General features: G+C 70.7%; 793 protein-coding genes, 16 tRNA genes, 6 rRNA genes, 2 other RNA genes, 5 pseudogenes and 3 riboswitches (2 of these 825 cut by a window edge). Of the genes and pseudogenes, 461 read left to right on the forward strand and 361 right to left on the reverse strand.

Annotated features, from left to right (window positions below; translation table 11 throughout):
* From OG885_RS23900 to gap, 6 genes are all read left to right on the forward strand, one after another.
* Nucleotides 1–1,091, forward strand: the 3' portion of a protein-coding gene (locus OG885_RS23900) for a glycoside hydrolase family 36 protein (protein ID WP_405734830.1). It extends 223 nt beyond the left edge of the window; 1,091 of the gene's 1,314 nt are visible here — the last part of the coding sequence; its start codon lies off the left edge, out of view; the stop codon is at nt 1,089–1,091.
* A gap of 72 nt (nt 1,092–1,163) precedes the next feature.
* Nucleotides 1,164–1,370, forward strand: a complete 207-nt coding sequence (locus OG885_RS23905) for a DUF4287 domain-containing protein (protein WP_405734832.1) — start codon at nt 1,164–1,166, stop codon at nt 1,368–1,370.
* Between the two features lie 36 nt (nt 1,371–1,406).
* Nucleotides 1,407–2,147: an SDR family NAD(P)-dependent oxidoreductase gene (locus OG885_RS23910; RefSeq protein ID WP_405734834.1), complete on the forward strand. Its 741-nt coding sequence runs from the start codon at nt 1,407–1,409 to the stop codon at nt 2,145–2,147.
* Between the two features lie 212 nt (nt 2,148–2,359).
* Nucleotides 2,360–3,733 (forward strand): phosphatase PAP2 family protein, encoded by a 1,374-nt coding sequence (locus tag OG885_RS23915; protein ID WP_405742847.1) that lies wholly within the window; start codon nt 2,360–2,362, stop codon nt 3,731–3,733.
* Nucleotides 3,734–3,795: 62 nt separating this feature from the next.
* On the forward strand, nt 3,796–4,773 hold the full coding sequence (locus OG885_RS23920; protein WP_405734836.1) for a GlxA family transcriptional regulator: 978 nt from the start codon (nt 3,796–3,798) through the stop codon (nt 4,771–4,773).
* 116 nt (nt 4,774–4,889) lie between these two features.
* Entirely contained in the window at nt 4,890–5,888 is a 999-nt protein-coding gene (gap, locus tag OG885_RS23925; protein ID WP_405734838.1) for a type I glyceraldehyde-3-phosphate dehydrogenase, read from the forward strand.
* A gap of 313 nt (nt 5,889–6,201) precedes the next feature.
* On the opposite strand, the gene OG885_RS23930 is transcribed toward gap, so the two are convergent.
* Entirely contained in the window at nt 6,202–6,705 is a 504-nt protein-coding gene (locus OG885_RS23930; protein WP_405734840.1) for a hypothetical protein, read from the reverse strand.
* 151 nt (nt 6,706–6,856) lie between these two features.
* The gene (locus OG885_RS23935) at nt 6,857–7,396 is read right to left on the reverse strand and encodes a hypothetical protein (RefSeq protein ID WP_405734842.1); all 540 of its coding nucleotides are present in this window, start codon (nt 7,394–7,396) and stop codon (nt 6,857–6,859) included.
* A 651-nt stretch (nt 7,397–8,047) separates the two neighbouring features.
* Here OG885_RS23935 and OG885_RS23940 point away from each other — a divergent pair.
* On the forward strand, nt 8,048–9,451 hold the full coding sequence (locus OG885_RS23940) for an AAA family ATPase (RefSeq protein WP_405734844.1): 1,404 nt from the start codon (nt 8,048–8,050) through the stop codon (nt 9,449–9,451).
* Nucleotides 9,448–10,308 (forward strand): hypothetical protein, encoded by an 861-nt coding sequence (locus OG885_RS23945; RefSeq protein ID WP_405734846.1) that lies wholly within the window; start codon nt 9,448–9,450, stop codon nt 10,306–10,308. The genes OG885_RS23940 and OG885_RS23945 overlap by 4 nt, the downstream gene beginning before the upstream one ends.
* A gap of 299 nt (nt 10,309–10,607) precedes the next feature.
* Here the strand turns inward: OG885_RS23945 and OG885_RS23950 are convergent, their stop codons facing one another.
* From OG885_RS23950 to OG885_RS23960, 3 genes are read right to left on the reverse strand one after another with little or no spacing between them, the layout of a single operon-like run.
* Nucleotides 10,608–11,003 (reverse strand): hypothetical protein, encoded by a 396-nt coding sequence (locus OG885_RS23950; protein ID WP_405742848.1) that lies wholly within the window; start codon nt 11,001–11,003, stop codon nt 10,608–10,610.
* Nucleotides 11,003–11,431 carry an ATP-binding protein gene (locus OG885_RS23955; protein ID WP_405734848.1) on the reverse strand — a complete coding sequence of 143 codons (429 nt, stop codon included), beginning with the start codon at nt 11,429–11,431 and terminating at the stop codon, nt 11,003–11,005. The genes OG885_RS23950 and OG885_RS23955 overlap by 1 nt, the downstream gene beginning before the upstream one ends.
* 46 nt (nt 11,432–11,477) lie before the next feature.
* On the reverse strand, nt 11,478–11,885 hold the full coding sequence (locus OG885_RS23960) for an NUDIX hydrolase (protein WP_405742849.1): 408 nt from the start codon (nt 11,883–11,885) through the stop codon (nt 11,478–11,480).
* A gap of 109 nt (nt 11,886–11,994) precedes the next feature.
* Between OG885_RS23960 and OG885_RS23965 the strand changes: the two genes are divergently transcribed.
* From OG885_RS23965 to OG885_RS24010, 10 genes are all read left to right on the forward strand, one after another.
* The gene (locus OG885_RS23965; protein ID WP_062049401.1) at nt 11,995–12,786 is read left to right on the forward strand and encodes a GntR family transcriptional regulator; all 792 of its coding nucleotides are present in this window, start codon (nt 11,995–11,997) and stop codon (nt 12,784–12,786) included.
* Between the two features lie 170 nt (nt 12,787–12,956).
* The gene (locus tag OG885_RS23970; RefSeq protein ID WP_062244627.1) at nt 12,957–13,313 is read left to right on the forward strand and encodes a hypothetical protein; all 357 of its coding nucleotides are present in this window, start codon (nt 12,957–12,959) and stop codon (nt 13,311–13,313) included.
* Nucleotides 13,313–14,689 carry an FtsK/SpoIIIE domain-containing protein gene (locus OG885_RS23975; protein ID WP_405734850.1) on the forward strand — a complete coding sequence of 459 codons (1,377 nt, stop codon included), beginning with the start codon at nt 13,313–13,315 and terminating at the stop codon, nt 14,687–14,689. The genes OG885_RS23970 and OG885_RS23975 overlap by 1 nt, the downstream gene beginning before the upstream one ends.
* An 82-nt stretch (nt 14,690–14,771) precedes the next feature.
* Nucleotides 14,772–15,404: a DUF2637 domain-containing protein gene (locus tag OG885_RS23980; protein WP_405734852.1), complete on the forward strand. Its 633-nt coding sequence runs from the start codon at nt 14,772–14,774 to the stop codon at nt 15,402–15,404.
* 266 nt (nt 15,405–15,670) lie between these two features.
* Nucleotides 15,671–15,862, forward strand: a complete 192-nt coding sequence (locus OG885_RS23985) for a mobile element transfer protein (RefSeq protein ID WP_405734854.1) — start codon at nt 15,671–15,673, stop codon at nt 15,860–15,862.
* Between the two features lie 16 nt (nt 15,863–15,878).
* Nucleotides 15,879–16,073, forward strand: coding sequence for a hypothetical protein (locus OG885_RS23990; RefSeq protein ID WP_057608714.1), 195 nt, complete (start codon nt 15,879–15,881; stop codon nt 16,071–16,073).
* Nucleotides 16,074–16,098: 25 nt separating this feature from the next.
* A complete protein-coding gene (locus OG885_RS23995) occupies nt 16,099–16,347 on the forward strand; it encodes a SpdD protein (RefSeq protein WP_405734856.1) in 249 nt (82 codons plus the stop codon).
* 123 nt (nt 16,348–16,470) lie between these two features.
* Nucleotides 16,471–17,790 (forward strand): replication initiator, encoded by a 1,320-nt coding sequence (locus OG885_RS24000; protein WP_405734858.1) that lies wholly within the window; start codon nt 16,471–16,473, stop codon nt 17,788–17,790.
* Nucleotides 17,783–18,016: an excisionase family DNA-binding protein gene (locus tag OG885_RS24005; protein ID WP_280911796.1), complete on the forward strand. Its 234-nt coding sequence runs from the start codon at nt 17,783–17,785 to the stop codon at nt 18,014–18,016. Before OG885_RS24000 ends, OG885_RS24005 begins: the two co-directional genes overlap by 8 nt.
* Before the next feature lie 10 nt (nt 18,017–18,026).
* Entirely contained in the window at nt 18,027–19,268 is a 1,242-nt protein-coding gene (locus OG885_RS24010) for a tyrosine-type recombinase/integrase (RefSeq protein WP_405734860.1), read from the forward strand.
* Nucleotides 19,269–19,347: 79 nt separating this feature from the next.
* Here the strand turns inward: OG885_RS24010 and OG885_RS24015 are convergent.
* Nucleotides 19,348–19,435: transfer RNA gene (locus OG885_RS24015), tRNA-Ser, on the reverse strand.
* Between the two features lie 72 nt (nt 19,436–19,507).
* Between OG885_RS24015 and ffs the strand changes: the two genes are divergently transcribed.
* The 6 genes from ffs (at nt 19,508) to OG885_RS24045 (ending at nt 28,190) form a co-directional block, all read left to right on the forward strand.
* Nucleotides 19,508–19,606: signal recognition particle sRNA small type (ffs, locus tag OG885_RS24020), an RNA gene on the forward strand.
* 76 nt (nt 19,607–19,682) lie between these two features.
* Nucleotides 19,683–22,082 carry a DNA polymerase III subunit gamma and tau gene (locus OG885_RS24025; RefSeq protein ID WP_405734862.1) on the forward strand — a complete coding sequence of 800 codons (2,400 nt, stop codon included), beginning with the start codon at nt 19,683–19,685 and terminating at the stop codon, nt 22,080–22,082.
* Nucleotides 22,083–22,193: 111 nt separating this feature from the next.
* Nucleotides 22,194–23,447 (forward strand): phosphoribosylamine--glycine ligase, encoded by a 1,254-nt coding sequence (gene purD, locus OG885_RS24030; RefSeq protein ID WP_405734864.1) that lies wholly within the window; start codon nt 22,194–22,196, stop codon nt 23,445–23,447.
* A gap of 350 nt (nt 23,448–23,797) precedes the next feature.
* The gene (locus OG885_RS24035; protein WP_405742850.1) at nt 23,798–25,549 is read left to right on the forward strand and encodes a hypothetical protein; all 1,752 of its coding nucleotides are present in this window, start codon (nt 23,798–23,800) and stop codon (nt 25,547–25,549) included.
* A gap of 173 nt (nt 25,550–25,722) precedes the next feature.
* Entirely contained in the window at nt 25,723–27,222 is a 1,500-nt protein-coding gene (locus tag OG885_RS24040) for a N,N-dimethylformamidase beta subunit family domain-containing protein (RefSeq protein WP_405734866.1), read from the forward strand.
* 68 nt (nt 27,223–27,290) lie between these two features.
* Nucleotides 27,291–28,190: a phosphoribosylaminoimidazolesuccinocarboxamide synthase gene (locus OG885_RS24045; RefSeq protein ID WP_405734868.1), complete on the forward strand. Its 900-nt coding sequence runs from the start codon at nt 27,291–27,293 to the stop codon at nt 28,188–28,190.
* A 42-nt stretch (nt 28,191–28,232) separates the two neighbouring features.
* On the opposite strand, the gene OG885_RS24050 is transcribed toward OG885_RS24045, so the two are convergent.
* The 8 genes from OG885_RS24050 to OG885_RS24085 form a co-directional block, all read right to left on the reverse strand.
* A tRNA-Gly gene (locus tag OG885_RS24050) sits at nt 28,233–28,308 on the reverse strand.
* Nucleotides 28,309–28,331: 23 nt separating this feature from the next.
* The gene (locus OG885_RS24055) at nt 28,332–28,940 is read right to left on the reverse strand and encodes a response regulator (protein ID WP_399966194.1); all 609 of its coding nucleotides are present in this window, start codon (nt 28,938–28,940) and stop codon (nt 28,332–28,334) included.
* A 40-nt stretch (nt 28,941–28,980) separates the two neighbouring features.
* A complete protein-coding gene (locus OG885_RS24060; protein ID WP_405734871.1) occupies nt 28,981–30,186 on the reverse strand; it encodes a sensor histidine kinase in 1,206 nt (401 codons plus the stop codon).
* A gap of 14 nt (nt 30,187–30,200) precedes the next feature.
* A complete protein-coding gene (locus OG885_RS24065) occupies nt 30,201–30,980 on the reverse strand; it encodes an ABC transporter permease (RefSeq protein WP_405734873.1) in 780 nt (259 codons plus the stop codon).
* Nucleotides 30,977–31,900 (reverse strand): ABC transporter ATP-binding protein, encoded by a 924-nt coding sequence (locus OG885_RS24070; RefSeq protein ID WP_405734875.1) that lies wholly within the window; start codon nt 31,898–31,900, stop codon nt 30,977–30,979. Before OG885_RS24070 ends, OG885_RS24065 begins: the two co-directional genes overlap by 4 nt.
* Before the next feature lie 125 nt (nt 31,901–32,025).
* Nucleotides 32,026–32,101 (reverse strand) — tRNA-Gly (locus OG885_RS24075).
* A 79-nt stretch (nt 32,102–32,180) separates the two neighbouring features.
* Nucleotides 32,181–32,252 (reverse strand) — tRNA-Gly (locus OG885_RS24080).
* Nucleotides 32,253–32,375: 123 nt separating this feature from the next.
* Nucleotides 32,376–32,693 carry an Lsr2 family protein gene (locus OG885_RS24085; protein ID WP_399966198.1) on the reverse strand — a complete coding sequence of 106 codons (318 nt, stop codon included), beginning with the start codon at nt 32,691–32,693 and terminating at the stop codon, nt 32,376–32,378.
* A 268-nt stretch (nt 32,694–32,961) separates the two neighbouring features.
* On the opposite strand from OG885_RS24085, the gene purS reads away from it, so the two are divergent.
* Genes purS through purL form a run of 3 tightly spaced genes read left to right on the forward strand, consistent with a single transcriptional unit; the run spans nt 32,962 to nt 36,157 of the window.
* Nucleotides 32,962–33,225, forward strand: a complete 264-nt coding sequence (gene purS, locus OG885_RS24090) for a phosphoribosylformylglycinamidine synthase subunit PurS (protein WP_015659417.1) — start codon at nt 32,962–32,964, stop codon at nt 33,223–33,225.
* The gene (purQ, locus tag OG885_RS24095) at nt 33,222–33,902 is read left to right on the forward strand and encodes a phosphoribosylformylglycinamidine synthase subunit PurQ (RefSeq protein WP_399966199.1); all 681 of its coding nucleotides are present in this window, start codon (nt 33,222–33,224) and stop codon (nt 33,900–33,902) included. The genes purS and purQ overlap by 4 nt, the downstream gene beginning before the upstream one ends.
* A complete protein-coding gene (gene purL / locus OG885_RS24100) occupies nt 33,899–36,157 on the forward strand; it encodes a phosphoribosylformylglycinamidine synthase subunit PurL (RefSeq protein ID WP_405734877.1) in 2,259 nt (752 codons plus the stop codon). Before purQ ends, purL begins: the two co-directional genes overlap by 4 nt.
* A 53-nt stretch (nt 36,158–36,210) precedes the next feature.
* Here purL and OG885_RS24105 read toward each other — a convergent pair whose 3' ends face one another.
* Nucleotides 36,211–36,795, reverse strand: coding sequence for a Uma2 family endonuclease (locus OG885_RS24105; RefSeq protein ID WP_405734879.1), 585 nt, complete (start codon nt 36,793–36,795; stop codon nt 36,211–36,213).
* Nucleotides 36,796–36,896: 101 nt separating this feature from the next.
* Nucleotides 36,897–38,321 (reverse strand): MFS transporter, encoded by a 1,425-nt coding sequence (locus OG885_RS24110; RefSeq protein WP_405734881.1) that lies wholly within the window; start codon nt 38,319–38,321, stop codon nt 36,897–36,899.
* A 94-nt stretch (nt 38,322–38,415) separates the two neighbouring features.
* Between OG885_RS24110 and OG885_RS24115 the strand changes: the two genes are divergently transcribed.
* From OG885_RS24115 to purM, 5 genes are all read left to right on the forward strand, one after another.
* Nucleotides 38,416–39,063, forward strand: a complete 648-nt coding sequence (locus OG885_RS24115; protein ID WP_405734883.1) for a TetR/AcrR family transcriptional regulator — start codon at nt 38,416–38,418, stop codon at nt 39,061–39,063.
* Between the two features lie 112 nt (nt 39,064–39,175).
* The gene (locus tag OG885_RS24120) at nt 39,176–39,973 is read left to right on the forward strand and encodes a sterol carrier family protein (RefSeq protein WP_405734885.1); all 798 of its coding nucleotides are present in this window, start codon (nt 39,176–39,178) and stop codon (nt 39,971–39,973) included.
* Between the two features lie 62 nt (nt 39,974–40,035).
* Nucleotides 40,036–40,794, forward strand: a complete 759-nt coding sequence (locus OG885_RS24125) for an META domain-containing protein (protein ID WP_405734887.1) — start codon at nt 40,036–40,038, stop codon at nt 40,792–40,794.
* Between the two features lie 61 nt (nt 40,795–40,855).
* A complete protein-coding gene (gene purF / locus OG885_RS24130) occupies nt 40,856–42,385 on the forward strand; it encodes an amidophosphoribosyltransferase (protein ID WP_405734889.1) in 1,530 nt (509 codons plus the stop codon).
* Between the two features lie 33 nt (nt 42,386–42,418).
* The gene (gene purM / locus OG885_RS24135; protein ID WP_405734891.1) at nt 42,419–43,486 is read left to right on the forward strand and encodes a phosphoribosylformylglycinamidine cyclo-ligase; all 1,068 of its coding nucleotides are present in this window, start codon (nt 42,419–42,421) and stop codon (nt 43,484–43,486) included.
* 96 nt (nt 43,487–43,582) lie between these two features.
* Here the strand turns inward: purM and OG885_RS24140 are convergent, their stop codons facing one another.
* Together OG885_RS24140 and OG885_RS24145 are read right to left on the reverse strand one after the other, a co-directional pair.
* The gene (locus OG885_RS24140) at nt 43,583–43,840 is read right to left on the reverse strand and encodes a DUF3073 domain-containing protein (protein WP_399966209.1); all 258 of its coding nucleotides are present in this window, start codon (nt 43,838–43,840) and stop codon (nt 43,583–43,585) included.
* A gap of 294 nt (nt 43,841–44,134) precedes the next feature.
* Nucleotides 44,135–45,232, reverse strand: coding sequence for a Leu/Phe/Val dehydrogenase (locus OG885_RS24145; RefSeq protein WP_405734893.1), 1,098 nt, complete (start codon nt 45,230–45,232; stop codon nt 44,135–44,137).
* A gap of 222 nt (nt 45,233–45,454) precedes the next feature.
* On the opposite strand from OG885_RS24145, the gene OG885_RS24150 reads away from it, so the two are divergent.
* The gene (locus OG885_RS24150; RefSeq protein WP_405734895.1) at nt 45,455–46,297 is read left to right on the forward strand and encodes a hypothetical protein; all 843 of its coding nucleotides are present in this window, start codon (nt 45,455–45,457) and stop codon (nt 46,295–46,297) included.
* Between the two features lie 525 nt (nt 46,298–46,822).
* Complete coding sequence (bldC, locus tag OG885_RS24155; protein WP_003949541.1) at nt 46,823–47,029, forward strand: developmental transcriptional regulator BldC; 207 nt, start codon at nt 46,823–46,825, stop codon at nt 47,027–47,029.
* A gap of 459 nt (nt 47,030–47,488) precedes the next feature.
* Here bldC and OG885_RS24160 read toward each other — a convergent pair whose 3' ends face one another.
* The 7 genes from OG885_RS24160 to OG885_RS24190 form a co-directional block, all read right to left on the reverse strand.
* Nucleotides 47,489–47,680: a DUF6274 family protein gene (locus tag OG885_RS24160; protein ID WP_405734897.1), complete on the reverse strand. Its 192-nt coding sequence runs from the start codon at nt 47,678–47,680 to the stop codon at nt 47,489–47,491.
* Between the two features lie 344 nt (nt 47,681–48,024).
* A tRNA-Asp gene (locus OG885_RS24165) sits at nt 48,025–48,099 on the reverse strand.
* 120 nt (nt 48,100–48,219) lie between these two features.
* Nucleotides 48,220–52,188, reverse strand: coding sequence for an ATP-dependent RNA helicase HrpA (gene hrpA, locus OG885_RS24170; RefSeq protein ID WP_405734899.1), 3,969 nt, complete (start codon nt 52,186–52,188; stop codon nt 48,220–48,222).
* Nucleotides 52,189–52,254: 66 nt separating this feature from the next.
* On the reverse strand, nt 52,255–52,512 hold the full coding sequence (locus OG885_RS24175) for a hypothetical protein (protein WP_405734901.1): 258 nt from the start codon (nt 52,510–52,512) through the stop codon (nt 52,255–52,257).
* 63 nt (nt 52,513–52,575) lie between these two features.
* Nucleotides 52,576–52,649 (reverse strand) — tRNA-Phe (locus OG885_RS24180).
* Nucleotides 52,650–52,673: 24 nt separating this feature from the next.
* Nucleotides 52,674–52,748, reverse strand: a tRNA-Asp gene (locus OG885_RS24185).
* Nucleotides 52,749–52,847: 99 nt separating this feature from the next.
* The gene (locus tag OG885_RS24190) at nt 52,848–57,506 is read right to left on the reverse strand and encodes a CHAT domain-containing protein (protein ID WP_405734903.1); all 4,659 of its coding nucleotides are present in this window, start codon (nt 57,504–57,506) and stop codon (nt 52,848–52,850) included.
* 37 nt (nt 57,507–57,543) lie between these two features.
* Here OG885_RS24190 and OG885_RS24195 point away from each other — a divergent pair, with 37 nt between their 5' ends.
* Nucleotides 57,544–57,918, forward strand: a complete 375-nt coding sequence (locus OG885_RS24195) for a hypothetical protein (protein WP_405734905.1) — start codon at nt 57,544–57,546, stop codon at nt 57,916–57,918.
* On the forward strand, nt 57,915–58,784 hold the full coding sequence (locus OG885_RS24200; protein WP_405734907.1) for a hypothetical protein: 870 nt from the start codon (nt 57,915–57,917) through the stop codon (nt 58,782–58,784). The genes OG885_RS24195 and OG885_RS24200 overlap by 4 nt, the downstream gene beginning before the upstream one ends.
* A 52-nt stretch (nt 58,785–58,836) precedes the next feature.
* On the opposite strand, the gene OG885_RS24205 is transcribed toward OG885_RS24200, so the two are convergent.
* The 3 genes from OG885_RS24205 to OG885_RS24215 form a co-directional block, all read right to left on the reverse strand.
* Nucleotides 58,837–58,912, reverse strand: a tRNA-Glu gene (locus tag OG885_RS24205).
* A gap of 48 nt (nt 58,913–58,960) precedes the next feature.
* Nucleotides 58,961–60,544 carry a metallophosphoesterase gene (locus OG885_RS24210; protein WP_405734909.1) on the reverse strand — a complete coding sequence of 528 codons (1,584 nt, stop codon included), beginning with the start codon at nt 60,542–60,544 and terminating at the stop codon, nt 58,961–58,963.
* Nucleotides 60,545–60,665: 121 nt separating this feature from the next.
* Nucleotides 60,666–61,016 (reverse strand): metallopeptidase family protein, encoded by a 351-nt coding sequence (locus OG885_RS24215; RefSeq protein ID WP_405734911.1) that lies wholly within the window; start codon nt 61,014–61,016, stop codon nt 60,666–60,668.
* Nucleotides 61,017–61,165: 149 nt separating this feature from the next.
* On the opposite strand from OG885_RS24215, the gene OG885_RS24220 reads away from it, so the two are divergent.
* The 5 genes from OG885_RS24220 (at nt 61,166) to OG885_RS24240 (ending at nt 68,432) form a co-directional block, all read left to right on the forward strand.
* Nucleotides 61,166–61,693, forward strand: a complete 528-nt coding sequence (locus OG885_RS24220; RefSeq protein ID WP_405734913.1) for a hypothetical protein — start codon at nt 61,166–61,168, stop codon at nt 61,691–61,693.
* Between the two features lie 229 nt (nt 61,694–61,922).
* Nucleotides 61,923–64,130, forward strand: a complete 2,208-nt coding sequence (locus tag OG885_RS24225; RefSeq protein WP_405734915.1) for a DEAD/DEAH box helicase — start codon at nt 61,923–61,925, stop codon at nt 64,128–64,130.
* Nucleotides 64,131–64,325: 195 nt separating this feature from the next.
* The gene (locus OG885_RS24230; RefSeq protein WP_405734917.1) at nt 64,326–66,593 is read left to right on the forward strand and encodes a hypothetical protein; all 2,268 of its coding nucleotides are present in this window, start codon (nt 64,326–64,328) and stop codon (nt 66,591–66,593) included.
* A 110-nt stretch (nt 66,594–66,703) separates the two neighbouring features.
* A complete protein-coding gene (locus OG885_RS24235; RefSeq protein ID WP_405734919.1) occupies nt 66,704–68,260 on the forward strand; it encodes an amino acid permease in 1,557 nt (518 codons plus the stop codon).
* Between the two features lie 99 nt (nt 68,261–68,359).
* Nucleotides 68,360–68,432 (forward strand) — tRNA-Lys (locus OG885_RS24240).
* 55 nt (nt 68,433–68,487) lie between these two features.
* Here OG885_RS24240 and OG885_RS24245 read toward each other — a convergent pair.
* Nucleotides 68,488–69,141: a TetR/AcrR family transcriptional regulator gene (locus OG885_RS24245; protein WP_405734921.1), complete on the reverse strand. Its 654-nt coding sequence runs from the start codon at nt 69,139–69,141 to the stop codon at nt 68,488–68,490.
* A gap of 65 nt (nt 69,142–69,206) precedes the next feature.
* Here OG885_RS24245 and OG885_RS24250 point away from each other — a divergent pair, with 65 nt between their 5' ends.
* From OG885_RS24250 to OG885_RS24270, 5 genes are all read left to right on the forward strand, one after another.
* Nucleotides 69,207–70,268 carry an oxygenase MpaB family protein gene (locus OG885_RS24250; RefSeq protein WP_405734923.1) on the forward strand — a complete coding sequence of 354 codons (1,062 nt, stop codon included), beginning with the start codon at nt 69,207–69,209 and terminating at the stop codon, nt 70,266–70,268.
* Nucleotides 70,269–70,317: 49 nt separating this feature from the next.
* Nucleotides 70,318–70,869, forward strand: a complete 552-nt coding sequence (locus OG885_RS24255) for an NADPH-dependent FMN reductase (protein ID WP_405734925.1) — start codon at nt 70,318–70,320, stop codon at nt 70,867–70,869.
* On the forward strand, nt 70,866–71,591 hold the full coding sequence (locus OG885_RS24260; RefSeq protein ID WP_405734927.1) for a leucine-rich repeat domain-containing protein: 726 nt from the start codon (nt 70,866–70,868) through the stop codon (nt 71,589–71,591). The genes OG885_RS24255 and OG885_RS24260 overlap by 4 nt, the downstream gene beginning before the upstream one ends.
* 103 nt (nt 71,592–71,694) lie before the next feature.
* Nucleotides 71,695–72,849 carry a histidine kinase gene (locus OG885_RS24265; protein ID WP_405734929.1) on the forward strand — a complete coding sequence of 385 codons (1,155 nt, stop codon included), beginning with the start codon at nt 71,695–71,697 and terminating at the stop codon, nt 72,847–72,849.
* Nucleotides 72,837–73,490: a response regulator gene (locus OG885_RS24270; RefSeq protein WP_405734931.1), complete on the forward strand. Its 654-nt coding sequence runs from the start codon at nt 72,837–72,839 to the stop codon at nt 73,488–73,490. Before OG885_RS24265 ends, OG885_RS24270 begins: the two co-directional genes overlap by 13 nt.
* Before the next feature lies 1 nt (nt 73,491).
* On the opposite strand, the gene ribA is transcribed toward OG885_RS24270, so the two are convergent.
* Nucleotides 73,492–74,118, reverse strand: a complete 627-nt coding sequence (ribA, locus tag OG885_RS24275) for a GTP cyclohydrolase II (RefSeq protein WP_405734933.1) — start codon at nt 74,116–74,118, stop codon at nt 73,492–73,494.
* Between the two features lie 142 nt (nt 74,119–74,260).
* Nucleotides 74,261–74,764 (reverse strand): MarR family winged helix-turn-helix transcriptional regulator, encoded by a 504-nt coding sequence (locus tag OG885_RS24280; protein ID WP_405734935.1) that lies wholly within the window; start codon nt 74,762–74,764, stop codon nt 74,261–74,263.
* A 68-nt stretch (nt 74,765–74,832) separates the two neighbouring features.
* Between OG885_RS24280 and OG885_RS24285 the strand changes: the two genes are divergently transcribed.
* The 5 genes from OG885_RS24285 (at nt 74,833) to OG885_RS24305 (ending at nt 79,975) form a co-directional block, all read left to right on the forward strand.
* A complete protein-coding gene (locus tag OG885_RS24285) occupies nt 74,833–75,960 on the forward strand; it encodes a dihydrofolate reductase family protein (RefSeq protein ID WP_405734937.1) in 1,128 nt (375 codons plus the stop codon).
* A gap of 82 nt (nt 75,961–76,042) precedes the next feature.
* A complete protein-coding gene (locus OG885_RS24290) occupies nt 76,043–77,257 on the forward strand; it encodes an alginate lyase family protein (protein WP_405734939.1) in 1,215 nt (404 codons plus the stop codon).
* A gap of 76 nt (nt 77,258–77,333) precedes the next feature.
* Nucleotides 77,334–77,407, forward strand: a tRNA-Met gene (locus tag OG885_RS24295).
* A gap of 305 nt (nt 77,408–77,712) precedes the next feature.
* Nucleotides 77,713–77,870: riboswitch (cyclic di-AMP (ydaO/yuaA leader) on the forward strand.
* Between the two features lie 11 nt (nt 77,871–77,881).
* Complete coding sequence (locus OG885_RS24300; RefSeq protein ID WP_405734941.1) at nt 77,882–78,916, forward strand: M23 family metallopeptidase; 1,035 nt, start codon at nt 77,882–77,884, stop codon at nt 78,914–78,916.
* 111 nt (nt 78,917–79,027) lie between these two features.
* The gene (locus OG885_RS24305) at nt 79,028–79,975 is read left to right on the forward strand and encodes an aldo/keto reductase (protein ID WP_405734943.1); all 948 of its coding nucleotides are present in this window, start codon (nt 79,028–79,030) and stop codon (nt 79,973–79,975) included.
* Nucleotides 79,976–79,981: 6 nt separating this feature from the next.
* On the opposite strand, the gene OG885_RS24310 is transcribed toward OG885_RS24305, so the two are convergent.
* The 4 genes from OG885_RS24310 to OG885_RS24325 all read right to left on the reverse strand — a co-directional run bounded on the left by OG885_RS24310 (nt 79,982) and on the right by OG885_RS24325 (nt 85,056).
* Nucleotides 79,982–81,316, reverse strand: coding sequence for a PrsW family intramembrane metalloprotease (locus OG885_RS24310; protein ID WP_405734945.1), 1,335 nt, complete (start codon nt 81,314–81,316; stop codon nt 79,982–79,984).
* A gap of 76 nt (nt 81,317–81,392) precedes the next feature.
* Nucleotides 81,393–82,205, reverse strand: a complete 813-nt coding sequence (gene trmB / locus OG885_RS24315) for a tRNA (guanosine(46)-N7)-methyltransferase TrmB (RefSeq protein WP_405734947.1) — start codon at nt 82,203–82,205, stop codon at nt 81,393–81,395.
* Nucleotides 82,206–82,348: 143 nt separating this feature from the next.
* Nucleotides 82,349–83,560, reverse strand: coding sequence for an L-2-hydroxyglutarate oxidase (lhgO, locus tag OG885_RS24320; RefSeq protein ID WP_405734949.1), 1,212 nt, complete (start codon nt 83,558–83,560; stop codon nt 82,349–82,351).
* Between the two features lie 71 nt (nt 83,561–83,631).
* On the reverse strand, nt 83,632–85,056 hold the full coding sequence (locus OG885_RS24325) for an MFS transporter (RefSeq protein ID WP_405734951.1): 1,425 nt from the start codon (nt 85,054–85,056) through the stop codon (nt 83,632–83,634).
* A gap of 682 nt (nt 85,057–85,738) precedes the next feature.
* Here OG885_RS24325 and OG885_RS24330 point away from each other — a divergent pair.
* Complete coding sequence (locus tag OG885_RS24330) at nt 85,739–87,832, forward strand: asparagine synthase-related protein (RefSeq protein ID WP_405734953.1); 2,094 nt, start codon at nt 85,739–85,741, stop codon at nt 87,830–87,832.
* A gap of 217 nt (nt 87,833–88,049) precedes the next feature.
* Complete coding sequence (locus OG885_RS24335) at nt 88,050–91,439, forward strand: AfsR/SARP family transcriptional regulator (protein ID WP_405734955.1); 3,390 nt, start codon at nt 88,050–88,052, stop codon at nt 91,437–91,439.
* 12 nt (nt 91,440–91,451) lie between these two features.
* On the opposite strand, the gene OG885_RS24340 is transcribed toward OG885_RS24335, so the two are convergent.
* Both OG885_RS24340 and OG885_RS24345 read right to left on the reverse strand, forming a co-directional pair.
* Nucleotides 91,452–93,383: a sigma-70 family RNA polymerase sigma factor gene (locus OG885_RS24340; RefSeq protein WP_405734957.1), complete on the reverse strand. Its 1,932-nt coding sequence runs from the start codon at nt 93,381–93,383 to the stop codon at nt 91,452–91,454.
* Nucleotides 93,384–93,675: 292 nt separating this feature from the next.
* Nucleotides 93,676–94,446, reverse strand: coding sequence for a TetR/AcrR family transcriptional regulator (locus OG885_RS24345; protein WP_405734959.1), 771 nt, complete (start codon nt 94,444–94,446; stop codon nt 93,676–93,678).
* 379 nt (nt 94,447–94,825) lie between these two features.
* Between OG885_RS24345 and OG885_RS24350 the strand changes: the two genes are divergently transcribed.
* Entirely contained in the window at nt 94,826–96,205 is a 1,380-nt protein-coding gene (locus OG885_RS24350) for an NAD(P)/FAD-dependent oxidoreductase (RefSeq protein ID WP_405742851.1), read from the forward strand.
* 172 nt (nt 96,206–96,377) lie between these two features.
* Nucleotides 96,378–98,018: a SpoIIE family protein phosphatase gene (locus OG885_RS24355; protein WP_405734961.1), complete on the forward strand. Its 1,641-nt coding sequence runs from the start codon at nt 96,378–96,380 to the stop codon at nt 98,016–98,018.
* Between the two features lie 76 nt (nt 98,019–98,094).
* On the opposite strand, the gene OG885_RS24360 is transcribed toward OG885_RS24355, so the two are convergent.
* Nucleotides 98,095–99,363 (reverse strand): MFS transporter, encoded by a 1,269-nt coding sequence (locus OG885_RS24360; protein WP_405742852.1) that lies wholly within the window; start codon nt 99,361–99,363, stop codon nt 98,095–98,097.
* A gap of 141 nt (nt 99,364–99,504) precedes the next feature.
* On the opposite strand from OG885_RS24360, the gene OG885_RS24365 reads away from it, so the two are divergent.
* From OG885_RS24365 to OG885_RS24385, 5 genes are all read left to right on the forward strand, one after another.
* Nucleotides 99,505–100,074, forward strand: coding sequence for a MarR family winged helix-turn-helix transcriptional regulator (locus OG885_RS24365; protein ID WP_405734963.1), 570 nt, complete (start codon nt 99,505–99,507; stop codon nt 100,072–100,074).
* Between the two features lie 672 nt (nt 100,075–100,746).
* Nucleotides 100,747–102,272 (forward strand): 16S ribosomal RNA (locus tag OG885_RS24370).
* Nucleotides 102,273–102,575: 303 nt separating this feature from the next.
* Nucleotides 102,576–105,698: ribosomal RNA gene (locus OG885_RS24375) — 23S ribosomal RNA — on the forward strand.
* Nucleotides 105,699–105,793: 95 nt separating this feature from the next.
* Nucleotides 105,794–105,910 (forward strand): 5S ribosomal RNA (gene rrf / locus OG885_RS24380).
* The 16S, 23S and 5S rRNA genes sit together here, the layout of an rRNA operon.
* Before the next feature lie 80 nt (nt 105,911–105,990).
* Nucleotides 105,991–106,545: a GNAT family N-acetyltransferase gene (locus tag OG885_RS24385; protein WP_405742853.1), complete on the forward strand. Its 555-nt coding sequence runs from the start codon at nt 105,991–105,993 to the stop codon at nt 106,543–106,545.
* Here the strand turns inward: OG885_RS24385 and OG885_RS24390 are convergent.
* The 6 genes from OG885_RS24390 to OG885_RS24415 all read right to left on the reverse strand — a co-directional run bounded on the left by OG885_RS24390 (nt 106,534) and on the right by OG885_RS24415 (nt 113,642).
* A complete protein-coding gene (locus OG885_RS24390; protein WP_405734965.1) occupies nt 106,534–107,994 on the reverse strand; it encodes a type IV secretory system conjugative DNA transfer family protein in 1,461 nt (486 codons plus the stop codon). The genes OG885_RS24385 and OG885_RS24390 overlap by 12 nt on opposite strands.
* 18 nt (nt 107,995–108,012) lie before the next feature.
* The gene (locus OG885_RS24395; protein ID WP_399962550.1) at nt 108,013–109,440 is read right to left on the reverse strand and encodes an ATP-binding protein; all 1,428 of its coding nucleotides are present in this window, start codon (nt 109,438–109,440) and stop codon (nt 108,013–108,015) included.
* A gap of 14 nt (nt 109,441–109,454) precedes the next feature.
* Nucleotides 109,455–111,014 (reverse strand): SCO6880 family protein, encoded by a 1,560-nt coding sequence (locus OG885_RS24400; protein ID WP_399962551.1) that lies wholly within the window; start codon nt 111,012–111,014, stop codon nt 109,455–109,457.
* Complete coding sequence (locus tag OG885_RS24405; protein ID WP_405734968.1) at nt 111,011–112,348, reverse strand: hypothetical protein; 1,338 nt, start codon at nt 112,346–112,348, stop codon at nt 111,011–111,013. Before OG885_RS24405 ends, OG885_RS24400 begins: the two co-directional genes overlap by 4 nt.
* Nucleotides 112,338–113,153 carry a hypothetical protein gene (locus tag OG885_RS24410; protein ID WP_405734970.1) on the reverse strand — a complete coding sequence of 272 codons (816 nt, stop codon included), beginning with the start codon at nt 113,151–113,153 and terminating at the stop codon, nt 112,338–112,340. Before OG885_RS24410 ends, OG885_RS24405 begins: the two co-directional genes overlap by 11 nt.
* 180 nt (nt 113,154–113,333) lie before the next feature.
* A complete protein-coding gene (locus tag OG885_RS24415; RefSeq protein ID WP_003991275.1) occupies nt 113,334–113,642 on the reverse strand; it encodes a hypothetical protein in 309 nt (102 codons plus the stop codon).
* Between the two features lie 300 nt (nt 113,643–113,942).
* On the opposite strand from OG885_RS24415, the gene OG885_RS24420 reads away from it, so the two are divergent.
* Nucleotides 113,943–115,184, forward strand: coding sequence for an HNH endonuclease signature motif containing protein (locus OG885_RS24420; protein ID WP_405734972.1), 1,242 nt, complete (start codon nt 113,943–113,945; stop codon nt 115,182–115,184).
* Here OG885_RS24420 and OG885_RS24425 read toward each other — a convergent pair.
* From OG885_RS24425 to OG885_RS24435, 3 genes are all read right to left on the reverse strand, one after another.
* Complete coding sequence (locus OG885_RS24425) at nt 115,181–115,468, reverse strand: hypothetical protein (RefSeq protein WP_405734974.1); 288 nt, start codon at nt 115,466–115,468, stop codon at nt 115,181–115,183. The genes OG885_RS24420 and OG885_RS24425 overlap by 4 nt on opposite strands.
* Before the next feature lie 110 nt (nt 115,469–115,578).
* Nucleotides 115,579–116,907 (reverse strand): peptidase S8, encoded by a 1,329-nt coding sequence (locus OG885_RS24430; protein WP_405734976.1) that lies wholly within the window; start codon nt 116,905–116,907, stop codon nt 115,579–115,581.
* 265 nt (nt 116,908–117,172) lie between these two features.
* Complete coding sequence (locus OG885_RS24435) at nt 117,173–117,775, reverse strand: TetR/AcrR family transcriptional regulator (RefSeq protein ID WP_405734978.1); 603 nt, start codon at nt 117,773–117,775, stop codon at nt 117,173–117,175.
* Between the two features lie 71 nt (nt 117,776–117,846).
* Here OG885_RS24435 and OG885_RS24440 point away from each other — a divergent pair, with 71 nt between their 5' ends.
* From OG885_RS24440 to OG885_RS24455, 4 genes are all read left to right on the forward strand, one after another.
* Entirely contained in the window at nt 117,847–118,761 is a 915-nt protein-coding gene (locus OG885_RS24440; RefSeq protein WP_405734980.1) for an oxidoreductase, read from the forward strand.
* A gap of 288 nt (nt 118,762–119,049) precedes the next feature.
* Entirely contained in the window at nt 119,050–119,754 is a 705-nt protein-coding gene (locus OG885_RS24445) for a trypsin-like serine peptidase (protein ID WP_405734982.1), read from the forward strand.
* Between the two features lie 181 nt (nt 119,755–119,935).
* A complete protein-coding gene (locus tag OG885_RS24450; RefSeq protein ID WP_405734984.1) occupies nt 119,936–120,943 on the forward strand; it encodes an NlpC/P60 family protein in 1,008 nt (335 codons plus the stop codon).
* A gap of 182 nt (nt 120,944–121,125) precedes the next feature.
* Nucleotides 121,126–121,833: a phosphatase PAP2 family protein gene (locus tag OG885_RS24455; protein ID WP_405734986.1), complete on the forward strand. Its 708-nt coding sequence runs from the start codon at nt 121,126–121,128 to the stop codon at nt 121,831–121,833.
* 9 nt (nt 121,834–121,842) lie between these two features.
* Here the strand turns inward: OG885_RS24455 and OG885_RS24460 are convergent, their stop codons facing one another.
* Entirely contained in the window at nt 121,843–123,399 is a 1,557-nt protein-coding gene (locus OG885_RS24460; protein ID WP_405734988.1) for an FAD-binding oxidoreductase, read from the reverse strand.
* Between the two features lie 924 nt (nt 123,400–124,323).
* Between OG885_RS24460 and OG885_RS24465 the strand changes: the two genes are divergently transcribed.
* Nucleotides 124,324–125,148 carry a hypothetical protein gene (locus OG885_RS24465; protein ID WP_405734990.1) on the forward strand — a complete coding sequence of 275 codons (825 nt, stop codon included), beginning with the start codon at nt 124,324–124,326 and terminating at the stop codon, nt 125,146–125,148.
* A gap of 120 nt (nt 125,149–125,268) precedes the next feature.
* Nucleotides 125,269–125,442 carry a hypothetical protein gene (locus OG885_RS24470; protein WP_399962576.1) on the forward strand — a complete coding sequence of 58 codons (174 nt, stop codon included), beginning with the start codon at nt 125,269–125,271 and terminating at the stop codon, nt 125,440–125,442.
* A gap of 34 nt (nt 125,443–125,476) precedes the next feature.
* Here OG885_RS24470 and OG885_RS24475 read toward each other — a convergent pair whose 3' ends face one another.
* The gene (locus OG885_RS24475) at nt 125,477–125,815 is read right to left on the reverse strand and encodes a metal-sensitive transcriptional regulator (RefSeq protein ID WP_329337497.1); all 339 of its coding nucleotides are present in this window, start codon (nt 125,813–125,815) and stop codon (nt 125,477–125,479) included.
* Between the two features lie 200 nt (nt 125,816–126,015).
* Here OG885_RS24475 and OG885_RS24480 point away from each other — a divergent pair, with 200 nt between their 5' ends.
* Both OG885_RS24480 and OG885_RS24485 read left to right on the forward strand, forming a co-directional pair.
* The gene (locus tag OG885_RS24480; RefSeq protein WP_059195745.1) at nt 126,016–126,636 is read left to right on the forward strand and encodes a DUF47 domain-containing protein; all 621 of its coding nucleotides are present in this window, start codon (nt 126,016–126,018) and stop codon (nt 126,634–126,636) included.
* Nucleotides 126,637–126,643: 7 nt separating this feature from the next.
* On the forward strand, nt 126,644–127,642 hold the full coding sequence (locus tag OG885_RS24485) for an anion permease (protein WP_399962578.1): 999 nt from the start codon (nt 126,644–126,646) through the stop codon (nt 127,640–127,642).
* A 102-nt stretch (nt 127,643–127,744) separates the two neighbouring features.
* Here the strand turns inward: OG885_RS24485 and pstB are convergent, their stop codons facing one another.
* The 12 genes from pstB to OG885_RS24545 form a co-directional block, all read right to left on the reverse strand.
* Entirely contained in the window at nt 127,745–128,521 is a 777-nt protein-coding gene (pstB, locus tag OG885_RS24490; protein ID WP_405734993.1) for a phosphate ABC transporter ATP-binding protein PstB, read from the reverse strand.
* A gap of 39 nt (nt 128,522–128,560) precedes the next feature.
* Nucleotides 128,561–129,607: a phosphate ABC transporter permease PstA gene (gene pstA / locus OG885_RS24495; protein WP_399962582.1), complete on the reverse strand. Its 1,047-nt coding sequence runs from the start codon at nt 129,605–129,607 to the stop codon at nt 128,561–128,563.
* Entirely contained in the window at nt 129,604–130,608 is a 1,005-nt protein-coding gene (pstC, locus tag OG885_RS24500) for a phosphate ABC transporter permease subunit PstC (RefSeq protein WP_405742854.1), read from the reverse strand. Before pstC ends, pstA begins: the two co-directional genes overlap by 4 nt.
* 104 nt (nt 130,609–130,712) lie before the next feature.
* Entirely contained in the window at nt 130,713–131,837 is a 1,125-nt protein-coding gene (pstS, locus tag OG885_RS24505) for a phosphate ABC transporter substrate-binding protein PstS (protein WP_399962584.1), read from the reverse strand.
* 230 nt (nt 131,838–132,067) lie between these two features.
* On the reverse strand, nt 132,068–132,508 hold the full coding sequence (locus OG885_RS24510) for an NUDIX hydrolase (protein WP_405734996.1): 441 nt from the start codon (nt 132,506–132,508) through the stop codon (nt 132,068–132,070).
* A 24-nt stretch (nt 132,509–132,532) separates the two neighbouring features.
* Nucleotides 132,533–133,678, reverse strand: a complete 1,146-nt coding sequence (locus OG885_RS24515) for a CHAD domain-containing protein (RefSeq protein ID WP_405734998.1) — start codon at nt 133,676–133,678, stop codon at nt 132,533–132,535.
* The gene (locus tag OG885_RS24520; RefSeq protein ID WP_405735000.1) at nt 133,659–135,893 is read right to left on the reverse strand and encodes an RNA degradosome polyphosphate kinase; all 2,235 of its coding nucleotides are present in this window, start codon (nt 135,891–135,893) and stop codon (nt 133,659–133,661) included. The genes OG885_RS24515 and OG885_RS24520 overlap by 20 nt, the downstream gene beginning before the upstream one ends.
* Before the next feature lie 319 nt (nt 135,894–136,212).
* Nucleotides 136,213–137,082: a hypothetical protein gene (locus OG885_RS24525; protein WP_405735002.1), complete on the reverse strand. Its 870-nt coding sequence runs from the start codon at nt 137,080–137,082 to the stop codon at nt 136,213–136,215.
* Nucleotides 137,079–138,062: a hypothetical protein gene (locus OG885_RS24530; RefSeq protein ID WP_405735004.1), complete on the reverse strand. Its 984-nt coding sequence runs from the start codon at nt 138,060–138,062 to the stop codon at nt 137,079–137,081. The genes OG885_RS24525 and OG885_RS24530 overlap by 4 nt, the downstream gene beginning before the upstream one ends.
* A 69-nt stretch (nt 138,063–138,131) precedes the next feature.
* Nucleotides 138,132–139,124 carry an ABC transporter permease gene (locus tag OG885_RS24535; RefSeq protein WP_405735006.1) on the reverse strand — a complete coding sequence of 331 codons (993 nt, stop codon included), beginning with the start codon at nt 139,122–139,124 and terminating at the stop codon, nt 138,132–138,134.
* Complete coding sequence (locus OG885_RS24540; RefSeq protein ID WP_405735008.1) at nt 139,121–140,023, reverse strand: ABC transporter ATP-binding protein; 903 nt, start codon at nt 140,021–140,023, stop codon at nt 139,121–139,123. The genes OG885_RS24535 and OG885_RS24540 overlap by 4 nt, the downstream gene beginning before the upstream one ends.
* Nucleotides 140,020–140,466 carry a GntR family transcriptional regulator gene (locus tag OG885_RS24545; RefSeq protein WP_405735010.1) on the reverse strand — a complete coding sequence of 149 codons (447 nt, stop codon included), beginning with the start codon at nt 140,464–140,466 and terminating at the stop codon, nt 140,020–140,022. The genes OG885_RS24540 and OG885_RS24545 overlap by 4 nt, the downstream gene beginning before the upstream one ends.
* A gap of 111 nt (nt 140,467–140,577) precedes the next feature.
* Here OG885_RS24545 and OG885_RS24550 point away from each other — a divergent pair, with 111 nt between their 5' ends.
* The 5 genes from OG885_RS24550 to OG885_RS24570 all read left to right on the forward strand — a co-directional run bounded on the left by OG885_RS24550 (nt 140,578) and on the right by OG885_RS24570 (nt 145,160).
* A complete protein-coding gene (locus tag OG885_RS24550) occupies nt 140,578–141,117 on the forward strand; it encodes an RNA polymerase sigma factor (protein ID WP_405735012.1) in 540 nt (179 codons plus the stop codon).
* 64 nt (nt 141,118–141,181) lie between these two features.
* The gene (locus OG885_RS24555; protein ID WP_405735014.1) at nt 141,182–142,000 is read left to right on the forward strand and encodes a zf-HC2 domain-containing protein; all 819 of its coding nucleotides are present in this window, start codon (nt 141,182–141,184) and stop codon (nt 141,998–142,000) included.
* Nucleotides 141,997–142,860, forward strand: a complete 864-nt coding sequence (locus tag OG885_RS24560) for an ABC transporter ATP-binding protein (RefSeq protein ID WP_405735016.1) — start codon at nt 141,997–141,999, stop codon at nt 142,858–142,860. The genes OG885_RS24555 and OG885_RS24560 overlap by 4 nt, the downstream gene beginning before the upstream one ends.
* Nucleotides 142,857–144,377 carry an ABC transporter permease gene (locus OG885_RS24565; RefSeq protein ID WP_405735018.1) on the forward strand — a complete coding sequence of 507 codons (1,521 nt, stop codon included), beginning with the start codon at nt 142,857–142,859 and terminating at the stop codon, nt 144,375–144,377. The genes OG885_RS24560 and OG885_RS24565 overlap by 4 nt, the downstream gene beginning before the upstream one ends.
* 138 nt (nt 144,378–144,515) lie before the next feature.
* Nucleotides 144,516–145,160: an ABC transporter gene (locus OG885_RS24570; RefSeq protein WP_405735020.1), complete on the forward strand. Its 645-nt coding sequence runs from the start codon at nt 144,516–144,518 to the stop codon at nt 145,158–145,160.
* Between the two features lie 16 nt (nt 145,161–145,176).
* On the opposite strand, the gene mshD is transcribed toward OG885_RS24570, so the two are convergent.
* Complete coding sequence (gene mshD, locus OG885_RS24575; protein WP_405735022.1) at nt 145,177–146,103, reverse strand: mycothiol synthase; 927 nt, start codon at nt 146,101–146,103, stop codon at nt 145,177–145,179.
* Between the two features lie 182 nt (nt 146,104–146,285).
* On the opposite strand from mshD, the gene OG885_RS24580 reads away from it, so the two are divergent.
* The 4 genes from OG885_RS24580 to OG885_RS24595 all read left to right on the forward strand — a co-directional run bounded on the left by OG885_RS24580 (nt 146,286) and on the right by OG885_RS24595 (nt 150,481).
* Entirely contained in the window at nt 146,286–148,091 is a 1,806-nt protein-coding gene (locus OG885_RS24580) for a bifunctional metallophosphatase/5'-nucleotidase (protein WP_405735024.1), read from the forward strand.
* 212 nt (nt 148,092–148,303) lie between these two features.
* Complete coding sequence (locus OG885_RS24585) at nt 148,304–148,435, forward strand: hypothetical protein (RefSeq protein ID WP_405735026.1); 132 nt, start codon at nt 148,304–148,306, stop codon at nt 148,433–148,435.
* Nucleotides 148,436–148,482: 47 nt separating this feature from the next.
* Complete coding sequence (locus OG885_RS24590) at nt 148,483–148,629, forward strand: hypothetical protein (protein WP_399962611.1); 147 nt, start codon at nt 148,483–148,485, stop codon at nt 148,627–148,629.
* A gap of 76 nt (nt 148,630–148,705) precedes the next feature.
* The gene (locus tag OG885_RS24595) at nt 148,706–150,481 is read left to right on the forward strand and encodes an ABC transporter ATP-binding protein (protein WP_405735029.1); all 1,776 of its coding nucleotides are present in this window, start codon (nt 148,706–148,708) and stop codon (nt 150,479–150,481) included.
* Here the strand turns inward: OG885_RS24595 and OG885_RS24600 are convergent.
* From OG885_RS24600 to OG885_RS24645, 10 genes are all read right to left on the reverse strand, one after another.
* Nucleotides 150,430–151,149 carry a response regulator transcription factor gene (locus OG885_RS24600; protein WP_405735031.1) on the reverse strand — a complete coding sequence of 240 codons (720 nt, stop codon included), beginning with the start codon at nt 151,147–151,149 and terminating at the stop codon, nt 150,430–150,432. The genes OG885_RS24595 and OG885_RS24600 overlap by 52 nt on opposite strands.
* A gap of 86 nt (nt 151,150–151,235) precedes the next feature.
* Entirely contained in the window at nt 151,236–151,640 is a 405-nt protein-coding gene (locus tag OG885_RS24605) for a PH domain-containing protein (protein ID WP_405735033.1), read from the reverse strand.
* The gene (locus OG885_RS24610; RefSeq protein ID WP_405735036.1) at nt 151,631–152,569 is read right to left on the reverse strand and encodes an immunity 49 family protein; all 939 of its coding nucleotides are present in this window, start codon (nt 152,567–152,569) and stop codon (nt 151,631–151,633) included. Before OG885_RS24610 ends, OG885_RS24605 begins: the two co-directional genes overlap by 10 nt.
* Nucleotides 152,570–152,639: 70 nt before the next feature.
* Complete coding sequence (locus OG885_RS24615) at nt 152,640–154,697, reverse strand: pectinesterase family protein (RefSeq protein ID WP_405735038.1); 2,058 nt, start codon at nt 154,695–154,697, stop codon at nt 152,640–152,642.
* Between the two features lie 75 nt (nt 154,698–154,772).
* Complete coding sequence (locus tag OG885_RS24620; protein ID WP_405735040.1) at nt 154,773–156,233, reverse strand: sensor histidine kinase; 1,461 nt, start codon at nt 156,231–156,233, stop codon at nt 154,773–154,775.
* The gene (locus tag OG885_RS24625; protein ID WP_399962623.1) at nt 156,230–156,964 is read right to left on the reverse strand and encodes a response regulator transcription factor; all 735 of its coding nucleotides are present in this window, start codon (nt 156,962–156,964) and stop codon (nt 156,230–156,232) included. The genes OG885_RS24620 and OG885_RS24625 overlap by 4 nt, the downstream gene beginning before the upstream one ends.
* Nucleotides 156,965–157,083: 119 nt before the next feature.
* Entirely contained in the window at nt 157,084–157,254 is a 171-nt protein-coding gene (locus OG885_RS24630; RefSeq protein ID WP_405735043.1) for a hypothetical protein, read from the reverse strand.
* Nucleotides 157,255–157,280: 26 nt separating this feature from the next.
* Nucleotides 157,281–158,429, reverse strand: a complete 1,149-nt coding sequence (locus OG885_RS24635; RefSeq protein ID WP_405735046.1) for a S1C family serine protease — start codon at nt 158,427–158,429, stop codon at nt 157,281–157,283.
* A 144-nt stretch (nt 158,430–158,573) separates the two neighbouring features.
* Nucleotides 158,574–159,596 carry a LacI family DNA-binding transcriptional regulator gene (locus tag OG885_RS24640; RefSeq protein WP_399962629.1) on the reverse strand — a complete coding sequence of 341 codons (1,023 nt, stop codon included), beginning with the start codon at nt 159,594–159,596 and terminating at the stop codon, nt 158,574–158,576.
* 94 nt (nt 159,597–159,690) lie between these two features.
* Nucleotides 159,691–160,470 (reverse strand): winged-helix domain-containing protein, encoded by a 780-nt coding sequence (locus OG885_RS24645; RefSeq protein ID WP_405735048.1) that lies wholly within the window; start codon nt 160,468–160,470, stop codon nt 159,691–159,693.
* Between the two features lie 118 nt (nt 160,471–160,588).
* Between OG885_RS24645 and OG885_RS24650 the strand changes: the two genes are divergently transcribed.
* The 9 genes from OG885_RS24650 (at nt 160,589) to OG885_RS24690 (ending at nt 166,345) form a co-directional block, all read left to right on the forward strand.
* Nucleotides 160,589–161,452 carry an alpha/beta hydrolase gene (locus tag OG885_RS24650; RefSeq protein WP_405735050.1) on the forward strand — a complete coding sequence of 288 codons (864 nt, stop codon included), beginning with the start codon at nt 160,589–160,591 and terminating at the stop codon, nt 161,450–161,452.
* A 233-nt stretch (nt 161,453–161,685) separates the two neighbouring features.
* Nucleotides 161,686–161,940 (forward strand): MoaD/ThiS family protein, encoded by a 255-nt coding sequence (locus tag OG885_RS24655; protein WP_399962634.1) that lies wholly within the window; start codon nt 161,686–161,688, stop codon nt 161,938–161,940.
* A 3-nt stretch (nt 161,941–161,943) separates the two neighbouring features.
* Nucleotides 161,944–163,026, forward strand: a complete 1,083-nt coding sequence (locus OG885_RS24660; protein WP_405735053.1) for a hypothetical protein — start codon at nt 161,944–161,946, stop codon at nt 163,024–163,026.
* 265 nt (nt 163,027–163,291) lie between these two features.
* Nucleotides 163,292–164,020, forward strand: a complete 729-nt coding sequence (locus tag OG885_RS24665) for a DUF2993 domain-containing protein (RefSeq protein ID WP_399962638.1) — start codon at nt 163,292–163,294, stop codon at nt 164,018–164,020.
* Nucleotides 164,021–164,218: 198 nt separating this feature from the next.
* Nucleotides 164,219–164,299 (forward strand): putative leader peptide, encoded by an 81-nt coding sequence (locus OG885_RS24670; RefSeq protein WP_350310325.1) that lies wholly within the window; start codon nt 164,219–164,221, stop codon nt 164,297–164,299.
* 128 nt (nt 164,300–164,427) lie between these two features.
* Nucleotides 164,428–165,267, forward strand: coding sequence for a sulfurtransferase (locus OG885_RS24675; RefSeq protein WP_405735055.1), 840 nt, complete (start codon nt 164,428–164,430; stop codon nt 165,265–165,267).
* A gap of 64 nt (nt 165,268–165,331) precedes the next feature.
* The gene (locus OG885_RS24680) at nt 165,332–165,619 is read left to right on the forward strand and encodes a DUF1416 domain-containing protein (RefSeq protein WP_020122955.1); all 288 of its coding nucleotides are present in this window, start codon (nt 165,332–165,334) and stop codon (nt 165,617–165,619) included.
* Between the two features lie 74 nt (nt 165,620–165,693).
* Nucleotides 165,694–165,954 (forward strand): DUF3099 domain-containing protein, encoded by a 261-nt coding sequence (locus OG885_RS24685; protein WP_031051809.1) that lies wholly within the window; start codon nt 165,694–165,696, stop codon nt 165,952–165,954.
* Between the two features lie 10 nt (nt 165,955–165,964).
* Nucleotides 165,965–166,345, forward strand: coding sequence for a VOC family protein (locus OG885_RS24690; RefSeq protein WP_405735057.1), 381 nt, complete (start codon nt 165,965–165,967; stop codon nt 166,343–166,345).
* On the opposite strand, the gene OG885_RS24695 is transcribed toward OG885_RS24690, so the two are convergent.
* Nucleotides 166,342–166,704 (reverse strand): DsrE family protein, encoded by a 363-nt coding sequence (locus OG885_RS24695; RefSeq protein ID WP_399962644.1) that lies wholly within the window; start codon nt 166,702–166,704, stop codon nt 166,342–166,344. The two genes, OG885_RS24690 and OG885_RS24695, sit on opposite strands and share 4 nt — an antisense overlap.
* A gap of 151 nt (nt 166,705–166,855) precedes the next feature.
* On the opposite strand from OG885_RS24695, the gene OG885_RS24700 reads away from it, so the two are divergent.
* The 6 genes from OG885_RS24700 (at nt 166,856) to OG885_RS24725 (ending at nt 171,601) form a co-directional block, all read left to right on the forward strand.
* Nucleotides 166,856–167,596, forward strand: coding sequence for a hypothetical protein (locus OG885_RS24700; protein WP_405735060.1), 741 nt, complete (start codon nt 166,856–166,858; stop codon nt 167,594–167,596).
* The gene (locus OG885_RS24705; RefSeq protein ID WP_405735063.1) at nt 167,593–168,429 is read left to right on the forward strand and encodes a hypothetical protein; all 837 of its coding nucleotides are present in this window, start codon (nt 167,593–167,595) and stop codon (nt 168,427–168,429) included. The genes OG885_RS24700 and OG885_RS24705 overlap by 4 nt, the downstream gene beginning before the upstream one ends.
* A complete protein-coding gene (locus tag OG885_RS24710; protein WP_405735065.1) occupies nt 168,426–169,352 on the forward strand; it encodes a hypothetical protein in 927 nt (308 codons plus the stop codon). The genes OG885_RS24705 and OG885_RS24710 overlap by 4 nt, the downstream gene beginning before the upstream one ends.
* A gap of 227 nt (nt 169,353–169,579) precedes the next feature.
* Nucleotides 169,580–170,155: an FABP family protein gene (locus tag OG885_RS24715; protein WP_329337573.1), complete on the forward strand. Its 576-nt coding sequence runs from the start codon at nt 169,580–169,582 to the stop codon at nt 170,153–170,155.
* Between the two features lie 32 nt (nt 170,156–170,187).
* Nucleotides 170,188–170,625, forward strand: coding sequence for a Fur family transcriptional regulator (locus OG885_RS24720; RefSeq protein WP_399962653.1), 438 nt, complete (start codon nt 170,188–170,190; stop codon nt 170,623–170,625).
* 10 nt (nt 170,626–170,635) lie between these two features.
* On the forward strand, nt 170,636–171,601 hold the full coding sequence (locus OG885_RS24725; RefSeq protein ID WP_405735068.1) for a YgfZ/GcvT domain-containing protein: 966 nt from the start codon (nt 170,636–170,638) through the stop codon (nt 171,599–171,601).
* Between the two features lie 12 nt (nt 171,602–171,613).
* Here OG885_RS24725 and OG885_RS24730 read toward each other — a convergent pair whose 3' ends face one another.
* Nucleotides 171,614–171,775, reverse strand: coding sequence for a hypothetical protein (locus tag OG885_RS24730; RefSeq protein WP_405735071.1), 162 nt, complete (start codon nt 171,773–171,775; stop codon nt 171,614–171,616).
* Nucleotides 171,776–172,294: 519 nt separating this feature from the next.
* Nucleotides 172,295–172,720 carry a D-aminoacyl-tRNA deacylase gene (gene dtd, locus OG885_RS24735; RefSeq protein WP_405735074.1) on the reverse strand — a complete coding sequence of 142 codons (426 nt, stop codon included), beginning with the start codon at nt 172,718–172,720 and terminating at the stop codon, nt 172,295–172,297.
* Between the two features lie 170 nt (nt 172,721–172,890).
* On the opposite strand from dtd, the gene OG885_RS24740 reads away from it, so the two are divergent.
* From OG885_RS24740 to OG885_RS24750, 3 genes are read left to right on the forward strand one after another with little or no spacing between them, the layout of a single operon-like run.
* Complete coding sequence (locus OG885_RS24740; protein WP_405735077.1) at nt 172,891–173,493, forward strand: aerial mycelium formation protein; 603 nt, start codon at nt 172,891–172,893, stop codon at nt 173,491–173,493.
* Between the two features lie 45 nt (nt 173,494–173,538).
* Nucleotides 173,539–174,258, forward strand: coding sequence for an HAD family hydrolase (locus OG885_RS24745; protein WP_405735080.1), 720 nt, complete (start codon nt 173,539–173,541; stop codon nt 174,256–174,258).
* A gap of 4 nt (nt 174,259–174,262) precedes the next feature.
* On the forward strand, nt 174,263–175,519 hold the full coding sequence (locus tag OG885_RS24750; RefSeq protein WP_405735083.1) for a GNAT family N-acetyltransferase: 1,257 nt from the start codon (nt 174,263–174,265) through the stop codon (nt 175,517–175,519).
* Nucleotides 175,520–175,683: 164 nt separating this feature from the next.
* Here the strand turns inward: OG885_RS24750 and OG885_RS24755 are convergent, their stop codons facing one another.
* Nucleotides 175,684–175,869 carry a hypothetical protein gene (locus OG885_RS24755; protein WP_405742856.1) on the reverse strand — a complete coding sequence of 62 codons (186 nt, stop codon included), beginning with the start codon at nt 175,867–175,869 and terminating at the stop codon, nt 175,684–175,686.
* Between the two features lie 223 nt (nt 175,870–176,092).
* On the opposite strand from OG885_RS24755, the gene OG885_RS24760 reads away from it, so the two are divergent.
* Nucleotides 176,093–176,932 (forward strand): winged helix-turn-helix domain-containing protein, encoded by an 840-nt coding sequence (locus OG885_RS24760; protein ID WP_405742857.1) that lies wholly within the window; start codon nt 176,093–176,095, stop codon nt 176,930–176,932.
* 17 nt (nt 176,933–176,949) lie between these two features.
* Here the strand turns inward: OG885_RS24760 and OG885_RS24765 are convergent, their stop codons facing one another.
* On the reverse strand, nt 176,950–177,087 hold the full coding sequence (locus OG885_RS24765) for a hypothetical protein (protein WP_405735086.1): 138 nt from the start codon (nt 177,085–177,087) through the stop codon (nt 176,950–176,952).
* A 98-nt stretch (nt 177,088–177,185) separates the two neighbouring features.
* Here OG885_RS24765 and OG885_RS24770 point away from each other — a divergent pair, with 98 nt between their 5' ends.
* The 6 genes from OG885_RS24770 (at nt 177,186) to OG885_RS24795 (ending at nt 183,016) form a co-directional block, all read left to right on the forward strand.
* Nucleotides 177,186–178,064 (forward strand): GntR family transcriptional regulator, encoded by an 879-nt coding sequence (locus tag OG885_RS24770; RefSeq protein ID WP_405735089.1) that lies wholly within the window; start codon nt 177,186–177,188, stop codon nt 178,062–178,064.
* Nucleotides 178,065–178,103: 39 nt separating this feature from the next.
* Nucleotides 178,104–178,802 carry an HAD family hydrolase gene (locus OG885_RS24775; protein ID WP_405735091.1) on the forward strand — a complete coding sequence of 233 codons (699 nt, stop codon included), beginning with the start codon at nt 178,104–178,106 and terminating at the stop codon, nt 178,800–178,802.
* Nucleotides 178,803–178,998: 196 nt separating this feature from the next.
* Nucleotides 178,999–179,886 (forward strand): winged helix-turn-helix domain-containing protein, encoded by an 888-nt coding sequence (locus OG885_RS24780; protein WP_405735093.1) that lies wholly within the window; start codon nt 178,999–179,001, stop codon nt 179,884–179,886.
* A 79-nt stretch (nt 179,887–179,965) separates the two neighbouring features.
* Nucleotides 179,966–181,213, forward strand: a complete 1,248-nt coding sequence (locus OG885_RS24785; RefSeq protein ID WP_405735095.1) for a phosphotransferase family protein — start codon at nt 179,966–179,968, stop codon at nt 181,211–181,213.
* A complete protein-coding gene (locus OG885_RS24790; RefSeq protein WP_405735097.1) occupies nt 181,207–181,974 on the forward strand; it encodes an HAD family hydrolase in 768 nt (255 codons plus the stop codon). Before OG885_RS24785 ends, OG885_RS24790 begins: the two co-directional genes overlap by 7 nt.
* A complete protein-coding gene (locus OG885_RS24795) occupies nt 181,931–183,016 on the forward strand; it encodes a phosphotransferase (RefSeq protein WP_405735099.1) in 1,086 nt (361 codons plus the stop codon). Before OG885_RS24790 ends, OG885_RS24795 begins: the two co-directional genes overlap by 44 nt.
* Here OG885_RS24795 and OG885_RS24800 read toward each other — a convergent pair.
* Nucleotides 183,005–184,024, reverse strand: coding sequence for a zinc-binding dehydrogenase (locus OG885_RS24800; RefSeq protein ID WP_405735101.1), 1,020 nt, complete (start codon nt 184,022–184,024; stop codon nt 183,005–183,007). The two genes, OG885_RS24795 and OG885_RS24800, sit on opposite strands and share 12 nt — an antisense overlap.
* 131 nt (nt 184,025–184,155) lie before the next feature.
* Here OG885_RS24800 and OG885_RS24805 point away from each other — a divergent pair, with 131 nt between their 5' ends.
* From OG885_RS24805 to OG885_RS24825, 5 genes are all read left to right on the forward strand, one after another.
* A complete protein-coding gene (locus tag OG885_RS24805; RefSeq protein WP_405735103.1) occupies nt 184,156–184,764 on the forward strand; it encodes a TetR/AcrR family transcriptional regulator in 609 nt (202 codons plus the stop codon).
* Nucleotides 184,765–184,836: 72 nt separating this feature from the next.
* A complete protein-coding gene (locus OG885_RS24810) occupies nt 184,837–186,885 on the forward strand; it encodes a HelD family protein (RefSeq protein WP_405735105.1) in 2,049 nt (682 codons plus the stop codon).
* Nucleotides 186,886–186,963: 78 nt separating this feature from the next.
* On the forward strand, nt 186,964–187,443 hold the full coding sequence (locus OG885_RS24815) for a helix-turn-helix domain-containing protein (RefSeq protein ID WP_405735107.1): 480 nt from the start codon (nt 186,964–186,966) through the stop codon (nt 187,441–187,443).
* An 82-nt stretch (nt 187,444–187,525) separates the two neighbouring features.
* Nucleotides 187,526–188,200, forward strand: a complete 675-nt coding sequence (locus tag OG885_RS24820; RefSeq protein ID WP_405735109.1) for a hypothetical protein — start codon at nt 187,526–187,528, stop codon at nt 188,198–188,200.
* 130 nt (nt 188,201–188,330) lie between these two features.
* Nucleotides 188,331–188,642 carry a DUF2516 family protein gene (locus tag OG885_RS24825; RefSeq protein ID WP_405735111.1) on the forward strand — a complete coding sequence of 104 codons (312 nt, stop codon included), beginning with the start codon at nt 188,331–188,333 and terminating at the stop codon, nt 188,640–188,642.
* A 44-nt stretch (nt 188,643–188,686) separates the two neighbouring features.
* Here the strand turns inward: OG885_RS24825 and OG885_RS24830 are convergent, their stop codons facing one another.
* From OG885_RS24830 to OG885_RS24840, 3 genes are all read right to left on the reverse strand, one after another.
* A complete protein-coding gene (locus OG885_RS24830) occupies nt 188,687–190,015 on the reverse strand; it encodes a PP2C family protein-serine/threonine phosphatase (RefSeq protein WP_405735114.1) in 1,329 nt (442 codons plus the stop codon).
* Between the two features lie 270 nt (nt 190,016–190,285).
* Nucleotides 190,286–191,359 (reverse strand): C40 family peptidase, encoded by a 1,074-nt coding sequence (locus tag OG885_RS24835; RefSeq protein WP_405735116.1) that lies wholly within the window; start codon nt 191,357–191,359, stop codon nt 190,286–190,288.
* A gap of 170 nt (nt 191,360–191,529) precedes the next feature.
* Complete coding sequence (locus OG885_RS24840; RefSeq protein WP_405735118.1) at nt 191,530–192,327, reverse strand: class I SAM-dependent methyltransferase; 798 nt, start codon at nt 192,325–192,327, stop codon at nt 191,530–191,532.
* A gap of 356 nt (nt 192,328–192,683) precedes the next feature.
* Here OG885_RS24840 and mshA point away from each other — a divergent pair, with 356 nt between their 5' ends.
* Both mshA and OG885_RS24850 read left to right on the forward strand, forming a co-directional pair.
* The gene (mshA, locus tag OG885_RS24845; protein WP_405735120.1) at nt 192,684–194,021 is read left to right on the forward strand and encodes a D-inositol-3-phosphate glycosyltransferase; all 1,338 of its coding nucleotides are present in this window, start codon (nt 192,684–192,686) and stop codon (nt 194,019–194,021) included.
* On the forward strand, nt 194,014–194,547 hold the full coding sequence (locus OG885_RS24850; protein ID WP_405735122.1) for a YbjN domain-containing protein: 534 nt from the start codon (nt 194,014–194,016) through the stop codon (nt 194,545–194,547). The genes mshA and OG885_RS24850 overlap by 8 nt, the downstream gene beginning before the upstream one ends.
* A 43-nt stretch (nt 194,548–194,590) precedes the next feature.
* Here OG885_RS24850 and OG885_RS24855 read toward each other — a convergent pair whose 3' ends face one another.
* On the reverse strand, nt 194,591–195,388 hold the full coding sequence (locus tag OG885_RS24855) for an AraC family transcriptional regulator (RefSeq protein WP_405735124.1): 798 nt from the start codon (nt 195,386–195,388) through the stop codon (nt 194,591–194,593).
* Here OG885_RS24855 and OG885_RS24860 point away from each other — a divergent pair.
* Together OG885_RS24860 and OG885_RS24865 are read left to right on the forward strand one after the other, a co-directional pair.
* Nucleotides 195,387–195,872, forward strand: a complete 486-nt coding sequence (locus OG885_RS24860; protein ID WP_405735126.1) for a DUF2000 family protein — start codon at nt 195,387–195,389, stop codon at nt 195,870–195,872. The two genes, OG885_RS24855 and OG885_RS24860, sit on opposite strands and share 2 nt — an antisense overlap.
* Nucleotides 195,873–196,190: 318 nt before the next feature.
* On the forward strand, nt 196,191–196,415 hold the full coding sequence (locus OG885_RS24865; RefSeq protein WP_399962698.1) for a hypothetical protein: 225 nt from the start codon (nt 196,191–196,193) through the stop codon (nt 196,413–196,415).
* 139 nt (nt 196,416–196,554) lie between these two features.
* Here OG885_RS24865 and OG885_RS24870 read toward each other — a convergent pair whose 3' ends face one another.
* Entirely contained in the window at nt 196,555–197,817 is a 1,263-nt protein-coding gene (locus tag OG885_RS24870; RefSeq protein ID WP_405735128.1) for an MDR family MFS transporter, read from the reverse strand.
* A gap of 152 nt (nt 197,818–197,969) precedes the next feature.
* Here OG885_RS24870 and OG885_RS24875 point away from each other — a divergent pair, with 152 nt between their 5' ends.
* The gene (locus tag OG885_RS24875) at nt 197,970–198,731 is read left to right on the forward strand and encodes a phosphoglyceromutase (RefSeq protein ID WP_399962702.1); all 762 of its coding nucleotides are present in this window, start codon (nt 197,970–197,972) and stop codon (nt 198,729–198,731) included.
* A gap of 79 nt (nt 198,732–198,810) precedes the next feature.
* Here the strand turns inward: OG885_RS24875 and OG885_RS24880 are convergent, their stop codons facing one another.
* The 5 genes from OG885_RS24880 to phoU form a co-directional block, all read right to left on the reverse strand.
* Nucleotides 198,811–199,098: a DUF6355 family natural product biosynthesis protein gene (locus tag OG885_RS24880; protein ID WP_405735131.1), complete on the reverse strand. Its 288-nt coding sequence runs from the start codon at nt 199,096–199,098 to the stop codon at nt 198,811–198,813.
* A gap of 159 nt (nt 199,099–199,257) precedes the next feature.
* Nucleotides 199,258–199,926: a hypothetical protein gene (locus OG885_RS24885; RefSeq protein WP_405735133.1), complete on the reverse strand. Its 669-nt coding sequence runs from the start codon at nt 199,924–199,926 to the stop codon at nt 199,258–199,260.
* A gap of 22 nt (nt 199,927–199,948) precedes the next feature.
* Nucleotides 199,949–200,197, reverse strand: coding sequence for an SCO4226 family nickel-binding protein (locus OG885_RS24890; RefSeq protein ID WP_405735135.1), 249 nt, complete (start codon nt 200,195–200,197; stop codon nt 199,949–199,951).
* 152 nt (nt 200,198–200,349) lie between these two features.
* The gene (locus OG885_RS24895) at nt 200,350–200,505 is read right to left on the reverse strand and encodes a hypothetical protein (protein ID WP_329337621.1); all 156 of its coding nucleotides are present in this window, start codon (nt 200,503–200,505) and stop codon (nt 200,350–200,352) included.
* A 116-nt stretch (nt 200,506–200,621) separates the two neighbouring features.
* A complete protein-coding gene (phoU, locus tag OG885_RS24900) occupies nt 200,622–201,311 on the reverse strand; it encodes a phosphate signaling complex protein PhoU (protein WP_405735137.1) in 690 nt (229 codons plus the stop codon).
* A 246-nt stretch (nt 201,312–201,557) separates the two neighbouring features.
* Between phoU and OG885_RS24905 the strand changes: the two genes are divergently transcribed.
* Together OG885_RS24905 and OG885_RS24910 are read left to right on the forward strand one after the other, a co-directional pair.
* Nucleotides 201,558–202,811: a sensor histidine kinase gene (locus tag OG885_RS24905; RefSeq protein ID WP_399962706.1), complete on the forward strand. Its 1,254-nt coding sequence runs from the start codon at nt 201,558–201,560 to the stop codon at nt 202,809–202,811.
* Nucleotides 202,808–203,488 (forward strand): response regulator transcription factor, encoded by a 681-nt coding sequence (locus OG885_RS24910; protein WP_015659563.1) that lies wholly within the window; start codon nt 202,808–202,810, stop codon nt 203,486–203,488. The genes OG885_RS24905 and OG885_RS24910 overlap by 4 nt, the downstream gene beginning before the upstream one ends.
* Before the next feature lie 68 nt (nt 203,489–203,556).
* Here the strand turns inward: OG885_RS24910 and OG885_RS24915 are convergent, their stop codons facing one another.
* On the reverse strand, nt 203,557–204,183 hold the full coding sequence (locus OG885_RS24915; protein ID WP_405735140.1) for a DUF461 domain-containing protein: 627 nt from the start codon (nt 204,181–204,183) through the stop codon (nt 203,557–203,559).
* A 628-nt stretch (nt 204,184–204,811) separates the two neighbouring features.
* Here OG885_RS24915 and OG885_RS24920 point away from each other — a divergent pair.
* From OG885_RS24920 to OG885_RS24945, 6 genes are all read left to right on the forward strand, one after another.
* On the forward strand, nt 204,812–205,294 hold the full coding sequence (locus tag OG885_RS24920) for a CarD family transcriptional regulator (RefSeq protein WP_003953493.1): 483 nt from the start codon (nt 204,812–204,814) through the stop codon (nt 205,292–205,294).
* A gap of 307 nt (nt 205,295–205,601) precedes the next feature.
* Complete coding sequence (gene ispD / locus OG885_RS24925; RefSeq protein ID WP_405735142.1) at nt 205,602–206,366, forward strand: 2-C-methyl-D-erythritol 4-phosphate cytidylyltransferase; 765 nt, start codon at nt 205,602–205,604, stop codon at nt 206,364–206,366.
* The gene (ispF, locus tag OG885_RS24930; RefSeq protein WP_405735145.1) at nt 206,356–206,862 is read left to right on the forward strand and encodes a 2-C-methyl-D-erythritol 2,4-cyclodiphosphate synthase; all 507 of its coding nucleotides are present in this window, start codon (nt 206,356–206,358) and stop codon (nt 206,860–206,862) included. Before ispD ends, ispF begins: the two co-directional genes overlap by 11 nt.
* A gap of 52 nt (nt 206,863–206,914) precedes the next feature.
* A complete protein-coding gene (cysS, locus tag OG885_RS24935) occupies nt 206,915–208,312 on the forward strand; it encodes a cysteine--tRNA ligase (protein WP_405735147.1) in 1,398 nt (465 codons plus the stop codon).
* Between the two features lie 99 nt (nt 208,313–208,411).
* Entirely contained in the window at nt 208,412–209,353 is a 942-nt protein-coding gene (gene rlmB / locus OG885_RS24940; RefSeq protein ID WP_405735149.1) for a 23S rRNA (guanosine(2251)-2'-O)-methyltransferase RlmB, read from the forward strand.
* A gap of 117 nt (nt 209,354–209,470) precedes the next feature.
* On the forward strand, nt 209,471–211,081 hold the full coding sequence (locus tag OG885_RS24945; protein ID WP_405735152.1) for a DoxX family membrane protein: 1,611 nt from the start codon (nt 209,471–209,473) through the stop codon (nt 211,079–211,081).
* Nucleotides 211,082–211,191: 110 nt separating this feature from the next.
* On the opposite strand, the gene OG885_RS24950 is transcribed toward OG885_RS24945, so the two are convergent.
* From OG885_RS24950 to OG885_RS24960, 3 genes are all read right to left on the reverse strand, one after another.
* Nucleotides 211,192–211,923 (reverse strand): NDP-sugar synthase, encoded by a 732-nt coding sequence (locus OG885_RS24950; RefSeq protein WP_405735155.1) that lies wholly within the window; start codon nt 211,921–211,923, stop codon nt 211,192–211,194.
* Nucleotides 211,924–211,995: 72 nt separating this feature from the next.
* The gene (locus OG885_RS24955; RefSeq protein WP_405735158.1) at nt 211,996–212,439 is read right to left on the reverse strand and encodes a hypothetical protein; all 444 of its coding nucleotides are present in this window, start codon (nt 212,437–212,439) and stop codon (nt 211,996–211,998) included.
* A gap of 216 nt (nt 212,440–212,655) precedes the next feature.
* Nucleotides 212,656–213,744 (reverse strand): ABC transporter ATP-binding protein, encoded by a 1,089-nt coding sequence (locus OG885_RS24960; protein ID WP_399962724.1) that lies wholly within the window; start codon nt 213,742–213,744, stop codon nt 212,656–212,658.
* Nucleotides 213,745–213,959: 215 nt separating this feature from the next.
* Here OG885_RS24960 and OG885_RS24965 point away from each other — a divergent pair.
* From OG885_RS24965 to OG885_RS25075, 23 genes are all read left to right on the forward strand, one after another.
* Nucleotides 213,960–214,036, forward strand: a tRNA-Thr gene (locus tag OG885_RS24965).
* 48 nt (nt 214,037–214,084) lie between these two features.
* Nucleotides 214,085–214,738 carry a response regulator transcription factor gene (locus OG885_RS24970; RefSeq protein WP_405735161.1) on the forward strand — a complete coding sequence of 218 codons (654 nt, stop codon included), beginning with the start codon at nt 214,085–214,087 and terminating at the stop codon, nt 214,736–214,738.
* Between the two features lie 122 nt (nt 214,739–214,860).
* Complete coding sequence (locus OG885_RS24975) at nt 214,861–215,514, forward strand: response regulator transcription factor (RefSeq protein ID WP_399962728.1); 654 nt, start codon at nt 214,861–214,863, stop codon at nt 215,512–215,514.
* Between the two features lies 1 nt (nt 215,515).
* Nucleotides 215,516–216,841 carry a sensor histidine kinase gene (locus tag OG885_RS24980; protein ID WP_405735163.1) on the forward strand — a complete coding sequence of 442 codons (1,326 nt, stop codon included), beginning with the start codon at nt 215,516–215,518 and terminating at the stop codon, nt 216,839–216,841.
* Nucleotides 216,842–217,022: 181 nt separating this feature from the next.
* On the forward strand, nt 217,023–226,742 hold the full coding sequence (locus OG885_RS24985) for an amino acid adenylation domain-containing protein (RefSeq protein WP_405735166.1): 9,720 nt from the start codon (nt 217,023–217,025) through the stop codon (nt 226,740–226,742).
* Between the two features lie 157 nt (nt 226,743–226,899).
* Nucleotides 226,900–229,020 (forward strand): condensation domain-containing protein, encoded by a 2,121-nt coding sequence (locus OG885_RS24990; protein WP_405735168.1) that lies wholly within the window; start codon nt 226,900–226,902, stop codon nt 229,018–229,020.
* Between the two features lie 77 nt (nt 229,021–229,097).
* Nucleotides 229,098–255,563: a non-ribosomal peptide synthase/polyketide synthase gene (locus OG885_RS24995; RefSeq protein WP_405742859.1), complete on the forward strand. Its 26,466-nt coding sequence runs from the start codon at nt 229,098–229,100 to the stop codon at nt 255,561–255,563.
* Between the two features lie 7 nt (nt 255,564–255,570).
* Entirely contained in the window at nt 255,571–256,740 is a 1,170-nt protein-coding gene (locus tag OG885_RS25000) for a cytochrome P450 (protein WP_399962736.1), read from the forward strand.
* 5 nt (nt 256,741–256,745) lie between these two features.
* Nucleotides 256,746–257,060, forward strand: a complete 315-nt coding sequence (locus OG885_RS25005; protein ID WP_405735172.1) for a ferredoxin — start codon at nt 256,746–256,748, stop codon at nt 257,058–257,060.
* Between the two features lie 86 nt (nt 257,061–257,146).
* Nucleotides 257,147–257,707: a hypothetical protein gene (locus tag OG885_RS25010; protein WP_399962741.1), complete on the forward strand. Its 561-nt coding sequence runs from the start codon at nt 257,147–257,149 to the stop codon at nt 257,705–257,707.
* The gene (locus OG885_RS25015) at nt 257,704–259,026 is read left to right on the forward strand and encodes a peptidoglycan-binding protein (protein WP_405735174.1); all 1,323 of its coding nucleotides are present in this window, start codon (nt 257,704–257,706) and stop codon (nt 259,024–259,026) included. Before OG885_RS25010 ends, OG885_RS25015 begins: the two co-directional genes overlap by 4 nt.
* Entirely contained in the window at nt 259,023–259,745 is a 723-nt protein-coding gene (locus OG885_RS25020; RefSeq protein ID WP_405735176.1) for an ABC transporter ATP-binding protein, read from the forward strand. Before OG885_RS25015 ends, OG885_RS25020 begins: the two co-directional genes overlap by 4 nt.
* Complete coding sequence (locus OG885_RS25025; RefSeq protein ID WP_329337695.1) at nt 259,742–261,001, forward strand: ABC transporter permease; 1,260 nt, start codon at nt 259,742–259,744, stop codon at nt 260,999–261,001. The genes OG885_RS25020 and OG885_RS25025 overlap by 4 nt, the downstream gene beginning before the upstream one ends.
* A 299-nt stretch (nt 261,002–261,300) precedes the next feature.
* Nucleotides 261,301–261,525 carry an MbtH family protein gene (locus tag OG885_RS25030; RefSeq protein ID WP_079306987.1) on the forward strand — a complete coding sequence of 75 codons (225 nt, stop codon included), beginning with the start codon at nt 261,301–261,303 and terminating at the stop codon, nt 261,523–261,525.
* 46 nt (nt 261,526–261,571) lie between these two features.
* Nucleotides 261,572–263,683 (forward strand): ABC transporter ATP-binding protein, encoded by a 2,112-nt coding sequence (locus OG885_RS25035; RefSeq protein WP_405735179.1) that lies wholly within the window; start codon nt 261,572–261,574, stop codon nt 263,681–263,683.
* A gap of 376 nt (nt 263,684–264,059) precedes the next feature.
* Complete coding sequence (locus OG885_RS25040; protein WP_405735182.1) at nt 264,060–265,031, forward strand: streptomycin biosynthesis protein; 972 nt, start codon at nt 264,060–264,062, stop codon at nt 265,029–265,031.
* 313 nt (nt 265,032–265,344) lie between these two features.
* Nucleotides 265,345–268,464, forward strand: coding sequence for an AAA family ATPase (locus tag OG885_RS25045; protein ID WP_405735184.1), 3,120 nt, complete (start codon nt 265,345–265,347; stop codon nt 268,462–268,464).
* 139 nt (nt 268,465–268,603) lie between these two features.
* Complete coding sequence (locus OG885_RS25050; RefSeq protein ID WP_405735187.1) at nt 268,604–270,766, forward strand: aminotransferase class I/II-fold pyridoxal phosphate-dependent enzyme; 2,163 nt, start codon at nt 268,604–268,606, stop codon at nt 270,764–270,766.
* 87 nt (nt 270,767–270,853) lie between these two features.
* Nucleotides 270,854–271,978 carry a 3,5-dihydroxyphenylacetyl-CoA synthase DpgA gene (gene dpgA, locus OG885_RS25055; protein WP_405735189.1) on the forward strand — a complete coding sequence of 375 codons (1,125 nt, stop codon included), beginning with the start codon at nt 270,854–270,856 and terminating at the stop codon, nt 271,976–271,978.
* 17 nt (nt 271,979–271,995) lie between these two features.
* Nucleotides 271,996–272,658, forward strand: a complete 663-nt coding sequence (gene dpgB, locus OG885_RS25060; protein WP_405735192.1) for an enoyl-CoA-hydratase DpgB — start codon at nt 271,996–271,998, stop codon at nt 272,656–272,658.
* Nucleotides 272,658–273,956 carry a (3,5-dihydroxyphenyl)acetyl-CoA 1,2-dioxygenase DpgC gene (dpgC, locus tag OG885_RS25065; RefSeq protein ID WP_405735194.1) on the forward strand — a complete coding sequence of 433 codons (1,299 nt, stop codon included), beginning with the start codon at nt 272,658–272,660 and terminating at the stop codon, nt 273,954–273,956. Before dpgB ends, dpgC begins: the two co-directional genes overlap by 1 nt.
* Nucleotides 273,953–274,765 (forward strand): enoyl-CoA-hydratase DpgD, encoded by an 813-nt coding sequence (gene dpgD, locus OG885_RS25070; protein ID WP_405735196.1) that lies wholly within the window; start codon nt 273,953–273,955, stop codon nt 274,763–274,765. Before dpgC ends, dpgD begins: the two co-directional genes overlap by 4 nt.
* A 196-nt stretch (nt 274,766–274,961) precedes the next feature.
* Nucleotides 274,962–275,771 carry an alpha/beta fold hydrolase gene (locus OG885_RS25075; RefSeq protein ID WP_405735199.1) on the forward strand — a complete coding sequence of 270 codons (810 nt, stop codon included), beginning with the start codon at nt 274,962–274,964 and terminating at the stop codon, nt 275,769–275,771.
* A 19-nt stretch (nt 275,772–275,790) separates the two neighbouring features.
* On the opposite strand, the gene OG885_RS25080 is transcribed toward OG885_RS25075, so the two are convergent.
* Nucleotides 275,791–276,672, reverse strand: a complete 882-nt coding sequence (locus OG885_RS25080) for an aminoglycoside phosphotransferase family protein (protein ID WP_405735201.1) — start codon at nt 276,670–276,672, stop codon at nt 275,791–275,793.
* 33 nt (nt 276,673–276,705) lie between these two features.
* On the opposite strand from OG885_RS25080, the gene OG885_RS25085 reads away from it, so the two are divergent.
* Both OG885_RS25085 and OG885_RS25090 read left to right on the forward strand, forming a co-directional pair.
* Complete coding sequence (locus OG885_RS25085) at nt 276,706–277,359, forward strand: rhomboid-like protein (RefSeq protein WP_399962769.1); 654 nt, start codon at nt 276,706–276,708, stop codon at nt 277,357–277,359.
* Nucleotides 277,360–277,369: 10 nt separating this feature from the next.
* Nucleotides 277,370–278,776, forward strand: coding sequence for an NAD(P)/FAD-dependent oxidoreductase (locus OG885_RS25090; protein WP_405735204.1), 1,407 nt, complete (start codon nt 277,370–277,372; stop codon nt 278,774–278,776).
* Nucleotides 278,777–278,837: 61 nt separating this feature from the next.
* Here the strand turns inward: OG885_RS25090 and OG885_RS25095 are convergent, their stop codons facing one another.
* From OG885_RS25095 to OG885_RS25105, 3 genes are all read right to left on the reverse strand, one after another.
* Nucleotides 278,838–280,331, reverse strand: a complete 1,494-nt coding sequence (locus tag OG885_RS25095) for an MFS transporter (protein ID WP_405735207.1) — start codon at nt 280,329–280,331, stop codon at nt 278,838–278,840.
* 99 nt (nt 280,332–280,430) lie between these two features.
* Entirely contained in the window at nt 280,431–281,411 is a 981-nt protein-coding gene (locus OG885_RS25100; RefSeq protein WP_405735210.1) for a zinc-binding dehydrogenase, read from the reverse strand.
* 52 nt (nt 281,412–281,463) lie between these two features.
* The gene (locus tag OG885_RS25105) at nt 281,464–282,624 is read right to left on the reverse strand and encodes an NAD(P)-binding protein (RefSeq protein WP_405735213.1); all 1,161 of its coding nucleotides are present in this window, start codon (nt 282,622–282,624) and stop codon (nt 281,464–281,466) included.
* Between the two features lie 156 nt (nt 282,625–282,780).
* On the opposite strand from OG885_RS25105, the gene OG885_RS25110 reads away from it, so the two are divergent.
* Nucleotides 282,781–283,485 (forward strand): pentapeptide repeat-containing protein, encoded by a 705-nt coding sequence (locus OG885_RS25110; protein ID WP_405735216.1) that lies wholly within the window; start codon nt 282,781–282,783, stop codon nt 283,483–283,485.
* A 65-nt stretch (nt 283,486–283,550) separates the two neighbouring features.
* Here the strand turns inward: OG885_RS25110 and OG885_RS25115 are convergent, their stop codons facing one another.
* On the reverse strand, nt 283,551–284,051 hold the full coding sequence (locus OG885_RS25115; RefSeq protein WP_405742861.1) for a hypothetical protein: 501 nt from the start codon (nt 284,049–284,051) through the stop codon (nt 283,551–283,553).
* 67 nt (nt 284,052–284,118) lie between these two features.
* Between OG885_RS25115 and OG885_RS25120 the strand changes: the two genes are divergently transcribed.
* Together OG885_RS25120 and OG885_RS25125 are read left to right on the forward strand one after the other, a co-directional pair.
* Entirely contained in the window at nt 284,119–285,525 is a 1,407-nt protein-coding gene (locus tag OG885_RS25120; RefSeq protein ID WP_405735219.1) for a M1 family metallopeptidase, read from the forward strand.
* Nucleotides 285,526–285,661: 136 nt separating this feature from the next.
* A complete protein-coding gene (locus OG885_RS25125) occupies nt 285,662–288,028 on the forward strand; it encodes an ATP-binding protein (RefSeq protein ID WP_405735221.1) in 2,367 nt (788 codons plus the stop codon).
* Nucleotides 288,029–288,284: 256 nt separating this feature from the next.
* Here the strand turns inward: OG885_RS25125 and OG885_RS25130 are convergent, their stop codons facing one another.
* The 3 genes from OG885_RS25130 to OG885_RS25140 all read right to left on the reverse strand — a co-directional run bounded on the left by OG885_RS25130 (nt 288,285) and on the right by OG885_RS25140 (nt 291,722).
* Nucleotides 288,285–289,832, reverse strand: a complete 1,548-nt coding sequence (locus OG885_RS25130) for a M4 family metallopeptidase (protein ID WP_405742863.1) — start codon at nt 289,830–289,832, stop codon at nt 288,285–288,287.
* 298 nt (nt 289,833–290,130) lie between these two features.
* Nucleotides 290,131–291,072 carry a GNAT family N-acetyltransferase gene (locus OG885_RS25135; RefSeq protein WP_405735224.1) on the reverse strand — a complete coding sequence of 314 codons (942 nt, stop codon included), beginning with the start codon at nt 291,070–291,072 and terminating at the stop codon, nt 290,131–290,133.
* 74 nt (nt 291,073–291,146) lie between these two features.
* Complete coding sequence (locus OG885_RS25140) at nt 291,147–291,722, reverse strand: TerD family protein (protein WP_230221891.1); 576 nt, start codon at nt 291,720–291,722, stop codon at nt 291,147–291,149.
* A 157-nt stretch (nt 291,723–291,879) separates the two neighbouring features.
* Here OG885_RS25140 and arfB point away from each other — a divergent pair, with 157 nt between their 5' ends.
* Together arfB and OG885_RS25150 are read left to right on the forward strand one after the other, a co-directional pair.
* Nucleotides 291,880–292,317 carry an alternative ribosome rescue aminoacyl-tRNA hydrolase ArfB gene (gene arfB, locus OG885_RS25145; RefSeq protein WP_329337734.1) on the forward strand — a complete coding sequence of 146 codons (438 nt, stop codon included), beginning with the start codon at nt 291,880–291,882 and terminating at the stop codon, nt 292,315–292,317.
* Nucleotides 292,318–292,600: 283 nt separating this feature from the next.
* Nucleotides 292,601–293,458, forward strand: a complete 858-nt coding sequence (locus OG885_RS25150) for a sigma-70 family RNA polymerase sigma factor (RefSeq protein WP_405735227.1) — start codon at nt 292,601–292,603, stop codon at nt 293,456–293,458.
* Between the two features lie 28 nt (nt 293,459–293,486).
* Here OG885_RS25150 and OG885_RS25155 read toward each other — a convergent pair whose 3' ends face one another.
* Together OG885_RS25155 and OG885_RS25160 are read right to left on the reverse strand one after the other, a co-directional pair.
* Nucleotides 293,487–293,960, reverse strand: a complete 474-nt coding sequence (locus OG885_RS25155) for a GNAT family N-acetyltransferase (protein WP_405735230.1) — start codon at nt 293,958–293,960, stop codon at nt 293,487–293,489.
* Nucleotides 293,961–294,008: 48 nt separating this feature from the next.
* On the reverse strand, nt 294,009–294,491 hold the full coding sequence (locus OG885_RS25160) for a flavin reductase family protein (protein ID WP_399962998.1): 483 nt from the start codon (nt 294,489–294,491) through the stop codon (nt 294,009–294,011).
* 398 nt (nt 294,492–294,889) lie between these two features.
* Between OG885_RS25160 and cdgB the strand changes: the two genes are divergently transcribed.
* Together cdgB and OG885_RS25170 are read left to right on the forward strand one after the other, a co-directional pair.
* The gene (cdgB, locus tag OG885_RS25165) at nt 294,890–296,542 is read left to right on the forward strand and encodes a diguanylate cyclase CdgB (protein ID WP_399962796.1); all 1,653 of its coding nucleotides are present in this window, start codon (nt 294,890–294,892) and stop codon (nt 296,540–296,542) included.
* 117 nt (nt 296,543–296,659) lie between these two features.
* Nucleotides 296,660–297,619, forward strand: coding sequence for a CBM35 domain-containing protein (locus tag OG885_RS25170; RefSeq protein ID WP_405735234.1), 960 nt, complete (start codon nt 296,660–296,662; stop codon nt 297,617–297,619).
* On the opposite strand, the gene OG885_RS25175 is transcribed toward OG885_RS25170, so the two are convergent.
* From OG885_RS25175 to OG885_RS25185, 3 genes are all read right to left on the reverse strand, one after another.
* Nucleotides 297,616–298,545 (reverse strand): 1-phosphofructokinase family hexose kinase, encoded by a 930-nt coding sequence (locus tag OG885_RS25175; protein WP_405735237.1) that lies wholly within the window; start codon nt 298,543–298,545, stop codon nt 297,616–297,618. The two genes, OG885_RS25170 and OG885_RS25175, sit on opposite strands and share 4 nt — an antisense overlap.
* A gap of 115 nt (nt 298,546–298,660) precedes the next feature.
* Complete coding sequence (gene nagA, locus OG885_RS25180) at nt 298,661–299,872, reverse strand: N-acetylglucosamine-6-phosphate deacetylase (RefSeq protein ID WP_405735240.1); 1,212 nt, start codon at nt 299,870–299,872, stop codon at nt 298,661–298,663.
* Nucleotides 299,872–300,813, reverse strand: a complete 942-nt coding sequence (locus tag OG885_RS25185) for an ROK family protein (RefSeq protein ID WP_405735243.1) — start codon at nt 300,811–300,813, stop codon at nt 299,872–299,874. Before OG885_RS25185 ends, nagA begins: the two co-directional genes overlap by 1 nt.
* Before the next feature lie 171 nt (nt 300,814–300,984).
* Here OG885_RS25185 and OG885_RS25190 point away from each other — a divergent pair, with 171 nt between their 5' ends.
* The 3 genes from OG885_RS25190 to otsB all read left to right on the forward strand — a co-directional run bounded on the left by OG885_RS25190 (nt 300,985) and on the right by otsB (nt 303,551).
* A complete protein-coding gene (locus tag OG885_RS25190; protein ID WP_405742865.1) occupies nt 300,985–302,202 on the forward strand; it encodes an extracellular solute-binding protein in 1,218 nt (405 codons plus the stop codon).
* Nucleotides 302,203–302,235: 33 nt separating this feature from the next.
* A complete protein-coding gene (locus tag OG885_RS25195) occupies nt 302,236–302,463 on the forward strand; it encodes a DUF3263 domain-containing protein (protein ID WP_059195838.1) in 228 nt (75 codons plus the stop codon).
* A gap of 182 nt (nt 302,464–302,645) precedes the next feature.
* Nucleotides 302,646–303,551, forward strand: coding sequence for a trehalose-phosphatase (gene otsB / locus OG885_RS25200; RefSeq protein WP_405735247.1), 906 nt, complete (start codon nt 302,646–302,648; stop codon nt 303,549–303,551).
* Here otsB and OG885_RS25205 read toward each other — a convergent pair.
* Complete coding sequence (locus OG885_RS25205) at nt 303,527–304,915, reverse strand: trehalose-6-phosphate synthase (protein WP_405735249.1); 1,389 nt, start codon at nt 304,913–304,915, stop codon at nt 303,527–303,529. The genes otsB and OG885_RS25205 overlap by 25 nt on opposite strands.
* A gap of 74 nt (nt 304,916–304,989) precedes the next feature.
* Nucleotides 304,990–305,934 (reverse strand): glucosyl-3-phosphoglycerate synthase, encoded by a 945-nt coding sequence (locus OG885_RS25210; protein ID WP_405735251.1) that lies wholly within the window; start codon nt 305,932–305,934, stop codon nt 304,990–304,992.
* Between the two features lie 150 nt (nt 305,935–306,084).
* Nucleotides 306,085–306,224: riboswitch (SAM riboswitch) on the forward strand.
* Between the two features lie 18 nt (nt 306,225–306,242).
* Between OG885_RS25210 and thrC the strand changes: the two genes are divergently transcribed.
* From thrC to OG885_RS25235, 5 genes are all read left to right on the forward strand, one after another.
* The gene (gene thrC, locus OG885_RS25215) at nt 306,243–307,529 is read left to right on the forward strand and encodes a threonine synthase (protein WP_405735254.1); all 1,287 of its coding nucleotides are present in this window, start codon (nt 306,243–306,245) and stop codon (nt 307,527–307,529) included.
* 110 nt (nt 307,530–307,639) lie between these two features.
* Complete coding sequence (locus OG885_RS25220; protein WP_405735256.1) at nt 307,640–307,915, forward strand: ubiquitin-like small modifier protein 1; 276 nt, start codon at nt 307,640–307,642, stop codon at nt 307,913–307,915.
* Between the two features lie 452 nt (nt 307,916–308,367).
* The gene (locus tag OG885_RS25225) at nt 308,368–308,574 is read left to right on the forward strand and encodes a cold-shock protein (RefSeq protein WP_007493268.1); all 207 of its coding nucleotides are present in this window, start codon (nt 308,368–308,370) and stop codon (nt 308,572–308,574) included.
* A gap of 337 nt (nt 308,575–308,911) precedes the next feature.
* On the forward strand, nt 308,912–310,534 hold the full coding sequence (gene groL, locus OG885_RS25230) for a chaperonin GroEL (RefSeq protein ID WP_059195844.1): 1,623 nt from the start codon (nt 308,912–308,914) through the stop codon (nt 310,532–310,534).
* A gap of 208 nt (nt 310,535–310,742) precedes the next feature.
* Complete coding sequence (locus OG885_RS25235; protein ID WP_405735260.1) at nt 310,743–311,861, forward strand: NADH:flavin oxidoreductase; 1,119 nt, start codon at nt 310,743–310,745, stop codon at nt 311,859–311,861.
* Between the two features lie 38 nt (nt 311,862–311,899).
* Here OG885_RS25235 and OG885_RS25240 read toward each other — a convergent pair whose 3' ends face one another.
* A complete protein-coding gene (locus tag OG885_RS25240) occupies nt 311,900–312,241 on the reverse strand; it encodes a hypothetical protein (protein ID WP_405735262.1) in 342 nt (113 codons plus the stop codon).
* A gap of 136 nt (nt 312,242–312,377) precedes the next feature.
* Between OG885_RS25240 and OG885_RS25245 the strand changes: the two genes are divergently transcribed.
* Both OG885_RS25245 and OG885_RS25250 read left to right on the forward strand, forming a co-directional pair.
* Complete coding sequence (locus OG885_RS25245; RefSeq protein ID WP_405735265.1) at nt 312,378–313,238, forward strand: metallophosphoesterase; 861 nt, start codon at nt 312,378–312,380, stop codon at nt 313,236–313,238.
* Nucleotides 313,239–313,313: 75 nt separating this feature from the next.
* Nucleotides 313,314–314,795, forward strand: a complete 1,482-nt coding sequence (locus OG885_RS25250) for an MFS transporter (protein ID WP_405735267.1) — start codon at nt 313,314–313,316, stop codon at nt 314,793–314,795.
* A 70-nt stretch (nt 314,796–314,865) separates the two neighbouring features.
* On the opposite strand, the gene OG885_RS25255 is transcribed toward OG885_RS25250, so the two are convergent.
* The 3 genes from OG885_RS25255 to OG885_RS25265 all read right to left on the reverse strand — a co-directional run bounded on the left by OG885_RS25255 (nt 314,866) and on the right by OG885_RS25265 (nt 316,612).
* On the reverse strand, nt 314,866–315,432 hold the full coding sequence (locus OG885_RS25255) for a hypothetical protein (protein WP_399962827.1): 567 nt from the start codon (nt 315,430–315,432) through the stop codon (nt 314,866–314,868).
* The gene (locus tag OG885_RS25260; protein ID WP_405735270.1) at nt 315,432–316,007 is read right to left on the reverse strand and encodes a hypothetical protein; all 576 of its coding nucleotides are present in this window, start codon (nt 316,005–316,007) and stop codon (nt 315,432–315,434) included. Before OG885_RS25260 ends, OG885_RS25255 begins: the two co-directional genes overlap by 1 nt.
* Nucleotides 316,008–316,081: 74 nt before the next feature.
* Nucleotides 316,082–316,612 carry a DinB family protein gene (locus tag OG885_RS25265; protein ID WP_405735273.1) on the reverse strand — a complete coding sequence of 177 codons (531 nt, stop codon included), beginning with the start codon at nt 316,610–316,612 and terminating at the stop codon, nt 316,082–316,084.
* A 178-nt stretch (nt 316,613–316,790) separates the two neighbouring features.
* Between OG885_RS25265 and OG885_RS25270 the strand changes: the two genes are divergently transcribed.
* Complete coding sequence (locus tag OG885_RS25270) at nt 316,791–318,278, forward strand: subtype B tannase (RefSeq protein ID WP_405735276.1); 1,488 nt, start codon at nt 316,791–316,793, stop codon at nt 318,276–318,278.
* A gap of 53 nt (nt 318,279–318,331) precedes the next feature.
* Here the strand turns inward: OG885_RS25270 and OG885_RS25275 are convergent, their stop codons facing one another.
* From OG885_RS25275 to OG885_RS25290, 4 genes are all read right to left on the reverse strand, one after another.
* Nucleotides 318,332–318,532, reverse strand: a complete 201-nt coding sequence (locus OG885_RS25275) for a hypothetical protein (RefSeq protein WP_405735278.1) — start codon at nt 318,530–318,532, stop codon at nt 318,332–318,334.
* Between the two features lie 249 nt (nt 318,533–318,781).
* Entirely contained in the window at nt 318,782–320,107 is a 1,326-nt protein-coding gene (locus OG885_RS25280; RefSeq protein WP_405735280.1) for a PTS transporter subunit EIIC, read from the reverse strand.
* Nucleotides 320,108–320,123: 16 nt separating this feature from the next.
* Entirely contained in the window at nt 320,124–321,059 is a 936-nt protein-coding gene (gene murQ / locus OG885_RS25285) for an N-acetylmuramic acid 6-phosphate etherase (protein WP_405735282.1), read from the reverse strand.
* A 132-nt stretch (nt 321,060–321,191) separates the two neighbouring features.
* Nucleotides 321,192–322,121 (reverse strand): MurR/RpiR family transcriptional regulator, encoded by a 930-nt coding sequence (locus OG885_RS25290; RefSeq protein WP_405735285.1) that lies wholly within the window; start codon nt 322,119–322,121, stop codon nt 321,192–321,194.
* A gap of 55 nt (nt 322,122–322,176) precedes the next feature.
* On the opposite strand from OG885_RS25290, the gene OG885_RS25295 reads away from it, so the two are divergent.
* Together OG885_RS25295 and OG885_RS25300 are read left to right on the forward strand one after the other, a co-directional pair.
* Complete coding sequence (locus OG885_RS25295; RefSeq protein WP_405735287.1) at nt 322,177–322,572, forward strand: hypothetical protein; 396 nt, start codon at nt 322,177–322,179, stop codon at nt 322,570–322,572.
* Complete coding sequence (locus OG885_RS25300; RefSeq protein WP_399962841.1) at nt 322,569–322,835, forward strand: DUF4031 domain-containing protein; 267 nt, start codon at nt 322,569–322,571, stop codon at nt 322,833–322,835. The genes OG885_RS25295 and OG885_RS25300 overlap by 4 nt, the downstream gene beginning before the upstream one ends.
* Here OG885_RS25300 and OG885_RS25305 read toward each other — a convergent pair.
* Complete coding sequence (locus OG885_RS25305) at nt 322,832–323,953, reverse strand: GNAT family N-acetyltransferase (RefSeq protein ID WP_405735289.1); 1,122 nt, start codon at nt 323,951–323,953, stop codon at nt 322,832–322,834. The genes OG885_RS25300 and OG885_RS25305 overlap by 4 nt on opposite strands.
* A gap of 27 nt (nt 323,954–323,980) precedes the next feature.
* Nucleotides 323,981–324,625: a hypothetical protein gene (locus tag OG885_RS25310; RefSeq protein ID WP_405735291.1), complete on the reverse strand. Its 645-nt coding sequence runs from the start codon at nt 324,623–324,625 to the stop codon at nt 323,981–323,983.
* Between the two features lie 35 nt (nt 324,626–324,660).
* On the opposite strand from OG885_RS25310, the gene OG885_RS25315 reads away from it, so the two are divergent.
* From OG885_RS25315 to OG885_RS25325, 3 genes are all read left to right on the forward strand, one after another.
* A complete protein-coding gene (locus tag OG885_RS25315; protein ID WP_405735293.1) occupies nt 324,661–325,329 on the forward strand; it encodes a maleylpyruvate isomerase family mycothiol-dependent enzyme in 669 nt (222 codons plus the stop codon).
* 111 nt (nt 325,330–325,440) lie between these two features.
* Nucleotides 325,441–326,133: a copper homeostasis protein CutC gene (locus OG885_RS25320; RefSeq protein ID WP_405735295.1), complete on the forward strand. Its 693-nt coding sequence runs from the start codon at nt 325,441–325,443 to the stop codon at nt 326,131–326,133.
* Nucleotides 326,134–326,248: 115 nt separating this feature from the next.
* Nucleotides 326,249–326,374, forward strand: a complete 126-nt coding sequence (locus OG885_RS25325; RefSeq protein WP_405735297.1) for an ArsR family transcriptional regulator — start codon at nt 326,249–326,251, stop codon at nt 326,372–326,374.
* Here OG885_RS25325 and OG885_RS25330 read toward each other — a convergent pair whose 3' ends face one another.
* Entirely contained in the window at nt 326,375–328,435 is a 2,061-nt protein-coding gene (locus OG885_RS25330) for a HelD family protein (protein WP_405735299.1), read from the reverse strand.
* 272 nt (nt 328,436–328,707) lie between these two features.
* Here OG885_RS25330 and OG885_RS25335 point away from each other — a divergent pair, with 272 nt between their 5' ends.
* The gene (locus tag OG885_RS25335; protein ID WP_405735301.1) at nt 328,708–328,893 is read left to right on the forward strand and encodes a hypothetical protein; all 186 of its coding nucleotides are present in this window, start codon (nt 328,708–328,710) and stop codon (nt 328,891–328,893) included.
* Between the two features lie 65 nt (nt 328,894–328,958).
* Here OG885_RS25335 and OG885_RS25340 read toward each other — a convergent pair whose 3' ends face one another.
* Nucleotides 328,959–330,602 carry a DNA repair helicase XPB gene (locus OG885_RS25340; RefSeq protein WP_405735304.1) on the reverse strand — a complete coding sequence of 548 codons (1,644 nt, stop codon included), beginning with the start codon at nt 330,600–330,602 and terminating at the stop codon, nt 328,959–328,961.
* A gap of 147 nt (nt 330,603–330,749) precedes the next feature.
* Here OG885_RS25340 and OG885_RS25345 point away from each other — a divergent pair, with 147 nt between their 5' ends.
* Entirely contained in the window at nt 330,750–331,289 is a 540-nt protein-coding gene (locus OG885_RS25345; protein ID WP_405735307.1) for a hypothetical protein, read from the forward strand.
* Nucleotides 331,290–331,592: 303 nt separating this feature from the next.
* Here the strand turns inward: OG885_RS25345 and OG885_RS25350 are convergent, their stop codons facing one another.
* Nucleotides 331,593–334,112: a helicase-associated domain-containing protein gene (locus OG885_RS25350; protein ID WP_405735309.1), complete on the reverse strand. Its 2,520-nt coding sequence runs from the start codon at nt 334,110–334,112 to the stop codon at nt 331,593–331,595.
* A 154-nt stretch (nt 334,113–334,266) separates the two neighbouring features.
* Between OG885_RS25350 and OG885_RS25355 the strand changes: the two genes are divergently transcribed.
* Nucleotides 334,267–335,262, forward strand: coding sequence for a hypothetical protein (locus OG885_RS25355; protein WP_405735311.1), 996 nt, complete (start codon nt 334,267–334,269; stop codon nt 335,260–335,262).
* Nucleotides 335,263–335,314: 52 nt separating this feature from the next.
* Nucleotides 335,315–335,947 (forward strand): HAD family hydrolase, encoded by a 633-nt coding sequence (locus OG885_RS25360; protein WP_399962861.1) that lies wholly within the window; start codon nt 335,315–335,317, stop codon nt 335,945–335,947.
* On the opposite strand, the gene OG885_RS25365 is transcribed toward OG885_RS25360, so the two are convergent.
* Nucleotides 335,926–336,174, reverse strand: a complete 249-nt coding sequence (locus tag OG885_RS25365) for a hypothetical protein (protein WP_399962863.1) — start codon at nt 336,172–336,174, stop codon at nt 335,926–335,928. The genes OG885_RS25360 and OG885_RS25365 overlap by 22 nt on opposite strands.
* A gap of 164 nt (nt 336,175–336,338) precedes the next feature.
* On the opposite strand from OG885_RS25365, the gene OG885_RS25370 reads away from it, so the two are divergent.
* Entirely contained in the window at nt 336,339–336,722 is a 384-nt protein-coding gene (locus OG885_RS25370; RefSeq protein ID WP_059195867.1) for a cold-shock protein, read from the forward strand.
* 46 nt (nt 336,723–336,768) lie between these two features.
* Here the strand turns inward: OG885_RS25370 and OG885_RS25375 are convergent, their stop codons facing one another.
* The 4 genes from OG885_RS25375 to OG885_RS25390 all read right to left on the reverse strand — a co-directional run bounded on the left by OG885_RS25375 (nt 336,769) and on the right by OG885_RS25390 (nt 340,220).
* Entirely contained in the window at nt 336,769–337,608 is an 840-nt protein-coding gene (locus OG885_RS25375) for a 1,4-dihydroxy-6-naphthoate synthase (protein WP_405735314.1), read from the reverse strand.
* Nucleotides 337,605–338,246 (reverse strand): futalosine hydrolase, encoded by a 642-nt coding sequence (locus OG885_RS25380; protein WP_405735316.1) that lies wholly within the window; start codon nt 338,244–338,246, stop codon nt 337,605–337,607. The genes OG885_RS25375 and OG885_RS25380 overlap by 4 nt, the downstream gene beginning before the upstream one ends.
* A gap of 13 nt (nt 338,247–338,259) precedes the next feature.
* Nucleotides 338,260–338,760 carry a hypothetical protein gene (locus OG885_RS25385; protein WP_405735319.1) on the reverse strand — a complete coding sequence of 167 codons (501 nt, stop codon included), beginning with the start codon at nt 338,758–338,760 and terminating at the stop codon, nt 338,260–338,262.
* A gap of 62 nt (nt 338,761–338,822) precedes the next feature.
* Nucleotides 338,823–340,220 carry an MFS transporter gene (locus tag OG885_RS25390; RefSeq protein ID WP_405735321.1) on the reverse strand — a complete coding sequence of 466 codons (1,398 nt, stop codon included), beginning with the start codon at nt 340,218–340,220 and terminating at the stop codon, nt 338,823–338,825.
* Nucleotides 340,221–340,524: 304 nt separating this feature from the next.
* Between OG885_RS25390 and OG885_RS25395 the strand changes: the two genes are divergently transcribed.
* Nucleotides 340,525–341,451: a DUF3027 domain-containing protein gene (locus tag OG885_RS25395; protein WP_405735323.1), complete on the forward strand. Its 927-nt coding sequence runs from the start codon at nt 340,525–340,527 to the stop codon at nt 341,449–341,451.
* A 42-nt stretch (nt 341,452–341,493) separates the two neighbouring features.
* Here OG885_RS25395 and OG885_RS25400 read toward each other — a convergent pair whose 3' ends face one another.
* The 4 genes and pseudogenes from OG885_RS25400 to OG885_RS25415 form a co-directional block, all read right to left on the reverse strand.
* A complete protein-coding gene (locus tag OG885_RS25400) occupies nt 341,494–341,751 on the reverse strand; it encodes a hypothetical protein (RefSeq protein ID WP_405735326.1) in 258 nt (85 codons plus the stop codon).
* Nucleotides 341,748–342,095, reverse strand: a complete 348-nt coding sequence (locus OG885_RS25405) for a hypothetical protein (RefSeq protein ID WP_405735328.1) — start codon at nt 342,093–342,095, stop codon at nt 341,748–341,750. The genes OG885_RS25400 and OG885_RS25405 overlap by 4 nt, the downstream gene beginning before the upstream one ends.
* A 67-nt stretch (nt 342,096–342,162) precedes the next feature.
* On the reverse strand, nt 342,163–343,014 hold the full coding sequence (locus OG885_RS25410; RefSeq protein WP_405735330.1) for a helix-turn-helix domain-containing protein: 852 nt from the start codon (nt 343,012–343,014) through the stop codon (nt 342,163–342,165).
* 200 nt (nt 343,015–343,214) lie between these two features.
* Nucleotides 343,215–343,671 (reverse strand): annotated as a pseudogene (locus tag OG885_RS25415) (ATP-binding protein).
* A 158-nt stretch (nt 343,672–343,829) separates the two neighbouring features.
* On the opposite strand from OG885_RS25415, the pseudogene OG885_RS25420 reads away from it, so the two are divergent.
* Nucleotides 343,830–344,038 (forward strand): annotated as a pseudogene (locus OG885_RS25420) (transcriptional regulator); the annotation flags it as partial.
* Nucleotides 344,039–344,089: 51 nt separating this feature from the next.
* Here OG885_RS25420 and OG885_RS25425 read toward each other — a convergent pair.
* The 4 genes from OG885_RS25425 to OG885_RS25440 form a co-directional block, all read right to left on the reverse strand.
* Nucleotides 344,090–345,013 (reverse strand): hypothetical protein, encoded by a 924-nt coding sequence (locus OG885_RS25425; protein ID WP_405735332.1) that lies wholly within the window; start codon nt 345,011–345,013, stop codon nt 344,090–344,092.
* Nucleotides 345,014–345,058: 45 nt separating this feature from the next.
* A complete protein-coding gene (locus OG885_RS25430) occupies nt 345,059–345,838 on the reverse strand; it encodes a DUF5707 domain-containing protein (RefSeq protein ID WP_405735334.1) in 780 nt (259 codons plus the stop codon).
* A gap of 189 nt (nt 345,839–346,027) precedes the next feature.
* Complete coding sequence (locus tag OG885_RS25435) at nt 346,028–349,186, reverse strand: sacsin N-terminal ATP-binding-like domain-containing protein (RefSeq protein ID WP_405735337.1); 3,159 nt, start codon at nt 349,184–349,186, stop codon at nt 346,028–346,030.
* Between the two features lie 70 nt (nt 349,187–349,256).
* Nucleotides 349,257–349,832, reverse strand: coding sequence for a TetR/AcrR family transcriptional regulator (locus OG885_RS25440; protein ID WP_405735340.1), 576 nt, complete (start codon nt 349,830–349,832; stop codon nt 349,257–349,259).
* A 116-nt stretch (nt 349,833–349,948) separates the two neighbouring features.
* On the opposite strand from OG885_RS25440, the gene OG885_RS25445 reads away from it, so the two are divergent.
* From OG885_RS25445 to OG885_RS25455, 3 genes are all read left to right on the forward strand, one after another.
* Nucleotides 349,949–350,974, forward strand: coding sequence for an aldo/keto reductase (locus tag OG885_RS25445; RefSeq protein WP_405735342.1), 1,026 nt, complete (start codon nt 349,949–349,951; stop codon nt 350,972–350,974).
* Nucleotides 350,975–351,001: 27 nt separating this feature from the next.
* The gene (locus tag OG885_RS25450; protein ID WP_405735344.1) at nt 351,002–351,517 is read left to right on the forward strand and encodes a contact-dependent growth inhibition system immunity protein; all 516 of its coding nucleotides are present in this window, start codon (nt 351,002–351,004) and stop codon (nt 351,515–351,517) included.
* Nucleotides 351,518–351,695: 178 nt separating this feature from the next.
* The gene (locus OG885_RS25455; protein WP_405735346.1) at nt 351,696–352,532 is read left to right on the forward strand and encodes a hypothetical protein; all 837 of its coding nucleotides are present in this window, start codon (nt 351,696–351,698) and stop codon (nt 352,530–352,532) included.
* 111 nt (nt 352,533–352,643) lie between these two features.
* Here OG885_RS25455 and OG885_RS25460 read toward each other — a convergent pair whose 3' ends face one another.
* A complete protein-coding gene (locus OG885_RS25460; protein ID WP_405735348.1) occupies nt 352,644–355,043 on the reverse strand; it encodes a cation-translocating P-type ATPase in 2,400 nt (799 codons plus the stop codon).
* 107 nt (nt 355,044–355,150) lie between these two features.
* A complete protein-coding gene (locus OG885_RS25465; protein WP_097265608.1) occupies nt 355,151–355,420 on the reverse strand; it encodes a DUF2530 domain-containing protein in 270 nt (89 codons plus the stop codon).
* Between the two features lie 143 nt (nt 355,421–355,563).
* Here OG885_RS25465 and OG885_RS25470 point away from each other — a divergent pair, with 143 nt between their 5' ends.
* Nucleotides 355,564–356,958, forward strand: a complete 1,395-nt coding sequence (locus OG885_RS25470) for an NCS2 family permease (protein ID WP_405735350.1) — start codon at nt 355,564–355,566, stop codon at nt 356,956–356,958.
* Between the two features lie 10 nt (nt 356,959–356,968).
* Here OG885_RS25470 and OG885_RS25475 read toward each other — a convergent pair whose 3' ends face one another.
* Nucleotides 356,969–357,151 carry a ribbon-helix-helix protein, CopG family gene (locus OG885_RS25475; RefSeq protein WP_266399294.1) on the reverse strand — a complete coding sequence of 61 codons (183 nt, stop codon included), beginning with the start codon at nt 357,149–357,151 and terminating at the stop codon, nt 356,969–356,971.
* Between the two features lie 153 nt (nt 357,152–357,304).
* Here OG885_RS25475 and OG885_RS25480 point away from each other — a divergent pair, with 153 nt between their 5' ends.
* Both OG885_RS25480 and OG885_RS25485 read left to right on the forward strand, forming a co-directional pair.
* The gene (locus OG885_RS25480; RefSeq protein ID WP_329337819.1) at nt 357,305–357,742 is read left to right on the forward strand and encodes a MarR family transcriptional regulator; all 438 of its coding nucleotides are present in this window, start codon (nt 357,305–357,307) and stop codon (nt 357,740–357,742) included.
* A gap of 24 nt (nt 357,743–357,766) precedes the next feature.
* Entirely contained in the window at nt 357,767–359,116 is a 1,350-nt protein-coding gene (locus tag OG885_RS25485; RefSeq protein ID WP_399962895.1) for an MFS transporter, read from the forward strand.
* Between the two features lie 26 nt (nt 359,117–359,142).
* Here the strand turns inward: OG885_RS25485 and OG885_RS25490 are convergent, their stop codons facing one another.
* Nucleotides 359,143–359,664: a GNAT family N-acetyltransferase gene (locus OG885_RS25490; RefSeq protein ID WP_405735354.1), complete on the reverse strand. Its 522-nt coding sequence runs from the start codon at nt 359,662–359,664 to the stop codon at nt 359,143–359,145.
* 34 nt (nt 359,665–359,698) lie between these two features.
* Between OG885_RS25490 and thpR the strand changes: the two genes are divergently transcribed.
* Nucleotides 359,699–360,271: an RNA 2',3'-cyclic phosphodiesterase gene (thpR, locus tag OG885_RS25495; protein ID WP_405735357.1), complete on the forward strand. Its 573-nt coding sequence runs from the start codon at nt 359,699–359,701 to the stop codon at nt 360,269–360,271.
* 199 nt (nt 360,272–360,470) lie between these two features.
* Here thpR and OG885_RS25500 read toward each other — a convergent pair whose 3' ends face one another.
* From OG885_RS25500 to OG885_RS25510, 3 genes are read right to left on the reverse strand one after another with little or no spacing between them, the layout of a single operon-like run.
* Entirely contained in the window at nt 360,471–361,463 is a 993-nt protein-coding gene (locus OG885_RS25500) for an aldo/keto reductase (protein ID WP_329337827.1), read from the reverse strand.
* 30 nt (nt 361,464–361,493) lie between these two features.
* On the reverse strand, nt 361,494–361,676 hold the full coding sequence (locus OG885_RS25505; protein ID WP_405735361.1) for a DUF397 domain-containing protein: 183 nt from the start codon (nt 361,674–361,676) through the stop codon (nt 361,494–361,496).
* The gene (locus OG885_RS25510) at nt 361,673–362,485 is read right to left on the reverse strand and encodes a Scr1 family TA system antitoxin-like transcriptional regulator (protein ID WP_405735363.1); all 813 of its coding nucleotides are present in this window, start codon (nt 362,483–362,485) and stop codon (nt 361,673–361,675) included. Before OG885_RS25510 ends, OG885_RS25505 begins: the two co-directional genes overlap by 4 nt.
* 83 nt (nt 362,486–362,568) lie before the next feature.
* Between OG885_RS25510 and OG885_RS25515 the strand changes: the two genes are divergently transcribed.
* Nucleotides 362,569–362,997 (forward strand): hypothetical protein, encoded by a 429-nt coding sequence (locus OG885_RS25515; RefSeq protein ID WP_405735366.1) that lies wholly within the window; start codon nt 362,569–362,571, stop codon nt 362,995–362,997.
* Here OG885_RS25515 and OG885_RS25520 read toward each other — a convergent pair.
* Both OG885_RS25520 and OG885_RS25525 read right to left on the reverse strand, forming a co-directional pair.
* Entirely contained in the window at nt 362,969–363,562 is a 594-nt protein-coding gene (locus OG885_RS25520; protein ID WP_405735368.1) for a Uma2 family endonuclease, read from the reverse strand. The genes OG885_RS25515 and OG885_RS25520 overlap by 29 nt on opposite strands.
* Before the next feature lie 88 nt (nt 363,563–363,650).
* Complete coding sequence (locus tag OG885_RS25525; protein WP_405735371.1) at nt 363,651–364,334, reverse strand: SGNH/GDSL hydrolase family protein; 684 nt, start codon at nt 364,332–364,334, stop codon at nt 363,651–363,653.
* 94 nt (nt 364,335–364,428) lie between these two features.
* Between OG885_RS25525 and OG885_RS25530 the strand changes: the two genes are divergently transcribed.
* Both OG885_RS25530 and OG885_RS25535 read left to right on the forward strand, forming a co-directional pair.
* The gene (locus tag OG885_RS25530; protein ID WP_405735374.1) at nt 364,429–365,418 is read left to right on the forward strand and encodes a WD40 repeat domain-containing protein; all 990 of its coding nucleotides are present in this window, start codon (nt 364,429–364,431) and stop codon (nt 365,416–365,418) included.
* A 117-nt stretch (nt 365,419–365,535) separates the two neighbouring features.
* Nucleotides 365,536–367,050, forward strand: a complete 1,515-nt coding sequence (locus tag OG885_RS25535) for a cellulase family glycosylhydrolase (RefSeq protein ID WP_405735376.1) — start codon at nt 365,536–365,538, stop codon at nt 367,048–367,050.
* 37 nt (nt 367,051–367,087) lie between these two features.
* Here OG885_RS25535 and OG885_RS25540 read toward each other — a convergent pair whose 3' ends face one another.
* Nucleotides 367,088–367,510, reverse strand: coding sequence for a winged helix-turn-helix transcriptional regulator (locus OG885_RS25540; protein ID WP_405735379.1), 423 nt, complete (start codon nt 367,508–367,510; stop codon nt 367,088–367,090).
* A gap of 66 nt (nt 367,511–367,576) precedes the next feature.
* Here OG885_RS25540 and OG885_RS25545 point away from each other — a divergent pair, with 66 nt between their 5' ends.
* Nucleotides 367,577–368,512 (forward strand): NADP-dependent oxidoreductase, encoded by a 936-nt coding sequence (locus tag OG885_RS25545; RefSeq protein ID WP_405735382.1) that lies wholly within the window; start codon nt 367,577–367,579, stop codon nt 368,510–368,512.
* Nucleotides 368,513–368,573: 61 nt separating this feature from the next.
* Here the strand turns inward: OG885_RS25545 and serC are convergent, their stop codons facing one another.
* The 7 genes from serC to OG885_RS25580 all read right to left on the reverse strand — a co-directional run bounded on the left by serC (nt 368,574) and on the right by OG885_RS25580 (nt 375,583).
* Nucleotides 368,574–369,692 carry a phosphoserine transaminase gene (gene serC / locus OG885_RS25550; RefSeq protein WP_405735385.1) on the reverse strand — a complete coding sequence of 373 codons (1,119 nt, stop codon included), beginning with the start codon at nt 369,690–369,692 and terminating at the stop codon, nt 368,574–368,576.
* A gap of 87 nt (nt 369,693–369,779) precedes the next feature.
* Nucleotides 369,780–371,138 carry a cytochrome P450 gene (locus OG885_RS25555; protein WP_405735388.1) on the reverse strand — a complete coding sequence of 453 codons (1,359 nt, stop codon included), beginning with the start codon at nt 371,136–371,138 and terminating at the stop codon, nt 369,780–369,782.
* Between the two features lie 46 nt (nt 371,139–371,184).
* The gene (locus OG885_RS25560; protein WP_399962921.1) at nt 371,185–372,390 is read right to left on the reverse strand and encodes a cytochrome P450; all 1,206 of its coding nucleotides are present in this window, start codon (nt 372,388–372,390) and stop codon (nt 371,185–371,187) included.
* A complete protein-coding gene (locus OG885_RS25565) occupies nt 372,387–373,043 on the reverse strand; it encodes a GTP-binding protein (protein WP_405735391.1) in 657 nt (218 codons plus the stop codon). Before OG885_RS25565 ends, OG885_RS25560 begins: the two co-directional genes overlap by 4 nt.
* Complete coding sequence (locus OG885_RS25570; protein WP_329337845.1) at nt 373,024–373,371, reverse strand: DUF742 domain-containing protein; 348 nt, start codon at nt 373,369–373,371, stop codon at nt 373,024–373,026. Before OG885_RS25570 ends, OG885_RS25565 begins: the two co-directional genes overlap by 20 nt.
* Entirely contained in the window at nt 373,368–373,775 is a 408-nt protein-coding gene (locus OG885_RS25575; RefSeq protein WP_399962926.1) for a roadblock/LC7 domain-containing protein, read from the reverse strand. The genes OG885_RS25570 and OG885_RS25575 overlap by 4 nt, the downstream gene beginning before the upstream one ends.
* Nucleotides 373,772–375,583 (reverse strand): ATP-binding protein, encoded by a 1,812-nt coding sequence (locus tag OG885_RS25580; RefSeq protein ID WP_405735394.1) that lies wholly within the window; start codon nt 375,581–375,583, stop codon nt 373,772–373,774. The genes OG885_RS25575 and OG885_RS25580 overlap by 4 nt, the downstream gene beginning before the upstream one ends.
* Before the next feature lie 215 nt (nt 375,584–375,798).
* On the opposite strand from OG885_RS25580, the gene OG885_RS25585 reads away from it, so the two are divergent.
* The 3 genes from OG885_RS25585 (at nt 375,799) to OG885_RS25595 (ending at nt 380,938) form a co-directional block, all read left to right on the forward strand.
* Entirely contained in the window at nt 375,799–378,714 is a 2,916-nt protein-coding gene (locus tag OG885_RS25585) for an FAD-binding and (Fe-S)-binding domain-containing protein (RefSeq protein WP_405735397.1), read from the forward strand.
* 37 nt (nt 378,715–378,751) lie between these two features.
* Complete coding sequence (locus OG885_RS25590; RefSeq protein ID WP_405735399.1) at nt 378,752–379,876, forward strand: lipid II:glycine glycyltransferase FemX; 1,125 nt, start codon at nt 378,752–378,754, stop codon at nt 379,874–379,876.
* Between the two features lie 84 nt (nt 379,877–379,960).
* On the forward strand, nt 379,961–380,938 hold the full coding sequence (locus OG885_RS25595; RefSeq protein WP_405735401.1) for an EamA family transporter: 978 nt from the start codon (nt 379,961–379,963) through the stop codon (nt 380,936–380,938).
* 269 nt (nt 380,939–381,207) lie between these two features.
* Here the strand turns inward: OG885_RS25595 and OG885_RS25600 are convergent, their stop codons facing one another.
* Nucleotides 381,208–381,975, reverse strand: a complete 768-nt coding sequence (locus OG885_RS25600; protein WP_405735404.1) for a hypothetical protein — start codon at nt 381,973–381,975, stop codon at nt 381,208–381,210.
* Nucleotides 381,976–382,155: 180 nt separating this feature from the next.
* On the opposite strand from OG885_RS25600, the gene OG885_RS25605 reads away from it, so the two are divergent.
* The 8 genes from OG885_RS25605 to OG885_RS25640 are packed head-to-tail and all read left to right on the forward strand — an operon-like array spanning nt 382,156 to nt 392,176.
* The gene (locus tag OG885_RS25605) at nt 382,156–382,950 is read left to right on the forward strand and encodes a TIGR03084 family metal-binding protein (protein WP_405735406.1); all 795 of its coding nucleotides are present in this window, start codon (nt 382,156–382,158) and stop codon (nt 382,948–382,950) included.
* Nucleotides 382,947–384,620, forward strand: a complete 1,674-nt coding sequence (locus tag OG885_RS25610) for an acyclic terpene utilization AtuA family protein (RefSeq protein WP_405735408.1) — start codon at nt 382,947–382,949, stop codon at nt 384,618–384,620. The genes OG885_RS25605 and OG885_RS25610 overlap by 4 nt, the downstream gene beginning before the upstream one ends.
* Nucleotides 384,617–386,215, forward strand: a complete 1,599-nt coding sequence (locus OG885_RS25615) for an acyl-CoA carboxylase subunit beta (RefSeq protein ID WP_405735410.1) — start codon at nt 384,617–384,619, stop codon at nt 386,213–386,215. Before OG885_RS25610 ends, OG885_RS25615 begins: the two co-directional genes overlap by 4 nt.
* Before the next feature lie 19 nt (nt 386,216–386,234).
* Complete coding sequence (locus tag OG885_RS25620; protein ID WP_405735412.1) at nt 386,235–388,088, forward strand: acetyl/propionyl/methylcrotonyl-CoA carboxylase subunit alpha; 1,854 nt, start codon at nt 386,235–386,237, stop codon at nt 388,086–388,088.
* On the forward strand, nt 388,085–389,224 hold the full coding sequence (locus tag OG885_RS25625) for an acyl-CoA dehydrogenase family protein (protein WP_405735414.1): 1,140 nt from the start codon (nt 388,085–388,087) through the stop codon (nt 389,222–389,224). The genes OG885_RS25620 and OG885_RS25625 overlap by 4 nt, the downstream gene beginning before the upstream one ends.
* A 29-nt stretch (nt 389,225–389,253) precedes the next feature.
* Nucleotides 389,254–390,822, forward strand: a complete 1,569-nt coding sequence (locus tag OG885_RS25630) for a 4-coumarate--CoA ligase family protein (protein ID WP_405735417.1) — start codon at nt 389,254–389,256, stop codon at nt 390,820–390,822.
* A complete protein-coding gene (locus OG885_RS25635) occupies nt 390,819–391,553 on the forward strand; it encodes an enoyl-CoA hydratase family protein (RefSeq protein ID WP_405735420.1) in 735 nt (244 codons plus the stop codon). The genes OG885_RS25630 and OG885_RS25635 overlap by 4 nt, the downstream gene beginning before the upstream one ends.
* Complete coding sequence (locus OG885_RS25640; protein ID WP_405735422.1) at nt 391,541–392,176, forward strand: TetR/AcrR family transcriptional regulator; 636 nt, start codon at nt 391,541–391,543, stop codon at nt 392,174–392,176. Before OG885_RS25635 ends, OG885_RS25640 begins: the two co-directional genes overlap by 13 nt.
* Here the strand turns inward: OG885_RS25640 and pdxH are convergent.
* On the reverse strand, nt 392,166–392,795 hold the full coding sequence (gene pdxH / locus OG885_RS25645) for a pyridoxamine 5'-phosphate oxidase (protein WP_405742867.1): 630 nt from the start codon (nt 392,793–392,795) through the stop codon (nt 392,166–392,168). The two genes, OG885_RS25640 and pdxH, sit on opposite strands and share 11 nt — an antisense overlap.
* Before the next feature lie 256 nt (nt 392,796–393,051).
* On the opposite strand from pdxH, the gene OG885_RS25650 reads away from it, so the two are divergent.
* Entirely contained in the window at nt 393,052–394,155 is a 1,104-nt protein-coding gene (locus OG885_RS25650; RefSeq protein WP_405735424.1) for a citrate synthase 2, read from the forward strand.
* 23 nt (nt 394,156–394,178) lie between these two features.
* Here the strand turns inward: OG885_RS25650 and OG885_RS25655 are convergent, their stop codons facing one another.
* From OG885_RS25655 to OG885_RS25665, 3 genes are all read right to left on the reverse strand, one after another.
* Nucleotides 394,179–395,207 (reverse strand): isopenicillin N synthase family dioxygenase, encoded by a 1,029-nt coding sequence (locus tag OG885_RS25655; protein WP_405735427.1) that lies wholly within the window; start codon nt 395,205–395,207, stop codon nt 394,179–394,181.
* A 494-nt stretch (nt 395,208–395,701) separates the two neighbouring features.
* Entirely contained in the window at nt 395,702–397,057 is a 1,356-nt protein-coding gene (iscB, locus tag OG885_RS25660; RefSeq protein WP_405735430.1) for an RNA-guided endonuclease IscB, read from the reverse strand.
* A 776-nt stretch (nt 397,058–397,833) separates the two neighbouring features.
* Nucleotides 397,834–398,745, reverse strand: a complete 912-nt coding sequence (locus OG885_RS25665) for an SDR family oxidoreductase (RefSeq protein WP_405735432.1) — start codon at nt 398,743–398,745, stop codon at nt 397,834–397,836.
* Nucleotides 398,746–398,871: 126 nt separating this feature from the next.
* Here OG885_RS25665 and OG885_RS25670 point away from each other — a divergent pair, with 126 nt between their 5' ends.
* A complete protein-coding gene (locus tag OG885_RS25670) occupies nt 398,872–399,765 on the forward strand; it encodes a LysR family transcriptional regulator (protein ID WP_405735435.1) in 894 nt (297 codons plus the stop codon).
* On the opposite strand, the gene OG885_RS25675 is transcribed toward OG885_RS25670, so the two are convergent.
* Nucleotides 399,749–400,633 (reverse strand): LysR family transcriptional regulator, encoded by an 885-nt coding sequence (locus OG885_RS25675; RefSeq protein ID WP_405735437.1) that lies wholly within the window; start codon nt 400,631–400,633, stop codon nt 399,749–399,751. The genes OG885_RS25670 and OG885_RS25675 overlap by 17 nt on opposite strands.
* 72 nt (nt 400,634–400,705) lie before the next feature.
* Between OG885_RS25675 and OG885_RS25680 the strand changes: the two genes are divergently transcribed.
* The 3 genes from OG885_RS25680 to OG885_RS25690 all read left to right on the forward strand — a co-directional run bounded on the left by OG885_RS25680 (nt 400,706) and on the right by OG885_RS25690 (nt 403,154).
* On the forward strand, nt 400,706–401,116 hold the full coding sequence (locus OG885_RS25680; RefSeq protein WP_405735439.1) for a RidA family protein: 411 nt from the start codon (nt 400,706–400,708) through the stop codon (nt 401,114–401,116).
* A complete protein-coding gene (locus tag OG885_RS25685; RefSeq protein WP_405735441.1) occupies nt 401,109–401,558 on the forward strand; it encodes a GNAT family N-acetyltransferase in 450 nt (149 codons plus the stop codon). Before OG885_RS25680 ends, OG885_RS25685 begins: the two co-directional genes overlap by 8 nt.
* A gap of 177 nt (nt 401,559–401,735) precedes the next feature.
* Nucleotides 401,736–403,154: a PAS domain-containing protein gene (locus OG885_RS25690; RefSeq protein ID WP_405735444.1), complete on the forward strand. Its 1,419-nt coding sequence runs from the start codon at nt 401,736–401,738 to the stop codon at nt 403,152–403,154.
* A gap of 157 nt (nt 403,155–403,311) precedes the next feature.
* Here the strand turns inward: OG885_RS25690 and OG885_RS25695 are convergent, their stop codons facing one another.
* Nucleotides 403,312–404,067, reverse strand: coding sequence for an SIS domain-containing protein (locus OG885_RS25695; RefSeq protein ID WP_405735446.1), 756 nt, complete (start codon nt 404,065–404,067; stop codon nt 403,312–403,314).
* 249 nt (nt 404,068–404,316) lie between these two features.
* Between OG885_RS25695 and OG885_RS25700 the strand changes: the two genes are divergently transcribed.
* Together OG885_RS25700 and OG885_RS25705 are read left to right on the forward strand one after the other, a co-directional pair.
* Entirely contained in the window at nt 404,317–405,009 is a 693-nt protein-coding gene (locus tag OG885_RS25700; RefSeq protein WP_067020955.1) for a metal-dependent transcriptional regulator, read from the forward strand.
* A 601-nt stretch (nt 405,010–405,610) separates the two neighbouring features.
* The gene (locus OG885_RS25705) at nt 405,611–406,564 is read left to right on the forward strand and encodes an alpha/beta fold hydrolase (RefSeq protein ID WP_405735450.1); all 954 of its coding nucleotides are present in this window, start codon (nt 405,611–405,613) and stop codon (nt 406,562–406,564) included.
* Nucleotides 406,565–406,606: 42 nt separating this feature from the next.
* On the opposite strand, the gene OG885_RS25710 is transcribed toward OG885_RS25705, so the two are convergent.
* Genes OG885_RS25710 through OG885_RS25720 form a run of 3 tightly spaced genes read right to left on the reverse strand, consistent with a single transcriptional unit; the run spans nt 406,607 to nt 409,652 of the window.
* On the reverse strand, nt 406,607–408,199 hold the full coding sequence (locus tag OG885_RS25710; protein ID WP_405735452.1) for a transporter: 1,593 nt from the start codon (nt 408,197–408,199) through the stop codon (nt 406,607–406,609).
* Nucleotides 408,196–408,969: an ABC transporter ATP-binding protein gene (locus OG885_RS25715; RefSeq protein WP_399962976.1), complete on the reverse strand. Its 774-nt coding sequence runs from the start codon at nt 408,967–408,969 to the stop codon at nt 408,196–408,198. Before OG885_RS25715 ends, OG885_RS25710 begins: the two co-directional genes overlap by 4 nt.
* A 20-nt stretch (nt 408,970–408,989) precedes the next feature.
* On the reverse strand, nt 408,990–409,652 hold the full coding sequence (locus tag OG885_RS25720; RefSeq protein ID WP_405735454.1) for a bifunctional DNA primase/polymerase: 663 nt from the start codon (nt 409,650–409,652) through the stop codon (nt 408,990–408,992).
* 256 nt (nt 409,653–409,908) lie between these two features.
* On the opposite strand from OG885_RS25720, the gene OG885_RS25725 reads away from it, so the two are divergent.
* Nucleotides 409,909–411,294 carry a transcriptional regulator gene (locus OG885_RS25725; protein ID WP_405735457.1) on the forward strand — a complete coding sequence of 462 codons (1,386 nt, stop codon included), beginning with the start codon at nt 409,909–409,911 and terminating at the stop codon, nt 411,292–411,294.
* 202 nt (nt 411,295–411,496) lie between these two features.
* Nucleotides 411,497–413,194 carry a hypothetical protein gene (locus OG885_RS25730; protein WP_405735459.1) on the forward strand — a complete coding sequence of 566 codons (1,698 nt, stop codon included), beginning with the start codon at nt 411,497–411,499 and terminating at the stop codon, nt 413,192–413,194.
* A 34-nt stretch (nt 413,195–413,228) separates the two neighbouring features.
* Here OG885_RS25730 and OG885_RS25735 read toward each other — a convergent pair whose 3' ends face one another.
* Entirely contained in the window at nt 413,229–414,536 is a 1,308-nt protein-coding gene (locus tag OG885_RS25735; protein WP_405735462.1) for an ABC transporter substrate-binding protein, read from the reverse strand.
* A gap of 117 nt (nt 414,537–414,653) precedes the next feature.
* On the opposite strand from OG885_RS25735, the gene OG885_RS25740 reads away from it, so the two are divergent.
* Together OG885_RS25740 and purU are read left to right on the forward strand one after the other, a co-directional pair.
* The gene (locus OG885_RS25740; protein WP_405735465.1) at nt 414,654–415,154 is read left to right on the forward strand and encodes a hypothetical protein; all 501 of its coding nucleotides are present in this window, start codon (nt 414,654–414,656) and stop codon (nt 415,152–415,154) included.
* Between the two features lie 46 nt (nt 415,155–415,200).
* The gene (gene purU, locus OG885_RS25745; protein ID WP_329337902.1) at nt 415,201–416,082 is read left to right on the forward strand and encodes a formyltetrahydrofolate deformylase; all 882 of its coding nucleotides are present in this window, start codon (nt 415,201–415,203) and stop codon (nt 416,080–416,082) included.
* 71 nt (nt 416,083–416,153) lie between these two features.
* On the opposite strand, the gene OG885_RS25750 is transcribed toward purU, so the two are convergent.
* From OG885_RS25750 to OG885_RS25770, 5 genes are all read right to left on the reverse strand, one after another.
* Nucleotides 416,154–416,942 (reverse strand): ABC transporter permease, encoded by a 789-nt coding sequence (locus tag OG885_RS25750; protein ID WP_405735469.1) that lies wholly within the window; start codon nt 416,940–416,942, stop codon nt 416,154–416,156.
* Nucleotides 416,939–417,886 carry an ATP-binding cassette domain-containing protein gene (locus OG885_RS25755; protein ID WP_405735472.1) on the reverse strand — a complete coding sequence of 316 codons (948 nt, stop codon included), beginning with the start codon at nt 417,884–417,886 and terminating at the stop codon, nt 416,939–416,941. Before OG885_RS25755 ends, OG885_RS25750 begins: the two co-directional genes overlap by 4 nt.
* A gap of 11 nt (nt 417,887–417,897) precedes the next feature.
* Nucleotides 417,898–418,560 carry a DUF4097 family beta strand repeat-containing protein gene (locus tag OG885_RS25760; RefSeq protein WP_405735475.1) on the reverse strand — a complete coding sequence of 221 codons (663 nt, stop codon included), beginning with the start codon at nt 418,558–418,560 and terminating at the stop codon, nt 417,898–417,900.
* A 185-nt stretch (nt 418,561–418,745) separates the two neighbouring features.
* Nucleotides 418,746–420,056, reverse strand: a complete 1,311-nt coding sequence (locus tag OG885_RS25765) for a maleylpyruvate isomerase N-terminal domain-containing protein (RefSeq protein WP_405742869.1) — start codon at nt 420,054–420,056, stop codon at nt 418,746–418,748.
* Between the two features lie 131 nt (nt 420,057–420,187).
* Complete coding sequence (locus OG885_RS25770) at nt 420,188–420,769, reverse strand: sigma-70 family RNA polymerase sigma factor (protein WP_329337905.1); 582 nt, start codon at nt 420,767–420,769, stop codon at nt 420,188–420,190.
* Nucleotides 420,770–421,098: 329 nt separating this feature from the next.
* On the opposite strand from OG885_RS25770, the gene OG885_RS25775 reads away from it, so the two are divergent.
* Both OG885_RS25775 and OG885_RS25780 read left to right on the forward strand, forming a co-directional pair.
* Nucleotides 421,099–421,479 (forward strand): STAS domain-containing protein, encoded by a 381-nt coding sequence (locus tag OG885_RS25775; RefSeq protein ID WP_405735479.1) that lies wholly within the window; start codon nt 421,099–421,101, stop codon nt 421,477–421,479.
* A 167-nt stretch (nt 421,480–421,646) separates the two neighbouring features.
* Nucleotides 421,647–422,159: an EF-hand domain-containing protein gene (locus OG885_RS25780; protein WP_405735482.1), complete on the forward strand. Its 513-nt coding sequence runs from the start codon at nt 421,647–421,649 to the stop codon at nt 422,157–422,159.
* Here the strand turns inward: OG885_RS25780 and OG885_RS25785 are convergent.
* Nucleotides 422,138–423,646 (reverse strand): class I adenylate-forming enzyme family protein, encoded by a 1,509-nt coding sequence (locus OG885_RS25785; RefSeq protein ID WP_405735485.1) that lies wholly within the window; start codon nt 423,644–423,646, stop codon nt 422,138–422,140. The genes OG885_RS25780 and OG885_RS25785 overlap by 22 nt on opposite strands.
* A 112-nt stretch (nt 423,647–423,758) precedes the next feature.
* Here OG885_RS25785 and OG885_RS25790 point away from each other — a divergent pair, with 112 nt between their 5' ends.
* From OG885_RS25790 to OG885_RS25805, 4 genes are all read left to right on the forward strand, one after another.
* Nucleotides 423,759–424,955: an amidohydrolase family protein gene (locus OG885_RS25790; protein ID WP_399960885.1), complete on the forward strand. Its 1,197-nt coding sequence runs from the start codon at nt 423,759–423,761 to the stop codon at nt 424,953–424,955.
* Nucleotides 424,955–426,088: an acyl-CoA dehydrogenase family protein gene (locus OG885_RS25795; protein ID WP_405735488.1), complete on the forward strand. Its 1,134-nt coding sequence runs from the start codon at nt 424,955–424,957 to the stop codon at nt 426,086–426,088. Before OG885_RS25790 ends, OG885_RS25795 begins: the two co-directional genes overlap by 1 nt.
* A gap of 4 nt (nt 426,089–426,092) precedes the next feature.
* Nucleotides 426,093–426,998, forward strand: coding sequence for an acyl-CoA dehydrogenase family protein (locus OG885_RS25800; protein WP_405735490.1), 906 nt, complete (start codon nt 426,093–426,095; stop codon nt 426,996–426,998).
* Between the two features lie 508 nt (nt 426,999–427,506).
* The gene (locus tag OG885_RS25805; protein WP_405742871.1) at nt 427,507–427,980 is read left to right on the forward strand and encodes an ATP-binding protein; all 474 of its coding nucleotides are present in this window, start codon (nt 427,507–427,509) and stop codon (nt 427,978–427,980) included.
* Between the two features lie 337 nt (nt 427,981–428,317).
* Here OG885_RS25805 and OG885_RS25810 read toward each other — a convergent pair whose 3' ends face one another.
* Nucleotides 428,318–429,244 (reverse strand): cyclase family protein, encoded by a 927-nt coding sequence (locus OG885_RS25810; protein ID WP_405735493.1) that lies wholly within the window; start codon nt 429,242–429,244, stop codon nt 428,318–428,320.
* An 85-nt stretch (nt 429,245–429,329) separates the two neighbouring features.
* Between OG885_RS25810 and OG885_RS25815 the strand changes: the two genes are divergently transcribed.
* The 4 genes from OG885_RS25815 (at nt 429,330) to OG885_RS25830 (ending at nt 433,930) form a co-directional block, all read left to right on the forward strand.
* The gene (locus OG885_RS25815; RefSeq protein WP_405735495.1) at nt 429,330–430,244 is read left to right on the forward strand and encodes an SDR family oxidoreductase; all 915 of its coding nucleotides are present in this window, start codon (nt 429,330–429,332) and stop codon (nt 430,242–430,244) included.
* Between the two features lie 108 nt (nt 430,245–430,352).
* Nucleotides 430,353–431,501: an acyl-CoA dehydrogenase family protein gene (locus tag OG885_RS25820; RefSeq protein ID WP_405735497.1), complete on the forward strand. Its 1,149-nt coding sequence runs from the start codon at nt 430,353–430,355 to the stop codon at nt 431,499–431,501.
* A complete protein-coding gene (locus OG885_RS25825) occupies nt 431,501–432,550 on the forward strand; it encodes an alcohol dehydrogenase catalytic domain-containing protein (protein WP_405735499.1) in 1,050 nt (349 codons plus the stop codon). Before OG885_RS25820 ends, OG885_RS25825 begins: the two co-directional genes overlap by 1 nt.
* A gap of 111 nt (nt 432,551–432,661) precedes the next feature.
* Nucleotides 432,662–433,930 carry an MFS transporter gene (locus tag OG885_RS25830; RefSeq protein ID WP_405735502.1) on the forward strand — a complete coding sequence of 423 codons (1,269 nt, stop codon included), beginning with the start codon at nt 432,662–432,664 and terminating at the stop codon, nt 433,928–433,930.
* On the opposite strand, the gene OG885_RS25835 is transcribed toward OG885_RS25830, so the two are convergent.
* The gene (locus tag OG885_RS25835) at nt 433,838–434,869 is read right to left on the reverse strand and encodes a GlxA family transcriptional regulator (RefSeq protein ID WP_405735504.1); all 1,032 of its coding nucleotides are present in this window, start codon (nt 434,867–434,869) and stop codon (nt 433,838–433,840) included. The genes OG885_RS25830 and OG885_RS25835 overlap by 93 nt on opposite strands.
* A 71-nt stretch (nt 434,870–434,940) precedes the next feature.
* Between OG885_RS25835 and OG885_RS25840 the strand changes: the two genes are divergently transcribed.
* A complete protein-coding gene (locus OG885_RS25840) occupies nt 434,941–436,272 on the forward strand; it encodes an MFS transporter (protein WP_405735507.1) in 1,332 nt (443 codons plus the stop codon).
* 8 nt (nt 436,273–436,280) lie between these two features.
* Here the strand turns inward: OG885_RS25840 and OG885_RS25845 are convergent, their stop codons facing one another.
* Nucleotides 436,281–436,907 carry a flavin reductase family protein gene (locus OG885_RS25845; RefSeq protein WP_405735509.1) on the reverse strand — a complete coding sequence of 209 codons (627 nt, stop codon included), beginning with the start codon at nt 436,905–436,907 and terminating at the stop codon, nt 436,281–436,283.
* 81 nt (nt 436,908–436,988) lie between these two features.
* On the opposite strand from OG885_RS25845, the gene OG885_RS25850 reads away from it, so the two are divergent.
* Nucleotides 436,989–437,930, forward strand: coding sequence for a hypothetical protein (locus OG885_RS25850; RefSeq protein WP_405735511.1), 942 nt, complete (start codon nt 436,989–436,991; stop codon nt 437,928–437,930).
* Nucleotides 437,931–437,936: 6 nt separating this feature from the next.
* Here the strand turns inward: OG885_RS25850 and OG885_RS25855 are convergent, their stop codons facing one another.
* The 4 genes from OG885_RS25855 to OG885_RS25870 all read right to left on the reverse strand — a co-directional run bounded on the left by OG885_RS25855 (nt 437,937) and on the right by OG885_RS25870 (nt 444,131).
* Nucleotides 437,937–438,731: an enoyl-CoA hydratase/isomerase family protein gene (locus OG885_RS25855; RefSeq protein ID WP_405735514.1), complete on the reverse strand. Its 795-nt coding sequence runs from the start codon at nt 438,729–438,731 to the stop codon at nt 437,937–437,939.
* The gene (locus tag OG885_RS25860) at nt 438,722–440,947 is read right to left on the reverse strand and encodes an acetate--CoA ligase family protein (RefSeq protein WP_405735517.1); all 2,226 of its coding nucleotides are present in this window, start codon (nt 440,945–440,947) and stop codon (nt 438,722–438,724) included. Before OG885_RS25860 ends, OG885_RS25855 begins: the two co-directional genes overlap by 10 nt.
* 138 nt (nt 440,948–441,085) lie before the next feature.
* Entirely contained in the window at nt 441,086–442,297 is a 1,212-nt protein-coding gene (locus OG885_RS25865) for a flavin-containing monooxygenase (protein ID WP_405735519.1), read from the reverse strand.
* A gap of 250 nt (nt 442,298–442,547) precedes the next feature.
* Nucleotides 442,548–444,131 carry a subtype B tannase gene (locus OG885_RS25870; protein ID WP_405742873.1) on the reverse strand — a complete coding sequence of 528 codons (1,584 nt, stop codon included), beginning with the start codon at nt 444,129–444,131 and terminating at the stop codon, nt 442,548–442,550.
* 212 nt (nt 444,132–444,343) lie between these two features.
* On the opposite strand from OG885_RS25870, the gene OG885_RS25875 reads away from it, so the two are divergent.
* From OG885_RS25875 to OG885_RS25890, 4 genes are read left to right on the forward strand one after another with little or no spacing between them, the layout of a single operon-like run.
* The gene (locus OG885_RS25875; protein ID WP_405735521.1) at nt 444,344–444,790 is read left to right on the forward strand and encodes a DoxX family protein; all 447 of its coding nucleotides are present in this window, start codon (nt 444,344–444,346) and stop codon (nt 444,788–444,790) included.
* The gene (locus OG885_RS25880) at nt 444,790–445,185 is read left to right on the forward strand and encodes a Zn-ribbon domain-containing OB-fold protein (RefSeq protein WP_405735523.1); all 396 of its coding nucleotides are present in this window, start codon (nt 444,790–444,792) and stop codon (nt 445,183–445,185) included. The genes OG885_RS25875 and OG885_RS25880 overlap by 1 nt, the downstream gene beginning before the upstream one ends.
* 43 nt (nt 445,186–445,228) lie before the next feature.
* Nucleotides 445,229–445,837 (forward strand): GNAT family N-acetyltransferase, encoded by a 609-nt coding sequence (locus OG885_RS25885; protein WP_405735525.1) that lies wholly within the window; start codon nt 445,229–445,231, stop codon nt 445,835–445,837.
* Nucleotides 445,834–446,694 carry a GNAT family N-acetyltransferase gene (locus OG885_RS25890; RefSeq protein WP_405735527.1) on the forward strand — a complete coding sequence of 287 codons (861 nt, stop codon included), beginning with the start codon at nt 445,834–445,836 and terminating at the stop codon, nt 446,692–446,694. Before OG885_RS25885 ends, OG885_RS25890 begins: the two co-directional genes overlap by 4 nt.
* 4 nt (nt 446,695–446,698) lie before the next feature.
* Here the strand turns inward: OG885_RS25890 and OG885_RS25895 are convergent, their stop codons facing one another.
* The gene (locus tag OG885_RS25895) at nt 446,699–447,367 is read right to left on the reverse strand and encodes a pyridoxal 5'-phosphate synthase (protein ID WP_405735530.1); all 669 of its coding nucleotides are present in this window, start codon (nt 447,365–447,367) and stop codon (nt 446,699–446,701) included.
* Nucleotides 447,368–447,439: 72 nt separating this feature from the next.
* On the opposite strand from OG885_RS25895, the gene OG885_RS25900 reads away from it, so the two are divergent.
* The gene (locus tag OG885_RS25900) at nt 447,440–448,771 is read left to right on the forward strand and encodes a hypothetical protein (protein WP_405735532.1); all 1,332 of its coding nucleotides are present in this window, start codon (nt 447,440–447,442) and stop codon (nt 448,769–448,771) included.
* 4 nt (nt 448,772–448,775) lie between these two features.
* Here OG885_RS25900 and OG885_RS25905 read toward each other — a convergent pair whose 3' ends face one another.
* Entirely contained in the window at nt 448,776–449,927 is a 1,152-nt protein-coding gene (locus OG885_RS25905) for a thiolase C-terminal domain-containing protein (RefSeq protein WP_405742875.1), read from the reverse strand.
* A 98-nt stretch (nt 449,928–450,025) separates the two neighbouring features.
* Here OG885_RS25905 and OG885_RS25910 point away from each other — a divergent pair, with 98 nt between their 5' ends.
* Both OG885_RS25910 and OG885_RS25915 read left to right on the forward strand, forming a co-directional pair.
* Nucleotides 450,026–451,201 (forward strand): acyl-CoA dehydrogenase family protein, encoded by a 1,176-nt coding sequence (locus OG885_RS25910; RefSeq protein WP_405742877.1) that lies wholly within the window; start codon nt 450,026–450,028, stop codon nt 451,199–451,201.
* The gene (locus OG885_RS25915; RefSeq protein WP_399960926.1) at nt 451,198–451,665 is read left to right on the forward strand and encodes a nitroreductase family deazaflavin-dependent oxidoreductase; all 468 of its coding nucleotides are present in this window, start codon (nt 451,198–451,200) and stop codon (nt 451,663–451,665) included. The genes OG885_RS25910 and OG885_RS25915 overlap by 4 nt, the downstream gene beginning before the upstream one ends.
* A gap of 94 nt (nt 451,666–451,759) precedes the next feature.
* Here the strand turns inward: OG885_RS25915 and OG885_RS25920 are convergent, their stop codons facing one another.
* Nucleotides 451,760–452,395, reverse strand: a complete 636-nt coding sequence (locus OG885_RS25920) for a TetR family transcriptional regulator (RefSeq protein ID WP_405742878.1) — start codon at nt 452,393–452,395, stop codon at nt 451,760–451,762.
* Nucleotides 452,396–452,530: 135 nt separating this feature from the next.
* Between OG885_RS25920 and OG885_RS25925 the strand changes: the two genes are divergently transcribed.
* The 3 genes from OG885_RS25925 (at nt 452,531) to OG885_RS25935 (ending at nt 456,493) form a co-directional block, all read left to right on the forward strand.
* Entirely contained in the window at nt 452,531–453,277 is a 747-nt protein-coding gene (locus tag OG885_RS25925; RefSeq protein ID WP_405735534.1) for a VOC family protein, read from the forward strand.
* Between the two features lie 169 nt (nt 453,278–453,446).
* The gene (locus OG885_RS25930) at nt 453,447–455,801 is read left to right on the forward strand and encodes a PQQ-binding-like beta-propeller repeat protein (RefSeq protein ID WP_405735536.1); all 2,355 of its coding nucleotides are present in this window, start codon (nt 453,447–453,449) and stop codon (nt 455,799–455,801) included.
* Nucleotides 455,802–455,995: 194 nt separating this feature from the next.
* Nucleotides 455,996–456,493, forward strand: coding sequence for a hypothetical protein (locus OG885_RS25935; RefSeq protein ID WP_405735538.1), 498 nt, complete (start codon nt 455,996–455,998; stop codon nt 456,491–456,493).
* Here the strand turns inward: OG885_RS25935 and OG885_RS25940 are convergent.
* The 3 genes from OG885_RS25940 to OG885_RS25950 are packed head-to-tail and all read right to left on the reverse strand — an operon-like array spanning nt 456,480 to nt 458,823.
* Nucleotides 456,480–457,250, reverse strand: a complete 771-nt coding sequence (locus tag OG885_RS25940) for an enoyl-CoA hydratase/isomerase family protein (RefSeq protein ID WP_405735540.1) — start codon at nt 457,248–457,250, stop codon at nt 456,480–456,482. The genes OG885_RS25935 and OG885_RS25940 overlap by 14 nt on opposite strands.
* Nucleotides 457,247–457,666: a Zn-ribbon domain-containing OB-fold protein gene (locus OG885_RS25945; protein WP_405735542.1), complete on the reverse strand. Its 420-nt coding sequence runs from the start codon at nt 457,664–457,666 to the stop codon at nt 457,247–457,249. Before OG885_RS25945 ends, OG885_RS25940 begins: the two co-directional genes overlap by 4 nt.
* Nucleotides 457,667–457,668: 2 nt before the next feature.
* Nucleotides 457,669–458,823 carry a lipid-transfer protein gene (locus OG885_RS25950; RefSeq protein WP_405735544.1) on the reverse strand — a complete coding sequence of 385 codons (1,155 nt, stop codon included), beginning with the start codon at nt 458,821–458,823 and terminating at the stop codon, nt 457,669–457,671.
* A 93-nt stretch (nt 458,824–458,916) separates the two neighbouring features.
* Here OG885_RS25950 and OG885_RS25955 point away from each other — a divergent pair, with 93 nt between their 5' ends.
* On the forward strand, nt 458,917–460,494 hold the full coding sequence (locus OG885_RS25955; RefSeq protein ID WP_405735546.1) for a FadD3 family acyl-CoA ligase: 1,578 nt from the start codon (nt 458,917–458,919) through the stop codon (nt 460,492–460,494).
* A 97-nt stretch (nt 460,495–460,591) separates the two neighbouring features.
* Here the strand turns inward: OG885_RS25955 and OG885_RS25960 are convergent, their stop codons facing one another.
* Both OG885_RS25960 and OG885_RS25965 read right to left on the reverse strand, forming a co-directional pair.
* Nucleotides 460,592–460,792: a hypothetical protein gene (locus OG885_RS25960; RefSeq protein ID WP_405735548.1), complete on the reverse strand. Its 201-nt coding sequence runs from the start codon at nt 460,790–460,792 to the stop codon at nt 460,592–460,594.
* A 221-nt stretch (nt 460,793–461,013) separates the two neighbouring features.
* A complete protein-coding gene (locus OG885_RS25965) occupies nt 461,014–463,971 on the reverse strand; it encodes a BTAD domain-containing putative transcriptional regulator (RefSeq protein WP_405735550.1) in 2,958 nt (985 codons plus the stop codon).
* A gap of 252 nt (nt 463,972–464,223) precedes the next feature.
* On the opposite strand from OG885_RS25965, the gene OG885_RS25970 reads away from it, so the two are divergent.
* The 6 genes from OG885_RS25970 (at nt 464,224) to OG885_RS25995 (ending at nt 471,666) form a co-directional block, all read left to right on the forward strand.
* Nucleotides 464,224–465,459: an amidohydrolase family protein gene (locus OG885_RS25970; RefSeq protein ID WP_405735552.1), complete on the forward strand. Its 1,236-nt coding sequence runs from the start codon at nt 464,224–464,226 to the stop codon at nt 465,457–465,459.
* Nucleotides 465,459–466,373 carry a TIGR03619 family F420-dependent LLM class oxidoreductase gene (locus OG885_RS25975; RefSeq protein ID WP_405742880.1) on the forward strand — a complete coding sequence of 305 codons (915 nt, stop codon included), beginning with the start codon at nt 465,459–465,461 and terminating at the stop codon, nt 466,371–466,373. The genes OG885_RS25970 and OG885_RS25975 overlap by 1 nt, the downstream gene beginning before the upstream one ends.
* Nucleotides 466,374–466,384: 11 nt before the next feature.
* Nucleotides 466,385–467,155: an SDR family NAD(P)-dependent oxidoreductase gene (locus OG885_RS25980; protein WP_405735554.1), complete on the forward strand. Its 771-nt coding sequence runs from the start codon at nt 466,385–466,387 to the stop codon at nt 467,153–467,155.
* A gap of 108 nt (nt 467,156–467,263) precedes the next feature.
* Nucleotides 467,264–468,382: an LLM class flavin-dependent oxidoreductase gene (locus tag OG885_RS25985; protein WP_405735556.1), complete on the forward strand. Its 1,119-nt coding sequence runs from the start codon at nt 467,264–467,266 to the stop codon at nt 468,380–468,382.
* 120 nt (nt 468,383–468,502) lie between these two features.
* Entirely contained in the window at nt 468,503–470,224 is a 1,722-nt protein-coding gene (locus tag OG885_RS25990) for an amidohydrolase family protein (protein WP_405735558.1), read from the forward strand.
* Complete coding sequence (locus tag OG885_RS25995; RefSeq protein WP_405735560.1) at nt 470,221–471,666, forward strand: aldehyde dehydrogenase family protein; 1,446 nt, start codon at nt 470,221–470,223, stop codon at nt 471,664–471,666. The genes OG885_RS25990 and OG885_RS25995 overlap by 4 nt, the downstream gene beginning before the upstream one ends.
* A gap of 25 nt (nt 471,667–471,691) precedes the next feature.
* Here the strand turns inward: OG885_RS25995 and OG885_RS26000 are convergent, their stop codons facing one another.
* Nucleotides 471,692–472,270, reverse strand: a complete 579-nt coding sequence (locus OG885_RS26000; RefSeq protein WP_405735562.1) for a TetR/AcrR family transcriptional regulator — start codon at nt 472,268–472,270, stop codon at nt 471,692–471,694.
* Between the two features lie 92 nt (nt 472,271–472,362).
* Here OG885_RS26000 and OG885_RS26005 point away from each other — a divergent pair, with 92 nt between their 5' ends.
* Both OG885_RS26005 and OG885_RS26010 read left to right on the forward strand, forming a co-directional pair.
* Nucleotides 472,363–472,809: an anthrone oxygenase family protein gene (locus tag OG885_RS26005; RefSeq protein ID WP_405735564.1), complete on the forward strand. Its 447-nt coding sequence runs from the start codon at nt 472,363–472,365 to the stop codon at nt 472,807–472,809.
* Between the two features lie 191 nt (nt 472,810–473,000).
* Nucleotides 473,001–473,129, forward strand: coding sequence for a hypothetical protein (locus OG885_RS26010; protein ID WP_405735566.1), 129 nt, complete (start codon nt 473,001–473,003; stop codon nt 473,127–473,129).
* A 16-nt stretch (nt 473,130–473,145) separates the two neighbouring features.
* Here OG885_RS26010 and OG885_RS26015 read toward each other — a convergent pair whose 3' ends face one another.
* A complete protein-coding gene (locus OG885_RS26015; RefSeq protein ID WP_405735568.1) occupies nt 473,146–473,538 on the reverse strand; it encodes a nitroreductase/quinone reductase family protein in 393 nt (130 codons plus the stop codon).
* 37 nt (nt 473,539–473,575) lie between these two features.
* Here OG885_RS26015 and OG885_RS26020 point away from each other — a divergent pair, with 37 nt between their 5' ends.
* Nucleotides 473,576–474,406, forward strand: a complete 831-nt coding sequence (locus tag OG885_RS26020) for an endonuclease/exonuclease/phosphatase family protein (RefSeq protein ID WP_405742882.1) — start codon at nt 473,576–473,578, stop codon at nt 474,404–474,406.
* 32 nt (nt 474,407–474,438) lie between these two features.
* On the opposite strand, the gene OG885_RS26025 is transcribed toward OG885_RS26020, so the two are convergent.
* Together OG885_RS26025 and OG885_RS26030 are read right to left on the reverse strand one after the other, a co-directional pair.
* Nucleotides 474,439–475,302 carry a DUF1963 domain-containing protein gene (locus OG885_RS26025; RefSeq protein WP_405735570.1) on the reverse strand — a complete coding sequence of 288 codons (864 nt, stop codon included), beginning with the start codon at nt 475,300–475,302 and terminating at the stop codon, nt 474,439–474,441.
* A 97-nt stretch (nt 475,303–475,399) separates the two neighbouring features.
* A complete protein-coding gene (locus tag OG885_RS26030; RefSeq protein ID WP_405735572.1) occupies nt 475,400–476,902 on the reverse strand; it encodes a CehA/McbA family metallohydrolase in 1,503 nt (500 codons plus the stop codon).
* A gap of 131 nt (nt 476,903–477,033) precedes the next feature.
* Between OG885_RS26030 and OG885_RS26035 the strand changes: the two genes are divergently transcribed.
* A complete protein-coding gene (locus OG885_RS26035; RefSeq protein WP_405735574.1) occupies nt 477,034–477,867 on the forward strand; it encodes an LLM class F420-dependent oxidoreductase in 834 nt (277 codons plus the stop codon).
* Between the two features lie 129 nt (nt 477,868–477,996).
* Entirely contained in the window at nt 477,997–480,579 is a 2,583-nt protein-coding gene (locus OG885_RS26040) for a bifunctional FO biosynthesis protein CofGH (protein ID WP_405735576.1), read from the forward strand.
* Between the two features lie 51 nt (nt 480,580–480,630).
* Here the strand turns inward: OG885_RS26040 and OG885_RS26045 are convergent, their stop codons facing one another.
* Entirely contained in the window at nt 480,631–483,480 is a 2,850-nt protein-coding gene (locus OG885_RS26045; RefSeq protein ID WP_405735578.1) for a toll/interleukin-1 receptor domain-containing protein, read from the reverse strand.
* 179 nt (nt 483,481–483,659) lie between these two features.
* Between OG885_RS26045 and OG885_RS26050 the strand changes: the two genes are divergently transcribed.
* Both OG885_RS26050 and OG885_RS26055 read left to right on the forward strand, forming a co-directional pair.
* Nucleotides 483,660–484,214, forward strand: a complete 555-nt coding sequence (locus tag OG885_RS26050) for a hypothetical protein (protein WP_405735580.1) — start codon at nt 483,660–483,662, stop codon at nt 484,212–484,214.
* Between the two features lie 47 nt (nt 484,215–484,261).
* A complete protein-coding gene (locus tag OG885_RS26055; RefSeq protein ID WP_405735582.1) occupies nt 484,262–484,798 on the forward strand; it encodes a hypothetical protein in 537 nt (178 codons plus the stop codon).
* 1 nt (nt 484,799) lies between these two features.
* On the opposite strand, the gene OG885_RS26060 is transcribed toward OG885_RS26055, so the two are convergent.
* Nucleotides 484,800–485,300 carry a DUF2165 domain-containing protein gene (locus tag OG885_RS26060; RefSeq protein ID WP_405735584.1) on the reverse strand — a complete coding sequence of 167 codons (501 nt, stop codon included), beginning with the start codon at nt 485,298–485,300 and terminating at the stop codon, nt 484,800–484,802.
* A gap of 126 nt (nt 485,301–485,426) precedes the next feature.
* Here OG885_RS26060 and OG885_RS26065 point away from each other — a divergent pair, with 126 nt between their 5' ends.
* Complete coding sequence (locus tag OG885_RS26065) at nt 485,427–488,519, forward strand: tetratricopeptide repeat protein (RefSeq protein WP_405735586.1); 3,093 nt, start codon at nt 485,427–485,429, stop codon at nt 488,517–488,519.
* Here the strand turns inward: OG885_RS26065 and OG885_RS26070 are convergent.
* Nucleotides 488,507–488,698, reverse strand: a complete 192-nt coding sequence (locus OG885_RS26070) for a DUF397 domain-containing protein (protein WP_405735589.1) — start codon at nt 488,696–488,698, stop codon at nt 488,507–488,509. The genes OG885_RS26065 and OG885_RS26070 overlap by 13 nt on opposite strands.
* Nucleotides 488,695–489,510, reverse strand: coding sequence for a helix-turn-helix domain-containing protein (locus OG885_RS26075; protein WP_405735592.1), 816 nt, complete (start codon nt 489,508–489,510; stop codon nt 488,695–488,697). Before OG885_RS26075 ends, OG885_RS26070 begins: the two co-directional genes overlap by 4 nt.
* 112 nt (nt 489,511–489,622) lie before the next feature.
* On the opposite strand from OG885_RS26075, the gene OG885_RS26080 reads away from it, so the two are divergent.
* The 4 genes from OG885_RS26080 to OG885_RS26095 all read left to right on the forward strand — a co-directional run bounded on the left by OG885_RS26080 (nt 489,623) and on the right by OG885_RS26095 (nt 492,621).
* Entirely contained in the window at nt 489,623–490,060 is a 438-nt protein-coding gene (locus OG885_RS26080; protein ID WP_405735594.1) for an ATP-binding protein, read from the forward strand.
* Nucleotides 490,061–490,287: 227 nt separating this feature from the next.
* Nucleotides 490,288–491,064: a helix-turn-helix domain-containing protein gene (locus tag OG885_RS26085; protein WP_405735597.1), complete on the forward strand. Its 777-nt coding sequence runs from the start codon at nt 490,288–490,290 to the stop codon at nt 491,062–491,064.
* A gap of 39 nt (nt 491,065–491,103) precedes the next feature.
* A complete protein-coding gene (locus tag OG885_RS26090) occupies nt 491,104–491,370 on the forward strand; it encodes a DUF6247 family protein (protein ID WP_405735599.1) in 267 nt (88 codons plus the stop codon).
* Between the two features lie 135 nt (nt 491,371–491,505).
* Entirely contained in the window at nt 491,506–492,621 is a 1,116-nt protein-coding gene (locus OG885_RS26095; RefSeq protein ID WP_405735601.1) for an ADP-ribosylglycohydrolase family protein, read from the forward strand.
* A 236-nt stretch (nt 492,622–492,857) separates the two neighbouring features.
* Here the strand turns inward: OG885_RS26095 and OG885_RS26100 are convergent, their stop codons facing one another.
* The gene (locus tag OG885_RS26100; protein ID WP_405735603.1) at nt 492,858–494,399 is read right to left on the reverse strand and encodes a sodium:solute symporter family protein; all 1,542 of its coding nucleotides are present in this window, start codon (nt 494,397–494,399) and stop codon (nt 492,858–492,860) included.
* 126 nt (nt 494,400–494,525) lie between these two features.
* A complete protein-coding gene (locus OG885_RS26105) occupies nt 494,526–495,314 on the reverse strand; it encodes an SDR family oxidoreductase (protein WP_405735606.1) in 789 nt (262 codons plus the stop codon).
* 89 nt (nt 495,315–495,403) lie between these two features.
* Here OG885_RS26105 and OG885_RS26110 point away from each other — a divergent pair, with 89 nt between their 5' ends.
* Entirely contained in the window at nt 495,404–496,243 is an 840-nt protein-coding gene (locus OG885_RS26110; protein WP_405735608.1) for a hypothetical protein, read from the forward strand.
* 127 nt (nt 496,244–496,370) lie between these two features.
* On the opposite strand, the gene OG885_RS26115 is transcribed toward OG885_RS26110, so the two are convergent.
* From OG885_RS26115 to OG885_RS26125, 3 genes are all read right to left on the reverse strand, one after another.
* On the reverse strand, nt 496,371–496,562 hold the full coding sequence (locus tag OG885_RS26115; protein ID WP_059196003.1) for a DUF397 domain-containing protein: 192 nt from the start codon (nt 496,560–496,562) through the stop codon (nt 496,371–496,373).
* A 217-nt stretch (nt 496,563–496,779) separates the two neighbouring features.
* The gene (locus tag OG885_RS26120) at nt 496,780–497,649 is read right to left on the reverse strand and encodes a helix-turn-helix domain-containing protein (protein WP_405735611.1); all 870 of its coding nucleotides are present in this window, start codon (nt 497,647–497,649) and stop codon (nt 496,780–496,782) included.
* Nucleotides 497,650–497,986: 337 nt separating this feature from the next.
* Nucleotides 497,987–498,745 carry a GPP34 family phosphoprotein gene (locus OG885_RS26125; protein ID WP_399960992.1) on the reverse strand — a complete coding sequence of 253 codons (759 nt, stop codon included), beginning with the start codon at nt 498,743–498,745 and terminating at the stop codon, nt 497,987–497,989.
* A 226-nt stretch (nt 498,746–498,971) separates the two neighbouring features.
* Here OG885_RS26125 and OG885_RS26130 point away from each other — a divergent pair, with 226 nt between their 5' ends.
* Nucleotides 498,972–502,109 carry a D-alanyl-D-alanine carboxypeptidase gene (locus tag OG885_RS26130; RefSeq protein ID WP_405735615.1) on the forward strand — a complete coding sequence of 1,046 codons (3,138 nt, stop codon included), beginning with the start codon at nt 498,972–498,974 and terminating at the stop codon, nt 502,107–502,109.
* 182 nt (nt 502,110–502,291) lie between these two features.
* Entirely contained in the window at nt 502,292–504,220 is a 1,929-nt protein-coding gene (locus OG885_RS26135) for an MFS transporter (protein WP_405735618.1), read from the forward strand.
* A 6-nt stretch (nt 504,221–504,226) separates the two neighbouring features.
* Here OG885_RS26135 and OG885_RS26140 read toward each other — a convergent pair whose 3' ends face one another.
* The 3 genes from OG885_RS26140 to OG885_RS26150 all read right to left on the reverse strand — a co-directional run bounded on the left by OG885_RS26140 (nt 504,227) and on the right by OG885_RS26150 (nt 506,726).
* Nucleotides 504,227–505,093, reverse strand: a complete 867-nt coding sequence (locus OG885_RS26140; RefSeq protein ID WP_405735620.1) for a MerR family transcriptional regulator — start codon at nt 505,091–505,093, stop codon at nt 504,227–504,229.
* Between the two features lie 79 nt (nt 505,094–505,172).
* Nucleotides 505,173–505,688: a glutathione peroxidase gene (locus OG885_RS26145; protein ID WP_405735623.1), complete on the reverse strand. Its 516-nt coding sequence runs from the start codon at nt 505,686–505,688 to the stop codon at nt 505,173–505,175.
* A 9-nt stretch (nt 505,689–505,697) separates the two neighbouring features.
* Nucleotides 505,698–506,726: a winged helix-turn-helix domain-containing protein gene (locus OG885_RS26150; RefSeq protein WP_405735625.1), complete on the reverse strand. Its 1,029-nt coding sequence runs from the start codon at nt 506,724–506,726 to the stop codon at nt 505,698–505,700.
* A 92-nt stretch (nt 506,727–506,818) separates the two neighbouring features.
* On the opposite strand from OG885_RS26150, the gene OG885_RS26155 reads away from it, so the two are divergent.
* Nucleotides 506,819–508,015, forward strand: coding sequence for an MFS transporter (locus OG885_RS26155; protein ID WP_405735628.1), 1,197 nt, complete (start codon nt 506,819–506,821; stop codon nt 508,013–508,015).
* On the opposite strand, the gene OG885_RS26160 is transcribed toward OG885_RS26155, so the two are convergent.
* From OG885_RS26160 to OG885_RS26170, 3 genes are read right to left on the reverse strand one after another with little or no spacing between them, the layout of a single operon-like run.
* Nucleotides 507,990–508,463 (reverse strand): MarR family winged helix-turn-helix transcriptional regulator, encoded by a 474-nt coding sequence (locus tag OG885_RS26160; RefSeq protein ID WP_405735630.1) that lies wholly within the window; start codon nt 508,461–508,463, stop codon nt 507,990–507,992. The two genes, OG885_RS26155 and OG885_RS26160, sit on opposite strands and share 26 nt — an antisense overlap.
* A 9-nt stretch (nt 508,464–508,472) precedes the next feature.
* The gene (locus OG885_RS26165) at nt 508,473–510,440 is read right to left on the reverse strand and encodes a tetratricopeptide repeat protein (protein ID WP_405735633.1); all 1,968 of its coding nucleotides are present in this window, start codon (nt 510,438–510,440) and stop codon (nt 508,473–508,475) included.
* A complete protein-coding gene (locus tag OG885_RS26170) occupies nt 510,437–510,862 on the reverse strand; it encodes a hypothetical protein (protein ID WP_405735636.1) in 426 nt (141 codons plus the stop codon). Before OG885_RS26170 ends, OG885_RS26165 begins: the two co-directional genes overlap by 4 nt.
* A 379-nt stretch (nt 510,863–511,241) precedes the next feature.
* On the opposite strand from OG885_RS26170, the gene OG885_RS26175 reads away from it, so the two are divergent.
* Nucleotides 511,242–512,264 (forward strand): GNAT family N-acetyltransferase, encoded by a 1,023-nt coding sequence (locus OG885_RS26175; RefSeq protein WP_405735639.1) that lies wholly within the window; start codon nt 511,242–511,244, stop codon nt 512,262–512,264.
* Nucleotides 512,265–512,307: 43 nt separating this feature from the next.
* Nucleotides 512,308–513,540 (forward strand): DegT/DnrJ/EryC1/StrS family aminotransferase, encoded by a 1,233-nt coding sequence (locus OG885_RS26180; protein WP_405735642.1) that lies wholly within the window; start codon nt 512,308–512,310, stop codon nt 513,538–513,540.
* Here OG885_RS26180 and OG885_RS26185 read toward each other — a convergent pair.
* Nucleotides 513,494–513,715, reverse strand: a complete 222-nt coding sequence (locus OG885_RS26185) for a cold shock domain-containing protein (RefSeq protein ID WP_399961012.1) — start codon at nt 513,713–513,715, stop codon at nt 513,494–513,496. The genes OG885_RS26180 and OG885_RS26185 overlap by 47 nt on opposite strands.
* Before the next feature lie 139 nt (nt 513,716–513,854).
* Between OG885_RS26185 and OG885_RS26190 the strand changes: the two genes are divergently transcribed.
* From OG885_RS26190 to OG885_RS26200, 3 genes are read left to right on the forward strand one after another with little or no spacing between them, the layout of a single operon-like run.
* Nucleotides 513,855–514,229 carry a hypothetical protein gene (locus OG885_RS26190; protein WP_405735645.1) on the forward strand — a complete coding sequence of 125 codons (375 nt, stop codon included), beginning with the start codon at nt 513,855–513,857 and terminating at the stop codon, nt 514,227–514,229.
* Entirely contained in the window at nt 514,226–514,696 is a 471-nt protein-coding gene (locus tag OG885_RS26195; RefSeq protein WP_405735646.1) for a hypothetical protein, read from the forward strand. The genes OG885_RS26190 and OG885_RS26195 overlap by 4 nt, the downstream gene beginning before the upstream one ends.
* Nucleotides 514,697–514,745: 49 nt before the next feature.
* Entirely contained in the window at nt 514,746–515,129 is a 384-nt protein-coding gene (locus OG885_RS26200; protein WP_329338037.1) for a peptidase inhibitor family I36 protein, read from the forward strand.
* Between the two features lie 56 nt (nt 515,130–515,185).
* On the opposite strand, the gene OG885_RS26205 is transcribed toward OG885_RS26200, so the two are convergent.
* Both OG885_RS26205 and OG885_RS26210 read right to left on the reverse strand, forming a co-directional pair.
* Complete coding sequence (locus tag OG885_RS26205; protein WP_405735649.1) at nt 515,186–516,172, reverse strand: polysaccharide deacetylase family protein; 987 nt, start codon at nt 516,170–516,172, stop codon at nt 515,186–515,188.
* A 4-nt stretch (nt 516,173–516,176) separates the two neighbouring features.
* Nucleotides 516,177–516,890 carry a glycoside hydrolase family 11 protein gene (locus OG885_RS26210; RefSeq protein ID WP_405735652.1) on the reverse strand — a complete coding sequence of 238 codons (714 nt, stop codon included), beginning with the start codon at nt 516,888–516,890 and terminating at the stop codon, nt 516,177–516,179.
* Between the two features lie 677 nt (nt 516,891–517,567).
* On the opposite strand from OG885_RS26210, the gene chvE reads away from it, so the two are divergent.
* On the forward strand, nt 517,568–518,656 hold the full coding sequence (chvE, locus tag OG885_RS26215) for a multiple monosaccharide ABC transporter substrate-binding protein (RefSeq protein WP_405735655.1): 1,089 nt from the start codon (nt 517,568–517,570) through the stop codon (nt 518,654–518,656).
* Nucleotides 518,657–518,705: 49 nt separating this feature from the next.
* On the opposite strand, the gene OG885_RS26220 is transcribed toward chvE, so the two are convergent.
* The 6 genes from OG885_RS26220 to OG885_RS26245 all read right to left on the reverse strand — a co-directional run bounded on the left by OG885_RS26220 (nt 518,706) and on the right by OG885_RS26245 (nt 529,192).
* Nucleotides 518,706–521,786: a type I restriction endonuclease subunit R gene (locus OG885_RS26220; protein WP_405735658.1), complete on the reverse strand. Its 3,081-nt coding sequence runs from the start codon at nt 521,784–521,786 to the stop codon at nt 518,706–518,708.
* The gene (locus OG885_RS26225; RefSeq protein ID WP_405735661.1) at nt 521,783–523,009 is read right to left on the reverse strand and encodes a restriction endonuclease subunit S; all 1,227 of its coding nucleotides are present in this window, start codon (nt 523,007–523,009) and stop codon (nt 521,783–521,785) included. The genes OG885_RS26220 and OG885_RS26225 overlap by 4 nt, the downstream gene beginning before the upstream one ends.
* Nucleotides 523,006–525,450 (reverse strand): N-6 DNA methylase, encoded by a 2,445-nt coding sequence (locus tag OG885_RS26230; protein ID WP_405735663.1) that lies wholly within the window; start codon nt 525,448–525,450, stop codon nt 523,006–523,008. Before OG885_RS26230 ends, OG885_RS26225 begins: the two co-directional genes overlap by 4 nt.
* Nucleotides 525,451–525,627: 177 nt before the next feature.
* Nucleotides 525,628–525,700: transfer RNA gene (locus OG885_RS26235), tRNA-Arg, on the reverse strand.
* 61 nt (nt 525,701–525,761) lie between these two features.
* Nucleotides 525,762–527,453, reverse strand: a complete 1,692-nt coding sequence (locus tag OG885_RS26240) for an IclR family transcriptional regulator C-terminal domain-containing protein (RefSeq protein ID WP_405735666.1) — start codon at nt 527,451–527,453, stop codon at nt 525,762–525,764.
* 437 nt (nt 527,454–527,890) lie between these two features.
* Nucleotides 527,891–529,192, reverse strand: a complete 1,302-nt coding sequence (locus tag OG885_RS26245; protein WP_405742884.1) for a M6 family metalloprotease domain-containing protein — start codon at nt 529,190–529,192, stop codon at nt 527,891–527,893.
* Nucleotides 529,193–529,450: 258 nt separating this feature from the next.
* On the opposite strand from OG885_RS26245, the gene OG885_RS26250 reads away from it, so the two are divergent.
* On the forward strand, nt 529,451–530,092 hold the full coding sequence (locus tag OG885_RS26250) for a TetR/AcrR family transcriptional regulator (protein WP_405735669.1): 642 nt from the start codon (nt 529,451–529,453) through the stop codon (nt 530,090–530,092).
* 144 nt (nt 530,093–530,236) lie between these two features.
* A complete protein-coding gene (locus tag OG885_RS26255; RefSeq protein ID WP_405735672.1) occupies nt 530,237–531,778 on the forward strand; it encodes an MFS transporter in 1,542 nt (513 codons plus the stop codon).
* A 103-nt stretch (nt 531,779–531,881) separates the two neighbouring features.
* Here the strand turns inward: OG885_RS26255 and OG885_RS26260 are convergent, their stop codons facing one another.
* The gene (locus tag OG885_RS26260) at nt 531,882–532,373 is read right to left on the reverse strand and encodes a MarR family winged helix-turn-helix transcriptional regulator (protein ID WP_405735675.1); all 492 of its coding nucleotides are present in this window, start codon (nt 532,371–532,373) and stop codon (nt 531,882–531,884) included.
* Between the two features lie 145 nt (nt 532,374–532,518).
* Between OG885_RS26260 and OG885_RS26265 the strand changes: the two genes are divergently transcribed.
* The 3 genes from OG885_RS26265 (at nt 532,519) to OG885_RS26275 (ending at nt 535,902) form a co-directional block, all read left to right on the forward strand.
* Nucleotides 532,519–533,322, forward strand: a complete 804-nt coding sequence (locus tag OG885_RS26265; RefSeq protein WP_405735677.1) for a dioxygenase — start codon at nt 532,519–532,521, stop codon at nt 533,320–533,322.
* Between the two features lie 476 nt (nt 533,323–533,798).
* The gene (locus tag OG885_RS26270; RefSeq protein WP_405735679.1) at nt 533,799–534,797 is read left to right on the forward strand and encodes an RNA polymerase sigma factor RpoD/SigA; all 999 of its coding nucleotides are present in this window, start codon (nt 533,799–533,801) and stop codon (nt 534,795–534,797) included.
* Nucleotides 534,798–535,188: 391 nt separating this feature from the next.
* Nucleotides 535,189–535,902, forward strand: coding sequence for a TetR/AcrR family transcriptional regulator (locus OG885_RS26275; protein WP_405735682.1), 714 nt, complete (start codon nt 535,189–535,191; stop codon nt 535,900–535,902).
* Between the two features lie 361 nt (nt 535,903–536,263).
* On the opposite strand, the gene OG885_RS26280 is transcribed toward OG885_RS26275, so the two are convergent.
* Nucleotides 536,264–537,229: a helix-turn-helix transcriptional regulator gene (locus OG885_RS26280; protein WP_405735685.1), complete on the reverse strand. Its 966-nt coding sequence runs from the start codon at nt 537,227–537,229 to the stop codon at nt 536,264–536,266.
* A 62-nt stretch (nt 537,230–537,291) separates the two neighbouring features.
* Here OG885_RS26280 and OG885_RS26285 point away from each other — a divergent pair, with 62 nt between their 5' ends.
* From OG885_RS26285 to OG885_RS26305, 5 genes are all read left to right on the forward strand, one after another.
* Nucleotides 537,292–538,827, forward strand: a complete 1,536-nt coding sequence (locus OG885_RS26285) for an MFS transporter (protein ID WP_405735688.1) — start codon at nt 537,292–537,294, stop codon at nt 538,825–538,827.
* A 215-nt stretch (nt 538,828–539,042) separates the two neighbouring features.
* The gene (locus tag OG885_RS26290) at nt 539,043–539,804 is read left to right on the forward strand and encodes a DeoR/GlpR family DNA-binding transcription regulator (RefSeq protein WP_405735691.1); all 762 of its coding nucleotides are present in this window, start codon (nt 539,043–539,045) and stop codon (nt 539,802–539,804) included.
* Nucleotides 539,801–540,748 (forward strand): 1-phosphofructokinase, encoded by a 948-nt coding sequence (gene pfkB, locus OG885_RS26295; protein ID WP_405735693.1) that lies wholly within the window; start codon nt 539,801–539,803, stop codon nt 540,746–540,748. Before OG885_RS26290 ends, pfkB begins: the two co-directional genes overlap by 4 nt.
* Nucleotides 540,749–541,052: 304 nt before the next feature.
* The gene (locus tag OG885_RS26300; RefSeq protein ID WP_405735696.1) at nt 541,053–543,179 is read left to right on the forward strand and encodes a fructose-specific PTS transporter subunit EIIC; all 2,127 of its coding nucleotides are present in this window, start codon (nt 541,053–541,055) and stop codon (nt 543,177–543,179) included.
* A gap of 121 nt (nt 543,180–543,300) precedes the next feature.
* A complete protein-coding gene (locus OG885_RS26305) occupies nt 543,301–543,552 on the forward strand; it encodes a hypothetical protein (RefSeq protein ID WP_399961051.1) in 252 nt (83 codons plus the stop codon).
* A gap of 37 nt (nt 543,553–543,589) precedes the next feature.
* Here OG885_RS26305 and OG885_RS26310 read toward each other — a convergent pair whose 3' ends face one another.
* From OG885_RS26310 to OG885_RS26325, 4 genes are all read right to left on the reverse strand, one after another.
* Nucleotides 543,590–544,336, reverse strand: a complete 747-nt coding sequence (locus tag OG885_RS26310; RefSeq protein WP_405735699.1) for a DUF6227 family protein — start codon at nt 544,334–544,336, stop codon at nt 543,590–543,592.
* A gap of 193 nt (nt 544,337–544,529) precedes the next feature.
* Nucleotides 544,530–545,747 (reverse strand): Ig-like domain-containing protein, encoded by a 1,218-nt coding sequence (locus OG885_RS26315; protein WP_405735702.1) that lies wholly within the window; start codon nt 545,745–545,747, stop codon nt 544,530–544,532.
* A gap of 149 nt (nt 545,748–545,896) precedes the next feature.
* Complete coding sequence (locus OG885_RS26320; RefSeq protein WP_405735704.1) at nt 545,897–546,925, reverse strand: P1 family peptidase; 1,029 nt, start codon at nt 546,923–546,925, stop codon at nt 545,897–545,899.
* 82 nt (nt 546,926–547,007) lie between these two features.
* Nucleotides 547,008–548,246: a low temperature requirement protein A gene (locus tag OG885_RS26325; protein ID WP_405735707.1), complete on the reverse strand. Its 1,239-nt coding sequence runs from the start codon at nt 548,244–548,246 to the stop codon at nt 547,008–547,010.
* A gap of 190 nt (nt 548,247–548,436) precedes the next feature.
* Between OG885_RS26325 and OG885_RS26330 the strand changes: the two genes are divergently transcribed.
* Nucleotides 548,437–548,622 carry a hypothetical protein gene (locus tag OG885_RS26330; protein ID WP_405735710.1) on the forward strand — a complete coding sequence of 62 codons (186 nt, stop codon included), beginning with the start codon at nt 548,437–548,439 and terminating at the stop codon, nt 548,620–548,622.
* Between the two features lie 46 nt (nt 548,623–548,668).
* Here the strand turns inward: OG885_RS26330 and mscL are convergent, their stop codons facing one another.
* The 6 genes from mscL to OG885_RS26360 all read right to left on the reverse strand — a co-directional run bounded on the left by mscL (nt 548,669) and on the right by OG885_RS26360 (nt 554,418).
* Complete coding sequence (mscL, locus tag OG885_RS26335; protein WP_405735713.1) at nt 548,669–549,142, reverse strand: large conductance mechanosensitive channel protein MscL; 474 nt, start codon at nt 549,140–549,142, stop codon at nt 548,669–548,671.
* 147 nt (nt 549,143–549,289) lie between these two features.
* Entirely contained in the window at nt 549,290–549,826 is a 537-nt protein-coding gene (locus tag OG885_RS26340; RefSeq protein WP_405735716.1) for a hypothetical protein, read from the reverse strand.
* Nucleotides 549,827–549,980: 154 nt separating this feature from the next.
* Nucleotides 549,981–550,814, reverse strand: a complete 834-nt coding sequence (locus OG885_RS26345) for an S-methyl-5'-thioadenosine phosphorylase (protein ID WP_405735719.1) — start codon at nt 550,812–550,814, stop codon at nt 549,981–549,983.
* Between the two features lie 100 nt (nt 550,815–550,914).
* Entirely contained in the window at nt 550,915–551,232 is a 318-nt protein-coding gene (locus tag OG885_RS26350) for an FmdB family zinc ribbon protein (RefSeq protein WP_405735722.1), read from the reverse strand.
* A 68-nt stretch (nt 551,233–551,300) separates the two neighbouring features.
* Complete coding sequence (locus tag OG885_RS26355) at nt 551,301–552,593, reverse strand: MFS transporter (RefSeq protein WP_405735725.1); 1,293 nt, start codon at nt 552,591–552,593, stop codon at nt 551,301–551,303.
* Nucleotides 552,594–552,879: 286 nt separating this feature from the next.
* Nucleotides 552,880–554,418 carry a potassium/proton antiporter gene (locus tag OG885_RS26360; protein WP_405735728.1) on the reverse strand — a complete coding sequence of 513 codons (1,539 nt, stop codon included), beginning with the start codon at nt 554,416–554,418 and terminating at the stop codon, nt 552,880–552,882.
* A 239-nt stretch (nt 554,419–554,657) separates the two neighbouring features.
* Here OG885_RS26360 and OG885_RS26365 point away from each other — a divergent pair, with 239 nt between their 5' ends.
* A complete protein-coding gene (locus tag OG885_RS26365) occupies nt 554,658–557,414 on the forward strand; it encodes a penicillin acylase family protein (protein WP_405735730.1) in 2,757 nt (918 codons plus the stop codon).
* A gap of 84 nt (nt 557,415–557,498) precedes the next feature.
* Here the strand turns inward: OG885_RS26365 and OG885_RS26370 are convergent, their stop codons facing one another.
* Complete coding sequence (locus OG885_RS26370) at nt 557,499–558,098, reverse strand: 5-formyltetrahydrofolate cyclo-ligase (protein WP_405735732.1); 600 nt, start codon at nt 558,096–558,098, stop codon at nt 557,499–557,501.
* 132 nt (nt 558,099–558,230) lie between these two features.
* On the opposite strand from OG885_RS26370, the gene galU reads away from it, so the two are divergent.
* The 7 genes from galU to OG885_RS26405 all read left to right on the forward strand — a co-directional run bounded on the left by galU (nt 558,231) and on the right by OG885_RS26405 (nt 563,870).
* Nucleotides 558,231–559,133, forward strand: a complete 903-nt coding sequence (gene galU / locus OG885_RS26375; RefSeq protein WP_399961077.1) for a UTP--glucose-1-phosphate uridylyltransferase GalU — start codon at nt 558,231–558,233, stop codon at nt 559,131–559,133.
* Nucleotides 559,134–559,138: 5 nt separating this feature from the next.
* On the forward strand, nt 559,139–560,461 hold the full coding sequence (glp, locus tag OG885_RS26380) for a gephyrin-like molybdotransferase Glp (RefSeq protein WP_405735735.1): 1,323 nt from the start codon (nt 559,139–559,141) through the stop codon (nt 560,459–560,461).
* An 85-nt stretch (nt 560,462–560,546) separates the two neighbouring features.
* Nucleotides 560,547–561,026 (forward strand): cyclic pyranopterin monophosphate synthase MoaC, encoded by a 480-nt coding sequence (gene moaC / locus OG885_RS26385; protein ID WP_329338094.1) that lies wholly within the window; start codon nt 560,547–560,549, stop codon nt 561,024–561,026.
* The gene (locus tag OG885_RS26390; RefSeq protein WP_405735737.1) at nt 561,023–561,559 is read left to right on the forward strand and encodes a molybdenum cofactor biosynthesis protein B; all 537 of its coding nucleotides are present in this window, start codon (nt 561,023–561,025) and stop codon (nt 561,557–561,559) included. Before moaC ends, OG885_RS26390 begins: the two co-directional genes overlap by 4 nt.
* Nucleotides 561,556–562,224 (forward strand): GNAT family protein, encoded by a 669-nt coding sequence (locus OG885_RS26395; RefSeq protein WP_329344290.1) that lies wholly within the window; start codon nt 561,556–561,558, stop codon nt 562,222–562,224. The genes OG885_RS26390 and OG885_RS26395 overlap by 4 nt, the downstream gene beginning before the upstream one ends.
* A 186-nt stretch (nt 562,225–562,410) precedes the next feature.
* Nucleotides 562,411–563,700, forward strand: coding sequence for a gephyrin-like molybdotransferase receptor GlpR (gene glpR / locus OG885_RS26400; RefSeq protein WP_405735740.1), 1,290 nt, complete (start codon nt 562,411–562,413; stop codon nt 563,698–563,700).
* Nucleotides 563,701–563,796: 96 nt separating this feature from the next.
* A tRNA-Ala gene (locus OG885_RS26405) sits at nt 563,797–563,870 on the forward strand.
* Nucleotides 563,871–563,940: 70 nt separating this feature from the next.
* On the opposite strand, the gene OG885_RS26410 is transcribed toward OG885_RS26405, so the two are convergent.
* The gene (locus OG885_RS26410) at nt 563,941–566,433 is read right to left on the reverse strand and encodes an ABC transporter permease (protein WP_405735743.1); all 2,493 of its coding nucleotides are present in this window, start codon (nt 566,431–566,433) and stop codon (nt 563,941–563,943) included.
* On the reverse strand, nt 566,427–567,167 hold the full coding sequence (locus OG885_RS26415) for an ABC transporter ATP-binding protein (RefSeq protein ID WP_405735746.1): 741 nt from the start codon (nt 567,165–567,167) through the stop codon (nt 566,427–566,429). Before OG885_RS26415 ends, OG885_RS26410 begins: the two co-directional genes overlap by 7 nt.
* Nucleotides 567,168–567,354: 187 nt before the next feature.
* Here OG885_RS26415 and OG885_RS26420 point away from each other — a divergent pair, with 187 nt between their 5' ends.
* Nucleotides 567,355–568,641, forward strand: coding sequence for a sensor histidine kinase (locus tag OG885_RS26420; RefSeq protein ID WP_405735748.1), 1,287 nt, complete (start codon nt 567,355–567,357; stop codon nt 568,639–568,641).
* Nucleotides 568,614–569,273 carry a response regulator gene (locus tag OG885_RS26425; RefSeq protein WP_405735750.1) on the forward strand — a complete coding sequence of 220 codons (660 nt, stop codon included), beginning with the start codon at nt 568,614–568,616 and terminating at the stop codon, nt 569,271–569,273. Before OG885_RS26420 ends, OG885_RS26425 begins: the two co-directional genes overlap by 28 nt.
* 15 nt (nt 569,274–569,288) lie before the next feature.
* Here the strand turns inward: OG885_RS26425 and OG885_RS26430 are convergent, their stop codons facing one another.
* Nucleotides 569,289–569,765, reverse strand: coding sequence for a GNAT family N-acetyltransferase (locus tag OG885_RS26430; protein WP_405735752.1), 477 nt, complete (start codon nt 569,763–569,765; stop codon nt 569,289–569,291).
* Nucleotides 569,766–569,850: 85 nt separating this feature from the next.
* Here OG885_RS26430 and OG885_RS26435 point away from each other — a divergent pair, with 85 nt between their 5' ends.
* Nucleotides 569,851–570,654, forward strand: a complete 804-nt coding sequence (locus tag OG885_RS26435; RefSeq protein ID WP_405735755.1) for an exodeoxyribonuclease III — start codon at nt 569,851–569,853, stop codon at nt 570,652–570,654.
* Here the strand turns inward: OG885_RS26435 and OG885_RS26440 are convergent.
* Nucleotides 570,651–571,304 (reverse strand): MerR family transcriptional regulator, encoded by a 654-nt coding sequence (locus OG885_RS26440; RefSeq protein ID WP_405742886.1) that lies wholly within the window; start codon nt 571,302–571,304, stop codon nt 570,651–570,653. The genes OG885_RS26435 and OG885_RS26440 overlap by 4 nt on opposite strands.
* A gap of 161 nt (nt 571,305–571,465) precedes the next feature.
* Here OG885_RS26440 and OG885_RS26445 point away from each other — a divergent pair, with 161 nt between their 5' ends.
* The 4 genes from OG885_RS26445 (at nt 571,466) to OG885_RS26460 (ending at nt 575,077) form a co-directional block, all read left to right on the forward strand.
* On the forward strand, nt 571,466–573,007 hold the full coding sequence (locus OG885_RS26445) for a flavin-containing monooxygenase (protein WP_405735757.1): 1,542 nt from the start codon (nt 571,466–571,468) through the stop codon (nt 573,005–573,007).
* Entirely contained in the window at nt 573,004–573,921 is a 918-nt protein-coding gene (locus OG885_RS26450; RefSeq protein WP_405735760.1) for an alpha/beta fold hydrolase, read from the forward strand. The genes OG885_RS26445 and OG885_RS26450 overlap by 4 nt, the downstream gene beginning before the upstream one ends.
* Nucleotides 573,918–574,802: an SDR family oxidoreductase gene (locus OG885_RS26455; RefSeq protein WP_405735762.1), complete on the forward strand. Its 885-nt coding sequence runs from the start codon at nt 573,918–573,920 to the stop codon at nt 574,800–574,802. Before OG885_RS26450 ends, OG885_RS26455 begins: the two co-directional genes overlap by 4 nt.
* Before the next feature lie 89 nt (nt 574,803–574,891).
* Complete coding sequence (locus OG885_RS26460) at nt 574,892–575,077, forward strand: hypothetical protein (RefSeq protein ID WP_405735765.1); 186 nt, start codon at nt 574,892–574,894, stop codon at nt 575,075–575,077.
* Between the two features lie 127 nt (nt 575,078–575,204).
* Here the strand turns inward: OG885_RS26460 and OG885_RS26465 are convergent, their stop codons facing one another.
* Entirely contained in the window at nt 575,205–578,462 is a 3,258-nt protein-coding gene (locus tag OG885_RS26465; protein WP_405735768.1) for a S41 family peptidase, read from the reverse strand.
* Nucleotides 578,463–578,632: 170 nt separating this feature from the next.
* Between OG885_RS26465 and OG885_RS26470 the strand changes: the two genes are divergently transcribed.
* The 8 genes from OG885_RS26470 to OG885_RS26505 all read left to right on the forward strand — a co-directional run bounded on the left by OG885_RS26470 (nt 578,633) and on the right by OG885_RS26505 (nt 586,070).
* The gene (locus OG885_RS26470; RefSeq protein WP_405735770.1) at nt 578,633–579,238 is read left to right on the forward strand and encodes a TetR/AcrR family transcriptional regulator; all 606 of its coding nucleotides are present in this window, start codon (nt 578,633–578,635) and stop codon (nt 579,236–579,238) included.
* A 230-nt stretch (nt 579,239–579,468) separates the two neighbouring features.
* Nucleotides 579,469–581,670 carry an MMPL family transporter gene (locus OG885_RS26475; RefSeq protein WP_405735773.1) on the forward strand — a complete coding sequence of 734 codons (2,202 nt, stop codon included), beginning with the start codon at nt 579,469–579,471 and terminating at the stop codon, nt 581,668–581,670.
* Between the two features lie 133 nt (nt 581,671–581,803).
* Nucleotides 581,804–582,211: a hypothetical protein gene (locus OG885_RS26480; protein ID WP_405735776.1), complete on the forward strand. Its 408-nt coding sequence runs from the start codon at nt 581,804–581,806 to the stop codon at nt 582,209–582,211.
* 10 nt (nt 582,212–582,221) lie between these two features.
* Entirely contained in the window at nt 582,222–582,773 is a 552-nt protein-coding gene (locus OG885_RS26485; RefSeq protein ID WP_405735779.1) for an isochorismatase family protein, read from the forward strand.
* An 87-nt stretch (nt 582,774–582,860) separates the two neighbouring features.
* Nucleotides 582,861–583,379 carry a YbaK/EbsC family protein gene (locus tag OG885_RS26490; protein ID WP_405735782.1) on the forward strand — a complete coding sequence of 173 codons (519 nt, stop codon included), beginning with the start codon at nt 582,861–582,863 and terminating at the stop codon, nt 583,377–583,379.
* Complete coding sequence (locus tag OG885_RS26495; protein WP_405735785.1) at nt 583,376–584,221, forward strand: EamA family transporter; 846 nt, start codon at nt 583,376–583,378, stop codon at nt 584,219–584,221. The genes OG885_RS26490 and OG885_RS26495 overlap by 4 nt, the downstream gene beginning before the upstream one ends.
* A gap of 29 nt (nt 584,222–584,250) precedes the next feature.
* Nucleotides 584,251–585,717 carry a toll/interleukin-1 receptor domain-containing protein gene (locus tag OG885_RS26500; protein WP_405735787.1) on the forward strand — a complete coding sequence of 489 codons (1,467 nt, stop codon included), beginning with the start codon at nt 584,251–584,253 and terminating at the stop codon, nt 585,715–585,717.
* Between the two features lie 77 nt (nt 585,718–585,794).
* Nucleotides 585,795–586,070, forward strand: a complete 276-nt coding sequence (locus OG885_RS26505) for a DUF1876 domain-containing protein (protein ID WP_399961121.1) — start codon at nt 585,795–585,797, stop codon at nt 586,068–586,070.
* Between the two features lie 4 nt (nt 586,071–586,074).
* Here the strand turns inward: OG885_RS26505 and OG885_RS26510 are convergent, their stop codons facing one another.
* The 6 genes from OG885_RS26510 to OG885_RS26535 form a co-directional block, all read right to left on the reverse strand.
* A complete protein-coding gene (locus OG885_RS26510; RefSeq protein ID WP_405735790.1) occupies nt 586,075–587,229 on the reverse strand; it encodes a serine hydrolase domain-containing protein in 1,155 nt (384 codons plus the stop codon).
* Nucleotides 587,230–587,263: 34 nt separating this feature from the next.
* Complete coding sequence (locus tag OG885_RS26515) at nt 587,264–587,725, reverse strand: organic hydroperoxide resistance protein (RefSeq protein WP_405735793.1); 462 nt, start codon at nt 587,723–587,725, stop codon at nt 587,264–587,266.
* Between the two features lie 107 nt (nt 587,726–587,832).
* Nucleotides 587,833–588,303, reverse strand: coding sequence for a MarR family winged helix-turn-helix transcriptional regulator (locus OG885_RS26520; protein ID WP_405735795.1), 471 nt, complete (start codon nt 588,301–588,303; stop codon nt 587,833–587,835).
* Nucleotides 588,304–588,313: 10 nt separating this feature from the next.
* A complete protein-coding gene (locus OG885_RS26525) occupies nt 588,314–589,081 on the reverse strand; it encodes an energy-coupling factor ABC transporter ATP-binding protein (RefSeq protein ID WP_405735797.1) in 768 nt (255 codons plus the stop codon).
* Nucleotides 589,069–589,830: a cobalt ECF transporter T component CbiQ gene (gene cbiQ, locus OG885_RS26530; protein WP_405735800.1), complete on the reverse strand. Its 762-nt coding sequence runs from the start codon at nt 589,828–589,830 to the stop codon at nt 589,069–589,071. Before cbiQ ends, OG885_RS26525 begins: the two co-directional genes overlap by 13 nt.
* A gap of 1 nt (nt 589,831) precedes the next feature.
* Entirely contained in the window at nt 589,832–590,878 is a 1,047-nt protein-coding gene (locus OG885_RS26535) for an energy-coupling factor ABC transporter permease (RefSeq protein ID WP_405735803.1), read from the reverse strand.
* A 201-nt stretch (nt 590,879–591,079) separates the two neighbouring features.
* On the opposite strand from OG885_RS26535, the gene OG885_RS26540 reads away from it, so the two are divergent.
* The gene (locus tag OG885_RS26540; RefSeq protein WP_097265205.1) at nt 591,080–591,430 is read left to right on the forward strand and encodes an SsgA family sporulation/cell division regulator; all 351 of its coding nucleotides are present in this window, start codon (nt 591,080–591,082) and stop codon (nt 591,428–591,430) included.
* On the opposite strand, the gene OG885_RS26545 is transcribed toward OG885_RS26540, so the two are convergent.
* From OG885_RS26545 to OG885_RS26555, 3 genes are all read right to left on the reverse strand, one after another.
* Nucleotides 591,427–593,103, reverse strand: coding sequence for a penicillin-binding transpeptidase domain-containing protein (locus OG885_RS26545; protein WP_405735806.1), 1,677 nt, complete (start codon nt 593,101–593,103; stop codon nt 591,427–591,429). The genes OG885_RS26540 and OG885_RS26545 overlap by 4 nt on opposite strands.
* A 98-nt stretch (nt 593,104–593,201) precedes the next feature.
* A complete protein-coding gene (locus OG885_RS26550) occupies nt 593,202–594,836 on the reverse strand; it encodes a penicillin-binding transpeptidase domain-containing protein (protein ID WP_405735808.1) in 1,635 nt (544 codons plus the stop codon).
* A gap of 94 nt (nt 594,837–594,930) precedes the next feature.
* Nucleotides 594,931–596,682, reverse strand: coding sequence for a dolichyl-phosphate-mannose--protein mannosyltransferase (locus OG885_RS26555; RefSeq protein ID WP_405735810.1), 1,752 nt, complete (start codon nt 596,680–596,682; stop codon nt 594,931–594,933).
* 62 nt (nt 596,683–596,744) lie between these two features.
* On the opposite strand from OG885_RS26555, the gene rsmI reads away from it, so the two are divergent.
* From rsmI to OG885_RS26610, 11 genes are all read left to right on the forward strand, one after another.
* Entirely contained in the window at nt 596,745–597,593 is an 849-nt protein-coding gene (gene rsmI, locus OG885_RS26560) for a 16S rRNA (cytidine(1402)-2'-O)-methyltransferase (RefSeq protein WP_194081069.1), read from the forward strand.
* A gap of 248 nt (nt 597,594–597,841) precedes the next feature.
* The gene (locus tag OG885_RS26565; RefSeq protein ID WP_405735813.1) at nt 597,842–598,252 is read left to right on the forward strand and encodes a hypothetical protein; all 411 of its coding nucleotides are present in this window, start codon (nt 597,842–597,844) and stop codon (nt 598,250–598,252) included.
* A gap of 45 nt (nt 598,253–598,297) precedes the next feature.
* Complete coding sequence (locus OG885_RS26570) at nt 598,298–599,188, forward strand: TatD family hydrolase (protein ID WP_405735816.1); 891 nt, start codon at nt 598,298–598,300, stop codon at nt 599,186–599,188.
* Nucleotides 599,189–599,275: 87 nt separating this feature from the next.
* A complete protein-coding gene (locus OG885_RS26575; protein ID WP_405735818.1) occupies nt 599,276–600,619 on the forward strand; it encodes a ubiquitin-like domain-containing protein in 1,344 nt (447 codons plus the stop codon).
* A gap of 88 nt (nt 600,620–600,707) precedes the next feature.
* Complete coding sequence (gene rsmA, locus OG885_RS26580; protein WP_405735821.1) at nt 600,708–601,586, forward strand: 16S rRNA (adenine(1518)-N(6)/adenine(1519)-N(6))-dimethyltransferase RsmA; 879 nt, start codon at nt 600,708–600,710, stop codon at nt 601,584–601,586.
* Entirely contained in the window at nt 601,583–602,485 is a 903-nt protein-coding gene (locus tag OG885_RS26585) for a 4-(cytidine 5'-diphospho)-2-C-methyl-D-erythritol kinase (protein WP_405735824.1), read from the forward strand. Before rsmA ends, OG885_RS26585 begins: the two co-directional genes overlap by 4 nt.
* 156 nt (nt 602,486–602,641) lie before the next feature.
* Complete coding sequence (locus OG885_RS26590; RefSeq protein WP_405735826.1) at nt 602,642–603,733, forward strand: peptidoglycan recognition family protein; 1,092 nt, start codon at nt 602,642–602,644, stop codon at nt 603,731–603,733.
* An 84-nt stretch (nt 603,734–603,817) separates the two neighbouring features.
* Nucleotides 603,818–605,620: an ABC-F family ATP-binding cassette domain-containing protein gene (locus OG885_RS26595; RefSeq protein ID WP_405735829.1), complete on the forward strand. Its 1,803-nt coding sequence runs from the start codon at nt 603,818–603,820 to the stop codon at nt 605,618–605,620.
* A gap of 234 nt (nt 605,621–605,854) precedes the next feature.
* On the forward strand, nt 605,855–607,630 hold the full coding sequence (locus OG885_RS26600; protein WP_405735832.1) for a PQQ-binding-like beta-propeller repeat protein: 1,776 nt from the start codon (nt 605,855–605,857) through the stop codon (nt 607,628–607,630).
* Between the two features lie 75 nt (nt 607,631–607,705).
* Entirely contained in the window at nt 607,706–609,637 is a 1,932-nt protein-coding gene (locus tag OG885_RS26605) for a PQQ-binding-like beta-propeller repeat protein (RefSeq protein WP_405735835.1), read from the forward strand.
* A 265-nt stretch (nt 609,638–609,902) separates the two neighbouring features.
* Nucleotides 609,903–610,586 carry a LuxR C-terminal-related transcriptional regulator gene (locus OG885_RS26610; RefSeq protein WP_405735838.1) on the forward strand — a complete coding sequence of 228 codons (684 nt, stop codon included), beginning with the start codon at nt 609,903–609,905 and terminating at the stop codon, nt 610,584–610,586.
* Between the two features lie 78 nt (nt 610,587–610,664).
* Here OG885_RS26610 and OG885_RS26615 read toward each other — a convergent pair whose 3' ends face one another.
* On the reverse strand, nt 610,665–610,985 hold the full coding sequence (locus OG885_RS26615) for a hypothetical protein (protein WP_405735841.1): 321 nt from the start codon (nt 610,983–610,985) through the stop codon (nt 610,665–610,667).
* A 21-nt stretch (nt 610,986–611,006) separates the two neighbouring features.
* A complete protein-coding gene (locus OG885_RS26620) occupies nt 611,007–612,695 on the reverse strand; it encodes a sodium:solute symporter family protein (protein ID WP_405735844.1) in 1,689 nt (562 codons plus the stop codon).
* A gap of 109 nt (nt 612,696–612,804) precedes the next feature.
* Between OG885_RS26620 and galT the strand changes: the two genes are divergently transcribed.
* The 7 genes from galT (at nt 612,805) to OG885_RS26655 (ending at nt 619,163) form a co-directional block, all read left to right on the forward strand.
* Nucleotides 612,805–613,866: a galactose-1-phosphate uridylyltransferase gene (gene galT / locus OG885_RS26625; protein WP_405735846.1), complete on the forward strand. Its 1,062-nt coding sequence runs from the start codon at nt 612,805–612,807 to the stop codon at nt 613,864–613,866.
* Nucleotides 613,863–614,831, forward strand: coding sequence for a UDP-glucose 4-epimerase GalE (galE, locus tag OG885_RS26630; protein WP_405735848.1), 969 nt, complete (start codon nt 613,863–613,865; stop codon nt 614,829–614,831). The genes galT and galE (OG885_RS26630) overlap by 4 nt, the downstream gene beginning before the upstream one ends.
* Nucleotides 614,831–615,985, forward strand: a complete 1,155-nt coding sequence (galK, locus tag OG885_RS26635; protein ID WP_405735851.1) for a galactokinase — start codon at nt 614,831–614,833, stop codon at nt 615,983–615,985. The genes galE (OG885_RS26630) and galK overlap by 1 nt, the downstream gene beginning before the upstream one ends.
* Before the next feature lie 154 nt (nt 615,986–616,139).
* Nucleotides 616,140–616,433 carry a hypothetical protein gene (locus tag OG885_RS26640; protein WP_405735854.1) on the forward strand — a complete coding sequence of 98 codons (294 nt, stop codon included), beginning with the start codon at nt 616,140–616,142 and terminating at the stop codon, nt 616,431–616,433.
* Complete coding sequence (locus OG885_RS26645; RefSeq protein ID WP_405735856.1) at nt 616,430–617,728, forward strand: WXG100 family type VII secretion target; 1,299 nt, start codon at nt 616,430–616,432, stop codon at nt 617,726–617,728. The genes OG885_RS26640 and OG885_RS26645 overlap by 4 nt, the downstream gene beginning before the upstream one ends.
* Entirely contained in the window at nt 617,725–618,348 is a 624-nt protein-coding gene (locus tag OG885_RS26650; protein ID WP_405735858.1) for a hypothetical protein, read from the forward strand. The genes OG885_RS26645 and OG885_RS26650 overlap by 4 nt, the downstream gene beginning before the upstream one ends.
* Entirely contained in the window at nt 618,345–619,163 is an 819-nt protein-coding gene (locus tag OG885_RS26655) for a hypothetical protein (protein ID WP_405735860.1), read from the forward strand. Before OG885_RS26650 ends, OG885_RS26655 begins: the two co-directional genes overlap by 4 nt.
* Here OG885_RS26655 and OG885_RS26660 read toward each other — a convergent pair.
* Complete coding sequence (locus OG885_RS26660; protein ID WP_405742888.1) at nt 619,160–619,615, reverse strand: GNAT family N-acetyltransferase; 456 nt, start codon at nt 619,613–619,615, stop codon at nt 619,160–619,162. The genes OG885_RS26655 and OG885_RS26660 overlap by 4 nt on opposite strands.
* 262 nt (nt 619,616–619,877) lie before the next feature.
* Between OG885_RS26660 and OG885_RS26665 the strand changes: the two are divergent.
* Nucleotides 619,878–620,703, forward strand: a pseudogene (locus OG885_RS26665) (LuxR C-terminal-related transcriptional regulator); the annotation flags it as partial.
* Here the strand turns inward: OG885_RS26665 and tamR are convergent.
* Entirely contained in the window at nt 620,665–621,162 is a 498-nt protein-coding gene (gene tamR, locus OG885_RS26670) for a MarR family transcriptional regulator TamR (RefSeq protein ID WP_126903729.1), read from the reverse strand. The pseudogene OG885_RS26665 and the gene tamR sit on opposite strands and share 39 nt — an antisense overlap.
* An 89-nt stretch (nt 621,163–621,251) precedes the next feature.
* On the opposite strand from tamR, the gene OG885_RS26675 reads away from it, so the two are divergent.
* Genes OG885_RS26675 through OG885_RS26685 form a run of 3 tightly spaced genes read left to right on the forward strand, consistent with a single transcriptional unit; the run spans nt 621,252 to nt 622,644 of the window.
* A complete protein-coding gene (locus OG885_RS26675; protein WP_405735862.1) occupies nt 621,252–622,046 on the forward strand; it encodes a trans-aconitate 2-methyltransferase in 795 nt (264 codons plus the stop codon).
* Nucleotides 622,047–622,049: 3 nt separating this feature from the next.
* Nucleotides 622,050–622,412 (forward strand): VOC family protein, encoded by a 363-nt coding sequence (locus OG885_RS26680; RefSeq protein ID WP_405735864.1) that lies wholly within the window; start codon nt 622,050–622,052, stop codon nt 622,410–622,412.
* A gap of 58 nt (nt 622,413–622,470) precedes the next feature.
* Complete coding sequence (locus OG885_RS26685; RefSeq protein WP_405735867.1) at nt 622,471–622,644, forward strand: CsbD family protein; 174 nt, start codon at nt 622,471–622,473, stop codon at nt 622,642–622,644.
* A 64-nt stretch (nt 622,645–622,708) separates the two neighbouring features.
* On the opposite strand, the gene OG885_RS26690 is transcribed toward OG885_RS26685, so the two are convergent.
* Nucleotides 622,709–623,386, reverse strand: coding sequence for a TetR family transcriptional regulator (locus tag OG885_RS26690; protein ID WP_399961180.1), 678 nt, complete (start codon nt 623,384–623,386; stop codon nt 622,709–622,711).
* Nucleotides 623,383–624,393: an acyl-CoA desaturase gene (locus OG885_RS26695; RefSeq protein ID WP_405735869.1), complete on the reverse strand. Its 1,011-nt coding sequence runs from the start codon at nt 624,391–624,393 to the stop codon at nt 623,383–623,385. The genes OG885_RS26690 and OG885_RS26695 overlap by 4 nt, the downstream gene beginning before the upstream one ends.
* 303 nt (nt 624,394–624,696) lie before the next feature.
* Between OG885_RS26695 and ppc the strand changes: the two genes are divergently transcribed.
* On the forward strand, nt 624,697–627,438 hold the full coding sequence (gene ppc, locus OG885_RS26700; protein ID WP_405735871.1) for a phosphoenolpyruvate carboxylase: 2,742 nt from the start codon (nt 624,697–624,699) through the stop codon (nt 627,436–627,438).
* Nucleotides 627,439–627,501: 63 nt separating this feature from the next.
* On the opposite strand, the gene OG885_RS26705 is transcribed toward ppc, so the two are convergent.
* The 8 genes from OG885_RS26705 to OG885_RS26740 form a co-directional block, all read right to left on the reverse strand.
* Nucleotides 627,502–628,188, reverse strand: a complete 687-nt coding sequence (locus OG885_RS26705; protein ID WP_405735873.1) for an LPXTG cell wall anchor domain-containing protein — start codon at nt 628,186–628,188, stop codon at nt 627,502–627,504.
* 135 nt (nt 628,189–628,323) lie between these two features.
* On the reverse strand, nt 628,324–628,827 hold the full coding sequence (locus OG885_RS26710) for a hypothetical protein (protein WP_405735875.1): 504 nt from the start codon (nt 628,825–628,827) through the stop codon (nt 628,324–628,326).
* 42 nt (nt 628,828–628,869) lie between these two features.
* Nucleotides 628,870–629,472, reverse strand: a complete 603-nt coding sequence (pth, locus tag OG885_RS26715) for an aminoacyl-tRNA hydrolase (protein ID WP_405735877.1) — start codon at nt 629,470–629,472, stop codon at nt 628,870–628,872.
* A 94-nt stretch (nt 629,473–629,566) separates the two neighbouring features.
* Nucleotides 629,567–630,160: a 50S ribosomal protein L25/general stress protein Ctc gene (locus OG885_RS26720; protein WP_405735879.1), complete on the reverse strand. Its 594-nt coding sequence runs from the start codon at nt 630,158–630,160 to the stop codon at nt 629,567–629,569.
* 203 nt (nt 630,161–630,363) lie between these two features.
* Complete coding sequence (locus OG885_RS26725) at nt 630,364–631,344, reverse strand: ribose-phosphate diphosphokinase (protein WP_405735882.1); 981 nt, start codon at nt 631,342–631,344, stop codon at nt 630,364–630,366.
* A 132-nt stretch (nt 631,345–631,476) separates the two neighbouring features.
* A complete protein-coding gene (glmU, locus tag OG885_RS26730) occupies nt 631,477–632,925 on the reverse strand; it encodes a bifunctional UDP-N-acetylglucosamine diphosphorylase/glucosamine-1-phosphate N-acetyltransferase GlmU (protein ID WP_405735885.1) in 1,449 nt (482 codons plus the stop codon).
* 113 nt (nt 632,926–633,038) lie between these two features.
* Nucleotides 633,039–633,110: transfer RNA gene (locus OG885_RS26735), tRNA-Gln, on the reverse strand.
* 8 nt (nt 633,111–633,118) lie between these two features.
* Nucleotides 633,119–634,000, reverse strand: coding sequence for a hypothetical protein (locus OG885_RS26740; RefSeq protein ID WP_405735887.1), 882 nt, complete (start codon nt 633,998–634,000; stop codon nt 633,119–633,121).
* Between the two features lie 167 nt (nt 634,001–634,167).
* On the opposite strand from OG885_RS26740, the gene OG885_RS26745 reads away from it, so the two are divergent.
* Nucleotides 634,168–635,472: a sensor histidine kinase gene (locus OG885_RS26745; protein ID WP_405735889.1), complete on the forward strand. Its 1,305-nt coding sequence runs from the start codon at nt 634,168–634,170 to the stop codon at nt 635,470–635,472.
* Nucleotides 635,473–635,493: 21 nt separating this feature from the next.
* Here the strand turns inward: OG885_RS26745 and OG885_RS26750 are convergent, their stop codons facing one another.
* Both OG885_RS26750 and OG885_RS26755 read right to left on the reverse strand, forming a co-directional pair.
* Nucleotides 635,494–635,991 carry an SUKH-3 domain-containing protein gene (locus OG885_RS26750; protein ID WP_405742890.1) on the reverse strand — a complete coding sequence of 166 codons (498 nt, stop codon included), beginning with the start codon at nt 635,989–635,991 and terminating at the stop codon, nt 635,494–635,496.
* 50 nt (nt 635,992–636,041) lie between these two features.
* Nucleotides 636,042–636,599, reverse strand: a complete 558-nt coding sequence (locus OG885_RS26755; RefSeq protein WP_405735891.1) for a YwqJ-related putative deaminase — start codon at nt 636,597–636,599, stop codon at nt 636,042–636,044.
* A gap of 322 nt (nt 636,600–636,921) precedes the next feature.
* Here OG885_RS26755 and OG885_RS26760 point away from each other — a divergent pair, with 322 nt between their 5' ends.
* From OG885_RS26760 to OG885_RS26770, 3 genes are all read left to right on the forward strand, one after another.
* Nucleotides 636,922–637,929 (forward strand): SMI1/KNR4 family protein, encoded by a 1,008-nt coding sequence (locus OG885_RS26760; RefSeq protein ID WP_405735893.1) that lies wholly within the window; start codon nt 636,922–636,924, stop codon nt 637,927–637,929.
* 8 nt (nt 637,930–637,937) lie between these two features.
* Nucleotides 637,938–640,772, forward strand: coding sequence for an SUKH-4 family immunity protein (locus OG885_RS26765; RefSeq protein ID WP_405735895.1), 2,835 nt, complete (start codon nt 637,938–637,940; stop codon nt 640,770–640,772).
* A gap of 210 nt (nt 640,773–640,982) precedes the next feature.
* Nucleotides 640,983–641,870, forward strand: a complete 888-nt coding sequence (locus OG885_RS26770) for a cellulose-binding protein (RefSeq protein ID WP_405735898.1) — start codon at nt 640,983–640,985, stop codon at nt 641,868–641,870.
* Between the two features lie 278 nt (nt 641,871–642,148).
* On the opposite strand, the gene OG885_RS26775 is transcribed toward OG885_RS26770, so the two are convergent.
* Nucleotides 642,149–643,759 (reverse strand): cation acetate symporter, encoded by a 1,611-nt coding sequence (locus OG885_RS26775; RefSeq protein ID WP_405735900.1) that lies wholly within the window; start codon nt 643,757–643,759, stop codon nt 642,149–642,151.
* Nucleotides 643,756–644,199 carry a DUF485 domain-containing protein gene (locus OG885_RS26780; protein ID WP_405735902.1) on the reverse strand — a complete coding sequence of 148 codons (444 nt, stop codon included), beginning with the start codon at nt 644,197–644,199 and terminating at the stop codon, nt 643,756–643,758. The genes OG885_RS26775 and OG885_RS26780 overlap by 4 nt, the downstream gene beginning before the upstream one ends.
* A gap of 329 nt (nt 644,200–644,528) precedes the next feature.
* On the opposite strand from OG885_RS26780, the gene OG885_RS26785 reads away from it, so the two are divergent.
* On the forward strand, nt 644,529–645,227 hold the full coding sequence (locus OG885_RS26785; RefSeq protein ID WP_405735904.1) for an NAD(P)-dependent oxidoreductase: 699 nt from the start codon (nt 644,529–644,531) through the stop codon (nt 645,225–645,227).
* A gap of 36 nt (nt 645,228–645,263) precedes the next feature.
* On the opposite strand, the gene OG885_RS26790 is transcribed toward OG885_RS26785, so the two are convergent.
* Nucleotides 645,264–645,770 (reverse strand): GNAT family N-acetyltransferase, encoded by a 507-nt coding sequence (locus OG885_RS26790; protein ID WP_405735907.1) that lies wholly within the window; start codon nt 645,768–645,770, stop codon nt 645,264–645,266.
* A gap of 20 nt (nt 645,771–645,790) precedes the next feature.
* Nucleotides 645,791–647,314 carry an MFS transporter gene (locus OG885_RS26795; RefSeq protein WP_405735909.1) on the reverse strand — a complete coding sequence of 508 codons (1,524 nt, stop codon included), beginning with the start codon at nt 647,312–647,314 and terminating at the stop codon, nt 645,791–645,793.
* A 390-nt stretch (nt 647,315–647,704) separates the two neighbouring features.
* Here OG885_RS26795 and OG885_RS26800 point away from each other — a divergent pair, with 390 nt between their 5' ends.
* The 4 genes from OG885_RS26800 (at nt 647,705) to OG885_RS26815 (ending at nt 656,911) form a co-directional block, all read left to right on the forward strand.
* Entirely contained in the window at nt 647,705–648,493 is a 789-nt protein-coding gene (locus OG885_RS26800; protein ID WP_405735912.1) for an ABC transporter ATP-binding protein, read from the forward strand.
* The gene (locus OG885_RS26805; RefSeq protein WP_399961223.1) at nt 648,490–651,054 is read left to right on the forward strand and encodes an ABC transporter permease; all 2,565 of its coding nucleotides are present in this window, start codon (nt 648,490–648,492) and stop codon (nt 651,052–651,054) included. The genes OG885_RS26800 and OG885_RS26805 overlap by 4 nt, the downstream gene beginning before the upstream one ends.
* 282 nt (nt 651,055–651,336) lie before the next feature.
* Nucleotides 651,337–654,867, forward strand: a complete 3,531-nt coding sequence (gene mfd / locus OG885_RS26810) for a transcription-repair coupling factor (RefSeq protein ID WP_405735916.1) — start codon at nt 651,337–651,339, stop codon at nt 654,865–654,867.
* Between the two features lie 52 nt (nt 654,868–654,919).
* A complete protein-coding gene (locus OG885_RS26815) occupies nt 654,920–656,911 on the forward strand; it encodes an NACHT domain-containing protein (RefSeq protein ID WP_405735919.1) in 1,992 nt (663 codons plus the stop codon).
* 3 nt (nt 656,912–656,914) lie between these two features.
* Here OG885_RS26815 and OG885_RS26820 read toward each other — a convergent pair whose 3' ends face one another.
* The 3 genes from OG885_RS26820 to OG885_RS26830 form a co-directional block, all read right to left on the reverse strand.
* Nucleotides 656,915–657,286, reverse strand: a complete 372-nt coding sequence (locus OG885_RS26820; protein WP_405742892.1) for a MerR family transcriptional regulator — start codon at nt 657,284–657,286, stop codon at nt 656,915–656,917.
* Nucleotides 657,287–657,317: 31 nt separating this feature from the next.
* A complete protein-coding gene (locus OG885_RS26825; protein ID WP_405735922.1) occupies nt 657,318–658,073 on the reverse strand; it encodes an SDR family NAD(P)-dependent oxidoreductase in 756 nt (251 codons plus the stop codon).
* Nucleotides 658,074–658,269: 196 nt separating this feature from the next.
* On the reverse strand, nt 658,270–658,854 hold the full coding sequence (locus OG885_RS26830; protein ID WP_405735924.1) for a TetR/AcrR family transcriptional regulator: 585 nt from the start codon (nt 658,852–658,854) through the stop codon (nt 658,270–658,272).
* Between the two features lie 104 nt (nt 658,855–658,958).
* Here OG885_RS26830 and OG885_RS26835 point away from each other — a divergent pair, with 104 nt between their 5' ends.
* Nucleotides 658,959–659,858: an SCO6745 family protein gene (locus OG885_RS26835; protein WP_405735926.1), complete on the forward strand. Its 900-nt coding sequence runs from the start codon at nt 658,959–658,961 to the stop codon at nt 659,856–659,858.
* Between the two features lie 125 nt (nt 659,859–659,983).
* Here the strand turns inward: OG885_RS26835 and OG885_RS26840 are convergent, their stop codons facing one another.
* Entirely contained in the window at nt 659,984–660,169 is a 186-nt protein-coding gene (locus OG885_RS26840; RefSeq protein WP_399961235.1) for an antitoxin, read from the reverse strand.
* A gap of 177 nt (nt 660,170–660,346) precedes the next feature.
* Here OG885_RS26840 and OG885_RS26845 point away from each other — a divergent pair, with 177 nt between their 5' ends.
* Together OG885_RS26845 and OG885_RS26850 are read left to right on the forward strand one after the other, a co-directional pair.
* Nucleotides 660,347–661,129 carry an HNH endonuclease family protein gene (locus tag OG885_RS26845; RefSeq protein WP_405735928.1) on the forward strand — a complete coding sequence of 261 codons (783 nt, stop codon included), beginning with the start codon at nt 660,347–660,349 and terminating at the stop codon, nt 661,127–661,129.
* A 67-nt stretch (nt 661,130–661,196) separates the two neighbouring features.
* The gene (locus tag OG885_RS26850) at nt 661,197–661,940 is read left to right on the forward strand and encodes an N-acetyltransferase (RefSeq protein ID WP_405735930.1); all 744 of its coding nucleotides are present in this window, start codon (nt 661,197–661,199) and stop codon (nt 661,938–661,940) included.
* A 12-nt stretch (nt 661,941–661,952) separates the two neighbouring features.
* Here the strand turns inward: OG885_RS26850 and OG885_RS26855 are convergent, their stop codons facing one another.
* Nucleotides 661,953–662,756 (reverse strand): hypothetical protein, encoded by an 804-nt coding sequence (locus tag OG885_RS26855; RefSeq protein ID WP_405735933.1) that lies wholly within the window; start codon nt 662,754–662,756, stop codon nt 661,953–661,955.
* 104 nt (nt 662,757–662,860) lie between these two features.
* On the reverse strand, nt 662,861–663,544 hold the full coding sequence (locus tag OG885_RS26860) for a hypothetical protein (protein WP_405735935.1): 684 nt from the start codon (nt 663,542–663,544) through the stop codon (nt 662,861–662,863).
* Between the two features lie 207 nt (nt 663,545–663,751).
* Between OG885_RS26860 and OG885_RS26865 the strand changes: the two genes are divergently transcribed.
* The 14 genes from OG885_RS26865 (at nt 663,752) to OG885_RS26930 (ending at nt 681,094) form a co-directional block, all read left to right on the forward strand.
* Complete coding sequence (locus OG885_RS26865) at nt 663,752–665,995, forward strand: N-6 DNA methylase (RefSeq protein WP_405735937.1); 2,244 nt, start codon at nt 663,752–663,754, stop codon at nt 665,993–665,995.
* A gap of 225 nt (nt 665,996–666,220) precedes the next feature.
* The gene (locus OG885_RS26870) at nt 666,221–666,886 is read left to right on the forward strand and encodes a hypothetical protein (RefSeq protein WP_405735939.1); all 666 of its coding nucleotides are present in this window, start codon (nt 666,221–666,223) and stop codon (nt 666,884–666,886) included.
* A 38-nt stretch (nt 666,887–666,924) separates the two neighbouring features.
* The gene (locus OG885_RS26875; RefSeq protein ID WP_405742894.1) at nt 666,925–668,418 is read left to right on the forward strand and encodes a protein kinase domain-containing protein; all 1,494 of its coding nucleotides are present in this window, start codon (nt 666,925–666,927) and stop codon (nt 668,416–668,418) included.
* 168 nt (nt 668,419–668,586) lie between these two features.
* Complete coding sequence (locus OG885_RS26880; RefSeq protein ID WP_405735941.1) at nt 668,587–669,231, forward strand: SurA N-terminal domain-containing protein; 645 nt, start codon at nt 668,587–668,589, stop codon at nt 669,229–669,231.
* Between the two features lie 94 nt (nt 669,232–669,325).
* The gene (locus OG885_RS26885) at nt 669,326–670,321 is read left to right on the forward strand and encodes a nucleoside triphosphate pyrophosphohydrolase (protein ID WP_405735943.1); all 996 of its coding nucleotides are present in this window, start codon (nt 669,326–669,328) and stop codon (nt 670,319–670,321) included.
* Nucleotides 670,322–670,488: 167 nt separating this feature from the next.
* Nucleotides 670,489–671,769 carry a cytochrome P450 gene (locus OG885_RS26890; RefSeq protein WP_405735945.1) on the forward strand — a complete coding sequence of 427 codons (1,281 nt, stop codon included), beginning with the start codon at nt 670,489–670,491 and terminating at the stop codon, nt 671,767–671,769.
* Nucleotides 671,770–671,960: 191 nt separating this feature from the next.
* Nucleotides 671,961–672,917, forward strand: coding sequence for a transglycosylase family protein (locus OG885_RS26895; protein WP_405735947.1), 957 nt, complete (start codon nt 671,961–671,963; stop codon nt 672,915–672,917).
* Between the two features lie 194 nt (nt 672,918–673,111).
* Nucleotides 673,112–673,279, forward strand: a riboswitch (cyclic di-AMP (ydaO/yuaA leader).
* 3 nt (nt 673,280–673,282) lie between these two features.
* Nucleotides 673,283–673,975: a transglycosylase family protein gene (locus OG885_RS26900; RefSeq protein WP_405735949.1), complete on the forward strand. Its 693-nt coding sequence runs from the start codon at nt 673,283–673,285 to the stop codon at nt 673,973–673,975.
* Between the two features lie 320 nt (nt 673,976–674,295).
* Nucleotides 674,296–675,582: a phosphopyruvate hydratase gene (eno, locus tag OG885_RS26905; protein WP_399961260.1), complete on the forward strand. Its 1,287-nt coding sequence runs from the start codon at nt 674,296–674,298 to the stop codon at nt 675,580–675,582.
* A gap of 93 nt (nt 675,583–675,675) precedes the next feature.
* Nucleotides 675,676–676,152, forward strand: a complete 477-nt coding sequence (locus OG885_RS26910) for a septum formation initiator family protein (protein WP_405735953.1) — start codon at nt 675,676–675,678, stop codon at nt 676,150–676,152.
* A 45-nt stretch (nt 676,153–676,197) separates the two neighbouring features.
* Complete coding sequence (locus OG885_RS26915; protein WP_405735956.1) at nt 676,198–676,722, forward strand: DUF501 domain-containing protein; 525 nt, start codon at nt 676,198–676,200, stop codon at nt 676,720–676,722.
* Nucleotides 676,723–676,822: 100 nt separating this feature from the next.
* The gene (locus OG885_RS26920) at nt 676,823–677,776 is read left to right on the forward strand and encodes an exopolyphosphatase (protein ID WP_405735959.1); all 954 of its coding nucleotides are present in this window, start codon (nt 676,823–676,825) and stop codon (nt 677,774–677,776) included.
* 467 nt (nt 677,777–678,243) lie between these two features.
* Complete coding sequence (locus tag OG885_RS26925) at nt 678,244–679,635, forward strand: NAD(P)/FAD-dependent oxidoreductase (protein ID WP_399961268.1); 1,392 nt, start codon at nt 678,244–678,246, stop codon at nt 679,633–679,635.
* Between the two features lie 166 nt (nt 679,636–679,801).
* Nucleotides 679,802–681,094 carry a class I SAM-dependent methyltransferase gene (locus tag OG885_RS26930; RefSeq protein WP_405735962.1) on the forward strand — a complete coding sequence of 431 codons (1,293 nt, stop codon included), beginning with the start codon at nt 679,802–679,804 and terminating at the stop codon, nt 681,092–681,094.
* A 53-nt stretch (nt 681,095–681,147) separates the two neighbouring features.
* Here OG885_RS26930 and OG885_RS26935 read toward each other — a convergent pair whose 3' ends face one another.
* A complete protein-coding gene (locus OG885_RS26935) occupies nt 681,148–683,676 on the reverse strand; it encodes an ABC transporter permease (RefSeq protein WP_405735965.1) in 2,529 nt (842 codons plus the stop codon).
* Nucleotides 683,676–684,446, reverse strand: a complete 771-nt coding sequence (locus OG885_RS26940; RefSeq protein WP_329338261.1) for an ABC transporter ATP-binding protein — start codon at nt 684,444–684,446, stop codon at nt 683,676–683,678. The genes OG885_RS26935 and OG885_RS26940 overlap by 1 nt, the downstream gene beginning before the upstream one ends.
* Before the next feature lie 395 nt (nt 684,447–684,841).
* Here OG885_RS26940 and OG885_RS26945 point away from each other — a divergent pair.
* From OG885_RS26945 to OG885_RS26955, 3 genes are all read left to right on the forward strand, one after another.
* A tRNA-Leu gene (locus OG885_RS26945) sits at nt 684,842–684,924 on the forward strand.
* 499 nt (nt 684,925–685,423) lie between these two features.
* The gene (locus OG885_RS26950) at nt 685,424–686,599 is read left to right on the forward strand and encodes a 4-hydroxybenzoate 3-monooxygenase (RefSeq protein ID WP_405735968.1); all 1,176 of its coding nucleotides are present in this window, start codon (nt 685,424–685,426) and stop codon (nt 686,597–686,599) included.
* 172 nt (nt 686,600–686,771) lie between these two features.
* Complete coding sequence (locus OG885_RS26955) at nt 686,772–687,680, forward strand: Bax inhibitor-1/YccA family protein (RefSeq protein WP_405735971.1); 909 nt, start codon at nt 686,772–686,774, stop codon at nt 687,678–687,680.
* Nucleotides 687,681–687,753: 73 nt separating this feature from the next.
* On the opposite strand, the gene OG885_RS26960 is transcribed toward OG885_RS26955, so the two are convergent.
* A complete protein-coding gene (locus OG885_RS26960; RefSeq protein WP_194081132.1) occupies nt 687,754–687,984 on the reverse strand; it encodes a DUF4287 domain-containing protein in 231 nt (76 codons plus the stop codon).
* A 104-nt stretch (nt 687,985–688,088) separates the two neighbouring features.
* Between OG885_RS26960 and OG885_RS26965 the strand changes: the two genes are divergently transcribed.
* Nucleotides 688,089–688,400, forward strand: coding sequence for a hypothetical protein (locus OG885_RS26965; protein WP_405735974.1), 312 nt, complete (start codon nt 688,089–688,091; stop codon nt 688,398–688,400).
* A gap of 79 nt (nt 688,401–688,479) precedes the next feature.
* Here OG885_RS26965 and OG885_RS26970 read toward each other — a convergent pair whose 3' ends face one another.
* The 3 genes from OG885_RS26970 to OG885_RS26980 all read right to left on the reverse strand — a co-directional run bounded on the left by OG885_RS26970 (nt 688,480) and on the right by OG885_RS26980 (nt 692,000).
* A complete protein-coding gene (locus OG885_RS26970; RefSeq protein ID WP_405742896.1) occupies nt 688,480–689,262 on the reverse strand; it encodes a hypothetical protein in 783 nt (260 codons plus the stop codon).
* Nucleotides 689,263–689,545: 283 nt separating this feature from the next.
* Entirely contained in the window at nt 689,546–690,766 is a 1,221-nt protein-coding gene (locus OG885_RS26975) for an acetyl-CoA C-acetyltransferase (protein WP_405735977.1), read from the reverse strand.
* Nucleotides 690,767–690,953: 187 nt separating this feature from the next.
* Nucleotides 690,954–692,000 (reverse strand): SGNH/GDSL hydrolase family protein, encoded by a 1,047-nt coding sequence (locus OG885_RS26980; protein WP_405735980.1) that lies wholly within the window; start codon nt 691,998–692,000, stop codon nt 690,954–690,956.
* Nucleotides 692,001–692,149: 149 nt separating this feature from the next.
* Between OG885_RS26980 and OG885_RS26985 the strand changes: the two genes are divergently transcribed.
* Nucleotides 692,150–693,538 (forward strand): cystathionine beta-synthase, encoded by a 1,389-nt coding sequence (locus OG885_RS26985; protein WP_405735983.1) that lies wholly within the window; start codon nt 692,150–692,152, stop codon nt 693,536–693,538.
* 384 nt (nt 693,539–693,922) lie between these two features.
* Here OG885_RS26985 and OG885_RS26990 read toward each other — a convergent pair whose 3' ends face one another.
* The 6 genes from OG885_RS26990 to OG885_RS27015 all read right to left on the reverse strand — a co-directional run bounded on the left by OG885_RS26990 (nt 693,923) and on the right by OG885_RS27015 (nt 698,266).
* Complete coding sequence (locus OG885_RS26990; RefSeq protein ID WP_399961469.1) at nt 693,923–694,357, reverse strand: hypothetical protein; 435 nt, start codon at nt 694,355–694,357, stop codon at nt 693,923–693,925.
* 19 nt (nt 694,358–694,376) lie between these two features.
* The gene (locus tag OG885_RS26995) at nt 694,377–694,898 is read right to left on the reverse strand and encodes an STAS domain-containing protein (protein WP_405735986.1); all 522 of its coding nucleotides are present in this window, start codon (nt 694,896–694,898) and stop codon (nt 694,377–694,379) included.
* Nucleotides 694,899–694,986: 88 nt separating this feature from the next.
* Nucleotides 694,987–695,919 (reverse strand): ABC transporter substrate-binding protein, encoded by a 933-nt coding sequence (locus OG885_RS27000; RefSeq protein ID WP_405735989.1) that lies wholly within the window; start codon nt 695,917–695,919, stop codon nt 694,987–694,989.
* A gap of 9 nt (nt 695,920–695,928) precedes the next feature.
* Nucleotides 695,929–696,591 (reverse strand): ABC transporter permease, encoded by a 663-nt coding sequence (locus OG885_RS27005; protein ID WP_405735992.1) that lies wholly within the window; start codon nt 696,589–696,591, stop codon nt 695,929–695,931.
* Nucleotides 696,592–696,593: 2 nt separating this feature from the next.
* Complete coding sequence (locus tag OG885_RS27010; protein ID WP_405735995.1) at nt 696,594–697,235, reverse strand: ABC transporter permease; 642 nt, start codon at nt 697,233–697,235, stop codon at nt 696,594–696,596.
* A complete protein-coding gene (locus OG885_RS27015) occupies nt 697,232–698,266 on the reverse strand; it encodes an ABC transporter ATP-binding protein (protein WP_405735998.1) in 1,035 nt (344 codons plus the stop codon). The genes OG885_RS27010 and OG885_RS27015 overlap by 4 nt, the downstream gene beginning before the upstream one ends.
* Nucleotides 698,267–698,407: 141 nt before the next feature.
* On the opposite strand from OG885_RS27015, the gene OG885_RS27020 reads away from it, so the two are divergent.
* The 3 genes from OG885_RS27020 to OG885_RS27030 all read left to right on the forward strand — a co-directional run bounded on the left by OG885_RS27020 (nt 698,408) and on the right by OG885_RS27030 (nt 701,471).
* The gene (locus OG885_RS27020) at nt 698,408–699,913 is read left to right on the forward strand and encodes an aromatic amino acid ammonia-lyase (RefSeq protein WP_405736001.1); all 1,506 of its coding nucleotides are present in this window, start codon (nt 698,408–698,410) and stop codon (nt 699,911–699,913) included.
* Nucleotides 699,910–700,761: a MurR/RpiR family transcriptional regulator gene (locus tag OG885_RS27025; protein WP_405736004.1), complete on the forward strand. Its 852-nt coding sequence runs from the start codon at nt 699,910–699,912 to the stop codon at nt 700,759–700,761. Before OG885_RS27020 ends, OG885_RS27025 begins: the two co-directional genes overlap by 4 nt.
* 125 nt (nt 700,762–700,886) lie before the next feature.
* Entirely contained in the window at nt 700,887–701,471 is a 585-nt protein-coding gene (locus tag OG885_RS27030; RefSeq protein ID WP_405736007.1) for a hypothetical protein, read from the forward strand.
* A gap of 12 nt (nt 701,472–701,483) precedes the next feature.
* Here OG885_RS27030 and OG885_RS27035 read toward each other — a convergent pair whose 3' ends face one another.
* The 5 genes from OG885_RS27035 to OG885_RS27055 form a co-directional block, all read right to left on the reverse strand.
* Complete coding sequence (locus tag OG885_RS27035; RefSeq protein WP_399961307.1) at nt 701,484–701,858, reverse strand: hypothetical protein; 375 nt, start codon at nt 701,856–701,858, stop codon at nt 701,484–701,486.
* Nucleotides 701,859–701,881: 23 nt separating this feature from the next.
* Nucleotides 701,882–702,355, reverse strand: a complete 474-nt coding sequence (locus OG885_RS27040) for a roadblock/LC7 domain-containing protein (protein ID WP_405736009.1) — start codon at nt 702,353–702,355, stop codon at nt 701,882–701,884.
* A gap of 31 nt (nt 702,356–702,386) precedes the next feature.
* Complete coding sequence (locus OG885_RS27045; RefSeq protein ID WP_405736012.1) at nt 702,387–703,196, reverse strand: transcriptional regulator; 810 nt, start codon at nt 703,194–703,196, stop codon at nt 702,387–702,389.
* Nucleotides 703,193–703,588: a hypothetical protein gene (locus OG885_RS27050; RefSeq protein WP_329338295.1), complete on the reverse strand. Its 396-nt coding sequence runs from the start codon at nt 703,586–703,588 to the stop codon at nt 703,193–703,195. The genes OG885_RS27045 and OG885_RS27050 overlap by 4 nt, the downstream gene beginning before the upstream one ends.
* A 188-nt stretch (nt 703,589–703,776) precedes the next feature.
* Entirely contained in the window at nt 703,777–705,168 is a 1,392-nt protein-coding gene (locus tag OG885_RS27055) for a diaminopimelate decarboxylase (RefSeq protein ID WP_405736015.1), read from the reverse strand.
* 115 nt (nt 705,169–705,283) lie between these two features.
* Between OG885_RS27055 and hutU the strand changes: the two genes are divergently transcribed.
* The 4 genes from hutU to hutI are packed head-to-tail and all read left to right on the forward strand — an operon-like array spanning nt 705,284 to nt 710,710.
* Nucleotides 705,284–706,948, forward strand: a complete 1,665-nt coding sequence (gene hutU, locus OG885_RS27060) for a urocanate hydratase (RefSeq protein ID WP_405736018.1) — start codon at nt 705,284–705,286, stop codon at nt 706,946–706,948.
* Between the two features lie 32 nt (nt 706,949–706,980).
* Entirely contained in the window at nt 706,981–708,183 is a 1,203-nt protein-coding gene (locus OG885_RS27065; protein WP_405742898.1) for an allantoate amidohydrolase, read from the forward strand.
* Nucleotides 708,180–709,511 carry a formimidoylglutamate deiminase gene (locus OG885_RS27070; protein WP_405736020.1) on the forward strand — a complete coding sequence of 444 codons (1,332 nt, stop codon included), beginning with the start codon at nt 708,180–708,182 and terminating at the stop codon, nt 709,509–709,511. Before OG885_RS27065 ends, OG885_RS27070 begins: the two co-directional genes overlap by 4 nt.
* A gap of 26 nt (nt 709,512–709,537) precedes the next feature.
* The gene (gene hutI / locus OG885_RS27075) at nt 709,538–710,710 is read left to right on the forward strand and encodes an imidazolonepropionase (protein WP_405736023.1); all 1,173 of its coding nucleotides are present in this window, start codon (nt 709,538–709,540) and stop codon (nt 710,708–710,710) included.
* A gap of 50 nt (nt 710,711–710,760) precedes the next feature.
* Here the strand turns inward: hutI and OG885_RS27080 are convergent, their stop codons facing one another.
* Nucleotides 710,761–711,690, reverse strand: coding sequence for an RNA polymerase sigma factor SigF (locus OG885_RS27080; protein WP_405736026.1), 930 nt, complete (start codon nt 711,688–711,690; stop codon nt 710,761–710,763).
* A 237-nt stretch (nt 711,691–711,927) separates the two neighbouring features.
* On the opposite strand from OG885_RS27080, the gene OG885_RS27085 reads away from it, so the two are divergent.
* The 7 genes from OG885_RS27085 (at nt 711,928) to OG885_RS27115 (ending at nt 717,993) form a co-directional block, all read left to right on the forward strand.
* Nucleotides 711,928–712,305, forward strand: coding sequence for an STAS domain-containing protein (locus OG885_RS27085; protein WP_329338305.1), 378 nt, complete (start codon nt 711,928–711,930; stop codon nt 712,303–712,305).
* Between the two features lie 239 nt (nt 712,306–712,544).
* Nucleotides 712,545–713,060, forward strand: coding sequence for an ATP-binding protein (locus OG885_RS27090; RefSeq protein ID WP_405736029.1), 516 nt, complete (start codon nt 712,545–712,547; stop codon nt 713,058–713,060).
* Between the two features lie 359 nt (nt 713,061–713,419).
* Complete coding sequence (locus tag OG885_RS27095; RefSeq protein ID WP_405736032.1) at nt 713,420–713,893, forward strand: carboxymuconolactone decarboxylase family protein; 474 nt, start codon at nt 713,420–713,422, stop codon at nt 713,891–713,893.
* Nucleotides 713,894–714,033: 140 nt separating this feature from the next.
* Entirely contained in the window at nt 714,034–714,720 is a 687-nt protein-coding gene (locus OG885_RS27100; RefSeq protein WP_405736035.1) for an LPXTG cell wall anchor domain-containing protein, read from the forward strand.
* Complete coding sequence (locus OG885_RS27105; protein WP_405736038.1) at nt 714,684–715,637, forward strand: hypothetical protein; 954 nt, start codon at nt 714,684–714,686, stop codon at nt 715,635–715,637. Before OG885_RS27100 ends, OG885_RS27105 begins: the two co-directional genes overlap by 37 nt.
* Entirely contained in the window at nt 715,634–716,704 is a 1,071-nt protein-coding gene (locus tag OG885_RS27110) for a hypothetical protein (RefSeq protein WP_405736040.1), read from the forward strand. The genes OG885_RS27105 and OG885_RS27110 overlap by 4 nt, the downstream gene beginning before the upstream one ends.
* Nucleotides 716,701–717,993, forward strand: a complete 1,293-nt coding sequence (locus OG885_RS27115; RefSeq protein WP_405736043.1) for a hypothetical protein — start codon at nt 716,701–716,703, stop codon at nt 717,991–717,993. Before OG885_RS27110 ends, OG885_RS27115 begins: the two co-directional genes overlap by 4 nt.
* 69 nt (nt 717,994–718,062) lie before the next feature.
* Here OG885_RS27115 and OG885_RS27120 read toward each other — a convergent pair whose 3' ends face one another.
* Nucleotides 718,063–719,559, reverse strand: a complete 1,497-nt coding sequence (locus tag OG885_RS27120; protein WP_405736046.1) for an oligopeptide:H+ symporter — start codon at nt 719,557–719,559, stop codon at nt 718,063–718,065.
* Nucleotides 719,560–719,887: 328 nt separating this feature from the next.
* Here OG885_RS27120 and OG885_RS27125 point away from each other — a divergent pair, with 328 nt between their 5' ends.
* Both OG885_RS27125 and OG885_RS27130 read left to right on the forward strand, forming a co-directional pair.
* The gene (locus OG885_RS27125) at nt 719,888–720,565 is read left to right on the forward strand and encodes a response regulator transcription factor (RefSeq protein WP_016436346.1); all 678 of its coding nucleotides are present in this window, start codon (nt 719,888–719,890) and stop codon (nt 720,563–720,565) included.
* Nucleotides 720,566–720,574: 9 nt separating this feature from the next.
* The gene (locus tag OG885_RS27130; protein WP_405736049.1) at nt 720,575–721,849 is read left to right on the forward strand and encodes an ATP-binding protein; all 1,275 of its coding nucleotides are present in this window, start codon (nt 720,575–720,577) and stop codon (nt 721,847–721,849) included.
* 71 nt (nt 721,850–721,920) lie between these two features.
* On the opposite strand, the gene OG885_RS27135 is transcribed toward OG885_RS27130, so the two are convergent.
* Nucleotides 721,921–722,424 (reverse strand): GtrA family protein, encoded by a 504-nt coding sequence (locus tag OG885_RS27135; protein ID WP_405736052.1) that lies wholly within the window; start codon nt 722,422–722,424, stop codon nt 721,921–721,923.
* A gap of 197 nt (nt 722,425–722,621) precedes the next feature.
* On the opposite strand from OG885_RS27135, the gene OG885_RS27140 reads away from it, so the two are divergent.
* Genes OG885_RS27140 through OG885_RS27150 form a run of 3 tightly spaced genes read left to right on the forward strand, consistent with a single transcriptional unit; the run spans nt 722,622 to nt 725,466 of the window.
* A complete protein-coding gene (locus tag OG885_RS27140; RefSeq protein ID WP_329338322.1) occupies nt 722,622–723,761 on the forward strand; it encodes a 5-(carboxyamino)imidazole ribonucleotide synthase in 1,140 nt (379 codons plus the stop codon).
* Nucleotides 723,758–724,282 carry a 5-(carboxyamino)imidazole ribonucleotide mutase gene (gene purE, locus OG885_RS27145; RefSeq protein WP_405736056.1) on the forward strand — a complete coding sequence of 175 codons (525 nt, stop codon included), beginning with the start codon at nt 723,758–723,760 and terminating at the stop codon, nt 724,280–724,282. The genes OG885_RS27140 and purE overlap by 4 nt, the downstream gene beginning before the upstream one ends.
* 5 nt (nt 724,283–724,287) lie before the next feature.
* On the forward strand, nt 724,288–725,466 hold the full coding sequence (locus tag OG885_RS27150; RefSeq protein ID WP_405742900.1) for a dipeptidase: 1,179 nt from the start codon (nt 724,288–724,290) through the stop codon (nt 725,464–725,466).
* Here OG885_RS27150 and OG885_RS27155 read toward each other — a convergent pair.
* Nucleotides 725,415–726,545, reverse strand: coding sequence for an alkene reductase (locus OG885_RS27155; protein ID WP_405736059.1), 1,131 nt, complete (start codon nt 726,543–726,545; stop codon nt 725,415–725,417). The genes OG885_RS27150 and OG885_RS27155 overlap by 52 nt on opposite strands.
* Before the next feature lie 50 nt (nt 726,546–726,595).
* On the opposite strand from OG885_RS27155, the gene OG885_RS27160 reads away from it, so the two are divergent.
* Together OG885_RS27160 and OG885_RS27165 are read left to right on the forward strand one after the other, a co-directional pair.
* Entirely contained in the window at nt 726,596–726,955 is a 360-nt protein-coding gene (locus tag OG885_RS27160) for a MerR family transcriptional regulator (RefSeq protein ID WP_329338328.1), read from the forward strand.
* 106 nt (nt 726,956–727,061) lie between these two features.
* The gene (locus tag OG885_RS27165) at nt 727,062–728,180 is read left to right on the forward strand and encodes a dipeptidase (RefSeq protein ID WP_405736063.1); all 1,119 of its coding nucleotides are present in this window, start codon (nt 727,062–727,064) and stop codon (nt 728,178–728,180) included.
* On the opposite strand, the gene OG885_RS27170 is transcribed toward OG885_RS27165, so the two are convergent.
* Complete coding sequence (locus tag OG885_RS27170) at nt 728,163–728,570, reverse strand: VOC family protein (RefSeq protein ID WP_405736066.1); 408 nt, start codon at nt 728,568–728,570, stop codon at nt 728,163–728,165. The two genes, OG885_RS27165 and OG885_RS27170, sit on opposite strands and share 18 nt — an antisense overlap.
* Nucleotides 728,571–728,586: 16 nt before the next feature.
* On the reverse strand, nt 728,587–728,949 hold the full coding sequence (locus OG885_RS27175) for a VOC family protein (RefSeq protein WP_405736069.1): 363 nt from the start codon (nt 728,947–728,949) through the stop codon (nt 728,587–728,589).
* 82 nt (nt 728,950–729,031) lie between these two features.
* On the opposite strand from OG885_RS27175, the gene OG885_RS27180 reads away from it, so the two are divergent.
* Nucleotides 729,032–729,562 carry a CGNR zinc finger domain-containing protein gene (locus tag OG885_RS27180; protein ID WP_405736071.1) on the forward strand — a complete coding sequence of 177 codons (531 nt, stop codon included), beginning with the start codon at nt 729,032–729,034 and terminating at the stop codon, nt 729,560–729,562.
* Nucleotides 729,563–729,662: 100 nt separating this feature from the next.
* Here OG885_RS27180 and OG885_RS27185 read toward each other — a convergent pair whose 3' ends face one another.
* Nucleotides 729,663–731,006 carry a UDP-glucose dehydrogenase family protein gene (locus OG885_RS27185; RefSeq protein ID WP_405736073.1) on the reverse strand — a complete coding sequence of 448 codons (1,344 nt, stop codon included), beginning with the start codon at nt 731,004–731,006 and terminating at the stop codon, nt 729,663–729,665.
* Nucleotides 731,007–731,209: 203 nt separating this feature from the next.
* Here OG885_RS27185 and OG885_RS27190 point away from each other — a divergent pair, with 203 nt between their 5' ends.
* Complete coding sequence (locus tag OG885_RS27190) at nt 731,210–732,367, forward strand: acyl-CoA dehydrogenase (protein ID WP_399961364.1); 1,158 nt, start codon at nt 731,210–731,212, stop codon at nt 732,365–732,367.
* 55 nt (nt 732,368–732,422) lie between these two features.
* Here the strand turns inward: OG885_RS27190 and OG885_RS27195 are convergent, their stop codons facing one another.
* Complete coding sequence (locus OG885_RS27195; RefSeq protein WP_405736077.1) at nt 732,423–732,971, reverse strand: acyl-CoA thioesterase; 549 nt, start codon at nt 732,969–732,971, stop codon at nt 732,423–732,425.
* A gap of 119 nt (nt 732,972–733,090) precedes the next feature.
* Between OG885_RS27195 and OG885_RS27200 the strand changes: the two genes are divergently transcribed.
* The gene (locus tag OG885_RS27200; protein ID WP_405736079.1) at nt 733,091–734,389 is read left to right on the forward strand and encodes an LCP family protein; all 1,299 of its coding nucleotides are present in this window, start codon (nt 733,091–733,093) and stop codon (nt 734,387–734,389) included.
* A 58-nt stretch (nt 734,390–734,447) separates the two neighbouring features.
* Here OG885_RS27200 and OG885_RS27205 read toward each other — a convergent pair whose 3' ends face one another.
* From OG885_RS27205 to OG885_RS27215, 3 genes are all read right to left on the reverse strand, one after another.
* Nucleotides 734,448–734,816 (reverse strand): four-helix bundle copper-binding protein, encoded by a 369-nt coding sequence (locus OG885_RS27205; protein ID WP_399961371.1) that lies wholly within the window; start codon nt 734,814–734,816, stop codon nt 734,448–734,450.
* 173 nt (nt 734,817–734,989) lie between these two features.
* A complete protein-coding gene (locus OG885_RS27210; protein ID WP_405736083.1) occupies nt 734,990–735,814 on the reverse strand; it encodes an SAM-dependent methyltransferase in 825 nt (274 codons plus the stop codon).
* A gap of 123 nt (nt 735,815–735,937) precedes the next feature.
* Nucleotides 735,938–737,389: an LCP family protein gene (locus tag OG885_RS27215; RefSeq protein ID WP_405736086.1), complete on the reverse strand. Its 1,452-nt coding sequence runs from the start codon at nt 737,387–737,389 to the stop codon at nt 735,938–735,940.
* A 140-nt stretch (nt 737,390–737,529) separates the two neighbouring features.
* On the opposite strand from OG885_RS27215, the gene OG885_RS27220 reads away from it, so the two are divergent.
* Entirely contained in the window at nt 737,530–738,558 is a 1,029-nt protein-coding gene (locus OG885_RS27220; protein ID WP_405736088.1) for a glycosyltransferase family 2 protein, read from the forward strand.
* A gap of 70 nt (nt 738,559–738,628) precedes the next feature.
* Here OG885_RS27220 and OG885_RS27225 read toward each other — a convergent pair whose 3' ends face one another.
* From OG885_RS27225 to OG885_RS27280, 12 genes are all read right to left on the reverse strand, one after another.
* Complete coding sequence (locus OG885_RS27225; protein WP_399961379.1) at nt 738,629–739,096, reverse strand: hypothetical protein; 468 nt, start codon at nt 739,094–739,096, stop codon at nt 738,629–738,631.
* Between the two features lie 49 nt (nt 739,097–739,145).
* Nucleotides 739,146–739,568 (reverse strand): spore-associated protein A, encoded by a 423-nt coding sequence (locus OG885_RS27230; RefSeq protein WP_405736091.1) that lies wholly within the window; start codon nt 739,566–739,568, stop codon nt 739,146–739,148.
* A 26-nt stretch (nt 739,569–739,594) separates the two neighbouring features.
* Nucleotides 739,595–740,014, reverse strand: a complete 420-nt coding sequence (locus OG885_RS27235) for a spore-associated protein A (RefSeq protein ID WP_355747234.1) — start codon at nt 740,012–740,014, stop codon at nt 739,595–739,597.
* Nucleotides 740,015–740,043: 29 nt separating this feature from the next.
* A complete protein-coding gene (locus tag OG885_RS27240) occupies nt 740,044–740,493 on the reverse strand; it encodes a hypothetical protein (RefSeq protein WP_405736093.1) in 450 nt (149 codons plus the stop codon).
* 14 nt (nt 740,494–740,507) lie between these two features.
* Nucleotides 740,508–740,984 (reverse strand): hypothetical protein, encoded by a 477-nt coding sequence (locus OG885_RS27245; protein ID WP_399961385.1) that lies wholly within the window; start codon nt 740,982–740,984, stop codon nt 740,508–740,510.
* Between the two features lie 118 nt (nt 740,985–741,102).
* The gene (locus tag OG885_RS27250) at nt 741,103–742,671 is read right to left on the reverse strand and encodes an LCP family protein (RefSeq protein WP_405742902.1); all 1,569 of its coding nucleotides are present in this window, start codon (nt 742,669–742,671) and stop codon (nt 741,103–741,105) included.
* A 273-nt stretch (nt 742,672–742,944) separates the two neighbouring features.
* Nucleotides 742,945–743,382: a serine/threonine protein kinase gene (locus OG885_RS27255; protein ID WP_405736096.1), complete on the reverse strand. Its 438-nt coding sequence runs from the start codon at nt 743,380–743,382 to the stop codon at nt 742,945–742,947.
* 175 nt (nt 743,383–743,557) lie between these two features.
* Nucleotides 743,558–745,225 (reverse strand): LCP family protein, encoded by a 1,668-nt coding sequence (locus OG885_RS27260; protein ID WP_405736099.1) that lies wholly within the window; start codon nt 745,223–745,225, stop codon nt 743,558–743,560.
* Nucleotides 745,226–745,339: 114 nt separating this feature from the next.
* Entirely contained in the window at nt 745,340–745,717 is a 378-nt protein-coding gene (locus OG885_RS27265) for a spore-associated protein A (protein ID WP_405736102.1), read from the reverse strand.
* Nucleotides 745,718–745,989: 272 nt separating this feature from the next.
* Nucleotides 745,990–747,738, reverse strand: coding sequence for an LCP family protein (locus OG885_RS27270; protein ID WP_405736105.1), 1,749 nt, complete (start codon nt 747,736–747,738; stop codon nt 745,990–745,992).
* Nucleotides 747,739–747,968: 230 nt separating this feature from the next.
* Nucleotides 747,969–749,171: an LCP family protein gene (locus tag OG885_RS27275; protein WP_405736108.1), complete on the reverse strand. Its 1,203-nt coding sequence runs from the start codon at nt 749,169–749,171 to the stop codon at nt 747,969–747,971.
* A 182-nt stretch (nt 749,172–749,353) separates the two neighbouring features.
* Nucleotides 749,354–750,109 carry a TIGR03089 family protein gene (locus OG885_RS27280; RefSeq protein WP_405736111.1) on the reverse strand — a complete coding sequence of 252 codons (756 nt, stop codon included), beginning with the start codon at nt 750,107–750,109 and terminating at the stop codon, nt 749,354–749,356.
* A gap of 140 nt (nt 750,110–750,249) precedes the next feature.
* Here OG885_RS27280 and OG885_RS27285 point away from each other — a divergent pair, with 140 nt between their 5' ends.
* Complete coding sequence (locus OG885_RS27285) at nt 750,250–751,641, forward strand: N-acetylmuramoyl-L-alanine amidase (RefSeq protein ID WP_405736114.1); 1,392 nt, start codon at nt 750,250–750,252, stop codon at nt 751,639–751,641.
* A 196-nt stretch (nt 751,642–751,837) separates the two neighbouring features.
* A complete protein-coding gene (locus OG885_RS27290) occupies nt 751,838–752,920 on the forward strand; it encodes a sugar phosphate nucleotidyltransferase (RefSeq protein WP_399961403.1) in 1,083 nt (360 codons plus the stop codon).
* Between the two features lie 236 nt (nt 752,921–753,156).
* Here OG885_RS27290 and OG885_RS27295 read toward each other — a convergent pair whose 3' ends face one another.
* The 4 genes from OG885_RS27295 to OG885_RS27310 form a co-directional block, all read right to left on the reverse strand.
* Nucleotides 753,157–754,164 carry a DNA-3-methyladenine glycosylase family protein gene (locus OG885_RS27295; protein ID WP_405736117.1) on the reverse strand — a complete coding sequence of 336 codons (1,008 nt, stop codon included), beginning with the start codon at nt 754,162–754,164 and terminating at the stop codon, nt 753,157–753,159.
* A 68-nt stretch (nt 754,165–754,232) separates the two neighbouring features.
* Nucleotides 754,233–755,552, reverse strand: a complete 1,320-nt coding sequence (locus OG885_RS27300; protein WP_405736120.1) for a coenzyme F420-0:L-glutamate ligase — start codon at nt 755,550–755,552, stop codon at nt 754,233–754,235.
* Nucleotides 755,549–756,508, reverse strand: coding sequence for a 2-phospho-L-lactate transferase (gene cofD, locus OG885_RS27305; protein ID WP_405736123.1), 960 nt, complete (start codon nt 756,506–756,508; stop codon nt 755,549–755,551). The genes OG885_RS27300 and cofD overlap by 4 nt, the downstream gene beginning before the upstream one ends.
* Before the next feature lie 33 nt (nt 756,509–756,541).
* Complete coding sequence (locus tag OG885_RS27310; protein ID WP_399961411.1) at nt 756,542–757,036, reverse strand: cysteine dioxygenase; 495 nt, start codon at nt 757,034–757,036, stop codon at nt 756,542–756,544.
* Nucleotides 757,037–757,643: 607 nt separating this feature from the next.
* Here OG885_RS27310 and OG885_RS27315 point away from each other — a divergent pair.
* The 3 genes from OG885_RS27315 to OG885_RS27325 all read left to right on the forward strand — a co-directional run bounded on the left by OG885_RS27315 (nt 757,644) and on the right by OG885_RS27325 (nt 763,216).
* Nucleotides 757,644–757,907, forward strand: a complete 264-nt coding sequence (locus OG885_RS27315) for a WhiB family transcriptional regulator (RefSeq protein ID WP_010986447.1) — start codon at nt 757,644–757,646, stop codon at nt 757,905–757,907.
* Between the two features lie 180 nt (nt 757,908–758,087).
* A complete protein-coding gene (locus tag OG885_RS27320; protein WP_405736128.1) occupies nt 758,088–761,726 on the forward strand; it encodes a glycosyltransferase in 3,639 nt (1,212 codons plus the stop codon).
* A complete protein-coding gene (locus OG885_RS27325) occupies nt 761,723–763,216 on the forward strand; it encodes a DUF5719 family protein (protein ID WP_405736131.1) in 1,494 nt (497 codons plus the stop codon). The genes OG885_RS27320 and OG885_RS27325 overlap by 4 nt, the downstream gene beginning before the upstream one ends.
* A gap of 17 nt (nt 763,217–763,233) precedes the next feature.
* Here the strand turns inward: OG885_RS27325 and OG885_RS27330 are convergent, their stop codons facing one another.
* Nucleotides 763,234–763,686, reverse strand: a complete 453-nt coding sequence (locus tag OG885_RS27330) for a metallopeptidase family protein (RefSeq protein ID WP_399961417.1) — start codon at nt 763,684–763,686, stop codon at nt 763,234–763,236.
* A 290-nt stretch (nt 763,687–763,976) separates the two neighbouring features.
* Here OG885_RS27330 and OG885_RS27335 point away from each other — a divergent pair, with 290 nt between their 5' ends.
* The 7 genes from OG885_RS27335 (at nt 763,977) to OG885_RS27365 (ending at nt 771,529) form a co-directional block, all read left to right on the forward strand.
* Nucleotides 763,977–764,351: a DUF3499 domain-containing protein gene (locus OG885_RS27335; protein WP_356311604.1), complete on the forward strand. Its 375-nt coding sequence runs from the start codon at nt 763,977–763,979 to the stop codon at nt 764,349–764,351.
* A 181-nt stretch (nt 764,352–764,532) separates the two neighbouring features.
* Nucleotides 764,533–766,149: an L-lactate permease gene (locus OG885_RS27340; protein WP_405736134.1), complete on the forward strand. Its 1,617-nt coding sequence runs from the start codon at nt 764,533–764,535 to the stop codon at nt 766,147–766,149.
* Nucleotides 766,150–766,251: 102 nt separating this feature from the next.
* A complete protein-coding gene (locus tag OG885_RS27345; protein WP_405736137.1) occupies nt 766,252–767,616 on the forward strand; it encodes a phosphomannomutase/phosphoglucomutase in 1,365 nt (454 codons plus the stop codon).
* Nucleotides 767,617–767,842: 226 nt separating this feature from the next.
* A complete protein-coding gene (locus OG885_RS27350; RefSeq protein ID WP_078936097.1) occupies nt 767,843–768,013 on the forward strand; it encodes a Trm112 family protein in 171 nt (56 codons plus the stop codon).
* Between the two features lie 83 nt (nt 768,014–768,096).
* Entirely contained in the window at nt 768,097–769,227 is a 1,131-nt protein-coding gene (locus tag OG885_RS27355; RefSeq protein ID WP_405736140.1) for an SIS domain-containing protein, read from the forward strand.
* Nucleotides 769,228–769,268: 41 nt separating this feature from the next.
* Nucleotides 769,269–770,420, forward strand: a complete 1,152-nt coding sequence (manA, locus tag OG885_RS27360; protein ID WP_405736143.1) for a mannose-6-phosphate isomerase, class I — start codon at nt 769,269–769,271, stop codon at nt 770,418–770,420.
* Between the two features lie 125 nt (nt 770,421–770,545).
* Nucleotides 770,546–771,529, forward strand: a complete 984-nt coding sequence (locus OG885_RS27365; RefSeq protein WP_405736146.1) for a cation diffusion facilitator family transporter — start codon at nt 770,546–770,548, stop codon at nt 771,527–771,529.
* Nucleotides 771,530–771,691: 162 nt separating this feature from the next.
* Here OG885_RS27365 and OG885_RS27370 read toward each other — a convergent pair whose 3' ends face one another.
* Nucleotides 771,692–773,791 (reverse strand): fructose-specific PTS transporter subunit EIIC, encoded by a 2,100-nt coding sequence (locus OG885_RS27370; RefSeq protein WP_405736149.1) that lies wholly within the window; start codon nt 773,789–773,791, stop codon nt 771,692–771,694.
* A 471-nt stretch (nt 773,792–774,262) separates the two neighbouring features.
* Here OG885_RS27370 and ahcY point away from each other — a divergent pair, with 471 nt between their 5' ends.
* Nucleotides 774,263–775,720 carry an adenosylhomocysteinase gene (gene ahcY / locus OG885_RS27375; RefSeq protein WP_399961433.1) on the forward strand — a complete coding sequence of 486 codons (1,458 nt, stop codon included), beginning with the start codon at nt 774,263–774,265 and terminating at the stop codon, nt 775,718–775,720.
* Between the two features lie 137 nt (nt 775,721–775,857).
* Complete coding sequence (locus OG885_RS27380; RefSeq protein ID WP_405736153.1) at nt 775,858–776,472, forward strand: hypothetical protein; 615 nt, start codon at nt 775,858–775,860, stop codon at nt 776,470–776,472.
* A gap of 33 nt (nt 776,473–776,505) precedes the next feature.
* On the opposite strand, the gene OG885_RS27385 is transcribed toward OG885_RS27380, so the two are convergent.
* Nucleotides 776,506–777,471 (reverse strand): RDD family protein, encoded by a 966-nt coding sequence (locus tag OG885_RS27385; protein ID WP_405736156.1) that lies wholly within the window; start codon nt 777,469–777,471, stop codon nt 776,506–776,508.
* A gap of 130 nt (nt 777,472–777,601) precedes the next feature.
* Between OG885_RS27385 and OG885_RS27390 the strand changes: the two genes are divergently transcribed.
* The 4 genes from OG885_RS27390 to rrf (OG885_RS27405) all read left to right on the forward strand — a co-directional run bounded on the left by OG885_RS27390 (nt 777,602) and on the right by rrf (OG885_RS27405) (nt 784,336).
* Nucleotides 777,602–778,609 (forward strand): stage II sporulation protein M, encoded by a 1,008-nt coding sequence (locus OG885_RS27390; protein ID WP_405736159.1) that lies wholly within the window; start codon nt 777,602–777,604, stop codon nt 778,607–778,609.
* A gap of 565 nt (nt 778,610–779,174) precedes the next feature.
* Nucleotides 779,175–780,700, forward strand: a 16S ribosomal RNA gene (locus tag OG885_RS27395).
* 303 nt (nt 780,701–781,003) lie between these two features.
* Nucleotides 781,004–784,124: ribosomal RNA gene (locus OG885_RS27400) — 23S ribosomal RNA — on the forward strand.
* Between the two features lie 95 nt (nt 784,125–784,219).
* A 5S ribosomal RNA gene (gene rrf, locus OG885_RS27405) occupies nt 784,220–784,336 on the forward strand.
* A gap of 91 nt (nt 784,337–784,427) precedes the next feature.
* Here rrf (OG885_RS27405) and OG885_RS27410 read toward each other — a convergent pair.
* Genes OG885_RS27410 through OG885_RS27430 form a run of 5 tightly spaced genes read right to left on the reverse strand, consistent with a single transcriptional unit; the run spans nt 784,428 to nt 790,023 of the window.
* A complete protein-coding gene (locus OG885_RS27410) occupies nt 784,428–785,738 on the reverse strand; it encodes a DUF58 domain-containing protein (RefSeq protein ID WP_405736162.1) in 1,311 nt (436 codons plus the stop codon).
* A complete protein-coding gene (locus OG885_RS27415) occupies nt 785,738–786,727 on the reverse strand; it encodes an AAA family ATPase (protein ID WP_405742904.1) in 990 nt (329 codons plus the stop codon). The genes OG885_RS27410 and OG885_RS27415 overlap by 1 nt, the downstream gene beginning before the upstream one ends.
* Nucleotides 786,727–787,920, reverse strand: a complete 1,194-nt coding sequence (locus OG885_RS27420; RefSeq protein WP_405736165.1) for a DUF4350 domain-containing protein — start codon at nt 787,918–787,920, stop codon at nt 786,727–786,729. The genes OG885_RS27415 and OG885_RS27420 overlap by 1 nt, the downstream gene beginning before the upstream one ends.
* The gene (locus OG885_RS27425; protein ID WP_405736167.1) at nt 787,917–788,678 is read right to left on the reverse strand and encodes a DUF4129 domain-containing protein; all 762 of its coding nucleotides are present in this window, start codon (nt 788,676–788,678) and stop codon (nt 787,917–787,919) included. Before OG885_RS27425 ends, OG885_RS27420 begins: the two co-directional genes overlap by 4 nt.
* A gap of 4 nt (nt 788,679–788,682) precedes the next feature.
* Complete coding sequence (locus OG885_RS27430) at nt 788,683–790,023, reverse strand: hypothetical protein (protein ID WP_405736169.1); 1,341 nt, start codon at nt 790,021–790,023, stop codon at nt 788,683–788,685.
* Nucleotides 790,024–790,163: 140 nt separating this feature from the next.
* Here OG885_RS27430 and mtnA point away from each other — a divergent pair, with 140 nt between their 5' ends.
* From mtnA to OG885_RS27470, 8 genes and pseudogenes are all read left to right on the forward strand, one after another.
* The gene (gene mtnA, locus OG885_RS27435) at nt 790,164–791,306 is read left to right on the forward strand and encodes an S-methyl-5-thioribose-1-phosphate isomerase (RefSeq protein ID WP_405736171.1); all 1,143 of its coding nucleotides are present in this window, start codon (nt 790,164–790,166) and stop codon (nt 791,304–791,306) included.
* Nucleotides 791,307–791,413: 107 nt separating this feature from the next.
* Nucleotides 791,414–791,584, forward strand: a complete 171-nt coding sequence (locus tag OG885_RS27440; protein WP_405736174.1) for a hypothetical protein — start codon at nt 791,414–791,416, stop codon at nt 791,582–791,584.
* 108 nt (nt 791,585–791,692) lie between these two features.
* Nucleotides 791,693–792,382 (forward strand): two-component system response regulator MtrA, encoded by a 690-nt coding sequence (gene mtrA, locus OG885_RS27445; protein ID WP_187284748.1) that lies wholly within the window; start codon nt 791,693–791,695, stop codon nt 792,380–792,382.
* Nucleotide 792,383: 1 nt separating this feature from the next.
* Nucleotides 792,384–794,498 (forward strand): MtrAB system histidine kinase MtrB, encoded by a 2,115-nt coding sequence (gene mtrB / locus OG885_RS27450; RefSeq protein ID WP_405736176.1) that lies wholly within the window; start codon nt 792,384–792,386, stop codon nt 794,496–794,498.
* Nucleotides 794,488–796,338 carry an LpqB family beta-propeller domain-containing protein gene (locus OG885_RS27455; protein WP_405736179.1) on the forward strand — a complete coding sequence of 617 codons (1,851 nt, stop codon included), beginning with the start codon at nt 794,488–794,490 and terminating at the stop codon, nt 796,336–796,338. The genes mtrB and OG885_RS27455 overlap by 11 nt, the downstream gene beginning before the upstream one ends.
* A 196-nt stretch (nt 796,339–796,534) precedes the next feature.
* Nucleotides 796,535–796,909: pseudogene (locus tag OG885_RS27460) on the forward strand (ComF family protein); the annotation flags it as partial.
* 1,824 nt (nt 796,910–798,733) lie between these two features.
* Complete coding sequence (hpf, locus tag OG885_RS27465) at nt 798,734–799,426, forward strand: ribosome hibernation-promoting factor, HPF/YfiA family (protein ID WP_399966903.1); 693 nt, start codon at nt 798,734–798,736, stop codon at nt 799,424–799,426.
* A gap of 202 nt (nt 799,427–799,628) precedes the next feature.
* Nucleotides 799,629–800,375, forward strand: a complete 747-nt coding sequence (locus tag OG885_RS27470; RefSeq protein WP_405736182.1) for a response regulator — start codon at nt 799,629–799,631, stop codon at nt 800,373–800,375.
* Here the strand turns inward: OG885_RS27470 and OG885_RS27475 are convergent.
* Together OG885_RS27475 and OG885_RS27480 are read right to left on the reverse strand one after the other, a co-directional pair.
* The gene (locus OG885_RS27475) at nt 800,361–801,554 is read right to left on the reverse strand and encodes a winged helix-turn-helix domain-containing protein (protein ID WP_405736184.1); all 1,194 of its coding nucleotides are present in this window, start codon (nt 801,552–801,554) and stop codon (nt 800,361–800,363) included. The two genes, OG885_RS27470 and OG885_RS27475, sit on opposite strands and share 15 nt — an antisense overlap.
* A gap of 52 nt (nt 801,555–801,606) precedes the next feature.
* The gene (locus OG885_RS27480) at nt 801,607–802,188 is read right to left on the reverse strand and encodes a GNAT family N-acetyltransferase (protein WP_405736187.1); all 582 of its coding nucleotides are present in this window, start codon (nt 802,186–802,188) and stop codon (nt 801,607–801,609) included.
* 269 nt (nt 802,189–802,457) lie between these two features.
* Between OG885_RS27480 and secA the strand changes: the two genes are divergently transcribed.
* On the forward strand, nt 802,458–805,298 hold the full coding sequence (gene secA / locus OG885_RS27485; protein ID WP_405736190.1) for a preprotein translocase subunit SecA: 2,841 nt from the start codon (nt 802,458–802,460) through the stop codon (nt 805,296–805,298).
* Nucleotides 805,299–805,383: 85 nt separating this feature from the next.
* On the opposite strand, the gene OG885_RS27490 is transcribed toward secA, so the two are convergent.
* From OG885_RS27490 to OG885_RS27510, 5 genes are all read right to left on the reverse strand, one after another.
* Nucleotides 805,384–806,172, reverse strand: coding sequence for an ABC transporter permease (locus tag OG885_RS27490; protein WP_405736192.1), 789 nt, complete (start codon nt 806,170–806,172; stop codon nt 805,384–805,386).
* On the reverse strand, nt 806,169–807,161 hold the full coding sequence (locus OG885_RS27495) for an ATP-binding cassette domain-containing protein (RefSeq protein WP_405736195.1): 993 nt from the start codon (nt 807,159–807,161) through the stop codon (nt 806,169–806,171). Before OG885_RS27495 ends, OG885_RS27490 begins: the two co-directional genes overlap by 4 nt.
* A gap of 65 nt (nt 807,162–807,226) precedes the next feature.
* Nucleotides 807,227–808,069, reverse strand: coding sequence for a DUF4097 family beta strand repeat-containing protein (locus OG885_RS27500; RefSeq protein ID WP_405736197.1), 843 nt, complete (start codon nt 808,067–808,069; stop codon nt 807,227–807,229).
* 78 nt (nt 808,070–808,147) lie between these two features.
* The gene (locus OG885_RS27505; RefSeq protein ID WP_405736199.1) at nt 808,148–808,642 is read right to left on the reverse strand and encodes a toxin-antitoxin system HicB family antitoxin; all 495 of its coding nucleotides are present in this window, start codon (nt 808,640–808,642) and stop codon (nt 808,148–808,150) included.
* A gap of 244 nt (nt 808,643–808,886) precedes the next feature.
* Complete coding sequence (locus OG885_RS27510; protein ID WP_405736202.1) at nt 808,887–809,510, reverse strand: Rv3235 family protein; 624 nt, start codon at nt 809,508–809,510, stop codon at nt 808,887–808,889.
* A gap of 345 nt (nt 809,511–809,855) precedes the next feature.
* Between OG885_RS27510 and OG885_RS27515 the strand changes: the two genes are divergently transcribed.
* The 4 genes from OG885_RS27515 to OG885_RS27530 all read left to right on the forward strand — a co-directional run bounded on the left by OG885_RS27515 (nt 809,856) and on the right by OG885_RS27530 (nt 817,087).
* Complete coding sequence (locus tag OG885_RS27515; RefSeq protein WP_405736205.1) at nt 809,856–810,371, forward strand: DUF6912 family protein; 516 nt, start codon at nt 809,856–809,858, stop codon at nt 810,369–810,371.
* 106 nt (nt 810,372–810,477) lie between these two features.
* Nucleotides 810,478–811,173, forward strand: a complete 696-nt coding sequence (locus OG885_RS27520) for an HAD family hydrolase (RefSeq protein WP_405736208.1) — start codon at nt 810,478–810,480, stop codon at nt 811,171–811,173.
* Between the two features lie 449 nt (nt 811,174–811,622).
* Nucleotides 811,623–816,563: an NAD-glutamate dehydrogenase gene (locus OG885_RS27525; protein WP_405736210.1), complete on the forward strand. Its 4,941-nt coding sequence runs from the start codon at nt 811,623–811,625 to the stop codon at nt 816,561–816,563.
* 134 nt (nt 816,564–816,697) lie between these two features.
* On the forward strand, nt 816,698–817,087 hold the full coding sequence (locus OG885_RS27530) for a GtrA family protein (protein ID WP_405736212.1): 390 nt from the start codon (nt 816,698–816,700) through the stop codon (nt 817,085–817,087).
* Here the strand turns inward: OG885_RS27530 and OG885_RS27535 are convergent.
* Both OG885_RS27535 and OG885_RS27540 read right to left on the reverse strand, forming a co-directional pair.
* Nucleotides 817,084–817,938, reverse strand: coding sequence for an ABC transporter ATP-binding protein (locus tag OG885_RS27535; RefSeq protein WP_405736214.1), 855 nt, complete (start codon nt 817,936–817,938; stop codon nt 817,084–817,086). The two genes, OG885_RS27530 and OG885_RS27535, sit on opposite strands and share 4 nt — an antisense overlap.
* Nucleotides 817,931–818,860 (reverse strand): ABC transporter permease, encoded by a 930-nt coding sequence (locus OG885_RS27540; RefSeq protein WP_405736216.1) that lies wholly within the window; start codon nt 818,858–818,860, stop codon nt 817,931–817,933. Before OG885_RS27540 ends, OG885_RS27535 begins: the two co-directional genes overlap by 8 nt.
* A 203-nt stretch (nt 818,861–819,063) precedes the next feature.
* Here OG885_RS27540 and OG885_RS27545 point away from each other — a divergent pair, with 203 nt between their 5' ends.
* On the forward strand, nt 819,064–819,702 hold the full coding sequence (locus OG885_RS27545) for a TetR/AcrR family transcriptional regulator (RefSeq protein ID WP_405736218.1): 639 nt from the start codon (nt 819,064–819,066) through the stop codon (nt 819,700–819,702).
* 81 nt (nt 819,703–819,783) lie between these two features.
* Here OG885_RS27545 and galE (OG885_RS27550) read toward each other — a convergent pair whose 3' ends face one another.
* The 3 genes from galE (OG885_RS27550) to OG885_RS27560 form a co-directional block, all read right to left on the reverse strand.
* Nucleotides 819,784–820,764: a UDP-glucose 4-epimerase GalE gene (galE, locus tag OG885_RS27550; RefSeq protein ID WP_405736220.1), complete on the reverse strand. Its 981-nt coding sequence runs from the start codon at nt 820,762–820,764 to the stop codon at nt 819,784–819,786.
* 83 nt (nt 820,765–820,847) lie between these two features.
* Nucleotides 820,848–822,107 carry a glycosyltransferase 87 family protein gene (locus OG885_RS27555; protein ID WP_405736222.1) on the reverse strand — a complete coding sequence of 420 codons (1,260 nt, stop codon included), beginning with the start codon at nt 822,105–822,107 and terminating at the stop codon, nt 820,848–820,850.
* Nucleotides 822,108–822,162: 55 nt separating this feature from the next.
* Entirely contained in the window at nt 822,163–822,630 is a 468-nt protein-coding gene (locus tag OG885_RS27560) for a MarR family winged helix-turn-helix transcriptional regulator (RefSeq protein WP_405736224.1), read from the reverse strand.
* A 116-nt stretch (nt 822,631–822,746) separates the two neighbouring features.
* Here OG885_RS27560 and OG885_RS27565 point away from each other — a divergent pair, with 116 nt between their 5' ends.
* Nucleotides 822,747–823,160: an organic hydroperoxide resistance protein gene (locus OG885_RS27565; RefSeq protein ID WP_329338431.1), complete on the forward strand. Its 414-nt coding sequence runs from the start codon at nt 822,747–822,749 to the stop codon at nt 823,158–823,160.
* A gap of 176 nt (nt 823,161–823,336) precedes the next feature.
* Here OG885_RS27565 and OG885_RS27570 read toward each other — a convergent pair whose 3' ends face one another.
* The 5 genes from OG885_RS27570 to OG885_RS27590 form a co-directional block, all read right to left on the reverse strand.
* On the reverse strand, nt 823,337–825,586 hold the full coding sequence (locus tag OG885_RS27570) for a CDP-glycerol glycerophosphotransferase family protein (protein ID WP_405736228.1): 2,250 nt from the start codon (nt 825,584–825,586) through the stop codon (nt 823,337–823,339).
* Nucleotides 825,587–825,752: 166 nt separating this feature from the next.
* Nucleotides 825,753–826,652, reverse strand: coding sequence for a carbohydrate ABC transporter permease (locus tag OG885_RS27575; protein ID WP_405736231.1), 900 nt, complete (start codon nt 826,650–826,652; stop codon nt 825,753–825,755).
* A complete protein-coding gene (locus OG885_RS27580; protein WP_405742906.1) occupies nt 826,649–827,929 on the reverse strand; it encodes a carbohydrate ABC transporter permease in 1,281 nt (426 codons plus the stop codon). Before OG885_RS27580 ends, OG885_RS27575 begins: the two co-directional genes overlap by 4 nt.
* 76 nt (nt 827,930–828,005) lie before the next feature.
* Nucleotides 828,006–829,379, reverse strand: coding sequence for an ABC transporter substrate-binding protein (locus OG885_RS27585; protein WP_405736233.1), 1,374 nt, complete (start codon nt 829,377–829,379; stop codon nt 828,006–828,008).
* Nucleotides 829,380–829,514: 135 nt separating this feature from the next.
* Nucleotides 829,515–833,186, reverse strand: a complete 3,672-nt coding sequence (locus OG885_RS27590; protein ID WP_405742908.1) for an FHA domain-containing protein — start codon at nt 833,184–833,186, stop codon at nt 829,515–829,517.
* A gap of 355 nt (nt 833,187–833,541) precedes the next feature.
* Here OG885_RS27590 and OG885_RS27595 point away from each other — a divergent pair, with 355 nt between their 5' ends.
* The 4 genes from OG885_RS27595 to OG885_RS27610 all read left to right on the forward strand — a co-directional run bounded on the left by OG885_RS27595 (nt 833,542) and on the right by OG885_RS27610 (nt 838,804).
* Nucleotides 833,542–835,191, forward strand: a complete 1,650-nt coding sequence (locus OG885_RS27595; protein WP_405736236.1) for a serine/threonine-protein kinase — start codon at nt 833,542–833,544, stop codon at nt 835,189–835,191.
* A gap of 133 nt (nt 835,192–835,324) precedes the next feature.
* Nucleotides 835,325–836,569, forward strand: a complete 1,245-nt coding sequence (locus OG885_RS27600) for a serine/threonine-protein kinase (protein ID WP_405736239.1) — start codon at nt 835,325–835,327, stop codon at nt 836,567–836,569.
* Between the two features lie 190 nt (nt 836,570–836,759).
* The gene (gene prfB, locus OG885_RS27605) at nt 836,760–837,863 is read left to right on the forward strand and encodes a peptide chain release factor 2 (protein WP_405736242.1); all 1,104 of its coding nucleotides are present in this window, start codon (nt 836,760–836,762) and stop codon (nt 837,861–837,863) included.
* A 311-nt stretch (nt 837,864–838,174) separates the two neighbouring features.
* Complete coding sequence (locus OG885_RS27610; RefSeq protein ID WP_405736245.1) at nt 838,175–838,804, forward strand: hypothetical protein; 630 nt, start codon at nt 838,175–838,177, stop codon at nt 838,802–838,804.
* 95 nt (nt 838,805–838,899) lie between these two features.
* On the opposite strand, the gene OG885_RS27615 is transcribed toward OG885_RS27610, so the two are convergent.
* Nucleotides 838,900–839,097 carry a hypothetical protein gene (locus tag OG885_RS27615; RefSeq protein WP_399961519.1) on the reverse strand — a complete coding sequence of 66 codons (198 nt, stop codon included), beginning with the start codon at nt 839,095–839,097 and terminating at the stop codon, nt 838,900–838,902.
* 220 nt (nt 839,098–839,317) lie between these two features.
* On the opposite strand from OG885_RS27615, the gene ftsE reads away from it, so the two are divergent.
* The 7 genes from ftsE to OG885_RS27650 all read left to right on the forward strand — a co-directional run bounded on the left by ftsE (nt 839,318) and on the right by OG885_RS27650 (nt 845,075).
* A complete protein-coding gene (gene ftsE, locus OG885_RS27620; RefSeq protein ID WP_020132390.1) occupies nt 839,318–840,007 on the forward strand; it encodes a cell division ATP-binding protein FtsE in 690 nt (229 codons plus the stop codon).
* A 34-nt stretch (nt 840,008–840,041) separates the two neighbouring features.
* Nucleotides 840,042–840,959, forward strand: coding sequence for a permease-like cell division protein FtsX (gene ftsX, locus OG885_RS27625; protein ID WP_399961521.1), 918 nt, complete (start codon nt 840,042–840,044; stop codon nt 840,957–840,959).
* 67 nt (nt 840,960–841,026) lie between these two features.
* Nucleotides 841,027–842,196, forward strand: a complete 1,170-nt coding sequence (locus OG885_RS27630; protein ID WP_405736249.1) for a S41 family peptidase — start codon at nt 841,027–841,029, stop codon at nt 842,194–842,196.
* 81 nt (nt 842,197–842,277) lie between these two features.
* On the forward strand, nt 842,278–842,823 hold the full coding sequence (gene smpB / locus OG885_RS27635; protein WP_405742909.1) for an SsrA-binding protein SmpB: 546 nt from the start codon (nt 842,278–842,280) through the stop codon (nt 842,821–842,823).
* An 83-nt stretch (nt 842,824–842,906) separates the two neighbouring features.
* Nucleotides 842,907–843,294, forward strand: a transfer-messenger RNA (tmRNA) gene (gene ssrA, locus OG885_RS27640).
* Between the two features lie 116 nt (nt 843,295–843,410).
* Complete coding sequence (locus tag OG885_RS27645) at nt 843,411–844,025, forward strand: hypothetical protein (RefSeq protein ID WP_405736251.1); 615 nt, start codon at nt 843,411–843,413, stop codon at nt 844,023–844,025.
* An 84-nt stretch (nt 844,026–844,109) separates the two neighbouring features.
* Nucleotides 844,110–845,075, forward strand: coding sequence for an alpha/beta hydrolase family esterase (locus tag OG885_RS27650; RefSeq protein WP_405736254.1), 966 nt, complete (start codon nt 844,110–844,112; stop codon nt 845,073–845,075).
* Between the two features lie 48 nt (nt 845,076–845,123).
* Here OG885_RS27650 and OG885_RS27655 read toward each other — a convergent pair whose 3' ends face one another.
* From OG885_RS27655 to OG885_RS27680, 6 genes are read right to left on the reverse strand one after another with little or no spacing between them, the layout of a single operon-like run.
* On the reverse strand, nt 845,124–848,027 hold the full coding sequence (locus OG885_RS27655; RefSeq protein ID WP_405736256.1) for a glycoside hydrolase family 3 C-terminal domain-containing protein: 2,904 nt from the start codon (nt 848,025–848,027) through the stop codon (nt 845,124–845,126).
* Between the two features lie 44 nt (nt 848,028–848,071).
* Entirely contained in the window at nt 848,072–849,082 is a 1,011-nt protein-coding gene (locus OG885_RS27660; RefSeq protein ID WP_405736258.1) for a LacI family DNA-binding transcriptional regulator, read from the reverse strand.
* Complete coding sequence (gene yicI, locus OG885_RS27665; protein ID WP_405736260.1) at nt 849,082–851,331, reverse strand: alpha-xylosidase; 2,250 nt, start codon at nt 851,329–851,331, stop codon at nt 849,082–849,084. The genes OG885_RS27660 and yicI overlap by 1 nt, the downstream gene beginning before the upstream one ends.
* A 12-nt stretch (nt 851,332–851,343) precedes the next feature.
* Nucleotides 851,344–852,168 carry a carbohydrate ABC transporter permease gene (locus tag OG885_RS27670; protein WP_405736263.1) on the reverse strand — a complete coding sequence of 275 codons (825 nt, stop codon included), beginning with the start codon at nt 852,166–852,168 and terminating at the stop codon, nt 851,344–851,346.
* Nucleotides 852,165–853,112 (reverse strand): carbohydrate ABC transporter permease, encoded by a 948-nt coding sequence (locus OG885_RS27675; protein ID WP_405736265.1) that lies wholly within the window; start codon nt 853,110–853,112, stop codon nt 852,165–852,167. Before OG885_RS27675 ends, OG885_RS27670 begins: the two co-directional genes overlap by 4 nt.
* Nucleotides 853,109–854,404: an ABC transporter substrate-binding protein gene (locus tag OG885_RS27680; RefSeq protein ID WP_405736268.1), complete on the reverse strand. Its 1,296-nt coding sequence runs from the start codon at nt 854,402–854,404 to the stop codon at nt 853,109–853,111. The genes OG885_RS27675 and OG885_RS27680 overlap by 4 nt, the downstream gene beginning before the upstream one ends.
* Nucleotides 854,405–854,575: 171 nt before the next feature.
* Here OG885_RS27680 and OG885_RS27685 point away from each other — a divergent pair, with 171 nt between their 5' ends.
* Complete coding sequence (locus OG885_RS27685; RefSeq protein ID WP_405736271.1) at nt 854,576–855,937, forward strand: cytochrome P450; 1,362 nt, start codon at nt 854,576–854,578, stop codon at nt 855,935–855,937.
* Between the two features lie 55 nt (nt 855,938–855,992).
* Here OG885_RS27685 and OG885_RS27690 read toward each other — a convergent pair whose 3' ends face one another.
* Nucleotides 855,993–857,261, reverse strand: coding sequence for an MFS transporter (locus OG885_RS27690; RefSeq protein WP_405736274.1), 1,269 nt, complete (start codon nt 857,259–857,261; stop codon nt 855,993–855,995).
* Nucleotides 857,262–857,362: 101 nt separating this feature from the next.
* Here OG885_RS27690 and OG885_RS27695 point away from each other — a divergent pair, with 101 nt between their 5' ends.
* The 5 genes from OG885_RS27695 (at nt 857,363) to OG885_RS27715 (ending at nt 866,122) form a co-directional block, all read left to right on the forward strand.
* Nucleotides 857,363–858,334 (forward strand): LysR family transcriptional regulator, encoded by a 972-nt coding sequence (locus OG885_RS27695; protein WP_405736276.1) that lies wholly within the window; start codon nt 857,363–857,365, stop codon nt 858,332–858,334.
* Between the two features lie 1,057 nt (nt 858,335–859,391).
* Nucleotides 859,392–860,069 (forward strand): hypothetical protein, encoded by a 678-nt coding sequence (locus OG885_RS27700; protein WP_405736278.1) that lies wholly within the window; start codon nt 859,392–859,394, stop codon nt 860,067–860,069.
* Nucleotides 860,069–862,261 (forward strand): bifunctional polysaccharide deacetylase/glycosyltransferase family 2 protein, encoded by a 2,193-nt coding sequence (locus OG885_RS27705; RefSeq protein WP_405736280.1) that lies wholly within the window; start codon nt 860,069–860,071, stop codon nt 862,259–862,261. The genes OG885_RS27700 and OG885_RS27705 overlap by 1 nt, the downstream gene beginning before the upstream one ends.
* Entirely contained in the window at nt 862,258–863,523 is a 1,266-nt protein-coding gene (locus tag OG885_RS27710) for an acyltransferase (protein ID WP_405736283.1), read from the forward strand. Before OG885_RS27705 ends, OG885_RS27710 begins: the two co-directional genes overlap by 4 nt.
* 262 nt (nt 863,524–863,785) lie before the next feature.
* Complete coding sequence (locus OG885_RS27715) at nt 863,786–866,122, forward strand: proprotein convertase P-domain-containing protein (RefSeq protein WP_405742911.1); 2,337 nt, start codon at nt 863,786–863,788, stop codon at nt 866,120–866,122.
* A 63-nt stretch (nt 866,123–866,185) separates the two neighbouring features.
* Here OG885_RS27715 and OG885_RS27720 read toward each other — a convergent pair whose 3' ends face one another.
* The 5 genes from OG885_RS27720 to OG885_RS27740 all read right to left on the reverse strand — a co-directional run bounded on the left by OG885_RS27720 (nt 866,186) and on the right by OG885_RS27740 (nt 871,388).
* A complete protein-coding gene (locus OG885_RS27720; protein ID WP_405736286.1) occupies nt 866,186–866,725 on the reverse strand; it encodes a GNAT family N-acetyltransferase in 540 nt (179 codons plus the stop codon).
* 169 nt (nt 866,726–866,894) lie between these two features.
* Nucleotides 866,895–867,659, reverse strand: a complete 765-nt coding sequence (locus tag OG885_RS27725; RefSeq protein WP_405736289.1) for a hypothetical protein — start codon at nt 867,657–867,659, stop codon at nt 866,895–866,897.
* Nucleotides 867,660–868,009: 350 nt separating this feature from the next.
* Nucleotides 868,010–868,243, reverse strand: coding sequence for a helix-turn-helix domain-containing protein (locus OG885_RS27730; protein WP_399961555.1), 234 nt, complete (start codon nt 868,241–868,243; stop codon nt 868,010–868,012).
* On the reverse strand, nt 868,243–868,857 hold the full coding sequence (locus OG885_RS27735; protein ID WP_405736291.1) for a hypothetical protein: 615 nt from the start codon (nt 868,855–868,857) through the stop codon (nt 868,243–868,245). Before OG885_RS27735 ends, OG885_RS27730 begins: the two co-directional genes overlap by 1 nt.
* 134 nt (nt 868,858–868,991) lie before the next feature.
* Nucleotides 868,992–871,388, reverse strand: coding sequence for a proprotein convertase P-domain-containing protein (locus OG885_RS27740; protein ID WP_405736293.1), 2,397 nt, complete (start codon nt 871,386–871,388; stop codon nt 868,992–868,994).
* 499 nt (nt 871,389–871,887) lie between these two features.
* Between OG885_RS27740 and OG885_RS27745 the strand changes: the two genes are divergently transcribed.
* From OG885_RS27745 to OG885_RS27760, 4 genes are read left to right on the forward strand one after another with little or no spacing between them, the layout of a single operon-like run.
* Nucleotides 871,888–872,523, forward strand: a complete 636-nt coding sequence (locus OG885_RS27745) for a hypothetical protein (RefSeq protein WP_405736295.1) — start codon at nt 871,888–871,890, stop codon at nt 872,521–872,523.
* Entirely contained in the window at nt 872,508–872,810 is a 303-nt protein-coding gene (locus OG885_RS27750) for a hypothetical protein (protein WP_405736298.1), read from the forward strand. Before OG885_RS27745 ends, OG885_RS27750 begins: the two co-directional genes overlap by 16 nt.
* A 43-nt stretch (nt 872,811–872,853) precedes the next feature.
* Nucleotides 872,854–874,245: a hypothetical protein gene (locus OG885_RS27755; protein ID WP_405736300.1), complete on the forward strand. Its 1,392-nt coding sequence runs from the start codon at nt 872,854–872,856 to the stop codon at nt 874,243–874,245.
* 5 nt (nt 874,246–874,250) lie between these two features.
* Complete coding sequence (locus OG885_RS27760; RefSeq protein WP_405736303.1) at nt 874,251–874,841, forward strand: hypothetical protein; 591 nt, start codon at nt 874,251–874,253, stop codon at nt 874,839–874,841.
* Here OG885_RS27760 and OG885_RS27765 read toward each other — a convergent pair.
* Nucleotides 874,824–875,351 carry a hypothetical protein gene (locus OG885_RS27765; protein WP_405736306.1) on the reverse strand — a complete coding sequence of 176 codons (528 nt, stop codon included), beginning with the start codon at nt 875,349–875,351 and terminating at the stop codon, nt 874,824–874,826. The two genes, OG885_RS27760 and OG885_RS27765, sit on opposite strands and share 18 nt — an antisense overlap.
* A 50-nt stretch (nt 875,352–875,401) precedes the next feature.
* A complete protein-coding gene (locus tag OG885_RS27770; protein ID WP_405736308.1) occupies nt 875,402–876,079 on the reverse strand; it encodes a hypothetical protein in 678 nt (225 codons plus the stop codon).
* A gap of 177 nt (nt 876,080–876,256) precedes the next feature.
* Between OG885_RS27770 and OG885_RS27775 the strand changes: the two genes are divergently transcribed.
* From OG885_RS27775 to OG885_RS27785, 3 genes are all read left to right on the forward strand, one after another.
* Nucleotides 876,257–877,162, forward strand: coding sequence for a hypothetical protein (locus OG885_RS27775; protein ID WP_405736310.1), 906 nt, complete (start codon nt 876,257–876,259; stop codon nt 877,160–877,162).
* 193 nt (nt 877,163–877,355) lie between these two features.
* Nucleotides 877,356–878,738, forward strand: coding sequence for a nitrate/nitrite transporter (locus OG885_RS27780; protein ID WP_405736313.1), 1,383 nt, complete (start codon nt 877,356–877,358; stop codon nt 878,736–878,738).
* A 121-nt stretch (nt 878,739–878,859) separates the two neighbouring features.
* The gene (locus OG885_RS27785; protein ID WP_405736315.1) at nt 878,860–880,014 is read left to right on the forward strand and encodes a uroporphyrinogen-III synthase; all 1,155 of its coding nucleotides are present in this window, start codon (nt 878,860–878,862) and stop codon (nt 880,012–880,014) included.
* Here OG885_RS27785 and OG885_RS27790 read toward each other — a convergent pair.
* Nucleotides 879,963–880,487 (reverse strand): DUF1772 domain-containing protein, encoded by a 525-nt coding sequence (locus OG885_RS27790; protein ID WP_405736318.1) that lies wholly within the window; start codon nt 880,485–880,487, stop codon nt 879,963–879,965. The genes OG885_RS27785 and OG885_RS27790 overlap by 52 nt on opposite strands.
* Before the next feature lie 191 nt (nt 880,488–880,678).
* On the opposite strand from OG885_RS27790, the gene OG885_RS27795 reads away from it, so the two are divergent.
* From OG885_RS27795 to OG885_RS27820, 6 genes are all read left to right on the forward strand, one after another.
* A complete protein-coding gene (locus OG885_RS27795; RefSeq protein WP_405736320.1) occupies nt 880,679–881,260 on the forward strand; it encodes a CGNR zinc finger domain-containing protein in 582 nt (193 codons plus the stop codon).
* A gap of 360 nt (nt 881,261–881,620) precedes the next feature.
* Entirely contained in the window at nt 881,621–882,142 is a 522-nt protein-coding gene (locus tag OG885_RS27800; protein ID WP_010039908.1) for a sigma-70 family RNA polymerase sigma factor, read from the forward strand.
* A complete protein-coding gene (locus OG885_RS27805) occupies nt 882,142–882,969 on the forward strand; it encodes an anti-sigma factor family protein (RefSeq protein WP_405736322.1) in 828 nt (275 codons plus the stop codon). The genes OG885_RS27800 and OG885_RS27805 overlap by 1 nt, the downstream gene beginning before the upstream one ends.
* An 83-nt stretch (nt 882,970–883,052) precedes the next feature.
* A complete protein-coding gene (locus tag OG885_RS27810; RefSeq protein ID WP_405736324.1) occupies nt 883,053–885,407 on the forward strand; it encodes a HelD family protein in 2,355 nt (784 codons plus the stop codon).
* A gap of 304 nt (nt 885,408–885,711) precedes the next feature.
* On the forward strand, nt 885,712–887,127 hold the full coding sequence (locus OG885_RS27815) for an NAD-dependent malic enzyme (RefSeq protein WP_405736326.1): 1,416 nt from the start codon (nt 885,712–885,714) through the stop codon (nt 887,125–887,127).
* 359 nt (nt 887,128–887,486) lie between these two features.
* Nucleotides 887,487–887,768 carry an HU family DNA-binding protein gene (locus tag OG885_RS27820; RefSeq protein WP_007382399.1) on the forward strand — a complete coding sequence of 94 codons (282 nt, stop codon included), beginning with the start codon at nt 887,487–887,489 and terminating at the stop codon, nt 887,766–887,768.
* Nucleotides 887,769–887,867: 99 nt separating this feature from the next.
* On the opposite strand, the gene murA is transcribed toward OG885_RS27820, so the two are convergent.
* Nucleotides 887,868–889,214, reverse strand: coding sequence for a UDP-N-acetylglucosamine 1-carboxyvinyltransferase (gene murA / locus OG885_RS27825; RefSeq protein ID WP_405736329.1), 1,347 nt, complete (start codon nt 889,212–889,214; stop codon nt 887,868–887,870).
* 252 nt (nt 889,215–889,466) lie between these two features.
* On the opposite strand from murA, the gene OG885_RS27830 reads away from it, so the two are divergent.
* From OG885_RS27830 to OG885_RS27885, 12 genes are all read left to right on the forward strand, one after another.
* On the forward strand, nt 889,467–890,039 hold the full coding sequence (locus tag OG885_RS27830) for a YqgE/AlgH family protein (RefSeq protein ID WP_399961588.1): 573 nt from the start codon (nt 889,467–889,469) through the stop codon (nt 890,037–890,039).
* Between the two features lie 29 nt (nt 890,040–890,068).
* Nucleotides 890,069–890,356 (forward strand): DUF3039 domain-containing protein, encoded by a 288-nt coding sequence (locus OG885_RS27835; protein WP_079309856.1) that lies wholly within the window; start codon nt 890,069–890,071, stop codon nt 890,354–890,356.
* A 222-nt stretch (nt 890,357–890,578) separates the two neighbouring features.
* Nucleotides 890,579–891,871, forward strand: a complete 1,293-nt coding sequence (locus tag OG885_RS27840) for an extracellular solute-binding protein (protein ID WP_405736333.1) — start codon at nt 890,579–890,581, stop codon at nt 891,869–891,871.
* Complete coding sequence (locus OG885_RS27845) at nt 891,868–892,758, forward strand: carbohydrate ABC transporter permease (RefSeq protein ID WP_405736336.1); 891 nt, start codon at nt 891,868–891,870, stop codon at nt 892,756–892,758. Before OG885_RS27840 ends, OG885_RS27845 begins: the two co-directional genes overlap by 4 nt.
* Nucleotides 892,759–892,769: 11 nt before the next feature.
* Entirely contained in the window at nt 892,770–893,615 is an 846-nt protein-coding gene (locus OG885_RS27850; protein ID WP_405736339.1) for a carbohydrate ABC transporter permease, read from the forward strand.
* A gap of 15 nt (nt 893,616–893,630) precedes the next feature.
* Complete coding sequence (locus tag OG885_RS27855) at nt 893,631–895,241, forward strand: beta-N-acetylhexosaminidase (RefSeq protein WP_405736341.1); 1,611 nt, start codon at nt 893,631–893,633, stop codon at nt 895,239–895,241.
* Nucleotides 895,242–895,466: 225 nt separating this feature from the next.
* Nucleotides 895,467–896,360 (forward strand): FAD binding domain-containing protein, encoded by an 894-nt coding sequence (locus OG885_RS27860; RefSeq protein ID WP_405736343.1) that lies wholly within the window; start codon nt 895,467–895,469, stop codon nt 896,358–896,360.
* Nucleotides 896,357–897,994 carry a 2Fe-2S iron-sulfur cluster-binding protein gene (locus OG885_RS27865; protein ID WP_405736349.1) on the forward strand — a complete coding sequence of 546 codons (1,638 nt, stop codon included), beginning with the start codon at nt 896,357–896,359 and terminating at the stop codon, nt 897,992–897,994. The genes OG885_RS27860 and OG885_RS27865 overlap by 4 nt, the downstream gene beginning before the upstream one ends.
* Entirely contained in the window at nt 897,991–900,300 is a 2,310-nt protein-coding gene (locus OG885_RS27870) for a xanthine dehydrogenase family protein molybdopterin-binding subunit (RefSeq protein WP_405736351.1), read from the forward strand. The genes OG885_RS27865 and OG885_RS27870 overlap by 4 nt, the downstream gene beginning before the upstream one ends.
* Nucleotides 900,297–900,419 (forward strand): hypothetical protein, encoded by a 123-nt coding sequence (locus OG885_RS27875; protein ID WP_329338516.1) that lies wholly within the window; start codon nt 900,297–900,299, stop codon nt 900,417–900,419. The genes OG885_RS27870 and OG885_RS27875 overlap by 4 nt, the downstream gene beginning before the upstream one ends.
* Nucleotides 900,419–900,949 (forward strand): AAA family ATPase, encoded by a 531-nt coding sequence (locus OG885_RS27880; RefSeq protein WP_405736353.1) that lies wholly within the window; start codon nt 900,419–900,421, stop codon nt 900,947–900,949. The genes OG885_RS27875 and OG885_RS27880 overlap by 1 nt, the downstream gene beginning before the upstream one ends.
* A 159-nt stretch (nt 900,950–901,108) precedes the next feature.
* Nucleotides 901,109–902,287 (forward strand): SUKH-4 family immunity protein, encoded by a 1,179-nt coding sequence (locus OG885_RS27885; protein WP_405736356.1) that lies wholly within the window; start codon nt 901,109–901,111, stop codon nt 902,285–902,287.
* Between the two features lie 33 nt (nt 902,288–902,320).
* On the opposite strand, the gene OG885_RS27890 is transcribed toward OG885_RS27885, so the two are convergent.
* Nucleotides 902,321–902,989: a hypothetical protein gene (locus tag OG885_RS27890; protein ID WP_405736358.1), complete on the reverse strand. Its 669-nt coding sequence runs from the start codon at nt 902,987–902,989 to the stop codon at nt 902,321–902,323.
* Nucleotides 902,990–902,992: 3 nt separating this feature from the next.
* A complete protein-coding gene (locus OG885_RS27895; RefSeq protein WP_405736360.1) occupies nt 902,993–904,489 on the reverse strand; it encodes a matrixin family metalloprotease in 1,497 nt (498 codons plus the stop codon).
* 290 nt (nt 904,490–904,779) lie between these two features.
* Here OG885_RS27895 and OG885_RS27900 point away from each other — a divergent pair, with 290 nt between their 5' ends.
* Nucleotides 904,780–905,163, forward strand: coding sequence for a hypothetical protein (locus tag OG885_RS27900; RefSeq protein ID WP_405736363.1), 384 nt, complete (start codon nt 904,780–904,782; stop codon nt 905,161–905,163).
* Between the two features lie 65 nt (nt 905,164–905,228).
* Here the strand turns inward: OG885_RS27900 and OG885_RS27905 are convergent.
* Nucleotides 905,229–905,300: transfer RNA gene (locus OG885_RS27905), tRNA-Cys, on the reverse strand.
* A gap of 226 nt (nt 905,301–905,526) precedes the next feature.
* Between OG885_RS27905 and OG885_RS27910 the strand changes: the two genes are divergently transcribed.
* The 5 genes and pseudogenes from OG885_RS27910 to OG885_RS27930 all read left to right on the forward strand — a co-directional run bounded on the left by OG885_RS27910 (nt 905,527) and on the right by OG885_RS27930 (nt 910,923).
* Entirely contained in the window at nt 905,527–906,975 is a 1,449-nt protein-coding gene (locus OG885_RS27910) for an MFS transporter (RefSeq protein WP_405736366.1), read from the forward strand.
* Between the two features lie 54 nt (nt 906,976–907,029).
* Nucleotides 907,030–907,156: pseudogene (locus OG885_RS27915) on the forward strand (death-on-curing protein); the annotation flags it as partial.
* Between the two features lie 111 nt (nt 907,157–907,267).
* A complete protein-coding gene (locus OG885_RS27920) occupies nt 907,268–909,064 on the forward strand; it encodes a DEAD/DEAH box helicase (protein ID WP_405736369.1) in 1,797 nt (598 codons plus the stop codon).
* A 334-nt stretch (nt 909,065–909,398) separates the two neighbouring features.
* Nucleotides 909,399–910,040, forward strand: coding sequence for an IclR family transcriptional regulator (locus tag OG885_RS27925; RefSeq protein WP_405736372.1), 642 nt, complete (start codon nt 909,399–909,401; stop codon nt 910,038–910,040).
* Between the two features lie 91 nt (nt 910,041–910,131).
* A complete protein-coding gene (locus OG885_RS27930) occupies nt 910,132–910,923 on the forward strand; it encodes a S16 family serine protease (protein ID WP_405736375.1) in 792 nt (263 codons plus the stop codon).
* On the opposite strand, the gene OG885_RS27935 is transcribed toward OG885_RS27930, so the two are convergent.
* From OG885_RS27935 to OG885_RS27965, 7 genes are all read right to left on the reverse strand, one after another.
* A complete protein-coding gene (locus tag OG885_RS27935; protein WP_405736378.1) occupies nt 910,920–911,105 on the reverse strand; it encodes a hypothetical protein in 186 nt (61 codons plus the stop codon). The genes OG885_RS27930 and OG885_RS27935 overlap by 4 nt on opposite strands.
* A 16-nt stretch (nt 911,106–911,121) precedes the next feature.
* Nucleotides 911,122–911,691, reverse strand: a complete 570-nt coding sequence (locus OG885_RS27940; RefSeq protein WP_405736381.1) for an ArsR/SmtB family transcription factor — start codon at nt 911,689–911,691, stop codon at nt 911,122–911,124.
* Nucleotides 911,692–911,757: 66 nt separating this feature from the next.
* Nucleotides 911,758–912,720, reverse strand: coding sequence for a glycine betaine ABC transporter substrate-binding protein (locus OG885_RS27945; RefSeq protein ID WP_405736384.1), 963 nt, complete (start codon nt 912,718–912,720; stop codon nt 911,758–911,760).
* A complete protein-coding gene (locus OG885_RS27950) occupies nt 912,717–913,571 on the reverse strand; it encodes an ABC transporter permease (RefSeq protein ID WP_405736387.1) in 855 nt (284 codons plus the stop codon). Before OG885_RS27950 ends, OG885_RS27945 begins: the two co-directional genes overlap by 4 nt.
* Nucleotides 913,568–914,827 (reverse strand): betaine/proline/choline family ABC transporter ATP-binding protein, encoded by a 1,260-nt coding sequence (locus OG885_RS27955; protein WP_405736390.1) that lies wholly within the window; start codon nt 914,825–914,827, stop codon nt 913,568–913,570. The genes OG885_RS27950 and OG885_RS27955 overlap by 4 nt, the downstream gene beginning before the upstream one ends.
* Nucleotides 914,820–915,467, reverse strand: coding sequence for an ABC transporter permease (locus OG885_RS27960; RefSeq protein ID WP_405736392.1), 648 nt, complete (start codon nt 915,465–915,467; stop codon nt 914,820–914,822). Before OG885_RS27960 ends, OG885_RS27955 begins: the two co-directional genes overlap by 8 nt.
* Nucleotides 915,468–915,487: 20 nt before the next feature.
* Nucleotides 915,488–915,967, reverse strand: coding sequence for an Lrp/AsnC family transcriptional regulator (locus OG885_RS27965; RefSeq protein WP_405736395.1), 480 nt, complete (start codon nt 915,965–915,967; stop codon nt 915,488–915,490).
* A gap of 126 nt (nt 915,968–916,093) precedes the next feature.
* Between OG885_RS27965 and hppD the strand changes: the two genes are divergently transcribed.
* The 5 genes from hppD to nthA all read left to right on the forward strand — a co-directional run bounded on the left by hppD (nt 916,094) and on the right by nthA (nt 919,433).
* Entirely contained in the window at nt 916,094–917,239 is a 1,146-nt protein-coding gene (gene hppD / locus OG885_RS27970) for a 4-hydroxyphenylpyruvate dioxygenase (RefSeq protein WP_405736398.1), read from the forward strand.
* Between the two features lie 154 nt (nt 917,240–917,393).
* Entirely contained in the window at nt 917,394–918,248 is an 855-nt protein-coding gene (locus OG885_RS27975) for a Teichoic acid biosynthesis protein C (Precursor) (RefSeq protein ID WP_405736401.1), read from the forward strand.
* 37 nt (nt 918,249–918,285) lie between these two features.
* Nucleotides 918,286–918,567 (forward strand): hypothetical protein, encoded by a 282-nt coding sequence (locus OG885_RS27980; protein ID WP_405736403.1) that lies wholly within the window; start codon nt 918,286–918,288, stop codon nt 918,565–918,567.
* Nucleotides 918,560–918,862, forward strand: coding sequence for an SH3-like domain-containing protein (locus tag OG885_RS27985; RefSeq protein WP_405736405.1), 303 nt, complete (start codon nt 918,560–918,562; stop codon nt 918,860–918,862). Before OG885_RS27980 ends, OG885_RS27985 begins: the two co-directional genes overlap by 8 nt.
* Entirely contained in the window at nt 918,852–919,433 is a 582-nt protein-coding gene (gene nthA / locus OG885_RS27990) for a nitrile hydratase subunit alpha (RefSeq protein WP_405736408.1), read from the forward strand. Before OG885_RS27985 ends, nthA begins: the two co-directional genes overlap by 11 nt.
* Here the strand turns inward: nthA and OG885_RS27995 are convergent, their stop codons facing one another.
* Nucleotides 919,434–920,858 carry a tetratricopeptide repeat protein gene (locus OG885_RS27995; RefSeq protein ID WP_405736410.1) on the reverse strand — a complete coding sequence of 475 codons (1,425 nt, stop codon included), beginning with the start codon at nt 920,856–920,858 and terminating at the stop codon, nt 919,434–919,436.
* A 92-nt stretch (nt 920,859–920,950) separates the two neighbouring features.
* Here OG885_RS27995 and OG885_RS28000 point away from each other — a divergent pair, with 92 nt between their 5' ends.
* Entirely contained in the window at nt 920,951–922,357 is a 1,407-nt protein-coding gene (locus OG885_RS28000) for an FAD-binding oxidoreductase (protein ID WP_405736412.1), read from the forward strand.
* 17 nt (nt 922,358–922,374) lie between these two features.
* Here OG885_RS28000 and OG885_RS28005 read toward each other — a convergent pair whose 3' ends face one another.
* Nucleotides 922,375–922,746: the 3' portion of an SsgA family sporulation/cell division regulator gene (locus OG885_RS28005; protein ID WP_329338650.1), read on the reverse strand. The gene runs 42 nt beyond the window's last position; 372 of the gene's 414 nt are visible here — the last part of the coding sequence; its start codon lies beyond the right edge, outside the window; its stop codon occupies nt 922,375–922,377.

Consider the following 922,746-nt stretch of genomic DNA (forward strand, 5'->3'; position numbering starts at 1 on the left):
GCGACGGCTCCCCGGTCCGCCTCTGGGCGGCCCCGGACCCGGTCCGCGAGGTCCCGTCCATCAGGCTCGTCCTGGCCGGGACCGTCGCGGAGGTGAGCGCCGACGGCCCGGTGAAGGAGTGGACGGGGGCCGACATCCAGACGGTGCTGGGGGAGTGGGCCGCGTCGCTCGGCGTGCGGCCGCCGCGTCCGGCGCCGACCGTCTGGTGCTCCTGGTACGAGTACTTCACCGAGGTCACCGAGGACGACATCCACGAGAACCTGCGCGCGATGGACACCCTCGACCTGCCCATCGACGTCGTCCAGATCGACGACGGCTACCAGAAGGCCCTCGGCGACTGGCTCACCCTCTCCGGCCGCTTCCGCTCCCGCCGGGGCATCGCCGACGCGATCCGCGCCCGGGGCCGCAGGGCCGGCATCTGGACGGCACCCTTCCTGGTCGACCCGGCGAGCCACCTGGCCACCGAGCACCCCGACTGGCTGGTCCGGGACACCGCGGGCGGCTTCGCGCACGCAGGTCGCAACTGGGGCCACGACCTGCGCGTCCTGGACACCACCCACCCCGGGGCGGCCGCGTATCTGACGGACGTCTTCCGGACGCTGCGGGACGAGGGCTACGACTACTTCAAGGTCGACTTCCTGTACGCGGGCGCGCTGGACGGCGTACGCCACGCGCCGGTCGACGCGCTGGAGGCGTACCGCTCCGGCATCGAGCTGATCCGCGAGGCGATCGGCGCGGACGCCTATCTGCTGGGCTGCGGTGCCCCGCTCCTGCCCTCCGTCGGCCTCTTCGACGCCATGCGGGTCAGCCCCGACACGGCCCCGCACCGCCGCCCCGAGGCCGGCGACTACAGCCAACCCGGACAGGATCCGGCCGAGTTCACCGGCGTCGGACGCCAGTGGCAGCACGGCCGCCTCTGGGTCAACGACCCCGACTGTCTGATGGCCCGCCCGGCCGTGGAGACCCGCGAGCGCTGGGCGGCGCATGTCGAGGCGACCGGGGGCCTGATGGCCTCCAGCGACCGGCTGCTGTCGCTTGACCAGTGGGGAGTGGCGACAACTCGCCGACTTCTGGGCGGAGACGACCGGTGAGACCCCGATGAGTTCCGCCGTCGGCCGCGGTCATAGAAGGCGACACGGACGCCACGAAAGGACGTGAGTCACATGACCGAGCCGGTGAAGGGCCCCGCCAGCTACTTCCCCTCCATCGAGAAGAAGTACGGCCGCCCGGTCGAGGAGTGGCTGGAGCTGATCCGCAGCTCCCCACTGACCCGGCACATGCAGCTGGTCAGCTGGCTCAAGACGGAGCACGGTCTGGGCCACGGCCACGCGAACGCGCTGGTCGCGCACACGCTGGCCGAGGGGAAGTAGAAGGGCCGACTCGCGGCGGTGGCAGGATCCGCGGACATGGGAACTGAACAGCAGGACCGTCCCGTGGCCCTGGTCACCGGGTCCACCTCGGGCATCGGTGAGGCCGTCGCCCGGCGGCTGGCCGCGGACGGGGCGCGGGTCGTCGTGCACTCGCGCCGCAGCACCGACACCGGCGAGGCACTGGCGGCCGAGCTCGGCGGGACGTACGTACGGGCGGACCTGGAGGTGGAGGAGGAGACCCGGGCCCTGGTCGGTTCGACCCTCGACCGGTACGGCCGCCTCGACGTCCTGGTGAACAACGCGGGCATCAGTTGGCCCATCCCGCACGCCGACCTCGCCGCGGCCACCCCGGCGGACTGGCGCCGACTGCTGGAGGTCAACCTGATCGCACCCTGGGTGCTGTGCACGGAGGCGCTCCCGGCGCTCCGCGAGGCACCCGGGGGCGGCTGTGTGGTGAACGTCACCAGCCATGCCGGGGTGCGCCCCAAGGGCTCCTCCGTCCCGTACGCGGCGAGCAAGGCCGCCCTGAACCATGTGACGCGGCTGCTCGCCGCCGCGCTCGGCCCCGACGTCCGGGTCAACGCCGTGGCGCCCGGCCTGGTGGACACCCCGATGACGAAGGACTGGACGCAGGCCCATGAACTCTGGCGCGACCGCGCCCCGATGCACCGCCCCGCCCAACCCGTCGACGTGGCCGACCTGGTGGCCGCGCTGATCGCCCACCGCTATCTCACCGGCGAGGTGGTCGTGCTGGACGGTGGCCTGAATCTGACGTGAGCGACCCCGGACACACTGAGGAGCCGAACCAGATTCCTGGCTCGGCCCTCTGAACTGTGGGGGGTCTTTGAACTTACGATGATCGGCGTCCCAACGCCCGCCCAACGTGCGCTCAACGCCCGCCCGGCATCCGCACAGTGACCGCCTTGCACCCATATGTCTGAGAATCGGCCAGCCAATTGATACCTGGAGAGTCGCGGGACCTGCCGCGAATACGACGAAGATCGGCATCCGCCGCGTGGCGTCGGCCACAGGTCCTCCTGTGGGCCGCGGCCGGTGCGGTCACCCTCGGGTTCCTTGTCGCGCTGGAGATCACCGCACGCCACTACGGCCTGCCGGGCCCGCTCACGACTCAGGTCAAGGAGGTGATCCTCCCGCCCAAGTCAGGCTTCCTGCTCTACGGCAGCATGGCCCTGATGATGGTGGTGCTCACCCGGCGCGAGCGATTCATCGCGCTCGGCGTCGCGCTCGGCATCGACGCGGTCCTGCTGTTGCTGCGCTGGGCGACCGGCACCGGACTGCACGGCGGCCATCCGTTCGGCAACGGGGCGCTGTGGGTGATCCTGGGCTGCGCGGTGATCGCCGTCACCCGCCGCACCGGCCATGAACGCGTCCTGCTGCTCAAGGGCGTGGGCCTGGCCCTGCTCCTGGTGGCCGGCCGCAAGACCGGCGACACCTGGCTGCTCATCACCGCCAAGGCCCGACCGACGGTCCTCGACCCCTATCTGGCGGTCGCCGACCACGCGCTGGGCGACCCGTCCTGGCTGGTCGGCCGCATGCTCAAGACCACGGGCCCGGTCGGCGCCCACTTCCTCGACCTCGTCTACGGCCAGCTCGCCGTGGCCGCGGTCGTCGTCTCCCTGTACGGGCTGCGCAACGTGGCGGCCGAACGCCGCTTCCCCCGCCACCACCTGGTGCGCACCTTCCTGGTCATCGGCCTGCTCGGCCCCGGCATCTACATGATCTTCCCGGTGGTCGGCCCGATCTTCGCCTACGGCACGGGCGTCGAGCACTGGCAGCCGGACGGCCTGTGGACCCACACGCCGGACACCGCCCAGTGGATGGTGGGCGACTTCTGGCCGCACACTCCGCCCCCGCTCACCGACCCGCAGCCGATCCCGTTCGACGCGCTCACCCCGCGCAACTGCATGCCGAGCCTGCACACCGCGTGGGCCACCGCGATCTTCATCCACTCCCGCAAGGGCCCTGCGGTGCTGCGCCACGGGGGCACGTTCTGGCTGCTCGCGACGCTCACGGCGACCCTCGGCTTCGGCTGGCACTACGGCACCGACCTGGTCGCCGGCGTGGTCTTCACCCTCACCATCGAGGCGGGCCTGCGCGCCCAGGCCCGCGGCTGGGACCGCACGGCGACCCACCTGGTCGGCTACGGCACGGCGGTCTTCGCGGCGCTCCTGCTGTCGTACCGCTACCTCCCGATGGAGATGGCCCTCCACCCGTGGCTGTACGGGCCGCTGGTGCTGCTGGCGATGGGGTCGGTGATCTACGCCTACGTCCGCATCACACGGGCGTGGGAGCGGGAGGTCACCCCGGTGCCGGAGAGGGAGCCGCAGCCGGAGCCGGTGTGACGCGCACGGGGGAGGTGACGCGCGCGGGGTGGCGCCGGGGACGCCCCTCGTAGCCTGTCCCCGTGCCGTCCTCCGCCCCCGCGCCGTCCTCCTCCCGTCCGCATCGCGTCGCCGTCCTCGTGCTCACCGGCGCGAAGCCGCTCGACGTCGGCATTCCCGCGCAGGTGTTCACGACCCGCGCGAGCATGCCGTACGAGGTGCGGGTGTGCGGGGCGGCTCCGGGCCTGGTGACCGGCGCAGACGGCCTGTCGTACCACGTCGCCCACGGCCTCGACACGCTCGCGTGGGCGGACATCGTCTTCATCCCCGGCTACCGGTTCCCCGACCGCGAGGACCCGCCGGGGGCCGTCGTCGACGCGCTGATCGCCGCGCACGCCCGGGGCACCCGGCTCGCCGCCATCTCGACGGGCGCCTTCGCGCTGGCCGCCACGGGCCTGCTCGACGGCCGCCGCGCCACGACGCACTGGCACTACACACGGGCGCTCGCGGCGAAGCACCCGCTCGTCCAGGTCGACGAGAACGTCCTGTTCGTCGACGAGGGCAGCGTGCTCACGTCGGCGGGCGCCGCCTCCGGCATCGACCTGTGCCTGCACATCCTGCGCGGCGACCTGGGCGTTGCCGCCTCCAACCACGCGGCCCGGCGCCTGGTCGCGGCCCCCTACCGCAGCGGCGGCCAGGCGCAGTACGTGCCACGCAGCGTGCCCGAGCCGCTCGGCGAGCGGTTCGCCCGCACCCGGGAGTGGGCGCTGCACCGGCTGGGAGAGCCCCTCACCCTCGACATGATGGCGAGGGAGGCCGGGGTGTCGGCACGTACCTTCTCCCGGCGCTTCGTCGAGGAGACCGGCTACACCCCGATGCAGTGGGTGATGCGCGCCCGCATCGACATGGCCCGTGAACTGCTGGAGCGCTCGCAGCGGAGCGTGGAGCAGATCGCCGCCGACGTCGGTCTGGGCACCGGCGCGAATCTGCGGCTGCACTTCCAGCACATCCTCGGCACGACCCCGAGCGACTACCGACGCACCTTCACCCAGGGCGAATAGCGGGTCGCTCGCCCGCCTGGCGCGATCCTTTTGAACCATGGCGATGTCGCCACTGTCCGGACCGGGAGCCGCGCGCGACGCTGGAGTCGAAGCCGCACAGACATCAAGGGGCAGTCATGACTCGCATCGCCATCAACGGATTCGGCCGCATCGGACGCAATGTGCTGCGCGCCCTGCTGGAACGTGACAGCGACCTCGAAGTCGTCGCCGTCAACGACCTCACGGAGCCCGCCACCCTCGCCCGGCTCCTGGCGTACGACTCCACGGCCGGGCGCCTGGGCCGCCCGGTGACCGCCGACGGGGACACGCTCGTGGTCGACGGCCGCCGTATCAAGGTCCTGGCCGAGCGCGAGCCCGCGCAGCTCCCCTGGGCCGAACTCGGCGTCGACATCGTCCTGGAGGCCACCGGCCGCTTCACCTCGGCGAAGGCGGCCCGCGCCCACCTCGACGCGGGCGCGAAGAAGGTGCTCGTCAGCGCCCCGTCCGACGGTGCCGACGTCACCCTGGCGTACGGCGTGAACACGGACGCCTACGACGCCGAACTCCACACGATCGTCTCCAACGCCTCCTGCACGACCAACGCGCTCGCGCCGCTGGCCGCGGTCCTCGACGAGCTCGCCGGCATCGAGCACGGCTTCATGACGACCGTGCACGCCTACACCCAGGAGCAGAACCTCCAGGACGGCCCGCACCGCGACGCCCGCCGCGCCCGCGCCGCCGGCGTCAACATCGTGCCGACCACGACGGGCGCCGCCAAGGCGATCGGCCTGGTCCTGCCGAACCTCGACGGCAAGCTGTCCGGCGACTCGATCCGGGTCCCGATCCCGGTGGGCTCGATCGTCGAGCTCAACACGACCGTCGCCCGCGACGTGACCCGCGACGAGGTCCTGGCCGCCTACCGCACCGCCGCCGAGGGCCCGCTGGCCGGCGTCCTCGAGTACTCGGAGGACGCGCTTGTCTCGTCCGACATCGTGGGCAACCCCGCCTCGTCGATCTTCGACTCCGCCCTCACGCGTGTGGAGGGCCGCCACATCAAGGTCGTCGCCTGGTACGACAACGAGTGGGGCTTCTCGAACCGGGTGATCGACACCCTCGAACTCCTCGCCGGCCGCTGACCCGGACCCCCGACACGTCGAAGGGCCCCACCTCGCGGTGGGGCCCTTCGACATCGTGCCCGGTGAGGCACTGGCGGAGGATACGAGATTCGAACTCGTGAGGGGTTGCCCCCAACACGCTTTCCAACTGTGTTGGTGGGGTGGTGGGCGTCGTTCGAGGGCGTTCACCTGGGTTCACGGGTGGCTCGCTTGGAGGGTGCACCCGACTCCCGGTCTCGCCTGAACGGCCGTGAACGGGACTGAATGAGACGGAAACTGAGACGGGCGGCCATAACGGGTTCCCCGGTCACAGACCTGGGGAGTGTCTTCACGCTCACCGTGCTCGCCACGGTTCCACATGACGGCACCTTTCCCGCTGGGTGTAGCCGCCGGGCACGCCGACGCCGACGGAACTCCAGAAGGGCTCAGCCTCGCGGAAATGGCCGCCGCCCGTGTGCCACTGCACTCCTGGGTAGACCTGGCGCAGGGACCGGAGAGCGGCTGAGGCGAGGCCGCAGCGCTTGTAGCCCTCGTAGGAGTGAGGCGCTTCCACCCAGCCGATCTTGCACGGAACGCAGACCACGTACTCGACCTCAAAGGCCAGGTCGGACCTGACGTAGGCCGCTCGGATGCGCCAACCTGTTTGCTCGTAGTAGTCGGCGGGCCGGTCAACCCAGGGTTGCGGTGGGGTGGCGGTCCGGTCGAAATGGTACGACGCGGGGTCCATCCATCGGCGAAGCCGGTCCCGCCAGGTCGGCTTGTCGGGCCACTCCCGCACCCAGTACACGTGGTCAGCGCGGCGTGCCACAGCGCGGATTGTCGCCTCCATGTCCGCCATGCGCTCTCCTCCCCCAAGCTCTGGCATTGTCCTCGTCGATGGTCAGTCGCGTGAGAGACGGCTGTACACCCGCGCGTTCCTCGTTGCCTACCGTTTCGGCCAGCGACCACGCGACTCAGAGACTCTCCACTGCGCAGAACTCTCAAGGCCATCACACCTGGCTAACGGTGTCCGGAGCGTCAAGGGCCGCACGAGCCACGACCTTGAAGACCTCTACGGACTGATTGACCTGGCGGTGCATGGCGTCGCTACTTGGGACATCGCTCCGAGGCGGGACGCCTCGCGCGGCGCGGAGCTCAGTGACAATGACGGAGGCTTGCCAGTCAGCGATCGAGCGCATGACGGTGTCGGCTTGTGCGGCCACTTCAGCGGGCCCCTCCAACTCCACGAGGAACAGCGCCTTTTCGATACCACGGATCAGCCCTCGGAGCCTGTCCGCTGTTCCTTCGGGCATGGTCTGGCCGAGCAAAGCCAACTCGCGGTAGGAACGTCTCAGCTCGTTGAACTGGGCAACTGAGTCCAGAAAGGCTGCGTAGGCGTCCCGGCGCACTTGGCGTCGCCAGTGGGCATGCTGGCTTCTGGACTGGTACCGACCAGCCAAGCGAGCGGCTACCACCGCCCCTCCGGCGCCGACGATTGACGCCACGATGCCCGCTACCGCCCCCACCAACGCGATCTCCCCTGCGTTCATGGCGGCATTGTGCCTTCAGACGAGACCGGACCCATGAGAGATCCCACGGCGGGTCGGACCGTTCCGGCATCGTGATGGTGGCCCCATAGCGACAGCCGCAGAGCCCTCACCTTAGGAAGCTCGGGTTCTGTGGGGTCGATAGGCTCGCTGACCTGCTGTGGAGCAGCGTCGTGACCTAAGGACGTGCCCGGGTGGGGTGACCGCTGTTCCCCGTGGTTCCCCGCAGTATCTGGCATGGGTCTGGCACGGAGCCCAGGGACGGCCCAGACTTGATCAGCTACGGTGCCGCGCTCGACTGACGGCGACGCTTTCGATGAGGTCCGCCTGAGCCTCAGCCGACGAAAGTCAGCCACGATGGCGGGTACGCCATCCGACTGGGCGCGCGTGTGCCTCGCTGCACCCCACCGACCTCAGCCACGCTGTCGGTGCCGTCGACCAGAGCAAGCGGCGACGGTTGCCCCGGAACGACGATGCCGCAGCGCTCAGCAGAGGAGCTGTCTCCACCAGGCCCGATTCATAACGGTTTGATTTGGCACAACCGCGAGAACGATGAAGTAGCCCGGACGTCAGGTCGCCAACTAGTAGCGTAACTATCACGCTACGTTAGGACCCTCGTTGCGTGCCGCTTCTGCAACCCTGCTGGAGGTTAAAGTGACGCATCTGCAACGCTTCGCGGTGAGCAAGCTCCTCGGCCGCTTTAACCATGAATTCGAGTTCACGCCCGACGCTCCTTTCATCATTCTTCACGGCCCAAATGGCGTCGGTAAAACACGCATGCTCGAACTGATTGAGTCGGTTTTCCGCTTCGACGTATTCAAGATTGCAGAGTCTCACTTCGCTAGCCTGTCAATGGTTTTTAGCGGGGGTGAGCGTTTGATCATTCATAATAAGACTCATGCGTATCAGGGAAATATGCGCATGAGGCCAATCAATCTCACATTTAGACTCTCCGGCAAGAAATACGGGAAATCGGGAGTGTCCGGGGCGATCAACTTCCCAACGGACGAAATTCCACTCGCAGTATGGAGAGAAGTACAGAACGAAATGATGCAGGCAGTCGAAAGGGACGCGTCCCCTTCTATGAAGCTGCAAATGCTTGAACATTCAGGCGGCGCGTACCTTCCGCAGCATTATCGGCTCACGCCTGGGGCGGCCAGGGGGAAAGCGCTACTAGATCTCCAAGAGTTCGATCGAGAGATCGTCGAGTTTCTGGACCAATTCGATATTCACATGGTGGAAACTCAGCGTCTCCTAATTCTCAATCAAGGGGGGGAGGCCGCCCGTCGCCGGTCCCCGGAGAGTCATCCACAGCGTATGAAGGTCTCAGAGTGTGCAAGGGACCTGGCTAACCGTCTTGCTGCCTCACTGACTGAAAATTCGCGAAGGTCGCAAGAACTCGATAAGAGTTTCCCCAGGCGCGTCCTGGATGACAGCACTTTTGACGTCGTTCCAACAGAACCAGAAATTAGGGCGGCGTACGAAGAGCAAAGCAAGCTCCGAAATCGTCTTGCCGCGATCGCCCTATTGGATGAGTCTATGGACGTCCCGCTACAAGGCGGCGAACTGGTTTCATGGCAGAGAAAAGTTTTGTGGACGTATCTGCAAGATAGTGCGCACAAGCTATCTACATTCCAAGACCTTCTCAATCGGGTTGAGCTTTTTAAAAGCATCATTAAGAGCCGATTTCTCTTCAAGCGGATGATTATCGATAGAGAAGCTGGCTTCCGTTTTGAGAATGACAACGAGCAGAGGATTTCGCCATCTCAACTCTCGTCGGGCGAGCAGCATGAAATTGTGCTCATTTATGATCTTCTTTTCAACGTGCGAACGGGATCCCTTGTTCTGCTCGACGAACCTGAGATCTCATTGCATGTAGCCTGGCAACAGGAGTTTCTGGCCGATATTCAACGCATTGCACAATTGTCGAACCTGCGTTTCGTTGTGGCTACTCACTCGCCTCTGATCATCAATGAGTGGTGGGGGCAGGCAGTTGCCCTAAACGCACCCGAGATGAAAGCTTCCGACGGGGCGGTTAAGGGGGAGGGGCGTTCGTGAGAGACATCCTTTCCCCTACGGTCACAAAGAATACCGTGGGGATGTTGCGGAGCTACGACACGCGTACCATCTTGATCCTTGAAGGAGACAGTGACTGCACGACACTCGCGAGATGTATTGACAGAGACGAGTGTCGACTGGTGATCGCTCAGGGGAAAATTGAAGCGATTGAAGCGGTCGAGTGGTCCGATGTGCAAGGATTCGCAGGAGTTCTAGCAATCGTCGACAGTGATCTAGTTGATCTCGTTGAAGTGCGCTCAGAAAGCTCAAACGTAGTGTACACAGACCCATACGACCTCGACTCAATGGTCTTCTTCGCTGACGGCATCGTGGACCGGTGTGTTGAGGCCTATTGCGACTACTCTCGGGTACATTCGGACGATTCCGGCGAAGAACGAATAGCGTTTCTTAAGTCAAAGTCGCTCGATATGGCGAGCCTGATCGGATACCTGCGACTCTATTCGGCTATCGAGGGACGCGAGATAACCCTAGATCATTTTCCATTCGAGCGGGCTTTCGAGGCCGAGGGGCTATCGCCCAACATTCCGGCTCTTCATCTTATTGTCGCAAAGCGATGTAATGGTGGGCCGATCCAAGAATCGGAACTGGATGGCTGGATCGCAAGAATGAAATCCGAAGTCGTGCCTCCCGCACGAGTGGCGCAAGGGCACGACCTATTCAGGTGCCTAGCGTATGCGGTTAAATCCACTCTAGGGGTTTCGCTCAGAGGTGACCACTGGGAGAAAACGGCTCGTTCCCATTGGCGTCTAGAGCACCTGGAAAAGACCCAACTTTACAGGAGAGTGGCGGAGTGGTGCCGCGGCTCAAACAGGCAAGTTTGGCTCACAATACCGTAACTTCGCGCTGATCACGCAAGCTTGCGCCCATCGAGCAGGTGGCGGGCCTGCCACGTAAAACACGACGCTGGACCACTATCTATGCGGATCACGCCATTGTGGCTCCGTAAAGCCGTGGAGTTGGCCGCCTGCTACGACGAACTTCCTCTCTGGGATCAGGCGGCTGATTGCTGTGCGCGCGGCACGGGCGCCGGCTGGGCTGGAGCGGGGCGGAGACAGGAGCGCAGGCCCGGCCGGGGGCCGGGCCTGCGCGCGGGGAGCGGAGCGAGCCGCCTTGAACCAGTAGAGAAAGTTGTAACTCAGTCGGCCTGCTGGGGCGTGTGAGGCTCCATAGCTGTGAAGTCGTAAGCGCAGGAAGGGAGTCCACTCCCTTGGCGTTGGGCTATCGGGAGGAAGATTACGGGCCGGATTGCCCAGGTGATGCGGGTACGAGCCCGGGTGAGCGCCACCGTGCAGGGCTCGGCGCGCAGGAGTGCCTTCCGCGTGGTGATGCGGCCGTCGTACAGCCACTCCCACGCCTCCTGGGATGCGTCCGGATCCAATGCCGGTGAGATCGTGCGGAGCGCGACCGCCACCCATCTGTCGACCTGCGGTGCCGAGTAAGCGTCGAAGGAAGCCCGAAGGACCGGGCGCGTCTCCTCGGTGAGGTCTTCGGTCCAGCACTCGCACCAGTAGCCCCGCTGCGGCTTGTCCATCAGCACGGATGGCCTCCCCTGGGCGGGGCTGTGAACAGTTCCGCGGTGACGGTGTGGCCACCGTCGCTCTCGTGGACCACGACCCGGTGGGCGATCACGCTGACCATGCCCAGGCCCCTGCCGTGCTCGGCGTCCTGGTCCTGGCGATCCACCTTCGGGGCGGTGCCGGCACTTCCGCAGTCCGTCACCGACAACGCGACGACCTGTGCCGATACCGCCAAGGCCAGATGGAAACTGCCCGACTCCTGACCGCTGGCGGTATGCAGGATCGCGTTCGCGCTCAGCTCGCTCACGATCAGCTCTGCGTCCTCCGCCCATGGCGATCCGCGCAGGATGTCACGGGTCCAGCGGCGGGCCCTGCTGACCTCTTCCGGGAAACCTGGGCAAGTGAGCCCCCAGACCCGGGCAGTACTCGTATACTCGTGCATACAAGTTCCTTTATGCTGGTAGGCCGCCATGTGCAGCGGGTTCGGGCTAGACGAGTTTCACGCCGTCATGGGCGCGGATGGCAGGTGGAGACGCCGCGTCCATCGCGTCCAGGACGCGGATGGCGTACGCCTCGTCGGCAAGCTCGGAGACTTCTTCGCGGGTGGCCCAGCGCAGTGCGCGGGTCTCGTCGCCGGTGGTGGGCGTGCCGTCGGCGGCCTGGCAGCGGAAGACCAGGGAGACGATCAGGCCCGTCATGTTCTTGTAGATGCCGGTCAGGGTCGCCGGAAGTGCGATCTTGATACCGGTCTCTTCGAGGACTTCGCGTTGCAGGGCCTCGGGGATGGTCTCCTCGCGTTCGAGGACACCGCCCGGCGGCTCCCACTTGCCGTTGTCCCGGCGCTGGATCAGGAGGGCCCGGCCCAAGTCGTCGACGACGACCCCGGCCACGCTCACGGAGTGCGGGCGTTCTGTGCTCACGTTCCTCGGCCCTCTCGGATGGCTAGGCTCTCCACCGTAGCAACAACACTCACCCACACGTCTAGATACCTAAAGGAGTGCACTCGTGACCCCTGCTCTTCCCTCCGGCCTGCTCGGTGATCTCGACCCCACGAGCGACCGTGCGGTCTTCCGGCAGATCGCCGACCAACTGCGTGAGGCCATCGACCGTGGGCGGTTCAGAGAGGGCGAGAAGCTGCCCTCCGAGGCTGAGCTTGTGGACCACTACGGGGTATCCCGGATGACCGTCCGCAACTCCTTCTCCATCCTCCAAGGGGAGGGACTCGTCCATGCCGAGCATGGCAAGGGTGTGTTCGTCCGGCCTCGGCCCCCCGTACGGCGGCTCGCCTCCGACCGGTTCGCCCGCCGGCATCGAGAGCAGGGCAAGTCCGCGTTCATCGTCGAGGCGGACACGGTCGGCAGTCATCCCCAGGTCGACAGCCTTGAGGTCAAGGAAGAGAAGGCCAGTCAGGACATCTCCACCCGGCTCGGCTCCGTACGGCGGGTGCTCGCCCGCCGACGCCGGTATCTGCTGGACGGGAAGCCGGTCGAGTTCGCCACCTCCTACCTGCCCCTCGACATCGCCCGTGGTACGCAGATCGCCGAGCCCAACCCCGGCCCGGGTGGCATCTACGCCCGCCTCGAAGAACTCGGCCACCGCCTGGACCACTTCGAGGAGGAGATCCGGGCCCGGATGCCCTCGCCTGACGAGGTCAAGACGCTCCGGCTGGCCTCCGGCGTGCCGGTCATCCACCTGATCCGCACCGCCTTCGACACCGAGGCGCGGGCCGTCGAGGTGTGCGACACGGTCATGGCGGCAGACGCCTACGTCCTGTCGTATCAGCTTCCGGCGACCTGATCGTCATGGTTTGCGATGGTGCGCGGGGACGCTCTCCCGAACTCGTACACCTCAGCATGCATACTCGTATAGACGAGTGGGCAAGTTGTGTGGCAGGGTGATCGTCGTGAGCCCGAGAGGTCGGGTTCGCAGATCGCTACATGTATAGACGAGTAGATAGGGAAACTGTCTTGCGTACCATCCGTGTTGAGACCTCTGCCGCGACGATCCTCCTCACCGAGGCTCCTGAGCCCAAGGTCCGCGACCGTCAGACCGGCGAGATTGCCAAGGACGCCGTCAGCGGTGAGGCGCTGATGACGCTCGGCGTCGTCTACATCGAGGACGGCGAGTCCTCGCTGATCAAGGTCACCGTGCCGGAGGGCGGTGTCTCCGAGGGCCTGAACCTGGGCGCTCCGGTCTCGCTGCCGGGGCTTGTCGCCCGGCCGTGGGAGTCCGTGTTCAACGGGCAGCAGCGTCACGGCATCGCCTTCCGGGCCGCCGCCGTCACCCCGGCCGCCTTCCCGGCCGCCATGGGAGCCACCGCCTGATGACCGAACTCACGACGCTCCTGGAGGTGGGTGGTCCTGTCGCCGCGCTCGGCGGCGGGGCTGCCTACACCCGGGCCAAGTGCCCGGCGGTCTACTGGTCCGCCATTGGCGGCCCGATATCCACCGCCCGCCTGCTCAGCTCGTACGGCTCCGTCATGGAGGCCTGCGGCCTGACCGTTGCTCCTTCTCGGCTGCGGGTCCTCGCAGTGAAGGCCACTACTCGGCGGGAGGTTCGGCCGGTCCCGCCCCGCCGAGGCATCATCCGGCCCACCTCGACCGGGCTGCGCCTCCGGCTGCGGCTCGCACCCGGGCAGGAACCCGCCGACGTCGCCGCCTCGGCCGAACGGCTGCGGCATGCTTGGGGAGTTCACGCCGTCTACGTCACCACGATCAAGCCGGGTGTCGTCGAACTGCGGCTCGTCGGCTACGACGTACTACGGCGAGTCCGTATGCCCCGCAAGACGGACGCCGGGTTGCTCAAGGTGCCGGTTGCCCTGCGGGAGGACGCCACTCCGTTCGTACGGGACTACCGCACCGTTCCCCATCAGCTCACCCTCGGCGCAACGCTGTCGGGCAAGTCCATGTACCTGCGCCACCTCATCACCGGGCTGGCTCCTCAGGCCGTCGCCCTCGTCGGTATTGACTGCAAGCGCGGCGTTGAGCTGGCGCCCTTCGCCGCCCGCTTGTCCGCCCTCGCCACCGATCCGGACGAAGCCGCAGAGCTGCTGCCCGTGCTGGTCAAGGAAATGGAGGACCGATACGACCTGATCAAGGCCAGGCAGGGCATCGCGCCCGACACCGCGGACGAGGAGATCACCTCCGACATCTGGGGCCTGCCCGAGAGTGAACGGCCCACTCCCGTCGTCCTGTTCGTCGACGAGGTGGCCGAACTCTTCCTCACCGCCACCCGCAAGGACGAGGAACGCCGGGACGAGATGGTCACCCAGCTCATCCGCCTTGCCCAGCTCGGCCGCGCGGCCGGCATCTACCTGGAGGTGTGCGGGCAGCGCTTCGGCGCCGAACTCGGCAAGGGCGCCACCATGCTCCGTGCCCAGCTCACCGGCCGGGTCTGCCACCGCGTCAACGACGAAGCCTCCGCCAAGATGGCCCTCGGCGACATCGCCCCGGAAGCGGTCTTCGCCGCCTGCGCCATCGCCTCCGAACTGCCCGGCCTGGCCGTTGCGGGCGATACCTCCGGTGGCTGGTCCCGCATCCGCACCCCGTATCTCTCCCTCGGCGATGCCGCCGAGATCTGCCGGGAGTCGGCGCACCTGGTGCCCGACCTGCCCGCGCTCAAGCCCTTCCGGCCCGACGTCCCCGTACGCCTCGTCGCGACCCCGGACCCGGCCGCCCTGCCGCACCCGGTGACCGACTGACGCTCCCCTCCACCCGGTCGGCGTGACCGCCTCGCGCCACGTCCCTACCCCTGCCATGCCCGAAACCGAAAGGAGCCGGACCGTGCGCGCCCATCTGGCCCGTGTCGACGCGGTGTTGGTACAGGCGCTCATCGCCGCCGCACTGTCCTTCGCCCACATCCACGACGTCGCCATGGCGGCCGGACAGGACGGATGGAAAGCGTGGGCCTACCCGATCAGCGTTGACCTGCTGCTCGTCGCCGCATGGCGTCGACTCCGCACCGGTACGGCCAAAGCGGCGGCCGCCTGGTGCTGGTTCGTCATCGCACTCACCGCCTCCCTCGGCGCCAACGTCGCCACTGCCGGACTCCTCGACATGACCGACGTGCCGGCCTGGCTGCGCATCCTCGTCGCGGGCTGGCCCGCGGTCGCCTTCCTCGGCGGGACCCTCCTCGCGCACTCGGCGCCCAAGGAGACCACCGACGAGATCGGCACAGAGGTCATGGAGGACCAGGAGGACGAGCCCGAAGCCACACCCGACCCGCCTGCCCAACCCACCACCGAATCACCCACGCCAACCCCGCCCGTCCCGGTCCCGGTCGCCCTGGTCGACCACGCCCGCAAGGTCGCCGCCGAACACCACACCCGCACCGGAACCCGGATCGACACCCCAACCCTCCGCGCCCGCCTCGGCGTTCCCGCACCCATGGCCGAAGCCATCGCCGCCCAACTCTGAAGGCGGGCCCTGTCGGGAGGCTTTACCGCTTCCGCATCACTCGCCGCGTTCCGATGACGGCCGAAATGATCAGTACCTCAAGGCAGCACGTGGTGATCACGGTGGCCCAGGACTCGCCCAACCACCACCTTGCCCCGACGCAAGCGAGCCCGAGTATCAACGCGGCCGAACCGAAGGCGGCCAGCTGCCGCGCACCTTGTGACATGCCGCTCATCTACACACGTCCGCGCGCCCCAGACAAGCGAACAAAGGAAAGGAAACCGGCTGTGCCAGCCAACCGCCGCTTCCGCAACGTCACTCGCATCGGCCCCGTCCAGGTCGCCACCTCCTACGACGGCCGGGGCTGCGAGAAGCACACCGCCGCCTGCACCGCCCCTCGCTGCGGCTTCTCAGCCGACTACGACAGCCGCAGCGCCGCCGAACTGGCCGCCCGCACCCACCGCTGCCCCGTCCGCTGAAAGGACCCGTCCTCCCGTGACCGTCAGTCTGCCCCTCGTCGTCGTCCTCGGCTTCTTCGCCTGGGGAGCGGTCAAGTTCCTCGGCGTCCGCACCTGGATCGTCGTCCTGATCGCCCTCTTCGGCTTCTGGCTCTCCCACACCTTCCTCGCCCCCGCCATCGAATCCGGCACGCGCTCCGGCGTGACCGTCATAAACGGCTCACATGACTAGACGAGTAGATAAGAAAGGGTTCGCTGTGTTCCTGCCCAAGTACCCCGACAACCCGACCCCGCCGCCCTCACCCACCCACACCGCAACGACCGACCCGGCACCGGCCCGCCGCTCGCTGCCCTCGGTGTCCATCGATCAGAAGACGGTCGCGGCTCTGGTCATCGGCGGAGTCGTCCTCACCGCGCTCCTGGCCGCCGTCGCCGTCACGGCCATCTCCGTCGCCGTAGCCGCCGTGGTCCTGCGCTCCCTGCTCCGCGACCAGCAGCGCCATTAGATCCCGCCCGGCCTCCGGGGCGGCGGCACACGACCAAGCATTTCGCCGCCCCGGGGCCTGTTCCTCCCGACCGAGCCAGTCAGAAGGAGAAACGTCATCTTCACCCGCACCACCCCGGCTCCCGTGCCGGAACTCGCGAACCTGGCCGCCCAGGGAACGCTCCCCGGTATCCTCCGCCAGCTCTCCAGCCTCGGCGGCTGCACCCACCCCATCCGCCTCGACGGCCACCGCATCGAGTACGACGTCGACACCGCGACCGGCGAGATCGGCAACGTCCTCCACCACCTCGACTCGACCAGCCTCCCCGCCGGCCAACTCCTCGTCCGCTGCAACAACCGCCGCACCACCCGCTGCCCGGCCTGCGCCGAGGTCTACCGCCGCGACACCTTCCACCTGATCACCGCCGGACTGCGCGGCGGAAAGGGCACCCCGGAACAGGTCGGCACCCACCCCCGCGTGTTCGCCACCTTCACCGCTCCCGGCTTCGGCCCGGTCCACAACCGCCGTACGGACGGACGCCCTTGCCACTGCGGCCTCCACCACGACCAGGAGGACGACAGCCTCGGCTCTCCACTCAACCCCGACACCTACGACTACGAAGCCGCCGTTCTCTGGAACGCCCACGCGGGCGCCCTCTGGCGCCGCTTCTCGATCTACCTCCGCCGAGAGGTCGCCAAGCGCGCAGGCCTGAGCCAACGCCGCCTCCGCGACCACGCCCGCGTCTCCTTCGCCAAGGTCGCCGAGTACCAGAAGCGCGGAGCCGTCCACTTCCACGCGGTCATCCGCATCGACGGCCCCGGCGGAGGCAACACCCCACCGCCCGCCTGGGCCACGGCCGAACTCCTCTCCGACGCCATAGAAACCGCCGCCTCCAAGGTCCGCGTCGACGGCCCAGTCATCGACGGCCGCACCCACACCTTCACCTTCGGCCGCCAACTCGACGTTCGCACCATCCGAACCGCCGACTTCAACGACGGCCAGGAGCTGACCGAACGCGCGGTCGCCGCCTACATCGCCAAGTACGCCACCAAGGGCGCCGAAACCGCGACGGGAGCCCTCGACCGCCCCCTGAAGTTCGTCGCCGAACTGGCCCAACTCGACATCAGCGACCACGCCCGCCAACTCATCCGAACCGCCTGGACCCTCGGCGCACGCAAAGACCTCGAACACCTCCGCCTACGAGCCTGGGCTCACATGCTCGGCTTCCGCGGCCACTTCTCCACCAAGTCCCGCCGCTACTCCACCACCCTCGGCGCCCTCCGCAACGCCCGCGCCGAATGGCGCCGCGCCCAAGCCACAGAGACCAATAGCCCCACCACCGACACCACGTACGTCCTCGCCCACTGGGTCTTTGCCGGCACCGGCCTCTCCGACACCGAAGCCTGGCTGTCTGCATCCCTCGAACCCGCCCCCGGAACGGAAGGAGAACCAACTCGTGGCTGAGCCCCGAGTCCCTGTCAGCAGGCCCGAGCAGCCCGACCCGTCCCTCGTCCTCCTGACCGTCGAGGAAGCGGCCCGGCGCCTCCGTATCGGCCGTACGACGTGTTTCCGGCTCGTCCTCGCCGGAGAGATCGAGTCGGTCACGGTCGGAAGACTCCGCCGAGTCCCCGCCGACGCCGTACCGGCCTACGTCACCAAGCTCCGCCACCGACCCGCACAAGCGGCCTGAGGGAGACGTCATGGCAGAGAAGAAGACGCGCTCCCGACAGCCCAACGGGGCCTCCTCCATCTACTTCGGCAAAGACGGCAAGTGGCACGGTCGAGTGACGGTGGGCGTCCGCGACGACGGCAAGCCGGACCGCCGCCACATCGAGCGCAAGACCAAGGCCGAGGTGACCAGGGCCGTCCGCGAAATGGAGCGGGCGCGGGACGACAAGAAGCTCAGGAAGCCGGGGCAGGGCTGGACGCTGCAAGCCTGGCTTGAGCACTGGGTCGAGAACATCGCCAAGCCGTACGTCTCCGAGAACACGTACGACGGCTACGAGGTCGACGTACGCGTTCACCTCGTCCCTGGCCTGGGTGCTCACAAGCTCGACAAGCTGGAGCCCGAGCACCTGGAGAGCTTCTACCGGAAGATGCAGGACGCCGGGAGCTCCGCCGGCACCGCCCACCACGCTCACCGAACGATCCGGGTCGCCCTCGGGGAGGCCAAGCGACGCGGCCACGTCGCCACCAACGTGGCCGAGATCGCCAAGGCACCGCGTCTCGAAGAAGAGGACATCGAGCCGTTCACGATCGAGGAGGTTCAGAGCCTCCTCGTCGAGGCCGCCAAGCTACGCAACAGCACGAGGTGGGTCGTCGCCCTGGCACTCGGCCTCCGACAAGGGGAAGCCCTCGGCCTTCACTGGGAAGACGTCGACCTGGACACGGGATACGTCCGCATCCGCAAGAACCGCCTCCGCCCCAAGTACGCCCACGGGTGTGGAGACCACCCGTGCGGCCGGAAGGCCGGCTACTGCCCCCAGAAACAGCAGACCCGCCGCGAGCACAAGTCCACCAAGTCCCGCGCCGGACGTCGCACCATCGGTCTCCCCGACCCGCTGATCAAGCTCCTCCGCCAGCACCAGGAGCAGCAAGAGAAGGAGCGGATCGATGCCGGTACCGACTGGGAGGACAAGGGATACGTCTTTGCCTCCCCGACCGGCGGCCCGCTCAGCCCCAACACCGACTTCCACACCTGGAAGAAGCTCCTGAGGGACGCGGGCGTACGAGACGGCCGTCTCCATGACGCTCGTCACACCGCCGCGACCGTCCTCCTGATCCTCGGCGTCCCGGACGTTGTGGTCGACGCGATCATGGGTTGGGAGCCCGGGGGAGCGGCCCGGATGCGCGCTCGGTACATGCACGTCACCGGGACACTGCTGCGGAAGGTCGCCCAACAGGTCGGCGACGCTCTCTGGGAGCCGCCGAAGACGAACTGAGACGGAAACTGAGACGGACAACGACGAAGGGCCCCACCGCGAACGGTGGGGCCCTTCGACATCGTGCCCGGTGAGGCACTGGCGGAGGATACGAGATTCGAACTCGTGAGGGTGTGAACCCAACACGCTTTCCAAGCGTGCGCCCTAGGCCTCTAGGCGAATCCTCCGCCGCAAACAATACAAGACGTTGAGGAGTGCTCGCGAACTCGTTCCCACCCCCGGCCATCGGGTACTGTTTGGGCAGCCCCTCACGCGGCGCTATCTGACTGAACTCCCCCAGGGCCGGAAGGCAGCAAGGGTAGGTCGGCTCTGGCGGGTGCGTGGGGGGCGCTTGCGTTCCAGGGGAAGAGCCGGGGCAGCCGGGGGAGTCTCCGTGGGCCCGGGTTGTCAGTGGGCGCCTATAACCTCGTATGCGTGTCGTCTCTCGCGCTGTACCGCCGCTATCGCCCGGAGTCGTTCGCCGAGGTCATCGGGCAGGAGCATGTCACCGACCCGTTGCAGCAGGCGCTGCGGAACAACCGGGTCAATCACGCGTACCTGTTCAGCGGTCCGCGCGGTTGCGGCAAGACGACGAGCGCGCGCATCCTGGCGCGCTGCCTGAACTGTGAACAAGGTCCCACGCCCACCCCGTGCGGCACGTGCCAGTCCTGCCAGGACCTCGCGCGCAACGGCCCCGGCTCCATCGACGTCATCGAGATCGACGCCGCGTCCCACGGAGGCGTGGACGACGCCCGTGAGCTGCGCGAGAAGGCATTCTTCGGGCCCGCGAGCAGCCGGTACAAGATCTACATCATCGACGAGGCCCACATGGTCACGTCGGCGGGCTTCAACGCCCTGTTGAAGGTCGTCGAGGAGCCCCCGGAGCACCTCAAGTTCATCTTCGCCACGACCGAGCCCGAGAAGGTCATCGGCACCATCCGCTCGCGGACCCACCACTACCCCTTCCGGCTCGTGCCGCCGGGGACGCTGAGGGAGTACCTCGGCGAGGTGTGCGGGAAGGAGAACATCCCCGTCGAGGAGGGTGTGCTCCCCCTGGTCGTCCGCGCGGGTCAGGGCTCCGTGCGTGACTCCATGTCCGTCATGGACCAACTCCTCGCCGGTGCGCGCGAGGAGGGTGTGACATACGCCATGGCCACCTCCCTCCTCGGCTACACGGACGGCTCGCTGCTCGACTCCGTCGTCGAGGCCTTCGCCACCGGTGACGGCGCCGCCGCCTTCGAGGTCGTCGACCGGATCATCGAGGGCGGCAACGACCCGCGTCGCTTCGTCGCGGATCTGCTGGAGCGGCTGCGCGACCTCGTCATCCTCGCCGCCGTTCCGGACGCCACGGAGACGGGGCTCATCGACGCCCCGGCCGACGTCCTGGAACGGATGCAGGCCCAGGCCGGCACCTTCGGCGCGGCCGAGCTCAGCCGTGCCGCCGACCTCGTCAACGAGGGCCTCACGGAGATGCGGGGTGCCACGTCCCCGCGCCTCCAGCTGGAGCTGATCTGCGCGCGCGTACTGCTGCCCGCCGCCTATGGCGACGAACGCTCGGTGATGGCCCGCCTCGACCGTCTGGAGCGAGGCGTCAACTTCTCAGCCGGGGCCGCCGGAGCCGCGCCCGCGATGCCGGCGATGGGGTACGTCCCCGCCCCTGACGCCCACGCCCCCATGGCTGGCGCCCCCATCCCACCGGGCGGCGGCGCCGCGGCGGCCCGCGCGGCGGTACGGGGTGGAGGCGCGCCCGGAGGAGCGCCGGGCCAGCCGATGCAGCCGGGCCAGCCGATGCACCAGGCCCCGCAGGGCCAGGAAGGCCAGCCGGGCCAGTCGGTTCAGCCGAGCCAGCCGGGTCAAGGGACGCCGGCGGCGCCTCAGCCCGCCGCCTCGGCCGCCGCCCTGCCTCCGACGGACGCCAACCCGCCCCAGCCCCCTCCCGCACCAGCCCCTACCGCTACCCCCACCCCGGCACCCGCCTCCACCCCTGCCTCCGGACCCGCCCCCGGCGCCTGGCCCACGGCCGCGCCCGCGGGCGGCGGCCGGCGCCCCGGCGGCTGGCCCACGGCGGCCCCGGCGGGCGGCGGTGCCCAGCCCCCGGCCGCACCGAACACCCCCGCCGCACCCCAGCCGGTAGCCGCCGCCACCCCGGCACCCACCCCGCAGACCGCGCCCCCCGCGGCCGCGGGGGCCTACGCACCCCCGGCCGGTGGCCTCGACCCCCGCATGCTCTGGCCGAACATCCTGGAGGCCGTCAAGAACCGCCGCCGCTTCACCTGGATCCTGCTCAGCCAGAACGCCCAGGTGACGGGCTTCGACGGCACCACCCTCCAGCTCGGCTTCGTCAACGCCGGTGCCCGCGACAACTTCGTGAGCAGCGGCAGTGAGGAGGTCCTGAAGCAGTCGCTGGCCGAGCAGTTCAGCGTGCAGTGGAAGATCGAGGCGCTCGTCGACGCGTCGGGCGGCTCCGCCCCACCCCAGACGGGGGGCGCGACACAGAACTTCAGCGGTGGCTACGGCGGCGCCCCAGGCGCTTCAGGCGCCCCGGGCGCCCCGGGCGGACCCGGCGGCTACGGCGCCCCCGCCCCGCCGTCCCCGGCCCCCGCCGCCCGCCCCCAGTCGGCCCAGCCCGCCCCGGCACCGGCCCAGGCGACCCCCGCTCCGGCGCCTTCGACCCCGGCACCGCGGCCCTCGGCCCCGGAGCCGCCCCCGGTCGCCCCCGAGGACGACATCCCGGAGGACGACGATCCCGACCTCAACGAATCGGCCCTGTCCGGCCGTGAACTGATCGTGCGGGAGCTCGGGGCGACGGTGATGGAGGAGTTCACGAACGAGTAGGGCGGGCGCCCTGCGAAGAGAGGGCGTCAGAGGAACGTACAAGGCTCCCGCTGCCCTCCCCTCGGCAACCCGCACAAAGCTCCGCCCTCCCCGCCGGTTACCCTGAACCCCGTGAAGGTCCTCGTCATCGGCAGCGGCGCCCGCGAACACGCCCTGTGCCGCTCCCTGTCCCTCGACCCCGACGTCACCGCGCTGTACTGCGCCCCCGGCAACGCCGGCATCGCCGAGGTCGCCGAGCTGCGCCAGGTCGACGCCCTGGACGGCAAGGCCGTCGCCGCGCTGGCCGGTGAGCTCGGCGCCGAGCTGGTCGTCGTAGGCCCGGAGGCGCCGCTCGTCGCCGGTGTCGCCGATGCCGTGCGCGAGCTGGGTGTCCCGGTCTTCGGCCCCTCGAAGGAGGCCGCGCAGCTGGAGGGCTCCAAGGCCTTCGCCAAGGACGTGATGGCCGGCGCCGGTGTGCCGACCGCCCGCTCCTACGTCTGCACGAACCCCGACGAGGTCGACGAGGCGCTCGACGCCTTCGGCGCCCCGTACGTCGTCAAGGACGACGGGCTCGCCGCGGGCAAGGGCGTCGTGGTCACCGACGACCTGGAGGCCGCCCGGGCGCACGCCAACGCCTGCGACCGCGTCGTCATCGAGGAGTTCCTGGACGGCCCCGAGGTCTCCCTCTTCGCCGTCACCGACGGCGAGACCGTCGTCCCCCTCCAGCCCGCCCAGGACTTCAAGCGCGCCCTCGACGGCGACGAGGGCCCGAACACCGGCGGCATGGGCGCGTACTCCCCGCTGCCGTGGGCGGACCCGAAGCTGGTGGAGGAGGTCCTCGACACCGTCCTCCAGCCGACCGTCGACGAGATGCGACGCCGCGGCACCCCCTTCTCGGGACTGCTCTACGCCGGCCTCGCGATCACCAGCCGCGGCGTCCGTGTCATCGAGTTCAACGCCCGCTTCGGCGACCCCGAGACCCAGGTGGTCCTGGCCCGGCTGAAGACCCCGCTGGCCGGTCTCCTGCTGGCCGCCGCCAAGGGCGACCTCGCCGATCTGCCGCCGCTGCGCTGGAGCGAGGACGCCGCGGTCACCGTGGTCGTCGCCTCGCACAACTACCCCGGCACCCCGCGCACCGGCGACCCGATCACCGGCCTGGACGCGGTGGCCGCCGAGGACGCCCCGCACGCGTACGTCCTGCACGCGGGCACCCGGCAGGACGGCGACGCCGTGGTCAGCGCGGGCGGCCGGGTGCTGTCCGTGACGGCGACCGGCAAGGACCTCCACGAGGCCCGCGACCGCGCGTACACCGCCGTCGGCCGCATCCACCTCGACGGCTCCCAGCACCGCACGGACATCGCCGCGAAGGCGGCGTCCGGCGCCTGAACGGCCGTAACCGGCCACGGGATCCGATGAACCGAGCAGGCCCCGAATCCGTCTCTGGATTCGGGGCCTGCCCCTTCCGCGCGCCTGTGAACGCGACGAGGAACGTGACTGAATCCAAGTCAAGATCCCGGGCCTGATCCTCGCTGTCCGTCATCCACCTTTCCCCAAAGCCATTCCATCGAGTGACCGATGTCTTTTCCGGCTGACGGAGGCCAAGGGCCCAACTAGGGTGCGGCGCAAGCGTTCCGGCACTTGGCCCACCGGCATTGCGATGTCGGTGGTGGGTGCCACAGTGGGGGAATGAGCAACGCCAGGACAGCAGGGAGGGGGCGATTCCGGTCGTGACCGGTATGGGTGTGGAGGCGGGCGCACAGGCCGCCCGTTCCCGGGCGCTGGCCGTGCTGCGCATCCGCAGTCGCGCGCTGGCCGTCGCCCTGCTGCCCGCCGCGTTCGCCGTGGTGCTGTACGCGGGCGGGATCACCGGCCATCTGGTCGGCCCCGGCTGGCATGCCGCCCGCTGGACCGTCACCCCGCTCGCCGTCCTCGTCCTGACGGCGGCCGCCGTCGTCGCCCTGGTCGTCGCGCGCGCCCGCCCCGCGGTGAGTCCGACGGTTTCGATCGCCGAGGAGTCCGCTCCGGACCTGTACCGGATGGTGCGTGACCTGGCCGACCGCCTCGACGTCCCCGCCCCCTCCGCGATAGCGCTCACCCCGGACTGCGACAGCTGGCTGGAGGACCGCACCCACCCGGCCCACGGCCCGCCCCCGAAGGAGGAGCGGGACGAGCTCACCGGCGCCCGCGGCGCGAACCGCCGGGCGACCGCGGCCCCCGTCCTCGTCATCGGCTCCCCGTTCCTGTGGTGGATGCGCGTGGGCGAGCTCCGCGCGGTCCTCGCGCCCGTCGTCGCCGGTACGGGCCCCTCCGCCCACCCGGACATAGCCGCGGCCCGCCGTTTCGTGCGCGGTCTGGACGCCGCGGTCGCCGTCTCCTCGACCTCCGGCCGCTGCCCGCTGACCCGCGTGGTCTGCGCGGGCGTCGGCTGGGTGGCGCGGCTGCTGCTGCGCAGCTGCCGGGAGCATGCGGCGCTGATGGAGCGCGGGGTGGCCGCCGCGGCGGCCGAGCGCGCGCAGGCGGTCGACTACGGCCTGCGGATCGTCGCGCAGGAGCAGGTGGGTCTGGCGTACGCGGGCTGGGACCGCCTGCTGACCCGCGTCGCGCTGCCCGCCTGGCGCATGGGCCGCTGGCCCTCCCGTCTCGACGCCGGAGTGGTGGCCGCGCTGACGGAGCTGTCCCGCCGCGACCGGCTGGCCGAGGGCTTCGCCTCGCGTCTGGGCGAGCGCCCGGCCTGCGACCTTCTGGAGGAGCCCGGCGCGATCGACGAGGCGACCTCCCTCCTCGCCGCCCGCCTCTTCCACGGCGGCCCGGCCGAGCGCGGCCCGGACTGGGCCCCGGTCGACTGGCAGGAGTACCCGGAAGAGGTGGTGGACCGGAAGTGGCGCCTGGACGCGGCCCGTCTCCACCGGGTCCTGGACGCCCAGGGCATCCACCACACCCCGCCGCCCACGGCCCTGGAACCGGCGGGCCCCACGTTGTCGAGGGTCCTGGACTACCTGGCGACCCCGGGCCTCCAGCAGCCCGCGCCGGCCCCCGATCCCGACCCCGGGACCGCCGAGGGCGAGGCCGACGCCGACGCCGACTCCGAGGCCGAGTTCGACAACGAACGCACCGCCACCCTCGCCGCGGCCCTCACCACCGCACTGGCCCGCGAGGAAGCCACGGCCCCCAAGGCGAAGGCCCCCGACACCCCGCCCCCCTGGGACGACACCACCCTCCCGCTCTTCCCGCTCCAGCCCCCGCGCACCGCCCGCGAACTCCTCACCGACCACGTCACGGCGATGGTCTGCTGCGCCGCGATGGACACCGCCGGCGCCACCCCCGGACTGGACTGGCTGGACGGCCCGACCCTCCTCATCGACGGCGAGCGGACCCCCGACCTCGCCCCCGGGGTCCTCAGCCTCATCGAGGAAGGCGACCCCACCCCGCTGCGCCACTGGCTGACCCAGGCGGGCATACGTCCGGAGAAGCCGCTCCGCCTCGTCTGAGGCCGGCCACCGTATCGGAAGCCCTGATTCCACTTTCGGCCAATTCGCAACGAATAGTGACAGCCTGCGTGCGTAATGTGATGTGCTGGGACCGATCGCGCACATGGCAAGGGCTTACGACATAAGACAAACGCGCGCACGACCACACGGGGGCACGAGGGAGGGGAGCAGCCATGGGTCCGGAGCCGATCCGCCGCTGGGAGTCGGGAGCCCTGGCGCACGCCGTGACGGACCCCTTCGGCCAGGGCCCCCTCCCCTGGCTCCGCGGCAGCGAGACCTACTTCGACGACACGGGCCAGGTCGTCCCCTGGTATGTGGACGCCGCCCCACCCCAGCCCCCGGCCGGAGCCACCGGCACCCGGATCCCCGCCCCCCGAACCGCCGGGGGCCCCCGCGCCGCCGATGACGTCCGCCGCCAGATCAAGGGCTTCGCCTCCACCGGCGCGGCCGCCCCCGGCGAGGCCATCGACTTCCACATCACGGTCGACCCGCCCCAGGAATTCAGCGTCGACGTCTACCGCATCGGCCACTACGGCGGTGACGGCGCCGCGAAGATCACCACCAGCCCGCGCCTGTCCGGCATCGTCCAGCCCCCGCCCCTCACCGCGGACCGCACGGTCTCCTGCCACCACTGGTGGCTGAGCTGGCGCCTGCAGATCCCCTCCTACTGGAGCATCGGGGCGTACGTGGCGGTCCTCACCACCGCCGACGGCTACCGCTCCCACGTCCCCTTCACCGTCCGCCACGACCAGCCGGCCGACCTGCTCCTGCTCCTGCCGGACGTCACCTGGCAGGCGTACAACCTCTACCCCGAGGACGGCCGCACCGGTGCCAGCCTCTACCACGCCTGGGACGAGGACGGCCGGCTCCTCGGCGAGTCCGACGCGGCGACCACCGTCTCCTTCGACCGCCCGTACGCGGGCGCGGGCCTGCCCCTGCATGTCGGCCACGCCTACGACTTCATCCGCTGGGCCGAGCGCTACGGCTACGACCTCGCCTACGCCGACGCCCGCGATCTGCACTCCGGCCGTGTCGACCCCACCCGCTACCGCGGTCTGGTCTTCCCCGGCCACGACGAGTACTGGTCGACGAACATGCGCCGCACGGTGGAAAGAGCCAGGGACCACGGCACCTCGCTGGTCTTCCTCTCCGCCAACACCATGTACTGGCAGGTGGAGTTGGGCCCCTCCCCGTCCGGCGTCCCGGACCGCCTGCTGACCTGCCGCAAGCGCAGGGGCCCCGGCCGTCCGGTGCTGTGGCGCGAGATCGACCGCCCCGAGCAGCAGCTGGTCGGCATCCAGTACGCGGGTCGCGTCCCCGACCCCCACCCCCTGGTCGTGCGCAACGCCGGCCACTGGCTGTGGGAGGCGACCGGCGCCCATGACGGCGACGAGATCGAGGGCCTGGTCGCGGGCGAGGCCGACCGCTACTTCCCGCGCACCGCGCTCCCCGAGCACGACGACCGCATCCTGCTCGCGCACTCCCCGTACGCCGACAGCGAGGGCGCCCTCCGCCACCAGGAGACCTCCCTCTACCGCGCCCCCTCGGGCGCCCTGGTCTTCGCGTCGGGGACGTTCGCCTGGTCCCCGTCCCTGGACCGCCCGGGCCATGTGGACACCCGCGTCCAGCGCGCCACCGCCAACCTCCTGGACCGCATCTGCAAGCGGGACTGACCCCTGGTCCGAGGTCAGCCGCCTATAAGGGACAATCGACCCGTTGGACAGAACCACGGGGAGGAACCGTGTCCGGATTCGTAGAAAAGCCCGAGCCGATCCAGGTTCCGGGTCTGGTGCATCTGCACACCGGCAAGGTGCGCGAGCTGTACCAGAACGAGGCGGGCGACCTCGTGATGGTCGCCAGCGACCGCATCTCCGCGTACGACTGGGTGCTGCCCACCGAGATCCCCGACAAGGGCCGTGTCCTCACCCAGCTCTCCCTGTGGTGGTTCGACCAGCTCGCCGACCTGATCCCGAACCACATCATCAGCACCGAGCTGCCCGAGGGCGCCCCCGCCGACTGGGCGGGCCGCACGGTGGTCTGCAAGTCGCTGACGATGGTCCCGGTGGAATGCGTGGCCCGCGGCTATCTGACCGGCTCCGGCCTGGTCGAGTACAACGACTCCCGCACGGTCTGCGGTCTCGCCCTGCCCGAGGGCCTGGCCGACGGCAGCGAGCTCCCCGCCCCGATCTTCACCCCGGCCACCAAGGCCGCGGTCGGCGAGCACGACGAGAACGTGTCGTACGAGGAGGTCGCCCGCCAGGTCGGCGCCGACACCGCCGCCCAGCTGCGCCAGGCCACCCTCGCCGTCTACACCCGGGGCCGGGACATCGCCCGCGACCGGGGCATCCTGCTCGCGGACACCAAGTTCGAGTTCGGCTTCGACGGCGAGACCCTCGTCATCGGCGACGAGGTCCTCACCCCGGACTCCTCCCGCTTCTGGCCGGCCGAGTCATGGGAGCCGGGGCACGCGCAGCCGTCGTACGACAAGCAGTTCGTGCGTGACTGGCTGACCTCGCCGGCCTCCGGCTGGGACCGCAAGAGCGAGCAGCCGCCGCCGGCGCTGCCACAGGAGGTCGTGGACCGCACGCGCGCCAAGTACATCGAGGCGTACGAGCGTCTGACCGGCACGAGCTGGAGCTGACCGCATGACAAAGGCCCCGGTCGATGACCGGGGCCTTTGAACTGGAGCGAACGACGAGGTTCGAACTCGCGACCTCAACCTTGGCAAGGTTGCGCTCTACCAACTGAGCTACGTTCGCACTGCGCCGAAGCGCGGTGCCCACTATACCCAACCTCGCTCGCGCGCGAGACGTACGGCGGTGTGCCGGTTCTCCGCCCCGAGCTTGGAGACGGCCGACGACAGATAGTTCCGTACGGTCCCCTGGGACAGCGCGGCCCGCTCGGCGATCTCCGCGACGGGCGCCCCGTCGGCGGCGAGTTCCAGCACCTCGGCCTCGCGCGCGGTCAGCGGCGAGTCCCCGGCGGAGATCGCGTCGGCGGCCAACTCGGGGTCGACATAACGGTTTCCGGCATGCACCGTGCGGATGATCTCGGCGAGCTTCTGGGCGCTCACCGTCTTGGGGACGAACCCGCGCACACCCGCCTCAAGCGCCCGCTTGAGATGTCCGGGCCGACCGTGACTGGTCACGATCAGCACCCGGCATCCGGGCAGTTCGGCCCGCAGTGATGTGGCGACCTTCACACCGTCCGCCCCCGGCATCTGAAGATCGAGCACCGCCACATCCGGTGCGTGCGCCCGGGCCATCGCCAACGCCTCGGGCCCGGACGCGGCCTGGGCGACGACGGCCAGATCCTCCTCCAGCGACAGCAGCGCGGCCAGCGCCCCCCGGATCAGATGCTCGTCATCGGCGAGCAGCAGCCGTACGGTCACGAGACCACCTCCGCCGGCCTCCGGGCCACCAGCCCCACCGTCACGAGACCGCCTCCGTCCGCGCCTGGGCCACCAACCGGAACACGCCCTCTCGCACAGGTCCCGCCTCCAACGTCCCGTCCACCGCCGCCAGCCGCTCCCGCAGCCCGGCGAGCCCGGATCCACCCGGCCCGGACGCACCGGCGGCCCCATCGTTCTCCACCGTCAGCACCACACCTTCGCCCGACCGCTGTACGGCCACCGTGCACCGCTTGGCGTCCCCGTGCCGCAGGACGTTCGTCGTGGCCTCCCGGACCACCCAGCCGAGCGCCGACTGCACCTCCAGCGGCAGCCCGGCCACCTCCCCGCTGACCGTGCACTCGATCCCGGCCGCCGCCAACACCCCCTGCGCCCCCGCGAGTTCGACCCCCAGGTCGGCCTCGCGATACCCCCGTACGACCTCGCGCACCTCGCGCTGCGACTCCTGCGCGATGCGCTGCACCTCGATCATCTGCTCCTCGGCCTCGGGCCGCCCGCGCCGGGCCAGCTGTACGGCGAGTTCGCTCTTGAGCGCGATCACCGCGAGGTTGCGGCCCATGACGTCGTGCAGATCGCGTCCGAAGCGCAGCCGCTCCTCGGCGACGGCGAGCCGGGCCCGGGTCTCGCGGGCCTCGTCGAGGGCGTAGACGGCGTTGAGGAGCCAGATGGAGAAGGCGGAGGTGAAGGCGAGGAACCCGCCGCCGAGCAGCACCATCAGCATCGTCACCAGGGTGGCGGGCGCAGGCAGCCCCAGTGGGAGGGCCACGACGCCGGCCCCCGCCGCGAACCCGACCACGACCGCGTACGCCCGCCGCCGCTCGCGCACGCCCAGCGCGATGACCCCGGCGCCGAAGATCAGGACGACCCCGAAGACGCCGCCGGCCGCGGTGTCGACGTCGTCCCCGCCGGGCCCGCGCTCCGAGATGCCGATCGCGGTGACGGCGACCGCGGCGGTGATCGCGCCGAGTGTCCACAGCATGTGGACAGGCTGCTCACGCCGGCCGAGCGTCCAGTCCAGCGCCCGCGAGGCGGTCACGGCACAGGCCACGGCGTGCGCGATCACCAGGGCCAGCAGAGGCGCCGCGAGCCGGCCCGTCATCGAGCCGAGGACCGGCAGCCCGATCGCGGCGGCCTCCGTCAGCGCGAAGAAGTGAAACGACCACCGGGTGTACGTCTCGACCTTGGCCGGCGTGCTCTTCCGCCCCCACCAGCTCCGTGGCTCGCGCATGTTCTCCCCGTACTTCAGCGCCTCGGCTCCCACCGGAACCACCGCCCTACAGCAAACACCCCCGCCGCCGCCCAGGCCAGCGCCGTCATCAGCGGCCCGATCGTCTCGTACGCGCTGAGCTCGCCGGTCCAGCCGCCCCGGATCAGCGTGATCACCGGGGTGAGCGGCAGCAGCTCGCACACCGAGGCCATCCGGTCCGGCAGCAGCTCCAGCGGGACGGTCATCCCCGACCCCGCCATGGCGACCAGCACCAGCGGCAACGCCGTGACCTGAGCGCTCTCCACGGTCCGGGTGAACGCCGCGGTGACGGCGGCCAGCAGGGCACTTGTCGCCAGCCCGAGCAGCAGGCCCAGGACGGCGAGGTGCGGCGCCTTCGGGGCCGGGATGTCGAGCAGGGCGGTACAGGCCGCGACCAGCACCAGGGACTGCACGAGCCCCGTCGTCACGGCCGGCAGGGCGGTCCCGGCGATGATCTCGCCGTCCCGCAGTTCTCCCGTCCGCAGGCGCTTGAGGACGAGTTCCTCACGCCGCGCGACGAAGACGCCGACGAGCGCCGAGTACACCGCGAACAGCAGCGAGAACCCGATCGCCCCCGGCAGCAGCACCGTCCCGACGCTGAGCCCGGTGCCCTTCAGGTCCATGTCCTCGACCACGGCCCGCACACTCAACGGCAGCACCAGCGGCATGAACACCGCGGTGACGATCATTCCCCTGCTGCGCCCGAAGAGCGTCAGCTCGGCCCGCGCGAGTGACTTCATCCGCCCCACCGCCATCCGGTCGACGACGACGCTCATGCCGTGACCTCCTGCGCCGCGATCCCCAGGAACGCCTCTTCCAGCGATGCCGACCGCACATCGAGCCCCCGCAGCTCGACCCCGGCCGCCGAGGCCCACACCAGCACTTCCGTGGCCGCCCGCTGCAACTCCCGCGTCCGCAGCCGTACGACCCGACCGTCGACCTCGTGGGAGAGCACCCCCAGTTCCCCGAGCGGCGGCAGGTCGCCCAGGAAGTACCCCTCGGGCAGCTCGAAGGAGATCCGCGAGGGCTGCCCGGCCGTCACCTCGGCGGGCGTCCCGGTGACCGCGATCCGCCCCTCGTGCAGGATGGCGAGCCGGTCGGCGAGGCTCTCGGCCTCCTCCAGATAGTGCGTGGTGAGCAGCACGGTCGTACCGCCGTCGCGCAGCGCCCGCACCAACTCCCAGGTGTCCCGGCGCCCTTCGGCGTCGAGCCCGGTCGTCGGCTCGTCCAGGAAGAGCACCTCGGGCCGTCCGAGGAGCGCGAGCGCGAGATCCAGCCGCCGCCGCTCGCCCCCGGACAACTGCTTCACCCGAACGTCGCTCCGGCGCGCGAGCCCGACCAGTTCCAGCGCCTCGGCCGGCGGCCGTGCCCCGCTCACGCACCCGGCCCACATCCGGGCGGTCTCGGCGACGGTGAGCTCGGACGGAAAGCCGCCCTCCTGGAGCATCACGCCGGTCCGCGGCCGTACGACGGCCCGCTCGGCGTGCGGATCGTGCCCGAGCACCCGCACCCGGCCCCCGGCCGGTGGGGCGAGCCCTTCCAGCAGTTCGACCGTGGACGTCTTGCCGGCCCCGTTGGTGCCGAGCAGCGCGAAGACCTCGCCGCGGGCCACGGAGAAGCTGATCCCGCGGACCGCCTCGAACCCGCCCCCGTAGACGCGTCGCAGGTCGGTGACCTCAATCACGTTCGTGTTCATGGCCCCAGCATCTCGGCGCTTCGGGACCGGAGGCAGTGCGCGCTGTCATCACTCGGCATGACAAATGTCAGACGCCTGACCAGGCATGAAGAAAGCCCCCCGGCTGAAGCCGGGGGGCTTTGATCTGGAGCGAACGACGAGGTTCGAACTCGCGACCTCAACCTTGGCAAGGTTGCGCTCTACCAACTGAGCTACGTTCGCATTGCCTCCGACCAGCTCTCACTGATCGGCGCGAGCACCATCCTACCTGATCCGCAAGAGGACCAGACCGGCGATGCAGAGCGGGTGACAGGAATTGCACACTGCGCCTTCCCCCTGGAAGGGGGATGTTCTACTACTGAACTACACCCGCATGTACTCCGTGGGCTGGGCTTTTCCGTCCCCGCCCCTCGGCGTGCTCCAGACTCTAGCCGACCAGGAGGGGTGCAGCGCAAGTCGGTTGCCCCGGGGGGCGGGTGACCGGGCGTCGACGGGGCTACTGCGCCTCGGCGAACGCCTCGTAGACCTTCTTGGGGATACGGCCGCGGGCGGGCACGTCCATCTTGTTGGCCTGGGCCCAGGCGCGGACCGCCGCCGGGTCGGGAGCGACCTCGGTCTGCTTGTACGCCTTGCCGGACCGTGAGCGCTTCCGGCCGGCCTCCACGTAGGGCTCGAGCGCCTTACGCAGTTTCTTGGCATTCACCTGATTCAGGTCGATCTCGTACGACTTGCCGTCGAGTCCGAAGGCGATCGTTTCCGCCGCTTCCGAGCCGTCGATGTCGTCAAAGAGAGTGACCACGACCTTCTGCGCCACGAATATCGGTCCCTTCGTACGGCACTTTGCCAATTCATTTGTACAGTGCCCGACAATGCATTGTGAAGCCCGACTAAATCCTTTGGCGTGTCCGAGCGCAATAGGTATCGGGTGTCGATCGCGGATCTTTCCTGGAAATTTTGGTGAACACCGGTCCCGATACCGGATCGTGACAGCCGTCACGTAGCTTCCTACAAGTCAACGCGCGTAGAAATTTTGTGCGGGTAGTCTGAAGGAACCTGCTCAGCACCACACACCGGGAGTGCCAGTGGCACGCGTCGTAGTCGACGTCATGCTCAAGCCGGAGATCCTCGACCCCCAGGGCCAGGCGGTGCAGCGCGCACTGCCGCGTCTGGGTTTCGAAGGCATCTCGGACGTCCGCCAGGGAAAGCGTTTCGAACTGGAAGTTGACGGGCCGGTCGACGAGGCCGCCCTCGCCCGCATCCATGATCTTGCGGAATCCTTCCTCGCCAACACCGTGATCGAGGACTTCACGGTGAAGGTGGAAGAAGTCGCGGAGGCCGCGAAGTGACCGCTCGTATTGGCGTCGTCACTTTCCCGGGGAGTCTCGACGACCGGGACACCCAGCGCGCGATCCGCCTCGCGGGCGCCGAACCGGTCGCTCTCTGGCACAAGGACAAGGACCTCCACCAGGTGGACGCGGTCGTTCTTCCGGGTGGTTTCTCCTACGGCGACTATCTGCGGGCCGGCGCCATCTCCCGCTTCTCGCCGGTGATGGAGACGGTCATCGAGCAGGCCAAGGCAGGACTTCCGGTCCTCGGTATCTGCAACGGCTTCCAGATCCTCACCGAGGCCCACCTCCTCCCGGGCGGGATGCTCGGCAACGACCACCTCCACTTCATCTGCCGCGACCAGAAGCTGCGGGTGGAGAACGCGGACACCGCGTGGACCGTCGACTACGAGGCGGGCCAGGAGATCCACATCCCGCTGAAGAACATGGACGGCCGGTACGTCGCCGACGAGTACACGCTGGACAAGCTGGAGGCCGAGGGCCGCGTCGCTTTCCGGTATGTGGACTTCAACCCCAACGGCTCGCTCCGCGACATCGCCGGCATCACCAACGAGGCCGGGAACGTCGTAGGCCTCATGCCGCACCCGGAGCACGCCACCGAGCCGCTGATCGGCACGGGCCGCACCGACGGCCTCCCGTTCTTCACCTCGATCCTCAAGAAGCTGGTCAACGCATGAGCCGGACGCCTCTGGACACGGTCGAGCACGCGGCCGCGACCCCCGACGTCGAGCTGCCCTGGGCCGAACTCGGTCTGAAGAAGGACGAGTACGAGCGGGTCGTGGAGATCCTCGGCCGCCGGCCCACCGGTGCCGAGCTCGCCATGTACTCGGTCATGTGGTCCGAGCACTGCTCGTACAAGTCGTCGAAGGTGCACCTGCGCCAGTTCGGCGAGAAGGCCCCCCAGTCCGACGCCCTCCTCGTCGGTATCGGCGAGAACGCGGGCGTGGTCGACGTCGGCCAGGGCTACGCGGTCACCTTCAAGGTCGAGTCGCACAACCACCCGTCGTACGTCGAGCCCTACCAGGGTGCGGCCACGGGTGTCGGCGGCATCGTCCGCGACATCATCGCGATGGGCGCGCGGCCGGTCGCGGTCGTGGACCCGCTGCGCTTCGGTGCCGCGGACCACCCCGACACCAAGCGCGTCCTGCCGGGCGTCGTCGCCGGTATCGGCGGCTACGGCAACTGCCTGGGCCTGCCCAACATCGGCGGCGAGGTCGTCTTCGACGCCTGCTACCAGGGCAACCCGCTGGTCAACGCCGGTGCCATCGGCGTCATGCGGCACGAGGACATCCACCTCGCGAAGGCCTCCGGCGCGGGCAACAAGGTCATCCTCTACGGGGCCCGCACGGGCGGCGACGGCATCGGCGGCGCCTCGATCCTGGCCTCCGAGACCTTCGACGACGCCAAGCCCTCGAAGCGTCCGGCCGTCCAGGTCGGCGACCCCTTCCAGGAGAAGCTCCTCATCGAGTGCACCCTGGAGGCCTTCAAGGAGAAGCTGGTCGTCGGTATCCAGGACCTCGGCGCCGCCGGTCTCTCCTGTGCCACCTCCGAGCTCGCCTCGAACGGCTCGGGCGGCATGCGCGTCACCCTCGACGACGTCCCCCTGCGTGACTCGACCCTCTCTCCCGAGGAAATCCTCATGAGCGAGTCGCAGGAACGCATGTGCGCGGTCGTGGAGCCGGAGAAGGTCGACCGGTTCCTGGAGATCTGCGAGAAGTGGGACGTCATCGCCACGGTGATCGGTGAGGTCACGGACGGCGACCGCCTCGAGATCTTCTGGCACGGCGGCAAGATCGTCGACGTCGACCCGCGCACGGTCGCCCACGACGGTCCGGTCTACGAGCGTCCGTACGCCCGACCGTCCTGGCAGGACGAGCTCCAGGCGGACGACGCCAACAAGCTGCCGCGGCCCGCGACGTCGGACGAGCTGAAGCAGCAGGTCCTGAAGCTCGTGTCGTCCCCGAACCAGGCCTCCAAGAAGTGGATCACGTCCCAGTACGACCACTTCGTGCAGGGCAACACGGTGCTGGCCCAGCCCGAGGACTCGGGCATGATCCGCATCGACGAGGAGACCGGCCTCGGCGTCGCCATCGCGACGGACGGCAACGGCCGCTACGCCAAGCTGGATCCGTACGCGGGCGCCCAGTTGGCGCTGTCGGAGGCGTACCGCAATGTCGCCACCACCGGCGCCAAGCCCCTCGCCGTCTCCGACTGCCTGAACTTCGGCTCGCCCGAGGACCCGGCCGTGATGTGGCAGTTCGCCGAGGCCATCCGTGGACTCGCCGACGCCTGCCAGCAGCTCGGCACCCCGGTGACCGGCGGCAACGTCTCGCTCTACAACCAGACCGGCGAGGTCGCCATCCACCCGACCCCCGTGGTCGCGGTGCTCGGCGTCATCGACGACGTCGCCCGCCGCACGCCCGTCGCCTTCCAGGAGGAGGGGCAGCTGCTCTACCTCCTCGGCGACACGCGTGAGGAGTTCGGCGGCTCGGCGTGGTCGCAGGTCGTCCACGACCACCTGGGCGGTCTGCCGCCGAAGGTGGACCTGGAGCGTGAGCGCCTCCTCGCGGAGATCCTGATCTCGGCCTCCCGCGACGGCATGATCGACTCCGCGCACGACCTGTCCGACGGCGGTCTGGTCCAGGCGGTCGTGGAGTCGGCGCTGCTCGGCGGCAAGGGCGCGCGTCTGGTCGTACCGGACGGGCTGGACGCCTTCACCTTCCTCTTCTCCGAGTCGGCGGGCCGCGCGGTCGTCGCCGTGCCGCGCTCCGAGGAGGTCCGCTTCAACGACATGTGCGGTGCGCGGGGCCTCCCGGTCATCCGCATCGGTGTCGTGGACGGGGACACGGTCGAGCTCCAGGGCGAGTTCGAGCTGACCCTGGAGGAGCTGCGCAAGGCGCACGAGGAGACGATCCCGGCGCTGCTGGCGTAGTCGGCGGTACGACACGAAGGTCCCGTCCGATCCATGGACGGGACCTTCTCGCTCTATCGGACGTAGTTCTTGAGGATCTCCGTGTCGAGCTCGATGCCGATCGGGTCGGGGAGGAGCACCTTCTCGCCGAACTTGGCGGTGTGTACGACGCGGTAGCCACCGATCTTCCGGTCTGGTGAGCTGTGAAGCGTGACCGTGCAGGAGTCGCGGTCGATCAGCAGGTACACCGGGATCTCCGCCTGGCCGTAAGCGGCCGGCTTCTCGTAGCGGTCACGCCGGTCGGTGTCCGAGTCGTACGAGGTGACCTCGACGACCATGAGGGCCCCCTCCGGATCGGCCCATTCCCCGTATGCCGCAAAGTGAGCCTCGGGCGTGAGCACCGCGTCAGGCTTCGCTCGGCCCTGCCGATACGCGGCTACCCGGAGACCTCGACCGTGATACACGTCCAGGTCGGGTCGGGCTTGGATGCAGCGTTTTGTCAGCCAGGACACGATCGTGTCGTGGTCCCCGTCCGTCACCTTCTTGACTCCGATCCGTCCGTCGATGAACTCCAACGTGACGGTCTCGGGAGCGGCGGAGGCGATCGTTTCGAACTCCTCCACCGACATCTGAGACGTGCGCTCGGCCATAACCGTCATGTTGCACCCCCTTCCAGGCGGAAGCCAGTGTTGTCCGGGCCCGGCGCCGCGGGGCGGCTTTCGCAGCCGATCACACGTACGAGTGATCGCCCCCGCGGACTTCAGTTCCCGACGGGCACCGGTGCGGGGGCATGCTCCGAGGACGCCGGCCCCGCCTTCGGCAGCCGCAGCGCCAGCACCACCCCGAGCCCCATCAGTGCCGCCCCGCACAGGAACACCGCGTCCATGGCGGAGACGTACGACGTCATGTCCGTGCCGTCGCTCAGCCTGCTGATCAGGGTGCCGAACAGGGCGGCGCCCAGGGCCGTGCCGAGGGTCTGGAAGAAGCGGACGGCGGTCGTCGCGACCCCGAGCTGATGGCGGGGTGCCGCGTACTGGACGAGCTGGATGAGCTGGCCGATCAGCTGACCGAACCCGGCGCCGACGAGGAGCAGTTCGGCGCGCAGCCACCACAGTGAGGTGTCGGTGCCGGTGGTGGCCAGGAGGAGGAAGGCCACGGCGGTGACGGCGGAGCCCGTGACCACGAACGTCCGCTCGGACCAGCCGCGTTCGGTGAGCTTGCCGGTGACGATGCCGACGACTGTCATGCCGATGGCCATGGGGAGGAGATACAGCCCCGCCGAGGAGCTCGCGATGCCCCGGACGACCTGGAGATAGACCATCACGTAGTACATCGAACCGACCATGGCCGCGCCGACGAGCCCCTGGATGGCGAAGCCCCAGCGCAGTTCCGGGACCCGGAACATGGACAGCGGCAGGATCGGCTCGGCGGCGGTGCCCTGGCGGCGCAGGAAGAGGGCGAGGGAGGCCGCGGAGGCCAGTGCCAGCCCTATGACCTGCGGTGACGTCCAGTCGTACTCCTTGCCGCCCCATTCGGTGACCAGCAGCAGCGTGGTGGAGAAGGCGGCGGCGAGGGCCGCGCCGGGGAAGTCGATGCGGTGCCTCTCCGTGTGCCGGGGGAGCTTCAGGACCAGCGCGGAGAGGGCGAGGACCGCGATGCCGATGGGCAGGTTGACGTAGAAGATCCATCGCCAGCTCGCGTGGTCCGAGAGCACGCCGCCGATCCACGGGCCGAGCGCCATGCCGCCGCCCGCGACGATGCCGCCCATGCCGGCGCCCTTGCTGTCCTTCTCCTTGCCCGGCTCCTTGAGCTGGGCGATCACCACCATCGTCACGCTCATCAGACCGCCGGCGCCGATGCCCTGGACCGCCCGGGCGGCGATCAGCTGGCCGATCGACTGGGCGGCGCCGCACAGCGCCGAGCCGAACAGGAAGGTGGCGACCGCTCCGAGGAAGACCTGCTTGGCGCCGAGGGTGTCGCAGAGCTTGCCGTAGAGCGGGAGCACCGCGGCCGAGGCCAGCGAGAAGGCGCTGACCAGCCACGGGATCTTGTCGATGCCGTGCGCGGGGTCGAGGTCCCGGACGATCGGGACGGTCGCCGCGGACACGATCTGCATGTCCAGGACGGCCAGCACGATCGTGGCGAGGCAGACGAGGAAGCCGATCTTGCGCTGGGTTTCGGTCATGGGCAGCACCATGCCCGAGGAATGTGTACCGAGTCAATGTTTTATCTCGGCTCAAATTTCATCTTGGTACAGCGATGCTTGGTAGGGTGCCGCCATGGCTTTTGCTGAAGGCATGGGGCTGCGCGAGCGCAAGAAGCTGCAGACGGCGATACGGATCTACCGGACCGCGGTGGCCCTGTTCGACGAGAAGGGCTTCGACGCGGTCTCCGTGCAGGAGATCGCCGACGCCTCCGAGGTCTCCAAGATGACCGTCTTCAACTACTTCGGTACGAAAGAGGACTTGGTCTTCAAGCCGATGGAGGAGCACTTCTCCGACCCGGCGCGCGCGGTGCGCGAGCGCCCGCCCGGCGAGTCCGCGTTGGAGGCCGTACGCCGGCAGTTCCTGGAGATGATCGAGGCCCGCGACCCCTCGGTCGGCCTCAACGCCGAGCCCTTCGCCCGCCGTATCCGCTCGGTCATCCTGGCGACGCCGGTGCTCCGCGAGCGGGCCTACCTGACGGCCGAGAAGGGCGCCCGCGAACTCGCCGACCTGCTCATCGAGGAGACCGGTGAGCGCACCTCGTCGCTGATCGTGGCCGCCACGCTCACCACCGTCCGCCAGGTCCTGGTCGAGGAGCACCATCTGCGCATAGACGCCGGCGAGAGCGTCGAGGAGGTCGCCGCCGACGCCGCCGAACGGGCCGAGCGGGCCTTCGCGTTGGTGGAGGGCGGCCTCGCCGGGTACGCCGTCCGACAGGTCTAGGTCGTGTCCGCGAAGTCCCGTCTGCCGGGAGCCGCCATGCACTCCCTCACTGCCTTAAGGGCGTGGGAGGTGCCCCCACTCGCCGCACCGGGCACGACCTAGGCTGGCCCTCATGCCACCGGCCAAGAAGCGCACCCGCAGCTACGACCCCGCCAGGATCCGCGCCGCGGTGCTCACCCAGTTCGGGCACGTACGCCAAGCCGTCGGCACCCTCACCCCGGAACAGCTCGCCGCCCCCACCCGGCTCGGCGACTGGACCGTCCGCGACCTCGCCGCCCACGTCACCATGGCCGTCGGAGCCATCAGCCGTGCCCTGGAGGCCGAGGAGCCGCCGAAGCGCACGCTCGCCCTCCTGGACTGGCCCGCCACCACCGCCGGCCGCGCAGAGGACATCTCGGACGGCACCCAGGAGCTCGCCGCCGCCCACCCCGATCTCGACGCCCTCTACGCCCGCACCGGGGAACGCTTCACCGAGAGCCTCGACCGGGCTCCCAACGACCGTCTCATCGGCAGCCGCACCGGCGCCATGACCCTCGCCGACTACCTGGTCACCCGGACCGTCGAACTCGTCGTCCACACCGACGACCTGAACGCCGCCGTCCCCGGCCTCGACATCCCCCACGACCGCCAGGCCCTGGCCGCCTGCACCCGGCTCCTCGCCGACGCCCTCGCCGCGAAGGCCCCCGGCGGCTCGACCGAGGTGCGGGTGCCGCCGTTCGCGGTGGTGCAGTGCGTCGAGGGGCCCCGGCACACCCGCGGCACCCCGCCCAATGTCGTCGAGACCGACCCGCTGACCTGGATCCGGCTCGCGACCGGGCGGCTGACCTGGAAGGACGCCGTTGAGGAGGCGAAGGTGAGCGCGAGCGGGGAGCGGGCGGACCTGGCCGGCCTTCTTCCCCTGATGGGCTGACCGGGGACGGCGGGCAGGGGATGTCGGTGGAACCGGCCTCCCGCCCCACCCGTCCCAGCGGCATGGACACACAGCGAATCACCCTCGCCGTCCTGACCGTCCTCCCGCTCGCCGCGGCCTGCGGAACCGAGCGGGCCGACGGCGGTTCGGTCAGCGCCGAGCGATCCGTCACCGGCGTCCACTGGAGCGTCGACAGCGTCACCGTCGACGGCACCACCCACCGGGCCCCCACCGGCGCGAACATGACGATCGAGGACGGCAAGGCGGCCGGCAACTACGGCTGCAACCACTTCACCGCCAAGGTCGCCTTCGAGGACGGCGCCCTCCGGCTCAGCGACACCACGACCACGGAGATGGCCTGCGAGGAACGGCCCATGGCCTTCGAGACGACCCTCGCCCGCACCCTCGCGAGCAGCGCCCTGAAGACCGACGTCACGGGCGACCGGCTCACGCTCACCACCGACGGCGGCGACAGGGTCCGGCTGACCGAGGAGAAGGACGCCCCGCTCCACGGCACCCGATGGGACATCACCTCGCCCGCTCCCACCGGCGAGGCCCACCTCAGCTTCGACGAGAAGACCGGGAAGGTGACCGGCAGCCTCGGCTGCAACAAGGTGACGGCGACTGCCACGGTCCGCGACGGACATATCACCCTGGGCGCTCCCGCCACCACCCGAATGGTGTGCGACACCTCACTCATGAAGACGGAGAAGGCCCTCCTGGGCCTCTTCGACAGCACGGTGAGGTACGAACTGGATCATCGCTCCCTCACGCTGACCAGCGAAAACGGAAAAACCACCAACGCGGTCGCGGCCGAGTGATCCCTTAAAGGTCCGTATCCCCAATTCGGACCAGTGGTCGACCTCGCCTACACTCGGGGACGTGCCACGTGGTGACGGTCGACTCAATCATGATCTGCTCCCCGGCGAGAAAGGCCCCCAGGACGCGTGTGGCGTCTTCGGTGTCTGGGCTCCGGGTGAAGAGGTCGCCAAGCTCACTTACTTCGGGCTCTACGCCCTCCAGCATCGGGGCCAGGAATCCGCGGGTATCGCGGTCAGCAACGGCTCCCAGATCCTCGTCTTCAAGGACATGGGCCTCGTTTCCCAGGTCTTCGACGAGACCTCTCTCGGTTCGCTCCAGGGTCATATCGCGGTCGGTCACGCCCGCTACTCGACCACCGGTGCCTCCGTGTGGGAGAACGCCCAGCCGACGTTCCGTGCCACCGCGCACGGCTCGATCGCGCTCGGCCACAACGGCAACCTGGTCAACACGGCGCAGCTCGCCGAGATGGTCGCCGACCTCCCCAAGGACACCAACGGCCGCTCGACCCGGGTCGCGGCCACCAACGACACCGACCTGCTGACCGCGCTCCTCGCGGCCCAGGTCGACGAGGACGGCAAGCCGCTGACCATCGAGGAAGCCTCCTCGAAGGTCCTCCCGCAGGTCCGAGGCGCCTTCTCCCTCGTCTTCATGGACGAGCACACGCTCTATGCCGCCCGCGACCCGCAGGGCATCCGCCCGCTGGTTCTCGGCCGTCTGGAGCGCGGCTGGGTCGTCGCCTCCGAGGGCGCCGCCCTCGACATCTGCGGCGCGAGCTTCGTCCGTGAGATCGAGCCGGGCGAGTTCATCGCCATCGACGAGAACGGTCTGCGCAGCTCCCGATTCGCGGAAGCGAAGCCCAAGGGCTGTGTCTTCGAGTACGTGTACCTCGCGCGCCCCGACACCGACATCGCCGGCCGCAACGTGTACCTCTCCCGTGTGGAGATGGGCCGCAAGCTGGCCAAGGAAGCCCCGGTCGACGCCGACCTGGTCATAGCGACTCCGGAATCCGGCACCCCGGCCGCCATCGGCTACGCGGAGGCGTCCGGCATCCCGTTCGGCGCCGGCCTGGTGAAGAACGCGTACGTCGGCCGTACGTTCATCCAGCCCTCCCAGACGATCCGGCAGCTCGGTATCCGCCTCAAGCTGAACCCGCTGAAGGAAGTCATCAAGGGCAAGCGCCTGGTCGTCGTCGACGACTCGATCGTGCGCGGCAACACCCAGCGGGCGCTGGTGCGGATGCTCCGTGAGGCGGGCGCCGCCGAGGTCCACATCCGGATCTCCTCGCCGCCCGTGAAGTGGCCCTGCTTCTTCGGCATCGACTTCGCGACCCGCGCCGAGCTCATCGCCAACGGCATGACCATCGACGAGATCGGCACCTCGCTGGGCGCCGACTCGCTGGCGTACATCTCCATCGACGGCATGATCGAGGCGACCACCATCGCCAAGCCGAACCTGTGCCGCGCCTGCTTCGACGGCGAGTACCCGATGGAGCTCCCGGACCCCGAGCTGCTCGGCAAGCAGCTCCTGGAGACCGAACTGGCCGCCGGTCCGGCAGCCACGGCGGCGGCCGACGCGATCCGTCGCCCGTAAGCCCTGCAGTACGACACGAAAGTTCTCACCGTCATGTCTGAGACAACTGGTGCCAGCTACGCAGCCGCGGGCGTCGACATCGAAGCGGGTGACCGCGCCGTAGAGCTGATGAAGGAGTGGGTGAAGAAGACCCAGCGCCCCGAGGTCCTCGGCGGCCTCGGTGGCTTCGCCGGCCTCTTCGACGCCTCCGCCCTCAAGAACTACGAGCGTCCCCTCCTCGCCTCCGCAACGGACGGCGTGGGCACGAAGGTGGACATCGCCCGTCAGCTGGGCGTCTACGACACCATCGGCCACGACCTGGTCGCGATGGTCATGGACGACATCGTGGTGTGCGGCGCCGAGCCGCTGTTCATGACCGACTACATCTGCGTCGGCAAGGTCCACCCCGAGCGGGTCGCCGCGATCGTCAAGGGCATCGCCGAGGGCTGTGTCCTGGCCGGATGCGCCCTGGTCGGCGGCGAGACGGCCGAACACCCTGGCCTGCTCGGTCCGGACGACTTCGATGTCGCCGGCGCCGGTACGGGCGTCGTGGAGGCCGACCGGCTCCTCGGCCCGGATCGCATCCGTACGGGTGACGCGGTGATCGCCATGGCGGCCTCCGGTCTTCACTCGAACGGGTACTCGCTCGTCCGGCACGTCCTGCTGAACCAGGCGGGCCTGTCCCTGGACGCGCGGATCGAGGAGCTGGGCCGCACCCTCGGCGAGGAGCTCCTGGAGCCCACCAAGATCTACTCGCTGGACTGCCTGGCGCTGACGCGCACCACCGACGTGCACGCCTACTCGCACGTCACCGGTGGTGGCCTCGCCGCCAATCTGGCCCGCGTGATCCCCGACGACCTGCACGCGATCGTCGACCGCTCCACCTGGACCCCCGCCCCGATCTTCGACCTCGTCGGCAAGACGGGTCAGGTCGAGCGGCTGGAGCTGGAGAAGACCCTGAACATGGGCGTGGGCATGATCGCGATCGTCCCCGAGGAATCGGCGGACGTCGCGCTCACCACCCTTGCCGACCGTGGGGTCGAGGCATGGATCGCGGGCGAGATCACCGACCGCGGTGACCACACCACGGGTGCGGAACTGGTCGGCGACTACGCGGTCTGACAGCCAGGAGGCTGACAGGCCGGACGCTGACAGGCAGCGCAAAACCCGGTCCGGTGGTGTGGACCACATCGGACCGGGTGAAGCACAGCTGGAGCGTCAAGCGCCGCGGCGTTGCTGCGACGACGGACCGGACTGGTCGTCCTCGTCCTCATCGTCGTCGTTGTAGAGATCCGCGTACTGGGAGTACGGGTCGTCTTCGTCCTCGTCGTCCTCGAACGGCTCGCCATTCGGCGGCTGGCTCGAAGTCGAAGCGCCCAGCTCATTGGCCAGACGCGACAGATCTGTCCCGCCGCTGCTGTACTTCAGCTGGCGGGCGACCTTCGTCTGCTTGGCCTTTGCCCGGCCGCGCCCCATGGCTCGACCCCCTCGGATACGGGGCTCGGTGGCCCCAGAGTCTTGACACGCGTTCATGATCTGGAACGGGCTCTCCGTGGAGAGACCGGTCCGTAGGGCTTCCACGGTACCTGAGCCCGCGCCCATACGGTACGTCGCCCGCAGGACGTGCCTGGCCCCAGAACCCTCGAGGTGCCCTGTCCTCGCTGGTCAACCGCGATTTTAACCACTTCTTGGCGGCCGACCCGCCGACGAACGTGAGAGTTCTCTCTAAGTGCCCGTCGGCGGGTACCGCTCACGACCCGGCTACGACGGTCAGCGCGCCCTGTGCGCCAGCGCCGCCTCGTGCATCCGCTGCTCGGCGATCCGGTCGGCCGCGGCGGCCGGAGGGATACCGTCCGCCTTCGCACGCGCGAATATGGCGAGCGTGGTGTCGTAGATCCTCGCCGCCTTGGCCTTGCAGCGGTCGAAGTCGAAGCCGTGCAGCTCGTCGGCGACCTGGATGACGCCGCCCGCGTTCACCACGTAGTCCGGCGCGTAGAGGATGCCGCGGTCGGCGAGATCCTTCTCCACGCCCGGGTGCTCCAGCTGGTTGTTGGCCGCACCGCAGACGATCTTCGCGGTGAGCGCCGGCACGGTGTCGTCGTTCAGGGCGCCGCCCAGCGCGCAGGGGGCGTAGATGTCCAGGCCCTCGGCGCGGATCAGGGTCGCGGTGTCGGCGACGGCCGTGACGCCGGTCGGGTGCGCCGCGAGGATGCGGCCCACGGCCTGCTCGCGCACGTCCGTGATGACGACCTCGGCGCCCTCCTCGCGCAGGTGGGTCACCAGGTGGTGGCCGACCTTGCCGACGCCCGCGATGCCGACCTTGCGTCCCGCCAGCGAGGGGTCGCCCCACAGATGCTGGGCGGAGGCCCGCATGCCCTGGTAGACGCCGAACGCGGTGAGCACGGAGGAGTCGCCCGCCCCGCCGTTCTCCGGCGAACGCCCTGTGGTCCAGCGGCACTCACGGGCGACGACGTCCATGTCGGCGACGTACGTGCCGACGTCGCAGGCCGTGACGTAGCGCCCGCCCAGGGAGGCGACGAACCGGCCGTAGGCGAGCAGCAGCTCCTCGCTCTTGACCGTGTCCGGGTCGCCGATGATCACGGCTTTGCCGCCGCCGTGGTCGAGACCGGCCATGGCGTTCTTGTACGACATCCCGCGCGCGAGGTTCAGGGCGTCGGCGACGGCCTCCTCCTCGGTCGCGTACGGGTAGAAGCGCGTGCCGCCGAGTGCGGGGCCCAGCGCGGTGGAGTGGAGGGCGATGACGGCCTTCAGGCCACTGGCACGGTCCTGGCAGAGCACGACTTGCTCATGACCGCCCTGGTCCGAGTGGAACAGGGTGTGCAGGACGCCGGCTGATACTTCGGTCACTGTGGTGACTCCTGGATGCGTAGCGGCGGTTGGGACCAGCTCCCGTAAGGGTGGCGGGCGCTGTGGGCACGAGATTAGAGCCTGGCTGCACCCGCCCACCTCGCCGTGCTCAGGATCACCTACCCACGGAGTACCCCCGTGCGACGATTTGCATAGATTTCCCGCCCGTTTGTGAGCGGGTTCCGCAGGTTTTCCCGGCAGTGGGCGGGGGAGGGAGCAGGCGTGCCCAAGGTGTCCTCGGTGGTCGTCCCGTACCCGACCTATCTCCGCGTGTACGAACCGCTGGCGGCCTTCCCCGAGCCGGAACGCGGCCACTGGGCCCGCTACGCCCGCCGCCCCGACCGTCCCTCGTACCAGGACGAACTGCGCCGCTCGCTGGCCGACTTGCTGCCCACCCCGCCGATCCCGGTGCCGGTGCACGAGAGCAGCGACGCCTTTGTGCTGGACGTCGACGGTGTGGTCTGCGTCTGCCCCTGGCGGACCCGGCTGCGCGGCTGGCAGGCGTTGGAGGAGCTGGCCGAGGAGCTGCCGAAGCCGGTCCTCGAAGCGGTGCTGCCGGAGGTCGTACGGCTCCAGGCCGCCAAGGATTACGAGCGCTGGCTGATCCGGAACCCGGACGCCCGCCCCTGGATCCGCTCCTCGACCTGGCAGGTGCCGCTGCACTGGTTCGTGCTGGTCGGCGACGAGGAGCGGTCCTTCGACAAGGGGTCGGGGGACATCCCGCCGATGCTGCGCTACCGGACGCCGATGGTGCAGGCGCGGCGGCGGGTGGCGCGGGCCCTGCGGACCCTCAAGGACACGCTCGACGAGGGGCCGCTCATCGACGGCCTGGTGGACGTGGGGCGTTGGCTGGAGGAGTTCCATCCGCGCTCGCTGGTCGAGCTGGACTACGGCGGCCTCGTGCACGTACTGCCGGCCGGCGAGCTGGAGGACGACCACTCGGCGGCGGACGTGGCCGAGGGCATCGAGGCGCTGCGGCAGGGGGACGGGGCGGCCGCGGGGGAGGCGTACGGGCGCCTGGTGGAGCGCTGGCGGTCGGTCAGGGACCGGCGCTCGGCGAACTGAGCGCGGCTCAGATAACGAACGGACGTTTGACGTGACGCTCGTTTTGGGGTTTTGTCCTCGCACTGAGTTGCCTGTGTGCCTTGAGGCTCTCCCCACATGGGACGTACGTCACGATCCGGGCGTTCGCCTCAACTGAGGCTCAAGTGCGGTCAAGCGTGATGGACCGCACGTACCTGGCTCTTGCGTCTCTTCCCCCTCCTCATGCCAAAATAGGACAAGGGGCCCGGGGGAGGTTCCGCTTTGGGGGGTCTGGTGACTCCTGATCGCTCTGTGACTGATCGTCACAGCGGCGTGACTGTCCGCTATGGCATGGTCCATCGGCCTCTGTCGCCGATGAACATCCTGGGGGCAATTCCATCGGTTTGGCCGACGCGGCTGGACAGATGGTGTAGTTGTAGTGCCGAGGACAAGCCGTTCGTCCTATAACCGACTCGACTCGCGTCCGCCATTTCGGGCAACGCGGGTCAAGGTGCAGAATTTAGAGGAAAGAACCGAGAACGATCGGTTCTCCCGAGGAGGCCGCTCATGACCGCTCGCACCCCTGATGCCGAGCCGCTGCTGACCCCGGCTGAGGTCGCCACCATGTTCCGTGTGGACCCGAAGACGGTCACGCGGTGGGCGAAGGCCGGGAAGCTTACTTCCATCCGTACGCTCGGCGGGCACCGCCGCTACCGCGAGGCGGAGGTCCGTGCACTGCTCGCGGGCATCCCGCAGCAGCGCAGCGAGGCCTGAACCAACTGAATAACGGGCAAACCGGCAGGTCCCCCAACGTGCCGATACGCCCGTGACAACGCTTCAAAAGCTCCAACCGACGCGGGTTCCGCCCCAACGGGACCCTCGCCCGAGCTCATCCCAGAACCTCACAGGGTGCGTCGTCGATCGCGCTGGACTCCGCCGGGTCCAGCGCGATCTTTTTTGTGCGTCCGGCGACCCTTGCGCGCGGCCCCTGTGAGCGGGCTTGTCGGAGTCTGGGGAGGGGTGTCGGATCTCCTGTGGGCGGGCCTCCGGGCTGGTGCAATTGCACATATTAAATTGACCAGTTGTAGGCGAGGTGTAAGTACCTCGGTTTCAGAAACTCATGCGGTGACACCCGTCACATGCCAGAGTCCTTGTTGCCTCTGACTCAGGTGCGCTAGAGGAGGCACGCGTTCCACCGTCCCACGGTGGTACGGGTGTTGGGGTCGCCGACGGTCACGCGTCGGCGGGACTTTCGTCCTCCGCCGGCTCAGCGGTCCGCTCCGTGGCCCGCGGTGGGGAGTCCATGGCCAGCCGCAGCAGCTGATGACAGATCGGGCAGTGGCGCGTCAGATGGCGATAGGAGGAGGCGGCTGCCAGATGGGCACGGAGCAACGCCCGCGTCTCGTGCCTGACCGAAGCCGCCATACGCCACCTCCAGGGCCGCACGGGGAACGGGCCCTGGTCTCTGGGTACCGACCGAATGTGACGCCGTCAAGACGGCGTGAGGCGACTTGGGGGGCTGCGTGGGGAGACGTCCACCTGGCCGACGCACGAAAAGACCCCGGATCCGATGGCCGACGCACGAAAAGAGGCCCGGATCCGAAGATCCGAGCCTCTCACTGCGGTCCTGACGGGATTTGCTGTACCCGACTGCGGCTGCGCCGCGGGCGCGGCCTCCACCTTGACAGGATGGCGAGTCGACTTGGGGTGTGAGGTACGCATGAAGAAGGCCCGCCATCCCCGAAGAGTGCGGGCCTTGCTTCTCACTGCGGTCCTGACGGGATTTGAACCCGCGGCCTCCACCTTGACAGGGTGGCGAGCACTCCAAACTGCTCCACAGGACCAGGTTTCGCGGCGCCCACGCGACGGAGTCGCATATTGGATTCCGTCTGCGTTGCGCTGCGAGACAGGACTGTACAGGAGGGTGCGGGTGCTGCGCGAACTCACCCAGTGTGCAGGGTCGGTTACGGGACAGCCGCGTCGATCGCCTTCACGATCCGCTTGTCCGAGACGGGGTACGCCGTGCCCAGCGCGTGGGCGAAATAGCTGACCCGGAGCTCCTCGATCATCCAGCGGATGTCCAGGACCGCGGCCGGGACCGGGCGGCCCTGCGGCAGCTGCTCCAGGAGCCAGGCGTACTCGTCCTGCATCTCGTGGACCTTCTCCATGCGCGTCGTGTCCCGCTGCACGGCCGTCGGCATCTGCTGGAGACGGCGGTCGGCGGCGACCAGGTAGCGCATGAGGTCGGGCAGTCGGCGCAGGCTCGTCGCCGTCACGAAACCCGGCTTCACGAGGGCGTCCAGCTGCTTGCGGACGTCCGTCAGGTTCGCGAGGAGCGCGGGGCTCCGTACGGCCTTCAGACGGCGCTCACAGGCCTGCCAGGCGGCAAGGACCTGCTGCACCTGCCCAACGGTACGGACGGTCGTGTCGACGATCTCCGCGCGGACCTTGTCGTACAGCTTCCGGTACGACTCCTCGTCCCACGCCGGCCCCCCGAAGTCGCCGATCAGCTTGTCCGCCGCCGCCATCGCGCAGTCGTCGAACAGGGCCTGGATCGTGCCGTGGGGGTTGGCCGAGAGTGCCAGCTTCTGGGCGTTCGTCAGGTGATCGCTCGCGAACTTCGCCGGGTTCACCGGGATGTTGCGGAGCACCAGCCTGCGCGTGCCCTTCCACATCGCCTCGGCCTGCTCGGCCTCCGTGTCGAAGAGCCGGACCGAGACCGTGTCGCCGTCGTCCACCAGGGCCGGGTAGGCCTTCACCGGCTGGCCGGCCCGGCGGGTCTCGAAGACGCGGGTGAGGGAGCCGATGGTCCAGTCCGTCAGGCCCTTGCGCTCCAGTGACTCGCCGCCCTGGCGCTCCGCGGTGGCCGCGGCGGCCTGGGAGAGGGCCTGGCGTGCCTTCGGCCTCAGCTGGAGCTTCAGCGCCTCCAGATCCTTGTCCTCGGCCAGCTTGCGGCGGCGCTCGTCGACGATCCGGAAGGTGATGCGGAGGTGGTCCGGGATCTTCGCCCAGTCGAAGTCCTCGGCCTCGAAGGGCACGCCCACCATGCGCTTCAGCTCACGGGCCATCGTGAGCGTCAACGGCTCCTGGAGGGGCACCGCCGTGTCCAGGAAGCGCTTGGCGAAGTTCGGGGCCGGGACGTAGTTGCGGCGGATCGGCTTGGGGAGGGAACGGATCAGCTCCGTGACGACCTCCTCCCGCAGGCCCGGGATCTGCCAGTCGAAGCCCTCGTCCGTGACCTGGTTGAGGACCTGGAGCGGGATGTGGACGGTCACACCGTCGGCGTCCGCGCCCGGCTCGAACTGGTAGGTGACCCGGAACTTCAGCTGGCCCTGCCGCCAGGAGTCCGGATAGTCGGCCTTGGTGACCGCCTCCGCCGACTCGCGGATGAGCATCTCCCGCTCGAAGTCGAGGAAGTCGGGCTGCTCGTGCCGCTTGCGCTTCCACCAGGAGTCGAAGTGGGCGCCGGAGACGACGTGTTCGGGCACCCGCTGCTCGTAGAAGTCGAAGAGGGTGTCGTCGTCCACGACGATGTCCCGGCGCCGGGCCCGGTGTTCGAGCTCCTCGACCTCGCTCAGCAGCTTGCGGTTGTCGGCGTAGAACTTGTGGTGCGTCCGCCAGTCGCCCTCGACGAGCGCGTTGCGGATGAAAAGCTCGCGGGACGTCTCCGGGTCGATCCGGCCGTAGTTGACCTTGCGCTGGGCGACGATCGGTACGCCGTACAGCGTGACCTTCTCGTACGCCATCACGGCCGCCTGGTCCTTCTCCCAGTGCGGTTCGGAGTACGTCCGCTTCAGCAGATGCTCGGCGAGCGGCTCGACCCATTCGGGCTCGACCTTCGCGTTGACCCGGGCCCAGAGGCGTGAAGTCTCCACCAGTTCCGCCGACATGACGAAACGGGGCTGCTTCTTGAAGAGCGACGAACCGGGGAAGATCGCGAACTTGGCGCTGCGGGCGCCCAGGTACTCGTTCTTGTTGCCGTCCTTCACGTCCTTCATCCCGATGTGGGAGAGAAGGCCCGCGAGGAGGGAGACGTGGACGGACTGCTCGGGGGCGTCGTCCTCGTTCAGATGGATGCCCATCTGCTTGGCGACCGTACGCAGTTGCGTATAGATGTCCTGCCACTCGCGGATGCGCAGGAAGTTCAGGTACTCCTGCTTGCACATCCGGCGGAAGGAGCTGGACCCCCGCTCCTTCTGCTGCTCGCGGACGTACCGCCACAGGTTCAGATAGGCGAGGAAGTCGCTGGTCTCGTCCTTGAAGCGGGCGTGCTGCTGGTCGGCCTGGGTCTGCTTGTCGGCAGGGCGCTCACGCGGGTCCTGGATGGACAGCGCCGCCGCTATGACCATGACCTCGCGGACACAGCCGTTCTTGTCGGCCTCCAGGACCATCCGCGCGAGGCGAGGGTCGACGGGCAGCTGGGCGAGCTTGCGGCCGGTGTCGGTGAGGCGCTTGCGCGGGTCCTTCTGCGCCGGGTCGAGGGCGCCCAGCTCCTGGAGGAGCTGCACGCCGTCGCGGATGTTGCGGTGGTCCGGCGGGTCGATGAAGGGGAACTTCTCGATGTCACCGAGGCCGGCCGCGGTCATCTGGAGGATGACGGAGGCGAGGTTCGTACGGAGGATCTCCGCGTCCGTGAACTCCGGGCGGGCGAGGAAGTCGTCCTCGGAGTACAGGCGGATGCAGACACCGTCGGACGTACGGCCGCAGCGGCCCTTGCGCTGGTTGGCGCTGGCCTGCGAGATCGCCTCGATCGGCAGCCGCTGGACCTTGGTGCGGTGGCTGTAGCGGCTGATGCGGGCGAAGCCGGGGTCGATGACGTACTTGATGCCCGGGACGGTGAGGGAGGTCTCGGCGACGTTCGTAGCCAGAACGATCCTGCGCCCGGTGTGCTGCTGGAAGACGCGGTGCTGCTCGGCGTGCGAGAGCCGGGCGTAGAGGGGGAGGACCTCGGTGAAGCGATAGTTCTTCTTGTTGAGCGCGTCGGCGGTGTCCCGGATCTCCCGCTCGCCCGAGAGGAAGACGAGGATGTCGCCCTTGCCTTCCCCCTGGAGCTCCTCGACGGCGTCGCAGATCGCGGTGATCTGATCGCGGTCGGAGTCGTCGGAGTCCTCTTCCAGCAACGGCCGATAGCGCACCTCCACCGGGTACGTCCGGCCGCTGACCTCGACGATCGGGGCGTTGCCGAAGTGCCGGGAGAAGCGCTCGGGGTCGATGGTGGCGGAGGTGATGACGACCTTGAGGTCCGGGCGCTTCGGCAGCAGCTGGGCGAGATAGCCCAGCAGGAAGTCGATGTTGAGGGACCGCTCGTGGGCCTCGTCGATGATGATCGTGTCGTAGGCGCGCAGCTCGCGGTCGGTCTGGATCTCGGCGAGCAGGATGCCGTCGGTCATCAGCTTGACGAACGTGGCGTCCTGGTTCACCTGGTCGGTGAACCGCACCTTCCAGCCGACGGCCTCGCCGAGGGGGGTGTTCAGCTCCTCGGCCACGCGCTCGGCGACGGTACGGGCGGCGATCCTGCGCGGCTGCGTGTGCCCGATCATGCCGCGCACGCCACGCCCCAGCTCCATACAGATCTTCGGGATCTGGGTGGTCTTGCCGGACCCGGTCTCACCGGCCACGATCACGACCTGGTGATCCCGGATCGCATCCGCGATCTCGTCCTTCTTCTGGCTGACCGGGAGCTGCTCGGGGTAGCTGACTGCGGGCACGCGGGAGCGTCGCCCGGCCATCCGCTCCTCCGCCCTCGTCACCTCGCCCTCGATCTCGGCGAGCACGGCGGCGCGCGCCTCCGGCTTGCGGATCTTGCGCGCGCCTTCGAGCCTGCGGCCGATCCGGTGCGCGTCGCGCAGGGACAGCTCGGTCAGGCGGGGGGCGAGAGCACCGAGGCTGGGGGCGTCGGAGGCGCCGGGGGCGGAGGCGGGATGCGTAGACATACGCGATCCAGGATCTCATCCCGGCCAAATTCATGGCGAACGCTTTTGGGCGGGCCGTAGCGGCGGCTACTCCTCCGGGCTCCGGCGGGCGAGGGACCTGGCCGTGTTGGACACCGCCTTGATCCCCAGGTAGGCCGTGGTCATGCTGCTCACCGCGGTGAAGGCGGCGGTGAGCACGGCCACGACGACCGATGTGTCGCCGTTCAGCCGCCAGACGCCGATGATCGCCACGACCACTATCGCCAGGTTGCTGGACACCACCGCCAGCAGCCCGTACCGAGCCCGCGCGAGCTCCAGCCCGTCCCCCTGCACAGCCTTGGTCATCGTTTCCCCCACCGTGAAACGCCGAAGTCCCTCTGGGAACACCCAGAGGGACTTCGATCATTGTGGCTGGGGCCGGGGTCGAACCGGCGACCTATCGCTTTTCAGGCGATCGCTCGTACCAACTGAGCTACCCAGCCACGAAGTTCCAGAAGGAACTTCAGCGGTCCTGACGGGATTTGAACCCGCGGCCTCCACCTTGACAGGGTGGCGAGCACTCCAAACTGCTCCACAGGACCAGGCTTTGTGTGCGACCTGCACTTTGTCGGTGCCCGATGTCGCTGGATCAGCATATCAGAGCTCGGATGGTGTCCCGCACCGCTTATTTCAGGGTTCGGTCAGGGTCCGGTGTGCACGTAGGCGGCCCACCAGAGGGGGTCGCTGTTCGGGCCGCGGCGGAGTCCGCGGACCGCTTCGTGCAGGGCATGGGCGGCGCGGGAGGGGTCGAGGCCCGGGCCGGAAGGGGAGGCCAGACCCTCGTAGAAGGAGTCCGCCACCTGGAGCGCGCAGGCGTCGTCCACCACCCATTGGGCCGCCACCACATGGGCGAAGCCCGCCAGTTGCAGGGCGCCGGCGAGGTGCACCGCCTCGTCGGGCAGGACGGCGGCGCCGCGGGCGGTCTCGCAGGCGGAGAGGAACGCGAGCCGCGCCTCGCGCAGCCGCAGGCGGGAGATGTCGGCGACGCTGAGCGGGCCGGCCTGCGCGTGGTCGTGGAGGTAGAGCGCGCCGCCCGCCGAGTCGGTGGGGTCCTGGGTGCCGTGTCCCGAGAAGTGCAGGTAGGCGTGGTCGGGGAGGGCGGACAGGAGGGCCGCGCGGGAGGCTTCGGGTCCGGTGAGGACCGTGGTGGGGGTCACGCGGGCGGCGAGCTTGCGTACCTCCTCGCGGGCGTGCGGGAGACGGGGCAGCTCCGGGGTGTCCGACTGGTCCACGGCCAGCAGGCGGGCGGCGGTGTGGCCGTGGTCGGGCCGCCGGGTCTCGGCGGCCAGGGCTCTGAGCGTCGTCGTGTACGAGCAGACGTAGCGGTCGGGGAGGGAGCGGTCGTCGGGGGTGGCGTCGTGCGCGTAATGCCCCGCCGCGTGGAGCGGGAGCAGGGACAGCAGGCCGGTCGGACACCACCACACGCGGTCGGCGTCCGGCACCAGCTGTTCCAGGGCCGGCAGCACCGGCGCCGCCACCGTGTCCCACAGCCAGGCCAGGGTGCGCAGCAACAGCCGCTGGGCCCGCCAGGCGTCGGCCGGTGAGCGGCCCACGAGGGCGAGGGCGTCGAGGAGGGCCACCGCGCGGGCGGTGAGGCCGTCGTCCCCGGCGAGGTCCAGGTCGGGGAGCGGCACCGCGTGGAGGTCGTCGGCGGTGACGATCAGGGCGTCGCAGCGCAGCGCGCTCGTGTTCACGACGACGACCGGGCCGTGCGCGGCGGCGGTGCGCAGCCGCTCCACGGACGGCAGCCGCAGGAAGTCCTCCAGGCCGGGCAGGCGACGGGCCTCGGCGGTCAACTCGTCCATCTCCTGAGCGAGTTCGCGGCGCTGTTCGGCCGCCGTGCGCCGGGCCCGCTCGGCGGTGTCCGCCGGGTCGGGGGCGGCGGAGTCCAGGAAGGCGCGGATCTCGCGGATGCGGTCGGCGAGGTGGGGCGCGCGTTCCCGGAGTTCGGTCAGCTCGTCGCGGGCGTCCAGGGCCTGCGCGAGCAGCACGCCGCGGCCCTGTTCCAGGAGACGCAGGGCCTCGTGCGGGCGGCCGCAGTTCAGGGCCACGGCGGCGGCCTCGCCGGCCAGGCCCGCGGCCCGGCCGAGGGCGTCGAGCCGGTCCCGGCGGTCCAGTCCGTGCCAGGCCATGAGCGGCAGCGGGGCGAGGGCCGCGCGGTGCGCTTCGAGGGCCTCGGTCCAGTCGCCGAACTGCGCGGCGGCCCTGGCCCAGGTCTGCGCGGCGTGGAAGCGGGCGAGCGCGGGGGCGGTGGTGACGGTGGTGGCCTGCCGGAAGGCGTCGAAGGCGGCGTAGAGATCGGCCTCGGCCTCCCCGTACTCCTCGTACGCGTCCGCGTTCGTCTCCGCCGCCGGCTGCCCCGTCCCCGCCCGTACCAGCAGCGCCGACCCCAGGTTGTTGAGGCACATGATCCGCTGCGGATGGTCCTCGGGTACGGCGCGCAGGGCGGCGCGGGCCGCGAGGGCCGCCTCGTGCGCGTCGGCGGAGCCGTCCGCGGTGCGGGTCGGCGTGGGGTCGAGACCGCCGGCGCGGGCGACGAGGGCCATGGCGAGGTTGGAGAGGTAGATCGGGCGTTGCGGATGGCCGATGGGGCACAGGCGTACCGCGTGGCGGAGCCGGTCCACCGCCTCGTCGGCGTCCACGCGCCGGCCCTCGCTGTCGTGCCGGTGGCCGAGGACGAGGCCCAGGTTGGAGAGGTGGATGTGGCGTTGCGGGTGTGTGTCGTCCACGCCGTCCGCCGCGACGCGGGCGGCGTCGATCGCCTCGTCGAGGTCGGCGGCGGCGTCGGTGCGTTCGTAGTGGGACAGCAGGGCGACGGCGAGGTTGCCGTGGTGCTGGGCGGTGTCGACGTGGCCCGGCGGCAGGGCGGCCACGGCGGCGCGGGCGGCCTCGATGGACTCGTCGAGGTCGGTGAGGGCACGCGACCACTCGTAGCGGCGGCGCAGGGCGATGCCGAGGTTGGACAGGTGGACGACAAGGGCGGCGGTGTCGGCGGGGGCGGTGGTGTCGACGGCCTGCCGGGCGGCCCGGACCGCGTCGGCGAGGTCCTGCTGGTCGCCTGCCCAGGTGTAGCGGACGAGGAGGGTCGTGCACAGGTTGGTGAAGTAGGTGGCCCGGTCGGGGTGGTCGGCGGGCAGCGCGTCCGGTGCCTCGCGGCTGAGCTCGATGGCGCGGTCCAGGTCGGCGCGGCTGCCGAGGCGTTCGGCGCGTACGCGCAGGGCCGCGCCGAGGTTGGACAGTCCGGCGGCGCGGTCGGTGCCGCTGTGGTGCCGGGAGCCGGCGGACCGCTGGGCGTGCAGGGCGCCCTCGAGTCGTCGTACGGCTTCGTCGAGTGCGGTGAGGTCGTCGGTGCGCTGGTGGACGGCCTGGAGGGCGCGGCCGAGGTTGAAGAGGACCTGGGTGGCGTGCGGGCCGGTCTCGTCGGGGAGGTGGGCGAGGGCGCGGCGGTTCCAGAGGATCGCCTCGTCGAGGTCGGCGGGGTTGCCGCTGTCGGCGTAGCGCAGGAAGAGCGCGCCGGCGAGGTGGGACTCGTCGACGAGCTGCTGGGGGGCGTCGGGGTGGTGGTGGACGGCGGCCCGGAACACGGTGATGGCCTCGTCGAGGTCGGCCGGGGCGCCGGTGAAGTGGTGGCGGCGGCGTTGGGCGAGGCCGAGTTCGGAGAGGCATTTGCTGACGGCGGTGGGGTGGAAGCCGGTCAGCAGGGTGCGGGCGCGGCGCAGGGCGGTGACGGCCTCGTCGTTGTCGGCGGCGGACGCGGCCCGTACCGAGCGGGCGTGCAGGGCCTCGCCGAGGTGGGTGAGCAGGACGCCCTCCTGCGGGGTGCCGGCGGCGCAGACGGTGAGGCCGCGGCGGGCGGCGGCGACGGCCGCGTCGGCGTCGGCGAGGTCGTCGAAGGCGCGGAAGCGGGCCAGCAGGGTGCCGCCGAGGTTGTAGAGGTGCTCGACGGGGCTGCCGGGGTGGAGGGAGTCCCGCAGCAGGGTGACGGCCTCGTCGAGGTCGGCCCGCCGGTGCAGCCATGGGAAGCGGTCGCGCAGGGCGAGCGCCAGGCTCTCGGCCGCCCCGGACCGCTCCGGGTGCGCCGGGGGTACGGCGGCCAGGGCCTCGCGTCCCGTGTCGACGGCGGCGTCGAGGTCGGCGGGCGCCCCGGTCACCCCGGCCAGCGAGCGCAGGACGTCGCTCAGGGCGGTGAGATAGCCGTGCCGCAAAGGGTGGCCCGGCGGGCAGGCGGCCGTGGACCGGCGGGCGGCGGCGACGGCCTCGTCGAGGTCGGCCCGCCGGCCGTGCAGCTTGAACCGCTGGTGCAGTGCCCGCCCCAGGTTGGCCAGGTACATCGGCCGCTGCGGATCACCGGCCTCCGCGTCCCGTACGGCGCGTTCGAAGGCGTCGGTCGCCGCGTCCAGGTCGGCGGGCGCGGACGTCCGCTCGTACCGGATGAGCCGGGCGATCCCGGCGTTGGAGTGGAACAGCGCGTGCGGCACCGGGGTGACCCGGACGGACTCGGCGCCGGTGTCGACGGCCGCGTCCAGGTCGGCGGGGTCCTGCCCGATGCCGTAGCGCAGGCTCAGCGAACCGGACAGGTTGGCCAGGTACATCCCCCGGTTGGGGTCGCCGGGCTCCGCCGTGCGCACCGCCTCCCGGCCGAGGCCGACCGCGTCCTCCAGGTCGGGCCGGTCGCCGCGCTGGCTGTACCGGAAGCGCAGGGCGCTGCCCAGGTTGGACAGCATCATGGCGCGGCCGGGGTAGGCGGCGGGCAGGACGTCGGCCGCCCGGCGCCAGCGCGCGATCGCCTCCTCCAGCGCGGCCGGGTCGCCGGTGGTCTGCCAGAGCGCGAAGAGTTCCAGGGCGCGCGTGGTGGAGACGCCGAGATCCTCCACCGGCGGTACCTCCAACCGGGCCACCGTCTCTCGCACTTCGGGCGGCACCTCGTCCGGGACCAGCCGCCAGACCACCGCGTACAGCAGCACGGCGAGCTGTAACTCGGCCAGGTTCTCCGGGGTTTCGGCCTCGTGCAGGGTGCAACGGGCGTGGAACAGGAACGCGATGGCCCGTACGACGCCCCGCTCCATGACGTACAGCGGTCCCGTCGGCCCCTCGGGCGCCACCAGGGCGATCGCCCGTAACTCCTCCGCCTCGGTCACGGCGGCCGGGTCGAGGACCGCCTGCCGGTCGCCGCGGTCGAGGAACGCCTCGAGGCGCTGCCCGAGCCGTTCGGCGAGCAGCTCCGACCGCTGCCACGCGCTGTCGTCCCGCATCGTTCGCTCGCCCCCGTCGGCTGCCGCGTACGCCCCAAGATGCATCATGATGGTCCATCAACTCTGCGGCAGAGGTGAGGTATTCGTGGAGACGGCGGAGCTGTTGGGTGCGCTGTGTCGGCAGCTTCCCGTGCTGCGGGACTACGCCCGGCAGACCGGTGACAGTGTCGCGCTGGAGGAGGTCCTGGCGGCGGCCCGGCGGGGCGAGCCGGTCGTCGAGGGGTTGCGCGAACTCGGGCTGCTGAGGGTGCTGGAGCCCTTCGACGCCCGTACGACCCCCCGGGACGCCGGGCCGCCCGGCGGCGGCTTGGTCGCCCTCCCCGGCGTCGACCACTCCGGTCGGATCGCGCACGGCGACTACCGCTGCCCGGCGGGCAGTTGCTCGCGCACCGAGCAGCCGCGACCCGGCGACGACCTGCCGGTGTGCGCCCTGCACGGCCGGCCCCTCGGCTTCGGATGAACACCGTCGTCGCCGAGCTCGGCCGCAAGTACGTCGAGCGCTGGGCGGCGATGCTGGTGCTGCCCGGTCTGCTGTACGTCGCCGGCGCGGCGGCCGCCTGGCGGCTGGGGCACGCGCACTGGGCCGACCTGGGTCGGCTGACCGGCCTCATGGAGGAGGACGGGCGGAGCGTGTCGTCGGTGTGGCTGCTCGCGGTCGTCGTGCTGCCGGTGCTGTCGGCCGCCGCCGGGCTGGCCGCGCGGGGGGCCGCCGCGCTGCTCGGGCGGCTGTGGTTCGACCCGTGGCCCCGCGGCCTCGGCCGCCCGGCGCGGCGGCTGACGGCCGCCCGGGCCGCGCGCTGGGAGGCGGCGGACGCGGCGTTCCGGGCGGAGCCGGACCGGACCCCCGCCCGACTCGACGCGCTCGCCGCCCGCCGCAACGCCGTCGCCCTGGTGCCGCCGGCCCGGCCGACCTGGTCGGGGGACCGGCTGCGGGCGGTCGACGTGCGGGTGTGGGGCTGGTACCGGCTGGACGTGGTGTTCTCCTGGCCCCGGCTGTGGCTGGTGCTGACCGAGTCCGAGCAGAACGCCCTGCGCGCCGCCCGTACCGAGCTGGACGCCGCCGTCGCCCTGGCCGGCTGGGGTGTGCTGACGCTGCTGCCCGCGCTGTGGTGGTGGCCGGCCGTGCTGCCGGCGGGCGCCCTGGTCGCCGTAGGACTGCGGCGGACGCGGGCCGCCGTGGACACGCTCGCGCATCTGACCGAGGCGGCCTTCGACCTGCGGGGCGGGCTGCTGGCGCGGGAGCTGGGGTTCGCGGTGGCGGAGGGGGAGCGGCTGACTCCGGACGTGGGCGCGCGGGTGACCGCGCATCTGCGCAAGCACGCGTGAGACAGGACAAGCCCGCTCCCTTGCGGGAACGGGCTTGTGCACGACGTCTTGCTGGTACCCCCAACGGGATTCGAACCCGTGCTACCGCCTTGAAAGGGCGGCGTCCTAGGCCGCTAGACGATGAGGGCGGGGACGGGAGAAGCATATGGGATGGCAAGAAGGATCGCCAAAACTGTTTAGCGGCTGCTCCGCGAGGGGCTGGACGAGGGGCTCGGTGAGGGCGTCGGGGACAGGGTCGCCCCCGGCAGGTTCTCCTCCGGGAGATGGCGGCTTACCTCGGCCGTCGTCAGGCCGAGGCCGCCCAGTTTGATCGCGTCCCAGGCCTGGAGGTGCCGGGTGTCGCGGTCGAAGTAGAGGATCGAGGCCTCGATCGGGTCCGGGTACTTGCCCTCGACCGCGCGCAGCCCGCTGCCGCCGGTGGAGCCCTCGACGCGCAGCCGGGTGCCGTTGCGCATGACCTCCGTCTCCTGGTGGTGCAGATGGCCGGAGAGGACCAGCGGGACCGAGCCGTCGACCTCGCGGGCGGCCGAGGGCTCGTGGATCACGGCGACGTCGACCGGCTTCCCGGCGGTCGTCCAGTCGCGCAGCGAGGCGGCGAGCCGGCCGCCGGCCGCCTCCTGGGTCTCCTGGGCGCCGGACTTCTCGCTGCGGTCGGGGGTGTACTGGGGATCGCCGAGCCCGGCGAAGCGCAGCCCGGCGACGGTCTCGGCGCGGCCGTCGTCGAGGACGTGGACGTTCTTCATGCGCTCCAGATAGCGCTGGGTGACCCGGGAGTCGTGGTTGCCGCGGACCCAGACGTACGGCGCCCCGAGGTCGGCGACCGGGTCCAGGAAGCCGTTCTCGGCGGCCGTGCCGTGGTCCATGGTGTCGCCGGAGTCGACGATCACGTTGACCTGGTACTGCTTCACCAGCGAGGCGATGATCTTCCAGCTCGCCGGGTTGAGATGGATGTCGGAGACGTGCAGGACCCGGATGGTGGTGGGGTCCGGCTGGTAGGCGGGGAGCGTGGACGTGACGTCGTACAGCTTGGTCACGTTGGTCACCAGGCGGGCCAACTCCCGCTGGTAGACGTCGAACTCGGTGACGATGCTGCGCGCGTTGCCGACCAGCGACGGGGCCGAGGAGAGCAGTCCGGAGAACTTCGGCTGGAGGACCGAGTCGGGGTTCCAGGTGGCGTACGCCGTCCCGCCGCACGCGGCCAGCAGGGTCAGGGCGAGACCGCCGGCGGCGAGGGCGCGGCGCGGGCGGCGGTAGACGGCGAGGCCGAGGGCGGTGGCGCCCGCGACGACCGCGACACAGGAGCGGACGGCCAGGTCGAGGGTGCCGTGCTCGACGTCCCTGGCGACCTCGTCCTGGAGGCCGGAGATCCGCTCGGGGTGGTCGACCAGGGCCTGGGAGCGGACCGGGTCGAGCTGGTCGACGTTGACGTCCAGGCGGACCGGGGCGTGATGGCTGTCCAGTTGCAGGGCGCCGAGCGGGGAGACGTTGATCTTCGTGCCGCCGGTGAGAGACGGGCGCAGGGTCATCGTGGTGTTCATGGGCCCGACGGGGGTGCGGACGTTGCCGACGATCAGCAGGCCCAGCCAGGCGCCGAGCAGCACGACCGCGACCAGACCGAGGGCGCGGCCCCACGGGTGCGGCTGGGGCACGAGTTCGACGGTCGGGTGCGGGCGGCGGGCGCGGTAGTGCCGGGCGAGGGCGCGCGGCGAGCGGCGTAGGCGGATCAGGACGTTCAGGGCGGCGACGGGGACGCGGGCCATTGGTCCCGTATGCCCAAGTGCGGGGGTGGCTATGCGGGGAGTCCGCGCAAGCGCGGGGGTCGCCGTGGGGGGAGTCTGCGCAAGCGTGGGGTCGCTGTGCGGGGAGTCCGCGCAGGGGGCTTCAGCCCCAGCCGAGTTCGTGCAGGCGCGCGTCGTCGATGCCGAAGTGGTGGGCGATCTCGTGGACGACGGTCACGGCGACCTCGTGGACCACCTCGTCGCGGGTCTCGCAGTAGCGCAGGGTCGGGCCCATGTAGATCGAGATGCGGTCGGGGAGGACGCCCGCGTACCACTCGCCGCGCTCGGTGAGCGGGGTGCCCTCGTACAGGCCGAGCAGTTCGGGGTCGTCCGCCGGGGGTTCGTCCTCCACGAACACCGCCACGTTGTCCATGACCCGGGTCAGCTCGGGCGGGATCCGGTCCAGGGCCTCGGCCACCAGCTCTTCGAAGGCGTCGCGCGTCATCTCCAGCACAGGGACATTGTCGGGGACGCGGACGTGATCCGCGGGGTCGGGCACGGCCGGTGTGCGGTCGGGCCGTGCGGGGCACCGCGCGTGTCCTCTTGCGGGCGGCGGGAGTTGGACAGGTTGACTCCCTCACCCGCCCTCGGAGGTGGCTGCCCGTGCGCCCCAAGTACGTACCCGTCCGTCTGGCCGCGACGGTCATGGCCGTCGCCGCTGCCGCCGGCTGCATGAGCGTCGGTGACGACGAAGGGGGCAAGAGCGCCAAGCCCTCGCACTCCGCGGGAGAGCGGGGCGGTGAGGCGCCGGACGGCGGGACGGGGATGTCGGGCGGTGGCCCCGGGTACGGGGCGGCGGGCGCCGACGGCAAGCACGGCGGGAAGGACAAGGGCAGGAAGAAGGACGGGGAGTCCGCGTCGCCCTCCGCGTCGGCGTCGGCCGAGGACGACGCGTCGCCGTCGGCGAAGCCCAAGCCCGGGAAGCCGGACCAGCCGGGGCAGCCGACGCCGACCAAGGCGCCGCCGACCCCGACGAAGCCGGCCGACCCGGACCCGGTGACGCCGACCCCCGAGCCGCCGACGCCGGACCCGCCGACGCCCTCCGCCGAGCCCTCCTCCTCCGCCCACCCGGACACCGAGCCGCAACTGGTCCAGCGGGAGCCGGCGCCGACGGCGGGATCACCGGTGTGACGGCCGTGGATGTGACGTACGTCTAGTCCAGGGGGATCGGTTTGCCTTGGGGGGTGGAGGGTGCGTATGGTGGTAGATCGTTTGATCCCATTGCCCGGCGCCATTGCAGAGAGCGCCGTGTGGCGCGTTCTCTCCCTTGCCGTGGCTGACCGCATAGAGGCGGTCGTATTGCGAAATCACGGAGTTGACGGGCGCGTGCCGACGAGACTCCGGAAGGTTTCGCTTACGCATGTCCATTTCCAGTTCTGATCACATCGTCATGCCCGAGAACGACGAGAACGAGGCCGTCGAGGCGCTCGAGACCGTCGACTCGGCCGACACCACCGACGCGACCGACTCGGTCGACGAGACCCCCGAGGTCACCTTCGCCGACCTCGGTCTCCCCGAGGGCGTCGTGCGCAAGCTCGCGCAGAACGGTGTGACCACCCCCTTCCCGATCCAGGCCGCGACCATCCCGGACGCCCTGGCCGGCAAGGACATCCTCGGCCGTGGCCGCACCGGCTCCGGCAAGACCCTCTCGTTCGGTCTGCCGACCCTGGCGCGTCTGGCCGGCGGCCGCACCGAGAAGCACAAGCCCCGCGCGGTCATCCTCACCCCGACCCGTGAGCTCGCGATGCAGGTCGCGGACGCCCTCCAGCCGTACGGCGACGTCGTCGGCCTGAAGATGAAGGTCGTCTGCGGCGGTACGTCGATGGGCAACCAGATCTACGCCCTGGAGCGCGGCGTCGACATCCTCGTCGCCACCCCGGGCCGGCTGCGCGACATCATCAACCGCGGTGCCTGCTCCCTGGAGAACGTCGAGGTCGCCGTCCTCGACGAGGCCGACCAGATGTCCGACCTGGGCTTCCTGCCCGAGGTCACCGAACTGCTCGACCAGGTCCCGGCCGGCGGCCAGCGGATGCTGTTCTCCGCGACCATGGAGAACGAGATCTCCACGCTGGTCAAGCGCTACCTGAGCAACCCCGTCACGCACGAGGTCGACAGCGCCCAGGGCAACGTCACGACCATGTCGCACCACATCCTGATCGTGAAGCCCAAGGACAAGGCGCCGGTCACCGCGGCCATCGCCTCCCGCAAGGGCCGCACCATCATCTTCGTCCGCACCCAGCTGGGCGCCGACCGCATCGCCGAGCAGCTGTGCGACGCCGGTGTGAAGGCCGACGCGCTGCACGGCGGTATGACGCAGGGCGCCCGTACCCGCGTGCTTGAGGACTTCAAGAAGGGCTACGTCAACGCGCTCGTCGCCACCGACGTCGCCGCCCGCGGTATCCACGTCGACGGCATCGACCTGGTCCTGAACGTGGACCCGGCCGGCGACCACAAGGACTACCTGCACCGCGCGGGCCGCACGGCGCGTGCCGGTCGCACGGGTACGGTCGTCTCCCTCTCGCTGCCGCACCAGCGCCGCCAGATCTTCCGCCTGATGGAGGACGCGGGCGTCGACGCCGGGCGTCACATCATCCAGAGCGCCGGCGCCTTCGACCCCGAGGTCGCCGAGATCACCGGTGCCCGGTCGATGACCGAGGTCCAGGCCGAGTCCGCGGGCAACGCCGCGCAGCAGGCCGAGCGTGAGGTCGCCTCCCTGACCAAGCAGCTGGAGCGGGCGCAGCGCCGCGCGAGCGAGCTGCGCGAGGAGGCCGACCGTCTCGTCGCCCGCGCCGCCCGCGACCGCGGTGAGGACCCGGAGGCCGCTGTCGCCGAGGCGCAGGCCGCGGTCGTCGCCGCCGCCGAGGCAGTCGAGGCGTCCGTGCCCGCGCAGCCGGCGGCCCAGGAGGCCGAGCGTGGCTTCGAGCGTCGGGACAACGACCGTGGCGGCTTCCGCCGTGACGAGCGTCGCGACGACCGTGGCGGCCGCTCCTTCGAGCGCCGTGACGACCGCGGTGGCCGTGGCTTCGAGCGTCGGGACAACGACCGTGGCGGCTTCCGCCGCGATGAGCGTCGCGACGACCGTGGTGGCCGCTCCTTCGAGCGCCGTGACGACCGGGGCGGGTTCAACCGCGACAACCGCGACAACCGTGACCGCGGTGAGCGTGGTGAGCGTGGCTTCGAGCGCCGTGACGACCGCGGTGGCCGTGGCTTCGAGCGTCGGGACAACGACCGTGGCGGCTTCCGCCGCGATGAGCGCCGTGACGACCGTGGCGGCCGTTCCTTCGAGCGTCGGGACAACGAGCGCGGTGACCGTGGCGGGTTCCGCCGCGACGACCGGCCGGCCGGCCGTTCCTTCGAGCGTCGTGACGAGCGCGGTGGACACCGTGGCAGCGACCGCCCGTTCAACCGCGACCGCCGTGACGACCGTCCGGGCTTCCGCTCCGGTGGTCACGAGCGCCCGTACGGCCGCCGTGACGACCACCGTGGCACCGGCACCGGCACCGGCTCGGGTTCCGGCTCGTCCTTCGGCCGCCGTGACGACAAGCCGCGCTGGAAGCGCAACGGCTGACCAGTAGGTCTGTGAAGGGCCCGTACGACTCCGGTCGTACGGGCCCTTCGGCTTTCCCGGGGCGGTGTGCGGGTCGGTTTGCCGGACTCCTTGTGATTCGTGAATGTGTTCGAATTCTGTGCGTGGCCTGTGTTAACTTCCGCGCCTCCCTAGCCAGTTGGAGGTGTCGTGGCCCCACGCCACAGGCCCACCCGTATGCGTTTCCTCGTTCCCGGCGCACTCGTCGCCTCCGTCGCGTTCGCGCCCGCCGCCCACGCCGACACGACCCCCGCGCCCCTCACCATCGACGCCCCCGACCGCTATCTGCCGCGCGGGCTCAATCTGGAGTCGGCGGGTGGCGCCGGCGACCTCGGCCGCGTGGAGCGCGACGGTTCCGAGGACTTCACCGGATTCCGCTGGACCCCCACGTCCGGCGCCCCGACGGCCATCGGCCAGGACCCGGCCGACCCGTCCGCCGAACGCGTCGGAGGCTTCGCCTCGGACGTCGTCGGCCGCTACACCCCGGCCGACCGGTCCGTGGAACTCAAGGACATGAAGGCCGGCACGTCGATCCGCTTCACGCTCCCCGAGGGCCAGACCTACCAGGGCACGTACGGCGCCACGGTGCTCACGGCCACCTGGGCCGCGGACGGCTCCGTGGCGTCCCTGCACCTCTTGCGCCCCCGGGGCGACGGGGAGTTGAAGGACACGCAGGTCTCCGGCAAGGACGGGGTGAGGCCGGCGTCGTACAAGGTGCTCGGCGGTGACGCCGACACCCTCGCCATCTGGGTCTCCGGCGACCCGACCGGCCAGATCGGCCTGCTGGACACGGTGTCCGGCCGGATCACCGGTGTGCTCAAGGGCACCTGGGGCAGCGGGTACACGCAGGTCGCGTTCGGCGCGACGTACGTCGCCTGGTTCGACCCGGCGTACGGCGACCAGAAGGCGCACCTGCTGCGCCGGGACGCCCTCGACGGCACCGAGACGACGGTGGACGTGGCCTCGTCGTACGAGCAGCGGGCGTACATCGCGCTGGCCGGCGACTGGCTGGTCTCCCTGCGCCAGACCGAGTCCTTCCGCAACAGCGACGCCCCGAAGGACCGCGGCGAGCCGCTGCTGGCGGTCTCGGTGACCGACGGTCGGACGCGCACGCTGCTGCCGCACGCCCGCCTCGGCGGCACCTACGGCCTGAACCCCACGCCGGACGGCGGGGTCCTGGTCGCGGGCGGCGCGTCGGCGGGCGACTGGGGCGTGCGGAAGGTGACGGCGAACCCCGACGGGACCCTCGCGCTGAGCACTCTGCGGTCGGTGGCGCCGAAGGCGGGCACGTACGGCGCGGTGACCCTGGCGGCCGGCGACCTGGCGACGAGCGAGCCGGACACCAACTACCTGCCCTCCCTCTACAAGCGCCACATCGACCTGGCGGCCGCGTCCGCCGGCACCCGCGCCCTCGTCGCCCAGCCGCCGCTGAGCACCGACGGCACGGGCGGTACGGCGGGCAGCGGGGCCTTCGCGCTGGGCGACGGCGCCTTCGCCTATCCCTCGGGCGCCGGGATCGACGTACGGTCGACCCCGGACGACGCGGCGAGCGTGGCGGTGCCGGGCGGCGGCCAGATCGTGGACGCCTCCGGGCGGTACGTCGTCTTCGGCTACGGCTACATGTCCGGGTTCGGCTCGTACCAGCAGTACGTCATCGATCGTGAGAAGCCCGGCTCCGACAAGGTCCTCCTCACCCGGCCCGCGTCGGCCGCGGCCGTCTGGGGCAGCGACTTCTGGACGCCGGGCGACACCAAGGGGACGGTGACGTCGACCGATCTGGGGTCCGGCGCGACCGAGACCTTCGCGCTCGGCAAGGAATGCACGCCGACCGACCTCCAGGCGGTGGGCCGCTGGGTCTACTGGACGTGCGCCGCCTCCGGCGACCCGGCGGGCTCCGGCGTCTGGGACCGGGACACCGGGCGCATGCTCGACGTACCGGCGGACGGGGAGCTGGGCGACGGGTACGTGGTCGTCCACGACGAGGGGGCCGGCGAGCTGCGGCTCGTCGACTTCCACACGGCCGACACGGTCGAGACCCGCGTCCTCGCGACCGGCCTCCCGGGCTACCTCTCCCACGGCGCCTACGCCGTCGACCGCTTCGGCGGCGGCGTGGCCTGGCTCCCGGGGCAGGGCAAGCCGGGGGCGATGCGGGCGGTGGCCTCCGGGGTGCCGACGTCGGCGCTGACGGCGATCGAGACACACACCGAGGCCTCCGACGGCCGGTGGACCGGCGCCTGGCAGCTCTCCAAGCCGGCGGCACCCGGCGCGTACGTCGTCGTCAAGGACGCGTCCGGGGCGACCGTGAAGACCCTGGACGCGGTGCAGCGGGGTGCCGCGCTGGAGGTGACGTGGGACGGGGCCGACGACGGCTCGTACACCTGGGAGTTGGTGGCGGCGCCCGCCGACGGGCAGGGGCCTGAGCTGCGGTTGACGGGCGGTAGGTGAGAAGCGGAGCGCCGCGGCCCCCGGTAAGGGTGGGCGGCGGCGCTCCGCACGGCACTTTTTGGCCATGCTGTGACGTGTGTCACGCCCCCGGCGAGGGAATTGCTGGGGGCATGACAGATGACGCGATAGCGAGCGGGCCGTCCAAGGGGCCATCCGGCCTGTCGGACGAGGAACGGCTGGCCCAGCTCGGTTACACGCAGGTCCTGGCCCGCCGTATGTCGGCGTTCTCCAACTACGCGGTCTCCTTCACCATCATCTCGGTCCTGTCGGGCTGTCTGACGCTGTATCTGTTCGGCATGAACACCGGCGGCCCCGCGGTGATCACCTGGGGATGGGTCGCCGTCGGGCTGATGACCCTGTTCGTCGGGTTGTCGATGGCCGAGATCTGTTCGGCGTACCCGACCTCCGCGGGCCTGTACTTCTGGGCCCACCGCCTGGCCCCGCCCCGGACCGCGGCCGCGTGGGCGTGGTTCACGGGCTGGTTCAACGTGCTGGGGCAGGTCGCCGTGACCGCAGGCATCGACTTCGGGGCCGCGTCCTTCCTGGGCGCCTACCTGAACCTCCAGTTCGACTTCGAGGTGACCCCGGGCCGGACGATCCTGCTCTTCGCCGCGATCCTCGTCCTGCACGGCCTCCTGAACACCTTCGGTGTACGGATCGTGGCCCTGCTGAACAGCGTGAGCGTGTGGTGGCACGTGATCGGCGTCGCGGTCATCGTCGGCGCGCTGACCTTCGCCCCCGACCACCACCAGTCGGCGTCCTTCGTGTTCGGCGAGTTCGTCAACAACACGGGCTGGGGGAGCGGGGTGTACGTGGTCGCGCTGGGTCTGCTGATGGCCCAGTACACCTTCACCGGCTACGACGCCTCCGCGCACATGACCGAGGAGACGCACGACGCGTCGACGGCGGGACCGAAGGGGATCGTGCAGTCGATCTGGACGTCCTGGATAGCCGGCTTCGTGCTGCTCCTCGGCTTCACGTTCGCCATCCAGTCGTACGAGGGGGCGCGGACGTCCTCGACGGGGGCGCCACCGGCGCAGATCCTGCTGGACGCGCTGGGCGCGACGAGCGGAAAGCTGCTGCTGCTCGTCGTCATCGGGGCGCAGTTGTTCTGCGGGATGGCGTCCGTGACCGCCAACAGCCGCATGATCTACGCGTTCTCGCGTGACGGGGCCCTCCCGTACTCGCGCCTCTGGCACACCGTCAGCCCGCGCACCCGCACGCCCGTGGCGGCCGTGTGGCTGGCGGCGGGCGGGGCGCTGCTGCTGGGACTGCCGTACCTGATCAACTACACGGCCTACGCGGCGGTGACCTCGGTGGCGGTGATCGGCCTCTACATCGCGTACGTCATCCCGACCCTGCTGCGGCTGCGCAAGGGCGAGGAGTTCGAGCGCGGGCCGTGGCATCTGGGCCGCTGGTCGCGCGCGATCGGCGTGGTGTCCGTGATCTGGGTCGGCGTGATCACGGTGCTCTTCATGCTCCCGCAGATCTCGCCGGTCACCTGGGAGACCTTCAACTACGCGCCGATAGCCGTCCTCGCGGTCCTGGGCTTCGCGGCGACCTGGTGGCTGGCCTCGGCCCGGCACTGGTTCCTCAACCCCGACCACGAACGGACGCTGGCGAGGGAAGCGGCCCGCAAGGGTGCCCCCGAACCGGTCGATCCGTGACCTTTACGGCCCGTCCCCCACGCCCGGCGCGGCCGTGTCCCCGATACCCGATCGGAGAGACGGCCGTGTCCGGCTATGCTCGGGGAGGCAACATCGCCTGGGCCCTTAGCTCAATTGGCAGAGCAGTGGACTTTTAATCCATTGGTTGTGGGTTCGAGTCCCACAGGGCCTACGGACGCGGCGCCCGAGTCGGCTTGGTCGGCTCGGGCGCCGTTGCGTGTTCGGGGTCAGCGCGTTCCCGGCCACAGCGCGCCGAGGAGCACCCGTACCTGTTCGATCAGCCGCTCCGGTTCGAACGTCCCCGGGTCGGTCAGGGCCAGGCGGCCGAAGTGTTCCGCGCAGGCGACCAAGGCGTGGGCGAGGATCGCCGCGTCGAGGGCGGGACCGTTCCGGTCGGCCGGGAGGTGGGCGAGCCACGCCTCGACGCGGCGCCGGAAACGGTTCCTGTCCGCCTCGACGCGCTCGCGGACGACCGTGGGCATGTTGCCGGGCGGCGCCAGGATCAGCCGCCAGGTGTCCGGGTCCTGACGGAGCATCGCGGACATGCGGCGCACGGTCTCCGCGGCGAACGTGGCGGGGGCGCCCCGTTCCGCGGGGTCGTCGGGGATCGTGGCGAGCAGCTGGCCGAAGGCGCGGGCCTGCTGACGGTCGAGCAGCGCGGTCAGCAGGGCGTCGAGATGGTCGTAGGCGCCGTAGACCACGGACCGGGCGACGCCGGCCCGCTTGGCGATGGCGTCGATGGAGATCCGGTCGTAGCCCTCGCTCACGATCACGGCGAGGGCGGTGTCGAGGAGTTGCTCGCGGCGCTGCTCGATCGGGACGCGCGGGGCGTAGGGGCGCCGCTTGCGGGGCCTGTCCTCGGAAGTCGTGGGCGCTGACACCTTGGCAGTTTACGACAGCCGTGTCTTAATTTACGACACCAGTGTCGTAAGTGAGGAGCGGGTTCATGGCCAAGCTGAGGCGCGGTGAGGTCCTGCCGCACGAGGACCACGGCTTCTTCGGGCCCGGCTCGGTGGTGTGGAAGGTCTGGAGCTATCCGACCGCCCCGACGGTCGGCTTCCAGCGGGCCGTCGTCGTCGAGGAACTCGACCCGCCGCTGGTGGCCGCCGTACACGCCACCCAGGGCATCTACCGCCGCTCCCGTACCCGTTACGACCGCACCCTGCGCTACTTCGCGATGGTGGCCTTCGCCGGAACCCGTGAGGTGTGCAAGGCCGCGGACGTGCTGGTCAAGGTGCACTCCAAGGCGATCGGCGAGCTGCCGTACGGCGGCGGGGCCTACGACGCCAACGACCCCGCCTCCCAACTGTGGATCCAGCTCACCGGCTGGCACTCGATCCTCTACGCGTACGAGAAGTACGGCCCCGGCAAGCTCACCGAGCGGGAGGAGAGCGAGTACTGGGAGGCCTGCGCCCTCGCCGCGGAGCTCCAGACCTGCTCGCCGGACGACGTCCCGCGCAGCCGGGAGGGCGTCCGGGCGTACTTCGAGGAGATGCGCCCGCGGCTGTCCGGCAGCCCGATCGCCCGGCAGGCCATGCACCATCTGCTCAGGGCCGAACTCGTCCTCCCGCCGACGCCCTGGTGGGCGAAGCCCGCGAGCCTCGCCGTCGCTCGGGCCCAGCGGATCGCCACGATCGCCACCATGCCGCGCTGGATGCGCGAGCTGGCGGGCATCCGGCAGTCCCGCCTCCTCGACACGCTCATCGTGCCCGTGATGAGGACGGCCTTCGCGCTCGCCCATCTGAGCCCGCGGCTCGAACTGCTCCTGATCGGACGCCTCTCGCCCTCGACCGTCCCGGTGATCGCACCGATGAAGCTCGGCGTCCCGCCCCGCAGCCAGGAGGTGCTGACGCCCGCCGAGGCCCGCGCCCGCCACGGCTACCCGAGGCCCGCCGAGGCCCACCTCGACTTCCGCGCCCGACAGGCCGCCCGCGTCTTCGACGACGGGAAGGCCCCCAGCGACCAGGGCCTCATCGAGTCCCAGGAGATCCTCGGCCCGCTCGCGTGACAGGCCCAGCGGGCGTCCAACACCTGTGGGGGCGGCGTAGGTTGGGCCCATGTCGACGTCACCGGTGATCCTGCTGCTGTCGGGGAGCCTGCGCTCCGGCTCCGCCAACGAGGCCGTCCTGCGCACCGCGCAGGCCGTGGCGCCGTCGGCGGGGGTGCGGGCGGTGCGCTACGACGGTCTCGCCGGCCTTCCGCACTTCAACCCCGATGACGACACCGACCCGCTGCCCGCGCCCGTGACCGGGCTCAGGGAGGCGATCGACTCGGCGGCCGGGATCCTGATCTGCACCCCGGAGTACGCGGGGACGCTGCCGGGCTCGTTCAAGAACCTGCTCGACTGGACGGTCGGCGGCACCGAGATCTGCGACAAGCCGGTCGCCTGGGTCGGCGCGGCAGCCCAGGGGCGCGGCAAAGGCGCGGAGGCCACCCTGCGCACGGTCCTCGGCTACACCGGCGCCGACATCGTGGAGCGGGCCTGCGTGAGACTGCCGGTGGACCGGGGGATGCTCGGCGCGGACGGGACCGTCACCGACCCGGAGTTCCGCAGCCGTATCGCCGAGACCCTAGGGGTGTTGGCCGCGGGAGCCGGGGCGCGGGCGTGACGGCACCCTCCGTCCTCAACCTCTGGCGCGGGCACCTGGGCCAGATCCCCGAGTCGGTCTGGCAGCGCACCGAACTCCAGACCCTGATCCTCGCGGACAACGACCTCACGGACCTCCCGCCCGCCATCGGCCGGCTCCACCGGCTCACCACGCTGGACCTCGGCCACAACCGCCTCACCTCGGTGCCGGCCGAACTCGGTGCCCTGACCGGCCTCAGCGGCTTCCTCTACCTGCACGACAACGACCTCACCGAACTCCCCGACACCCTCGGCGCACTCACCCGGCTGCGCTATCTCAACGTCGGCGAGAACAAGCTCCCCGCACTGCCGGAGACCGTCGGCCGGATGACCGGGCTCGTCGAACTCCGGGCCCAGCACAACCTCCTCACCACCCTGCCGGACGGCATCGGCGCCCTCCACGCCCTCCGGGAGCTCCGGCTCCGCGGCAACCGGCTCACCGGCCTGCCGTCGTCCGTCTCCGGTCTGCGCGAGCTGCGCCACCTGGAGCTGCGGGACAACTCCCTCACCGACGTCCCGGACGCCCTCGCCGGCCTCCCCCTCCTGCGCCACCTGGACCTGCGCGGCAACCACCTCACCCACCTCCCCGCCTGGCTCACCGCCCTGCCCGCACTGGAGAAGCTGGACCTGCGCTGGAACACCTGCGACCCGTCGTCGCCGCTGGTGGGGGAGCTGGAGCGGCGGGGGTGCGTGGTGCTGGCGTAGAGAGAGGGACACGGGCTGAGGCACTGATGGTGTAGCCCGCTACACCCCGACAGGGGAGTCTGCGCGACCGCTCTCGCGCGCCCCCGTGACCTAGCCTTCCCGCATGGGAAAGACCATGCGGCGGGCCGTGCGGGCGACGGGGCATCTGCTGCTCGCCGCGGCGATGGCGTTCGGCGTGTGGATCTTCGTCTGTGTGCTGCTGATCACCGCGGTCGGAACGCTCGTGCTGGTCGGCGCCTGGCTGCTGCCCGAGACCGTGCTGCTGATCCGGCGGATCGCGGGTGCCAAACGGAAGACGACCGCCGCGTGGACCGGCGTGCGGATCCCCGAGGCCTATCAACCCCTCACCGGCACGACCCGCGAGCGGTTCCGGACCGCCGTGCACGACCCCGGCACGCTCACCGACTTCCGCTGGATGGTCGCCTACTACCTGTACGGCGCCCTGGTCCTCGTCGCGCTTCCGCTGTGGCCGCTCGGGCTCGTCGTGGACGGCGTGTGGAGCGGCCTGCTGCGACGGCAGCCCGTCGTTCTTCCCCTGATCGTGCGGATCGCCGACCTGGAGGCCGACTGGTCGACCGCGCTGCTCAAGCCGTCCCCGAAGGCGGTGCTGGCCCGCCGGGTCGAGGAGCTGGCCGCGACCCGCGCCGACGCGATCTCCGCGCACGGCGCCGAACTCCGCCGTATCGAGAGGGACTTGCACGACGGCGCCCAGGCCCGCCTGGTCGCGCTGTCGATGCGGATCGGGCTGGCGAAACGGGCCTACGACCGTGATCCCGAGGCCGCCCGCAAACTGCTGGACGACGCCCAGGACCAGGCCGAGCAGGCGCTGACCGAGCTGCGTCAGGTGGTGCGCGGCATCCACCCGCCGATCCTCAGCGACCGCGGCCTCGTGGGCGCGGTGCGGGCCCTGGCGGCGAGCAGCGGGCTGCGGGTGAGCATCGAGGACCAGGGGCTGGACGAAGGGGTGCGGGCGCCGGCCGCCGTCGAGGCCGCGGCCTACTTCGTGGTCGCCGAGTCCCTCACCAACGCCGCCAAACACAGTGGTTCGCCCCGCGCCGAGGTACGGCTGACCCGTACCCGGCGCGGACTGCGCGTGCGGGTGAGCGATGTCGAGGGGTCGGGCGGGGCCGACGAAGGCGGTGGCTCGGGGCTGCTCGGGATGCGGCGCCGGGTCGCCGCGCTGGACGGGACCGTGGACGTGTCGAGCCCCGCCGGGGGGCCGACCGTGATCGAAGTGGAGCTGCCGTGCGTGTGGTGATCGCCGAGGACAACGCCCTGCTGCGGGAGGGACTGGTGCTGCTGCTGACGTCCGCCGGGCACGAGGTGGTGGCCGTCGCCGGGACCGGGCCCGAGATCATGCCCGCGCTCCTGGAACACCGGCCGGACATCGCCGTCCTGGACGTCCGGATGCCGCCGGGCTTCCGGGACGAGGGGCTGCGGGCCGCGCTGGAGGCCCGCGAGCGGATCACCGGCCTCCCGGTCCTCGTGCTCTCGCAGTACGTCGAGGAGTCCTACGCCGCCGAGCTGCTCGCCGGCGGCACCAGCGGGGTCGGCTACCTCCTCAAGGACCGGGTGGGCCGGGTCGACGAGTTCCTCGACGCGCTGGAGCGGGTCGCCGCCGGCGGCACCGCCCTGGACCCCGAGGTCGTCACCGAGCTGCTGACCCGCCGCAAGGACTCCCCGCTGGACTCGCTCACCCCGCGCGAGCGCGAGACCCTCGAACTCATGGCGGAGGGCCACGACAACGCGACCATCGCGAAGACCCTCGTCGTCACCGAACGCGCCGTCCACAAGCACATCGGCAACGTCTTCCTGAAGCTCGGTCTGCCCCCGAGTGACAGCGGCCACCGCCGGGTGCTGGCCGTCCTGGCCTACCTCGCGCACACCCCGCCGAAGTGAGTCAGCCGACGCTCAGCTCACCCAGCGGCAGCGTGTGCTGGGTCTGGAGCACCTTGGCCCGCAGATAGCGGACGTTGTGGGCGGTGGTGAAGACACCGGTGGGCACCCGGTCGCGGACGTCGATGCCGAGGTCGCGCAGCTGGCCCGCCTTGTCGGGGTTGTTGGACAGGAGGTCGAGCGACTCGATGCCCAGGGCCTTCAGCATCTGCGCGGCGGCCGTGTAGTCGCGGTCGTCCTCGGGCAGGCCCAGCGCGGTGTTCGCGGCGTAGGTGTCGAGACCCTGGTCCTGGAGGGCGTACGCGTCGAGCTTGTTGTAGAGACCGATGCCGCGGCCCTCCTGACGGAGGTACAGCAGCACGCCGCCGCGTTCGGCGATGCGCTCGACCGCCTCGCGCAGCTGCGGGCCGCAGTCGCAGCGGGCGGAGCCGAAGACGTCGCCGGTGAGGCACTCGGAGTGCAGCCGGACCAGGGGGTTCGGGCCCGGCTCGCCGAGGACGACCGCCAGGTGTTCCTGGCCGTCGACCAGTCCGTGGAAGGTGACCAGCTCGGAGTCGACGCGGTAGCCGTCACCGAAGCGCAGGGGCACGCGGACACGGGAGCGCTGGGTTGCGGCGGGGAGGTCGGTCATGCGGGTACTCCGGTCCGTAGACATATCTGCTTCAGATTTGAATCAGATCTACGGTTCGAGACCCTACCCCATGCTTTAAATTTGAAGCAACAGAATTATGGCGCTCGTCACGAACCTCGTCGCGACCTCGTGGCGACCCTCGTCACGAACAGGACGGTGACGACCGCCGCCGCCACGGAACCTCGTCCCCCGTGTCCTCCTGGAGCCCGTCCGCGATCGCCCGGGAGATCTCCTCCAGCTGCCCCACCTGCTCCGGGGTGAGCCGGTCGAAGAGGGCGGAGCGGACCGCCTCGACATGTCCCGGCGCCGCCCGCTCCACCTCCGCCAGCCCCTCGTCGGTCAGTACGGCGATGCTGCCGCGCTTGTCCCAGCGACAGCTCTCCCGCCCGACCAGCCCGTCCTTCTCCAGCCGGGTCACGGCATAGGTGAGCCGGGGCCGCGTGATCTTCAGTCCCTCGGCGAGATCGGTCATCCGCAGCCGCCGCTCCGGCGCCTCGGAGAGAGTGGAGAGGATGGAGTAGTACAGGTGCGGCATGCCGGCGTCCTGCTGGAGCTGCCGGTCGATCGCGTCCTCCAGGAGGTGCGCCGCGGCGATGTACGCGCGCCAGGCGCGCTGCTCCTCGGGAGTGAGCCAGCGAGTCGTCATAGAGCCAGTGTAAGTTTGTTTCAAACTTGAACCAAGAGCCGCACGTCACAGCGAGAGGGACCGCTCCGATGCCGCACCCGTACGTCCTCCTCTCCGCCGCCGTCTCCCTCGACGGCTACCTCGACGATCTGGGCCCCGACCGGCTCCTCCTCTCCTCCCCGGCCGACTTCGACCGCGTCGACGAGGTCCGCGCCTCCGTCGACGCGATCCTGATCGGCGCCGGCACCATCCGCGCCGACAACCCGCGCCTCCTCGTGAACTCCCCGGAGCGCCGCGCGGCCCGGGTGGCGGCAGGCAAGCCGGAGTACCCCCTGAAGGTCACGGTCAGCGGCTCGGGCGACCTCGACCCGGAGGCGAGGTTCTGGCACACGGGCGGCGACAAGCTCGTCTATACGACGGACCAGGGCGCCGAACGGGCCAAGGCGCACGGCCTGGCCGCCGAGGTGGCCGCCCTCGGCCCCGACATCGACTGGCGCCGCCTCCTCGCCGACCTCGCCGCCCGGGGCGTGGACCGCCTCATGGTCGAGGGCGGCGGCCGTATCCACACCCAGCTCCTCCAGCAGGGCCTCGCCGACGAACTCCAGCTGGTCCTCGCCCCGCTGTTCGTCGGCACCCCGGAGGCCCCCCGCCTCTTCGGCCCCGGCGGCTACCAGGACGGACGCCTGCGCCTGGTGGAGACCCGGCAGATCGAGGACGTGGTCCTCATGCGCTACGAGCCCACGGCCCCCGGCACCGGCCCGCTCGCCACGCCCGCCGACCACCACTGGCTCCGCCTCGCCTGTGAACTGGCGGCCCTCTGTCCGCCCTCGCGGACCGCCTTCAGCGTCGGCGCGGTCGTGGTCGCCGCCGACGGCACGGAACTCGCCCGCGGATATTCGAGGGAGGGCGCCGACCCCGTCGTACACGCGGAGGAGGCCGCGCTGGCGAAGATCGGCGCGGACGATCCCCGGCTGGCTTCGGCGACCGTCTACAGCAGCCTCGAACCGTGCGCCCGCCGCGCCTCCCGTCCTGCGCCCTGCGCCCGGCTGATCCTCGACGCCGGGGTGCGCCGGGTGGTGACGAGCTGGCGGGAGCCGGACACGTTCGTGACGGCGGCGGACGGCAACGGACTGCTGGCGTCGGCGGGTGTGGACGTCGTCGTCCTGCCGGAGTACGAGGAGCGGGCCAAGGCGCCGAACCTTCATCTGCTGGGGTGAGTTCGCGCCGCCGCGGGCCGCGCCGACTCCTATCGGCCCATCAGATCCTGCGCCCCGACACCCCCCGGGCCACGCTTCCCCTATGAGGTCCCGACGTACCGCCGCTCTCCTGCTGGTCCCCCTCCTCGCCACCGCCTGCGGGACGACCGGCGCCGACACCCGCACCATGGCCCGCGCCCTCCCCGCGGACGCCGCCTTCACCCACCCCGGTGTCCTCGTCAGCGAGGCGCAGTTGGCGGCCGTGAAGCAGAACGTCACCGCCGGGAAGCAGCCGTGGCTGAAGGCGTACCTCGGGATGCGGGACAGCAAGTACGGGGCGTACGAGTACGAGCCCGAGCCGTACGCGAGTGTCGACTGCCCCGGCGGTGACCACGCCGACCGCCCGGCGCACGGCTGTGTCGAGGAGCGCGAGGACGCCATCGCCGCCTACACCCAGGCCCTCCTCTTCCGGATCACCGGCAAGCGGCAGCACGCCCTGAAGGCCAGGGAGATCCTGGACGCCTGGTCGGCGAAGATGCGCCGGCACACCGAGGAGGACGCCGGGCTCCAGACCGGGTGGGCCGGGTCGACGTGGGCCCGGGCGGCCGAGATCGTCCGGTACAGCCCCGGCGCGGGCTGGCCGGCGGACCGGGTCGCGCGGTTCGAGACCATGCTGCGCACGGCGTATCTGCCGACCGTGACCCGCAAGGTCCCCGACTACAACGGCAACTGGGACCTCGTGATGACCGACGCGGCCATCGGGATCGCCGTCTTCCTGGAGGACCGGGGGGCCTTCGAGCACGCCCTCGAACGGTTCCGGGAGCGCGTGCCCGCCTACTTCTACCTGGCGAAGGACGGCACGCTGCCGCTCACCCCCAAGGGGTCGAGCGTCACCACACCGCAGAAGCTGACGGCGTACTGGTTCGGGCAGAAGACGTACAAGGACGGCATGTCCCAGGAGACCTGCCGCAACTTCAAGCACGTCGGCTACTCCGTCGCGGCCACCGCCCACATCGCCGAGACCGCCTGGCACCAGGGCATCGACCTCTACGGCGAGATCAAGGACCGGCTCAAGAGCACCCTCGCCTTCCACGCCCGCTACCAGGCCGGCGAGTCCGCGCCCGCGTGGCTGTGCGGCGGGAAGGTGGACCGGACCATGGGCCCGGACCTGGAGGTCGCCCTCAACCACCTGGAGGGCCGCCTGGGTCTCTCCGTCCCGGCGGCCCGCAAACTCGCCGAGGAGACCCGCCCGGCGGGCACCGACAACCTCTTCGTCTCCTGGGAGACCCTGACCCACGCGGGCAACCCGGCCGACTGAGAAACACAGGTCAGGCGGGCCCACGGGTAATGCGTGCGCGAGCAACCCCGCGGATGGCGTACTATTGAGTCATCGCCGCGGGGTGGAGCAGCTCGGTAGCTCGCTGGGCTCATAACCCAGAGGTCGCAGGTTCAAATCCTGTCCCCGCTACTGATGGCCCAGGGCCGGAATCCAATGGATTCCGGCCCTGAGTCGTTTCCGGGCCGTTTCCCCCTCGTGCGGCGGTTGTCACGGCGGGTGATCGCGCGACCCCCCTCCGCATAACAACTGACATACCGTCAATCCCTGTGAGCTTGCTGAGGCCGGGTCAACTCGCCCGTTTTTCACCGGCCATGACCCCTACGTCCTGCTGAAAAAGGTTAATGATCAAGCGGAACAGCTTGGAATCAGCACCCCGGGTCTATTAACGTTCGATAACGCAGCGCGGTCGTCCCAGCCGTCACAAGAGTCGGCTCCGTGCGCACGCGCCGAATCCCGCAAGGGAACCGGGGAACCACCAACTTGGGGTGAATCACGCGTAAGTCGCCGTGGCAGCACGGCGGTTATACGCGCGTAGGAGACCTTCCTGCTCCGAACCCGTCAGCTAACCCGGTAGGCGAGAAGGAAGGAAAGGAGCACGCCCACGTGGCGTCAAACCGGCCTGCCCCCGAGGCCCCGTATGTGCCGAGCCAGCGCAGCACCGATGCCTTCGGCTACGGCAGCTACCACCACGACGAGGGTCCGCAGGACGTCTGGAATCCCACCGAGGACTCCCTCCGGCCGGCTCGCGGCAAGCACCGGGTGGCCAAGCAGCGCGGCGGAGGACTCGCCCGCAGCTCCACCGTCCTGGGCGTCGGTGTCATAGCCGCCGTCGGCGCGGGCGGCATGGCCAGCGCCAACACCGGCAAGCCGCCGGTCTCCATCTCGATGCCCGACCTGCCCTCCGTGGGCGGCGTCTTCGGCGGTGACGACGAGGCCCCCAAGGGCTCCGCCACCGCGCTCAGCAGCCTGGCCACCACCACCACGGAGACCGCCGAGAGCGGCTCGGACGCCGGTGAGGCGCTGCGCAACCGGATCATGGCGCAGGCCGAGAGCCAGCAGAACCAGGTCGACAACAAGGTCCAGCTCGCCGCCGAGGCCGAGGTCGCGGAGCAGTCCGCGAAGGCCGAGGCCGCCGCGCTGAAGCAGGCCGCCGACGACGCCGCCGAGGCGAAGAAGGCCGCCGAGGAGAAGGCCGCGAAGGAGGCCGAGGCCAAGCGTCTCGCCGAGCTCGCCAAGCAGTTCACGCTGCCGACCTCCTCGTACACGATCACCTCGACCTTCGGTCAGGCCGGTTCGCTGTGGTCCTCCGGCTACCACACCGGTCTCGACTTCGCGGCCCCCACGGGCACGCTGATCAAGGCCATCCACAGCGGCACCATCACGGAGGCCGGCTGGGCCGGCTCCTACGGCTACCGCACGATCCTCACCCTCGACGACGGCACCGAGCTGTGGTTCTGCCACCAGTCCTCGATCAGCGTCAGCGTCGGCCAGAAGGTCAGCACCGGTGATGTGATCGGGCGCGTGGGCGCGACCGGCAATGTGACCGGGGCCCATCTGCACCTGGAGGTCCACCCCGGCGGGGCGGACACCGGCATCGACCCGATGGCGTGGCTGCGCAGCAAGGGCCTCACTCCCTGAGGCGGGTCTCCTTCTGAACCCCGGCGGTCCTGACGCTCACCCCCCGACGTCAGGGCTGCCGGTTCGCCCTGTCCGGAATACCGGCTTCCGGTACGGGTGTTGATCCCGTACATGACTTCTCTTCGCAAGCTGGGCACGTCCGACCTCGAGGTCTTCCCGCTCTCCCTCGGCGGCAACGTCTTCGGCTGGACCGCCGACGAGGCACAGTCCTTCGCCGTCCTCGACGCCTACGCCGCCGCGGGCGGCAACTTCGTCGACACAGCCGACTCCTACTCGTCGTGGGTGCAGGGCAACTCGGGGGGCGAGTCCGAGACCATTCTCGGCAGGTGGGTCAAGGCGCGCGGCAACCGCGACGACGTCGTGATCGCGACCAAGGTCAGCCAGCACCCGGAGTACCAGGGCCTGACGGCCGCAAACATCAAGGCCGCCGCGGACGCCTCCCTGCGCCGCCTGGGCACCGACCACATCGACCTCTACTACACCCACTTCGACAAGCCCGAAGTGCCGGTCGAGGAGATCATCGGGGCGCTGGACGAGCTGGTGCGGGCGGGCAAGGTGCGGCACATCGCCGCCTCCAACATCTCGGCCGAGCGGCTGGAGAAGTCGCTGGCCTTCTCCGAGCGCGAGGGCCTGGCCCGGTACGTGGCACTCCAGCCGCACTACAACCTGGTCTCGCGCGCGACCTACGAGGGTGAGCTCCAGGACCTGGCGGAGCGCACCGGCCTCGCCGCCGTCCCGTACTACTCGCTCGCGGCCGGGTTCCTCACGGGCAAGTACCGCGAGGGCGAGGTGGTGGAGGGCGCCCGGGCCGCCGCGGGCGCCGGCAAGCACCTGGAGACCGAGCGGGGCCGCTCGGTGCTCGCCGCCCTCGACGACATCGCCGAGGCCCACCGGGTGCCGGTCGCCACGATCGCCCTGGCCTGGCTCGCCGCCCAGCCGACGGTCGCCGCCCCGATCGCCTCGGCCCGCACGGTGGAGCAGCTGCCGGCGCTGGTGCGGGTGGCGGAGGTGACGCTCACGGACGCGGAGGTGGAGCGGCTCACGGAGGCGTCTGCGTAACCCTCGTCAGGACTGGTACGGGTTGTACGCGGGATAGGCCGGCTGGGAGTACGGCGTCGGCTGCTGCCCGTACCCGTACACCCCGTACATCGGCCACGGCGCCGCCACCACCGGAACCGGCGGTGCCGTCACACGGGCCGCGTGGTCCAGCGCGGGGCGTGCGACCTCGCGCCGGGCCCACAGCTCGTGCAGCAACTCCCGCTCCCGTACGACGAAGTCGGCGCCGGCGCGGCCGCGGCGCCCGCGGTGCCGCAGGAACGCGAGGGACGTCGCGTACGCCTCGTACTGCGCCACCGCGCGCGCCGCGGGCCTTCCGGCGTGCTGGCGGGCGTACTGGCGGGCGATGCGCCGGGCCCGCATCGAGCCGAGCGCGAAGGGTTCGGCGGGGGTGAGCCAGCCGGTCACGGCGTAGGCGGGCAGCTCCTCGCGGACGGTCCGCAGCTCGCGCTGCCGGGTCCAGATGACCAGCCAGGTCAGCAGCCCGAACGCGGGGAGCATGAAGGCCGCGTAGACGGCGAAGAAGCCGTACTCCCCGAAGGTGGACGAGCCGTTCCAGACGGCGTGCATGCCCATCGCCAGCACCAGGCCGGACAGGGGGAGCAGGACCCGGCGGACGTGCTGCCGGTCGGCGGACAGGGCCGCGATGCCGAAGCCGATGCCCGTGAGCACCGTGAACAGGGGGTGGGCGAACGGGGACATGATGACCCGCACGAAGAAGGTCGCTGCGGTCACGGAGGCGATGCCGCGGTCGCCGGTGAGCTGGTCGGTGCCGAAGGCGGTGCCGAGGTAGAGGATGTTCTCGGTGAACGCGAAGCCGGTGGCGGTGACCCCGGCTATCACCACGCCGTCGACGATCCCGGTGAAGTCGCGTCTGCGGAAGAGGAACACGAGGAGCACGGCCGCGGCTTTCGCCGACTCCTCCACGACCGGCGCTATCACCGTCGCCCCGAGGGTGTCCGCGCTGGACGGGTCGGCCGTCGCCGTCGCTATCCATCGCGTCGCGAAGCTGTTGGCGACGATCGCTATCAGTGCCGCCGCGCAGGCGCCCCAGGCGAAGCAGAACAGCAGATTGCGCCAGGGGCCCGGTGCGACCCGGTCCAGCCAGCGGAACGCGGCTATCAGCAGCGGCACCGGGAGGATCGCCAGGCCGAGGCCGACCAGGAAGCCCTCGGTGCCGGTCTGTTCACGCACCAGGGCGAGGATGACGAGCCCGGACAGCGCCAGCAGGGTGATCAGGGCGCCGTAGCGCACCCAGTTCCTTTGCCACCAGTGCGCGTGCCGCAGCGCACCGCCGGCGGGGCCGGTGGGAGGGTGCGTCGGGTACGGGGGAAAGGTGGCCACGGCATCGACCTTACGAGGGGGGTGGCTGCGGTGCTGGTCTCTCTCGCTTCTGTCCTGCTTCTTTGTCGTTGCTTCTTCATCGCTGTACGCGGCGGAACAACAGGTCGTTCACGACATGTCCCTTGTCCAGTCCCTGGCCCTCGAAACGGGTCAGCGGCCGGTAGTCGGGACGCGGCGCGAAACCGCCGCCCGCCTGGGTGTTCTCGAAGTCGGGGTGCGCTGTGAGCACCTCGAGCATCTGCTCGGCGTACGGCTCCCAGTCGGTCGCGCAGTGCACGATCGCGCCCGGCCTGAGGCGGGTCGCGGCGAGGCTGAGGAACTCCGGCTGGATCAGCCGCCGCTTGTGGTGCCGCTTCTTCGGCCAGGGGTCGGGGAAGTAGACGCGCAGCCCGTCGAGGGCGTCGGGGACGAGCATCTCGCGCAGCAGGATGATGGCGTCGCCGTTGGCCACCCGGACGTTGGCCAGGGCGCCCTGGTCGGCGAGGCCCAGCAGATTGCCCTGGCCGGGGGTGTGCACGTCCACGGCGAGGATGTTGGTGCCGGGGTCGGCGTCGGCCATCTGGGCCGTGGCCTCACCCATGCCGAACCCGATCTCCAGGACGACGGGGTTGGCGTTGCCGAACAGCTCACCGAGGTCGATGACCTGCTGCCCGTCGATGTCCAGCCCCCACTTGGGCCACAGCCGCTGCAACGCGTCGGCCTGCCCTGCGGTCACCCGGCTGCGCCGCAGCTGAAAACTGCGGATCCGCCGCTCGAAGTGCGACCCGGCGGGATCGGGCTTGGGCCCATCGGGAAATCGGGGCTCCCCCTTGGCCCGGGTGTGCCGAACGGGCACACCGGGGGTGTGAGAGGGCGGGGACGCGTCGGGGGCGTTGCGGGAGTCAGACACAGTGGGGTCGATTTTACGTGCGTCTCCCCGCCCTAGCTGCGGGCAGTCGTGCCGCTCGGGCGGCACGGGTGGGCGCAGCGGCACCCCGCCAGCGCGGGCGAGCGAAACCCACCCCCGCCCAGCACCGACGCCGGGCTCCCTGCTCAGGCCTCGCCCAGCACCGCCAACGCCCGCCGAGCCACCTCCCGCCCGATCGGCAGCGAGGCCGTAGCCGCAGGCGAAGGCGCGTTCAGCACATGCACCGTCCGCGCCCCCTCCTTGATCAGGAAGTCATCCACCAGCGTCCCGTCCCGCAACACGGCCTGCGCCCGCACCCCCGCCGCCGTAGGCACAAGATCGTCCTCCCGCACGACCGGCAGCAGCCGCCGCACCGCCTCGGTGAACGCCGCCTTGGACACCGACCGCCGCAGCTCCCCGGCGCCGTACCGCCAGTGCCGCCGCGCTATGTGCCACGACCCCGGCCACGCGAGCGTCCCACCCAGCTCCCGCGGCCGTACGACACCCCACCCGTACCCCTCCCGGGCGAGCGCCGGCACCGCGTTGGGCCCGATGTGCACGCCCCCGTCGAACCCGCGCGTGAGATGCACGCCGAGGAACGGGAACGCCGGGTCCGGCACCGGATACACCAGCCCCCGCACCAGCTCGGGCCGCGCCAGTTCGTAGTACTCGCCGCGGAACGGCACGATCCGCATCTCCGGGTCGTCCCCGGCCAGCCGCGCCACCTCGTCGCAGTGCAGCCCGGCGCAGTTCACCAGCACGCGTGCGCGGACCACGTCCCCGGCGGCGGTGCGCACGGCGACCCCCAGCTCGGGGCGGCGGTCGATCCGCTCGACCCGGGCGCCGTACCGGATCTCCGCCCCGGACGCCTCCGCGAGCTGCCGGGCGACGCCGACGAAGTCGCAGACGCCGGTCGTGCCGACGTGTATGGCGGCGAGGCCCTCCACCTCCGGCTCGTACTCCGAGATCTGGGCGGCGCCCAGCTCCCGGACCGGAATGCCGTTCTCCCTGCCTCGCTGGACCAGGCCGTGCAGCCGCGGCAGCTCGTCCCGCTCGGTCGCGACGATCAGCTTTCCGGTGACCGCGTGCGCGATGCCGTACTCCGCGCAGAACTTCACCATCTCCGCGGCGCCCTTGACCGCGTACCGCGCCTTCAAGGACCCCGGGCGGTAATAGATGCCACTGTGGATGACCCCGCTGTTGCGCCCCGTCTGGTGCCGGGCGGGCCCGGCCTCCTTCTCCAGCACGGTCACCCGCGTCCCTGGCGCGGCACGCGTGATCGCGAACGCCGTGGACAGCCCGACGATGCCTCCGCCGACCACGAGCACGTCACAGTCGTAAGCGACCGCTGAACGCATGTGCACCACCTCCCACCTCGATAGTGCACTGCGCCACTGACAGTCCCTTCAAACGCGGGATACGACAGCGCCTAAGCGGGAGCCATCAGCAAAGGCCTCGCCCGCTCCCGCAGCTCCACCACCCGCGGCTCGTCGCCGTACGGCTCCAGGCGGTGCAGCAGATCCTTCACGTACTCGGTGGTGCGGGCCGACGAGATGCGCCCCGCGACCTCCACCGCCCGTACGCCCTGCTCGCATGCCGCGTCGAGATTGCCCGACTCGAGCTCGGCGACCGCCGAGACGACGAGCCGCAGTCCGTGCGAGCGCACGAACTCCTCCGTCGGCTTCGACAGGGCCTGCTCCGTGAACCTGCGCACCTGCCGCGGCGCCTTGAGGTCGCGGTAGCACTCGGCCGCGTCGGCGGCGAAGCGGTCGTAGGAGTAGAAGCCGAGCCAGGACGGGTCCTGGTCGCCGTCCCGCGCCCGCTCCAGCCAGCCCTCGGCGGCCCGCAGCGCGGCGCCCGCCGCGTGCGCGTCACCCGCGCGTGCGTGTGCGCGTGCCTCGACGAGCCGGAAGAAGCTCATGGTGCGGGCGGTCGCCAGGCCGCGGTTGCGCTCCAGGGCGGCCTGGGCGAGGTCGACGCCCTCGTCGCCGAAGCCCCGGTAGGTCGCCTGGAGGGACATGGAGGCCAGGACATAGCCCCCGAGGGGGACGTCGGCCGCCGCGCGGGCCAGGCGCAGGGCCTGGATGTAGTAGCGCTGCGCCGCCTCCTGCTGGCCGGTGTCGAAGGCCATCCACCCGGCGAGGCGGGTGAGTTCGGCGCTGGCACCGAAGAGTGCCCGGCCCACCTCGTCGGAGTAGGAGCCGAGCAGCAGCGGAGCCGCCTCCACCCGTAAGCACTCGGGCACCATGGACGAACGCCAGTCGCCGCCTCCGTACTTGGAGTCCCAGCGCCTGGCGTCCTCGGCGGCCTCCCGCAGCTTCTGCACATCGCTGTGGCCGACTTTGAGCGGTGCGCCGGAGTCCTCGCAGCCGTTCACCTCGCGCGCGACCGAGCTGTCGGCCGGGGTTATCAGCCACCGTGAGGCGGGCGTTGCGTAGGCGCTTACTGCGAACGATCCGGCCAGCGACTGCCAGATGCCACCGGAGCCGGCCCGGCGGCCCGCGAGGTCGAGCCGGTAGAGCTCCGTCGCCGAGGTCACCGCCTGTCCGACGTCCCGGGGGAAGGCGAGGCCCACTTCGGGCGCGGGATCCGCGTCCGCCAGACCGATCTCGTGGAGCGGCACCGGGCGGCCGAGCTTCTGGCCGATCGCGGCGGCGATGAGGTGCGGCGCAGCGCCTTGCGGCACCATGCCTTTCGACACCCAGCGCGCCACCGACGTCTTGTCGTAGCGAAGAGTCAACCCGCGTTGAGCGCCAAGATCGTTGACGCGACGCGCGAGTCCTGCGTTGCTGATTCCCGCGAGGGCGAGAACGGCGCCGAGCTTTTCGTTCGGCCCGCGTTGCTCCCTGGACATGCGCCACCCCTCGACACAGACGGCTGCCGCGCTGGCATAACCACGCGGCATTCGTAAACCCAGCGTAGTTCGCCGCATCCCAAGCGTTAAGGGGCATTCTTCCGGATGGCGGGATTGTGGTCCGTACGCGCGTACGGGCCCCACACGCACCGTCGCGGTGTGCTCCCGCTGTGTGGCCGTGCGCCTGCGCGTGCGCTCTTCTCCGGCCATCGGGGGAGCGGTTCCATGGATCGTGCGTGGGTCGGCCCGCTGTACTGGATCCAGTGGGCTGGGGGATTCCGCCGCCTCCATCCCCGCGGGCGGCGGAACGGTCCGGGGGGCGAACTCCGTTCCCCGGACTGCGCGTTGTCGAGGCACTGCGCAGAGCCTGTACGGAGCGTGCGCGAGCCTGTCACCGCAGCGCCAATTTGGCTGAAAACCGACCCCGCCTTCCGCGGGTAATTACCGCTCCCACCACGGAAGTTGGCGGCGCTAAGGGCGTTCGGGGGGAGCGTATCGGGGGCGCATTCAGGTCGCAGACCCCTCCCCTGTACGGATGTTCGCTTCTTCACGGGCACGCGTGCGGGGGCGTATTCAGCGGAGCTCAAGCCGCCCCGCCGCCCCTCCGGTGCGCGTCCTTCATGGCAGCATGGTGAACCGATTCGTACGGTGCACTGGTTGTCCACAGCCTGTGGAGGCGTCCATGCGGTGGTTGGTGGGGTGGAGCAGCACCGCAGCGGGAGCGGCCGAGATCGGCTCCGCCGGGGCCACCGGCGTGGACGGCGAGACGGTGCACCCGGTGGGGTCCCAACTCCTGTGGGGAGATCCCGATCCGCTGTGGGCGGTCGGTGACTGGCGTCCCGACGAGGTGCGGGTCGTGACGGCCGACGCGCAGACCCGGATCGCCGTCCTCGGCACCTGCGGCGCGACCGACGAGCAGCTGCGGGTCGGCCTGTTCGCCGCGCGCGGAGGGGCACTTCGCCATCTGACCAACTGGCCCGGCAGCTACACGGCGGTCGTCCAGGTGGGCCGTCGTGTCACGGTCTGCGGCGATCTCGCGGGCGCCCGCCCGGTGTTCTACACCCCCTGGGCCGGAGGTACGGCGTACGCGACGGCCGCGCTCCCGCTCGCCGACCTCATCGAGGCCAACCTCGACTTCGGCCACCTGGCGGCGCTGCTGGCCGCCCCCGACGTCCCCGCGGCGCTCCACGACTCCACCCCCTACGACGGCGTACGGCGCATCCCGCCGGGGCACGCGCTGATCCTGCGCGCCGGGGCGCGCGAGATCGCCGGGTACGAGCCGGTGGCCTCCCTCGCGGTGGCGGCGCCCGCGGCCGATCCCGACCGCGCGGTGGACGCCGTACGGGACGCGCTGGTCGAGGCGGTACGCGCGCGCTTGTCGGCCCCTCGGCATGTGCCCGGCGCCGACATCGACCCCGGCCCGGTCCCGGGCATGGGTCCCGCCGAACGCCGTGCCGCGCGCGGGATGCCGGTCCCGGGGATCGGCGCCGATCTCTCCGGCGGCCCCGCCTCCGGCACCCTCGCCCTGCTCGCCGCCGGCCTCCCGGGCATGCCGGGCACGGTCCTGGGCCACGGCACGGGCGCGGGCGAGCGGCTGCTGGCGGTCACCTTCAACGACCTGGCGGTGGGCGGCCGCGAAGGGGAACTGGAACGCGCGGGCAACCTCGCCGCCAACCCGCGCCTGCACCACGTGGTGGTGGCCGGTGGCGAGGAGACACTGCCGTACGCCGACCTGGACGGCCCGCTGACCGACGAGCCCGGCGCGAGCCTGGTGACGGCCGCCCGCCACCGGGCCCGCCTGGCCTCGGGCAGCGCGGACCACTTCACGGGCTACGGCGCCCGCCAGGTCCTGGACGCCCACCCCGCCCGCCTCGCCGACCTCCTGATGGACCGCAAACGCCGCCATCTCGTCCGTCCGGTCGCCGCGCTGGCCAAGGCGGACGGCTCGGTGATGGTCCCCGCGCGCGTGTACAGCGCGGCGCGACGCCTGTCCCGTACGCCGTACCGCACCGGTCTGGAGGTCCTGGCCGACCGTCTGATGGACCGCCGCTTCGACGAGCCGGGCGGTGCGGTCGGGGCGTCCCTGGCCGCGCTCACCTGGGCCAGACCGGGCCCCGCGGCCCGTTGGCTGACCGGCGAGGCCCTGGCTGAAGTATCGGTTCGCCTCCAGGGCGGGACGAGCCGCTCGGGGGTGGGCCCGGGCCAGCGTCCCGGCGACTACCGCGCGCGTGCGGCGCTGGCGAGGCACGCGGCGGACCTGAGGGTCCTGGAGCAGGCGGCCGAGATCCGTTTCCAGCGCCTGCATGCCCCGTTCCTCGACAACCAGGTCGTCCGCGCCTGCCGCGCCCTCCCCGAGGCCCTCCGCGTCCAGCCGGGCGCCCGGGCCGCGATCCTGCGCACCGTCCTCCAGGGCGCCGGCGTGGCCGACCTCCCTCCGGGCTGGGGCGCCCCGTCCCACGCCTCCGCGGCGGTGGCCGCCCGCACGGGCCTGCGCGTCGCCGCGGACTCCCTGATGGCTCTCTTCGGCACCCCGTTGCTGGCGGAAGCGGGCCTGGTGGAGGCAAGGGTGGTCCGCAAGGCGCTCCGTGCGGCGGCAGAGGGCGAGCCGTTGCCCTTGGACGGCCTCGCCGACCTCGTCTCCCTGGAACTCTGGCTGCGCCGCCTCCTGTCCCGCCGAGGAACCTGCTGGACCGGCACCCCGGCCCGCGCGCGTGCGGTACCGGCGGGGATCACTCCGCAGAGGGGGGCGCTGGGGGCGGGGGCGAGGAGGGGATAGGCGGCGCCGGCCCGCGTCTTTCAGCCCGTCCGGCGTTTGAGGACGAGGCCCTTTCGGGGTCGACAGCGGGGGTCTGGGGGCGCAGCCCCCAGTGATGGGACGGGTAGGGGCGGCGGGGGCGAGAGAAATCCGACGCGCACCCCGCCCACTCGCCCCCCGACACCCCACCGCCCACAAACCCCGTGCCCCCCACAGCGTCCCCAGCGACAATGACCCGGTGCGGTACAGAATTCTGGGCGTCACCCAGGCAGCGGACGACCACGGAACCGTCGTACCCCTGGGCGGCCCCCGAGTCCGAGCCCTGCTCACCGCCCTGGCCCTGCGTCCGGGCCGGACCCTCACCCCCGACACCCTCATCGACGACATCTGGGCCGCCGATCCGCCGCAGGACGCCCCCGCCGCCCTCCAGGCCCTCGTGGGCCGCCTGCGCCGAGCCGTCGGCAAGCCCACGATCGTCTCGGCCCCCGGCGGCTACCGACTCGCCGCGACCAAGGCGGACGTGGACCTCTTCGTCTTCGAACGCCTCGTGCACCAGGGCACCGAGGCCCTCCACCGAGGAGACCCCGGCGCCGCGGCGCACGCCCTGGACGAGGCCCTCACCCTGTGGCACGGCCCGGCCCTCGCCGACCTCCCCGACCGCACCGCCGCGACCCGCCCGGAGACGCTCCGCCTGGAGGCGACCAGGGCCCGCGCGGAAGCGTTCCTGCGGCTCGGCCGCGCCCAGGACGCCGTACCGGAACTGACCGAGCTGACCGCGGCTCATCCGTACGACGAGAAGCTGCACGCCCTCCTGGTCCGCGCCCTGCGCGACACCGGCCGCCCGGCCGACGCCCTGGTCGCGTACGAGGCGGCCCGCCGCGCCCTGTCCGAGGGCCTGGGCACGGACCCGGGGCCGGAACTCCGCGCTCTGCACACCGAACTCCTGTCGCCGCCGGCCCAGCCACCCACGCCGCCCTCGACACTCTCGACACTCTCGACGCCCTCGACGCCCTCGACGCCCTCGACGCCTTCGTCCAAGGCGCCACCGCATCTCGCCCGCACCGGCAACCTCCGTCCGCGCCTTGACTCTTTCGTGGGTCGGGAACCCGAACTCGGCGCCATCCGTTCCGAATTGCACAGGGCCCGGCTCGTCACCCTCACCGGACCGGGAGGCTCCGGGAAGACCCGTCTCGCCGAGGAGGCCGCCGCCGACCACCCCCAGGCCTGGCTGGTCGAACTGGCACCGCTGGACCGCCCGGACGCGGTGCCCGGCGCGGTGGTCAGCGCGCTCGGTCTGCGCCAGACCGTGCTCTTGGCCACCGAGCTGTCCACCCCGCAGGCGGACCCGGTCGCCCTGCTCGTCGAGTACTGCGCCCCGCGCAGCCAACTCCTGATCCTTGACAACTGCGAACATGTCATCGAGGCCACGGCCCACCTCGCCGAAACCCTCCTCACCCACTGCCCCGGGCTCACGATCCTCGCGACCAGCCGTGAACCCCTGGGCGTCCCCGGCGAGTCCGTGCGCCCGGTCGAGCCACTTCTCCCCGACCAGGCGCACCGCCTCTTCACGGAGCGCGCGACGGCCGTCCGCCCGGACGCGGCGGACCTCGTCCTGCGCGACGCCGACGCCGTGGCGGAGATCTGCCGCCGCCTCGACGGACTGCCGCTCGCCATCGAGCTGGCGGCGGCCCGCCTGCGGCTGCTCACGCCCCGGCAGATCGCCGACCGCCTGGACGACCGCTTCCGCCTGCTCACCTCCGGCAGCCGCACGGTCCTGCCCCGCCAGCAGACCCTCCGCGCGGTCGTCGACTGGTCCTGGGACCTGCTCGACGAGCGGGAGCGGACGCTGCTGCGCGAGGCGTCCGTGTTCGCGGGCGGCTGGGACCTCGCCGCCGCGGAGGCCGTGTGCGGCGGCCCCGCCACCGAGCTGATCGGCGCGCTCGTCGACAAGTCCCTGATCGTGGCGGCCCCGGGGGACCGGTCGGACGGCGGCGCCGCCATGCGCTACCGCATGTTGGAGACGATCCACGAGTACGCCGTGGAGCGCGCCGGCGAGGTCCCGGAGCAGCGCGCCGACGCCGAGCGGCGGCATCGCGCGTGGGCGGGCGCGCTCGTCGCGGAGGCCGAGCCCGAGCTGCGCTCGGACGGGCAACTCCCGTGGATCTCCCGCCTGGAGACCGAGCTCGACAACATCCGCGCGGCGCTCCACCGGGCCGTGGACGACGGCGACGAGGCGGGCGCCGGCGCCATCGCCCTCGCCATGGGCTGGTTCTGGTGGCTGCGCAACTACCGGCGTGAGGGCGCGGACTGGGTCGACCGGATCCTGCGTCTGGGCGCGGCCCTGGACGCGACCTCACCCGCGGACACCGCGACCGCCCCCGCACTCCCCGCGGACCCCCGGGCCCGCTGCTCGCTCATGGCGGCCCTGGACCCCGTGGAAGCCCTGCTCTCCGCCCCGGACGGCGAGGCCGGGCACCCGCTGCACGCGCTCCGCATGGAGCTGCGGATGCTGCACATCCTCCTCGTGTCGGAGATCGAGGCGCGCACCCGCGAGCCGGACGAGCGGCTGGGGCGGTACGTCGCCCAGGTGCGGGCGTACTTCGAGAAGGGCGGCCCGCACGCCGCCCGGATGCCCGGGCTGGTCTGGCCGCTGACCTCGTTCTTCATGGGCGACCGGGTGGACGCCAGAAGCGTCCTGGACGCCGCGGTCGCCAACTGCCGTGAGTACGGCGGCGACTGGGAGATGGGCGTCACCCTGATGTTCCGCACACACATGGTGGTCGACTCCCCGGGCGGCATGAAGGGCGTCGACGACGACCTCGCGGAGCTGCGGTTCCTCAGCCGCCGCGTCGGCGACCGCTGGCTGCGGGCCCAGGTGTACAGCGCGGCGGGGGAGACCGCCATGGCCCGCGGCAGGCTGGCGGAGGCCAAGGGGGAGTACGAGGAGGCGCTGCAACTCGCCTACGAGGTGGGGGCGTACACGGAGACGCCGTTCCTCATCGCCCGCCTCGCCGAGATCGCCTACCGCGCGGGCGACCGCTCGGCCGCGATCACGGCCCTGGACGAGGCGAGTGAGGCCGCCGACCGGTACAGCGTCGGGGACAGCCGGGCATTCGTCCTGCTGCTGCGGGCGCATGTCGCGCTGGACGACAAGGACACCGCCACCGCGCGTGAGCTGCTGGAGGAGGCCCGTGTGGAGACCGCGCGGGGCACCCCGCCGCCGCAGTTCCTCGTGATGCTGAACTCCGTCGAGGCCATGGTGACGGTCGCCGAGTCGGGTCCCGCGCACGGACTGCCGAAGCTGGCCGCCGCCGTCCGGGAAGCGGTGGACAAGCAGTGCGCCGACCTGGTCGTGGCGACGCTGGTGGACGCCACGTCGGCCCTGCTCGCCGACCTCGGCGACCTTCCGCGCGCGACCCGGTTGCTGGCCGCCGCCGGACACTGGCGCGGCGGCGACGCCCGCTCCATGCCGGAGGCCGCGCGCGCCGAGCGGGCCGAGTCCGCGGCCCGCACCGGGCTCGGTCCGGTGCGGTACGGCGTGGAGTACGCGCGCGGTGCCACCCTCAGCCCGCACGACGTGCTGCGCGAACTCGACGAGGTGCTGCGCGAGGGCGTGACCGGCCCCTGAGCCGCGGCAGGCCTACGCGCAGCGGAACTTCGACTCGGCCCAGTCCGCCAGCAACAGGTCGTCGTACTCGCTGTGCGGCTCGACGACCAGCCGTACGGTCTTGCGTCCGGTGAGGTCGACATGGACCGGGACCGCCGCGTCCCCGCCCTGGACCATGCCGGACTTCCACAGCTGGACCCCGTCGGCGTAGACGGAGAAGTACATCTTGCCGAGCCCGAGGGTCATGTCGTCGACGCCGACCGAGGCGTCGTAGGACGTGCACGCGCGGTTGAGGTCGATGGTGACGGAGGACCGGCCGTGCACGGTCACGCCGTGCGTGTAGCTCTTGTCGGCGATCGAGACGCCGTACCGCTGCCACACCCAGCTGCTCTCGGCGATGCGCATCTCGGGCCGGGTGCCGTCGCCGTTGACGTTGTACGCCAGCTCGCTCCACTGGTACACGGCCGGAGCGGGCGTGGGTGTGGGCGTGGGCGTCGGAGTGGGGGTGGGGCTCGGCTTGGGGGCCGGCGTCGGCGTCGGAGTGGGTGTGGGCGTCGGCTTCGGGGTGGGCTTCGGGGTGGGTGTGGGTGTCGGGGTGGGCGTCGGCGTCGGGGCGATGACCGGCGGCGCGGGCGCGGGCTTCTTCTTCGGCGTGGGTGTGGGCTCGGCGGACTCGACCACCGGCGTGGACGCGGGCGGCTTGGCCTCGGGCTTGTTGTCGGCCGGCTTCTCGCTGCCGGCCAGGGCGAGCGCCGCCGCCACGCCCGCCGCGACCAGCACACTGGCCGCGATACCGACCTTGACCGGCGCGCCCAACCCCTCGGAGGCCGCCGCACCGCCGGCCGCACCCGCCCCGCCCGACGAGCCGCTGCTCGCCGCCGCGGCGCCCGCGACACCCGCCGCGCCCACTCCGGTGCCTCCGGCGATGAGCGCGGCCACCTTGGCGTACCCGGCGGCACCGAACCAGCCGATGACCGCGACCGGCACGACGGCCGGGATGCTGCTCGCGACCTCGGAGATCTGCGCGGCCGCGAGGCGGCACTTGGCGCACTCCTCCAGGTGCTTGCGCAGGCCGCGCTCGGCGCGGGTGCGCAGCCGGCCGCGGGCGTAGGTGCCGAGCTGGTCGGCGTAGCGGGCGCACTCCTCGTCGTCGGCGAGGGTCGCGCTGACGTGGGCCTGGAGGTAGGCCTGCTTGAGGCCCTCGCGGGCCCTGGAGGCCAGCACGCGCGTGCCGTTGGCGTCGAGGCCGAAGAGGGTGGCGACGTCGCTCGGCGACTCGTCCTCGACCTCGGTGTGCCACAGCACGGCCTGCCAGCGCTCGGGCAGCGACCGGAAGGCCTGCATGGCCAGGGACTGCTCGGCCTCGTGCATCGCGCGGACGTCCGCGCCGAGTTCCAGGCCCGCTCCGAAGGAACCAACGGATGCGGTGTCGTCGGAGACCTCGCCGGCGCGCGTGGACTGCGCGGCGAACAGCGCGAAGTCGTCGACCAGGTGCTCCCGCTTCGCGGTCTTCGTCCAGTTCGCCGCGACCCGGCGGACCGTCGTCAGGAGATACGCGCGTACCGCGTGCTCGGGTCCCGAGCCGCCGCGCACCGCCTGGAGCATGCGGGCGAAGACCTCGGCGGTGAGGTCGTCGGCAGTGTGGGCGTCCCGGCAGCAGGTGCGGGCGTACCGGCGCACCGCCTCCGCGTGGCGCCGGTACAGCGCCTCGTAGGCCGTGTCGTCGCCCGAGCGCATCCGGCCGATCAGGTCGGCGTCGGAGGGCGGCAGATCCCTCTGCGGCGGCATCGGCGGCGGCAGCACGCCGTCGTCGCGCCGGTCGCGCTGCGTCGGGACACCACCCTCGACCGGGTCGCCGGCGTTCAGCGGGCGTCCCGCCCGTCCGCCCTGGCTCGGTACCTGGGGCGATGCGAGACCGTCCGCCTCACCGTCACCGTGTGACTCGTCGCGCCCGTCAACACTCATCGCGGAAAGCCCCCGCCGCCTGCCCTACCGGTCCCGAACACCGGGTCAGCGTGCCATACCGGCTTTTGAGCGGGCCCCGGCAGTACTGGGCATCCACTCGTCCGTGGGGATTTGCGGCACGGCAGTACTAGCCGTCACCCCTGCGGGGAAGGCTCAACTGTCGTGACCCTCACGGGAGTTGGGGGACGTACCCGAAAAGGGCGGAATGCGCACGGGGCGTGAGCGGCACAGCGCCCACACCCCGGCGTCACCCCTTCGAGTCACCGCGCCACCCGGCGTTGACCACCCGGGTTCACGACGGCCGTGACCGCAGGCCCTCCAGCAGGATGTCCAGCAGTCGCGCCGAGGCTGCCGCCTGCTGCGCCGCGTCCGGCAGCGAGGGCGCCGCCGTCGCGATCACCAGCAGCACGTCCGAAACCGACACGTCGGCCCGCAGTTCACCCGCCGCGCGCGCCCGCTCCACGAGCTGGCCCACCACGTCGAGCAGCGCCGCCGCCCCCGTGTCGTCGGCCGACAGCGGCTCCTCCGGCACCAGCCGCAGCTCACCGGAGCCGGGCTGCGACCGCTGCTGCGGCACCCGCGCCCCGTCGAACACGGCGCCGTCGGAGTGCTCGGCCGGCTCGTCGGGAACCCCGACCCGCAGCACCTGAGGCGGCAGCAGCCGCCCGGCACCCGAGGCCACCGACGTCCGCAGGAAGCGCGACAGCGCCGACCACGGCTCGTCCTCCTGGCCGAGCGCCGCCCGCGCCTGGTCGGTCAGCCGGGAGGTCTCCTCCTCGGCTATCCGCCGCACCAGGACGTCCTTGCTCGGGAAGCGCCGGTACACCGTGCCCACACCGACTCGGGCGCGGCGCGCCACGTCCTCCATCGGCGCGCCGTACCCCAGCTCGCCGAAGACCTCGCGCGCCGCCCGCAGTACGTGCTCCAGATTGCGCTGTGCGTCCACGCGCAGAGGCGTCGACCGCGACGCGTCCCCGCGTCCGTTCCCCGCCGCCGCGCTCATCGCTCCGCCACCGGATGCGATGGCCGACGCGGAAGACCAATGAGAGTCCTGAACATGCATAAGCGATCCCCCGGTAATGACGTCTCCCCCCGGAGACTCTCCCCGCCACTGAAAGGCCGGGGCGACACAGGGAACGAACCCGGTTCACGGACCGCCCGTCGCGGACCCGATGAGCGCATCCCCCTACACCCCGTCGACACACGAACATAGTTGAGAGGGAGTCAATTCAGAAGGGGCAGGTTCCGCACAGAGCGCCCCCCGAAAGGAGTACGGGTCACATACGTCCCGATTGCACCCCCTGAGGACCCCCGGCGCACACCCGCTGACCTGCGAACCTTCCCCGCACGCCGTCGATTCGGCCAACCCCGCGCCCGCCACGCCGCCGGTCACACAAATTGTCGGGGCTGTGGACAAACTCAAGCGCCGGGTGCGTCATGGGGTGGTGAAGGAACGCGCGCGCATTCTCGTTGTCGGCGGCGGCTACGTCGGGATGTACACGGCCCTGCGTCTCCAGCGGAAGCTGAAACAGGAACTCAGGCGCGGAGAAGTCGAGATCACGGTCGTCACGCCCGACCCTTACATGACCTATCAGCCGTTCCTTCCCGAGGCCGCAGCCGGCTCCATCTCACCCCGCCACGTCGTCGTTCCCCTGCGCCGCGTCCTCGACCGGTGCACCGTGATCATCGGCGAGGCGACCGCCATCGACCACGCCAAACGCACCGCCACCCTGACCACCCTCGCCACGGAGGAGGAGGGAACGGGCGCCCGGCAGCTGACATACGACGAACTCGTCCTCGCCCCCGGCTCGATCTCGCGCACCCTGCCCATCCCCGGCCTCGCCGACCACGCCATCGGCTTCAAGACCGTCGAGGAGGCCATCGGACTGCGCAACCACGTCATCGAGCAGATGGACATCGCCTCCTCCACCCGCGACCCCGCGATCCGCGACTCCGCCCTCACCTTCGTCTTCGTCGGCGGCGGCTACGCGGGCGTGGAGGCGCTCGGCGAGCTGGAGGACATGGCCCGCTACACCGCGCGGTACTACCACAACGTCCGCCCCGAGGACATGAGGTGGATCCTCGTCGAGGCCTCGGACCGCATCCTCCCCGAGGTGGGCGCCGAGATGGGCCGCTACACCGTCACCGAACTGCGTCGCCGCAACATCGACGTACGCCTGGACACCCGCCTCGAGTCCTGCGCCGACCGCGTGGCCGTCCTCAGCGACGGCGCCCGCTTCCCTACCCGCACGGTCGTGTGGACGGCCGGCGTCAAACCCCACCCGATCCTCGCCGCCAGCGACCTCCCGCTCACCGAACGAGGTCGGCTGAAATGCACCCCTGAACTGATGATCGAGGGCGTCACGCACGCGTGGGCGGCCGGAGACGCCGCGGCCGTCCCCGACGTGACCGCCGCGGAACCCGGCAAGGAGACCGCCCCCAACGCCCAGCACGCGGTACGCCAGGCCAAGGTCCTCGGCGACAACATCGCGCACGCGCTGCGGGGCGAACCCCTGGAGACGTACTCCCACAAGTACGTCGGCTCGGTCGCCTCCCTGGGCCTCCACAAAGGCGTCGCACACGTCTACGGACGCAAGCTCAAGGGTTACCCTGCCTGGTTCATGCACCGCGTCTACCACCTCAGCCGGGTGCCCACCTTCAACCGCAAGGCCCGCGTCCTGGCCGAATGGACCCTGTCCGGGCTCTTCAAGAGGGAGATCGTCTCGCTCGGTTCACTCGAACATCCCCGAGCGGAGTTCGAACTCGCGGCCGGTGGAAAGCCTCCTCACGACCCCTCGAACGACCCGAAGGGGTCGTCCTGACCGGACCGAGGAACTCCACCGGCGGGGCAGGCGTCTGACGGATGTCGGCCCGGTCGGTCACACTGCCACACTGATCCCCGACCCAGGACGGGTGGACGCCCGCCCCTCGAACCCGCGAGGACCCAGGCCGGGTCCGGAGCCGGCCGAAGACGACGACACGAGGCAAGGATTCGTGAACTTCACGCGCTGGAGCGCCCGGCTCCCCGGAACGCAGCGCCGCGCAGCCGCGCGGACCGACCACGAGCTCACCCCCGACCGGCTCGGGGAGGGCGCCGTGCCCGCGGCCCGCGCCGAACAACTCACCGACGACACCCCACCCGTGCCCGCCGTCGACGAACTCCCCGTGCGCGAGGTCCTCGACCGCGTGCCGGCCCTGGTGGCCCTGGTCCACGGCCCCGACCACCGCCTCGCCTACGTCAACGACGCCTATGTGACCGCCTTCGGCCTACGATCCCCCGGCGCACCCGCGAGCGAAGCCCTCCCCGAGCTCCACGAGACGGGCCTCCTCCCGCTCCTCGACCAGGTCCTGCGCAGCGGCAAGCCCCGCACGGTCAAGTCCCGCAAGGCCCCCGACGGCCGTTCCTACACCTTCACCTGCACCCCCGTCACCGAGGGGGACACCGCCGGCGTCCTCGTCTTCGCCACCGACGTCACCGACCACGCCGAGGCCGCCGAGCGGCTCAGAGCGAGCGAGCGCCGCCAGCGCGAAACCGCCGTCACCCTCCAGCGCTCCCTCCTCCCCCAGGTCCTGGAGGAGCCCGACGACCTCCGCATCGCCGCCACCTACCAGCCCGGCGGCACCGAGGCCGCGGTCGGCGGCGACTGGTACGACGTCATCACCCTCGGCGGCGGCCGCACCGCCCTCGTCATCGGCGACGTCATGGGCAGAGGCGTCCGCGCGGCAGCCGTCATGGGCCAACTTCGCACGGCGGTCAGGGCCTACGCCCGCCTCGACCTCCCGCCGCACGAGATCCTCCAGCTCCTCGACGGCCTCGCCACCGAGATCGACGCCAACCAGATCGCCACGTGCGTGTACGCCATCCACGACCCCAACGAGGGCAAGCTGGTCTACGCGTCCGCCGGCCACCTCCCGATCCTCGTCCGCGACGAGAGCGGCGCGGTGCTCCGCGCGGACGAGCCGACGGGCCCGCCCCTCGGCACCGGCGGCTGGATGCACGCCTCGGGCTCGATCCCGCTCGGCCCCGGCTCCACGGCGGTCCTCTACACGGACGGCCTGGTGGAGCGCAGGAACGAGGACCTGGACGAGGGCATCGCGTCGTTGGAGCGCGCGCTGTCCGGTGCGACCGGCACGCCTCAGGTCGTCTGCGACCGCCTCGTCCGCTCGGCTGGCGTCACCGCCGACCACGACGACGACGTGGCTGTCCTGGTCCTTCAGCACCCGTCCCGCACGGGCCCCGACAGCGACCTCTTCCGCAACGCCGCGCTGGAGCTTCTCGGTGGCATCGAGGCGGCTCCACGCGCGCGTGCGTTCGCCTCCGGCGTGCTCACCAGTTGGCGGTTCCCCGCGGAGCTGCATGACCTGGGGGTGCTGGCGGCGAGTGAACTGGTCGCGAACTCGTTGCAGCACGGGACGCCACCGATGCGGTTGAGGCTTCGCCGCACTGACCGTCGCTTGATCATCGAGGTGACTGATGGCGACGACCATCTGCCTCGGCGTCGTAAGGCCGAACCGGGTGACGAGTCGGGGCGGGGGATCGCGATCGTGGCGACCATTGCCTCGAACTGGGGGTCGCGTCGGACACCGGGTGGAGGGAAGGCTGTCTGGTGCGAGTTTGTGTTGCCCAAGGGGTAGGGGCGCAGGGTTGTGTGGCGGCTGCAGGTGCGTTGTGGCTGGTCGCGCAGTTCCCCGCGCCCCTGGGTAGCTCCCGTCAGGCGGCGATTGCTTCTTGCTGTGTGCCGCCCTTGGCCACCACACGGCTCCTTGCTCGCCACGGCTGGTCCTGTACGTCGCTCAGCTGACGGCCCAGCCGCAGCGCCAGGTAGGTGATGCCCAGCGAGAACAGCAGGAACGTCACGATGTACGGCGCGTGCAGGGACGCGCCCATCGGGCCGCCGATCGCCGGGCCCAACGCCAGGGCGAGCTGCTTCACCAGGGCGAAGGCCGAGTTGTACTGACCGGCCATGCCCGTCGGGGCGAGGTCGGCCACCAGCGGCGCGACCGTCGGCGACAGCATCGCCTCACCCAGACCGAACAGGGCGTACGTCGAGACGAACGCGGCCGTGGCCATGGCCTGGCCGGCGTGGCCGAGCCCGGCGTAGCCGGCGGTGATCCAGGCGACGGCCCAGATGATGCCGACCGCGGCGATGACCCGGGAACGCCGGCGACGCTCGACGAACTTCAGCACGGCGAACTGCGCGATGACGATCATCGCGGTGTTCGCGGCCAGGGCCGACCCCAGCGCGGACGTCGAGATCCCGGCCGCCTCGACGCCGTACGCGGCCAGACCCGACTCGAACTGGCCGTAGCAGGCGAAGAACAGCACGAAGCCCAGCACACTCAGCTGCACCATCGCCCGGTTCCCGAGCAGCTGCTTCCAGCTGCTCCTGCCCGAAGCGGTCGGCGCGCCCTCGATCCGCGGCGCGCGCGGCATCCGCACCGTCGTCATCACCACGGCCAGCAGCAGGAACATCGCCGCCTCGATCGCGAAGAGGAGGGTGAAGGAGGAGACCTTCGTCGTGTCGACGAGATGACCACCGATGAGTCCACCGACGCCGAGACCGAGGTTCTGCAGGAAGAACTGCATCGCGAACGCCCGCGAGCGCGTCTCCGCCGTGGAGCAGTCCACGATCATCGTCGCCAGGGCCGGCTGCATCACGGCCTGTCCGGCGCCCAGCGCGGCCGCCGACAGCAGGACAGTGGTCGCGCTGCCCGCCAGGCCCAGACTCAGCGCGCCGAGCGCTGCCGTGACCAGGGCGGCGAGCAACACCGGAAGCGGGCCACGCCGCACGATCGCCCGGCCGGCGAACGGCAGCACGATCAGCGCGGCCACGGCGAAGACGGCGAGGACCAGCCCCGCCGTCATGGCACCCAGTCCCCGCACCTGCGCCACATAGACGTACAGGTAGGGGACGGTGAAGCCGAGCCCGAACGCGCTGAGTGCGTTACCCACGTGAATCCGGCGCATCGCAGCGCCCATCGCCCTGGTCACGTTCACCTCTCTCAGGTAGTTGGAGTCCCTCAGTACTTAGAACCGAAGACTTCGAAGCTAAATTTCAGAGCTAAAGAGTACACAGAGAAGGACTTCAACGCCAAGCGGCCGCATGCGATACTGACGCCCATGGCTGACACCCCCGGCGGTCCCGGCAGTCTCCACATCGGCAGCGAACCGACGCTCGAGGAGCAGATCGCCGCCTACCAGCGCGAGTTCCAGGACCTCGACCCCCAGGTCGAGCAGATCGTCTCGGCCCTGTCGCGACTGAACCGCCGCATGAACGTCGCCTACGGCCGCCAGACCTCCGCCCTCGGCATCAGCAACACGGACTGGGAGGTCCTCAAGGCCCTCGTCCTGTCGGGCGCCCCGTATCGGATGGGCCCGGGTGACCTCGCCAAGCGACTAGGGCTGACGCCGGCCGCCATGACCCACCGGATCGACCGGATGGTCACGGAGGGGCTGGTGACCCGGGAGCGCGACGAGTCCAACCGGGTCCGCGTCATCGTGGAGCTGACCGCGGAGGGTCGCGAGAAGTGGCTGGAGGCCATGCGTCTCGCCACGGTCTTCGAGGAGGACCTCCTCCAGGACCTGTCAGCCGAGGAGCGGACGGCGCTCGGCGACGTCCTCACCCGCCTCCTGCGCAGGGTGGAGCACGCCCAGCCGGACGCGGGCGGACGCCTCAGCGACCTGGACTGACGTCGTCCGCCGACCACCCCCTGGCATCACCCGAAAAGATCTTGACAGGGGGTGGTTGACAGCCCTCGCTCGGATCCGTAGAGTTCTTCGGGTTGCCGCGGGGCCGTAACGGTTCTTCGACAACACCTCCGCCGTATCAGCGGCACCACAAACCACAGCACGATCTCCCAGCCGGGATGAATTCGGTGTGCCCGAATTCAATTCGATTTGGGTTCGGCAGCTCGATTAGGAACTGCCGAGAGGATCCGCTAAGGTTTGAGACGTCGGAACGGCCCAACGGCCGGGAAGACAAGCCCCGCTGACTGGGAGTCAGGCCCGAAAGGATCTGATAGAGTCGGAACCGCCGGAAAGGGAAACGCGAAAGCGAGAACCTGGAAAGCACCGAGGAAATCGGAACCGGAAACGGTCTGATAGAGTCGGAAACGCAAGACCGAAGGGAAAGCCCGGAGGAAAGCCTGAGAGAGTCTCTCGGGTGAGTACAAAGGAAGCGTCCGTTCCTTGAGAACTCAACAGCGTGCCAAAAATCAACGCCAGATTAGTTGATGCCCCGTCTCCAGCCATTCGGTTGGGGCGAGGTTCCTTTGAAATAACACAGCGAGGACGCTGTGAACCACCGGATTATTCCTCCGGTGGTTCCGCTCTCGTGTGTGTGCACCGGATTACCGGTAAACATTCACGGAGAGTTTGATCCTGGCTCAGGACGAACGCTGGCGGCGTGCTTAACACATGCAAGTCGAACGATGAACCACTTCGGTGGGGATTAGTGGCGAACGGGTGAGTAACACGTGGGCAATCTGCCCTTCACTCTGGGACAAGCCCTGGAAACGGGGTCTAATACCGGATACCACTACCGCAGGCATCTGTGGTGGTTGAAAGCTCCGGCGGTGAAGGATGAGCCCGCGGCCTATCAGCTTGTTGGTGAGGTAATGGCTCACCAAGGCGACGACGGGTAGCCGGCCTGAGAGGGCGACCGGCCACACTGGGACTGAGACACGGCCCAGACTCCTACGGGAGGCAGCAGTGGGGAATATTGCACAATGGGCGAAAGCCTGATGCAGCGACGCCGCGTGAGGGATGACGGCCTTCGGGTTGTAAACCTCTTTCAGCAGGGAAGAAGCGAAAGTGACGGTACCTGCAGAAGAAGCGCCGGCTAACTACGTGCCAGCAGCCGCGGTAATACGTAGGGCGCAAGCGTTGTCCGGAATTATTGGGCGTAAAGAGCTCGTAGGCGGCTTGTCACGTCGGGTGTGAAAGCCCGGGGCTTAACCCCGGGTCTGCATTCGATACGGGCTAGCTAGAGTGTGGTAGGGGAGATCGGAATTCCTGGTGTAGCGGTGAAATGCGCAGATATCAGGAGGAACACCGGTGGCGAAGGCGGATCTCTGGGCCATTACTGACGCTGAGGAGCGAAAGCGTGGGGAGCGAACAGGATTAGATACCCTGGTAGTCCACGCCGTAAACGGTGGGAACTAGGTGTTGGCGACATTCCACGTCGTCGGTGCCGCAGCTAACGCATTAAGTTCCCCGCCTGGGGAGTACGGCCGCAAGGCTAAAACTCAAAGGAATTGACGGGGGCCCGCACAAGCAGCGGAGCATGTGGCTTAATTCGACGCAACGCGAAGAACCTTACCAAGGCTTGACATACACCGGAAAGCATTAGAGATAGTGCCCCCCTTGTGGTCGGTGTACAGGTGGTGCATGGCTGTCGTCAGCTCGTGTCGTGAGATGTTGGGTTAAGTCCCGCAACGAGCGCAACCCTTGTCCTGTGTTGCCAGCATGCCCTTCGGGGTGATGGGGACTCACAGGAGACCGCCGGGGTCAACTCGGAGGAAGGTGGGGACGACGTCAAGTCATCATGCCCCTTATGTCTTGGGCTGCACACGTGCTACAATGGCAGGTACAATGAGCTGCGAAACCGTGAGGTGGAGCGAATCTCAAAAAGCCTGTCTCAGTTCGGATTGGGGTCTGCAACTCGACCCCATGAAGTCGGAGTTGCTAGTAATCGCAGATCAGCATTGCTGCGGTGAATACGTTCCCGGGCCTTGTACACACCGCCCGTCACGTCACGAAAGTCGGTAACACCCGAAGCCGGTGGCCCAACCCCTTGTGGGAGGGAGCTGTCGAAGGTGGGACCAGCGATTGGGACGAAGTCGTAACAAGGTAGCCGTACCGGAAGGTGCGGCTGGATCACCTCCTTTCTAAGGAGCACTTCTAACCGGGCTCGCTCGGTCAGAGGCCAGTACATCGGCGAATGTTCGATGCTGGTTGCTCATGGGTGGAACGTTGATTATTCGGCCGGGTTCACGGGTCGGAGGCTGCGAGTACTGCTCTTAGGAGCGTGGAAAGCATGATCTCCGGACGGAACCGGGCCGGGCACGCTGTTGGGTGTCTGAGGGAATGAACCCCCTCGATGCCGGCCCCAGTGAACTTGTCCTGTAGAGGGCAGGGTGATGGGTGGCTGGTCGTTGTTTGAGAACTGCACAGTGGACGCGAGCATCTGTGGCCAAGTTTTTAAGGGCGCACGGTGGATGCCTTGGCACCAGGAACCGATGAAGGACGTGGGAGGCCACGATAGTCCCCGGGGAGTCGTCAACCAGGCTTTGATCCGGGGGTTTCCGAATGGGGAAACCCGGCAGTCGTCATGGGCTGTCACCCATACCTGAACACATAGGGTATGTGGAGGGAACGCGGGGAAGTGAAACATCTCAGTACCCGCAGGAAGAGAAAACAACCGTGATTCCGGGAGTAGTGGCGAGCGAAACCGGATGAGGCCAAACCGTATGCGTGTGAGACCCGGCAGGGGTTGCGCATGCGGGGTTGTGGGATCTCTCTTTCACAGTCTGCCGGCTGTGAGACGAGTCAGAAACCGTATGGATAGGCGAAGGACATGCGAAAGGTCCGGCGTAGAGGGTAAGACCCCCGTAGTCGAAATCTGTACGGCTCGTTTGAGAGACACCCAAGTAGCACGGGGCCCGAGAAATCCCGTGTGAATCTGGCGGGACCACCCGCTAAGCCTAAATATTCCCTGGTGACCGATAGCGGATAGTACCGTGAGGGAATGGTGAAAAGTACCGCGGGAGCGGAGTGAAATAGTACCTGAAACCGTGTGCCTACAAGCCGTGGGAGCGTCGGACATCAAGCTTGCTTGGTGTCTCGTGACTGCGTGCCTTTTGAAGAATGAGCCTGCGAGTTTGCGGTGTGTTGCGAGGTTAACCCGTGTGGGGAAGCCGTAGCGAAAGCGAGTCCGAATAGGGCGGTGGAGTAGCACGCTCAAGACCCGAAGCGGAGTGATCTAGCCATGGGCAGGTTGAAGCGGAGGTAAGACTTCGTGGAGGACCGAACCCACCAGGGTTGAAAACCTGGGGGATGACCTGTGGTTAGGGGTGAAAGGCCAATCAAACTCCGTGATAGCTGGTTCTCCCCGAAATGCATTTAGGTGCAGCGTCGTGTGTTTCTTGCCGGAGGTAGAGCACTGGATAGGCGATGGGCCCTACCGGGTTACTGACCTTAGCCAAACTCCGAATGCCGGTAAGTGAGAGCGCGGCAGTGAGACTGTGGGGGATAAGCTCCATGGTCGAGAGGGAAACAGCCCAGAGCATCGACTAAGGCCCCTAAGCGTACGCTAAGTGGGAAAGGATGTGGAGTCGCACAGACAACCAGGAGGTTGGCTTAGAAGCAGCCACCCTTGAAAGAGTGCGTAATAGCTCACTGGTCTAGTGATTCCGCGCCGACAATGTAGCGGGGCTCAAGCGTACCGCCGAAGTCGTGTCATTGCAGCATATAGCCCTAACGGGTGTTGTGATGGGTAGGGGAGCGTCGTGTGCCGGGTGAAGCTGCGCCGGAAGGCAGTGGTGGACGGTTCACGAGTGAGAATGCAGGCATGAGTAGCGATTCACACGTGAGAAACGTGTGCGCCGATTGACTAAGGGTTCCTGGGTCAAGCTGATCTGCCCAGGGTAAGTCGGGACCTAAGGCGAGGCCGACAGGCGTAGTCGATGGATAACCGGTTGATATTCCGGTACCCGCTGTGAAGCGTCAAACATCGAACCAGGCGATGCTAAGGCCGTGAAGCCGCCCCGGAGCCTTCGGGCAAAGGGGAGTGGTGGAGCCGCCGGACCAGACTTGCAGTAGGTGAGTGATGGGGTGACGCAGGAAGGTAGTCCATCCCGGGCGGTGGTTGTCCCGGGGTAAGGGTGTAGGCCGAGTGGTAGGCAAATCCGCCGCTCATTAAGGCTGAGACCTGATGCCGAGCCGATTGTGGTGAAGTGGATGATCCTATGCTGTCGAGAAAAGCCTCTAGCGAGTTTCATGGCGGCCCGTACCCTAAACCGACTCAGGTGGTCAGGTAGAGAATACCGAGGCGTTCGGGTGAACTATGGTTAAGGAACTCGGCAAAATGCCCCCGTAACTTCGGGAGAAGGGGGCCATCACTGGTGATTGGATTTACTCCATGAGCTGGGGGTGGCCGCAGAGACCAGCGAGAAGCGACTGTTTACTAAAAACACAGGTCCGTGCGAAGCCGTAAGGCGATGTATACGGACTGACGCCTGCCCGGTGCTGGAACGTTAAGGGGACCGGTTAGTGCGCTTTCGGGCGTGCGAAGCTGAGAACTTAAGCGCCAGTAAACGGCGGTGGTAACTATAACCATCCTAAGGTAGCGAAATTCCTTGTCGGGTAAGTTCCGACCTGCACGAATGGCGTAACGACTTCTCGACTGTCTCAACCATAGGCCCGGTGAAATTGCACTACGAGTAAAGATGCTCGTTTCGCGCAGCAGGACGGAAAGACCCCGGGACCTTTACTACAGTTTGATATTGGTGTTCGGTTCGGCTTGTGTAGGATAGCTGGGAGACTTTGAAGCTCATACGCCAGTATGGGTGGAGTCGTCGTTGAAATACCAGTCTGGTCGTGCTGGATGTCTAACCTGGGTCCGTGATCCGGATCAGGGACAGTGTCTGATGGGTAGTTTAACTGGGGCGGTTGCCTCCTAAAGAGTAACGGAGGCGCCCAAAGGTTCCCTCAGCCTGGTTGGCAATCAGGTGTTGAGTGTAAGTGCACAAGGGAGCTTGACTGTGAGACCGACGGGTCGAGCAGGGACGAAAGTCGGGACTAGTGATCCGGCGGTGGCTTGTGGAAGCGCCGTCGCTCAACGGATAAAAGGTACCCCGGGGATAACAGGCTGATCTTCCCCAAGAGTCCATATCGACGGGATGGTTTGGCACCTCGATGTCGGCTCGTCGCATCCTGGGGCTGGAGTCGGTCCCAAGGGTTGGGCTGTTCGCCCATTAAAGCGGTACGCGAGCTGGGTTTAGAACGTCGTGAGACAGTTCGGTCCCTATCCGCTGCGCGCGCAGGAATATTGAGAAGGGCTGTCCCTAGTACGAGAGGACCGGGACGGACGAACCTCTGGTGTGCCAGTTGTTCTGCCAAGGGCATGGCTGGTTGGCTACGTTCGGGAGGGATAACCGCTGAAAGCATCTAAGCGGGAAGCCTGCTTCGAGATGAGTATTCCCACCCACTTGATGGGGTAAGGCTCCCAGTAGACGACTGGGTTGATAGGCCGGATCTGGAAGCCCAGTAATGGGTGGAGGTGACCGGTACTAATAGGCCGAGGGCTTGTCCTCAGTTGCTCGCGTCCACTGTGTTGGTTCTGAAACCACGAACAGCCCCATGCCATGGTCACGGCATGGTGCGGCAATGTTTGACAGTTTCATAGTGTTTCGGTGGTCATAGCGTGAGGGAAACGCCCGGTTACATTCCGAACCCGGAAGCTAAGCCTTACAGCGCCGATGGTACTGCAGGGGGGACCCTGTGGGAGAGTAGGACGCCGCCGAACAAATTTTGAGAAAACCCCCGTACCTGGTAATCGGTACGGGGGTTTTCTGCGTTTCGGCTACGGTGATCAGCATGAGCAGCATGAACTTCGAGATCCGTTCCATACGCGCCGACGAGTGGCCCGCCGTGAAGGAGTTGCGGCTGGTCTCGTTGCAGGACCCCGCCGCGCCCGTCGCCTTTCTGGAGACCTACGAGGACGCCGTCGCCCGTCCGGACTCCTTCTGGAAGGAGCGGGCCGCCGGGGGATCGGATCCGGCCGGCGGGGTTCTTCAGTTCGTTGCCGAGGCCGCTGACGGGACGTGGGTCGGGTCGGTCGTCGTACTCATCGAGGAGGCCGGCTCCACCGACTGGGCCGGGTTCCCCGTGGAGCGGCGGCAAGGACATGTCGTCGGTGTGTTCGTGCGGCCCGAGTGGCGTGGGGGCGGGGTGACCAAGGCGCTTTTCGAGGCGGCCCTCGCATGGGCCTGGGGGCGTGGTGTCGAGGCTGTGCGGCTCATCGTGCATGAGGACAACCCGCGGGCCCAGGGGTTCTACCGCAAGGCCGGGTTCGTGCCGAGCGGGAAGGTCGTGCCCTTGGAGGGGCATGACGGGGAGAACGAGTTGGAGTTCGTCCTGGAGGCGCGTTCAGACCGGTAGTTCGTCGTGTGGCCAGCGGGATCTTGCCTGTTCCCGGGAGCGGAGCAGGGCCAGGGTCGGCAGGCCCCGGTCCGCTCCGGTGGCCAGGAGCTCCGGGAGTTGGGGAAGCGGAGCCACGGCGGCGACGTCGTCCAGGACGAGGGTCAGTGGTGGGTCGAGGCGACCGGAGGATGACCGTTCGGCCATGTGCCGGCCACGCTCGACCACGCTGGAGACGAGGGCCGTCAGGAGTGGCATCGCGCCTGGGTTGGTCCTGGGGTCCTCGATGGACTCCCCCACTACGTAAAGCGTGCCCCCTTCATCAACGAAGGAATCCAAGGCGAGGGCATCAGTTCGGTTTGGAGTGCAGGCCTCACGGATGTTGACCGTGAACAGCGCGGAGAGAGCTCGGCCGGTCAACTCCTGGGCGATGTCCCGGCGTTCCGGGTGGGCTGTGAGAGTGGCCTCCAGTTCGCCCGCCGCGCCGGGGGCCGCCTTCGGGTTCGTACGGAGGATGCGGACCGCGTCCTGGATCTGGGTGCCCTGGGACCAGCGGTGGACATGGCGGATGGTGCGGCCGTCTATGGCGGCGGCGTGCAGATAGCTTCGCAGGAGCGTTTCCGCGGTGTCGCTGACCGCCTGGTCGAGGCGGGCGGTCGGACGGACCGGGGTGAGGAGCGCCGCGGCTCTCGCCTTCGCCGTCTCTCTGTCCTCGCAGCCCGCGGTGGGGGACCAGTGGAGACGGGCCGGGGTGTCGCAGAGGTGGGTGGGGTCGTAGAGGTGGACGGGGCCCAGTTTGGCGCGGGCGTCCTTGGTGTCCGACCAGACCGCGGGGTTCGAGGTGACGACGAGGGTGGGGCCCTCCGCGTCGCGTACCGCCTGGATCGCCGTGAGATGGCGGGTCTCCCTGGGGGCGACCAGTACCTTCTCCACGCGCGTGGGTACCGGCGCGGGAGCGGGCTCGGGGACCGGCTCCGTCCTCGGTGTCGGCACCTCGTGGTGGGTGACCCTCTCGACGACGGGCTCGGGAGACGTGCGCGGCTGCTCCACGGCATCGGTTGGCGGCGCCGGCTGAGGTCCCGCCGACCGCGCCCGTCGTACCGCCTTCCACCGGGCGACCGTCCCCAGTACGAACACGGTGAGGACGACCAGCACCATCAACTGCCCGATGAGCAGGCCCCAGAACAGCCCGTACCCGGAGAGCTGGGTCGCCGGGGTCTCCGGCCACGCGCCTGGGATGTCATGGGGGCGGCCGATCAGTTGGCGCATGGCCAGGGGCGTACGGGTGAACGTGACGCCGTCGGGCCAGCCGCCGTGGGCGAACAGGCCGGCGAGGCCGGTGGCCGACCAGACCAGCAGGGTCATGCCGATGAGGAAGGCGAGTATGCCGACCAACAGCCCGTCAGGGACGCCCCCTTGGCCTCCCTGACTCCCCTGGCCCTCCTGCCGACGGCGGTTGTCCGGTCTCACCACTGCCCGCCTCCCTGCCTACGCCACCGTCGACTCGGAGTCGCCCATGTGCTGCTCCATGTGCTGTTCCATGAAGGCCGCCGCCCGTTCCTCCGCCTCCAACTCGGCCGCGCGCAGGGCGTCGTCCGTGAGCGCGCGGTCGGCGGAGGACTCGGTCATCGCGCGGTCGGTGAAGACGAGCGGGCGTTCCGTCTCGGTGATCAGGTGTTTGACCACCTGGACGTTGCCGTTGACGTCCCAGACGGCGATGCCCGGTGTCAGGGACGGGATGATCTCCACCGCCCAGCGGGGGAGGCCCAGCACCCGGCCGGTGGACCGTGCCTCGTCCGCCTTCTGGGCGTAGATCGTCCTCGTCGACGCCATCTTCAGGATCGCCGCGGCCTCCTTGGCCGCCGCTCCGTCCACGACGTCGGACAGGTGGTGGACCACCGCCACGAACGACAGGCCCAGCCGTCGGCCGAACTTCAGCAGCCGCTGGAAGAGCTGGGCCACGAAGGGGCTGTTGATGATGTGCCAGGCCTCCTCGACCAGGAAGATGCGCTTCTTCCGGTCGGGGCGGATCCAGGTGTGCTCCAGCCACACGCCGACGATCGCCATCAGGATGGGCATGGCGATGGAGTTGCGGTCGATGTGGGACAGGTCGAAGACGATGAGCGGGGCGTCCAGGTCGATGCCGACCGTCGTCGGGCCGTCGAACATGCCGCGCAGGTCACCGTCGACCAGACGGTCCAGGACCAGGGCGACGTCGAGGCCCCACGCGCGTACGTCGTCTATGTCGACGTTCATCGCCTCGGCGGACTCCGGCTCGGGATGCCGTAGCTGCTCGACGATGTCGGTGAGGACCGGCTGGCGTTCGACGATGGTCTCGTTGACGTAGGCGTGCGCGACCTTCAGGGCGAAGCCCGAGCGCTCGTCCAGGCCGTGGCCCAGCGCGACCTCGATGATGGTGCGCAGCAGCGCGAGCTGGCCCGTCGTCGTGATCGCGGGGTCGAGGGGGTTGAGGCGGATCCCCATGTCCAGGGCGGCCATCGGGTCCAGGCGGATGGGGGTTATCCCCAACTCCTGCGCGATGAGGTTCCATTCACCGACGCCGTCCTCGCCCTGGGCGTCGAGGACGACGACCTGGCGGTCGCGGAAGCGCAACTGCCGTAGGACGTACGTCTTCTCCAGCGCCGACTTGCCGTTGCCGGACTCGCCGAGCACCAGCCAGTGGGGTGCGGGGAGCTGTTGGCCGTAGAGCTGGAAGGGGTCGTAGATGTAGCCCTTGCCGGAGTAGACCTCGCGGCCGATGATCACGCCCGAGTCGCCCAACCCGGGGGCCGCCGTGGGCAGGTAGACCGCCTGGGCCTGGCCGGTGGAGGTGCGGACGGGCAGACGGGTGGTCTCGACCTTGCCGAAGAGGAAGGACGTGAAGGCGTCGGTCAGGACGGACAGCGGATCCCGCATCGGCGACTCAGCCCCTACCTTCGGATTCCGGTGGCGAACGGGAGTGTGTTCACGAAGGCGCGGTGGTGCTCGCGGTCGCACCACTCCAGCTTCAGGTACGACTTTCCGGCCGAGGCCCGGATGGTCCGCTTGTCGCGGGCCAGCGCCTCGGGGTTGCGGGAGGAGACGGTGATGTAGCCGACCAGGTTGACGCCGGCCGCGCCGCTCGCGAGGTCCTCGCCGCGCTGGTCGAGTCGGTTGTGGGAGGCGACGTCACGGGGGTCGACGGTCCGGTTCATCTTGGCGGCGCGGGACGCCTCCGCCTCGTCGTTCGTCTTCTCCGTCAGCATGCGTTCGATGGCGACCTCGGTGGGTTCGAGGTCCATCGTCACGGCGACCGTGCGGATGACGTCCGGGGTGTGGACCAGGAGGGGCGCCAGGAAGTTCACGCCCACCGGGGTCATCGGCCACTCCTTCACCCAGGCCGTGGCGTGGCACCAGGGCGCGCGGGTGGAGGACTCGCGGGTCTTCGCCTGGAGGAACGTGGGCTCCATGGCGTCGAGTTCGGCCGGCCAGGCGTTGCGCCTGGTCATCGCCTGGATGTGGTCGATGGGGTGGTCCGGGTCGTACATGGAGTGGATGAGCGAGGCGAGGCGGCCCTGGCCCAGTGGCTGGCGTACGCGGATGTCCGCCTCCTGGAGGCGGGAGCAGATGTCCGTCAGCTCGCGTGCCATGACCACCGCCAGGCCCGCGTCGCGGTCCAGCTTGCGGCCCGACTGGGGGCGCGCCGCGCGGGCCATCGCGTGGGCCTCGGCGGAGAGTTCGCGGGTGTAGTGCATACAGGCGACCAGATACGCGCGGTGCTGCTCGCTGCTGGTGGAGACCATGGACTGCAACTGGTCGTACGACTGCATGAGCCAGCCCGGCGCCTTCTCGTCGCCGCGGACGGCCACGTCCTTGGCGTGGGCGTCGGGGTCGGCGGGGAGGGTGCGGGCGAGCATCTGGAGGCGGGTGACGAAGCCGTCGCCGTTGGCCACGTGCTTGAGGAGGGTGCCGAACCGGTCGACCAGCGCCTCCTGGTCCTCGGAGTCGCGCAGACCGACGCCGGGGCCCTCGATCTCGATCGCGGCCGTCACCGTCCTGCGGTCGGCGTGGAGCAGTACGGCGATCTCGTCGGGGCCGAAGGGGGCGGCCAGCCAGCTGATGCGGCCGATGCCAGGGGGCGGGCCGATCTCGACCTCACGGCCGTCGGTGCGGGTGCCGGCCTCCATGACGCCCGAGCGGTAGACGGTCCCCTGCTTGAGGGTCCGCTTGTAGCTGCGGTTGATCTCGAACCACTTGTAGAACGTGCGGTGCTTGTACGGCACGTAGACCGCCGCGAGCGCGAGCAGCGGGAAGCCCATCAGCAGCACGATGCGCAGGGACAGTACCGGGACGATGAGCCCGCACATCATGCCGAGGAACGCGCCGCCGATGATGAGCGCGATCTCGCCGGTCTCACGATTTCTGCCGACGATCGCGTTCGGCCGGGCGCGGCCGATCAGATATGTACGGCGGGGCGTGACCGGATGGGACACGTGGGACTCGGTCGTCAACGCCCTTCACCTCCCGTGCGGTTGTTACTGCTGTTGCGGGTGTTGCTGGCATGGGGTGTGTTCACCGGGCTGCTCGAGCGGGGCGAGGGGGCGGCGGAGGGGACAGATCCGCCGCCACCGTTCGAGCCGCGCGTGCTGTGGGCGGCGACGCCGCCGGAGGCCGGGTTGGAGGGGCGGGCGCCGCCGCCGGAGGCTTGTCCGCCGCCGTTGTTGTCGGCGCGGGTGCTGTGGGTCTTGATGCCCTGGGCGACGAGGGTGGCGGGGCTGCTGATGACGGCCGCGGCCTTCCCTTCCGCGCCCTGCATGATGCGGTTGTTGCGGGAGCCGGCGATCTCGTCGCCGAAGCCGGGGACGAAGCGGTAGATCATCGCCGACGCGAAGATGGCGAGCAGGATGATGGCGAGGCCGGAGACGACGGCGGAGAACGCGTCGGGGCCGTCGTCGGTGGAGAGCGCGCCGGCGAGGCCGAGGACGATGACGATCACCGGTTTGACGAGGATGACGGCGATCATGATGCCGGCCCAGCGGCGGACGTGGCCCCAGAGGTTCTTGTCGACGAGGCCGGCGTAGACGACGGTGCCGAGGAGGGCGCCGACGTAGAGCAGGGCGGCCCTGATGACGAGCTCCAGCCACAGCACGCCCGCGGCGAGGATGCTGACGAGGGAGACGACGATCAGCATGATCGGGCCGCCGCCGATGTCCTCGCCCTTGTTGAGGGCGCCGGAGAAGGTGCCGAAGAACGTGTCCGTCTGGTCGCCGGTCGACTTCGCGAGGACCTCGGTGATGCCGTCGGTCGCCGATACGACGGTGTAGAGGATCAGCGGGGTGAAGGCCGAGGCCAGGACGGTGAGCCAGAGGAACCCGATCGCTTCGCTGATGGCGGTGGTGAGGGGGACGCCTCGCACCGCGCGCTTGGCGACGGCGAGCAGCCACAGCAGCAGGGTCAGGACGGTCGACGCCGCGAAGACGACCGCGTACTGCTGGAGGAACTTGGGGTTCGTGAAGTCGACGTTCGCGGTGTCCTTCACGGCGTCACTGAGCTTGTCGACGGTCCAGGAGGCGGCGTCGGCACAGCCCTTGGCGAGGGAGGAGAGGGGGTCGAGGGAGGAGGTGGGGTCGAGGGTGGTGGATCCGCCGGAGCCGGTGCCCTGGCCTTTTTCGCAGTAGTCCTTGGCGGGGCCGCGGATGAGGTCGCAAGGGTTGTTGCTCGACGTGGGCGACGGAGTGGGCGAGGGTGTGGGTGCGGCGACGGCACGGCCGGCCATGAGCACAGCGGCGGCCTGGACAGCGGTGACGGCACCGGTGACCTTGAGGATGCGGTGGTTAGCGCGCATACGTGAAACCTCCGTACTCCTCGATGGCCTTCGTCATGTCGTCGGCAGTGGAGGCCGTCTGGTCGCGCCCGACGGGGACGGGGCCGTCCTTCTGCTGGAAGTCGGTGACCTTCCAGTCGTTGCCGATCCACTTCAGCTGGTAGGTGGTGGTGTACCAGGACTCGGACACCGGGTTGGTCGAGCCGTTGCCGGACAGACCGAAGAGTGACGTGTACCAGACCTCGACCGTAGCCGTGCTCGCATTGGCCGAGGTGGCCTTGGTGCCGACTGGGATGATGCGGGACACGAAAGTCTGGCCGCTCGGTGCGCTGCCATCTTTGTTGAGGCCGATGTTGGTCAGGAACTGCTCGCTCGAGTAGGCCTTGTCCAGATCCGACTGCCGAGCACTGGCGACATCGGGGGCGTAGACAGCGTTGACGATGGCGTGCCGTCTGTCCGCGTTGAACATCTCGGCAGACCCCAGCGCCACGGAGTAGTTGGCTGCTGCGCTCTGCGCACCTTGGGAGTCATGCGCGAACCCCGACTTCACCGGCGTCTTCCCGGTCGCCGCCGTAGGCGAGGTTGCCGGTTTGTCGGTGCTGCCGGTTTTCGTGGAGGCGTCGTCTCCCCCTCGGTTCGCGAAGGCGATCGCGGCGATGAGGACCACCACCACGCCGACGACCGTGACGAGGCTTCGGGACGACGAGCGGCCGCCTCTGCGCGTCCCGCCGTACCCGTCGCCGCCACCGCTGTCGGGCAGGCGCGTGCGGGTCTGGCCCGTGCCCCCGTAACCGCCGGAGGTCTCGCGTTCGTCCCCGAGGCTCATGCCGCGTACGCCCCCTCGACGTCGTGCGGAAACTCGTAGGCATACGACGGTAGCCGTGCTGGTTCCCGCGCGGGCGCGGTGTGGTGACTGGACATCAGGGAAACGCAACCTCAGCCGGTGGGCACGACGGGCGGGTGGGGTGTTGGGGACGAGGTGAAGGGCCGGGCGTGCCCGGAGGGGCTAGACCGCCATGCCGTACACGATGGTGAACAGCGTGCCGAGCGAGCCGATGATGAAGACTCCGGTGAGGCCGGCGATGATGAGGCCCTTGCCCTGCTCGGCGCTGAAGGTGTCGCGGAGCGCGGTCGCACCGATGCGCTGCTTCGCGGCGCCCCAGATGGCGATGCCGAGGCAGAGCAGGATGGCCACCGCCATCACGACCTCGATCATCACCTTCGCCTCGTTGCCCAGGCTGCCGAAGGGGCCCCAGTCCGGAGCGATCCCGCCGATGATGGTGTTGATGTCTCCCTTGTCGGCCGCAAAGAGCATGTAAGTCACCGCCCCTGGTGGGTAGTTCCGCTTCCCCTGCGGGTGCGCAGAGGTCAGGCATCATTGTCGCCGACAAATCCGCCGTCGTATGTCGACTTGGCGTCATTGATTGGCGGGTTTCGTACGAATGCTTGTCTGGTACTCGTCCGATTACTCTGTGTATCACGGCAGGTCACGCCGGGCAATGAGGCCTGAGCGGAACCTGTCGTGTGGTTCCGTCGTTAGCCCCTCTTACGAGCTGGTGCGCTTGTGGCACCCATGTTCTGCGGGTGAAGGCTATCTCCCCCTACTGTTCCGGGCATGGCGCTGAGTGACATAACCCGCTCCGAGGTGGCGAAGGCGATCGAGGAGTGCGATCGGCTGGGACGTGATCTCTTCCTTCAGCGGTACGGCTTTCGGCCTGCCCGTCGTTACCTGCTTTCGCACGAGGGCAGGCAGTACGACTCCAAGGCCGTCGTCGGCGCCGCACACGGCTTTCTGCCGGGGCGGGAGCCGCTGGCGGCGAAGGACTTCTCGGGCGGCGCCGAGCATGCGGTGAGGCTGCTGAAGAGCCTCGGCTACAGCATGGAGGAGGGCGGCGGGCGGCAGGCCGCGCCGGAGTTGGCGCAAAATGCCGCATCCGCCGCGCTCGCTGATGCCACGTCAGCCGCTGTCGCCTCAGCCGGCCTCGTCGACGCCGTCGGCCGGTTGAAGGTGAACCGCTCCTCCGGGCGCCCGGCCCTGTATCAGCCGATCACGCTGCTGTGGGCCATCGGACGCGCCCGGCGTGGCGAGAGCCGTCTGGTGTCCTGGCGCGAGACGGAAGCAGCCGTCGGCTCTCTTCTGGAACGGTACGGGGCCCGGGGCGAGCGGCCGCGTCCGGACTATCCCGTCGCGGCGCTGTACCGCGCCGGGCTCTGGGAACTGCGGGGGCATGAAGGCGCGGTGCCGAGCGCTCACGGTGACGTGGGGCTGCGGAACTGGTTCGCGGACCGGCAACCCCTCGGCGGGCTCCCCGAGTCGGTTCATGAGCTGCTCCGGCGCTCCGGTGAGACCCGCCTCTGTGTGATCGAGGAGTTGTTGTCCAGGTTCTTCGAGGACCTCGACCCCGGTCCGCTCCTCACCGAACTCGGGCTGTACGACGACCAGGTGGCCGACGACGGGCCCGAGCCGTGGCTCCTTGACGCGGCTCGCTACGAGCGGCTGTGCCGGAACGCCGAGCGGCAGGATGACCGGAACGGCGGTCGGCGGGTCGCCCGCGTCATCCGCGACCCCCTGCGCTCGGCGTGGGCTCGCAAGGCGGTGCTGAGCCGCAGTGGGGGTCGGTGTGAGAACCCGGGCTGTGCCGGGCAGCCCGATGACGTGACCGATGCGAGGAATCCGATACTCGAGGTCGATCACGTCGTGGATCTCGCCCTCGGCGGACGTGATCATCCGAGTCAGATGGTGGCCCTCTGCCCGAACTGTCATGCCGTCAAGACCCGTGGGCGCAGCCGTGAGGCGCTTCGCGCGGTCCTGCTGCGGGTGGCCGCGGAGCGGCATGACGCGGCGCGTGATCGCTAGCGCGTCGTGCACTTGGGGTAGGTGGCTCCCTCGGCGCAGGAGTCGTATGCGCTGCTGCTGACGTCGACTTCTTCCTCGTCTCCGCTCTTCGTACGGACCGTCAGTTCGTACTCGGTGTGGCAGCTGCGGGTCTTCTTGCCGTTCTTCCGCTTCGTCTTGCACTCGTTGTCCGTGTCCTTGCCGACGACGGTGCCGGTGACGGGCTTCGAGTCGCTGCCGCAGGCTGTCAGCAGCGGTGCGGCGAGTACGGCGACGGTGGCAAGGGCTGCGAGTGTGCGCTTCATGTGAGCTCCCCCGTGGGTATCGGCCATGACGGACGAACGGGCCGCGGCTCGTCGCCACAGCCCGTCCCTCAGTATCCGTACCGGTGTCGGTACGGCGATACCGGTACCGCTCAGCCGGTGAAGGCGGTCACTCCCGCCGGGGTGCCCCAGCCGGTCGGGCCGTCGTAGCCCGACCTGGCGGTGCAGTAGTAGCTCGTGGTGCAGGTGCCGTTGTTGCCGGACGTGACGTCGTTGAGGGCTGAGGTGCCTGCCGCCGCGTAGGGGTAGGACGCGGGGTAGTCGCTGCTGCCGGGCGTGCCCGCGAGGGCGTACACCGACGCGATGATGGGGGCCGAGGCGCTGGTGCCGCCGTAGGTGTTCCAGCCGGTGCCGTCGGAGCCGTAGGAGTCGTAGACGGAGACGCCCGTGGCGGGGTCGGCGACGGCCGAGACGTCGGCGATCATGCGCTTGGTGCAGGTCGTGTCGGTCTGCCAGGTCGGCTTCGCGTCGTACGAGGCGCAGCCGGAGCCGGTGCCCTCGGTGCTGCTGGTGTTCCAGACGGACTCCGTCCAACCGCGGCTGGTGGAGGAGGTGGAGAGCTTGGTGCCGCCGACCGCCGTCACGTACTTGGACGCGGCCGGGTACTCGGCGCCGTAGCCCTCGTCGCCGGCACTGACCGTGATGGCTACGCCGGGGTGGTTGAAGTACGAGGAGTCGTACGAGGTGTCACTCGACGACTCGCTGCCGCCGTAGGAGTTCGATACGAACTTCGCGCCGAGCTTCACCGCCTCGTTCACGGCCGTGCCCAGGTTGGCCATGCTCGACGACTTCGCCTCCACGAGGAGGATGTTGGCGTTCGGGGCGATCGCCGAGACCATGTCGAGGTCGAGGGAGATCTCGCCGGCCCAGCCGCTGTCGGTGGTGGGCAGGGAGGTCGTGGAGCCGGTCTGGCTGACCTTCTTGAAGCAGCCGTTGGCCGTCGTGCAGGCCGGGAGGCCGTAGTACGAGCGGTAAGTGGCCAGGTCAGCGGCGGCGTTGGGGTCGTCGTACGCGTCGACGATCGCGATGGTCTCGCCGGAGCCGTTCGAGGCGGACGCGGACGTCAGGCCGTAGGCGGACTGGAGGTCGCTCGGGCCGTAGCCGGTGGGAGTGGCGGAAGTGGCCTTCGGCTTGAGGGACTTGGGGGTCGCGCCCTTCAGCGCGGCCTGCTTCTCCATGTACGCCGTGGTGCCCGCGGTGACGCGGAGCGCGTTGCAGGCGGCGTAGCCCTTCTTGGGGGTCGCTGCGCATGAACTCTCGTACCGCACATGCGCCTTGGCGACCTGGGCGGCGACGGCCGAGGGGCTTGCCTTGTGGGGGGTGGTGTCCGCGTGGGCCTGGGCGGCGGTGCCGAGGCCGGCGAGGAGGAGGGCGGTGGTGGCCGCGGCGGCGGAGCCCGCCTTGCGCCATCTGCCGGACATATGGGGGGTGTTGGGCGTACGCAACGTACAGCCTCCTGTAAGTGGGGTTGCAGAGGCCTGCGGTGGGGGACCACCGGTGTGGTTCCCGGTGGGGGCGGCGACCCGCGTAGACCATCCCCTTGTTGAGTACGTGACAACAAGACGCGTTGCGGAACTCTGACTTCCGCATGACTCAGGGGCGTGGGGGCTTACTGATCAATGGCGGCCCGATGGCCGTGTGTTGGCTGTGCCTTGACTGTGCGCACAGCACACGCACAACAAGTGGCTATCGGGGCAACAGGCCGTGCAGCAGGAGATGTACGAGGGTGTCGACCGCGTCGACGGCCGCCTGGGCGTCGGTGTGGCCGTTGGCCGCGAAGGTGGCGATGCCGTGCAGCGCGGCGCCCACGGTGAGGGTGAGCATGGCCGGGTCGCCCTCGATGATCTCGCCGCGCTCCTGGGCCGCCGCGACGATCGCCGCCAGGGATCCCACCGTGCGCTCGGCCGCCGCGGCCATCTGCTCGGAGGCGTCCGGGTCGTGCTTGAGGGAGTACATGAGCTCGATCAGCGCTGCGTTGTCGGTGGCGAACCGCAGATAGGCCCGGGTGAGCACGGTGAGGCGGGGCTGGAGCGGGAGCGTGGCGTCGTCGGCGGTGGTGAGGGCCTGGAGGAGGCGGTCGTAGCCGTCGAGCGCCAGGGCGTCGAGGAGGGCCTGCTTGTCCTTGAAGTGCCGGCCGGGGGCGGCGTGACTGACCCCGATGTCCCGGGCCAGCTCGCGCAGTGACAGCGCGGCGGCGCCCTTGTCGCGCAGGGTGCGTTCGGCGGCGGTGAGCAGCGCTGAGCGCAGGTCTCCGTGGTGGTAGGGGCGGCTCATGGACATGGGCATCATCGTATCCGCATGTTGGCGCCGTCATCATTGTTGTCATTGACAGCATTGTTGGCAACGCCTACATTGAGGTCATGGCTGAGAAGCAGAACGCATGGAACCTGACCCACCTCCCTGACCTCGCGGGCCGGACGGCCGTCGTCACGGGAGCCAACAGCGGCCTCGGGCTCCGTACCGCGGAAGGGCTGGCCCGGGCGGGCGCGCACGTCGTGTTCGCCGTACGGGACGTGGAGCGCGGGCGGGCCGCGGCGGCGAGCGTGAACGGCAGCACCGAGGTGCGGCGGCTCGACCTCGCGGACCTCTCCTCCGTGCGGGAGTTCGCCGACGGCTGGGAAGGCCGGCCGCTGAGCCTGCTGATCAACAACGCGGGCGTGATGATGCTGCCCGAGCAGCGGACGCGGGACGGCTTCGAGATGCAGTTCGGCACCAACCACCTGGGGCACTTCGCGCTGACGAACCTGCTCCTGCCGTATGTCACGGACCGGGTGGTCACGGTGGCGTCGAGCGCGCATCGGCTCGGTGACCAGAAGATCCACTTCGATGATGTGAACCTGACCTCGCACTACAGCCCCACCCGCGCCTACGCCCAGTCCAAGCTGGCGAACCTGTTGTTCCTGCTGGAACTCCAGCGGCGCCTGACGGAAGCGGGTTCCTCCGTCCGCGCCACCGCCGCCCACCCCGGCTGGGCCGCCACGAACCTCCAGAGCCACCACGCCAGTGCGCTGATGCGGCTGGGGATGGCGATCGGCAACAGGCTGATGGCCCAGGACGACCGGGCGGGTGCCCTGCCCACGCTGTTCGCGGCGACCGAGGACATCCCCGGCGCGAGCTATGCCGGCCCGGACGGGCTGGGTGAGTGGCGGGGCGCGCCGACGCTGGTGAGCCGCTCCCGCGCGGCGAGCGACACGGTGGCCGCGCGGCGGCTGTGGGTGGTGTCGGAGGAGATGACGGGGGTGCGGTTCCCGCTGGAGGCGGCTGTACGGGGCTAGGCCGTCTCCGGCGGATCATGCCGCAGACGCGGGGTCTGGCACGCCGGCCTGCGGCGTTGTCGTCGGTTGACGACTCCCATCGCCCCCGCTCACCGGCGTCAATGCAGTGCCGCCGCTTTCCTGCGACCTGATCCGCCGGACAGGCCCCAGCGCGCGGGTCAGCGCCCTCCTGCGGCACGGGCCTCGGGGTAGCGGCTGACGCCTGGGGCCAGCGGCCTCCCGGGGCACGGTCCCGGGGTCGGAGCGGTCCTGATGCTGCTCTCACCTTTGTCGGTCACAGTGGTTCTGATGAAGCACATGCCCCTCTGTGTCGCCCTTGTGCTGCTCGCCGTCACCTCCGCCTCCGAGGCGGCCGCCGACGACGGGCCGGGCCCCTTTGGAGTCACCGTCGTCGCGGCAGCGGGTGTGGAGACGGTGAGAGTCGGGGCGTTGTTCACGGGCGGTGAGCATTTCTGCACGGCGTCCGTGGTGCACAGCGCGCGCCGGAATCTCCTCGTGACCGCCGCCCACTGTCTCGACGGCGACGAGGACGACCTCGTGTTCGTGCCGGGCTACCGGAACGGCGCGGCGCCGTACGGGAGATGGCGGGTCACCGGGCGCGTCCTGCCCGACGGGTGGGACGAGGACAGTGACGTGGCCTTCGCGACGGTCGCCGAGCGGCAGGGCCGGGACATCGAGGACGTCGTCGGCGGGAACCGCTTCACCCCCGGCACCGCCACCGGCGCCACCGCCGTGAGCGTCACCGGGTACCCCAACTCCCGTGAGGTGCCCGTCCGCTGCACCGACAAGCCGGTCGCGCACAGCCGTACGCAACAGCGCATCGACTGCCCCGACTTCAGCGGCGGGACGAGCGGCAGCCCGTGGGTGAACGGGGACGGGCAGGTCGTCGGGGTGCTGGGTGGGCACGAGGAGGGCGGGGCCACGGACGACATCTCGTACAGCGTCGTTCTGGGGCACGAGGCCGCGGCGTTGTACCGCCGGGCGGCCGACTGACCGATGGGGTGTCTCGCGCGGTCGCCCGGCAGATGGCTCGTCACCGTCAAGGAGCGGTAAGGCCTACGACGCCGTCCGCGTCGGCGGCGGCCCGACGGGTTGTGAGTCGGTCGGTTGCCGCGGATTCCTCGGGGGAAGCTCCTAAACTGACCGGGGCGGACTCCCGGTCGGTGAGGGGCGGTTGACGGTGCGTAAGGCGTGGCTCGTGGCGGGTGCCGCTCTCGGGGCGGGGCTGAGCTTCGTGATGCTGCTCGTGGTGGGGGTCTACGTCGCCGCGGGGAACCTGGCCAACGGGGTCGGGGGCGCGACGAAGGCGCTGGCCAAGGGCGCTGTGCCGGCCGCCTATTCGGGGCTGGTCCAGAAGTGGGGCAACCTGTGCACCGCCATCAACCCGGCCCTGCTCGCCGCCCAGCTGTACCAGGAGAGCGGGTTCAACCCGAAGGCGCAGAGCCCGGCGGCCGCGCAGGGGATAGCGCAATTCATCCCGGGGACCTGGGCCACGCACGGCATCGACGGTGACGGGGACGGCGACCGTGACGTATGGGATCCGAATGACGCGATTCCATCGGCCGCGTCCTACGACTGCAAGCTCGCCTCGTACGTGAAGGACGTCCCCGGGGACGCCACGAGGAACATGCTCGCGTCCTACAACGCGGGCGCCTACGCGGTCATCAAGTACGGGGGCGTACCGCCGTACAAGGAGACCCAGAACTACGTGAAGACGATCACGACGCTGGAGGAGAGCTTCGCGGCTCCCGTCACCCGCGTCGACCCGTCCAAGCAGGCCGCCGCCGCGATCACCTACGCGCAGAACAAACTCGGCACGCCCTACCTGTGGGGCGGTGACGGTACTGCTCAGGACGGGGGGCGGTTCGACTGCTCGGGGCTGACGAAGGCCGCCTACGAGAGTGTCGGGGTCACGCTGCCGCGCGTCGCCAACGACCAGTGGAACGCGGGTCCGCATCCGGCCAGGGACGAGCTGCTGCCGGGCGATCTGGTCTTCTTCTCGGACGACCTCACCAACTCCCGCACCATCCGGCATGTGGGGATTTATGTCGGTGGTGGGTACATGATCGACGCCCCGAGAACGGGTGCTGTGATCCGGTTCGACCCGATCGACACCCCTGACTACTTCGGAGCCACCCGCGTCACCGAAGATGGCGCGAAAGCGCTCCCGACGACGGTCTGAACGGGCTGTGAACCTACCCCCTGAGCTGCGGCGACGTGTCTCTCTTCGATAACGTCTGCGTGATCATTCAGTGGAGTGTGGAACGTATTAACGGGGACCGTGCGTTCCTGTTGTCGTAGCCGAACGCACATCGGATCTACATCCACGGGGGCCGAGAACGACGACGAAGGGGCCACAGCACCATGGCTGGACTCGCCGCATCCGGGTCGAACCCCGACGTCGAGCTGCTCTACGACATCAACGGCCTGGCCAAGGACGCACCGCACTGGTTCGACCGGGTCATGGAGTTCGTCGGGGAGTACGGCATCCTGCTCGCCACCGTCCTGCTGGTGCTGTGGTGCTGGCTGTCCGTGCGCCGGCGCGGCGGCGAGGACGCCGCACCGTCCGTGGCCGCCCTCCTGTGGGCACCGCTGGCCGCGGGCGTCGCCGTCCTGATCAACGTGCCGATACGAGGATTCGTGGAGCGGCCGAGGCCGTTCGTCGACCACGACGGCCTGGAGGTCCTGGTCAGCGGCAAGACCGACTACTCGTTCGTGAGTGATCACGCCACGATCACCATGGCACTCGCCGTCGGACTGTTCGTCGCCAACCGGAAGTTCGGCGTCGCCGGCATCCTGCTCGCCCTGCTCGAAGGCTTCTGCCGGGTCTATATGGGCGTCCACTACCCGACCGACGTCCTCGGCGGCCTCGCCCTCGGCACCGCCGTCGCCCTCCTCCTCTCCCCGCTGGCCATGGCCCTGCTCACCCCCCTGACCAAGGCGATCGAGCGATCGCCGCGGGCCGGATGGCTGATCCGGTCGAGGAAGTCCTCGGCGTACGGCGGCCAGGGCGCCGTCGTCCCCGGCGCGCGGAAGGACTCCGGCGCCGAGGAGCGGGACCTCGCGGCCTGACCCGGTCGCTCAGAGCGCCTGCGGGAACGTGAAGAACCCCTGCGGGTCGTACTGCTTCTTCAGCGTCGCCAGCCGGGTCGCCGCGTCGCCGTAGTAGGCCTTCCGCCAGTTCGTCAGCGTCGGGTCCGTGTAGTTCTGGTACGCCGCACCCGACGCGTACGGCTTCATCGCGTCGTGCGCCGCGGTCAGCCAGGACTGGCCGGTGGCGCCGGACGTGCCCGCCCGCCAGGACACGATGTACTGGGCCAGCATGCGGGAGCGGCGGTGGACGAACGCCGTGGCCGTCGGGGAGACGCGGTTGACCGCCCCGCCGAGCGCGGTCAGCGCGATGCTGCCGGAGCCGCCCCGGACCGTCTCCATCTGCTTCAGCAGGGCCTGGATGCCGGCCGTGGAGAGCGAGCGGTCGAAGAAGTCCGACTTCGCGGCGTACGTCTCCCGGTTGAGCGCGCCCTGCGGGGAGCGGCCGGGGGTCTTGCCGGGCAGATGGCACTGGGCGTCGGTGGCGAAGGAGGAGCAGCCGGCGTAGATCTCCATCGCCTCCTCGTAGGAGCGGCGGCGCAGGGAGACGCTGCTCGCGGGGGCGCCCACCTTGTCGGCGAGGCGGTCGACCGCGTTCTGGAGCTCGCCGTAGGTGCCGAGGGAGAAGGCGGCGACGTTGATCGTGGTGTAGCCGCCGGTCGTGCCCGCCAGGTGCAGGGACGACCAGATCTCGTCCGGCTGGTCCGGACCCCACTCCTGCCAGGCCTTGACGACCGCGGCCGCCTTCGACCAGGGCCAGGAGAGATAACCGGTCACCGCCTGTGGGGCCGGGTGGGTCTTGAACTGGAGTTCCGTGACGATGCCGAAGTTGCCGTTGCCTGCGCCGCGCAGGGCCCAGAAGAGGTCTTTGTTGGTGGTGGCGTTGGCTGTGAGCTGCTTGCCGTCTGCGGTGATGATCGTGGCCTGGGTGAGGCTGTCGCAGGTCAGGCCGTAGGCACGGGAGACGACTCCGTGGCCGCCGCCGAGGGTGAGGCCGGAGACGCCGACGGTGGGGCAGGAGCCGGCGGGGATGGTGACGCCCTTCGCGGTGAGCGCGCGGTAGACGTCGATGAGCTTGGAGCCGGCGCCGACGACCGCGGTGCCGCCGCTGGACCTGATCTTGTTGAGCTTCGACACGTCGATGATCAGACGGCCGGTGCCGGAGGACCAACCCGCGTAAGAGTGGCCGCCGTTGCGGATCGCGACCTTGAGGTGGTGGGCGCGGGCGTAGGCGAGGGTGGTGCGGATGTCGTCGGTGTGGGCGACGTAGGCGACGGCGGTGGGCTTCAGGGAGTCGAAGCGGGTGTTGTAGAGCTGGTGGGCCGCGGGCCAGTTGGTGTCGCCGGGGCGCAGGAGGGGGCCGTCGAGGTCCTGGGCGAGGGCGGTCCAGTTGGCGGGGGCGGTGGGGAGGGCGGCGGACGTGGCGGCGGCTGTGCCGGAGGCGGTGGTGGTCTGGGCCGCGTTGGCGGAGTCGTTGCCGGTGCAGGCGGCTGTGGTGACCGTGGCTAGTGCGGCTACGCCGCCTGCGACGAACGTACGGCGTTCCATGGTGCGTGCCCTCCGTGGCCTCGGGTCGGCTGTCGTGGCTGTCGTAGCTCTCGTGGAACGAGACGGGGTGCGGGTGGCCGGGGTTCCATGGTGCACGGAGTCGGGGCCGACGTGCCGGGGTGTCGCTCGCCCCGCGCTGGCGGGGTGCCGCTGCGCCCACCCGTGCCGCCCCAGCGGCACGACTGCCCGCAGCTAAGCGCTCCGCGGGAAGTGTGGCGGTGGGTCGTGGATCGTCTGCGGCGCCGCTGTGGCTGGTCGGGCAGTTCCCTGCGCCCCTTTAGGGCGCTGTCCCTGCGGCATGACTGCCCGCGGCTAAGTGCTCCGTGGGAAGTGTGGCGGTGGGTCGTGGATCGTCTGCGGCGCTGCTGTGGCTGGTCGGGCAGTTCCCTGCGCCCCTTCAGGGCGCTGTGCCTGCGGCATGACTGCCCGCGGCTAAGTGCTCCGTGGGAAGTGTGGCGGTGGGTCGTGGATCGTCTGCGGCGCTGCTGTGGCTGGTCGGGCAGTTCCCTGCGCTGCTTCAGGGTGCTGTCCCTGCGGCATGACTGCCCGCAGTTAAGTGCTCCGTGGGAAGTGTGGCGGTGGGTCGTGGATGGTCTGCGGCGCCGCTGTGGCTGGTCGGGCAGTTCCCTGCGCCCCTTCAGGGCGCTGTGGCTACGTCGGCAGATGGTTCTGGGCGTCTGTCCTTGCCTGGCTTCTTGCTCTTCTTGCCGGGCCGCGCCAGCCGCAGGTGCAGCGGGCTGTGCAGAAGCGGCCCTGGTCGACCGTTGTCGTGAGGTGTTCCTGGGGGTCTGCGGGTGGGGGGACCCTGTCCTGCTGCGCCACGGAGACAACGTTACCGAGGCCGGGTAAAGGGGCGGTATGCGTGACGGCCCCACGGACCCGTCGTTAAGGGGAGCGACAGGGGGTCCGTGACGGAGGCAGGCGATGGCGGAGCGGCAGCACAGGGTCGGCGGGGCGGTCGTCGCGGGGGTCATGGTCTGGTGCGGGGTCAGTGGGTGCGCCGGCAGTGACACCGATCAGGACGCGCGGGGCGGTGATCCCGTCGCCGCGCTGCACGCCGCCGCCGGTCGCCTTGTGGAGGCCGGGAGTTCGAAGGCCCGGACGTCCATGGAGATGGCCACCGGCGGGACCCGCGTCACCATCCGGGGCGAGGGCGTCTATGACTACCGGCGGCAGATCGGGCAGTTGAAGGTGCTGCTGCCGCAGGACCCGGCCGGGCAGAGCGAGCATCGGCCGATCACCGAACTGCTCGCTCCCGGGGCCCTGTTCATGAAGAACCGGGGTGCCGGCGTCCCCGCGGACAAGTGGGTCCGCGTCGACACCGCCGGCCTCTCGGACGGGAACCTGGTCACCGGCGGTGCCACCGACCCGTTCGCCGCCGCCGAGTTGCTGCGCGGGGCGCGGACGGCGACGTACGTGGGGAAGTCGGACGTGGCCGGGATCGCCGTTCGGCACTATCGCGGAGTCGCCGATCTCACCGTCGCCGCGCGGGGGGCGACCGACGGGAACAAGGCATCGCTGGGGGCGGCGGCGAAAGGGTTCGCCACGGCGCGCGTTCCCTTCGACGTGTACCTCGACGACGACGGGCGCATCCGCAAGGTCAGACACCGGTTCAGCTTCGTCAACGGGCAGCGGCAGGGCACCGTCGCCGTGGCGTCGACGACCTTGCTGTTCGACTTCGGGGTCGCCGTCGACGTACGCCTGCCGGACGGTGATGACATCTACGCCGGGAAGATCGCGGAGGAGTGAACCGGGGGCCGGGCCGGGGGCGAGCGGTCGTGACGGGCGTCAAGAACTAGCCCGTCCGTGCCATGCGCGGTGTGTAGACCGCTCCCTACTCTAGGAAGCGGTGACGGCAGAGAAGAGGTGATGCACGTGGCTCCGGTCGGCGGTACGGCAGTTCAGGACCACGTGGCCCTCGCCGAGATCGAGCTGTGCGGAGAGCTGATCATCGCGGCGTCGGCCGCCCAGGACCGGCTCAGTCTGGAGAGCATCGACGAGGTGCTGAAAGTGGCCGAGGAGCGCGAGGCCTCCGGCCGCTGAGCGGCGGGAGAGGCCTGCCCCTCACCCCGCTCGGTCAGGTCCGCATCATGCGGGCGATCGCCTTCGTGGCCTCTTCCACCTTCGCGTCGATCTCGTCGCCGCCCTTGAGGGCCGCGTCGGCGACGCAGTGGCGCAGGTGCTCCTCCAGCAGCTGCAGGGCGAAGGACTGCAGGGCCTTGGTGGAGGCGGACACCTGCGTGAGTATGTCGATGCAGTAGACGTCCTCCTCGACCATGCGCTGGAGGCCGCGGATCTGGCCTTCGATCCGGCGCAGGCGCTTGAGGTGCTCGTCCTTCTGCTTGTGGTAACCGTGGGTGACGTTTTCGGTCACCGGCTCGGAGGGAGCCGTGGCGCCGGCCTCGGTCGTCGTCATCGCGTCCTCCACAGTTCCGGACAGGTATATACCCCTACTGGGTATATCGTACCGAACTTTGCTGGGTATAGGGCAGGCGGAAGGCCCCCGTGCCGACCACTCTGCCTGATGGGCGACACTGGGGGACGGCCCATTAGCCGTGGCCGGATGATGCACTTAGCATCAGCCTGACCGAAACCGATGCACCCCGAGGACCCCTTGTGCGCTTCCGTCTGACCCCCAGGGAGACGAGCTTCTATGACATGTTCGCCGCATCCGCGGACAACATCGTCACGGGCTCGAAGCTCCTCATGGAACTGCTCGGGGCGGACACCGCCGGCCGGGCCGAGATCGCAGAGCGTATGCGGGCCGCGGAACACGCTGGTGACGACGCCACACACGCGATCTTCCACCAGCTGAACTCCTCGTTCATCACGCCGTTCGACCGTGAGGACATCTACAACCTCGCGTCCTCCCTCGACGACATCATGGACTTCATGGAGGAGGCCGTCGACCTGGTCGTCCTCTACAACGTCGAGGAACTTCCCAAGGGCGTCGAGCAGCAGATCGAGGTGCTGGCGCGGGCGGCGGAGCTGACCGCCGAGGCCATGCCCAATCTGCGGACCATGGACAACCTCACCGAGTACTGGATCGAGGTCAACCGCCTGGAGAACCAGGCCGACCAGATCCACCGCAAGCTGCTGGCCCAGCTCTTCAACGGCAAGTACGACGCCATCGAGGTGCTGAAGCTGAAGCAGATCGTGGATGTGCTGGAGGAGGCGGCGGACGCCTTCGAGCACGTGGCCAACACGGTGGAGACCATCGCGGTCAAGGAGTCCTGAGCCCTTCATGGACACCTTTGCACTGATCGTGACCATTGGCGTCGCGCTCGGATTCACCTACACCAACGGCTTCCACGACTCGGCGAACGCGATCGCGACGTCCGTCTCGACCCGGGCGCTCACCCCGCGTGCGGCCCTGGCGATGGCCGCGGTGATGAACCTCGCCGGTGCCTTCCTGGGCAGCGGCGTGGCCAAGACCGTCAGCGAGGGACTGATCGAGACGCCCGAGGGCTCGAAGGGGATGGGCATCCTCTTCGCCGCGCTCGTCGGTGCGATCACCTGGAACCTCATCACCTGGTACTTCGGGCTGCCCTCGTCCTCCTCGCACGCGCTGTTCGGCGGCATGGTGGGGGCGGCGCTCGCGGGCGGTACGACGGTCTACTGGCACGGGGTGCTGGAGAAGGTCGTCATCCCGATGTTCGTCTCGCCGTTCGTCGGTCTCATCGCCGGTTACCTGGTGATGACCGCGATCATGTGGATCTTCCGGCGGGCCAACCCGCACAAGGCCAAGCGCGGTTTCCGGATCGCGCAGACCGTCTCGGCGGCCGGTATGGCGCTCGGGCACGGTCTGCAGGACGCGCAGAAGACCATGGGCATCGTGGTGATGGCGCTGGTCATCGCCGATGTCGAGGACTACGGCGATCCGATCCCGGTGTGGGTGAAGATCGTGTGCGCCGTGATGCTGTCGCTCGGTACGTACGCCGGTGGATGGCGGATCATGCGGACGCTGGGCCGGAAGATCATCGAGCTGGACCCGCCACAGGGGTTCGCCGCGGAGACGACCGGTGCGTCGATCATGTTCACCACCGCGTTCCTCTTCAAGGCGCCGATCTCCACGACCCATGTCATCACCTCCGCGATCATGGGCGTCGGCGCGACGAAGCGGGTGAACGCCGTGCGCTGGGGAGTCGCGAAGAACATCGTCCTCGGCTGGTTCATCACGATGCCGGCGGCGGCGATCGTGGCCGCGGCGTCGTTCGGGATCGTGGATCTGGCGTTCCTGTAAGGCGGTACGCAAGGAGCCCGCCCCCTGATGAGCCAGGGGGCGGGCTCTTTTGCGTCCTCGCGGTGGCACCGCCATGCAGCACCGCGAGGGGTCCGGGTCGGCTCAGCCGAAGCGGCCGGAGATGTAGTCCTCCGTGGCCTGGACCGACGGGTTGGAGAAGATGCGCTCCGTCTCGTCGATCTCGATCAGCTTGCCGGGCTGGCCGACGGCGGCCAGGTTGAAGAAGGCGGTGCGGTCGGAGACGCGGGCCGCCTGCTGCATGTTGTGCGTCACGATGACGATCGTGAAGCGCTCCTTCAGCTCGCCGATCAGGTCCTCGATCGCGAGGGTGGAGATCGGGTCCAGGGCCGAGCAGGGCTCGTCCATGAGGAGGACCTTGGGCTCCACCGCGATCGCGCGGGCGATGCAGAGGCGCTGCTGCTGACCGCCGGAGAGGCCGGAACCCGGCTTGTTCAGGCGGTCCTTGACCTCGTTCCAGAGGTTCGCGCCCTTGAGGGACTTCTCGACCACGTCGGCGAGCTCGGACTTCTTGTACGAGCCGTTCAGACGCAGGCCCGCCGCCACGTTGTCGAAGATCGACATCGTGGGGAAGGGGTTCGGACGCTGGAAGACCATGCCGACCTCGCGGCGGACGGAGACCGGGTCGATCCCGTTGCCGTACAGGTCCTCGTCGTCCAGCATCACCTTGCCCTCGACGCGGCCGCCGGGGGTGACCTCGTGCATCCGGTTCAGGGTGCGCAGGAACGTCGACTTGCCGCAGCCGGAGGGGCCGATGAAGGCCGTCACCGAGCGGGGCTCGACGGTCATCGAGATGTCGTCGATCGCCTTGTGGGAGCCGTAGTAGGCGGTCAGTCCGCTTACGTCGATTCGCTTGGCCATAACTACTTCACTTCCAGTCAGTCGCTGAGGAGGCCGCGGTCAGCGACCGGTCTTCGGGGCCTTCCAGCGGGCGATGCCGCGGGCCACCAGGTTCAGGATCATCACGAAGGCGATCAGCGTCAGCGACGCCGCCCAGGCGCGGTCGTACGCCGCTCCGGAACCCGCGCTGTTCGCGTACTGCTGGTAGATGTACAGCGGCAGCGACGCCTGCGCCCCTTCGAAGGGGTTGGTGTTGATGAACGGGTTGCCGAAGACGAGGAGCAGCACCGGAGCCGTCTCGCCCGCGATACGGGCGACCGCCAGCATGATGCCGGTCGTGATGCCGCCGATCGAGGTCGGCAGGACCACCTTCAGGATCGTGCGCCACTTCGGGACGCCCAGCGCGAGGGAGGCCTCGCGCAGCTCGTTCGGGACGAGCTTGAGCATCTCCTCGGTGGAGCGGACGACCACCGGCATCATCAGGATGGCCAGGGCGAGCGAGCCGGCGAAGCCGAAGGGCTGCATCTCGAACTGGAGCATGAGGCTGAGGATGAACAGACCCGCGACGATCGACGGGATGCCGGTCATGACGTCGACGAAGAACGTGATGGCCTTGGAGAGCTTGCCCCGCCCGTACTCGACCAGGTAGACCGCGGTGAGCACGCCGATCGGGGCGGCGATCAGGGCGGCGAGGCCGACCTGCTCCAGGCTGCCGATGATGGCGTGGTAGATACCGCCGCCGGGCTCGGTGTCGGCGACCACACCCATGGAGTGGGTCAGGAAGTAGACGTCGAGGACCTTCACGCCGCGTGCGACGGTCACCCAGACCAGGGAGACCAGCGGGATCACGGCGAGCAGGAAGGCGACCCAGACCAGCGAGGTCGCGATGCGGTCCTTGGCCTGGCGGCGGCCCTCCACGCGGGCGGCGATGCCGTAGGTCCCGACGAGGAAGAGAAGCGCGGCGATCAGGCCCCACTGGACCTCACTGTCGAGGCCGGCGGCCAGGCCGATGCCGACCGCGAGGCCGAGCGAGCCGCCCGCGATGGCGTACGGCGACCACTTGGGCAGACGGGCACCGCGCAGGGTGCTGACGGTTGCGGTGCTCATGCGTTGGCCCCCGAGTACTCTGCGCGGCGGGCGATGATCGCGCGGGCCGCACCGTTGACCAGCAGCGTGATGACGAACAGGACCAGACCGGAGGCGATCAGCGCGTCCCGGCCGAACTCGGTGGCCTCGCCGAACTTGCTGGCGATGTTCTGCGCGAAGGTGCCGCCGCCCGGGTCGAGCAGGCTGGCCTGGATGTCGAAGGTCGGGGAGAGCACGGTGGCCACGGCCATCGTCTCGCCGAGCGCGCGGCCGAGGCCGAGCATCGAGGCGGAGATCACGCCGGAGCGGCCGAAGGGGATCACCGACATGCGGATGACCTCCCAGCGGGTGGCACCGAGCGCCAGGGCCGCCTCCTCGTTCATCCGCGGCGTCTGCCGGAAGACCTCACGGCTGACGTTGGTGATGATCGGCAGGATCATGATGGCGAGCAGGATGCCGACGGTCAGCATCGAGCGGGCCGCGCCGCCCTGCCAGGAGAAGATGCCGGTCCAGCCGAAGTAGTCGTCCAGCCAGCCGAACAGGCCGTTCATGTTCGGTACGAGGACCAGGGCGCCCCACAGGCCGTACACGATGGACGGCACGGCGGCGAGCAGGTCGATCACATAGGCGATGGGACCGCTCAGCTTGCGCGGGGCGTAGTGGGTGAGGAACAGCGCGATCGCGACGGCGATCGGGACCGCGATGGCCATGGCGACGATCGAGGAGACGACCGTGCCGAAGGCGAGGACCGCGATGCCGAAGACCGGCTCCTGAAGGTTGGTGTTCCACTCGAAGGTGGTCAGGAAGTTGCCGTGGTCCTTGCTGATGGCGAGGGACGCGCGGTAGGTGAGGAAGACCGCGATCGCGGCCATGATCACCAGCAGGAAGATGCCCGAGCCGCGGGAGAGGCCGAGGAAGATCCGGTCTCCGGGGCGGGTGGCGCCGCGGGCGGCGCGCTTCTGCTCGGTCGCGGTGGGCTGGGCTGCGGGGGGAGGTGTGTCGGTTATCTGTGTGGTGTCCATCGGGTTCTCCGGTCTGCGGAGACGCACGGTGTGTGCGGCTCCTGGCGGCGGTGCACCGGACGGTGCGGCCCGGCCCCGGTGCGGGGACGGGCCGCACGCTCAGATCAGCTCAGGCCCTCGATGGTGGTGCGGACCTTGGCGATGATGTCGTCGGGGATCGGGGCGTAGCCGGCCGTGGAGAGCTGGCCCTGGCCGTCCTCGGAGGCGATGTAGCGCAGGAACGCCTTGGTGCCGGCGAGGGTGTCCGACTTGTTGCCCTTGTCGCAGACGATCTCGTAGGTGACCAGGGTGATCGGGTAGGCGCCGTCGGCCTTGGTCGCGTAGTCCAGCTGGAGCGACAGGTCCTTGCCGGTGCCGACGACCTTGGCGGCCGCGATCGCCTTGGTGGCGTTCTCGACGGTGGCCTCGACCGGGGCCGAGGCGCCGGTGTCGATGGTGACCGGGACGATGCCGTCCTTGGCGTACGACAGCTCCATGTAGGAGATGGCGCCGGAGGTCTGCTTGACCTGCTGGGCGACACCGGAGGAGCCGGACGCCGACTGGCCGCCCTTGGCCTGCCAGGCCTTGCCGCCCTCGTACTTCCAGTTCGCCGGGGAGGCGGCGATCAGGTACTTGGTGAAGTTGTCCGTGGTGCCGGACTCGTCCGAGCGGTGGAACGCCTGGATCTTCAGGTCGGGGAGCTTGGCGTCGGGGTTGAGCTTCTTGATCGCCGCGTCGTTCCAGTTGGTGATCTTGCTGTCGAAGATCTTGGCGAGCGTCTCGGCGTTCAGGACGAGCTTGTCGACGCCGGGGACGTTGAAGCCGACCGCGATCGGGCCGCCGACCATCGGCAGGTCGATGCCCTGGCCGCCCTTGCAGACCGACTTGGAGGCCGTGACCTCTTCGGGCTTGAGCGCCGAGTCGGAACCGGCGAAGGCCACCTGGCCCTGGGTGAACGCGGTGACACCGGCGCCGGAGCCGGAGCCCTTGTAGTTGATCTGCACACCGGAGCAGGAGGCCGTGAAGGCCTTCACCCAGGCGTCGATCGCGTTCTTCTGCGCGGAGGAGCCGTCGGCGAGCAGCTGACCCTTGGCGTCGTCGCACTTGATGGAGCTGTTGGCGGCGGTGGACGAGCTGGCGCCGTCCGAGGTGCCGGTGTCGTCGGAGCCGCACGCCGTGAGGGCCAGGGCGCCGGAGACGGCGAACGCGCCGAGAGCGAGAGCCCGCCGGTTCTTGCGCTGAAGCTTCACTGAGGGAGTTCCTTCCGAGAGCCGCCGTCCTGAATCCGGCGGCGTGCGAAGAGTGGGTGGCGCGGGCACGTCTTCGAGGTGTTCTCCCGACGCGCGGTCCGCACCGCGTAAGGCCGAAATTAGGCAGATCAGGTGAAGGCGCCGACTGGCGGAAATGAACGGGGGGTGAACCCCTGCGGAAGGTGCGGTTAGGTCACGGAACGGTTGCATTCCATACCGGCGCACCGGTCCTAGGCGAGGTGCAGCGCGGCCAGGAGATCGTCGATCAGTGCCCGGTCCCGCAGCTGGGTCAGCCGGTTGCGGGCCGCCGTCGGCGGAAGCCAGAGGATGCGGTCCACCTCGGTATTCGGGGTGAAGGACCCGGCCGCGGCCTCCGCCGCCCAGTAGCGGACCTGCTTGGGGCGGCCGTTCGCCACATAGCGGACGGTGGACAGCCGGGCACCCGGGGTCGCCTCGTAACCGGTCTCCTCCTCCACCTCGCGCAGCGCGCCGGCGAGCGCGTCCTCGCCGCGCTTCAGCTTGCCCTTCGGGTGGGACCAGTCGTCGTATTTCGGCCGGTGGACGAGGCAGATCTCCAGCTCGCCGTCGATGGGGGAGCGGCGCCACAGGACGCAGCCGGCGGCGTGAACGGTGGTGGTGCCGGTCGGGTCGTTCGTGTCGGGAGAGCTCACTGGGCGCTCACCGTTCCTTCTCGGTTATGCGGTACTGACCGTTTCCTTCTGCCATGCCTGCTGGAACGCGAACCTCGCCGCCTCCACCTCGTGGCGCTGGTCGGCGTGGAGCACGCCGAGGGCGTACGCGGTCGCGGGGGCGATACGAGGCGTGCGCGCCGCCTGCGCCGCGGCGGCCGCCGCCTCCGACGCGTCCCGGTGCCGGTCCAGGGCCTCGCCGGTCGTCAGCAGGCGTACGTCGACGCAGTCGCCGTTCCGGAGGACCTCGCGCGCGTAGCGGTGCAGGCGCAGCAGCAGGCGGACCTGGTGCCAGGGGGCGTCCTGGGGGTGGGGGGACGGGTCCGGGGAGAGGCCGTGGATGAGGGCCTCGGCGTTGTAGGGGTTGCCCGCGGTGACCAGGGGGAGGGCGGTGACGGCGTCTTTGAGGCGGTCTTCGGCGGCGGCGGCGAGGGGGTGGAGGTCGATGGGGGTGGGGGTTGCGGCCAGGGGGACTTCGCTGGCGAGTACGGCGATGTTGTCGGCGACCGCGTGGAAGCGGGAGGAGCCGAGGGCCTGGAGGGCGGTGCTGTGGGCGCGGGTGCGGGCGAGGGTGAGCTGGCGGTCCAGGAGGGCGCCTGCTTTTGCCGCGCCTACTGTGAGGTTGCCGCGGTCCGGGGTGGGCGTGGGGTGGGTTTCGCTTGCCCGCGCTGGCGGGGTGCCTCCCCCAGAGGGGGGACCCCCAGCGCCCACCCGTGCCGCCCCAGCGGCACGACTGCCCGCAGCCAGGGCGGAGGCGTCGGCTGCGCCTGCGCCCGCCTGAGCCGGGAAAGTCGCGCCGGACAATCTGTGCAGCGCCAGCAACAGGCGTTCCAGTCGTGCCTCGTACGCGTGTTCCAGTGCCAACGTGCCCGACAGCCAGGCCAGTTCGGGGCGGATGCGTTCCGACCAGTCCGGGTCGAGGAGGGGGCGGAAGGTGTGCAGGCTGGCGCTGATGCGGCGGGCCGAGCGGCGCAGGGCGCGGGCCGCGCCGACGGACGCCTCCGAACCGCCCGCCGCCGCACCGCCGTTCTCGCGGTGCTGGCGCAGGGCTCGGAGGAACTCCGTGGCCTGGGCGCGGAGATAGCCCGCGAGGGCGTCCGCCGTGACCGCCCCGGCCGTGGGGTCCGTCGGGTCAAGGTGTTGCTGTGCCACGCCGGCGCCTCCGGGCGTCTATGAGCATCTCCTGGACGTTGCGCAGGGGCTGGCCGTCCGCGTCGGTGGCGTGCCGCTCCCAGTCGCCGTCCGGGCCCAGGTGCCAGGAGGCGGTGGTGTCGGACATGCCGGTTTCCAGAAGGCGGTTGAGGGCTGCGCGGTGGGCCGGGTCGGTGACCCGTACCAGTGCCTCGATACGGCGGTCGAGATTGCGGTGCATCATGTCGGCGCTGCCGATCCACACCTCGGGCTCGCCGCCGTTGCCGAAGCCGAAGACCCGGGAGTGTTCCAGGAAGCGGCCGAGGATGGAGCGGACCTTGATGTTCTCCGACAGGCCCGCCACACCCGGGCGGATCGCGCAGATGCCGCGTACCCAGACATCGACCGGCACGCCCGCCTGGGAGGCGCGGTAGAGCGAGTCGATGAGGGCCTCGTCCACCATCGAGTTGACCTTGATGCGGATGAACGCCGGGCGGCCCGCGCGATGGTGCTGGACCTCCTTGTTCACCCGCGAGATCAGGCCGTCGCGCAGGGACTTGGGGGCGACCAGGAGACGGCGGTACGTCTCGCGGCGCGAGTAGCCGGAGAGGCGGTTGAAGAGGTCGGAGAGGTCCGCGCCGACCTGGGGGTCGGCGGTGAGCAGGCCGAGGTCCTCGTACAGGCGAGCCGTCTTGGGGTGGTAGTTGCCGGTGCCGACGTGGCTGTAGCGCCGTAGCGTCTCGCCCTCCTGGCGGACCACCAGGGACAGCTTGCAGTGGGTCTTGAGACCGACGAGGCCGTACACCACATGGCAGCCCGCCTCCTCCAGCTTGCGCGCCCACTTGATGTTGGCGTGCTCGTCGAAGCGGGCCTTGATCTCGACCAGGACGAGGACCTGCTTGCCGGCCTCGGCGGCGTCGATGAGGGCGTCGACTATGGGGGAGTCGCCCGAAGTGCGGTACAGGGTCTGCTTGATGGCGAGGACGTCCGGGTCGTCGGCCGCCTGTTGGAGGAAGGCCTGCACGGAGGTGGAGAAGCTGTCGTACGGGTGGTGCAGCAGGACGTCACGGGCGCGCAGGGCCGCGAAGATGTCCGGCGCGGATGCCGTCTCGACCTCGGCCAGGTCGCGGTGGACGCCGGCGATGAACTTCTTGTACTTGAGCTCGGGGCGGTCGAGCGAGGCGATGCGGAAGAGGCCGGTGAGGTCCAGGGGGCCGGGGAGGGGATACACCTCGGCCTCGGAGATCTTCAGCTCGCGCACCAGCAGGTCCAGCACCTCGCGGTCGATGGACTCCTCGACCTCCAGGCGCACCGGCGGGCCGAAGCGGCGCCGCATGAGCTCCTTCTCCAGGGCCTGGAGCAGGTTCTCGGCGTCGTCCTCCTCCACCTCCAGGTCCTCGTTCCTGGTCAGGCGGAAGGCGTGGTGCTCCAGGACCTCCATGCCCGGGAAGAGCTCCTCCAGGTGGGCGGCGATGACGTCCTCGATGGGGACGTAACGGCCGGGGGAGCTCTCCAGGAAGCGGGACAGCAGCGGCGGGACCTTGACGCGGGCGAAGTGGCGGTGGCCGGTGACCGGGTTGCGGACGACGACCGCGAGGTTCAGGGAGAGGCCCGAGATGTACGGGAAGGGGTGCGCCGGGTCGACCGCGAGCGGGGTCAGGACCGGGAAGATCTGGTGCCGGAACAGGGTGAACAGGCGGGCCTGCTCCTTCTCCTGCAGTTCGTTCCAGCGGACCAGGTGGATGCCCTCCTCCGCGAGTGCGGGGGCGACGTCCTCGTGGTAGCAGGCGGCGTGCCGGGCCATCAGCTCACGGGAGCGGGCCCAGATCATCTCCAGCACCTCGCGCGGCTGGAGGCCGGAGGCGGAGCGGGTGGCGACGCCGGTGGCGATACGGCGCTTCAGTCCCGCCACCCGGACCATGAAGAACTCGTCCAGGTTGCTGGCGAAGATGGCGAGGAAGTTCGCCCGCTCCAGGAGGGGCGTGTTCGGGTCCTCGGCGAGCTCCAGGACGCGCTCGTTGAACGCGAGCCAGCTGCGCTCCCGGTCGAGGAAACGACCCTGCGGCAGCTGGGCGCCGTCGTAGGGAGCCTCCTCGTACGGGTCGAGGTCGGCGTCGATGTCGGGTTCCAGGTCGGAGACCGCGGCCGCGACGGTGTGCGGGCGGTGCGCGGCTATGGAGCCCACGGAGGGCTGCGCGTGCTGGACCTGTGCTGCCTGGGTGTTGGGCTGGCTCATGGACCCATTCTTCCGCGCCACGGGCGATACGGGCGCGTCGGACAGCGCGGGCGGGAGCGCGGCGGCGAGGCGGAGGTCCCCGTTCCCCGCGGACCCCTTGGGGGGCGGCGAAGGCTCTGGCACGGCGGGCGTCATTCGCCGAGCGTCGCAAGCCCGTCTGAACCGATGGTTACGGAGACATGGCGTGTGGGATATCGCGGGACGGCTCCCGGGCGTCCACACGTCCGGCCGGGTGCCGGGGAACACCACCGGGCCGCACGTCCCCCACCCCCGTGGGAGGACGTGCGGCCCGGAAGCCGTGGCCCGTCACGCCCGGATGTCAGGCGGTACGGCGGCGCAGCAGAAGGAAGGCGGCGATGGTCGCGGCGGCCGCGACGGTGAGGAGGATGCCGGTCTCGACGTACTGGAGCGGCCAGTAGTGGGACACGGGATGGTAGGTCAGGCGGGTCTCGTCGGCCGACCAGTCGACCTGGTAGTACGAGCGCGGCGGCTCGAAGGCGCCGACGTGGGTGAGCGTGGGCCACAGGCTCCCGCGGAAGAGGTCCACGGTGTTGTACAGGACCAGACAGGCGACGAAGGCCGTCCCGGCGCCGGCCAGGGCGCGTCCGGTGAGCAGTCCGGCGAGGGTGCCGAGGGCGAGGCCGGCGAGGGCGTGGGCGACGGCGGCGGGGCCGGTGCCGATGAAGACGTCGGAGTAGTACCAGTCGCCGACCAGGTCGGGGTTGTCGTCGGTGCGGGCCCAGTTGCCGAGCAGGACGACCGTGGTGGTGCCCGCGGTGAGCAGGGCGGCCGGGACGGTGAGCCGGGTCGCCAGCCAGCGGGCCGGGGACGTCGACTGGGTCCAGGCGAGGCGGGCCGTCCCGGTCTCCAGCTCACGGCCGACGACCGCGCCCGCCCAGGCGGCCACCGGGAACATGAGGAGCGCCAGACACCCCGTGACCAGGGCGATGCCGTCGGCGTAGGTCGCGTCGGCGGTGATCGCCTCGACCGCCGAGCACAGCGGCAGGTTGTCCTGGGCCGGTACGGCACAGGGGCTGACACCCTTGCGGGCCTCGCCGGCGAGGGCGTGCAGCCGGATCAGGTACACGGTGGCGGCGGCGAGCGCGAGGGCCCACAGGATCGCGGCGGGGCGGTGCAGCCGCAGGGTGCTGCGGACGGCGAGCGTGGTGCGGATGTGGAGGGTGCTCACGCGGCGGCCCCGGTCTCCCGGCGCAGCAGCCAGAACGCGAGGGCGACGGCCAGGGCGGCGACGGTGAGGAGGATGCCGGTCTCGATGAGCTGGAGGGGCCAGAAGTGGGAGGCGGGATGGTATTCGGCGTAGTAGGCGACCGCGTGGTGGTCGGCCATGCACTGCGCGAAGTCGTCGCCGCAGTTCGGGTAGGGGATGTGGGCGCCGGTGGCGGTGAGCATGCCCTGGTCGCCGTACGGGACGTCGTCGCCCATGTTCGGCCACTGGGACTCCAGGGACGCGGTGGCGGTCTTCCACGGCCACAGGTCGGGGGTCACCAGGTCGGCCAGGTAGACGACGCCCCAGGTCACGGCGGTGCCGACGGCGAGGGCGGGCAGGGTGCGGCGCAGCAGCAGGCCGGTGAGGGCGCCGAGGGCGAGTCCGCACAGGGGCAGGGCGAGGGCGACGGGGCCGTTGGCGACGAAGGTCTCCGCGTCCATCCAGTGCAGGAACACCGGGAACGGGTTGTCCTCGTAGACCAGGCGGTGCAGCAGCACCAGCACGGTCATGCCGGCGGTGAGGACGGCGGCCGGCACGGTCAGCTTGGTGACCAGCCAGCGGGCCGGGGTCACGGACTGCGTCCAGGCCAGCTTCGCGGTGCCGTTCTCCATCTCGCGCCCGATGAGCGCGGCTCCGGCCCAGGCGGCGACGGGCAGGCACAGCCAGGCGAGGGCCATCTCGGGGAGGCGCACGGCCCGGTAGTAGCCGTTGATCGTGGTGTCCCACATACAGGCGTCGATGTCGTCGGGGCACTGCTGACGCCAGTTCGACCAGGCGTCGGTCGCGGCGGGACCGTACGCCCACAGCAGGCTGCCCGCGGCGGCGGCCACGAGGAGCAGCCAGCCGATCAGCGCGCCGCGGTGCAGGCGCAGCACGGTCCGGCCGGTGGCGGCGGGGCGCGCGGGTCTCGCCCGGACGGTCTCCGGGGCGGTGAGGGTCATACGGGGCTCCTGGCGGGGCGTGCGGGCGGGGACGGTGCGGTGTCTGGTCAGGCGGTACGCCGCCCGTGCTCATGAGCTGCGTCTGCGCGCGCCGGTCTCGCGGTGCAGCAGGCGGAAGGCCAGCAGGGTCAGCAGGGCGGTGAGGGCGAGGACCAGGCCGGTCGCGATCAGTTGCAGGGGCCAGTAGTGGGAGGCCGGGTGGTAGTCGCGGTACCAGCCGACGGCGTCGAATCTGTCGTAGAACGCGAGGCATTCGTCGTTCTCGGAGTTGCCGCAGGTCAGGTTGGAGACGTGGGCTCCGGTGGCGGTGACGATGCCCTCGTCGACGCCGAGGCCGCCGCCGGTCGGGGCGAACCGCTTCAGGGCGACCACGCTGGTGGACGTGGTCCACAGATGGGGCATGACCAGCTGGACGGCGTACCAGAGCAGGCCGGTGAAGCCGAGGCCCGCGACCAGGGCCGGCAGGGATCCGCGGCGGAGCAGGCCCGCGAGGGCGCCGCCGACGAGTCCGGCCAGGGCGAGGGCGACCACGACCGGGCCGTTGGCGTAGAAGGTCGGCAGGTCGTACCAGCTCTTGAGGGTGCCGATCCGGCCCTTGCCCGCCGACCACGCCAGGTGGTGCAGCAGGACCAGCAGGCCGGTGCCCGCGGTGACCACGGCCGCCGGAAGCGCCAGCCGGGAGGCGAACCAGCGGAGCGGGGAGGTGCTCTGCGTCCACGCCAGCCGGGCGGTGCCCGTCTCCATCTCGCGGCCGGTGAGGGCGGCGCCCGCCCAGGCGGCGACCAGGAAGGGCGCGGCGAGGACGGCGTAGGTCGTATAGGCGTAGACGTCCTTGTAGTGGATGATCGCGGCCTGGTCGTATCCGCATGTCGCCGTCTGGCAGGCGTCGTACGCCTTCCAGGCCGCCGCGGACGCGTCCGCGAGCGGGCCGCGCAGCCACAGCAGGACACCGGAGACGACGACCACCACGGCCGTCCACAGGAGGAGGGCCGGGCGGTGCAGACGGATCAGCCAGCGGGTGAGGTGCGCGGGGCCGGCCGCGGGCGGGGTGAGGGCGGTCACGCGACGGACTCCTGACGGGACTTCACCGCGGTGGCCGGCGTCGTCGCCCCGGGGTTGCGCAGGTAGGAGAGGACCAGCTCTTCCAGGGTGGGTGTGCCGGTGCGCCAGTCGGCGGGGAGGGGCGCGGCCGGGCGGATCAGGGCGGTGAGCTGGCGGCCCGTGGTGCGGGACTCGACGACGGTGTGCGGGGTGAGGTCGGTGTCGGCGGTGGTCGACACGCGCGTGTGGGTCTCCAGCAGTTCGTCGATCTCCCCGGCGAGCCGGACCCGGCCGCCGCCGATGAGCAGGAGGTGGTCGCAGGAGTCCTCCAGCTCGGCCACCACGTGCGAGGACATGACGATCGTGGTGCCGTGCTGGGCCGCCTGGGACATCAGGACGCCCATCAGTTCATGCCGGGCCAGGGGGTCGAGGTCGGCCATCGGCTCGTCCAGGAGCAGCAGTTCGGGCCGTTTGCCCAGGGCGAGGGCGAGCGCGACGCGGGTGCGCTGGCCGCCGGACAGGGAGCGGACGCGGGCCTTCGGGTCGAGATCGCCGCCGGCCACGATGGCCTCGGCCGCGCGCGCGTCCCAGCGCCCGGGGTTGAGGTCGCCGCCCATGCGGAGCGTCTCGGCGACGGTGAGCTGCGGGTAGAGCGGCTTGTCCTGGGCGACGAAGCCCACGCGCGCGCGTGCCTCGCCCGCGGGGCCGCCGAGGACGGCGAGGACGCCCTCGGTCGGTGCCATGAGGCCGGCCGCGAGGGCGAGCAGGGTGGACTTGCCCGCCCCGTTGGGGCCGACGACGGCACAGACGCGGCCGGCGGGGAGCGTGAAGGAGCAGTCCCGCAGGGCCCATCCGGCGCTCCGCCGCAGCCGGCCGAAGCGCTTGCCCAGCGCGGCTGCCTCGAGGGCGGTGTCGGTCATGAGGGTTCTCCCTGGCTGTGCTTGGTCGGGGCGGGCTGTTCGGAGGGGCGCTGCTCCGCGAGCTGCTGCGCCGAGAAGTGCTTGTCGAGGACGGCGGTGAAGAGGGCCGCCACGTCGTCCCGGTCGAGGCCGGACTCGAGGGCCTTCGCGGTCCAGTCCTCCAGCTCGGTGTGCAGGGGCGAGTCGGCGGGGGCGGCGCCGAGGCCGCGGCGCACGAAGGTGCCGAGCCCGCGGCGGGCCTCGACCAGTCCCTCGCGCTCCAGCTCCCGGTAGGCCTTGAGCACGGTGTTCGGATTGATGGCGGTTGCCTCGACGACCTCGCGGGCCGTGGGCAGCTTGTCGCCGGGTTCCAGCAGGCCCAGGCGTAGCGCTTGTTTCGTCTGTTGCACGATCTGCACGTACGTGGCGACGCCGGAGTGCCGGTCGATGCGGTACTCGAGCACCCGTACAACCACCCTTTCACTAATTGAGTAGTGAAAGGGTGGTTCAAAGGTGGCCACAAAGTCAAGGCCGAATCCGTGAACCGATCGGTGGGGCTCGTGCGATGAGGGGTTGTGAGCGAGACGAGAAGCGACGGGGATCTGCTGCGGGCCGCAGCGGACGGGGACCGGCGCGCCTTCGAGGAGCTGTACCGGCGGTTCGCGCCCTGGCTGACCGCGCGACTGCGGGGCCGGTGCGCCGACCCCGGGATAGTCGACGACGTCGTGCAGGAGACCTTCCTCGCGATCTGGCGCGGCACGGCCCGCTACCGGGAGGACGGGGACGTGACCGGCTGGCTGTGGCGGATCGGGTCACGGCGACTGGTCGACGCGCTGCGCGGCGACGGCGCGCGGGGCCGGATGCGGCAGGCGCTGGCCCGGCTGCGCCATCGCCACGAGGCGTCCGCGGAGGAGCGCGTGCTCGCGGGGGTGGAGCACGGGGACCTCGCGGGCGCGCTGGTCCGGCTCTCCCCCGAACTCCGCGCGGTCCTCCAGGCGACGGTCATCGACGGACTGACCACCCGCGAGGCGGCCGTCGTCCTGGGCATTCCGCCCGGGACGGTCAAGACGCGGGCACTGCGGGCCCGCAAGCAACTGCGAGAGGCGCTGGCATGAGCGGGCGGATGGACGGACGGGGCCCGGCTCTGCGGAGCCGTGGGCGGACGACGGAGGTGGCGGCATGACGTGGCATGTGGATGCCGAGGATCTACGGGCCTACGCCCGGGGCGAGTTGACGGCGCCCCGGCTCTGGTCCGCCGACACGCACCTGATGTCCTGCGCGCAGTGCCGGGAGACGCTCGCCTCGGTGAGCGACCCGGTCGCCCTCGACACCGGCTGGGAGCGGCTCGACGCCGAACTCGACGTCCCCCGAAGGGGTTTGTTCGAGGCGCTGCTCGTGCGGCTCGGCGTCGCCGACCATGTCGCGCGGTTGCTCACGGCGACACCCGTGCTGCGCCGCTCATGGCTGGCGGCGGTGGTGTTCCTGCTGCTGACCACCGTGGGCGTCGTCCACACGGCCGACTCGCCGACCCTCTTCCTGGCCCTCGCCCCGCTGCTCCCGCTCGCCGGCGTCGCGCTGTCGTACGGCCCCGCGCTGGACCCGACGTACGAGATGGCGGTCGTCAGCCCGGTGCACGGCTTCCGACTGCTGATGATCCGCACGGTGGCGGTGCTCGCCGCGGGCCTGGGCCTCAACGGCCTGGCGACCCTCGCCCTCCCCTCCTACGGCCTGCGCGCGCTGACCTGGCTGCTGCCCGCGCTCGCCCTGACCGCGACCGGCCTCGCGCTCACCCCGCGCCTGGGCCCGGTACTCGCGCCGTCCCTGGTCGGCGGGGCGTGGATCGCGCTGCTCGTCGCCACCGACCGGGCCGGCGACGGCCCGCTCGTGCCGTTCACCGCGGCCGGCCAGGGCGTCGCCGCGGCGGTCGCCGCCCTCGCGGTCGGCCTGCTCTTCCTCGTACGTGACCGTTTCGACGTCTTCCACAGGAGTGCCGTATGACACCCACCGTCTCCGCCGAGGGGCTCAGCCTCCACTACGGCGGCACCCGCGCCCTCGACGACGTGTCGCTGCGGCTGACGCGAGGCGTCACCGGACTGCTCGGCCCCAACGGGGCGGGAAAGACGACCCTGTTGCGGGTGCTGGCCACGGCCGTCCCCGCCGACCGCGGCGCCTTCACGGTGCTCGGGAACGACCCGGGCACCGCGCGCGGCCGGCAGGAGGTCCGGCGGCGGCTCGGTTATCTGCCCCAGACCCCCGGCTTCCACCCGGACTTCACGGCCTTCGAATTCGTCGACTACGTGGCGATCCTGAAGGAGCTCACCGACCGCGGCGCCCGCCATCGCGAGGTGCGACGCGCGCTCGACGAGGTCGACCTGGGCGACGTCCGCGCCAAGCGCATCAAGAAGCTGTCCGGCGGTATGCGGCAGCGGGTCGCGCTGGCGGCGGCGCTCGTCGGCGACCCCGGTTTCCTGGTCCTGGACGAGCCGACGGTCGGCCTCGACCCCGAACAGCGCATGCGCTTCCGGGAGTTGATCGCCCGAGCGGGCGAGGGCCGGACCGTGCTCCTGTCCACCCACCAGACGGAGGACGTGGCGATGCTCTGCCACCGCGTCGTGGTGATGGCGAGCGGCCGAATCCGCTTCGACGGCACCCCGGCCGAGCTGACCGCGGTGGCCGCCGGACGCGTGTGGCACAGCGCGGAACGCGACCCGGGCGCGAAGGCGGGCTGGCGCACCGGCACCGGCTCCTTCCGCAATGTGGGCAGCCCACCCGCCGGCGCCGACCTCGCCGACCCCACCCTGGAGGACGGCTACCTGCTCACCCTCGACGACGCGGGCGTGGAGGTGGCGGCGGCATGAGCGCGGTCATGGAGGCGGCCCCGACCGTCACACAGACGCAGTCGCACAACCCCTGGCCGGCCGTGTTCGCGCTGGCCCGTTTCGAGGCGCGCAGGCTCCTCACCACCATCCCGGTGCTCCTCGGTTTCCTTGTCTACGCGGCCTGGATCGTGTGGCGCGCCCTGGACTACGCGGACGGCTACCCGGCCCTCCAGGACGCCGACCGCGCCACCCAGGGCGGCCCGCTCTTCGTCGGCCTCGCGATCCTGCTGGCCGGGAACCAGGCCGTGCTGAGATCCCGCCGCCGCGACACGGAACGGCACTTCACGGTGCTGGTGATGACGACGGCACACCGGACGGCCGCGCACCTGCTGTCCGTGGTCCCGGCCGCGCTGCTCACCGCGGTAGGCGTGGCCGTGCAGTTCGGCTGGCAGGCGCTCAGGCCCGGCGCGCTCGGGCACGGTTCGCCGGGCGAGCTGCTGGTCGGGCCGCTGACGGTACTGGCGTTCGGGGCGGCCGGAGTGCTGCTCGCCCGCCTGGTGCGAACGGCGTTCACGGCACCGCTGGTCGTCGTCTTCGTCCTGTTCCTCTTCCTGCTCAGCACCGGCGCCGGCATCGACGAGGGCTGGACGCGCTGGCTGACCCCGGTCATAGGCGTGGCCAGCAGCAACACCCTGCCCTCCGACCTGATCGGCCGCCCCGCCGCCTGGCACGCCCTCTATCTCGCCGCGCTCGGCCTGACGGTGGCGCTGCTCGCGGTGCTGGCCGGCGGCGGCCTTCGGGCGCGGTCCGTGCAGGCCGGGTTCGTCGGGGCGCTGGCGCTGACGGTCCTCGGCGCGGTCGCCCAGGGCCAGGGTGTCGCCCCGGACGTGACGGCCGCCCGGGAGCGGGCCTCGCTCCACCCCGAGCAGGTGCAGACCTGCGTGGAGCGGGACGGGTCGCGCTACTGCGCCTTCCCCGAGTGGCGCGGCCGGACCGCGGACTGGGCGCGGACCGTGGCCGAGGTGCAGTCCCTGGCCGGCGGCACGGCCCACGACCAGAGCCTGCTCGTCCGGCAGCGGATCGACGCGCGCTACGGCCTCGACGGCGACGCCGCCCTCGCCCCCGCCACGACCCCGCACCAGGTGACGGTGGGCACGGCCTGGGGCGGCAACCGCGTCCCGGAGTTCTCCGCCGCCGTCGCCGGGGTCCTGGTCACCGGCGACGAGAAGGCCGCCGGTGAGCTGTGCGACGGCCGCATGGTGACCGTCATGTGGCTGGCCCTGGCCGGGCAGTCCGACCCGATCACCCGGTTGAAGAACGTTCGCCTGGACGACAGCGCGAGTGGCTCGGCGATCGTCCTGTCCCAGACGGACCCGCTGCTGATGACGGCCGGTCAGACGACCGTCGTGCGCACGCTGCTGGAGCAGCCGCGGGACGGGGTGGCGGCGAAGGTGAAGGAGAACTGGACGGAGCTGACGTCGCCGAAGGTGACGACGGCCCGGGTGGCCGAGCTGCTGGGTGTGAAGGCGAAGGTGGGGGCGGACAAGTGCGAGTGAGTGGAGAGCTGGTGGAGCGGGTTCCGGGCGCGCTTCCCAAGGTGGGGGCGACGGTGGGGCGGACAAGTGCGAGTGAGTGAGGAGCTGGTGGGGCGTGTTCCGCCGGGTCCTTCCCCACGCGAAGGCCGGGGTGGACAGATGGGCGTGACCATGGCGTTGGTGGCGCCGGTTCTGCGGACGCTTCCCTGGCGGGCGCTCGGGGCCGCCGGGGCCCTGGGGCTGCTGATCGCCTCGATGGCGCGGTTGACGGACGACGCCGACGAGCTGCTGGCGCTCAACCTGCTGCGGGCCGCCGCGCTCGCCTTCGCCCTGGGCCTGGCGTTCGTCCTGGACGACCCCGCCCGGCACACCACCGCTCCGGTGCCGACCCGCAGGCCCGTCCGTCACGCCCTGCGGCTGGCGCTAGTCGCGCCGTTCACCGCCGTGTGGTGGACGACGGCGGTCCTGCTCGTGCCGGCCGGCATACGTCCGCCCGTCGGCGACGTGACCCTGGAGGCGGGCGCGGCCTTCACGCTGGCGCTCGCGGCGTCGGCGGCGGCGATCCGTTTCACCCAGGCGGCGGAGCCGGGGCAGGCGGTGGCCGGCGCGCTGCTGACGACGGCCGTCCTCGGGCTGCTGCTGTGGCCGGGGCGGTGGCCGCTGTTCGTGGGGACGGAGGACCCGAGATGGGGAGCGGCGCATGACCGGTGGGCGGTGGTGCTGGCCGCCGCGGTGGTGGTGTGGGGGGTGTGCGGACCGGAGCCTTTGAAACGCCGGGTGTCCTTCCGCCCGGTCAGGACATGACGGGCCCGGCCCTGCCTCACGTCTCCGTGCGGTACATCAGGTCCGTCTCATGGGTCACGAACCCCAGCCGCTCGTACACCGACACCGCGGCCTTGTTGTCCGCGTCGACATAGAGCATCGCCGTCGGCAGCCCCTGCCCGGCGAGGTGGCGCAGCCCGATGGTGGTGAGGGACTTGCCGAGGCCGCCGCCCTGGACGCCCGGCTTCACCCCCAGCACATACACCTCACCCAGCCGCTCCGCCGCGTGGACCTTGGTCCAGTGGAAGCCGACGAGTTCGTCGCCGCGGAAGGCGAGGAAGAAGCCGGCGGGGTCGAACCACGGCTCGGCCATCCGGTCGTCGAGGTCACGCTGGACGAGCGAGCCCTGCTCGGGATGGTGGGCGAACGCGGCGGCGTTCACGGCGAGCCAGGCGGCGTCGTCGGTGCCGGGGACGAAGGACCGTACCGTCACCCCGTCCGGCAGCACCGGGTCGGGCAGGTCCAGGTCGGTCAGGGACCGCCGCATCTGCCGCAGCTCACGGAACAGGGTCAGCCCGAGGACCTGCGCGAGATGCCGGGCGGCGGAGTGGCCGCCGTGGGCCCACACCCGCAGCCGTTTGCCGGAGGCGGCGAGCAGTGCGGAGCCGAGGGCCCGGCCGTGGCCGCGACCGCGGTGCGCGGGGTGGACGACCAGCTCGGCGGCCGGGGCCTCCACGGGGTCGGTGTCCTCCAGCTGGGCGTAGCCGATGAGTTCGTCGTCGACGGTCAGCAGCAGATGGTCCACGCCCTCGCGGGCGCCACCGCGCAGTTGCAACCGGCCCTGCTCCGAGACGGCCTGCTGGCCGTCGGTGCGGGCAGCCTCCGCGAGGAGCGCGAGGACGGCGTCGGTCTGGTCCGGGGAGAGCGCCGCATGGTTCTGGATGGAGCGAGTGCTGCCGGGCCGCACGGTGTCGTCGCTGGTCATGCGTACGAGGGTACGGGGGCGAGCCTGCAAAAGGGCGGCACTGCAAAACCTGCAAAGCGTCAGCAAAGGAGAGGGCAAAGGGAAACCAGGATGTAACCAAGAAACCCCTGTCGCGCTACGCGCGTTGACTTTAGGCTGCGCCGGACGGGGCCCACTTGCTCAGACGACCCACAGGGGGGCGTATGCCAGCCATATCCCAGCCGCACCACCGCCGCAGACGGACCGTCCGACTGCTCGCCGCAGCCGCCGGTCTCGCCACCGCCGGTGCCCTCGCCGCCGCGCTGCCCTCGTCGGCCGCCCCGGTCGAATCGGGCAAACCGGGTAAGGCGCCCAGTCGTTACCAGGACGTCCAGCTGCTGTCCTTCAACGACCTGCACGGCAACCTGGAGCCGCCGTCCGGTTCCTCCGGCCGGGTCACCGAGCTCCAGGCGGACGGCACCACCAAGACCATCGACGCCGGTGGTGTCGAGTACCTGGCGACCCATCTGCGCGAGGCGCGGGCGGGCAACAAGTACTCCATCACCGCGGCCGGCGGCGACATGGTCGGCGCCTCCCCGCTGATCTCGGGTCTCTTCCACGACGAGCCCACCATCGAGGCGCTCAACAAGCTGGACCTGGACGTCACCTCGGTCGGCAACCACGAGTTCGACGAGGGCGCCAGGGAACTGGCCCGCCTCCAGAAGGGCGGCTGTCACCCCACGGCCGGCTGCTACACGGACGAGGAGTTCGAGGGCGCCGACTTCCCGTATCTCGCGGCGAACGTCCTGAACGAGAAGACCAACAAGCCGATCCTCAAGCCGTACTACGTCTGGCAGAAGAACGGCATCAAGGTCGGCTTCATCGGCGTGACCCTGGAGGACACCCCCGGTGTCGTCTCCGCCGAGGGCGTCAAGGGCCTGAAGTTCAAGGACGAGGTCGAGACGATCAACAAGTACGCCAAGGAGCTCCAGCGCCAGGGCGTGAAGTCGATCGTGGCCCTCATCCACGAGGGCGGCGCGCCGGCCTCGGGGTCGTACAACTACAACTGCGACTCCCCGGGCGCGGGCGACGGCATCTCCGGCCCGATCGTGGACATCGCCAAGAACATCACCCCGCAGGTCGACGCGCTGGTGACGGGTCACACCCACGCCGCGTACGCCTGCACCATCAACGACCCGGCGGGCAACCCGCGTACGGTCACCTCGGCCGCCTCCTTCGGCCGTCTCTACACGGACACGACGCTGACCTACGACCGTTGGACGGGTGACATCGCCCGTACGTCGGTGAAGTCGGCGAACCACGTGGTCACCCGGACCGTCGCCAAGGCGCCGGACATGACCGAGCTGATCGGCAGGTGGAACGCCCTCGCGGCGCCCATCGGCAACCGCGCGATCGGCTACATCTCCGCCGACATCCCGAGCACCGGCACCGAGTCCCCGATGGGCGACCTGATCGCCGACGCGCAACTGGCGTACGGCAAGACGCTCGACCCGGAGACCGACCTCGCGCTGATGAACCCGGGCGGTGTGCGGGCCGGGCTGACGTACGCGCAGAAGGGCACGGAAGGCGACGGAGTCGTCACCTACGCCGAGGGCTTCACCGTCCAGCCGTTCTCCAACACGGTGAACCTCCAGGACTTCACCGGCGCCCAGTTGGTCAAGGTCCTCCAGGAGCAGGTCAGCGGCTCCAACGCGGCCTCCCCGAAGATCCTCCAGCCGTCCTCGGGTCTCACCTACACCCTGGACCTGACGAAGACGGGCGCGGACCGGATCGTCGTCGACTCCATCAAGCTGGGCGGAGTCGCCCTCGACCCGACGGCCACCTACCGTGTCGCCACCAACAGCTTCCTCGCGGGCGGCGGCGACGGCATCACCACCCTGGGCCAGGGCACCAACGACCTCGTCGGCACGGACGACCTGGCAGCCCTGGAGCAGTACCTCCTGGCCAACTCCTCGGCCACGAGCCCGATCGCCCCGCCGGTGACGAACCGGATCACGATCACGCAGTAACCCCTCGGGGGCAGTGAGAGGCGGTCGCGTCGACATCGACGCGGCCGCCTTTTCGCGTATTAAAACCTGTGTAAGCCATTGTTTGGTTCCCGGTGGCGGCTGAAAACCTGTCTCAGCCTGAATTCATCGAGGTCTCAGCGGAATTGGCCTTTTCCGCTTCCGGGGTCCCGTAGTGTTTTCCATGTCGAAACCGAACGACGAAGGAGAACGAAATGAGCTTCCACAAGGTCGCCCCCGTCGCCAAGAAGACCCGCAAGGCTGCCGCTCCGGCCCCGGCCCCCAAGAAGAAGGCCCAGGTGAAGAAGGTGACTCAGCAGCGACGCCCGGTATCCCATAAGGGCTGACATAAACCTCAAGTAATCCCCACCTGATAATTACCGAGGAGAATTCCATGAGCTTCCACAAGATTGCCCCCGTCGCCAAGAAGAACACCAAGCCCGCCGCGCCGGCGCCGAAGAAGAAGGCCCCGCAGCAGAAGAAGGCCGCTGCCACTTCGCAGCGTCGCCCGGTCGGCAACAAGAGCGGCAAGGGCTGCTGACAACCCGTATCGCGAGGCGGGGCCACCGACAGGGACTCGGTGGCCCCGCCTCGGGCATGTCCGAAGGGAGTGAGACATGAGGGAAGTCCGTGAGGCCTTCCAGCGCTTCTGGCCGCTCACCCGCGGCGACCGCAAGTGGCTGCTGGCGATCATCGCGTGTGTCGTGGTGTCGGCGCTCGCCGAGACCACGTCCATTCTGCTGTTCGCGCATCTCACCGACACCGCGCTCAAGGCCGGTTCGCTCGCCGCCTTCTGGGGTCCGGCCGGTGCCTGGCTCGCTGTCGCGGCGCTCGGGGCGCTCGTCGGCTACCTCGGCAACTCGCTCGCCACCTGGACGGCCGAGAGATTCGTGCTGCGGCTGCGGGCGAAGGTCTTCCGGCATGTGCAGGACCTGCCGCCGCACTTCTTCCAGCAGCACCGGCAGGGCGACCTGGTCGAGCGGCTCACCGGTGACGTCGAGGCCATCGAGCAGATGGTGGTGTCGGGGGTCGTCGGCACCGTCTCCGCCGCCTTCGCCGCCGTCTTCTACTCCGCCGCCGCCCTCTGGCTCCGCTGGGACCTCGCTCTCGCCACCTTCGTCCTCGCACCCCTCTTCCTGCTCGCCGCCCGCCGCTTCGCCGGCCGCATCCGCACCGCCTCCCAGGACGAGCGCGTCGCCGACGGCGCGATCACGTCCGTGGTGGAGGAGTCGCTCGGCAACGTGGTGCTGACCCAGGCCTACAACCGGCACCAGGACGAGGAGAAGCGTCTCGACCGCGAGGCCCGGGCCTGGATGAGGGCGTCCGTCCGGGGCGCTCGGCTCAGCGAGATGTACGAGCAGTTCGTCGAGGTGGTCGAGACGGTCTGCGTCCTCGCCGTCATCGGACTCGGGGTGTGGGAGATCTCCGCCGACCGCATGACCCTCGGCCAGCTGCTGGCCTTCGCCGCCTTCATCGGCTACCTCTACCCGCCCGTCCGCAACCTCGGCCAGCTCGGCCTCACCCTCACCGCCGCCACCGCCGGTGCCCAGCGCCTGGGTGAGATCCTCGACGCCGAACCCGCCGTCACCGACCCCGCCGAACCCGTACGGGAGTGGCCGGTGCGCGGCTGGGTCAGCGTGCACGGGGCGAGCTTCGGCTACCCGGGTGCCGGCACGGACTCGCTCACCGACGTCACCTTCACCGCCGCCCCCGGCGAACTCGTCCTCGTCACCGGCCCGAGCGGCGCCGGCAAGTCCACCCTCGCCAAGCTGCTGCTCCGGTTCTACGACCCGTCGTCCGGCGTGCTCTGCCTGGACGGCGTCCCGCTGACGGACGTACCGCTCGCGTTCCTGCGCGAGAACATCGCCCTGCTCCCGCAGGAGACGCTGATCCTGCACGGCACGATCCGGGAGAACATCGCCTGCGGGCGGCCCGGGGCGACCCAGGAGGAGATCGAGAGGGCCGCCGCGGCCGCCGCCGCGCACACCTTCGTCACCGAACTCCCGGGCGGCTACGACACCGTCATCGCCCCCGGCACCGCCGCCCTCTCCGGCGGCCAGCTCAAGCGCGTCGCCATCGCCCGCGCGATCCTGCGTGCCGCGCCCGTCCTGATCCTCGACGAGCCGACGGCCGGCCTGGACGCGATGGCCGCGCGGCGGATCGTCCAGCCGCTGCGCCATCTGATGTCAGGCCGTACGACCCTCATGATCACGCACGATCTGAGCCTCGCCCCCGACGCCGACCGCATCCTCGTCGTGGACGGCGGACGGCTGGTGGAGGAGGGGACGCACGACGAACTCGTCCGGCGCGGCGGGACGTACGCGCGCCTGGCGTACGCCGGTCAGCGGGAGGTGCGGCCGACCGGCAGCCCCGCCGGGCTCCTGAGCGTGTAGCCCAGGCCGCGCACGGTCTGGATGAGCCGCGGTTCGCCGCGGCTCTCCAGCTTGCGCCGCAGATACATGACGTACACGTCCAGGGTGTTGGAGGCGGGCTCGAAGTCGAAGCCCCACACCTCCTTGTGGATCTGCGCCCGGCTGAGCACCTTGGCCGGATGCCGCATGAGGTAGGCGAGCAGCGCGTACTCGGTGCGGGTGAGGTCGAGGGGACGGCCGCCGCGGGTGACGGCGCGGGTGCGCAGATCGATGGCGATGTCCTGGAACGACAGCTGCTCACTGGGTTGCGGCGGCACCACGCGCGGTCGGCTGCGCCGCAGCAACGCCCTGACCCGGGCGAGGAGTTCCTCGGCGTCGAAGGGCTTGGCGAGATAGTCGTCGGCGCCGTTGTCGAGGGCGACGATCCGGTCGCCGACCGCGGCCCGGCCGGTGATCATCAGGATCGGGACGGTGGACCCGGAGGCCCGGATACGGCGGGTGGCGGCCAGCCCGTCGAGCTCGGGCATGGTGACGTCCATCAGCACCAGGTCCGGGCCGGCCGCCATGAGTTCCAGGGCACTGCGCCCGTCCCCGGCGAGGACGGTCTCGTACCCCTCGAACCGCAGCAGCAGCCCGAGCCCTTCTCTCACGGCCTCGTCGTCGTCGGCCAGCAGGATCTTCCGCGCCATCCGAACACGGTGTGACGAGAGCCTGTGGCGGAGCTGGCAACGCGATGAGCGTGGGCTTTAAGGCTCGGGGCCGACGTCGGCGGAGCCTAACGGGGCCGCAGGGCGTGGAGGTCCGGCAGGTGGGCCTCGGTGACGTACGGCAGGGTGGTCTTCCGGCCTTGGGTGTCATGCAGGCGTATGAGCCGCCGGGGTGGGGAGGACTGCGTCTCCACGACGATGTCCTGGATGTCGTGCCACGCCCACTTCCGGGCCCGCACCACTCCCACGACGGCTATCCCGTCCGCCCGCACCACCGTGCGCGCCCGCCACAGGGACAGGGCCCACACACCGTCGACGACGGTCAGGACGGTTATCAGGAGCACCGCCACCCAGCCCGGTATGTCGTTGATGACCACCTCCAGCACCCCGCACGCCAGCATCAGCGCGATGAGCCCGAGCACCTTCAGCCGGGAGCGCCGGTCGGCGCGGTACTCCCGCAAGGTCACACCCATGCCGCCGCCCCCAGCAGTCCGTGCGGCAGATAGCCGGACCGGACACCGAGTTCCCAGCCATGGACCTGCACGGCGAGACAGGCCAGGGCGAGGATGCCGAGGGGGAGGAGCGAGCGGGGCGAGGGATCGGCGTCAGCACCGGCACTCTCCCGGTACGCCACCAGTCGGGCCGCGAGCGCTTCCTCGAAGGAGTCCTGGTCGTCGTCGAGAAGTACGCGCAGTAGCCGCTGGTCGGCGCTCAGCGCGTCGCCGTTCTCGTCCAGCCGCCGGGCCGCCTCCGCGCGCTCACCGGCCTCGGGCTTGCGCAGCGTGACGGCCGGCCAGTCGCGGGGCAGATGCCCGGCCGCCTCGGTGAGATAGAGGCAGAGCGCGTCCATGGCGGCGAGGTCGGCGGGCGCGGAGACGGAGGGGTACGGGTTGTAGGGGACGCCGTCACGGATGGCGGGCGCGTAGTCGCCCCGCAGCAGCAGACCGGTGACCCGGTCCCGGTCCCGCACGAGCCCGCTGACGACACACACCTCGAACATGTCGAGCCAGGTCCGCGCGGTGGGCGCCTCCTCGACGACATCCCGGAAGGTGAGGGGGCCGTCGCCGAACTCGTCGTCGTCGGGGTCCGTGCTGATCCGTTCCCCGACGAGGGGGAACCGGATCTCCTGGTCCCCGCCCGGGAAGCACAGGACGCTCAGCACTCCGTGCACGCACTCCGCCGCGGTCACGGCGACCGCGCGCGCCTGCTCGTCGAGCCCCGGTTCCGTGATGGCGCGGGCGGCGACATGGTCGAGGAGTTCGTCCGCCATGGCCTGTATCAGGGCCGGCGAGATGCTGCCGTACCGCAGGGAGTGCCAGCGCGAGTACGCCCGCCCGTGGATGTCGTCGAGCGCCTCGGCCAACCGCTGCTCACCGACCTGATGGCATGTCACGTCCCGCACGCGCCCCGTCCCTTCACACGCTGATGACCGGACGAGGCACGTTAGCAACAGGCACTGACAACAGCCGTGGTCAGGAGGCGGTCGGCGTCCAGTCGCCCAGCCAGTCCGCGACCTCCTGGTTCGCGGCCTGCGCGTCGCTCAGCTGGGGCCGGTCGCCGCTCGCGGCACCCGATCCGGCGCCGGTGTTCTTGTACTCGGCGAACCGGTCGTCCTTCCAGGAGAAGCCGCTCATGTCGGTCCACGGGGTCGACTTGATCGCCGCGCTCAGGCTGGTGTTGCGGACGGTCGTCTGCGGGTCGAGGGTCGCGTCACCGCCGGCGTGCCAGGGGCGGCCGAGATAGAAGCTCGCGGCCGAGACATCGCCGTTGACCGTGGAGTTGGCGATCAGGAAGCCCTTGCGGTCGGCGGCCGTGCTGGGGGCGGTGACATAGCCGGCGGAGGTGCCGTTGTAGCGCTTCTTCAGCGTGATGACGGACTTGTCGATCACCGCGGTGGCGCGCCCGAAGATGAAGTCGACGTTGCCGATGACGTAGGAGTTGGTCAGGTAGACCCGGCCCAGCTTGTCCTTGGCGGCCGTGTCCATCAGCAGCGTGTCCTGGTCGCCGCTGACGATGACCCCGTCCAGGAACACCTTGTCGGCGCTGGTGCGCAGGGCGACGGCCTGCTGGGCGATGTCGGTGTGGGCGGCCTCGTCGAAGTCGTTGGAGATGGTCAGGTTGCGCGCCTGGAAGTCATCGGCGTCGACGGCGACGGTGGCGCTGCCGCCGGTGCCGTAGGTCCCCGAACCGTCCGGCTTCGGCGTCCCCGAGGCGTTGTTGTAGACGATCACCGTGTCCTTACGGCTGCCGCCCGTGCCCTGGATGGTGACGTGCGGCTTGTTGGACGGCACCTTCACCAGCTCGCGGTACGTCCCCGGCTTCACCTGGATGACGACGCGCGAGGCGTTGTTGGCCGGTACGGCGTTCACCGCGGCCTGCACGGTCGTGTACTGCCCGGAGCCGTCCTTGGCGACGGTGAGGGTGGTGGCAGCGGCGGCCAGGGTGGACGCGGCGGTGCCGATCGAACTCCGCGGGCCGGCCCCGGACTTGAGGAGCGAGGGCACGTTGGCCGTCGCGTCGAGCGTGTAGGCGTAGTAGCTCTTCGGATCGAAGGCGGTACCCCCGCTCTCGTTCCTCCCGCTCGTCCCGACGAAGGTGTTGCCCTTCTGGACGACGGTGGCGGTGCTGTCCTTGATGACGGGGTTGTTGATGCCCTGGAAGTAGGAGTTCTCCAGCACCATCTTGGTGGCGCCGCGCGAGTAGTTCCCGTACGAGGACGTGATGTCGGTGCCCGCGACGTCCTCCAGGAAGTTGTTGTAGAGGTGGGCGTGCGCGGCGTTGTCCGTGGAAGGGTTGCGCTGCTCGGTCTCCCGGATCCAGTTGTGGTGGATGGTGATGTCGGTGACGACGTTGTCGGTCCACCCGATGCCGAACGCCTTGTTGTCCTGGCTCATCTTGTTCCAGGAGACGGTCACGTACGTGCTGTCCTTCCGCACGTCGATGAGCCCGTCGGCCATGTGCCGCAGGTCGTTGTGATCGATCCAGACATGATGCGCGCCATCCATCTGGATGCCGTCGAAGTCATGCTCCTTGTCGTTCCAGACGCCCTGATAGGCGTCCCGAATGGTCAGGTTCCGGATGATGACGTTGTGGACGCCGGTGCCGAGGAAGAACCCACCGCCGACGATGTGCCCGGAGGTCCCGGACCCGACGATGGTCTTGTTGGACTGCACCTTGATCTCTTTGCCGACCGGGTCCATGTTGATGGTGGCGGCGACGACGATGACGTACGGCTCGGCGGCCGTCGCGTACTTCTCCAGATCGGCGAGCGTCCTGACGGTCACGATCTGCCCGTCCCGCCCGCCGTAAGTGCCGTTCTGGCCCAGGGCGTTGACGGAGGCGAAGCCGTCGGCGGTGGCGGTGGCCCAGGCGGGCGCGGCGGCGGTGGCGGCGGACGCGGCGTTCTCGGCGTCGTCACCGAAGACGGGGCTGTAGGCGAGAACACCGGCCGCCGTCAGGGCGAGGGGGGCGCCGACGACAAGAGCGGTCTTGCGCCGGCGATGGCGGGGCTTGCTGCGGGTGTCGGTCATCCGTACGGCTTCCGTTCCGTGGGGGTGCGGGACGGAACGTGGTTGCCGCGCGGGCCGCAAAGGTTGCCGGTACGTTCAGAGCGTTTCCGGCGGAGGCGTCGGAGCCCCCGGCAGCCGTACGGTCGCGATCGTGCCGCCGCCGTCCGCCTGATCCAGGGTCACCTGGCCGCCGGACTGCTCCACGGTGCGGGCGACGATGGACAGGCCGAGCCCTGAGCCGGGGAGGGCGCGGGCACTGGGGGAGCGCCAGAAGCGGTCGAAGACGTGCGGGAGTTCCTCGGCGGGGATGCCGGGGCCGTGGTCGCGGACGGTGAGGACGCCGCCGTCCAGTCGTACGTCGATCGTGCCGCCCTCGGGGCTGAACTTCACGGCGTTGTCGAGGATGTTGACGACCGCGCGCTCCAGAGCGGCGGGCTCCGCACGGGCGAACCAGGGTTCCAGGTGGGCGTTGATCGTCAACTCCGGCCCACGGAGCCGGGCCCGGCGCAGCGCCGACTCGACGGTGTCCTCCAGCGACACGACCTGCACGCGTTCGCCGCGCTGGCCTTCCGAGCGGGAAAGCTCCTGCAAGTCGCCGATAAGAGCCGCCAGTTCCGTCATCTGTGCCTTCACCGACGCGAGCAACGCCTTGCGATCCGCCTCCGGGATGGGCCGCCCCGTCTCCTCACTTCGGGTGAGAAGCTCGATGTTGGTCCGCAGGGAGGTGAGCGGCGTACGGAGTTCGTGCCCGGCGTCGGCGATGAGCTGCTGCTGGAGGTCGCGGGAGTTGGCGAGGGAGGTCGTCATGGAGTTGAACGACCTTGAGAGCCGGGCGACCTCGTCCTCGGAGTCGTCCTCGACGGGGATCCTGACGCTCAGGTCCTCAGTACGGGCCACATGTTCGACGGCCTCGGTGAGCTTGTCGACGGGACGGAGACCCGCGCGGGCGACCGCGAGACCGGCAGCTCCTGCGCCGAGTACACCGATGCCGGAGACGAGGAGGAGGATGAGGGCGAGTTCGTTGAGGGTGGACTCGGTGCTCTTCAGAGGGACGGCGGCGACGACTCCGACGGCGGGGCCGGCCTGGCCGGTGCCGGTGCTGGTGGGGCCCAGATAGCGGGTCACCACGCGGACCGCGTTGCCGTTCTCGTCGGTGCCGTTGCGGAAATGAAGCCGGTTGCTGTCGGCCTCCTTGATCACGTCCTTGTCGGCCTGGGTGACCTTGATCGTGCCCGTGGAGCCGTCGAAGACACAGACCTTTCCGCTGTCCGTCACCACCTGCGAGTAGTTGTTGCGGAAGTTGAAGCCGGTGCCGTTCGTCGGGGTCGTGGTGCAGGCGTTGAGGGCGGCCTCGGCATCGCTGATCTGCTGGATCTGCCGCGGTCCCTGCATCAGCTTCTGCAAGTCGCTGTCCACCTGGTCGTACAGCTTGCCCTGCACGATGAACCAGCACGTCACCGAAACCGCCGCCACCGCGAACGCCACCGCCGCAGCCACCAGCAGCGACAGCCGTGCCCGGATCGGCAGGGTCTGGAAACGGCGCAGAACCCTTCTCACTCCGCGCCGCCCTGTCGGAGCACATAGCCCACGCCCCGCACCGTGTGCACGAGGCGGGGCTCGCCGCCCGCCTCGGTCTTGCGGCGCAGGTACATGACGTACACGTCGAGGGAGTTCGACGACGGCTCGAAGTCGAAGCCCCAGACCGCCTTCAGGATCTGCTCCCGGGTCAGGACCTGGCGCGGGTGCGCCATGAACATCTCCAGCAGCGTGAACTCCGTGCGGGTCAGCTCCACCGGGCGCCCGGCCCGGGTGACTTCCCGCGTCGCCAGGTCCATGCGGAGGTCCGCGAAGGTCAGCGCCTCGTCCTCCGGCACGGCCCCCGCCCCGGCCGCCGCGTACGAGCTGCGCCGCAGCAGCGCACGGACGCGCGCGAACAGCTCGTCCAGCTCGAACGGCTTGACCAGGTAGTCGTCGGCGCCCGCGTCCAGGCCGGTCACCCGGTCGCCGACCGTGTCCCGTGCCGTCAGCATCAGGATCGGCGTGGTGGTGCCCGCGCCGCGCATCCGGCGGGCGGCGGTCAGGCCGTCCATGCGGGGCATCTGGATGTCGAGGACGACGAGGTCAGGCTGGTACGCGGTCGCCTTCTCCAGCGCGTCCGCGCCGTCGACCGCGACCTCCGTGTCGTAGCCCTCGAAGGCGAGGCTGCGCTGGAGTGCTTCGCGCACGGCCGGCTCGTCGTCGACGATCAGGATGCGCTGGGGGTCACGGTCGCCATCGGCGGGGCTCATCGCTCGCGGTTCCTCGGGGTGCGGTGGGACGTGGGCGCCTTCAGCGTCGCACGTCTGCCGGAGGTCGGGTCAAGCATGGGAAGGGTCGGGCACGGGCCAGGTCAGGCGCGGCAGGTGCGTCAGGCGCGCACCCGGCGGCGCCGGGCCGTGCGGCGGGCGGCCGCCGTGGAGATCTCGGGGGCCCGGACTGCGGGTGCCGTCGGCGCGTGCAGCTCGTACGCCACTTCAAGGGCCAGCGTGAATCCGGCCGGGTCGTGGGCGGCCACCTCGTGGGAAACCTGCTTGATCATGACGTACTCCCTACGCGCTCAGTGGTTCAGCTGTCGGTGCCGCCGGCCCGCAGCTTCGCGAGGTCGGCCTTGACGGTGTTGATCGGGATGGCGAAGCCGAGGCCGACGCTGCCGGCGCTGGAGGAGGACGTGGAGTCCGCGGCCGAGTACATCGCCGAGTTGATGCCGATGATGTTGCCGTTCATGTCGATCAGCGCGCCGCCGGAGTTGCCGGGGTTCAGCGAGGCGTCCGTCTGGAGGGCCTTGTAGGTCGTCGTCGACGAGCCCGTGTCGCCGTTGAACTGCTGGCCGCCGAACTCGAACGGCCACCCGCCGCCCTGCTGCTGTTGCTGCTGGCCCTGGCTCTCGTCCGTCGAGACGGTCACGTCACGGTTCAGGGCGGAGACGATGCCGCTGGTCACCGTGCCGGTGAGGCCCTCGGGGGAGCCGATCGCCACGACCGTGTCGCCGACCTGGACGCCGTCGGAGTTGCCGAGGGTCGCGGTGGTGAGGCCGGAGGCGTTCTCCAGCTTGATCAGGGCGAGGTCCTTGGCGCTGTCGGTGCCGACGACCTTGGCCGTGTACTCCTTGCCGTCGCTCGTCGAGACCTTGATCGAGGTGGCGCCGGAGATGACGTGGTTGTTGGTGATGATCTCGCCGTCGCTGGTGATGATCACGCCGGAGCCGGTGGAGGAGCCGTTGCTGAGTGTCGCGTTGATCTCGACGATGCTCGGGCTGACCGCCTTGGCGACCCCGGAGACCGTGCCCTTGTCGGCGGACGGCACCACGTTGGTGCTGGTGCTGCTGGAGGTGACCGTGTCGTTGCCGGTCAGCTCCTGGATGCCGTACGCCGTACCGCCGCCGATCGCCGCGGCGACGATCGCGACGGCGGCCAGGAGGGCGAAGGGACCGCGGGCGCGCTTCTTCTGCGAGGGCGAGGGCGCGGGAGCCACCGGCTCCGCCGCCACCGCCGTCAGGACAGCGGTACCGCCGCCGTTGCCGTCACCGCCGGCGACCTGAGTCTGCGCCGGCCACACCGTGGTCCCCGGCTCCACCGTCACCGGCTGCGGCGCGGGGGGCTGGGTCGGCGGGGCCGGCCACTCGGGGTTGACGGGGGAGGAGGCGTGCTGCTGGGCGCCCTGGTAGGGGTTCGCGTACTGCTCGTACTCGCCGTCGCGGCGGAAGCTCTCGGTCATGACACTGAGCTTGTCGCCCGACCATGAGAGCTCCCTGAGTGCTCCCTGAGAACGCCGCCAGAACCTTGTTTGCCCGATATAAAGCCGGAACTGGCCCCATGGAGCGGCCTCTCAGAGAGGCTTAATGAAGGGCCCGACGCGGTCTCACTCGCAGCCGCAGGACCGGCGTACGACCAGCTTCGACGGGAACACCTTCAACCGCTCCCGCCGCGACCCCGCCACCCGCAGCCCGTCGTCCAGGACGAGGTCCACCGCGGCCCGCGCCATCGCGGAGCGGTCCGAAGCGATCGTTGTCATCGGCGGATCCGCGAGCGCGGCTTCCTTGATGTCGTCGAAGCCGATGACCGCCAGCTCGCCCGGCACGTCGATGCGCAGCTCGCGCGCCGCCCGCAGCAGACCGATGGCCTGGTCGTCGGTGGAGCAGAAGATCGCGGGGGGACGGTTCGGCCCCGACAGCAGCTCCAGCGCCACCTGGTAGGCGTCGTAGCGGTTGTACGGCGCCTCGAACAGCCGCCCCTCGGTGGGGAGACCGGCGTCCTCCATCGCGCGCCGCCAGCCCTCGACGTGGTCGGAGACCGGGTCGCCGACGGAGGGAGTGTCGGCGGTGCCGCCCATACAGGCGACGTAGGGGTGGCCGTGGCCCAGCAGATGCTCGACGGCCGCCTTCGCGCCGGTGAGGTCGTCGAGGACGACGGCGACGTCGTCGATCGCCTCGGGCCGCTCGTGCAGCAGCACCACGCGCGCGTCCCAGGCCTCGATCTCGGCGGCGGCCAGGTCGTTCAGGGCGTGGCTGACGAGGATCAGGCCGGAGACCCGCATCCCGAGGAAGGCCCGCAGATAGTGGGTCTCGCGCTCGGCGACGTAGTCGGTGTTGCCGACCAGGACCATCTTTCCGCGCTCGGCCGCGGCCTGTTCGACCGCGTGCGCCATCTCGCCGAAGAAGGGCTGACGGGCGTCCGGGATGATCAGGCCTATGAGGTCCGTCCGGCGGGACGCCATCGCCTGGGCGACCCGGTCGGGCCGGTACCCCAGCTCCTTGATCGCGGCGAGAACACGCTCGCGCGTGGCCGGGGCGACCGGCCGGGGTCCGTTGTTGATGACGTAACTGACGACGGCAGTCGACGTCCCTGCCAGTCGCGCCACGTCATCTCGAGTCACCTTGGCCACGCGCGGAGTCTACGCGGATGGACCCGCTCTGGGCAGGGCGTACGCCGTCTTCCCTGTGCTCCGCCTGAGCGACCCCTGAGCATGCCGGGCCCGGTCAGACGTCGGCGTTGACCTCGGCGGCGTCCAGAGCGGCCGTCTCGTCCGCATCCTCCGCCTTTGGCCGGTCGCTCCTGGCCTTGGCGTCGTCGGTCGCGCGCTCGCCCTTCTCCGGCGTAACGAATCGATAACCGACGTTCCGGACGGTTCCGATCAGCGACTCGTGCTCGGGCCCGAGCTTGGCGCGCAGCCGTCGTACGTGCACGTCCACGGTCCGGGTGCCACCGAAGTAGTCGTAGCCCCAGACCTCCTGGAGCAGCTGCGCGCGCGTGAAGACGCGGCCCGGGTGCTGGGCCAGGTATTTGAGGAGCTCGAACTCCTTGAAGGTCAGGTCCAGGACCCGGCCCTTCAGCTTGGCGGAGTAGGTCGCCTCGTCGACCGAGAGGTCGCCGTTGCGGATCTCCATGGGGGAGTCGTCGTTGACGATCTGCTGCCGGCCCATGGCCAGGCGCAGTCGTGCCTCGACCTCGGCCGGTCCCGCGGTGTCGAGCAGGACGTCGTCGATGCCCCAGTCGGCGGTGACGGCGGCGAGGCCGCCCTCGGTGACGACGAGGATGAGTGGACAGCCAGGGCCGGTGGAGCGCAGGAGCTGGCACAGACTGCGGACCTGCGGGAGGTCGCGGCGGCCGTCGATGAGGATGACGTCGGCACCGGGGGTGTCGACGAGGGCGGGGCCTTCCGCCGGAGCCACGCGCACGTTGTGCAGGAGCAGGCCGAGAGCGGGAAGCACCTCCGTGGACGGCTGAAGTGCGTTGGTCAGGAGCAGCAGAGAACTCATACGGCTGGTTCCTCCTCGGTCCCGGCGAGGTCGTAGCTTTCGTATACAGGTGATCCGAAAGCACAAAAGGACCCGGGGGCTGCATTGCCCGAGTCCTCTGTTCAGGAGAATAGCCCACATGCACATGGAGTCGGCAGGTCGTGTGGTGGGATCCACCTCAATTCCGCACTCTGAGACGAACAGAGGCACACCTATACGGACGTTTCTGTACACCGCCGACGGCGTGACGATCGATTCCGTATACGATCCGCCGCCCGTTGTATACGACAGCTCCCCGTCACCCTCCCGTGGCCTCGTGTTCGTCGTCGCGCACGGTTTCACGGGTGATGTGGATCGTCCTCATGTTCGCCGGGTGGTGAAGGCGTTCACGCAGTACGGGGCCGTGGTCACGTTCTCCTTCCGCGGCCACGGGGCCTCCGGCGGGGCCTCCACGGTCGGCGACCGCGAGGTGCTCGATCTGGCCGCCGCGGTGGAGTGGGCGCGCTCCCTCGGGCACGCGCGCGTGGTGACCGTGGGGTTCTCGATGGGCGGTTCCGTGGTGCTGCGGCATGCGGCGCTGTACCGAGATGAGCACGAGGGGCGCACGGGTGCGCACACCGACGCGGTGGTGTCGGTAAGTGCTCCCGCCCGGTGGTACTACCGGGGTACGGCGCCTATGCGGAAGCTCCACTGGCTGGTAACGCGGCCCGCCGGGCGGCTGGTGGGGAGGTACGGATTCCGTACCCGCATCCACCACCGGGAGTGGGACCCGGTCCCGCTGTCCCCCGTGGCGGCCGTCCCGAGGATCGCCCCCACCCCTCTTCTCATCGTCCACGGCGATCGCGACGGCTACTTCCCCCTCGACCACCCCCGCATGCTCGCCGACGCCGCCCCCGGCCACGCCGAACTCTGGGTGGAGCACGGCATGGGCCACGCCGAGAACGCGGCCCCGGACGACCTCCTGCGACGCATCGGGGACTGGGCCGTCTCACAGGAGAGCTAAGGCCTGTCCGGCGGATCATGCCGCGGACGCGGGGTCTGGCACGCCCATCTGCCGCGTTGTCGTCGCTCGCCGACGCTCCGCGTCGACTCCCTCCTCCGCCTTGCAGCTGCACGCACCAGACCCCGCTCACCTGCATCACATCGGGCGCCGCGGCTTCCCCGCGACCTGATCCGCCGGACAGGCCTTAGCCTGACGGTGTTCAACACGGTCGAGTGAGGAAGCAGCGGAAGCAGATGCCAAAGGTCACGGTGCGCTACTGGGCCGCCGCGAAGGCCGCGGCCGGGGTCGCCGAGGAGGCGTACGACGCCGTCACCCTCGCCGAGGCGCTCGACGCGGTGCGCGAGCGACACCCCGGTGAACTCACGCGCGTGCTGCAGCGATGCTCGTTCCTCATCGACGGTGACCCCGTGGGCACCCGCGCACATGAGACGGTACGGCTGGCCGACGGCGGCACGGTCGAGGTGCTCCCGCCGTTCGCAGGAGGGTGAGCGATGACGAACCAGCCGTATGAGGGTCAGCAGGGTCAACAGGGTCAGCAGGGGTACGACCCTTACTGGCAGCAGGCGTACGAGGATCCGCACGCCGCCCAGCAGTACACCCAGCAGTGGCAGGGGCAGACCTGGGAGACGCAGATGCACGCGCCCGCCGCGCCTGCTCCGGCGGACACGGCGTATCTGCCGCCGCAGGGGTACGAGCCGGCCGCGTATCAGGAGCCTGCGTACGAGGAGCCCGTGTATCAGGAACCGGTCTCGGCTCCGGCTCCGGCTCCTGCCGCGGCTTCTTCCGGTGACTACGGGCCCGCCACCCTCGGCGGCAACTCCCGTGTCACCGACGCCCAGCGCGCCCGCCTCGAAGGACGGTCGCCGATCATCGAGCCCGGGATGCAGCCCGCCGCCCTCACGGCGGTGCTGGGGCTGCTGCTCGCGGGTGCGGCGGCCGTCGGGTCGTACGCGCTGCTCGTACCCCTTGTTCTTCTCCAGGCCGTGACGGCCGCCGGCTGGTTCCGGCTGAACGGCATGTGGCCCGCCCGGCAGGGCATCGCGCTGGCCTTCCTCGGGGCGGTCGTCGCGGACGTGGCGCTGCTGGCCGCCGACCGGTCGCCCGCGGCGATCCTCGGCACGCTGGGGGTGTGGGTGCTGCTGTGCCTGGTGCTCCAGCTGCGGTCGCACGCGGACCCCGATACCCGGATGTACGGCCTGATGGCGACCGTCGCCTCGTCGGCACTGGCGATCGTCGCGGGCGGGTACCTCGCCGCGTCGGCGGACGCGGTGTCGGTGGGCGCGGCGTCGGTCGCGGTGGCGGTGCTGGCGCGGGCGCTGCCGCTGCCCACGGCCGCGTCGGTGGTCGTCTCGCTGCTGGCTGCGGCGGGGGCGGGTATCGCCGTCGGCGGAATGACCGGGGTGGGGTCGGAGGGTGCGTTGCTCGGGGTCGGTGCGGGTGCGTGTGCGCTGATCGGGCACCGGGTGGCCAGTTACGACTACCCGTCGCGGTTCGTCCACTTCACCGCGGGGGTGGCGCTGCCGCTGGCCGCTGCTGCTCCGGCTGTCTATGTGCTGGGGCGGGCGCTCGGGTAGTTCGCATGCGGTGCGTTGGGGGGCGGGGCCGCGCCGGGGGTGTCCGTCCTCGGAACGGCGCGGAATCGGTCACCTATAAAGGGCGCCCGTGTTGACGCGCCAACCGCTGCGGGCGGACACCCCCCCGACACGTCCCCTCACCGCCGTACGCGGGTGCCGGTGCCGGGTCCGGCTGTTACAGGTGATCAACAGTTTCGCGGTGTGCGTTGTCTGCGGCGCTACGGTGGCTGGGACGTAGACCGCCTCAGTGGGGGAACACCAAAGAATGCGCGCACTGCGAATACTGCTGATTGTTGTTGTCGTGCTGGGCGGGCTCTTCGTCATCGCCGACCGGGTCGCCGTGCACTTCGCCGAGGGTGAGGTGGCGGACAAGCTGCGGAACAGCGAGAACCTCGCCAGTACGCCCGATGTCTCCATCAAGGGCTTCCCGTTTCTGACCCAGGTCGTCTCCGGTGAGCTGGACGACGCCGAGGTGGGGATCAAGGACTACGAGGCGGCTGCCGGGACGGCGGGCGAGAAGATTCGCATCGACGACATCACGGCGAACTTCAAGGGCGTCTCGTTCTCCGGGGACTACAGCTCCGCCACGGCCGCCACGGCGAGCGGTACGGCGTCCATCTCCTACGACGAGCTGCTGAAGGCCGCCCAGTCCGAGCCGACGGAGATCTTCACCGGGGTGACCGCCGAGGTGGTCGGGCTCTCCGACGGGGGCAACGGCAAGATCAAGGTGAACGTCAAGGTCACGGCGCTGGGCAAGTCGACCACCTACCCCGTGCTCAGCACGGTCACCGTGGCCGGCGACACCGTGAAGGTGCACGCCGACAACCTGCCGAACCTGGTCGTCGAGGTCGCCGAGGGCAAGGTGCGGTCGATCACCGACTTCGAGCAGAAGATCGACGATCTGCCCGGTGGCATCCAGCTCGACAAGGTCGAGGCCGCGCCGGACGGTGTGGAGGTCACGGTGAAGGGTTCGAACGTCGAGTTGGCCGGGTAGGACCGCGTTCGGCGGACGGTGACTGTCCGAGGAGCGAGACGGGCCGTCCGCGTTCGTGGGTGTGATGACGGCCACCGGCGTCCGGAACCCGTGCGAACACGGCCCGGGCGCTGATCCATTCCCACATCGCGGACGATCGCGTCTCAAAATACGACACGCCGGTGACATGGCTGGTAGTCCGTCCCTACGATCGACGGCATGAAGCGACAGGCGGATCTCACAAAGCGGCGGGCAGTGGACCTGTGCCGCGTTGCCGCCATGCTCTGTCGCACTTTCTGAGCGGAAGCGCCGAGCGCCGTCCGTATCCCCCCGCCCTGAACCCAGGGCATCCGTGCGCCGAGGCCCCGTCGGCCCGCGCACCCTCACAGCCGTATGCCCCGCCGTAACTGCCCCGGAGGAGAAAGAGCATGAGCCGCAGCGACGTCCTGGTCGACGCCGACTGGGTCGAGGCCAACCTCGACAACCCGAACATCGCGATCGTGGAGGTGGACGAGGACACGTCCGCCTACGAGAAGAACCACATCCGTAACGCCATCCGCATCGACTGGACCAAGGACCTTCAGGACCCGGTCCGCCGTGACTTCGTCGACCAGGAGGGCTTCGAGAAGCTCCTGTCCGCCAAGGGCATCGGCAACGACACCCTGGTGATCCTCTACGGCGGCAACAACAACTGGTTCGCCTCGTACGCCTACTGGTACTTCAAGCTCTACGGCCACGACAGCGTCAAGCTCCTCGACGGCGGCCGCAAGAAGTGGGAGCTCGACGCCCGCGAGCTCGTCGAGGACGTGCCCTCGCGCCCGACGACCGAGTACAAGGCCAAGGCCCAGAACACGGCCATCCGCGCCTTCCGTGACGACGTCGTCGCCGCGATCGGCTCGCAGAACCTGGTCGACGTCCGCTCCCCCGACGAGTTCTCCGGCAAGCTGCTCGCCCCGGCCCACCTGCCGCAGGAGCAGTCGCAGCGTCCGGGCCACGTCCCGTCCGCGCGCAACATCCCGTGGTCGAAGAACGCCAACGACGACGGCACCTTCAAGTCGGACGACGAGCTCAAGGAGCTCTACGCCGAGGAGCAGGTCGACCTCGCCAAGGACACCATCGCCTACTGCCGCATCGGTGAGCGCTCCGCGCTCACCTGGTTCGTGCTGCACGAGCTGCTCGGTGTCGAGAACGTCAAGAACTACGACGGCTCCTGGACCGAGTACGGCAGTCTCGTCGGCGTCCCGATCGAGCTCGGCGCCAACAAGTAAGCAGACCCCGTCCCACCCCGACCGGCCTTCCTTCCGGTCAGACCTTCTGAATCTGGAGAAAGACATGTGTGGAGCGAAGGCCGGCGGCCCCGACGCCTCGACGATCAAGCCTGGTGAGACCACGATCCAGGGCCAGGTGACGCGTGACGGCGAGCCTGTGGTGGGCTACGTCCGCCTCCTGGACTCGACGGGCGAGTTCACCGCCGAGGTCCCCACCTCCGCGACGGGCCAGTTCCGCTTCTACGCGGCCGAGGGCACCTGGACCGTCCGCGCGCTGGTGCCGGGCGCGACCGCCGACCGTACCGTCGTCGCCCAGCAGGGCGGCCTCGCCGAGGTCGCGATCGCCGTCTGACGGACCTGTGTCGCACGAAGGGCCGTACCTCTGCGGGTACGGCCCTTCGCCATGTCCCGGCCTACCCTGGACACATGCTGGCGCGCCGACGTCATGTCTACTTCGCCATGATGGGCACCTGTATCGGGCTCTTCGTCCTGGCCTGGGGTGTCGTACGTCTCTGGTCGATCCCGGTCGCCGTGGGGATGTGTGTGGTCGCCATGGTGATCCCGCCGGTCGCCGCCATGGTCGCCAACCGGCGCGGGCCCGACGACCGGTGGTGGGACGACCCCTCCGGCGATCCCAAGTCCGACGAGTGGTGGGACGAGCTGGACGGGAAGAAGCGGCGGCAGTAGGAAGGGGCTCATGTCGCCCATGAGGTTGTCGACCGTCGTACTCGACGCACCGGACGCCCATCAGCTCGCCGACTTCTATCAGCGCCTGCTCGGATTCGTGGTCCGCGAGGACGAGGCCGACTGGGTGCTCGTCGGCCCGCCCGGCGGAGGCGTGGGGCTCGCCTTCCAGACCGAGCCCGCGTACGGGCCGCCCCGCTGGCCCGACCGCGAGCCCGGCGAGCAGCAGATGATGCTGCACCTCGACATCGAGGTCGACGACCTGGCGGCCGAGACCGCGCGGGCGGTGGCCGAGGGGGCCCGGCTCGCCGAGTACCAGCCCCAGGACGACGTACGGGTGCTCTTCGACCCGGCGGGGCATCCGTTCTGTCTGTGGACGCCGGACAGGCCCTAGTAGACGAGCGCCTGGGTCTCGTCCGCGAGCGCTTCCTGTACGAACACCTGCGCGCCCGCGATCCGTACGCCCTCGATGACGTCCTTCTCCGTGATGTCCCGGCGGGCCGCGCACTGGGTGCACAGGGTCAGCGTGCCGCCGGCCAGGATCGACTCGATCAGGTCGGGGAGGGGGGCGGCGTGCGGCAGCTCGAACTCGGCGGCCCGGCCCGGCAGCGCGAACCACGCGGACTCGCCGGTCAGCCACAGGGAGACCTCGACCCCACTGGCCACGGCCACCGCCGCCACCGTGAACGCCTGCGAGCAGCGTTCGGGGGCATCGGCCCCCGCCGTCACCTTGATCACGAGCTTCTTCGCCATGGCTGAATCGTAATCAACGCGGCTACAACCCAGGTCGCGGGCCGTGAGTCTCCTGTGCGCACATATGGAATGTGCACTTCACGTTCTGTGGGGGGACGTCTTGGAAGTACCTGAAGTTCAGGAAATCCCGGTACCTGACGAGGTGCCGGAAGTGCCGGAGCCGCTCGAGGCGGCAGAGGCTGCCCGGCCGCGGCGGCGTGGCCGGACCACGCTGATCATCGCCGCGGCCGCCGTGCTCGGTGTCGTCGCCGGCACCTGCACCGGGTTCGTCGTACAGGCGAACCGCGAGCCCACCGCGCTGCCGCCACTGTCGCAGCCGGTCGTCAAGCAGGCCAAGGGCGAGGTCGAGCCGCTGTCCGCCGCCCAGGACCGGCACGTCAAGGTGAACGGCGATCTGCGCAAGCTGCTGCTCAAGAAGCCCAAGGGAGCCCGGGAGCCCGACTTCGTGGCGGGCGTCGACGGCTGGATGGACATCGCCGAGTACGCGGACCTCTACGAGAAGCCGCAGAACGCCTTCGGCAACCTCGCGACCGACGAGTTCCGCCGGGCCGCCGTCACCGACTGGCTGGTGGGCCGTACGTACAGCGTCGAGATCCTGCTCACGCAGTTCCGCCAGGAGCGGGGCCTGACGGCCGCCGACTACACGTCCGACCAGCAGGGCTTCGCCGGTGACGAGGACAACACCGACAGCTGGGAGATCCCGGGGACCGGGGACGGGTGGGCGTACGTCCACAACAGCCCCGACACCAAGCCCGGCTATCTGCCGCTGTACTCCGCCGAGGCGATGGCCACGCGCGGCGACATCGCCATGACGGTCTGGGTCTACGACACCAAGCCCATTCCCAAGAAGAAGATCATGGACCTGGCCAAGCGGCAGATGGAGCGGCTGTGAGCGAGAACTCCGAGACCGCCGAGAACCCCGAGAACCCCGAGACCGCCGAGAATCCCGAGGTTCTCGAAAGTCCCGCGCCCGTCGTGAAGAAGCGTTTCCCCCTTCGTCGCGTCGCCACCCTCACCGGCTCCGTCCTCCTCCTCGGCGCCGTCGTCGGAGGCACCGGCTACACCGTCGTGACCGTCCAGGACGCCGACCGGGACCCCGGGAAGCCGAGCTGGAAGTTCCCGAAGGTCGCCGCGGACCAGGGCACCGCGGAGGCGAAGGGGCTGCGCGGGATGCTGATGCCGTACGAGGAGAACGGGTTCGCCCAGGGCCCCGACATCGACGAGTTCGGCGCCGACGCCGAGCTCAGCGGCCGGCAGGCCACCGCCCTGCGCAAGGAGTCGCTCAAGGGCCTCCCGCCCGCCGACCGGCGGAAGCTGGAGAAGCAGATCGACCGGCAGCGCATCAAGGGCGTCGTGATGCGCAGCTACCTCAACGCCAACGGCTACGCGGTCTACGACGACAAGGTGTCCTCGGTCAGCGTCACGCTGACGCAGATGGAGAGCCAGGCCGCCGTACGGAACGGCTCGACGTCCGAGATCGAGTTCTTCGAGGCCCTCGGCATCATGCGCAAGGGCCCGAAGATCGACGGCCACAAGAACGCCAAGTGCTTCCTGTCGCCCAAGGACAAGGACGAGAAGATCGACTGGATGTTCTGCTCCGCCTACGTGGGAGACGTCCTGGTCGCCGTCAACGCGTCCGGGGTCGCCCCCCTGGACAAGGGTGGGATCGCCACCTTCGTCGCCGCCCAGCTCGACCGCATCGACGACCCGGGGAAGGCCGTATGAGCACCGAACAGCAGCAGCCGATCGGGGAGATCACCGAGGTCACCGAGGCCGCGGAGGCGGGCGCGGAGACCACCGAGGGGGCGCCGGTTGCCCCGACCGTCCCGCCCGCCCCGGCCGCCCCGCCCGTCCCGACCGTCCAGCCCGCCCCGGCCGTCAAGAAGGACCGCCGGGTCCTGCGGGCCGTCCTGCGGTGGACCGCCGCCGTCGTGGTCTTCGCCGCGGCCGGGGCCGGGACGGCGTACGGGATCACGCGGATGGAGCGGACGGACGTACCGGGACTCGCGACCGAGACGGACGGACGCTGGGAGTATCCGCCGATCGTGCAGCCGCCCCTGCCCTCCGGCAGCCCGCGTCCCTTCGACAAGGCGAACTCGTCCAACTCCCACTACGCCGACCTGCGCGCACTGCTCCTGCCCGCGCCCAAGGGCGCCAAGGCCGACAAGGCGCTCGACGGCGAGGACGGCTGGCTGGCGCGGAAGGACTTCCTCGCGGTCTACGAGGACAAGGACGACCAGGACGCCATCGGCCAGCTCCTGACCGACCAGGGGCTGCGGCACGTCGCAGCCCGGGGCTGGACCACGGCCGACGGCACGCACACCCGGATCTACCTGCTGCAGTTCGACACCGCGAGGGTCGTCGACTCCCTCCAGGAGAACAACTTCACCGGCTACGACGCCCCCCAGTTCGCCCTGAAGGGCGCCTCCGAGGTGCACATCGACGAGGCGTTCCCGGAGAAGGCCGAGGTGGAGAACGTACGGCACTACGCGTACGGCGAGGCCAAGCCGTACGGGGCGGAGCAGGTGCGGGAGGCGTATCTGGTCTCCGGCGACGTCCTCGGCCTGGTCGTGCAGTCCAGGAAGGGCGCGGCTGCGGCCGTACCGTTCCAGCAGACGGTGGTGCTGCAGAGCCAGCTGCTGGGCTGACGCCGTTGAGGTGTACCTCGCAGAGAAGGGCGGGCCCCGGCCGACTAAGCTGGGGCCCGGCTCTAGTACCGCCCGTTACCGCTCAGCAAGGAGCACCCCGTGCTTGAGGCATTCTTCGAAGCCCTGCTCGTCCTGGTCTGCGTCGGCGTCCTCGCCTTCGCCGGGCTGACGGTGAAGAAGCTGTACCAGGGCCAGCGCTGACCCGACGCTAGGAACTGTAGAAGCTCATGATCGAGATCCCGTCCGACCTCCACAAGGACCTCGTCCCCCTCGTCTTCCTGCTCGGCAACTGGGCGGGCGCGGGTGTGCACGACTTCCCCGGCTCCGAGAAGTGCAACTTCGGGCAGGAGGTCACCTTCTCCCACGACGGCCGTGACTTCCTGGAGTACCAGTCCCACACCTGGGTCCTGGACAACGACGGGAACAAGGTCCGTCCGCTGGAGTCCGAGCACGGCTTCTGGCGCGTCGACGCCGACCGCAAGGTCGAGGTGACGATGGTCCGCGACGACGGCGTCGTCGAGATCTGGTACGGCGAGCTGGCCAAGCAGAAGCCGCAGATCGACATCGTCACGGACGCGGTCGCCCGTACGGCCGCCTCCGGCCCGTACAGCGGCGGCAAGCGCCTCTACGGCTATGTCAACAGCGACCTGATGTGGGTCGGCGAGAAGCAGACCCCCGAGGTCGAGCTGCGCCCCTACATGTCCGCGCACCTGAAGAAGGTCGTCACCCCGGAGGACGTCGAGCGCTGGGCCAAGGCCCTCCCCGATGACATGCCTGACGACGGCATCGCCTTCTTCAAGTAGGCCTTCGCTCAAGTAGTCATACACTCGTCGGTGTGGTGAGCACCGACTGGAAGAGCGACCTCAGGCAGCGCGGCTACCGGCTGACGCCGCAGCGGCAACTCGTGCTCGAAGCCGTGGACACCCTTGAGCACGCGACCCCCGACGACATCCTCACGGAAGTGAAGAAGACCGCGTCGGGGGTCAACATCTCCACCGTCTACCGGACGCTGGAGCTCCTGGAGGAGCTGGGTCTGGTCAGCCATGCCCATCTCGGGCACGGCGCGCCGACGTACCATCTCGCCGACCGTCACCACCACATCCACCTGGTCTGCCGCGACTGCCAGAACGTCATCGAGGCCGACATCCAGGTGGCGGCGGAGTTCACCGCGAAGCTGCGCTCGACCTTCGGTTTCGAGACGGACATGAAGCACTTCGCGATCTTCGGCCGCTGCAAGGACTGTTCCCTGAAGGCTTCAACTACCGAGTCGTAGGCTTAGGCGTATGAAGAGCCCTCTGCTGTCCCTGCCCGGCGCCGTCCCCGGCGAAGGCGTGGACGAAGACGTCGCCGCCCACTACGGCGACCTGTTCCGCGAGCAGCGCGCCCTCGCCGAGGGCACCGGATTCGTCGACCTCTCGCACCGCGGGGTCATCGCCGTCACCGGCGACGACCGGCTCAGTTGGCTGCATCTGCTGCTCACGCAGCATGTCGCCGAGCTGCCCGTCGGCGAGGCCACCGAAGCGCTGGTGCTGTCCGCCAACGGCCACATCGAGCACGCGCTGTATCTGGTGGACGACGGTGCGACGGTCTGGATCCACGTGGAACCGGGCACCCAGGAGGCGCTGATCGCCTACCTGGAGTCCATGAAGTTCTTCTACCGCGTCGAGGTCGCCGACCGCACCGCCGACATCGCGGTGGTCCACCTCCCGGCGGGCTCCATCGCCGAGGTGCCCGAGGGCGTCGTGGTCCGCGAGACGGCGTACGGCCGCGACCTGTTCCTCCCCCGCGAGGACCTGGAGTCCTACGCGGCGAGGACGGGCCCGGCCGCCGGACTCCTTGCCTACGAGGCCCTCCGCGTCGAGCAGCACCGCCCCCGCCTCGGCTTCGAGACCGACCACCGCACCATCCCGCACGAGCTGGGCTGGATCGGCACCGCGGTCCACCTTCAGAAGGGCTGCTACCGCGGCCAGGAGACGGTGGCCCGCGTCCAGAACCTGGGCAAGCCCCCGCGCCGCCTGGTCTTCCTCCACCTGGACGGCAGCGAGGTCCACCTCCCGCCCGCCGGCACGGACCTCCGCCTCGCCGCCGACGGCCCCGACGGCCGCAAGATCGGTTTCATCACGACGTCGGTACGGCACCATGAGCTGGGGCCGGTGGCGTTGGCGCTGGTGAAGCGGAACGTCCCCCTGGACGCGAGGCTGCTGGCCGACTCGACCGCGGCGGCCCAGGAGGTCGTCGTAGAACCATAGGCGGTCCGCGGGTCAGCGTGGCACGGCGACCTTCGCCGCCAGCGCGAAGCCCGGACCGGTGATCGTCACGGCACCGCCGAGTCCCTGCAGCAGGTCAGGCATGACCAACAGCACGGTGATGCCCCCGAGCACCGCCGCGACAGCGATGATCACTGCGGCGATGGCGTTCGGCACCGGAAGCCGTGTGACAGCGAAACCGCCGGTCCGCGGTCGCGGCTCCGGCGGCGTGGACGATTCACCGGGTGTCTGTTCTGAGGGCGGGTGATGTTCCATGCCGCTTCTCCCTTCATCTCATCGATCGTCAGCCCAGGTGAGAGACGAGCCACGGAGGACGCGGTAGCAGCCGCGGCTTCCGTGTTCCGAGAGATGCCCGGTGGCGTACTGGTCCAACACGCAGGGGATGTACGGAATTTGGACCAGTACGGATGCGGGAGGCGACGCTCCCGCGCAAGTCGTAGAGAAAGCACGACTGGGGCCCCGGCCGGTTGGTGATCCGGCTGGGGCCGCTCAAGTCGCCGGGCCCGCTGCCACGAGCCCCGCGAGTTGGTCGCCTTGGCCTGTTTGCGCGGCTCACCTGGGCTGACAGGGAGAAGCGTTCGACCATGTTGCTCAAGTTGGCAACCAACTTCACAGTACTTATCTCCACTTGGAGGCGGCTTATAACCACCTTCCCGGCAACTCTCCGAGATTGCCCTACAGCTCGAGCAGGACGGTGAACGGCCCGTCGTTGGTCAGTGACACCCGCATCTGCGCGCCGAACCGGCCCGTCTCCACTGTCGCTCCGAGCGCCCGCAGCTGGGCGACCACCTCGTCGACAAGGGGCTCGGCGACGTCGCCCGGGGCAGCCGCGTTCCAGGTGGGGCGCCGCCCCTTGCGGGCGTCTCCGTAGAGGGTGAACTGGCTGATGACCAGGAGCGGGGCGTCGATGTCGCTGCATGACCTCTCGTCCTGCAGCATGCGGATGGACCAGAGTTTGCGGGCCAGTTGAGCCGCCTTCTCCTTGGTGTCCTCGTGCGTCACGCCGACGAGGACGCACAGGCCCTCGCCCTCGATCGAGCCGACCGTCTCACCCGCTACGACGACGCTCGCGCCGTCCACTCTCTGTACCACTGCACGCATACGACCATCATGCCGTTCACCCCGCCGGTGAGGTTCTGCCTGCTCTGCGCGGTCTTTCTATTTGATCCTTAACCCCCCATCCTGGGCCGATCGGGGGCACTCGGTCACATAGCGGCCACTCGAGATGGCACGATGCTTCCACCAGCCGGTCGAGGGGACGGTAGAGGCGCATGAGCACACCGAGTACCGGGCAGCCTCCGAGGCCTGTCCCGTTGACCTGCCCGGGCGATCCGGACGGTCACCGGCCGCCCGTTCAGCGCACGGACAGTCCGCTGCTGCACCCGGACCCCCCTGCGTACGACCTGACCGCCTTGAGCCTGCCCGAGCTGCGCACACTGCGCCGGGAGGCCCAGCGCGACGAGGCCGACCTCAGCTATGTCCGACGGCTCCTGCAGGGCCGTATCGACATCCTGCGCGCCGAACTGGCCAGGCGGTCACCGGCGGGCGCCGCCTCCGTCGTCGATCGTCTCCCGGAGATCCTCACCGACGCCCCGGCCCGTCACCGCTCCTCCGCCCGCCATGTCACCCTGGGCACGCCCTACAGCGAGGAGTATCGGCTGCTGGCCGCCGAGATGCTCGCCGAGGTCGAGCTGTCCGACCTGGACGCGCGCACCGACGTGGAGCTGAACACCGCGATGGGGCGGCTCGTACGGTACGAGCAGCAGGTCTCCCGGCGCCGGCAACGGTTGCAGCGGACGACGGACGAGTGCAGTGGGGAGATCGCGCGCCGGTACCGGGAGGGCGAGGCACAGGTGGACGATCTACTGACCTGAGTCCGACCCCTGGGCAAGCCTCACGGGAGGGCTGACACTCTCCTGGTGACTTCTGACGCGACGCGGTCCGAGAGGGAACAGCTGCGGGACCTGGTCGGTCGCGCGCGGGTGGTGCTCTGGGGTTTCGACGGGACGGTGTGCCGGTTGTTCGCCGGACGGTCGGCGGAACAGGCGGCCGTGCGACTGGGGACATGGCTGGAGGCGCAGGGCTTGCCCGGCCTTGCCACCGATGACCGGGGGATGCTCCGGCCGGATCTCGTCTTGGACGCTCTGGACGCTCTGGGCGCCCACAGGGCCCCCAGCAGTGACCTGGTCGCGGAGCTGGAAGAACGTCTCACCGAGGAGGAGTTCCGAGCCGTGTGCACGGCGATGCCCATTGCCCACTCGGACCCGTTGATCCGCACCTGGGTCGCGATCGGTGCTCGGATGGCCATCACGTCCAACAACTCCGCGAAGGTGATGCGCGCCTACCTGGAGGGCCGAGGCCTGCTCGGCTGTTTCGCCCCGCACATTTACGGCCGTCCCCACGACTTCCGCCTGGTCGACCCACACGTTGTCAGCCGGGTCCTCAACGCGTTGGGCGCCGCCCCCTCCGACGCGCTGGTGATCGGCGGCAGCCGCTGGCACCTCCTCGCCGCGCAGAAGGCGAGGGTTCCTTCCCTCGGGTACGCGAACAGGGAGGATCGTGCGGAGTTGCTGCGGCAGGCGGGAGCGGAGATCGTGGTCAATTCCCTGGAACCGGTCCGCGCTGCTCTCCTAGCGTGACCCCATGACCCACCTGCACACCGATATCGACGTCCGCCCGATCACCGAAGACGAGTTCCCGGACTGGCTGCGTGCCGTCAACACCGGCTTTCTGCGCCGGCCCGTCGCCACCGAGCTCGAGATCAGCCACCGCCGTGCCCAGTTCCAACCCGGCCGCTATCTGGGTGCCTTCGACGGGGATCGCTGTGTGGCCACCTTCAAGTCCTTCGACCAGCGCCTCACGGCAGTCGGCGGCGTGGAGGTCCCCGCGGATGCCATCACCGGTGTCACGGTCACCGCCACACACCGCCGCCGCGGCCTCCTGACCCGCATGATGACCCGGGATCTCACCGCGGCCAAGGACCGTGGAGACGTCGTGGCCACTCTGATCGCCGCCGAGTATCCGATCTACGGCCGGTACGGCTTCGGCCCCGCGACCTGGACGACCGAGTGGACGATCGACGTTCTGCGCACCGGTCTCGACCCGCGCCGTTCGGGCCAGGACGAGGCGGGCGGCCGCATCGACCTGGTGGACGGCGCGGACGTGCGCAAGTTCGGCCCGGAGTTGCACGCGCGTCTGCGTGCGGTCCAGCCGGGTGCGGTGAGCCGCGATGAGCTGTGGTGGCGGGTCAACACCGGTGTCGTACGGTACGACGACACATGGACCGAGCCCTTCTACGCCGTGTACCGCTCGTCGGCCGGCGAGGTCGAGGCCCTGGCCGCGTACACCGTGGACGACAACTGGCACGACAAGCAGCCACACAACACGGCGTCCGTGAGGTGGCTGATCGGAACGAGCCCGGCCGCGGAGCGGGCGTTGTGGCGCTACCTCTGCTCAATCGACTGGGTGACGCGGGTCAAGAGCGGTTGGCGTGCCCCCGACGACCTGCTCCCCTTCTTTCTGCCGGATCCGCGGGCGGCCAGGATCACCTGGCAGGCGGACTGGATGTGGGTGCGCATCCTGGATGTCGTACGGGCCCTGGAGGCGCGGACGTATGCGGGCGACGGCACGTTGGTGCTGGAGGTGACGGACCGAGCGGGGCTCGTGGGCGGGCGGTATCTGGTGGAAGCCTCGCCGACGGGAGGGACGTGTACGCCGACGAGCCAGAGTGCACAACTCACTCTGGATGTAGGGGAGTTGGCGGCACTCTGGCTCGGGGACGAGTCGGCGGTGCGACTCGCGTCGCTCGGGCGGGTTCAGGAAGAACGAGCGGGCGCCGCCCGATCGGCCGACGCCCTGCTGCGTACGTCCAGGCGGCCTTGGTGCCCGGACATGTTCTGAGGCCCCCTTCGTCGACAACGGTTGGACTGTTCATCCGTAGCCGTGCTCTTCAGTTGTGGCTGTACCGGTGAAGCTCTTCAGTTGTCGGTGTTCAGTTGTGACTGTGCAGACTGGCCGGGCTCCCGGCTCCCCTCCGGAAGGGAGCCCGGCCAGCCGGAACGGGGTCAGCCGGGCTGGGTGAGCAGCATCGCGAGGATGACCGCGCCGATGCTGCTGATCGCAGCGCTCCTGGCCTTGAGGCCGATGGACAGGATGACGATGGCGATGATGCCCATAGGGCCGTACCGCCACTGGATGAGCTGCTCGAAGCCGATGGCGAACGCTGCCATGGCGACGGCGAGGATGGGCATGGGGCGCATGGGGCCCGTCCTTCCGAAAAGTGCCAACTATCGGAAAGTGCAACCATGTTGAGCAAGTTGGTTACCAACTTACTCCAAGTTGCGGCAAGTTGGAAGCGCGTAGCAACCATCTTTTGAACAACTGCCCGAAGATGGTCGGAAGTTGTAATCTTCCGATGTGGACAGGGAAGATTCCTCCCGCGACGGGCGGACAAGAGCACCGTCGCCCCGCGAGGTGGCCGACGAGCTGCGCGGGCGGATCAGGTCCGGTGTGCTCAGGCCTGGCCAGCGCATGCCGACCCAGGCGAAGTTGGCCGATGAGTTCGGCGTCGAGCGCGGGGCGGTGCGCCAGGCTTTGCGGATCCTGCAGGCGGAGCATCTGCTGAGCAACGTGTCCAAGGGGAGCCCGGCAACCGTGGCCCCGGACTCGTACCCCAACGGGGTTCCGGCCGGCCCCGGAACCCCGCCGCAGCCCACGATGGTGTCTCTGGCCCCGCGCACGGCGGCAGCGTTCGCGGCCCCGCATGTCGAGATCGATGCCCTGTGCCTGACCGCGGTCTCCCTCAACCTCGCGATAGGCGAGCCCTTGCGGCAGATCCACGCGGGCCGGCTGAAGCCGGACAAGATCGATGTGCGCATCCTGCTGCCGAGCCGGGACATCGACCTCGCCTTCCCGGCGCCGGTGTCCGCCTCGACGGACGGGCGGGTGCAGCGCCGATGGCTGGCCCAGCGCAATGCCCAGGGGCAAGTGCTGCGGCACAACCTTCTGGCCCTTCGGTCCACGCACGGCATCGACGTGCGCGTCTCCTTCCGCGCCCTGCCGTTCACTCCGCCTGTGAAGCTGTATCTGCTCAACGGCTCCGAAGCGCTCTTCGCGTACTACACACTCACTCGGCGTGAAGAGGAGATCGACAACGAGAGCCTGGAGCTGTACGACACCCTGGGCTCGCAGTCCATGCTGTTCCGCTTCGAACAGACCGCCGGGCTGCGGGACACCACGTTCGTGGAGCAGTCCCACCTGTGGTTCAACGCGCTCTGGGAGACCATCAGCAGCGAACTCGCGCTGACGAACTGAGGCCGGCCGCGGCCCGGTCACAGCGCGGGCCTGGTGAACAGCGCGGCGAGCGCCAGCGCGCCCACGGTGCTGCACGTGTGGTTGCGTGCCCTGGCCCCGAAGGTGAAGAGCGTCAGCGCGACGAGGACTGCGAGCACTTGGACGATCACGGGCATGACGGTCCCTCCTCCACCAGAGATTGCTGCCACCCCGAACGGGTCGGTCGACGGCAGCTTCCGAACGACTCCCGGCGAATGCGCCGGAGTTGTAGCGTTTGGTCGTGACTCAGGAGAACGTTGCGGTGAACGGCGGCAGAAGGCTCTCGCCCCAGGAGATCGCCGACGTCCTGCGGAATCGGATCCGCACGGGCGACCTCAAGGCGGGGGACCGGCTGCCCACCCAGGCCGAACTCGCCGAGGAGTTCGGCGTGGAGCGGGGCACGGTGCGGCAGGCGCTGCGCGCGCTCCAGGAGGACGGGCTCCTGAGCAATGTGAGCAAGGGGAGTCCGCCGCGCATCGCGCAACCGGCACCGGTGAGGGGGACGCCGCAGCCGACGATGGTCTCGCTCGCGCCCAGGATGACCGAGGCCTTCTCGGCGGCACGGGTACGCGTGGACGTCGTGAGCCACACCGCCGAGACCCTGATGCTGGCCCTCGGCGACGCGCTCCGTCAGATCCACGAGGGCCGGATCCGCCCTCAGTCCATCGAGTTCCGCATCCTGCTGCCGTCCCGGGACATCAACCTCGCCTTCCCGGTCCTGGTGGAACGTGATGGCGACGAGGACCCGGTTCACCAGCGCTGGCTGCAGATGCGCAACGCCCAGGCCCACGTACTGAAGCACAACCTCAACTCGGTGCGCTCCACCCACGGCATCGACGTCAAGGTCACCTTTCGTGCCCTGCCCTTCACTCCGCCGGTCAAGCTGTACCTGCTCAACGGGGCCGAAGTCCTGCTCGGCTACTACATGCTCGAACGCCGCGAGGAGGAGTACGAGAACCAGACCCTCCAGATGTACGACGTCCTTGGCTCCCGCTCCGTCCTCTTCTCCTTCGCGAAGGAAGCGGGCCAACGCGACGCGGCGTTCGTGGAGGAGTCCCAGAAATGGTTCGACGCCCTCTGGGAAACCGTCACCACCGACCTGACCCTCTCCTAGCTCCGGCGGCGTGCGCGTCCCGTAGCGCAGACTGAGTCGGTGACCTCGCACACGGAGAACCTTCAGGATCTGATCACCCGCGCGCGCTATGTGCTCTTCGACTTCGACGGTCCGATCTGCCGAGTCTTCGCCGGCCACTCGGCGGACGGCGTGGCCCGCGGGCTCGTCGAGTGGCTGGACGCGAGGGGGGAGGGGGGCCTGCTGACCCCCGTGGAGCGGCAGACGACAGACCCCTGGGACGTGTTCCGGGCGGTGGGGCGCAGTCGGCCAGGGAGCGACCTGGTGGCCGAACTCGAGGAGCGGCTCACGCGGGAGGAGCTCAAGGCGGTCTCGTCCGCCATGCCTACGGCCTTCGCCGATCCGCTCGTCCGGACCTGGCAGGCGCGCGGCGCACGGCTTGCGGTCACCACGAACAACTCCCCCCGGGCTGTATGGAAGTACCTCAAGGGGCGGAACCTGGGCGAATGCTTCGCGTACGTCCGCGGACGGACCAGCGACCCGGACCTCCTCAAGCCCGATCCGCACTGCCTGCTGCGGGCGCTGGAGGATCTCGGCGCGGAGCCCTCGGACGCGCTGATGCTCGGTGACTCGCCCCCGGACGTCGAGGCCGCCCGGCGAGCGGGTGTCGCCTTCGTCGGCTACGCGCGCAACGAGCGGAAGGAGAAGGAACTGCGCGCGGCGGACGCCGCGAACATCGTGGGCTCCCTGCTGGATGTCGTGGAGCCGCTCAGGCGTTGAGCGGTCCGCAGCGGTCGGTGCTGCCATGCTCGTCACTCCCTTCACCGTCATCAGTCCTACAACTTTCCGTCCAATTTGATTGACGACCTGACTGGTTACTTCCCAAGTGGACTGATCGCCTAACTTCTTGACTGATAAGGCTGGTTGGATGCCTGGGGCCAGGTCGATTTGAGGCTATGAGGGGTACGATCGCGGCGTGGAAGACGAGCAGGGCCGAGACGAAGCGCGGCGAGACGTAGGCGGACCCGAGTACTCGCGGGTGCACAGTGAACTGATGGCCCGCATGGCCAACGGGACGTACGGTCTCGCCTTCCGCCTGCCTTCGCAGGAGGCCCTCGCGACGGAGTTCCACGTGTCGCGGGACACCGTTCAACGTGTGATGAAGACGCTGGTCAGTGAGGGCTGGGTCGAGACGCGGCAGGGCAGCGGGACGCGCGTGATCCGATTGCCGCCGCGCATTCCGTCTCTCGGCGGGCAGAGCGTGACGTTGAGCGACCTCATGAACAAGGCGTTCGAGGAGGCCGACGTCACGCTGGACGTCTTCACCCTCACCTCGGAGTCGCTGGCCCACCAGATCCACACACAGGACGAGCGGATCCGTGGCGGCCTGTACCCGCGGCTGCGGAGCCTGTCCCTACGCATGCTGCTGCCTGCCGAGGACCTGGCGGAATGGCCGTACCCGAAGGCGAAGGAAGCGAACGCGAGCGACGACGCGGCGCTCCGGGAACGGCTGTTGGAGACCACGCGCAGGAACACCGCCTGGATCCAGGACAAGCTTCTGGGGCTCCAGGCCGAGAGCCGGGTGTCGGAGGTGGAACTCCAGATCCGCCATATGCGGCTCATGCCGACGCACAAGCTGTACCTCGTCAACGGAGCGGAGATGCTCCTCGCTCCCTACGAATTGGTCCAGCGGCCCATTCCGCTGCGGACGCGTAAGGAGGGCGTGGAGGCGATCGACGCCCTGGGTGTCGGCGCCGCCTTCGCGCACTTCGTCAAGGACGAGAACCCGGCCTCGCAGGGCTCCGGAACGGTGAGCGCCTGGAAGAGCTGGTTCGACTCCTTGTGGAACATGCACGCTCAGTAGCCCGCAAAGCGCCAGGGAATCCGTCCATATGCTGACATCGCACCATGCTCTTGTCCTCGGAGGGCTACTCTCTGCCGCCATGGCGTTCCAACTGCACCGCCAGGCCCACCAGTCACTGGTGCGCCGCTTCGCGCGGAGCCGCTGTGCGGCGGACGACGGGATCGTTGCCGACGGTTACCACCACACGGTCCAGATCCGGGAACTGCGGTTGCCGCTCGGCCTTCTGTTGGGGAAACGGCCCAGCACCCTCGGAGTCTTCCGTACTCCCCAGGGGGATGCGATCGCGATGGTCCCGCGGATCTGGACCGACGAGGCGAAGGTCCTGCGCACCGTGCGCTCTCACCTGCCGGACGTGCCGCGCTGCCTCGCGACGGTCGGCACCTCCACCTTGGTCGGCTATGTACCGGGGAGGGTGCTGGCCAACGAGGTACCGGAGGGAGGGTTCTACGGCACGGTCCAGATGACGAAGGTGGCCGACTTCTTCGTGGCCCTGGCCGGGGTGCCGAAGGACGACATCCCCGGGCTGCCGGCCGACTGGCCCAGCGACGGCGACTGCCAGGGATTCCTGGAGAGGCTGGCCCGGTTCAGTATCGAGGTGGTCTATCGGCCCAACCTGGACCGGTTCGGCGCGCTGTTCGACGGGGTCGGAGCTCCACAGAACGCCGTAGAACGGTTCCTGCCCGGCGTCGTAAAGCTCACCAAGCGCCCCTTCAGCCTGCTGCACACGGATGTCCATCGGGGCAACGTCGTGGTCTCGCCGCGGAAGAACGGGGAGCGGCTCATCCCCATCGACTGGGAATCCGCCCTGTACGGCGACCCTTTGCACGAGCTGGCCACCCACCTGGTCCGGATGCGCTACGTCGATGTGGAGCGGGACGCGATGATCGGCCACTGGGCGCGGGCGATGGGCCCCCGTCACCCCGGCGCGATCGTGGGCCTGGAGGAAGACCTGCCCACGTACATGGCCTTCGAGCGCGTCCAGTCGGTGTACCCCGACGTCATGCGGGCCGCGCTCCGGCTCCTGAAGCAGGAACCCACCGAGGAGAGGTTCGCCAAGGCCGCCGGCGAGGCCTGCCGTGCCGTACGGGTGGCCAGGCAGGCGTTGGGGCTCGGGGAGTCGCCGGTCGGTCTGCCCGAGGCTGAGGCGGCGTTGCGGCACTGGCGCGACGAAGAGCGGCGGGCAGCGCTCGCCTGTGGGCATGGAGAGGGAGCGAGCGAGGCAGACGGCACCCGCACGCACGGGCACCGCGGACCGGGAGCGGTGAGCGGCCTGCTGGGCGGAGTGATCACGACCGCACTGACCCTGGGGCCGGTGATCCAGTGGTAGCCGCGGCGCGGGCTCTGCTCGCCGGGGCCCGGTGTGTCCTCTTCGATTTCGACGGCCCCCTCTGCCGGCTGTTCCCCGGGGATTCCTCCAGGCAGGTGGCCGACGCGCTCCGTGCCATCGTTCTCGCCGCCGAGGTCCCGGAGCTGCTGTCGGAGGACGAACGGGACAGCAAGGACCCGCACTTGGTGCTGCGTGCGATGCACCGCGCTCGGTGGGGAGCGGAACTGGACGCCCTCGGCGTCAAGGACGGAGACCTCCAGGACCTGGTGGTACGACTGGAACGGCGCCTGACCGAAGGGGAGATGGCCGCCGCGTCGACCGCGCCGCCGCCTCCCGCGGACACGCAGGAGTTCGTCCGCGGGCTGGCCGGGCGCGGGGTCCGACTGGCCGTGGTCACCAACAACGCCCCGCAGGTCGCCGATCGTTATCTGCGGCTTCACGGGTTGCGCGAGTGCTTCGCCTTCATCCACGGCCGCACGACTGATCCCGACCTGATGAAGCCGCACCCCGATGTCCTGCGACGGGCCCTGCGGGATCTGTGCCTGTCGCCGAAGGACGCGGTGATGTTCGGGGACACGGATGCCGACGTCGTGGCGGCCCGAAGGATGGGTGTCCGGTTCATCGGGTATGACATGGATCCGTCCCGAAGTGCGGGGGCGGAGGTCGTGGTTGAGGCGTACGCTCCATTGCTCGGTGTGATGGGGGAGAGGGATGCCCATGGGCCCGGAACTCGTGTCGGGAGCGAGGCAGCGCGCCGATGAGCTGTCGGGTGATGCTTCGGCCGTCCGGGGGCCGCTGAAGGGATATCACCACGAGACCTACGTCCTCCCGCTGCCGGGCGCGACGGGCGCCATCAAGGTCCGGGAACCGCGTGAGGAGATCCTGTGGTTCGACCGGCGGTGCTTCTCCTCGGAAGAGGAGCTTCTGGAATCGCTGCAGGGGCACATCGACGTCATTCCCGATGTCCTTGACATCGGGGGCATGAGGTTCCAGAGGTTTGTCGAAGGAAGCGTTCTCCCCTCGCGCGCTTGGGCGGGACGGCGCTTGCCCGACGCGGTCTTCGGCCAAGTGCTGGAACTCTTCCGGCAGATGGTGAGGATCACCCCGGACATGTTGCCGGTCGAGCGGCGCTGTGAGGCTCGCGACCGCGGCGAGGACGGCGATACCAGTGGCTTCCTGGAACGCCTGATCATCTTCATGGAAGAGCGGGTCTACCAGAGGAACCTTGCGGAGTTCGGGACTCTCTTCGAGGAACTGGGCGTCGGCGGCGAGTCGTTCATCCGCCTGAGGAAGAACGTCGGCGCGCTGACAGAGCGCCCCTTCTGCTTGCTGCACGCGGACCTGCACCGCAAGAACCTGATCGTCGACCCCATGGGCCGGCTCTGGGCGATCGACTGGGAGTTGGCGGTGCTCGGGGATCCGCTCTACGACCTTGCCACCCACCTGTACCTGATGCGGTATCCGGCCGACCAAGCAGATCGCATGGCCGAGGAGTGGTGCCGGATCGTCGAGCGCATACGCCCCGGCAGCTCGGCCGGCTGGTATGACGACCTGCCACGGCTCCTCGACTTCAAGCGGGCGCAGTCGGTCTTCACCGATGTCATCCGGGTGTCGTCGTCGCTGCACCACGGACCGGGGTTCGACCGGCTGGCCCTGGCCCGCGCCGCCCGGACGCTGCGGAGGGTGCTGCGCGCCGCAGAGGAGCCCCTCGATCTGCTGTGGGTACCGAGTGCCTCGCAGATCGCGAGGTCGCTCCTACGGCATCAGAGACATGAAGGGATCCGACGCCCCTCAGGCTTCTAGCAGCACCTTCCCCACCACCCCCCGCCCCTCGATCCGCGCATGCGCCTCCCCGGCCCGCTCCACCGGAAACACCGCCCCGATCACCACCCGCAACCGCCCCGCCGCGGCCTCTTCCAACGCCCGCGCCATGAGCCGTCGCACCTCCGCCGGCCCGAACTGCACGTCCCCGATGCCGAACACCTTGATGCCCCGCCGCTCGGCCTCGGCCGTGTCGACGGTCGCGAAGCCGCCGGTCGGCGCGCCGTGGGCCGAGAACCGTCCGCCGTCCGCCGTCAAGGCGAGGGCCGCCGCACCCAGTTGGCCGCCCACCCCATCCAGGACCACGTCCGCCCCGTCCCGGCGCATCGCCTCCCGCACCCGTTCTCCACCCATCGCCTCCCGCGCCCCGTCCGCGCCCATCGCCTCCCGCACCCGTCCCAGCCAGTCGTCGTCCGTGATGTCCACCGCGGCCGTGGCCCCCAACTCCCTTACCAGTGCCAGCTTTTCCGCACCCCGGGCCAGGGCCGTCACCCGGGCGCCACGGGACCGCGCCAGCTGGACGAGCAGCGTGCCCATCCCGCCCGACGCGCCCAGGACGAGCACCTGGTCGTCGGCGGTGACGGCGGTCAGGTCCAGCAGGCCCGTCGCCGTGACGCCGTCGTGGACCAGGGCCGCCGCGGTGAGGAGGTCCAGGCCGGCCGGGACCGGCGTGAGGGAGGTGACCGCTGCCGTGGCCTTGGACGCGTAGCTGCCGGTGACGTGGGAGGCGACGCGGCGGCCCAGCCAGGCGTCGTCCACGTCCGGACCCACCGCGGCGACGACTCCGGACACGCCGCCGCCGGGGACGTACGGCGGTGTCGTCGGGAAGTACTCGCGGCCCCAGCCCGTGCGCAGTTGTGCCTCCACGAAGATCGTGTCGGCGTACGCGACCTCGATCAGTACCTCGCCCGGGCCGGGAACCGGGTCCGGGAGGTCCACCGGGACCAGCATCTCCGGGCCGCCGAACCCCTGTACCTGTGCCGCTCGCATGATCTGCCCCCATCGTTCGTCGTCGACGTGTCCGTGCGGGCAGTCTTCGACCTCGACCGGACTTGAGGTCAAGGGCAACCGGGGCAGGGGCGTCGAGGGGTCTGTGCCGCGGCGCCCTTACGCTCGACCCCATGGACGAGATCGGGCTGCGCGAACGCAAGAGACAGCGGATGTACGAGACGGTCTCCGAGATCGCGATCCGGCTCTTCCTGGAGAAGGGCTACGACGCCGTCTCGGTCGCCGAGATCGCCGCCGCGGCCGAGATCTCCAAGCCGACCCTCTTCCGCTACTTCCCGGCGAAGGAGGATCTCGTCTTCCATCGCATCGCCGACCACGAGGACGAGGCCGCGCGGGTGGTGCGGGAGGGGCGGGGAGCGCCGCTGGAGTCGTTGCGGCAGAACTTCCTGGAGGGGGTCGCGCAGGCCGATCCCATCACCGGGGTCAGCGACCACCCCGCCGTCCGCGCGTTCTACGAGCTCCTCTACGGCACGCCCGCGCTCGTCGCCCGTATGTACGTCCACCTCGAACGTTCCGAGGAGGCCCTCGCCACGGCCCTCGGCGGTGACCTCGACGCGCGGCTGGCGGCCGGGCAGATCATCGCCGTACGCCGCGTCCTCGCGCAGGAGAACTGGCGGCGGATCGGAGCGGGGGAGCCCGTCGACGCGGTGCGGGCGGTGGCGCTCGGGGATGCCGAGCGGGCGTTCGATCTGCTGGAGGCGGCGTTGCCGCGGTACTCCTAGGCCCGGCCCAGGAGCGAGTGATACTCGGTAAAAAAATTAACTCGGTTACGTTATGCCGGTAGGCTCGGTCCCATGACCTCACCCCACCCGGCCGCCCTCCCCTCCCTCCACGCTCTCCCCACCCTTCCCACCCTCCCCCTCGAACGCGCCCACCACGACACCTGCCGCGCCGCCCTCGCCGCCATGGTGGACGGCGCCCAGGAGCAGGTCGTCGTCGGTGAGAACGTCTCCGCCTCCGGGGCCGACGCCGAAGTCCTCGGGTACCAGCTGCGCAGCAAGGCCAAGGAGATGCGGGAGCTGCCCGAAGGGCCCTTGTTCTTCGGCCGGTTGGACTTCGACGGCGGTGAGCACGCCGGGCAGGCGTACCACGTCGGCCGGCTCCGGATCAGTGAGCATCCCGCCGCCCCGCCCCTCGTCGTCGACTGGCGCGCCCAGGTCTCCCGCGCCTTCTATCAGGCGAGCGCCCACGATCCGCAGGGTGTCGCCGTGCGGCGGCGGTTCGGGTGGGCGCCGGGCAGCAAGGGGGAGTCGCGGGACCTGACCGGTCACGAGGACGAGCACTTGAGCCGGGGGGAGGACCGCGCCAGCGACATCCTCGTCCGCGAGATCGAACGCCCCCGCGTCGGCCCCATGCGCGACATCGCCGCGACCATCCAGCCCGAGCAGGACGATCTCGTACGAGGGGACCTTGGCGTTTCCGTCTGCGTGCAGGGCGCCCCCGGCACCGGCAAGACCGCCGTCGGACTGCATCGGGCCGCCTACCTCCTCTACACCCACCCCCAGCGCATCCGGCGCGGCGGCATGCTGATCCTCGGGCCCAACCGCACCTTCCTCTCCTATATCGCGGAGGTGCTGCCCGCCCTCGGCGAGACCGGCGTACGGCAGTCCACGCTGCCCGAGGAGATCGGCCGGCACCCGGTCACCGGCCACGACGACGCACGCGCCGCCGCGCTGAAGCACGACCCGCGGATGGCGGAGGTGCTGCGGCGGGCGCTGTACGCGCGTGTGTCCGCGGCGCGGGCCGAGGAGATCGCGATTCCCGAAGGGGCGTACCGGTGGCGGGTGCCGGCCGGCGAGTTCGCGCGGATCGTGGCCGACGTGCGGGCCGAGGAACCGCCGTACGCCGTCGGGCGCGAGCGGGTGCGGACACGGGCGGTCGGCTATGTCCAGGCGCTGGCCGAGCGGCGGGCCGGGCCCCCGCCGCACGCGTGGGTGCGGAAGATGTCGACGGCGGTCAGGCCGTACGTCGACGCCGTCTGGCCGCGCGTGCGGGCGGAGGAGGTCGTCGCCGAACTGCTCGGGACGGAAGGGGTGTTGGCGGCCGCGGCCGATGGGGTGCTGGAGGACGAGGAGCAGCGGGTACTGCTCTGGGCCGGGCCGCCGCGGTCATGGAAGTCGGCTCGCTGGTCGGCCGCCGACCTCGTGCTTCTCGACGAGGTCGCGGGGCTGATCGAACATCCGGAGGGGTACGGCCATGTCGTCGTCGACGAGGCGCAGGACCTCTCCCCGATGGAGTGCCGGGCCATCGCCCGGCGAGTCGCCTTCGGCTCGTTGACCGTGCTGGGGGATCTGGCGCAGGGGACCACGCCGTGGGCGGCCCGCACCTGGGGTGCGCTGCTCACCCACCTTGGCCGGCCAGACGCCGCCGTCGTGCCGCTGACCACCGGGTTCCGGGTGCCGGAGGCGGTCGTAGGGCTGGCCAACCGGCTGCTGCGGCAGCTGGACGTCGACGTACCGGAGGCGCGGTCCCTGCGCGCGGACGGGGAGTTGAGGATCCGGGAGGCGGGGGACGACCTCTGCGGCGCGACCGTCGCCGCCGTGCGCGACGCCCTGGCCCGGGAGGGTTCGGTGGGCGTGATCACGGCCGCCGCGGACCTGCCCCGGGTGCGGGCGGCGCTCGACGCGGCCGGTGTCCCGGCGGCCGGCCCCGACGACCTGGGCGCCCGACTGACCCTGGTCCCGGCCTCGCTCGTCAAGGGCCTTGAGTACGACCACGTCGTCGCCGTCGAGCCCGCGGCGATCGCGGAGGCGGAGGAACGGGGGCTGCACCGGCTGTACGTGGTGCTCACGCGGGCGGTGACGGGGCTGGAGGTGGTGCATGGACGGCCGTTGCCGTTCTGACCGCCCCTGGGAGTGGCGTGGCGCACTTTTGCAAGCGGGTGCTTGCAACAGTTAGCGGTCGTGCGGCACAGTGGAGCCATGGCATCGCTGAACGTCGGCAATCTCGGTGAGTATCTGCGTGAACAGCGGCGCAACGCGCAGCTGTCGCTCAGGCAGCTCGCCGACGCCGCCGGGGTGTCCAATCCGTATCTGAGCCAGATCGAGCGCGGGCTGCGCAAGCCGAGCGCGGAGGTCCTCCAGCAGGTCGCCAAGGCGCTGCGGATCTCCGCCGAGACGCTGTACGTCCGGGCCGGGATCCTCGACGCGGAGCGGGACCGGGACGAGGTGGAGACGCGTGCCGTCCTCCTCGCCGACCCGACGTTGAGCGGGCAGCAGAAGCAGGTGCTGCTCCAGATCTACGAGTCCTTCCGCAAGGAGAACGGATTCGGGACCGACGCCGACCCCGGGGCCGTCGAAACCGACGGCACCACCGACATACAGGACCGCGGCGACGACGCCGCGCCTGGCACCCGCACAGCCGACGGCAGCGACGCCGATCCGCAGCAGACGGCCAGTTGAGGCAGCCGCCCGACTGAGACAGGGCCCACTGACCGCGGAACCCGAAACCCTCATCTGCAAGCGACCCGGGAGAACCATCACCATGGCCATCACCGACGACCTCCGTAAGACCTTCAGCGACCCCACCCCCCTCTACTTCGCCGCCGGCACCGCCGACCTGGCCCTCCAGCAGGCCAAGAAGGTCCCCGGCATCGTCGAGCAGCTGCGCGCCGAGGCCCCGGCCAAGATCGAGGCCGTCCGCGGCACCGACCCCAAGGCCGTCCAGGAGAAGGCCGCCGCCCGCGCCAAGGAGGCCGGTGCCAAGGCCAAGGAGGCGCAGGAGTCCCTCCAGGCCAAGGTCGGCGAGTTCATCGCGAGCCTCGACGGCGACATCAAGAAGCTCGGCACCACCCTCGACGCCGATCTGAAGAAGTTCGGCGAGAGCGCCCAGGACTTCGCCCTGCGCAGCGTCGGCGTCGCCGCCGAGTACGCCGTGAAGGCGCGGGAGACCTACGAGAAGGTCGCCGAGCACGGCGAGCAGGCCGTGAAGACCTGGCGTGGCGAGGCCGCCGAGGAGATCGAGGAGCTGGCCATCGCCGTCGAGCCGAGCGCCGAGCCCGTCGAGGTGAAGAAGGAGGAGCCCAAGCCGGCTCCGACGCCCGCCGCCGCTCCGGCTTCCGCGTCCGCCGCAGCTTCGGCGCCGGCCAAGAAGACGGCCGCCAAGAAGGCTCCGGCGAAGAAGACCACCGCCAAGAAGACGACGCCGCCCGCGAAGTAACCGACGGGCAGCTGGACAACGGGCCGGGCACCTCGGGGGTGTCCGGCCCGTTGTACGGGTACGGTGACCGCGTAATGACGAGCCGAGTCAGGTGGTGGATGTTGTGCTGATGTTGGGCTTCGCGGGATTCATGGGGCTGCTGAAGATCGTCCTCATGGCCCTTGCCGCGTTCGGCCTCTTCGATGCGGCGTTCAGGCGGGAGGACGCGTTCCGCGCTGCCGACAAGCAGACCAAGGTGTTCTGGCTGATCATCCTGGCCATCGCGCTCGCGGTGAGCTACCTGTTCTCGATCCTGTCGTTCCTGCCGATCATCGGCGTGATCGCGAGCATCGTCTACATCGTGGACGTCCGGCCCGCGGTCAAGCAGGTGTCGGGCGGCGGTGGCCGCCGCGGCGGCTCCAGCAGCGACGGCCCGTACGGCCCGTACAACGGAGGCCGCTGACCGTCGTGCGAGCGACTGCATCCGGCCCGTCCGAGCACGCCCGACTACGGCAGCCGATCCAACAACACAACCGCCACATCATCGGCCAACTCGCCCCCGTTGAGCTCCCGCACCTCGTTCACGGCAGCCCGCAACAACGCCTCGCCCCGCAGCCCTTCCCCGAGCTGTCGGCGCACCATCTCCACCATGCCGTCCTGCCCGAGCCGCTCCCGCCCCACCCCGATGTGCCCCTCGATGAGCCCGTCGGTGTAGAGCATGAGGCTCCACTCCCGCCCCAGCTCCACCTGCATCCGCGGCCACCGAGCCCCGGGCAGCAGCCCGAGCGCGGGGCCGTTGTTGTCGTACGGCAGCAGTTGCGCCGGCCGCCCGGGGCGGGCCACCAGCGGCGCCGGATGCCCGGCGAGGCACAGCCCGGCCCGGCGGCCGTCCGGCGCGATGTCGACCGTGCACAGCGTCGCGAAGATCTCGTCGTCGGCCCGCTCGTGCTCCAGGACCTGCTGGAGCGTCCCCAGCAGCTCGTCCCCGCACAGCCCCGCGAGGGTCAGCGCCCGCCAGGCGATCCGCAGCTCCACGCCGAGGGCCGCCTCGTCGGGCCCGTGCCCGCAGACGTCGCCGATCATGGCGTGGACGGTCCCGTCGGCCGTGCGTACGACGTCGTAGAAGTCACCGCCGAGCAGGGCGCGCGAACGCCCGGGACGGTACCGCGCGGCGAACCGCAGGGGGGACCCCTCCAGCAGCGGTGTGGGCAGCAGCCCGCGCTCCAGGCGCCGGTTCTCCTGCGCCCGTACACGGCCCTCCGCGAGCCGCCGCTCGGCGGTGTCGGAACGTTTCCGCTCGACGGCGTAACGGATCGCGCGGCTCAGCAGCCGACTGTCCAGTTCGTCCCGGAAGAGATAGTCCTGGGCGCCCACGCGCACGGCCTCGGTGCCGCGCTCGGCGTCGCCGGAGGCGGTGAGGGCGAGCACGGCGTGCCGCGGGGCGAGCTGGAGCACGTGCTTGAGCACGGCGAGTTCGTCGTGGTCATCACCGCGCGCCGGGGCCGGCAGGGCCAGGTCGAGCAGGATGCAGTGGACGTCGTCGGTGAGCAGACGCTCGGCCTCGGTGAGATTGCGGGCCGTGCGGACGCGGATGGGGTTGCCGGCGGAGTCCAGGAGCTCGGGCACGAGCGTCGAGCCGCCGGGATCGTCCTCGATCACCAGCAGCGTCAGAGGAGTGCCGTGGTGCTTCTCGACCGTGCCGTCCTTACGCGGGGCCTCGTTCTTCGGAGGGCCGCCCAGAGGGCTGCCGACCGGGCCGCCGACTGCTGTCGCGGCCTGCGCCTGACCACCTTCCACGGCCGGGATCGCTCTCTGCCGCGGTACGGGTACGGGCATCGTCTTGGGTTCCTTCCCTCCCCCCGAGGGCATGGTGGGGCGAGGGACCTCGACCCACCGACGGGGACCATAGCGGTAGTCGGCGCCGCAACGGAATGGTGCACGGCACGCGGCTCGGCGGGCGGCCACTGTCATATGCCGCGTTCCCTACCGCAGTTGGACACCCTGCCCGAGGTGCGGGAATGACGAACGTCACGTCCGCACCGCGTTTGTACGACGCCCGAGGTGCCCTGCGTCACGTGACCCCGGTCTCAACCGCCCGCGACCGACTCACGCGTCAGGCCGCACCACCGCCAGGATCGGCATCGACCCGGCCCCCGCGATCGTCACCGTCCGTCCCGGCCGCGGGGCGTGCACGATCGCGCCGTCCCCCAGGTACATCGCGACATGGCTGGCATCGGAGTTGTAGATGATGAGGTCGCCGGGCCGCATGTCCTTGATGTCGATCTTCTTCAGCTGCTTCCACTGCTCCTGCGAGGTCCGCGGAATGGGCTGCCCGGCACTGGCCCAGGCCTGCGAGGTGAGCCCCGAGCAGTCGTAGGACCCCGGCCCCTCGGCGCCCCACTCGTACGGCTTGCCGATCTGCGAGGTCGCGTACTCCACGGCCTTCTTGCCCTGCGTGGACGCCTTGCCGTCGATCTCGGCGAGTATCCCGGAGTCGAGCCAGGCGGTCTGCGCCTTGTAGGCGGCCTGCTGCTCCAGCCGCGCCAGGCGCTCCTTCTCCTCCTTCTCCAGCTTGGACTCGAGTTCCTCGGCGGCGGCGATCTGCTTCTTGACCTTCTTCTTGGCGGCGGCCTTGGCCTTCCGGTTGGCCTCCAGCTTGTTCCACTGCGATGAGGCGTCCTCGGCGTACTGCTCCAAGTCCTCCTGCGTGCGGGTCATTTCCGCCAGCAGCCCCTTGGTGGCGCGCTGCCCCTGGAGCACCCGCCCGGCGCCGTTGAGAAAGTCCTCAGGGTCGTCGCTGAGCATCAGCTGCGCCTCGTCGGGCAGTCCGCCGCTGCGGTACTGGGCGGCGGCCGCCGCACCCGCCCGCTGCTTCAACTCGGCGAGCTTCTCCTGCCCCTTGACGATCTTCTTCGCCAACGCCACGATCGCGGCCGACTGCTGGTCGGCGGCCTCCTCGGCGGCGTTGTACTGATCGGTGGCGACGGCGGCGTCGTGATAGAGGGCGTCCAGCTGGGTGCGTACGGCCTCAAGGTCCTTGTTGGTCACGGGAGTGGCGGACGCCGAGGGCGTCGGAGTGGGGGTCGGCGCTGCGAACGCCGTACCGGGCGCCGCCAGCACAGTGACCGCACAGACCACGGTCACAGCAACAGTCACCAGCCCGCGCTTGCCCGCACCCATACCCCAGCCCCCAAACTGATTTACCGTCAGTAACTTACGGTCGCCCGGGGATCGTGCCATGGCGTGACAGAAAACGACAGAGGCAGTACGTCCCTCCCCCCGTTCCTCCCGCCGTAAGACGATCTCCCCGCCTTTGTGACGAACGACTCACAGAGATCGTTCCCCGCAGCTCAGCGACCCCGGGGCGCCAACGCCTCCCACGCCACGGTCACTTCCCCCTGCCGCCACCGCACCGGCCCGTCCACCACAGGCCAGTCGGCCCGCAACTCCCGCACGGCCCGCATCCACCGCTGCCGAGCCCCGTACGACGCATAGGGCGCGGCAGCGGCCCACGCCCGGTCGAAGTCCCGCAGAAACGCGTGCACCGGCTCCCCGGGGACATTCCGGTGGATCAGCGCCTTGGGCAGCCGCTCGGCAAGATCGGACGGCCGCTCCAACGACCCCAACCGCGCCGCGAAGGTGACCGTCGAAGGCCCCTCCACCCCGAGCGCGACCCACACATGCCGCCGCCCGATCTCGTCACAGGTCCCCTCGACAAGCAGCCCACCCGGCGCGAGCCGACCACAGATCCGCGCCCAGACCCCGGCCACCTCCCCCTCGTCGTACTGCCGCAGCACATTCGCCGCCCGCACCAGCAGGGGCCGCTCAACGGTCGGAATCTCGAACCCCCCGTGCCGAAAAACGAGCCCCTCCCGCTCGTACGGCTTGGCAGCGGCAACCCGCGCAGGCTCGATCTCCACCCCGACAACCCGCACACGCGGCGCGACGGTACGCAGCCGCCCCAACAGCTCGACGGCGGTCCAGGGAGCGGCCCCATACCCGAGATCCACAGCCACAGGCTCAACGGCCCGCCGCAGCTCGGCCCCATGAACGGCGGCGATCCAGCGATCCATGCGCCGCAAGCGATTGGGATTGGTGGTCCCGCGCGTAACAGTGCCCACAGGACGACGGGCGGCGCGAGAAGTCATACGTACGAGGTTATGCGGCACACGCGCGCGAACGGACCGGCACCCGGGCACGGCGGTGAGGGGACGTGTCGGGGGGTGTCCGCCCGCAGCGGTTGGCGCGTCAGCACGGGCGCCCTTTATAGGTGACCGATTCCGCGCCGTTCCGAGGACGGACACCCCCCGGCGCGGCCCCGCCCCCCACTCAACCCGAGCCGACCACAACGCAACGCAAGCCCGAACAGTTGAGCGACCCCCGGTAATGCAAGGGCAAAAACCCCCGCCCCTGGAATGGGAACCAGTCCCTCCGACGTTGCACCCCGGTGGAGGGCGCCCCACACCCTCCGTCCGGCATGCCCGCTGCAAGGAGGAAACGCCACGTGAGCCAGTACGTCAGCAGGCTCGGGCGTCGTTCCCCGGCCACGCCCCCGCGCCTCAGGCTGCACCGCCGCCCCCGCCGCGTGGCGATGCTCTCCGTGCACACGTCCCCCCTGCACCAGCCCGGCACCGGCGACGCGGGCGGCATGAACGTCTACATCGTCGAGCTGGCGCAGCGCCTCGCCGCGATCAACATCGAGGTGGAGATCTTCACGCGCGCCACCACGGCGTCCCTCCCTCCCACCGTCGAGCTCGCCCCCGGCGTCCTGGTCCGCCACGTCGACGCGGGCCCCTACGAGGGCCTCGCCAAGGAGGAGCTCCCCGCCCAGCTGTGCGCCTTCACGCACGGCGTGATGCAGGCCTGGGCCGGCCACCGCCCCGGCTACTACGACCTCGTCCACACCCACTACTGGCTCTCCGGCCACGTCGGCTGGCTCGCCGCCCAGCGCTGGGGCGTCCCCCTGGTGCACGCCATGCACACCATGGCCAAGGTCAAGAACGCCAACCTCGCCGACGGCGACACCCCCGAGCCCGCCGCCCGGGTCATCGGCGAGACCCAGATCGTCACGGCGGCGGACCGCCTCATCGCGAACACCACCGAGGAACGCGACGAACTCGTCCACCACTACGACGCCGACCCCGCCAAGGTCGCGGTGGTGCACCCCGGCGTGAACCTGGACCGCTTCTGTCCCGCCGACGGCCGCGCAGCGGCCCGTGCCCGCCTCGACCTCCCCCAGGACGCGCTCATCCCCCTCTTCGCGGGCCGTATCCAGCCCCTGAAGGCCCCGGACATCCTCCTGCGCGCGGTCGCCGTCCTCCTCGACGAGCGTCCGGAACTCCGCTCCCGCATGGTCGTGCCGATCGTCGGCGGCCCCAGCGGCAGCGGCCTGGCCAAGCCGGAGGGCCTGCAGAAGCTGGCCGCCCGCCTGGGCATCGCGGACGTCGTACGCTTCCGCCCACCCGTCGGCCAGGACCAGCTCGCGGACTGGTTCCGCGCGGCGTCGCTGCTGGTCATGCCGTCGTACAGCGAGTCCTTCGGTCTGGTGGCGATAGAGGCACAGGCGGCCGGCACCCCGGTCCTCGCCGCGTCCGTCGGCGGTCTGCCGGTGGCGGTCCGCGACGGCGAGACGGGCTTCCTCGTACGCGGCCACAACCCCGCCGACTACGCGCGCGTGCTCGCGCGCTTCGCCGACGACCCGCAACTGGCCTCCCGCGCGGGCGCCGCCGCGGCCCGGCACGCGCAGTCCTTCGGCTGGGACACCGCCGCGGCGGCGACGGCCGACGTCTACACGGCCGCGACCCAGGCCCACCGCCGTCACGTACGCTCCCACCATGGCTGACACGGAGAAAGCGGCGCAGGTAACGGAGCACGCGGCGCGCGTCATCGAGGCCGTCCTCAAGGACAACGAGCTCGACTGGGAGAGCCCCACCCCCGGCACCTACGTCGTCCAGCTCCCCGGCACCCGCAAGCTGAAGACGACGGTCTCCCTCCTCGTCGGCCGCCACTCCCTCTCCCTGAACGCCTTCGTCATCCGCCACCCCGACGAGAACGAGTCCGGCGTCCACCGCTGGCTCCTGGAGCGCAATCTCAAGCTGTACGGCGTGGGTTACGCCGTCGACCGCCTTGGCGACATCTACGTCACCGCGAAGCTCCCGCTCGCCGCCGTCACCCCCGAAGAGATCGACCGCCTCCTCGGCCAGACCCTGGAAGCGGCGGACGACAGCTTCAACACCCTTCTGGAACTGGGCTTCGCGACCGCCATCCGCAAGGAGTACGAGTGGCGCGTGTCCCGCGGCGAGTCGACCCGCAACCTGGACGCGTTCACGCACCTCACGCAGCGTCCGGCGGACGGCCCCTCAAGCTGACGTGGCGTACCGCGCCCCTCAAGCTGACGTGGCGTACCGCCCCTCAAGCTGACCTGGCGTACCGCCCCGGTGTGACCCCCACCAACTTCCGGAAGTGACGGGTCAGATGGGACTGGTCGAAGAAGCCGGTGGCCGCCGCGACCTCGCCGGGCCGCCGCCCCTCCAGCAGCAACCGGCGGGCGCGGTCGACGCGGCGGGAGTTGAGGTACTGGTGCGGGGCGATGCCGTACGCCGTGCTGAACGCCCGTACGAGATGGGCGGGATGGGCGTGCAGCAGGGCGGCGGCCTCCTCCAGGGCGACCCCCTCGACGATCCGCGCGTCCAGCAGCTCCCGCAGCCGGCGGGCGAGTCCCGGGTCGGCGTGCCGCCGGACGTCGGTGCCCAGGCGGGGCCGTAGATGGGCGGTCAGCCGCTCCCCGATGAGCGTCAGCCGTCCGGCCGCCTCCAGCTCGTCGCCGGGGTGGTCGAGGGCGTGGTGCAACTGTCCGACGCGCCGCCGCAGGAGCGGGTCCCGCAGATCGGGGGTGTCGACGGCGGGCCCCACGAGATCCTCGCCCAGCACCGTGGTGTCGAGATAGACGACGCGTTTGCGGAAGCCGCCGGGGCCGGCGGGGGAGCCGTTGTGGGGGACGTGCGGCGGCAGCAGCGACACGGTGTCGTGCGGGGTGCCGTGCTCATGCCGGTCGAGGTCGTACCGTACGGCCCCGTCGTCCACGATGAGCAGCGTCCACGCCTCGTGCACGTGCATCGGATAGGCGTACCCGGTGAAGTGCGCGTGGAAGACCTCCCTGACACCCGGGACGGCCGGGCGCCAGGCGGAGACTTCCTGCCGGGCGGCCATGCAAAGAACGTACAAGACGACGTCGGGAGACGTTCGAGAGTCTCGACGCATGAGCGACACGACCACCGAACCCATCCGTTTCGACACCAAGATCGCTGTCCTGCTGCGCGAGGACCTGGAAACCTGGCAGCGGCTGAACGTGACCGCGTTCCTCGTCAGCGGCCTCGGCACGGAGGTCCCCGAGGTGGTCGGGGAGCCGTACGGGGACGCGGACGGGGTGCCGTATCTGCCGATGTTCCGGCAGCCGGTGCTGGTCTTCGAGGGCAGCAAGGAGACGCTGAAGGCGGCCCACGCGCGCGTGCTGTCGCGCGCGCTGCCGCGGTCCGTCTTCACGAGCGATCTGTTCTCGACCGGCAACGACCGCGACAACCGGGCGGCGGTCCGGGCCGTGCGGACGGCCGACCTCGACCTGGTGGGGATCGCGGTGTACGGCCCGCGCAACGCCGTGGACAAGGTCATGAAAGGGGCGCGGATGCATCCGTGACGGAATCTGCACAGCGCTCGCGCAACCGGGCCGTGGGAGACGGCCGTTGGGGCGGGTTGTCCGATTCGCGGCTGCGGGGGTGGTCGCTGTCGGCTCCCTGTGTGGGGCGGGGTGTAGAGAAGCTGCCCCCAAATGGTGTGCGTTCCCCCATGGTTCGGTCGCCGGTCTGCGCAACTGCGGTGCTACGAAGGCCAGGTCACTGGATGCCGGGCACGCACGGTGGTTTGATCCTGTGCACCGCGCCCCGCCCGCTGTCCCCCGCGGGGCGATTCCCCCCATGTGCAGTGCACTCCATTCCATGCGAAGGGCAGTTTCCCCATGAACTCCGCTCCCCAGGTCCGGACCCTCGACCTCTCCGACGCCGAGCTCGACACCGTCTCGGGCGGTCTGGCCCCGCAGATCACCGTCACCGCCGGTGACACGACCCTCAGCAGCGACGACGTCCTGGCGCAGCTCGACGGCGTCAAGGCGACGGCCCTGGGCGCCCTCGGCGGCACCCTCGGCGCGCTGCCGCACCAGGTCAGCGTGACGGCCGGTCTCTGATCCACCGAAGGCGACAGGCCCCCTGCCCGCTGGGAAATGCGGGCAGGGGGCCTGTCGTCATTCGCTCAGGCGGCGCTGACCTCGGAGTGTGTCGTCGTTCGCTCAGTCGGCGCTGACCTCGGAGTCTGTCGTCATTCGCTCAGGCGGCGCTGACCTCGGGCGCGGCGGAGGCGGTGGCCGGCTTCGCAGGCGTCGGCTCCTCGGTCGGCAGCCGCCGCATCAGGACCGCGTACCCCACCCCCGCCACCGTCCCGACGACGGCGCACAGCCCCCACAGCCACTCGGCGCCGTAGTGGTCGATGACGAGCCCGGACATCAGCGGGGCGATGAGGGCGGCGGCGGCCCAGGACAGGGTGTACATGCCCTGGTAGCGGCCGCGGCCGTGCACGGGGGAGAGACGGACCACGAGGCTGGTCTGGGTCGGGGCGTTGACGATCTCGGCGAGCGTCCAGACGCAGACGGTGAGGGCGAAGACGCCGATGGACCCGGCGAAGGCGGTGAGTCCGAAGCCGTACCCGGCGAGCAGGGACGAGATGACGAGCAGCCGACGCGGGTCGCGGTGCTGGATGAACCGGGTGACCGGGATCTGCAGCGCGACGATCAGGACACCGTTGACAGCGATCGCCATGCCGTAGTCGGCGGGCGTGAACCCGGCCTCGCCCATCGCCACCGGCAGTCCGACCGCGCCCTGCTGGAAGACGAGGGCGATGAGGAAGGACAGCCCGACGACGCCCATGTACCGCCCGTCGCGCAGCACGGTCCGCAGACCGACGCCGGTGTCCGCCTTTTCCTCATCGGGCGTGCGCTCGGGCCGTGACTCGGGCAGCTTCAGGAAGACGACGATCGCGCAGACGGCGGTCATGGCGGCCTCGATGAGGAAGCCGGCGAGATAGCTGAACTCGGCGATGAACCCGGCGCCCATGGAGGAGACGGCGAAGCCGAGGTTGATGGCCCAGTAGTTGAGCGAGAAGGCCCGCACCCGGTCCTCGGGACGCACGATGTCGGCCATCATCGCCTGCACGGCCGGCCGTGAGGCGTTGCTGGTCAGACCGACGAGGAAGGCGACGGCGGCGATGGCGACGGGGTCGTGCATGAAGCCGAGCAGCGCGACGGAGGCCGCGGTGGAGGCCTGCGCGACGAGCAGCGTGGGCCGCCGCCCGAGCCGGTCGGTCATCACCCCGGCCCCGATGGACGACACGACCCCGCCCAGCCCGTGGAGCGAGGCGACGAGGCCGGCGTAGGCCGCGCTGTAGCCCCGGTCGAGCGTCAGATAGAGCGCCATGAAGGTGGCGACGAAGGCGCCGAGCCGGTTGACGAGGGTGCTGGTCCACAGCCACCAGAACTCGCGGGGGAGCCCGGAGACGGTCTCCCGCAGGGCGCGTCTCACGGTGACGAGTGGCATGGCGGATCCCCCGGGGCGGTAAGTGTCTCAAGCGGCGATGAGAACTTACGGCGAGGGGCTCGGCCAAGGCCACTCAATTAACAGATCCAGTCAACAGTCCGCCCATCGAGCGCCCGCGCGGGCGTCGCGGCCCTTGGATTACGCTCATACGCATGGCCGACGCACCGTACAAGCTGATCCTCCTCCGCCACGGCGAGAGCGAGTGGAACGCGAAGAACCTGTTCACCGGCTGGGTGGACGTCAACCTCAACGAGAAGGGCGAGAAGGAGGCAGTCCGAGGCGGTGAACTCCTGAAGGACGCCGGCCTGCTCCCCGACGTGGTCCACACGTCCCTCCAGAAGCGCGCGATCCGCACCGCGCAGCTCGCCCTGGAGTCCGCCGACCGCCACTGGATCCCGGTCCACCGCAGCTGGCGCCTGAACGAGCGCCACTACGGCGCCCTCCAGGGCAAGGACAAGGCGCAGACCCTCGCCGAGTTCGGCGAGGAGCAGTTCATGCTGTGGCGCCGCTCCTACGACACCCCGCCCCCGCCCCTCGAGGACGGCACGGAGTTCTCCCAGTCCTCCGACCCCCGCTACGCCTCCATCCCGCCGGAGCTGCGCCCCCGCACGGAGTGCCTGAAGGACGTCGTCGTCCGCATGCTCCCGTACTGGTACGACGGCATCGTCCCGGACCTCCTGTCCGGCCGCACGGTCCTCGTCGCCGCCCACGGCAACAGCCTCCGCGCCCTGGTCAAGCACCTCGACGGCATCTCCGACGCCGACATCGCGGGCCTGAACATCCCGACGGGCATCCCGCTGTCCTACGAACTGGACGCGAACTTCAACCCCCTCACCCCGGGCGGCACCTACCTCGACCCCGACGCGGCAGCGGCGGCGATCGAGGCGGTCAAGAACCAGGGCAAGAAGAAGTAGCCTTCGCGATCATGCCCCTGAGCCGCGCGGACAGCGCGGCTCAGGGGCATTTTCACGATCCGGGCCCTGGGCGTTCGTCTCAGCAGGTGCGGCCCGTGTACCAGGCGCCGTCGATGCCGGACGCGGCGCCGAGCCAGGTCACGCCGGGGCCCACACATCGCTCGCTGTTGGGGCCCCAGTCGTCGATCTCGATGACGATGCGGGAGCCGTCCGAGGTGCAGTGGTTGTAGTAGGCGTCGGAGCCGGTCTCGTAGAACCCGCAGGGATCCGCGGCGGCCGGACCCGCGCTCGCGGTGATCGCACCGACGGAGGCGAGCACGAGGGTGGCGGAGCCGAGGGCGCTGGTGAGGATACGGCGAACACGCAAGGGGAACTCCAGAGCGGTAGTGGAAGCAGAGGGATCGGAGCCCGAACACCCGGTACCTGCCGACCCGTTGGCGATGCCCCCACGTTCGCAGCTCCCGACCAGCGGTTCTTCTCTCCGCCGCCCCCGTTCACCCGGCAAATCGATTCCCTGCTCCGCCGATCAGTTGATCTCCACCACTTCCCCGTGAGTCGCCCACGCGGGCGCCTGAGCCACCAGCATGCGGAGCGGCACGCCTGAGTCAGGGGGTGTCTCGGTGGGGTCCAGGCTTGATTCTGCCGCGACCGTTGTGGCCCAGCAGCCGCCCCAGGTCGCTGCCCAGTCGCCGGCCAGATCGCTCGCGGGGTCGAGATCCTCGGGTCGGCCGGTGATCCCGTAGGCGTCGAGGAGCCGGCGCTCCACTCCGAACGGTTCGCCCAGGGCGAGCGCCGGGTACTCGGTGATCCAGCGTCTGAGGACCCGCCCGTGTTCCGCGATCAGCCACGACTCCCCGGTGTTCTGCTCGCTGTGGAAGTAGAGCTGGGCCTTGCCGAAGCGTGCGCTCAAGTTCCGGCACAGGTCGGTGACTTGGTGTGTCTGTTCGGGGAAGGGCAGGCCGAAGTAGCGACCGACCGCCAGGGTCCATCCCCGCATGGGCGGCGGGACGACGACAGTGGAGTAGGGCGCCTCCTCCTCGTGCGCCAACTCGTCGACGAGGTCCACGCCCGCCGCCCAGTCCGTCTCCCGTACGTCCGTCAGGCCGAGGGCCCGCACCACCTCGGCCCGGTCGGCGGTTTCCACCGCGAGCCACGACAGCCAGCAGGCGCGTAGGAAGGAATCAGAGGTCTCCATGGCCCGCATCGTAGAAGCGGCCTCACACCATCAGTGTCACCGCGTGGATCTCGTCCGCCTTGTGGCCCGCGCGTTCGTGGACGCGTTGGACCGCTTCGGCCGAGGGGGCCTCCGAGAGGCAGTAGACCGTGCCGGACTCCGGGTCCGCCCAGGCCTGTTCGAAGTGGACGTTCTCGTCCTTCTCTATGGCGAGGTCGGCCTGGTGGGCCTCGCGCAGCTGGTCGGCGGTGATGCCTTCCATGCCGTGGTGTACGTCCATGAACCGGGTCATGGTCCGACACCTCCTTCCCGTTCCGTGCTCGTGCTCGTGTTCCTCTCCATGCTGCGCCTGGCGACTCGCCCGTGCGACCGCACGCACGCACAGCCAAGGGCCCCGGCGCGCACACGCACACCGAGGCCCTTCATGCCGTACGAGAACGTAGGTCAGCCGCACTGACAGGGGTTGCCCGACTGGCACCCGCACCCGCAGCCCGAGCCGCAGCCGCACGCGCCTATCAGCATCAGGTTCCTGACCTCGGCGGGCTGCTCGGTCTCGCGTTCCTGCGTGGGGTCGGGTGTCTTGCTGGGGGATTCGGCCATGGGTCCCTCCTTGGAACAGGCTGGATGCCTGTGCTCATTGCATGCCCGCCCAGGAGGTCGCATCAACGGCGCACTGAGGCTTGTACGCGCCCCGAACAAGCGCCAGCACGCCCGGTTCAGGCGCCCTCGACGCCCGTCGCCGGCTGGATGTCCGCCGTCAGCTCGTCCGCGTGCTCACCCGTCACCAGGTACACCACCCGCTTCGCCACCGACACCGCGTGGTCGGCGAACCGCTCGTAGTAGCGGCCCAGCAGGGTGACGTCGACGGCCGTCTCGATGCCGTGCTTCCAGCGGTCGTCCAGAAGGTGCTGGAAGAGCGTGCGGTGCAGCAGGTCCATCTCGTCGTCGTCCTGCTCCAGCTGGAGCGCCAGGTCGACGTCCTTGGTGATGACGACCTCCGCCGCCTTCGCCATCAGGCGCTGCGCGAGCTGGCCCATCTCCAGGATCGTGGCGTGCAGGTCGGCCGGGATGGCACGCTCCGGGAAGCGCAGGCGGGCCAGCTTGGCGACATGCTGGGCCAGGTCGCCGGAGCGCTCCAGGTCCGCCGACATCCGCAGCGACGTGACGACGATCCGGAGGTCCGTCGCCACCGGCTGCTGCCGCGCCAGCAGGGCTATGGCCCGCGCCTCCAGCTCGTGCTGGAGGTCGTCCACCTTCTGGTCGGCCTCGATGACGCTCTCGGCCAGCTTCAGGTCGGAGTCGAGGATGGCCGTCGTGGCGCGCCCGATCGCCGACCCGACCAGCCGGGCCATCTCCACCAGACCGTCGCCGATCGAGTCCAGTTCCTCGTGGTACGCGTCCCGCATCAGGGGTCCCTCTCTTACGTCTGCCTCGGGGGTTCCGGGGGCCAGAACCAGCCTCCGGGAAGCCCGGGAAGGCTCCGGAGAACCGGCGCTGTGAACCCCACGCTCCCACGTTCGACCCCGTACGCGTCGTTTTCCGCCACCCCAAATGAACCAACCCTGGCTCCAAGGTGAACTCTGGGCGACGAGTGTTCGAGGTCGCACCCCGATGGCTGTGGCCAGGACCGATCCCGTGCCTAACCTGGATGCATGGACGTGAACGCGGCGGTCGCCGCAGCGGCAGCGATCGCCGGAGTGCTCACCGGCGTGATCGCCATGCTGGCGTTCCGCTTCAGCGAGCGGGAGCAGAAGCGCCCCACACGTACCTCCCTGCACACCGACCCGGTGCTTCCACCGGGCGTGGACACCGTCCTGTCCGTCCTCCGCTCCTCCGCGGTCGTCCTCGACGAGGCCGACTCCGTCGTCAAGGCCAGCTCGGCCGCGTACGCGCTCGGCCTGGTCCGGGGCGGGAAGCTGGCCGTGGAGCCCATGCTCCTGATGGCCCGGGACACCAGACGGGACGGGGAGATACGACAGGTCGAACTGGACCTCCCCAGGCGCGGCACCGGGCGCGGGGAGGCCCTCGCCGTCTCGGCCCGTGTCGCGCCCCTGGGGTCGCGGCTGGTGCTGCTCCTCGTCGAGGACCTCACCGAGGCCCGGCGCATCGAGGCGGTACGGCGCGACTTCGTCGCGAACGTCAGCCATGAGCTCAAGACGCCGGTCGGCGCGCTCTCCCTGCTGTCCGAGGCCGTCATGGACGCGTTCGACGACCCGGAGGCCGTGACGCGCTTCGCCGGCCGGATGCAGATAGAGGCGACCCGGCTCACCAACCTGGTCCAGGAGCTGATCGACCTCTCCAGGGTCCAGAACGACGACCCGCTGGAGGACGCCGAGCCCGTCCGCGTGGACGAGCTCGTCGCCGAGGCCATCGACCGCTGCCGCCACCAGGCCGGCACCAAGCAGATCACCATGGCCTCCGGCGGTACGGCCGACCTGAGGATCTGGGGCAACCGCGGCCAGCTCGCCGCCGCTCTCGGCAACCTCGTCGAGAACGCCGTCAACTACTCCCCGGCCCGCACCCGCGTCGGCATAGCCGCCCGCCGGGTGACCGCGCCCGGCGGGGACCTCCTGGAGATCGCCGTGACCGACCAGGGCATCGGTATCTCCGACAAGGACAAGGAGCGCATCTTCGAGCGCTTCTACCGCGTCGACCCGGCCCGCTCCCGCCAGACGGGCGGCACGGGCCTGGGTCTCGCGATCGTCAAACACGTGGCCGCCTCGCACGGCGGGGAGGTCACGGTGTGGAGCTCCGAGGGTCAGGGCTCCACCTTCACCCTGCGGCTGCCGGAGGCGGGGGCCGCCCGCGACCGCGCACCACACCATCCCGGACTCGATGACGAGACCGGCGGGCCCACCGACTCATCCCCGTACGAACCGCTTCCCGCCCCGGAGGTCCTTCCGTGACCCGAGTGCTTGTCGTCGAGGACGAGGAGTCCTTCTCCGACGCCCTGTCGTACATGCTCCGCAAGGAGGGCTTCGAGGTCGCAGTGGCGACCACGGGGCCCGACGGACTCGACGAGTTCGAGCGCAACGGCGCCGACCTCGTCCTCCTCGACCTGATGCTGCCCGGCCTGCCGGGTACCGAGGTCTGCCGCCAGCTGCGCGGCCGTTCCAACGTCCCGGTCATCATGGTGACCGCCAAGGACAGTGAGATCGACAAGGTCGTAGGCCTGGAAATAGGAGCCGACGATTACGTCACCAAGCCGTTCTCCTCGCGCGAGCTGGTCGCCCGTATCCGCGCCGTACTGCGCCGCCGCGGCGAGCCCGAGGAGGTCACCCCGGCCGCCCTGGAGGCGGGGCCGGTCCGCATGGACGTGGACCGTCACGTGGTCACGGTCTCCGGCTCGAAGGTCGACCTCCCCCTCAAGGAGTTCGACCTCCTGGAGATGCTGCTGCGCAACGCGGGCCGGGTCCTGACTCGTATGCAGCTCATCGACCGCGTCTGGGGCGCCGACTACGTGGGCGACACCAAGACCCTCGACGTCCACGTCAAGCGCCTGCGCGCCAAGATCGAACCCGACCCGGGCGCGCCGCGGTACCTGGTGACGGTCCGGGGGCTCGGTTACAAGTTCGAGCCGTAAACCGTCGTACGACGAACGAAGGGCGGGGCCTCCTTTCCGGGAGGTCCCGCCCTTTGTCGTACCGCTGCTTACTGGGCCGCGCTCTCGCTCGCCGTCGCGGAGGCCGACGCCTCGCCCGACGGGGTCGCCGAGCCCGTGGCGGACTCGGTGGGGGAGGCGGAGGTCTCCGCGGGAGCCGACGGCATCTCGGTCGGGCCCCACTTCTCGAAGTAGCTCTGGGCCGGGACGACGAAGGCCTTCAGGCTCACGTCACCGGTCTTGCTGAAGGAGAAGGTGACCTTCTGGGCGTTGCCGTCCTGGACGGCCTCACCGCTGTTCTCCAGGACCGCGGTGGCGTTGCCCTTGCCGCCGAGGACGAGGGAGCCGCCGGCCGGGATGGTCAGCTTCCCCTTGCCCTTGGCGGGGGAGAGCGCGGCGGTGCCGCCGCCGTCCACGGCGATCGTGTCCAGCGTCTGCGCGCTGGTGCCGTTGTTGAACAGGGTCGCGGAGATCACGGCGGGGCCGGTGGACTCCTGGTCGGGCTGGGTGATGACGACGGCGTTCTGCACCTTGATGTCGCCGACGGTGGTGGCCGCGTTGTCCGGCTTGATCTCCAGCGTCTGGGCGTTGGTGCCGGCGCCGCACGCGGCGAGCGAGGCGATCGAGAACGCGATGGCGGCGGCGGCGAGGGCGCCCCGTCGAAGGCTGCTGCTCACGGCGGCGGCAACTCCTTGACTCGAACGGGCGGGGACTGCATAAAGCCGCCCTAAGTGTCTGTCAGCGGCCTTAGGTTACCGAGCCGTTCCCGCGTCATCGCACCCGACCCTCCCCTCGGGGCGTCCGCTTCCCTCAGCAGGGCGTAGTCGGCGGTCGAGTCACTGCCTTCACAAGCGACCCCCTGGTCACTTTGGAGCGGTACTCGTCCGGCATTCACATAAGAGCCCCGCGCATCCGCTCGCAAATCTTCCGTGAAGGAATCCGTGATCGCCCACGGAATTGATCAACGGGTGATCCGGTGGGTGCCGATGATTGTGCGTGATCAATTCCGGATTCGGCGGGGAACGGACTCCGGGCACCGAACGGAGTAGCGGAAGTCGCACACCTGCAACCAGACATATGGGGACGTTCGTCCTCTCTCGAAGGCCTCCGGATGCGTGTAACGTACGCGTTTCACCTCCCCCGGAGAGCCGCTCCGACCTGCGAATACCTTCTTCCGCTCGGCCTCCGCAGCACGTTCCTGTTGCTGTTGTCAAGCCCCGAGATATGCCCTGACCTGCGAAAACGCCATTCAGAACCCGCAGTTTCCGTGTTACCCTGGATAGCCACGGAAGGGGTACCTGTCACATGACGTTCAAGGTTGGCGACACCGTGGTCTATCCCCATCACGGGGCCGCGCTGATCGAGGCCATCGAAACTCGCCAGATCAAAGGCGTGGACAAGACCTACTTGGTGCTGAAGGTCGCTCAGGGTGACCTGACGGTACGTGTGCCAGCGGACAATGCGGAGTTCGTCGGCGTGCGTGATGTGGTCGGTCAGGACGGGCTGGACCGGGTCTTCGAGGTGCTGCGCGCGCCGTACGCCGAGGAGCCCACGAACTGGTCCCGTCGCTACAAGGCAAATCTGGAGAAGCTCGCCTCCGGCGATGTCATCAAGGTCGCGGAAGTAGTCCGTGACCTGTGGCGTCGTGAGCGCGAGCGTGGACTCTCCGCCGGTGAGAAGCGCATGCTCGCCAAGGCCCGCCAGATCCTGGTGAGCGAGCTCGCCCTCGCGGAGAACACGAACGAGGACAAGGCCGAGGCCCTGCTCGACGAGGTCCTCGCGTCCTGACGACGCCCGCTGCCGCCAGGCCCGGCTCAGCACACTGAATAATGCCGCGGTGCCCGATGACGACGTAAAAGCTGTCGCCGGGCGCTGCGGCATGTTCATGCCCGAAGGCATGTGCGCATGCGCGGGCAATCGCAGGCATTCATCCGCATGCCCGTAATTCTTCGAGGGATGCCCCCGATACTTGGCGTGCCGGGCCCGGGCAGCTAGCTCGACCGGCGCGTCACGGAAGGGTCCGGTCAAGGCGTCGCGCCCGGCACGCTGTCTGTCGTACCCACGTTGGCCGAGCACACAAACCTGACAGGAACCGATGTCTGACGATTCGCGCTCCTCGCTCGCGACAAGCCGCGCGGAAGCCCGTACCGCCGTCGTGATCCCGGCCGCCGGCCGGGGCGTGCGCCTCGGTCCGGGCGCCCCCAAGGCGCTTCGCGCGCTGAACGGCACCCCCATGCTGATCCACGCGGTCCGCGCGATGGCCGCCTCCCGCGCGGTCTCCCTGGTCGTGGTCGTCGCCCCGCCCGACGGTGCCGCCGAGGTCAAGAGCCTTCTCGACGCCCACGCCCTGCCCGAGCGCACCGACTTCCTGGTCGTCCCGGGCGGTGCCGAGCGCCAGGACTCCGTCAAGCTCGGCCTGGACGCCCTGCCGCCGGAGTACGACATCGTCCTCGTCCACGACGCCGCCCGCCCTCTGGTCCCGGTGGACACCGTCGACGCCGTCATCGAGGCCGTACGGGACGGGGCACCGGCCGTCGTGCCCGCGCTGCCCCTCGCCGACACGGTGAAAGAGGTCGAACCCGCGTCGGCCGCGGGCGACCCCGAGCCGGTCGTCGCCACCCCCGAGCGCGCGCGGCTGCGTGCCGTGCAGACACCGCAGGGCTTCGACCGCGCGACCCTGGTCCGCGCCCACGAGACCGTCACCGACAACGTCACCGACGACGCCAGCATGGTGGAGCAGCTCGGCCTCACCGTCGTGGTCGTCCCCGGTCACGAGGAGGCCTTCAAGGTGACCCGCCCCCTGGACCTCGTCCTCGCCGAGGCGGTCCTGGCCCGCAGGAGGCTCAACGATGGCTTCTGAGGTTCCGGAAGGGATGCCGCTGCCCCAGGTCGGCATCGGCACCGACATCCACGCCTTCGAAGAGGGCCGCGAACTGTGGTGCGCGGGGCTGAAGTGGGAGGGCGAGGGCCCGGGGCTCGCCGGTCACTCCGACGCCGACGTCGTCGCCCACGCCGCGTGCAACGCGCTGTTCTCGGCCGCGGGGCTGGGCGACCTCGGGCAGCACTTCGGCACCGGGCGGCCCGAGTGGTCGGGCGCCTCCGGCGTCGTCCTGCTCACGGAAGCGGCCCGGATCGTGCGGGACGCCGGATTCCGGATCGGGAACATCGCCGTACAGGTCGTGGGACCGCGCCCGAAGATCGGCAAGCGGCGGGACGAGGCGCAGAAGATCCTGTCCGAGGCGGCGGGCGCACCCGTGTCGGTGTCGGGCGCCACCACGGACGGACTCGGCTTCCCGGGACGCGACGAGGGGCTGATGGCGGTGGCGACCGCGCTCGTCGTCAGAACCGCAGGGTGACTGTTATCCACATCCGTCCGATGCACTAGGCATCGCCTACTACCCTGGACCCGTGACTATTCGCCTGTACGACACCAACGCCCGGCAGATCCGTGACTTCACCCCGCTCACAGCGGGCTGTGTCTCGATCTACCTCTGTGGTGCCACCGTGCAGGCCGCACCGCACATCGGGCACATCCGGTCGGGGCTCAACTTCGACATCATGCGCCGGTGGTTCGAGTACCGCGGCTACGACGTGACCTTCATCAGGAACGTCACGGACATCGACGACAAGATCATCGCCAAGGCGGCCGAGCAGGGCCGCCCGTGGTGGTCGATCGGGTACGAGAACGAGCGGGCGTTCAACGACGGTTACACCGCGCTCGGCTGCCTGCCCCCGACCTACGAGCCGCGTGCCACCGGGCACGTGACCGAGATGGTCGAGATGATGCAGGGCCTCATCGAGCGCGGCCACGCCTACGAGGCCGACGGCAACGTCTACTTCGACGTCCGCTCCTTCCCCGGCTACCTGGAGCTGTCCCGGCAGGAGCTGGACAACCTGCTCCAGCCCGCGAGCGACGGCGAGACCGGCAAGCGCGACCCGCGCGACTTCGCCATGTGGAAGTCCGCCAAGCCCGGCGAGCCCACCTGGGGCACCCCGTGGGGCCGCGGACGCCCCGGCTGGCACCTGGAGTGCTCGGCCATGGCGCACAAATACCTCGGCACCGCCTTCGACATCCACGGCGGCGGCCTCGACCTGATCTTCCCGCACCACGAGAACGAGATCGCCCAGGCCAAGGCCTTCGGTGACGACTTCGCCCAGTACTGGGTGCACAACGCCTGGGTCACCATGGCCGGCGACAAGATGTCCAAGTCACTGGGCAACAGCGTGCTCGTCAGCGAGATGGTCAAGGCCTGGCGCCCCATCGTGCTGCGCTACTACCTCGGCACCCCGCACTACCGCTCGATGATCGAGTACAGCGAGGAGTCGCTGCGCGAGGCCGAGTCGGCGTTCGCCCGCATCGAGGGCTTCGTGCAGCGCGTCGTGGAGAAGGCCGGCCATGTCGAGCCCTCCGCCGAGGTGCCGCTCGCCTTCGCCGAGGCCCTGGACGACGACCTGGGCGTCCCGCAGGCGCTCGCCATCGTCCACACCACGGTCCGCCAGGGCAACAGCGCCCTGGCCGCCGACGACAAGGAAGCCGCCGTGGCCCGCCTCGCCGAGGTCCGCGCCATGCTCGGCGTCCTCGGCCTCGACCCGCTCGACCCGCACTGGGCCGGCGAGACCGACCGCGGCGAGGATCTGCACGGCGTGGTCGACAGTCTCGTACGCCTCGTCCTCGACCAGCGCGAGGCCGCCCGCGGACGCAAGGACTGGGCCACCGCGGACGCCATCCGCGACCAGCTCAACCAGTCGGGACTGGCCATCGAGGACAGCCCCCAGGGCCCCCGCTGGAGCCTCGGCCCCCGCTGAGTCCCACCCGGGTCACGAAGATCGATTGTGCCGTCCGGCTCTCCGGGCGGCACACTTCATAGACGTACGAACATTTCGACGACGTAGGACAGGTAGGTCATGGCAGCCAACAACCGCCGCATGTCCGGCAAGAAGGGCGCGCAGGTCGGCAGTGGCGGCCAGCGGCGCAAGGGTCTCGAGGGCAAGGGGCCGACGCCGCCCGCCGAGATGCGCAAGAAGCACAAGGCGAACCGCATCGCCAACGCCAAGGCGAAGCAGGCGGCGCGCCGACCCGCGCCGCGCGGCCGGGGCGGCAAGGGCACGTCCGAGATGGTCGTCGGCCGTAACCCCGTGGTCGAGGCGCTGCGCGAGGGTGTGCCGGCTTCCACCCTCTACGTCCAGCAGTTCATCGACAACGACGAGCGGGTGCGCGAGGCGCTCCAGCTCGCGGCCGAGCGCGGTGGGATCAACCTCATGGAGGCCCCCCGCCCCGAGCTCGACCGTATGACCAACGGCCTCAACCACCAGGGCCTGGTCCTCCAGGTCCCGCCGTACGAGTACGCGCACCCCGAGGACCTCGCGAGCGCCGCCTACGACGACGGCGAGGACCCGCTGATCGTCGCGCTGGACGGCGTGACCGACCCGCGTAACCTCGGCGCCGTCGTCCGGTCGGTGTCGGCCTTCGGCGGTCATGGTGTCGTCGTGCCCGAGCGCCGCGCGGCCGGGATGACCGCCGGCGCGTGGAAGACGTCCGCCGGTACGGCCGCCCGTACGCCGGTGGCCCGCGCCACCAACCTCACGCGCGCGCTTGAGGGTTACAAGAAGGCGGGCATCGTCGTCGTCGGCCTCGCCGCCGACGGCGAGCACGAGGTCGGCCAACTGGAGGCTCTCGACGGCCCGGTCGTCATCGTGGTCGGCAGCGAGGGCAAGGGCCTGTCCCGACTCGTCGGCGAGACCTGCGACTTCCGGGTGCGGATTCCGATGCCCGGTGGCGCCGAGTCCCTCAATGCCGGTGTGGCGGCCGGGATCGTGCTGTACGAGGCGGCGCGCCGACGGGCCTGAACACGCGTGCCCGTCCTCACCCGTACGGGGTAATCGGGGTGTTCTGCGCAAGCTTGACGGGGTCCGGACAGATCCGGGCAGTCAAAGCAGTGTCCTAAACACACGTCACTCGGTTAGATGAGTGTGGACACCAGAACACCCCGCACACCCACGGGGGACCGCTCGTCGGGCTTCAACTCCGGATTCGCCTCCGGACTCGACGACGCTCCCGCGCTGAGCATGGTGAAGGTGCCGAGCGATCCGGCGCAGATCATCGTCAATCACGCCAGCTTCCGCGTGCAGTTGGGCGCGACGACGAGACGCGCGGCCCAATCCCCGCGGATCGCCCGGCACTTGAGCGCCACCGAGGACACCGCCCGGATGCCCGCCGTCGGTGCGGCGCGCCGCCGACCGGTCGTCTGGAGCGGGAAGTCCGCCCCCGACGACACCGGCGCCCACCGCCTGCTCCAGGCCGTGCGAGGCGGCGTCCGCCCGGTCGAGGAGCCGGCCGCGGACGCCGGCGCCACCCAGGTCATCCCCCGCATCGACGTCGACGGTGGCTACGACCCCGGCTACGACGACGCGTTGACCCAGACCGTCGAGACCCCCGTCGTCGGCGCCCAGCGCACCCACGAGCCCCTGCTGCCCGGCATGCGCACCGTCGGCAGCGCCTACGACGAGGAACTTGCCTACGCGGGCGAGCAGTTCGCCGAAGCCGTCGACGAGGAGACCGGCACCCCCGGCAGGCGCCACGGCGACGACCCCGCCCGGCACGCCTACTACCCGGGCCGCCGGATGAACCTCGGCGTCGTCCTCCTCCCGCTGCGCATCTTCCTCGGCTTCATCTCCATCTACGCCGGCATGGGCAAGCTCTGCGACCCCGTCTACTTCGACGGCGGCAAGCGCGGCTCCATGGTCAAGTGGCTCGACACCCTGCACCCCTGGGAAGTCGCCGAGCCACTGCGCCAGTTCGCCCTGCACCACCCCGTCGGCTCCGGCCTGGTCATCGCCTTCCTCCAGGTCATCGTCGGCGTCCTCACCATCCTCGGCTGCTGGCAGCGCGTCGCCGCCGTCGTCGGCGCCCTGCTCTCCGCCGCGCTGCTCCTCACGGTCAGCTGGAAGAGCGTCCCCGTCTACGACGCGCCGGACATCATCTACCTCGCCGCCTGGTCGCCGCTGATCATCGCCGGCGCCCCCGTCTACTCCATCGACGGCCGCCTCGCCGGCAGCGCCTGGCGCCGCCTCGGACCCCGCTCCGACATCTGGGACCTGCGCCGCTACGTCCTGCGCCGCGGCGCCCTGGTCAGCGCCATCGTCATCGGCCTCACCCTGCTCATCGGCTCGCTCCTCGGCGGTGCCGTCCGCGACGCCGACCGGGTCGTCGTCCCGGGCCCCGGCGAGGCCCCGCGCAACGAACTCCCGGGCTCCCCGCTCCCGCAGGACCCGGCCAAGCACAAGAAGCGCCCCTCGGCCTCCACGTCCCCCACCCAGGGCGCCACGGCCGGCTCCACCCCCACCGGCGCCGCGACCACCCCGGGCGCCACCCGCGACACCAGCACGGCCGGCACCCCCAGCCAGACCCAGGGCACCGGCCAGGCGCCGCCCCAGCAGTCCTCCCCGGCCCAGCAGGCCCCCAGCACCAGTTCGGGACCGACCGGCTCCACCGGCGGCACCGGCTCCAGCGGAGGAACGGACACGGGGGGCACGTCCTCCGGTGAACCGGGCCTGGTAGGCGGCCTGTTGGGGTAGACGGGCCGGTGGGAGGCATCCTCGGGCAACCCACCGGCTGAACCGCAGGCCCGACGACGAAGGGCCCCGCACAGCGACTGTGCGGGGCCCTTCGTGACGTACAGGCTGCTCTAGCGCCCCAGCGCCGCCAACTCCTTGGCGGCTTCCGTCAGATCCTTCGCCGTGTCGATCGCCCGCCAGTACGCGCCCTGCGGGATCGGGAAGCCGGCCAGCCGCAGTTCCCGTGCCAGATGCGGGAACGTCGTCCGCTCGTGGTCCCCGCGCTCCGGGAGCATCTCGGCGAACTCGGGCGAGAAGACGTACACACCGGCGTTGATCTCGTACGTCGTGGGCGGCGCCTCGATGAAGTCGGTGATGTGACCGAACCCGTCGGTCTGCACGGCACCCCACGGGATCCGTGGACGCGCCAGCGCCAGCGTCGCCACCGCGTCGCGCTCGGTGTGGAAGTCCGCCATCTCGCGCAGCGAGAACCGGGTCCAGATGTCACCGTTGGTCGCGTACCAGGGCCTGTCGGGGTGCGGAAGACGCGCCGCCGCGTACTTGAGGCCGCCACCGCGGCCCAGCGGCTCCGGCTCGACGACGGTCGTCACGTTCACCGGCAGATCGGCCGAGTCGAGCCACTGCTGCAGGACATCGGCGAGATGGCCACAGCTGACCACCACGTCGGTCACGCCCTCCTCGGCGAGCCAGACAAGCTGATGGCCGATGATCGGCGTCCCCGTACCGGGGATCTCGACCATCGGCTTGGGCCGGTCGTCGGTGTAGGGGCGCAGCCGTGAACCCTGGCCGCCGGCCAGGACGACGGCTTGAACGGGGCGGGACGCGGCGTTCGGATCGGTCATGACCGAACTGTACGGCGCGTCCCGCTCGCGGCTTGTGCCGGTGACCGTTCAGCTGTTGCGGAGCCAGCCGCCTCAGGTGTGCGAGGCCGCCACACCCGTGGCGAAGGAGGTGTCGCAGACGGGCCGGGCGTACGACTGCGCACGCGTCGGGCCGTACACCCGCACCGCCGCACGGCCCAGCGCGCGGGCGATGGAGGCGCAGTGCCTGGCGAGCGAGGGACGGTCGTTGACCGCCTCCTGGAGGTGGGTGAGCGCGACACCAGGGTTCTCCTCCTGGAGCTCCGCGAGGAGCTTGTCGCGCAGCACGTCCTGCGGGGCTCGGGCCTTCGCACGCGCCGCCGAGATGTCGGAGGCGGTGAGCACCGAGTCCGAGGGGCTCCCCGTCCAGTTGACCCGGGTGACCGCGAGGGTTCCGGAGAGCACCAGGAAGACGGGCAGGACAAGGGCGAGCGTGCGGCCGATACGGCGGGCGGGGCCCCGGCCGCGTCGCGTCTGTTGGTTAGTGGAGTGCTTCACGCGTGTGAGGGTAGCGCGGGGTGATGATTTGGCGACATTTAGTCACCGGTTCGGGGGATGAACTGGTGCCCCGAATTGGGTAAGGGGTTGACGCACACGGCTCGAAATGCCCGTTCTGCCGGGGTATTTGGCGGCCGTCTCGCGCACACGACAAGGGCCCCGCAGACGTCTGCGGGGCCCTTGTCGTCAACCTGGGTGATTTACCCGGGATTCTGCTCAGTCCGACAGACGCGCGCCCGTCGAGGTCGAGAACACGTGGGTCTCGCCCGCGCGCGGCACGACGTGCAGCGTGCTGCCCTTCTCCGGGACGTCACGGCCGCTGACGCGGACGACGAGGTCCTTGGAGTCGTCGCCGACCTTCGCGGTGCCGTAGACGTACGCGTCGGCGCCGAGCTCCTCGACCACGTTGACCGTGACCGCGAGACCCTGCTCCGACTCCGCGCCGGCCACGTCGAAGTGCTCGGGACGGACACCGACGGTGACGGTCTTGTCCGTGGCCGCGGAGAGCGCGTCACGGTCCACCGGCACGACCGACTTGCCGAACTTCACACCGCCGTCGGTGATCGGCACCTCGACCAGGTTCATGGCCGGGGAACCGATGAAGCCGGCGACGAAGAGGTTCGCCGGGCGGTCGTACATGTTGCGCGGGGTGTCGACCTGCTGGAGCAGACCGTCCTTGAGGACCGCCACGCGGTCGCCCATCGTCATGGCCTCGACCTGGTCGTGGGTGACGTAGACCGTGGTGATGCCGAGGCGGCGCTGGAGCGACGCGATCTGCGTACGGGTCGAGACACGGAGCTTGGCGTCGAGGTTCGACAGCGGCTCGTCCATGAGGAAGACCTGCGGCTCACGCACGATGGCGCGACCCATGGCGACACGCTGACGCTGACCACCGGAGAGCGCCTTCGGCTTGCGGCCCAGGTACTCGGTGAGGTCGAGGATCTTCGCCGCGTCCTCGACCTTCTGCTTGATCTCCGCCTTCGGCACGCCGGCGATCTTGAGCGCGAAGCCCATGTTGTCGGCGACCGTCATGTGCGGGTACAGCGCGTAGTTCTGGAACACCATGGCGATGTCCCGGTCCTTGGGCGGCAGGTGCGTGACGTCACGGTCACCGATGCGGATCGCACCGCCGTTGACGTCCTCCAGCCCCGCCAGCATGCGGAGCGAGGTGGACTTGCCGCAGCCGGACGGGCCGACCAGGACGAGGAACTCCCCGTCCTCGATCTGGATGTCGAGCGCGTCTACGGCGGGCTTGTCGGAACCCGGGTAAATCCGGGTCGCCTTGTCGAACGAGACAGTGGCCATGGTGATGGGCCCCCTTCTACCGGCAGGAACGTGCCGGACGATCCGTTGTAGGAAGGTGGTGGTGTAGTCCACGCGAGTGAACTTGGAGGGACGCTACCTGGCGTTTGCCGGATCTGTCAGTAGTCCGGGGCATGTGAACTTCGTCGAAATTTTCGAGAGGGCCCCGCCGGGACCTGGGTACACTGCACGGGCGCGTACGCGACAGACGTACGTCTGCCTCCTTAGCTCAGATGGCCAGAGCAACGCACTTGTAATGCGTAGGTCGTCGGTTCGAATCCGACAGGGGGCTCCAGCAGTCGTTGTTACCCCTGAGTGACCTGGCGGGTGCCAGGGTGGGGGCATGCGGGTACTGATCGTGGAGGACCACAAGGATCTCGCGGAGAGTGTCGCGAGGGGGCTGCGGCGGCATGCGATGGAGGTCGAGCTCGCGCATGACGGTGAGCAGGGGCTGAGCCGGGCCTCCAGCGGGGCCTACGACGTCGTCGTACTCGACCGCGACCTGCCGCTCGTGCACGGTGACGAGATCTGCCGGGCGCTGGTGCGGCAGGGCTGTCCGTCGCGGGTGCTGATGCTCACCGCCGCCGGGACGCTCGCCGACCGGGTCGACGGCCTCGATCTCGGCGCCGACGACTACCTCGCCAAGCCCTTCTCCTTCGCCGAGCTCATCGCCCGTGTCCAGGCCCTGGACAGACGCGACCAGCCCGCCGTACCCCCCGTCCTCGTCCGCGGGGACATCGAGCTCGACCCGGCCCGCCGCACCGTGCTGCGCGGCGGGCGCAGGCTGGAGCTGTCGCCGAAGGAGATGGCCGTCCTGGAGGTGCTGCTCGCCGCCGGCGGTGCCGTCGTCTCCGCCGAGGAACTGCTGGAGCGGGCCTGGGACCGGGAGGCCGACCCGTTCAGCAACGCGGTCAAGGTCACCGTGAGCCGGCTGCGCCGCAAGCTCGGCGACCCACCGGTCATCGAGACGCTCCCGCACGTCGGTTACCGGATCTGAGGACCCCGGCGGGCGTTGTTGCGACGCGGAAGGCCGTACGCCAGCCTGTGAGGGAGGTAACCCGGGTGTGACCGGGGGTGCGGCAGCCTGAGGTCCGTGGCGCGTGTCTCGTAGGGGGAATGATGAGGGTACTGGTGGTCGAGGACCACACGGAGCTCGCGGACTCGATCACCAGAGTCTTCCGCCGCCAGGGCCTCGCCGTCGACACGGCCTACGACGGCGCGACCGCCCTCGACCTCGTCGAGGAGGTCGACTACGACGTCGTCGTCCTCGACCGTGACCTTCCCGACGTGCACGGCGACGAGGTCTGCGGTGAACTCGCCGCCAAGGGCGTGCGCACCAAGGTGCTCATGCTCACGGCCGCCGCCTCCATCGCCGACCGCGTCGAGGGACTCGGCCTGGGCGCCGACGACTACCTCGCCAAGCCCTTCGCCTGGCCCGAACTCCTGGCCCGCACCCGCGCGCTGGGCCGCCGCGCCCACCCGGAGCGGCAGCCCGAACTCGTCCGCGGCGCCCTGCGGCTGGACCCCGCGCGCCGCACCGTCAGCCACTCGGGCACCCAACTGCCCCTCACCACCAAGGAGTTCGGCGTGCTCGCCTATCTGCTCGGCGCCGAGGGACGGACCGTCCCGGCCGACGAGCTGCTCGCCAAGGTGTGGGACGAGGTCGCCGACCCCGGCACCACCACCGTCAAGGCGACCGTCAACCGGCTCCGGTCCAAGCTCCTCGACGCCTCCGTGATCGAGACCGTGCCCGGCCGGGGCTACCGGGTCTGACATGGCGCCGCCCCTCCGCACCCGGCTCGCCCGAGCACGCGACCGCGCCCTGCGCACCGCCCCCGCCTCATGGCTGCGCGCCCTGGCCCGACGCCTGACCCCACGCCGGGTACGGGTCCGCTTCGCGGTCCTCTTCGGCCTGCTGTTCATCGCCTCCGGCGCCGTCCTGCTCGGCATGACCTATCTGCTGGTCAACCGGCCCACCCACAGCAGCGTGGTCAAGTACGAGATCAACGGCGGCGACGGCCTGCAGCCCACGATCCACATCCAGCCCGGCGGCCAGAGCGGCGGCGACGCCCCGCCACCCGAGTTCGCGCTCGACGCCCAGCTGCGCGAACAGGCCGCCCGCATGCACGAGGCCCAGATGCACGACCTGCTCGTGCAGTCCTGTATCGCCCTCGCCATCATGGCCTGTCTCTCCGTCGCGCTCAGCTGGCTGCTGGCCCGCCGGGTGCTGCGCCCCATGCGCACCGTCACCGCCGGCATCCGCAGCATCTCCGCCCGCAACGTCCATGAGCGCCTCGCCGTCGAGGGACCCGGCGACGAGATCAGCGACCTCGCCGACAGCGTCGACGGCCTCCTCGACCGGCTGGAGGCCGCCCTGGAGTCCCACAAACGCTTCGTCGCCAACGCCGCCCACGAACTGCGCACCCCGCTCACCGTGGAACGCGCCCTCCTGGAGGAGTGCCTGCTCGACCCCGACGCCACCGCCGAGTCGTTCCGCGAGAACTTCGAGCGGCTGCTGCGGATCAGCACCCACCAGGGAGCCCTGCTGGAGTCCCTGCTGACCCTGGCCGTCAGCGAGCGGGGCATGGACCGCACCGAGCCCGTCGACCTGGCCGAGGTCGTCGAGACCGTCCTGCTCACCCAACTGCCCCGCACCGAACGGCAGGGCGTACGCATCGCCGACCGCACCGAACCGGCCCAGGTCGCCGGTGACACCGCGCTGCTGGAGCGGCTGGTCGCCAACCTCGTCCACAACGCCGCCTACTACAACGTGCCCGACGGGACCGTGGACGTCACCGTGCGCCGCCACGACCGGCACGCCGTCCTCACCGTCACCAACACCGGCCCCGCCGTCCCCGAGGAACGCGTCGGCCAGCTCTTCGAGCCGTTCCAGCGTATGAGCCGCACCGCGGGCGACGGCCACCACGGCCTCGGCCTCTCGATCGTCCGGGCCATCGCCGCGGCCCACGACGCCGCCCTCACCGCCCGCCCCGGGCCGGCCGGCGGACTCGTCGTCGAACTCTCCTTCCCGCTCCTTGTCAAGGACGGGGAGCGATATGCGGTCTGGCCGCAGCCCCGCGCGGCAACCGCGTCCAAGTGACCAGAACGGCCGGTTGGACGACGCCGTCCGCTAGGTATCGTTCTGATTGACCGGCCCCGGTCGAGAACGGATTCAGGCGACGTTTCACCGGGCCTTTCGGTCCACGGGGTGAGATTCCCAGGAGCTTCCCGAGTGGAAGCTCTTTTCCTTTGGCAAGGGAATTAGGGGTGAGGGGCGGAAAATGAGCGAGCGAACCGGCGGCGGCATTTCCCTGTCCGACAGCCAGGAGGGCATCTGGCGGGCACAGCGCCTGGCGGGCCCCCGCGCGCTCTACAGCGTCGGGCAGGCCGTCGAGATCACAGGCGCGCTCGACGTGCCCGCCTTCGGGACCGCGCTGCGTCGCACGGTCGAGGAGACCGAGATCCTGGGCGTGCGCTTCGTCGAGGACGCGGAGGGCGAGGCGCGGGCCGTGCCGCGGGACGCCGGGCGTCGAGGGCCGGGAGCGCTGCGCTTCGAGGAGTGGGACGAGGCCGACGGTGATCGGCGGACGTGGCTCGAAGGCCGTATGCGTGCCGAACTCGCCGCGGTGGAGAATCCGCTTGCGGAACGGCTGCACTCGTTCGTGCTCTTCAGAATTGATTCCGGTCGGTACTGCTGGTTCCAGGGCTATAACCACCTTCTCCTCGACGGATACGCGTGCACGCTGATCGCCCGCCGGGTTGCCGAGTTGTATTCCGCGATCGTGGCGGGCCGGGAATTCCCGCCGGCCGGTGTCGTCTCGTTGAGCGAGGCCCTTGACGAGGAGGAGCGATACCGGAACTCGGCCGAATTCGCGGATGATCGGCGTTATCTGAACGGACGATTCTCGGACCGTCCGGAATTGGCGGAGGTCGCAGGCCTTTCCGGCGGCTCCGGCCACGCCGTGCTGCGCGCGAGTGGCGCTCTGGCACCCGTCGCCGTGGACGCGCTGCTCACCACCGCGGCCGACGCCGGCCTGCCGACGTCCCGGCTGCTCGTCGCCGCCGCCGGCGCCTTCGTGAGCGGCATGGCCGGGTCGTCCGAGGCGCTCCTCAGCCTGCCCATGACCGGCCGCGTGACCGACACCGACCTGCACGCACGCCTCACCCGGGCGAACATGCTGCCCCTACGGTTCCCGGTCCCGGCCGGGGCGAGCCTGCTCGACCTCGCACGGACCGCCGACGAGGCCGTCGGCGAGCTGCGCCGACACCAGCGCTACCGGGGTGAGCGGCTGCGCCGCGAACTGGGCTGGCCGGAAGGCGACCGCTGGCACTTCGGTCCGTACGTCAACATCCTGCCGCCCGCCGGGGAGCTGGCCTTCGGCGACTGCCGGGGCGTGGCACGGGACGTGTCCACCCGGGTCGTCGAGGACTTCGGCGTGCTCATCGACCGGACGCCCTCGGGCATCGAGATCACCGTCGAGGCGAACGCGGCGCTCTACGACCAGGCATGGACGCGGGCGGTCCACCGGTCCCTCGTCGGCTTCGTCGAGCGGGCGGTCAGGCAGCCTTCGGCGCCGGTGCGGCGGGTCGGGGTGACGGGGGATGACGAACGCGGCCTGGTGGTGGGGGAGTGGAACGCCACGGGGCGGGTGCTTGAGCCGGGTTCGGTGGTGGAGCGGTTCCGGGGGTGGGTGGCTGAGGCTCCAGGGGCGGTGGCGCTGTGGTCCGGGGGGCGTGCGCTGTCGTATGCCGAGGTGGATGCGCGGTCGGATGCGCTCGCGCGTGGGTTGGTGGCGCGTGGGGTGCGGGCGGAGTCGCGGGTGGGGCTGTGCCTGCCGCGTGGTGCCGAGATGGTCGTGGCGATTTTGGGGGTGTGGAAGGCCGGTGGGGCGTATGTGCCCCTTGATCCGGAGTATCCGTCGGATCGGTTGGCGTTCATGGTCGCGGACAGTGCGGCTGAGGTGGTGCTGGTCTCTGCGGAGACGGCCGGTCGTGTAGCCGGGGGTGTGCTGCTGGACGAGGTGGTGAGTGAGTCCGGTGTGCTGCCGGAGGTCGGCTCCGGTCAACTCGCCTACGTCATCTATACGTCCGGCTCGACCGGCCGTCCCAAGGGCGTCGCCGTCGCGCACGCCTCCGTGGCCAACCTCGCGTCCGTGATGCGTCCCGTTCTCGGCGTCGAACCCGGCGTCACGGCCTTGCAGTTCGCGTCGTTCAGCTTCGACGCGGCGGTGCTCGATGTTGCCGTCACCCTCGCTGCTGGGGGCACCCTGGCGATCGCCTCGGCGGAGGAGCGCCAGGACGCGGCTGCTCTGGCGGCCATGGTGGAGGCGGCCGGGGTGACGGTGGCGAGTGTGGTGCCGTCGCTGCTGGGGGCGTTGGAGCCGGGTGCCGTTGCCGGGGTCGGCAACTGGGTCCTGGGCGCTGAGCGCCTGGAGGCCGGGCTGGCGGCGAAGTGGCGTGCGGGTGCTCGGGTGTGGAACACGTACGGGCCGACCGAGGCCACCGTGATCACGACTGCGGTGCTGCTCGAAGAGGGCATCACGGGTGAGGATGCTCCGCCTGCGATTGGTCGGCCTTTGGGCAACGTCCGTACGTATGTGCTGGATGCGTTTTTGCGGGCTGTGCCGGTGGGTGTGGTGGGTGAGTTGTATGTCGCTGGTGGTGGTCTGGCGCGCGGCTATGTGAACCGTCCGGATCTGACGGCGGAACGGTTCGTCGCTTGTCCGTTCGAGGCTGGTGGCGGGCGGATGTATCGCTCCGGTGACCTGGCTCGGTGGACGGCGGACGGGCAGCTGGAGTTCGTGGGGCGTGCGGATGCGCAGGTGAAGATCCGTGGGTTCCGGGTGGAGTTGGGTGAGGTCGAGGCCGTTCTCGCTGCGCATCCGGGGGTGGAGCGGGCGGTGGCTGTCGTACGCGATGGCCGTCTGGTCGGGTACGTCGTCGGGGACGCGGAAGGTGAGGACGTACGGGCGTATGCCGGTACTCGGTTGCCGGAGTACATGGTGCCGTCGGTGGTCGTCGTGCTCGACGCGTTCCCCTTGACGGTGAACGGGAAGGTCGACCGGGCCGCCCTGCCGGTGCCCGAGGGTGTGGTGCGGGCTGGGCGGGCGCCGTCCACTGCGGGCGAGGAGGTGCTGTGCGCCCTGTTCGCGGAGTTGCTCGGGGTGGAGCGCGTGGGGGCGGAGGAGAGCTTCTTCGCGCTGGGCGGTGACTCGATCACGGCGATGCTGCTGGTGTCGCGGGCTCGTCGGGCGGGTCTGGTGGTCGGGGCCCGGCAGGTGCACGAGCTGCGGACGCCTGCGGCGCTGGCCGCGGTGGCGGGGGCGGTCGGTGGGGTGGCCAGTGGTTCGGTGGGTGGTGCTCGGCCGGTCGACTCGGCCGTGGGTGAGGTGCCGCTGACGCCGGTGATGCGGGAGCTGCTGGACCGCGTCGGTGCCGACGGTGTGCGCGAGGTCGTGCAGTCGATGGTGGTGGAGGCGCCGGCGGGGCTGGACGAGGTGGCGCTGCGGGGTGCGGTGGCGGCTCTGGTGGAGCGGCATGAGGTGTTGCGGGCGCGGCTGGCGGCGGAGCGCGGGATGCTCGTCGTGCCTGAGCGGTTGATGGTGCCGGTTGAGCGGGTGGTGACGCGGGTTCCGGACGGCGGTGCGGATCCGGCGGCGTCGGCTGGGGCGGAGGTCGCTGCTGCTGTGCGGCGGCTGGATCCCGCGGCCGGGGTGATGGTGCAGGTGGTGTGGGTGGACGCGGGGGCCGAGGTGGCGGGGCGGCTGGTCGTGGTGGCCTGTCATCTGGTCGTCGACGCGGTGTCCTGGCAGGTGCTGCTGCCGGATCTGTGGTCCGCGTACGAGAGCCTCGCCGAGGGGCGGGCCGTGGACTTGGACCCGGTTCCGGTGTCGTTCCGGGCGTGGGCACGGGAGTTGGCGGCGCAGGCGGGGCGGCCGGAGCGGCTGGCCGAGCTGGCGTCCTGGCGGGCGGTGCTGGACGGGCCGCACGCACCGCTGACCGACGTGCCGCTGGACCCGGCCCTGGATGTCGGCGCGACGGTGCGTGAGGTGTCGGTGTCGATGCCGGCGGACGTCACGGCCGCGCTGCTGAGGGTGGTGCCGACGGCGTTCCATGCCGGGGTGGACGAGGTGCTGCTCGCAGGTCTCGCCGACGCGGTCGGCGCGTGGGCCGGGGTGGACGGGTTCCTGGTGGACGTCGAGGGACACGGCCGCGAGCCGTTGTCGGACGGCGACGGCGTCCAGGACCTGTCCCGGACGGTGGGATGGTTCACGTCCTCCCGTCCGGTGCGGTTGCGCGCGGGCGCCGGTATGTCGGTGCCCGAGGTGAAGGAGCGGGTGCGGGCCGTTCCCGGGGACGGGCTCGGCTACGGGCTGCTGCGGTACGGCCGTCCGGACACGGCAGGGGAGTTGGCGGCCCTGCCGTCGGCTCAGGTCGGCTTCAACTTCCTCGGGAGAGCGGGCGCCGGGGAGGGCTTCGGAGCCGGGAGCGCGCCGGACGCCTCGGTGATGCACGCCCTGGAGCTGCTGGGCGCGGTACACGACACGGAGGACGGTCCGGTGCTGGAGCTGCGGCTGGACTGCCCGGCGCGGCTGCTGGGCGAGGGCCGGGCGCGTGGACTGCTGGAGGCGTGGGCGGACCGGCTCGCCACGCTGGTCGCGGACGTCCGGCGCGGGGCGGGCGGCCACTCGCCGTCGGACTTCCCGCTGGTCGCGCTGGACCAGGCGGGCGTCGACGAGATCGAGGCGACGGTCACGGGAGGACTGGTGGACGTCCTCCCCGTCGCGCCGCTCCAGGAGGGCCTGCTGTTCCACTCGCTCTTCGACGAGGACGGCGTGGACGTCTATGTCGAGCAGCTCGTCCTGACGCTCGACGGCGAGGTGGACGGAGCCCGACTGCGCGCCTCCTGGCAGACGCTGCTCGACCGGCATACGGCGTTGCGGGCCGGGTTCGTCCAGGTCGCGGGCGCGGCGGGACCCGTGCAGGTCGTGGTCGACCGGGCCGAACTGCCGTGGCGCGAGGTCGATGTGACAGGCCTGACGTGCCTGGACGATGACGCGGCGGACCGGGTGGCCGTCGCTGAGCGGGCCGCGCGGTTCGACCTGGCGGCACCGCCGCTGCTGCGGGTGGCGCTGGTCCGTGAGGGCGCGGCGCGGTCGAGGATGGTCGTCACGCTCCACCATCTGCTGCTGGACGGCTGGTCGTTGCCGCTGGTGTTGCGGGAGTTGTGGACGCTCTACGCGGCCGGCGGCCGAGCGGACGGGCTCGGTACGCCGGTGTCGTCGCGCCCGTACTGGGCGTGGCTCGCCGGACGGGACAAGACGGCGGCGCTGGCGGCGTGGCGGGCCGAACTGGCGCCGGTCGAGGAGTCGGTGCTCGTCGCCCCGGCCGAGCCGAGCGCGGCGACGTCCGTCGTCCTGGACCGGGTCACCGAGTGCACGAGCGTCGACCTGTTGCGCGATCTGGAGCGGCTCGCCCGTGGCACCGGCGTGACCCTGAACACGGTGGTGCAGCTGGCCTGGGGGCTGGTGCTGGGGCAGCTGACGGGCCGGCGTTCGGTGACGTTCGGAGCGACGGTGGCGGGGCGCCCGGCGGAACTCACGGGCATGGAGACGATGCTCGGCCTGTTCATCAACACCCTGCCGGTGCGCGTCGATCTGGACCCGGCCCGTCCGGTGGGCGAGGCCCTGACGGAACTGCACGCACGGCAGTCGGCGCTGCTCGACCATCAGCACGTGGGGCTGAGCGAGGTGCAGCGCGCCGCGGGCCCCGGCGCGACCTTCGACACCCTGCTGGCCTTCGAGAACTACCCGGGCGACCTCGACGCCCAGCCCCTCGGCGCCGGCCTCGCGCTCACGGCCACGGAACTCCGTGAGTCGACCAACTTCGCGCTGGCCCTGGGTGTCACCCCCGGCGACGGCCTGGAGATCCGCCTCGACCACCGCGCCGACCTCTTCGATCGCCCCGCCGCTGAGCGGATGGCCCGCCGACTGGTGCGGGTGCTGGAGCAGGTGGCGGCCGATCCGCTGCTGCGGCTGAGCGCTCTGGATCTGCTGGACGACTCCGAGCGGGCTGCGGTGGTGGGGGAGTGGAACGCGACGGGGCGGGAGGTGGATGCGTCGTCGGTGGTGGAGCGGTTCCGGGGGTGGGTGGCTGAGGCTCCGGGGGCGGTGGCGCTGTGGTCGGGGGGCCGGGCGTTGTCGTATGCGGAGGTGGATGTTCGGTCGGATGCGGTGGCGCGTGGGTTGGTGGCGCGTGGGGTGCGGGCGGAGTCGCGGGTGGGGCTGTGCTTGCCGCGTGGTGCCGAGATGGTCGTGGCGATTTTGGGGGTGTGGAAGGCCGGTGGGGCGTATGTGCCCCTTGATCCGGAGTATCCGTCGGATCGGTTGGCGTTCATGGTCGCGGACAGCGGGGCTGAGGTGGTGCTGGTCTCTGAGGAGACGGCTGGTCGTGTGCCGGTGGGTGTGGTGCTGGATGAGGTGGTGAGTGACTCCGGTGTGCTGCCGGAGGTGGGCTCGGACCAGCTGGCCTATGTGATCTATACGTCGGGCTCGACGGGGCGGCCGAAGGGTGTGGCTGTCGCGCATGCTTCCGTGGCGAATCTGGCGTCGGTGATGAGGCCCGTTCTGGGTGTCGAACCTAGTGTCACGGCGTTGCAGTTCGCGTCGTTCAGTTTCGACGCGGCGGTGCTGGATGTGGCGGTCACGCTGGCGGGTGGTGGCACGTTGGCGATCGCCACCTCCGAGGAGCGGCTGGACCCCGCTGCCCTGGCCGGGATGCTTCAGGAAGCCGGGGTGACGGTGGCGAGTGTGGTGCCGTCGCTGCTCGGGGCGTTGGAGCCGGATGCTGTTGCCGGGGTCGGGAACTGGGTGCTGGGTGCCGAGCGGCTGGAGGCGGGGCTGGCGGCGAAGTGGCGTGCGGGTGCTCGGGTGTGGAACACGTACGGGCCGACCGAGGCGACCGTGATCACGACTGCGGTGTTGTTGGAGGAGGGGATCTCGGGTGGGGACGTTCCGCCTGCGATTGGTCGGCCTTTGGGCAATGTCCGTACGTATGTGTTGGATGCGTTTTTGCGGCCGGTGCCGGTGGGTGTGGTGGGTGAGTTGTATGTCGCTGGTGGTGGTCTGGCGCGGGGGTATGTGAATCGGCCTGGCTTGACGGCGGAACGGTTCGTCGCGTGTCCGTTCGAGGGTGGTGGGGGGCGGATGTATCGCTCCGGTGACCTGGCTCGGTGGACTGCGGATGGTCGGTTGGAGTTCGTGGGGCGTGCGGATGCGCAGGTGAAGATCCGTGGGTTCCGGGTGGAGTTGGGTGAGGTCGAGGCCGTTCTCGCTGCGCATCCGGGGGTGGAGCGGGCGGTGGCGGTTGTACGGGATGGCCGTCTGGTGGGGTACGTCGTCGGTGGCGTGGCGGGTGAGGACGTACGGGCGCATGCGGCGACCCGGTTGCCGGAGTACATGGTGCCGTCGGTGGTCGTCGTGCTCGACGCGTTCCCCTTGACGGTGAACGGCAAGGTGGATCGGGCCCTCCTGCCGGTGCCGGAGGTCGCGGCGGGTGAGGTGCGGGCGCCCGAGAGCTCCGCGGAGAAGGCGTTCTGCGAGCTGTTCGCCGAGGTGCTGGGGCTGGAGAAGGTCGGGGTCGGGGACGGGTTCTTCGAGCTGGGCGGTGACTCGATCATGTCGATGCTGCTGGCTTCCCGTGCGCGGCGGGCCGGGTGGGTGGTGACGCCTCGCCAGGTCTTCGAGGAGAAGACACCGGAGCGGCTGGCGCTGGTGGCGGTCGTGACCGGGGACGGGGCGGAGGAGGCCGAGGACGGCGGTGTCGGTGAGGTGCCGTGGACGCCGGTGATGCGGTCCCTGGGTGCGGACGCGCTGCGGGCGGGGTTCGCGCAGTGGATGGCGGTCGGGGCGCCTGCCGGGCTGGGGACGGAGGTGCTGACGGCGGGGCTGGCGGCGGTGCTGGCCGTGCACCCCATGCTGCGGGGCGGTGTGCGGGGCGGGGCCGACGGCCACCCGGTGCTGGTCGTGCCGGAGGCCGACGCGGTGGATCTGTCCGGCCGGGTGGTGCGGGTGGACGCCGTCGGTGTTCCCGACGGCGGCCTCGACGACGTGGCTGGGGAGGCGGCCCGGGCCGCGGTCGCGGCGCTGGACCCGGCGGCGGGTGTCATGGTGCGCGCGGTGTGGGTGGACGCCGGACCGGACCGCGTCGGCCGGGTGGTCGTCGTGGCTCATCACCTGGTGGTCGACGGGGTGTCGTGGCGGGTGCTGATGCCGGATCTGCGGGCGGCCTGCGAGGCCGTGGCCGCGGGACGGAAGCCGGAGGGTGTCCTGGAGTCGGGTGGCGCTTCCTTCCGGTCCTGGGCGCGGCAGTTGGAGCGGTCGGCGCTTCGCGCGGAGCGGGTGGCGGAGCTGGACGGCTGGGTGGAGCTGCTGGCTGGGGCTGGTGGGCGGCGGGTGGCCGGGGTCGATGGGTCGCGGGTGGCTGGCGCTGACGGGTTGCAGGGGGCCGGGGCCGACGGGGCGTGGGTGGCCGGGGTTGATGGGCCGCAGGCGTCCGGGACCGGCGGGTTGCAGGGGGCTGGGGCCGGCGAGTCGTGGGTGGCTGGTGCCGACGGGGTGCGGGCGGCTGGGGCTGGTGGGCGGCGGGTGGTTGGGGTCGATGGGTCGCGGGTGGCTGGCGCTGACGGGTTGCAGGGGGCCGGGGCCGACGGGGCGTGGGTGGCCGGGGTTGATGGGCCGCAGGCGTCCGGGACCGGCGGGTTGCAGGGGGCTGGGGCCGGCGAGTCGTGGGTGGCTGGTGCCGACGGGGTGCGGGCGGCTGGGGCTGGTGGGCGTCGGGTGGTTGGGGTCGATGGGTCGCGGGTGGCTGGCGCTGACGGGTTGCAGGGGGCCGGGGCCGACGGGGCGTGGGTGGCCGGGGTTGATGGGCCGCAGGCGCCCGGGACCGGCGGGTTGCAGGCGGCCGGGGCCGGTGAGTCGTGGGTGGCTGGTGCCGACGGGGTGCGGGCGGCCGGGGTTGATGGGCGGCCGGTGGTCGGGGCCGACAGGTTGCAGGCGCCCGGGACCGGTGCGAAGCATGTGGCCGGGGTCGATGGGGCCGATGCGGCGCAGGTGGACGGGGGCGGTGGGCTGTCGGTGGTTGGGGCGCGGGGGTTGGATCCGGGGCGTGACACCGTCCGGACTCTCTCCCGCCGTGAGTGGACGCTGGCCGCCGAGCGCAGTGCCGTTCTGGTGGGGCGTACCCCGGCGCTCTTCCACTGCGGAGTGCACGAGGTGCTGCTGGCGACGTTGGCGGGTGCCGTGGCGCGCCGGCGTCCGCAGGCCGGTGTCGGTGGGCTGCTGGTGGATGTGGAGGCGCACGGCCGGGAGCCGTTGGCGGAGGGCATGGACGTGTCCCGGACGGTGGGCTGGTTCACGGCGGTGCATCCGCTGCTGCTGGACGTGTCGGATCTGGACCTGGACGATGCCGCGGCCGGCGGTGCCTGCGCCGGTGCGCTGGTCAAACGGGTGAAGGAGCAGGTGCAGGCGGTACCGGGGGACGGCCTCGGACACGGTCTGCTGCGCTGGGCGAACCCGGACACGGCACGGGTGCTGGCGGATCTGCCCGTGCCGGAGATCGGCTTCAACTATCTGGGCCGGTTCGCCGCCGCCGGGCCGGACGACGGACCGGTCCGCGCCTGGCAGACGGCCGGGGGCGCGGCGATGGCCGGTACGGCGGACCCCGACATGCCGGTGGCGCATGCGCTGGAGGCCGGCGCCGTGGTGGCGGACACCGCGGACGGGCCGCTGCTCACCCTCACGCTGAGCTGGCCCGGAGGGCTGCTCGACGAGAGCCGGGCGGAGTGTCTGGGCCGGGCCTGGCTGGAGCTGCTGGAAGGCGTCGCCGCGCACACCGCGGACCCGTCGGCCGGCGGCCACACCCCCTCCGACTTCGCGCTGCTGGATCTCGACCAGGACGAGATCGAGGCCCTCGAGTCCGAGTTCGCCGACGACCACCACTGACCGCACCAGTTCACTCTTCCTCTTCTCTCCCTCCCTTCCCTCCCTCCCTTCCCTCCCTGGCGCCCGCTCCGGGCCGCCCCTTTTACGACTTCTGTCCTTTGACGCTCTGTTCGTGCTGCCGAACCGAAGCTGTTACCGCTGTGAGGAGATCTACGCGATGACCCGGACTCGGAACGCCATCGAAGACATCTGGCCGCTGTCGCCCCTGCAGGAGGGACTGCTGTTCCACGCGGCCTTCGGGGACGGGGCGTCCGACGTGTACGCGGGACAGCGGGCCCTCGCCCTCGACGGACCGCTGGACGTCGCCCGGCTCCGCCGCTCCTGGGAGAGCCTGATCGCCCGGCACGGCGCGCTGCGGGCCGGCTTTCGCCGGCGCAGGTCGGGGCAGGCGGTACAGGTCGTCGCCCGGCACGTGGAACTCCCTTGGCGGGAAGCCGACTTGAGCGGGCTGCCGCAGGAGGAGGCGGAGGCCGAGGCGGCCCGGCTCTCCGCGGCCGAACTGTCGGCCGGCTTCGATCTCGAGCGGGGTCCGCTGCTGCGGCTGCTGCTGATCCGCCTCGGCGGGCGGCGCCACCGACTGGTGATGACGACCCATCACATCGTGCTGGACGGATGGTCGTTGCCGATCCTGGTGGGCGAGCTGTCGACGCTGTACCGGGCCGGAGGCGAGGCCGGGGCGCTGCCCCCGGTCCGCTCCTACAAGGATTACCTGGCCTGGCTGGGCCGCCAGGACCGGGAGGCGGCCCGGGCCGCGTGGCGCACGGAGCTGGCGGGGGCGGACGAACCCACCCTGGTCGCCCCGGCCGACCCCGCCCGGGCACCGCTGCGGCCGGAGGCGCTGACCGTCGAATGCAGCGCGGAACTGACCCGGGCGCTGGAGACACTGGCCCGTGACCACGGGGTCACCATGGCCACGGTGGTGCAGAGTGCGTGGGCCCTGGTCCTCGCCCGGCTGTCCGGACGCCAGGACGTGGTCTTCGGCACCACGGTCGCCGGCCGCCCCACGGACCTGCCCGGCGCCGACTCGCTCATCGGCCTGTTCATCAACACCCTGCCGGTCCGCGTCGAGCTGACCGGCGGCCAGTCCGTCGCCGACCTGCTGCGTACCCTGCAAGCCCGCCAGGTCGCCCTCCTGGGCCACCAGCACCTCGGCCTCACCGAGATCCGGCAACTCACCGGGCCCGGCGCCGAGTTCGACACACTCGTCGTGTACGAGAACTACCCGCGCCCGGCGGACGCGGAGCCGGACGGCCCCGACGCCCTCACCATCCGGCTCGACGGCCGGACCAGGGACGCCAGCCACTACCCCCTCGGCCTGATCGTCGGACCGGGCGAGCGGCTGGAACTGCAACTCGACCACCGCACCGACCTGTTCGACCGGGCCCGCGCCGAACAGGTGCTCGCCGCGCTCCAGCAGGTACTCGAAGGCTTCGCGGCCGACCCGCGCACACCGCTGGCCCGCATCGGCCTGCTGACCGGCGACGAACTGACCCTTGTCACCCGGGACTGGCAGGACATCCAGCCCGAGGCGCCCACCGGGACACTGCCCGAACTCCTCGCCGGGCAGGTGCGCCGCACACCGGACGCGATGGCCCTGGACTCGGACGAGCGGACGTACGGTTACGCCGAACTCCAGGACGAGGCGGGCCGCCTGGCCCGGCACCTGATCACTCTGGGGGTGGGGCCCGAGCGCCGGGTCGCCGTGGTCGCCGAACGGTCGGCGGACACCGTCGTCGCGCTCCTCGCCGTCTCCATGGCCGGCGGCGCCTTCGTCCCCCTCGACCCCGGGCACCCCGCGGACCGCCTCGCCCTCGTCCTGGAGGATGCCGACCCGGTCGCCGTGCTCTGCACCGAGACCGGCCGCGCGCTGCTGCCGCAGGCCGCCCGGGACCGAGCGATCGCCCTCGACGACCCGCAGGTCGTGGCAGCGGTGGCCCGCCAGGCCCCCGGCCCGGTGACCGACACCGAACGCACGGCGCCGCTGCGCCCCGCCAACGCCGCCTACGTCATCCACACCTCGGGTTCGACGGGGCGGCCGAAGGGTGTGGTGGTGTCGCATGCGGGGTTGGTGAATCTGGCGGGTGCGCAGATTGAGCGGTTTGCGGTGGGTGTGGGTTCGCGGGTGTTGCAGTTTGCGTCGTTGAGTTTCGATGCGGCGGTGTCGGAGTTGTGCATGGCGTGGGGTGCGGGTGGGGTGTTGGTGGTTGCGGGGGTTGGGGGTTGCCGCCGCGGGTGTCGTTGGGTGAGGCGTTGGTGCGGTCTGGTGCGTCGCATGTGACGGTGCCGCCTGGGGTGTTGGCGGTGGAGGAGGGGGTGTTGCCGTCGGGGTTGGTGACGTTGGTGGTGGCGGGGGAGGTGTGTGCGCCGGGGTTGGTGGATCGGTGGTCGGTGGGTCGGCGGATGGTGAATGCGTATGGGCCGACTGAGGTGACGGTGTGTGCGGCGATGAGTTTGCCGTTGGAGCCGGGTGGGGTGAGTGCGGGTTCGGTTGGTGGTTCGGCTGGTGGTTCGGGTGTGGTGCCGGTGGGGCGTCCGTTGCGGAATGCTGGGGCGTTTGTGCTGGATGCGTTTTTGCAGCCGGTGCCGGTGGGTGTGCGGGGTGAGTTGTATGTGTCGGGGGTTGGGTTGGCGCGTGGTTATGCGGGGCGTGCTGGTCTGACGTCGGAGCGGTTTGTGGCGTGTCCGTTCGGTGAGGGTGGCGGGCGGATGTATCGCACGGGTGATGTGGTGCGGTGGCGTGTGGATGGGCAGTTGGAGTTTTTGGGGCGTGTGGATGAGCAGGTGAAGATCCGCGGGTTCCGGGTGGAGTTGGGTGAGGTCGAGGCTGTTCTTGCTGCTCATCCTGGGGTTGAGCAGGCGGTGGCGTTGGTCCGGGACGGCCGCCTCATCGCCTATGTCGTCGGCGACGCGGAGGGTGCGGAGCTGCGGACGTATGCCGGTACCCGGTTGCCGGAGTACATGGTGCCGTCGGTGGTCGTCGTCCTGGACGCCTTCCCGTTGACGGTGAACGGCAAGGTGGACCGGGCGGCATTGCCGGTGCCGGATCTGGGTGCGGGTGCCTCTCGCGCGCCGGCGACCCCGACGGAGGAGGCGCTTGCGGCGCTGTTCGCCGAGGTGCTGGACCTGGAGCGGGTCGGGGCGGAGGAGAGTTTCTTCGAGCTGGGCGGTGACTCGCTGCTGGTGATGCGGCTGATCGCCCGCATCCGCTCCGTGCTGGAGGTGTCGGTCGGGGTCCGTGAGGTGTTCGCCGAGCCGACCGTGGCCGGTGTGGCGCGGCTGGTCGAGGGCGCCGGGGCGTCGAGCGGCGTGGTGGTGCTGGGGCGTGAGGAGCGGCCGGAGCGGGTGCCGCTGTCGTTCGCCCAGCAGCGCATGTGGTTCCTCAACCGGATGGACGAGGCGGGTACTGAGGGTGCTGCCGCCTACAACATGCCCTTCGCCCTTCGGCTGTCGGGCCGGTTGGACGTGGCCGCGCTGGATGCGGCGTTGGGTGACGTCGCAGAACGTCACGAGAGTCTGCGGACGGTCTTCCCGGACGTGGAGGGCGTGCCGTACCAGGAGATCCGTGAGGGCGCCGAGGGGCGTCCGGTGCTCCAAATCCTCGAAGCCGGCGAGCGGTGGCGTGACGCCATGCAGGAGGAGGCCGAGCGCGGGTTCGATCTCGCGGTCGAGCTGCCGTGGCGGACCTCGCTGCTGAGGGTCTCGGAGGCGGAGTGGGTGCTGCTGCTCGTGGCCCACCACATCGCCACCGACGCCTGGTCGATGGGTGTGCTGGCGGGGGACCTTCAGGTTGCCTACGGTGCTCGGCTTTCCGGAGAGACCCCGGGCTGGGAGCCGCTCCCTGTCCAGTACGCGGATTACGCGCTGTGGCAGCGGCAGGTGTTGGGCGAGCTGGAGGACCCGGACAGTGCGGGGGCCGGTCAGGTCGCTTTCTGGCGGCGGGCGTTGGACGGCGTACCGCAGGAGACCGCGCTGCCGTTCGACCGTCCGCGAGGGGCGGTGCCGACGTTCCGTAGTGGGTCGGTACCGGTCGGGGTGGATGCGGACACGCATGCCCGGCTGGTGGAGCTGGCTGCCCGTGGTGGGGCGACGATGTTCATGGTCGTGCACGCGGCGCTGGCCGTGCTGCTGGCCCGGATGGGGGCCGGGGAGGACATCTGCGTCGGTACGCCGGTCGCCGGGCGGCCGGATGCGCAGCTGGAGGGGCTGGCAGGGTTCTTCGTCAACACGCTGGTCCTGCGTTCGGATGCTTCGGGGAATCCCACGTTCGGTGAGCTGCTGGCGCGGGTGCGTGAGGCTGATCTGTCGGCGTACGCGAACCAGGACGTGCCGTTCGAGCGGCTGGTGGATGAGCTGAACCCGGCACGGTCGGCGGCTCGTAATCCGCTGTTCCAGGTGATGCTGGCGCTTCAGAACGTGCCCGAGGCCCGGTGGGAGTTGGAGGGGCTGTGGGTGGAGCAGGTTCCGCCGGTGGAGGATCCGGCGGCCCGCTTCGACCTGTCGGTGGACCTCAGCGAGCAGTGGAATGACACCGGCGCTCCGGCCGGGCTGGGCGGGGGGATTCTCTACGCCGCGGATCTGTTCGATGAGGGGACGGTTCGTGGGCTGGCGGGCCGGTTGGTGCGGGTGCTGGAGCAGATCGCGGCCGATCCGGAAGTGCGGCTGAGCGATCTGGATCTGCTCGGTGAGTCCGAGCGGGCCCTGGTGGTGGGGGAGTGGAACTCCACGGGACAGGTGATTGAGCCGGGTTCGGTGGTGGAGCGGTTCCGGGCCAGTGTGGTCAGGGCGCCGGAGGCGGTGGCGCTGTGGTCCGGGGGGCGTGCGCTGTCGTACGCGGAGGTGGATGCGCGGTCGGACGCGCTCGCGCGTGGGTTGGTGGCGCGTGGGGTGCGGGCGGAGTCGCGGGTGGGGCTGTGCCTGCCGCGCGGTGCCGAGATGGTCGTCGCCATCCTGGCGGTGTGGAAGGCCGGTGGGGCATATGTGCCCCTGGACCCGGAGTACCCGTCGGATCGGCTGGCGTTCATGGTCGCCGACAGTGGTGCCGAGCTGGCGCTGGTCTCTGCGGAGACGGCCGGCCGCGTAGCCGAGGGTGTGCCGCTGGACGAGGTGGTGAGTGAGTCCGGTGTGCTGCCGGAGGTGGCCTCCGGTCAACTCGCCTACGTCATCTATACGTCGGGCTCCACCGGTCGTCCCAAGGGCGTCGCCGTCGCGCACGCCTCCGTGGCCAACCTCGCGTCCGTGATGCGTCCCGTTCTCGGCGTCGAACCCGGTGTCACCGCGTTGCAGTTCGCGTCGTACAGCTTCGACGCGGCGGTGCTCGATGTTGCGGTCACCCTCGCTGCTGGGGGCACCCTGGCGATCGCCTCGGCGGAGGAGCGGCTGGACCCGGCTGCCTTGGCGGCCATGGTGGAGGCGGCCGGGGTGACGGTCGCGAGTGTGGTGCCGTCGCTGCTGAGCGTGCTGGAGCCGGAGGCCGTGGCCGGGGTCGGGAACTGGGTCCTGGGCGCTGAGCGCCTGGAGGCCGGGCTGGCGGCGAAGTGGCGTGAGGACGCCCGGCTCTGGAACACGTACGGGCCGACCGAGGCGACCGTGATCACGACTGCCGTGCTGCTGGAGGAGGGCATCACGGGTGAGGACGCCCCACCGGCGATCGGTCGTCCTCTGGGCAATGTCCGTACCTACGTGCTGGACGCCTTCCTCCGCCCGGTCCCTGTGGGGGTGGCGGGTGAGCTGTACATCGCCGGAGACGGTCTGGCCCGGGGCTATGTCAACCGTCCTGACCTGACGGCGGAACGCTTCGTCGCCTGCCCGTTCGGTGAGGGTGGGCGGATGTATCGCTCCGGTGACCTGGCCCGCTGGACGGCCGATGGTCGGCTGGAGTTCGTGGGCCGTGCCGACGAGCAGGTGAAGATCCGTGGCTTCCGGGTCGAGCTCGGTGAGGTCGAGGCCGTCCTCGCCGCTCACCCGCAGGTCGAGCGGGCGGTGGCGGTCGTACGGGATGGCCGTCTGGTCGGCTACGTCGTCGGCGATGTGGACGAGGACGCTGTACGGGCTCATGCGGCGACGCGGCTGCCGGACTACATGGTCCCGGCTGCCGTGCTGGTGCTGGACGCGCTGCCGTTGACGGTGAACGGCAAGGTCGACCGGGCCGCCCTGCCGGCGCCGGAGCTGGGTGCGGGCGCTTCCCGTGGGCCGGTGACGGCGACGGAGGAGGCGCTGTGCGCGCTGTTCGCCGAGTTGCTCGGCGTGGAGAGCGTCGGGGCGGAGGAGAGTTTCTTCGAGCTGGGTGGTGATTCGCTGCTGGTGATGCGGCTGATCGCCCGGGTCAGGTCGGGGCTGGGGGTGTCGGTCGGGGTCCGTGAGGTGTTCGCGGAGCCGACGGTGGCGGGTGTCGCGCGGCTGGTCGAGGGAGCCGGGACGTCGGCGGATGTGGTGGTGGCGCTGGCGCGTCGGGAGCGGCCCGACCGGGTGCCGTTGTCGTTCGCCCAGCAGCGCATGTGGTTCCTCAACCACCTGGAAGAGGTTGGTGCTGAGGGTGCGGGCGCCGTTTACAACCTGCCGCTGGTGCTGCGTCTGAACGGGCGGCTGGACGCTGACGCGCTGGCCGCGGCGCTGGGCGACATCGCCGACCGCCACGAGAGTCTGCGGACGGTCTTCCCGGACATCGAGGGCGTGCCCTATCAGCGGGTGCTGGTGGGGGCGGACAGCCGTCCGGAGCTGGTGGTGGCCGAGGCCGGTGAACGGTGGCGCGAGCGTGTGCAGGCCGAGGTCGGGCGTGGCTTCGACGTCGGAGCCGAACTGCCCTGGCGGACCACGCTGTTGAAGGTCTCCGAGTCGGAGTGGGTACTGCTCCTGGTGGCCCACCACATCGCCACCGACGCCTGGTCGATGGGCGTGATAGCGGACGATCTGCGAGACGCCTATCGGGCCCGCCTCACCGGGGAGGCCCCGGGCTGGGAGCTGCTCCCTGTCCAGTACGCGGATTACGCGCTGTGGCAGCGCGAGGTGCTGGGTGAGCTGGAGGACCCGGACGGTGCGGGGGCCGGCCAGGTCGCCTTCTGGCGGCGGGCGTTGGAGGGGGCTCCGCAGGAGACGGCCCTTCCGTTCGACCGTCCGAGGGCGGCGGTGCCGACGTTCCGTAGTGGCTCGGTACCGGTGGACGTCGATGCGGAGACGCATGCCCGGTTGGTGGAGCTGGCGGCGCGGGGCGGGGCGACGATGTTCATGGTCGTGCACGCGGCGCTGGCGGTGTTGTTGGCCCGGATGGGGGCCGGGGAGGACATCTGCGTCGGTACTCCCGTCGCCGGGCGGCCGGATGCGCAGCTGGAGGGACTCGCCGGGTTCTTCGTCAACACGCTGGTCCTGCGGTCGGATGCTTCGGGGAATCCCACGTTCGGTGAGCTGCTGGCGCGGGTGCGTGAGGCCGATCTGTCGGCGTACGCGAACCAGGACGTGCCGTTCGAGCGGCTCGTCGAGGAGCTGAATCCGGCCCGTTCCGCGGCCCGTAATCCGCTGTTCCAGGTGATGCTGGCGCTCCAGAACGTGCCCGAGGCCCGGTGGGAGCTTGAGGGGCTGGCCGTCGAGCAGATCCCGCCGCAGATGGCCCCGGCCCGCTTCGACCTCTCCGTGGGGCTCAGCGAGCAGTGGTCCGGCCAGGGTGCCCCGGCCGGTCTGGATGGGGGGATTCTCTACGCCGCGGATCTGTTCGATGAGGGGACGGTTCGTGGGCTGGCGGGCCGGTTGGTGCGGGTGCTGGAGCAGGTTGCCGGCGATCCGGAGGTGCGGCTGAGCGACCTTGACCTGCTCGATGAGTCCGAGCGGGTGGCGGTCGTCGAGGAGTGGAACGTGACGGCTGAGGCGTTTGAGTCCGGCTTGGTGGTGGAGCGGTTCCGGGCCAGTGTGGTCAGGGCACCGGAGGCGGTCGCGCTGTGGTCCGGGGGGCGTGCGCAGTCGTATGCCGAGGTGGATGCGCGGTCGGATGCGCTCGCGCGTGGGCTGGTGGCGCGTGGGGTGCGGGCGGAGTCGCGGGTGGGGCTGTGCCTGCCGCGCGGGGCCGAGATGGTCGTCGCCATCTTGGGGGTGTGGAAGGCCGGTGGGGCGTATGTGCCCCTTGACCCGGAGTACCCCTCCGACCGGCTGGCGTACATGGTCGCCGACAGTGGTGCCGAGCTGGTGCTGGTCGCGGAGGAGACGGCCGACCGTGTAGCCGCGGGCGTGCTGCTGGACGAGGTGGTGAGTGACTCCGGTGTGCTGCCGGAGGTCGGCTCCGGTCAACTCGCCTACGTCATCTATACGTCGGGCTCGACCGGCCGTCCCAAGGGCGTCGCCGTCGCGCACGCCTCCGTGGCCAACCTGGCCTCGGCGATGCGTCCCGTCCTCGGCGTCGAACCCGGTGTCACGGCGTTGCAGTTCGCGTCGTTCAGCTTCGACGCGGCGGTGCTCGATGTTGCGGTCACGCTGGCCGGCGGCGGCACGTTGGCGATCGCCTCGTCCGAGGAGCGCCAGGATCTGACCGCCCTGGCGGCCATGGTGGAGGCGGCCGGGGTGACGGTCGCGAGTGTGGTGCCCTCGCTGCTGAGTGTGCTGGAGCCGGAGGCCGTGGCCGGGGTCGGGAACTGGGTCCTGGGTGCCGAGCGCCTGGAAGTCGGCCTGGCCGCCAAGTGGCGTACGGGAGCCCGGGTATGGAACACCTACGGCCCCACCGAAGCCACCGTGATCACCACCGCCGTGCTGCTGGAAGACGGCATCACGGGTGAGGACACCCCGCCCGCGATCGGTCGCCCCCTGGGTAACGCCCGTACGTATGTGCTCGACGCGTATCTGCGGCCTGTCCCTGTCGGTGTGACGGGTGAGCTGTACATCGCTGGGGACGGCTTGGCGCGTGGATACGTCAACCGCCCTGACCTGACGGCCGAACGGTTCGTCGCCTGCCCGTTCGGTGAGGGCGGTCGGATGTATCGCTCCGGGGACCTGGCTCGCTGGACGGCCGATGGTCAGTTGGAGTTCGTAGGCCGCGCCGACGAGCAGGTCAAGATCCGTGGCTTCCGGGTCGAGCTCGGTGAGGTCGAGGCCGTCCTCGCTGCTCACCCGCAGGTCGAGCGGGCGGTGGCGGTCGTACGGGATGGCCGTCTGGTGGGGTACGTCGTCGGAGACGCGGACGCCGAGAGCGTGCGGGCGTATGCGGCGACGCGGCTGCCGGAGTACATGGTGCCGTCGGTGGTGGTCGTACTCGACGCGTTCCCGTTGACCGTCAACGGCAAGGTCAACCGTGATGCCCTGCCGGTGCCGGACCTGGGTGCGGGTGCCTCTCGTGGGCCGGCGACTGCGACGGAGGAGGCGCTTGCGGCGCTGTTCGCCGAGGTGCTGGATCTGGAGCGGGTCGGGGCGGAGGAGAGCTTCTTCGAGCTGGGCGGTGACTCGCTGCTGGTGATGCGGCTGATCGCCCGGGTCCGCTCGGTGCTGGAGGTGTCGGTCGGGGTCCGTGAGGTGTTCGCGGAGCCGACCGTGGCCGGTGTGGCGCGGCTGGTCGAGGGTGCCGGGGCGTCGAGCGGCGTGGTGGTGCTGGGGCGTGAGGAGCGGCCGGAGCGGGTGCCGCTGTCGTTCGCCCAGCAGCGCATGTGGTTCCTCAACCGGATGGACGGGGAGGGCGCTGAGGGGGCCGCTGCCTACAACCTCCCGTTCGCCCTGCGGCTGACCGGCAGCCTGGATGTCCAGGTGTTGCAGGCGGCACTGTGGGATGTCGCCGATCGTCACGAGAGTCTGCGGACGGTCTTCCCGGACGTGGAGGGTGTGCCGTATCAGGAGATCCGTGAGGGCGCCGAGGGGCGGCCACAGCTCCAGGTCGTCGACGCCGGCGAGCGGTGGCGTGAGGTCATCCAGGGCGAGGCCGAGCGCGGGTTCGATCTCGCGGTCGAGCTGCCGTGGCGGACCTCGCTGCTGAGGGTCTCGGAGGCGGAGTGGGTGTTGCTGCTCGTGGCCCACCACATCGCCACCGACGCCTGGTCGATGGGTGTGCTGGCCGGTGATCTGCAGACGGCGTACCGGTCGCGGTTGAACGGCCAGGCGCCGGAGCGGGAGCAGCTTCCTGTCCAGTACGCGGATTACGCGCTGTGGCAGCGCGAGGTGCTGGGCGAGCTGGACGACCCGGACAGTGCCGCGTCGGCGCAGGTCGCCTTCTGGCGCCGGGAGTTGGACGGCGCACCGCAGGAGACGGTGCTCCCCTTCGATCGCCCGAGGGCGGCGGTGCCGTCCTTCCGCAGCGGGTCGGTGCCGATGGAGGTGGACGCGGAGACGCATGCCCGGCTGACGGAGCTGGCGGCGCGGGGCGGGGCAACCATGTTCATGGTCGTCCATGCCGCGCTCGCCGTGCTGCTGGCCCGGATGGGGGCCGGGGAGGACGTCTGCATCGGTACGCCGGTCGCCGGGCGGCCGGACGCACAGCTGGAGGAGCTGGCCGGCTTCTTCGTCAACACGCTCGTTCTGCGGTCGGATGCTTCCGGGAATCCCACGTTCGGTGAGCTGCTGGCACGCGTGCGGGAGGCCGATCTGTCGGCGTACGCGAACCAGGACGTGCCCTTCGAGCGGCTGGTGGATGAGCTGAACCCGGCACGGTCGGCGGCCCGTAATCCGCTGTTCCAGGTCCTGCTGGCGCTTCAGAACGTGCCCGAGGCCCTCTGGGATCTCGAAGGCCTGGCGGTCGAGCAGATCGCGCCGCTGGCGGATCCCCCGGCTCGCTTCGATCTCTCCCTCACGCTGAGCGAACGCAGGTCGGAGGACGGGGCAGCCGGTGGTCTGCGCGGCGGGATCCTCTTCGCGGCCGATCTCTTCGACGAGGGGACGGTTCGTGGGCTGGCCCGGCGTCTGGTGCGGGTGCTGGAGCAGGTTGCCGTCGATCCGCAGCTGCGGCTGAGCGCTGTGCAGGTGCTGGAAGCGGCGGAGAGGGCCACGGTCGTCGAGCAGTGGAACGGGCCCGTGAGCGAGGTCGAAGCCGCGACGGTGCTGGAGCTGTTCCGGGGGTGGGTGGCGCGAACGCCTGAGGCGGACGCCCTCTGCTCCGAGGACCGGACGCTGTCCTACGCCGAACTGGAGGCGCGTTCCGACGGGTTGGCGCGCGGGCTCGTGGCGCGTGGTGTGGGCCGGGAGTCCCGCGTGGGGCTGTGCATGCCGCGCGGGATGGACGCGATCGTCGCGGTCCTGGCGGTGTGGAAGGCCGGTGGGGCGTACGTCCCGCTGGACCCCCAGTATCCGTCGGACCGGCTGGCCTACATGGTCGCCGACAGCGACGCCGAGCTCGTCCTGGTCGCACCCGAGACCGCCGACCGGATGTCCGCCGGCGTGGAGACGGTCCTGCTCGACGAGCTGGACGGCGACTCGGACCGTGACGCGGACGGCGACTCGATCGAACTGCCCGACATCGTCCCTGATCAGCTCGCCTACATCATCTACACCTCGGGTTCGACGGGGCGGCCGAAGGGTGTGGTGGTGTCGCATGCGGGGTTGGTGAATCTGGCGGGTGCGCAGATTGAGCGGTTTGCGGTGGGTGTGGGTTCGCGGGTGTTGCAGTTTGCGTCGTTGAGTTTCGATGCGGCGGTGTCGGAGTTGTGCATGGCGTGGGGTGCGGGTGGGGTGTTGGTGGTTGCGGGGGTTGGGGGGTTGCCGCCGCGGGTGTCGTTGGGTGAGGCGTTGGTGCGGTCGGGTGCGTCGCATGTGACGGTGCCGCCTGGGGTGTTGGCGGTGGAGGAGGGGGTGTTGCCGTCGGGGTTGGTGACGTTGGTGGTGGCGGGGGAGGTGTGTGCGCCGGGGTTGGTGGATCGGTGGTCGGTGGGTCGGCGGATGGTGAATGCGTATGGGCCGACTGAGGTGACGGTGTGTGCGGCGATGAGTTTGCCGTTGGAGCCGGGTGGGGTGAGTGCGGGTTCGGTTGGTGGTTCGGCTGGTGGTTCGGGTGTGGTGCCGGTGGGGCGTCCGTTGCGGAATGCTGGGGCGTTTGTGCTGGATGCGTTTTTGCAGCCGGTGCCGGTGGGTGTGCGGGGTGAGTTGTATGTGTCGGGGGTTGGGTTGGCGCGTGGTTATGCGGGGCGTGCTGGTCTGACGTCGGAGCGGTTTGTGGCGTGTCCGTTCGGTGAGGGTGGCGGGCGGATGTATCGCACGGGTGATGTGGTGCGGTGGCGTGTGGATGGGCAGTTGGAGTTTTTGGGGCGTGTGGATGAGCAGGTGAAGATCCGCGGGTTCCGGGTGGAGTTGGGTGAGGTCGAGGCTGTTCTTGCTGCTCATCCTGGGGTTGAGCAGGCGGTGGCGTTGGTCCGGGACGGCCGCCTCATCAGCTACGCCGTAACTGGTGCGAGCGCCGACGTGGACGCGACCGCGCTGCGCGCCTTCGCTGCCGCGCGTGTGCCGGACTACCTGGTGCCGTCGGTCGTGGTCGTGCTCGACGCCTTCCCGTTGACGGTGAACGGCAAGGTGGACCGGGCGGCTTTGCCGGTGCCGGATCTGGGTGCGGGTGCCTCTCGCGCGCCGGCGACTGCGACGGAGGAGGCGCTTGCGGCGCTGTTCGCTGAGGTGCTGGATCTGGAGCGGGTCGGTGCGGAGGAGAGTTTCTTCGAGCTGGGTGGTGATTCGCTGCTGGTGATGCGGCTGATCGCCCGGGTCCGCTCGGTGCTGGAGGTGTCGGTCGGGGTCCGTGAGGTGTTCGCCGAGCCGACCGTGGCCGGTGTGGCGCGGCTGGTCGAGGGTGCCGGGGCGTCGAGTGGCGTGGTGGTGCTGGGGCGTGAGGAGCGGCCGGAGCGGGTGCCGCTGTCGTTCGCCCAGCAGCGGATGTGGTTCCTCAACCGGATGGACGAGGCCGGCGCCTCCGCCTACAACATGCCCTTCGCGTTGCGGCTGACCGGCAACCTCGACGTCGAGTCGCTCCAGGCCGCCTTGGGTGACATCGCCGACCGTCACGAGAGCCTGCGCACGGTCTTCCCGGACGTGGAGGGCGTGCCGTACCAGGAGATCCGCGAGGGCGTCGAGGGACGGCCCCGGCTCCAGGTCGTCGAGGCCGGTGAGCGGTGGCGTGAGGTGATGCAGGAGGAGGCCGGGCGGGGCTTCGACGTACGAAGCGAACTGCCGTGGCGCACCACGCTGTTGAGGATCTCGGCGACGGATTGGGTGCTGCTCCTGGTCGCTCATCACATCGCTACGGATGCCTGGTCGATGGGTGTGCTGGCGGGGGACCTTCAGGTTGCCTACGGCGCTCGGCTTTCCGGGGAGGCCCCGGGCTGGGAGCCGCTCCCTGTCCAGTACGCGGATTACGCACTGTGGCAGCGGGAGACGCTCGGCGAGTTGGACGACCCGTCGAGCCCCGGCGGGGGTCAGGTCGCCTTCTGGCGGCGGGCGTTGGACGGCGTGCCGCAGGAGACCGCGCTGCCGTTCGACCGTCCGCGAGGGGCGGTGCCGTCCTTCCGGAGTGGGTCGGTTCCGATGGAGGTGGACGCGGAGACGCATGCCCGGCTGGTGGAGCTGGCTGCCCGTGGTGGGGCGACGATGTTCATGGTCGTCCATGCCGCGCTGGCCGTGCTGCTGGCCCGGATGGGGGCCGGGGAGGACATCTGCGTAGGAACCCCGGTTGCCGGGCGTTCGGACGCACAGTTGGAGGACCTGGCGGGGCTGTTCGTCAACACGCTGGTCCTGCGGTCGGATGCTTCGGGGAATCCCACGTTCGGTGAGCTGCTGGCGCGGGTGCGTGAGGCTGATCTGTCGGCGTACGCGAACCAGGACGTGCCGTTCGAGCGGCTGGTGGATGAGCTGAACCCGGCTCGTTCGGCGGCCCGTAATCCGCTGTTCCAGGTGATGCTGGCGCTTCAGAACGTGCCCGAGGCCCGGTGGGAGTTGCAGGGGCTGGCGGTCGATGAGGTCCCGCAGACGGACGACCTCGTGGCTCGCTTCGATCTCTCCCTTTCGCTGAGCGAGCGCCGGTCGGATGGCGGGGACGCCGACGGTCTGCGGGGCGGGATCCTGTACGCGGCCGATCTCTTCGATGAGGAGACGGTTCGTGGGCTGGCGGGCCGGTTGGTGCGGGTGCTGGAGCAGGTTGCCGGCGATCCGGAGGTGCGGCTGAGCGATCTCGACCTGCTCGATGAGTCCGAGCGGGTGGCGGTCGTCGAGGAGTGGAACGCGACGGCTGAGGCGTTTGAGTCCGGCCTGGTGGTGGAGCGGTTCCGCGAGTGGGCCGCGCTGACCCCGACGGCGGTGGCGCTCCGCTCCCTCGGCCGCTCGCTGACGTACGCCGAGGTGGATGCGCGGTCGGATGCGCTCGCGCGTGGGCTGGTGGCGCGTGGGGTGCGGGCGGAGTCGCGGGTGGGGCTGTGCCTGCCGCGTGGTGCCGAGATGGTCGTGGCGATTCTCGCCGTGTGGAAGGCCGGTGGGGCCTACGTCCCGCTGGACCCCGAGTACCCGTCGGACCGGCTGGCGTACATGGTCGCCGACAGTGGTGCCGAGCTGATCCTGGTCTCTGCGGAGACAACCGACCGTGTAACCGGGGGCGTGCTGCTGGACGAGGTGGTGAGTGACTCCGGTGTGCTGCCGGAGGTCGGCTCCGGTCAACTCGCCTACGTCATCTATACGTCGGGCTCCACCGGCCGTCCCAAGGGCGTCGCCGTCGCGCACGCTTCCGTGGCCAACCTGGCCTCGGCGATGCGTCCCGTCCTCGGCGTCGAACCCGGTGTCACGGCGTTGCAGTTCGCGTCGTTCAGCTTCGACGCGGCGGTGCTCGATGTTGCGGTCACGCTGGCTGGCGGCGGCACGTTGGCGATCGCCTCGTCCGAAGAGCGGCTCGACCCCGCTGCCCTGGCAGCCATGGTGGAGGCGGCCGGGGTGAGCACGGTCAGCACGGTGCCCTCGCTCCTCGGCGTGCTGGAGCCGGATGCCGTTGCCGGGGTTGGCAACTGGGTCCTGGGCGCTGAGCGCCTGGAGGCCGGGCTGGCGGCGAAGTGGCGTGAAGGCGCCCGGCTCTGGAACACGTACGGGCCGACCGAGGCCACCGTGATCACCACCGCTGTTCTCCTGGAGGAGGGCATCACCGGGGCGGACGCCCCACCGGCGATCGGTCGCCCCTTGGGCAATGTCCGCACCTACGTCCTCGATGCCTTCCTCCGCCCTGTACCCGTCGGTGTGACGGGCGAGCTGTACATAGCCGGAGGCGGCCTCGCCCGCGGCTACATCAACCGCCCGGACCTGACGGCGGACCGCTTCATCGCCTGCCCCTTCGACGGGGACGGCGGCCGGATGTACCGCACTGGCGACCTGGCCCGCTGGACGGCCGACGGTCAGCTGGAGTTCGTGGGCCGCGCCGACGAGCAGGTCAAGATCCGTGGCTTCCGGGTCGAGCTCGGTGAGGTCGAGGCCGTCCTCGCCGCCCACCCGCAGATCGACCAGGCGGTGGCAGAGGTACGCGACGGACGTCTGATCGCCTACGCCGTCGGAGACACCGGCACCGGCACCGGCACCGGCACAGACACCGACGACCTCCGCGCCTTCGCCGCCACCCGTCTGCCCGACTACATGGTGCCGTCCGCCATCGTCCTGCTCGATGCGCTGCCACTGACCGTGAACGGCAAGATCAACCGCGCTGCTCTGCCCGCCCCGGACCTGGGCGCGAGTGGTGGTCGTGGGCCGGCGACCGCGACCGAGGAGGCGCTCGCGGCGCTGTTCGCCGAGGTGCTGGACCTCGAAGCGGAGGCGATCGGTGCGGAGGAGAGTTTCTTCGAGCTGGGCGGCGATTCGCTGCTGGTGATGCGGCTGATCGCCCGGATCCGTTCCGTGCTGGAGGTGTCGGTCGGGGTCCGTGAGGTGTTCGCCGAGCCGACCGTCGCCGGTGTCGCGCGGCTGGTGGAGAGCAGCGCAGCGTCGACAGGCGCGGTGATGCTGGCGCGGCGGGAGCGGCCCGAGCGCGTACCGCTGTCCTTCGCCCAGCAGCGCATGTGGTTCCTCAACCGCATGGACGAGTCCGGCGCGTCCGCCTACAACATGCCCTTCGCCCTGCGGCTGACCGGAACCGTCGACACCGAGGCCCTCCAGTCGGCCCTGTGGGACATCGCCGACCGGCACGAAACCCTGCGCACGGTCTTCCCGGACATCGAGGGAGTGCCGTACCAGGACATCCGCGAAGGCGCCGAAGGACGCCCCCGCCTCCAAGTGATCGAGGCCGGTGAGCGCTGGCGTGACGCCATGCGGGACGAGGCGGGACGTGGCTTCGATCTGTCGGCCGAACTGCCCTGGCGGACATCGCTGTTGAAGGTGACCGAGTCCGAGTGGGTGCTGCTCCTGGTCGCCCACCACATCGCCTCCGACGCCTGGTCGATGGGCGTGCTGGCCCGCGACCTCCAGGGTGCTTACCGCGCCCGTCTCGCAGGCCGGACCCCGGGATGGGAGCCCTTCCCCGTCCAGTACGCGGATTACGCGCTCTGGCAGCGCGAGGTACTGGGTGAGCTGGACGACCCGGACAGCGCCGGGGCGAGCCAGATCGCCCATTGGCGGGGGGAGTTGGAAGGCGCGCCGCAGGAGACGGCGCTGCCCTTCGACCGCCCGCGTCCGGCGACGCCGACGTTCCGCAGCGGGTCGGTACCGGTGGACGTCGATGCGGAGACGCATGCCCGATTGACGGAGCTGGCCGCGCAAGGCGGGGCGACGATGTTCATGGTCGTGCATGCCGCGCTGGCCGTGCTGCTGGCCCGGATGGGGGCGGGCGAGGACATCTGCGTCGGTACGCCGGTCGCCGGGCGTTCGGACGCACAGCTGGAGGACCTGGCCGGCTTCTTCGTCAACACCCTCGTACTGCGCTCGGACTTGGCGGGGGACCCGTCGTTCGCCGAGGTGCTGCGCAGGGTGCGTGAGACGGATCTGTCGGCGTACGCGAACCAGGACGTGCCCTTCGAGCGGCTCGTCGACGAGCTCAACCCGGCCCGTTCCGCCGCCCGCAACCCGCTGTTCCAGGTGATGCTGGCGCTCCAGAACGTGCCCGAGGCGCACTGGGACCTCGAAGGGCTCGCGGTCGAGCAGATCCCGCCGGCGGAAGACCCGCCGGCCCGCTTCGACCTTTCCCTGACGCTGAGCGAACTCCGCTCGGAGGGTGGCGCGGTCGACGGTCTGCGGGGCGCGATTCTCTACGCGGTCGATCTCTTCGACGAGGGGACGGTTCGTGGGCTGTCCGGGCGGCTGGTGCGGGTGCTGGAGCAGGTCGCCGGCGATCCGCAGCTGCGGCTGAGCGCCGTAGAGGTGCTGGAGGAGTCCGAGCGGGCGGCGGTCGTCGAGGGGTGGAATGCCACCCACCAGCAGGTGGACCCCTCGACCGTGGTGGAGCGGTTCCGGGCCAGTGTGGTCAGGGCGCCGGAGGCGGTGGCGCTGTGGTCGGAGGGGCGTGCGCTGTCGTACGCCGAGGTGGATGCGCGGTCGGACGCGCTCGCGCGTGGGCTGGTGGCGCGTGGGGTGCGGGCGGAGTCGCGGGTGGGGCTGTGCCTGCCGCGTGGTGCCGAGATGGTCGTCGCCATCCTGGCGGTGTGGAAGGCCGGTGGGGCGTATGTGCCCCTTGACCCGGAGTACCCGTCGGATCGGCTGGTGTTCATGGTCTCCGACAGTGACGCCGACCTCGTCCTGGTCGCACTCGAGACCGCCGACCGCCTGTCCGCGGAGGTCGACACCGTCCTGCTCGCCGATCTGGACGGCGACGGGACCGAGCTGCCGGATGTCACCGGCGTTCAACTGGCCTATGTCATCTATACGTCGGGCTCGACCGGCCGGCCCAAGGGCGTCGCCGTCGCCCATGCCTCCGTGGCCAACCTGGCCTCGGCGATGCGCCCCGTCCTCGGCGTCGAACCCGGCGTCACCGCCCTGCAGTTCGCGTCGTTCAGCTTCGACGCGGCGGTGCTGGACGTGGCCGTCACCCTCGCCACGGGCGGCACACTGGCGATCGCCTCGTCCGATGAGCGGCTGGACGATGCGGCACTGGCGCGCATGATCGAGGCGGTCGGGGTGAGCACGGCGAGCGTGGTGCCCTCGCTCCTCGGGGCGCTGGATCCAGGTGCGGTGTCCGGGATCGGGAACTGGGTTCTGGGTGCCGAGCGCCTGGAGGCGGGCCTGGCGGCGAAGTGGCGTGAAGGCGCCCGCGTCTGGAACACCTACGGCCCCACCGAGGCCACCGTCATCACGACCGCTGTTCTCTTGGAGGAGGGCATCACAGGGGAGGACGCCCCACCGGCGATCGGCCGGCCTCTGGGCAACGTCCGTACCTACGTGCTGGACGCCTTCCTCCGCCCGGTCCCTGTGGGTGTGACGGGTGAGCTGTACATCGCTGGGGACGGCTTGGCGCGTGGATACGTCAACCGCCCGGACCTGACGGCGGAACGGTTCGTCGCCTGCCCGTTCGGTGAGGGCGGTCGGATGTATCGCTCCGGCGACCTGGCCCGCTGGACGGCCGACGGTCAGCTGGCCTTCGTGGGCCGCGCCGACGAGCAGGTGAAGATCCGTGGCTTCCGGGTCGAGCTCGGTGAGGTCGAGGCCGTCCTCGCCGCTCACCCGCAGGTCGAGCGGGCGGTGGCCGTCGTACGGGACGGACGTCTGGTCGGGTACGTCGTCGGAGACGCGGACGCCGAGAACGTACGGGCGCATGCGGCGACCCGGCTGCCGGAGTACATGGTGCCGTCGGTCGTCGTCGTACTCGACGCGTTCCCGCTCACCGCCAACGGCAAGATCAACCGCGCTGCTCTGCCTGCCCCGGACCTGGGAGCGAGTGGTGGTCGTGGGCCGGCGACTGCGACGGAGGAGGCGCTCGCGGCGCTGTTCGCCGAGGTGCTGGACCTCGAAACGGAGGCGATCGGTGCGGAGGAGAGTTTCTTCGAGCTGGGCGGTGACTCGCTGCTGGTGATGCGGCTGATCGCCCGGATCCGCTCGGTGCTGGAGGTGTCGGTCGGGGTCCGTGAGGTGTTCGCCGAGCCGACGGTCGCCGGTGTCGCGCGGCTGGTGGAGAGCAGCGCGGCGTCGACAGGTGCGGTGATGCTGGCGCGGCGGGAGCGGCCCGAGCGGGTACCGCTGTCCTTCGCCCAGCAGCGCATGTGGTTCCTGAACCGGATGGACGAGTCCGGCGCGTCCGCCTACAACATGCCCTTCGCCCTGCGGCTGACCGGAACCGTAGACACCGAGGCCCTCCAGTCGGCCCTGTGGGACATCGCCGACCGCCACGAAACCCTGCGCACGGTCTTCCCGGACATCGAGGGAGTGCCGTACCAGGACATCCGCGAAGGCGCCGAAGGACGGCCGCAGTTGCGCATCGTCGAAGCCGGTGAGCGGTGGCGTGAGGTGATGCAGGAGGAGGCCGGGCGGGGCTTCGACGTCCGGAGCGAACTGCCGTGGCGGACCTCGCTGTTGAAGGTGAGCGAGTCGGAGTGGGTCCTGCTCCTGGTCGCCCACCACATCGCCACGGACGCCTGGTCGATGGGAGTGCTGGCCCGCGACCTCCAGAGCGCCTATCGCGCTCGTCTCGGCGGGGAGGCTCCGGGATGGGAGCCGCTCCCCGTGCAGTACGCGGATTACGCGCTGTGGCAGCGAGAGGTGCTGGGCGACTTGGACGACGACGGGGCCGGTACGGGTGCCGGGCAAGTGGAGTACTGGCGACGGGTGTTGGAAGGCGCGCCGCAGGAGACGGTGCTGCCGTTCGACCGTCCGCGTCCGGCGGCGCCGTCGATCCGCAGCGGGTCGGTACCGGTCGGAGTGGACGCGGAGACGCACGCCCGGCTGGTGGAGCTGGCCGCGCAGGGTGGGGCGACGATGTTCATGGTCGTCCATGCCGCGCTGGTGGTGCTGCTGGCCCGGATGGGGGCCGGGGAGGACGTCTGCGTCGGGACGCCGGTCGCCGGCCGGTCCGACGTACAGCTTGAGGAGTTGGCCGGGTTCTTCGTCAACACGCTCGTCCTGCGGTCCGATGCCTCCGGTGACCCCACCTTCGGTGACCTGCTGGCGCGCGTCCGGGAGACCGACCTGTCGGCGTACGCGAACCAGGACGTGCCGTTCGAGCGGCTCGTCGACGAGTTGGGTGTGGCGCGTTCCGCCGCTCGCAATCCGCTGTTCCAGGTGATGCTGGCGCTTCAGAACGTGCCCAAGGCGCAGTGGGACCTCGAAGGGCTGGCGGTCGAGGAGATACCGCCCGCGTCCGACCCGGCCGCACGCTTCGACCTTTCCGTGGCTCTGAACGAGTTCCACACCGCCGAGGGCGAGCCGGAGGGTATGCGCGGCGGCATCCTGTTCGCGGCCGACCTGTTCGACGAGGACACCGTCCGCCGGCTGGCCGAGCGGCTGGCGCGGGTGCTGGAGCAGGTCGCGGCCGATCCGCAGCTGCGGCTGAGCGCCGTGGAGGTGCTCGACGAGGCCGAGCGCACCACGGTCGTGACGGAGTGGAACGCCACGGCCCGCGACGCGGACGACGTCACCACGGTCGTGGAGCGGTTCCGCGAGTGGGCCGCGCTGACCCCGACGGCGGTGGCGCTCCGCTCCCTCGGCCGCTCGCTGACGTACGCCGAGGTGGATGCGCGGTCGGATGCGCTCGCGCGTGGGCTGGTGGCGCGTGGGGTGGGCCGGGAGTCCCGGGTGGGGCTTTGCCTGCCGCGCGGGGCGGAGATGGTCGTGGCGATTCTGGCGGTGTGGAAGGCCGGTGGGGCGTACGTCCCGCTGGACCCCGAGTACCCGTCGGACCGGCTGGCGTACATGGTCGCCGACAGTGGTGCCGAGCTGGTGCTGGTCGCGGAGGAGACGGCCGACCGGGTAGCCGAAGGTGTGCTGCTGGACGAGGTGGTGAGCGAGTCCGGTGTGCTGCCGGAGGTCGGCTCCGGTCAACTCGCCTACGTCATCTATACGTCCGGCTCGACCGGGCGCCCCAAGGGTGTCGCCGTCGCGCACGCCCCGGTGGCGAACCTGGCCTCGGCGATGCGCCCGGTACTGGGCGTCGAACCCGGCGTCACGGCGTTGCAGTTCGCCTCGTTCAGCTTCGACGCGTCCGTTCTGGACGTCGCGGTGACGCTGGCCGCGGGCGGTACGTTGACCATCGCCTCGGCCGAGGAGCGGCTGGACCCCGCCGCCCTGGCCGCCCTGGTGGAGACCTGCGGTGTCGAGGTCGCGAGCGTGGTTCCGTCGCTGCTCGGGGTGCTGGAGCCCGAGTCGGTCCACGGGATCGGCAACTGGGTGCTGGGTGCCGAGCGCCTTAAGGCCGGACTGGCCGCCAAGTGGCGGGCGCGGAGCCGGGTGTGGAACACCTACGGCCCGACCGAGGCCACCGTCATCACCACGGCGACGCTGCTGCCGAAGGGCCTCACCGCAGAGGACGCGCCGCCGTCGATCGGCCGCCCCCTGGAGAACGTCCGGACCCATGTCCTGGACGCCTATCTGCGACCCGTGCCGGTAGGGGTGCCCGGCGAGCTGTACATCGCCGGAGACGGTCTGGCCCGGGGTTATGTCAACCGCCCTGACCTGACGGCGGAACGCTTCGTCGCGTGCCCGTTCGATCAGGACGGCGGGCGGATGTACCGCACCGGTGATCTGGCCCGCTGGATGGCCGACGGGCGGCTGGAGTTCGTCGGGCGCGCCGACGAGCAGGTCAAGATCCGCGGCTTCCGGGTCGAGCTCGGCGAGGTGGAGGCCGCGCTGGCCGCCCACCCGGAGGTGAAGACGGCCATAGCGGTCGTCCGCGAGGAGCGGCTGGTCGGTTATGTGCTGCCCGTGGTGGGGCGGGAGCCGCGGGCCGACGCGGTACGGGAGTTCGCCGCCACCCGGCTGCCGGACTACATGGTGCCGTCCGCCGTCGTCCTGCTCGACGCGCTGCCGCTGACCGTGAACGGCAAGATCGACCGCGCTGCGCTGCCCGAGCCGGAGCGCGCGGCGGACGGCGGTCGTGCGCCGGCGACCCCGACCGAGGAGGCGCTCGCGGCGCTGTTCGCCGAGGTGCTGGACCTGGAACGGGTCGGCGCGGAGGAGAGCTTCTTCGAGCTGGGCGGTGACTCGCTGAAGGTGATGCGGCTGATCGCCCGCATCCGCTCGGTGCTGGAGGTGTCCGTCGGGGTCCGTGAGGTGTTCGCGGAGCCGACCGTGGCCGGTGTCGCGCGGCTCGTCGAGACCGCCGGGGCGTCGGCGGGCGTGGTGCTGGCGCGGCGGGAGCGGCCGGAACGGGTGCCGTTGTCCTTCGCCCAGCAGCGCATGTGGTTCCTCAACCGCATCGAGGGGACCGAGAGCGACGGGGCGGGGGCGTCCGCCTACAACCTCCCCTTTGCGCTGCGGCTGACCGGCACCGTCGACACCGAGGCCCTGCGCTCGGCGCTGGCGGACATCGCCGACCGGCACGAGAGTCTGCGGACGGTGTTCCCGGACGTGGAGGGCGTGCCGTACCAGGAGATCCGTGAGGGTGCCGAGGGGCGGCCTGTGCTCCAGGTCGTCGAGGCCGGTGAGCGGTGGCACGAGCTCATGCAGGACGAGATCGGGCGTGGCTTCGACGTCCGGGTCGACCTGCCCTGGCGGGCCTCGCTGCTGAGGATCTCGGAGACGGAGTGGGGCCTGCTGCTGGTGGCCCACCACATCGCCTCCGACGGCTGGTCGATGGGGGTGCTGGCCAACGACCTCCAGGCCGCCTACCGCGCCCGCCTCGCGGGCCGGGCGCCGGAGTGGGAGCCGCTGCCGGTGCAGTACGCGGATTACGCGCTGTGGCAGCGGGAGACGCTGGGCGAGCTGGACGACCCGGACAGTGCGGGGGCGAGCCAGATCGCCTACTGGCGGGGGGTGTTGGAGGGGGCGCCGCAGGAGACGGTGCTGCCCTTCGACCGCCCCCGTCCGGCGATGCCCTCGTTCCGCAGCGGGCAGGTGCCGGTACGGGTGGACGCGGAGACGCATGCCCGGCTGGTGGAGTTGGCGGCGCGGGGCGGGGCGACGATGTTCATGGTCGTCCATGCCGCGCTGGTGGTGCTGCTGGCCCGGATGGGGGCCGGGGAGGACGTCTGCGTCGGTACGCCGGTCGCGGGCCGGTCGGACGTGCAGTTGGAGGGGCTGGCCGGGTTCTTCGTCAACACGCTCGTGCTCCGTTCCGATGCCTCGGGTGACCCGGCCTTCGGTGACCTGCTGGCGCGCGTCCGGGAGACCGACCTGTCGGCGTACGCGTACCAGGACGTGCCCTTCGACAAGCTCGTCGACGAGCTCAACCCGCCCCGGTCGGCGGCCCGCAGCCCCCTGTTCCAGGTGATGCTGGCGCTCCAGAACGTGCCCGAGGCGCAGTGGGACCTGGAAGGGCTGGCGGTCGAGCAGGTCCCGCCGGCGGAGGACCCCGCGGCCCGCTTCGACCTCTCGTTCTCCCTGGGGGAGCGGTGGTCCGGGCAGGGCGTGCCCGTCGGGATGGGCGGCGGGATCCTCTACGCGGCCGATCTCTTCGACGAGGAGACCGTCCGTCGGCTGGCCGGGCGGCTGGTGCGGGTCCTTGAGCAGGTCGCGGCCGATCCGCAGCTGCGGCTGAGCGCCGTGGAGGTGCTGGAGGAATCCGAGCGGGCGGCGGTCGTGGCGGAGTGGAACGCCACGGCGAGCGAGGCCGCCACCTCGACCGTCCTTGAGGGCTTCCGGGAACGGGTGGCCGAGGCACCGGGGGCGGTCGCGCTGTGGTCCGAGGGGCGTGCGCTGTCGTACGCCGAGGTGGATGCGCGGTCGGACGCGCTCGCGCGTGGGCTGGTGGCGCGTGGGGTGCGGGCGGAGTCGCGGGTGGGGCTGTGCCTGCCGCGCGGTGCCGAGATGGTCGTGGCGATTCTCGCGGTGTGGAAGGCCGGTGGGGCGTACGTTCCGCTGGACCCGGAGTACCCGTCCGAGCGACTGGTGTTCATGGCCGCGGACAGCGACGCCGAGCTGGTGCTGGTGACGGCCGAGACCGCCGACCGCCTGTCCGCGGAGGTCGACGCCGTCCTGCTCGATGAGCTGGAGAGTGACTCCGGTGTGCTGCCGGAGGTGGGGTCCGAGCAACTCGCCTACGTCATCTATACGTCGGGGTCGACGGGGCGGCCGAAGGGTGTGGCCGTCGCGCATGCCTCCGTGGCCAACCTGGCCTCGGCGATGCGTCCCGTCCTCGGCGTCGAGCCCGGCGTCACGGCGTTGCAGTTCGCGTCGTTCAGCTTCGACGCGGCGGTGCTGGACGTGGCGGTCACGTTGGCCGCCGGGGGCACGCTGGCGATCGCCTCGTCCGATGAGCGGCTGGACGGTGCGGCGCTCGCGCGGATGATCGAGGCGGCCGGGGTGAGCACGGCGAGCGTGGTGCCCTCGCTGCTGAGGGCGCTGGAGCCGGGTGCGGTGTCCGGGATCGGCAACTGGGTCCTGGGTGCCGAGCGTCTGGAGGCCGGGCTGGCGGCGAAGTGGCGTGAAGGCGCCCGGCTCTGGAACACGTACGGGCCGACCGAGGCGACCGTGATCACGACCGCGGTGCTGCTGGAGGAGGGCATCACGGGTGAGGACGCTCCACCGGCGATCGGTCGTCCGCTGGGCAATGTCCGCACCTATGTACTCGACGGGAAGCTGCGCCCTGTTCCTGTCGGGGTGACGGGTGAGCTGTACATCGCCGGTGCGGGTCTGGCGCGTGGGTATGTGAACCGCCCCGACCTGACGGCGGAACGCTTCGTCGCCTGCCCGTTCGATCAGGACGGCGGGCGGATGTACCGGAGCGGTGACCTGGCCCGCTGGACGGTGGACGGCCGGCTGGAGTTCGTGGGCCGGGCCGACGAGCAGGTGAAGATCCGTGGGTTCCGGGTGGAGCTGGGCGAGGTCGAGGCTGTTCTCGACGGCCACCCCGATGTGAGGACGGCGGTGGCGATGGTCCGTGAGGACCGCCCGGGCCATCCGCGCCTCGTCGGTTACGTCCTTCCGCGCGACTCCTCGGCCGGGCCCCTGGAGGCCGGCGGCCTGCGGGAGTTCGCGGCGACCCGGCTCCCGGACTACATGGTCCCGTCGGCCGTCGTGGTCCTTGACGCGCTGCCCCTGACGGTCAACGGCAAGATCGACCGGGCCGCCCTGCCCGTCCCCGACCCGGAGAGCGACGGCTCGGGGCTCCTGCCCCGGAACGGCACCGAGGCGCTGCTGTGCACCCTGTTCGCCTCGGTGCTGGGCGTCGACCGGGTGGCCGCCGACGGCAACTTCTTCGATCTGGGCGGCAATTCGGCACTGGCGATGCATCTCGCGGGCCGGGTCCGGTCGGAGACCGGCGCCGAGCTGAACCTGAAGCAGTTCTTCGGTGATCCGACGCCGATCGGCGCCGCGCGCATCCTGGGCACGAAGTCGCGTCCCTCGCTGCTCCCGGTCGAGCACGAGGGCGGTGAGGCACCGGCGACGGCCGGACAGCGGTTCCTCTGGCGGCGCGCCGCGGCCGACCCGGGCACCCGGGCCCTCCAGTCGTCCGTCGCCCTGCGGCTGCGCGGGGAACTCGACCGTGACGCGCTGCGGGCGGCGCTCGCGGACGTGGCCGAACGGCACGACATCCTGCGGACGGTGTTCGCCGAGACCCCGGACGGCGGGCTGGTCCAGCGGATCCTGGACGCCGACGACCCCGCCGTACGCCCGGATCTTCCGGTCGTCGCGGCGACCGAGCGGGAGCTTCCCGCCGTGCTGGCCGCCGGTGCGGCCCGGCACTTCGATCTCGGGCGGGAAACCCCTTGGGCGCACACGCTGTTCGCGCTCTCCGAAACCGACCATGTGCTGCTTGTCGTACTGCATCGGATCGGTGGCGACGACGCGTCCCGGGACGCCCTCGTGCGCGATGTCTCCGTGGCGTACGGCGCGCGCTGGGAGGGCCGGGCGCCGGAGCGGGCTCCGCTGCCGCTCCAGTTCGCCGACTACGCGGTGTGGGAGAGCAGGCTGCTGGCGGGCGCGGAGCCGGAGGGGGAACCGGAGGGCTCGTCGGCCGAGAGCGTTGCCGGTGATCAGCTCGCTTACTGGAAGGAAGTGCTGGCGGACGCGCCGTCCGCGATCACGCTTCCCGTGGACCGGCCCCGCTCCGAGCGGCCGAGTCGGCGGACCGGGGCGGTGCCGCTGCGCGTGCCGGCGCCGGTGCATGTCCGGCTGATGGAGACGGCCCAGCCGCTCGGTGTGACCTCGGTCGCCGTCGTGCACGCCGGGCTGGCGATGCTGCTCGCCCGGATGGGGGCCGGTACCGATCTGGTGCTGGGCGCGGTGGCGCCGCGGCCGACGGGCGAGGGGGAACTGGAGGCCGTGGTGGGCCCGTTCGCCGGGCTGCTGCCGCTGCGCACCGATGTCTCGGGCGACCCGACGTTCCGGGAGATGCTGGGCCGGGTCCGGGAGACCACCGAGGAGGCGGAGCGGTCCGGGGACGTTCCGTTCGCGCGGATCGCCGAGGCCCTCGGGGTCGCGGACGCGGCACCGGGTGACCCGCATCCGCTCGTCCAGGTCGCCCTGGACGTCCGGGACGACACCGCGGCGAAGTGGGACGAGCCCGCGGTCCCCGGCCTCGACGCCTCGCTCGTCGGTCTCGGCGCCCTGGCGTCCGGGTTCGATCTGACGGTACGGCTGACCGACCGGCACCGGGACGACGGCGGGCCCGACGGCCTCGACGGCACCCTGGACTACGCCGAGGAACTGTTCGACCGGGCCACCGCCGTCGGTCTCACGCGGCGTCTGCTGCGTCTCCTCGGGCAGGTGGCGGCCGAGCCGGAACTGAGGCTCAGCCAGATCGACATCCTGCTCGGCGAGTCCGAGCGCCGGCAGCTGACCGAGGACTGGAACCGCGGCGCGGCCAAGGTCCCCGACGGCACCCTGCTGGCGGCGCTCGCCGAGGAGGCGGCCCGCGATCCGCGCGCGGTGGCCGTCCAGGACCGGTACGGCTCCCTCAGCCGCCGGGCCCTGGACCGGGCCTCCGCGTGGCTCGCCGCCGGGCTGGACCGGCACGGGGTGGGCGCGGGCGACGTCGTGGTGGTGGCGGTACGGCCCGGCACCGACTGGGCGGTCGCCGTGCTCGGTGTCCTCCGGGCCGGCGCCACCTGCCTGATCGCCGAGGCGGACGACCCCGCGGGGGCGTTGGCGGCGGCTGCCGGGCTGGGCTGCGCCCGGGTGGCCGCGGTCGTGCTGTCGTCGGGCGGCGGAAAGGCTCCCGGGGCGGCGACGGTGCCCGTTGTGCGGGTGGCGGACGCGATCCGGGCCGGGGGCAGGCGGCTGCGCCGTCCCCCCGTCCTGCCGGACCCGCTGCCGTCCCAGCCGGCGGTGCTGCTTCCCGGGGAGACCCCGGACGGCACGCTCGTGGGCGAGCTGGTGGACCACCGGTCCCTGCTCGGCCGGGTGATCGACCGCCGGGCGACCTCCCCGTCGACGGAGTCGACGGCCACCCCGGTCAGCCTCAGCACCGACACCCCGACCACCGACCTCCTCACCGGCCTGCTGGCCGCGCTGAGCGGGGGGCGTACGGTCGCGATGGAGGGCGCCGCGATGCCTGCGGAGGCGCAACTGAACGGCGGGGCGGCCCCGGTGGATCGGGAGTCGGCTCCGGTGGACGGTGAGTCGGCCACGGTGGGCGTCGAGTTGGCCCCGGCGGACGGTGAGCCCGTCCCCACAGGCCTTGCGCCGAGCCGACACCACCGCCGCTTGGCGCAGCCGCACCGCACCCTTGCTGCCCCGGCCTCCGCCTCGACCACCGTCCTTGCGCCACTCTCCCTCCCCCGTACCGCCCGCGCCTACGTGCTCGACGAGTGGCTGCGGCCGGTGCCGGTCGGTGTGGCGGGGGATCTGTATGTGGCGGGGCCGTCGCTGGCCCGGGCCTATGCCGGGGCGCCGGCCCGCACCGCGGGGAGCCTGGTCGCCGATCCCTTCGGGCGCGGTGGTGATCTGATGCTGCGTACCGGGCGGCGTGCCGCGTGGACCTCGGACGGGCTGGTGCAGCCGCGCGCGGCGCTGGACGCCGGTGCCGGTCTGACGGCGCCGCGGCGGGCCGGGCGGCGGCGGGACGACCTCGACGCGCTGCTGTCGTTGCAGAGCGGCGGATCTCGTACGCCGCTGTTCTGCCTGCACCACAGCACGGGGCTGGCCTGGTCCTACGCCGCGCTGCTGCGCCATCTGCCGCAGGATCTGCCGGTCTACGGCCTCCAGACGCCCGGGTTCACCGACCGCAGGGCGATGCCGGGCAGTGTGCCGGAGCTGGTGGCCGACTACGTCGACCGGATCCGCTCGGTGCAGCCCGAGGGGCCGTACCAGCTGCTCGGCTGGTCCTTCGGCGCGGTGCTGGCCCAGGCCATCGCCGCGGAGCTGGAGGAGCGGGGCGAGGAGGTCACGCTGCTGGCGCTGCTGGACGGGTTCCCCGGCGGTCACCACCGCAGGGACGAGGACGGTCCCCGGCAGGACGGCGACGGTGACGGCCATGCCGACGGTGGCGGTGGCGCCGGCGGCGTGGACGGGACCCGTGTCCGGATCGACGGCGCGGCGGACCAGGAGGGCCGGGCCCTGCTCGACGGGCCGGGGGCGGCGAGCCCGCCGGCCGACTCGTTCACGGTCAACGTGGAGGAGACGAAGGAGCACATGATCCGGCTGGCGCAGAGCCACACCCCCCGGCGGTTCGGCGGTGGCGCGCTGCTGTTCCTGGCCACCGAGGGCGACCTCGCCCAGATGTCGCTCGCCGCGGCACGCACCACCTGGGAGCAGTACATCGCCGCGCCCATCGAGGGGTTCGAGATCGCCGCCGACCACGTCGGGATGCTCCGGGGCACGCACGCCGAGGCCATCGGCCGGGAGGTCGCCCGGCGCCTGGCGACCCCCGCACCCACGTCGGACCACAAGCCCGTGTCAGAGAGGTAGGACTCGCATGACGCAGTCGTTCGAGCTTCCGGTGGACAAGCGCCGGAACGTCCTGGACCCGGTGCCGGAGCTGCTGGCACTCAACGCGCGGGCGCCGCTGTTCCGGCCCCCCGGCGGGATGCCCCACTGGATCGTGACCGATCGCGAGGTGGTCCGGCAGATCCTCGCCGACGCCGAGCGGTTCTCCAGCATGCCGCCGCCCGAGCCCGACGGCCGCAAGCCCGATCCGCACCCGGGGAGTCTGCTGCAGACCGACGGGGCCGAGCACAGCCGGCTGCGGCGGCTGGTGGCGCCGATGTTCACGGTCCGGCAGATGAAGGCGCTGGAGCCGATGATGGCGCGCATCGTGGACCAGCGGCTGGAGGTGCTGGAACGGGCCGGCCGGCCCGCCGATCTGATGCGGTACTTCGCCCGGCCGGTGTCGGGCCTGATCCTCGCCGAGCTGATCGGCCTGCCCCGCGACGACCTGTCCGAGCTGTCCCGGCTCGGTGACCACCGGGCGTCCGGGCACAGCCCCCGCCGACACCCGGCGACCTCGGAGTATGTGGGGCACTTCCGGAAACTGGCCGCCGCCCAGCGCCGCGATCCGGGCGAGGGCCTGGCCGGGATGCTGATCCGGGAGCACGGGGACGCGGTGTCGGACGAGGAGGTGGCCGGCATCTGCGAGAGCGTCGCCAACGGCTCGATCGAGAACACGGCGGAGACCATCGGCCTCGGCGTGCTGGCGCTGCTGTGCCATCCCGATCAGCTGGCCCTGCTGCGGGAGCGGCCCGAGCTGATGGACCGGGCGGTGGAGGAGCTGCTGCGCTATGTGTCGGTGGTGGCGTCCGTGTCGCCGCGTACCGCGCTGGTGGACGTGGAGATCGGCGGTGAGCTGATCAAGGCCGGTGAGGTGGTGTCGTGCTCGGTGTTCGCCGCGAACCGCTGCCCCTACGGCGGCGACGACGGCACCGCGGACCGGCTGGACATCGCCCGGGAACCCGGAAACCACCTGGCGCTGGGCTTCGGCGTGCACTTCTGTCTGGGCGCTGCACTGGCGCGGCTTCAGCTGCGCATCGCGCTGACGGGGCTGCTGGAGCGGTTCCCCGGGCTGCGGCTGGGCACCGGGGTGGAGGAGCTGCGGTTCAGGTCGCTGGCACCGCAGTTCGGCGTCGAGACGCTGCCGGTCCTGTGGTGAGACCGGTGGCGGACACGGCGGATACACCCGACACCACGGACGGCACGGACACCGCGGACGGCACGGACACCAGGGTCACGGCCCGGGTGGAGATCCGGGTGGACCGGGACAGCTGTGTGGGCTCGGGTGCCTGCGCGCTGTTCGAGCCGGAGTTCTTCGACCAGTCGGAGGACGACGGCCTGGTGGTGCAGCGCGTGCGGGAGGCGGGCCCGGAGGCGCTGCCGGCGCTGCGCACGGCCGCGTCCCGCTGTCCCGCCCGCGCCATCGTGCTGGTGCCGTCCGACGGACAGGGAAGTGCCGGGTGGGACCCCTCTGACTGAGCGGTCCCGCGGGGCGCCCGTTGCAACCCTGGTGTGACCGGGCGCCCCGTAGAACTTCTGGTATGCCGAATAACCATCAGAAGCGCGTGACCGGGCCCCTCCTGGCGGTGCTGTCCGTGGCGACAGCGGGAGTACTTCTCGCCGGCTGTTCGTCGGGCGACAAGGACGCGAACGTGACCAGCGAGGGCGGCGTGAACTCCTCCGCCAGCGCGGGCGGCTCCGACAGTGCGGGCGTGGCCTACGCGAAGTGCATGCGGGAGCACGGTGTCTCGGAGTTCCCCGACCCGGAGAAGGACAGCGGGGGCGGCGTGAAGCTCGTCATCCCGCAGGGCGTCGACCAGAACTCGCCGACCTTCAAGTCGGCCCAGTCCGCCTGCCAGAGCCTGCTGTACCAGGGCGACACCGGTGACGCCGCCGGCAGCCGCGCCTTCGACGCGACGAAGGTCGCGGCCTGGGCGAAGTGCATCCGCGAGAACGGTGTGCCGGGCTTCTCGGACCCCCAGGTGAACGGGAACACGATCGTCATCGACGCCAACGCGGCCGGCCTGTCCGGGCGTGACGATCCCAAGTTCTCCAAGGCCGCGGAGGCCTGCTACAGCATCCGGCCCGGCGGCACGCTCGCCTTCATGGGAGGGCCGCAGCAGTGACCAGTCAGGAGGAGGGGACCGTCGCGCGGACGGTCTCCCACGAAGCGCCGGACCTCGCGGAAGCGCCGGGCGTCGAGGGCGGGGAACTGGAGCTGCGGCCCGATGCCGTCCCCTCCCCCTCCTTCGACGGGAGCGGCGCCGCCGTGGACCCGGATCCGGTGGACCGGCGCCGCCGGCGCCGCGGGATGCGCGTCGTCCTGGTCACCGCGTGTGTGGTGGTGGTCGCCGCGGTCGCGGCCGGTGCCGCCCTCGGGGTGTTCGGCGGCGGGGACGACGACCCCGAGGCGAAGGCGCCGTCCGGGCCGCCCGCCACGACCCAGGTCAAGCGGACGACGCTGACCAGCTCGCAGGCCCTGGACGGGCAGCTCGGGTACGGCGACACGGTGGCCGTGCAGGCCCCGGCCGGGTCCGGCTCGGCGCAGTCCGGGCAGGCGCAGGGCGGTGGCGGGGCGGGCGCCGGGATCGTCACCTGGATGCCCTCCGACGGCGACACCGTCACCCGCGGAAAGCCGGTCTACAAGGTCAACCAGCAGTCGGTGCCGCTCCTGTACGGCTCGGTGCCGCTGTACCGGACGCTGAAGCCGGGCGTCAGCGGCAGCGACGTCAAGATGCTGGAGAAGAACCTGAAGGCGCTCGGCTACGACGGCTTCACGGTGGACGACGACTACACCTCGGACACGGCCGCCGCCGTCGAGGAGTGGCAGGACGACCTGGGCCGTACCGAGACCGGGCAGGTGACGGCCGGCGACGCGGTGGTGGCGTCCGGCGCGCGGCGGGTCGCCAAGGCGGAGCTCGCCGTCGGCGACAGCCTCACCGGTGACGTGCTCACCTGGACGGGCACCGACCGGGTCATCTCCGTCGACCTTCCGGTGCAGTACGCGGACCTGGCGAAGAAGGGCGGGAAGTCGACCGTCACGCTGCCGGACAACACCACGGTGACCGCCGTGGTGACGGAGATCGGCACGCCGACGTCGTCCGGTGACTCCGGGGGCGGGGGCCAGGACCAGCAGAACTCCTCGGGCTCGGGCTCCTCGAACGCCACCGTCCCGGTGGAGCTGAAGGTCCAGGACGCCAAGAAGCTCGGCGCCTACCAGGCCGCCTCCGTCAGCGTCGAGTTCGCGGCCGAGACCCGCGCCAACGTGCTGGCGGTGCCGATCAGCGCCTTGTTCGCGCTGCCGGGCGGCGGTTACGCGGTCGAGGTGGTGACCGGGTCGACGTCGGAGTACCGCAAGGTGCAGCTCGGCACGTTCGGCAACGGCATGGTCGAGGTCTCCGGCAGCGGCATCACCGAGGGCACGGTCGTGGGGGTCCCGAAGTGACCGTCACCGCCCACCCGGTGATCGAGCTGGCCGGGGTCGGCAAGTCGTACGGGGACGTGGCCGCGCTGGTCGAGGCGGACCTGGTGGTCCACCGCGGCGAGATGCTCGCGGTCGTCGGCCCCTCGGGCTCGGGCAAGTCCACCATGCTCAACATCATGGGCACCCTGGACCGGCCCACCTCGGGGACGGTGGCGATCGCCGGGCACCCGGTGGACTCCCTCAACGACCGTGAGCTGTCGGCGCTGCGGGCCGGCACCATCGGCTTCGTCTTCCAGCAGTTCCATCTCGCCGCCGGGGTGCCCGCGCTGGACAGCGTGGCGGACGGTCTGCTCTACAGCGGACGGCCGCGCCGTGAGCGGCGCCGGCTCGCCGAGGTGGCGCTGCGCAGGGTGGGACTGGGGCACCGGCTCGACCACGAGCCGCAGCAGCTGTCCGGCGGTGAGAAGCAGCGGGTGGCGATCGCCCGCGCGGTGGTCGGCGATCCGCCGCTGCTGCTGGCCGACGAGCCGACCGGCGCGCTGGACTCCCGCTCGGGCACGGTGGTGATGGAGCTGCTCCACGAACTGCACGAGGCCGGCACGACGGTCGTCGTCATCACCCACGACCGGGACATCGCGGCGTCCCTGCCGCGTGAGGTCAGGGTGCGGGACGGCCGGATCGAGCACGACTCGGGATCACCGGGGCCCCGGGCCCTGGCGCACACGGGGGTGGAGCGATGAGTACGGCGTATTCGGCGCTGCCGGCCGAACGGCAGCGGCCCTGGGCCGATCTGCCCCCGCCGCCGCGGCCCCGGGCGGCCCGGCTGAGCCTGTCGGACGTGGCCCGGGTGGGCGGCTGGGGTCTGCGGTCGCGGCCGATGCGGGTCTTCCTGTCCGCCCTCGGTATCGCGATCGGGATCGCCGCGATGATCGGCGTGGTGGGTATCTCCACCTCGTCGACCAACGATCTGAACAAGCAGCTGGCGGCCCTCGGCACCAATCTGCTCACCGTCGCCCCGGGCACCACCATGACCGGCGACAACGCCCATCTGTCGGACGACGCCGTCGCCATGATCACGAACCGGCCCGAGGTGATCTCGGCGTCCGCGACGGGCACCACGGACGCGAAGCTCTACCGCAACGACCGGGTCCCGGCGGTGGAGTCGGGCGGTCTGACGGTCAGCGCGGCCCGCACCGACCTGCTGCGTTCCATCGGCGGGAAGATCGTCGACGGCCGCTGGCTCAACGAGGCCAACAGCCGCTACCCGGCCGTGGTGCTGGGCGCGGAGACCGCGCGGAGCCTCGGCATCCACCGGGCCGGCACGGATGTCCAGGTGTGGCTCGGCAACCGCTGGTTCACCGTGGTGGGGCTGCTGGCCCCCAACGAACTGCTGCCCGCCCTTGACACCCAGGCCTTCGTGGGCTGGACGGTGGCGGAGAAGGAACTGTCCTTCGACGGCTACCCGACGACGGTCTACACGCGGGCCAAGGACGAGGACGTCGAGAAGGTGCACAGCGTGCTGGGCCCGACGGTCTCCCCGGAGGACCCCAACGAGGTCAACGTCTCCCGCCCCTCCGACGCGCTGGCCGCCAAGCACGCCGCGGACAAGTCGCTGAGCGGGCTGCTCCTGGGCCTCGGCGGGGTCGCGCTGCTGGTCGGCGGGGTCGGGGTGGCCAACACGATGGTCATCTCGGTGCTGGAACGCCGCTCCGAGATCGGACTGCGCCGCTCGCTCGGCGCCACCCGGGGCCAGATCAGGATCCAGTTCCTCGCCGAGGCGCTGCTGCTGTCCGGGCTCGGTGGGGTGGGCGGGGTGCTGCTGGGCATCGGGGTGACCGACGGCTACGCCGCCTACCAGGGCTGGGCCGCCCTCGTGCCGCTGTGGGCGATGGCCGGCGGACTCGCCGCCACCCTCGCCATCGGCGGGCTGGCCGGCTTCTACCCCGCGGTCCGAGCGGCCCGGCTCCCTCCGACGGAGGCCCTCGCGACCAACTAGCCGCCCTGGACGGTGGCTTGACATTCCGGACCGCGGCGCCTTCGTCGCCATCCCCCGCCGGCGGGGGCGCCGCACCCCGGTCGTCCGGTGTCCAACTGCCCGGGTCGGCCGGTTGGACGACCCTGTCGCGCCGGACGTGCGCAGGTCAGACTGTGGTCCGGCTCCGCCCCGCCCTCCACGAAAAGTGAATATCTATTGCCGCGGATTGTTCCCGGAATTGGTGAACCTTGTTCGGCCCAATGCGTCGGGCTAAGGTTTTCCTATCCATCGGGGAATTAATTCGATCCGCGGGAGTGACTATGGCGAACCCGTTCGATGATGAAGACGGGACCTTTCTGGTGCTCGTGAACAGGGAGAATCAGCACTCGTTGTGGCCTGCATTCGCTGAAATTCCGAACGGCTGGCGGCTCGTTTTCGGAGAGGCCTCGCGCAAGGAATGCCTCGCCTATGTGGAGGAGAGCTGGACGGATCTCCGTCCGCAGAGCCTCATCGACGCGATGAAGGAGACCGAGGCGGCCCGCTAGTGGCCCGCCCGACCGCAGCGACGCTACCCAGGGAGTACCTGTGGCCATGATGGGCGGACCCGTCATGATCCGGTCCGACGGACCGGATTCCTCGAACAACACCCAGCGGGCGAAGCCCGGAACGACGAAGAGAATCATCCCGTACACCCGCGGACACCGCCGCTCCATCGGCTTTCTCGTGGTCTGCACCACGCTGAACGCCCTGTGCGCGGTGGCCCCGCCCCTGCTCCTGAAGTACCTGATCGACGACGGCATCATGGCCGGCGACAACCGGACCGTGGCCTGGCTCGCGGGCGCGGCTGCCGCGGTCTCCGTGCTGGCCGCGCTGGTGGGCTTCGGGGAGAGCTGGTTCTCCGCGAAGGTCAGTGAGGGCCTGGTCTACGACCTGCGGGTGCAGGTCTTCGACCATGTGCAGCGCCAGTCGCTCGCCTTCTTCACCCGCGCCCAGACCGGCGCGCTGGTGAGCCGGCTGAACACCGATGTGATCGGTGCCCAGCAGGCGGTCACCCAGATGCTCTCCACGGTGGTCTCCGCCGCGCTGACCGTCCTGTTCGTGCTCGGCACGATGTTCTACCTGTCCTGGACGATCACCCTGATCTCCCTGGTACTGGTCCCGTTCTTCATCCTCCCCGGCCGGCTCGTGGGCCGCAGGCTCCAGGGCCTGGCCCGACGGCACATGCAGGTCAACGCCGAGATGGGCTCGCTCATGCACGAGCGGTTCAACGTCGCCGGCGCGCTCCTCGCCAAGCTCTACAGCCGCCCGGACCGGGAGACCGCCGGCTATGCGCGGCTCGCCGCCCGCGGCCGGGACATCGGGGTGCGCAACTCGGTCTCGATGAAGCTGCTCTTCCTGTCGAGCATGTTCATCGGCTCGATCGCCACCGCCGTGGTCTACGGCGTCGGCGGGACGCTCTCCGTGAACGGCGTCTTCGAGGTCGGCACCCTGGTCGCCCTCGCCACGCTGCTCACGCGGCTGATGGCACCGGTGGGCCAGCTCTCCAACGCCCAGGCCGACGCGATGACGGCGCTCGTCAGCTTCGACCGGCTCTTCGAGATCCTCGACCTGAAGCCGCTGGTCACCGAGAAGCCCGACGCGGTGGCGCTGCCGCCCGCCGCGACCCGTGACACGGCCCCCGGCGTCGAGTTCCGCGGGGTGTCGTTCCGCCACCCTCGGCCCGCCGATGTCTCGCTGGCCTCGCTGGAGGACTTCGCCACGCCGACGCCCGAGCGCGAGGGCGACAGCTGGGCGCTGCGCGACCTCAGCTTCACCGTGCCGGCCGGCAAGCTCACCGCGCTGGTCGGCCCGTCCGGGGCGGGCAAGACCACCGTCACCCATCTGGTGCCGCGGCTGTACGACCCGGAGGAGGGCACCGTCCTCATCGACGGCCGCGATGTGCGCGACCTGACGCTCCAGTCGCTGAGCGACACGGTCGGCATGGTCACCCAGGACGGTCATCTGCTGCACACCACCATCCGGGAGAACCTGCTCTACGCCCGCCCGGACGCCACCGAGGAGCAACTGGTCGCGGCCTGCCGGGCCGCCCAGATCTGGCGGCTCGTCGCCTCCCTGCCCGACGGCCTGGACACCATGGTCGGCGACCGCGGCTACCGGCTCTCCGGAGGCGAGAAGCAGCGCATCGCCATGGCCAGGCTGCTGCTCAAGGCCCCGCCGGTGGTGGTGCTCGACGAGGCGACCGCGCACCTGGACTCCGAGTCCGAGGCCGCCCTGCAACTGGCCCTCAAGACCGCGCTGGCGGGCCGCACCTCACTGGTCATCGCGCATCGGCTGTCCACCATCCGGGACGCGGACCAGATCATCGTCCTGGACCAGGGGCGCATCGCGGAGCGCGGCACCCATGACGAACTGCTCGCGCTCGGCGGGCTCTACGCCGAGCTGTACCGCACGCAGTTCGCCGCACCGGCCCTTCTCGACGACGAGCCGGCCGAGGTCGAGGAGATGCCGCAGCAGCGGGTTCCGGAGCCGGTGGGGCACGGCCACGGGGGGCCGGTGTTCTTCGGCCCCGGCGGCCCCGAAGGGCCTGGTGGGCCCGGTGGGCCGGGGATGCCGGGCCCCGGCCAGGGTCCCGGACCGCGGCCGATGGTCTTCGGTCCCGGCCCCCAGGGGCCCGGCGGTCCGGGAGGTCCCCGACCCCAGTGAGTACGGTCCGCGACACATGAGTACGGCCCGCGACACCGGTGCCCGCGACGCTCCCACGGCGTCGCGGGCACCTCTTTGTCCAGCGCGTTCGTCCCGCTCGAGTCGACACCCCCTAGAGGTAGGGGGGAGGCCGGCTCGAACCGCAGGGGTTTCGCCCAGGATGTCGGACTGTTAATTTCGGTCACATCTGAAGCATGCAAATGTCGACCTTGTGAAATCGCTCCCCCCACATTCTGGCCACCGGCGATGGATTTTCGGCAGAAAGCGTGTTCGGACGAGAAATTCTTCTTCGTGGACGGCAACCGCCTTTCGCAGCAGCGTGGGGATGTAAGGAGCTGGGGTGGAGTCCGAGGGAGCAATAAGTCAGCAGCCCGTCGTGGAGGTCGAGATCGGCTCGTTGAGCCTGTCCGGATCGCCGCGGTTGGCGGGGGAGAGAACGGAGCACATTCAGGTACTCGCGGCAGCGCAGAACCCGCTGCCGCCGATCACGGTCCACCGGTCGACGATGCGGGTCATCGACGGCTACCACCGGCTGAAGGCCGCCCGGCTGCGTGGCGAGAACACGATCGCCGCCCGGTTCTTCGACGGGGACGAGGCCGCGGCCTTCGTCCTCGCGGTCCAACTCAATGTCCACCACGGCCTGCCGCTGGCGCTGGCCGACCGCAAGCGCGCCGCCGAGCGCATCGTCGTCTCCCATCCGCAGTGGTCGGACCGCCGGGTCGCCTCGGTCACCGGGATCGCCCCCGGGACCGTCGGCGAGATCCGCAGACGGGTCGTCCAACTGCCGGGGCCGGAGGGACGACGGCTCGGCCAGGACGGCAGACTGCGGCCGGTCGACGGCAGTACCGGCCGCATCCTGGCCGGTGAACTGCTCACGGAGAACCCGGAGCTGTCACTGCGTCAGGTCGCACGGGCGGCCGGGATATCCCCGGAGACCGCCAGGGACGTCCGCAACCGGCTGCGCAACGGCGAGGACCCGCTGCCCCGGCAGCGCCGGCGCAAGCAGGCGGAGGCCGAGCCCGGGGAGCCGCCCGGGCGCGGGGAGTTCGGGGCGCTGCGGCTCGCCCGGCCCGCTCCCCGTACCCGTCCGGACATGGCGTCGGCGCCCGACCGCGCCGTGCTGATCAAGCGGCTGAAGGCCGACCCGGCCCTGCGTTTCACCGAGACCGGCCGCAATCTGCTGCGCCTCCTCGTTCTGCACTCGCTGCGCAAGGAGGAGTGGGAGGCGATCGTCAGCAACGTCCCGCCGCACTGCAGCGACATCGTGGCCGATCTCGCCCGGCAGTTCGCCGACCTCTGGTCGGATTTCGCCGAGCGGGTCAGGGACGACGTCGCACAGATCGGCTGAGAACGGACTCCGGAATGTCGACCGTCGCGAAAGTTGCCGCTTTCGCGACGGTTTTCCGGATTGACGCTGCCGGTGCGATGACGTAAATGGTTCGCCCGTTATTCACCAGCGGATTCTGTGTCTTTCCTTTGGTTTTCCCGTGGATTATCGGCCGATCGCTGTCCGAAAATCGCCCCCATTACCCCGGCCGGGTGGCTGAAATCCTGCCGTGCTGGCGCTAATGAGCCGGTATCCTGGCGGAGTAGTTGCAGGTCGGAGACGGTTTGTTCTGACCTCAAATACTCACGGGTCAGCGTAGGTACGGGGGGTACCTGTGAAGCTCACCGAAAGGGACGTAGAACTCGGTCTGCTACGAGAGCTCTACGAGGAGTGCTTGGCCGGAAAGGGAGCCCTGGTCGTCGTCAACGGCCCGGTGGGCTGCGGCAAGACCGCCCTGGTCCGCGCATTCGCCGGGCAGGTCGTCGACCGGGGAGGAACCTTCCTGTCGGTGACCGGCGCCGCGAGCGAGAGCCTTGACCGACTGGGCCTGATCGACCAACTGGTGACCGCGATACGGGCGAGGGGCGCGGCCGACGGCCCACCGGCGGCCACCGAACTCACGAAGGCCGCCGAAGCGAGCGGACGCGTGCCGCGCGCGCTCATGCAGCGCATCCACCGCTCCGTCGCCGAACTGGCCGGGCACCGGCCGCTCGTCCTGCACGTCGACGACGTGCACTTCGCCGACGAGGCGTCACTGCAATGTCTGCGCTATCTCGTACGACGGATCGACGCGCTGCCCGTCCTGGTGGTCCTGACCGAGACCGCCGGCCATGACCGGGCGCTCGCCACCCTGCACGCCGAGACCCTGCATCTGCCCCACTGCCGGCGGCTGCGGATCGGACCGCTCACCGTCGACGGGGTCGCCACGTATCTGGCCGCGCATCCGGCGACGCGCGCCACGCTGCCGCAGCACGCCGAACTGTGGGCCCGGGCCAGCGGCGGGAACCCCCTGCTGCTGGACGCCCTGGTCGAGGACACCGCCGGGCGTGGCCCGGCGGAGGCCGCGGAGCGGGGCGCCCCGAGGCCCCACGAGGCGTTCCGGAACGCCTTCCTGCGCTGTCTGCACCGCGGTGAGCCGACCCTGCTCGCCGTCGCGCGCGCCGCCGCGGTGCTCGGCGACTCGGTCACCCCGGCGCTGATCGGCGCCCTTCTCGGGGCGGATGCGACCTCCGTGCGCTGGAGCATCACCGAGCTGCGCGCGGCCGGTCTGTTCTCGGGCGGCTGGTTCGGCCACGAACGTGCCCGGCTGACCGTCCTGGCGGACCTTCCCGGACCGGACCTCACCGCCCTGCGGGCCCGCGCCGCCGAGCTGCTCCGGGAGAGCGGCGCCCCGGCCGCGGTGGTGGCCGGGCAGCTGCTCGCGGCGCACGACTCGGCCAAGGCCCCCTGGCAGCTCGACATCCTCCGTGAGGCGGCGCGCGAGGCCCTCGCCGCGGGCGACATCGGCGCCGGTGTCGACCATCTGCGGCATGCCTCCCGGCTCTGCCGTGACGCCGACCAGGAGGCGGAGGTGATCGCCGCCCTCGCGGAGGCCCAGTGGTCCATCGACCCCGTGAAGACGTCCCGGTACCTCCCGCAGCTCAGCCGGATGGTGCGCGCGGGGCTGCTGACCGGGTCCGACGCCCTGGTCGTGGTGAAGCAGAAGGTGTGGCGGGGCGAGTTCACGCAGGCCGACGACCTGCTGCGGATCATCGAGGCACGTGAAGGGGCGGGGCACGGGCATGCCTGGGACACCGGCCCCGAGCACGGCTGGGACACCGGAGGCCCGGAGCAGGGCCGGGGCACCGGCGGCCCCGAGCACGGCTGGGACGCCGGCGGTCCCGAGCAGGGCCGGGGCAGCGGGGGTCCCGAGCAGGGCCGGCACGTCGGCGGTCCCGAGCAGGACTGGCACGTCGGCGGTCCCGAGCAGGACTGGCACGTCGGCGGTCCCGAGCAGGACTGGCACGTCGGCGGTCCCGAGCAGGGCCGGCACACCGGCGCCGAGCATGGCTGGGACCCGGGCACCGAGCGCTCCTGCGACGCCGGACCCGAGCACGCCTGGGACACCGCGGGGTACCCCCCTGCCGTCTCCCGCTCGGACTCCGCCCTCGTCCGGCTCTGGCTGTCCTTCTGCTGCCCCGGCCTCCGACGCGGCACCCGCACGACCGACGGCGCGACGGACCGTACGACCGACCGCACGACGGACCTCACGACCGACCGCACACAGACCGGTGCCGTCACCGCCACCCCCGCCGCGCTGGCGGGCCGGCCGGCCGCGATGGTGCCGCACGCGTTCCTCACCCTCGGCGCCGGCCTTGTCGCGGCCGAGAGGAACCGGCCCGCGGGTGGACTGCTGCGCGGCAGCGGCACGGCCAGCCCGTTCGCGGACCCCCTGGTGGCGCTGATCTACCTGACCGGGGCCCAGCGCCTGGACGACACGATGCTCCAGGCGGAACGGCTGCTGGACGACCCCCGCAACCGGCGGCTCCCCATGGGGCGCGCGCTGCTGGAGACGATCCGGGCGGCCGCGGCCCTGGGCCGGGGCGATGTCGTCGCCGCGGGCGAGGCCGCCGGCACCGCGCTCGACCTGGTCAGCGCCGAGGCCTGGGGCATCGCGATCGGTCTGCCGCTGGCCCTGGCGATCCGCGCGGCGACCGAGCGCGGCGATGCCGAGACCGCGCGGGCCTGTCTCGACGTGCCCGTTCCGATGGTCATGTTCGGCACGCCCTTCGCCCTGCCCTACCTACACGCCCTGGGCCGTTTCCGCCTCGCCCTGAACCGGCCGCGCGCGGCCCTGCGGGACTTCGAGTCGTGCGGCGAGCTGATGGCGAAGTGGCAGCTCGACGCCCCGGAGCTGGTGGACTGGCGCAACGACGCGGTCGCCGCCCTCATCGCGCTGGGCGACCGGCAGCGCGCCCGGGAACGGGTCGAGGAACACCTCGCCCGGCTCGGCGACCGGCCCAGCCGGGCCCGCGGCACCGCCCTGCGCCATCTCGCGGCCGTGAGCCCGCCCCGGCACCGGCTGCGGCTGCTGGAGGAGGCGGTGCGGGTCCTCGACGCCTGCGGTGACGGTCTGGAACGGGGGCGGGCCCGGGCCGAGGCGGAGAGCGCGCGCCGCGCGGCGCGGGCACCGGCCGACGTGCCCGAGCCCATGGCTCCGCCGGCCGCGCGATGGGACGCGCCGTCGCCGCCGGGCCGGGACGCGCTGCCCGCGCCGCTGGCCGAACTCACCGACGCGGAACTCCGGGTCGGGGCGCTCGCCGCCGCCGGCCGCACCAACCGGGATATCGCCGACCGGCTCTCCATCACGGTCAGCACCGTGGAACAGCACCTCACGAAAATATACCGGAAATTGAAGGTGCGCGGCAGAGCGGATCTCCCGGCGTCAATCACCGGTCTTTCCGAGGTCTCCTGATCTCCGAATGCAGGGCGAATAAGTCCCCGTCCAAGTGACGGTTTCGGGCTGTTGGACAGAGTTGTGACCAGGATTGCGATCGTGTGATTCTGGGTGCCGAAATCAACCTGCCAATACCGAATCCGCCGGGGGGAATTCCATGGGCCTGGACCGTGTGCCGGAAGAATCCCCGGAAACCGAACGGGCCGCGGCCGGCAACCGTGCCGCCTTCGACCGGACCGGGCTGCGGCCGGGCCGGCCCACCCGGCCCGGCCCGCCCGACACCGGCGTGAAGATCCTCGACCGGCCGTGGGCGGCGCCGATCGCCCTCGGCCCCGCCGCCGGACGGACGGACCGGCCCGCCCTGCTGCGGGCGGCCGACGCGGCGGGGCTCCCCGTCGTGCACCCGCTCGCCTGGCACGACCTCGCGCACCGGGAACCGCCAGCCGCCGGGACCGCCGCTCTGCTGCTCCCGCTGGGCTCCCGGGACGGCGCCGGTCCCCCGCGGCCCGTCCCGGGCTCTCTCCCCGCCGACTGGGCCGAGGTGGAGCGGCTGTGCGCCGCCTCCGCGCTGCCCGTGCTCGTCGCGGGAGTCCGTACGGCGTCGGACGCGGTCGGCGCGCTGGAGGCCGGGGCCGGCGGTCTCGTCACCGACTCACTGGCCGCGCTGCCCGAGCTCGCCGCGGCCGTGGGCGGCCACCGCCCCCTGCTGCTCGGCGGGGGTGTCCGCACCGGCGCCGACGTCCTGGTGTCCCTCGCCTCGGGGGCCGACGCGGTCCTCGTGGGACGACCGGTGCTGGACGCGCTGCTCGCCGACGGCGAAACCGAGGCCGAAACCGACCGCGAAACCGACGGCGAAACCAACGGGGAGGCGCGCGTCGCCGAGGTGCTGGCCACGCTCGTGCGCGAACTGGAGCAGGCCATGGCCTTCACCGGCACCGCCTCGGTCGCCGAGGCCCGCCCCGACAGCCTGCGGATCGGCCACCGTCCGTCGCCCGCCCGGCCGCGCCCCGGCCCCGACGCCGTGTACCCGCTGCGCAAGGACGAGCTGCACCCGAGCCTGTCCGACCCCGTCCTCGACACGATGACCTTCCTCAACGAGGTCACCCACCGCTTCCCGGACGCGATCTCCTTCGCGCCCGGCAGGCCCTACGACGGGTTCTTCGACACCGAGCAGATCTTCACCCACCTGCGCGGCTACCTGGACCACCTGAGGGCCGAGGGCGCCACGGAGCAGGACATCCGCACCGCCATGTACCAGTACGGGCCCACCGCGGGCCAGATCCGGGAGATCGTCGCCGACTCGCTGCGCAAGGACGAGGACATCGACGTACCACCCGAGTCGATCGTGATCACCGTGGGCGCCCAGGAGGCCATGCTGCTGGTGGTGCGGGCGCTGACCGCCGGACCCGAGGACGTGCTTCTCGTGGCGAGCCCCTGCTATGTCGGCATCACGGGCGTGGCACGGCTGCTGGGCGTGCCGGTCACCGCCGTCGAGGAGCGGGAGGACGGGCTCTCCTGCGCCGACCTGGAGGCCGCGATCCTTCGCGAGCGCGCCCGGGGACGGCGGCCCCGCGCCCTGTACGTGATCCCCGACCACTCCAACCCGTCCGGGACCACGATCGATCTGCCGACGCGCCGCGCGCTGCTGGAAGCGGCCGAGCGGCACGGCATCCTCCTCATCGAGGACAGCCCGTACCGCCGGGTCAGCCCTGGCACGCCGCTGCCGACGCTCAAGTCCCTGGACCGGTCGCGCCGGGTCGTCCATCTCGGCTCGTTCGCCAAGACGGTCTTCCCGGGCGCCCGGGTCGGCTTCGCCGTCGCCGACCAGCAGGTGGTCGACGAGGAGGGCAGGACCGGTCTGCTGGCCGGTGAACTCGCCAAGATCAAGAGCATGGTGACGGTCAACACCTCGTCCCTGAGCCAGGCCGCCGTGGCGGGCGCGCTGCTGGCCGGCGACGGCCGCCTCTCCGTGCTCAACGCGGAACCGGCCGCCTACTACGGCGACGCCCTGCGCACCACACTGCGCGCCCTGGACGCCCGGCTGCCCGAGGCGCGGCGCACCGCCCTCGGCGTGCGCTGGAACGAGCCCACCGGCGGCTTCTTCCTCACCGTCCAGGTCCCCTTCCGGGCGGACAACACGGCCCTGGCCCGGTCGGCACAGGAATTCGGCGTCATCTGGACGCCGATGAACTACTTCTATCCGCAAGGCGGCGGCCATCAGGCCCTCCGTCTCTCCACCAGCTATCTGACGACCGCCGATATCGAAGAAGGCACCGAGCGGCTCGCCCGGTTCATCGAGGCACAGGCTCCGGCGTCGTGAACTCCGCGGAAAGGCGAGGCAAGTGAGCGGGAACAGCAACGCACAACGATCGCGGTCCAAGCCGCGAATGTGGGGGTGGACTTTTCGATGACAGTCAGCCTGGACCGGCCGCCGCTGGCCCTGACCGGTGACGGCGCCCTGAAGACGCCGTACCGGCCGCGGATCCTCGGGGTGGGGACGGCCGCCTCGGCCGCCACCTACTCCCAGCAGGAGGTGCTCGACGCGTTCGGTATCACCGACCCGAAGATCACGTCCGTCTTCGCCAACAGCGCCATCGACCGGCGCCACCTCACCCTGCCGGAACCGGACGCCGACGGTGTCCGCGCGCCCGAGCCGCAGGGCGATCTGATCGACAAGCACAAGGCCATGGCGGTCGAGATGGGCGCCGAGGCACTGCGCGCCTGTCTCAAGCGGGCCGGCGCCGAACTCTCCGATCTGCGGCACCTGTGCTGTGTGTCGTCGACCGGGTTCCTCACCCCGGGGCTGAGCGCCCTGATGATCCGTGAGCTGGGCATCGACCGGCACTGCAGCCGCAGCGACATCGTCGGCATGGGCTGCAACGCGGGCCTCAACGCGCTGAACGTCGTGGCCGGCTGGTCCGCCGCCCACCCCGGCGAACTCGCCGTCGTGCTCTGCACGGAGGCCTGCTCGGCGGCGTACGCCATGGACGGCTCGATGCGGACCGCGGTCGTCAACAGCCTCTTCGGCGACGGCGCCGGAGCGATCGCCCTGATGGCCGGGCCCGGTGACGAGGCGTCCGGGACGACCGAGGGCCCGACCGTCCTGAAGTTCGCCAGCTGCATCATCCCCGAGGCGATCGGCGCGATGCGCTACGACTGGGACCGCGAGCTGGACCGGTTCAGCTTCTATCTCGACCCGCAGATCCCCTATGTCGTCGGCGCCCACGCCGAGATCGTGGTCGACCGTCTGCTCGGGGACACGGGGCTGCGGCGGAGCGACATCCGCCACTGGCTCGTGCACTCCGGCGGCAAGAAGGTGATCGACGCGGTCGTGGTCAACCTCGGGCTGACCCGCCACGACCTGCGGCACACCGTCGGCGTCCTGCGGGACTACGGCAACGTGTCCAGCGGATCGTTCCTTTTCTCGTACGAACGGCTCCTCGACGAGCAGGTGACCCGGCCCGGCGACTACGGGGTGCTGATGACCATGGGACCGGGCTCCACGCTCGAGACGGCGCTGGTGCAGTGGTGACGACAGGAGAGAGCGCAGTGAGTGACCTGAGCGGCGTGCCGACACTGACCATCGACGGGGCCCAGCCGCTGTCGATCAGGACCGTCAAGGACGTCACCGTCCTGTGCGAAGAGGTGGAGGACCGGGGCGGGGCGGTGATCCTGCGGGTCACCGGCGCACCCGCGCCGGGCTGGGCCGACGGGCTGGACGTCGCCCTCGTCACCAAGTGGGAGCGGGTGCTGCGGCGGCTCGAACGGCTGCCCGCGGTGACCGTCGCGGTCGCGACCGGCGACTGTGGCGGAACGGCCCTCGACGCCTTCCTCACCGCCGACGTCCGCATCGCGACCCGCAGCAGCCGGCTGCTGCTGCCCGTCGAGGGCGAGGCCACCTGGCCCGGCATGGCCGTCTTCCGGCTCGCCCGCCTGGCCGGCGCAGCCCGCGCCCGCCGCGCCGTCCTGTTCGGGCAGCCGGTCCAGGCCCCCGAGGCGCTGATGCTGGGCATCGCCGACGAGCTGACGGAGACGCCCGACGCCGCCGCGGCCACCACCGTCGAGCGCCTCAAGGGCCTGGCCGGCAAGGAGGTCGCCCTGCGCCGCCAGCTGCTCCTCGACGCGGCCACCACCAGCTTCGAGGACGCCCTCGGCCCGCATCTGGCGGCCTGCGACCGCGCGCTGCGACGCACCGCCGAGGAGGCCGCCTGATGGTGGCCACCCACGACGAGACGCAGGAGTGGTCGGCGCTGACGGAGGCCGCCGAGCAGGTGGACAAGACCCTCGCGTCCCTGCCGGAGCCGACCCGCCGCACCCCGCACCAGCGCGCCGAGGCCGAAGCGGCGAAGAACTGGGCCCGCGCCCTGCGCGCCCGCTTCCTCGACGTCCACGCCGACACCGTCTACGACCGGCTCACCGACGGACGCACCCGGAGCCTGCGCGTCGACGACCTGGTCGCGGCCGCCGCGGACGCCTACCCCGCACTGGTACCGGACGCCGGCCGCCTCGCCCAGGAGCGCAGCCGTGCGCAGGCCGACAAAGAGGGCCACGAGATCGACCAGGGCATCTTCCTGCGGGCCGTCCTGCGGTCGCCCACGGCCGGCCCGCACCTCCTGGACGCCATGCTCCGGCCGACCGCCCGCGCCGAACGGCTGCTCCCGGAGTTCCTGCGCACGGGAGTGGTGGAGCTGGAAGCCGTGCGGCTGGAACGCCGGGACGGTGTCGCACGGCTGACGATGTGCCGGCACGACCGGCTCAACGCCGAGGACAACCAGCAGGTCGACGACATGGAGACCGCCGTCGACCTGGCCCTCCTCGACCCGGACGTGCGGGTCGGGCTGCTGCGCGGCGGGGAGATGAGCCACCCCCGCTACCGCGGCAAGCGGGTGTTCAGCGCGGGCATCAACCTGAAGAACCTCAGCTCCGGCGACATCTCCCTGGTCGACTTCCTGCTGCGCCGCGAACTCGGCTACCTCCACAAGCTCGTCAGGGGCCTGCGCGTCGAGGGCGCCGAGGCGCCGTGGCACTCGCCCTACGTCGAGAAGCCGTGGGTCGCCGCCGTCGACGGCTTCGCGATCGGCGGCGGCGCCCAGCTGCTGCTGGTGTTCGACCATGTCCTGGCCGCGTCCGACGCCTACCTCAGCCTCCCGGCGGCCAAGGAGGGGATCATCCCCGGCGTGGCCAACTTCCGCTTAAGCCGGTACGTCGGGCCCCGGCTGTCCCGGCAGGTGATCCTGGAGGGCCGCCGGATCTGGGCCTCGGAGCCGGCGGCACGGCTGCTGGTGGACGAGGTCGTGGACCCGCCGGAGCTGGACGACGCGATCGAGCGGAGCCTGGCCCGCTTCGACGGCGAGGCGGTGCTCGCCAACCGGCGGATGCTCAACCTCGCCGAGGAGCCCGCCGAGGCGTTTCGCGCCTACATGGCGGAGTTCGCCCTCCAGCAGGCGCTGCGGCTCTACGGGGAGGACGTCATCCACAAGGTCGGCAGGTTCGCGGCGAGGTCCGCGTGAGCGCCGCCGACCGGACCCGGGTGCGGTACGAGAAGAAGGACCACATCGCCCACGTCACCCTCGACCGGCCCGAGGTGCTGAACGCGATGGACCTGCGGATGCACGAGGAACTCGCCGGTGTCTGGGACGACGTGGAGGCCGATGACGACATCCGCGCGGTGGTCCTGACCGGGGCGGGCGAGCGGGCCTTCTCCGTCGGACAGGACCTGAAGGAACGCAGCCGCCTCGACGGCGCGGGCACCCCGCGCACCACCTTCGGCAGCCGGGGACTGCCCGGCTGGCCCCGGCTCACCGAGCGGTTCACCCTGTCCAAACCGGTGGTGGCGCGGGTCAACGGCTACGCCCTGGGCGGCGGCTTCGAGCTGGCGCTCGCCTGCGACCTCGTCATCGCCTCGCACGACGCGGTCTTCGCGCTGCCCGAGGCCCGGCTCGGTCTGATCCCGGGCGCGGGCGGCGCGTTCCGGCTCGCCCGCCAACTGCCTCTGAAGACCGCCATGGGGTACCTGCTCACCGGGCGCTCCATGGACGCGGCGACCGCGCTGCACTTCGGGCTGGTCAACGAGGTCGCCGACGACGAGAAGGGCGACCTGGACCGCCGGGTGGCCGCCTGGACGGACGACCTGGTCCGCAGCGCGCCCCTGTCGGTGCGGGCCCTCAAGGAGTCCGTGATGCGCTCGCTCGACCAGCCGCTGGAGGAGGCGTTCGCCACCCGCTACGTGTGGGAGGAGCGGCGCATGAGGAGCGAGGACGCGGTGGAGGGCCCTCGGGCCTTCGCGGAGAAACGCACTCCGGTGTGGTCCGGCCACTGAGAGCCTGTGTCATACCCCCGGCCGGGCGCGCGGCGCCTGGCACGCACGCTCGCGGCGTTGCCGAAACGCCCGCGTGGCTCCGCCACGAGGGCGCTCCGGCGCCTTGCGATCGCACGCACCAGGCGCCGCGCGCTGATCCGACCGGGGATATGACACAGGCTCTGACCCGGAGGAGGAACGACGGAAGGACATGCCGATGCCGCTCGCGCGCGTCAACGGGATCGATCTCAGTTACGACGACCACGGCCCGGCCGGCCGGGCGGAGCCCGTCGTGATGCTCGCGGGCACCGGCGGCCCGGGACGGATCTGGCGCAGCCACCAGGTCCCCGCCCTCAGGGCGGCCGGCCACCGGGTGATCACGCTCGACAACCGGGGCATACCGCCGACCGGACCGTCCGTCGTCGGGTTCACGCTCGCCGACATGGCCGCGGACGTCGCCGCGCTGATCGAGCGCCTGGGGGTGGGCCCCTGCCGGGTGGTGGGCCACTCACTGGGTGGTCTCATCGCGCAGGAACTCGTCCTCGCCCGCCCCGAACTCGTCAGCCGGGCCGTGCTGATGGCCAGCTGCGGCCGGGCGGACGCGCTGATCGAGGCCATGTCGGCCGCCGACATCGAACTGGCCGACAGCGGCGTCAAGATCCCGCCCTCGGTGACGGCGTACCAGCACGCCCTGCAGAACCTCTCGCCCCGCACGCTCAACTACGAGGACGGGCTGCGGGACTGGCTCGGCATCTTCGAGCTCTCCGCGCCCGACCCGTCGACGATCCGCGCCCAACTCGGCCTGGAGGTCATCCCGAACCGCCTCCCGCACTACCGCCGGATCAGCCGCCCCTGTCTGGTCATCGGTTTCCAGGACGACCTGGTCGTGCGCCCGCATCTGTCACGCGAACTCGCCCTGGCCATCCCGGGCGCCCGGTACACGGAGATCCCCGGCTGCGGCCACTACGGCTATCTGGAGCGGCCCGACGCCGTCAACGAGGCGCTCATCGACTTCCTCGCCGACTGAACGGACCCCGGCGGCCGGCTCACGCGCCCCGCAACCGCCGTACGATCTCCAGCTGTTCCGGCTCCAACGGGCGGCCGTCCTCGATCTCCCAGAGACAGTTCTGGAGCACCCGCCCGAGCGTCCAGGCACGCGCGCGTGCCCGGTCCAGGCCCAGGACGTCTGTCAGGGCGTCGAAGCGCCAGCGCACCTCACCGGGGTCGAAGCGGTTGTCGATCGCGGGCAGCAGGTCGAAGCCGGGGTCGCCGGCGAGGGGCTTGGGATCGATGGCGAGCCAGTCCGCGCGGTCGGCGCCGAGGACGTTGTCGTAGTGCAGGTCCCAGTGCAGCAGCCGGTCGCCGGGCTCGTCCACGACCTCCCCTACGGCGGCGGCGCAGTGGGCGAGCAGTCCGCGCGCCTCCTCGTCGGCGATGCGCTCCAGCGCCCACGGCGTGCGCTCCAGCATGGCCCGCGCGATGTCCCCCAGGCCGCGCATGCCCTCCGGGGCGGGTGCGGTGGTCAGGTGGGCCAGGAGGCGGGCGATGACGAGGACGGCCCGGCGGGAGTCGGGGTCGTAGGACAGCATGCGCCGCGGGTCGAGGCGTTCCAGGAGCATCGTGCCGGTGGCCGCGTCGTGGTCGAGGAGCCGTACCGCCCCGTCGCCGTCCCAGACGCGCAGGGCGACGGGCTCGCCCTCGCTCTCCTCGTCGAGCAGCTGCAGTTTCAGGACGGCCCCGGTGCCGTCGGTCCGCAGCACGGGCAGGACGAGGGCACTGACGCCGTGCATGGCCGTACCGTCCGGCCGCAGCCCCCAGGCCGCCAGGAAGTGCTCCGCCCGTTCCGGCAGTCCGGCGATGAACGCCCGCCCCGCCGCTCCGTTGAACTTCTCCTGCGCCGCCGCGAGTCCATCCGGAATGTCGATCACGCCGCGAGCGTATCGACGTGGGTAAATCGGCTCATGCGAATTAAGCGGGGTCTGCACCGGGTGTGGGGGTACGTGCGCGGCGCGCCGGGCACGTACATCTGGCTGGCGGTCCTGTTCGTGACGACGGTCGCCCTGCACCACATGTCGCCGGAGTTCGAGGAGCAGTTCCTGCGGCAGCGCTCGACCAACATCCGTGAACTGTCCAGCAATCCGGTGCGGGTTCTGGTCTCCAGCGCGATGTGGATCGACGGCGGGGTCTGGCTGCCGTACGCCGTCCTGTACTCCGTCTTCCACGCGCCCGTCGAGCGCTGGCTGGGGACGGCGCGCTGGCTGGCGGTCTGCGCGGCGGCGCATGTGCTGGCGACCCTGATCAGCGAGGGGGCGCTGCTGTGGGGGATCCGGCACGGGATGGCGCCCGAGTCGGCCGTCAACACCCTCGACATCGGGGTGAGTTACGCGCTGGCCGGGGTGGTGGCGGTGCTCGCGTATCGGATTCCGGTGCCCTGGCGCGCGCCGTACGCCGCCGCCGTGCTGATCGTCTACGGCGTGCCGCTCGTCACCGGCCGGACCTTCACCGACCTCGGCCACTTCACCTCGGCGCTGATCGGGTTCGCGTGCTATCCGCTGGTCAGAGGGCGCGCAAGACCACGAAATCCGAAGGAGACAGCGGCGGCCGTGGGGGGCTAACGTCCCCGGCATGAGCAGCTCGGCAAGCGCTGTCGTCAACGGCGGCATCTCGTTCTGGTTCGCGGACGACGGTCTCCCGGCGGTACGGGAGCCTCTCGCCGGGGACGCCACGGCGGACGTGGTGATCGTCGGCGGCGGCTACACGGGCCTGTGGACCGCGTACTACCTCAAGAAGGCGGCCCCCTTCCTGCGCGTCACCGTCCTGGAGCAGAAGTTCTGCGGCTACGGCGCCTCGGGACGCAACGGCGGCTGGCTCTACAACGGCATCGCGGGCCGCGACCGCTACGCGAAGCTGCACGGCCACGAGGCGGCGGTGCGGTTGCAGCGGGCGATGAACGACACCGTCGACGAGGTCGTCCGGGTCGCCGAGGCCGAGGGCATCGACGCGGACGTCCACAAGGGCGGGGTGCTGGAAGTCGCCCGTACACCCGCCCAGTTGGCCCGCCTCAAGGACTTCCACGCGCACGAACTGTCGTACGGCGAGAAGGACCGCGAGCTGTACGACGCCCGCGGGACGGCCGAGCGGATCCGGGTCGCGGACGCCGTCGGCTCCTCCTGGACCCCGCACGGTGCCCGCCTGCACCCCGTGAAGCTGGTGAAGGGCCTGGCCGCGGCCGTCGAGGCGCTCGGGGTGGTCATCCACGAGGGCACGCCGGTGACGGAGATCAGGCCGAAGCACGCGGTGACGCCGTACGGCACGGTCCGCGCCCCGTACGTCCTGCGCTGCACCGAGGGCTTCACGGCGAGCCTGAAGGGACAGCGCCGGACCTGGTTGCCGATGAACTCGTCGATGGTGGTCAGCGAACCTCTCACGGACGACCAATGGGAGACGATCGGCTGGGACGGACGCCAGGCACTCGGCGACATGGCACACGCGTACATGTACGCGCAGCGCACCGCCGACGGGAGGATCGCCCTCGGCGGACGCGGGGTGCCGTACCGCTTCGCCTCGCGGACGGACAACGACGGCCGGACCCAGGAAGCGACGGTCGAGGCACTGCGCGACATCCTCGTGAGCTTCTTCCCCTCACTGGCCGGGCACGCGGTCGAACACGCCTGGTCGGGCGTGCTGGGCGTACCGCGCGACTGGTGCGCGACGGTCACGCTGGATCGGGCTACGGGCCTCGGCTGGGCCGGCGGCTATGTCGGCTCGGGGGTGGCGACGACGAACCTTGCGGCTAGGACGCTTCGGGATCTCGTGCAACTGGACTCCGGGCAGGGTGGGAAGACCGAGCTGACGGACCTGCCGTGGGTGGGGCACAAGGTGCGCAAGTGGGAGCCGGAGCCGTTCCGTTGGCTCGGGGTGCAGGGCATGTACGCGACGTACCGGGCGGCGGACCGGCGGGAGTCGCGGTTGCGTACGGCGGAGTCCTCGAGGCTGGCACGGGTCGCGGATCGGGTTTCGGGGCGGCACTGAGCGTTGTTGTCTGCGGGGCAGTTGTGGCTGGTCGCGCAGTTCCCCGCGCCCCTGAGGTGGGTCATGCGGCCGTTTTTGATGGTGGAACCAGTGTTGGTGCTCCCTGCGCCGTCGGCCTCGCCGTCACCATCAGTGCCGCCACCACCCCCGCCAGCAGCATGATCCCCGCCGCCCACCAGATCGCGACCGTGTATCCGTGCACGACCGCCTCCTTCGAGACCAGGTCCTGGTCGGCGCCGCGGGTCAGATGGGCTGTGAGATAGGCCGTGCTGCTGGTGGTGGCGATCGTGTTGAGCAGGGCCGTGCCGATCGAACCGCCCACCTGCTGGGAGGTGTTGACGGTGGCCGAGGTGACGCCGGAGTCCTGCGGGGCGACGCCCGCGGTCGCGGTGGCGAAGACCGGCATGAAGGTGAGGCCCATGCCGAGGCCCATGAGAATCAGGGCCGGGAGGATCTCCGTCGTGTAGTCGGAGTGGACCGTCATGCGGGTCAGGATCACCATGCCGGTCGCGGCGAGGACCATGCCGGGAGCCATCAGCAGCCGGGGCGGCACGCGGTTCATCAGACGGGCCGAGATCTGGGTGGAGCCGATGATGATCGCGGCCGTGAGGGGCAGGAAGGCCAGGCCGGTCTTGACGGGTGAGTAGGCGAGGATCACCTGGAGGTAGTAGGTCATGAACAGGAACAGGCCGAACATGCCGATGACGGCGAGGCCCATGGTCAGGAAGCAGCCGGCCCGGTTGCGGTCCTTGACGATGTGCAGGGGGAGCAGCGGCACGGGGGCCCTGGTCTGCCACCACACGAAGGCCGTCAGCAGGACCACGCCGGCCGCGAAGAGACCCAGCACCAGGGGGTCCGTCCAGCCGCGCGGCTGCGCCTCGCTGAAGCCGTAGACGATGGCGACCAGTCCGCCGCAGCCCAGCACCGCGCCGGGCACGTCCAGGCGGACGTCCGCGTGTCCGGGGCGGTCGTGGAGAAGGGCGAGGGCGCCGAAGACGGCGACGACGGCGATGGGGACGTTGACGTAGAGACACCAGCGCCAGTCGAGGTACTCGGTGAGCAGCCCGCCGACGATGAAGCCGATGGCGGAGCCGGAGCCCGCGAGGGCGCCGTAGATGCCGAAGGCCTTGCCGCGTTCCTTGGGGTCGGTGAAGGTCGTGGTGAGCAGGCTGAGCGCGGAGGGCGCCAGGACCGCGGCGAAGACGCCCTGGAGCGCTCGGGCGCCGAAGAGCATGCCGGAGTTCTGGGCCGCGCCGCCGAGGGCGGAGGCGGCGGCGAAGCCGATGAGGCCGATGACGAACGTGCGCTTGCGGCCCACGAGGTCCGCGATCCGGCCACCGAGCAGCAGGAGGCCGCCGAAGGCGAGGGTGTAGGCGGTGATCACCCATTGCCGGTTGGCGTCGGACATGCCCAGGTCCTCCTGCGCGGAGGGGAGGGCGATGTTCACGATGGTGGCGTCGAGGACGACCATCAGCTGGGCGAGGGCGATGATCACCAGGCCCCACCAGCGGCGGGGGTCGGCCTGATCCGGTTCACCTGTTCGGGTGACACTCACCCCGCCAGAAGACCATGAATCGGGAGGTATCGCATCCGCGAGCGGCGCCTCGTGGATGGATGGCTCATGGACGGTTCGTGGTCCGCGCCTCGCGCCGGCTCATGGTTCGAGGATGACCTTCCCGGTGGTCCCCCGTGTCTCCAGTGCCCGGTGTGCGGCGGCCGCCTCGGCGAGCGGGAAGCGCTGCACGGCCGGGGTGAGGCGGCCCGCGGCGGCCTCGGCGAGGGCGCGCAGTTCCAGCGTGCGGACGGGGTTGGGGCCGCCGGCCTTCCGCATCATCACGGCGCCGAGGACCTGCTCGGAGACGCCGTCGACGAGGTGGGGCGCGCCGTCCTGGATGCCGTCGGCGGACCAGCCGAAGACGAGGTGCCGTCCGCCGGGGGCGAGCAGGGCGAGGGCCTCGCGGGCGACGTCCCCGCCGACGCCGTCGAAGACGATGGTGACCTTGTCGCCGCCGAGGTGCGCGCGGACCTTGTCCGGCCAGGCCGGGTCCCGGTAGTCGACGGCGGGATCGGCGCCGTTCGCCTCGACGAGGGCGGTCTTCGCGGGCCCGCCGGCGAGACCGACGACGGTGGCGCCGGCGTTCTTCGCGTACTGCACGAGCAGGGTGCCGATGCCCCCGGCGGCGGCCGGGACGAGGGCCACGGAGTCGGGGCCGAGCTCGGCGAACTGGAGGATCCCCATCGTCGTACGGCCTGTCCCGATCATGGCGACGGCCTCGGCGAAGTCCAGGTTGCCGGGGATCTCGTGGACCCGGTCGACGTCGGTGACGGCGAGCTCGGCGTAGCCCCCGGGGGCGAAGCCGAGGTGGGCCACCACGCGCTTGCCGAGCCACAGGGCGGCGACGCCGTCGCCGAGGGACTCGACCACACCGGCGACCTCGCGGCCAGGGATCGTGGGCAGGCGGGGCGGTTCGGGCAGCGGTCCCTGGACGCCCTCGCGCAGGGCGGTGTCCAGCAGGTGGACACCGGCGGCCCGTACGGCGATACGGACCTGGCCCGGGCCGGGGCGGGGGTCCTCGACCCGCTCGTGGACGAGGTTCTCGGCCGGGCCGAAGGCGTGCAGGCGGATGGCGTGCATGGAGGCTCCCTGAGCGGCTGCTGTGCTGCTGGTGAGCCCCCAGCCTTCAACCTCAAGCATGCTTGAGGTCAAGGGCGTTGCGGCCGAGGGCCAGGGACACGGCGGTCAGCGCGCTGTTGAAGGAGACCTCGGACAGCACGCCGGGGGCGGCGACCTGGTCGCCGGCGAGGTAGACACCGTCGCCCCGGTCGATGGCGGGGCGGTCCCGCCAGCTGGTGCCGGGCAGGTCGACGGCTCCGGTACGGCCGTTCGCGAGGGCCTCGCCGCGCCAGGTCACGCGGGTGCGCCAGCCGTCGAAGGCGAGGTCGAGGAGCTGCTCGGCGCGGGCGACGCCATCGGCCTTGGACTCGTGCGGGGCGAGCGGGATCTGGCCCTGGATCAGCTGTTCGCCGGCGGGGGCGAGGGTGCGGTCCTGGGCGGTGAAGCGTTCGATCCAGCCCGGGGAGTCGAGGTCGGAGACGGCGAAGGCGTCACCGCGCCGGCTGCGGACGGCGAGGTCGACGAGAGCCGTACGGCCGCTCGCCCAGGTCAGCGAGTCGTCCGCGAGGAGCCGGCGGGCGGCGGCGAGGGAGGTGGCGACGATGACGGGGGTGTCCGTGGGGAGCGTGTCGACGCGGGACAGGGTCTCCATGCGGACGCCGAGGTTCCAGGCGCGGGCGGCCATCCGGTCGACGACACTCGCCCAGCCGCCGACCGGGTAGTGCGCCTCGGGCGGCAGCTTGGTGGCGCGGCGCAGGCGTTCCTGTACGAACGCCGCGGACAGCGCGCCGGGGTCGTGGTGGAAGAGGGCGACGGCCGAGTAGTGGGCGGCGGCCCGCGCGGCCTCCTCGCCGGCGATACGGGTGGCCCAGGTCAGGAAGTCGGTGTCGACGGGGGCCTGCGGCAGCCCGGGGCGCAGCAGCTTCAGCATCGCGAAGGGCGGGGTGCGACGCAGGACGCCCTTGTGGCGCAGCCGCAGCCGGGCCGCCTCCAGGGGCGGCAGCGGGGCGAGCGGGCCGATGAGGTCGCGCTGCTTGAGCCAGGCCCAGTGCGGGCCGCCGTTGTAGAGGGCGTGCGGGCCCTCGTTGGTCCGGTACGGCCCCTCGGCGGTCCGGGCCCGCCCGCCGAGGGTGTGGTGGGCCTCGTGGATCGTGACCTTGGCGCCCGCTTCGGCGGCGGTGACGGCCGCGGTGAGTCCGGCGAGGCCGCCGCCGATGACGGTGATGCGGTGCATGGGTGGGTGTTCCTCTCGGTCGGGCGTGGGTGTCCGATGTGTGGGCTGCTGCGGATACGACGTCCGCGCGCGCCGGAATGTGACATCAGGGGCGTCTTCGCAGGTAAGGGCGTTGGTCCCGGGGCGTTGTCAGTGGCGGGGTGCACCATGGGGGGCATGGCGAGGCGAGCGGTGGGCGGGACGGGCGGGGCGGGCAGGACGGGCGGGGCCGGTGTGAAGGCGGCGCGGCGGCCGGAGGTGCGCCTGCCGACGCTGGAGGCGTACACCGGCGGGGAACTGGAGCCGGACGGGGACTACGACGGGCTGGAGTTCCGGGACCGGGACCTCGCCGGACAGGACGGCGGGGGCGCCCGGTTCATGGACTGCGCGCTGACGGAGTGCGCGCTGGACGAGACACGGCTGCGCCACGCGCGCTTCCTCGACTCGGTCCTCACCGGAGTGCGGGGCGTCGGCACGGACCTGTCCGAGGCGACACTGCGTGACGTCGAGTCGGTGGACGCACGGCTGGGCGGGGTGCAGTTGCACGGGGCGGTGCTGGAGCGGGTGGTGATCCGCGGCGGCAAGATCGACTACCCGAACCTGCGGGCGGCCCGCCTCAGAGACGTCGTCTTCGAGGGCTGCGTGCTGGTGGAACCGGACTTCGGCGGTGCCCGCCTGGAGCGCGTCGAGTTCATCGACTGCGCCCTGAGACGCGCGGACCTCACCGGCGCCACCCTCACCGACGTGGACCTGCGCGGCGCGGCCGAACTGGACATCGCCCGAGGCGTGGAGCGACTCGCGGGCGCGGTGGTCAGCGCGGCCCAACTGCTCGACCTGGCCCCGGTGCTGGCCGGGCAGATGGGGATCCGGGTGGAGGGCTGAGGACGTGAGGACGCGCCGGTCGCTCGGCGCCCGGGGGGCACCGCTCCTGCGCCGGCCGCCCCGGCTCAGCTCACCCGCGGGAACTTCGCCTGGAGGGTCCAGATCGCCGGGTTCTCGCCCAGGTCCTCGTGGAGGTCGGTCAGGTCGGCGAGGAGGTCGTGGAGGAAGTCGCGGGCCTCACGGCGGAGTTCGGCGTGGGAGAAGGTGAGCGGGGGGTCCTCGGCCGGCATCCAGTCCGACTCGATGTCCACCCAGCCGAAGCGGCGCTCGAAGAGCATGCGGTCGGTGGACTCGGTGAAGTCGAGTTCGGCGTACTGGGGGCGGGAGGCGCGGGAGCCCGCCGGGTCGCGGTCGAGGTGTTCCACGATGTCGCACAGCGCCCACGCGAAGTCGAGCACCGGCACCCATCCCCAGGCTGTGGACAACTCCCGGTCCGCCTTGGTGTCGGCGAGGTAGACGTCACCGCAGAACAGGTCGTGCCGCAGCGCGTGGACGTCCGCGCGGCGGTAGTCGGTCTGGGGCGGGTCGGGGAAGCGGTTGGAGAGGGCGTAGCCGATGTCGAGCACGTACGTGATGGTGTCACGCCGTCCGGCGCGGGACGTCCGTGCCTCCCGGCGCCCTAGGATCCCTGACATGTCCAGATCCGCACGCCTTGTCCCGGCCTGGGTGTCCGCCCTGACGGCCGCCGCCCTCACCCTCACGGCGTGCGGCGCCGGCGACGGCGAGGGCGCTGTGCGCGGCACCCCAGGGGGCGCCGGGGTCCGGGACCCGTACTTCCCCAAGGCGGGCAACGGCGGATACGACGTCGGCCACTACGACCTGCGCCTGTCCTACGACCCGGACACGGACCATCTGTCCGGCACCGCGGGCATCACCGCCAGGGCCACGCAGGACCTGTCCGCCTTCGACCTGGACCTGAAGGGGCTGGACGTCGAGGCCGTCACGGTCGAGGGAAGGGCCGCCCGCTTCCACCGCACCGGCCAGGAGCTGACCGTCCGCCCCCACGGCGGCCTCGACAAGGGGGAGACCTTCAAGGCCGAGGTCCGCTACTCCGGCACCCCCCGCACCCTCACCGACGCCGACGGCTCCGAGGAGGGCTGGCTGCGCACCGCCGACGGAGCGGTGGCCCTCGGCGAGCCGATCGGGTCGATGACGTGGTTCCCCGGCAACCATCACCCCGCGGACAAGGCGTCGTACGACATCACGGTCACCGTCCCGGACGGCCTGGAAGCCGTCTCCAACGGGGAGTTGAGGAAGCAGGAGACCGGCGAGGCGGGTACGACCTTCTCCTGGCACACGGCCGAGCCCATGGCGAGCTATGTCGCCACCCTCGCCGTCGGCGACTACGACATTCACCGCTCCACCGCCGGTGACCTGCCGGTTTACACCGCCGTCCGGCACGGGGAGAGCGCGAAGGCGCTCGCGCGGCTGCCCGAGATCATGGAGTGGGGCGAGGAGAACTTCGGGCCCTACCCCTTCTCCTCCACCGGCGCGGTCGTCGGCGGTGAGGACGACGCCGAGTACGCCCTGGAGACACAGAACCGGCCCTTCTTCCCCGGCGCCCCCGACACCGCGCTCCTCGTGCACGAGCTCGCCCACCAGTGGTTCGGCGACTCCGTCACACCGAGGAGCTGGCGGGACATGTGGCTCAACGAGGGGTTCGCGACATACGCGGAGTGGCTGTGGGAGGAGGACGAGGGCGGCGACAGCGCGCAGGACACCTTCGACCAGCTGTACGCGGAGGGGGAGGACGAGTACCCGGACCTGTGGTTGTTCCCGCCGGCCGAGCCGAGCGGCGCCGCACACCTCTCCGACGACCCCGTCTACCAGCGCGGCGCGATGGTGATCCAGAAGATCCGGCAGACGGTCGGCGACGACACCTTCTACGACATCGTCCAGGGCTGGACGGCCGCGCACCGGCACGGCAACGCCGACACCGACGACTTCACGGAGTACGTCGAACAGCAGGCGCCGGACGAGGACTTCGACGCCATCTGGGACGAGTGGCTGTACGGAGAGGGAAAGCCCGCACGACCGTAACGGTCACCGGGCGAACACAGAGCGGTCCCGGACGGTCGTAAAGGGGCACCTTGCGGAGGGCCGTCTCGCGCGTGCGTCGGTATACCTAGGGTGGGCGCCCCGGGTACGTATCCGGTCCTGCTGCCGAGGGGACGCCATGGACAGCCTCGTACCGCCGACGCTGTCGGCCCATGAGACGGACGACGCCGGACTGCCCGCCGAGCTCACCCGGTTCATCGGACGGGACGCCGAACTCGCCGAGATCCGTGAGGCGTTGTACCGGGAGCGGCTGGTGACCCTGATGGGCGCGGGCGGGGTCGGCAAGAGCCGGCTCGCGCTGCGCACCGCCCGCCGGATGCGCGAACGCTGCCCGGACGGGGTGTACTTCGTGGAGCTGTCCGAGCTGCGCGACCCGGAGCTGCTGGCCAACGCGGTCGCGGCGGTCGTGGAGCTGCCCGAGCAGTCCGAGCGGGCGGGCCGCACCCCGCTGGAGGCGCTGATCGCCTACTTCGGCAGCCGCCGACTGCTGCTCGTCCTGGACACCTGTGAACATCTCGTCGACGCCTGCGCGGTGTTCGTGCAGTCCGTGCTGCGCTACTGCCCGCAGGTCCGCGTCCTGGCGACCAGCAGACAGCCGCTGGACGCCCCCGGCGAGCGGGTGCTCCAGGTGATGCCGCTGCCGGTCATCGACCCGGACGACGACGCCCGGCCCGGCGCCGAACCCAGCGACGCCATGCTGCTGTTCGCCGAACGCGCGGCGGCCGTGGTCCGCGGCTTCGGGCTCACCGACGCCAACCGCGGCCTGGTGGCCCGCCTGTGCCACCGCCTCGACGGCATTCCGCTGGCCATCGAACTGGCCGCCGTACGCCTGCGGGCGCTCTCCCTCGAACAGCTTCTCTCCCGTCTCGACCACCGCTTCCGCCTCCTGTCCGGCGGCAGCCGCGGGGTGCTGCCCCGCCACCAGACCCTGCGCACGGCCATCGACTGGAGCCATGGACTGTGCACCGAGCAGGAGCAGTTGCTGTGGGTGCGGCTCTCGATGTTCGCCGGGGAGTTCGAGCTGACCGCCGCCGAGGAGGTCTGCTCGGGGCCCAGGCTGCCGCCGGAGGAGATCCTGGAGTGCCTGATCGGCCTGGTGGACAAGGCGATCGTGCTGCGGCTCGACGACGAGGGCGACGGCAGCGACGCCCGCTACCGGATGCTCGACACCATCCGCGAGTACGGCCGCGAGCGCCTCGCCGAGAGCGGCGCCGAGCTGGAGTACCGCACCCGCCACCGCGACCACTGCCTCGCCCTGGCCGAGGAGTTCGACGCCCGCTGGCTCACCCGCGACCAGGTGGTGTGGATGCGCAGGGCCTGGCGGGAGCGGGCCAGTCTGCGCTCCGCGCTGGAGTTCTGCTGCACCGAACCCCGCGAGGCCACCGCCGGGCTCCGGCTGGCCTCGGCCCTGTGGGGCCTGTGGCTCGGCACCGGTCGCACCGTCGAGGGTCTGTACTGGCTGGAGCGCCTCCTTCCCTTGTGCCCCGAACCGCACCCGTCCCGGGTGACCGCCCTCAGGGTCGCCGGCCACCTCAGCCTCATGTCCGGCGCCCACGGCCGCGGCCTGGAGCTGACCGAGCGCGCCGAGGACGCCTCCCACGAGGGCGGCGGACGCGTCGACGCGGCCTACGTCGTCTTCAACCGCGGCCTCGCCCACACCCTGGTCGGCGAGGTCGACTGGGCGCTTGAACGCCTCAGGGACGCCCGTGAACGGTTCGCCGGCCTCGGCGAACAGGGCGGCGAGGCATGGATGCTGGGCACGATGTGCGGGGCGCATCTGTGCGCGGGCGAGTACGACAAGACGCTGGCCACCTGCGAGGAGACCCGCCCCGTCCTGGAACCGCTCGGGGAGCGCTGGGTGCAGGGCTGGGTCGGCTGGATCCAGGGCTGCGCCCTGTGGGGCCTCGGCCGGCACGAGGAGTCCGCGGCCGTACTGCGCTCCGCACTCACCATGTGCCTGGAGATCAACCACGCCCAGGGCATCGCCTTCTCCATCGACACCCTCGGCTGGATCGCCGCCGCCGAAGGCCGCCCCGAGCGGGCGGCGGCGCTGCTGGGCGCGGCGGACCGGCTGTGGGAGAGGTTCCACGACCCACGGCTCGGCATCCCCGCCATGCACCGGGCCCACGACGAGGCCAGGGCGGTCACCCGCAGCGCCCTCGGTGCGCGCCGCCACGAGGAGCTGTACGCCGCCGGCGCCGCGCTCTCCCTCCAGGAGGCCGTGGACCGCGCCACGGGCGAAACGACCGGCGCGCGGGCGAGCGGCAGACGGGCCGCGGGACACGGCGGCTGGTCCGCGCTGACCGTACGGGAGCGGGAGATCGCGGACCTGGTCGCGGAGGGACTGTCGAACCGCCGTATCGCCGAGCAGCTCACCATCTCCAAGCGCACGGTGGACTCGCACGTGGAGCACATCATGGGCAAGCTCGGCTACGCGTCACGCACCCAGATCGCCACCCTCGCGGCGGCCCGGCCCAGCGCCTGACGCCGAGGGACCGCCCGGCGCGTGGTGATGATCCGCCGACAGACCACCGTACGCACCGGACGGCCTCGAGAGCCTTCGGCGGCACCGCCGGACAGGGCGATGCCGCCGTCGCCGATCACCAGGACGAGCGGGCTCTGTGGTCGCACCCCGCACAGTCTGGGCCACTCACCGGCCGCCCGCATCGGCAACAACACCCACTAGGGATACGTAAGTTGCGGACACGGACGGCATCGGTACGCCCACGGGTGCCGTACGGCTACTTGACGTTGACGGCCTTCCAGGCCGCCGCGACCGCGCTGTACTCCGCGCTGCCCGCCCCGTACAGGTCGCTCGCCGCCTGGAGGGTGCCGGTGCGGGCGCCCGCGTAGTCGGTCGAGGAGGTGAAGTACGTCGTCAGCGCCTTGTACCAGATCTGGTACGCCTTGGCGCGGCCGATGCCGGTGACGCTGGAGCCGTCGTAGGTCGGGGAGTTGTAGCTCACCCCGTTGATCGTCTTCGCGCCGCTGCCCTCGCTCAGCAGATAGAAGAAGTGGTTGGCGACACCGGACGAGTAGTGGACGTCCAGCCGGCCGACGGTGCGCGACCAGTAGTCGGCCGAGCCGCCGTCCTTGCTGGGCTTGTCCATGTAGCGCAGCGGGGTGCCGTCGCCGTTGATGTCGATCTTCTCGCCGATGAGGTAGTCACCGACGTCGGCGGAGTTGCCCGCGAAGAACTCCACCGAGGTGCCGAAGATGTCGGAGGTCGCCTCGTTGAGCCCACCCGACTCGCGGCTGTACTTCAGCCCCGCGGTGGCCGCGGTCAGCCCGTGGCTCATCTCGTGCCCGGCGACATCGAGCGAGGTCAGCGGGTGGGAGTTGCCCGTGCCGTCGCCGTACGTCATGCAGAAGCAGCTGTCGTTCCAGAAGGCGTTGACGTACGCGTTGCCGTAGTGGACCCGGCTGTAGGCGGCCTTGCCGTCACCGGCGATGCCGTTGCGGTTGAAGGCCGACTTGTAGAAGTCCCAGGTGACGGCGGCACCGTAGGCCGCGTCGACGGCGGCGGTCTGCCGGTTGGCAGGAGTGCCGTCACCCCAGGCGTCGTCGGCGTCGTGGAAGAGGGTGCCGGTCCCGGACGTACCCCCGCCCAGGTCGTACGTCTTGTGCCCACCGCGCGCGGAGTCGACGAGGTCGAAGCCCCCCGAGGCGGCGGCCGTGGTGCCCAGCGTCACGGTCCCGCTGTACTCGCTCGCACCGGTACCGGTGTCGATGCCCTGGTACTCGTAGATCTTCTTGCCGGTGGTGGCGTCGGTGATGACGTGCAGCTCGCTCGGGGTTCCGTCGTGCTGGAGCCCCTTGACGACGGTCTCGTAGGCGAGGACGGGCTTGGCGCCGGCGGCCCAGACCACCTTGCGGGCGGAGGCACTCGCGGAACGGCTCCCCGCGAGGGCCGACTTCTTCGCGGTGGCGGCGGATATCGCGGCGTCCGTCGACGCCACGGCTATGCGGGCGCCGGTGGCCTTGCTGACGCCCTTGAGCGCCCCGCCCTTCGCCACGTGTGTGACGAGGTCGCCGCCGAGGACGGGCAGACCGGCGTAGGTGCGCTCGTAGCGGGTGTGGACGGTGCCGTCGGCGTCCTTGACGACATCCCGGACGACCAGCGCCTCCCGGGCGCCGAGCCCGAGTTCGTCGGCGGTGGAACCGGCCGCGTCCTGCGCCGACTTGAGGGCGGCGGCACGGGCCGAGGCGCTGAGGGGGAGGGCGGTGGCGCCGTTGACGGACTCGGGGGCCGCGGTGGCGGCGCCGTTCTGCAGCGCGAGCACGACCATGGCCGCCGAGCCGATCAGGGCGGCGGCACGCAGACGGGTCGTACGGGAGATACGGGACTGCTGTCTCACTCGGTCTCCTTCGGGCCGGCCTCAAGGGTGTCGAGGCACAGGCGAGGCACAGGTGGGGCACAGAGTTGCGGCGAGCGAGGAGAGGGTGACATCCGGACCGGCCTGTTTGACAGGCCGCCGTCAAGACTTTACGTGTTCTTGTCCGAAAGTCAGTTTTCACAATCCGCTATGCGGACGTGTGAGACATGGTCAACTCTCCGCTTCTTAAGCGGACTTGGCGCCGGATCCGTCACTCGTCCCCGTCCAGCAGCCGGGCGAGGTCCGGTGGCCACAGGGCGTCCGGCGTGGCGCGCAGTTCCTCCCGGGGCCACCAGCGCCAGGTGAGGATGCCGTCCTCGGCGTGGGCGGCGGCGAGATGCGGGCCGGTGGGTTCGCGCCGGGGGCCGTGGGCGACGTAGATGTGCTCGTCCTGGTGGACGGGCCCGACCGCGTGCGTGAAGTCGTGTTCCCAGGTGCACAGCAGCGGTCCGGGTTCGAGGTCCGTCCAGCCGGTCTCCTCGCGCAGTTCACGCAGCGCACCCTCGTAAGGCGTCTCGTCCGCCTCAAGGCCTCCACCGGGCGGCGCCCAGTGCACCCCGACCTCGACGTTGTCGTACCGGAAGAGGAAGACCGCCCCGTCCGGGTCGAGTACGACGACACGGGCCGCATGCCGGGGCGTGCGCAGCGACTTGCGCAGGACGGCGCAGGGGCGGCCGAGTCGGCGGTCGGTGCGGTGGTCGACGACCTCGTAGCCGAGGGCGGTCCAGAAGGCGAGGCCGCGGGGGTTGTCGTCGAGGACGGCCAGCCGCAGAGCGGTACGCCCGGCAGCGCGGAACCGTTCCTCGACAAGGCTCGCGACCCGCTTGCCGTACCCCCGCCGATGCGCGCTCGCGTCGACCATCAGCAGCCCGATCCACGGGTCGGGGTCGGCCGGATCGGGATGGTGGGCGAGGGTGATCACGATCCCCACCATCCGCCCCTCGCTCCGGGCCAGCAGCACCTCCGCACCAGGATGGGCCAACTCCTCGGCCAGCGCGGCGGCCACCTGTTCCGGGCGGATGTCGTCCGGGTCGGGGAAGTCGCCGCTGAGGGCGTGGAACGCGTGGTTGGAGGCGTAGAGCGCGGTGAGTTCGGTGAGGACGGGGGCCGGGATGTCGTGATCGGCCGTCAGGGGCAGCGGTTCGAGGCGCACGCGGGGACGCTACCGCCCCCGAACGCCGCAGACCCCCGGCAAAAGCCGGGGGTCTCCGTGCGGTCCTACGTCCGTCAGACGTTGACGCCGAAGTCCTGGGCGATGCCGACCAGGCCCGAGGCGTAGCCCTGGCCGACGGCGCGGAACTTCCACTCGGCGCCGTTGCGGTACAGCTCGCCGAAGACCATCGCCGTCTCCGTCGCCGCGTCCTCCGACAGGTCGTAGCGCGCGATCTCGGCGCCGCCGGCCTGGTTGACGATGCGGATGTAGGCGTTGCGGACCTGGCCGAAGTTCTGCGAGCGGTTCTCCGCGTCGTAGATCGAGACCGGGAAGACGATCTTGTCGATGTCGGCGGGCAGGCCCGCGAGGTTGACGTTGATCGCCTCGTCGTCGCCGGCGCCCTCGCCGGTGCGGTTGTCACCGGTGTGGACGATGGTCTGGTCCGGGGTCTGCTTGTTGTTGAAGAACACGAAGTGTCCGTCGGAGTAGACCTTGCCCTGCGTGTTGACCGCGATCGCCGAGGCGTCGAGGTCGAAGTCCGTGCCGGTGGTCGTGCGGACGTCCCAGCCGAGGCCCACGGTGACGGCGGTCAGGCCCGGTGCCTCCTTGGTGAGCGAGACGTTGCCACCCTTGGACAGGCTTACAGCCATGGTTGGGAGTCCTTTCCCTCGTTTATGTACTGCCTGAAGCTACATCTACCCGTATGAACGCCGAGAGGGGTAGCGAAGGTTCCAGGTGTCTTTACTTTCTTTACCGAACAGACGGTGAACGATATTCGCGTGACGTGTGCCGGTCATCCGGGGGACCATGGACGGCATGTCCGGTCCCCACGTCATCCGCGGCTCCGTCTCGCTTCCCGAGGCCGAGCTCCAGTGGCGTTTCTCGCGCTCGTCCGGACCCGGCGGGCAGCACGTCAACACCAGCGACTCCCAGGTGGAGCTCCGCTTCGACCTGGCCAACACCGACGCCCTGCCCGAGGTCTGGAAGGCCCGCGCCCTGGAACGGCTGGCGTCCCGCCTCGTGGACGGCGTCATCACCGTCCGCTCCTCAGAACACCGCTCCCAGTGGCGCAACCGCGAGACAGCGGCGGTACGCCTGGCAGCGCTCCTGGCCGAGGCAACGGCCCCGCCACCCAAGCCCCGCAAGCCGACCCGCATCCCGCGAGGCATCAACGAGCGCCGCCTCCGCGAGAAGAAGCAGCGCGCGGAGACGAAGCGAGGCAGAACGGGCAGAGACTGGGGCTGACCGCGTTCGCCCGCCTGCGGCAGCGTCGTGGCCGCTCGCGCAGTTCCCCGCGCCCCCAGGCGGCACGACCCGCAGCCGCGTTCGGACGTGAGGGGACGTGTCGGGGGGTGTCCGCCCGCAGCGGTTGGCGCGTCAACACGGGCGCCCCTTATAGAGGACCGATTCCGCGCCGTTCCGAGGACGGACACCCCCCGGCGCGGCCCCGCCCCCCCCACAACCGCACCGCGCCGCTGTCACAACCCGCACCCGTCATCCGTCAACACCACGACGAAAGGTGTGACAGATGACGACCGACGACGACTTCCTCGCCCGCCGCTTCGAAACCCACCGCCCCCGCCTCAGGGCCGTGGCGCACCGGATGCTCGGATCGGCCTCCGAGGCCGAGGACGCCGTACAGGAAGCCTGGTTCCGGCTGAACCGCACCGGCGCCGCCGACATAGACAACCTGGCCGGCTGGCTGACCACGGTCGTCGGCCGGGTCTGCCTCGACATGCTCCGCACCCGCACCACCCGCGCCGAACAGCCCCTCGAACCCGAGGCACCGATACCCACCGACTCCACCGACGTCCCCGACCCCGAACAGGACGTCCTGCTCGCCGACTCCGTCGGGGTCGCCCTGCTCGTCGTGCTCGACACCCTGACGCCCGCCGAACGCCTCGCGTTCGTGCTGCACGACCTGTTCGCCGTCCCCTTCGAGGAGGTCGGCGAGGTCGTCGGCCGTACCCCCGCCGCCGCCCGCCAACTCGCCAGCCGCGCCCGCCGCCGCGTACAGGGCGCGCCCGCGCCCGACGCCGACGAGGTGCGCCGACGCCAACGTGAGGTCGTCGACGCGTTCCTGGCCGCCGCGCGTGAGGGCGACTTCGAGGCCCTGGTCGACGTACTGGACCCGGACGTGGTCGCGCGCACCGAGGCCGGCGTCACGGCGGGCGCCCTCGCGGTGGCGAAGGGCGCGACGCGCTTCGCGGCGATCGCCCGGATCGCGAGGCCCGCCCTGGTGGACGGCCGGACCGGGCTCGCGGTGCTGATCGACGGAAGGGTGGAGCGGACGCTGGCGTTCACGTTCGTACAGATGCGGATCGCGGTGATCGACATCGTGACGGAGCACGCGCGCGTGGCGGAGAGCGAGGTGGAGATCCTCTAGCGCGGAGATTCTCTGGCTTGGAGATCCTCTAGCTCAACGCCAGCACCCCCACCGTCTCCCCCTCCACCGTCTCCCCGTTCGGCCGGAATCCCAGCCCGAGATAGAAGTCCTCCGGCCCGTGCTCCCCCGGATGCCAGGTGACGTACAACTCCGTGCCGCCCCGTCGCCGGATCTCCGCCGCCACCGACTCCACCGCGAATCGCCCGTACCCGCGCGCCTGCGCGTCCGCGGAGATGTTCAGCCGCCACAGTCCGGAGCGGATGAGGGTGCCGTCGTCGGCCCAGTCGATGTCGAAGAAGGCCATGAGGAAGCCGACCGGCCGGTCACCGTCGACGATCAGACGGGGCCAGGCGGTGCCGGGATGGACGTAGGCCTCGGCGAGGGACTTCACCACCGGGGAGACCGCGAATTCCTGCTCGGGCCGGACGCGAATGCCGAGGGCGGCGTCGATATTGCGCGGGGTTATTTCTTCGAGGCGGGGGCCGGGGCCGTGCGTGATCATGCGCGGCACCTTAGACGGACCGCTCCACGGGGCACACGCGAATTACCGTCACCCCAACTGCCGATACCGCCCCTTGAAGTACGCGAGCGGCCCTCCGTCGGCGCTCGGCACGCGCGCGGTGAGCACCCGGCCGATGACGAGCGTGTGGTCCCCGGCCCGCACGCGCTGCTCCGTACGGCACTCCAGGGTCGCCAGCGCTCCGCCCACCAGCGCCGCCCCGGTGGCCTCGCCGCGGACGTACGGGATGTCCTCGAAGAGCAGCCGGTCGCTGAGCCGGCCCTTCATCGCGAAGCGCCCCGCGATGTGCCGCTGGCTCTCGGCGAGGACGGAGACGGCCCACAGCGGCTGTTCGTCGAGGAGGTCGTCCATGCGGGAGCCTTCCCGCAGGCTGACCAGCACCAGCGGCGGGTCGAGGGAGACCGACATGAACGCGGTGGCCGTCATGCCGACGTCCTCGCCCTTGGGTCCGTCGGGGTCGAGCGGCGGCTCGAAGGCGGTCACCAGGACCACGCCCGAGGCCAGCCGGGACATGGCGGCGCGGAACTCGTCGTTGCTCACCCCCTCAGGATGCCCGGAGGGGAGGACGGTGGCGGTGGGGGCTGTGTTCGGCACGTCGGGAACGCTAGTGTCCGCCCGGTACGCGCCGCATCGGACCTCAGCCCGAACTCGGACCTAGGACCCCCGACCGACCTCCTCATAGGCACAGCGCACATGCCGACAAACTTTGCGTTCAGTAAACGCACAGCGAAAACGCAGAAACACCACTCAATTGTTCATCTTTAGCTGTGACTTGAGTCACAAGGGGCATTAATTGTTGACCCTGTGTACCGAGTGAGCAGCGCGCTGTGATTCAGTGGCGGGGAAGCTGCCAGAACGATACGCCGATGAGAACCCTTGATTCGCTGCGAGGTCTCGGGGGGAGGGCGAGCATGGAGACCGAGTCGGAGCCCTACGTCCGCCTTGCCACTCTGCGGCAACTGCACCAGGTCATGGCGGACATGAACACCGCCCGTTCTCTTGCGGACACCCTGCAGACGGTCGCCGACGGCGTCGTCACCGGCCTCGGCTACGAGCTGGCGTGCGTCAACCTCGTCCGCCCCGACGGCGACCTCGTCGTCGCCGCCTTCGCCGGCAACCCCGCCGCCGAGGCGCTGATCACCGGCCGGGTCGGCTCCCGCGAGTCCTGGGAGCGCCGGCTGAGCATGGGCGAGACCTGGGGCGACCTGGTCTTCATCCCGCACACCGAGGGCTGGATCCTCGACGACGACGACGTACCGCAGTGGTACACCGACGGTCCCGCGCCCCGCTTCGAGGACGAGTGGCACCCCTCCGACCGGCTCTTCGCGCCCATGTTCACGCCGGGCGTGGGCGGCGGCTCGTGCGGCGAGCTGATCGGTGTGCTCTCGGTGGACCGTCCGCGCAACGGACGCAGGCCGGGCGCATGGGGTCGCGAAGCGCTCCAGATGTACGCGTTCCAGGCCGCGATCGCGATCAGCAACGCGCGCCTGAGGGCCAACATGCAGCGCGCACTGGTCAGACTCGAAAGGGAGCAGCAGGCGCTCAGGGCGAGCGAGGAGAGCTTCCGGCAGGCCTTCGAGTACGCGCCCTCCGGCATGGCCATCGCCGAGATGGGCGGCGACCAGCACGGCCGCATCCTGCGCACGAACGACGCGCTGTGCCGCCTGCTCGGCCGACCGGCCTCCGCGATGCGCCGCTACTCCTTCTCCGACCTCGTCCACCCCGAGGACATAGGCACCCTGCTGCGGACCTCGGCGGAGGGCGGACGCGCGGAGCTGCGCCTGGGCCGCCGTGACGGAACGTACGTCTGGGTCAGTCTCCGCAACTCCGTCGTCGCCGACGCCGCGGACGGCCCCCGGTTTCTCCTCACCCACGTCGAGGACATAGAGGACCGTAAGCGCCGCGAGCTCCAGCTCGCCCACCGCGCCTCCCACGACTCCCTCACCGGCCTGCCGAACTCCGCCGAACTGCGCGCCCGTCTCTCCTCCCGCCTCTGTCAGCGCCCCGCGCACCCCGGCGCCCTGGAGTCCCTGGACGCGGCCTACGGCCACCCCGCCTTCGACGCGCACGGCCACGGCTTCGACTTCCGGCCCGGCGGCGAGTCCTTCGACGCCTACGACCACCATGTGCACACCGCCGCCCCCGAGAGCGAGCACGACGACGGCACCAAGGGGCTCGCGGTCCTCTTCTGCGACCTCGACGGCTTCAAGTCGATCAACGACCGGTTCGGGCACAACGCCGGTGACGCGGTCCTCATCGAGGTGGCCCGCCGACTGACCCGCCAGGTCCGCGACGGCGACACCGTCGCCCGGCTCGGTGGCGACGAGTTCGTCATCCTCGCCGACGGCCTCGGCCGCGCCGACGCCGCCGACCTCGCCGTACGCCTGCGCAACGAGATCATCCAGCCCATCCGCGCCGAGGGCCGGGCCGTCCGCGTGGGCGCCAGCTTCGGCATCGGCTGGGCGCACTGCGGCATGACCGCCGACGAGGTGCTGAAGTCCGCCGACGAGCGGATGTACGTAGAGAAACGATCTCGTCCCAAACAGCACCGGCGCGCGGGCTGAGGCCCAGGTCAGTGAGTTGATGCGATCCGAGTCACCCGTTTGGGGCAGCAGGAGCGGGTAGGCTCGCCATTCTGACCCCACGTATCGCATCCGCCCGCACCGCTGAGGAGTACCTGGATGACGTCCGGCACCAACGGCGCGAACACGCCGCCCGAGGACGACGACCCGTTCGGCTACCTCTACGCCGACGGGCAGGCCAACGGCGCCCAGCCGCCGTCCGGTGGCTACGGCTATCCGAACATCGTCAACCGGACGCGCCCCGTCGGACAGCGCCAGTACGGCCAGCAGCAGCCGACCGCGCCGTACGGGCAGGTGCCGCAGCAGCAGGCCCCGCAGCAGGGGGCCTACGGCCAGCCGAACAACGCGCACTACGCCGCGCCCGAGACGTTCCCGGGCGGCGCTCCCACCACCCAGCAGCAGCCGTACGGCGGCAACGGCGGCGGCCGGGGCCGCGGCCCGAACACCAAGGGGCTGCTGATCGGCGCCATCGCGGTGGTCGCCGCGGTCGTCATCGGTATCGGCGTGGCCATGCTCGGCGGTGACGACGACAAGGACGCCGGCGGCAGCGACCCGTCCACCACCCCGTCCGCCCAGCAGAGCAGCGAGCCGAGCGCGTCGGCGAGCGGCAGCGCGGCCAGCGAGGACGACCTGCCGAAGATCGACGCGAAGGCGCTGTCGCTGAGCCCCGGCATCACCACCGCGACCGACGTCCAGGGCGCCAAGGCCGACGGCGGGATCTACCTCAACGGCTTCAACCAGGTCGGCTCCTCGGTCACCTGGAACGTCAGCGGCATCCCGAAGAGCGGCAAGTACACCCTGTACACGGGCTACAGCGTCCCCGGCAAGGACGCCACCGCGACCCTCTCGATCAACGGCACGGCCTCCAAGACCCCGGTCGGCATGGACAACTACGCCAAGGCCGCCGAGGGCGACTACACCAAGGGCTGGACGCAGACCTACAACTACGTCCAGCTCAACAAGGGCAGCAACACCATCAAGATCTCCTGCGAACAGGGCAACCAGTGCGACGCCCTCCTCGACCAGCTCTGGCTGGTGAACGGCTGGGTCGACTCCTAGGCCGCGTTGACCTCGCCGGTCACCGCGATCCGGTCCAGCAGCTCCTCGTAGACCCCCCGGTCGAACTCGCCCGCCGCCGGCGCCGCGACTGTCGCCGCGGACAGGGCGACCGCGCGGGCCAGCCGGTCGGGCCAGGGCAGGTGGTCCACCAGCCCCGACAGCAGTCCCGCGACCGCCGAGTCGCCGGCGCCCGTCGGGTTGCCGTGGAGGCGGGCCGGCGGGGTGGCGCGCCAGCGGCCTTCGGGGGTGGCGGCGAGCAGTCCGTCGGTGCCGAGCGAGGCGACGACCGCGTGGGCGCCGCGCCGACGGGCGTCCTGGGTGGCCCGCTGCGGCTCGTGGGAGCCGGTCAGTTCGGCGAGTTCGTCGGCGTTCGGCTTGATGAGGTCCGGGCGGGCGGCGACCCCGCGGCGCAGCGGCTCCCCGCTGGTGTCGAGGAGGACCGGCACTCCGGCCGCGCGCGCGGTGCGGACCAGTCCGGCGTACGCGCCCACCGGTACGCCCGGCGGCAGACTGCCGCACAGGGCCACCGCGTCGGCCGACGCGAGGAGATCCTCGTACGCCTCCTGGAAGGCCGACCACTCTGGCGGTGTGACCACCGGGCCCGGCTCGTTGAGCTGGGTCGTGTCGCCGGTGCGCTCGTCGACGACGGCGATGGTGCGGCGGGTGGCGCCGGAGACCGGGAGCAGCGCGTCGACCACGCCGGACGTCACCGCCAGTCGGTCCTGGACGACGCGGCCGGTGGCGCCGCCAGTGAAGCCGGTGACCGTCACCTCGTGGCCGAGGGCGGCGAGTACGCGGGCCACGTTCAGGCCCTTGCCGCCGGGGCGTTCGATGACCTCGGAGACCCGATGGGAGGCGTGCGGCGTCAGGGTCCGGACGCGGTAGGTGAGGTCGAGAGCGGTGTTCAGCGTGACCGTGAGGATCACCTGGGCCGACCTCCCCCGAAGACGTTGCTGAGCCGTTTGGTGGGGTGATCATGCCAAACGGACGGCGGTCGGCCCAGTCTCCCAGGCCAACCGCCGCGCTCAACAGATGGACAGATCAGCCTAGTTGGGGATCGACCACCCATTCACCCCGGCGCATCACGCCCTTGAGCTCGAAGTCGGCGTCGAGCAGGACGAGGTCGGCGTACCGGCCGGGTTCGAGGGAGCCGACCCGGTCGGCCATGCCCAGCAGTCGGGCCGGGTTGGCGCACAGGGCGGCGACCGCGTTCTCCACCGGCAGCCTGTCGACCGTCACCGCGCGCTGGAAGGCCCGGTCCAGGGTCAGCGTCGACCCAGCGATCGAACCGCCCTCCACCAGCCGGGCCACGCCCTCGCTGACCTCGACCTCCAGCGGGCCGAGCATGTAGCGGCCGTCGCCGAAGCCGGCCGCGTCCATCGCGTCCGTGATGAACGCGACCCGGTCCGGGCCCTTGTGATGGAACGCCAGCTGGAGGGCGGCCGGGTGTAGATGCGTACCGTCGTTGATGAGCTCGACCGTGATCCGCTCGTCCTCCAGGAGCGCGGCGATCGGGCCCGGGGTGCGGTGGCCGAGGGCGGGCATCGCGTTGAAGAGATGGGTGGCGACGGTGGCGCCCGCGTCGATGGCCTCCACCGTCTGCTCGTACGTCGCGTCGGTGTGGCCGATCGCCGCGATGACGCCGTGCTCGGCGAGCAGCCGTACGGAGTCGATGCCGCCGGGGAGTTCGGTGGCGAGCGTGACCATCCTGGCCTGGCCCCGCGCGGCGTCGATCAGCTTGCGGACCTCGGCGGGGTCGGGGTCGCGCAGCAGCTCCTCGGAGTGCGCGCCCTTGCGGCAGGGGGAGATGAACGGGCCCTCGAAGTGGATGCCGGCGATGTCGCCCTGCTCGGCGAGCTCGCTGAGCAGGCCGGCGCGCTGGGCGAGGAAGTCCATGTCACCGGTGACGGTGGAGGCGACGAGGGTGGTGGTGCCGTGCACGCGGTGCGTGTGGATGCCGTGGAGTACGTCTTCGGTGGTGCCGGAGGTGAAGCTGGCTCCGCCGCCGCCGTGGTTGTGGATGTCGACGAACCCTGGGATGAGCCAGTGGCCGGATACGTCGATGACCTGGGCGTTCTCCGGTGCGGCGCCGATGATTGTGTCGCCGTCGACGATCACTCGGCCGTTCTGGACGGTTCCGGTGGGGAGGACGACCGTGGCGCCGGACAGGATGAGAGGGGTGCTGTTCGATGCGGGGTGCGAGTCCGTTGTGGTTGATCGCGCAGTTCCCCGCGCCCCTAGCGGCGTTGCCATCAGGGCGTTACCTCCATGCCGTCAGTTGTTGTGAGGAGATCCCAGGCCAGTAGCCCGGCACCCAGGCAACCCGCTGTGTCGCCCAGCGCCGCCGGGACCACCGACGGCAGCTTCTGGAAGGTGATCCGCTGTTGGACGGCATCCCTTAGTGGTGTGAACAAGGTTTCCCCCGCCTCCGCCAGCCCGCCACCGATGATCAGGGTGCTGGGGTCCAGGAGGGTGAGGGCGGTGACCAGGCCGTCGGCGAGGGCGTCGATCGCGTGCTGCCAGACGGCCTGAGCCCGCGGGTCGCCGGACTCGACGGCTTTCGCGCAGTCGGCCGCGTCCGCCTCCGGGTCCCCGGCCGCCGCGGCCCACGCCTCGCTGACCGCCGCCGCGGAGGCGTACCGCTCCAGGCAGCCGGACTGGCCGCAGGGACACGGGGTCCCTCCGGGGCGTACGACGATGTGGCCGATCTCGCCCGCGAAACCGTGGGCGCCCGCCTCCACCCGGCCGCCGATGCCGATGGCGCCCGCGATGCCGGTGCCGAGGGGGACGAAGAAGAAGCGGTCCGCGCCTTGGCCGGCGCCGATCCGGCCCTCGGCGAGGCCGCCGGTGCGGACGTCGTGGCCGAGGGCGACGGGGACCGCGAGGCGTTCGGTGAGCAGCGCGCGCAGCGGGACGTCGCGCCAGCCGAGGTTGGCGGCGTAGCGGGCGACGCCCTGGTCGGCGTCGACGATGCCGGGGACGGCGATGCCGGCGGCTGACGCGGGCTCGCCGAGGTGCTCGGCGCCGTACGCGTGCAGCTCGGCGGCGAAGTCGAGGATGCCCTCGACGACCGCGTCCGGGCCGCGCTCCCGGCCGGTCGGGCGGCGGGCCTGGTGCAGCAGCTCGCCGGAGGCGCCGACGAGGGCGGCCTTCATTCCGGTGCCGCCCACATCGAGGGCGATGACATGTCTCACGGGGGTAGTGTGGCCCGCCGACCCGGGAGAGGTCTAGTCCACTCACGTGGTGTAGACCTTATGTCTGACCTTTCGAAAGTTTCGGAGGTTCCAGTGACGATGACGACGATGTGGGGCTCGGCAGTGCGGCGGCGTAGGACAGGAACGATCGCGGTGGTGTCCGCACTGGGCATGACGGCGGTTCTCGGCGGCTGCGGCCTGGGCGACGACGAGGGGGACGTGACCCTGCGCCTGGTCGCCGCGGACTACGGGAACAGCAAGGCGAACAGCTCCCAGAAGTACTGGGACGCGCTGGTCGCGGACTACGAGTCCGAGCACCCCGGCGTGAAGGTCGACGTCAGCGTCTACTCCTGGAACGACGTCGACCGCGAGGTCAAGGACATGGTCGCCGACGGGAACCCGCCCGACATGGCGCAGATCGGCGCGTACGCCGACTATGCCGCCGACGGCCTGCTCTACTCCGCCGGTGAACTGCTCTCCATCTCCACCGAGGCCGACTTCGTCTCGCGGCTCGCCGCGGCGGGGGAGGTCGACTCGACGCAGTACGGCATGCCGTTCGCGGCCTCCACCCGGCTGCTCTTCTACAACAAGACCCTTTTCACCAAGGCCGGGCTGACCCCGCCGAAGACCTGGGCGGAGCTCGCCGCGGACGCCGCCGCGCTGAAGGCGGCCGGCGTGAAGTACCCGTACGCCCTGCCCCTCGGCTCCGAGGAGGCGCAGGCCGAGACCATGCAGTGGCTGCTCAGCGGCGGGGGCGGCTACACCGAGGACATCGGCACCTACGGCATCGACTCGGCGGCCAACGTCGACACCCTGACCTGGCTCAAGGACGACCTCGTCGGCAAGGGGCTGACCGGGCCGGTCGCGCCGGGGAAGCTGAACCGGGCCGACGCGTTCGCCGCGTTCGCGAACGGCGAGGTCGGGATGTTGAACGGGCATCCCACGCTGATGAAGACGGCCGCGGCCAAGGGCGTGAAGTTCGGCATGGTCCCGATGCCCGGCGTCGACGGCCCGACCAAGTACTCCATGGGCGTCGCCGACTGGATGACGGCGTTCAAGCAGAACGGGCACGCCGAGCAGATCGGGGACTTCCTCGACTTCGTCTACGACGAGAAGAACGTGCTCGCCTTCTCCCGTGAGTACGACCTGCTGCCGGTCACCGTGTCGGCCTCCGAGGTCATGAGCACGGCGAAGGAGGACAAGGACCTGGAGCCCTTCCTGGAGGAACTCCCCGGCTCCGAGCTCTACCCCGTCGGCAAGACGTCCTGGGCGGAGGTCAGCGTGGCGGTCAAGCAGCGGATCGGCACGGCGGTGGCGGCCGGGGGCAGCCCCTCGGCGGTCCTCGGCGGCATCCAGTCGAAGGCGCTGATGGCGGAGAGCGCGGAGTAGGGCTTGTCAGTGGCGGGGGCTACGGTCGCTGACATGAACGACCTGGCCCCCCGAGAACAGGCCATCCTCGCCCTCGAACGCCGCGGCTTCGCCGGCCCCGGCGCGAAGGAGCGCGCGATACGCGAGGAACTGGGCCTGGCCCCGGTCCGCTACTACCAGCTGCTCAACGCCCTGCTGGACGACCCGAGGGCCCTGGCCCACGACCCGGTCACGGTGAACCGGCTGCGCAGGGTGCGGGAGGCACGCAGATCGGAGCGGTGAGGATCGGAGCGTCACCTTGTCGGCGCCGGTCCGCATCAACCAGCCCGTCCGGCGTTTGAGGACGAGGCCCGTTCAGGGCCGAAGCGGGGGTCTGGGGGCGGCAGCCCCCAGGGATGGGACGGGTAAGGGCGGCGGGGGCGAGAAAAAGGCGTGCGGTCCGCTGCCGTGGATAGGGTCCTTCCATGGGCAGCCACCAGGACTCCACGCACCCCACGGACGACCTCCTGCGCACGCCGGTGACCCAGGCCGGCCGCGACGGGCTCGCCGCGATGCTCGCGCGGCCCGGCAAGACGGTCGTCGCGCTCGACTTCGACGGGACGCTCGCGCCGATCGTGGCCGACCCGGAACAGGCCCGGGCCCACCCCGACGCCGTGTCCGCGCTCGCCGCCCTCGCCCCGAACCTCGCCTCCATCGCCGTCGTCACCGGCCGCCCCGCCGGAGTCGCCGTCCGCCTCGGCGGCTTCGCGGGCGTCCCCGGCCTCGAACACCTCGTCGTCCTCGGCCACTACGGCGCCGAGCGCTGGGACGCCGCCACCGGCGAGGTCACCGCCCCCGCCCCGCACCCCGGTGTCGCCGCCGTCCGCGCCGAACTCCCCGGCTTCCTCGACGGCATCGGCGCCTGGCACGGCACCTGGATCGAGGAGAAGGGGCGGGCCGTCGCCGTCCACACCCGCCGCGCCGAGGACCCGCAGGCCGCCTTCGACGCCCTGCGCGCCCCGCTCACCGGCCTTGCCGACCGCCACGGCCTGATCGTCGAACCCGGCCGGCTCGTCCTCGAACTCCGCCCACCGGGCGTCGACAAGGGCCGGGCCCTGACGGAGTACGTCCGTGAGCTGGGCGCCGAGGCCGTGCTCTACGCCGGCGACGACCTCGGAGACCTCCCCGCCTTCGCCGCCGTGGACAAGCTCCGCTCCGACGGGGTCGCCGGGCTGTTGGTGTGCAGCGCCGGCAGCGAGGAGGTGGCCGAGCTGAGGGAACGGGCCGACCTGGTGGTGGACGGCCCGGCGGGGCTGGTGACGCTGCTGACGCGCCTGGCGGAGCGGCTGCCTCCCGCCCCCGGGACTCAGCCGCGCAACGCCGCCAGCTGATCCAGGAACCACTGCGCGGGCGGCAACGCCGTGGCCGCGGCGGCGAGCCGCTTCGTGCGCTCCGTGCGCTCCCCGGGCCCCATCGTCAGCGCCTCGTGCAGGGCGTCGGCGGTGCCGATCACGTCGTACGGGTTGACCACGATCGCGTCCTCGCCGAGCTCCTCGTACGCCCCCGCCTCCCGTGACAGCACCAGCGCGCACCCCTCGTCGGAGACGACCGGCATTTCCTTGGCGACCAGGTTCATACCGTCGCGGATGGGGTTGACCAGGGCCACGTCGGCGAGCCGGTACGCGGCGAGGGAGCGCGCGAAGTCGTCCTTGACGTGCAGCACCACCGGGGTCCAACCGGGCGTCCCGTACGCCGAGTTGATCTCCTCCGCCACGCGCTGCACCTCGGCGGTGTAGTCCCGGTAGACGGCGAGGTCCTGCCGGGAGGGGTAGGCGAACGCCACGTGCACGACCCGCTCCCGCCACTCGGGGCGGGTCGCCAGCAGATGCTCGTACGCGTGCAGACCGCGCACGATGTTCTTCGACAGTTCGGTGCGGTCGACCCGGACGATCGTGCGGCGGCCCGCGCCGATCTCCGTCCTCAGGGCGGTCATCCGCTCGGCCACGTCCGCCTCGTGCGACCGCTTGCGCAGGAAGTCCGCGTCCGCGCCGAGCCCGTGCACCCCGATCCGGGTGTCCCCGAGCCCGCCGACGATCTCCGTCGCGCACGCCTCGAACGCCGACGCCCAGCGCCGGGTCAGGAACCCCAGCCGGTCGGCGCCGAGCATGCCCCGCAGCACCTGCTCGGCGATGTCGTCCGGCAGCATCCGGAAGTACTCCGGCGGCGCCCACGGGGTGTGCGAGAAGTGGCCGATCCGCAGGTCGGGGCGGAGCTCCCGGAGCATCCCCGGCACCAGCGTGAGGTGGTAGTCCTGCACCACGACCGCCGCCCCCCGCGCGGCCTCCTCCGCCAGCGCCTCGGCGAAGGCGCGGTTGTAGGTCTCGTACGACGCCCACTGCCGCCGGAACTCCGCGTCGAAGACCGGTTCCAGCGGGGTCTGGTACAGCAGGTGGTGGACGAACCACAGGACCGAGTTGGCGATGCCGTTGTACGCGTCCGCGTGCACGTCGGCCGGGATGTCGAGCATCCGTACGCCGGCCTCGCCCGCCCCGCGCCGTACCGCCTCGCGGTCGCCGTCGCTCAGCGCCGAGCAGACCCACAGGGCGTCCGCGTCGGAGCCGATCGCCGACAGACCCGAGACCAGCCCCCCGCCACCGCGCCGGGCGGACAGCGTGCCGTCCGCCCGGACCTCGTAGGAGACCGGGCCACGGTTGGAGGCCACCAGTACCTGAGCAGCACCGAACGTTGAAGCCATACGGATCAACCTAGCCCGGTCACGGAACACTCAAACGTGCGTCCGGTCCGGTGCGGTCCTGCGGCCCGCACGGCTCAGGCGACCTTGCGGGTCGCGTACTCCGCGATGTCCGCCATCGGCGGGCGTTCCTCCGTGTCCACCGAGTAGGTGCGGGGCTCGAAGCCGGTCTCGCCGCGTTCGAACTGGGTGAGGGAGGGGCGGATGAGATGGCCGCGGGCCAGCCGGAGCTGGGCCGTGCGGTAGATCGCGGCGGACATCCGGCCGAGGGCCTGGCCGTCCTGGTGACGGTGCTTGCGGACGCCGACGTCGACCTGGGCGAGCGCGTCGAGGCCGACCAGGTGCAGCGCGTCGACCAGCATGCCGAGCTCGACGCCGTAGCCGACCGGGAACGGCAGCTGTTCGAGCAGGGACCTGCGGGCCGCGTACTCGCCGCCCAGCGGCTGGACGAAACCGGCCAGCTGCGGCCAGTGCATGTTCAGCAGCGGGCGGGCCATCAGCTCGGTCACCCGGCCGCCCTGGCCCGCAGCCCCACCGAGCGGGCGGTCGTACATGGCCTTGACCAGGTCGACCCCGGGTTCGGTGAGCAGCGGGCCGACGATCCCGGCGACGAAGTCGGAGGAGAACTCCTTCAGGTCGGCGTCGATGAAGCAGACGATGTCGCCGCTGGTCACCAGCAGCGAACGCCACAGCACCTCGCCCTTGCCGGGCACGGTGGGCAGGCGGGGCAGGATCGCGTCGCGGTGCACGACCGTGGCGCCGGCCGCGGCCGCCACCTGTGCCGTACGGTCGCTCGACCCCGAGTCGACGACGACGATCTCGTCGACCAGCGGGACCTGCTGCATCAGGTCGTGACGGATGATCGCGACGATGTCGCCGACCGTCTCCTCCTCGTTCAGCGCGGGCAGCACGACACTGACCGACTGACCCGTGCGCTGCTTGGCGGCCAGGATCTGGTGGAGCGGCCGGTCGGTCACGGACCAGGAGCGGGTGGTCAGCCAGCGCTCGACTTCTTCCAGCACGTGGGCGACTCCTCTACTTGTGATCCACTACTTGTGATCCATCTCGCGGTTCGGACGACTATCTCAACTGTCCAGGTCGTCGGTTACAGTCTTGAACAACGCGGATGACCATCGCATGTCCTGGATCATCCGACGTTCACAACTTCATACCGCTCATCCAGAGGGGCAGAGGGATACGGCCCGATGAAGCCCCGGCAACCCTCCAGTCGGTACTCGCACACGTGAGGCTCCCGACTCGGGAAGGTGCCAAATCCGTCTCACGGCGAGATGCGTCGTGAGGAAGATGAGGAGAAAGGGCCTCGCCTCTCATGGCTGCGCAGACTGTCGAAAACACCACCGGAACCACCGTCGACCTCGGCCCCGCCGCGGCGCTCAGCTGCCGCGAATGCGGTCACCGGGTGCCTCTCGGCCCGGTCTTCGCCTGCGAGGAGTGTTTCGGCCCGCTCGAGATCGCGTACGACTTCTCCGCCTACGACGCCGAGGAGCTCCGCAAGCGGATCGAGGCGGGACCCGCGAACATCTGGCGCTACGCGCCGCTGCTGCCCGTCCCCGCGGACGTGGCCGACAAGCCCAACATCAACCCCGGCTGGACCAAGCTCGTCAAGGCCGACAACCTCGCCCGTGAGCTGGGTGTCGAGGCCGGCAAGCTGTTCGTGAAGGACGACTCCGGCAACCCGACGCACTCCTTCAAGGACCGGGTCGTCGCCCAGGCCATCGAGGCCGCCCGGGCCTTCGGCTTCACCACGCTCTCCTGCTCCTCCACCGGCAACCTCGCCGGTGCCGTCGGCGCCGCCGCGGCCCGCGCCGGCTTCCGCTCCTGCGTGTTCATCCCGCACGACCTGGAGCAGGGCAAGGTCGTCATGGCCGCGGTCTACGGCGGTGAGCTCGTCGGCATCGAGGGCAACTACGACGACGTGAACCGCTTCTGCTCCGAGCTGATCGGCGACCCGGCCGGCGAGGGCTGGGGCTTCGTCAACGTCAACCTGCGGCCGTACTACGCGGAGGGTTCCAAGACCCTCGCGTACGAGATCTGCGAGCAGCTCGGCTGGCAGCTTCCCGACCAGCTGGTCGTGCCGATCGCCTCCGGCTCCCAGCTCACCAAGATCGACAAGGGGCTCCAGGAGCTGATCAAGCTCGGGCTCGTCGAGGACAAGCCGTACAAGATCTTCGGCGCGCAGGCGGAGGGGTGCTCGCCGGTGTCGGTCGCCTACAAGGCGGGCCACGACGTCGTCCGCCCCCAGAAGCCGAACACCATCGCCAAGTCCCTCGCCATCGGCAACCCGGCCGACGGTCCCTACGTCCTGGACATCGCGCGTCGCACCGGCGGTGCGGTGGAGGACGTGAACGACGAGCAGATCGTCGACGCGATTCGGCTGCTCGCCAGGGCTGAGGGCATCTTCGCGGAGACCGCCGGTGGTGTGACCGTGGGCGTGACGAAGAAGCTGATCGAGAACGGTCTGCTGGATCCGACGCTGACGACGGTCGTGCTGAACACCGGCGACGGTCTGAAGACACTGGACGCGGTGGCCGAGACGGGGCTGACCGCGACCATTCGCCCCAACCTGGAGTCCTTCCACGAGGCCGGACTCGCATAGTCGTTGTTGTCTGCGGGCCGGTGGGGGCTGGTCGCGCCCACGCGGCGGAAGCCGCACATTGAACACAGCCCCGCGCCCCTAGGTGCGTCATCCTGACCGGAGGATCAATCGTGAGCGTCAACGTCCGCATCCCCACCATCCTGCGCACCTACACGGGTGGCCAGGCCGAAGTGACCGCCGAGGGCTCGACCCTCGCCGACGTCATCGCCGACCTGGAGAAGAACCACACGGGCATCGCCGCCCGGGTGCTCGACGACCAGGGCAAGCTGCGTCGGTTCGTCAACGTGTACGTCAACGACGACGACGTCCGCTTCGAGCAGGGCCTGGAGACCGCCACCCCGGACGGCGCCGGCGTCTCGATCATCCCGGCCGTCGCCGGCGGCTGAGTCCAGCTGACCGAATGACTGATCATTACCGTCGGTAAGGCCGATTACCGAGAGTTCAACGAATTGCCCCCTCCGTGAGAGAAACGGAAGGGGCAATTCTCTATGGTTGAGCGCGGTACAGTTGGGGAAGCTGCTGCGCCTTCCATGCCACACGCATATGAGTTCCTGCTCCACTTGCGACGAGAAGCAGCCAAAGTGTGCGGTTCTTTTGTGAGTCTTGTGCCTTTTATGGGGCCCGACTTGCCCCGAATTCGGGCGAATTCTCGCTACATTCCGGACCCCGCACGTCCAGAATTCTCGTCCGATTGACCTGTTGCAGACGGCAGTTGGACAGATACATTCAGCCGCGGTCGACGCGTTCCGGCGCACGCCCCCAATCCGTGGGGGGTGAGGTCTGACCCGGATCCGCGAAGTGTGGATCTGTGCAAGGGCCAGTAATAGGGGAGTTAGGCATGGCTCAGGGCACCGTCAAGTGGTTCAACGCGGAGAAGGGGTACGGCTTCATCGCGGTCGACGGTGGTGCGGATGTTTTCGTCCACTACAGCGCGATCCAGATGGACGGGTACCGCACCCTGGAAGAGGGTCAGCGGGTCGATTTCGAGATCTCGCAGGGCCAGAAGGGGCCGCAGGCGGACATGGTCCGACTGGCGACCGGCTGAAGCACGCGCCGACTGACTAGCAGCGACGTTCTTCTTTGAAGGGCCCGCACCTCATGGGGAGTCATGGGTGCGGGCCCTTCGGCGTGCCCGGGACCCCGCACGTCCTGCCCGGACCCCCTGCGGTGACTGCCCGATCCCCGGGAGGCGCTTGCACTCGACCATGCCGAGTGCTAATCATTGGCGTTAGCACTCTGAAGGTGAGAGTGACAAAGAAGGACCGGGTCGGTGAGGCCCGCAGGCCAGGTGGGGCAAGGAACCACGAGGTGTGCGAGCCGTCCGTCGCGGGCGCGGGCGCGGTCCGAAGGAATCACCCCCAGTCCTGGAGGGACCACTTCACATGGCCAAGATCATCGCGTTCGACGAGGAGGCGCGGCGCGGCCTCGAGCGCGGCATGAACCAGCTCGCGGACGCCGTCAAGGTGACGCTCGGCCCCAAGGGTCGCAACGTCGTCCTCGAGAAGAAGTGGGGCGCCCCCACGATCACCAACGATGGTGTCTCCATCGCCAAGGAGATCGAGCTCGAGGACCCGTACGAGAAGATCGGCGCCGAGCTGGTCAAGGAAGTCGCGAAGAAGACCGACGACGTAGCCGGCGACGGCACGACGACCGCGACCGTCCTGGCCCAGGCCCTGGTGCGCGAGGGTCTGCGCAACGTGGCCGCCGGTGCCAACCCGATGGCCCTCAAGCGCGGTATCGAGAAGGCCGTCGAGGCCGTCTCCGGTGCCCTCCTTGAGCAGGCGAAGGATGTCGAGACCAAGGAGCAGATCGCTTCGACGGCCTCCATCTCCGCCGCCGACACCCAGATCGGCGAGCTCATCGCCGAGGCGATGGACAAGGTCGGCAAGGAAGGCGTCATCACCGTCGAGGAGTCCCAGACCTTCGGTCTGGAGCTGGAGCTGACGGAGGGTATGCGCTTCGACAAGGGCTACATCTCCGCCTACTTCGCCACCGACATGGAGCGTATGGAGGCGTCCCTGGACGACCCGTACATCCTGATCGCCAACTCCAAGATCGGCTCCGTCAAGGACCTGCTCCCGCTCCTGGAGAAGGTCATGCAGTCGGGCAAGCCGCTGCTGATCATCGCCGAGGACGTCGAGGGCGAGGCCCTGTCGACCCTGGTCGTCAACAAGATCCGCGGCACCTTCAAGTCCGTCGCCGTCAAGGCCCCGGGCTTCGGTGACCGCCGCAAGGCCATGCTCGGCGACATCGCCATCCTCACGGGCGGCGAGGTCATCTCCGAGGAGGTCGGCCTCAAGCTGGAGAACGCGACCCTGGACCTCCTGGGCCGCGCCCGCAAGGTCGTCATCACCAAGGACGAGACCACCATCGTCGACGGTGCCGGCTCCGCCGACCAGGTCGCCGGCCGGGTCAACCAGATCCGCGCCGAGATCGAGAACAGCGACTCGGACTACGACCGCGAGAAGCTCCAGGAGCGCCTGGCCAAGCTCGCCGGTGGCGTCGCCGTCATCAAGGCCGGTGCCGCGACCGAGGTCGAGCTCAAGGAGCGCAAGCACCGCATCGAGGACGCCGTGCGCAACGCCAAGGCGGCCGTCGAGGAGGGCATCGTCGCCGGTGGTGGCGTGGCCCTGCTCCAGGCCTCCGGTGTCTTCGAGAAGCTGGAGCTGGAGGGTGACGAGGCGACCGGCGCTGCCGCCGTCAAGCTCGCCCTTGAGGCCCCGCTGAAGCAGATCGCCGTCAACGCCGGCCTCGAGGGCGGCGTCGTGGTGGAGAAGGTCCGCAACCTCACCCCGGGTCACGGCCTCAACGCCGCGACCGGTGAGTACGTCGACCTGGTCAAGGAAGGCATCATCGACCCGGCGAAGGTCACGCGCTCCGCTCTGCAGAACGCCGCCTCCATCGCCGCGCTCTTCCTCACCACCGAGGCCGTCATCGCCGACAAGCCGGAGAAGGCCGCCGCGCCCGCCGGTGGCGGTATGCCGGGCGGTGACATGGACTTCTGATCCCTCGCGGATCGGTCTCGTCCTTGCCGAGGGCGGCCCTCCCTGTTCCGACAGGGGGTGCCGCCCTCGGGCGTTTCCCGGAGGTGGGCGGGATCACAGGGGCCCGGGGAAGGGGAGGGGTGTACTGAGCGGTTGCTTACTGCGTACTGTCCATGCGTATGCACATACCCGACGGTACCCACCGCTCGTACCACCGCTAGGAGCCCGCGTGACCGCCACCCCCTCCCGTGCCGCCGAGATCCTCTCCCGGCCGATCACGATCAACGGCCTGACCGTCCCGAACCGCATCGTGATGGCGCCGATGACCCGGATGTTCTCCCCGGGCGGCATCCCGGGCGCGGACGTGGCGTCGTACTACGCGCGGCGCGCGGCGGCGGGCGTGGGCCTGGTCGTCACCGAGGGGACGTTCGTCGGCCATGACTCGGCCGGGTACAGCGGCCGCGTCCCGCGCTTCCACGGCGAGGAGCAGCTCGCGGGCTGGCAGCGGGTCGCCGCGGACGTGCACGCGGCGGGCGGCACGATCGTCCCGCAGCTGTGGCACATCGGCATGGTCCGCAAGGAGGGCCAGAACCCCTTCCCCGAGGCCCCCGCGGTCGGCCCCTCCGGCATCCGCGTCGGCGCGAGCGAGTCCACCGGTACGACGATGACCCAGCGCGACATCGACGATGTCATCGGCGCCTTCGCCGAGGCCGCGGCCGCGGCGGAGCGCATCGGTATGGACGGCGTGGAGATCCACGGCGCGCACGGCTACCTGGTCGACCAGTTCCTCTGGTCCGGCACGAACCGCCGTACGGACGGCTACGGCGGTGACGCGGTCGCCCGTACCAGGTTCGCCGCCGAGATCGTCGCCGCCATCCGCGAGACGGTCTCGGCCGACTTCCCGGTCATCTTCCGCTACTCGCAGTGGAAGCAGGAGGCCTACGACGCCCGGCTCGCCGAGACCCCGGAGGAGTTGGAGGCCATCCTGAGCCCGCTCGCCGCCGCCGGTGTCGACGCCTTCCACGCCTCCACGCGCCGCTACTGGCTCCCCGAGTTCGACGGCGCCGACCTGAACCTCGCGGGCTGGACCAAGAAGCTCACCGGCAAGCCCACCATCACCGTCGGCTCGGTCGGCCTCGACGGCGACTTCCTCAACGCGTTCGTGGGCGAGGGCTCCCCGCTCAAGGGGCTCGACGACCTCCTCGACCGCCTGGAGCGCGACGAGTTCGACCTCGTGGCCGTCGGGCGCGCGCTGCTCCAGGACCCGGAGTGGGCGGCGAAGGTCCTCGCGGACCGCTTCGAGGAGCTCAAGCCCTACGACGCGGCGGCGCTGAAGTCGCTGAGCTGACCCCGGTCGCCGGTTCGGCTGCTGGTCGCTGACCTCCCTCAGGTGAACGTGACCAGCAGCGCGCCCGCCAGGATCTGCGGCAGCAGGGCGACGATCCCGAAGAACAGGGCGGTGCCCCGCGCGAGGGCGGCTCCCGTGCCGAGCCGCCTCGCCCCGACCCGGGCCAGGACGACCGCGAGCAGCGGCAGCAGGGCCACCAGGACGCAGCCCGCCCGGTACGCCACCCCCGAGTGGGCGGAGCCCGTGGTCAGCAGGGACCAGATGACGACCTGGTCGAGGAGGAGCAGGGCCACCAGACCGGCCCGGACGCCCCGCGCCTGCCTGCCCTCGGGCCGACCGAGGTGCGCGGTGGCGTAGATCGCGGAGTGCACCAGGGTCACCAGGACGCAGAAGACGGCCGTGGTCAGGGCCCAGCCAGGAGAGAGACGCGGAGCTGCTTGATCAGGCCGTTCATGTCGGTGATGAAATACCGCCAACCTGTGAGGGGCCGGGCCGCTCGTCGCTATCGTCCGGGAGATGAGGATTCTTCAGCTCTCGGACACGCACTTGGAGCGCGTCGACGCCGTCAACCGGCACGGCGTCAACGCGCATGACTCCCTGCGGCTCCTCCTCGACGAACTCCGGCATCTGCGGGGCGTCGACGCCGTCGTCGTCACCGGCGACCTCGCCGACGACGGGTCCCCGGAGGCGTACACGGCCGTGGACGCGCTGGTGGGCGGGTTCGCGCGGACCGTGCTGGGCGGGGTGCCCGTGTTCTGGACGACCGGGAACCACGACGAGCGCGAGGCCTTCGGCAAGGTGCTCGGCAGCGGGCACGCGGAGCCCGAGGCCGTACTGGAGTCGGCGGCGGCGGAGCGGGCCGCGGTGAGCACCGTCGGCGGATGGCGGTTCGTCACACTGGACTCGCTGGTGCCCGGGAAGGTGCACGGGCACCTCTCCGCCGGACAGCTCGCCTGGCTGCGCGAGGTGCTGAGCATCCCGGCCGAGCACGGCACCGTCCTCGCGTTCCACCATCCGCCGATCGCCCTCGACAACCCCCTCCAGCAGGTCTTCGGGCTGCGCAATCCCGCCGACCTCGCCGACGTGCTGCGCGGCGGCGACGTCCGGGCCGTGCTCACCGGGCACTTCCATCTCCAGCTCTTCGGGCTGCTGGAGTCGGTGCCGGTGTGGGTGACGCCCGGCGTGGTCAACCGCATCGACCTCACGGCGGCGCCCGGGACGGAGCGGGCCGTGCGCGGGGCCTCGGCCTCGCTCATCGTCCTCGGCGGCGCGTCCGGTCCGCTCTTCCACACCCTCCACGCGCGTGATCCCCATGCGCACGAGACCGTCTACGAACTGGGGGAGGAGCGGGTACGGGATCTCGTCGCACGGGCATGACCTGCGCCACTTGGGTAAGTCAAGCAACTGACTTAAGGTTGCCTCGGTCAAGTACTAGCCGATGGAGGCCCACCCATGTCCGACGCCCTCGCCCCTCCCGCCCCGGCGGGAGGCTCCGCACCGCCGCGGTCGAACGCCGTGGTGGCGGTGCTGGCCTTCGCCGGAATCGTGGTCTCGCTGATGCAGACCCTGGTGATCCCGATCGTCCCGGAGCTGCCGAGGCTCCTGGACGCGCCCGCATCCGACACCGCCTGGGCCGTCACCGCCACCCTGCTCGCCGCCGCGGTCGCCACCCCGGTCGTCGGCCGCCTCGGTGACATGTTCGGCAAGCGCCGCATGCTGCTGATCAGCGGCGTCATGCTGATCATCGGCTCGGTCGTCTGCGCGCTCGCCGACTCCCTCGTACCGATGATCATCGGCCGGGCCCTCCAGGGCCTCGCCTCCGGCGTGATCCCGCTCGGCATCAGCATCATGCGTGACGAACTGCCCGCCGAGCGGCTGGCCTCCGCCACCGCCCTGATGAGCGCCTCCCTCGGTATCGGCGGCGCCCTCGGACTGCCCGCAGCCGCGCTCATCGCCGACAACTTCAGCTGGCACGTACTGTTCTGGACCTCTGCCGCGCTCGGTGCCGTGGCCATCGGCCTGGTCACCGCCTTCGTCCCCGAGTCCCGGGTGCGCACCGGCGGCCGGTTCGACCTCGTCGGCGCCGTCGGCATGGCGGCGGGGCTCATCTGCCTCCTCCTGGCCATCTCCAAGGGCGCCGACTGGGGCTGGGGCAGCGGCACGACGATCGGCCTGTTCGTCGCGGCCGTCGTGATCCTGCTGAGCTGGGGCTTCTTCGAACTGCGCACCAGTCAGCCGCTGGTGGACCTGCGCACCACCGCCCGCCGCCAGGTGCTGGTCACCAACCTCGCCTCGATCGCCGTCGGCTTCGCCATGTTCGCGATGAGCCTGGTGATCCCACAGCTCCTCCAGCTCCCCGCCCAGACCGGCTACGGCCTCGGCAAGTCCATGCTCGCCGCGGGCCTGGTCATGGCCCCCTCCGGCCTGGTCATGATGGCCACGGCACCGATCTCAGCCGCCGTCTCCAAGTCCCGCGGCCCGAAGGTCACGCTGATGATCGGCGCCCTGATCGTCGCCGCCGGTTACGGCCTCAACATCGTCCTGATGAGCGAGGTCTGGCACTTCGTCCTCGTCTCCTGCGTCATCGGCGCCGGCATCGGCTTCACCTACGGCTCGATGCCCGCGCTCATCATGGGCGCGGTCCCCGCGTCGGAGACGGCCGCGGCGAACAGCCTCAACACCCTGATGCGGTCCATCGGCACCTCGTCGGCGAGCGCCATCGCGGGTGTCATCCTGGCCCAGCTGACCACGGACTTCGGCGGCTACGCGCTGCCCTCCGAGAACGGCTTCAAGGCGGTCCTCGCGGTCGGCGCCGGGGCGGCCCTGCTGGCCTTCGCGGTCGCGTCCTTCATCCCGCGCCAGCGGGTGGCGGGGGACGCGGTGCCGGTGGCGGAGGGGCCGGTGGAGCCGGCCGAGGCCGCGGCCAAGTCGTAGCCGCCGTACGGCAGTCGGGGCCCGTCGCTGTTGTCCGCGGCGGGCCCTTTCCCTGTGCGCCACAGGTGCGCTACAGGTTGCCCAGTGGCTCGATGTCGACCTTCACCGGGGTGCCCCACACCCGCAGCACCTCGTAGTCGGTGAACTCGTGGACCAGCCGGTACGCCATCGCCGCGCGCGGCCCCCTGCGCGCCGCCGCGAGATAGAGCTCGGCCTCGCGGCGGTCGCGGCGCGGGGTGCCGCACAGCTGCCACTCCTGGCCGGTCCACAGCTCGGGCAGCCAGCGCTGCTGCGGCTGGGGCCGGTCGTCGCGGACGCCGTAGCGGGAGGGCGCGGTGGCCGAAGGGCCGGTCTGGGCGGGTCCGTTGATGGAGGCGCGACGGGCGGCGCGGCGCCGGGTCTCGCACAGCAGGCACAGGTCGGGGGCGTTCTCGTCGACCGGGCCGTTCGGGTGCTCGGCGCACCGGGTGCTGGGCGCGGCGGTGGTGACGCTCTCGTCCAGCAGCTCCAGGGCGCGCTTGAGGTCGGCCTTGACCTCGTGGAGCTTGGCGTCGGGGGTGTCGGAGGAGAGGGCCTCGCCGTGCTCGCCGAGCAGGCGAAGGGCCCGGCCTAGGGCGGTGAGCTGGGCGTGGTTCATCAGTCCGCGTAGTCCTTGGTCCGCGTAGTCCTTGAGCTTTTCGGTGTCGAGAGTGATGCCGACCGGCGAGGGAAATTCGACGGTGTCTCCCCAAGAGTACGAGGGGGCCGCTGGTAGCGGCCGTCCTTGGGCTCGCTGAAGACGGTGAGGGTGTCGTTGTCGCGGTCGATGAGGAGGTACTCGAGGAGACGCGGTGGGCGGGGTTTGGGTGCGGGCTCCGGTGGGAGCTTGGCGGTCAGGCGTCTGCGGACGAAACCGGCCGGGTGGTGCACGGAGGTGGGCACACCGGAGGTCAGGGCACGGAGTACGGCCGTGTCGGTGGCGCCCCGGGCGTACCACCCGGTGGCCAGGGGCGCGAGGGCCGCGCAGTCGGCGGCGGAGAGGGAGAGCGCGGGGGTCGCCTCCGGTACGTCACCCCGGGTGAAGGACGCCCCGGAGTCGGCGGTCAGATGTTCGCGTCCCCGGCGCAAGTGTCCTGCCCGCTGAAGGGCGTTGAGGGCCGCACGGAGGGCACATTGGCCGTACGGCAGCACCTTGGCCAGCGACTTCACGGAGGTGTCGGCGCCGTCGGTCAAGCCCCCGCAGGTGTTGCCGACACCTGACGGGGGCTGTTCGTTGTCCGGGACGGGCGCTTGAGCTTCGGGGGCGGTCAGCCCATGCTCTTCGCGCCGTCGAGGGACTCCCGGATGATGTCGGCGTGCCCGGCGTGCTGGGCCGTCTCGGCGACGATGTGCAGCAGCACCCTGCGGGCCGACCATCGAGCCCCGGGCTTGTTCCAAGGGGCCTCGGGCAGCGGGTGGTCGGCGTTCAGGTCGGGCAGGGACGTGACGATCTCGTCGGTCCGGCGGGCCGCCTCCTCGTAGGCGGCCAGCACACCGGCCAGGGTGTCGCCGGGCAGCATCCGGAACTCGTCGGCCCGCCGGGCGAAGTCGGCCTCGGTCATGTTGCTGAAGTCGTCCGACGGCGACGGGCCGTTGAGGATGAAGCTCGCCCAGTTCCGTTCCACCGACGTGACGTGCTTGATCAGGCCGCCCAGGCACAGCTCACTGGCCGTGGTCCGCTGCCCGGCCTGCTCGTCGGTGAGGTCACGGGTGGTGAAGCGCAGGAAGTGCCGCTGATGGGCCAGCGCTTCCAGCAGGTCGGTGCGCTCGGTGGCAGTGTCATGCGTGGTGTCGGTCATGGGGCCACGGTAGGAGCGGTATAGGTCAGATCCTGACCTATGAAGGTCCCGCGGCGGCCGGCTGAGAAGTGGCTGAGAACCCTCGCACCTTCGGCAATATTGCTGACAATTTTGTGAACGAGTGCTGGACTTGGGGCCGTTGTTGTTCGTGAACGAGCCGCGAGGTCAGGAGACGGGCGTGAAGAGAAGGACAGTGGTCAAGGGACTCGGAGCCGCATCCGCCGTACCGGCGGTCGGGTTGGCGACCGGCAGCGCGCGAGCCGCGAGCCGCAGACCCGCCGACGGCCCACTCCTCTTCGACCCGGCCGCCTACACCGAGCAGACGATCGGCATCACCGACACCGAGGGCGTCGCCCACGAGGTCGTCTACCGCTTTCACAAGGTCGCCTCGTACGTCGCGAAGCCGGTCGACGCGACCTACCAGTCGCTCAATATCAGCGTCCCGGTCCGTATCGACGGTGCCGCGGTGGACGCGGCCGACGCTCCCATCCTCTTCGCCAACTCCGTCGGCGGGTACATGCCGTCCTCCGTGGCGAACAAGACCGGCATCACCGCCACCGGCATGGGCGGCGCCACCAGCCGTCAGGGCCTCGCCCTCGCCGCCGGGTACGTCGTCGTCGAGCCCGGCGCCCGCGGCCGTACCCTCGTCGACGCGAACGGCACCTACTACGGCACCGCCCCCGCCGCGATCGTCGACCTCAAGGCTGCCGTCCGCTATCTGAAGTACAACCAGGGCCGCGTACCTGGCGACGTGCACCGCATCGCCTCCTGCGGCACCAGCGCGGGCGGCGCCCTGTCCTCGCTGCTCGGCGCGTCCGGCGACAGCCCGCTCTACGAGCCGTACCTCAGGGAGATCGGCGCGGCCGACGCCTCCGACGCGATCTTCGCGACCGGCGCCTGGTGTCCGATCACCGACCTGGAGCACGCGGACATGGCGTACGAGTGGTGCTGGGGGAGCAACCCGCTGGCCTCGGGCGCGCTCGTCGACCGGACCGTCTCCGGGGAGCTGAGCAGTGCGTACGGCCCCTATCTCGCCTCGCTCAAGCTGCGGGCCCGGGGCTTCGGCGCGCTCACCGCCCGCAACCTGGACGACTACCTGCTGAAGACGTTCATGCGGCCGTCGGCCACCAAGTACCTCGCCGCGCTGTCCGACGAGGCCCGCGCCGCCTATCTCGCGGCCCACCCCTTCCTCACCTGGGACGGCACCGAGGCCACCTTCACCTGGGCCGACTTCCTCACCCACGTCGGCGCCCGGAAGAAGAACGCCCCCTCGTTCGACGCCTTCGACCTGTCCACCCCCGAGTGCAACCTCTACGGCACCGGCACCACCGCGGCCCGCCACTTCACCCTCTACAGCCTCCGTCACGCCGCCGGTGACAGCGCCCACCTCGACGAGGACATCCCGGCCAAGCTGCACCTGATGAACCCGATGTACCACCTCGTCGACAAGGTCAACGCGGGCCGCTCCCGGCACTGGTGGATCCGGCTCGGCACCAAGGACAGCGACACCTCGCACACGGTCGCCGGCAACCTCTCCGCCCGGCTCACCGACCTCGGGGACGACGTCGACACGTCGTACTACTGGGACGCGGGCCATGGCGCCGACCAGGACCCCGGTGACTTCATCGAGTGGATCGCCTCGGTCTCCGGCCACCGGCACCGGTAGCAACGGCCGGCGCCCCGGCCGACGGTGGCCGGGGCGCCGGGGGCGGCCGGGGGTCAGCCCTCGGTACAGGCGTGCGTCGGTGCGGAGGCGAGGTCGCCGAGCACGGGCGTGACCGTGTGCTCCGCCGTGCACATCACCGGAGCGGCCGACCCCCAGTGGTTCCCGGAGGCGCCGGGGTCCTGATCGGCGTGCGCGGGGGCGGCGAGAGCGACGGCGGAGCCGGCCAGGGCGGCGGCCATGAGCATCTTCTTCATGAGCGGAGAACGACCGGCCGCCGGACGGGTCACCGCCGCCTCGGCAGCCCGAACCGTCCGGCCGCCGGGCGCGTCACGGCTGTCTCGGCAGTCCGAACCGTCCGGTCGCCGGGCGCGTCGCGGCTGTCTCGGCAGCCCGAGTCGACGGGCCGCCGGACGGGTCACCGCTGTCTCGGCAACCTGAACCGTCCGGTCGCCGGGCGCGTCGCGGCTGTCTCGGCAGTCCGAACCGTCCGGTCGCCGGGCGCGTCACCGCTGTCTCGGCAGTCCGAACGCGTACGTGGCCCCGAACCCGACCGCGTACCCCGTCAGCAGCCCGCCCCCGTAGACCGCCGCCGCCGTCCCCAGCCCCCCGTCCCCCGCGAGCAGCGGGAACAGTGCCCACCCCGACGGCCCGATCGCCGTGGCCCCCACCCGCTCGCCGAGCATCGCGAACAGCCCGACGAAGGCACCCCCGGCCGCCCCGCCCGCACACGCCGTGAGAAACGGGCGTCCCAAGGGCAGGGACACCCCGTAGATCAGCGGCTCGCCCACGCCCAGCAGCCCGGCCGGAAGCGCCGACCTGATCGTCGTCCGCAGTCCGACGTCGTGCCGCAGCCGCAGGTACACCGCCACCGCCGCCCCGACCTGCCCCGCGCCCGCCATGGCCAGCAGGGGGAGGAGCGCGGTGGAGCCCTGTTGCTCGATGAGGGTGGTGTGGATGGGGATGAGCGCCTGGTGGAGGCCCAGCATCACCAGCGGGAGGAAGAGCCCGCCGAGGACCGCGCCCGCGAAGACGCCCGTCGTCGACAGCAGCCAGTTCGCCGCCGTCCCGATCGCCGAGGAGACCGTGCCGGCGGCGTACATGAGGACGTACAGCGTCGCGAGGCCCGGGACGAGGACGGTGACCGTCGGCGTCACCAGGACGTCCAGCGCCGCCGGCACCCGCCCCCGGCACCACTTCTCGACGTACGTCCCCAGCAGCGCCGCCGCCAGCGCGCCCAGCACCCCGCCCTGCCCCGGGGCCAGCGTCACGCCGAAGGCCGTCACCTTCGCCACCCCCGGATAGACGACGACGGCCGCGACCGCCCCGCCCAGGACCGGTGTGCCGCCGAACTCCTTCGCGGTGTTGTACCCGACGAAGACCGCGAGGAGGGACATGAAGGCGGACGCGATCGCGGCCAGGGCCGGGGTGAGGGAGGGCAGCCAACCGGCGTTCACCAGCAGCCCGTTGACGCCCGCGAGGATGCCGCAGCCGATCAGCGCCGGGATGAGCGGCACGAAGACGTTCGCCACCCGGCGCAGGGTCCGCTTCAGCGGGGTCGCGTTCCCGGCCGACCGCGTCTCCTTGCGCAGCAGCGCCTCGAAGTCGGCCGTCACCCGCGCCACGACCCCCGGCCCGAGGACGATCTGGTACGTGTCGTCCTCGACCACCCCCAGCACCCCCGGCAGCGCCCGCAGCGCCTCCCCGTCCACCAGGTCCCGGTCGGCGAGGCCCAGCCGCAGCCGGGTCATGCAGTGGGCGACGGAGGTGATGTTGGCGGGGCCGCCGACCAGGGGGAGGAGCGCCGCCGCGGTGTCGTACGAGGTGGTCATCCGCCGAGCGTGCGGGTCAGCCGCCCGCCGCCGCCAGCGCGGCACGCAGATGCCCGCCGGACTCCTCCAGAAGGCGGGTGGCGGCGGGCCCGTCCACGCCGCTGAGGAGCACCAGGATCGCGTTCTTCACCTCGCCGTCCGTCTCCGCGAGGGCCCGCTCGATCTCCTCGTCCGCCGCGCCGGTGGCGAGGGCGACGATACGGCGGGAGCGTGCCCGGAGCTTCTCGTTCGAGGCGCGCACGTCGACCATCAGGTTCCCGTACGTCTTGCCCAGCCGGATCATCGTGATCGTCGACAGCATGTTCAGGACCAGCTTCTGCGCGGTGCCCGCCTTCAGCCGCGTGGACCCGGTGACCAGCTCAGGGCCCACGACGACCTCGATGCCGTGCTCCGCGGCGGCGGCGAGCGCGCTGTGCGCGTTGCAGGACAGCCCGATCGTCAACGCGCCCTGCGCGCGGGCGTGTTCGACGGCGCCGATGGCATACGGGGTGCGGCCGGACGCGGAGACGCCGACCACCGTGTCCAGGGGCGTCAGCTTCAGCGCGTCCAGATCCGCTCGCGCCAGCTCCCTGGAGTCCTCGGCGCCCTCCACCGAGGTGACCATGGCCTCCCGTCCGCCCGCGATCAGACCGACGACCTGCGCGGGGTCGGTGTTGAAGGTCGGCGGACACTCGGAGGCGTCCAGCACACCGAGCCGTCCGGCGGTCCCGGCACCGGCGTAGACGAGCCGGCCGCCCTGGGCCATCCGGGTGGCGACCGCGTCAATGGCGGCGGCGATCTCCGGGAGCCGCTCCGCGACGGCGGCGGGCACGGTGGTGTCCTCACCGTTCATGAGCCGGGCGATGTCGAGGGTGGGGAGTCGGTCGATCTCGGCGAGGTCGGGGCGGAAGGCCTCGGTGGTCAACGCTTCCAACTCGGCGCGCAGATCACGGGGATTGGAGGTGGAGGTCATAGGGGGGTGGCTCTCTCAAGTAACGATGTCTGGTCCGACCTGTAGAGGCGCGGGACTGTATCAATTTGCGGCTACCGCCGCGTGGGCGCGACAAGCCACAACGAACCCGCAGCCGCCACGCAACACTCACCCCTACGATCTTCCGCGATGCCGATGCGCCAACGCCTCGTACGACGAAGCCAGCGCCGGCGCCGCGGTCTCGTACGTCCGTTGCGCCACCCCCACGAACAGACAGTCCACGACCAACAGCTGACTCGTTCGCGAAGACATCGCCGCCGGCCGCAACTCGCTCTCCCGGGACGTCGACGTCGTCAGCACATGGTCCGCGTACTGCGTCACCGAACTGTCCGGCCGCCCGGTGATGGCAACCGTCGTCGCCCCGCGTTCGAACGCGACCCGCAGTGGCTCGATGACATCCCCCGTCGCCCCGGAGTGGGTGATCGCGATGGCGACGTCCCCCGCCCTCAGCTGCACGGCGTTGGTGACGGCGAGGTGCGGATCGCTGTGTGCGTGGGCTATCAGCCCTATCCGCAGCAGTTTCTGCGTGAGGTCCTGAGCCACCAGCCCGGACGCCCCGACGCCGTACACGTCGATACGACGCGCGGTCGCGGCGGCGGCGACGGCCGCGGCCAGCTGCACGGTGTCCAGGCCGGCGGCCGTGTCGGCCAGCGTCTGCTGCTCGTCGTACGCCAGTTTCGCGACGACGTCGGCGATGGGGTCGTCCACCGCGATGTCCGTCGTGATCGCGGGCGCCCGCCCCGACTGTTGCTGGGCGGCGAGTCCCGCGAGGGCGAGGCGCAGATCACGGTAGCCGGGGTAGCCGAGGATGCGGGCGGTGCGCACGACCGTCGCCTCGCTCGTGCCCGTCAGCTCCGCGAGGCCGGTGACCGTCAGGGCCGCGCAGCCCGCCGGGTCACCGGCGACGGCCTCGGCGACCCGTTGCATGGAGCGGGTCATGGAAGGGCTGAGGGTGCGCACCTTCGCGGCGAGAGCAGCGGGGGCGGGCGGTGCGCCCGGGCCGCCCGGGGCGCTGCCGAAAATTTCCTTCACTTCCTGGGTCACATATGAAAGATATTTTCGGCTCGGTGCCGGGGTCAAGAGTGCGCACAATGGGTGCATGGATCCCTCCGGCCTCCCCGTAAGCCCCTTGGAGCAGGCGTTGCACGCGGCACGCGCCCTCGTGCTCGCCGATCTGGTCGCGGGAGAGGTGGCCGACGCGGACGTCGTCTCGCTCGTCGAGGAGTCCGTGGTGCAGCGGCGCTGGTGGGTGGAGCAGTGGCCGGCCGGCGCGGACTTCGTCGCCGGGCTGGTCGCGCAGGACGTCCAGGACGCGCTGCTGGAGCGGTACGGCCGCTGGCCGCTGTGCCCGGTGTGCGAGGCCGGTGATCCGCACGCCCTGGAGATCGAGCCGGAGCTCGGGCCCGATCCGCACTGGGTGTGCCACAAGGCGGGGGTGAAGGTCGCCTCGGTGGGCTCGCTGGGCCCGGCGACCGGCGGGACGCCCTCCTCGTGACCGTTTACATAGACCCACCCGCCTGGCCCGGGCACGGCCGGATGTGGTCCCACCTGGTGAGCGACGTGTCGTACGACGAACTCCACGCGTTCGCCGACGGCCTGGGCGTGCCGCGCCGGGCCTTCGAACGCGACCACTACGACATCCCCTCGCACCGCTACGCGGACGTGGTCGCCGCCGGCGCGGTGGAGATCAGCAGCCGCGAGGTGGTGCGGCTGCTGACCGAGTCGGGGCTGCGGAGGCCGAAGGGGCGCGCGGTCTAGTCCCGCTTACGCAGGTACAGCCGGAGCCCGGCGTCCTGCTCGTGCGGCTCGTGCTGTTCGTGCGCGTGCACCTCGCGCTGCTCCTCGACGGTCGCCCGGACGTACCCGGCGCGGGTGACCACGGCCTGCGAGGGGATGTTCGTCTCCTCGATCGTCGCCATGAGCAGCTGTACGCCGTCCCGGGCCAGCGCCCACTCGCTCAGCGCGCGCAGCGCCTCCGTGGCGTAGCCCTGGCCGCGGGCCGACTCCGCGAGGTCGTAGCCGACCTCGGCGCGGCCGTCCTCGTCCGGGGCGCCGTGGAAGCCCATGCCGCCGACGGCCCGGCCGTCCTCCCGTCGTACGAGGACGAAGACGCCCCACTCCGGGCGGTGCACGCCGGCCTCATACGCCTTGACCAGCATCCCGGCGGCTTCGCGGGTGCCGTCGTAAGGGCCGTCGGCGACCCACGCGTAGCCGCCGTCGCCGCCCAGGCCCAGATCGGCGGCGGCCGCGGGGGTGAGGCCCTCCAGGGTGAGCCGGTCGGTGGGCAGGACGAGGTTGTTGTACCAGTCCCACTCGGTGACCGGGGCGCGGCCGGGCAGCTCACCGCGGCCGGTGGCCCACAGCAGGGTGGGCCAGTGCGCGGGGCCGGGCTGGATGTGCGGGAACATGCGGGTGAGCACGAACTCCGCGAGTTCGGCCGGGGGTTCGTAGGGCAGGCCGAGTCCCTCGGCGATGTCATGGGTGTGCAGCAGCACCTCCCCGACGGCGAGCGCGGCGAAGCCCTCGGGGTTGGCGGAGTAGTAGGGCCGAGGGTGGTAGGCGCGGACCCTGGGCGGCGTCACCCGGACCGTCGCGGCGAGCAACACGCCTCCGCCCTCGATGAGTTGGAGCACGCGCGCGTTGTCCGTGCTGTCGTCGACCACGATGTCGAAGGGCCGGTAGGTGTCCTGCACCCGCCCGGCCAGCCGCCCCGCGTACACGATCAGGTCCTGCGCGATGTGCTGGGCCGTCTCCCGGCAGCTCCATTCGCACCGCCCGGCCCGCACACCGTCCCAGTCCCGCTCGACCGCGCCCCGCAGCACCGCCACGGCCCCCGCGACGGCCTCTTCCACTCGCTCCGCACCCCTGTTTCCCATGAGGGGCAGGCTATGAGCCCGGCGCGCTCACGGCGACAGCATTTCCAGCTCACCCGCGAGGTTGTAGCGCGCGGTCGCCTCCCACTCGGCGGCCCCGTACGGCGTGCGGAACAGCCGGGGCAGCTCCAGGAGTTGCCGCAGGATCGCGGACCGCCCCTCCCGGAAGGCATCGTTCGGCACGAACCCGTACTCCTCGCGCACGGCGGCCGTGTAGGCGGCGTAGGCGGCGGGCGGGGCGGCCAGGATCGCGAGATCGGCGTCGCACAGCACCTGCCCGTCACGGTCGTCGGCCCCCGGGTCGTGGGTGACGGTGAGCCGCACGAGCCGCGCCACCTCCGCGGCCTTCCCCTGCGCCACCCCGGCCTCGGGAAGGGCCCGCTCGGCGATCCGCGCCGACCGCTCCTCGTTCTCCGACCGCTCGGGCAGATACACGGCGTCATGGAACCAGGCCGCGAGCCGTACGACGTCCGGGTCGTCCGCGTACTTCTCCAGTACGTCGACATGGTCGAGGACCGCGGTGAGATGCGCGAGCGTGTGATACCGCCGCTGCGGCTCCTGCCAGCGGGCGAGGAGGTCGTCGGCGTAGGGAGCGGGGTCGGGGCCGTCGTCGGCGCCCCGCACCGACCGGAGCGCGTGGGAGAAACGGACGCGGAGGGCATCGAGATCGACCATGTACCGATTGTCGCGCGCCACCTAGCGTGTGGGGCATGACGACGACTGAGGACGTACGCGACCCCGAACTGCCCGGCCTCCTTCTCACCACCGAGCGCGACGGTCTGGTCCCGCTCCTGCGGTCCCGCCCCGACGCCGACTTCGAACGGCCCACGGACGGGTGTCCCGGCTGGACGGTCCGGGACGTGGTGGCGCACTGTTCGTCCGCGCTGATGCGGATCGTGGAGAGCCGTTTCGAGAAGGGGGTCTTCTCGCCGGAGGCGAACGACCGGGACATCGCCGAGCGCGCCGAGTGGAGCAACGCGCAGGTCGTGGACGAGCTGGAGCGCGGGATGACCGAGGCCGGGCCGGTGATCGCCAAGGCGGGCGGGGCGCTGGATATGGCCGCGCTGGGGGAGTGGGTGCACGGCGGAGACGTACGGGACGCGATCGGGGAGCCCGGCGCCTACACCGGCCCGGGCCTGCCGCACGCGCTCACCCTGCTGGCCCGCATCACCCGGGAGAAGGGCTGCCTGCCGCTCCACGCCGACCTGGACGACGTGGACGAGCCGCTCACGCTGGGCGCGGTGTCGGGCGAGCGGACACCGGCCCGCTACATCGGGGACGCCGCGACTCTCGTACGGCTCTACTCGGGGCGCCCGGTGGCGGGGCGGACGTTCGAGCTGGCGGGGGCGGAGGCGGAGGAGCTGAACATCTTCTGGTGACCGGCGGCGATCTTGTCGCGGGCGCGGCGGCCGCGGGCGTACCCTGGATTGGACTAGACCTCTAGTCGCTCCAGTCATCGTCCTGTCGCCTACGTCAACGAACGGGGTCCCATGAGCAAGCGTGCAGTCCTCGAGGTCATCGCCCTCGACGCCGAGGACGCGATCGCGGCGCAGGCCGGCGGCGCGGACCGGCTGGAGCTGGTGACCGACATGGCGGCCGACGGCCTGACGCCGCCCGTGGCGACCTTCAGCGCCATCCGGGCCGCCGTCGACATCGACCTGCGCGTGATGCTCCGCCTGACGGACGGCTTCGCGGCGGGAGAGGCGGACCGGCTGGTCCGCACCGCCGGTGAGCTGCGCACGGCGGGCGCGGACCAGTTCGTGCTCGGCTTCCTCGACGCGGAGGGCGGCGTGGACCTGGCGGCGGTGGAGCGGGTTGTCGCGGAGCTGGACGGCTGCTCCTGGACCTTCCACCGCGCCATCGACCACGCCGCCGACCGGGACGCCCTGCGCAAGCAGTTGGCAGACCTGCCGGGCCTGGACACCTACCTCACGGCGGGTTCGGCGCAGGGCGTCGACTCCGGACTCCCGACGCTGCTGGCGGAGGCGGCGAAGGCGGGGGAGCCGGGGTACGAGCAGCAGATCCTGGTGGGCGGGGGTTTGGAGCTGGAGCATGTCCCGCACCTGCTGGACGCCGGGGTCGACGCTTTCCATATCGGCGGAGCGGCAAGACCACAGGGCTGGAAACACCCGGTATCGGCAAAGGCGGTAGCGGAGTGGCGTCGCCTGTTGGAGGGCCTTTAGGGGCGCAAACCACGACTCACCCGCACCCGGCGACGCTCATCAACAGGCACCCCCTCAGCCGTAGTAACCCCCGCCACACAGCCAGCCACCGCAGCAACCCCCGCCCCCACCTAGCATGCGTGAGGCCGGGCTCACCTCGACCCGTGCCGTCGGCCGCAACCGCTATGTGCAGCTGCGGCGCGACGACCTGGACGCGAGGTTCCCCGGCCTCATGGAAGCGCTGCTGAAATCCCTGCCGTGATCAGGCGAGTTGCGGCGGAAGCGGGGCCGCGTGGGTCACGATCAGGCCCGAGACGGCTCGGGTGAGGCAGACGTACAGCCGCCGCAGCCCCGTCCGCTCGTCCGGCTCGCCGTCGACGACCGCCTGCGGTTCGTCGAGGACCACGTAGTCGTACTCCAGGCCCTTCGCCAGCGACGCCGGCACCAGCGTCAGCCGGGTCTCCTCGGTCGTCTCCTCGCCGGGCGCGAGGTAGCCGATGCCGGCCGCGTCTAGGGCTTCCGCCAGCACCGGCACGCGCGCGTCCGCCGCGATCAGGCCCGTCGAGCCCTCGTTGCGCAGCAACTCCTCGCACGCGGCGACGACTTCGGCCGTGTCGCCGATCTCCCGCAGATCGAAGAAGCCGGGGTTCTCACGCACCGACGCGACCGGGGTGAGGCCCGGCGCGATGTGCGGGAGCAGCCGGGAGGCGTACGTGATGACGTCGGTCGGCACCCGGAAACCCGCCGTCAGCTCCTCGATGACGCCGTCCGCCTTGCCGAGGTGGGTGAGCGCCTCGTCCCAACTCCGCGTCGCCCAGGGCGTGGTGCCCTGCGCGAGGTCGCCGAGTACGGTCGCCGAGCCGGTGGTGCAGCGGCGGCCGACCGCCCGGTACTGCATGGGGGAGAGGTCCTGCGCCTCGTCCAGCACCACATGCCCGAGCGAGTGCGTGCGCGCGACGACGTCCGTAGCCTCGTCGATCAACACGGCGTCCGCGGCGGACCACTTGGCCGACTTCACCGACCGTACCGGCTTCGCCCAGAGGATCGTCTTCTGCTCGGCCTCGTCGAGGATCCCGTGCGCGTGGGCGGCGAGGAAGTCCGCGTCCGTCAGCAGCCGCAGCACCAGCTTCGCCGGATCGACCGGCGGCCAGATCTCCTTCACGGCCGCCTTCACCGCCGGGTTGCGGGCCACCGCGTCCTGCACCCGGTCGTCCGGCGCCTCGCCCGCGCGCTCCATCTGCACCAGCACCGCGTGCGCGATGCGCTGCGGAAGGGCGTCGCGGGCGGCGCCGTAGCGGATGTCGCGGTCGAGCAACTCGCGGACGATGTCCTCCAGTTCGTACGCCGGAACCCGCCACCTGCGCGAGCCGCGTACGACCATGACCGGCTCGGTCGGCATCGTGACATGCGAGTAGACGGCCCGCCGGAGCACCTCCGCCATCCTCGCGTCACCCTTGATGACCGCGGCGGGCGCGTCGTCCGTCCCCCGCACCTCGGCGCCCTTGGCGACCAGGTCGTCGACCGTGGCCTGCTGCACGCTCAACTCGCCCAGCGCGGGCAGCACCTGCTCGATGTAGTGCAGGAAGGACCGGTTCGGCCCGATGACGAGGGTGCCGGTGCGGGCGAGCCGGTCGCGGTGGGCGTACAGCAGATACGCGACCCGGTGCAGACCCACGGCGGTCTTCCCGGTCCCCGGCCCTCCCTGCACACACACGGTCCCGCCAAGGCCCGACCGCACGATCTCGTCCTGCTCGGGCTGGATGGTCGCGACGATGTCGCGCATCGGGCCCACACGCGGACGCTCGATCTCCTGCTGGAGGAGCTTGCTGGTGGTCGCCGCCTCGGCCGGGTCGGAGAGATGCTCGTCCTCGTAGGCCGTGATGTCGCCGCGCGTGTACCCGAAGCGGCGGCGCAGACCGACGTCCATCGGGTCCTTCTTCGACGCCCGGTAGAACGGCTGCGAGACCGGCGCACGCCAGTCGATGACCATCGGGTCGCCGTCGCCGTCGTGCACATGCCGCCGCCCGATGTAGAAGCGCTCACCATCCGCGCCCTCCGCCTGCTCGGCGCCCGGGGCGTGCAGATAGTCGAGGCGGCCGAAGAACAGGGGGGTGTCGCTGAGGTCGGCCAGCGCCTTGATGCGCTCGTTGATCTGGCGTTCCAGGATCTGGGCGTTGACCCAGTTCGCGGTGACGTCCTTGATGTCGAGGGACTCGGCGTCCTCCCGCATGGCGCGCAGGGCGGCGCGGGACGCGGCGAGATGACCGCGCTCGCGGCCGAGGGGGTCGTCCAGGGGCGCGGGGTCGTCGGCGGGCGTGGACAAGGGGGTGCCTCCGAAGGTGCTGCGGGCTGTGTGGCTGCTGGGCGCTGCGACATGCCGACCGGTTTCCGTCCGGTCGGCGGCACTCCGCGGGGGAGGCGGGCAAGAGCGGAGATTGTAGGTGAGGGGGATGAGGAGCCGCCAATGGATTTCCGCGGACCTCTCTCCCTGGCGGACCTCTCCCCCTAAGGGACGGCCCCTACGACTCAGGTATCGCAGCAAGTCGGGACCTTGGACCGATGCCCTCCTTATGCCTCGAAAGCCACCATGGAGACATGAGTGCAGCGACCATCACCCCAGCGCCCGGTCGCCCGTCCGGGGCGACCCCCCTCACCGACACCCACCCCACCCACCGCGTCGGCGACATCCTCCGCGCGATACGCGTCTTCGCCGGCGCGGCCTTCGAAGTGATCGTCCTCGGCGAGTACGGCGAGGAAGCCGGCGTCCGCCGCAAGAAGTAGGCCCCCGGGGCCCGGCCCCTGTCCTCAGCCCCCGTCCTCAGTCCCTCGTCCTCAGCCCCTCGTCCTCAGTCCTCCGCCAAGAGCTCGTCGGCGTCCACGATCCGGTAGGCGTACCCCTGCTCCGCCAGGAACCGCTGCCGGTGCGCGGCGAAGTCCTGGTCGATCGTGTCGCGGGCGACCACGGAGTAGAAGTGGGCCTGGTGCCCGTCCGCCTTGGGCCGCAGCACCCGCCCCAGCCGCTGCGCCTCCTCCTGCCGGGACCCGAAGGTGCCCGACACTTGGATGGCGACCGTGGCCTCCGGCAGGTCGATGGAGAAGTTCGCCACCTTCGAGACGACGAGGACGCTGATCTCGCCCTCCCGGAAGGCGTCGAAGAGCTTCTCGCGCTGCGCGTTCGGCGTCTCGCCCTTGATGACCGGCGCCCCGAGGTGCTCCCCGAGCTCGTCGAGCTGGTCGATGTACTGCCCGATGACCAGGATCTGCTGCCCGGCGAAGCGCCGCACGATCGCCTCGGTCACCTTCCGCTTCGTCGCGGTGGTGGCACAGAAGCGGTACTTCTCCTCCTGCTCGGCCGTGGCGTACGCGAGCCGTTCGGAGTCGGTCAGGTTGACCCGGACCTCGACGCAGTCGGCGGGCGCGATGTAGCCCTGCGCCTCGATCTCCTTCCAGGGCGCGTCGAACCGCTTGGGGCCGATGAGCGAGAAGACGTCCGACTCCCGCCCGTCCTCCCGGACGAGGGTCGCGGTCAGCCCCAGCCGCCGCCGGGCCTGGAGATCGGCGGTGAACTTGAACACGGGCGCCGGCAGCAGATGCACCTCGTCATAGACGATCAGCCCCCAGTCCCGGGAGTCGAACAGCTCCAGGTGCGGGTAGACGCCCTTACGCCTGGTCGTCAGCACCTGGTAGGTGGCGATGGTGACGGGCCGGATCTCCTTCCTCGTCCCGCTGTACTCGCCGATCTCCTCCTCGGTCAGCGAGGTCCGCTTCACCAGCTCGTGCTTCCACTGCCGGGCGGAGACGGTGTTGGTGACGAGGATGAGCGTGGTCGACTTGGCCTGCGCCATGGACCCGGCGCCGACGAGCGTCTTCCCGGCACCACAGGGCAGGACCACGACCCCACTCCCGCCGTGCCAGAAGTTCTCCACGGCCTGCTTCTGATACGGCCGCAGCGCCCAGCCGTCTTCCGCGAGCTCGATCGGATGCGCCTCGCCGTCCACGTACCCGGCGAGGTCCTCGGCGGGCCAGCCCAGCTTCAGCAGCGTCTGCTTGATCTGCCCGCGCTCGGACGGGTGCACGAGGACGGTGTCCGGGTCGATCCGCGCCCCCACCAGCGGCGCGACCTTCTTCGACCGCAGGATCTCCTCCAGCACCGGCCGGTCGGTGGTCGTCAGCACGAGCCCGTGCGTCGGATGCTTGGAGAGCGTCAGCCGTCCGTACCGGTCCATGGTCTCGGCGACGTCCACGAGCAGCGCGTGCGGCACCGGATACCGGCTGTACTGCACGAGCGCGTCGACGACCTGCTCGGCGTCGTGCCCGGCCGCGCGCGCGTTCCACAGCCCCAGCGGTGTCACCCGGTAGGTGTGGATGTGCTCCGGCGCCCGCTCCAGCTCCGCGAACGGCGCGATGGCCCGACGGCACTCGTCGGCCTGCTCGTGGTCGACTTCCAGGAGCAGGGTCTTGTCCGACTGGACGATCAGCGGTCCGTTCACGTAGCACTTCCTTCCGCACGGGCCAAACCTCCAGTGTGCCGTATGCGGCGGGAAGCGGGTTCTCGGAAGACCGCCGTCGTGGGCAACCCCTGACCGGCGTCGTCTGTCTAGTCGGGCGGGGACCGGCGGAGTGAGGAGCACGCGGTGATGTCGGTGGGCAGATGGGGGTTCGGTGTCGGGGCCACGGCGGTACTGGTGGCCACCGGCGCGTGGGTGATGTGGCCGCAGGCCGTCGACCCCGACCTGTGGCACGAGATACGGCCCGCGATAGAGGCACGCCTGGAGGCCGAGTCGCACGGCACCGGGTACGGCGAGACCGTCCCGGAGCTCGACGCGCGCTGGTTCTGCCACGCGGAGGCGCTGGAGCTCGACGAGCGCGACGGGGTCGTCCGGGCGGGCGTCGACACGCTCTGCATGGAGTACGGCGTCCAGGCACACGCCCTCGTCGAGTGCTCCGGCGCTCATGTCCCGCAGGTGCTGCGCCTGGAGCGGGACGCGTCCGGCGGCTACCGGATCGTGTCCCAGGAGGAGCCGCCCGACGGGGCGGGGTACGCCGAGTGGACCCAGACCCACTTCGGTCACTTCACCCGCGCCGAGCTCGACGACAGCCTCTCGGCCACGCCCCTGGAAGCCGCCGCCCGCACCCACTTCGGCCTGGCCGCGGACGCCCCGGTGAGCGACTGCTAGGACCTGTCCGGCGGATCATGCCGCAGACGCGGGGGCTGGCACGCCGGCCTGCGGCGTTGTCGTCGGTTGCCGGCGCCCCCACTCTCGGCTTCGCTCGAGCGGGAGGGGCCCCCATCGCGTCGCCGCCCTCCTCCGCCTTGCATTCCGACGCTCCCCCACGCTCGAACAACCTCGCGCGGGGGCACCCCCATCGCCCCCGCTCATCGGCGTCGATGAGGCGCTGCTGCTTTCCTGCGACTTGATCCGCCGGACAGGCCCTAGCGGCCGGCCCCCGCGTCCGCGGCATGATCCGCCGGCCGGGCCCTAGTCGTCGGCGAGCTCCGCGACCCCCGTGATCCGGTGCAGTGGATACGTCCGTACCTCGTCCGCCGTGTGGTCGTACGCGGTGACGAAGCCGCCCTCGACCCGGACCGGGGCGATGACGCGCTGGCTGGCGGCGCCCTCGGCGTTGACGTAGCCGATCCACAGGGCCTCGCCGGTCAGGACGGCGGCCTGCATGGTGGCGAGGGTCTCGGCGGAGCCGGTGCGGGGGAGTCCACCGGCCGGGGTCGCCGAGGGCGTCTGCTTGCGCGGGGCCGTGGAGGCGAGGTCACCGGCGCGGATCGCGCGGATCGCCGCCGTCAGCAGCGTGGCGTCCGGCACCGGCGGGCCGTCCGGGACCGGCTCGGGTGCCGTGCGCGGCGGGGTGCGGTGGGCGTGCGCGCGGGCGATGAGGACATCGCCCTCGGCGGACTCGGCGGCGGGCGCGAAGCCCATCGAGCGCAGCCCGTCCAGGAGGGCGGCCGGATCGGTCTGCGCGGCGAGGACGGTGGGCGCCAGGCGGCGCAGCCCGAGCCCGGCGGCGCGCTTGTCGGCGAGGATCTCGTTGAGCACGGCGTCGTCGTCGCACCGCACGTACGCGGAGGCCGCGCCGACCCGTAGATGCCCGTGCTTGCGGGCCACGTCGTCGATCAGATAGGCCAGCGGCTGCGGCACCGGCGTACGGGAGTGCGCGGTGAGGAAGGCGTGCAGGTCGGAGGCGGACCGTCCGGCGTCCAGCGCCCGCCGCACCGAGCCGGGCGTGAACCGGTACACGGTCGCGCCACCCTTCGACTCCACGTCCGCCAGTACCCCCAGCGTGTCCGCGAGCGGCCGTTGCAGCGGCCCGGGCGCCACCGCCGTCAGGTCGGCCTGGAGCAGCACATGGTCGAGGGGCTCGGGCAGCAGCGGCGCGAGCAGCCGCCCGGCGGCCGCGGCGGCGACGGCCTGCTCGGCGGCGGAGAGGGGTTCCGGGTGGGGTGCCGGTAGGGGGTGACGGTGCACGGGGAGCTTGTCGCCGGGGCCGGTCGGCTCCTGCGCGGCGGCCCGGGCGGGGGCGGCGGCCCCCAGCAGGGCCCGCCCGTGCGCCGACAACGCCCCCCGCCCGGTGACGCCGAGCAGCTCGGCCTCACTGAGCGTCCACTGGGCGAGTCGGGAGCGGAGGTCGTCCTCACGGCGCTGCGGCCGCTCCCAGCGCAGCCGGGCCAGCACCGACTCCGCCGCCGGTGCCGCCCCCTCCGGGAGCCCCGCCAGCAGCGTCAGCACCCGGTGGCGTACCTCCGACGCCGCGCTGCGGTCCAGGCCCGGACCGAGTGCCGACAGGGCCCGTTCCTTGGCGTCCCGGCCGCCGACCAGCCCGGACGTGCGGGTCGCCGTCAGCCATGCCTCCGCGAGCCGCGCCCAGCGTTCGGCGGCGGGCCGCTCCAGCCACTCGTCGTACGCAGGGGTCGCCGCGTACCGCTCGTCGGCCTCCCCGTCGGAGGCCAGCAGCCCGGCGGCGTAGGCCAGTTCGACCCAGAACGCGGCGACGGGCTCGGGCACGTCGAGGGCGACCGCGGTGCGCTTCAGGTCCCGCACGCTCAGCCCGCCGGCCCGCAGCACCGTCGGACCGCCCTCGTCCCAGTCCTTCAGCAACTCCTCCACGGTCGCCAGCGCGGTGTACGCCTGTCCGGCCGCCGTCGCGTCCACCACCTGTGGACGGTAGGTCGCCACCGCCTCCACGGCCGGTGGCACCGGCTCGGTCACCTGGTGCGCGAGCCCGCCGCGCAGATGCAGCGCGACCTCCCGCGGCAGGACGACCGTCCCCGGCGACGTCGGCAGCAGCAGCCCGAGGTCGAGCAGCCGCCGCAGCCGGGGCGCCGGATCCGCGGTGACCTGCCCGTACGGCGGCCCCCACACCAGCCGCCGCAGCACGTCGAGGGACTCCTCCGGCAGCCCGCCGAGCAGCTTCGCCATCCGCTTGCGGTCGGTGAACAGCCCGGCCAGCGCGGCCACCGCCGACACGGAGTCGTGCGTGGACGGCAGCCCGGCCGCCGCCACGAGCTCCTGGATCCGCCCCGGCGACATCCCCGCCGAAGCCTCCTGCACGGTCGGCCCGAGCCCCGTCGGCGACGGATGCTGCGGCGAGGGCGCGAGCAGCTCCCGCGCGGTGCGCACCAGCCGCAGCCGTTCGTCCTCGCCCCACACCAGCGCCTGTTCGCGCAGCGTGCCCAGCGCCCGGGGCAGCGCGGCGGCGACGGCAGGGTCCCCGGCGTCCCCGGCCATCAGCCCGAGCAGTTCCGTCCGCGACGCCGGGTCCTGGGCCACCGCGAGCGCCTCCGCCGTCTGGAGCGCGAACCGGTCCAGGCGTTCGAGTGCGCGCACGACCGAGGCACGCGTCCCGGCGCGGGTGGCGAGCTGGGTGAGGTCGGTGGGGACGGGGGTGATGAGATCGGGGCGGGCCCGCAGCAGCAGGGCCAGGGAGGCGTCGTCCCTGGCCCGGAGGGCTTCGGCGAGGGAGCGGGGCGGGGTGGCCGGGGTGCTCATCCGACCCACGGTAGCGGGTGGGTACGACGGTGCGGCGCGGCCCAGCGGGTCGCAACCCGCCCCGGCGGCACGACCGTACGCGGCGACATCGGCCGCCCCGCGCGCGATACCGTCACCCACGGGGCATCAACCCGCCGCCCCCCGGAGGGACTTCGTGGGTATCGAGAGCGATCAGGTCGTCTACGAGTATCTGAGCCGCGTCGGCGACGTCGCGCAGCAGCGGCAGTTGCCGTCCGGCACGCGCATGCGCCTCGTCTCCGAGCTGCGCAACGAGATCGACCGGCGCCGCGCCAAGGCCCCCGTGGACAGTCCCGCGGCCGTGCGCCGCATCATCGACCACCTCGGCAGCCCCGACGACGTCGTCACCGCGGCCGGCGGCGCCCCGCAGAGCGCGTCGGTGCCCGCGCCCACACCCACCGCCGTACCCGTGCAGCGTGACCGCGAGGTGGCGGAGCCGCGCCCCAAGGGCCTGCGCCGCATCATCCCCAAGCCCCGCCCCGCCGAGACCTCCGAGACGCCGGACCAGGCCCCCGCCCCACCCCATCTGGCCGCCGCGGCCGATCTCGGGGACAGCGAGCTCCAGCCCGACTGGTGGCGGCTGGACGACACCCCGTTCGGCGCCGGGGAGAGCGTCCCGGGCTTCGTCGGCGGCGTGGAGATCCCCGAGCTGCTCAAGCCTCCGCCGCCGAAGCGGGACCCGAAGCCGCCGGTCGAGAAGGCGGGGCGGCCCGAGGAAGAGGAACTGGAGGGGGTCGCCGAGGAGGTCGCGGCCCCACGCCGACGCCTCCCGTCCCTCTTCAGGGGCCCCAAGGGCAGGTGGACCAACCCCCTGCTCCTGCTCGCCGCCACTCTCCTGGTCGCGGGCGCGGTGATCGGCAACCTCGTCGTGCTCCTCCTCGGCTGGCTGATCGCCTACGCCTCACGGCGGCTGACCGACGCCGAGACGAAGTGGGCGGTGATGTACCTGCCCGGCCTCGCGCTCACCGCCGGGATCGTGTGGCTGTGGGGCCGGCACGAGGGCCGCTGGGGCGAGCCCGTCGCCGAGGGCCAGATGAACGCCGCGGTCGCCGACACCTGGCCGTGGGTGGTGCGGGGCGCGGCGGTGGCGTCGGCGCTGTTCCTGGTGTGGCGGTCGCAGCGGCAGCGGTAGGCCGTCTTCATCCGCTGTCTGTCCGCCGTACCGACTGGGCACAATGGCCTATATGGCCACTGCACCCATCTCCGCCCCGACCGTCGGCTTCGATCTCGACATGACCCTCATCGACTCCCGTCCCGGCATCCGCGCCTGCTATGTGGCGCTCGCCGAGCGGACGGGGACGTACATCGACGCCGATCTCGCCGTCACCCGGCTCGGGCCGCCGCTGGCGCAGGAGATGGCCCACTGGTTCCCCGCGGAGCAGGTCCCGGCCGTCGCCGATCTCTACCGCGAGCTCTACCCGACGTACGCCATCACCGGCACCCTCGCGATGCCGGGTGCCCGGGAGGCGATAGCGGCCGTGCGGGCGGCGGGCGGCCGGGCCGTCGTCGTGACCGCCAAGTGGGAGCCCAACGCCAAGCTGCACATGGAGCACCTGGGCATGGCGCCCGACGCGGTGATCGGCAACCTGTGGGCCGAGCAGAAGGCGGTGGCCCTGCGCGAGCACGGGGCGAGCGTGTACGTCGGCGACCACGTCGGTGATGTGCGCGGTGCCCGCACCGCCGGGGCGCTGTCGGTGGCCGTGCCGACGGGCCCGTGCAGCGCGGCGGAGCTGACCGAGGCCGGTGCGGACGTCGTGCTCGACGACCTCACCCGGTTCCCCGACTGGCTCGCCGGCTACCTTCCGGCCCGCGCCTGACGCCGTCCCGCGGCGACCGAGCGGAGCACGCCGGCCCCGGCCACCAGGAATCCGACGCCCATCAGCATGCTCAGTCCGAACATGTACGTCGGAAAGGGCGTCGTACCGAGCAGGAACGGGGCCACGGTGACCAGAGTGGCCACGGCACCGATGAAGAACACGACGGCTCCGGCACGGATCAGTCGGTCACCGGGCACGGCGGAATTCGTTTGGGTTTTGTCACGCACCGGACCAGGGTAGTTCCCTGCCCGAAGGAACAACCGGGCGACGTCTTGTCACCGGCCTGAAGACCATTAGCCTTGGTACCGGCGGGTCCCGACGACCCGCCCCAGTGCTATCAAGAGCCGTTTCAGAAGCAGTTTTCCGACGAGTACGAGGACGAGGAACAGACGTGCCTACCGGCAAGGTCAAGTGGTTCAACAGCGAGAAGGGCTTCGGCTTTCTCTCCCGCGACGACGGCGGTGACGTCTTCGTCCATTCCTCGGTCCTCCCCGCCGGAGTCGAGACACTGAAGCCGGGCCAGCGAGTGGAGTTCGGGGTCGTCGCCGGACAGCGCGGTGACCAGGCCCTTTCGGTCGTCATCCTCGATCCGACCCCGTCGGTCGCGGCGGCAACGCGTAAGAAGCCGGACGAACTGGCCTCCATCGTCCAGGATTTGACGACCCTCCTGGAGAACATCACGCCGATGCTGGAGCGTGGCCGCTACCCCGACAAGGTGGCCGGAAAGAAGATCGCCGGCCTGCTGCGCGCGGTCGCCGACCAACTCGACGTATAGAAGTCCTACGGAACACGTACGGAAGACGTACCGAACTGGTGGATTTCTAAGGGAATTCCAGTGCGTCCGGGCCGAGGGGCGGCACCAGCCCCTCGGCCGCCGCACGTGTCAGCAGTCCCCTGACCGCGGCGTATCCGTCCGTGCCGAGATCCGCCGTGAACTCGTTGACGTACAGCCCGATGTGCTGGTCGGCGACGGCCGGGTCCATCTCCTGGGCGTGTTCCATGACGTACGGCCGGGACAGCTCGGGCTCGTCCCAGGCGGCGCGCACGGAGCGGCGGATGGAGTCGGCGAGCAGCGTCAGCGTCTCCGCCCCCAGCGACCGCTTGGCGATGATCGCGCCCAGCGGAATGGGCAGCCCGGTGGTGTTCTCCCAGTGCTCGCCCATGTCGGCGAGCTTGTGCAGCCCGTAGTTCTGGTACGTGAACCGGGCCTCGTGGATGACGAGTCCGGCGTCGACCTTCCCGTCCCGCACGGCCGGCATGATCTCGTGGAACGGCATGACGACGATCTCGCCGACCCCGCCCGGCAGGGTGTCCGCCGCCCACAGCCGGAACAGCAGATACGCCGTCGACCGCTCGCTCGGCACCGCCACCGTCCGCCCGGTGAGATCGGCGCCGGCCTCCCGGGTCAGCACCAGCGGCCCGCAGCCCCGCCCCAGCGCGCCCCCGCAGGGCAGCAGCGCGTACTCGTCGAGGACGTACGGCAGCACGGCGTACGACACCTTCAGCACATCCAGCTCACCGCGCTCGGCCAGGCCGTTGGTGATGTCGATGTCCGCGAACGTGACGTCCAGCGCGGGCGCGCCCGGCACCCGGCCGTGCGCGAGGGCGTCGAAGACGAAGGTGTCGTTCGGGCAGGGGGAGTAAGCGATGTCGAGGCTCATACCGTGTTCCAACTCTCCAGTACGGGTGCGAGCTTCCCGAAGCCCTCCGCCAGGGCTTCCAGCGCGTCGCCGATCCGCCAGGCGGCGCGGTCGCGCGGGCCGACGGGGTTGGAGACGGCCCGGATCTCCAGCACGGGCACCCCGTGCACCGCGGCGGCCTCGGCGACCCCGAAACCCTCCATCGCCTCGGCGAGCGCGGTCGGGTGACGGTCCTTCAGGAGGGCCGCGCGGGCGGCGGTGCCGGTCACGGTCGAGACGGTGAGCACGGCTCCGGCGCGGGCCCCGGTGGCGGCGACGGCATCTCGTACGAGTGCTTCCGGCGGACGATGGCTGACGGTCCCGAAGCCCAGCTCGGTGACCGGCACGAACCCGTCGGCCGTCTCCGCGCCCAGGTCCGCCGCGGTGATCTCGTCGGCCACGACGAGCGACCCGACGGGCGCGTCGGGGAGGAAGCCCCCGGCGATCCCGGCGGAGACGACAAGGCCGTAAGGGGCGGCCGCGAGGGCCGTGGCGGTGGCTGCGGCGGCACGGGCGGGACCCACCCCCGCCGCGATCACCTCGACGTCCGTCACCCCCGCCAACGCGCGAGCCACCGCGTCCCGTTCGACCGGGACCGCGGTGGCTACGAGGATGCGCATGGCGTACGACGGCTCAGGCGTCGGCGTTGACGAGCTTGAAGTTCCAGACGCCCTTGTACTTCTCGCTGGCGCCGCTCTTCGTCTTGTCCTGCTCGACGATGCTGATGTACAGCGTCTTCGGGGCGGCCTGGCCCTGCTGGTCGGCGAAGAGGTCGACGCCCTGGAACGAGTAGTACGTCTTCTTGTAGACCGTCGTGACCTGCTGGCCGTTGATCCACAGCGCCCAGCCGGTGTCCGCGATCTTCGGGTCGACGCCGATGCGGAGGGTCTCGCTCTGGGAGACCTCGATCGAGTCGGACGCTTTCTTCAGGGCGCACTTGGTGGCCTTCTCCTGACCGAGGTTGTCACCGTCCTCGTAGCAGGTGGCCTCGGCGCTGATGGAGTTCTTGCCGACCGTCACGGTCGCGCGGGGCGTCGGCTTGTCACAGGCCGACAGGACGAGCAGTCCGGCGGAAACGGCGCCGAGGACGGCGACGGCGCGGCGGCGTCGCACAGCGGCTTGCATCGTGGTCATGGCCGAAGGCTATCGGGCAGGTGCGGCAGTCTCTTTATGCGGGGTACGGCGTGCCCTGTTCGTTACGCCACGCGCGCGCCCGGACGGCCCCCGTGGCGGGCCGAGCTCAGCAGCCCCTTCACCGTCGCCAGCCAGCCCACGGCGATCACCGCGGCGGCCACCGCGAGGCCCAGGGTGCCGTTGAGGGGCATCACGATGCCGACCGCGCCGCCGAACACCCAGGCCATCTGGAGCATTGTTTCCGAGCGGGCGAAGGCTGAGGTGCGCACCTGTTCGGGCACGTCCCGCTGGATCAGCGCGTCCAGGGACAGCTTGGCGAGGGCCAGTGAGAAACCGGCGATCGCGGTGAGGACGGCGACGAGGAACGCGCCGAAGAAGACCGCGGCCGTGATCGCCGTGCCCAGCACCACCACCAGGACGGTCACGATGATGATCTCCGGCGCGCGGGAGCGCAGCCCGGCGCCGACCGCCGTGCCGAGCGCGTTGCCCACCCCGGCCGACACGGCCACGATCCCGAGCGAGACGGCCGCGCTCTCCCCGGTCAGGGGATGCTCGCGCAGCAGGAACGCGAGGAAGAACGTGAGGAACCCGGACAGCCAGCGCAGGGCGGCGTTCGCGCCGAGGGCATGGGTGACGGCGATCCCGACGGTCCGCAGCCCCGGCCGCTTGGCCGACTTCCGGTGGGGTCCGTGCAGATGCTCCTCGTCCGCCGCGAGCAGCGCCACGTCCTCGCCCTTGGCGGAGTCGACCTTCGGCGGCAGCGTGAAGGACAGGAACGTCCCCGCCACGAAGATCACGAAGGCGCCGTAGAGGGGCCAGCGCGGCCCGAGCGCCTGGAGCCCCGCCCCGATGGGCGCGGCGATACCGGTGGCGAGGAGCCCGCCGAGGGTGACCCGGGAGTTGGCCTTGACGAGGGAGAACCCGGGCGGCAGCAGCCGCGGCACGACAGCGCTTCGTACGACGCCGTACGCCTTGGAGGAGACGAGCACCCCGAGCGCCGCCGGATACAGCTCCAGGCTGCCGGTGACGACCGCCCCGGACAGCACCAGAGCCAGCAGGGCCCGGGCGAGCATGGCCCCGGCCATGGCGGCGCGGCGCCCATGCGGCAGCCGGTCGAGGAGCGGGCCGATCACGGGGGCGAGGACGGTGAAGGGGGCCATCGTGATGGCGAGGTAGAGGGCGACACGCCCGCGTGCCTCGTCGGTGGGGACGGAGAAGAAGACGGTCGAGGCGAGCGCGATCGTGATCATCACATCGCCCGCGCCGTTCACACCGTGCAGCTCGATCAGTTTGCCGAGGCCGGATTCCCCCGCCCCATGGGCGTGTGTGGCCTTGCGGATGCCGCGCGCGGGGCCGGTCACCGGGAAGTGCAGGGCACGCCCGACGGAGCGCAGAGAACCTCGCGTCCTGCCGTTGCCCTTGATCCCGGTGGCCCCATGGGGCGTCTTAGCGGTTGCCACGACGTTCATAGTGCCCCGAGTGAGGCGTTCGTAGTGCGGTTACCGCGCGTATGTCCGTGCTTTCGTGAGGTGCTTTCGTGCCGTGCCGAGTCGGATGGGTGGGGGTAAACGTCCCGTCGGTGTAGGCCGTACGCACGCGAGCAGGTAGCGTGCGTATCTCAGCCATCCCGCAGAATGGATGGACAGGTGCGCCCGAGTGCGAGCGGGCGCGGACGTCGACGCGGCCCTCCGGTCCGCTCCGTCCGCCCCACCGCGCGTTCAGGCAGGCGCACCAGAGAGACGGCGTAGGAGAGAAGCGATACCTGTGAGCGCAGCGACCACGCGAAGCCGCACCCCCGACCGCCTGTGCGCCGAGGCCGTCGACCTCGCCCGCGCCGCAGCCGAGGAGGCGGCGGCGCCCGGCGTAGTCGGCGAGCACACGGGTGCGGTCTCCGAGGGAGACCGGGTCGTCACGCACTTCTTCGAGTGCAAGGAAATGGGTTACCGCGGCTGGCGCTGGGCGGTGACGGTGGCGAGGGCGTCACGCGCCAAGAACGTGACCCTCGACGAGGTCGTCCTGCTGCCCGGGCCCGACGCCCTCCTGGCCCCCGAATGGGTCCCCTGGAGCGAGCGCCTGCGCCCCGGCGACATGGGCCCCGGCGACCTCCTGCCCACCGACGCCGAGGACCTCCGCCTGGAGCCCGGCTACTCCGGCGAGGACGAGCCGATCCCGAGCTCGGCGGTCTCGGAGGAGATGGCGGAGCTGGTGGAGGCGGAGGACGCGGAGGTGACCGCGGGCACCCCCTCCAACCTCCCGGTGGCCCCCACCCGGGGCACGATCGCCGCGATCGCCGAGGAACTGGGCATGCGCCGCGCCCGGGTCCTGTCCCGCTACGGCCTGCACAGCGCCGCGGACCGCTGGGAGGAGTCGTTCGGCTCCAAGACCCCCATGGCCCAGGCGGCCCCCGCCACCTGCGTCAGCTGCGGCTTCCTCACCCCCATCGGCGGCTCCCTCGGCCAGGCCTTCGGCGTCTGCGCCAACGAGTTCGCCCCGGCGGACGGCAGGGTGGTCTCCCTCTCCTACGGCTGCGGCGGCCACTCGGAAGCGGCGATCATGCCGAAGCCGCCCCGCCCGGCGCCCCCGGTGATCGACGAGACGAAGGTCGACGCCTTCCCGCTGCGCCCGGCGGCGGACTCGGGGTCGGTACCGGACGTCTCGGACGAGGCTGCGGCGGAGCTGGGGCATTCGTAGGCCATGCCGGCCGTTCTGAGCCACTTGCGCGGCGCGGGTGGTTCAGAAACCCAGGTAAGTGATGTGGACGACGTAGACCCGCTCGCTGCGCACTACGACCTGATGCATGAACCAGCCGCCGGAGACGATGGTGTGGCTGCCGGTCGGGTCGGGGCCGTCGTGGGCCCGGCCGTGGACGTGGAGACCTTCAGCCGCCCTGACCAGTTCGTCGGCCGCGCCCTCGACTCCGGCCAGGAAGTCCGGTGGAAGGGAACGGGCAGCCTCTTCGGCTGCGAAGGCGTACTCCCATTTCCAACTCACTCGCGAACTGCTTTCAGCGCCTCATCGGCCACCGCACTCAGCTCACGAAGTGCTTGCCGCGCGACGGCAGGATCCTCGTGCTCCAGATTGCTCTGCGCCTGGGCGTAGCGAGTGGCCAGGTCAGGGCGACGGGCGATCTCGATCTCCTTGGCCCAGATGAGGACCCAGCTTTGGACGGGGCTCAAAGACTGCCATTCCACGGCTTTGGCGAAGGCGTCGTCCTTCATGGCCTGCATTTCGTCCAGACGACCTGGAGCGACGACGGCGAGGGCGGCACGCAGAGCGTCAGGAGTGAGCTCGGGACGGGGAAACAGCTCGTGTCCGTGGTCGGCCTGAGTACTCATGGTGTCCTCCAGAGGGTGCCCTGGCCAGAGTATCGAGATTGGGGGCAGCGGACGGGACACAACGGTCTCAGCCGGCGGTGGCACAGGAAGGGCGGCAGTCACGGCAGCGTCCTGGGGTCGGGGAGCGGAACAGGCGGTGGCAGCCGTCGCATTCCTGCCATGGGTGCGGGGCGGTGGGTCTTGGGGTGGGGGCTCCGTACGGCGGTGGTGGGGGCGGTAGCTGGGCTGTGAGACGGTGCGCCAGGAGGGCTGCCGGGCGGTGCAGGGGCTCGCGTGGGAGGTCGCGGGTCAGGGCTTCGCGTACGAGGGTGGCGGGGACGTCACGTTCCAGCCAGGCGGCGACTCCCGGGGCCAGGCTGGCGGCATCGCACGCCGAGAGGAGCAGGCGGGGGTCGTCGCGGTGGAGGCGGGCGAGGAGGTCGGTGGCCCGCTGGATGAGCTGAGGGGCGGGGTAGCCCGGGCGGGGAACCGGGGGGAGGGGCTTCTTGCGGGTTGGGCGGGGCTTCTTCGGCGGGGCGGGCTCGCCGTGGGTGCGGTCGCGTCGGGCACCAGGCTGGTTGCAGGAGACGGTGCGCGTGATGATGCGGCCGCCTGGGATGCGCTCCCGTTCCCGGCGCAGATATCCGTGGGCCTCCAACTCCCGCATCGCGCTGGCGATCCGGGTCGATCCCTCCTTGAAGCGGGCGGTGAAGCTCTTGATGTCCACCTGTGCGCCCTTGGGCAGCGACTGGATGTGGGTGCCGAGTCCGATCGCGAGGAGCGAGAGGTCCGGATGCTGGGCGAGGTGGTTGCCGATCACCGTGAAGCGGGCGCTGTGGCGGGTGTTCTCATGAATGAGACCGCCGGTGGAGCGAGGGTGATTTTTGCCCGCCGTACGGGACTGGGCGCGCGAGGGCGCGCTAGTGTTTTGGGTGTCCATCGGGAAGGTTGGCTTCCTTGGTGGTCAGGCCCTCGCATTGGGATGCCAGTCCCGGCGAGGGCCGTTGTATGTCTGAGGTTGTGTTGCTGCGGTGAGCGTAGAGCAAGCAACCAGGCCAAAAGCCAGCCGAGTTGCTGATGTTCACCCGGGCGGGTGAGGGGCTCCTGCGGGCGGGAGGGGTGGGGCTTGGTGGGGTCCTTTCACCGTCGTGGTCCTTGGGGAAGGGCGCCCCTTTCACCGGAGCGCGGAAAGCCGGGTTCCGGTGTGAGCAGGGGGACTTGGGGAGCCGGGGTGACTTCGGCCCAGACGGTTTTGCGTGGGGCCGGGCCCTCGGAGACACCCCACCGGGACGCGAGCGCTGCCACGAGGGTGAGACCGCGCCCCGACTCCGCGTCGGGGGCCGCGTGTTCGGGCCGGGGCGGGCGATCCGCGCGGGTGTCGGTGACCTCGATGCGTGTCGCCGGCGACGTAGAGCGTCAGCCGGAAGTCGCGGCCGGGGATGCGGCCGTGCGTCACGGCGTTCGCCGCCAGCTCCGCCACGATCTGCTCCGCCGGGTCGGACGGCAGTCCCCAGCACCGCAGTTGCTCGGTCGCGAGCAGGCGGGCGAGGCGGGCGCCTCGGGGCGTGGGGGAGAGCTGAATGCTGAAGTTGGGGATCACGTCACTCAGCGTGGCCGTCCGCACGTACCGTGAACAGTGACGACTCCGATGCGTAGAGCGACTGTCCAAGGCCTGTCCAGGGCTGTCCAGGCTGTCCAGAGGGCGCGTACGGGTAGGGGGCGTTGCGGCACGGTCGTACGGCGGAGGGGTGCGGGATGTCGGTGGAGACGGCGGAGGAACCGGGGTGGGAGGTCGACCCGGATGACGAGTGGACAGGAGTATTTGGACAAGTCCGACGAGGTGCTGGGGGCGGGTGGGCTTGTCTCGGCGTCCTGGGAGGACGTGAAGAAGGTCCGGTATCCGAAGAAGGTGCGGGAGCTGGGAAAGTTGGAGGCCCAGGCGGTCGAGATCGGTGTGTACGACAAGACGCCGGCCCCGGGTGGCTCCCGGGACCGGCGTTCTTTGGAAGTCGCGCTTACTTCACGTCGACGAAGTCACCCGCGGCGGAGACCGCCGGGGTGGTCGAGGTGCCCGCGAAGGAGTAGCGGAAGTAGCCGTCGGCCGACGCCTTGACGGTGGTGCTCAGGTTGCCCGTCGAGTTCGTCGTGATGGTCTTGACGGTGCTGTAGGTGGTGGAGCCCTTCTTACGGAACTGGAGCTTCACCGACTGGCCGGTGTAGCCGGCGTACTTGTGGGTCTCCCAGTTGGCGCGGGTCAGCTTGCCCGTGACCGTGATGGTCTTGCCCTTGGTGACCGGCTCCGGGGAGGCGTTGACCGTGAGCTTGGAGTAGCGCTGGAGCTTGGTGGTGGTCAGCGCGTCCTGGTCGACGTAGCCGACCTTGCTCCAGTCGATGTCGTCGGACATCGGGTCCTGGTCGTTCCAGTCGATGGCGTAGCCGATCGCCTTCCACGTGGTGGCGTCGGCGTTGACCAGCTCGTCGCCCGGGTAGACGTCGATCGTGCCGGTGCAGCTGTCGGTGGTCGCCGAGGTCTCCGTGCAGGTCGGCCAGTCGTCGCCCCACAGGATGTTCTTCGGCTCGTCGTAGGTGCCGCGGTAGATCTCGACGTCGAACACGAAGTCCGAGGCGTTGAGGTCGATGTCCTCGGCGTGCGTGACGGTGTAGGTGACCGGCACGGTGACCTGGTTGGCGATGCCGGCGACGATCGGCTTGCCCTTGTTGACCTTCACGTTGGAGAAGGACAGGTCGAGGGTGTACGGAACGCCGTCGTCGGCGGCGGCGTACGCGGACTTGCCGTCCGCGGCCTGGCGCGCGGACTGCGCGGCCTTGACGAGGTCGTCCTTGCTGTACGACGAGCCGTCCGCCTGCGCGGCCGGGACGGCCAGGGCGGACAGGGCCAGGGCGCCGGAGACGGCGGCCACGGTGGCGCGAATACGCATGTGTTTCCTCAGGTGAGAAAGGAAAGAGAGAGGTGCGAGGGGTGCTTACTGCACGTCGATGTAGTCACCCGTGGCGGAGACCGCCGGGGTGGTCGAGGTGCCCGCGAAGCTGTAGCGGTAGTAGCCGTCGGCCGACGCGGTGACCGTGGTGCTCAGACCACCCGTGGAGGTGGACTTGATGGTCTTCACGGTCGTGTAGGTGCTGGAGCCCTTCTTACGGAACTGCAGCTTCACCGACTGGCCGGAGTAGCCGGAGTACTTCGCCGCGTCCCAGTTGGCGCGGGTCAGCTTGCCGGTGACCGTGATGGTCTTGCCCTTCTTCACGGGCTCCGGGGAGGCGTTGACCGTCAGCTTGGACAGACGCTGGACCTGGAAGGTCTTGACGTTGTCCTTCTGGACGTAGTCGGCGTCCTTGCCGGAGGCGATGCCCCAGACCTTCCAGGTGCCGGCGACCGAGTTGACGGCGTTGTACTGCGGCTCGAACTCGTAGCTGGCCTTGCAGTTCGCGGTGGTGGAGCTGGTCGCGGTGCAGGTGGCGTAGCCGTCGTTGCTGGTGGCCACGGCGCCGCTGTCGGAGCTGTCGAAGTCCGAGCCATGCCACAGGATGGCCATGGCGTCGTTGACGCCCGAGCCGTCCGTGACCTTGAAGGTCACGGAGACGGTCTTGGTGGTGGTCGCGCCGACGACGACCGCCTTGCCGCCGTTCACGACGACGTTCGAGATCGTGGTGTCGCCTTCGATGGTGTCGGCCTGGGCGGCCGGCACGGCGAGGGCGGACAGGGCCAGGGCGCCGGTGACGGCAGCCCCGAGGACTCGAATGCGCATGCGTTCCCCACGTGAAGAGGGGCCCCGACGGAGATCGTCCCCCACGGTCGTGTCAGCACGCCTGGGCCCAAAGTGATCGGTGAGTCTGTTGACTCAGCTGATCAGATTCGCGACGCCGGGGAATGGTTGTACGGCCGGTAAGAAATTTGTTCGGAAATTTTCAAGACCGGCCGGACAGCGCCTTCCGCGTCAGTCGAACCAGCGGTCCCGCGCCAGCTCCTGCGTCCGCGACGGGTCCTCCAGCAGCGCCGCCACCTCGAACCGCCGGGGCCACTGCCCCGCCGCCCAGGCCAGCCCGGCGGCGACCCCTTCCAGGGTCGCGGCGTGCAGGATCCCGTCGCCGGTCAGCCGCCAGTCGATCTCCACGCCGTCCACGACGAGCTCCTCGTGCTCGACGTACGACGCCGGGGTCCGCGCCCCGAGCAGCACCCGCACCGAGTCCGGCACGTCGTGCTCGGTGCCCTCGGAGTCCACCGACCCCGTCACCGACTCGCTCAGCCGCCGCACCTGGAACAGCTCGGCCAGCTCGGCGGCCCGGCTCGGCCGCACCGGCAGCAGCGGCACCCCGTAGGTGAAGGGCAGCAGGTCGGGCGAGTCGACGACCACGGCGTCGGCGGCGTCCACGACCTCCACATGCCCGTCGACCACGGCCCGCAACTCCTCGGGCAGCGTCACCTGTTCCGGGTCGAGTTCGGCCAGTGCCCCGTAGAGGGCGTGCAGTTGGGACCCGCTGACCTCCCGCTCGGGGTCGGCCAGCCGGTCCAGCAGCTCGGCCGCGCCGCCCGGCTCGTCGAGCAGCGCGGCGACCGACGTACGTACGCCCAGCGCCCGCAGCACCTGCTCGTCGTCGAACCCGGTCGCGTCGGCCTCGTCGTACAGCCCGCGGAGGAGGGGGTCCCCACCGGCGGCGAGGAGGCCCGCCGGGCGGCGGCCGTCGAGCACCGGGTGGCCGCGCAACCACCATGCGGTGTAAGGCCGTACGACTTCATGGGTGCCGTCCGGCAGCAGGATCCGCACCTGCTGGGTGAGCGCGTCCCGCAGCGGGGGACGGGCGAGCAGCGCGAGGGCCTCGGGCCAGCGTTCCTCGTCGACGAGTTCCAGGTCCCGTACGGCGACCAGCTCGGTGGCGACCGGCGGGACCGGTGAGTCGGGAAAGCGGTCGAGGACGTCCTCGCTCCACACGTCCACGGCGTCCAGCAGTCCGGCGTCGTCGGGTTCGGCGAAGTCCCCGTCGCGGGGCTCCAGTTCGTCCGGGTCGAGGACGACGTCGGTGGCGCGGACGAGGGCGAAGCCGGCGAGCACTCCGCAGGCGGCGAGGGGCTGTTCGCCCCAGCGGTCCGCCAACTCGGTGTCGACGGTGGCGAGTTCACCGTCCCGGATGACCTGGTGGAAGGGGCTGCCGGGGAAGACCAGTTCACCGGCGGGGGCGGGTTCGCCGTCCTCGTCGGGGAGGGCCAGTGCGCCGAGCCAGGGCTCGTCACCGGGTTCGAGGCCCGCGTCGCGGACCAACGCCAGGACGGTGTCGGCGAGTTCCTCGGAGTCGAGGGTGTCCTGCTCCCAGTCGAGCGGGCCCTCGTCGTCCAGCGAGGCGGCGACGGCCGCCCGTACCTGGGGCGTCGTGAGGACGGCGCGCGGGGAGGCGGGCAGGGCGCCCAGCTTCTCCAGCAGGGGGTGGGCGCCGTCCGGGTGGGCGACCTTCAGTCCGAGCCGGGCGAGGACTTCGGGCTCGACGGCGGCACTGTCGGGTGTGGGCAGCAGGACCTGCCGGGGGCCGATGGTCGTCCGCCCGTCGGCGAGCGGCACGGGCAGCCCGGAGAGCCGGTCGGGGTCGACGCCGGCGAGGCTGTCGTAGAGCCGCCGCCACCACTCCGGCTCCTTCTCCAGGCCGGCGAGCCGGTCGATCGCGTCGGTGAGAGGCACCCGCGCGACACCCAGCGTCCGCAGTTCCACGCGGCGTTCGAGTCCGGCGGGGAGCAGGGTCGGCAGCACTTCGGCGAGCACCCGGACGGTGTCCGCGCCCGCGCCCTCGACGACCTCCGCCTCCCTGGGCCGCAGGGCCTCGGGCAGTTCGTCGGTGGGCTCGTGGACGGGCGGCAGGAAGGCGGTGCGCGGCAGCCGCTCCAGCACGGCCTGCCGCAGCGCTCCGTCCAGCTCCCCCTTGCCCAGCGGGCCGGGCACGAGGTCGATGATCCCGACGCCCACCGGCCGCCAGGAGGCGAGCAGTGCGGCGTACGCGTCCGCCGCCCGCTGCACGAGGAAGTCGGTCAGCGGGCCGGGCGCGGCGTGCCGCCGGGTGGGGTCGAGGGGGAAGGAGGCGATGAGGAGCGCGGGCACGCCGAGCGGTTCGTCGCTGGGGGTGGGGGCGTGGACGACGGGGCTGGTGCGGGGCCGGACCGGCGCCCCCTCCGCGTCCACCGGCACGGCCCAGGTGACCGACCAGTGCGGCCGCAGCCGCTCCTCGACGGGCCGGTCGGCGAGCAGCTCGGGCGTGAGCGGCCCGTGCGCGGAGGTGACCCGCCAGGTGGTCGCGCCGGTTTCACCGTCCCGCGCGTCCTCTACGACGACGAAGGCGCCGTCGGTGCGGCGGCGGAGGGTGCGGACGTCGGAGCCCGCCTCGATCACGACCTCCTCCAGACCGGGCAGGGCGAGGAGCAGGGCGTCGTCGACGGCGTGCACGAGCCGCTCGGCGAGATCGGCGGCGGCGGTGTCGCGCAGCGGCAGGATGACGGCGGTGTCGTAGCCGTCGGGGGCGGTGCCCTCGGCGGCGAAGGGGAGCCGCAGGAGCGGGACGTGCCCGTCGCGCCGCCTGATCTCGTCGCCCAGGCCCGGGCTGTGCAGGGCGGTCTCGGCGGCGCGGTCGCGCGCCTCGGCGAGGGACCAGCGCACGCCCCCGTGGCGGCCGACGACCGCGGGCTCGTCGGTGACGGCGAGGACGGCGGCGAAGCCGACGCCGAAACGCCCGACGGAGGACGCACCCACGGAGGACGCACCGGCGGAGGACGCGGCGGCTGGGGTGTCACGCTTGGCGGAGGCGCGGAGGGTGGAGAGCGACTCGACACCGGCGGCGTCCAGCGGTGCGCCGGTGTTGGCGGCGACGAGGACACCGTCGCGCAGGGTGAGCCGCAGCCGTCCCGGGACCCCCGCTCTGGCGGCGGCGTCGGCGGCGTTCTGGGCGAGCTCGACGACGAGCCGGTCCCGGTATCCGCCGAGGACGAGGTCCTCCTCGGCGTTCGCGTCCTCCCGGAACCGGGCGGGGCTGGTCGCCCAGGCGTCGAGCACGCCCCGCCTGAGACGGGCGGTCCCGAACGGGTCGGCTCCCTCGGCTGCGGGCCGCACGAACTTGCTCACGATGGCTCTCCTCGTCTGCGTGCGACGAAGGTACCGCGAGTTGGTCTTGGGCCCTCGACGGGATCTCCCGTCAGCCTCGCGGCCGGCGCAGGCCCGCGACGAGGAGCCCGACCATCCGGCGCGCGTCGTAGCGGGGGTCGGTGTCCGCGCCGATGCAGAGGTTGCCGACGCCGCGCATCAGCTCGTACGCCGTCACCTCGGAGCCGATCTCCTCGGCCGCGGCGTCGAGCAGTTCGGCGCAGACGGGCACGAGCCGGTCGAGGAAGTGGGTGTGCAGCGCCTCGAAGTCGGCGTTGCCGGGCTGGAGCACGGCGGCGAGGCCGTGCTTGGTGACGAGGAAGTCGACGAAGAGGTCGATCCACCGGACCAGGGCGGCGTACGGCGTGGGCCCTGCGGTCAGCAGGGTGGGCCCGGCCTCCGCGCAGGCCTCGATCTGATGCCGGTAGACGGCGATGACGAGGTCGGCGCGGGTCGGGAAGTGCCGGTAGATGGTGCCGAGCCCGACCCCGGCCTCGGTCGCGATGTCCCGCACGGGCGCGTCGACGCCCTTGGCGACGAAGACCGTGGCGGCGGCGTCGAGGAGCGTCTCCTGGTTGCGCCGGGCGTCTTTCCGCCGGGGCGGGGCGGGGGCGTCGGGGTCGTTCACGGACCAACGGTACGACATCGGGAGGCGCCCGCTTGCAGAAACGGAACATGGTTCCGTATCGTTTCGTCATGCCAGATCCGGAACATGGTTCCGTTTCTCTGTCGGAAGGAACGCTCATGCAGTACCGCACCTTGGGTCGCACCGGTGTGCAGGTCAGCACCCTGGCGCTCGGCGCCATGAACTTCGGCGCGATCGGACGCACCACCCAGGAAGAGGCCACCGCCCTCGTCGACACGGCGCTGGAGGCGGGCGTGAACCTGATCGACACCGCCGACATGTACGGCCGCGGCGAGTCGGAGGAGATGGTCGGCAAGGCGATAGCGGGCCGCCGCGAGGACGTCGTACTGGCCACGAAGGCGGCCATGCCGATGGCGGAGGACAGGCCCAACCACCGCGGCACCTCCCGCCGCTGGCTGACGAAGGCCCTCGACGACAGCCTGCGCCGCCTGGGCGTGGACCACGTCGACCTCTACCAGATCCACCGCTGGGACCCCGAGACCAGCGACGAGGAGACCCTGTCGGCCCTGACCGACCTCCAACGGGCCGGAAAGATCCGCTACTTCGGCTCGTCGACGTTCCCGGCGTACCGGATGGTGCAGGCGCAGTGGACGTCCCGCTCGTCACATCTCGCCCGCTACGTCACCGAGCAGCCCAGCTACTCCATCCTCCAGCGGGGCATCGAGGCGGACGTCCTGCCGGTGGCGGAGGAGTACGGGTTGGGGGTGCTGGCGTGGAGCCCCCTTGCCTCCGGCTGGCTGACGGGAGCGGTACGTGAGGGCCGCGAGGTGGTGACCAACCGCGCGGCGTTCATGCCGGACCGCTTCGACATGAGCCTGCCGTACAACCGGGCGAGGCTGGAGGCGGTGGAGCGCCTGGCGGAGGTGGCGGACGAAGCGGGCCTCACCCTCATCCAGCTGGCACTGGGCTTCGTGACCGCACACCGGGCGGTCACGAGCGCGCTGATCGGCCCGCGTACGGCGGAGCACCTGGCCTCACAACTGGCAGCGGCGGAAACGACGTTGTCACCCGACGTCCTGGACGAGATCGACAAGATCGTGCCGCCCGGCACGGACCTGGCGGCCCACGAGAAGTTCGACACGCCGCCGGCCCTGCTGGACGCGTCACTGCGGCGCCGCCACTGAAGCGCGGACGGCTTAGGCTCCTCCGGGATGACCAGCGTGAACAGATGCCGCCGATGCGACCAGGGACGGATCGTCGCCTGCCGTGTCCGGGGCCGACAGGACCGCGTCCTCGTGTGCGAGGAGTGCGACACGGTGTGGGAGAGCGACCAGGCGCCGCAGGCCACGCCGCCTCACCTGATCCTGGAGGAGTACCTGGCGAGGTTCGGCCTCCCCGGCCTGTGGTCCGAGCTGGAGTGGCTGGAGGCGGCGCCACTGCCCGAGGCGATCAGAAACCTGGCCGGGGGCTACTTCCACCAGGACTACGACCTCGACTCCGGAACTCCCAGGCAGGCCGTCGAGGCCTACGGCGACGAAGAGCCCCCGGAGGCGGTGGCGGCACTGCGCGCGGCGGTCACGGAACTGCTCGCCGCGAACCCCTCCGAACGCGAACTGGCCCGGCTGTGGCTCGGGCAGGCCGGGGCCGCCTACGACCCGCGTGACGAGGGAATCACGATGTCTCGGTGGTTCGGGCTGGTCCTGAAGGTCATGGAGGAGCGTGAGTGACCCCGGCGGGCCGGTGCCGCGTTTCGTCATGCGCACCCCATACGACGATCAAGCGTCCCGCATGTAACGACAAAGTCGGCAAAGTTCGCACCGGGCCCTACAACTCCCCCCGGCGGCCGTGGATCTGATCCGCTGAGTCAACAGACTCCTAGATCGACTCTCCCCCTGGGGAACGCACATGCGCATCAGAGCCACCGTGGCCGTCGTCTCCGGCGCCCTCGCCCTCACCGGCCTCGCCCTTCCGACCGCCCAGGCCGCCGACTCCGGCACCCCGTACACGCTGGACGTCAGCTTCTCCAACTTCAAGATCGCCTCGTCGGTCAAGGTCGGCACCTCCGCCGCCGTCAGCACGAAGGTCACCTACACGCTGACCCACGGCTCGGACGTCGACCCCACCGCGTCGGACTTCTTCACCGACCCGTTCCTCTACCGGGGCACCTTCGGCGCCGACAGCACCCCCCAGCTCTACGGCGACGACGCGGCGACCTGCACGGTCACCTCGGCCACCACCGCCACCTGCACCGGCACCATCGACATCCACCCGGCCGACGGCGACCTGTCCAACGCCGACGCCGGTACCTGGAAGGGCGGCGCCGAGGCCGTCGACTTCAACGGCCAGGACCCCTCCAGCGGCAGCCTCGACCTCAGCAAGGTCGGCTACAAGGACCAGGGCGACCTCGCCTCCATCAAGGTGCTGCGCCTGGCCAAGCTCACCGCCAACGCCTCGCCCGAGCCGGTCAGGAAGGGCAGGACCATCACGGTCACCGGCAAGCTGACCCGCGCCAACTGGGACGCCGGCACCTACTCGGGCTACTCCGCCCAGTACGTGAAGCTCCAGTTCCGCAAGAAGGGCTCCAGCACCTACACCACGGTCAAGACCATCAAGTCCAGCTCCACCGGCGGCCTCAGCACCACCGTCACGGCCTCCGCCGACGGCTACTACCGCTACAGCTTCGCGGGCAGCGCCACCACGTCGTCGGTCAGCGCCACGGGCGATTACATCGACGTCCAGTAGACGCCCTAAGGGGCGCGGGGCTCTGCTGAATGTGCGGCTACCGCCGCGCGGGCGCGACCAGCCACAACGGACCCGCAGCCGCCCCCCAAGCCCCCCGGCTCCAGCCAAGCGCTAAGCGGGCACGCGGCGGTCGACCCATTTCCACGTCACTTCCAGGGCGGCCGCCGCCACCACCGAGATGCCCACGGCTATCCACGGCATCGTCACCCCGACCAGCTTCAGCGCGAAGAAGTCCTGGAGCCACGGGACGGCCAGGACCAGCAGGAACCCCGCGCCCATCGACGCCACCAGGATCACCCGCCACCAGGTGTACGGCCGGGCGATGATGGCCAGCACCCACATCGAGATCAGGAACAGGGTGAGGGTCGCCACGCTCGTCTCGGCGTCCAGGGAGTCCTTCCCCGTGTAGTAGTGCCGGGCGATCAGATACGTCACGAAGGTCGCCACCCCGGCCACCACCCCGCCCGGGATCGAGTACCGCATCACCCGCCGTACGAAGTGCGGTTGGGCCCGTTCGGTGTTGGGGGCCAGGGCCAGGAAGAACGCCGGGACGCCGATCGTCAGGGTGGAGAGCAGGGTCAAGTGGCGGGGCAGGAAGGGGTATTCGACCTGCCAGCACACCACCAGCAGCGCCAGCAGCACCGAGTACACCGTCTTCACCAGGAACAGCGTCGCCACCCGCGTGATGTTCCCGATGACCCGGCGCCCCTCCGCCACCACGTCCGGCAGCGTGGCGAAGCTGTTGTTCAGGAGCACTATCTGGGCGACCGCCCGGGTCGCCTCCGACCCCGAGCCCATCGAGACGCCGATGTCGGCGTCCTTCAGCGCCAGGACGTCGTTCACGCCGTCGCCCGTCATCGCGACCGTGTGCCCGTGGGACTGCAACGCCCCCACCATGTCCCGCTTCTGCTGCGGGGTGACCCGCCCGAACACCGTGCCCTCGTCGAGGGCGTTCGCCATCTCGCCCGGGTCGGAGGGGAGTTGGCGCGCGTCGATCGTCGTCCCCTTCAGGCCCAGCTTCCCGGCCACCGCGCCCACCGACACCGCGTTGTCACCGGAGATGACCTTGGCGCGGACGTCCTGCTCGGCGAAGTAGCGCAGGGTGTCGGCCGCGTCGGGGCGCAGCCGTTGCTCCAGTACGACGAGGGCGGCGGCGGAGGCTCCGCGGGCGACCTCCGGATCGTCGAGGTCGCCCGTGGCCCGGGCCAGCAGCAGGACGCGCAGACCCTGTTCGTTGAGCCGCTCGGTCTCGGCCAGCGCCGGGTCGTCGGCGCCCAGCAGCACGTCCGGCGCTCCCAGCAGCCAGGTGCTCGACTCCCCGTTGCCCTCGCTGAAGCTCGCGCCGCTGTACTTGCGGGCGGAGGAAAAGGGGAGCGACTCGGTGCAACGCCATTCCTCGGCGTCGGGGTAGGCGTCGATGATCGCCTGGAGGGAGGCGTTCGGGCGCGGGTCGGACTCGCCGAGGGCGCCGAGCACCTTGCGTACGTACGTCTCGTCGCTGCCGCCCAGGGCGTGCAGCTCGGTGACGTCCATACCGCCCTCGGTGAGCGTGCCGGTCTTGTCGAGGCAGACGGTGTCGATGCGGGCGAGGCCCTCGATGGCCGGAAGCTCCTGGACGAGGCACTGTTTTCGGCCAAGTCGGATCACGCCGATCGCGAAGGCGACGGAGGTGAGCAGGACGAGGCCCTCGGGGACCATCGGGACGATGCCGCCGACCGTGCGGGCGATGGACTCCTTCAGGTCGTGGCTCTTGACGACCAGTTGGGTGATGACCAGGCCGATCGCGGCCGGGATCATCATCCACGTCACGTACTTGAGGATCGTGGAGATACCCGTCCGCAGCTCGGAGTGGACGAGGGTGAACCGGGATGCCTCCTCGGCGAGTTGGGCGGCGTACGCCTCGCGCCCCACCTTGGTGGCCTGGAACGCGCCGCCGCCCGCGACGACGAAGCTGCCGGACATGATCGGGTCCCCGGGCCGTTTGACGACCGGGTCGGCCTCGCCGGTGAGCAGTGACTCGTCGATCTCCAGGCCGTCGGCCTCGACGCACACCCCGTCGACGACCGCCTTGTCGCCGGGCCCGATCTCGATCAGGTCGTCGAGGACGATCTCCGACGTACTGACCTCCAGGGCCTCGCCGTCCCGTCGTACCGTCGGCTTCGCCTCGCCGATCACGGCGAGGGAGTCGAGGGTCTTCTTCGCCCGCCACTCCTGGATGATGCCGATGCCGGTGTTGGCGATGATCACGTACCCGAACAGGCTGTCCTGGAAGGGCGCGACGAACAGCATGACCAGCCAGAGCACGCCGATGATCGCGTTGAACCGGGTGAAGACGTTCGCGCGGACGATCTCGGCGAGCGACCGGCTGCTGCGCACCGGTACGTCGTTGACCGCCCCGCGCGCCACCCGCTCGGCCACCTCGGCGGTGGTCAGCCCGCCGTCGGCCGCGGGGACGGGCACAGGCACGGGGTGCACGGGGTCGAGTTCGGCGCCCGCGTCGATGTGCGTCATGCATTCGACGGTACGTGCGGTTTTGCGGCTTCACCCGCCGAGTGGGCGGAAGTTCCGACCTGGGGAGGAGAGTCGGCGGGGCCGAGTGGTGCCCAGGTAGTACGGCCCTACTCGGCTTCCCGTAGGGTCCCGGCGGCCTCGGCCCGCTTGATGGCGGCGTCGCGCCTGCGGACGTAGTAGATGCCGATCAGCCCGAGGCCCGCGCCGGCCAGGCAGGTCCACACCCACCAGGCGTGTCCGCGGTCGTCGAACCAGCCGTAGAAGGGGAGCTGGACCAGGAAGAGGACGAACCAGAGGATCGTGCCGCCGATGATCGTCGGCACGATCGGGCCCTCCAGGGGCTCCGGTGCTTCGTGCTGCGGGGTCCACTTCGCCATGGGCACAGCTTACGAGGCGATCGCGGCGCGGCCGGAGGGGAGTGCGGGCGCGCCGGTCTACGCGCGGAGATAGGCATCCCGGCTCTCATATGTTCATACTGAAACTGTTTGCGTCTGTCCACTTCTCATCGTAGGAACATCCAATGTCGACCGCCCTTGACCGTTACTTCCGGATCTCGGAGCGGGGCAGCACCCTGCCCCGGGAGATCCGCGGCGGTTTCGCCACCTTCTTCGCGATGGCCTACATCATCGTGCTCAACCCGATCATCCTGGGCAGCGCGAAGGACATGTACGGGCACCAGCTCGACAACGGCCAGCTCGTCACCGCCACCTGTGTCACCGCGGCCTTCACCACGCTCCTCATGGGCGTCATCGGCAACGTGCCGATCGCGCTGGCCGCCGGTCTCGGCGTGAACTCGGTCGTCGCCCTCCAGCTGGCGCCCCGGATGTCGTGGCCGGACGCCATGGGCATGGTGGTCCTCGCGGGCTTCATCGTGATGCTGCTGGTCGCGACCGGTCTGCGTGAGCGCGTCATGAACGCGGTGCCCTTCGGCCTGCGCAAGGCCATCAGCATCGGTATCGGCCTGTTCATCATGCTGATCGGGCTCGTCGACTCCGGATTCGTCTCCCGCATCCCGGACGCCGCGCACACCACCGTCCCGCTCCAGCTCGGCGCCGACGGCCACCTCAACGGCTGGCCGGTCCTGATCTTCATCCTCGGCGCGCTGCTCACGCTCGCGCTCATCGTCCGCAAGGTCTCCGGCGCGATCCTGATCTCGATCGTCGCCATGACCGTCCTCGCGATGATCATCGACGCCGTCGCCACCATCCCGTCCTGGGGACTGACGACGCCCGAGTGGCCCGGCAACCCGGTCGCCACCCCCGACTTCGGTCTCATCGGCGAGGTCAGCCTGTTCGGCGGCTTCGACAAGGTCGGGGTGCTGACCGGCATCCTCTTCGTCTTCACCGTGCTGCTGTCGTGCTTCTTCGACGCGATGGGCACGATCATGGGCGTCAGCGACGAGGCCAAGCTGACCGACGCACAGGGCCAGATGCCCGGCATCAACAAGGTCCTCTTCGTCGACGGCCTCGCGGTCGCGGCGGGCGGCGCGAGCTCCTCGTCCGCCACCACGGCCTTCGTGGAGTCCACGGCCGGCGTCGGCGAGGGCGCCCGCACCGGCTTCGCGAACCTCGTCACCGGCGGCCTCTTCACCGTGGCGCTGTTCCTCACCCCGGTCGCCACGATGGTCCCGTCCCAGGCGGCCACCCCGGCGCTGCTCGCGGTCGGCTTCATGATCCTGGCCAACTCGGTCAGGGAGATCGACTGGGCCGACTACACGATCGCGATCCCGGCCTTCATCACGATGGTGATGATGCCGTTCACCTACTCCATCACCAACGGCATCGGCATGGGCTTCATCACCTTCGTGGTGCTGCGCCTGGCGGCAGGCCGCGGCAAGGAGATCCCGGTCGCGATGTACGTCGTCTCCGCCGTCTTCGCCTTCTACTACCTGATGCCGGCCCTCGGCCTGACCTGATCGACCGGCCTCAGGTGAGGCCGTAGAACTTCTCCGTCTCCTCGACGGCGGTCTGGAACCGTTCGTCGAAGTCGTCCCGGATGAGCGTCTGGACCACATAGTCCTGGACGCTCATTCCCCTTTTGGCCGCATGGTCCCGGAGCCGGTCGAGCAGCTCCCCGTCTATCCGCAGGCTGAGCACGCTGGTCCCCATGAGACGAGGGTCGCCGTACGGAACTGGGCGCTGTGTCACTTTCCGGAAGTGACTCACTCGTAAGGGTGATGAAGGGGTTCAGTGAGGGGAGTCACGGGCATCGGGGCGCGCCCGACTGGTCCTTAGTCAGGGTAATGAGTTAACCTAAAGAACATGCCGGACCTTACCCATGGCGACGACGTAGCCGCCGTGAACTCCCTCCGCTCCGCCGTGATGCGACTGTCACGCCGACTCAAGCACCAGCGGGTCGACGAGTCGCTGAGCCCTACCGAGATGTCGGTCCTGGGCACCCTCTCCATCTGCGGCAAGGCCACCCCGGGCGAACTCGCCCGCAAGGAGCACGTACAGCCGCCGTCGATGACCCGCATCGTGGCACTGCTGGAGGCCAAGGGCCTGGTCCGGCTTGAGCCGCACCCCGAGGACCGCCGCCAGAAGGTCGTCACGAAGACGGAGCAGGCGGAGGCGATGCTCGCCGAGAGCCGCGCCAAGCGCAACGCCTTCCTGGCCGCCCTGGTCGACGGTCTCGACGAGGACGAGTGGGCGAAACTGCGCGCCGCCGCCCCCGTGCTGGAGAAGCTCGCACACCTGTAATCCGTCTTGAGGAGGCGAACCCTTTTGAGTTCGGGACCCGGAGCAGACTCCGCCCCCGCACCGTCCACCCCGACCCTTGAGGACCCTGGCAAGTCCTCGATGTTCAGCTCGCTCAGGAACCGCAACTACCGCCTCTTCTTCCTGGGGCAGGTCGTCTCCAACACCGGTACCTGGATGCAGCGCATCGCCCAGGACTGGCTCGTCCTCAGCCTCACCGGCTCCGCGACCGCCGTCGGTGTCACGACGGCACTCCAGTTCCTGCCGATGCTCCTCTTCGGCCTCTACGGCGGCGTACTCGTCGACCGTCTCCCGAAGCGCCCCACCCTCCTGGTCACCCAGTCGGCGATGGCCCTCACCGGCCTGGCGCTCGCCTTCCTCACCCTGACCGGCCACGTCGAGGTCTGGCACGTCTACGTCGCCGCCTTCGCCGTCGGCCTCGCCACCGTCGTCGACAACCCGGCCCGGCAGACCTTCGTCTCCGAGATGGTCGGCCCCGACCAGCTCCAGAACGCCGTCAGCCTCAACTCCGCGAACTTCCAGTCGGCCCGCCTGATCGGCCCGGCCGTCGCCGGTCTGATGATCACCGGCGTCGGCACCGGCTGGGCGTTCCTGGCGAACGGCCTCAGCTTCATCGCGCCGATCGCCGGCCTGCTGCTGATGCGCGCCCGCGACCTGCACGCCGTGCATCGCGCCCCGCGCGGCAAGGGCCAGCTGCGGGAGGGGCTGCGGTATGTGGCCGGGCGCCCGGACCTGATCTGGACGATCGTGCTGGTCGGGTTTGTCAGCACCTTCGGCTTCAACTTCCCCGTCTACCTGTCCGCCTTCGCCGACGACGTCTTCCACGCCGGCGCCGGCTCCTACAGCCTCTTCAACACCGTCATGGCGATCGGCTCCCTCGCGGGCGCCCTCCTCGCCGCCCGCCGTGGCACCGCCCGGCTGCGAGTCCTCGTGGTGGGCGCGGTGGCCTTCGGCGCGCTGGAGATGGTGGCGTCCGTCGCCCCGTCCCTGTGGCTGTTCGCCCTGCTGATGATGCCGATCGGCATGTTCGGCATGACGGTCAACGTCACCGCCAACAGCAGCGTCCAGCTGAGCACCGACCCGGCCATGCGCGGCCGGGTGATGTCCCTCTACATGATGGTGTTCATGGGCGGCGCCCCGCTGGGCGCCCCGATCGCCGGCTGGATCACCGACGCGTACGGAGTGCGGGCGGGCATGGCGGTGGGCGGCGCGATCGCCGCGGCCGCCGCGATCGTCATCGGTCTGGCCCTGGCCCGGCTCGGCAACCTGCGGCTGTCGGTCGGCTGGAACCACGGCCACCCGCACGTCCGCTTCGTCCCGCGCGAGGCGGCGGAGCAGCTGGCCACGGCGGCGTAGTTGGTGCCTGCGGCTTGCTCGGGGGGTCAGACCCTCCGGGCCAGCAGCTGTCCCGGCCACCGCTGCTCGCCGACGGTGAAGGCCTCGACGCGGCTGAAGCCGTTGTTCTCGTAGTAGCGGACGAGCTTGCCGTCGTCGCCCGCGTAACAGTCCACGCGGAGCAGTCCGACCCCTTCCCGCCGGGTCTCCTCGGCGGCGTGCTCGATGAGGGCGCTCCCCGCCCCCTGGCCCTTGAAGCGGCGCTCCGAGGCCAGCCAGTGGATGTACCGCTCGGGTTCGCCGGGCGCCGGGAGATGGGCCAGATAGGCGCCGGGGGCGTCGGTGAGGCTGAGGGTGGCGGCCGGTACGCCGTCCACCTCGGCGATGTAGGTGACGCCGTCGTCCATGTACCGGGTGACGGACTCCACGGTCTTCGGGCTCTCCGACAGCGGCTTCGACCCCCACTGCCCGGTCCGCCCCTGTGCGACCAGCCACTCCACACAGCTGTCCAGCATGCCGAGTATCGCGGGGATGTCGTCGTGGTCGCCGTTCCTGATGGTGATCGCCATGACGGCAGCGTAGATCTTTGCCAAGGTGAGCGACATGAGACTTTTCGCCGCCGTGCTGCCGCCGGAGGACGTGGCCGAGGAACTCGCGGCGCGGCTGGACGGGTTGAAGCAGCTTCCGGGAGCGGGTTCGCTGCGCTGGACGGGCCGACCGGGGTGGCACTTCACGCTGGCGTTCTACGGCGAGGTCGACGACGACGTCGTACCGGAACTGTCGGCCCGGCTGGAGCGCGCGGCGGGGCGTACGGAGGCTTTCTCGCTGGGCCTGCGTCGGGGCGGGCAGTTCGGGCGGGGCCGGGCCCTGTGGATCGGGGCGGACGGCGACATGGCGGCGCTGCGGCTGCTGGCCGAGCGGGCGGAGGCGGCGGGGCGCAAGGCGGGCGTCGACATGGGGGAGCACCGGCGGTACAAGGCGCATCTGACCGTGGCGCGGAGTCGGTCGGAGGTGGATGTGCGGCCGTACGTGACGGCGCTGGCCGGCTTCGAGGGGCGGCGGTGGACCGTGGGTGAGCTGGCGCTCGTGCGGAGCAGCCTGCCGAGGTCGGGGGTGCCGGGGGAGCAGCCGCGGTATGAGGTGGTCGGTCGGTGGGGGTTCGGGGCGGCCGGTTAGGCTCGGGGGTGTGGACCCGAAGACCCGGAACCGGATCATGGCCGTTGTGCTGGTGCTGATGTTTGGCGTTGTCGCGTTGGCGGCGGCGCTCGGTAAGTAGTGCGGGGCGGGGGACTGCGGCCGGTGGCTTGGCTGCGGGTTGTATGTGGCTGGTCGCGCAGTTCCCCGCGCCCCTGAGGGGCGTTTGCCCTGGGCGGTACTACCAGGCGAAGGCTTCCGGGGAGGGCCCTGGGCCCGGGAAGATCTCGTTGAGGTCGGTCAGGAGTTCTTCGCTCAGTTCCAGCTCTGTGGCGCGGATCGCTGAGGCGAGCTGGTCCGCGGTGCGCGGGCCGACGATCGGGCCCGTGACGCCGGGGCGGGTGAGGAGCCAGGCCAGGGCCGTCTCGCCGGGTTCCAGGCCATGCTTGTCGAGGAGATCCTCGTACGACTGGATCTGCGCGCGCACGGCCGGATTGGTGAGCGCCTCCGCCGTACGGCCGGACGTGCGGCGGCCGCCCGCGACCTCCTTCTTGATGACCCCGCCCAGCATCCCGCCGTGCAGCGGCGACCAGGGGATCACGCCGAGGCCGTACTCCTGGGCGGCCGGGATGACCTCCATCTCGGCGCGGCGCTCGAAGAGGTTGTAGAGGCACTGCTCGCTGACGAGGCCGATGGTGCCGCCACGGCGGGCGGCGATCTCGTTGGCCTGGGCGATCTTGTAACCCGGGAAGTTGGAGGAACCCGCGTAGAGGATCTTGCCCTGCTGGATCAGGACGTCGATCGCTTGCCAGATCTCCTCGAAGGGGGTGGCACGGTCGACGTGGTGGAACTGGTAGACGTCGATGTGATCGGTCTGGAGGCGCTTCAGCGACGCGTCGACGGCCCGGCGGATGTTCAGCGCCGAGAGCTTGTCGTGGTTGGGCCAGGCCTCGCCGTCGGCGGCCATGTTGCCGTAGACCTTGGTGGCGAGGACGGTGGCGTCGCGGTGGGCGGGGTTCTTGGCGAACCAGTTGCCGATGATCTCTTCGGTACGGCCCTTGTTCTCGCCCCAGCCGTAGACATTGGCGGTATCGAAGAAGTTGATGCCCGCGTTCAGCGCCGCGTCCATGATGGCGTGGCTGTCGGCTTCGTCTGTCTGCGGGCCGAAGTTCATGGTGCCGAGGACGAGCCGGCTGACCTTGAGTCCCGTGCGTCCGAGCTGCGTGTACTTCATGTCCACTTAGCCAACGTGGTGGAGTGCGCTCTAGGCAAGCGACTTCAGGAAGGTGGACCAGGTGGCGGGGGTGAGGTGGAGGTGGGGGGCGTGGGGTTCGGGGGTTTTTGAGTCGCGGAGGTGGATGGTGGTGGGGGTGAGGGCCACTTCGAGGCACTCGCCGCCCTGGCCGCTGCTGTAGCTGCTCTTGAACCAGTTCAGGTCCGTGCTCATAGGCTGCCTGCCACCTCGCTGATCAACTGAGCGGACTCCCCGGGATTGAGGGCCTGCGCTCGCAGAATGCCATACCGTGCGAACATCTGGCCCAGCTCCGGCTGTTGGCTGACGAAGTAGCCGTTGTTGGGGCCCTCGACGTAGGTGATGCGCTCGGGTTCGTCGGTCTCCAGCAGGATCATGGGGCCGTCGAGACCGGCGTGGTCCTCGCGGTGGGTCGGCATCACCTGGATCTCGATGTTGCGGCGCCTGCCGACGTCGAGGATGTGGCCCAACTGCTCCTTGAGTACCTGGTCGCCGCCGAGCGGGCGCCTGAGGATGTGCTCCTCCAGCACGAAGGCGACTACCGGGGTGGGCTTGCGTTCCAAGACCTGTTGCCGGTCGAGGCGGGCGGTGAGCCGGGCCTCGATCTCCTCGTCGTCCAGGGACGGACGGTGAACCTCGAAGGTGGCCCGTGCGTAGTGCTGCGTCTGGAGCAGGCCCGGGATCACGTGGTTGGCGTACATGTAGATCGCGCCGGCCCTCGCCTCCAGCGCCGCGTAGTCCTCGAACCAGGACGGGAACCTGCTGACCCTCAGCTTCATCCCAGCCGCGATCAGTGCACCTTGTGCACCCAGCGCCTCGTCCGCGATCTCGATCAGCTGGCCCTTGGGTGCCCGCTCGCCCCTTTCCACCATGGCCACTTGGGACTTGGAGTACCCGACGCGATGGGCGAGCGACTCCTGTGTCATCCCGGCCCGCTCCCGGAAGAACCTCAGCAACGAGCCGAACATCTCCAGGTTCCCCGACCCTTGATCACCTGCGTGCACAACCGCCTCCCCAAGTGCACAGCCCTGCACCACCCTTGAGTACCCCTGGTCACAGTATGTGAGCGCCCGCCACGATTTGCGGCATGGACGAGAGAATCTCCGCCCCCTGGATCCCGCGCTGGATTCCCGACGTCGGTCACGCACTACGCCTCGCCGGCGTGCACTTCGATGCCGTCCGTATGCGGGAACCGCTGGCCGAGCGCGTCACCTCCGAGCTGCTGCGCTATACGGACTTTGACGCGGGCCCGATCGTCAGGGAGTCGACCGGCGACCGGAACATGTACTTCCTGTTGCCCCCGCAAACCGGCGGCGCCTATGCCTGGCCGCCGGGCGTACGGGTGCTGACGCGCAGTCACGGCGCGATGGCCTACGTGGGCGTACCCGCGCTCACCGGGGTCACCTGGCCCCTGGGGTGGCGGTCGGCGCCGTCGGCCGGGGTGCCGTTCGTGGCGGGGGAGTTGCTGTGGGAGGTGGGGTGTCGACTTAGTCCCGGGGGAAGTCGTCGGTTTTGAGGGTGAGGTCGATGACGGTGCCGGTCAGATCGATCTCGCCGCCGAAGTCGACTCTCGTCTCCGTGGTGTAGGCGCCGTCCTTGGGATGGGTGTAGACGTGGCACCGGCCCTGGTAGGGGTCGGCGATGAGGTAGAGGGGGACCTCGGCTACCGCGTAGGCGGTCTTCTTGGGGTCGTAGTCGTTGGCGGCCGTGCCCTTGGAGATGACCTCGGCGACGAACACGACGTCCTGCCAGCGCCAGTGACCCGTGTCGTCCTGCTTCGCGGAGTCCTTGAGTAGGGCGACATCCGGGCAGAATCCGTTCTCGTGACCCGGGAAGTCGATGCGGACGTCCGAGAACACCTTGACCCCCCTGCCGAACCGGTCCTCAAGAGCCCAAAGGAACCTGCGAATGATCTCCCAGTGAGCGCTCCGCTGCGGCGTCATGTGAACGTTGCCCCCGACGATCTCGACCCTGAATCCTTCGGGGACGGGCATCCGCTCCAGCCGCTCGAACCACTCGTCCAAGCGCTCGGTGTTGGCGTCGGCGTCGGCCATCTCGATCCTGTCTTCGAGGACGGTCATCGTGGCGCTCCTCCCCGGCTGCCCCACGGACAGGTGCAGCCGCGCAGTACAACGATACGCACGGTGATCGAGGTACGCCGATATTCAGTCAGTCTGTTCCGGCCTCGTACGTCTGTCCCCATCCCCACGCCTGGTACATCGCCTCCGCGAACGCCCCCGCGATCTTGTGCTCACCGTCGGCGTTCGGATGCGTCCCGTCATACGTGTCCACGGAGAAGTCGTACGACTCCGGCGGCGACGCCAGCAGCAGCGGCGAGCGGGGCTCATCCAGGTCGGCGACCGCCTTGGCGAGCAGCTCGTTGAAGAGGGTGACCTGGGCCGCGAAGTCGGCGTCCTCCTCGACGCGGACGTTCGTGAGGACGGGGAGGACGACCATGCGGACGCGCGGGTTGGCCTCCCTGGCGGCGGCGACAAAGCTGCGCGCGTTCTCCGCCGTCTGCTCCGCGTTCGTATAGAAGCCCAGGTCGATCAGGCCGAGCGAGACGAGCAACACATTTGCCCGGCACGACCGCACCGCCTCCCCGATCAGCGGCGTCATGTGCAGCCAGCCCTCGCCCCAGCCGGCCAGGTGGGCGCTGGGGAAGTCGGGGTCGGCGTACTCGTACGACGTCGGCGCGTCCATCGCCTTGTCGTGCAGGGTCTCGCGCGGGCCCACCACGGCGAACGGGCCGCCGTACGTATCGCGCAGGTGCTGCCACATCCGGTAACGCCATGTGTGTTCGCCCGCGCTTCCGATCGTCATGGAGTCGCCGACGGGCATGAACCTGAGCATCCGCTCATGATGAACGATCACGGCGCGAGGCGGGGTGTGACAGTCACCACGTGATCGCCGTCCCTCCCCCTCCAGGGATGGCAAGCTTGGCCGCATGCGTGCGCTACTGGGTGTCGTCGGAGCCTCCGCCCTGCTCCTTCTCACGGGCGCGGCCCCCGCCGCCGTCGCCGCCGACGGGGACGGCAAGGGTGACAAGGACTTCACCATCGAGGACTCCCGCATCACCGAGTCCAGCGGCCTCGCCGCCTCCCACCAGCACCCCGGCATCTACTGGACCCACAACGACCAGGACACCGGCAGCTATATCTACGCCGTCGACAGCAGCACCGGGAAGACCGTCGCCCGCGTCACCCTCGCCGGGGTCGGGCAGCAGCGGGACGTCGAGGCCATCGCCATCGGGCCCGACAACCAGATCTACGTCGGGGACATCGGCGACAACGACGGGGTGAGCTGGCCGTACGTCTGGATCTATCAGCTTCCCGAGCCGAAGAACCTCACCGACCAGACCATCCGCGCCAAGCAGTACGTCGTGAAGTACACCGACGGCTCCCGGGACGCCGAGTCGATGATCGTCCATCCCAAGACCGGGCGCGTCTACATCATCGACAAGCAGGAGGACGGCGGGCATCTGTATGAAGGGCCCGCCCAGCTCTCCACAGCCGGCACCAACGTCTTCAAGCCCGTCCAGCCCGTCGACCTCTGGGCCACCGACGCGGCCTTCTCGCCGGACGGTCAACAGCTCGCCGTACGAGGGTACTTCGGCGGCATCTGGTACGACTGGAACGGCGGCGACCTGAAGCGGAAGGGGCGGCTGAGCGTGCCCCTCGGTCAGGGGGAGTCCGTCACCTACTCCGCGGACGGCACGAAGCTCATGCTCGGGAGTGAGGGTGAGGGGAGTGAAGTGGTGGCGCAGGACGCGCCTGGTGACGGCGGATCGTCCAAGTCGCCTTCGGGTGGCGGTAGTTCGGCCTCAGGCGATGGGGATGGCGGCGGCAACGGCACCGTCAAGGTCGGCGCCCTCGCCGTCGCGGCTGTCGTCGCCGTCGTCCTCGGGTTCCGGAGGCTGCTGCGCCCGCGACGGTGAACCGTCGTTGCGTCCGATGTCTTGACGTGCCCATGTGGCTTGACTTCCATAAGAGGTGCGGGTGTGGGAGCGCTCCCACTCGGTTCCGGGCCCGTATCCCCTAGAGAAGGCAGCGACATGTTCCGCACCTTGCGAAGAGCGCTGTGCGCGGCGGCGCTTCTGTTACCGCTTCTGGTCGGTGTGCAGCCCGCGGCCCAGGCGGCCGCGGCCGACGCCGGTGCCGGGTACTGGCACACCAGCGGGCGGCAGATCCTGGACGCCAACGGGCAGGCCGTCCGGGTCGCCGGGATCAACTGGTTCGGCTTCGAGACCGGCAACTACGTCGTCCACGGGCTCTGGTCCCGCGACTACAAGTCCATGATCGACCAGATGAAATCGCTGGGCTACAACACCATCCGTATCCCGTACAGCGACGACATCTTCAAGTCGGGGACCGTCCCCGCCAGCATCGACTTCAGCGGCGGCAAGAACGCCGACCTCCAAGGGCTCAACTCCCTCGGTGTGCTGGACAAGATCGTCGCGTACGCCGGTCAGGACGGGCTCAAGGTCATCCTCGACCGGCATCGCCCGGACGCCGGTGGCCAGTCCGCGCTCTGGTACACGAGCGCCGTGCCGGAGTCGACCTGGATCGCCAACCTCAAGGCCCTGGCCACCCGTTATCTCGGCAAGGACACCGTCGTCGGCATCGACCTGCACAACGAGCCCCACGACCCCGCCTGTTGGGGCTGCGGCGACACGGCGACCGACTGGCGGCTCGCCGCCCAGCGGGCCGGCAACGCGGTGCTCTCCGTCAATCCCGACCTGCTGATCTTCGTCGAGGGCGTGCAGACCTTCAACGGTGTCTCCGGCTGGTGGGGCGGCAACCTGATGGGCGTCGGCCAGTACCCGGTGAACCTGAACGTCGCCAACCGGGTCGTCTACTCCGCCCACGACTACGCCACGAGCGTCGCCCAGCAGAGCTGGTTCAGCGATCCGTCCTTCCCCGCGAACATGCCGGGGATCTGGGACAAGTACTGGGGTTACATCTTCAAGCAGAACATCGCCCCGGTGTGGGTGGGCGAGTTCGGGACGACGCTCCAGTCGACCGTGGACCAGAAGTGGCTGGCGGCGCTGGTCTCGTATCTGCGGCCGACCTCGACCTACGGGTCGGACTCCTTCCACTGGACCTTCTGGTCGTGGAACCCCAACTCCGGTGACACGGGCGGAATCCTGAAGGACGACTGGCAGACCGTGGACACGGTGAAGGACGGGTATCTGGCGAGCATCAAGGCGCCGGGCTTCCCGAGTGGCGGGGGCGGTCCCACCGACCCCGGCGATCCGGGCGGGGGCACCGCGGCCTGCACCGCCGCCTACACCGTCAGCAGTGACTGGGGCAGTGGCTTCAACGCCGAGGTGAAGGTCACCAACTCCGGTACCACCGCGATCGGTTCCTGGAAGGTGACCTGGACCTGGAGTGGGTCCCAGAAGGTCACCAACATGTGGAACGCGTCCTACACCCAGTCCGGGGCGACGGTCACCGCGACCAACGCCGCGCACAACGGGGCGGTGGCCGTGGGCGGTTCGGCGAGCTTCGGGTTCGGCGGGGCACCCGGGGGCGGGGGTGTGCCGACGGTGAGCTGCACGGCGAGCTGAGCCGTGGGGCGCCCGGCGCGGGGTGTGCCGGGCGCCCTCACCGTCGTACGGGATGAGGGTCGGGGTCGGTCTCGGCGCGTTCGTCGAACTCCTGGCGGGCCGCCCGGATGGTGTCGATGTTGGCCTGCGACCAGTCGGTGATGTGCTGGATCAGGGTGCCCACCTCCCGGCCGAGGGCGGTGAGTTGGTACTCCACGCGTGGCGGGATGGTCGGGTAGACCGTGCGGGCCAGCAGGCCCTCGCGTTCCAGGGAGCGCAGGGTCGAGGTCAGGACCTTCTGGGTCACGCCGTCCAGGCGGCGGCGCAGCTCGGTGAAGCGCATCGGGCGGCCGTCCTCCAGAGCCACCAGTACCAGCATGGTCCACTTGCTCGCGATCACCTCCAGCACGGCGCGGGTGGGGCAGTCGCGCAGGAAGACGTCCACGCCGCCGTGTTCTCTGAGGTCGAAGCCGGTATCCATGAGGAACCTCGATATCAGACAAGTGCCTTCTTCTGCACGGGGATCCGTGCGCACAGGATGGAGCGCATGAACCGTATGCACGCCATCGTCCAGTCCGCGTTCGGCGGCCCCGAGGTACTGACGTATGCCGAGACCGACGTGCCCGAGCCCGGGCCCGGTGAGGTGCTCGTGCGGGTCGGGGGTGCCGGAGTGAACCCCGGGGACACGGTGTTGCGGTCCGGGCGGGTGCCGGAGCTGGTGACCCTGCCGTGGACGCCGGGGAACGACGTTGCCGGGGTCGTGGCGGGCGTGGGGCCCGGGGTGAGCCGGTTCGGGGTGGGGGACGAGGTGTACGGGCTGCTGCCGCTCTCCCCGCGCGGGGCGTACGCCGAGTACACCGCCGTACCGGCCGCCGTGCTGGCCCCGAAGCCCGAGAACCTCGACCTGCCACAGGCCGCCGCCGTGCCGCTGGTCGCGGTCACCGCCTGGACGGCCCTGTCCGTGCTGGCCCGGGTGCGGCCCGGCGACCGGGTGCTGATCCACGCGGCGGCCGGCGGGGTGGGGCATGTCGCGGTGCAGCTGGCCAAGGAGCTGGGCGCGTACGTCATCGGTACGGCACGGGAGGCCAAGCACGCATGGCTGCGGGAGCTCGGCGCCGACGAGGTGATCGACTACACGGCCGTGGACTTCCGGGACGCGGTGGCGCCGGTGGACGTGGTCCTTGACCTGGTCGGGGGCGCGTACGGGGAGCGTTCGCTGGAGGTGCTGCGGCCGGGCGGGCTGCTCGTGGGGGCGGCGATCGACCCGGGGGTCGATGAGGGGCGGGCCGCCGAGCGCGGGCTGCGCTATGTGTGGGTGACTGCCGAACCCTCCGGTGAGCTGCTGGCCGGGATCACCGAGCGGATCGAGGCGGGGCGGCTCAGGGTGAGTGTCGAGCGGAGCTATCCGCTGGCGGAGGCGGCCGACGCCCACCGGGCGATCGAGGAGAAGCGGACGACCGGCAAGCTCGTGCTGGTGCCGTGAGGACGGACGAGGGCGCCCGGCTTCGTGCCGGGCGCCCTCGTCGTCGTCTCGCTTCGGACGGTTACAGCTTCTCGATCACGTAGTCGATGCACCGCGTCAGCGCCTCGACGTCCGCCGGGTCGATCGCCGGGAACATCGCGACGCGGAGCTGGTTGCGGCCGAGCTTGCGGTAGGGCTCGGTGTCGACGATGCCGTTGGCGCGCAGGACCTTGGCGATCGCGGCCGCGTCGATCTCGTCGGCGAAGTCGATCGTGCCGATGACCTGCGAGCGCTTGGCGGCGTCGGTGACGAACGGCGTCGCGTGCTTCGACTCCTCCGCCCAGGTGTACAGACGGGTGGACGAGTCCTTCGTACGGGCCGTCGACCACGCCAGGCCGCCCTGGCCGTTGATCCACTCCAGCTGCTGGTTCAACAGGAAGAGGGTGGCGAGGGCCGGGGTGTTGTACGTCTGGTTCTTACGGGAGTTGTCGATCGCGGTGGGCAGCGAGAAGAACTCCGGAATGTGGCGGCCGGACGCGTGGACGCGCTCGGCGCGCTCGATCGCGGCCGGGGAGAAGACGCCGATCCACAGGCCGCCGTCGGAGGCGAAGGACTTCTGCGGGGCGAAGTAGTAGACGTCGGTCTCGGCGATGTCGACCGGGAGGCCGCCGGCGCCGGAGGTGGCGTCGACCAGGACCAGCGAGCCCTCGTCGGCACCGGCCACGCGCTTGATCGGGGCGGCGACACCTGTCGAGGTCTCGTTGTGGGTGAAGGCGTAGACGTCCACGCCCGCCTCGGCCTGCGGCACCGGGTGCGTGCCCGGGTCGGAGGCGATGACGGTGGGCTCGGCCAGCCACGGGGCGAGCTTGGCCGCCTTGGCGAACTTCGAGCTGAACTCGCCGAAGTTCAGGTGCTGCGACTTGTTCTCGATCAGACCGTGGGTCGCGACGTCCCAGAACGCGGTGGAGCCGCCGTTGCCGAGGATCACCTCGTAGCCCTCGGGGAGCGAGAACAGCTCGGAGATCCCCTCGCGCACCTTGCCGACCAGGTTCTTGACCGGGGCCTGGCGGTGGGAGGTGCCGAGCAGGGAGGTACCGGTCGCGGCGAGGGCGTCCAGCGCCTCGACACGCACCTTGGAGGGGCCCGCGCCGAAACGTCCGTCGGCGGGCTTGATGTCAGCGGGAATCTGGATCTCAGCCACGAGCCGGAGGGTATCCCCTCGGCGAAACGGGATGGAAACCCGTCCGTTCGATGAGACGACTCCTCCGGCCCGTGGACTTGTCGGGATCTACGACTGCTGCGGTGCCGTCAGTCGCACCGGCAGCTCGAACAGGTCGTTCTGGGTGACCACCGGCTTGTTGCGGAGTTCCGCCGCCGGGACCGCCAGGTCGAGGGCGGGGAAGCGGGCATAGAGGGCCGGGAGGGCCACGCCGGCTTCCAGACGGGAGAGGGCGGCGCCGGGGCAGACGTGCGGGCCGTGGCCGAAGCTGATGTGACGGTTCGGGGAGGTCCGGGTGATGTCGAACTCGCCCGCCGTGGGGCCGTGGGCCTGCTCGTCGCGGCCGATCGCGGCGTACGAGACGATCAGCGCGTCGCCCGCCGGGAGGACCTTGTCGCCGACCTGGACGTCCTCCGTCGCGAAGCGGATCAGGACGTGGGAGGTGGGGGTGGAGTGGCGGAGCGTTTCTTCGACGACCGAGGACCAGTCGACCTCGCCCGCGAGGACCAGGGCGCGCTGCACCGGGTGGAGTGACAGCTGGAGCACCGCGTTGACGATGAGCGAGATCGTCGTCTCATGGCCGGCCGCGACCATCAGCTGGAGGGTGGAGACGATCTCCTCGTCGGTGAGGTGGTCGCCGTTCTCGGACGCCTGGATGAGGGCCGAGGTGAGGTCGTCGCCGGGCTCGGCGCGCTTGGCGGCCACGGTCTCCGCCATGATGCCCGCCAGCTCCATCAGCGTGGCGATGACCTCCTGGGGCGGCGTCTGCGTCGAGAAGAACTTCTCGAACAACTCCTTCAGACGGGGGAGCTTCGCCTCGGCCAGGCCCATCAGGTCGGCGATGACGTACATGGGCAGCGGGTAGGCGAAGGCCGCCTTGAGGTCGACGGTGTCGCCCTCCAGGCCGTCCAGGAGCTTCTCGGTGAGCGCCGTGATCCGCTCCCGCATCTCCTCCACCCGGCGCGGGGTGAGCGCCTGGGCGACCAGCGTGCGCATCCGGCGGTGGTCGGCGCCGTCGACGGTGAGCATCGAGCGGCCCGGGTTGGCGAGGCCGATGAGCGGCCAGTCCGCGGGGATCTCGCCGCGCTGCCAGGCACCCCAGACGTTGATGTCCTTCACCAGGCGGGGGTCGGTGAGCAGCGCCTTCGCCTCGGCGTGGTGGGTGACCGCCCAGACGGGGACGCCGCCGGGCAGCTCCACGGCGGCCAGCGGACCGGCCGCGCGCAGCCGCGCGCTCTCGCCGTCGAGGTCGGTGACGAAGGGGTCGAGGGCTATGCGGGGCTGGGCAGGGGCGGGGGATTGCTCCGGGGCGGTGGCCTGGTCCGGGGCAGGGGTCTGCTCCGGGGCGGAGGGCTGGTCCGGGGCAGGGGTCTGTTCCGGGCCGGTGGCCTGTTTCGCCTCGGGGGTCTGTTCCGGGTCGGTGGTCATAGAGGTGTCTCCAGACGGACGGCGTGAGGGAGGGCAGGGGTGGGGCTCAGCGCGCCGGTACCGGTGTGAAGCGGACCGGCAGTGCGGACAGGCCCCGCAGCCAGGGCGAGGGGCGGCGCGTCAGGGCGTCGGCGGGGACCGCGAGGTCGATGTCGGGCAGCCGGTCCAGGACGACCTCGATGCCGGTCCGCGCGATCACCTCGGCGACCTCCTGCGCGGGGAAGGGGCACCGGTGCTCGCCGTGTCCGAAGGAGAAGTGGGCGCTGTTGCCGCCGGTGAGCGTGGAGCCGTCGGTGCGGACCTGCGGGTCGGAGTTGGCGCCCTGGAGGCCGAGCAGCAGCAGGTCACCGGCGCGGACCCGGCGCCCGCCGAGCTGGGTGTCGCGGGACGCCCAGCGCCCGGCCACGTTCTGGGTCGGGGTGTCCTCCCACAGGACCTCGTTCATGGCGTCGGCGACGCTGTTGCGGCCGCCGAACAGGGAGGCCGCGAACCGTCCGTCGGTCAGCATCAGCCGCAGCGAGTTGCCGATCCAGTCGGCGGTGGGCTGGTGCCCGGCCGCCATCATCACCATCAGGTCCTGGGCGATCTCCTCGTCCGTGAACCCGCTGGGGTGGGCGAGCATGCGGGAGACGACGTCGTCCGCGGGCTCCGCACGCCGGTCGGCGAGGAGCTGGAACATCGACGTGGCCAGATGGGTCTGGCCCGCGATGGCCCGCTCCCGGCCGTCGATCATGTCGTTGAGGGCGGTGACCAGGCCCGGCCCCTCCTCGTCGGAAAAGCCGTAGAGACGGGCCAGCACCCGGACCGGCAGCAGCATCGCGTAGTTGCCGATGATGTCCGTCTCGCCCTCGGCGCACACCGCGTCGATCAGCTCGTCGGCGAACCGCTCGGCGTAGGAGCGCAGTTCGGAGGGGCTCACCGCCTCCAGCGCCTCGCTGATCATCGCGGCCCGCTCACGGTGGCGCTCGCCGACGGTGTAGAGGATCGACGGCTGCTTGCGGCCGATCATCGGCAGCAGCGGCCAGTCGTCGGGGATGCGGTCCCACTGGTTCCACAGCTCGGAGTCCCGGCTGAACAGCACCGGATCGCCGGTGACCTGATGCAGCTCGCGGTAGCCGAGCACCAGCCAGGCCGGAATGTCGCCGTCGAGCACGACCGGCGTCACGGCACCGTGGTCGCGCCGCATCTCCCGGTACAGCTGCGCCGGTTCGGTCTGGAACCTGGGGCCGCCGAGGGGCACGGGAGCGGTCACCGGGTCAACTCCTGTTCGAGAACGGGGGCTTGGTTGGCGTACGTGTTCTTCACATGCTCGACCAGGGTGATCAGCACCTGCTTGCCGGAGGCCCGGGAGCGGGCGTCGCAGTCGAGCAGCGGGATGTGCGGGTCGAGGTCGAGGGCCTCGCGGATCTGCTGCGGGGCGTAGGCGGGGCCGCCGAAGTCGTTGCAGGCCACGATGAACGGGGTGCCGTGGTGTTCGAGCCGGTCGATGGCGTACCAACTGTCGTCGATCCGGCGGGTGTCGACGAGGACGACCGCGCCGAGGGTCCCGGAGAACAGCCGGTCCCACAGGAACCAGAACCGCTCCTGGCCGGGGGCGCCGAAGAGGTACAGCACATTGCGGGCGTCGAGCGTGATCCGGCCGAAGTCGAAGGCGACGGTGGTCGCCTTCTTGTCCCGGACCTCGCTGATGTCGTCGACGTGCTCGCCGGCCCGGGTCATCGTCTCCTCGGTGTTGAGGGGACGTATCTCGCTGACCGAGCGGACGAGGGTGGTCTTGCCGACGCCGAAACCGCCGACGACGACGATCTTGAGGCCGTTGTCGGCGGTGGCACCCAAGGGGGTGCGGGCGGCAGAGGCCGGCTGGGAGGCCTGCTCGGAGGCTGCCTCAGAGGTTGCGGAGTCCAACGAGCACCTGTTCCAGGACGTCGGGATCGGGGACGGCGGCCTTACGGGGGTGGCGGGCGCTGACGCGGCCCGCCGCGAGGAGGTCGCCGAGCAGGATCTTGGTGATGCTCACCGGCAGCTTCAGCTCGGCCGCCAACTCGACTACCGCGGTCGGCAGTTGGGTCAGCTTCAGGATCGCCGCGTGCTCCGACTGCATGCCGGTGGTCGGATCGCACTCGGCGACCACGAGCGTCACCAGGTCGAAGGGGCTGTCCGGAGTGGCGTGCGCGCGGCCACCGGTGAGGGTGTACAGACGGTCGGGTGAGTCGTCCCTGCCGGGGCGGCTCATGACGTCCGGGGCTGGGCGGTCAGATGGGCGCCGAGCTGTTCGACGAGCTCGCTCATGTTGTGCCCGACGAGACCGGCGTCCGCCTCCTCGGTCGTGACGACGGCCAGATGAGCGCCCTCACCGGCCTCGACGATGAAGAGGACGCCGCCGTAGAACTCGGTCATCGCCGACCGCACGCCCCCGGTGCCGTCCCCGAACTCCACGGAGGCGCCCTGCGACAGGGCCTGGATGCCGGCGGCGATCGCGGCGAGCTGGTCGGCCTGGTCGACGGTGAGCTCCGGCGTCCGGCACAACTTCAGTCCGTCCCGAGAGAGGACGAGCGCGTGCCGCGCGCCCGGGGTGCGCTCCAGGAGGCCCTCGATGAGCCAGGTGAGCTTCTCGTCGGCGGTGGTCGTGCCGGTCATGACGTGGGGTCGCCTTCCGGGGTGGGGTGTGCGATGGACGGGGTGGACGGTTCGGGGGTCAGTTCGCGGGGCTCTTCGCGGGTCTTCTCGCGGGTTTCTCCGGCCGGAGTGGCGGGGTCGCTCTGGTCGGAGAGGGAGCCGCGCACGGCTTGGCGGAAGCTGCTGAAGCGGATGGCGCGGGTGGGGGTGTCGTCGGTGGGGGCGTCGGGCGCGCCGGGGGCGGTGCTCGCGGCGGGCCTGGCGTGTCCGACGGTGCCGGTGGCGCCGCTGGCCCCGGTGGGGCCGGTCACGCCGGTGGACCCGGCGGTCTCGGCGGCACGTGCGCGGAGCCGTTCCCGCTGCTCCCGTTCGGCCTCGGCGAGGGCGCGGCCCCGGCGGCGCTTGGGGAGGCCGTCGGGGAGCCCTTCGGAACGGCCCTCGGGCCGGCTCTCGAAACGACCCTCCGACCGGCCTGTGGGCAGGTCGTCGGGGAGGGTGGCGGCGCTGTGGCCGGGGGACTCGTGGGTGGGGACCGGGTCGGGGACGGGGGCCGACGGCGCGTGCGGTGCCGGGTCCGTCTCCGTGCGCGGGTCCGGTCCGGCGGTGGTGTCGCCCGCCGCCTCCGTCCCTTCCACCGCCTGCGCGGCCTCCGCCTGCGGAAGCGTCAGCGCTCCCGGGGGACGGGCGGCCAGTTGTTCCGGTACGAGGATGTCCTGCGGTACGAGGACCAGGACGCCGGTGCCGCCGCGGGCCGAGGGACGGAAGGAGACCGTGAGCCCGTACTTGCGGGACAGGCGGCCTACGACGGCCAGCCCGAGACGCGTGCCGGTGAGGCCGCCGAGCTCGGCGTCGTCGCCGGACACGGCCCGTTCGGCGCGCCGGAGTTGGACGTCGCCCATCACCAGGCCGCTGTCCTCGACGGAGACGATGACACCGGCCGGGACCTCCTCGACGTACACGTGTACCTCGGCGGTCGGCGGGGAGAAGTTCGCGGCGTTGTCGAGGAGTTCGGCGAGCGCGTGCATCACGCCTTCGGCGGCGTGCCCGGCGACGGCGGCCTCGCAGGCGGAGTGCACCCGCACTCGCCGGTAGCCGCTGATGCGGCCCATCGCGCCGCGCAGGATCGACTCCATGGCGATGGGCCGGGCCCAACGGCGGCCGGAGCGCGCGCCGGTGAGGACGGCGACGGAGTCGGCGAGCCGCCCGGCCTGGGCGGTGCGGTGGTCGAGGTGGAGGAGGTCGGCGAGGACGTCCTCGTCGTCGTGCCGCTCCTCCATGGCGCGCAGGTCGGCGAGCATCCCGGTGGCCAGCGCCTGCATCCGGCTCGCCGCGTTGGCGGTGGCGGACAGGGCGGTGGACCGTTCCTGCTCGGCGCGCCGGGCGCGCTCGGTCAGCCGGGCGTTGGCGGCGGTGAGCCGGGCGCGCTGGTCCTCCAGCTCGGCGGTGAGCCGGGCGCGTTCCTCGGCGAGCTCGGTGGTGTGCCGGGCCCGCTCATGGGTGAGTTCCTCGGTCAGCTGCACCCGTTCCTGGTCGAACTCCGTGCTCTGCCGGGCCCGGTCCTGCAACAGCCGCCCGGCGTCGAGGGTGACGGCCTCCAGGCGGCGGCGGGTGATCCGGGCGTTCTGCAGGGCGTGGACGGCCACGGCGACGGCCGTGGTCAGCAACAGGGCGCCGATGCCGGTGCCGAGGGCGAGCGGGACGCGCTCCGACTCCGGCGCCCGGGCCACCGCGCCGGCGACCGCGAGCGCGGCGAGCACGGCGGTGAGCAGCGGGGCGGGCAGGAGGGTACGGGCGGTGGGTCGTTCGCCGGGCAGGCTGGGGGCGGTCATGAGTCGGGTCCTTGGTAGGGGGCCGCTGTCTGTTCCTGGGCGAGAAGCGACACCTGTCGCTCAATAAGCGGTCACTATATGAGAGTTGGTGATCAAATTGGGAAGGTTCTGGAGGCGTTCACAGGTTCCGGTGACGCGGGGTGACGCTGTCTCAGGTGGCGCACGGTGACGGTCGGTGTGCCGTCACTGTCAGTGGTCGGATGCATGCTTGAGCCATGACGGATCTCGAGTCGGCGCTGCGGGCGGCCGTCCGGGGTGAGGTCGGGTTCGACGTCACGTCCCGGGCGCTGATGACCATGGACGCGTCCAACTACCGGAGGGTCCCGCTGGGTGTCGTGGCGCCCCTGGACGCCGACGACGTGGCGGCGGCCCTCGAGGTGTGCCGGGAGCGCGGCGTGCCGGTGGTGCCGCGCGGCGGCGGCACCTCGATCGCCGGTCAGGCCACCGGCACCGGGGTGGTACTGGACTTCACCCGCCATATGAACCGCCTGCTCTCCCTGGATCCCGGGTCCCGCACGGCCGTCGTTCAGCCGGGCCTCGTCCTGGACCGCCTCCAGGACGCCGCCGCCCCGCACGGCCTGCGGTTCGGCCCCGACCCCTCCACCCACAGCCGCTGCACGCTCGGCGGGATGATCGGCAACAACTCCTGCGGCTCGCACTCGGTGGCCTGGGGCACGACCGCGGACAGCGTCCGGGAGCTGGACGTGATCACCGCGCGCGGGCGGCGGCTGAAGCTCGGGCAGGACTGGGCCGGCGCCCCGGACGGCCTGCGCGACCTGGTGTCGGGCGACCTGGCCCGACTGCGCACCGGCTTCCCCGTACTCCCGCGCCGCATCTCGGGTTACGCGCTGGACGCGCTCCTGCCGGAGAACGGCGCCGACGTCGCCCGCGCCTTCTGCGGCAGCGAGGGCACCCTCGGGGTGCTGACGCAGGCGGTCGTACGGCTGGTGGAGGCGCCCCGCGCGCGTGCGCTGGCTGTGCTGGGGTATGTGGACGAGGGCGCGGCCGCCGAGGCCGCCGCAGGGCTGCTGCCCCTCCACCCCCTGACCGTGGAGGGGATGGCGGCCGACCTGGTGCCCTCGGTGGCCGCGCTGCCGCGGGGCGGGGCCTGGCTGTTCGTGGAGACGGGCGGCGACACCGAGGCCGAGGCACGCGCGCGTGCGCAGACGATCGTGCGGGCGGCGGACGTCGTGGACGCCCTGGTGGTGACCGACCCTGCAGGCCAGCGGGCGTTGTGGCGCATCCGCGAGGACGCGTCCGGCACGGCGACGCGCATGCCTGGGGGCACCTCCCAGCCCCCTGGGGCTGGGGGAGGCTCCGAGGCCTGGCCCGGCTGGGAGGACTGCGCGGTGCCCCCGCCCCGACTGGGCGCGTATCTACGGGACTTCAGGAGCCTCCTCACCGACCACGGGCTGCGCGGGACGCCGTACGGCCACTTCGGCGACGGCTGCATCCATGTCCGCATCGACTTCGACCTGCTGACCGACCGGGGCGTCGCCGGTTTCCGCCGCTTCTCGGAGGAGCTCGCCGACCTGGTGGTGGCGTACGGCGGCTCGCTGTCCGGGGAACACGGCGACGGACAGGCGCGGGCCGAGCTGCTGCCGCGGATGTACGGCGCCGAGCTGGTGTCCCTGTTCGAGCGGGCGAAGGGGATCTGGGACCCCGACGACCTCCTCAACCCCGGCATGCTGGTCCGCCCGGCCCCGCTGGACGCCAACCTCCGCTTCTCCGTCCTCCCGCGCGAGCCGGTCGACGTGGCCTTCGGCTACCCCGGCGACGGCGGCGACTTCTCGGCCGCGGTCCGCCGCTGCGTGGGCGTCGCGAAGTGCCGTACGACGTCGGTGGCCGGGTCCGCCGTCATGTGCCCGTCCTTCCGGGCGACCGGCGAGGAGGCGCACTCCACGCGCGGGCGTGCCCGGCTGCTGCACGAGATGCTGGCGGGCGAGGTGGTCACCGACGGCTGGCGCTCGGAGGAGGTGCGCGAGGCGCTCGACCTGTGCCTGTCCTGCAAGGGCTGCCGCTCGGACTGCCCGGTCGAGGTGGACATGGCCACGTACAAGGCGGAGTTCCTCCACCACCACTACGCGGGGCGCCGCAGGCCGGCCGCCCACTACACGATGGGCCGCCTCCCGGTCTGGCTGCGGGCGGTGGCCCGCACGCGCACGGCATGGCTGGCCAACTCCCTGGCGGCCGCGGGCCCGTTGGCGTGGGTGGCGAAGCGGCTGGGCGGGATCGCGCCGGAGCGGCGGATCCCACGGTTGGCGGGGGAGACGTTCACACGGTGGTGGGGGAGGCGGGCCCGGGGGCGTACGGCAGCCGGCGCTTCAGCGGCGCTGTGGCCGGTGGCCCGGGGGCGTACGGGCACCGGTCCTTCAGCGGTGCTGTGGCCGGACACCTTCACCGAGCACCTCTCACCGCAGGTGGGCCGGGCGGCGGTGCGGGTCCTGGAGGCGGCGGGCGTGACGCTGCTCCTCCCACCCACCCTGCATCCCTCACCCGCCTTCGCCCCGCTCACCGCCCGCCGCGGCCGGGTCTGCTGCGGACTGACGTACGTCTCCACCGGCCAGCTCGACCGCGCCCGTACGGTCATGCGCCGCACCCTCGACCTGATGGCACCGGTGCTGGCGACGGACCTGCCGGTCGTCGTCCTGGAGCCCAGCTGCGCGGCGGCCCTCCGCACGGACCTGCCCGAACTCCTCCACGACGACCCGCGCGCGGCCGTGCTGTCGTCCCGGGTCCTCACCTTCGCCGAGGCACTGGAACGCCTGGCCCCCGGCTGGACGCCGCCACGGCTGAACCGCCCGACGACCGGCCAGACCCACTGCCACCAGCACGCGGTCCTGGGCGACACGGCCGACCGCCGGCTGCGTGAAGCGGCGGGCCTGGAAGGTGACTTGGCCGGAGGCTGCTGCGGCCTCGCGGGCAACTTCGGTTTCGAAGACGGGCACTTCGAGGTGTCGCGGGCCTGCGCGGAGGACCAGTTGCTGCCGGCGGTGCGCGACGCGCCCGACGGCGCGGTGATCCTGGCGGACGGCTACTCCTGCCGGACCCAGCTGGAACAGCTGGCCGGGGTGCGGGGCCGGCACCTGGCGGAGGTGTTGGCGGAGGGGCTCGCCGTTCATGATCTATAGCCTGGTGGGCTCGTACGCCGCCTCAAGGAGTCCGCGCATGCCCCTCCGCGTCCGCCCCCTCTCCCGCCCCGACCACCTCGCCTTCATCGCCGCCCGCCCCTCCGCCAGCCACACCCAGATCCCCGCCTGGGGCGAGGTGAAGCCGGACTGGCGGGCGGAGAGTCTGGGGTGGTTCGACGAGGAAGAGCGGCTGGTGGGGGCGGGGCTGGTGCTGTACCGGCCGGTGCCGAAGCTGAGGAAGTACCTCGCCTATCTGCCCGAGGGGCCGGTCATCGATTGGTACGACGCCGATCTCGGCGAGCGCTGGCTGGCACCGATGCTCGCCCACCTCAGGCATCAGGGCGCGTTCTCGGTGAAGATGGGGCCGCCCGTCGTCGTGCGCCGCTGGAGCGCCGACGCCGTGAAGGCCGCGATCGCCGACCCGGCCGCCCGGCGGCTGCGGGACGCCGAGGCGACCTCGCACGAACCCCGTGCCGTCGACGTCGCCGACCGGCTGCGGCGGGCCGGCTGGCAGCAGACGGAACCGGGCGGCGAGGACGGCTTCGCCGCCGGACAGCCCCGGTACGTGTTCCAGGTCCCGTTCGCCGGACGCTCCCTGGACGAGATCCACGGCGGTCTCAACCAGCAGTGGCGGCGCAACATCAAGAAGGCCGAGAAAGCGGGCGTGGAGGTCGTCCGGGGCGGCCCCGAGGATCTCCCGGCGTTCTACGCCCTCTACACCGAGACCGCCGAACGCGACCGCTTCATCCCGCGCCCGCTCGCCTACTTCCAGCGCATGTGGACCGTACTCAACGCGGAACACCCCGACCGTATGCGGCTCTACCTCGCCCGCCACGACGGCGACCTCCTCGCCGCGGCCACGATGCTCACCGTCGGGGAGCACGTCTGGTACTCCTACGGCGCCTCCACCGCCCACAAACGCGAGGTCCAGCCCAACAACGCCATGCAGTGGCGGATGATGACCGACGCCCACGCGCTCGGCGCCGCCGTCTACGACCTGCGCGGCATCACCGACACCCTGGAGGACTCCAACCACCTCCTCGGCCTGCTGCGGTTCAAGGTCGGCACGGGCGGCCAGGCCATCGAGTACCTGGGGGAGTGGGACTTCCCGATCAACCGGCTGCTGCACAAGGCGCTGGACCTGTACATGGCGCGACGCTAGCGGGCCGGGCTCTCGCGGGTCAGTGGCAAAAGGGGTTCACGTTCCTGACCGAGTCCATTACTCTGGACTTGACAGTACACCGCGATGAACGAATCGCGTGCCGAGCCCCTGGAAGGCCCCGTGACCACCCCCAGCACCGCCGCCGCCTCGCCTTCGGCAACCCCGGTTGCCCAGCCGCCCGCGGGCACCCCGCAGCGCCGACGCTCCCTCGGCTCCATCGGCATGGTGCTGTCCGCGGGCGTCTCCGTGCAGTTCGGCGGTGCCCTCGCGGCGAGCCTGATGCCCAGGGCCGGGGCGCTCGGCGTGGTCACGCTGCGGCTGCTGGCCGCGGCGGTCGTGCTGCTGGTGGTGTGCCGGCCGCGGGTGCGCGGACACAGCCGCGCCGACTGGGCCACGGTGATCGTCTTCGGCCTCACGATGGCCGGGATGAACGGCCTCTTCTACCAGTCCATCGCCCGCATCCCGCTCGGCCCGGCGGTCGCCCTGGAGGTCCTCGGCCCGCTCGCCCTCTCGGTCCTCGCCTCCCGTCGCGCGATCAACCTGGTCTGGGCCGGGCTCGCCCTCGCCGGTGTCCTGCTCCTCAGCGGCGGCGGCTTCGGCAGCCTCGACGTCGTCGGCGTCCTCTTCGCCCTGGGCGCGGGCGCGATGTGGGCGGCGTACATCGTCTTCAGCGCCCGTACGGGCCGCCGCTTCCCGCAGGCCGACGGGCTCGCCCTCGCCATGGTGGTCGCGGCCGTGCTCTTCCTGCCCCTCGGGATCGCCGAGTCCGGCACCAAGCTCCTCGACCCCATGACCCTCGCCCTGGGCTCGGCCGTGGCCGTGCTCTCCTCGGTCCTGCCCTACACCCTCGAACTCAGCGCCCTGCGCCGCCTGCCCGCCTCCACCTTCGCCATCCTCATGAGCCTGGAACCGGCCATCGCCGCCACGGCCGGCTTCCTCGTCCTCAGCCAGGCCCTTTCCACCACGGAGGCCCTCGCGATCGCCCTGGTCATCGCGGCCAGCATGGGGGTGGTGCTGACGCAGACGGGGCGGAGGAAGACGGAGTTGCCGCTGGAGCCGTGACCGGCGCGCTCATCCAGCGCTGGGGGCACTTCCGCCGGCTGAAGCCCGAAGGCGCCGGCCATCGTCCCGGTCAGGTATTCACGGCTGTCGGGTCACCGGCGCAGTGATTCCGCCCGTCGGAGCGCCCGGAGACGTCGACCGGCACGGACACATTCGAGGCGGGCCCGATCGCTGCCGCGGTGAACGCGCGCAGGGCCGGCACTGATCCGAGGATCACGCCCGCGGGGCAGGGATCGGGCCGCGTCGCGACAGGGGTGCCCGGCGCTGGGTCAGCCGGAGGTCGTGGCGTCGCCCGTCACCTCGGGCGCCCGCAGCAGCCGCAGGAACGCCTTCACCCCCGCGATGATCTCCTGGTTGTCGGTGAGGCGGTTCACCGTGGACTCGAACTCCCGGCCCAGCGCGGCGATCCTGCGATCCGCGTCCTCCGCACGCTCGTAGGCGCTCATGGCCAGCGCGTCCACGGTCCGGCGGAGCTCGGCGAGGGACCGGTACTGTTCCTCCGCCTTCTCCTCCAGGACCCGCGTCCCGGTCTCGGCGCGGTCCAGGCGGGCGTTCAGCTCGACCACGTCGTCCCGGGGGTACGTGACGTCCTTGAGCAGCGTCCCGAGCCGCCGCCGGAGCTGGCCGAACCAGGCGCCGGCCGGGCGGAAGAACGTACTCAGCAGGAAGAACGCGGCGAACCAGTAGCCCGTGAACGCGCCCGTCGCCCAGGTGACCGCGAGGACGACCGCCGACGTCACCACATGTCCCGCGACCGCGGTCCGCAGCATCGCGCGGGCGATCCGCGTGGCCTCGGCGTCCCGGGCCCGGGAGATCTCCAGGCCCTTCTCCCGGCTCACCGCGATCTCCGCGAGCACGGCATGCGCCCGGAAGTAGAGGTTCCACGGCACGGTCAGCAGAAGCAGCAGCCACAGCAGGCTGAGCACCCCGGCCCCGGCCCCGAACACCACGTCCGCCGGTGCCCCCGCCAGATACGCGACGACCAGCGCTACCCCCGCCGCGACCACGGCCCCGACCCCCGCCAGAAACCTGCCCATGCCCCACCTTCCAGGTCGGATCCCCACCGGTGTCCATGGTTCCCGCGCGGCCCCGCGGTGGCATGAGTAGCCGTACTCAGTCATACGCGGCCGACGCCTTCGAACGTGCTCGGCCGACATCCCCGAAAAACAATGCAAGCACGCTTGCTTGTTTATGGAACGGCTGTCATCCTCGCTGCCATGGCAGACCCCACGCCCGTCATCGACGACCTCTGCGCGGAGAGCGAGGAACTCGACCTGATCGTGGCCGAGTTGAGCAAGGAGCAGTGGTCGGCGCCGACCCCCGCTCCCGGCTGGACCGTCGCCCACCAGATCGCCCACCTCGCCTGGACCGACCACTCCTCCCTGCTCGCCGTGACCGATCAGGCGGCCTTCTCCCGCGAGGTCGAGAAGGCCCTGGCCGCGCCGGGCGACTTCGTGGACAACGGGGCCGAGGAGGGCGCGGGAAAGCCCCCGGAGCGGCTGCTCGCGTACTGGCGGGCGGGGCGCGAGGACCTCGCCGACGCTCTGCGACGCGCCCCGGACGACGCCCGTTTTCCCTGGTACGGCCCGCCCATGTCCACCGCCTCCATGGCCACCGCCCGCCTGATGGAGACCTGGGCGCACGGCCTGGACGTGGCGGAGGCGCTGGGCGTCACCCGCGCCCCCACCGACCGGCTGCGGCACATCGTCCGACTCGGCGTCCGCACCCGCGACTTCGCCTTCGGCGTGCACGGGCTGACGCCGCCGTTCGAGGAGTTCCGCGTCGAACTCGTGGCGCCGTCGGGTGAGTTGTGGTCATACGGTCCCGAAGACGCCCCCCAGCGCGTCACCGGCCCCGCCCTCGACTTCTGCCTCCTGGCCACCCAGCGCGCCCACCGCGCCGACCTCGCCCTGACCGCCGAGGGCGAGGGCGCCGACCGCTGGCTGGACATCGCCCAGGCCTTCGCGGGCCCACCGGGAGACGGGCGCGCACCCAAAGGGGCCGGAAAGTGACCCTGCGCATCGGCAACGCCTCCGGCTTCTACGGCGACCGGTTCGACGCCCTCCGCGAGATGCTCACCGGCGGCGAACTCGACGTCCTCACCGGCGACTACCTCGCCGAGCTGACCATGCTCATCCTGGGCCGCGACCGGCTGAAGGACCCCGGCGCCGGGTACGCCCGCACCTTCCTGCGGCAGTTGGAGGAGTGCCTCGGCCTCGCCCAGGAGCGCGGCGTACGGATCGTCGCCAACGCCGGCGGCCTCAACCCGGCCGGACTCGCCGACCGAGTACGGGAGTTGGCCGACCGACTCGGCATCGCCGTCCGCGTCGCCCATGTAGAGGGCGACGACCTGACCGCCACCCACCCCGGCAGCCTCGCCGCCCACGCCTACCTCGGCGGCTTCGGTATCGCGGAGTGCCTGCGCGCGGGCGCCGACGTGGTGGTGACCGGGCGGGTCACGGACGCGGCCCTGGTCACCGGGCCCGCCGCCGCGCACTTCGGCTGGCGGCCGACGGACCACGACCGGCTCGCGGGCGCGGTCGTCGCCGGGCACGTCCTGGAGTGCGGGACGCAGGCGACCGGCGGCAACTACGCCTTCTTCGCGGACCGTTCCCACGACCTCCGACGCCCCGGCTTCCCCCTCGCCGAACTCCACGAGGACGGCACCGCCGTCATCACCAAACACCCCGGCACGGGCGGCTTCGTCGACGTCGGCACGGTCACCGCACAGCTCCTGTACGAGACCCAGGGCGCCCGGTACGCCGGGCCCGACGTCACCGCCCGCCTCGACACCGTCCGCCTCACCCAGGACGGCCCCGACCGCGTCCGGATCTCCGGCGTTCGCGGCGAGGCCCCGCCCCCGACCCTCAAGGTCGGCCTGAACAAGCTCGGCGGCTTCCGCAACGAGGTCGTCTTCGTCCTGACCGGCCTCGACATCGAGGCCAAGGCGGCGCTGGTGCGGGCTCAGATGGAGCCGGTGCTGGGCAAGGTCGCCTCCGTGCACTGGGAGTTGGCCCGCACCGACCGCGCCGACGCCGACACCGAGGAGACCGCCAGCGCCCTGCTCAGGCTGGTCGTACGGGACCCGGAACAGGACGCGGTGGGGCGGGCGTTGAGCGGCGCCGCCATCGAGCTCGCCCTCGCCAGCTACCCCGGCTTCCATGTGCTCGCCCCACCCGGAAAGGGCGCGCCCTATGGGGTCTTCGAGGACGTGTACGTCCCCCAGGGCGCCGTCGACCAGGTGGCGGTCCTCGACGACGGCCGCCGTGTCCCCGTGGCGCCGGCCCAGGACACCCTCGTACTCGAAGATCCCGCGGAACCTGAGCTGCCCGCACCCCTTTCGCAGGGACCCACTCGACGCGCCCCGCTCGGCCTCGTCGCCGGCGCCCGCAGCGGGGACAAGGGCGGCAACGCCAACGTGGGCGTGTGGGTCCGGACCGACGAGGCCTGGCGCTGGCTCGCGCACACGCTCACCGTCGACCGCTTCCGCGAACTCCTGCCGGAGACGGCCGACTTGCACGTCACCCGGCACCCGCTCCCCAATCTCCGCGCCCTGAACTTCGTCGTCGAGGGCATCCTCGGCGCCGGTGTCGCCTCCCAGCACCGTTTCGACCCGCAGGCCAAGGCGCTCGGCGAATGGCTGCGCGCCCGCCACATGGACATCCCGGAGGCCCTGTTGTGACCGTCCTGTCGTCCGCGCTGGACGTGGAAGGCGCCGACTACCGCGCCCACCGCGAGGCCATGCTCACCAAGCTGGACGAGCTGACCGCCGAGCACGCCAAGGCGCTCGCGGGTGGCGGCGAGAAGTACGTCGCCCGGCACCGGAAGCGCGGCAAGCTGCTCGCCCGCGAGCGCATCGAGCTGCTCCTCGACCCGGACACGCCCTTTCTGGAGCTGTCCCCGCTGGCCGCCTGGGGCAGCGAGTACCAGGTCGGTGCCTCGCTCGTCACCGGCATCGGGGTGGTGGAGGGCGTGGAGTGCCTGATCACCGCCAACGATCCGACCGTGCGCGGCGGCGCGAGCAACCCGTGGAGCCTGAAGAAGGCGCTCCGGGCGAACGACATCGCGCTCGCCAACCGGCTCCCCTGCATCAGCCTGGTGGAGTCAGGAGGTGCCGACCTGCCGTCCCAGAAGGAGATCTTCATCCCCGGGGGCGCCATCTTCCGCGATCTGACCCGCCTCTCCGCCGCCGGAATCCCGACCGTCGCCGTCGTCTTCGGCAACTCCACGGCGGGCGGGGCCTACATCCCCGGCATGTCCGACCACGTGATCATGGTCAAGGAGCGGGCCAAGGTGTTCCTCGGCGGTCCGCCCCTCGTCAAGATGGCCACCGGCGAGGAGAGCGACGACGAGTCGCTGGGCGGCGCGGAGATGCACGCGCGCGTGTCCGGGCTCGCCGACTACTTCGCCGTCGACGAGCAGGACGCCCTACGCCAGGCGCGCCGCGTGGTCGCCCGCCTCAACCACCGCAAGGCGTACGGCGATCCGCCCCTCGCCGAGCCGCCCAAGTACGCGGCCGACGAACTCCTCGGCATCGTCCCCGGCGACCTGAAGACCCCCTTCGACCCCCGCGAGGTCATCGCCCGGATCGTCGACGCCTCCGACTTCGACGAGTTCAAACCGCTCTACGGCACCAGCCTCACCACCGGCTGGGCGACCCTGCACGGCTATCCGGTGGGCGTGCTGGCGAACGCCCAGGGGGTGCTGTTCTCCGCGGAGTCGCAGAAGGCCGCCCAGTTCATCCAGCTCGCCAACCAGCGCGACATCCCCCTCCTCTTCCTCCACAACACCACCGGCTACATGGTCGGCAAGGAGTACGAGCAGGGCGGCATCATCAAGCACGGCGCGATGATGATCAACGCGGTGTCCAACTCGAAGGTCCCGCACCTCTCGGTGCTCATGGGCGCCTCCTACGGTGCCGGGCACTACGGCATGTGCGGCCGCGCCTACGACCCGCGCTTCCTCTTCGCCTGGCCCAGCGCCAAGTCCGCCGTGATGGGCCCCCAGCAACTCGCGGGCGTCCTCTCGATCGTCGCCCGGCAGTCGGCGGCGGCGAAGGGCCGGCCGTACGACGACGACGCCGACGCGGCCCTGCGGGCCATGGTGGAGCAGCAGATCGAGTCCGAGTCGCTGCCGATGTTCCTCTCCGGCCGTCTCTACGACGACGGCGTCATCGACCCACGCGACACCCGCACGGTCCTCGGCCTGTGCCTGTCCGCCATCCACACGGCGCCGTACGAAGGTGCGCGCGGCGGCTTCGGCGTCTTCCGGATGTGAGGGATCCCCAGTGACTTCCATGATCACTTCTGTCCTTGTCGCGAACCGCGGCGAGATCGCCTGCCGGATCTTCCGCACCTGCGCCGAGCTGGGAATCCGAACGGTCGCCGTGCACTCCGACCCGGACGCGAACGCCCTCCACGCGCGCGTGGCCGACACGGCGGTACGACTCCCGGGGGCGACGCCAGCCGAGACGTATCTGCGCGGCGACCTGATCGTGAAGGCCGCCGTCGCCGCCGGCGCGGACGCCGTGCACCCCGGCTACGGCTTCCTCTCCGAGAACGCCGACTTCGCCCGCGCCGTCCTGGACGCCGGGCTGGTGTGGATCGGCCCGCCCCCGGAGGCCATCGAGGCGATGGCGTCCAAGACACGCGCGAAGGAGCTGATGGGGCTCCGGCCGCTGGGGGAGGTCGGCGCGTCCGACCTGCCGGTGCTCGTGAAGGCGGCCGCGGGCGGCGGGGGGCGCGGAATGCGGATCGTGCGCCGCCTGGAGGAGCTGAGCGCCGCACTGGAGAGCGCACGCGCCGAGGCCGCCAGCGCTTTCGGGGACGGCGAGGTGTTCGTCGAGCCGTACGTCGAGAACGGCCGCCATGTGGAGGTGCAGCTCCTCGCCGACACCCACGGCACCGTCTGGGCGCTCGGCACCCGCGACTGCTCCCTGCAACGCCGGCACCAGAAGGTCATCGAGGAGGCACCGGCACCTGGGCTCACCCCGGAGCTCGAAGAAGAGCTGCGCACGCTGGCCGTACGCGCCGCGCGCGCCGTCTCCTACGTCGGCGCGGGCACCGTCGAGTTCCTCGTCGCCGACGACACGGCGCACTTCCTGGAGATGAACACCCGCCTCCAGGTCGAGCACCCCGTCACGGAGGCGGTCTTCGACGTGGACCTCGTCGCACTCCAGATCGCCGTGGCCGAGGGCCGCCCCCTCCCCGAGTCACCTCCACACGCGCGGGGCCACGCCGTCGAGGCCCGCCTCTACGCCGAGGACCCGGCAGCCGCCTGGGCACCCCAGACCGGCACCCTGCACCGCCTGACCGTCCCCGGCGTCCGCCTGGACACCGGCTACGAGGACGGCGACGAGATCGGCGTCCACTACGACCCCATGCTCGCCAAGGCCGTCGCCCACGCCCCCACCCGCGCGGAGGCGATCCGCAAACTGGCCGGTGCGCTGGAGAGGGCGACGATCCACGGCCCGACGACCAACAGGGACCTGTTGGTGAACTCCCTGCGCCACGAGGAGTTCATGACGGCCGCGATGACCACGGCGTTCTACGACCGCCACCTGACGCCGTTGACCTCGACGTCCCCCGACCCGCACGCCCCGCTGGCCGCCGCCCTCGCCGACGCCCACGGCCGCTCCCGCTTCGGCGGTGGCTGGCGGAACGTGCCGTCACAGGCCCAGGTGAAGCGGTACGAGGTGGCGGGCGAGGAGATCGAGGTCCGGTACCGATGGGGGCGGGAGGGCCTGGAGGCGGAGGAGGGGGGCGGGGTGCGAGTGGTGCACGCCGACGCGCGTCTGGTCGTACTCGAAGTGGACGGCGTACAGCGGCGGTACGAGGTGTCGAGGTACGGCGACCAGGTGTACGTGAACGCGGTCGCCCTGAAGGCCCTGCCCCGCTTCCCCGACCCGAAGGCGCAACTGGCCCCGGGTTCCCTGGTGGCCCCCATGCCGGGAACGGTCGTCAGGATCGCCGACGGCCTGGAGGTCGGAGCAAAGGTGGAGGCCGGTGAACCGATCGTGTGGCTCGAAGCGATGAAGATGCAGCACCGCATTTCAGCCCCGGTCTCGGGGACGCTCAGCGTTTTGCATGCCGTGGTCGGCGGTCAGGTCGCCGTCGGCGCCCTGCTCGCCGTCGTAGAGGAGGACCAGTGAGCTTCACCCTGGAGTCAGAGGAACACACAGCCCTGCGCGCCGCCGTCGCCCAACTGGGCAAACGTCACGGCCGCACGTTCGACCGAGAAGCCCTCTGGTCCGAGGCCGCCAAACTCGGCTACCTGGGCGTCAATCTGCCCGAGGCCCACGGAGGCGGAGGCGGCGGCATCGCCGAACTCTCCATCGTCCTGGAAGAGCTGGGCGCCGCAGGCTGCCCCCTCCTCATGATGGTCGTCTCCCCGGCCATCTGCGGCACGGTCATCGCCCGCTTCGGCACCGAGGCCCAGAAGCGGGAATGGCTCCCCGCCCTCGCCGACGGCACCCGCACCATGGCCTTCGGCATCACCGAACCCGACGCCGGCTCCAACTCCCACCGCATCACCACCACGGCCCGCCGCGACCCGGCCTCAGGAGACTGGCTGCTCACCGGCCGCAAGGTCTTCATCTCCGGCGTCGACATCGCCGACGCCACCCTCATCGTCGGCCGCACCGAAGACTCCCGCACCGGACGCCTCAAGCCCTGCCTGTTCATCGTCCCCAGGGACGCCGAAGGGTTCCACCGCCGCCAGATCGACATGGAACTCCAGGCCGCAGAGAAGCAGTTCGAGCTGACGCTCGACGACGTACGGCTCCCCGCGGACGCGCTCGTCGGCGACGAGGACGCCGGCCTCCTCCAGCTCTTCGCCGGCCTCAACCCCGAGCGCATCATGACGGCCGCGTTCGCGATCGGCATGGGCCGCTACGCACTCGCGCAGGCGATCACCTACGCCCGCGACCGCACCGTGTGGAACACCCCCATCGGCGCCCACCAGGCCATCGCCCACCCCCTCGCACAGGCGCACATCGACCTGGAGCTGGCCCGGCTGATGATGCAGAAGGCGGCCCATCTCTACGACGCCGGGGACGACGTCGGCGCGGGCGAGGCGGCGAACATGGCCAAGTACGCGGCGGGCGAGGCCTGCGTCAGGGCGGTCGACCAGGCCGTGCACACCCTCGGCGGCAACGGCCTCACGCGCGAGTTCGGGCTCGCCTCGTTGATAACCGCCGCGCGCGTGGCTCGTATTGCTCCGGTGAGCCGGGAGATGATTCTCAACTACGTCTCCCACCAGACCCTGGGCCTGCCCAAGTCGTACTAAGCCGCCCATCAGGCCGTCTTGGAGGAACCATGTTCCGCAGCGCGTACGCAGACGTCCCCACCGTCGAACTCCCCATCCACGAAGCCGTGCTGGGCCGCGCCGCCGAGTTCGGCGACACCCCCGCCCTGATCGACGGCACCGACGGCACCACCCTCACGTACGCCCAACTGGACGCCTTCCACCGCCGCGTGGCCGCCGGACTGGCCGAGGCGGGGGTGCGCAAGGGAGACGTGCTCGCCCTGCACAGCCCGAACACGATCGCCTTCCCCACCGCGTTCTACGCGGCCACGCGCGCGGGCGCCTCCGTCACCACCGTGCACCCGCTGGCAACCGCGGAGGAGTTCGCCAAGCAGCTCACCGACTCGGCGGCCCGCTGGATCGTCACCGTCTCGCCCCTCCTCGGCACGGCGCGCAGGGCGGCCGAACTCTCCGGCGGTGTCGAGGAGATCCTCGTCTGCGACAGCGCCCCCGGACACCGCTCGCTCCTCGACATGCTCGGCACCACCGCCCCCGAGCCCCAGGTCGCCATCGACCCGGTCGAGGACGTGGCCGCGCTGCCGTACTCCTCCGGCACCACCGGCGTCCCCAAAGGCGTCATGCTCACGCACTCCCAGATCGCCACCAACCTCGCCCAACTGGAACCGCTGATGCCGGCGAAACCCGGCGACCGCATCCTCGCCGTCCTGCCCTTCTTCCACATCTACGGCCTGACCGCCCTGATGAACGCGCCGCTCCGGCAGGGCGCCACCGTCGTCGTCCTGCCCCGCTTCGACCTGGAGGGCTACCTCACGGCCATCCAGAACCACCGCATCACCGACCTGTTCGTGGCCCCGCCGATCGTCCTCGCCCTCGCCAAGCATCCGCTGGTCGCGCAGTACGACCTGTCGTCCCTGCGGCACATCGTCAGCGCCGCCGCGCCCCTCGACGCCCAGCTCGCCGCCGCCTGCTCGCGGCGTCTGAACCTGCCGCCGGTCGGCCAGGCGTACGGCATGACCGAACTGTCGCCCGGCACCCATGTCGTCCCCCTGGACGCCATGCGCGACGCCCCCGCCGGCACCGTCGGCCGTCTCATCCCCTGCACCGAGATGCGCCTCGTCTCCCTCGACGACCCCGGCAAGGACCTCGGCGCCGGCGAGGCCGGCGAGATCCTCATCCGCGGCCCCCAGGTCATGAAGGGCTACCTCGGCCGCCCCGACGCCACCGCCGCGATGATCGACCCCGACGGCTGGCTGCACACCGGCGACGTCGGCCATGTCGACACCGACGGCTGGCTGTTCATCGTCGACCGGGTCAAGGAGCTCATCAAGTACAAGGGCTTCCAGGTCGCCCCCGCCGAACTCGAAGCCCTGCTCCTCACCCACCCCGGCATCGCCGACGCGGCCGTCATCGGCGTCTACAACGACGAGAACAACGAGGTCCCGCACGCCTACGTCGTCCGCCAGCCCACCGCCGCCGACCTCTCCGAAGGAGAGGTCATGATGTACGTCGCCGAACGCGTCGCCCCCTACAAACGCGTCCGCCACGTCACCTTCATCGACGACGTCCCAAGGGCCGCCTCCGGCAAGATCCTGCGCCGCCGACTGAGGGAGCTCACATGACCCTGATCGACCGCACCCGCGCGCGAGGCGTCGAGACCCTCACCCTCGACTCCCCGCGCAACCGCAACGCCCTGTCGGCCGCACTGGTCGGCGAGCTGACGGACGCGCTGACCGACTGCGACAAGGACGGCGACGTCCGCGCGGTCGTCCTCACCCACACCGGCAACACCTTCAGCGCCGGCGCCGACCTCAAGGACCCGCCCCACCCCGACGCCCTGGTGGGCCTGCTCCGCCAGATCGTCGCCGTACCGAAACCCGTCCTCGCGCGCGTCACCGGCCACGTCCGCGCCGGCGGCCTCGGACTGCTCGCCGCCTGCGACATCGGGGCGGCGTCCACCGCGGCGACCTTCGCCTTCACCGAGGTACGGATCGGGGTCGCCCCCGCCGTGATCTCCCTCCCGCTCCTGCCCCGCACCGACCCGCGCGCCCTCGCCCGCTACTACCTCACCGGCGAACGCTTCGACGCCGCCGAGGCCACCCGCATCGGCCTGCTCACAGCGACGGGCGACGACGTGGACGCCGTACTCGAACCGATCCTCGAAGGACTGCGCAGAGCCGCCCCCGAGGCCCTGGCCGAGACGAAGCGGCTGCTCACAGTTAGGGTGCTGGAAGCCTTCGACCGGGACGCGGCCGACCTCACCGCGCTCTCGGCCCGCCTGTTCGCCTCCGCGCAGGCCCGCGAAGGCATGACGGCCTTTCTAGAACGACGGGACCCCACATGGGCGCTGTGAGCACGGTCGGCGACCGTATGGACCGTTCCCCGGGCGAGCGCACCCCCAAGCAGGACCGCAGCCGGGCCACCCGCCAGCGACTCCTCGAAGCCGCCGTGGCCTGCCTCGCCGAACACGGCTGGGCGGGCTCCACGGTCTCCGTCGTCGCCGAACGCGCGGGCGTCTCCCGAGGCGCCGCCCAGCACCACTTCCCGACCCGCGAGGACCTCTTCACGGCAGCGGTGGAGTACGTCGCCGAGGAACGCTCCGAAGCGATCCGCGACCTGTTCCCGCAAGGCGCCGCGGCCGGCGACCGCCGAGCCGTCGTCTCCGCCCTCGTCGACCTCTACACCGGCCCCCTCTTCCGGGCCGCCCTCCACCTGTGGGTCGCCGCCTCCAACGAGGAGCAACTACGCCCCCAGGTCACGGAGTTGGAGGCCCGGGTCGGCCGCGAGACCCACCGCATCGCGGTGGACCTGCTGGACGCGGACGAGTCGAGGCCGGGCGTACGGGAGACGGTCCAGGGCCTGCTGGACATGGCCCGCGGCCTGGGCCTGGCCAACCTCCTCACGGACGACAAAGGGCGACGGGACAAGGTCGTCGCGCAATGGACTCAGTTGCTGGAAGCGGCACTCACGGACTGAGCCGCTCCACCCGCCAACTCCCGTCCGCCTCGGCCACGTACCGCAACCGGTCGTGCAGCCGGTTCTCCCGCCCCTGCCAGAACTCCACCGCCTGCGGAGCCACCCGGAAACCACCCCAGTGCGGCGGCACCGGCACCTGCTCGCCCTCCGGATAACGGGCCGCCAACCCGGCGTACGACGCCTCCAGATCCGCCCGCGTCCCGATCACCGACGACTGCTCGCTCGCCCACGCGCCCAACTGCGAACCATGCGGCCGGGTACGGAAGTACGCGGCGGTCTCGTCCCGCCCCGTGCGCCGCGCGACACCCGTGACGATCACCTGGCGGGCCATCGGATGCCACGGGAAGAGCAGCGAGACGTACGGGTTCTCGGCGAGGTCACGCGCCTTGCGCGAGTCGTAGTTCGTGTAGAAGACGAACCCCCGCTCGTCGAACTGCTTCAGCAGCACCGTCCGTGCACTGGGGCGCCCCTCCGCGTCCGCCGTCGACACCACCATCGCGTTCGGTTCGAACAGATGGGCCTCCGTCGCGGCCTGCTTGAACCAGCGCGAGAACTGCTCCACCGGAGTGGCGGCCAGCTCACCCTCGGAGAGCCCCTCGGCCCGGTACTGCTTACGCATCGAGGCGGGGTCGGGAAAGACGGCATCGGTCACGTGGTCATCTTGCCGTATCGAACGTCACTCCACGGAAGGTGGCACTGAGTGCCGCGAACCCTGCCCAAGGGTGGCACTCGGGGATATGGTGCAGATGCCACCCCCGTGGGGTGACCGCCGACCCAACGGGGCATCACTGGGATGACCGCCCAGGACCGCGAGCCCCGCACAGGCCGTGGATCCGTCGGCGTCACCCGTCGCACACATCATGAGGAGCCGCCTGATGTCCGACTTCGTACCTGGCCTCGAAGGAGTCGTCGCGTTCGAGACGGAGATCGCCGAACCGGACAAGGAGGGCGGCGCACTCCGCTACCGGGGCGTCGACATCGAGGATCTCGTCGGTCACGTCTCTTTCGGCAACGTCTGGGGCCTGCTCGTCGACGGCGCCTTCCGCCCCGGCCTGCCGCCCGCGGAACCCTTCCCGATCCCCGTCCACTCCGGCGACATCCGAGTCGACGTCCAGTCCGCGCTGGCGATGCTGGCCCCGGTGTGGGGCCTCAAGCCCCTCCTCGACATCGACGAGGCCCAGGCCCGCGACGACCTCGCCCGCGCCGCCGTCATGGCCCTCTCCTACGTCGCCCAGTCCGCCCGCGGCCAGGGCCGCCCCATGGTCCCGCAGCGCGAGATCGACAAGGCCCAGTCCGTCGTCGAACGCTTCATGATCCGCTGGCGCGGCGAACCCGACCCCAAGCATGTCGCTGCGGTCGACGCGTACTGGACCTCCGCCGCCGAACACGGCATGAACGCGTCCACCTTCACGGCCCGGGTCATCGCCTCGACCGGCGCGGACGTGGCCGCGGCCCTGTCGGGTGCGGTGGGCGCCATGTCGGGCCCGCTGCACGGCGGCGCCCCCTCGCGCGTGCTCCACATGATCGAGGAGATCGAGCGCACGGGCGACGCGGACGCGTACGTCAAGCAGGCCCTCGACAAGGGCGAACGCCTGATGGGCTTCGGCCACCGGGTGTACCGCGCCGAGGACCCCCGCGCGCGGGTGCTCCGCCGCACCGCCCGCGAGCTGGGCGCGCCGCGCTTCGAGGTCGCCGAGGCGCTGGAGAAGGCGGCCCTGGCGGAACTCCACGCCCGCCGCCCCGACCGCGTCCTGGCCACGAACGTCGAGTTCTGGGCGGCGATCGTCCTCGACTTCGCCGAGGTCCCGGCGCACATGTTCACGTCGATGTTCTCGTGCGCCCGCACCGCCGGGTGGTCGGCGCACATCCTGGAACAGAAGCGGACGGGGCGCCTGGTCCGCCCCTCCGCTCGCTATGTGGGACCGGGCGTGCGCAGCCCCCAGGAGATCGAGGGGTACGGGAACATCGCCGCCCAGTGAGATGAGTGGCCGAGGGGCGCTGTTCACGCCGGAGTCAAGAGGCTCCCGTGATGGCGCTCCGCCACCAGCGGATGCGCCCGCAGCTTGCCCTTGAGCTCGTTGTAGCCGTACTCGGCGAAGAGGGGGTTGGTGGGGTCGTCGGAGACACCGGGCGCGGCGGAGGCGTACGCGAACGGCAGCGGCTCCACCCGCCCGTCCAGCCGCGGGTTGTAGAAGAACGGCACGGAGAACCGCTCGGTGGCGCCGGGCGGGGAGACCACGCGGTGGTTGGTGGCGACCAGATACCCGTTGGTCGCCACCTCCAACAGCTCCCCGAGATTGACGACGAAGGCCCCCTCCAACGGCGGCACGTCGTGGAAGAGCCCGTCCTCACGCTGCACCTGGAGGCCGCCGACCTGGTCCTGAAGGAGCAGGGTGAGGAACCCGTAGTCCTTGTGGGCGCCGACCCCCTGATCGGCGCCGTCACCGGCACTCCCCGGATACCGCACGAGCTTGAGATGCGGGTGGGCGTGCTCCCCGAAAATCGGGTCGTAGAAGTCCGCCGGCGCCCCGATGGAGGCGAGCAGCTCGTGCAGCAGCCGCTCGGCGACGGAGCTGAGCCGCTCGACCCAGGCGAGCGCGGCGGTCCGCAGCTCGGGCAGGGAGTCGGGCCACTGATTGGGCCCCTCCAGCCACCAGTACGCCGGCTCACCGGCCCCGGGTATCCGCGCCGCCCGCTCGGCCCCGATGTCCAGCTGGTCCCGCCAGTCCCGACTGCCCCCGGTGCGCTCGTCACCGGTGCGGGTGTACCCCCGGAAGTGGGGCGAGCGCACGTTGTCGATGGCCAGCCGCTCCCGCTCGGGCAGTGCGAAGAACGTCCGCATGGCGGAGAGCAGGGAGTCGGTCTCGGCCCGGCTGATCCCATGCCCGACGAGCTGGAAGAACCCCACGTCATGGGCGGCACTGTGCAACTGGGCATGCAGCAGCGCACGGGCCTGGGGACCGCGGTCGGCGGCCGAGAGATCGATGATCGGGAGCTGCTGGTACGACGGATTCGTCGACACGTTGGTCATGGTGCGTCCGCAGAGGGTGAGAGGGAGAAAACGCGGCAGCGGATGGCTGCGCAGCGGGGCTGGAGGCTCAGATGGAGCGTCGACAGCCCATGCTCGTGACGCGGACGTAGTCCACGTGGCGGCGTCGAACGAGCGAAAGCATGAGGTCAGGGTACTGCGTGCCGCAAGAATCGCGGGTGGCGCAGGTCACTCTCGTAAATCCTGCGGACCCTGACAACGTAAATCCTGCGGATTTTGAAAACGCAGACGACCCGCGAGCTCGGGTTCCTCCGCCGCAGCGGGGGAGCCGGCCGGACGTACCGGCGAGCTCGCGGGTCGGGTGACTGCGTTGGTTTGGCCGGCTGCGTGTTTCGTGCACACGCTGGTCCGGCACCGCACTGAATGTGGTGACGGGCTACTAGCCCGCAGCCACCTCGCACGTCCGGGATTCATACATGTACCGGATCACCTCCTTTCAGCGATGGGCCCCACCCTAAGAATCGTCGAGTCGCCGATCAACCGGTTTTTCGAGATGTTGACGGAGCAGGTTCCGGCCGGACGCTGTAGCCGTATCCGTCGCCTCGCTGTAGGAGCCGCAGATTCCTGTGGCGGACGTTGAACCGACCCTCTGGTGTGGTGAGGCTGTGCTGCCCGTTGGCTCGGACGGAGATGCGACCCGTCCACGTGCCCGCCCACTGCCCTGTCGGCACGTTGGCCTGCACGAGGTCCCCGGTGACGTATCCGAAGTGCTGCTTGGTGCGGGTCCGCCGCAGCCGCGGGAATCCGAACCGGTCCGGAGTGGTGCGAGCGTAGGATCCACGTCCGGTGGCCTTGGCGACAAGCACTTGCCCTGGGTATCGCACGACCGCGTCCCCGGCCTCGTGATCCAGCTGCCCTACGGACAGGGCGTCCAGGGTGTGGGTCTTGGCCAGTCCCATGGCGCTGCGATTCTCCATCGTGATCTGACCCGTCGAGTTGTGGACGGGGGTGCCGAGGCCTTCCAGTGCCTCCATGAGCAGCCGTTGGGTCGCGTTCATGGCGGCGGCGTCGCGGAGGGGTGCCTTGATCTGGCGAAGGATTTGAGTGAGCCGGGCTGGTCGGTTGGCGAGGAACACTTCGACGAGTCTGGTGCCTTTGGCGGTGTTGCAGGGGATGCAGGCCAGGACGAGGTTGGCGATCCGGCTTGAGCCTCCTCGGCTGCGGGGCCTGAGGTGCTCGATGTTCAGGGGGATGCCGGTGGCGTCGCAGTAGGCGCAGGCGTTGTTCCACTTCTCACGCAGATAGTCGCGAGCAGTGGTTCCCGAGAGTGTGCCTTGCGTGTACTCGGCTCCTTTGAGGGTCCTGCCTGCGCTCATGGAGTGGGTGTCGAAGGAGGCCTGTTCCACGTGGATTTCGGTGACGGGTGCGTAGCGGCACAGCCGGTTCGCCATGGAGAAGGTGGTGTCGACGCGGTGGCGCAGAGACGGGGGCAGCCAGCCTGTCGGTCTGGTGCGGTTGTGGGAACGGGGTTTCCGGTAGCGGCAGTTGGCCGAGCGTCTTCTGTGCCGGTATCCGGCGCGTTGTTGCATACAGGAGTGGATCTGGTCGCCGCGGTGCTGGAGTTCGATGGAGACGAGTCCACGCCGGACGGTGACGGTGGTCCCGTGGCCGTCAGTTTCCTTCTTCTCATCGGTGAGGGCGAGACCGGTGCCTTTGGAGCCGGGGTCGATGCGTAACTGGACGCCGTCGACGGTTGATTCGGCTCGTGTGCGGTCCTTGAGGCGGATGGTGAAGGGGACTTGCCTGGCGACGACGGCTCGTCCTTTGGTGAGGAGTTCGCGGGCGCGGGCAGGATGGCAGGGCATGAGTGGCTGTCCGTCTTTGGACAGCACGAAGACTCTGCTCGCGCCGACCCCACCGCCGTAAGACAGATCGTGTGGGAGAGCGTCACCGCTCCCGTTCTCTGCCGCCTTCGCCGCCGGAGCGGCGCTCTTGGCGTGACGCCGTCGGGCCGTGGTGCTGTGCCCGTCGGTCTCCCCTCGCCCATGTTCCCTGCCGGTGCCCCGCGCGGTGGCGGGGTGTCCGTGAGCCGTTTCGTCCCTGCTCCCAGGGGTGTCTGCTCCCGCGGATTCCAGAGCAGGCTGCTGAGGAAGCACAGCCTGGTGGGTCTGCTCGCCTACAGGAAACGTAGTCAGCGGGGCACCTCCCTGATCCTGCGGATCGTGATGACTGGGGCTGGTCACTCGGTGACGCTGTGGCCGGGGAGCGAGTGACCTCCTCTCGGTGTATGCCACTGACGTTAGCGGCCAAGATCTACCCCGATGGATCAGTTCTTCGTAAGTAGCCCATTCATGCGAATTTGACGGGTTCCTCGAGCGCGCAGCCGATCTTGTTGCTATTCAGGTCCCCTCCGAGAGGCACAGTGCCGCTAGCCGAGGCAGCCGTCGGCGCATCTCGGCCGTCGGCCTCGTACTGCTTCCAGTCCTCCCAGAAGATCTCGCCGTCCCCGGTGATCCGCTCATAGGCGTCGGAGGCGCAGTAGTTGGCGCCTTCGTCGAAGAGGGCACGGTCCTCGAAGTCGGCGGCGGCCCAGACGTCTCAGCGGTAGTTCGTGTGCACAGCGTCGGACTGTGCCGGCCGGGCCCGACAATCGCCCCACGTCGAGCCCCTAGAGCATGCTCCTGCGCCCCTCCTCGAAGTAGTGCCCCTCCGCCAGGTCCGCGAGGAGGCCCGGCTGCTCCGGCTTCCAGCCCAGGCGCTGTTGGGTCAGGGCGCTGGAGGCGCGGAGGTCCATGGCGGCGAAGTGGGCGATCCAGCCGAAGTGGGCGGCGGCTTCGGCGTGCGGTATGCGGAGGACCGGGACGCCCAGGCCGTGGCCTATCGCGGTCGCGATGTCGTGCAGGGGTACGCCCTCGTCGCCGATCGCGTGGATGCGGGTGCCCGGGGCGGCCTTCTCCAGGGCCAGGCGGTAGAGGCGGGCCGCGTCGAGGCGGTGGACGGCCGGCCAGTGGTTGGTGCCGTCCCCGATCATCGCGGACACGCCCTTCTCGCGGGCCGTGTCGATGAACTTGGGCACGAAGGCGCCGTCCTCGGGGCCGTGGACGGACGGAGGAAGGCGGACCACGCTGGTGCGTACCCCGCGGTCGGCGAGGGCGAGGGTGGCCTCCTCGGAGGGGACGCGGAAGGGCGCCACGGAGTCCGGGTGGGCCGGGTCCTCCTCCGTGGCGTAGATGCCGGGCTCGACGAGGAACGCCGATGTCGTCACGAAGGGCTTGCCGGTGCCTTCCAGCACCGAGCCCATCGCTTCTATGGCGTGCAGGTCGATCACGCCCGAGGCGGCGATGTTCGAGAAGTCGTGCTTGAAGGCGGTGTGGATGACGCCGTCGGCCGACTCGGCGCCCCCGCGCAGGCTGTCGAGGTCGTCCAGGTCGCCGCGGTGCACCTCCGCGCCGACGGTCCGCAATGCCGCCGCGGAGGAGTCGGAGCGGGCCAGGCCCACGACCTCATGTCCCGCGCTGATGAGTTCACGTACGACTGCCGTGCCTACGAAGCCGCTCGCTCCGGTGACGAATACGCGCATGCTGATGCCCCCCAGAGGGATGGAGTTCGGGATGTCTTCAGCTTCGGGAACCTACGAGTCCCGCGTCCAAAGCCTCTTTCGTATACGGCAATGCGATCTGGGCATCACCGCAGCTAGGCTCGTTGTATGGCCGACTCCTCGCCGATCTCCGCCGACCTTGATCTGCGCCTCGTCCGGTACTTCACCGTCGTCGCCGAGCATCGGCACTTCGGTCGTGCCGCCGACGCGCTGCACATCACCCAGCCCTCCCTGAGCCGTCAGGTGCAGCGGCTGGAGCGGGAGTTGGGGGCGCGGCTGCTGGACCGGACGCCGCAGGGGACGCGGTTGACCGAGGCGGGGGAGGTTTTCCTGCCGGAGGCGCTGGCGTTGCTGCGTGCGGCGGCTCAGGCGGCCGTACGCGCGCGTGCCGCCGCTCAGCCGCATCGGATGACGGTCGGTTTCACCTCGGGCATCATCGTGACTCCGGCGGTCCGGGCGGTACGGCACCGGCATCCGGACGCCGATGTGCTGACCGCCCACCTGGCCTGGGACGACGTACACCACGCCCTGCTGGAGCACCGGGTCGACGCGGTGGTGACGCGGCTGCCGTTCCCGACCGAGCGGCTGCGGGTGACGGTCCTCTACGACGAGCCGCGCGTGCTGATCGTTCCGTTGGACCATCGGCTGGCCGGCAAGGAGTCGGTCACCCTGGACGACATCGCCGACGAGCGGCTGCCGCGAACGGCGGACCCGGTGCGCAGCGCGTTCTGGCGGTTCGAGCCGCGTCCGGACGGGCGTCCGGCGCCGGACGGGCCGCTCATCGAGGCGGTGGAGGACAAGTTCGAACTCGTCGCGTCCGGTGAGTCGTTGGCCGTGGCCGCGCAGTCCGTGGGCCGGGTTCTGCGGCCCGATCTGACCATGGTTCCGCTGGACGGCGTCGAGCCCAGCCATGTCGTCGTGGCAACCCGCGCGGACGACCGCAACCGCCTGGTGACGGCCTTCCGCAAGGCCGCGCGGGATCAGCTCACCCCGGGGGCGTGATCGTCTCCAGGAGGTTCGTGACGAGCGGACTGTCGTCGTCCCCGCGCCAGGCCACCGCGACCGTGGTCCGCGCGTCCGTGCCGGTGAGGGGCCGGAAGGCGACGCCCTTGAGCCGGATACGGCGGATGCTCGCCGGTGCGAGCGAGACGCCGAGGCCGGTCTCGACGAGGGCGCAGACGGTCTGCCACTCGGTGGCGTGCTGGGTGACGCGCGGGGCGCAGAGGTCGGTGATGCGGTCGTGGAGGCCGGGGCCCGCCTCGCGTGGCAGAAGGACGAAGGGGTGCTCGGCCAACTGGTCCGGGGTGACCGTGCGGTGGGCCGCCAGGGGGTGGGCGCGGGGCAGTACCGCGACGAAGGGTTCCTTCAGGACCGTGCGGAAGGACAAGTCGGGGTCGGCGGACGGAGGTTCGCGCAGGAGGCCGACGTCCAGGTCTCCCTCGCGCAGGGCGGTGAGCTGGGGTGCGGTGGTCATCTCGCGGATGTCCAGGCGTACTTGGGGATAGTGGTCCAGGTACGTGCGCAGTAGCTCCGGCAGCAGCGTCAGGGCGAGGGACGCGGCGAAGCCGAGGCGCAGGGTGCCGGTCCGGCCGGCTGCCGCCGCGCGGGCCGCCGCGAGGCCGTCGGTGAGGGTGGCGAGGGCCTGTCGGGCGGCGGGGAGGAGTGCGTGGCCGGCCGGGGTGAGGGCGACGGGGCCCGGCGGGCGCATGAGGAGCGGGGCGCCGACCTTGTCCTCCAGGCGTCGGATCTGCTGGCTGAGGGGCGGCTGGGCGATGCCGAGCCGTGCGGCGGCCCGCCCGAAATGCAGTTCCTCGGCCAGGACGACGAAGGCGTGGAGTGGGGGGAGGGAGAGTTCCGGTCGCTGCTCCATATCTCCATGGATATCACTTCATCCAGCCCTTGATATTCGACGTATATCCCCTGCTCACCTAGCGTTCGGCGCATGACGGAGCGAGAGACGAAGCGGCGTGCGGTTCTGAGTGGTTCGGTGTTCGAGGAGCGGATCGGGTACGCCCGTGCCGTGGTCGACGGTGACTGGGTGCATGTCTCGGGGACGACTGGGTTCGACTACGCGACCATGACCATCTCGGCCGACGTCGTCGAGCAGGCCGAGCAGTGTCTGCGGAACATCGGGGCGGCTCTGGAGGAGGCCGGGAGCGGTTTCCCGGATGTGGTGCGGGTGCGGTATCTGCTGCCCGACCGTGCCGACTTCGAGCCGTGCTGGCCGGTGCTGCGGCGGGTGTTCGGGGAGGTGCGGCCGGCGGCGACGATGATGATGTGCGGGCTCGCGGATCCTCGTATGAAGATCGAGATTGAGGTGTACGCGCGGCGGGGAAGTGGAGAGCGTGTCTGATCTTCCGATAGTCCGGGTGGAGCGTGCGGTCGGTGACGCCATGCTCGAACAGTGGCGGTACGTCCACAACGTGATCATCCCGGCCGACCCGCTCGGCTTGGACGCGGTGCGGGAGCGGAGTACGCGCTACCGGTTGGAGAACGCGTACGTCGGTGACGTCCTCGTCGGCTGTTCCACCGTGCGTCCGCCGGAGGGCGGGGACGCGGTGGCGACCGTCATCGCGCGCGTGCTGCCCGCGTACCGGCGGCGCGGGTACGGGACGGCGATCTACGAGAACGGGCTCGCCCACGCGCGCGTACTGGGCGCGAGGACGATCGAGACATGTGTGCTGGCCGTCAACGAGGACGGTCTGCGCTTCGCCGGGAAACAGGGGTTCGTCGAGGTCGAGCGGTATGTGCTCGACGGTGAGAGCGACCTGTGGGTCGATCTCCGGCTGCCCTAGGCGCTCCCGGGTACCGGCACAGGTGCCGGCAGCCGTACCAGCAGAGACAGGAGCGGCGTACAACGATTCCCCCAACTTGTGGGAACTCGGTGTGTGCTGCGTCACGTTCCAGTTAGATGATTGCAAGTGAGCGAACCGACGTGCCGTACGGACGGACGCAGCCTGCAGGGGGTCCAGGTGAGTGCTTCCAGGCGTAGTGGGACCACCGACGAGCTGGGGCCGGACGAGCCCGAGCGGCCCGACGAGCCGGACCAGCCCGAGCGGGACGGCTCGGATCTGCTGGCCGCCCTGCTCGACGGCATGGACGCGGCGCTGTGCGCCTTCGACGCGGACGGCGTCGTCACGCACTGGAACCGTGAGGCCGAGCGGATCCTGGGATGGACGGCGGCCGAGGCCGTGGGGCGGCAGGGGTTCGCCGGATGGGCCGTGCGGGAGGCCGACGCCGAGGAGGTCGAGGGGCGGCTGATGTCCGCCATGGAGGCCCCTGGGCGGCAGGTGCACGAGTTCGCGCTGCTGACCAAGGACGGCGGGCGGGTCCTCGTACGGACGCAGTCGGCCGCCGTGCGCGGTCCGGACGGCAAGCCCGCGGGGGTGTACTGCGCGTTCAGCGAGGTGCACGCGCAGATCGACCTGGAGCGGTCGATCGCGCTGAGCGAGGCGCTGTTCGAGGACGCGAGCTGGGGTGTCGTGCTCGTGGACGCGGATCTGCGGCCCGCGGTGGTGAACGCGCACGCCGCGCGGGCACTGGGCATCGGCCGTACGTCGGTGCTGGGGCGGCCCCTGGGCGAGCTGCTCGCGCAGGGCGTGGAGGAGCTGGAGAGCGCGCTCACGCATGTGCTGGCGGAGGGTGCGCCGCCCGCTCCGGCGGAGATCTGGGTGAGCGTGCGGACGCCGGAGGGTGAGCAGCGGCGTTGCTGGCGGTGCGGCTTCGTACGGCTGGCCTCGCCGCTCGCGGAGGAGCCCGTGCCGTTGGGCGTGGGCTGGCTGTTCAACGACGTCACCGCGGCCAAGCTCGCCGAGCAGGAGGCGTCCCTGCTGCGCTTCCGCGGCAACCAGCTGCATCGTGCGGCCCGCGCGGCCGCCGAGTGCGAGGATCCGGCGGAGGCGGCGACGATCCATCTGGACTTCGCGCTCGCCGGTTTCGCCGACCACGCGCTGATCGACCGGGTGGCCGGGACCACCGGCTCACTGGCCGACGGGGACTCGGATGTGCCGGTACGGCTGGTCAGGGTCGCCGCGACTCCCTCCGGGGCGCCGGGGCCGAGCCTGCTGACCGGGCAGGCGGGGTTGCCGGTGCGGTACGCGGAGGGGCATCCGGCGTTGCAGTGTGTGGAGCGGGTCGGGTCGGTGCGGGCGAGTGTGGGCTCGGTGCCGGTGGAGCGGGCGCGGGAGTGGGCGGTGGCTCGGCAGTGGCCGGGGGACGCGGTGCACGCGCTGTGTGCGGTGCTGCGGAGTCGGGGGCGGACGTTGGGGGCTGTGACGTTTCTGCGGGGGGCTGGGCGGAGTCCGTTCGAGCGGTCCGACGCGGCGTACGCGGAGGATGTGGCGCTGCGGATCGCTGCGGCGCTGGATCTGGCGGGGGTGCTACGGGGGTGAGCTGAGCGTCGGTTGCGGGGTGCGCCTGGGTGGGGGCTGGGCGGGGGTGGGTTTCGCTTGCCCGCGCTGGCGGGGTGCCGCTGCGCCCACCCGTGCCGCCCCAGCGGCACGACTGCCCGCAGCTAGGGCGGCATGCGAGTGCCCGCGGCTGGGTGTCCTATCGCCGGTAGAAGATCCTGTCCCCGTACTCCTCGAACACGCGGTCGTTCCACTCCAGCCCGCCGTCCACGTTGCCCGACCTCAGCATCGGTGGTTCCACGCCCCGCTCGGCCAGGGACGTCGCCGCCGTGGCCACCATGGTCTGCATCAGGGCGGACGTCACCACGGTCGACGCGGGGGCGAAGGGGGCCGGGACCGTGTCGAGGGTGAGTTCCGCGTCGCCGATGGCGATCTTCGAGTCGAGGACGACGTCGCAGTGGTCCTTGAGGTAGGTGCCGGACGAGTGCCGGGAGCGGGTCTCCGTGGCGTACGCCACCGACGTGACGCCGATGACCTTCACCCCGCGCGCGCGGGCGCTCATCGCCATCTCCACCGGCATCGCGTTGCGCCCGGAGAGGGAGACGATCACCAGGGCGTCGCCCGCGCGGAGTGGGGAGGAGTCGAGGACGGCGCTGGCGAGACCGTCGACCCGCTCCAGCGCGGAGCCGAGCGTGGCCGGCATGACGTCGACGCCCACGGCCCCCGGCACGACGAGCAGGTTCATCAGCGCGAGGCCCCCCGCGCGGTAGACGACGTCCTGCGCGGCGAGCGAGGAGTGCCCGGCGCCGAAGGCGAAGAGCCGGCCGCCGGCGGCGACGGTGTCGGCGAGGAGCGTGCCGGCCGCGGCGATGGACTCCGCCTCCTCCTCGCGGACCCGCTGGAGCAGGCCGATGGCGGCGTCGAGGAACCGGTCGGCGGGCGTGCCGTCGCTCATACGAACCCCTTCGGTTGGCTGTGTCGCGGATCACCGTGCGGTCTGGACCAGTGCGGTGTCAATACGGCCGACCGAAGGCCCGGGAAGGGCGTTCCACGGTGGCCGGAGGGCCGACGAAACCGGTTCGTTTCACCGGCGCGGCACGGTTGTCAGTGGTATGCGTCAGAATTGAGGTCAGGGCCAGCGCACGCGCCGCGGAGTGGTCGCGCTTCCGGCAGAGCTAATCGCAGAGCTAATCGAGGGGCACGTATGTCCGGACTGATCGACACCACGGAGATGTATCTCCGCACCATCCTCGAACTGGAAGAGGAAGGTGTGGTCCCCATGCGCGCCCGGATCGCCGAGCGGCTCGACCAGAGCGGGCCGACCGTCTCCCAGACGGTGGCGCGGATGGAGCGGGACGGCCTGGTGTCCGTGGCGAGCGACCGGCATCTGGAGCTGACCGACGAGGGGCGCCGGCTGGCGACGCGCGTGATGCGCAAGCACCGCCTCGCCGAGTGTCTCCTGGTCGACGTGATCGGTCTGGAGTGGGAGCAGGTCCACGCCGAGGCCTGTCGCTGGGAGCACGTGATGAGCGAGGCCGTCGAGCGCCGCGTCCTGGAGCTGCTCCGCCACCCCACCGAGTCGCCGTACGGCAACCCGATCCCCGGTCTGGAGGAGCTCGGCGAGAAGGACGGCGCCGACCCGTTCCTCGACGAGGGCATGGTCTCGCTGGCCGACCTCGACCCGGGCCTGGAGGGCAAGACGGTCGTGGTGCGCCGTATCGGCGAGCCCATCCAGACCGACGCCCAGCTGATGTACACGCTGCGTCGCGCGGGCGTGCAGCCCGGCTCGGTGGTGAGCGTGACGGAGTCGGCCGGCGGGGTCCTGGTGGGCAGCGGCGGCGAGGCGGCGGAGCTGGAGGCGGACGTCGCCTCGCATGTGTTCGTGGCCAAGCGCTGAGCGTCGGGTCCCTTCTCGCGGGCGGCTGGCCGCCCCTCTCTCCGGCAGCCAACTGCTGGGGCGGCTGGGGTGGTTGAGGTGTCCCGGTGATCTCGTGGATGCGGGGCCGATGTGAAGCAGATTCGAAGATTCAGTGCGTCGAATCGCAGCGCTCGGGCGCCTCGCGTGCCAGGCTGTCGCGTGAGGCATATGACCTGAGGGGGCGGGGATGATGTGCCGCAGACGTGTGGAGGGCCCCGGCGCCAGGTGGCGCCGGGGCCTGTCCTCCCCTGTGCTGACCCGGAGCCCCGAGCTCTCAGGGTCATTCCCCTCGGACCGATTTCCCCGAGCGGTCCGCCTCCCGCTGAAGATCTCCCCTCGGCGCCGGCGATCAATCCTTGAGGGAGGTCACTCGAATGAGGGGTGTTGTCGGCGGAGGACGCATTTTCGAATAGGCATTCGATAGCCTCAGGGTGACACGCCGGGCGGAACGTGCGCTTCAGGGAGGGGCGGCGGCGCGACAGCGAGCACGTCAGGCAGGGCAAGGCAGACATGGTTCACAGGACCGGCCGGCTGAGCGGAAGCAAGCGGTCCGAGCGGAGCTAGGGGGGTGCCAGGACCAATGGCGCGGCGCATCGACGTGACCGGGGCAGGCGGCGTACGCCTTGCCGCCTGGGAGTTCGGCGACCCTCCCAAGCCCGACCTGACGGCGGAGCCGAGGGAGCACGGCGTACGGGAACAGGGCGGCGCGGCCGGCCGGCGGGCCGGGCAGCGGACCGCCCAGGGTGCCCTCGACCGCTCGCCCGGCGTGCTGTTACTGCACGGCCTGATGGGCCGCGCCTCCCATTGGGCCCCCACCGCCCGCTGGCTGTCCGAGCGCCACCGGGCCGTCGCCCTGGACCAGCGCGGCCACGGCCGCAGCGACAAGCCCCCGCGGGCCTCCTTCACCCGCGAGGCCTACGTCGAGGACGCCGAGGCGGCCCTCGAACAGCTCGGCCTCGGCCCCGCCGTCCTCATCGGCCACGCCATGGGCGCCCTGACCGCCTGGCAGCTCGCCGCGAAACGGCCCGACCTGGTCTCCGGCGTGATCATCTGCGACATGCGGGCCTCCGCCCTGGGCGCGGCCTCGCAGCGCGAGTGGGCCGACTGGTTCAAGTCCTGGCCCCTCCCCTTCGCCACCCTGGCCGACGTACGGAAGTGGTTCGGCGAGGACGACCCCTGGGTGGAGCGTCCGAACCCGGCCCGCGGCGAGTTCTACGCCGAGGTGATGGCCGAGTCGCCCGACGGCTGGCGCCCGGTCTTCGAACCGGAGCAGATGCTGAAGTCCCGGGAGACCTGGGTGTACGACGCGCACTGGGAGGAGCTGACGCAGGTGCGCTGCCCCACGCTGGTCGTACGCGGTCTCGACGGCGAACTGGGGCGGGCGGAGGCGCAGGAGATGGTCCGCGTCCTGCCCCGCGGGGAGTACGCCGAGGTGGCGGACGCCGGGCATCTGGTCCACTACGACCAGCCGGACGCCTGGCGCGCGGCCGTCGAGCCGTTCATCGACGGCCTGTTCGGAGAACAGGAGCGGTAGGAAGGGCCCCAGCCCTCAGCCCCAGCCTTAAGCCGTCACCCCTCACCCCTTGCTCACCGCCGCCAGGATCTCCGGGAGCCGGGCCGCTGTCCTCGGGGCCGACGCCCGCAGTCCCGCCAGCGTGATCGCCGCTCCGTACAGCGCCCCCGCCGGCAGCAGCACCCAGCTCCATCGGTCGCCGTCCCTGACCACGTTCAGCCAGATCGTCAGCGTGATCACGGGCGCGCACAGCAGCGCGGCGGCGATCATGCCGCCGAAGATGGAGATCCAGGCGAGCCCGGTCTGACCGGGGGCCACGTTCTTGTAGCCCTCCTGAGGGATGGAGTACGGGAACCGGGCCGAGGTCCAGGCGCCGGTCGCCAGCATCGCGCCCAGCAGCGCGAAGGACAGGCCGAGCGCCTCGGGCAGCCTGGCCCAGTCGCCGAGCAGCGCCGTCGTCACGACGGTCACGAGCGTCGCGTACGGCAGGGTGATCAGCAGCAGCGCCAGGGCCCGGCCGCGCAGCTCGACGTAGGCGTCCCGGGGCGAGGAGATGGTCATCGCGACCATCCAGAACGCGGAGGTGTCCTGCCCGAACTGGTTGTACATCTGGATGCCGAGCATCCCCGCGGCGAAGCACGCGAAGTAGATCGAGCCGGTGCCCTGAAGGGCGTTGAAGACGGGCACGATCAGGCCGATGGCCAGCGAGGTCACCCACGCGGCCTTCGTCTTCGGGTCCCGCCAGATGTAGCGCAGGCTGCGCTCGACCACCGTGCCCGTCCGACCGCCCGGCAGCAGCCGTGCGAGCCCGGTCGACGCCCGTTCGCGGGCGGCCGGTTCGGTGGCGGACTGGAGCGTGGAACCGTCGGGCGAGACCATCAGCCGCGTCATGTGCCGCGACCACAGCCCGAGCAACGCCACCAACGCGCCCGCGCTGAGAACGAGTTGGGCGACCGCGACGCCGTACGACCCCGAACTCGCCGCGTCCGCGGCACCGATCGCGGACGCCGGCGGCACCCAGCGCAGCACATCCCCGACCGGGTCGAGCTGTTCGAGTCCGCTCGAACCCAGGCGCTGCGCCCCGAAGTTGACGAACTGCGCCCCGATGGCGATCACCAGCCCGCTCAGCACGGCCAGGTCCCGCCCCTTGCGGCTGGTCAGCAGCCGGATGTTGGCGGCGGCGACGGCCCGCGCGAGCGCCACGCACACCAGCAGCGCGAGCACCACCCCGACGACGGCGACGACGTACGCCACCGCGCCGTGCGCCACCGCCACCGCGGAGCCGACGAGCAGGCACAGCGTGAACAGCGGCCCGATGCCCACCAGCGAGGCCGCGAGCAGCGCCCGCACCAGCGGCCGGGGCCGCAGCGGCAGCATCACCAGGCGCGTCGGATCCAGCGTCTCGTCCCCGCCGGGGAAGAACAGCGGCATCACCGCCCAGCCGGCCGCCAGCACCGCCACCAGCAGCACCACGAGCGACCCGGCGTGCTCGTTGCCGCGCAACGCGATCAGCCCGATCAGCTGGAGCGCCGCGAACAGCAGCGTGACGACGGCCGACGCGACATACGCGGCCCGCCGCCCCCCGGACTGCCGCAGCCCGTTGCGCAGCAGCGACAGCTTCAGCCGTACGACGACGGCGGTGACGTCGGCACTCATCGCGCCGCCCCGCCGCCGAGCCAGTCCAGATCGGAGCCGGCGTCCCGCCCGTGCGCCCCGACCAGCTCCAGGAACGCCTGCTGCAAGGAGGGGGCCTCGCCGCGCACCTCGGCGAGCGTGCCATGGGCCCGGATGCGGCCCGCGGCCATCACGGCGACCCAGTCGCACAGCGACTCGACGAGTTCCATGACGTGCGAGGAGAAGACGACGGTGGCGCCGGAGGCGGTGTACCGCTCCAGCACCCCGCGGATGGTCTGGGCGGACACGGGGTCGACGCCTTCGAACGGCTCGTCCAGGAAGAGGACTTCGGGGTTGTGGAGGAGCGCGGCCGCGAGCCCGATCTTCTTCCGCATGCCGGTCGAGTAGTCGACGACCAGCTTGTGCTGGGCCCCGGCCAGGTCCAGCACGTCGAGCAGCTGCGCGGCCCGCTTGTCGACCTCGGCCCCGGGCAGCCCCCGCAACCGCCCGGAGTAGCCGAGGAGTTCACGGCCCGACAGCCGCTCGAAGAGCCGGAGCCCTTCAGGGAGGACCCCGATCCGAGCCTTCACCTCGACGGGGTCCCGCCAGACGTCGTGCCCGACGACGGAGACGGACCCCTGGTCGGGCCGCAGCAGCCCGGTGATCATGGAGAGGGTGGTGGTCTTCCCGGCCCCATTGGGCCCGACCAGCCCGATGAACTTCCCCGCGGGCAACTCCAGATCAATCCCGGCAACGGCAACTTGCTGCCCGAACCGCTTCCAAAGCCCACGCACACTCACGGCCGACGTCATGCATGCCAACCTACAAAAGGCTATCGATCCCGACCGCAGGCATAAGCAAGCGGCGAGATCAATTCCTCCGCATCCGGCAGCCATCGATTCGCGGGTGTGGGCCGACAAGCCCACTGCACAGCTCCACGTGACCCGTAACGAGTGGGGGGAGCGGCCACGTACGCCCCCTCACCCAACGCCACCAGGTCAAGAGACGACGGCGTCCACCCCAGCTTCCGCACCAGCTCCGGCACCTTCACAGAGGCCCCCGGCAACACAAAGAAGTGCATCCGACGATCAGGCGCCAGGGTCACCGGTCCCAGCGTCAACTCCATCCGCTCCATACGGGCCAGCGCGAGAAACCCGGCCGTCTCCGGGACGGACACCGCGTCGAAGGTTCGCCCCGTCGGCAGCAGAATCGACGCCAGCGGCTGCTTCTGCCACAACCGGCGCGCAACCGTCGCACTGCCGGTCGCCTGCGTCGCCCAGTCCTCCCGCGCCGGGTGCGCGCCGGGTGCGGCGCACGCCGCGTCACCGCAGGAGCAGCGCTGCACCCCGTCGACGGCTTCCAGCCAGGTGCCGGGGAAGACGTCCCAGTGGCGCTCCTCGGCGTAGCGTACGGCTGTCTCCAGCAGCGATTCGCCGCGCTGCTTCGGAATCTGAGCGGCTTCGGTGCCCGCGATCGTCTCTTCCACGATGAACACAACTCCCGCACCCACCTGGAGTTACGGGCGTAACGCGCGCGGGGGAGGGGCATCGATTCCGCATCTGGGGCGCATGGATGCACGTGTGGGGGCGCGCGGGAGGATCTGTCGCGGGACGTGGGTAGCCCACTACGGGGTGGCTTCCGTCTTTTACCCCGGCAATCCTCGCATGCCTCGCATTACCGGTATGTCCGCGGGGCATTGATCTTCACGGCCGGATCTTTTCGCTTCAGGGGTTGTTCCCAGGGGGTATGCCATGGCCGCAAGGCCTCTCGTCGCGCGGCAGCCGAACGAACGGTTGCAGGCGCTCATCCAGGAAGCGGGTTGCTCGAACGCCGGGCTGGCCCGCCGGGTCAACATGTGCGGCGCGGAGCACGGTCTCGACCTGCGCTACGACAAGACGTCCGTGGCCCGCTGGCTGCGCGGTCAGCAGCCGCGGGGCCGGGCGCCGGCGATCATCGCGGAGGCGCTGGGCCGCAAGCTCGGCCGTACGGTCACGATCGACGAGATCGGCATGGCCAACGGCAAGAACCTCGCCTCGGGGGTCGGCCTCCAGTTCTCGCCGACCGTGCTCGGTGCCATCGAGCAGGTCTGTGAGCTGTGGCGCAGTGACGTGGGGCGGCGGGACTTCCTGTCCGGTTCGTCGGTGGCCGCGTCCGCGCTGGTCGAGCCGAGCCGCGACTGGCTGATCTCGTCGCCGGACTCGCAGGTGGCGCGTTCGGCGGGGCCCCGGGTGGGGCAGTCCGACGTGGCGGCCGTGCGGGCGATGACCCAGGCCCTCGTGGACCTCGACCACCAGTACGGCAGCGGCCATGTGCGGCCGGTCGTCGTGCACTACCTCAACAGCGTGGTGAGCGGGCTGCTCGCGGGCTCGTACCGGGAGGCCGTCGGGCGGGAACTGTTCGCCGCGGTCGCGCGGTTGACCGAGCTCGCCGGGTACATGGCCATCGACACCGGCCAACCGGGCCTGGCGCAGCGGTACTACATCCAGGCGCTGCGGCTCGCGCAGGCCGCGGGGGACCGGGGTTACGGCGGGTACGTCCTCGCGGCCTCCATGAGCCATCTCGCCGCGCAGCTCGGAAACCCGCGCGAGATCGCGCAGTTGGCGCGGGCGGCGCAGGAAGGGGCGCGGGGGCGCGCGACACCGCGCGCGGAGGCGATGTTCTATGCGGCGGAGGCTCGCGGGCACGCGCTGATGGGCGACGCGCGGGCGGCGCAGATGGCGTCCGGGCGGGCGGTGAGCGCGCTGGAGTCGGCGGACGTGAACTCCGGGGACGACCCGGCGTGGATCGCCCACTTCGACGAGGCCTATCTGGCCGACGAGTTGGCGCACTGCCACCGTGACCTCGGGCAGGCCGAGGCGGCGGCGCGGCGGGCGCAGGAGTCCCTCGCCGGGCTGCCGGAGACCAAGGCGCGGCGCCGGGCCATCGGGTACGTCCTGCTCGCCACCGCACAGGTGCAGCAGCGCGAGATCGAACAGGCCTGCCATACCGGCCTGAAGGCCGTGGAGTTGCTGGAGACGGTCCGGTCCAACCGGGGCGCCGAGTATCTCGACGACTTCCAGCAGCGCCTGGAACCCTTCCGGGACGAGCCCGTGGTACGGGAGTTCGGGGCCCGGCTGGAGCTTCAGGCCGCCGCGTGAAATCTGTGGGTACGAGGGTGTGAACTCCCGGGAAACGAAGGCTCTTGAGCAGAAAGGAGGGCTTATAGAGCGGATGCGGGCCCGGTTCTGTTACCGCGGTCACAGGGACGCAGGTCACGTCCCGTGCTGCGTGGCACCGGGCTCGGGGGACCCGGTAGCGTGAGCCGACGATTCACAAGGTCCCCCATTAGTAGGAGTCCCGGTGACGCAGAGTGGACAGGGCGAGGAGCCCTCGCCGCGCGTGGCGCGCGAAGGCATCGTGCTGCCCTCCGACGGCGGCGAACCGCTGCTGCCGGGCATGACGGGCGTACCCGCGGGCGGTCACGTTCCGCCGCCCGCGCCCACCGCACCTCCGGCCGCCCCGCCCGGCGCACAGGCCTGGGGCACACCGTGGGGGCCCGACCAGCAGGCCCCGGCCCCGCAGCCGGGCCCCGGTGAGGGCTGGGGTGCCTCGCAGGGACAGCCGTGGGGCGCGCCGGACGCGTACCAGGGTCAGCCGCAGGCACAGCAGGGATACGGCCAGGCGCCGGATCCGTACCAGGCGCAGCCGCCCGCCTACGACACCGATCAGGCGACCTCCTACTACCTGCCGCCGGTCGGTCAGACGCCGCCGCCGTCGCCTCCGCAGCCGTCGGGGTACGACGCCGATCAGGCGACCTCGTACTATCTGCCGCCGGTCGCCCACACGCCTCCCGCCGCGCAGCCGCTGCCGCAGGAGAACCCCCCGGGGCAGCCGTCCGGGTACGACGCCGACCAGGCCACCTCCTACTACCTGCCGCCGGTGGGCCAGCCCCTGCCGATGCCCGCCGCGCCCGCGGGCCCCGCCGAACCGTACGGCGCCGCGACCGGCGCACCCCTGCCGCCGGCCGTCGACGAGGGCGCCACGCAGTACATCCCGCCGGTCGGACCGGGCGCCCTGCCACCCGAGATGCCCGCCGAGCGCACGCAGTTCCTGGGGCAGCCTCCGCAGGCGCAGGGCCCCGGGCCGATGCCTCCGGTGTCGGGGCCGGACGCGGAGGCGACGCAGTTCATCGCGCCGGTGACCGGGGAGCACGGCGGGGAGCGGCAGCCGCCCGCCGAGTTCGACAACCTCTTCCGCAGCGGGCCCGGCGGGGACAGCCCGGCCGGGGCCACGCAGCAGCTGCCGCGCTTCGAGCCGGGGCAGGCCCCCTCGGCGCAGGGCCGGCCGCAGCCGTCGTACGTCCCGCCGTCCGGTACCGGGCGGCGGGCGGGGCAGGTGCAGGCCGACGAGCGGGACCGCAGCGGGCGTACCCGGTCCCGGGTGCCCGCCATCGCGGCCGTCGGGATCGGTATCGCCGTCCTCGGCATCGGGGCGGGTGCGCTGCTGGCGAGCGGTGGCGGCGGCGACAAGGGCGACGACAACAAGCCCGTGTCCGCGACCGCCCCGGCGACCGAGGGTTCCGCCTCGCCGTCGACCGACGCGGCGAAGGAGCAGGCGGTCGCCCTGGACAAGCTGCTGGCCGACAGCGGTGACAGCCGGGCGTCCGTGATCAGCGCGGTCGGCGATGTGAAGGCGTGCAAGGACCTCGGTCAGGCGGCGACCGACCTGCGCAACGCCGCGACCCAGCGCAACGACCTGGTGACCAGCCTGTCCGCGCTCTCCGTCGACAAGCTCGCGAACCACTCCGAGCTGACCACCGCCCTCACCAAGGCGTGGAAGGCGTCCGCGTCGGCCGACAACCACTACGCGGCGTGGGCGGACCAGGTCGCCTCGAACAAGAAGGGCTGCAAGAAGGGCCAGGCGCGCTCCACCCCGCAGACCCTGGCGGGCAACCAGTCGAGCGGCGAGGCGACCACGCAGAAGAAGACGGCCGCCCGGCTGTGGAACGCGATCGCGAGGACGTACGGCCTCACCGAGCGCACTTACACCCAGCTGTAGCCGCCGCACCCCGCCGCGGCCGGGTGCGGCGGGCTCAGTTGACGTCGGCGGTCGCCAGTGTCCTGCGGACGTCGGTGAAGCCGGGGTGCGCGGCCACGAGGCGGCCCTTGCGGACGACCTGGAGCGTCACGTCGGTGTTGACGAGGCGGGTCAGGCCGATACCGGCGAGGCTGTTCTCGTACTCCCAGTTGAGGGTCGGCGTGAGGCTGCCGGTGTCGACCTTCAGACCGCCGTTGAGTGCCTTGCGGATGGCGGTGCCGGTGACCTCGCCGTCGCCGAGCGACTCGAGGACGGCCCTGAGGACGGTGTAGGCGATCCAGGTGGTCTGCACTCCGGCGTCCGCGGGGTCGATGCGGTTGTCGCCGAAGGCCTCCTTCCCGATCACCTTCTTCATGGCGTTCCAGCGCCGGTCGGTCGCGGGCGGGTACCAGCTGGTGATGTACGACCCCTCGTACGGCCCCGACAGGCCCCCGGAGGCGTCGATCACCGTCTGGTCGACGCTGCCGAGCACGGTGGCCGTGCGGACGGCCGGGTAGTCCTCGCGGGAGCGCCGGAAGGAGTCCATGAAGGTGCCGGTGTGGTCGCCGAGGGCGGGCACCACACAGCCCTTCTTCGCGGGGTCGGTGGTGGTGTGGTCGAGGGCGCGTTCGGACGGGGCGGAGTACTCGGTGGCGTCCTCGTCGGCCAGCTGGTCCGCGGCGGCGGGGTGGCCGCCCGCCTTGAGGCCGGAGTCGATCATGACGTGCAGCTCGTCGCCCGCTATGGAGTCGGGCCGGACCAGGGCGACGGGCCCGCAGGCGCCGGCGAGTTCCTTGCCGAGCCCGGCCAGCAGGGTCGACTGACCGCCGTTGACGGGGAAGGAGAGCGGGCTCTCGAACTCGGAGTTGGTGATGCCGTAGCCGCCGATGTAGGGGATGTCGGCGCTCTCCAGGGTCGGGAAGAACGCGTCTCCGTGCTGGCTGTAGGAGCCGACGACCGCGACGACGCCCTCGTCCGCCGCGCGCTGGGCGCACTTGGCGGCGGTGACGGTGTCGTTCCGGTCGTTGCAGACCAGGATGGCGAGCTTGTGGCCGTTGATGCCGCCCCGGGAGTTGATCCAGCGGGCGTAGGCCTGGGCGAGGGCGGGCATGCCGGGCTTGTTGGTCGCGTTGGTGTCCATCGGGGCCCAGGTCATGATCTTGATCGGTTCGTCCCCGGTGCCCCCCGTGACACCGGGGACGACCCCGCAACCGGCGACGAGTGACGCACACGCCGCCAGGGCCCCCGCCGCGAGGGCGGTCGCTCTGACGGGCCGTGTGAACGTGGGGAGGAAGGTGCTGCGGATGCGTCGCCTGCCGGTCATGGGCACACACGCTTCCGCCACATCGCCAACCTGGGAGTGACGCACGGTCAACGGTTGGTGACGTGCAGGTGAATTGCGGGGGCCGGTGAGGCGCGTGGGAGCGGGAACGTACGATCGGTGACCGTGCAAGGTTCGGAGAACTCTTCCCGTCGCGGCCGTCGCTCATCCACCATGGGCGCTATGCCACTGAACGACATGCCGTGGTGGCGCTGGCGCAGCAATGTGCGCTCCGCGCTGCACATGCTCTCCGACCCCGGGTTCCAGCGCGACGTCTGGCTGGCCGGCGTCGAGGGATACGGGGACGTCACCGACGCCGTGTACCGCCTCGTCGAGGACACCTGGCTGGACAACTGGTCCGCCGAGAAATACGTCGGCACGATCTTCCGGGACTCCCAGGAGGCGGCCCTCGTCGACACCGCCGTCCTGCGCGTGCTGCGGATCATGCACCAGGCCGGTCCGGACGCCCACGTCTCCGTGTACATGCAGAACCCGGGCTGGCCGGACGCGGTGCGGGCGGCACGGGACGCGCATGTACGGATGGCGACGGCCGACGGCGAGGACCCGGACGCCCCGCCGCGCTCGCTCCACGTGCTGCACATCATGACCCGGTCCGCGTGACGGACTAGGTCACTGCGTTCCCGGTGGATATGCGACCCTGTCCTGCATGAACGAGCAGTCCACCCGAGCGGCGGCCCCGGCCGAGCAGTACGTCCTCACCCTGTCCTGCCCCGACAAGCAGGGCATCGTGCACGCCGTGTCGAGCTACCTCTTCATGACCGGTTGCAACATCGAGGACAGCCAGCAGTTCGGTGACCACGACACGGGTCTGTTCTTCATGCGCGTCCACTTCTCGGCCGAGGCGCCGGTGACCGTGGACAAGCTGCGGGCCAGCTTCGCGGCGATCGGTGACTCCTTCCACATGGACTGGCAGATCAACCGGGCCGAGGACAAGATGCGGGTCGTGCTGATGGTCAGCAAGTTCGGGCACTGCCTGAACGACCTGCTGTTCCGCGCCCGGATCGGCGCGCTGCCCGTGGAGATCGCCGCCGTGGTGTCCAACCACACCGACTTCGCCGAGCTCGTGGGGTCGTACGACATCCCCTTCCACCACATTCCGGTGACGAGGGAGAACAAGGCCGAGGCCGAGGCGGAGCTGCTCCAGCTGGTGCGCGAGCGGGACGTCGAGCTGGTCGTGCTCGCCCGGTACATGCAGGTGCTCTCCGACGACCTGTGCAAGCAGCTCAGCGGGCGGATCATCAACATCCACCACTCGTTCCTGCCGAGCTTCAAGGGCGCCAAGCCCTACCACCAGGCGCATGCCCGGGGCGTGAAGCTCATCGGCGCCACCGCGCACTACGTGACCGCCGACCTCGACGAGGGGCCGATCATCGAGCAGGAGGTCGAGCGGGTCGGTCACGACGTCACGCCGGACCAGCTGGTCGCGATCGGGCGGGACGTGGAGTGCCAGGCGCTGGCGCGTGCGGTGAAGTGGCACGCGGAGCGGCGGATCCTGCTGAACGGGCGGCGGACGGTCGTCTTCGCGTAGCTCGCATACGGGCACAAGGGCGGCCTGCCTCGACGTGATGTCGAGGCAGGCCGCCCTTTCCGATGGGGTCGTTACTTCGGGTCCTGGTCGAACCTCGCGGTCGACCAGCGGTAGCCGAGCACCGCGAGCCCCAGGCACCAGGCGAGGGCGAGCCAGCCGTTGTGGCCGATCTCGGTGCCGAGGAGGAGGCCGCGGAGGGTCTCGATGGCGGGGGTGAAGGGCTGGTACTCGGCGATGGGCTGGAACCAGCCCGGCATCGCGTCGACCGGCACGAAGGTGCTGGAGATCAGGGGCAGGAAGATCAGTGGCATGGCGTTGTTGGAGGCGGCTTCGGCGTTGGGGCTGACGAGCCCCATGCCGACGGCGATCCAGGTCAGCGCCAGGGCGAACAGGGTGAGGAGTCCGAAGGCGGCGAGCCATTCCAGGACGGTGGCGTCGGTGGAGCGGAAGCCGATGGCGACACCGACCGCGCCGACGAGGACCACACTGATGATCGACTGAAGGACGCTGCCGATGACGTGTCCGACGAGGACCGAGCCGCGGTGGATGGCCATGGTGCGGAAGCGGGCGATGATGCCCTCGGTCATGTCGTTGGAGACGGAGACCGCCGTGCCGATCGTGGTGGACCCGATGGTCATCAGCAGCAGACCGGGCACGAGATAGGCGACGTAGGCGGAGCGGTCCGCGCCGCCGCCGATGCCGGCGCTCATGGTGTCGCCGAAGACGTAGACGAACAGCAGCAACAGCATGATCGGTGTGAGCAGCAGGTTCAGGGTGAGCGACGGATAGCGCCGGGCGTGCAGGAGGTTGCGGCGCAGCATGGTGGAGCTGTCGCGTACGGCGAGGGCGAAGGTGCTCATCGGACCGTCTCCTTGGGGTGGTTGGCGTCGTCGGTGAGGGCGAAGAAGACGTCGTCGAGGTCGGGGGTGTGGACGGTCAGTTCGTCGGCCTCGATGCCTGCGGTGTCCAACTGGTCGAGCAGGGCGCGGAGTTGGCGCTGGCTGCCGTCGCTGGGGATGCGCAGGGTGAGGGCTTCGTCGTTCTGGGTGGTGTCGGTCAGGGTGGAGGCGGCGGTGCGGTAGGCGGTGGGGTCGGTGAAGCGGAGTTGGATGTGTCCGCCGGGGATGAGGCGTTTGAGTTCGTCGGCGGTGCCTTGGGCGGCGATCTTGCCGTTGTTCAGGACGGCGATGCGGTCGGCGAGTTCGTCGGCTTCTTCGAGGTATTGGGTGGTGAGGAAGACGGTGACGCCGTGGGTGACGAGTTCGCGGATGATCTGCCACATGGTGTGGCGGGAGCGGGGGTCGAGGCCGGTGGTGGGTTCGTCGAGGAAGATGATGCGGGGGCTGCCCACCAACGTCATGGCGATGTCGAGGCGGCGTTTCATGCCGCCGGAGTAGGTGGAGGCGGGCTTCTTCGCGGCGTCGGTGAGGTCGAAGCGTTCGAGTAGTTCGGCGGTGATCCGGCGGCCTTCTGTTTTGGGGAGGTGGTGGAGGTCGGCCATGAGGAGCATGTTCTCCTCGCCGGTGATCAGGCCGTCGACGGCGGAGAACTGGCCGGTGACGCCGATGCTGGCGCGCACTGCCTGGGGTGTGGTGGTGAGGTCGTGGCCGGCGATGTGGGCGGTGCCGGCGTCGGGGGTGATGAGGGTGGAGAGGATTTTCACGGCGGTGGTCTTGCCGGCGCCGTTCGGGCCGAGCAGGGCGAAGATCGTGCCCTCCGGGACGGCTATGTCGACGCCGTCGAGGACGGTCTTGTCGCCGTAGGACTTGCGCAGCTGGTGTGCCGCGATGGCCAGGCCGGTCATGAGGGGCTCCTTCAGAGGCTGCGGGCGGCGATGTCGCCGTAGGACGTGGTGGCGTGGATGTCGAGCGCGGGGGTGCCGTCGTTCCGGAGGGTGTTGGTGACCCGGCCGTAGGAGGTGCCGGCGTCGAGGGTGGCCGAGGTGCCGCGAGCGGCGCCGACGGTGATGTCTCCGTGCTCGGTGCGCAGGGTGAGGGTGCCGCGGGTGGCCTCGGTGACGGTCAGGTCGCCCTTCTGGGTGCGCAGGTCGGCCGGGCCGGTCAGGCGGCCGAGGGTGATGTCGCCGGCCTGGAGGGTGAGGCGGGCGCCGGAGGTCTCGTCGAGCTTGACCGTGCCGTGGGCGCTGCCGAGGGTGACCTCGCCGAGGCGGCCGACCCCGCGCAGTTCGGCGCTGGCCGTCCGCGCCTCGACATGGGAGCCGACCGGCAGCTGGACGGTGACCTCGATCGACCCGGAGGGGCCGAGGAGCTGGTTCCTCGTCGGGCTGTTGATCCGCAGGACCCCGTCGGCGCAGGCGACCTCGGTCTGTTTCGCCGCCCTGACGTCCCGGCTCTTGGCGGGGTTCGCCGGCCGGATCTCGACGGTCGTGTCGGTGCGGTGGGCGGCGATGAAGCGGAGGTGTCCGGCGGGGACGTCCAGGACGACGGTGACGGGGGCGGGGGTGGCGAACTTCTGCATCGTGCTGCTCCTTCGGGTTCTGTTTCCGACGAAGGAAAAGCTACGTTGCGTTCATGAAATCAGCAACGGACTCGTTGCGTGAAAGGTGCGTTATTGCAGGTGGAGGCAGGTAAATCATTGCAACGGTTGAGAAAGTAACGCAACAGGCTGCGCCTGCGTTCATTGCAATGGAGTGAGAGTGAACGCTACATGCGGCTCAGAGACGCCGCCGCGAACAGCACGTCCCTGATCGCCTCGCGGTCGCCCACCTGGCCCGCCGCCGCTTCCTCCGGCGACACATGGCCCGCGGCCAGCTGGCAGAACTCCACGCCGTCCAGCGCCACATGGGCCACCTCGTGCGCCGCGGAGCCCACCGCGGCCGGGGAGTCCAGCGGGATCAGCCACTCGCCGCCGCCCCGCCCCTCGATCTCCAGCCGCAGACTGCGCCCCGGCGCGCCCGCCGGCACCAGATGCCGGCCCGCGCCACGCGACGCCAGTCCGTCCCGCCGCCGTACCGCCAGTGCGGTGGGGAGCATGCGGGCCGCGAGGTCGATCATGCGGTTGAGATGGCGGGGGGACGGGGGTTCGTACGGGTAGTCGACGGCCTCGGCGATGTCCTCCGCGTGCACCCAGCACTCGAAGGCGCGGTCCAGCATCGCGTCGTGCAGCGGGAGATCGAAGTCGCCGTAGGGGACGGACAGCTTTCCGGCGCCGCCGCCCGTGAACGACACCGTGCGCACCAGGTCGTGGCTCTGCTCGCGCCACGGGGCGCGGACGGAGCGGGTGGGCGGGAAGTGCGAGCCGCGCCAGTACGCCTCGGTGCGGGCCGCCGGGGTGGGCGTCTGCGCGGTGACGTCACCCAGCGGATCGTCGAGACCGAGGGCCAGCGCCACCAGGCCGTCGACGGTGAGCAGATGCGCGATCACACCGGCGACGGTCGTACGACGGCTCGTCGCCTTGTCGGCCTCGAACCAGCGCAGCCGCACGGGCGCGTGCCACTCCGCGTCGCCCATGTCGCGGAGCAGGGCGTCGAGGCGGGCGGTCTCGGCGTCGTACGGCGCCGCCCACTCGGGCACGGGGATGCGCGGCGGGCGGCGGTCCAGGCAGCCCTCCAGGACGCGGGTGCGCAGGCCCGGGTCGAGGTCGAGGCTCTCGGGCGGGTGGAGCAGGCCGACCGCCTCGCGCAGTCGCAGCGCCTCGTCCGCGCACGCGCCGCACGCACCCAGGTGGTCCTCCACGGCGGCCGTCTCCTGCGCCGAGCAGGCGGCCAGCGCCCAGGCTCCGAGGAGCGACTTCAGGACCGGGTGCTCCAGGACGAGCGGCGGCGGCTCCGGCAGCTCGTCCAGCGGGGGCAGCGGCTGTCCCGTGTCCTCGACGGAGGCACGGGGGAGCGGTATACGGGGTGGCTGGTCGGGGTGGGAGGGGGCGGTGCCGTCGGTGGGGCCGCCGGGCGTGCCGGGGCCGCCGGGGCCGTCGGCGGGGCCCTGATCGCCTCCCTCGGGAGCGCTGCCGTACACCTCGTGGCCCTCGTGTTTCCGTTCCGGCTGTCCTGTCCGCTCCTGCTCCTCCTTGCCCTGCTCGCCCTCCTGGCCCCGCGGGCCCTCTTGGTGTTCGTGTCCGTCGTACGCCTCGGAGCTGTTCGTCTCGTTCACGCCGCGCCCCCGTATCCCGGAGGGGCTCCGGGTGCTCCGGCGTCATGGGCGGTGGAGAGGAGTTGCAGGCCCAGGCGGAGGCGGCGGCGGGCCTCGTCCTCGGTGACGCCGAGGTCGGCGGCGGTCTGGCGGTAGTCGCGGCGCTGGAAGTAGGCCAGCTCCAGGGCGGCGCGCAGCGGGGCCGGCATGGACGTGACGATGTAGTCGGCGCGGGCGGCGACGGAGGCGTGACGGACCTTGCGCTCCAGTTCCTCGGTGGAGCCGAGGCCGCCCTGGGCGAGCGCGGCGGTCTCGGTGGCGCGCAGGCGCTGCACGGCGAGGCGGTGGGTCAGGCCGGCCACCCAGGTGCGCAGCGGGCCCTGCTTGGGGTCGTAGGTCTCGGGGTGTTCCCAGACATGGGCGAAGACCTCGCGGGTGATGCCGTCGGCGGCGCGCTCGTCGCCGAGGACGCGGTGGGCGAGGCCGTGCACGAGGGAGGCGAAGCGGTCGTAGAGCTCGCCGAGGGCGGCCGCCTCACCGCGTGCGAGCCGCTGCTGCATCTTGCGGTCCCAGCGGGGCGGTGCGTCCTTCTTCGCCATGCGGCCCCCTCACCCTGTTCGCCTGTCCGTCCTGCCGGGCGTGGCGCCCGTCAAGCCTGAACCCACCGTCTCCTCGAATGTAGTCGGCACGTCTGACAGCGCACGCCCCTTTGTCGCAATGCGCGCCCCCAGGGAGCGGAGGGTGATAGTGGATGTTCGCCTACCCCACCGTTTCGTGCGCATCCTCGATCGAACAGGATCGAAGGCGACTAAAACAAGCCTCTTCTGATCGGTTTCCGTTTCCTGGGCCTGGTTTCAGGGCACCGCCGGTGGGCAGCCGCGCTGCAAGGAAGCGTAGGAATCGCTTCCGTTTCCGGCGAGCGAAGGGCGTGGTGGTGGCGTTCAACGTGACCGGCGACGAGCACGGGGACTGGGCCGTGCTGCGGGTGTCGGGCGAGCTGGATCTGGTGACGTCGCCGGTGCTGCGTCAGCGGGTGCACGACGCGGTGGCCGAGGGCCGCCACAGTCTCGTCCTCGACCTCTCGGAGGTCTTCTTCTGCGACTCCAGCGGCGTCGGCGTGCTCATCGCCTCCCGCCGTCTGATCCGCTCCTGCCAGGGCAGCCTGCGCCTGATCCTGCCCGCCCAGGGGGCGCCGGAGGGCTCCCACGTCAACCGGGTGCTGGGCGCGCTCGGAGTACGGCGCCTCTTCGACGTCCACGTGGACGTGGACTCGGCGACGGAGGACGAGGCGGGCCCGCTGTCGGCGTGAGGGCTCCCCCGGGTGAGCGTCGCCGGTGTGCCACACCGTTGTCCCGAATTTCCCCCGGTCTTGGCACAACCGTCGCTTTCCCGCGCCCGGACCCGGTCCCGCGTCGTACGCTCCGAGCGAGATGCACCAGATGCACCCCCACGTGATGTAAGGCGGCTGGAAGAGACATGGTCAGCAGCGAGTACGAGCGCAGGATCGCCGCCCGGTTCGCCACTTTCGACCAGGACGGCAACGGCTACATCGACCGGGAGGACTTCAGCGCGGCGGCCAAGGCGCTGCTCGCGGAGTTCGGGACGGCGGCCCGGTCGGACAAGGGGCAGGCCCTGTACGGCGGCGCGGAGGCGTTCTGGCAGGGCATGGCGGGGATCGCGGACCGGGACGGCGATCAGCGCATCACCCGGGACGAGTTCGTGAACGGTGCCGTCAAGCGGCTGCGGGACAACCCCGACCGGTTCGCCGAGATCGCCCGCCCGTTCCTGCACGCGGCCCTCGCCGTGGCCGACCGGGACGGCGACGGCACGGCCACCGTCGAGGACACCGCGCGGGTGCTCAGGGCGCTCGGCGCGGCGGAGGGCATCGCCCTGGCCGCCGCGAGCGCCCTCGACGCCGACGGTGACGGGAAGATCGCCGAGGCCGAGATCGTGCCCGCCTTCGCCCGCTACTTCACCGTGCCGGAATAGCGTTCGCGCAGCTTGTACTTGAGCACCTTCCGCAGCGTCTCGTTGCGCGGAAGGGCGTCCACCACCTCCAGTTGCTCCGGCAGCTTGTGGACCGACAGCCCTTCCGCGCGGAGGTAGGAGACGAGGTCGGGCAGGGTCAACTCCGGTACCTCGGGCGCCGGTTCGATCACCGCGCACACCCGCTCGCCCCGCTCCTCGTCCGGCAGCCCCACCACCGCCACGTCCTCCACCGCCGGGTGCGCGGCCAGCAGGTCCTCTATCTCCTTCGCCGAGATGTTCTCGCCCTTGCGGATGATCACGTCCTTCGCGCGGCCGGTGAGGACGAGATGCCCGGAGTCCTTGAGGAACCCCAGGTCGCCGGTGCGCAGGAAGCCCTCCTCGTCGAAGGCCTCCGCCGTCTGCGCCGGGTTCAGATAGCCCTGGCAGACCGCCTCGCCGCGCAGCCGCACCTCGCCGTCCACGATCCGTATCTCCATGCCCGCCGGCGGGCGGCCCTCCGTCGTCGCGAGGTTCTCCGTGGTGTCGTCCGGCGCGCCCATCGTGATCATCGGCACCTCGGTCATGCCGTACCCGTGGGTGAGCTGGACGCCCATCTCGCGCACGACCGCGTGATAGACCTCCGGCGGCTTCGGTGCCCCGCCGCCCGCGAGCAGCCGCAGGGTGGGGATGACGGGCGTGCCCGGCTGCTTGCGCTGCTCGGCCAGGAACATCGAGTAGAACGCCGTCGACCCGCCCGCCACCGTCACCCCGTGCCTGCGGTACCCCTCCAGCGCGTCCGGCAGCGCGAACTGCTCGAACATCACCGCCGGGAAGCCGTACAGCAGCAGCATCACCGTGTAGTCGGGACCCGCGATATGGGCGTACGGGAAGGCCATCGAGCCCACGTCGGCGGCGGACAGGCGCAGTGCGTGGGCGAGGCAGGAGCCGCCGGCCATCAGTGAACGGTCCGTGTGCAGAACGCCCTTGGGGTCGGAGGTCGTGCCCGAGGTCCAGTAGATCCAGCGCACCGAGGTGCCCTCGGCGGGAGGAGCGGGGAGGGTGGCCGGGTCGCCGTCGGGGAGGGTGTCGTACGCCTCGAAGACGCCCTTGGCGCCCAGCCGCCGGGCCATCGCCGGGTAGTCGAAGCCGCGCCACCGGCCGGGTACGGCGAAGTACTCGGCGCGGGACTCGCGGAGCGCGAAGCCGACCTCGCGGTCCCGGTAGAAGGGGATGACCGGGGACTGGACGGCACCCAGGCGAGCCAGGGCGAAGGAGAGCAGGGCCGTCTCGATCCGGGTGGGGAGCTGCCAGGCGACGACCGTGCCGGGGCGTACGCCCATGTCGTACAGGCCGGCCGCCACCCGCTCGGCACGCGCGCGTAGCTCGCCGAAGGTCAGGGCCCGGTCGTCCTGGAGGAGGACCGGGCGGTCGGGCGTGAGGTCGGCGCGGCGGACGACCAGGTCCCAGAGGGTGCGGGCGGAACTCAGGGAGTGCGGGGTCTCGTTCACGTGTGCCCCCTGCTTGGCTGACGACTCGTCAGGTGCCATGCTATCTGACGATCCATCAGATAAGACCAGTGCACGTGCCTGTCCAGGCGAACACCGTCCGGCGGAGGGGATCATGCCGACCGAACTGCCCCGCATCATCAGCGTCGACGACCATGTGATCGAGCCCGCACACCTCTTCGAGACCTGGCTGCCCGCCAAGTACCGCGACCGCGGCCCGCAGGCCCTCACCGCCGGGATCGGCGAACTCGCCTACGTGGCGGGCAAGTACCAGATCACGATGGACCCGGACGGGCCGCCCACCGACTGGTGGATCTACGAGGACCTGAAGTTCCCGTACAAACGCAACATCGCCGCCGTCGGCTTCGACCGGGACGAGATGACCCTGGAGGGCATCACCCGCGAGGAGATGCGGCGCGGCTGCTGGGACCCCAAGGCACGCCTCGCCGACATGGACCTCAACCATGTCGAGGCCAGCCTCTGCTTCCCGTCCTTCCCGCGGTTCTGCGGGCAGACCTTCGCCGAGGCGCACGACAAGGAGGTCGCGCTGGCCTGTGTGCGCGCCTACAACGACTGGATGGTGGAGGAGTGGTGCGGCGGGAGCGGCGGGCGGCTCATCCCGCTGTGCCTGATCCCGCTGTGGGACATCGAGCTGGCGGTCGCCGAGATCCGGCGCAACGCCGCGCGCGGCGTCAGGGCCGTGACCTTCTCCGAGATCCCGACCTACCTCGGGCTGCCGTCCATCCACTCCGGCTACTGGGACCCGTTCTTCGCGGTCTGCCAGGAGACCGGCACGGTCGTCAACATGCACATCGGCAGCAGCTCGCAGATGCCGGCCGCCTCACCCGACGCACCCCCCGCCGTCCAGGCCTCCCTCAGCTTCAACAACGCCATGGCCTCGATGATGGACTTCCTGTTCAGCGGCGTCCTGGTGAAGTTCCCGACGCTCAAACTGGCGTACAGCGAGGGCCAGATGGGCTGGATCCCGTACGCCCTCGAACGCGCCGACGACGTCTGGGAGGAGCACCGCGCGTGGGGCGGGGTCCGCGACACGATCCCCGAGCCGCCCTCCACGTACTACTACCGGCAGATGTACTGCTGCTTCTTCCGCGACAAGCACGGCGTCGCGTCCCTGGACGTCGTCGGCCGCGACAACGCCACCTTCGAGACCGACTACCCGCACGTCGACTCGACCTTCCCGCACACCAAGGAGGTCGCCCTCGACCATGTGAAGGGCCTCGACGACGAGACCGTCTACAAGCTGATGCGCGGCAACGCCATCCGCATGCTCGGCCTGGACCTCGACAAGTAATGGACCTGTCGTACACCCAGGAAGAGGAGGAGTTCCGGGCGCAGTTGCGGCGGTGGCTGGGGGATGTGCTGCCCTCGCTTCCGCCCAGGCCGTCCCCGGCCGACTGGCCGGGCCGCCGCGCCTACGACATGGGCTGGCAGCGCAGGCTGTACGACGCCGGGTACGCGGACGTGCACTGGGACGCCTCGCCGACCCTGCGGCTGATCTTCCTGGAGGAGACCGAGAAGGCCGGGGCGCCCTATGTGGGCGCCGGGTTCGTCGGGCTGCTGCACGCCGGGCCGACCATAGCCGCCGAGGGCACGGACGAGCAGCGGGCCCGCTGGCTGCCGCCGATCCTGCGCGGGGACGAGGTGTGGTGCCAGGGGTTCAGTGAGCCCGACGCCGGCTCCGACCTCGCGGCGCTGCGCACGCGCGCGTGGCGGGACGGCGACGACTACGTGGTGAACGGCTCCAAGATCTGGACCTCGCACGCCGAAGTCGCCGACTGGTGCGAGCTGTTGGTGCGCACCGATCCCGCGGCGCCCAAGCACCGGGGGATCAGCTGGCTCGCGATGCCGATGGACGCCCCGGGGATCACCGTACGGCCGCTCAGGACCCTCGCCGGGTCCGCCGAGTTCGCCGAGGTCTTCCTCGACGAGGTGCGGGTGCCGGTCGGCAACCGGGTCGGGGCCGAGAACGACGGCTGGCGCGTGACCATGGTGACGCTGTCCTTCGAACGCGGCACGGCCTTCGTGGGCGAGGTCGTCGCCTGTCGGCGTGTGCTGCGCGAACTCGCCGCGGCGGCACGGAAGAACGGGCGCTGGGACGATCCGGTGCTCAGGCGGCGGCTGGGGGCCCTCAACGCCGAGTTCCGGGCGTTGTGGCGGCTCACCCAGTGGAATGTGAGCGAGGCGGAGGCGCGGGGCGGGGTGCCGGGGGTCGGGGGGTCGGTGTTCAAGCTGCGGTACTCGCAGGTGCGGCAGGACTTGTACGACGTGGCGGCGGAGGTGCTGGGGGAGGGGGCGCTGGACTTGGGGGCGCCCTGGGTGGTGGACCGGTTGTCGTCGTTGTCGTACACCATCGCGGCCGGGACCTCGCAGATTCAGCGGAACATCGTGGCCGAGCGGATTCTTGGGCTGCCTAAGGGGAGGTGAGGTTTTGCGGTTTCAACTGACGGATGAGCAAAGGGCATTGCGCGAGGCCGTGCGAGCCGCGGTTGGCCGTCAGGCGTCTGCGGGTGTGTGGGGGCTGGTCGCGCAGTTCCCCGCGCCCCTTCACGGCACTGCACAGACCGGCGATTTCCAGGTTCGCCTTGATCGGGTCCTGTGGCGGGCTCTTGGGGACCTCGGGTTCTTCTCCTTGCGGCTGTCCGAAGCCGACGGAGGGGCCGGATTGGGACTTTCTGACGCCGTGTTGGCCTTTGAGGAGGCCGGGCGGGCGCTCGTGCCCGGGCCGCTTGTCGCCACTCATCTTGCCGCCGGGGTGGTGCCCGGTGCGGATACCGGGGAGGTGGTGGTGGCCGCCGCGGACGGGCGGCTCGTGGAGTGGATGGACGAGGCCGATGTCGTGCTGCCGGGGGCCGAGGGGGCGGTGCCGTTGCGGTCCGTGGATCCGCTGACTCCGCTGCACCGGGTGCCCGCTCCGGCGCCCACCGATCCCGTGGCCGTCCTGCTCACCGCCGCCGAACAGCTCGGGACCGCCACGCGCGCGTGCGAGCTGGCGGTGCAACACGCCCGGACGCGCGAGCAGTTCGGGCATCCGATCGGGGCGTTCCAGGCCGTCAAGCATCTCTGCGCGGAGCTGCTGGTGCGGGTGGAGGTGGCCCGCGTGGCGGTGTACGCGGCGGCCGTGACCGAGGACCCGGCCGACATCGCCGCGGCCCGGCTGCTCGCCGACGAGGCCGCCGTGCGCGGCGCCCGCGACTGCCTCCAGGTGCACGGCGGCATGGGCTTCACCTGGGAGTCCGAGGTGCATCTGCTGCTGAAACGGGCGTGGGTGCGGGCTCAGCGTGGCGGTGGCCGTACGGAGAGTGAGGAGTTGCTCGCGGCCGAGCTGACGGCCTGATAGGGCCTGGCCTGCGGAGCGACTGAGGCCTGTCCCGGAAATGTCGCGGAGTGTGGCATACCGGAATTACGGAGCGTTGATATCGGGTTGTGTCCTATGCGTGACCCGTCACGGCCTGGAGTCGGTGTCCCACTCCGGTACCTTCTGTGGGATGCGAGTGGTTCCGAGCACGAGCCGTGCCGGTGTTGCCTCCGAGGCGGCTCCGGATGCGGCGGTGCGCGCCGCTTCTCGCCGGGTGGGAGGGCCGTCGGCCCCCGCCTGTTCGACTCCCCGCAGCGAGCGTCGCACAGTATGGCGCACGGGTACTCCTTCGCGCTGGAATATGCCCGAAGCGCTTGTTGGGGTGACTGTACGTCAACCATGCTGTCTCGTAAGGGACTCACGTTCTGTGACCCCGGCTTTGGCCATTGTTCTGGCCATGCAAAAAATGGCTACGATCGTGGCCCTCGTGAGGCGCGAGGCTATGTGTCTGCCGGTTCGGATGGTGTGAGCGGTGCAGGTGCTTCAAGTGCAGCTGGAGATCCGGCCCGACCCCACTGAGGTGGGACGAGCACGCAGGTGGGCCCGGTCGCGGCTCGCCGGGTCCGGCATAGGGGCCGACGAGCCGCTCGCCGAGACCCTGATCCTGCTCGTGTCCGAGCTGGTCACCAACGCCGTGGTGCACACGGGCTGTCCGGCCGTGCTGCGCCTTTCGTTGCCGGGTTCCGCGAGCGAGGAGGCCACCGTCCGTCTGGAGGTGGCCGACACCAGCAGCTGTGCGCCGGTGCCGCGTTGCGCCGACGGCGACGCGACGGGCGGCCGGGGCCTCGCCCTGGTCGACGGCCTCGCCGACCGCTGGGGCTGGAGCCCCGAGGGCGCCGGCAAGCGCATCTGGTGCGAACTCGACCGATGTACCCAGGATCGCCGGGAGCCCACGCCCGCCTTCGGTAGCGGCACTTCGGCGTTCGAGGGCTACGAGGGCCTGGCGTACGAAGCGGTGTAGGGGCCGCGCGATCGGTGCACGGCCGCACAGTGGCCGGGTCGTCTCCGCCGGACGAGGGGCGGTGCGCCGTGACGTGCTTCCGTGCGCGCCTGTCACAAAGGGGACGTAAGTAATAAAAACCTTGACCGGCTGTTGACCCCGCGTGTCCGTTTGTTCACGCTTGTGGTCAGCGATTCGCCGCGAGGGGACGGCGAGGGTTTCGGTGACGGGAGCCCTTGGCGAGTGTGGGTCGTTGGTTCGGCGTCGGTTCCCTCGGGGCCGGGAACCGGGGCGGGTACGCCGGAGCCGGACGGCGGCACACGCGAGCCGCCGTCCGGCCGTCCATCCAAGGGCCTGATCAGAGAACGGCGACCGGCGCCACCGGAGTTCCCGTCGCGCCGGTGAACGGCTCGGGCATCGCCGACAGCAGGAACGTGTAGCGGCGCTCTTCTCCACAGGCTGTGGACAACTCTTCGAGATTCCAGTTCTGGCCCTGAAGCATCCCCATCTCCACCAGGTCCAGCGCATGCACGGGCAGCCACAGATCCTCGATCTCCGGCGGAAATATCTCGAAGGTCAGGGTGTCGTTCGCGACGGCCGCCACATCGCGCGCGTGGAACCACTCCGGCGTACGGATCGACAGCCCGGGAGACGGATAGCCGTACGCGTGCTTGTCGCCCGCCAGACACACCTGGATCTGACCCGTCCGTACGAGCACGATGTCGCCGGCCCGCACCCGCGTGCCCGCCAGTTCCTCGGCCGCCTCCAGGTCCTCCGGGGTGACGGCATGGCCACCCTCCAGCCGGGCGAGGCCCCGCGCGCGTGCCACGTCGAGCAGCACCCCGCGCGAGACGATGTGCCGCGCCTTGTCGATGCCGCTGAACTCGGCACCGCCGTGCGGGGTGATGGTGTCGGCGGGGCGCCCGTTGTAGAGCCGGCCCGAGTGCGAGACATGGGTGAGCGCGTCCCAGTGGGTGGCCGCCTGGAGGCCCATCGTCACGGCGTCATCGCTGCACGCCACCGTTCCCGGACCGAAGATCTCCTGGTTGATCTGCACCATGGCGTGCAGCGGGTTGACCCGGCCCGGGATCATGCCGGTCTGCACGCCGTCCTGTTGCAGGGGCAGGGCGAGCGGGACCCGGCGGCCCGTCCTGACCTCGGCGGCGGCCTGCCGGACCACCTCGTCGGTGATCAGGTTGAGGGTGCCGATCTCGTCCTCGGCGCCCCAACGCCCCCAGTTGTTCACGCGCTTGGCGATGTCATGGAACTCGGCCGGCAATGTCATCGACGCTCCCCAGGGGCTTGTCTCCGGGTATCTGACGGGTCATAAAATCTAACGGTCCGTCAGAAACCGCGGGAAGGGGCCGGTCGTGGGGAACTTCTTGACAGGCAAGGTCGTCGCCGTGACGGGGGCGGGGCGCGGGATCGGACGGGCGGTGGCGCTCGCGGCCGCGGCCGAGGGGGCGCGGGTCGTCGTCAACGACTACGGCGTCTCCGTGGACGGGTCCTCGCCGACGAGCGAGATCGCCGAAGCGGTCGTCAAGGAGATCGTGGCGGCGGGCGGCGAGGCCGTCGCCGTCGCCGACGACGTGTCCACGATGGCCGGTGGGCAGCGGGTGGTCGACGTCGCACTGTCCTCGTACGGGCGGCTCGACGGGGTCGTGTGCGTCGCCGGGATCCTGCGCGAGCGGATGCTGTTCAACATGACTGAGGAGGAGTGGGACCCGGTCGTCGCGACGCATCTGAAGGGCACGTTCACCGTGTTCCGGGCGGCGTCGGCGGTCATGCGGAAGCAGCGGGCCGGGACGCTGATCGGATTCACCAGCGGCAACCATCAGGGGTCGGTCTCGCAGGCCAACTACAGCGCGGCGAAGGGCGGGGTCATCTCGCTGGTGCGGAGCGCCGCGTTGGGGCTGCACAAGTACGGGGTGACCGCCAACGCCGTTGCCCCTGTCGCTCGTACGCGGATGTCGGCGGGCGTTCCCATGGAGCTGGCGGAGATCGGGGAGCCGGAGGATGTGGCCGCCCTGGTGGTGTATCTGCTGTCGGATCGGGCTCGGGAGGTGGGGGTGACCGGGCAGGTGTACACGATCGCGGGGGCGAAGCTGGCGGTGTGGGCGCAGCCGAGGGAACTGAGGGCGGCGTATGCGGTGGGCGGGTGGACGCCGGATGCGATTGCGGAGTTCTTGCCGGGGTCGGTGGGGGTGGATCCGATGCCGATGCTGACGCGGGTGGCGGCGATGGAGGATGCGGCGGCGCGCGGTGAGAGGCCTAACGCCCGATAGCTCGGGGGGACTTGTTGTCTGGCGGGTGCGGGCCCGGATGGGGCTGGTCGCGCAGTTCCCCGCGCCCCTTGGGGGCGTTGACGTCTGCGGCGTTGAGAGGAGAGGTTCGTGGACTTTGGGTTCAGTGCCGCTGATGAGGTCTTTCGTGGGGAGGCTCGGGCGTGGCTTGCTGCGCATGCCTCGGGTGGGGGTGATCGGCGTGGGTGGGAGCGGACTCTCGGTGCCGCCGGGTGGATCGGGATCGGGTGGGGGGAGGAGGGGTACGGGAATCGGAACGTCGGGCTTACTCGGCAGGTTGTGTGGGCCGAGGAGTACGCACGGTCGTCGGCTCCTCCTCGGTCCGGGCACATCGGGGAGAACCTGCTCGCGCCGACCCTCATCGCGCACGGCAGTCCGGAGCAGAAGGCGCGGTTCCTTCCCGCCATCGCCGCCGGCGACGAGCTCTGGTGTCAGGGGTACAGCGAGCCCGGGGCCGGGTCGGATCTGGCCGGGGTGCGGACCGGGGCCGTGCGGGAGGGGGACTGTTACCGGATCAGCGGGCAGAAGATCTGGACCTCGCTCGCGCAGGACGCCGACTGGTGTTTTGTGCTGGCCCGGACCGAGGCCGGGTCGCGGCGGCATCAGGGGCTGAGTCTGATCCTCGTGCCCATGGACCAGCCGGGGCGGATCGAGGTGCGGCCCATTCGGCAGCTGACGGGGACGAGTGACTTCAACGAGGTCTTCTTCGACGGGGCACGCGCGCGTGTGGAGCATGTCGTGGGTGGGGAAGGGGCCGGGTGGCGTGTGGCCATGAGTCTGCTCGGGTTCGAGCGCGGGGTGTCCACGCTGGCCCAGCAGATCGGGTTCGCCGAGGAGTTGGGGCGGGTGGTGCGGGCCGCGGTCGGGTCGGGGGCGGTCAGGGATCCGGTCGTACGGGAACGGCTCGTCCGGCAGTGGGCCGAGCTGCGGGTGATGCGGTGGAACGCGCTGCGCACGCTGGGCCGGGCCGGGGACGCGGGGGCGCCCAGCGTGGCCAAGCTGCTGTGGGGCGGCTGGCATCAGCGGCTCGGGGAGCTGGCCGTGGCCGTGCGGGGGACCGGAGGGGGCGTGGGACCGCGGGACTGGGCCACCGCCTCGCCGTATGAACTCGACGCGTTCCAGCAGCTGTTCCTGTTCTCCCGGGCCGACACCGTGTACGGCGGCTCGGACCAGATCCAGCGCACGATCATCGCCGAGCGGGTGCTCGGTCTGCCCAGGGAACCCAAGGGGGTTGTGTGATGCGCGGCGTCTTGTTCGACGGCAAGCGGGTCGAGGTCGTGGACGACCTGGAGGTGCGCGAGCCGGGGCCCGGGGAGGTGGCCGTCGCCGTGGCCGCCGCCGGGCTGTGTCACAGCGATCTGTCCGTCGTGGACGGGACCATCCCCTTCCCGGTTCCCGTGGTGCTGGGGCACGAGGGGGCGGGCGTGGTGGCGGCCGTGGGGGCGGGCGTGACCCATGTCGTGGCCGGTGACCATGTCGCGCTGTCCACCCTCGCCAACTGCGGGACCTGCGCGGAGTGCGACCGGGGGCGGCCCACCATGTGCCGGCAGGCCATCGGGCGGCCGGGGCAGCCGTTCTCGCGTGAGGGGCGGCCGGTGTTCCAGTTCGCCTCCAACTCGGCCTTCGCCGAGCGGACCGTGGTGAAGGCCGTCCAGGTGGTGCGTATTCCGAAGGACATTCCGCTGTCCTCCGCCGCGCTCATCGGATGCGGGGTGCTGACCGGAGTGGGTGCCGTGCTCAACCGGGCCCGGGTGGACCGGGGGGACAGCGTGATCGTGATCGGCACCGGGGGCATCGGGCTCAACGTCCTCCAAGGGGCCCGGATCGCCGGCGCGTTGCGGATCGTCGCCGTCGACGCCAATCCGGCCAAGGAGGCGGTGGCGCGGCAGTTCGGGGCGACGGATTTCCTGACGTCCACGGACGGGGTGCGGGAACTTCTGCCCACCGGGGCCGACCATGCCTTCGAGTGTGTGGGGCGGGTGGAGCTCATCCGGCAGGCGATCGATCTGCTGGACCGGCACGGACAGGCCGTGTTGTTGGGGGTGCCGCCGGCCGGGGCCGAGGCGTCCTTCGTCGTCTCCTCCATGTACCTGGACAAGTCGATCCTCGGGTGCCGGTACGGGTCCTCGCGGCCCCAGCGGGACATCGCCCTGTACGCCGAGCTGTACCGGGAGGGGCGGCTGCTGCTCGACGAGTTGGTGACCGAGACCTATCCGGTGGAGGAGTTCGAACGGGCCGCGGCGGACGCGGAGGCGGGGAAGGTGGCGCGGGGGGTGCTCACCTTCTGAGGGGCGGATCGTCCACTTCTGGGGGGGGCGGATCGTCCACAGAGCGCCGGTTGTCCACAGGCGCGGAAAACCACTGCCGGGTTGTCGGTGGCGCCGCCTACCGTCGTGCCCATGTCCTATCGCGATCTCGCCTCCCGACCGGTCCTCGTCTGGGCCGCCACGGCCGTCGGCTCCCGTATGCCGGTCGCCATGGCCCCGCTCGCGCTGGTCTTCCTGGTGCGGGAGCGACCCGGTGGGTACACGCTGGGGGCGGCGCTCGCGGCGGCCTATGTGATCGGCGAGATCGTCGGCGCGCCGGTGCTCGGGATGCGGCTGGACCCGGCGCGCGGACGCCGCCATCTGGCGCTCGGGCTGGTGGGCGGGGCGATGGGGTTCGCGGGGCTCGGCGTGCTGCCCGAGGCGCCGAGCGTGGTGCTGGGGGTGTTCGCCTTCGTGGCCGGGTTTGCGCCGGGGGCGGTCACCGGCGGGCTGCGGACGCTGCTGACCTCGCTCGTCCCCGACCGTGCCGTGGCCCAGGCGCTGTCCACCGAGTCGATGCTGATGTCCGGGGTGTGGGCTGTGTCGCCGGTCGCGGTCGCCGGACTCGCCCTCGGCGTCGCGCCGCGCGCCCCGCTCCTCCTCGCCGCCGCCCTGATGGCGTCGTCGGTCACGGGCCTGTGGCGGCTGCCCGCCCGCTGGGACGAGGAGACACGGCAGGGAGAGGACGCGGGTTCCTCGACCCTCCGCGTGCTGATCCGCGCCTGGCCTGTCTACGTCACCGGCGCCGCCAGCCTCACCCTCCTCGGCCTCTCCGAACTCACCCTGCCCGCCCTGCTGGAACAGCGCGGCATCGGCGTCGGCTGGACCGGCCCCATGCTGGCCGGCATGGCCGCGGCGGCGGCGCTCGGGGCGTTCCTGTACGGGCTGCGGGCGTGGCCCGGTCGGTTGCGGACGCGCAGTGTGGTGCTGATGTGCGGCATGTCGGCGTTCGTGGTCCTCGCCGCCCTGATACCGGGCGCGGCCGGCATCGCGGTCGCCCTGGCGCTCGCGGGCGCACTCCAGTCGGGCGCGCTGATCACCCGCAACCTGGCCCTGAGGGAGGCCGTGCCACCGGCTGCCGTGGCCGCCGGCTACTCCGTGATGTATGCGTCGGCGGGGGCGGGTTACGCGGCGACGGGGTCGCTCGCCGGTGGGCTGCTCCAGGTGGTGGCCCCGTCCACGGCCGTTCTGGCGGGCGTGGCGCTGGGGCTGCTGCTCACGGCGCTCGGCTGGTGGGGGGAGGTGCGCGCCGAGGCGCGGGCGCGGGCGTCAGATACGGGCGGCCGTACGGCCGGTGGCGTCGACGCCCGCGCGGAACGTGCGCCGATAGCTGGTCGGGGTGACGCCGAGCGCCTGCTGTAGGTGCTGGCGCATCGACTGGGCCGTGCCGAACCCGGCGTCCCTCGCCACCTGGTCGACGGACAGGTCGGAGGACTCCAGCAGATGCCGGGCGCGCTCCACCCGCTGCTGGGTGAGCCACTGGCCGGGGCTGATGCCGACCTCCTCGCGGAAGCGGCGCGTGAAGGTCCGTACGGACATGGCCTCCTGCTCGGCCATGTCCCGCAGCTGGATCGGCTCGTGCAGCCGGTCCAGGGCCCAGGCGCGGGCCGCGGTCGTCGTGGCCAGCTGTGGCTCGGGCACCGGGCGCTGGATGAACTGCGCCTGGCCGCCCTCGCGATGAGGGGGTACGACCGTACGGCGGGCCACGGCGTTGGCGACGGCGGTGCCGTGGTCGCGGCGCAGCATGTGCAGGCACAGGTCGACCCCGGCGGCGACGCCCGCGGAGGTCAGGACGTCACCGTCGTCGACGTACAGGACGTCCGCGTCGACCTTGATCTGCGGGAAGAGCCGCTGGAGGCGCTCGGCGTCGGCCCAGTGCGTGGTGGCGGGGCGGCCGTCGAGCGCACCGGCGGCGGCGAGGACGTAGACGCCCGTGCAGATGGAGGCGAGGCGGGTGCCGGGGCGGATGTGGGCGAGGGCCGCGGCCAGCTCGGGGGTGAGGACGCCGTCGTCGTAGACCGGGCCGAACTCGTAGGAGGCGGGGACGATCACGGTGTCGGCGGTGGCGAGGGTCTCCGGGCCGTTCGGCACCATGATGTCGAAGTCGGCGTCCGTACGGACCGGGCCCGGTGGCCGGATCGAGCAGGTGACGACCTCGTACAGATGCCGTCCCCCGGCGTCCCTCGGGCGCCCGAAGATGCGGTGCGGGATGCCCAGCTCGAAGGGGAGCGCGCCGTCCATGGCGAGGACGACGACGCGGTGCGGGCGGAACGCCGGTTCACGGGGGAGGGAGAACTCCATGGCCCGATCCTAACGAATGCTGTCCTTCGGGCCACTCGTTCGGGAAGCCCGCGGATCGGAAGCTCTATGTCGTGACCCAGACAAGCGAAGCCGCCGCCCAGGCGCCCCGTACGGGAAAGAAGCCCACACGCCCGCGGCGGAGCCGCAGAATGTCACTGCATCGCGCCTGGTTCGTCGCCGCCGTCACCTTCGTGACGATCATCGGCGCCGCCGCCTTCCGTTCGCTTCCCGGGCTGCTCATCGATCCGCTGCACCAGGACTTCGGCTGGTCGCGGGGCACGATCAGCGCCGCCGTCTCCATCAACCTCGCCCTGTACGGGCTCACCGCCCCCTTCGCCGCCGCGTTGATGGACCGCTTCGGCATCCGCCGGGTCGTCGCCGTGGCGCTGACCGTGATCGCGGTCGGGTCGGGGCTGACGGTGTGGATGACGGCGGCCTGGCAGCTCATGCTGTGCTGGGGTCTGCTGGTCGGCCTCGGGTCGGGGTCGATGGCGCTGGCCTTCGCGGCGACCGTCACCAACCGCTGGTTCACTGAGCGACGCGGTCTGGTCACCGGCATCCTGACCGCCGCCTCCGCCTCCGGCCAGCTGATCTTCCTGCCGGTGCTGTCCTGGATGGTGGAGCGGCACGACTGGCGCCCGGCCGCCGTCACCGTCGCCCTCGCCGCCCTCGCGGTCGTCCCCTTCGTCTGGCTGCTGCTGCGCGACCACCCGGCCGACGTGGGCCTGAAGCCGTACGGGGCCACGGAGTTCGTGCCCAAGCCGGAGCCCGTGCCGGGCGCCGCCCGCCGCGCGCTGAGCGTCCTGGTCAAGGCCGCCCGCACCGGACCGTTCTGGCTGCTGGCCGGCACCTTCGCGATCTGCGGCGCCTCCACCAACGGTCTGATCCAGACCCACTTCGTACCCGCCGCGCACGACGCGCACATGCCGGTCCAGGCGGCGGCCTCGCTGCTCGCCGTCATCGGCGTCTTCGACGTGGTCGGCACGATCGCCTCCGGCTGGTTCACCGACCGCTACGACGCCCGTCGCCTGCTCGCGACGTACTACGCGCTGCGCGGGGTCTCGCTGCTCTTCCTGCCGATGCTGCTGGCGCCCAGCGTCCATCCCCCGATGCTGTTCTTCATCGTCTTCTACGGCCTCGACTGGGTCGCCACCGTGCCGCCCACCGTGGCGCTGTGCCGGGAGCAGTACGGCGAGGACAGCGCGATCGTCTTCGGCTGGGTGCTGGCCTCGCACCAGGTCGGGGCGGCGCTGGTGGCCTTCCTCGGCGGTGTGGCGCGGGACGTCTTCGGGTCGTACGACATGGTCTGGTACTTCTCCGGGGCGCTGTGCGCGGTGGCGGCGCTGATGGCGCTGGTGATCCGGCGGAAGTCGGTGGTGGCGGTGGCGGTGGCCGCGGTCTGACCGGTCGGTCAGACGAACCGTCCCTTGTGGAACAGCAGGGGCGCCGCGTCCTCGTCGCCCGTGCCCAGCGCGGCCACCCGGCCGACCACGATCAGATGGTCGCCGCCGGTGTGCACCGCGTGGATCGTGCAGTCGATCCAGGCGAGCGCGCCCGTGAGGCGCGGGGCGCCGGAGCAGGGCGCCGCGTCGTACGCCACCCCCGCGAACTTGTCCGCGCCGCTGACCGCGAAGCCGCGGCACAGGGCGCCCTGGTGGGCGGCGAGGACATTGACGCAGAAGGCGCCGGCGTGGGCGATGCGGGGCCAGGTCGTCGACGTACGGCCGACCATGAAGGTGACCAGGGGCGGGTCGAGGGAGAGGGAGGAGAAGGACTGGCAGGCGAAGCCGGCGGGGCCGGACTCGCCGTCGGCAGCGGGTGCGGTGACGACGGCCACGCCCGTCGCGAAGTTCCCGAGCACCCGTCGGAACTCGCCCTGTCCGACCGGCGCCCGCTCGTCCTCGCCGACACAGCGCAGGTCGGGCCGGGGCAGCGGGTCGAGGGGCGCGGTCGCCGCGTCGCTCGCCGTGGAATCCCCCGCCGCCGCCACGGACCGCAGATAGCGGACGGCGGCCTCGGCTGTGCCTGCTTGTCCCATCACACCCTCATTGAAGCTGACGGAGCGTCAGATAGGAAGGGGTGGTACGAGGGCGCCGCAGGCCTTCCGTACTCTGCGTGCATGGGGTGGGGAGAGAGACGACGGCAGCTCACGGACGCCTGGAAGTGGTCCGATCTGCACACGGCGGCGGCGACGACCGCGCTTCAGGTGCCGGTGCTCTGGCTGCTCGCGTGGCTGACGACGATCAACGACGACGACTACGGCAGCGGGCTGGGCGGCGCGCTCGCCGGGATCTTCTTCCTGCTGGTCCTCGTCCTGCTGCCGTTCCTGGCCACCCTGTACGCGGCCGTGTGTGTGATGCCCGCGCTCGTCCTCGCGCGCGTGGCCGTGCGTCGGTTGCGCGGGCCGGAGTGGCTGTGGCACCTCGGGTTCGTCATCCTGGTCAGCGCCTTCTGGGTGCTGGTCCTGGCCGGCTGGTCCGCGCCCCTGCCGTCCCTGCTCGCCGCGGCGGGAATGCTGGCCGTGTTCGGCCTGCTCCCGCTCCTGTCCGTGGCCTACGTCCGCCGCCGTGCCCGGATCAAGGGCAGGGCGTGGGGGTTCTTCGGCGTCTGGGTCCGCTCGGCCTGCGCCACCTTCGGCCTCTGCGTCCTGATCGTCGGCGGCGCGATCGCGGCCACCTTCGCCGGACTGCTCAAGGACTACGAGCCCCCGACCCTCTCGGCCGCCCAGCTCACCGGCGCCTGGCGCGGCGACGGCGGCGCGGTTCTGAACCTGCGTGCGGGCGGCCGGGTCGACTTCACCGACCTCCCGCTCCAGGACCCCGACGGCTTCGAGTACGTCCGCTGCGACGGCACCGGCACGTGGACCGTCGACCGGGAGGGACGCGACGACGTCTACGCCGAGGACGGGCCCGAGGCGCGGGACGGCGTCGTCGTACGGCTCGACGGCGGATGCGGTGCGCAGACGTACTGGACGATCGGCGGTACGGCCCACGACCCGGAGTTGTTCGTGCTGTTCGGCGACCCGGACGCGGGCGAGCTGCGGATTCTCAAGCGGGGCTGACGCCTTCTACCGTCCTCTGAACCCCGCGCTCCGCCGCGCCACGAAAGCGGCCACCCCCTCCCGCGCGTCCGCCGTCGTCATGTTGATCTCCTGGGCGGCGGCCTCCGCGGCGAACGCGGTGGCGCGGTCGGTGTCGAGGGAGGCGTTGACGAGCTGCTTGGTGAGGGCGAGCGCGCGGGTCGGCCCCGCGGCGAGGCGGGTGGCCCACTCAGCGGCCGTCTTCGCCAGCTCCCCGTCCGGGACGACCCGGTTGACCAGGCCCAGGCGTTCGGCGTCGGCGGCGGTGAGGGCGTCGCCGAAGAACATCAGCTCCTTCGCGCGCTGCGGGCCGACCAGGCGGGGGAGGAGATAGGCGCCCCCGCCGTCGGGGACGAGTCCACGTCGTACGAACACTTCGATGAACTTCGCCGACTCCGCGGCCAGGACGAGGTCGCAGGCGAGTGCGAGATGGGCGCCGAGACCCGCCGCCGTGCCGTTCACCGCCGCGACCACCGGCTTCTCGCAGTCGAGGACCGCGGCGATCAGACGCTGGGCGCCCAGCCGGATCATGCGCGCCACGTCCCCCGCGACCCGCTCACCGGATGCCGCGCCGCCCCGCAGGTCCGCGCCCGCGCAGAAGCCGCGCCCGGTCCCGGTGATGACCACGGCCCGTATCTCCGGGTCGGCCGAGGCGTCCGCCAACAGGCGGATCAGCAGGTCGCGTTGGTCGGGAGTCACGGCATTGAGGGCCTCGGGCCGGTTGAGGGCGAGATACAGGACCTGGCCGGTGACGGTGTGCAGCACGTCGTCGCTCACCGGCACACCACCAGCGCGTCCAGCGCCACCGCGCCCTGGCCGCGCGGCAGGACCATGAGTGGGTTGATGTCCAGCTCGGCCAGTTCGTCCCCGAGTTCCAGGGCCATCCGCTGCACCCGCAGGACGACCTCGACGAGCGCGTCGATGTCGGCCGGCGGCCGCCCCCGCACCCCGTCGAGCAGGGCCCGCCCCCGCAGGTCGCCGAGCATGTCCTTGGCCTGCTCCTCGGTGAACGGCGGTACGCGTACGGCCACGTCGCGCAGGACCTCCACAAGGACGCCGCCGAGCCCGACCGTGACCGTCGGTCCGAACAGGTCGTCGTGGGTGACGCCGACGACCATCTCGACGCCCCGCTCGACCATCTGGCAGACCAGCACCCCGTCCAGGGAGACGCCCTCGTAGCGGGCGATGTCGGTCAACTCCCGGTAGGCGTCGCGGACCTGGCTCGCGGAGGTGAGGCCGATCTTCACCAGGCCCAGCTCGGTCTTGTGGGCGATCTGCGCGCCGGAGGCCTTCATCACCACCGGGTAGCCCACCAGGCCGGCCGCGCGGACGGCCGCCGCCGCGCTGGTCACCAGCTGCTCGCGCGGTACACGGATGCCGTACGCCCGCAGCAGCTGCTTCGCCGCGTGCTCGCTCAGCTGCTGGCCCGGACGCATCAGCGCCTGCGCCTTGCGGAAGGAGGGGGAGGTGGTGCGCGGGGCCTCGTCGAGGGGGGAGCGGTAGGCGGCGGTGAAGCGGTGGTGGTCGAGATAGGCGCGGACGGCCGTGACGCAGTTGCCGACCGTGCGGAAGGTGGCCACCCGGGAGGAGCCCAACAGGACGTCGCGATACGCCGGTTCGGTGCCGACCGGCGATCCCCACACCACGCAGACCAGCTTGTCCGTCTGCTCGGCCGCGTCCACCAGGTCCTGGACCAGCCTGTCGCTGAGCGGCGGGAAGGGGCCGGTCACCGGGCAGATCAGCACGCCCACCGCCGGATCGTCGAGGAGCGCGTCGATGATCTTCCGGCCGCGGTGGTCGCCGACCGGGTGGCCCCCGTTGTCGACCGGGTTGGCCACGTTCAGGTACTCCGGTATCCACTGGTGCAGTTCGGCCTGCTTGGCGGCGGAGAGCGGCGGCAGCCTCAGCCCCGCCTCCGTCGCCAGGTCGGCGAAGTGGGCGCCGGTGCCGCCCGAGATCGAGTAGACGACGACCCCGTCGGCGCGCGGTGGCCGGGCGCGGGCCAACAGGGCCGCGGTGTCCTGGAGTTCGTCGAGGCCGTCGACACGGATCACGCCGTACTGCCGCATCGCCGCGTCCACCACCGCGTCCGCGCCGGTCAGCTTGCCGGTGTGGGAGGCGGCCGTGCGGGCGCCGGTCTCGGTGCGGCCCACCTTGACCGCGACGACCGGCACCTTGCGGCGGGCGGCCCGGTCGGCGGCCAGCAGGAAGGAACGGCCGTCCTTGAGGCCCTCGACGTAGCAGGCGATGGCGCCGACGTCCGGCTGCTCGGCGAAGTAGGAGAGGAAGTCGGCGGTCTCCAGGTCGGCCTCGTTGCCGGTCGGCGCCCAGTGGGAGAGGCGGATGCCGAGCTCCTGGAGGGCGAAGACGGGGCGTCCCTGGTGCCCGGACTGGGTGATGAGGGCGATCGCCGGTCCGTCGAGGTCGTCGCGGAACCGCTCGAAGGCGTTGAGGTTGGTGTTCGGGCCGAGCAGCCGCATCCCGGACCGCCGTACGGCGGCGGCCAGCCGGGCCTGTGCGGCGGCGCCCGCCTCGCCGGTCTCCGCGAACCCGGAGGCGAAGACGACCGCGAACTTCACCTTGGCCTCGGCGAGTTCCTCGATCACCGGAAGCGGGTCGGCGACCAGCAGGACGGCGAGGTCGACCTGCTCGGGCAGCTCGGCGACGGACGCCACGCAGGGGATGCCGAACACCTCCGGGCGGCTGGGATGCACCGGGTGCAGCCGGGCCCCGACGCGTTCGGCCCAGCCGAGGAGCTGCCGGGTGACGCCGGTGTTGGGGCGGCCCTCGGTGTCCGAGGCGCCGATCACGGCGACCGATTCCGGCCGGAAGAAACGGTCCAGATCGGGGACGTCGCCGTACAGCCGACGGCCGCTGACGTCGAGGTCGTCGACGTCGGCCGGCCGGCCGTGGACGGCGGGTCCGGGTTGCTCGCCGCATGCGATGGCCCGGGCCCGGCGGGAGTCGGTGGTGAGGGTGCCGTGGGTTGATCCAAGCATCGGTCCGCCCGCTCCTGTGTGACAGCGATTAACTGACGCAGTGTCAGGTTACGGGAACTGACGCTGCGTCAGGAATGGCCGTGCACAAAGACGCTGGGAACGGAGCAGACCCGCACGACGGGCCCACCGCGCGGCACGCTACGTACGTACCGCGTCCAGCCGCGCCGCCGACCCCGTCCGCGCGATCGCCTTCGCGATCTTCTCCGCGTCGATCGCCAGCTCGCGGAACATGCCGCTGATGGGGTTGGTGTAGCCGGTGAAGTAGAGGCCGGGGGCGTGCGGTGGGGTCCGGGCGCCGTGGACCTGCGGTCTGCCGCGGGTGTCGAGGACCTTGAGGTGGCCGACCAGGCCCTCCAGGGCGCGGACGTAGCCGGTCGCCGCGATCACCGCGTCCGGGGCGATGCGGTCGCCGTCGGCGAGGGCGACCTTGCCGTCCTCGAAGCCGTCGACGGCGGCGACGATCTCCACCTTGCCCGCCTTGACGGCGTCGATGAGGCCGACGTCCTGGACCGGGATGGCACCCTCGTTGACCCGGCTGTACAGGCCGGTGCCGGGGCGGGGCAGGCCCTGGGCGGAGAGGTCGGGCACGCTCAGCTTGGCCATCGGGCCGGCCAGGCGGTCGACCAGGCCGACCGGGAGGCGGCGGACGAGGACGCCGGTGTACTGGGCGGCCCAGCCGGCCGTCGAGCGGCGGACGATGTGCGGGGCGGTGCGCACGGAGAGGCGTACTCGGGAGGCGCCGCCCTCCACCAGGTCCACGGCGATCTCCGCGCCGGTGTTGCCGACGCCGACGACGAGCACGTCACGTCCCGCGTAGGGCTCGGGGTTGCGGTACTGCGAGGCGTGCACGAGGTCACCGGTGTAGGCGTCACGGCCGGGCCACTCGGGCAGCCGCGGGGTGTGGTTGTAGCCGGTGGCGACGACCACCGCGGCGCCGGTCAGTTCACGGCCGCCGGTGGCGTGCAGCAGCCAGCCGGTGCCGTCGGCGGCGCGCTCGACGCGGGAGACCTCGACGCCGGTGACGATCTCCAGCTCATGGTGCTCGGCGTACTTCTCCAGATAGCGCACCACGTTGTCGCGGGAGACCCAGCGCCCGAACCTGCGCGGCATCGCCAGGCCCGGCAGGCCGGACAGACGACGCGTGGTGTGCAGATGGAGGCGGTCGTAGTGGCGCCGCCAGGAGGCGCCGACGCGGTCGGACTTCTCCAGGACGACGGCGCGCACGCCCTGGGCGCGCAGCGCGTACGCGGCGGCGAGTCCGCCGGGGCCGCCGCCGATGACGTACACGGGGCGGGCGGCGGTGTTCGGCTCCGCGCCGGCGGGCGCGGAGGACGCTGTGGAGTCGGCCATGAGCGCGAGCGTAATCACGCGCCAGGTTGATGGGTCTCGGTCAAGACCGGAATTGGTTGCGGATTGATCACGCCTGTAGGAGGAGTGGGTGGGGCTCGTGGCGTAGGGCGCCTGGTTGTGGCGGTCCCATGGGCATGCGCCACGGCGCCGGGCCCGCTCGCTTGCGGAGGGGCTCGGCGCCGTGGGTGCGGTGGCCTGGTTCTTATGACGGGAAACCGGCACCGCGTTCAGGGGGGCGTGCGGCAGGAGGCTACTTCTTCTTGGGGCCCTTGTAGCCGGTCACCTTCGCGATCCAGGTGATGAAGTCGCCCGGGTCGGTGTTGGCGCCGTGGCCCTGGTCCCAGTAGTAGAGGTGGTTCACGTCGTCGCCGAGGCCCTTCGCGGCGGCGGCGAGGTTGGCGGAGACCGTGTGCGAGGTGTCGGAGTCCTTGGTGCCGAGGCGGATCCACCAGTGCTTGGAGCGCTTGCCGTTGACCTTCTCCACCAGGTGGTACATCGGGTTCATCAGGTCGAGCTTCGCGGGGATGTCGCTCGCCACGCGCTTGCTGCTGAGGCCGGTCGTGTCGTTCTTCGCGCCGTACGCCGTGAAGTGACGGCTGAGGGTGGTGCCCGCGCCGAACTCGTTGTTCTCGCCGGCCGACAGGTCGAAGGCGTCGAAGGCCGGGGCGTCCTTCTTGCGGGCGCCGACGTGGGTGAGGAAGTCGGCCCAGGTGAAGGTCGCCCTGCCGCCGGACCAGGTGATGAAGGTGTTGGCGGCGAGATAGGTCTCGCGCGCGGAGTCGGAGAGAGCGGCCAGGTAGCTGGTCGCCGAGGGCTCCATGTACTGCTTGAGGAGGTACTCGTCGTAGTTGCGGGCGGTGAGCGTGCCGAAGCCGTTCAGGCCGCGCAGCCTGAGCCCAGCCTGGTACTCGGCGAACTGCGACTGGAGCGCCTTGGAGACGGTCTGGTCGACCTGCTTGCCGGTACTGAGCGCGTTGGCGCCCCAGTTCCACTCGTAGGCGCCGTCGGCGTGCTCCAGGTCGGTGATCGGGCACCAGGCGCCGGTCGCGAAGATCGCGTCGGAGGCGTCGGCCGCGCCGAGTTCCTGGAGGTAGCTGTCGTAGAGCTTGCTGTCGCCGGAGGCGCCGAGCAGTGCCGAGACGGCGCCGCCCGCGCTGGTGCCGGCGGAGACGATCCGGTCGACGTTGCCGGGGATACGGCCCTTGTTGGACCGGATGTAACGCACCGCCGCCTTGAGGTCGACGATGACGGCCGGGGCGGTGCCGTAGTACTCGCCGTCGGCGTTCTTCAGGGTGCGGCCGCGGGCGCCGGGCTCGACGACGACGTAACCGGCGGCCAGCGCGAGGAGCTGGTTGCTGGAGGTGGCGCCGCCGGTGGCGTTGGTGTTCCCGTTGGCGTTGGGCAGCGCGGAGCCGGAGGCCGTCGGGGCGCCGCTCGGTGCCCCGCCCCCACCCGTGCTCATGCCGCCGCCCCCGACCTCGGTGGCGTCCGCGACGGAGGAGGGCATGTAGCCGCCGACGGAGTTCGCGAACAGGATCGGCGCGTTCGTCGGGTCGACGGTCTCGCCGTCGATCTCCACCGGGGCGCTGACGATCAGCGACTGGTAGGTCTCGTCCACAGGGTTGGCGACATAGGTGATCGCCTTCCAGAAGTGGTAGGTCACCGCGTGTTCGGTGCCCTCCGTGTCCGTGACCGTCTTCGTCAGCTTCGTGTACGCGTCCTTGTCGAAGGCCAGGTTGTCGGAGGAGGACGAGCCACCGCCCTCGCTCGACGCGTTCGCGTTCAGGGCGATGCCCCCGACCGCCGCGACCCCCGCCGTCGCGCCGATGCCCATGACGACGGTCCTGCGCTTGACTGCCCTGTGCTTCACGGTTCGACTCCCTCGGATTCGGCTCACGTCTGCGAACCTAGGTGTAGTGGCGACAAAATTGCCAACAATCTGAAGGCATTCAGAGGGGACGCACAGTTTCATGGCCTGCGCACAGCCGTTCCTCATGGAAATCGAAGGCTTCCGGCTATCCCGATTCTGACGTACCGTCAGATCCCATGGACACGATCGGGCTCACCGGTGCGGAATGGCTGGCCGTCCTGCGCATAGGTCTCGGGCTGTGGTGGCTGGAGAGCTGGCGGCACAAGGACAAGAAGACGTGGTTCGAGGGCGGCGGGATCACCTGGGCCGCGGACATCGCCGCCAAGCACCGGTGGACCCCGGTCCGCAGTGGCTTCGACGTGGTCGTGACGCCGCGCCCCAGGACGATGGCGTACGTCGTCGCCTACGCGGAACTGGCCCTCGGGCTCGGTCTGGTCCTCGGCCTGCTCACCCCCGTCGCGCTGGTCGGCGGGCTGCTGCTCAACGTCCTCTACTTCACGCTCATGATCCACGACTGGGCCGAGCAGGGGCAGAACTCGATGATGGCCCTGATCTCCGTGGTCGGCCTGTTCGGGATGTCCTGGCAGACGTGGTCGCTGGACAGCGCGCTGGGCTGGTTCTGATGACCGCGGCACGACCCGACGTCCCCGAGGCCGACGCCTTCACCCGTACCTACTGGGACGCGGCGGCGGACGGCACCCTCCTGATCCGCCACTGCCGCGCCTGCGACCGCCCCCACCACTACCCCCGCGAGTTCTGCCCGCACTGCTGGAGCGAGGACGTGGACTGGCGGCCGGCGAGCGGCCGGGCCGAGCTCTACACCTGGTCCGTCGTCCACCGCAACGACCTGCCGCCGTTCGGCGAGCGCACCCCGTACGTCGCGGCCGTCGTCCAACTCGCCGAAGGGCCGCGGATGATGACGGAGGTGGTGGACGCCCCGCCGCAGACCCTGCGCGCGGGCCTGGGACTCCAGGTCGGCTTCCGCGACGGGATCCCGGTCTTCCGGCCCCGGGGATGATCAACGGCCCCCTTTTTCCGGCGCCGCGGTATTCAATGGCCCGATGGCTCCTACACGCGAACGGACCCCGAGTCCCCACCTGGCCCCCGAAGTGCTCGGACACGGGCTGCGGTTGAGCCCCTGGGACCCGGAGTCCGACGCCGATGCAGCCACCTGGCTGCGCGCCCGCGCCGACCCCGAGTTCCGGCGCTGGAACACCCCCCTGAGACCGGTCACCGACCTCGACGCCGCTCACGCCTCACTGCGTGCGGTGGCGGAACGCATGGCGGACGGCGAGAACGTGGCCTTCCGTGTCGCGGACGCGGCGACCGGCACCACGCTGGGACACCTCGGCGTCAATGCGATCGACCCCGTCATGCGCGTCGCCCGGGTCGGCTACTGGGTGCTGCCCGAGGCGCGCGGCCACCGGGTCGCCGCCCGCGCCCTCACGCTCGCCTCCCGCTGGGCCTTCACCGAGCTGCGCCTGCACCGCCTCGAACTGGGCCACGCCCTCGGCCACGAGGCGTCCTGCCGGGTCGCCGAGCGCTGCGGCTACCCCTACGAGGGAACCCTGCGGGGTGCGATGTTCCAGTCGGGCACGCTGGACGCCTTCCGGGACGTCCATCTGCACGCCCGGCTGGCGACCGACCCGGAACCGGGGGATCCGCGATGAGCTGGCACATCACCGAGGATCTCGACGCCTTCCTCGCCCGCGCCGGCACCTTCCTGCGCTCCCGCCCGGTGCTGCACACGGTCCAGCTGACGGTGACCGAGCGGCTGAGCACGTACGGGACCAGGGCCTACGGCGACGAGGCGCCCGTCTTCGGCGTGCTGGAACGGGACGGAGCCCCCCGGGCGGCCTGGTTCCGCACCCCGCCCCACTGGCTGACGCTCACCCCCCTCGCGGCCGAGGACGCCGCCGCCCTCGCCGCGCGCCTCGCCGACCTCGGGCACCGGCTCCCCGGTGTCTCCGCCGATCGCGGCACCGCCGTCGCCTTCGCCGAGGCCTGGCGGCGGCACACCGGCGCCGAGGCCGCCCTCTACCAGCATCAACGCCTCTACCGGCTGGACACGTTGACCCCGCCCGACCCGATGCCGCCGGGCCGCGCCCGGATCGCGGGCAAGGCGGACCGGGAGCTGCTGGTGCGCTGGTTCGACGGCTTCCTCGACGACGTCGGCAAGACCGGCGCCGGGGACCCCGAGGCCTGGGCCGACGCCCGCGTCGAACACGGTGGGGCGGTGCTCTGGGAGACCCCGGACGGGGTCCCCGTCTCCCTGGCCGCGGCCCACCCCATGATCGCCGGGCAGGTCCGCGTCGGCCCCGTCTACACCCCGCCAAAGCTGCGCGGACGGGGCTACGCCGGGGCCGCGACCGTCGCCGTCAGCCGCGCCGCCCGGGAGGCCGGCGCCGAGGAGGTGCTGCTGTTCGCGGACCTGGCCAACCCGACGAGCAACGGCGTGTACCTGCGGGTCGGCTATCGCGGGGTCGCCGACTTCGCGGTCTACGACTTCACCGGCCCGGACCGGTGACGCCTCAGGGCCAGAGCAGCTCCCGCGTCCAGCCGTCCGCGGTACGGCCGTAACGGAGCCGTACGTGCTGCCGCCGGGCGTCCCCCTGGAAGAACTCCACCTCCTCGGGGACGAGCCGGTACAGCGTCCAGGACGCCACAGGGGCGTCCGGCTCCCGCTGCGCCCGCTCCCAGGCCGCCCGCGAGGCGCGCGCCAGCTCCGCCACCGAGCCCAGGACCTCGCTCTGCCGTCCGGTGAGCGCGGCGGCGAGCGCGCCGGTCGACCGGGCGTGCAGATCCGCCTGCCCCTCGGCGGAGGGCGCGGCGGTCACCGGCCCCCGCACCCGTACCTGACGGCCGAGCACCGGCCAGTAGAAGCCGAGAGCGGCGTACGGCCGGGCCGCCAGGTGTCCGCCCTTGCGGCTGTGGGAGTGGCTGGCGAAGGCCCACCCGTCCGCGTCGGCGCCGTGCAGCATCACGGTCCGTACGTCCGGGTGGCCCGCCGCGTCCGAGGTCGCGAGGGACATGGTGTGCGGTTCGCTCTGCCCGGCCGCCACCGCCTCCGTGAACCAGCTGGTGAACAGGGCCAGGGGCGCCGGGGGCGCGGAGGCCGGGTCGAAGTCCGGCAGTGTGGTGACCTCCGGGTCCCACACCCGCAGCGACCTCAGCGACTCGTGAAGATCCGGGGTTTCCATGCCCCGATTCTCGCCTGCGGGGCGGTGCGGGGGTGTTTCCTGGGGCCTGGGACCACTGGGGCAGGGGAGACGATGGTGCAACGCATGTCCGGTACGGCGCTCGGCGCCGCGTCCGTCCTCCTCCTCGCGTCCCTCACCGCCTGCGCCGGAACCGGGGACGACACGTCCCCGTCCCTCACCGCCCCCGGGATCTTCTACCTCCGCCCACCGGGCGACAAGGCGGGCCCGCACGACAAGATGCCGTACTCCCTGGTGGCCCGGGACACCGGCGGCCCCGGTGCGCGCACGCTCACCGCGGACGTGCCCGAGGGTGCCGAGGACACGGTGGTGATCCGCAAGTACGGGGGCTGCACCGGCAGTTCGGCGCACGTCACCTGCGAGGTCGACGGCGACTACAGCAACTGGGCCGACGCGCCCCGCGCCAAGGTGGTGGCCGCCAAGGGCGCGAAGGCCGGTGACTCGGCCGTGGTGACGTACAGGTACACGACCAAGGGCGGCAAGAAGCTGGCCGCGCGGACCCGCTTCGTCGTCGGTGAGCCGGTCCTGGAGGCGGTGACACCGGAGTCGGTGGACGACGTCCGCCCCGGCTCCCGGCTCACCGAGCCGATCGTGGTCCGCAACACGGGCGAGGTCCCGGCACGCGGCCTGGGCCTCGAACTGGGCGTCAGCGGAACGGAGTTCGACACACGCTATGCCAACTGCCGTTACCCGGACCCGCAGAAGGGGAGCCTCGCGGTCTGCGAGTTCCCGCACCTGACGATCGACCCCGGCGAGACGGTCACCCTCAGCCCCGCCCTGCGCATCCGCACGCCCGAGACGCAGATGTACACCTCCTACGGCAAGGACGTCTGGGCACTGGACATGGGTCCAGGGCATTACGCCGCGGTCCACGAGGGCGGCGACCACGGGGAAGGCCCGGCCCTGGAGCCGCAGCCGGCCGGCAAGCACCCGGGCGGCACCTTCGTGGCGGGCGGCGGCTCCACCAACGTCATCCTCGACACCTACGCCGACTACGAGGTCTCCGCGGTGGACCTCGAGGGCGACCCCGGCGACGAGAAGACCTTCGAGATCGAGGTCCACAACAACGGCCCCGCGGACGTCGGCTCCCCGGTCCGCCTCCTCTTCGAGCCGCCGCTCGGCATGACGATGCGGAAGCAGCCCATGACGGAGTACGACGACGGCGTCTACGAGCCGTACTGCGAGAGCAACGGCTTCACCTACACCTGTGACGTGAAGGCCCTCAAGCCGGGGGAGAGCCAGGCCCTGGAGTTCACGATGGTCCTCGGTGAACCGGGCGAGGGCACGCTGACGCTGGAGAACAAGAAGCCGTTCAGCTCCTGGGACGTGGGCCGCCGCGACCCGGACGCGGGCAATGACACGGCCGTGATCAGGGTGTCGGGATGACGGTTCACCCCCGCCCCAGCACCACCGTCCCCGACGAGCAGAACCAGCCCCCGGTGCCGGACGCCACCGCCAGTTGCGGCACGTCCCCGTTCCTCCGCAGGACTTGCCGTTCGCCCGCCTCACCCCGGAGCTGTCGTACCGCCTCCACCAGCAGGAACAACCCCCGCATCCCCGGATGCTGGGCCGACAGTCCACCCCCGTCCGTGTTCACGGGAAGCTCCCGCGCCTGGACGTAGGCCCCGCCTTCGCCCTTCTTGCAGAAGCCGAGGTCCTCCAGCGTCACCAGCGTCATATAGGTGAACGCGTCGTAGATCTCCGCCAGTTCGATCTCGCCCGGCCGCACTCCCGCCCGCTCGAACGCCAGACGGCCGCTCACCGCCGCCGGGGAGACCGTGAAGTCCGGCCACTCGGACATCGTGGCGTGGGAGACGTGCTCCCCGGTGCCGAGGATCCAGACGGGGGCCGCCCGGCTGTCCGGTACGTACTCCTCCGCCGCCAGCAGCACCGCCGCGCCGCCGTCGGAGCGCAGGCAGCAGTGGAGCTTGGTGAAGGGGTCTGCGATCATCGGGCCGGACAGGACGTCGTCCACTGTGATCGGGTCGCGGAACATCGCCTCCGGGTTCCGGGCCGCGCTCTCCCGCGCCTGGACCGCCACCTCCGCCAACTGCTCGACGGTCGTGCCGTGTTCGATCATGTGGCGGCGGGCCGCCATCGCGTACTTGGCGATCAGGGTGTGGCCGTAGGGGACCTCGAACTGGAGCGGGCCCCGGGCGCCGTACGAGAGGTTGCCGGTCCGGCGGCCCGCCCTGATGTCCGCCCTCGCCGTCGAGCCGTAGACCAGCAGCACGGCGTTGGCGTGCCCGGCGGCTATCGCGTCCGCCGCGTGGGCCGCCATCACCTCCCAGGTCGAGCCGCCGACCGACGTGGAGTCGACCCAGGTGGGGCGCAGGCCCAGGTACTCGGCCACCTCCACCGGCGCCAGCACCCCCGTGCCCGCCGACGCGAACCCGTCCACCACCGACCTCTCAAGGCCCGAGTCCGCCAGCGCGCGGCGGGCCGCCTGGGCGTGCAGGGTGTAGGGCGTCGTGTCGTCCACCCGGCCGCAGTCGGAGAGGGCGACGCCGACCACGGCGACCTTCCGGGTGCCGGCCCTCATGAATGAGGCAGCCATGAATGACCTCTCCCTCGCTCTGTGCTTATCGACCCACCCCTCCTAATATGACGGACCGTCAGATCCGGAGGGAAGGGGTCGCCATGGACGCCGGCTTCACCGCCGAACAGGACGAGATCCGCCGCACCCTGCGCGAACTCCTGCACAAGCGCTGCGGGGCACAGGAGCTGCGGACCGCCGTCGACACCTCCGCCGGCCATGACCCGGCCCTGTGGGCCGCCCTCTCCGAACAGCTCGGCCTGCCAGGACTCGCCCTGCCCGAGGCGTACGGCGGCGTCGGCTGCTCGGCCACCGAACTCGCCCTCGCGGCCGAGGAGGTGGGCCGCGTACTGGCGCCCTCCCCGCTGCTCGCCACCGCCGTGCTCGTCGCCCCGCTGATCCTGGCCCTCGGCACCGAGGCCCAGCGTGCCGACCTCCTCCCCCGGATCGCCTCCGGCACCCTGACCGCCGCCCTCGCCGCCCCCGCCGCGGGCCTCGCCCTCACCGGCGACAACCACGGGGACTGGGCGGGCGGCGGACGCGCCGGGGGCGTGCAGGCGCGGCGGGCGGGGACGGGCTGGACGCTGTACGGGGAGGTCGCGCCGGTGCCCGACGGGCACCGCGCGGGGCTGCTGCTGGTCGCCGCGCACACCGGCGGCTTCGCCCGCTCCCGCACCCTCCTCTTCCTCGTCGCCGGGGACGCCGACGGGCTCGTCCGCACCCGGCAGACGGCACTCGACGCGACGCGCGCGCTCGGCCGCCTCCAGTTCCGGCACGTCGAAGCCGAGCCGCTCGGCGACCAGGAGGACGCGGACGTGCCCGGCGCGCTGGCCCGGGTCGGGGACGCCGCCGCCGCCGTCCTCGCCTGCGAGGCCGTCGGCGCCGCGGACCGGGTGCTGGAGCGGACCGTCGAGTACGTGAAGCAGCGCGAGCAGTTCGGCCGGGCGATCGGGTCCTTCCAGGCGGTCAAGCACCGGCTGGCCGATGTGTATGTGCAGGTGCAGGCCGCCCGGTCGGCGGCGTACTACGCGGCCTGGGCCACCGCCCACGAGGAACGCGTCGGCGGGCTCGCCCTCGCGCAGGGCCTGGAGGCGCTCAGAAGCTCCGCGGGTGAGGCGATCCAGCTCCACGGCGGCATCGGGTTCACCTGGGAGCACGACGTCCAGCTGTACTTCAAGCGGGCCGCCGGGGACGAGCTGCTGTTCGGGCCGGTCCACCGGCTGCGGGCGCACGCCGCCGACGCGGCGGCACTGTTCACGGCGACGGAGGTGCCGGTGTGATCGGCGAGAAGACGGTGCAGCGCATTTCGTCCACGCGAGGGTTCGCCAAGGTCGCCCCGCATGTCATCCCCGCCCTCGACCGGGCCGTCCACCGGCTCACCCGGGGCAGGGTCATCCTCAGCGCCCAGATGCTGCCCGGAGTCATCCTCACCTCGACGGGCGCCCGCAGCGGCCAGGCCCGCCGCTCCCCGCTCGCCTGCATGCCCGAGGCGGACGGCACCTGGATCCTCATCGGCTCCAACTTCGGCCGCCCCGGCCACCCCGCCTGGACCGCCAACCTCCTCGCCCACCCGGACGCCGACATCAGCTGGAAGGGCACGGACATCCCGGTGCGGGCCCGGCTGCTGGCGGGGGAGGAACGGGCGGCCGTATGGAAGCGGCTGCTGGCGTTCTGGCCGCCGTACGCCACGTATCAGGCCCGGGTGGAGCGCGAGATACGGGTCTTCCGGATCACTCGCCGGTAGTCACAGCCAAGTGGAGGCACACGGCAGGCGGTGGCTCACCCCTGTGAACCACCGCCCGCCAGACAGGACTTGGTGCCTGAAAAAACCCTCGGTCCTACTTGGTGGGCTTCTTTCCGGTCACGCCCAGGTGGACCAACAGCGCCAGGTTCGGCTTGAGTTCGGCCTGTTTGACGCCCCAGGTCTGGAAGCCCTTCTGGTGCGAGGCGACGGCCGCGAGCATCGCGACCAGTGAACCGGCGACCGCCGCCGGGTTCACGTCCTTGTCGACCTTGCCCTTGGACTGCAACTCGGCCACCGAATCGGTCAGGGAGTTGTTCACCGAGTTCAGGATCTTCATACGGAGTTTGTAGAACCGTTTGTCGCCCTCGGCGGCACCGAGATCGACGACCCTGAGGATGGCGTCGTTCTTGCGCCAGAACTCCAGGAACCCGTCCACGAGTTCCTGCGCGGTCGTCCAGCCGGCCTTGCCGACCCACGACCGGCCCTCCAGTAGAGCGGTCAACTGCCCGCCCTCGGTGGCCATTTGCTCGGCGATCTCCAGGACGGCGCCCTCGACGTCCGGGAAGTACTGGTAGAAGGTGGCGGGCGAAGTCCCCGCCTTCCGGGCGACATCGATGACTTTGACGTCCCGGTAAGGGGAGGAGCTGAGCATCTCGCTGAGGCAGTCGAGCAGCTTCTGCCGGGTCGCCTGCCCACGCCGGCCGGCCACGCGGCCGTCGACGGTACGCACTTGTCCTGTCATGCCGTCAGCTTACCGAGGGGTGATCGGAGCGCGATTCGGCCGACTGCAAATGGGGTGCACGGGCTTCGGGAGACGGGTGTGCCTGGTCCTGCGGGGTGCGTGAGTCGCCGTTAGTTTGGCGGTATGGCCGAAAACAGGGCATCCGCGTACGGAGAGGGCGTCCCGTGCTGGGTGGACGCGCAGCTTCCCGACGTCGAGGCGGGCAAGCGGTTCTACGGCGAGCTCTTCGGGTGGAGCTTCGAGGAGCAGCGCTACGGCGGGGCCGTGTGGGCCCTGCACGAGGGCGAGCCGGTCGCCGCGCTCGCGCACAAGACGGACGGGCGGATGCCCACCGTGTGGACGGTGTACTTCGCCACCCCCGACATCGAGGGCCTGGCCGACCGGGTCTGGGCGGCCGGCGGACAGGTCGTCACCGCCCCCATGCCGGTCGGCGACCTCGGCACCAGCGCCCTGGTCACCGACCCGGACGGCGCCGTCTTCGGCCTGTGGGAGCCGGAGAGCCACAGCGGTTTCGGCGTCCGGCACGAGGTGGGCACCTTCGGCTGGGCGGAGCTGTACTCCCGCGACACCGAGGCCGCCAACACCTTCTACGGCGGGCTCTTCCACGACGCCCTGTTCGGGCCGGACGCCGTGCCCGACTTCGGTCGCGCCCCCGTCTCCGACGTCTTCCCGGCCGAGATGCCGCCGCACTTCCTCGTCCACTTCCAGGTCGCGGACTGCGAGGCCGCCCTCGGGACGGTGAACCGGCTCGGCGGGCGGGTCCAGGCGCCACCTTTCGAGACGTCCTACGGCAGAGCGGCCGTCGTCACCGACAATCAGGGGGCGTCCTTCGCACTGCTGGAGCGCCCGCCCCGGGAGTCCGGCCGGTGAGGGCTGCCGTTTTGGGATGAGACATCCCGATCTGCACCCGGGTTCGCCACCAGGCCTCCGGCCAGGAAGAATCAGGGTGCGTGCCGCCATGGCGGTGCGGTGGTGAGACGCTGCACGGGGTCGCGTACATAAGGATGTGACGTGGCCCGTACGGGGAGGTGGCAGGCAAGTGGTGGATCAGCTGACGCAGCACGATCCGCGGCGGATCGGGCCGTTCGAGGTGCTGGGACGGCTGGGCGCCGGTGGCATGGGGCTGGTCTATCTCGCGCGCTCGGCGTCCGGCCGGCGCGTGGCGATCAAGACGGTCCGGACGGAGCTCGCCGAGGACCAGCTCTTCCGCGTCCGCTTCACGCGCGAGGTCGAGGCGGCCCGGGCCGTCTCCGGCTTCTACACGGCGGCCGTGGTCGACGCCGACCCGCGCGCGGCCGTGCCGTGGCTGGCCACCGCGTACGTCCCCGCGCCCTCCCTCGAAGAGATAGTGAACGAGTGCGGGCCGATGCCGGCCCAGGCGGTGCGCTGGCTCGCGGCGGGCGTCGCGGAGGCGCTCCAGTCGATCCACGGCGCGGGGCTGGTCCACCGTGACCTCAAGCCCTCCAACGTCCTCGTCGTCGAGGACGGCCCCCGGGTGATCGACTTCGGTATCGCCTCCGGTGTATCGAACACACGTCTGACGATGACGAACGTCGCCGTCGGCACCCCCGCCTATATGTCGCCCGAGCAGGCCAAGGACTCGCGCTCGGTCACCGGCGCGAGCGATGTCTTCTCGCTCGGCTCGATGCTGGTCTTCGCCGCCACCGGCCACCCGCCCTTCCACGGCGCCAACCCGGTCGAGACGGTCTTCATGCTGCTGCGCGAGGGCCCGGACCTCGAAGGCCTCCCCGACGAGCTGCGCCCGCTCATCGAGTCCTGTATGCAGATGGAGGCCACCGGCCGGCCCAACCCGGCCGACCTCCAGGCCCAGCTGGCCCCCCATCTCTTCGGCTCCGGCTCCGACGACAGCGGCACGGCCTCGGCCTGGCTGCCCGAGCGGGCGGTCGGCCTGATCGAGGCCCGCCGCAACGGCCGCCCGGCCGTGAAGCCGGGTCCGGGCGGACGCAGCGGAGGCGGCCGTGAGGCCCCCGGCCGGATCGCCCCCGCTCCGCCGCCGCCCTCGCACGCGCCGGCCGTCCCGGCCCGGGTCCCCGTCGGCGCCCCCGACACCGGCCCGGTACGCCTCGCGGGCGCCCCGGTGCCCATCGGCCCCGGCCCGCGCGTCGCCGACGCCCGCGCCGCCGCCGTGAAGGCACCGCCGCCCGAGGCGGGCCTGGTCGCCAGCTGGTCCAAGCCGCGCCCCGGGGTCAACGGCGCCGACCCCGCCGTACCCTCTCCGCCTCCCCTGGCCCCCGAGACGGCCTCCGGCTGGCGGCCCTGGCGTTTCCGTATGTCCAACGACGTGTGGGGCACCCCGTCCGTCGCCGGTGACCTCGTCTACGTCACCTCCTTCGAGGTGCACGCCCTGGACGTGGCGACCGGCCGGCGCAGCTTCAAGACGCGGGACGTCGCCTGGTCGATGGCGGTCGCGGACGGCCGTATCCACGCCTCGGACGGCCCCACCCTGTTCGCCCTGGAGGCCCGCGAGGGCGGCGACCTGTGGCGGCTCCAGACGGACGCCTGGGTGTACTCGCTCAAGGCCGACCGGGGCACAGTCGTCACCGGCACCCGGGGCGGCGGCGTCCAGGCCTGGGAGGCCACCAACGGCCGGAAACTCTGGGAGCTCACCGGCGCCCAGACCGACTTCGAGTCCCCCGAGGCGGGCCCGGCCCTGCACGAGGGCACGGTCTACGTCTGGCAGGACGCCCGGCTGCGCGCCCTGGACGCCCGCACCGGCGACGAGCGCTGGTCGTACCCGATCGGTGACGCGGCCTCCTGCGGCGGGGTGCCGGTACGGGTCTCGCAGGCACCGGACGGCTATGTGTACGTCGCCGCCGGCACCCGCGTCCTCGCGCTGGACGTGGCGAGCGGCCATGTGAAGTGGCACTTCGAGGCGCCGGCCGTGTTCCTGTGCGCGCCCACCTTCGTGCCGGGCCCCGCGGTCACCGGCGGCGGGGTCTACCTGGCCGACTACCTCGGCACGGTCTACGCCCTCGACGCCGCCGACGGTCGCGACCGCTGGCGCATCGCCACCGAGGCACGGTCCTCCATCGAGCCGGTGCTGGTCGCGGCGGGCCATGTCCATGTGGGCAGCGGCAAGGGGCTGTACACGCTGGACGCGGTGACCGGCACGCCCAAGTGGCGCTTCCAGGCGGGTGGCGACATCGTGGGCGCCCCCGCGGTCGCCGAGGGCCGGATCCACTTCGGCTCCACCGACCACCTGCTCTACACCCTGAAGGCCGACGACGGCCGGCTGCGCTGGAAGCTGGCGACCGGCGGCGAGATCACCGGCGCCCCGGTGGTCAAGGACGGCGTCGTGTACGCGTGCAGCAAGGACCGCTGTGTGTACGCGCTGGACGCGGAGAAGGGCACGGGGACGGCCAGAACCGCGTAGTCGGCTGGTGACGGCCGTCGTACCGAGCGCTTGGAAGGGGTTCCGGACGGCGGCCGTCGACTCGACGGGAGCGCGCGGTCACGCTTCCTCCACGGCTCTCACACCCGACGCTACGCCCGGGGCGTCAGGGGCGCCATGCGACGGCTGTTAGCGTGACGTGTTCATGCCTTTTTACTTCTTACGGGGGATCAGTGGTGAAGCTTCGCCATGTCCGCGCGGTGGCCGTCTTCGTCGGAGTGGTGGTCGCGCTGACCGGTGCCCGGCACTCGTCCGGCGGCGGATGCTCGGGTCACAGCTCCAACTCCGACAGCTCCTCGCACAGTTCGACGGGCGGCGGCAGCACCCACTACGACGACGATGACGACTCCGTCTCGGGGTCGGGCTCGGGCGGCGTCTCCGAGAGCACGCTGGGCCAGTCGACCCAGGACGTGACGATCAAGGAGTGCCGGGTCGAGGACCAGGGTCTGGTCGCCGATGTCCGCGCCCTCAACAGCAGCACGACCACGACGTACGACTACATGGTCGAGGTCGTCTTCAAGGACGCCTCCGGCACCGCGGTGGCGACCGAGCACAGCGGCCTCTTCGGTGTCGCCCCGGGCGCCTCCGACTCCGTCCTGGTCACCGCGGCCGCGGCGACCGCCACCGACGGCACCTGCGAGCTGTCCGAGGCGCAGGCCGTCAGCGCGTCCTGAACTCCGGCCGGCGGGCGGAGAACAGCTCCGCCTGCCGGTCCCCGGGCAGGTTGCCCAGCGCGATCAGGTGCGGCGCCTGCGCGAAACCGGCGGTGAGTGCCGCCTCCCGGGCCGCCCACAGGGCCCGGACGGTGCCCTGCACCCCGGCCGTCGGCTGCCCCGCGATGACGGCGGCACGGGCGACGGCGACACTCAACACCTCACCCGGGCCGCTGAGTTCGGAGACGAGCCCGATGTCGTACGCCCGCCGCGCGGACATCCGCTCCGCCGTCCCCATCAGCATCATCCGGGCGACCTCCCCGTACGGCATCCGCTGCGCCATGAGCACCGACTCGTACGCGCTGACCATGCCGTAGGTGGTGTGCGGGTCGAAGAAGGTGGCGTCCGGATCGGCGACGACGAACTCGCTCTCGCCGAGCAGATAGAACGCGCCCCCGCAGGCCATGCCCCGCACGGCGGCGACGACGGGTTTCCAGAGGTCGTTGGACTTGGGGCCGACCCGCAGCAGCGGATCGTCGGCCATGTAGGGGGAGGTGGGCTGCGGGACCTCCGCGTCCCGGTCGAGCCCGGTGCAGAACGCGCGCTCTCCGGCGCCGGTGAGGACGACGGCCCGCACGGAGTCGTCGAACCGCAACGCGCGCCAGGTCGCCCGGAGTTCGTCCCTCAGCTCCAGGTCGACGGCGTTGAGACGCTCCGGCCGGTCGAGGGTGACGACGGCGACACCCGTGTCCTTGTCGGTGCTGACCCGAAGGCTCATGGCCGCTCCAGGACCCACTGCGGCAGCCCGGTCCCGGGGTCGGTCACGAACCGCACCCGGGCGCCGATGCGCAGGCGCTCGACCGGCAGCGAGTCCAGCCGGGCCCCGGGCTCGGTGACCAGGTTGCCGACCAGCCGGATCCGCGGCGCCTCGTCGAGCTCGACGACGATCACGTTGTACGGCGCCTGTGCGGCGTAGTCCGGCAGCAGCGGCGGATGGGGGACGACGTACGACCACACCCGTCCCTGCCCGGACATCCGCCGCCACTCGGTGCCGAAGGACTGGCAGTGGGGACAGCAGGGGCGGGGCGGGAAGCGGAGTTCGCCGCAGTCGGCGCAGGCCTGGACCCGGAGTTCGCCCCGGGCGGCGTACTGCCAGAAGGGGGCGCCCTCGGGGTCGATGGCGGGGGACAGCATGGTCAGCTCCTGTTCGTCAGCAGCAGGGCCGAGGTCGGGACGCCCTCACCGGCGGTGACCAGACAGGTGGCGGCGCCCGGCACCTGGGCGGTACTGGTCCCTCTGAGCTGCTTCACCCCTTCGTTGATGAGGTTGAAGCCATGGACGTAGGCCTCGCTGAGCCCGCCGCCACCGGTGTTGATCGGCAGCCGGCCCCCGCTCTCCAGCGCCCCCTGCTCGGTGAACGCGCCGCCCTCGCCCCGCCCGCAGAACCCGTACCCCTCAAGGGAGAGCGGGATGAGCGCGGTGAACGCGTCGTAGATCTGGGCGACGTCGATGTCATCGGGGGTGAAGTCGGCGTGTTTCCACAGGTGTCGGGCGGCTGCCCAGGCCGGTCCGGTGAGGGGGTCGTCGTTCCAGTAGTTGACCATGCCGTGATGCTGGGCGGGCAGGCCCTGGGCGGCGGAGTGGACGTAGACGGGAGGTCTGCGGCAGTCGGCCGCGCGCTCCCGGCTGACCACGACACACGCCAACGCCCCGTCCGTCTCCAGGCAGTTGTCGAAGAGGCAGAGCGGCTCGCTGATCCAGCGGGCGGTCATGTACATCTCGCGGGTGAGGGGCCGCTCGTACATGACGGCCGCCGGATTCTGGTTGGCCCTGTTCCGGCAGGCGAGGGCGACGTTGAAGAGATGGTCGCGGGTCGCCCCGTACTCGTGCAGATAGCGGCGCGTCAGCATGGCGATCTCGTCGACCGGCCGGAGCAGCCCGAAGGGCCGGGTCCACTGGGCGGGGGTGGGGAGCTGGGTGACGGTGTTGCGCCAGGGCCGGGGCCCGCTGCCCCGCTTGCGTGACCGCCAGGCGACGCCGACCGTGGCCTGACCGGCGGCGATGGCGGCGGCGAGATGCGCGACGGTGGCGCAGGAGCCGCCGCCCCCGTAGCCGACCCGGCTGAAGTAGGTGAGATCCCCGAACCCGACGGCCTTCGCGAGCTCGACCTCGTCCGTCTCCTCCATGGTGAAGGAGGCGAGGGCGTCGACCTCGCCGGGGGCGATGCCGGCGTCGTCGAGGGCGGCGACCACGGCACGGCAGGCGAGGGTGCGTTCGTCCTCGGGGAGTTGCTTGGCGAAGGCGGTCTGTCCTATCCCGACGATCGCGGTGGCGTCCTTGATCCCGGCCATGCGCACACCTCCACACTGCTGAAGGGCTGCTGACAGGCCGTCAGGGTACAGCTAATCTGACGGGTAGTCAGCTCCGGGGTTGGGAGGCGTGCGATGCGCGGTGATCTGGAGTGGGGCGGCATTCCGGGACTCGTCCGGTCCGCGGTGGAGCGGTACCCGGACGTCGAGGCGGTGGTGGAGGGCCGTACGCGGGTGTCGTACGCCGAGTTGGGCGCCCGCGTCGAGCGCGCCGCGGCGGCCTGTCTCGCGAACGGCGTCGAACCCGGCGACCGGGTCGCGATCTGGGCGCCGAACAGCCTCGACTGGATCGTGGCGGCGCTCGGCGCGGTGTCGGCGGGCGCGGTCCTCGTCCCCCTCAACACCCGCTTCAAGGGCGCGGAGGCGGCGGACGTGCTGCGCCGCAGCGGGGCGCGGCTGCTGTTCGTGACGGGGACGTTCCTGGGGACGTCGTACGTGGCCTCGCTGCGGCGGGCGGTGGGGGAGGGACTGCCTGCGCTGGGCGGCTCCCTGGAACAGGTGGTGGTCCTCTCGGACGACGCCCCGGCGGAGTACCGCACCTGGAAGGACTTCCTGGCGAGCGGGGAGGGGGTGGGGTCGGCGGAGGTGAGGGAGCGTTCGGCGCGGGTGGACGGGTCGTGCGCGTCGGACATCGTCTTCACGTCCGGTACGACGGGCCGCCCCAAGGGCGCGGTGATCACGCACGCGCAGACGCTGCGGGCGTACGAGATCTGGAGCGACCTCGCGGGGTTGAGGCAGGGCGACCGCTACCTCATCGTGAACCCCTTCTTCCACACCTTCGGCTACAAGGCGGGTGTGATCGCCTCTCTGATGCGGGGCGCGACGATGATCCCGCAGCCGGTGTTCAACGTGGACACGGTGCTGGCGAACGTGGCGTCGGAGGGGGTCTCGGTCCTGCCGGGCCCGCCCACCCTGCTCCAGTCCCTCCTCGACCACCCGGCGAGGACGTCGTACGACCTCTCGGCCCTGCGCCTGGTGGTGACGGGCGCCGCGGTCGTCCCCCTGACCCTGGTCGAACGCCTGCGGGACGAGCTCGGGGTGGCGACCGTGCTGACCGCGTACGGCCTCTCGGAGGCGAGCGGCATCGTCACGATGTGCCGGCGCGGCGACCCGCCGTCGGTGATCGCCTCGACCTCGGGCCGCGCGATCCCGGGTACGGAGGTCCGCGTCGAGGCACCGCTCGGCGCACCCGGCGAGGTCCTGGTCCGCGGCTTCAACGTCATGCGCGGCTACTTCGAGGACGAGGCGGCGACGGCGGAGACGCTGACTTTGGACGGCTGGCTGCGCACGGGCGACGTGGGTGTCCTCGACCCCGCCGGGAACCTCCGCATCACCGACCGCCTCAAGGACATGTTCATCGTCGGCGGCTTCAACGCGTACCCGGCGGAGATAGAGCAACTCCTCGGCCTGCACCCGGACGTCACCGACGTCGCGGTGATCGGCGTACCGGACGCCCGGCTGGGCGAGGTCGGCAAGGCGTACGTGGTCCGCCGCGAGGGCGCCGTACTGACCGGCGACGACCTGATCGCCTGGGCACGCCGCGAGATGGCCAACTACAAGGTGCCGAGAGCGGTGGAGTTCGTGGGGGAGCTGCCGCGCAACGCGAGCGGCAAGGTGGTGAAGGGGGAGTTGCGGCGGACGTCGGCCGGCTGAGCCGGCCGACGTCACCGTCGCGGACATGCATCGGCCGCGGCGGCTCCCCCTCCGCGCCGCCGCGGCCGATCCCCGTGTGGGAAAAGGTTCGTGTGGGTCAGGCCGGGTTGTCCGTGATGTGGACGTTGTCCGTGGTGGCCTCACCGCTGTCCTTGGCGCTGAGCTTCAGCGGGTCGCTGGTGATGTGCACGTTCTTGACGGCGATGGGCTCGTCGGTGATGTGGACGTTGTCCGTCGTCGCGTCGCCCGTGGGCTCGTCCGTGATGTGGACGTTGTCGGTGCTGGTCTCGTCGCTCATGGTGCTGGCTCCCCTGACAGTGCGGTGCGTTGATGGGCCGGATCCGCCCGGCGACTCCCCCGAGTGTTTCCGGGCGGATCCAGCTGGGCCGGTTCACCCTAGAGGTCCGGCCCGGTGTCGCTCCGTCTGCCCCCCGACGCGACGGCCCGACACAGGTGAGAGTGTCGGACGGCGATAAACGAATGATGAACGCGCCCGGCCGGCCGGCCGGTCGGACCGCCTCAGGCCACGGCCGCCGGGCTCAGCAGGCCCCTGACCTCGGCCGCCTCGGGTACGCCCAGTGTCTCGAAGATCGCCAGAGCGTCCCGCCAGCAGACCTGGGCCCGGCCCGGCTGACCGATGCCGCCGAGGGCACGCCCGAGGATCGTGAGGACGTTGCCGCGGCGCCACTCGCCACCGATGTCACGCACCAGCGTCAGCGCCATCTCGGCGTTGGCCGCGGCCTGGGCGGGGCGCCTGGCCGCGAGGTCCAGCTCGGCGAGCCGGAACAGCGTCATGCCCTCCCACAGGCGCTGGCGGCTCTCCCGGAACACCTGGAGGGCCTGGTTCAGGCACTCGGTGGCCTCGGTCAGCTTCCCGCTCTGCTTGAGCGCAAGGCCCAGCGCGTAGCGGCCGTTGGCCCCGCGCAGCGCGTGCCCCAGGTCGTCGTACATCGCCGCGCCCTGCTGGGCCAGCGCCACCGCGCTCTCCGTGCGCCCGGTGACGAGGTGGATGCGCGACAGGTTGCAGAGGGCGCTGGCCTCGCCCGCGCGGTCACCCAGCGCCCGGAACCCCTCGATGGCGAAGGTGAGATGCTCCTCGCTCGCCTCGTGCCGGTTCTGGTAGTGCGCGACCGCCCCGCTGATGTTGGACGCCCAGCACCCGGTGAGCGGATCGGCCGCCGCCTGAGCCAACTCCGAGGCGCGGGCCGCCTCTTGGAGGGCCGCGTCGAACCTGCTGTCGGAGACCTGGTGCATGAAGGCGAGCGCGATCAGGGAGCGCGCCTCCGCGCGGGAGTCGTCCTCGGAGCGCGCCACGTCCCGCAGCAGCGCCGCGACCGCCTCGTACTCCTTGGAGTTGGCCCCCGATTCCGCCAGGTCGACGGCCGCCCACAGGACGTCGACCGCGCGACGCAGGGTCTCCGGCCGCGCGGACTGCCGTACGCACGCGAGCAGCGGCACCGCCTCCGCGTACAGCCAGTCCTGTGCCGCGTGCCGGTCCGAGAAGACCAGCCCCGGATATCCCGCCGGCTCCAGATGGTCCACCAGCCGGTCCCCGGGCCGCTCGATCAGGTACACACCGCCGACCGTCGCCAGATAGAAGTCCAGGAGCCGCGAGAGCGCCGCCCCCCGCTCCTGCGGCGGCCACTCGTCCCGTTCGGCGCACGCACGCGCGTAGAGCCGTACCAGGTCATGGAACCGGTACCGGCCGGGTGCCGCCGACTCCAGGAGGGACGTGTCGACCAGGGACTCGAGCACGTCCTCGGTGTCCTCGACGCCCAGGTTCAGCATCGCCGCCGCGGCGGCGAGGGAGATGTCCGGGCCGTCCGCCAGGCCGAGCAGGCGGAACGCGCGGGCCTGGGCGGGCTCCAGGGCGCCGTAGCCGAGCTCGAAGGTCGCCTTGACCGCGAGGTCGCCGGCCTGGAGCTCGTCCAGCCTGCGGCGTTCGTCCGCGAGCTTCGCCGCCAGCACCGACACCGTCCATGTACGGCGGGCCGCCAGCCGCGACGCGGCGATACGGATCGCCAGCGGCAGGAAACCGCACGCCGCGACCACGTCCAGCGCAGCCTCCCGCTCCGAGGCCACCCGCTCCTCGCCGACGATCCGGATGAAGAGCTGGAGCGCCTCGTCGGGGGACATCACGTCCAGGTCGACGAGATGGGCGCCCGCGAGGTCCACCATCCGCACGCGGGACGTCACCAGCGCCGCGCAGCCCTCCGTGCCGGGCAGCAGCGGGCGCACCTGTGCCGCGTCCCGCGCGTTGTCCAGCAGGACCAGCACCCGTCTGCCGTCCAGGACCGAGCGGTACAGCGCCGCACGCTCCTCCAGGGAGTCGGGGATCGCCGAGTCCGCGGTGCCCAACGCCCGCAGGAACGCGCCCAGGACCGTCTCCGGCTCCGCGGCACGCTGGCCCGCGCCCTGGAGGTCCACGTACAACTGGCCGTCGGGGAAGGCGGACCGGGCCTGGTGGGCGACGTGCACCGCCAGGGTCGTCTTGCCCACGCCCCCGATGCCGGCCAGCGCCGACACGGCCATCACCCGGCCCTCGGAGGAGGCCAGGACGTCGCCCAGCTCGGCGACGAAGGAGGCGCGCCCGGTGAAGTCGGGGACGGTCGCGGGGAGTTGTGCCGGACGGACCGGGGTGGCGGCGGGCTCCGCCCTCGGGGACGACGGTTCCGCGAGGCCCGGGTCGGCCTGGAGGATGCGCTGCTGGAGCTCCTTCAGCCCGGGCCGCGGGTCCACGCCCAGCTCGTCGGCGAGCAGGCGCCGCGTGTCCGCGTACACGGCGAGGGCCTCCGCCTGGCGGCCGCTGCGGTACAGCGCCAGCATCAGCAGCTCGCGCAGGCGTTCACGCAGCGGGTGCGCCGCGGTCAGGGCGGTGAGTTCCGAGACCGCCTCGGCGTGGCAGCCCTGTTCCAGGTCCATGTCGAGGCGGGATTCCAGGAGTTGGAGCCGCCACTCCTCCAGGCGGACGCGCTGCGAGGCCGCGTACGGGCCCGGTACGCCCGCCAGCACCTCGCCGTCCCACAGCGCCAGGGCGCGGCCCAGCACCTCACGGGCGTGGCACAGATCCCCGGCGCCCCGCGCCTTCTCCGCCTCCGCCGCCCACTCCTGGGCCACGGTGACGTCCAGCGCGCCCTCGCCGAGGGAGCGGATGGCGTAGCCGCCCGCGTCGCTGGCCAGGACGCCGGGGTCGAGGACCTTGCGCAGCCGGGAGGCGTACGTCCGTACCGCCGCCAGCGCCTGCGACGGGGGCTCCTCGCCCCACAGGGCGTCGATCAGCTCGGCCGCGGTGGCCGTACGGCCCTCCCGCAGCAGCAGGGCCGCGAGCAGGGCCCGTTGCTGCGGGGAGCCCATGGCCAAGGGCTCGTCGCCGCGCCAGGCGCGCACCGGCCCGAGCACGCTGAAGCGCAGCAGCGGTATGGGCTCCGTCGCGGAGCCGGGGCGCCGCTGCTCCGGCACCCGCGGTACACCGTCCATCGCCGTCCCCTCAGACACAGTGAGCAACCCGGGCAGACACAGTGAGCAACCTCGCCAGACACAGTGGGCAACCCCGCCAGTTTGCCTTGTTCATGGCAGATGCGTCAGCTGTGGAGAGAGTGATCACAGGTAGGCGCGCGGTAAATCACAAGCCCCTCACGCTCCCTCCGCACAATTCCGCGCACAAACCACCATGACCGGGCACCGTCGCCGTAGCTGACGGGTCGTCAGATCGGCGCTACCGTGGCCCCCATGGAGACCACCCCGGAATTTCCGAAGATCATCTCCGTCGACGACCACACGGTGGAGCCCGCCGACGTCTGGCAGAACCGGCTTCCGAAGAAGTACCTGGACGTCGGTCCCCGTATCGTCCGCGCCCCGCTGAAGGAAATGACCTTCCTCGGCGGCCGGTTCAAGCCCGTGATGGGCACCCCGGGCGAGACCGACGGCCCGATCGGCGACTGGTGGGTCTACGAGGACCTCCACCGCCCCCTCACCCGCCTCGACACCGCCGTCGGCTACAGCAGGGACGAGATCAAGCTGGAGGTCATCACCTACGAGCAGATGCGGCCGGGGTCCTACGACGTCCCGTCCCGCCTCGCCGACATGGACGTCAACCACGTCCAGTCCGCCCTCTGCTTCCCCACCTTCCCGCGCTTTTGCGGCCAGACCTTCACCGAGGCCGCGGACCACGAGCTGGGGCTGCTGTGCATCCAGGCCTACAACGACTGGACGGTGGAGGAGTGGTGCGGCCCGCAGGCCCAGGGCCGCCTCATCCCCCTCACCCTGATCCCCCTGTGGGACGCCCGGCTGGCCGCCACCGAGGTCCGCCGCATGGCCGCGCGGGGCGTCCGCGCCGTCGCCTTCTCCGAGATACCCCCGCATCTCGGCCTGCCGTCGATCCACACCGACGCCTGGGACCCCTTCCTCGCCGCCTGCGACGAGACCGGAACCGTCATCGCCATGCACATCGGCTCCTCCAGCCGGATGCCGTCCACCTCCGCCGACGCCCCGCCCGCCGTCGGCTCCACCATCACCTTCGCCAACTGCTGCTTCTCGATGGTCGACTGGCTGATGAGCGGCAAGTTCGAACGCTTCCCGAACCTCAAGGTCATGTACGCGGAAGGCCAGATCGGCTGGATCCCGTACATCCTCGAACGCGCCGACGTCGTCTGGGAGGAGAACCGCGGCTGGGGCGGGGTCGCCGACAAGGTCCACCGCCCGCCCTCCGAACTCTTCGCCGAGCACGTCCACGGCTGCTTCTTCGACGACGCCTTCGGGCTCAGGAACCTCGACGCCATCGGCCTCGGCAACGTCCTCTACGAGACCGACTACCCGCACTCCGACTCCACCTGGCCCAAGTCCCGCGAGGTCGGCGAGGCCCAGATGGGCCACCTCGCCCCCGACGTGGTGGAGCGAATCGTCCGGGGCAACGCCATCGACCTGCTCGGGCTGACCTCCGACGGACTCTGGGGCGGCCCCCGGTGATCCAGTACGGCATCCAGCTCCCCGTCCAGTCCCAGAGCACCATCTACACCGAGCCCTGGGAGGCCGCCGCCGGCCCGGACGACCTGGTCGCGGTGGCCCGCGCCGCCGAGCGCGCCGGCTTCTCCTACGTCGCGAGCTGCGACCACGTCGCCATCCCGCGCCGCCTCGCGCCCGCGATGAGCACGGTCTGGTACGACCCCGTAGCCACCCTCGCCTACCTGGCCGCCGCGACCGAGGGCATCCGGCTGCTGAGCCATGTCGCCGTCGTGGGGCTGCGCCACCCCCTGCTCACCGCCAAGCAGTACGCCACCCTCGACCACCTCTCCGGCGGCCGGCTGATCCTCGGGGTCGGCGCCGGGCATGTGACGGAGGAGTTCGAGGTGCTCGGCCTCGCATTCCGGCAGCGCGGGGCCCTGCTGGACGAGTGCGTGGACGCGCTGCGGGCCGCGCTCGGCCCCGAGGAGTTCCCCGAACACCACGGCAAGTTCTACGACTTCCAGGGCCTGGGCCAGCGCCCCCGTCCCGCCCAGCCGCGCGTCCCGCTGTGGGTCGGCGGCTCCTCGCCCGCCGCCGTCCGCCGGGCCGCGCTCAAGGGCGACGGCTGGCTGCCGCAGGGCGACCCGAGGGACCGGCTGCCCGCGCAGATCGCCGAGCTGACCCGGATCCGCGAGGAGGCGGGCATCGAGGAACCGCTGACTGTCGGCGCCCTCACCGAGCCCCTCCACATCGGCCACCCCACCTGGGACGTCGGCCGCCGCACCCTGACCGGCACCCCGGAGGAACTCGCCGAGTCCCTGCGCGCCTACCGCGCGATGGGCGTCCACCAGATCCAGGTGCGGTTCCGCTGCCGCGACCGCGCCGAACTCACCGACCAGATCACGGCGTTCGGCGCCGACATCGCCCCCGACCTCTGAGGAGACACCGCATGGGCAAGCTGGACGGACGCGTCGTCATCGTCACCGGCGCGGCACGCGGACAGGGGGAGCAGGAGGCACGGCTGTTCAGGCAGGAGGGGGCGGAGGTCGTCGTCGCCGATGTCCTGGACGAGCAGGGGGAGGCGCTCGCCGAGGAGATCGGGGCGCGGTACGTCCATCTCGACGTCGGCGAGGAGGAGCAGTGGCGGTCCGCGGTGAGCGCGGTCAAGAACGCCTTCGGCCGCGTCGACGGCCTCGTCAACAACGCCGGCATCCTGCGCTTCAACACCCTTCTCGACACGCCCCTCGATGAGTTCATGCAGGTCGTACGGGTCAACCAGGTCGGCTGCTTCCTCGGCATCAAGACCGTCGCGCCGGTGATGGAGGACGGCGGCACCATCGTCAACACCGCCTCCTACACCGGCGTGACCGGCATGGCCGCCGTCGGCGGCTACGCCGCCACCAAGCACGCCGTCCTCGGCCTGACCCGGGTCGCCGCCCTGGAGCTCGCCGACCGGCGTATCCGCGTCAACGCGGTGTGCCCCGGCGCCATCGACACCGCGATGTCCAACCCGGCCCAGCTGGACCCGAGGGCGGACGCGGAGGGGATGAGCCGGGCGCTCGACGAGCTGTACCGCAAGCTCGTGCCGCTCGGACGGATCGGGCGGCCGGAGGAGGTGGCCCGGCTCGCGCTGTTCCTGACGTGCGACGACTCGTCGTACATCACCGGGCAGCCGTTCGTGATCGACGGGGGCTGGCTGGCGGGGGTCAGTGTCGTCTGACCGCCGGCTGACCATCGTCTGATGGGCCGTCAGCTATTGACCTTTCTGACGGTACGTCAGAAAGTCGTAGGACTCAGCAGACTCACCTGACTGGAAGGGTGAACCGCCGTGGAATTCGGCCTCTTTGTACAGGGATATGTGGGCAAGCGCGCCGAGACCGACCCGCTCGCCGAGCACAAGGCGCTGATGGAGGAGACCGAGTACGTCATCCAGGCGGACAAGTCGGGCTTCAAGTACGCCTGGGCCTCCGAACACCACTTCCTGGAGGAGTACTCGCACCTGTCGGCGAACGACGTCTTCCTCGGGTACCTGGCCCACGCGACCGAGCGGATCCATCTCGGCTCCGGGATCTTCAACCCCCTCGCCCAGGTCAACCACCCCGTGAAGGTCGCCGAGAAGGTCGCCATGCTCGACCATCTCTCCGAAGGACGCTTCGAGTTCGGGTCGGGCCGCGGGGCCGGCTCGCACGAGATCCTCGGGTTCATACCGGGCGTGACCGACATGAACTACACCAAGGAGATCTGGGAAGAGACCATCGCCGAGTTCCCCAAGATGTGGCTCCAGGACGAGTACGTCGGCTTCCAGGGCAAGCACTGGCAGCTGCCGCCGCGCAAGATCCTGCCGAAGCCGTACGGGAAGTCGCACCCGGCGATGTGGTACGCGGCCGGGTCGCCGCCGTCGTACGCGATGGCCGCGAAGAAGGGGCTCGGTGTGCTGGGGTTCAGCATCCAGAAGGTGTCCGACATGGAGTGGGTCCTTGAGCAGTACAAGAACTCCGTCGTGAACGCCGAACCGGTCGGGGACTTCGTCAACGACAACGTGATGGTGACGACGACGGCGATCTGCGCGCCCACGCACGACGAGGCGATCAACATCGCCGTGAACGGCGGGCTGCACTATCTGCCCTCGCTCGTCTTCCGGTACCACGACACCTTCCCGCGGCCCGAGGGGTTCCCGGTGTGGCCGGAGACGCTGCCCGAGTACACCCCCGAGTTCGTGGAGCTGCTGATCGAGGAGGAGCTGCTGATCTGCGGCGATCCTGCGGAGGTGCGGACGCAGTGCAAGCGGTGGGAGCAGGCGGGGGCGGATCAGTTGAGCTTCGGGTTGCCGGTGGGGGTGCCGAAGGAGGAGACGTTGCAGACGATCCGGTTGATCGGGGAGCAGGTGATTCCGGAGATCGACACGGATCCGGTGCATCGGACTTCGCGGTTCCGGGCTGCCTCTTGATCGCCGTTCCGGGGTGCGGGTGGGTGGGCGCTGGTCGCGCCCACGCGGCGGAGCCGCAAATCGATACAGCCCCGCGCCCCTGAGCACGTCCACTGAGCCGGAGTTGAAGGGGCCAGACCCATGCTCGATCACGTCATCAAGGGAGCTTCCGTCGTCGACGGTACTGGTGCGCCCGCTTTCACCGCCGACGTCGGCATCCGTGACGGTCGTATCGCCGTCGTCGGCACCGTCGAGGAAGACGCGCGTACCAGCGAGGACGCTCACGGCCTCGTCCTCGCCCCCGGGTTCGTCGACCCGCACACGCACTACGACGCCCAGCTCTTCTGGGACCCGTACGCCACCCCCTCCCTCAACCACGGTGTGACGACGGTCGCGGCCGGCAACTGTGGCTTCACGCTGGCGCCGCTCAGGCCGGGGGACGCCGACTACACCCGCCGCATGATGTCCAAGGTCGAGGGCATGTCGTTGGTCGCTCTCGAAGAGGGGGCGCCCTGGAGTTGGCAGTCGTTCGGGGAGTACCTCGACGCGCTGGAGGGGCGGATCGCCGTCAACGCCGGGTTCATGGTGGGGCATTGCGCGCTGCGGCGGTACGTCATGGGGGCGGACGCCATCGGTGGACAGCCGACGGACGAGCAACTCGACGCCATGCTGCGGGTCTTCCACGAGGCCATGGACGCCGGCGCCTGGGGTCTGTCCACCACCCAGTCGAGCACGCACTCGGACGGCGACGGAAAGCCCGTCGCCTCCCGGCACGCGCTGCCCGCCGAGCTCGTCGCCCTCGCCAAGGCCGTCGGCGAGCACGAGGGCACCCAGATCGAGGCCATCGTCGCCGGGTGCCTCGACCAGTTCAGCGACGCCGAGATCGAGCTGTTCGTGGAAATGAGCGCGAGCGCCGGACGGCCGCTCAACTGGAACGTGCTCACCATCGACGCCACCGTCCCCGAACGCGTCCCACGGCAGCTGTTCGCGAGCGAGCAGGCGCGCAAGGCGGGCGGCCGGATCGTCGCCCTCACCATGCCGATCCTGACGCCGATGAACATGTCGCTGGGCACCTTCTGCGCCCTCAACCTCATCCCCGGCTGGGGCCCGATCCTCGGCCTGCCCGTCCCCGAGCGGATCGAGCGACTCCGCGACGCGGACGTACGGGCCGGGATGCTGGAGCGCGCCCGGTCCAAGGAGGCCGGCGTCTTCCGGCGGCTGGCCGACTTCGGGCGGTACGTCATCGGCGACACGTACAGCGAGGCGAACCGCGGGCTCAGCGGGCGGGTCGTGCGGGACATCGCGGCCGAGCGGGGGCAGGACCCCTTCCACTGCCTGGTCGAGATCTGCGCCGCGGACGAGCTCCGTACGGTCCTGTGGCCCATGCCCACCGACAACGACCCCGCCTCCTGGGCCCTGCGTGCCGAGACCTGGCAGCACGAGGACGTCCTGCTCGGCGGCTCGGACGCGGGGGCGCATCTGGACCGGATGTGCGGGGCGCCGTACACGACCCGGTTCCTCGGTGACTGTCTGCGGGGGCGGAAGCTCGCGACCCTGGAGCAGGCGGTGAGGATGCTGACCGACGATCCGGCTCGGCTGTTCGGACTCAGGGAACGCGGCCGGATCGAGGAGGGCTTCCATGCGGACCTCGTGCTCTTCGATCCGGAGCGCATCGCCGCGGGCACGGCCACCCTGGTGCACGACCTGCCGGGTGACAGTCCTCGGCTGGACTCCAAGGCGATCGGGATCCGGGCCGTGTGGGTCAACGGGGTCGAGGCGATCCGCGACGACGTGGTGAGCGGGGCGGTGCCCGGGAAGGTGCTGCGGTCCGGGCGGGACACCCGGACGGTGAGCACCCGGTGAGCGAGCGGCTGTTCATCGGGGGCGAGTGGATCGAGCCGGAGGGCGGCCACTACGCGGTGGTCGACCCGGCGACCGAGGAGCCCGTCGGGTGGGCGCCGGAGGCCTCGCGGGATCAGGTGCACGCGGCGTGCGCCGCGGCCCGCGAGGCCTTCGGGCCGTGGTCGCGTACGTCCGCCGAGGAGCGGGCGGCGATCCTGGGCCGGGCGGCCGACGCCATCGCCGACCGCTTCGGCCCGTACGCCGAACTCGCCCAGGCGGAGACCGGCGCGACCACCGGCACCGCGCGGGCCATGCAGGTCGGGGTGGGCGTGGCCCGCTTCCGCCGGTACGCGCGCGTGGAGAGCGCCGAGTGGGCGATCCCGCCGCAGATCAACGAGGCCGGGCCGATGGGGAGGGCCGGGGTGATGGGCGCGCTGGCCGTCCGCCAGCCCGTCGGGGTGGTCACCTGCGTCACCTCGTACAACAACCCGTGGGCCAACCCGGCCGGCAAGATCGCCCCCGCCCTGGCGATGGGCAACACGGTCGTGGTGAAACCCGCCCCGCAGGACCCCCTGTCGGTCTACCGCATGGCGCAGGCGCTGGAGACGGCCGGGGTGCCGAGGGGGGTGGTGAACGTCGTCTCCGGCCGGTCGACGGAGGTCGGCGAGGCCGCCGTGGACTCCCCGGACGTCGACATGGTCAGCTTCACCGGCTCCACGGCGGTCGGACAGCGCATCGCCGAGGTGTGCGGGCGCGGTATGAAACGGCAGCTGATGGAGCTGGGCGGAAAGGGCGCGGCGATCGTCCTCGACGACGCGGACCTCGCCTCGGCGGTGGCCGGCATCGGGACCACCTTCTCCTTCTACAGCGGCCAGATCTGCACCGCACCGACGCGGGTCCTGGCCCAACGCGGGGTGTACGACCGCCTGGTGGCCGGTCTGGCGGCGTACGCGGACCGCCTGAAGGTCGGCGACCCGCGCGAGCCGGACACGGTGGTGGGCCCGGTCATCTCCGCGCCGCACCGCGAACGGGTCGAGTCCTACGTCGAGTTGGGCCGCAAGGAGGGCGCGACGGTGGTGGCGGGCGGCGAACGCCCGCCACTGGAGCGGGGGTTCTACGTCGCCCCCACCCTCCTCGCGGACTGCGCGCACACGATGCGCGTCACCCGCGAGGAGATCTTCGGCCCGGTCGTCACCGTCATCCCCTTCGACGACGAGGAGGAGGGCATCGCCCTCGCCAACGACTCCGACTACGGCCTCATCGACTACGTCTGGTCCGGCGACGTCGCCCGCGCCTTCCGCGTGGCCCGGCGGCTGCGGGCGGGCGGGGTCGGCGTGAACACCGTCGGGCGGAACATGGAGGCACCGTTCGGCGGCTTCAAGAGGAGCGGGGTCGGCCGGGATGTGGGGTCGTACGCCCTGCACGCGTACAGCGAGGTGCAGGCGATCGTCTGGCCGGGGTGAGGCCGGACCGGCTCGGGGCCACCCGTCAGAGCACGGCGAGCCGGTCCACCAGCAGTTCCAACCGCGCCTCGATGTACTCCCGCGGCAGCCGTCCCGTCCGGGTCAGCGTCGCCAGGCCGTGCAGGGACGCCCAGAACAGCTCGGTGAACAGTCCCGGTTCCACGCCGTCCCCGGCGACCCCGGCGAGGGTCTCCCACAGCGCGGCGAAGGCGTCCTTCAGCGGCTCGGGGGTGTCCTCCTGCGCGTACGCCAGGCCGCCGTCGAGCTGGAACAGGGCGTCGTAGACCGCCGGGTTGCGCTCGGCGAAGTCGAGATAGCCGCGGGCGAGGGCGGTGACCTCGGCGCGCGGACCGTCCGCGGAGGCGGTCGCGGCCCGCAGCGCGCCGGCTAGCTCGGTGGCGCCTTGGAGGGCGACGGCACCGATGATCTCCCGTTTGCCGCGGAAGTGGCTGTAGAGGACGGGCTGGCTGTACTCGATGCGCTCGGCGAGCCGACGCGTGGTGACCGCGTCCCAGCCCTGCTGCTCGGCGAGTTCGCGGGCCGTCGCCACGATGAGGCGCTCCCGCTCCGCCCGTTCGCGCTGCTTGCGTTCCTGTACCGACATGACTGAACCCTAGCACCGCTAGACAATCGAGCGGCAGTAGGTCTAGCGTTGCCTCAACAGTTAGCAACGCTAGATTCCAGCAGGGGGTCGTCATGCTCAGCACACTCGAGGTCGTCACGGTCGTGGTCGTCGGCGTGATGGTGGGGGTGGAGTTCGCCGTCGCCTTCGTCATGAACCCGATACTCAACGCCCTTCCGGAGGACAGCGGCCAGCAGGGCCACGCCCACGGCGGCCGGATGCTCGGCGCGGTGATGCCGGTCTGGTACATCGGCTCGCTCGCCCTCGTCGCGGTCTGGGCCGTCGCCGGCCGGCACCACGACGGCACCGGCCTCGTCGTCACCGCCGGCGCGCTGCTGATCCTCAGCGTGGTGATGTCGATCCTGCTGCTGGTCCCGATCAACAACCGGAACAAGACGTGGACCGCCGAGAACCGTCCCGCCGACTGGAAGCAGCAGCTGAACCGCTGGCTGCGCTGGCACTACGTCCGCGTCGCCGTCATCGTCACGGCCTTCGCCCTGCTGACCGCCGCCCTCGTCTGAGCCGAAGGAGAAGAACGATGTCGCTGAACGGATCGCTGAACATGTCACTGAAGAAGCTCAACACCGTCCTGGCCGCCGCCCTCCTCCGCCTTGCAGTCCAACACACCAGACCCCGCTCACCTGCGTCGATGAGGCGCCGCAGCTTTCCTGCGACTTGATCCGCCGGACAGGCCCCAGCCGCGTACGGCGACATGGCCACCGCGCTCGGCGTCCACTGCCTGACCGTGACCGTGGTGGCGGGCAACGGCCTGCTGATCCCGCGCGAGAGGCGCAGGGCCGCGCCCGCTGCGGCGGCGACGCCCGCCCCGCAGCCCGCCTGACGGCACCGGGCGCGGGTCAGTCGGTCAGATCCACCCGCACGGTCAACAACCCCGCCCCCATGGCCCGTACCCCCACACTGTTCACCCGGGGCAGACCGCGCAGCCGGGCGACCGGGTCGTCGTCGGGGAGCAGATGGGCGACACCGGTGTGCCAGCGCCCGCGCAGCCGGACCCGTACCCGCGGATCGGCCATGATGTTGCGGACGTACTGCGACCGCTCCCCGAACTCCGAGACCAGCCAGAAGGAGTCACCGACCCGCCGCCCGCCGAGCGGGGTCCGGCGGGGCAGACCTGAGGTGCGGCCGGTGGTCTCCAGGAGGGTCTGGGTGGGCAGCCGGCGCATGACGGCGTTGAGCCTGCGCTGAAAGGCGGAGACGGCTCGATACTTGCGTTCGTTGTGGCGGGGCATAGTCACCAAGTCTGCTGGAGGGGCTGGTGGGGTGACCGTGCGGGTCGTGACATGGAACCTGTGGTGGCGTTTCGGCCCGTGGGCCGAGCGGCAGAAGGCCATTCTCGCCGTCCTGCGCGACCTGCGCCCGGACGTGGTGGGCCTGCAGGAGGTCTGGTCGGACCGCCGTACCGGCGAGAACCTCGCGGAATGGCTGGCCGCCGAACTGGACCTGCACTGCGCCTGGGCGGCGTCCCCCGCTCCCGAACGCTGGCAGCGCCGCATATCCGACGACTCCGTGGACATCGGCACCGCGGTACTGAGCCGCTGGCCGGTGACGGACCGGGCAGTCCTCAGCCTGCCCGCCCCACCGGACCTGGACGACGGCCGCCTCGCCCTCTGCGCCCGTCTGTCCGCCCCGGGAGGACAGGTCCCCTTCTTCACCACCCACCTCACCTCCCCCCTCCACGCCTCGGCGACCCGCTGCCAACAGGTCACGGCCCTGGCCGAGTTCGTGGCCGCGCACCGCCACGGCACCCCCTACCCGCCCATCGTCACCGGCGACTTCAACGCCTGGCCCGACTCCGACGAGATCCGCCTCTTCGGCGGCACCCGCACCTCCCCGGTCGTCCCCGGCCAGGTGTTCTTCGACGCCTGGGAGTACGCCGCCCAGGGCACCGCGGGCGCGACCTGGACCCCGGACAACCCCTACGTCCACCCCGGCCTCGGCCCGGGCGTCCGCGTCGACTACATCCACGTAGGGGGCCCGGCGGGCCCGAACGGCGAGGGCACGGTACACGGGGTGCGGCGGGCCGGGCACGGGCCGGTGGACGGGGTGTGGCCGTCGGATCACGCGGCGGTCGTGGCGGACTTGCAGGGCGCGGAGTAGGGCGACGGGAAGATCGAGGCGGCGCGCACCCGTCACTGGGTGAAGAGCGACGCCGGATGGCGAGGGTCCGCGGCGCAGACGTACAGGCCCGCGTGCCCGCCCCGCCCGACCGTCATCCCCGTCGGCTCGCGCGCCGCCCGGCCCGCCTCGGTCCGCGGGTCCAAGTGCCGTTCCTCCAGCGGGCGAAAGCGGTCACCGGCGTCCATGTCGTACTCGTACGTGTCCAGTTGGAGGAACAGCTCCAGCGGCGCCCCGCACTCCCCGCAGTCCAGCGCCCCCGGCAGGTCCGTCACACCCCAGCGCATGCTGCCGCCGAGCTTCCAGCCGGGGATCGTCGACACGTCGTCGTCCAGCCCCCGCTCCTCCAGCCAGGCCTCGTGGCGGCCCGCGAGGCCCGGTGGGAGTTCCTCGTGCCAGGGGTACTCCGTCAGCCGCTCGGGGTGCAGTACGCACGCCCTCGGGACCATGTCCTCGTCCTCGCCGGGGTCAGGTCGCTCGCTGAGCGGATGCGTCACGTCGTCCGCCCGGCGCCAGACGAGCAGGCACGCCTGCCCCCACCCCTCCGGATGCGGCTGGTCGTGCCAGTCCGTGCACCACAGCACCTGCACCAGGTCCGTGCCGTCCGGGAACCGGATCTCCGGGAAGTCCGCCGCCGTCAGCTGGGCCACCGCGACCAGAGGGTAGGGGCCCAACTGCCTTCCGTTCACGTCCCGGTGCTCCCCGCACGACGGCCACGGCTCGGCGGCCGGCCACCACAGCGGGCCGCCGAGGTGGCTGTCGCGGGGCCCGGGCGCGCCCCGGCGCGGGTGCAGCCGTACCGTCGGGCGGGCGTACGGCGCCAGCTCCGGGACGTCACGCGCCGGGTCGTGGGAGGCGGGACCGGTGGTGAGGATCATGCCGGCGACCCTAAATCCTCCGCGCCCGGGACTTCCTCTCCCTCCTCACCCGCTTTCCTCTCCTCACCTGCCCAGGAAGATCGGGTCGGTGAGCGCCTCACCTGCCCAGGAAGATCGGGTTGGTGAGCGCGGCCAACGCCCCCGGCAGCGGGCCGGCCGCCGTCTCGTGCCGCACCTCGGCCCGGACGTACGCCGCGTAGGCCGGAGTCGTCCGCCACTCCACCACCCCGGAGCCGGTCACCGGCAGGGCCGCGCTCGTGAACAGCACCCCCTGGTCGGTGACGAACCGGACGGTGCAGCGCGGTGCGCCTGTCACCGCGAGCCGGACGGTCACCGGGGTGTCCGCGGCCACCCTCAACCGGCCGCCGATTCCCGCGTGTTCGCCCTTGCCACCGGCCGCCGTGAAGTCCAGCGAGATCCGCGAGGACTCGGCGATGTACGACCGCCCCGCCCGGATGCCCTCCTGGATCGCCTCCCGGGTGAGGTCGTCGGCCAGCACCACCGTCTGCGGTGAGCCCACCACATCCGGGTCCCGGTGTGCGTCGCTGCTCCCCATCGCGGGCAGCCACGCACGCCCCTCCCGCGTGGACGCGACCAGCACGCTGTCCCAGTCCGCCAGCGCCACCTCGTCGTCGGGCGTGTAGGGCCCGTTCCAGACCTCCACCGCGTCCGCCTCACCGAAGCCGAACCGCCACCCGCACCCCACGCAGGTGGCATGCGGATGGGCCGGTACGACCAGACCCCCCGCCCTGCGGATCCGGCGGGCGAAACGGCCGAAGCGGTTGTCGCGGGCCCGGTAGCGCCAGTCGACGAAGGTGCCGGGGTCCGTGCCGAGGGCGACCACATGGCCGTTCCTCGTCGTGACCTCCTCACCCAGCATCACCAGCAGGTCGTCACCCGCCACGTCCGCCCAATGGGGGTGCCCGGAATGGGTGTTGTGCTCGGAGGTGTTGATGAAGTCCAGCCCCGCGGCACGGGCCAGCGCCCCGATCTCGGCGGGGGTGCGGCGGCCGTCGGAGTGCCAGGAGTGGAGGTGGCAGTCACCTCGGTACCAGGCCCGGCCCCGCCCCTTGGCGCGCGACGGCGGATAGACGGGCTCGACGACCTCACCCGGCTCGCCGTACGTCAGGGTGACCGTGATCTCGTACGACAGCCCCTGCGGCGCCACCGTGTACGGGCCGAGCGCGATCGACCAGGTGCCTGCGCGCACCGGCCCCGGGACGTACCCCGGCGTCGCCTCGTCGGCCCGGATGAAGAACTCCGTCCTGGCCCCTCCCGACCAGCCCCGGAAGCCCTCGCCGCCCAGCTCGGTGCCCCGTTCGTCGAAGATGCCGATGTCGAGGGCGTTGCCCGCGGTACCCGTCGGGACGGCCGGGCGGTCGTAGGTGTAGGCGACCTTGATCTCCCGTACGCCGGACGGGACCTCGACCGGCACATACACGAAATCGGGTGACCCGGTCGGCAGCGTGCCCCGGATCGTCCGCGTCTCTTCCTCGCCGTCCGCCGCTGAAGCGAAGGTCACGCTTCCCAACGTAAGTGCGGCGGCGGCTCCCGTCACGACGAGTGTGCGTCTTCTGATGTGGTGCTCGTCATCACACATGCGCTCCACTCTCGGGTACGAGAGTGAACTCCCGTGGAAGAAAAGGGAATCGGAGGCGGCCAGGTCTTTCCGCCGCCAATGCCGACCAGTCGGTATCGACATCTCGCATCCGGCGCGGTACAGATGCGGTCATGCGTATCTCCGCCACGATCTTCCTCACCGACGAGACCATCACCCCGACCCGGCTCGCCCGTGAGCTGGAACAGCGGGGCTTCGCCGGTCTCTACCTCCCCGAGCACACCCACATCCCGGTCGAGCGGACCACCCCGTACCCGGCGGGCGGCGACCTCCCGCCCGAGTACGGCCGCACCCTCGACCCCTTCGTCGCCCTCGGTCAGGCGGCGGCCGTCACCGAGAACCTGGGCCTCGGCACCGGCATCACGCTCGTCGCCCAGCACGACCCGATCGACCTCGCGAAGCAGATCGCGACGGTCGACCATCTGTCCGGCGGCCGCCTCACCCTCGGCCTCGGCTTCGGCTGGAACGTGGAAGAGGCCGCGGACCATGGTGTCGAGTGGCGTACGCGGCGGGAGCTGGTGCGGGACCGGATGGCGCTGATGCGGGCCCTGTGGTCACGGGAACCGACCGCCTACAAGGGCGAGTTCGGCAGCGTCCGCGCCAGCCACGCCCACCCCAAGCCCCTCCGAGGCCACCTCGGCCCCCGCACCCTCATCGGCGGCGCCGCCGGCCCGAAGCTCTTCACGCACATCTGCGAGTACGCCGACGGCTGGATGCCGATCGGCGGTCGAGGCCTGACGGAGACGCTGCCGGTGCTGCGCACGGCATGGGAGGAGGCAGGCCGCGAGCCCGGCGCGCTCCAGGTGGTCCCGTACGCGGTGTTCCCGTCGCCGGGAAAGCTCGCGCACTATGAGGAGCTGGGCATCGAGGAGGTGGTGGTCCAGCTGCCGCCGGCGGGGGAGACGGAGGTGCTAGGGGCGTTGGCCGAATACGCCGGGTACCTGTAACGCCCTCAGGGGCGCGGGGCTGTATCGATGTGCGGCTCCGCCGCGCGGGCGCGACCAGCCACAGCGAACCCGCACCCGGCAAAACACAGCCCCACCCATCCCCTGATCACCCGAACGTATGCTCAAACAATGACGACTTCCGCCACCGGAACCGGCCCCACCGAAAACTCCCTGCGCCGCGCCCTCAAACGCGCCCGCACCGGCGTGGCCCTCGACGTCACCGAAGCCGCGGTCCTCCTCCAGGCCCGCGGCGAGGCCCTGGACGACCTCACCGCGACCGCGGCCCGCATCCGCGACGCCGGTCTGGAGGCCGCGGGCCGCCCCGGCGTGATCACGTACTCGAAGAGCGTCTTCATCCCCCTCACCCGGCTGTGCCGGGACAAATGCCACTACTGCACCTTCGTCACCGTCCCCGGCAAGCTCCGCCGCGCCGGCCACGGGATGTTCATGTCCCCGGACGAGGTCCTGGACGTCGCCCGCAAGGGCGCGGCGCTCGGCTGCAAGGAAGCCCTCATCACCCTCGGCGACAAGCCCGAGGACCGCTGGCCGGAGGCGCGCGAGTGGCTCGACGCGCACGGCTACGACGACACGATCGCGTACGTCCGCGCGATCTCGATCCGCATCCTGGAGGAGACGGGCCTGCTGCCCCATCTCAACCCCGGCGTGATGTCCTGGACGGACTTCCAGCGCCTCAAGCCGGTCGCGCCCAGCATGGGCATGATGCTGGAGACCACGGCCACCCGCCTCTGGTCCGAGCCCGGCGGCCCCCACCACGGCTCCCCGGACAAGGAGCCCGCCGTACGCCTGCGCGTGCTGGAGGACGCGGGCCGCTCCTCGGTCCCCTTCACGTCCGGCATCCTCATCGGCATCGGCGAGACCTACGAAGAACGCGCCGAGTCCCTGTTCGCGCTGCGCCGCGTCGCCCGCTCCTACCACGGCGTCCAGGAGCTGATCATCCAGAACTTCCGCGCCAAGCCGGACACCGCGATGCGCGGCATGCCGGACGCGGAGCTGGACGAGCTGGTGGCGGCCGTGGCGGTGGCCCGCCTGGTCATGGGCCCGGCCGGGAACATCCAGGCCCCGCCCAACCTCGTGGACAGCGAGTACGAGCGTCTGATCGCCGCCGGTATCGACGACTGGGGCGGGGTGTCCCCGCTCACCATCGACCACGTCAACCCGGAACGCCCGTGGCCGCAGATCGAGGAACTGGCGGCGAAGTCCGCGGCGGCCGGCTTCGAGCTCCGCGAACGCCTGTGCGTCTACCCGGAGTTCGTGCAGCGCGGCGAACCCTGGCTGGACCCCCGGCTGCTGCCGCACGTCCGCGCACTGGCGGACGGGGAGACGGGCCTGGCGCGCGAGGACGCGGTCGTCGAGGGGCACCCCTGGCAGGAGCCGGAGGAGGTCTTCGTCCCCTCCGGCCGCACCGATCTGCACACCACCATCGACACCGAGGGCCGTACGGCCGACCGCCGCGACGACTTCGACGTGGTCTACGGCGACTGGGGCGCCCTGCGGGAGGCGGCGGCGCCGGGGATGGTGCCGGAGCGCATCGACACGGACGTACGCCAGGCGCTGGCGACGGCCGCCGACGACCCGACCAGGCTCACGGACGCCGAGGCCCTCGCGCTTCTGCACGCGGACGGCCCGGCGCTGGACGCCCTCACCCGCATCGCGGACGACGTCCGCAGGGCGGCGGTCGGCGACGACGTGACGTACATCGTCACCCGGAACATCAACTTCACCAACGTCTGCTACACGGGCTGCCGCTTCTGCGCGTTCGCCCAGCGCCGCACCGACGCCGACGCCTACACCCTCTCCCTGGACCAGGTCGCCGACCGCGCCCAGCAGGCGTGGGAGGTCGGCGCGGTCGAGGTCTGCATGCAGGGCGGCATCCACCCCGACCTGCCGGGAACCGCGTACTTCGACATCGCGAAGGCGGTGAAGGAGCGCGTCCCCGGCATGCATGTGCACGCCTTCTCGCCGATGGAGGTGGTGAACGGGGCGACTCGCACCGGTCTGTCCATCCGCGAGTGGCTGCTGGCGGCGAAGGAGGCGGGCCTGGACTCGATCCCCGGCACGGCCGCCGAGATCCTCGACGACGAGGTTCGCTGGGTCCTGACCAAGGGCAAGCTGCCGACGGCGACCTGGATCGAGGTGATCACGACGGCCCACGAGGTGGGCATCCCGTCGACCTCGACCATGATGTACGGCCATGTCGACCAGCCCCGCCACTGGCTGGGCCATCTGCGCACCCTGGCCCGCATCCAGCAGCGGACGGGCGGCATCACCGAGTTCGTGACGCTCCCCTTCATCCACACGAACGCCCCGGTGTACCTCGCGGGCATCGCCCGTCCCGGCCCCTCCATGCGGGACAACAGGGCGGTGACGGCGATGGCCAGGCTGCTCCTCCACCCGCACATCCCCAACATCCAGACCAGCTGGGTGAAGCTCGGCACGGAGGGCGCGGCGGAGATGCTGCGCTCGGGCGCGAACGACCTGGGCGGCACGCTGATGGAGGAGACGATCTCGCGCATGGCGGGCTCGTCGTACGGGTCGTACAAGTCGGTGAAGGACCTGATCGCGGTCGCCGAGGCGGCCGGGCGCCCGGCGAAACCCCGTACGACCCTCTACGGCGAGGTCCCGGAAGAGCGGCGGAAGGCGGCGGAGGTGTCCGACGGGCATCTGCCGGAGCTGCTGCCGGTGCTGGACTGAACCGGCGGGTGGGCAGCGGGGTGCTGCGGGAGTGCTGCCCGCCCGACACGTTCAGTGAGCGCAGGCGGTGTGTCCGTCGGAGAGGGACGTCAGATAGCGGGTGCGTTCCGCCCCGGTGAGCGGCCGGCCCACCCGGGCGCACACCTCCTTCGTCCAGGCGTCGACCGTCGTGGCCCAGGACAACAGCTCGCCGCCCTCGGTGGCGGACCACAGCCTTCGGCCGTCCGCGGAGAAGGCGAGCGAGCTGTGCTCGCCCGGCCCTGCGATCCCGGCAATCGATCGTGGGACCGGAAGGATCGCGCTGCCCAGACGGTCACCGGTCACGGCGTCCCACAGCCAGAGTGTCCCGTTCCCGTCCAGGGTCGCCACCCACTGCCCTTCGGCGTCCGCGGCCAGACTGTGCAGGCCGGCGCCGTCCGAGCGCCATCGCAGTTCGCCCGTCACCGTGTCCCAGCGCTCCAGGACCCCGTCGTCGACGACGGCGTACAGAGCGTGGTTGCGCTCGGACAGGGTGAGACCGCTCAGGGAGGAGCCCCGCGGGTCCAGCCGGTGCAGCCGCCGCCCGGACGGCAGCTCGTAGACGTCGATGCGGCGGTCCTCGGTCGTCACGGCGGCCAGGCCGCCCCGCTCGCCGACCGCGCGTGGGTAGAAGGCCTGGGCGTACTTCTCCCGGTCCCTGGCGGTGAGGTTCGCCTTGCGGGGTGCCACCGCTCTCTTCCGCTCGCCGGAGGCGGGGTCGACGATCAGAACGGATCCGTCGGCGGGGACCACGGCGACCCTGCCGTCGGGCCGCGCGGCGATGCGGGTCCGGCCGGCGAAGTCCCCTCCGATGTCCGGCAGGCCGACGGAGTGGGTGCGGATCAGGCTGGCGGAGGTCAGTTCCCAGGTCTCGACGGCTTCGGCGGTTGCCGTGTACAGGGTTTGGCCGCTGTCCGCGTAGGCGATGGCGTCATAGATGACATCGGCCTCCTGCCCCGCGACGATCGTGTCGGGGTCGCCACCCGCCGTCCATGTCTCCAGGGTGCGTGGCGCGAGGTCGGTGGAGTCGTGGCTCCAGGCGAGCTTGCCGCCGGGGCCCACGGCCAGGGCCTGTTGCGTCGAGATGGTGGTCTTGTCGGGTACCTCGACGCCCGGACGGGACGCGGTGGCGCCTGGCCGGTCCAGGTCCCACAGGGCGACCGTCGCTCCGTCCGCCGAGACGAGCCGGTCTCCCTGGCCGGGGGAGAAGGCCAGCACGGTCGGGGGGCCGACGCCGGTGAGGGTCTCTAGCGACTCGACGCGGTCCTCGTCGGCCGAGGTGGTCACCAGCAGTCCGTCGCTGGTGCCCACCGCTGCCCGGCCGTCGTCGGAGACCGCCAGGATCTCGGCCTGCTTCTCGATCAGGCCCGGCGGAGACCCGCACGTGCTCTCCTCGCTACGGGCGTCCGGTGTCTGCCGGTTCCACCGGATCAGATCCGCCGGTGAGCCGAGATCCACGCTGCGGTACTTCACGAAGCCGAAGCACAGACCGTGCGGGGAGGCCGCGGCGAGGTAGTCGTTGAACGGATAGCTGGTCTCGTCCGACGAGTCGATCCTGGTCAGCCGGTCTCCGCTGCCGCCGTACAGCTCCCACCCGGTCGTGTAACCCACGAAGAGCTTGCTGCCCTCGTCGAGGAGCGTGAGGTTCATGGCCCCGCCGTGCGCCGTCCTCACGCGCTCGACGGGCTCGGCACCCTTGTCGTCGTAGATGTTCACGACTCCCGCGGAGTCGATGGTGACCAGCTCGTGGACGAAGGGGTGGAACACCATGGCGTCCACCTCCTTGCCGGTGCCGACGAGCCGGCGGGGGGTGTTGTTCTCGGACCGCGGGTCCGCCACGAGGGTGTCGCCGTCGGCGGTGGTGACGGCGAGGAGCTGGTCGTCGTCGCTGAACGTCATGCCGGTGACCGCGGCCGACGCGTCGAAGGAGCGCACTTTGCGGGTGCCGTCCGCGGACCAGACGTCGACCGTGCCCCGCCCGGTGCCGACGGCGACGTACCGGCGGGAGCCCGTCAGGGCCAGCGCGGTGACCGGCTCGTCGGCGCGGACGAAGCGGACCAGCCGGGGGCTCAGCGTTGCCAGCCGGTAGAGCGCCGACCGGGTTTCCGGGGTGTCCATCAGCTGGTGGGCCTGTACCGCCAGCAGCGAGGCCACCTCCAGATCGTCCTCGCCGAGATTCAGCGCCGTCGCCGCGAGCTGACGGGCGGTCGCGAGCCGGGCCTGGTCCCGTGCGGTGTCCCGCTGGACGAACGCGAACACCGCGGCGACGGAGGCCAGCACGGCCAGCGCGGTCATCCCCGCCAGCATGCCGCGGCGGAACCGGCGCAGCCTGCGGCGCTGTGAGACGTCCTCGCCGATCAGCTCGTCCTTGGGGCGGTTGTGCAGGGTGGCCGCGACATCGGCCACGCACTCCCGGAACTGGCGGTCGCGCAGATCGCCGGAGTGGTCCGCGCCCAGCCAGCGCAGGTCCACCCAGCGCGGCTCCTCGGCGAAGTGGCCGCGCAGGGCTTCGGGGAGGCAGTCGGTACGCTCCCAGTCGAAGTCCCCGCCCGCGTGGTCCCAGTGGAGTTCGCCGCCCGTCACCACGATCAGCAGGTTCTCCGGGCGGGGCCCCTGCCGCCACCAGGTGACCTCCTGACCCACCCAGGGTGATTCCGCCGACTCCGGCGAGGCCAGCAGCACGAGGTACTCGGAGTCGCCGAGCGCCCGTTCGATCGTGCGCCACAGGTCGTGGTCGGCGGACAACGCGGCGATGTCGAGGAAGACGCGCAGGGCGCGGAGCCGATTCCAGGGTCGGGCGAACTGGTGCAGACCCTGACGTAAGAGTCTGGCTCGGGCGCTGTCCACTTTGTGGTTGTACGAGATGAACGCCGAGTACTGCATCGGAGGGATCCCCCATCCTTCCGTACGGACCCCCAAGTATCAGTCGGCACAGGGGAATCGGCCGCTCGGATCAGGTCAAACCCGGGCCGGTAACCGGCCGGACCCGGGCACGGGAGGTGCGCAGTACGATGATCCGACCCTGTTGGTGTGCTGATCGGTGAGCTGAGGAGATACGTGGCGTGCCTGCCTCGAAGGTCTGGGTGACCGGTCTGACGGTGGGAGCGATAGCCGTGGTCGCCGCTCTCGCCGTCCAAGCGGACCAGGGCGCGAAGCCCGAGGCCACGGCCACCCGCCCGACCGCCTCGGCGTCCGCGCGGCCCTCGGCCGGGCCGACGAAGCCGGCGGCGACCGCGGTGCCGGAGGACTCGGGCACCGGGCGCCGGATCGTCTACTCGCTCGCCGCGAAGCGGGTGTGGCTGGTCGACGCGAGCGACGCGGCCCGCCGCACCTTCGTGGTGTGGCCCGGGACGGTCTCCCCCGACCCGGGCGACTACACGGTCGGGACCCGCTCCGGGGACCCGATCACCGGCTCCGACGGCGTCGAGATCGAGCACGTCGTCTACTTCGCCGCGAAGTCCGGCCGCAACATCGCCTTCTCCAACGCCGTCGACGGCTCCTCCCCGCCCCCGGCCGCGGCCGGCACCCAGACCGGCGGCATCCGCATGAAGAAGGCGGACGGGTCGGCGCTGTGGACGTTCGGCGAGACGGGCACGGCGGTGGTCGTGGTCAAGTAACCGCGCACGGCGTGTACTTGACCCGCCCGGCTCCGTACCGTGACCGGATGGACAGCTCTGTCGTCTTCAACATCGTCACGACGGCCATCGCGGTCGTCGCCGTGGTGACCTCCGTCGTCTTCAGCGCCCGGCAGACCCGGACCGCGAAGCACGCCAACCACATATCCGTGATGGTCGACCTGCTCGCGGAGTTCCGGTCGGTGGAGTTCCACGGGCACCACGACTACGTCACGCTGCGGCTGGGGGCCGAGAACGACCCGGCGGCCGGGGTGCGAGGGCTGCCCGACGAGGCCAGGACCTCCTTCTACAGCGTCGTGTACTACTACCAGTCCTTCGCCAACCTGGCGGTCTTCGGACTGCTCGACGAAACCCTGCTGGTCACGGTCCTGCGCACCCGGATTCTCTCGGTGTGGGAGGCGATCCGGCCGTTCGTGGCCCGCGAGCGGGAACTGCGCGGGCCGGGCGGCGGAAACTATCTGTCGAGCTTCGAGGAACTGGCGAGGCTGGCCGCACAACTGCCGCCGGATCATGTCCGCGAGCGGATCGCCGAGATCCGGCGCAGACGCGAGCGCGGACTGCCCTGACTCAGGCGTCCCGCGCCGCGGCAGGCAGCTGTACGACGATCAGCGCCACCCCGCTCAGCACGAACACCCGCAGCGCCGCGTCGAGCCCGTTCCAGTCCGCCGACTGCCACATCGAGAACCACTCCCCGCCGATCGCCATGAACCCGGCGCCGAAGAGCAGCAGCACCATGAGCAGTCCGTAGGTCGAGAAGCGCCGGGCGCGCGGATCGTCGCGCCGGGCGTAGAGCCAGGTGCCGAAGACCAGCACCAGTGCGGCCACCGTCTCCCAGGCGATGATCGCGACGTACGCCGCGTCCTGAAGCCCCTTGCTGGTGACGGCCCGCCACATCAGGTCGTCGTCCTTGAAGGTCGTGTCCATCGCGAGGACATGCCGGACGAACTGCTGGTTCGTCCCGAAGTCCGTGATGTTCCCGAAGGCCACGAGGGCCATGTACAGGGCGACGGTCGCGGTGAGGAGGGTGCTGGTGAGGTGGAGTGCGCTGCGTGGGGGTGTGGTGGCCATGGCGATCATTTTTCCCTGCGGGGGTGAAGTCGCGCCGTACGCATTGAGCCAGAATGGCTTTCCTGCCAATGAGGTTGGCGCCGACGTCTCTGCCAGACTTCACACAGGCCGACTACGGGGGTGGGGATGAGGCCGACGCAGCTGTCCATGCAGGAACTGATCAGGCAGCGCAGGCGCGCCGGGTTCGTGGGGCGCGGCGACGAGCGTGCCGCCTTCCGGGAGAACCTGGACCTGCCTCCCGCAGACGAACGGCACCGATTCCTGTTCCATGTGCACGGCAACGCCGGCGTCGGAAAGACTTTCCTGGTAAGGGAGTTGGAGCAGACCGCGAAGGACCGCGGAGCAGTGACGGCTTACGTGGACGAGAGCGCGGGAAGCGTCCCGGAAGCCATGGCGGTCATCTGCCAGCAACTAGCCGGACAAGGCGCCCGATTGAAGAAACTGGAGGAGGCGCTCACCTCCTACCGGGAACGGCGCCATGAGGCGGAAGCCGAGGCGGCCACCCTGGAGCCCGTCCCGGAGGGCCCGTCCGCGCCGGCCGCGACGGCGGTCCGGCTCGGCATGGCCGGACTGGGCATGATGGTCCCGGTCGCGGGCCCCCTCATAGGAGCTGTGGACGCCGGCCAACTGGCGGACGGCGCCGCGCGGTTGAAAGCACGCCTCAGCGCACGCTTCCGCAACCAGGAGGACGTGCAACTGGTCTTCTCCCCGGAGCGGGTCCTTACCCCCAGGTTCCTGGACGAGCTGTCCGGTGTCACCTCCGAGACTCCATGGCTGGTCCTCTTCTTCGACACCTACGAGCGCACGGGCACGTTCCTCGACGGCTGGCTGCACGAGCTGATGACGACGGACCGGTACGGCGAACTTCCGGCCAATGTCATCATCGTCACCGCCGGCCAGCACCCCTTCGACACCGCCCGATGGGGCGGCTTCGCCGACTTCATGGCGGACCTTCCGCTCGAACCCTTCACAGAAGCGGAAGCGCGCGGCCTGCTGGCGGACCGCGGGGTGACCGCCGAGCCGGTGGTCGCCGAGGTGCTGCGGCTCACCGGCGGCCTGCCCGTGCTCGTCTCCACCCTCGCCGAGTCCCACCTAGCCGATCCCGAGGACGTCGGCGACCCGAGTACGACAGCCGTGGAACGCTTCCTCAAGTGGGAGCCGAACCCCGTGCGACGACGCGTCGCCGTCGACTGCGCACTGCCCCGGCTCCTGAACGCCGACGTCTTCCGCGCCGTCGTGGACTGCGCGGAGAACGAGGCCAGGGAGCTGTACGACTGGCTGCGCGCCATGCCCTTCGTCAGTGAGCGAGGCGACCGGGCGCAGTACCACGAGGTCGTACGGGCCCCCATGCTCCGCCTGGAGCGCCGCCGCTCCCCCCGGGACTGGACACGACGGCACGAGCGGCTCGCCCAGCTCTTCGCCGACTGGCAGCAGGAGCGGCAGGCCGACCTACGCGATCCGTGGGCGGACAGGAGGTGGCGGGAGCTACGGCTGGCGGAGGCCTATCACCGGTTGTGCGCAAGGGAGCAGACGGCACTGCCGGGGGTGCTGCGGGATGTGGTGACGGCGTGCGGCAGGAGCCACGCGGAGGCCCGTCGCTGGGGACGGATGCTGGCGGACGCCGGGGAGGACACCCAGGCGGCGGCGGTGGCCCGCTGGGGCCGGGACCTGCTCACCGCCCTGGAGGCACCCGAGGCCGCTGCCGCCCTGGACCTCCTTCTCGACCGCGCGGCCCTCGACTCGGTGAGCCGGGCGGCGGCACACGCGGCACGTGGCAGGATCTTCAGGACCGACGGCGACCACCGACGGGCGCTGCTCGAGTACGACCGTGCCCTCGCCCTCGACGCCGAGCTGGCCGGCGCCCATCACGGCCGGGGCGTCGCCCGGGCCCACCTGGGTGAATACGCGGCAGCCATCGAGGACTTGGATCGCGCACACGCCCTGCAGCCCGACAACGCCGAGATCTTGGAGACCCGCGGGGACTACCACCGGATCCTCGGAAACCACGACAGCGCCCTGCGGGACCTGGACCGCGCGATCGAACTGGACCGCACCGCGCCCCCTTCCTGGGCCGCCCGGGGAATGACCCATCACGCCCTGGGCCACGATGAACTCGCGCTGGAGGACCTGGCCCAGGCGCTGGCGCTGGATCCGGGCTTTGTCTGGGCCCTGGTACGCCGGGCTCGCGTACGCCGCTCACGGGGCGAGCGCGAACTCCAGATGGCCGACCTCGACCGCGCCCTGGAAGTGGCTCTGGACTCCGCCTGGGTCCTCTGCGAACGGGGCGACGCACTCAGTGCTGCGGGCCGGGAGGCGGAAGCGCTAGCCGACTACCAGCGGGCCATCGACCTCGACGAGACCTACGCCTCCGTGTACGCCAGCCGCGGCGTCCTGCACGCCAAGCACGGCCGCGACGAGGAAGCGGTGGCTGACCTGGACCGGGCCCTGGACCTCGACCCCGAGTATTCCTGGGCCCTCGTCCACCGCTCCCAGGCGCAACGTCGCCGGGGCCTGTTCGACCAGGCACTCGCCGATGTGGAGCGGGCGGTGGCGCTGGACCCGGACAGCGCGTGGGCCCTGTCCAACAGGGCCACGACGAACCTCGCGGTCGGCCGGCTGGAGCAGGCACGGCTGGACCTCGAGCGGTATCTGACCATCGGGAGCGACCACGCCTGGGCTCACCGGCACCTGGCGGAACTGCATGCGTTGAACGGCCGGTTCGACGAGGCACTGGCCGCCGCGGACACGGCACTTGCGACCGGCGGCGAGTCGGTGGACGAGGCCGAAGCGAGGTGCGGCATTCATCTGGCCATGCGGGACTGGCCCGGTGCCCGGCGTTTGGCCGAACGCATGCGAACAATCGACGATGCAGGTGGTTTGCTGTACCTGGCCTTGGCTGTGAGCGGGGAAGAAGGAGCGGCCGCCGCTCGGCCCGTCTGGGACGCCTTCACCCGCTCGGCCTGGCAGGAAACCCTCTCACCACAAGTGCACGACCTCGTGCGGGCCCTGGAGAGCGCCGGTGTCCAGGCATGGTCCGAGCTGGACATGTGGTTGCACCGCGCTCTTGAGGCACCGCAAGAGTGGGACGACCTCGCGACCCTGGCCGAATGTCTCGACGTCCTGCTGTACAGCGAGGGCGTCGACCGAACCCGCCTCGCCCCCAGACTGGCGACGGTGACCGCGGCCCGGGACGCGGTCCGGGCGCGTTATGCGGAGTAGGCGCTGATGAAGGTCGACCAGGCGTGGTCGGTGACGGTGATGTGCGGGCGGTGCGTGTCTTTGGAGTCGCGGACGTGGACGGTGGTGTTCGGGTCGGCGGGGGATATGGCGACCTCGACGCACTCCGGGCCGTCGTTGCTGCTGTAGCTGCTCTTGAACCACTCCAGGGCGGAGGTCATGTCTCTTCTTCTCCCAGGACTTTCTCGATGAAGGCCAGCGACTCACGTGGCGTCAGGGCCTGCGACCGGATCATTCCATAGCGCATTTCCAGGATCTGGACTTCCCGGGGATCGCTGATCACACGGCTGTGGAGCTGCCCCTCCGAGTGCCCGAGCGTCTTGCCGTCCCGGAGTCTCAGCAGCTGAAGGGAGCCACCCATACCGGCGTGATCCTCACAGTCCGTGGGCATCACCTGGATCCTGACGTGCCTCAACGTGCCGATCTCCAACAGGTGTTCGAGCTGGCGTCGTAACACCATTCTGCCTCCGATGGGCCGCCTCAGCGTCACCTCTTCCTGGACGAAGGTGAGCAGTGGGGCGGGCGTCCGCTCGAAGATCTGCTGGCGTGCCATGCGCGCGGAGACCTGGCGCTCGACCTCGTCCTCGGAGTAAGCGGGCTGCCTGATCGCGAACAACGCCCGTGCATACTCGGGTGTTTGGAGCAGGCCATGCATGTTGTGGTTGCCGTAGGCCCCCAGCTCGACGGCCTCGTCCTCCAGCTTCGCCAGATCCCGCACCTTCTTCGGGTAACGGGCCTCCTCCAGGTCCTTCTTCATCGCGGAGATCTTCCCGCCCGCGCCCAGCACCTCATCGGACTTGTCGAGGAAGTCCGGCTTGGGATTCCGCCGCCCCCGCTCCACCGAGGACACCATCTCCCCGCCGTACCCGATCGCCTCCCCCAACTCGGGCTGCGTCAGTCCGGCGGCCTCCCGCCACATCTTGATCTGCCGCCCGACCGCCTTGAGTACGGCTGCGGCCTCTTCGTCCTCCATGTCACCCCTCCACAAGTACGGGCCGTACGACTACGCCCCGCAGCCGGACAGTCCGACTCCGTACCGGAGTCGCTGCTGTTCAGAGTAGGTACGCGCGACCACTCTGGGTGACGTGAATCAGAAATCTCCACCCCAAGTCACCGCCCCGACGCACTACTTCACGGTGCTGCTGTCCGCCAATCGAAGAGGTGCCCAACGCGCCCGCGAGCACACGGTGCGTCAGCTCGGGGCCTGGGGTGTGCCGCTCGAAGCCGCGCAGCACATCGTGGCCGAGCTGGCGTCGAACGCCGTGCTGCACGGCCGCGTCCCCGGGCGGGACTTCCGGCTGAGGCTGAAGCTGTACGCCGATGACGGAGTCCTCCGTGTCGAGGTGACCGACGCCCGGGGCGACCGGATCCCGCAGCTCCACGACCCGGTGTCGGGCGACGCGGAATCGGGTCGGGGTCTGCGCATCGTCGAGGCGTACGCGGAGCGTTGGGGCGTGGAGGAGGCTGCGGCCGGCGGGAAGACGGTGTGGGCCGAGGTGGCACCGGATCGTGGGGATGCGTGACCCGGTGGGTCCCGACGCCAAGAACCAAAGAACTGGGGGAAAGAACCAACCCCACCCCCACCGCCCCCGTCGATCACCCGCGGGAGTGAACATCGCCAACTCAACTGGCGCGGCGAGGGAGTTGTGGTGCAGCGTCTGCCTCACACAACCGCACACATGCATCGGCCCCCGCCGGGACGGCAATCCCAGTGCGAGGGCCTGATCACCGAGGAAGAGGAAGCTTCCCGATGACTGACCAGCAGCCTAGCGCGCCCGCGCGCGCCAAGTCCGGCCGTTTCACCCGTGGGGTCGAGCACGTCAACGAGCCCCACACCGACAACTTCGTCGTGGTCGGAAACCATCTCGTCCAGCACCCCGAACTGTCCCTGACGGCGATCGGCCTGGCAGTCCACATCCAGTCGCTGCCCTCCGGAACCCCGGTCGGCATCAAGGTGCTGGCGGCGAAGTTCCCCGAGGGCGAGATCCGTATCGCCGCTGCCCTGCGGGAGTTGGAAGAGCACGGGTACCTGGCACGCCCCAAGGAGCGTCTTCAATCGGGCCAGTACGTGACCCGGACGCTGTCGTACAACAAGCCGAGGCCGGCAGTACTCCAGGCAGCGGCGGAGCCGGAGCCGCAACCCGCGAAGTCCCCGCAGTCCCCGGCCGCCGCCAACCTCCTCGCCGAGCTCCGCACGTACGACTCCCGCCTTCTCCTCACGGAACGGGACGTGCAACGCCTGACCCCGGCGGTGGAGACGTGGCTGGAACGCGGAGTCCCCGCCACCGCCGTACTGCGGACCCTGGCGAGCGGCCTCCCCACCGCCCAGATCAAGCACCCGGCAGCCTTCCTGGCCCACCGCCTCAAGGAACTCCTGCCTCCAGCGCTCCCCACCCCTGAACCCGTCCCGGCCCCAGCCGGACGCCTGGATCCTTGGCAGGACTGCGACGGCGACTGCGGCCGCGTCTTCCGGGCGCCGGAACCGGGGCGGTGCCGGGACTGCCGTACGGCGACGGTCGCGGCGTAGCCGCCCCGAAGGAATGGCCCGTACGGTCCGCTGATTCCCATGCCCGAGCTCACGCCGGACGCGTTGCGGGCGGCGGTCGCTCGTATCGCGCCGAGCCGGATCCCGGCGCTCACCCAACACCTCTTCGAGGCCACGACGAACGCCCAGCAGACCCAGAGCCTGGCCCCGCTACGGGCCTTCGTTCACTCCTGGGCCGTCTTCGTGGCGATCGAACGGCACCCGGAGCGCGCGGCACGGCTGCGTGACCTGGAACGACTGGTGAAGGCCGGGACGGGCGGCGGCTGCGACGGCCCCTGGTACGGGTGATATCTGACCACCCGCGCCCAATAACGACCACTCCGGGCACACCCCGCATACCGTTCCGCGCCCTGAACCGACCGTTCCCGGTCGATTACAGTTCTGAGCTGTCGTATGGGCGGACGGTCGTCACGGGAGGTCTTGGTGGGTGTGACAGCCGGGGCCGTCTGGGGGCGGGTCGAGCAGCAGGACTTCCGGAGCCGGGTGCGGGGCACGCTGCTCGGGGCCGCTGTCGGGGACGCGCTGGGGGCGCCGGTCGACGGGCTCTCGCTGGAGGAGATCCGGGAGGCGTACGGGGCTGAGGGGGTCGTGGATCTCGTCCCGGGGTACGGGCGGCGCGGGGCCGTGTCCCATCTCACCCAGCTGACGCTGTTCTCCGTCGACGGGCTCATACGTGCCCAGGTCCGCCGTGACACCGGCGCCTGGCATCCGCCCACCGATCTGCACCGCGCCTATCTGCGGTGGGCCGCCACCCAGCGGGACTGGGGGCCCGACGAGCGGCGCAAGGACGACGGGTGGCTGGCGCGGGAGGAGTGGCTGTACGCGCGCCGGGATCCCGCGCGCTCACTCCTCATCGGGTTCGGCGACGAGAACATGGGCACGCTCGACACCCCCAAGAACCCCGGTGAGGCCGGGGCCGAGGCCGCCGCCCGGTCCGCGCCCTTCGGGCTGCTCGTCGGGTGGGAGCCGCAGCTCGTCGTGCAGCTCGCCGTGGAGTGCGCGGCGCAGACCCACGGGCACCCCGTCGGCTACCTCGCGGCGGGCGCGTACGCCGCGATCGTGCATGGGCTGGCCCGCGGCGAGAGCCTGGACGCGGCCGTCCAGCAGACCCTCGCCCTCATCGCCGCCCGGCCAGGACACCAGCCCGTGTCGGACGCCTTGCAGCACGCGCTGGGCGCCGTACGGCAGGGGATGCCGTCGCCCGCGAGGGTCGGGGAGCTCATCGGGGCCGGCACCGCCGAGGGGCTGCTCGCCGGTGCCGTCTACTGCGCGCTCGTCAGCGAGGACGTACGGCACGGGCTCTGCCTGGCCGTCAACCACGACGGGCCCGCCGCCGCGGCCGGTGCCCTCACCGGCGGCCTCCTCGGCGCCCTGCACGGCGAAACGGCCCTCCCCCCGGCCTGGCTGGCCGAACTGGAGGGCCGTCCCACGTTGCTGGAACTCGCCGACGACTTCGCGATGGAGATGACTCAGGGGCCCGCGCTGCATGGCCCGGCAGGGTCGTCGCCAGGGTGGCTGGCCCGGTATCCGCGGGGCTGAGCCCGGGCGGTTCGGTGCGGTGGGGGTCGGGGCCGCGCCGGGGGGTGTCCGTCCTCGGAACGGCGCGGAATCGGTCACCTATGAAGGGGCGCCCGTGTTGACGCGCCAACCGCTGCGGGCGGACACCCCCCGACACGTCCCCTCACGTTCGAACGCATCTGCGGGTCGTGCCGCTCAGGGGCGCGGGGAACTGCGCGACCAGCCCCCACCGCCCGCACCCGCCAGCGGCCCCCCGGTCACGCCTCCGTAGGCACCGGCTCAGCCCGCGCAGCGACCCCGTCCCCGTCCGTGTTGATCTTCTCGATGATCGCCAGCCGCTCCGGGGTGTCCTCCGGCTTGAGGAAGCCGATCAGGATGTAGAGGACCAGGGAGACCGCGAGCGGGATCGAGACCTGGTACTGGAGCGGGACTCCGCCGTCCACGTTCCAGTTGATCGGGTAGTTCACCAGCCAGAAGGCCAGCAGACCCATCGACCAGCTGGTGAGCGCCGCCGTGGGGCCCGAGCGGCGGAACGGGCGGAGCAGGCCCAGCATCATCGGGATGGCCATCGGGCCCATCAGACCGGCGACCCACTTGATGACGACGGTGATGATGTCCTTGAAGGTGGGGGAGTTGACCTGTGTCGCCGCCGCCATGGACAGGCCGAGGAAGACGACGGTGGTGATGCGGGCGACCCGCAGCCCCTGTCCCTCCGTCCAGGTGCGGGCGCGGCGCCAGACCACCGGCGCGCAGTCACGGGTGAAGACGGCCGCGATCGCGTTGGCGTCGGAGGAGCACATCGCCATCGTGTGGGAGAAGAAGCCGACGATGACCAGGCCCAACAGGCCGTGGGGGAGCAGCTGTTCGGTCATCAGGCCGTACGCGTCCGAACCGTCCGGCTTCTGCGACTGCACCAGCAGCGGGGACAGCCACATCGGGATGAAGAGGACCACCGGCCAGACCAGCCACAGCGCCGCCGACAGCCGCGCCGACCGCTCCGCCTCGTACGCGCTCGCCGTGGCCATGTAGCGCTGGGCCTGGTTGAGCATGCCGCCGTTGTACTCGAAGAGCTTGATGAAGAGGAAGGCGAGGAGGAAGACCGTGCCGTAGGGGCCCACCAGCGGTTCGCCGTGGCCCTTCAGCTGCGGCTCGTCCCAGGCGCCCCAGAAACCGATGCCCTTGTCGTTCAGCTCCAGGACCACGGCGATCAGCATGGCCACACCGGCCAGCAACTGGATGATGAACTGGCCGAGTTCGGTCAGCGCGTCCGCCCACAGACCGCCGATCGTGCAGTAGACGGCGGTGATGCAGCCGGTGATGAGGATGCCCTGGTTCAGGGAGATGCCCGTGAAGACCGACAACAGGGTCGCGATCGCCGCCCACTTCGCGCCCACGTCCACGATCTTCAGCAGCATGCCGGACCAGGCCAGCGCCTGCTGGGTCTTGAGGTCGTAGCGGTTCTTCAGGTACTCCAGCGGGGAGGCCACATGGAGCCTGGAGCGGAGGCGGTTGATGCGTGGCGCGAACAGCTTCGAGCCGATCGCGATGCCCAGGGCGATGGGGAAGGACCAGGTGACGAAGGAGGTGACGCCGTAGGTGTACGCGATGCCCGCGTAGCCCGTGAACATCACCGCGCTGTAGCCCGACATGTGGTGCGAGATGCCGGAGAGCCACCAGGGCATCTTGCCGCCGGCTGTGAAGAAGTCGCTGACGTTGTCCACGCGCTTGTGCGACCAGACGCCGATGGCCACCATCACGCCGAAATAGCCGATGAGCACGGTCCAGTCGAGACCGTTCATGTGCGCCCTCCCAGGGTCGACCCGGCGCTCATCGTGGGCGCTCCCGCGTGAACACGACAAGCAGGCGTAAGGTCAAGGGGAGGTAAATTCATTCGAGATGATGGCCTGTGTTCATCTACATGAACATCACCGCATCAGCTCCCCGGCGTTGACCAGCAAGGACTGCCCCGTGATGGATCGTGCCCGGTCCGACGCCAGGAACACCGCCGCATCCGCCACATCCCCGTCCGTCGCGAGATCGGGCAGCGCCATCCGGTCCGTCAGCCGCTTGAGCACCTCGGACTCCTCGGCCCCCTCCGTGTGCGCGGTGAACTGGACGTACGCCTGTACCGGCGGCCCCCACATCCAGCCCGGCAGCACCGTGTTCACCCGGATCCGGTACGGCCCCAACTCCCTTGCCAGCGAGTACATCGCGCTCGTCAGCGCCCCCTTCGAGGCCGCGTACGCCGCCTGCCGCACCTGTGAGGGGGCGGCCACGGACGACTGCGTACCGATGAACACCACCGAGCCGCCGCACTCCTTCAGCGCCGGCAGGCACGCCCGGGTCATCCGCAACGACCCCAGCAGGTTCACGTCGATCACCGACTGCCAGGTGGTGAAGTCGGCGTCCTCGATCCCGCCGAAGTAGCTGTCCCACGCGGCCACATGGACCACCGCGTCGATCCGCCCGAACCGCTCCACCGCCAACTCCGCCAGCGCCGCGCACTGCCGCTCGTCGGTGATGTCCGTCGCCCGGTACGCGGTGTGCGCCCCGTCCGGGTCGATGTCGGACGCGGACTTCGCCAGGTTCGCCTCCGTACGCGCCCCGAGCACGGCGTTCCCGCCGTCCCGTACGACGGCCGCGGCGACCTGATGGCCGAGACCGGCCCCGACGCCCGACACGACGACGGTCTTTCCTGAGAGCAGTGATGACATCGATGACCCTCCCGACGGCTCGATCCCGACCCTGGCGCATTATCTGACGGGGCGTCAGAGTAAGGGCGACCGGAGGAAAGGGGAACCGCATGAGCGACGACACCCGCAGCGAGACGTACGCCGAGCTGGCCGCCGTAGGACCGTACGGAGTCCACCCGGGCCACGCCCTGATCACCATGGTCGAACCGCACCCGGGCCATGAGTACGCGTACAACCGCTGGTACGAGGACGACCACTACTACGCCGGCGCGATGGCGATGCCCTGGATGTACGCCGGGCGCCGCTGGGTCGCCACCCGGGACCTCCAACTCCTGCGCTACCCCGAGAAGTCGGCGGTCGCCCAGCCGGTCACCGTCGGGTGCTACCTCTCGACGTACTGGATCACGGACGGCCGCTACGCCGACCACATGAAGTGGACCGTCGGGATCAACAAGCGCCTCAACCGGGACGGCCGGGTCTACCAGGACCGCACCCATGTCTTCACCGCGTTCCAGGACCACGAGGCGACCGTCTACCGGGACGGGGCGGCGGGCCCCCGTGACTTCCACGCCCTCGACCACCCCTACGCGGGCCTGGTGATGGAGGTCATCGACGCCGAATCGGCCGAGCAGCGGGCGGAGTTGCTGGAGTGGCTGCGCTCCCGTCACCTGCCGAAGCGCGTCGCCGGGTCACCGGTGGCGATGGTGACCGTCTTCCGGCCGACGCCCCTGCCGGGTGACCGTATGACGTACGTGAAGCAGGTCGAGGGCGTCGACACCCGGCTGACCCTGCTGTGGTTCCTGGAGGCAGACCCGCGGGAGTGCTGGGAGGCGTACTTCACGGGCCTGGACGGGCCGGTGGCGGAGGCGGGCCTGGGGCGGGTGGAACTGGTCGCGCCGTTCGTCCCGACGCTGCCCGGGACGGACACGTACGTGGACCGGCTGCGCTGACGCCCCTGTCAGGGCACAAGCCGAGCCCCCTCGGCAAGGACGGCGAGCTGGACGAGAGGGCTCTTCAGTGGTGCTTGTGCAGTTGAGTAGTACTGATGGGTCACTGCTGTTTGATCACTCGGTCGTCCTACGCCTTGACCGAACCGACGAAAGCGGTCCACGCGTCCGCGGGGAAAGCCAGGGTGGGGCCGTCCGTGACCTTCGAGTCCCGGACGGCCATCGCCGCGAGGACGGGGGACTTGATCTCGACGCACGCGCCATTGCCCTGGGAGTAGGAGGACTTGACCCACTCGTCCGTGACGCCCTGCTTGATTGCCATGTTCGCTCCGATAGCCAGTTGCTGAGTTGCTGTCACCGTGCGGTGCGTTTGTCTCCGTCTGCACGACACGGTTTGCGCCAACGTTGTTGCCTCGATGGCGTGATCGACGCTACTCGCCAACATCGGAGTGCGGGGAAGGTATTCACCCGGCCGAGTGGCATATTCCAGTGGGGTCTTCCATCACGGCCGGACTTAGGTGTACCTTTCGGCGCCCGCCTTACAGAGTGGCCTCGCGTGCGTAGTCCTTCGCGATGTTCGAGATGAATTCCCGGCTTTGGTCCGCGTTCAGGGCCTGTGCCCGCAAATGCTCGTACATCACGCTGTACTTCTGCACGTCCTGCGCCTTCTCCAGATACAGGTCGCTGGTCACACCCTCGATGTAGACCACGCTGGAGTCGGCGGCGTCCGGGAACTCCAGGATCGCGTACTGCCCGCTGACCCCCGGGTGCGCGCCCATCGTGAACGGGATCAACTGCACGGTGACATGCGGCAGCTGGGACATCTCGATCAGATGCTCCAACTGCTCGATCATCACCTGCCGGTTCCCGACCTCCCGGCGCAGCGTCGCCTCGTCGAGCACCGCCCACAGTCGCAGCGGGTTGTCGGCGGCAGAGATACGTTCCTGTCGGCGCAGCCGCACCTGCACGCGCTTGTCGATGTCGGTCGGCGTCGCCTCGGGCAGCGCGCCGGAGATGAGGGACTCGGCGTACGTACGGGTCTGCAACAGCCCCGGGACGACCTGGGGGTCGTACACCCGCAGACTCGCCGCGTCCGTCTCCAGCCCGATGTAGACGCTGTAGGGAATGTCGCCGAAGGAGTGCCACCAGCCCTGCTGGCGGCTGTCCTTGGCCATTTGCATGAGCGAGTCGACGATCCGGTGGTCCTCGACCTCGTACACCCCGCACAGATCGCGGACGTCGCGCTGGCTGATGCTGCGCCGTCCGTTCTCCAGACGGCTGATCTTCGACTGCGACACCAGCAGCCGTTCGGCGACCTCTTCGGCGGTCATGCCCTTGAGCTCGCGGAGCCGGCGCAGCTCCTGGCCCAGCCGGCGCCGCCTGACGGTGGGATTGACATTGGTCGCCACGAGAACGTGCACCTCCGGCTGCGTGCCTTCGAAAATTGCCACTTTGCGTATCTGCTGTTGAGCAGACTGCCACCAAGGTGCTTTCTACCGCTGGGAAACCGTGGATATGCGCAGCGCAGGCGCCGGTTCGCGGTGAACGGCGGTGAACGGCGATGACCGGCGGGCCGTTGAGAGGGTGTGAGGGCAAAAAAGCGCGCGGGACGGCGGGACCGTGGTGTCGTCCGGACACACGGTCCCGCCGCCCCGCGCGGACCAGCGGCTCCCGATACCGGGTGTCGGATACGCCGGAGTTGCGTGGTGCGGCTCGGTTCCCGCGGCGGTGTCGTGGAACTGCGGCTCAGTGGGCCACGACACGCGCCATGGAACCGTGGCGCGGTTGCACCGGAACACCGCGAGCGGGTTCCGCTGCGGCCCTGCCACCGGCCGCGGCCGGACGGCCGGGCGCAGGGGCGGGGCTACGGCGTGGCTGCGCCGCCACACCGTTCTGGACGTCCATCACGGCGTGCGCGACGAGACCGCCCATGGGGTCGTGCCTGATCAGATCCCGCAGCCGGGACCGAGAGGACCGCCCCTCGTTGCCCGGGTACAGGTGCTTGCCGAGGCCGACCGCGTGGGCCAGGGCGGCCAGCGCCGCGGTCCGCGGGTCCGGCGGGACGCCGGTGCGGATCGCCGAGTCCAGCCGGGACCTGATCTCCCGGCTGATGGCGTTGTCCGTCGCCTGATAGCGAGTCGTCGGCAACACCCCGCACATCTGACCGGCGACGGCATGCACCATGCCGCACCGCTCGAGATGCGAGAGGTAGGTCTGGCGCAGCCCCAGCCGGGGTCCGCCAATCCAGTTCACCGCCCGCACGGGAGCGCCACGCCTTCGCAGCAACTCCAACGCGCAGTCCAATGTCGGATCTCCAGTCGGCCGTGGTACGACCACGGCGATACGATCCCCGTCTGGGGCTATCCGTCCGGCCAGCGCCAGCTCCACTAGCTGTGCTCCGGCCAGACCGAGGTCGAGCGACTGCGGCTGTGCGGTGGTACCCGTGGTCGGGTCCAACGCCAGCAGCAGAAGCTCCTCCGGAAGTGTTCTGCGGCTCCTGCCCATCCATGCCTCCCCGCGTGGATGAATGACAGGGTGACCCCTCTCACATTGGTCTGTCGAGGGTGCGTGACCTGTTTGTAGTGGAACCGGTAGGTATGTCGTTCTCGTCTACCGCAGGAGCCAAGCCCTCACACAGGACACTGGTACATGGTTCGGACAGTGCGGTGGACCGTGGCCCTGGGCAGGCGATCGGATACAGGTTCACGGATTCACGGTTTAGGAGGCATCGGTGGCGGGCGAGTCCCCCGACAGGTCGAAGCAGCGCGAGTCGTCGGCAGAACCGACGTCGGGGAGCGCGGGTCCGGTTCCCGAGGCGAGGACCGAGGTCCGCGATCCGCGGCTCGCGGTCGCCCGGGACACCGCAGAGAGCACCGATGCCGGTACGGAGCCCCGCGGCGGCGTGGACACGGCGACACGCGTGTTCTCGGTACGAGACGTGGCGAAGGCGAGGGAGTCGGCGGCCCGGGCGGAAGCCGGGGAGGGCGGTACGCCGGAGGACTCGGAGCCCCAGGAGCCCGCCACGGAGACGCCGGAGACGCAGGCTTCCGAGGCCGAGGCCGAGGCCGACGTTGAGGGCACCGGGCCGGACGCGGGCGGCGACGCGCGTCTGCGGGCCGCGGTGGCGGCATGGGTCCGCACGGGCGACGGCACGCCGTCCGGGGCCGATTCCGGCGCCGAGGACGCGCCCGCGACGGCTGACGGCGACACCGGGACGTCGGAAGCGTCCGAGGCCGCCTCGGACGCGCCTGAGGGGGACGCTGAGGCCACCGGCGCCGGTGAGCGGGCGGCGGACGGGCCCGACGGAGCCGCGAAGGCCGACGAGGCGGAAGACGCCGCCGACCTGTCCGACGAGCCCCGTGACGCGGGCCCTGACGCCGAGCCGGCCGACAAGCCGACGACCACCGGCACGGACCCGTCCGACGGCCCCCGTGACGCGGGCCCTGGCACCGCCCCCGCTGACAGCCCGGCCGGTAAGCCGGTGACCACCGGCACCGCCGACGAGCCCCGTGACGCGCGTGGTGGCACCGAGCCCGCCGACGGCCGGCCCGGCAAGTCGGCGACGACCGGTACCGACAGGGCCGACGAGCCCCGCGACACGCCTGGTCGCACCGAGCCCGCCGACAGCCCCGTCGCCGCCGCCAAGGCCGACGAGCCGACGGACAAGCCGCTCACCCCTGCCACCGGCGCTGCCGAAATGGCCGACGAGCCGGCGGACAAGCCGCTCACCCCTGCCACCGGCGCTGCCGAAAAGGCTGGCGAGCCCGCCGACAAGCCCACCGACGCGGCCCCCAAGCCCGACCCGCGCGCGGCGACCGGCACGGCAGCCCCGGCCCCCGCCGACGCCCCTCAGGCGGCCAGCGGTGACAAGTCCCCGCAGGACTCGCCCCCGCCGGGCACCGCGAGCCGTGCCGCCGCTCCCGCCGACGCCCCTCAGGCGGCCAGTGGTGACAAGTCCCCGCAGGACTCGCCCCCGCCGGGCACCGCGAGCCGTGCCGCCGCTCCCGCCGACGCCCCTCAGGCGGCCAGTGGTGACAAGTCCCCGCAGGACTCGCCCCCGCCGGGCACCGCGAGCCGTGCCGCCGCTCCCGCCGACGCCCCTCAGGCGGCCAGTGGTGACAAGTCCCCGCAGGACTCGCCCCCGCCGGGCACCGCGAGCCGTGCCGCCGCTCCCACCGACGCGCCTCCGGCCGCCGACGGCGACAAGGCCCCCGCGGGTTCGCCCGGCCCCCAGGACTCGCCCCCGCCCGGCACCGCAAGCCGCGGCGCAACCCCCGCCGACGCGCCTCCGGCCGCCCCGGGCGGCAAGGCTCCACGCGGCGACGTGCCCGCGGCCGCCGACGGTGGCAAGGCCCCTCAAGGGCCACCCGCAGGCGGCGACGAGAGTCGCACGGGTGGTGCGGGTGGGAGGAAAACCGGGGCCGAGGGCGAAGCCGAGGCCGGGCGGCAGGTGGATCAGCCCACCACCATGCTCAAGCTCCCGCCCCCCACAGAGCGCACCAGCAAGTTCGTCGCGCTCAAGCCCGACGTCACCACCCCCGTCCCCCAGGTCGGCCCCGAGCGCACCACCCAGCAGCCCCTCCCGCCGAAGCCCCCGCTGGACCTGCTGGCCGAGCTCACCAACACCCCGCCGCCCCCGGAGACCCCCCTCCGCACCACCGTCCGCCGCGTGAAGATCTGGACGCCCCTCGTCCTCCTCCTCGCGGTCATCTTTGCGGTCGTACAGTCCGTACGCGCGCTGCCCACCCCCACCCTCCAGCTCACCGCGCAGGACAGCTACTCCTTCGACGGCAGCAAGGTGGACATCCCCTGGCCCACCGACGGCCAGGGCGCCCTCGACGTCCAGGGCATCGGTTCCTTCGGCTCGTCCGGTGACCAGAAGCCCGTGCCGATCGCGAGCGTCGCCAAGGTCATGACGGCGTATCTCGTGCTGCGCGACCACCCGCTCAAGAGCGGCGCCAAGGGCCCGAACATCAAGATCGACCAGACCGCTCAGGACGAGGGCGCCGCCAAGAGCGACGAGTCCAAGGTCGCCGTCACCGCCGGTGACGCCATCTCCCAGCGTGAGGCGCTCGAAAGCATCCTCATCGCGTCCGCGAACAACGTCGCCCGTCTCCTCGCCCGCTGGGACGCCGGTTCCGAGAAGGCCTTCGTCGAGAAGATGAACGACGCCGCGGACGACCTCGGGATGACGAACACGACGTACACCGACCCCTCCGGGCTGAACAACACCACCGTCTCCACCGCCGTGGACCAGGTGAAGCTCGCCAAGAAGGCGATGGAGTACCCGGCCTTCCGCGAGGTCGCCGCGATGATGTCGTACGACGACTACAAGGGCGAGAACCACCCCAACTGGAACCAGCTCGTCGGCAAGAACGACGTCGTCGGCATCAAGACCGGCACCACCACCTCCGCCCTCGGCAACCTCGTCTTCGCGGCGAAGAAGGAGGTCGACGGGGAGACCCGGACCATCGTCGGCGCCGTGCTGCGGCAGCCGGCCGGCGGCGTGGACAACACCATCCTCAGCGCCGCCCTCACCGCGGGCGACCAGCTGATCCGGGCCGCCCAGGGCGCCCTGGAGTCCGCGACGATCATCAAGAAGGGCGATGTCGTCGGGTACGTCGACGACGGGCTCGGCGGGCACACCCCCGTCGTCGCCACCAAGGACGTCACCGCCGTCGGCTGGTCCGGGCTGACCGTGAAGCTGACGTTCGCCGCCGATGACGTACCGCACACCGCGAAGGCCGGCACCAAGGTCGGCACGCTCACGGTCGGTGACGCCTCGGCCGGTGCCGTGGCAGTCCCGGTCGCGCTCCAGAAGGATCTCGTCGAACCGGGCTTCACGGACAAGCTGACCCGCCTGGGCTGATCGACGGCCGAAGAGCCGGTCCCTGCCCGCCGCCGACGCCCCCGCCCGGGGGCCCGGCGGCGGGCTGCGTGCTAGCGTCACGAATCGGGGCAGGTCGCCGGTCGCCCACAACGCGACCGTGAACGAGGCCGGAACATCACACGGCCGAGAAAAGAAGACGGGACACGGGGAGTTGCCTTCAGGTGGCCACTGCGGAGCCGACACGCGCAGACGACGCCGATCCGGGCTCGGACACGAGCCCGCGAATACGCGTGCCCGCACCGCGCACAGAGAGCACGGGCGACAGCAGCAACGAGAGCAGCGGCGAGCGCGGCAGTGGCGGCGACAGCCGTCGTGCCGACACCTCACCCGGGCCTGAGCCCTCGCCTCCGGTGCCCTCCCGCTTCCTCACCGCGTTCCTCGCTCTGCGCGAGCGGATCCTGCGGCACCCCGTTCTCTCCTTCACCGTCCTGTCCGGCGGGCTCCACATCATGTGGTTCTTCGTGTTCGCGAACAGCGGCGGCGACCTCGCCGCCCAGGACGCCTGGGCGGAGTTCGTCGGGCGGCACCCGGACTCGGCGTACAACCTCGCCTGGTACGGCGGTATGCACCCGGTGTCGTACAGCGTGGTCTCGCCGTATCTGATGTCGGTCCTCGGTGTCCGTACGACGATGATGATCGCCGGCACCGTCTCGGCCGGGCTGCTCACGCTGATCCTGCTGCGCAGCCGGTCGGTGAAGAACCCGCTGTGGGCCTCGCTCGCGGGCGTCGTCGCCTTCTTCTGCAACGCCGTCTCGGGGCGGGTGACCTTCGGCCTCGGCACGATGTTCGCGCTCGGCGCGGTCGCGGTCGTGTTCTGCTGGCCGTACCGCTGGCGCTACAAGCGGTGGGCGAAGGCGCTGTGCGCCGCGCCGCTGGCCGCGCTCGCCACGATGGCCTCGCCGGTCGCGGGCCTGTTCGTGGGGCTGGTCGCGGCGGCGCTGTTCCTCCAGAAGCGGCGGCCCGGTGCCTGGGCGCTGGGCATCGCGCCGACCGTGGTGGTCGCGGTGTCGGCGTGGCTGTTCCCGTTCTCCGGCACCCAGCCGATGATCTTCGGGTCGGTGATCCTGCCGTTCACGTACGGCGCCCTGGTCTACTTCCTCGTCCCCAAGGAGTGGAAGACGGTCCGGCTGACGGCCGCGGTGTACGCGCTCGCCGTCGTCCTGGTCTGGCTGATCAGCTCCCAGATCGGCTCCAACATCTCCCGGCTGCCCATGCTGTTCGCCGGGACGGTGCTGTTGGCGGCGCTGCCCTTCACGGTGCCGCGCAGCCGCAAGTGGTACGCGATCGTGCTGGCCATCGCCGGGTTCGGCGGCTGGATCGGCTTCAAGTCGGTCGACGACGTCCTCAACACCACTCCGGCCGCCTCCTGGGCCCGCGAACTCGCCCCGCTCGTCAACGAGCTCCAGGAGGTCGGCGCCGAGAAGGGCCGCGTCGAGGTCGTGCCGGCCCGCTCCCACCGGGAGGCGTCCGCGCTCGCCCCGTACGTCAACCTCGCCCGCGGCTGGAACCGCCAGGCCGACATGGAGCGCAACCCGCTCTTCTACGACGACACCCTGAACTCGGCGAACTACCACGAGTGGGTCAAGCGCTGGGCCGTGCACTTCGTGGTCGTCCCCAAGGACGAGCCGGACGGGGACGGGGCGAAGCGGGAGCGGGACCTCGTCCAGCGCGGCATGCCCTATCTGAAGCAGGTCTGGGGCGACGCCAACTGGCAGCTGTTCCAGGTCACCGACCCCACCCCGCTCGCCGAGCCCAACGCGGTCGTCGACCGCGCCGAGCAGGGCGAGATGACCCTCCAGGTGAAGAAGGCCGGCCGCATCCTCATCCGGATCCCGTACTCGCCGTGGCTGAGCGTCGTCGACGCCGACGGCAAGAGCCTGGATCCGCCCAAGGAGACCCAGGCGTCCAAGGACCGGGCCGACGGGGAGCCGAAGACGTACGACAACGTCAACGGCTGCCTGATGGAGACGGAGGAGGACGCCCAGGGCGACAAGTGGACGGAGCTGCTCGCGCCGAAGGCGGGGACGTACCGCTTGGCGGCGCCGTATCAGCTGCCGCGCGGGACACCGTGCCCCGACGAGCTCAAGTAGGGCTGCCTACCTGACCGGGAAGGCGACGTCGCAGACGGGGTCCTCGGGCCCCGCCGCGTCCCAGTTGGCGAAGTAGATCTCCCGGCAGGGCCCCGCCTGCTCCAGGCCCTGCCCGGCGATCCACTCCTCCACCGCCTCGAAGGCGGCGATGATCTGCGGATGGGCCACCTGGGCCTTGGTGATCCGGGTGTACGCGAACCGCTGGGCGGGCTCCACCCGTACCGCCGTCTCCCAGGCCCGTCCGCGCTCCGCCGCCCACGCCCGGGCCGCGGCCTCGTCGGCGACGGGCACGCAGGACTCGGCGGGGCCGTCGCTCTCCATGGAGACCTCGGAGTGGTAGAGGACGAACGGCGCCGCCGTCACGCCCCCGCACTCCCGCGAGGCCTCCTCCAGGCGTCCCAGCGACGCCCCGATCCACGCCGGCAGCTCGTCGGCCAGCGTGTGCCGCTTCTCGGTGATCACCGCCTGTTCCGGCAGCTCCACCGTCTCCACCACGAACTTCCCGTACATCTCGGAGCTCCTCCCCGACAGTCGTCCACGGAGGTACTCGGCGAGCGTCCGCTGCCCGGCCAGCCGGGTCTCCACCTCGGCCCAGTAGCCGGCCAGCACGTCCGCGCCCGCGACCCCGCCCGCCTCGACCACCTCGGCGATCCGCGCCAGCGGCATGTCGAGCTGCCGCAGCATCGCCACCAGCCGGGCGCGTTCCACCTGACCGGCCCGGTAGTAGCGGTAGCCGCTGGCCTCGTCGACATGCGCCGGGGTCAGCAGCCCGAGCCGGTCGTACAGCCGCAGGGCCTTGGCCGAGAGGCGGGCCCGCGCGGCGAACGCGCCGATGGTGAGCAGATCGTCGTGGATCGGGTCGTGGTCGGTCACGGGATCATCCTCGTCCTCCGTCACCGGACGGGTCTTCCGCCCGGTGACGAGGAGGCTCTTCCCTGCCCCAGGGGCAAGGTCAACCGGCGAGCTGCGCCTCCAGGGCGGCGACCAGCTCCGCCGCGTCCGGCTCGGTCTGCGGCGAGAAGCGGGCCACGACGGTGCCGTCGCGGCCGATGAGGAACTTCTCGAAGTTCCAGCGGATGTCGCCGGTGTGCCCCTCGCCGTCGGCGAAGTCGACGAGGCGGTCGTAGAGCTCGTGCCGGCCCTCGCCGTTCACCTCGACCTTCTCGGTCAGCGGGAACGTCACGCCGTACGTCGCCGAGCAGAACTCCGCGATCTCCTCGGCGCTGCCGGGCTCCTGACCGAGGAACTGGTTGCAGGGGACGCCGAGGACGGTGAAGCCCTTGTCGGCGTACTGCTTCTGGAGGTTCTCCAGCCCCGTGTACTGCGGGGTCAGGCCGCACTTGGAGGCCACGTTCACGATCAGCACGGCCTGGCCGGCGTACTGGGAGAGGTCCGCGGCACCGCCCTGGAGGGTGCCGATCTCGACGGAGAGGGGAGAGGTGAGGGAGTTGCTGTCAGCAGTGGTCATAAGCGGATGCTAACTCCGGTAAGTGTCGGGCCGACGTGAGGCCTCGACGAAGGAGGGCACGACGGGAGAGGCATCAACGGGGGAGGCTTCCACGAGGACGCTCCCGGCCGCCGTCCGCTCGTACAGCACCGACCGCCCGGCCCGTCGCCGCTCCACCAGCCCCGCGTCCAGCAGCACCCGCAGATGGCGGCCGACCGAGCCGAGGCTCTGCCCGGTGACGGCGACCAGCTGGGTCGTGCTCATGGGGGAGCCCAGCAGCATGAGCACGCCGGCGCGCGCGGCGCCGATCAGCGCCCCGAGCCCGGCCGGCACCGGACGGCGGTCGTGGTCCTCGGCGAGCACACCGGAGCACGGGTAGACCACGGCGTACCGCTCCCGCCCCTCCCACGACACCCAGCCGCCGCCCGTCGTCACCGGGACGAAGGCCAGCTCGGCGCCGGAGGCGATCTCCCGCGGCGGATACGCGTGCAGGTTGACCTGGAACCGGCTCTCGCCGAGCCAGCGCGTCCAGGGCCGCAGCGAGTCCAGCACGGCCGCCCAGCCGCCATGGCTGACCTGCGCGGTCCGCGCGACCACGTCGGCCTCCAGGATGCGCCGCCGACGGTCCCAGTACGGCCGTACGGTCTGCTCCCAGACGTGGGTGAGGAGCGCGGTCGCCCGCTCGGGCAGGTCGTCCCGGTCCAGCAGCGCGGGGAGCGGGCCGGCGAGGGAGACACGGAGGTGGGAGCGGGCGGCATCGGGGCCGGCCGCCCGCACCCGGGCCACGGTCGCCTCGAAGCTCTCCCCGGCGACCGGGGTGGGGCAGACGAAGTCGGCGATCCAGGACCTGAGCGCGGCGTCGACGAGCGGTCCCGCCACCGGGTCGGCGGCGAGGAACGCGCGGTAACCCGGCAGATGCGCGCGCAGCCAGGCCTCCTCGCCGGGGTGGGCGGCGCTCCCGGCGTGCAGCAGCTTCAGACACGCGAACGTCTCGGCGAAGGGGGAGACCAGGAACCGGCTGCGGGCGAGGGTGTCGGTGCCGATCAGCCACAGGCCCATGCGTCGTAGGCCCCCTCTCCTGTGCCCGTACGACGTTTCGTGTGTCGGCGAAACAGTAAACACGGCTGCGGGAGGTGCGCAGACTCCGACCCATGCGCAGCTACCGAACCCTGTTCCGCACCCCGGAGTTCACCCCCTTCTTCCTCTCCTACGCCGCCTTCAACGCGGCCCTGACGATCGGCGGGCTGTCCCTCGCCACGCTGGTCTACCGGGCCACCGAATCGCCGCTGCTGTCGGCGCTGAGCATGTTCGGGCCGCAGCTGGCGCAGGTACTGGGTGCGACCTTCCTGCTGTCGGGCGCCGACCGGTTGCGTCCGCGGTCGACGCTGGTCCGGACGGGGCTGGCCTTCGCGGCACTGACGGCGGTACTGGCGCTGCCCGGACTCCCGGTCGGGGCGGTCTTCGTCGTCGTCCTCGCCCAGGGCCTGATCGCGTCGCTGGGCGGGGGAGTGACCGGCGGTCTGCTGAACGAGATCCTCCCCAAGTCCGCTTTCGTGCTGGGGCGTTCGATGTTCAACATGGCTTCAGGGCTGATGCAGGTCCTCGGCTTCGCGCTGGGTGGCGGGCTCCTGGCGCTGCTGTCGCCGCGTGTGTGTCTGCTCCTCGCGGCGACCTTGTATCTGACGGAGGCCCTGGGCTACCGCCTGGGCCTGACCGACCGTCCCGCCCGCGCCAAGGGCCGCCTCTCGGTCCGCGCGACCTGGCACACGAACGCCGTCCTGTGGTCCTCCCGCCCACGCCGTCTCACCTACCTGGGCCTGTGGATCCCCAACGGCCTGGTGGTCGGCTGCGATTCCTTGTACGTCTCCTACGCCCCGGACGCGGCGGGGGTGCTGTTCGCGAGCGGGGCGCTGGGCATGTTCGCCGGGGACGTGATCGTCGGCCGCCTCGTACGCCCCGCCTTGCGCCCCCGGCTGGCCACCCCGCTGCTCCTGCTGCTGGCGACGCCGTACCTGCTCTTCGCCCTCCACCCGGCGGTCCCCCTGGCCGCGGTGGCCGTCTGCCTCTCCAACGTCGGCTTCGCCGCGAGCCTGGTCCAGCAGGAGCGGCTGATGTCCCTCACCCCCGACGACATGGCGGGCCATGCCCTGGGCCTGCGGTCCTCCGGGATGCTCACGATGCAGGGCGTGGCGGCGGCCCTCGCGGGCACGGTGGCCCAGGTGACGTCACCGGCGGCGGCGATGTCGATGACGGCGGGGGCCTCGGTGCTGGTGACTTTGGTGCTGGCGGTGGCGGGTCTTCGTGCGTCGTCCGCTGAGGCGGCTATGGAGCCGAGTCGGGCTCGCTGAAGACCTCGGGGACCTTGTTGTCGAGGACGACACGGGAGAGGAGGGCGGCGAGGCGGTCGCGTTCGGCGGGGGTGAGGTGGGCGGGCAGGGCGTCGATGCGGCGGCAGGTCTCGGCGTAGAACTCCGCGGCGAGCCGCGCCCCCTCGTCGGTCAACCCGACCCGCACGGCACGCCGGTCACGGGGATCGGCTTCCCGCCGCACCAGCCCCCGCTGCACGGTCCGGTCGACCAGCCCGGTCAGACTCGACTTGGCCAGCCCCAACGTCTCACCGAGCTCGGTCATGCCCTGCGGATGCGCCATGAGCACACAGAGGAGCTGGCCTTGCTGGGGGGTGAGGTGAAAGGCACGGCTGGAGTCGGCGTACACGGCGTTGATGAGAAACGCGGAGCGGACCAGGGCGGGGACTATGCCCAGGGGGTGAGGGGCGGGGGTGGGTGGGTTGGGCATTGGGGCAGCTTAATTGCTGGTCTCGCGGCGGACCGCGGCGAGTAGGTTGCGAGTGGCTTGGGTGTTGGGGTGGGTAGGGCCGAGGATTCTTTCGCGTTGGGGCAGGGTGGTTTCCAGCAGGGGGATGGCTCGTGACACCTCCCCGTTCTCCAAGTACGCGACGGCGAGGGTATGGCGGCTGGCGAGAGTGTCGGGATGCTCGTCGCCGAGGACCTGCTCGCGCTGTCGGAGGGTGGTCTCCCACAGTGGGATGGCCTGGTCCCGGCCCATGACCTCATAGCGCGCACGGGCAAGGTTGTTGCGGCAGGTGATGGTGTTGGGATGTAGGTGGCCGAGGACCTCTTCGAGCTGGGCAAGGGTGGTTGTCAGCAGCGGAGCGGCTTTGTCGGCGGCGTCGGCGGCGATGTAAGCCAGAGCGAGGTTGTTGAGGGTGGTGAGGGTATCTGGAGTTGCGGCGCCCAAGGCTGCTTCCTGTTGGACGAGGCTTTGCAGGAGTGGGATCGCCTTGTCCGGGGCGTTGGCGGCGATGTAGGCGAGGCCGAGGTTGTTGCGGTGGGCGAGGACGGCGGGGTCGTTGTCGTCGTGGGTCTGCTCACTGTGAATGAGGACTTGAAGCCTGAGCTTGAGAGTCAGGCCGTCTCGTTGCTGCCGGAACAGATACTGGGCCGCGCTGTAGTAGGCCCAGCTCATCTCTGCGGTCGGAACGCTGCCGGCGGCCGCGGTGTCGGCCAAAGCGTCGATGTGCGGAAGGAAGCGCAGCCACTTGTCCGCAGCAGTTACGTCGTCGTCCGACGGTAAGGCCAGCTGAAGCACAAGCTCCGCGTCCAGTCGCCCGTTCGTCCGGCTCCGCACCACCGTCTGCACCAACCGATGCACGCTGACGCACCCCGGATCGCCGAAGCTCACCATGTTGTACGAGTGCAGCACCCCCAACGCCCTGTTCAACGCCACCGAATCCGGCGCCAACGGCTCCAGGAAAGCGCGCGGAATATCATCCGGCGCCATCCAGGCCATAGCCTCCAACAACCGCACCGCCAACGGATCCCGCCCCGAGATCGCGCCCAGCGTCTGATCCCAGATCCGCGCGATCGTCCGCTCCGGATCGATCCCCTCGCTCACCTCGTCCAGCACGAGTCCCAGTGAACGCCGGTACTCCTCCAACCCCGCCCCGGTCTCGTACACATACGCCCCCGCCTGCTCCAAGGCCAGCGGCAGACACCCGAGCACCCGCGCCAACTCCGTCGCCGCATCCCACTCCGCCCGCGTCGGAGCCCGCCCCGGAAACGCCAGCCGGCTCAACAGATCGACGGCCTCGTCCAACGGCAGCAGCCCCAACGCCATGGACGGAGCCACCGCGTGCCAGCCCGTGGCCTTACGGCTCGTCGCCAGATGGTGGCCCCGATGCAGCGTCCCCACGTACGGCTTCAGCACCCCCGGATCCTCGACGTTGTCGAAGACCAGCAACCACCCCGCGTGCTCTTGCAGCCACAACAACGCCCACGCGGCCCGCTCGTCCGGCCCCGCCGCCCCCGCCCACTGCGGGCACAGCGCCATGGCGAGACCGCCCAGCCCGGTCACGATCGACTCCGCCGTCTCCGCGGTGATCCACCACACCAGCGTGTACGCGTCCCGGAACCGCGCGGCGTACTGCAACGCCAGCGTGCTCTTGCCGACGCCGCCCAGGCCGTGGATCGCCCGCACAGCCGCCTGCTGGGTCACCGCCGCCGTACCGCCCCCGGTCAACAGAGAACGCAAATCCGCCAGTTCTTCCTCGCGGCCCACGAACACCCCGGACGCCGACCCGGGCAGAAACCCCGCCCCCGCCGGTGCCTCCACCGTCCGCGCCCAGTGCACGGCCGCCGCCGGCAGGACGACGACCCGGGCGTTGTCCCCGCTGACGGCGACACCGATCGACTCACCGGCCGCGATGGCCCGTTCCCCGGGCGCCGACGGGCCCGGACCGAACTCGGCGTTCACCGCTTCGCGGGACCGTGCCCGTCACCGGTGATCGCCACACCGATGCTGCCCCCGGCGGCGATCGACCGTGTCCCGGACGCGACGACGACCACCGGAGTGCCGCCGTCGCTGCTCGGCATCAGCGCCGCCAACTCCTCGGCCAGTTCAGGGGACTTGCTCAGCGCCTTGCGGATCACCTGTCGCAGGGCGCCCAACGCATCCTCGCTGTCCGGGTCGGCGACCGCGTCCGCCACGGCCTCCGCCAGCGCCTCCCGCACCCGCTCGTCGGCCCGCTCGTGGGTGGTCCGGAGGAGGCCGCGGCCCACCTCCGCCGGTCCGCTCACGACGGGCACGCCGTCGCTGTCCAGCACCCGTTCCCCGTGCGCCCCCAGTGACTCCCGCAGATAGGGCGTCATCCCGTCCACGAACCCGGCGTCCGCCATCCCAAGGCCCCCGTTCCCTCCGTACATGGTGACTCACTCATACAGGCACGGGCGCGTGGCCGGACAGGAAGGGCCCAATCCGCACGTTTCCGTTACGACAGGCACCCTTGACAGCGTGCGTACTGTTTCGCGACGTTTGAGCCCCACCGCACAATGGGCACGGAGCGGACGGGCACATGGCGGAGGAAGTGGCGGGACGCGGCCGGCGCGTCATGGGGGGAACTGGGGGGAGCGATCGCCCATGCGATCCACGAGCAACTCCATGGACAACCAGAGAAATCAGCGAAACCAGCGAAACCAGCGAAGCCAGAGAAACCGGATAACGATCCACAGACCTGAGGAGCTCAGCAGCACGCTCCGCGCCGCCTGGCACCGGGTGATGGACGAGTCCCCGGACTTCGGAAACCCCTTCCTGGCCCCCGAGTTCGCGGCCGGGGTGGGCCGTCATCGGGGCGGGGCGCGGGTCGCGGTGTTGCACGAGGGTGCGGAGGCGGTCGGCTTCTTCCCCTACGAGCGGGGGCCGTTCGGGGTCGGGCGGGCGATCGGGCTCGGGCTCTCCGACTGCCAGGCCCTCGTCCACCGCTCCGGAGTCACCTGGGACACCGGGGAGTTGCTGAAGGCCTGCGGCCTCTCCGTGTTCGAGTTCGATCATCTCGTCGACGAGCAGAAGCCCTTCGGCCGGTATGTCACGGGGACGTTCGCCTCGCCGGTCGTGGATCTCAAGGCGGCCGAGGGCAGTTACCCGGAGTGGCTGCGGGCCACCTACCCCGGCCTGGCGAAGACGGTCCTGAAGAAGGAACGCCGACTGGCGCGCGACCACGGTGAGCTGCGCTTCGTCTTCGACGAGCGGGACCCGGAGGCCCTGCGGCAGCTGATGCGCTGGAAGTCCGCCCAGTACCGCCGCACGGGACGCATGGACCGCTTCGCCCGCCCCTGGATCGTCGACCTCACCGAGCATCTCTTCCAGGTCCGCGAGGACCACTTCACCGGCGTCCTGTCCGTCGTCTACGCCGGTGACCGCCCCGTCGCCGCCCACTTCGGCCCGACCTCCCGCACCGTCTTCGCGGCCTGGTTCACGGCGTACGACCCCGAACTGCGCTACTACTCCCCGGGCCTGCTCATGCATCTGCGGATGGCCGAGGCCGCCGGGCGTGAAGGGGTGCGGGTGCTGGACCTGGGGCGGGGCGACAAGGAGTACAAGGACTGGCTCAAGACCCGTGAGCTACGGGTCGGTGAGGGCTTCGCGGTCCGCCCGCACCCGGTGGCCGCGGCCCACCGCATGTGGCGCAGACCGGTCCGGGGCCTGCGCAACACGGTCCTGGCCCACCCCCGGCTCCGCGATCCGGCCGACCGTCTGCTGAAGACGATCGGCGGCCTGCGCACGTCACCGCCGGCGAAGTAGCCGACGAAGCAGCCCCCTCCACTGATCTACAGACGAGGTGACGATGCCGTACGGATCGCGGCTCGCCGCGACGATGACGCGGCGGCTCGGCCGGGAGTGCGTCTACACGCCCTCGGCCCGACTGGCCCTGTACCTGGCCCTGCGCCGCTGGTGCCGCCCCGGCGGACGCGTGCTGATGTCCCCGGTGAACGACGACGTGATCCTCTTCGTCGTCCTCGCGGCCGGCCTGCGCCCCGTGACCGCCCCGGTCTCCCCCTGGGACGGCAACATCGACCCGGCGGCCGTACCGGAGTCCACCTGGCGCTCCCTGGACGCGGTGCTGACCACCAACCTCTACGGCATCCCGGACCGCGTCGGCGAACTCCGCAGACGCTGCGCCCAGTTGGGCATCCCGCTCATCGAGGACGCGGCCCACGCGATCGGCACGCAGGTGGCCGGACAGCCCGTCGGTACCTTCGGTGAGGCCGCCGCCTTCAGTCTGTCCAAGCATGTGGCGGCGATGGCCGGCGGTTTCCTCGCGGTCGAGGACGCCCGCACCCGGCGGGAGCTGGAGCTGCTGCGGGACGACCTCCTCACCCCGGCCCGGCTCCGCGCCGACCTGGCCGTCACCCTGCGCCCCCTGGCCCGTTCGACGGTCAAGGCCCTGCACCTCGTACGCCCCACCTGGCGGGCCATGCAACGCCTCGGCCTGCTGGAGCGCGACGCCTACCGGATGCCGCTGCACGCGCCGCGGCTGTCGCTGGCCGCGCATGAGGCGCCCGGTCTGCCGCCGTACGATCCCTGGATCCGCGTCGACCTGCACGACTACCGCGTCCGCCACGGGGCGTTCGTGCGCGCCCAGTTGAAGCTGCGGCTCGATCGTCTGGACGCCGACCTCGCCCGCCGCCGGGCGGGCGTGACGCTACTCGCGGGCACCCCCTGGGCCTCCCCGGCGGTGCGTGAGCGGGCCGGGAGCGAGGGGCCGCTGCCGCTCTTCCGGGTGCCGCTGCTGGTGGCCGACCGGGACGCTCTGGTGGAGCGCCTGGTGGGGCACGGCGTGGTCTCCGGGTATCTCTACGACCCGCCGCTGGACGACTACGCGGGCGCGGAGTTCGTCGACCCGGCGCCGGACCCGGAGCCCGCCCGCTGGTTCGCCTCGCATGTGCTGCCGGTGGACCCGCTGCTCGCCCGCCCGGTCACCAAGGCGCTGACGAAGGAGCGGGCCAGGACGGTCGAGCCGGGGGAGGCTGTCAGGGCACGATGGACACCGCGCGGTAGTCGTATCCGTCCTGTTTGAAGCCCGGTGCCTCCCAAGCGAGTTGTACCCGCTGACCGGGGGTGAGGTTGCGGAAGGAGCCCTGCCCGGCCTGGATGTCGGAGTAGTGGGCGAAGCAGCCGCCCGGGGTCTCGGGGGAGTCGAGGACGCCCCAGCCTTCCTCGTCGTACCAGTCGCGGACGATCGCAGTCACCATGCTCCGGACCCTACCGGAGCGACGCCTGCTATATGACTACTCACTGTTACGAGTGACGTCCGTGCTCGCCGTGCTTGCGCAGGTCGAAGGGCGGGAAGGCAGCGCGTGCACCGTCCAACCGCCGCCCCCCGAGGTTCCCTTGCGACACTCCGTCACCTTCGCCCTGTCCGCCGCCGCGCTCACCGCGCTCGCGCTCGCCCCCGCCCCGGAGGCCGCAGCCGTCGCCGTCCAGCCGGGGCATGTCTGCTTCTGGCCCCAGCCCGGCGAGATGGGCGGCGGCTGGTGCTACGACGCCAACCGCGGCGGATACGCCGAACTCGACAACGCGGTGCGCAGAAACGCGCAGTCCTTCAGCTCCCAGGTCAACCGGACCACGTACGTCCTCCACTTCCCGCGCTCGGGCCCCTGTCTGCAACGCACGGTCTACGGGGGCGACTACTCCGAGAACTGGGAGTGGTCGGGCAAGGTCGACGCGATCGACACCACCCCGCACTCCGACTGCCAGCCGGGGTGAACCGCCGCGTCCTGCGCGCCCTCGCGGCGCTGTTTCTGGCCGTGTGCGCGACCAGTTGCGGCGGCCCGCGACAACCGGCCGTGTCCCTGACCCCGGCCGACACCCTCAAGGCGGCCCAGGTCCTGCTCACCGACCGCTGTCTGACCCGCCAGGGCCTCACTCCGCCCCGGCCGGGCGGTCCCGCCGCCTCCGGGGCCGTGGACCGCGCCCTGTTCGGCACCGGCCGGGCCGAACTCACCCTGGAACTGCCCGGCGGACAGATCGTCGGCCACCACACCGACGGCTGCCTCGCCGCCGCGGAACGCCGTCTCTACGGCGACCAGCGGCGCTGGTTCCGCGCCGTCACGCTCGTGAACAACCTCAAGTCCCGGGCCCCGCGCGAAGACCGCGCCGCCTACAAGGAACTGCGCGCCCACGGCCTCACCGAGGCCCGGGCGTTGCTGAGCGCGTCGTACAACCACTCCTAGTCCGGCTGTCGACGCATCGCACCACCACCTCCCTGGAAAGGCACTACTTGTGAAGCAGTACGTCTCCCTGCTCGTCGCCGCCGTCCTCGCCACCGGCACGGGCCTGGCCACCGCCTCGCCCGCGTCGGCCGCGGAGTGTCCGAGCGGCAACTTCTGCGCCTGGACCGACGCGAACTTCGGCGGGCAGCGGATGAACGCCTCCGGTGACGACGAGTGGTGGGAGAGCTGGATCGCCGACGAGGACTCCTCGTGGGCGAACCACGGCATCTCCGGCCCCGGCGTCAAGGACCACGTCAAGGTCTACGAGTCCGCGATCCAGTTCCCGTCCACGGGCGGGGCCATGACGATCTGCCTCCGTCCGGGCGACGAGGTGGGCTACAACGCGACCGCCAACGACCGCGGCGACGCCCATGTGTGGGCGATGGGCTGCTGACCCAGGCCGAACAGCGGGCGCGGCGGCCATCGGCGGGGCCGCCGCGCCCTGATGGGTCAGCCCGTGGTGCAGGAGACCGTGGGCCAGGTGTAGTTGCCGTTGTGCTGGATGGTCACGCCCCAGGTGTTGCCGCTGCCGTTGGGCTTGGCGGTCAGCACCTGTGCGCCGGGATAGCTGACGGTGGCGTTCCAGGTGGAGAGGACCTTCGCGGGCGAGGGCACGTTCATCGTCACGGTCCAGTTGCTGGAACCCGAGACCGCGACGTTGAGGTTGTACCGGTCGCTCCACGAGGACCCTGCGGACAGCGTGGCCGTACAGCCGGTGTTGCCGCCACCGCCACCGCCTCCGCCGCCGGGGGCGACGGCTCGGCCGGTGGTCGGCGAGATCATCCCGGCGCACAGCCCGCGCGCCGCCAGCCCCTGCGCGATCCGCGGGATCGCGGCGAGCGTGTTGGCGGGCCAGTCGTGCATGAGGATGACCTGGCCGTCGGTGAGCCGTCCGGCGGCGGCGACGATGGCGTCCGTACTGGCGCCGTTCCAGTCCTGTGAGTCCACGTTCCACAGGATCTCGGTGAGCCCGTACTTGGCCTCGACCGCCTTCACGGTCGCGTTGGTCTCGCCGTACGGTGGCCGGAACAGCGTCGGTGTGCCACCGCCGGCCGCGGCGATCGCCGCTTGTGTGCGGGAGATCTCCGAGTCGATCTGGGCCTGGCCGAGGGTGGTCAGATGGGGGTGGGTGTAGCTGTGGTTGGCGACCCACATACCGGCGCTGACCTGGGCCTTGACCAGAGACGGATTGGCGGCGGCGTACTGCCCCTGGTTGAACATCGTGGCCCGCAGCCCGTTCTGGGTGAGGGCGTTCAGCAGGGCTGAGGTGTTGCCGGACGGCCCGTCGTCGAAGGTGAGCCCGACGTACCCGGTACAGGCGGCGGCCTGTGCCGGGGCGGCGGCCTGGACGGTCAGGGTGCTCGCTGCTGCCATGGCGAGGACGGCCAATCTGCTGAGCAGGGAACGGAGTGGGCGGCGGATGGCGCGGCTGCTCATCCCCTCACCCGCTCACGGTGATGTTGGAGCTGCCGCTGCTCTGGTAGCCCTCCGTCGCCATGATCATGTAGTAGTTGAAGCTGCCGAGCGGCATCCCGACGCGCGACCAGGCGTCGAAGTGGTTGCCGGTGGTGATGGTGCCGCCGGTCCGCTTGGACTGGCGCACGCTCCAGTACTGGTTGAAGGTCCTGGTGCCTTCCACCGACGGGGCGTTGTAGCGGGTGGTCTGGTAGATGTCGTACGTGCCGCCGTCGCTGGTGACCGTGCCCTTGTACGTGCCGGTGGGCCGGTAGGTGCCCCAGTTGTCGACGATGTAGTACTCGACGAGCGGGTTCGAGGTCCAGCCGTACAGCGCCAGGTAGGCGTTGCCGGAGGGGCTGAAGCTGCCCGAGTACGTCACGTTCCTGCGGGAGCCGTTGCTCCAGCCCTTGCCCGCGACGAAGTTGCCGGTGTTGCGCCAGGAAGTGCTGTAGTTCCCACCGGAGTTCAGGGTCATGGAGACGGTGCCCTGGGCGTCGGTCCAGAAGGAGTAGTAGAAGCCGTTGTTGGTCCCGGTCTGGTTGGTGGTGACGACCGTGGCGGCGTGCGCGGTACCGACGGCGCCGGGGAGGGTCAGCGCGGCACCGGTGCCGAGCAGGAGGGCGCAGACACCTCGGCGGGTGGGGTGGGTGGAGGGGGTGGGGGCAGGGGTGTTGCTGGGTGCGGGTGCGTCGTTCATGGACGTGTTCCTCCTCGTCCTCGGAGAGGGCGGTGGGGGGCCGGAGGGGGGAGCCCCGTCAACGCATGCAGTGTTGGTCTGTCCCCGACAACTGTCAATGGTTTCGGCACAGTTGGCGAAACAGTCGCAGGTTGCTGACGTGCGGGGGTGGCGGGCGAATGCCTCTCGATCGAGATCGACTTTCGATCGTACGCATCGAATGTTTCGAGGAATTACCGGTCGACGCGGCCCGGATTCTTCACCCTCCCCACGCGTCCCATACCTTCGCACCTTTCTGTAACCGTTCCAGTTCGCACCGTTGACACCACGCACACCTCCCCTTACCGTCACGCCAACATTCCGCACGTATGTCGAGATTTCGAACGCTCGGAAGGCGAGTGCTCAGTGCATTGCCGTGATCGGCCCGTAGGCGACCTGAACGCCGTGGCGCGGCCTGACGTATAGGCGGCAAGGCAGTTGAAGGCCTGAGTGACGCACCGCACCAAACCGCCCCCAACTCCTGGGCGGCACAAGCAAGTTGCTCACCCCCCGCAACCCCCCCGCAGCCCCCCACGCATACCTCGTGAACCTCGCTGAGCCGACCCTCGCGTCGTTCGTACGTCACCGTCCCCCCGCTGGACCGCTCCCCTCGCACGCCGTCATCCCCTCAACGACGAGAAGGACAAGGAACCATCACCGTGCTCGATCGAAGAACCGTCCTGGCCGGAGCCGCCTCCCTGGCCCTCACCCTGTCCGCCTGTGGCCTCGAGAGCGACACCTCCGACAGCGGCTCCGGCAGCTCAGAGGGCGGCACCGTCGGCATCGCCATGCCGACCCGGTCCTCCGATCGCTGGCTCACCGACGGCAAGAGCGTGGTGGCCAACCTGAAGGCCAAGGGGTACAAGACCAAGCTGGTCTACGGCGACGACGACCCGAAGGCCCAGGTCGCGCAGATCGAGAAGCTGGTCAAGGAGGGCGTCGACGCCCTGATCATCGCGGCGATCGACAACAAGTCCCTGAACGGCGTGCTGAAGAAGGCCGCCGACGCCGACATCCTGGTGATCGCCTACGACCGGCTCATCATGGGCACCAAGAACGTCGACTACTACGTCTCGTTCGACAACGAGATGGTCGGCCGGATGCAGGCCCACCACATCATCGAGAAGCTCGGTCTGGACAAGGGCAAGGGCCCGTTCAACATCGAGTTGTTCGCCGGGTCTCCCGACGACAACAACACCAAGTACTTCTTCGACGGTTCGATGGCCCTCCTCCAGCCGTACCTGGACGGCAAGCAGTTGGTCGTCCCGTCCGGCCAGACCGAGCTCGACAAGATCACCACCCTGCGCTGGGACGGCCCCACCGCGGAGAAGCGCATGAACCGCGTCCTGTCCAAGTACGCCGGCCAGAAGCTCGACGCGGTCCTCTCGCCGTACGACGGCATATCGAGGGGCGTCCTGTCCGCCCTGCACACACACGGCTACGGCACCGCCATCAAGCCCCTCCCGATCGTCACCGGCCAGGACGCCGAACTGGAGTCCGTGAAGTCGATCATCGCGGGCCAGCAGTCGGAGACCGTCTACAAGGACGTCCGCAAGCTCGGTGACGCCGCCGCGACCGTCGTCGACGACGTGCTCAACGGCCGCACCCCGTGGGTGGACAACGCCATCGGCTACAAGAACGGCGTCAAGCCCGTCCCCGCCGTCCTGCTCCAGCCGACCAGCGTCGACAAGTCCAACTACGAGATCCTGGTCAAGGACGACTACTTCACCGAGGACGAGCTCAAGTAGCGGCCTCATGGGAAGGGCGTCCGCGGATCTCCGTGGGCGCTCTTCGCGTTCAGTGGTACTCCTCGCGCGCCTTCAGCAGTTCCAGCAGTTCGTCGAGCCGGTCGAAGCCGGCGGGCAGCGCCTGGGCGAGCGCGCGCCTGACCTTCTTCTCCTTCATCGCGTTGCCCACCCACGAGTCGGGCTTGGTGTCCAGAACGGTGGCGTGCACCACCGCGGCCGGCTCCGGCGCCTGGTCGAAGAAGTCGATCAGGGCGCGGCGGGCACCGTTGTCGGCCCATGCCGGGTACGCGGTGTCCGAGTCGCCCTTGCCGAGGCGGGACGCGGTCTCCAGCAGTTTCGCCAGGTACGCCTTGTAGTCCAGAGCTCCCTGCCGGCGCTCCTGGAGCACGGCGTCGAGCAGGTCCGACATCCTGTCGTAGTACTTCGGGTTCGTCGGGCGCTCATCGACGATCACCCTGCGCAGGGTGTTGGTGAGCGTCCCCGCCATCGCCTCGGGGTCCTTCCTGATGCCCGTGGGAAGCCTGTCGAGTGCTCCCGCCCCCTGCTCGGCGATCAACCGGATCAGTCCGGCCTCCTGGAAGTCGGCGACCACCTCGGAGGGACTGGCGCTGATGTACGTGTCGAGCAGGTGCCGCATGCCGGCCTCGTACTGGGTGAAGTCGACCTTCTCGCCGGCTCCGAGTCTGACCTCTTCCCGTACGTCGGCGTAGTGGGCGATCTCCTTTCTGATCGCGGCGGCCTCGGCGTCGCCGTAACGAGCGGCCCGCATGTCGTTGGCGAGGTTGCCGTACGCGCGGGCCACGGCCGCGACGGCCTTGTAGAGTTCGACCCGTTTGGTCTCGTTGGCTCGGAGCTGCTCGGCGTCGCCCTGTTCGGCGGCGCAGAAGTACCGCTGGTACTGGAGGGTGCCCTTCGGCGCCGCGACCGGCCCGCAGAGTGTCCGGATCCTCTCCAGGGCCGCGTCGAGATCGTCACGGGCCCTGTCGAGCCGGTCGGACAGCAGCCCCTCGACGTCCCTGGTCTCATAGCCTTCGAGGGCGCCACCTGCGTAGTTTGTGATCGCGGACTCGAGGGAGTTGAACAGGTCGCGGTAGTCGACGACGTAGCCGTACTCCTTGTCCTCGCCGTCGAGGCGGTTGACCCGGCAGATCGCCTGGAAGAGGCCGTGGTCCCGCATCTGCTTGTCGATGTACAGGTACGTCGCGCTCGGCGCGTCGAAGCCGGTCAGAAGCTTGTCGACGACGATGAGCAGCCGCATCCGGCCCGGGTCGTTGACGAAGCGTTCCTTGACGTCCCGCTCGAACTGCTCGACCTTGCCCATCGCCTGGTCGGCGGGCTCGTCGAAGTGGTCCGCGAGCATCCGCCGGTAGATCTCGTACTGGCGCAGCCGCTCGGTGGCTCCGTGGCCGGAGTCCTCCTTGGAGATGTCGCTCGCGTGGGGCGTGTACGAGGTGACGACGGCGCACTTGAGCCCGGCCTGGGTGAACAGCTCGTAGAACCTGCACGCCTGGTAGATGCTCGCGCTGACGAGGATGGCGTTGCCGCGGCCGTCCGACAGCCGCGGCTTGGTCTCCATGTCGAGCAGGATGTCGTCGACTATCTGCCGGGCGCGCGGCTCCGAGCCGGAGACCTTCCGGACGGTGCTCCAGCGCTTCTTGAGCGCGGCACGGGAGAGGTCGGTCATGCCGCGGGTCCTGGCCTCGAACCACTGGTCGACCTTGGCCTGCGAGGTCAGGTTCTGGTCGATGGTGCGCGCCTCGTACCTCAGGTCGAGCACGACACCGTCCGCGACGCCCTCGTTGAACCGGTAGGTGTGGATGAAACTGCCGAACCGCTGGACGGTGGTGTCCTTGTCCTCCTGGAGGAGCGGCGTACCGGTGAAGCCGATGAACGTGGCGTCGGGCAGGAGCGCCTTCATGGCGTCGTGCATCTTGCCGGACTGGGTGCGGTGGGCCTCGTCGACGAAGACGAAGAGGGTGCCCTTGGCGCGGAAGTCCTTGGGGACGGTCTCCCTCAGCTCACGCACGAACTCGCTCTCGGCCTCGTCGCGGGCGCTCTCGTCCGTTGGGCCACGGAACTTGTGGACCAGGGAGCAGATCACCCACTCCTGGCTCGCGTTCAACGTGGCGAGGAGGTCGGCGCCGCTCTTCGTGCGGTAGACGGACTCGTCGACTCCCTGGAAGACCTTCGCGATCTGATCGTCCAGCTCGGTCCGGTCTGTGATGAGGAGGACGCGGGCGTCCGGCTGGTTCTCGCGGATCCACTTGGCGAGCCACACCATCGTCAGGGACTTCCCGGAACCCTGGGTGTGCCAGATGATCCCGCCCTCGCCCTCGGCGATCCGCTGCTGGGCCGCCCTGACGCCGAAGTACTGGTGGGGTCGGCAGGTCTTCTTCTGCCCCGCGTCGAAGACCATGAAGTCATGCACCAGCTCCAGCAGCCGCTCCTTGGAGCAGAGCTGGGTCAGGGACCGGTCGAGCGGGCCGGCGATGTCGGAGGGCTCACGCCAGGCGAGCCAGTACTTCTCCGCCGTGCCGACGGCGCTGTAGCGCAGCCCTTCCACGTCGTTGCCGGCCATGACGAGCTGGACCGTCGTGAAGAACGACCGGATGAACTCCGGGCGTTGGTTCCCGATGCTCTGCCGGATGCCCTCGGAGACGGCGACCTTCGAGCGCTTGAGCTCGATCGTCCCGAAGGCGATGCCGTTGACGTACAGCACGATGTCCGGGCGCTTGGTGTGCTGCCCCCGTACCGTCACTTCCTCCGCCAGGGCGAAGTGGTTGGCCTCGGGACGCGCCCAGTCGACGAGCCACACCGTCCGCGTCTGCTCGCCGGCACCCGGCTTGACCTTCACCCCGTACCGGAGCAGGCCGTAGACGTCCCGGTTCGCCTCGTACAGATCACGGCCGCCGCCGAGCGAGGCGTCGCTCCTCAGCTTGTCGATCGCCTTGGTGACGAGGTGGTCGGCGTAGCCCCGGGCACGGAGGTTCCGGGTGAGCAGCTCGACATCGACGTTGGCGTTCGCCGCACGGTGTCCCCAGTCGCCGAGGTACTCGTAGCCCAACGAGTCGCGGAACAGGGCGATGACACGGTCCTGGGTCCTGCGCTCGGGTTGCCCGACGTCACTCACAGCGCGGCCCCCTCGGCGGGCAGGCGCGTACGACCGGTCAGGAGCTGCTGCATCATGCCTTGCTTCACCTGCTGTGCCTTGATGAGTCGTCGGCGCAGGACGGTCAGTTCGCCGTCGGCGTCATCCAGCGCCGTGGCGATCGCCTGCTGTTCTTCGCGGGGGAGAGGGGGAACGCCGGTGTTCCTGACCTGCGCCAGACTGATCTGCGGGTATGCCTGACCGGTCACGATGGACTCGTAGTACTCCCGTATCGAGCGCTGCGACAGGTAGTGGTACACGTAGCCGGAATCGAACCGGCCGTCCCTGATCCGCACTCTGGCGATGTGCTGGTTGATGTTCGCCTCGCCCGTGTTCGTCAGGCGGACGACGCGGCCGACATAGCCGGTGATCGTCATCAGGATGTCTCCGTCGGCGACCCGGCTCCGACGCAGGGCGTGATGGGCGGCCGGTGAGATGAACATCGACTGCCTCAGGTCCAGGCCGCGCTCGGAGACGCACTCGCTCCGCAGGAACGGGATGCCGCTGGATTCCCAGGCGAACCCGTATGTCGTGGGGGTCGCGCCCTTCGTGATGGATGCCGAGATCTCCCCCAGGCGCACGTCGGCCTGCCGGTCGGTGCGCCCGGTGCGGTGGGTCCCGCCGGTCAGGAGGTGCTGCGTCATGCCCAGCTTGATCGCCTGCTTCTTGGCGAGCATCCGCTCGATGACGGACATCAGGGCGTCCACGTCCCCGAGGCTCTCCGCGATGCGGCGCTGTTCCGGCAGAGCGGGCAACGCGATCTCGAACCCCGCGAACTCCGTCTTGTTCACCAGGGGCACCGCTTGTTCGCCGGCCCGCTCGCGCACGAGGGGCGACAGGGCACTGACGGCGTAGTACAGGAATTCCGGGTCGACCTGGCCGGTCGGGACGATCGAGTTGATCTGCTGGTTCGTGGCCAGAGCGCGACCGGCGAGCCCGACCTTCCCGATCGTGGAGCCGATGCACACGAAGAGCGTCGAGCCCGCGGGAACCCGTCTCGACCGGGAGAATCCGCGGGCGGACAGCATCTTGGCCGACGCCGTCACATGTTTCGTCCGGCCGAGATCCCCGGGGCTGACGAACAGGAACTCCTGGCCGTAGTTGGAGCGGTCGCCGGTCGGCGGTGTACTGCCCGTCACCACCGTGCCGACCGAGTCGATCCGCGCACGGCTCCAACCGGGCGGAAGTGTTTCCCCGGCGCTCACTGGTCGATGCCCATCGCGGTGAGATGGCCGGCCACCTTGGCTCCCCAGTGCTCCAGCTCCGTGTCGATGGCCCCGACGGTCTCCGCGTAGCGCTCGCCCAGCTGTCGGACACGTCCGACGAGCGTGAACGTCAGGGAGTTCGCGACACCGGCCACCCGGTTCGCGATCGTGGCATGCCACTTGTCGTCGAGGACGAGGTGCCTGATCTCGCGCTCGTCGAGCTCTCCGTACTTCCTGAACGTCGCGAGATCGAGGGCGGCTTGGGCTTCTCGTACGGCCTTCTTGGCGCCGGCCTCTTCGTCGTACAGCCGGACCAGCTGCCGGAGCGCCTCGGCCTCCTCCGCGTCGACCTCCGCGAGCCCCTCGCGCCGAACCGCCCTGAGGCGGGTCGCGGCAAGGGCCTTGGAGATCTTGCCGTCGTCCATCGCCCGGGCGAGCAGGCCGTCCTCCGTCGCGTGCTCCTCGATGTACTCCTCGACGGCGCGGCTGGCGTCCGCCGCCGCCGCGCGCAGTGCGTCGACGTTCGTCTGCTCGTCGGCGAAGTACCGGGCGACGACGAGCGCCGGCGGGACGAGGTCCGTCTTGTGCCTGGTGGCACCGCGCCCGGAGCCGATGACGAGGTCCGGGGTCTCGGAGAGCTTGCGTTCCTTGTCCTCGATGGTCCTGCGGGGCTTCGCCGCCTGGCACCACCCCTCGTTCATGACGAGGAAGACGTCGTCGTGCAGGACGTCGTGCCAGTACGTCATGAGCTGTTCGTAGACGTCGTACTCGTCGAGCAGAGGGGTGTTCCTGAACCGGGCCAGCAGATCGTCACCGATACCGGCGATCAGGTCCTTGGGGACCGTGTCCGCATCGAGCGCGCGCAGGGCCGGCCGGTGTGCGGCGAACCAGTCGTCGACCCGGCCGCGGACCTCCGCGGCGAACTTCTGGAACTCGTCGGAGTCCAGGACCGCCTGCTGAACCTCGGCCACCCCGACCGCCAGGTCGCTGTAGCCCGGGCGGTTCGGCCGGAACAGCGTGGTACGAAGACTCGGGAACGCCTCCCAGTACCCGTTGAGCGCGTCCAGGTCGCGGTCCGGGATGCCGCCGTGCAGGTGGGCGTGCAGGTCCTGGATGTCCTCCGGCTCGGAGGAGTCGATGTACCGCGGGATGTTGAGGTTGTAGTCGTTCTTCGGGCCGGCGATCTCATGGAGCGGCACCATGCGCCCGTAGCGCTCGATCTCGGTCTGCTTGGTGAAGACGTCGACGATTCTGTGGATGTCCCGGCTGCGGAGGCGGTGCTTGCTGCCGTCCTTCATGAAGCCCTGGGAGGCGTCGATCATGAAGACGCCCGTTCGCGTCTTGGCGTCCTCCTTGTCGAGGACGATGACGCAGGCCGGGATGCCGGTGCCGTAGAAGAGGTTCGGGGGCAGGCCGATGACGCCCTTGATGTAGCCACGGTTCAGCAGTTCCTTGCGGATGGCGGCCTCGGCATGGCCGCGGAACAGCACGCCGTGCGGCAGGATGACCGCGGCCTTGCCGTTGTCCTTCAGGGACTTGAGGAGGTGCAGCAGGAAGGCGTAGTCGCCGTTCTTCTGCGGCGGCCGGCCGAACTCGAAGCGGCCGTAGTCGTTCTCCAGGCCGTTGCTCCACGACTCGGTCGAGAACGGCGGGTTGGCGACGGCGAAGTCGAAGGTCCGCAGTTGGCCGCCCTGGGTGAACTGCGGGCTGGTGAGGGTGTCGCCCTTGCGGATGTCACGGTCCTCGTAGCCGTGGAGGATCATGTTCATCTGGGCCAGCGCCCAGGTGGCGTTGTCCTTCTCCTGGCCGTAGACGGTCAGCCCGCGCGGAGCCTCGTCGGTCACCCTGAGGAGCAGCGAGCCGGAGCCGCACGTGGGGTCGTAGACCGTGTGGTCCTGCCGTGTCTCCGCGCCGATGCCGAGGAGCTTGGCGAGTACCTGGGAGACCTCGGCCGGGGTGTAGAACTGCCCCTTCGACCGGCCCGACTCCGTGGCGAAGTGCCGCATCAGGTACTCGTAGGCGCCGCCCAGCAGGTCCTCGCCCCCGGCGCGGCTGCCGCGGAAGTCGAGATCGGCGAAAATCGTCACCAGCTTGGAGAGCCGGTCCTGCATGTCCTTGCCCTTGCCGAGCTTCTCCTCGTCGTTGAAGTCGGCCAGGTCGATGACCTTCTCCAGCCCGTTGGCCTCGGCGAGCCGACGGATGATGTCGTTGGTCTTCCTGCCGATCTCCTTGTCGCCCTTGAGAGCGACCATGTCGTCGAAGGACCCGCCGACAGGAACGTCGATCAAGGAGTGCGGGTCGGACTTCGCCTTGTCCGTCACGTACTTCACGAACAGCAACGTCAGCACGTAGTCCTTGAACTGACCTGCGTCCATGCCACCGCGCTGCTCGTCGCAACTCCGCCACAGCGAGCGGTACAGATCCGACTTCTTGAGAGCCACTGCCGTCCTTCACGCGACACCGTGTGACGGTCGCGTCACACGGTGATACTCCAAACGAGTGTCTCCACGATAGCGCCGGGCACTGACAGCGCCCCTGACCGTCACCAGGCACGAGAAAGGCCTCCCGTTCGAAGAGAACGGGAGGCCTCTGCTCCTCTGACCTGCTGTGCAAGTCTGTGCCCCCGGCAGGATTCGAACCTGCGACACCCGCTTTAGGAGAGCGGTGCTCTATCCCCTGAGCTACGAAGGCAGGGTGGTGTGGATCTCGGTGAGATCCGGCGACCAGCCTAGCGGATAAGGGGCGGGGGGTGTCAGGACGTCGGTACCCGGGTGAAGCGGCCCGCTGTGTGGAAGTCCTGTTCGATCGCCGTCGCGGTGGCCCGGAGTTCCGGGAGCAGGTCGCTCACGCATTCCGCGGGGGTGCGGCGGGTGGTGTGCATCGCGGTGTTCAGGGCCGCCACCACCCGGCCCCGGTGATCGCGCACCGGGACCGCGATCGAGCGCAGGCCGGCCTCCAACTCCTCGTCCACCAGGGCGTACCCCCGGGCGCGGACCTCGGTGAGGAGTCGGTCCAGGGCCGTGCGGTCCGTCAGGGTGTGCGGGGTCAGCGGGCGCAGCTCCCCGGGGGTGCGGCGGGCCGGGGGGAGGTCGGCGAGCAGGACGCGTCCCATGGAGGTGGCGTAGGCCGGGAGCCGGGTGCCGACGGTGAGGTTGACGCTCATCACACGGTTCGTGGCGACGCGGGCGGTGTACTGGATCTCGTCGCCGTGCGCGGTGAGCACCGCCAGTGACGCCGACTCGTGGATACGGGCAGACAGGTCCGCCAGATGCGGGGTCGCGATCTCGGCGAGCGTGGTGCGGGCCAGGGGTGGGAAGCCCAGGGACAGCACCCGGGGCGTCAGGGTGAAGGTGCGGTGTCCGGTCGCGGTGACGAGGCCCAGGTGCTCGTAGGTGATCAGGGCGCGGCGGGCCGTGGCGCGCGCGAGGCCCGTCGCCTTCGCCACCTCCGTCAGGGTCAGGGCGGCCCGGCCCTCCCCGAAGGCGGTCAGTACGGTCAACCCGCGGGCCAGGGACTCCACGAACCCCCTGCCGAGCTCCTGCTTGGACGCCCCGGTCCAGGTCGCCAGGCCCGAAGGGCCGGACCCCGGCTCCGGCGCGGACGTCTGGCGCAGTTCCCGTTCCATGTCCGCCACCGCCGCCCGCAGCCGGGGCAGCAGGGTGTCCCGCAGTCCGGCCGCCGTGTGCCGGCTGGTGTGGCTGACGACGCTCGCCGCGCACGCGATCCGCCCGGTGTGCGGGTCCCGTACCGGTACCGCGACCGCCACCAGGCCCGGTTCGATCAGCTGGTCGTCCAACGCCCAGCCGTTGACGGCCGCTTGCGCCGCGCGCTGCTCGAACTCCTCGTCCGGCCGCGGGTGTTCACGGGGCGGTACGGCCGGAAAGCCCCGGTCCTCGGGGTCCGCCGCCCGGCGTTCCCGCCAGGCGCGCCGGTCCGCTTCCGTCCACTCCGTCGCGAACAGGGCGCCCGGCGCGGTGCGTTCGGCCGGCAACAGGTCGCCGATGCGGAAGCTCAGGGACATCGCGCGGCGGCGGGTGGCCTGGTGGATGAAGCGGATGCCGTCCCGGTCCGCGACCGCCAGCGACACCGACTCGTCGAGCTCGTCGGCCAGTTCGTCGGCGCGCGCGTCCAGCAGCGCGGGCAGCCGCAGGGCGGCCAGATAGGCGTTGCCGAGGTCCATGAGGCGGGGGGTGAGGACCACGTCCCGGCCGTCGAGGCGGACGTACCCCATGCGGGCGAGGGTGGCGGTGATGCGGTCGACCGTGGAGCGCGCGAGGCCGGTCGCCCGCTCCAGCGCGCTCGGGCTCAGCGTGCCGCCGGCCTCGGTCAGCTCCCGCAGCACCGCGATCCCGCGGATCAACGGCGTGACCGCCTCCGCCGGCACGGCGGCAGGCGCCGTCGGCGCCACGGCGTCGTCCATGGTCGTGATCGTCTTCGCGGGCATTCGCTCTCCGGTACGGCAGTCGCGGAAGCCCTACGGTAAGCCTGCGCGGCCCGTCCGGGGGGTACCGGTCAGCGGCCCCGCCCCGGGTGGTGCCGGTGAGTGGTCCCGCCCCGGGTGGTGCCGGTGAGTGGTCCCGCCCCGGGTGGTGCCGGTGAGTGGTCCCGTCCGGGTGGCATCGGTCCGCACCCCCGCCCCGAGTGGTACCGGTCAGCGGCCGTCCGGGTGGTATCAGTCCGCGCCCCGTCCGGGTCGTGTCGGTCCGCACCCCGACCCCGGGTTCGTACCGGTCAGCGCCCCGCCCCGGCCGTACCCGTCCCACCCTCGCCCCGGCCGTACCCGTCCCACCCCCGCCCCGGCCGTACCCATCCCCATCCCCATCCCCACCCTCACCCCCACCCCGCCCCGGTCGCACCGGCGCGGCCCCGCCCCGCACCCGCTCAGCCCCGTGTCACCCGTACCCGGTAGTCGCCCGACGGATCGACGCCCGTCACCTCGATCCGGATCCCGTGTCTGCGGTCCTTGAAGACCTGGCCCGGGGTGAAGGGGGCGTCGGAGAGTTCCGCGTGGACGTTGGGGCTGCGGGTGCAGCCGCCGCTGTCCCGGCGGGAGTCGTAGACCGTGACCGGGCCCATCCCGGTGTCGACGTCGGCGTCCACCCTGTAGATCAGCGCCCCGGGCCGGCACACCGTCTCGTCGTTGCCCTCGCGGGTGCGCAGTTCCACGGCGTATCCGGTACGGCCGCTGACCGGCACGAAGAGCAGCTTGGGCCCGCCGGTCCTGGCCATCGGGGTGAGGGTGTACTCGGTGGCGCCGCGGGCGGTCGCGCAGGTCACCTGGGAGGCGTCCAGCCAGCCCAGCTTCCACTTGTGCCAGCCGAGGAGGTCGTTGTTGGCGCCCCAGTCCTCGCTCATGATGTCCCAGTGGCCGACCGAGCCGCCGCCGCCCGCCGTGTAGAGGTCGGGCAGCCCGAAGACATGCCCGTTCTCGTGCGGCAGGACCCGGTAGCCGGTCTGCGCGTAGGAGCCGGAGCCGTCGTCCTGACGGGAGTAGACGAAGGACGCGTTGGCGACCGGCACGCCGTCGGCGACCGGGGCGTCCGGGTTCCCGGCGAAGGTCACCGACAGGACCGTGTCCAGCGCGGGGGGCCCGGCGTTCGGGGTGACCAGCACGTTCAGGAAGTCGTACGACCGGAAGTCCACCTTCGGGTCGGCGGCGGCCACGATGTCCTGGACCAGGTCCCGGTAGCCGGGGTCGAAGGGCGCGCCGCGCTCTATGCCGTACGACGCGAAGGGCTTCGGCATGCGCAGCCAGGTCGGGATCGGCGTCTCGGGGCGGTAGTCGAGGCGGCCGTAGGAGCTGGTGCGGAACCAGTCCTGGGTCTGCGGGAAGAACTCGCGGAAGCGGTCGAGGGCGGGGCCGCGGCCCCGCGCGTCGGAGAAGTCGATCATCAGGGTGAGGGCGCGGACGGTGCCGGTGGAGCGGGAGTAGCCGCCGGTGGTGGGGACGCCCTCGGACATCTGGATCGCGGAGCCGCCGCGGATCAGACAGGGGCCGTGGGCGGAGGTGCGGGCCAGCGCGGTCGGTCCGGCGCCCGCGGGTGCGGGGGCCGCCGCGAGGTGGCGGGTACCGGCCGAGGTGCTGACCGCGAGGGTCAGCGCGGTCACGGACACGAGGGCGGCGACGCGGCGCGGGCGTATCCGACGGCTGGTCTGCTGTGCTGCCCGGCTGGTCTGCTGCAATGCACGGCCCTCTCCCGTCCATGGCAGCCGCAGGTCCACGGGCTGCACCCTTGCGATCACCCTGTGTCGTGGGGTGCGGGGGCGCGCGCTGGAGGGGCCGAACGTGGGTTTCTCGGCCGAAGAGATGTGACTCAGGTCACGTCACTTCTTTCCCTCAACCTGAAATAACCGGGGAGCGTCTCCCCGTTTAGACCTGTGTTCGCGCGAAACGGGGAAAGCCTCCCCGGATCGCCAGACCATCCGATCGAGGAGTACGCCGTGACCGTGACCGCTGTGCAGAAGAAGGTGACCCGGCCCCGCGCCGACGCCCTGCGCAACCGGGAGCGCATCGTCACCGCTGCCCGGGAGATGTTCACCGAGTTCGGCCCCGATGTGCCGCTCGACGAGATCGCCCGCCGCGCCGGTGTCGGCAACGCCACGGTGTACCGCAACTTCCCCGACCGCGACGCGCTCGTCCGCGAGGTCGTCTGCTCCGTCATGGACCGGATGACGGAGGCGGCCGAGCTCGCGCTCGCCGAGACCGGCGACGCCTTCGAGGCGCTGGAGCGCTTTGTGCACACCTCCGCCGACGAGCGGGTCAGCGCCCTGTGCCCGATGATCCGGAGCACCTTCGACCAGAACCACCCGGACCTCGAGGCCGCGCGGCTGCGGAGCGAGGAACTCGTCGGGGAGCTCATGGACCGGGCGAAGGCGGCCGGCCAGCTCCGCGACGACATCGGCGTCGGCGATCTGATGGTCGTCGTGGCGCAGCTCAGCCGGCCCCCGGCCGGTGCCATGTGCCTGAGCGCCGACCGGTTCGTCCACCGCCATCTGCAGCTGTTCCTCGACGGTCTGCGGGCCCCGGCCCGCTCCGACCTGCCGGGCACGGCCATGACCATGGAGGACCTGCGCCAGGCCTGACCGATTAGTCCAGCGCCCCACAGCAGTCAGTCACTACAAGCGCTCGGCAGTCACCACAGCCGACGTTCACCGGCCGTCGCGTATCGGCGGACCGTCCCCTCACGACACTTTTTTCCGTCACGAAGTCCCGAAGTGGGTATCCCCATGTCTCAAACAGCCGCCAAGGCTCCCGGCGCACCGGCCCCGTCCGGTGACGCCAACCGCTGGAGGGCGCTCGTCTTCATCGCGCTCGCCCAGCTGATGGTCGTCCTCGACGCCACCATCGTGAACATCGCCCTGCCGTCCGCCCAGGTGGACCTCGGCATATCCGACGGCAACCGGCAGTGGGTCGTCACGGCCTACGCCCTCGCCTTCGGTGGCCTCCTCCTCTTCGGCGGCCGGATCGCCGACCTGTGGGGCCGCAAGAACGCCTTCGTCGTCGGCCTCATCGGCTTCGCCCTCGCCTCCGCGCTCGGTGGCGCGGCCACCAACCAGGCCATGATGTTCGGCGCCCGCGCCCTCCAGGGCGTCTTCGGCGCGCTGCTCGCGCCCGCCGCGCTCTCCCTGCTCGCCGTGATGTTCACGGACGCCAAGGAGCGGGCCAAGGCGTTCGGCATCTACGGTGCCATCGCCGGTGGTGGCGGTGCCGTGGGCTTCATCCTCGGCGGTGTGCTGACCGAGTACATGGACTGGCGCTGGACGTTCTTCGTCAACATCCCGTTCGCCATCGTCGCCGCGCTCGGCGCCTACTTCGTCATCCGTGAGCCCGAGGGCGGCCGCAACCGCAACCCGCTCGACATCCCCGGCGTCCTGCTCTCCACCCTGGGTCTGGTCGCGCTGGTCTACGGCTTCACCCGCGCCGAGTCCAACGGCTGGGGCGACTCCGTGACCGTGGGCATGTTCGTCGCCTCCGCGGTCCTGCTGATCGCCTTCGTCATCACCGAGGCGAAGGTCAAGGCCCCGCTGCTGCCGCTGCGCGTGGTGACCGACCGCAACCGCGGCGGCATCTACCTCTCGCTCGGTATCGCGATCATCGCGATGTTCGGCACCTTCCTGTTCCTGACCTACTACCTCCAGGTCGTGAAGGGCTTCTCGCCGATCAAGACCGGCTTCGCGTTCATGCCGATGATCGTCGGCATGATGGTCGGCTCGACCCAGATCGGCACCCGCCTGATGACCCGGCTGCCGGCCCGCCTGCTGATGGGCCCCGGCTTCCTGGTCGCCGCGATCGGCATGCTCTTCATGACGCAGATGGAGATCGGCTCGTCGTACGCCTCGGTCATCCTGCCCGCGATGGTGCTGCTCGGTCTCGGCATGGGTACGGCGTTCATGCCCGCCATGTCCCTGGCCACGCTCGGCGTCGAGCCCCGGGACGCCGGTGTCGCCTCCGCGATGGTCAACACCTCGCAGCAGGTGGGCGGCGCGATCGGTACGGCCCTGCTGAACACGATCGCCGCCTCCGCCACCACGTCCTACATCGCCGACCACATCGGCTCCGCGACCTCCAAGTCGCAGGCGCAGCTGGTGGCGCTGGAGGGCCAGGTGCACGGGTACACCAACGCGATCTGGTTCGCCGTCGGCATGCTGGTCCTGGCCGCGGTCATCGTGGTGACCCTGGTCAACGCCGGCCGTCCCGACACCTCGGCCGTGGCCGGTGCCGGGGAGGGCGCGGAGGACGAGCTGCCGGTCCCGGTCGTCGCCCACTGACGACGACCGGACGGTCGTACCCCTTCGGGCCTCGTACGTACGGGGACGGGGACGCTCCGTACGTACGACTATGAGGGCCCCGGCCCTCGGGATCTGCCCTGGTTCAGCGGAGCCAGGGCAGATCCGCACCCGCTTCGTTGGGCTGAAGTCCCTCGGCGACGATCTGCATGATCTCGCCGAGGGACTTCTGCTGTTCCGGGGTGAGCCGGTCGAACATCGCCTGGCGTACGGCGCTGACATGGCCGGGCGCGGTGCGGCTCAGGACGGCGTGCCCCTCGTCGGTGAGGATCGCGAACTGGCCGCGCTTGTCGGAGGGACAGTCCTCGCGGCGGACCCAGCCGTTCTTCTCCAGCCGGGAGATGGCGTGCGAGAGCCGGGACCGGGTGATCTTCGCCTTCATCGCCAGCTCGGTCATCCGCAGCCGGCTCCGCGGCGCCTCGGCGAGGCCGACGAGCAGTCCGTAGTAGATGTGCGGCATGCCCGCGTCCCGCTGCAACTGGCGGTCGAGGTGGTCCTCCAGAAGAGTGGTGGCGTGCATGTAGGAGCGCCAGACGCGCTGTTCCTCGGCGGTGAGCCAGACGGGTTCTTCGGCCATGTCGTCCACTGTACGAGAAGGCTCCTTGAAAGTTAAACAAGTTGGGGGTATGTTCGTGGAGGTAGAAGTTTTAGAGTTCAAGTAACGGTCGCAGTGACACCTGAAGAACTGCGTTCATATAACACCTTTCGGAGGGAGCCGCGCCATGTCCGCCGCAGCCCAGGACGCGACCAGGGAGCGTATGCCCGCGCTCTATCTCAGCCACGGCGCTCCGCCGCTCGCGGACGACCCGATCTGGCCCGGCGAACTCGCCGCCTGGTCCGCGGACCTCCCGCGCCCCAAGGCGATCCTCATGGTCTCCGCCCACTGGGAAGAGGCCCCGCTCGCCCTCGGCGCGGTCGAGACCATCCCTCTCGTCTACGACTTCTGGGGCTTCCCTGAGCACTACTACCAGGTGACGTACGGCGCCCCCGGCGCACCCGCGCTCGCCGAGTCCGTCCGCAAGCTGCTGCGCGCCCCCGGCACCCCCGTCCAGGACATCCCGGACCGCGGCCTCGACCACGGCGCCTATGTGCCCCTCGTCGAGATGTTCCCCGAGGCCGACATCCCGGTCCTGCAGATCTCCATGCCGACCCTCGACCCCGTCAAGCTCATGGAGATCGGCCGCAAGCTGGCCCCGCTGCGCGACGAGGGCGTCCTGATCGTCGGCTCCGGCTTCTTCACCCACAACCTCGCCGCGCTCCGGCACGCCGGCGGGGGAGTGCCGAGCTGGTCCTCCGAGTTCGACGACTGGGGCCGCCGGGCCCTGGAGACCCGGGACTGGGACGGACTGCTCGACTTCCTCCACAAGGCCCCGGCCGGCCGCTACGCCCACCCGCGCACCGAGCACTTCGCGCCCCTCTTCGTGACGATGGGCGCGGCCGAGGTCTCCGGCGAGCTGGACTCGCAGCGCTCCGTGATCGACGGGTTCTGGATGGGCATGGCGAAGCGGTCGGTGCAGTTCGGCTGAGCCGGTACGTCCCGCGGGACATAAGGGCGGGATGTGGTGTCGCTGTGAATTCCCTGGGAGTGCGCTGACCTGGCAACCATCGAGGGGTGCCGGCCGTCTTCTGGGGCAGAGGACGACCGACGGCGGCTGCTTTCCCGGTCCCTTTCCCGGGCCGGGGCGATCCCGCCGAGTGTGACGGGCGTCTCACGGACGCAGGGGCGGGAGGGGTGCATGAGAAGCCGGGGATCGGTCTCGACTCATGGTCTGACCTGCGGCTCCGTGGAACCGGTCGGCACCGTCGCCGACCGTGTGGCCGCGCAGGATACTGCATGATCAGAAAAATAGGGGGACGGGTTGGGAATTCTGTCCTGATTCCAGTCGTTGTTTCCATCGGAAGCAGGGCACCCGAGGAGAGTCCGGACCGGACAGTGCCGGACCGGATCGGGACCAGGCAACCAAGGACCACCCGCCAGCCCACATCGCAAGGGAGCACACGCATGGCAACCCGTGCCGTCGCCCGTCGTCAGTCCGCCTCCGGCGAGGCCGTCGACAAGGCACGCAGTGTTCGCGCCCACGCCGGCGAGATCGCCGACCGCGACCTGGTCGGCATGTACCTCGACGAGATCGCGCGCACCCCGCTGCTCGACGCCGCCAAGGAAGTCGAGCTGTCTCAGATGATCGAGGCGGGTGTGTTCGCGCGGCAGGTCCTCGACGGGTACGAGGAGTCGAAGGCGGAAGCCACCCGCGAGGAGCTCGAGGCGCTGGTCGACGAGGCCGAGCGGGCCAAGGACGTCTTCATCCGGTCCAACCTCCGCCTCGTGGTCGCGGTCGCCCGCCGCTACCCGCGCAGCGGCCTTCCCCTGCTCGACCTGATCCAGGAGGGCAACGCGGGCCTGGTGCGCGCGGTGGAGAAGTTCGACTACCGCAAGGGCTTCAAGTTCTCCACGTACGCCACCTGGTGGATCCGCCAGGCGATCACCCGCTCGATAGCCGACCAGTCGCGCACGATCCGCCTCCCCGTCCACCTCGTCGAGGAACTCGGCCGCATCCGCCGGGTCCAGCGCGAGTTCAACCGGGAGAACGGCCGCGACCCGGAGCCCGCCGAGATCGCACAGGAGCTGGGCTCCACCCCCGAGCGTGTGACGGACGTCCTGGACTGGGCCCGTGACCCGGTCTCGCTGAACATGTCGATCGACGACGACGGCGACACCCAGTTCGGTGACCTGCTGGAGGACACCTCCGCGGTCTCGCCCGAGCAGTCCGTCCTGACCCTCCTGCGCAGCGAGGAACTGGACGACCTGATCGGCCGCCTCGACCAGCGCACGGCGTCGATCATCAAGATGCGCTACGGCATCGAGGACGGCCGGGAGCGCACGCTGACCGAGGTCGGCAAGGAGCACGGGCTGACGCGCGAGCGCATCCGCCAGATCGAGAAGCACGCCCTGCTGGAGCTGAAGAAGCTGGCCCGGGACACGGGGTTCGACGCGGCGGCATAGGGCCGACCGCATCGACGCGGGCGTGCCCGCGCACGCCGGGTGGCGCAACACGGCGCAAACATGGCTGTGTTGGGTCGCTTCAACAGGCAGGACCCTGGGAACAAGACTTCAGGGCCCATGAGTTCAGGTACATGAGTTCGAGAACGTGAGTCGTACGAGTCCGGTCTTCTGTCGAGGGCCGGGCCCCCAGAGCCAAGTCCCGACGCACTCCCCCCGGCGCCGGGACTCTCCCTGAGCCGGACTTCGGCGCCCTCCCCCCGGGTGCCGGGGTCCGGCTCTGCTTTTGGCTCGTCCGGTGGCAAGGCATGCTGGACGGCAGGTCACCCCGTACCTGAACCACGGGGTGGCCCGCCGGATGGCAGATTGTGTCACATGGGCATAGCCTGCCGATGTGAGCAGCCCCACCCCAGCACCGCGTTCCACCGGTTCCGCCGGTTCCCGTGCGTCGGCGTCATCGGCTTCGGCCTCGCTGACCGAGCGGCGCAAGGCCGAGACGCGGATGGACATCGCCAGAGCGGCGGCCGGGCTCTTCGTCCAGCGCGGGCTGCGTGCCACCCGCGCCGAGGACATCGCCCAGGCCGCCGGAATCGCGCCGCGCACGTTCTACCGCTACTTCGCGACCAAGGAAGAGGCCGTCGCCCCGCTCTACGCGGCAGGGGCCCAGCGCTGGGCGGAAGCGGTGCGGGAGGCACCGGCGGAACTCTCGGTGCCCCAGGCCCTGGAACACGCGGTACGCCGGACCCTCACGCCGGGTGCCGGAGTCTCCGCCGCCTCCTGGGAATGGGTACGCACCCTGATCCGCCTGGCGGAGACCAGCCCGGCGCTGGGCAAGGTGTGGGCGGAGGTGTGCCGGGACGCGGAGCGGATGTTGGCAGAGGTGCTGGGGGAGCGGGGCGGTGGGGCGGCCCAGGTCGCTGACAACGTTGCCGCTCCTGTCGTCACCGCCGAGCTCCGTTTCGCGTCGGCGGTCGCGAGCGCGGCGGTGCGGACGGCGGTGGAGGCGTGGGTGGCCACGGACGCACGGGCGACAGGGCCGACGGGACCGGCGGAGCTGGCGTTGCGGAATCTGGGGGTGTTGGAGGGGTTTCCGTGGGGGCGACCGTAGACAAGGACGGGGACCCGCCTCACCTACGAACAGTCGTGCCGCAGGACCGGCACCCGCCCGTCCGTGGTAGCTGCGGGCAGTCGTGCCGCAGGACCGGCACCCGCCCCTTCCGCCCACCCGCCGTAGCTGCGGGCAGTCGTGCCGCAGGACCGGCACCCGCCCCCCTTACGCCCACCCGCCGTAGCTGCGGGCAGTCGTGCCGCAGGACCGGCACCCGCCCCCCTTACGCCCACCCGCCGTAGCTGCGGGCAGTCGTGCCGCTGGGGCGGCACGGGTGGGCGCAGCGGCACCCCGCAAGCGCGGGCGAGCGAGACCCGCCCCCGCCCAGCCCCCACCCCGGTCACCTCTGACCGGGCCCAGTTCACCCACCCGCGGCCCGAACCAACCGCTCCCCCAACCCCCGTACGCACTCCACCAGTTCACCGGGCGACTCCACCGTGAACTCCACCCCCGTCATGGCAAGCCGAACCGCCAGCCACTCCACCGCGTCCCCCGACTCCGCCCGGAGTCGACAGTGCCCCTCGCCCAGCGGCTCCGGCGTCCCCACCCACCCCGGCACCCGCGCCGCGACCACCTCCGCCGAAGCGGCGAACGTGACGGCGAACTCGTACGTCTCCTGCCGCCGGTACATCGACTGCCGCAGATACTCCGCCGCGCTCCCCGTCGGCAACTCCCGCGGAGCGAACCGCGCTCCCGTCGCGAACGGCTCGCTCACCCGGTCGACCCGGAACGTACGCCAGTCGTCGCGATCGAGGTCGTACGCGACGAGGTACCACCGCCGCCCGGTCGACACCAGCCGATACGGCTCCGTCACCCGGCGCGACTCGGTCCCGTCCTTCGCGCGGTAGGCGAACCGCAGCCGCTCGTGCCCGGCGACGGTCGAGGCCATGACGGTCAGCGTCTCGGGCGCGATGCTCGCCCCGTCCCCGCTGGTCAGCGGCGTGGTCGCGGCCTGGAGGGTGGAGACACGGTGCCGTAGCCGGGACGGCAGCACCTGCTCCAGCTTGGCCAGCGCCCGTACGGACGCCTCGTCGACCCCCTCGAGCGCGTGCCCGGCCCCCGCCCGCAGCCCGACCGCGATGGCGACCGCCTCCTCGTCGTCGAGGACGAGCGGCGGCATCGCCTTGCCCGCGACGAGCCGATAGCCGCCGTCGGAACCCTTGCTGGCCTGCACCGGGTAGCCCAGTTCGCGCAGCCGGTCGACGTCCCGTCGCACGGTACGGCGGGACACCCCGAGCCGGTCGGCGAGCTCGCCGCCGGGCCATTCGCGCGGGGTCTGGAGGAGCGAGAGGAGTTGGAGAAGCCGGGCCGGAGTATCCGTCGTCATGAGTTCGAGGATGCCGTAGATCTAGGACACGATCTGACCTAATGCGGCCGTAGCTTGAAGACATGACCTCCACCGAAACCGTGGTTTCCACGCCTACGCCCACGTCTGCGACGACACCGGCACCCGACCGGCGCCGCTGGTTCGCCCTCGCGATCGTGATGACCGCGGCCTTCATGGACCTCGTCGACGTCACGATCGTCAATATCGCCATCCCGTCCATCCAGGCCGAGGCCGGCGCGAGCGTCAGCCAGATCCAGTGGATAACGGCCGGCTACGCGCTCGCCTTCGCCGCCGGTCTCATCACCGGCGGACGTCTCGGCGACATCCACGGCCGCAAGCGGCTCTTCCTCATCGGCATCGGCGGCTTCACCCTCGCCTCCGCGCTGTGCGGCCTCGCCGCGAACCCGGAGATGCTGGTCGCCTCGCGGATCCTCCAGGGCGGCATGGCGGCGCTGATGGTGCCGCAGGTGCTGTCGATCGTGCACGCGACGTTCCCGGCGGAGGAGCGCGGCAAGGTCTTCGGGCTGTTCGGCGCGATCGTCGGCCTGGGGGCGGTGTCGGGTCCGCTGCTCGGCGCCCTGCTGACGGAGTGGAACATCCTCGGCCTGGAGTGGCGCCCGATCTTCCTCATCAACCTTCCGGTCGGCATCGCGGGCCTGATCCTCGGCAGCCGCTACATCACCGAGTCCAAGGCGCCGCGCGCCCTGCGGCTCGACCTGGTGGGGGTCGCCCTGGTGACCCTGGGCCTGCTCATGCTGCTCTACCCGCTGACCCGGGGCCGCGAGCTGGGCTGGCCGCTGTGGGGGTACGGGTCGATGGCCGGCGCGCTCGTCGTCTTCGCCGCGCTGGTGACGTACGAGAAGCGCAAGGCGGCCCGTGACGGCTCCCCGCTCATCGAACTCTCCCTGTTCCGCGTGAAGAGCTTCGCCGCCGGTGTCGCCGTCCAGACGGTCTTCGGTATCGGCCTCGGCATCTTCTTCCTGGTGTGGACGCTGTACATGCAGGTCGGGCTGGGCTGGCGGCCGCTGAAGGCGGGCCTGACCGGGGTGCCGTTCTCGATCGCCGTCTCCCTGGCCGCCGGACTGTCGGTGCAGAAGCTGGTGCCGCGCGTCGGAGGCCGTGCGGTCCTCCAGTCCGGTGCGCTGACCATGACCGCGGGCGTCCTGCTCTACCTCTGGGAGGCCGGCCGGTACGGCACCGCCATCGCCCCCTGGCAGATGGCCCTCCCGCTGATCGTGATGGGCCTCGGTATGGGCCTGATCTTCGCCCCGCTGACCGACATGGTGCTGTCGGGCGTACCGCGCGAGCACGCCGGATCGGCGTCCGGCCTCATCAACACCGTGCAGCAGATGGGCAACGCGCTGGGGCTCGGCCTGGTGTCGGTGGTCTTCTTCAACGAGATCCCGGACGCGCTGCGCCGCGAGGAGATGGGGCCGGTCTTCGTCGACGCCTTCCAGCACGCGCTGGGCTGGGTCGCGGCGGTCATGGCCCTGATCTTCCTGCTGATGTTCGCGCTGCCGAAGCGCGGGGCGCAGCATCTGGAGGGGGCGGGGGAGGAGCCGGCGGGCGCGGACGAGAAGGAGCCGGAGCTCGTCTGACCTGAGCGCGTGGATATCTGAGCATGTGGAGAAAGGCCCGGCGCCCTGTGCGCGCCGGGCCTTCCGCATGCCCTCACCAGGGCGAAAGTCCGTTCATGCCCGAATCGGGCCCGAACCTGTTTACTTTCCGGAAATCCGGGCGTAGCCTCCAGGCGAAACCACAAGTTCGGGCACCGATCGGAAACGGTCGGACATCGAGTCGGAGGCGAGCGGACATGTACGCACCGGAGCGGCAGCAGGAGATCCTCCGGCTCGCGCGTGACGGCGGGCGGGTGGACGTGCTCTCACTGGCCGAGGAGTTCCAGGTCACCGCGGAGACGATCCGCCGGGACCTGAAGGCCCTGGACCGCGCGGGCCTGCTGCGCCGCGTGCACGGCGGAGCCATCCCCGCCGGACGCCTCGACTTCGAGCCGGACCTCGCCGAGCGCGAGACGACGGCGGCCGACGAGAAGGACCACGTCGCCAAGGCGGCCGTCGCCGAACTCCCGACCGAGGGCACGCTGATCCTCGACGCCGGCACCACGGTCGCCCGGCTGGCCGGCGCCATCCCGCTGGAGGCCGCGCTCACCGTCGTCACGCACAGCCTGCCGATCGCGGCCCGCCTCGCGGACCACCCCGGCATCCAGCTCCACCTCGTCGGGGGGCGCGTGCGACACCGTACGCGCGCCGCCGTCGACGCCTGGGCGCTTCGCGCGTACGGCGAGATCCGGGCAGATGTCCTGTTCGTGGCGGCCAACGGCTTCTCCGCCGACCACGGACTGACCACCCCCGACCTCGCCGAGGCCGCGGTCAAGCGCGCGGCGATCGCCGCCGCCCGCCGTGTCGTGCTGCTTGCCGACTCCTCCAAGCACGGCCAGGAGCACTTCGCCCGCTTCGGCGACCTGAGCGACGTGGACCTGCTGATCACCGACAGCGGGCTGAGCCCCGAAGACGCCACCGCCATCGAGCGCGGCGGCACGGAAGTAGTGCGCGCATGATCCTCACCGTCACCCCGAACCCGTCCCTGGACCGCACCTACGAGGTTCCCTCGCTGGAGCGCGGCGAGGTCATCCGCGCCACCGGCGAGCGCATGGACCCGGGCGGCAAGGGCGTGAACGTCTCGCGCGCCGTGGCGGCCGCGGGCCGGCGTACGGTCGCGGTGCTGCCCCTGGGTGGTGCGCCGGGGGCGCTCGTGGCGGATCTGCTCGACGCGCAGGGCATCGAGGTCGCGCCGGTCCCGGTCGCGGGCGCCACCCGCTCGAACATCGCGCTGGCCGAGTCCGACGGCGTACTCACGAAGATCAACGCGCCGGGTCCGGAGCTGTCGGCCGAGGAGCAGGAGCTGCTCCTGGAGACGGTACGGGCGCAGTCACGGGACGCGGACTGGATCGCGTGCTGCGGGAGCCTGCCCCGAGGGCTCGCGCCGTCTTGGTACGCCGACGTGGTCGCGCGGGCGCACGCCGGGGGTGCGCGGATCGCGCTGGACACCTCCGGGCGGGCGCTCCTGGAGGCGCTGCGCGAACGCCCCGACGTGGTGAAGCCGAACGCCGAGGAGCTCGCGGAAGCCGTCGGGCGTCCCCTGTCCACGGTGGGCGACGCGGTGAAGGCGGCGGAGGAGTTGCGCGAGATGGGCGCACGCGCCGTGCTCGCGAGCCTGGGCGCCGACGGTCAACTCCTCGTGGACGGCGCGGGCACCTGGTACGCCAGTGCGCGCGTCGACACCGTCCGCAGCAACGTGGGCGCCGGTGACTCCTCGCTCGCCGGCTTCCTCATCGCCGGCGGCAGCGGTCCGGAGGCCCTCGCCTCCGCCGTCGCCCATGGCGCCGCCGCCGTACAACTGCCCGGCAGCGTGATGCCGACCCCGTCCGACCTGGACCCGGCGGCGGTCACGGTGACGGCGGAGGTACCGGTGGATCGCGTACTGAAGGAGCCGGTGTCATGACGGGCCGTATCGCTCCTACGACAGTGAGGGCACCCGGCCTGGCTCACTCGGCGGTGTCCACGCCCCCGGCACTCCCCAGCGGACCGGCCATGAAGCGGCGAGGCTCCCCGTTACTCGTCGCGGCCTACGGGAGGCAGGGCCACCTGAGCCGCCCTGCCGCCCGGTGGGGGCGAGGTTTCCCCGGCCCCGCCCCCACCACCCCCGAGCTCACCCCCATGACCCCCCACCGCACCCCCGTCCCCACCCTCGTCCCCGCCCCCGCCCACTCCACTCCCCGGGCGATACGCGTGCGAAGGAGCCCGCGATGAGCGACATGATCACCGCGGACCTGGTCGATCTCGACCTGTCCGCCGACACCAAGGAAGCGGCGGCACGCGCCCTCGCCGAACGGATGGTCACCCTGGGCCGGGTGACCGACCTGGAGGGCTTCCTCGGCGACGTGGCCGCTCGCGAGGCCCAGATGCCGACCGGCCTCGACGGCGGCATCGGCATCCCGCACTGCCGCAGCGCGCACGTCACCGAGCCGACGCTCGCCTTCGGGCGCAGCGCCGCCGGCATCGACTTCGGCGCGGCGGACGGCCCCGCCGACCTGATCTTCCTGATCGCCGCGCCCGCCGGCGCGGACGACGCCCATCTGACGATCCTGTCGTCGCTGGCGCGGCAGCTGATGAACGCGGAGTTCACCGACGCGCTGCGCGCGGTGGACGACGCGGCGGCAGCGGCGGCGCTCATCCGCGGGGACGCGCCGGAGGCGGACGCGGCCGGCGCATCCGCGGGCGTATCTCCGGGCGCCCCCGCGGGCGCCACTTCGGACTCCGTGGCGGTGTCGGGGGCGGCCTCCGCCGACACCGCCACGGGTACCGCGGCCCCGGCGCCGGGCGGCACGACCGCTCCGGCGCCGGGCGCCACGGACTCAGCCGATGCGCGTCCCTTCCGTATCGTCGCCGTCACCTCCTGTCCGACCGGCATCGCCCACACCTACATGGCGGCCGAGTCCCTGGAGAACGCGGGCCGCGAGGCGGGCGTCGAACTCGTCGTCGAGACCCAGGGCTCGGCCGGCTTCACGCGGCTCGACCCGGCCGTCATCGAGGCGGCGGACGGCGTGATCTTCGCCCACGACGTCCCCGTACGCGACAAGGACCGCTTCGCCGGCAAGCCGACCGTCGACGTCGGCGTGAAGGCGGGCATCAACCGTCCCGCGGAACTCATCACCGAGGTGCGCGGGAAGGCGGCGCGCGGTGAGGTGACGGGCGCCCCCGGCGCCGGCTCCACGCCGGTCGAGCGCGCGGGCGACGCCGGCGACAGCTACGGCACCAAGCTCCGCAAGTGGCTGATGACCGGCGTGAGCTACATGGTTCCGTTCGTCGCGGCGGGCGGTCTGCTGATCGCCCTCGGCTTCGCGATCGGCGGCTACCAGATCAACGAGGCCAAGCCGGTCATGGAGCACTTCGACTGGGGCCAGGTCGACAGCTGGGGCGCGCTTCTCTTCCAGATCGGTGGCGTCGCCTTCGGCTTCCTGATCCCCGTCCTCGCCGGCTACATCGCCTACGGCATGGCGGACCGGCCCGGCCTCGTGCCCGGCTTCGTCGGCGGCATGATCTCCGTCAACATCGCCGCGGGCTTCCTCGGCGGCCTGGTCGCCGGTCTGCTGGCGGGCGCGGTCGTCCTCGGCATCCAGAAGATCAAGATCCCACCGGTGCTGCGCGGCATCATGCCGGTGGTGGTGATCCCCCTGGTCTCGTCGATCGTCGTCGGCTTCCTGATGTTCATCGTGATCGGCAAGCCGATCGCCGAGGCCCAGAAGGCGATGACGGACTGGCTGAACGGCCTCTCCGGCACCAACGCCATCCTCCTCGGCGTCCTCCTCGGCCTGATGATGTGCTTCGACCTGGGCGGACCGGTCAACAAGGTCGCCTACGCCTTCGCCACCGCCGGCATCGCCGTGCAGGACCCGAGCGATTCGGCGATGAAGGTCATGGCAGCCGTGATGGCGGCCGGCATGGTGCCGCCGCTGGGCATGGCTCTCGCTACGACCGTGCGCAAGAAGCTGTTCACCGAGACCGAGCGCGAGAACGGCAAGGCGGCCTGGATCCTCGGCGCCTCCTTCATCTCCGAGGGCGCCATCCCGTTCGCCGCGGCCGACCCGCTGCGCGTCATCCCCGCCTCCATGGCGGGCGGCGCGGTCACCGGTGCGCTGACCATGGCCTTCGGTTCCACCCTGCGCGCTCCGCACGGCGGTATCTGGGTCACCTTCCTGATCGGCAAGCCGTTCCTCTACCTGCTCGCCATCGCCATCGGCACCGCGGTCACGGCGGCCCTGGTGATCCTCCTCAAGGGCCTGCGCAAGACGGCCCCGGGAGAGACGGCCACCACCCCGGACGCCTCCGCGTCCGCCCCGACGACGGAGGCGAAGCAGCCGGTCGCGGCGTAGCGGACCGACGGACTCCCGTCACCGCCACGCCCCTTTGGGCAGCTGTGAGTTGTTCACGGCACCTGCGAGATACGTCACGGTCCGGGGCCAAAGTCCCGGAACGTGGTGTCTACTGGGGCGCATGCCTGAGCACGTCTCGATCTTCCAGATGGCGGGAATGGCCGTCCTCGCCCTGGCGACCGTCGTCTGGGCGATCGGCCTGACCCGCGTCCTGCGCCGCGGCCGAGAGGCCGCCCTGTGGGGAGCCGCCCCCGCTCTCGGGGGCCTTCCGTACCAGCGGCAGGCGGGCCCCGACCTGGAGTCCGTCCAGCTCACCCCAGCGGAACGCGACGCCTTCGCGGGCCTGGTACGACAGCTCAGCGACGGCCGCTGAGACCCAAGAGCTCACCCGCTCGTCATGCGGGCGCGCGTCAGGAAACGCGTGCCGCCCGCCGCTCCATCGCATCCCGGGCGGCGTCCTCGGAGACGTACACCTCGCACATGTGCCGCCCGTCGGGCGTGGCCGTGTGCTCGACCTCCCACAGGGAGATCTCCTCGCCGTCACGCAGCAGGAACGCGTGCTCGTAGAGCGAGAAGCACAGTCCGATGCGCCCCGCGCGGCACGGGCGTCCGAACGCCTGCGTGATCTGGTGCGCGAACGCGTCCGCCAGCAGCGCCGCCGTCTCCGCACCCGGCCGGTCCGGATTCTCCGCGCGGCGCAGCAGCCGACGCGCGTGGTCGGCGGAGTCGTCGGGCACGTACGCGTGCCGGGGCGCGGGGATCGGCGACAACTGCACCGTCACCGGCAGCTCGAAGTCGGGGGTGTCCGCGGGCAGCGGCAGCCGGGCGGTGGCCGCGCGCAGCTCCTCCTCGTCGACGTACACCTCGTGCTGCGGGTCGCTGCCCGGCACGGTGTTGTGGACCAACTCCCAGAGCGTGAGCGCGGAACCGTCGGCGAGCAGCCAGGTGTGGCGGTACGTCTCGCGGTGCAGCCCCGCGCTGTGGTGCGCGGAGTGCAGCGAGCTGTCGTGCGCCAGCGCGCAGTCGAGTCGCTGTATCGCCTCGTCGGGCAGCTCGAAGGAGTTCAGCGCACGGCCGAGGAGTCGCGCGAGGTGCTCCTCCGGAGACTCGGGCGACTCGCGTGGCTCGTACGCTGCTGTCTCGTACGGAACGCTCAAGGTTTCTCCCGGCGTTGCTGCATGTCACCTTGTGGGTGCATACCGTAGCCCCTCGGTCGGACATCATGTCCGGGAACCGAGAAAACGTACGCACAGAAAACTCGCGGGCCGCGTGAGAAGTTCCCACGCGGCCCGAGGATCCGTCAAAAACAGCCGGTCAGACGCCACTTGACGCACGTCGCCGCGCGCGAGCTCACACGGCGCTTCCGGCGGTCCACTGGCTCCACGACATGTTCCAGCCGTTGAGCCCGTTGTCCGGTGCCACCGTCTTGTCGGGCGAGTTCTTGACGATCACGACGTCCCCGAGGATGGAGTTGTCGTAGAACCACTTGGCGTTCGTCGCCCCCGAGCCGCCCTGTACGTCCTGCAGTCCCACGCAGCCGTGGCTGGTGCCGGTCTGCCCGAAGGGCGGATTGGCCTTGTTGTACCAGTAGTTGCCGTGGATGAACGTCCCCGACTGGGTCAGCCGCATCGCGTGCGGCACGTCCGGGATGTCGTAGGCGTTGTCGAGCCCGACGGTCCGGCTGTCCATCCGCAGCTTCGGGAACTTCTCGGAGATCACCATCTGACCGTTGTAGGTGGTGAACTCCGCGCTGCCCGCCGAGATCGGTACCGACTTGAAGGTCCTGCCGTCCCGCACGACCGTCATCGTCTGCGTGTTCACGTCGACCGTGGAGACCTGGGACCGCCCGATCGTGAAGCTGACGGTCTTCTGCTGTACGCCGACGACGCCGTTCGCGCCCTTCACGCCGTCCAGGTCGATTTTCATCGTGACCTTGGAGCCGGCCTTCCAGTACTCCTGCGGCCGGAAGTCGAGCCGCTGCGCCCCGAACCAGTGCCCGACCACCTGCTGCCCACTGCTGGAGGAGACCGTGATGTGCGACTGCACGGCCTTCTTGTCGCTGATCGCCTTGTCGAAGGTGAACGACACCGGCATCCCGACCCCCACCGTCGTACCGCCGTCCGGCGTGTACGTCCCGATGAAGCTGTTCGCCTTGCTGACCGTGGTGAAGGTCGAGTCGTCGGAGACGGCACGACCGTCGGCGTCCTTCGCGGTCGCCGATATCTCGTACTTCGTCTCCCGCTCCAACTGCTCCTTCGGCTTCCAGCTGCCCCCGTCCGCGGAGAGCGTCCCTGGCACGTCCTGCCCGGTCCCCGCCACCGTCATCTTCACGACGGTCAGCTCGCCCCCGCTGACCTTGACCCCCGTCGTGTTGATCGACGCGCCCGTCGAACCGTTCTTCGCCGAGATGACGATCTTCGCCGCTGACGTCTTCGGGGAGTTTCCGGCGCTCTTGCCGTCGTCCTTGCCGTCGGCGCCGCCGCCACAGGCGGTGAGGGTGAGGGCGCCGACCGCCAGGACGGCACAGGCCCCCAGTGCGCGCCTCGTTGCTATGTCCGGCGTTGTCACGAGCTGCTCCCGGTTCGTGTGATGTGCGTGATCCGCTCCAGTGCGTGGAGAAAGAGCGCATCCAGGGCCGGTCGGGTTCCCTGCGTCGGCGGTGAACGCCATCACGTGACAGAACCGGGACAATCCCCACACGAAACGCGCCACTCGTGTCACCCGCCCCCGTACAACTCCCCGTACGACGGCCACTCCCCACCCGGTCCGCGCACCGACTCGGCCGCGCGCACGGCGCGCACGATCGCGCGGGTCACCATGTCGGCGCCCGCCGCGAGGAGTTCGTTGAGCGCCAAGGGGTGCTCGGCGTCCAGCGCGCGCTCTCCCGTGGCCAGGGTGAACACGGTGTCGCCGTCGTTCAGAAGGTGCACCGGCCGAACGGCACGCGCGATGCCGTCGTGCGCCGTGCCGGCGAGCTTCTGCGCCTGCGCCTTCGACAGATCCGCGTCGGTGGCGACGACCGCGAGCGTGGTGTTCAGAAGGGGAGCGGCGTTCTTCGCCGCGGCCTCGGCGAGACGCCGGCACGCGGCGTCATGGACGCGCGCCTGCGGATAGTCCACCCGCCCCTGGAACAACTCCCCGTACAGAACCCCCGTCTCCGGATCCAGCACGGCGCCCGCCGCGTTGGCCACCACCAGCGCGGCGACCGTGATCCCCGACCCGAGCACGACGCTCGCGCTGCCGACCCCGCCCTTCAGCGGCCCGACTGCGGCGCCCGTACCCGCGCCCACGCCCCCTTCCCGCACCCGCTCGCCGGGCGCGCTCGCCGCGGCCGCCTCGACGGCCGCACGGCCGACGGCGGCATCCGGCCTGGCCCGGAAGTCGCCGCCCCGCCCGAGGTCGAAGATGCAGGCGGCGGGTACGACGGGAACGACATGGGTCGGATCCGCCCCGACACGCACTCCGCGACCCTGCTCCTCCAGCCACGCCATCACGCCGGTCGCGGCGTCGAGCCCGTAGGCGCTGCCTCCGGTCAGCACGATCGCCTCGACCTTCTGCACGACGTTGCGCGGGTCGAGGGCGTCGGTCTCCTTGGTGCCGGGACCGCCGCCGCGCACGTCCACGGCGGCTACGGCACCGCCCTCCGGAGCGAGCACCACGGTGGTGCCGGTGAGCCAACCGTCGCCGGTGCGCGTCGCGTGCCCCACGCGTACACCGGCGACGTCCGTCAGAGCGTCAACTGTCATGGCCCCAGTCTCGTCCAGGCCACTCCGGCACCGGCCCACCGGCGCGGAACCGGCACCGCCCGCCGCAACGCGCCGGCGGGCGTCACCCGACCGGCGCCGGTGCCGCCTCCCCGCGCTGCCGGGCCACCATGCGTGCCGTCAGCGTCGTCCCCGTCACCACGGCGAGCGCCGAGACGATGCCGGCCGCGAGCACGGCCCAGTCGCCCAGGAACGTGCAGGCGATCACCAGCAGCGCCGTGACCGGCAGCACCAGCTGCTGCGCGGTACCCACCTTGAAGTAGCGCGAGTGCAGGGCCCAGACGGTGAGGAGATAGAGCGCCGTCGGCAGCGTCACGGCGGCCGACGCGGACAGGGTGGAGATGTGCGCCTTGCCGACCGCCTGCTCGACCGCCACCTCCAGCCCGGCGCCGATGGCGGCTGCCGAGGCGAAGATCAGGTAGTGGCCGTAGCCCCACAGGAAGGCCTGCTTGCTGGTGCGCAGCCTGCCGTGGATGGGCACGACGAAGTAGATCCACCACGCCGCGAACACGATCAGCAGTCCGCCCGCGGCGATCGGCAGCAGTTCGCCGAGGGCGTCGTTCTCGTCGACGGCGGACTTCACGGCGACCGTGGCCGCGGCGATCGTCTCGCCGAGGACGATGATGGTGAACAGGCCGTACCGCTCGGCGATGTGGTGCGGATGCCAGGACGAGGTGAAGTCCTTCTCCGCGTACGCCGGCACGCACATCTCGACCACCGCCATCACGAGGAACACCCAGGGCCGCGCCCCCACGGGCAGCACCACGAGTCCCAGCCAGCCGACCATGCAGAGCAGCACGCCACCGGCGTACCGCAGAGCCATCGTCCGCTCCGCGCCCTCGCTGGACAGCGCCACGCGTATCCACTGCGCGGACATGGCGAGCCGCATGATCACGTAACCCAGCCAGACGGTCAGGAACTCGTGGTCCTCGAAGGCCCGCGACACCCCGGCCGCGAGCACCAGCACACCGGCGATCTGGATCAGCGTGACGACCCGGTAGAGGACGTCGTCGTTGTCGTACGCCGAGGCGAACCAGGAGAAGTTCATCCAGGCCCACCAGATGGCGAAGAAGACCATCGCGTAGTTGAGGATGCCTTCGCCGGCGTGCCCCTCGGCGACGGAGTGCACCAGCTGCACGCCCGCCTGGGCGATGGCCACGACGAAGCACAGGTCGAAGAAGAGCTCCAGGGGCGAGGCGACCCGATGCGCCTCGTCGCGCCCGCGGGCGCTGAGCCTCCGCAAGGGGCTACGGGTGGTGTGCGCGTCGGAGGGCGCCGGGGACGGAGTCGAACTGGACGTCATGCGTCCAAGCAGAGCAGATACCGGCCGGAAATTCTTGTGAGCGCTTTCACTGCGGACGCGGGACCCAAGGTCCGGAAGAAACCCCAGGTCAGCCACCTCTTCCAGCGCGGCGCTGCGACGCCCGGTGGTCGGCTCGGTCCACGCTCGACCACGTCAGCCGCGTCGACGTCCTGGGCCGTACCCTGGACGCATGAGCACCGCCTCCGACCCCGAGCCCCGCGCCCCCAAGCCGTCGCTGGTCTTCGACGACCCCCTGGACCAGCAGTCCTCGGACGACACGGACCGCGGCTGGGGCGAGCGCGCGGGCACGGACGGCGCGGACAGCGCGGCGGACCTGAAGCGCTTCCTCGACGAGAAGCCGCCCCACCACCTCTGAGCCGTCCGCCGCACGGCCCGCCGGACCCGGCAGGCCGTGGCGGTCGCTATCGCTCGTCGTGGCCCGAGCCGCGCTGGGCGACCAGTGCGTCGCGGATCTCCTTGAGGACCTCCAGCTCGGTGACCTCGATGATCTCGTGCGTCCCCTCCTTCGCCTTCCTGCGGGCCTCCTGTCGCGCCAGGTACTTCGACATCGGCAGCACCATCAGGAAGTACACGACCGCCGCGGTGATCACGAAGCTCAGCGTCGCGCCGAGCACGGTGCCCCACATGATCGGGATGCCGCTCTGCACCGTGCCGTCCGGCGCGACCTTGCACGGGTCCTTCAGGCACGAGCTGTAGCTGTCGAGGTTCTTGGTCCCGATCGCCCCGACCAGCGGGTTGATCACGCCCTTCACCACCGAGTTGACGATGTTGGTGAAGGCGGCGCCGATGACCACTGCCACGGCCAGGTCGACGACGTTCCCGCGCATCAGGAAGGCTTTGAAGCCATCCAAGACGTTCGGCTTCTTCTTGCTCACCTAGGGGACTCTCCTCGCAGGCACAGGTTGTGGAACAAACAGCTCCGCAACCTACGTCAACGCGAGGTGACCCTGTCCAATTGGGTAGCTCGAAGGAAGGACTTGACACAAGGTCGCGCACCAAGCGGAGCACGCGGAAAAGTCGGCTCAACACAGCGTCACCGCCAGGCGTGCCGTCGCGCTCGCACCCGCGAGGCGCGCCGCGATGGAGCGAGGCGCCGAGAGCACCACCAACGCGCCGCTCTCGGCAGCGCCCTCCAGCGGCTCGGGCACCTTCTTCACGCGCACCCCGCGTGCGATCACCTGGGCGTCGCCGCCCGCCGGCGTCGAGTCGGCGGCGATCACGTCGACCCGGTCGCCGGGCCGCAACAACAGCACCGTGGCCCCGTCGGCGATACGCACCGGTGCCGTCACCATCTCGACGGCGCGGTGCTCCCGTACCGGCGCGGACGCCGGATGCCCGCGGGCTCCGTCCGCCCCGTCCGGACCGACGGCCAACACTGCCGCGGCCGTCACGGCGAGGCCCGCCGCGAGGGCCCGCCTGCGATGCCGTACGAGCCGGGACAGTTGACGACGACCGCCCCGCACCCGCACGGGAGCGAAGTGCGGCACCTCGCATGTGGCGGGGGCGTCGCTGCCCGGCGGGCGCGGAACGAGAGGAGAGGGAGAAGGAGCGAACGACACGGGACCACCACCTGTGACGAGGAATCGGCCGGCAAGGCCACGATGAGGCCTCGCGCCGAATCCCGCAGAGACAGGTGGACGACCGAGCGGTTGTGGAAAACTCCCGCACCCGAACGGGGAGTTCCGCACTGCAACCGTGGGACACGGCCCCGCGTCAGGGCAGTTCGAAGCCCGGATCCATCCCGCCGAGCGCCGTTGTGCACAGGCAGTCCCGCTCGTCGTTGGCCGGCAGCGCGGCCACCGCGTCGAACAGGACACCCCGCAGCCGGTCCACGTTCGCCGCGAACACCCGCAGCACCTCGTCGTGCGAGACGCCCTCACCGGTCTCGGCGCCCGCGTCGAGGTCCGTGACCAGGGTCAACGACGTGTAGCAGAGCTCCAGTTCACGAGCGAGCGCCGCCTCGGGGTGGCCGGTCATGCCCACCACCGACCAGCCCTGCGCCTGGTGCCACAACGATTCGGCACGCGTCGAGAAGCGCGGCCCCTCGATCACGACCAGCGTTCCGCCGTCCACCGCCTCCCAGTCCCGGCCGCGCGCCGCCTTCAGCGCCGCCGTCCTGCCGACCGGGCAGTAGGGGTCGGCCAGCGACACATGGACGACGTGGGGCACCTCGCCGCCGGGCAGCGGGAGCCCGTCGAAGTACGTTCCCACACGGGACTTCGTACGGTCGACCAGCTGATCCGGCACCAGCAGCGTGCCCGGGCCGTACTCGGGACGCAGCCCGCCCACCGCGCAGGGACCGAGGATCTGTCGCGCGCCCACCGACCGCAGGGCCCACAGATTGGCGCGGTAGTTGATCCGGTGCGGCGGAAGATGGTGGCCGCGCCCGTGCCGTGGCAGGAACGCGACCCGTCGGCCCGCTATGTCACCGAGAAAGAGGGAGTCACTGGGCGGACCGTAAGGGGTGTCCACCTGGATCTCGGTCACGTCGTCGAGGAACGAGTAGAAGCCCGAGCCGCCGATTACGCCGATCTCTGCGTTCGCCATGACCAGCACAGTAGCTGGCCCCGGCGGCGGGTCGGATCGGGCTTTGGGAAAACACCGAGGACCCCGCCGTCGTACGACGACAGGGTCCGCGGGTGAGTCCTTAAGCGGCGGAGGTGCTGCTGGAGGAGCCGCTGCTCGACGGCTTCGATTCCGAGGACGAGGACGTCGAGGCGGACGAGGACGACGTCGTCGTGGCGGACGGCGACTTCGACGACGAAGCGGGCGAGCTGCTCGACGAGGAGCCGCGGCTGTCGTTGCGATAGAAGCCGGAGCCCTTGAAGACAATGCCGACCGCGGAGAACACCTTCTTCAGGCGGCCACCGCAGTTGGGGCACTCGGTCAGAGCGTCGTCGGTGAACTTCTGCACCGCCTCGAGGCCCTCGCCGCACTCGGTGCACTGGTACTGGTAGGTCGGCACTTGTCTTCCTCCTGGCACTCTCACTCAATGAGTGCTAACGACGGTCCATAGTGACGTATTCCCGAGGATCAGTCCACCGTCACCGGCACGCGGTGACCGACGCCACGTGCGACCGTACGACTCCGGGGGCGTGCCGCGAGCCGTGAACGCAGGGCCAGGAGGGTCGCCAGGGCGAGCAGTGTGCCGACCATCGGGACCAGGAATCCCGCACCGTCCCGGAAGCGGTCCTCCAACTGCCCGGCGACCGTGACGGCGCCGGCCTGGCCGAGTGCCACCGCACCGGTCAGCCAGGTGAAGGCCTCGGTCCGGGCGCCGGCCGGCACCAGGTCCTCGACCAGCGTGTAGCCGGTGATCAGCGCGGGCGCGATGGACATGCCGACCAGGAGACCGAGCCCGGCCAGCGCGAGCACGGAGTGGGCGGCCCACAGGCCGGAGGCGGTCAGTGCGAGCGCGGCGTACCCGACCACGAGGCGTCGCTGCGGAGCGACCTTCCACGCGATGGCGCCGCAGGCGATGCCGGAGATCATGTTGCCCGCGGCGAAGACGCCGTACAGGACACCGTTCAGTCCGGGCTCGCCGATCGACTCGGTGAACGCGGCCAGCGAGACCTGCATGCCGCCGAAGACGGAACCGATGCCCAGGAACGCCACGATCAGCACGCGCACACCGGGGACGCGCAGCGCCGAGGCGTGCTCCACGCGCGCGTGCCCGTTCGCCGCGACCTGGGGCTGTGTGCCCCTCTGCGCGGCGAACAGCAGACCGCCGATCAGGGTCAGCGCGGCCTCCGTCATCAGGCCGGCGGCCGGGTCGACCGCGGTGCACAGGGCGGTGGCCAGGAGCGGGCCGACGACGAAGGTCAGCTCGTCCGTGACCGACTCGAAGGCCGCCGCGGTGCTCATGAGCGGGGAGCCCTGGAGCTTCACGCCCCAGCGGGCGCGCACCATGGGGCCGATCTGGGGCACCGAGGCGCCCGTGGGCACGGCGGCGATGAACAGCGCCCACAACGGCGCGTGGGAGAGCGCGAGCGCCGTCAGGGTCAGCCCCGACAGCGAGTGCACCAGCACACCGGGGATCAACACGGTCCGCTGGCCGTAACGGTCGGCGAGGCGGCCGCTGTAGGGCGCGAACACCGCCATGGAGACACCGGTGACCGCGGCCGCGGCGCCCGCCGCTCCGTACGAGCCGGTGGTGTGCTGCACGAGCAGCACGATGGAGATCGTCAGCATCGCGAACGGCTGCCGCGCCGCGAAACCGGGGACCAGGAACGTCCAGGCGCCGCGCGTGCGCAGCAGTTGCCCGTATCCGGGGCGGGAGGAAGCCGACGAGTCCTTCGACGGCTCGGTGGTGACCGTGGATGCCACGGCCCGTGCCTTTCTGCCGCCTGGTAGCGCGCCCGTGCGGGGGCGCCGAGAGCTGTCCTCGTGCGCGGAACTGCGGTAGATACCGGCGCCCACTGCGAGGGTGTCCCGGCCGCCATACGGTCGCGCCAGCTCTGCGTCAGGCAGAGTTGGTTCGATCAAAGTGCGCCTTCATCGTACAGGGATCAACCGCTGATGCGCCTGTGAAAACGAGCACCATAGCGGCTGTTCACCTGCGATTGATGAAGGTGTGAACCGTACGAAACATGCCTTTAACCGGCGGCCGCTGTCAGCGGCCCGGCGCCCCGCCGTTCCCTCCCAGCCAGCCGGCCAGCTTGCCCCCGTGCCCGACCGCGCGCAGCCGCTTCTCCGCCGCGTCCCGGACCGGGTCCGTGGCGACCACGAGCAGTTCGTCGCCGCGGCGCAGCACCGTCGTGGGCAAGGGAACGAACGATTTTCCATCGCGGACGACGAGGGTGACGGCGGCCCCGGCCGGCAGCCGCAGTTCGTTGACCTCGACGCCGTGCATCTTCGAGGCGTCGGGGATCGCGACGGACAGCAGGTGTCCGCGCAGCCGCTCCAGGGGCGCCGACTCGATGCCGAGGTCGGCGGCCTCGGCATCCTGGCCCAGCCGGAGCTTGCGGGCGAGCCAGGGGAGCGTCGGCCCCTGGACCAGGGTGTAGACGACGACGAGGACGAAGACGATGTTGAAGATGCGGCGGCTGCCGTCGACGCCGTTCACCATGGGGATCGTCGCCAGGATGATGGGCACGGCGCCGCGCAGCCCGGCCCAGGACATGAGGGTCTGCTCCTGCCAGGGCACCCGGAACGGGGTCAGACACAGCACGACGCTCAGGGGGCGCGCGACCATGGTCAGCACCAGCCCGATGACGAGCGCGGGCCACACGTCGTCGCCCAGTTCGTGCGGGGTGACGAGCAGGCCGAGCAGGACGAACATGCCGATCTGGGCGATCCAGCCGAGCCCGTCGGCGAACCCGCGTGTGGCGGGCCAGTGCGGGAGCTTGGCGTTGCCCATGACCATGGAGGCGAGGTAGACGCCGAGGAAGCCGCTGCCGTGCGCCAGCGCGCCCGCCGCGTACGCCGTCACGGCGATCGCCATGACGGCGATCGGGTAGAGGCCGGAGGCGGGCAGGGCGACATGCCGGAGCCCCCAGGAGCCCAGCCAGCCGACCGCGAGGCCGACGGCCGCGCCGATGGCCAGTTCCAGGACTATCTCGCCGATCAGCAGGTACCAGTGCTCGACGGGGCCCGCCGTGGAGAAGGCGACGACCAGGATGACGACGGGGGCGTCGTTGAAGCCGGACTCGGCCTCCAGCGTGCCCGTCACGCGCGTGGGGAGGGGGATCTTCCGCAGGACCGAGAAGACCGCCGCCGCGTCCGTGGAGGAGACCACCGCCCCGATGATGAGCGCCTGCCGCCACTCGAGGCCGATCAGGTAGTGGGCGGCCGTCGCCGTGACCCCGACGCTCACCGCGACGCCGGCCAGGGCCAGGGCGGTGGCGGCCGGCAGGGCCGGCTCGATCTCCTTCCACTTCGTGCCCAGGCCACCCTCGGCCAGGATCACGACCAGGGCCGCGTATCCGATGACCTGGGTCAGTTCGGCGTTGTCGAACTTGATGTCACCGAGGCCGTCCTGGCCCATGGCGATCCCGATGCCCAGGTAGACGAGCAGGCTGGGGAGCCCGCTGCGCGAGGAGATCCGGACCGCTGCGACGGCGACGAGCAGGACGAGCGAGCAGACGAGCAGGAGCTGGTTGAGGTCGTGGACGGTCAGCGGCTGTTCCCTTCCCTGGCCCGCGGGCGGCACGCGCGCGTGGGCTCACGTACATAGGACACGAAGTGGCGGGTCTTCGCACCCAAGTACTTCGTTACCTTACCTAACTCTTGACGATTTCTTGACACTCCTCAAGGCAAGATCGAACGCTCGCCCGTTCGGGTTCCCCACTCCGCGTCAAGTGGCGTCGGGCCCTGCGCCTATGGTTGCTCCAGCGCTCATTCAAAAGGACAGCCCGCCCTGCCGCTCGCGTTAGGACAGCAAGGACAGCGATGCCCCCCAACACCACCGCCTCATCGGGTCAGCAGCCCGGCAAGTCCGGCAGGAAAAAGGGGCGCAAAGCCCGACTCATCGTCCTCGTCCTGGTATTGGCCATCATCGGCGGCATCGCCTACGGGGCGTACTGGTCCATCAGCACCGTCCGCGCCTCCCTCCCGCAGACCAAGGGCTCGATCACGCTCGAGGGCCTGTCGGGACCGGTCGACGTGAAGCGCGACGGCTACGGCATCCCGCAGATCTACGCCTCCACCGACGAGGACCTGTTCATGGCGCAGGGCTACGTCCAGGCGCAGGACCGGTTCTACGAGATGGACGTGCGCCGCCACATGACCTCCGGGCGCCTGTCGGAGATGTTCGGCAAGGGCCAGGTCAAGAACGACGAGTTCCTGCGCACCCTCGGCTGGGACCGGGTCGCGAAGAAGGAGTACGACACCAAGCTGTCGGCCTCCACCAAGAAGTACCTCCAGGCGTACGCCAAGGGAGTCAACGCCTACCTGGAGGGCAAGGACGGCAAGGAGATCTCCCTCGAGTACGCCGCCCTGGGCTTCACCAACGACTACAAGCCCGAGCAGTGGACCCCCGTCGACTCGGTCTCCTGGCTGAAGGCGATGGCCTGGGACCTGCGCGGCAACATGCAGGACGAGATCGACCGCGCCCTGATGACCAGCCGTCTCGGCCCCAAGCAGATCGCCGACCTGTACCCCGAGTACCCGTACAGCCGCAACAAGGCGATCGTCCAGGAGGGCCAGTACAACGAGCTCACCCAGACGTTCGAGCAGGAGGGCTCCACGTCCGCCGCGGGCTCCACCAGCGGCACGACGGGCACCACCGGCACCTCCACGGCCTCCACGTCCCTCCAGAGCCAGCTGGCGGGCCTCCAGGACGTCCTGGACGACGTCCCCACGGCCGTCGGCGTGAACGGCAACGGCATCGGCTCCAACGCCTGGGTCGTCGCGAGCAAGTACACGATCACAGGCAGCCCGCTGCTGGCCAACGACCCGCATCTGTCGGCCTCGCTGCCGTCCGTCTGGTACCAGATGGGCCTGCACTGCCGCACCGTCTCCAGCAAGTGCCAGTACGACGTCACCGGTTACACCTTCGCGGGCATGCCCGGCGTCGTCATCGGCCACAACGCGAACATCGCCTGGGGCATGACCAACTCCGGTGTGGACGTCACCGACCTGTACCTGGAGAAGCTCAGCGGCAGCGGCTACCTGTACGACGGCAAGACCGTGCCGTTCACCACGCGCGAGGAGACCATCAAGGTCGCCGGCGGCAAGTCCAAGACGATCGTCGTCCGCGAGACCAACAACGGCCCCCTGCTGTCCGACCGTGACGACGAACTCGTCAAGGTCGGCAAGAAGGCCACCGTCGACACCGCCGCACCCGACCGCGGCGACGGCTACGGCATCGCCCTGCGCTGGACGGCCCTCCAGGCGGGCACCACCATGGACGCCGTCTTCGCCATGGACAAGGCGGCGAACTGGAACGACTTCCGCGCCGCGGCCACCCTGTTCGAGGTGCCGTCGCAGAACCTGGTCTACGCCGACAGCAAGAACATCGGCTACACCCTGCCCGGCAGGATCCCCACGCGCGCGAAGGGCGTCGACGGCTCGATCCCGCAGCCGGGATGGGACTCCAAGTACCGCTGGACCGGCTGGATCCCGCAGGACGAACTGCCCTACGAGTACAACCCGTCGCGCGGCTACATCGTCACCGCCAACCAGGCCGTGATCGACCAGGACAAGTACCCCTACACGCTCACCACGGACTGGGGCTACGGCACCCGCAGCCAGCGGATCACCGACCTGATCCAGTCGAAGATCGACGACGGCGGCAAGATCTCGACCGACGACATGCGTCAGATGCAGGTCGACAACAGCAGCGAGATCGCCAAGCTGCTCGTGCCCAAGCTGCTGAAGATCGACATCGAGGACAAGGACGTCCGCGAGGCGCAGAAGCTGCTGGAGGGCTGGGACTACACCCAGGACGCCGACTCCGCCGCGGCCGCCTACTTCAACTCGGTCTGGCGCAACATCCTCAAGCTCGCCTTCGGCAACAAGCTGCCCAAGGAACTCCGCGTCGAGGGCCAGTGCCTGTGGGTCGAGAAGGCCGACAGCACCGGTCCGGTCGACGAGGAGACCGAGGTGCGCGAGTGCGGTCAGCGCGACCCCGACCAGGCGCAGCCGGACGGCGGCGACCGCTGGTTCGAGGTCGTGCGCAACCTCATGGACGACGAGAAGAGCGACTGGTGGAAGACGCCGGCCGGCGTCGGTGACCGCCCCAAGGCCGAGAACCGCGACCAGCTGTTCAAGCGCGCCATGATCGACGCCCGCTGGGAGCTCACCGCCAAGCTCGGCAAGGACATCGACACCTGGAGCTGGGGCCGGCTGCACCGCCTGTTCCTCAAGAACCAGACGCTCGGCACCGAGGGCCCCGGCATCATCCAGTACATCCTCAACCGCGGCCCCTGGAAGCTCAGCGGCGGCGAGGCCACGGTCAACGCGACCGGTTGGAACGCCGCCGGCGGCTACGGGGTCATCTGGGTGCCGTCGATGCGGATGGTGGTCAACCTCGGCGACCTCGACAAGTCGAAGTGGATCAACCTCACCGGAGCTTCCGGGCACGCCTACAGCGCCCACTACACCGACCAGACGGGCAAGTGGGTCAAGGGCGAACTCCTGGACTGGTCCTTCTCGAAGGACGCGGTCGACAAGAGCACGAGCGACACCCTGGTGCTCAAACCGTGAGCCGCTGAAGCCCGCTGCGCCCGAGCAACCGAAGGGCCCTTCCACGCGCGCGTGGAGGGGCCCTTCGCGTACGCCGGGCGGCGTTCAGCGATCCGCAGCCCGCGCCCCGTCCCCAAAACGGCGCACGCCCGACGGCGTCACCACCGCGTCCACCGGCCGGTCGTGCGCCTCCTCCGGGACCAGCTCGACGACCTCGGAGTCGTAGAGCAGCACCACCAGCGCGGGATGCGCACCCGCCCGCTCCAGGCGCGCCAGCACACGGTCGTACGACCCCCCACCACGCCCCAGACGCATACCGCGCGCGTCCACCGCGAGACCGGGCAGCAAAACCACGTCGGCGGCGGTCACCGCGTCCGGGCCCAGGCGCTCGCCCGCGGGCTCGAAGAGGGCCATCTTTCCGCCGTGTTGGACGCGCGCGAGGGAGCCCTCGCCGGTGTACGCGCCCCAGTCCAGGTCGTTGTCGGGCAGGAGCGCGGGGAGCAGGACGCGCACGCCCCGCGCGCGCAGCGCGTCCAGCAGCGCGAGCGTGCCGGGCTCGCCCCCCACGGAGACGTACGCCGCCACCGTGCGCGCCCGCACCAGCTCGGGCAGCCCAAGCGCCCGCTCCGCCAGGGCGGCCGCGGATTCCCGCACGTCATCGGCCGTCAACCTGCTTCTCACCGCGAGGAACTCTCGTCGCAACATTCGCTTGTCAGGCTCGTCAGGACGTCCGCTGTGACTCAAGGGTCGCTCCCGTATCCGTTTAATACGCTCATATCAGAGCTAATTAACCGGAGCCTCAGATTCCTTGCAAAGGCACCGGATAAGGTTGCGGACATGACTCAGTCGCACCCTCGGATCAGCAAGGCTGTCATCCCGGCAGCAGGCCTCGGCACCCGGTTCCTGCCGGCCACCAAAGCCACTCCCAAGGAGATGCTGCCGGTCGTGGACAAGCCGGCGATCCAGTACGTGGTCGAGGAGGCCGTCTCCGCGGGCCTCGACGACGTCCTCATGGTGACGGGCCGCAACAAGCGCCCTCTCGAGGACCACTTCGACCGCAACTACGAGCTGGAGTCCGCCCTTCAGAAGAAGGGCGACGCCGACCGGCTCGCGAAGGTGCAGCAGTCCAGCGACCTCGCGACGATGCACTACGTCCGTCAGGGCGACCCCAGGGGTCTCGGCCACGCCGTGCTGTGCGCGGCGCCGCACGTGGGGCACGAACCCTTCGCGGTCCTCCTCGGCGACGACCTGATCGACCCGCGCGACCCCCTGCTCCAGCGGATGGTCGAGGTCCAGGAGCAGCACGGCGGCAGCGTCATCGCCCTCATGGAGGTCGCCCCCGAGCAGATCCACCTCTACGGCTGCGCGGCCGTGGACCCGACCGACGACGGTGACGTCGTCAAGGTCCACGACCTGGTTGAGAAGCCCGCCCCCGCCGACGCGCCGTCCAACTACGCGATCATCGGCCGCTACGTCCTCGACCCGCACATCTTCGAGATATTGCGCAAGACCGAGCCCGGCCGCGGCGGCGAGATCCAGCTCACCGACGCCCTCCAGCAGCTCGCCGCGGACGAGAAGGTCGGCGGCCCCGTGCACGGCGTCGTCTTCAAGGGCCGCCGCTATGACACCGGGGACCGTGGCGACTATCTGCGTGCCATTGTCAGACTCGCGTGCGAACGTGAAGACCTGGGCCCGGACTTCCGGACCTGGCTTCGCAGTTACGTAGCCGAGGAGATGTAGCAACGTTGAGCAGCGCCGTGCCCCGCACCACCGGCCAGGACCACCTCTGGTCGGTGGACGAACACCTGGAGGACATCCTCGCGACCGTCCGCCCCCTCGAACCCATCGAGCTGCAACTCCTCGACGCCCAGGGCTGCGTCCTGGTCGAGGACGTCACGGTGCCGGTGTCACTGCCGCCGTTCGACAACAGCTCCATGGACGGGTACGCGGTACGGGTCGCGGATGTCGCGGGCGCGAGCGAGGAGTTCCCCGCCGTCCTGGACGTCGTCGGGGATGTCGCGGCGGGCCAGTCCGAGCTGCTCCACGTGGGCCCCGGCCAGGCCGCCCGCATCATGACCGGCGCCCCGCTGCCGCCCGGCGCCGAGACCGTCGTCCCCGTCGAGTGGACCGACGGAGGCCTCGGCGAGGGGCCCGTGACCGGTATGCGCGCCCGCGCGCTGGCCCCCGAGGGCGCCGAAGGGCACGTGCACGTGTACCGCCCGGCCGAGGCACGCGCGCACGTACGCGCCACCGGCAGCGACGTGAAGGCCGGCGACCGCGCCCTCGACGCCGGTACGGTCCTCGGCCCGCCGCAGATCGCCCTGCTCGCCGCGATCGGCCGCGGCACCGTACGCGTGCGCCCGCGCCCACGCGTGGTCGTCATGTCCACCGGCAGCGAGCTGGTCCAGCCCGACGAGGTCCTGGGCAGCGGCCAGATCTACGACTCCAACAGCTTCGCCCTCACCGCCGCCGCTCGCGACGCCGGCGCCATCGCCTACCGCGTGGGCGCCGTCGCCGACGATGCCGAGACCCTCCGCGACACCATCGAGGACCAGCTCGTGCGCGCCGACCTCATGGTCACCACGGGCGGAGTGAGCGTCGGGGCGTACGACGTCGTCAAGGAAGCCCTCTCGCACGTCGGCGACGAGGACGAGGCGGGCAGCGGCGTCGAGTTCCGCAAGCTCGCCATGCAGCCCGGCAAGCCCCAGGGCTTCGGCTCCATCGGCCCCGACCACACCCCGCTGCTCGCCCTGCCCGGCAACCCGGTGTCGTCGTACGTCTCCTTCGAGCTGTTCGTGCGCCCCGCGATCCGCACCCTCATGGGCCTGGCCGACGTCCACCGGCCGCGCACGCGCGCGAAGCTGACCGCCGGCAAGGCGCTGACCTCGCCGAAGGGACGCAGGCAGTTCCTGCGCGGGGCGTACGCCGACGGCGCGGTGACGCCCGTCGGTGGCGCCGGCTCCCATCTGGTCGCGGCCCTCGCGCACGCGAACGCGCTGATCGTCGTCCCGGAGGACGTGGAGAGCGTCGAGCCCGGCACCGAGGTCGAGGTGGTCCTGCTCGGCTGAGTGCTCCTGGTTGGCGGTACCGTGTCGCGCACAGCAGGCCCCTGCGCCGCACCGCGAAGGGCCGAGACCGGGAGCGCCACACAGCATGAGTACGCAGGACCGACTGACGCACATCGACGAGGCGGGCGCCGCCCGCATGGTCGACGTATCCGAGAAGGACGTGACCGCGCGCACCGCCCGCGCCAGTGGCCGCGTCCTCGTCTCGCCCCGCGTGATCGAGCTGCTGCGCGGCGAGGGGGTCCCCAAGGGTGACGCCCTCGCCACCGCGCGGATCGCGGGGATCATGGGCGCCAAGCGCACCCCGGACCTGATCCCGCTGTGCCACCCCTTGGCGGTGTCCGGTGTGAAACTGGACCTGTCGGTCGCGGACGACGCCGTGGAGATCCTCGCCACCGTCAGGACGACGGACCGCACGGGCGTCGAGATGGAGGCCCTCACCGCGGTCTCCGTCGCCGCGCTCACCGTGATCGACATGGTCAAGGCGGTCGACAAGGGAGCGGTCATCACGGACGTGCGCGTGGAGGAGAAGACCGGCGGCAAGTCGGGCGACTGGAGCCGGGCATGAGCGCCGGGTCGCACGAAGCCGCGCCCGCGCCGTACCGCGCGCTGGTCGTGACCGCCTCCAACCGCGCCGCCGCCGGTGTCTACGAGGACAAGGGCGGCCCCCTCATCGCCGCGGGGTTGAAGAGCTTCGGCTTCGCCGTCGAGGGGCCCCAGGTCGTGCCCGACGGCGATCCCGTGGAAGCTGCCCTGCGCGCCGCCGTGGAGGCCGGCTACGACGCCGTCGTCACCACCGGCGGCACCGGTATCTCGCCCACCGACCGCACCCCCGAGGCCACCCGCAAGGTGATCGACCACGAGGTGCCCGGCATCGCCGAGGCCATCCGGGCGTTCGGACGGGAGAAGGTGCCGACCGCGGCGCTCTCGCGCGGCCTTGCCGGAGTGGCGGGCCGGACGCTGATCGTCAACCTGCCGGGTTCCTCCGGCGGGGTGAAGGATGGACTGGCCGTCCTGGAGCCCCTGCTGGTCCACGCCGTCGACCAGATCCGCGGCGGCGACCACCCCAGACCCGGCGCCGGCAGTGGGGGTGCGAGCTGAACAGCCCATCCTGGCCCGTCGTACTCGCGGACGGCGATGTCGTCCTGCGGCCGATAAAGATGCGCGACCAGCGGGCCTGGCGCGAGGTCAACCGGCGCAACCGCGACTGGCTGCGCCCCTGGGAGGCGACCATCCCGCCGCCCACGCCCAGCGGGCCGATCGCGCACCGCCCGACCTACCGGCAGATGGTCAGGCATCTGCGGTCCGAGGCGAACGCGGGCCGGATGCTGCCGTTCGTCATCGAGTACCAGGGGCGCCTGGTCGGGCAGTTGACCGTCGCCGGGATCACCTGGGGCTCGATGTGCTCGGGGCACGTCGGCTACTGGGTGGACGAGTCGGTGGCCGGCCGCGGCGTGATGCCGACCGCGGTGGCGCTGGTCGTCGACCACTGTTTCCGGACCGTCGGCCTGCACCGCATCGAGGTCTGCATTCGCCCCGAGAACGGGCCCAGCCGACGGGTCGTGGAGAAACTCGGATTCCGCGAGGAGGGGATCAGGCCGCGTTATCTCCACATCGACGGAGCCTGGCGCGACCATCTCGTCTTCGCGCTCACGGCGGAAGAGGTGCCGGAGGGGTTGCTCGCCCGCTGGCAGCGGGCACGCTCACAGAAGGCGCCGCACACCACGCCCCGGAACCCGCAGAACACGCCGGGGAATCCCGCATAGCCCCGGGAAATTGAATAAGTGTTCGAGAATGATCGGTCGGCGACCGTCTCGGGGCATTAAATTCGCACCCTCGGCGGCCTGCTGATCGCATCGGTCACAAAAAAAGCTCGAAATATCAGCCAGATCGTGCGACACACCGGCCCAATTGGCGGATGGCCTCACGCAAACCCCTCTACCGTGTGAGGCGTGAGCAGCAGCGGCCTCATCTACGCAGTCATTGTCGGGGCCTGGGCCGCCTACTTGGTGCCGATGTGGCTCCGTAGGCAGGACGAGCTGAACGAGGCCCGTCCGACGGAACGCTTCAGCACCGCCATCCGGTTGCTGTCCGGACGGGCGGGGATGGAGCGCCGGTACGCCAAGGACCTGCGGGCGCGCTCCACCGAGGAGGGGGAGCCCAGCGCCGTCGCCCCGGACGCCGTCACCGACTCGGTGGACGTCCGGGCCTTCGCCATGCCTCCGACGCGTCCACAGGCGCGCGCGGACGTCCCGGCGCGCACGGAAGCACCGGCGCCGGGACGCAGGGAACCAGCGCGTGAACCGGTGCGCGAACCGGCGCGTGAACGGGCAGCCGAGTCGGCGCCCGCTTCCGCAGCCGTACCGGCGCCCGCATCCGGATCCGCGCCCGCGCGCAGACCCGTACCCACCCCTCGGCGCTCGCCCGCGGCGGAGGCCGCCGCGGCGCGCGCCCGGCGCACGAAGGCGCTCGCGCGCCGACGGCGCACCACCGTGGCGCTCTTCCTCGCCTTCACGCTCGGCGCGATCGTCGCCGCCGTCGGAGGGCTCACGTTCCTCTGGGCGCCCGGCGTCCCCGCCGTGCTGCTCAGCGCGTACATCGCCTACCTGCGCTCCCAGGAACGCCGTCGCTTCGCCTACCAGATGGACCGTCGCCGCGCGGAGGCGGCGGCACAGCGTCTGAAGGAGCGTGCGCGGCACCCGCGCCGGCGGCCGTCCGCGGACGCCGCCGCCGACGCGGACGAGCCGGACGAAGGACCAGAGCCCGAGCAGCAGGACCCCGGACTCTCGGCGCTCGCCGCCGACCGGCGTGCGCTCGTCGAGCAGACCGATCACGCCGAGTGGGTCGACCAGCAGCGCGAGCGGCAGCGGCGCCCCGGGCACGGGGACAGCTGGGAGCCGGTGCCGGTGCCGTTGCCGACGTATGTGACGGCGCCGGTGGCCCCGCGGGCCACGAGCGATGTGGACCTGGGAGCGCCGGACGCGTGGAGCTCGGCGCGGTCGAGCTCCGTCGCCGGGGACCGGGACGCTCACACGGGCACCGCCGAGGCCGGTGACGGGCAGGACGGTGCGGAGTCGGACGCCGAGCCGGGGGAGTCGTCCCGCGCGGAGGACAGGACGGACGGGGGCGGGCGCAGTGACGCCCGTCGGGCCGCCTCCGCGCGGCGGGCCCGGGAGCGGGGGCGCACGCCGCTGTTCGACCAGTACGAGGACGGCGAGCGGCCGCGCGCGGCCAACGAGTAGACGAGGACGCCCCCACCTGTGGGTTGCCGCTTCGGCGGGGCAGGGAACGGATTTCCAAGCACCCCGTGAGGGGTGCTAAGGTTTCACTCGTTGCAAGGGCCTGTGGCGCAGTCTGGTAGCGCACCTCGTTCGCATCGAGGGGGTCTGGGGTTCAAATCCCCACAGGTCCACGCAGCATAGAGCCCCTGTCGGGTATCACCGACAGGGGCTCTTGCCATGCCTGGGTGATGATCGTCTCCCTCAGCGGCGGCTACCGACAGGACCCCGTAGCGCCAGTCCCGCCGGCACCACCGCCGCGGAGACGGCCAGGAGCGCGCAGGCCATGGTCGTCGCGCCGAGTTCCGGCCAGGGGACGTGGATCGGGGACCGTACCGACTGGAGACCCAGGGCTGCCCACATGCCGGTGAGGTTGAGGGCGGTCACCAACAGGCCCAGGAGCGCGCCCACGGCGACCACCGTCAGGGACTCCAGGGCCACGAGCCGGAGCACCTGGGCGTTCGTGGCCCCGGCCAGCCGCAGGGACGCCAGTTCACGGGTGCGGTCGGACGTCGCCATCAGGAGCGTGTTGGCCACGGAGAGGGCCGTGTACAGGAGAGCGATGCCGAGGACCAGGAAGTAGCCGAGGCGGGTGGTCGAGTCGGCGGACGCGAAGCCGGCCGAGGGGTAGGCGGCGGCCAGCCACGCGTCGCGCGTGAGCAGCGTCGCCTCCGGGGCCGCCGAGCGCAGCGCCGTCCGCACCGCCGACGCCTCGGCACCCTCCCTCACCTTCACCTCCACCCGGTCGACCACCGCCCCGCGCGCGTTGGCCGGCGTGATGTACACCCCGTTGTCGCCCGTCCCGACCGGCATCACCGCGGCGATGCGAAGGGATCTGCGGGTGCCGTCGCCCAGCCAGACGGTGACGTGTTCGCCGACCCGGTGCCGGGCCCACTCCTCGTTGACGACGATCGAGTCGTCGGAGAGACCGGCGATCCTGCCCGCCGTCAGCGGCACGTCGGTCGTCGCGGCCAGCCGCTCCGGATCGACCGCCCTGGCCTCGGACTTGACGAGGGCCACGCCCTCCTCCAGGACGTACACCGCGCTCGACGCGGTCTGCGAGACCTCGGCGCCCCGGACCGCGCGCAGACGGTCCAGCGTGCGCGCGTCCAGACCCGTCGCGGACGTCATCACGAAGTCCGCCCGCGTGCGCTCGCGCGCCTCCGTCGCCCGCGCGTCGTTCAAGGTCGCCGTCGCGCCCAGCAACGAGCCCGTCAGCGCCACCGTGACCAGGACGGGAGCGGCGAGGGCGGCCGTGCGGCGCAGAGCGGTCGTGGTGTTCGCCCGGACCAGCGTGCCGCGAGGAGTGAGGAGCCTGATCAGGGGGCGGACCAGAAGGGGCGACAGGAGGGCCGTGGCTGTGATCAGGAGCAGCGGGCGGCTCGTGTACGTCTTGCGGTGCAGCAGGTCGCCCGGGTCCGTCAGCAGCGCCAGGGCGAGCGTGACCGCCGCCGTCAGCAGCAGGGCGATCCCACACAGGAACCGGGGCATTGTCAGCGGGTGTTCGTCGGCCGTGGCTTCGCGCAGAGCCCGGGTCGGGGCGGTGCGGCCGGCCCGCCAGGAGGCCGCCGTCGCCCCGCACAGCGCCACCAGCAGGCCCGTCCAGAACGCGACCTGGTACGGCCAGGCGTGCTCGCCGATCCTGAACCAGGCCGGGGCGATGCCGCTCTCGACCACTCGTTCCGCCAGCCATGGGGCGCCGTACGACCCCATGGCGCAGCCCGCCACCGACGCGAGGACGCCGACTAGCAGCGCCTCCGTCAGTACCGTGCGTCGGATCTGGCCCGGCGTCGCGCCCACGGTCCGCAGCAGGCCGAACTCCCGGCGGCGTTGCGCCACCGCGAAGGCGAAGGTGGACGCCACGACGAACACCGACACGAAGCCCGTCATCCCGCCGGCGGTCCCGAACAGGGCGTTCAGGGTCGTCAGGGCCTCGGCGTCGCGGTGCGGGTCCGCGTCCGCCAGCCGTCGCTCGGCGCCCACCAGGACCCGGGCGCCCGATCCCGAGGCCGCCACCACCCGTCGTACCGCCTCCGGCGCGGCCACCACCACGAGTTGCGTGCTCACCGGCGCCAACTCGGCGGCGCGCGCGTCCGTGTAGAACAGCGCGCGCTCGAAGACGGGAGCGCTCCCCGCGCCTTCCGCGCCTTCCGCGCCTTCCGCGCCTTCCGCGCCTCCCGCGCCTCCCGCGCGCGCCGTCCCGACCGCGCGCGCCGTCCCGACCACGCGCACCGTCCCGTGTGCCGTCCGTAGGTGTTCTCCCACGGTCGTCCCGGTGTCCGTGGCGACCACTTCGTCCGGCGCGTGGGGCGGGCGGCCTGCTGTCAGGTGGTACGGGGCGAAGGCCGCGGTCGACCAGGGGTGGCCGATCAGGTCGTCGCCCACGGCGAAGGTGCGGTCCTGGGTGACCTTGCCGAGCGTGCGGAGCGCGGCCACTGTCCGTGCCGGTATCGGGCCTGGATGGGCGAGGGGCTGGGTGCGGTCGCCGATCCGGGTCGGCACGTGCAGGGTGTCCTGGGCCTTCACCACGACCGGCGCCGCGGCGAAACGTTCCGGTCCGCGTGCGGGGGCGTCCACGGAGGAGGCGAGGGCCAGGCCCATGACGGTGAGGAGGGCGACGCCGAGGGACAGGGCGACGAAACTGCCGGTGAAGGTGGTCCAGCGGGAGCGGAAGCCGCGCAGGGCGAGGGTCAGCACGGGACCGCCTCCAGGGACGTCATGCGGGCCGCCACGTCGGCCGCCGACGGGTCCGTGAGCTCACCGTGCACGCGGCCGTCGACCAGGAAGACGACGCGGTCGGCGTACGAGGCGGCGACCGGGTCGTGGGTGACCATGACGATCGTGCGGTCCTCGGTGTCGACGAGTTCGCGGAGCAGGGACAGCACCTCGCGGCCCGTGCGCGAGTCCAGTGCGCCGGTCGGTTCGTCGGCGAAGAGCACCTCGGGACGGGTGATCAGAGCGCGGGCCAGGGCTACGCGTTGCTGCTGTCCGCCGGACATCCGGTCCGGGCGGTGCCGGGCGCGGTCGCCGAGGCCGACGCGTCGCAGCGCCTCACGCGCGCGTGCTCTCGACACCCGTCGGCCGGCCAGGCGCAGTGGCAGGGCGACGTTCTGCTCGGCGGTCAGGGCGGGCAGGAGGTTGTACGCCTGGAACACGAAGCCGACGCGTTCGCGGCGCAGCAGGGTCAGGCGCCGTTCGCTCAGTCCGGTCAGCTCCGTGTCACCGAGGCGCACCGAGCCCGAGGTCGGCCGGTCGAGGCCCGCCGCGCACTGCAACAGCGTGGACTTGCCCGAGCCGGAGGGGCCCATGACGGCCGTGAACGTGCCCTGGGGAAAGGTGAGCGAGACGCTGTCGAGCGCGGTCACACCGTCGTCGCCGGTGCCGTACCGCCTGCGGACGGTGGTCAGTCGGATCGCGGGGTCGGTCGTCATCTGCCCTCATCGCGTCGGGGAGGGCTCTCGCGCCCTCATCAAGTCCAAGGAAGTGGGCTTCAGCCAACCGTCCGACGGGCCCTCGACGCAGTGCGGCAGGGGCGAGACCCGGGGTAGGGCCAGGCATACCCCAGGCCTCGCCCCTGCCGGATTCCGCCCCGGCCGCCCGCCTCCTACCGTGATCTCCATGACGGTGTGGCAGGCGCTCGGCGGGCGCGGATATCTGAGGTCGGCGTGGCCGTGGCGGTCGTTCGCATTCCTGGCGGGCGGGGCGCTGTTCGGGGCCCTCGTGCTGGTCGGGATCGTCGCCGGGGTCGTGGTGGGCGCGGCGACGGCCGTCGTGCTCGTCGGGCTGCCGCTGCTCGTGCTCACCGCGCTGTCCGGGATTCCGGTGGCCGCCGTGGAGCGGTGGCGGGTCGGGTCGGCCGGGGTGGGGCAGGTGCCCGCCGGGGCGCATCGGGTGCCTGACGCGCCGGGGCTCGCACGCTGGCTCGCCGTGCGGCTCAAGGAACCCGAGACCTGGCGGGAGTTGGCGTACGCCGTGTTCCTCGCGCTCGTGCTGTGGCCGCTGGACGCGCTCGTCGTCACCTTCGCGGCCGGAGTGCCGCTGTTCCTGCTCGCGACACCGCTCCTGGTCGCCGTCGACGGGGAGGCGAAGGTGGTGAAGCTCTGGACGGTCGACACCTGGCCGGCCGCGTTCGGGGTCACGCTGGCCGGGGGAGTGCTGCTCCTGGTGGGGGCGTATGTGCTGGGGGCGGCCGCCGGGGGGCGCGCCGAGGTGGCGAAGGCGCTGTTGGGGGCGCATGCGCAGAACAGCGCGCGGGTGACCGAACTCGTCCGCTCACGCGTGCGGTTGGTGGACGCCTTCGAGGCGGAGAGGCGCCGAATCGAGCGCGATCTGCACGACGGCGCACAACAACGGCTCGTCGCCCTCACCATGAGCCTCGGCCTCGCCCGCCTGGACGTCCCGCCCGGCCCGCTCGCCGACCAACTCGCCCAGGCGCACGGCGAGGCCGAGAAAGCCCTCGCCGAACTCCGTGAACTCATCCACGGCATCCACCCCAAGGTCCTCGCGGACTACGGCCTCGAAGCCGCCGTCGCCGACGCGGCCGACCGCAGCGTGATCCCGGTCGACGTCCGCCTCGACCTTCCCCGGCGCCTGCCCCAACCCGTCGAGTCCGCCGCGTACTTCGTCGTCTGCGAAGCCCTCGCCAACGTAGCCCGGCACAGTGGGGCGAGCCGCGCGGTCGTGAGCGGGGGAGTGACCGGCGGCGGACGGGAGCGGGAGGGGCTGACGCTCGAGATCCGGGACGACGGACGCGGGGGCGCGGACCTCGGCGGCGGCACCGGGCTCACCGGTCTCGCCGACCGGGTGTCAGTGCTCGATGGCAGACTTTTCCTGTCCAGCCCGCCGGGTGGACCGACCCTGCTGCGAGTGGAGATCCCTTGCCGGCCGACCGAGCCCTGCGCATAGTCCTCGCCGAGGACAGCGTCCTGCTGCGCGACGGCCTCGTCGGCCTGCTCACCCGGTTCGGACACGAGGTCGTGGCGGCCGTCGGCGACGCGGACGCCCTCCTCACCGCCGCCGCCGAGCACGCGCCGGACGTGGTGGTCACGGACGTCCGTATGCCGCCCGGCTTCCAGGACGAGGGGCTGCACGCGGCGGTGAAGCTGCGCGAGGAGCGGCCCGGGCTGCCGGTGCTGGTCCTCAGCCAGTACGTGCAGCGGGCCTACGCCGCCGAACTCCTCGACTCCGGGGACGGCACCGGAGTCGGCTATCTGCTCAAGGACCGGGTGGGGCAGGTCGAGGAGTTCGTGGACGCGCTCCACAAGGTCGCGGCCGGGGGCACGGTCGTGGACCCCGAGGTCGTACGGCAACTGCTGCGCCGGCGACGGGATCCGCTCGCCCGGCTCAGTCCGCGCGAGCGGGAGGTGCTGGCGCTGATAGCCGAGGGCAGGTCCAACGGCGCGATAGCCAAGGCGCTGGTGGTGTCCGAGGCGGCCGTCGGCAAGCACATCGGCTCGATCCTCACCAAGCTGGACCTGCCACCGGCGGACGACACCCACCGCAGGGTGCTGGCGGTGCTCGCCTACCTCAGAAGCTGACTCCGGCCGCGCTCCTCAGAGGGCCTTCGCGTAGCAGCGGCTCGACTCGTGGTGCCGGTAGTAGCCGAACTTCGCGCAGGGCTCGTAGCCGCTGGAGAGGTACAGCGCTATGGCCTCCGGCTGCTTGTCGCCGGTCTCCAGGACCATGCGGACCCGGCCCGCCGCGCGCGCGTCCGCCTCCAGCGCGGCCAGGATGCGCCGGGCGATACCGCGACCGCGTGCCTGCTCGACGACGTACATCCGCTTCAGTTCGGCGTCCCCGTCGCCGTACCCCTCGTCATTGGCGTCCTGGGTGCGCCAGCCGCCCGTCGCGACCGGGCTGTCGAACTCGTCGTAGGCGATCAGGTAGACGCCGTTCGGCGGCGCGAAGTCCGACGGGCTCAGGAACGTGGCGTCGCCGCCGTCGCCGTACCGGGCGGCGTACTCGGCCTGCACCTGGTCGTTGAGCTTGACGGCGTCGGGGTGGTCGAAGGTGACGGGGCGGATGTCCATGGGCAAACCGTATACCAATGTGTAGGAACGTATATTGATACAATCCAGAACAGGACTCAGTCCAGTGTGCGGGTAAGGTGCCCTGGTGCTCACTGTGACCTCTGCGAATGTAAACGGACTCCGCGCTGCCGCGAAGAAGGGCTTCGTGGAGTGGCTCGCCGACACCTCCGCCGACGTGCTCTGCCTGCAGGAGGTGCGTGCCGAGCCGCAGCAGCTGCCCGAAGAGGTCCGCACGCCCGAGGGCTGGCACGTCGTGCACGCCCCCGCCGCCGCCAAGGGCCGCGCCGGCGTCTCCCTCTACACCCGCCGCGAGCCCGACCGGGTGCGGATCGGCTTCGGGTCGAGCGAGTTCGACACCAGCGGGCGGTACGTGGAGGTCGACCTGCCCGGTGTGACCGTTGCCTCCCTCTACCTCCCCTCCGGCGAGGTCGGCACCGAGCGCCAGGACGAGAAGGTCCGCTTCATGGGCGAGTTCCTCGCTTACCTCAAGGAACTGCGCGAGCGGGCCGCCGCCGACGGCCGCGAGGTCGTCGTCTGCGGCGACTGGAACATCGCCCACCAGCCGGCCGACCTGAAGAACTGGCGCGCCAACCAGAAGAACTCCGGCTTCCTGCCGGAGGAACGGGCATGGCTGACGCAGGTCCTCGACGCGGGCGACGGGGGATACGTCGACGTGGTGCGGGCGCTGCATCCCGATGTCGAGGGGCCGTACTCGTGGTGGTCGTACCGGGGGCGGGCCTTCGACAACGATTCAGGATGGCGCATCGACTACCACGTCTCGACCCCGGGCCTGGCGGCCAAGGCGGTCAAGGGGTTCGTGGAGCGGGCCGCCACGCATGCCGAGCGCTGGTCGGACCACGCGCCGGTGACCGTGGTCTACGACCTCTAGGGCTGTCCGCCCCGGGGCTCCGGCCCCGCTCCGCCCTGCTTGCGCAGCCGCCGGTCCAATGCCAGCGACAGCTCCGCCTCCACCACGCTTCTCGCGAGCGGGCGCAGGCGTTCGAGGTCGTTCTCCGTGGCGTAGTGGAGGACCAGGTCGGCGAACATTTCCGCGAGTTCGTCGACGTGGTCGCGGACGCGTTTGCCGGCGGCTAGGACCTCCGCGAGGGGGATGCCCTCGGCGACCAGGGCGGAGGAGACGTCGAGGAGGCGGCGGCTGATGTGGACGATCTCGTCGCCGTCGGTGCCGAGGTAGCCGAGGTCGAGGGCGGCGGCGAGGTTCTCCGGGGTGACCTGGCCCTCGAAGCGGGCGGCGAGTTCCTCCGGGGTGAGGTGGACCGGTTCCTCCTCCGAGGGGGGCTCGACGCCCAGGAGGTCCGCCACGTCGCGGCCGTTGTCCAGGGCTTCGGCCAGTTCCGCGATGCCCGTCAGGGTGTGGCCGCGTTCCAGCAGTGCCGCGATCGTGCGCAGCCGGGCCAGGTGATGGTCGTCGTACCAGGCGATACGGCCCTCGCGGCGGGGCGGCGGGATCAGTTTGCGTTCGCGGTAGAAGCGCAGGGTGCGCACCGTGATGCCGGCCTGCCTCGCCAGCTCCTCCATGCGGTACTCGCGGTGCTCATGCTTCTCCGTCACGGCCGCAGCCTATGTTGTACCGCCGGTAACTTTCCTTTTCCTGCCCCCTACCCATCGGTACGGAGCTGCTCTACCCTCCCATTGCGCCAGTGTTCACTGGCGGAGTCCGAAAGCGTGGAGGGTTCGGGATGACCGAGCACGAGCATGTGCGGGTGGCGGTGATCGGGTCCGGGTTCGGTGGGCTCGGGGCCGCCGTACGGCTGCGGCGGGAGGGTGTCACCGACTTCGTCGTGCTGGAGCGCGCGGACAGCGTGGGCGGCACCTGGCGGGACAACAGTTACCCCGGGTGCGCCTGTGACGTGCCCTCCCACCTGTACTCCTTCTCCTTCGCCCCCCATCCCGACTGGCCCCGCACCTTCTCCGGGCAGGAGCACATCCGGGCCTATCTGGAGCATGTGGCCGACGTCTTCCACCTCCGGCCCCACATCCGCTTCGACTCCGAAGTGATGAAGATGACCTGGGACGCGGACCAGCTCCGCTGGGACATCGAGGTCAAGGGGGGCGGGCGGCTCTCCGCCGACTTCGTCGTCTCCGCCACCGGGCCGCTGTCCGACCCCAAGGTCCCCGAGATTCCCGGCCTCGACTCCTTCCCCGGCAAGGTCTTCCACTCCGCGCGCTGGGACCACGACTACGACCTGCGCGGCAAGCGGGTCGCCGTGGTGGGCACCGGGGCCTCCGCGATCCAGATCGTGCCCGCCATCCAGCCGCAGGTCGGCCGGCTCACCCTCTTCCAGCGCACCCCGCCCTGGGTGATGCCCCGCATCGACCGGGCCATCACCGGCGCCGAGCGGGCGCTGCACCGGGCGCTGCCGTTCACCGGGCAGGCCCGGCGTGGACTGCTGTGGGGGATCCGGGAGTTGCAGGTCTCGGCGTTCACCAAGCACCCCGACCAGCTCGGGTTCGTCGAGCAGCTGGCCAAGCGGAACATGGGGCGGGCCGTCAAGGACCCGGCCCTGCGCGCCAAGCTCACCCCCGACTACCGCATCGGCTGCAAGCGCATCCTGCTGAGCAGCACCTACTACCCGGCGCTCGCCCGGCCCAACGTCGATGTCGTCGCCAGCGGTCTGCGGGCCGTGCGCGGCTCCACCCTCGTCGCCGCCGACGGCAGCGAGGCCGAGGTGGACGCCATCGTCTTCGGCACCGGCTTCCATGTCACCGACATGCCCATCGCCGAACGGGTCGTGGGCGCGGAGGGCAGGACGCTCGCCGAGGTGTGGAAGGGCGGCATGGAGGCCCTGCGCGGTGCCTCCGCCGCCGGGTTCCCCAACTGGATGACCATCATCGGCCCCAACACCGGGCTCGGGAACTCCTCGATGATCCTGATGATCGAGTCCCAGCTGAACTACATGGCCGACTTCGTACGGCAGTTGGACGTCCTCGGCGGTCGCGCGGCCCTCGACGCCCGGCCGAGCGCCGTCGGCGCCTGGAACCGGCGGGTGCAGGAGCGGATGAAGCGCACGGTGTGGAACACCGGCGGCTGCACCAGCTGGTACCTCGACGAGAACGGCCGCAACACCACCATCTGGCCGGGGACCACGGGCGAGTTCCGGCGGGCGACGCGGCGCGTGGACATCACCGAGTACGAGGTGCTCCGCGCGAGGAAGACGGAGGAGAAGCAGCCGGCTGAGAAGAACGCCGCCGGGGAGAAGACGGCGGAGGTGTCCGCGTGAGCCGGCTGATGTCCGTCGGGGACGGGCCGTACGCCCCGCCCGTACCCGCCCGTGAGCTGACCGCCGTCTCCGCCGACGGGGCCCGGCTGCATGTCGAGGTCCACGGTCCCGAGGGCGCCCCCGTCGTCGTCCTCACCCACGGCTGGACCTGTTCGACCGCCTTCTGGGCGGCGCAGATACGGGATCTCGCCGTCGACCACCGGGTCGTCGCCTACGACCAGCGCGGTCATGGACGCAGTCCGGCGAGCCCGGCGTGCAGTGTGGACGCGCTCGCCGACGACCTGGAAGCCGTACTGGAGGCGACCCTCGCTCCCGGGGAGAAGGCCGTGATCGCCGGGCACTCCATGGGTGGGATGACGGTGATGGCAGCCGCCACCAGGAAGAACCTCCGGGAGCGTGCCGCCGCCGTCCTGCTGTGCAGCACCGGGTCCTCGCGGCTGGTCGCCGAGTCGACCGTCGTACCGATCAGGCCCGGGCGGCTGCGGACCTGGCTGACCCAGCGCGTCCTCGGGTCGCGGGCGCCGCTCGGGCCGGTCACTCCGGTCGCCCGGCGGATCCTCAGGTACGGGACGATGGGGCCGGGTTCGGCGCCGCACATGGTGGAGGCGTGCGCGCGGATCGTGCACGCCTGTCCGCGCAAGGTGCGGTACACCTGGTCGCAGGTGCTCGACCTGCTCGACCTCGACCACGGCGTACGCTCCCTCGACGTGCCGACGGCCGTCGTCGTCGGGACGGCCGACCGGCTGACGCCGCCGGTGCACGCGCGGGCGCTGGTGGCGGCGCTGCCGCACTGCGTCGGGCTCACCGAACTGCCGGGCATCGGGCACATGACGCCCGTGGAGGCTCCCGACCTGGTCACCGGGAAGATCCGGGACCTGGTGATGACGTACGCGACGCTCAAGGAGGGCGCATGAGCAGGGTCGGTCTCGAAGGACAGGTCGCCGTCGTCACGGGCGCCGCGCGCGGTGTCGGGGAGCTGCTCGCGCGGAAGCTGTCGGCGCGGGGGGTGAAGGTCGCGCTGGTGGGCCTGGAGCCGGACGCGTTGAAGCAGGTCTCCGAGCGGCTGCACAGCGAGAGCGACCACTGGTACGCCGACGTCACCGACCACGAGGCGATGGCGCGGGTGGCCCAGGAGGTCAAGGAGCGGTTCGGCAAGGTCGACATCGTCGTCGCCAACGCCGGTGTGGCGACCGGCGGGCCCTTCGTGGACTCCGATCCGGAGGCCTGGCGGCGGGTGATCGAGGTGAACCTGATCGGGTCGGCGGTGACGGCCCGTGCGTTCCTGCCGGTGCTGATGGAGAGCCGGGGGTATCTGCTCCAGATCGCCTCGCTGGCCGCCATCACGCCCGCGCCGATGATGACCGCGTACTGCGCGTCCAAGTCGGGCGTGGAGGCGTACGCGCACAGTCTGCGGGCCGAGGTCGGCTACAGGGGCGTACGGGTCGGGGTCGGGTATCTGTCCTGGACCGACACGGACATGGTGCGCGGGGCCGACCAGGACGAGGTCATGCGGGAGCTGCGCCAGCGACTGCCGTGGCCGTCCAACAAGACGTATCCGCTGGGTCCCGCGGTGGACCGGATCGTCGCCGGGATCGAGAGGCGCTCCAGCCATGTGTACGGGCAGTGGTGGCTGCGTGGGATGCAGGGGGTGCGCGGGTATCTGCCGGGGCTCATCGGGACGGTCGGGGTACGCGAGATGCGGCGCTTCGGGGACCGATTGGAGGGCATGCGGTCAGGACTCGTCGGCGCAGGTGGGGCGGCTGATGAGGAGGCGCGCGCTACACGGCGTGACTGATCGAAATGCGCACTGTGTCCGGTCGTGTGAATCTGGTCGAGGCCCCGGCAAGGGGCTCTTCCCCTCACCCTCTTTGGGAGTGAACCCACATGGGTATGAAGGACCAGTTCCAGGACAAGTCGGAACAGTGGCAGGAGCAGGCCAAGCAGAAGGCCCAGCAGGGCCGGGAGCAGGCGCAGCGCGGCCAGCAGCAGCGTGGCAAGCCGCGTGACGAGGAGTCGGAGCGGCTCCAGCGCGAGGAGCAGGACCGGATCGACCAGGACTATGACGCCTAGTCGCTGACGGTTTGTGTGAGGCGCCCTGAGTTTGTTCAGGGCGCCTCACGTTTGTGTTTCGGGTGCGGGTGGGTGGGGGCTTGTCGCGCAGTTCCCCGCGCCCCTGGGTGAGTTATCCCTATGTCTCTCAAGATCTGGGCGGCAATTTCGGGCGGGACCTGTTCGGTACGTTGCTGTAATCCGGGGGCGTCGCAGGGGGGTTGGTCGTCAGCAGGTCCACCGCCAGCTGCACCGCGTCGTCCAGCTGGGCGTGGCGGCCCTCTGCCCAGTCCAGGGGGGTGCGCAGGATCTCCAGGTCCGGGGTGACGCCGCGGTTCTCCACGCTCCAGCCGTACGCGTCGAACCATCCCGCGTTCATCGGCACGGTGATGACCGTGCCGTCGCCGAGTTGGTGTCGGCCGGTCATGCCGACGACTCCGCCCCAGGTGCGCTGGCCGACCACGGGGCCCAGTTTCAGCAGCTTGAAGGCGGCCGTGATCATGTCGCCGTCGGAGGAGGTCGCTTCGTCCGCCAACGCGACTACCGGGCCGCGCGGGGCGTTCGAGGCGTACGACACCGGCTGGGCGTTGCGGGTGAGGTCCCAGCCGAGGATCGTGCGGGTCAGTTTCTCCACCACCAACTCGCTGATGTGGCCGCCCGCGTTGCCGCGTACGTCGACGATCAGGGCCGGCCTCGACACCTCCATGCGCAGGTCCCGGTTGAACTGGGCCCAGCCCGAGCCGCCCATGTCGGGGATGTGCAGGTAGCCGCAGCGGCCGCCGCTCAACTCCCGTACCACCTCGCGGCGTTTGGCCACCCAGTCCTGGTACCGCAGGGGGCGTTCGTCGAGGAGCGGGACGACCGCCACGCGCCGTGCGCGGCCCTCGCCCTCCGCCGGGGTGAACGTCAGCTCCACCGTCGTACCGCCCGCCCCGGCGAGCAGCGGGTACGGGCCGGTCACCGGGTCGACCGGGCGGCCGTCGACGTGGGTGAGGACGGCGCCCTCGCGGATGCCCGTGCCGGCCAGCGGGGAGCGGGCCTTGGAGTCGGAGGAGTCGCCGGGGAGGATGCGGCGGACGGTCCAACCGGCTTCCCGGCGGACGAAGTTGGCGCCCAGCAGGCCCTGGCGGCGCTGGTAGTGGGGTGGGCCCTCGTTGCGGCGGGCGGCGGTGACATAGGCGTGGGAGGTGCCGAGTTCGCCGAGGACCTCGCGGAGCAGGTCGGCGAACTCGTCGGGGGTCGCCACCCGTTCCACCAGCGGACGGTACTGGTCGAGGACCGCGTCCCAGTCGATGCCGCACATCCCGGGGTCCCAGAAGTAGGCGCGGATGATCCGGCCCGCCTCCTCGTAGGACTGGCGCCACTCGGCGCCCGGGTCGGCCTCGTGCAGGATGCGGCGGGCGTCGATCCAGACGGTGGAGTCGCTGTCGCCGGACTCCGTGGCGGGCACCGCGCGCAGGTCGCCCTCGTCGACGATCACCAGCCGTGAGCCGTCACCGCTGACCGCGAACCAGTCGAGGTCGTCGACGAGTTCGGACTTCTTGGCCTTGGTGATGTTGAAGTACTCCAGGGTCGGACGGCCGCTGGTGTCGTCCGGGTTGGCGAAGGTCTCGCCGAGGGCGCCCGAGATCGGCCAGCGCAGCCAGACCAGGCCGCCGCCCGCCACCGGGTACAGCGCCGAGTACTTGGAGGCGCTGACCGGGAAGGGGGTCACCCGGCTCTCCAGGCCCTCGACCTCCACCGTGACCGTGCTGCCGTCGCCCGGCTCGTCCTCCGCCGGGTCGAGGCCGCCGGCCGCCGGGCGCCCCTCCGGGGTCAGGGCGAAGGGGGAGGGGGTCGCGGAGGACAGCGGCACCAGGTACGGACGGCAGCCCAGCGGGAAGGAGAGGTCGCCGGTGTGGACGTCGTACACCGGGTCGAAGCCCCGCCAGGAGAGGAAGGCGAGATAGCGGCCGTCCCGCGTGAACACGGGGTTCTCGTCCTCGAAGCGGCCGTTGGTGACGTCGATGATCAGCCTCTCCCCGCCTCCCTTCGGGGAGATGCGGGCCATCTTGATCTGGCGCAGGGAGCGGCCGATCCCCGGGTGGGACCAGGTCAGCCAGGAACCGTCGGGAGAGAAGGACAGGTCGCGCACCGGGCCGTTGATCGAGCGGATCAGCTCGGTGACCTCGCCGTTGGAGTCCTCGGTCGCGTCGATCAGCGACAGCCGCCCGTCGTGGGAGGCGATGGCCAGGCGCTCGCCCTGGGGGTCGGACACCAGCTCCAGGACGCGGCCCAGTTCGCCGGAGGCGAGGCGGCGGGGCTCGCGATCGCCGGTCGCGCGGGGCAGATAGGCGATCTCGATCGCGTCCTCGCCGTCCGCGTCGGTGACGTACGCGACCTGGCCGACCGAGCCGAGCATCTCGGGGAGCCGGACCCGTACGCCCGGGGTGTCGGTGATCGTCCGGGCCGGGCCGTCGCGGTGGGTGAGCCAGTACAGGCTGCCGCGGACGACGACGGCGCTCGCGCGGCCCGTCTCGTCGACCGAGACGCCGTCCACGTGCTGGGCGGCCGGCACCTGGTACGTACGGCGTCCCGCGCGCGGGCCGCTGAGCCGGACGTCGAGCCTGCGTGGTGTCCCGGCCGGGGACAGGTCGTCGACGATCCACAGGTCGCCAGCGCACTGGTAGACCACCCGGTGGCCGTCGCTCGCCGCGTGCCGGGCGTAGAAGGCGTCGTGGTCGGTGTGGCGGCGCAGGTCGGAGCCGTCGTGGGCGCAGGAGTAGAGGTTGCCGATGCCCTCGTGGTCGGAGAGGAAGGCGATCCGGCCGCCGACGAACATGGGGGAGTGGAGGTGGCCGTCGAGGTCTTCGAGGAGCCGGTGGCCGTGCAGCCAGAGGCGGCCCGTGGCGCCGCCCCGGTAGCGCTTCCAGGCGGCCGGTTCGTGCGGCGGGGTGCCGGTGAGCAGGAGGGTTCTGCGGTCGCCGTCGAGGTCGGCGACCTGGAGGTCGGAGACGGGGCCCCAGGGCAGCTTGCGGCCGGGATCGCCGTCGGTGGGCACCTTGTAGGCCCAGGTGAAGTACGAGAAGGGCTCGCCGTGCGAGGCGACGGCGAGGATCTGTGCCCCGCCGTTGCTGTCGGCCGGGGTCCAGCCGCACACCTGGGTGTCGGGCGACCCCCAGTAGGTCAGCTGTCTGCCGGGCCCGCCCGCCACGTCGACCAGATGGATCTCGGGCACGAGGCTGCGCCAGCTCGTGTACGCGATGCTGCGGCCGTCGGGGGAGAAGCGCGGGTGGCCCACCTTGGTGCGGTCGACGGTGAGCCGCCAGGCGCGGTCGGCTCCGTCCAGGGGGGCCAGCCACAGGTCGTCCTCGGCCACGAAACACAGCAGGTCGCCGCTCAGATGCGGTAGGCGCAGATAGCTCACCTCCTCATGCTTTTCCGGGGGACGAGCCGGAGCAACTTATGAAAAAACGTCCCGGGTGACACATGACACGAACGAAACCGTTTCGTTTCGCTTGCTGGGTGCGCTACATTCGTCATGTACGAAACCGTGTCGTTCGGCGCGGTGACCCGGAGCGGGAAAGGGTGAGTGGCATGACTGAGGTCGCAACGGCGCGTCGCAGTCGGATCACGCCCGAGCGTGAGGCCGAGTTGTACGAGGCCGTGCTCGACCTGCTCCGCGAAGTCGGCTACGACGCCCTCACCATGGACGCCGTGGCCGCTCGCACCAAGTCCAGCAAGGCCACGCTCTACCGCCAGTGGGGCGGCAAGGCCGAACTCGTCGCCAAGGCCGTGCGGCACACCAAGCCCGGCGGGGTGGGTCTCTCCGAGATCGACACCGGGTCGCTCCGCGGCGACCTGCACGCCCTCACCCTGCGCTCGGACGACTGCACGATGGAACAGAACTCCGCGCTCATGCGGGGCCTGGCCATGGCGATCCACGGCAACCCCGATCTGCTGAAGGCGTTCAAGGAACACCTCATCGGACCGGAGATGGCGGAGTTCCGTACCGTGCTGCAACGCGCGGTCGACCGCGGTGAGGTCCGGCCGGACAACCCCGCGATCGACTTCGTGATGCACATGATGATCGGCGGGTTCGCCGCCCGTTCGATGATCGACGAACAGCCGCCGACGCAGGCCTTCCTTCTGTCGTACATCGACGCCGTGGTCCTCCCCGCCCTCGGCAGCCCGCGCGACTGACGCCTTTCCCCAGCACGACCCCTCACCTGACGTACCCGCTCATGTCGTCGGGACGATCACCCCTGCCACCCACCGGGCTGATCACCCCTGTCCCTAGGGCCTGTGTCGGAACCCCGGCCGGCGCGCGACGCCTGGCACGCACGCTCGCACGCACCAGACGCCGCGCGCTGATCCGGCCGGGATTCCGACACAGGCCCTCCACCCCACGACCTGACCGGGAGTACGCCCACGTGGCCACTTTCCTGTACAAACTCGGCCGGCTCGCCTTCCGGCGACGGCATTTCGTCGCCCTGCTCTGGGTCGCCCTGCTGACGCTCGCGGGCGTCGGCGCGGCCAGCGCCCCCGCCGCGGGCTCCTCCTCCTTCTCGATCCCCGGCACGGAGGCGCAGAAGGCCTTCGACCTGCTGGAGCAACGTTTCCCCGGGGCCAGCGCGGACGGCGCGACCGGACGACTCGTCTTCAAGGCGCCCGAGGGCGAGAAGATGACCGACGCCGCCAACAGGGCGACCGTCGAGAAGACCGTGGCCGCGCTCGGCGACGGCTCCGAGGTCGTCTCCGTCACCGACCCCTACAAGACCAACGCCGTCAGCAAGGACGGCACGGTCGCCTACACCTCCGTGTCTTACGACGCCCCCTCCATGGAGCTCAAGGACTCCACCCGGGACGCCCTGGAGGCGGCCGGGGACGAGGCCAAGGACGCCGGGCTGACCGTCGAGGTCGGCGGTGACGCGCTGCAGGCCGGGGCCGAGCCGGGTGCCATCGGCGAGGTCATCGGCCTCGCGATCGCCGCGGTCGTCCTGGTCATCACCCTGGGCTCGCTGGTCGCGGCCGGGCTGCCGCTGCTGACCGCGATCATCGGCGTCGGGATCGGTGTCTCCACCATCACCGCCCTCGCCAACGCGCTCGACCTCGGCGACACCACCTCCACGCTCGCGCTGATGATCGGCCTCGCCGTCGGCATCGACTACGCACTGTTCATCGTCTCCCGTTACCGGGGCGAGCTGGCCGAGGGCCGCGACCGAGAGGAGGCGGCCGGCCGGGCCACCGGCACCGCGGGCTCCGCGGTGGTCTTCGCCGGCCTCACGGTCGTGATCGCGCTGGCCGGACTGTCGGTGGTCGGTGTGCCGATGCTGAGCAAGATGGGCCTGGCGGCGGCGGGCACGGTCGTCATCGCCGTCCTCATCGCGCTGACCATGATCCCGGCACTGCTCGGCTACGCGGGCAAGAAGATCCGTCCGACGGGCGAGAAGCGTAGGAAGTCCGCCGCGAAGGCCGTCGAGAAGCCGAACCTCGGCACCCGCTGGGCCAGCTTCGTCATCCGCCGTCCCGCCGTCGTGCTCCTCCTCGGTGTCGTCGGCCTGGGCGCCGTCGCCCTGCCCGCCACCTCCCTCGAACTGGGCCTGCCGGACGACGGCTCGCAGCCGACCTCCACCACCCAGCGCCGCGCCTACGACCTCCTCTCGGAGGGCTTCGGACCCGGCTTCAACGGCCCGCTGATGGTCGTCGGCGACGCCAAGGACAGCTCCGACCCGAAGGCCGCCGCCACCGAGGTCACCGACCGGATCAAGGGCCTCGACGACGTCGTGACCGTGACGCCGGCGGCGTTCAACAAGGCCGGGGACACCTTCACCATCACCGTGATCCCGGACTCCAAGCCCTCGTCGACCCAGACCGAGGACCTGGTGCACGCCATCCGGGACAGCGGGGCGGACGTCAAGGCCGCCACGGACACCGACGTCCTGGTCACCGGCACCACGGCCATGAACATCGACTTCTCGCAGAAGCTCACCGACGCGCTGATCCCGTATCTGGCGCTGGTGGTCGGCCTGGCCTTCCTGCTCCTGATCGTGGTGTTCCGCTCGATCCTGGTCCCGCTGAAGGCGGCCCTCGGCTTCCTGCTCTCGGTGCTCGCCGCGCTCGGCGCCGTCGTCGCGGTCTTCCAGTGGGGCTGGCTCGGCGGTCTGATCGGGGTCGAGGAGACCGGCCCGATCATGTCGATGATGCCGATCTTCATGGTCGGCGTGGTCTTCGGCCTCGCGATGGACTACGAGGTGTTCCTCGTGACCCGGATGCGGGAGGCGTACGTCCACGGCGAGTCCCCGAGCCAGGCCGTCGTCACCGGCTTCAAGCACAGCGCCCGGGTCGTGGTCGCCGCCGCGGTGATCATGATGGCCGTCTTCGGCGGCTTCATCAGCTCCAGCGAGTCCATGATCAAGATGATCGGCTTCGGCCTCGCCATCGCGGTCTTCTTCGACGCGTTCGTCGTCCGCATGGCGATCGTCCCGGCGGTGCTGGCGCTGCTCGGCAAGAAGGCCTGGTGGCTGCCGAAGTGGCTGGACCGCGCCCTGCCGAACGTGGACGTCGAGGGCGAGCTGCTGCGCAAGTCCGACGACGACCAGAAGGACGAGGACCGGGAACTCGTACGGGCCTGACGTACGGATCCTGAACCGAAGCCGTGGTGTAGCGCGCTACACCACGGCTTCGGCAGTTCCCTCCCTCGTGGCGGCGGCCCCGGAACGGAAGGCTGACGCAGATCCAGAAACCCCGTTTCGAAAGGCCGCAACCATGAGCTCTCCCCTCGCCGCCGTCAAGAAGTTCGTCGCCGACCTGCTGCTGTGGCAGTGCTTCGTGGTCGGGCTCGCCGCGAGCGCGGGCGCGGGTGCCGTCCTCGACGGCACCCAGAAGGACGTCGCCACGGCCGTCGGCACGGTGGTCGCGCTGATCGCCGGCTCCCGCATCGCGAGGAAGCCCCGGATCAAGGCGTTCCTGTCGCGGCCCGGCACCCTGTGGTTCCTGTTCCTCTTCAACGGCGGTACGGCCGTCGCCATGTACTTCACGATGGACGGGGTCAAGGGCATCCTCGCCGCCGCGATGATGGGCCTGGTGTCGCTGGGGGCTGCGGGCGGCCTGGTCGCGGGCCGGCGCAAGAAGGCGGAGGCGGAGGCCGGGGTGATTGTCAGTGGCCGGGTCTAACGTGGCGGGCATGACCACACTTGACGCACGAACTCACACGGCCCTGCTGGTGATCGACGTCCAGAAGGGTGTCGTGGCCGACGCCCACGAGCGGGACGCGGTCGTCGCCACCATCGCCGCGCTCGTCGACCGGGCCCGCGAGGAGGGCGCCCCGGTGGTCTGGGTCCAGCACTCCGACGACGACCTGGTGAAGGGCAGCGACGCCTGGGAGTACGCGCCCGAGCTGATACGCCGGGACGCGGAACCCCTGATCCACAAGAACTACGGCGACTCCTTCGAGGACACCGAACTGGAGGAGGTCCTCGCGGGCGCCGGGGCGGGCCACCTGATCGTGACCGGAGCGTCGACCGACGCCTGCATCCGCTCCACCCTGCACGGCGCCTTCGTCCGCGGCTACGACGTCACCCTCGTCGCCGACGCCCACACCACCGAGGACACCAGCAAGTGGGGCGCCCCACCGCCGGACCAGGTCATCGCCCACACGAACCTGTACTGGCGGTACCAGTCGGCGCCGGGGCGGACGGCGGCGGTGGCGGAGGCGAAGGACGTGACGTTTCAGTAGCCCGGCTTGGCCTCAGTACCCGGCCTGGTTTCAGTACCCGGCTTAACCGTTCGCCTGTGCCCTACACCCACCGCTAGCGTGCCCCGCATGACGACGACCGACAGCCCAGCGGGCACCGCCGACTCCGGAGCCCACCCCCTGTTCGCCGAGGCCCTGCGGGAGAAGGGGCTCGATGAGCTGCGTACCCGGGTACGGCGGTTCCCGGAGGCGACCCGTACCGCCGCCGAGGCCGCCGCGGCCATCGGGTGCGAGCTGAGTCAGATCTGCAAGTCGCTGATCTTCGCGGCCGACGGGGTGCCGGTGCTGGTGCTCATGGACGGGGCCTCCCGGGTCGACGTCGAGCTGGTGCGCGAGGTGCTCGGGGCCGAGAAGGTGACGCGGGCCAAGGCGGACGTCGTACGGGAGACCACCGGGTACGCCATCGGGGGAGTGCCGCCCTTCGGGCACCGGACCAGGACGCGGGTGCTGGCCGACCGTTCGCTGCTGGAGCACGACCTCGTGTGGGCCGCGGCCGGGAATCCGCACGCCGTCTTCCCCATCGCCCCCAAGGACCTCGTCGCGCACGCCGGTGCCGACCTCGTGGACGTGCGCGAGCGCACCGCGTGACGCCGGCCGTCACCGCGGCGGTGCTGCTCGCCGCGGTCACGCACGCCAGCTGGAACGCCATCGCGCACAAGATCACCGACAAGCTGGTCGGGTTCACCCTGATCGCCGGCGGCGGGATGCTGATCGGGCTGGCCATGGTGCCGTTCGTGGCGATACCGGCGGCGGGGGCGTGGCCGTATCTCCTCGCCTCCGCCGTGATCCACGTCGTGTACTACCTGCTGCTGATGAAGTCCTTCCGGCTCGGGGACTTCGGGCAGGCGTACCCGATCGCCCGCGGCAGCGCGCCCCTGGTCGTCACGGTGCTCGCCGCCCTCTTCGCCCATGAGGTGCCGGACGGATGGGCCGCCGCCGGGATCGGGGTGTCCTGCGCCGGACTCACTGGTGTCGCGCTGTGGGGGCTGCGCGGGCGTCGGCCCAACTGGGCGGCGATCGGGGCCGCGTTGGCGACGGGCCTGTCCATCGCCGCGTACACCGTCGTCGACGGGCTCGGGGTGCGCGCCTCCGGGTCGTCGCTCGGGTACATCGCCTGGCTGATGGCCCTGGAGGGCGTGTTCGTACCGGCGTACGCGCTCTACCGACTGCGCGGGCAACTCATCGGCGAGCTACGGCCGTTCGCGGCGGTCGGGCTGCTCGGCGCCGCGCTGTCCGTCGCCGCCTACGGGCTGGTCCTGTGGGCGCAGACCAAGGCCGAGCTGGCGCCGATCGCCGCGCTGCGGGAGTCGTCGATCATCGTCGGCGCGGCCATCGGGGCGGTGTTCTTCAAGGAGCGGTTCGGGGCACCGCGGATCGTCGCGGCCGGGTTGCTGGTGGCCGGGATTGGGCTCATGTTGCACGCCGGGTGACCGAGCGGTCACTGGCTAACCTGTGGGCCATGAGCGGTGTCTTCATCAACTACCGCAGGGGCGGGCACTCCGGTGTCGTCGACGATCTCGACGCGGCGCTCGCGGGGCACTTCGGCCGCGGGCAGGTGTTCCTGGACCGGCCGTCCCTGCTGCCCGGTCAGCGGTTCGCGGACGCGCTGGCGGAGCGGGTCGGCGACTGCGACGCGCTGGTCGCCGTGCTCCACCCCGGCTGGGCGGACGCGCGGCATCCGTCCGGGGCCCGGCGGCTCGGGGACGAGGACGACTGGGTCCGGCGGGAGATCGAATGGGCGCTGGCGGGCGGGAAGTTCGTCCTGCCGGTGCTGCTCGACGGGGCCGAGATGCCCACCGCCGCCGAACTGCCCGACTCGCTCCGGGCGCTCGCCGGCCTCAACGCGCCCCGGCTGCGCGAGGCGCACTGGAGCGCCGACCTCGCCGTGGTGATCGCCGCGCTGGAGGGGAGCGTGCGCGCCGAGTGGCAGCCGGTCCCGGCGCCCGAGGAGCGCGGGGTGCGGCCCGGGCGGTGGCTCGGGGCGCTGACCGCGCTTCTCGCCGCGGCCGTCCTGGTCGGCGTGCCCGCGCTGCCGCAGGACGACGACTGGGTCGGCACCGGCGTGCTGCCGTACACCCTGACCGCCGCCCTGATGTGCTGTCTGCTGCTGTGCGCGCCGCTGGTCGCGGTCGCCGCCGTGCGGGTCGTACGGCGGTCCGTCGACGACCTGGAGCGTGAGCTGCACGCGGTCCGGCACCGGACGTACATCCGCAAGACCTGGCCGGTCGGGGTCGGGCTCGTCCTGGTCGGGGTGTACGGCGCGGTCCGCGGCGACCTGGGCATGGTGCAGGCGCTGGTCCTGCTGCTGGTCCTGGGTGTCGCGGTGGCCAGGGCGGCGGCGACCGACATCCGGTTGCGCCGCCGCGACGACGACCTGTGGGCCCGCTGGCCGCACCGGCTGCCCGAGCGGGTCGACCGGGCCGAACTGCGCCGCGCGGTGGCCCGGCTCCACCTCCGCCTCGACCGGATGACCGCCCCCCTCTCACGCGAGCAGCGGGAGAAGGCGGAGTGGGAGCTCGTCGACATCGGCGCGGCCGTCGGACGGGTCGCGGACGAGGCGGGGCGCACGCGCGGGGAGTGGCTGCGGCAGGACCATCCCTGGGTCCTCGCCGGGTATGTGCTGTGGCTGGCGCTGATCGCGGCGCTGGCGGTCGCGTCGGGGCTGGCCTTCGCCGACGCCGGGGAGGGGACGGTCCGGCGGTACGTGACGCTGGCGGTGGTGGTGCTGATCGGCGTACTGCTCGCGCTCGGCACACGGGAGTTCGCGTACCGGTATCAGCGGCGGCAACGGCGGGAGCTGGTACGGCAGGTGGGCGGGTTCCGGGCGACGCTGGCCGCGCGGGTGGCCGCGATGAGCCGGCCCGCGCGCACCAGGCCGACGGCGCCCGCGCCGCGGCCGGAGGAGTACGCGGAGCCCGAGCAGTGACCAGCCGGCTTCGGACGACTGGTCGCGGTCGCCTCTCCGGTAGCACTCTGGAAGGAGTTCTTCCGGAGGTGATCGTCATGATGCACACCACTGTGGGATGGCACGTCGAGATGGAGTTCATGGAGGACAGCGAGCACACGCGCGCGGTGGCGATGGTCCGGCTGCCCGACGGCAGCGAGGTACGGGCCCACGGCCAGGCCAGCCGCCACCACACCGACTCGAATCAGCCGCGGGTCGGCGAGGAGATCGCCGGTGCCCGCGCACTCAACGAGCTCGCCATGCGGTTGCTGACCAAGGCGCACGGCGAGATCGACGCGGCGTCCGGGCGGACGTCCCACCCGATCCACGTGTAGCCGGCTATACGGCTGCCCGTACCGCCCGCACCAGCGCCTGCGCCCGAGGATCCGCCGTGACCGTCTTGCGCAGGCCGTTGGTCACATAGCCGAAGGCGATGCCGGACTCGGGGTCGGCGAAGCCGAGCGAGCCGCCGCGGCCGGGGTGGCCGAAGGAGCCCGGGCCGAGGAACGGGGCCGCGCTGCCGTGCAGCATGTAGCCGAGGCCGAAACGGGTGTTGACCACCAGGACCCGGTCGGGCCCGGCGGACTCCTCGGCACGCGCCCGCTCCACGGTGGCCGGGGACAGCAGCCGGACGCCGTCCACCTCGCCGATCGTCGCCGCGTAGAAGCGGGCCAGACCGTCGGCCGTGGCGATCCCGTTGGTCGCGGGCAGGGCGCTCGCCCGGTAGGTAGGGTCGTTCTGGTCGGGGAAGGGGGTGATCGCGCCGAAGGCGCGGTTGGTGAGGGAGCCGGGATCCTTGTAGGCCTCGGTGACGGAGCGCCTCGGCCGCATCCGCAGCGCGGCGGCGGCCTCCGGGGCGTCGACCCGGCCCACGCGCCCGGCCCGGTGCGCCTCCGTCTCCGGCAGTCCCAGCCACAGGTCCGCCCCGAGCGGCCCGGCGATCCGCTCGGCGATCCACTCGCCGGTGCCGCGGCCCGTCACCCGTCGCACCAGCTCGTCCAGCAGCCAGCCGTACGTCAGCGCGTGATACCCGTGGTCCGTGCCGGGCTCCCACACGGGTGTCTGCGCGGCCACGGCCGCCGGGCCCGCCAGTGGGTCCAGGGCCTGCTCGGGGGTGATCGGGTGGTCGAGGACCGGCAGCCCGGCCCGGTGGTTGAGTACGTGTCGGACCAGCACCCGCTCCTTGCCGTGCGCCTTGAACTCCGGCCAGTACTCGCCGACCGGCGCGTCCAGGTCGAGCTGTCCGTGCTCGGCCAGCATCAGGGGTACGGCGGCGGCGACGCCCTTGGTCGCCGAGCGGACGATCTGGGCGGTGCCGCGCTGCCACGGTTCGCCGCCGTCGACGTCCTTGGTGCCGGCCCACAGGTCGACGACCCTGCGTCCGTCCCGGTACACGGTGACGGCGGCGCCCCGGTCGCCGAGCTGCTCGAAGTTGCGGACGAACGCGTCCCTGACCGGCTCGAAGCCCGCTTCGACCGTGCCGTTCACGTCCACGTCCGCACTCCTGTTCGCGCTGCTCGTCTCTCCTCTAGCCAAGCAGGATCGTCACGTCGATGTTCCCGCGGGTCGCGTTGGAGTACGGGCACACCTCATGGGCGGCGTCCACCAGCTGGCTCGCGACGGTCTGGTCGAGCACGGGGAGCGAGACGCTGAGGGCGACCGCCAGACCGTAGCCGCGCTGCGCGTTGGGGCCGATGCCGACCTTCGCGGCGACCGTGGAACCGGTCAGGTCGAACCCGGCCCGGCGGCCCACCAGCACCAGCGCGTTGTGGAAGCAGGCGCTGAAGCCCGCCGCGAACAGCTGCTCCGGGTTCGTGCCGTTGCCGTCGCCGCCCAGCGCCGGAGGCATCGCGACCTTCAGCGCGATCTGGCCGTCCTGGCTGGTGACGTACCCGTCCCGGCCGCCGTGGGCGGTGGCCTCGGCGACGTACATGATCTTCGTCGGGCGGGTGTCGACGGTGGTCGCGGTTTCCTCATTTGTGGCGGTCATGGCTGGCTCCCCCCAGAACAGGTGCGCACAAGAACATCGTGCACAAGGTACTGGCCGGTAGGTGAGTGTTGCATGACCAGGGGGTGGCAACCGCGGGTAACAGGAGCTCAGCGGGGGCGCTCGGCCGCCGAGTGCGCCTTCTCCGCGAGCTCCCACAACTCCTCGCGCAGCCTCGCGACGCCCGCGGTGTCGAGCCCCGTCGCCGACAGAAGCGCGCCGGGCACGCGGGCCGCGCGCTCCCGCAGTTCCTCCCCGCGCCCCGTGCACGCGACGAGCACCGAGCGCTCGTCGTGGGCCGCGCGCTCCCGGCGCACCACTCCCGCGCTCTCCAGCCGCTTGAGCAACGGCGACACCGTGCCGTAGTCGAGCCGCAGCGCCGCCGCCAGCTCCTTGACCGTCGTCTCGCCGCGCTCCCAGAGCACGAGCAGCACCAGGTACTGCGGGTAGGTGAGACCGAGTTCCTCCAGCAGCGGGCGGTACGCGGCCGTCACGGCGCGCTGGGCGGCGTACAGCGCGAAACACAGCTGCTCGTCGAGGAGCAGGGAGCCGTCGACCGCCGTGGGGTCCTCGTTCGTCACGCGCCCATTGTCACGGACGGTCCGACCCGGCGGACACCGAACGCGGATCGAAGCCGAACGGCAGCTCCAGGCGGTGGGCGCGCATCAGGTCGTCGTCGGAGAGCAGCTCGGACGTCTTGCCGTCGGCCGCGATGACGCCCTCGCTGAGGACGAGGGAGCGCGGGCACAGCTCCAGGGCGTACGGGAGGTCGTGCGTGACCATGAGGACCGTGACGTCCAGGGAGCGCAGGATGTCGGCGAGTTCGCGCCGGGAGGCGGGGTCGAGGTTGGAGGACGGCTCGTCGAGGACGAGGATCTCCGGTTCCATGGCGAGCACGGTGGCGACGGCCACGCGGCGGCGCTGGCCGAAGGAGAGGTGGTGCGGCGGGCGGTCCTTGAACTCCGCCATGCCGACGCGCGCCAGCGCACGGTCCACGCGCGCCTCCAGTTCCGCGCCCTTCACACCGGCGGCCGCCGGTCCGAACGCGACGTCCTCGCGCACGGTCGGCATGAACAGCTGGTCGTCCGGGTCCTGGAAGACGATCCCGACCCGGCGCCGGATCTCCGCCATGTGCCGTTTGCCGACGGGCAGTCCGGCGACGTGCACGCTGCCGGTGCCGCCGGACAGGATGCCGTTGAGATGGAGCACGAGGGTCGTCTTGCCGGCGCCGTTCGGCCCGAGCAGCGCGACCCGCTCCCCGCGCGCGACGGAGAAGTCCACGCCGAACAGGGCCTGATGCCCGTCGGGATAGGCGAAGGCGAGGCCGGAGACCTCCAGAGAAGCAGTCACAGCATCCATCCCAGCAGACATACGACAAGGGCGGCACCCGGCAGCGCGAACGCGTACGTCCACTGCGCCCGGGACGCGGTCACCTCGTCGATGACCGGCATCGAACCGGCGTAGCCCCGGCTCACCATGGCGAGGTGCACGCGCTCGCCGCGCTCGTAGGACCTGATGAACAGGGCGCCCGCCGACTTGGCGAGCACCCCCCAGTGCTTCACGCCCCGTGCCTCGAAGCCGCGCGACTCCCGCGCGATCCGCATGCGCCGCATCTCGTCGGTGATGACATCGCCGTAGCGGATCATGAAGGAGGCGATCTGCACGAGCAGCGGCGGGAGTTTCAGCCGCTGGAGCCCCAGCAGGAGTTCGCGCAGCTCGGTCGTCGAGGCGAGCAGCACCGAGGCCGCCACGCCGAGCGTGCCCTTGGCGAGCACGTTCCAGGCGCCCCACAGGCCGTTGACGCTCAGCGAGAGGCCCAGCACCTCGACCCGCTCGCCCTCCGCGACGAACGGCATCAGCACCGCGAACGCGACGAACGGCACCTCGATCAGCAGCCGTTTGAGCAGGAAGCCGGCGGGCACGCGCGCGAGGTACGTGACGACGCCCAGCAGGACGGCGTACAGCCCGAAGGCCCACATCGCCTCGCGCGGGGTGGAGACGACGACCACCACGAAACAGAACACCGCGGCGAGTTTGGTGTGCGGCGGCAGACCGTGCACGGGGGAGTGCCCGTGCCGGTAGAGCTTGTGCGCGTGTCCGGCACCCATCTCAGACGCCCGCGCTCACCGGGGTCACGTCCTTGGACGTACGCCGCCTGCGCACCGCCCAGAACACCGTGCTGCCCGCGACGACCGTGACGCCGACACCGATCACGCCCGCGAGACCGCCGGAGAGCCGGGCGTCGTCGACGTCCTTGACGCCGTAGTCGGCGAGGGGGGAGTCGGCGGAGGCGTGCTTCTCGGTGTTCTTGTCGATGCCCTGGTCGGCGGCGACCTTCTCCAGGCCGTCGGGGCTGGCGGAGGCGTAGAAGCTGACGCCGCCCGCGAGGACGAGGGAGGTGACCAGGCCGGCCAGCCACACCCTGCGGTGCGAGCGGGCGGCGACGGGGACGGCCACCGGGTCGGGCGCGTCGACGAGTTCGCCGTTCACCCGCAGCTTGAGCCGCTGGCGCAGGTCACGGGCGCCGTAGACCAGGTCCGGGCGGACGGCGACGACGGCGCCGACGGTCAGCGCGGTGATCGCGGCCTCGCCGACGCCGATCAGCACGTGCACGCCGACCATCGCGGTGGTGACCTTGCCGATGGAGACGTCGGTGGTGCCGCCGACCCAGTAGATCAGCGTGAAGGCCACGGCCGCGGCCGGGACGGAGAGCAGTGCGGCGGCGAAGGAGGCGACGGTGATCGAGCGGCGCTTACGGGGCAGCACCTTCACCAGGGCGCGGAAGACGGCGTACGCGACGACCGTCGTCACCACCGCCATGTCCGTGATGTTCACGCCGAGCGCGGTCAGCCCGCCGTCCGCGAAGAGGATGCCCTGCATGAGGAGGACGACGGAGACACAGAGGACCCCGGTGTAGGGGCCGACGAGGATCGCCGCGAGGGCGCCACCCAGGAGGTGGCCGCTGGTGCCCGCGGCGACGGGGAAGTTGAGCATCTGCACGGCGAAGATGAACGCCGCCACCAGGCCCGCCAGGGGCGCGGTGCGCTCGTCGAGCTCGCGGCGCGCACCGCGCAGGCTCACGGCTACGGCGGCCGCGGCGACCACTCCGGTCGCGGCGGATACGGGGGCGTCGATAAATCCATCAGGCACATGCACGGTTAGATGATGCGACTTAATGCGAACAACTTGCAAGAGCGAGCCGGTTGTGGGCTCGCTGTGGGTCTCGCCGCGGCTTCGCAGTGTGAGATGCCCGACGATGTCCGGCGTCCGGGGGCGCGCCCCGGAAAATATGCGACATTGGAGAGGAAGCGGTCGCACAGCTTCCGCACAGGTCACTCAGCGTAAGGGGCCGAGCCGATGTCCGTGGTCGAGCAGTACGCGCGAGCCCATATCGTCACCGACGCCGACATCACGGTCGCGGAACCCGAGGCGGTCCCCGTCGTCCTGCGCTACGACCCCGACGCCGACCCGCGCGCGGTACGCGTCGGCCTGCCGGGTCCCCATGAGTGGACCTTCGAGCGGGCGCTCCTCGAACAGGGCCTGCGGGCCCCGGTCGAGGCGGGCGACGTACGGGTGTGGCCGTGCGGCCGGGTGCAGGCTGTGGTCGAGTTCCACTCCACCCAGGGCGTCTCTGTGGTGCAGTTCGAGTCCAAGGCCCTGCTCAGGTTCCTGCGCCGCACCTACACGGCCACTCCGGTGAGCAGCTAGCTGCCCTTCTTCAGCAGCGCGGCCACGATCGGCCCGGCCGTGTCCCCGCCGTGCCCGCCCGCCTGGACGACACCGGCGGCGGCGAGGTCGCCGCGGTACGCGGTGAACCAGCCGTTGGGCTTCTTCTGGCCGTCGACCTCGGCCGAGCCGGTCTTCGCGCCGACGTTGCCGTAGACGCCCTGCATCGCCTCCGCCGCCGTGCCGTAGGCCGCCGTGTACGCCATCAGCTCGCGCAGCTGGGAGAGCGTGCCCGAGGACATCGTGCGCGAGGCCTTCGCGAGCGTGCGGCCGTCCACGTCGGGGGAGACCAGGTAGGGCTGCCGGAAGACGCCGGACTCCACGGTCGCCGACACCGACGCCATGTTCAGCGGGTTCATCCGCACCGCGCCCTGACCGATCAGCGAGGCCGCCATCTGGGCCTGCGACTGCACCGGCACCGAGCCGTCGAAGGTGGGCACGCCGACCGCCCAGTTGTTCATGGACAGCCCGAAGACCTGCTGGGCCTGCTGGGTCAGCGAGTCGTTCTCCAGCTTCGGCGCCTGGCTGATGAAGGCGGTGTTGCAGGAGCGGGCGAAGCTCGCCTTGAAGGTGCCGCCCTTGATGGAGAACTTGTCGTCGTTCTGGAACTTCCAGCCGCCGTACGTGAAGTACTTCGGGCACGGATGCGCCTTGTCGGCCGACGCCAGCCCCTTCTCGATGAGCAGCGAGGACGTGACGACCTTCATCGTCGAGCCCGGGGCCAGGGAGCCCTGGAAGGCCACGTTGAAGCCCTTGTTGGCGTTCGCGACGGCGAGGATCTCGCCGGTCGAGGGCCGCAGCACCACCACGGACGACTGCGCCCGCTTCGCGACCTGTGCCTCGGCCGCCGCCTGGAGGCCCGGGCTGAGCGTCGTCTTCACGGTCCCCGGCGTGCCCTTGCTCAGCTCCAGCAGGGTCTTGTCGGACAGCTTGGCCTTCTTCGACTCCTTGCCGCGCACGACCTGGAGTTCGACGCCCGCCTTGCCGCCGGCCTTCTTGCCGTACTTCTCGCGCAGCCCGTCGAGCACCGAGCCCAGCGACGGGTACTTCTCGGTGGTGATCTCCCCGCCGTCGCGGTCCATGGCCTTGACCGGCGGGGTCCCGGACTCGCCGGTGACGAGCGTGTCGCCGTCCTTCAGATCCGGGTGGACGACCGCGGAGTGCCAGTCGACCTGGGGCTTGCCGGTGGTGGTGTTCCGGACGACGGTGAGCGAACTGTCGTACGACAGCGGCTTGGAGGTGCCCTTGTACGCCACCGTGGCCTTCACCGCGAAGGGCACCTTGGCGCCGGTCGGGGTGCCGGGGGTAAGGGTGACGTCCTTGAGGTGGGCGTCCTTGGTGTAGCCGGTGAGGAGCTTCGTGGCGGCCTCGGTGTCGCTGGTGACGGCGGCGGCTTCGGCGACGTCGGCCTGCTGCCAGGACGTGAGGAACGTGCGCGCCGCGGTGGTGACCTCGGTCGCGGACAGCGGGCCCGTCTTCACCTTCGGCTTCTCGGCGGAGGCCGCCGAGGACGTACGGTCCTCGGCCGCCGCGCCGCCGCTGTACAGCACGTACCCGGCGAAGCCGGCGCCGCCGACGACCACGGCGACCATCCCGCCGATCACGGCGGGACGGTGCGTCCTACGTCGCTCGGCGACGCGCCTTCTCTTGCCCACAGCCTTCGTTCCTCCGTGAAATCACCGGGGTTCCCGTGCCCTCGTCCACCACGTCAACGACGGCGACCACCCTGGAGTCCCGTCCTGAGCGGGTGAGTTCAGTCTCCCGCCACCAGGACGGCCCGCACGATCGGGCCGGCCGCGTCGACACCGTGGCCACCCTGCTCGGTCATGGCGGCCGCCGCCACATCATTGCGGAAGCCGGTGAACCAGCTGTTCGAGGTGGCGTTCCCGTCGACCTCCGCCGAGCCGGTCTTCGCGCCGATGTCGTCCCCGGCCAGCCCCTGCATGATGCCCGTCGCGGTGCCCGGCGCCTGCGTGGCCGTCATCCGCATCATCTGCTTCAGCTGGACGACCGTGCTCGACCGCAGCCCCTCGGCGGTGGCCAGCTCGCGGCCGTCCAGCTTCGGCGAGACCAGGTACGGCTGGCGGAAGGCGCCGGTGATGGCGGTGGCCGTCACCGACGCCATGTTCAGCGGGTTCATGGTGACCTGGCCCTGGCCGATGGCGCCCGCCGCGCGGTCGGGGCCACTGACGGCCGGGACGCTGCCGTCCTGGGAGGTGATGCCGGTCTTCCAGTTGTCGCGCCCGAGCCCGAACTTGTTCTGCGCCTCGGCCGTCAACGAGTCGTCGGTCAGCGGCTTCTCGTCGATCAGCTTGATGAAGGCGGTGTTGCAGGACCGCATGAAACTGTTGGCGAGCGTGGCGCTCTCGTTGGGCTGCATGTTCTTGAGGTTGTGGAAGGTCTGCCCCTGCCACACCGCGTCGGGCGGACAGGGCGCCGGGCCGTTCATCGAGGTCACGCCGTTGTCGATGAGCATCGCCGAGGTGACGATCTTCCAGGTGGAACCCGGGGCGACCTTGCCCTCGAAGGCCGCGTTGAAGCCGTCGTCGCGGTGGTTGGCGACCGCCAGCACCTCGCCGGTGCTCGGCTTGACCGCGACCACCGAGGAGTTGTCGTACTGGGTCACCGCCTTCTCGGCGGCGGCCTGCGCGCCCGCGCTGATCGTGGTCTGGAGCTTGCCCGCCCTGCCCTTGGAGAGCGTCAGCAGCGAGGTGTCGGGAGCGCCGTCGGCCTCGTGGCGTACGTACAGCTCGACGCCCGGCGAACCGCCCGCCTTGGCGCCGTACTTCTCGCGCAGCGCGTCCAGGATCGGGCCGAGGGAGGGGTACTTGTCCTTCGTCAGCACCTTGCCGTCGCGGTCCACGGCCTCGATGGGCGGCGTGGCGGACGAGCCGGTGACGAGGCTGTCCTGGTCGGAGCGCAGCTCCGGGTGGACCACGGACGGCTTCCAGTCGACCAGCGCCCTGCCGGTGGTGATCCCGCGCACGACCTTCAGCGAGCTCTTGTACGACAGCGGTGCGGACTTGCCCTCGTACGACACCTTCGCCTTCACCGTGAACGGCACCGTGGTCCCCTGGGCGGTGCCGGGCGTGATCCTCACGCCGGTGATGTGCGCGTCCTCGGCGTACGACGTCAGCAGGGTCTGCGCCGCCGCGTTGTTGTCGGTGAACTGGGCCGCGGCCGCCGCCGAACCCTTCTCCCAGTCGGCGAAGAACTTCTGCGATGTCTCCTTGACCTCGTCGGCGTCGGGCGGCCCGGTCTTGACCTCGGTGCCGGAACCCCCGTCGCCGTTCAGCGCGGACACGATGTTGAACGCGCCGTACCCGGCACCGCCCACCATCACGGCGAACACACTGCCGATGATGGTGACCTTGACCCCCTTGTTCATGGAACTGAACCCCTCCCCGTTATCAGTCCTCCGCACCCTAAGTGGGCCGAGTGAAAACCGTGAGGGGTGTTTCCCTTTGTGGCCGAGTTGTTGACTAGACCCAGGTATCCAGCCACATCCGTGAACGCCAGTCATCGATCGGGATGGCGGTTCCGGTGTACAGGGGCCAGAAGTAGATGAAGTTCCAGGCGATCAGCAGCACCAGAACGCCCGCCCCGGTCGCCCCCGCCACCCGCCGGGTGTCACTCGCCCCGGGCGGTCCGACGATCGCACCGATCATCATCGCCACGGCCAGGCACAGGAAGGGCAGGAAGACGACGGCGTAGAAGAAGAAGATCGTCCGCTCCTGGTACATGAACCAGGGCAGATAACCGGCCGCGATACCGCAGGCGATGGCGCCCGCGCGCCAGTCCCGGCGGAAGAACCAGCGCCACAGCACGTACAGCACGGCGAAGGCCGCCGCCCACCACAGCAGCGGGGTGCCGATCGCGAGGACCTCGCGCGCGCACTTCTCCGTCGCGTCGACCGGGCAGCCGTCCTTGCCGGCCGCCGGGGACTCGTAGAAGTACGACACCGGGCGGCCGTCGACGATCCAGCTCCACGGGTTGGACTGGTAGGTGTGCGGGGAGCTGAGGCCGACATGGAACTCGTAGACCTGGTGCTCGTAGTGCCACAGGCTGCGCCACCAGTCCGGGAACAGCCAGGACCAGTTGCTGTCCTTGCCGTCGGTCACGGCCCAGTTGCGGTAGTAGCCGCCGGTGCCGTCGGTCGGGGAGAGGATCCAGCCGAGCCAGGACAGCAGGTACGTGGCGATCGCGACCGGGACGGTGGCCAGGAAGGTGATGCCGAGGTCGCGCTTGAGGACGGCCGTGTACGGGTGGCGGGCGCCGGCGACCTTGCGCGAGCCGACGTCCCACAGCACGGCCATCACACAGAACGCGGCCATGATGTACAGGCCGTTCCACTTGGTGCCGATGGCCAGGCCCAGCATCAGGCCCGCCAGCCAGCGCCAGGGGCGCCAGCCGAAGCGGGTGGTCTCCGCGGTGTGCCGGTCCGGGCGGACCCGGCCGTCCGCGTCGACCGGCAGCGCGGCGGCGAGTTTCTCGCGCGCCTTGTCCCGGTCGACGACCAGGCAGCCGAACGCGGCCAGCACGAAGAACATCAGCACACCGTCGAGCAGCGAGGTGCGGGCCATCACGAACGCCAGCCCGTCCACCGCCATCAGCGCGCCCGCGAGACAGCCGAGGAACGTCGAGCGGAAGATCCGGCGGCCGATCCGGCACAGCATCAGCACCGACAGCGTGCCGAGCAGCGCCGTCATGAACCGCCAGCCGAACGGGTCGAAGCCGAACACCAGCTCGCCGAGCCCGATGACGTACTTGCCGACCGGCGGATGCACGACGTACGACGCGTCCGTCGGGATCGTCACCTTGCTGCCGATGTCGAGGATGACGTCGTTGGCGTTCTTGTCCCAGGACACCTCGAAGCCGCGATGGACGATCGCCCACGCGTCCTTGGCGTAGTACGTCTCGTCGAATATCACCGCCTTGGGGCTGCCCAGGTGCCAGAACCGGATCACGCCCGCGAACAGCGTGACGAGCAGCGGACCGCCCCAGCCGGACCAGCGCACGAGCCGGTCGACCAGCGTCTTCGGCAGTCCCAGCGCCGCCCACATGCGCGGGTTGGGCCGCGCGTACGGCGGCACCAACCGGTCCCGGACATCGCTGTGGGGCCCGGCCGAGTAGCCGAAACGCCGCAGTCGCTGCTGCCACGAAGGCCGCTGGTCCTGCGGCGCCTGGTCCTGCCGGGTGTCCGTGGAGTCCATGGACGACGCTGTACTGGTCACCGCGCCATCGTAGGGAACACGTCTGTGGGAGTCCCGTGGATGGGCCCTGCGAGGATGGAAACGTGACAGGAACCCTTGTTTTGGCAGGCACCCCCATCGGTGACATCGCGGACGCCCCGCCCCGGCTGGCCGAGGAACTCGCCGGTGCGGACGTGATCGCCGCCGAGGACACCCGACGGCTGCGGCGCCTCACCCAGGCGCTCGGCGTCACCCCCAAGGGGCGTGTCGTGTCGTACTTCGAGGGCAACGAGGCGGCTCGTACGCCCGAGCTGGTCGAGGAACTCGTCGGCGGCGCGCGTGTGCTGCTGGTGACGGACGCCGGCATGCCGTCGGTGTCGGACCCCGGCTACCGGCTCGTCGCCGCCTGCGTCGAGAAGGACGTCCGGGTGACCGCGGTGCCGGGCCCGTCCGCCGTGCTGACCGCGCTCGCGCTGTCCGGGCTGCCCGTCGACCGGTTCTGCTTCGAGGGGTTCCTGCCCCGGAAGGCGGGGGAGCGGCTGTCGCGGCTGCGGGAGGTCGCCGAGGAGCGGCGCACCCTCGTCTACTTCGAGGCTCCGCACCGGCTCGACGACACCCTCGCCGCGATGGCCTCCGTCTTCGGCGAGGAGCGGCGGGCGGCCGTCTGCCGCGAGCTGACCAAGACGTACGAGGAGGTCAAGCGCGGTCCGCTCGGGGAGCTCGCGGCGTGGGCGGCGGAGGGCGTGCGCGGGGAGATCACCGTCGTCGTGGAGGGGGCGCCCGAGAGGGGCGCGCAGGACGTGAGCGCCGAGGAGCTCGTGCGCCGGGTGCGCGTGCGGGAGGAGGCCGGCGAGCGCCGCAAGGAGGCGATCGCGGCGGTTGCGGTCGAGGCGGGGCTGCCCAAGCGGGAGGTCTTCGACGCGGTCGTGGCGGCGAAGAACGCGGGGGCGTAGCGACGTCTGTGAAGGGGGCGTAAAAGCGCCCCTGAGCAGGGCGCTTCTCCTCTGAGCGCGCGCCCCACGCGCAGGCAAAGGGCGACGGCCGAAGGCAAAGCCCAGCCCCCGTCGGCAGGGCCGTTTTGGCAAGGAAGGTCCAAATCGGATCCAACAGTCGACAGGGCTGATGCATTCGCGGCGGCGGAAGCGTCCACTGGTCGAAGGGACGCACCCGTCCCGGTGTCCAGCGGACCAGAGGAGCTGGCATGAGCGAGATCGCAGGGCAGACCGCCGCACTGCGCAGTGGCGCCACCGCCGTCGTCCACGAGTCGTACTCCTTCGCCTGCATGCGCTGCGGGCACGGCTGGGAACAGTCGTACGAGATAGAGCACCACACCGACGCCGACGGCCATGAGTTCGTCATCTACGTCGCCGACCAGCAGGTCGTGCCGTCGCCGCTGTCCCGGCCCACCTGCCAGAACTGCGACGGCCACGTCGTGCGCATCATGCGGCCGGGCCAGGTCTCCTCGGTGCTCGACGCGGTGCACCGTCATGAGCACCGCACCCCGCAGGCCGGCCCCGTGGAGGTGCCGGAGGTGCCCGCGCAGGGCAAGGAGCGCCACCACTGGCAGCTGTCCGATCTCCTGCACCCGTTCCACCACCGCAAGGCGAGCTGAGCTCCGCCGGTCCGGGTGGGCATGCCCCTTTCGTAGGATCGGGGCATGCCTTCGAACTCCTCCGCCGCCTCCGACAAGAACGCGGCGCCGCCGCTCCCGGAGCCCCTCCGGGTGCCCGTGGCCGACTCCCACACCCACCTGGACATGCAGTCCGGGACGGTGGAGGAGGCGCTCGCGAAGGCCGCGGCGGTGGGCGTGACCACGGTGGTGCAGGTCGGCTGCGACCTCAAGGGCTCGCGGTGGGCCGCCAAGACGGCCGCCGCCTTCGAGAGCGTCCACGCGACCGTCGCCCTGCACCCCAACGAGGCGCCGCGCATCGTGCACGGCGACCCCGACGGCTGGTCCCGGCAGGGTGCCCGGCAGCCGGGGGGAGCGCACGCGCTCGACGAGGCGCTCGCCGAGATCGACCGCCTCGCCGCCCTCCCCCAGGTGAAGGGCGTCGGCGAGACCGGCCTCGACTACTTCCGCACCGGGCCCGAGGGCAAGGAGGCGCAGGAGCGCTCCTTCCGCGCCCACATCGAGATCGCCAAACGGCACGGCAAGGCCCTCGTCATCCACGACCGCGACGCCCACGAGGACGTCCTGCGCGTGCTGAAGGAGGAGGGCGCACCGGAGCGGACGGTGTTCCACTGCTACTCCGGGGACGCGGAGATGGCCGAGGTGTGCGCCCGCGAGGGCTACTTCATGTCCTTCGCCGGCAACGTCACCTTCAAGAACGCCCAGAACCTGCGGGACGCGGTGGCGGTGGCCCCGCTCGACCTGCTCCTGGTGGAGACCGACGCGCCCTTCCTGACGCCGGTGCCGTACCGCGGACGGCCCAACGCGCCCTACCTGATTCCGGTCACGGTGCGCGCGATGGCGGCGGTGCGCGGGATCGACGAGGACGCCCTGGCCACGGCCGTCGCCGTCAACACGGCACGCGCGTTCGGCTACTGAACACCACGCTGCGTACTCGCGTCGCTTTGGAGAGTGACGGCCGCTCCGCTAGGTTCTGTCTCTCTCTGGACCCTGGAGCGTGTCGGCGTGAGCAACTCCCAGTACCAGACGTGCGAGCCGTACGGCGCGGCCTACGACCCGCACAACGCGGAGACGCTGGCCTACGGCGTGCAGATGGCGCCGACGCCTACGCCGCCGATGCCGGTGGCGTACGAGGACACGTACCGGCCCGCCTACGACCTGCCCGGCGTACCCACGCCAGCGTCCGAGCCCGTCGCGCGCCCCGGAGCGGGTCGGCGGGCCGCGCGTCGGCGGAAGCCGCGGGGTCCCGAGCGCGTGGACAACACCATGCGACGGCTGCTGCCGCAGGCGCTGGTCGTCGCGTTCCTCGCGGGCGGGACCACCGCCTTCGTCGCCAAGGACAAGGCCATCGAGCTGAATGTCGACGGCAAGCCGCGCACCCTGCACACCTTCGCGGACGACGTCACCGAGCTGCTCGCCGAGGAGGGCGTCGAGGTGGGGGCGCACGACGTGGTCGCGCCCGCCCCCGGGACGGCGCTCAGCAGCGGCGACGAGATCGCGGTGCATTACGGGCGCCCCGTACGGCTCACCATCGACGGGCAGCGACACGAAGTGTGGACCACGGCGCACACGGTGGAGGGGGCGCTCAGACAGCTGGGGGTGCGTGCCGAGGGCGCGTATCTGTCGGCCGCGCGCTCCCAGCGCATCGGGCGCGGGGGGCTCACGCTGGACGTGCGCACCGAGCGCGCGGTCACCGTCATGGCCGACGGACGGTCACGGACCGTCCGCACCAACGCGGCGACCGTCCGCGAGGTCGTCGAGGAGGCCGGCATCACGCTGCGCGGGCAGGACACCACGTCGGTCGCGCCGGGGAGCTTCCCGCGCGACGGGCAGACGGTGACCGTGCTGCGGATCACCGGCACCAAGGAGGTCCGCGAGGAGTCGATCCCGTTCCGCGTGGAGCGGAGTGCTGACCCCACGCAGTTCAAGGGCACGGAGGTCGTCGAGCAGGCCGGACGGGAAGGGCTGCGGCGGGTCACCTACTCCCTGCGCATCGTCAACGGGGTCCGGCAGAAGCCGCGGCGGATCAGGACCGAGGTGGTGCGCGAGCCGCGGGCCCAGGTGGTGAAGGTGGGGACGAAGCCCATGCCGACGTCGGTGCAGGGGGCGGACGGGCTGAACTGGCAGGGGCTCGCGGCGTGCGAGTCCGGCGGGCGGCCCGGCGCGGTGGACCCGTCGGGTACGTACGGCGGCCTGTACCAGTTCGACACGCAGACCTGGCAGTCGCTGGGCGGGAGCGGACGCCCGCAGGACGCGTCGGCGGCGGAGCAGACGTTGCGGGCGAAGAAGCTGTACGTGCGGCGGGGGGCGAGTCCGTGGCCGCATTGTGGGCGTCGGCTGCACGGCTGAGCGGGGTGGGGCTGGGGCTGGGCGGGTGGCACCCCTCGCAGCCATGGCGGCGGACAGCTGAGCCGAGTCGCCCCCGTACCCTTGTCCCGTGACCAGCAGCCCCACCCCCGACGCCCTCCTCGGTCCCGCCGACATCCGTGAGCTCGCGGATGTGCTCGGTGTGCGGCCGACCAAGCAGCGCGGACAGAACTTCGTCATCGACGCGAACACGGTCCGCCGGATCGTCCGTACCGCGGGCGTACGGCCGGACGACGTGGTCGTGGAGGTCGGGCCGGGACTCGGGTCGCTCACGCTCGCGCTGCTGGAGGCCGCCGAGCGCGTCACGGCCGTCGAGATCGACGACGTACTCGCCTCGGCCCTGCCCGCCACCATCGCCGCGCGCATGCCGACGCGGGCCGAGCGGTTCGCGCTGGTGCACTCCGACGCCATGCAGGTCGCCGAGCTGCCGGGGCCGCCCCCGACCGCGCTGGTCGCGAACCTGCCGTACAACGTCGCCGTGCCCGTGCTGCTGCACATGCTCGACACCTTCCCGAGCATCGAGCGCACCCTCGTCATGGTGCAGGCGGAGGTCGCCGACCGGCTCGCCGCCGGGCCCGGCTCCCGGGTGTACGGGGTGCCGTCCGTCAAGGCCAACTGGTACGCCGAGGTCAAGCGCGCCGGTTCCATCGGGCGCAACGTCTTCTGGCCGGCGCCCAACGTCGACAGCGGGCTCGTGTCGCTGGTGCGGCGGGCGGAGCCGATCAAGACCAGCGCCTCCAAGCGTGAGGTCTTCGCCGTCGTGGACGCCGCGTTCGCGCAGCGCCGCAAGACCCTGCGGGCCGCCCTCGCCGGCTGGGCCGGGTCCGCGGCCGCCGCCGAGGCCGCGCTCGTCGCCGCCGGGGTCTCCCCGCAGGCGCGCGGGGAGGCGCTCACCGTGGAGGAGTTCGCGCGGATCGCCGAGAACAAGGTGGAGCAGGAGCAGCAGTGAGCGTCACCGTCCGCGTTCCCGCCAAGGTCAACGTCCAGCTCGCCGTGGGTGCCGCCCGCGCCGACGGGTTCCACGACCTCGCCAACGTCTTCCTCGCCGTCGGGCTCTTCGACGAGGTGACGGTCACCCCCGCCGACGAGCTCAGGGTCACCTGCGAGGGCCCGGACGCCGCCCTGGTCCCCCTCGACCGGACGAACCTCGCGGCGCGGGCCGCGCTGATCCTCGCCGAACGCCGGGGCATCGAGCCCGCCGTCCACCTGCACATCGCCAAGGACATCCCCGTCGCCGGCGGCATGGCGGGCGGGAGCGCCGACGGCGCGGGCGCGCTGCTCGCCTGCGACGCGCTGTGGGGCACGAACGCCTCCCGTGAGGAACTCCTGGACATCTGCGCCGAGTTGGGCAGCGACGTGCCGTTCAGCCTGGTCGGCGGGGCGGCGCTCGGCGTCGGCCGCGGGGAGAAGCTCACGGTCCTCGAAGTCGGCGGGACCTTCCACTGGGTCTTCGCGATGGCGGAGCGCGGGCTGTCCACCCCGGCCGTGTTCCGGCAGTTCGACCGGCTGACCGAGCACGTGGAGGTGCCCGAGCCCGTCGCCTCCGAGGCGCTGCTCGACGCGCTCGCCGCGGGCGACCCCGAGGCGCTCGCCGCCGCCGTCTCCAACGACCTCCAGCCCGCCGCCCTCTCCCTCTTCCCGGAGCTCGCCGACACCCTCGCGACCGGCAGCGGCGCCGGTGCGCTGGCAGCCCTGGTGTCGGGGTCGGGGCCGACGACGGCGTTCCTCGTGCGCGACCCGGAGTCCGCCGCGAAGGTGGCCGAGGCGCTGCGCGCGTCCGGTACGTGCCGTTCCGTGCGCGTCGCGTCGGGGCCCGTGTCGGGCGCCACCGTGGTGGCCGGAAACTGACGCTTCCCCCAGCAGGGGGTCGGCGGCGCCGGGGCGTGACCATGTCTTCGCGCTATCTCCACACCGATTACCGCGAACGCGGTACGTGAGGGAAAGCAGGGGCCTCTAGGGTCACTTGATACTTCAAGTGGCCCCCCTGGAAGGCAAGGCACGTCCGTGTCCGAACAACCCCCCACCCCCGCCCACCGCCGCAAGCGGTCCCTGTCACGCCGTGGCGTGATCGGGGCCGCCGGAGCCGTCGCCGCCGGGGCCGCCCTGACCCCGGTGGTCTTCGCGGCGACCGACAGCGACTCCGACTCCGGTACGACCGACACCGGCACCACCCCCGAGAAGTTCCCGGCGACCCGCTCCGACGCCACCACCGGCACCGGCACGGCCACCACCGCCTTCGCCGCCTCCTATGTCGGCGTCCGCTGGAACGGCCCCGCGGCCTCCCTGCGCCTCCCCGACGGCGACTGGAAGACGCTGGGCGGCGGCTGCGCGACCGTCGAGGAGGGCGGGGCGGCCCTGGTCGCGACGGCGCCTGTCACGTCGTACGACCTCAAAGCCGCGGACGGCACCACGGACGTGCGCTCGCTCGCGATCGACACCACCGACGGCCCCCGGCGCACCGTCGAGGTGCCCTCGGAGCCCACGCGCGTGCGCGGCGTGCGTTACCTCTCGCGTCCGGCGTGGGGTGCGGACGAGGCGAAGCGGTACAAGGACGGCGTGGTCAACTCGCCGGAGAAGTACTACGCGTTGCAGGCGATCACCGTCCACCACACGGACACCCCGAACGGCGACGCCGACCCCGCCGCGACCGTCCGGGCGATCTACGAGTACCACGCGGTCACCCTCGACTGGGGCGACATCGGCTACCACTTCCTGATCGACGAGGCCGGTGTCGTCTACGAGGGCCGCTACTCCGGCGACGACGGCGTCCCCGCCTTCGACCCGGACGGCAACGTCGTCACCGCCTTCCACACCGCCGGCTACAACTCCGGCAACCTCGGCATCGCATTGCTCGGCACCCTCACCGAGCAGGGCCCGACGGACGCGGCGAAGGCCTCGCTGACCCGCCTGATCAAGGTCATCGCCCGCTTCAAGGGCCTCGACCCGCAGGCGAGGATCACGTACACCAACCCGGTCAACGGCGTCACCAAGGACGCGACCACCGTCAGCGGCCACCGTGACTGGCTCCAGACCGACTGCCCGGGACAGACGATGTACGACCTGCTCGACGAGGTCAGGGCGGCCGCAGGACGCTGACCTGCGCAGACCTGCGGGGGGATCGGCGAGCGAACGGCGCGCACTAGGCTGGGAGGCTGATCGATCCCCCTCGTCAGGAGAGAAATGGCCGTCAACCTGGTCAATGTCGAGAACGTCAGCAAGGTGTACGGCACCCGTGCCCTGCTGGACGGCGTCTCGCTCGGCGTCTCCGAGGGCGATCGGATCGGTGTCGTGGGCCGCAACGGTGACGGCAAGACCACCCTGATCCGGATGCTGGCCAAGCAGGAGGAGGCCGACACCGGCCGGGTCACGCACTCCGGCGGACTGCGCATCGGCGTCCTCACCCAGCACGACTCCCTCGACTCGACGGCGACCGTCCGCCACGAGGTCATCCGGGACCTGGCCGACCACGAGTGGGCCGGCAACGCCAAGATCCGGGACGTACTGACGGGCCTGTTCGGCGGGCTCGACCTGCCGGGCTTCCCGCAGGGCCTCGACACCGTCATCGGCCCGCTCTCCGGTGGCGAGCGCCGCCGGATCGCGCTCGCCAAGCTGCTCATCGAGGAACAGGACCTGATCGTCCTCGACGAGCCGACCAACCACCTCGACGTCGAGGGCATCTCCTGGCTCGCCCAGCATCTGCGCGAGCGCCGCTCCGCGCTCGTCTGCGTCACCCACGACCGCTGGTTCCTCGACCAGGTCTGCACCCGCATGTGGGACGTGCAGAAGGGCGACGTCTACGAGTACGAGGGCGGCTACTCCGACTACGTCTTCGCCCGCGCCGAGCGCGAGCGCATCGCGGCGACCGAGGAGACCAAGCGGCAGAACCTGGTCCGCAAGGAGCTGGCCTGGCTGCGCCGCGGCGCCCCCGCCCGTACGTCGAAGCCCCGCTTCAGGGTCGAGGCCGCCAACGAGCTCATCAAGGACGTGCCGCCGCCGCGCGACACCAGCGAGCTGATGAAGTTCGCCTCCTCGCGGCTCGGCAAGACGGTCTTCGACCTGGAGGACGTGACCGTCCAGGCCGGGCCCAAGGTGCTGCTCAAGCACGTCACCTGGCAGCTCGGCCCGGGTGACCGCGTCGGCCTCGTCGGCGTCAACGGCGCCGGCAAGACCTCGCTGCTGCGGGCCATGGCCCAGGCCGCCCGCACCGAGGGCGAGACCCAGCCGGCCGGCGGCCGGGTCGTCGTCGGCAAGACGGTCAAGCTGGCCTACCTCTCCCAGGAGGTCGCCGAGCTCAACCCCGCTCTGCGCGTCCTGGAGGCCGTCCAGCAGGTGCGCGACCGCGTCGACCTCGGCAAGGGCCGCGAGATGACCGCCGGGCAGCTGTGCGAGACGTTCGGCTTCTCCAAGGAGAAGCAGTGGACGCCGGTCGGCGACCTGTCCGGCGGCGAGCGGCGCAGGCTCCAGCTGCTGCGGCTGCTGATGGACGAGCCCAACGTCCTCTTCCTCGACGAGCCCACCAACGACCTCGACATCGAGACCCTGACCCAGCTGGAGGACCTCCTCGACGGCTGGCCCGGCTCGATGATCGTCATCTCCCACGACCGGTTCTTCGTCGAGCGCACGACCGACCGTGTCTTCGCGCTCCTCGGCGACGCCACCCTCAGGATGCTGCCGCGCGGTATCGACGAGTACATCGAGCGCCGCCACAAGATGGAGCAGGCCGCGGCGGCCTCCGCGCCGGTCGTGCAGAAGGCCGCCCCGGAGAAGAGCGCCGCCGACCAGCGTGCCGCCAAGAAGGAACTCCAGAAGATCGAGCGGCAGCTCGACAAGCTCTCCGAGAGGGAGACCAAGCTGCACGCCCATATCGCCGAGAACGCGACAGACTTCGCGAAGGTGGCCGAACTCGACGCGGAGCTGCGTGACTTGGCCGGCGAGCGCGACGAACTGGAGCTGCGCTGGCTGGAACTCGCCGAGGACGCGTGAGGGCGGGCGCGGCGGCGCTGGTGGGCGGCGCGCGCGCCGCGTGAAGGGCGCGTGAAGGCGCATAACAGTGGCATCACGGGCCGGTCCTCCCTTGGGTACAGGGGGTGATCGGCCCGGGTCCCTGTCAGTCCCGAGTGATAGAAAGAGCCGTCTGAGAACTTTCTGAGTACGACTCTGAGCCGTTACGTACCTCAGGGCGTGGCTAAAAATCAGTGAACGAGGGGGAGCGCGCTGATGACCCAGCCGCCCGGTTTTGGAGCACCGCAGGACCCGCCGCCGCAGGGTGGTTTCGGCGCACCGCCGCCGCCCGCGGGGCCGCCGCAGACCCCGCCGCCTCCGCAGGGCCCGCCGCAGCCCGGTTACGGCTACCCCCAGAAGGTCGACCAGCCCGGCCCGTACGGCCAGCCGCCGCAGCAGCCCGGTCCCTACGGCCAGCCGCAGCAGCAGCCGGGCCCCTACGCCCAGCCCGGCCCGTACGGCCAGCCCCAGCAGCCGGGTCCGTACGGCCAGCCCGGATACGGCTACCCGCCCCAGCCGCAGTACCCCGGCGGCCCCGGCACCCCGCCCGGCTCCTCCGGCTCGCGCAACCCCTTCAAGGGCAAGCCGGCCCTCGTCATCGCCGCGGCGGTCGCCGGACTCCTCGTCGTCGGCGGCACGGTGTGGGCCGTCGCCGCCGGGGACGACGACCCGAAGAAGCCGGTCGCCGAGGAGAGCGGCAGCCCCAAGCCCTCCGCGTCCGACGACCCGGTCAACCCCGGTGACGGCGACGGGGGCGGCGGCAAGGGCCAGGAGGACCTCAACGAGGGCCGCCAGACGGGCGAATCGAAGGTGCTCTGGTACAAGACCGCGCCGGACGCCCCCGGTTCAGGGGCCGACGCCCCCGGCATGTGGATCACCGACAAGACCGCGGTGAAGGCGGCGTACAAGCAGCTCTTCGGCTACAACGTCAGTGACGGCAACCCCGCCTGGGACCCGATCACCTTCGACCAGAAGATCTGCTCGGTCACCCCGCAGAAGACCGCCGCCAACAAGATCGTCGTCGCCTACATGAGCGGCAGCAGCGACCGCGCGGAATGCAACAAGCTCCAGGAGATCGACCTCGACACCGGCGCCAAGGGCTGGACCGGGGAGGTCGCCGACGGCGAACTGTTCGACTCCACGCTCCAGATCGAGCTGACCATCACCGGCAAGACGCTGATGGTGGGCCGCTCGATGTCCGGCACCGCCCTCGACGTCACGACCGGCAAGAAGCTGTTCGACAAGAAGAAGTACGGCGACGCCTGCTTCCCGAGCGCGTTCGCCGGCGGCTCCAAGCTGATCGCCGTCTCCTCCTGCGACGCCTCCGGGGCGAACGAGCACGACGAGGTGCAGGAGCTGGACCCGACGACCGGCAAGGTCAGGTGGACCCAGAAGTTCGACAAGGGCTGGCGGGTCGCCCGCGCCTACTCCATCGACCCGCTCGTCATCTACAGCACCAACGAGGACAAGAACGCCTGGAACATCTCCACGTTCACCTCGGGCGGCAAGTTCCGCTCCCAGGTCGGCTTCGACGAGGACTTCGATCCCGCCTGCGACTGGGCGATCTTCGCCCGTGACCTGACGGGCTGCACCGGCACGGCCGCCGACGCCGACACGCTCTACCTGCCGACCAAGGCGACGACCGGCGCGAACGAGATCGTGGCGATCAACCTCTCCACCGGCAAGGAGAAGTGGCGCGTCAAGTCCCCCGCGGACGAGTCGATGCTGCCGCTGAAGATCGAGAACGGCAAGCTCATCGCGTACGTCGAGCCGTCGTACGACGCGGGCGGCCAGGTCGTGTCCATCGCGACGACCGGCTCGGACCACAAGCCGGCGAAGCTGCTCCAGAACCCGGCGTCCGCCGCCGAGGTCGAGAACGGCTTCTACTCCAAGGCCATCGACTGGGCGGGCGGACGCTTCTATCTCTCGACCACCCGGCTGAACGGCGACGACGACGCGCAGGAGAAGTTGATGCTCGCCTACGGCAAGTAGCGCGTCCCGCCCGCCACGACGGGCAGCCCTTGCGCCTTCGTCCGCTTCCGTCCCCGCTTCCCGAGGTACTCCGTCATGACCCAGCCGCCGCCCCCGCCGAACCAGCCCCCGCCCGGGGGAGGCTTCGGCCCGCCCCAGGACCAGCCCCCGCAGCAGCCGCCGCCCGCGCAGCAGCCCGGCTTCGGCGCCCCGCAGGACCAGCCCCCGCAGCAGCCCGGTTTCGGCGCACCCCAGACACCCCCGCCCCCGCAGCCCGGCTACGGATACCCGCAGGCTCCGCAGACACCGCCGCCCGCGCCCCCGCAGGGACCGCCGACGCCCCCGGTCGGTCCGGGCTACGGCTACCCGCAACCGCCGCAGCCGCAGCAGCCGTACGGCCAGCCGCCCACCCCGGCGCCGAACCCGTACGGCCAGCCGCAGCCCGACACCTACGGCCAGCAGCCGGGTGTCTACGGCCAGCCGCAGCCGAACACCTACGGTCAGCAGCCCGGTTACGGCTACCAGCAGCCGACCATGCCGATGCAGCCGCAGCCCGGGCCGCCGACCGGCGGGCGGAAGTTCAACTCGCAGCTGACGATCATCGTCGCGGCGGTCGTCGCGATCGCGCTGATCGTCGGCGGCGGCCTCTGGTACGCCAGTTCCTCCGGTGACGACGGCAAGAAGGACACCGCGGGCAGCAGCGGCGGCACCGGTGGCGGCGGCGACGAGAAGGGCGGCACCGGCGGCACCAGCAGCAAGGGCGACGAGAAGGTCCCGGCGAACACCGCCGCCTCCGTCCTCTTCCAGGTCCCGCAGCCCGAGGTCAAGGTCGACACCACCTACACCGTCAACGGCTCCTGGCTGACCGACACGGTGTACGCCAAGAGCGGCATCGCCGAGATCGTCGGCTACGACCCCGACAAGGGCACCGAGAAGTGGACGATCAAGCTGCCCGGCCCGGTGTGCCAGGCCAGCCGCCAGATGACCGACAAGCATCTGACGGCCATCGCCTACGAGCCCGCGATGCCGACCAAGGAGAAGCCGACGGCCGGGTGCAGCCAGGTCGCGGCGATCGACCTCGACGCGGGCACGAAGCTGTGGACGAAGACCGCCAACGCCGGTGACCGGCTGATCCCCTGGGACAACGTCACCGTCAGCGCGAACACCGTCGCCACCGGCTCCACCAGCGGCGGCGCCGCCTGGGACATCACCACCGGCAAGTCCCTGTGGACCCCGAAGCCGACCGACAGCTGCTACGACGCGGGTTACGCCGGCGGCGCCAAGCTGGTCGCGGTCCGCAAGTGCGGTGAGTACGGCGAGCGCCAGCTGCACATCCAGACCATCGACCCGGCGTCCGGGAAGGTGATCTCCGAGTACAAGATGTCGCAGGGCATCGAGTACGCGAGCGTGGTCTCCACCGACCCGCTGGTCGTCGCCGCCGAGGTCGGGGAGGACGCGGCCGCCAGCGGCATCTCCGACGTCTTCTCCATCGACAACAAGACCGGCAAGCTGCGGACCCGTATCGCCCTGCCGGGCGACGAGTACGCGGCCCGCTGCGACGGCATCTACCGGCCCGAGTACTGCTTCCAGATCGCCGTCGGCAACGACCGGGTGTACGTGCCGACGGAGGAGCACCAGGGCACCGGCAGCGACTACAGCCGGACCAACGAGATCATCGCCTTCGACCTGGCCACGGGGAAGCAGACCGGCCAGCGCGCGGACGCCGGCGACGGCTACACGATCAGTCCGCTGCGCATGGACGGCGGCAACCTGATCGCGTACAAGCGTCCGCCGTACGACAAGGGCGGCCAGATCGTCAGCATCGACGGCGGCACCTTCAAGGAGACCAAGCTCCTGGAGAACCCGGCGACGGAGGCGGTCCGCGACGTGGAGACGAGCATGCTCCCCGACTCCTCCGAACTCATCTACCACGACGGCCGGCTGTTCATGTCGGAGGTCTACGCGAGCGATTTCGGCAGCAGTTCGGGTGAGAAGGAGTACCTGGCGATCGCTTTCGGCGCGAAGTGACCGCGTAACCGTCTCTTCACACTGCCCCGTCCCTGCTCAGGGGCGGGGCAGTGCGCGTACCACCCATCAATCTCGAATGACGGAAATTCCGTCGATCCGGGGCACTTCTCACCAGTAGGGGGAGCGCAACGTCGAACAAGCGTGTAGCTTCCGGGGGCATGAAGAGCGGGGGGAGCCGGGAGGGGGCTCCTGTCCGTGCGGACCAGTGAGCATCCATAGTGGGGCATCCATTTGCGGATCCATTGGGGGACTGGGGGGTTGCTCGATGGGAGTGCGGCTCATGGTGGTCGACGACCACCGACTGCTGGCCGAGGCGTTGGCCTCGGCGTTGAAACTGCGGGGCCACCGGGTCCTCGCCGCGGCGGCACCGGCCGCGGGGGCGGCGGAGCTGGTGATCACCCGGGCGCCGGAGGTGTGCCTGCTGGGCACGGCGACCCCGGCCGAGCCGGGCATCTTCGACCCGGTGGTGAAGATCAAGCGGGACCGTCCGCAGGTGGCGGTGCTGGTCCTCGGCCCGGTGCCGAGCCCGCGCGGGATAGCCGCGGCCTTCGCCGCGGGCGCCTCGGGATATGTACGGCACGACGAGCGCATCGAGGGTGTCGAGCGGGCGATCATGAAGGCGCGGGCGGGCGAGGCGGCGGTGGCACCTCAGCTGCTGCAAGGCGCCTTCAGCGAACTGCTCAACCCCGCCGCCCAACCGGACGACGAGGGCCAGCGCCTGCTCCAGATGCTCACCCCGCGCGAGGTGGAGGTCCTGGTCCGGGTCGCCGACGGCGAGGACACCCGCCTGATCGCGGCGGGCATGGGCATCGCCCCGTCCACGGCCCGCACCCATGTCCAGCGCGTCCTGATGAAACTGGGAGTGGGATCAAGGCTGGAAGCGGCAGCACTGGCGGCCCGCACAGGCCTGCTTGACCGGGCGGGCCCGGTGAACTCCGGCCCCGAGTAACGCCCTCGGGGGCGCGGGGAACTGCGCGACCAGCCCCCACGCCCCCGCAGCCGGCGGACAACAGTCAGTCCAATGGCGCTATTCCGCCCGCTGCTCCCCCTCCGGAGGTACCGGCGTCGCTGGCGGAGTGGGCCGCAGCTTCAGCCAGACCAGGAAGAAGATGCCGAGGAGCAGCATCCCCAGCCCGGTCCAGAGGTTGATGTTGACGCCCTCCGCCTTGTCGAGCGTGGCGTCGGACGGGTTGATGCCGGCGATCGTGACGATGACCCCGTACAGGACGAACAGGCCGCCGATGATGCGGCGCAGGTCGAAGATGCGGGCCGCGGTGGCCGACTTGGCCTGGAGCTCGGCGACTTCCCGCTGGACGTCCTTCTCGGAATACCCGTGGTGCTCAGACATGGTCTCTCCATCCTCTCGCGATCAGAACGAGAACGGGATGTAGCAGGCGGCGGCCAGCACGATCGCGCCCCAGCCCAGCAGGGCCGGCCTGCGGTACCAGGCGTCGTCGCCCTCGGCGGGGGCCTCGGACATACCGGGGGAGCGGGTGCCGTAGACCAGGCCCTGGAGCTCCTCGGCCGGCTTCGGCGCGGTGAACATCGACACCGCGAACATCACGACCGCGCCCGCGACGAAGCCGACGATCGCGGAGACGAAGTTGGCGCCCTGGTCGGAGGGGATGTCGATGATGCCCTGCTTGTAGATCCAGAAGTAGTTCACCATCGCCGCGACCGTGCCCGCGAGCAGGCCCCAGAAGCCGGACTTCACCGACGCCCGCTTCCAGAACATGCCGACGATGAAGACCACGAACATCGGCACGTTGAAGAAGGAGAACAGGGTCTGGAGGTAGCTCATGATGTTGGAGAAGGAGGAGGCGAGGAACGCCGTCCCCACCGAGGCCGCCACACCGATCACCGTGATCAGCCGGCCGAAGCGCACGTAGTACTCGTCCTCGCGGCCGCGCTGCACGTACCGCCCCCAGATGTCGTTGGTGAACACCGTGTTGAAGGACGACACGTTGGCCGCCATGCCCGCCATGAACGCGGCCAGCAGACCCGTCACCGCGATGCCCAGCACGCCGTTCGGCAGCAGCTGTTCCATCAGATAGGGGATCGCGTCGTTGTACTGGTAGCCCGAGTCGGCGGTGCCGAAGCCGGGGATCAGGGCGGCGGCGGTCAGGCCCGGGATCATCACCAGGAAGACGATGAAGATCTTCGGGAACGCGGCGATCAGCGGCGTGCGCTGGGCGGCGCTCAGGTTCTTCGCCGACAGGGCGCGCTGGACCTCGGCGAAGTTCGTCGTCCAGTAGCCGAAGGAGAGGACGAAACCGAGGCCGAGCACGATGGTCAGCCAGTTCGCGCCCAACGGGTTGTCCGAGCCGATACCGGTACCGCCCCAGGCCGTCGTGAAGTTCGCGCCGTGCTCAGCCGTCAGCTTGTCCGTCAGACCGTCCCAGCCGCCGACCTTCTTCAGGCCGAGGACCACGATCGGGATGAGGGCCGCGAGGATCACGAAGAACTGGAGCACCTCGTTGTAGATCGCCGACGACAGTCCGCCGAGGGTGATGTACGCCAGCACGAACGCGCCCGCGACCACGATCGCCACCCACTGCGGCCAGCCAAGGAGCGCCTCGACGACGATCGCGAGGGCGTACAGGTTCACCCCGGCGATCAGGATCGCGGCGAAGGCGAACAGGGCCGAGCTGAGCAGGTGTGCCCATTTGTCGAAGCGCAGCAGCAGCATCTCGGGGACCGAGCGGACCTTGCTGCCGTAGTAGAAGGGCATCATCACCAGGCCCAGGAAGACCATCGCCGGGATGGCGCCGATCCAGTACCAGTGCACGGTGTACGCGCCGTACTGGGCGCTGTTGGCGGCCATGCCCAGGATCTCGGTGGCGGCGAGGTTGGCCGAGATGAAGGCGAGGCCGGTGATCCAGGCGGGCAGCGAACGTCCGGAGAGGAAGAAGTCGAGGCTGGTCTTCACCGATCTGCGGGCGGCGAAGCCGATGCCCAGGACCACGACGAAGTAGATCGCCAGGATCGTGTAGTCGAGCCAGTTCGTGGGGAGTCGTAGCTCGGCCGCCAGATTTGTGACCTCTGTGGGGGTTTGCATGGGGCAATTGAACCCTTCGGCTGGCGTTCTTTGTTTGATTCTGATGTTGACGCTGCTGTCGAGTTATGGTTACTTGTGTTTAGTTCTGTTTGAGTGAAGGAGTCCGGCGGTGAAGAAGACCTCGACCCGGCTGGCCGACGGTCGTGAGCTCATCTACTACGACCTGCGTGACGACACCGTGCGGGACGCGGTCGACCGCCGCCCCCTGGAGCGGACCGTCACCACCTCCGAGGTCCGCCGCGACCCGCTCCTCGGCGACTCGGTGGCCATCGCCTCGCACCGGCAGGGCCGCACCTACCACCCGCCCGCCGACGAATGCCCGCTCTGCCCCTCCGAGGGCGACCGGCTGAGCGAGATCCCGGACTCGTCCTACGACGCCGTCGTCTTCGAGAACCGTTTCCCCTCCCTGGCCGGCGACTCGGGCCGCTGCGAGGTCGTCTGCTTCACCTCCGACCACAACGCGTCCTTCGCCGACCTCACCGAGGAGCAGGCACGCCTGGTCCTGGAGGCGTGGACGGACCGGACGTCGGAGCTGTCTCATCTGCCCTCCGTGGAACAGGTGTTCTGCTTCGAGAACCGCGGCGCCGAGATCGGGGTGACCCTCGGACATCCGCACGGGCAGATCTACGCGTACCCGTTCACCACGCCTCGCACCGCCCTGATGCTGCGCCAGGTGGCCCAGCACAAGGAGGCCACCGGCGGCGAGAACCTCTTCGACAGCGTGCTGGAGACCGAACTCGCCGGTGAGCGGGTCGTCCTGGAGAGTGAACACTGGGTCGCGTTCGTGCCGTACGCCGCGCACTGGCCCTACGAGATCCACCTCTACCCGAAGCACCGGGTGCCGGACCTGCTCGGGCTCGACGAGGACGCGCGCTCAGAATTCCCCAAGGTTTATCTGGAACTCTTGAGGCGCTTCGACCGGATCTTCGGTGAAGGGGAGCCCGCGACGCCGTACATCGCGGCCTGGCACCAGGCCCCGTTCGGCCAGCTGGAGGAGTTCGAGGGCGTCAGCCGTGACGACTTCGCGCTCCACCTCGAGCTTTTCACCATCCGCCGCACCTCCGGCAAGCTGAAGTTCCTCGCGGGTTCCGAGTCCGGCATGAACGTGTTCATCAACGACATCCGGCCGGAGGCCGCGGCCGAGCGACTGCGAGAGGTAGCGAGTTCATGAGCGGTAAGTACCTGGTGACGGGTGGCGCGGGTTACGTCGGCAGCGTGGTCGCCCAGCACCTCCTTGAGGCGGGCCACGAGGTCGTCGTCCTCGACAACCTCTCCACCGGCTTCCGCGAGGGCGTCCCGGCCGGCGCCAGGTTCGTCGAGGGCGACATCCGCGACGCTGCCAAGTGGCTCGACGCCTCCTTCGACGCCGTGCTGCACTTCGCCGCGTTCTCCCAGGTCGGCGAGTCCGTCGTCAAGCCCGAGAAGTACTGGGACAACAACGTCGCCGGCACCATGGCACTGCTCGGCGCGATGCGCGAGGCCGGCGTCCGCAAGCTCGTCTTCTCCTCCACCGCCGCCACCTACGGCGAGCCGGAGCAGGTCCCGATCGTCGAGACCGCGCCGACGAAGCCGACCAACCCCTACGGCGCCTCCAAGCTCGCGGTCGACCACATGATCACCGGCGAGGCGACGGCCCACGGCCTGGGCGCGGTCTCCCTGCGCTACTTCAACGTCGCGGGCGCGTACGGCGCCCAGGGCGAGCGGCACGACCCCGAGTCGCACCTCATCCCGCTGGTCCTCCAGGTCGCCCAGGGCAAGCGCGACGCCATCTCCGTCTTCGGCGAGGACTACCCGACGCCGGACGGCACCTGCGTCCGCGACTACATCCACGTCGCCGACCTCGCCGAGGCCCACCTCCTGGCCGTCGAGGCCGCCACCCCCGGCGAGCACCTGATCTGCAACCTCGGCAACGGCGAGGGCTTCTCCGTCCGCCAGGTCATCGAGACCGTCCGCCAGGTCACCGGCCACCCGATCCCCGAGGTCGTGGCCCCCCGCCGCGGCGGCGACCCGGCGACCCTGGTGGCCTCGGCCGCCACCGCCCGCGAGAAGCTGGGCTGGAACCCGTCCCGCGCGGACCTCGCGGGCATCGTCGCGGACGCGTGGGAGTTCGCGCAGAACATCTCTAGGGAGCAGTAGTGGGCGCAGAGCAGGTGCGCGACGGTTTCGTGGCGCTCTACGGCACCGAGCCCGAAGGCGTCTGGTCGGCGCCGGGGCGCGTCAACCTCATCGGTGAGCACACCGACTACAACGACGGCTTCGTGATGCCCTTCGCGCTGCCGCACACCGCGCTCGCCGCGGTCTCCCGCCGCGACGACGGCGTCCTGCGCCTGCACTCGGCCGACGTCGAGGGCGGCGTCGTGGAGCTGCGCCTGGACGACCTCGTCCCGGAGTCCGACCGCAACTGGACGGCGTACCCGGCGGGCGTGGTCTGGGCCCTGCGCGAGGCCGGCCACGCCGTGACCGGCGCGGATGTCCACCTCACCTCCACCGTCCCCTCGGGCGCCGGCCTGTCGTCCTCGGCGGCGCTGGAGGTCGTGGTCGCCCTGGCCCTGAACGACCTCTACGAACTCGGCCTGCCGGGCTGGCAGTTGGCCCGTCTGTGCCAGCGCGCCGAGAACGTCTACGTGGGCGCTCCCACCGGCATCATGGACCAGACGGCGTCCGCCTGCTGCGAGGAGGGCCACGCGCTCTTCCTCGACACCCGCGACCTCTCCCAGAAGCAGATCCCCTTCGACCTGGCCTCCGAGGGCATGCGTCTGCTGGTCGTCGACACCCAGGTCAAGCACTCCCACAGCGAGGGCGAGTACGGCAAGCGCCGGGCCGGCTGCGAGCGGGGCGCCGCCCTGCTCGGCGTCGACGCGCTCCGGGACATCGCCTACGGCGACCTCGACGCGGCCCTCGCCCGGCTCGGCGACGACGAGGAGGCGGTCCGGCTGGTCCGGCACGTCGTCACCGAGGACGAGCGTGTGGAGAAGGCCGTCGCCCTGCTGGAGTCGGGCGACACCCGCGCGATCGGCCCCGTGCTGGTCGCGGGGCACGCCTCCCTGCGGGACGACTTCCGGGTCTCCTGCCCCGAGCTGGACCTGGTCGTCGAGGCGGCCGTGAACGCGGGCGCGCTGGGCGCACGGATGACCGGCGGCGGCTTCGGCGGCTCGGCGATCGTCCTGGCGGACGTCGCCGACGTCGACACCATCACCAAGGCGGTCGAAGAGGCCTTCGCCACGGCCGGATTCACCGCGCCGCGCGTGTTCGAGGCGGTACCGGCGCCGGGAGCGCGCAGGCTCGTCTGAGTTCTCCGGCCGGCCCCGCACACCCCGTGGTGTGCGGGGCTGACCCATGCTTTGCTCGCGTTGGCCCGATCTTGGCGAATTCCCGACGGATCCCTGGCACCGCCCCGAGTAGCGTCACCGTGTTCGAGTGGATGCGGACGCAAACGGGGGCACGATGAGCGACCTGTCGGTCGACTACGCGGTACTCAACCGGGTGAGGCACAACCTCGACCACATCGCCGAGCTCATGAGGAAGCCGGGCCGAGAGATGCGGGACGTCACCGGTGACTCCATGGGCGTGCCCGAACTCGCCCGCCGCATGGACCACTTCGGCGACGAGTGGTCGTACGGCATCAAGCAGCTGACGAAATTCTCCGAGAAGGCGTCCAAGGCACTGCTCAAGGTCAAGGAGTCCTTCGAGCAGCTCGACCACGAGCTGGCCGAGTCCCAGCGGCAGCGGGGCAAGTGAGCGTGGCGGACGACTTCCCGGCGCTCGGTTTCGTGCCCTGCCCCGGCGATCACGCGGCCGCCGACGAGGTGGCGAAGACGGTCCGCCGTACGGCGAAGGCCCTCGCGGAGATCTCCCAGGTGCTGCACGGCACCGGCGCCGGCGACTGGAAGGGGCAGGCGGCGGAGGCCTTCCGGGAGAAGTTCGACGACGAGTTCCGCCCCCGCGTCGACGACGCCCGCGACTCCTTCGCCGGCGCCGCGACCGCCCTGGAGGACTGGGCCGCCCACATGGCCCACCAGCAGACCGCCGCCCGCCGCCTGGAGGCCCGCGCCGCCGAGGCCGCCGGCCGGGTGGACAGCGCGCACGCCAAGGCGAAGCAGCTCAAGGGGGTCAAGGGGGGAGCCGACGACCAGCAGGCGCACGACGCCGACCAGGCCGTCCACGCCCGCCAGGCCGAACTCGACGACCTGCGCCGCCAGGCCCACCGGATGTCCGAGCATTACCACGCGTACGGCAAGGACATCGCCGACCGCCTCAGGACCGCCATGGACATCGCCCCGGACGAGCCCGGCATCTGGGACCGCCTCGGCGACGCCATCGCCGACCTGGGCAAGGCCCTGGCCGATCTGCCGGGCCAGGTCGGCGAGTTGCTCGCGGACGTCGACGACTGGCTCAAGGCGCACGCGGACTGGATCACCGTCGCCGCCTCCGTCGTCGGCGTCATCGCCATCTTCTGCCCCGCGCTCGCCCCGCTCGCGATCGGCCTGAGCGCGCTCGCCCTGTTCGCGCACGCCGCGTCGTACGGCATGAGCGGCCTCTTCCCGCCCACCGGCAACAACATCGGCAACTGGCTCACCCTCGGCGGCGACGCCCTCGGCATGATCCCCGGTGTGGGCGCCGCGAAGTCGGGCCTGACGGCCGGGCTCAAGGCGGGCCGCGCGGCGGAGGGCTTCGTCGCCGGCACCCGCGTCGGCATCAGGACGGCGGCCGTGACGGCGAAGGACGTCATGAAGGCCGCCGACCCGGTCGCCAAGATGATCGACCGCCCGGTGATGGCCGTGGCCACCCGCCTCGGTGTCTCACGCGGCGCCGCCCTCACCGCCACCGAGGGCGTCCAGGCCGCCGCCACCCTCGCCTGGACGGCCCCCACCGCCCTCAACGCCTACGCCACCAGCACCGGCCGCTACGACGCCGCGACCTGGGGCACCGGCGTCGGCAACATCACCATGGGCACGGGCGGCGGGAAGTTCGGCGGACTGGTGGCGGTGGGCAGCGCGATCGGCCTGGGCGCGTGGGAGCTGACGGACGGATGAGTGTCGTCGAGGGGGCCGACCTCTGGTTCGAACTCCCGCCCGGATTCGTCGAGTTCGACCTGGCCGAGGGCCCGGAGCCCCGCATGCTGCGCATGGCGGACGCGGTCGACGCGCTCTTCGCCGCCGCGACCCCCGAGCAGAAGTTCAGCCTCGTGATCTCCGGCGAACACGTTCTCACGACGATGATCTCGGCCGGCGCCGCCCATGTGTCCAGCTGCCTGCTGCGCATGCCCGGCGGCGAACCCTCCCAGGCCACCCTCTGCGTACTCGTCGAACGCCCGCAGGCCGGCCCCGGGTTCCAGGACCGCGACTCCGCCGCCCGCCGCACGGCCGCCCAGTGGCGCACCCTGCACCCGGACGCCGAGGTCGGCCTGGTGATGCTGCCCTACGGCATCTCCGCGCTCTGCGTCCGCGAACAGCACCTCGCCGTCCCCGGCGCCCTGTTCGGCCTGCCCGACCCGGTTCCGGCCACGGTCCGCCAGGCCGAGTTCTGGGTGCCGCTGAAGACGGGCCCCGGCGCGGTGCTGTTCGTGTTCACCACGCAGGACGTGGCGCACTGGGCGCAGTACGTCGACGTACTCAGCGGCATAGTGAAGTCGATCTCGGAGGAACGGGTATGAGCGACGAGGTCACGCACAGGACGCCGGTGATACCGGCGGTCGGGATCGGCGCGTACGTGCTCGCGGTGATCGTCGGCATGTACTTCCTGGACCTCTCCGCTCTCCAGATCCCCCTGTGGCTCGCCCACGCGGTCGTCCTGGCCCTCCTGATCCGCCGTCTGGGCGCGAAGCAGTCCAGCACCTACGCCGCCCTGTTCGTCGTCCTCACCTCGGCTTCGGCGGTGTACGTCATGGGCCTCGCCCGCGACGACCTCACCCTCCAGCAGCGCGGCGAGAAGGTCACGGCCACGGTGGTGAAGGAGTGGCAGGACCCGGCGGAGGGCCGCAAGGGACGCGACTCCCACTACACGCTCCGCCGCCAGGACGGCACCCGTGTCCCGGGCCCGCCCCTGACGACGACCTCCGACGTGTACGACGTGGGCCAGACCCTGACGGTCATCGAGGACCCCGACGCGGAACTGGCCCCCGAGACCCCCGGCCAGGCGAACGCCACCGCCGAGATCCTCGGCGCGAGCGCCCTCGCCCTCGCCGCGCTGGGCGCGATCGGCTGGATGACCCGGAAAAGCGCACGGAAGGAGAAGGACGTGGACACGGGAGCCCAGGCGGCACAGGAGGAGAAGCTCCGGGAGGCCCTGCGCACCTACCCCGCCGACCGCCGCGGCTACATCAAAATCCACCCCGAGGACTACCCCGCCCTCACCCACCAGCGCGCCGCCCGCATCGCCTGGGAGACGGGCCTGCGCACGGAAGCCGCCGGCAACCGGGGCTCGTGGCGCTTCAAGGAGACGGTGGTGGAAGAGGTCCCGCTGGACTAACCGAGCCTCTTCGTCAGCGTGTACTCCGTGATCCCCGGTGGATAGTCCGGGATCACGCACACCACCTCGTAGCCGCGCTTCTTGTAGAACTCCGGCGCCTGGAAGTCCCAGGTCTCAAGCCGGGACATCGCGCACCCCCGTTCGTCGCGGGCGATCCGCTCCGCCTCCGTGAGCAACCGCGAACCCAGGCTCGCGCCGCGGTGGCGTTCGTCGACCCACAGGTAGGTGACGTGGAGCCAGGCCGTCCAGGTGTGGCCGACCAGACCGCCGGCGAGATCGCCCGCCTCGTCCAGCACCCAGACGTGGAGCGGACGTTCCCGTTCGTCCGGGGTGCCGCGCAGGGCGCGCAGGACGGGGGAGGCCGCGGTGTTGGTGTCCCGCAGTCGGATTCGCAGCAGATCGCGCCGGTCCTTGTCGACTTCTGTCTCCATACGAAACATGCGGCTCACCATAAACGCGCTGGACAGCCAGTTCTGCAAATTACCTTCCGCTCCTGCCCCCCGGCCGTACCCTGATGAACAGCACCGGTGGGGGCCGGTGCTGATCAGGGGGCGAGACAGTCGGGTACGGCACCCGAAGTGGGGGTAGCAGTTGGTGCACGGCGGCGGCCGTGCGCAGCGCCATCGCGCTTCGGGCGTCGTACCTGCGCCTGGTCTTCCGTCTCCCGACGATGGGGTATCCCCTGCTCTTCAGGAGCTTGGGGAAGGGGGTTTCGTGGTTCGCATCCGAGTCCTGGTCGTCGACGACCATCGCATCTTCGCCGAGTCGCTCGCCGCCGCCCTGGCGGCCGAGCCCGACGTCGACGTCTCCGCGGCAGGCAGCGGTCCCGCCGCGCTGCGCAGTCTGGAGCGCGCGGCGGCGGAGGGCCGGCGGTACGACGTCCTGCTCGTCGACGCCGACCTGGGCGGCAACGTCCAGGGCATCCGGCCCGCCGTGCCCGTCCAGGAGGCGGGTGAGGACGGGCTCGTCGACGGCATCTCACTGGTGGCCGGGGTGCGTTCCGCACAGCCCGGCGTCCGGATCGTCGTACTCGCCGAGAAGGACGATCCGCGGCGCGCCGCGCTCGCCCTTCAGGCCGGTGCGTCCGGCTGGGTGGCCAAGGACTGTTCCTTGTCCCGCCTGTTGACCGTCATACGAGGGGTCCTGCGCGACGAGACCCATCTGCCGCCCGCCCTGCTCACCGGGGTGCTGCGGGAGCTGACCGCCGCGCGCAAGCACCGCACCGAGAGCGAGCGGCTGGTGGAGTCGCTCACGCCGCGGGAGCGGGAGGTGCTGCGGTGCATGGTCGCCGGGCTCGGCAGAAAGGCGGTCGCCGAGCGGCTGTTCCTCTCCCCGCACACCGTGCGCACCCATATGCAGAACGTCCTCGGCAAGCTGGGCGTGCACTCCACGCTCGCGGCCGTCGCGCTGGCCCGCCGGGCCGGGGTCGGACCCGTGGACCTTGAGCCGGCCGGGCGCATCCGGGCGGAGGAGACGCACACCGCCTGAGCCAGGCGGTCCCTCAGCCGGGGATGTTGTCGAACGGGGCGGTCAACTGGCGCAGCAGCCCCGCCAGTTCGCCCCGCTGTGCCCGGGAGAGCTCCGCGAGGATCGCCCGCTCCTGGTCGAGGAGACCGGCCAGGGCCTGGTCGGCGCGGTCCCGGCCCTCGTCCGTCAGCCGGACCAGGACGCCCCGGCGGTCCGAGGGGTCCGGCAGACGCTCCACCAGACCCTTCTTCGTCAGCCGGTCGATGCGGTTCGTCATCGTGCCCGAGGTGACCAGGGTCTGGGTCAGGAGCTGTCCGGGGGAGAGCTGGTACGGCGTTCCCGCGCGCCTGAGCGCGGTCAGGACGTCGAACTCCCAGGGCTCCAGGCTGTGCTCGGAGAAGGCAAGACGGCGTGCGCGATCCAGGTGCCGGGCCAGTCTGCTCACCCGGCTGAGCACCTCGAGCGGTTCCACGTCGAGGTCCGGGCGCTCCCGGCGCCACGCAGCGACCAGCCGATCGACCTCGTCCTCCATGACGATCAGTGTAGTGGTTGTGTCGATGTGAAGTCTCTTGATGTCGAGTCTCTTGACGTCGAGAGATCTGGAGGGGGACAGTGGATCTCATGACGACTTGGGACCCCGCCCAGTACCTGCGCCACGCCGACCACCGCGCCCGCCCCTTCCTCGACCTCCTCGCCCGCGTACCGGACCTGCCGACGGCCCCGGCCGCCATCGCCGACCTCGGCTGCGGTCCCGGCAACGTCACCGCCCTCCTCGCCGACCGCTGGCCCACCGCCCGGATCACCGGCTACGACAACTCGCCCGAGATGCTCGACAAGGCCCACGCCGAGCACGCCGGCCCCACCGCCGGCGGCGGCAGCCTCGACTTCGCCCCCGCGGACGTACGGACCTGGACGCCCACCGGGCCGTACGACCTCATCATCAGCAACGCCACACTCCAGTGGGTCCCCGGGCACATGGAGCGCTTCGCGGACTGGATCGGGGCCCTCGCACCCGGCGGCACCCTCGCCTTCCAGGTCCCCGGCAACTTCGACGCCCCCAGCCACCGGCTGATGCGCGAACTCGCCGCGTCCTTCGGCCTCCCCGTCGCCCTGCGCCACGACGACGCCGTCCACACCCCCGAGGCCTACCTGGACCGCCTCACCGCCCTCGGCTGCACCGCCGACGTCTGGGAGACGACGTACGTCCATCTCCTCACCGGCGAGGACCCGGTCCTCGACTGGGTCAAGGGCACGGGACTGCGGCCCGTCCTCACCGCCCTCGCCGACGACCCGGCCGGCCGCGAGAAGTTCCTGTCCGCCTATCGCACCGCCCTGCGCGAGGCCTATCCGACGAGGCCGCACGGCACGCCGTTCCCCTTCCGCCGCATCTTCGCGGTCGCCCGCAAGGAGGCGTAACGCGTGATCACCGCCGTCGACCACGTCCAGCTCGCCGCCCCACCCGGCTCCGAGGACCGGCTGCGCGCCTACTACGCCGGCGTCCTCGGCATGACCGAAATCCCCAAACCGCCCGCGCTCGCGGCCCGCGGCGGCTGCTGGTTCCAGGCCGGGATCGTCCAGCTCCACCTCGGTGTCGAGGCCGCCTTCCGGCCCGCCCTCAAAGCCCACCCAGGGCTGCGGGTCACCGGCATCGACACGTACGCCGCCCGCCTGGAGGCCCGCGGCGCCACCGTCACCTGGGACACCGACCTGCCCGGACACCGCCGCTTCTACTCGTACGACCCCGTCGGCAACCGCCTGGAGTTTCTGGAACCGGGCGTTTGAGCCGCCGGGCCACGGTTCACCCGGCAGCCGGGAACCAACGCGATCGGGAGTGAGTGACGTGGCGAAGGACCAGAAGGCCAAGGCCAAGAAGGAACAGGCCAAGGGCAAGGCCAAGGAGGCCATGGGCCGCGCGGTAGGCAACGAGCGGATGACCACCAAGGGCCGCGCCGAACAGATGAAGGGCGACGCGCGCCAGGCCAAGGAGAAGGAGAAGGACGTCTTCAAGCACTGACGGCTTCAGCACTGACGGCTTCAAGCACTGACGTCTGGGGCGCCGAGGGGCAGAGCCGCCGGGCTCAGCTCTTGCGGCGCCCTATCAGATGCGGCTTCGCCTCCATGCCGTCCAGGCCGTGCCAGGCCAGGTTCACCAGGTGCGCGGCGACCTCCGCCTTCTTCGGGCGGCGCACGTCCAGCCACCACTGGCCCGTCAGCGCGACCATGCCCACCAGCGCCTGCGCGTACAGCGGGGCCAGCTTGGGGTCGAAGCCGCGGCTCTTGAACTCGCGGCCCAGGATGTCCTCCACCTGGGTCGCGATGTCCGAGATCAGCGACGCGAAGGAACCCGTCGACTGCGGGATGGGCGAGTCACGGACCAGGATGCGGAAGCCGTCCGTGTACTCCTCGATGAAGTCCAAAAGCGCGAACGCCGCCTGTTCCAGCAGCTCACGCGGGTGACCCGCGGTCAGCGAGCTCGTCACCATGTCGAGCAGCCGCCGCATCTCGCGGTCCACCACCACCGCGTACAGCCCCTCCTTGCCGCCGAAGTGCTCGTACACCACCGGCTTGGACACCCCGGCCTTCGCCGCGATCTCCTCCACCGACGTGGCGTCGAAGCCCTTGGCGGCGAAGAGGGCGCGACCGATCTCGAGCAGCTGTTCCCGGCGCTGGGCACCCGTCATCCGGGTACGGCGCGCACGCCGGGGCTTCTCATTGCTCTCGGTGCTGCTCGAGTCGGTCGCCACGGCGTCAATCATGCCGCCTCGACGCTGTCCTTCCGGCGCCGGGAGCCGTCTTCCTCGGTGTTACGCCGCGAATCGATACGCGAGCGTGACGGCCAGCGCACGTCGTACGCCCAGCCGGCCATCTCGAACCAGCGGATCAGCCGCGCCGAGGAGTCCACCTGGCCGCGCATCACCCCGTGCCGCGCCGACGTCGGGTCGGCGTGGTGCAGGTTGTGCCAGGACTCACCGCAGGACAGCACCGCCAGCCACCACACGTTGCCCGAACGGTCGCGCGACTTGAACGGCCGCTTGCCCACCGCGTGGCAGATCGAGTTGATCGACCACGTCACGTGGTGCAGCAGGCAGACCCGGACCAGCGAACCCCAGAAGAAGCCGGTGAACGCGCCCCACCAGGACATCGTCACCAGACCGCCGATCACGGCCGGCAGCGCCAGCGACAGCATCGTCCAGTAGATGAAGTGACGGGAGATCGAACGGATCGCCGGGTCCTTGATCAGATCCGGCGCGTACTTCTCCTGCGGCGTCTGCTCCTCGTCGAACATCCAGCCGATGTGCGCCCACCACAGGCCCTTCATCAGCGCCGGAACCGTCTCGCCGAACCGCCACGGGGAGTGCGGGTCGCCCTCCGCGTCGGAGAACTTGTGATGCTTGCGGTGGTCGGCGACCCAGCGGACGAGGGGGCCCTCGACCGCCATCGAGCCGGCGATCGCCAGCGCGATCCGCAGGGGACGCTTCGCCTTGAACGAACCGTGCGTGAAGTAGCGGTGGAAACCGATCGTGATGCCGTGGCAGCCGAGGTAGTAGAAGAAGACCATCAGGCCGAGGTCCAGCCAGCTCACCCCCCATCCCCACGCCAGCGGCACCGCCGCCAGCAACGCCAGGAACGGAACGGTGATGAAGAGCAGCAGCGTGATCTGTTCGATCCCGCGCTTCTGCTCCCCGCCGAGTGTGGCGGAGGGCATGGATGAGCCGTCGTTCGCCTTCGGGGCGTCTTCGATCACATCGGACCTTGTGGTCATTGGGGCGTCCCCTGTGGGGTTCGAGGGTTGGAGAAGAATCGTGGTACCGGTAACCGCGCGGGAGTCGAGCGGGACTTCCCTACGGTTCCGTAACCTACGGCGACGTAAGTATGGCAGCGCGTCGCCCGACGGCAAGAGCCCGAGAGTCTGCGCGTCCCGACCGGCACCTATCCTGGAGTCGTTCGGACAGCGCGGTCCGCTCTCATTTCTTCCCGGATGACCGGCCCGTATGCGGCAGCCGCCGTGCGACCGACATCCGGGTTCCCTCCCGGACGAGCTTCAACACTGCAAGGAGCCGCACCTGTGAGCAGTGCCGACGACCAGACCGTTTCTCAGGAGACCACCTCCGCCGAGCTGCGCGCCGACATCAGGCGACTCGGTGACCTCCTCGGCGAGACCCTCGTCCGCCAGGAGGGCCCGGAGCTGCTGGAGCTCGTCGAGAAGGTCCGCCGCCTCACCCGCGAGGACGGTGACGCCGCCGCCGAGCTGCTGCGGGGCACGGAACTGGAGACCGCCGCCAAGCTGGTGCGCGCCTTCTCCACCTACTTCCACCTGGCCAACGTCACCGAACAGGTGCACCGAGGCCGCGAACTGCGCGCCAAGCGCGCCGCCGAGGGCGGCCTCCTCGCCCGGACGGCCGACCGGCTCAAGGACGCCGACCCCGAGCACCTGCGCGCCACCGTGCAGAACCTCAACGTGCGCCCCGTCTTCACCGCCCACCCGACGGAGGCCGCGCGCCGCTCGGTGCTCAACAAGCTCCGGCGCATCGCCGAACTCCTGGAGACCCCGGTCCTGGAAACCGACCGCCGCCGCTACGACACCCGCCTGGCCGAGAACATCGACCTCGTCTGGCAGACCGACGAGCTGCGCGTCGTACGCCCCGAGGTCACCGACGAGTCCCGCAACGCCATCTACTACCTCGACGAACTCCACGCGGGCGCCGTCGGCGACGTCCTGGAGGACCTCACCGCCGAACTGGAGCGCGTCGGCGTCACCCTCCCCGAGGCGACGCGGCCCCTGACGTTCGGCACCTGGATCGGCGGCGACCGCGACGGCAACCCCAACGTCACCCCCCAGGTCACCTGGGACGTCCTGATCCTCCAGCACGAGCACGGCATCAACGACGCCCTCGACCTCATCGACGAACTGCGCGGCTTCCTCTCCAACTCCATCCGCTACACCGGAGCGACGGAAGAGCTGCTGGAGTCCCTGCGCGAAGACCTCGAACGCCTTCCGGAGATCAGCCCCCGCTACAAGCGCCTCAACGCCGAGGAGCCCTACCGGCTCAAGGCCACCGCGATCCGCCAGAAGCTGGAGAACACCAAGCAGCGGCTCGCCAGGAACACCCCGCACGAGCCGGGCCGCGACTACCTCGGCACCAGCGAACTGCTGAACGACCTCACCCTCATCCAGACCTCCCTGCGCGAACACCGCGGCGGCCTGTTCGCCGAGGGCCGCATGAACCGTACGATCCGTACGCTCGCCGCCTTCGGCCTCCAGCTCGCCACGATGGACGTCCGCGAACACGCCGACGCCCACCACCACGCCCTCGGCCAGCTCTTCGACCGGCTCGGCGAGGAGTCCTGGCGCTACGCCGACATGCCCCGCGACTACCGCGGCAAGCTGCTGGCGAAGGAGCTGCGGTCCCGCCGTCCGCTGGCGCCCACCCCGGCGCCCCTGGACGCGGCCGGCGAGAAGACCCTCGGCGTCTTCCACACCGTCAAGCGCGCCCTCGACGTCTTCGGTCCCGAGGTCATCGAGTCGTACATCATCTCCATGTGCCAGGGCGCCGACGACGTCTTCGCCGCCGCCGTCCTCGCCCGCGAAGCCGGTCTCATCGACCTGCACGCCGGCTGGGCCAAGATCGGCATCGTGCCGCTCCTGGAGACGACGGACGAGCTCAAGGCCGCCGACACGATCCTGGAGGACATGCTCTCCGACCCCTCCTACCGGCGTCTGGTCGCGCTGAACGGGGACGTCCAGGAGGTCATGCTCGGCTACTCCGACTCCTCCAAGTTCGGCGGCATCACCACCTCGCAGTGGGAGATCCACCGCGCCCAGCGCCGGCTGCGCGACGTCGCCCACCGGTACGGCGTCCGGCTCCGGCTCTTCCACGGCCGCGGCGGCACCGTCGGCCGCGGCGGCGGCCCCTCGCACGACGCGATCCTTGCCCAGCCCTGGGGCACCCTGGAGGGCGAGATCAAGGTGACCGAGCAGGGCGAGGTCATCTCCGACAAGTACCTGGTGCCGTCGCTGGCCCGCGAGAACCTGGAGCTCACGGTCGCGGCCACACTCCAGGCGTCCGCCCTGCACACCTCCCCCCGCCAGTCCGACGAGGCCCTCGCCCGCTGGGACGCCGCGATGGACGTCGTGTCCGACGCCGCGCACGCCGCGTACCGCAAGCTCGTCGAGGACCCGGACCTGCCGACGTACTTCGTCGCCTCGACCCCCGTGGACCAGCTCGCCGACCTCCACCTCGGCTCCCGGCCCTCCCGCCGGCCCGGCTCGGGCGTCTCCCTCGACGGACTGCGCGCCATCCCCTGGGTGTTCGGCTGGACCCAGTCCCGCCAGATCGTCCCCGGCTGGTTCGGCGTCGGCTCCGGCCTCAAGGCGCTGCGCGAGGCGGGCCTCGACACCGTGCTCGACGAGATGCACGGCCAGTGGCACTTCTTCCGCAACTTCATCTCCAACGTCGAGATGACCCTCGCGAAGACCGACCTGCGCATCGCCCGGCACTACGTCGAGACCCTCGTCCCGGCCGAGCTCCAGCACGTCTTCACCGCCATCGAGGCCGAACACGCGCTCACCGTCGCCGAGGTCCTGCGGGTCACCGGCGAGAGCGAACTCCTCGACGCCCAGCCCGTCCTGAAGCAGACGTTCGCCATCCGCGACGCCTACCTCGACCCGATCTCCTACCTCCAGGTCGCCCTGCTCAAGCGCCAGCGCGACGCGGCCGCCGCCGGCGAGGAGGCCGACCCGACCCTGGCCCGCGCCCTGCTCCTCACCGTCAACGGTGTCGCGGCGGGCCTGCGCAACACCGGCTGACGGTCCACCCACAGACGACGGTGCCCCCGAGGTCCGACCTCGGGGGCACCGTCGTATGTGTGCTTATGCCTTACGGCGACGGAACACCAGGTAGCCACCCGCGGCCACCAGCGCGGCGGCCGCACCGCCCAGCAGGCCCACCGGGGCGCCGTTGCCGGTCTCGGCCAGGTCACCGCCCTCACTGTCGCTGCCGCCACCACCCTGGGCGGACGGCGACGAGGACGCCGAAGGCTCCGAGGACTCGTCGGCCGGCGCCGACCCGGACGGCGACGCGGACGGGGAGGCCGACTCGGACGCCGACGCGGAACCCGACGGCGTCGAACCGGGGTTGCCGCCTTCGGAGCCCTCGCAGTCGGTCCAGAAGACCTTGTGCTTGGCGGCGCCGTTCTCGCCCTCGAAGTTCCAGAACAGCTTGTAGTGGCCGTCGGGCAGCGACAGGTCCTCGGTCCTGCCGTGACCCTCGTCATCGAGGGTGATCTCACCGGACTTGACCGTCTCGCCCTTGACGTCGGCCGACGGGGCCCACGCCTCGATGTGCCAGTCGACCTCCTGGACGGAGTCAAAACCGAACGCGTCCAGGTAGAAGGTGCACACGTGCGGCTCGTTGCGGTGAAGCTCCTCGCCGGTCGTGGCGTCGTGGATCTTCACCGTGCCGTTGTCACCGGGAGCGGTGGCGTAGGCGGAAGGGGCCGCGAGCAGGGCGGCCAGGGCGACGGCGGACAAAGCGCCGGCGCGGCTGAGGGTACGCATGAGGCAGTCCATCTTCGAGATGTGACAGGGAAGATGTGGAGGGGGCGGCTCAGCATCCAGCCACGACTGACCGCAGGTCAATCACGAACAGACAACACTCAGACCCTCCACAGACGTGGAGAACCCCGAAAGCCGTCAGATGGTCACGAAAGCGGCGGTGAGCAGCGCGAATCCCGCCCCCGCCATCACCCACGCGCCCCGCGTGCGCCCCAACCCGCCCGCCACCACGACCGACGCCAGCAGCAGCGCACCACCCAGCGGAACCCAGGCATAGAAAATCCCGGCCGGACCGGACCGGACGACGTCATCACTGCTCGGCTTGAGGACGACCGTGTACGTCTCGCCCTTCCGCACGGCCACCGTCTTCTCGATGACGACCTCGGCCCGCGCCTTGGACCCCTCGGAGATCGGCGTGTACGGCCCGGTACAGGTGTCCTCCCCGCACCGCGTCACCTCGATCGTGCCGCTCTCCCGGCCCTTCGTCAGCATCACGTGCTGCGCGGTGCCCCACGACGCCCACACACCGGCGATCAGGATCAGCACCGCGACCGCGCCCATCGCCGCGAGCCGCCCGAAACGAAGAGCCGCGACCGAGGCCTGGCGGGAGGTGATGGCTGTGGCAGGCATGGCGGGGATCATTGGCCATGCCTCAACGCCCCGTCAACCTCGCTGGGTGACAAGTCAGGAGTTGTACGTGCTTTGCGCCCGCTCCAGCCCCTCGATCACCAGACACTCCACGGCATCCGCCGCCCGGTCCACGAAGTAGTCGAGCTCCTTGCGCTCCGCCGAGGAGAAATCCTTCAGCACGAAGTCGGCGACCTGCATCCGACCTGGAGGCCGGCCGATCCCGAAGCGCACCCGGTGGTACTCGGCGCCGAACGCCTTCGTCATCGACTTCAGCCCGTTGTGGCCGTTGTCCCCACCGCCGAGCTTCAGCCGCAGCACCCCGTAGTCGATGTCCAGCTCGTCATGGATCGCCACGATGTTCGCGACGGGCACCTTGTAGAAGTCCTTGAGCGCGTTCACCGGCCCACCGGACAGATTCATGAACGACATCGGCTTTGCGAGGATCACCCGGCGGTTGAACGGCCCCGGCGGCCCGATCCGCCCCTCCACGACCTGCGCCTGCGCCTTCCCGGCCCGCTTGAACCTCCCCCCGATCCGCTCGGCCAGCAGATCGGCCACCATGAAACCGACGTTGTGGCGGTTGGCCGCGTACTCCGGCCCGGGGTTGCCGAGGCCGACGATCAGCCAGGGGGCGTTGGCGGGGGTCGTCACGTCCATGTCTCCTCGATACGCGCCAGCCGCCACTCCCGTACGGAAGCAGCGGCTGACGAATTCTCGCAGAGCTCCTGCAGAGCTCTGGCCGACCTCAGGCTCAGGCCTCGGCGGCCTCGTCGCCCTCGGCCTCGCCCTCAGCGGACTCCTCGGCCTGGGCGGCCAGGACCTGGAGAACGACAGCGTCGCCGTCGACGGCCAGGGTGGTGCCCTTGGGGAGCTTGATGTCCTTGGCGAGGACGGAGGCACCGGCCTCCAGGCCCTCGACGGAGACCGTGACGGACTCGGGGATGTGGGTGGCCTCGGCCTCGACCGGAAGCGCGTTCAGGACGTGCTCCAGCAGGTTGCCACCGGCGGCCAGCTCGCCCTCGGTGTGGACCGGGATCTCGACCGTGACGGTCTCGCCGCGCTTGACCAGCTGGAGGTCGACGTGCTCCAGGAAGCCCTTGATCGGGTCACGCTGGACCGACTTCGGGATGGCCAGCTCGTTGGTCTTGCCGTCGATGTCCACGGAGAGCAGGACGTTCGGCGTACGCAGGGCGAGCAGCAGCTCGTGGCCCGGAAGCGTCAGGTGCAGCGGGTCCGAACCGTGGCCGTACAGCACACCGGGAACCTTGGCGTCACGACGGATGCGGCGGGCGGCGCCCTTGCCGAACTCGCTGCGGGTCTCGGCGGAGATCTTGATCTCGGACATGTGGATCACTCCTCGTATGGGTGAGAGCGGACAAGGTCACCCGGCCACGAACGGCCTGCTACGAAGAGCGCGTCGATAACGGAGTGTCGTATCCCGCAATGGGTACGGCCTCCCTCGCCGAGCAACCTGAGCAGTCTACTCAGCCAGGGAGGCCGCAGAAAAATCGATCATGCAGAAGCGTTCTTCCGCAGGGGCAGAACGTCCTACTGCTCGTCGAACAGGCTCGTCACCGAACCGTCCTCGAACACCTCACGCACCGCACTCGCGATCGTCGGCGCGATCGACAGCACCGTCATCTTGTCCAGGTCACGACCCAGCTCACCCGGCGTCGGCAGCGTGTTCGTGAACACGAACTCGCTCACCCGGGAGTTCTTCAGGCGGTCGGCGGCGGGCCCGGAGAGCACACCGTGCGTCGCCGTGACGATGACGTCCTCCGCACCGTGCGCGAACAGCGCGTCGGCGGCGGCGCAGATGGTGCCACCCGTGTCGATCATGTCGTCGACGAGAACGCAGACACGACCCTTCACCTCACCGACCACCTCATGCACGGTGACCTGGTTGGCGACGTCCTTGTCACGCCGCTTGTGCACGATCGCCAGCGGCGCACCGAGCCGGTCGCACCAACGGTCGGCGACACGCACACGCCCCGCGTCCGGGGACACGACCGTCAGCTTGTCCTTGTCGACCTTCGCCCCGACATAGTCCGCGAGCAGCGGCAGCGCGAAGAGGTGGTCGACCGGGCCGTCGAAGAAGCCCTGGATCTGATCGGTGTGCAGGTCCACGGTCAGGATGCGGTCCGCACCGGCCGTCTTCATCAGGTCCGCGATCAGACGGGCCGAGATCGGCTCACGACCACGGTGCTTCTTGTCCTGACGGGCATAGCCGTAGAACGGCACGATGACCGTGATGGAGCGCGCCGAAGCCCTCTTCAGGGCATCGATCATGATCAGCTGCTCCATGATCCACTTGTTGATCGGAGCCGTGTGGCTCTGGATCAGGAAGCAGTCGGCACCGCGCGCCGACTCCTGGTACCGCACATAGATCTCGCCGTTGGCGAAGTCGAAGGCCTTCGTCGGCACAACCCCGACATCCAGCTGCTGGGCGACCTCCTCGGCAAGCTCGGGGTGGGCGCGGCCGGAGAAGAACATCATCTTCTTCTCGCCGGTCGTCTTGATCCCGGTCACAGCACTGTCTCCTCAGAGGTGTCTCAGCTGGGTGTCGAGAGACCTCGCCGCTGGGCGCGACGGGCCGTCTCAGCTGGTAGGTGCGGGTGTGCACTTATCACGGTACGCCGTGTTTGACGCACCTGTTTCCGGTCAGCTTTCGCTGTCCGGCTCCCGGGACGCCGCCTCGGCCGCCTTCGCCGCCGCGCTTCCCGGACGCTTACGGGCCACCCAACCCTCGATATTCCGCTGCTGACCACGGGCCACAGCGAGCGAACCGGGCGGCACGTCCTTCGTGATCACCGACCCTGCGGCGGTGTACGCACCGTCCCCGACCGTGACAGGCGCCACAAACATGTTGTCCGAGCCCGTCCGGCAGTGCGACCCGACGGTGGTGTGATGCTTGTCCTGCCCGTCGTAGTTCACGAACACGCTCGCGGCACCGATGTTGGTGTACTCACCGATGGTCGCGTCCCCGACGTAGGAGAGATGGGGAACCTTCGTCCCCTCCCCGATGGAGGCGTTCTTCGTCTCCACGTACGTCCCGATCTTGCCCTTGGCACCGAGCCGGGTACCGGGCCGGAGATACGCGTACGGCCCCACTGTCGCGTCCGGCCCGACGTACGCGCCGTCGGCCACCGTGTTGTCGACCCGGGCACCGGAGCCGACGTGAGTGTCCTTCAGCCGGCTGTTGGGACCGACCTCGGCGTCGGAACCGATGTGGGTGGTGCCGTGCAGCAGGGTGTTGGGGTGGACGACGGCGTCCTGATCGAAGGTGACGGTGACATCGACCCAGGTGCTGGCGGGGTCGATGACGGTGACCCCGGCGAGCATGGCCTGCGTCAGCAGCCGGTCGTTGAGAATCCGACGGGCCTCGCTGAGCTGGACGCGGTTGTTGATGCCGGCGATCTCACGGTGGTCGGCGGCGACGGAGGCGCCCACGCGGTGACCGGCCTCGCGGAGGATCCCGAGGACGTCGGTGAGGTACTCCTCGCCCTGGCTGTTGTCGGTCCGCACCTTCCCGAGCGCGTCGGCGAGCAACTGCCCGTCGAACGCGAACACCCCGGAGTTGATCTCACGGATCGCCCGCTGCGAGTCGGAGGCGTCCTTGTGCTCCACGATCGCGGTGACCGCGCCCGAGGCGCCGTCGCGCACGATCCGCCCGTACCCGGTCGCGTCCGGGACCTCGGCGGTCAGGACGGTGACGGCGTTGCCGTCGGTGGAGTGGGTGTGCGCGAGGCTGAGGAGGGTGTCCCCGGTAAGAAGGGGCGTATCCCCGCAGACGACGACAACCGTCCCGTCGACAACCCCGCCCAGCTCTTCGAGCGCCATCCGTACGGCGTGTCCGGTGCCGTTCTGCTCCGCCTGTACGGCGGTCCGTACGTCGGGGTCGATGACGCCGAGATGCGCGGTGACCTTCTCGCGGGCGTGGCCCACGACGACGACGAGATGCTCGGGGTCCAACTCGCGGGATGCGGCGAGCACATGGCCGACGAGGCTGCGGCCGCAGAGTTCGTGAAGAACCTTGGGTGTGGCCGACTTCATACGGGTGCCCTCACCCGCTGCGAGAACGACGACGGCTGCCGGGCGGTTGGCGCTCACGGGATGCCCTTCGGCTGTGGAGGGGGTGGGGTGACATCCGCAGGATACCGGGGTGTTTCTTGGGGGACATGAGTGTGGGCCCTGACCTGGCTAGGTCAGGGCCCAATCAGCAGCTCCGCCGGCTGGATTCGAACCAGCGTCTCAAGGCTCCAAAGGCCTGCGGGATGCCGCTACCCCACGGCGGATTGCTGCCTCAAACCTTACCGGAGGAGGGGAGGCCATGATCCCGCCTGGCAGAGTCCGCCATTCCCTTCCACCAACCTTCGATCTGGCGGTAGAGCTCGGCGGCCTGGGACACCCGGATCACCAGGCAGCCTCGGTAGTTCTCGCCCACGTTCTTGCGGACGGTCTTGGGGTTGTGCTTCTTGATCGTTGTCCTCTGGAAAGTCGAGACGTCAACGCCGACGAGGTCCGCCCAGTAGCAGTTGGCCCCTTCCACGTCGGCTGTGATGTGGATCATCACGCGGTAGGCCAGGCGCTCGTGCTCGACGCCCAGCAGGTTGAGCCAGGCCAGGTAAAGTTGGATCACATCGGGGTCGCTGTTGACGAAGATCACGGTCTCGCGGCGGTCGTAGGACTTGTCCTTCGTCCCCTCTGCCCAGTAGAGGGCGACGCCGGCCATGAAGAGATCCCGGTCGGACAGTTCGCCGATCTGCGCTGTCGCGGCATCCTTGGTCTTCCGCCGCTGCTCGTCCCGCACCGCCAACTCGTGATCCCACCTCATGCGGTTGGCCAGCTTCGCCTGCTCCGCAGGATCGCGCCGCTCCGGCTTCGGCAGATCCCGTACCCACAGCGAGATCGAGCTCTTCGAGCACCCCAGCTCCAGCTGGATCTGGTCGTACGTCCAGCCCTGGAGCCGTAGCTCCCTCGCCCTGCCCTTCAGGTCGTCCTTCGCGTTCGGGCGCTTCGTCCATTCCGGTGGGGGCTCGCCCTCCAGGAGGCGGTTGAGGATGTCGTTGTTGTGGACGTGCAGGCGGTCGCGGATCTGGCGTCGGCTGAGTCCTGCCCGCCGTAAGGTCACCGCCTGCTCCCGCAGCCCCTCGAAGTCGGCGTATTTGTCATGTGAACGTGCCATGGGCATACCGTCCGGGCGGAATGATCGCTTCCGGGGTCGAACAGGGGCTGGTTCAGCAGTTCGAGGGAAAACGGGTGGTTTCGCTTCTGGCCGGTCACGGCGTGTGGTGTAGGCCAGTCCCGGAAACTCACCGGAAAAGCCGCACCCGCCGCCCGTAGGCTGGAGGCATGACCACGACGGGGGAAGACCACGCCGCGGCCCGGACGGGGCCGTGGTGGTGGGCCAGGTGGCGTACCGCACTGTTGGACATGGGCCTCGCGTTCGTCTCGGTGATGGAGTGCGCGAACGAGGGGATCGACTTCGCGAAAGATGCCGGCATCCCCACTGCGGCCGGGGTGGTGTTCGGGGCGTTGGCTGGGTCCGCGTTGCTCGTGCGGCGGAAGTGGCCGATCGCGGTGGTGCTGGTGTCCATCGCGATCACGCCTGCCCAGATGGGGTACCTCATGGGCATCGTGGGGCTCTACACCCTCGCCGCCTCGGAGCTGCCTCGGCGGATCATCGGGTCGCTGGCCGGGATGTCTTTCGTCGGCATGCTGATCGTGATGTTCGTGCGGGTGCGGCAGAGCATGGAGACGGGGGAGAGCGATCTCGGGAGTTGGTCCGTTCCGTTTGCCGCGATCGCGATTTCTATCGGGCTCACCGCTCCGCCTTTGCTGCTCGGGTTGTATGTCGGGGCTCGGCGGCGGCTCATGGAGAGTCTGCGGGAGCGTGCCGACAGTCTGGAGCGGGAGCTTCAGTTGCTTGCCGAGCGGGCGGAGGAGCGGGCCGAGTGGGCGCGCAATGAGGAGCGGACTCGGATCGCGCGGGAGATGCATGACGTCGTCGCGCATCGGGTGAGTCTGATGGTGGTGCATGCCGCCGCGCTTCAGGCCGTCGCGCGCAAGGATCCTGAGAAGGCCGTCAAGAATGCCGCGCTCGTGGGGGACATGGGGCGGCAGGCGCTGACCGAGTTGCGGGAGATGCTCGGGGTGTTGCGGAGTGGGGACGGTGGTCGGGTGCGGCAGGCCGCCGTGCCCCTGGCCGCCGTGGGGGCCGCTGCTGCGGCTGCCGCTTCGCGGGCCGTCGATGAGGCTGAGGGGCCCTGTCTGTCCGAGTTGGAGGAGTTGATCGGGCAGTCGGCGGCTGCGGGGATGGTCGTGGATCTGACGGTGGACGGGGAGGTGCGGTCGTATGCGGGGGAGGTCGAGCAGACCGCGTACCGGGTCGTCCAGGAGGCGTTGACCAACGTCCACAAGCATGCGGCGGGGGCGAAGACGCATGTGCGGCTCGCGCATCGGGGGTCGGAGATCGCGATGCAGGTGGAGAACGAGCCGCCGCCGGAGGTGTCGTCGGCGTCGTCGGCGCGGCTGCCTTCCGGGGGGAACGGGCTGGTGGGGATGAAGGAGCGGGTCGTCGCGCTGGGCGGGGTGTTCGTGTCCGGGCCGACGGATGCGGGGGGTTTTCGGGTGTCGGCGGTGATTCCGGCGTCGTAGCGCCGCGTTGCCCGGGGTGGTTCAGCTCGCGGTGAGTCGTACCGGTTCTGTGCCTGCGACGAGGGCGGCGAGGGCGTGGTCGATGTCGGGGCCGAGGTACCAGTCGCCGGTGTGGTCGAGGGTGTAGGTGCGGCCTTCGGCGTCGATGGCGAGGAGGGCGGCGGTGTCGGTCTCGGTGCCGAGGGGGCAGATCTCGGTGTCGAGGGCGCGGCCGAGGTCGCCGAGGGTGCGGGCGAGGTGGAGGCCGTGCAGGGGGTCGAGGTGGAGGTGGGCGGGGGCGACCTGGCGGCCGGGGCCGGTGGGGGTGATGTGGAGGCCGCCGAATTCGGCCCAGGCTTCGACCGCGGCGGGGAAGACGGTGTGGCGGTGGCCGGCGGGCGAGGTGTGTGCGCGTAGGGCGTCGGCCCAGATCTCCGCTTGTTTGATGTCCCAGCGTCCGGGTTGCCAGCCGGCGGCGCGCAGGGCGGCGTCGACGGGTACGGGGAAGCGGGTGGTACTGGTGCGGGGGTCGGGGTGCATCTGCCCTTCGATCGTCGAGGTCATGGGGTCGTGCTGGTGGCGCGTGGGGGTCAGTCGTCCGCCGCCGGGTCGACGATGCGTACGCCGAAGTGGGCGCTGAGGGCGGTGCAGGCGCGGCAGGGGGTGGCGAAGCTGCCGTGGAGGGGGTCGCCGTCCTCGCGGATGCGGCGGGCGGTGAGTTTGGCGCCCTTGAGGGCTTTGCGGGCCTCGCCGTTGGTCATGGGTTTGCGGGCGGCGCGTTTGGTGCGGGCGGCGTCGGCGGCGGCGAGGTGGCGGGAGATGAGGATCGTCTCGGCGCAGCGGCCGGTGAAGCGGTCGCGCTGGCTGGATGTGAGGGTGTCGAGGAAGTCCTGGACGAGTGGGTGCAGGGGTGGGGCCTGGTCGCCGCGGGCGGCGGTGCCGGTGAGGGTGGCGCCGCGGACGGAGAGGGCGGCGGCGATGGTGGGGAGTATGCCGTCGCGGCGGTGGCGCAGGGTGGGGGCGTGGGCGGCTTCGGTGCTGCTCCAGCCGATGCGGGGGTCGCCTGACAGGCCGGTCCGTGCGTCGCCGGTTGTGGCTGGTCGCGGTCCTGGGCGAGGTCCCGTCTGCGTCGTATTCATGATCATCATCCCCTCCGAGCATCCCCCCGGATCACACAGAGTGCCAAATGCCGTGGCTGGTGCGGAAGCTGGGGCGGTGCGACACGCCCGGGTTTGGGCGGGCTGTCACGAGGGGGTGACGGCTGGTCACGGAAGCGGAGGGCCGCTGACCGGCGCCCGGTGACCGGTGTCGTCGTACCGCATAGGCTGTCGGCACCCGCATGTATGCGGTCACACGCTGGAGAACGTCGGAGAAGTCGAATACGGGCTGGGGTGGCGGGTCGGAGCCGGGTGGACCGGGGCCGGAACCGGTCGCCGTGGGTCGTACAGAGTGCCGCAGGGGGCAACCGCCATGACGACAGGTCGGCTCGGGCAGCAAGCCGCGCCGCCGAACGCGGCCTATGCCGGGCAGGTCGTGCATTTCCCGGATCCGGTCCGGGCTGCGCGTCACCCGAGGGGGGTGCGGGTGGACGAGCACGGCTATCCCGACTTCTCGGCGTATGCGCGTGCGGCTGCCGAGATCGCTGATCCGCCGGAGGGTTTCGGTGTCGACGAGTTGCGGCTGACGGACTACGTGTCGGCGAACGCGGCGCTCGCGGCGACCGGCCATGACCTGTGGGACACGATTCCGGCGGTGGCGACGCCGCACGGCTGGACGTGGCATCACGTGGTGGGTTCGCGCCGTCTTGAGCTGGTTCCGGTCGAGGTGAAGGCGCTGCTGCGGCATCACGGCGGGATCGCGACGGCGGCGGTGGACCACGGGAAGCGGGGGACGCGGCCGTTGCAGGAGACGCGGCCCGCGCACTTCGGGTTGCCGAAGTCGGGTACGGCGGTGTCGGAGTCGCAGGTGCTGGGGGTCGAGGAGGATCTCGGGTACCGGCTGCCGGGTGCGTACCGGTCCTTCCTGAAGGCGGCGGGTGGTTGTGCGCCGGTGGGGACCGCGCTGGACCCGGAGTTGGGTCTGCTGGTGGACCAGCCGTTCTTCACGGTGCGGGACGAGGCGGCCGTCAATGACCTCGTGTACGTGAACAAGTGCCTGCGCGACCATCTGACCAAGGATTACCTGGGTGTCGGGTTCGTGCAGGGCGGGTTGCTGGCCGTGAAGGTGAAGGGCGCGGGGATCGGATCGGTCTGGTTCTGCGCGTACGACGACGCGCGTGACGTCGATCCTTCGGTGGCGCCCGCGGACCGGGTGGAGCGGCTGTTGCTGCCGTGCGGTGACGACTTCGATGTGTTCCTGTCCCGACTGGCGGGTTCTCCGCCGGAGTTGGAGACGGTGGCGAACCTGATGGTGGACGGCGGTTTCGCGCGGTCCGTGCCGGTGGCTGGAGCCGGGGCTGTTGCCGGGGCTGGGGAGTGAGCTGACCGATGGTGACGTTCGCGCAGGCGCAGGAGCGCGCGGAAGAGTGGATCAACGGGGACGTTCCCTCGTATCAGCATCGTGAGGTGCGGGTGCGGGAGTTCGAGCTCGGGTTCGTGGTGTGGGCGGAGGACCGTGCGGACGGGCCGCGTTCGGACGGCGGCGCTCAGCGGTTGGTGCTCGCCCGGGACAGCGGGGAGGCCACGTTGTGGCCGGCGCTGCCGGTGGGCGAGGTGATCCGCCGCTACGAGGAGGAGTACGGGCGCGCCGCGGAGGACGCGGCCGCGGCTTCGGCGCCTGCGGCTCGGGTGGATCTGAATCAGACGTCGTTCCTTTTGACGCCGCCGGAGTGGTTGCAGGAGGCGGCGGATCAGTTGGGGATTCCTGATCGGCGGGCTTCGGGCTCGGGCTCGGGTTCCGGTTCCGGGGGCGGCGGTGGGGCCGGGTTCGGTGCGGGTGCGGGTGCGGGTTCTGGTGCGTTGCCTGAGACGCAGGCCGGTGTGCCGGTCGGGTCGGGGAACGGGGCCGGGGGGCCGGGTGCGGCTTCGGCGGCGCCGGGTGCACCGGGTGTGCCTGCCGGGGCGACGCCGTGGGCCGGGACCGATACCAACGCCGATGCGGGCGACGACCGTTCGGTGCCGTTGCCGGCGACGGTGTTCGCGCCGCCGCTGAGCGGTAGCGACGATGACACTCCGCCGCCCGCGACGCCGCCGGAGGCCCAGACCGCGTTGATGTCGGGCGGTAGCCAGCTTCCGCCGACGGCGCTGGCGGCGGCGCTGGACGATCCGCATGCGCCGGGGGCGGTCGCGGGTGCGCCGGGTGCGCCTGGGGTGGCTCCGGGTGGGGCGCCGTACGGGTATCCGCAGGGTGCGGGGAGTGTGGGTGGTGCGGGAGTGCCGCCTACGCCCCCTCCGGGCGCCCCGCACGCGCCTGCGCCGGTGCCGGGTGGGCCGGGGGCGCCGCAGCCTCCTGGTGCGCCGGGTGGGGTCGGTGGTCCGGGAGCGTCGGAGCGGTCGCTCGCGCCGAACGCCGGGGACATCGCCGACGCCGCGACCAGCAAGGCCGCGCCTCCGCCGCGCCGTGGACATGGGGGCGGGACGCCGCCTCCGCCGCCGGGTGCCCCGGGGGCGCCGGGCGCGCGTCCTGGGGGCACGCCCCCGCCTGCGCCGGGTGCGCCTGGTACGCCGGGTGCGGCGGCCGGTGGGTATGTGCCGACGCAGCTGGTGTCCGCGCTCGGGCCGGACGGTCCTGAGGGCGTGCCGTCCGCGGGGCCTGGCGCGCCGGGCGCCCCGCAGCCTCCCGGTGCGCCGAACCCGCCCGGCGGTACGCCTCCGGGCGGTGCGCACCATGCCGCCACGATGCTGGCCGACCCGGGGCGTATGGGCCCGGGCGGGGGCGCGCCGCAGCCGCCGGGCGCCCCTGGCATGCCGGGCGCGCCCGGCGCGCAGACTCCTCCGGGTGCCCCGGGCGCACCTCACGCGCCCGGCGCTCCGGGCGTTCCTGGTTTCGCAGGCGCCCCGGGTGGCCCCGGCGCACCGCAGCCTCCCGGCGCCCCGGGTGCGCCTGGCTCCGCCGGGGGTGCGGGGGGCGCTGTTCACCAGGCGGAGACGATGCTGGCCGCGCCCCCGGTGGGCGGCCCCGGCGCGCCTCCGCCGCCGCACGCCCCGGGTGCCCCGGGTATGCCCGGCGCCCCCGGTATGGCGCCGGGCGTGGGCGCCCCTCAGCCGATGGCGCCCGGTGCGATGCCTCCCGGTGCGATGCCGCCTCCTGGTGGGATGCCTCCCGGTGGGATGCCGCCGGGTGCCGTGCCGCCGCCGGGGCAGCCCGGTCCCGGTCAGGCGCCGGCGTACGGCTACCCGCAGCAGGGACAGCCGACCGTCGGTCCGGGCTACCAGGCCGTGTTGCGCTACCGCGCGCAGGACGGGTCGGAGCAGCAGCTGATCCGGCGTTCGGCGCCGGGTACGCCGCACCCGGAGTGGCAGATCTTCCATGAGCTGCGGGGGATGAACATCCCGCCGGACCAGGTGCTGGAGCTGCACACGGAGTTGGAGTCGTGTGAGCTGCCGGGTGCGTACTGCGCGCGGATGATCCGGGAGCAGTGGCCGCAGGCGCGGATCGCGAGCATCGCGCCGTACGGCACGGATCACGCGAGCCGGCAGCAGGGGATGCGGCAGTTGCTGGCGCATCAGGGCGAGTTGCACCAGGTGGCGGACGGACCGGCGCGGCCGGGACCGGTGCGTGCCCCGCTTCCGCCGGTGCAGGCCGCGCCGCCGATTCCGCCGGAGGGTGTGGCGCAGGAGCTGGCGGGGGCGTTCGGACCGGGGATCTTCCGGTTCGAGCAGGCCGCGGTGTCCCGGCAGGGCGTGCCGCCGGTCGTGGCGCACTCGCTGGTCGCGGCGGGGCTGCCGATGGACATGGGCCCGTTCTTCTGGGCGCAGGCCCAGCCGGGGCGGCCGGTTCCGACGCTGGCCGAGCTGGCGCAGGAGCGCGGGGTGCAGCCGGCCTCGGACGCGGGGTCGTACCTGGTGATGGGCAGTGACTTCGGCCGGGCGATCTGTGTGCAGTACGGGACGGCGAACATCGTGGCCGTGCCGGTGGAGGCGGGGCCCGGCGGGGCGCCCGTGCCGCCGCAGTTCGTGAACACGGGGCTGCCCGAGTTCCAGCGGTGTCTGGCGCTGCTGGGGCGGATGTGGCGGCTCAGGTTCGGGCTGAACCAGGAGCAGGCGGGGCGTTGGACCGTCGACTTCCAGGCGCAGCTGGCCTCCTTGGACCCGGCGGCGCTGGGTTCGCCGGAGAGCTGGTGGTCGGTGCTGCTGGAGCAGATGTGGGACGGGCTGCTGTAGGGCCCTGAGCGTGGGAGGCGGGTCCGGTCGGAGAGACCGGGCCCGCCTCTTCGTCGTTCCGGAGCGCTTTCGGCACGGCCGTGCCTCCGCCTACCGGGGGACGGCCGTGACCTGTGCGCGGAGTGTCGCGTTATGCACTGTTCTGCCTGATACATCAAGATGTGCGCGAAATCATCATTTCGCATCTCTTTGATGGAGAGGGGTTCCAGGATGAGCGGCACACCTGTCTCGTCCCACGGCTTCGCGGTCGTACGGGGGCGTGGCTACCGTCCCGGACAGGTCGACGCGTACGCCGCGGCGCTCTCGCAGGACCGTGACGCCTCCTGGGAACGTGCCGCCCGTCTCACCGTGCTCGCCAAGGAGATGGAGGCGGAGCTGGAGGAGTTGCGCGAGAGAGTCGTACGGCTCGCTCCGCAGACGTACGAGACGCTCGGGGAGCGGGCGCGCCGGATCTTCCAGCTGGGGCAGGAGGCGGCGGCGGCCCTGCGCGACGGCGCGCGGCAGGAGGCGCGGCGCCGTGTGGAGGAGGCGCGGGCGCGCGCGAACAGCGTGCGCGACGCGGCCCAGGCGCACGCCGACGCCGTACGCGCCGAGGCGGACGAGCGCGCCCGGCAGCGCCTGCTCGCGGCGCGCGCCGAGGCCGACGAGATCCGTATCGCCGCTCGGCGCGAAGTGAAAGAGGGGCGCACCGAGGCCCTTGAGGCGTTGCGCGAGGTACGGCAGCGCACCACCGGCATGCTCGCCGAGCAGGCCAGGGAGCTCGCCGAGCGCTGGGCCGAGGCCGAGCGCGTGGAGGTCGAGCGCGCCGCCGCGCTGGACGCCCGGCATGCCGAGCAGGTCGCCCGCGCGGAGGCCACGCTGTCCGAGGCGAAGCAGGCGTTCGCCGACGCGGAGGCCGCCACGCGCGGCCGCCAGGAGGAGGCGCGGACACGGGCCGCGGAGCTCCTCGCCGAGGCCCGGCTGCGTGAGGACCGCATCGCGCGCGAGACGGAACGGGTGCTGCGCGAGCACGGGGAGCGCTGGGACGACGTACGCGCCCACATGGACCTCGTACGCAACAGCCTGACCACACTGACGGGACGGGCACCGGCGGAGTAGCGGCACCCATCACTTTGAACTCCTCGGGCCTGCCCATGCGCCGACTCCTCCCTCGCCGGCCGTGAGTGATCATCGCGCCGATCATGAGCAGCAGGGTCCAGCAGACGGCGGTCACCGGCACCAGGGCCGGCGCGACGCCGACGGCCGCGGGCAAGGTCTTGCAGACGCCGCCGGTCAGCGCCACCGCGGCACGCAGTCCGGCGGCGATCCACCGTGCGAGGTTCGGCCGGGACAGCGACCAGCCCTGTGACATCTCCCGACGGCGTGCTCTCTCCGGCCTACTCCTCCCTCCGCGCCGCCCCCGCCAGAATCCACCCCTCCACGGCCTCGTACCGCCGTCGCTGTTCCTCGGACCCGCGGCGTTCGGAGAGCACCGTGCCGAGCCAGCCGAGGGCGAAGCCGGCCGGGATGGAGACGAGGCCGGTCGTGGTGAAGGGGAACCAGTTGAAGTCGCTCTCCGGGAACGCCGAGACGGGTGACCCCGAGACGAGGTTCGTGCCCGGCATCAGCAGCAGGACCACCAGCGAGCCGCCGATCAGTGTCCAGAGCAGGCCGGTTCGGGTGTAGCGGCGCCAGAAGAGGCTGTAGACGAGGGCCGGGGCGATGGCGGAGGCGCCGAGACAGAACGACAGCGTCACCAGGGGCTGGAGGCTGCGATGCTGGACCAGGGCCGCCAACAGGATCGCCGGGAGGCCCACGGCGAGCGCGGAGACGCGCGCCACGGTCATCTCGCGGCGGGCCGAGATCTCCCGGCCGCGCCCCGCGAACACGTCGTGGGCCAGGGAGTTGGCGCAGGCGAGGATCATGCCGGCGACCGAGGCCAGCAGGGTGAGGAAGATCGCGGTGGTGACGGTCGTGAACAGCAGGGTCTCGGCGGTCGAGACCTCCGTGCCGAACGCCGCCCGGGAGCCCAGCAGATAGGCCGTGTTGCCCTGCGGGTCGGCCTGCGCGATGACGGCCCGGCCGATGAGGGCCGTGGCACCGAAGCCGACGACCGTGATGACGAGCACGAACAGCACCACCGAGGACACCGCCCAGGACATCGAACGGCGGACCTGGCGGGCGCTGCCGGCGGTGTACATGCGCATGGTGATGTGCGGGAGGCAGGCGCCGCCGACGACCACCGTGAGCTGCGAGACGATCATGTCGAGGCGGGGGTTGGGCCCGCCCGCGAACTGCAGCCCGGAGTGCAGGAACGACGTTCCGACGCCGCTCTGCGCGGCCGCCGCGTCGAACAGCGCGCCGGGGTCCCAGTCGAAGCGCTGGAGGATCAGTACGGCGACCACGCCGCCGGAGCCCAGCAGCATCACCATCTTCAGGATCTGGATGAGGGCGGTGCCCTTCATCCCGCCGATCGCCGCGTAGCTGATCATCAGCACGCCCAGTCCGAGGATGCAGCCCGTCTTCAGGGAGTCCGAGGAGAAGCCGAGGATGAACGCCAGCAACTGGCCCGTGCCCGCGAGCTGCACCAGCATCAGCGGCACCAGCGCGGCCAGCGTCACCGCACACGCGGCGATCCGCACCGCGCGCCCGGGCATCCGGCGGGTGAGCGCGTCGCCCATGGTGAACCGGCCCGCGTTGCGCAGGGGTTCGGCCAGCAGGAACATCAGCAGCACCAGCGACAGGGCGGTGCTGAGGGCGAGGACGACCCCGTCGTAGCCGCACAGGGCGATGACGCCGCCGGTGCCGAGGACGGTCGCGGCGGAGATGTAGTCCCCGGCGATGGCGAGGCCGTTGCGCATGGGGGACAGGGAGCCGTAGCCGGTGTAGAACTCGTCCAGGTCGTCGCGGTCGGGGCCGGTCATCACGCACAGCAGCAGCGTGACCGTGGCCACCGCCGAGAACGCCACCAGCGACATCGCCTGCGCGGAATCACTGAATCCGGTCATCGTGTGGCCTCCCGCTTGGCGTCCACCGCGGCCTGCTTGCGGATGCGGTCCGCGATCGGGTCGACGTACACGCGCGCGGTGTGCTCGTAGAGCACGATCGCCAGCCAGGTGACGGGCAGTTGGAGCAGGGCGAGCAGCAGGCCGGTGGGCAGCCCGGCGGCGGCTGTGCTCGTCATCAAGGAGGGCGCGAAGGCGGACAGGATCAGGAAGAGGGTGAAGTAGCCGAGCGCGGTGAGGGTGGCGACCCTCCGCAGGCGGCGGTAGGCGCCGCGCAGGACGCGCAGATCGCTGTGGTGCCCCAGGGCGGGGCGGCGCGGGCGGCGGCGGGCTGCCTCCGGTTCGCGGTCGACGGGCGGCTGCCAGGGGTAGGTGGGGTTCGCGGGGTGTGCTGCGTACGGCGGGTGGGTCGGGGGCGGGGACGAGAACGGGTCGTAGGACATCCCGTTGGCTCCTTGCGCGGCTCGGGTCCTGTGTGGTGCGGACTGCAGGGAGTTGGGGGGTGGGGTGCGGGGGAGTCACGCACGTTACTCGTAGGTAGCCGGAGGTGCGAGCTTTTCGGCAAACTGATTGGTCGGTACGCGCTTACTTCGCTGACCTCGGGTGTTACCCGGATTAACTCAGATTTTTGAATGTGACGTCCGGGCGGAAAGTGTCACCCATGTCTCATCGGCGCCGTCCCGCGTCACATCGCCCGGTACGTCGCTCTCTTGTGGGCATACACGCCTCGGGGTCGTTCCTCGAAGGCATCCGCTCACGAGAGGGGACCCCCGTGAACATCGTCGTCTTCGGCGCGAACGGCCCGACCGGGCGCCTGGTGGTCGCCCGCGCGGCCGAGGCCGGGCACACCGTCACCGCCGTCACCCGCCGCCCCGACGCCTTCCCGGTGCCGGGCGCGCGCGTGGTGGCGGCGGACGTCCACGACGCGGCCGCGGTGAGCGCCGCCGTCGCCGGACAGCACGCGGTGATCTCGGCGCTCGGAGTGCCGTACACCCGCGACCCGGTGACCGTGTACTCCGGCGGCATCACGCACATCACCGAGGCCATGCGCGTGCACGGCGTACTGCGGCTCGTCGCCGTCACCTCGACGGTGCTCTTCGGCACGCCCGCGCCAGGGGAGAACTTCCTGTTCCGCAGGGTGCTGGAGCCCTCGCTGATGCGGTTCATGGGGCGCACGGTGTACGAGGACATGCGGCGCATGGAGGAGATCGTGCGGGTGAGCGGCCTGGACTGGACGGTCCTGCGGCCGGGCGGGCTCTTCGACGCGGAGCGGGTGAGCGGCTACGGGACAGGTACGTCACGGCTCGCGGGGCGTTACACCGCGCGCGTCGACCTCGCCTGCGAGCTGGTGCGACAGGCCGTCGAAGAGCGGGCTCAGGTGGGGGAGTTCGTGGACGTACGCACCACCGTGGGCACCCCGAGCCTCCTGGACCTGATGAGGAAGGAGGCGGTGGGAGGGAAGGCGGCGTGAGGGGACGCGGGCGGGGGCGTGGGGGCGCTCGGGCCGTCAGGGGGTGAGGCGTGTGCGCCGGTAGCGCAGGCCGGGGCGGGTGCCGATGACGCACTCCCCTACGACGGTGAAGGCGTTGCGGGCGAGGACCGCGCGGGAGGCCAGGTTGTCGAGGGTGGTGACCGCGACCAGGGAGGTCAGTCCGTACGACGTCCCCGCCGCCCGGCACACCTGCGCCACCGCCTCCGTCGCCACCCCGCGCCCGGCCGCGCGCTCGCCCACGCGGTAGCCCAGTTCGGCGCAGCCGTCCTCGACGTCGATCAGGTTCACGCGTCCGACGATCTCCCCGAAGGCGTCCAGCACCACGTGGAAGTGGCAGATCCCGTCGTCCTGTTCGGCCAGCCGCGTGCGGTGCACCTCGGTGAAGTCGGCGAAGTAGGCGTCCCCGCGGTCCGAGATGGTCCGGGTGAAGTACTCCCGGTTCTCCCGCTCGAACGCGAGCAGCGCCGCCGCGTGATCCGCCCGCAGTCGCTCCAGCCTCAGCCCCAGCTCCCGTTCAGCCATGTCCGGCACCCTACGCAGACTCAGTCGGAGAGCACCGGGAATTTCCGTGGCGCGAGGAGCAGCAGCACCAGGAACGCCAGCGCCGCCGCGCACGACGCCCCCAGGTACACGGCGTGGACCGCGTCCGCGATGGCCCGCCGGGTCGACTCGGGCGCCGTACCGGCGTCCAACGCGCGTGTGACGGAGTCGAGATCGCTCGCCCCGCCGAGCCGGGCGGCCAGCACCCCGTTGGCCACCGCCCCGAAGAGCGCGGCGCCGAGTGTCTGCCCGGTCTGCCGGCAGAAGAGGACCGAGGCCGTCGTCGTACCGCGCTCCGACCAGCCCACCGTCGACTGCACCCCGACGATCAGGGGGAGTTGGAAGAGCCCCAGCGCGGCGCCGAGGACCAGCATCAGCAGCGTCGGCTGCCAGGCCGCGCCCGGATACGGCAGGAAGGGGAACGCGAGCAGCACCAGCGCGGCCGTGCCGATGCCGAGCATCGCGGTGTTGCGGAAGCCGATCCGCCGGTACACGTGCTGGCTCAGCGCGGCCGACACCGGCCAGCTCAACGTCCATACGGACAGCACGAATCCGGCGGCCACCGGCCCCAGGCCCAGCACCGACTGGGCGTACGTCGGCAGGAACACCGTCGGCGCCACCATCAGCAGCCCGAGCGCGCCCAGCGCCAGGTTCACGGCGGCGATCGTACGGCGTCGCCACACCCACCCCGGGATGATCGGCTCGGCCGCCCGGCGCTCCACGGCCACCACGACCGCCACCAGCGCGAGACCCGTGCCGAACAGGACCAGGGAGGGCGCCGACAGCCATGGCCAGGCCACTCCGCCCTGCACCAGCGCCGTCAACAGGACGCCTCCGCAGGCGAACACGGCGAGTGCGCCCGCCCAGTCGATGCGCGGGCGCACGCCGCCGGCGCGTTCCGGCTCGTGCAGATGGCGCACGATCAGCCACAGCGCCACCGCGCCGATGGGCAGGTTCACCAGGAAGATCCAGCGCCAGTCCGCGTACGCCGCGAGGACGCCGCCCACTCCAGGGCCGGCCACCGCCGAGACGGCCCACACCGTGGAGAGCTTCGACTGGATCTTCGGGCGTTCCTTCAGGGGGTACAGGTCGGCGGCGAGCGTCTGCACGGTGCCCTGGAGCGCGCCGCCGCCCAGGCCCTGCACCACCCGGAACGCGATGAGCGCGGCCATGTTCCAGGCGAGCGCGCAGAGCAGGGAGCCGAGCAGGAACAGGGCCGCGCCCGCGACCAGGACCGGCTTGCGGCCGAAGGTGTCGGACAGCTTGCCGTAGACCGGGAGTGTCACCGTGACGGCCAGCAGATAGCCCGAGAACAGCCACGAGAAGACGGAGAAGCCGCCGAGGTCGCCGACGATCTGCGGGACGGCCGTCGAGACGATGGTGGCGTCGAGCGCGGCCAGCGCCATCGCGAGCATCAGCGCGGCCACGACGGCTCCGCGCCGGTGCGACGAGCGCGGGTCGTCCGCCGTCGCCGCCGACTGTGTCTCCGTCTCCCCCTCGCCCACCAGGATCCTTTCCCCTTGCATCTATCTGCTGCTGCACACCCTCTCACTTGACCCTCACGTCGCGGCAGGGTGCAGGCTGAGCCCGCTGAAGGGTGGAGCGGACCCCTAGATCGGCTCCACCCGGGGGTGGACGGCCCCTAGGGGTCCCTCCGTACTACGGCTCGGGGAGGGTTCGTCCCACTGGAGGACGAGAGGGCCCCTGACCCGTCCTTAACCTGGCTTTACGCCGCTCGGGAGGGGCTCGGGGTGGCGGACCGCAGGTCCGGGGGTGGGGTTTTCCCCAGGAAAAGACTGCGCTGGGCACCAGCGCGCCGGACCCCCGGCGAGCAGCAGACTCAACGACGTAACCAGAACGAAGAACCGCTCAGCAGCACACGTGAATCGTTCGCTGACCGACATAGGAGACATACCGTGACATCGGCTGTGACCATCACCAGGCACGGGGGCACTGGAGGGACTACGGCCGTTGCCGCGCGGGCGCGGCAGGTCGTGAAGGCGTACGGGTCCGGCGAGACCCGTGTCGTCGCCCTCGACCACGTGGACGTGGACATCGCACGCGGTCAGTTCACCGCGATCATGGGCCCCTCGGGGTCCGGCAAGTCCACGCTCATGCACTGCCTCGCCGGGCTCGACACCGTCAGCAGCGGCCAGATCTACCTGGACGACACCGAGATCACCGGGCTGAAGGACAAGAAGCTCACGCAGCTGCGCCGGGACCGGATCGGGTTCATCTTCCAGGCGTTCAACCTCCTGCCCACCCTCAACGCGCTCGAGAACATCACGCTGCCCATGGACATCGCGGGCCGCAAGCCCGACAAGGAGTGGCTGGCGCGGGTCGTGGACACCGTGGGACTGTCCTCGCGGCTCAAGCACCGGCCCACCCAGCTCTCCGGCGGCCAGCAGCAGCGCGTCGCCGTGGCCAGGGCGCTGGCGGCCCGGCCCGAGATCATCTTCGGTGACGAGCCGACCGGAAACCTCGACTCGCGCGCGGGCGCCGAGGTGCTGGGCTTCCTGCGGCGTTCCGTGGACGAACTCGGCCAGACCATCGTCATGGTCACCCACGACCCGGTCGCCGCCTCCTACGCCGACCGTGTGCTGTACCTCGCCGACGGCCGGATCGTCGACGAGATGTACAAGCCGACCGCGGACGCCGTCCTGGACCGGATGAAGGACTTCGACGCCCGGGGGCGTACGTCATGACCGTCATGAAGACCTCGATGCGCAACTTCTTCGCGCACAAGGGGCGCATGGCCCTCTCCGCGGTGGCGGTGCTCCTGTCGGTGGCGTTCGTGTGCGGCACGCTCGTGTTCACCGACACCATGAACACGACGTTCGACAAGCTCTTCGCCACCACCGCCTCCGACGTCACGGTCTCCCCGAAGGAGGCCAAGAGCGACGACACCCCGCAGAACGGCAGGCCCGCCTCCCTGCCGGCCGCCACGGTCCAGCAGGTGGCCAAGGCGGACGGCGTGAAGTCCGTCGAGGGCGGGGTCAGTTCGATGAACGTGACCGTCGTCGACGACGAGAACAAGAACATGGGGTCGTCCAACGGCGCGCCCACCATCGCGGGCAACTGGACCAAGGGCGACCTGCGTTCCATGGAGATCACCTCCGGGCACGCCCCGCGCGGGCCGACCGAGACCATGGTCGACGCCGACACCGCCGACAAGCACCACCTGAAGATCGGTGACGAACTGCGCACCATCTCCGTCGTCGGTGACTTCAAGGCGAGGATCGTCGGCATCGCCACCTTCAAGGTCACCAACCCCGGCGCGGCGATCGTCTACTTCGACACCGCCACCGCCCAGCGTGAACTCCTCGGCGCCGAGGGCCGCTTCACCCAGGTGTTCGCCACCGCCGCCACCGGCGTCAGCGACACCCAGCTCAAGCAGAACGTGTCGCAGGCCCTGGACGGCTCGTACAAGATCCAGACCGCCAAGGAGAACGCCGACGAGAACCGCCAGGACGTCGGCGAGTTCATGAACGTCATCAAGTACGCCATGCTCGGCTTCGCCGGGATCGCGTTCCTGGTCGGCATCTTCCTGATCATCAACACCTTCTCCATGCTGGTCGCCCAGCGCACCCGCGAGATCGGTCTCATGCGGGCGATCGGCTCCTCCCGCAAGCAGGTCAACCGTTCCGTACTGGTCGAGGCGCTGCTGCTCGGCTTCGTCGGCTCGATCCTCGGCGTCGGTGCCGGTGTCGGCATCGCGATCGGCCTGATGAAGCTCATGTCGATGGCCGGCATGAACCTCTCCACCGACGACCTCACCATCAAGGCCTCCACCCCGGTGGCGGGCCTGGTCCTCGGCGTCGTCGTCACCGTCCTCGCCGCCTATCTGCCCGCCCGCCGGGCCGGCAAGGTCTCCCCGATGGCCGCCCTGCGCGACGCCGGCACCCCGGCCGACGGCAAGGCCGGCTGGGTGCGCGCCCTGATCGGGCTGGTCCTGACCGGAGCGGGCGGTTACGCCCTCTACGCCGCCGCCACCGCCGACACCGCCAAGGACGGCTCGCTGCTGCTGGCCGGGGGCGTCGTCCTCACCCTGATCGGCTTCGTCGTCATCGGCCCGCTGCTGGCCGGCGGTGTCGTCCGGGTCATCAGCGCGGTGATCCTGCGGGCCTTCGGTCCCGTCGGCCGCATGGCCGAGCGCAACGCCCTGCGCAACCCCCGTCGTACGGGAGCCACGGGCGCGGCCCTCATGATCGGCCTGGCCCTGGTCGCCTGTCTGTCCGTCGTCGGCTCCTCCATGGTCGCCTCGGCCACCAGCGAGCTCGACAAGTCGGTCGGCGCGGACTTCATCGTCGAGGGCAACCAGCGGATCGTCCCGCAGGCCCAGAAGGCCATGGAGCAGACCCCGGGCCTGGCCCACGTGACCTCCTACAAGGAGGTCGAGGCGGTCCTGACCTCGCCCGACGGCAAGAAGGACGACTCCCAGGTGACGGCGGCCGACCCGTCGTACGCCCAGGACCTGCGCCGCGCGACGACCGCGGGCACCCTCTCCGCCGCCTACGGCAAGGACTCCATGTCCGTCGGCTCCGACTACGCCAAGGACCACGGCGTCCACGTCGGCGACACCATCTCCGTCGCCTTCAAGGGCGGCGAGACGGCGAAGCTCAAGGTCGCGGCCATCACCGACGACGACTCGGCGCTGGACCAGGGAGCGCGCTACCTCTCCATCGAGACGATGAAGAAGTACGTCCCCGCCGACCAGGTACCGCCGAACACGATCATGTTCGCCAAGGCCAAGGACGGCCAGGAGGCGCAGGCGTACGCCGCCCTGAAGAAGGCGCTGGACGAGTACCCGCAGTACCAGGTGCGCGACCAGACCGACTACAAGCAGGAGCTGAAGGACCAGATCGGCCAGCTCCTCAACATGGTCTACGGCCTGCTGGCCCTGGCGATCATCGTGGCGGTGCTGGGTGTGGTCAACACGCTGGCCCTCTCGGTCGTCGAGCGGACCCGGGAGATCGGCCTGATGCGGGCCATCGGCCTCTCGCGGCGCCAGCTGCGCCGGATGATCCGCATGGAGTCGGTCGTCATCGCCCTCTTCGGCGCCCTGCTGGGCCTCGGGCTCGGGATGGGCTGGGGGGCCACCGCGCAGAAGCTGCTCGCGCTGGAGGGCCTGAACGTCCTCGACATCCCGTGGCCGACGATCATCGGAGTCTTCGTCGGATCGGCCTTCGTGGGACTGTTCGCGGCGCTGGTCCCGGCGTTCCGGGCGGGGCGGATGAACGTCCTGAACGCGATCGCCACCGAGTAGCCACAGTCCACGGGGGAGCAAGGGCCCGGCGCCGAGAAGTCACGGGGGACTTCTCGGTGCCGGGTCCGTTGCTTTTGGTCCACTGGGAGCTTTTCGTTCGCCGGAGCTTTTGGGTGGCGGGAGCTTTTGGCCGGCGGGGAGAACCGGCGTTGTCCACAGCCCCCGGCAGCGCCGCTCGCACCGACGTACGCTGGATACCCCCCGGCCGGTCACCGCGTCGGGCCCCTCGTGATGCCCAGCCACGTTCGTGTTGCCCACACCCAGGACGGAAGCGCCCCCTCCATGAGCCTGCACGGTCTGCTCGACGCCGTAGTCAAGGACACCGCCCTCGCGGAAGCGATCACCGCGGCCGCGGACGGCAACCGCATGCACGTCGACCTGGTCGGCCCCCCGGCCGCCCGGCCCTTCGCGATCGCCGCGCTGGCCCGCGAGGCCGGCCGCCCGGTGCTGGCGGTGACGGCGACCGGCCGCGAGGCGGAGGACCTGGCGGCGGCCCTGCGCTCGCTGCTGCCCTCCGAGGGCGTCGTCGAGTACCCCTCCTGGGAGACCCTTCCGCACGAGCGCCTCAGCCCGCGCAGCGACACCGTCGGCCGCCGTCTCGCCGTCCTGCGCCGTCTGGCCCACCCGCGCCCCGACGACCCCGAGACCGGCCCCGTGTCGGTGGTCGTGGCACCCGTACGGTCCGTGCTCCAGCCGCAGGTCAAGGGCCTCGGCGACCTGGAGCCGGTAGCGCTGCGGACCGGCCGGACCGCCGACCTCAACGCGATCGTCGAGGCCCTCGCGGCCGCCGCCTACGCGCGCGTGGAGCTCGTGGAGAAGCGCGGCGAGTTCGCCGTACGCGGCGGCATCCTGGACGTCTTCCCGCCCACCGAGGAGCACCCCCTCCGCATCGAGTTCTGGGGCGACGACGTAGAGGAGATCCGTTACTTCAAGGTCGCCGACCAGCGCTCCCTGGAGATCGCCGAGCACGGCCTGTGGGCGCCGCCCTGCCGCGAACTGCTCCTCACCGACGAGGTACGCGCGCGTGCCGCCGCCCTCGCCGCGGAGCACCCCGAGCTCGGCGAGCTGCTCGGCAAGATCGCCGAGGGCATCGCGGTGGAGGGCATGGAGTCCCTCGCCCCGGTCCTCGTCGACGACATGGAGCTGCTGATCGACGTGCTGCCGAAGGGCGCCATGGCTGTCGTGTGCGACCCGGAGCGGGTCCGCACGCGGGCCGCCGACCTGGTGGCGACCTCGCAAGAGTTCCTCCAGGCGTCCTGGGCGGCCACCGCGGGCGGCGGCGAGGCCCCGATCGACGTCGGCGCGGCCTCCCTGTGGTCCATCGCGGACGTCCGGGACCGGGCGCGCGAGCTGGACATGATGTGGTGGTCGGTGTCGCCGTTCGCCGCGGACCTGGAGCTGGAGGCGGACACCCTCCAGCTCGGCATGCACGCGCCCGAGACCTACCGCGGCGACACCGCGAAGGCACTGGCCGACACCAAGGGCTGGCTCGCCGACGGCTGGCGCACGGTCTTCGTGACCGAGGCCCACGGCCCCGCCGCCCGCACGGTCGAGGTCCTCGGCGGCGAGGGCATCGCGGCCCGCCTCGACGCCGAACTGGTCTCCTTGAGCGCGTCCGTGGTGCACGTGGCGTGCGGCTCGATCGACTACGGCTTCGTCGACCAGGCGCTGAAGCTCGCCGTCCTCACCGAGACCGACCTGACCGGCCAGAAGGCGGCCGGCAAGGACGGCGCCCGGATGCCGGCCCGGCGCCGCAAGACGATCGACCCGCTCACCCTGGAGGCGGGCGACTACATCGTCCACGAGCAGCACGGCGTGGGCCGCTACATCGAGATGGTCCAGCGCACCGTGCAGGGCGCCACGCGCGAATACCTCGTCGTCGAGTACGCCCCCGCCAAGCGCGGCCAGCCCGGCGACCGCCTCTACATCCCCACCGACCAGCTGGAGCAGATCACCAAGTACGTCGGCGGCGAGGCCCCCACCCTGCACCGCCTGGGCGGCGCCGACTGGACGAAGACCAAGGCGCGCGCGAAGAAGGCCGTCAAGGAGATCGCGGCCGACCTGATCAGGCTCTACAGCGCGCGCATGGCGGCCCCCGGCCACACCTTCGGCCCGGACACCCCCTGGCAGCGCGAGCTGGAGGACGCCTTCCCGTACGCGGAGACCCCCGACCAGCTGACCACGATCGCCGAGGTCAAGGAGGACATGGAGAAGTCGGTCCCCATGGACCGCCTGATCTGCGGCGACGTCGGCTACGGCAAGACGGAGATCGCGGTGAGGGCCGCGTTCAAGGCGGTGCAGGACGGCAAGCAGGTCGCGGTGCTCGTCCCGACGACGTTGCTGGTCCAGCAGCACTTCGGCACGTTCAGCGAGCGCTACTCGCAATTCCCGGTGAACGTACGGGCGTTGTCGCGCTTCCAGACCGACACCGAGGCGAAAGCGGTCCTGGAGGGCCTGCGCGAGGGCGCGGTGGACGTCGTCATCGGCACCCACCGGCTGTTCTCCTCCGAGACCAAGTTCAAGGACCTGGGCCTGGTCATCGTCGACGAGGAGCAGCGCTTCGGCGTCGAGCACAAGGAGCAGCTGAAGAAGCTCCGTGCGAACGTCGACGTCCTGACGATGTCCGCGACCCCGATCCCCAGGACCCTGGAGATGGCGGTCACCGGCATCCGCGAGATGTCGACGATCACCACACCCCCGGAGGAGCGCCACCCGGTCCTGACCTTCGTCGGCCCCTACGAGGAGAAGCAGATCGGCGCGGCCATCCGCCGTGAACTGCTGCGCGAGGGCCAGGTCTTCTACATCCACAACCGCGTCGAGTCGATCGACCGCGCGGCCGCCCGCCTGCGCGAGATCGTCCCCGAGGCCCGGATCGCGACCGCGCACGGCCAGATGTCGGAGTCGGCGCTGGAGCAGGTCGTCGTCGACTTCTGGGAGAAGAAGTTCGACGTGCTGGTGTCGACGACGATCGTGGAATCCGGCATCGACATCTCCAACGCGAACACCCTGATCGTGGAGCGCGGCGACAACTTCGGCCTCTCCCAACTGCACCAGCTGCGCGGCCGGGTGGGGCGTGGCCGCGAGCGCGGTTACGCGTACTTCCTGTACCCGCCGGAGAAGCCGCTGACGGAGACGGCCCACGAGCGCCTGGCCACCATCGCCCAGCACACGGAGATGGGCGCGGGCATGTACGTGGCGATGAAGGACCTGGAGATCCGCGGCGCGGGCAACCTCCTCGGCGGCGAGCAGTCCGGCCACATCGCGGGCGTCGGCTTCGACCTGTACGTCCGCATGGTCGGCGAGGCGGTCGCGGACTACCGGGCCTCCCTGGAGGGCGGTGTCGAGGAGGAGCCGCCCCTGGAGGTCAAGATCGAGCTCCCGGTCGACGCGCACGTCCCGCACGACTACGCCCCCGGCGAGCGGCTCCGGTTGCAGGCCTACCGCGCGATCGCCTCGGCCAACACCGAGGAGGACATCAAGGCCGTACGGGAGGAACTCGTCGACCGCTACGGCAAGTTGCCGGAGCCGGTGGAGAACCTCCTCCTGGTCGCGGGTCTGCGGATGCTGGCGCGCGCGTGCGGCGTCGGCGAGATCGTCCTCCAGGGCACCAACATCCGCTTCGCGCCCGTGGAGTTGCGGGAGTCCCAGGAACTGCGGCTCAAGCGGCTGTATCCGGGGACGGTGATCAAGCCGGCGGTGCACCAGGTGCTGGTGCCGCGGCCGAAGACGGCGAGGGTGGGCGGGAAGCCGCTGGTCGGGCGGGAGTTGCTGGGGTGGGTCGGGGAGTTCCTGACGTCGATTCTGGGGTCGTAGAAGTGAGGGGTTGAGGGGTCACAACCTGCCGTTCTGCGGCACCATGTCGGGCATGGCGTTCGGGGGAAGCGGGAGTAGGACCGCCTCGGTCGTGGGCGTGACGTGCGCGCTGGTCACCGGGGTGGTGGTGTACGTGCTGTGGGGGCAGCACGGCCCGCTCGGGGTGTCCGAACGCGGCAGCCTGATCTCCGTGGCCCTGCTACCGCCCGCTCTGGTCGTGTCCGTGGTGGGGCTCAGGCGGCAGCGGTCCGGGGCGCGCGAGGACGAGGCGGTCGCGGTCGCCCGGCTCGTACGGGAGGTGCGGTCGGTCGGCGAGCCGCAGTGGATGCACAGCCTCGGCGGTGAACTGACCGCCATCGACGTGACGTTCGCGTTCCGGCCCTACGCACACGCGCGTGCCGCCGAACTGCCGCCCACGCCCGCCGGGCAGTTGGAACGGGTCGTTGAGGACTATCGCGCCGTCCGGCCGCGACGGCTGGTGATCACCGGGGAGCCCGGAGCGGGCAAGACCGTGCTCGCACGCAAGCTCCTGATGGAGCTCAACAAGGCACGCGGTGAGCGTGAACCGGTCGCCGTGCTCATCGCGCTCGCCGACTGGGACACCCGTGAGGCCCTGACCGACTGGATCGTGCGACACCTGGAACGCGACTTCGGCATGCCGTCCCGCTCCGCCCGCAAGGTCATGGACGCGCGCATGGTCCTGCCCGTGCTCGACGGGCTGGACGAGATGGACGCCGCTGACGTCGACCTGGCCGACTCCCGGGCGCGCCGGGCACTGGAGGCGCTGGCCCGCTACCAGGACGGCACCGACCCGGCACCGCTCGTGCTGACCTGCCGGGCCCGGCGATACGACGAACTGGAGGCCGACGGCAGCCACATCCTCGATGCGGCCCGTATCGAGATCGAACCGGTGGACTCCGCGCGAGCGGTTCGCTTCCTTGAATTGCGAGGCGCCGCGCGCAGACCGGCGCTGTGGGAGCCGGTGCTCGACGAGTTGCGGTCCGCGACGGGGGGCGTACTCGCGTCGGCACTGTCCACCCCGTGGCGCCTCGCGCTGGCGGCGATCGTCTACGAACGGGAGGGCGACCCGGGGGAGTTGGTGGGCACGGCCGCGTCCTCCGCCGATGCCGTCGCCGAGTTGCTGCTGGGGCGCTTCATCGCGGCCGTGGTGGACCGTGTGCCCCGGCAGGCTGGTCGGTTCCCGGAACGGACCGTGCACGCCCGGCTGCACCGGCTGGCCAGGGGACTGGAGACGGACCTGGTGCTGCACCGGCTGGGAGACCGAGTGGCGCCGGCGGTACGGACGGCGGTGATCGGGGGGTTGGTGCTGACGACCGCCGTACAGGTGGCGGCTCTGTGGCAATGGCCGGTGTACGCCGAAGTCGCGATGGTGAACTGCCTCAGCCTGATCCTCGGTGTTCTCATCCTCTTCAACGAACTCCGGTCCCTCCAGACCGGTTCCACCGAGGAGAGCGTCCTGTCCACCATCGCGGTGCCGCCGCTGGGCAGTCCGCTGTGGCGGCTGGGGCTGCGCCGGTTCGGCCGCAGAAAGGTGCGCGTCCTCGCGGTGTTCCTGCTGGTGAGCGCGGGCACCTGGTGGAATCTGGCCGACGGACCGTTCGACGCGCGGACCGTCCTGCTCCTGGCGTCCACCGGCTGGATAGCCCTGATGATCGTGGTCGGGTGCGTCATGGCCGAGTTCGACAGCACGGCCGTCGGGCCCGGTGGGCCGGTCAGGGCGGTGTGGTGCCTCAGCGCGCTCGCCGCCGGCATGGTCGCGGGCGGCATCGCGATCAGCGGCGGTCCCGAACTGATCGACGTGCTGTTCGGGGCCTGCCTGATCACCGTGCTGCTCGGATTGATGTCGGAATGGGTCGGCTACCTGATCTACCGCCTCGCGAACCCGGCCCTCGGCCTCCGCCTCCCCTCCTTCCTCGACTGGTGCGTCACCGCGGGCCTGCTCCGCACCTCCGGCATCGCCTACCAGTTCCGCCACCGCGAGTTCCAGGAGTGGCTGGTACGACACCCTCGGCCGCTCCACTGAGCCTCACGCCACAGGACGTATGCGCCCCCGCGTCGCCTCCGCCAACACCCCCGCCAGCCGATCCCGTACGGCGACCTGCGCGGCGATCCGCTCCTCCATCACGGCGAGCCGCTCCAGGGCCACCCGCAGCGCCTGGGCGGAGGCCGGACCCTCGGTCACGTCGCCGTCCAGGCACGGCAGGAACACGCGTACGTCGTCCAGGGTGAGCCCCACGTCCAGGAGGTGCCGGATGTTGCGGACCCGCACGGCGACTCCGGCGTCGTAGAACCGGTAGCCGTTCACCGAGCGAACGGACGTGATGAGCCCCGCCTGCTCGTAGTGGCGCAGGGAGCGCGGTGTGGTGCCGGTGGCCTGGGCGAGCTCGCCGATCCGCAGGCGGGCGTCGGGGCTGTCATGCCGATGAGTCTCACGCGACGACCGCACCCCCGTCCACCGGAAGGATCACACCCGTGATGAACGAGGCCTGTGGCGAGGCGAGTTGGGCGATGGCCCAGGCGACTTCCTCGGGGCGGCCGACCCGGCCCAGCGGAGTGTGCTCCAGCTGCCACGCGCGGATCGCGGCACGCTGCTCGGGGGTGTAGCCGGAGTGGTCCGCGATGGGCGTCTCGATCGCGCCGGGGGCGACGGCGGCGACCCGGATGCCGAGCGGGGCCAGTTCGACGGCCCAGCTGCGGGTGAGCACTTCCAGGGCCGCCTTCCCGGCGGCGTAGAGCGAGTTGCCGGGCCAGCCGCGCTGACCGACGGCGGTCGTGACGTTGACGACGACACCCCGGCTCTCGGTGAGGGCGGGGAGTGCGGCCTGGGTGAGCAGTACGGGCGCGAGGAGGTTCGTCGCGAGCTGGGGCGCGATCGACGCGCGCGTGTACGTGCGCAGGGACTCGGTGTTGACGATCGCCGCGTTGTGGACGAGGACGTCGATACGGCCGTAGTGCGCGAGTGCCGTACGGACGACCGTGTCCGGGCCGTCCTCGGCCGTGACGTCGACGGGGAGCGGGGTGATGAGGGCGTCGTCGTACGCGGCGGTCTCGGCGAGGGGTGCCGGGCGGCGGCCCACGGCGAGGACGTGCGCGCCGCGGGCGGCGAAGGCGTGGGCGGTGGCGCGGCCTATGCCGGTGCCCGCGCCGGTGACGATGACGGTTTCCGGGGCCTTGGTGGAGGTCATGCGGGGATCGTCGAACCCTGACGCCGGTGTCAAGGTCAAGTCCTACAGTGCCGGGCGGGGGTCTCGCGGAGCCTGTCGCCGGGGCGTGAGGGTCGCACGGAGCCCGTCACCGGGGCGTGGGGTCTCGCGGAGCTTGCCGCCGGGGCGGGGGTCGCGCGGAGTCAGTCACCGGGGCGCGGAGGTCGCGCGGAGCCCGTCAGCGGAACAGGGTCGCCGCCAAGGTCCGGAACACCTCCTCGGGGTCCTTGTCGCCGACCGGCCCGTCCAGGTTGTGGCCGAGGAGTAGCGTCGCGAAGCCGTGGGCGAGGGACCAGGCGGCGACGCCGGCGAGGCGGGGGTCGATGCCGCTGGGGTCGACGGCGGACACGGACTCGCGCAGGGCGTCGCCGGCGAGCGCGCGGGCGGTGGTCAGTTCGAGGTCGTCGGCGCGCAGCAGCCCCGGCGTGAACATCACCTGGAAGTGCGCGGGGTGCTCGCGCGCGAAGCGCACATAACGCACGCCCGCCTCCTTGAGGTCCGGGGCCTCCCGAAGCGTGGTCGCCAGTAGCCCGAAGCCCTCGGCGGCGATCGACGTGAGCAGACCGGTGCGGTCCTTGAAGTGGTGCGCGGGGGCCGCGTGCGAGACCCCGGCCCGGCGGGCGAGGTCGCGCAGGCTCAGCGCGGCGGGCCCGTCGGTGGCGATGACGTCGAGCGCGGTGGTCAGGATCGCGCGCCGCAGGTCGCCGTGGTGGTAGGGGCGGGGTGAGGCCGGCTTGGTGCTGTCGGTGTCCGCAGGTGCCATGGACAGCAGCGTACGCGCAATCTAGGCATTGACAAGTTCGGGCGGGCGAGGCAATCTTGTCAGTGTCAAGTTCACGAGCTTTTGATACGGCGAGGAGGCGTGGCATGTCGCAGCACGAGGGTGGGGCCGGCGTCGTCGGCGGCGTGGAGCCGGCCCGGGTGCGGCAGCTCTGGCATCTGCTGGAGCCGCTGCACGCGGTTCTGTACTACGCGCCGGAGGTCTTCGAGGAGGCGGCGGCGCTCGGCTACGACACCAAGGAGCGCTGGCCGAGCTACTTCCCCTTCCGTGCGGCGCCGTTGGGGGCGGTGGACGCCGGGCGTGTGACGTCCGCGTTCTACAGCTTCAGCCCGCGCATGGTCGCCGAGCATGTCGACGCCGCGTGGAGCGTCGCGCCTCCGGAGGCGGTGCTGGCGGCGCGGCTGCGGGGGATCGACCGGGCGTACCGCGCGATGTTCGGCGACCGCGTCGACAGCCCCGAACTGGCCGAGGCCGCCGCCCTCGCCCGGCGCGCGGCCGAGGCGGCGAACACCGCGGGCCGCCCGCTGGCCGCGGCCAACGCCGCGCTGGAATGGCCCGACGCCCCGCACCTCCAGCTGTGGCAGGCGGCGACGATCCTGCGTGAGCACCGCGGTGACGGCCATCTCGCCGCGCTGCTCGTCGCCGGTCTCGATCCGGCCGAGTCGCTCGTCTCCTTCGCGGCGATAGGCGCGGCGTCCGTCGAGCGCTTCGAGAGCCGCGGTTGGAGCGAGGCGGAATGGACGGCCGCCCGTGAGCGCCTGGCCGCCCGCGGCCTGATCGACGCCGACGGCACGGCCACGGAGGCGGGCCGCGCCCTGCGCCACCGCGTCGAGGAGCACACCGACCAACTCGCCGCCGCTCCCTGGCAGTCCCTCGCGCCGGCCGACATCGACCGCCTGGTCGAACTGCTCGGCGACTATTGGGTGGCGGTCCTGTCCTCCGGTCTGCTGCCCTCGGAGACGACGCTGGGGATCGGGAAGGTGTGAGGCCCTGAGCGGTGGGGCGTGGGGTACACGAAGCCGGGGCGTGGGGCACGCGAGGCCGCCCGCGGGAGCGGGTGCTCTCCGCGGGCGGCCTCTGCGATGTCGTGTTCCTCCGTGGGCCTCCGGCCTTACGGCTGCTCGGGCCTGTCTCGGTCCATGCCCATCGCGCCTTCGATCTTCTGCTGCGCGTCGTCGACCTGGCCCTCGTACTTGTTGCCCGTCTTGTCGTTGGCCTTGCGTTCCGCCATGTCGGACATGTCCTTGGCCTTGTCCTGCATCTGGCGGTTGCTCTTGAACCTGTCGAAGATGCCCATCCAGAGCTCCTTCCGGAGGTGACTCGAATCGACGATACGCCCGAGATGCGAAGAACGCCCCTTGAGGCCCCATATGGTCTGGACCTCTTGCCCGCTACGGTGAGATCAGGCAGCTGAGAACAGGCAGCACATGCCTGTGCGGGGTGGAGACGGACAGAACAAGGGGAGGGACGCACCGTGACGCGTCTGAGGGGTGGGGCGGCGGGCGTCGCCGCGATACTCGGCATGGTCGTACTGCTCACCGGATCGCTCACCGGATGCGAGGGCGTCGATCTGCCCTCGGACGGTGAGCCCTCGGGCTCAGCCCCGGCCGTCGGCTCGGGCCGCGCCGTGAGCCCGCTGGACAACCCGGACGGCACGAAACCCGGTCTCGCGGCGATCACCTCGGACGCCGACCGGGCGAAGGCCCGGGACCTGATCGAGAAGGTCGCGACCAAGGGCCGCGGCCCTAAGACGGGGTACGACCGCGACGAGTTCGGCTACGCCTGGATGGACTCCGCCCCCGGCGGCGTCCCCTTCTCGCACAACGGCTGCGACACCCGCAACGACCTCCTCAAGCGCGACGGCGACGACGTCCGCTTCCGCTCCGGCTCGGACTGCGTGGTCACCTCCATGACCCTGGCCGACCCCTACACCGGCCAGGAGATCGACTGGGTCAAGGCCCGGGCCACCAAGGTGCAGATAGACCACGTCATGCCCCTGTCGTACGACTGGCAGATGGGCGCGGCCCGCTGGACCAAGGGCAAGCGCGAGGACATCGCCAACGACCCGCTCAACCTGATCCCGGTCGACGGCCCGACCAACGGGTCCAAGAGCGACTCGGGCCCCGCCTCCTGGCTGCCCCCGAACAAACAGATCCGCTGCTCCTACGTGGTGCGCTTCGCGCAGGTGTCCCTGAAGTACGAGCTTCCCGTGACGAAGGCGGACAAGGAGATGATGCTGCGCCAGTGCGGCGGCTGATCCGCCCCGGTGACCTGGTCCGGAAAACCGGTTCCGGCCCCCGCCGCCGCCCGCCTACGGTGACCGCATGGAGCTGAAGGTGTCGAGTCTCGCCGAGCGCCCCGACGACGTCGAGCGGGCGGTCGGGATGGCCGACAGCTGGCCGGAGTTCGTCACCCGGGACCTGGTAGGTGACCACCACTACGGCCGGATCGCCAGGGAGTTCGCGGCGTATGTGCTGTTCGCCGAGGACGAGCGGGGCGAGGTCGTCGCCACCGGGTTCAGCGTGCCCTTCGCCCTCGGCGCCGAGGGACGGGGCGAACTGCCCGCCCGCGGCTGGGACGAAGTGCTCCTGTGGGCCTTCGCCGATCTGCGCCGCGGGACACGGCCCGACACGGTCAGCGCGATCGCCATCAACGTCCGGCCCGACCTCCAGGGCAAGGGCCTGTCCGGCCGCATGCTCTCGGCGATGCGCGACAACGCCCGCGCCCACGGCTTCGGCGAGGTCGTCGCCCCGGTCCGCCCCAGCGCCAAGCACCTCGAACCGCACACCCCCATCGAGGAGTACGCCCACCGCGTACGCCCCGACGGACTCCCGCACGACCCGTGGCTGCGCGTGCACGCCAGAGCCGGCGCCACCGTCGAGGCGGTGGCGCCGGCGTCCATGACCGTGGTCGGCTCGCTGGAGCAGTGGCGCCGCTGGACCGGACTGCCCTTCGACACCCGGGGCGACATCGAGGTGCCCGGAGCGCTGGTGCCGGTGCGCTGCGAGCCGGAGCGGGGATACGCGGTGTACGTCGAGCCCAATGTGTGGATGCGGCACCCGCTCTAGGGGGCCTGGGGCTCAGCCGCTCAGCGCGTCCAGGTCCAGGATCTCGCCGCTGGGCTTCTGCGCCGGGACCTTCTTGTCGTAGTCGCTGAAGGTGAGGGTGCCCGGGTCCTTCGCGGAGACGCTGTCGACGCGCAGCAGATACGGCTTGCCCTCGGTGGCGACGTACAGCGTGTAACGCTCCTTGCCGTCCCGCTCGTTCAGCACGATCGCGGGCGTGCCGTCGACGGTGGTGGTCCTGCCGCGCGAGGCGTCCGTCTCGGCGTCGTCGGCGTCGCCGAGCACCGTGTCGAGGTCGCAGAAGCCCGCGATGTCCTTGGCGTCCTCGCCCTTCGCGGACATCTTGGTCCACTTCCCGGCGAGCAGCGCCACGGCCGCGTCCACGTCCGACTTCTTCTCGCCCTTGCTCTGCTCGCGCAGGAACTTTTCGTCGTACTTCATGTAGACGGTGTCCCCGACCTTGATCAGATCGGTCTTGCCCTGGCCGCCCATGCTCATCGTGCCGGCGCACTCGCCCTGCTTGTTCAGGGCCATGTCGATCGTGATGGTGCTCCCCGACTCGTCGTCGGCGACGTCCCCCTTCATCCGCAGCGACGAGGCACCGGTCGTGGCCTCGACGGCCTTGTCGGCGATCTCGGCGCCGGTGAGTCCGGCGAAGGGTTCCTTCGCCGCGCTCTTGCCCGGCGAGGGCGAACTCGACGTGCTGGAACCGGCCTTGTCCGGCTTGTTGTCGGCCTTGTCCTGCCCGGACTGGCAGCCGGTGAGACCGATCGTGGCCGCGGCGGCGAGGCAGACAGTGGCGAGTGCGGTGTGACGCATGGGAATTCCCCGATGGTGAGGCGGTGGGATGAGCGGGTACGGCGAGACCTGCCGCGGGTACGGCACCACGGGCGTGGCGTGGTCTCGCCGTACGGGGGCCGGCGTCAGCCGGTCTTCTTCCAGTCCGTGCAGCCGGACGTCTTGAAGTAGGTGTCCTTGGCGCTGATGGTGACGACGGCGCTGCCGGACACGTTGTCGTTCGCGATGATCGAGTCGAGGCCGTGCTCGGCGTCCTTGGCGCGCTCCCAGTAGCACATGTCGTCCTCGTTGCCGGTGGACTTGTACGTTCCGGGCGCGATGTCGGCGCCGACTCTGAACATGCCACCGTCGCCGGCCATCTTGGCGGCGGGCGAACCCTTCGCCTTGGTGTCGACGGCCTCCCAGTCGTTGCAGTCGCTCGACTTGAAGATCTTGTCGGTGGCCTTGACGGTGACGTAACTGGTGCCGGTGACATTGTCGTTGGCGAGCAGTGAGTCCATCTCGCCCGAGGCGTCCTTGGCGCGCTCCCAGTAGCACATGCCGTCCTCGTTGCCGGTCGTGCGGTAGGTGCCGGGCTTGATGTCCGAGCCGACCTGGAACTGGCCGTCCCCCTCGAAGGCCGGCTTCTTCTCCTCGGCGGCCTTCGCCGACTCCTTACCGCCCCCGGGCTTCGCCTGGGCGGACGAAGAAGAGCCCTTGCCGCTGCTCTCGGAACCGCCGGTGGAGTCGTCACCGGAATTCGCCGACACGGCGCCGATGACGACGATCCCCACAACGGCCCCCAGCGCGATCTTGCCCTTCATGCCCATGACTGTGTCCCCTCCCGACACGGTGACAGCCGCTGATCGGCTGTCGTTCGTTCGCTGGGTCAATAAGAGCAGAGGCTGTGAACCGAGTCAACACGATTCACAGGATGGGTTGTGTACACGGGCGTGAATGGGTAGATCTTGCCTACGCCGCTATGCTCGGCGTCACACGCGGGACACGCGGAGCGGGGACGATGAGGGAGCGGGCCGGTGCAGGACAACGCCACAGAGGTGACCGCCGCCGGGATCGCCCGGCTCGCCGGGGTCGGCCGCGCTGCCGTCAGCAACTGGCGCCGCCGCCACGCCGACTTCCCCAAGCCGGTCGGCGGCACCGAGACCAGCCCGTCCTTCGCCCTCGCCGAAGTGGAGAACTGGCTGCGCAAACAGGGGAAACTCGCCGAGGTCCCGTTGCGGGAACGCGTCTGGCAGCAACTCGTCGGCCACCCCGAGGGCCCGGTCGCCGCGCTCACCCACGCCGGGTGCGTGCTGCTGCTCATCCATGACCGGCCCACCGTCTGGCTCGACGTGAGCGCCGGTTCCGACGAGCGGCTCGTGGCGATGCTGCCGGGCGCGCTGGAGGAGGTGCTGACGCCCCGCTTCGGACCGGTGTCGGCTGTGAACTCCCGGCGCGCTGTGAACTCGCCGCGCCCCGTCAACGTGCCGCGCGCCGTGAACGCCGCCGGTGCCGACGCCGCCCGTGTGAACACCCACCACGCCGACTCCGCCCGTGTGAACACGCCCGGCGCCGACGCCCCTGTGAACACCCCCGGCACCCACGCCCCTGTGAACACCCACCCGGCGGCCCCCCACCCCCACCCCACCGCCCAGCCGGCCGTCCACCTCCCCACCGGCCCCGACCTCCTCCCCTCCGCCCCCCTCCTGCGCGGCGCCGCCGAACTCGCGGCGGAACTCGGCGCCCGGCAGACCTTCGAGTTCCTGCTCGGCCGGCACCTCGACGCCAACCCGCGCCAGTACACGCTCACCCCCGCCGACCTCGCCGACCTCATGGCTGACCTGGCCGGCCCGGTACGCACCGTCCTCGACCCCGCCTGCGGCACCGGCGCCCTGCTGCGCGCCGTCACCGCCCGCGCCGACCAGGAGCTGTACGCCCAGGACAGCGCCCCCGAGCTCGCCGCCCTCACCGCGCTCCGGCTCGCCCTGCACACCTGTGCCGTCGTGCGCGCCGCCACCGGTGACACCCTGCGCGCCGACGCCCACCCCCACCTGCACGCCGACGCCGTCCTGTGCCACCCGCCGTTCAACGAGCGCAACTGGGGCCACGACGAGCTCGCCTACGACCCCCGCTGGGAGTACGGCTTCCCGGCCCGCACCGAGTCCGAGCTGGCCTGGGTGCAGCACGCGCTCGCCCGCCTCAAGGACGGCGGCACCGCCGTCCTCCTCATGCCGCCCGCCGCCGCCTCCCGCCGCTCCGGCCGCCGTATCCGCGCCGACCTGCTGCGCCGCGGCGCGCTGCGGGCCGTCGTCGCCCTGCCGGTCGGCGCGGCACCGCCGTACAACATCCCGCTCCACCTGTGGGTGCTGCGCCGGCCCGAGAAGGCGCCGACGCAGCCCGAGGTGCTGCTCGCCGACACCGGACAGTTCGCCGCCGACGGACGCGGCGGGCCCGACTGGCGGGACGTGCGGGAGGCCGTGCTCGACGCCTGGCGCGCCTTCGACCGCGCGGGCACCCTCGAGGAGCGGCCCGGCCTCGCCCGCTCCCTGCCGGTCATCGACCTCCTCGACGACGACGTGGACCTCGCCCCGGCCCGCCACCTCCCGCCGCCGACCGCGGCCGACGGCGCCGAGCAGCTCACGGCCGTACGCGAGCGCCTCGGCGAGACCCTGCGTCTGACCGCGGACCTCACACCGGCGCCCGCCGACGCCGCGCACCCCGCCCGCTGGCCCCTCACCACCATCGGCGAACTCGCGCGCGGGGGCGCCCTGGTGCTGCGCACCGGCGGAAACGGCGGCCACGCACGCGTGCCCGTCCTCACGGACCATGACGTCCTCGCCGGAACGGCGCCCTCCGGCTCACTCCCGGAGAGCGAGGAGGCGGCCGTGCTGGTCGAGCCCGGCGATGTCGTCGTCCCGGTGCTCGGCGGCGGCTCGATGGCGCGCGTGATCGACGACGCGACCGGGGGCGCCGCCCTGGGGCGCAACCTCGTGCTCCTGCGCCCCGAGCGCACGGCGCTCGATCCCTGGTTCCTCGCCGGCTTCCTGCGCGGCACCGCCAACAACCGCCAGGCCAGCAGCTACGCCTCCACCGCCACCCGCCTGGATGTGCGCCGCCTCCAACTGCCCCGGCTCCCGCTCGACGAACAGCGCCGCTACGGCGAGCGGTTCCGCGCACTCGACGAGTTCGAGCGGGCGCTCAGGCGCGCGGGCCGGCTCGGAGAACAGCTCCTGCGCGGGATGTACGACGGCCTCACGGACGGCACGGTCGCCCCCGACTGACGCTCCCGGGCGTTCCGTTGGCGCATGCCCGGCGCGGAAGCCGCCACTCCGCCGACCTGCGCGGGCGCGAGAAGTGATCAGTGCGACAACGGTTCGGTACAACCCGGGACCGCATGTCCGTGTCGGCCTATACGCTCGCCTGTACGCGCGAAGCGACAATCGCAGGAACGGGGTTGCCGGGCGTCGGCCGCCCTCGTACGCCCACCCAAGGCACCAGGAGCAGTCATGCATGGCCACGGCTACACGCAGCCGGTGAAGCAGCCGCCCCACCCGGCATGGCTGGTCCTCCTGCGTGTGCTGTTCGTGGTGCTCGGGATCTTCACCATCGGCCTGTTCTCCTGGGCGATGCTGCTGCGCCTGGCGCTCGTGACGCGCAGGGGACTCGACTGGGCGCTGTTCGCCGCCTCGCTCGTCGCGGTCACCCTCGGGCTCGTGCTGATCGGCATCGAACCGGGCGACGAGATCCACACCGCGGGCGGCTGGACCGGCATGGCCCTGCTGTTCGGCACGCTGGTGGCGGCGATCGCGTACTACCTCTCCGCGGACGTACGCCACTTCCACCAGCTCCGCTACAGCGCGTACGCCACGCAGCCCGCCCCGGCCCCGACGCCCTCACCGGCGTACGGCTATCCGCAGCCCCACACCCAGCCCCAGCCCCCCGCACCGTCGCCGTACACCGCCACGACCCTGCCGCAGGCGCCCGCCCCGATCCCGCAGCCGCACCAGCAGATCCCCATGCCGCAACCTCCCGCGCCCCACACGCCCCCACCCGCGCCCCAGCGCCCCGCGCCCGCCCGGATCGACCAGGTGCGTGCCGAGCTGGACGAGCTCAGTGACTATCTGCGCCGGCAGGACGGCCAGGCCGGCGGCAACCACGAGGGCGGAAGGTGACCGTGGCGACAGGACGTGTCGTCGCCGGCCGCTATGAACTGTCCACGCTCATCGGACAGGGCGGCATGGGACAGGTCTGGACGGCGTACGACCAACGGCTGGACCGGCGCGTGGCGGTGAAGCTGCTGCGCCCCGACAAGGTCGCCGGGCAGGAGGCGGACGAGCTGCGCCGCCGGTTCGTGCGCGAGTGCCGGGTGACCGCGCAGGTCGACCACCCCGGGCTCGTCACCGTGCACGACGCGGGCAGCGAGGGCGAGGAGCTGTTCCTCGTCATGCAGTACGTCGACGGCGCGGACCTCTCGGACCACCTCGCCGAGCACGACCCGTATCCCTGGCAGTGGGCCGTCGCGGTCGCCGCGCAACTCTGCGCCGTACTGAGCGCCGTGCACGCCGTGCCGATCGTCCACCGCGACCTCAAGCCGCGCAACGTGATGGTGAAGCAGGACGGCACCGTCACCGTCCTCGACCTCGGTGTCGCCTCCGTCATGGACGCCGACACCACCCGCCTCACCCACACCGGCACCCCCATCGGTTCGCCCGCCTACATGGCGCCCGAGCAGGCCATGGGCGGCGCCGTCGGCCCGTACACCGACCTCTACGCGCTCGGCGTGCTGCTCCACGAACTCCTGAGTGGTGACGTCCCGTTCTCCGGCTCCACGGCGCTCGGCGTACTGCACCGCCACCTCTACGAGCCCCCGCTCCCCGTACGCCGTCTGCGCCCGGAGGTGCCGGAAGCGCTCGAGACGCTCGTCCTGCGCCTGCTCGCCAAGGACCCGCAGCACCGGCCCGCCAGCGCGCAGGAGGTCTACGAGCACCTGGAGGCGCTCCTGCCCGCGCGCGGGATGCCCACGGGGGCGCCGCTCGACCCCACGCGCCCCTTCCTGCGCCCGCACGCCCCCTGGCCGGACCGCGCCCGCACGCCCGCGCCCCAGCCGACGCCCGCCGTGCCGCACACGCCCCCCGCCGAGAAACCCGACGTCGCGCGCGCCGTCGACGAGGTCAAGCGCCTCCTCGGCGAGGGCCGCATCACCCAGGCCGTCGACATCCTCGGCGCGATCCTGCCCGCCGCGGCCGAGCAGCACGGCGAGCACTCACCGGTCGTCCGCACCCTGCGCAAGCAGTACGCCGCCACGCTCATGGACGACGGCCAGTACCGGCGCGCGCTGCCCGAACTGCGCCGCCTCGCCGACGAACGGGCCGCCGAGGCCGGCCACGCCGACCCCCAGTCCCTCCGCTTCCGCTACGACGCCGCCCAGTGCCTCGAACAACTGGGCGAACCGGCGGCGGCCCTGGCGGAATACCGCGCCCTGCTCCCCTTCTACGAGAACCAGTACGTGGCCGGCGACCCCGACATGGCCCACGACATCCGCCGCCGCATCGGCCACCTCCTACTCGCCCTCGGCGACCGCCCCGCCGCCCACGACACCCTGGCCCGCCTCGTCCACGACGTCGAACACCTCCACGGCCCCGGCCACCCCCTCGCGGCGGAGGTACGCCGGACGCTGGAGTGGCTGGGACAGGTGCGCGGCTGAGACCCGTCAGGGCGCCTTCGGCCGGGGTGCAGGGCACGCCGTGCCGCGCCGGTGCCCCAAGTCCCGGTGAATCGTTGGTCGAATGGGTTGGCCAGAGCTTGCCCACTGCCTACCATCGATCACCGCAAGACTTTGTGCACCGTCGCACAATCTCCTCGGGAGGCTTCCTTGCACCGCCGTCGTCGCACCGCGTTCCTCCTCTCCGCCGCGATCGTCGCGGCGCCGCTGCTCACCGCCTGCGGCAGCGACGCGCATCCCGGCGCGGCCGCCGTCGTCGGCGACCAGCGGATCACCGTCGCGCAACTGGAGACCAGGGTGAACGAGGTGCGCGACGCCCAGCGCGCCGCGCTGCCGGACGACGCTCAGTACGCGCAGGCCATCGCCAAGACCGGCACCCTCGCCCGCGACACCCTGCACGGCATGGTCCTCGACCAGGTCCTGCACCGCGCCGCCGAGGACGCCGGCATCACCGTCACCCGCAAGGAGATCCAGACCATGCGCACCGGTCTGGAACAGCAGGCCGGCGGCTCCAAGGCCCTGGAGACGGCCTGGCTCCAGCAGTACGGCGTCGCCCCCGAGCGCCTCGACGACAACCTCCGCCTCCAGCTGGAGGCCCAGAAACTCGCCGCCGCACTCGGCACCGACACCAGCCAGCCCGCCTTCTGGGCGGCCCTGTCCAAGGCGTCCAAGGAACTCGACGTCGACCTCAACCCCCGCTACGGCACCTGGGACGTCGAGAAGAGCAGCCGCGTCGACGCCAAGACACCGTGGGTACGCGAGGTCACGGCATCGGGAACCCAGCAGACGGCCTGACCCGGGAAACGTGCGGCGGCGGAACGGTACGGCACCGCCGATCGCCCTGTGGATGACTCGCGGGGCTGTCGGCGGCGTGGGTTAGCTTCGAACCGTGAACACCACCAGCCCCGCAGCCACGCCGGACACCCCCGCGGCCCCCGGCCGCATCGTCCTGCTGACCACCAGCCACCGCGTCGCCCCCGGCCTGCTGTCCTGGCCCGCCTGGCGGACCCTGCACGCCGCCGACCGCGTGCTGTGCGCCGACGGAGCGCACCCGCAGCTGCCGTATCTGCGCGAGGCCGGGACAAGGGTCGACGAGGCGTCGCCGACGGCGGAGGAACTGGTCGCCGCCTGCGCGGGCGGTCGCACCGTGGTCGTCGTGGCGACCGGTGAGGGCGAACCGGCCCTCACCGACGGCCTCGCCCGCCTCGCCGGCTCGGGCCGCGTGTCCATGCCCGACCTGGAACTCCTCCCCGCCTCCTACGACCTCCCCGGCGCCCGCCTCCTCGACCTCGTCCAGGTCATGGACCGCATCCGCGCCGAATGCCCCTGGTCCTCGCAGCAGACCCACAAGGGCCTGGCCAAGTACGGCATCGAGGAGGCGTACGAACTCGTCGAGGCCATCGAGGACGGCGACCGCGACGAACTCCGCGAGGAACTCGGCGACGTCCTCCTCCAGGTCGTCTTCCACGCCCGCATCGCGGAGGAGCACCCCGAGGCCCCCTTCTCCATCGACGACGTGGCGGGCGGCATCGTCACCAAGCTCATCCACCGCCACCCCCACGTCTTCGGCGACGAGACCGCCTCGACCCCCGAGGAGGTCAAGGCCCACTGGCTGCGCACCAAGGCGATAGAGAAGCAGCGCGAGTCGGTGACGGACGGCATCCCCCTCGGCCAGCCCGCCCTGGCCCTCGCCACGAAACTGTCGTCACGGGTCCGCACGGCGGGCCTGGAGGTACCGCTCCCGAAGGGCGAGGGCATCGGCTACGAACTGCTCGCACTGGCAGCCGCCGCCGAGTCCGAGGGCGTCGACCCGGAGGCGGCGCTGCGGGTCGCGGCGCGGGCCTATCGGGACGCGGTTCGGGCGGCTGAGGGGCTGGGTGAATGAGGGGCTGGGTGGCTGAGGCGCTGGGTGGCTGAGGGGCTGGGTGCCTGGTACGCCGACATCCGTCCGTGGCGGGCCGGCGAAGCTGGGCGGTCGTAGCGCAAGGCCGCCGAGACGGGTCACCCGGATCCCGCGCAGGTGTCGGCGGAAAACCCGGATACCGTCAAGGAGTGACCGACCAGCCCCTCGCCGAGCGCACCACCCCCACGGCCCCCGAACTCTTCACCTGGGAGTTCGCCACCGACCCCTACCCCGCCTACGCCTGGCTCCGCGAACACGCGCCCGTGCACCGGACGCGGTTGCCGAGTGGTGTGGAGGCGTGGCTGGTCACGCGTTACGCCGACGCCAAGCAGGCCCTCGCCGACCAGCGGCTCAGCAAGAACCCCGCGCACCACGACGAGCCCGCGCACGCCAAGGGGAAGACCGGCATCCCCGGTGAGCGCAAGGCGGAGTTGATGACGCATCTGCTCAACATCGACCCGCCGGACCACACGAGGCTGCGCCGGCTCGTCAGCAAGGCGTTCACGCCGCGCCGGGTCGCCGAGTTCGCTCCGCGCGTGCAGGAGTTGACCGATCAGCTGATCGACCGGTTCGCCGCACAGGGCTCCGCCGACCTCATCCACGAGTTCGCGTTCCCGCTCCCCATCTACGCCATCTGCGACCTGCTCGGCGTCCCCCGCGAGGACCAGGACGACTTCCGGGACTGGGCAGGCATGATGATCCGGCACGGGGGAGGGCCGCGCGGCGGGGTCGCGCGGTCGGTGAAGAAGATGCGCGGATATCTGCTGGAGCTCATCCACCGCAAGCGCGAGAGCCTCCCCGCCGACCCCGTCCCCGGCGAGGACCTGATCTCCGGCCTTATCCGCGCCTCCGACCACGGCGAGCACCTCACCGAGAACGAGGCCGCGGCGATGGCCTTCATCCTTTTGTTCGCGGGGTTCGAGACCACGGTCAATTTGGTGGGTAATGGGCTGTTTGCCCTGATGACCCACCCCGACCAACGTGCCCGCCTCCAGGACTCCCTCGCCGCAGGCGAGAGGGGCCTCCTGGAGACCGGTGTCGAGGAACTCCTGCGCTACGACGGCCCGGTGGAGCTCGCCACGTGGCGCTTCGCCACTCAGCCGCTCACCGTCGGAGGGCAGGACATCGCCGCCGGCGATCCCGTGCTCGTCGTGCTCGCCGCCGCCGACCGGGACCCCGCACGGTTCGCGGACCCCGACACCCTCGACCTGTCCCGCCGTGACAACCAGCACCTCGGCTATGGCCACGGCATCCACTACTGCCTCGGCGCACCGCTCGCCCGACTGGAGGGTCAGACCGCGCTCGCCACCCTGCTCACCCGGCTCCCCGACCTTCGACTCGCGGTGGATTCAGCCGATTTGAGATGGCGTGGCGGCCTCATCATGCGTGGGCTGCGGACGTTGCCTGTCGAGTTCACGCCGACCTCGTAGCAGGGTTCGCGCCAACTCGGCCATCAGTGCAGGTCGTTGTAAACGTGACACGCCCTCATCTCTGTGATCTTCACGTGATCTGCGCGGCATTAACTTGTGACAAGTGATCGTCTGCCGATACGTTCACCAACCAGCGTGGCGACCAGCACCACCCGCCACGCCGGTCACCGCTGTCTCCGAAAGGTCCCCGCATGCTCACCGGGAACGGTCGTCACCGTCGCCCCCGCCAAGCTCCGGCGCTTCTCGTCGCGGCCGGAGTGACCGGCTCCGCCATCGCGATCCCGCTGCTCGCCGCCACCGCCGCGAACGCGGCCGACGGGAGCACCTGGGACAAGGTCGCCAAGTGCGAGACCGACGGCTCCTGGAGTCAGAACAACGGTGACGGTACCTACGGCGGGCTCAGCCTCTCCCAGGAGAACTGGGAGAAGTACGGCGGCCTCGACTACGCCCCGACCGCCGACCTGGCCAGCCGCAACCAGCAGATAGCCGTCGCCGAGAAGGTCCTCGCGGACCAGGGTGTCGGCGTCTGGGGCGCCTGCGGGCTGCTCAACGGGCTGAGCAAGGACTCCGGCTCGGCCGATGTCGACACGGGTGTCGGGAGCGACTCGTCCGACGGGGCCGGCTCCGCGTCCGATGCGTCCGGCTCGGGGTCGGAATCGTCCGGGTTGTCCAACTCCTCGGAGTCCGACTCGTCGGGCGACGCCTCCACCGATGCCTCCGGCGACGCGTCCGGCAGTGCCTCCGGTGATGCCTCCGCCTCGCCCTCCGCCTCGCCGGACAAGTCTTCCAAGTCGGACACGTCCGACTCTGATCCCGCCGATTCACAGTCGCCCGACAGCTCGCCCACAGTTCCGGCCAATGAGGTCGAATCGGACAACTCGTGGCAGGAGGGCGGTTCTTCGAGCCTCGTCGACATCGGCGCTCTCGGTGCCGACAGCGAAGACGGCGCCGGTACCGGTCGGCACCGTGGCGCGAGCGCCGCCGAGAAGGCGTACACCGTCCGCGAGGGCGACACGCTCGCCTCCATCGCCGACTCCCTTGGGCTCGACGGCGGATGGCGTCGGCTCTACGCCGTGAACAAGAAGGTCATCGGCACCGACCCGAGCGCCATCATGCCCGGTCAGACCCTCGTAGTCGGGTCTGAATAGGGCGAAAACCGGCGGGAGTTCACGTCATGCTTCGCGCCGAATGTCCGGTTTGGCGAAAGTGTGGGATGAGTCTCAGAAGCCCTGATCGTCTTTGAAATTCCCCGGATTCCGTGGCTACGGTCAACACCGCTCGTCACCACGAGCCCCGGCTGCCGCAACGCCGAATCCTGCCAGCGGCCGTACGGGAACAGTCGTCGCGTCAAGCGCCGTAGGCAGGAGCGGGGGACCCAAGGTAAGTGCCGGGCCCAGCAGTTCACGCTGGACCGGCTTGGGGTGAAGCCGCGCATCGGGAGATGCGCGGCCGGGCAACTCAACCGGCCCGAACCCGACAGCTCACCTCGCAGGCGTCGGTGAGGGGATCCACCATGCTGTTTTCCGGCAAGGGCAAGCACCGTCGTCCGTCCAAGGCCACCCGCGTCGCCGCGCTCGCCGGCGTCACCGGTGTCGCCATCGCCGCCCCGCTGATGGCGGCCGGCAACGCCTCCGCCGCCACCGCCTCCGAGTGGGACGCCGTCGCCCAGTGCGAGTCGGGCGGCAACTGGTCCATCAACACCGGCAACGGCTACTACGGCGGTCTGCAGTTCTCCGCCTCGACCTGGGCCGCGTACGGCGGCACGGCGTACGCCTCCACCGCCGACCAGGCCTCCAAGTCGCAGCAGATCGAGATAGCCGAGAAGGTCCTCGCCGCCCAGGGCAAGGGCGCCTGGCCGACCTGTGGTGTGGGCCTGTCCGGCGCCACCTACACCGGCGGCGGCAGCTCGTCCTCCTCCGGCTCCTCCAGCTCGTCGAGCGACAGCAGCACCAGCACCCGCTCCTCCGAGCAGTCGACGTCCCGTTCCTCGGAGCGCACGACCGCCAAGAAGACCGTCACCACCCCGACCGGCAAGAAGGTCAAGAAGGGCGACGGCGAGTACAAGGTCGTCAAGGGTGACACCCTCAGCTCCATCGCCGAGAAGCACGACGTCAAGGGCGGCTGGCAGAAGCTGTTCAAGCTGAACAAGGACATCATCAGCGACGCCGACTTCATCTACCCGGGCCAGCAGCTGCACCTCAAGTAGGGCAGCCGGGCAACGCCCAGCTGAACCACAGCGCCCTCACATCCGTGGTCCTCATACTGAAGGCCTCGTGAGGGTCACCCCCGTCCCCCACGGGCTCCCCGCTCCGGTGCGTGTTCCCCCGTACGCACCGGAGCGGGGTTTTTCACGCCCGGGTGTTTTACGCCCTCGTACCCGAGTCTCTTTGTTCCGTTCGGAAACAATTTACTCTCGGTTCTGTCCAGGGGGCGGTCCACGCGGTGGCCGATCGCCCGGAGCCGGTTAGGCTCGTCTCGCAGAGCCGCTGCGGCAGTGCCGTAGCCGCGTCACATCCCAAGAAGGAGATGCTCGTGCCGTCCATCGACGTCGTCGTAGCCCGGGAAATCCTGGACTCCCGAGGCAACCCCACGGTCGAGGTCGAGGTCGGCCTCGACGACGGCAGCACGGGTCGTGCCGCCGTCCCCTCCGGCGCCTCCACGGGCGCCTTCGAGGCCATCGAGCTTCGCGACGGTGACCCGAACCGCTACATGGGCAAGGGTGTCGAGAAGGCCGTCCTCGCCGTCATCGAGCAGATCGGCCCCGAGCTGGTCGGCTACGACGCCACCGAGCAGCGCCTGATCGACCAGGCCATGTTCGACCTGGACGCCACCGACAACAAGGGCTCCCTCGGCGCCAACGCCATCCTCGGCGTCTCCCTCGCCGTCGCCCACGCCGCCTCCGAGGCCAGCGACCTCCCGCTCTTCCGCTACCTGGGCGGCCCGAACGCGCACCTGCTGCCGGTGCCGATGATGAACATCCTGAACGGCGGCTCGCACGCCGACTCCAACGTGGACATCCAGGAGTTCATGATCGCCCCGATCGGCGCGGAGTCCTTCTCCGAGGCGCTGCGCTGGGGCGCCGAGGTCTACCACACCCTCAAGAAGGTGCTGAAGACCAAGGGCCTGTCCACCGGCCTCGGCGACGAGGGCGGCTTCGCCCCGAACCTGGAGTCCAACCGCGCCGCCCTCGACCTCATCGTCGAGGCCATCAAGCAGGCCGGTTACATCCCCGGTGAGCAGATCGCGCTCGCGCTCGACGTCGCCGCGTCCGAGTTCTACAAGGACGGCAAGTACGAGTTCGAGGGCAAGTCCCGCTCGGCCGCCGAGATGACGGAGTACTACGAGGAGCTCGTGGCGGCGTACCCGCTCGTCTCCATCGAGGACCCGCTGTTCGAGGACGACTGGGCCGGCTGGAACGTCATCACCGAGAAGCTGGGCGACAAGGTCCAGATCGTCGGCGACGACCTCTTCGTCACCAACCCGGAGCGCCTGGCCCGCGGCATCGAGGAGGGCTCCGCCAACGCCCTGCTCGTCAAGGTCAACCAGATCGGTTCGCTGACCGAGACCCTGGACGCCGTCGAGATGGCCCAGCGCAACGGCTTCAAGTGCATGATGTCCCACCGCTCCGGCGAGACCGAGGACGTCACCATCGCCGACCTCGCCGTCGCGGTGAACTGCGGCCAGATCAAGACCGGCGCCCCGGCCCGCTCGGACCGCGTCGCCAAGTACAACCAGCTGCTGCGCATCGAGGAGATCCTCGACGACGCCGCGGTGTACGCCGGCCGTAGCGCGTTCCCGCGCTTCAAGGGCTGACACCCCCTCAAGGACAGCGTCGTACGTACGTCCCCGTACTCGGTCCCGTACCGTGTGCGGGGACGTACGCGCGTGGGTGAACGGGAGTGAGAGATGGCCGTCAAGGACCGGGATCGTTTCTCCACCGCGACCCGGATCCGGCTGCTCGGCGAGCAGACCGCGGCCCGGGTCTACCGCTCCCAGACCAAACGCCAGGCCCGCCGCTCCCGGCTCACCGGCCGCGCGGCGCTGCTCGCCCTCGTCCTGTGCTCGCTCGTCGTCGCGCTCGCCTACCCGATAAGGCAGTACGTCTCCCAGCGCGCCGAGATCTCCGATCTGCAGCGGCAGCAGGAGCAGGCCCGGCAGCGCGTCGAGCAGCTGCGCGACCTCAAGGCGCGGTGGCAGGACGACGCGTACGCCGAGCAGCAGATCCGGCAGCGGCTGCACTATGTGATGCCGGGGGAGACGGGGTTCGTCGTCGTCGACCCGGGCGCGGCCGAGCAGTCGCGCGCCGAGCTGGGGGCGGCGGACCGTCCCTGGTACTCGAACGTCTGGGACGGGGTCGACAAGTCCGACGCCTCCGACCAGTGAATCCGACGTCTTCGACCAGTGAAGCTGAACCAGAGAAAGACAGGCATGGAAACGCCTCCGCCCACCACCCCGCGCACCGAGCCGACCGACGCCGACGTCGAGGCCTTCAAGCAGCAGCTCGGGCGTCCGCCGCGCGGGCTGCGCGCCATCGCGCACCGGTGCCCCTGCGGGCAGCCGGACGTGGTGGAGACGGCCCCGCGTCTGCCCGACGGCACGCCCTTCCCGACGCTGTACTACCTGACGTGCCCGAAGGCGAACTCGGCGATCGGGACGCTGGAGGCGAACGGCGTGATGAAGGAGATGACGGAGCGGCTGGCGGCCGACCCCGAGCTCGCCGCGGCGTATCGCGCCGCGCACGAGGACTATGTCCGGCGGCGTGACGAGATCGAGGAGCTCAAGGGCTTCCCGAGCGCGGGAGGCATGCCGGACCGGGTGAAGTGCCTGCATGTACTGGTGGCGCACTCCTTGGCCGCGGGCCCCGGCGTGAACCCGCTCGGCGACGAGGCCCTTGCGATGCTGCCGGAGTGGTGGAGCAAGGGGGCGTGTGTGGTGCCGCCCGCTGACCTGTGACCCTGCGTTCCGCTGCCGTACCAGGGGGCTCCGCCCCCTGGACCCCCGACCTTCGCCCACCCACCACCCGTCTCGGTGGGTCAAAGAGTGAGGAAGCCCCATGACCCGCGTCGCCGCCATCGACTGCGGTACCAACTCCATCCGCCTCCTCGTCGCCGACGTGGACCCCGCGACCGGTGAACTCGTCGACCTGGACCGCCGTATGACGATCGTGCGGCTCGGGCAGGGCGTCGACCGGACCGGGCGGCTCGCCCCGGAGGCGCTGGAGCGGACGTTCGCGGCGTGCCGCGAGTACGCGGCGGTCATCAAGGAACTCGGCGCCGAGCGGCTGCGGTTCGTCGCCACGTCGGCCTCGCGGGACGCCGAGAACCGGGACGACTTCGTGCGCGGGGTGCTGGAGATCCTCGGCGTGGAGCCCGAGGTGATCACCGGCGACCAGGAGGCGGAGTTCTCCTTCACCGGCGCCACGGGGGAGCTCAAGGGCCGTGACGACCTCGCCACGCCCTATCTCGTCGTGGACATCGGTGGCGGCTCGACCGAGTTCGTCGTGGGGAACGCGCATGTGCGCGCCGCCCGTTCCGTCGACGTCGGCTGTGTGCGGATGACCGAGCGGCATCTGGTCCTGGACGGGAAGGTCACCGACCCGCCCGCGGACGCGCAGATCGAGGCGATGCGGGCCGACATCGAGGCCGCCCTGGACCTCGCCGAGGAGACCGTCCCGCTGCGCGAGGCGCGCACGCTGGTGGGGCTCGCCGGCTCCGTCACGACCGTCTCGGCGATCGCGCAGGAGCTGCCCGAGTACGACTCCGAGGCCATCCACCACTCCCGGGTCTCCCACGACAGGGTCCGTGAGATCACCGAGTGGCTGCTGCACTCCACGCATGCCGAGCGCGCGGCGATCCCCTCCATGCACCCGGGGCGCGTGGACGTCATCGCCGCGGGGGCCCTCGTACTGCTGGCGATCATGGAGCGGATCGGCGCCGAGGAGGTCGTCGTGAGCGAGCACGACATCCTTGACGGCATCGCCCTCAAAACGGCGGCGGACGTCCGCTAGCCGGTGGCATGGGTCTCTTTTGTTACCCATCGGTAGCCACCTGTTGAGCAGGCCGGATAACGTATGAGCGGGTCCGGGGGGCCGGAAAACGCCCCTCGGCGACACCCCGTCGGAAAAGTTCGTGAAGTTCTTCACAAGGAATTCCGCCCTGTGGAACCAGGAAAAGTGTCCGACTGGCCCTTCCGAGGGTCGAACAGGCCCTTGAACATGTTCAGAAGCGTGATACAGGGGGTCCGCCGGGAGGGCTCGCAACGGGTCCGCGGGAGGTTGTTGCGGACCGCTCACAGGGGTCCCGAAGGGCAAGAGAGGCAGCTCACGCGGCATTGACAACGGCTCGCCGTACACGCTGGTTCCAGGTCTGCACCATGACCTGGATCACGTGAGTCGCGGAGGATAACACACCCCCTGTAGGAGCTTGTGAAGGGGCGCACGAGCGACCCCCCTGGGGCGGGTGGATACTCGATGGCATGAGCACCACGGAGCGTCCCAGGATCCTCGTAGTAGGCGGTGGGTACGTAGGCCTGTACGCAGCTCGGCGCATCCTCAAGAAGATGCGCTACGGCGAGGCGACCGTCACGGTCGTCGACCCCCGGTCGTACATGACCTACCAGCCCTTCCTCCCCGAAACCGCCGCCGGCAGCATCTCCCCGCGGCATGTCGTCGTCCCGCTGCGACGCGTGCTGCCCAAGGCGGAGGTTCTCACCGGCCGGGTCACCACCATCGACCAGGACCGCAAGGTCGCCACGATCGCCCCGCTGGTCGGCGAGGCGTACGAGCTGCCCTTCGACTACCTGGTGATCGCGCTCGGCGCGGTCTCCCGCACCTTCCCGATCCCCGGCCTCGCCGAGCAGGGCATCGGTATGAAGGGCGTCGAGGAGGCCATCGGCCTGCGCAACCACGTCCTGGAGCAGCTGGACAAGGCCGACTCCACGACCGACGAGGAGATCCGCCGCAAGGCGCTCACCTTCGTCTTCGTCGGCGGCGGCTTCGCCGGTGCGGAGACCATCGGTGAGGTCGAGGACATGGCCCGCGACGCGGCCAAGTACTACAGCACCGTGTCCCGCGAGGACATGCGGTTCATCCTCGTCGACGCCGCGGACAAGATCCTGCCCGAGGTCGGCCCCAAGCTCGGCCAGTACGGCAAGGAGCACCTGGAGAGCCGCGGTGTGGAGATCTACCTCTCCACCTCGATGGACTCCTGCGTCGACGGCCACGTCGTGCTGAAGAACGGCCTCGAGGTCGACTCCAACACGATCGTGTGGACGGCCGGCGTCAAGCCGAACCCGGTCCTGTCCCGCTACGGCCTCCCGCTCGGCCCGCGCGGCCACGTGGACACCGCCCCGACCCTCCAGGTCCAGGGCACCGACTACATCTGGGCCGCCGGCGACAACGCCCAGGTCCCGGACGTCGCCGCCCGCAAGGCCGGCGTCGAGAACGCCTGGTGCCCGCCGAACGCCCAGCACGCGCTGCGTCAGGCCAAGGTCCTCGGCGACAACGTCATCTCCGGCCTGCGGGGCTTCCCGCAGAAGGAGTACGCGCACTCCAACAAGGGTGCGGTGGCGGGCCTCGGCCTCCACAAGGGCGTCGCGATGATCGTCATGGGCAAGATGAAGATCAAGCTCAAGGGCCGTCTCGCCTGGTACATGCACCGTGGCTACCACGGTCTGGCGATGCCGACCTGGAACCGCAAGATCCGCGTCTTCGCCGACTGGACGCTCGCGATGTTCCTCAAGCGCGAGGTCGTCGCCCTCGGCGCCCTGGAGACTCCGCGCGAGGAGTTCTACGAGGCCGCCAAGCCCGCGCCGGCGCCCGCCGCGGCGCAGCCGGAGAAGACCCAGGAGAAGGCCAAGGCCTCCTGACCCGCTCCGGTCGCTGATCGACGAACCGAAGGGCCTCCCGCCATCCGTGGTGCGGGAGGCCCTTCGGCGTGTCCGGGCTCTTCGGCGTGTCCGGGGATGGCATCGCCGTCTGTCCCTGTTTACGTAGGTGGACCATTCCGGGATCCTCGTCACGGAGGTGTGCGCCATGGCTGACGCCGCGCTGCGGCTGAAGAACCTCTTCGAACTACTGCTGGGAGCTCCGCTCCCGGTCGGGCTGCGGGCGTGGGACGGCTCGCAGGCCGGTCCACCGGGCGCCCCCGCCCTGGTCCTGCGCAACCGCCGCGCCGTACGCCATCTGCTGTTCAAACCGGGCGAACTCGGTCTCGCCCGGGCCTGGGTCGCGGGCGACCTCGACATCGACGGCGACCTATACACCGCCCTCGACCTGATCTCCGGCCTGGTCTGGGAGCGCGGTGAGGACACCAGGAGCCGTGCCGCGATGCTCCGCGACCCCGAGGTGCGCGCCGCCCTGCGCGGCCTCGTGCGGCTCTCCGGGCTCCCGCTGCCGCCCGCCCCGCCGCCCGAGGAGGTCCGCAGACACCGCGGCCACCTGCACACCAAGCGCACCGACAGACGCGCCGTCAGCCACCACTACGACGTCGGCAACGACTTCTACGAGATCGTCCTCGGCCCGTCGATGGTCTACTCGTGCGCCTACTGGGAGACGCCGGAGAGCACCCTTGAGGACGCCCAGCGCGACAAGCTCGAACTCGTCTGCCGCAAACTCGCCCTGACACCCGGTCAGCGACTTCTCGACGTCGGCTGCGGCTGGGGCTCGATGGCCATCCACGCCGCCCGCGAGCACGGTGTGCGCGTCGTCGGCGTCACCCTCTCCCAGGAGCAGGCCGCCTACGCCCGCAAGCGCGTCGCCGACGAGGGCCTGACCGACCGGATCGAGATCCGCGTCCAGGACTACCGGGACGTCACCGGCGGGCCCTACGACGCGATCTCCTCCATCGGCATGGCCGAACACGTCGGCGCCGAACGCTACCTGGAGTACGCCGAGGATCTGCACGCGCTGCTCAAGCCCGGCGGACGGCTCCTCAACCACCAGATCGCCCGCCGCCCCCAGCGCGACGAATCGACGTACCACGTCGACGAGTTCATCGACGCCTACGTCTTCCCCGACGGTGAGCTCGCCCCCCTGGGCACCACCGTCACCCAGCTCGAACGCGCCGGGTTCGAGGTGCGTGACGTCGAGTCGATCCGGGAGCACTACGGCCTCACCCTGCGCCGGTGGGTGGCCCGCCTGGAGGCCGACTGGGACCGCGCCGCACGGCTCACCGGCCCCGGCCGGGCCCGGGTCTGGCGCCTCTACATGGCCGCCTGTGCCCTCGCCTTCGAACGCAACAGCATCGGCGTCAATCAGGTCCTGGCCGTCCGTGCGCCCGACTCCGGCGCCTCCGGAATGCCCCTGCGGGCCCGCACCTGGAACTGAACGGGCGCAAGGGGCCCGCCACTTGTCAGTGGCGGGCCCCAAGTCCCCTACGGCTACTCGGCCTTGATGGCCGACAGCATGTTCAGCCTCGCCGCCCGCCGGGCCGGCCACAGGGCGGCCAGGACTCCGACCAGCGCGGCGCCCAGCAGGAAGACGCCCATCCGCGTCCAGGGCAGGACGAGTTCGTACGTCGCCATCTTCGTGCCCAGCAGCTCACCGGCCGCCCAGCCGAAGAACACGCCCAGGCCGATGCCCAGCACGCCGCCGAACAGGGAGATGACCAGGGACTCCAGGCGGACCATCCGCTTGACGCCCTTGCGGTCCAGGCCGATCGCGCGGAGCATGCCGATCTCCTGCGAACGCTCGAAGACCGACATGGCCAGGGTGTTGATGACCCCGAGGACCGCGACGATCACCGCCATGGCGAGCAGGCCGTAGAGCATGTTCAGCATCAGCGTGAACATCTGCGCGATGTCGTCGGAGAGGTCCTGCTTGCTCTGGACCTTGATGGCCGGGTTGGTGCCGAGGGCCTTCTCCAGCCTGTCCTTCGTGGCGTCGGAGGCGCCGTCGGCGGTCTTCACCAGGACCTGCATGTCGGCCGGGTCGGTCAGATGCGGGGTCAGGCCCTTGTTGTCGACCATGATGCCGCTGATGAGCTCGTTGCCCTCGTACACCGCGGAGACGGTGAGCTTCTGCGCCTTGCCGTCCTCGTAGTGCGCGGTGAACGTCGAACCGGCGGTCCAGCCGCGGGACTTGGCGGTGTCGCTGTCGACGACCACCTGGCCGCCGCCCACCTCGAAGCGGCCGCTGTCGACCTTCAGCTGCGTCAGCTCGGCGATCGCCGCGCCGTTCACCCCGGTCAGGTACTCGGTCTCGCCGTCGATCCGGGACGGGGCGTTGCGCAGCGGGCTGGTGACGGTGACACCGTCCGTGGCGTTCAGCTTGCGGTCGACGTCCGTGGACAGTTCGTTGCCGTTCGCCATCGACACGATGTAGTCCGCGCGGATCGCCGACGACGCCATCTTGTCGATCGACTTCTGGAGGCTGCCCGCCATCACCGTCATGCCCGTGATCAGGGTCAGCCCGATCATCAGCGCGGACGCGGTGGCGGCCGTACGACGGGGGTTGCGGACCGAGTTCTGCCGGGCCAGCTTGCCCGCGGTGCCGAAGATCCGCAGCACCGGCGCCGCGGCGGCGATCAGCGGGCGGGACAGCAGCGGGGTCAGGATGAACACGCCGATGATGAGGAGGACCGCGCCGAGACCCATAGGGGCCTGGCCGTCCGAGCCGTCCATCGTGGTCGCCGCGAGGACGACCGCGACACCGGCGCCCGCGAACAGCGCGCCGAGGGTGTTGCGCAGGACCAGCGACTTGGTGGTGGCCGCAGCGTGCACGCTGCTCATCGCCGCGACCGGCGGGATCTTCGCGGCCCGGCGGCCCGGCAGCCATGCCGCGAGCATGGTGATGAGGACGCCGACCGCGAGGGCGGTGGCCACCGTGGAGCCGGAGATGATCAGCGGCCCGTCCGGGACGGTCGCGCCGAGCGTGCCCATCAGCGACCGCAGCCCGGCGCCGATGCCGACACCGGCGACCAGACCGGTGACCCCGGCGACCGTGCCGACGACGAACGCCTCGATGAGCACCGAGCGGGTCACCTGGCGCCGCGAGGCACCGACGGCCCGCAGCAGCGCCAGCTCCTTGGTGCGCTGGGCGACCAGCATGGTGAAGGTGTTGGCGATGATGAACGTGCCGACGAACAGCGCGATTCCGGCGAAGACCAGCAGCCCCTGCTTCAGCCCGGACATCTGCGAGGAGATCAACTCGGCCTGGTTGTCGGCGAGTTCCTTGCCGGTGGTGGTCTCGACGACGTCGCTCGGCAGCGACTTGTCGAGCGCGGCCTTCAGCGCCGTCTGGGACGTGCCCGCGGCGGCCTTCACATCGATCTCGTCGTAGGTGCCGGTCTTGCCGAACAGGCTCTGCGCGGTCGCCGTGTCGAACAGGGCGAGGCTGCCGCCGGCGGCGACATTGCCGTCGTCGGTGGTGAAGATGCCGGTGACGGTGGGGGAGAGGACCGGGCCGTCGATGGAGATACGGACCTTGTCGCCGACCTCGTACCCGGCGCGGTCGGCGGTCTCGGAGTCGATGGCGACCTGGTCCGCGCCGCTGGGGGCCGCGCCCTCGACGAGCGGGTACCGGGGGTCCTTGTCGCCCCAGTAGTTCCCGCCCTGCGACTGGAAGCCGCCGCCGATGAGCTTGCCGTCCTTGTCGGCGATGGCGGTGAAGCCGCTCACCACGCCGATGGCGGACGCGGCGCCCGGGGTCTTCGCACTCCTGTCCAGCAGCGCCTGGGTCAGTTCGGGCGCCTTGCCGACCGTGTTGCCCTTGCTCTCCTGGTAGTCGGACTGCACGGCCACGTCGACCTGGTCGAAGCCCTTGGCCGAGCTGTTCTGGTAGGCGTTCGAGATGGTGTTGGTGAAGACCAGCGTCCCCGAGACGAAGGCCACGCCGAGCATCACGGCGAGGACGGTCATCAGGAGCCGGGCCTTGTGCGCGAGGACGTTGCGCAGGGCGGTGCGGAACATCAGGAGGTACGGCCCTTCGCGTCGAACTGCTTCATGAAGTCAAGGACGTTGTCCGCCGTCGGCCGGTACATCTCGTCGACGATCCGCCCGTCGGCGAGGAAGACGACACGGTCGGCGTACGCGGCGGCGACCGGGTCGTGGGTCACCATCACCACGGTCTGCCCCAACTCCCGTACGGAGTTGCGGAGAAAGCCCAGCACCTCCGCGCCGGAGCGGGAGTCGAGGTTTCCGGTCGGCTCGTCGCCGAAGATGATGTCGGGCCGGGAGGCCAGGGCGCGGGCGACGGCGACGCGCTGCTGCTGGCCGCCGGAGAGCTGGGAGGGCCGGTGGGAGAGCCGGTCCTTGAGGCCGACCATCTGGATCACGGACTCCAGCCACTGCTTGTCGGGCTTGCGGCCCGCGATGTCCATCGGCAGCGTGATGTTCTCCAGCGCGGTCAGGGTCGGCAGCAGGTTGAACGCCTGGAAGATGAAGCCGATCTTGTCCCGGCGCAACTTGGTGAGCTGCTTGTCCTTGAGCGAGCCGAGCTCGGTGTCACCGATGCGCACCGAGCCCGACGAGAAGGTGTCGAGGCCGGCCACGCAGTGCATCAGCGTCGACTTGCCGGAGCCCGACGGGCCCATGATCGCGGTGAACTCGGCCTGCCGGAACTCGACGGAGACCCGGTCGAGGGCGACCACCTGGGTCTCGCCCTGTCCGTAGATCTTCGACAGATCCGTGGCGCGCGCGGCCACGGTGGTGGTCCGGTCGGCGATGGGGGTGGTGGTCACGGGTGGGTGCTCCTGACGGGACGACGACGGGTTCTGGACTCCTGAACCATCGTTCCGGCGCTTTGACGCGCTGTAGTCACCCGCTGCTCCGGTTCCGGAGGGCGACTCGAGTCTGACCACACCCGGTGATGTCATACCTGGGGATGACGGCGCGGCTCCGGGGCGCAGGCCGCGTCGAGAACAGGTGGAGCCCCCTGGTTGAAGCGGTGAAATTCCGTCATTCCGCATGCGCGGCCGGGCCTCGCACGTAAGGCTATTGGCAAGTGCGGATGGCTCGTTCCACGGGCTGATGCACCCTCAGACGTCAATAAAATAAGACAACATCGGTCCGCCCGTCCGCTGTTCGGGGGACGTATCCCGATAGGCTCGGAACCTCGACGCGGAGCCCATGGCCTGCCCGGATGGTGGAATGCAGACACGGCGAGCTTAAACCTCGCTGCCCCTCGCGGGCGTACCGGTTCAAGTCCGGTTCCGGGCACCTCCGACCTCTTTCGTTCCCGTAGGCAGACACCGCTTCCGGTGGGATCCTTCTTTCAACACATCGCGACAGTGCGACAGCGTGAAGAGGCGTCCCGTTCGGGGGTGGGGAGTATCGGCGGTGTCGTGTTTCCGAGCCCCCGTGCTCGTCACAGACGCCGATGCCGACCTTCGACCCGTACCGCCCCCCGGCAGAGGGTGGAGACGAGCCGAGCCCCGACGACCGTCGCAGCCCCTTCGACATGCTCAACTCCGTCGCCGGCCTCGCGTCCTACACGAACGCCTACTTCGGCTACTTCCGCCTCAACCCCTTCGCCGTAGGCCTGAGCGCCTTCGACTCGTCATGCCCAGCCTGCGGTTGGCCACGCTCCTCCCGCGCACCGACCGTTGACAGGGGCCGCGGGCCGTCGCAGACTCAGCGGGAGTCAATGGTGAAGGAAATTTCACTACACGAACAAGCGCGCACCAGCGCGAACGAGTGCGAACAGAGAGGTTCGTCGATGCGCACCACCGTCGGCATCATCGGAGCCGGCCCCGCAGGGCTCCTCCTCGCCCGGCTGCTCCACACCGCGGGCATCGACTCGGTCGTCCTGGAGGCCCGCGACCGCGGCTACGTCGAGCAGCGCCAGCGGGCCGGGATCCTGGAGCAGGGGACCGTGGACGTGCTGCGCGCGGCCGGGGCCGGCGAGCGCATGGACCGCGAGGGACTGCGGCACGACGGGATCGAACTGCGGTACGACGGGAAGCGGCACCGCGTCGACTTCCCCGCCCTCACCGGCGGCCGGTCCGTGATGGTGTACGCGCAGACCGAGGTCTGCAAGGACCTCATCGCCCTCCAGCTGAAGGAGGGCGGGCCGCTGCTGTTCGAGGCGGAGGCGCTGGCCGTCGAGGGCGCCGACAGCGACCGCCCCACCGTCCGGTTCCGGCACGAGGGCCGCGAGGGCGTCCTGGAGTGCGAGTACGTCGTCGGGTGCGACGGGTTCTGGGGGGTGGCCCGCAGGGCGGTGCCCGAGGAACTCGTCCGTGTCTTCGAGCGGACGTACCCCTTCGGCTGGCTCGGCATCCTCGCCGACGTCCCGCCCTCGCACGACGAGCTGGTCTACGCCCGCCACGACCGCGGCTTCGCCCTTCTCTCCATGCGCTCGCCGTCGGTCTCCCGCCTCTACCTCCAGGTCCCCGAGGGCACCGACGCCGAGGCATGGGGCGACGAGGAGATCTGGGACGAGCTGGAGCGCCGGTTCGCGACCGGGGACGGCTGGACGCTGGACCGCGGCCCCATCACCCAGAAGTCCGTGACACCCATGCGGTCCTACGTCCACGAGCCCATGCGGCACGGGCGGCTCTTCCTCGCCGGGGACGCCGCGCACATCGTGCCGCCGACCGGGGCGAAAGGGCTGAACCTGGCCGTCGGCGACGTCGTCACCTTCGCGCGGGCGCTGTCGTACGAGAAGGAGACCGGGTCGGCCGAGCTGCTCGACGCCTATTCGGAGACCTGTCTGCGCCGGGTGTGGCAGGCCGAGCGGTTCTCGTACGACATGACGACCCTGCTGCACCGGTCGCCCGACGCCACTCCCTTCGAGGACCGGCTCCAGGTGGCGCGGCTGGAGCGGATCGCCACGTCCGAGGCCGCCGAGACCGACCTCGCCGAGGGGTACACGGGGTTCTCCTTCGGGTGATGTACCGAAATGGTCATGAACCTGCCCCCTTCGTGGCCGGGAATCGACGGGCCGCGTAGCGTGTTGCCTCGCACGACGAGGGAAAGATCCTCCCCAAGCACTAGGGTCAATCCTTTGCCTACCTATTACTCTTGACGCCAAGGCCCACACGTAGTGGCCATGGAGGAGTGAAATGAGGAGCAGCAACCCGGTCTTCTCGCGACGGGGGTTCAGCCGCGACAACGGCTACGCGGGCTTCAACGCCCAGCCGCAGGCCGGGGGCGCAGCCGTGGGCACGCAGGGCAACCCGTACGCCCAGCAGCCGACCGGCAACCCGTACGCGCAGAACCCCTACGCGCAGAACCCTTACGCCCAGCAGGACCTGCAGCACGGCGCACCGCCGCAGGCCCCGGTCACCACCGGCCGGATGACGATGGACGACGTCGTCATGCGCACCGGTACGACCCTCGGTGTTCTCATCGTCACGGCCGCGGTCGCCTGGGCGGCCCTGCCGGTCGACGACGCGAACATCAGCCGGTCCTACGGCATCGCCATCGGTGCCGGTCTGATCGGCATGGTGCTGGCGCTCGTCCAGTCCTTCAAGCGCAAGGCCTCGCCCGCGCTGATCGTGTCGTACGCCGCGTTCGAGGGTGTCTTCCTCGGCGTGGTCTCCAGCGTCGTCGACAACCGCATCGCGAGCGGTGCGGCCATGCAGGCCGTGATCGGCACGCTCGCCGTGTTCGCCGCGGTCCTGGTGGCCTACCGGGCGGGCTGGATCCGCGTCAACCGCCGCTTCTACGGCTTCGTGATGGCGGCCGCGCTCGGCTTCGTCCTGCTGATGGCCGTGAACCTGCTGTTCGCCGTCTTCGGCGGCGGTGACGGCCTCGGCTTCCGCAGCGGCGGCCTCGGCATCGCGTTCGGCATCATCGGCGTCCTGCTCGGCGCCTGCTTCCTGGCCCTCGACTTCAAGCAGGTCGAGGACGGCATCGCCTACGGCGCGCCGAAGGAAGAGGCCTGGCTGGCGGCGTTCGGTCTGACCATGACGCTGGTCTGGATCTACATGGAGTTCCTGAGGCTCATCTCGATCCTCAACAGCGACTGACCTCCACGGAGGCAGTCGAGGAAGGGCCCCGGCGTTCTCGCCGGGGCCCTTCGGCGTCTTCGCCGGTGCGCGTCTAGAGGAGCTTGCGCGCGGCCCTCCTCAGGTCGTACTCGTGGATGATCGCCTTCGCGTGGCCGTACGCGAGGTTGTGTTCGTGGCGGAGCCAGCTGACCTTTTCCTCGAAGCGGAAGAGAGCCGGGCCTTCTTCGACGGTGCGGATCCAGTCGGACACTTCACGACCGGTGCAGTGAGGGATGCGGGCGAGCATGTTGCGGTGGGTCTCCTCGGAGAGGACGTGGGACATCGGCGCCTCCGGACGCAAAGGGGATGTAAGCCGGTCCTTCAGGTCACCGTGCCTGAGCGTTGGCCCGTTGGCAACAGTCCCGGTGCGGCGCGTACGGTTGCGCCGTGGCTGATACGACGCGTCTGACGCAGGCTGTGGATCACTTCGCCGACCGTTTGCGGGCCGCTCCGCAGAGCCGGCTGCAAAGGGGCGCCGCGGCCGAGGCGCTGGGTCTGGCCAGGGAGTTGGCGCGCCGGGCGCAGCTGATCGAGGACCCCTCGGGGGAGCCCCGGCAGATGCCGGACGCGGGCATGTTCGCCGCCGCGGACCAAATCACCGTCGCCGTGCACGACTTGGCCCTCGTCCTCACGGACGAGGGCCAGATCGACGAAGCGGTGGAGTTGGTCGCGCAGGCGCAGAAGCGGGCGGGTGTCTGAGGAGCATTGGCGGGCGCGGGCCGGCGGGGGCTGGTCGCGCAGTTCCCCGCGCCCCTAAGGCGTTGCGGGTGCCGGCGATTCAAAGGCTCGCTATGACCCGGTCCGCCAGGATGTAGACGTTCTCCTCGCCGCACGCGAAGGTCAGCGTGTAGGCGCCCGAGACTCCCGAGCCGCCCAGCAGTATCGGGCTCTCGCCCGCGGTCAGGGCCGCCGAGAGGCGCTCCGCCGTCTCCCGGTGGCCCGGCGTCATGCACAGCGTGGTGCCGTCGGCGAAGACGTAGACGTCGAGGGTGCCGAGGGGGCCGGGGCGGACGTCGGCCAGTTCCGTGCGGGACGCCGCGAGTTCCTCCAGCGTCGCCACCGTGCGCTCGTGGTCGTTCACGACGGGTGACTGGACCGGCACGAAGTCCGGGTGCGAGGGGTGACGGCGGCGTGCCGCGGCCAGCTCCGGGGAGTCGGCGGCGAACTCGTCGGCGTCCGCGGCGGCCTCGGTGACCGGCTCCAGCGGCTCCAGGCCCACGAAGTCGCTCTGGCGGGGCAGGAACAGCTCACTGTCGGTCAGCCCGAGGAGGGTGGGGGCGTCCGCGTCCCGCGCTTCCTGGGCGGCCCAGAAGGCGCGCGCCTCGGCGAGTTCCCGCTCCCGCTCCTCCGCGAGGGCCTCGGCCACGGCGGCCCGTATCTCGTCGGCGTCACCGGCGGGGCGGGCGGCGGGCACGAGACCGTGGGCGGCGGTCGCCGCGTTCGTCTCGGCGAGCTGGCTGTGCAGGGCCGCCACCTGCCGGCGCAGCTGCAAGAGGGTGCGCAGGACGGCGACGCCCACGGCCCCCGTGGCGGCCGTGGTGACCAGCAAGGCGATCGGCATGGCGCTCACTGACGTACTCCCGGTTCAAAGTCGACCCCCGACTTCCTACATCAGCTTGAAGGGCGGACTATCCCGCTGTCAGTGCGTAACGTCACGAAACGGACAGGACTTTGGGCCCGGAGTTTAGTGTGAGAACGGTTCTGACCTGCGTAAATCCCTATGCGGAGGGAGATAGGTCACATCCTGGGGGAGATTGGATCACAAAACGGCCCAGAACCCTGGTGGTTCAAGGGTTCTGGGCCATTGCGTCACGCGGGGTGCCGGTGGAACTACGGGGAGTTGGTCAGCTGAGGCGCTCGATGACCATCGCCATGCCCTGGCCGCCGCCGACGCACATCGTCTCCAGACCGAACTGCTTGTCGTGGAACTGGAGGGAGTTGATCAGCGTGCCGGTGATCCGGGCGCCGGTCATGCCGAAGGGGTGGCCGACGGCGATGGCGCCGCCGTTGATGTTCAGCTTCTCCAGCGGGATGTTCAGGTCGCGGGCGGAGGGGATCACCTGCGCGGCGAACGCCTCGTTGATCTCGACCAGGTCGATGTCGTCGATGGTGAGACCGGCCAGGCGCAGGGCGCGCTGCGAGGCCTCGACCGGGCCGAGGCCCATGATCTCGGGGGACAGGCCCGAGACGCCGGTGGAGACGATGCGGGCGAGCGGGGTGAGGCCCAGCTCACGGGCCTTGGTGTCGCTCATGATGACGACCGCGGCGGCACCGTCGTTCAGCGGGCAGCAGTTGCCGGCGGTCACGAGGCCGTCGGGGCGGAACACCGGCTTCAGACCGCCGACGGCCTCCAGGGTGACGCCGGCGCGCGGGCCGTCGTCCTTCGAGACGACCGTGCCGTCGGGCAGCGTGACCGGGGTGATCTCGCGCTCCCAGAAGCCGTTCTTGATGGCTTCCTCGGCGAGGTTCTGTGAACGGACGCCGAACTCGTCCATGTCCTGGCGGGTGACGCCCTTGATACGGGCCAGGTTCTCGGCGGTCTGGCCCATGCCGATGTAGGCGTCCGGCACGAGGCCGTCCTCGCGCGGGTCGTGCCAGGTCGTGCCCTCCTGTGTGGCGACCTCGGCGGTGCGGGCCTCGGCCTCGGCGAACAGCGGGTTGTGCGTGTCCGGGAGGCTGTCGGAGTTGCCCTTGGTGAAGCGGGAGACCATCTCGACACCGGCCGAGATGAAGACGTCGCCCTCGCCGGCCTTGATGGCGTGCAGGGCCATACGGCTCGTCTGGAGCGACGAGGAACAGTAACGGGTCACCGTGCAGCCGGGGAGGTGGTCCATGCCCATCTGCACGGCGACGATGCGGCCGAGGTTGTTGCCCTGCTCGCCGCCGGGCAGACCGCAGCCCAGGTGCAGGTCGTCGATGTCCCTCGGGTCCAGCTCGGGGACCTTCGCCAGGGCGGCCTGGATGATCGTGGCGGTGAGGTCGTCCGGGCGCAGGTCCTTGAGGGAGCCCTTGAAGGCGCGGCCGATCGGGGAGCGGGCGGTCGAGACGATCACGGCTTCAGGCATCACGGCTCCATTGGCGTACGAGGTTCTTCGGGCAGGGCTGGTTGGGAAGTTACCCGTACGTATGGCCAGGGTCACGGGGGTCGGGGTGTGACCCTGGCCGCAGTTTTCTAAGCGCTTGCTTTTTTGTCTGGGGAGTCAGCCTGGGGGGCCAGTTTGAGGGGCCAGCCTGAGGCGCCGGCCTGGGGGGTCACCTTTCCACGGACCGGCTCGGATGGGGAGCGGGCACAGGCCCCGGCTCCGGCACCCGGCGCCGCTTGCGCCGCTTCAGCAGCGCCCACGGTCCCTTCGGCCCCGTCGGCATCGCCGCCGTCACCTCCGTACCCGGCTCCGCCACGGCCTCCGCCGCGGCCCGCGCCACCGGCAGGAAGCCCTCGCGGCGGCTGACGTCCGGACGCTCCTCCTCCGCCGGCCACAGGCCCAGGGCCGCGCACACCGTCGGCAGCACCGCCATCGCCGCGGTCGCGTACCCCTCCGCCGAGGGGTGGTAGTTGTCCGGCCCGAACAGCTCCCGCGGGTTCGCCGCGAACTCCGGGCCCAGCAGGTCGCCCAGCGACACCGTGCGGCCGCCCTGCTCGACCGTGCCGATCGTTTGGGCGGCCGCCAGCTGACGGGAGGCCCGCCGCGCCAGCCAGCGCAGGGGCTGCTGGACCTGCTCCACCGTGCCGAGGTCGGGACAGGTGCCGACCACGACCTCCGCGCCGGCCGTGCGCAGCCGCCGTACCGCCGTGGACAGATGGCGCACGGAACGGGTCGGCGGCATCCGGTGGGTGACGTCGTTCGCGCCGATCATGATCACGCAGACGTCGGGCAGCCGTCGGGGGTCCGCGAGGACCAGGGCCACCTGCCGGTCCAGGTCGTCCGAGCGGGCGCCCGGCAGTGCCACGTTGTGCAGGTCCACCGGCCGCTCGGCCACCGCGGCGAGCCCCGAGGCCAGCAGCGCGCCCGGCGTCTGCCCCGAGCGGTGCACACCCTGGCCCGCGGCCGTGGAGTCGCCCAGCATGGTCAGCCTGAGCGGCGGTTCACCGCGGACGGAGTAGGAGAGGCCGTACAGGCCCTGCGCGTTGGGTACGTGCGGCGATGTGCCGTTGCCGTTGCCCACCTGCCGTTTGGCCAGCCGCACCTCGGCCAGCAGCAGGCCCACGGCCGCCGCGCCGACCAGACCGATCCCGCCGCCGCCGTACGCCGCGCCTGCCGCGATCCGCCGGGCCACCCTCGCCCTCGACATGCTCGTCATGCGTCGCCGCCACCTCCTCGTTGCCGTACATCCACTCCTTGCCCCGTACGGACCGTCGCCCAATCGCAACGAGGAGTGAACAACCGCCAAGGGGCCGTAGGCTGGCGGAACCACCACGACCACATCTTTTGCAGCATCCGGAGACAACGGTGCAATTCCACGACTCGATGATCAGCCTCGTCGGCAACACCCCGCTGGTGCGGCTCAACAACGTCACCCAGGGCATCCAGGCGACCGTCCTGGCCAAGGTGGAGTACTTCAACCCCGGTGGGTCCGTGAAGGACCGCATCGCGCTGCGCATGATCGAGGCGGCGGAGGAGAGCGGCGCGCTCAAGCCGGGGGGCACGATCGTCGAGCCGACCAGCGGCAACACCGGCGTCGGCCTCGCCATCGTCGCGCAGCAGAAGGGGTACAAGTGCATCTTCGTGTGCCCCGACAAGGTGAGCACGGACAAGATCAACGTCCTGCGGGCCTACGGCGCCGAGGTGGTCGTCTGCCCGACCGCCGTCGACCCCGAGCACCCGGACTCGTACTACAACGTCTCCGACCGCCTCGTCCGTGAGACGCCGGGCGCGTGGAAGCCCGACCAGTACTCCAACCCCAACAACCCGCTCTCCCACTACCACTCCACCGGCCCCGAGCTGTGGGAGCAGACGGAGGGGCGGATCACCCACTTCGTGGCGGGCGTCGGCACCGGCGGCACCATCTCCGGCACCGGCCGCTATCTGAAGGACGCCAGCGACGGCAGGGTCAAGGTCGTCGGCGCCGACCCCGAGGGCTCGGTGTACTCCGGCGGCTCCGGCCGGCCGTACCTCGTCGAGGGCGTCGGTGAGGACTTCTGGCCGACCGCCTACGACCGGACCGTCGCCGACGAGATCGTCGCCGTGTCCGACAAGGACTCCTTCCAGATGACCCGCCGCCTCGCCAAGGAGGAGGGCCTCCTGGTCGGCGGCTCCTGCGGCATGGCGGTCGTCGCGGCCCTGCGCGTCGCGGAGCGCCTGGGCCCGGACGACGTGGTCGTCGTCCTCCTTCCCGACAGCGGTCGCGGCTACCTCTCGAAGATCTTCAACGACGAGTGGATGGCGGACTACGGCTTCCTGGAGGACGAGGGCCCGTCCGCCCGCGTCGGTGACGTCCTCAACGACAAGGAGCACGGCGCCATCCCGTCCCTCGTCCACATGCACCCGGACGAGACGGTCGGCCAGGCCATCGAGGTGCTGCGCGAGTACGGCGTCTCGCAGATGCCGATCGTGAAGCCGGGCGCCGGCCACCCCGACGTCATGGCGGCGGAGGTCGTCGGCTCGGTCGTCGAACGCGAGCTGCTGGACGCGCTGTTCGCCCAGCGGGCCTCCCTCGAGGACCCGCTGGAGAAGCACATGTCGGCCCCGCTCCCGCAGGTCGGCTCCGGCGAGCCGGTCGGCGACCTGATGTCGGTGCTCGGTTCGGCGGACGCGGCGATCGTCCTCGTCGAGGGCAAGCCCAAGGGCGTCATCAGCCGCCAGGACCTGCTGGCCTTCCTCGCCAAGGGCGGGAAGTAGCGGCGAAAGTCGGGAAGCGGCGGTGAACCTGCGGTGAACTGCCGGGTCTGTGGGCGAACTTGCGTTTGCCTACCGAATCGGTGGACTTCGCGGAAGTGGTACGAGCGTGTCACGTCCGCGCAGCACTCGCTTAACACGCGTCGGGCACATTAGTGGGTGTCGGCAGGGCGGGAGCGGCTCCCCGCCCCGGCCGGCGCCGAACGTCCAAGGACCTCCGGAGCGGCTCCCGGACCTCCATGGACGCCGGACGTGAGACCTGGTCCTGACCCGGTCGACGTCCCTCGCGGGGACCGCCGTCGTCCCGCCCCCCGGCAACGGGGGTGCGGCGGTCCCCGCGCATATCTCTTCGCGGCCCGGCTGTCAGCTCTCTTCGCGGTCCGGCTGTCAGCCGTCCCACTCGCTGTCCTGCTGGGACTTACGCCGTCCGGTGCGCCCGCGGAACAGGTCCGGGTTCACCCGTAGGGCCTGGAAGGCGTTCACCCCGACGATGCCCACCCAGGTGACCAGCAGGCCAGGGAGGTGGGAGACGCCGGCGCCGATCGCGGAGAGCGGGACGGCGAGGACCAGCGAGACGATGCCGAAGCCGTAGCGCTCGCCCCAGGAGTCCGTCGGACTCGGCGTCCGGGCACCCCGGGCCACCACCATCTGCTGTTCGGCCAGCTGCCGGCGCACCCGGCGCTCCACCGCGCCGTCGATGCGCTGGTCGACCTTCTCCAGGAAGGAGTCGACCAGCGCCGACTCGTACTCCTCGCCCAGTTCCCTGCGGGCCTGCAGGGTGGCGTCGAGTTCTTTCTTCAGGTCGGCGTCCCGCGCGTCCATTCCGGTCATGCGGTCCAACTTAGGCAGCCGCGGCGCCCGCCGCACTGGGGATAGCCCCCGTCTTGGGCGTCGGGATCTCCGGGAGCACCCCCAGGGACTCCAGCACCCGGCGGTGACCTCGCTCCACACCGCTCACCCGGACCTCGATGCCCCGGTCCCGCAGCTCGCCGATCGCGTCCCTGAGCGCGAGCGCGCCGGTCGCGTCGACCGCCGTGAGGCCTGACAGGCGCAGGTCGACCGTGCCCACCCCCGCCACGTCGGCGAGGCTGCGGCGGAAGCGGTGGGCGGCGGCGAAGAGGAGGGGGCCGTCGAAGCGGTACGTCACCGTGCCCGTCGCGCCCGGCAGTTCGTCGGCGGCGGCCGGGGTGAGCCGGGTGCCGCGCACCGCCGCCCGCAGGGCGAGCAGCACCGACACCGCGAGGCCGATCAGCACCGCCCGTACCAGGTCCAGGGCGAGTGTGGAGGCGGCGGTCAGGGTCAGGACGAGGGCGTCTCCGCGGGTCGCCCGTGCCATGGCCCGTACCGCGTCCGTCTCCACCATCCGTACCGCCGTCGCGAGGAGTACGCCCGCCAGGTTGATTCGTCGTCAGATCATCGACCCGGCCATACCCGTGCTTGAAAGGCTTCGGTCAGGCCAGCCCGTGCTGCTTCGCGTACGCGTTCGCCACGTCCTCGGGGTCCTTCTTGTCCTTGTCCACCTGACGGTTGAGCTCGGTGAGCTGCTCGGTGGTCAGGGCGTTGCCGAGCTTGGCGAGCGCCTTGCGGACGGTGTCGTCGGCCTTGCGGTCGGCGATGAGCGGGACGATGTGCTGGCTGGGGATCAGGTTCTTCGGGTCGCTCAGCACCACCCAGTCGTTGGCCTTGATGTCGGTGTCGGTGGAGAAGAGGTTCGCCACGTCCACGTCACCCTTCTTCAGCGCGCCCTTGACCAGCGGGCCGTCGGAGTCGAGCGACTTGAACTCCTTGAACTCGACGCCGTACACGTCCTTCAGACCGACCGCCCCGACCTGGCGCTTCTTCACCTCGGGTGCCGCGCCGATGACCAGCTTGCCGTTCTGCTTCGTCAGGTCGGCGAGGGAGGACAGGCCGTACTTGGTCGCGGTCTCGCGGGTGACGACGAAGCAGTCGGAGTCGGCGGCCCGGCCGTACGGCAGCACCTGAAGGCCGCCGGGCATCGCCAGGGTGAGCGCGTTCTGCATGGTTCCCGGCTCCGCGGAGGTGTCCTTGGGGGCGAGGTAGTTGAGGAGGGCGCCCTGGTACTCGGGCAGCAGGTCGATGTCGCCCGCCCTGAGCGCGGGGATCACGATCTCGCGGGTGCCGAGGTTGGGGCGGACCTTCACCTTCACGCCGGCCTGCTGGAGGACGGCCGCGTAGAGGTAGCCCAGTACCTGGTTCTCGGTGAAGTTGGCGGTGCCGATGGTGACCCCGCCCTTGCTGGAGCCGCCGCCACCGCCGGAGGAGCCGCCCTCGCTGTCGAGGGACGTGATGCCGCTCGCGCAGGCGGTCAGGGCGGGGACGGAGGCCGCTGCGAAGAGGCCGCCGAGGAGAGTGCGTCGGTTCATCGAGGGGTCCTATGCGGTGCGGTGGCGGAAGAGGAAGCGCTGGAGGCCGGAGAGGGCGAGGTCCAGGGCCACGGCGATCGCGGCGACCAGCACCGCGCCGCCCAGCACCTGGACGAGGTCGCGCTGGGCCAGACCGTCGAAGACATAGCGGCCGAGGCCGCCGAAGGAGACGTACGCGGCGATGGTCGCCGTGGCGACGACCTGGATGAGGGCCAGGCGCAGGCCGGTCATGATCAGGGGGAGCGCGAGGGGCAGCTCGACCTGGAGCAGGACCTGGTGGCCGCGCATGCCCTGGCCGCGGGCGGCGTCGCGGACGTCCGGGTCGACGGCGGTCATCCCGGCGTAGGTGTTGGTGACGATCGCCGGGACCGCGAGGGCGACCAGGGCGACGTAGACCGGCAGCATCGACAGCCCGCCCGCCAGGAAGACCAGGACGACCAGGCCGACGGTCGGCAGTGCCCGGCCGAAGGACGCGAGGTTGATCGCGACGAACGCGCCCTTGCCGGTGTGGCCGATCAGCAGGCCGAGGGGGAGGCCGATGGCGGCCGCGACGAGGGTCGCGAGGAGCGAGTACTGGAGGTGCTCGGCGAGGCGGTGGGCGATGCCGTCCGTGCCGGACCAGCTGGAGCCGCTGGTCAGCCAGTCGCCGAGGTTCTTGATGAGCTCGTACATGATCAGGCCCGCCTCCGCTTCCAGGGGGTGAGGACGTACTGGAGGGCGACCAGCGCCGCGTCCGCGACGACCGCGAGCAGGATGGTGAGGACCACGCCCGCGATCACCGGGGTCGGGAAGTCGCGCTGGAAGCCGTCGGTGAAGAGCTGGCCGAGGCCGCCGTCGCCGATGTAGGTCGCGACCGAGACCAGGGAGATCGACATGACGGTGGCGATCCGGACGCCCGCCATGATCACCGGGAGCGCGAGCGGGAACTCCACGGTGAGCAGCGTGCGCAGCGGACGCGTGCCCATCGCCTTCGCCGCTTCCTTGGTCTTCGCGGGCACCGAGTCGAGGCCCTCGACGGTGTTCCGGAGCAGGACCACCAGCGTGTAGACCGTCAGGCCGATCACGGTCGTGGTGCGGGTCAGCCCGCTGATTGGCAGCAGCAGCACGAAGATCGCGATCGAGGGGATCGTGAACAGGATGTTCGAGACGCCGAGCAGGAAGCCGCGCAGGGGGCGGACCCGGTGGGCGATCACCGCGAGGGGCAGCGAGATCAGTACGCCGAAGAAGACGGCCGACAGGGCGGCCTGGAGGTGGGAGAGGGTGAGGGTGGTGAGCTCGTCGGTGTGGTCGCCGATCCACGACCAGTCGACGCTCACGCCGCCACCCGGGCTTCCGTGTGGGCCTGCCCCGCGTGGGTGTGGATGTCGTCGCGGGAGGAGACTCCGGTGAGGACGCCCGCCGCGTCGACGCGGGCGATCAGGCCGGCGGGGGAGGCGATGGACTCGTTGAGCGCCGACAGCAGGGAATCGTTGTCGGTCAGGGGGCGTACGGGGATCTCGGTGTCCTTCGACGCCCAGTGCACGGGCCTGTTCGCCGCGTCCAGGACGAGGGACCATGTGCCGCCCTCGGGTGCCGGGCCCTGCGGGACGTCCGCCAGGGTCGTGAGCGAGAGCAGCTTCAGGCCGCGCTCGGCGCCGAGGAAGTCGGCCACGAAGTCGTCGGCGGGGCGGGCGAGCAGCTCGGTGGGGGAGGCGCACTGGACGAGATGGCCGCCGGTGCGGAAGACGGCGATCCGGTCGCCGAGCCGTACCGCTTCGTCGATGTCGTGGGTGACGAAGACGATGGTCTTGCCCAACTCCTTCTGGAGGCGGAGGAGTTCGTCCTGGAGCTGGGTGCGGACCACGGGGTCGACCGCGCCGAACGGCTCGTCCATGAGGAGCACGGGCGGGTCGGCGGCGAGCGCGCGGGCCACGCCGACGCGCTGTTGCTGGCCGCCGGAGAGCTGGTGCGGGTAGCGCTTGCCGGCGTCCGCGGCGAGGCCCACGGTCTCCAGCAGCTCGGCCGCGCGGGCGCGGGCCTTCCTGCGGCCGTGGCCGAGGAGCAGGGGCACGGTGGCGATGTTGTCGAGGACCGTGCGGTGCGGGAAGAGGCCCGACTGCTGGATGACGTATCCGATGGAGCGGCGCAGTTCGGCCGCGTCCTGCCGGGTGACGTCCTGGCCGCCGACCTTGATGGTGCCGGAGGTCGGTTCGACCATCCGGTTGATCATTCTCAGGGTGGTCGTCTTGCCGCAACCGGAAGATCCGACGAGGACCGTCACGCCGCCCTCCGGCATCTCCAGGGAGAGATCGTGGACTGCTGTCGTGCCGTTGGGGAAGCGCTTGTGGACCGCGTCGAACTGGATCATGAGATGTCCCTTGCCCGGCTGTATAACGTCATGCAGAGTTCTCTGTAGCTGAATAACTTGTCAACGGGTTGATGTAAATCCGAAGTAACGGATGACCGACGGGCAAGATTGAGTGTCCGGATTGAGGGGAGTTTGGGCTTTATGTCGTCTCGGATCGTGGACACGCCTGCATCTGCGCACACCGGGCTGGTCGTCCTCGACGGGATCCGACTCGGCGTCACGGACGTCGTGCGCCTCGCCGACGGGACCGCGCGGCCCGTCCCCGGCACCGAGGGCATGAAGCGCGTCACGGAGGCCTGGGACGCCGCCCGGCAGATCGCCGCGACCGGACGCGTCTACGGCCGCTCGACCGGCGTCGGCGCCAACCGGAACGAGCCCGTGCCCACCGAGGCCGCCGCCGAGCACGGCCTCAGACTCCTGCGCAGCCACGCCGGCGCCATCGGCGAGGAACTCCCCGCCCGGCAGGTGCGCGCGATGCTCGCCGTACGGGCCAACCAGCTGCTGGCCGGCGGCGCGGGGCTGCGGCCCACCGTCGTCACCGCGCTCTGCGAGGCCCTGGAGAGCGGGGCGTACCCGGTCGTCCACGAGTTCGGCTCGGTCGGGACCGGGGACATCGCCGCGCTGGCCCAGGCGGGCCTCGCGCTGGCCGGGGAGCACCCCTGGAAGGGGGTCGGACCCGAGCCCCAGCCCCTCGACAACAACGACGCCCTCGCCTTCATCAGCAGCAACGCCCTCGCCCTCGGCCAGTCCGCGCTCGCCCTCGACGAACTGCGCGGCCTCCTGGAGGCCACCCAGGTCGTCGGCGCCCTGTCACTGCTCGCGGTGGACGGCTCGCACGAGGCCTACGCCGCCCCCGTGCACGCCGCCCGCCCGCACCGGGGGAGCGCCGAGGTCGCCCGCCGGATCAGGGGGTTGATCGGGGCGGACGAACGGCCCACACCACCCCTCGGCCGGATCCAGGACCCGTACGGCTTCCGCTGCCTGCCCCAGATCCACGGCCCGGCGCACGACGCCGCCGACGCCCTCGAAGCGGTCCTCGCCGTCGAGCTCAACGCCGCCGCCGAGAACCCCCTGATCAGCCCCGAGGACATGGCCGCCTACCACCACGGCGGCTTCTACCAGGCCCAACTCGCCCTCGCCCTGGACCACTTCAGGCTGGCCCTGACCCAGGTGGCGAGGCTGTCGACCTCCCGCCTGTCCACCCTCAACGAGCCCGCCTACACCCGGCTGCGCCCCTTCCTCGCCGACCACGAGCCCGCCTCCTCCGGCGTGATGATCCTGGAGTACGCCGCCGGCGCCGCCCTCGGCGATCTGCGGGCCTTCTCCGCCCCCGCGTCGCTCGGCCACGCTGTACTCTCCCGAGGCGTCGAGGAACAGGCCAGCTTCGCCTCGCTCGCCGCCCGCCAGACCCTGCGGGCGTGCGGCGCGTACCGGCTCGTCGTCGGCTGCGAACTCGTCGCCGCCGTACGGGCGCTGCGCCAGCGCGACCACGGCCCCGACCCGGACCTCCCGGTGGGGCGGGCGCTGGAGCTCGCCTACGCGGTGCTCGACGCGGACCAGGCCGACCGGCCGCTCACGCACGACGTGACGACGGCGGCCGCACTGCTGGACCGGTTCACGGACCTCTGGAGGGGGAGCGAGGCATGAGCGACAAGGGTGTGACGGACACTCCCGCGGCACGGCTCCAGGCACTGTTCGAGGGCCACCGGCTCACGCCGACCCAGCGGCGCATCGCGCACAGCATGGTGCGCCGGGCCGCCGACGTGCCGTTCCTGTCCAGCGTCGAGCTGGCCGAGCTCGCCGGGGTCAGCCAGCCGTCGGTGACCCGCTTCGCGGTCGCCCTCGGCTTCGACGGCTACCCCGCCCTGCGCCGCCATCTGCGCGAGGTCGCGCCCGCCGAACAGCCGGCCGACGCGGCGTCCTACAACGAGTACCAGCAGGCCGTCGAGGCCGAGATCGAGAACCTGCGGCATCTCGCCGAGGTCCTCGCCGACCCGCGGCCCGTGCAGCGCGCCGGACGCGTCCTCGCCGCCTCGCGCCCGCTGCCGGTGCTGGGGCTGCGGGCCGCCGCCTCGCAGGCGTACGGCTTCGCCTACTTCGCCGCCAAGGTCCACCCCGACGTACGGCTGCTGCACGAGGGCGGCACGATGGTCCAGGACCGGATCGACGCCGCCGTCCGCGCGGGCGCCTCGGCGCTGCTCTGCTTCGCGCTGCCCCGGCATCCGCGGGAGGTCGTGGACGCGCTCGGCTACGCCAAGGAGGCCGGGCTGACCGTCGTCACCGTCGCCGACTCCGCCTTCGCGCCGGTCGCCAAGGTGTCCGACCTGCTGCTGCCCGCCGCCGTCGGCACCGGGCTCGCCTTCGACACCGCGTGCGCGCCGATGCTGCTCGGGCGGGTGCTCCTGGAGGCCATGGCGGACGAGCTGCCGGAGGCGCAGGCGCGCCTTGAGGAGTTCGACGCGAAGGCGGCGGCGCGGGGGCTGTTCGTGGAGTGAGCCCGGTTTCAAGGCTCGGGATTCAAGGCTCGGGTTCTAAGGCTCGGGTTTTAAGGCTCGTCTCACCTTCCCTCGTTAACCTGCCGGGCCATCAGGACTGTGCCAGGACGACGAGGAGGACGGACGTGTCACGCGGAGGTCAGGGACTGGCCCGGGTGGCCGTGGTCGTGCGTGCCGGAGCCGCGCCGCTGTGGTGGGCCGGGGTGTTCGCGGCGGGCGTGGGAGTGCTGGTTCCGGGGCTGACCGGGCGCCGGATCGGGGTGCTGGCGGGCGCGGCGCTGTTCATCGTCGCCGCGGCCGTCGTGTCGTACCGCCGCCGTAAGCGCTACACCGCACTGAGCCGCGGTGCCGCCCGGGCCGGCAAGCACGATGTGCTCCAGGACCGGGCCGTGACCGTGCGCAACTGGCGGCACGGACACCGCTGGTGGCTGCTGCTCGCCTGGCTGGTGGCGCTCGGCGCCAACTTCGCCGTGCCCGTCGCGGGCGGGCTGCTGCTCGCCGGGACCGGTGCCGGGCTGCGGCTGAAGGCCGCGTGGCTGGGCCGGCGCGAGCGGGCCGGGGACGCGCTGCTGTGGGTGCGGGTCGACTGGCTCGACGCGCGCGGCGGACGCCCCGCCGGCAAGGCGGTCAAGGCGTACCGCGGCACGGGCATCGCGGCGGGCGACGCGGCCCCGGGCGGGGCGCGCCGCCGCACCGCGGCGCTGGTCTGAGGGACCCGCGCCTCAGACCTCCAGCTCCTCCTCGATCTTCTTCAGCTGGTGGCGGGCCATCGCCAGGTTGGCGCGCTTGGCGTCCAGGACCAGGTACATGAAGAGTCCGTTGCCGCTGCGTCCGCTGATCAGCCGGATCAGGTGGTACTGGTCGGACAGGGTGATCAGGATGTCCTCGATCTGGCCCTTGAGCCCGAGGTGCTCCATGGTGCGCATCTTGGAGCGGACGACATCGGTGTTGCCGGCGGCGGCCACACTGAGGTCGAAGCTCTTGCTGCCGCCCATCGTGCCGAGCGCCATCCCGCTGGTGTAGTCGACCAGCGCGACGCCGGTCGCGCCCTCGATGGAGGCGAGGCACTCCTTGAGGGATGTCTCGGTGTTGGCCATGACGGTCTGCCCTTCTGGTGGATTCAACTGTCCGTTGAGGTACGTGTGTTGGTCGTACGAGGAGCGCGCGCCGTTCTGGTCCGGGCGGGCGCTCTCGCGGGCTTCGTGACGGGCGCCTCGACGGGCGCCCGGGAGTCGAGGAGCTCCCCGATGCGGGCACCCGCGCGGCGGCCCTCCAGATGGAGGCGGCCGGCGTTGACCCGGTCCTGGGCGAGCAGGGTGAGCACGGCCGTGCGGCCCGCCGCGTACGTCGCCACATAGCCGTACGCGCCGCGCACCGTCAGCTCCCGGAACTCCCCCTGCCCGGTCGCGTCCGTCAGCCGCACGGCGACGCCGAGCGCCGCCGCGGTGAGCGCGGCCATGCCGTCGGGCTCGACGCCCGGGGTGTCCTGGGCGAGGACGAGCCCGTCCACGCTCGCCGCCAGGGCCCCGGTGAGATACGGCACCCGGCTCCTCAGCCGCCGCAGTTCGTCCACGATGTCGGGTTCGGCCGCCATGTCACTCCTCTCGGCGCGGGCGCGTTGTCGTTCAAAGGGACTCCAGCGCATCCCTGAGCCTTTTCAGCAGCGTGATGTCGGGGTCGGTGGTCTCGGGTCGGGCCGGTTCGGCGGTTCGCAGGGCGCCGCGCACCAGGACCCCGGCCGCCGCGAGCCGCCGTACGTCCACCAGGGTGTGGAACGCCGGGCGGCCCATCGCGCGGGCGATGTCCGGTGCCGCGCGCACGCCGTCGACCAGGTGCACCACCGCCCGCTGCCGGGCGGTGAGGCCGGGTACGGCGACGGTGTCGGCGCGCAGCAGCGGGGCCTCGTCGGTGGCCGGGTCGGGCCAGATGCGGTGCAGCAGATCGCGGCGGCGCAGCGTCTCGTGCTCCAGGGCGGCCACCGGGACCGCGCGCACCGCCCCGATCCGGCCCGGGCTCGTGTAGCGGAAGCGGCCCGGGGTGCTGCTGGGGGCGAGCACGAAGTACGCGGCGTCGTACAGCGCTTCGAGATGGCACAGCTCCAGGGCGCCCCGGGTGAGCCGGCCGCGGCCGACCAGCAGCAGTCCGGCGCCCGGGTCCTGAGCCGCCTCGTCGGCGGCCTGTCGCCAGGTGTCGGCGTCGAGGGTGCCGTGGGCCGTGAGCAGGGTGCCGAGGCCGGGGGCCGCGGGGCTCTCGGCGTGCACGACCCGGCCCTCGGTCAGATGCAGGGTGCCGCGCTCGCGGAGCAGGACGCCGGTGGCCCGCTCGGCGGCGAGCCGGGTCAGCATCGGGGAGACGCCGCCCCAGGCGCGCTCCCGGGCCTCCGCCTTGTCCCGTACCGGCAGCCGGGGCGGTGGCGTGGTTCTCACCGCGGTCATCCGAGGACCAGCCGTCCGGTCATCTCGCCGAGCCGGATCCGGGCCAGCGCGAGGTTGCCCTCCACGCGGGCCAGCCACAGATGGAGGAAGACGCTGCTGTCGAAGGACGTCCGCACGAAGCACAGGACGTGGTAGCTGTCCCGGTTGCTGATGATGACGTCCTCGACCGGGGGGTCGGCGGCGCTGTTCTCTGGGTCGTCCGGCGCGAACGCCCGGTGCTCGGCGGCCAGCCGGGCCAGCTCGGCGGCCTCGGCCGCGGCCGTCTCGTGGTCGCCGCCCGGTGACTCGCCGGCGGTGCCGAGGGCCAGCCCGCTCGTCCAGTCGACCAGCGCGGCACCCCGGGCACCGGGCAGTTGCATGACTTCCGACAGACACTCGTCGATACCGGGCACCGTGAGTTCCCCTCCCGCCTGGGGTTCGGCTGAGTGACGCCGAAACTACGCAGGGTGTGCGTGAGGGGTGAGGGTTATGGCATTTTCCGGTGGAACATGCGTCAGATGACTAAGGTGGGTCAACTGGGCTCGTTTTCCGAACAGTTGAGCCCCATGTCCTCCGGCGTGCGTCAACGGCGCCCGGCTGCTCAGAGGGTGGTGAGGGCCGAGGCGTGCGCCCCTCCGGACTCGGCCACGATCTCGTCGAGCGTCTGCGGGGTGCGGACGGTCGCGAAGGCGACCCCGACGCCGCCCCCGACGCCGTCGCTCGGTGCGAATCCGTAGATGCCCGGCCGCGCGAGGGAGTTGTACGCGTAGTGGTGCGCGAAGTAGTACGCCCCCGTGTCCAGCGCCGCCGCGTAGTCGCCCTGCTCCAGCAGGGGCAGCGCCCTGCCCTCGGCCAGCAGGTCGCCCGAGAAGCAGGCAGGTCCCGCGACGTCCTGCACCACCTCGGGCCCCTCCTTCGGCCGCCCCTTCCCGTCGTACGCGGCGATCCTCAGCGGCCACGACCCCGGCACGTACACCGTCCGCGTCGCCACCTGCACGCCCGCGTGCGTCACCGCCACCGGCCGCCCGCCCGCGCTCTTCGCGTACTCCACCCGCGCCACGACCGTCCCGTGCTTGGCCAGCAGCGACCGCCCGAACTCGGTCACCAGCCCGTAGCGCCCGTCGAACAGTCCCGGCACCGCCTCGCTCAGCAGCCGGGCGTACTGCGCGTACGTCGGTGCCGTCTCGTCCGAGCCGAAGTTCACCGGCAGCCCGCCGCCGATGTCGATCGTGTCGATCTGCGGGCGCCCGACGTGCCGGTTGATCTCCTCGGCGAGCGCGTACGTCTCCGCGACGCCCCGCGCCATCAGGGACAGCGGGATGCCCTGGGAGCCGGTGTGCGCGTGCAGCCGGTTCAGCCAGGGCCGGTCGGCGTAGGCGCGCAGCAGCCACTCCCGGGCGCCGGGGTCACGCAGCGCCACCCCGAACTTCGAGGTCGCCGTCGCCGTCGAGGTCGCCCCGATGGAACCCCCGCCGACCTGCGGATTCACCCTGATTCCCAGCGGGGACCGGCTGGCCGCGGACCTGATCAGGGCGTCGATGCGCTCCAGCTCCTGCGGATTGTCCGCGTTCACGGCGATCCCGAGGGCGAGGGCCTCCCGCAGCTCGGCGGGCGTCTTCGCGGGCGAGTCCAGCACGGTCTCCCGCGGGGTCACCCCCGCCGCCCGCGCCAGCGCCAGCTCGCCCGGGCTCGCCACCTCCGCCCCGATCCCGGCCTCCCGCAGCAGCCGCAGCACCGGCACCAGCGGGGTCGCCTTCACCGCGAACGCGTGCAGCACCGGGGTGCCGGGCGCGGTGACCGCGTCGAAGGCGGCCCGCAGTTCGGCCGCCGACTCCCTGATGCCGGCCACGTCGAGCAGCCCGATGAGGGGGGAGTCGGGCCCCAGCAGCCCCTGCTCCACCGCCGCCCGCACCGCGCCATCGCGCCGGACGGCGCGCTCACCCCGGCCCTCGTTGTCCATGACGTCCCCCGTCAGGTCGTTGTCCGCACCCATGCGTCCAGCCAAACACCCGCGACGCGCCCGCGCCGGGGGACCGCGCTATTGACTAGCTCTATTCAGACGGCGACTATGTGAATAGAGAGTCAAACAGTCCACCAGGAGGCAGACCATGTCAGGACCCCGCCCCGTCCGAGCGCCGCGCGGTACGGAACTGAGCGCCCTGGGATGGCAGCAGGAAGCCGCTCTGCGGATGCTGCAGAACAACCTCGACCCCGAGGTCGCCGAGCACCCCGACAAGCTCGTCGTCTACGGCGGCACCGGCAAGGCGGCCCGCGACTGGCGCTCCTTCGACGCGATGGTCCGCACGCTGCGGACGCTGAAGCAGGACGAGACGATGCTCGTCCAGTCCGGCCGCCCCGTCGGCGTCATGCAGACCCACGAATGGGCCCCGCGCGTCCTCATCGCCAACTCCAACCTGGTCGGCGACTGGGCCAACTGGGAGGAGTTCCGCCGCCTGGAGGCCCTCGGCCTGACCATGTACGGCCAGATGACCGCCGGCTCCTGGATCTACATCGGCACCCAGGGCATCCTCCAGGGCACCTACGAGACCTTCGCCGCCGTCGCCGCGAAGAAGTTCAACGGCACCCTCGCCGGCACGATCACCCTCACCGCCGGCCTCGGCGGCATGGGCGGCGCCCAGCCCCTCGCGGTCACCATGAACGACGGCGTCGCCATCTGCATCGACTGCGACCCCCGCGCCATCGAGCGCCGCATCGAGCACCGCTACCTCGACGTCAGGGCCGACAGCCTGGAGCACGCCCTCCAGCTCGCGGTCGAGGCCCGCGACGCCCGCCGCCCGCTCTCCATCGGCCTGCTCGGCAACGCGGCGGAGCTGTTGCCCCGCATGCTCGCCGAGAGCGCCCCCATCGACATCGTGACCGACCAGACCTCGGCGCACGACCCGCTGGCCTACCTGCCGCTGGGCGTCGACTTCGACGACATGGCCGACGCGGTGGCGAAGGATCCGGCCGGGTTCACGACCCGCGCCCGCGAGTCCATGGCCCGGCACGTCGAGGCGATGGTCGGCTTCATGGACGCCGGCGCCGAGGTCTTCGACTACGGCAACTCGATCCGCGGCGAGGCCCAACTCGCCGGGTACGAGCGGGCGTTCGCCTTCCCCGGCTTCGTCCCCGCCTACATCCGCCCCCTCTTCTCCGAGGGCAAGGGCCCCTTCCGCTGGGCCGCCCTGTCCGGCGAGGCCTCCGACATCGCCAAGACCGACAAGGCGATCCTGGACCTCTTCCCGGAGAACGAGTCCCTCGCCCGCTGGATCAAGATGGCCGGGGAGCGGGTCCACTTCCAGGGCCTGCCGGCCCGCATCTGCTGGCTCGGCTACGGCGAACGCGACAAGGCCGGCGATCGCTTCAACGACATGGTGGCGAGCGGTGAGCTGGCGGCCCCGCTGGCCATCGGGCGCGACCACCTCGACTCCGGCTCCGTCGCCTCCCCGTACCGCGAGACCGAGGCCATGCTCGACGGTTCCGACGCGATCGCCGACTGGCCGCTGCTGAACGCCATGGTCAACGTGGCCTCCGGCGCCTCCTGGGTCTCCATCCACCACGGCGGCGGCGTCGGCATGGGCCGCTCCCTCCACGCCGGCCAGGTCACCGTCGCCGACGGCACGAAGCTGGCCGGCGAGAAGATCCGCCGTGTCCTCACCAACGACCCCGGAATGGGCGTCATCCGGCACGTCGACGCGGGCTACGAGATCGCGGAGACGGTGGCGGACGAGCGGGGCGTGCGGGTGCCGATGCGCGAGGGTGACTCGGCGTGACGGAGACGTCCAACGGCAGCTCGTTCCACACCATGTGGCGCGAGCTGCTCCCCATCGGCCGCCACGCCGACTCCCACGGCTACCGCCGGTTCGCCTGGACCGGCGCCGACACGGAGTGCCGGGCCTGGTTCCGGACGCAGGCCGAGGACCGCGGGCTGGCCTACGAGGTCGACCGGAACGGCAACCAGTGGGCCTGGCTCGGGGATCCGGCCGCCGGGGACGCCGTCGTCACCGGGTCGCATCTGGACTCCGTGCCCGACGGCGGCGCCTTCGACGGGCCCCTCGGGGTCGTGTCCTCTTTCGCCGCCCTCGACGAACTGCGGGCCCGGCGGGTGGAGTTCACCAAGCCCCTCGCCATCGTCAACTTCGGCGACGAGGAGGGCGCCCGCTTCGGGCTCGCCTGCGTCGGTTCACGGCTCGCCTCCGGACAGCTCACCGTCGAGCAGGCGCACCGGCTGACCGACGGGGACGGGATCACTCTCCCCCGGGCCATGGAAGCCGCCGGGTACGACCCCGACGCCATCGGCGCCGACCCGGAGCGGCTCGGCCGTGTCGGCGCCTTCGTCGAACTGCATGTCGAGCAGGGCCGGGCGCTGGACATCTCCGGCGACCGGGTCGGCATCGCCAGCGCCATCTGGCCGCACGGCCGGTGGCGGTTCGACTTCCGGGGCGAGGCCAACCACGCCGGCACCACCCGCCTCGTCGACCGGCACGACCCGATGCTGTCCTACGCCGAGACCGTCCTCGCCGCCCGCCGCGAGGCCGAACTCGCCGGTGCCGTCGCCACCTTCGGGAAGATCTCCGTCGAACCCAACGGCGTCAACGCGATCCCCTCCCTCGTGCGCGGCTGGCTCGACTCCCGCGCCGCCGACCAGGCGAGCCTCGACCAGGTCGTCGGCGGGATCGAGAAGGCCGCCCGCGCGTACGCCGACGCCCACGGCATCGCGCTCGACATCGTCCGTGAGTCCTTCACGCCCGTCGTCGAGTTCGACCACGCCCTGCGCGACGAACTCGCCCGGATCCTGGGCCGCGACAGCGAGCTGAGCGTCCCCGTCCTGGGTACCGGTGCCGGACACGACGCCGGAATCCTGTCCGGAACGATCCCGACCGCCATGCTGTTCGTACGCAACCCCACCGGCGTCTCGCACTCCCCGGCCGAGTTCGCGGCCGAGGACGACTGCGCGGCCGGGGTCCTCGCCCTCGCCGACGTACTGGAAGGACTGGCCACCACGTGACCACGTACTGGCTGGAGCACGCCTGGCTCGACACCCACGTCGAGCCGGGCGTGGCGGTGGTGACCCGGGACGGCCGGATCAGCGACGTCCGCACCGGCGTCGACGCCCCGCCGCCCGGAGCCGAGATCCTGCGCGGTCTCACCCTCCCCGGCCTCGCCAACGCCCACAGCCACGCCTTCCACCGCGCCCTGCGCGGCACCGGCCAGGTCGGCTCCGGGACCTTCTGGACCTGGCGCGAGGTCATGTACGCCACCGCCGACCGGCTGACCCCGGAGAGCTACCACGCCCTCGCCCGCGCCGTGTACGCCGAGATGGCGCTGGCCGGGGTGACCTGCGTCGGTGAGTTCCACTACCTCCACCACGCCCCCGGCGGCACCCCCTACGCCGACCCCAACGCCATGGGCGAGGCCCTCGTCGCGGCCGCGGCCGACGCCGGCATCCGGATCACCCTCCTCGACACCGCGTACCTCTCCGCGGGCTTCGGGCAGCAGCCCAACACCCACCAGCTCCGCTTCTCCGACGGCACCGCGGAGGCCTGGGCCGAACGCTGTTCACTTCTCAAGGAACGGGATCACGCGCGGATCGGCGCCGCCATCCACTCCGTACGGGCCGTGCCCGCCGGGCAGTTGGCGACCGTGGCCGAATGGGCCGAGGCCCGGCGGGCCCCGCTCCACGTCCACCTGTCCGAGCAGACCGCCGAGAACGACGCCTGCCGCGAGGCCCACGGGTGCACGCCCACTCGGCTCCTCGCCGACCACGGCGTCCTCGGCCGCCGCACCACCGGCGTCCACAACACCCATCTCACCGACGAGGACATCGCCCTGATCGGCGGCTCCGGGACCGGTACGTGCATGTGCCCGACCACCGAGCGGGACCTCGCCGACGGCATCGGACCGGCCGTCGCCCTGCAGAAGGCCGGCTCGCCGCTCTCCCTCGGCTCCGACAGCCACGCCGTCATCGACCTGCTCGAAGAGGCACGGGCGATGGAGCTCAACGAGCGCCTGCGCACCCGCACCCGGGGTCACTGGACGGCGGCGGCGCTGCTGCGGGCCGCCTCCGCCGACGGCCACGCGGCCCTCGGCTGGGACGAGGCGGGCACCATCGAGCCCGGCGCCCTCGCCGACCTCACGACGATCGCGCTCGACTCGGTCAGAACAGCGGGGCCGCTGCCCAGGCTCGGCGCCGAGACGGCCGTATTCGCGGCGACGGCAGCGGACGTACGGCACACGATCGTGGGCGGACGGCATGTCGTACGCGACGGGGCGCACACCCTCGTACCGGACGTGCCGCAGGCCCTCGCGCAGGCTGTCGAAGCCCTCCGCGGCTGACCACGACCCCCAAGGACGCCACCGCCATGAACAGCACCGTCATCACCGACATCGCCACGCTGGTCACCAACGACCCCTCCCTCGGTGACGGCTCCCCCCTCGGCCTGATCCAGGACGCGGCCGTCGTCATCGACGGCGACCGCATCGCGTGGACCGGTGAATCAAGCAAAGCACCCGCCACTGACAACCGGGTCGACGCGGGCGGCCGTGCGGTGCTCCCGGGCTTCGTGGACTCCCACTCCCACCTGGTCTTCGCCGGTGACCGCACCCAGGAGTTCAACGCCCGGATGTCGGGCCGCTCGTACACCGCGGGCGGCATCCGTACGACGGTCGCCGCGACGCGGGCCGCGAGCGACGCCGCACTAGAAGCGAACCTCACCCGCTATCTCGCCGAGGCCCTGGGCCAGGGCACGACGACCTTCGAGACGAAGTCCGGCTACGGCCTGACCACCCACGACGAGGCCCGCGCCCTGCGCATCGCCGCCGCCCACACCGACGAGGTCACCTACCTCGGCGCCCACATCGTCTCGCCCGACTACGCCGACGACCCGGCCGCGTACGTCGCCCTCGTCACCGGTGAGATGCTCGACGCCTGTGCCCCGTACGCCCGTTGGATCGACGTCTTCTGCGAGAAGGGCGCCTTCGACGGCGACCAGGCCCGCGCGATCCTCACCGCCGGCAAGGCCAAGGGGCTGCACCCGCGCATCCACGCCAACCAGCTCTCCTACGGCCCCGGCGTGCAGCTGGCCGTCGAACTGGACGCGGCCAGCGCCGACCACTGCACCCACCTCACGGACGCCGACGTCGACGCCCTCGCGAACGGCGACACCGTCGCCACGCTGCTGCCCGGCGCCGAGTTCTCCACCCGCGCCGCGTGGCCGGACGCCCGCCGGCTCCTGGACGCCGGCGTCACCGTGGCGCTCTCCACCGACTGCAACCCGGGCTCGTCCTTCACCTCGTCCGTCTCGTTCTGTGTCGCGCTCGCCGTGCGGGACATGGGCATGACCCCGGACGAGGCGGTCTGGTCGGCCACGGCGGGCGGTGCGGCGGCCCTGCGCCGTGACGACATCGGCCGCCTCACCCCGGGCAGCCGGGCGGACCTCACCCTCCTCGACGCCCCGAGCCATGTGCACCTGGCCTACCGGCCGGGCGTCCCGCTGGTGAGCGGGGTATGGCGACGGGGCGTGCGCGTCGTCTGACGCACACGCCCCGCACCCGACACAAGCCGGAACAACTCAGAGGATCAGGGTCACTCCTCGACCGTCAGCCCTTTTCGCAGCCGTACCAGCGTCCGTGACAGCAGTCGCGACACATGCATCTGCGAGATGCCGAGCTCGTCGCCGATCTCCGACTGGGTCATGCCCGCCACGAAGCGCAGGGAGAGGATCGTCCGGTCCCGGGAGGGGAGGTCGGCGATCAGGGGCTTCAGGGACTCCACGTACTCGATGCCCTCGATGCCGTGGTCCTCGTAGCCGATCCGGTCGGCCAGCGCGCCCTCGGCGTCGTCCTCCTCCGGCTGCGCGTCCAGCGAGGACGCGGTGTACGCGTTGGAGGCGGCCATGCCCTCGACGACCTCGTCCTTCGACAGCCCCAGGCGCTCCGCGAGCTCGCCCACCGTCGGCGCCCGGTCCAGCTTCTGCGCCAGTTCGTCGCCGGCCTTGGCCAGGTCGAGGCGGAGCTCCTGGAGCCTGCGCGGGACCCGCACCGACCACGAGGTGTCGCGGAAGAAGCGCTTGATCTCGCCGATGATGGTCGGCATCGCGAAGGTGGGGAACTCCACGCCGCGGCTCAGCTCGAAGCGGTCGATCGCCTTGATCAGGCCGATCGTGCCGACCTGGATGATGTCCTCCATCGGCTCGCTGCGCGAGCGGAAGCGGGAGGCGGCGAACTTGACCAGGGCCAGGTTGAGCTCGACGAGCGTGTTGCGGACGTACGAGTAGTCGTGGGTCCCTTCCTCCAGCGACTCCAGGCGCGCGAAGAGGGTCTTGGACAGAGCCCTCGCGTCCACCGGTCCCACCTCGTCGTACGGGGGGATCTCCGGGAGCCCGGCGAGCGCGTCGTCCGCGTCAGGGCCCGCGAGGGCGTCCTGCTCGATGGGATCAAGCTGTTCCGGGGGGGATGTCGACGTCGCCTTATGGGTATGCGATGCGTCGAGCCGGGGTGACATGATGTCCTCCATCGTTCTCGGCATGTGGCTGCCGAAGCCGTGCGTGCACTGCGGTGTGCGGCGCCTCCAAAGCCGGCCGTGTCGAGTACGTGTCTCTACTAGCCCTACCCGGTTTCCCGACCTCGCCGCAAGTGCGTTCTGTGGGGAAATGTCCGTTTGTGTGCGGATGTTCGGGTGTCAGGGTGTGTGAGGAAGGCGTAGTGTTCGAGGGCGTCAGCAGCAGCCACGACGTCGGGAGAGAGAGACGGCATGGACCGCGGGACGGTCGGCAGCGCACAGTCTGGCCGGCTTCTGGTCGAGGTGCGAGAAGAGGGCGTCAGCGCCGTCGTGACCCCGGCAGGTGAGTTGGATCACCACACGGCAGATCTGTTGCGTGAGCCACTGGAGGAATGTCTGTCCAAGGGCTTCAGCCGCCTGGTGGTCGACTGTTCACGCCTGGAGTTCTGCGACTCCACCGGCCTGAACGTGCTGCTCGGTGCGCGGCTGAAGGCGGAGGCCGCCGGGGGTGGGGTACATCTCGCCGGGATGCTGCCCGTCGTGGCACGCGTCTTCGAGATCACGGGCGCCGACGCGGTCTTCACGGTCCATGACACGCTCGCCGCGGCCCTGGCCGACGAGACCGGCTGAGCCGGCCCGCGCCGACCGCGTGGGGCGCCCCGTCGTCCCAGGTGGAGCGGTGCATTCCCCGGGTCGCGCCTTCCGTGCCGAAACAGGGGGTGTTCTGCCGGTTCGGTCGGGCAGGAGACATCCTGACAGTCGCGCGGGGGACAGCCCGGGGTCGTACGACCCGCGTTTCCGCCTGCGGACCACGTACTGCAACGTGACTATTGAATCGTGAACTGGTGAATCGGTGAGGTGAAGCGCTGATGAGCAGCACCCGGCCTTACTCGCCGGGCGACCGCGGCCCGGGGGCCGACGGCGCTTCCGGGGCGTCCGAAGGGGGTGCGGCCGTGCCGTCTGGGTCCTCGGCGGGCCGGCAGGTCCGCAGACTGAACTTCGACGGCGCGAGCGGTGTCGTCCCGATGGCCCGCGACTTCGCCCGGCAGGCGCTGTACGCGTGGGGCTGGCTGCCCGCCGCCACCGCCGACCAGCGGGCCACCGCCGAGGACGTGCTGCTGGTCGTCTCCGAGCTGGTCACCAACGCCTGTCTGCACGCCGAGGGCCCGGACGAGCTGTGGATCGCCTGCGACAACAAGGTGATCCGGGTCGAGGTCTCCGACCGCGGCGCCGGCCAGCCCGCCCCCCGCACCCCGCACCGCGCGGGCCGCCCCGGCGGCCACGGCATGTTCATCGTGCAGCGCCTCTGCCTGGACTGGGGCGTCATCCGTACCCCCGGAGGCACCGGCAAGAAGGTGTGGGCGGAACTGGGCGCTCCGGCCTAGGGCCTGTCCGGCGGATCATGCCGCAGACGCGGGGTCTGGCACGCCGACCTGCGGCGTTGTCGTCGGTTGCCGACTCCCCCACTCTCGGCTTCGCTCGAGCGGGAGGGGCCCCCATCGCGTCGCCGCCCTCCTCCGCCTTACAGCCTGGGGGTACCTCCCACGCCCTTAAGGCAGTGGGGGAGCACCAGACCCCGCTCACCTGCGTCGATGAGGCGCCGCAGCTTTCCTGCGACTTGATCCGCCGGACAGGCCCTAGCCGCGACGGCGTGGTGACGCACGTCACGCGCGCCGATGTCACAGGGGCACCCGCCTCTCTCGTCCTGGATGTGTAAGCCCAAGCGACGGCAGAGGAGCACACCGTGGAAGCCCGCCTCAACCCCTTCGGCGTCCCGCTCATGCGCAAGGTCCTGCCCCACTTCCTCTCGGCGAACAAGGCGCTCGTGGAGTCGGCCCTGCCCGCCGCGACACAGGAACTGGTCAAGATCCGGGTGAGTCAGATCAACGGCTGCGCGGCCTGTCTCGACATGCACACCAAGGAAGCCGCCGCCGCGGGCGAGACCACGGAGCGCCTGCTCATGGTGGCGGCCTGGCGCGAGGCCAAGGCCTTCACCGAGGCCGAGCGCGCGGCCCTGGAGCTGGCGGAGGCGGGCACCCGTATCGCCGACGGCGCCGGAGTCCCGGACGAGGTCTGGCAGAACGCCGCGAAGCACTACGACGAGGAGCAGCTGATGGCCCTCGTGATCCTGATCGGCCTCATCAACACCTTCAACCGCATGAACGTCATGATCCGGCAGCCGGGCGGCGACTACGAGGTGGGCATGCTCCAGCACTGACCTCCACCCGAACCCCCTTCGGTGCGCGCCGGATCGCCACAACTCCGGCGCGCTCCGTGTCTTCCTTCCTCACGACCCCGGGCGTACCTTGACGGCCGAATCTGATGTGCCGTCAGAACCGAGGAAGAGGGAGCGGAACCGTGTCGTACCGGAATCGAACCGCCGCGCTCGCGTCCGCCGCGGCCCTGGCCGGGTCGGCGGTGCTGATGGCCGCCCCCGCCGCCCACGCCGAAGTGGTCGACGTCAAGTACCAGTGCAAGACACCGATCGGCGACAAGAGCGCCGTCTCGCCCATCGACATCAAGGGCGTCAAGAGCGGCAGCGGCTACAAGATCACCATGTCGTGGCAGAAGGGCGTCTCCTCCAGCCCGGTCGACCTGGGCAAGGGCGCGATGGCACCGAGCGCCGTCATCAGGCTGGGCGGCGCCGACAGCGGCACCCTGAACGTGTCCGGGCCGGCCAACCAGGCGGTCGTTCCCGCCAACACCCCCATCAAGATCAGCGACTTGAGCGGGACGTACACCCCGAAGAAGTCCGGCAAGGTCACCTTCACCGCCGGCGTCCTCACCATCAAGGCGCTCGGCACCACGACCACCTGCACCCCGACCAACAGCCCCGGCCCCTCGCTCACCCTGGACGTCACCGCCGCGACCGGCACCCGGAGCGGCTCCGGTTCCGGTTCCGGCACGGACTCCGGCGGCGAACTCCCGCAGACCGGCCCCGAGGACTCGGCGATCGCCCTCGGCACCCTCGGCGGAACGGTGCTGCTCGCGGGCGCGGCGGGCGCGCTGTGGCTGACGCGCAGGCACCAGGCGGCCCGTCGCTGACCTCGTTCGCCGTACGACAGCTGGAACCGCGAGCAGTACGACAGCTGGAGCCGCCGATGCCGTCCGCCGTCCGTGCCGTCCCCGTCGTCCTCGCCGTGCTGGGGGCGGCCGTCCTCACGCTCCTGGCCGTCGCACCCCCGGCGACCGCCGCCGACGGCTGGTCGGCCGCGCCCTCGGGGCAGGCGCGGCCGGCCTTCTACGCCGAGGGCGAGCCCGGCACGGCGCTCCAGGACACGCTGTCCCTGACCAACCGCGGCCGGACGTCCCTCGACGTCTTGCTGCGCGCGGCGGGGGCCGAGGTCACCTTCGCGGACACCCGCCTCCGGCTGCCCCCGCGGACCCGCACGGAGGTGCCCTTCACGGTGACGGTCCCGGCCGACGACGCCACCGCCGAACTCGTCGCCCGCGACGCCGACGGCCGCACCCTGCGGGTCGCCCTCCATCTGCGCGCCACCGTCCCGAGGGTCTCCGCGCTGACCGTCGAGCATGTGGCCGTCCACCCCGACCGCATCACGTACGAGCTGGTCAACCGTGGTACGACCGCCCTCGTGCCCCGGCTCGCCGTCCGCGTCGACGGTCTCCTCGGCCCCCTCCTCGACCGCGCCCCGCGCACCCTGCCCCTCGACCTGGCGCCGGGCCGCCGCCTGAAGCTCAGCGAACCCTGGGACGGGCCCGCCCTGGACTCCGTCGAGGTGCGGCTGACGGTCACGGCGACGGGCGGGGCGCGCGACGAGGCGCGGGTGTCGACGGGCGTCGGGCCGTGGGGCGCGGTGGCGGGCGGCGCGGGGGCGGCGGCGGCCGGGGGCGCGCTGTACGCCGTACGGCGGTCGCTCGTCCTACGACGGCGCAGGCGCCCTACGGCGGTCCTGCCCGAACCCTCTTGTCCAGGGGCCGAGTTGACGGGAGCGGTGTCGTGAAGCTGCGGATTCTCGGGGCGGCCGTGCTGGCGCTGCTGCTGGCGTCGGTCTCGGTGGGACCGGTGCAGGCCGCCGAGCGGCCCACCGTCAGGCTCTCCAAGTCGCAGGCCGGGACCGGTGGTTCGGTCACCGTCACCGGCAGCGGCTGGCGGGCGAAGGCGCTGCTGATGATCCTGGTCTGCGGCCAGTCGGTGCCCGCGCGAGGGGTGCCCGGCGGCACCAACTCCTGCGCCAACGCCGACGGTCGGGCCGTCACCACCGACGCGAAGGGCCGCTTCAGCAGGAAACTGCCGGTCGCCGAACCACCGGTGCCCTGCCCCTGCGTGGTCCATGTGGCGACGGTGACCGGGGCGAAGGCCGAGGCGGACGCGATCTTCCAGGTGGCCGGGCACGCCGTGGAGCCGCTGCCCGCCGAGACCTCCGGCGGACGGCTGTCCGTCCTCACCGACACCCGCCTCGACGGCTCCGGCGGACTGCTCACCTGGTTCGGCGCGCCACCCGCCCGCACCCTCGTCTTCACCGTCGGCAACGTCGGCACCTCGGCCGTCAAGAACCCCCTCTTCCAGGTCGGCACCTCCCACGGTGTGTTCGCCCCGCAGTGGGAGGAACAGCAGTGGCGCGGCACCATCGAGCCAGGGAAGAAGGCCCGCGTCGAGCTGCCCGTCGAACTGTCGGGCGGCGCCCACGGCGACTACACCGTCTCGCTCAAGTACGGCGGCAAGGTCCTCGCCGAACAGCCCTGGGGGGTCGGCCGGCCCTGGGGCGTGACCCTGTTCTGGGTGCTGGTCTGCCTGGTCGTGCCCGCCGCGCTGTTCCGTGTCGCGATGGCCGGCATCGACCGGGTGCGGCCCCGCCGCCCGGGCCGCTCGTCCCGCGCCGCCGCCCGGCTGCGCATGCCCGAACTCACCCTGCGGCTCCCGGGCTTGCACAGCGGCTCCGCCGAACAGCCGCCCCCCTCCTCGACCCTGCCGTGGTTCACCCCGGACTCCGATCCGGGCGCGGCAGGTCGGCTCTCCGCACCGCACGACGACAGCCCGACGACTCCCACCAGAAAGGGACCCACGTGAGCAAGCGAAGGAGAGCCGTACCGGACCGTGTCAGAGTCGCGCTGGGGCTCTGCGGGGCGGGCGTCCTGATCGGCGTCGCCGTCGCGCCCGCGCAGGCCGCGGAGGTGTCGTACGCGACGCACTGCGTGCCGCCCGCGGGCGTCGGCCTCGACCCCGTGGACGGCACCACCAAGGTGGAGATCACCGCGCCCGCCACCGCCGAGGTCGGCGACGAGGTCGAGGTGGTGTGGAAGTTCGTGCAGGCCGCCTCGAAGAACCCCGACCTCATCGACATCGGGGAGAACCAGGTCAAGCCGTCCGGCACCCTCAAGGCGGCCGGAGCGCAGAGTGCCGCCGTCCCCATGGAGGGGCCGCAGGAGAACCCGCCCATCCCCAAGGGCGGCGCCATGGTGCTCTCCGACATGAAGGGCACCCTGAAACTGACCACGGCGGGTGAGGTCACGCTGACGCCGGACGCGTACACCGTCACCGCGTACGGCACGGACACCAAGTGCACGCCGAGCGAGGCTGTTCCCGCCGCGGCGACCATCAAGGTCGAGGCGGGCGACGGAAGTTCACCGACGACCTCCGACGAGCCGACCGACAGCGCGAGCCCGACCCCCAGCACCTCCGACGAGCCCAGCGAGAGCGCCTCGTCGACCCCGAGCGCCACGACGTCCGACAGCGGGCAGACCGACTTCACCGGCAAGGTCGTCGACATCCCCTACACCTGCAAGTCGCCCATCGGGGAGCAGAAGGCGACCTCCAGGATCCAGATCAACGCCAAGAAGGACGGCGGGAACTTCGCGCTCACCGTGCAGTTCAAGAAGTCGCCGATGAACAGCCCGGCCAACATCCCGAAGGACTCGATCAAGCCGTCGATGCAGGTGGTCCTGGGCGGCGCCGACGAGGGCTCGGTGCGGGTGGAGGGCCCGACCAACGCGGAGGACATCAAGGCGGGCGACCCGATCGAGATCACGGACATGACCGGCACCTACAAGCCGGGGGCGACGGGCGAGTCGACGCTGTCGCCGGGCGTCCTGACGATCGAGGCACTCGGTACGACCACGACCTGCACCCCGGACTCGACGTCGGTGTCGCTGAAGCTGGACACCACGGCCCAGGAGGGCGGCGCCTCCGGCGGCTCCTCCACCGGCGGCTCCTCGACCGGCGGCGGCACGTCGGGCGGCCTCGCGGCGACCGGCTCCGAGGACCACGCGGCCCTGAAGGCGCTGGGCCTGGTGGCCGGGACGGCCGTCCTGCTGGGCGCGGCCGTGTTCACGTTCATGCCGGGCAGGCGGCGCCTCTGAGCGCCTCCCGAAAACCCCGAAGGGCCGCCGCACCGGGTGGTGCGGCGGCCCTTCGCTACAGCGGTGGGCTCAGCGGACGCTGCCCATGAGCTCCTTGACCCGGCTGCGGTACATCCAGACCGCGACACCGGCGACCACGGCGAGCGTGGCCTCCAGGGCGACGATGCCCGTCTTGTTCAGGTCGACGCCCGCGATGGACAGCAGACCCGTGGTCGCGTCACCCGCGGTCACCGCCAGGAACCAGACACCCATCATCTGGGAGGCGTACTTGGCGGGCGCCATCTTCGTCGTCACCGACAGGCCGACCGGGGAGAGCAGCAGCTCACCGACGGTCTGGACGAAGTAGATCGCCACCAGCCAGGCCGCCGCCGCCTTGTGACCGCCCTCGGCGATCGACAGCGGGGCGAGGAACAGGAAGAAGGACGCGCCGACCAGGACCAGGCCGGAGGAGAACTTCACGATCGTGCTCGGCTCCTTGCCGCGCCGGTTCAGGGCGAGCCAGAACCAGGCGAAGACCGGGGCGAGCGCCATGATCAGGACCGGGTTGACCGACTGGTACCAGGAGACCGGGAACTCCCAGCCGAAGATGGTGTTGTCGGCCGAGGAGTCGGCGAAGATCGACAGGGTCGAGCCGCCCTGGTCGTAGATCATCCAGAACACGGCCGCGGCCACGAAGAACCAGATGTACGCCGACATCGAGCGCTGCTCGGTGCGGTCCAGGTCCTTGTCGCGCTTGATGCGGGCCAGCACCATCACCGGGATGATCAGGCCGAGCAGGGTCAGCGGGACCAGGATCCAGTTCAGCGTGTAGTGACCGGAGAAGCCGACGATCGCGTAGAAGACGACGGCGATGCCCGCCCAGATCGCGGCCTTGCGCAGGGTGGAGGCCTTCTCCTGCTCCGACAGCGGCGTCGGGACGACGCTGGAGCGGTCCGCCAGGTGACGGGAGCCGATCAGGAACTGGCCGAGGCCCAGCGCCATGCCGAGCGCGGCGAGCGCGAAGCCCAGGTGCCAGTTGACGTTCTCACCGATGGTGCCGATGACCAGCGGCGCGGCGAACGCGCCGAGGTTGATGCCCATGTAGAAGACGGTGAAGCCACCGTCGCGACGCGGGTCGTCCGGGCCGTCGTAGAGGTGGCCGACCATCGTGGAGATGTTGGCCTTCAGCAGACCGGAGCCGATCGCCACCAGGCCGAGACCGGCGTAGAAGGTGCCGGAGGACGGCAGGGCCAGGGTGAGGTGGCCGAGCATGATCACGCCACCGGCGACGGCGACGGTCTTGCGGGGGCCCCACACACGGTCGCCGAACCAGCCGCCCGGCAGGGCGAGCAGGTACACCAGGGACACGTACACGGAGTAGATCGCGGTCGCGGTCGCGGCGCTCAGGTGGAGGCCGCCGGGGGCGACGAGGTACAGCGGGAGGAGAGCCCTCATGCCGTAGTAGGAGAAACGCTCCCACATCTCGGTCATGAAGAGAGTGGCCAGTCCGCGGGGGTGGCCGAAGAAGGTCATCTCGGAACCGGGGGTGCCCGGTCGGGCCGAGTCCTTCGTCAGGCTGGACGCCATTGGTCGTTCCTTGCTGGTGGGGACGCGCAACGTGCTTCAAGGCTGGCGGTGGCCGGCCCGCACATGAAAGAGACCTTCAGCGTGAACTGCTTTGCCAAAGGTCCCCGTGCTGCAAAAGGCGTCTTTCACCATACGGCAGGACACTGCCGGAAATGGAAGGACTTGAGACATGGATCACAGGCATTCATGGAACCGTGCACACGTTTTCTAAGGGTCTTTCCAGGCTCTCACCTCTGGTACATAGGTTCGTACCAAATCGCCCCATGGTAAGAATCACGGGCTTGCGATCACACCCCAGCATCTGCATTCCGCGGTCTACCATCAGCTCATGACCCGTGTACTGCTCGCCGAGGACGATGCGTCCATCTCGGAGCCGCTGGCCCGCGCACTGCGCCGGGAAGGGTACGAGGTCGAGGTGCGTGAGGACGGCCCCACCGCACTCGACGCCGGAATGCAGGGCGGTGTCGACCTGGTCGTGCTCGACCTCGGTCTGCCCGGCATGGACGGCCTCGAGGTCGCCCGCCGGCTGCGTGCCGAAGGCCACGCCGTGCCGATCCTCATCCTGACCGCGCGCGCCGACGAGGTGGACACCGTCGTCGGTCTGGACGCGGGCGCCGACGACTACGTCACCAAGCCCTTCCGCCTCGCCGAACTGCTCGCCCGGGTCCGGGCCCTGCTGCGGCGCGGCGCCGCCGAGCCCGCCCAGCCGCCGGCCACCCACGGCGTGCGGATCGACGTCGAGTCGCACCGCGCGTGGATGGGCGACGAGGAGCTCCAGCTCACCGCGAAGGAGTTCGACCTGCTGCGCGTCCTCGTGCGCGACGCGGGCCGGGTCGTCACCCGTGACCAGCTGATGCGCGAGGTCTGGGACACCACCTGGTGGTCCTCCACCAAGACCCTCGACATGCACATCTCCTGGCTGCGCAAGAAGCTCGGCGACGACGCGGCGAACCCCCGCTACATCGCCACCGTGCGCGGTGTCGGCTTCCGGTTCGAGAAGAGCTAGCCGACCCCCGTGCGCCGCCGCCTCATCCAGTCGACGCTCGCCGTCGTCCTCGTCGTCATCGCCGTGTTCGGCGTCTCGCTGGTCATCGTCGAGACCCGGACGATCAGCAACAGCGCCCAGGAACGCGTCGACTCCGAGGCGGTCCGGCTCGCCAGCATCATCGACAGCCGGCTCCTCGGCGAGCAGACCGTCGACGCCGACGCGCTGAAGGAGCAGGTCACGGGGGAGCGGTACGCCGAGATCCGCATCCCCGGCGAGCCGCTCATCGAGGTCGGCACCCGGCCCACCGGTGACGTCATCAGCTCCACCGAGCAGGGCGAGGAGGGCGAGACGGTCACCGTCCAGGAGCCGCGCTCGTCCGTGACCCGCGAGGTCGGCCGCACCCTGCTGATCATCGGGGCGGTGGCCCTGCTCGCGGTGATCGCCGCCGTGCTGCTCGCCGTACGGCAGGCCAACAAGCTGGCCTCACCGCTGACCGACCTCGCCGAGACCGCCGAGCGTCTCGGCTCCGGTGACCCCCGGCCCCGGCACAAGCGGTACGGCGTCCCCGAGCTGGACCGGGTCGCCGATGTGCTGGACGGTTCCGCCGAGCGCATCGCCCGCATGCTCACCGCCGAGCGCCGCCTCGCCGCCGACGCCTCCCATCAGCTGCGCACCCCGCTGACCGCGCTCTCCATGCGCCTGGAGGAGATCACCCTCACCGACGACCCGGACACGGTGAAGGAGGAGGCGACGATCGCGCTGACGCAGGTGGAGCGGCTGACGGACGTCGTCGAGCGGCTGCTCACCAACGCCCGCGATCCCCGCACCGGCTCCGCCGTCTCCTTCGACCTGGACGAGGTCATCCAGCAGCAGCTCGCCGAGTGGCGCCCCGCCTACCGCAGCGCGGGCCGGGCCATCGTCAGCTCCGGCAAGCGGCATCTGCGGGCGGTCGGCACGCCGGGCGCTGTCGCGCAGGTGCTGGCGGCGCTCATCGAGAACTCGCTCATGCACGGGGGCGGCACGGTGGCGCTGCGTACGCGCGTCACCGGCAACCAGGCCGTCATCGAGGTGACCGACGAGGGGCCCGGCGTACCCGCCGACCTCGGGGCGCGGATCTTCGAGCGGACGATCAGCGGGCGGAACTCCACGGGCATCGGGCTCGCGGTCGCGCGTGACCTCGCGGAGGCCGACGGGGGACGTCTGGAGATGCTTCAGGCGCAGCCGGCGGTGTTCGGGTTGTTCCTGTCGCGTACGCCGCTGAAGAAGCCGACGGTGGAGGAGCAGGAGCCTACGGTTCGATAGGGCTTGGGTTGTGTGGCGGGTGCGGGTCGGTGGGGGTTGATCGCGCAGTTCCCCGCGCCCCTAAAGGCCCTTCAGCTGACTCGCTGCTTTGAACGCGGCTTGCGTTCCGCCTGCGCCAGGATCTCCTCCGCGCTCGCCACCAGCTCCGGGGCCGGCAGGGCCTTGAAGACCCACGTGCGGTACGACCAGAAGCGGAATAGGGTCGCGATGCCGATGCCGAGGAACTTGAAGACGTTGCTCTCCAGCGGGCTGTCCCAGCCGAAGCCGTACGTCGCCACGTACAGGACGCCGTTCTCGATCACCAGGCCGACCGCGCTGAACAGCAGGAACAGCGTCAGCTCCTTCGTACGGCCGCTCTTGTCGCGGTCGCGGTACGTGAAGTAGCGGAAGCCGATGTAGTTCGAGACGATCGCGACCACCGTCGCGATGACGCTGGCGCGCACCACCTGGAGGTCGGTCGTGTGCCGTACCAGGTTGAAGACGAGCAGGTTGACGAGCAGCCCCGCCCCGCCCACGGCGCCGAACTTGGCGATCTCGTGCACGAGCCTGCGCAGCCCTGAGGAACCACGTCCCATGGAAGTACAGGCCCCCAGTCGGTCGGTTTCGTCAACCCAGCCATGCTAACCATCCCCCCACCCGGTTGCCTGTGGGCGGACACACACCGCCGTAAAGAAGCTGGTATGAGCGGGGGAAAGTGGCCGGAAAGCAGGCACAAAGGGGGCGGAGGAGGAGCGGGATCCGGCCGCCGTGGCGCGGCCGATACCCTAGGAGCGTGACGTTCCCGGTAGTCGGCATGGTCGGCGGGGGGCAGCTCGCTCGTATGACACACGAGGCGGGCATCCCGCTCGGCATCAGATTCAAGCTCCTCAGTGACACCCCTCAGGATTCCGCGGCGCAGGTGGTGAGCGATGTCGTCATCGGCGACTATCGCGACCTCGACACGCTGCGTGAGTTCGCGAGGGGCTGCGATGTGATCACCTTCGATCACGAACACGTACCCACCGAGCACCTCAGGGCGCTGGAGGCGGACGGCATCCCCGTGCGCCCCGGCCCCGACGCGCTGGTGCACGCCCAGGACAAGGGCGTGATGCGGGCGAGGCTCGACGCGATCGGGGTGCCGTGCCCACGGCACCGGATCGTGAGCGACCCGGCGGACGTGGTGGCGTTCGCCGAGGAGGGCGATGGCTTCCCGGTCGTGTTGAAGACCGTCCGTGGCGGCTACGACGGCAAGGGCGTGTGGGTCGTCGACTCCGTCGAGGAGGCCGAGGACCCCTTCCGGGCTGGTGTGCCCGTCCTCGCCGAGGAGAAGGTCGACTACGTCCGCGAGCTCGCCGCCAACGTCGTCCGGTCCCCGCACGGCCAGGCGGTCGCCTACCCGGTGGTCGAGTCCCAGCAGGTGAACGGCGTCTGCGACACCGTGATCGCCCCGGCCCCCGACCTGGACCCGGCCCTCGGGCTGAAGGCCGAGGAGATGGCGCTGACCATCGCCAAGGAACTGGACGTCGTCGGCCACCTCGCCGTCGAGCTGTTCCAGACCCGCGACGGCCGCATCCTCGTCAACGAGCTGGCGATGCGACCGCACAACTCCGGCCACTGGTCGATGGACGGCGCGATCACCAGCCAGTTCGCCAACCACGTCCGGGCCGTCCTCGACCTCCCGCTCGGCGACCCGCGCCCGCGCGCCCGGTGGACGGTCATGGTCAACGTCCTCGGCGGCGACTACCCGGACATGTACTCCGCGTACCTGCACTGCATGGCCCGCGACCCCCAGCTCAAGATCCACATGTACGGCAAGGACGTGAAGCCCGGACGCAAGGTCGGCCACGTCAACACTTACGGCGACGACCTGGACGACGTTCTCGAACGCGCACGTCACGCTGCCGGCTACCTGAGAGGGACCATCACCGAATGAGCCCCGTTGTAGGCATCGTCATGGGGTCGGACTCCGACTGGCCCGTCATGGAGGCCGCCGCCCAGGCCCTCGACGAGTTCGAGATCGCGTACGAGGTCGACGTCGTCTCGGCCCATCGCATGCCGCGCGAGATGATCGCGTACGGCGAGGAGGCGGCCGGGCGGGGCATCAAGGCGATCATCGCCGGCGCCGGTGGCGCCGCCCACCTGCCGGGCATGCTCGCCTCCGTCACCCCGCTGCCCGTCATCGGCGTGCCGGTGCCGCTGAAGTACCTCGACGGCATGGACTCGCTGCTCTCCATCGTGCAGATGCCGGCCGGTGTGCCCGTCGCCACCGTCTCCGTCGCCGGTGCCCGCAACGCGGGCCTGCTCGCGGCCCGGATCCTCGCCACCTCCGACGAGGAACTCCTCGGCCGGATGAGGGAGTTCCAGCAGGAGCTCAACGACCAGGCCACCGAGAAGGGCAAGCGGCTGCGCGCCAAGGTCGAAGGACCGGGCAACGGCTTCGGCTTCGGGAAGTGACGGCCGTGACCTCGGTGGAGGCCGCCCGGGAACTGCTGCGGGAGTTCCCGGTCGTCGACGGCCACAACGACCTGCCCTGGGCCCTGCGCGAACAGGTCCGCTACGACCTCGACGCCCGTGACATCGCCACCGACCAGAGCGCCCACCTCCACACCGACCTCGCGCGGCTGCGGGCCGGTGGTGTGGGGGCGCAGTACTGGTCGGTGTACGTCCGCTCCGACCTGCCCGACGCGGTGCCCGCGACGCTGGAACAGATCGACTGCGTACGGCAGTTGATCGACCGCCACCCGGACGCCCTGCGCGCCGCGCTCACCGCGGCCGACATGGAGGCGGCGCGCGCGGAGGGCCGTATCGCCTCGCTGATGGGCGCGGAGGGCGGGCACTCCATCGCCAACTCCCTCGCCACACTGCGGGGGTTGTACGCGCTGGGCGTGCGCTACATGACGCTCACGCACAACGACAACAACGACTGGGCGGACTCGGCGACGGACGAGCCGAACGTCGGCGGTCTGTCGGCCTTCGGCCGTGCGGTGGTCGGGGAGATGAACCGCGAGGGCATGCTCGTCGACCTCTCGCATGTGGCGGCCACGACGATGAGGGACGCGCTGGACACCTCGGTGGCCCCGGTGATCTTCTCCCACTCCTCGTCGCGCGCGGTGTGCGACCACCCCCGCAACATCCCGGACGACGTCCTGGAACGCCTCGCGGGCAACGGCGGCATGGCGATGGTGACCTTCGTGCCGAAGTTCGTGCTCCAGGCCGCCGTGGACTGGACGGCCGCCGCCGACGACAACATGCGGGCCCACGGCTTCCACCACCTCGCCACCACCCCCGACGCGATGAAGGTGCACCGCGCCTTCGAGGAGCGCACCCCGCGCCCGGTCGCGACGGTGTCGACGGTCGCCGACCACCTCGACCACATGCGTGAGGTCGCGGGCGTCGACCACCTCGGCATCGGCGGCGACTACGACGGCACGGCGTTCACCCCGGACGGCCTGGACGACGTCTCCGGGTACCCGAACCTGATCGCCGAGCTCCTCGACCGCGGCTGGTCCACCTCCGACCTGGCCAAGCTCACCTGGCAGAACGCGGTCCGGGTGCTGGGCGCGGCGGAGGACGTGGCGCGCGACCTTCAGGCGACGCGGGCGCCGTCCAATGCGACGATCGAGTCGCTCGACGGCTGAGAGCCGGTTTCGTACAGGGCGGGGTAGTCGGTGTAGCCGGCCGCCCCGCCCACGTACATCAGATAGCGGTCCCGTACGGGGTTCAGCGGCGCCCCGAGCCGCAGCCGCTCGACGAGGTCGGGGTTGGCGAGGAACGGCCGGCCCAGGGCGATCAGGTCGGCGCCCGCGTCGAGCAGCCGGTGCGCGGCGTCGGTCACGGGCCCTGTGGCGAGCTCGCCGAGCACCGGGTTGGCGATGAGGGTGCCGTGCCATTCCTGGCGGATCCGCCGGAACACCGGCGCCTGCGGATCGGCGTGCACGACGTGCAGATAGGCGAGGTCAAGCCGGTTCAGCCGGGCGACCAGCGCCGGGTAGAGGTCCGCCGTGTCGCCCTCCTCGATGCCGTTGACGGTGAGCCCGGGGGAGAGCCGTACGCCCACCCGCTCGGGTCCGACCGCCGCGGCGACGGCCTCGACGACCTCCACCGTGAACCGGATACGGGCGTCGACGGAGCCGCCGTACGCGTCCGTGCGGCGGTTGGTGTTGCCGGCCAGGAACTGGTGCAGGAGATAGCCGTTGGCGGAGTGCACCTCGATGCCCTCGAAGCCCGCCTCGACCGCGTTGCGCGCGGCGGTCGCGAAGTCGGCGACCGTGGCGTGGATGTCGTCGAGGCTCATCTCCCGCGGTGTCACGGCCTGTTGATGGCCGTCGGGGGTGAAGACCGTGTCGGGGAGCGGGACGGGGGAGGGGGCGAGCGGGGTGTGCCCGCTGTTCGCCGGGTGACCGACGCGGCCACCGTGCTGGAGCTGGAGGAACATCCGTCCGCCCGCCTCCCGTACGGCGTCCGTCACCTGCCGCCAGCCGGCGATGTGCGCCGGGGTGTGGATCGCGGTGATGTTCGGATACGTCTGCCCCACCGCGTTCGGCGTCGAGGCCTCGGCGACGATCAGGCCGGCGGTCGCGCGCTGGGCGTAGTACTCGGCCATGAGACCGGTGGGCGTGCCGTCGGCAGCCGCCCGGTTCCGGGTCATCGGGGCCATCACCAGACGGTTGGGGAGGGCGAGGCGGCCAAGGGCGGTGGGTTCCAGGATCTGCGTCATGACCGTACGCTAGAACCTGACATCAGTGTCAGATTCAAGTCGAGGTGTCCATGCGGATCGGTGAACTGGCCCGGCGCACCAACGTCAGCGAACGGTCGCTGCGCTACTACGAGACCCAGGGACTGCTCGCCGCCGACCGCACCCCCGGCGGACACCGGGACTACCCGGAGGCGGCCGTGGACCGGGTCGTACGGATCCAGGAGCTGTTCGCGGCCGGGCTGCACAGCGAGAAGATCCGGCAGCTGCTGCCCTGCATGCGGGACCGGGACGGCGGCCCCTCCGTCGTCGCCACCCCGAAACTCGTCGCCGACCTGGCGCGGGAACGCGATCGCATCGACCGCATGATCCGCGATCTGGAGCGGTCCCGGGACACCCTCGACGAGGTCATCCAGGTGGCCCGCGGAAGCTGACCCGCGTACCCCCGAACGCCCCACCCACCAGGAAGCCCTCGGTACCCCGTGCGACCGTGACCGTACTGCTGATCATGCCGCCGATCACGACGTACGGGAGCACGCCATGGCAGACCTCCAGGACGAACTGGACACCACGACCGAGGTCGGCGCGCTCGACGGCCTGACCGACCCCTTCCTGGCGGAAGAGCCCTACGCCCCCGTCTCCGACCCGGACACCGGCCCCCTGGAGCGCGCGCACGCCATCCTCGCCGCGCACCCCGTCGCCGACGGCTACAGCGGGCTGCCCTGGGCCCTGCGCCACCTCCCCTGGTTCGACCTCGAACTCGGCGAGAGCTCCGTCGACACGGACGTGCCCCGGCTGCGCGAGGGCCATGTGGGCGCGCTGTTCTGGTCGTTGCACCTGCCCGAGAGCATCGGTGGCGACCGGGCCGTGGCCGCCACCCTCGAACAGCTCGACCTGGTACGGACCGTCGTGGGCGCCCACCCCGAGGGCCTGCGCCTCGCCCACACCGCCGGCGAGACCGCCGACGTACGGCACTGCGGCCGGGTCGCCGTCCTGCTCGGCCCGGCCGGCGCCGCCGCCCTCGGCGACTCCCTCGGCATCCTGCGCTCACTGCGCGCCCTCGGCCTGCGCGCCCTCACCCTGTCCGGCGCCTCCTGGGCGAGCGAGGCGGGCCTCACCCGGTTCGGCGAGGAGGTGCTGCGCGAGATGAACCGGCTCGGCGTCCTCGCCGACCTCTCCGGCGCCTCCGCCGACACCGTCCGCCGCGCGATCGCGGTCTCCAAGGCCCCGGTCCTGTGGACCCGTTCCGCCGCCCGCGCCCTGCGCCCGCACCCGGTCAACCTCCCCGACGACCTGCTCGCCGAGCTGGGCGCCGCCAAGGGCCTGTGCATGGTGCCGCTCACCGCCGAGCAGACCGGCCCGAGCGTGCGGGACGTCGCCGACCATCTCGACCATGTGCGCGAGGTCGCGGGTCCGGAGTGCGTCGGCCTGTCCGGCACCTACGACGCCGGCACCGCCCACCCCCAGGACCTCGCCGACGCCTCCTGCTACCCGCTCCTCGTCGCCGAGCTGCTCCGCCGCGGCTGGGCCGAGTCCGACATCGCCCTGCTGACCTGGGGCAATGTCCAACGTGTGCTGCGCGGCGCCGACTTCACGGCCCGCGCCGCCCGGGAGCGACGCGAGCCGTCGACGGCGAAGATCTCAGACCTGGACGGGTAGCCGCCGGTGCGGGTCGATCCGGCAGAGGCAGAAGGGATGCCCCGCCGGATCGGCGTACACCCGGAAGTCGTCCTTGTCCTCGGCGTGCAGCGCCTTCGCGCCGAGGGACAGCACCTTCCGCTCCGCCTCCTCGATCTCCTCCCACGTCGAGCCCGCGTCGAAGTCGATGTGGAACTGCTGCGAGTTGCGGTCCGCGCGCGGCCACTCCGGCGGGGTGTACCCCTCGGCCCGCTGGAAGGAGAGCCTGGGCCCTCCCGGCACGTCGAGGACCACCCACTCGGGATCGTCGTCCTGCGGCGTGCCGCCCACCACCCCGGCGTAGAAACGGGCGAGCGCCCGGGGGTCGGGGCAGTCGAGGACGACGGAACGGAAACGGGTCACGGCGGTCATACGGATACCTCCAGGCTCAGCAGGCGCACAGACAGAACGGGTGCCCCGCCGGGTCCGCGTACACACGGAACGAGCGCGAGCGGTCCTCGGCGTCCAGCGCCTTCGCGCCGAGCGCCAGGACACCCTTCTCGGCGGCGTCCAGGTCCTCCACGGTCAGGTCCAGATGGAACTGCTGGGAGTCGTGGTCGGCGCGCGGCCACTGCGGCGGGGTGTGACCGGGCGCGGCCTGGAACGCCAGTGCCTGTCCGCCCGGCACCTTCACATCCACCCACTCCCCGTCCCCCTCGACGGTGCCGCCCAGCACCTCGGCGTAGAAACCGGCGAGCGCGCGGGGGTCGGGACAGTCCAGGACGACGACACCCAGCTTGGCGAGAGCCATGACTTCCTCCGGTGTTACCTCTAGAAGCGGTCAACCAGTAACGGTTACTCCATGCTCCCGCACAAGGGGTAACGTCGCAAGCATGAGTGAGAGATCGGCCGCCCCCGGGAGCCTGGCTCTGGTCGAGTCCCTGGTGAACACGCTGGACCTCGAGTCGGGCGCCGACGCCCTCGACACGGCGGACGGCCGGGCGCGCTTCGGGCTCACGGAGGAGGACGTGCCGGGAGCGCGCGAACTGCGCGAGTCGCTGCGGGCGACGCTGCTGGCCCACGCCGGGCATCCGGCGCACGCCCCGGTCACGCCCCTGGGCGAGCTGCTGGCGACGGCGCCGCTGCGCGTGACGATCGACCCGGCGGACGGCTCGGCCGGCCTCGCGCCTGCCGGCCTCACCCCTGTCGGCGAAGCGCCCGTCGACCCGGGACGCCTGCACTCCCGTATCGCCGAAGCCGTCGCCGCGGCCCTGGTCGCCGGGACCTGGCAGCGCCTCAAGTCCTGCGAGGCCGCCACCTGCCACTGGGCGTACTACGACCGCAGCCCCGCCGGACGTGGCCGCTGGTGCTCGATGCAGGTGTGCGGGGCGCGCGCGAAGATGCGGCGCTACCGGGCCAAGTAGTTCACCGGATGCCGCACAGGCCGGTGGTGCAGAATGCAACAAGACGCCGGTTCGGCCGACTGAGCCTCGGCCGAACCGGCGTCGCCTTCTGGGGAAGGGGTCAGGCGGTCGGCCGACCCATTGCCCGGTACGTCCATCCGGCCTTCCGCCACAGCACCGGGTCCAGCGAGTTCCGCCCGTCCAGGATCAGCCGCACCGCCGCCGCCTCGCCGAGCGCCGCCGGGTCCAGCTCGCGGAACTCCCGCCACTCCGTCAGATGCAGGACGACATCGGCGCCGCGCACCGCCTCCACGGCCGAGTCGGCGTAGCCGAGGGTCGGGAAGAGCCGGCGGGCGTTGTCCATGCCCATCGGGTCGTAGACCGTGACCTGACCGCCCTGGAGATGGATCTGCCCGGCCACGTTCAGCGCGGGCGAGTCCCGGACGTCGTCCGTGTCGGGCTTGAAGGTGGCACCGAGCACCGCGACCCGCTTGCCCAGGAACGGCCCGCCGCCCAGCGCCTGCCGCGCCAGCTCCACCATCTGCCCGCGCTGCCGCATGTTGATCGAGTCGATCTCCCGGAGGAACGTCAGCGCCTGGTCGGCACCCAGCTCACCGGCGCGCGCCATGAAGGCACGGATATCCTTGGGCAGACAGCCACCGCCGAACCCGATTCCGGCCCGCAGGAACTTCTTGCCGATCCGGTCGTCGTACCCGATCGCCTCCGCCAGCTTCGCCACATCGCCGCCCGCGGCCTCGCAGACCTCCGCCATGGCGTTGATGAACGAGATCTTGGTGGCGAGGAAGGAGTTCGCCGAGGTCTTCACCAGCTCGGCGGTCGGGAAGTCGGTGACCACGAACGGCGTGCCCTCCGACATCGGCGTCGCGTACACCTCCCGCAGCAGCCCCTCTGCCCGCTCGCTGCGCACCCCGACCACGATCCGGTCCGGGTGCAGCGTGTCCTGCACGGCGAAGCCCTCCCGCAGGAACTCCGGGTTCCACGCCAGCTCGGCGCCCGCCCCGGCGGGGGCGTGGTCCACGAGGTAACGCGCCAGCCGGTCCGCCGACCCGACGGGCACGGTGGACTTGCCGACGACGAGCGCGGGCCCGGAAAGGTGCGGCGCGAGCGAGGCGATGGCGGAATCGACGTACGACATGTCGCACGCGTACTCGCCGTGCTTCTGCGGTGTGTTGATGCACAGGAAGTGCACATCGCCGAAGGCCCCGACCTCGGCCCAGTCCTGGGTGAACCGCAGCCGCCCGCTCGACCCCTCGATCCCGGCCACGTGCTTGCGCAGCAGCTCCTCCAGACCGGGTTCGAACATCGGGGCCTCGCCGCGCTGGAGCATGGCGATCTTCTCCGGTACGACATCGAGCCCCAGCACCTCGAAACCGAGCTCGGCCATGGCCGCCGCGTGGGTCGCGCCGAGATAGCCGGTGCCGATCACGGTGATCTTGAGGGCCATGGATGCTCCAGAGGTGGACGGTGTTCGATGCGCTGACCGAGCATAGTCGGGGCGTGGCCGGGGGCTTCCGGGGGCAGCCTTCGGGGCAGCTTCCCCCTTGTCGCCAAGCTCACGTATCACTCCCGTGGGCGGCCCTCTAAAATTTGAGTTACTTAACGGTAATTAGCGTCGACCACCGCAGCGCACTGGGAGCGTGAGACACCTTGGCCGGATCGGCTGACTTCGACCTGTACCGCCCGTCCGAGGAGCACGACATGCTCCGCGACGCCATCCGCTCACTGGCCGAGGCGAAGATCGCGCCGCACGCCGCAGCGGTGGACGAGGAGGCCCGCTTCCCGCGCGAGGCCCTTCAGGCACTGGTCGCGAACGACCTGCACGCCGTCCACGTGCCCGAGGAGTACGGCGGCGCCGGCGCGGACGCGCTGGCCACGGTGATCGTGATCGAGGAGGTGGCGCGCGTCTGCGTCTCGTCCTCCCTGATCCCGGCCGTGAACAAGCTCGGCTCCCTGCCCGTCATCCTCTCGGGCTCCGAGGAGCTGAAGAAGAAGTACATGACCCCGCTCGCCAAGGGCGAGGGCATGTTCTCCTACTGCCTCTCCGAGCCCGACGCGGGTTCCGACGCGGCCGGCATGAAGACCAGGGCGGTCCGCGACGGCGACCACTGGATCCTCAACGGCGTGAAGCGCTGGATCACCAACGCGGGCGAGTCCGAGTACTACACGGTGATGGCGGTCACGGACCCCTCGAAGCGTTCGAAGGGCATCTCGGCCTTCGTCGTCGAGAAGTCCGACGAGGGCGTCTCCTTCGGCGCCCCGGAGAAGAAGCTCGGCATCAAGGGCTCCCCGACCCGCGAGGTCTACCTCGACAACGTCCGCATCCCCGCCGACCGCATGATCGGCGAGGAGGGCACCGGCTTCGCCACGGCGATGAAGACCCTGGACCACACCCGCATCACCATCGCGGCCCAGGCGCTGGGTGTCGCCCAGGGCGCCCTCGACTACGCCAAGGGCTACGTCCAGGAGCGCAAGCAGTTCGGCAAGGCCATCGCCGACTTCCAGGGCATCCAGTTCATGCTGGCCGACATGGCCATGAAGATCGCCGCCGCCCGCGCCCTGACCTACCAGGCCGCGGCCGCCTCCGAGCGCGGCGACAAGGACCTCACCTTCCAGGGCGCGGCGGCCAAGTGCTTCGCCTCGGACGTGGCCATGGAGGTCACCACGGACGCCGTCCAGCTGCTCGGCGGCTACGGCTACACCCGTGACTACCCGGTGGAGCGCATGATGCGCGACGCGAAGATCACGCAGATCTACGAGGGTACGAACCAGGTCCAGCGCATCGTCATGGCGCGCAACCTGCCGTAACGGCTGATCGAAAAAGGGGCGCCCGGAGATCCGGGCGCCCCTTTTCTCGTAGGCGTCAGTCCTCGAACCCCTCAGCCGCCCTCTTCTCCCGCAGTTCCATGATCGCGCGCCGCCGGGCCAGCCGGTGCGTGCGGCGGATCTGGGCCTCCTGGTAGCGGCGCTTGTCGCGCTCGCTCTCCGGGACGACCGGCGGCACCAGCCGGGGCTTGCCGTCGGCGTCGACCGCGGCGAAGACGAGATACGCGGAGCCGACCTGGGTCGCCGGGTTCGACTCGTTCCAGCGCTCCGCCAGCACCCGCACCCCGACCTCCATCGAGGTCCGCCCGGTCCAGTTGACCTGGGCCTTCACATGGACGAGGTCACCGACCCGGACCGGTTCCAGGAACGCCATCTCATCCATGGAGGCGGTCACCGCGGGCCCGCCGCTGTGCCGTCCGGCCACCGCGCCCGCCGCGTCGTCGACCAGCTTCATGATCACGCCACCGTGCACGGTCCCCAGCAGGTTGGTGTCGGCGTGCGTCATGATGTGGCTGAGCGTGGTGCGCGACGCGGACGTCGGCTTGCCCGGGATGTCGGACTCCGTCGAGGGGGCCTGATCTGTCATGGCCTCCACCTTATGCCGAGGCCTGGATCGCGGACTTTGTGTTGGGTTCGCAACAGCCGTGCCCTGATTTTCCTACGACCCTTGTAAAGGGCACAGCCCATCCCTGCACACTGGGGCCCATGAACGATTGGCCCGAGGCATGGTCCGACGAGAACCGCGGCGACCGGTACGGACGCGGCAGCGCGAGCGCACAGCCTGAGGGCGCGCGCGCCATGCGGCAGGTCCGCAGGCCCGCCTCGGGCGCGTACGGGGGCGGCCCCGGCCAGTCCGCGCCGCCCTACGGCGGCGGGGTCCCGCAGCAGCCGGCGTACGGCAACGCCGGCTACGCCGACGACACCGCCGTGGACGGCTACGACAGCGGCTACAACACCGGCCAGGTCTACAGCGGTGGCGGCCCCGCCGGCCCCGGCGGCCGGGCCCGCGGTGAGCGGCCCGCGCCGAACTGGCGGCGCCGGATCAAGTGGACGGCGATCACGGTGGTGACCGTGCTCGTCGTGACGACGATCGGGACGTACTTCTGGGCCGACTCCAAGCTCAACCGCGAGGTCGACCTGTCGAAGGTCATCGACCGGCCGGACGGGGGCGAGGGCACCAACTACCTGATCGTCGGTTCCGACAGCCGGGCCGGCATGTCCGCCGAGGAGAAGAAGAAGCTCCACACCGGCTCCGCCGAGGGCAAGCGCACGGACTCGATGATGATCCTGCACACCGGCAGCAACGGGGACACGCTGATCTCCCTGCCGCGTGACTCGGACGTGGAGATCCCGACGTTCGTCGGCTCCGAGTCCGGCAAGACGTACAAGGGCACCGGCCGGCACACCAAGCTCAACGCGGCGTACGCCGAGGACGGCCCCGAGCTGCTGGTCCGCACCGTCGAGTACAACACCGGGCTGCGCATCGACCACTACGTCGAGATCGGCTTCGCGGGCTTCGCGAACATCGTGGACGCGGTCGGCGGCGTCGAGATCACCATCCCGAAGGGCGGCATGAAGGACACCAAGTCCGGCGCCGACTTCGAGGCGGGCAAGCAGACCCTGAACGGCGAGGAGGCCCTGGCCTTCGTCCGTACCCGGTACGCCCTCAAGGCCTCCGACCTGGACCGTACGAAGAACCAGCAGAAGTTCCTCGCGGCCCTCGCCAACCAGGTGGCGACGCCGGGCACCGTCCTCAACCCCTTCAAGCTCTACCCGACCATGAGCGCCGGCCTCGACACCCTCATCGTCGACAAGGACATGGGCCTGTTCGACCTCGCGGACATGTTCTGGGCCATGAAGAGCGTCAACAGCGGCGACGGCAAGTCCATGAACATGCCGATCTCCGGCTCCGCCAACGGCAACCTCGTCTGGGACAAGGCCAAGGTGAAGACGCTGGTGGACGAGTTGAAGAACGACGAGAAGGTCACCGTCTCGGGCAACTGAACGACGCGGCTCAGGGGCACCCCACCGGGTGCCCCTGAGCCGTTTCAGGCCGAGGGCCTCACATCGTGGCGCCTGCCATCGTGCGACACATCTCCGCGCAGCGACGACACGCCTCCGCGCAGCGCATCATCATCGGGTCGTCCGGCATGGCCATACACGCCTCGGCACACATGTCGCACGCCTTGGCGCACATCGCGCACATCTCCGCCGACATCGGCGAGCGGCGCATCATCATGTCCGCGCACATGCGGGTCATCTCGGAGCAGTCCAGGAGCGCGCGCATGATCTGCATCTGGGCCTGCCCGCCCATCTGCATGCAGGAGCTCATGGCCTCCTCGCACATGCTGTGGCAGGACATGCACGCCTCGACGCAGTCCTGCATCTCCTTGCTCATGGCGGCCGTTCCGGTCATCGCGGGCTTGGTCATGGCTCCTCCTCGGGGGGTCGCGGAGCCCGGGGCGGGCCCCGTGTGCGTTTCCGTCCTACGCCCGCCCGCCGTCCGGCGCCATCGGGCGGACGGTAATAATCCGGAACGTAGTCGACGTAATCACCCCGATCCGGGCTGTTACGACACCGGTGGCCGCCCCGCCGCCATTGGGGTTACGGCTTCCTGCCCACCCCGGCGAAGTGCGTGACCTCGGCGATCTCGTCCTCCGGCGCCTCCGGCCGCCAGCGCGAGCAGGAGACGATGCCGGGTTCGAGGAGCTCGACGCCCTCGAAGAGGCGGGCGAGGTCGGCGCGGCTGCGCAGGGTCATCGGGGCCGAGCCCTGGCTGTTCCAGTACTCCACCGCCGACTTCATCGCCTCGCCGTCGACCTCGGTGGTGGGGTGGGAGATCACCAGGTGGCTGCCGGAGGGCAGGGCCGCGAGGAGCCTGCGCACGATCGCGACCGCGTCGTCGGTGTCCATGACGAAGTTGACTATGCCGAGCATCGTGACCGCGACCGGCTGGGTGAGGTCGAGGATCTCGGCGGCGCCCCGCAGGATCGCCTCCGGGTCGTGGACGTCGGCCTCGATGTAGTCGGTGGCCCCTTCGGGCGTGCTGGTGAGCAGGGCGTGCGCGTGGGTGAGGACGAGGGGGTCGTTGTCGACGTAGACGATCCGGCACGAGGGGTCGACGCGCTGGGCGACCTCGTGGGTGTTGTCGGCGGTGGGCAGACCGGTGCCGATGTCCAGGAACTGCCGTATGCCCACCTCCGCGGCCAGGTAGCGGACGGCGCGGGCCAGGAAGGCGCGGTCGGCGACGGCCGAGCGCGGCAGGGCCGGGACGAAGGACAGGATCTGGTCGCCGACCTCCTCGTCCACGGGGTAGTGGTCCTTGCCGCCGAGCCAGTAGTTCCAGATCCGGGCCGAGTGGGACACGTCGGTTCGCAGCCGGGCCACGCGGGCGACGCCTTCGTCACGGGGCACTGCGGGGTCGGACATGGGTCTGGTCTCCTTCGGGCGGCACTGACCGGACGTGACCGGTCTGGATACGCACCAAAGTAGACACAAGTCTTCAGTCCTGGCTGGAAGTTGACCGAAGTTCCGGACTTTCGGCGGCCGCGCCTACACGCAGCCCACCTCGTCGCCCGTCACCACCCCGAACTCACCCTGGTACGGGTCCTCCGCCCGTACCTTCCGTACCTGCCTGAAGTCCGCCCCGGCGATCACCTTCAGCAGCGCCCCCTGCCCCGGCACGGGCCGCAGCTCGCTGCCCGGCAGGGCCGCGGCGAGGGATCTGGCGGAGCGGTCCCAGCGGGGGTCGTAGGCGATGACCGTGCGCCTGACCGTGCGGTTCGCCGAGGTCACCGGCTGGTGGGTGGTGCGGAAGCCGGTCGCGGCGAGCTGGGCGTCGACGCGCTTGCCGAGTCCGGCGGTGGCGGTGCCGTTCTCGACCTGGACGCGGATCTGCTGCGGGGCGACGGCGACCCGGACCGCCTTGCTCTTCGGCTTGTGCACGGCCAGCGGCTCGTCCTCGCGCAGGGCCTGGAAGAGGCGGCCCGCCTTCTTCGCGTCCCACTTCAGGGTGGAGCCGACGCCCTTGACGACGTACCCCATCTGCCCGATCGGCACCGTCGTGAACTCGGACGACGAGGGCGAGAAGTTCCGCATCGCCCGCCCCAGATCGAGGAGTTCGCCGGTGCCGAACTCCTTGTCGGCCCGCACCGAGCCCAGCACCGCCCGTGTCACGTCCCGGAACTTCATGGGGTTCAGGAGGATGCCGGAGGAGGTCGCGCGGTCGATCAGCGCCGCCATGAAGCGCTGCTGGCGCTTCATCCGGCCGAGGTCCGCCGACCCGTCGGTGTGCCGGGAGCGGACGTACTGGAGGGCCTCGCCGCCCATGAGGGTGTGCGAGCCGGCGGGGAGGTCGAGGCCCGTGTACGCGTCCTTCAGCGGTTCGGTGGTGCAGATCTTCACGCCGCCGAGCACGTCCACCGTCTTCATGAAGCTGGTGAAGTCGACCTCCAGATAGTGGTCGATCTTCACGTGCGTCATCGTCTCGACGGTCCGCACGGTCAGCTGGGGGCCGCCCTCCGCGTAGGCCGCGTTCAGTTTGACGGGGTGGCCGTGGTGCTCCTCACCGGTGGTCCGGTCGGTGTGCGGGGGTGTCATCGCGTACGAGTCACGCGGCAGGCTCACCACGCTCGCCCGCTCCCGGTCCTCCGAGATGTGCACGATCATGATCGTGTCGGTGCAGTGACAGGGGGCGCCGCCCAGCCGGTACTTCTGCCGCTCGGCCTCGGTGATCTTGTCGCGTCCGTCGGTGCCGACCAGCAGCACGTTCATGCCGTGCCCGGCTCTCGGCCGGTTCTTCATGTCCTTGAAGGGGTCCACCCGCGCGATGTCCGCGTCCAGGCTGGAGAGGACACCGTGGCCGATGCCGGCCGAGGCGAGGATCACGACGGAGAGCGTGGTCACCGCCCGACCGGCCCAACGGGGCTTGCGCCGTCGTACGGGTGGTTTCGGCCGCGGCCGGGGCCGGGCGGCGGCAGGGGAGCGGCGGGGCGGTGTGGACATGGGGGGCACCTCCGCGGGGACCGGACCTGAGGGCCTTACATGGGATCTTCAGCACCGTAGGCCGATACGATCTGCGGCCCGGGGCGCCGCCCCGACCGGGGCGCACCGGTGTCCCCCGTTCGCGGTAACGTGAGCCCCCTATGAACGCCAAGCCCGACGTGCAGCTCCCCGCCGTTTCTGTGATCATGCCCGTCCTCGACGAGGAACGGCATCTGCGCGGAGCCGTCCAAGCGATCCTCGCGCAGGAGTACGCCGGCGAGATGGAGGTCGTGATCGCCCTCGGTCCTTCCAAGGACCGCACGGACGAGATCGCCGCCGAGCTCGTACGGGAAGACCCCCGCGTCCACACCGTCCCGAACCCGACCGGCCGCACGCCCGCCGCGCTGAACGCCGCGATCAAGGCCTCCCGCCATCCGATCGTCGTCCGCGTCGACGGCCACGGCATCCTCTCGCCGAACTACATCGCGACCGCCGTACGGCTCCTGGAGGAGACCGGCGCGCAGAACGTCGGCGGCATCATGCACGCCGAGGGCGAGAACGCCTGGGAGGACGCGGTCGCCGCCGCGATGACCTCCAAGATCGGCGTCGGCAACGCGGCCTTCCACACGGGAGGGCAGGCGGGCTCCGCCGAGACGGTCTACCTGGGTGTCTTCCGCCGCGAGGCGCTGGAGCAACAGGGCGGCTACAACGTGGAGTTCATCCGCGCCCAGGACTGGGAGCTGAACTTCCGCATCCGTGAGGCCGGCGGCCTGATCTGGTTCTCGCCCGAGCTGCGGGTGTCGTACCGCCCGCGCCCCTCGGTGAAGGCGCTGGCCAAGCAGTACAAGGATTACGGCCGCTGGCGGCACGTGGTCGCCCGCTACCACTCCGGCTCCATCAACCTGCGCTACCTGGCCCCGCCGGTCGCGGTGTGCGCGATCGCGGCCGGCCTCGTGGTGGGCGCGGTGCTGACCCCGCTCGGCTTCGTGATCCCGGGCGGCTACCTCGCGGCGATCGCCCTCGGCTCGCTCCCGGCGGGCAAGGGGCTGTCCCTGAAGGCCCGCCTCCAGATCCCGGTGGCCCTCGCCACCATGCACATGTCGTGGGGGTACGGCTTCCTGACCAGCCCGCGGTCACTGGCGCGGAAGGTCATCGCGTCGCGGCGGCCGGCGGTGCTGACGGAGGCGTAACGGCACTGGACTGACCGAAGGCCCCCTTCCGGACGACCGGGAGGGGGCCTTCGCCACGGGCGGGAAGGGCTCAGCCGCAGTGGAAGTAGCCCGACGGGGGGACGTGGTCCTGCAGGAAGTTGGAGCCACCGTTGGGCTTCCACATGTCCAGCTCGAAGGCGATGCAGGTGTTCCTGCCGTTCACCTTGACGGGGCCTGCCTCGTAGCTGAAGTTGCCGTTGTCGTTGTCGTGCCCGCCGGCCTTGGACCACAGGTCCAGGTTCATGCGGGAACTGATGCCGTAGTAGGAGCCCGCCTTGACGGACCGCGCACAGTTGTAGGTGCCGTCCCAGTACAGGTAGGTCGTGGCGACGTGCGGGTGCGAGCTCACCGAGTAGTCGTAGTGGTTGATCTGGTCGATCAAGGTCCCGCTGCAGCCGGCGGTGGCGGCGGCGGACGCGGTGGGGGCGACGGCCATGGGGACCGCGACACCCAGGCCGAGGGTCATCGCCGCGGTGGCGATCCAACGGGTGGTTCTGAACTTGACATGCTTGGACATCAGTTGGTGACCTCTCATCTCGAGACGCGACGGCTTGGAAAACGGGGCCTCAGCCGCAGTGGACGCCGTAGTCGACGCGCGTGTAGTTGGAGGCTGCGGCGCCGCCCCAGTCGATGCACCTGCCGGCGGCGGATACATAGAGCGGACCCGCGTAGTAGCTGTACGTGCCGTAGTCGACCTCGACGCCCTGCTTCCACACCGTGTCGGTGCGGTGCAGCCGCAGACGGGCGTCCAGGACCGTGGGCGTGCCCGTCCTGTCGGGGACGGTGACGACGCAGTTCTTGCCGCTGGAGCCGCTGTACGTGAGGTAGGCGGTTCCGTCGCCGACGTCCATCGTGTCGATCACGCTGTAGCCGGACCCGCAGGTACCGGCGTAGGTGGCCGCCGAGGCGGTGCCGGTGGCGGCGATCGTGCCGGCGGCGGCGAGGCCGATGACGGCCGCGACGGAGCCAAGTCGCTTCATCTTGAACACGTTTGAATCCCTGTCAGTGGTGGAGCTCAGCCGCAGTGCACGTTGTAGTTCACATGCCAGGTCTCGGTGCCCGCATTGCCGCCCCAGTCGATGCACCTGCCCGCGGCGGAGGCGTAGACCGGGCCCGCGTAGTACTTGAAGAAGCCCGCGTCGTACTCGCTGTCCGCCCAGTCGAGGTTGGTGCGGTGCAGCCGCACGCGGGCGTCCAGAAGCATGGTGGTGCCCGGAGTGTCGGAGACGGTGACGACACAGTTCTTGCCGCTGGAGCTGCTGTAGGTGAGATAGGCGGTTCCGGTGCCGACGTCCTTCGTGTCGATCACGCCGTAGCCGGACCCGCAGGCGCCGTTGTAGGAGGCCGCCGAGGCGGTGCCGGTGGCGGCGATCGTGCCGGCGGCGGTGAGGCCGATGACGGCCGCGGCGGAGCCAAGTCGCTTCATCTTGAGCATGTTTGAGTCCCCTTCAGTGCTCGGCGAGTTCAGCCGCAGTGGTTGAAGCCGCCGGCCGGAACCCGGTCCTGGAGCATGTCCGCGCCGCTGGTGCTCCACATGTCGAGCTCGAAGGCGATGCAGGTGTTCTGGCCGTTCACCTTGACCGGGCCCGCGTAGTACTTGAAGTACCCGTTGTCCGGGTCCGCGCCGCCCTTCTGGTTGTAGATGGTCAGCGACATGCGCGAGCTGACGCCGTAGTACGAGCCGACCTTGTCGGCGCGGACACAGTTGTAGGTGCCGTCCCAGTACAGGTAGGACGTCGCCACGTGGGTGCCGCTGTAGTTGTAGTGCTTGAGGGTGTCGATGACGCTGCCGGAGCAGCTGCCCGACGCGGCCGAGGCGGCCGGCGCGGTGGCCACGGGGCCCGCCACGGCGACACCGAGCAGGACCGTGGTGCTCGTCAGCCAGCGGGCGGCCTTGGACTTGAGGATGCTCATGCCGGATTCCGTTCTCAGCCGCAGTGGAAGTAGCCGGAGTTCGGCACGTGGTCCTGGATGATGTTGTTGCCGCTCAGGTTCCACACGTCCGTCTCGACGGCGATGCACCGGCCCTTGCCGTAGAACTTGAAGCTCGCGTAGTAGAGGTACTGGCCGTCGTCACCCGGCGAGACGTAGCCGTCCTTGTCCGTCCAGGCGTCCACGGCGATACGCGACTTGACGCCGTAGTAGGAGCCCTGCTTCACGGCGGCGACGCAGTTGTACGTGCCGTCCCAGAACAGATAGGTCTTGGCGTACGTGGTGCCGTTGTAGGTGTTGTTCCAGCTGTCGATCTGGGACCCGTTGCAGCCGTAGGTGGCGGCGCTGGCGGCCGGAGCCGTGACCAGCGAGTAGCCGGCGATCGCGGACAGCATCATGACCAGAGACGTGACGGATCTGGCGGCCTTGCTCTTGAGCTTCAACTTCTCCCCCTGGAGCGCTTGTTGCTTCATTCGTGGTCGAAGAGCGCTCAAGATCCTGTCATGTTCAAGTAACAAATATGAACACGCTGTAAAGCATTGGCCAGAAATTGATCACCCTGGCCGAAAGCGCTCTCAGGGGGAGGGGCTGCTACCAGGTGTAGTCGGGATCGACGTGCATACAGGCCTTGGTGTCCGCGCCGTTGAAGGTGTCGTCCGACTCGGGCAACGAGTCGTCCTCCTTCGCGGCCGTGTACTTCGTCCCCGAGCGCCAGTCCGCACCGACGACCAGCGTGACCCCGGAGACGTCCGTCGACTTCTTCACCGAACTCATCGGGATGCCGAGGGACTTGGCGACCCGCTGGGCGTCGCCCTCCAGGTCGGCGCTCGGATAGCGGACGAGGGTCTTGTCCTCGCTGAGGATCACCGAGGAGTCCGCCTCGGACGCGGTGAAGCCCTTGCCGACGAGCAGCTCGGTCACATCGGTGGCGCGTCCGCTCGCTGCCGCCTCCGTGCTGGTCCTGGTGCCGTTCTGCACCTGCACGGCGATCTTGTCGTCCGCGGCCGCCGGGTCGTCGGAGGTCTTGTCCTGCGTCGAGGTCTTCTTCTTGTCCTTGCCGTCGAGCGCGATGTCCTCACGGACGAGCCGGAAGACCTTCTCCGCCTCCTCCGGCTTGGGCACCACCCGGTTGCCGTCCGAGGCGTACTGCCACGGCATCGTCGTCATGGTGATGCGCTTCGTGGGGACCTTCCGCAGTTCCTTGCTCAGGTCGTACAGCTTGGTCACGGTGCCGAGCCCGTCGTCCACCGTCACTGCCTTGGTGGCCGTCTCGGCGAGCTTGCGCAGCTTGTTCGGGCTGCTCAGAGTCGCGTTCTCACGCAGCTCGCGGACCATCGAGTTCATGTACTGGTGCTGGGCCTTGGCCCGCGCGATGTCGGTGCCGTCCTCGAAGCCGTACCGGGTGCGCAGCCACTGGAGGGCCTGCTTGCCCTTGATGGGGGTGGTGCCCTCTTTCAGCCGCAGGCCGGAGCCGTGACCGGTTCTGGTGTGCGAGTAGATGTTGGCGTCCACGCAGACCGGTACGCCGCCGATCGCGTCCGCCATCGACACCACACCCGCGAAGTCGACCATGATGAAGTGGTCGATGTGGATGTCGGTCAGCTTCTCCCAGGTCGCCACCGTGCAGCCGGGGCCGCCACGACCGAGGGAGTCGTTGGTCATCGCCGAGGTGAGCGCCGAGTAGACCTTGTCGTTGTCGGGGTCGGTGCACTTCGGTATGTCGAGCAGGGTGTCGCGCGGCATGCTGACGACCGACATGTTGGAGCGGTCCGCCGAGAGGTGCAGCAGCATCTGGACGTCCGCGCGCGGCGCGGTGTTGTACGTCTCCTTGGCGCCGCCGAGCTTCTGGTTCTCGGCGTTGTCCCGGGCGTCCGAGCCGATCAGCAGGATGTTCAGCGGCGTCTGACCGGCGGCGTTCGCCTCTGTCTTGGCCGCCCTGTCCTTCTCGTCGCCGATGTTCAGGTCGTCCTTCTTGATGTTGCCGTTGAGGTGCCGGTAGTAGAGGTACCCGGCGCCCGCGGTGCCGACTATCACCACCGCCAGCACCATCGCCGACCAGCGCAGGAAACGCCGGCTTCGCCGTCGGCCACGGCCACCTCTGCCGCGCCGTCCCCCGCCGTGTCCGGCGGGCGGCTCCGTGCCCTGCGGTGTGAGGGACATCGTGTCCTCGACCGCGGGCACCTCTCCGCGCACGCTCTGCGCCAATTCCCTGTCCTCCCCACCCTGCGGACTGCCGAGCCTCCCCAAGCCCGACGACCGGCCTTTATGCCTCGTCCGCCTGGTCGGAAAGCGTACGCGAGAACCACTGTCGAATGCGGTGTCGAACGCCGATCGAGCTGTCGGACGTGAGCACGCTTCATCATTCTGCAGGGAGTTAGGAGTTCGCTGTGGGGTGCGGCCTCGGCTCACACCCGCCGGGCCGCACCCGCCGGGTCAGTTGCAGCCCATGGCGTTGCTGGTCCACGTGAGCTCGGGTGAGGTGAGGCGGAGGTAGACGCAGGTGCTGGGCGCGTAGACGTACACGGGACCCGCGTACTTCGTGTAGTTGCCCAGGTCCTCGTGCCAGCTGCCACCGGCCGCCCTGATGCCCATGCCGATGCCGCTGGACCTGCCGTAGTCGGTGTTGTTGCTGTCCTTGACGTTGACGGCGCAGTTGTAGCCGGAGGACGGGTTGTAGAGCAGGACGCTCCAGTAGTACTGCTTCGGGATGCCCATGTCGCCGGCGTCGACGGTGACCGTGTAACCGGATCCGCAGACCGATCGCGCCAGGCTCACGACGTCGCTCTTGGTCGACGCGCTCGCGTTCGTCGCCAGGGGGGCGACGACGAGGGCCAGTGCCGAGAGCATGACGGCGGCCAGTCTTCTGCGCATGGGGGACTCCTGGGTAGAGCGGGAATGATCGTCCGGGCGATCTCACCATCGAACACTCGTCGCAATGTTGCTGTGAGGCCCCTGTGACCATTAATTGATCATGGAATGGCTTGTTCCGGGTGCCTGTGATCGCCTCCACCGCGCGCTTCACGGGCCGCCGCTGCCCGCCGACGGTTCACCAGCGGTAGCGCTTGTACACGTCCATGCACTGATCGCTGTCCGCGCCGTTCATCTCGTCGGCGTTGCTCGGAAGGTCCCCGGCCTTCGGAGAGGACTGCTTCGGATAGGTCGTACCCGAGCGCCAGTCGGCGCCCACGACGACGGTGACACCGGAGACGTCGGTCGACCTCTTCACCGAACTCAGCGGAATTCCGAGTGACTTGGCGACCCGCTGGGCGTCGCCCTCCAGGTCCGCGCTCGGGAACCGCACCACGGTCCGCTCCTCGGCGAGCGCCGCCGAGGTGTCCGCCGAGGCCCGGGCGAAGCCCTTCTGCACGAGCAGCCCGCTGATCGCCCCGGCCCGTCCGGAGACCGGACCGAGCGTGGTGGACCTCGTCGCGTTCCGCACCAGGACACCGATCTGGTCGTCGGCCGCCGCCGGGTCCTTGGAGACCCTCTCCTCGGCCGACTTCTTCTTCTCCGAGGGCGTGCCCTTGTCGTCGAACGGCACGTCGTCGCGGAGCATCTGCCACATCTTCTCGGCCCCGGCGCGGTCCGGGACCAGATGGTTCCGGTTCTGGTCGTCCTCGACGGTCGGCAGGGTCGTCATGGTGATCCGGTCCGCCGGCACCGACTTGAGCTGCATGCCCAGGTCGTACAGCTTCTTGACGCTGCCGACCTCCTCGGAGACGGTCAGCGACTTCGTGGCCGCCTCGGCCAGCTTCATCAGCCGCCCGGTGTCCGTGAAGACGTTCTGCTTCTTCAGCGTGCGGATCATCGAGTTCATGTACATGTGCTGGGCCTTGGCGCGGCCCAGATCGCTGTAGAAGGCATGACGTGTGCGCAGCCACTGCAACGCCTGCTTGCCCTTGACGTCCTTCCGGCCTGCCGTCATCTTCAGGCCGGAGCCTCCGGGCACGCCGGGCATCGGGCGGTCCCACACGTTCTGCTTCACACAGACCTCGACGCCGCCGATGGCGTCCGCCATGCTCACCACGCCCGCGAAGTCGATCGTCATCCAGTGGTCGATGTAGACGCCGGTGAGGTTCTGCCAGGTGGCCAGGGTGCAGCCGGCCCCGCCGCGGGCCAGCGACGTGTTGATGATGTCGTTGGTCGCCGGGTACGTGGCGCCCGTCTTAGGGTCCTTGCACTTGGGAATGTCGACGCGGGTGTCCCGCGGGATGCTCACCACCGCGGCACTCTTCCGGTCCGCGGACAGGTGGATGAGCATCTGCACGTCGCCCAGCGGCGGGTTGCCGCGCGTGTCCTTGCTACCACCGAGCTTCACGTTCTCGTCGGAGGAGCGACTGTCGGAGCCGATGAGAAGAATGTTCAGCGGGGTCTGGCCGGCGGCGTTCGGCGCGGCCTTGTTCGCCTTGGAGTCGCCGCTGCTGCGCTCACCCTTCTCGATGTTGCCGTTGAGGTGCTGGTAGTACAGGTAACCGGCGCCCGCCGTGCCCAGTATCAGCACCGCGAGCGTGGTCGCGGACCATCTGAGCACGCGATGACCGCGTCGCGGTCGCCGTCTCCCGTGTTGTCCAGCGCCCTTCGGTCCTGAGCCCTTCGGCTCTGCGCCCTTCGGTCCTGCGCCCTCGGACGGGCTGTCGGTCCGACCCCGTCCGAGAGCGGGCTCGACGCCCGAAAACGTGCCTCTTCCCTGCCCCCGCACACTGTTCTGCGGCACCGTCCCACCCTCCCCGCCCCACACCTGACATGGCCCTGTCTTGCGTCAAGTGAGACGTGAGACAGGGCCACTTGGTGCATTCAAGATTCATCATTCTGCGGTGGGACGCGAGGCTCAGCCGCAGTGCACGTCTTCGTAGACGGCCAAGCCGTGGTCGGCCCCCGTGCCACCGCTCGTGAAGTTGAGCTCGCCGTAGATGTCGATGCAGCTGCCGGCGGCGTAGACGTACAACGGGCCGGCGTAGGAGGTGTAGTTGGAGTTGGTCCCGTCGAGCTTCCAGGTGCTGGACCCGCTCTTGCGGATGCCCGCGATGATGTGGTTGCCGCCGCCGACCTCGCTGTCGTTCGCGCGGGTGATGACGCAGTTGTTCCCGTTCGAGCTGTTGTAGTAGACGTCGATGTAGCCGACGGTGGGATTGGGGTACCAACCGTCCTTGATCGCCCAGGACTTCAGGAAACCGTAGGAGCTTCCGCAGTAGTTGACCCGGGACATCGCGTCAGCCTGTCCGGCTGAGATGCCTATCAGTCCGGCCGTCAGCAGCGTGACTGCTCCAGCCGCCGAAGTGATCCGCGTGCGCAACAGACCGCGCATAGCAACCTCCAAGGATTTCAATAGAGTTGACGCGCGATCAGTTAACCTGCGGACGCCGCTGCCCGGTGATCAAGGCCGTCTTTTGTGACCTTCGCCTCATGTGAGGCGGGACAGTGAACGGGCCTGCCACGCGTCCGGTTCGACGTGTGACAGGCCCGTGAGGTCGCGGTCTCTCAGCTAGCGCACTTCACCTCGTTCGCCGTGGTCTTGTCCACGTTCACCGGCGCCGCGGTGGAGTTCATCTTCACCCCGGCGCCCTTGAAGTCCTCACCCAGCGTCAGCGTGATGGTCGGCAGACCCTGGGAGTTGGTGACGCTCTTGCCCGGCTTCATCATCGACCCGGACAGGCCCATGATCGCGGCCAGCCTGCGGGCCTGATCGGCCTGGTCGGGGGCGTACTCCAGCGTCGTCTTCGCCTGGGAGGCGCCGGCGTTGCCCGCGTTCTCCGACTTGGTCACGCCCGCCTCGGTCTGGAGGTAGGTGAGCTCCTCCTGGGCGCTGCCGGCCGCGGCACCACCGTTGAGGATCCGCACCCGCACCTCGGAGGCGTCCGACTTGCTGCCCTTCAGCCGGGCGGCGACGGCGGCCTTCTCCTTCTTCTCCTTGGCCTTGACCGCGGTGAACGAGGTGTCGCTCTTGATCATGTTGAAGACCTGTGAGGCGTTCGGCTCAAGGGGCACGACGGTCGCCTTGACCACCTCGGCGGGGTTGTCCTTGACCGGGACCGTGGTGAAGGTGATGTTCTTCATCGGCACCTTCTTCAGCTCCAGGGCCACGTCCTTGAGCGTGCTGGCCTTGCCGATGCCCGTGTCGACGGTGAGCGCCTTGGTGGCCGCGTTGGCCAGCTTGATCAGCTTCGTGGGGCTGGTCAGAGTGTCGCCCGAGGTCATCTTGCGCATCAGCGAACTCATGAACTGCTGCTGGACCTTGATGCGGTCCAGGTCGCCCTGGTTGCCGAAGCTGTGCCGGGTGCGGACGAAGGCGAGTGCCTCCTCGCCCTCGATGGTGTGCTTGCCGGCCGACAGGTTCAGATGCGAGTCGGGGTCGTTGACGTCCTTGGCGAGACAGACCTCCACACCGCCCACCGCGCTCGTCAGCGTCTTCACCGCGTTGAAGTCGGCCATCGCGAAGTGGTTCACGTCGATGCCGGTGAGCTCCTCGACCGTCTTCATGGTGCAGCCGGGGTTGCGGCCGAACTGGCCGAGGCTGGTGTTGAAGCGCTTGTCCTGGGTGCCCGGGATGACCTTCGTGGTGCCGTCCTCGGTGACCTCGCAGTCCGGTACGTCGACGATCAGGTCCCGGGGGATGCTCATCGCGGTCGCGTTCGTACGGTCCTTCGAGACGTGCAGCAGGATGTTGGTGTCGGCGTGCCCGACGCTGCCCTTGTCGCCGTAGCCCCCGTTGCCCGACCCGGTCCGCTTGTCGGTGCCGATGATCAGGATGTTGAAGGCCTCGTCCTTGCTGAAGCCGTCGTCGGCCACGTTGCCGACGTCCTCGGTGGTGACGTTGCCTTCGAGGTGCTTCAGATACAGGTAGGCGGCTCCCGCCGTGCCGACCAGCACGAACGCCATCACACCGCCGGTCCACAGCAGTATTTTCTTGCCGCGCGCCTTCTTCTTGACCGGCCGCCGGTTGCGGCGCCCGGGCGGCGGCTCCTCGGGCGCACCGCGCCGACGACGGGGCGGCGGTACGTCACGGCCGGGAACGTCGGCGGGCGACGTCCGTCCCGGCGCGGCCGTTCTGCCGCGCGGCGCCCCGGAAGGGCCCGCCGCACGAGAAGTCGTTCTGCTGCGTGGTCCCGGGACCGCTGATTGCGGTGCGGAAGGAGTCAGTCGCAGTTCGTATTCGCCAGTGTTCGGATTGAGCACCCACTGGTCTGCGGGGTCGATGTCGTCCGCCCGCCCACGGCCTTGCGCGTCCACGGTTGTCTCAATCCTCCGTCGGGGCCACGCGGCGCCTTCCCCCTCAAAGGCGCTCGGGTCTCGGTCTCACAGTGCACGACCTCAGGAAGACCTATCGGCCTGCTGCACCGGATCGCTCACACTATCCGGCCAGTTCATCGGCAAGCGACGACGGTGACAAATTCCACGTCCCTACAACTGGGCAATCCACCCATTTCCTTGAACAGATGTACGTGGCCTTGGTAATCGCTTTACTTACAGGTGTCCTCGGCGGCCGTGTTTCCGCGAAACGTGGGCGCGGGCGAAGTGGTGGCGGCGGGGCGTTCGGCGCCGGACTTCTTCCGGGGGACTTCCTTGGCGACCGCCACCGGCGCGTCCGTGCGCAGCCGGGCGAACAACTGCTCCGCCTCGGCTTCCACGAGCTGGTCGCGGTTGGCGTTGTAGGCGTACGACTCCCTTGGCACGGTCAGGAATTGCACACGTTCGGTGGGGATGTCGCGCAGCCCCCGCACGAGGTCGTACAAACCACGCAAGCTCGCCAGATCCGGGTCGGTGGTGAGCGAGGAGGTGGCCGCGTCCAGCACCGGATAGAGGCGGACCGGATTCAGCAGGACGTCATTGCTCTGCACCTTGTTGACGAGGGCCCCGAGGAACCGTTGCTGCCGGTCCATCCGGTCGGTGTCGCTGCCGTTGCCGATCGACTTGCGGGCGCGGACGTAGCCGAGGGCCTGCTCCCCGTTGAGCGTCACCCTGCCCGCCGGGAGCTTCAGCTTGGCGGCCTTGTCGTTGATCGGCTTCGTCAGGCAGATCTCGACGCCGTCGACCGCGTCGACCATGTCCTTGAAGCCATGGAAGTCGACGACCATGTGATGGTCGATCCGGACGCCGGTCAGCTTCTCCACGGTCCGGATGGTGCAGGCCGAACCGCCCTTCTGGAAGGCGTAGTTGAACATCGCGAACATCGGCTCGGTCCGACTGCCGTCCGCTTGCAGACACGCCGGTACGTCCACCATCAGATCGCGGGGGAGGGAGACGGCCGTCGCGCTGCGCCGCCCCGCGGACAGGTGCAGCAGGATCGTCGTGTCCGACCGCTCGGTCCCCGAGTCCCGCCCGTAGCGCGCGTTCCCGTCCCCGGAGCGCGAGTCCGAGCCGATCACCAGGATGTTCTGCGCGTCCTTGACGAGCGCGGTGGGCCGCTCCTTCTCGTACCGGGCGAGTTCCGCGGCGGCGGCGTCGTCGGGCGTGATGTTCCCGTCAAGCTTGGCGTAGATCGCCCACCCGGTCCCGACGGCCGCCACGACGAGGACCGTCACCCCGACGGCCCCGCCCCGCAGCCAACGCCGCCGGCGCCGCCGTATCAGCCCCCGCCCCGTGGCGGACGCCCCCGCTCCCGGACCGAGGGTGCCTTTGCGGGGCGTACCTGCGGTGTCGGTCACGGCTGATCCACCCCTCATGACGTACGAGCGTGTGGTGCGGGTCGCTCTTACGACCATGGCGCGGATGGGAGGTGGGGGCGTGTCGGGTTGGGCCGGACGGGCGACTGAGGGCACCTTTTGAAGGTCGGCGCGGAGGACGCTTTCAGGGGCGCGGGGAACTGCGCGACCAGCCACAACGGACCCGCACCCACCAAACAACCTCAGTGAGCGGTAGCAGTCACCCGCTCACTCTCGACCCGCTTCGCCAGCCCTTCCTCCCCCAACCGCTCCAGATTCCGGCACAACACCACGGACCCCCCGGTGGCCAGCGGCGAGTACAGCCCCGCGCGCAGCCCCTCCCAGGTGTCGTACGCCAACCCCGACAGCAATCGCGAGCCGGGCCCGGTCAGCCCGAGGCCGGAGGCCTCCGCGGAGGCCCGCTCCACCACCTCCGCCCCGCTGAACTCCCGCCCGGCCACGACGAGCGCGGGCTCGTCGGGGTCGACCGGCGCGAACGGGGCGAACCGGTCGCCCTGCCCCGGCACCTCGACCGCGTAGTCGGCGAAGCCGTCCGGGGTCTGCGGGAAGCGTCCGCCGAGCGGGCGCAGCGCGAGGGCGATGCGCGAGCCCGAGCACGCGCGCGCCGCGTCCAGGGTGTCGGGCCCGCTCACCACGATGTCCGCGGCCTTCGGATCACCGCCGACATCGGCGACCACGCCCACCGAGGAGCACGCCAGCAGCCACACCGCCGTCTGCCAGTGCGCGGGCAGCAGCAGCGCGACCCGGTCGCCGGGCTCCGCGGAGAGCTCGCCCTGGAGGAGGTTGGCGGTCTTGGCCACCCAATTGGCGAAGGTGGCGACGGACAGTTCGACGCGTTCGCCCGTGGCGTCGTCGTAGAAGGTCACCAGGGGGCGTCCGGCGTCCGCGGCGAGCGCGGAACGCAGCAGGTCGGCAGGGGTGCGATCGGTGGCGTTCACCCGGGCAAGCGTACGCGGGCGCGCGGCGGGGCGACGAGGGACCGGCCCGCTGCCGGCTCACCGGTTCGGGGGAACGGCAGCCGACGATCCGTCAGTTCCCGGATGGACAGATATGTATGACTATGTCCAACATCGTTGGCATGCGCGGATTTCTTGCTTCCTCGATCGGTGTCACCTGTGCGGCCGCTCTCGCCCTGCCGCTGACCCCACCCGCCGCCGCGACCGTCGCGCGCCCGGCGCCGACCGCGGAAGTGTCGGCCCGGAGCGTCGATCCCGGCGCCGCCCCGGCGGCGGTCCCCGGCAGCACCCAGTCCCTGCCGCTCACCCCGCTCGGCGCCGACCGCGCCCTGGGGTCGGCCGCCGTCCAGGGCCTGCCCCGCCGCGACGTGCACCGCTTCTCGATGGTCGGCGTCGTCTGGGACGACCCGGCCACCGCACTGCACGGCCGCGTCGAGGTACGCGCGCGTGCGCTCGACTCGGGTACGTGGTCCGCCTGGCAGGACGTCGAGACGCACTACGCGGACGACGGCGCCGACCCCGACACGGCCGAGCGCACCTCGGGCCGGGTGCGCGGGGCGACGGCACCGCTGTGGGTCGGTGACTCGGACGGCGTGGAGGTAAGGGTGCGGGCCGCGGCCGAGACCCGCGAACTCGGCGCCGAGGCGACCGCGCTGCCGTCGGGGCTGCGCCTCGAACTCGTCGACCCCGGCGAGGCCGCCCTCCCGCAGGGCACCCCGGCAGGCGGCCCCCGGACGCGTGGCGGTCTCGGCGCCGAGGCCCCCGAGGCCGTCGCCGCCTCCGCCGCCAACGCAGGGCTCGCGCCGCTCGGCGCCACCGAGATCCCCGCGCTCGACCGCGCGCGGACCGAGCGGGAGATGGTCGCCCTGCGGGCCGGTGAACTGACGGAGCGACAGCGGGCCGAGCCGAAGATCGGCCCGCGCCCGCGCATCGTGACGCGGCGCGGCTGGGGGGCGAACGAGAACCTGCGCGAGAGGAAGTTCGTCTACACGAAGAAGGTGAAGGCGGCCTTCGTCCACCACACCGCCACCGGCAACGGCTACCGCTGCTCCCAGGCCCCCTCCGTCATCCGCGGTATCTACCGCTACCACGTCCGGAGCATGGGCTGGCGTGACATCGGCTACAACTTCCTCATCGACAAGTGCGGCACCATCTACGAGGGCCGCGCCGGGGGAGTGGCGAAGCCGGTCCTGGGCGCCCACACCCTCGGCTTCAACACCAACAGCATGGGGATCGCCGTCCTCGGCACCTTCGGCTACACCCGCCCCACGTCCGCCGCGGTGAAGGCCGTGGCCCGCGTGACGGCCTGGAAACTGGGGCTCTACGGTGCCAATCCGCGCGGCAAGACATACCTGAAGTCGGGCGGTGGCAACCTCTACCGCAAAGGCACGAAGGTACGACTGAACGTCATCTCCGGCCACCGCGACGGCTTCTCCACCGCCTGCCCCGGCTGGCAGCTCTACCGCAAGCTCGGCTCGGCCCGCTCGACCGCGGCGCGCTACCAGGGGAGGTGACGGGGGGAGGGCGAGGGGGATGGAGGAGGGCGAGGGGGCGGGGAAGTGTCAGGGGGACGGAGAAGTGTGAGGGGGACGGAGAACCGCACTGCCGTCGATTCCGTCGATGTTGTCGAAAGCGCCGCACAACGGTCTGCATACACTGACCGGCCGAAAGACAGTTCGGCCGGTCACCGGCAGGAAGCAGAGACGACAGGTGACAGAAGCGATCCTCCTGGTCGGGGGCAAGGGCACGAGGCTGCGTCCGCTCACGGTGCACACGCCGAAGCCGATGGTCCGCGCGGCCGGGGTCCCGTTCCTCACACATCAGCTCGCGCGGGCGAGAGCGGCGGGCGTCGACCACATCGTCCTGGCCACGTCCTATCTGGCCGAGGTCTTCGAACCCCACTTCGGCGACGGCTCGGCACTCGGCCTCCACATCGAGTACGTCACGGAGGAGGAGCCACTCGGCACGGGCGGAGCGATCCGCAACGTGGCCTCCCGCCTCCACTCCGGTCCCGACGACCCGGTCCTGATCTTCAACGGTGACATCCTCACGGGCCTGGACATCCGGGCCCTGGTGGCCACGCACGAGTCGACGAACGCGGACGTCTCGCTCCACCTGACGAAGGTCACGGACCCTCGCGCCTACGGCCTGGTCCCCACGGACGGGACAGGAAAGGTCCTGGCCTTCCTGGAGAAGCCGCAGTCCCCCGAGGAGATCGTCACCGACCAGATCAACGCGGGCGCGTATGTCTTCCGCCGCTCGTTGATCGACACGATCCCGGCGGGCAGACCGGTCTCGGTGGAACGCGAGACCTTCCCCGACCTCCTCGCGGCCGGCGCCCACCTCCAGGGCATGGTCGACTCCACGTACTGGCTGGACCTGGGCACCCCGGCGGCCTTCGTACGAGGCTCGGCCGACCTGGTCCTGGGCCGCGCCCCGTCCCCGGCGGTCCCCGGCCGCTGCGGCGACCGGCTGATCCTCCCCACGGCCCGCGTGGCCCCCGACGCCAAACTCACCGGCGGCACGGTGGTGGGCGAGGGCGCGTTCGTGGCCGAGGGCGCCCGCGTCTTCGGCAGCACGATCCTGCCCGGCGCCGTGATCGAACCCGGCGCGGTCATCACGGACTCCCTGATCGGCACCCGCGCAAGGATCGGCGAACGCTCCGTCCTCAGCGGCACGGTCATCGGGGACGGCGCGGTGGTGGGCCCCGACAACGAACTCCGAGACGGCGCCAGGGTGTGGTGCGACGCCCACATCCCGGCGGGGGCGGTGCGCTTCTCGTCGGACCAGTAGGCGTTGGGCGGCGCGGGTTCGTTGTGGGTCACGCTCGAACGCGGCTGCGGGTCATGCCGCCCAGGGGCGCGGGGAACTGCGCGACCAGCCACGACGCATCCGCAGCCGCCCCACCAACCAGCCCGTCCGACGGGGTCGAAGGGGCGGCGCCCCTGGGGATGGGACGGGTAGGGGCGGCGGGGGCGAGAAAGGCCAAGGCCAGCCACAGCGCCCCCCCCGGCCCCCCGGGGGCCTCGTCACAACTGCCCGATATCCCCCCGCGACATCCGAGGCGCCCGCCGCGCCGGCGTCCGCCCACTCAACAGAATCAACCGCGCCGCCCGATGCCGCTGCCCCGCATACGGCTCCAGCAACGACAACATCAGCGCGTCATCCGCGTCCCGGTCCCCCGCGAGCGCCCACCCCACGATCCCCGGCAGATGCAGATCCCCCACGGTCACCGCATCCGCCGCCCCATGACTGCGCTGCACCACTTCCGCGGACGTCCACGGCCCCACCCCCGGCACGACCTCCAACCGAGCCTGAGCGTCCTCCGCCGACATCCCCACCGCCTGCTCAAGCCGCGCAGCAACCCGCACAGCCCGCAGAATCGTCGACGCCCGCTTGTTGTCGACCCCGGCCCGATGCCACTCCCACGACGGGATCAACGCCCACGTCCGAGGCGCCGGCATCACCCAGAGCCGCCCCCCGGCAGCGGGCCCAGGCGCCGGCTCCCCGAACTTCCGTACCAGCAACCGCCACGCCCGGTACGCCTCGTCGGTCGTGACCTTCTGCTCCAGGATCGACGGGATCAAGGACTCCAGCACCAGCCCGGTCCGCGTCAGCCGCAGCCCCGGCCGGCGATGCCGCGTCACCGCCAGCAACCGGTGCCGGGGCACGAAGACGGACGGATCGTCGGCGGCCCCGAGCAGCTCGGGCAACCGGTCGAGCAGCCACCGCGCCCCCGGCCCCCACGCCTCCCCGCGGACCGAACCGTCCCGCCCCGCGGCGACCCGCAGCGTCCCCGGCCCGGCAGGCGTCAGACTGGCCCGCCACACCGACCCGTCCGGCATCGCCCGGAACGTCGGATCGGCGGGCCCGCGCCGCAACGGCCCGAGCACCAGCCCCAGCTCCAACGGCCACTCCGGCACGAACGTCCGCGCCAGCCCCGGCGCCGAGGCAGGCCGCGGCACACCTTGGGGCACGGCGACATGCCCACCACGCACCGTCGTACGAGTGGGCCGCGGAGTGAACCGTCCAGCCACGAATGAGTCCTGGGAGTGAGGGAGAAGTCCTGCGGGAGACCTACGAGCCTAGAGGCACGCGAGCCTTCTCACCGCACCTCGATGAACATCCCGGCATCCCGCTCCGCCCGAGCCCTCGGTTCCTCTGCCGGATGCCCGACCGCCACGGCCCCCATCGGATCCCAGTCCCCCGGCAGCCCCAGCACCTCCCGCACCACGTCCCGGCAGAACATCGTCGACGACACCCACGCCGACCCCAGCCGCTCCCCGGCCAGCGCGACGAGGAAGTTCTGCACCCCGGCCCCGGTCGCGACGACGAACATCTCCCGCTCGGCCCCGTCCCGCCGCGGATCGCCGTAGGTGTGCGAGCCGTCCATGACCAGACACGGCACCACCAGATAGGGCGCGTTCCGCAGCACGTCCCCGCGGCGCACCCGCTTGGCGATCGACTCCTCGCTCTTGCCGTCCCGCCGCAGATCCGCGATCCAGGCGTCCCGCATCGCGTCCAGCAGCTCCGTCCGCGAGGCCTCGGACTCCAGCAGGACGAACCGCCACGGCGTGGTGTGATGCGGCGCCGGCGCGGTCACGGCCGCGGCGACCGCCCGCCGCACCGCACCGCCGTCGACCGGCTCGTCCGTGAAGGCCCGAACCGTACGCCGCTGGGTCACCGCCAGCCGTACCGCCTCGGAGGTGCCCAGCCGGAACATGTCGTCGCGCGCGTCGCGCACCATGGCGCCCGCCCCCTCCCCGTGCTCGACGGACACCACCTGTGCCAGCCCGCGCACCACGGCGACGGGCCGTCCGGCGGCCTTGCCCTTGACCAGGTCGCCGGCCGCCGCCAGTTCGTCGGCCGTGGCGACGACGGTGGCGCTCAGCGGGTTGCCGTACGCGTCCGTGCCCCCGCGCAGATCGTCGAGCACCCGCACCCCGGCGGCGCCGATCGCCACGTCGGTGAGTCCCGCGCGCCAGGGCCGCCCGAAGGTGTCGGTGATGACGACACCGACGTCGACGCCGAGCAGTTCCCGCAGCCCCTCGCGTACCGCGCGCGCGGAGGCGTCCGGGTCCTCGGGCAGCAACAGGACGGTCCCGGCCGGAGTGTTGGAGGCGTCGACCCCCGCCGCGGCCATGATCAGCCCCTGCCGGTTCTCGACGATCCGCAGGGCGCCGCGTCTGGCCACCACCCGTACGGTCTCGGCGTCGATCGCCGCCTCCCGGTCGGCCGCCTCGACGATCCGGCCCTCCGCCTTGGAGACGATCTTCGAGGTGACGAGCAGCACGTCACCGTCGGCGAGACCGGGCTCGGCGGCGGCGATCAGCTTGGCGAGGTCGTCGCCGGGCGCGATCTCGGGCAGGCCCGGTACGGCCCACACGCGGAAGCCGTCCGTGTTGTCGAAGCCGTCCGTGCTCACGCGGCCCGCACCTCCTCCGCCAGTGCCAGCGCCTCCCGGGCCATCTGCGTGCTCGCGTCGAGGTCCGTCATCATCAGCGGTACGGCCCGGCAGCGGACGCCGGCCGCCTCGACGCGCTCCACGGAGGCCGCGTCTACGGTGTCGACGAGCCAGCCGTCCAGCAGCCCCGAGCCGTAGTGCTCGGCCACCGCAGCGGCCGACGACTCCACGCCCACCGCCGCCAGCACCTTGTCGGCCATGCCGCGCACGGGCGCGTCCCCGACGATGGGGGAGAGGCCGACCACGGGGACGCCCGCCTCGGCGATCGCCTCGCGGATGCCGGGCACGGCCAGGATCGTGCCGATGGAGACGACCGGGTTGGACGGCGGGAAGAGGATCACGTCCGCCTCGGCGATCGCCTCCAGGACGCCGGGCGCGGGCTTGGCCTGCTCCGCGCCCACCGGCACGATCGCCTCCGCCGGCACCGAGGCCCGCAGTCGTACCCAGTACTCCTGGAAGTGGACCGCCTTGCGCTCGCCGTCGACCTCGACGGCGACATGGGTCTCCACGCGGTCGTCGGACATCGGGATCAGCCGCACGCCCGGCTTCCAGCGGTCGCAGAGCGCCTCGGTGACCGCGCTGAGCGGGAATCCCGCGCCGATCATCTGCGTACGCACGATGTGGGTGGCGAAGTCCCGGTCGCCGAGCCCGAACCACTCGGGGCCGACGCCGTACGCCGCGAGCTCCTCCTTGAGGTGGAAGGTCTCGTCGGCCCGGCCCCAGCCCTGTTCCTCGTTGATGCCGCCGCCGAGCGTGTACATCACCGTGTCGAGGTCCGGGCAGACCTTCAGTCCGAAGAGGTGGATGTCGTCTCCGGTGTTGCCGATGACCGTGACGTCCGCGTCCGGCACGGCCTGCTTCAGACCGCGCAGGAAACGGGCACCGCCGATGCCGCCTGCCAGAACCACGATTCGCATGGGACAAGCATTGCAGGCGGGTACGACAACGCGTCAGGCAGTCACCGGACGCGCCGTGCAGGCGTGCGCACCGTGCATCGGCATCTCGGTCAGTCCGGGGTAGTACACGTGCAGGCTGACCGCCGGCTCCAGCGCGTCGTTGACGACCTCGTGCACATAGCCCGGCGCGAACACCCGCTGCGCGCCGGTCGCCAACGCGCGCGTGCCGCGGTCGGTGCGCTCGGTCAGCTCGCCCTCCAGGACCGTCAGTACGCCGGAGGAGCGGCCGTGGTCGTGCAGCCCGCTGCCCTGTCCGGGCACCCAGGACAGCAGCCAGACCTCGTAACCGGGGCCGGTGCGCAGCCGGTGGTACCAGCGCGTGGTGGCGTCGTACTGCACCAGGTGCTCCCACTGGGAACGGTCGGCGGCGATGGAGCGGGCCAGGCCGACGAACTCCGCGACGGTCGAGGGGTGCTCGCGCGGGGGCTGGAGGAGGTGGGGCACCTCCAGGATGTCGCCGGCGATCTGGAGGTCGTTGTCGCTGTTCATGGGATGGGGCGGTTCCTCAGTGAAAGAAGGTCAGACAGAGGGAACGGGAAAGGCCGAGTCCCGGGGGATTCGGCCTTCAGCTGGAGCGGGTGTCGTGCACCGGGGCTCAACAGCTGTGACAGCAACAGCTACAGCGAGCGCGGGCAGCACCGTGGGACCCGGCGGTGCGGGTCGTGGTGAGTGCCAAGTTCGCGAGCATGCCCACTAGGACAGCGGTTCACACCGGCACTGTCAACTCGACACCGGCATGTGGGACTGCTTTCACCTCATCCGGTTCATCTGAGAGGTGAAAGGTTTGTTCACCCGTCTACCGGGACACATGGCGCACAACCGGCGCGCAAGGAACGGGAACGAACTCCTGGGCGTCCTTCTCCGTACAGGTCCTGCACGGGTTCGGAAGCCCCGCGGGCCCCATCTGCTTGTCAAGGTTTATGGCGATTTGAACACTTTCCGCTAGGCCTTGGTTCCGCAGAGTGAATAAGGGGCCCAATAGCAGATCTCGGCTTGACTCGCCCGGAGCAGCACACTTGTAATTTCACTCGTGTCGTTCAGCCGACATCGGTAACGGCTACATCACGGGGACGCGAAAGACAGACGAGGGGCGCACATGACCGAGCTGGTGCAGCAACTGCTGGTCGACGACGCGGACGAGGAACTCGGCTGGCAGGAGCGCGCGCTGTGCGCCCAGACCGACCCCGAGTCCTTCTTCCCCGAGAAGGGTGGCTCCACCCGTGAGGCCAAGAAGGTCTGCCTGGCTTGTGAGGTCCGTTCCGAGTGCCTCGAGTACGCCCTCGCCAACGACGAGCGCTTCGGCATCTGGGGCGGTCTGTCCGAACGGGAGCGGCGCCGCCTGAAGAAGGCCGCGATCTGACCGACCGGCGTCACCTCGCACGTACATACGGGACTTACGGCCCGTCGCAGGTGGGTTGTCCACAGGCGGCGGGCCGTCGTCATGCCCAGCCGATAGTGTGGTCGCTCGTCCGAGACGCCCCGCTGCCCCCTCGGGGCACAGGCGTCCACCGCAGTCCACCGAACCGGGGCCCGTACCTCGATGTCCGTGCACAGCCACACGGCAGCCCACGACGCTGCCACTCCTGAGTTCCCGCGTCATGTGGTGACCGCGGTCCTCGTCGCGCACGACGGCGCCCGCTGGTTGCCCGACGCGCTCGCCGGCCTGCTCGGCCAGGAGCGCCCCGTCCAGTTCGCGATGGCCGCCGACACCGGCAGCGCCGACGCCTCCGCGCAGCTGCTCACCGACGCCCTCGGCGCCGACCGGGTGCTGCACCTCGCCCGCCGTACCGGCTTCGGCCAGGCCGTCGAGGAGGCCAACCGCACCGCACCCGTCCTCACCCCGGACGAGCTGCCGTACCTCAAGCGCCCCAGCGGCTGGGACCCCGTCACGCGCACGTGGCGCGACGACGCCTACGACCTGCCCGAGCTCCCGCACGGAGAGCCGGTGCAGTGGCTGTGGCTGCTGCACGACGACTGTGCCCCCGAACCCGACGCCCTGGCCCAGCTGCTGCGGGTCGTCGACCAGGAACTGGAGCTCGGCCGGGACGACGTGGCCGTCGTCGGCCCCAAGCTCCGCGGCTGGTACGACAAACGGCAACTCCTGGAGGTCGGCGTCACCATCGCCCACTCCGGGCGCCGCTGGACCGGCCTCGACCGCCGCGAACAGGACCAGGGCCAGCACGACCATGTCCGGCCCGTGCTCTCCGTCTCCACCGCCGGCATGCTCGTCCGACGCGACGTCTTCGACGCACTCGGCGGCTTCGACCGGCGCCTGCCCCTGATGCGCGACGACGTCGACCTGTGCTGGCGCGCCACCGCCGCCGGCCATCGCGTCCTCGTCGCCCCCGAGGCGGTCGTCCGCCACGCGGAGGCGGCCTCCCGCGAGCGCCGCGCCGTCGACTGCGTGGGCCGCACCGCCGCCTCCCCGCACAAGGTCGACAAGGCGGGCGCCGCCTACACCCTGCTCGTCAACAGCCGTACAGGCGTCCTCCCCTGGGTCCTGCTGCGCCTCGTCGTCGGCACGGTGCTCAGGACGGTCGCCTATCTCGTCGGCAAGGTTCCCGGACAGGCCCTCGACGAGATCCGCGGCCTGCTGAGCACCCTGCTGCGGCCCGAGCGGATCATCGCCGGGCGCCGCAGGCGCGGCACATCGGTGGTGGACAAGGACGAGATGCGTCCGCTGTTCCCGCCGCCCGGCGCGACCGTGCGGGCCACCGTGGAGCAGGCCGCCGGCAGCTTCTTCGGCAGCTCCGACCCCGAGGCCACCTCGGGCGCGGGACGCCATGGCGGCGCCGTCGAGTCCGGGCCCGGTGGCGACGACGCCGACTTCCTGGAGATCGAGCAGTTCGCCCGCGTCAAGCGCATCGCCCGCAAGCCCGGGCCGGTGCTCTTCCTGGTGCTGCTGCTCGTCTCGCTCGTCGCCTGCCGTGAACTCCTCGGCTCCGGCGCCCTCTCGGGCGGCGCCCTGCTGCCCGCCCCGGCCGACTCCGGCGAACTGTGGTCGCGCTACCTGGACGCCTGGCATGCCGTCGGCTCCGGCGGCACTTCGTCCGCGCCGCCCTACCTGGCGATCCTCGCGATGCTCGCCTCCGTGCTCTTCGGTTCGACCGGGCTCGCGGTCACCGTCCTGCTCGTCGGCTCGGTGCCGCTGGCCGGGTTCACCGCGTACTTCGCCTCCCGGCCCCTGGTCGAGTCACGGCTCCTGCGCGCGTGGGCGGCCGTCGTCTACGCCTTCCTGCCCGCCGCCACCGGCGCCCTCGCCGGCGGCCGCATCGGCACCGCCGTCCTCGCGATCCTGCTGCCGCTCATCGCGCGCGCGGGCATCGCGGCCGCCGGCCTGACGAACGCCTCCGACGCGCGCGGCAGTTGGCGCGCCACCTGGGCGTACGCCCTGCTCCTGACGGTCACCACCGCGTTCACGCCGATCATCTGGCCGATCGCGCTGCTGCTCGGCCTCGGCGTGCTGGCCGTGCGCCGCACCGACATCACCGCCTACGGCCTGCGCTTTCTGGCCCAGCTCGGCACACCGCTGCTGATCCTCGCGCCCTGGTCGCTGACGCTGCTGCCCTTCGGCTTTTTCGACGAGGCCGGCCTGAAGTACGGCTCCTCGGCCGCCTCCGCCCTCGACCTCCTCGGCGCCAGCCCCGGCGGTCCCGGCACGGTCGACGGGCTGATGCTCATCGGTGTCGTCCTGGCCGCGCTGGCCGCCCTGCTGCGCTCGGAGCGCCAGTTCGGCATCTGGACGGCCTGGGCGGTCGCCCTCGTGGGCCTCGTCTTCGCCGCCCTCTCCAACGGCTCCACCTGGGCCGGGCCCGCCACCCTCGTCTACGGCATCGCCCTGCTGGCCGCCGCGATGCTCGGCGCCGACGGGGCCCGCTCGCGGGTCGCCGAGCAGAGCTTCGGCTGGCGCCAGCCGGTCGCCGCGCTGATCGCCTTCGCCGCCGCCGCGGGCCCCCTGCTCGTCGCCGCCGGCTGGATGATCGGCGGCGCCGACGGCCCCCTGGAGCGCCGCGACCCGGTGCAGGTGCCCGCGTTCGTCGCCGAGGACGGCAACAACCGCGACCGGGCCCGCACCCTCGTCCTCGACAGCGACTCCGCCGCCCACGTCGGCTACATGCTGGTGCGCGGCTCGGGCGCCCGCCTCGGCGACGGTGAACTGGCCGCCGCCGACGGCGAGAACACCCAGCTCGACAAGGTCGTTGCCAACCTCGTCGCCGGCTCCGGCGCCGACCAGTCCGACCAGCTCGGCAAGTTCGCGGTGCGCTACGTCCTCGTCCACAAGGGCGCCCCGCGCGAGGTGACCCGCGTCCTGGACGCCACCCCGGGCCTGTCCCGGCTCAGCGAGCAGAACGGCAGCGCCCTGTGGCGGGTCGACCAGGACGTCGCCCGCGCCACCATCGTCGCCGGCTCCGGCGCCCCGACGCTGGTCGCGGCGGGACCCGTGGAGATCCACACCACGATCCCGGCCGGCGCCGACGGCCGCACCCTGCGCCTCGCCGACACCGCGGCCGAGGGCTGGACGGCCACCCTGGACGGCAGGCCGCTCACCGCGACCACGGTCGACGGCTGGGCCCAGGGCTTCGAACTCCCGGCCGCCGGCGGCCGGCTGGACGTCGTCTACGACGACCCGATCACCCACACCGCCTGGCTGTGGGCCCAGGGCGCCCTCGCCCTGGTCCTCGTGGTGCTCGCCCTGCCCGGCCGCCGCCGCGACATCGACGACGACCTCCCCGAGGAGGAGCGGGCGATCCCCGCCCAGGCGACCGAGGGCGAGGGCCGCCGCGCCCGCCGCCTGCGCGCCCAGGCGGAGGCCGAGGAGGCCGCCCAGAACGACGAGCCCCTGTCTCCTCCTTCGGAGGAGACCCCGGTCCCGGTCCCGCAGCAGCAGTCCTACGGCGACTGGAACCAGGCGAGCTACGCGGGCGCCGAGTACAACTCCTACGCCGGTGACCAGTACCAGTCCGCCCCGCAGCAGTACCCGGCGGGCGGCTACGACCAGCAGGGCTACGCGGACCCGTACCAGGGCGGCCAGTACGACCCGTACGCGTACGGGGGCCAGGCGCAGCAGCCGTCGTACGACCAGTACGGGCAGCCGTACGACCAGGGTTACGACGCCACGTACGACCCGGCGCAGCCGCAACAGCACGACGGCGAGCGTCCCGACGGGAGCCAGCAGTGAACCGCACCACCGTGTCCCTGATCGCCTGCGCGACCGCTCTCGCCGCCGTCACCGGCTTCGCCTCGCTCAACGCGCCCGACGCGTCCGGCACGAACACCGCCCGAGCGGCCGCCGAACTGCCCGTGGAGCGCACGAGCCTGCTCTGCCCGAGCCCCAGCCTCTCCGACCTCGCCGACACGTCCTACACGTCCTTCACGCCCGTCACCAAGGGCACGGGAAGCGACGGCAAGGCCGAACTCGTCTCCGCGGCACAGGAGTCGGACGCCAAGGACAAGAAGACCGACGACAAGAAGGCGGCCAAGCCGGTCCTCACCGCCAAGGACCCCGGCACGCCCGACACCGAGGACGCCTCCGGCGGCGACTCACCCGCGCTGATCGGCACGGCCGAGGGCAGGTTCGCGCCCGGCTGGACCGTGCAGGAGACCACCGAGGTCGCCGCGGGCACCGGACGGGGCCTCCAGGGCGTCAACTGCTCCGGCGCTGACACCGAGTTCTGGTTCCCCGGCGCCAGCACCGCCGCCGACCGCACCGACTACGTGCACCTGACCAACCCCGACGACTCGGCCGCCGTCGTCGACATCCAGCTCTACGGCAAGGACGGCGCCATCGACTCCCCGGTCGGCGAGGACATCACGGTGCCGCCGAAGTCCAGCGAGCCGATCCTGCTGTCCACGCTCGTCAGCGACAAGCAGACCAACCTCACCGTCCACGTCAGCGTCCGCAGCGGGCGCGTCGGCGCCGCCGTGCAGGCCCTCGACGACAAGATCGGCGGCGACTGGCTGGCGGCCGCCACGGACCCGGCGGGCAGCCTCGTCCTGCCGGGCATCCCCAAGGACGCCACGGCCGTGCGCCTGGTCGCCTTCGCGCCCGGTGACGCCGACGCCGACCTGAAGGTCCGCCTCGCCTCGCCGTCCGGCTCGATCACCCCGGCCGGCAACGAGACGCTGCACGTCAAGGCGGGCATGACGACCGCGGTCGACCTGGGCGCCGTCACGCGCGGGGAGGCCGGTTCGCTGATCCTGACGCCGACCGGCGAGTCCGTACCGGTGGTGGCCGCGCTGCGGGTCATCCGAGGCAAGGGCGACAAGCAGGAGACGGCGTACATCCCGGCCACCCGCCCGGTCGCCGCGCGCGCGACGGTCGCCGACAACAGTTCCAAGGGCACCACGCTGTCCCTGGTGGCCCCCAGCGGCACCGCGAAGGTCAAGGTGACCGCGTCGGCGGGCAGCGACGGCGGTACGGCCGCCTCGAAGACGTACACGATCAAGGGCGGCACCACCCAGGACGTGGAGCTGCCCGTGCCGAGCGGGCTGAAGGGCACGTACGCGCTGACGGTGGAGCCGGAGTCGGGCGGCCCGGTCTACGCGGCCCGCACGCTGGCGGCCACGGAGGACGGCATCCCCGGCTTCACGGTCCAGACGCTGCCGGACGACCGGGGCATGGTCGCGGTGCCGGAGGCGGACGAGGACCTGTCGGTGCTGCAGAAGTAGCCCGCGCGGGCCGCTTCTCAGTCCTCGTCGCCGTAGCGCGGATCGACCGTCTCCGGGGTCAGCCCCAGCAGCTCGGCGACCTGCTCGACGACGACCTCGTGCACCAGGGCCGCGCGTTCGTCGCGGCCCTTGGTGCGGATCTCCACGGGGCGGCGGTACACCACCACGCGCGCGGGGCGCCCCTCGCGCGCGGGAATCGTCCCGCCCAGGGGGACCGCCTCGTCGTTGAAGGTCCGGCCGTCGAGGCGGGGCACCTCCAGGACCAGGAAATCGATGTCGGCGAGCTGCGGCCAGCGCCGCTCCAGACGCTCCACGGAGTCCTGCACCAGATCCGCGAACACCTCGGCGCGGCTGGCCGCGAGCGGCACCTGGGGCGGCGCGATCGGGCCGCGCATGCCCCGGCCGTGGCGATCACGTCGGCGGGGTCCGGGGCCGGTGGCACGGGCAGGGGGCGGTACGGGGCTGTCCATCACTGCTGAAGCGTAGTCCCCTGGTGGGGCATGTCGGCGGATGACCATTCCAGCCAAGGTTGGGCTCATTTCTGTATCTCTCCGGGACCGGCGATCTCAAGGCAATTGACCTTGTTTGTACCGAGTGGTGACCGGACGCGGGGTCGTCCGGAATCTTAGAAAGCGGTATCTATGCAGGTCGGAACGGTGTGTTCGGAGGGGCGTGTGGGCCGTTCCACACCACGACACGGTGGAGTGACCTGAAGGGGAGTCGTCGCGGCCCGCTCAAGAGTGCGGTACCGTCCAACGTCGTGAGCCCTGTACGTCGCTGTTCGCGCACCGCTTGCGGCCGCCCCGCCGTCGCGACGCTGACGTACGTCTACGCCGACTCGACCGCGGTCCTCGGCCCGCTCGCCACCTACGCCGAACCCCACTGCTACGACCTGTGCGCCGAGCACTCCGAGCGCCTCACCGCCCCGCGCGGCTGGGAGGTCGTCCGACTCCTCGACGGTTCGGCTCCCGCCCGCCCCAGTGGCGACGACCTGGAAGCGCTTGCCAACGCGGTCCGCGAGGCGGCCCGCCCGCAGGAGCGCGCCGCCCAGGCCGGTGGTGGGGGACGTACGGCGGACCCCATGGAGGTCGCGCGGCGCGGGCATCTGCGCGTGCTGCGCTCGCCCGACAACTGACCTCCCGGTCGGCAACCACCCTCTTTCCGTGTGCATTTGGTGCACGTTCCGCTCAGTGACGCACGCCCATTGACGACTGCTTGGCGCGGACACGACCATTCCGGAAGCCGGAACGAGAAATCGCTTTCCGCATACCGGAATCGAGCGAGTCCGGACGCGGAACCGGATCGGGGAGGCGCCCGTGTACGTCCAGGAACTGGAACCCGTCGCCGACTCACTGGGCCTGTCCGCCCTCGTCGCCGCCCTGCCCCTGGTGATCGTCCTCGTCCTGCTCGGCGGCGTCCGCCTCAAGGCCCATCTCGCGGGCCTCACAGGGCTTCTGACGGCCGTTCTGGTCGCCTGGCTCGCCTACGGCATGCCACTGGGCCAGACGCTCTCCAGCGGCGCCCAGGGAGCCGTCTTCGGCCTCTTCCCCATCCTGTGGATCGTCGTCAACGCCCTGTGGGTGTACCGGATGACGGTCCGCACCCGGCACTTCGACATCCTGCGCCGCTCCTTCGGACGGCTCTCCGACGATCCACGCATCCAGGCCCTCGTCGTCGCGTTCTGCTTCGGCGCCCTCCTGGAGGCCCTCGCCGGCTTCGGCGCCCCCGTCGCGATCTGCTCGGTCATGCTCGTCGCCCTGGGCTTCGACCCGGTGAAGGCGGCCGTCGTCGCCCTCGTCGCCAACACCGCGCCCGTGGCCTTCGGCGCGATGGGCACGCCCGTGGTGACGCTCGCTCAGGTGACGGGACTTCCGCTCGACACCGTGGCCTCCGTGGTGGGCCGTCAGACGCCGCTGCTGGCCCTGGTGGTGCCCCTCGTGCTGGTGTACCTCGTGGACGGGCGGCGCGGTCTGCGCGACACCTGGGCGCCCGCCCTGGCGTGCGGAGTCGCCTTCGCCATCGCCCAGTTCGCCGCCTCCAACTACCTCTCCGCGCAACTCGCCGACATCGGCGCCGCCTTGGCGGGCGCGGCCGCCCTGGTCGCCGTACCGCACGCACGCGTGCCCGCCGAGGAGTCCGTACGCGCCTCCGTGCTGACGGGCGCCAGGAGCGAGGAACTCGACGAGGACGACCCGCGCGGTGAGGTCGTACGCGCCTACGCCCCCTACGCGTTGATCGTCGCCATCTTCTCGATCGCGCAGATCCCCGCGGTCAAGGACTGGCTGGCGAACGCGACCCAGACCTACGACTGGCCCTTCCTGAACGTCGTCAACGCCGACGGCGACCCCGTCGGCGGCAACGTGTTCACCTGGCCGATCGTCGCCACTGGCGGCACGCTCGTGCTGCTCGCCGGAGTGTGCACGGCCGTCGTCCTCGGCGTGCACGCGCGCGTGGCCGTCAAGGAATGGCTCGCCACCGTCCACGAGTTGAGGTTCGCGATCCTCACCGTGACGAGCGTCCTCGCGCTCGCCTACGTCATGAACCTCTCCGGACAGGCCGCCACCATCGGCCACTTCGTGGCGGCGGCGGGCGCCGGACTCGCCTTCCTCTCCCCGGTCCTCGGCTGGTTCGGCGTGGCCGTCTCCGGCTCCGACACCTCCGCCAACGCCCTCTTCGGGGCGCTCCAGGTGACCGCCGCACGCGAGTCGGGACTCTCCCCGGAGCTGCTGGCCGCCGCGAACAGCTCCGGCGGTGTCCTCGGCAAGATGATCTCCCCGCAGAACCTCACCATCGCCTGCGCGGCCGTCGGCCTCGCCGGCCGCGAGGGGGACCTGCTGCGCAAGGTGCTGCCCTGGAGTCTCGGACTGCTCCTGGTGATGTGCCTGATCGTCGTCGGGCAGAGTTCACCGGTCCTGGACTGGATGCTGCCGTGACCTGAGGTTACGTTCCTGGGTCCACTCGGTGGACGGGCGGCGCGCTGTCCGTGGGGGAGGGTAGTTTGGGCCGACCAGTAGGACTTTTTGGAGGGTTGGCCGGTGGCCGTTGATCTGTCACAGCTCGTGAAGGCGTACGACGTGCGCGGCGTCGTCCCCGACCAGTGGGACGAGTCGCTCGCCGAGCTCTTCGGCGCGGCCTTCGTCCGGGTGACCGGCGCGAGCGCGATCGTGATCGGGCACGACATGCGGCCCTCGTCCCCCGGCCTGTCCGGCGCCTTCGCGCGCGGGGCCGCCGCCCAGGGCGTCGACGTCACCGAGATCGGCCTGTGCTCCACCGACCAGCTGTACTACGCCTCGGGTGCGCTGAACCTGCCGGGCGCGATGTTCACGGCCTCGCACAACCCGGCCCAGTACAACGGCATCAAGCTGTGCCGCGCGGGTGCCGCCCCCGTGGGCCAGGACACCGGCCTCACCGAGATCCGCGAGCTCGTCGAGGGCTGGGCCGAGTCGGGCGCCCCCGCCCCGGCCGCGACCCAGGGGACGGTCACGCGGCGCGAGACGTTGGAGGACTACGCGGCCCACCTGCGCTCCCTCGTCGACCTGACCGCCATCCGCCCCCTGAAGGTCGTCGTCGACGCGGGCAACGGCATGGGCGGGCACACGGTTCCCACGGTCTTCGCGGGCCTGCCCCTGACCCTCGTCCCGATGTACTTCGAGCTGGACGGCACGTTCCCGAACCACGAGGCCAACCCCCTCGACCCGGCGAACCTCGTCGACCTGCAAAAGCGCGTCCGAGAGGAGTCCGCCGACCTCGGCATCGCCTTCGACGGCGACGCCGACCGCTGCTTCGTCGTCGACGAGCACGGCGACCCGGTCTCCCCGTCGGCCATCACCGCCCTGGTGGCCGCGCGTGAGCTGGCCAGGAACGGCGGCAAAGGCGTGATCATCCACAACCTGATCACCTCCTGGTCGGTCCCTGAGGTCGTCAAGGAGAACGGCGGCACCCCCGTCCGCACCCGCGTGGGGCACTCCTTCATCAAGGCCGAGATGGCGACGTCCGGCGCGATCTTCGGCGGCGAGCACTCCGCGCACTACTACTTCAAGGACTTCTGGAACGCCGACACCGGCATGCTGGCCGCCCTCCACGTCCTCGCCGCCCTCGGCGGCCAGGAGGGCCCGCTGTCCGGCCTCGTGGCCTCCTACGACCGCTACACCGGCTCCGGCGAGATCAACTCCACGGTCGCCGACCAGCAGGACCGCCTCACCGCGATCCGCTCCGCCTACGAGGGCCAGGAGGGCGTGACCCTCGACCACCTCGACGGCCTCACGATCACGACCGCCGACTGGTGGTTCAACGTCCGCCCGTCCAACACGGAACCGCTGCTGCGACTCAACGCGGAGGCGAGGGACGAGGCGACGATGACGAAGATCCGGGACGAGGTACTGGCGATCATCAGGGCGTGAGGTTGACGGGGGTGCCGTTGACATCGTGCTCGCCCCAGCTGCGGGCAGTCGTGCCGCTGGGGCGGCACGGGTGGGCGCAGCGGCACCCCGCAAGCGCGGGCAAGCGAAACCCCGCCACCGCACACCGACTCCGGTTATCCACAACCCCGGCACCCACCCCCCACCGGCGGTACGCTGACCAGGCACATCCGCTCACGCAGCCGTACCGCCCCCGAAGGGAACCCTCATGCCGCTCGAAGCCGGCCTCCTGGAGATCCTCGCCTGCCCGGCCTGTCACGCCCCCCTCGAGGAGCAGGACACCGAGCTGATCTGCACCGGCCAGGACTGTGGCCTCGCGTACCCGGTCCGCGACGGCATCCCGGTCCTCCTCGTCGACGAGGCCCGCCGCCCCGCGTGACGATGCCGCCCGGCCCCCCGAAGGCCTGACGGGGCCCCGCGCGTGTAATCGACGAACCCGGCGATCGGAGGAGTCTGCCGCCCATGCTCGACGAATCGCTGCTCGACACCCCTGAGGCGCTCTCGGAGGCCGACCGCCGCGGCCTGCTGCGCGGCGCCGCCGAGGCAGGCGCCCGAGTCCGCACCGCGGCCCGGCACGCCGCCGAGGCCGGTGTCAACGACCTCAAGCCCGACGGCCGCCCCCGCGCGGTCCTCATCGCGGGCCCCGGCGCCGCCGCAACCCACGTCGCCGATCTCCTCGGCACGCTCGCCGGCGCCGGCAGCCCCGTCATCCGCCTCGCCCCCACAGGCGTCGCCCCCGCCGCGGGCGCCCTGCGCTGGGAGCTCCCGGGCTGGACCGGCTCGGTCGACCTGCTCCTGATCGCCACCCCCGACGGCACCGAACCCGGCCTCTCCCTCCTCACCGACCAGGCCTACCGCCGCGGTTGCACGGTCGTCGCCGTGGCCCCCGCCGGCACCCCGCTCACCGAGGCGGTCGAGGGCGCCCACGGCCTGTTCGTACCGCTCGCGACGGCCCCGTACGAGCAGGACGGACAGCAACTCGCCGCGTCCGCCCCCGGCGTCCTGTGGGCGCTGCTCACGCCGCTGCTCGCGATCCTCGACCGCACCGGCCTGCTCGCCGCCCCGCCGGACGTGCTGGAGAAGGTCTCCGACCGCCTCGACCACATCGCCGAGCGCTGCGGGCCCGCCATCGCGACGTACAGCAACCCGGCGAAGACCCTGGCCGCCGAGCTCGCCGACGCGCTCCCGGTGATCTGGACGGAGGGTGTCTCGGCCGGCCCGGCGGGGCGCAGGTTCGCCGCCGCGCTCGCCGAACTCTCCGGCCGCCCCGCCGTGGTCGCCGAACTGCCCGAGGCGCTCGCCGCGCACAGCACGCTGCTCGCCGGACCGCTGGCCGCCAGCGCCGACCCCGACGACTTCTTCCGCGACCGCGTGGAGGAAGCGCCCGCGCTGCACGCACGCGTGGTGCTCCTCCGCGACCGCCCCATCGGTGGCCTCACCGCCGCCCCGGCCGCCCGTGACCTGGCCCTGAGCCACGACACCCCGATCAGCGAGCTCGAACCGGAGGAAGGCGCCGAACTGGAGACCCTCGCGGAACTGATCGCCATCACGGATTTCGCCGCGGTTTACCTGGCGCTCGCCTCCGGAGCCTGATCATGCCCGGGACGCCCTGACCGTCGTACAGAAAGAACCCGATGGACCGCCTCGACAACACCGTCCGCCCCTACGCCTGGGGTTCCACCACCGCCATCCCCGACCTCCTGGGCATCGCGCCGAGCGGCGAGCCGCAGGCGGAGATGTGGATGGGAGCCCACCCCGGAGCACCCTCGCGCACCGCGCGCGGAACGCTCGTCGAGGTCGTCGAGGCCGATCCGGAACGGGAGCTCGGAGCCGCGGCCGTCGCGAAGTTCGGCCCGCGCCTGCCCTTCCTGCTCAAGATCCTCGCCGCGGGTGCCCCGCTCTCCCTCCAGGTGCACCCCAACCTCGCGCAGGCCAAGGAGGGTTACGAGGACGAGGAGCGCCGCGGCATCCCCGTGGACGCCGGACACCGCAACTACAAGGACGCCAACCACAAGCCCGAACTCATCTGCGCGCTCACCGAGTTCGACGGCCTGTGCGGCTTCCGCGACCCGAACCAGGCCGCCGAACTACTGGCCGGCCTCGGCGTCGACTCCCTCAAGCCGTACGTCGACCTGCTGCACGCCCACCCCGAGGACGCCGCCCTGCGCGAGGTCCTCACGGCCGTCCTCAGCGCCGACCGCGAGGAGATGGCCCGTACGGTCACGGAGGCGGCCGCCGCCTGCGCTCGCCTCGGCGGCGCGTACGCCCCGTACGCGGACATCGCCCACCACTACCCGGGCGACCCTGGCGTCATCGCGGCCATGCTCCTGAACCACGTCCGACTGCAGCCCGGCGAGGCCCTGTTCCTCGGCGCCGGCATCCCGCACGCCTACCTGAACGGCCTGGGCGTCGAGATCATGGCCAACTCGGACAACGTCCTGCGCTGCGGCCTGACCCCCAAGCACGTCGACGTCCCCGAACTCCTGCGCATCGTCCGCTTCGAGGCCGCGGACCCCGGCGTGCTGCGCCCGGAGGCGTCCCCGGACGGCGAGGAGGTCTACGAGACCCCGATCGACGAGTTCCGGCTGTCGAGGTACGTCCTCCCCGAGGGCGGCGCCGCCCATGACCTGACGCGCCCGACCCCGCAGATCCTGCTCTGCACGGTGGGCTCGGTGCGGGCGGGGGAGCACGAGCTGAGCCCTGGTCAGTCGGTGTTCGTCCCGGCGGGCGACAAGGCCGAGGTGTCCGGGACGGGCACGGTCTTCCGGGCAACTGTGATCGTATGACCGGCACTGTGGATACCTGACGAGTCGCCCCCGGGCAGGGCTGCAACAATGGCCCACCGGCAAAGCGCGGGCAAAGGCGGAAAGGGCCGAGCCCGGGACGGCGTACGAAGGGATAACGCGAACACATGAGCGCGTCAGGCGGTACCAAGGCGATCGTGGCGGCACTCGGCGCCAACCTCGCGATCGCGGCATCGAAGTTCGTGGCGTTCGCGTTCAGCGGTTCCTCGTCGATGCTCGCCGAGGGCGTCCACTCGCTCGCCGACTCCGGCAACCAGTTCCTGCTCCTGCTCGGCGGCAAGAAGGCCCAGCGCGAAGCCACCCCGCAGCACCCGTTCGGCTACGGCCGCGAGCGCTACATCTACGCCTTCCTCGTCTCCATCGTCCTGTTCTCGGTCGGCGGCATGTTCGCCATCTACGAGGGCTACGAGAAGATCAAGCACCCGCACGAGGTCGAGCACTGGTACTGGCCGGTCGGCGTCCTCGTCTTCGCGATCATCGCCGAGGGCTTCTCCTTCCGGACCGCCATCAAGGAGTCCAACGAACTGCGGGGCTCCCAGACCTGGTCCCAGTTCATCCGCCGCGCCAAGGCGCCCGAGCTGCCCGTCGTCCTCCTTGAGGACTTCGGCGCGCTCATCGGTCTGGTCCTCGCCCTCGGCGGCGTCGGCATCGCCCTGATCACCGGCGACGGCGTCTGGGACGGCATCGGCACCCTCTGCATCGGCATCCTGCTCATCCTGATCGCGCTCGTCCTGGCCGCCGAGACCAAGTCCCTGCTGCTCGGCGAGGCCGCGGGCGTCGACGAGGTCAAGAGGATCGAGACCGCGATCGTCGACGGCGACACCGTCACGGGCATCATCCACATGCGAACGCTCCACCTCGGCCCCGAGGAGCTCCTGGTCGCCGCCAAGATCGCCGTCCAGCACGACGACACGGCCACCGAGGTCGCGAGCGCCATCAACGCGGCCGAGGCCCGTATCCGCGAGGCCGTCCCGATCGCCCGCGTCATCTACCTCGAACCCGACATCTACAGCGAGGCCGAGGCCGCCAAGGGCCCCGACCGCGAGGCCACACCCGGGGGCCCGGCCCAGCAGCCCACCGCCGGCCACTGACGACCGAGGGCCCGCCGGATCCCGGCGGGCCCCTCACTTCTTCCTCCTCGCTCCTCACACCTGCATCACCCAGGGCGGCTGAGGCGGTACCGCGGCCCGCACCCTGCGCCGTACGACCAGGGCGGCGATCCCGAGCCCGACACACAGAACCCTGAGCGATCGCTACCCCACCTCGCGCAAGACCCCGAGCACCGCAGACTCGTCCGCCGCGGCCGTGAGCCGCTCCCGGAACCCGGTGTCCATCAACTTCCGCGACAGCAGCGCCAGAATCCGCAGATGCTCGTCCCCTGCGGCCGCCTCCGGCACGGCGATCATGAACACCAGCTTGGCCCTCGTACCGTCCAGGGACCCCCACTCGATCCCCGTAGCGGACCGCGCGAACCCGACGACAGGGGCCGTCACCGCATCCGTCTTGGCGTGCGGGATCGCGATCTCCTCACCGAGCCCGGTCGTGCCCTGTGCCTCCCGCCGCAACGCGGTCGCCACCAGCTCGTCCACGTCGGCGACCCTGCCGCTCCGCGCCAGCAGCCCGGCCATCTCACGGATGGCCGCTTCCTTGCCGTCCGCATCGAGTCCGACCTGCACGGTCTGCTCGGTGAGATACCCGGAGAGCACCTCGACATCGCCCGGAGCGGCTGACGAGGCAGCGGCGGGCAGGACAGATGCAGAGGCGGGCGAGGCGGTCGGCGCGGGCGCCGCGGCGACGCTCCGCTGCGCCACGACGCCGACAACGTCCGGCGCCACTCCCGCACCCGCCCCGACCAGCACCGGCTCGGGCCCGGCCACGGCCACGCCGTCGACCGCATCTCCACGCCGCCTGCGCTCGCTCACGTCCACGAGGCCGACGGTCGTCAGCGCCGTGACGGCCGTGCCGATCACCACGGCCACGAAGAACATCGGCACACCGCTCACCGCGCCGAGCACCGCCACGATCGGCCCGCCGTGCGGCACCGCGTCCTCGACCCCCGCGACTCCGGCGATCGCACCGGCCACCGCGCCGCCGAGCATGTTGGCCGGGATGACCTGCGCGGGCCGCGCGGCCGCGAAGGGGATCGCGCCCTCGGAGATGCCGAAGCAGCCCATGAAGAGCGCGGCGAGCCCGGTCTCCCGCTCCTGCTCGGTGTAGAGCCGCTTGCGGATGAGCGTGGCGAGCCCCTGACCCAGCGGCATCACCGGGATCGCGGCGGCACACATGCCCATGACCGTCTGGTTGCCGGTCGCGATGAGACCGGCGCCGAAGAGGAACGCCGTCTTGTTGACCGGCCCGCCCATGTCGAACGCGATCATCAGCCCGAGGATCGCGCCCAGCAGGATCGCGCTGGTACCGGTCATCCCGCTGAGCCAGTCGGTCAGGTGCTCGAACACCCAGGAGATCGGTTTCCCGAGGACGTAGATGAAGAACAGTCCGAGCGCCGTGGTCGCCACGATCGGGATCACGATGATCGGCATGATCGGCTGCACGAACTTCGGGACCTTGACCTTCTTGATCCACAGCACCAGATACCCGGCGAGGAAGCCGGTCACGATCGCCCCGATGAACCCGGCGCCCGCCTTGGAGTCGTAGAGCTCACCGGTGTTGGCTATCCAGCCGCCGATCATGCCGGGGACGAGGGCGGGGCGGTCGCCGATGGCGTACGCGATGTAGCCGGAGAGGATCGGCACCATCAGCGTGAAGCCGATGACGCCGATGTTGTTCAGGTCCATCCAGAAGGAGTCCTTCGGGATGACCAGACCGCCCGAGGGGTCCGTGTGCCCGCCGAGTGAGAGGGAGATCGCGATCAGCAGGCCGCCGACCACCACGAACGGGATCATGTAACTGACCCCGTTCATCAGCGCCTTGTACCCGACGCTGCGCTCCTTCCCGCCGGACGACGCCACCGCCGCCACTGCGCCGGGCTGATGGACCGGCGCCGACCGCACCCGCTCGATGAGCTGCTCGGGATGGTGAATGCCCTCCGCCACCCCGACCTTGAGGACCCGCTTGCCGGCGAAACGGCTCAGATCCACGTCCTTGTCCGCGGCGACGATGATGCCGTCCGCGGTACTGACATCGTTGTCATCGAGGACGTTTTCAGCCCCGATCGATCCCTGGGTCTCCACCTTCATGTCGATGCCGCGGCTCTCGGCGGCCTGCTGGAGCTTCTCCGCCGCCATGTACGTGTGCGCGATGCCGGTCGGACACGCGGTCACCGCGAGCAGCTTCACTCTCTGCCGCTCACCACTGCCACTGCCCGTGGGGGGAGGGCCGGCCGGACTGGTCACGTCGATCTCCTAACGCCTTTGTCACGCGGAACGCCGTCCCTGACGCCCCGCGAGATCGATCAGCTGGTCCCGATCTCTTCGCATCGTCCACCACCGCGCCGACGAGCCCAAAGAAGCAAAATGCTCCTGTTTGACCCTGCTTGTTGGTCCTGCTCAGGCGACCGGGGGTGTCCTGTTATCGCTGTCCCGTCCGGCGCTCCCCATGCCTAGGGCTTCCCTTGAACGACGCTATGGGTTCGGAGGTGGACTGGGGACGCCCCCTCGTACCGGTGTAGCTTGGGACGAAGCCAGACGTCGCTGCTGATGGCGGTCGGGCGGTCCTCTCGCGGACCGGCCGAGGGAGAGAGGGCCTCCGACGGACTGCGCTGCGCGCACCGGGCATGCCTTTGTCCTCTTTTCGGGCACCCCTGTGTCCGCCGCCGCGCAGACCAGCCGTACCCACCTCGCCCCAACCTCGAGGAGCAGCTAGCAATGACGACTGTCGAAAACCGACAGGACTTCAAGGTCGCCGACCTCTCCCTGGCCGAGTTCGGCCGCAAGGAGATCACCCTCGCCGAGCACGAGATGCCCGGCCTGATGGCGATCCGCAAGGAGTTCGCCGCCACCCAGCCGCTGGCCGGCGCCCGCATCATGGGTTCGCTGCACATGACCGTGCAGACCGCCGTCCTGATCGAGACCCTGGTCGCCCTGGGCGCCCAGGTCCGTTGGGTCTCCTGCAACATCTTCTCCACCCAGGACCACGCGGCCGCCGCCATCGCCGTCGGCCCCAACGGCACGCCCGACAACCCGCAGGGCATCCCGGTCTTCGCCTGGAAGGGCGAGACGCTGGAGGAGTACTGGTGGTGCACGGAGCAGGCGCTGACCTGGCCGAACACCCCCACCGGCGGCCCGAACATGATCCTCGACGACGGTGGTGACGCCACCCTCCTCGTGCACAAGGGCGTCGAGTACGAGAAGGCCGGCAAGGTCCCCTCGGTCGACACCGCCGAGAACGACGAGCACCGCGTCATCCTCGAACTGCTGAACCGCACCATCACCGAGGGCTCCCAGAAGTGGACCCAGCTCGCCTCGGAGATCCGCGGCGTGACCGAGGAGACCACGACCGGCGTCCACCGTCTGTACGAGATGCAGCGCGACGGCCAGCTGCTCTTCCCGGCGATCAACGTGAACGACGCCGTGACGAAGTCGAAGTTCGACAACAAGTACGGCTGCCGCCACTCCCTGATCGACGGCATCAACCGCGCCACCGACGTCCTCATCGGCGGCAAGACCGCCGTCGTCTGCGGCTACGGCGACGTCGGCAAGGGTTGCGCGGAGTCGCTGCGCGGCCAGGGCGCCCGTGTCATCGTCACCGAGATCGACCCGATCTGCGCCCTCCAGGCGGCGATGGACGGCTACCAGGTCACGACCCTCGACGAGGTCATCGACAAGGCCGACATCTTCATCACCACGACCGGCAACAAGGACATCATCATGGCCAGCGACATGGCCAAGATGAAGCACCAGGCCATCGTCGGGAACATCGGCCACTTCGACAACGAGATCGACATGGCCGGCCTGGCCAAGATCCCCGGCATCGTCAAGGACGAGGTCAAGCCGCAGGTCCACACCTGGAAGTTCCCCGACGGCAAGGTCCTCATCGTGCTGTCCGAGGGCCGCCTGCTGAACCTGGGCAACGCGACCGGCCACCCGTCGTTCGTGATGTCCAACTCCTTCGCGGACCAGACGCTGGCCCAGATCGAGCTGTTCACCAAGCAGTCCGAGTACCCGATCGGCGTGTACACGCTGCCCAAGCACCTGGACGAGAAGGTCGCCCGTCTCCACCTGGACGCGCTCGGCGTGAAGCTGACGACGCTCCGCCCGGAGCAGGCCTCCTACATCGGCGTCGAGGTCGACGGCCCGTACAAGCCGGACCACTACCGCTACTGAGCCACCCGCACCTCAGCAGCACCACCTCCGAGGCAGGCCCCCGCACCCCCGTGCCGGGGGCCTGCCCCTTTGGCCGCCGTGGCCGGACCAGCCCGCGCCGCCACGCCCGGACCAACCCCTCAAGACCCAGGACCCCCATGCCCCGCGGCCGATATTCGCTCCATGATCCGCACGATCACACCCCCCTCGCAGAAGAGCACTTCCACTGCGCCCCCGGCCCCTCCGGCTGGCGATACGTCTCCCAACTGACCACCCCCACGGGAGACCACACCGGCTCCGTCGACCTCGCCCTCGACGAACTCGGCCGCCCCATCCGCCTGGAACTCCATGCCGGCGGCTGGCAGGTGCGCGGCGCCGCCCTCGACGGCGTCACCTGGGTCCGCACCGACCCCACAGGGGCTCACGCCACGGAAGGCAATGTCCGCGCCCACGCCTTCACCGGCACTTCCCCCGCTTTCCTCATCGCGACCGCACGTATCCTGCGCCTCACCCCTTCCCCCTCGGCCACCCGCGTACGGCTCGTCGCCTTCACGGATCCGGTCCTCGCCCCGCGCACCGTGGATCAGTCCTGGGCCCTGCTGAAAAGCGAAGCACACGCCACTGACAACGGCCCCCTGACCGTGGACGAATACCAGGTCACAGCCCTGGACACCGGCGAACAGCACACCGTGCACATCGCGGGAGACGTGGTCCTCGCGGCACCCGGCGTCGAGCTGGAGGACCTGGAATCACCGCCGTCCGTGTTCCCGTGAGACCGGACGCGGAGGAGACGGGGTGAGGGTGTCCTAGGCGGGGGGCGCGAACCCGGTACGAGGCAGCTCGGACGACGGCGCCGCCCCGGACGCGTCCCGGCGAGCTTCGGGCTCGTGCGCGACGGCAGGCTGAGGAGCCGCCGCCGCGGCAGCAGGTGAAGGGGCTTGAGCCGGAGACCAGTTCTGCGCCGGCGCGTACGCCCCCGGCCCGCCGACGGGAGAAGCAGGCACCCCGCCCCCGGTCATCGCACGGCTTGCGAAAGCCCGCCGTACCTCTCGGGCCTGCCGCTCCTGCACGACCGCCGCCAGATACGCCGCCGACGGAACACCGTGCGGCGCCGGAGTCCCCGTATGCGCGACGAGGTCGGCGGCCAGCCGCTCGGCCATGGCGGAACCGACCTGCGGATCGAGCTGCTGCATCCGCGCCAGGTACTGACGAATGGCCAGCCACAGCCCGTCGGGAACCGACGACAGATCAAGCCCGGAGAACCGCCCGGCCAGCCAGGGCGGCGGCGGAGGCAGAAAACCCGAGGTCGACACCGGCACCCTTTCCCGTACGACGAGAGTCCCCGCGAACACGTCCCCGAGCCGCCGCCCCCGAGCGGACACCAGGGAGGCGATACAGGCGACCACCCCGAACGTCAGCAGGATCTCGATCACCCCGATCCCACCCCGCACCAGGGCATGCCGGAACCGGATCGGCCCACCGTCGTCCCGGACCACCCGCAGCCCGCATGCCATCTTCCCGAGCGAACGACCGTGGCTGAGCGTCTCGACGGCGATCGGCCCGCCCACCATCACCAGCACGAAAGCGGCGAGGGACACCGCGAACTGGGCCGCCTCGTCCAACGAGGACGTCGAAGCCACCAGAGCGACGGTCACGAGGATGTAGGCGACAACGGCCACCAACAGATCGAGCAGCACGGCGAGCGCCCTGCTCGGCAGCCTCGCGGGACGCAGTTCCAGCGCCACCGCCTCGCCCGTCACCAGCTCACTCACGCACGCCGTCCTTCCCCTGACCCACCCCGAGAACCGTCAGTCTGCCAAGCTGAGGGCGCATCGCGCCCCAGTACGACAAGCTGACACCACGACGAGCCGCCGACGACCCTCCGAGGAGCAGCCGAAACCGATGGACCTCGACGTCTTCGTCTCCGCCCACAGAGCGGAGTGGGATCGCCTGGACGCCCTGCTCCGCCGCCAGCGCAGACTCACCGGCGCCGAGACCGACGAACTCGTCACTCTCTATCAACGCACGGCCACCCACCTCTCGCTGATCCAGTCCAGCGCCCCCGACCCTCAGCTGACGGGACGGCTCAGCCAACTGGTGGCACGCGCGCGTAGTGCCGTCACAGGCACCCGCCGCGCCTCCTGGCGCGACGTCACCCGCTTCCTGACCCACGGCTTCCCGGCAGCGGTCTACAGGGCGCGCCACTGGTGGGTTCCCACCGCGCTTTTCTCCACAGCAGTGGCGGTCCTCCTGGGCTGGTGGATCGGCACCCATCCCGAAGTGCAGTCCTCCATAGCGGCCCCCAGCGAACTGCGCGAGCTCACCCGCCCCGGCGGCCAGTACGAGACGTACTACTCGAGCCACCCGGCAGCCTCGTTCGCCGCCCAGGTCTGGACGAACAACGCGTGGGCCGCCGCCCAGTGTCTGATCTTGGGCGTGTTCCTCGGGCTCCCGGTCCTGTGGATCCTCTTCCAGAACATGCTCAACCTCGGTGTCGGCTTCGGCCTGATGTCCTCGGCCGGCCGCCTGGACACCTTCCTCGGCCTCGTCCTCCCGCACGGCCTACTCGAACTGACCGCGGTCTTCGTCGCTGCGGGCACCGGCCTGCGCCTCGGCTGGACCGTCATCGACCCCGGCCCACGCACCCGGCGAGCAGCCCTCGCAGAAGAGGGCCGCGCGGCGATCGGCATGGCGATCGGCCTGGCCCTGATCCTCTTCGTCTCCGGCGCGATCGAAGGCTTCGTCACCCCCTCTGGCCTGCCTACTTGGGCCCGCATCACCATCGGAGTCGCCGCCGAGGCGACCTTCCTGGCGTACGTCTATGTAGTGGGCGGTCGCGCGGCGCGCACCGGTGAAACGGGCGACGTCGAGGCCGCCGAACGCAGCGCCGCCGTCCCCATGGCCGCCTGATGTGCGTGTGGGGCTGCTGAGCTGCTAGTCTCCTCTTCGCCCCACAGGAGCCGTTGACACGGAGCTGGTGGGGAGGTAGATTCGAACAGTTGCCTGGAACTGGATCTCATCCGGTCGGCGACAGTGAGTGTCTGTCTGCTTCTAGAAATATCGATTTCGAAGAAGCCCCCTCCCGATGATTCGGAAATGAGCAGTCGGTCAGACCGGCGCGAAACTTCTGATAAAGTCGGAACCGCCGGAAAGGGAAACGCGAAAGCGAGAACCTGGAAAGCACCGAGGAAATCGGAACCGGAAACGGTCTGATAGAGTCGGAAACGCAAGACCGAAGGGAAAAGCCCGGAGGAAAGCCTGAGAGAGTCTCTTGGGTGAGTACAAAGGAAGCGTCCGTTCCTTGAGAACTCAACAGCGTGCCAAAAATCAACGCCAGATTAGTTGATACCCCGTCTCCAGCCATTCGGTTGGGGCGAGGTTCCTTTGAAATAACACAGCGAGGACGCTGTGAACCACCGGATTATTCCTCCGGTGGTTCCGCTCTCGTGTGTGTGCACCGGATTACCGGTAAACATTCACGGAGAGTTTGATCCTGGCTCAGGACGAACGCTGGCGGCGTGCTTAACACATGCAAGTCGAACGATGAACCACTTCGGTGGGGATTAGTGGCGAACGGGTGAGTAACACGTGGGCAATCTGCCCTTCACTCTGGGACAAGCCCTGGAAACGGGGTCTAATACCGGATACCACTACCGCAGGCATCTGTGGTGGTTGAAAGCTCCGGCGGTGAAGGATGAGCCCGCGGCCTATCAGCTTGTTGGTGAGGTAATGGCTCACCAAGGCGACGACGGGTAGCCGGCCTGAGAGGGCGACCGGCCACACTGGGACTGAGACACGGCCCAGACTCCTACGGGAGGCAGCAGTGGGGAATATTGCACAATGGGCGAAAGCCTGATGCAGCGACGCCGCGTGAGGGATGACGGCCTTCGGGTTGTAAACCTCTTTCAGCAGGGAAGAAGCGAAAGTGACGGTACCTGCAGAAGAAGCGCCGGCTAACTACGTGCCAGCAGCCGCGGTAATACGTAGGGCGCAAGCGTTGTCCGGAATTATTGGGCGTAAAGAGCTCGTAGGCGGCTTGTCACGTCGGGTGTGAAAGCCCGGGGCTTAACCCCGGGTCTGCATTCGATACGGGCTAGCTAGAGTGTGGTAGGGGAGATCGGAATTCCTGGTGTAGCGGTGAAATGCGCAGATATCAGGAGGAACACCGGTGGCGAAGGCGGATCTCTGGGCCATTACTGACGCTGAGGAGCGAAAGCGTGGGGAGCGAACAGGATTAGATACCCTGGTAGTCCACGCCGTAAACGGTGGGAACTAGGTGTTGGCGACATTCCACGTCGTCGGTGCCGCAGCTAACGCATTAAGTTCCCCGCCTGGGGAGTACGGCCGCAAGGCTAAAACTCAAAGGAATTGACGGGGGCCCGCACAAGCAGCGGAGCATGTGGCTTAATTCGACGCAACGCGAAGAACCTTACCAAGGCTTGACATACACCGGAAAGCATTAGAGATAGTGCCCCCCTTGTGGTCGGTGTACAGGTGGTGCATGGCTGTCGTCAGCTCGTGTCGTGAGATGTTGGGTTAAGTCCCGCAACGAGCGCAACCCTTGTCCTGTGTTGCCAGCATGCCCTTCGGGGTGATGGGGACTCACAGGAGACCGCCGGGGTCAACTCGGAGGAAGGTGGGGACGACGTCAAGTCATCATGCCCCTTATGTCTTGGGCTGCACACGTGCTACAATGGCAGGTACAATGAGCTGCGAAACCGTGAGGTGGAGCGAATCTCAAAAAGCCTGTCTCAGTTCGGATTGGGGTCTGCAACTCGACCCCATGAAGTCGGAGTTGCTAGTAATCGCAGATCAGCATTGCTGCGGTGAATACGTTCCCGGGCCTTGTACACACCGCCCGTCACGTCACGAAAGTCGGTAACACCCGAAGCCGGTGGCCCAACCCCTTGTGGGAGGGAGCTGTCGAAGGTGGGACCAGCGATTGGGACGAAGTCGTAACAAGGTAGCCGTACCGGAAGGTGCGGCTGGATCACCTCCTTTCTAAGGAGCACTTCTAACCGGGCTTGCTCGGTCAGAGGCCAGTACATCGGCGAATGTTCGATGCTGGTTGCTCATGGGTGGAACGTTGATTATTCGGCCGGGTTCACGGGTCGGAGGCTGCGAGTACTGCTCTTAGGAGCGTGGAAAGCATGATCTCCGGACGGAACCGGGCCGGGCACGCTGTTGGGTGTCTGAGGGAATGAACCCCCTCGATGCCGGCCCCAGTGAACTTGTCCTGTAGAGGGCAGGGTGATGGGTGGCTGGTCGTTGTTTGAGAACTGCACAGTGGACGCGAGCATCTGTGGCCAAGTTTTTAAGGGCGCACGGTGGATGCCTTGGCACCAGGAACCGATGAAGGACGTGGGAGGCCACGATAGTCCCCGGGGAGTCGTCAACCAGGCTTTGATCCGGGGGTTTCCGAATGGGGAAACCCGGCAGTCGTCATGGGCTGTCACCCATACCTGAACACATAGGGTATGTGGAGGGAACGCGGGGAAGTGAAACATCTCAGTACCCGCAGGAAGAGAAAACAACCGTGATTCCGGGAGTAGTGGCGAGCGAAACCGGATGAGGCCAAACCGTATGCGTGTGAGACCCGGCAGGGGTTGCGCATGCGGGGTTGTGGGATCTCTCTTTCACAGTCTGCCGGCTGTGAGACGAGTCAGAAACCGTTGATGTAGGCGAAGGACATGCGAAAGGTCCGGCGTAGAGGGTAAGACCCCCGTAGTCGAAACGTCAGCGGCTCGTTTGAGAGACACCCAAGTAGCACGGGGCCCGAGAAATCCCGTGTGAATCTGGCGGGACCACCCGCTAAGCCTAAATATTCCCTGGTGACCGATAGCGGATAGTACCGTGAGGGAATGGTGAAAAGTACCGCGGGAGCGGAGTGAAATAGTACCTGAAACCGTGTGCCTACAAGCCGTGGGAGCGTCGGATATGTGCTTGCACATGTCTCGTGACTGCGTGCCTTTTGAAGAATGAGCCTGCGAGTTTGCGGTGTGTTGCGAGGTTAACCCGTGTGGGGAAGCCGTAGCGAAAGCGAGTCCGAATAGGGCGGTGGAGTAGCACGCTCAAGACCCGAAGCGGAGTGATCTAGCCATGGGCAGGTTGAAGCGGAGGTAAGACTTCGTGGAGGACCGAACCCACCAGGGTTGAAAACCTGGGGGATGACCTGTGGTTAGGGGTGAAAGGCCAATCAAACTCCGTGATAGCTGGTTCTCCCCGAAATGCATTTAGGTGCAGCGTCGTGTGTTTCTTGCCGGAGGTAGAGCACTGGATAGGCGATGGGCCCTACCGGGTTACTGACCTTAGCCAAACTCCGAATGCCGGTAAGTGAGAGCGCGGCAGTGAGACTGTGGGGGATAAGCTCCATGGTCGAGAGGGAAACAGCCCAGAGCATCGACTAAGGCCCCTAAGCGTACGCTAAGTGGGAAAGGATGTGGAGTCGCACAGACAACCAGGAGGTTGGCTTAGAAGCAGCCACCCTTGAAAGAGTGCGTAATAGCTCACTGGTCTAGTGATTCCGCGCCGACAATGTAGCGGGGCTCAAGCGTACCGCCGAAGTCGTGTCATTCATACAATAGGGCCAACGCCTGTATGGATGGGTAGGGGAGCGTCGTGTGCCGGGTGAAGCTGCGCCGGAAGGCAGTGGTGGACGGTTCACGAGTGAGAATGCAGGCATGAGTAGCGATTCACACGTGAGAAACGTGTGCGCCGATTGACTAAGGGTTCCTGGGTCAAGCTGATCTGCCCAGGGTAAGTCGGGACCTAAGGCGAGGCCGACAGGCGTAGTCGATGGATAACCGGTTGATATTCCGGTACCCGCTGTGAAGCGTCAAACATCGAACCAGGCGATGCTAAGGCCGTGAAGCCGCCCCGGAGCCTTCGGGCAAAGGGGAGTGGTGGAGCCGCCGGACCAGACTTGCAGTAGGTGAGTGATGGGGTGACGCAGGAAGGTAGTCCATCCCGGGCGGTGGTTGTCCCGGGGTAAGGGTGTAGGACGCAAGGTAGGCAAATCCGCCTTGCACATAGTCTGAGACCTGATGCCGAGCCGATTGTGGTGAAGTGGATGATCCTATGCTGTCGAGAAAAGCCTCTAGCGAGTTTCATGGCGGCCCGTACCCTAAACCGACTCAGGTGGTCAGGTAGAGAATACCGAGGCGTTCGGGTGAACTATGGTTAAGGAACTCGGCAAAATGCCCCCGTAACTTCGGGAGAAGGGGGGCCATCACTGGTGATTGGATTTACTCCATGAGCTGGGGGTGGCCGCAGAGACCAGCGAGAAGCGACTGTTTACTAAAAACACAGGTCCGTGCGAAGCCGTAAGGCGATGTATACGGACTGACGCCTGCCCGGTGCTGGAACGTTAAGGGGACCGGTTAGTGCGCTTTCGGGCGTGCGAAGCTGAGAACTTAAGCGCCAGTAAACGGCGGTGGTAACTATAACCATCCTAAGGTAGCGAAATTCCTTGTCGGGTAAGTTCCGACCTGCACGAATGGCGTAACGACTTCTCGACTGTCTCAACCATAGGCCCGGTGAAATTGCACTACGAGTAAAGATGCTCGTTTCGCGCAGCAGGACGGAAAGACCCCGGGACCTTTACTACAGTTTGATATTGGTGTTCGGTTCGGCTTGTGTAGGATAGCTGGGAGACTTTGAAGCTCATACGCCAGTATGGGTGGAGTCGTCGTTGAAATACCAGTCTGGTCGTGCTGGATGTCTAACCTGGGTCCGTGATCCGGATCAGGGACAGTGTCTGATGGGTAGTTTAACTGGGGCGGTTGCCTCCTAAAGAGTAACGGAGGCGCCCAAAGGTTCCCTCAGCCTGGTTGGCAATCAGGTGTTGAGTGTAAGTGCACAAGGGAGCTTGACTGTGAGACCGACGGGTCGAGCAGGGACGAAAGTCGGGACTAGTGATCCGGCGGTGGCTTGTGGAAGCGCCGTCGCTCAACGGATAAAAGGTACCCCGGGGATAACAGGCTGATCTTCCCCAAGAGTCCATATCGACGGGATGGTTTGGCACCTCGATGTCGGCTCGTCGCATCCTGGGGCTGGAGTCGGTCCCAAGGGTTGGGCTGTTCGCCCATTAAAGCGGTACGCGAGCTGGGTTTAGAACGTCGTGAGACAGTTCGGTCCCTATCCGCTGCGCGCGCAGGAATATTGAGAAGGGCTGTCCCTAGTACGAGAGGACCGGGACGGACGAACCTCTGGTGTGCCAGTTGTTCTGCCAAGGGCATGGCTGGTTGGCTACGTTCGGGAGGGATAACCGCTGAAAGCATCTAAGCGGGAAGCCTGCTTCGAGATGAGTATTCCCACCCACTTGATGGGGTAAGGCTCCCAGTAGACGACTGGGTTGATAGGCCGGATCTGGAAGCCCAGTAATGGGTGGAGGTGACCGGTACTAATAGGCCGAGGGCTTGTCCTCAGTTGCTCGCGTCCACTGTGTTGGTTCTGAAACCACGAACAGCCCCATGCCATGGTCACGGCATGGTGCGGCAATGCTTGACAGTTTCATAGTGTTTCGGTGGTCATAGCGTGAGGGAAACGCCCGGTTACATTCCGAACCCGGAAGCTAAGCCTTACAGCGCCGATGGTACTGCAGGGGGGACCCTGTGGGAGAGTAGGACGCCGCCGAACAAATTTTAGAAAAGGCCCACGCCATTAGGCGTGGGCCTTTTTTGTGTTTCCGGGGAACGGAAGCCCTTGTCGGGCCCCTTGGGTTTCTGGATTACAGGCGTCCTGCTGTCTTGAGAGCCAGGTAAGCGTCGGCCAGGGCCGGCGCCAGGTCATCGGGTGTCGCGTCGACGACAGTGACACCGTGGCGGCGGAGTTGTTCCGCGGTGCGGTGCCGTTCGCTCTGTGCCTGTGCGGCGGCCGCTGCCTCGTAGACGGCGTCGGTGTTTCCGCGGGCGTTCGCCATGCGGGAGACGTGCGGGTCGGCGACCGACGCCAGGAGGACCGTGTGGCGTTGGGTGAGCTGGGTGAGGACGGGGAGCAGGCCCTCCTCGACCGGGGCGGCGTCGAGGGAGGTCAGCAGCACGATCAGGGAGCGGCGGGGAGCCGTCCTGAGTGCGGTGGCCGTAAGACCGCGTGCGTCTGTTTCGATCAGTTCCGGTTCGAGTGTGGCCATCGCGTTGACCAGGGAGGGGAGGACGTCGCTTGCGGTGCGGCCCTGGACCAGGGCCCGTACTCGGCGGTCGTAGGCGAGGAGGTCCACGCGGTCGCCGGCTCGGGAGGCCAGTGCTGCCAGGAGCAGGGCGGCGTCCATCGAGGCGTCCAGGCGTGGGGCGTCGCCCACGCGGCCTGCTGAGGTGCGGCCGGTGTCGAGGACCACGAGGATGTGGCGGTCGCGTTCGGGACGCCAGGTGCGTACGGCGACCGTGGAGTTGCGGGCGGTCGCGCGCCAGTCGATGGAGCGGGTGTCGTCGCCGGGGACGTATTCGCGCAGGCTGTCGAATTCTGTGCCTTCGCCTCGGGTGACGATGCTGGTGCGGCCGTCGAGTTCGCGGAGGCGGGCGAGTTTGGACGGGAGGTGCTTGCGGCTGGTGAAGGGGGGCAGGACACGTACCGTCCACGGGATTCTGTGGGTGCCCTGCCGGGAGAACAGGCCGAGGGGGCCGTAGGAACGGATCGTCACCCGGTCTGCTTGGCGGTCGCCTCGGCGGGTGGGGCGTAGGCGGGTGGTGACGCGACGGCGTTCGCCAGCGGGGACCGTGAGGCGGTGGCGGGAGGCTTCTACCTCTGTGCCGGGGAGCCAGCTGCTGGGGGGCCAGGCGTCGCGCAGGTGGGCGCGGAGGGGGCGGCCTGACGGGTTGGTGACGGTGAGGGTCACGTCGGCTGCCTCGCCCAGGCGTACCGACGTGTCGCCGGAGCGGGTCAGGCCCAGGCGTCGTACCGGTGCGGCGAGGGCGAAGTCGCAGGCGCAGGCCACTGCCAGGGGGCCGTTCACGGCGAGGAGGCCCGTCCAGCCGGGGTCCCAGATGCCGACGGGGATCGAGCCGAGGGCCGCCAGGAGTGCGGCGCGTCCGGTGAGTGCCATCAGCGGGGGACGGGGACGTGGGCGAGGATCGCGTGGATGACGGAGTCGGCTGTCACGCCCTCCATTTCGGCCTCCGGGCGCAGTTGGACGCGGTGGCGGAGGGTGGGGAGGGCGAGGGCCTTCACGTCGTCGGGGATGACGTAGTCGCGGCCCGTGAGCCATGCCCACGCGCGCGAGGTCGCGAGGAGCGCTGTGGCGCCGCGCGGGGAGACGCCGAGGGTGAGGGACGGCGATTCGCGGGTGGCGCGGCAGATGTCGACCACGTAGGCGGTGATCTCGGGGGAGACGGTGGTTTTGGCCACCGCCGCGCGGGCTGCTTCCAGGTCCGCCGGGCCTGCGACCGGGCGTACGCCGGCGGCTCGTAGGTCGCGGGGGTTGAAGCCCTCGGCGTGGCGGGTGAGGACGTCGATCTCGTCCTGGCGGGAGGGGAGGGGGATGGTGAGCTTGAGGAGGAAGCGGTCCAGTTGGGCTTCGGGGAGGGGGTAGGTGCCCTCGTACTCGACCGGGTTCTGGGTTGCTGCTACCAGGAACGGGTCGGGGAGGGGGCGGGGGGTGCCGTCGACCGTGACCTGGCGTTCCTCCATGGCTTCGAGGAGGGACGACTGGGTCTTGGGAGGCGTGCGGTTGATTTCGTCCGCGAGGAGGAGGTTGGTGAAGACGGGGCCGGGCTGGAAGGAGAACTCGGCGGAGTGGGTGTCGTAGACGAGCGAGCCCGTGACGTCGCTCGGCATGAGGTCGGGGGTGAACTGGACGCGCTTGGTGTCGAGTTCGAGTGCGGAGGCGAGAGCGCGGACGAGCAACGTTTTGGCGACTCCGGGGACTCCTTCTAGTAGCACGTGTCCGCGGCAGAGGAGGGCGACGACGAGGCCGGTGACGGCGGGGTCCTGGCCGACCACGGCTTTGGCGATCTCGGCGCGCAGGGCTTCCAGGGAGGCCCGGGCGGCGCTCGGGTCCCCGGGGTACCCGGCGTTGTCAGTGGTCGGGGCCATCATGGACGGCGTACCTCTCTTTCGAGGGCGTCGAGTTGGTCGGCGAGGGAGACGAGGGCGGTGTCGTCGCTGGGCGGCGGGCCGAAGAGGAGGGCGTGCAGGGTCTGTCCGTCGCCGCGGAGATGGGCGGACAGGGCGGGGAGCAGGGCCTCGGGCGCGTGCGCCTGGGTGACGGGGACGCCTACGAGGGGGGCGAGGCGGGTGCGGGTGGTGGAGCGAAGAGCGGCGGCCGCGCGGTCGCGGGCGTTGGCCTTGCGGTAGAGGCGGGCGCGGCCTTCGACGGTCTCGGAGGCGCGGATCGCCACGGGGAGTTTTTCGGGCACGAGGGGGCCCAGTCGGCGTGCCCGCCAGAGGGCGGCGAGGGCTGCGGCGAGGAAGAGCTGCAGGGTGCCCCACTTCCAGCCCGAGGGAAGCAGGTCGAAGAAGCTGCGTTCGTCGTCCGGGTCGGCGGCCGACGTGTCGGAGAGCGAGGGGAGGTACCAGACCAGATGGGGGCGGGAGCCGAGGAGTTGGAGGGCGAGGGAGGCGTTGCCCTGCTCGTCGAGGCGGTCGTTGTAGAGGATGTCGGGCGCGCCGAGGACGACGGTGTCGCCGTCCCCGGTCGCGGGGATGCGCAGCAGGGTGGCGAGGCGCTCGCTCGGGTAGCAGGCCTCGGCCTCGAGGTGGGTGGTGGTGTAGCGGATGCCGCCGGTGTCGGCGGCGCCGGCGCGTCGGGCGGCGGGCAGGTCGCAGTCGGGCTCGAGGGTCGAGTTGATGCTGGTGGCGGGGTCCGCGGTGACGTCGGGGGCGAGTCGGCCGATGGACCAGCTGCCGGGGGCGATGAGGATCGTACGGCCGCCGGAGTTGGCGGTGGCGGCGTGCAGCACGGTCTGTTGACGGTGCGTCAGCAGGTCGGGGGCCGCGACGAGGAGGGTGGTGTCCGGGCCGGCCGCGGCGCGTGCCTCGTCCAGTGTGGTGACCACGCGCGTGGACACGCCCCGATCGGCGAGGAGTTCGGCGACGGCGCGGCTGCCGTGGTCGTCGACGGCGCGCGGGTCGAGGGTGCCGTGGCGGGCGTCGGAGCGGATCACGGCGATCGCGACGGCCGCGGCCACGAGCAGGACGGCGGCGAGCGCAATGCCTCGCGAGCGGGTCCACAGTTGGCGTGCGGTGGGCGAGACCGAGGTGGACGGGAGCGTGGCCTCGGTGGTCATCCGGCGGCTCCCTGGCGGGTGGTGTGGGCCGCGCTGGGGATGCTGCTGGTGAGCTGGGGTCTGGTGCGCTCGAGGTCCTCGTCGAGTTCGGCGATGCGGTGGTACGACTGCTCGCTCGCCCTGCGTCCGCCGTATGTGACGTCGTCGAAGTCCCGGGCGGCGGCGCGCAGTCGGTCGGTGTGGGCGGGCAGGGTGCGGCCCGCTTCGGCGGCGGCCTCGTCGGCGGTGCGGCCGGGGCGGACGTCGAGCAGGGCGCGTTCCTCCAGGGAGCGGACGATGGCGCGCATGCGTTCCTGGACGGCCTGGTTCCAGTGGCCCTGGGCGGCGTGCGCCTCGGCGGCGGCGCGGTGTTCGGCGGCGCTGCGGGGGCGGTCGTCGAACAGGGCGGCGGAGGAGGCGGGTTCGCGGCGTGGGCTGCCGAGGCGCCACCACAGAGCGCCCAGGACGGCCAGTACGGCCACGATGATGACGACCAGGCCGAGTGTTCCGCCGGGGGCCGCGGTCGCGGCCGTGTCGAACAGGTTGCCGACCCACTTCCAGAAGGCGTTCAGGGCACGCTGGAACCAGCCGGGGTCGTTCTCGTGGTACATGCGTTTGGACAGCTCGCGTCGGGCCGCCTCCCGCGCGGGGTCACGCGGGACGGTGACGGGCGGCTCGTCGCCGGAGCGCGCCGACGACAGCATGACGGTGTCGCCGACGCGGACGGCCGCGCGGGACAGCAGCGGTACCGATGTGAGAACTCCCCCCGTTAGGCTCACCGCATCAGCCTCCGGGGGTGGTGCCGGGTGTGCCGGTGCCGTGGTCCTGGACACCGGCCGCGCGGGCCAGGTCGAGGTCGAGGGCCTCGCGGCGGATGCGCTGGTCGATGTAGAGGAGCACCGTGACGCCCGCCGTGATCGGGAAGGTGATCATGGCACCGATCACCGAGCCGATCCCGCTGACGACCAGGAACGTCCAGCCGAGGTCGCCGCCGCTGTTGAGGAACCCGGTGAAGCCGTCGCCGCTGAGTGCGGCGGCGAGGAAGGCGAAGGGGATGACGACGATCGACGCGACGACGTTGGCGATGATCGTGGCGAGCAGCTGAATGCCGAACACGCGCCACCAGGAGCCGCGGACGAGCTTCGCGGAGCGGCTCAGCGACTTGACGATGCCCTGCTTCTCGAGCATCAGCGCGGGGGAGGCGAGGGAGAAGCGGACCATCAGCCACAGGGCGACGACGCCGGCACCGAGGCCGCCGAGGACGGCGAGGGCCGCTCCCCCGTCGCCGGAGCCCGCGATGGCCACGAGGACGCCCGGCAGGGTGCCGACCGCGACGACGCCGAAGGCGATGAGCACCAGCAGGAAGATCAGGCCGAACAGCTTGGCGACCTGCGGACGGGCGTCACGCCATGCCTCGCCGGTGGTCACCGACTTGCCGAGGACCGCGCGGCTGGTGACGGTCGTGAGCAGGGCGGTCGCGGCGATCGTGCCGATCAGCGAGATCAGGAAGACGACGCCGGAGCTGAGCATGGCGTCGCCCATGGCGCGGGTGAGCTCGTCGAGGGTGGCGCTGGGGTCTTCGAGGGCCTCGGTGCTGGTGTCGTTGAAGACCAGGCCCTCAAGGAGGATGACGACGATCTGGGTGACGACGGCGACGGTCAGGGAGATGCCCAGGACCGTGCGCCAGTAGGTGCGCATGGTCGAGACCGCGCCGTCGAGGATCTCGCCGACGCCGAGGGGGCGCAGCGGGATCACGCCGGGCTTGGCGGCGGGCGGCGGACCGCCCCAGCCGTTGCCCCAGCCGCCGCCGGGAGCTCCGTAGCCGCCGGGTCCCCCGTAACCGCCGTAGCCACCAGGGCCGTTGGGGCCGGACGGAGGGCGGTTGCCCCAGCCCGGGCCGGGCGGCGGGGGTGGTGGGGTCTGGCCGGGGGCCGGCGGTCCGGTCGGGGCGGACCACTGTGCGGGAGGCGGCTGCTCCTTGGACCACTTCGAGCCGTGCGGGTCCTGGCCCGGCTGCTGCGAGGGGTCGGGGCGGTCCGCGGGCTCGGCAGGGCCGGACGCACCGGGCTTCTGCCCGTCGGACGGGGCAGATCCGGGCGAAGCCCAGCCCGGAGTGTCTTTCATCGTCGCTCCTTCACGGTGCCCGTCCGCGGTCGCGGCGGCAGGTTGGCAGCCATCGTGCCATGGGGTGGTCACCGGGGGACCGGCCGCGGTATCGGCTGCACACCTTCAATTGTCCGCCGGATACGGGGCAGACTGACCGCATGGCTGATCAGTACGCGCAATCCGGCGAGGACAACCGGCCGACCGAGATACCGGCGATCCGCTGGGACGAGCCACCCGAGGGGCCTGTGCTGGTCCTGCTGGACCAGACGAGGCTGCCGGCAGAGGAGGTCGAACTGGTCTGTACGGATGCGCCCGCGCTGGTGGAGGCGATCCGCTCGCTCGCGGTGCGCGGGGCGCCCCTGCTGGGGATCGCGGGCGCTTACGGGGTCGCGCTCGCCGCCGCGCGGGGCTTCGACGTGGACGACGCCGCGACCGCGCTGGCGGGTGCCCGGCCGACCGCGGTGAACCTGGCGGTCGGCGTGCGCCGGGCGCAGTCCGCCTACCGGGGCGAACTCGCCAGGAGCGGCGACGTCGGGGAGGCCGCGGTGGCGGCGTTGACCGCGGCGCGGGCGCTGCACCGGGAGGACGCCGAGGCCAGCGCGCGGATGGCGAAGCGTGGGCTGGCGCTGCTGGACGAGTTGTTGCCGGGTGGCGGGCACCGGATCCTGACGCACTGCAACACCGGTTCGTTGGTGTCGGGCGGTGAGGGGACGGCGTTCGCGGTGGCGCTGGCCGCGCAGCGGGCGGGGCGGCTGAGGCGGCTGTGGGTGGACGAGACACGGCCGTTGCTCCAGGGCGCCCGGCTGACGGCGTACGAGGCCGCGCGCACCGGTATGGCGTACACCCTGCTGACCGACAACGCGGCGGGCTCGCTGTTCGCGGCGGGCGAGGTGGACGCGGTGCTGATCGGGGCGGACCGGATCGCGGCCGACGGGTCGGTGGCGAACAAGGTGGGGAGCTATCCGCTCGCGGTGCTGGCGCGCTACCACCATGTGCCGTTCATCGTGGTGGCGCCGGTGACGACGGTGGATCCGGACACGCCGGACGGGGCGTCCATCGAGGTGGAGCAGCGGGCCGGGTTCGAGGTCACCGAGGTCGCGGTGCCGCAGGCGCCGGTGACGGGTGCGGGTGGCGGGGTGCCGGTGGCGCCGCTGGGGACGCAGGCGTACAACCCGGCGTTCGATGTGACACCGCCCGAGCTGGTGACCGCGATCGTCACGGAGGAGGGCACGGTGTCGCCGGTGACGGCGGAGGCGCTGGCCGAGGTCTGTGCGAGGTCGCCGCAGGTGGCGATCGGCTGATCGGGGCCGAGCGGGAGGGGCCGGGGTCGGGGTGGTGGGACTCAGCCCCGGCTTCGGCGGACGGGGGCCGTCCGGAGGGGTGGGTTTTCATGGCGAGGGGGAGCGGTGTGACGGAGCCGGACTGGGACGACGACAGCGAGTACCGCCGGGCGGTGCGGCGGGCGTGGGGCGCGGTGGCACTCGCCTCGTGCTGCTCGCTGCTGGTGGTCGGGCTGGTCGTCCTCGCCGTGATCGGCGCGGGGGCGTTCCTGTTCGTCGTGGAGGCTCTGAGTGGGTAGCCAGGGGCGGTCCGGGCGGCGGAGGCAGACAGTGACCGTCCGGTACGACTAAGGTCACTGGCCGGTGACGTACCTCACCACTGCCTTCGTCACTGTTATGAGAATGGGATGATGTCGTTTATGAAGGGACGAGTCCTTGTCGTCGACGACGACACCGCACTGGCCGAGATGCTCGGCATTGTGCTGCGTGGTGAAGGTTTTGAGCCGTCTTTCGTAGCCGACGGCGACAAGGCGCTGGCCGCGTTCCGGGAGAGCAAACCCGACCTGGTGCTGCTGGACCTGATGCTGCCCGGACGGGACGGCATCGAGGTGTGCAGGCTGATCAGGGCCGAGTCGGGTGTGCCGATCGTGATGCTGACGGCCAAGAGCGACACCGTTGACGTGGTGGTCGGGCTGGAGTCCGGCGCCGACGACTACATCGTGAAGCCGTTCAAGCCGAAGGAGCTGGTCGCGCGGATCCGGGCGCGGCTTCGGAGGTCCGAGGAGCCCGCGCCCGAGCAGCTCGCCATCGGTGACCTCGTCATCGACGTGGCCGGGCACTCGGTGAAGCGGGACGGGCAGTCGATCGCGCTGACGCCGCTGGAGTTCGACCTGCTGGTCGCGCTCGCGCGCAAGCCGTGGCAGGTGTTCACGCGCGAGGTGCTGCTCGAACAGGTGTGGGGCTACCGGCACGCCGCCGACACCCGGCTGGTCAATGTTCACGTGCAGCGGCTGCGCTCCAAGGTCGAGAAGGACCCGGAGCGGCCCGAGATCGTGGTGACCGTCCGTGGTGTGGGATACAAGGCAGGACCCAGCTGACATGTCCGGAGACAGTGCCGCTTCGTCGCCCGGGCGGACCGGGGTGGATGCGGGGCGGCCTGTCGGACGGAAGCCCGCGGGCTCCCGCTGGGGGCGCTTCTTCGAGGGCGGACTGCTCCAGGGCGGAGTCCAGGGCAGCCCGGTCCTGAGACTGTTCATGCGCTGGGTGCGCCGGCCGCTGCTGCCCGTCATGCGGCTGTGGCGGCGCAACATCCAGCTCAAGGTCGTGGCTACGACCCTGCTGATGTCGCTGGGTGTCGTACTCCTGCTCGGCTTCGTCGTCATCGGGCAGGTGCGCAACGGCCTGCTGGACGCCAAGGTGAAGGCCTCGCAGAGCCAGGCCACCGGCGGTTTCGCGTCGGCCAAGCAGAAGGCCGACACCGCGCTGAGCGCGGACGGCGAGGACGGCGCGGGCGCGGACGGCCGCGCCAACCAGAACGTCAGCTCATGGATGGGCGACCTGGTGGAGTCGCTCTCCAGCGGCGGCCAGGGCGCCTTCGACGTCGTCACACTGCCCGCCGCCGGTGACGACAGCGGCGGGCGCGGGCCGCGTGCCTCAGGCCTCGTCGACCCCACCGCCAGCGTCCCCGAGGACCTGCGGGAGCGCGTCGACAGCGACAGCGCCCTCGCCGCCCAGAAGTACACCCGCATCCAGTACACCAACGGCACCGAGTCACAGCCGGCGCTGATCATCGGCAAGCAGGTCGACGACCCGAACGGCGACCCGTACCAGCTCTACTACCTCTTCCCGCTCACCCAGGAGGAGAAGTCGCTGAGCCTGGTCAAGGGGACGCTGGCGACGGCCGGGCTGTTCGTGGTCGTCCTTCTCGGGGCCATCGCCTGGCTCGTGGTGCGCCAGGTCGTCACGCCGGTGCGGATGGCGGCCGGGATCGCCGAGCGGCTCTCCGCGGGGCGCCTCCAGGAACGGATGAAGGTCACCGGCGAGGACGACATCGCCCGCCTCGGTGAGGCCTTCAACAAGATGGCGCAGAACCTTCAGCTGAAGATCCAGCAGCTGGAGGACCTGTCGCGGATGCAGCGGCGGTTCGTGTCCGACGTGTCGCACGAACTGCGGACGCCGCTGACGACCGTACGCATGGCCGCGGACGTCATCCATGACGCGCGCGAGGACTTCGACCCGGTGACCGCGCGGTCGGCGGAACTGCTCGCCGACCAGCTGGACCGGTTCGAGTCGCTGCTCGCCGACCTGCTGGAGATCAGCCGGTTCGACGCGGGCGCGGCGGCTCTGGAGGCGGAACCGATCGATCTGCGCGAGGTCGTGCAGCGGGTCGTCAGCGGGGCCGCGCCGCTTGCCGAGCGCAAGGGCACGCGGATACAGGTGCGGGGCGACCAGCAGCCCGTCGTCGCCGAGGCCGACGCGCGGCGTGTGGAGCGGGTGCTGCGCAACCTCGTCGTTAACGCCGTCGAGCACGGCGAGGGCCGGGACGTCGTCGTCAAGCTCGCCTCGGCCGGCGGCGCGGTCGCGGTCGCGGTGCGCGACTACGGGGTCGGGCTCAAGCCCGGCGAGGCCACGCGCGTGTTCAGCCGCTTCTGGCGGGCCGACCCGGCACGCGCGCGTACCACCGGCGGTACGGGCCTCGGGCTGTCCATCGCCCTGGAGGACGCGCGGCTGCACGGCGGCTGGCTCCAGGCGTGGGGCGAGCCGGGCGGCGGGTCGCAGTTCCGGCTGACGCTTCCGCGGACCGCGGACGAGCCGCTGAGGGGCTCGCCGATACCGCTGGAACCCAAGGACTCACGGCGTAACCGTGGACTCAACGACGCCGGACTGCCGCGCGGGGCGGACGACGGGGAGAAGCGCGCCACCGTACCGGTGCAGACGTCGGGCGAGCAGACGCCCGCGCGGACGCCGCTCGCGCCCCGGCCCGCGCCTCCCACCGCCGACCCCACCGCGCTGCCCGGCAACGGTGCGCGCGTGGTGCCGCGGCCCACGGGGCCCGCTGGTGCCCCAGGGGGCGCACGACGGGTGGACGACAGCGCGAACGGCCCGGACACGCCGCCACAGGAGGCGTCCTCGACGGACGCGTCATCGCCCGATGCCCGGAACGCCGGGTCGGAGGACCGCAGCAAGCAAGGGGAGGCCAGCCGTGGGCGCTGACCGTGTGGGGGGCGGCGGTCGGCGGCGGGCGCCGGTGCGCACGGTGGCGTACGCCGTCTGCGGTGCCGTACTGCTGGCGGGGTGCGCCTCGATGCCGGACAGCGGTGATCTGCGCGACGTGGAGTCCACGCCCAGGCAGGACACTCAGGTGCGGGTCTTCGCGCTGGAGCCCCGGGAGAACGCCGGGGCCAGGGAGATCGTCGACGGCTTCCTTGAGGCGTTGACCAGCGACGATCCCCATTTCGAGACGGCGAAGAAGTATCTGACGGCCGACGCCGCGAAGGCGTGGAAGCCCGAATCGTCGCTCACCGTGCTGGAGGACGGGCCCGGGGCGACCCCGGAGGGGTCCAACGGCCGGGACGCGACACTGGAGTCCTCGTTCCGGCTGTACGGCGACAAGGCCGCCACCATGGACGGGCGGCAGACGTACGCGCCTGCCTCCGGCAGCTACGACAAGGTGCTGCACCTCATCCGTGAGAAGAAGAGCCGGCAGTGGCGCATCGACGTGCCGCCGCCGGGCGTCGTCATCGGCAAGTCCGACTTCCTGCGCAACTACACGTCGGTCAACAAGTACTACTTCGCCTCGAACACGCCGTCCGTCGCGGGCGGTCAGCCCGTGGCCGTCGCCGACCCCGTGTACATCCGCAAGAAGGTCGACCCGATGACGCAGACGGTACGGCTGCTGCTCGCGGGCCCCTCGCGCTGGCTCGACCCGGTCGTCAGGTCGAGCTTCCCCACGGGGACGGAACTGAAGCTGAAGAAGGGCGTCACCTCGCTGACGCCCGACGAGGGCAACCGGCTCACGGTGCCGCTGAACGCCAGGACGAACCGGGTCGGCGCGGGCAGGTGCCGGGAGATGGCCGCCCAACTCCTGTTCACACTGCGGGACCTCACCCCTACCGGGGTGAAGGAGGTCGCGCTGCAGAGCTCCGACGGCACCCAGCTGTGCCTGCTCGACGAGAGCGACGCCGAGAACGCGGTGGAGCTCGGTGTGGGCGAGAACGAGTACCAGTACTTCCTCGACGCCAAGCACCGGCTGGTGCGGCTCGTGAGCGGGAGCAGCAGCACGGACGGCGTCGCGCCGGTTCCGGGCGCGCTCGGCGAGGGCACCAAGGAGCTGCGGTCGGCGGCGGTGTCCCGGGACGAGCGCCGGGCGGCCGGGGTCACGCTCGACGGCGGTTCGCTGTACGTCGGGTCGCTGGTGTCCGGTGCGTCGCTCGGCGAGGCGGTGCTGCACAGTGACGGCAAGACGCAGAACGACCGTCTCACCGCGCCCAGTTGGGACGGCGACGGCAACCTGTGGGTGGCGGACCGTGATCCGGACCGTCCGCGGCTGCTGTTCCTGAAGGACGGCGCGGGCGATCCGGTCGAGGTCTCGACTCCGGGGCTCGACGGGCGTATCGAAGCGGTGCGGACGGCGGCCGACGGGGTGCGGATCGCGCTCATCGTGGACAAGGGCGGCAAGAAGTCCCTATACATCGGGCGCGTCGAGCGCGACGACAAGGCCGACGAGGGCCGCGTCTCGGTCGTCGAACTCCGCTCGGTGACACCGCAGTTGGAGGAGGTCACCGCCATGTCCTGGGCGGGCGACAGCCGGCTGGTGCTGGTGGGCCGCGAACAGGGTGGCGTGCAGCAGATGGCGTACGTCCAGGTCGACGGCTCCACTCCGGTGGGGTCGGCGCCCGCCGCGCTCACCGGGGTGAAGGCCCTGGCCGCGTCCGAGGACGAGCAACTGCCGCTGGTCGCCTACTCGGAGGAGGACGGCATCGTCCGGCTCTCGTCGGGGTCGAAGTGGCAGCAGGTGGTCAAGGACGGGACGGCGCCGGTCTATCCCGGGTAGCTGAGGGGTGGGGGTGCGGCTCTCCGTGGGGTGCGGAGGGCTGTGCCCGCTTGCCTACGTCTGATCTGCCTGTGTGCGACCGGCCTGCGCCTGCCCTGTCTGCGCCTGCCCTGTCTGTGCGTACCGTGGCGGGTTGTCCACAGGGAGTTATCCACAGGGGTGGTCGGTCGAGGCCGGTGCGGGCACAGTGGTGGGCATGCGGGGGTGGTGGCGGGATCTCACCGATCTGGTGCTGCCGGGCGAGTGCGGAGGCTGCGGGAGGCCTCGCGCGGTGCTGTGTCCGGAGTGCCGTGACGTCCTGAACGGGAGCGCACCGCGCCGGGTGCGACCGGTGCCGGAGCCGGCGGGGCTGCCGGCGGTCCATGCGGCGGCCGCGTATGCCGACGAGGTGCGGGCGGTTCTGCTGGCCCACAAGGAACGCGGAGCGCTGGCGCTCGCGGCGCCCTTGGGGGCGGCTCTGGCGGGGGCGGTCAGGGCGGGGCTGGTGGGGGCGCAGGCGGGGGTGTGGGGGCCTGCGCAGGTGCGGGGCTGTGGTGGTGGGGCGCGGGGTGGTGGGTTGGCGGGCGGTGGGGGCTGTGGTCTGTCGGCGGCGGGTGGGGTGTCGGCTGCGGGTCGCTGTGTGGTGGCGGCGCGGGTCGACGTATCGGCGGGGGGCCGCGGTGCGACGGCGAGGGACGGTGCCTCGGTAGGAGCGTCCGCGGGGGCCGGGCTGCCGGGCGGGGCGGGTGCGTCGGTGGGCGTCAGGGGCGGTGGGGCGAGGGCCGGACGCGCGGATGGGGCCGTGTTGCTCGTGCCTGTTCCGTCCTCGCGTACGGCGGTGGCGGCGCGCGGGCATGATCCGGCTCGGCGGATCGCGCTGGCGGCGGCCGCGGAGCTTCGGCGCGGTGGGGTACCGGCGCGGGTGCTCGCGGTGCTGCGGCAGCGGCGCGCTGTGGCCGACCAGGCGGGGCTCAACTCCAGGGAACGGCTGGACAACCTCGCCGGTGCGCTTGCCGTGGTTCCCGGCGGTGGGCGGCTGCTGCTCGACGGGCCGGTCGTGCTCGTCGACGACGTCATGACGACGGGCGCGTCCCTGGCGGAGGCCGCGCGGGCCGTACGGGCGGCGATGGCGGAGGAATGGGGCGGGCGCGGGGCGATGGAGTGGGGCTGCGGGGGTGGGGTCGGGGCGGGCCCCGCGGGGTGGCGGAGGCCGGGCGAGGCGGGTGGGAGCGGGGTGATTGCGGAGGGTGGGCTGTGTGGGGTGGCGCAGGCCGGGTGTGGGCGCGTCGGGGTGGTGGGTGACGGCCGGGGAGGGCTGGGCGAGGGGACGGCAGAGGGTGGGCTGCCTGGGGCGATGGGGGTGGACTGTGGGCGTATCGGGGCGGCGGGGGACGGTGGAAGTGGTGGGGGTGGGGTGAGGGCGGAAGGCGGGCTGTGTGGGGCGGCGCAGGTGGGCTGTGGGCGCGCCGAGGTTGAGGGGGGCGGTCGGAGTGGGGGCGGCGGAGTGATGGCGACGGACGGTCGCAGCGGGGTGGCGCAGGTTGGGTGTGGGGGCGTTGGAGCGGCGCCGGCCGGGTGCGCGGGTGCCGGGGCAGCGGAGGGCGGTTGGAGTGGAGGGAGCGGGGTGATGGCGGCGGATGGGCTGTGTGGGGCGGAGGAGGAGGTGGGATGCCGGGGCGATGAGGTTGAGGGGGGCGGGGGGAGTGGGGCTGCGCGGGTTGGGTGTGACGGGGCTGGGTTCGACCGCGGTGGCCGGGGTGGAGCGGGCGGAGTGATGGCGGGGGGAATGTGCGGGGTCGGGGGCTCGGGGTTGGGGGGTGAGGGTTTGGGGGTGAGCTGGTCGTATGGAGGGGGTGAGGTGGTGGGGAATGGGTCGAGTGGGGAGCCGTTCGGGTGCGGAAGTGTCGGGGACGCCGTGTATCGGGCGGTGGCTCGGGAAGGCAGAGAGGAACGGACAGGCGGATCGGTGGAGGTGCGTGTGGGTGATCGCCGGGCCGGCGGGGCGGGAATGGCGGGCCTGAGCCGCAGTGAAGGCGTCGGTGGCGTCATCTGCGCGGCTGTGGTCGCTGCGTCGCCGGATGCCTTCGAAATAAACCGGAACTGACTGTGAACTTGCATCGTTGCAGGTAATGAGAGGACCAATTCACCTGAACGGAGGTACGCCGCGGTAGAGGGTGACGACATCCGTCCGGGCGAGATATGTTCGGTTGTGAGGAAAAGGCGCAGGCCACCCCTCTCATATCCGATTGCCGTGCTGCGGGTTTTTTCACTGTCACCCGCGCTGGTGGAGTGGAGATCTTGCCCGCGGGGGAGGAGGTGGAAGTCACCGAGTCCGAGGTTCCGGGGTCACCGGAACCTGGTGCAAAAGGGAGATGCTCCGCCGTTGGAGCGGAGTGATCCGGGAACGGAGTTCTGCGTGGACATCGTCGTCAAGGGCCGCAAGACCGAGGTGCCCGAGCGGTTCCGCAAGCACGTGGCCGAGAAGCTGAAGCTGGAGAAGATCCAGAAGCTCGACGGCAAGGTGATCAGCCTCGACGTCGAGGTGTCCAAGGAGCCCAACCCCCGACAGGCCGACCGCTGTGACCGAGTGGAGATCACGCTCCGCTCCCGCGGTCCGGTGATCCGGGCGGAGGCGGCGGCAAGCGATCCGTACGCGGCGCTCGACCTGGCGGCGGAAAAGCTGGACGCCCGGCTGCGCAAGCAGCACGACAAGCGTTTCTCGCGGCGCGGAGCACGCCGGATCTCGGCCGCCGAGGTCCCCGACCACGTGCCCGGCGCGGCGACGCTCAACGGCAACGGCCACCCCGTCCAGGAGGAAGAGCCGGACGGCGTCCCCACCAAGAAGATCGGCTCGCTGGAAGTGAAGGGCGAAGGCCCCCTCATCGTCCGCGAGAAGACCCACGTCGCCTCCCCGATGACCCTCGACCAGGCTCTGTACGAGATGGAGCTGGTCGGCCACGACTTCTATCTGTTCGTCGACTCCGAGACCAAGGAACCGAGTGTCGTCTACCGACGGCACGCCTATGACTACGGCGTCATCCACCTCAGCACGGACCCGATGGTCGCCCAGGCGCAGCCTCCCGCGGCCGGTGGCACGCTGGGTGGCTGACCCGCCCGGCTGACGGCTGAGCCGGTGCCCCTGGAGCGCGTGTGCGCCCCCAGGGGCACCGGCGTGCGACCACTTCACGCCCCGCTCGGTCACCGCGGTGTCGTCCGGGCATGGAATCATGGCCGCACCGGCCCAACCGCTGGGCCGTTGCCTTGGGTTGGCGATGGCACAGGACCAGCCACAGCCTTCAGGGGGAGGAACGATGGCGGACACTTTCGGACCGATGCATGACGGGGACGCCGACGACGGCGTTACCGACATGGGCCCGGACACGGGCTCTCCACGCAAGGAGCCGATCCGTGTCCTGGTCGTGGACGACCACGCCCTCTTCCGGCGGGGACTGGAGATCGTGCTCGCGGCCGAGGAGGACATCCAGGTCGTGGGCGAGGCGGGCGACGGCGCCGAGGCCGTCGACAAGGCCGCCGACCTGCTGCCCGACATCGTCCTGATGGACGTACGGATGCCCAAGCGGGGCGGTATCGAGGCCTGCACCTCCATCAAGGAGGTCGCACCCAGCGCGAAGATCATCATGCTGACGATCAGCGACGAGGAGGCCGACCTCTACGAGGCGATCAAGGCGGGCGCGACCGGTTATCTCCTCAAGGAGATCTCCACGGACGAGGTGGCGACCGCCATTCGCGCAGTGGCCGACGGACAGTCGCAGATCAGCCCGTCCATGGCGTCGAAGCTGCTCACCGAGTTCAAGTCGATGATCCAGCGGACCGATGAGCGTCGGCTGGTGCCCGCGCCGCGGCTCACGGACCGGGAACTGGAAGTCCTCAAGCTTGTCGCCACCGGAATGAACAACCGCGATATCGCCAAGGAGTTGTTCATCTCCGAGAACACCGTGAAGAACCATGTGCGCAACATCCTGGAGAAGCTGCAGCTGCACTCCAGGATGGAGGCCGTCGTCTATGCGATGCGGGAGAAGATCCTAGAGATCCGCTAGCGCCTTGGTGAGGGGCGCGCGCAGTTCGGGCGCGTCCACCCGCTCCACGCGTACGTCCGTGCAGTCCACCCAGCTCGCCGCCTCGACCAGCGCCTGGGCGACCGCCGGGACCGCCTTCGGGCCGTCCAGCGTGACCTGCCGGGCCACCAGGGTGCTGCCCTCGCGCGCCGGGTCCACGCGGCCGACGAGACGGCCGCCAGCCAGGACCGGCATCGCGAAGTAGCCGTGGATCCGCTTCGGCTTGGGGACGTAGGCCTCCAGGCGGTGGGTGAAGCCGAAGATCCGCTCCGTACGCGCCCGTTCCCAGATCAGGGAGTCGAACGGCGACAGCAGGGTCGTACGGTGGCGGCCGCGCGGCGGGGTTCCAAGGGCCTCCGGGTCGGCCCAGGCCGGCTTGCCCCAGCCCTCGACCGTGACCGGGACCAGGCCCGAGTCGGCGATCACCGCGTCGACCTGCTCGGCCTTGAGACGGTGGTAGTCGGCGATGTCCGCGCGCGTGCCGACGCCCAGGGACTGCCCGGCGAGGCGGACCAGACGGCGCAGGCACTCGGCGTCGTCCAGCTCGTCGTGCAGCAGCGCCTCGGGGACGGCGCGCTCGGCGAGGTCGTACACCCGCTTCCAGCCGCGGCGCTCCACACAGACGACCTCGCCGTACATGAGGGCCCGCTCCACGGCGACCTTGGTGCCCGACCAGTCCCACCACTCGCTGGTCTTCTTCGCGCCGCCCAACTCCGTGGCCGTGAGGGGGCCTTCGGTGCGGAGCTGCTTGATGACCTGCTCGTAGGTGCCCTCGGGGAGGTCGTGGTTCCAGTGCGGGCGGCTGCGGTAGGCGCGGCGGCGGAACGCGAAGTGGGGCCATTCCTCGATGGGGAGGATGCAGGCCGCGTGGGACCAGTACTCGAAGGCGTTGGGTCGTGCCGGAGGCGCGCCAACGGATGCAGTGGTCCAGTACGCGTTCTCGACGGTCTTGCGGCCGACCGCTCCCAGGCGGGCGTAGGGGATGAGTTCATGGGAGCGGGCGAGGACCGAGATGGTGTCGAGCTGGACCGCGCCCAGGTGGCGCAGGACGCCGCGGACGCCGGAGCGGCGGTCGGGGGTGCCGAGGAAACCCTGGGCGCGCAGGGCGATGCGGCGGGCTTCGTCGGCGGTCAGTTCGGTCGAGGGACGCGGGGTCGTCATGATGCGGACGATAGGCGCCGGCACTGACAACGGGGCGTGAGCTGCGCCATCGCTACGGCAGCTCGGTGCGCGCCGGCAGATACGGTGCCGTCGAGGGCAGACCCAGGTCCGACGGGAGCAGCGAGCCCACCCAGCAGTCCCGGCGTACGCCCTGGTGGACGAGGCCGGAACGCAGCACGCCCTCGACGGTGAAACCACAGCGCTCCGCCACCGCGCGCGAGGGACGGTTGCCGACCTCCGCGCGCCATTCCACGCGGTCGATCGACAGCTGGGTGAAGGCCCAGCGGGCCGCGGCGAGGACGGCCTCGGTGACATAACCGTTGCCCCGGTGCTCCTTCGTGCCCCAGAAACCAACCTCTGCCGCGCTCATGGAACGCATGGAAAGGCCGAGCATGCCCACCAGTTCCTCCCCTTCGGGGAGGAAGAGGCCCCACGTGAGACTGGAGCCGTTCGCCCAGCCGTCCGGGACCAGTTGGTCCGTGAAGCTCTCGGCGTGCTCGCGCAGGTAGGGCGAGGGGATCGTGGTCCAGCGCTGGATCTCGGGATCCTGGGCGGCCTCGTACACGGTGTCGGTGTCCGGTGGGCCGACCGTGCGCAGCAGGAGGCGGCCGGTGGTGAGCGTGACGGGTTCCATCGGCCGATTCTGCTCGGGGATTCACGACAAGCGCCATCTTTTTGCGGTGTGTGAGCGCGTGATCACTTTTCGCGCAATTCGTCGAGGGAGGGCGGCACCATCGGTGACCCCCGGCCGTTGTCCCCTTTGACGGAGATTTGAAGCAGCGGACCGTCGGCGTCCCCGGCAGGCTCCCGGCGTGGCCATGTCCTCGCATACGATGGCCGTTGCTCAGTCAGTCAAATGGAAACCGACCGTCCCAGGCCCGACCGGCAAGGAGACCAACCCCCGTGTCCGTCCTCTCGAAGATCATGCGTGCAGGCGAAGGCAAGATCCTGCGCAAGCTGCACCGCATCGCGGACCAGGTCAACTCCATCGAAGAGGACTTCGTCGACCTCTCCGACGCCGAGCTGCGGGCCCTCACCGATGAGTACAAGCAGCGGTACATCGATGGTGAGACGCTGGACGACCTGCTCCCCGAGGCGTTCGCCACCGTGCGCGAGGCCGCCAAGCGCGCCCTCGGCCAGCGTCACTACGACGTGCAGATCATGGGTGGCGCGGCCCTCCACCTCGGCTATGTGGCCGAGATGAAGACCGGTGAGGGCAAGACCCTCGTCGGCACCCTGCCCGCTTATCTCAACGCGCTGTCCGGCAAGGGCGTTCACCTGATCACGGTCAACGACTACCTGGCCGAGCGCGACTCCGAGATGATGGGCCGGGTCCACAAGTTCCTGGGCCTGGAAGTCGGCTGCATCCTCGCCAACATGACGCCGGCCCAGCGCCGCGAGCAGTACGCCTGTGACATCACGTACGGCACGAACAACGAGTTCGGCTTCGACTACCTGCGCGACAACATGGCGTGGTCCAAGGACGAGCTCGTCCAGCGCGGCCACAACTTCGCCATCGTCGACGAGGTCGACTCCATCCTGGTCGACGAGGCCCGTACGCCGCTGATCATCTCCGGCCCGGCCGACCAGGCCACCAAGTGGTACGGCGACTTCGCCAAGCTGGTCACCCGCCTGAAGAAGGGCGAGGCCGGCAACCCTCTCAAGGGCATCGAGGAGACCGGCGACTACGAGGTCGACGAGAAGAAGCGCACCGTCGCCATCCACGAGGCCGGTGTCGCCAAGGTCGAGGACTGGCTGGGCATCGACAACCTCTACGAGTCGGTGAACACGCCTCTGGTGGGCTACCTGAACAACGCCATCAAGGCGAAGGAGCTCTTCAAGAAGGACAAGGACTACGTCGTCATGGACGGCGAAGTCATGATCGTCGACGAGCACACCGGCCGTATCCTCGCCGGCCGCCGCTACAACGAGGGCATGCACCAGGCGATCGAGGCGAAGGAAGGGGTGGACATCAAGGACGAGAACCAGACGCTCGCCACGATCACCCTCCAGAACTTCTTCCGCCTCTACAAGCGCCACGACCACGACGGCAAGGAACAGCCCGGTCTGTGCGGCATGACCGGTACGGCGATGACCGAGGCCGCCGAGTTCCACCAGATCTACAAGCTCGGCGTCGTCCCGATCCCGACCAACAAGCCGATGATCCGCAAGGACCAGTCGGACCTGATCTACCGCACCGAGGTCGCCAAGTTCGAGGCGGTCGTCGACGACATCGTCGAGAAGCACGAGAAGGGCCAGCCGATCCTCGTCGGCACCACCTCGGTCGAGAAGTCCGAGTACCTCTCGCAGCAGCTCAGCAAGCGCGGTGTGCAGCACGAGGTGCTGAACGCCAAGCAGCACGACCGGGAGGCGACGATCGTCGCCCAGGCCGGCCGCAAGGGCGCCGTCACCGTGGCCACCAACATGGCCGGCCGTGGTACCGACATCAAGCTCGGCGGCAACCCCGAGGACCTCGCCGAGGCGGAGCTGCGCCAGCGCGGCCTCGACCCCGAGGAGCACATCGAGGAGTGGGCGCAGGCCCTGCCGGCCGCCCTGGAGCGGGCCGAGCAGGCGGTCAAGGCGGAGTTCGAGGAGGTCAAGGACCTCGGCGGGCTGTACGTGCTGGGCACCGAGCGGCATGAGTCGCGTCGTATCGACAACCAGCTGCGCGGCCGTTCCGGCCGTCAGGGCGACCCGGGCGAGTCCCGCTTCTACCTGTCGCTGGGCGACGACCTGATGCGTCTGTTCAAGGCTCAGATGGTCGAGCGCGTGATGTCCATGGCGAACGTGCCGGACGACGTGCCGATCGAGAACAAGATGGTCACGCGCGCGATCGCGTCCGCCCAGTCGCAGGTCGAGCAGCAGAACTTCGAGACCCGTAAGAACGTCCTGAAGTACGACGAGGTCCTCAACCGCCAGCGCGAGGTCATCTACGGCGAGCGGCGCCGCGTCCTGGAGGGCGAGGACCTGCAGGAGCAGGTCGTGCACTTCATGGACGACACCATCGACGAGTACATCAGCGCGGAGACCGCCGAGGGCTTCGCGGAGGACTGGGATCTCGACCGGTTGTGGGGCGCCTTCAAGCAGCTCTACCCGGTGAAGATCACCGTCGAGGAGCTGGAGGAAGCGGCCGGCGACCGGGCCGGGCTGACCGCCGACTTCATCGCCGAGTCCATCAAGGACGACATCCACGAGCAGTACGAGGCGCGTGAGGCGCAGCTCGGCTCCGAGATCATGCGTGAGCTGGAGCGCCGGGTCGTGCTGTCGGTCCTGGACCGCAAGTGGCGCGAGCACCTCTACGAGATGGACTACCTCCAGGAGGGCATCGGCCTGCGCGCGATGGCGCAGAAGGACCCGCTGGTCGAGTACCAGCGCGAGGGCTTCGACATGTTCACCGCCATGATGGAGGGCATCAAGGAGGAGTCCGTCGGCTACCTGTTCAACCTGGAGGTCCAGGTCGAGCAGCAGGTCGAGGAGGTCCCCGTCGAGGATGCCGCGCCGTCGCTGGAGAAGCAGGACTCGGTCCCGGCGCAGGCCGGTGCCCGTCCGGAGATCCGCGCCAAGGGGCTCGACGCCCCGCAGCGTCGGGATCTGCACTTCTCCGCGCCGACCGTGGACGGCGAGGGCGGTGTCGTCGAGGGCGAGTTCGCCGACGACGACGAGCCGGTGCGTTCCGAGGCGGACGGTCTGACGCGCGCGGAGCGGCGCAAGCAGGCGCGCGGTGGGCGTCGCCGTAAGAAGTGACGGTGTCTGTGACGCCGTAGCGGATTGAAGGGCCGGGCCACCTCAGGTGGCCCGGCCCTTCGTCGTACCGGAGAGGCGGCTGCGGCTACTTGGGGTCGCGGTCGTAGACCGCCTTCGACCAGCGGTAGCCGAGGGCTGCGAGGCCGAGGCACCAGGCGAGGGCGAGCCAGCCGTTGTGGCCGATCTCGGTGCCGAGGAGGAGGCCGCGGAGGGTCTCGATGGCGGGGGTGAAGGGCTGGTACTCGGCGATGGGCTGGAACCAGCCGGGCATGGCGTCGATGGGGACGAAGGTGCTGGAGATCAGGGGCAGGAAGATCAGTGGCATGGCGTTGTTGGAGGCGGCTTCGGCGTTGGGGCTGACGAGCCCCATGCCGACGGCGATCCAGGTCAGCGCCAGGGCGAACAGGGTGAGGAGTCCGAAGGCGGCGAGCCATTCCAGGAGGGTGGCGTCGGTGGAGCGGAAGCCGATGGCGACACCGACCGCGCCGACGAGAACCACGCTCATCACGCATTGCAGGACGCTTCCCACGACGTGTCCGACGAGCACGGAGCCGCGGTGGATGGCCATGGTGCGCAAGCGGGCGATGATGCCCTCGGTCATGTCCATCGCGACGGACACCGCGGTGCCGATCGTGGTGCCGCCGATCGTCATCAGCAGCAGGCCCGGCACCACGTAGGCGATGTAGGCGGAGCGGTCGGCACTGCCGCCGATGCCGGCGCTCATGGTGTCGCCGAAGACGTAGACGAACAGCAGCAACAGCATGACCGGGGTGAGCAGCAGGTTCAGCGTCATGGACGGATAGCGGCGTACGTGCAGCAGATTGCGCCGCACCATCGTGGACGAGTCGCGCACGGCGAGGGCGAGGGCACTCATCGCACAGCTCCCTTCGGCTGGTCGGTGTCGTCGGTGAGGGCGAAGAAGACGTCGTCGAGGTCGGGGGTGTGGACGGTCAGTTCGTCGGCCTCGATGCCTGCGGTGTCCAACTGGTCGAGCAGGGCGCGGAGTTGGCGCTGGCTGCCGTCGCTGGGGATGCGCAGGGTGAGGGCTTCGTCGTTCTGGGTGGTGTCGGTCAGGGTGGAGGCGGCGGTGCGGTAGGCGGTGGGGTCGGTGAAGCGGAGTTGGATGTGTCCGCCGGGGATGAGGCGTTTGAGTTCGTCGGCGGTGCCTTGGGCGGCGATCTTGCCGTTGTTCAGGACGGCGATGCGGTCGGCGAGTTCGTCGGCTTCTTCGAGGTATTGGGTGGTGAGGAAGACGGTGACGCCGTGGGTGACGAGTTCGCGGATGATCTGCCACATGGTGTGGCGGGAGCGGGGGTCGAGGCCGGTGGTGGGTTCGTCGAGGAAGATGATGCGGGGGCTGCCCACCAACGTCATGGCGATGTCGAGGCGGCGTTTCATGCCGCCGGAGTAGGTGGAGGCGGGCTTCTTGGCGGCGTCGGTGAGGTTGAAGCGTTCGAGTAGTTCGGCGGTGATCCGGCGGCCTTCTGTTTTGGGGAGGTGGTGGAGGTCGGCCATGAGGAGCATGTTCTCCTCGCCGGTGATCAGGCCGTCGACGGCGGAGAACTGGCCGGTGACGCCGATGCTGGCGCGCACTGCCTGGGGTGTGGTGGTGAGGTCGTGGCCGGCGATGTGGGCGGTGCCGGCGTCGGGGGTGATGAGGGTGGAGAGGATTTTCACGGCGGTGGTCTTGCCGGCGCCGTTCGGGCCGAGCAGGGCGAAGACCGAGCCTGCCGGGATGTGCAGGTCGATCCCGTCGAGGACGACCTTGTCGCCGTACGACTTGCGCAGACCGGTGGTGGACACGGCGACCGGGGACGGATCACCGTCCTGCCGTGTAGACGTGGACATGACAGATGAAGGCATGGAGCCCTCCGCTCGAAGGCTGAAGTGGGTGAGGAGGCTGGGGAGGGTGGAGATGGGGCGCGGGGTCAGGCCTTGGCGCGCAGGACGTCGATGTTGCCCCAGTTGGTCCGTGCGCGGATCTTGACGGTGTCCTCCGTCTGCTCCGGGGCCTCGGACGCGGTCAGCGCGTTGCGGACCTGCCCGCGGTGGGAGCTGACGTCGAGCCAGGCGGCGGTGCCCTCGCGGACGCCGACCTCGATGGAGCCGTTGGAGGTGTCCAGCCGGACCTCCCCGCGGGCGACCTCGGCGACGCGCAGGTGGCCGTTGGTCGAGGTGCCGACGACCGACGCCTCGGCGCGCGTGATGTCGATGCCCCCGTTGGTGCCGCTCATCCGCAGCTCGCCGGTGACGACGCCGACGGTCGTGGTGCCGTTCGTGTTCTTCAGGACGGCGGGTCCAGCCACGGTGCCGACGCGGATGTCGCCGCTGCTGCTGCTGATCTCGGCGCGGCCCTCGGCGTGGCCCACGGTGATCGAGCCGTGCGACACCTCCAGGCGCAGTGACCCGGTTGTGTCGAGCCGGACGTCGCCGGTCGATGTCTTCACGCGGACCTCGCCGAGGACACCCTCGCCGAGCACCTGCGTCCAGGAGCCGGTCGCGTCGACGCCGGAGCCGGTGGGCAGTTCGACCGTCACGGAGACGATGCCGCTCGGTCCGATCACGCGGCGCTCCTTCGTCCTGATGCTGAGGACGCCGTTCACGAACGTGACCTCGGTCTGCGCGGCCGCCTTCACGTCCTTGTCCCGCTTCGGGTCGCCCGGCTGCACGTCGACGACGGTGTCGGCCCGGTCGGTGGCGCTGAACTGGACGGACCCGGCGCCGACGTGGGCGACGACCGAGATCGGCTCGGGAGTGTCGAAAGTAGGCATGGCTGTACCGTCCTCGTGGCTGATGGGGGCGTCCCCGCAGGTGGGACGTGGTGTGGGTGAAGTGGTCGGCGGGCGGGGCTAGCGCACCCAGCCCGTGAAGTTCTGTCCGGTGCGGGTCTTCTGTGCCGTACGGGGCGGTGCTCCGCCGTCCACCGCGGCCGACACGGCGCGCACCAGCCACGCGTTGACCGACAGGCCCTCGCGGTTCGCGGCCTCCTCGGCGCGGGCCTTGAGGTGGGCCGGCAGGCGCAGGTTGACGCGGGCGGTGCCGCCCTCGTCGCCGTCGGCGGGGGTCGGGAGCGGTTCCACGGCGGGGGAGTCGGTGTAGGTGGGCGGCGGTGTCACCACGAAATCGGGGTCGAGGCCGCGCAGTCGTACGTCGACCGAGCCGGGGGCGAGTTCGCGGGTGATCTCGTCCATCGCGGCGGAGAGCACGTTGAGCATGGTCAGCCGGGTCGCCGACTCCAGAGGGGCGGTGAGCCGCTCGGCCAGCTCACGGGCTTCGTCGCCACCGGCTTCGGCGGCCACCGCCAGTTCGCGGCGGAGGGTGTCGACGTACGGGGTGAGGTCCATGGCGTCATGATGGCACCACTTTGGCGCCATGCGCAAGCGTGGTGGCGTCGAGCTGACGTCGGAGGGAGGGTGGGGTGCGCGGATGGGTGCCTTGACCTGCGAGAAACAGATGGCGCCGGGTTGGCTTGCGGTGATGTCACGTGGCGTTACTCGGTGAGGTGCGGCACCACGAGGTGCCACGAGGTGCCATGTGGTGCCACGGTGGCGTCTCGAGGGGGCTTGAGGGGGCTTGAGGTGACGGGTCTCAGTTGTCGGCCGCGCGGCGATCGCGGAGGCCGCCCAGTTCCACCGCGGTGCAGCGCCAGCGGCGGTCCCGGCCCTGTTCCACGCGGAAGGCCATGGCGCGCAGCTGGTCGCCGGCGCCGATGCGGGCGAAGGCCTCGAAGGCGCCGGGGCGAGGGACGTAGTAGCCGATGTCGCGGACCACGGGGCGGGTGCCGCGGGCGCGGAGGGGGCCGCGTTCGGCGAGCGTGGCCAGTTCGTCGTAGGCCTGCCCGACGGTGTGCCGGAGCATCGAGTGGACGGGGCGCTGGCCGCTGAGGACCAGGACGAGGAGTTCGGCGATGTGGTCGGTGGGGTGGAGCTGGGGGACGGGGCTGTACGGGGTGCGGGTGGGGGCGGCGTGGCTCGCTCCGAGGGTGATGGGGCCGGGGGGAGTGGGGGTCGCTGGGCGGTTGTCCGTGGGCCTGGTGCGGCTGGTGGGGCCGGTGCCGTTCGGGGAGCCCGGCGGGCGGCCGTCGTCGGGGGCGGTGCGGGTGGCGCCGCCGACCGGAGTGCGGGGCGGGGCTCCGCCGGGGCGGCGGGTGTCGCGGCGGCTCGGCGGGCGGGTGCCGGGGCGGAGCTGCGACCTGGTCATGACCTTGTTCATGGAGATCCCCGTTCGTGGAGCCCGGAGCGGTGCGATGTGTACCGGGCGGTAACTTCGGCGGTTGGGGATCTTGTACGGGGGCGAGGGCGGCCGCGGCAAGGAAGGGCCGGGCTGATGGCGAGGGCCGGGAAGGTTCGCTTATCCGGGTGATTCCAGGGGGCGGAAGCCCGGGATCGCGGGGGTGTGCCGGGTGAGTTTCCGGACGCGGGTGGACGCCTTCGGGTGTCGGGGTGGGGGCTCGAAAGGGGACGCCAGGGCTGCTTCCGCACGTATCCTGAAGGCCTCCGAGGGCATGTCGTCGGCCTCCCCGGATCCCGCCCCCCGACCACGAAAGCGGCAGCCACCATGCGCGTCTACGTCCCCCTGACCCTCTCCGGTCTCGCCGAGGCGTACAAGACGGGCGAGTTGGGTCCCGGTCCGCTCGTCGCCTACGCCGTGACGCCCGCGTTGCGCGAGTGGTACCTCTCCGACGACATCGAGGAACTGGAATACGCGGCGCTGAACCGGGCCGCGCTCGCCTCGCTTCGGCTGCTGGCGGCCGACCCCGAGGCGGTACGGCGCCGGGTCGTGGTCGCGGTCGACGTGCCCGACGGCGCGGCGGTGGCCGACCCGGACCGCGGGCTCGATCCGGCGGCGCTCGGCGAGGTGCGGGTCGCCCGGGGCGTGGCGCTGGCCAAGGCGGCCGCGGTGCACGTCGACGCGAGCGACGCCGAGGGCGACGTGGCCGCGGGGGCGCGGGCGCTGGCGGCGGCGGACGGCGGGGACGACGACGCGCAGTTCGTCGTGGACGGGACCGAGGACCACGAACTGCTCTGGTACGCCACGCAGGAGATCGCGAACCTGGTGGGACTGGACGGCTGAGGCCGTCAGGCCGCGCCGGTTGAGTGCCGGTTGGGCATATTCCGGCATATTCGTCCCCTGACCTGCGGGTCTCTTGATTGTCAGTGGGGGCGGGTAGGTTTTTGGCATGGGGATGCACGGCATGGGGACGCACGGCAGGGGCACGCGCACGGGCGCGCACATCGTCTGGGACTGGAACGGGACGCTGTTCCACGACAACGACGCGATCATCGGGGCGACGAACGCGGCGTTCGCCGAGCTGGGGCTCGCGCCGATCACGATGGAGCAGTACCGGGCGCTGTACTGCGTGCCGGTGCCGAAGTTCTACGAGCGGTTGATGGGGCGGCTGCCCACCGAGGCCGAGTGGCTGGTCATGGACGAGACCTTCCACCGGTACTACACCGAGCACCGGGTGGGGTGCGGGCTCACGGTCGGGGCGACGGAGCTGCTCATCGGGTGGCGGTCGGCGGGACGCAGCCAGTCGATCCTCAGCATGTACGGGCACGAGGACCTGGTACCCCTGGTGCGCGGGTTCGGGATCGAGGCGCACTTCGTCCGGGTCGACGGGCGTACCGGGCCGTCCGGGGGGAGCAAGGCGGAGCACATGGAGCGGCACGTGGCGGCGCTCGCCGGGGTCGATCCGGCTCGTACGGTGGTGATCGGGGACGCCGCCGACGACGCGGTGGCCGCACTGCACGTGGGGGCGCGGGCGGTGCTGTACACCGGGGGATCGCACAGCCGGGCGAGCCTGGAGGAGGTCGGCGTTCCGGTCGTCGACTCACTGGCCGAGGCCGTCGCGGAGGCGGAGCGCATAGCGGCGTGACCGTTTGGCGCGAGGGCGGGGACTGTGCAGAACGTCAAAGTTCGACCCCTGCTTTTGTACACATACGGCTCATGACGGGGCCCCTGTAGGGAGCGATAGCCTTGGTGGCGTGATCAGCGCGATATCTCGCGGGGGCACTGTCGCCCCTGCCCTGCGCCCGGAGAACACGGACGACATCCGTGTCCGGGCGTCAGTCGCTGGTCCGCGCGGGCGGGACGGAGGTGCGGAACCCTCCAGGGCGCCGCGCACACCTCGTGACAGGGCCTCCCAGAGAGCAGCGTCACACCTTTCGAGGGCGTCGACATTGGCTGATATCACCCCGCCCATCTCACCTCGCGGCATAGCGTCGGAGCGGACCGGACACCCCGGGCCGTGGCGTAGAGCCGCTGAGGAAGAGACCGAACTTCCTTCAACGTCACGCAACGGCGCGCGACAGGAGCCAGAGGACCATGCAGACCAAGCTGGACGAAGCCAAGGCCGAGCTGCTCGAGAGGGCCGCCCGGGTAGCTGAGAACAGCCCGGTCGGGGGGCATCTACCGACCGGGACGACGGACGAGGGCACCCCTGACCGGGAGTCCGTGCTCGCGTTCCTCCAGCGCTACTACCTGCACACCGCCCCGGAGGACCTCACCGACCGCGACCCGGTCGACGTCTTCGGAGCCGCCTTCTCCCACTACCGGCTGGCCGAGAACCGGCCACAGGGCACGGCCAACGTGCGGGTCCTCACGCCCACCGTGGAGGAGAACGGCTGGGCGTGCAGTCATTCGATCGTCGAGGTCGTCACCGACGACATGCCCTTCCTGGTCGACTCGGTCACCAACGAGCTGACCCGGCAGGGACGTGGGATCCACGTCGTCATCCACCCGCAGGTCGTCGTCCGCAGGGATCTCACGGGGCAGCTGATCGAGGTGCTCCCGCAGCGCCCCGCCGGCGACCGCAGCGAGCTTCCGCACGACGCGCACACCGAGTCCTGGATCCACGTCGAGATCGACCGCGAGACCGACCGCGCGGACCTCAAGCAGATCACCGCCGATCTGCTGCGGGTGCTGTCGGACGTCCGCGAGACGGTCGAGGACTGGGAGAAGATGCGGGACGCGGCGCTGCGGATGGCCGAGGAGCTGCCCGCCGAGCCCGTCGCCTCCGATCTGCGCGAGCAGGACATCGAGGAGGCCCGTGAGCTGCTGCGCTGGCTGGCCGCCGACCACTTCACCTTCCTCGGGTACCGCGAGTACCAGCTCCGCGAGGACGACTCCCTCGCCGCCGTGCCGGGCACCGGCCTCGGCATCCTGCGCTCCGACCCGCATCACGCTGAGGACGAGAGCCACCCGGTCAGCCCCTCCTTCGAGCGGCTGCCCGCCGACGCCCGGGCCAAGGCGCGCGAGCACAAGCTGCTGGTGCTGACCAAGGCCAACAGCCGCGCGACCGTGCACCGGCCGTCGTACCTCGACTACATCGGCGTGAAGAAGTTCGACGCCGAGGGCAACGTCGTCGGTGAGCGGCGCTTCCTCGGGCTGTTCTCCTCCGCGGCCTACACCGAGTCCGTCCGCCGCGTGCCCGTCATCCGCCGCAAGGTGGACGAGGTGCTCCAGCGTGCCGGGTTCTCGCCCAACAGCCACGACGGGCGCGACCTGCTCCAGATCCTGGAGACCTACCCGCGCGACGAGCTCTTCCAGACCCCGGCCGACGAGCTCCAGTCCATCGTCACCAGCGTCCTCTACCTCCAGGAGCGGCGCCGGCTGCGGCTCTACCTGCGCCAGGACGAGTACGGCCGCTACTACTCGGCCCTCGTCTACCTGCCCCGCGACCGGTACACCACCGGTGTCCGGCTGCGGATCATCGACATCCTGAAGGAGGAGCTCGGCGGCATCAGCGTCGACTTCACCGCCTGGAACACCGAGTCGATCCTGTCCCGGCTGCACTTCGTGGTCCGGGTCCCGCAGGGCACCGAGCTGCCCGAGCTCAGCGACAGCGACAAGGAGCGCATCGAGGCCCGCCTCGTCGAGGCCGCCCGCTCCTGGGCCGACGGGTTCGCCGAGGCCCTCACCGGTGAGCTGGGCGAGGAGCGCGCCGCCGAGCTGCTGCGCCGCTACGGCAGTGCCTTCGCCGAGGGCTACAAGGCCGACCACACCCCGCGCGCGGCCGTCGCCGACCTGTGCCACCTTGAGCAGCTCACCGAGGAGAACAACTTCGCCCTGAGCCTGTACGAGCCGGTCGGCTCGGCCCCCGAGGAACGCCGCTTCAAGATCTACCGCAAGGGCGAGGCCGTCTCCCTGTCCGCGGTGCTGCCGGTGCTCAGCCGCCTCGGCGTCGAGGTGACCGACGAGCGGCCGTACGAACTGCGCTGCTCGGACCGTACGACGGCCTGGATCTACGACTTCGGTCTGCGCATGCCCAAGTCGCAGAACGGCGCCGGGGACTACCTCGGCGACGACGGCCGTGAGCGCTTCCAGGAGGCGTTCGCCGCGACCTGGACCGGCAAGGCGGAGAACGACGGCTTCAACGCCCTCGTGCTCAGCGCGGGCCTCGGCTGGCGGCAGGCGATGGTGCTGCGGGCGTACGCCAAGTACCTGCGCCAGGCGGGCTCCACGTTCTCGCAGGACTACATGGAGGACACCCTCCGCAACAACGTCCACACCACGCGCCTGCTCGTCTCCCTGTTCGAGGCGCGGATGTCGCCGGACCGGCAGCGGGCCGGGCGCGAGATCGTGGACGCGCTCCTCGAAGAGGTCGACGCGGCGCTCGACCAGGTGGCGAGCCTCGACGAGGACCGCATCCTGCGCTCCTTCCTGACCGTCATCAAGGCGACCCTGCGCACGAACTTCTTCCAGGAGGCCGCCGGCGGCAAGCCGCACGACTACGTCTCCATGAAGTTCGACCCGCAGGCCATCCCGGACCTGCCCGCGCCCCGCCCGGCGTTCGAGATCTGGGTCTACTCCCCGCGCGTCGAGGGCGTCCACCTCAGGTTCGGCAAGGTCGCGCGCGGTGGTCTGCGCTGGTCCGACCGGCGTGAGGACTTCCGGACCGAGATCCTCGGCCTGGTGAAGGCGCAGATGGTGAAGAACACCGTCATCGTGCCGGTGGGCGCCAAGGGCGGCTTCGTCGCCAAGCAGCTGCCCGACCCGAGCGTGGACCGGGAGGCATGGCTGGCCGAGGGCATCGCCAGCTACAAGGTGTTCATCTCGGCGCTGCTCGACATCACCGACAACATGGTCGCCGGCGAGGTCGTCCCGCCCGCCGACGTCGTCCGGCACGACGGGGACGACACCTACCTGGTCGTCGCCGCCGACAAGGGCACCGCGACCTTCTCCGACATCGCCAACGGGGTCGCGGAGTCGTACAACTTCTGGCTCGGTGACGCCTTCGCCTCCGGCGGCTCGGCCGGTTACGACCACAAGGGCATGGGCATCACCGCGCGCGGTGCCTGGGAGTCCGTCAAGCGGCACTTCCGGGAGCTGGGTGTCGACACCCAGACCGAGGACTTCACGGTCGTCGGCATCGGTGACATGTCCGGTGACGTGTTCGGCAACGGCATGCTGCTCAGCGAGCACATCCGCCTGGTCGCCGCCTTCGACCACCGGCACATCTTCATCGACCCGAAGCCGGACTCGGCGACCTCCTACGCCGAGCGGCGCCGCGTCTTCGAGCTGCCGCGCTCCAGCTGGGCCGACTACGACACCGAGCTGATCTCGGCCGGTGGCGGCGTGTTCCCGCGTACCGCCAAGGCCATCCCGCTCAACGCGCACATCCGCGAGGCCCTCGGTATCGAGGGCAAGGTCTCCAAGATGACGCCGGCCGACCTGATGAAGGCCATCCTCAAGGCGCCGGTCGACCTGCTGTGGAACGGCGGCATCGGCACGTACGTGAAGTCGAGCGCGGAGACGCACGCGGACGTCGGCGACAAGGCCAACGACCCGATCCGCGTCGACGGCGCCGACCTGCGCGTCAAGGTCGTCGGCGAGGGCGGCAACCTGGGCCTGACCCAGCTCGGCCGGATCGAGTTCGCGCTGCACGGCGGCAAGATCAACACCGATGCCATCGACAACAGCGCGGGCGTGGACACCTCCGACCACGAGGTGAACATCAAGATCCTGCTCAACGGCCTGGTCACCGAGGGCGACATGACGGTCAAGCAGCGCAACAAGCTGCTCGCCGAGATGACCGACGAGGTCGGTCGCCTGGTCCTGCGCAACAACTACGCGCAGAACACCGCGATCGCCAACGCGCTCGCCCAGTCCAAGGACATGCTCCACGCCCAGCAGCGGTACATGCGCCACCTGGTGCGTGCCGGACTGCTGGACCGGGCCCTGGAGTTCCTGCCCACCGACCGGCAGATCCGTGAACGCCTCGGCGCCGCACAGGGCCTGACCAGCCCGGAGACGGCCGTCCTGCTGGCGTACACGAAGATCACGGTCGCCGAGGAGCTGCTGCACACCTCGCTTCCGGACGACCCGTATCTGCACGGTCTGCTGCACACGTACTTCCCGAAGGCCCTGCGGGAGCAGTTCCCGGAGCACATCGACAACCATCCGCTGCACCGTGAGATCACCACGACCGTCCTGGTCAACGACACGGTCAACACAGGCGGTACGACGTATCTGCACCGGCTGCGCGAGGAGACCGGGGCCTCCCTGGAGGAGATCGTCCGGGCGCAGACCGCGGCCCGCGCGATCTTCCGCTCGGCCGCCGTGTGGGACGGCGTGGAGTCCCTCGACAACCGGGTCGAGGCCGCCGTACAGACCCGTATCCGGCTGCACTCGCGCCGGCTCGTCGAGCGCGGCACGCGCTGGCTGCTCAACAACCGGCCGCAGCCGCTCCAGCTCGCCGAGACCGTCGAGTTCTTCGGGGAGCGCGTCGAGCAGGTGTGGTCGCAGCTGCCGAAGCTGCTCCGGGGCGCGGACCTGGAGTGGTACCAGCAGATCTACGACGAGCTGTCGGGCGGCGGCGTGCCGGACGAACTCGCCACGCGCGTGGCCGGGTTCTCCTCCGCCTTCCCCACGCTCGACATCGTCTCGGTGGCCGACCGCATGGGCAAGAAGCCGCTGGACGTCGCCGAGGTCTACTACGACCTCGCCGACCGGCTGCACATCACCCAGCTCATGGACCGCATCATCGAGCTGCCCCGCGCGGACCGCTGGCAGTCCATGGCCCGCGCCTCCATCCGCGAGGACCTCTACGCGGCCCACGCGGCACTGACCGCGGACGTCCTCGCGGTCGGCAACGGCACCTCCACCCCCGAGCAGCGCTTCAAGGCCTGGGAGGAGAAGAACGCGGCGATCCTCGGCCGGGCGCGCACGACCCTGGAGGAGATCCAGGGCTCGGAGACGTTCGACCTCGCCAACCTGTCGGTGGCCATGCGGACGATGCGCACACTGCTGCGGACGCATTCGTAGGCCGTACGAGCTCGTAGTGCAGTACGAGCAACAGGGCGCCCCGGGCCGGGAATCGGCTCGGGGCGCCCTTTTCTTGGCTTGCTTTAGGCAAAGGGGAGGGCCACGAATTACCGTTTCCCGCTAAGAGTTGTGCCGTGAACGCGTGGGTTGTCGGCGGCAGCGGTGCCGTGGTGAATTTCGCCGTCTTCAATGTGCTGCTGCACGGGCTCGGCCGGCGGGCCCTGGTGGCGACGGTGCTCGCGAGCGTCATCGCCGTGTTCACGAACTACCTCGGCCTGCGCCTCCTCGCCCACCACGACCGCGAGGTGGGGATCGGTGAGCGCCCCGCTCTGTTCTTCGCCTTCCGCGGGATCGGCGTGGTGATGGAGAGCGGACTGTTCTACGTCGGCTATCACGGCCTCGGCCTTCACGGACCGCTCGGTTCGAACGCCGTGAAGGCCGTGTCCCTCGTACTCGCGTCGGCTTTCCGGTTCCTGGTCCGCCGCACGTGGGCGGTGCCGCACGAAGCGCTCAGCCGGTCCTAGACGGCGACCTTCGGCTTCGCCTTGGCCTTGGGCTTCGCCGCCGTCTTGTCCGTCTTGTCGCCGGTGAAGGCCTCGTACTCCTTCAGGACGTCCTCCGTCGGGCCGTCCATGCGCAGCTCGCCGCGCTCCAGCCACAGGACGCGATCGCAGGTGTCGCGGATCGACTTGTTGTTGTGGCTGACCAGGAACACGGTGCCGGCGTGCTTGCGCAGTTCGCGGATGCGCTGCTCGGAGCGCTTCTGGAAGGAGCGGTCGCCGGTCGCGAGGGCCTCGTCGATGAGGAGGACGTCGTGGTCCTTGGCGGCGGCGATGGAGAAGCGGAGCCGGGCGCCCATGCCGGAGGAGTAGGTGCGCATGGGCAGGGTGATGAAGTCGCCCTTCTCGTTGATGCCGGAGAAGTCGACGATCTCCTGGTAGCGCTCCTTGACCTGCTCGCGGGACATGCCCATCGCGAGGCCGCCGAGGTAGACGTTGCGCTCGCCGGTGAGGTCGCCCATCAGGGCCGCGTTGACGCCGAGCAGGGAGGGCTGGCCGTCGGTGTAGATGGCGCCGCTCTCCACGGGGAGCAGGCCGGCGACGGCCTTGAGCAGCGTCGACTTGCCGGAGCCGTTGGTGCCGATGAGGCCGATGGCCTCGCCCTTGTAGGCGACGAACGACACCTTCTTCACGGCGTGCACCTTGCGCACGCCGGACGCCTTCTCGGTCTTCTCGCGGCGCAGGATGCGGTTGAGGGCGGCGGTCGCGGAGCCCTTGCCGGCGCCGGTGCCGTTGACGCGGTAGACGATGTCCACGCTGTCCGCGATCACGGTGGGGGCGGGTACCTGGTCGTTGATGTTCGCGTTCTCAGCCACGGCCGTACGTCTCCTCAGCCTTCCAGAAGTAGATGAAGCCGCCGACTCCGGCGAGCAGGGCCCAGCCCGTCGCGATCAGCCACACATGGGCCGGCAGTTGGCTCGCGTGGAAGCTGTCGATCAGCGCGAAGCGCATCAGGTCGATGTAGATCGCGGCCGGGTTGGCCTGGAGGACGGGGACCACCCACGACGGCCAGTCGCTGTGCTTGCTCGCCAGGTGCTCGATGCTCCACATGACGCCTGAGACGTACATCCACGTACGCAGCACGAACGGCATCAGCTGCGCGATGTCCGGGGTCTTGGCGCCGAGCCGGGCCATGACCATCGAGACGCCGGCGTTGAAGACGAACTGCAGGACCAGCGCCGGGAGTGCCAGCACCCAGGACGCCGCCACCGGCACACCGAAGCAGAGCAGGATGACGACGAGGGCGCACATGGAGAACAGCAGCTGCTGGAGCTGCTGGAGGCAGAACGAGATCGGCAGCGCGGCCCGCGGGAAGTGCAGGGCGCGCACCAGGCCCAGGTTGCCGGAGATCGCGCGGGTGCCCGCCAGGATCGAGCTCTGGGTGAACGTCCAGATGAACACGCCCGTCACCAGGAACGGGACGTAGTCCGGAACACCCTTCTTGGTGCCGAGCAGCACACCGAAGATGAGGAAGTACACCGCCGCGTTGAGCAGCGGGTTCATCACCTGCCAGATCTGGCCGAGCTTCGCCTGGCTGTACTGGGCGGTGAGCTTGGCGGTCGAGAACGCGGTGATGAAGTGGCGCCGGGCCCACAGCTGGCGGATGTACTCGGACAGCGTCGGACGGGCACCGCTGACCGAGAGGCCGTGGCGGGCGGCGAGGGCCGCGAGGTCGCCGGCGGCGGGCGCGGGGGGCGTCGCCTCCGTCGGGGGCGGTGTGTGGAGGACCTGGCTCACATCCGCTGCTTTCGCTCAAGGGGGGTGGGGTGCGGTGACCGGGCTCGTCGCCGGGAGTTTCCTTACGTGACTCTTCACGTTCTCTTACGTCGGGACGGGACCGTATCGTCGCAACGTGAGCGTAGGCCGACTGGGCGTCGGAACGCAACCGTTTCGTCGTGACGCGTTGCGTGGGGACGATCCCGTATCGTCGTAACGCCCCTATGCTGGTCCGTATGACGACCAACGCCGAGGAGCCTCAGACGCGTCCGCGCCGCCGGGCACCCGCCGGGGCGGCCGTGCTGCGCGAGGACGTGACGGAAGCCATCCGGGCGGCCGTCTTCGAGGAGCTCGCGGCCGTCGGCTACGCGCGGATGTCCATCGAGGGGATCGCGCGCCGCGCGGGCGTCGGCAAGACGGCGGTGTACCGCCGCTGGCGTTCCAAGCTGCACCTGGTGCTCGACGTGGTGTCGGCGCTCGCCGTGCAGGGGCTTCCGGTGCCGGACACGGGCGCCCTGGAGAGTGATCTGCGGCTGCTGTACGAGATGACGTCAAGGGCGCTGCGGCACCCGGTGGCCTCGCAGATCCTGCCGGACCTCCAGGCCGAGGCGGCCCGCAATCCCGAGATCGCCGAGGCCGTGCAGAAGGCGCTGCGGGACGGTCAGGAGGGTGTCGCCAGCAAGATCATCGTGGCGGCGGAGCAGCGCGGTGAGGTCCGGGTGGGCCGCGACGACGAGCTGGCCCTGGACCTGATCTCCGGGCCGCTGTACTGGCGGTCGGTCGTGATCCGCAGCCCGAAGCTGCCCAAGGGGTACCTCGACGCCCTCGCGCGGGCCACGGCGGCGGCGATCAAGGCGTTGTAGGCGGTGCAGGCGCCCGGACGGCCGCTTGGATGGCCCAGGCGCTGTGGTGCCGTGGTGCCGTAGGCCCCTGCCCGGCCGGGCTCAGCCGCGGGTCGCCGCCGGGTGAAGTCGTACCCAGCCCTCCCAGGCCGAGGTGATCATGTCCTCCACGTCATGTCGGGCCTTCCAGCCGAGTTCGGCGGTGATGCGGTCGGCGGAGGCGACGACGCGGGCCGGGTCGCCGGGGCGGCGGGGGGTGACGGTCGGGGGGCGGTCGTAGCCGGTGACGGCGTTGACACGGTCGATCATCTCGCGGACGGAGACGCCTTCGCCGCGGCCGATGTTGAGGGTGAGGTCACGGCCGGGCGCGGAGCGCAGGGCGCGGGCCGCCGCCACATGGGCCTCGGCCAGGTCGACCACGTGGATGTAGTCACGGACGCAGGTGCCGTCGGGGGTCGGGTAGTCGTCGCCGAAGATGCGCGGGGGCGCGTTCTCCGTGAGCTTCTCGAAGATCATGGGGATCAGGTTGAAGACGCCGGTGTCGGCGAGGGCGGGGGTCGCCGCGCCCGCCACGTTGAAGTAGCGCAGGGACGCGGTGGCCAGGCCCGTCGCCCGGCCCGTCGCGCGGACCAGCCATTCGCCCGCCAGCTTCGTCTCGCCGTACGGCGACATGGGCGCGCACGGGGTCTCCTCCGTGACCAGCTCCACGTCCGGCATGCCGTACACGGCCGCCGACGAGGAGAAGACGAACGACGGCACCCCGGCCCCGGTCACCTGCTCCAGCAGGACGCGCAGACCCTCCACGTTCTCCCGGTAGTAGTGCAGCGGCAGATCGACCGACTCGCCCACCTGCTTCTTCGCCGCCAGATGCACGACCCCGGTGATCCCGTGGTCGGCCAGCGCGCGCGCCACCCGCTCGCCGTCCAGCGTGGAGCCGACCACCAGCGGCACCCCGTCCGGGACCCGCTCGGCGATGCCCGTCGAGAGGTCGTCGTACACCACCGTGCCCTCGCCCGCCTGGGTCATCGCCCGTACGACGTGCGCCCCGATGTATCCGGCGCCGCCGGTGATCAGCCAGGTCATGTACGGCCGTCCCCTCGTCAGTGAGCGTGGTGGTCATCGTGGTCGTGGTGGTGGGCGTGCTCGGCGCGTGCTCGGCAGCGGTGTCAGTCAACCAGGCCGGGGGTGGCGCCGGAGACGGCTGTGGACACACCCCGCGAACGGGTGGGCGCGCGCAGGGGTTCCGGGCGGGCGCCCGTCGTGCGCCACAGGCGCGTGAAGGACAGGGTGGCCGCCGTCACCAGCAGCGCGTTGCGCAGCAGCATCAGCGCGCAGCCCGTCCAGGTCGCGGCCTCCACCTCGGCGTACAGGACCGGGTACACCACCGCGCTGACCGCCGTCGCGGCCACGATCAGCGCGGCCACCGGGCGCTGTGCGGTGTGCCGCGAGGTCAGGCACACGGCGGCCAGCCCCAGCAGCCAGACCAGGTACTGCGGGCTGATCACCCGGCTGGTCACCGTGAACAGCAGCACGGCCGTGAGCGCCGCGTCGTACGGCGTCGCCGGCGTCCAGCGCCTGGCCCGCACCCGCCACCACAGCAGCAGGCCGCCGGCGGCCGCGGTGGCGACGAGGGAGGCGTGGGCGATCAGGGAGACGTACGGACCCGTGTACTCCAGGGCGCCGTACTGGTAGCGGACCGTGCCCGGCCAGCCGGCGTGGGTGGCGAGGGCGAGGGCCGTGCCGCCGAGCGACTCGATCTGCACGCCCCGGCCGCCCTGTTGGCGCAGGAAGGCGAGGGGGTTGTCGAAGCGGGCCAGCAGGAGGGCGAGGGCCGCCGTCCCCGTCAGCGCCGCCCACCGCCATGCCGACCGGGTCGCGCGGCCCCGCTCCACGCCCAGCAGCACCAGCACCGGCCACACCTTCACCAGCGCGCCCAGCGCCGCGAACGCGCCGCACACACGCGTGGAGCGCGGCAGCGTCAACAGCGCGAGGACGGCCAGGGCCGTGACCTGCACGTCGTAGCGTGCGAGCGGGACGTGCAGGAGGAGCGGGAGACCGCCGGTCCAGAGGGCGGCGCCGTGCGGACTGCGGCCAGGGCGTGCACCCGCGCGGGCCAGCGCGTACGTGATCGCCGCGTCGGCGAGGAGGGTCAGGCCCACGAACGCCTGGAAGTACGTCAGGCCGGGCAGCAGGGCCGGGGACAGCAGGACCGGGCCCGCGCCGGGCGGGTACTGCCACAGCGGGTCGTGCGCGGGGAAGGCGCCGGTGGTCAGGACGCCGTACCAGTGGGCGTACAGCCGCCACACCTCACGGGCGACACCGCCGCCGCCCAGCAGGGGCAGCGTGTCGTGGGCGAGCAGCCACAGCATCAGGGCGCGGGTGGTGAGCCAGGCGGCGGGCAGGAGGAGGGCGGGGCGAGGTCTCATCACGGCGGATCGTAAGGCGCCGGATCGCCGATTTCGTGCCCATACGTGCGGGTGGCTACTCCTGTGCCGCCGCGTTCGACGCCGCCGTGTCCAGGGCCGTCGTCAGTTCGTCCAGGCGGGCCCGCAGCTCGCGGATCTCGTCCACGTCGAAGCCGGTCGCGCCGGCGATGCGGCGGGGCACCTGGAGGGCGTGCTCACGCAGGGCCCGCCCCTGTTCGGTGAGCCGCACCTCCACCGACCGCTCGTCGCGGACGCTGCGCTCACGGTGCACCAGGCCGGCCGCCTCCAGCCGCTTGAGCAGCGGCGAGAGCGTGCCGGAGTCGAGGCGCAGGTGTTCGCCGAGCTTCTTGACCGGCAGATCGCCCTGTTCCCACAGGACCAGCATCACCAGGTACTGCGGGTAGGTGAGCCCCAGGTCCTTGAGGATCACGCGGTAGACGCCGTTGAAGGCGCGGGACGCCGCGTGCAGCGAGAAGCAGATCTGCTGGTCCAGGCGGAGCCAGTCGGTCGTGGGCGAGGTCATGACTCCAGGATAGCTCGGTCGAGCAATTAGATTGTGCACAACTGAATTGTGTGCTCTACTTGTGGTCATCGGGTTCACGACCCCCGAGTCACGACCTCCGAGAGGACTGGTTTTCCATGGACGCGCTCTACACCGCTGTCGCCACCGCCACCCACGGCCGCGAGGGTCGCGCCGTCTCCAACGACGGCAAGATCGACCTCCCGCTGAGCTTCCCGGTGGAGATGGGCGGCGACGGTCAGGGCACCAACCCCGAGCAGCTGTTCGCCGCCGGTTACGCCGCCTGTTTCGGCAGCGCCCTCGGTCTCGTCGGCCGGCAGGCCAAGGTCGACGTCAGCGACGCCGCGGTGACCGCCGAGGTCGGCATAGGCAAGCAGGGCGAGGGCTTCGCCCTCAAGGTGACGCTCCGCGTCGAGCTCCCGGACGGTGTCGACGAGGCGACGGGGCGCAAGCTCGTCGAGACCGCCCACCAGGTCTGCCCGTACTCCAACGCCACCCGCGGCAACGTCCCGGTCGAGCTCGTCATCGAGTAGTCGTCACGAACGTCACGCGTACGAAGGGCCGGTGCTTCCCGCACCGGCCCTTCGCGTTTCTCGGCTTCGTGTTCCCTCAGCGGCCGGGACGACCGGCCGGGCGCCAGGTGGACGGCCGGGTCGGGGTGGGCCGGGACGGACTGGACGGCATGGTGACTCCGGGAGACGAGGGGCGATCAGATGCTGTCGGTGAGCGTGGCCGAGGGCGACGCGGGCCGTGGCACCGTGGTCAGCGGGGAGTGTGCCAGGGCGGCCGCCGCGGACGGCACGGGGTACCGGTCGGCGAGCGGCAGCACCGGCGGCGACCCGGTCTCGCCCAGCACGACATGGCGTACGACCCGCTCGGCGGCGCGGCCGTCGTCGTACGGGCAGAAACGCTCACGGAACGCCGAGCGCAGCTGGGTGGAGCGGGAGCCGCGCCAGTGGCCGGTGGCGAAGATGTCGATCAGCTCGTCCTCGCTGCGCGCGACCGCGCCCGGCGGGAAGGAGCGCAGGTCGAAGTAGGTGCCGCGGGCCGCCTCGTAGGCCGCGTAGTCGTCGTCGGCGGCGTGGACCACGATCGGCCGGTCGAGGCCCGCGTAGTCGAACATCAGGGACGAGTGGTCGGTGACCAGGGCGTCCGAGGCCAGGCAGAGGGACTCCACGCTCGGGTGGCCGGTGACGTCGATGACCCGGGACGGGTCGGCGGCGCGCGGGCCCTCGTGACGGTGGTGTGCGCGGGCCAGTACGACGAAGCGGGGGCCCAGGCGGCGCAGGACGCGGTCCAGGTCGAGGGCGGGGCGCTGGGTGCGGCGGTAGTCGCGGTGGGCCGGCGCGTACAGGATGGCGACCGTGCCCTCCGGGATACCGAGTTGCTCGCGCAGCCGTCGCACGTCCTCCGAAGTGGCCCGCTGGAACACGTCGTTGCGGGGATTTCCGTACGGCAGTGTGGTGTAGCCGCCGGGGAACACGCGCTCCCAGGTCAGGGTGGCGTGGCGGTTGGCGGACAGGACGTAGTCCCAGGTGTCGACGTCCTCAAGGAGGGCCTCGACGTCCATGTCCCGGGCTGCGGCGGGGTGTTCGAGGAGGTCCAGGCCCATGTGCGCGAGGGGTGTGCCCTGTTGGGTCTGGACGAGGACCTGGCCGGGGCGCTTGACCAGACGGCGGTCGAACCCGACGTCGTCGACGAGGTACTTGGAACGGGCCAGCGCCGTCCAGTAGGCGGCGGTGCCGGGGCGGACGCGGCGCGTGGCGGCCGGGATCGTGTGGTGGTACTCGGGGTCGGCGATCCACGCCGTGCGGATGTGCGGGGCGAGAGCACGGAACGCCGATTCGAGGGCGCCCGGATTGCCGCCGTGGCCGTGGCCCCGGTGGGCGGCGAAGACCGCGCGGTCCGCGCGCAGGGGAAGGCGGAGCTGGACCCGGTAGTGGAGCCGCAGGGTCACCGTGCGGAGGGACCTGGCCAGGCGGGTGGCGAGGGCCGCGGTCCGACGCCCGAGCCGCTTCGCCGCCACCGACGCGCGGTAGGTGCGGTGCAGGTTCAGCCGGACCAGGGTGTGGCGCAGGCGTGCGCGCAGGGGGACCGGGTGGCCCGGAGTGCGGTAACGGCGGTAGTGGTCACGGGCCTTGCTCAGGAACGCGGCGCGGGTGCCCCGGCACTCGGCGAACACCGCCGACAGCTGGTCGACCATGCGGCGGAACAACACCGGCCGCCAGCGCGCGAGTTCGGGATGCTGGTCGAGAAACGCGAAGAGCCGGTCGTACTGGTCGAAGACGTCGAAGTGGCGGCCGGAGGCGTCGCCCCGGCGCCGCCGCTGCCGGTGGTGCACGCACACCCCGTCGAGGGTCGCGAGGGTCTCCGCCCTCATCAGGGCCGGGTACGTCCAGGGGATGTCCGTGTGGTGGCCGGGCGGGAAGCGCAGGCCCGCGCGTTCCACGAACTCCCGCCGGTACGTCTTGTTCCAGGCCGCCGTGGTCAGCCGCAGCAGCCCGGGGCGGTCCTCCAGGCGGAACGGCGCGGGTCCCTGCTCGGTGAGCTGGAGGCCCGGCCCGTCGTCGGCGGTCACGCCCCGCCAGTCGGTGTGCGCGTGCCCGTGGACCAGCACGTCCGGCTCGCCCGTCTCCTTCAGCCGGTCGGCGATCGCCCGGAGCGCGTCCGGGGTGAGGGTGTCGTCGCCGTCCAGGAACACCACGTAGTCGCCGGTCGCCGCCGCCAGACCGGCGTTGCGGGCCGGGCCGAGTCCCCGGTTCTCGGCGAGGTGCACCGGCCGCACCCGGGGGTCGCGGGCCGCGAACTCGTCGACGATCTCACCGCAGGCGTCCGGCGAGCGGTCGTCGACGGCGATCACTTCCAGATCCGGGTACGACTGGGAGAGCACCGACTCCAGGCACGCGTGCAGATACGCCTGGACCTCGTACGCGGGGACGATGACACTGAACCTGGGCAAGGCACATCCATGGGGGTGGGGTCGGCGCGGGCGTTCGGCCCGGGAACGGCCGGTGGAGTGACTTGGTTACGACGCTTGCGGCATACGGGGGACTCCGGGCGCGCGTGAGGGGGCGGACCGCTCCCGGCCCGCCCCCTCCGCCACGTCAACCTCCGTGTCGTACGCGCTACTTGACCGCGCCCGCCATCACGCCGGACACGAACTGCCGCTGGAACGCGAAGAACACGATCAGCGGGATGACCATCGAGATGAAGGCGCCGGTCGCCAGGATCTCGATGTTGCTGCCGAACTGCCGTACCTGCTGCTGCAGGGCGACCGTCAGCGGCTGTGAGTCGGCGTTGGTGAACACCAGCGCCACCAGCATGTCGTTCCACACCCACAGGAACTGGAAGATGCCCAGCGAGGCGAGTGCGGGGGCCGCGAGGGGCAGGACGACGGTGGCGAACAGCCGGGCCTCGCCCGCCCCGTCCAGGCGCGCCGCCTCCAGGAGTTCCCGGGGGATCTCCGCGAAGAAGTTGCGCAACAGGAAGATCGCGAACGGCAGTCCGAAGCCGACGTGGAACAGGACCGCGGCGATGATGTCGCCGAAGATCCCGAGCTCCCGGAACAGCACGGTCAGCGGGATCAGCGCCACCTGCACCGGCACCACCAACAGGCCCACCACGACCATGAACCAGGTGTCGCGGCCCTTGAAGTCCAGCCACGCGAAGGCGTAACCCGCCATCGCCCCGAAGAGCACCACCAGCAAGGTCGCCGGAACCGTGATCCAGATGGTGTTGAACAGGGAGTCGGTGATCGTCTCGTTCTTCAGCAGCGTCTCGTAGCTGTGCGCGGTCAGCTGGCCCGGTGCGCTGAACACCTTCCACCAGCCCGAGGCGGCGATGTCGGTCGGATCGCGGAACGAGGAGACCAGCAGCCCGAAGGTCGGCACCAGCCAGACCAGCGCGATACAGATCAGGAAGATCCGCAATGCCCCGCCGGCCGCCCCGCTCGCCACCCGGGCGGCGAGGGAACGCTTGGCGCGCACGGTCGTGTCAAGAGTGGCGGTCGTGTCGAGAGTGGTCACCGCTCACGCTCCTTCCGCAGCCGTCGCAGATTGATCCACATCACCGGCAGCACGAGCAGCAGCAGGATGACACCGATCGCGCTGCCGAGGCCGTAGCTGCTGCCACCGCCGAAGGACGCCTGGTAGAGCTGGAGCGCCAGCACGTTGGCGTCGTCCATGGTGGGCTGCGGGGCGATGATGTAGACCAGGTCGAAGATCTTCATCACGTTGATCATCAGCGTGACGAGGACGACGACCAGGACCGGCGCCAGCATCGGCACCGTGATCCGCCGGAACACCTGCCACTCATTGGCGCCGTCGACCCGGGCCGCCTCCAGGAGGTTGCGGTCGACCCCGGCCAGCCCGGCCGCGATCAGCACCATCGCGAAGCCCGCCCACATCCATACGTACGCCCCGATGATCGCCGGGGTGACCAGGGTCGGGCCGAGCCAGTCGATGCCGTTGTAGGGCGCCGCGAAGTTCGAGCCGGGGAGCCTCAGTTGGGCCCCGTCCGCCTCGCCGGGAAGATGGAAGGTGCCGTCGGCGCCGCTCTTCGTGGAGGCGACGACCTCGCCGTTCTTCACGGCCTCGATCTTGACGCCCTTCAGCGCCTTCTCACCGGCGTCGATCTCGCCCTTCGTACCGCCGCCGCCCAGCTTGAAGTCCAGCCAGACCGTGCCGTCGACGCCGTCGCCGGTGGCCTCCTTCGCGGCCTCCGGGGTGCCGGGCAGCTTGTTGGGCGCGATGCCGACGAGCGGCAGCAGCGCCGGGGTGCCGGCCCGCACCGTGCCGGTCGTGGTGAACGAACCGCCGCCGGAGGCCTTCAGATCGCTCACCGCCGCGTTCGGCCGGGCCTTCGGATAGACCGAGGAGTCCACGAACGCGTCGTGCACGCTCGTCACCACCGCGTTGGCGACCCCCTGATCCGGGTCCGCCGCGTACACCAGCCGGAAGATGATCCCGGCCGCGAGCATCGAGATCGCCATCGGCATGAAGACGATCAGCTTGAACGCCGTGCCCCAGCGCACCCGTTCGGTCAGCACCGCGAAGATCAGACCGAACGCGGTGACGACGGCCGGCGCGACCGCCACCCAGATCGCCGTGTTGCGTACGGCCGTCAGCGTGGCGTCGTTGCTGAAGATGTCGCCGTAGTTGTCCAGGCCGATGAAGTTCGAGCCGCCGGCGTCGTAGAGGCTGCGCCAGATCGAGTACCCGATCGGGTAGACCACGAGCGCGCCGAGCAGGACCAGCGCGGGCAGCAGGAACAGCACCGCCACCCACAGTCTGGTCCGCGTCACGCTCTTGCGCGGAGGGACGGAGGGCGTCGGCAGTGCGCCGGCGCCCTCCGTCGAGTTCGCCACCGAGGCCACGGCGTCAGCTCGACCCGTAGGCCTTGGCCGCGTCGGCCTCCAGCTTCTGCTGGGCGCCCGCGACATCGCTCGGGTTGCTCAGGAAGTCCTGGAGGTCCTTCCACTCGCCGGTGCCCTGCGTGCCGCCGAAGGCCGCCGGGGCCTGGTCGGACATGTCGAACCGGAAGTCGTCACCGGCGTCGATGAGCGCCTTGGCGATCTGCCGGGTCACGTCGTCCTTGTACTTGCTCTGGTCCATCTCCTTGTTGGGGGAGAGGATGCCGCCCTGCGCCGCCCAGATCTCGGCCGCGTCGGTGGAGGCGAGGAACGTCAGCAGCGCCTGGGCGCCCTTGCCGTCCTTCAGCGCCACGGCCACGTCACCGCCGCTGACCACGGGGGAGTCGGCGCCGACCGCCGGGAACGGGAAGACCTTGGCGTCCGTGCCCACCTTCGCCTTGGTGTCGGCGTTGATGTTCGCGGTCACGAAGTCGCCCTCGTAGACCATCGCGGCCGGGGTGTCACCGGTGAAGGCCTGGGTGACCGACTTCGGGAAATCCGTGTCCAGCGCGCCCTTGCGGCCACCCGCGATCAGCTCGTCCTTGCCCCACAGCTCGGCGAGCGTGGTGAGGGCCTGCTTGACGGACGGATCCGTCCACTTGATCTTGTGCTGGGCGAGCTGGTCGTACTTCTCCGGCCCGGCCTGGGACAGATAGACGTTCTCGAACCAGTCGGTCAGCGTCCAGCCGTCGGCGCCGCCGATCGACACGGCGGGGGAACCGGCGTCGGACAGCGTCTGCGCGGTGGTGAGGAACTCCTTCCATGTCTTCGGCGTTTCCGTGATCCCGGCCGCGTCGAAGGCCGCGGTGTTGTACCAGATCAGCGACTTGTTGGCGGCCTTCGCATAGACGCCGTACTGCTGACCGTCCACCGCCCCGAGGTCACGCCAGCCCTGGGAGAAGTTCTTGTCCAACTGGGCCTTGGCCTCCGCCCCGAGGGGCTTGAGCCACTTCTTCTCCGCGAACTGCTTCAGCACACCGACCTGCGGCAGGAACGCCACGTCCGGCGGCTGGCCGCCCTCGATCTTGGCGCCGAGGAAGGTGGAGGTGTTGTTGCCCGTCGGTACGAACTTGACCTTGGCGCCGGTGCGCTTGGTGAACTCCTTCAGGACCTGGGTGAAGTTCTCCTGCTCCGCTCCGGTCCAGACGGCGGCGACCTCCAGGGTCTGGCCGTCGAGCTTGGGGAGCGTCACGGAGGTGCTGTTGTCCGTGCCCTTGCTCTCGTTGTCACTCGCGTTGTCGTCGTCTCCGCCGCACGCGGTGAGCACCAGGGCTCCCGCGAGGAGGGCCGCGGCCGTCGCCATGGCCCTGCGTGTCCGGTAGGTGCTGCTCGTGCTGCGCATCACTGCCCCGTTCTTCGTTCGTCGTCGAACGTCGAGCGCTGTCCCGTGGCCTCTGGTCTACGCCGGGGGCATGGGGTCGGCAAGACCGCGTGCGGTGTCAAGCGGGAGATCGTTGCGCCGTCGTAACGCTGCGTTCTAGAGGAGGGAGGGCACCTCCGTGGCCGCGACCTCCCGGGCCGCCCGCTCCAACGCGCTGGCCAGCAGCGCCAGATCCGTCGGGCCGTTCCCGAGTTCACGCACCGGGCGGCGGGCCGGTGGATCGCCCATCCGCTGCCAGTCCAAGGGCACCACCGTCGGCCGCAGCGTCGCCGTCCGCGGGATACGGCCGGTTACCCGCCCGCCCTGGAACGCCGTCGTACGGCCGTCCGCCCACGTCAACCGGCCGCGCCCCGGCGCCGGTTCGTCCGGACCGGCCGCCACCGCGTCCAGCGTGACCCGCAGCGCCGCCCGCCGCGCCGGTTCGGACTCCGCCGTACGGCCGCCCGAGGTCGCCGCGGCGACCAGGTGCACGCCGAGCCGCTCGCCCTCCCGCGCCACCGCCTCCAACGCCCGGATCACCGAACCCGCCGACGGTCTGCCGGGGGAGCCGAGCGGGGGCGAGACCAGCGCGTCCAGATCGTCGACGACGACCACGAGACGGGGCAACGGTGGCGCCGACTCGGTCCGTTGCCGGGCCGCGCCGCCCGGGCGCAGACGCATGGTCGAGCTGGGCGGGGAGTCCAGGTCGCCGTTCCCGGCCGCCCCACGCTGGGCGACCATACGGCCCGTCAGCTCACGGCCCGTGTGCCACTCGGCGAAGTCGGACCGGCCCAGCAGCTCCGCGCGGCGCTTCAGCTCGGCGCTCAGGGACTGCGCGAACTCCCGCATCCGGACCGGGTCGTTGGCGGCGAGATGGGTGGTCACATGCGGTACGTCCGTACAGACCCTGAGGCCCTCGCCGTGGCCGCCGCCCACCGCGCCCACACCGTCCCGGCCGTCCATCAGGACGATGCTCAGCCGGTCCGGCCGCTCGGCCGCGGCCAGCGACGCGACGACCGCCCGCAGCAGTTCCGTACGGCCGCTGCCCGCCGGGCCCTCGATCAGCAGATGCGGGCCGTCGGCCACCAGGTCCGCGCTGACCGGCCCGCGCGGTCCGGCGCCGAGCACGACCCAGGCCCGTCCGCCGAGCGCCTCGGTGTCGTCCGCCGCGTCCGCCCAACGGGCCATCAGCGACGCCGGGGTGGCCCTGGCCAGTCCCAGCTCGTCCAGCAGCCGCGCCTGCTGGGGCAGCGGCGCCGACACGCGCGCGTGCCGCTCCTGTCCGGTGCCGTCCGTACGCAACGGGGCGAGCGCCCGCGCGAACCGCTCCGCCCAGGCGGGGGAGACGGCGTCCACGGCGGCGACCGTGCCGTGGCCGACGGGGCCGGCCGGGGTCTCGCCCGCCGAAGCGAGGTCGCTGTCGGCCGCGCTGCCGGTGGCCCGCGCCACCCGCAGCAGCCGCAGTGCCGTCGCCACGTCGCCGCTGAGCAGCGCGACCGCACCGCACGCGCGGAACGTCGGCGCCGCCGTGCACGCCGCCTCGTACGTCTCCGTCACCGGCGACGCCGGCGAGGCCGGTGACGTCTCGGCGAGGCACACCACATGGATCCCGGCCCGCGGACCCTCCAGCGCCAGCCGCGCCACGGCCTCGCGCACATCGGCGCCGCCGGGGTCCCCGTCGACGACGAGGACGGTGTACGGCCCCACGAAGCCCGGGGTGCCCTCGGCCTCGTCGTCCCGCGCCCAGGAGGGACGCCGGGGCGTAGCCGCCGTGGCCTGCGCGGGCAGGTCCTCCAGCCGCCTGAGCAGCTCCTCCGTGCGGGCCGTGGCCTGCTCGCGGTCGTAGGCGAGGAGCAGGCGGCAGTCCTGGCCGTGGCCGGGGCGCAGATGCGGGAGCCAGCCGAGCCAGGCCCACTCGGCCGTGCGCTCCGCCACGGAGCGCGAGCGGTCCGCGCTGAGCAGGACTATCTCCAGGGTGTCGGGGGAGTGCAGCGCGGCGAGCTGGGCGAGCACCGCGCGGGCCAGCCCGGCCAGCCGCGCGCGCGGACCGGCCAGGCCCAGCGCCCCGGCCTCCCGCAGATCGGCGGTCACCGGCACCGCTGGCAGCAGTCCCGAGCCGTCGGGAGCGGCCCGGTCGGCCGTGCCCAGCCGCACCGTCAGCGCCTCCGGGTGGCCGGGGCCGCGCTCCCACAGCCGGGGCCCCGGCCCCAACGCCGTCAGCAGCAGTGCTGCCGGGTCCGGCCAGGTCTCCGGAGCCTGGGGCGCCCCCGAGACGGGTTCGGCCACCGGGGCGGCGGCCGTCTCGTCGTCGTACGCCTCGCTTCGGGACGCCGCCGCGTCCTGTTCGCCCCGGCCTCCGGTGAGCCGCCGCGCCCAGGCGCCGAGCCCGCCACGCTTGCGCAGGCCCTGCGGCACGTCGGTGCCGCGGAGAGGGGTGCCCTTGCGGCGGCCGGTGCCCGGAGCGTCCGTGGCGTCGGCCCCGTCCGCGGTGCGCGCGTGCTCGGCGGCGTCGGCATCGCGGCGGGCGGCTCCGCCGGGCATGGGGCCGCCTGGCACGGGGGCGTTGTGCATGGGGCCGCCGACGGGGCCGCGCTGTGCCGGGTCGGTGTAAGTCCCCTCAGAGGTCGGGGTGTTGCCGGAGGGCGCGTGGCTTCCTCTCGTGCCTCCGAGGTCTCCGCTCGTGCCTCCGAGGTCTCCGCCGCGGGGGGTGTCGCCGTGCGCGTACGCCTCTCCCGCGCCCAGCCGTCCCCCGTGCGTCCGCCCGCTGTCCCCCGCACCCGGCCAGGAGCCCTTCGGGTCCGCCCCCGAGGCACCCGCGCCCGAGCCATCCGCGCCCGGCCCTGAGGCGCCCGCGGCGCGTGCCGCCCCCGCCACGTCCGACACCCGGCGTCGGGAACCGCCGCCCCGGGTCCGGGTCTCGTAGGGCCGGTTCCCGCGGCTCTCGATCCGGGGGGCGCCGCCCTGGCCGGGCACGACGGGCTCCTCGGCGCTGCCGTGTCCCTGTCCACGGGCCTGCCCCTGAGCCTGCCCCTGGCCCTGTTCGGCCCATCCGGCCGTGCCGGTCGTGTGCCAGGTCGGGGCGGAGGGAGCTGCGTCGGCCCCGTCGGCGTCCTCGTCCGGCGGCGTGGGCACGCGTACGTGTCCCTCGCCGTCCGGGGCCGTGGGCAGGTGGGCGCCGGGGCCGCCGGGCGGGGCCAGGCGGAGCGCCGACTCGCCGATGCGCAGCAGGGCGCCGGGAGGGAAGCGGACCGGACGGGTGCCCACGCGGGTGCCGTCCAGGGCCGTGCCGTTCGTGGAGTCGAGGTCGGCGAGCAAGACGCGGCCGTCGGCCCCGACCGTGACCGCGCAGTGCAGCCGGGAGACGTCCGGGTCGTCGAGCGGGACGTCGGCGTCGGCGGAGCGGCCGATCTCGATCCGGCCGCCGTGCAGCAGATGGACCCCGCCCGCGTCCGGGCCCGCGACCACGTCGAGACGGGCCGGGGCGTCGGCCACCTCGGGGTGCGGCTCGGGGTCGGTGGGCGCGCCGAGCGACAGCACCGCGCCGTCGGTCAGCGGGGGTTCGCCGAGGGTGCAGCGCTGGGTGTCCAGGCGCTCGGCACCGGCGTACAGCACGGGCTGGCCGGTGGTGGGGGCGCCGTCACCGGAGACCGCGGAGGCGAGTGCGGAGGTTATCGCCGCCAGGGCCGTCCCCGCGGGTGCCGTGACCAGCACGTCGCACGTCGGGGTGCGGCCCCGGGCGGCCTCGGGAGGCGGGGCCAGCGGGTCTACGACGGTCAGCCGGATCTGCATCGCCGTCAGCGGTCCCTTCTGCCCGGGCGCGGACAGTCCCCCACCCCGCGCGAGCACATCGGCCAGTACTGCACGCATCCTCGCACCTGCCACTGACAGTGTGCCCGCCCCCCGGCGGTAAGTGATCTTGATTGGTCAGCTCTGCCCCCAAAAGTGCCTGACCAATGCCGCGCCGTTGATCACTTGAGATCGGTCACGTCCGGCTCTGGCAACCGGCCGACCGGGTCGAGCGTCTTTCCTTCGAACAACTACGGGAACCGGTACGTAAGACGCACAGAACGACGACAGGCCGCCGCCAGGGGATGCGGCACTACAGTGGACCGGAACACAGGCAAGCAAGCAGGGAGCGCATGACGTGCGGCCGGTAGGCAGCAAGTACTTCCTCGAGGAGCCGCTCGGACGCGGCGCGACGGGGACCGTCTGGCGAGCCCGCCAGCGCGAGGCCGCGGGCGCCGAGGCGGCCGTGCAGGGCCAGCCCGGTGAGACCGTCGCGATCAAGGTCCTCAAGGAGGAGCTCGCGAGCGACCCGGACATCGTGATGCGGTTCCTGCGGGAGCGCTCCGTCCTGCTCCGGCTCACCCACCCCAACATCGTCCGGGTCCGCGACCTGGTCGTCGAGGGCGATCTGCTGGCCCTGGTCATGGACCTCGTCGAGGGCCCCGACCTGCATCGCTACCTGCGCGAGAACGGCCCCTTCACCCCCGTCGGCGCCGCCCTGCTCACCGCGCAGATCGCCGACGCCCTCGCCGCGAGCCACGCCGACGGCGTCGTCCACCGCGACCTGAAGCCCGCCAACGTCCTGCTCCGGCAGAACGGCGGCCAGATGCACCCGCTGCTGACCGACTTCGGCATCGCGCGCCTCGCCGACTCCCCGGGTCTGACCCGTACCCACGAGTTCGTGGGCACGCCCGCGTACGTCGCCCCCGAGTCCGCCGAGGGCCGCCCGCAGACCTCCGCCGTCGACATCTACGGCGCCGGCATCCTGCTGTACGAACTGGTCACGGGCCGTCCCCCGTTCTCCGGCGGCTCGGCCCTCGAAGTCCTCCACCAGCATCTGAGCTCGGAGCCGCGCCGCCCGTCCACGGTCCCGGACCCGCTGTGGACGGTCATAGAGCGCTGTCTGCGCAAGAACCCCGACGACCGGCCCAGCGCCGAGAACCTCGCGCGCGGCCTGCGCGTCGTCGCCGAGGGCATCGGGGTGCACGCGAACTCCGCGCAGATCGCCGCCGCCGAGAATGTCGCGGCCCTCCTCGCGCCCGACCCGGCCCCGGCCGCCGTACCGGGTTCCGCGGACCCCACCCAGGTGCTGCCGCACGGCGCGGGGGCGTACGACCCGAACGCCGCCACCAACGTGCTGCCGCACGTGGGCGCCGCCGACCCCACCGCCGTGCTGCCCAACCGCGGCGCGGCTGACCCGACGGCCGTCATGCCGCCGGTGCCGCAGGGGCAGCCCGGCCAGCCCGGCGGACCCGGCCCCGAGGACCCGCACCCCTGGCAGAACCAGCTGCGCGCGGCCCGCGACCGCAACGAACAGACGCAGGTCCAGTACCTCGACCCGAACCAGGACCCGCTGCGCCGCCGCCCCCAGCGGCAGGTCGCCCGCCCGCAGCAGCAGCCGCGCCCCCAGCAGCGCCCGCAGCCCCAGCAGCCCCAGCAGGGGTACGGCTATCCGCAGCAGCAGCAACCGCAGCGGTACGCCCCCCAGCCGCAACCCCAGCAGCCCCCGCAGCGCTACGCGCCGCCGCCCCAGCAGCCGCAACAGCCCCAGCAGCGCGAGCCCCGGCAGCGCAGCTCCAGCCCGATGAAGATCCCCGGGCTCGGCTGCCTCAAGGGGTGTCTGTTCACGATCGTCATCCTGTTCGTCGCGGGCTGGCTGATCTGGGAACTGAGCCCGTTGCAGGACTGGATCGGCACCGGCAAGAGCTACTGGGACCAGATCGGGGACTGGATCGGGACCGTGTCCGGGTGGATCGGTGACCTGGGTGGCGGTTCGTCCGGCCAGTGACGCTTTGGGCCGCTCCGGCTCCCGGCGAGTCTGTTGATTTGTCGACACCCAGCGGGTGATTTCGGTCTCCGCGGTGAAGGTCGGCTCGTCGGACGCGTATTTTTGTCGCCAAGTCGCGTCGGTAGGAGCAGCCTTGGCACGGAAGATCGGCAGCCGGTACACCGCCCACCAGATCCTCGGGCGGGGCAGCGCCGGCACGGTGTGGCTGGGCGAGGGGCCCGAGGGCCCCGTCGCCATCAAGCTGCTGCGCGAGGACCTGGCGTCCGACGAGGAGCTCGTCGGACGGTTCGTGCAGGAGCGCACGGCGCTGCTCGGTCTGGAGCACCCCAACGTCGTCTCGGTCCGTGACCTGGTCGTCGACGGCAACGACCTCGCGCTGGTCATGGACCTCGTCCGCGGCACCGATCTGCGCACCCGCCTCGACCGCGACCGGCGGCTCGCCCCCGAGGCCGCGGTGGCGATCGTCGCCGACATCGCCGACGGGCTCGCGGCCGCGCACGCGGCGGGCGTCGTGCACCGGGACGTCAAGCCGGAGAACGTCCTCCTCGACATGCAGGGCCCGCTGGGCCCCGGCGGCTCGCATCGCGCGCTGCTCACCGACTTCGGGGTCGCGAAGCTGATCGACACCCCGCGGCGGACCCGGGCCACGAAGATCATCGGTACGCCGGACTATCTGGCGCCGGAGATCGTCGAGGGGCTGCCCCCGCGCGCGGCGGTGGACATCTACGCGCTGGCCACGGTGCTGTACGAGCTGCTGGCCGGCTTCACGCCCTTCGGCGGCGGGCACCCGGGCGCGGTGCTGCGCCGCCATGTGACGGAGACCGTCGCCCCGCTGCCCGGCATCCCCGACGAGCTGTGGCAGCTGATCGTGCAGTGCCTCGCCAAGGCGCCGGCCTCCCGGCTGCGGGCCTCCGAGCTCGGGGCGCGGCTGCGGGAGCTGCTGCCGATGCTGGCCGGGATGCCGCCGCTGGACGTGGACGAACCGGACGCGGAGGACGACGAGGGCGACGAGGCCGCTCCGGCGGAGGAGCCGGCGCCGTCCTCTTCGTCGCCGGTGCGGCGGGGAGCGGTGCCGCTGGTGCCGGGGGCGAAGCCGGCCGACTCCAACCGGGACACGCATACGTCGATGAGGGTGCCGGCGCCTGATGAGCTGGCGGGGGGTGCGCGGGGGACGGCGCGGGTGCCGCGGGCCTCCGGGGCGCCGCGGCCGGGTTCGGCGCGGAACCGGGCGACCACGCGGCGGCGCCGGGTGGTGGTGAGTGTGGCGGCGGTGCTGCTGGTGGTCGCGGCCGGGGTCGGTACCTGGGCGGCTGTGTCCGGGGACGACGCGGGGGCGACGCCGCAGGACACGAAGAACTCGACGCCGGTCTCGCCGTGACGTGACGGGCCGGTGGGGGTGCGCGCAGGATCTTCCTCGCCCCCGCCGCCCCTACCCGTCCCATCCCTGGGGGCTGCGCCCCCAGACCCCCGCTGTCGGCCCCGAAAGGGCCTCGTCCTCAAACGCCGGACGGGCTGAGTGATGCACAGGCCCGGCCGAGGTCGGTTGCCACAGCCGTTAGGCTGGAGGCGTGGCAGTCGTCGATGTATCCGAAGAGCTCAAGTCCCTCTCCTCGACCATGGAGTCGATCGAGGCCGTTCTGGACCTCGACAAGCTGAGGGCAGACATCGCCGTGCTCGAGGAGCAGGCGGCCGCGCCGTCCCTGTGGGACGACCCGGACGAGGCGCAGAAGATCACCAGCAAGCTCTCCCACCTCCAGGCGGAGGTGCGGAAGGCCGAGGCCCTGCGCGGACGGATCGACGATCTCTCCGTGCTCTTCGAGATGGCCGAGGAGGAGGACGACCCGGACACCCGCGCCGAGGCGGAGTCCGAGCTGGTCTCCGTGAAGAAGGCGCTGGACGAGATGGAAGTCCGCACGCTCCTCAGCGGTGAGTACGACGCCCGTGAGGCGCTCGTCAACATCCGCGCCGAGGCCGGCGGCGTCGACGCCGCCGACTTCGCCGAGCAGCTCCAGCGCATGTACCTGCGCTGGGCCGAGCGGCACGGCTTCAAGACCGAGATCTACGAGACGTCGTACGCCGAAGAGGCCGGCATCAAGTCGACCACCTTCGCGGTGCAGGTGCCGTACGCCTACGGCCAGCTCTCCGTCGAGCAGGGCACCCACCGGCTCGTGCGGATCTCGCCCTTCGACAACCAGGGCCGCCGGCAGACGTCGTTCGCCGGTGTGGAGGTCCTGCCCGTCGTCGAGCAGACCGACCACATCGACATCGACGAGTCCGAACTGCGGATCGACGTCTACCGGTCCTCCGGCCCCGGCGGCCAGGGCGTCAACACGACCGACTCCGCAGTGCGCATCACACACCTGCCCACCGGGATCGTCGTCTCCTGTCAGAACGAGCGCTCGCAGATCCAGAACAAGGCCACGGCCATGAACGTTCTGCAGGCGAAGCTGCTGGAGCGGCAGCGCCAGGAGGACCGGGCCAAGATGGACGCCCTCAAGGACGGCGGCAGCTCCTGGGGCAACCAGATGCGGTCGTACGTCCTGCACCCGTACCAGATGGTCAAGGACCTGCGGACGGAGTTCGAGGTCGGCAACCCGCAGGCGGTGCTCGACGGCGAGATCGACGGGTTCCTGGAAGCGGGAATTCGCTGGCGCAAGCAGCAGGAGAAGTAACTTTGTCGACTTGACCATCCGCGCAATCCCGTGATGGTCGACTCTTCAACCGCCCCCGATTCGGGGGCGGTTGTCTTTTTGTCCGGGTTCTACAGCTCGCTCACAGCGGTTAATTCCGGCATAAGATCGCCTAGTCGGGCATCCGGCGCACTACTCCCTTGACGTTGCTTTGAAAAATGGGAAGGGTAAAGCGCGGCATGCGTATCTCTGGGGCGCATGTGAACCGGGGGAGAGTTGAGTACCGCCACCCCCGTTGATCACGGCCCCGAGCGCCGCCCAATCGACGATGAGCTACTGGGGGTAGCAACCACATGACCAAGAAGACGCGGATCCGGATCGCGCGCATAGCCGCCGGTGCCGTGATCGCGGCCGGTGCCTCGCTGACCGCCGCCGGCGCCGCTTCCGCGCTGGAGATCGACGTGAACGTCGCCGGTATCGGCGTCAACGTCGACACCGGTACCGGTGAGGACGATCCCACGCCTCCCGCGCCCACGGACATCCCGACCGATCCGGCGCCCACCGACCCGGCCCCGACCGACCCCGCTCCGACGGACCCGGCTCCCACCGACGAGCCGCCCATCACCGAGGAGCCCACGACCGAGCCCACCGAGCCGACCGAGGACCCGACGGAGGAGCCCTCCGAGGACCCGACCGACGACGGCGGCAACGGTGGCGGCGGCAGCGACAACGGCAACGGCGGTGGCGGCAACAACGCCGACCCCGACGGCGGCTCCGACGCCTCCGCCCAGGAAGAGGGCTCCTCCGCCCTCGCCGACACCGGCTCCGACACGACCGCCCAGGGCGGTGGCGGCGAGCTCGCCGAGACCGGTGCCGGGCAGACCGCCTTCCTGCTGGTGGGCGCCGCCACGATGATCGCCGGCGGTATCGGCTTCCGCATCCTGCCGCGCCTCATGGGCGGCCGCGGCGGCGCTGTCGCCTGACGGTAGTCACGCGCACGCGCAGCGTGCGCCTGTCGTACGACGAGAGGCCCGGAGCGAGTCCTTCGCTCCGGGCCTCTCGGGCGTCCGTGCCGGCGTTACGCGGTCTGGTGCGCCAGCAGTGCCACCGCCGCGATCAGTACCGCGAGCAGGGCGATCAGTGTCATGGGGTTGAGCTGTGCGAACGGGTTCTGGTTCTCCTGCGAGAGCCGCTCGCGGTTGGCGCGGCACACGGGGCAGCGGCCCTCGTTGACGGGCGCCGCGCAGTTCGCGCACACCAGCCGGTCGTACGTCATGCGCTCGCCCTCCTCATACCGGTTCTCTCCACAGAACGCTCCCGGGGCGGAGAACGTTCCCCCTCCACTGTGCCAGGTTCCCTCGGAATCGGCTCGGGCGCTCCCGGAAGGCCGTGCACAAAAGGCACAAGCAGCACGCAACCGCAACCTGTGCCTGCGCTCACACACCCGGTTCGCGTATGGTCACGCTCATCTACCCCCGGCTAACCGTGGTGCATCCGTGATCCGATTCGACAACGTCTCCAAGGTCTACCCCAAGCAGACCCGCCCCGCACTCAGGGATGTCTCCCTGGAAGTGGAGAAGGGTGAGTTCGTCTTTCTCGTCGGGTCCTCCGGCTCCGGAAAGTCCACCTTCCTGCGGCTGGTGCTCCGCGAGGAGCGGACCAGCCACGGCCAGGTGCACGTCCTGGGCAAGGACCTCGCGCGCCTCTCCAACTGGAAGGTGCCGCAGATGCGCCGCCAGCTGGGGACGGTGTTCCAGGACTTCCGGCTCCTGCCCAACAAGACGGTCGCCGAGAACGTGGCCTTCGCGCAGGAGGTCATCGGCAAGTCGAAGGGCGAGATCCGCAAGTCCGTGCCGCAGGTGCTCGACCTCGTCGGGCTCGGCGGCAAGGAGGACCGGATGCCGGGCGAGCTGTCCGGTGGTGAGCAGCAGCGCGTCGCCATCGCGCGGGCCTTCGTCAACCGGCCCAAGCTGCTGATCGCCGACGAGCCCACCGGCAACCTCGACCCGCAGACCTCCGTCGGCATCATGAAGCTGCTCGACCGGATCAACCGGACGGGCACCACCGTGCTGATGGCGACGCACGACCAGAACATCGTGGACCAGATGCGCAAGCGCGTCATCGAGCTGGAGCAGGGCCGCCTCGTCCGCGACCAGGCGCGCGGCGTCTACGGCTACCAGCACTGACCGCACAGTCCACGGAAAGGCCCAACCAGACGCCATGCGCGCCCAGTTCGTACTGTCCGAGATCGGTGTCGGTCTCCGTCGCAATCTGACGATGACGTTCGCCGTCGTCGTCTCCGTCGCCCTGTCCCTCGCCCTGTTCGGCGCCTCGCTCCTGATGAGCGACCAGGTCAGCACCATGAAGGGCTACTGGTACGACAAGGTCAACGTCTCGGTCTTCCTCTGCAACAAGAGCGACGCCGAGTCCGACCCCAACTGCGCCAAGGGCGCGGTGACCGACGACCAGAAGAAGCAGATCCTCGCCGACCTGGACAAGATGTCGGTCGTCGAGAAGGTCACCTACGAGACCCAGGACCAGGCGTACAAGCACTACAAGGAGCAGTTCGGCGACTCCCCGCTGGCCGCCTCCCTCACGCCGGACCAGATGCAGGAGTCGTACCGGATCAAGCTCAAGGACCCGGAGAAGTACCAGGTCGTCGCGACCGCGTTCGACGGCCGGGACGGCGTGCAGTCGGTGCAGGACCAGAAGGGCATCCTCGACAACCTCTTCGGGCTGCTGAACGGCATGAACTGGGCGGCGCGCGCGGTCATGGCGCTGATGCTCGTCGTGGCGCTGATGCTGATCGTCAACACGGTGCGCGTCTCCGCGTTCAGCCGGCGGCGCGAGACCGGCATCATGCGCCTGGTCGGTGCCTCGGGCTTCTACATCCAGGCCCCGTTCATCATGGAGGCCGCGGTCGCCGGTCTGATCGGCGGCGGCGTCGCCTGCGCCTTCCTGGTGGTCTCCCGGTACTTCATCATCGACCACGGCCTGGCCCTGTCCGAGAAGCTGAACCTGATCAACTTCATCGGCTGGGACGCCGTACTGACGAAGCTTCCGCTGATCCTGGCCACCAGCCTGCTGATGCCGGCGATGGCCGCTTTCTTCGCGCTGCGCAAGTACCTCAAGGTGTGACGCACGCCAACAGGGCCGTCCGGTCAACCGACCGTGCGGCCCTTCGCGTTGTCCTAGACTCACCCGCATGTCAGGCCGCGACCTGTTCTGTCAGCCCCGCCGTGTAGGCCGCGGGGCGGCTCTGACGTTGGTGTTCGCGAGTGTGCTGGTCGCGGGGGCGGCGACGGGGTCGCTGCCGGGACCCGACCGGAAATCCACGCCCGACGCGGCCCGTTCGGCCGCTCCCGCCGGGCATCACCAGGACGTGGCGAAGGCCGCCGAGGAGGCCATGGCCGACGGCAAGTCGCCCATGGAGGCCGCCGAGCGGGCCGTCAGTCGCAGCGGGGACCGGTGGGGGGCCGTCTACTCCCAGGGGGAGTACGAGGAGTTCGAGGAGGCCCTCGACGGCCGGTACACCGGCGTCGGGCTGTGGGCCCGGCGGGAGCGCGACGGCCGGATCGAGGTGACCAAGGTGCGCGCCGGGTCGCCCGCGGCCGGGGCCGGGATCCGCGCCGGGGATCTGCTGCGCAGTGTGGACGGCGCCGACGTCGACGGGCGGCCGGTCACCGAGGTCGTCTCCTTACTGCGCGGTGACGCCAAGGACGCGGCCGCCGGGACGGCGGTCACCCTCGGCCTGGAGCGCGGCACACGCGCGTGGACGCAGACCGTGCGGCGGGCGCGCCTGTCCACCGACTCGGTCACCGTGCGCAAGCTCCCCGGCGGGATCACCCTCATCAAGATCGACTCCTTCACGAAGGGTTCGGGCGACGTCGTGCGCGACGCGGTCCGGCAGGCCCCCGTCGGCGCCGGGATCGTCCTCGACCTGCGCGGTAACTCCGGCGGGCTCGTCACCGAGGCCGTCACCGCCGCCTCCGCCTTCCTCGACGGCGGCCTCGTCGCCACCTACGACGTCGACGGCGAGCAGCAGGTCCTGCACGCCGACTCGGGCGGCGACACCACCAGACCCCTGGTCGCACTCGTCGACGGGGGCACGATGAGCGCGGCCGAGCTGCTCACCGGCGCGTTGCAGGACCGCGGACGGGCCGTCGTGGTGGGCTCCCGGACCTTCGGCAAGGGCTCGGTGCAGATGCCCAGCCGGCTGCCGGACGGGGCGGTCGCCGAGCTGACCGTGGGCCACTACCGCACCCCCTCCGGGCGGGGTGTCGACGGCAAGGGCATCACTCCGGACCTGGAGGCCGACCAGCAGGTGCTGGAGCGGGCGGAGACCGTGCTGAGCGGGCTCGCCCCCGAGTCGTAGGCCACGCGCGTCCCACGCCGTAAACGGCTTTCCACGCACCCCCTCCGTAGTGCGAAAATGGACGGCACTATGAGCAAGGGAATGTACGTACCGAAGGAGTCCCAGCCCAAGCAGGGCGGGACGGCCGCCGCCAAGGCCAGGGACGGCGAGAAGGGCGGCAAGAAGAAGATCGTCGCCCAGAACAAGAAGGCCCGGCACGACTACGCGATCATCGACACCTTCGAGGCCGGTCTGGTCCTCATGGGCACCGAGGTCAAGTCGCTGCGGGAGGGACGGACCTCGCTGACCGACGGCTTCGTCCAGATCGACGGGGGCGAGGCGTGGCTGCACAACGCCCACATCCCGGAGTACCACCAGGGCAGCTGGACCAACCACTCCGCGCGCCGCAAGCGCAAGCTGCTCCTGCACCGCGAGGAGATCGACAAGCTGGAGTCGAAGTCCCAGGAGACGGGTCACACGATCGTGCCCCTCGCCCTCTACTTCAAGGACGGCCGGGCGAAGGCCGAGATCGCGCTCGCGCGCGGCAAGAAGGAGTACGACAAGCGCCAGACCCTGCGCGAGAAGCAGGACCGGCGGGAGTCGGACCGGGCGATCGCGGCGGCGAAGCGGAAGCAGCGGGGGCAGTAGGAATAGGCTGGCACCGGCCCGCGTTGGTCACGTAGGATGGCATCAGCACCGGCCGCGGTCGGCGCACATTGAAAACACAACATGGGGATGATCGGTTTCGACAGCGGATGTCGAAGCAGGGGAAGCGTGTCGAGGAAGCGGCAATGATCTCGTAAACCATATGTCGCAACCAATAATCGCCAATTCCAAGAGCGATTCCCGCGCCTTCGCCCTCGCTGCCTAATAAGCAGTGAGTGAAGGCCCTTAACGGGTGTCAGACCGGGGGTGTTCCCGACCCGGACCCTGGCATAATCTAGGGGACTAAACCATTCGGCCCGGTCACGGGGTCGGATGGGAAATCAAACAGTGACTGGGCCCGTCGGCGACTTGTTCGCGTGATTGCCGGGGCCGAGAAAATCACAGCGAACTGCACACGGAGAAGCCCTGATTCAGCACCGTTGGACGCGGGTTCGATTCCCGCCATCTCCACTCGCCCAGACCGATGGGCACCCCATGTGGGCACAGCCCCGTTGCTCTTGAGCAGCGGGGCTTTGTCATACCCCCGATGACCTGAGTTCCGGAGTTCCTGAGTTCCTGAGAGCCCTGCCATGACCGATGAGGACGCCCCCCGGCCGCTGCTGCTTTACGCCGGTGCCGAGCTGCCGTGGGACGAGCTGTCCGACGGCCTCGCCGAGCGGCTCCGCGCCTGGTACCGGGCCCGGCCTGCCGACGGCTTCACCTCCCGTCCCGCGCTGCGCAAGCACGTGCGGCAGGGGGTGGAGGCGGCCCAGGAGCTGGCCAGGTGGCTGGGGCCCGAGTGGGAGGTGCGGTACCGGGACGAGCGGCATCGCACCGAGAAGTACGTGTGCTGGGGCTGCGGGCAGCTGTACTGGGGCGTCGAGGCGCACGGCTCCCCGGCACATCCGCGGGACTTCGTCGTCCACGGCGAGTACCGGTGGTACCCGCTGCGCGCCGACGGCTTCGAGGACTTCGCGCCGGACGACCCCACCGCGGCGCTCGACCTGTCCGAGGAACTCGTCGGCGATCTCAACCGGTGGTCCGCGCAGATCGACGCGGCCATGGACCTCTGGCTCCAGGACCGGGACGACGAGGCGTTCCGTGCCACGCACGAGCGACTGGACGGTGTGGGGCGGGAGTTGACCCTACGGGTCGCTCCCGAGCTGGGTCCGGGCCGGACCGTCCGATACGGCGGCCTCTGGTAGTCCTCATGGCCCCACGCCCGGCGGTCGTGTTGTGGTGTGCGGCCCCATATCCGGGGGTCGTTCACGCTTCTACGGTCCCTGCCCATGACACACACCAGAGCCGCGAGCCTCATCGCCGTCCTGACGGCCCTCCTCGCCGTCCTCCTCACCCCGGCGCCCGCGTCCGCCGCCTCCCTCCAGGAGGTCACCGGCTTCGGGAGCAACCCGGGGGCGCTGCGGATGTTCCGGTACGTTCCCGACGGACTGCCCGCCGGGCGGCCGGTCGTCGTCGCGCTGCACGGCTGCACCCAGAACGCCGCCGGATACGGCACCGGCAGCGGCTGGACGCAGCTCGCCGACCGGTGGGGCTTCTCCGTCGTGCTGCCGCAGCAGCAGAGCGCGAACAACTCCTCGCTCTGCTTCAACTGGTTCCAGAGCGGCGACATCACCCGCGGCCAGGGCGAGGCCGCGTCGGTCGCGCAGATGGTGGACCGGCAGGTCGCCGATGTCGCCGGGGGCCGGGTGTATGTGACGGGACTGTCCGCCGGGGGCGGGCTCGCCGCCGTGATGATGGCCGCCTACCCGGAGAAGTTCACGGCGGGCGGGATCGTCGCCGGACTGCCGTACGGGTGTGCGCAGGCCGCCGGGTCGCCGTACGTGTGCATGTATGTCGGGGCCACCCAGACCGCCGCGCAGTGGGGTGACCGGGTGCGGGCCGCGCGGCCCGGGTACACCGGGCCCTGGCCGACGCTGGTCGCCTTCCAGGGCACGGCCGACTACACGGTCAAGCCCGTCAACATGACCGACCTCGTCAAGCAGTGGACCGAGGTGCGGGGTGCGGACCAGACGGCCGACGTCAGTGACACCGTCGCCGGATATCCGCACCGGACGTACCTGGACGCGGGCGGCAGCGCCGTCGTCGAGACGTACAGCGTCACCGGGATGGGACACGGGCAGCCCGTCGATCCGGGGAGCGGGAGCGAGCAGTGCGGGAGTGCCGGGGCGTACATCCTCGACGTGAACCTGTGCGCCGCCTACCGGATGGGTGCGGCGTGGGGGCTGGCCGGCTGAGGGGCGTCCGCCGCGTGGCGCGGGCCTGCGCCACGCGGCGACCCCGGTTCACCTCAGACTGAACGTCGACAGACGCAGGCCCGCCCCCTTCAGCACCAGGTACACGTCCGTACGGCCCTTCGCCGCTCGTGACAGGTCGGCGGTCACCGTCTCATAGGTGTACGGCGACGAGGTGCCGCCGAAGGCCGCCGTGCCGACGAGCGTGCCGGTCGGGGAGCCGAGGCGGATCTCGACCGTGCCCTCCGCGCCGGCCACCCGGGCGGTGAACTCGGCGGCACCCGAGCCGAGTCGGGTGTCCGTGAACTTCAGCCACGCCCGGTCGGACGCCGCCGCCACCGCCGTACCGCGCTCCTTGGACTCGTCGACGAGGCGGGTGCCGTCGTAGTCGTCGAAGTTCTCGGCGCGGGTCGCGCGGGTGAGGTCGCGGGCCGGGATGGTCTCGCCGGCGACCCGCCAGGTGGCGCGGGAGCGGATGTCGGCGGAGGAGGAGCCGACCAGGACGTCGTAAGTGCCCTTCTCCACCGTCCACTTGGAACGGGTGACGTCCCAGTGGGCCAGGTCCTTCGGCGACAGCTTCAGGTGGACCGTCCTCGTCTGGCCCGGCTTCAGCGAGACCCGCTGGAACGCCTTCAGCTGCTTCAGGGGCTGCTTGTCACGGGAGACGCGCTGGTGGGTGTAGAGCTGGACGACCTCGTCGCCCGCGCGGCTGCCGGTGTTGGTGACCTTCACCTCGTAACCGTCGGCCGTCCTGCGCAGGTCGCCGTAGCGGAAGGAGGTGTAGGACAGGCCGTGGCCGAAGGGGTAGAGGGCCTGGCCCTTGAAGTACTGGTAGGTGCGGTCGGACTTGATGATGTCGTAGTCGAGGATCGAGGGGAGGTCGGACGCGGAGCGGTACCAGGTCTGGGTGAGGCGGCCGGAGGGGTTGGCGTCGCCGTAGAGGAGGTCCGCCAGGGCGTTGCCGGTCTCCTGGCCCGCGTGGGAGGTCCACAGGAGTGCGGGGACGTCCTGCTGGAGGGCGCCGAGTGTGGTCGGGTAGCTGTTCTCGACCACCACGACCGTGTTCGGGTTGGCCTTGCGGACCGCCCTGACCAGGGTTTCCTGCGCCGGGGCCAGGCCCATGTCGGTGCGGTCGTGGGCCTCACGGCCGTTGATCGACGGGTTGGAGCCGACCACGACCACGGCAGCGTCCTTGCCCTTCACGGCGGCCACGGCCTCGTCGAGGCCGCTGCGGACGACGTCCTTCGTGTAGTGGGCGGCCTGCTCCTTCGTCACCAGCCCGAGGGTGCCGTCCGCGCCGGTCGGGCCGACGTAGACCGGGTTGCCCCACCAGGACTCCTCGGTCTCGTAGCCCGCGTAGCGCAGCAGGTACGTGCCGTCGTTCTGCTCCTCCAGCTTGAACTGCTGCTGGACGAACCAACCGCCGGGCTGTGCCTGGTCGTTGGCGAATCCGGACCAGTTGTAGCCGACGTACTTGCCGTTGTCCGCCGAGCGCAGGGTGACCACGCCGCCGCCCCAGTCGAAGACGTCGAACTGCGTCTGGGCGGTGGAGGTTTCGGCGCTCTCCTTCAGCAGGGCGTCACCGGTGGTGATGTACTTGCCGGTCGCCGTGTTCTTCAGGGCGATGCGGTCGACGCCCTCGCTGGTCGCCACGTCGGTGCCGAGTTTGGCGGCGATGCCGTCGGCGGGGGTGACGGCGTAGGGGAGGGAGCCGGAGTACCAGTCGGTGTACAGGGTGTCGGCGAGGGGGCCGACCACGGCCACGTCCTTGTCCGACGTCTTCAGCGGCAGCGTGTGCGCCTGGTTCTTCAGCAGGACGGCACCTTCCGTCGCCGCCTCGCGGGCCAGCTTCTGATGCGCCGGGCTGTTGATGACGGACTTGTCGATCGCGCCGTACCTGCCGCCGCCCGGGTCGAACTCGCCGAGGCGCACCCGGACGGACAGGATGTGTCCGGCCGCCTCGTCCACGTCCGCTTCCTTCAACAGGCCCTTGTCCAGCGCCGACTTGACGGCGCCGGTCGTCACCGACGAGTCCGCGTTGTTGTCGGTGAAGCTGTCGATGCCGGCCTTGATCGCCGCCGCGTCGCCCTCGACCACACTGGGGAAGTACTGCTGGTCGCCGGGGAGGTTGCCGGGTGCGAAGGCGTCGGTGACGTTCAGGAGGTCGTACGAGGACCAGTCGCGCACGACGTCGTCCAGGTCCGGGTTGACCGTGTTGGGGCGGCCGTTGACGAGGTTGTAGGAGGACATCACGCCGGTCGCCGCGTCCGCCTCGAGCGCGGGCTTGAACGCCGCCTCGTCGTACTCCTTCGCCACCCGCGGGCGCAGGTCCGAGGAGGTGGTGGTGCGGTGGTACTCGTTGTTGTTGGCGAGGTAGTGCTTCAGCGTCGGCGCCGTCTTGAGATGGTCCGGGTCGCCGCCGGTCAGGCCCTCGCCGTACGCGGTCGAGAGCGCGCCGGTCAGTGCGGGGTCCTCGCTGTAGCCCTCCTCGTTGCGGCCCCAGCGCGGGTCGCGGAGCAGGTTCACCACGGGCGCCCACAGGTTGAGGCCCCAGCCCTCGGGGCGCTCCTGTTGGAAGCCGCGGGCCTCGTCGCCGACCGCCGAGCCGACCCGCTCCATCAGCGCCGGGTCCCAGCTGGAGGCCAGGCCGATCGCCTGCGGGAAGACGGTGGTCTCACCCAGCCAGGCGACGCCGTGCAGGGCCTCGGTGCCGGTGCGGAAGGGCTGGATGCCGAGGCGGGGGATCGCGGGCTGGTACTGGTGGAGGAGGGAGATCTTCTCGTCGAGGGTCAGCCGGTCCAGGAGGTCGTCGACCCGCCGGTCGACCGAGAGGGTCGGGTCGCGGAAGGGGTAGGCGGGGTCGTCGGCGTGCGCGGGGACGGTGGCGCCGAGTCCCGCGACCAGGGCCAGCGCCACCACGAGCGTGGATCTACGTCTCTTCTTGCTGCCTCTCATCGATCGGCTCCTTCGTGTAGGGCCTTGCGTCAACAGGGGTCATCTCAGGGCGTGTTCCTCGGTGCCGTGCTCGCGCGTTCCGTCATCCGGGGCGGCAGCAGCGTGGCCTCGGGCACGGCCTTGGCATCGAGCTTGCGCATCAGCAGTTCCACGGCCCGCTCGCCCACCTCGGCGGACGGCAGGGCGACCGAGGTGATCGGGACGCGGAGGTTCTCGGCGAGTTCGTCGGGGCAGATGGCGGTGATCGACAGGTCGGCGGGGACGCGCAGCCCGAGCTGCTCGAAGGCGTCGACGAGCGGCTCCAGGATCGCCTCGTTGTGGACGACGACCCCGGTCAACGCGGGCTGCTCGCGCAGCAGTTGCCCGGCCACCTCGCGGGCAGCGGCGGGCGTCGCCTCACAGGGGTGGACGGAGGAAGCGAGGCGGCCCCGGTCCGCGGCGGCGGTGAAACCCTGGACCACCCGCTGGGCGAACGCGGTCTGGCGGACGTAGACCTCGGGCGGTGAGCCGACCAGGGCGACCACCCGATGTCCGAGCCGGGCCAGATGCTCCACACACGCCTCGCCGGCCGCCCTGAAGTCGAGGTCGATGCAGGTGAGGCCGGCGGCTTCGGCGGGGAAGCCGATCATCACCGACGGTCGGTCCAGGGAGCGCAGCAACGGCAGCCGGGGGTCGTCGAGTTGGACGTCCATGACGACGAAGGCGTCCACGAGCGCGGAGTCGGCGACCCTTCTGAGGCCGTCCTCGCCCTCCTCCTGGGTCAGCAGCAGCACGTCGTGGTCGTGGCGCCGGGCCGTGGTCACCACCGACACGGCGAACTGCATCACCACCGGGACGTGGATGCCGGCCCGTAAGGGCACGACGAGGGCCAGCACGTTGGACCTACTGCTGGCCAGGGCGCGGGCGCCCGCGTGCGGGTGGTAGCCGAGCTCGCGGATGGACGCCTCGACGCGCCGCCGGGTCTCCTCGGAGATGGGGCGCTTGCCGCTGAGCGCGTAGGACACGGTGCTGGGGGAGACGCCGGCGTGCCGGGCCACGTCCGTGATCTTCACCATCAGCCCAGCTCCAGCGAGAGGAAGCCGGTGCCCGCCTGCGCCCGCACGGTCCGCTCCCCGGCGGCCAGCCCCCAGGGCGCCGACGGATCGCTGCACGAGGCCCGCAGGGTGTCCCCTTCGCGTACGACGGTGAAGGCGACCTCGCCGACCCGCACCATCACCCGGTCGCCCCGCCGCAGCCGGTAGGCGTGCAGGGTCACCCCGTCGGCGTGGTCGTAGTCGGGGCGCTCCGCCACCGCGCCCACCGGGATCACCGCACCGGGCCTGACCAGCAGCGGCACGCTCTGGAAGGCGTGCTTCTCGCGCACCCAGCGCGGCCCGGTCACCGTCTCGCCGCCGACGAGGTGGGTCCAGGTGCCCTCGGGCACGTAGTAGGCGACCTCCCCGTCGTCGGAGAACACCGGCGCCACCAGCAGGTCGGGGCCGAGCATGTACTGCCGTTCCAGGTGCGCGCACCCGGGGTCGTCCGGGAACTCCAGCACCATGGCCCGCATGACGGGCGTGCCCTCGGTGTGGGCGGTGCGGGCGGCCTCGTAGAGGTAGGGCATGAGGCTGAGCTTGAGCCGGGTGAAGTGCCGCAGCACGTCCACCGACTCCTCGTCGAAGAGCCACGGGACGCGGTAGGAGGAGCTGCCGTGCAGCCGGCTGTGGGAGGACAGCAGACCGAACGCCAGCCACCGCTTGAACAGCGCGGGGCTCGGTGTGCCCTCGAAGCCGCCGATGTCATGGCTCCAGAAGCCGAAGCCGGACAGTCCGAGGGAGAGCCCGCCCCTGAGCGACTCGGCCATCGACTCGTACGTCGCCTCGCAGTCGCCGCCCCAGTGCACCGGGAACTGCTGGCTGCCGGCCGTCGCCGAGCGGGCGAAGACGACCGCCTCCTCCTCGCCCCGGTGCTTGCGCAGCACCTCGAAGACCGTGCGGTTGTAGAGGTACGAGTAGTAGTTGTGCATCCGCTCCGGGTCCGAACCGTCGGCCCAGGCCACGTCGGTGGGCACCCGCTCGCCGAAGTCCGTCTTGAAGCAGTCCACGCCCTGGGAGAGCAGGACCTCCAGCTTGCCCGCGTACCAGTCGCGGGCGGCCGGGGAGGTGAAGTCGACCAGTGCCATGCCCGGTTGCCACAGATCCCACTGCCAGACACTGCCGTCGGGACGCTTCAGCAGATGCCCGAGCGCCTTGCCCTCCGCGAACAGCGGGGAGCGCTGGGCGATGTACGGGTTGATCCAGACGCTGACCCGCAGATCCCGCGCGTGCAGCCGGGACAGCATGCCCGCCGGGTCGGGGAAGACCCGCGGGTCCCACTGGAAGTCGCACCAGTTGAACTCGCGCATCCAGAAACAGTCGAAGTGGAAGACGGATAGCGGCAGTTCACGCTCGCGCATGCCCTCGATGAACGAGGTCACCGTCTCCTCGTCGTACGACGTCGTGAAGGACGTCGACAGCCACAGCCCGAACGACCAGGCGGGCGGCAGCGCCGGGCGGCCGGTGAGGGCCGTGTACTTGCGCAGGATGTCCTTGGGGTCCGGGCCGTGGATGACGTAGTACGTCAACTGCTGGGCCTCGGCGCTGAACTGGACCCGTGACACCGCCTCCGAGCCGACCTCGAAGGAGACCTTTCCCGGGTGGTCGACGAAGACGCCGTAGCCCGCGTCGGTGAGATAGAACGGGACGTTCTTGTAGGCCTGTTCGGTGGCCGTGCCGCCGTCGGCGTTCCAGATGTCGACGATCTGGCCGTTCTTGACGAGCGGCCCGAAGCGTTCGCCGAGGCCGTAGACGGAGGTGCCGACGGCGAGGTTCAGCTGTTCGCGCAGATAGTGGGCGCCGTCCGCGTCGCGCATGATGCCCATGCCCTTGGGGCCGCTGCTCGTCAGGGTCCTGCCGTGCGCCAGGAAGTCGACGTGCCAGGGGCCGGTACGGGCCACCCGGACCGACAGGGCGCCGGAGGTGAGGGTCGCGTGCTCCTCGTCGTACTCGGTGTGGGCCGCGAACTCCTCCTTGGCGACCTCGAACCGGGGGCCGCGGGGCCGCTCGCCCTGGAAGTGGGTGAAGGTGAGGCCGATGACGTCGGGCATCGGGGAGTGGGCGCTGATCGTCACGACCGGTCCCTTCAGCAGGTCGCCGCGATGGCGGATGGGCTGCGTCGGCGCATGGATCTCCAGCGCGCCCTCGCCGGCGGTGACGTCGAGGACCTCGACCGGGTGGGCCGCGGTGACGCCCTCGCGGAGCAGCCAGTAGCCGTCGGTGAACTTCATGTGGGGGGTTCCTTACTTCACCGCTCCCACGGCGATGCCGCGGGTGAGCGTGCGCTGGAAGAGGAGGAAGAACACGATCGCGGGCAGCACACCGAGCAGGGCGGCCGCGTTGGTCATGGTGGCGTCCATCAGCCGCTGGCCCTGGAGGACACCGAGGGCCACCGACACCGTCTGGTTGTCGTTGGAGATCAGCATGACCAGGGGGAGCAGGAACTCGTTCCACGTCCAGATGAAGAAGAAGACCATCAGCACCCCGAGCGTGGGCCGGCTGACCGGGACGACGATCCGCCACAGCACCTGCCACTTGCTCGCGCCGTCGATCTTCGCGGCCTCGATGATCTCCCGCGGGAACTGGCCGAGGACGGAGGAGAGCAGATACGTGCCGAACGCCGCCTGGATGACGGTGAAGACGATGATCACGCTCAGTCTCGTGTCGTAGAGGCCCGCCTCCTTGCTCAGGTAGTAGATCGGGTAGACCAGCGCCTCCTGCGGCAGCATGTTCGCCAGCACGAAGAAGGCGAGCACCCAGGGCCGGCCCTTGATCCGGCCGATGCCGATCGCGTACGCGTTGAGGATCGACAGCACCACCGCGAGGACCGCGACCGCGCCGCTGATCAGCACGGAGTTGAACAGCTTCTGCGAGTAGTCCACGCGCTCCCAGAAGTCCTTCAGACCGTCGAGATAGAGGCCGTCGGGCAGACTCAGCGGGCCGTTCTGGCTGTACTCCGCCGGGGACTTGAAGGCGTTGAGGGTGACGATCAGAAACGGCACGATCATGAAGAGGGCCGCGACGCACAGGGCGACCAGCACCGGGTAACGGCGGAGCGCTCGGGTCATGACCGGTCCTCCTCGCGGGTCTGGAGCCGCAGCCCGATCAGGGACAGCGCCAGGATGATGACCGTGAGCACGGTGGAGATCGCGGCGCCGTAGCCGACCTGCGTCTTCTCGAAGAACGTGGTGAAGGAGAAGTACGACGGGACGTCGGTCGCGCCGCCCGGGCCGCCCTTCGTCAGGACGTACACCGCGCCGAACACCTTCAGTGCGGCGATCGTGCACCAGGTCAGCACGACGTAGATCTCCGGGCGGATCTGCGGCAGCGTGATGTGCCAGAACCGGCGCCACCAGCCGGCGCCGTCCAGCTCGGCCGCCTCGTACAACTGCGGGTCCACCCGCTGGAGTCCGGCCATGAAGACCACCAGCGGGAAGCCGAGCTGCACCCACACCATCACGCCCATCACGCTGTAGAGCGCGATGTCCGGGTCGCCGAGCCAGTCCTGCTGCCAGGAGGACAGGCCGACGGCCTTCAGCAGAGCGTTGAGGGAGCCGTTGTCGGGGGCGAGGATCCAGCTCCACACGATGCCCGCGACCGCGATCGGCAGCACCTGGGGGAGGTAGAAGCAGGCGCGCAGGACCGCGGTGACCCGGCTGCCGAAGTGCTTGCCGACGTAGTCGAACAGGGCGGCGGCCAGGACCAGTCCGGCCGCCGTCGGTACGGCCGCCATCGCGACGACCATGAACAGACTGTGCCGGAACGACGCCCAGAACTCGGAGTCGTCCATCAGCTCGCGGTAGTTGGCGAGCCCGGTCCAGTCGGGGGAGCCCACACCCTGCCAGTCGGTGAAGCCGACGTACGTGTTCATCAGGAACGGCACGATGATCACGGCCAGGAAGGCGAGCACACCGGGGAGCAGGAACAGGGCGTAGGAGTCGCGGGGGCGGCGGGGGTGACCGGCCTGTGCCGCCTTGCCGGCCACCCCGCGCTTCTCGACGGTCACCGTCATTGCTTCGGCGCGCCCTTGTCGTACGCGTCCTGGAGGGCGTCCAGATAGCCGTCCGGCTTCTCGCTGTCGGTGATCAGCTTCTGGGTCTGGGAGACCAGGACGTCATAGAAGCCGGGCACCGGCCAGTCGGGGTAAAACGCCAGCCCGTCGCGCTGGGAGAGGGTGTTGAAGTTGTCGATGAGCGCCTTCGACCGCGCGTCGGTGATCGCGCTCGCGTCGGCGGCGACCGGGACACCGCCCTTGTTGCCGAGCAGGTTCTGGATCTTCTTCGACATGGTGATGTCGATGAAGTCGTAGGCGAGTTCCTTGTTCTTGGCGCCCTTGGGGACCACCCACAGATTGCCGCCGGAGCCGAGGGTCAGGTTCGAGTCGGGCCACAGGAAGGTGCCCCAGTCGAACTTGGCCTCGTCGACGAAACGGCCGTACCACCAGCTGCCGGAGAAGAAGATCGGCGCCTTGCCCTGGAGGAAGGAGACACCCGCGTCCTCGGCCTTGGTGCTGGACGAGGTCTTGCCGATGTAGCCCTTCTTCACCCAGTCGGCATAGGTCTCGGCGGCGTACGTCCAGGCCGCGTCGTGGAAGTCGGTCTTGCCCTTGTACAGCTCGTACGAGTCCACCCAGGCGCGGTCCGCCTTCGAGAGGGCGAGCTGGTACAGGTACTGCTGGGCCGGGTACTCGGCGCCCGCGTTGGCCAGCGGGGTGACCTTGTTCCGGACGAACGTGTCCATCGCGGCGGTCAGTTCGGCGAACGTCTTCGGCTCGGCGATCCCGTACTTCTTGAACAGGTCCTTGTTGTAGAACACCATCGTGTACTCGGCGTAGTTGGGCACGCCGTACCACTTGCCGGAGCCCATCACCCCGTTGGTGTCGTACACGCTGGTGGTGCGGACGCTCGCACTGAGCTTCTTGTCCCAGCCGCGCTTCGTCGCCTCCGCGGTGAGGTCGGTGAGCAGGCCCTGTTTCGACAGCAGCCCGGCCGTCGCGTTGCCCTTGTTGTACTCCATCACGTCGGGTGCGTCGGAGGAGTTGAGGACCATCGGAGCGGTCTTCTGGATCTGCTCGAAGCCCTTCTCCTCGAACTCCACCTTCACGCCCGGGTGTTTGGCCTTGAACTCCTTGATCGCCTCGTTCCAGGCCTGCCCCATCGCGCTGTTCGGGGCCTCGTAGTGCCACAGCTTGAGTGTCTTGCCGTCTCCTGAGGATCCGCTGTCGGAGTCCCCGCAGGAGGTCAGGAGCAGTGCTCCGGCGGCGAGCACCGCCGTCGCCACCACGCGCTTTCGTGCCGTCAACATCCCGTGCCTCCAGGGGAGTCGGAGCCGGATGGTTCTCGGAACGTCGAACCGTTTCGACGACTTACGTCGAAGCGCTTCGACGGGGGAAGGTATGTGGGGGCTGTGAGTGAGTCAATGGCTCGCGCGAGAATTGCAGCGACCACGATCGCCGGGAGCGGGGAAGGCGGGACGATGACGACGGTGGTGCGCGAGGCGCCGATCGTGCCGGGAAACACGTTGCTGGGGTCGATGAACGACCTGCTCAGGGACCCTCTGGGTACCTATGAGCGGGCCCGCCGCGACCATGGTGACGTGGTGCGTTTCCGCGCCGGTCCGCCCGGGCTGCGGGCGGAGGTCTACGCCGTCTTCTCGGCCGCGGGGGCACAGCAGGTGCTGGCCGGGCGGGCCGCCGACTTCCGCAAGGACAACGTCTTCTACGAGGAGCTGCGGCAGACCATCGGCAACGGGCTGCTCACCAGCCAGGACGAGGTGTATCTACGGCAACGCAGGCTGGTGCAGCCGCTGTTCACCCGGCGGCGGGTGGACGGGTACGCGGGGCAGGTCGCCGCGGAGGGGGTGGCTCTGGCCGCGGAGTGGCGCGGACGCGGCACCGTCGAACTGGTCGGCGAGATGCACCGGTTCGCGTTGCGGATGGTCGGGCGGATCCTGTTCGGGGCGGACATGGAGAAGGCGTTCGACGTCGTCGAGCGCACGCTGCCGCCGCTCCAGCAGTATTCGATGAAGCGTGGCCTCTCGCCCCTCAAGTCGCCGCGGAACTGGCCCACTCCGGCGAACCGCGGTGCCGCCCGCCTTCAAGGTGAGCTGTTCGCGGTGTGCGACGAGATCATCGACAGTCGGCGCCGGGGTGGAGCGGGGGCCTCCGAGGATCTCGCCGGCCTGCTCGTCCACGCCCGGAACGCCGAGGACGGCAGCCTCGATGACGCCGAACTCCGCGAGCAGGTCCTGATCTTCCTGCTGGCCGGGCATGAGACGACGGCGACGGCACTCGCCTTCGCCCTCCACCTGCTCGCCCGGCATCCGGAAGAGCAGCGGCGGGTTCAGGCGGAGGTCGATCAGGTGCTCGGCGGTGACCGGATGCCCACGGCCGGGGACATGGAGGCGCTGCCCCGGCTCACCATGGTCGTCAAGGAGGCGATGCGGCTGTATCCCTCGGCGCCGGTGATCGGACGGCGGTCCGTCGCCGACGCGGAGATCGACGGCGTACGGATTCCCGCGGGCGCGGATGTGATCGTCAGTCCGTGGGTCACGCAGCGGCATCCCGCGTACTGGGTTGAGCCGGAGCGGTTCGATCCGGGCCGTTTCGCGCCGGGGGCGGAGGCTGGGCGGCCTCGGTACGCGTGGTTTCCGTTCGGGGGTGGGCCGCGGGCGTGTATCGGGCAGCACCTTTCGATGCTGGAGTCGGTGTTGGGGGTGGCTGTGTTGCTTCGTGCCTTTGAGTTCGAGGACTTGGAGGGCAGGGAGGTGCCTGTGGGGGCTGGGGTGACGTTGATGACCAAAGGGGCGGCGAAGGTGCGGATCAGGTCGCGGGGGTGACGGTTGATTGCTGGGTACCGCGCCGTTGGGGCTGGTCGCGCAGTTCCCCGCGCCCCTAGGGGGTTGTCGCTAGCGTGATCATCAAGGCTACGGCTGCTGCTGTGAGCGGTATGCCGTAGCCCGCCGTTGTCGATATGTGCTCGGCTGCCCAGCCTCCCAGCGCGCTGCCTCCTGCTATGCCGCCCAACAGGCCCGTCACCGCCAGGGTCATGCCCTCGTTCAGGCGGCCCGGGGGAGTGCGTTCCTGGATCAGGGTCATCGTGGTGACCATCGTGGGGGCTGTTGCCATGCCGGCGATCAGGAGGGCGGTCGCGAGGAGGGGCAGGGAGCCGGTCGTGGCCGCCGCCAGGAGTGGCAGGGTCAGGAGCGCGGTCATCGCGGCCACGCACCACGGGTGGCGGTCCTCGGCCCGGCCGCGCAGTTTGAGCGCGCCGTACACCAGGCCCGCCGCACACGAACCCGCTGCCTGGAGACCGAGGACGAGCCCGGCCGCCGACGCATGGCCGCGCGCGTCCGCGAACGCGATCGTGACGACCTCCATGGAGCCGAACACCGCGCCCATGGCCAGACAGGCGAGCAGCAGCGGGGGCATGCCCGGGGCCCGTAGCGGAGTCTTCGCGGGAGCGTGTCGCTGGAGTGGGGGTTCCGTCGCGCGTTGGGCCGTGAACAGGAGCATTCCCGTCACCAGCAGCACGGCTCCGACCAGCGTGCCCGCCTCCGGGAAGAGGGTCCCGCAGAGCAGGGCCGCGAGGACCGGGCCCAGCATGAAGCACAGCTCGTCGGCGGCCTGCTCGAAGGAGTTCGCGGTGTGCAGCGCCTTGTCGTCGCCCTTGAGGAGGTAGGCCCAGCGGGCCCGGGACATACCGCCGATGTTGGGGGTCGTGGCGGTGGCGGCGTACGCGGCGAACAGGGTCCAGGCCGGGGCGTCGTGGCGCACGCACAGGAGGAGGGCGAGCGAGCCGAGGGCGGCCAGCAGCGTGGCGGGTACGGCGACGCGGGCCTGGCCGTGGCGGTCGATGAGGCGGGCGGTGAAGGGGGCCAGTACGGCCGTCGCCGCGAGGCCCGTCGCGGTGACGGCGCCGGCGAGGGCGTACGAACCCCGCGTCCCGGCGATCATGACGACCGCGCTCACGCTGAACATGCCCATGGGGAGCCGGGCCAGCAGGTTGCCCGCGGTGAAGGCGCGGGTGCCGGGGTGGGTGAAGAGGCGGCGGTAGGGGCCGGGCGGGCGGGGTGCGCGGGGCGGGCGTGGGGTGAGGTCGGCCATGACCAGCATGTCGCCGGTGGTGGTGAAGAGGGTGCGGCGGTGGGTCGGTTGCGGCATGGGTCCACCGTCGCCGGTGGGTGATCTCGGGGTCCAACACCTGCCGCGCGGTGATTGACGCACCTCTGTTGTCAATGCCGAGGTGGAGGTAGGTTCGCCGGATGCCCGCCCCGAGCCATCTCGATCCCCGTCTGCTGCGCGCCTTTCTCGCGGTCGCCGAGGAGTTGCACTTCACCCGCGCCGCCGCTCGGCTGTACGTGGCCCAGCAGGCGCTCAGTCGGGACGTACGGCGGCTGGAGCGGGAGTTGGGTGCCGAGCTTTTCGTGCGGACCACCCGGCAGGTCACGCTGACCGGTGACGGGGAGCGGCTGGTGCCGCACGCGCGGCGGGTGCTCGCCGCGCAGGACGAGCTGATCGCCGCCTTCGGGCAGGCCCGGCCGCTGCTCGTCGACGTCAACTCGCCGGGGCTCGGCACCGGGCGCCGGGTGCTGCTGCGGGCCCGTGAGCTGGCCCCCGAGCAGGAGCTGATGGCCCGCTACGAGAGCGGTCTGACGGGCGCCGCCGCCGAGATCCTCGCCGGTCGTCTCGACGCCTCCTTCGGCCGGTTCGCGGGGCTGGAGCCGGCGCTGCGGGCGGGGCTCGGTCATCAGCTCGTCCGGCTCGAACCCATGGCGGTCGTGCTGCCCGAGGACCACCGGCTGGCGGCACTGGACGCCGTGCCGCTGGCCGAGCTGGCCGGTGAGGAGGTTTACGCGGGGGCCGGGAATCCCCGGACGCCCGAGTGGACCGACCTGGCGCGGCACCTGTTCGAGGGACGGGGGATCGAGGTGGCCTCACCCGCGCCGATGGCCGTCGGTCACGAGGAGTTCCAGCGGATCATGGCCAAGACACGGAACCCGATTCTCGCCGTGGTGGACTTTCCGGCCATGCCGTCGACCGTGCTGCGGCCGTTGATCGATCCGGTGCCGCTGTCGCCCGTCTCGTTGGTGTGGCGGAAGGGGCTGGTGCACCCCGGGTTCGACGCCCTTCGGCGTGCGGCGGCCGAGCTGTCGGCGGCGGAGGGGTGGCTGGATCGGCCCGCTGAGGGGTGGTTTCCGGCCATCGACATGGAGATCGAAAATGTCCACAAGTGACACACGGCAAACACGCCTGCCTCGTGTGCGCTACATTCGTCGCCTGAGCACCATGTGATAAAGGGGGCGCTCGGACCGGGTGGGGGCCTGGTTCGGTCGACGGGTGCCCGGAGTCGTATGCGCACCCGGAACCGTCCCGTGGGGGGATTGCGTGCGCGAAAACAAATGGCGAGAAGACGCCCAACCGGAATGGCCCGACGCGGCATCCGGGACGAGGGAGTTCCCTGCGCCGACGGACGGCACCCAGGCGTTCCCGGAGACGAGAGGAACCGAAGCCCTCGCCTCCACGGACCCGACCGAGACACTGCCGAAGTCCCCGCCCCGGCCCGAGCCCGCCTCCGTCCCGAACGCCGGCCCCAGCGCCGACCCGGGCGCCGGGCCGGGCCGTGACTCCGATTCCGTCTCGGGCTTCGGCCGTGAATCCGGGCGTGGCTTCGGGTCCGGCTTCGGGTCCGGCTTGGGTCGCGACTTCGGGCCCGGCCCCGCTCCGCGCCGCGAGTCGGCCTACGACTCTGCCTTCGGCTCGGGTTCCGGTCTCGGCTCGGGTGCCGGGGCCGGCCATGAGTCTGGCCTCGGCCGCGCATCCGGCCGTGAGTCCGTCTCCGGTTCTGCTTTCGGCTCCGGTTCCGGCTCGGGTGCCGGGGCCGGTCATGAGTCTGGCCTCGGCCGCGCATCTGGCAGTGAGTCCGTCTCCGGTTCTGTTTTCGGCTCCGGTTCCGATTCGGGTGCCGGCGCCGGCCATGAGTCTGGCCTCGGCCGCGCATCCGGTCGTGAGTCCGTCTCCGGCTCCGCTTTCGGCTCCGGCTCCGCTTTCGGCTCCGGCTCCGGCTCCGGCTCTGGCTCCGGCTCCGGCTCTGGCTCCGGCGCCGGTTCCGGCTCGGGTGGCGGTCTCGGTTCTGGGGCTGGTTCCGGCTCGCAGGTTGGTTCCGGGGCCGGGCTTGGCTTGAGCCCTGGGTCCGCTGTCGGGGACGCCTTCCGGGACCCGTGGGCTCTGGACGGTGTTGATGTGGCCGGTGGCGCTGATGGGGTCGGTGGTAGTGCCCATGACCCGCATGAGGTGACCGTCCAGTTGGACGCCGTGGCGTTGCGGGCCGATCAGCGGATCGTCGGGCAGGCCGGTGGTGGTGCCGTGGGTGAGGGGTCCGACGGGCCCGTCTTCGTCGATGAGTCGGGGCGGCGGAGTCGGAGATTCCGGCGTATCGGGATCTTCGTAGGGATCGCCTGTGCGATCTACGCCGTCGTCATCGTGAGCACCCTGCTGTCGGGGAACTCCAACGCGCCCTGGCTGCCCGTGCCGGGCCAGGAGGGCAAGGAGGCCGGGCAGGTGGAGACCACGCCGCTGCCCGCCGACCCGGCCGCGCCGACCGACGACGCCGCTGTGTCGCCCGGTGCCTCGCCGACCCTCAGTGACGGCGCGACGCCGTCACCGGGCGCCGACGCCACCGCGCCCGGCGCCTCCGCCACGGCCACCACCCCGGGCGCCTCCGCCGACCCGAAGCCGACGGCGACCAAGACCGCGACCAGTCCGGTCACCCACCCCTCCGTCTCGGCGAAGCCCACCGACGAGCCCACCACCAGTTCGCCCAACCCGTCGGTCACCCCGCCGACCACCCCGCCCGGTCCGTCCGACTCCCCGGCCGGCGGCAGCGCCGGCACCGGTACGGACAACGTCGCCGACGGCGCGAACACCGCGTCCGGCCGCTCCACCGCACCATCCCTGGAGAACACCCTCTGATGGCATCCCGCTCAAGCCGTCCCGGGCCCGCGACCGGAGCCCGTGACGGCTCCCGTCGCCGTCTGCCCCTGCGCCTGCTGCTGCCGCTGCTCGTCCTCGTCGCGATGACGGCGATGCTGATGCTGCGCGGCTACGTCCACAGCGAGATCCTCGCCGACTACCGGGTGGCCCCCGCCACCGCCAACGACAAGGTGCCCCAGGACATCCTCAAGGGCGGCCCGGTCATCGACACCCGCAGCGGCCGCAGCACCAGCATGACCGTGCCGGACGACAGCGTCGTCCTCACCTTCGACGACGGCCCGGACCCCACCTGGACCCCGAAGGTCCTCGACACCCTGAAGAAGAACAACGCGCACGCCGTCTTCTTCATCACCGGCACCATGGCCTCCCGCTACCCGGACCTCGTCCGGCGCATGGTCGACGAGGGCCATGAGATCGGGCTGCACACCTTCAACCACCCCGACCTGTCCTACCAGTCGACGAAGCGCATCGACTGGGAGCTCTCCCAGAACCAGCTCGCGCTCGCGGGCTCGGTGGGCATCCGCAGCTCGCTGTTCCGGCCGCCGTACTCCTCCAAGGCCGCGAACATGGACAACAACTCCTGGCCGGTCACCGAGTACATCGGCAGCCGTGGCTACATCACCATCGTCAACGACACCGACAGCGAGGACTGGCGCAAGCCGGGCGTGGCGGCGATCGTCCGCAACTCCACGCCCAAGGCCGGGCACGGCGGGATCGTCCTCATGCACGACTCCGGCGGCGACCGACACCAGACGGTCCAGGCGCTGGAGCAGCTCCTCCCGCAGCTGAAGGAGAAGGGCTACAAGTTCCAGAACCTCACCGAGGCCCTGCACGCCCCGAGCGCGCACACCCCGGTCACCGGCCCGGAGTTGTGGAAGGGCCAGGCCTGGGTCTTCCTCGTCGACGCCTCCGACAACATCACCGGCGTCCTGGTCGTCGGCCTCGCGGTCATCGGGTTCCTCGTCTTCGCCCGCTTCGGACTGATGCTGCTGCTCTCCGGCATCCACGCCCGCCGCACCCGCCGCCCCGGCTTCCGCTGGGGCCCGCTGCCGGTCACCGAACCGGTGTCGGTGCTGGTGCCGGCGTACAACGAGGCCAAGTGCATCGAGAACACCGTGCGTTCACTGATGCGCAGCGAGCATCCCATCGAGGTCATCGTCATCGACGACGGGTCCAGCGACGGGACGGCCCGGCTCGTGGAAGGGCTCGGGCTGCCCAACGTACGCGTGATCAGACAGCTCAACGCGGGCAAGCCCGCCGCCCTCAACCGCGGCCTGGCGAACGCCCGGTACGACCTGATCGTGATGATGGACGGCGACACCGTCTTCGAACCGGCCACCGTCCGCGAACTCGTCCAGCCCTTCGCCGACCCGCGCGTCGGCGCGGTCGCGGGCAACGCCAAGGTCGGCAACAAGGACACCCTGATCGGCGCCTGGCAGCACATCGAGTACGTGATGGGCTTCAACCTCGACCGCCGGATGTACGACGTCCTGCAGTGCATGCCGACCATCCCCGGCGCCGTCGGCGCGTTCCGCCGCTCCGCCCTGGAGCGGGTCGGCGGCATGAGTGACGACACCCTCGCCGAGGACACCGACATCACCATGGCGATGCACCGGGACGGCTGGCGGGTCGTCTACGCCGAGAAGGCCCGCGCCTGGACCGAGGCCCCGGAGTCCGTCCAGCAGCTGTGGTCCCAGCGCTACCGGTGGTCGTACGGCACCATGCAGGCGATCTGGAAGCACCGCAGGGCGCTGGTGGAACGCGGTCCCTCCGGTCGCTTCGGCCGCGTCGGGCTGCCGCTCGTCTCCCTCTTCATGGTCCTCGCGCCGCTGCTGGCCCCCCTGATCGACGTGTTCCTCGTCTACGGGCTGGTCTTCGGGCCCACCGACAAGACGATCCTCGCCTGGTTCGGCGTCCTCGCCATCCAACTGGTCTGCGCCACCTACGCGTTCATCCTGGACCGGGAGCGCCTGACCCCGCTGATCTCGCTGCCGTTGCAGCAGATCCTCTACCGCCAGCTCATGTACGTCGTACTGCTCCAGTCCTGGATCACGGCGCTCACCGGCGGCCGGCTGCGCTGGCAGAAGCTGCGCCGCAAGGGTGGCGTGTCCGCCCCGCCGACCGCGCCCACCGGACACCGGCAGGCCGTGGGCGGGGGGTCCGCCCGATGAGCACGCCGTACTACCCCCCTTCGTCGCAGAAAGCCGTGGACGTGACCGTTCCCCTCGTACCGACCGTCCCCGAGCAGCAGCAGCAACCGGCCGAGCAACCGGCCGCCCGGCCCAAGGGACCCGTCCGCGACCGCTACTTCGACCTGCTGCGGGCCCTCGCCCTGTTCCGCGTGGTCCTCTACCACCTGACCGGCTGGGCATGGCTGCCGCTGGTGTTCCCCTCCATGGGCGTGATGTTCGCCCTCGCCGGCAACCTCATGGCGCGCTCGCTGAAGCGCCCCGCCGCCCAGGTCATCAAGAGCCGCATCCGTCGGCTGCTGCCCCCGCTGTGGGTGCTCGGGGTCGTGGGCGTCACCGGCATGGTCGTACAGGGCTGGGGCCCCTCGGACGACGGCCACCCGGGCTGGTGGTGGCTCCATCTCACCTACTGGGTCCTGCCGTTGAGCGACCCGCCGTACGCCGAGGGCCTGCCCGGCATCCACGGCTACCTCGCCGAGAACTGGGCCGTGGACCTCGCCGGACCGCTCTGGTACATCCGCGCCTACCTCTGGTACGTCCTGCTGTCGCCCTTCCTGCTGAAGGCGCTGCGCGCCCTGCCGGTCGCCACGGTCTTCGCGCCGATCGCGCTGTCGGCCGCCTTCGAGTTCGGCTACCTCACCCTGCCCGGCGAGCGGTTCCCCTCCGCCCTCACCGACTTCAGCACCTTCGGCGCCTGCTGGATCCTCGGCATGGCCCACCAGGAGGGCATCCTCAAGAAGCTGCCGCGCTATGTCGTCCCGTCCGTCGCGCCCGCGATCGCCCTGCTGGGCCTCTGGTACGCGACCCGGCACGACTTCTCCCAGGGCAACGACCTCGACAGCATGCCCTTCGCACAGGCCCTGTGGTCCCTGGGCACGGTCATGATCCTGCTGCACGTCAGCCCGTCCTGGTCCGAGTGGCCCAAGCGGCTGCGGCGCTTCGACCGGCCGATCACGCTCCTCAACTCCCGTGCCGTCACGATCTATCTGTGGCACAACACCTGCATCGTCGTCGCCATGACGATCTGGGACCGGCTGTGGGGCATCGATCTGATGTGGCAGCACTTCTCCTGGTTCCTGGAGAGCCCCTGGCCGGTGCTCGTCTTCGCCTGGATCCTCATCGGCAGCTGCATCGTCTGGTTCGGCTGGGCGGAGGACCTCGCCGCCAAGCGCAAGCCGCAGCTGTGGCCGGACGGTTCGCAGGGGAAGCGGATGCGTGCCAAGTCCGGTTCGCACCGCGCCTGATGAGTCATTCTCAATTGAGGCTCAAACAGAGCCTCAATTGAAGCTCAAAAACGCGGGATCAGGCTCAATTGAAGCTCAGAAGACTCAAGTAGCTCTCGCTCGCGGCATGTAGCCCGTGGAAGGATCATGCCTGCGCGGCAACGCCGAAGGGGAAAGGCGAAACCGTGTCCTGGACAACTCCGGGGTAATTCACGGTAATTCACCTTCCTATTTCGAGAGTGCCATGAAGAGACATATATGGGCGACGGTCGCCACTTTGATGATGACCGTGAGCCTTGGAGTAATTCCCGCCTACGCCGCCGAGATACCGACCACGGCGGTCACGGAATCCGATCCGGTCGACCCGCCGCTGTACGACGAGACCGCCGACGGCGGAACCGTCCGCGTCAATGTCGTCACCGAGGACCGCGGCGATCTCTCCAACGCGGCGAGCGCCGGTGAGACCCTGCTGTCCTTCCAGACCCTGCCCGTGGTCACCCTGGAGGTGGACAAGGACGGCCTGGACGACCTGGCCGCCCAGCCGGGCGTCGTCAGTGTCACCGAGGACGAGCTGGTCGCGCCCTCGCTGGACGAGAGCATCCCGGTCATCGGCGCCGACAAGGCCATCGCGGCCGGCAGGACCGGCAAGGGCAGCGCCATCGCGATCCTGGACACCGGCGTCGCCACCAACCACCCCTTCCTGAAGGGCCGGATCACCGCCGAGGCCTGCTTCTCCCCGGTCGACCCCAACTACGGCGCCACCAGTCTGTGCGGCAACGGCGCGGCCACCCAGGAGGGCACCGGCGCCGCCAACTCCGCGAACACCTGCGCGGACATCGACGAGTGCGACCACGGCACCCATGTCGCGGGCATCGCCGCAGGTGACGGCACCGGACTGAGCGGGGCCCCCGCCACCGGCGTCGCCCCCGGCGCCGACATCGTCGCCATCCAGGTCTTCTCCCGGCTCGACTCCACCAAGTACTGCGGCGCCACCAACCCGTGCATCCGCAGCTTCACCAGCGCCCAGATCGCCGCGCTGGAGAAGGTCCTCGCGCTCAAGCAGGCCGGCACGCCCATCGTCGCCGCCAACCTGAGCCTGGGCTCGGCCAGTTACTCCGCCGCCTGCACCAAGGACGCCCGCAAGACCGTCATCGACAGCCTCTACGACGCCGGAGTCGCCACCGTCGTCGCGGCCGGCAACAACGGCAGCGCGACCGCGGTGACCGCCCCGGCCTGTGTGCCCAACGCGGTCTCCGTCGGCGCCACCACGGACGACGACGAGGTCGCCTCGTTCTCCAACCACGGCCCGCTGCTCGACGTCTTCGCCCCCGGCAACGGCATCGTCTCCTCCGTCCTCACCGGCTACGACTCCAAGAGCGGCACCTCCATGGCGACCCCGCACGTCGCCGGTGCCTTCGCCGTCCTGCGCCAGGCCTACCCGGACAAGACGCTGGCCGAGCTGGAGGCGCTGCTGAAGTCGACGGGCACGCCGGTCACCGACGAGGCCGGCGTGACCGTCCCCCGGATCGACGTCGGCAAGGCGGTCGGCGCCGCGACGCCCGCGCCCGCCCCTGAGCCCGCCGACACCACCCGCCGTACGAAGATCCTCAACGACGCCTCGTACGCCGTCCCGGACCTCGGCACCGTCCAGTCCCCGATCACCGTCTCCGGTGTCACCGGCAACGCGCCCAAGAACCTCCAGGTCTCCGTGGCCGTCACCCACGACTGGCTCGGCGAGGTCAAGATCGACCTGGTGGCTCCCGACGGTCAGACGTACGCCCTGAAGGCCACCAACGGCACCGACCCGGGCGGCACGCTGACCAAGACGTACACCGTCGACGCGAGCGTCTCCCCGGCGAGCGGCACCTGGAAGCTCCAGGTCGCCGACAAGTCCGCCGGCGGCACCGGCACCATCGACGACTGGGCGCTGACGTTCCCGACCCCGTTCGCCAAGACCGGCTCCGCCGCCGTCCCGGACGCGGCCACCCTCACCTCCGAGCTCACGGTGAGCGGCGTCACCGGCAACGCCTCCGGCGCGCTCCAGGCGTCCGTGAACCTCACCCACGAGTGGCTCGGCGAGGTGAAGATCGACCTGGTGGCTCCGGACGGTCAGACGTACGCCCTGAAGGCCACCAACGGCACCGACCCGGGCGGCACGCTCAGCAAGACGTACACCGTCGACGCGAGCGCCTCCGCGGCCAACGGCACCTGGAAGCTCCTCGTCGCCGACAAGTCCGCCGGCGGCACGGGCACCCTGAACAACTGGTCCCTGACCTTCCCGTCGATCGAGAGCCAGTCCACGTACGCCATCCCGGACGCGGGCACCCTCCAGGCGCCGATCACGGTGAGCGGTGTCTCCGGCAACTCGCCGAAGACCCTGAAGCTCTCCCTCGCCCTCACCCACGACTGGCTCGGCGAGGTCAAGATCGACCTGGTCGCCCCCAACGGGCTGGTGTACGCGGTGAAGGCCACCGACGGCACGGACCCGGGCGGCACGCTGAACAAGGTCTACACGGTCGACGCGAGCGCCTCTCCGGTCGCGGGCACCTGGAAGCTCCAGGTCGCCGACAAGTCGGCGGGCGGGACGGGCACGCTGGACGACTGGGCGCTGACGTTCTGACCACCACATGACCGAAAGGCCCGGCCGGGATCACCCGGCCGGGCCTTTTTGCGTTGCCGCCGACTATTCCTGCACACCCTGCTTCCACTCCTCGGCGAGCAGTCCGAGGATCACCTCGTCCATGAACTCGCCCAGCACCCAGGCCGCGGAGCGCAGCACGCCCTCGCGGACGAAGCCGTTGCGCTCGGCGGAGCGCAACATCGGGATGTTGTCCGACAGTGTTTCGATCTGCAGCCGGTGCAGGCCCCGTACGACGAAGCCGTAGTGGCACAGCACCGCGACCACGTCCGTGCCGTAACCCTTGCCGCGGGCGGACGACAGCAGGCCGAGGCCGATGTGGGCGAACCGGTTGTGGGTGTCGACGCCCCACAGCGTCGCGGCGCCGACCAGCTCACCGCTCTCCAGGTCCACCACGGAGAACGGGAGGTTGTCCTGGTCCGTGGGGTCCGCCACGAACTTCCCGCCCGGGCCCGGAGGGATCGGCCGCCACGGCCGGCCGTCGGCCCGCGAGGTGTTGACCACGTCGTCGTAGAGCTCGGCCTGAAGAACCGGGACGTCGTCCTCGTGCCGGGCCCTCAGCCCGACCTTGCTGCCTCTAAGCATGCAGGCTTCCTATCGGGCCGGACCGGCCGGCGGCAAACAGTTTTGTACGCGAACCCATGTGTGCGCGAACCCTGTTGCGCGCGGAAAACCGGCAGAGCCGGCCGCGCCGAGCGAGATGCTCGACACGACCGGCTCTGCCGGTGCGGGTACGGCTACGGGTACCGGGGGCCTACTTGAGGTAGCCGCCCTTGAAGCCGCTCTGGTCGGCCCAGATGCGCTCACGGGCGTCCCACGAGAAGCCGGCCCACTTGCCCTGCCAGATGGTCTCGGCGGTGGCGTTGTTCGCCGGGTCGGCGGAGATCCACTCCTTGACCGGGCTGTTGGAGAAGTCGGCGAACGGCACGTAGTTCCGGTGCGAGGCCCAGCCGTTGTAGACCTTCACGACACGGGACGAGGTCGTGCGGTAGTTCACGCCGATCTTCACGGTCGTCACCTTCACACCGAAGATGGTGTCGGAGACGGAGTACCAGGCGCTCCGGTCGTAGTACCGGGCGCTCGGGTCGGCGAGCTCCTCCTCGGTGGTCGGCGGCGTCTCGGTCTCCTCGACGGCGAGGGTGGCCTCCAGGACGACATCGCCGTCCGCGGCTTCCTTTCTCGTCTCGGTGGTGTAGTTCTCCTCGTCGATGGACTCGACGTCGGAGACGTCCGAGATGAAGTCGCCCAGCTCCTGGCCGCGCTGAGGATCGTTCAGCAGGTCGACGAACTGTTCCTTGTCGCCGTCGGAGAGCGCCGAGTACTGGTCCAGGGTCTCCTGGGCGTCGCTGTCGCCGAGCTCCACCTGCTCCACGAGGTAGGACTCGTAGGCCTCGGGGGTGGTACCGGTGGTGTCGTCCGCGAACGCGGAGCCCGGCATGGCCGCCATGGTGATCGCCGCCGCCGTGGCGACGGCCACGCCCACGAGCCGCTTCCGGTTCATCTTCGTCGTGGTACGCATATCTACTGCCTCCGTACGTGGATGAGTACACGAACTGAAATAAGCAGTAGGGAAAGCGCGATAATTCGCCCCCCTACAAGCGGTTCCGCCTTTCCCCTTCGGCGTTCCCGCTTGCCTTGATCCTTCCGCACGGAATGGGGGGGTGGGAAGTTCAAATAGCCTTTCCTGAGCATCAATTGAGCTTGTGGGGAACTCAGGTCTGTTTATTTGAGGCGTAATTGAGCTTTCCGCGGATTACTTCTTCGTGAGCCAGCGGCCGAGCAGGATCACGCCCGTGATGAGGGCGGCCGCGACGACGGCGATCACTATCTTCATGCTGGTGTCCATGGCGCCGAACATGTCGTGTCTCCCTATGACTTGGGTCGGTAGCTGAGCAGGTCACCCGGCTGGCACTGCAGGACCTCGCAGATCCGGGTGAGGGTGGTGAAGCGGATCGCCTTGGCGCGCCCGTTCTTGAGGACGGACAGGTTGACGTTGGTGACGCCGACGCGGTGGGCGAGTTCGGTCACGGTCATCCCGCGCTCGCTGAGGAGCTTGTCGAGATGGACCTCGATGTCATGGCCCTCGTGCTCGTCCTCTGCCATCAGACGACCCCTTCGAGGTCCTCGCGCATCGCGGCGCCGGCGCGGGTGATGCGGGCGAAGGTGAGGAGGCCGAGGCCGGTGAGGACGAGGAGGTAGGGGGCCGACCACAGGCCCAGCCAGGAGCCGGCCGTGAGGTCGTGGTTGGTGGTCAGCTCGGCGAGCACGGCTGCCTTGAGGTTCGACTCGACGAGCTCGGAGAGCAGGCTGCCGAGCAGCAGCCACCAGCCCAGGAGCCGGAACCGGGAGGCCGTACGGGCCGTGTGGACGCCGTCGCGGGCGGCGCCCTTGAGGAGCTGGTGCAGCAGGAAGAGGCCACCTATCAGCAGCAGTGCCGAGGGCAGTGCGCTGAGCTCGTCCAAGAGGTGCAGGGAGGTGCCGGGCTCGGAGGCGCAGTACTGAGGGATCGTGCCGACGTCCACCCCCTGCTCGGGGAAGAAGCGGTTGGCGCCGGCGGAGCCACCGGTCGAGTCGTCGGTGACGCAGACGCTGCTGCTCCCCCAGCCGCCGTGGACGGTTCTGAAGACGACCCCCAGCGTCACCAGGGTCAACAGCACCCGCAGCGCTATCGACACCACCGTCGCCATCGGCTCCAGCATCTTCCGGTCCTCGGACATGATCCCCCGCCTCGCTTATCGTTTTTCGATGTATCGAGTTTCGATGTTATCGAGAAACGATAAGCCGCGCAAGCGACTGCGCCCCCGCACCAGGAGAGGTGCGGGGGCGCAGCCGTAAGGCAGTTGATCGAGTGTCAGAACCTCACGACGAAGTTGCCGACCGTGCCGGTGTCACCCGTGGCCACGTCGTCGACGCGGAGCTTCCACCAGCCGTTGACCGGCAGATCCGTGGCGTCGACCGTGTAGACCTTCTTGAGGGTGCCGCCGGGCTCCTCGCCGTTGTCCTTGAGCAGGTGCAGGGAGCCGTCCGGGGCGATCAGGTCGATCTTGAGGTCGCCCAGGTAGTCGTGCTCGATGTCCACGTACACCTTGAGCTTGGCGGAGCCGACGCCCGACAGACCGTCGGTCTTGGTCCAGATCTCCGTGTAGTTCTTGTCCGGGATGGCCTTCACGGTCTGGTTCTCGTACGACGGGAAGCCGAGCGACCAGCCGGTGAGGGTGCCCGTGGAACCGGTGGCGGAGTCGGTGACCTTCAGGGTCCAGGTGCCGTTGGCGACCGCGTCCGTGGCGTCCACGCCGTACGTGGTGGCCAGGGTGCCGCCGGCCTCGGAGCCGTACGGCTTGAGGATGTACGACTTGCCGTCCGGGCTGGTCAGGGTGAGCTTCAGGTCGCCGATCCTGGTGTGGGTGAGGTTCGTGTAGACCTGGAGCGGGCCCGCGGCGTTGCCGTCGATCCCGGTGACGGCGATGGTCGAGCTGAGGGTGCCGGAGTCCGGAATGGTCTGGGCGGTGGTGTTCTCGAACGGCGTCGGGAAGATCAGCGACCAGGTGGTCAGCGTGCCGGCGTCCCCGTCGTCGGTGTCGGTCATCCGCAGCTTCCACTCGCCGCCCGCGACGGAGGCGGAGGCGTCCACGGTGTACGTCGCCACGATGTCGTCGGCGCCGTCGGAGGCGCTCGCGGCCTTCAGCAGATGGGTCGTGCCGTTCGGCGCGACGAGCTCCAGCTTCACGTCACCGCGGAAGGCGTGGGTGATGTTGACGTACGCCTTGAGGTTCTTCGGCGCGTTGCCCGGGTATTCGGCGACGGTGATCGGCGAGGTCACCGCGGTGCCGGTGCCGCCGGTCGGCGCGTCCGGGATGGCGACGTCCTTGTCGTTGTCGACCTGGAAGGCGCGCGGCTTCTTGTCCGCCTCGGGCTTGGGCTCGACCGCGGCGACCGCCTTGGCCACGTCGATCCGGGGGACGGTCACGCCCGCCTCGTCGGTGATGGGCTTGCCGGTGGTGGCGAGCAGCGAGACCAGGCTGGCGAGCCCCTCGGTCGGGTAGGCCTGGCGCAGGACGGCGAGGGCGCCGGCGACGTGCGGGGCCGCCATGGAGGTGCCGCTCATGGAGTCGTAGGTGCCGCCGGGGACCGAGGAGACGATGCCGTTGCCGGGGGCGAAGACGTCCAGCAGCGGGCCGTGGTTGGAGAACGAGGCGACCTCGTCGTCGTCGGTCGTGGCGCCGACGGACACGGCGTTGGGCACGCAGGCGGGGGCGGTGACGGCGGTGGCCGAACCGTTGTTGCCGGCCGCGACGACCGTGGCGACACCGGCGGCGTAGAGCTTGTCGATGGCCGCCGCGCGGGCGTCCTTGGCGCAGGCGCTGGTGTAACTCGCCGAGCCCAGGCTCAGGTTGGCGGCGATGATCGGAGTGCCGGCCTGCTGGAGCTGCCAGACCTTCTCCAGGGCGGCGATCTGGGCGCTGGTGAAGCTGCGGATGCACGGGTTGGCGGCGCCGCAGTACTTGGTCGAGTCGAACTTGGAGAAGACCTGCATGGCGACGATGCCGGCGTCCGGCGCGACACCGGTGGCCGGGGCGCCGGTCAGGCCGGTGCCGTCACCTGCGGCGATGCCGGCGACATGGGTGCCGTGGTCGCAGCCGTCGAGGGTGGCGCAGGCGCCGGCCGCGGAGTTGGCGGCGCCGGTGCCCTCCTGGGTGGCCGCGCCGTTGCCGCACAGGCTGGTGGCTCCGTAGGCGGCGTCGATCGGCGAGAAGCAGGCCTCGGCGACGATCCGGTCCTTGAGGAACGGGTGGTTGGTGGCGACACCCGTGTCGATGATCGCGATGTCACTGCCGGCACCGGTCTTGCCGGCCTTGTGGGCGGTGTCGGCGCCGATGACCGGGATGCTCTCGTCCAGCGAGGGCGCGGAGAGACCGTCCTCGGTGACGCTCACGACGCCGTCCTGGGCGGCGAGTTCGGCCAGCCCGGACTTGTTCACGCGCAGGGTGACGATGGGCAGGGTGTCGAAGGACTGAAGTGTGTCGCCGACGCTCGCCGCGCTGGAGAGGTCGGCGCGGCTCTCGGTGACGACGTTCACGCGGACGGTGTCCCCGTCGGCGGTCTGGTCGTACAGGGGCGGGTCGATCGGGTCGTCGGCCGTGGTGGCCGTCGAGGTGGTCGACGTGGTGTCGGTGGCGTGGGCGGGTATCGCGCTGAGGGTGGCGGCCATCACGGACGTGATGACGGCAGCCCAGATCCGTCTGTTCATGGGTCTCTCGAAGTCAGCAGGGCATGCCGGAGCATGCGGGGTGGGAGAGAGGGAATTCCGGCGCGCGGAAAGCAGCGAAAAAGCCGGATGAGAAGAAAGCGAGGAAAAGAGAACTGCCTGCGGACGTCACGCACTGGGCGTGTTCCGTCGGGAGGCCGTAGGGGAAGGTGGCGGCAAGGCCGACCACGGCGGCGGAGAAAGACGGATCCGCTTGATCACCGCAGACATTAGGGGGCGGTGATCACCACCGCAAGACCCCAAAATCCGGAGCCGACGTCGCCGTACGGTTGCTCAGGCAAAAGCCGTGCCCGTCCGTCCGCGGCCCTCAACTGGACAGTGACGCGGGAAAGTTGATCACGTCCGCAAAACGGAAGCAGTCCACACCACTTTCCCGCCCGCCCCGGCACATCCCCTCCACCCCACCACTCGCTCTGGTGTCCGCTCCCGGGGCCCCGCTACGGTGGCGCTGCCGCGCACCACCACCGAGAGACCGAAGAAATTGAGCCAGGAACCCGCCATCGCCCCGCCCGCCGGAGCCGCGCCGGTGTTCGGGCTGATCACGCCCGTGGACTGGTACCGCATGCCGCTCCAGCCGCGGGACCGCCGTGAGGCGTCCATCGCCGCGCTGATCAGACGGCAGTTCGCCGGCGTCGACGACCAGCCCGTACTGCGCCGCAAGGCGGAGGAACAACTGCGCGACACCGCCGAGGCCGGGGTCGAGCAGGGCGGCGTCGTGCTGTACCTCTCCTTCCTGGAGGTCGGCGGCATCCCGCTGTCCGCCTCGCTGCTCGTCTCCCGCCTGCACCAGAAATTCGACGGGCTCGACGCCGTGGCCGCGCTCGCCGGTTCCGGCGAGGTGGGGCTGACGAAGCTGCCCGCGGTGGGGCGGGCGGCCCGGCTGGTGCGGCGGGAGCGGTCGCGGCAGTCGCGGAAGCTGGGGTCGGAGTTCCAGGACACGGTCGTCGAGTACTTCGTACCGGTCCCGGACCGCGACGAGGTGCTGATGCTCACCTTCAGCACACCGCTGGAACCGATCGCCGACGCCATGGTGGAACTGTTCGACGCGATCGCCGCAACGCTGCACTGGCAGCGGCAGGACGACACGGGGGATGACGAGACATGGGCGAGAGACTGAGGGTCTCCACGGACGACCTGGAGACGGCCGGCACCGGACTGCGCACGGTGGCCACCGAACTCGAGGGACTCGACAAGCTGATGGACCAGTACGACCTCCGCACGGTCGGCCATCAGCAACTGCACGAGCGGCTCCAGGACTTCTCCGACGGCTGGGACGACAACCGCAAGAAGATGATCGAGGAGATCCAGGGCCTCGGCCAGGTCGCCCACGAGTCCGGCAGGGCGTACAAGGAACTCGACACCGCGCTCTACAACGCGCTCATCGGCAAGGGGAAGAAGAAGTGATCGGCAAGGGGAGGCAGGCAGTGGTCGGCAAGGGGGACGAGAAATGACCCGCCCCGCCGACCACCGCTGGGAGGTGCTGGGGGAGAGCGGCGACCCGGTCCCCGGCGACGTCACCGACCTCACCGCCCTCTCCCGCCGCTTCGAGGCCACCGCCAGGACCATCACCGACACCGCGGCCGCACTGCGCCGCCTCGGCAACCAGGAGAGCTGGGACTCCGAGGCCGGACGCGCCTTCGCCGACAAGGCGAACGACACCGCGAAGACGGTGAGCAAGGCGCACGACCGCTACGCCGATGCCGCGTCCGCGCTGAAGACGTACTACACCGACCTGGAGACCATCCAGGAGGACGCCGACAAGCTGCTGCGCGACGCGGAGACCAAGGCCGGCGATCTCACCAAGGCCAAGTCGAGCGCCTCGAACCCGCCGCAGGGCACCGAGGAGGCCGACCAGAAGAAGCTCGACAAGAAGGTCACCGACATCCAGGACGGTCTGGACGGCCTGCGCGGTCAGCTCGCGGACGTCAAGCGGCGCCACAAGGAGGCCGGCGACAAGGCCGCCAAGAAGATCCACGACACCACCGAGGGCGACGGCCTCAACGACTCGTGGCTGGACGACCTGCGCGACGCTTTGAAGATCATCAGCGACATCACGGGCGCGATCGCCGCGGTCTGCGGCATCCTCGCGCTGCTCGTCGGCTGGATCCCGATCATCGGCCAGGCGCTGGCGGGCGTGCTCGGCACGATCGCGCTGGTGATGACCGTGATCTCCCTGGTCTGTCACGTCCTCCTCGCCCTCAACGGCGACGGCTCCTGGGGCGATGTCGCCATGGACGCCCTGGGCCTGGCCACCTTCGGTATCGGCCGGGTCTTCTCCGCCGGGTCCAAGCTCGCCGCGACCGTCGGCCGCAGCCGCGTCTGGCAGGCCGCCGACGACTACGTCCGCGCCTGGAACCGGGGCATGAACTCCGCCGCCCGCCGCCGCCTCGTCGAGGCGATGGTCGGCCCGCGCGCCGGGGCGAACGGCGCGGGCGCCCTGCCCGACGTGTCCCTCGCCGCCGCCTTCAAGGGCCTGCCCCGCTCCTTCGCCGACGACCTCGGCACGATCCGCGGCAACTGGCGGGACCTCTTCAAGGTCGGCGACAACCTCACCGCCGCCCGCAACGCCTACAACACGGCCGGCGCCCGGGGCCTCGCCAGCATGTACGTCGGCCCCGGCATGGTCGACGAACTCGGCCGCATGAAGAACATCGACCCGACCGACCTGAACTTCATCGGCACCCCGGACGCCTTCAAGCAGGCCCTCTCCTACAACTCCTGGGCCCTGGGCGCCACCGGCACCGGCGCGGGCTCCGACACCAACAGCTTCGTCGGCCTGTTCGGCGGCGACGACGAGATCGACGTGACGGGCCCGGACGCGTCGCTGGCGGGACGGTGACCCGGATGACGACCGGTACGGCGGACTGGAGCGAGTGCCGCGTGGACCTCCCGGCCCCGCACAACTGGCTGGTACTGGACCTGCGCACCGAGGACCCCGAGGCGTGGGCGCGCGAGGTGGCCGAGCAACACCTGCTGGAGGGTGCACCACGCGAGCTGTACGACGCCTTCGCCACGGACGTCCTCTGGTACTGGGGTGCGGCCCGCCGCCAGAACGCCCTGTGCGCGTCCCTTCTCGCCCCGCCGGACACCCCGGTCCTGGCGAGCTACACAGTCCGTGAGGTGCGCGTCCCGCCGGTGTCGACCGTGACGACCCTCCGCGCGGAGGTGGGGCAGGCGGAGGGCCCGTTCTTCGGCACCCAACTGCTGGAGGAAGTGGACCTCCCCTTGGGCCCGGCCCTCCGCGTCCAGCGCATGGAGCCCACGGCCCCGGACTCCTCCTCCGGCGAGATCGTCGAGGGCGTCGCCCACTACGTCCTGCCCGCCCGCTTCACCGGTACGGCACTGGAGTGCCGCCTCCTCTGGAACTCCCCGGGCCTGGGCGAGGCGCTGGCGGGGATGGCCGACGAACTGGCGCAGTCACTCCGCCTGACGTGAACGCCGCTTGATCAAAGGCTCCCCGAGCCCGAGCTTCTCCCACGGCAGCATCGCGAGCGGCATCCAGCTGAACCCGACGGCGAAGACCCCGAGGACATTGACGAGCTGCTTCGGCAGTACCCACCCGAGCTGGGCCACCACCAGCGCGACGACGAGCAGATACACATCGAACACGAGCACGGCGAGGATCTTCCGCAGGGCGCCCACGAGCCCGACCCGAGCCTCGCCCCTCTTGACCATCCCGAAGACGATCACCGGCACCAGCAGCCCGGTGATGCCACCGACGGCGATCCCCCCGATGACCAGGGCGATCCGCCCGTCCTCGGGCACGACATCGGACAACGGCGCCCGGTCCACCGCGTCCCCGAGCAGCGCCACGGCCGCGTACACGCCGAGCGCCATCGCCGCCAGCACGACGACGACCCCCACACCGAAGGCGATGTTCCCGGCCACAGAGCGCTTGCTGCGCTGCGACGCCTGAGGCCCCTCGGCCCTCGACTCGGCGGACATGGACCCTCCCATTCCTGTGCGGGGTCCGCTAGAGGATAGCCAGGCCGCGGTCAGTGGCTCCAGGCACTGGTGTCCAGTACCTTCGCGGGCGCCCGCACGTCCAGCGGCTCGTCGAAGGCGCTGTAGCTGGTGGTCGTACGGAAGTCCGACCCCTTGTACACGACCTTCAGCAGGTACGGCTTGCCCTCCGTGGCCACGTAGAACGTGTACTTCCCGGTCTTCACCGACTTGTCGGTCACGATCACCGAGATCGCCGGGGTGCCGTCGACCTCGGTCAACTCGCCTCGCTTCGCCGTGCCGAAGGAGGAGAAGTCGCGGGGGCAGTCGGACAGTCCGTCGCCCGGCTCGGCCTCGCTCGCGGGGGTCTTGAACCAGATGTTCTGGGGACCGTCCATCGACTTCTTCGACCACGACTCGATGTACGCGCGGTTCGGGCGGACGTAGTCCGTCTCGCCGATCCGGATCTGCTCGATGGCGGCGTCGTTCCAGCTCCAGGTGACCTTCGAGGTGCACTTGCTGTGGAGGTCGGTCGTGATGCGGGCGGTGAAACCCTTGCCCTCGGGGTTGGTGGTCGTCCCTTCGACGGTCACGGACGTCAGCCCGTCCATCGTCTTGTTGGCCTCGTCGAGGATCTCCTGCCCGGAGCGGTTGTCCCCCTCACCGCCGCTCCCCGAACACCCGGCCACCGCCACCAGGCACGCCAGCGCCGCCAGCGCTCGTCTTCGCACAGTCCCCCCACAGGTCACAGGTGACCCAGAGGTTACCGGCGTGGGTACGCGCGCCAAGAACCCGTAAACCGCCGGGGACAGCGGTTTCCCCGTGGCATACGGCGTGCGAGACTGCCCCGGTTGCGGAAGTGAACGGGGTGGCCGGGGCGTCTCCCGGCCGGTGGGGAGCGGACGACGATGAGCAAGCGGCAAGTGCAGAAGATGCTGCGGTTGATGGCGAGCGGAGAGGCCGTCGAGCTCACCAGCCCCATGGCCTCCGTGAAGAAGCTCGCCCGACTCGCCTTCATCGCCCAGCAGTTCGGGTACGAGTACGCCGACGTACGACACAGCGGCGGCCGGAACAACGCCCTCGTCATGCTGCTCGTCCCCGATCCCAGCCCGCAGGCCCGCGGCCGCGCCGCGCAGAACTGGGCGCAGTACCCGAACGCGAGCGACGGTGTCTCCGTGCCGCCCCTGATCCCGGACGCCTTCGAACTCCTCAAGGCCCGGATCAACTTCGACCTCACGGGGCAGGCCAAGAAGCGCATGGGATACGCCGTCGCCGGCGTCAGCGTCGCGTGTCTGGTCCTCGCGTACCGCTTCGGCGGCCAGTCCGACGACTTCGTCGTCGCGGCCGTCATCTGGGTCGTGCTCCTGGCGGCGCTCGGCATCGGGTTCGTCGTCAACGGCAAGCGCAACGTCAAGTTCGCCGGCCGGCTCCAGGCCGCCGGGTTCATGCCGGTCACCGACGGGGACGGACGGGTGCGGTATCTGCCGCCGGGCGCTCAGCTGCCGGGCCAGGCGAACCCCTTCGCCGCCGGCCCGTACGGCAACCAGCCCCAGCCGGGATACGGGCAGCAGCCTCAGCCAGGCTACGGCCAGCAGCCCCAGCCGGGATACGCCCAGCAGCCGTACCCGCCCCAGCCCGGATACGCCCAGCCCCAGCCTCAGCCCCAGCCCTACGGCTACCCTCAGCCCCCGCAGCCCTCGCCCGCCCCCGGCCCGTACGCCCCGCAGCAGCAGCCCTATCCGCAGCAGCAGCCGTACCCGCCGCAGCAGCCCTACCCCCAGCAGAACCCCAACTGGCAGGCGCCGCAGCAGTGACCTCTGGGGTGACCCACGCCACTGGGAGCTGTTCGTAACAAACGGCCGCAAGTACCTCTCACCCCGCCTCCGCGCCGGGTGAGAGCAAAGTTCCTTTCCGGTCACCCAGTGCCACAGCAAGGAAACGCGCCCTCCCTACCTTCGGGATCAGCCGCTCAGAGAGCCCCGAGCCCCGAAGCACCGTGGAGGCAGCATGACAGCCCCGAGTACAGCCCCCGCACCCCCGACCAGGGGCAGTCGCTGGATCCAGGAGTGGGATCCGGAGGACGAGACCTTCTGGAAGGAGAAGGGCGAGAAAGTCGCCCGCCGCAACCTCCTCTTCTCCGTCCTCTCCGAGCACATCGGGTTCTCGATCTGGACCATGTGGTCCGTGCTGGTGCTGTTCATGGGCCCGGAGTACGGCCTGACCCCGGCCGACAAGTTCCTGCTGACCTCGATGGTCACGCTCGTCGGCGCCGTCGTCCGCGTCCCGTACACCTTCGCCGTGGCCCTCTTCGGCGGCCGGAACTGGACCATCGTCTCCGCCGGGCTGCTGCTCGTCCCCACCATCGCGGCGTTCACCGTGATGAAGCCGGGGACCTCCTTCTCCACCTTCCTGCTCGTCGGTCTGCTGGCCGGCATCGGCGGCGGTAACTTCGCCTCCTCCATGACCAACATCAACGCCTTCTTCCCGCTCCGTAAGAAGGGGTGGGCGCTCGGACTGAACGCGGGCGGCGGCAACATCGGCGTCCCGGTCATCCAGCTGATCGCCCTCGCCGTCATCGGCGCCAGCGGCGGCCCGCGCGTGCTGCTCGGCATCTACATCCCGCTGATCCTCCTCGCCGCCACCCTCGCCGCGCTCTATATGGACAACCTCGCGACGGTGAAGAACGACACCGGTGCCGCCATCGACTCGGCGAAGGACGGCCACACCTGGATCATGTCCTTCCTCTACATCGGGACGTTCGGGTCGTTCATCGGGTACGCCTTCGCCTTCGGCCAGGTCCTCCAGGTCCAGTTCGGCCGTACGCCGCTGCAGGCCGCGTACCTCACCTTCATCGGCCCGCTGCTCGGCTCCCTGATCCGCCCGCTCGGCGGCTGGCTCGCCGACAAGTACGGCGGCGCGAAGATCACCCTCTACAACTACGTCGGCATGGCCGCCGCCACCGGTGTGCTGATCTTCGCCAGCCAGGAGAAGTCGCTCGGACTGTTCGTCTCCGTCTTCGTGGTGCTGTTCGTCCTCAGCGGGCTCGGCAACGGCTCGACGTTCAAGATGATCCCCGGCATCTTCCACGCCAAGGCCCTCGCCAAGGGGCTCCAGGGCGACGAGGCCGCCGCCCACGGCCGCCGGCTCTCCGGCGCCTCCATGGGCCTCATCGGAGCGGTCGGCGCGCTCGGCGGGGTGGGCATCAACCTGGCCTTCCGCCAGTCCTTCCTGTCGAACGGCTCCGGCACCGGCGCCTTCGTCACCTTCCTCGTCTACTACGCCCTCTGCTTCGCGGTGACCTGGGCCGTATACCTTCGCCGTACGGCCGCCAAGGCCGAGACGACGGCAGCCGCCGAGACGAAGCCGCAGCTCAGCTATGCCGAGGTGTGACGTAACACCGGCGCAATGAAGCCGAACCGAGCCTGTCACGCACCGTTGACAGGCTCGGTCGGCACGCAGGTGCCATCACAGCCGGTGTAGGTGCAAACGACTCGAGTGCGGGACGAGAGTTATGTACGACGAAGAGCAGCGACCAGAACAACACGGCCCCCTGGCCGGCTTCACCGTAGGGGTGACAGCCGCGCGCCGGGCCGACGAGCTGGGCGCGCTGCTGCAGCGACGGGGAGCCGCCGTCCTGCACGCACCGGCCCTGCGGATCGTGCAGCTCGCCGACGACAGCGAGCTGCTCGCCGCGACCAAGCAGGTCATCGACGAGGTACCGGACGTCGTGGTCGCCACGACCGCGATCGGTTTCCGTGGCTGGATCGAGGCCGCCGATGGCTGGGGGCTGGGCGAGGACCTGCTCCAACGGCTGCGCGGCATCGAGCTGCTGGCGCGCGGACCCAAGGTGAAGGGCGCGGTCCGGGCCGCCGGGCTGACCGAGGACTGGTCGCCGTCGTCCGAGTCCATGGCCGAGGTGCTCGACCGGCTTCTGGAGGAGGGCGTCGAGGGCCGCCGTATCGCCATCCAGCTGCACGGCGAGCCGCTGCCCGGGTTCGTGGAGGCGCTCAGGGCCGCGGGAGCGGAGGTGCTCGGCGTGCCGGTCTACCGGTGGATGCCGCCGGAGGACATCGGGCCGGTGGACCGTCTCCTGGACGCCACCGTCTCCCGGGGCCTGGACGCCCTCACCTTCACCAGCGCTCCCGCCGCAGCGTCCCTGCTGACCCGGGCCGAGGAGCGGGGGCTGCTCCCCGAACTGCTCGCCGCCCTCAACCACGACGTCCTCCCGGCCTGCGTGGGCCCGGTCACGGCCCTCCCGCTCCAGGCCCGTGGCGTCGACACCGTCCAGCCCGAGCGCTTCCGCCTCGGCCCCCTCGTCCAGCTCCTGTGCCAGGAACTCCCGGCCCGGGCCCGCACCCTGCCCATCGCAGGCCACCGGGTCGAGATCCGCGGCCACGCGGTCCTCGTCGACGGCGCCCTGCGCCCCGTACCGCCGGCCGGGATGTCACTGCTGCGCGCGCTGTCCCGGCGGCCTGGCTGGGTGGTCGCCCGTGCGGAGCTGCTGCGGGCGCTGCCCGGCGCGGGCCGTGACGAGCACGCGGTGGAGACGGCCATGGCCCGCCTGCGCACCTCGCTCGGCGCTCCGAAGCTGATCCAGACGGTGGTGAAGCGGGGTTACCGACTGGCCCTGGACCCCGCCGCCGACGCCAAGTACTCGGACGTGTAGGACCGCCCCCGCACCAGCAGCGCCCTCGCCAGACAGCCCAGCGCCACCGTCGACAGCACGGCCCGCACGACGTTCCAGGCCACCCACGCGTCCTCGAACTCCTCGCGGGCGGCGGCCGGATCGGCGGCGGTGTCCAGACCGTTGTTCAACGGGATGTTGAAGGCGACCGTCACCAGGAAGGCGAGGGCGTACGCGGCGAGGGCCGCCCACACCCACCGGCGGTGCGACTGCCCCCGGCCCTGCCACGCCGCCACCCCGGTCAGCAGCAGCGCCCCGAGGAAGCTCAGCATGAACACCGGGTTCTGGATGACGTCGTTGATGTTCCGCATGACCTCGACGTAGACCCGGTCGTCGCTGCGGGCCAGGCCCGGCATCACCGCGCACGCGAACACGTAGAAGGTCCCCGCGATCAGCCCCATGGCGACCGTGGCCGCACCCAGTACCGCGCCTGTCGTCCCGCTCTGCTTCGTCATGCCCTCCAGTCAACGGGCCGGAGAACACCGCCGACATGGCCGAGACGCCCAGCCCCATACGCCTGCGTCCAGCCCCGCCGGTACGTCCCACCGATACGCCCCGCCGGTACGGGGACTTCCGGCGGCGCGGGCGGGAGGGCACTGTGAGAGGGAACCGTTTTCTCACGGCACCCCTAGGTGGTGACAGGCACATGGCACTTGATACGGCCGCGGCCCCGTACGAGCTGCGGTTCGACGCCGGGCGGATCTGTCTCGATCTCCTCGCGACCACCCATCCCGTCGAACGGCTCGACTCGGTCGAGGTGCTGTGCGCCTGGATCGTCGGCTCGGGGCTGGTCCCGGCGGACACCCCGCTGACCCACGCCGGCGTCTCCTGGCTGGTGGCCTTCCGCGAACTGAGGGGACGGCTGGGTCAGTTGGTGCGCACGGGGTCCACCGGTGCGGACATCGCGCTCGCCCGTGTCAACGAGCTCGCCCGTGCCGCGCCCCCGGCCCCTCGTGCCGTGTCGGCCGAGGACGGCACTCTCGTACGGCAGTTGACCGGTCCGCCCGAACTGGCCGCCCTGCTCGGCGCGATCGCGCGGGACGCCGTCGAACTGCTCACCGATCCGCTCGCGCGGGCGGGGCTGCGGCAGTGCGCCGGCGACAACTGCCCGATCGTGTACCTCGACACCTCACGGGGGCGCAGGAGGCGTTGGTGCTCCAGTGAGATCTGCGGGAACCGCGAAAGAGTCGCCCGGCACCGCCGACGCGCGGCCCTCGCCCGCGCCTGAGGGCCCGAAATTCACGCCCGGGGGTCCGGGGCCCGCGCCTGAGGGTCCGTTATGCGGCTTCTGTGGAACGGGAGTCGAAGTGATTTCGATTACACGCCGTTTACTCCCGCCGCGTCACGGGCAGTCGAGCCGATCTTGCCGATGTGGTGGAAATGTAAAGATCGCACGGTGGGAATGTGCGTTCATGTCCCCCTCGTCACGTCACTCGGAAGAAAACTGTCACGTCACTTTGAACACACAACCGCCCGCGTCCGTACCCCGTGTTGAGCGACCGGTCGGGGGAACCCCCGGACATCGGAGGTGGGCGTGCGCAAGGATTCCGTCGTGGCCAATGAACGTGGATCGAGGGCCCGACATCGCATGTCCCAGCCCTCGGAACCTGATGAGGAGCTCATGCGTGCTCTGTACAGAGAGCACGCGGGACCCCTGCTCGCCTATGTGCTGAGGCTGGTCGCCGGAGACCGGCAAAGAGCCGAGGACGTTGTGCAGGAGACGCTGATCCGTGCCTGGAAGAACGCCGGTCAGCTCAATCGAGCGACCGGATCTGTACGCCCCTGGCTGGTGACGGTTGCCCGGCGCATCGTCATCGACGGCCACCGAAGCCGGCAGGCCCGGCCGCAGGAGGTCGATCCGTCGCCGCTGGAGGTCATCCCCGCGGAGGACGAGATCGACAAGGCGCTGTGGTTGATGACGCTGTCGGACGCGCTCGACGACCTGACTCCCGCGCACCGGGAGGTGCTCGTCGAGACGTACTTCAAGGGGCGTACCGTCAATGAGGCGGCCGAGACGCTCGGTATACCCAGCGGCACCGTCCGCTCGCGGGTCTTCTATGCCCTGCGTTCGATGAAGCTGGCACTGGAGGAGCGGGGGGTGACGGCGTGATGAGTGTTTACGGGGGAAACCAGGGATTCGGCACAGGTGGTTCGGGTATGTCTGGGGCTATGCAGGGATCTCCGGTGCCGAGCGAGCACGAGACCGTCGGCGCCTACGCCCTCGGGATCCTCGACGACGCCGAGGCAACCGCTTTCGAGGTGCATCTCGCCGGGTGCGAATGGTGCGCCCAGCAGCTCGACGAACTCGCCGGGATGGAACCGATGCTGGCCGCGCTCGCGGACCTGCCCGGGACCGGGACACCCGCGATCGGCGAGTCGCTGTCCGCCAAGCCCAGCCCACGGCTGGTGAACAAGCTGGTCGACGAGGTCGCCGACCGCCGCGCCCAGAAGCGCCGGCGCGGCTTCTACCTGGTGGCCGCGGCGGCCGCGCTGATCATCGGCGGCCCGCTGGTCGCGGTGGGAGCGACGGGCGACAACTCGGGTGGGAACGTTTCCGCGCACACCACCGCCAGCAGCCCCGCCAAGGAAGCCTTCGACGTCATCAAGGACAAGGTCACCGCGACCGACCCCAGCACCGACGTCACCGCGACCGTCGCGGTGGAGAAGAAGGACTGGGGCACCCACGCGGTCCTTCAGCTGAAGAACGTGACAGGCCCCCAGAAGTGCTCCCTGATCGCCGTCGGCAAGAACGGCGAGCGCGAGACGGTCACCTCCTGGTCCGTCCCGAACTGGGGCTACGGCATCGCGAACGCCAAGACCGAAGAGGCCAAGCAGCCCCTCTACGTCCACGGCGGCGCGGCCTTCGACCCGAACCAGATCGACCACTTCGAGGTCATGACCTTCGACGGCAAGAAGCTCGTAGAGGTCGACGCGTAGAAGGCGTGACAGCCGACGCGTAGCTTCCACCGGCCCCCTTCACTTAATGTTGACGGCTGCCCAGCACGTCAGAAGGGGGCCCGGTGGCCGCTCAGGCTCAGCAGGAAACCGCGGTCGGTCCGGATCACGATTCCGTTCGTGACCGGGAGATCAGCGTCGAACAGGACCATCTCGACCGGGTCTACCGACGCCTCGAGGAGAAGATCCACGAGGCGGAGTTCCTCATGGACGACGCGGCCAAGCGCGGCCAGGTCGGTACGCCCGGCGCGCTCGCCGAGCGGGACGCCCAGGTCTTCCGGGCCGGCGTCCACCTCAACCGCCTCAACAACGAGTTCGAGGACTTCCTCTTCGGACGTATCGACCTGCTCCTCGGCAGGGACGGCAAGAAGGGCCCCGACGGCGCCTACACCGCCGTGGAGCCCGCCGAAGGCGCCGTACGGGCGGACGACACCGCCGATATCGCCGAGACGCTCCACATCGGGCGTATCGGCGTCCTCGACTCCGACTACGCGCCGCTCGTCATCGACTGGCGGGCCCCGGCCGCGGCGCCCTTCTACCGGTCGACCCCGGTCGACCCGGGCCGGGTCGTGCGCCGCCGGGTCATCCGCTCCAAGGGGCGCCGCGTCCTCGGTGTCGAGGACGACCTGATGCGCCCCGAGCTGACGGCCTTCCTCGACGGCCATGAGCTGCCCGTCATCGGCGACGGCGCCCTGATGGCCGCCCTCGGCCAGGCCCGCAGCCACACCATGCGGGACATCGTCGCCTCCATCCAGGCCGAGCAGGACCTGGTCATCCGCGCCCCCGCGGCCTCCGTGACCTACATCGAGGGCGGCCCGGGCACCGGAAAGACCGCTGTCGCCCTGCACCGCGCCGCCTACCTCCTCTACCAGGACCGGCGCCGCTACTCGGGCGGCATCCTGATCGTCTCGCCGACGCCCCTGCTGGTCGCCTACACCGAGGGCGTCCTCCCGTCGCTGGGCGAGGAGGGCCAGGTCGCCATCCGCGCCATCGGCTCCCTCGTCGACGGCGCCGAGGCCACGCTCTACGACAGCCCGGCCACCGCCCGCGCCAAGGGCTCGTACCGCATGCTCAAGGTCCTGCGGAAGGCGGCACGAGGCGCGCTGGAGACCAGGCCGGCCGGCGGTCAGCTCGCCCTCGGCGAGGACGACGCGGACACCGCCCGTCCCGCCGGCACCCCCACCCGCCTGCGCGTCGTCGCCTTCGGGCGCCGCCTGGAGCTGGAGTCCGCGGACCTGGACCGCATCCGCCACAACGCCCTCGGCGGCACCGCGCCCGTGAACCTGCTGCGCCCGCGCGCCCGCAAGCTCCTCCTGGACGCGCTGTGGGCGCAGTCCGGTGCGGCCGGCCGGCACACCGACCCCGAGCTCGCCGCCGAGCTGCGCTCCTCCTTCGACGAGGACGTCAGCTCCGAGGACAGCTTCATCGACTTCCTGGGCGCCTGGTGGCCCGAGCTCACCCCGAAGGGCGTCCTGGCGGCCATGGCCGACGAGCGCCGCCTCGGCCGCTGGGCACGCCGTGTCCTCAACCCCGGCGAGGTCCGCAGGGTCGCCCGCTCCCTGAGACGGGACGGCCACTCCGTGCACGACATCGCCATGCTCGACGAGCTCCAGGCCATCCTCGGTACCCCGGCCCGCCCCCGGAAGAAGCGCGAGCTGGACCCGCTCGACCAGCTCAGCGGCCTGGAGGAGCTGATGCCGGTCCGCGAGGAGACCCAGCGCGAGCGCGCCGAGCGGCTCGCCCAGGAGCGCACCGAGTACGCCCATGTCATCGTCGACGAGGCACAGGACCTCACCCCGATGCAGTGGCGCATGGTCGGCCGCCGCGGCCGGCACGCCACCTGGACGGTCGTCGGCGACCCGGCCCAGTCCTCCTGGTCCGACCCCGACGAGGCGGCCGAGGCCCGCGACGAGGCCCTCGGCACCCGTCCGCGCCGCCGCTTCGAGCTCACCGTGAACTACCGCAACCCCTCGGAGATCGCCGACCTCGCCGCCAAGGTGCTGGCCCTCGCCATGCCCGGCTCCACGTCCCCGCGGGCCGTCCGCTCCACCGGCGTCGAGCCCCGCTTCACGGTGGTGGCGGAGTCCCTCGCGGCCACCGTCCGCGCGGAGGCGGCCCGCCTCCTCGACCTCGTCGACGGCACGGTCGGCGTCGTCGTCGCCATGCAGCGCCGCGAGGAGGCCGCCCGCTGGCTCACCGGCCTCGGCGACCGGGTGGTGGCGCTCGGCAGCCTGGAGGCCAAGGGCCTGGAGTACGACGCCACGATCGTCGTCTCCCCGGCCGAGATCGCGGACGAGTCCCCGGCGGGCCTGCGGGTGCTGTACGTGGCCCTGACCCGGGCCACCCAGCAGCTGACGATCGTGTCGGGGGAGCGGGACCAGCCAAACCCGAACGGGGTGCCCGATCTGCTGAGAGATTGAACTCTCGGGATGGGAATGGCCTTACGGGATCCGTTTGTTAGCCTGGGTGTGACACCGGCTCGATCCAAGCCCCCGGGCCCAACCTTCGTCCCTTAGAGGGACCACTTGCCGCGAGGCGAGCATGGCGGGTCGGTGTCACTGACTCGCGAGAGGCCCACGTCCCAGGACGTGGGCCTCTTTCGCTGTGAACAAAACGTTCGCAATCCAGCGCGGCTAACGCCTACTCATCAGTAGGTGCGACGATCGGACGGCAAACGGCAGGACAGCGACACAGCGTCACAGGTGAAAGCAGAGGAAGTCGGCCATGGCAACGGCGCCCAGCGTCTCCTACTCGATGACGGTCCGGCTGGAGGTGCCCGCGAGCGGAACCGCGGTCTCCCAGCTCACCGGGGCCGTCGAGTCCCACGGAGGCTCGGTGACCGGCCTCGACGTGACCGCCTCCGGCCACGAGAAGCTCCGGATCGACGTCACCATCGCGGCCACCTCCACGGCACACGCCGACGAGATCGTCGAGCAGCTGCGCGGCATCGAGGGCGTCACGCTCGGCAAGGTCTCCGACCGTACGTTCCTGATGCACCTCGGCGGCAAGATCGAGATGGCGTCCAAGCACCCCATCCGCAACCGCGACGACCTCTCGATGATCTACACCCCCGGCGTGGCCCGGGTCTGCATGGCGATCGCCGAGAACCCCGAGGACGCCCGCCGCCTCACCATCAAGCGCAACTCCGTTGCGGTCGTGACGGACGGCTCGGCCGTGCTGGGCCTCGGCAACATCGGCCCGAAGGCCGCGCTCCCGGTCATGGAGGGCAAGGCGGCCCTCTTCAAGCGGTTCGCCGGCATCGACGCCTGGCCGATCTGCCTGGACACCCAGGACACCGACGCGATCGTCGAGATCGTCAAGGCGATCGCCCCCGGGTTCGCCGGCATCAACCTGGAGGACATCTCCGCACCCCGCTGCTTCGAGATCGAGGCCCGGCTGCGCGAGGCCCTCGACATCCCCGTCTTCCACGACGACCAGCACGGCACCGCGATCGTCGTCCTCGCCGCCCTGAAGAACGCACTTCGCGTCACCGGCAAGGCAATTGAGAACATTCGCGTCGTCATGTCCGGCGCCGGCGCGGCCGGTACGGCCATCCTCAAGCTGCTGATCGCCGCGGGCGTCAAGAACGCCGTCGTCGCCGACATCCACGGCGTGGTGCACGCCGGCCGCGAGGACCTCGTCGACGCCGCCGCGGACTCGCCGCTGCGCTGGATCGCCGACAACACCAACCCCGAGGGCCTGACCGGCACGCTGAAGGAAGCGGTGCGCGGCGCCGACGTCTTCATCGGCGTCTCCGCGCCCAACGTGCTCGACGGGGACGACGTGGCCGCGATGGCCGAGGGCGCGATCGTGTTCGCGCTCGCGAACCCGGACCCCGAGGTGGACCCGGCGATCGCCCGCCAGACGGCGGCGGTTGTGGCCACCGGCCGCTCCGACTTCCCGAACCAGATCAACAACGTGCTGGTCTTCCCGGGTGTCTTCCGCGGTCTCCTCGACGCCCAGTCCCGCACGGTCAACACCGAGATGATGCTGGCCGCCGCGACCGCCCTGTCGGACGTGGTCACCGCGGACGAGCTGAACCCGAACTACATCATTCCTTCTGTCTTCAACGACAAGGTCGCGGGCGCGGTCGCCGGTGCGGTGCGCGAGGCGGCGAAGGCGGCGGGCGCCACGGCGTAGCACCGGGCGCCCGCTCCGTAGCACCGGGCGCCTCGTCCCGTTGTCGTAGCCGTGTCGTACTGTGCAAGGGCTGTGGGTGGTCATGCGGGCTTGTGAGCATCACCACCACGGCCCCTGCATCGGCGCGTCGCGGAACCGCAGGCCGAGGGCCGCCCGTTAGGTTGGCGGGCACGCGCAGGCCTTTCGTGTGACTCCCTAGGGTGTTCTCACGACTCCTACGGGTGCCGGATTGGCTTTCCCGCCGCAGGTAGGGGCAGGATGCGTCCCTGGGCGCGAGCGCATCGGCAAACGACAGCGCCCAACATGCGGCTCCGCCGCGTGGCACGCCTCAACGGCAAGAAGAACACGGGAGTAAGAACATGAACCGCAGTGAGCTGGTGGCCGCGCTGGCCGACCGCGCCGAGGTGACCCGCAAGGACGCCGACGCCGTTCTGGCCGCTTTCGCCGAGACCGTCGGCGAGATCGTCGCCAAGGGCGACGAGAAGGTCACCATCCCCGGCTTCCTGACCTTCGAGCGCACCCACCGTGCCGCTCGCACCGCGCGCAACCCGCAGACCGGCGACCCGATCCAGATCCCGGCCGGCTACAGCGTGAAGGTCTCCGCTGGCAGCAAGCTCAAGGAAGCCGCCAAGGGCAAGTGAGCCTGACGGTACGTCCGGGACGACGTACGAGGCGCGAGTAACGCCAATGGGGCGGCCACCCGGTGAGGGTCGGCCGCCCCATTGGCGTACGTGGGCTGGTTACCCGAGCGCCTTGCCCGGAAGCTCGACCTTCGCGCCGAGCTCGACGAGCTTCTCCATGAAGTTCTCGTAGCCGCGGTTGATCAGGTCGATGCCGTGCACCCGCGAAGTGCCCTGCGCGGCGAGGGCCGCGATGAGGTACGAGAAGCCGCCGCGGAGGTCGGGGATGACCAGGTCGGCGCCCTGGAGCTTGGTGGGGCCCGAGACGACCGCCGAGTGGAGGAAGTTGCGCTGGCCGAAACGGCAGTCGCTGCCGCCCAGGCACTCGCGGTACAGCTGGATGTGAGCACCCATCTGGTTCAGCGCGGAGGTGAAGCCGAGCCGGGACTCGTAGACCGTCTCATGGATGATCGACAGGCCGGTCGCCTGCGTCAGCGCCACCACCAGCGGCTGCTGCCAGTCCGTCTGGAAGCCCGGGTGGACGTCCGTTTCGAGCGCGATGGACTTCAACTGGCCACCGGGGTGCCAGAACCGGATGCCCTCGTCGTCGATCTCGAAGGCACCGCCCACCTTCCGGTAGGTGTTGAGGAACGTCATCATCGACCGCTGCTGGGCGCCGCGGACGTAGATGTTGCCCTCGGTCGCCAGCGCGGCGGACGCCCAGGAGGCGGCCTCCAGGCGGTCCGGGAGCGCCGCGTGGTTGTAGCCGCCGAGCGTGTCCACACCGGTGACGCGGATCGTGCGGTCGGTGTCCATCGCGATGATGGCGCCCATCTTCTGCAGGACGCAGATGAGGTCCTCGATCTCGGGCTCCACCGCGGCGTTGGAGAGTTCGGTGACGCCCTCCGCCAGTACCGCCGTCAGCAGCACCTGCTCGGTCGCGCCGACCGAGGGGTACGGCAGCCGGATCTTCGTACCGCGCAGCCGCCGCGGCGCCTCCAGGTACTGGCCGTCCGCCCGCTTCTCGATCGTCGCGCCGAACTGCCGCAGTACCTCGAAGTGGAAGTCGATCGGCCGGCCGCCGATGTCGCAGCCGCCGAGACCGGGGATGAAGGCGTGACCGAGGCGGTGCAGCAGCGGGCCGCACAGGAGGATCGGGATACGGCTCGACCCGGCGTGGGCATCGATGTCAGCGACGTTCGCGCTCTCGACGTGGGTCGGGTCCATCACCAGTTCGCCGGGCTCCTCACCCGGACGGACCGTCACACCGTGCAGTTGCAGCAGACCGCGTACGACACGCACGTCACGGATGTCCGGAACGTTGCGCAGTCGACTCGGCCCGCTGCCCAGCAGGGCGGCGACCATGGCCTTCGGTACGAGGTTCTTCGCACCGCGGACACGGATCTCGCCCTCCAGCGGGGTGCCGCCGTGGACAAGCAGTACGTCGTCATTGCCGTTGACGGTCATGTATCTCGCGTTCCGATTGGTGGGGCAGGGGCCAGAAAGGAAAGGGTAATCGCCGTCCACCCCCCTTCCGTAAGCCCAAGTACCGCTCAGCCACGTCATAGCTGTGTCACAACACGAACCGTTCCCCGGCGGGCACATGGGGTCACGGTGGCGGGCGCGCGCGAGGGGCGCGTGGTTGCGCTCTGAGCTGCATCCTCCGCCGTAAGGGCATTGCCACCCCCTTTCGCGGGAAGATGCGGGATCATGTCTGGCATGACCGAGGTGTCCTCGCTCACAGGGCGGTTGCTCGTGGCAACGCCCGCCCTGGCGGACCCGAACTTCGACCGTGCGGTGGTGCTCCTTCTCGACCACGACGAGGAGGGCTCCCTCGGTGTCGTCCTCAACCGGCCGACGCCGGTGGACGTCGGCGACATCCTGGAGGGCTGGGCCGACCTCGCCGGTGAGCCCGGGGTCGTCTTCCAGGGCGGCCCGGTCTCCCTCGACTCGGCGCTCGGCGTCGCCGTCATCCCGGGCGGCGCGTCCGGCGAGCGGGCCCCGCTGGGCTGGCGCCGGGTGCACGGCGCGATCGGTCTGGTCGACCTGGAGGCCCCGCCGGAACTCCTCGCCTCGGCCCTCGGTTCCCTGCGGATCTTCGCCGGATACGCCGGCTGGGGGCCCGGCCAGCTGGAGGACGAGCTGGTGGAGGGCGCCTGGTACGTCGTCGAGTCCGAACCCGGCGATGTCTCCTCCCCGTCCCCGGAAACCCTCTGGCGCGAGGTCCTGCGCCGTCAGCGCAACGAGCTGGCGATGGTGGCCACGTATCCGGACGACCCTTCACTCAACTGAAGCGTGTGACCTTCAGTACCCTGGCTTTCATGAGCACTCTTGAGCCCGAGCGCGGGACTGGTACGGGGACCCTCGTAGAGCCGACGCCACAGGTGTCCCACGGCGACGGCGACCACGAGCGCTTCGCCCACTACGTCCAGAAGGACAAGATCATGGCGAGCGCCCTCGACGGGACCCCCGTCGTGGCGCTGTGCGGCAAGGTGTGGGTACCGGGCCGCGACCCGAAGAAGTACCCCGTGTGCCCCATGTGCAAGGAGATCTACGAGTCCATGGGCGCCGGCGGGGACGGCGACGGCAAGGGCGGCGGCGACAAGTAGGTCCCGCCTGTCCGGCTGAGCCGAGCTTTGTGAGGCCCTCGGGGCGCGTTCAGGCGCGCCCCGAGGGCCTTTCGCATGCCTTTTCGCAGTCCTTCGCATGTCACGAAGTGGTGGAGACCTCTTGTGGGCATGTTCATGTAGTCCCTAGCCTCCGTTGTGCAGAGCGAAACCGCCATTGCATATGTTGCAACGCAACGCACTCTTGCTCGGAGGCCCCACTCCATGAAGCTCTCCCCCCGGCTGACCGTGCTCCTGACCGCCCTCGCCCTCACCGCCTGCGCTCCCCAGACCTCCTCCAACTCGTCCTCCGACAAGGACGACAAGACCGGCACCCTGCGCGTCTGGCTCTTCCAGGAGGTCGGCAACCAGCCCAAGGAGAAGGTCGTCGACTCCGTGGTCGCCGCCTTCGAGAAGGCCCATGAGGGCACGAAGGTCGACGTGGAGTACATCCCGGTCGACACCCGCGCCCAGCGCGTCAAGGCCGCCTTCAACGACCCGGCGTCCGCTCCCGACGTCATGGAGTACGGCAACACCGACACCGCCGGCTATGTGCGGGACGGCGGACTGCTCGACATCACCGAGGAGTTCGGCGCCTGGCCCGAGGCCAAGGACACCGACCCCACCGCGAGGACGTCCGTCACCGTGGCCGGCAAGATCTACGGCGCGCCCTTCTACGTCGGCGTCCGCGCCCTGTACTACCGCACCGACGTCTTCGAGGAACTCGGCCTGGAAGTCCCCCGCTCCATGTCCGAGTTGGCGGCGACGGCGCGCAAGATCCGCGCCGCCAAGCCCGAGTTGTACGGCCTGGTCGTCGGCGGCGCCTACACGTACGGCGCGATGCCGTTCGTCTGGGCCGACGGTGGTGAGATCGCCACCGCCCAGGACGGCTCGTACACCTCGGCGATCGACAGCGCCGCCGCCCGCAAGGGCATCAAGGCGTACACCTCCCTGTTCTCCGACGACAACTGTCCCGCCGCCAAGTGCGCCGGCTTCGGCGGCAACGACACGGTCACCGCGTTCGCCGCGGGCAAGGCGGGCATGGCGATCGGCGGCGACTTCAGCCACGCGGCGGTCGAGGCGGGCAAGGTGAAGGGCAAGTACGCGGTGGTGCCGCTGCCCGGCGTCACGTCCGGCTCCATCGCTCCCGCCTTCGCGGGCGGCAACAACATCGGCGTACTGAAGAGCACCTCGCACCGCACGCTGGCGGTGCAGCTGATGGAGCGGTTGGCGTCGAAGAAGACCCAGGCCGCGCTCTTCGACGCGATGGGCTTCCTGCCGACCTTCGGGGACGTACGGCAACAGGCGGCGCAGAAGGAGCCGTTCGTGAAGCCGTTCGTGGAGACGCTGGGCGCCGGGACGAAGTTCGTGCCCGCGTCTCCCGCCTGGTCGCAGATCGACTCCTCCCTCGTCCTGCCGACGATGTTCCAGGAGGTCATCAGCGGCAGGAAGGACGTGGCGGCGGCTTCGGCGGACGCGGCGAAGAAGATGGACGACGCGTTCGGCGCCGCCGGATGACCACGGTGACCCACCGCACCACCTGGACGCCGTGGCTCTATCTGGCCCCCGCTCTCGTCGCCCTCGGTGGGCTGCTCGTCTATCCCATCTATCAGCTCGGGCTCATCTCCTTCTTCCGGTACACCCAGGCGCAGGTCAGCGGTGGTGAGCCCACCGCCTTCGAAGGGTTCGGGAACTACTCGGCGCTCTTCGCCGACCCGCAGTTCTGGCAGGTGCTGCTGGCCACCGTGGTCTTCGCGGCCGCCTGCGTCGTCTCCACCCTCGCCGTCGGCTGCGCGCTCGCCGTACTGCTCACCCGGGTGCGTGCCGTGCCGCGGCTGGCGCTGATGCTGGCCGCGCTGGGGGCGTGGGCGACACCGGCGGTGACCGGGTCGACGGTCTGGCTGCTCCTGTTCGACCCCGACTTCGGGCCGGTCAACCGGATCCTCGGCCTCGGCGACCACTCCTGGACGTACGGGCGTTACTCCGCCTTCCTGCTCGTCCTGCTCGAAGTGGTGTGGTGCTCCTTCCCGTTCGTGATGGTCACCGTCTACGCCGGTATCCGCGCCGTCCCCGCCGAGGTACTGGAGGCGGCCTCCCTCGACGGCGCCTCGCAGTGGCGGGTCTGGCGCTCGGTGCTGGCGCCGATGCTGCGGCCGATCCTGGTGGTCGTCACCATCCAGTCGGTCATCTGGGACTTCAAGGTCTTCACGCAGATCTACGTCATGACGAACGGCGGCGGCATCGCGGGCCAGAACCTCGTCCTGAACGTCTACGCCTACCAGCAGGCGTTCGCCTCCTCGCAGTACGGCCTCGGCTCGGCGATCGGGGTCGTGATGCTGCTGATCCTGCTCGCCGTGACCCTCGGCTATCTGCGGCTGCTGCGCCGGCAGGGGGAGGAGCTGTGAGGGGAGGAGCTGTGAATCTTCTTCGGGGCCTTGTGGCCCGCCCGTGGCGGTTCGCGGCAGAAGTGTCCGCACTGCTGATCGCGGCCGTCGTCGCCTTCCCCCTCTACTGGATGGTGCTGAGCGCCTTCAGACCGGCCGGGGAGATCGAATCGAGCGAGCCGCGGCCGTGGACGCTTTCGCCTTCTCTGGATTCCTTCCGGCGCGTGTTCGGGCAGCAGGATTTTGGTCGGTATTTCGTCAACAGCCTTGTCGTGGCGGGCAGTGTGGTGATCGCCTCCGCGTTCATCGCGTTTCTCGCGGCGACCGCCGTGACCCGATTCCGGTTCCGCTTCCGGACCACCCTGCTGATCATGTTTCTGGTGGCCCAGATGGTGCCGGTGGAGGCGCTGACGATCCCCTTGTTCTTCCAGATGCGGGACGTGGGTCTGCTGAACTCGCTGGGGTCGCTGATCCTGCCCCACATCGCCTTCTCGCTGCCCTTCGCGATCTGGATGCTGCGAGGGTTCGTGAAAGCGGTGCCGGAGGCCTTGGAGGAGGCCGCGTACATCGACGGGGCGGGCCGGGCGCGATTCCTGTGGCAGATCCTTTTCCCGCTCGTCCTCCCGGGGCTGGTGGCGACGAGCGTGTTCTCCTTCATCTCGTCCTGGAACGACTTCCTCTTCGCCAAGTCGTTCCTCATCAGCGACACTTCCCAGTCGACCCTGCCGATGGCCCTGCTGGTCTTCTACAAGCCGGACGAGCCGGACTGGGGCGGGGTCATGGCGGCGTCCACGGTGATGACGATTCCGGTGCTGGTGTTCTTCGTACTCGTACAGCGACGTCTGGTCTCCGGGCTGGGCGGAGCGGTCAAGGACTGAAAGGCCTGATCATTCATGGATCTCATTCCGGCACCTGACCGGACCGAGCGGGCCGAGGGCTTCCTCGAACTCGGCGACGGCTTCGGGATCGAGGCCGGGCCGGGCACCGAGGGCACCGCGCGCTGGCTGCGCGCGACGCTCGGCGCGGCCACCGGGCTCAGCCTGCCGCCCAGGAAGGGGGACGAGCACGACGTCCTCCATCTGTCCGTCCGGCCCGGACTGGCCGACGAGGCCTACCGCCTGGTCATCGCCCCCCACGGCATCCACCTCCAGGGCGGCTCGCCCGCCGGTGTCTTCTGGGGCGCGCAGACGCTGCGTCAGCTCCTCGGCCCCGACGCCTTCCGGCGCGCGCCCCTTCCCGGCCGTACCTGGCGGCTGCCCCTGACGGAGATCCAGGACGCCCCCCGATTCCGCTGGCGCGGCCTCATGCTGGACGTCGCCCGGCACTTCATGCCCAAGGACGGAGTCCTGCGCTACCTCGACCTGATGGCCGCGCACAAACTCAACGTCTTCCACTTCCACTTGACGGACGACCAGGGCTGGCGCGTCGAGATCAAGCGGCACCCCCGGCTCACCGAGGTCGGCTCATGGCGGGCGCGTACGAAATTCGGCCACCGGGCCTCGCCGCTGTGGGAGGAGAAGCCGCACGGTGGCTACTACACCCAGGACGACATCCGGGAGATCGTCGCCTACGCCGCCGAGCGGCATATCACCGTCGTCCCCGAAATCGACGTACCCGGACACTCGCAGGCCGCCATCGCCGCGTACCCGGAACTCGGCAACACCGATGTGATCGACACGACTTCCCTCTCCGTCTGGGACAACTGGGGGATCTCTCCGAACGTACTCGCCCCCACTGACAACACCCTGCGCTTCTACGAAGGGGTCTTCGAGGAACTCCTGGAACTGTTCCCCGGGGAGTTCGTCCACATCGGCGGTGACGAATGCCTCAAGGACCAGTGGCGGCAGTCGGCCACGGCACAGGCCCGTATCAAGGAACTCGGGGTCGGTGACGAGGACGGACTTCAGGCGTGGTTCGTGCGGCACTTCGACACCTGGCTCTCCGCGCGCGGGCGCAGGCTCATCGGCTGGGACGAGATTCTCGAGGGCGGCCTCGCCGACGGGGCGGCGGTCTCCTCGTGGCGCGGGTACGGGGCCGGGGTGACGGCCGCGCGCGCGGGCCACGACGTCGTCATGTGCCCCGAGCAGCACGTCTACTTGGACTACCGGCAGGCCGGCGGTCCCGACGAGCCGGTGCCCATCGCCTATGTGCGCACCCTGGAGGACGTCTACCGCTTCGAGCCCGTGCCCGCGGAGTTGACCGCGGACGAGGCGGCGCACGTGCTCGGCACGCAGGCCAACCTGTGGACCGAGGTGATGGAGGACCACGCGCGCGTGGACTACCAGGCGTTCCCCCGGCTCGCGGCCTTCGCCGAGGTCGCCTGGAGCGCCCTGCCGGCCCCCGGACAGCGGGACTTCGCTGGTTTCGAGCGGCGGATGGCCACCCACTACCGGCGACTCGACGCGCTCGGCGTCGGCTACCGGCCGCCCGCCGGTCCGCTGCCGTGGCAGCGGCGCCCCGGAGTGCCCGGTCGCCCGATCGAGGGGCCCCCACCGAACAAGTAGTGCAGAAACCCCGGCAGGATCACTGAAGAGAGGCAATTCGCTCACACCGGTGATGCCGTACGAAAACGGACCATCTCCCTGATGAGGTGGGCGAATGCCGTCTACCGGACCCCGTTCTTCGGGCCCCGCGAAGATGTGCCAGAGTTGCCACGTCCGCCCTGTCAGCACGTACCGTACGGCAGCAACAGGTGGGACCAGGTGGGGCAGCGGGAAGGGGCAGCCGGTTTGACCACGCACGCACCGCAGGCGGCGCAGGCCGTCACGCTGCCCACGACGCTCGACGAGGCCGTGGCGGCGCTGGCCGCCACGCCCGCCGCCGTGCCCGTCGCGGGCGGCACCGATCTCATGGCCGCGGTGAACTCCGGCCAGCTCAGGCCCGCCGCTCTGGTGGGCCTCGGCCGGATCAGCGAGATCCGCGGCTGGCAGTACCAGGACGGGCACGCCCTGCTCGGCGCCGGGCTCACGCACGCACGCATGGGCCGCCCCGACTTCGCCGCCCTCATCCCCGCGCTCGCCGCCTCCGCGCGCGCCGCGGGCCCGCCGCAGATCCGCAACGCGGGCACCCTGGGCGGCAACATCGCCTCGGCGTCCCCCACCGGCGACGCGCTCCCGGTGCTGGCCGCCCTGGAGGCGACGCTGATCATCGCGGGCCCGGACGGCGCCCGCCGGGAACTGCCGGTGTCGCATCTGCTGGCCGGGATGGACCTGCTGCGCGGCGGTGAACTCATCGGCTTCGTGCGCGTGCCGCTGCTGCACGCCCCGCAGGTCTTCCTCAAGGCCACCGGCCGCACCGGCCCCGGGCGGGCCATCGCCTCCGTCGCGCTCGTCCTCGACCCCGCCCGGCGTGGCGTCAGGTGCGCCGTCGGAGCCATAGCGCCGATGCCGCTGCGGCCCCTGGACGCCGAGCAGTGGGTCGGCCGGCTGATCGACTGGGACAACAGCCGCGCGCTCGTCCCGGAGGCGCTGCACGCCTTCGGCGAGTACGTGGCCGCGGCCTGCATCCCCGACCCGGTCCCGGAGCCCGACGGCTCCGTGCAGCCGCTTCCGCCCGCCGTACTGCACCTGCGGCGCACCGTCGCCGCGCTGGCCCGACGAGCACTGGGGAGGGCACTGTCGTGACCGACGACCAGCACGCGGAGGGCGGCGCGCCCCACAGCGGCGGCCGCTGGGACCCGCTGCCCCAGGGTGACTACGACGACGGCGCCACCGCCTTCGTGAAGCTCCCCGAGGGTGGCATCGACGCCCTGCTGGCCTCCGACAGCCCGCTCGCGGCGCCCGGCCACGGCTATGTGCCGCCGCAGATAACGGTGGCGCCGGGCACGGGAGCCGACCCCGCCGCCGGTCCGTGGGCGGCCCCCGCGGGCGGCACGCAGTGGCCCGACCCGAACGCGGTGCCGCAGGACGGGCACACCGCCGGGAACGACCAGTTCACGTACAACCCGGGGGTGACCGGGCAGTGGACCTTCCAGGACGCCTCGGAGTCCGCTCCGGCGCCCGGCCACGACGTCACCGGACAGTGGTCCATCCCCGTCGCCGGGGGTGATCTTCCGGATGAATCGGGCGAGTTCACCACGTCGTCCCTCGTCGAGCAGTGGGGCGGCACCCCGCCGGCCACCCTGCCCGGCGGCGCGCCCGCACCCTGGGCGACGCAGACGGGACAGCCGTGGGACACGGGCGCGCCGGAGACCGGACAGCCGACGGGCCCCGGAGCCGAGCACGGTCAGCTGCGCGAGCACGGCGAGCCGGGCGGCGACGGACACCTGCCCGTCCCGCCGGGCGCCGACGCGGGGAACGTGGACCTCCACGCACGCGTGGAGCCGCGTCCGGACGCGCACGCCCCGGAGCGGGTGCCCGATGGCCCCGACCCGGCCGCCGCACCGGACCCCGACGCGCCGCGGGCTCACACCCCCGACGGCGCCCCCGCCACGGCCGCCTCACAGCCCGCTCCGGGCGACGGTGAGGATCCCGGCCCGCACGACGCCCCCGAGGGCGCCCAAGGGGCCGTGGAAGCCGCCGAGGAGGCCTCCGAGCCGCTCGCCGAGCACGCCCAGGACGGCGACGCCGCTCCCACGGCGGAGGGCGCGGAGGAGGCGGAGGAGCACACCGCCGAACAAGCCCCCGCCTTCCCCGGCGAAGAACACCCCCTCGCCGCATACGTCCTGCGCGTCAACGGCGTCGACCGGCCCGTGACCGACGCCTGGATCGGCGAGTCGCTGCTCTACGTGCTGCGCGAGCGCCTCGGCCTCGCCGGCGCCAAGGACGGCTGCTCGCAGGGCGAGTGCGGGGCCTGCAACGTCCAGGTCGACGGGCGACTCGTCGCCTCCTGCCTGGTCCCGGCCGTCACCGCCGCCGGCAGCGAGGTCCGTACCGTCGAGGGACTCGCCGAGGACGGCCGCCCCTCCGACGTGCAGCGGGCGCTCGCCCGGTGCGGCGCGGTGCAGTGCGGCTTCTGCGTGCCGGGCATGGCGATGACCGTGCACGACCTGCTGGAGGGCAATCCGGCGCCGACCGAGCTGGAGACCCGCCAGGCGCTGTGCGGCAACCTGTGCCGCTGCTCCGGCTACCGGGGCGTCGTCGACGCCGTCCAGGAGGTCGTCGCCGAGCGGGAGGCACACGCCGCCGGGGACTCCGAGTCGAACGGCGACGAGGCACGTATTCCCCATCAGGCGGGTCCTGGAGCCGGCGGTGTCAACCCGTCGGCCTTCGAGCCGCGGCACGACCAGGCGTACGGACCGGACGGAGGCCAGGCGTGAGCAACGAAGCCGCCACCGCGACCACCCCCGCGGAGGCAGCCCCTGCCCCCGAGCCGATCCCGCACGGCCTCGGCGCGTCCCTCCCGGCCGCCGACGCCCGTGCCAAGACCGAGGGCACGTTCCCGTACGCGGCCGACCTGTGGGCCGAGGGCCTGCTGTGGGCGGCCGTGCTGCGCTCCCCGCACCCGCACGCGCGCATCGTGTCCATCGACACGTCCCACGCGCGCGACATGCCCGGCGTCCGCGCGGTCATCACCCACGAGGACGTGCCGGGCCACCCGCTGTACGGCCGCGGCAAGGCGGACCGCCCGGTCTTCGCCTCCGAGGTCGTACGCCACCACGGCGAACCCATCGCCGCCGTCGCCGCCGACCACCCCGACACCGCGCGGATGGCCGCCGCGGCCGTCATCGTCGAGTACGAGGTACGCGAACCGGTCACCGACCCCGAGCAGGCCTTCGAGGCCGAGCCGCTGCACGCCGACGGCAATCTGATCCGGCACATCCCGCTGCACCACGGCGACCCGGCCGCCACCGGCGACATCGTCGTCGAGGGCCAGTACCGCATCGGCCGCCAGGACCCGGCCCCTATCGGCGCCGAGGCCGGACTCGCCGTGCCCCGGCCCGACGGCGGCGTGGAGCTCTACCTGGCCTCCACCGACCCGCACACCGACCGGGACACCGCCGCCTCCTGCTACGGCCTGGAACCCGAGCGCGTCAAGATCGTCGTCACCGGTGTCCCCGGCGCCACCGCCGACCGCGAGGACCAGGGCGTCCAGCTCCCGCTCGGCCTGCTCGCGCTCAAGACCGGCTGCCCGGTGAAACTCACGGCCACGCGCGAGGAGTCCTTCCTCGGCCACGCGCACCGCCACCCGACCCTGCTCCGCTACCGCCACCACGCCGACGCCGAGGGCCGGCTGGTGAAGGTCGAGGCGCAGATCCTGCTCGACGCGGGCGCCTACGCCGACACGTCCTCCGAGGCCCTCGCCGCCGCCGTCGGCTTCGCCTGCGGCCCCTACGTCGTCCCGAACGCCTTCATCGAGGGCTGGGCGGTGCGCACCAACAACCCGCCCTCAGGGCATGTCCGCGGCGAGGGCGCCATGCAGGTGTGCGCCGCCTACGAGGCCCAGATGGACAAGCTGGCGAAGAAGCTGGGCATCGACCCGGCGGAACTCCGCCTGCGCAACGCCATGGCCACCGGCGACGTCCTGCCGACCGGCCAGACCGTGACCTGCCCGGCCCCGGTCGCCGAACTCCTCCAGGCCGTACGGGACTTCCCGCTGCCCGCGCTGCCCAAGGACACCCCCGAGGACGAGTGGCTGCTGCCCGGCGGCCCCGAGGGCGCGGGCGAACCGGGCGCGATCCGCCGGGGTGTGGGCTACGGCCTGGGCATGGTGCACATGCTGGGCGCCGAGGGCGCCGACGAGGTCTCCACGGCCACCGTCAAGGTCCACGACGGCATCGCGACCGTGCTCTGCGCGGCCGTCGAGACCGGCCAGGGCTTCACCACACTGGCCCGCCAGATCGTCCAGGACACCCTGGGTATCGACGAGGTCCACGTGGCCCCCGTCGACACCGACCAGCCCCCGGCCGGCGCGGGCTGCCGGGGACGCCACACCTGGGTCTCCGGCGGCGCGGTGGAGCGCGCGGCGAAGATGGTCCGCACCCAGCTCCTCCAGCCGCTCGCGCACAAGTTCGGGATGTCCACCGAGCTGCTCCAGATCACCGACGGCAAGATCACCTCGTACGACGGGGTCCTGTCGACCACCGTCACCGAGGCTTTGGACGGCAAGGAACTGTGGGCCACCGCCCAGTGCCGCCCGCATCCGACGGAACCGCTCGACGAGCAGGGGCAGGGCGACGCCTTCGTCGGCATGGCCTTCTGCGCGATCCGCGCGGTGGTCGACGTCGACATCGAACTCGGCTCGGTCCGGGTCGTCGAACTCGCCGTCGCCCAGGACGTGGGCCGCATCCTCAACCCGGCCCAGCTCGCCGCCCGGATCGAGGCGGGCGTCACCCAGGGCGTGGGCGTCGCGCTGACGGAGAACCTGCGCACCGCGCGCGGCCTGATCCGCCACCCCGACCTCACCGGGTACGCGCTGCCGACGGCCCTGGACGCCCCGGACATCCGGATCGTGAAGCTCGTCGAGGAACGGGACGTGGTCGCGCCCTTCGGCGCGAAGGCGGTGAGCGCGGTGCCGGTGGTGACCTCACCGGCGGCCATCGCCTCCGCCGTCCGGTCCGCCACCGGCCGCCCGGTGAACCGGCTGCCGATCCGCCCGCAGGCCGCGGTGGTGACGGGACAGTGAGCTCCGAGGATCCGCAGCGCTACGAACCGCCGCCCAGCGTCGGGAAGCTGCTGGTGTGGATCCTGGTGTTCGCGCTCGCGGCGCTGGTGGTCGTGCTCGGTGGCGTGTATCTGACGTGATGCGCGGGGTCGTGCTGGTCACCGGTGTCATGGCGTCCGGCAAGTCGACGGTCGCGCAAGCCCTGGCCGAGCGGCTGCCGCGCGCCGCGCACGTCCGTGGGGACGTCTTCCGCCGGATGGTCGTCTCCGGGCGGCAGGAGTACGTGCCCGGAGGCGGCGGCGAGGGCGAGGCCCAGCTCCGGCTGCGCTACCGGCTGTCGGCGGCGACCGCGGACGCCTACGCGGACGCCGGGTTCACGGCCGTCGTGCAGGACGTGGTGCTGGGGGAGGAACTGGCCGCGTACGTCCGGCTCGTCCGCACCCGCCCGCTGTACGTCGTCGTCCTCGCCCCGAGCCCCGAGACGGTCGCCGCCCGGGAGGCGGGGCGCGCCAAGTCGGGGTACGGGGCGGCCTGGACGGTGCGGGAACTGGACCGGCAGCTGCGGGCCCGGACGCCCCGGATCGGGCTCTGGCTGGACACCTCGGAGCTTTCGGTGGGGGAGACGGTGGAGGCGATTCTCACGGGAAGGCAACGCGCCGAGGTGGTTTGAGCGTCTCTTGGTCGTGGGGCGTTGTCGTGAGGCCTTGTCGTGAGGCGTTGTCAGTGGCTCGGCGTAGTGTTCCGGTCTGTGGGGGACGACGGCGAGATCTTCACGACGAACCCGCCCTGCCCTGCTCGGGGACACAGAGCTCGCACGCACGGGGGAACGATGAGCACGACCGGCACCGCGACCGCGGTGATCACCTTGACCGACGACGACCTGGCCCGCCTCGTCACGCACGCGTCGACGCGCAGTTGGCTGACTGGCCCCGGACTGCCCGCCGAGATCGGCCTGTTGAGCTTCGCGGAGCTCGGCCGGGAGGGCCTGCGGACCCTGACGGACGCGACCGGCGACCCCGGCGGGCGGCTGGCCGCGGACATGCGGGACCAGCTGGTCATAGGCGGACTGCTCGACGACGAGGGCCGGGAGACGGAGTCGGTCCTGCTCGACGGTGCGACGGGCGAGGTGTCGACGACCGACTTCTGGTGGGACCGCCCCGACCTCATGGAGCGCCGCCCGCTCGCCCCGTCGCTGGAGAAGCTGCTGCGCTTCGCGACCGCGACGGACGAACTGGCGGGACTGCGCGGCCAGTTCGCGGCCTACGCCGACCGGTACGGCCAACAGGTCGCGGCGGAGGCCTCGCGTCACCTGCTCGCGATCTTCGAGGAGGGCACGGACGGCGCGGTGCCGGCCCTGTGGCGGGCGGCGGCCCTGATCCGCCCGCTGGCCCTGACGGCCGGCCCCGGCAGGACGTCCGGGCTGGCCCTCGACCTCCCCGTGCGGCTGCTGGACCAGGAGTTCGGGCAGGGCGAGATCTGGCGCTTCGAGGAGGTCGACTTCCCCGCGACGCTCACCCATGAACCCACCCGCCGCTTCCTGCGCGACACGGGCCTGCCCGAGGACACCGACCTCTTCCGCCTGGACACGGACGTCCCGCTGCCCACCCTCACCGAGCACCACGCCGACCACCCGGGCGCCGAACTCCCGGCCGACGCCGCCCACTTGATACGCCTGGGTCACCTCGTCGAGGACAACAGCCTGGTGGTGGACGGCCGCACGGGTGCGGTCCTGCACTGGAGCGAGCCCGAGGCACGGCTGTACCCGCTGAACACGGACGTCTCCACACTCGCGTTCACGCTCTGGCTGCTGCGCCGCGAGGCGACCCTCGACGAGGAGCTGTCCCGGGGCCGGATCCAGGTACTGGGCGAGCCGCTGGGACCGCACGCCCAGCTGGCGGCCACGATGATCCAGGTCCTGTCGAGCGTCGACCGCACCGGCAGCGCGACGGACGCCGACTGGCACTACTGGACGGAGATGCTGAGGGACGAGGCGGGCGGGGTGCTCTGACCGCACCCGCCTCGCTCTCCCCGGCCCTGCGCGCTACTCCTCGGGCGCCTCGGGGAGTTCGGGTGGCTCAGCGAGTTCGGGTGCCGCCGAGGCGCCGCCCGGGTCCGCGGTGTCCGGCTCGGCGGAGGTCGCCCCCGGTGCCGGGGCCTCGGGAGACTCCAGGACCGGATGGGGCCGGGTGCGGGCCGCGATCTCCGGCTCGGCCTCCCACAGCTTGGTCTGCTGCTCCCGGGCCTCCTCGGCGGCGCGCGTGATGAGCGCACGCAGCCCGGCGAGGTCCAGGGCGCCCGCCTCACCGGGCCGGTCGTCCTCCACCTCCTCCGACAGCAGCACGGTCTCGCCGTCGAGCGGGAAGACGCTGGAGAAGTACGGCACCCAGGAGGTGCGGCTCTCCCGGACGAGGAAGGCGACCTGCGCCCGCTCGTCCTGCGGGGCGAGCCTCCAGGCCACCTGTTCGGCCTGCTCGGGCTGTTCGGCCTGTTCGGCGGAGCCCGCGCCGGGCATCCGGATGGTCAGTGCGCCCTCGTCGTCGCCCTTGAGCACCTCGGCGGGCGTGGCCCGGAAGGTGCCCAGCGGGCGGGCCTCGCGGGCCTCGTGGTCGGTGGTGACCGACTCCAGGGTGCGCTCGCGCAGCACGACGACGGCCTGGCAGTCGCGGATGCGCTGGAGCAGCGTCGGCGTGGTGGTGAGATACGTCGCCATGGCTCACTCGCCTCCGTACCAAAGGAGCAGGTTGTTGCCGACGCGGCTGTGGGCCAGGGCCGGTGCCGTGCTGGACGTCGAGTTGGGCAGCTGCTGGGCCGCCGACCAGGACGTCTTGAGCCACTCCTTCTGCGCGACGCGCAGCGAGGTGAGGAAGTTCTGTTCCCGGAAGGAGAGATGGAAGAGGTTGCGGCCGGGATCGTAGGTGACGGCGGGCTGGGTGCGGGTGCGGTCGTTGGAGTACCCGGTGCCGCGTTGCACGAGCCGGTCGCCGGAGACCTCGCAGTCGAGGCTGCGGACCAGGTTCATCGAGTAGATGTCGGGCCCGGCCCAGGAGAACCCGAGCACCACCCGGTTGTCGGGGGCGGCACCGAGCGAGACCCCGGCGAGCGACTTGTAGTCGTAGCTCGTGGGCACCACGGTGGGCGTCGACCAGGTCCAGCCGTCGTCGTAGGAGACGCTGGCGCGAATGCGGCCGGTGCCGGGGTGGTCGGCGCGGTCGAAGTGCGCCCAGGCCAGCACCCAGGCGCGGCGCCCGTTGACCACGGTCGAGGCGAGCCCGGGGGTGCCGAAGGTGGTGGCGTCGGCCGGGGTGTTGGCCCAGGCCCAGCTCTGCCCCTGGTTGGTGGAGCGGACGACGCGGATGGTGCCGTTGTTGTCGTTGTGCACCCAGGCCATGAGCATCAGCCCGCCGGGTTCGTCGGCGAGGGCGGGGCCGTGCACGGAGCGCTCACCGCCGTAGTACACCCAGCCGTTGAAGAGGAAGTTGACGCCGTCGGTGCGCAGCCAGGTGGGGATGCGGTTCGGATGACTCCAGCCGAGCGCGTACAGCCCGCTGCCGCCGATGGAGGTGACGCCGGGCGTCAGACAGGTGCGCGCCTGGTAGTTGTTGTAGTCGGTGATCTGCGTGCCCTGCGCGAACCAGGACGCGCCTCCGTCGACGGAGCGGAACTCCCGCAGCCGGTTGCGGTCGAAGTCCCGGTAGATCGCCTTGGCCTTGGCGACGTCGCCTTCCCAGGGCCCGAAGCGGTTGCTGTGGTAGCTGTAGCTGCCGAACATGACGTCGTCGGCGCTGCCGCTGTGGTCCAGCCAGTAGCAGTGGCCCAGCTCGTGCTGGAAGATGCCCTGGAGGTCGATCTGCCCGGGCTGGGCGTTGAACGGCACCAGCGGCCACGGGGTGAGGTCGGCGCCGTTCTTGCGGTGGATGACCAGACTCGCCTTGCGCCAGCTGGTGAACGTCGAGGCGACCCGCGAGGTGTCGAAGTGCCGCTCGTTCATCGACACGATGATCTCGCCGTCCTGCGGCTCGGTGCGGTCGGTGTAGTTCCAGAACTGGAAGCGGCAGTCGACCCCCGCGTTCTGCCACCTCGTGTACGCGTTGAGCACCGCGTCCGTGACCGGGCCCTGCCAGTCGTTGCTGATGCCCTGCGCGGTGAAGGACTGCCAGTTGATGAAGATCCGGGGCCGGTCCCCGGCGTTCCAATATGCCTGATCGCCCATCGCATCCCCCTGATGCCGGCGCGGAACCTTCGACGGCTCCGATGCGGGCAGCATGGCAGCGGATCAAGCACGTGGGCGGACAAACGCCCTATGTGGGGACGCACCTTTCGCTTTGCCGACTCATCGGAGCATTCACAGCAAAAGAGAAGCAAAACGGAATGCTCGACCCGAGCCGCACGGGCCTCGCCGCCCGCATAAATAATCAGCCAACTCCCGTTCCCCTCAGGTACGTTCGCCGCGACCAGTTGTTCGAAGAGAGGAACGCCGCTGTGCGCAAGCTCCACCGTCGAATGACGACCGCCCTCGGGGTCGCCGCGGCCTCCGCGTCGGCGCTCGCCCTGGGCATCGCCCCCGCGCAGGCCGCCGGCGAGGTCTACGAGGCCTCCAACTCCATCATCTCGTCGGACGTCACCGCGAAGACGTACTTCGCGGCCGACGGCGAGATCCTCACGGCTCTCGACATGCTGAAGGACGGCCACGGGACGGCCGCCCAGTGGCGCTACAACTCCAGCTCCTCGACCCACTCGTACTACAACGGCTACGGCTACGCCGTCGCCCACGACTGGAACCTCTCCTTCGCCGAGGGCACCACCCTCCAGATCCGCGCCTGCCTCCAGGACGGCTCCGACGGCACCCCGTACAAGTGCGGCGGCTGGGAGTACGCCAAGGCCTGACCCCGACCGACGAAAAGGGCGGCACCCCCACTGGGGGCGCCGCCCTTCCGGCATCCTCGGCACAGAGGCCGTGGCGGGAATTGAACCCACGTACCTCGCTTTGCAGGCGAGTCCCTAAGCCACTCGGGCACACGGCCGTTCACCGGGTCGGGAGGGGGTTCGTGAACTCCGTTCCGAACTCGGTGAGATGACCGTACGGGTGGGGCGGGAAGGGGCTCAAGGGGATCGCCGGCCCTGCAATGCGACTGCCACACGCCGTTCATGAAAGCGTGCGGGCGTCTCGTGGTCGTACGACCAAGGTCTCAGCCCAGGACCACCTCCCGACAGGGGCCAAACCCCTCCACGGCCCTTACCCTGGCGACCATGACCAGCCTCGAACCGCGCGACGCCGATGTCGTGGAGACCGCCCCTGACCTGCCCGCCGATGCCGAGGACGGGGTGCTGGGGCGGGGGTACCGGGCGCTCAGCGTCGGGATCGTTTCGGTCGTGCTGCTCATCGCCTTCGAGGCGACCGCGGTCGGCACGGCGATGCCCGTGGCGGCGCGGGAGCTGGACGGGGTGTCGCTGTACGCGTTCGCGTTCTCCGGGTACTTCACGACCTCCCTCCTCGGGATGGTGCTGTCCGGGCAGTGGTCCGACCGGCGCGGGCCGCTCGGCCCGCTGACCACCGGCATCGCCTCCTTCGCGGCCGGGCTGATGCTGTCCGGGACGGCGGGGGCGATGTGGCTGTTCATCCTCGGGCGGGCGGTGCAGGGGTTCGGCGGTGGGCTGGTCATCGTCGCGCTGTACGTCGTCGTGGGACGGGCCTACCCGGAGCGGCTGCGGCCCGCGATCATGGCCGCCTTCGCCGCGGGCTGGGTCGTACCGTCGATCGTCGGCCCGCTCGCTGCGGGCGCGGTGACCGAGCACCTCGGGTGGCGGTGGGTGTTCGTCGGGATCCCGGTGCTCGTCGTCTTCCCGCTGGCGCTCGCGCTGCCGCAGATACGGCTGCGGGCGGGCGGGCCGGTCGACGGCGGGGGCGGCGGGGCGTTCGACCGGCGCCGTATCCGGCTCGCCCTCGGCATCTCGCTGGGCGCGGGCCTCCTCCAGTACGCCGCCCAGGATCTGAGGTGGCTCTCGCTGGTCCCGGCCGTCGCGGGCGCCGCGCTGCTCGTGCCGGCCGTGCTCGGGCTGCTGCCCCGCGGTACCTACCGATCCGTCCGCGGGCTGCCCTCCGTCGTGCTGCTGCGCGGTGTCGCCGCGGGGTCCTTCATCGCCGCCGAGTCCTTCGTGCCGCTGATGCTGGTCACCCAGCGGGGTCTTTCGCCGACGCTCGCCGGGTTCTCGCTCGCGGCGGGCGGGGTGACGTGGGCGCTGGGGTCGTGGGTGCAGTCGCGGGCGCGGGTGGAGCGGTACCGGGAGCGGCTGATGACGGCCGGGATGGTGCTGGTGGCCGCCGCGATCGCCGCCGCGCCGAGTGTGCTGATCGACTCGGTGCCGGCCTGGACGGTCGCCGTCGCGTGGGCCTTCGGGTGCTTCGGGATGGGCCTGGTGATCTCCTCCACCAGCGTGCTCCTGCTGCACCTCTCCGCCCCCGAGGAGGCCGGTACCAACTCCGCGTCCCTCCAGATCTCCGACGCCCTGGCCAACGTCGTCCTGCTGGCGGCGGGCGGTGCGGCGTTCGCCGCGCTGGGCGGCGGGACGGTGAGTCATACGGCGACATCCGGCGCGGGCTCGCATCCGGCGGCGTTCGCGGCGGTGTTCCTGCCGATGGCGGGGGTGGCGTTGGTGGGGGCGTGGGTGACGAGGCGGTTGCGGACGGAATCCAGGTGACGCCGGTGGTGCCACCCAGTACCGGGGGGCATGGCTGGACTCGGTTGATCGACCATGAACGGACACCCCCTCGACCCGGCCTTCGACGTGGACGAGGCCGAGCGGTTGGTGCTGGACGTCTGCCAGGGGCGCCTCGGACGTGCCCAAGATCGCGACCCGTCTGTCGCGCTTCGCGCGCTGACTGTGACCTCGGTCCCACCCACCGGCGACCCGGCCCCGTCCGGGCGTTGACGGTGGCGGGGCGCCGGTAAGGTGACCCGGTCGTCATACGCACCGGACCCCTACGGAGACCGTGACTACCACCGCCGCCTCCACCACCTCGCACCACCTCTCGCCCGCCTTCCCCGGCCGCGCCCCCTGGGGCACCGCCAGCAAGCTGCGTGCCTGGCAGCAGGGGGCGATGGAGAAGTACGTCCAGGAGCAGCCGCGCGACTTTCTCGCCGTCGCCACGCCCGGCGCCGGCAAGACCACCTTCGCGCTGACGCTCGCCTCCTGGCTGCTGCACCACCATGTCGTGCAGCAGGTGACCGTGGTCGCGCCGACCGAGCATCTGAAGAAGCAGTGGGCCGAGGCCGCCGCGCGGATAGGGATCAAGCTGGATCCCGAGTACAGCGCGGGCCCGCTCGGCAAGGACTACCACGGTGTCGCCGTGACCTACGCCGGCGTCGGCGTCCGCCCCATGCTGCACCGCAACCGCGTCGAGCAGCGCAAGACCCTCGTGATCCTGGACGAGATCCATCACGCCGGTGACAGCAAGTCCTGGGGCGAGGCCTGCCTCGAGGCCTTCGAGCCCGCCACGCGCCGCCTCGCGCTCACCGGCACGCCCTTCCGGTCCGACACCAACCCGATCCCCTTCGTGACGTACGAGGAGGACAACGCGGGCATCAGGAGGTCGGCGGCCGACTACACCTATGGGTACGGCAACGCCCTCGCCGACCATGTCGTCCGCCCGGTGATCTTCCTGTCCTACAGCGGCAACATGCGCTGGCGCACCAAGGCGGGGGACGAGATCGCGGCCCGCCTCGGCGAGCCCATGACCAAGGACGCGATCAGCCAGGCCTGGCGTACGGCGCTCGATCCGCGCGGTGAGTGGATGCCGAGCGTGCTGCGCGCCGCCGACCAGCGGCTCACCGAGGTCAGGAAGGCCATCCCGGACGCGGGCGCGCTCGTCATCGCCTCCGACCAGGAATCCGCCCGCGCCTACGCCAAGCTGATCCGCGAGATCACGGGGAACAAGGCCACCCTCGTGCTCTCCGACGAAGCCGCCGCGTCCAAGCGCATCGACGACTTCAGCGCGAGCAACGACCGCTGGATGGTCGCCGTACGCATGGTGTCGGAAGGCGTCGACGTCCCGCGCCTCGCCGTCGGGGTGTACGCCACCACCATCTCCACGCCCCTCTTCTTCGCCCAGGCGGTCGGCCGTTTCGTGCGGTCGCGCAGGCGTGGCGAGACGGCGTCCGTCTTCCTCCCGACCGTCCCCGACCTCCTCACCTTCGCCAACGAGATGGAGGTGGAACGGGACCACGCCCTCGACAAGCCGAAGAAGGAGGGCGAGGAGGACCCGTACGCCGAGTCCGAGAAGGAGATGGAGGAGGCGAACAAGGAGCAGGACGAGGACACCGGCGAGCAGGAGCAGTTCTCCTTCGAGGCGCTGGAGTCCGAGGCCGTCTTCGACCGGGTGCTGTACGACGGCGCCGAGTTCGGTATGCAGGCCCACCCCGGGAGCGAGGAGGAGCAGGACTACCTCGGGATCCCCGGGCTCCTCGAACCCGACCAGGTGCAGCTGCTGCTCCAGAAGCGGCAGGCCCGGCAGATCGCGCACAGCCGCAAGAAGCCGGACAGCGAGGCGGACCTCCTCGAACTGCCCGCCGAGCGGCGGCCCGTCGTCTCGCACAAGGAGATGATGGAGCTGCGCAAGCAGCTCAACACCATGGTCAGCGCGTACGTCCACCAGAGCGGCAAGCCGCACGGGGTCATCCACACCGAGCTGCGCCGGCTGTGCGGTGGCCCGCCGAGCGCGGAGGCCACCGCCGGGCAGCTGCGGCAGCGCATCGCCAAGGTCCAGGAGTGGGCCACCCGGATGCGCTGAGCCCCTGGCCGAGAGGGGGCGCGGGGCGTGTCAGATGCTGTGCTCGCAGGATGTTGTGCGCCGTACGTATCAGGACAAACGGAGTAGTCCGTACCGGCCACTGCCCGGATTCTGGACGGAGCCTTCCGCTCAGCGAACCGGCTTCGCTAATGTCCCGCTACGCACACGCCCCGTGGCAGCGCCGCCGCGGAGCGCAGCCGTGAAGCGACGCGGCCCGGTACGCATGCCGGGCCGCCGGCCGATCGGCGGCCTCTGACGCGCGTCACCGACGGGACTCGATGACGCATCTTCGCCGGCAGGGTCGCCGACCTCACCACTTGGAGGAGTGGGCGTCGTGACCGCGGAGACCTCTCAGACGCTCGACCGAGGACTACGGGTCCTCAAGCTGCTGGCCGATACGGACCACGGGCTGACCGTCACCGAGCTATCCAACAAACTGGGCGTGAACCGGACCGTGGTGTACCGGTTGCTCGCCACTCTCGAACAGCATGCACTCGTACGGCGTGATCTGGGCGGCCGCGCCCGGGTCGGCCTCGGGGTGCTCCGCCTGGGCCGCCAGGTGCATCCGCTGGTACGTGAGGCCGCGTTGCCGGCCCTGCGTTCCCTCGCCGAGGACATAGGGGCCACGGCCCATCTCACGCTGGTGGACGGGGCGGAGGCGCTCGCCGTCGCCGTGGTCGAGCCGACGTGGACGGACTATCACGTGGCCTACCGCGCCGGATTCCGGCATCCCCTGGACCGGGGTGCCGCGGGCCGGGCGATCCTGTCCGCGCGTGCCCAGCCGCCCGCTGAGCCCGGGTACACCCTCACCCACGGTGAGCTGGAGGCGGGGGCCAGTGGCGCCGCCGCTCCCCTGCTCGGGGTCACGGGCGTGGAGGGCAGCGTGGGTGTGGTGATGCTGGCGGACGCGGTGCCCGAGCGGGTGGGGCCACGCGTGATGGACGCGGCACGGGAGGTGGCGGAGGCGTTGCGCTGAGGGCTTGGGCGCGGTCGCCGGGGTGGCCTTCGGTCACCCCGGCCCGCCACCGGCTCCTGGCCGGAAGTGGTGGTCACGTTAGATTGATCCCGTGCTCTCTCGCCTCACGCGCCCCCAGGCCGTCGCCGTCTGCGCCCTGCCCGTCGTGGCCCTGCTCGCCACGGTGGCCTTCGCGCCGCTGCCGCTCTCGCTGACGCAGCCGGGTATGACGGCGAACGTCCTCGGCGAGAACCAGGACACCCCGGTGATCACGATCTCGGGCGCGAAGACGCGTACGACGACCGGGCAGCTGCGGATGACGACCATCGAGGCGACCAACCCCGACGCGCGCGTCTCCCTCTCGGACGTGATCGACGCGTGGTTCGCCACGGACCGGGCGGTCATGCCGCGCGACTCGGTGTATCCGAGCGGGCAGTCCACGAAGGAGATCGAGCGGCACAACACCGAGCAGATGAAGGAGTCCCAGGACGCCGCGGCCGAGGCCGCGCTGAACTACCTGGACCTCTCCGACAAGAACATCAAGGTCACGCTGGAACTGGCGGACGTCGGCGGCCCCAGCGCCGGGCTCCTCTTCTCCCTCGGCATCGTCGACAAGCTGAACGGCGACGGCAGCGGCGGCGACCTCACCGGCGGCCGGGTGATCGCCGGCACGGGCACGATCGACGCCGACGGCACCGTGGGCGCGGTGGGCGGCGTCTCCCTGAAGACCCAGGCCGCGAAGCGGGACGGCGCCACGGTGTTCCTCGTCCCGAAGGACGAGTGCGGCGACGCGAAGGCCGAACTCCCGAAGAACCTGCGCCTGATCCCGGTGACGACACTGAAGGGCGCGGTGAACTCCCTGGTGGCACTGGAATCGGGGAAGGGCTCCGTACCCAGCTGCTAGGCGAGGGCCGAGCGGGGACTGGCGGCGAGCCGCAGCCCGACTTCCACGAGCGTCCAGCCGACGCGGGTACGCAGGTCCGTCCGCGGGGGCTTGGCCTCGGCGGCGAGGCGGTGGGCGTCGGCTTGGGAGAGGAGCTCGGCGGCGCGGGCCTCGTGCAGGGCGAGGTGGGTCTCGGGATGCATGGGAAGCGGCCTCTCGTCAGTCGGTGGTGATCGGGAAGGCGTGCGTGTGGATGCGCACCTGAGCCGTGCCGTCGCCCGGGGGCAGGTCGCGGTAGGTGTCGATCAGGGCGTGCATCTTCTCGATGAGCTCACGGCTCTGTTCCGGGGTCAGCTTCAGCGTCGCGCTGCTGAGGTCCCAGACCTGGTTCCATGCTTCCGGCCAGGTGGCGCGGGTTCCCAGCCAGGTGGAGAGGTTCTGGATCTGGGTGGTGGCGACCTCATGCAGGTACAGGTCGGCGGCCCCGCGGACGGCCGGGTCGCTGTCCGTGAGCAGAGAGTCGTCGAAGGACAGCCCTGTGTGGACTGCTTTCCACCAGCGTTCCCGCCCCTTGCCGCGCTCGGGGTCGTCCGCCACGAAGCCGTGGGCGGCGAGCTGGCGCAGGTGATAGCTGGTCGCCCCGCTCGACTCACCCAGCTTCTCGGCGAGTTGGGACGCGGTGGCGGGCCCCCCGAAACGCAGGGCGTCCAACAACTGCATCCGCAGCGGATGCGCCAGCCCGCGCAGTGAACGGGCGTCCAGTTTCCGGAGGTTGGGTTCTTCGGGCATGCGTACAAAGGTAGCTATGCAAAGGTTCCTTTGCAATGACTTCTTTGTAAGCCGCCGGAGGCCGTGTCAGCCCTCCTTCACGAACCCCTCTGCCTTCATCCAGTCCAACGCCACCTGGTGCGGGTCCTCTCCGTCCACGTCCACCTTGGCGTTCAGTTCCTGGGCCACCGTGTTGTTCAGCTTCTTGGTGACCGGGTCGAGGATCTTCTCGATCGCCGGCCACTTCTTCAGGGCCTTGGAGTTGATCACGGGGGCGGCGTTGTAGTTGGGGAAGAACTTCTTGTCGTCCTGCATGACTCTGAGGTTCATGGACCTGATGCGGCCGTCGGTCGTGAAGACCTCGCCGTAGGTGCAACTGCCCTTCTTCACCTGGGTGTAGATGATCCCGGTGTCCATCTGCGTGATGTTCTTCGCGGGGACGCTCATGCCGTACGCCTTCTCCATGCCCGGCAGCCCGTCCGCGCGGTTGGCGAACTCGCTCTCCACGCACAGCGTCACCGCGCCGGGGTCGGAATGAGAGAGAGCGGCCACCTCCGACAGCGTCTTCGTGCCGTACTTCTTGAAGTTGGCCGCGTTCATCGCCAGCGCGTAGGTGTTGTTCAGTGCCGCGGGGGGCAGCCATGTCAGGCCGTTCTTCAGGTCGGCCTTGCGCACCGCCTCCCACTGCGCCCGCGGGTCGGCGATCGGTTCGCTGTTGCCCTGGTACGTGATCCAGGCCGTGCCCGTGTACTCGTACATCCCGTCCGCGTCACCGGACTTGACCGCTTCCCGCGCCCCGATGGAACCCTGGATGCCCGTGCGGTCCAGTACGTCCGCGCCCGCCGCCTCGAACGCGATCCCCATGATCGCGCCCAGGATCAGCTGTTCCGTGAACTCCTTCGACGTGACCGTCAGGCTCGCGCCCTTCAGTGGCTCACCGCCGCCGATGGAACCGGGACTCACATCGTCGACCATGGGGGAGCCGCTGGTCAGTCCGCAGGCCGAGGCCAGCACCAGCAGCCCCGCCGTCACCAGGCACGCGCGCTTCATCGCCGTACCTCCAACCCTCGTGGCCGCAGCACCAGTTCCGCCAGCGAGGCCAGCCAGTCCACCAGCAGTGCCAGCGCGACGGTGAGGATCGAGCCCAGCATCAGCACCGGCATGCGCTGGTTGGTGATGCCGGTCGTGATCAGGACGCCGAGGCCGCCGCCCCCGCCGAACGTCGCCAGCGTCGCCGTACCGACGTTCAGGACCAGGGCCGTCCGTACACCCGCCAGGATCAGCGGGACCGCCAGCGGCAGCTCCACCCGCCTCAGCACGCCCAGGGGAGACATCCCGATTCCCCGCGCCGCCTCCAGCAGCGTCGGGTCGTTCGCCTTCAGGCCCGCGATGGTGTTCGACAGGACCGGGAGGACGGCGTAGATGATGATGCCGATCAGCGCCGCCTTCGTACCTGTGCCCAGCCAGATCACCAGCAGGGCGAGCAGGCCGATCGCCGGGGTCGCCTGCCCCATGTTGGCTACGGCCATGGCGATCGGGGCGGCCCTGCGGAACATCTTCCGGGTCAGCAGGATGCCCAGGGGGATCGCGATGATCAGCACGAAGAAGGTGGAGATCACCGTCAGCTTCACATGCTGCCAAAGGGCCTTGGACACCTGCCCGTTCGACAGCGCGTTCTCGGAGATCGCGTCCAGGTCCGCCTGCTGGAACCACAGCCAGGTCGCCAGCAGGATCGCCACCAGGACGGCGGGCAGGAAGGTCAGCTTCTGCCAGGTGATGCGGCGGGCCGTCGTCGCGGGCGGCGGCGGTGCCTCCTGCTCGGCCTCGCCCTCGTCGCGGAAGGCGAGGCCCTTGACGTCGTGCTCGCCGTCCGGCCGCTGCTGTACCGGGGAGCCGCTCACGCCTTCTTCCCCCCGCCGTCCGTGTCGCCCTCCTGTTCGGCATGGGTCTGGGCGGCCCTGGCCTCCTCCAGTTCGTGCTGGTGCTCCATGGCCTCCAGCCGGTCCGCCTCCAGCAGTTCGTGCACGGAGTTCATCAGCGTCTCCATGTCGACCACACCCGTGTACTCACCGCGCCGCCCGGTCACCGCCACCCGCCCCGCGTTGTCCGTGAGTACGGCCTCCAGCGCGTCCCGCAGGGTCGCGTCCCGGGTGACCGTGTCGTGGACCAGCGTCCCGGCCCGCGCCAGCGAGCCCTTCGCCCGCATCAGGTCGCCGCGGCGCAGCCATTTGTAGGGGCGGCCGCGTTTGTCGAGAAGCAGGATCTCGTTCGTGCCGCTGCCCCGGAGCAGGTTGAAGAACTCCTGGAGCGGGTCGTCGACGGTCACCGTGGGGTAGTCGGTGATCTCCACATCCCGTACCCGGGTCAGGTTCAGGCGTTTGAGTGCCGCGCCCGCGCCGACGAACCCCGACACGAAGTCGTCCGCCGGGTTGGTGAGGATCGCCTCCGGGGTGTCGAACTGGGCGATGTGCGAGCGTTCGCGCAGCACGGCGATGCGATCGCCCAGCTTGATCGCCTCGTCGAAGTCGTGGGTGACGAACACGATCGTCTTGTGCAGCTCGCGCTGGAGCCTGATCAGCTCGTCCTGGAGATGGTCCCGGGTGATCGGGTCGACCGCGCCGAACGGCTCGTCCATCAGCAGGACCGGGGGATCGGCCGCCAACGCCCGCGCCACGCCCACGCGTTGTTGCTGACCGCCGGAGAGCTGGCGTGGATAGCGGCCGTGGAACTCGCCGGGGTCCAGTCCGACCAGGTCGAGCAGCTCCTCGACCCGGTCCCTGATCCGGCCCTTGCCCCAGCCGATCATCTTCGGCACCAGCGCGATGTTCTGCGCGACCGTCATGTGCGGGAACAGCCCGGCCGACTGGATCGCGTAGCCGACCTTGCGGCGGAGCTTGACCGGGTCGATGTCGGTGACGTCCTCGCCGCCGATGCGGATCCGGCCGCCGGTCGGCTCGATCAGCCTGTTGATCATCTTGAGCGTCGTCGACTTACCGCAGCCGGACGGGCCGACGAAGATGACGGTCTCACCCGCCTTGATCTCCATGTTGACGTTGTCGACGGAGGGCTGCGGATTGCCGGGGTACCTCTTGGTCAGGTTCTCCAGCTCGATGGCGGCGCCGGAGGCGGCCGACGTGGACGCGGACGTCTCAGACACGGATCCCCCTGGGAATGGTCAGCCGTCCGATCAGGACGTACGCGGCGTCGAACAGCAGGGCCAGGACGATGATCCCGAGGGTGCCGGCGAGGACCTGGTTGAGCGCGTTCTTGCTGCCCAGGGAGGCGATCCCGCGGAAGATCTCGTTGCCGAGGCCGGGCCCGGAGGCGTAGGCGGCGATGGCCGCGATGCCCATCAGCATCTGCGTGGAAACCCGGATGCCGGTCAGGATCGGCGGCCAGGCCAGCGGCAGCTCGACCCGCGCGAGCCGCATCAGCCGGGACATCCCGATGCCCTTGGCCGCGTCCACCAGCGCGGGATCGACCCCGCGCAGCCCGACGATCGCGTTGCGCACGATCGGCAGCAGCCCGTACAGGGTCAGCGCGATCACCGTGGGCGGCACACCGAGACCGACGAGCGGGATGAGCAGACCGATCATGGCCAGCGACGGGATGGTCAGAATGGTCGAGGTGGTCAGCGTCGCGAGGTTCCCGCCCCATTCGCTGCGATAGGTGACGACCCCGATCAGCACCCCGATCAGCGTCGCCACGACCATGCACTGGAAGACGGCGCTGGCGTGCTGATAGGCGTCGGTGAGCAGCTGCTGATGGCGATTGCCGAGATACTCCCAGAAGCTCACACGCCCTCACCCCACGGCAGCTAGTCCCTGTCCTCGTCCTCCGCCGCCTGTTCCACCAGCGGGATGATCCGCAGCGGGACGGGGTTCTCCATCACGATCGCCGTGGCGGCCCGGACGATCCCATCGAAACCGACAACGCGGTCGATCACCCGTTGAAGATCCGCGTTGGAGCGGGCCACCAGGCGGCACAGCATGTCCCCGGACCCCGTGGTCGTGTGGAGTTCCAGCACCTCCGGCACGGTCGCCAAGTGGGCCCGTACGTCCGGGCCTTGCCCCTGCCGGATCTGGAGCGTGGCGAACGCGGTCACCGGGTAGCCGAGGGCCGCCGGGTCCACCTCGGGACCGAATCCGCGGATGACGCCATTCGACTGAAGCCGGTCGAGCCGCGCCTGCACCGTGCCCCGGGCCACCCCCAGCCGCCGGGACATCTCCAGCACCCCGATCCGCGGCTCCCGCGCCAGCAGCACGATGATCCGTCCGTCCAGCCCGTCGATCCCCACGAGCGTCACCCTTCCCGGTGGCCATCCTGTACAGAGAACCGGCACATATCGGCTCAGCGCTGAGCATATTGCCTGCCCAAATGGAGAACCATTGCGCATCTTGCCGAGCCGGAGAAGGCTGCGGGTATGACGCAGACCACACGCCACACTCCCGACACCGCCCGGCAGGCCGACCCCTTCCCGGTCAAGGGAATGGACGCGGTCGTCTTCGCCGTGGGCAACGCCAAGCAGGCGGCGCACTACTACTCGACCGCCTTCGGTATGCGGCTGGTGGCCTACTCCGGACCCGAGAACGGCAGCCGCGAGACCGCGAGCTACGTCCTGGAGAACGGCTCCGCCCGTTTCGTGCTCACCTCCGTCATCAAGCCCGCCACCACCTGGGGCCACTTCCTCGCCCGGCATGTGGCCGAGCACGGCGACGGCGTCGTCGACCTCGCCATCGAGGTCCCGGACGCCCGCCGCGCGTACGCCTACGCGACCGAGCACGGCGCGACGAGCGTCACCGAGCCGTACGAGCTGAAGGACGAGCACGGCACCGTCGTCCTGGCCGCGATCGCCGCGTACGGCGAGACCCGCCACACCCTCGTCGAGCGCACGGACTACGAAGGCCCCTATCTCCCCGGCTTCGTCCCCGCGTCCCCGATCGTCGAGCCGCCCGCCCACCGCACCTTCCAGGCCATCGACCACTGCGTCGGCAACGTCGAGCTCGGCCGGATGGACGAATGGGTCGGCTTCTACAACAAGGTCATGGCCTTCACGAACATGAAGGAGTTCGTGGGCGACGACATCGCCACCGAGTACAGCGCGCTGATGTCCAAGGTCGTCGCCGACGGCACCCTCAAGGTCAAGTTCCCGATCAACGAGCCCGCCGTCGCCAGGAAGAAGTCCCAGATCGACGAGTACCTGGAGTTCTACGGCGGCGCAGGCGTCCAGCACATCGCGCTCAACACGGGCGACATCGTCGAGACGGTACGGACGATGCGCGCGGCCGGGGTGGAGTTCCTCAACACCCCGGACTCGTACTACGACACCCTCGGCGAGTGGGCCGGCGACACCCGGGTCCCCGTCGGGACCCTGCGCGAACTGGGGATCCTCGCCGACCGCGACGAGGACGGCTATCTGCTCCAGATCTTCACCAAGCCGGTCCAGGACCGGCCGACCGTGTTCTTCGAGATCATCGAGCGGCACGGCTCGATGGGCTTCGGCAAGGGCAACTTCAAGGCCCTCTTCGAGGCGATCGAGCGGGAGCAGGAGCGCCGCGGGAATCTGTGACAGCGGCGGGAATCCCTGACAGTCGCGGAAACCTGTGAATGTGGCGTGAATCGACAAGCGCTTTCGCAGAACCTTGAAACCGGTGAACGGAAGTTGACACTCTCTGGTCCTGAGGGCGCCATCAGGGCGTTCGCAGGAGCCCGGGAGCACCACCGTGACCGACCGCATCGACCTCGACGTATCGGCGAAGCGCCGGCTGAAGGAGAAGGCGCTGCACGAGGGGACGGTCCTCCAGTCCTTCGCCTTCGACGAGGTGCACCAGCACCTGTACGTCCTCCAGGTCCGCCGCGGCGGCATCGGCGCCGGCAACCTCTGCCTCAACCGGCTGGACCACGAAGGCACGTTGCTCGGCCACATGAACCTCCAGGGCTTCGGGCACGGCGTCAGCATGGGCGTGCAGAACGCCGCCGACGGCAAGGTGTGGATATGGACCGAGGCCGAGGCGAAGGGCGGTTACGGCCAGGCCGTCACCCGCTTCCAGTTCGTCGCCGGGGCCACCCGGACCGTCGCGGACGTCAAGACCCGTAAGCCGATACCGGGTTCCACCAACAACCAGCCCACCGTCTGCATGGCCAGCGGGCGCATAGCCGTCCGGTACCGCAGCAAGGGCAAGCCGCGGTACCGCGTCTGGGACCTCGACGCCTTCGTGCACCGGAACTACGACCACCCGATCGCCGACATCGCCCAGCCCGACCCGCACCCCGACACCAAGATCCCCTTCCAGGGGTACGCCCTGCACGGCGACCACCTCTACCAACTCGCCGGCACCGCCTATGACCCCGACACCAACCCGCCCGCCGAGTCCGGCAACGCCTACCTCTCCTGCGTCGACCTCACCACCGGCGAGCTGGTCCAGCGGATGCGCACCGTGGCCGGCCGCTCCCTCACCTACCGGGAGCCGGAGGGCCTCGCCGTCCGCCACAGGACCAAGAAGGGCCTCTACCTGGGCCTCGCCTCGGGCCCGGCCGGAGCCCGCAGGTTCTCCCTGTACGCCAAACCACTGTCGTAGCCGAGCCGCGGTCGCGGCACGGCCGTAGGCTGGCCCCATGGCGAGGATCAACGACGTGGGCGGCACCCAGGGCTTCGGCGCGATCGACACCGCCGACGACACCGAACCCTTCCACGCGGACTGGGAGGCCCGGGTCGTCGGTCTCTTCAACACCCTGCGCGCCCAAGGGGTGTTCAACACCAACGAGTTCCGGGACGCCATCGAGTCGATGCCGCCCGCCGAGTACCTGGCGGCCTCCTATTACGAACGCTGGTTCACCGCGATCGTCGCCCTCCTCGAGGCCAAGGGCGTCCTGGAACCGGGTGAGCTGGATGACTGAGGGCGACCGCTTCCCGCCCGGCACCCGCGTCCGCACCTTCCCCCACGACCCGCCGCACCACACCCGCCTGCCCCGCTACGCCCGCGGCAAGCACGGTGTGGTCGTCGAGCCCGAGGGACCCGCGGAACTGGCCGACCTCAGCGCACAGGGCCGCGCGGACGCGCCGGTCGAGCAGATCTACGCGGTCCGCTTCGCGGCCCGGGACCTGTGGGGCGAGGGCGACCATCACGTCGTACTGGACCTGTGGGAAAGCTACTTGGAGGCGTACGAAGTGGAGACAGACCGTGACAGGTGAGCACGCCGACGCGACGACCGCCCGGCGGGTACGGCGCCTGGAGACCCTGCTGGAGGAGAAGGGCCTGATCACCGGCGAGCGGGTGGACGAGGCCATCGACGCCTTCCTCGCCTCCTCGTCCCCGGCCAACGGCGCCCGGGTGGTCGCCCGCGCCTGGACCGACGAGGCCTACAAGTCCCGGCTGCTGGCGGACGGCACGGCCGCCGTGCGGGAACTCGGCTACATGGAAGGCTCGTACCAGCGCCTGCGCGTCGTCGAGAACACCGCGACGACCCACAACGTCGTCGTCTGCACCCTCTGCTCCTGCTACCCGCTCCGCCTCCTCGGCCCGTCCCCCAGCTGGTACAAGTCGGAGGCGTACCGCTCCCGCGTGGTGCGTGAACCCCGGGCCGTGCTGCGGGAGTTCGGACTGGAGCTGCCCGACACCGTCGACATCACGGTGTGGGACTCCAGCGCCGAGACCCGCTACCTGGTCCTGCCGCGCAGGCCGGACGGTACCGAGGGACTGGGGGAGGAGGAGCTCACGGCACTCGTCACCCGCAACGCCCTCATCGGAACGGCCGCCGTCTGATCACCGTTTCCCCGCCTTCGCGTCCATCACCGGCAGATCCTCGGCCGGCGGCTCCGACCCGAGCGCCGTCAACGCCTCCCGGGCGACGGGCACCTGGAGCGGGGAGAAATAGGGGTTGATGCGCAGCGCCTCCTGGAGATGCCGCCGCGCGGGGGCGAACCTCTCCAACTCCCGCTCGATCATGCCCCGGTGATAGGCGTACAGGGCACTGCGTACGCCACCCCCGTGCACCTTGTCCGTCGCCCGCACCGCGTACCGCAGCGCCTCCTCGTCCGCCCCGGCCCGGTGCAGCGCCCACCCCAGCGCGTCGGCCACCGCGATGCCGGGCTGGCGCCGCCACTCCGCCCGCAACCGCCGTACCGCCGACGCGGGATCACCATGGTCGGCCTCGAACACACCGAGCACCAGCTCCTGGTCGGCCCCGCCCGCGGCAGCGCCCCGCACCCGCGCCCGCAGCAGGTCGTACTGCACCTGCGCCGCCTGCCGCAGCCCCAGCGACTCGTACAACTCGCCCAGCTCCAAGGCGTACTGCGGGTCCGGCTGATGGGTGAGCGCCATCTGGTACGCGCTCAGCGCCTCCGAGGTCCGCCCCAGCGCGGCCAGCGCCCGCGCCTGCCCGGCCTGCGCGGCCCGCTGGTCCGGGTCGGTCCGCACCGCCTCCTGGAAGTTCCGCAGCGCGACCTCCCGCTCCCCGCGCTCCCAGGCCAGCTGCCCCACCCGCTCCAGATACGCCGCCCGCTCGGCCGGCGCCTCGGCGCCCGCCGCCGCGTCGGAGAGCTGCGCCATCGCGTCCTCGCGCCAGCCCCGGTCCCGGTAGACGGCCCCGGCCCGCGCCAGCACGTCCGGCCCCGACCGCAGCTTCTGCAACCGCTCCAGGGCCCGCCCGGCCGCCTTCCAGTCACCGAGGCCGGTACAGGCGTCGATCAGCAGCGGATACGTCGTCCAGCGCTTCGCGTCCAGCTTCTGCGCGGCCTCGGCCCACGTCCGCGCCGCCCGGAAGTCCCGCCGCGCGTTCGCCAGCGCGGCCATCCCGTCGAGCGCGGCGGCGCTCTTCTCGACCCTCAGCGAGGTCCGCAGCGCCCGGTCCGCCTTCGGGTAGTACGCGGCCTCCGCCGTCCGCCGCCCCTGCTCCACGTACGCCGCCCCGAGCACCGCCCACGACTCGGCGTCCCGCGGGTTCCTCCGCAGATGCGTCTCCCGCTCACCGATCAGCGCCGCGAGATCCGGCAGTGCGGCCGGCACCCCCGCCGACACCGCCGTCAACGCCTGCGCACCCTGCGCCGGCGGTGCGGGCGCCCGGGTGGCCGGGGATTGCCAGGGCAGCACCATCAGCGTCCCGCCGAGCACCAGACACCCGGTGAGGGCGGCGATCAGGGCCCGCCGGCCGGCGCGACCCTCGTGAGAGGCCTCGTCTTGGTTCTCCATGGTGCTCACTGTGCGTCAATACGACGACCACACCCCCGTATGCGAAGGCCTGTGCGGACGGGGTTCACACCGATGGCCCCGGGTGCGACGCTGTGATCATGAGCCGTATCGAAGCGCCCCGCGACGAAGTGACCGGCAACCTCGTCGACCGGCTCCTGGCCGGTCTGCCCGCCGAGGCCGTCCTGACCGACCCCGACGTCACGGCCTCCTACGCCAACGACATGGCCAGCTTCTGCCCGGCCGGCGCCCCCGCCGTCGTCGTCCTGCCGCGGACCGTCGAACAGGTCCAGCACGTCATGCGCACCGCCACGGAACTGCGCGTCCCGGTCGTCCCGCAGGGCGCCCGCACCGGCCTGTCCGGCGGCGCCAACGCCACCGACGACTGCATCGTGCTGTCCCTGACGAAGATGGACCGCATCCTGGAGATCAACCCGGTCGACCGCATCGCCGTCGTCGAACCGGGCGTCATCAACGCCACCCTCTCCCGCGCGGTCAACGAACACGGCCTCTACTACCCGCCGGACCCCTCCAGCTGGGAGATGTGCACCATCGGCGGCAACATCGGCACCGCCTCGGGCGGCCTGTGCTGCGTGAAGTACGGGGTGACGGCCGAGTACGTCCTCGGACTCGACGTCGTCCTCGCCGACGGCCGTCTGATGTCCACCGGCAGGCGCACCGCCAAGGGCGTCGCCGGATACGACCTCACCCGCCTCTTCGTCGGCTCCGAGGGCTCGCTCGGCATCGTCGTCAAGGCCACCCTCGCCCTGCGCCCGCAACCGCCGCAGCAACTGGTGCTGGCCGCCGAGTTCGCGTCGGCCGCCGCGGCCTGCGACGCCGTGTGCCGGATTATGGAGGGCGGCCACGTCCCCTCCCTCCTCGAACTGATGGACCGGACGACCGTCAAGGCCGTCAACGCCATCGCCGGCATGGGGCTCCCGGAGACCACCGAGGCCCTCCTGCTCGCCGCCTTCGACACCCCGGACCCCGCCGCCGACCTCGCCGCCGTCGGCGCCCTGTGCGAGGCGGCCGGCGCGACCCAGGTCGTCCCCGCCGACGACGCCGCCGAGTCCGAGCTCCTCCTGCACGCCCGGCGGCTCTCGCTGACCGCGCTGGAGGCGGTGCGTGGCGTGACGATGATCGACGACGTGTGCGTGCCCCGGTCGAGGCTCGGCGACCTGATCGAGGGCGTCGAGCGGATCGCCGACAAGCACCAGCTCACCATCGGCGTCGTCGCCCACGCCGGCGACGGCAACACCCACCCCACCGTCTGCTTCGACGCCGCCGACCCCGACGAGTCCCGGCGCGCCCGCGAGTCCTTCGACGAGATCATGGCCCTCGGCCTGGAACTCGGCGGCACGATCACCGGCGAGCACGGCGTGGGCGTCCTGAAGAAGGAGTGGCTGGCGCGCGAGATCGGCCCCGTCGGGGTGGAGATGCAGCGGCAGATCAAGCAGGTCTTCGATCCCCTGGGCCTCCTGAACCCGGGCAAGCTGTTCTGATCCCTGTCCGGCTCGCCTCACTGGGCGAGCAACTGGTCGAGCGCGTCGTCGATCCCCAGCTGCTCGCCCTCAGTCCCCGGGGGCACCACCCGCAGCGTCCGCTCCAGCCAGGCGGACACCTGGGCAGACGGCGCCTCGAGGAGGGCGTCTCCGTCGGGTGAACTCAGCGCCATCAGCACGACGCTGCGCCCCTCCGACTTCGTCGGCCACACCCGCACATCGCCGTGCCCGCACGGCCGGAACACCCCCTCCACCAGCAGGTCCCGGGAGAACGTCCAGTTCACCGGGTGCTCGGAGTTGATGTGGAAGGTGACGTGGACGGCGTAGGGGTCGTCGGTGCGGTAGCTCAGCCGGGCCGGGACCGGGATGCTGCGCTCCGGCGACAGGAT

This window comes from Streptomyces sp. NBC_00028 (assembly GCF_045041065.1).
GTDB lineage: Bacteria > Actinomycetota > Actinomycetes > Streptomycetales > Streptomycetaceae > Streptomyces.

Coding starts and splice junctions, on each gene's coding strand:
- OG885_RS25375 (WP_405735314.1), bottom strand. CDS start 337,608: ATGAGCCTCGACATCGCTTACTCCCCCTGCCCGAACGACACCTTCGTC.
- OG885_RS26840 (WP_399961235.1), bottom strand. CDS start 660,169: ATGGGCATCTTCGACAGGTTCAAGAGCAACCGCCAGATGCAGGACAAG.
- OG885_RS27420 (WP_405736165.1), bottom strand. CDS start 787,920: ATGACCACCGAGGCCACGCTCCCGTCCACCTCGGTCTCGCCCACCGCA.
- OG885_RS26485 (WP_405735779.1), top strand. CDS start 582,222: ATGACCACACTTGACGCACGAACTCACACGGCCCTGCTGGTGATCGAC.
- OG885_RS25140 (WP_230221891.1), bottom strand. CDS start 291,722: ATGGCTGTAAGCCTGTCCAAGGGTGGCAACGTCTCGCTCACCAAGGAG.
- OG885_RS24970 (WP_405735161.1), top strand. CDS start 214,085: ATGCGGGTACTGATCGTGGAGGACCACAAGGATCTCGCGGAGAGTGTC.
- OG885_RS27470 (WP_405736182.1), top strand. CDS start 799,629: ATGGCGGACACTTTCGGACCGATGCATGACGGGGACGCCGACGACGGC.
- OG885_RS27265 (WP_405736102.1), bottom strand. CDS start 745,717: ATGTCCCGGGTCAACTACTGCGGAAGCTCCTACGGTTTCCTGAAGTCC.
- OG885_RS25580 (WP_405735394.1), bottom strand. CDS start 375,583: ATGACCGCCCCCAGCCTGCCCGGCGAACGACCCACCGCCCGTACCCTC.
- OG885_RS26600 (WP_405735832.1), top strand. CDS start 605,855: ATGACCCAGCCGCCCGGTTTTGGAGCACCGCAGGACCCGCCGCCGCAG.
- OG885_RS25170 (WP_405735234.1), top strand. CDS start 296,660: ATGACGTCCGGCACCAACGGCGCGAACACGCCGCCCGAGGACGACGAC.
- OG885_RS24645 (WP_405735048.1), bottom strand. CDS start 160,470: ATGAGTTCTCTGCTGCTCCTGACCAACGCACTTCAGCCGTCCACGGAG.
- OG885_RS25735 (WP_405735462.1), bottom strand. CDS start 414,536: ATGACCGGCAGGCGACGCATCCGCAGCACCTTCCTCCCCACGTTCACA.
- OG885_RS27655 (WP_405736256.1), bottom strand. CDS start 848,027: ATGAGAGGCAGCAAGAAGAGACGTAGATCCACGCTCGTGGTGGCGCTG.
- OG885_RS27065 (WP_405742898.1), top strand. CDS start 706,981: ATGTGGCGCGAGCTGCTCCCCATCGGCCGCCACGCCGACTCCCACGGC.
- OG885_RS25700 (WP_067020955.1), top strand. CDS start 404,317: ATGTCCGGACTGATCGACACCACGGAGATGTATCTCCGCACCATCCTC.
- thrC (WP_405735254.1), top strand. CDS start 306,243: ATGGCTGCGCAGACTGTCGAAAACACCACCGGAACCACCGTCGACCTC.
- OG885_RS24330 (WP_405734953.1), top strand. CDS start 85,739: ATGCGGTGGTTGGTGGGGTGGAGCAGCACCGCAGCGGGAGCGGCCGAG.
- OG885_RS27015 (WP_405735998.1), bottom strand. CDS start 698,266: ATGATCCAGTTCGACGCGGTCCACAAGCGCTTCCCCAACGGCACGACA.
- OG885_RS27715 (WP_405742911.1), top strand. CDS start 863,786: ATGACCGTGAGCCTTGGAGTAATTCCCGCCTACGCCGCCGAGATACCG.
- OG885_RS26505 (WP_399961121.1), top strand. CDS start 585,795: ATGATGCACACCACTGTGGGATGGCACGTCGAGATGGAGTTCATGGAG.
- OG885_RS25450 (WP_405735344.1), top strand. CDS start 351,002: ATGACCAGCGTGAACAGATGCCGCCGATGCGACCAGGGACGGATCGTC.
- OG885_RS24385 (WP_405742853.1), top strand. CDS start 105,991: ATGAACTTCGAGATCCGTTCCATACGCGCCGACGAGTGGCCCGCCGTG.
- OG885_RS25515 (WP_405735366.1), top strand. CDS start 362,569: ATGGACGAGAGAATCTCCGCCCCCTGGATCCCGCGCTGGATTCCCGAC.
- OG885_RS24235 (WP_405734919.1), top strand. CDS start 66,704: ATGACAGATGACGCGATAGCGAGCGGGCCGTCCAAGGGGCCATCCGGC.
- OG885_RS27555 (WP_405736222.1), bottom strand. CDS start 822,107: ATGAGACCTCGCCCCGCCCTCCTCCTGCCCGCCGCCTGGCTCACCACC.
- OG885_RS26830 (WP_405735924.1), bottom strand. CDS start 658,854: ATGGCACCTGCGGACACCGACAGCACCAAGCCGGCCTCACCCCGCCCC.
- OG885_RS26490 (WP_405735782.1), top strand. CDS start 582,861: ATGACGACGACCGACAGCCCAGCGGGCACCGCCGACTCCGGAGCCCAC.
- OG885_RS27350 (WP_078936097.1), top strand. CDS start 767,843: ATGCCGCTCGAAGCCGGCCTCCTGGAGATCCTCGCCTGCCCGGCCTGT.
- OG885_RS27125 (WP_016436346.1), top strand. CDS start 719,888: ATGACCCGTGTACTGCTCGCCGAGGACGATGCGTCCATCTCGGAGCCG.
- OG885_RS26170 (WP_405735636.1), bottom strand. CDS start 510,862: ATGGCGGACGCCGGGTTCGTGGACGGGATGACGCCCTATCTGCGGGAG.
- rlmB (WP_405735149.1), top strand. CDS start 208,412: ATGGCAGCCAACAACCGCCGCATGTCCGGCAAGAAGGGCGCGCAGGTC.
- OG885_RS25960 (WP_405735548.1), bottom strand. CDS start 460,792: ATGAGCGACGAGACCAGCACCGACAACGTCCACATCACGGACGAGCCC.
- OG885_RS27940 (WP_405736381.1), bottom strand. CDS start 911,691: ATGCCCGAAGAACCCAACCTCCGGAAACTGGACGCCCGTTCACTGCGC.
- OG885_RS27730 (WP_399961555.1), bottom strand. CDS start 868,243: ATGGCAGAGGACGAGCACGAGGGCCATGACATCGAGGTCCATCTCGAC.
- OG885_RS25940 (WP_405735540.1), bottom strand. CDS start 457,250: ATGAGCCTTCGGGTCAGCACCGACAAGGACACGGGTGTCGCCGTCGTC.
- OG885_RS27590 (WP_405742908.1), bottom strand. CDS start 833,186: ATGCAGATCCGGCTGACCGTCGTAGACCCGCTGGCCCCGCCTCCCGAG.
- OG885_RS26825 (WP_405735922.1), bottom strand. CDS start 658,073: ATGACCTCCACCAAGGCCCCGGAAACCGTCATCGTCACCGGCGCGGGC.
- OG885_RS26860 (WP_405735935.1), bottom strand. CDS start 663,544: ATGGGCATGAAGGGCAAGATCGCGCTGGGGGCCGTTGTGGGGATCGTC.
- OG885_RS25100 (WP_405735210.1), bottom strand. CDS start 281,411: ATGCACGCCATCCGCCTGCACGCCTTCGGCCCGGCCGAGAACCTCGTC.
- OG885_RS26765 (WP_405735895.1), top strand. CDS start 637,938: ATGGTGACGTTCGCGCAGGCGCAGGAGCGCGCGGAAGAGTGGATCAAC.
- OG885_RS24875 (WP_399962702.1), top strand. CDS start 197,970: ATGGCCGACGCACCGTACAAGCTGATCCTCCTCCGCCACGGCGAGAGC.
- OG885_RS27080 (WP_405736026.1), bottom strand. CDS start 711,690: ATGGAGGACATCATGTCACCCCGGCTCGACGCATCGCATACCCATAAG.
- OG885_RS26155 (WP_405735628.1), top strand. CDS start 506,819: ATGCGCAGCTACCGAACCCTGTTCCGCACCCCGGAGTTCACCCCCTTC.
- OG885_RS27480 (WP_405736187.1), bottom strand. CDS start 802,188: ATGGAACCCGTCACGCTCACCACCGGCCGCCTCCTGCTGCGCACGGTC.
- OG885_RS26455 (WP_405735762.1), top strand. CDS start 573,918: ATGAGCAGGGTCGGTCTCGAAGGACAGGTCGCCGTCGTCACGGGCGCC.
- OG885_RS27845 (WP_405736336.1), top strand. CDS start 891,868: ATGACCACGGTGACCCACCGCACCACCTGGACGCCGTGGCTCTATCTG.
- OG885_RS24810 (WP_405735105.1), top strand. CDS start 184,837: ATGACCTCACCCCACCCGGCCGCCCTCCCCTCCCTCCACGCTCTCCCC.
- OG885_RS26705 (WP_405735873.1), bottom strand. CDS start 628,188: ATGCGTACCCTCAGCCGCGCCGGCGCTTTGTCCGCCGTCGCCCTGGCC.
- OG885_RS25075 (WP_405735199.1), top strand. CDS start 274,962: ATGCCGCTCGCGCGCGTCAACGGGATCGATCTCAGTTACGACGACCAC.
- OG885_RS24345 (WP_405734959.1), bottom strand. CDS start 94,446: ATGCATGTTCAGGACTCTCATTGGTCTTCCGCGTCGGCCATCGCATCC.
- yicI (WP_405736260.1), bottom strand. CDS start 851,331: ATGAAGTTCACCGACGGCTACTGGCTGCTCCGCGAGGGCGTCACCGCG.
- OG885_RS24840 (WP_405735118.1), bottom strand. CDS start 192,327: ATGACTTCTCGCGCCGCCCGTCGTCCTGTGGGCACTGTTACGCGCGGG.
- OG885_RS25725 (WP_405735457.1), top strand. CDS start 409,909: ATGGCCGCAAGGCCTCTCGTCGCGCGGCAGCCGAACGAACGGTTGCAG.
- OG885_RS26950 (WP_405735968.1), top strand. CDS start 685,424: ATGCGCACCACCGTCGGCATCATCGGAGCCGGCCCCGCAGGGCTCCTC.
- OG885_RS26995 (WP_405735986.1), bottom strand. CDS start 694,898: ATGGTGGAGACGGACGCGGTACGGGCCATGGCACGGGCGACCCGCGGA.
- OG885_RS25760 (WP_405735475.1), bottom strand. CDS start 418,560: ATGCAGAAGTTCGCCACCCCCGCCCCCGTCACCGTCGTCCTGGACGTC.
- OG885_RS26065 (WP_405735586.1), top strand. CDS start 485,427: ATGAGGCCGACGCAGCTGTCCATGCAGGAACTGATCAGGCAGCGCAGG.
- OG885_RS27275 (WP_405736108.1), bottom strand. CDS start 749,171: ATGAGGGGTGGATCAGCCGTGACCGACACCGCAGGTACGCCCCGCAAA.
- OG885_RS27160 (WP_329338328.1), top strand. CDS start 726,596: ATGCGGATCGGTGAACTGGCCCGGCGCACCAACGTCAGCGAACGGTCG.
- OG885_RS24140 (WP_399966209.1), bottom strand. CDS start 43,840: ATGGGGCGCGGCCGGGCAAAGGCCAAGCAGACGAAGGTCGCCCGCCAG.
- OG885_RS26440 (WP_405742886.1), bottom strand. CDS start 571,304: ATGGAGGAGCTGGCGAGGCAGGCCGGCATCACGGTGCGCACCCTGCGC.
- OG885_RS27645 (WP_405736251.1), top strand. CDS start 843,411: ATGACCGATGAGGACGCCCCCCGGCCGCTGCTGCTTTACGCCGGTGCC.
- purL (WP_405734877.1), top strand. CDS start 33,899: ATGAGCCGGACGCCTCTGGACACGGTCGAGCACGCGGCCGCGACCCCC.
- OG885_RS26650 (WP_405735858.1), top strand. CDS start 617,725: ATGAGTGTCGTCGAGGGGGCCGACCTCTGGTTCGAACTCCCGCCCGGA.
- OG885_RS26815 (WP_405735919.1), top strand. CDS start 654,920: ATGGCGTTCGGGGGAAGCGGGAGTAGGACCGCCTCGGTCGTGGGCGTG.
- OG885_RS25520 (WP_405735368.1), bottom strand. CDS start 363,562: ATGACCGTCCTCGAAGACAGGATCGAGATGGCCGACGCCGACGCCAAC.
- OG885_RS25555 (WP_405735388.1), bottom strand. CDS start 371,138: ATGACCACCGACCCGGAACAGACCCCCGAGGCGAAACAGGCCACCGGC.
- OG885_RS25825 (WP_405735499.1), top strand. CDS start 431,501: ATGCGCGGCGTCTTGTTCGACGGCAAGCGGGTCGAGGTCGTGGACGAC.
- OG885_RS26185 (WP_399961012.1), bottom strand. CDS start 513,715: ATGGTGACTGCGATCGTCCGCGACTGGTACGACGAGGAAGGCTGGGGC.
- OG885_RS27565 (WP_329338431.1), top strand. CDS start 822,747: ATGGACGCGCTCTACACCGCTGTCGCCACCGCCACCCACGGCCGCGAG.
- OG885_RS24830 (WP_405735114.1), bottom strand. CDS start 190,015: ATGCCCGTACCCGTACCGCGGCAGAGAGCGATCCCGGCCGTGGAAGGT.
- OG885_RS27790 (WP_405736318.1), bottom strand. CDS start 880,487: ATGACGAAGCAGAGCGGGACGACAGGCGCGGTACTGGGTGCGGCCACG.
- OG885_RS26390 (WP_405735737.1), top strand. CDS start 561,023: ATGAGCGCCGGGTCGCACGAAGCCGCGCCCGCGCCGTACCGCGCGCTG.
- OG885_RS24070 (WP_405734875.1), bottom strand. CDS start 31,900: ATGAACACGAACGTGATTGAGGTCACCGACCTGCGACGCGTCTACGGG.
- smpB (WP_405742909.1), top strand. CDS start 842,278: ATGTACGTACCGAAGGAGTCCCAGCCCAAGCAGGGCGGGACGGCCGCC.
- OG885_RS25865 (WP_405735519.1), bottom strand. CDS start 442,297: ATGGCCGACTCCACAGCGTCCTCCGCGCCCGCCGGCGCGGAGCCGAAC.
- OG885_RS25490 (WP_405735354.1), bottom strand. CDS start 359,664: ATGGCGATCACCATCAGGAACGGCGACCACGACGACATCCCCGCGATA.
- OG885_RS25120 (WP_405735219.1), top strand. CDS start 284,119: ATGTCCAGATCCGCACGCCTTGTCCCGGCCTGGGTGTCCGCCCTGACG.
- OG885_RS27800 (WP_010039908.1), top strand. CDS start 881,621: ATGTCCCAGCCCTCGGAACCTGATGAGGAGCTCATGCGTGCTCTGTAC.
- OG885_RS26460 (WP_405735765.1), top strand. CDS start 574,892: ATGGGTATGAAGGACCAGTTCCAGGACAAGTCGGAACAGTGGCAGGAG.
- OG885_RS24105 (WP_405734879.1), bottom strand. CDS start 36,795: ATGACGGTTATGGCCGAGCGCACGTCTCAGATGTCGGTGGAGGAGTTC.
- OG885_RS27785 (WP_405736315.1), top strand. CDS start 878,860: ATGTACGACGAAGAGCAGCGACCAGAACAACACGGCCCCCTGGCCGGC.
- OG885_RS26325 (WP_405735707.1), bottom strand. CDS start 548,246: ATGACGTCCAGTTCGACTCCGTCCCCGGCGCCCTCCGACGCGCACACC.
- OG885_RS25770 (WP_329337905.1), bottom strand. CDS start 420,769: ATGGCGAAGAAGGACGCACCGCCCCGCTGGGACCGCAAGATGCAGCAG.
- OG885_RS26260 (WP_405735675.1), bottom strand. CDS start 532,373: ATGGCCGAAGAACCCGTCTGGCTCACCGCCGAGGAACAGCGCGTCTGG.
- OG885_RS27215 (WP_405736086.1), bottom strand. CDS start 737,389: ATGTCCACACCGCCCCGCCGCTCCCCTGCCGCCGCCCGGCCCCGGCCG.
- OG885_RS27165 (WP_405736063.1), top strand. CDS start 727,062: ATGGCAGACCTCCAGGACGAACTGGACACCACGACCGAGGTCGGCGCG.
- OG885_RS26240 (WP_405735666.1), bottom strand. CDS start 527,453: ATGCCCGCGAAGACGATCACGACCATGGACGACGCCGTGGCGCCGACG.
- OG885_RS25255 (WP_399962827.1), bottom strand. CDS start 315,432: ATGAACCACGCCCAGCTCACCGCCCTAGGCCGGGCCCTTCGCCTGCTC.
- OG885_RS24555 (WP_405735014.1), top strand. CDS start 141,182: ATGACGTGGCATGTGGATGCCGAGGATCTACGGGCCTACGCCCGGGGC.
- OG885_RS27560 (WP_405736224.1), bottom strand. CDS start 822,630: ATGACCTCGCCCACGACCGACTGGCTCCGCCTGGACCAGCAGATCTGC.
- OG885_RS24255 (WP_405734925.1), top strand. CDS start 70,318: ATGTCGACGTCACCGGTGATCCTGCTGCTGTCGGGGAGCCTGCGCTCC.
- dtd (WP_405735074.1), bottom strand. CDS start 172,720: ATGCGTGCAGTGGTACAGAGAGTGGACGGCGCGAGCGTCGTCGTAGCG.
- OG885_RS26640 (WP_405735854.1), top strand. CDS start 616,140: ATGAGCGACCTGTCGGTCGACTACGCGGTACTCAACCGGGTGAGGCAC.
- OG885_RS26795 (WP_405735909.1), bottom strand. CDS start 647,314: ATGCAAGGGGAAAGGATCCTGGTGGGCGAGGGGGAGACGGAGACACAG.
- OG885_RS25310 (WP_405735291.1), bottom strand. CDS start 324,625: ATGGTCGATCTCGATGCCCTCCGCGTCCGTTTCTCCCACGCGCTCCGG.
- OG885_RS27320 (WP_405736128.1), top strand. CDS start 758,088: ATGTCCGTGCACAGCCACACGGCAGCCCACGACGCTGCCACTCCTGAG.
- OG885_RS24825 (WP_405735111.1), top strand. CDS start 188,331: ATGGGGCTGCTGAAGATCGTCCTCATGGCCCTTGCCGCGTTCGGCCTC.
- OG885_RS26005 (WP_405735564.1), top strand. CDS start 472,363: ATGCTCAGCACACTCGAGGTCGTCACGGTCGTGGTCGTCGGCGTGATG.
- OG885_RS25320 (WP_405735295.1), top strand. CDS start 325,441: ATGAGCAAGCGTGCAGTCCTCGAGGTCATCGCCCTCGACGCCGAGGAC.
- OG885_RS25710 (WP_405735452.1), bottom strand. CDS start 408,199: ATGAGTGCCGACGTCACCGCCGTCGTCGTACGGCTGAAGCTGTCGCTG.
- nagA (WP_405735240.1), bottom strand. CDS start 299,872: ATGGCAACGCCGCTAGGGGCGCGGGGAACTGCGCGATCAACCACAACG.
- OG885_RS26855 (WP_405735933.1), bottom strand. CDS start 662,756: ATGCGTCACACCGCACTCGCCACTGTCTGCCTCGCCGCCGCGGCCACG.
- purE (WP_405736056.1), top strand. CDS start 723,758: ATGAGCCCCGTTGTAGGCATCGTCATGGGGTCGGACTCCGACTGGCCC.
- OG885_RS25090 (WP_405735204.1), top strand. CDS start 277,370: ATGAGCAGCTCGGCAAGCGCTGTCGTCAACGGCGGCATCTCGTTCTGG.
- OG885_RS26025 (WP_405735570.1), bottom strand. CDS start 475,302: ATGATCCTCACCACCGGTCCCGCCTCCCACGACCCGGCGCGTGACGTC.
- OG885_RS27000 (WP_405735989.1), bottom strand. CDS start 695,919: ATGAACCGACGCACTCTCCTCGGCGGCCTCTTCGCAGCGGCCTCCGTC.
- OG885_RS25250 (WP_405735267.1), top strand. CDS start 313,314: ATGTCCGACGCCCTCGCCCCTCCCGCCCCGGCGGGAGGCTCCGCACCG.
- OG885_RS24890 (WP_405735135.1), bottom strand. CDS start 200,197: ATGACCCGGTTCATGGACGTACACCACGGCATGGAAGGCATCACCGCC.
- OG885_RS25205 (WP_405735249.1), bottom strand. CDS start 304,915: ATGGCTTCAACGTTCGGTGCTGCTCAGGTACTGGTGGCCTCCAACCGT.
- OG885_RS24815 (WP_405735107.1), top strand. CDS start 186,964: ATGGCATCGCTGAACGTCGGCAATCTCGGTGAGTATCTGCGTGAACAG.
- manA (WP_405736143.1), top strand. CDS start 769,269: ATGGACCGCCTCGACAACACCGTCCGCCCCTACGCCTGGGGTTCCACC.
- OG885_RS25275 (WP_405735278.1), bottom strand. CDS start 318,532: ATGAAGAAGATGCTCATGGCCGCCGCCCTGGCCGGCTCCGCCGTCGCT.
- OG885_RS25845 (WP_405735509.1), bottom strand. CDS start 436,907: ATGGGACAAGCAGGCACAGCCGAGGCCGCCGTCCGCTATCTGCGGTCC.
- tamR (WP_126903729.1), bottom strand. CDS start 621,162: ATGGAGGACGAGGTCGATCGGCTGGTCGCTGCGTGGCGCCGGGAGCGC.
- OG885_RS25835 (WP_405735504.1), bottom strand. CDS start 434,869: ATGGAGTTCTCCCTCCCCCGTGAACCGGCGTTCCGCCCGCACCGCGTC.
- OG885_RS24905 (WP_399962706.1), top strand. CDS start 201,558: ATGGACGTGAACGCGGCGGTCGCCGCAGCGGCAGCGATCGCCGGAGTG.
- pstC (WP_405742854.1), bottom strand. CDS start 130,608: ATGGACACCACACAGATAACCGACACACCTCCCCCCGCAGCCCAGCCC.
- OG885_RS26290 (WP_405735691.1), top strand. CDS start 539,043: ATGTACGCACCGGAGCGGCAGCAGGAGATCCTCCGGCTCGCGCGTGAC.
- OG885_RS25500 (WP_329337827.1), bottom strand. CDS start 361,463: ATGAAGTACACGCAGCTCGGACGCACGGGACTCAAGGTCAGCCGGCTC.
- OG885_RS26805 (WP_399961223.1), top strand. CDS start 648,490: ATGACCGTCATGAAGACCTCGATGCGCAACTTCTTCGCGCACAAGGGG.
- OG885_RS24410 (WP_405734970.1), bottom strand. CDS start 113,153: ATGAGCCTCGGGGACGAACGCGAGACCTCCGGCGGTTACGGGGGCACG.
- OG885_RS25530 (WP_405735374.1), top strand. CDS start 364,429: ATGCGTGCGCTACTGGGTGTCGTCGGAGCCTCCGCCCTGCTCCTTCTC.
- OG885_RS27545 (WP_405736218.1), top strand. CDS start 819,064: ATGCTGGTCCGTATGACGACCAACGCCGAGGAGCCTCAGACGCGTCCG.
- OG885_RS24530 (WP_405735004.1), bottom strand. CDS start 138,062: ATGACCCTCACCGCCCCGGAGACCGTCCGGGCGAGACCCGCGCGCCCC.
- OG885_RS27660 (WP_405736258.1), bottom strand. CDS start 849,082: ATGGTGAAGATCACGGACGTGGCCCGGCACGCCGGCGTCTCCCCCAGC.
- OG885_RS26060 (WP_405735584.1), bottom strand. CDS start 485,300: ATGGCCACCACACCCCCACGCAGCGCACTCCACCTCACCAGCACCCTC.
- OG885_RS26570 (WP_405735816.1), top strand. CDS start 598,298: ATGCCTTCGAACTCCTCCGCCGCCTCCGACAAGAACGCGGCGCCGCCG.
- OG885_RS23935 (WP_405734842.1), bottom strand. CDS start 7,396: ATGAACGCAGGGGAGATCGCGTTGGTGGGGGCGGTAGCGGGCATCGTG.
- OG885_RS27005 (WP_405735992.1), bottom strand. CDS start 696,591: ATGTACGAGCTCATCAAGAACCTCGGCGACTGGCTGACCAGCGGCTCC.
- OG885_RS24285 (WP_405734937.1), top strand. CDS start 74,833: ATGCCGCACCCGTACGTCCTCCTCTCCGCCGCCGTCTCCCTCGACGGC.
- OG885_RS25630 (WP_405735417.1), top strand. CDS start 389,254: ATGTTCCGCAGCGCGTACGCAGACGTCCCCACCGTCGAACTCCCCATC.
- OG885_RS27830 (WP_399961588.1), top strand. CDS start 889,467: ATGACCGAGGTGTCCTCGCTCACAGGGCGGTTGCTCGTGGCAACGCCC.
- OG885_RS26975 (WP_405735977.1), bottom strand. CDS start 690,766: ATGCCTGAAGCCGTGATCGTCTCGACCGCCCGCTCCCCGATCGGCCGC.
- OG885_RS27685 (WP_405736271.1), top strand. CDS start 854,576: ATGACGACGGTGGTGCGCGAGGCGCCGATCGTGCCGGGAAACACGTTG.
- OG885_RS24430 (WP_405734976.1), bottom strand. CDS start 116,907: ATGTCCGGCAGATGGCGCAAGGCGGGCTCCGCCGCCGCGGCCACCACC.
- pstB (WP_405734993.1), bottom strand. CDS start 128,521: ATGGCCAAGCGAATCGACGTAAGCGGACTGACCGCCTACTACGGCTCC.
- OG885_RS26305 (WP_399961051.1), top strand. CDS start 543,301: ATGCCTGAGCACGTCTCGATCTTCCAGATGGCGGGAATGGCCGTCCTC.
- OG885_RS24895 (WP_329337621.1), bottom strand. CDS start 200,505: ATGGCCGAATCCCCCAGCAAGACACCCGACCCCACGCAGGAACGCGAG.
- OG885_RS26320 (WP_405735704.1), bottom strand. CDS start 546,925: ATGACAGTTGACGCTCTGACGGACGTCGCCGGTGTACGCGTGGGGCAC.
- OG885_RS25705 (WP_405735450.1), top strand. CDS start 405,611: ATGGCGCGGCGCATCGACGTGACCGGGGCAGGCGGCGTACGCCTTGCC.
- OG885_RS27820 (WP_007382399.1), top strand. CDS start 887,487: ATGAACCGCAGTGAGCTGGTGGCCGCGCTGGCCGACCGCGCCGAGGTG.
- OG885_RS27210 (WP_405736083.1), bottom strand. CDS start 735,814: ATGTCCGACCCCGCAGTGCCCCGTGACGAAGGCGTCGCCCGCGTGGCC.
- OG885_RS25945 (WP_405735542.1), bottom strand. CDS start 457,666: ATGCTGTCCCCCGCCATCGACCCCGAGGGCGCCCCCTTCTGGCAGTAC.
- OG885_RS25655 (WP_405735427.1), bottom strand. CDS start 395,207: ATGACCAACGTGTCGACGAATCCGTCGTACCAGCAGCTCCCGATCATC.
- OG885_RS24540 (WP_405735008.1), bottom strand. CDS start 140,023: ATGACCGACACCGCCCTCGAGGCAGCCGCGCTGGGCAAGCGCTTCGGC.
- mfd (WP_405735916.1), top strand. CDS start 651,337: ATGAGCCTGCACGGTCTGCTCGACGCCGTAGTCAAGGACACCGCCCTC.
- OG885_RS24710 (WP_405735065.1), top strand. CDS start 168,426: ATGAGCACCGAACAGCAGCAGCCGATCGGGGAGATCACCGAGGTCACC.
- OG885_RS25385 (WP_405735319.1), bottom strand. CDS start 338,760: ATGACCACGATGCAAGCCGCTGTGCGACGCCGCCGCGCCGTCGCCGTC.
- OG885_RS24230 (WP_405734917.1), top strand. CDS start 64,326: ATGCGTTTCCTCGTTCCCGGCGCACTCGTCGCCTCCGTCGCGTTCGCG.
- OG885_RS23975 (WP_405734850.1), top strand. CDS start 13,313: ATGACCGAACTCACGACGCTCCTGGAGGTGGGTGGTCCTGTCGCCGCG.
- OG885_RS25570 (WP_329337845.1), bottom strand. CDS start 373,371: ATGAGCCGCCCCGGCAGGGACGACTCACCCGACCGTCTGTACACCCTC.
- OG885_RS25675 (WP_405735437.1), bottom strand. CDS start 400,633: ATGGAGCAGCGACCGGAACTCTCCCTCCCCCCACTCCACGCCTTCGTC.
- OG885_RS27315 (WP_010986447.1), top strand. CDS start 757,644: ATGACCGAGCTGGTGCAGCAACTGCTGGTCGACGACGCGGACGAGGAA.
- OG885_RS27175 (WP_405736069.1), bottom strand. CDS start 728,949: ATGGCTCTCGCCAAGCTGGGTGTCGTCGTCCTGGACTGTCCCGACCCC.
- OG885_RS26175 (WP_405735639.1), top strand. CDS start 511,242: ATGGACGAGTCCCCGGACTTCGGAAACCCCTTCCTGGCCCCCGAGTTC.
- OG885_RS27390 (WP_405736159.1), top strand. CDS start 777,602: ATGGACCTCGACGTCTTCGTCTCCGCCCACAGAGCGGAGTGGGATCGC.
- OG885_RS27855 (WP_405736341.1), top strand. CDS start 893,631: ATGGATCTCATTCCGGCACCTGACCGGACCGAGCGGGCCGAGGGCTTC.
- OG885_RS26960 (WP_194081132.1), bottom strand. CDS start 687,984: ATGTCCCACGTCCTCTCCGAGGAGACCCACCGCAACATGCTCGCCCGC.
- OG885_RS25650 (WP_405735424.1), top strand. CDS start 393,052: ATGTCCGACTTCGTACCTGGCCTCGAAGGAGTCGTCGCGTTCGAGACG.
- OG885_RS24945 (WP_405735152.1), top strand. CDS start 209,471: ATGAGTGTGGACACCAGAACACCCCGCACACCCACGGGGGACCGCTCG.
- OG885_RS24725 (WP_405735068.1), top strand. CDS start 170,636: ATGAAGAGCCCTCTGCTGTCCCTGCCCGGCGCCGTCCCCGGCGAAGGC.
- OG885_RS24210 (WP_405734909.1), bottom strand. CDS start 60,544: ATGGCCCGCGTCCCCGTCGCCGCCCTGAACGTCCTGATCCGCCTACGC.
- OG885_RS24920 (WP_003953493.1), top strand. CDS start 204,812: ATGACGTTCAAGGTTGGCGACACCGTGGTCTATCCCCATCACGGGGCC.
- OG885_RS24680 (WP_020122955.1), top strand. CDS start 165,332: ATGTGTGGAGCGAAGGCCGGCGGCCCCGACGCCTCGACGATCAAGCCT.
- OG885_RS24125 (WP_405734887.1), top strand. CDS start 40,036: ATGGACACACAGCGAATCACCCTCGCCGTCCTGACCGTCCTCCCGCTC.
- OG885_RS26470 (WP_405735770.1), top strand. CDS start 578,633: ATGACTGAGGTCGCAACGGCGCGTCGCAGTCGGATCACGCCCGAGCGT.
- OG885_RS24960 (WP_399962724.1), bottom strand. CDS start 213,744: ATGGCCACTGTCTCGTTCGACAAGGCGACCCGGATTTACCCGGGTTCC.
- OG885_RS24615 (WP_405735038.1), bottom strand. CDS start 154,697: ATGACCGACACCCGCAGCAAGCCCCGCCATCGCCGGCGCAAGACCGCT.
- OG885_RS27710 (WP_405736283.1), top strand. CDS start 862,258: ATGAGCACGCCGTACTACCCCCCTTCGTCGCAGAAAGCCGTGGACGTG.
- galE (WP_405735848.1), top strand. CDS start 613,863: ATGAGCGGTAAGTACCTGGTGACGGGTGGCGCGGGTTACGTCGGCAGC.
- OG885_RS27285 (WP_405736114.1), top strand. CDS start 750,250: ATGCGCGGATTTCTTGCTTCCTCGATCGGTGTCACCTGTGCGGCCGCT.
- OG885_RS24885 (WP_405735133.1), bottom strand. CDS start 199,926: ATGGAGACCTCTGATTCCTTCCTACGCGCCTGCTGGCTGTCGTGGCTC.
- OG885_RS25155 (WP_405735230.1), bottom strand. CDS start 293,960: ATGATCACGCACGGCCCCGGCCCCCGCCTCGAAGAAATAACCCCGCGC.
- OG885_RS24560 (WP_405735016.1), top strand. CDS start 141,997: ATGACACCCACCGTCTCCGCCGAGGGGCTCAGCCTCCACTACGGCGGC.
- OG885_RS24950 (WP_405735155.1), bottom strand. CDS start 211,923: ATGACCGATCCGAACGCCGCGTCCCGCCCCGTTCAAGCCGTCGTCCTG.
- OG885_RS24740 (WP_405735077.1), top strand. CDS start 172,891: ATGAGCACACCGAGTACCGGGCAGCCTCCGAGGCCTGTCCCGTTGACC.
- OG885_RS26750 (WP_405742890.1), bottom strand. CDS start 635,991: ATGCACCCCGACCCCCGCACCAGTACCACCCGCTTCCCCGTACCCGTC.
- OG885_RS25965 (WP_405735550.1), bottom strand. CDS start 463,971: ATGGACGGTGTACCGCGGGTGCCGGAGCAGCGGCGCCCCGGCTCCGCG.
- OG885_RS26000 (WP_405735562.1), bottom strand. CDS start 472,270: ATGTCGGTACAGGAACGCAAGCAGCGCGAACGGGCGGAGCGGGAGCGC.
- hutI (WP_405736023.1), top strand. CDS start 709,538: ATGAACAGCACCGTCATCACCGACATCGCCACGCTGGTCACCAACGAC.
- OG885_RS24250 (WP_405734923.1), top strand. CDS start 69,207: ATGGCCAAGCTGAGGCGCGGTGAGGTCCTGCCGCACGAGGACCACGGC.
- OG885_RS27525 (WP_405736210.1), top strand. CDS start 811,623: ATGCAGACCAAGCTGGACGAAGCCAAGGCCGAGCTGCTCGAGAGGGCC.
- cbiQ (WP_405735800.1), bottom strand. CDS start 589,830: ATGGGTGCCGGACACGCGCACAAGCTCTACCGGCACGGGCACTCCCCC.
- OG885_RS26100 (WP_405735603.1), bottom strand. CDS start 494,399: ATGAACGGTCTCGACTGGACCGTGCTCATCGGCTATTTCGGCGTGATG.
- OG885_RS24565 (WP_405735018.1), top strand. CDS start 142,857: ATGAGCGCGGTCATGGAGGCGGCCCCGACCGTCACACAGACGCAGTCG.
- OG885_RS25030 (WP_079306987.1), top strand. CDS start 261,301: ATGGCGAACCCGTTCGATGATGAAGACGGGACCTTTCTGGTGCTCGTG.
- OG885_RS25280 (WP_405735280.1), bottom strand. CDS start 320,107: ATGACCACCTCGTACGACACCGCGGCGGCGCTCCTCCCCCTGGTCGGC.
- OG885_RS26035 (WP_405735574.1), top strand. CDS start 477,034: ATGCGTATCTCCGCCACGATCTTCCTCACCGACGAGACCATCACCCCG.
- OG885_RS26990 (WP_399961469.1), bottom strand. CDS start 694,357: ATGGACGCGCGGGACGCCGACCTGAAGAAAGAACTCGACGCCACCCTG.
- OG885_RS24750 (WP_405735083.1), top strand. CDS start 174,263: ATGACCCACCTGCACACCGATATCGACGTCCGCCCGATCACCGAAGAC.
- arfB (WP_329337734.1), top strand. CDS start 291,880: ATGGACGGCATGTCCGGTCCCCACGTCATCCGCGGCTCCGTCTCGCTT.
- OG885_RS23955 (WP_405734848.1), bottom strand. CDS start 11,431: ATGCACGAGTATACGAGTACTGCCCGGGTCTGGGGGCTCACTTGCCCA.
- OG885_RS25585 (WP_405735397.1), top strand. CDS start 375,799: ATGACGGATCTCGAGTCGGCGCTGCGGGCGGCCGTCCGGGGTGAGGTC.
- OG885_RS27430 (WP_405736169.1), bottom strand. CDS start 790,023: ATGAAAGACACTCCGGGCTGGGCTTCGCCCGGATCTGCCCCGTCCGAC.
- OG885_RS27910 (WP_405736366.1), top strand. CDS start 905,527: ATGACCAGCCTCGAACCGCGCGACGCCGATGTCGTGGAGACCGCCCCT.
- OG885_RS25525 (WP_405735371.1), bottom strand. CDS start 364,334: ATGCTCAGGTTCATGCCCGTCGGCGACTCCATGACGATCGGAAGCGCG.
- OG885_RS27985 (WP_405736405.1), top strand. CDS start 918,560: ATGACTGAGGGCGACCGCTTCCCGCCCGGCACCCGCGTCCGCACCTTC.
- OG885_RS25900 (WP_405735532.1), top strand. CDS start 447,440: ATGGTGCAACGCATGTCCGGTACGGCGCTCGGCGCCGCGTCCGTCCTC.
- OG885_RS27890 (WP_405736358.1), bottom strand. CDS start 902,989: ATGGCGACGTATCTCACCACCACGCCGACGCTGCTCCAGCGCATCCGC.
- OG885_RS26900 (WP_405735949.1), top strand. CDS start 673,283: ATGCTGTTTTCCGGCAAGGGCAAGCACCGTCGTCCGTCCAAGGCCACC.
- OG885_RS25425 (WP_405735332.1), bottom strand. CDS start 345,013: ATGCGTATTCGCGCCACCGTGGCCGCCGTCTCCGGCGCCCTGGCCCTG.
- OG885_RS25380 (WP_405735316.1), bottom strand. CDS start 338,246: ATGCGCATCCTCGTAGCCACCGCGGTCCCGGTCGAACGGGACGCGGTG.
- OG885_RS25875 (WP_405735521.1), top strand. CDS start 444,344: ATGGACACGATCGGGCTCACCGGTGCGGAATGGCTGGCCGTCCTGCGC.
- OG885_RS27195 (WP_405736077.1), bottom strand. CDS start 732,971: ATGACAGATCAGGCCCCCTCGACGGAGTCCGACATCCCGGGCAAGCCG.
- OG885_RS24360 (WP_405742852.1), bottom strand. CDS start 99,363: ATGGGCGCTGCGATGCGCCGGATTCACGTGGGTAACGCACTCAGCGCG.
- OG885_RS24785 (WP_405735095.1), top strand. CDS start 179,966: ATGGCGTTCCAACTGCACCGCCAGGCCCACCAGTCACTGGTGCGCCGC.
- OG885_RS24365 (WP_405734963.1), top strand. CDS start 99,505: ATGGCTGACACCCCCGGCGGTCCCGGCAGTCTCCACATCGGCAGCGAA.
- OG885_RS24035 (WP_405742850.1), top strand. CDS start 23,798: ATGGGTGTGGAGGCGGGCGCACAGGCCGCCCGTTCCCGGGCGCTGGCC.
- OG885_RS24685 (WP_031051809.1), top strand. CDS start 165,694: ATGCTGGCGCGCCGACGTCATGTCTACTTCGCCATGATGGGCACCTGT.
- OG885_RS26105 (WP_405735606.1), bottom strand. CDS start 495,314: ATGTCATCACTGCTCTCAGGAAAGACCGTCGTCGTGTCGGGCGTCGGG.
- OG885_RS26540 (WP_097265205.1), top strand. CDS start 591,080: ATGTCCGTGGTCGAGCAGTACGCGCGAGCCCATATCGTCACCGACGCC.
- OG885_RS25455 (WP_405735346.1), top strand. CDS start 351,696: ATGCGCATCAGAGCCACCGTGGCCGTCGTCTCCGGCGCCCTCGCCCTC.
- OG885_RS25950 (WP_405735544.1), bottom strand. CDS start 458,823: ATGGCCGGGATCAAGGACGCCACCGCGATCGTCGGGATAGGACAGACC.
- OG885_RS26420 (WP_405735748.1), top strand. CDS start 567,355: ATGACGGTGTGGCAGGCGCTCGGCGGGCGCGGATATCTGAGGTCGGCG.
- OG885_RS25540 (WP_405735379.1), bottom strand. CDS start 367,510: ATGGATACCGGCTTCGACCTCAGAGAACACGGCGGCGTGGACGTCTTC.
- OG885_RS27205 (WP_399961371.1), bottom strand. CDS start 734,816: ATGACCAAGCCCGCGATGACCGGAACGGCCGCCATGAGCAAGGAGATG.
- OG885_RS25890 (WP_405735527.1), top strand. CDS start 445,834: ATGAGCTGGCACATCACCGAGGATCTCGACGCCTTCCTCGCCCGCGCC.
- OG885_RS24445 (WP_405734982.1), top strand. CDS start 119,050: ATGAAGCACATGCCCCTCTGTGTCGCCCTTGTGCTGCTCGCCGTCACC.
- OG885_RS24985 (WP_405735166.1), top strand. CDS start 217,023: ATGAGCGAGCGAACCGGCGGCGGCATTTCCCTGTCCGACAGCCAGGAG.
- OG885_RS26370 (WP_405735732.1), bottom strand. CDS start 558,098: ATGTTGCGACGAGAGTTCCTCGCGGTGAGAAGCAGGTTGACGGCCGAT.
- OG885_RS27675 (WP_405736265.1), bottom strand. CDS start 853,112: ATGACGGTGACCGTCGAGAAGCGCGGGGTGGCCGGCAAGGCGGCACAG.
- OG885_RS26125 (WP_399960992.1), bottom strand. CDS start 498,745: ATGGGCAGGAGCCGCAGAACACTTCCGGAGGAGCTTCTGCTGCTGGCG.
- OG885_RS24635 (WP_405735046.1), bottom strand. CDS start 158,429: ATGACCGAGAGCTTCCGCCGCGACGGCGAGTACGAGCAGTACGCGAAC.
- OG885_RS27885 (WP_405736356.1), top strand. CDS start 901,109: ATGAGCACGACCGGCACCGCGACCGCGGTGATCACCTTGACCGACGAC.
- OG885_RS26770 (WP_405735898.1), top strand. CDS start 640,983: ATGAGCGGCACACCTGTCTCGTCCCACGGCTTCGCGGTCGTACGGGGG.
- OG885_RS24470 (WP_399962576.1), top strand. CDS start 125,269: ATGCACGTGGCTCCGGTCGGCGGTACGGCAGTTCAGGACCACGTGGCC.
- mtrA (WP_187284748.1), top strand. CDS start 791,693: ATGATGTCGTTTATGAAGGGACGAGTCCTTGTCGTCGACGACGACACC.
- OG885_RS24670 (WP_350310325.1), top strand. CDS start 164,219: ATGAAGCGACAGGCGGATCTCACAAAGCGGCGGGCAGTGGACCTGTGC.
- OG885_RS26565 (WP_405735813.1), top strand. CDS start 597,842: ATGAGCGAGATCGCAGGGCAGACCGCCGCACTGCGCAGTGGCGCCACC.
- OG885_RS24120 (WP_405734885.1), top strand. CDS start 39,176: ATGCCACCGGCCAAGAAGCGCACCCGCAGCTACGACCCCGCCAGGATC.
- OG885_RS25545 (WP_405735382.1), top strand. CDS start 367,577: ATGAACCGTATGCACGCCATCGTCCAGTCCGCGTTCGGCGGCCCCGAG.
- OG885_RS26480 (WP_405735776.1), top strand. CDS start 581,804: ATGAGCTCTCCCCTCGCCGCCGTCAAGAAGTTCGTCGCCGACCTGCTG.
- OG885_RS27155 (WP_405736059.1), bottom strand. CDS start 726,545: ATGACGCAGATCCTGGAACCCACCGCCCTTGGCCGCCTCGCCCTCCCC.
- OG885_RS25345 (WP_405735307.1), top strand. CDS start 330,750: ATGTCGGTGGGCAGATGGGGGTTCGGTGTCGGGGCCACGGCGGTACTG.
- mtnA (WP_405736171.1), top strand. CDS start 790,164: ATGGCTGATCAGTACGCGCAATCCGGCGAGGACAACCGGCCGACCGAG.
- OG885_RS24225 (WP_405734915.1), top strand. CDS start 61,923: ATGTCCATTTCCAGTTCTGATCACATCGTCATGCCCGAGAACGACGAG.
- OG885_RS24570 (WP_405735020.1), top strand. CDS start 144,516: ATGGGCGTGACCATGGCGTTGGTGGCGCCGGTTCTGCGGACGCTTCCC.
- OG885_RS27235 (WP_355747234.1), bottom strand. CDS start 740,014: ATGCTCAAGATGAAGCGACTTGGCTCCGCCGCGGCCGTCATCGGCCTC.
- OG885_RS26415 (WP_405735746.1), bottom strand. CDS start 567,167: ATGACGACCGACCCCGCGATCCGACTGACCACCGTCCGCAGGCGGTAC.
- OG885_RS27365 (WP_405736146.1), top strand. CDS start 770,546: ATGAGCGCGTCAGGCGGTACCAAGGCGATCGTGGCGGCACTCGGCGCC.
- purU (WP_329337902.1), top strand. CDS start 415,201: ATGAACGAGCAGTCCACCCGAGCGGCGGCCCCGGCCGAGCAGTACGTC.
- OG885_RS24475 (WP_329337497.1), bottom strand. CDS start 125,815: ATGACGACGACCGAGGCCGGCGCCACGGCTCCCTCCGAGCCGGTGACC.
- OG885_RS24010 (WP_405734860.1), top strand. CDS start 18,027: ATGGCAGAGAAGAAGACGCGCTCCCGACAGCCCAACGGGGCCTCCTCC.
- OG885_RS26500 (WP_405735787.1), top strand. CDS start 584,251: ATGAGCGGTGTCTTCATCAACTACCGCAGGGGCGGGCACTCCGGTGTC.
- OG885_RS26070 (WP_405735589.1), bottom strand. CDS start 488,698: ATGACCTCCGCCCTGGAGTGGTTCAAGAGCAGCTACAGCAGCAACGAC.
- OG885_RS24060 (WP_405734871.1), bottom strand. CDS start 30,186: ATGCGCGAGCCACGGAGCTGGTGGGGGCGGAAGAGCACGCCGGCCAAG.
- OG885_RS26655 (WP_405735860.1), top strand. CDS start 618,345: ATGAGCGACGAGGTCACGCACAGGACGCCGGTGATACCGGCGGTCGGG.
- OG885_RS25265 (WP_405735273.1), bottom strand. CDS start 316,612: ATGACCGACACCACGCATGACACTGCCACCGAGCGCACCGACCTGCTG.
- OG885_RS25795 (WP_405735488.1), top strand. CDS start 424,955: ATGGACCTGTCGTACACCCAGGAAGAGGAGGAGTTCCGGGCGCAGTTG.
- OG885_RS24435 (WP_405734978.1), bottom strand. CDS start 117,775: ATGATGCCCATGTCCATGAGCCGCCCCTACCACCACGGAGACCTGCGC.
- OG885_RS26525 (WP_405735797.1), bottom strand. CDS start 589,081: ATGGATGCTGTGACTGCTTCTCTGGAGGTCTCCGGCCTCGCCTTCGCC.
- OG885_RS27615 (WP_399961519.1), bottom strand. CDS start 839,097: ATGACGTACGACCGGCTGGTGTGCGCGAACTGCGCGGCGCCCGTCAAC.
- OG885_RS25035 (WP_405735179.1), top strand. CDS start 261,572: ATGATGGGCGGACCCGTCATGATCCGGTCCGACGGACCGGATTCCTCG.
- OG885_RS27170 (WP_405736066.1), bottom strand. CDS start 728,570: ATGACCGCCGTGACCCGTTTCCGTTCCGTCGTCCTCGACTGCCCCGAC.
- OG885_RS24975 (WP_399962728.1), top strand. CDS start 214,861: ATGAGGGTACTGGTGGTCGAGGACCACACGGAGCTCGCGGACTCGATC.
- OG885_RS26430 (WP_405735752.1), bottom strand. CDS start 569,765: ATGGACATCCGCCCCGTCACCTTCGACCACCCCGACGCCGTCAAGCTC.
- OG885_RS25860 (WP_405735517.1), bottom strand. CDS start 440,947: ATGCTTGGATCAACCCACGGCACCCTCACCACCGACTCCCGCCGGGCC.
- OG885_RS25810 (WP_405735493.1), bottom strand. CDS start 429,244: ATGACATTGCCGGCCGAGTTCCATGACATCGCCAAGCGCGTGAACAAC.
- OG885_RS26660 (WP_405742888.1), bottom strand. CDS start 619,615: ATGGTGAGCCGCATGTTTCGTATGGAGACAGAAGTCGACAAGGACCGG.
- OG885_RS27085 (WP_329338305.1), top strand. CDS start 711,928: ATGGACCGCGGGACGGTCGGCAGCGCACAGTCTGGCCGGCTTCTGGTC.
- OG885_RS26300 (WP_405735696.1), top strand. CDS start 541,053: ATGAGCGACATGATCACCGCGGACCTGGTCGATCTCGACCTGTCCGCC.
- OG885_RS26920 (WP_405735959.1), top strand. CDS start 676,823: ATGACCCGCGTCGCCGCCATCGACTGCGGTACCAACTCCATCCGCCTC.
- OG885_RS26915 (WP_405735956.1), top strand. CDS start 676,198: ATGGAAACGCCTCCGCCCACCACCCCGCGCACCGAGCCGACCGACGCC.
- otsB (WP_405735247.1), top strand. CDS start 302,646: ATGGGCAGCCACCAGGACTCCACGCACCCCACGGACGACCTCCTGCGC.
- OG885_RS26775 (WP_405735900.1), bottom strand. CDS start 643,759: ATGACCGGATTCAGTGATTCCGCGCAGGCGATGTCGCTGGTGGCGTTC.
- OG885_RS26850 (WP_405735930.1), top strand. CDS start 661,197: ATGGAGCTGAAGGTGTCGAGTCTCGCCGAGCGCCCCGACGACGTCGAG.
- OG885_RS25225 (WP_007493268.1), top strand. CDS start 308,368: ATGGCTCAGGGCACCGTCAAGTGGTTCAACGCGGAGAAGGGGTACGGC.
- OG885_RS27775 (WP_405736310.1), top strand. CDS start 876,257: ATGAGCAAGCGGCAAGTGCAGAAGATGCTGCGGTTGATGGCGAGCGGA.
- OG885_RS25695 (WP_405735446.1), bottom strand. CDS start 404,067: ATGAGCGACGGCACGCCCGCCGACCGGTTCCTCGACGCCGCCATCGGC.
- OG885_RS25470 (WP_405735350.1), top strand. CDS start 355,564: ATGTCGACCGCCCTTGACCGTTACTTCCGGATCTCGGAGCGGGGCAGC.
- OG885_RS27585 (WP_405736233.1), bottom strand. CDS start 829,379: ATGCGCAGCACGAGCAGCACCTACCGGACACGCAGGGCCATGGCGACG.
- OG885_RS26085 (WP_405735597.1), top strand. CDS start 490,288: ATGACTGACCAGCAGCCTAGCGCGCCCGCGCGCGCCAAGTCCGGCCGT.
- OG885_RS24870 (WP_405735128.1), bottom strand. CDS start 197,817: ATGCCACTCGTCACCGTGAGACGCGCCCTGCGGGAGACCGTCTCCGGG.
- OG885_RS24325 (WP_405734951.1), bottom strand. CDS start 85,056: ATGTCCAGGGAGCAACGCGGGCCGAACGAAAAGCTCGGCGCCGTTCTC.
- OG885_RS25335 (WP_405735301.1), top strand. CDS start 328,708: ATGAGTGCAGCGACCATCACCCCAGCGCCCGGTCGCCCGTCCGGGGCG.
- dpgC (WP_405735194.1), top strand. CDS start 272,658: ATGGTGGCCACCCACGACGAGACGCAGGAGTGGTCGGCGCTGACGGAG.
- phoU (WP_405735137.1), bottom strand. CDS start 201,311: ATGCGGGACGCGTACCACGAGGAACTGGACTCGATCGGCGACGGTCTG.
- OG885_RS26910 (WP_405735953.1), top strand. CDS start 675,676: ATGGCCGTCAAGGACCGGGATCGTTTCTCCACCGCGACCCGGATCCGG.
- ispF (WP_405735145.1), top strand. CDS start 206,356: ATGGCTTCTGAGGTTCCGGAAGGGATGCCGCTGCCCCAGGTCGGCATC.
- OG885_RS27630 (WP_405736249.1), top strand. CDS start 841,027: ATGTCAGGCCGCGACCTGTTCTGTCAGCCCCGCCGTGTAGGCCGCGGG.
- OG885_RS27185 (WP_405736073.1), bottom strand. CDS start 731,006: ATGGCCCTCAAGATCACCGTGATCGGCACCGGCTATCTCGGCGCGACC.
- OG885_RS24460 (WP_405734988.1), bottom strand. CDS start 123,399: ATGGAACGCCGTACGTTCGTCGCAGGCGGCGTAGCCGCACTAGCCACG.
- OG885_RS27475 (WP_405736184.1), bottom strand. CDS start 801,554: ATGACGACCCCGCGTCCCTCGACCGAACTGACCGCCGACGAAGCCCGC.
- OG885_RS24305 (WP_405734943.1), top strand. CDS start 79,028: ATGACTTCTCTTCGCAAGCTGGGCACGTCCGACCTCGAGGTCTTCCCG.
- OG885_RS27835 (WP_079309856.1), top strand. CDS start 890,069: ATGAGCACTCTTGAGCCCGAGCGCGGGACTGGTACGGGGACCCTCGTA.
- OG885_RS27220 (WP_405736088.1), top strand. CDS start 737,530: ATGAACGCCAAGCCCGACGTGCAGCTCCCCGCCGTTTCTGTGATCATG.
- OG885_RS26030 (WP_405735572.1), bottom strand. CDS start 476,902: ATGTGTGATGACGAGCACCACATCAGAAGACGCACACTCGTCGTGACG.
- OG885_RS27255 (WP_405736096.1), bottom strand. CDS start 743,382: ATGCGCAGAAGACTGGCCGCCGTCATGCTCTCGGCACTGGCCCTCGTC.
- OG885_RS27750 (WP_405736298.1), top strand. CDS start 872,508: ATGGGCGAGAGACTGAGGGTCTCCACGGACGACCTGGAGACGGCCGGC.
- OG885_RS26010 (WP_405735566.1), top strand. CDS start 473,001: ATGGCCACCGCGCTCGGCGTCCACTGCCTGACCGTGACCGTGGTGGCG.
- OG885_RS25600 (WP_405735404.1), bottom strand. CDS start 381,975: ATGGGCAGGTTTCTGGCGGGGGTCGGGGCCGTGGTCGCGGCGGGGGTA.
- OG885_RS25605 (WP_405735406.1), top strand. CDS start 382,156: ATGGCAGACCCCACGCCCGTCATCGACGACCTCTGCGCGGAGAGCGAG.
- OG885_RS26015 (WP_405735568.1), bottom strand. CDS start 473,538: ATGCCCCGCCACAACGAACGCAAGTATCGAGCCGTCTCCGCCTTTCAG.
- OG885_RS26040 (WP_405735576.1), top strand. CDS start 477,997: ATGACGACTTCCGCCACCGGAACCGGCCCCACCGAAAACTCCCTGCGC.
- OG885_RS26980 (WP_405735980.1), bottom strand. CDS start 692,000: ATGACGAGCATGTCGAGGGCGAGGGTGGCCCGGCGGATCGCGGCAGGC.
- OG885_RS26550 (WP_405735808.1), bottom strand. CDS start 594,836: ATGAACAAGGGGGTCAAGGTCACCATCATCGGCAGTGTGTTCGCCGTG.
- OG885_RS27755 (WP_405736300.1), top strand. CDS start 872,854: ATGACCCGCCCCGCCGACCACCGCTGGGAGGTGCTGGGGGAGAGCGGC.
- OG885_RS25460 (WP_405735348.1), bottom strand. CDS start 355,043: ATGACGCACATCGACGCGGGCGCCGAACTCGACCCCGTGCACCCCGTG.
- OG885_RS24415 (WP_003991275.1), bottom strand. CDS start 113,642: ATGCTCTTTGCGGCCGACAAGGGAGACATCAACACCATCATCGGCGGG.
- OG885_RS25360 (WP_399962861.1), top strand. CDS start 335,315: ATGGCCACTGCACCCATCTCCGCCCCGACCGTCGGCTTCGATCTCGAC.
- OG885_RS26345 (WP_405735719.1), bottom strand. CDS start 550,814: ATGGCGAACGCAGAGATCGGCGTAATCGGCGGCTCGGGCTTCTACTCG.
- OG885_RS27815 (WP_405736326.1), top strand. CDS start 885,712: ATGGCAACGGCGCCCAGCGTCTCCTACTCGATGACGGTCCGGCTGGAG.
- OG885_RS27650 (WP_405736254.1), top strand. CDS start 844,110: ATGACACACACCAGAGCCGCGAGCCTCATCGCCGTCCTGACGGCCCTC.
- ftsX (WP_399961521.1), top strand. CDS start 840,042: ATGCGCGCCCAGTTCGTACTGTCCGAGATCGGTGTCGGTCTCCGTCGC.
- OG885_RS25405 (WP_405735328.1), bottom strand. CDS start 342,095: ATGAGTACTCAGGCCGACCACGGACACGAGCTGTTTCCCCGTCCCGAG.
- OG885_RS24625 (WP_399962623.1), bottom strand. CDS start 156,964: ATGAGCCCCGCCGATGGCGACCGTGACCCCCAGCGCATCCTGATCGTC.
- OG885_RS24650 (WP_405735050.1), top strand. CDS start 160,589: ATGCACATGGAGTCGGCAGGTCGTGTGGTGGGATCCACCTCAATTCCG.
- OG885_RS27090 (WP_405736029.1), top strand. CDS start 712,545: ATGAGCAGCACCCGGCCTTACTCGCCGGGCGACCGCGGCCCGGGGGCC.
- OG885_RS24990 (WP_405735168.1), top strand. CDS start 226,900: ATGACCCGGACTCGGAACGCCATCGAAGACATCTGGCCGCTGTCGCCC.
- OG885_RS23905 (WP_405734832.1), top strand. CDS start 1,164: ATGACCGAGCCGGTGAAGGGCCCCGCCAGCTACTTCCCCTCCATCGAG.
- OG885_RS27610 (WP_405736245.1), top strand. CDS start 838,175: ATGACCAAGAAGACGCGGATCCGGATCGCGCGCATAGCCGCCGGTGCC.
- OG885_RS24115 (WP_405734883.1), top strand. CDS start 38,416: ATGGCTTTTGCTGAAGGCATGGGGCTGCGCGAGCGCAAGAAGCTGCAG.
- OG885_RS25150 (WP_405735227.1), top strand. CDS start 292,601: ATGACGACCGACGACGACTTCCTCGCCCGCCGCTTCGAAACCCACCGC.
- OG885_RS24800 (WP_405735101.1), bottom strand. CDS start 184,024: ATGCGAGCGGCACAGGTACAGGGGTTCGGCGGCCCGGAGATGCTGGTC.
- OG885_RS26695 (WP_405735869.1), bottom strand. CDS start 624,393: ATGACCACAAGGTCCGATGTGATCGAAGACGCCCCGAAGGCGAACGAC.
- OG885_RS27795 (WP_405736320.1), top strand. CDS start 880,679: ATGGCACTTGATACGGCCGCGGCCCCGTACGAGCTGCGGTTCGACGCC.
- OG885_RS24440 (WP_405734980.1), top strand. CDS start 117,847: ATGGCTGAGAAGCAGAACGCATGGAACCTGACCCACCTCCCTGACCTC.
- OG885_RS25350 (WP_405735309.1), bottom strand. CDS start 334,112: ATGAGCACCCCGGCCACCCCGCCCCGCTCCCTCGCCGAAGCCCTCCGG.
- pth (WP_405735877.1), bottom strand. CDS start 629,472: ATGGACGTGACGACCCCCGCCAACGCCCCCTGGCTGATCGTCGGCCTC.
- OG885_RS24855 (WP_405735124.1), bottom strand. CDS start 195,388: ATGGCCGCCCGGCAGGAAGTCTCCGCCTGGCGCCCGGCCGTCCCGGGT.
- OG885_RS25535 (WP_405735376.1), top strand. CDS start 365,536: ATGTTCCGCACCTTGCGAAGAGCGCTGTGCGCGGCGGCGCTTCTGTTA.
- hppD (WP_405736398.1), top strand. CDS start 916,094: ATGACGCAGACCACACGCCACACTCCCGACACCGCCCGGCAGGCCGAC.
- OG885_RS26280 (WP_405735685.1), bottom strand. CDS start 537,229: ATGACGACGGATACTCCGGCCCGGCTTCTCCAACTCCTCTCGCTCCTC.
- OG885_RS24265 (WP_405734929.1), top strand. CDS start 71,695: ATGGGAAAGACCATGCGGCGGGCCGTGCGGGCGACGGGGCATCTGCTG.
- OG885_RS26710 (WP_405735875.1), bottom strand. CDS start 628,827: ATGATCCCCGCCATGCCTGCCACAGCCATCACCTCCCGCCAGGCCTCG.
- OG885_RS24860 (WP_405735126.1), top strand. CDS start 195,387: ATGCAAAGAACGTACAAGACGACGTCGGGAGACGTTCGAGAGTCTCGA.
- OG885_RS23950 (WP_405742848.1), bottom strand. CDS start 11,003: ATGGACAAGCCGCAGCGGGGCTACTGGTGCGAGTGCTGGACCGAAGAC.
- OG885_RS24455 (WP_405734986.1), top strand. CDS start 121,126: ATGGCTGGACTCGCCGCATCCGGGTCGAACCCCGACGTCGAGCTGCTC.
- OG885_RS23930 (WP_405734840.1), bottom strand. CDS start 6,705: ATGGCGGACATGGAGGCGACAATCCGCGCTGTGGCACGCCGCGCTGAC.
- OG885_RS24795 (WP_405735099.1), top strand. CDS start 181,931: ATGGGCCCGGAACTCGTGTCGGGAGCGAGGCAGCGCGCCGATGAGCTG.
- pdxH (WP_405742867.1), bottom strand. CDS start 392,795: ATGCGTAAGCAGTACCGGGCCGAGGGGCTCTCCGAGGGTGAGCTGGCC.
- OG885_RS25465 (WP_097265608.1), bottom strand. CDS start 355,420: ATGGCGAAGTGGACCCCGCAGCACGAAGCACCGGAGCCCCTGGAGGGC.
- OG885_RS24665 (WP_399962638.1), top strand. CDS start 163,292: ATGCGCGCACTGCGAATACTGCTGATTGTTGTTGTCGTGCTGGGCGGG.
- murQ (WP_405735282.1), bottom strand. CDS start 321,059: ATGACCTCCACCTCCAATCCCCGTGATCTGCGCGCCGAGTTGGAAGCG.
- OG885_RS26255 (WP_405735672.1), top strand. CDS start 530,237: ATGTCTCAAACAGCCGCCAAGGCTCCCGGCGCACCGGCCCCGTCCGGT.
- OG885_RS27380 (WP_405736153.1), top strand. CDS start 775,858: ATGCCCCGCGGCCGATATTCGCTCCATGATCCGCACGATCACACCCCC.
- OG885_RS25445 (WP_405735342.1), top strand. CDS start 349,949: ATGCAGTACCGCACCTTGGGTCGCACCGGTGTGCAGGTCAGCACCCTG.
- OG885_RS26205 (WP_405735649.1), bottom strand. CDS start 516,172: ATGAGCAGCCGCGCCATCCGCCGCCCACTCCGTTCCCTGCTCAGCAGA.
- OG885_RS25245 (WP_405735265.1), top strand. CDS start 312,378: ATGAGGATTCTTCAGCTCTCGGACACGCACTTGGAGCGCGTCGACGCC.
- OG885_RS27900 (WP_405736363.1), top strand. CDS start 904,780: ATGACGACCGCCCTCGGGGTCGCCGCGGCCTCCGCGTCGGCGCTCGCC.
- OG885_RS27245 (WP_399961385.1), bottom strand. CDS start 740,984: ATGAAGCAACAAGCGCTCCAGGGGGAGAAGTTGAAGCTCAAGAGCAAG.
- OG885_RS25790 (WP_399960885.1), top strand. CDS start 423,759: ATGCCGACCGAACTGCCCCGCATCATCAGCGTCGACGACCATGTGATC.
- OG885_RS27945 (WP_405736384.1), bottom strand. CDS start 912,720: ATGAAGCGCGCGTGCCTGGTGACGGCGGGGCTGCTGGTGCTGGCCTCG.
- OG885_RS27805 (WP_405736322.1), top strand. CDS start 882,142: ATGAGTGTTTACGGGGGAAACCAGGGATTCGGCACAGGTGGTTCGGGT.
- OG885_RS24980 (WP_405735163.1), top strand. CDS start 215,516: ATGGCGCCGCCCCTCCGCACCCGGCTCGCCCGAGCACGCGACCGCGCC.
- OG885_RS26160 (WP_405735630.1), bottom strand. CDS start 508,463: ATGCCCAACCCACCCACCCCCGCCCCTCACCCCCTGGGCATAGTCCCC.
- OG885_RS24835 (WP_405735116.1), bottom strand. CDS start 191,359: ATGGGTGCGGGCAAGCGCGGGCTGGTGACTGTTGCTGTGACCGTGGTC.
- dpgA (WP_405735189.1), top strand. CDS start 270,854: ATGACAGTCAGCCTGGACCGGCCGCCGCTGGCCCTGACCGGTGACGGC.
- OG885_RS24290 (WP_405734939.1), top strand. CDS start 76,043: ATGAGGTCCCGACGTACCGCCGCTCTCCTGCTGGTCCCCCTCCTCGCC.
- OG885_RS27725 (WP_405736289.1), bottom strand. CDS start 867,659: ATGCGTACCACGACGAAGATGAACCGGAAGCGGCTCGTGGGCGTGGCC.
- OG885_RS26930 (WP_405735962.1), top strand. CDS start 679,802: ATGGCTGACGCCGCGCTGCGGCTGAAGAACCTCTTCGAACTACTGCTG.
- OG885_RS25505 (WP_405735361.1), bottom strand. CDS start 361,676: ATGAGCACGGACCTGAACTGGTTCAAGAGCAGCTACAGCAGCGGCCAG.
- OG885_RS27670 (WP_405736263.1), bottom strand. CDS start 852,168: ATGACCCGAGCGCTCCGCCGTTACCCGGTGCTGGTCGCCCTGTGCGTC.
- OG885_RS27895 (WP_405736360.1), bottom strand. CDS start 904,489: ATGGGCGATCAGGCATATTGGAACGCCGGGGACCGGCCCCGGATCTTC.
- OG885_RS27840 (WP_405736333.1), top strand. CDS start 890,579: ATGAAGCTCTCCCCCCGGCTGACCGTGCTCCTGACCGCCCTCGCCCTC.
- purM (WP_405734891.1), top strand. CDS start 42,419: ATGTCTGAGACAACTGGTGCCAGCTACGCAGCCGCGGGCGTCGACATC.
- thpR (WP_405735357.1), top strand. CDS start 359,699: ATGAGACTTTTCGCCGCCGTGCTGCCGCCGGAGGACGTGGCCGAGGAA.
- OG885_RS24340 (WP_405734957.1), bottom strand. CDS start 93,383: ATGAGTGTTGACGGGCGCGACGAGTCACACGGTGACGGTGAGGCGGAC.
- OG885_RS25750 (WP_405735469.1), bottom strand. CDS start 416,942: ATGAGCACCTTCGCCCTCGCCGTACGCGACAGCTCCACCATGCTGCGC.
- OG885_RS27695 (WP_405736276.1), top strand. CDS start 857,363: ATGCCCGCCCCGAGCCATCTCGATCCCCGTCTGCTGCGCGCCTTTCTC.
- OG885_RS27355 (WP_405736140.1), top strand. CDS start 768,097: ATGCTCGACGAATCGCTGCTCGACACCCCTGAGGCGCTCTCGGAGGCC.
- OG885_RS24580 (WP_405735024.1), top strand. CDS start 146,286: ATGCCAGCCATATCCCAGCCGCACCACCGCCGCAGACGGACCGTCCGA.
- OG885_RS25870 (WP_405742873.1), bottom strand. CDS start 444,131: ATGGGCATCGGCGCGACGGCGGGGGTCGCGGCGGTCGGGGGCATCGCC.
- OG885_RS27135 (WP_405736052.1), bottom strand. CDS start 722,424: ATGGGACGTGGTTCCTCAGGGCTGCGCAGGCTCGTGCACGAGATCGCC.
- OG885_RS27765 (WP_405736306.1), bottom strand. CDS start 875,351: ATGTCCGCCGAGTCGAGGGCCGAGGGGCCTCAGGCGTCGCAGCGCAGC.
- OG885_RS24715 (WP_329337573.1), top strand. CDS start 169,580: ATGATCGAGATCCCGTCCGACCTCCACAAGGACCTCGTCCCCCTCGTC.
- cdgB (WP_399962796.1), top strand. CDS start 294,890: ATGGAGACCGAGTCGGAGCCCTACGTCCGCCTTGCCACTCTGCGGCAA.
- OG885_RS25640 (WP_405735422.1), top strand. CDS start 391,541: ATGGGCGCTGTGAGCACGGTCGGCGACCGTATGGACCGTTCCCCGGGC.
- OG885_RS25955 (WP_405735546.1), top strand. CDS start 458,917: ATGCGCGGTGATCTGGAGTGGGGCGGCATTCCGGGACTCGTCCGGTCC.
- OG885_RS26740 (WP_405735887.1), bottom strand. CDS start 634,000: ATGGCACGTTCACATGACAAATACGCCGACTTCGAGGGGCTGCGGGAG.
- OG885_RS27330 (WP_399961417.1), bottom strand. CDS start 763,686: ATGGACAGCCCCGTACCGCCCCCTGCCCGTGCCACCGGCCCCGGACCC.
- OG885_RS24160 (WP_405734897.1), bottom strand. CDS start 47,680: ATGGCGGCTTCGGTCAGGCACGAGACGCGGGCGTTGCTCCGTGCCCAT.
- OG885_RS27180 (WP_405736071.1), top strand. CDS start 729,032: ATGAGTGAGAGATCGGCCGCCCCCGGGAGCCTGGCTCTGGTCGAGTCC.
- OG885_RS25050 (WP_405735187.1), top strand. CDS start 268,604: ATGGGCCTGGACCGTGTGCCGGAAGAATCCCCGGAAACCGAACGGGCC.
- OG885_RS24425 (WP_405734974.1), bottom strand. CDS start 115,468: ATGAAGCGCACACTCGCAGCCCTTGCCACCGTCGCCGTACTCGCCGCA.
- OG885_RS26365 (WP_405735730.1), top strand. CDS start 554,658: ATGCCCCCCAACACCACCGCCTCATCGGGTCAGCAGCCCGGCAAGTCC.
- OG885_RS27780 (WP_405736313.1), top strand. CDS start 877,356: ATGACAGCCCCGAGTACAGCCCCCGCACCCCCGACCAGGGGCAGTCGC.
- OG885_RS25755 (WP_405735472.1), bottom strand. CDS start 417,886: ATGACCGGCCTGGCCATCGCGGCACACCAGCTGCGCAAGTCCTACGGC.
- groL (WP_059195844.1), top strand. CDS start 308,912: ATGGCCAAGATCATCGCGTTCGACGAGGAGGCGCGGCGCGGCCTCGAG.
- OG885_RS26110 (WP_405735608.1), top strand. CDS start 495,404: ATGAGCGACGACACCCGCAGCGAGACGTACGCCGAGCTGGCCGCCGTA.
- OG885_RS24040 (WP_405734866.1), top strand. CDS start 25,723: ATGGGTCCGGAGCCGATCCGCCGCTGGGAGTCGGGAGCCCTGGCGCAC.
- OG885_RS26835 (WP_405735926.1), top strand. CDS start 658,959: ATGTCGCAGCACGAGGGTGGGGCCGGCGTCGTCGGCGGCGTGGAGCCG.
- OG885_RS25620 (WP_405735412.1), top strand. CDS start 386,235: ATGATCACTTCTGTCCTTGTCGCGAACCGCGGCGAGATCGCCTGCCGG.
- OG885_RS25130 (WP_405742863.1), bottom strand. CDS start 289,832: ATGGTCGTGCTCGCGCTGCAGAACGGCGCCGCCACCGCGGCCCCCGAG.
- OG885_RS26675 (WP_405735862.1), top strand. CDS start 621,252: ATGACGACTTGGGACCCCGCCCAGTACCTGCGCCACGCCGACCACCGC.
- OG885_RS26935 (WP_405735965.1), bottom strand. CDS start 683,676: ATGTTCCGCACCGCCCTGCGCAACGTCCTCGCGCACAAGGCCCGGCTC.
- OG885_RS27515 (WP_405736205.1), top strand. CDS start 809,856: ATGCGCGTCTACGTCCCCCTGACCCTCTCCGGTCTCGCCGAGGCGTAC.
- OG885_RS24660 (WP_405735053.1), top strand. CDS start 161,944: ATGACGAACCAGCCGTATGAGGGTCAGCAGGGTCAACAGGGTCAGCAG.
- lhgO (WP_405734949.1), bottom strand. CDS start 83,560: ATGCGTTCAGCGGTCGCTTACGACTGTGACGTGCTCGTGGTCGGCGGA.
- OG885_RS25635 (WP_405735420.1), top strand. CDS start 390,819: ATGACCCTGATCGACCGCACCCGCGCGCGAGGCGTCGAGACCCTCACC.
- OG885_RS26210 (WP_405735652.1), bottom strand. CDS start 516,890: ATGAACGACGCACCCGCACCCAGCAACACCCCTGCCCCCACCCCCTCC.
- OG885_RS25780 (WP_405735482.1), top strand. CDS start 421,647: ATGGTCAGCAGCGAGTACGAGCGCAGGATCGCCGCCCGGTTCGCCACT.
- OG885_RS26605 (WP_405735835.1), top strand. CDS start 607,706: ATGACCCAGCCGCCGCCCCCGCCGAACCAGCCCCCGCCCGGGGGAGGC.
- OG885_RS27490 (WP_405736192.1), bottom strand. CDS start 806,172: ATGAGTGCCCTCGCCCTCGCCGTGCGCGACTCGTCCACGATGGTGCGG.
- OG885_RS25575 (WP_399962926.1), bottom strand. CDS start 373,775: ATGACCGGCACGACCACCGCCGACGAGAAGCTCACCTGGCTCATCGAG.
- OG885_RS25195 (WP_059195838.1), top strand. CDS start 302,236: ATGAACGACCTGGCCCCCCGAGAACAGGCCATCCTCGCCCTCGAACGC.
- OG885_RS24110 (WP_405734881.1), bottom strand. CDS start 38,321: ATGACCGAAACCCAGCGCAAGATCGGCTTCCTCGTCTGCCTCGCCACG.
- OG885_RS26115 (WP_059196003.1), bottom strand. CDS start 496,562: ATGGCAATCAAGCAGGGCGTCACGGACGAGTGGGTCAAGTCCTCCTAC.
- OG885_RS27520 (WP_405736208.1), top strand. CDS start 810,478: ATGGGGATGCACGGCATGGGGACGCACGGCAGGGGCACGCGCACGGGC.
- OG885_RS24600 (WP_405735031.1), bottom strand. CDS start 151,149: ATGGCGCGGAAGATCCTGCTGGCCGACGACGACGAGGCCGTGAGAGAA.
- OG885_RS26895 (WP_405735947.1), top strand. CDS start 671,961: ATGCTCACCGGGAACGGTCGTCACCGTCGCCCCCGCCAAGCTCCGGCG.
- OG885_RS24690 (WP_405735057.1), top strand. CDS start 165,965: ATGTCGCCCATGAGGTTGTCGACCGTCGTACTCGACGCACCGGACGCC.
- OG885_RS25325 (WP_405735297.1), top strand. CDS start 326,249: ATGCGTGAGGCCGGGCTCACCTCGACCCGTGCCGTCGGCCGCAACCGC.
- OG885_RS27410 (WP_405736162.1), bottom strand. CDS start 785,738: ATGGCACTCACCGGACGCGCCGCACTCCTGGCGGCCCTCGGCTCGATC.
- OG885_RS26515 (WP_405735793.1), bottom strand. CDS start 587,725: ATGACCGCCACAAATGAGGAAACCGCGACCACCGTCGACACCCGCCCG.
- OG885_RS25670 (WP_405735435.1), top strand. CDS start 398,872: ATGGCCGACTCCTCGCCGATCTCCGCCGACCTTGATCTGCGCCTCGTC.
- OG885_RS27500 (WP_405736197.1), bottom strand. CDS start 808,069: ATGCCTACTTTCGACACTCCCGAGCCGATCTCGGTCGTCGCCCACGTC.
- OG885_RS25990 (WP_405735558.1), top strand. CDS start 468,503: ATGCTCGATCACGTCATCAAGGGAGCTTCCGTCGTCGACGGTACTGGT.
- pstA (WP_399962582.1), bottom strand. CDS start 129,607: ATGAGCACCGCAACCGTCAGCACCCTGCGCGGTGCCCGTCTGCCCAAG.
- OG885_RS27720 (WP_405736286.1), bottom strand. CDS start 866,725: ATGCTTAGAGGCAGCAAGGTCGGGCTGAGGGCCCGGCACGAGGACGAC.
- OG885_RS27735 (WP_405736291.1), bottom strand. CDS start 868,857: ATGTCCGAGGACCGGAAGATGCTGGAGCCGATGGCGACGGTGGTGTCG.
- OG885_RS26790 (WP_405735907.1), bottom strand. CDS start 645,770: ATGGCTGAACGGGAGCTGGGGCTGAGGCTGGAGCGACTGCGGGCGGAT.
- OG885_RS27055 (WP_405736015.1), bottom strand. CDS start 705,168: ATGGGTGCGGACAACGACCTGACGGGGGACGTCATGGACAACGAGGGC.
- OG885_RS24675 (WP_405735055.1), top strand. CDS start 164,428: ATGAGCCGCAGCGACGTCCTGGTCGACGCCGACTGGGTCGAGGCCAAC.
- OG885_RS27690 (WP_405736274.1), bottom strand. CDS start 857,261: ATGCCGCAACCGACCCACCGCCGCACCCTCTTCACCACCACCGGCGAC.
- OG885_RS27020 (WP_405736001.1), top strand. CDS start 698,408: ATGTCGTCTCGGATCGTGGACACGCCTGCATCTGCGCACACCGGGCTG.
- OG885_RS24655 (WP_399962634.1), top strand. CDS start 161,686: ATGCCAAAGGTCACGGTGCGCTACTGGGCCGCCGCGAAGGCCGCGGCC.
- OG885_RS24420 (WP_405734972.1), top strand. CDS start 113,943: ATGGCGCTGAGTGACATAACCCGCTCCGAGGTGGCGAAGGCGATCGAG.
- OG885_RS27310 (WP_399961411.1), bottom strand. CDS start 757,036: ATGAACAGCGACAACGACCTCCAGATCGCCGGCGACATCCTGGAGGTG.
- OG885_RS25110 (WP_405735216.1), top strand. CDS start 282,781: ATGGCGAGGCGAGCGGTGGGCGGGACGGGCGGGGCGGGCAGGACGGGC.
- OG885_RS26055 (WP_405735582.1), top strand. CDS start 484,262: ATGGACAGCTCTGTCGTCTTCAACATCGTCACGACGGCCATCGCGGTC.
- OG885_RS26610 (WP_405735838.1), top strand. CDS start 609,903: ATGGGAGTGCGGCTCATGGTGGTCGACGACCACCGACTGCTGGCCGAG.
- OG885_RS27510 (WP_405736202.1), bottom strand. CDS start 809,510: ATGAACAAGGTCATGACCAGGTCGCAGCTCCGCCCCGGCACCCGCCCG.
- bldC (WP_003949541.1), top strand. CDS start 46,823: ATGACCGCTCGCACCCCTGATGCCGAGCCGCTGCTGACCCCGGCTGAG.
- OG885_RS25595 (WP_405735401.1), top strand. CDS start 379,961: ATGAACGAATCGCGTGCCGAGCCCCTGGAAGGCCCCGTGACCACCCCC.
- OG885_RS26925 (WP_399961268.1), top strand. CDS start 678,244: ATGAGCACCACGGAGCGTCCCAGGATCCTCGTAGTAGGCGGTGGGTAC.
- OG885_RS24065 (WP_405734873.1), bottom strand. CDS start 30,980: ATGAGCGTCGTCGTCGACCGGATGGCGGTGGGGCGGATGAAGTCACTC.
- OG885_RS24595 (WP_405735029.1), top strand. CDS start 148,706: ATGAGGGAAGTCCGTGAGGCCTTCCAGCGCTTCTGGCCGCTCACCCGC.
- cofD (WP_405736123.1), bottom strand. CDS start 756,508: ATGCGAATCGTGGTTCTGGCAGGCGGCATCGGCGGTGCCCGTTTCCTG.
- OG885_RS26045 (WP_405735578.1), bottom strand. CDS start 483,480: ATGCAGTACTCGGCGTTCATCTCGTACAACCACAAAGTGGACAGCGCC.
- OG885_RS26970 (WP_405742896.1), bottom strand. CDS start 689,262: ATGCCGATCGCCTTGCTGGTCACCACGGCCGCCACGGGGGCCGTGGGC.
- OG885_RS25430 (WP_405735334.1), bottom strand. CDS start 345,838: ATGCGCATTCGAGTCCTCGGGGCTGCCGTCACCGGCGCCCTGGCCCTG.
- OG885_RS24755 (WP_405742856.1), bottom strand. CDS start 175,869: ATGCCCATCCTCGCCGTCGCCATGGCAGCGTTCGCCATCGGCTTCGAG.
- OG885_RS25830 (WP_405735502.1), top strand. CDS start 432,662: ATGTCCTATCGCGATCTCGCCTCCCGACCGGTCCTCGTCTGGGCCGCC.
- OG885_RS24605 (WP_405735033.1), bottom strand. CDS start 151,640: ATGGGTGTGACCTTGCGGGAGTACCGCGCCGACCGGCGCTCCCGGCTG.
- OG885_RS27740 (WP_405736293.1), bottom strand. CDS start 871,388: ATGAACAGACGGATCTGGGCTGCCGTCATCACGTCCGTGATGGCCGCC.
- OG885_RS26690 (WP_399961180.1), bottom strand. CDS start 623,386: ATGATTGACGCCGTGGCGACCGACTCGAGCAGCACCGAGAGCAATGAG.
- OG885_RS24465 (WP_405734990.1), top strand. CDS start 124,324: ATGGCGGAGCGGCAGCACAGGGTCGGCGGGGCGGTCGTCGCGGGGGTC.
- OG885_RS25105 (WP_405735213.1), bottom strand. CDS start 282,624: ATGCACCGCATCACCGTCATCGGCGGCGGCCTCGCCGGACTCACCGCG.
- OG885_RS25850 (WP_405735511.1), top strand. CDS start 436,989: ATGGGGTGGGGAGAGAGACGACGGCAGCTCACGGACGCCTGGAAGTGG.
- OG885_RS27415 (WP_405742904.1), bottom strand. CDS start 786,727: ATGGCCCCGACCACTGACAACGCCGGGTACCCCGGGGACCCGAGCGCC.
- OG885_RS26780 (WP_405735902.1), bottom strand. CDS start 644,199: ATGTCCTACGACCCGTTCTCGTCCCCGCCCCCGACCCACCCGCCGTAC.
- OG885_RS24485 (WP_399962578.1), top strand. CDS start 126,644: ATGGACACCTTTGCACTGATCGTGACCATTGGCGTCGCGCTCGGATTC.
- OG885_RS26760 (WP_405735893.1), top strand. CDS start 636,922: ATGACGACAGGTCGGCTCGGGCAGCAAGCCGCGCCGCCGAACGCGGCC.
- OG885_RS26745 (WP_405735889.1), top strand. CDS start 634,168: ATGACCACGACGGGGGAAGACCACGCCGCGGCCCGGACGGGGCCGTGG.
- OG885_RS25970 (WP_405735552.1), top strand. CDS start 464,224: ATGGAGACCACCCCGGAATTTCCGAAGATCATCTCCGTCGACGACCAC.
- OG885_RS24280 (WP_405734935.1), bottom strand. CDS start 74,764: ATGACGACTCGCTGGCTCACTCCCGAGGAGCAGCGCGCCTGGCGCGCG.
- murA (WP_405736329.1), bottom strand. CDS start 889,214: ATGACCGTCAACGGCAATGACGACGTACTGCTTGTCCACGGCGGCACC.
- OG885_RS26620 (WP_405735844.1), bottom strand. CDS start 612,695: ATGCAAACCCCCACAGAGGTCACAAATCTGGCGGCCGAGCTACGACTC.
- OG885_RS25305 (WP_405735289.1), bottom strand. CDS start 323,953: ATGGGAAACAGGGGTGCGGAGCGAGTGGAAGAGGCCGTCGCGGGGGCC.
- OG885_RS27040 (WP_405736009.1), bottom strand. CDS start 702,355: ATGGCGGCCGAACCCGACATCGTGGACGAACTGCGGCGGCTGAGGAGC.
- OG885_RS25590 (WP_405735399.1), top strand. CDS start 378,752: ATGCCCCTCCGCGTCCGCCCCCTCTCCCGCCCCGACCACCTCGCCTTC.
- OG885_RS25885 (WP_405735525.1), top strand. CDS start 445,229: ATGGCTCCTACACGCGAACGGACCCCGAGTCCCCACCTGGCCCCCGAA.
- OG885_RS27880 (WP_405736353.1), top strand. CDS start 900,419: ATGCGCGGGGTCGTGCTGGTCACCGGTGTCATGGCGTCCGGCAAGTCG.
- mshD (WP_405735022.1), bottom strand. CDS start 146,103: ATGACCAGCGACGACACCGTGCGGCCCGGCAGCACTCGCTCCATCCAG.
- ispD (WP_405735142.1), top strand. CDS start 205,602: ATGTCTGACGATTCGCGCTCCTCGCTCGCGACAAGCCGCGCGGAAGCC.
- OG885_RS26075 (WP_405735592.1), bottom strand. CDS start 489,510: ATGGAGGACGAAGAGGCCGCAGCCGTACTCAAGGCGGTCGGGCGGCAG.
- OG885_RS25475 (WP_266399294.1), bottom strand. CDS start 357,151: ATGGGGACCAGCGTGCTCAGCCTGCGGATAGACGGGGAGCTGCTCGAC.
- ribA (WP_405734933.1), bottom strand. CDS start 74,118: ATGACCGACCTCCCCGCCGCAACCCAGCGCTCCCGTGTCCGCGTGCCC.
- OG885_RS25000 (WP_399962736.1), top strand. CDS start 255,571: ATGACGCAGTCGTTCGAGCTTCCGGTGGACAAGCGCCGGAACGTCCTG.
- OG885_RS26180 (WP_405735642.1), top strand. CDS start 512,308: ATGCCGTACGGATCGCGGCTCGCCGCGACGATGACGCGGCGGCTCGGC.
- OG885_RS27935 (WP_405736378.1), bottom strand. CDS start 911,105: ATGCATCCCGAGACCCACCTCGCCCTGCACGAGGCCCGCGCCGCCGAG.
- galE (WP_405736220.1), bottom strand. CDS start 820,764: ATGACCTGGCTGATCACCGGCGGCGCCGGATACATCGGGGCGCACGTC.
- OG885_RS25880 (WP_405735523.1), top strand. CDS start 444,790: ATGACCGCGGCACGACCCGACGTCCCCGAGGCCGACGCCTTCACCCGT.
- OG885_RS25680 (WP_405735439.1), top strand. CDS start 400,706: ATGACGGAGCGAGAGACGAAGCGGCGTGCGGTTCTGAGTGGTTCGGTG.
- OG885_RS26615 (WP_405735841.1), bottom strand. CDS start 610,985: ATGTCTGAGCACCACGGGTATTCCGAGAAGGACGTCCAGCGGGAAGTC.
- OG885_RS25665 (WP_405735432.1), bottom strand. CDS start 398,745: ATGCGCGTATTCGTCACCGGAGCGAGCGGCTTCGTAGGCACGGCAGTC.
- OG885_RS25410 (WP_405735330.1), bottom strand. CDS start 343,014: ATGGACACCCAAAACACTAGCGCGCCCTCGCGCGCCCAGTCCCGTACG.
- OG885_RS25980 (WP_405735554.1), top strand. CDS start 466,385: ATGGGCAAGCTGGACGGACGCGTCGTCATCGTCACCGGCGCGGCACGC.
- OG885_RS24695 (WP_399962644.1), bottom strand. CDS start 166,704: ATGGCGAAGAAGCTCGTGATCAAGGTGACGGCGGGGGCCGATGCCCCC.
- OG885_RS27495 (WP_405736195.1), bottom strand. CDS start 807,161: ATGCCTTCATCTGTCATGTCCACGTCTACACGGCAGGACGGTGATCCG.
- pfkB (WP_405735693.1), top strand. CDS start 539,801: ATGATCCTCACCGTCACCCCGAACCCGTCCCTGGACCGCACCTACGAG.
- OG885_RS27980 (WP_405736403.1), top strand. CDS start 918,286: ATGGCGAGGATCAACGACGTGGGCGGCACCCAGGGCTTCGGCGCGATC.
- hutU (WP_405736018.1), top strand. CDS start 705,284: ATGTCAGGACCCCGCCCCGTCCGAGCGCCGCGCGGTACGGAACTGAGC.
- OG885_RS27505 (WP_405736199.1), bottom strand. CDS start 808,642: ATGGACCTCACCCCGTACGTCGACACCCTCCGCCGCGAACTGGCGGTG.
- OG885_RS27025 (WP_405736004.1), top strand. CDS start 699,910: ATGAGCGACAAGGGTGTGACGGACACTCCCGCGGCACGGCTCCAGGCA.
- OG885_RS25160 (WP_399962998.1), bottom strand. CDS start 294,491: ATGTCCCGGCTGGCCTCGGGCGTGGTCCTGGTGACCGCCTTCGAGCCG.
- OG885_RS25025 (WP_329337695.1), top strand. CDS start 259,742: ATGAGTACGGCGTATTCGGCGCTGCCGGCCGAACGGCAGCGGCCCTGG.
- OG885_RS25905 (WP_405742875.1), bottom strand. CDS start 449,927: ATGAGGGCCGGCACCCGGAAGGTCGCCGTGGTCGGCGTCGCCCTCTCC.
- OG885_RS24590 (WP_399962611.1), top strand. CDS start 148,483: ATGAGCTTCCACAAGATTGCCCCCGTCGCCAAGAAGAACACCAAGCCC.
- OG885_RS25125 (WP_405735221.1), top strand. CDS start 285,662: ATGGACAGCCTCGTACCGCCGACGCTGTCGGCCCATGAGACGGACGAC.
- OG885_RS25190 (WP_405742865.1), top strand. CDS start 300,985: ATGACGGCGGTTCTCGGCGGCTGCGGCCTGGGCGACGACGAGGGGGAC.
- OG885_RS26870 (WP_405735939.1), top strand. CDS start 666,221: ATGCATGGCCACGGCTACACGCAGCCGGTGAAGCAGCCGCCCCACCCG.
- OG885_RS24765 (WP_405735086.1), bottom strand. CDS start 177,087: ATGCCCGTGATCGTCCAAGTGCTCGCAGTCCTCGTCGCGCTGACGCTC.
- OG885_RS26955 (WP_405735971.1), top strand. CDS start 686,772: ATGAGGAGCAGCAACCCGGTCTTCTCGCGACGGGGGTTCAGCCGCGAC.
- OG885_RS24190 (WP_405734903.1), bottom strand. CDS start 57,506: ATGATGCATCTTGGGGCGTACGCGGCAGCCGACGGGGGCGAGCGAACG.
- OG885_RS24585 (WP_405735026.1), top strand. CDS start 148,304: ATGAGCTTCCACAAGGTCGCCCCCGTCGCCAAGAAGACCCGCAAGGCT.
- OG885_RS27240 (WP_405736093.1), bottom strand. CDS start 740,493: ATGAGCATCCTCAAGTCCAAGGCCGCCCGCTGGCTGACGAGCACCACG.
- hrpA (WP_405734899.1), bottom strand. CDS start 52,188: ATGTCTACGCATCCCGCCTCCGCCCCCGGCGCCTCCGACGCCCCCAGC.
- OG885_RS24520 (WP_405735000.1), bottom strand. CDS start 135,893: ATGAGCCAGCCCAACACCCAGGCAGCACAGGTCCAGCACGCGCAGCCC.
- OG885_RS26285 (WP_405735688.1), top strand. CDS start 537,292: ATGACCTCCACCGAAACCGTGGTTTCCACGCCTACGCCCACGTCTGCG.
- OG885_RS27120 (WP_405736046.1), bottom strand. CDS start 719,559: ATGGCGTCCAGCCTGACGAAGGACTCGGCCCGACCGGGCACCCCCGGT.
- OG885_RS27045 (WP_405736012.1), bottom strand. CDS start 703,196: ATGACCGCGGTGAGAACCACGCCACCGCCCCGGCTGCCGGTACGGGAC.
- OG885_RS25715 (WP_399962976.1), bottom strand. CDS start 408,969: ATGACGTCGGCCGTGAGTGTGCGTGGGCTTTGGAAGCGGTTCGGGCAG.
- OG885_RS27680 (WP_405736268.1), bottom strand. CDS start 854,404: ATGTTGACGGCACGAAAGCGCGTGGTGGCGACGGCGGTGCTCGCCGCC.
- OG885_RS24395 (WP_399962550.1), bottom strand. CDS start 109,440: ATGCGGGATCCGCTGTCCGTCCTGACCGACGCCTTCACGTCCTTCCTC.
- gap (WP_405734838.1), top strand. CDS start 4,890: ATGACTCGCATCGCCATCAACGGATTCGGCCGCATCGGACGCAATGTG.
- OG885_RS27995 (WP_405736410.1), bottom strand. CDS start 920,858: ATGGAGAACCAAGACGAGGCCTCTCACGAGGGTCGCGCCGGCCGGCGG.
- moaC (WP_329338094.1), top strand. CDS start 560,547: ATGAGTACGCAGGACCGACTGACGCACATCGACGAGGCGGGCGCCGCC.
- OG885_RS26090 (WP_405735599.1), top strand. CDS start 491,104: ATGCCCGAGCTCACGCCGGACGCGTTGCGGGCGGCGGTCGCTCGTATC.
- OG885_RS26150 (WP_405735625.1), bottom strand. CDS start 506,726: ATGGGCCTGTGGCTGATCGGCACCGACACCCTCGCCCGCAGCCGGTTC.
- OG885_RS24850 (WP_405735122.1), top strand. CDS start 194,014: ATGGCTGACACGGAGAAAGCGGCGCAGGTAACGGAGCACGCGGCGCGC.
- ahcY (WP_399961433.1), top strand. CDS start 774,263: ATGACGACTGTCGAAAACCGACAGGACTTCAAGGTCGCCGACCTCTCC.
- OG885_RS25315 (WP_405735293.1), top strand. CDS start 324,661: ATGACGACGACTGAGGACGTACGCGACCCCGAACTGCCCGGCCTCCTT.
- eno (WP_399961260.1), top strand. CDS start 674,296: ATGCTCGTGCCGTCCATCGACGTCGTCGTAGCCCGGGAAATCCTGGAC.
- OG885_RS26330 (WP_405735710.1), top strand. CDS start 548,437: ATGAGCACCGCCTCCGACCCCGAGCCCCGCGCCCCCAAGCCGTCGCTG.
- OG885_RS25295 (WP_405735287.1), top strand. CDS start 322,177: ATGGATCCCTCCGGCCTCCCCGTAAGCCCCTTGGAGCAGGCGTTGCAC.
- OG885_RS25085 (WP_399962769.1), top strand. CDS start 276,706: ATGCGAATTAAGCGGGGTCTGCACCGGGTGTGGGGGTACGTGCGCGGC.
- OG885_RS27225 (WP_399961379.1), bottom strand. CDS start 739,096: ATGTCCAAGCATGTCAAGTTCAGAACCACCCGTTGGATCGCCACCGCG.
- OG885_RS26445 (WP_405735757.1), top strand. CDS start 571,466: ATGACCGAGCACGAGCATGTGCGGGTGGCGGTGATCGGGTCCGGGTTC.
- OG885_RS24175 (WP_405734901.1), bottom strand. CDS start 52,512: ATGACCAAGGCTGTGCAGGGGGACGGGCTGGAGCTCGCGCGGGCTCGG.
- OG885_RS25895 (WP_405735530.1), bottom strand. CDS start 447,367: ATGGAAACCCCGGATCTTCACGAGTCGCTGAGGTCGCTGCGGGTGTGG.
- galU (WP_399961077.1), top strand. CDS start 558,231: ATGACTCAGTCGCACCCTCGGATCAGCAAGGCTGTCATCCCGGCAGCA.
- OG885_RS24805 (WP_405735103.1), top strand. CDS start 184,156: ATGGACGAGATCGGGCTGCGCGAACGCAAGAGACAGCGGATGTACGAG.
- OG885_RS26270 (WP_405735679.1), top strand. CDS start 533,799: ATGGCAACCCGTGCCGTCGCCCGTCGTCAGTCCGCCTCCGGCGAGGCC.
- OG885_RS27250 (WP_405742902.1), bottom strand. CDS start 742,671: ATGTCCCTCACACCGCAGGGCACGGAGCCGCCCGCCGGACACGGCGGG.
- OG885_RS24865 (WP_399962698.1), top strand. CDS start 196,191: ATGAACTCCGCTCCCCAGGTCCGGACCCTCGACCTCTCCGACGCCGAG.
- OG885_RS26595 (WP_405735829.1), top strand. CDS start 603,818: ATGGCCGTCAACCTGGTCAATGTCGAGAACGTCAGCAAGGTGTACGGC.
- mtrB (WP_405736176.1), top strand. CDS start 792,384: ATGTCCGGAGACAGTGCCGCTTCGTCGCCCGGGCGGACCGGGGTGGAT.
- OG885_RS27200 (WP_405736079.1), top strand. CDS start 733,091: ATGAACGATTGGCCCGAGGCATGGTCCGACGAGAACCGCGGCGACCGG.
- OG885_RS25925 (WP_405735534.1), top strand. CDS start 452,531: ATGGCCGAAAACAGGGCATCCGCGTACGGAGAGGGCGTCCCGTGCTGG.
- OG885_RS27705 (WP_405736280.1), top strand. CDS start 860,069: ATGGCATCCCGCTCAAGCCGTCCCGGGCCCGCGACCGGAGCCCGTGAC.
- OG885_RS24405 (WP_405734968.1), bottom strand. CDS start 112,348: ATGCGCGCTAACCACCGCATCCTCAAGGTCACCGGTGCCGTCACCGCT.
- OG885_RS23910 (WP_405734834.1), top strand. CDS start 1,407: ATGGGAACTGAACAGCAGGACCGTCCCGTGGCCCTGGTCACCGGGTCC.
- OG885_RS26755 (WP_405735891.1), bottom strand. CDS start 636,599: ATGATGATCATGAATACGACGCAGACGGGACCTCGCCCAGGACCGCGA.
- OG885_RS24820 (WP_405735109.1), top strand. CDS start 187,526: ATGGCCATCACCGACGACCTCCGTAAGACCTTCAGCGACCCCACCCCC.
- OG885_RS24200 (WP_405734907.1), top strand. CDS start 57,915: ATGAACACCGTCGTCGCCGAGCTCGGCCGCAAGTACGTCGAGCGCTGG.
- OG885_RS24630 (WP_405735043.1), bottom strand. CDS start 157,254: ATGATCAAGCAGGTTTCCCACGAGGTGGCCGCCCACGACCCGGCCGGA.
- OG885_RS25910 (WP_405742877.1), top strand. CDS start 450,026: ATGGACGCCGGCTTCACCGCCGAACAGGACGAGATCCGCCGCACCCTG.
- OG885_RS26720 (WP_405735879.1), bottom strand. CDS start 630,160: ATGTCCGAGATCAAGATCTCCGCCGAGACCCGCAGCGAGTTCGGCAAG.
- OG885_RS25480 (WP_329337819.1), top strand. CDS start 357,305: ATGCCGGACCTTACCCATGGCGACGACGTAGCCGCCGTGAACTCCCTC.
- OG885_RS27760 (WP_405736303.1), top strand. CDS start 874,251: ATGACGACCGGTACGGCGGACTGGAGCGAGTGCCGCGTGGACCTCCCG.
- OG885_RS26145 (WP_405735623.1), bottom strand. CDS start 505,688: ATGACCACTGCTGACAGCAACTCCCTCACCTCTCCCCTCTCCGTCGAG.
- OG885_RS26265 (WP_405735677.1), top strand. CDS start 532,519: ATGTCCGCCGCAGCCCAGGACGCGACCAGGGAGCGTATGCCCGCGCTC.
- OG885_RS27035 (WP_399961307.1), bottom strand. CDS start 701,858: ATGGCCAACACCGAGACATCCCTCAAGGAGTGCCTCGCCTCCATCGAG.